Here is an 857,799-nt window from a genome sequence, read left to right on the forward strand (position 1 = left end):
CTTGGCCTAAGCGACAGCTCTTTGGGGAGAGTTGTCATTGACCGAGACCTGTCATGGCGGACTCTCGCCAGCGCGAGGAATACGCCAGCGGGGCCTTACCGGGGCACAGTGGTGCGAACCGCAGGGGCTGAGGGGTCTATTTGTCGACTTGGCGGCCCTGAGTCAGCACCGGGACGCAGGGCCGCCCCGGTGCGGGTGTGACAGATTTCGAGTGCTCAGCGCTCGCGCGTGCGCGCGTAGTGGCGCGAGGCTTTCGCCCGGTTTCCGCAGGCGGCCATCGAGCACCAGCGCCGCGTGCCGTTGCGCGAGACGTCGAAGAAGCGCAGGACGCAGGTCTCGGACGCGCAGGTGCGGATCCGGTCGGGCGCGGCGCTCAGCAGGTCGAGGTAGTCGCGCGCCGCCGTCCAGGCCGGCCCCCAGGCCGGATCGGCGAATTCGGCGCGCTCGCCCGGGCCTTCGGCGGTCAGGGTGGCGCGGATGCGGCCGTACTCCAGCACGGCGTCGACCAGGGTGCGGGCGCTCTCGTCGGCCGGGTCCGCGACGGCGCGGGCCAGGGCCTCGCGGGCGGTCAGCAGGTGGACGAGGGTGGCCGCGTCGGCGCGGAAGCGGCCGGCCAGGCCGGTGCTCTCCAGCCAGACCGCGAGCCCCTCCACCCGGGTGAGCCCGGCGGCGCCGGCGAAGAGGTCCAGCGGTTCGCCGTTGACGACCCAGCGCGTGTTGAGCAGGTCGAGGGCGACCGGCTCCCCGGTCAGGGGTCGTGGGTCCGCCGCCGTCATGTCCTTCTCGCCCCTCTCGCCGGATGGCTAACCCCTCAAGGGTACGTGAGCGGTTGACGCAGCAGTGCCTAACCTTTAACCTGGAGGTGAAAGGTTAGATTGGATCGTGGGAAGGGTTCTCCGATGTCCGGGGCGTACCACCGGGGAGTGCTGGCCGTGCAGGAGCGGGTCGGTGTACGGGAGGCCGCCGAGCATGTCGGGCGCTCGATCGGTACGGGGCTCGGCGATGCGGCCGCGGCCTTCCTCGGGCTCCAGCCGCACCTGGTCGTCGGCGCCGCCGACGGTGCGGGGCGGATGTGGGCCTCCCTGCTCACCGCCCCGCCCGGTTTCGTACGGGCCACCGGGCCGGACCGGATCGCGGTCGCCGGCGGTCCACCGGCGGGCGACCCGCTCGCCGAGGCCCTGGCCACGGCCGGGACCAGGGTCGGGGCCATCGCGCTCGACCCGCGCACCCGGCGCCGGATGCGGCTGAACGGAACCGTCGAGGTGACCCGGGCGGGCTTCGCCGTCGAGGCCGAACAGGTCTTCGCCAACTGCCCGAAGTACCTGCAGAGGCGACAGCCGCTGGAGCTCGCCCGGCAGGGGCAGGGCGTCGTGCGGCGCGGCAGGGCGCTGACCGGCGCCCAGCAGCGGGCCGTACGCGACGCCGACACCTTCTTCGTCGCCACCACGGCGGAGGCGGACGGGGCCGACGCCAGCCACCGGGGCGGGCTGCCGGGCTTCGTGGAGGTGCTCTCGCCGGTCGAGCTGGCCTGGCCGGACTACGCGGGCAACGCCATGTTCCTGACGCTGGGGAACCTGACCGCCGATCCGCGGGCCGGGCTGCTCTTCCCGGACTGGGAGAGCGGGGCGGTCCTTCAGCTCAGCGGCCGGGCCCGGACGGAGTTCGGGGCCGGCGGGAGCCGCCGCACCCGCTTCCGGGTGGAGTCGGTGGTGGAGAGCGTGCACCCGGGGCGGCTGCTCTGGAGCACCCCGGAGTACTCGCCTCACCTGGGCAGGACCACCAGGTAGGCGGCGGGCTCCCGGTCGTCGGAGGCGGTCAGGGCGGTCCGGATGACCGCGGCCTGCTGCTCGGGCCAGTCGCGGAGCTTGCGCGGGGTGATGTGGATGACCGTCACCCCGAGCCGCTCCAGCGTCTCGCGCTTGCGCACGGACTCGGACCACTGCTCGTTCTCGCCCTGGCGCGGGGCGCGGGTGTCGATCTCCACGGCGACGGCGTGCTCGGGCCAGTACGCGTCGACCCCGCCGAGGTGGGGGCCGCCGGGCAGCCGCAGGTCCACGTTCCAGACCGGGTCGGGCAGCTCGTAGCCGCGTACGACGTGGTACAGCCGGTCCTCGGCGATGGCCCGCCCCTCCGCGAGCAGCGACTCGACCGCGTCGACGACGTGCGGCCGGTTCAGCAGCCGGGCCACCGTCAGCTCCCGCACGACGGCGGCCGGTTCGCAGTGCCCGCTGCGGACGGCCTCGCTCAGCAGGCGGCGTACGGTGCCCGCGTCGGAGAGCTGGGTGACGGCGTCGGCGACGGCCCGCGCGACGGGCGCCACCGGCAGTCCGGTCACCTCCTGGGACCGCGGCGGGGTGTGCGTCCGCACGATCCGCACGTCCCCGGTGGAACGCAGCCGCCGGGTGCCGGGGACCAGGACGTCGATGTGCGAGAGGGCGAGCAGCGGGGGCGCGGAGCTGAACCGGTACAGGGCGAGCGCCGCCAGCCCGGTGATCATGGCCTCGCCGCCGCCGCGCCGCCCCGCGTACAGCAGCGCCGCGTGCAGCCGCTCCTCGCTGGTCGCGGGGCCGGGGTGGAGCAGGAACACCCCGGGCAGGATCTGCTGCCAGGGCCGCCCGGCCGCGTCGGAGGCGGTGACGCCGTGCTCGCGCAGCTGGGCGAGGGTCAGCACGCGGGGGCGGCTGCCGGTGAGGTGCGCGAGGGGGAGGGGTGCGTTGTGGTTCATGACGCGGTGATTCCCTCAGGCCATGGCCTCGCTAACCCCTGTTACACGCTCGTCGACAAATCCGGACAAGCTGGGGCTAAAGTACGGGCGTTCGACTGCCGATGGGGTGCGCCCGTGTGGGGTACCCGGCCCGGCACCGTTTCCCGGGGCGGAGCCCCGGGAAACGGCGCCGCGGGCTAGTTGCCGGCCGTCGCGTCGCACCGCTGCGCGGCAAGGGCCCGGGCCAGGTCGTCCCGGGACTCCAGTACCAGGCGGCGCAGGGCCGGCGGAGCCGAAGGGTGGGCCGACAGCCACGCGTCGGTGGCCTCCAGCGTGACCGAGTCACTCTGCAGCGACGGGTACAGGCCCCTCACCACGTCCATCGCGATCTGGATCGACCGGTCCGCCCACACCCGCTCGATCACCTCGAAGTAGCGCCCCGCGTAGCCCGCCAGCAGGCCCCGCTGCGAGGACTGCTGCATGCCCGCGATCGTCGCCTCCGCCAGCGCGTTGGACAGCGCGTCCGACTCCACCACCGCCGCCCACGCCTGGTCCTTCACCGCCTGCGAGGGCCGCGCCGCCAGGCACCGCACCTGGTGCCGCTTGCCCGAGGCCGTGTCGTCGCGCGCCAGTTCGGCGGCGAGCACGGCCTCGTCCACCGCCCCGTGCGCGGCCAGCGGCAGCAGGAAGTCCCAGCGCAGCTCCTGGTCCACCTCCAGCCCGTCGATCCGCGCGGAGCCCTCCAGCAGCCCCAGCAGCAGCTGGAAGTCGCCCTCGCTCGCCGCGCTCGCCGCGAAGAAGCGGGCCCACGTCAGCTGGTGCTCCGACCCCGGCTCCGCGACCCGCAGCTCGTGCAACGCGCCCGCCGCCAGCTCCCGGCCGCCCTGCTCGCGCCAGGCGGGCGCCGCGTAGTGGGTGACCGAGGCCAGGGCCTGCGTGTGCAGCATCTGCAGGACGCCGACGTCGCTCTCCCGGCCCGCGTGCGCGAGGACCAGTGAGACGAAGTCGCGCGCCGGCATCAGGCCGTCGCGCGTCAGGTTCCACAGCGCCGACCAGCTCAGGGCCCGCGCGAGCGGGTCCGTCAGGTCCCCGAGGTGCGCCCGCAGGGTCTCCAGCGATCCCTCGTCGAAGCGGATCTTGCAGTAGGTGAGGTCCTCGTCGTTCACCAGGACCAGGTCGGGCCGCTCGGTGCCGGCGAGCTCCGTGACGACCGTCCGCGCGCCCGACACGTCCGCGTCGGCCCGCGCGTAGCGGACCAGGGTTCCGTCGGACTCCAGCCGGTACAGGCCCACCGCGACCCGGTGCGGGCGCAGCTCGTCACCCTCCTGCACGACGGCCAGTTCCGTCACGCGGCCGCCCGCGTCGTAGGTGATCACGGGGGTCAGCGCGTTCACCCCGGCGGTCTGCAGCCAGGCCCGCGACCACTGGGCCATGTCCCGACCGGAGACCTCCGCGAGCACCGACAGCAGGTCGTCGAGCGTCGTGTTCCCGTAGGCGTTGGCCTTGAAGTAGCGCCGGGCGCCCTCCAGGAAGGCCTCCCGGCCCACGTAGGCGACCAGCTGCTTGAGCACCGAGGCGCCCTTGGCGTAGGTGATGCCGTCGAAGTTCAGCTTGGCGTCCTCCAGGTCACGGATGTCGGCCGTGATCGGGTGGGTGGACGGGAGCTGGTCGGCGCGGTAGGCCCACGACTTGCGGCGGTTGGCGAAGGTGATCCACGCCTGGTCGAAGCGGGTGGCCTCGACCAGCCCGAAGGAGCCCATGAAGTCGGCGAAGGACTCCTTCAACCACAGGTCGTCCCACCACTTCATGGTGACCAGGTCGCCGAACCACATGTGCGCCATCTCGTGCAGGATGACGTTCGCGCGCGCCTCGTACGAGGCCTGCGTGACCTTGCCGCGGAAGATGTACTCCTCCCGGAAGGTCACCAGCCCCGGGTTCTCCATCGCACCCAGGTTGTACTCCGGCACGAAGGCCTGGTCGTACTTCCCGAAGGGGTAGGGGTAGTCGAAGATCTCGTGGAAGAGGTCGAAGCCCTGCTTGGTGACGAGGAAGACGTCGTCCGCGTCGAAGTGCTTCGCCAGCCCCTTGCGGCACATCGCGCCCAGCGGGATGGTCAGGTCCCCGCGCGTGTAGGAGTCCGTCACGTAGTGGTAGGGGCCCGCGACCACGCACGTGATGTACGTGGAGATCGGCGCGGTCTCCGCGAACCGCCAGACGCCCGCCTCACGGGACTCCTCCGCGCCGTTGCTCCACACCCGCCAGCCCTCGGGCGCCGTCACCTCGAAGCGGTACGGGGCCTTCAGGTCGGGCTGCTCGAAGTTCGCGTACACCCGCCGCGCGTCGGCCGGCTCGTACTGGGTGTAGAGGTAGACCTCGCCGTCCTCCGGGTCGACGAAGCGGTGCAGGCCCTCGCCCGTCCGGCTGTACGCGCAGTTCGCGTCGACCACGAGGACGTTCTCGGCGGCCAGGCCGTCGAGGGCGATCCGGGCGCCGTCGAAGACGGCGGCCACGTCCAGCGCGCGCCCGTTCAGGGTCACGGCGTTCACCGAGGGCGCGATCAGGTCCGCGAAGGTGGAGGTGCCGGCGCCCGCCGCCCGGAAGCGGACCGTCGTGACCGAGCGGAAGGTCCGCGGGCCCTCGGCCGGTTCGGCCTCGTCCACTGCGGACCGGATGTCGAGGACCACCTCGTACGCGTCGACGGACAGCAGCTCGGCCCGCTCACGGGCCTCGTCGCGGGACAGATTCTCACCGGGCACGTGCACTCCTTCGTGCGTGATCGCGTTCTTGTGTCGAATCCTCGCACGAGGGAATGCGCGTCACCCGGTCCTGGTTGGAGTCGGGGAACGTGAGCCCGGTACCGCCCTTTTGCGACCCATGCCGAGACTGAGGAGAGACATGACCGACACCCAGGTGCGCGAGAAGACCCCGGTCGACTTCTGGTTCGACCCGCTCTGCCCTTGGGCCTGGATGACGTCCCGCTGGATGGTCGAGGTCGAGAAGGTCCGCGACGTCGAGGTCCGCTGGCACGTGATGAGCCTCGCGGTGCTCAACGAGAACAAGCTCGACGAGCTGCCCGAGGTCTACCGCGAGCTGCTCGGCCCCAAGGGCTGGGCCCCGGTGCGCGTGGTGATAGCCGCCCAGCAGAAGCACGGTGAGGAAGTCACCGGCAAGCTCTACACCGCGCTCGGCACCCGCATCCACAACGACGAGAAGGGCCCGACCCGCGAGGTGATCGCCGAGGCGCTGGCCGAGGTCGGCCTGCCGGCCGAGCTGCTCGCGTACGCCGACTCGGACGAGTACGACGAGGTGCTGCGGGCCTCGCACAACGACGGCATAGACCGGGTGGGCCAGGAGGTCGGCACCCCGGTGATCTCCGTTCCGGGCTCCGACGGCGACGTGGCCTTCTTCGGTCCGGTCGTCACCCCGACCCCGCGCGGCGACGCGGCCGCCCGGCTCTGGGACGGCACCCTGCTCGTCGCCTCGACCCCGGGCTTCTACGAGATCAAGCGCACCCGTACCAAGGGTCCGTCCTTCGAGTAGGCGGACCCGCCGGCCCGGCCGGCGCACCACACAGAAGACCCCCGTGAGTCACGTCCTCACGGGGGTCTTCCGTTCGACACGCCCGCCGGTGAAGGTTGAGAAGACGATCACGAGGCGGACGGGCTTGTGGCGGTGCGATCAGCCCTTGGCGGGGATCAGCAGCGGGGTGTTCGCCTTGGCGTCGGCGTAGCGCCTGGCCACGTCCTGCCAGTTGACGACGTTCCACATGGCCTCGATGAAGTCCACCTTCTGGTTCTTGTACTGAAGGTAGAAGGCGTGCTCCCAGGCGTCGAAGACCAGGACCGGGGTGCTGGCCACGCCCACGTTGCCCTGGTGGTCGTAGACCTGCTCGACGATCAGACGGCCGCTGACGGGCTCGTACGCGAGCACACCCCAGCCGGAGCCCTGGGTGGCGGAGGAGGCGAAGGTGAGCTGCTTCTTGAACTTCGCGAAGGAGCCGAAGGACTCGGTGATCGCGTCGGCCAGGTCGCCCAGGCCGTCGGCCGCGGTGGGCTCGCCGCCGCCCTCGCCGGTCTTCGGGCTGGCCATGTTGTGCCAGTAGATGCTGTGGAGGATGTGGCCGGAGAGGTGGAACGCGAGGTTCTTCTCCAGGCCGTTGAGGGCGCCCCAGTTCTCCTTGTCGCGCGCCTCCGCCAGCTGCTCCAGCGTGTTGTTGGCGCCCGTGACGTAGGCCGCGTGGTGCTTGTCGTGGTGCAGCTCGATGATCTGCGGGTTGATCACCGGCTCCAGTGCCGCGTAGTCGTACGGAAGCTCAGGAAGCGTGTAGATGGCCATGCGTGTTATCCGGTCCCCTCAGCGTGCCAACTGCTTATTGCAATCAATGCGCAACTGCACGCTAGCAGTATCTATTCCAGGCCACACGTAAGGGTTGCCTCCGAACGGCGAAGGCGGGCCCCGTGCCTTCGCACGGGGCCCGCCTTCGTCTTCCGATGAGCCGTCAGGCCCGGGCGGCCGCCCGGCGCTGCATCGCGTAACCGGTCGCCGCGAGGGCGACGGTCAGCCCGCCGGTGAAGATCACCTGGACGCGCGTGTCCTCGCCCAGGGCCATCAGCACCAGAACCCCCGCCACCCCGGCCAGCGCCACCCAGGTCAGATAGGGGAAGCCCCACATCTTCACGACCAGCTTCCCGGGGGCCTCGCGCTCCAGCCGGCGGCGCAGCACGAACTGCGAGACGGCGATGAAGCCCCAGACGACCAGGATGACCCCGCCCACCATGTTCAGCAGCCAGGCGAACAGGGTGTCCGGGTACCAGTAGGACAGCAGCACGGTGACGAAGCCGAACCCGCAGGAGGCGAGGACCGCCCGGCGCGGCACCCGGCCGCTGACCTTGCCCAGCGCCCGCGGACCCTGGCCGCGGGAGACGAGGGAGTAGGCCATGCGCGAGGAGCCGTAGATGTTGGCGTTCATCGCGGACATCAGGGCGATCAGGATGACCACGTTCATGATCTCGCCGGCCGCCGGGATGCCCAGGCGGTCCAGGGTGGCGGCGTACGGGCCGTCGGCCGTGACGGCCGGGTCGTTCCACGGCAGGAGGGTGACGATGACCAGCATCGAGCCCATGTAGACGATCGCGATCCGCCACATGGTGGTCCGCACGGCCCTGGCCACGCCCTCGACCGGATTCTCGGACTCGGCCGCGGCGATGGTCACCGTCTCCAGTCCGCCGTACGCGACGACGGAGGCCAGCAGTCCGACGAGCAGGCCGTCCACACCCTGGGGGAGGAAGCCGCCGTCGGGCAGCAGGTTGGCGGTGCCGGGGGAGCCGGTGCCGGGCAGCAGGCCGAGCACGGCCAGCACGCCCAGGCCCAGGAAGAGCGCGATCGCGCCGATCTTGAGGGCGGCGAACCAGAACTCGAACTCGCCGAAGTTCGAGACGGCGGCGAGGTTGGAGCCGCAGAACAGCGCCATGAAGACCAGCACCCACATCCAGGAGGGGGTGCCCGGGAACCAGCCGGTCATGATGTGCGCCGCGCCGATGCCCTCGATGGCCACGCCCACGCAGAGCAGGGTCCAGAACATCCAGCCGGCGGTGAATCCGGCCCAGGGGCCGATCGCCCGTTCCGCGTGCACGGAGAAGGAGCCGGAGGCGGGGTTGGCGGCGGACATCTCGCCGAGCATCCGCATCACGAACATCACGAGCAGCCCGGACGCGGCGTACGCGAGCACGATCGAGGGGCCCGCGGCCGCGATGCCCGCGCCGGAGCCGACGAAGAGTCCGGCGCCGATGACACCGCCGAGGGCGATCATCGAGAGGTGGCGCTGCTTGAGTCCGTTGCCGAGCGGGGATCCGCCGCCGGTCTGCGGTGCTTCGGGAGGTGTCAGGGTGCTCTGACTCATTGGGGTGTGCCTGTCCGGTTGTGCGGGTGGACGTGATGAGGTGCCCCAGTCTCACCTCTGTCCGATCTTCGGATGCTCGACGTCCGATATGCGGACGGCCGGATGACCGGCCGTGATCATCCCCGTACGCTGCAGGCAGGACGCGCACGAGGCGACGACAGGGGGACCGGTGGACGAAGGAACGGACCACGGCATACGGGAACTGGCCGCCACGGGCCGGGGGGTGCTCGTCACCGGGGCCTCGCGGGGCATCGGGCGGGCCATCGCCACGGCCTTCGCCGAGCGGGGCGACCGGGTGGCGGTGCACTGCACCTCGCGGCATGAGGACGCCGAGCGCACCCTCGCGGACCTGCCGGGCGAGGGCCACGTCCTCGTCAGCGGCGACCTCGCCGACCCGGCCCGCGTCGAAGCCCTCGCGGCCGGGGCCGAGGAGGCGCTCGGCGGCGTCGACGTCCTCGTGAACAACGCCGCCGTGATGGTCGCGCACCCCCTGCCCACGACCTCGTACGCCGACTGGCAGGAGGCCTGGCGGCAGACGGCCGCCGTGAATCTCTTCGCCCCGGCCAACCTCACCCACTGCGTCGCCCGCCACATGATCGCCGGCCGGCGGGAGGGCCGTGTCGTCAACATCGGCTCGCGCGGAGCGTTCCGCGGCGAGCCCGACCACCCCGCCTACGGCGCCACCAAGGCGGCCCTGCACGCACTCGGCCAGTCCCTCGCCGTCTCCCTGGCCCCGCACGGCATCGCCGTGGCCTCCGTGGCGCCCGGCTTCGTGGCCACCGAGCGGGTCGCCGGGCGGCTCGAAGGGGAGGAGGGCGAGCGGATCCGGGCGCAGAGCCCCTTCGGCCGGGTGGGCACCCCGCAGGAGATCGCCGCCGCCGTGCTGCACCTGGCCTCGCCCGCCGCGCGCTGGAGCTCGGGCACCGTGCTCGACGTCAACGGAGCCTCGTACCTGCGCACCTGACGCGCGAAGGCCCCCCGCGCCGGGTGTGCGGGGGGCCTTCGCCGGGGTCGTGGAGAGCCGGCCGGTCAGGACTTCGGGGTGCGCCGCTCCCGTACGAAGGCCACCACGAGGACCAGCGCCGCCGCGCCCGTGGACCACAGCAGCTGGGGCCGCGCCGCATCGTCGAACAGCATCAGGACCAGCACCGCGGCCATCCCGATCAGCGCCGCCCAGGTCGCGTACGGGAACAGCCACATCGGCAGGGTCAGCCGCTCGGGCATGTCCCGCTCGATCCGGCGGCGCAGCTTCAGCTGCGACACGGCGATCAGCGCCCACACGAACAGCAGCACCGCGCCGACCGCGTTGAGCATGTAGAGGAAGATCGTGTCCGGCCACAGCAGGTTGAGCACCACCGACACGAAACCGAAGGCCACCGACGCGAACACCGCGCGGCGCGGCACCCCGCCGCCCGAGACCTTCAGCAGCGCCTGGGGCGCCTCCCGGCGCTCGGCCAGCGAGAACACCATGCGCGAGGACCCGTACAGGTTCGCGTTGAGCGCCGACAGCAGCGCCACGAACACCACGATGTTCATGATCTGGCCGGCCGCCGGGATGCCGATCGAGTCGAGCACGGCCACGTACGGGCTCTCGCCCGGCTTCAGCGAGTTCCACGGCAGCAGGGTCACGATGACCACCATCGAGCCGACGTAGAAGAAGAGGATGCGCCACACCGCGCTGCGCACCGCCCGGGACACCGACCGGGCCGGATCGTCCGACTCGGCGGCGGCGATGGTGACGACCTCCAGGCCGCCGAAGGCGAAGATGACGGCGAGCATGCCCGCGACCACGCCGCCGAAGCCCTCGGGGAAGAAGCCCCCTTGGCCGGTGAGGTTGGCCATGCCGACCGGCTCCGTGTCCGGGAGCAGGCCGAAGACCGCGAGGGTGCCGAGGATCAGGAAGAGCACGATCGCGCCGACCTTGAGCGCGGCGAACCAGAACTCGAACTCACCGAAGTTCTTCACAGCGGTCAGGTTGCTCACGGTGAAGACCACCATGAAGAGCAGCACCCAGACCCACTGGTCGACCGAGGGCACCCAGCCGTTCGCGATCTTCGCCGCACCGGTGGCCTCCACGGCCAGCACCACGACCAGCAGGAACCAGTACAGCCAGCCCGCCGAGAAGCCGGCCCAGCGCCCGAGCGCCCGCTCCGCGTAGACGGAGAACGAGCCCGAGGCGGGCATCGCGGCCGACATCTCGCCCAGCGCCCGCATCACCAGCATGGCGAGGACGCCCGCGAGCAGATAGGAGCAGATGATCGCGGGACCGGCGATGCCGATGCCGGCGCCGGAGCCGACGAAGAGCCCGGCGCCGATGACGCCGCCGAGGCCCAGCATGGTCAGGTGGCGCTGCTTGAGGCTGTGGCTGAGGGGTTCCGCGGGCAGATCGCCCCCGGTGGGAGGTGCTTCTTCCAGGCGCTCACGCATGAAGGGTGCTCGTACTCTCGTTCGGGCCCAGTGGCGGTGGGAGCCCCGCGTCAGGATTGGCGGGATCCTACAGTCTCACTGAGCGGCGGTCGTCCGTGCAAAAAGGACGTGCTGTCTGATCTTCCTCGTGACGAGGATCACGCCGACTCGGGTGTGGGGTGCACGGTTTGTGAAATCCCCACCAAAGCGGGGAGTGGGGCTTTGTCTCGGGCGGCGGTGGGGCGGCGGCGGACCGCGCACTAGCGTCGGTGATCGTCCCGCCACCCCCATCCCGTGGAGCCCCCTGATGAGCACTGCCTCCGTCTCCCTGCGTCCCGGCGCCGTCCTCGCCGATCTGCTGCCCGCGAGCCGCGTCCGCGACATCGCGCTCGTCGTCGGCGGCGCCGCGCTCACCGGGCTGGCCGCCCAGGTCGCGGTTCCCGTCCCCGGCTCCCCGGTCCCCGTCACCGGTCAGACCTTCGCCGCGCTGCTCGTCGGCACCGCCTTCGGTGCCCGCCGCGGCTTCCTGTCGCTGGCGCTCTACGCCCTCGTCGGCATGGCCGGCGTGCCGTGGTTCGCGGGCGGGACCTCCGGAGCGGGCGGCGCCTCCTTCGGCTACGTGCTCGGCATGCTGCTCGCCGCCACCGTCGTGGGCGCCCTCGCGCGCCGGGGCGGCGACCGCTCCGTGCTGCGCACGGCCGGTCTGATGGTGCTGGGCTCGGCCGTGATCTACGCGGTGGGCGTGCCGTACCTGATGGCCGCCACCGGCATGTCCCTGGGCGTCGCCCTCGCGAAGGGCATGGTCCCGTTCCTGATCGGCGACGCCCTCAAGGCCGCGCTGGCCATGGGCGCCCTGCCGGCCGCCTGGAAGCTGGCCGGCCGCCGCGGCTGAGCCACCCCCGATACGCACCGGAGCCCGGCCCGCCTCATGGAGGCGGGCCGGGCTCCGGTGTACGTGCACGTGCGATCAGCCCTGCAGGGCCTTCTTGCGGCGGAGGTCCAGCACCACGCCGACGAGCACGACGACGCCGGCGACCAGGGTGGACAGGGTGACGACCTCGCGGTTGGCGTCGTCCACGAACATGTAGCCGATCACGAACATGATCAGGGCGGCGGTGGCCCAGGTCAGCCACGGGAACAGCCACATCTTCACGGTCAGCTTCTCCGGGGCCTCGCGGACCAGGATCCCGCGCATCTTCAGCTGGGTGAAGCAGATCACCAGCCAGACGAAGAGCGCGATGGCACCCGAGGAGTTCAGGAGGAAGTTGAAGACCGTGTCCTTGAACGCGTAGTTGAAGTAGACGGCGACGAAGCCGAAGACCGTGGAGCCCAGGATCGCGACCACCGGCACACCGCGGGAGTTGACCTTGGCGAACGCCTTGGGGGCGTCACCGCGCTCACCGAGCGAGAAGGCCATGCGCGAGGCGGTGTAGAGGCCCGAGTTCAGGCAGGACAGCACGGCGGTCAGGACGATGACCTCCATGATCGTGCCGGCGTGCGCGATGCCGATCGAGTCCAGGGCGGCGACGTACGAGCCCTTCTCGGTGATCGACTTGTCGTTCCACGGGAGCAGGGTCAGCACGATGAAGATCGAGCCGAGGTAGAAGACGCCGATCCGCCAGATGACGGAGTTCGTGGCCTGGGTGACCGCCTTGCGGGGGTTCTCCGACTCGCCGGCCGCCAGGGTGACGATCTCGCTGCCCATGAAGGAGAAGACGACCATCAGGACGCCGGTGAGGACCGCGCCGTAGCCGTTGGGGAAGAACCCGCCGGCGTCGGTGAGGTGCGCGAAGCCCGCGCCCGGGTTGTCCGAGCCCGGCAGCACGCCGAAGACGGCCAGCATGCCGACGATCACGAACGCGCCGATGGCGACGACCTTGATGCCCGCGAACCAGAACTCGAACTCACCGTAGGAGGCGACCGAGCCGAGGTTGGTGGCGGTCAGCACCGCCATCACGATCAGCGCCCAGGCCCACTGCGGGACGGCCGGGATCCAGCTTTCCAGGATGGCGGCACCGGCGGTGGCCTCCACCGCGAGCACGACGACCCAGAAGAACCAGTAGAGCCAGCCGATGGAGAAGCCCGCCCAGCGGCCGAGCGCGCGGTCGGCGTAGGCCGAGAAGGAGCCCGAGTTCGGGCTGGCGGCGGCCATCTCGCCGAGCATGCGCATCACGAAGACGACCATGGCGCCGACGAGCGCGTAGGAGATCAGGATGGCGGGGCCGGCCTTGGCGATGCCGCCACCGGAACCGACGAAGAGGCCGGCGCCGATGACGCCGCCAATGGCGATCATGGACAGGTGGCGGTTCTTGAGACCGGCCTTCAGACCGTCGGAGGGCTGGCCGTCACCGGGGTTCCCGGTGGGGCCGCCTTCCTTCTGAAGGGTCGTCGTGGAGCTCATGGACGGATCCTTAGGTTCTCGGGTTGCGAGCCCCGGCATTCAAACCTGAGATGAACGCAGGACGGAAGACCTCAATCCGGATCGTTGCCTTGGTGTGAACGTCCAGGACGCCGTCCCGCCCTGTCCCATCTGCGTTCTTTGGGTTTACTTGAGCTTTAGAAGTGACTTACGCGACACCCGCTGCGGGCTGTCGGGCCTCCTCGTGCCACACTCGTCCCATGCGCGTGTACCTCGGATCCGACCATGCCGGCTTTGAGCTCAAGAACCACCTGGTGGACTGGCTCAAGAACAACGGCCACGAGCCCGTCGACTGTGGGCCCCACATCTACGACGCGGTGGACGACTACCCGCCGTTCTGCCTCCGCGCCGCGGAGAAGACCGCCGCCGACGCCGACAGCCTCGGCATCGTCATCGGCGGCTCCGGCAACGGCGAGCAGATCGCCGCGAACAAGGTCAAGGGCGTCCGCGCCATCCTGGCCTGGAGCGTCCAGACCGCCCAGCTCGGCCGTGAGCACAACAACGCCAACGTCATCTCCGTCGGCGGCCGCATGCACACGCAGGACGAGGCCGTCAGCTTCATCGAGGCCTTCCTGGCGACCCCGTACTCCGACGAGGAGCGCCACACCCGCCGCATCGAGATGCTCTCCGCCTACGAGACCACCGGCGAGCTCCCCCCGATCCCGGCCCACCACCCGCAGGGCTGAACCGCGTCCGGCCGTGCCGCCCGTGACACGGGCGGCACGGCCGTTTTCTTTACCCGAGCATGCGAGGAGCGCCGCCGTGCCCGAGGGGCATACGATCCACCGCCTGGCCCAGGACCACCTGCAGCGGTTCGCCGGGTGGGAGGTCGCCGTCAGCAGCCCCCAGGGGCGGTTCGCCGAGAGCGCGGCCCTGCTCGACGGCCGGATCCTGGACGGCGTCGACGCCCACGGCAAGCACCTCTTCCTCGGCTTCAAGGAGAACGGGTGGATCCACATCCACCTCGGACTCTTCGGCAAGTACGCGATCGGCCCGGCGCCGGCCCCGCCCGCCACGGACACGGTCCGGCTGCGGCTGGCCAACGACGACCACTTCTCCGACCTGCGCGGCCCCACCACCTGCGCGTGGATCACCGACGAGGAGAAGCGGGCGATAAGCGACCGGCTCGGCCCGGACCCCTTGCGCGACGGCGACGACCCCGACCGCGCCTGGGCCCGGATCTCCCGGTCCCGCACCACCGTCGCCGCCCTGCTGATGGACCAGAAGATCGTCTCGGGCGTCGGCAACGTCTACCGCGCCGAGGTCCTCTTCCGCCACGGCATCGACCCGTACCGGGCCGGCAAGGACCTCACCCGTTCCGAATGGGACGCCATGTGGGCCGACCTCGCCGCCCTGATGCGGGAGGGCGTGCGCAACAACCGCATCGACACCGTCCGCGACGAGCACCTGCCCGAGGCCATGGGCCGGCCGCCGCGCGTCGACGACCACGGCGGCGAGGTCTACGTCTACCGGCGGGCGAACATGCCCTGCCACATCTGCGGCGGCGAGATCCGCACCGCCGACCTCGCCGCGCGCAACCTCTTCTGGTGCCCCGGCTGCCAGTCCCGCTGACGCGGGTCGGCCGGAAGCCGGCGGGTCAGAAGCTGTGCGGCAGCCACGGCGCCACGTCCCCGGCGAAGGCCCGCGAGGCCTCCGTCAGGGCGCCCGGACGCAGCTCGCGCACCAGGCCGGCCGCCGCCAGCGAGGTCAGGGTGATCCCGCCCAGATACGCCGATCCCAGCTCCCGGACCGACAGCTCCAGGTCGGCCGGCTCCGCGGTCCGCGTGCAGCGCGCGGCACCCCCGGCGTCCGCGACCAGCCGCCACCGCCCCTCGTTCCACGGGCAGAACGCGTCCTCCACCGCCACGACCACGTCCACCGGCGCCCCGTACGCCCGCGCCTCCAGGGCCGCCGGCAGGTCCACCAGCCGTACGTGCAGCGAGTCCCGGAGCCGCGTCCGCGCCCGCCGGATGTCGCTCACCAGGTGCAGCACCGGGTCGTCCACCGGCCGCCGGGGCGCCCGTACCGTCCAGGTCAGGTCGATCGAGAACAGGTAGCGCCACAGGGCCGCGGACGCCACCGGGTCCAGCGCGTCGAGATCGCTCACCTCGACCTTGCCCTCCGAACCCGTCAGGTCCCAGTCCGCCTTGACCCGGTAGCGGGCGTACCCGACCACCTCACCGTCCTCCCGCTCGGCGACCACGCACTTCAGCGGTGACCCGCCCTCGCGCATCGACGGCGCGTCCAGCAGCGGCAGCTCCTCCCAGCCCGGCTGCCGGGCCGGCATCCCCGGCCGGCTGGAGACCAGCGCCGCGTAGACCCGCTCGCAGTCGGCCAGCGCCTTCCGCGGGTCCACGAGGCGCAGCCGGATCCCGTCGGTGCCGGGCGGCACGGACAGCCGTACGCGGGTCGTGTCGATCTCCACCGCCAGCGCGTAGGCGGCCGTGCCGTAGCCGAAGCGCCCGTAGATCGCCGGATCCGAGGCCGTCAGCACGGCGAGCGGTTCGCCACCCGCCCGGATGTCGTCGAGCTGGCGCCGCATCAGAGAGGTGAGGATCCCGCGCCGGCGATGAGTGGGGGAGACGCCCACCGCCGTGACACCGGCCGCCGGGACGATCGCCCCGCCCGGCACCGACAGCCGGAAGGAGAAGGCACCGGCCGAGCCGACGCAGCCGTCGCCGTCCCAGACGCCGAGCGCGCGGTCGGTGTCCGTCAACGCCTTGCACAGCTCCCGCTCCGCGGGGGATTCGGGTACACCGCCGAATGCCAGTTCCAGGTGGTCGTACCAGACATCCCACTCATCAGTCTGTATTACGCGCATCTCCAGAGTCATGTGGCCATCCCTATCAGGGCATTCCGACTCAGTCGATCTGTTTTCGGGCGTCTGTGGACCCCAGGTCCGGGGGTACCCCTGCGCATCCACAGCCAGGATGGATAAGGTCCCGAAGCAATGGCCGGAGCACGCGTGGAATCCCTCATGGCCCGGATGCGCATGCTGTCGCACCGGGGCCGCACAGCCCTGCGCAAATCAGCCGTCGACTACTTCCGCGGCGACGCCTCCGACTGGCTCGCCTTCGCAGGCCTGCTGCTCACCGTCCCCGCCATCGCCTGCGGCACGCTGATGCTGCCCGTCTGGTTCTCGCCGTCGGCGCTCGTCCTGCCGATCGTGGCCGGCGGCCTGCTGCTGCGCCCCGCCAGCCTCCTCGCCCTGTACGCGGCCGCCGCGGCCGCACTGATCGTCGAGGCCCTTGCCCTGGGCCCTTATACCCAGGGTCCGGCACGCGTCACCCCCGGCACCGTGCTCGTCGTCGCGGCCTGCGGATTCTTCGGCCTGCTCATCGCCCAGTTCCGCAGCCGCGTCGGCGTGCCCTGGCGGCGCGGCGGCACCATGCTCTTCGACCTGCGCGAACGCATCCGCGTGCAGAGCAAACTGCCCGCCCTGCCGCGCGGCTGGCACCGCGAGATGGCCCTGCGCCCGGCCGGCGGCCAGTCCTTCTCCGGCGACTTCGTCGTCGCGGCCCGCACCAACGGCGGCCGGACCCTGGAGATCGTCCTGACCGACGTCTCCGGCAAGGGCATGGAGGCCGGCTCCCGGGCCCTGCTGCTCTCCGGCGCCTTCGGCGGGCTGCTCGGCGCGCTGCCCGCCCACGGCTTCCTGCCCGCCGCCAACGGCTACCTGCTCCGCCAGGACTGGGACGAGGGCTTCGCCACCTCCATCCACCTCGTCCTGGACCTGGAGACCGGCGACTACGAACTCCTCTCGGCCGGCCACCTCCCCGCCCTCCAGCTCTCGGCCGGCACCGGCCGCTGGCAGGAGAAGACCGGCGAGGGCCCGCTGCTCGGCGTCTACGACGGCGCCGAATTCACTCCCGCCCGCGGGAACCTGCGCCCCGGCGACGTCCTGATGCTCTTCACCGACGGCCTGGTCGAGACCGCCGACCGGGAGATCAGCGAGGGCATCGACCGCCTCACCGGCGAGGCCGACCGCTACGTCGCCGCCGGCTGGGAAGGCGCGGCCTGGCACCTGATCGAGAAGGTCGCCAAGGACGTCAACGACGACCGCGCACTGCTGCTCATCCGCCGCTCCGCCTGACCAGGGGGTGGGGATTGCCCCACCACCGGTCCGCCGGGCGGCGTCATGGCCGTCGGCCCGCCATGATCCGTAGCGTCGGAGCCACGACCAGGACGGCAGCGAGAGGCGGCACACCATGGGGCTCCGACGGAGCAGGCGGCAGCACCGGCAGACCCCGCCGGAACGGTACGACACCACCGCAGCCGTGGAACTGCGCGGCGTACGGAGGACCTACGGGCGCGGGGGCTCCGCCGTGCGCGCGCTGCGCGGGATCGACCTCAGCCTGCCGCGCGGCAGCTTCACCGCCGTCATGGGACCCTCCGGCTCCGGGAAATCGACCTTCCTGCAGTGCGCCGCCGGACTCGACCTGCCCACCGAGGGGTCCGTCCGGCTCGGCGGCACCGAGATCACCGCCATGAACGAGAACGAGCTCACCGAACTCCGCCGCGGCCGCCTCGGCTTCGTCTTCCAGGCCTTCAACCTGCTGCCGTCCCTCACCGTCGAGCAGAACGTACTGCTCCCGCTGCGGCTCGCCGGCGGCCGCTCCGCGCACGAGGGCCGCGACCGCGCCGCCGAGCTGCTCGCCCGCGTCGGCCTGGAGGGCAAGGGCGGCCGCCGCCCGGCCGAACTGTCCGGCGGCCAGCAGCAGCGCGTGGCCATCGCCCGGGCCCTGGTCACCCGGCCCGACGTGGTCTTCGCCGACGAACCCACCGGCGCGCTCGACACCGCCACCGCGGCGGAGGTCCTCAAGCTGCTCCGGGACGCCGTCGACTCGCTGCGCGCCACCGTCGTCATGGTCACCCACGACCCGGCCGCCGCCGCCCACGCCGACCAGGTGCTCTTCCTCGCCGACGGCCTGATCACCGACCGCCTGCCGCGCAGCTCCGCCGCGGCCGTGGCGGCCCGGATGGCCACACTCACCGCCGACGGCGCCGCGGCCGCCTGAACCCCGGCGCGCCTCCCGCTCCGGCGGGGCCGCCGGCCGCCGCAGCCGCCCGGGGCTCAGCGGGTCATCGGGCGCCACGGTCCCAGGCCCAGCCGCCCGGTGTTCCCGAGGTCGACCGGCGCGGCGAGCCGCAGCCACAGCCGGGGCGCACCGGGCCGGGGCTCGACCTCCACGATCCGCGCCGTGGTGGCCGGCACCGCCGAGTCGGTGACGAGGTTGCGCCACACCATCCCGAAGGAGGCCGCCTGCCCCGGCGCCAGCGTCACCGGCCGCGGCGCCTCGTCCAGGTTCGACGCGCCCGTGGTGATCCCGGCCGCCCCGTGCTCCACCGCGACCGGCACCGCGTCGTTGCGGTCGTCGCGCAGCGACAGCTGCGGGTAGCCCTCCAGGGCGTACGGCTGGTCACCGCAGTTGACCAGCTGGAAGTCCGCCACCCGCAGCCCCATCGCCGCGTTCCCCTCCATCTCGACGAGCCGGACCCCGCCCGAGGGGCAGGGCTCCGCCGTGGCCGGTGGCGCCGCGGGCGCACTCCTGGCGGGTACGGGCCCGGCCGTCACGCTCACCGCGGTCGGCCCGGGCGCCGCCCGCGGGGCCGGGGGCGTCGAGCAGCCCGCCGCCCCCGCCAGCACCCCCGCCGTGAGCAGGCCCGGTATCCATCGCCTCATCCACCGCTTCGCGATCATCCGGTGAGCCTACGACGCCACGGCGGGCCACTCCCCGCCGATTGGCCCGCCCCCTCGGCCCCGGACGCGCCTAACGTGCCCCCATGGACCGCACGCTCGCCGCCGACCTCGCCCGGCTCCCCGAACTCCTCGACGCCACCCGCGGCGCCGCCGCCGACGCGCTCGCCACCCTGGACGCGCGTCCTGTCGTACCGCCCGCCGGAAAGCCGCACGACCCCGAACCCCTCCCGGAACACGCCGCCGGCACGGACGCCGCGCTCGCCGCCTTCCGAGACCGCTGGGAGCCCCGGCTGTCGGCGTCCGCCGGGCCGCGCTACCTCGGCTTCGTCACGGGCGGCGCCACCCCCGCCGCCCTCGCCGGGGACTGGCTCACCGCCGTCCACGACCAGAACTCCAACTCCGTCCTCGACGGCGGCGGCCAGGACCTCGAACGCGAGACCGTCGGCTGGCTGCGCGACCTCTTCGGCCTCTCCGCCGACCACTCCGGAACCTTCGTCTCCGGCGCCACCATGTCCAACACCACCGGCCTCGCCATCGCCCGCGAATGGCTCGGCGAACGCCTCGGCGTCTCCCCGGCCGAGGACGGCGCGGCGGCCCTCGGCCCGGTCCGCGTGCTCTCCGGCGCCCCGCACTCCTCGATCGCCAAGGCCCTTTCGTTCCTCGGCCTCGGCCGCAACTCCCTGGTCCGGGTACCCACCCTGCCGGGCCGCGAGGCCGTCGACCCCGCCGCCCTGGAACGGGCGCTAGCCGACACCCCGGGACCGGCCGTGGTCGTCGCCAACGCGGGCACCGTCAACACGGTCGACTTCGACGACCTCCGGGCGATCGAAACCCTGCGCGGGCGCCACGACTTCTGGCTGCACACCGACGCCGCGTTCGGTGCCTTCGCCGCCCTCTCCCCGGCGCACGCCCATCTCGCCGACGGCCTCGACGCCTCGGACTCCGTCTGCGTCGACCTGCACAAGTGGCTCAACGTCCCCTACGACAGCGCCGTCCAGTTCACCCGCCGCCGCGACCTGCAGGCCCGCGTCTTCCAGAACTCCGCCGCCTACCTGGGCCCCCTCGGCGAACACCCCGACCTCGTCCACCTCACCCCCGAGAACTCCCACCGGCTGCGCGCCCTCTCCGCCTGGTTCACCCTGCGCGCGTACGGCCGCCAGGGCCACCGGGAGATCGTCGAACGGGACATCGCCTGCGCCCGCGCGCTGGGCGCCGCCCTCGAGGAGGACCCCGCCTTCACCCTGCTGGCCCCCGTCCGCCTGAACGTCGTCTGCTTCACCCTCGCCGAGGCCCCCACCCCGGAGCGCCTCACAGCCCTGCGTGAGGCGGTGGCCGGGGAGGTCTTCGTCACTCCCACCGTCTACGGGGGAACCGCCGCCCTGCGCGCCGCGTTCTCCAACTGGCGTACCACGCAGGCGGACGTACGCCGGGCAGCGGAGGCTCTCGGCGCAGCGGCAAGGGAGATCGCATGACGAACAGCCCCCTGACTCTGATCGAGGTCGAGTCCCTGGCGCGCGACGCGCACGAGGGCCAGACCGACAAGGCCGGCCGGCCGTACGCCGAACACCTCGCGGCCGTGGCCGAGGGCGTACGGCTGCGCGGCGGCAGCCCCGAACAGCAGGCGGCGGCCTGGCTCCACGACGCCATCGAGGACGAGGCGCTCAGCCTCACCTGGCTGGATGCGGCGGCCCTCCCGCAGACGGTGAAGGACATGGTCCTCGCGGTCACCAAACGCCCGGGCGAAGCCGTCGAGCTGTACGCGGCCCGCATCCTGGCCACCCCGGGCGCCCTGCTCGTCAAGGAGGCCGACCTCGCGCACAACGCGGACCCCGTACGCCTCTCCGTGCTGGACGGGCCCACGCGCGAACGGCTGTCCGTAAAGTATGCGAATATCCGTTCCCTCCTCGGTCTCACCGCCCCGTGACGGGCGCCCCGCGCCCGAAAGTTTCCTGTCGCGCCTGTGGTTGGCGGAAACGGAATCACGGCTATTCGTCACGGGGCGTATAGCCGGGGTCCGTTGGTGGGAGGATGGTCCATGTGGGGGTATGCCTGGCCGTGCCCCCGGGCCGACCAGGGGACGACCGAAGGTGTGATCAGTAGTGGCCATTTCGCTGTCAGTGGTGGTTCTGTTGGCGGTCATCCTGGTGGTGCTGATCCGCGGCAACCACATCAAGACGGGCCCCGCCATCGTCGCGGCGCTCTTCGGCTTCTTCCTCGCGTCCAGCTCGATCGCGGACGACGTGAACCGCTTCCTGAACTCCCTCGCGACGATGATCGCGAACATCAAGCTCTGACCATGAGCTTCGAGCCCGCCGACGGCGAACCGGTCCGCCACCACGACCACGGCACGTGGCTCGTCCAGTTCACCAGCCGGATCCTCGTGGTGTGCCCGAGGTGCGGTGGCCGTGCGCTCGTCGTCCCCCGGCCGGACCTCGCGCCGCCGAAGTACTTCAGTGCCCTGCTCTTCCAGCCCCGCCGTCTCGTCTGCGCCGGCTGCGGCGCGGTCGCGGCCTGGACCACCGAGGAACGGGGCGCGGGCCTGGTGGGTGCGGTGCCCGGCGGCACCGAGGACCCCTTCTTCCGGCGGCCGTTGTGGCTTCAGACCCGCTGTGCGGGACGGATCCTGTGGGCCTACGACGAAGAGCACGTCGACGCCCTCGCCGCCTACGTGGGCGCCCGTCTGCGCCACCGTCACACCTCCCCGACGATGGCGATGTTCGCGCGGCTGCCGGCCTGGATGAAGTCCGCCGACCGCCGCGAAGAGGTGCTGGCCGGCCTGGCCGCGCTGCGCACCCTCGCCGGGCGTTCGGCGCCCGCCGACCGCTCCGACGCCGCCCACGAGCGCGGCGACCGCCCGCGCCACCACGGCAGCCTGCTGTTCCGCGGCGGCCCGTACTAGGGGTGTGTCGCGAGCCCCGGGAACGACGAAGGGCCAGGTCGAGGAAACATCCTCTGACCTGGCCCTTCGTGCTTCAGAGCGGGTGACGGGAATCGAACCCGCGTAGCTAGTTTGGAAGACTAGTGCTCTACCATTGAGCTACACCCGCAACGCACGCGCCGCAGGTCCGCGGACCTGGGCACGGACAGCATCCTAGCGGGTCGCTCCCGGTGGGTGCACACCACATTCGGCGCCTCGCCGGAGGTCATCCCGAAACGGCTCGGGAAACCCCGCGCATCAGAGTGTCTCCAGGCATGTACCCTACGTGTCGCACCGACGGGGTGTGGCGCAGCTTGGTAGCGCGTCCGCTTTGGGAGCGGAAGGTCGTCGGTTCGAATCCGGCCACCCCGACCAACAGCAGTGTCTCCACAAGATCGCGTTGTGGGCTGATTGCCGCTTGCGGTTACTATGCAAGCTGCGTGCCCGTGTGTCTGATGTACCGGGCCGAAGTCCGCCGAACCGCTGAATCACAGCGCGACGGCAGAATCCCCAGCAGTCAGCCACAAGGAGACCGAACCGTGAAGAGCGCCGTGGAGACCCTGAACCCGACTCGGGTTCGGCTCACTGTTGAGGTGCCCTTCGAGGAGCTCAAGGACAGCCTCGACGCGGCGTACAAGAAGATCAACCAGCAGGTCACGGTGAAGGGCTTCCGCAAGGGCAAGATCCCGGCCCGCGTCATCGACCAGCGCTTCGGCCGCGGTGCGGTGCTGGAGGAGGCCGTCAACGACGCCCTCCCGAAGTTCTACACCGAGGCCGTCAACGAGGCCGACCTGAACCCGCTGGGCCAGCCCGACGTGGACATCACCGAGCTCAAGGACGGTGAGGTCCTCGCCTTCACCGCCGAGGTCGACGTCCGTCCCGAGATCGAGATCCCGGACTTCTCCGGCATCGAGGTCGAGGTCGACGCCATCGAGGTCTCCGACGAGGACGTCGAGAAGTCCGTCGAGCAGCTGCGCGGCCGCTTCGCGTCCACCAAGGACGTCGAGCGCGCCGCCGCCGAGGGTGACGTCGTCACCATCGACCTGGAGGCCAAGGTCGACGGCGAGGTGCTGCCCGACGGCGTCGCCTCCGACGTCTCCTACACCATCGGCTCGGGCGAGCTCCTCGAGGGCATCGACGAGGCCGTCACCGGCCTGGAGGCCGGCGGCGAGGCCACCTTCACCTCGCAGCTGAAGGGCGGCTCCGCCGAGGGCAAGGACGCCGAGGTCACCGTCAAGGTCACCAAGGTCTCCGCCAAGGAGCTCCCGGAGCTGGACGACGAGTTCGCGCAGATGGCGAGCGAGTTCGACTCCCTCGAGGACCTCAAGGCGGACAGCCGCAAGCGCCTCGAGAACATGAAGCAGTACGACCAGGCCACGCAGGCCCAGGAGCGCGTCCTGGAGAAGCTGCTGGAGCTCGTCGAGGTCCCGATCCCCGAGAAGCTCCTCGCGGACGAGGTCCAGACCCGCAAGCACAACCTGGAGCACCACCAGCTCGGCCAGATGGGTCTGACCATCGAGAAGTACCTGGAGTTCCAGGGCAAGACGGTCGAGGAGTTCGACGCCGAGACCTCCGAGCAGGCCATCAAGGGCATCAAGACCCAGTTCGTCCTCGACGCGCTGGTCAACAAGGAGAAGCTGGGCGTCGACCAGGAGGAGCTCACCGAGCACCTCATGCGCCGCGCCGCCTCCTCCGGCATGTCCCCCGACCAGTTCGCCCAGGCCGTGGTCGAGGGTGGCCAGGTCCCGATGCTGGTCGGCGAGGTCGCCCGCGGCAAGGCCCTCGCGGTCGTCGTCGAGGCCGCCAAGGTCGTCGACACGAACGGTGACGTCGTGGACCTGTCCGACGAGGACGAGGAGCAGGCCGCCGAGACCGTCGAGGCCGTCGTCGACGGCGACGACGAGGTCAAGGCCGAAGAGGCCAAGTAACACCCCGGGCGAAGCCCGCTGAGCAGTGCCCCGAAGGGCCCGGACACCGTCGTGTCCGGGCCCTTCGTCACAGGCCCCGTACGGCCCCCGGAGCTTGCGCTCCGAGCGAACAGTTCCGGAAGCGGGATGGCGTTGTCCTACCTGCGCGTTAGGGTCCATGAATACGAGGGCACGTGAGTACCCGGGCGCCGGCGGACCCGTCCGCTCCGTCCGGACCGGACCCCAGAACGAAACGCTGAGACGGCACATGGCCGTCGGAGACGAGCAGGTGGATACGTGACGAATCTGAAGCCTTACGCCGCGGGTGAGCCGTCCATCGGTGGCGGCCTCGGCGACCATGTCTACAACCGGCTGCTCGGCGAGCGCATCATCTTCCTCGGCCAGCAGGTCGACGACGACATCGCTAACAAGATCACCGCGCAGCTCCTGCTCCTGGCCGCCGAGCCGGAGAAGGACATCTACCTCTACATCAACAGCCCCGGTGGCTCCGTGACGGCCGGTATGGCCGTCTACGACACCATGCAGTTCATCCCGAACGACGTCGTCACCATCGGCATGGGCATGGCCGCCTCGATGGGGCAGTTCCTGCTCACCGGTGGCGCCAAGGGCAAGCGCTTCGCCCTGCCGAACACCGACATCCTGATGCACCAGGGCTCCGCCGGCATCGGTGGCACCGCGTCGGACATCAAGATCCAGGCCCAGTACCTGCTGCGCACCAAGCAGCGCATGGCCGAGATCACCGCGTTCCACTCGGGCCAGACCGTCGAGGCGATCATCCGCGACGGTGACCGCGACCGCTGGTTCACCGCCGAAGAGGCCAAGGACTACGGCCTCATCGACGAGATCATCTCGGCCGCGTCCAACGCGCCGGGCGGCGGCGGCACGGGTGCCTGATCCAGGCTCCCACCGTCAGTACCCGTCAGCCGACAGCCCGCAGAACGCCACCAGGATGGTGAACACCCAGATGCAGAACAACTTCTCCGCAAGCGGCCTCTACACCGGCCCGCAGGTGGACAACCGCTACGTCATCCCGCGCTTCGTCGAGCGCACCTCGCAGGGCGTGCGCGAGTACGACCCGTACGCGAAGCTCTTCGAAGAGCGCGTGATCTTCCTCGGCGTGCAGATCGACGACGCGTCCGCCAACGACGTCATGGCGCAGCTGCTGTGCCTGGAGTCGATGGACCCGGACCGCGACATCTCCATCTACATCAACAGCCCCGGTGGCTCGTTCACCGCGCTGACGGCGATCTACGACACGATGCAGTTCGTGAAGCCGGACATCCAGACGGTCTGCATGGGCCAGGCGGCCTCCGCCGCCGCGGTCCTGCTCGCCGCCGGTACGCCCGGCAAGCGCATGGCCCTGCCGAACGCCCGCGTGCTGATCCACCAGCCCTCCGGTGGCACCGGCCGTGAGCAGCTCTCCGACCTGGAGATCGCGGCCAACGAGATCCTGCGCATGCGCGACCAGCTGGAGTCCATGCTGGCCAAGCACTCGACGACGCCGATCGAGAAGATCCGCGACGACATCGAGCGCGACAAGATCCTGACGGCCGAGGACGCGCTCGCGTACGGCCTGATCGACCAGATCGTCTCCACCCGTAAGAGCAGCGCGGTCTGATCCTTGCCACCAGTTGGCGTGAGCACGTCCCCGCATTCGGAGATGTGAACCACGTCAAGGGGGCCCCGCACGGGGCCCCCGGCAAGGTACCGTCGGATATGAGGCACCAGGAGCGCTGAACCAGGCGTCTCCCAGGCGAAGGGGAAGCACCTCGTGGCACGCATCGGTGACGGCGGCGATCTGCTCAAGTGCTCGTTCTGCGGAAAGAGCCAGAAGCAGGTGAAGAAGCTCATCGCAGGACCCGGTGTCTACATCTGCGACGAGTGCATCGACCTCTGCAACGAGATCATCGAAGAGGAGCTCGCGGAGACCTCCGAGGTCCGGTGGGAGGAACTCCCCAAGCCCCGTGAGATCTACGAGTTCCTGGAGAGCTACGTCGTCGGCCAGGAGCCGGCGAAGAAGGCGCTCTCGGTAGCGGTCTACAACCACTACAAGCGGGTGCAGGCCGGCGAGAACGGCGGCGCGCAGGGCCGGGACGACGCGATCGAGCTCGCGAAGTCCAACATCCTGCTGCTGGGCCCCACCGGCTCGGGCAAGACGCTGCTCGCGCAGACGCTCGCCCGCATGCTGAACGTCCCCTTCGCCATCGCCGACGCGACGGCGCTGACGGAGGCCGGGTACGTCGGCGAGGACGTCGAGAACATCCTGCTGAAGCTGATCCAGGCCGCCGACTACGACGTCAAGAAGGCCGAGACCGGGATCATCTACATCGACGAGATCGACAAGGTGGCCCGCAAGAGCGAGAACCCGTCGATCACGCGCGACGTGAGCGGCGAGGGCGTGCAGCAGGCCCTGCTGAAGATCCTGGAAGGCACGACCGCCTCCGTACCGCCGCAGGGCGGCCGGAAGCACCCGCACCAGGAGTTCATCCAGATCGACACGACGAACGTGCTCTTCATCGTGGGCGGCGCCTTCGCCGGCCTGGAGAAGATCATCGAGTCGCGTGCGGGCGCCAAGGGCATCGGTTTCGGGGCGACGATCCGCTCGAAGCGCGAGATCGAGGCCAGCGACCAGTTCCAGGAGGTCATGCCGGAGGACCTGGTGAAGTTCGGGATGATCCCCGAGTTCATCGGCCGCCTCCCCGTGCTGACCTCCGTGCACAACCTGGACCGCGAGGCCCTGCTCCAGATCCTGATCGAGCCGCGCAACGCGCTGGTCAAGCAGTACCAGCGGCTGTTCGAACTCGATGGTGTGGAGCTGGACTTCGAGCGCGGGGCGCTTGAGGCCATCGCGGACCAGGCGATCCTCCGCCAGACGGGCGCGCGCGGCCTGCGCGCCATCATGGAAGAGGTCCTGATGTCGGTGATGTACGAGGTCCCGTCCCGCAAGGACGTGGCCCGCGTGGTCATCACCGCGGACGTGGTCCGCTCCAACGTCAACCCGACGCTGGTCCCGCGGATCGTCCCGAAGGACCAGGGCCCGCACGAGAAGTCGGCGTAGCCACAGGGCAGTACGCAGAAGGGGCGCCCCCGGCCGGGGGCGCCCCTTCTGCGTGTGCCGCGCGCGCCGTTACTTCTTGACGCGGGCGGTGTTGTAGAGCTTCGCGGCCAGTTCGGCGGCCTGCTCCTGGGTGTAACCGGGCTTGTTCGCGAGGATGGAGGCCACGTCCGAGGCGCTGATCATGCTCAGGGTGCTGTAGTCACCCCAGACGCAGAAGGGGAGCGTGGCCTCCTTGGGCCCCTTGGAGGTCGTGTCCTTCGAGGTGAACTTGATGTCCTGGCACTTCATCACGGCGCCCTTGAAGTTGGCCGGGGACATCGCCTTCGGGCTGCCGACGAGCGCCACCTCGGACTTGCCGTCCTTGGCGGCCTCCTCCCTGAGCTTCGCGAAGTAGCCGTCCACGGACTTCTCCGGATCGGCGATCTCGCCGTAGAGGCCGGAGAAGTGGAGGCCCTTGGCCGTCAGCGGGTTCTTGGGGTCGCCGGCCAGGTAGTCCATGCCCACCTGGGTCGGGTTCTTGACGCCCGCGGCCTCGGCTTCCTTCTTGTCCTCGTCGGTGAAGGCCTTCTCCTTGTACTTCGGGTCCTTCTTGAAGTCGTCCACCGACTCCGGCGCGACCAGCTTGTAGCCCTTGGTGTCGGCGGAGATGTCACTGCCGCCGCCGAGGAGGTACCAGCCGCCGCCCGCGATCACCGCGACCGCGACGACCGCGCCGATGATCACACCGGCCTTGGACTTCTTCGGGGGCTGCCCGCCGTACGGGGCCTGCTGCTGCGGGTAGCCGTAGGCCGGGGTCGGCGGCTGCTGGGGGTAGCCCTGCGGGGGGACTCCCGGCTGCTGCGGGTAGCCGTAGCCCGGCTGCGGGGCCGCGGGCTGCCCGTACGGGCCGGGCTGCGGGGCCGGCTGCTGCCCGTACGGTCCCGGCGGCGGCGGGGGCTGCTGCCCGTACGGTCCCGGCTGCTGAGGCTGCTGGCCGTAGGGCCCTGGCTGGTTGTAGCTCATCCCGCGTCCCCCAATGAGGTTGCTTATCCGTTTCACACATCCTGACGGAAGCCCGGCGCGGGCAGGGCGCCGGGCCCCTGGAATACCGGTTTCATGACTGGACTGTTACCGCTCTAAACTGTGCCCCGTGACCGAGAACACGCAGACACCCAGCAGCCCCGACTCCGAACTGCCGACCACGTACGCGCCGGCCGAGGTAGAAGGGAAGCTCTACGAGCGCTGGGTAGAGCGCGGTTACTTCGAGGCGGACGCCAAGAGCGAGAAGCCTCCGTACGCGATCGTCATTCCGCCGCCCAACGTCACCGGCAGCCTGCACCTGGGCCACGCCTTCGAGCACACGCTGATCGACGCCCTCACCCGCCGCAAGCGCATGCAGGGCTACGAGACGCTGTGGCAGCCCGGCATGGACCACGCCGGCATCGCCACCCAGAACGTCGTCGAGCGCGAGCTCGCCAAGGAGGGCAAGTCCCGCCACGACCTCGGCCGGGAGGCCTTCGTCGAGCGCGTCTGGCAGTGGAAGGGCGAGTCCGGCGGTCAGATCTCCGGCCAGATGCGCCGCCTCGGCGACGGCGTCGACTGGTCCCGTGAGCGTTTCACCATGGACGAGGGCCTCTCCGAGGCCGTTCAGACCATCTTCAAGAAGCTCTACGACGACGAGCTGATCTACCGCGCCGAGCGCATCATCAACTGGTGCCCCCGCTGCCTGACCGCGATCTCCGACATCGAGGTCGAGTACCAGGACGACGAGGGCGAGCTCGTCTCGATCCGCTACGGCGAGGGCGACGCGTCCATCGTCGTCGCGACCACCCGCGCCGAGACGATGCTGGGTGACACGGCCGTCGCCGTCCACCCCGAGGACGAGCGCTACAAGCACCTCGTCGGCACCGAGATCGAGCTGCCGCTCACCGGCCGCCGCATCCCGGTCGTCGCGGACGAGCACGTCGACCCGGAGTTCGGCACCGGCGCCGTCAAGGTGACCCCGGCGCACGACCCGAACGACTTCGAGATCGGCCAGCGCCACAACCTGCCGAACCTCGCCGTCATGGACGAGCACGCGATCATCACCGCCCACGGCCCCTTCCAGGGCCTGGACCGGCTGGAGGCCCGCTCCGCCATCGTCGGCGCGCTGCGCGCCGAGGGCCGGATCGTCGCCGAGAAGCGCCCGTACACGCACTCCGTCGGCCACTGCTCGCGCTGCAAGACCACCATCGAGCCGCGTCTGTCGATGCAGTGGTGGGTCAAGGTCGGCCCGCTCGCCAAGGCCGCCGGTGACGCGGTCCGCAACGGCGAGGTCAAGATCCACCCGCAGGAGATGGAGAAGCGGTACTTCGACTGGGTCGACAACCTCCACGACTGGTGCATCTCGCGCCAGCTGTGGTGGGGGCACCGCATCCCGGTCTGGTACGGCCCGAACGGTGAGGTCGTCTGCGTCGGACCGGACGAGCAGCCGCCCGCCGGCGAGGGCTGGACCCAGGACACCGACGTCCTGGACACCTGGTTCTCCTCGGGCCTGTGGCCGTTCTCCACGCTCGGCTGGCCGCAGCAGACCGACAGCCTGGCGAAGTTCTACCCGAACGCCGTCCTGGTCACCGGCTACGACATCCTCTTCTTCTGGGTCGCCCGGATGATGATGTTCGGCCTGTACGCGATGGACGGCACCCCGCCGTTCCACACCATCGCCCTGCACGGCATGGTCCGCGACGAGCGCGGCAAGAAGATGTCGAAGTCCTTCGGCAACGTGGTCAACCCGCTGGACTGGATGGACAAGTACGGGTCCGACGCGGTCCGCTTCACCCTGGCCCGCGGCGCCAACCCGGGTATCGACGTCCCGATCGGCGAGGACTGGGTCCAGGCGTCCAGCAAGTTCGCCAACAAGATCTGGAACGCCACGCGTTTCGCGATGATGAACGGCGCCACGATCGAGGGGGAGCTGCCGCCCGTCGAGCGGCTGTCGGCCACCGACCGCTGGATCCTGTCCCGGCTGAACGAGACGGTCGCGCAGGTCGACGCGTACTACGAGGACTACCAGTTCTCGAAGCTCAGCGAGGCGCTCTACCACTTCGCGTGGGACGAGGTCTTCGACTGGTACGTCGAGCTGTCGAAGACGACCTTCTTCGCGGGCGGCGAGCAGGCCAAGGTCTCCGGCCGGGTCCTCGGCGAGGTCGTCGACGTCATGCTGCGGCTGCTGCACCCGGTCGTCCCCTTCGTCACCGAGACGCTGTGGACCACGCTGACCGGCGGCGAGTCCCTCGTCATCGCCGACTGGCCGACGGACAGCGGCTTCCGCGACGAGGCCGCCGAGGCGGAGATCGCCTCCGTCCAGTCGGTGATCACCGAGGTCCGCCGCTTCCGCAAGGAGCAGGGTCTGCAGGACGGCCAGAAGGTTCCGGCGCGTCTGGAGCTGGGCGCCACCGGGCTGGGCGCCCACGAGGCGGCCATCCGCCAGCTGCTGCGCCTCCAGCCGGAGGGCGACTCCTTCAGCGCCACCGCGACCCTCCCGGTCGCCGGCGGCACCGTCGCGCTCGACCTGTCGGGCACCATCGACGTGGCGGCCGAGCGCAAGCGCCTGACGAAGGACCTGGGCGCCGCGGAGAAGGAGAAGCAGCAGGCCGAGGCGAAGCTGGGGAACGAGGCGTTCATCGCCAAGGCCCCGGACAACGTCGTGGACAAGATCAAGGGCCGGCTCGCCAAGGCCGAGGCGGACATCGCCCGGCTCCAGGCGCAGCTGGACGGCCTGCCGGCCGCCTAGTACCCCGGTACGTACGCACAGGTGAAGGCCCCCGCACCGTCGGTCGATGCGGGGGCCTTCGCCGTATCCCTTCCCCTGGGGGCGTCCCCGTCACACCGGACGACTGTCCGAAGTGCCCTAAATCACTCGTTTTTCGGTTCCGGGCGATCCGAACCGAAGCGCTGACCACGGATGATGGAGGGCATGCGCGTCAAGCCCGCCGTCCCGGCCTTCGACCGGCTGGTGGCTTCCGGCCGCCGGCTCACCGAGAGCTGGGCCGGGTCGCCGCGGGCCGTGGACGTCCTCACCGCGCTCGGCTGCCTCGGTCTGATGGCCCTCGACCTTCCGGGTCTCGCCGCCGCCGACAACTCGCTGACCGGGCCCGCCGCCGCCGTCGTCCTCACCCTGGGCTGCGCCACCCTGCTGGTGCGCCGCCGGCAGCCCTGGATCTCGTACCTGGCCGCGCTGCTCTTCATCGGGTGGCTGCACGAGTTCACCCTGATCCAGTTCGCCCTCTACTCGGTCGGCCGCTACCGGGGGCGCCGGGCCGGAATCCTCGCCACCCTCGGGTACCTCGGCTTCGCGCTGGTGATGTTCTGCATGCCGGACTGGCCCGCGCCCCGGGGGGAGACCCTCAGCGGCTTCCTCAGCGTGGTCGTGCCCATCGGGGTGCTGGCATCGGCGGTGGGCATCGCCGCCTACCGGCACGACCTGGTGGCGGAGCTGACCGCCCGGCGGGCCGAGTCCGCCGTGCTCCACGCCGTCCAGCAGGAGCGCACCTCCGTGGCCCGCGACGTCCACGACTTCGTAGGGCGCGAGCTGACCCTGCTCACCGTCCGCTCCGAGGTGCTGTCGATGCGGGCGCGCGAGACGTCGTACGGGCCGGACTTCGAGGAGCTGGCCGACACCGCACGGCGGGCCCACCTGGTGCTCAACGAGATCATCGTGCAGCGCGGGGAACGGGCCTCGACCCCGGGCGTGGAGGGGCTGGCGGCGCTCGCCGAGGAGAGCGGGCGGGCCGGATCACCCGTCCGGCTCACCATGGACCAGGACGCGCACGGGCTCTCCCCGCTGCGGCAGGCGGCGGTCTACCGGGTGGTGCAGGAGTGCCTGACCAATGCCGCCAAGCACGCGCACGGGGAGACCATCGACGTGGCGATCACGACGGACGGCCCGCGGCTGCGGATAGCGGTCAGCAACGCACTGCCGGCCCGGACCCCGGGCCGCGCCCCCGTCTCGGCGGGCTCGGGCACGGCGAGCATGTCCGAGCGCGTACGCAGCCTGGGGGGCACCCTGACGGCCACGCGCACGCGGACCTCCTACGAGGTCGTCGCCACCCTCCCGCGCGGCTGAGCCGCGGCGGCCTCAGGCTTTCGCCGGGGCCAGGAGGCCGCCGAGGGCGTCCAGGTCCTCCACGCACCGGCCGGAGCCCAGCGCCACGCACTCCAGCGGGTTGTCCGCGACGAAGACCGGGATGCCCGTCGCCGAGGCCATCCGCAGGTCCAGGCCGGGCAGCAGCGCGCCCCCGCCGGTCAGCACGATGCCGTGCTCCATCACGTCACCGGACAGCTCCGGCGGGCACTCCTCCAGCGTGCCGCGGACCGCCCCGATGATCGCCTCCACCGGCTCGTCGAGTGCGGCCCGTACGTCCCCGGCGCCCAGCACGAGCGTCTTCGGCATGCCGCCGACCCTCTCGCGGCCGCGCACGGTGAAGGTGCGCGTCTCCAGTTCCGGCCGGTCCGGGACCGGCCAGGCCGAGCCGATGCCCACCTTGACGTCCTCGGCGGTGCGCTCGCCGATCAGCAGCCCGTGCTCCTTGCGTACGTACTCCATGACGGCCGCGTCGAGCCGGTCCCCGCCGACACGCAGCGACTGGGACGTGACGATGCCGCCGAGCGAGATGACGGCGACCTCGGAGGTGCCCCCGCCGATGTCCACGACCATGGAGCCGCGGGCTTCGCCCACCGGCAGTCCGGCGCCGATCGCCGCGGCCATCGGCTCCTCGACGAGGTGGACGACCCGGGCCCCGGCCCGTGTGGAGGCCTGGACGATGGCCCGCCGCTCGACCGGGGTGACACCCGAGGGCACGCAGATCACCATCCGGGTCCGGGGCCGCCGGCCCGGGACGGCCTTGCGGACGAAGTGCCGGATCATCTCCTCCGCGGCCTCGTAGTCGCAGATCACACCGCCCCGCAGAGGGCGGATCGCGGTGATGGAGCCGGGAGTGCGGCCGATGGTCTCCTTGGCCTCCGTACCGACGGCCAGGGCCGTGGTGGTGCCCGCCTTCACGGCGACCACGGACGGCTCATCGAGGACGATCCCGTGCCCCCGGGCGTAGACGAGGGTGTTCGCGGTACCCAGGTCCATCCCTATGTCGCGGCTGGACGCTGTCTTGTCGCTGCTGGCCTGCGGCATTTGTTCCCCTATCTGCTGCCGCAAGGCTTGCACGACGATCACGTCGCGCCGGGCGCCGGAGGTCCCGAAACGGCCGGGCCGAAAGTCCTCCGGGTCCCCGTCCGTAGACTGGCCCTGTGAGTGACCAGCAGCCCGAGAGCCACGACCGCGACGACAACGACGACCTCGCCGCCACCTTCGACGAGTTCGACCAGATCGTGGCGGAAGAGTCCGACCGCGACCCCGACCTGGCGGTGATCGAGGCCGGCAGCCGCACCCTGCGCGCCCAGGCCGGCCCGCCCCAGGGCGACCCGGTACCCGCCCTGCCCCTCGACCCGGAGGTCGCCAAGGCGCTGCTGGAGGTGGAGCAGGAGCTCGCCACCCGCTGGGGCGAGACCAAGCTGGAGCCCTCGGTGTCGCGGATCGCGGCGCTGATGGACGTGCTGGGCGAGCCGCAGCGCGCGTACCCGTCCATCCACGTCACCGGCACCAACGGCAAGACGAGCACGGCCCGCATGATCGAGGCCCTGCTGAACGCCTTCGAGCTGCGCACCGGCCGCTACACCAGCCCGCACGTGCAGTCGATCACCGAGCGGATCAGCCTGGACGGGGCGCCGATCGAGGCCGAGCGGTTCGTCGAGACGTACCACGACATCAAGCCGTACGTGGAGATGGTCGACGCCGCCGAGGAGTTCCGGCTGTCCTTCTTCGAGGTGCTCACCGGGATGGCCTACGCGGCCTTCGCGGACGCCCCGGTGGACGTGGCCGTGGTCGAGGTCGGCATGGGCGGCAGCTGGGACGCGACCAACGTCATCGACGCGTCCGTCGCGGTGGTCACCCCGATCAGCCTGGACCACACCGACCGGCTCGGCTCCACGCCCGGCGAGATCGCCGTGGAGAAGGGCGGCATCGTCAAGCAGGACGCGACCGTGATCCTGGCCCAGCAGCCGGTGGACGCGGCGCAGGTGCTGCTGAAGAAGGCCGTCGAGGTGGACGCCACGGTGGCCCGCGAGGGCATGGAGTTCGGCGTCGTCTCGCGCGAGGTCGCGGTCGGCGGCCAGCAGCTGACGCTGCGCGGTGTGGGCGGCGAGTACGACGGCATCTTCCTGCCGCTGTACGGCGCGCACATGGCGCACAACGCGGCGGTGGCCCTGGCCGCCGTCGAGGCCTTCTTCGGGATCGGCCAGGAGCACGCCCGGGTCCTGGACGTGGACACCGTACGGAAGGCCTTCGCCTCGGTGTCCTCGCCGGGCCGTATGGAGGTCGTGCGGCGCAGCCCGACGGTGGTCCTGGACGCGGCGCACAACCCGGCGGGCGCGGCGGCCACCGCGGAGGCGGTCACCGAGTCGTTCGGCTTCAGCCGGCTGGTCGGGGTGGTGGCCGCGAGCGAGGACAAGGACGTCCGCGGGCTGCTGGAGGCCTTCGAGCCGATCTTCGCGGAGGTGGTGGTCACGGAGAACTCCAGCCACCGCTCGATGGGCGCGGACGACCTGGCGGCCGTCGCGGTCGAGGTCTTCGGCGCGGAGCGGGTGCAGGTGGAGCCGCGGCTGGACGACGCCCTGGAGGCGGCGATCACCCTGGCGGAGGAAGAGGCCGAGTACGGAGGGGCCGGAGTCCTGGTGACCGGTTCCGTGATCACGGTGGGCGAGGCCCGCCTGCTGCTGAAGAGGGGCTGAGGGATGCGCACGCTGTGTGCGAGCACGCTGATCGGCGAGTTCTTCGTGATCGGCTTCGCGGGGCTGGTGGCGATGAAGGACCCCGATCTGACCCAGGCCACGGTCTGGACGGTGTGCGGGGTCACCATGCTGCTGTCGGTGCTGCTGTGCGGGATGCTGTCGCGTCCCGGGGCGGTCCCGCTGGGCTGGGCCCTGCAGATCGGCCTGATCGTGAGCGGGTTCGTCGTGCCGACGATGTTCTTCCTCGGCGCGGTGTTCGCCGGGCTGTGGTGGTGCTCCGTGCACTACGGCCGCAAGATCGACACGATCAAGGCGCGCTGGGCGGCCGCTCAGGAGGCGCCGGGGGCACCCGCGGCGCCTGACGCTGCGTGACGGGTCCCCGGACCGGCCCTGTAGATTCGCCCTACCGCACCCGTTTGCCGCAAGGAGCCGCAACATGACCCAGCGCACCCTCGTCCTGCTCAAGCCCGACGCCGTCCGTCGCGGTCTGGTCGGCGAGATCATCGGCCGCATCGAGCGGAAGGCCGGCTGGACCATCCCCGCGCTGGAGCTGCGTACGCTGGACCAGGAGACCCTGGAGGCGCACTACGGCGAGCACAAGGGCAAGCCGTTCTACGAGCCCCTCATGGGCTTCATGGCGAGCGGCCCGATCGTCGCCCTGGTGGTCGAGGGCGAGCGCGTGATCGAGGGTGTCCGCCAGCTGGCCGGACCCACTGACCCGATCGCCGCGGCGCCGGGCTCCATCCGGGGTGATTTCGGCACGATCACGCGTGAGAACCTGATCCACGCCTCGGACTCGGAGGAGTCCGCCGAACGTGAGCTGAAGCTGTTCTTCCCGGCGCTCTGAGCACTCTTTCCTGACGGAACATCAGCCGAATAGCGCTCATGACCTGGGGCGACCGAAGTAATTTCGGTCGCCCTCCGGTATTTCCGGGCAGAAGCGGGAACGCCTGGGCAGGACACGTCGTCACCACTGAGGGGGCGGGTATCCATTCCGGCGGGATTGCCGGAGTCCCGTCGCGCGGTCTTCGTACTTGCGGCACTACGATGGGGCCTCCACCCACACACCCACCTCGCCGACCTGACAGCAGCCGCTATCAACTGGAAGGCCAGACGCTCCTCATGGGGAACAAGGGGAACAAAATGTCGTTCATCGGCCGTGACATGGCGATCGACCTCGGGACCGCCAACACGCTGGTGTACGTGAGGGGCCGGGGGATCGTCCTGAACGAGCCGTCCGTGGTCGCCATCAACACGAACACCGGCGGCATCCTGGCGGTCGGCTCGGAGGCGAAGAAGATGATCGGGCGCACGCCCGGGAACATCGTCGCCGTACGGCCCCTCAAGGACGGCGTGATCGCCGACTTCGAGATCACCGAGCGCATGCTCCGGTACTTCATCCTCAAGATTCACAAGCGCCGCTACCTGGCCCGCCCGCGCGTGGTGGTCTGCGTTCCCTCCGGCATCACCGGAGTGGAGCGACGCGCCGTCATCGAGGCGTCCACGCAGGCCGGCGCCCGCCAGGTGCACATCATCGAAGAGCCCATGGCCGCCGCCATCGGCTCGGGCCTGCCCGTCCACGAGGCCACCGGCAACATGGTCGTGGACATCGGCGGCGGCACCACCGAGGTCGCCGTCATCTCCCTCGGCGGAATCGTCACGGCACAGTCCATCCGGGTGGCCGGCGACGAGCTCGACAACGCGATCATCCAGCACATCAAGAAGGAGTACTCGCTCCTCCTCGGTGAGCGCACCGCCGAGCAGATCAAGATCACCATCGGGTCGGCCTACGACCTCGACAAGGACGAGCACACCGAGATCCGCGGTCGCGACCTGGTCTCCGGCCTGCCCAAGACGGTCGTCATCTCGGCCGCCGAGGTGCGCAAGGCCATCGAGGAGCCGGTCAACTCCATCGTCGACGCGGTCAAGACCACGCTCGACAAGTGCCCGCCGGAACTCTCCGGCGACATCATGGACCGCGGCATCGTCCTCACCGGCGGCGGCGCGCTCCTGCGCGGACTCGACGAGCGGCTGCGCCGGGAGACCGGCATGCCGATCCACATCGCCGAGGACCCGCTCGACTCCGTCGCGCTCGGCTCCGGCAAGTGCGTCGAGGAGTTCGAGGCCCTCCAGCAGGTCCTGGACGCCCAGCCCCGTCGCTGACAGATGCCCCTCCCCGCCGGGGAGGGGCCATGCGGAACACAAGGATCCGCCGTACGGGTGCTACCGGGCCCGTGCGGCGGATCGTTGATATACAGGCAAAAGAGAAATCCGACGAGGAAGGCACGGCCGCCGCACGTGAGGGACACACGAGAAAGCCGGCTGCTCCTGGTGCTTCTGATCGCCATCGCGTTCGCGTTGATCACGGTGGACATCAGGGCAGGCGAGGAGTCGCCGGTCGACGGTGCCCGGCAGGCCGCCGCGGCGGTCTTCGGCCCGGTCGAGGAAGGTGTGGCGACCGCGGTCGATCCGGTCGCCAACGCCATAGGGGCGGTACGGGACTCCGGCGAGCGACACAACCGCATCGCCACGCTGGAGCGCGAGAACGCGGCACTGAAGGCCAAGCTGGGCAGCGAGGACCAGACCCGCAGCCGCATCCACGAGCTCGACGAGATGCTCAAGCGGGCCGGCGCCGGACAGTACGGCATCAAGGGCGCCGAGGTCATCGCCATAGGAGCGGCCCAGGGCTTCTCCTGGACCGTCACCATCGACGCCGGCAGCAAGGACGGCATCGAACGCGACATGACCGTCCTCAACGGGGACGGGCTCGTCGGCCGGGTCAGCACCGTCGGCCCCGACACGGCCACCGTCGTCCTCGCCAACGACCCCGACTTCACCGTCGGCACCCGGCTGGAGAAGACCGGCGAACTGGGCTTCGCCACCGGCCAGGGCGACCGCGCCCTGTCCGTCCAGATGCTCAACGGCAAGGCCAAGGTCAGCCCCGGCGACCGGCTCGTCACCTTCGGCTCGCGCGGCAACAAGCCCTTCGTGCCCGGTGTGCCGATCGGCGAGGTGGTCAAGGTCGACCCCTCGCGCGGCGACCTGACCCGCACCGTCTGGGTGCGTCCGTTCGTCGGCTTCTCGCGCCTGGACATCGTCGGCGTCGTCGTGATGCCGCCACGCGAGGACCCCCGCGACGCGGTCCTGCCGCCCAAGCCCGAGGCTCCCAAGCCCACCCCGACGGTCACCGTCACCGTGACCCCGTCGGGGACGGCCGGAGTGCCCGCCAAGCCGGCCGACGAGTAGGGGACAGACCGTCATGCGCTTCAACAGGATCCTGCTCTCGGCCACCCTCGTCGTGGTCGCCCTCGTCATCCAGGTCACCGTCCTGGGCCGGCTCCAACTGCCCGGCGCCGTGCCCGACCTGCTGCTCCTCACCGTCGTCTCGCTCGCACTCGTGTACGGGCACGTCAGCGGCGCGCTCATCGGCTTCGCCGCCGGTCTCCTCGCCGACCTGGCCCCGCCCGCCGACCACGCCGCCGGGCGGTACGCACTCGTCCTGTGCGTCATCGGCTACGTCGCCGGTCTGACCCGCCCCGACGGCGGCCGGTTCCGTTCCGCCTGGGGCCCGATGCTCACCGTCGTCGCCGCCGCGATCGGCTCCACCCTGCTCTACGCCGGTGTGGGCGCCCTCGTCGGCGACACCGCCGCCCGCCACGTGGGCCTGACCGGGCTGCTGTTCACCGCGACCCTCTACGACCTGCTGCTCGCACCGTTCACCGTGCCGTTCATCATGGCCCTGGCCCGGCGCGCCGAGAACGACCCGATGGCCGTCGAGGCCGGCGGCGGCCCCGCCAACAAGGCCGCCGACGTCTCCGCCGGCTGGCTGGCCGGCGGTACGGGCCTGCGCATCGGCAGCCAGCGCGGCGGACTGCGCCTGAAGACCGCGCGCTCGCGGGCCAACAAAGCCGTCCGCATAAAGGGGGTCAAGCCGGTCAAGGGTGTGAAGAGCGTCAAAAAGCTGTGAGGGAGGAGCAGTCGTGACCAACGTTCCGGAGACCGGCCGCACCTCCCGGGTGCAGATCAGGCTCGTCATGATCCAGGTGCTCGTCTTCTCCATGCTGCTCACCCTCGGCGGGCGGCTCTGGTACCTCCAGATCCGCAACGGCGACGAGTACTACCACGAGGCGAAGAGCAACCACGTCCAGCAGGTCGTCCAGCCCGCCGTGCGCGGCTCGATCCTCGACGCCCGCGGCGTCCCCCTGGCCGACAACGAGACCCGTCTCGTCGTCTCGGCCAGCCGCACCGAGCTGATGAAGATGAAGGACAGGGGCAAGGGCGTCCTGACCCGCCTCGCCGCCGTCCTGGACATGAAGCCGCAGGACGCCGTGGACAAGGTCCGCCTCTGCGACTCCCAGACCCCGCAGCCCTGCTGGAACGGCTCCCCCTACCAGCCGATCCCGGTCACGCTGGAGGCCACCACCCAGCAGGCCCTGCAGATCCGCGAACGCCCCGAGGACTTCCCGGGCATCACCGCGGAGCCCGCCGCCGTACGCCGCTACCCGGCGCCCGGCGGCGCCAACACGGGCCAGGTGCTCGGCTACCTCTCCCCGGTCACCGACGAGGAGATCATCAAGGCGAAGGACACCAACTCGCCCTTCCTGCGCTCGGACCAGGTCGGCCGCTTCGGCCTGGAGCGCACCTACGACAAGGAACTGCGGGGCAAATCGGGCGTGACCCGCTACGAGGTCGACAACCTCGGCCGCGTGATGGGCGAGGCCAGGAACGACCCGACGGTCCCCGGCGCCCACCTCGTGACCAGCCTCGACGCGCGCGTCCAGGGAGTCGCCGAGTACGAGCTGAACGCGGCCATGGTCGAGGCGCGCAAGCAGATCGACCGCAACACCGGCGTCCCCTACAAGGCCGACGCGGGCGCCATCGTGGTCCTGGAGTCCAAGACCGGCCGCGTGGTGGCCATGGCCTCCGCCCCGACCTTCGACCCGAACGTCTGGGTCGGCGGGATCTCCGCCAAGGACTACGCCAAGCTCACCGCCAAGGAGTCCAACGTCCCGCTGATGAACCGGGCGATCCAGGGCCAGGCCGCCCCCGGCTCCATCTTCAAGGTCATCCCGACCGCGGCCGCGGTCAACGCGGGCTACAAGTTCGACGGCGAGTACCCCTGCCCGAGCTCGTACGCCATCGGCGGCCAGGTCTTCAAGAACTTCGAGTCCCAGGGCCACGGCTCGATCACCCTCGGCCGCGCCCTGGAAGTCTCCTGCGACACCGTGTTCTACGCCCTGGGCCACCAGCAGTGGATCAAGGACGGCGGGCTCAAGCCGAAGAAGCACCCGGCCGAGATCTTCTACAAGACCGCCCACCAGTTCGGCCTCGGCGCCGAGACCCACGTGGACCTGCCCGGCGAGGAGAAGGGCCGCGTCCCCGACCGCCGCTGGAAGCAGGCGTTCTGGGAAGCCAACAAGGACATGTGGTGCAAGACCGGCAAGAAGGGCGGCACCTACGTCGAGCTGCTGTCCTACGAGAACTGCCTCGAAGGCAACCTCATGCGCGCCGGTGACGCCGTCAACTACTCCATCGGCCAGGGCGACACCCTCGTGACCCCGATCCAGATGGCCACCATCTACGCGGCCATCTCCAACGGCGGCACCCTGTGGAACCCGACCATCGGCAAGGCCATCATCAGTGCCGACGGCAAGAAGATCGAAGAGATCAAGCCGCAGGCCCACGGCCGGCTGCCGATGACCGAGGAGACCAGGCACAAGATGGAGGGCGCGCTGGAGGGTGTCGCCACCCGCGGCACCGCCGCCTGGCGCTTCGGCGGCTGGCCCCAGAAGCAGATCCCCATGCACGCCAAGACCGGCACCGCCGAGGTCTACGGCAAGCAGACCACCTCGTGGTTCGCCACGTACACCGAGGACTACACGATCGTGATGACGATCTCCCAGGGCGGCACCGGCTCCGGCGCCTCCGGCCCCGCCGTGCGTAACGTCTACAACGCCATCTACGGCCTCACCATGTCCGGCAAGCAGGACCCGAAGAAGGCCCTGCTGATCAAGCCCGAGGCGAAGCTGCCCCGGATCGCCCCGGACGGCACCATCATCGCCCCGGACATCCGGCCGTACGTGCCGCCGTCCCCGGAGGAGCTGGAGCCGCCGGCGCTCGCCGGCCCGCCCGCACCGCCCGCGGCACGCCAGGACTGAGGAAAGACATGCAGACCGCCAACAAGTTCTCCGTCTCCCGGTACGCGCCCGAGCGCGGGGCGATGGCCAAGCTCACCGCCCGCGACTCGGTGGTGCGCCGGCTCGACTGGCCGATACTCCTCTCCGCGCTCGCCCTCTCCTTCCTCGGCGCCATGCTGGTGTGGTCGGCGACCCGCAACAGGACCTCGCTGAACCAGGGGGACCCGTACTACTTCCTGGCCCGGCACGCCCTGAACACCGGCATCGGCCTCGTGCTGATGATCGGCACGATCTGGCTCGGCCACCGCACCCTGCGCGGCGCCGTGCCGATCCTCTACGGGCTCTCCCTCGTGCTGATCCTCGCCGTGCTCACCCCGCTCGGCGCCACCATCAACGGCGCCCACGCGTGGATCGTCATCGGCGGCGGCTTCTCCCTCCAGCCGTCCGAGTTCGTGAAGATCACGATCATCCTGGTGATGGCGATGCTGCTGGCCACCCGGGTGGACGCGGGCGACCTCGCCCATCCGGACCACCGGACGGTCGTCAAGGCGCTCTGCCTGGCGGCCGCGCCGATGGGCATCGTCATGCTGATGCCCGACCTCGGCTCCGTGATGGTCATGATCGTCATCGTGCTCGGCGTGCTGCTGGCCTCCGGCGCCTCCAACCGCTGGGTGGTGGGCCTGCTCGGCGCCGGCGCGAGCGGCGCCATCCTGATATGGCAGCTCGGCGTCCTCGACGAGTACCAGATCAACCGCTTCGCGGCCTTCGCCAACCCCGAGCTCGACCCGGCCGGCGTCGGCTACAACACCAACCAGGCGCGCATCGCCATCGGCTCCGGCGGACTGACCGGCTCCGGGCTCTTCCACGGCTCGCAGACCACCGGCCAGTTCGTGCCCGAGCAGCAGACCGACTTCGTCTTCACGGTGGCGGGGGAGGAGCTGGGCTTCGTCGGGGCCGGGCTGATCCTGCTGCTGCTCGGCGTCATCCTGTGGCGGGCCTGCATGATCGCCCGGGAGACCACCGAGCTGTACGGGACGATCGTCTGCGCCGGGATCATCGCCTGGTTCGCGTTCCAGTCCTTCGAGAACATCGGCATGACCCTCGGGATCATGCCGGTGGCCGGGCTCCCGCTGCCGTTCGTCTCGTACGGAGGCTCGTCGATGTTCGCGGTGTGGGTGGCGATCGGACTACTGCAGTCGATCAAGGTGCAGCGGCCATTGTCAGCCTGATGTGCTGTTCACCCTGCCGACGTGATCCGTTCAGGACTAAGTTCGGTCTATGGCGGACACCAAGCGCGAAATCGAGCGAAAATTCGAGTTCTCCAAGGCCAAATCTGCCCGGCGCGGAGTCCCGGACCTGACGGGCACGGCCGCGATCGCGGCCGTCTCCGACCAGGGCACCGTCGACCTCGACGCCGTCTACTACGACACCCCCGACCAGAGGCTCGCCGCCGACGGCCTCACCCTCAGGCGCAGAACGGGCGGCGCGGACGAGGGCTGGCACCTCAAACTGCCCGTCTCCCCGGGCGTGCGCGACGAGATCGGCGCCGCACTCAGCGACACGGTCCCGCCCTCCCTCGCCGCACTCGTCCGCTCCCGCGTCCGCGACGCCGGACTCCGGCCGCAGGTCAGGCTCCTCTCCTCACGCAAGGTCAGCCACCTCCTCGACGCCTCCGGCGCCCTGCTCGCGGAACTGAGCACCGACGCCGTCGTCGCCGAACGCGGTGACACCACCGCCGCCTGGACCGAGGTCGAGGTGGAACTCGCCGACGGCGTCGACCCCGAACTCCTCGACGCCGTGCAGGAGACCTTCCGCAAAGCCGGGCTCCGGGTCTCCGACGCCCCCTCCAAACTCGCCCGGGCCCTCGCCGAGACCGACGCCGAACCCCCGGCCCGGCCCGGAGCCGGCGGACCCGGGGGCACCGCGGGCGCACACGTGCTCGCGTACCTGACCGAACAGCGCGACGCGCTCGTCGCCCAGGACCCGGCCGTACGACGGAACCTGCCCGACTCCGTCCACCAGATGCGGGTCGCCACCCGCCGGCTGCGCAGCGCCTTCAAGACCTACCGCAAGGTCCTGGACCGCGAGGTCACCGACCCCATCGGCGAGGAACTGCGCTGGCTGGCCGCCGAACTCGGCGTCGACCGAGACCAGGAGGTCCTGATGGAGCGGCTCCAGGCCCACCTCGCCGAACTGCCCCGCACCCTCCTCACCGGCCCGGTCCGCAGCCGGCTGCGGACCTGGAACACCAGCCGGCGCTCCGGATCGCGGCGCAAGGCCCTGGCCGCGCTCGACAGCGACCGCTACGTCACCCTCCTCAACACCCTCGACGCACTGCTCGACGCACCCCCGCTGCTCGACGGCGCCGCCAGGTCCCCGGAGAAGGTCCTCCCCAAGGCGGTGCTCCGCGACTACGCACGCCTCGCCACCCGCATCGACGGCGCGCTCGCCCTCGACGAGGGCCGGGAACGCGACCTGGCCCTCCACGAGGCCCGCAAGGCGGCCAAGCGCGTCCGGTACGCGGCGGAGTCGGCCGTGCCCGAGCTCGGCAAACCGGCGAAACACCTGGCCAAGGCCGTGAAGAAGGTCCAGACCCTGCTCGGCGACCACCAGGACAGCGTGGTCGCCCGCGACGCCCTGCGCGGCCTCGCCGCCCAGGCGACGGCCGCGGGAGAGCCCGCCTTCACCTGGGGCCTGCTCTACGGACGCGAAGAGGCCCTGGCCGAGCGGCGCGAGCGGGAGCTCCCCGACATCTGGGCGAAGGTCTCGGCCCCCGCCCTGCGGACGGCCCTGAAGTGATCATGCGGGTGGGGGCGGCTGAGCCATCGGGGTACGCTAGATAGCTGCCCCCTGCCCGCTTCACGAAAGTCGCGTGATGACCGAGTCGGTCTTCCCTCAGCTTGAGGCCCTGCTTCCGCACGTGCAGAAGCCCATCCAGTACGTCGGCGGTGAACTCAACTCCACGGTCAAGCCGTGGGAGAGCTGCGACGTCCGCTGGGCCCTCATGTACCCGGACGCATACGAAGTCGGGCTGCCCAACCAGGGCGTCATGATCCTGTACGAGGTGCTCAACGAGCGCGAGGGCGTCCTCGCCGAGCGCACCTACAGCGTGTGGCCCGACCTCGAAGAACTGATGCGCGAGCACAACGTGCCGCAGTTCACCGTGGACAGCCACCGCCCGGTCTCCGCCTTCGACGTGTTCGGCCTGTCCTTCTCCACGGAGCTGGGCTACACCAACATGCTCACGGCGCTGGACCTCGCGGGCATCCCGCTGGAGGCCCGCAACCGCACCGTCGACCACCCGATCGTCCTCGCGGGCGGCCACGCGGCCTTCAACCCCGAGCCGATCGCGGAGTTCATCGACTGCGCGGTCATCGGCGACGGCGAGCAGGCCGTCCTCGACATGACCGAGATCATCCGCACCTGGAAGGCCGAGGGCCGGCCGGGCGGACGCGAAGAGGTCCTCCTCCGTCTCGCCAAGACCGGCAACGTCTACGTGCCGGGCTTCTACGACGTCGAGTACCTGCCGGACGGCCGCATCGGCCGCGTCGTCCCCAACCGCTCCGGCGTGCCGTGGCGCGTGTCCAAGCACACCGTCATGGACCTCGACGAGTGGCCCTACCCCAAGCAGCCCCTGGTCCCGCTCGCCGAGACCGTCCACGAGCGCATGTCCGTGGAGATCTTCCGCGGCTGCACCCGCGGCTGCCGTTTCTGCCAGGCCGGCATGATCACGCGCCCCGTGCGGGAGCGAAGCATCACCGGCATCGGCGAGATGGTGGAGAAGGGCCTCAAGGCGACGGGCTTCGAGGAGGTCGGCCTCCTCTCCCTGTCCTCGGCGGACCACACGGAGATCGCCGACATCGCCAAGGGCCTCGCGGACCGCTACACGGACGACAAGGTGGGCCTGTCCCTGCCGTCGACCCGCGTGGACGCGTTCAACGTCGACCTCGCCAACGAGCTGACCCGCAACGGTCGCCGCTCCGGCCTGACCTTCGCCCCCGAGGGCGGCTCCGAGCGCATGCGCAAGGTCATCAACAAGATGGTCTCCGAAGAGGACCTGATCCGGACCGTCTCCACGGCCTACGGCAACGGCTGGCGCCAGGTCAAGCTGTACTTCATGTGCGGCCTGCCCACCGAGACCGACGAGGACGTGCTCCAGATCGGCGACATGGCGGTCAACGTCATCGCCAAGGGACGCGAGGTCTCCGGCCAGAACGACATCCGCTGCACGGTGTCCATCGGCGGATTCGTGCCCAAGCCGCACACCCCGTTCCAGTGGGCGCCGCAGCTGTCGGCCGAGGAGACGGACGCCCGCCTGGGCAAGCTCCGCGACAAGATCCGCGGCGACAAGAAGTACGGCCGCTCCATCGGCTTCCGCTACCACGACGGCAAGCCGGGCATCGTCGAGGGCCTCCTCTCCCGCGGCGACCGCCGCATCGGCGACGTCATCCGCGCCGTGTACGAGTCGGGCGGCCGCTTCGACGGCTGGCGCGAGCACTTCAGCTACGACCGCTGGATGGAGGCGGCGGAGAAGACGCTGCCCGCCTACGGCGTGGACGTGGCCTGGTACACGACCCGCGAGCGCACCTACGAGGAGGTCCTGCCCTGGGACCACCTGGACTCCGGTCTCGACAAGGACTGGCTCTGGGAGGACTGGCAGGACGCCCTCGACGAGACCGAGGTCGACGACTGCCGCTGGACCCCGTGCTTCGACTGCGGCGTGTGTCCTCAGCTCGACACGCACATCCAGATCGGCCCGACCGGCAAGAAGCTGCTTCCGCTGACCGTCGTGAAGTAACCCTTGGGTCACGAGAGGCCCCCGCCCGCAACGGGTGGGGGCCTTCGCCGTGTCCTTCACTGCATGGACATGGACAAACGGCCTCCCGCCGACGGTGGCGACGGGTGCCTGGTGGGCGTCATCAGGATCCCCGTGAAGATCGTCGCCGTACTCGTCGTACTGCCCGTACGAGTGGTCTGGGAACTGCTGGCCGCCTTCGGCCGCGCCGCGCACCGGCACGTGCTCGGGCCGCTGTACGTCCATGTCCTGGCGCCGCTGTTGCGTGCGCTGGGATGGCTGCTCGCCACCCTGCTCAAGCTGGTCTTCGTCTGGCCGTGGGTCGGGCTGTGGCGGTACGTGCTCGCCCCGGTCGGCCAGGGGCTGGCGTGGCTGTGCCGCGGCGTGTACGACCACCTGCTCGCGCCGGCCGGGCGGATCCTGGTCACGTACGTGCTGCGGCCGCTCTGGGCGGCGCTCGCCTGGCTCGGCCGGGGTGGCATGCGCTACCTGCTCGCGCCCCTCGCCAAGGGCGTCACGTGGATCGTGTGGGCCCTCGGCATGACGCTGTTCGTCTGGCCGTGGGCCGCGCTGTGGCGCTGGGTGCTCGCGCCCGTCGGCCGCGGGATCGCATGGCTGGCCGTGGCGGTGTACCGGTACGTGCTCACTCCGGTCGGGCACGGCCTCGTACGGCTGACGGCCGCCGCGTTCCGGTACCTGCTGCGGCCCGTCGGGCTGGGCCTGGCGTGGCTGGCCGTCGGCCTGTACCGGTACGTGCTCGCGCCCGCCGGGCGGGTCCTCCTCTGGGCCTGGCGGGTGGCCGGGCGGATCGTCGGCGCCCTGTGGCGCGGCGTCAAGTGGGTCGGCTGGGTACTCGTCGGCTGGCCCGCCTCCCGGGTGTACCGGTACGTGCTGACGCCCGTCGGCCACGCCGTCCGCGAGGTCTGGCGCACGGGCCGCGCCGCGGTCCGGGAGGCACGGGCCGCTGTGCGACAGGCACTGTTCGGTACTCCTCCCGTGGAACCGGCGAGGTCACGGGCGCGTACTCTGGGTAGTACGACAGCCGCCGACGCGGCACCCGCTGACGAGATCTCCTTGCCCCGACGGCAGGGGTGAGCCGGAGCGGGTCGACAGACCTCAGGGCGACGCGCGAGCCGCGGAGCCCCGCACAAGGAGAAGAACCACTGGGCAAGCGACAGCCCGAAGGCCCGCCTCCCGCACCGGTGGTGCAGCGCATCCGACTGCGCTACACCAAGCGCGGCCGCCTCCGGTTCACCAGCCACCGTGACTTCCAGCGCGCCTTCGAGCGGGCCCTGCGCCGCGCCGAGGTGCCGATGGCGTACTCCGCCGGCTTCACCCCGCACCCGCGCGTCTCGTACGCGAACGCCGCCCCGACCGGGACCGGCAGCGAGGCCGAGTACCTGGAGATCGCCCTCGCCGAGCCCCGCGACCCCGAGAAGCTGCGTGAGCTCCTCGACGAGTCGATGCCTACCGGGCTCGACATCATCGACGCCGTCGAGGCCCGCACCTCGGGTCTCGCCGACCGGCTGACCGCCTCCGTGTGGGAGCTGCGCCTGGACGGCGTGGAGCTCGCCGAGGCCGAGCGTGCCGTGGCGGCCTTCCTCGCCGCGGAGAACGTGGAGGTGCAGCGCCGGACCAAGAACGGAATGCGGACCTTCGACACGCGTGGCGCGGTCGTCAGTCTGGAAGCCCTTCCCGCCCCGGCTGATAGGCCGCTGGACAATGCCTGTGCGATACTGCGGCTGGTTGTTCGGCATCTGACACCTGCCGTGCGACCCGACGACGTCCTGTCCGGTCTCCGAGCTGTGGCCGACCTGGCGCCGCCGGTCCCCTCAGCGGTGACCAGGCTGGCGCAGGGGCTCTTCGACGAGGAGTCCGGCACGGTGACCGACCCGCTCGCGCCCGACCGCGAGGCTGACACGGCCGCTCCACCCACGGCCGCCGTAGCAGCCGACGCGAAGGCGCCGGAAGGTCCCGCCGCGTAAGGAACGCCGTCGTCGCGCAGCCCTGGCACTCGGGAGCCACCTGGGTCGGGCCGCGCACTGACCTGAAGACTTCCGCCAGGCCGTACGGACAACACGTACGGAACCGGCGGCCATGGACTACAGCTCCCGTGTGGCGAACGCGCCCCGGAGGCCGGCTCCGCGCTCATTACGCGGAGCCGCGCCGGACCGGAAGTCAGCCGCGGCGCCCGGGAGCGTGACGGGAGAACCGCCCGCAATGCTCAACAACGAAAACGACACCACCCCTGCTGGTAGCGCCGACAGCGGCAGCCCCAGCGACAACCTGCCGCCGCGCCGTCGCCGCCGTGCCGCTTCCCGGCCCGCGGGCCCGCCCGGTGGCGCCGTCGCCGAGACGGCTCCGGTGACCGAGGCCGCTCCGGCCGCCCCCGCCGAAGAGGCCGCTCCGGCCGCCGCCCCCGCTCGTCCCCGCCGCCGCGCGACCCGCGCCGTGGCCGCCCCGGCGACTCCGGCCGCGGAGGCCGTCGTCGTCGACGCCCCGGCCGCCGAGCCGGTCGCCGCCCCTGTTGCCGCCGCCGTCGCCGAGGAGCCCGCCGCTCCCGCTCCGCGTGCCCGTCGCCGTGCCACCCGCGCCGTGACCGCCCCGGCCGCCGAGGCCGCTGCCGCCGCCGAGGCTGCCGCGCCCGTGGTCGAGGAGGAGGCTCCGGCCGCTCCGGCTCCGCGTGCCCGTCGTCGTGCGACCCGCGCCGTCGCGGCCCCGGCCGCAGAGGCCGTCGAGGCCGCCGCTGTGGTCGAGGCTCCTGCTGCCGCCGCCGAGGCTGCCGCGCCCGTGGTCGAGGAGGAGGCTCCGGCCGCTCCGGCTCCGCGTGCCCGTCGTCGTGCGACCCGCGCCGTGGCCGCTCCGGCCGCAGAGGCCGTCGAGGCCGCCGCTGTGGTCGAGGCTCCTGCTGCCGCCGCCGAGGCTGCCGCGCCCGTGGTCGAGGAGGAGGCTCCGGCCGCTCCGGCTCCGCGTGCCCGTCGTCGTGCGACCCGTGCCGTCGCGGCCCCGGCCGCCGAGGCCGTCGCCGAGGCTCCCGCCGCGGAGCCCGCGCCCGTCGTGGAGGAGGCCCCCAGGGCCACCCGCGCCGTGACCGTCGCCGACGCCGTGGACTCGCCCAAGCGCGGCGGCCGCCGCCGCGCCACCCGCTCCTCCGCGCCGGCCGCCGCCCCGCAGCCCGTCGCCGAGAGCGCCGAGCCCGCCGCACCGGCCCGCGCCCGCCGCGCCGCGCGTCCCGCCGTGGCCGTCTTCCAGGCCCCGGTCTTCGCCGAGCCGATGTTCCAGACCCCCGAGACCGCGGCCATGGCCGCGGCGGCCGCTCGTGCCGCCGCCCCGGCCGAAGAGGTCGAGGAGGAGGAGACCGAGCTGGAGGCCGAGGTCACCGCGGCCCCCGTCGCGCAGCCCGCCGGCCGCCGCCGTCGCCGTGGGCGCGGCGCCGCCGAGTCCGCTCCGGTGGCCGAGCCCGCGCAGTCCGCGCCGGTCTCCCTTCCCGAGGTGCTCGCGGAGGAGGAGCCGGAGGCCGAGGCCGCCGAGCTGGACGAGGAGTCCGCCGAGTTCGAAGAGGGCGACGAGTCGGGCGAGCGCCCGTCGCGCCGCCGCCGTCGCGGTGGCCGTCGCCGCCGTCGCGGTGAGTCCGCCGACCTCGACGAGTCCGCCGAGGAAGAGGCCGAGGCCGCCGAGCAGGACGCCGCCGAGCAGGACGCCGAGGAGGAAGAGGACGAGGAGTCCGACGAGGCCCTCGGCTCCAGCTCCAGCCGCCGTCGCCGCCGTCGCCGTCGCCGCAGCGGCGAGGGCTCTGCCGAGGCCGCCGAAGCGGGTGACGAGGACGGTGTGCGTACCGTCGTCAAGGTCCGCGAGCCGCGCCCGGCGCGTGAGAAGGCCGAGTCCTCCGACGAGGTCCAGTCCATCAAGGGCTCGACCCGCCTGGAGGCGAAGAAGCAGCGCCGCCGTGAGGGCCGCGAGCAGGGCCGCCGCCGCGTGCCGATCATCACCGAGGCCGAGTTCCTGGCCCGCCGTGAGGCCGTCGAGCGTGTCATGGTCGTCCGCCAGGCCGGCGAGCGCACGCAGATCGGCGTCCTTGAGGACAACGTGCTCGTCGAGCACTACGTCAACAAGGAAGAGGCCACCTCGTACGTCGGCAACGTCTACCTGGGCAAGGTCCAGAACGTGCTGCCGTCGATGGAGGCCGCCTTCATCGACATCGGCAAGGGCCGCAACGCCGTCCTGTACGCCGGTGAGGTCAACTTCGAGGCGCTCGGCATGGCCAACGGGCCGCGCCGCATCGAGTCCGCCCTCAAGTCCGGCCAGTCGGTCCTGGTGCAGGTCACCAAGGACCCGATCGGCCACAAGGGCGCCCGCCTGACCAGCCAGGTCTCGCTCCCCGGCCGCTACCTGGTTTACGTGCCCGAGGGCTCGATGACCGGCATCAGCCGCAAGCTGCCCGACACCGAGCGCGCGCGTCTGAAGACCATCCTCAAGAAGATCGTCCCCGAGGACGCGGGCGTCATCGTGCGCACCGCCGCCGAGGGTGCGAGCGAGGACGAGCTGCGCCGCGACGTCGAGCGTCTGCAGGCCCAGTGGGAGGACATCCAGAAGAAGTCGAAGCAGATCTCGACCTCTTCGCCGAGCCTGCTGTACGGCGAGCCGGACATGACCGTCCGCGTCGTGCGCGACATCTTCAACGAGGACTTCTCGAAGGTCATCGTCAGCGGTGACGGCGCCTGGGAGACCATCCACGGCTACGTGAACCACGTGGCCCCGGACCTGGCCGACCGGCTGTCGCGCTGGACCTCCGAGGTCGACGTCTTCGCGACGTACCGGATCGACGAGCAGCTCGCCAAGGCGCTCGACCGCAAGGTGTGGCTGCCCTCGGGCGGCTCGCTTGTGATCGACAAGACCGAGGCGATGATCGTCATCGACGTCAACACCGGCAAGTTCACCGGTCAGGGCGGCAACCTCGAAGAGACCGTCACCAGGAACAACCTGGAGGCGGCCGAGGAGATCGTGCGCCAGCTGCGGCTGCGCGACCTGGGCGGCATCGTCGTCATCGACTTCATCGACATGGTCCTGGAGTCCAACCGCGACCTGGTCCTGCGGCGCATGCTGGAGTGCCTGGGCCGCGACCGTACGAAGCACCAGGTGGCCGAGGTCACCTCGCTGGGCCTGGTCCAGATGACCCGCAAGCGGGTGGGCCAGGGTCTGCTGGAGTCCTTCTCCGAGACCTGCGTCCACTGCAACGGGCGCGGTGTCATCGTCCACATGGAGACCCCGACCGTGATCGGCGGCGGTGGCAACGGCAAGCGCTCCAAGCGCCGCGGTGGCCGCGCCGAGTTCGACCAGCACGACCACGAGGTCGAGACGGTCGAGTCCGTCGACAACGGCGTCTTCGAGTCCGAGGCCGAGGTGGCCGCCGAGGCCGCCGCGCCGCGTGCCCTGCCCGAGCCGGAGTTCGTCGCGGACGAGGAGCTCTACAGCAGCCCGGCCGAGGCCGAGGCCGCCGCGGGCATCAGCGGTCGCCGCAACCGGCGCCGTGCCACCCGCAAGGCCACCGCTCCGGCGGGTGCCCCGCGCGGTGCGGTCGCTCCGGCGCAGGCCCCGGCCCCCGTGGCCGAGGTCGTCGCCGAGCCGGTGACCGAGCCGGCCGACACCGTCCTGGAGCCGGCCGCCGAGGTCGTCGCCGAAGCCGTGGAGGCCTCGGACGTCGTCGCGGAGGTCGTGGCCGAGGCCGTGACCGAGGACGCCGCGCCGAAGGGCCGTACCCGTCGCCGCGCGACCCGTAAGGCCACCGCCCCGGCGGGCGCCCCGGCCCCCGCGGCCGAGGTGGTCCCGGAGCCGGCGCCGGAGCCGGTCGTCGTGCCGGAGCCCGAGCCGGTCGTCGAGGCCGAGGCCGAGCCCGAGCCCGTGGCCGTCGCCGAGGTCGAGGAGGCGCCCGTCGTGGAGGCCGCTCCGGCCCGTCCGCGCCGCCGTGCCACCCGCAAGGCCACCGCACCCGCCGGTTCCCCGGCAGGCGCGGCCGAGGCCGCCGTGGTGGTCGTCGAGGCCCCTGCGGCCGAGGTCCCGGCAGCCGAGACCCCGGCCCCCGAGGCCGAGGAGGCCGCACCGGTCGCCGAGGAGGCCGCCCCGGCCAAGAAGGCCGCCCGGAAGGCCCCGGCCAAGAAGGCGACCGCGGCGAAGAAGGCTCCGGCCAAGAAGGCGGCGGCCGCCAAGAAGACCGTGGCCAAGAAGGCGGCCACGACCAAGAAGACCGCGGTGAAGCGGGCGACGAAGAAGACCGCGGCGGCGGAGCAGCAGACGCCTCCGTCCGTCTCGGCTCCGACCGAAGCCTGATCCACCGCTGAGTGACACAGCGGCCGTGGGCCCCGCCGAGCGGCGGGGCCCACGGCCGTAGGGGCCCGGTTTGACCCTCCGGAACCGGGCCCGTAACCTAGACCGTCGGCATGCTTGGACGATTGACGTCCGGTGTGTGCCGCGCTCCTGAGCACCTTCCTCACGTTCTGTACGCGCAAGCGTCGTTCGAGAGAGGCCGCTCGTCCAATCCGGATCGGTGCGGTTCCGCCTTCTTGGCGGGGCTTGCCTGAGCGGCTGGCTTCAGGAGCATCCGTCCCGAGTGAGAGAGAGATCCGCGTGTACGCCATCGTGCGCAGCGGTGGTCGCCAGCACAAGGTTGCTGTCGGCGACATCGTTGAGGTTGACAAGATTTCCACTGCCAAGGTTGGCGACACGGTCGAGCTCTCGACCCTGCTCGTTGTCGACGGCGAAGCCGTGACCAGCGACCCGTGGGTCCTGGCCGGTATCAAGGTCACGGCCGAGGTCGTGGACCACCACAAGGGCGCCAAGATCGACATCCTGCGCTACAAGAACAAGACCGGCTACCGCCGTCGCCAGGGTCACCGCCAGCAGTACACGGCGATCAAGGTCACCGGTATCCCCGCGGCTGCGAAGTAAGAGGGACTGAGACATGGCACACAAGAAGGGCGCATCGTCCACCCGGAACGGGCGCGACTCCAATGCCCAGCGGCTCGGCGTGAAGCGCTTCGGCGGTCAGGTCGTTTCCGCTGGTGAGATCCTCGTCCGCCAGCGCGGCACCCACTTCCACCCGGGCTCGGGTGTCGGTCGTGGTGGCGACGACACGCTGTTCGCGCTGCAGGCCGGTTCGGTCCAGTTCGGCACGCACCGTGGCCGCAAGGTCGTCAACATCGTTCCGGCCGCCTGATCCAGCTTCGGCTGATCGAGCGTTCGTAACTTCCCGAGGGCGGATCTCAGCTCTTCCCGGCGCAAGCCGGGAAGAGAGGTCCGCCCTCGGCGCGTTGTCATACAGACGACGTTTTAATGGGCAGGGGTAGTAATACGGCCTGCCCGGGACATTCCCGTATGTATCTGGAGGAACACCCATGACCACCTTCGTGGACCGCGTCGAGCTGCACGTCGCCGCGGGTAACGGGGGCCACGGCTGCGCCTCCGTTCACCGGGAGAAGTTCAAGCCGCTCGGCGGGCCCGACGGCGGCAACGGCGGCCGTGGCGGCGACGTCATCCTGGTGGTGGAGCAGGCGATCACCACCCTGCTGGACTACCACCACAGCCCCCACCGCAAGGCCACCAACGGCCAGCCGGGCGCCGGCGACAACCGCTCCGGCAAGGACGGCCAGGACCTGATCCTGCCCGTGCCGGACGGCACCGTCGTCCTCGACAAGGAGGGCAACGTCCTCGCCGACCTCGTCGGCCAGGGCACCACCTACGTCGCCGCCGAGGGCGGCCGCGGCGGTCTCGGCAACGCCGCGCTCTCCTCCGCCCGCCGCAAGGCGCCCGGCTTCGCGCTCCTCGGTGTCCCCGGCACGACCGGTGACATCGTCCTGGAGCTCAAGACCGTCGCCGACGTGGCGCTGGTCGGCTTCCCGAGCGCCGGCAAGTCCTCGCTGATCTCGGTGCTCTCCTCCGCCAAGCCGAAGATCGCGGACTACCCCTTCACCACCCTCGTCCCGAACCTGGGCGTCGTCACGGCCGGCTCGACGGTCTACACGATCGCCGACGTCCCGGGCCTGATCCCCGGCGCCAGCCAGGGCCGTGGCCTGGGCCTGGAGTTCCTGCGCCACGTCGAGCGCTGCTCGGTGCTGGTGCACGTCCTGGACACCGCCACGCTGGAGTCCGACCGCGACCCGATCGCCGACCTCGACCTCATCGAGGAGGAGCTCAAGCTCTACGGCGGCGGCCTGGAGAAGCGTCCGCGCCTCGTCGTCCTCAACAAGGTCGACATCCCGGACGGCCAAGTGCTCGCCGACATGGTCCGCCCGGACCTGGAGGCCCGCGGCTACAAGGTCTTCGAGGTCTCCGCGGTCGCCCGCACGGGTCTCAAGGAGCTCTCCTACTTCCTCGCCGAGGGCATCGCCAAGGCCCGCGCCCGCAAGCCGAAGGAGGAGGCGACCCGTATCGTCATCCGTCCGAAGGCCGTGGACGACGCCGGCTTCACCGTCACCTACGACGAGGCCGAGGACGTCTACCTGGTGCGCGGCGAGAAGCCCGAGCGCTGGGTCCGCCAGACCGACTTCAACAACGACGAGGCCGTCGGCTACCTCGCGGACCGGCTCAACCGCCTCGGTGTCGAGGACGCGCTCAAGAAGGCCGGCGCCCGCGCCGGTGACGGCGTGGCCATCGGCTCCGACGAGAACTCCGTCGTCTTCGACTGGGAGCCGACCATGATGGCCGGCGCCGAGATGCTGGGCCGCCGCGGCGAGGACCACCGCCTGGACGCTCCGCGCCCGGCCACCACGCGCCGCAAGGAGAAGGACGCCAAGCGCGGGGACGCGGCGCAGCAGGAGTACGACGAATTCAAGCCGTTCTGAGCCCCTCCCGAGGGACTTGTGCCCGGGAGGTTTGAAGGCGCCTTTACGTCGGTCGCCTAGGATCTTCCGGGTGAACAGCAGCAAGCTACCCACCGTTTCCGTCGTGGTCATCGCGTACAACGACGCCGGGCTCGTGGGCGAGGCCGTTTCCTCGGCCCTCGCCCAGGGCCCGGTGGTCTCCGAGGTCATCGCGGTGAACGACGCCTCGTCCGACGGCACCGCGCAGGTGCTGGACGAGCTGGCAGCCGTGCACCCCCGCCTCAAGGTCGTGCACCGGACGGAGAACAGCGGGGGGTGCGGCACCCCCCGCAACGACGGGATCGCGGCTGCTTCCGGCCGGTACGTCCTTTTCCTCGACAGCGACGACATCCTGCCGCCGGGTGCCGCGGACGCCCTGGTGCGCACCGCCGAGGAGCACCGCGCCCCGGTCACCGTCGGCGCCGCGGTCCGGCGCGAGCTGCCCCAGCACCACGACGTCCCGTGGATGCCCGGACTCCACACACCGGGCGAGGTGATCGAGCGGCCGGTGGACCGGCCCGACCTCGTCCGCGACACCCTCTGCGTCAACAAGCTGTACGAGCGCGCCTTCCTCCAGGAGCACGGCCTGCGCTTCCCCGACGGCCGGTTCATCTACGAGGACTTCGTCTTCACCGCCCGCGTGCTCGCCGCGGCCCCCCGCATCGCCGTCACCGGCGACCTCGTCTACGTCTGGCACGTGCGCCGCAGCGCCGCCCAGGTGTCGATCTCCCTGGACCGCAAGGACGTCGGGAACTGGCGCTCGCGCATCGAGGCCCACCGCACGGCCGCCGGGATCCTCGCGGACGCCTCCCCGCTCCTGGCCAGCGCCTGCCGGGTGAAGTTCCTGGAGTACGACCTGCGCATGTACCTGCGCGAGCTCGGCCGGGACCCCGAGTACCAGGCCGCCTGGTGGACCCTGACCCGCGCGTACGTGGACACCTTCCCCGAGGCGGACATCGAGTCGGCCGCGGCCCACGCCCGCTGGATCGTTTCCGTGCTGCGCGCCACCGCGACCCCGCCCGCCGACATCGAGCGGCTCACCCGGCTGGCCGCCGAACCGCCGCGGCTGCTGCCCCCGTACGCGACCGGTCCCACCGGAACTCCCGTGTGGAGCGAGGACCTCCCGGTCGAGCTGGCCGGCCTGCCCGGGCTGCCGGTCGGCGAGCTGCCCGTCACCGTCGACGCCGAACCGGCGGGCCGCGCCGCCGTCCGGATCCGCCTGCACGACCTGTACGGGCGCCTCGCCGAGGCCGGGCCGGTCACCGCCCAGCTGAGCTTCCTGCCCCGTGCGGGCGGCGAGGCGGTCCTCGCACAGCCGGTCGAGCTGCAGCCCGACGCCGGCGGGGGCTGGGTCGCCGTACTGCCGTTCCGCCTCGCCGACCTGGCCGTCACGGGCCGTCGCCAGGGGCTGCGCAGGATGCAGGCGTGGAACGTCGGGGTGGGCGTGCGCTGCGCCGACGGGAGCTCGGTGTTCACCTCCTTGCGCCCCCGGGGCCGACTCCTTCGCCGTCGGGCCCTGCCCAGCAGCCGGTACGGTGTGCTGCTGGCGCAGCCCTACCGGACGGGGGCCGGCGCCCTCGCGCTGCGCCTCGCGCCCGGCGCCGAGGGCGCTCTCTACCTCGTACGAAACCGCCTCCACCGGGCCCGGGCGGGCCGTGGGGCGGGCTGACGGCCAGGACGGCCCGGCCACAGGCCAGGCCACAGGCCTCGGAGACGGGCCCCGGAGACATGCCCGGAGGAAGGCCCACACCACTGTGCTCTTCACTTCGAAGTCGGACAGGACCAAGGAGATACACATGACGTTTCTGATCACCGGTGGCGCCGGATACATCGGCGCGCACGTCGTCCGCGCGATGCAGCTCGCGGGGGAGCAGGTCGTCGTCTTCGACGACCTCTCCACGGGCAACGAGGACCGCGTACCGGAGGGCGTCCCGCTGGTGGTCGGCTCCGTCCTCGACCGGCTGGCCCTGGAGGAGGTCATCCGCAAGCACAAGATCACCGGCGTGGTGCACCTCGCGGGCAAGAAGCAGGTCGGCGAGTCCGTCGAGAAGCCGATGTACTACTACCACGAGAACGTGCAGGGCCTCGCCGTCCTGCTGCAGGCCGTGGCCGACGCGGGCATCCGCAACTTCCTCTTCTCCTCCTCCGCCTCCGTCTACGGCATGCCCGACGTGGACCTGGTCACCGAGGACACCCCGTGCGCGCCGCTGAGCCCCTACGGCGAGACCAAGCTGGCCGGAGAGTGGCTGGTGCGCGCCGCGGGCAGGGCGCACGGCATCTCCACCGCCTGCCTGCGCTACTTCAACGTGGCGGGCGCCGCGACCCCCGAGCTCGCCGACACCGGCGTCTTCAACCTGGTCCCGATGGTCTTCGAGCGCTACGACGCCGGCCAGGGCGCCAAGATCTTCGGTGACGACTACCCGACCCCGGACGGCACCTGCATCCGCGACTACATCCACGTCGAGGACCTCGCGGAGGCCCACGTGGCGGCCGCCCGCAAGCTCGCCGAGTGGGCCGCGGCCGGCGACTACAAGGACCTCACCGTCAACATCGGGCGCGGCGAGGGCGTCTCCGTGGCCGAGATGGTCGAGCTCCTGAACAAGAACACCGGGCACGACATCGCCCCCGTGATCAGCCCGCGGCGTGCCGGCGACCCGGCGAAGGTCGTGGCCTCGGCCGACAAGATCACCGGGGAGCTGGGCTGGAAGGCCCGCCACGACGTCCGTGAGATGGTCGTCTCCGCCTGGGCGGGCTGGGAGGCCAACAAGGTGGCCCGCAAGGACGCCCACCGGGACGTCCACAAGGCCTGAGCGGCCGGACCGCAGCCACCACATGAGGCAGCCCGCCCCGGACGCGTCCGGGGCGGGCTGCCTCATGTGTGCCGTGGAAGGCGCGGTCAGCGCTCCAGGAAGGAGAACAGCTCTTCCCACCGGTCGGTGATCTCGGGGCTGGAGTAACGCCGCACCGAGTGGAAGGCGTTGTCCCCGAGCCGGTCGCGCAGCTCACGGTCGGCGATCAGCGTGCGCAGGTGCCCGGCCAGTTCCATCGTGTTTCCCAGCCGGGCCAGCAGCCCGTCCTCGCCGTGCTCGACGATCTCCCGTACGCCCGGCGCGCAGTCGAAGGCGGCCGCCGGCACGCCCGCCGCCATCGCCTCCAGCAGCGTGATCGGGAAGCCCTCGGCCCGTGAGGCCTGGGCGAAGACCGAGGCTCCGCGCAGCGCGCCCAGCACGTCGTCGGTGCTGCCCATCCACTCCACGGAGTCGTCCAGGCCCAGCGAGGTGCAGTGCGCCCTCAGCGTCTCCTCCTCGGCGCCCGCCCCGTAGATCCGCAGGGTCCAGTCGGGGTGGTGCGGCGCGACGTCCGCCCAGGTGTCGAGCAGCAGGTCGACGCCCTTCTCGAAGGCGAGGCGCCCGACGCACGCCACGACCTTCTCCGTCCGCGGCGCGGGGGAGTCGGGCATGAAGGGCAGCGGGTTCGGCATGCTGCCCACGTTCTCCATGCCCGCCCGGATCCACAGGTCCGCGTCCTCGGCGGTCAGCACCAGCAGCCGGTCGACCTGCGGGTAGAAGCGGCGGACCCGCTCCCCGCGCGTGGACTTCTGGCTGGCCTCGAACGACTCGTGGCTCATCCCGATGACGGTGAGCCCCTTGGTGTCGGCGAGCGCCACCCACTCCATGGCCCAGACCTGGGTGACGATGACGACACCGCCCGGACGGGCCGCCCGCAGCAGCTCGCTCAGCTGCTCGGCCTTGACCCGCATCTGGGCCCGCCGGGCCGCCTGACGGCGCCGCTCGGGTGCGTTCAGCCGGCCCTTGATCCCGCGCAGCCGGCGGGCCGACGGCGGGTGGGTGTCGTACAGCGTGGTCATCTCGTACGGCAGGCCCCGCGGCAGCTTCTGCCGGATGTCGTCGGCGACCGGGGCGACGCCCACGATGTGCACCCGGTGGCCGCGGTCGGTGAACTGCCGGGCCATCTGGTGCGACCAGGTGGTCACACCGCCGATCTCGTCGACGTTGTTGGAGACGATGAAGATGTCACGGCCGCCCGGGGTGGCGGTCTGCTGGCTCACTTGCCGCTCCTGGTGAAGAACTTCTCGACGATCTGGCGGGCCGCGTCCCCGCGGTCGTACTCGCCGAACTCGGCGAGGAAACGCTGCCGTGCCTGGGCGTACTTGACGTCCGCCTCCTCGAAGGCGGCGAGCGCCTGCAGCAGTTCGTCCGCCGTGGACACCACCGGGCCCGGGGCCTTCTCCTTCAGGTCGAAGTACGTCCCGCGGATGTCCGTGGCGTACTTCTCGTAGTCGTACGCGAAGAACAGCATCGGCCGGTCCAGGACCGCGTAGTCGAACATCACGGACGAGTAGTCGGTGATCAGACCGTCGGCGAGGGCCAGCAGCGGGGTGATGTCGTGGTGCCGGGACACGTCGACGACCCGGCCGGCGACGGACGGCGGCAGCGAGACGCTGTTGAGGTAGTGGGTCCGCACCAGCAGCGTGAAGCGGTCACCGAGCCGGTCCGCGAACTCCTCCACGTCGAAGGGGAAGGTGAAGCCCTCCACCGCGCCGTCCGCGCCCGCCCGGAAGGTCGGCGCGTACAGCAGCACCTTCTTGTCCGGGTCGATGCCGAGCTCGACCGCGAGGGGCCCGCGTACGCGCTCACCGCTGTTCGCCTCGGTCCGGTGCGCCTCGACGAGGGCGTCGTTGCGCGGGTAGCCCGTGCGCAGCAGCACCTCGTCCCGCAGCCGGAAGCCCTTGGCGAGGGTGCGGGTGTCGTGCTCGGAGCGGATCAGGAAGTGGTCGAAGCGGTCGACGGCCGCCTGGAAACGGGCCTGCCCGGCCCGTCCCTGCGCCTTCGTCCGGGGCTCGTGGAAGCCCATCCGCTTGAGCGCCGAGCCGTGCCAGGTCTGGATGTACGTGGTCCCCGGACGCTTGGCCAGCGCCAGCGGGAAGCCCTGGTTGTCGACCCAGTACTCGGCCTGGGCCAGGGCGCGCAGGTACGGCCAGCTCCAGCGCCTGACCAGGGTGGCCTCCTTGGGGAAGCCGGTGGGCTTGGCGCCCGCGTAGGACCAGATCGCCTCGAACGGCGCGCCCTGGCGGACCAGCTCTTCGTAGATCGCCTTGGGGCTGTCGCTGTACTGCTTGCCCATGTGGCTCTCGAAGACGACCGTGCCCTTCTTGATCGGCAGCTTCGAGAAGACCTCGTGGTAGACCTTCACCTTCTGCTCGCCGGAGCCCATGTTCCGGCGGGCCCGCAGTGCCTTGCGCAGGCCCCGCTTGACCACGCCGGCCGCCTTGCCCTGTATGGCGTTGTTGATCAGCGACTGGGTGCGGACTGCGGCGGCGCCCTCGGCGCTCAGCACGTAGCTGAGGTTGCCCTTCTTGGTGACCTCGGGCCCGAAGCGGTCCGAGACCAGCCGGGTCAGGCGCGGGCGCACGCGCAGCCGGGCCGCCGAGTCCAGGTCGACCCCGCCGACCGAGACGCGGGTGGTGATCCGCTCGCCGCCGGCGGTCAGCTTGAGGCGGACGTCCCAGACGGCGTCGATGATGCCGAGCGGGCGGACGGTGCTCGCGACGTCGGCGGTGACGGTCCACTCGATCGTGTCCCCCGCGTGGCGCACCGTTGCCACCGGGAAGCTGAAGGAGCGCACGCCAATCTGCCGGCGGGCCCGGAATTCGAGCGTGGCCTTCAGGTCGGCGTCGGCAGGGATCCGGCCCAGCGGGTTCACGATCGAGCCGGACATGGTGACCGTGCCGCGGCCGTCGTCCTCGTAGGAGGTGAGGCGGTTGCCCACGGTGAGGCCGCTGAGGGGCGTGGTGTGGAAGGCCTGCTCGGTGACGTCCAGTATCCGGCGGGCCTCGTCGGCGTCGGGGCCGTCGATGTGCTGCGCGCACCAGTAGACGCGGCCGTCGCGCTCGGCGAGCGGGGAGGTCAGCCGGCCCTTGTTGGTCATGGCGTCGGCGGCCGGGAGCAGGTTGTCCCAGTCCTCCTTGCCCAGCAGGTAGGCGCAGATCGCCTGGAGGTAGGTGACGTTCTCGTACGCGGCCGGGTCGATCTCCGCGAGGTAGCCGTTGGCGAGGCGGGCGAACTCCTGGCGGTACTCGTCGCTCAGCAGCGGCAGGTCGCGCAGGTGCAGCACCAGGTCGTGCTTGAGGAACTTGGCGTCCTTCGCCGACTTGATGTCCGTGTGGCCCTTGTCCGCCAGCAGACGGTCGACGCGGCGGTGGATCTCCATCCGGTGGACGAAGTTCGCGATCTCGTGGCGCCGGTTGCTGATCGACAGGGCCGCGGCCTTCTCGACCACGTTCCAGAAGTAGACGTGGTTCGGGATCAGCGTGATGCGGCGGGCGGCCACGTACGCCTGCGCGGAGAACAGCAGGTCCTCGTAGTGGATGCCGACCGGGAACTCCAGGCCCTGCTCCAGGAGGAACGCGCGCCGGTAGCACTTGTTCGTGGAGAGGGTGTCGTAGACCAGCAGGTCGGGGTACTCGGTGATCGATTCCAGGGTGCGCGTGCGCGAGTAGATCCAGGGGTACCACTCGGTGGTCTTGCCCCACCGGTTGTCGAGGTGCACGCGTACGCACATGCCCGAGACCAGGTCGGATCCGGTCCGCTCGGCGGCGTCCAGCATGTTCCGGCAGGCGTTGCGCTCCAGCACGTCGTCGCTGTCGAGGAACATCACGTACGTTCCGGTGGCCTGCTGGATGCCGTGGTTGCGCGGCGCACCGCAGCCGCCGCTGTTCTCCGGCAGCCGGAAGGCGCGCACCCGCCCTGGATGCGCAGATTCCAGTTCCTGGGCGACCGCGTACGAGCGGTCCTTGCTGCAGTCGTCGACGATCACGACTTCGACACTGTGCAGGGTCTGGTCCAGAACCGACCGGACTGCTGTCGGCAGACGCTCTGCGTCGTTGTAGACGATGACGACCACGGAGACGTCGGGCACGTGCACCTCGATCCCTTCGTTTCGTTACGTTCAGCTGATTCCGCTTATCTCGACCACGCTACCGTGTGCCGCCCTCGACTCCGGCAGCCCGACTCCCGTCCGACCCTCTCCGTGCATACTTCTAAGGAAGAGGTGCGAGGCGGGTCCGGTCGCCGACAATCACCCGTTCGGATCCAGCAGGAAGTGTTCATGACGAAGCTGTCCGTAGTTGTCCCCTGCTTCAACGAAGAAGCCGTCCTCGACAGCTTCGATGGGGAAATCCGAAGGGTCCTGGACGCCCTCCCCGTCGAGTACGAGGTCTGCTACGTCGACGACGGAAGCCGTGACGGCACCCTCGACAAGCTCCGCAAGATCGCCGCCGAGCACGGTGAGCAGACCCGCTACGTCTCCTTCAGCCGCAACTTCGGCAAGGAGGCCGGCATGCTCGCCGGCCTGCGCGAAGCCACCGGCGACGCCGTCGTGATCATGGACGCGGACCTCCAGCACCCGCCCGAGCTCATCGCGACCATGCTGGAGCACTACCACCAGGGCCACGACCAGATCATCGCCCGCCGCACGCGCGAGGGCGACAAGAAGCTCCGCTCAGCCCTCAGCAGCCTCTACTACCGCGGCGTCAACCGCTGGGTGGACGTGGAGCTCACCGACGGCGTCGGCGATTTCCGCATGCTCTCGCGCCCGGCCGTGGACGCCCTGCTGGCGCTGCCCGAGTACAACCGCTTCTCCAAGGGCCTGTTCTCCTGGATCGGCTTCGACACCGTCCACTTCGACTACCGCAACGCGCAGCGCGAGGCCGGCGAGACGAAGTGGAAGTTCGGCTCCCTGCTGAACTACGGCATGGACGGCCTGATCTCCTTCAACAACAGGCCGCTGCGGATCGGGATCTGGTTCGGCGTGTCGCTGGTCGCCCTGACCGGCCTCTACGCGCTCTGGATCACGATCAGGGCGATGACCCACGGCGTCGAGTCCCCCGGGTACGTCACCCTCGTGGCGATCATCACCGGCCTGGGCGGCGTGCAGCTGATCATGCTGGGCCTGATCGGCGAGTACATCGGCCGCATCTACTACGAGACCAAGCGCCGGCCGCACTTCCTGGTGAAGGAATCGCACGGGGCGCAGCCGCTGCCCCGGACCGGCGGTCAGACGGCGGGCCGCGTCGCGGAGCCGACGGTCACGGAGCCGACGATCGTGGAGCGCAGCGCCCGATGAGCCGCAGGGACCAGCTCGGCCAGGTGTTCCGATTCGCCCTCGTGGGCGGGGTCAACACCGCCACCTTCTTCGGCATCTACCTGCTCCTGCACCCGTGGATGCCCTACTTCGCCGCCTACTCCCTCGCCTTCCTGCTGGCGATGGTCGGCTCGTTCTTCATGAACACCTACTTCACCTACCGCACCCGGCCGACCTGGAAGAAGTTCCTCCTCTTCCCGCTGACGAACGTCACCAACTACGTCATCCAGTCCGCCGGCCTCTACGCGCTGGTGACCTGGGCCGGGATGGACACCCGGATCGCCCCGCTGGTCGCGGCGATCGTGGCCATCCCGTTCACCTTCCTGCTCTCCCGCAAGATCCTCGTCCCGGGTGCCGCCCGGGCCGAGACGGCCCCGCACGCGGAGGCGGGGTCCTCGTCCAGGGTCTGAAACCCCCGAGCAGTCCCGCGCGCCCACCCCGTAGATTGAGACGGCAGGCATCTCGGAGACAGGCATTTCGGCAAGGGGCAAGGGGACAGACGTGTCAGCGGCTAGGCAGGGTGTCGTGGACGCCCGCAGGATCGTGGTCAAGGTCGGCTCCTCCTCCCTGACCACCGCGGCCGGCGGACTCGACGCGGACCGGGTGGACGCCCTCGTCGACGTCCTCGCCAAGGCCCGCAGCGGCGGCGAGAAGGAGATCGTCCTCGTCTCCAGCGGAGCCATCGCAGCCGGGCTCTCCCCGCTCGGCCTGCGCCGCCGCCCCAAGGACCTGGCCCGGCAGCAGGCCGCCGCGAGCGTCGGCCAGGGGCTGCTCGTCGCCCGCTACACCGCCTCCTTCGCGCGGTACGGCGTCCGCGTCGGCCAGGTGCTCCTCACCACCGACGACACCAGCCGCCGCGCCCACTACCGCAACGCCTACCGCACCCTCGACCAGCTGCTGGCCATGGGCGCCCTCCCCGTCGTCAACGAGAACGACACCGTCGCCACCGACGAGATCCGCTTCGGCGACAACGACCGGCTGGCCGCGCTCGTCGCCCACCTCGTCCGCGCGGACCTCCTCGTCCTCCTCTCCGACGTGGACGGCCTCTACGACGGTGACCCGTCCCAGCCCGGCACCACCCGCATCGAAGAGGTCCGCGGGCCCGGGGACATCGCGCACGTCTCCATCGGCAGCGCCGGCAAGGCGGGCGTGGGCACCGGCGGCATGGTCACCAAGGTCGAGGCGGCCCGGATCGCGGCCGCCGCCGGCATCCCCGTGGTGCTGACCTCCGCCAGCCAGGCCGCCGACGCCCTCGCCGGGCGGGGGACCGGCACCCTGTTCCACGCCACCGGGCGCCGCTCCGCGGACCGGCTGCTCTGGCTCCAGCACGCGTCGACCCCGCAGGGGCACCTGGTCCTGGACGACGGCGCCGTCCGCGCGGTCACCGAGCGCGGCAGCTCGCTGCTGCCCGCCGGGATCGCTGCGGTCCAGGGCGACTTCGTCGCCGGGGACCCGGTGGAACTGCGCTCCGCCGACGGCCGCGCCGTGGCGCGGGGCCTGGTCAACTTCGACGCCAAGGAGCTCCCGCAACTCCTCGGCCGCTCCACTCGCGAGCTCGCGCGGGAACTCGGACCCGCGTACGAGCGGGAGGTCGTCCACCGGGACGATCTGGTCCTGCTGGAGGGCTGAGGTTCGGCAAAAGCGGAGCGCGGCGGCCCGTGGACTGGTCAACTGTGAGGGGCGGGCGGACCCGCGTGGCGGAGACAGGAGGCGGCTGGTGAGGCGAGCGCTGACCAGCGTCGGCACGGGGGACGGTGACGGCGGAGGTGGCGGGGAGGAGCAGGACCACGCGTCGCGCCTGTGGCACGTGACCCTGAGCGTCTCCGGCAAGCCGGCCCCGCTGTCCGAGGTCCGGCGTGGGCTGGAACAACTGGCCCACGACCATCCCTTCCTGCTGACCAGCCGGTACGCCGACGACCACGCGGAGATCCGCTACTGGGAAGAGGCCCGAGACCTCCACGACGCGGCGGCCGTCGCCCTGCGCCTGTGGGGCGAACACCGCTCCTCGGCGCAGCTCCCGCCCTGGGAGATCGTCGGCCTGGAGGTCATCGACCGCGCCACCTACCACCAGCGGGTGGCGGAGGGCTACGGCCCACCCCCGGCCCACCCGGTAGGCGTCCACCCCTACTGATCCGCAGGTCCGGGCCGCAGCCGTGGCCCGCCCGGCCCCGCCGGCGTTCGGGCCGGGGCCGTGGCTTTCCCAGCCCCGCCCGCATGCGCGCCGGAGCCGTGGCTTTCCCGGCCCCGCCGGCGTTCGAGGCGCGGGGTCGGGGGCGCAGCCCCCGGTCGTGTGCCCGCACCCGCCACGGTCCGGTGCCGATCGTCCGGGCCCGGGCGGAGCCCCGGCCCCACCCCGCCGACCCGGCCGGAGGCCGTCTCGCGGGATGGAAGCCCCCACGGCCGGCCACCGGCAGGGGCTTACCCTGGCGGCATGACCTCGCTCGATGCCGCCACCGCCACCGCCACCACCGCCTCGCCCGTCCTCGCCACCGCGCAGGCGGCCCGTACAGCCGCCGCGGCCATCGCCCCACTCCCGCGGTCCGCCAAGGACACCGCCCTGCTGGCGATCGCGGACGCGCTGGAGGCCCGTACGGCCGAGATCGTCGCCGCCAACGCCGTGGACACGGACAAGGCCCGCGCCGCCGGCACCAGCGAGACCGTCATCGACCGCCTCACGCTCACCCCCGAGCGCATCGCCGCCATCGCCTCCGACGTGCGGGACGTCGCCGCACTGCCCGACCCCGTCGGCGAGGTCGTCCGCGGCAACACCCTGCCCAACGGCATCGACATCCGGCAGATCCGCGTCCCCCTCGGGGTCGTCGGCATCATCTACGAGGCCCGCCCCAACGTCACCGTGGACGCCGCCGCCCTCTGCCTCAAGTCCGGCAACGCGGTCCTCCTGCGGGGCTCCTCCTCCGCCTACGCCTCCAACACCGCGCTCGTCACCATCCTGCGCGACGCCGTCGAGAGCGCCGGCCTGCCCGCCGACGCGATCCAGCTCGTCCCCGGCGAGTCCCGTGACTCCGTCCGCGAGCTGATGCGCGCCCGCGGTCTCGTCGACGTGCTCATCCCGCGCGGCGGCGCGTCCCTCATCAAGACCGTCGTCGAGGAGTCCACCGTCCCGGTCATCGAGACCGGTACCGGCAACTGCCACGTCTACGTCGACGCCCAGGCCGACCTGGACATGGCGGTGGACATCCTCATCAACTCCAAGGCCCAGCGGCCCTCCGTCTGCAACGCCGCCGAGACCCTCCTCGTCCACCGCGACATCGCCGACGCCTTCCTGCCGCGCGCCCTCGACGCGCTCGCCGACGCCGGCGTGACCGTGCACGGCGACGCCCGGGTCCTCGCCGCCGCCGAGGGCGGCAAGGTCACCGCCCTGCCGGCCACGGACGAGGACTGGGCCGCCGAGTACCTGTCCTACGACATCGCCGCCGCAGTCGTGGACTCCCTCGACGACGCCGTCACCCACATCCGCCGCTGGACCTCCGGCCACACCGAGGCGATCGTCACCACCTCGCAGGCCGCCGCGCGCCGCTTCACCCAGCTGGTCGACTCGACCACGGTCGCCGTGAATGCATCCACTCGGTTCACGGACGGTGGCCAGTTCGGCTTCGGCGCGGAGATCGGCATCTCCACCCAGAAGCTGCACGCCAGGGGCCCGATGGGCCTTCCCGAGCTGACCTCCACCAAGTACATCGTCACGGGCGACGGTCACATTCGGTAGTGAGTTCCTGAGCGCGGTGTGGCCGAAATTCGGCGCACACCCTGCCCAAGGAGGCCCCCCAGGTCTACGCTGGTCCCGTGCCGGACGACGTGGGGGGCAAGCCGTTCCCGGACGACGGGGAGCCCGACGACGACCGCGGAGGCGCGGATCACGACTTCGCCTCCGTGGTGTTCGACGAGGACTTCGTCCGGAACGCCGAGATCCATGAACCGAGCGCCGCCGAGCGCCAGCGGGCGGCCGACCGAGCGCGCGCGGAGGCCGAAGCCGCCCGTGCCGGGGCCGGCGGATGGACGGGCGACGACGACTACGACAGCTACGGGTACGGCCACCACGACGGGTACGACGACGGCCACGGCTGGGACCACGACCGGGGCTACGGATACCCGGACGGGCCGTACGGGGCCTACGGCGGCAGTCTGCGCCCCTACCGCGGCCGCGCACCCTGGCTGCGCCCGGTGGCCTGGGTGCTCGCCTTCGTGATGGGCCTCGGCATGGTCGCGCTCGCCTTCAGCGCCGTCTACCGCTCCGCCTCGGGCGAGGCGGACCCCGCCCCGGCCCCCGCCAGCACCCCCAGGGGCGAAGTCACCGGCGTCGGCGCGTTTACGTACCCCTCCGTTCGCCAACCCTGAAGGTACGACCCCACTCGCGCACACCGGAGCCGGGGGCTTCTCTGAAGCGGGGACAGCGGGGAGAAGCGATGGCCGTGCCAGGAGATCCACCCAACAGCACCCCCGAGGGCATGGGCGGGGGCGATGACGACTTCCGGTCGGACGACTTCCGGTCGGACGAGTACCGGTCGGTGGTGTTCGACGAGGACTTCGTCCGGGCTGCCCGGCTCCAGGAGTACTCCGCGCAGGAACGCATGGGCGAACACGCCCGTGCGGTGCGCAGCCGCTCGATCTGGTCCGGTGGCGGCGGCTCCGCGGCCCGGACCAGCACCCCCGGCCGGGGTGCCCGGCAGGGCATGCTGCTCGTGCTGCTCATCGCCACGGCCTTCGCCGCCGCCGTCTACCTGGGGCTGCGCAACCCTTATGTGCCCCCGCCCGGGGGACCCGCCCAGGCGCTCAGCAGCACCGTGGTCCCGCTCGCGCCGACCACCGCCGTATCCGGCGGGCTGCCGGCCGACCTGATCGCGAAGAGCCCCGCGGCCGACTACCGGGTCGGAGCGGCCGGCATCAGCCTGCCCGCCGTGCGCCGTACCCACCACTTCACCGAGGCCCAGGTCGTCGCCGCGCTGTCCATCGCCAAGGACTACCTGGTGCAGTCCTCGCTGGACCCCGACATCCTCGCCGGAGCGGCCTCCCGCCCGGTGCGCGTCCTGCTCGACCCCGACCAGCTGGCGCAGTTCGACCGCAGCATGACCACCCCCTCCGGCGACGGACGCCACGCGGCCACCGGCTGGCTGGTCCGCTTCGACCAGGCCACCGCCGTCGTGGCCGACTCCCGGGTCCGGGTGAGCGGCGCGTTCTCCTTCGAGGAGGTGGCCCCGGACATGCTGGAGGTCACCGCCGACCACACCTTCGTCTACGCCGTACGCCCCGCCACCGGATCCCCGGCCGCGGCCGACGGCGCCTCGCTCTTCACCGTCCGGCGCGAGCTGCGGCTGCGCTTCGACCGGGAGGACCTCACGGCCCGGCGGCTGGAGCTGGCCTCGGCCTACGTGATGGCCGGGCCCCAGGACTGCTCGGCCGACCCGGCCGGAGCCTTCCGCCCGCTCCTGGCCGGAGCCGGCCCGACCACGGTGGGCCCGGCCGCGAGCGACCCGTACGCCAGCGGCCGACCGCGGCGCACGGCCGGACTGTGCGGCGTCCTGGCCCCGCCCGCGACGTCGTCCGCGAACCCGCCCGTGACTCCGGCCGCGCCCCCGCGGGCCGCTCCCGTCAGCCCTGCTGCTCCGTAGGCCCGCCCTTGTCCTGCGGCGCGGTGCCGGCCGCGGCGCCCGTGAACTTGTCGCGGAGCTTGCCGCCCAGGTCTCCCGCGCCGCCCGCGATGTCGCCCACCAGCTTCATCAGCGGGTCCTTGCTGGTGCGCACGGAGTCGGCGTAGTGGGCGGCGGACTGCCGGAAGGAGTCGGTCACCGAGGTGTCCTTGTCCTCGTCGCGCCGCGGGTAGTGGCCGTCCATGATCCGCTGGTGGTCGCGGCTCTCCGCCCACTTCTTCAGCTCGGCCGCCCGCACCGTGGTGAAGGGGTGCGTCCGCGGCAGCAGGTTGAGGATCTTCAGCACGGAGTCGCGCAGATCGCCGCTCGACTCGTACTCCTCGGCCTGGGCCAGGAAGGCGTCCACGTTCATCTCGTGGAGGTGGTTGCCGCCCGCGATCTTCATCAGTCCCCGCATCGAGGCCTGCACGTCCTGTCCCACCAGCAGCCCGGCCCGGTCGGCCGAGAGCTCCGACTTGCGGAACCACTCCCGCAGCGCGGTCACGATCGTCATGATCGCCACATTGCCCAGCGGGATCCACGCGACCTTCATCGCCAGGTTGGTCAGGAACAGCAGGATCGTGCGGTACACGGCGTGCCCCGACAGTGCGTGGCCCACCTCGTGGCCCACCACCGCCCGCATCTCCTCCTCGTCGAGCAGCTCGACGAGGCCGGTGGTCACCACGATGATCGGCTCGTCCAGCCCGATGCACATCGCGTTGGGGTTCGGGTCCTGCTGGACGTACATCTGCGGGACCTTCTCCAGGTCCAGGATGTAGCAGGCGTCGCGCAGCATCGCGTGCAGGTGCGGGAACTGCGTCTCGCCCACCCGCACCGACTCCGACAGGAACAGCAGCCGCAGGCTCCGCTCCGGCAGCAGCCCGCTCAGGGCCTTGAACACCGTGTCGAAGCCGCTCAGCTTGCGCAGCGCCACCAGCGCCGAGCGGTCCGCCGGATGCTCGTACGCCCGCGACGAGATACCGGGGAACCGCCTGCGGTCCCGTGCCGGTGCCTTCTCGAACCCTGTGTCCGTCATAACGCCCTCCCCTGTATGGACCTGATCGACCCTGCGTCTATCCTCTCCAACGCCTGAGTCGGCGTGAGCGTGCCCCAGGCACCCGCATACGATGTGAGCGAAGTCTCCGCCCGCTCCCCGACTCGATAGGTATCTGCCTGATGAGCCTCTCCACCACCGCCCACAACCTGGTCGTCCTCGCTTCGGAGGGGGCCGAGCAGCACGGCGGCAACCACGACAGCCTGAACCCGTACCTGACCGGCGGCGGTGCCTTCCTGATCCTGATCCTGATGCTCTGGGTCACCACGCGCCTGAACCGCGACCGCTGAACCGCGACCGCTGAACCCGTCGGGAACGCCGCGTCCGCCGGGCCAGTAGGCTCTGCGCTCATGGGAGAGCAGGAGATGCCTACCGGTCCGGTCAAGCGCCGGCTCGGCGTGATGGGCGGGACATTCGACCCGATCCATCACGGACACCTGGTGGCCGCCAGCGAGGTGGCCGCCCTTTTCCACCTCGACGAGGTGATGTTCGTGCCGACCGGCGAGCCGTGGCAGAAGTCGCAGCGGGCCGTCTCGCCGGCCGAGGACCGCTACCTGATGACGGTCATCGCCACGGCCTCGAACCCGCAGTTCTCGGTGAGCCGCATCGACATCGACCGCGGCGGGCCGACGTACACCATCGACACCCTGCGGGACCTGAAGGCGCAGAACGACGACGCCGACCTGTTCTTCATCACCGGTGCCGACGCGCTCGCGCAGATCCTGACCTGGCGCAACGCCGAAGAGCTCTTCTCGCTGTCCCACTTCATCGGAGTCACCCGGCCGGGCCACGTGCTCACCGACGACGGGCTCCCGGAGGGCGGCGTCTCCCTGGTGGAGGTGCCGGCGCTCGCGATCTCGTCCACCGACTGCCGTGCGAGGGTGGCCCAGGGGGATCCTGTCTGGTACCTGGTGCCGGACGGTGTCGTGCGTTACATCGACAAGCGTGAGCTGTACCGGGGAGCCTGAGCTTCCGGAGAGAGGGGCCCCGCGGTGAACGACCGACAGGATCCGTACGACCCGTATGCCGCCCAGGAGCAGCAGCTCGTCGGCTACGACGCGTACGGGCGGCCGGTGTACGGCCAGGTGCCCGCGCAGCCCGCCCAGCCCGGACCGGCCGCCCCGCAGCAGTACGGGCAGCAGTACGAGCAGCACCAGCAGTACGGCTACGACTACCAGGGCTACGCCCAGCAGCAGCAGCAGTACTACCCGCAGCCGCAGCAGCCGGCCGCGCAGGAGTACCAGCAGCAGGAGTACACCCAGGCGCCCGCCCACGGGTACGACACGCAGCAGACCCAGCAGTGGATCCCGCAGCAGAACGCCCCCGAGGAGCCCCCGGCCCCCGCCGAGCGGCCGGCCGCCCAGGTCCCCGAGCCGCGCCGGCCGGACGGCGGGGAGGGCGGTGCGCGCCGCGGCGAGCACGACGGGGAGCCCGAGGCGGGCCGGGACTACCGCACCGAGATGTTCGCCTTCATCGACCAGCCGGACGAGGACTCCGAGGACGTCATCGACTGGCTCAAGTTCACCGAGAGCCGCACCGAACGCCGCGAGGAGGCCCGCCGCCGCGGCCGCAACCGGGTGGTGGCGCTGATCGTCGTCCTCGCCCTGTTCGTCGTCGGCGGCCTCGGCTACCTCTGGTACGCGGGCAAGCTGCCCTTCCTCGACGGCCCCGGCGACAAGAAGACCGGCGCCGCCGCCGACGCCGGCGCGCAGAAGCGGGACATGATCGTCGTCCACCTGCACAACACCAAGAAGGGCGGCACCTCCTCGGCGCTGCTCGTCGACAACGTCACGACCAAGCAGGGCGCCACCGTCCTGCTGCCGAACACCCTGTCCGTCACCGGCCAGGACGGGACGGCGACCGTGCTCGGCAAGTCCGTGGGGGAAGGCGGTCTCGGCACCCGCGAGGCCCTGGACTCCGTGCTCGGCACCCGCATCGGCGGCACCTGGCGCCTGGACACCCCCTTCCTGGAGAACCTGGTCGAGCTGGTCGGCGGCATCGAGGTCGACACCGACGCCGCGGTCCCGGCCGACGACGCGGCCAAGACCCCTGCCGTGGCCCAGGGCCAGAAGCAGAGCCTGAGCGGCCCGATGGCCGTGGCGTACGCCACGTTCCGCGGACCGGGCGAACCGGAGACCAAGCAGCTGGAACGCATGGGCAAGGTGCTCCAGGCGGTGCTGCGCAAGGTTCCGAGCGACCCGAAGGCGGCGGCCGTGACCGTCGAGAGCATCGGCCAGATCCTCGATCCGGCCCTGAACGCGCAGACCCTCGGCGCCCTGCTGTCCAAGCTCGGCGCGCACGCCAAGGTCGGCGCGTACCGCACGGACGTCCTCGCCGTGAAGGCGGACGGCACGCTCACGGACGACGCGAACAAGACGGTCGTCAAGGAGGTGCTCGGCGGCTCCGGCGCCGCGGCGCAGCCCGGCGCGGCCCCGCGCGTCGGCCTCAAGGACGCGACCGGCGACGAGAAGACGCAGATCGTGGCGAAGGCGGCGCTGGTGAACGGCGGCTACACCTTCGTCGACGGCGGCAAGGCCGACAAGACCGCGGCCACCTCGCAGATCACCTACCAGGACGACGCGCAGCGGGACCGCGCGATCGAGGTCGCCAAGACGCTGGCGCTGCCCGAGACGGTCGTGAAGAAGGGCGAGAACGCGGTGAACGCGGAGATCGTGGTGATCCTGGGCAAGGACTACAAGGCGTCCTGACCAGGCTCCGGAGCGGCCCCGAAGGAGGCTTTCGCCCGCGCGCGACGCTGCGCGCGGGCGGTGTCGGCGGTACATGAGACCCTTGTAAGGATCTGCCCGCCAACCCGAAAGCATGGCCAGTGACCGCCACGGACCGCTCCATCGAGCTCATCACCGCCGCCGCCCAGGCCGCGGCCGACCGGCTCGCGCACGACATCATCGCGTACGACGTCAGCGACGTGCTGTCGATCACCGACGCCTTCCTGCTCGCCTCGGCGCCCAACGACCGCCAGGTCAAGTCGATCGTCGACGAGATCGAGGAGCGCCTCCTCAAGGAGCTCGGCGCCAAGCCGGTGCGCCGCGAGGGCGACCGCGACGCCCGCTGGATCCTGCTCGACTACGTCGACATCGTCGTCCACGTCCAGCACAGCGAGGAGCGTGTCTTCTACGCGCTGGAGCGCCTGTGGAAGGACTGCCCCGAGATCGAGCTCCCCGAGGACGCCAAGCTCACCATCGGCAAGGCCGAGGAGCACGCCAAGCTGCGCGAGGCGGCGGGCGACGACGAACTGGACGGTGATCTGTTCTGAGCGCGACCACCTCGGGCAGGCCCGGCAGGAAGATCGTCCTCTGGCGGCACGGTCAGACCTCGTGGAACCTGGAGCGCCGCTTCCAGGGGTCCACGGACATCGAGCTGACCGCGACGGGCGTGGCGCAGGCGCGCCGCTCCGCGCGGTTGCTCGCCTCGCTGAAGCCGGATGCCATCGTGGCGTCCGACCTGCGGCGCGCCTCCGCCACGGCGGCGGAGCTGGCGGCCGTCACGGGGCTGGAGGTCTCGCACGACGAGGCGTTGCGCGAGACGTACGCCGGTGAGTGGCAGGGCCTCACGCACGACGAGATCCTCGAAAAGTACGGCGAGCAGTACGCGGCGTGGAAGCGCGGCGAACCGGTCCGCCGCGGCGGCGGTGAGCTGGAGACCGAGGTCGCCGACCGCGCCGCGCCGGTGGTGCTGGAACACGCCGACCGGCTGCCGCCGTCCGGCACCCTCGTCGTGGTCAGCCACGGCGGCACCATCCGTACGACGATCGGGCGCCTGCTCGGCCTGGACGCGTACGCGTGGGAGGGCCTCGGCGGCCTCTCCAACTGCTGCTGGTCCGTCCTCGGTGAGGGCGCGCGCGGCTGGCGTCTGCTGGAGCACAACGCCGGCACGCTGCCGGAACCGGTGCTCGGCGACGACGACTGAGCGGCCCTCTGCCGCTCCCCGGCGGGGCTGCCACCCGGATTTCACTTTCCGGCTGGGCACAGGCTAGAGTTCTTCTTGTTCGCAGCGCAGAACACCGGAGACGGGGGGAGCGCGGCGGAGAGCGGGGCTATAGCTCAGTTGGTAGAGCGCCTGCATGGCATGCAGGAGGTCAGGAGTTCAATTCTCCTTAGCTCCACAATCAGGATCCCGTCCCCAACAGGGGGCGGGATCCTTGCTTTTGTACCCTTTGCGTTTGCTGACCTGGCCCGCACCGGCATGGCAGAATCGTGACCGCCGGAGGGGGAGACGACGGCCCGACGCGGGAGGGAGTCGCTGACGGATGGGTGCACACCGGCGCCGGTGCGACTGGTGCAACAACGGCACGCCGATCGTGCGGGACATGGACCCGGTCAACCCCGACTACCAGTACTGGTGCGAGGAATGCGCTCGGGCGCTGATCATAAAAGGCGACCCGATCGAGACGTACCGCGAGCTGGAAGGGGAGCCGATCTACGGGCGGCTGCTCGACGAGCACTGCACGCTCAAGCGGTTCTACCAGTTCGCCAGAGCGTGACAAGTTGGCTCAAATCGGACATGGTCTCTGGTGGGTGGAAACCGATTTTTGGACCAGGGCCATGACCGTGTAATGTTTGGGATGTCGCCAAGGGGAACCGGCAAGGGAAACCGAAGCGGCAAGCACAACAAGGGGCTATAGCTCAGTTGGTAGAGCGCCTGCATGGCATGCAGGAGGTCAGGAGTTCAATTCTCCTTAGCTCCACAGTGAAGAAGCGGGCCACCCGGATCGGGTGGCCCGCTTCTCGTTGTGCCCCGCGCGCGCCTCGGGCCCTGTGCCCGTCTCCGTGTCGACGGGTGGAACGGCCGAGCGTCGGAACGGGCCGCTGCGGTACCCTGACGCCATGCGTGCCGTACGCCTTCTGCTTACCGAGCCGCGCTGATCAGTGCCGACCCTTCGAGACGGTCGGACCCGGCGCGGCGCCCCCTCCTGTGCGAGGGGTTTTTTCGTTTGGGCAGGCAGAGACGGCAGAGACGATCGATGGAGCTTCAGAAATCATGAGCGAGACGAACACCCCGGCCCCCGAGGCGGCCGAGGCGCACCGCTACACGGCTGCCATGGCCGCCGACATCGAGGCACGCTGGCAGGACGTCTGGGACGCGCAGGGCACGTACGAGGCCCCGAACCCGACCGGTGACCTGGCCGGGGACCCCGCAGTGGTCGCACGGCCCAAGAAGTTCATCATGGACATGTTCCCGTACCCCTCCGGTGCGGGCCTGCACGTCGGACACCCGCTCGGCTACATCGCCACCGACGTCTTCGCCCGCCACCAGCGGATGACCGGCCACAACGTCCTGCACACCCTGGGCTTCGACGCCTTCGGCCTGCCGGCCGAGCAGTACGCCGTGCAGACCGGTACGCACCCGCGGGTCTCGACCGAGGCCAACATCGAGAACATGAAGGTCCAGCTGCGCCGGCTGGGCCTGGGCCACGACAAGCGCCGCTCGTTCGCCACGATCGACCCGGACTACTACAAGTGGACCCAGTGGATCTTCCTGCAGATCTACAACTCCTGGTACGACGCGGACGCGAAGAAGGCCCGGCCGATCACCGAGCTGGTCGCCGCCTTCGAGGACGGCTCCCGTGAGGTCCCCGGCGGCCGTGCCTGGTCCGAGCTGACCGCGGCGGAGCGCGCCGACGTACTGAACGAGTACCGCCTGGCGTACTCCTCGGACGCGCCGGTGAACTGGTGCCCCGGGCTGGGCACCGTACTGGCCAACGAGGAGGTCACCGCGGACGGCCGGTCCGAGCGCGGCAACTTCCCGGTCTTCAAGTCCCGGCTGAGCCAGTGGAACATGCGGATCACCGCCTACGCCGACCGGCTGATCGACGACCTGGACGCGCTGGACTGGCCCGAGGCCATCAAGCTGCAGCAGCGGAACTGGATCGGCCGCAGCGAGGGCGCGCGCGTCGACTTCGCGCTGGGCGACGAGGCCATCACCGTCTTCACCACCCGTCCGGACACGCTGTTCGGCGCCACCTACATGGTGCTGGCGCCCGAGCACCCGCTGGTCGAGAAGTTCATCCCGGCCGCCTGGCCCGAGGGCACCCACGACGTGTGGACCGGCGGGCACGCCACCCCGGCGGAGGCCGTCGCGGCCTACCGCAAGCAGGCCGCCTCGAAGTCGGACGTCGAGCGGCAGGCCGAGGCCAAGGACAAGACCGGTGTCTTCACCGGCGAGTACGCGATCAACCCGGTCAGCGGTGACAAGGTCCCGGTCTTCATCGCGGACTACGTGCTGATGGGCTACGGCACCGGCGCGATCATGGCCGTCCCGGCGCACGACGGACGCGACTTCGAGTTCGCGCGCGCCTTCGAGCTGCCGATGCGCTGCGTCGTGGAGCCGTCGGACGGGCGCGGCACCGACCCGGCCGAGTGGGACGACGCCTTCGTCTCCTACGACGCGAAGCTGGTCAACTCGACGGGCGAGGGCATCGCCCTGGACGGCCTGGGCGTCGTCGAGGCGAAGGCCGCGATCACCGACTGGCTGACCGAGCGCGGCATCGGCGAGGGGACGGTCAACTTCCGGCTGCGCGACTGGCTGTTCAGCCGTCAGCGCTACTGGGGCGAGCCCTTCCCGATCGTCTACGACGAGGACGGCGTCGCGCACTCGCTGCCCGAGTCGATGCTGCCCCTGGAGCTGCCGGAGGTCGAGGACTACTCCCCGCGCACCTTCGAGCCGGACGACGCCACGTCCAAGCCGGAGACCCCGCTGTCGCGCAACGGCGAGTGGGTGAACGTGGAGCTGGACCTGGGCGACGGCCGGGGCGTGCGTTCCTTCCGCCGCGAGACCAACACCATGCCCAACTGGGCCGGTTCCTGCTGGTACGAGCTGCGCTACCTGGACCCGAACAACGCGTCGGCCCTGGTGGACCCGGAGATCGAGCAGTACTGGATGGGTCCGCGCGAGGGCGCTCCGCACGGCGGTGTCGACCTGTACGTGGGCGGGGCCGAGCACGCGGTGCTGCACCTGCTGTACGCCCGCTTCTGGTCGAAGGTGCTGTTCGACCTGGGGCACGTCTCCTCGGCGGAGCCGTTCCACAAGCTCTTCAACCAGGGCATGATCCAGGCGTACGCGTACACCGACGCGCGCGGTGTCTACGTGCCCGCGGCCGAGGTCGAGGAGCGCGACGGCGGCTACTTCTACCAGGACCAGCCGGTCAAGCGTGAGCACGGCAAGATGGGCAAGTCCCTGAAGAACGCCGTCACGCCGGACGAGATCTGCGAGGAGTACGGCGCGGACACGCTGCGCCTGTACGAGATGGCGATGGGCCCGCTGGACGTCTCCCGTCCGTGGGACACCCGGGCCGTGGTGGGCCAGTACCGGCTGCTGCAGCGCCTGTGGCGCAACATCGTGGACGAGGAGACCGGCGCGGTCACCGTCGTCGACGGAGAGCCGGGCGAGGACACCCTGCGCGCGCTGCACAAGGCGATCGACGGGGCCGGCTCGGACCTGACCGGGCTGCGCTTCAACACCGCCATCGCGAAGATCACCGAGCTGAACAACGCCCTGACGAAGGCCGGCCGCCCGCTGGAGCGCTCGGTCGCCGAGGCCCTGGTGCTGCTGGTCGCCCCGCTGGCCCCGCACATCGCGGAGGAGCTGTGGCACCGCCTGGGTCACAGCGAGTCCGTGGTCCACCAGGACTTCCCGGTCGCGGACCCGGCGTACGTCGTGGACGAGAGCGTGACGTGCGTGGTGCAGGTCAAGGGCAAGGTCAAGGCGCGGCTGGAGGTGTCGCCGACGATCTCCGAGGCGGAGCTGGAGCAGCTGGCCGTGACCGATGAGGGTGTCGTGGCGGCGCTGGGCGGCGCGGAGATCCGCAAGGTGATCGTGCGCGCGCCGAAGCTGGTGAACATCGTCATCTGAGAGCGCGCCCCCGCATGGGGGTGATCCCGTACGGGCAGGTTGGGGGTTCGATTGGAACCCCTGGCCTGCCCGTGGCGTTTACCGTGGAGGAGAAGAGCGACGCTTGGGGAAAGGGGCCGTCATGGAGGTCGCGTTGATCATTTTCGCGCTGATGCTGCTGGCTTTCGTCGGCCTCGGCGCGTACCTCACGGTCAAGGCGGTGGGAGCGGCCAAGCGGGGCGTGGAGCGCACGGTCGTGCAGGCGCGGCGCACGGTCGAGGACACCACGCTGCGGGCCAAGAGCTTCGGCCAGGTCGGAGTGGTGGGGGCGCTGGCACAGGTGCGGCTGGACCTGCGGACCTCGATGCGCGCCACCCAGCAGGCGCTGGCCGACGGGGTCCGGGCGGATGCCTCGCTGCGGGAGTCCCTGGGGCTGTTCGAGCAGCTGAGCGCGCACGGGCACGAGCTCGACGGTGAGCTGAAGCGGCTGGAGCAGGAGCCCGACCGGCGGCGCACCGCCGAGCTCCTCCCGGACCTGCGCGAGCGCGCGGCACAGATCATCAAGGCCGCCGACTCCCTGCGGTGGGCGGCCCGTGACCGGGCCAGGCGGTTCGCGGCGGACGACCTGTCCCTCTTGTCGGAGCAGATCGAGATGGAGTCGGGCGCGCTGCGCGACTGGTCCCGCGAACCGGCGGACGACCTGGCGGCCGCGGCCGCCGAGTGGGACGCCGCGCAGTCCGCGCCGTCCGCCCACTCCGCACCGGCCGCACCCGCTGCACCGGCCGCACCCGCTGCACCGGCTGCACCGGCTGCACCGGCTGCACCGGCTGCACCGGCGCCGAAGCCGACCCCCACGGCCCCGCCGGCCGCCTTGAACCCGCCGACTCCGACGGTGCAGTACCCGTGGCAGAAGGCCCCGCGCCCGGAGAGCGCCGGCTGACACCCCCGCCGGGACCCGGGCCCGCCGGGACCCGGCCCCCGCGCGCTCCGTAGGCTCTGGCCACCACCGCGGCAGCGGTACGCCCGGACCCCACCCCGCCCGGGTCGGGGGCCCAGGCTGCCGTCGAGGCCCCACTGGCGGTAACCTCCGGCTCATGTCCCGCCATGTCGCCATCGTCACCGATTCCACGGCCTATCTGCCCCGACCGGCCATGGCGCGGCACGGAATCACCGCCGTCCCGCTCACCGTGGTGCTCGGTGGTGAGGCCCTTGAGGAAGGCACCGAGATCTCGGCGCGCAGCCTGGCCCTTGCCCTGCAGAAGCGCCGCTCGGTCACCACCTCCCGCCCCAGCACGGAGGAGTTCGTCCGGGCCTACCGGGCCGCGGCGGACGCCGGCGCGACCGGCATCGTCAGCCTGCACCTGTCCGCCGAGTTCTCCGGCACCTACGACGCGGCCGTGGTCGCCGCCAGGACCGCACCCGTACCGGTCCGTGTCCTGGACACGGGCATGGTCGCGATGGCCCTCGGTTTCTGCGCGCTCGCCGCCGCCGAGGTGGCCGAGGCGGGCGGATCCGTGGACGAGGCCGTGGCGGCCGCCGAGAAGCGGGCGGCGGACATGGCCGCGTACTTCTACGTCGACACCCTCGACTACCTCCGCCGCGGCGGCCGGATCGGGGCGGCCCAGGCCCTCCTCGGCTCCGCCCTGGCGGTGAAGCCCCTGCTCACGCTGGACGGCGGGCGGATCGAGATGCTGGAGAAGGTCCGTACGTCCTCCAAGGCCATCGCCCGCCTGGAGGAGCTGGCCGTCGAACGCGCCGGGTCCGCCGACGTGGACGTGGCGGTGCACCACCTGGCGGCTCCGGAGCGGGCGGAGAAGCTCGCCGAGCGGCTCCGCGAGCGCATCCCCGGACTGGTCGAGCTGCACGTCAGCGAGGTCGGTGCGGTGATCGGGGCACACACCGGCCCGGGGCTGCTGGCGGCGGTCGTCTCGCCCCGCTGAACACGCCGCCCTCACCGGAACGAGTGGCTGGGTTATCCACAACGATCTTTTTTTCCACTGGAATTGAGTGTTCCGAACGGGGGCGCGGATCGGCCCCTACGGTCGTGGCATGAATCTTCGAGCGCGTGCTTCGCATCCGTCGGGCGCCACCAGTGGCCCGGGCCGTTCCCGTCTCTCCGACGGCCGGCTTTCCGACAGCCGTTCCTCCGACGGCCGGCTTTCCGACAGCCGGCGCCGGCATCGTCGGACGGCTCGTGGCCGACGGGTTCCCCATCCGGATGCGGGCGTGGTGCGCCGACGGGCCGAGGCGCTGCTGGGCGGCAGCAGCCCGCCGCAGGCCCCGCCCCCGCCCCCGCCACCCCGCGCCGTCCAGGCGCCGCCCGCGGCCCCGGAGGGGCTGGATGCCCAGGCACCGCCCGATGAGCCGTCCGGGCTGTCCTCAGGGGCCGCGAGGAGGGCGGCCGTGCGGGAGCGTCTGCCGCTGTGGCTGCAGGACCGCTGCGAGGTGCGGCCGCGTGCGGTGGCCGCCGTCGGGGTGGTGCTGCTCGCCGCCGTCGGTCTCGCCGGGCAGCAGTACTGGTCGGCCCGGCCGCGCGCGGTGACCGTGCCCGCGGTGGTCGCCCCGGGGGCCGTACCGGCGGCTGCCACGGCACCGGCGGCCGGAGTTCCGGCCGCGGGGGTGGAAGCCGGAGCGGCCGCGCGGATCGTCGTCGACGTCAGCGGCAAGGTCCGGGATCCCGGGGTGCGGCGGCTGCCCGCCGGTTCGCGGGTGGAGGACGCCTTGGCCGCCGCCGGGGGAGTGCCTCCCGGCACCGACACGACCGGGCTGAACCGGGCCCGCGTGCTGGTCGACGGCGAGCAGGTGGTGGTCGGCGCGCCGGCGCAGCCGCCACCGGCCGGGCCGGGCGGCGGTGCCGGCTCGGCCTCCGGCTCCGGGTCCGGCTCCGGCTCGGGCCCTGGTTCCGGCCCGCTGAGTCTGGGGTCGGCCACGGTCGCCCAGCTCGACGGCCTGCCCGGCGTCGGGCCGGTGCTGGCGCAGCACATCGTCGATTTCCGCACCGCCCGCGGCGGCTTCCGCTCCGTGGAGGAGCTCCGCCAGGTCGTCGGCATCGGTGAGCGGCGCTTCGCCGACCTGCGTAAGCTGGTGCGGCCGTGAACCGCCCGGTGGGTCCGGTCCCGCCGGACCTCCGCCTCGCGGTGCCCGCCGTGGCCGCCTGGGCGGCGGCCGCCCTCGCCCTGGACGCGCCCGTCCACCGGACCGCCCTCGGGGTGGGCCTGGGGATGGCCTGCGCGGGCCTGCTGATGCTGGGCGCGTGCCGGCGCCCGGGACCCCTGTGGCGGCTCGCCCCGGCCGCGGCGGCGGCCCTGCTGTGCGCGGCCGCCGGAGCCGGGGTGGCGGGGCTCCAGCGGGCCGAGGCGAGGGCCGGGCCGGTGGCGGGGCTGGCGCGGGAGCACGCCCGCGTCCTCGCGGAGCTCACCGTCGGCTCCGACCCCAGGGCCGCCCGGAGCGGGAGCGGACCACCGGTGACGGTGCTGGACGCGGTGGTGACCCGGGTGACCGGGCCCGACGGGTCGAGCACCCGGGTCGAGACCCCGGTGCGGGTGCTGGCCGGGCACCCGGGATGGGCCAGGCTGCAGCCTTCCACCCGGGTGACGGTGGTCGCCCGGCTGGCTCCGGCGCGGGGCGGGGAGCGGGCCGTGGCGCTGTTCCGTCCGGCCGGTGACACCCCGCCCGGGGTGACCGGCGGCCCGGACACCGTCCAGCGGCTCGCGGGGCGGCTGCGGGCCGGACTGCGCGAGGCCACCGAGGGGCTTCCCCCGGATGCCCGGGCCCTGCTGCCGGGGCTGGTCGTCGGGGACACGTCCAGGGTTCCGCCCGATCTGCACGAGGCCTTCCGGGCCACCGACCTGCTGCACCTGCTGGCCGTCTCGGGGTCCAACCTGACCGTGGTCCTGTTCCTGCTCATCGGACCCCCGGCCCGCGCGCAACAGGCCGAACGGAGCGGGCTGGCACCCCGACTCGGGCTCTCGCTCCGGGTGACCGCCCTGTGCGGGGCGGCCCTGACGCTGGCGTTCGTGGTGGTGTGCCGGCCGGAGCCGAGCGTGCTGCGGGCCGCTGCCTGCGGCGCGGTCACCCTGCTGGCCATCGCCACCGGGCGGCGCAGGTCCCTGATCCCGGCCCTGGGCGCGGCCGTGCTGCTGCTGGTGCTCCACGACCCGTGGCTGGCCCGCAGCCACGGCTTCCTGCTCTCCGTGCTGGCCACCGGGGCGCTGCTCACCCTCGCTCCCCGGTGGAGCGCAGCCCTGCGGCGCCGTGGGGCGGGGCCGCGGCTCGCCGAGGCGCTGGGTGCCGCGGCGGCCGCGCAGGCGGTGTGCGCGCCCGTGGTGGCCGTGCTCGCCGCCCGGGTCAGCCTGGTGGCGGTGCCGTGCAATCTGCTGGCCGAGCTGGCGGCCGGTCCCGCGACGGTGCTCGGTTTCGCCGCGCTCGCGGTGTCCCCGGTGTGGATGCCCGCCGCCGAGCTGCTCGCCCGGTGCGCGGGGGTGCCGGCCGGGTGGATCGCGGGCGTGGCCCGGGCCGGGGCCCGGTTCCCGGGCGCGGAGCTGCCGTGGCCGGGCGGGCTCACCGGCGGCGTTCTGCTGGCCGCCGCCACCCTGGCCGTCGTCGTGGTCGGCGGCGCCCGGTTCCGCGGCCGGGGGTGGCTCTGCTCCGCCCTGGCGGCGCTGCTGCTCCTGGTCGTACTGCGGCCGCCGCAGCTCACCCGTACGCTCTCCGGCTGGCCTCCGCCCGACTGGAGCTACGTCCAGTGCGCCGTCGGGCAGGGGGACGCGGCCGTGCTCGCCGTCGGCCCCGGCGAGGCCCTGGTGGTGGACGCCGGCCCGGAGCCCGGCCCGGTGGACGAGTGCCTGCGCGCCCTCGGTGTGCGGCGGGTGCCGCTGCTCCTGCTGACGCACTTTCACGCCGATCACGTGGGAGGCCTGCCGGGGGTGCTGCGGGGCAGGTCCGTGGGTGTGATCCAGGCCACCGCGCTGGAAGAGCCGCCGGGACAGGCCGAGTTCGTCCGGCGGACCGCCGCGGCCGCCGGTGTGCCGATCGTGCGGGCGGCGCAGGGGGAGCGGCGCCGGGCCGGGCCGTTCACATGGCAGGTGCTCTGGCCGCCGTCGGCCGGACCGCTGCCCGAAGGGCCCAACGACGCGAGCGTCGCCCTGCTGGTGCGCGGCGCCGGACTGACCCTGCTCCTGCTCGGCGACCTCGAACCGCCCGCTCAGCAAGCCCTCCTGAGGGCTCATCCGGACCTCGGTCCGGTGGACGTCCTCAAGGTCGCCCACCACGGCTCCGCGCACCAGGACCCGGAGCTCTACGCCCGGGTCCGGCCGCGGCTCGCGCTCGTTCCCGTCGGCGCGGGCAACCGGTACGGGCACCCCGCGCCCCGTACGCTCGCCCGGCTGCGGGAGCTGGGCGCGACCGTGCTGCGCACCGACACGGACGGCTCGATCGCCGTCACCGGGAGTGGAGTTCGACTACGGTCATTTCCGGCCATCCGGCGGCGGAATCGACGCGGCCATACCGGGCGCGACCACTCTGTTTGCCCACAACCCGACAGCATGATCGAATGCGTCTTCGCCAGACCGGTCCAAGTCCACACAGCACGGGGGTGCATCAGTCATGTTCAGTCGCAGACGGGGGATGGAGACGGCCGGGACTGCCGGAAGTTCCGGCCCGTCCACATCCGCGACACTGACGCTGCCGCCGACGGCGCGTCTGCTCAGCTGCCGGGTCCTCGACACGGTCCACCGCCCGCTCCGGCAGGCGACGTTCGAGGTGACCGACCCGATCGGCCGTCGGATCGTCAGCGGCGAGACCGATCCGTACGGCGGCTTCACCGCGGCCGTGCCGGAGGGGGAGTACCGGCTCTCCGTGACCGCCGAGGGCTACGCGCCCTTCCACGGGGTGACGATCGTGGGGGACCCGGCGCAGCCCGGTACCGCCGAGATCGTCCTGGACGCGGTGGAGCCGCCGCTGCTGCCGCAGCCCGGCCACTGGGAGCTCGACCCGACCCACTCGACCATCGGCTTCACGGCCCGCCACATCGGCCTGGCCCGGATCCGCGGCCGGTTCACCACGTTCGCCGGGGCGGTGCGGATAGCCGAGCGCATGGAGGACTCCTCCATGCACGTGATCATCGACGCGGCGAGCATCGACACCGGGGTGCGGATGCGCGACGACCACCTGAGGTCGGCGGACTTCCTGGACGCGGTCCGCCACCCCACGGTCGAGTTCTACAGCGAGCGGTTCATCCACCGCAGCGGCGGCCGCTGGACCGTCGCCGGGGCGCTCACGCTCCACGGCGTGAGCCGGTCCGTGACCCTGGACACCGAGTACCTCGGTCTGGGCACGGGCCTGGAGGGCGAGCTCCGGGCGGCCTGCCGGGCCACCACCGAGCTGCACCGCGAGGACTTCACCCTCAACTGGCAGTCGATGCTGGCGCAGGGGATCGCGGCCATCGGTTCGAGCGTGGAAGTGACCCTGGACGTCCAGGCCGTGCGCAAGGCCTGAGGTGCGCGGGCGGAGGCCCCCTACGGGGCTTCCAGCCAGCCCTCGTACTCGGCGGCGAGGTCGTCCAGCGAGGTGCTGTCGAGCCGTTCCTGCGGATCCTCGACGACCACCAGCCACTGGGCGTCCTCGGCGTCGTCCTCGCCGGCGAGCGCGTCGCGGACCAACTGCGGTTCCTCCGGGAGGCCGAAGCGGTCGACGGCCTCCTGGGCCACCTCCTCGGCGGCGTCGCGGTCGGGCAGGACGAGTACATGTCGCACATTCACGCGACCATTCTCGGGCACGCGGGGCGGGGGGCTGTCGGTGCGGCGTGGGATGCTGGAGCCGATGGCCACCAGGAAGAACTCCACCGACGATCCGCTTGCCCCGCTCACCCTCGCGGTGGGGCAGGAGGAGCTGCTGCTCGACCGCGCCGTGCGCGAGGTGGTGGCGGCCGCCCGTGCCGCCGACGCCGACACGGACGTCCGCGATCTCGCCTCCGAGCAGCTCCAGCCCGGCACGCTCGCCGAGCTGACGAGCCCCTCGCTCTTCTCCGAGCGCAAGGTCCTGATCGTGCGGGGCGCGCAGGACCTGTCCGCCGACTCCGTCAAGGAGGTCAAGGCCTACCTCGCCGCGCCCTACGAGGAGATCATCCTGGTCCTCCTGCACGCGGGCGGCGTCAAGGGCAAGGGCCTGCTGGACGCCGCGCGCAAGGCGGGCGCCCGGGAGATCGCCTGCCCGAAGATGACGAAGGCCGCCGACCGGCTGTCCTTCGTTCGCGGCGAATTCCGCACGCTCGGCCGCTCGGCGACCCCGGAGGCCTGCCAGAACCTGGTGGACGCCATCGGCAGCGACCTGCGGGAGCTGGCGAGCGCGGCCGCGCAGTTGTGCGCCGACGTCGAGGGCACCATCGACGAAGCCGTCGTCGCCCGCTACTACACGGGCCGGGCCGAGGCCTCCAGCTTCACGGTCGCCGACAGGGCGGTCGAGGGGCGGGCGGCCGAGGCCCTGGAGGCCCTGCGCTGGTCCCTGGCCACCGGGGTGGCGCCGGTCCTGATCACCAGCGCCCTGGCGCAGGCGGTCCGGGCGATCGGCAAGCTCGCCTCCGCCCCCCGCGGGGCCCGCCCCGGCGACCTCGCCCGGGACCTGGGCATGCCGCCCTGGAAGATCGACCGGGTCCGCCAGCAGATGCGCGGCTGGTCGGCGGACGCGGTCTCGGACGCCCTGCGCGCCGTGGCCGACGCCGACGCCGGGGTCAAGGGCGGCGGAGACGATCCCGAGTACGCCCTGGAGAAGGCCGTGGTGGCGGTGGCCAGCGCGGCCCGCCCCCAGCGCAGGTAGCGAAGCCGTACCGCGGCGCGCAGCGGCCGGCGCCGGCCGCCGCCGCGCCGCGTACCGCCCCGGGACAGCCACACGGCTGAGCCCGTGCGCCGGGGCCCGCCAGGCAGCACGAAGGCCCCGGCCACCACCCTGGGGAAGGGCGGAGGCCGGGGCCTTCGGTTACTTCTGGATTGCTCCGCACCCGCGTGGCGAACGCTTCGTGTGCGGAGCGGGGTGCCGGTCAGGAGCGGGAGAGAGGGCCCACTGGGTCCCTTCCGGCGATCACATCAGGGAGCTCAGCCCTGCAGGGAGGCAACCTTGGTGGCCAGCGCCGACTTCTTGTTGGCGGCGGCGTTCTTGTGGATGACACCCTTCGAGACAGCCTTGTCGAGCGCACGCGCGGCAGCGCGAGAAGCCACGGTGGCCTTCTCGACGTCACCGGCGAGGACGGCCTCGCGGGCCTTGCGGATCGCGGTCTTGAGCGAGGACTTGACGGCCTTGTTGCGCAGGCGCGCCTTCTCGTTCGTCTTGTTCCGCTTGATCTGGGACTTGATGTTCGCCACGAAAGAGCCTTTTCAGGTTCAGAGTTTGATCTTCGGATTGTGTCCCGACAGCTGAGAGGGCATACGAGACACAGCTGCCCAGGCTACCAGGCACGCTAGGGGCGGCCCAAACCGAGCGCACTGCCCCGTCCATGGGACCATGGGAGTCTGCGTATAGATCCGACATCGCGCCGCCGAGAGCGACGGGAGCCGGACTTTCGCTCCGACCGACGCTCCGCAAACGCTTCCGACTGCGACCGAGAATCAGGACACTGCGTGCCCGCGATCCCCAGCCACGTGCCCGAGCCGAGCCGTACCGACTCGGCGCTGATCCGCAACTTCTGCATCATCGCGCACATCGACCACGGCAAGTCGACCCTTGCCGACCGGATGCTCCAGATCACCGGTGTGGTCGACCAGCGGCAGATGCGCGCCCAGTACCTCGACCGCATGGACATCGAGCGTGAGCGAGGCATCACGATCAAGTCCCAGGCGGTCCGGCTGCCCTGGGCGCCCACCACGGGCGAGGGTCAGGGCAACACCCACATCCTCAACATGATCGACACCCCCGGGCACGTCGACTTCACCTACGAGGTCTCGCGCTCCCTCGCCGCCTGCGAGGGCACCGTCCTCCTGGTGGACGCCGCCCAGGGCATCGAGGCGCAGACCCTCGCCAACCTGTACCTGGCGATGGAGAACGACCTCGCGATCGTCCCCGTCCTGAACAAGATCGACCTGCCGGCCGCCCAGCCGGAGAAGTTCGCCGAGGAACTCGCGAACCTGATCGGCTGCCAGCCCGAGGACGTGCTGCGCGTCTCGGCGAAGACCGGTCTCGGCGTCGAGGCGCTGCTCGACAAGGTCGTCGCCACGGTCCCGGCCCCGGTCGGCGTCAAGGACGCCCCGGCCCGCGCCATGATCTTCGACTCCGTCTACGACTCGTACCGCGGCGTCGTCACGTACGTCCGTGTGGTCGACGGCCAGCTGAACAAGCGCGAGCGCATCCGGATGATGTCCACCGGCGCCACCCACGAGCTGCTGGAGATCGGTGTCTCCTCCCCGGAGATGACCCCCTCCGACGGCATCGGCGTCGGCGAGGTGGGCTACATCATCACCGGCGTGAAGGACGTCCGTCAGTCCAAGGTCGGTGACACCATCACCAGCCTGCACAACGGTGCGACCGAGGCCCTCGGCGGCTACAAGGACCCGCGGCCGATGGTCTTCTCCGGCCTCTACCCGCTCGACGGCTCGGACTACCCGGACCTGCGCGAGGCCCTGGACAAGCTCCAGCTCAACGACGCCGCGCTCGTCTACGAGCCGGAGACCTCGGCGGCGCTCGGCTTCGGCTTCCGCGTCGGCTTCCTCGGCCTGCTCCACCTGGACGTGGTCCGCGAGCGCCTGGAGCGCGAGTTCGGCCTCGACCTCATCGCCACCGCGCCCAACGTGGTCTACCGGGTGGTCATGGAGGACGGCAAGGAAGTCACCGTCACCAACCCGAGCGAGTTCCCCGAGGGCAAGATCTCGGACGTGTTCGAGCCGGTCGTCCGGGCCACCGTCCTCGCGCCCACCGAGTTCATCGGCGCGATCATGGAGCTGTGCCAGCAGCGCCGCGGCACCCTCCTCGGCATGGACTACCTCTCCGAGGACCGGGTCGAGATCCGCTACACCCTCCCGCTCGCGGAGATCGTCTTCGACTTCTTCGACCAGCTGAAGTCCAAGACGCGCGGTTACGCCTCCCTGGACTACGAGCCCACGGGCGAGCAGTCCGGCAGCCTCGTCAAGGTCGACATCCTGCTGCACGGCGACAAGGTCGACGCCTTCTCCGCCGTCACGCACAAGGACGCCGCCTACGCCTACGGCGTGCGCCTCGTCGCCAAGCTGCGCGAGCTCATCCCGCGGCAGGCCTTCGAGGTGCCGATCCAGGCCGCCATCGGCTCCCGCGTCATCGCCCGCGAGACCATCCGCGCCATCCGCAAGGACGTCCTCGCCAAGTGCTACGGCGGTGACATCTCCCGTAAGCGGAAGCTGCTGGAGAAGCAGAAGGAAGGCAAGAAGCGGATGAAGATGGTCGGCTCCGTGGAGGTCCCGCAGGAGGCCTTCATCGCCGTCCTCTCCAGTGACGAGTCCGGCGGCAAGAAGAAGTAGCAGCCCCGCCGTCACCCGACGCGAGCAGGCCCCCGCACTCAGGTGCGGGGGCCTGTTTCGTTATGAAGCGGCCGCTCGCGGGCCCTTACGCGCACGCCGGTCGCGCTCTAGTCTGATCACTGCTCGACGGTTACTCGCCAGTTTAAAAAGTCAAAGGCTGCCAAACCCGCCAGTCCCCAGCGCCCCCCAGCGCCCCACGCCCACGCACTACCGCGTGGATCGGTCCGGAGGATGTCGTGAGCGACACACAGACCTATCTCGAGAACCGCCCGCCCACCGTGGCGGTGCTCTTCCTTGAGCGCGTCGCAGCGACGCCCGACGACGAGGCCTACCGGTACCCGGTGCCGGCGGCCGACGGCCGGAGCGGCGCCGACGACTGGAAATCACTCAGCTGGGGCCAGGCGGCCGAGCGGGTGTTCGCCATCGCCGGCGGGCTGATCGCCCTCGGCCTGGAAACGGAGGAGCGCGTCGCGCTCGCCTCCAACACCCGGGTCGACTGGATCCTCTCCGACCTCGGCGTGATGTGCGCCGGCGGCGCGGTCACCACGATCTACCCCAGCACCAACGCGGACGAGTCGGCGTTCATCCTCTCGGACTCCGAGAGCCGGGTGCTCATCGCCGAGGACGCGCAGCAGCTGGCGAAGGCGCGCGAGCGCCGCGCCGAGCTGCCCAGGCTCGCCCACGTCGTGGTCCTGGACGCCGCCGACGCGGTCGCCGCCGAGGGCGACCCCGAGGGCTGGGTGCTCTCCCTCGCCGAGCTGGAGGAGCGTGGCAAGGAGTACCTCGCCAAGCACCCCGCGGCGGTCAAGGAGCGGGTCGCGGCCATCACCTCCGACCAGCTCGCCACCCTCATCTACACCTCCGGCACCACCGGCCGTCCCAAGGGCGTCCGGCTGCCGCACGACAACTGGTCGTACATGGCCAAGGCCATGGTCGCCACCGGGCTGATCGGCAAGGAGGACGTCCAGTACCTGTGGCTGCCGCTGGCCCACGTCTTCGGCAAGGTGCTGACCTCCGGGCAGATCGAGGCCGGGCACGTGACCGCCGTCGACGGCCGGATCGACAAGATCATCGAGAACCTGCCGATCGTGCAGCCGACCTACATGGCCGCCGTCCCGCGCATCTTCGAGAAGGTCTACAACGGCGTGGCCGCCAAGGCCCGGGCCGCCGGCGGAGCCAAGTACAAGATCTTCCAGTGGTCGGTCGGCGTCGCCCGCGAGTACGCCAAGGTCACGCAGGACAACTTCCGCCGCACCGGCCAGGCGACCGCCCCCTTCGGCCTCACCACCAAGCACAAGATCGCCGACGCGCTCGTCTACTCCAAGCTCCGCGAGGCCTTCGGCGGGAAGCTGCGGGCCGCCGTCTCCGGCGCCTCCGCCCTGGCCCCCGAGATCGGCTTCTTCTTCTCCGGCGCGGGCGTCCACATCCTGGAGGGCTACGGCCTGACCGAGTCCAGCGCGGCCTCCTTCGTCAACCCGGGCGAGGCCTACCGCACCGGCACGGTCGGCAAGCCGCTCCCCGGCACCGAGGTCCGCATCGCCGACGACGGCGAGGTGCTGCTGCGCGGCCCCGGCATCATGCAGGGCTACCACCGGCAGCCGGACAAGACCGCCGAGGTCCTGGAGTCCGACGGCTGGCTGCACACGGGCGACATCGGAGAGCTGTCGGCCGACGGCTACCTGCGCATCACCGACCGCAAGAAGGACCTGATCAAGACCTCGGGCGGCAAGTACGTCGCCCCGGCCGAGATCGAGGGCCAGTTCAAGGCGATCTGCCCGTACGTGTCGACGATCGTCGTGCACGGCGCCGACCGTAACTTCTGCTCCGCGCTGATCGCCCTCGACGAGCCGTCGATCCTGGTCTGGGCGGCCGAGAACGGGCTGGAGGGCAAGACGTACCAGCAGGTCCTGGCGGCGCCGGAGACCAACCGCCTGATCGAGACGTACGTACAGACCCTGAACGAGGGCCTGCAGCGCTGGCAGACGGTCAAGAAGTTCCGGCTGCTGCCGCGCGACCTCGACGTCGAGCACGGCGACCTCACGCCCAGCCTGAAGCTGAAGCGACCGGTGGTCGAGCGTGAGTTCAAGCACCTGATCGAGGAGATGTACGAGGGGTCCCGCGAGGCGTAGCGCCTGCGGCGGGCCAGGCGGGGCCGGGCGGTGGCCCGCCCCGCCGACCCCGCCGTTCCCGGGCGGCCCCGTGTCTCGGCTGCGACCGGCTCCCGGGGCTCCGCCCCGGACCCCGCGCCTCAAACGCCGGCGGGGCCGGATGCGAGGTCGGCGGGAGCGCCCGGCCCGGTGCGGGATGATGGGGGTATGCCTTCCGCACTCCCCGACGGTGAACCCATGCCCGAAGACGGCTCGCTGCCGTCGCATGCCCTGGCGGGCGCGGAGGAGCGGCCGCTCGGGTTCTACCTGCACGTCCCGTACTGCGCCACGCGCTGCGGGTACTGCGACTTCAACACCTACACGGCCACCGAGCTGCGGGGCACCGGCGGTGTGCTCGCCTCCCGGGAGAACTACGCCGACACCCTGATCGACGAGGTCAGGCTGGCGCGGAAGGTGCTCGGGGACGACCCGCGGCAGGTCCGGACCGTCTTCGTCGGCGGCGGCACGCCCACGCTGCTGCCCGCCGCCGACCTCGTACGCATGCTCGCGGCGATCCGGGACGAGTTCGGCCTGGCCGAGGACGCCGAGATCACCACGGAGGCCAATCCGGAGTCCGTGGACCCGGCATACCTGGCCGAGCTGCGCGCCGGAGGCTTCAACCGGGTCTCCTTCGGCATGCAGAGCGCCAAGCAGCACGTCCTGAAGGTGCTCGACCGCACCCACACGCCGGGGCGCCCCGAGGCGTGCGTCGCGGAGGCGCGGGCGGCGGGCTTCGAGCACGTCAACCTCGACCTGATCTACGGCACCCCGGGGGAGTCCGACGAGGACTGGCGCGCGACGCTCTCGGCGGCGCTGGGGGCCGGGCCGGACCACATCAGCGCCTACGCGCTGATCGTCGAGGAGGGCACGCAGCTGGCGCGCCGGATCCGCCGAGGCGAGGTCCCCATGACCGACGACGACGTCCACGCCGACCGCTACCTGATCGCCGACGAGGTCATGGCCCAGGCCGGCTACTCCTGGTACGAGGTGTCGAACTGGGCCACCTCGGAGGCCGGACGCTGCCTGCACAACGAGCTGTACTGGCGCGGCGCCGACTGGTGGGGCGCCGGGCCCGGCGCGCACTCGCACGTGGGCGGGGTGCGGTGGTGGAACGTGAAGCACCCGGGCGCGTACGCCGCCGCGCTCGCGGAGGGCCGATCCCCCGGCGCCGGACGCGAGCTCCTCTCGGAGGAGGACCGCCGGGTCGAGCGGATCCTGCTGGAGCTGCGCCTCGTGGACGGCGTCCCGCTGTCCCTGCTCGCCCCGGCCGGCCTCACGGCGTCCCGCAAGGCCCTCGCGGACGGCCTCCTGGCCCCCGGCCCGTACGAGGCGGGCCGGGCCGTCCTGACCCTGCGCGGGCGGCTGCTGGCCGACGCGGTGGTCCGGGACCTGGTGGACTGATCACTCCACGGAGTGAATTGCTGCGGATCAGGGCAGGTGCCGCCTAGCCTGTTCATAGTCTTCTGCCGCAATGCCCGGCGGCAGAAGTGGAGGGCACGGAGATGACCGCTGTGGACGATCGCCGGATGACCGAGTACTTCGAGAGCTTCGAGGCTCCCGAGGGGGTCAAGGTCGAGCTCCTCAGGGGGGAAATCGTGATGATGGCGGGGCCGGACGTCGTCCACAACCTGATCGTCCTGTTCGTCCAGCGGCAGGTCCCGGTGGGACGCTGGTATCCGCTCCAGACCCAGGACGTGGACATTCCTGCAGAGTCGTCCGAGCCGCAGCCGGACCTCGTGGTCCTGCCGGCCGAGGCAGCGCCGGAGTCGGGCCGCCTGGTGCCCGCCTCGGCCCTGGCGATGGTGGTGGAGGTCGTCTCCAAGACCAGCAAGCTGCGCGACTACGTGACGAAGCGCTCGATCTACGCGGCCGGCGGCATCCCAACGTACTTGATCATTGACCCGTTCCAGGCCAAGTGCGTCGTGCTCACCGAACCCTTTGGCGCGGGAGAAGAGGCCGACTACCGAACCGAGCGGACCAGCAAGTTCGGTGAACCGGTCCCGCTCGATGTCCTCGGCCTCACCCTCGATACCGCGGAGTTCGGCACCCTGCCGTAGTTCAGGCCGGCGCCGTGACGAAGTCGATCAGCTCCTCCACGCGGCCCAGCAGGACCGGCTCCAGGTCCTTGTAGGACGTCACCCGGGACAGGATGTGCTGCCAGGCGGCGCCGGTGTTCTCCGGCCAGCCCAGCGCCCGGCAGACGCCCGTCTTCCAGTCCTGGCCCGGCGGGATCACCGGCCACGCCGGGATGCCCAGTGCGGACGGCTTCACCGCCTGCCAGACGTCCACGTACGGGTGGCCCACGATCAGCACGTCCGGCGAGGTCACCGACGCCGCGATACGGGACTCCTTCGAGCCCGGCACGAGGTGGTCGACCAGGATGCCGAGGCGGGCGTCCGCGGCCGGGCCGAAGCCGGCGACGACGGCCGGGAGGTCGTCGATGCCCTCCAGGTACTCCACCACCACGCCCTCGATCCGCAGGTCGTCGCCCCAGACCCGTTCGACCAGCTCCGCGTCGTGCCGGCCCTCGACGTAGATCCGGCCGGCCCGCGCCACCCGCGCCCGCGCCCCGGGGACGGCGAGCGACCCCGACGCCGTACGGGCCGGCGCCGCCGGGCCCCGGGGCGGACGGACCAGGGTGACCACCGCGCCGTCCAGCAGGAACCCGCGCGGCTCCATCGGGAACACCCGGCGCTTGCCGAAGCGGTCCTCCAGGGTCACCGTGCCCGCCTCGCAGGCCACCACCGCGCCGCAGAAGTCCGTACCCGCCACCTCGACCACCAGGTCGGGGTCCGCCGCCACCTCCGGCACGGCCTTGGGGCGCTTCCACTGCGGGGTCAGGTCGGGGGAGTACTCGCGCATCCGGCCGACAGTAGGAGAGCCGCGCGCGTCACGCCTCCGACACGCCGAAACGGGCCGCCAGTGTGGCGCGTTGCGCACGGACGAAGTCCGCGCCGACCACCGCTCCGTGACCCGGCACGTACAGTGCGTCGTCCCCGCCCAGCGACAGCAGCCGGTCCAGGGCCGCGGGCCACCGCGCGGGCGTGGCGTCCGGGCCCGCCATGGGCTCACCCGACTCCTCGACCAGGTCCCCGCAGAAGACCACCTCGCGTTCGCCCGGGACGAAGACGGCCAGGTCGTGCCCGCTGTGCCCGGGCCCCACATTGGCCAGCAGCACCTGTACGCCGCCCAGTTCCAGCGTCCACTCGCCCGACACCTCGTGCCGGGGCAGCACCAGCTGGTTCACCGCCTCCGCCGCCTCGGCCTCCGCGAGCCCGTGCTTCACGGCGTCCTCGCGCAGCTCCTCGCGTTCCGCCGACAGCAGTGCGGCGAGCCCGACCGCCCCGAACACCTCGGCCCCGGCGAAGGCCGCCCCGCCGAGCACGTGATCGAAATGACCGTGCGTGAATGCGATATGGGTCACGCGCCGACCCGTCAGCCGCTCCGCCTCGGCCCGGACCTCGGCGCCCTCGCGCAGACACGAACCGGGGTCGATCAGAAGGACCGAATCCTCGCCCACCACCAGCCCCACGGTGCAGTCCCACACCGGCAGGCGCCGCCGGCCGGCCCGTCCCGTCAGCCGTTCCCAGCCCGACCCTTCCCAACGCACGTCCATACGGCGACGCTACCCTGGCGGGCCTCCCTTGCCAGGGGCTTACCGCCCGGCCGTACACTGAGCGGGGGCTCTCTGGCACTCGAACGATCAGAGTGCCAGACCACGTGCCAGAACACGGCAGACACGGCAGAACACGGCAACGGACCACAGCTGGAGGTGTGCGCGATGCTCAGCGAACGCAGACTCGAAGTGCTGCGCGCCATCGTCCAGGACTACGTCGGGACGGAGGAGCCGGTCGGCTCCAAGGCGCTCACGGAGCGGCACCGGCTCGGCGTCTCGCCCGCCACCGTGCGCAACGACATGGCCGTGCTGGAGGAGGAGGGCTACATCGCCCAGCCCCACACCAGTGCCGGCCGGATCCCCACCGACAAGGGCTACCGCCTCTTCGTCGACAAGCTGGCGGGGGTCAAACCGCTGTCGTCGCCCGAGCGCCGGGCCATCCAGAACTTCCTCGACGGCGCCGTGGACCTCGACGACGTCGTCGGCCGTACGGTGCGGCTGCTCGCGCAGCTCACCCGGCAGGTCGCCGTCGTCCAGTACCCGAGCCTGACCCGCTCGACCGTCCGGCACGTGGAGCTGCTCTCGCTCGCTCCCGCGCGCCTGATGCTCGTACTGATCACGGACACCGGACGGGTCGAGCAGCGGCTCATCGACTGCCCGAGCCCCTTCGGCGAGACGTCCCTCGCCGATCTGCGGGCCCGGCTCAACAGCCGGGTCGTCGGGCGGCGCTTCACCGATGTGCCGCCGCTCGTCCAGGACCTCCCCGAATCCTTCGAGGCCGAGGACCGCGGCACGGTCTCCACGGTGCTCGCGACACTCCTCGAAACCCTGGTCGAGGAAGCCGAAGAGCGGCTGATGATCGGCGGCACCGCCAATCTCACCCGCTTCGGACACGATTTTCCCCTGACGATCAGGCCGGTGCTCGAAGCGCTGGAGGAGCAGGTCGTGCTCCTCAAGCTGCTGGGCGAGGCCAACGAGTCGGGAATGGCCGTACGGATCGGGCATGAGAACGCCTACGAGGGACTGAACTCCACGTCGGTCGTCTCGGTCGGTTACGGTTTGGGCGGCGAAGCAGTCGCCAAACTCGGCGTGGTCGGACCGACCCGCATGGACTACCCCGGAACGATGGGAGCGGTACGCGCAGTGGCACGTTACGTCGGACAGATCCTGGCGGAGTCGTAAGTGGCCACGGACTACTACGCCGTTCTCGGCGTGCGCCGCGACGCATCGCAGGACGAGATCAAGAAGGCCTTCCGGCGCCTCGCGCGTGAACTCCACCCGGATGTGAATCCGGACCCGAAGACGCAGGAGCGCTTCAAGGAGATCAACGCGGCCTACGAGGTGCTCTCGGACCCGCAGAAGAAGCAGGTCTACGACCTCGGCGGCGACCCGCTGTCCTCCTCGGGCGGCGGTGGCGGAGCGGGCGGCTTCGGAGCGGGCGGCTTCGGCAACTTCTCCGACATCATGGACGCCTTCTTCGGCCAGGCCTCGCAGCGCGGCCCGCGCTCGCGGACCCGGCGCGGCCAGGACGCGATGATCCGTCTCGACCTGGAGCTGGACGAGGCGGCCTTCGGGACCACCAAGGACATCCAGGTCGACACGGCCGTCGTCTGCAACACCTGCTCCGGTGAGGGCGCCGCTCCCGGCACCTCGGCGCAGACGTGTGACATGTGCCGCGGCCGCGGTGAGGTCTCGCAGGTCACCCGGTCCTTCCTGGGCCAGGTCATGACCTCGCGCCCCTGCCCGCAGTGCCAGGGCTTCGGCACCGTGGTCCCGACCCCGTGCCACGAGTGCGCGGGCGACGGCCGGGTCCGCTCCCGCCGCAGCCTCACGGTCAAGATCCCGGCGGGTGTCGAGAACGGCACCCGGATCCAGCTCGCGGGCGAGGGCGAGGTCGGCCCCGGCGGCGGCCCCGCCGGCGACCTGTACGTGGAGATCCACGAGCTGGCGCACCCGACCTTCCAGCGGCGCGGGGACGACTTGCACTGCACGGTCACCATCCCGATGACGGCGGCCGCGCTGGGCACCAAGTGCCCGCTGGAGACGCTGGACGGGCTGGAGGAGATCGACATCCGGCCCGGCACCGGGTCCGGCCAGGCGATCCCGCTGCACGGCCGGGGCGTCACCCACCTGCGCGGTGGCGGACGCGGCGACCTGATCGTGCACGTCGAGGTCACCACCCCGGGCAAGCTGGACGCCCAGCAGGAGGACCTGCTCCGCCAGCTGGCGAAGCTGCGCGGCGAGGAGCGGCCGATGGGCCAGTTCGCGCCGGGTCAGCAGGGTCTGTTCAGCCGGCTGAAGGACGCGTTCAACGGCCGCTGACCGACCCGTACGCACTGTCACGAGCCCGGCCCGGGGATTCCCCGGGCCGGGCTCGTCGCATGGTCCGGCGGCGGCCCGCAGGCCGGTCGGGAAGCGGACTATGCCAGGCGAATGCGATGATTCGGCCCCCCGCGCGGGACGTGGCACGATGCAGTCCATGTCCTCCGCGCCGAACGGTCTCTCCCCGTACCCGATCGTGCAGGCTCCCATGGCGGGCGGCGCCTCCTGTCCCGCCCTCGCCGCCGCCGTGTGCGAGGCGGGCGGGCTGGGCTTCCTGGCCGGCGGCTACAAGACCGCCGACGGGATGTACCAGGAGATCAAGCAGGTGCGCGCGCTGACCCGGCGCCGTTTCGGCGTCAACCTCTTCATGCCGCAGACCGGTTACGTCGATCCGGCCGCCGTGGAGGCCTACCGGGGGCAGCTGGCCGGCGAGGCGAGCTGGTACGCGATCTCGCTGGCCGAGGAGGACATCATCGGCACCAGCGACGACGGCTACGACGCCAAACTCGCCATCCTCCTCGAAGACCCGGTCCCGGTGGTCTCGTTCACCTTCGGCTGTCCCGCCTTCGCGGCCCTCGCCGCTCTGCGCAAGGCCGGTACGTACACCGTCGTCACGGTGACCTCCGCCGAGGAGGCCCGCAGCGCCCAGCACGCGGGCGCCGACGCGGTCTGCGTGCAGGGCACCGAGGCCGGCGGTCACCAGGGCACCCACCGGGACGACCCGCAGATCGACGGCACGGCGGCCGTGGGCCTGCTCGCGCTGGTCGCGCAGGTACGGGAGGCCGTGGCGCTCCCGATCATCGCGGCGGGCGGCGTCATGCGGGGCGCGCAGATCGCGGCCCTGCTGGCGGCCGGCGCGGAGTCGGCGCAGCTCGGGACGGCCTTCCTGGCCTGCCCGGAGTCCGGCGCGGACCCGGTGCACAAGAAGGCGCTGACGGACCCGCTGTTCGTCCGCACCGAGCTGACCCGGGCCTTCTCCGGGCGGCCGGCGCGCGGGCTGGTGAACCGCTTCATGCGCGAGCACGGGCCGTACGCCCCGGCCGCGTACCCGCAGGTCCACCACCTGACCTCGGGGCTGCGCAAAGCCGCCGCCGCGGCCGGGGACCCGCAGGGCATGGCCCTGTGGGCGGGCCAGGGGCACCGGCTGGCGCGGCCGCTGCCGGCGGGGGAACTGGTGGAGGTGCTGGCGGCCGAACTGGCCGAGGCACAGAGCACGTTGAAGGCAATGCAGATGAGGAGTGCGTCATGACCGCCCCGGTGTTCGTGGTGGAAGAGGTCCCCGCGGGACCGGAGTTCGTCCTGGACGGCGCGGAGGGCCGGCACGCCGTCTCCGTGAAACGGCTGAACCCGGGTGAGGACGTGGTCCTCACGGACGGGCGCGGCCACTGGTCGGAGGGCGTGGTCAAGGCCGCCGAGGGCAAGGACCGGCTGGTCGTCATGGACCTGAACGCCATCGAGGAGGAGCCGGAGCCGGAGGTCCGGATCACGGTGGTCCAGGCCCTTCCCAAGGGGGACCGGGGCGAGCTGGCCGTCGAGACGATGACCGAGACCGGCGTGGACGCGATCGTGCCCTGGCAGGCCTCGCGCTGCATCACGCAGTGGCGCGGCGACCGCGGGGCCAAGTCCCTGGCCAAGTGGCGGGCCACGGCCCGGGAGGCGGGCAAGCAGTCCCGCCGGGTGCGCTTCCCGGAGGTGGCCGAGGCCGTGTCGACCAAGCAGGTGGCGGCGCTGCTGGCCGGCGCCGACCTGGCGATGGTGCTCCACGAGGACCGGGACACCCCCTCAGAGGCGCTGGCCACGGCCGAGCTCCCGAAGGCCGGTTCCGTGGTGCTCGTGGTCGGCCCGGAGGGCGGTGTCTCCCCGGAGGAGCTGGCGGTCTTCGCCGAGGCCGGCGCCCACCCCTACCGCCTGGGCCGCTCCGTGCTGCGCACCTCCACGGCCGGGACGGCCGCGGTCGCCGTCCTGCTGGCCCGTACCGGCCGCTGGTCCTGACGGCCCGCGCCGGTCCCGACGGTCCGGTCCCGACGGTCCGGTCCCGACGGTCCGCTCCGGCTCCCGGTCCGGTCGGGCCCGGCCCCGGTCTCGGCCCGACGGGCCGAAATGCCCGCCCGTGGCAGCCGCCCGGCTGGATACGATGCCCGGACCGATCACCGTCACAGGAGGCGAAGCAATGGCCGGGGAACCGCAGGCCGACTGCCTGTTCTGCAAGATCGTCGAGGGTGCCGTCCCGGCGACCGTGGTCCGGGAGACCGAGACCACCGTTGCCTTCCGGGACATCAACCCGCAGGCGCCCACGCACGTGCTCGTCATCCCCAAGGTGCACTACCCCGACGCGGCCTCCCTCGCGGCCGCCGAGCCGGGTGTCGCCGCCGACATACTGCGTGAGGCCGCCCAGGTCGCCGCCGACGAGAAGATCGACGACCACGGCTACCGGATCGTCTTCAACACCGGCTCCGGAGCCGGACAGACCGTCTGGCACGCCCACGCGCACGTCCTCGGCGGCCGCGGCCTCCAGTGGCCCCCCGGATAGCACGTGTCCGTACGAGAGTTCGTGGTGCTGGGCACGGCCAGCCAGGTGCCCACCCGCCACCGCAACCACAACGGCTACCTGCTGCGCTGGGACGGCGAGGGCATCCTCTTCGACCCGGGCGAGGGCACCCAGCGCCAGATGCTGCGCGCCGGGGTCGCCGCGCACGACATCAACCGGATCTGCATCACCCACTTCCACGGTGACCACAGCCTCGGCCTCGCCGGGGTGATCCAGCGGATCAACCTCGACCAGGTCCCGCACCCCGTCACCGCGCACTACCCGGCCTCGGGGCAGAAGTTCTTCGACCGGCTGCGCTACGCCACGGCCTACCGCGAGACCGTCCCGCTCCGCGAGGAGCCGGTGGCGGCGGACGGCGTGCTCGCGCAGGGGTCCTCGTACGTCCTGGAGGCCCGGCTGCTCTCGCACCCGGTGGAGTCCTTCGGCTACCGGATCACCGAACCCGACGGGCGCCGCATGGTGCCCGAGCTGCTCGCGCGGCACGGGATCAAGGGGCCGGACGTGGGCCGGATCCAGCGTGAGGGGCGGCTCGGCGCGGTCACCCTGGACGAGGTCAGCGAGCCCAGGCCCGGACAGCGGTTCGCGTTCGTCATGGACACCCGGCTCTGCCCCGGCGTGGACGCGCTCGCCGAGGGCTGCGACATGCTGGTGATCGAGTCGACCTTCCTCGACGAGGACGAACGGCTGGCCACCGACCACGGGCACATGACCGCCGGCCAGGCGGCCCGGGTGGCGCGGGACGCGGGCGTACGGCACCTGGTGCTGACGCACTTCTCGCAGCGCTACACCGATCCGGCCGCGTTCGAGCGCCAGGCCCGCGCGGCCGGCTTCGAGGGCGAGCTCACGGTGGCCGCGGACCTGCTGCGGGTGCCCCTGCCCAAGCGGGGCTGACGGTGGTCCCGGGCCCCGCCGGGGCCCGGACCGGGCCCGGGCCCGCCGAGTGGTCCGTGGGACGAAGGGCCGTTCCGCAGTGATCTGCGCCACACTGGGTTTTGGTCCCGCCCGGTGTGGGCAGGGCTGGCAGCTTTCCACGGGAAACCGTCATGCAGGAACGGGCCTTCGAGAAACAACGGGGAGATCGCCGTGACCGGTCGGGACTACGAAATCCGCGCAGCCGCAGTCGACCCGCTCGGTCCGCTGCGTGACCCCGAGGAACCCGGCTGCGACGTCTTCCTGACCGGAACGGTCTTCCTCGACATCATCTTCACGGGCCTCGACTCGGCCCCGGTACGCGGTACGGAGTCCTGGGCGCGCGGCATGGGCTCCAGCCCCGGCGGCGTCGCCAACATGGCCACCGCCCTGGCCCGGCTCGGCCTGCGCACCTCGCTGGCCGCCGCCTTCGGGGACGACCACTACGGCGAGTACTGCTGGGATGCCCTCGAACAGGGCGAGGGCATCGACCTCTCCATGTCGCACACCATCCCCGGCTGGCACAGCCCCGTCACCGTGTCGATGGCCTACGAGGGCGAGCGCACGATGGTCTCGCACGGCCACGAGGCCCCTCCGCCGGCGGGACCCGGGCCCTTCCCGCAGTGCCCGCCGCGGGCCCGCGCGGCCGTGGCCGCGCTGGGACCCGGCCGCGGCGAGGAGTGGATCGGCGAGGCCGCCCGCAGCGGCTCGCGGGTCTTCGCGGACGTGGGATGGGACGAGAGCGGACGGTGGGACCTGGGGGCCCTGGCCGACCTGGAGCACTGCGAGGCCTTCCTGCCGAACGCGGGCGAGGCGATGCGCTACACCCGCACCGACTGCCCGAGAGCCGCGGCCCGGGCGCTGGCCGAGAAGGTGCCGATCGCGGTGGTGACCATGGGCGCGGAGGGCTCGTACGCCGTGGACGGGCGCACCGGGGAGACCGCGCACGTCCCCGGGATCACGGTGGACGAGCTGGACCCGACGGGCGCCGGCGACGTCTACGTGGCGGGCTTCGTGACCGGCACCCTGGCGGGCTGGCCGCTCGCGGACCGCCTCGCCTTCGCCGGACTGACGGCGGCCCTGTCGGTGCAGGAGTTCGGCGGCTCCCTGTCGGCCCCCGGCTGGCCGGAGGTGGCCCACTGGTGGCGGACCGCCCCGCAGGAGCTGCGCGGCCGCTACGGCTTCCTGGACGACCTGATCCCGCAGGCCGGGGCCCCGGCGGCCCGGCGCAGGGCCGTACCGACGATCGGCTTCCGGTACCCGGCCTAGGCCGGGTCCGCAAAGTAGCGCCGGCCGCCCGATGGGCGGGCCACGCGGCGTCTGGCGCCGTGCATCGCAAGGCGGAGGGCCGTCCGTGTACTGGCCGTACTCGGACGTGCCCGACAACGCAGCGAGGTGCGGTGCCAGGCGTCGCGTGGCAGGTGGGACTTTGCGGACCCGGCCTAGGGTGTGCCCGGCGGCGATCCCGCGGTAAAACCTCTCGGGGAAGCAGCGGCGGAGACGTACGCTTGGTACTCCGGAGGTCGTCGATCGGCGCGGCCCCTCAGCGGGAGGTATGCGCAGGCCACAGTGCCGGCCCATGACTCAGACACCGACAGCCCACATCCCTGCGCCGGGGCAGGCGCGAGCCCACTTCACCGTTCCGTCCACACACCCGATGGTGACCGTGCTCGGCTCGGGCGACGCCCTGTTGCGCGTGATCGAGAAGGCCTTCCCGAAGGCCGACATCCATGTTCGGGGCAATCAGGTCAGCGCGATCGGTGCGACGGCGGAAGTCGCCCTGATCCAGCGGCTTTTCGACGAGATGATGCTGGTGCTCCGCACCGGGCAGCCGATGACGGAGGACGCAGTGGAACGCTCGATCGCCATGCTCAAGGCGAGCGGCAACGGCAACGGTGACGGACCTGCCGAGACGCCCGCCGAGGTGCTCACCCAGAACATCCTCTCCAGCCGCGGCCGCACCATCCGCCCCAAGACCCTCAACCAGAAGCGGTACGTCGACGCGATCGACAAGAACACGATCGTCTTCGGCATCGGCCCCGCCGGTACCGGCAAGACCTACCTCGCCATGGCCAAGGCCGTCCAGGCCCTCCAGTCCAAGCAGGTCAGCCGGATCATCCTGACCCGGCCCGCCGTCGAGGCGGGGGAGCGGCTCGGCTTCCTGCCGGGCACCCTCTTCGACAAGATCGACCCGTACCTGCGCCCGCTCTACGACGCGCTGCACGACATGATCGACCCCGACTCGATCCCGCGCCTGATGGCCGCGGGCACGATCGAGGTGGCTCCCCTGGCGTACATGCGCGGACGCACCCTGAACGAGGCGTTCGTCGTCCTCGACGAGGCGCAGAACACGACCACCGAGCAGATGAAGATGTTCCTGACCCGGCTCGGCTTCGACTCGAAGATCGTGATCACCGGTGACGTCACCCAGGTCGACCTGCCGGGTGGCGCCAGGAGCGGTCTGCGCCAGGTGCAGGACATCCTGGAAGGGGTCCCGGACATCCACTTCTCGCGGCTCACGTCCGAGGATGTCGTCCGGCACAAGCTGGTCGGCCGTATCGTCGACGCGTACGAGAAGTACGACGACAGCCAGCAGGCCGGCGCGAACGGCCACCAGCGGAAGTAGAACCCAGCGCACCATGTCGATCGACGTCAACAACGAGTCCGGAACCGAGGTCGACGAGCAGGCGATCCTCGACATCGCCCGCTACGCGCTCACCCGGATGCGGATCCACCCGCTCTCCGAGCTCTCCGTCATCGTCATCGACGAGGACGCCATGGAGCAGCTCCACATCCAGTGGATGGATCTGCCCGGCCCGACCGACGTCATGTCCTTCCCGATGGACGAGCTCCGTCCGCCGACCAAGGACGACGAGGAGCCCCCGCAGGGGCTCCTCGGCGACATCGTGCTCTGCCCCGAGGTCGCCAAGAGGCAGGGCGAGGACGCCCCGACGCAGCACTCCATGGACGAGGAGCTCCAGCTCCTGACCGTCCACGGAGTGCTGCACCTGCTCGGTTACGACCACGAGGAACCGGACGAGAAGGCCGAGATGTTCGGCCTCCAGGCGGCCATCGTCGACGGCTGGCGCGGTGAGCGCGGCATGACCGGTCCGTCCCCGGCTCCGACCGTCTCGTGAACGCCCCCCAGCTGATCACCGGTGCGGTGCTGCTCGTGGTCGTGGCCTGGTTCGCGGCCTGCGCCGAGTCCGGCATCGCCCGCATCTCCAGTTTCCGCGCCGAGCAGGCCGTACGGGAGGGCCGGCGCGGGAGCGAGAAGCTCGCACAGGTCGCCGGCGACCCCACGCGCTACCTCAACGTGGCCCTGCTCGTCCGGGTCACCTGCGAGATGGCGGCCGGGGTGCTCGTCACCTATGTCTGCCTCGACGAGTTCGGCGAGAACTGGACCGCGCTGCTGGTGGCCATCGCCGTCATGGTGCTCGTCTCCTTCGTCGCCGTGGGCGTCTCCCCGCGCACGATCGGCCGCCAGCACCCGCTGAACACGGCGACGGCGGCCGCGTACGTCCTCGTACCGCTGGCCCGGATCATGGGGCCGATCCCGCAGCTGCTGATCCTCATCGGCAACGCGCTCACCCCCGGGAAGGGATTCCGCAAGGGGCCCTTCGCCTCGGAGGCGGAGCTGCGCGCGATGGTGGACCTCGCGGAGCGGGAATCACTCATCGAGGACGACGAGCGCCGCATGGTGCACCAGGTCTTCGAGCTGGGCGACACGCTGGTGCGCGAGGTGATGGTGCCGCGCACCGACCTCGTCTGCATCGAGCGGTACAAGACGGTCCGTCAGGCGACCACGCTGGCGCTGCGGTCCGGCTTCTCCCGCATCCCGGTGACCGGGGAGAACGAGGACGACATAGTCGGGATCGTCTACCTGAAGGACCTGGTCCGCAAGACGCACATCAGCCGGGAGGCCGAGGCCGACCTGGTCTCGACCGCGATGCGGCCGGCCGTCTTCGTGCCGGACACCAAGAACGCGGGCGACCTGCTGCGCGAGATGCAGCAGGTGCGCAACCACGTGGCCGTCGTCATCGACGAGTACGGCGGCACGGCCGGCATCGTCACCATCGAGGACATCCTCGAAGAGATCGTCGGCGAGATCACCGATGAGTACGACCGCGAGCTCCCGCCGGTCGAGGACCTCGGCGAGGACCGCTACCGGGTCACCGCGCGGCTGGACATCACCGACCTCGGTGAGCTGTTCAAGGTCGAGGCCTTCGACGACGAGGACGTGGAGACGGTGGGCGGCCTGCTGGCCAAGGCGCTGGGGCGGGTACCGATCGCCGGCGCCTCCTCGGTGGTGGAACTGCCGGACGGGCGTCCGCTGCGGCTGACGGCCGAGTCCCCGGCGGGCCGGCGGAACAAGATCGTGACGGTCCTGGTGGAGCCGGTGGCCGCGGCGGAGGCCGCGGGGGAGGAGGGCGAGTGACCCCGGAGCAGCTGCGCGCGTTCTGTCTGGACTTCAACGCGGCGGTGGAGGAGTTCCCCTTCACGCCCGAGACCTCGGTGTTCAAGGTACTGGGCAAGGTGTTCGCGCTGTCGGCGCTGGACGGGGAGCCGCTCAAGGTCAACCTCAAGTGCGATCCGGAGCTGGCGGTGCGGCTGCGCGAGGAGCACGCGGCGATCGTGCCGGGCTACCACATGAACAAGCGGCACTGGAACACGGTGACGGTGGGCGGGCCCGGCGGCCTGCCGGACCGGCTGGTGCGGGAGCTGGTGGAGGACTCGTACGACCTGGTGGTCGCGGGCCTGCCGAAGGCCGAACGGCTGCGGCTGGACCGGCCGTAGCGGTGCCCTCGGCCTGGCGGTGGGGTGGTCGTGCGGGGGCGCGGGGCGGCTCCCTATGCTTTCGACCATGACCGACACCACCGGGATCGACCCCGAAGACAGCAAGATCATCACGCTGGCGCGCAGCGCGCGGGCCCGTAACGAGGTGCCCGAGGGGGCGGCGGTGCGGGACGAGACGGGCCGCACGTACGTCGCCGGGACGGTGGCGCTGGACTCCCTGAAGCTGAGCGCCCTGCAGACCGCGGTCGCGATGGCCGTGGCGAGCGGGGCGCGGTCCCTGGAGGCGGCGGCCGTCGTCAGCACGGCCGACGCCCCGGCCGACGCCGACCGCGCGGCCGTCCGCGACCTCGGCGGCCCGGAGACCCCGGTCCTGCTGGCGGCCCCGGACGGCACCCTGAAGTCCACCACTCCGGCGGGCCAGTAGCCTCCCGGCGGGACCAACCGTTTTCAGCCTCGCCGGGCCCGGCTGAGTTTGGCCCAGCCGGGATCGGCGGCGTCGGCGAGGCTACTGGACCAGGAGCGGGCCGGCCGGCCGAGGCCGCCGGCGGATCGTCATCGCCATGAGCGCGGCCACCGCGCACAGCGCGCCCGACGCGTACCACACGGTGTCGTACGAGCCGGTGAGGTCGCGGGTCAAGCCGCCCAGGAAGGCCACCGCCGCCGCGCCGACCTGGTGCGAAGCGAGGACCCAGCCGAAGACGATCGCGCCGTCCTCCCCGTAGTGCTCGCGGCACAGGGCGATCGTCGGCGGGACGGTCGCGACCCAGTCCAGGCCGTAGAAGACGATGAAGAAGACCAGCGGCGGCCGCACCGACGGCGCCAGCAGGATCGGCAGGAAGAGCAGCGAGACCCCGCGCAGGGCGTAGTAGACGGCCAGCAGCCGCCGGGAGTCGAAGCGGTCGGTGAACCAGCCCGACGCTACCGTGCCGATCACGTCGAACACGCCGACCACCGCCAGTAGCCCGGCGGCCGCCGTCACCGGCATGCCGTGGTCGTGCGCGGCGGGCACGAAGTGGGTCTTGACCAGGCCGTTGGTCGAGGCGCCGCAGATCGCGAAGGTGCCCGCCAGCAGCCAGAAGGGCCCGGTCCGGGCGGCGCCGACGAGTACCCGCAGCGCGCGCCGGGTGGCGCCCGGCGTCGGGGCCGGCTTCTCGACGTACGTGCCGCCGTACGGCGCGAGTCCCACGTCCGCCGGGTGGTCGCGCATCAGCAGCCACACGAAGGGAGCGACGGACAGGGCGGCCAGGGAGACCGTCACCGTCGCGGGGCGCCAGCCGTGGTGGTCCACCAGCCAGGCCAGCAGCGGCAGGAAGACCAGCTGGCCGGAGGCCCCGGCCGCGGTCAGGACGCCGGTGACCAGGCCGCGCCGGGCGGTGAACCAGCGGTTCGTCACCGTCGCCGCGAAGGCCAGGGCCATCGAGCCGCTGCCCAGCCCCACGAGGACGCCCCAGAACAGTACGAGCTGCCAGGGCTCCGTCATCCACACCGTGGCCAGCGAGCCCGAGGCGATGACGAGCAGGGCCAGGGCCACGACCCGGCGGATGCCGAAGCGGTCCATCAGGGCGGCGGCGAAGGGCGCGGTGAGCCCGTACAGCGCGAGGTTGACGGAGACGGCGAGGCCGATGGTGCCGCGCGACCAGTCGAACTCCGCGTGCAGCGGCTCGATGAGCAGTCCGGGCAGGGACGCGAAGCCGGCCGCGCCGATGATCGTCACGAAGGCGACGGCGGCGACGAACCAGGCACGGTGGATGCGGGCGGACGGTCCGGGGCCGGGCGGGGCGGCCGTGGAGGCCGGGGCTGTCTGGGTCACGCCGACAGCTTCCGGCCACCGGGGGACCGTACGAAAGTGGCTTGACTGTCATGCTTCGCTACGATCGGGCCATGGAGTCGCTGAAGCCGGAGCAGAAGGCCCATCGCGTCGTCGTCCTCGCCCTCGCCGGGCTGCTGCCCTTCGAGCTCGGCATCCCGCACCGGATCTTCGGGCGGGCCAAGGACCCGGCCGGGCGGCCGCTGTACGAGATCCTCACGTGCGGGCTCGCCCCGGGGCCGGTGGGCACGGACGCCGACTTCGCGATCCACGTCGAGCACGGTCCGGAGCTGCTGGCCACCGCCGACACGGTGGTGGTGCCGGCCTCGTACGAGCTGGGTCCGGCGTACGAGGAGGGCCGGCTGACCGGCGAGCTCGCGGCGGCCCTCGCCCACATCCGGCCCGGCACCCGGCTCGTCTCCATCTGCACGGGCGGCTACGTGCTCGCCGCCGCGGGCTACCTGGACGGGCGCCCCGCCACCACCCACTGGGCCTCCGCCGAGCACTTCCAGCGGCTCTTCCCGGCCGTCCGGGTCGACCCGGACGTGCTCTACACCGACGACGGGGACGTGCTGACCTCGGCCGGAGTCGCCGCCGGCATCGACCTGTGCTTGCACATCGTGCGCCGCGACCACGGCGTGGCCGTCGCCAACGAGGTGGCCCGGCGGACCGTCGTACCGCCCCACCGGGAGGGCGGGCAGGCGCAGTTCGTCGCGCGCCCGATGCCGGAGCCGCAGCTCGCCACCACCACCGCGGCCCGCGCATGGGTGCTGGACCGGCTGCACGAACCGCTCCGGCTGACCGATCTGGCCCGGCAGGAGGCCATGTCGGTACGGACCTTCACGCGCCGGTTCCGTGAGGAGTCGGGCGTCAGCCCCGGCCAGTGGATCGTCGGCCGGCGGGTGGAGCTGGCCCGCAGGCTGCTGGAGCAGACGGAGCTGCCGATGGAGCAGGTGGCGCGGGACAGCGGCTTCGGCACCGCCCAGTCGCTGCGCAAGCACGTGCAGGCGGCGCTGGGGGTGAGCCCGACCGCCTACCGCCGCACCTTCCGGGCGGCGGGCGGGACCGGCCCGGCGGACAACCTGCCATGTTCTGATGGGCCATCAGTTGATGCCGGACCCGTGCATTGACTTCTCCCGCCCCCCACCTGTGAATGGCCCCCTGCGCCGGGCTCGGGCGCGCGGGAACCCAGGGGGCGGGCAGTGCGAACAGCGGCGCGGAAGCGGAGATGGCCGGCGGCCGTGGGAATGGCCGTGCTGGCGGCCAGGACCGGGGGCGCGCTCGGCGCACCCGCCGCGGCCGAAGGGGAGACGCTCCCCGGCCGGGTGGACTTCCCGACCCACTGCCCGGCGCCCCAGGAGGCCGGGCTGCCGCCCGCGGACGGGCCGACCACCGCGCGGATCGCCGTCGACAACCCGGCCCCGCAGGTCGGCGACACCGTCACCGTCACCTACCAGGTGCTCCGCACGCCCGCCGTCAACCCGGTCGGCGGTGAACTCCCCGCCGACTCCCTGACCCCCACCGGCCGGATCCTGCTGGCGGGCGCCCAGAGCGGTGAGGTCACCGTGGTCGGGGCCAAGCGCAACGACCCCGTCCCGGCGGGCGCGGCCCTTCCCGCCGTCACGATGACCGGCACCTTCACGGTCACCGCGCCCGGCGAGACCACGCTCGCCCCGGGCGGCTACACCCTGCACACCAGCCACGGGCTGGACCTCGACACCACCTGCACCGCCGACGCCGGGTCCGCCGCCCCCGTCTCCGCCCGCCTGACCGCGACCGCGCTGCCGACGGCCAACCTGCGCAGCGTGTTCCTCGGCGCGGCCCAGGGCAGGCCGGGCGCCAGGGTCAAGGTCACCGCCGCCGGCTTCCCGCCGGGCGCGGCCGTCACCGTGGCCGGGCGGGCCGGCGCGGCCGAGACCGCCGACCGGGCGAGCGCCACCGCCGACGGCCTGGGTACGGCCCTGGTCGAGCTGCCGGTCACGGACAGGGCCACCACCGCGGTGATCGCCTACGAGGGCGCCGCCTGGTCGGCGCGCCAGGGCTCGGGCCCGGCCGCGTACACGGTCGTCGACGCCGCTCCGCCGCCGTCCTCCGGTACGCAGAAGGTCACCGCCACCGTCGAGCCGGGCGTCCTGGGCATGACCCAGACGGGCGAGGACATCACCCTGGGCGCCGTGTCCTACGGCGACGGCGGCGCGGCCCCGGGCCGGATCGGGACGGTGACCGTCACCGACGCCCGCGGCGGACCGGCCGGCTGGTCCCTGATCGGCAAGGTCACCGACTTCACCGGACCCGGCGGGATCCGCATCCCGGGCGCCTCCCTGTCCTGGACCCCGAGGTGCGTGGCGGCCGAGGGCAGCCGGAGCACCTGTACGCCGGGCAGTGCGGGCGTCGTCGGTCCGGAAGGCGCGCTCCTGGCCTCCGCCCCGGACGCCCCGCTGGTCGGCGGCACCTTCACGATCGACGCCACGGTGACCCTGCGGGTGCCGCCGTACACCCCGCCGGGCGCGTACACGGCGGTCCTGACCCTGACCCTGTCATGACGCCTGGCGGGGCCGCATCCGTCCGGCGTTTGAGGACCGGGTCCGGGCGGAGCCCGGGGAACGGTGGAAGGGCGGGCAGAGGACGGCTCCGCGCAGCGCTCGCCTTCGCCGGGGCGACCTTGCCGATCGTCGTCGGGCTCAGCGGAACGGCCGGAGCGTCGGACAACGGGCCGTGGTCCGTGCTGCCCGTCGCGAACACCGTCGGGCAGCGGCCCTGCTTCTACCTCGCCGCCGAGCCCGGCCAGTCCGTCGCCGACGCCGTCACCCTCACCAACCGCGGTGACCGCCCCCGCACCTTCCGCCTCTACGCCGCCGACGCCTACAACACCGCCCGCGACGGCGGCTTCGCCCTGCGGGGACCCGACGAGCCGCGGCTGGCCACCGCCGCGTGGGCGAAGCTCGACCGGGAACGGGTCACCGTGGCGGCCCGCGCGTCGGTCGCCGTCGGCTTCACCGTGACCGTCCCCGAACGGGCGGAGCCGGGGGACCATCCCGGCGCCGTCGTGGCCCTGGAGGAACGGCCCGCCGCCGCGGCCGGCACCGGCCGGGGGATCGGCGTACAGCAGGCCGTCGCCGCCCGGCTGTACCTGCGGGTGACCGGCCCCACCGCCCCCGCCCTCGCCGTCCGCGGGGTCACCGTGAAACGGCGCGGCTCCGGCGCGGACATCTCGTACACGCTCCACAACACCGGCAACGTCACCCTCCACCCCCGGGCCACCCTCACCGCCACCGGCGCCCTCGGCCGCCCCCTCCTCGCCCGCGAGGCCGGCGGGCTGCCCGCCGAACTGCTGCCGGGTCAGGAAGTACGGCTCAGCGCCCGTTGGGAGGGCGCGCCCAGAGCGGAATGGGCCGAGGTCACCGTTCGCGCCCGGGCCGACGGAACCACAGCTCAGGGCCGTGCGGGCCATGCCGAGTACCCCGCGCTGACGGCTGTTCCGGCCCTCGCCGCCGTGATCTGGTCGGCGCTGGGAGCCGCATCGGGGAGAATGGCCCGTATGAGCGATCGTTCCCCCGAGTCCACCGCCCCGCACCGTGCGGGGTTCGCCTGCTTCGTCGGCCGCCCCAACGCGGGGAAGTCGACCCTCACCAACGCACTCGTGGGCACCAAGGTCGCGATCACCTCCAACCGGCCGCAGACCACCCGCCACACCGTTCGCGGCATCGTGCACCGCCCCGACGCCCAGCTCGTCCTCGTCGACACGCCGGGCCTGCACAAGCCGCGCACCCTGCTCGGCGAGCGCCTCAACGACGTCGTACGGACCACCTGGGCCGAGGTCGACGTCATCGGCTTCTGCCTGCCGGCCGACCAGAAGCTCGGCCCCGGCGACAAGTTCATCGCCAAGGAGCTGGCGGGGATCAAGAAGACCCCCAAGATCGCCATCATCACCAAGACCGACCTGGTCGAGTCCAAGCAGCTGGCCGAGCAGCTCCTGGCCGTGCACCAGCTCGGCGCCGAGCTCGGCTTCGAGTGGGCCGAGATCGTTCCGGTCTCGGCGGTCGGCGACACCCAGGTCCAGCTGCTGGCGGACCTGATCGCGCCGCTGCTGCCCGAGAGCCCGCCGCTGTACCCGGAGGGCGACCTCACCGACGAGCCCGAGATGGTCATGGTCGCGGAGCTGATCCGCGAGGCCGCGCTGGAAGGCGTACGGGACGAGCTCCCGCACTCCATCGCCGTGGTCGTCGAGGAGATGATCCCGCGCGAGAACCGTCCGGCGGACCGCCCGCTGCTCGACATCCACGCCAACGTCTACATCGAGCGGCCGAGCCAGAAGGGCATCATCATCGGCCCGAAGGGCTCCCGCCTGAAGGAGGTCGGGATGAAGTCGCGCAAGCACATCGAGGCGCTGCTCGGCACCCCGGTCTTCCTCGACCTGCACGTGAAGGTCGCCAAGGACTGGCAGCGGGACCCCAAGCAGCTGCGCAAGCTCGGCTTCTGACGCACGGCACAGCACGACGCGCCGACACCGGCACACGCACGGACGCGGCCCCCGATCGGGGGCCGCGTCCGGCTGTCTGTCCGTCCGTGCGTCCGCCTATGCGGGCCGACGCACCCGCACCACGTTGTCCGTACGGGTTCCGGGCGTGCCGTCGGGCTGGTTCTGGACCCGCTCGGTCTCCTCGGCCCGCAGCACCTCCCAGTCCGCCGTGACCGGCTCCAGCTGCGCGAGGACCTCCTCGGGCGTGGGGAAGTGCGCCTCCTCCCGCTCCTCCTGCCACGGCGCCCAGCCCGCGTGGCCGACCACCAGCAGGGTGCCGCCGGGGGCCACCGCCGAGGCCGCCGCGCGCAGGACGGCGTCCCGGGGGAAGTCGCCGTAGTTGTGCAGGAAGCACGCCGAGACGAGGTCGAACTCCCCCTGCGGGAAGGTCTCCGTCAGATCGTGCCGCGCGAAGGACACGCGGTCCGCGACCCCGGCCTGCGCCGCGTGCTCGGCCGCCCGGCCGAGGGCGACCCCGGAGATGTCGGTCCCGGTGACCGTCCACCCGCGGCGGGCCAGCCAGACGGCGTCGGCACCCTCCCCGCACCCCAGGTCCAGGGCCCGGCCCGGGGCGAGGGCGGACACCTCGTGCACGAGCATGGCGTTGGGCTCGCCGCTCCAGATGCGGTGGCTCTCCCCGTAGCGGCCGTCCCAGAACTCCTCGCCCGCCTCCGTCCCGGGAGCGGGGTGGTGGTGGGCGTGCGTGCCGGTGTGCGCGTGCTCGGTCATGGGTCCCTCTTCCAGTACGGGTGCCGGTACGGCCGATGCTGCGCCCGCCCCACGACCTACGGCAAACTTTGTTGCCGACCCGGCAAAGAGGAATCCGACGGCGTCAGAACCGCGCGTGCCCGCCCCGCTCCGCCCCGGCAGGTTCGAGCGCCCGGTCGGGCCCGGCTCCTGCCCGGCGGGCTTCCCACAGCCGCGTGAGTCGGCGGATCACTCCGCGGGTTCGGCGATCAGGGCCGTGGCCACCCGGCGGAAGCCGATGCGGGCGTAGACGCGCGCCACGTCCTCGTCGCCCGCCGAGAGGAAGACCGTACGGGCCCCGCGCGCCCGGGCCTCGGCGACGAGCGCGGCCGTCACCGCGAGGGCCAGGCCCTGGCGGCGGGCCGACGGAAGGGTGCCGACGCCCACGACCTCCACGACGTCCCCGACCGGGTTGTACAGGCCCGAGCAGAGCACCACACCGTCCCGTACGGCCGCGGCCATGGCCGCGGTGCCCGCAGCCAGCTTGGCGGACACCCGGGCGCGGCCCTCCTCGGCCGACGGCTGCGTCATCGCCGCCGCCAGTTCCGCGGGGCCGGCCTCGCCGATCGCCGTTCCCGGGGCCGCGAAGGCCAGGGCCGGTACGGTCACCGCGGCGGTCAGGAACGGGTCGTCGGACCCGAGCAGCCGGACCTCCGGGTGCGGGGGAAGGGCTTCGGCCGCGGGGTCCAGCACCATCAGGGGGTGCGCGTGGACATGGAGCCCCGCGGCCTCCACGGCAGCCCGCAGCGAGGGGCTGGTTTCGGCCACCCACTCGAAGGCCTCCGGCACCTTCAGCTCCCGCTGGCGCTCCCGTACCCGCCGCACGTCGGCCGGGGTCGCCGCGGACCCGCCGAGCGCGGGCCGCGCGTAGTACGGCCAGCCCGCGCCCTCCTGGACGAACAGGGTCAGCGGCCCGAAGTCCTCGCCGCGGGCCCCGCCCACCCGCGGCACCGTGTCGTAGTAGCGCTCCAGCTCGGACAGCGTTGAATCGATCATGTGGTCGGTCATCCGGTCATCCAAACAAAGCGGCGCTGCCGGGGCACCTTCTTTCCGGGCCGCTCAGGCCTGGTCGGGCGCCTTCCGTCAGGCGCCTTCCCTCAGGCGCCTTCCTTCAGTACGCGCGAGATCAGTGCCCGCTGGGACTCCGACAGGTTCGGCTCCGCGCAGGCCACCGTGCGGCCGTCCACCGTGATCCGGTAGGAGAAGCCGTCCCGTACCCGGTCCGCCGGGTCGCCCGGCGGAGCGGGCCGCAGCGCGAGCTGGGCCAGGGCCCGCCACTCGTCCTCGTCCGGCCGGCCCGCGGTGTCCACCTCGGCCCGGCGCTCGATGCCCGCGAAGCCGCCCGTCCGTATCACCTGAATGCGCATGGGAGCCGTCTACCCCGCGAGCGGGACACCCACCGCGGACCACGCCTTCTGGAGCGCCTGGTGCTCCGCGCCGCCGTGCCCGTACCGGGTCACGGCCGCCGCCGTCGAGAGCCGCGCGAAGTCCGCGAAGTCCGCGTTCTCGGCGAGGTCGCCGCCGGTCAGGGTGTCGTACCAGATCTGTCCGGCCCGCTCCCAGGCCTTGCCGCCCAGCTCGGTCGCCACGACGTAGAAGGCGTGGTTGGGGATGCCCGAGTTGATGTGGACCCCGCCGTTGTCGCTGTGGGTGGTCACGTAGCCGTCCATGGTGGCCGGCTGCGGGTCCTTGCCGAGCTCGTCGTCGTCGTACGCGGTCCCCGGCGCCTTCATCGAGCGCAGCGCGACCCCGGTGACGTTCGGGCCGAGCAGCCCGGCCCCGATCAGCCAGTCGGCCTCCTCGGCCGTCTGCTCCAGCGAGTACTGCTTGATCAGCGAGCCGAAGACGTCGGACATCGACTCGTTCAGGGCCCCGGACTGGCCGTGGTAGGTCAGGTTCGCCGTGTACTGGGTGACCCCGTGGGTCAGCTCGTGCCCGATGACGTCCACGGAGACCGTGAAGTCGAGGAAGAGGTCGCCGTCCCCGTCCCCGAAGACCATCTGCTGGCCGTCCCAGAAGGCGTTGTTGTAGTCCTCGCTGTAATGGACGGTGGCGTCCAGGGCGAGACCGGCGTCATCGATGGAGCGCCGCCCGAAGCCCTTCAGGAACAGTTCGTAGGTGGCGCCGAGCCCGGCGTAGGCGCGGTTGACGGTGGCGTCCTTGCTCAGCGGGTCGCCCTCGCCCCGGACCTTCTTCCCGGGCAGCCGGGTGCGGTGCTGCGCGTCGTAGACGGTCCGGTCCGGATCGTCGGAGGCCGGTGCGGCGAGGGCGGGGACGATTCCCCGGACGGCGGTGACCCGCCGCCGGGTGCGCAGCAGGGAGTCGCGTTCCAGGGTGCGCTGGGCGAGGTCGGCGCGGCGGGAGTCCTCGGACCGGGCGGCCTTGTCGAGGAGGTGCGGCGGTACGACGGTGCAGAAGACGGGGTGATGGCGGTGTGCGTGGGAGGCATCCATGCCCGGCAATGTGGCAGTGGGTCATGACGCTGTCACTACCTGCGACCATGATTCATTCGCTTGTCTGAAAGCGGCGGCGCCGGATTGACGGAATGACCGGACCCGGATGGAGCAAACGAGGCTTGGCTCACATTTGGTGCAAATCGGACCCTCGGGTCTTGCATACTGAAACAGGTCCTCGCGATACGGCGCGGCTCGGCTAGGCTCGGCCCATCATGCGTTTCGGGCTGCTTCTCCTTAGCTGCCGCGGCGAGGGTCTGTAGTCGTAGGCCGACCCCCTCCCCGCGGAGTTTGGTGTTGCGGTTTTCACTACCGCCGTCGGCCGTCCCAGCGAACTACACGCGGACACGCGAGGAGCCCAACGCCATGAGCCAGCAGCCTTTTGTCGGTCGCCCCACGCCCATCACGAACGCGACCCACTCCCAGAAGCCCTCCGGGATGCCGATCCACAAGTACGGCTCCTACGAGCAGGTGGACATCCCGGACCGCACCTGGCCGGACGCCCGCGTCACCAAGGCCCCCCGCTGGCTCTCCACCGACCTGCGCGACGGCAACCAGTCGCTGATCGACCCGATGACCCCCGCCCGCAAGCGCGAGATGTTCGACCTGCTGGTGCGCATGGGCTACAAGGAGATCGAGGTCGGCTTCCCCTCCTCCGGCGAGACCGACTTCGCCTTCGTGCGCTCCATCATCGAAGAGGGCGCGGTCCCGGACGACGTCACCATCTCCGTACTGACCCAGGCCCGCGAGGACCTGATCGAGCGGACCGTGGAATCCCTGGTCGGCGCCAAGCGCGCCACCGTCCACCTGTACAACGCGACCGCCCCGACCTTCCGCCGGGTCGTCTTCCGCGGCTCCAAGGAGCAGATCAAGCAGATCGCCGTCGACGGCACCCGCCTGGTCATGGAGTACGCCGAGAAGCTGCTGGGTCCCGAGACCACCTTCGGCTACCAGTACAGCCCGGAGATCTTCACCGACACCGAGCTGGACTTCGCCCTGGAGGTCTGCGAGGCCGTCTGTGACGTCTGGCAGCCGGCCGAGGGCCGCGAGATCATCCTGAACCTGCCCGCCACTGTGGAGCGTTCCACGCCGTCCACGCACGCGGACCGCTTCGAGTGGATGGCCCGCAACCTGACCCGCCGCGAGCACATCTGCATCTCCGTGCACCCGCACAACGACCGCGGCACCGCCGTCGCCGCCGCCGAACTGGCCCTGATGGCCGGCGCCGACCGCATCGAGGGCTGCCTGTTCGGGCAGGGCGAGCGCACCGGCAACGTCGACCTGATCACCCTGGGCATGAACCTGTTCTCCCAGGGCATCGACCCGCAGATCGACTTCTCGCAGATCGACGAGATCCGTCGCACCAGCGAGTACTGCAACCAGATGGAGGTCCACCCGCGCCACCCCTACGCGGGCGACCTCGTCTACACCGCCTTCTCCGGCTCCCACCAGGACGCCATCAAGAAGGGCTTCGACGCCATGGAGGCCGACGCGGCCGCCGCCGGCAAGACCGTCGACGACATCGAGTGGGCGGTCCCGTACCTGCCGATCGACCCGAAGGACGTCGGCCGCTCCTACGAGGCGGTCATCCGGGTCAACTCGCAGTCCGGCAAGGGCGGCATCGCGTACGTCCTGAAGAACGACCACAAGCTGGACCTGCCGCGCCGCATGCAGATCGAGTTCTCCCGGATCATCCAGGCCAAGACCGACTCCGAGGGCGGAGAGGTCACGCCGAAGGCGATCTGGTCGGTCTTCGAGGACGAGTACCTGCCCAACCCGGAGAACCCGTGGGGCCGCATCCAGCTGCGCTCCGGTTCGACGGCCACCGACAAGGACGGCACGGACACGCTGACCGTCGAGGCGGTCGTGGACGGTGTGGAGACGGTCCTGAACGGCACCGGCAACGGTCCGATCTCGGCCTTCTTCGACGCGCTGGCCGGCATCGGCGTCGACGCCCGCCTGCTGGACTACTCCGAGCACACCATGAGCGAGGGCGCCTCCGCCGTGGCCGCCTCGTACATCGAGTGCGCGATCGAGGGCCGTGTCCTGTGGGGCATCGGCATCGACGCCAACACCACCCGCGCCTCCCTGAAGGCGGTCATCTCCGCCGTCAACCGCGCGGGCCGCTGATCCCCCGTACGTGAACCCCGCCCCCTCCCTTCCGGAGGGGGCGGGGTTCCGTCGTCCCCGCCCGGGCGGGGACGGGCTCAGCGGGCCAGGTAGCCGCCGTCCACCGGCAGGATCACGCCCGTCACGAACGAGGCCGCGTCCGAGGCCAGGAAGGCGATGACCCGGGCCACCTCCTCCGGCTCGCCGAGCCGGCCCATCGGGTGGGCGGCCTCGACCTCAGTCAGGTACTCCGGCCCGCCCGGCTCGTCCTTCAGCGCGATCACCCGCTCCGTACGGATGGTTCCCGGTGCCACCGCGTTGACCCGGATCCCGTGCGCGGCCCACTCCACCGCGAGGTGCTTGGTCAGCCCCGACGCCACGAACTTCGCGGGTCCGTAAGCGGCCTGGCGGGCCTGCCCGGCCACCCCCGAGATCGAGGACACGCAGACCAGGGCCCCGCCGGGGCGCGGCTGCGCGGTCATCGCCTCGATGGCGTACTTGCAGGTCAGGAACATTCCGCGGCCGTCGACCGCCATGACGTGGTCCCAGTCCTCGGGGCTGGTCTCGCGTACGTCGGAGAGGGGGAGCACCCCGGCGTTCGCCACGGCGACGTCCAGGCGCCCGTAGGCCCCGACGGCGGCCGCGACCATCGCGCGATTGGACTCGGGATCGGCGACGTCACCGGTGACCGCGGTGACCGCGCACCCCTCGTCGGCCAGTTCCGTACACAGGGCCTCGACCCCGGGGCCATTGATGTCGGCCGCGGTCACCCGGGCCCCGGAGCGGGCCAGCAGCAGGGCGGTTGCCCGGCCGATCCCGCTCGCGGCACCGGTGACCAGACAGGACTTCTCGTTCATGCGGCGAACCCTAGAGGGAACGGGGAGGGGGCGGGGGGACGCCGGGGACGCAGACCGGCCAAGTCCGGGGCCCGGCACATGTTGTCTTGTCACACGGCTGACGCATCCTCATCGATGTGGCTAACATCACGCCCACCCGGCGATGTTGCCGGAAGGTTACGGAGGTGCGACGTGCTGCCAGTTCGGGGTGGGGACGGCCGGAAGCTGACGGTCTGGGGCACCCGTACCACCTGGAGCACCGTGGGTGACGGGGAGTTCTTCTGCCCCGCCTGCGGTGGGGACCGCAATTACCGGAGGCGGACCGGACGGCGCCGGTTCACCGTCCTCGGTGTGCCGCTGCTGCCCCGCGGGCAGGCCGGGCCCGTCATCGAGTGCCAGGGCTGCCGTGCGCGCTTCGCCACCGACGTCCTGGACCACCTCACCACGACCCGCTTCACCGCCCTCCTGCGGGACGCCGTGCACACGGTGGCGCTGGCCGTACTGACCGCGGGCGGAACGGCCTCGCGGGGCGCGCTGGAGGCCGCGGTGGGCGCCGTACGGACCGCGGGCTTCCAGGACTGCACCGAGGAGCAGCTGCAGTCCCTCGTGGAGGCGCTGTCCTCGGACGAGGGCCGGCTCGGCCTGTACGACGTCCCGGAGTGCTGCGGGGCCGCGCTGTCGATAGAGCTCCACGAGGCCCTGGAACCGCTGGCCCCGCACCTGGCCGGCCCGGGCCGGGAATCGATCCTGCTCCAGGGGGCCCGTATCGCGCTCGCGGACGGCCCGTACACCCCGGCCGAGCGCGAGGTGCTCGCCACGGTCGGCTCGGCGCTGCGGATCGACACGGACGAGGTGACCCGGCTGCTGTCGGCGGTACGCGCGCCCTGAGGGCGATGCGCCGTCAGGCACGTGGTTCCCGGATCTCACACGAGCGGCCCCGCGCGAACTCCTCGCCCGGGGCCGCTCGTGTCCGATCCGTGGACTCCGGAGCGGCCCGTTCCGTCCGAAACGGCCTTCCGCGACGTAACGATCCGGCCTCGCAGGGCCTGATTCGGGGCGTGTGAACGCCATGTGAAGGGCGCAGGCGCACGCTCGGTTCCCGAAGTGTCCACCAGTCGGACGGCCGGAACCGCGCCTTCGGGTGTGCCCCTCCGAAGGGCCGCACACCACGTATCCGCACGTCACCGTGGATGTCCTGGGCGGGCGCGGGGCGGGTGCGCATGGCTGCGCACCACGGTGCGCATACCCCTGCCGAGGACTCCGCACCACTGGAGAAACCTACAGATCGGGGTGGCCTGAACGTCAACAGTTTGTCGAAGTCGACGATATGTGTGAGGCCACCCACAGGCGTTCAATTCCGGTCACACGACAAGACGGCGCAGTCCCCACAGCGCGGCTTCGGTTCACGTCACCGTGAACGCACTGACAACCCCGGCGTACCAACGGGTTAGCGACCCACTACGTCCAGGGACAACCAGATCTCCTCTCACTTACCTACCTTGAAGGGCAAGGCTGAGATGGCACGTGTCGCCGCCCGGCTTTCCACCGACGGAGAGCAGAGCACGCACCCGGTCGACGAGGTGCTCCCCCTCCCCAAGCTCGCGCTGTACGGCTTCCAGCACGTACTCGCCTTCTACGCCGGCGCGGTGATCGTCCCGATCATCGTCGGCAACGCGCTGAAGCTGAGCCCTGAACAGCTGGTCTACCTGATCAACGCGGACCTCTTCACCTGCGGTATCGCCTCGATCATCCAGGCCTGGGGCATCGGCCGGATCGGTGCGCGCCTGCCGCTGATCCAGGGCGTGACCTTCACCGCGGTCTCCCCGATGATCGCCATAGGCCTCGGCGCCGGCGGCGGTACCGCGGCCCTGCTGGTCATCTACGGCGCGGTGATCACCGCCGGTATCGCCACCTTCGCCTTCGCCTGGCTGCCGGCCAAGGCGTTCCGGACGGTGATGCGGCTGTTCCCGCCGGTCGTGACCGGCACGGTGATCACCGTGCTGGGCATCGTCCTGATCCCGGTCGGTCTCAACGACGCGGCCGGCGGCCTCGGCAGCCCGGACTTCGGAGACCCGAAGAACTTCGCCTACGCCGGCGGCACGATGCTCTTCATCCTCATCCTGATGAAGATCGGCAAGCCGTTCCTCTCCAGCATCTCGATCCTCCTCGGCCTGGTCGTCGGCACCACCGTCGCCTTCCTGCTCGGCGACGCGAAGTTCGGCGACGTGAGCAAGTCCGAGTGGGTCGGCATCACCACCCCCTTCCACTTCGGCGCCCCGAAGTTCGAGTGGTTCCCGATCGTCCTGATGCTCATCGTCATGCTGATCACCATGGTCGAGACGACCGGCGACACCTACGCCGTCGGTGACATCGTCGGCAAGGAGGTCGACAGCGAGACCGTCGCCCGCGCCCTGCGTGCCGACGGTGCCGCGACCGCCCTCGGCGGTGTCCTCAACTCCTTCCCGTACGTGGCCTTCGCCGAGAACGTCGGCCTGGTGCGGATGACCAAGGTGAAGAGCCGGTTCGTGGTCGTCGCCGCCGGTGTCTTCATGATCGTGCTGGGTCTGCTGCCCAAGGCCGCCGCGATCGTCGCCGGCGTCCCGCACGGAGTCCTCGGCGGCGCCGCGACCGTCATGTTCGCCATGGTCGCCCTGGCCGGTATCCAGACCCTGGCCAAGGTGGACCTGAAGGAGGAGAAGAACGCGCTGATCGTCGGCGTCTCCCTCGCCTTCGCCCTGCTCCCCGCGACCGTCCCGGTCCTCTTCTCCAAGCACATGGACCCGGACCTGTCCTCGCTGCTCAACAGCGGTGTGACGCTCGGTGCCACGGCCGCCATCGTCCTCAACCTGGTCTTCAACGGCCTGGGCAAGGAAGGCGCCCACGACGCCCCCGAGGTCGAGGTCGAACTGCCCGCCCAGGCCGCGGAGGCGGACACGGACTCCTCAGCAGCCGTACCGGCCCAGCCGGGTGAGGGCGAAGCAGCCCGGACACCGGCCTCCTGACCCTCCCAAGGGGGTGGCCCCGGCCGGGCCCCGCGCCCGGCCGGGGCCGCTGCCGTTCACGGCGGGGACACCCTGCCCGCCGTTGCGTCGCCGTACGGGACAATGGGCGCATGAGCCTGTTCCGCGACGACGGCATCGTGCTGCGCACCCAGAAGCTGGGTGAGGCGGACCGCATCATCACGCTGCTGACCCGCGGCCACGGCCGGGTGCGGGCCGTCGCCCGCGGGGTCCGGCGCACGAAGTCCAAATTCGGCGCCGGGCTGGAACCTTTCTCCCACGCCGACGTGCAGTTCTTCGCCCGCGGCAGCGAGCTGATCGGCCGCAGCCTGCCGCTCTGCACCCAGACCCAGATCATCGCCCCGTACGGCAACGGCATCGTCACCGACTACGCCCGCTACACCGCCGGCACCGCGATGCTGGAGACCGCCGAGCGGTTCACCGAGAACGAGGGCGAGCCCGCGGTGCAGCAGTACCTGCTGCTCGTCGGAGCCCTGCGCACCCTCTCCCGCGGTGAACACGAGCCCCACCTCATCCTCGACGCCTTCCTGCTGCGCTCCCTCGCCGTCAACGGCTACGCGCCCAGCTTCGACGACTGCGCGAAGTGCGGCATCCACGGACCCAACCGGCACTTCTCCGTCGCCGCGGGCGGGGTCATATGCGGGGACTGCCGGGTGCCCGGGAGCGTCGTACCCTCATCGGAGGCCATCGCCCTGCTCAGCGCCCTGCTGACGGGCGACTGGGGGCATGCCGACGCGTGCGAGGCGCGTCATGTGCGGGAGGGCAGCGGGCTGGTCTCCGCCTATCTGCACTGGCATCTGGAGCGCGGGCTACGCTCCCTGCGATACGTCGAGAAATAGGAGCTGGACACATGGCACGACGCGGGATTCTGGGACGCTCTCGCCGGGAGTACAAGGTTCCCGAGCCGCACCCCTCCGGTGCGGTCCCCCCGAAGATCCCCGGCGAGCTCGTCCCGAACCACGTGGCGATCGTCATGGACGGCAACGGCCGCTGGGCCAAGGAACGCGGCCTGCCGCGCACCGAGGGCCACAAGGTCGGCGAGGGCGTCGTGCTCGACGTGCTCAAGGGCTGCCTGGAGATGGGCGTCAAGAACCTCTCCCTCTACGCCTTCTCGACGGAGAACTGGAAGCGCTCGCCCGACGAGGTCCGCTTCCTGATGAACTTCAACCGTGACGTCATCCGCCGCCGCCGCGACGAGATGAACGAGCTCGGCATCCGCATCCGCTGGGTCGGCCGCATGCCGAAGATGTGGAAGTCGGTCGTCCAGGAGCTCCAGGTCGCGCAGGAGCAGACCGTCGACAACGACGCCATGACCCTGTACTTCTGCGTCAATTACGGCGGCCGCGCGGAGATCGCGGACGCGGCGCAGGCCATCGCCCGGGACGTGGCGGCGGGCAGGCTCGACCCGTCGAAGGTCAACGAGAAGACCTTCGCCAAGTACATCTACTACCCGGACATGCCGGACGTGGACCTGTTCCTGCGCCCGAGCGGCGAGCAGCGCACCTCCAACTACCTGATCTGGCAGAGCGCGTACGCCGAGATGGTCTACCAGGACGTGCTGTGGCCCGACTTCGACCGCCGTGACCTGTGGCGGGCCTGCCTGGAATACGCCCAGCGCGACCGCCGCTTCGGCGGCGCCCTCCCGAACCAGCCGGAGCCCACCGCCTGACACGGGCCGGTATCCGCCGGAGGCCGCCCCGCCGGTAGGGTCCGCTGTCATGAACACGAATGACCAGGTGGTCCGGCCGGACGAGCGGACCGTCGAGCTCGTATACCGGACCACCACGGCGGACATCGCGCAGGCACTCCGTGCCCGGGACGCGCACACGGCGGCGGGGCGGCGCAAGCGATGGCTGTTTCCCGTCGGGGGGACGTTCGGCATGGGCGTCGGAGTGCTGGTGGTGGTGACCGACGGGACCGTCGCCGGGGCGCCGCTCGGCATGATGGGCGCCGGCCTGCTGCTGTGGGTGATCACCCTGTTCGGCCCGCGGCTCCAGGCACGCGCCTTCCGCGGACTGCTGGAGAGGGCGGGGGAGACCCGGGCCGTCATCGACGGCTCGGGAGCCCTGGTGACGGCGGCGTCCTGCGAGTCGCGCATCGGCTGGGCCGCGCAGCCGAGGTACGTGGAGACGGCCGATGCGTTCGTCATGCTCAGCGACGACAAGCAGGCGGTGGCCATGACCGTCCTGCCCAAGCGGGGGATCCAGGCACCGGCCGACGCCGACGCGCTGCGGGCGGTCCTGGACGCGAACCTGCGCCGGCTCTAGCCCGCGGCGGCGCAGTCGGCGCAGGTGCCGAAGATCTCCACGGTGTGCGCCACGTTCACGTAGCCGTGCTCGGCCGCGATGGACTCCGCCCACTTCTCCACGGCCGGGCCCTCCACCTCGACGGCCTTGCCGCACTTGCGGCAGACCAGGTGGTGGTGGTGGTCGCCGGTGGAGCAGCGGCGGTAGACGGACTCGCCGTCGCTGGTCCGCAGGACGTCGACCTCGCCGGCGTCCGCGAGGGACTGCAGGGTGCGGTAGACGGTGGTCAGGCCCACGGAGTCGCCACGGTGCTTGAGCATGTCGTGGAGCTCCTGGGCGCTGCGGAACTCGTCCACCTCGTCCAGCGCCGCCGCGACCGCGGCCCGCTGCCGGGTGGATCGTCCTCGTACTGGCGCGGTATTCATCTCGCCAGGCGCAGTCGCCACCGGTTCCTCCTCGTATAGGCCTGCGGCCATTGTGCCAGCCCGCTAGACCTTCACATCGTCGCGCGTGCAGACCTCTTCGGCCGCGAGCGAGGCTCTGGCCCGGCGCCGGGCCAGGGGGGCGGAGAGGGCCGTCATCGCGATGAAGACGCCGATCGCGAGCAGCACGATCGTCGCGCCCGAAGGCACGTTGATGTAGTAGGTGGCCGCCGTGCCGGTCAGCGAGACGGTCACGCTGATGGCCATGGCCAGGCCCAGGGTCGCGGCGAAACTGCGGGTGAGGCGCTGGGCGGCGGCGACCGGGATCACCAGCATCGCGCTGACCAGCAGCAGGCCGACGATGCGCATCGCGACGGTGACGGTGATCGCGGCGGTGACCGCGATCAGCAGGTTCAGGGCGCGCACGGGCAGGCCGGTGACCCGGGCGAACTCCTCGTCCTGGCAGACGGCGAAGAGCTGCCTGCGCAGGCCGATGGCCACGGCGAGGACGAAGGCGGCGAGGATCGCCATCGCGGTCACGTCCTCGGCGGCGACCGTGGTGATCGAGCCGAACATGGAGCCCAGGAGGCTGGCCGTCTGGCCGCCCCCGAGGTTGATGATCATGACGCCGCCGGCGAGGCCGCCGTAGAAGAGCATGGCGAGGGCGACGTCCCCGCTGGTCTTGCCGCGGGCCCGGATCAGCTCCATGCCGACGGCGCCGAGGACGGCGACGAGGGTGGCCATCCAGACCGGGCTGGTCTGGAGCACGAGGCCGAGGGCGACACCGGTCATGGCGACGTGGCCCAGTCCGTCGCCCATGAGCGCCTGGCGGCGCTGGACGAGGTACGTGCCGATGGCGGGCGCCGTGATGCCGACCAGGGCGGCCGCGATCAGCGCTCGCTGCATGAAGGCGTAGTCGAGGATGTCCATCAGCTCAGCAGTCCCGTCCGCAGGGGCCCGGCGTCGTGCGCCGCGTGGGGGTGTACGTGGTCGTGGCCGGGCAGGGCGTGCTGTCCCACGGCCTCCGGGGGCGGGCCGTCGTGGACGACGCAGCCGTCGCGCAAGACGACGGCGCGGTCGATCAGGGGCTCCAGCGGGCCCAGTTCGTGCAGCACGAGCAGGACGGTGGAGCCGGCGGCGACCTGCGCGCGCAGGGCGTTCGCCAGGACCTCCTGGTTGGCGAGGTCCACGCCCGCCATCGGCTCGTCCATGATCAGCAGCTCGGGTTCGACGGCGAGCGCCCGGGCGATGAGCACGCGCTGGTGCTGGCCGCCCGAGAGGGCGTCCACCGAGACCTCGGCGTGCGAGTCCATGTCGACCAGGGCCAGGGCGTGCTCGATGGCGGTCCTGTCGGCCTTGCGCAGCAGGCCGAAGCGGGAGCGGGCGAGCCGGCCGGAGGAGACGACCTCGCGGACGGTGGCCGGGACGCCGCCGGCGGCGGTGGTGCGCTGGGGGACGTACCCGATGCGCGACCAGTCGCGGAAGCGCTTGAACTCCGTGCCGAAGAGGCTGAGGGAGCCGTCGGTCAGCGGGACCTGGCCGACGACCGCGCGGACGGCCGTGGACTTGCCGGAGCCGTTGGCGCCGAGCAGCGCGACGACCTCGCCGCGGTGCACGGTGAGGTCGATCCCGCGCAGCACGGGGCGCGAGCCGAGCGAGGCCGTGGCCCCGCGCAGGGATATGACGGGCGGCTGGTCCGCGGACCGTCCTGGCGTGGACTGCATGGCTCGCGCCTCCGTTGCTGCTGTCATCTACTTGGCTCCGAGCGCCTTCTGGAGGTTCTTCAGGTTGGACCGCATGACCTCGAAGTAGTCAGCGCCCTGGGACTTGTCGGTGATTCCTTCGAGCGGGTCCAGGACGTCGGTCCGCAGGCCGGTGTCCGTCGCCAGGGTCTTGGCCGTCTTGTCGCTGGCCAGGGCCTCGAAGAACACGGTGGTGACATTGTCCTTCCTGGCGACGGCCTGAAGATCCTTCATCCGGGCCGGGCTCGGTTCGGACTCGGGGTCGACGCCGGAGATGCCCTCCTGGTCGAGGCCGTAGCGCTCGGCGAGGTATCCGAAGGCGGAGTGGGTGGTGATGAAGGTCCTGGAGGTCGTGTTCTTCAGGCCGTCCTTGAACTCCGTGTCCAGCGCGGTCAGTTTGCCGACGAGTTCGTCGGTGTTCTTCCTGTAGTCCGCCGCGTGGTCGGGGTCGGCCTTCTCCAGGGAGGCGCCGACGCCCTTGGCGATCTCCGCGTACTTGACGGGGTCGAGCCAGACGTGGGGGTCCCGGGCGCCCTCGCCGTGGCCGTGATCGTGGTCGTGGTCGTGGCCCTCGCCCTCGGCGTGGGCCTCCTCGGCGCCGTGGTCGTGGCCGGAGGAGCCGTGCGCCTCCAGTTCGGTGAGGGTCGCGGCGTCGACGATGTTCTTCACGCCGGACTGGGCGACGGCCTTGTCGACGGCGGGCTGCAGGCTCTTGAGGTAGAGGACCACGTCGGCCTCGCCGAGCTGCCCGGTCTGCCTCGGGGTGATCTCCAGGTCGTGGGGTTCGACGCCGGGCCTGGTCAGGACGTCGACCTTCACGTGGTCCTTGCCGATCTGCTCGGCGAGGAACTGCAGCGGGTAGAACGACGCCGTCACGCCGACCTTGCCGTCCTTGCCGCCGCCGGTGCCGGCAGCGGCTCCGGAGCAGGCGGTCAGGGCCGTGGCGCCGAGGGCGACGGCTCCGGCGAGGGCGGCGGCGGGTATGAGGCGTCGTACGTTCATGACATCCATTTTCATCAAAGATGGAAACGATTGTCAAAAACCCAGGTGGGAGGCCCGGGTGGGCGGCGTGGAAGGGGAACCGATTTGAAAGGGGGGGTGCGGGCGCCGGTAATCTAAAGACTTCGCCGTTCGTCCTCGTAATGAAGAGAGCACCGTGGCCGCCGACAAGATCGAAACCATCGTCAGCCTGAGCAAGCGCCGTGGCTTCGTTTTCCCGTGCAGTGAGATCTACGGTGGCTCCAAGGCCGCCTGGGACTACGGCCCGCTCGGTGTCGAGCTCAAGGAGAACATCAAGCGCCAGTGGTGGAAGGCGATGGTCACCGGGCGTGAGGACATCGTCGGTATCGACTCCTCCGTGATCCTGGCCCCCGAGGTCTGGGTCGCCTCCGGCCACGTCGCCACCTTCTCGGACCCGCTGACCGAGTGCACCTCCTGCCACAAGCGCCACCGCGCGGACCACCTTGAAGAGGCGTACGAGGCCAAGCACGGCCGTGTGCCCGCCAATGGTCTTGCCGACATCAACTGTCCCAACTGTGGTGTGAAGGGCCAGTTCACCGAGCCCAAGCAGTTCTCCGGCATGCTGGAGACCCACCTCGGCCCGACCCAGGACACCGGCTCGAAGGCGTACCTGCGCCCCGAGACCGCCCAGGGCATCTTCACCAACTTCGCCCAGGTGCAGACCACTTCGCGCAAGAAGCCGCCCTTCGGCATCGCGCAGATGGGCAAGTCCTTCCGCAACGAGATCACGCCGGGCAACTTCATCTTCCGCACGCGCGAGTTCGAGCAGATGGAGATGGAGTTCTTCGTCAAGCCGGGCGAGGACGAGCAGTGGCAGGAGTACTGGATGCAGGAGCGGTGGAACTGGTACCGCGACCTGGGCATCCGCGAGGAGAACATCCGCTGGTACGACCACCCGAAGGAGAAGCTGTCCCACTACTCGAAGCGCACCGCCGACATCGAGTACCGCTTCAACTTCGGTGGCAACGAGTTCTCCGAGCTCGAAGGTGTCGCCAACCGCACCGACTTCGACCTCAAGGCCCACTCGGCCGCGTCCGGTCAGAACCTCACCTACCTCGACCAGGAGTCGGGTGAGCGCTACACCCCGTACGTCATCGAGCCGGCCGCCGGTGTCAACCGCGCCATGCTCGCCTTCATGCTCGACGCCTACGTCGAGGACGAGGCCCCGAACGCCAAGGGCGTCATGGAGAAGCGCACCGTGATGCGCTTCGACCCCCGCCTGGCCCCGATCAAGGTCGCCGTCCTGCCGCTGTCCCGCAACCCGCAGCTGTCGCCGAAGGCCAAGGGCCTCGCCGCCGACCTGCGCAAGCACTGGAACATCGAGTTCGACGACGCGGGCGCCATCGGCCGCCGCTACCGCCGCCAGGACGAGATCGGTACGCCGTTCTGCGTCACCGTCGACTTCGACACCCTGGACGACAACGCGGTGACCGTGCGCGAGCGCGACACGATGAAGCAGGAGCGCGTCTCCCTGGACCAGATCCAGGCCTACCTCGGCAGCCGTCTGCTCGGCTGCTAGGTCCTGCCGTACGAAGACCGGTGGCCCGGTGCGCTCGCAGCGCACCGGGCCACCGGTCTTTTTGTACGGGCGGACCCGGCGGACCGGGTCAGGAGGCCGCTGCCTCCCGCGCCTCCCGGGCCTCCCGCTCGGCCGCAAGGCGCTCTCCCTCGGCCTTGGAGCGCTTCCCGTACAGGGCGGTCCATACGCCGAGTCCGGCCAGCACCCCGTAGATCATGATCGGGCTGACCACCACCATGGTCTTGGTCTCCAGCGTGTAGGCGAGGAAGACGCGGACGAGGGCCTCGGTGATGTAGGCGAGACCCCACACCAGGGTCATCCGGTTCATGGTGGTGCGGAAGGTCTCGAACTGCCACAGGCCGTTCCACCAGGCGGTGCTTCCCGGGGTGCCGTCGGTGGCGAACTTGCGGCCGAAGTAGAACATCAGCGGGCGCGGTGCGAGCAGCGTCGCCAGGCAGAGCAGCCCGAACAGCCCGGTGACCCCCGAGTCCTTGATGAGCAGGGCGCGGGCCGAGTGCGCGCCGGCGAGCGAGACGACGGCCGTGATCACCAGGAACACCAGGGTGACGACGGCGAACTCGTCGAGCTTGCGCCGCCAGGCCAGGCTGACGACGCTGTCGAGCACCGGCCAGGCGCTGCTGAGCAGCAGCGCGGAGAACTCGCTCCAGCCGTGGTCGCTGAGCATGTTGTACGTGATGATCGGCGCGACCACGTTGAGCCCGATGGTCACGATCCAGCCGAGGGCGGTGGCAGCGCCCGAGCGCTTCGGAGGTCCCGGCTGGGTGTCTTGTATTGCTGGAGTGGACAACGTTCCCCCTGGAACAGGCCTGATGGAGTGCGGTAGGGGGACCGTAAGTAGATCGACGGTGCGCAAACAACCGGAACGCGCCCAAAATGATCATCAAGTCGCCCGGAGTGACTGATGAGGGCCGGTGGTCACCCCGCGTCAGGCGCGCAGGCCCCGGATCACGAGAGCGGTGACCGCCTCGAACTCGGTGATGATCGTCGGCGAGAGCCAGTCCGCCGCGTACTGCGGGTCGTGGAAGCGGCCGGTGGCGTCGAAGACCGCGCGAGCCGCCGCCGGCACGTCCTCGGCGGAGAGCGAGCCCGCCGCGACACCCTCGGCGATGATGCGGCCCAGCTGGTCGATCAGTTCACTCAGGTGCGCGTCCACCACGCCGCTGTTCTCGGCGAGCAGCACGGTGTAGGTGGCGAACAGCTCCGGATCGTCGCCCGCCTTGTGGCGCTTGGCCTCGAAGAGGGCCTCCAGCCACGCCTCCAGCTTGGAGGGGGCGCTCCCGGTGGGAGCCGAGGCGATCTCCTCCAGCATGACCACGCTCCGGGCGAGCCAGCGGTCCGTGACGGCCTCGCGCAGCGCCGCCTTCGACGGGAAGTGCCGGTAGACACTGCCGTGGCTGACACCCAGGGCGCGAGCCACGTCCACCACGGTCGCCTTGGTGGGACCGAAGCGGCGCAGCACCTCCTCGGTGGTCGCGAGGATGCGCTCGGGAGTCAGGGGCTCGGCAGCAGCGGGAGGCATGGGTACGACCGTACCGTCAGCTCAGTGCTCACTGTCGAGGTGGGCCATCTGGGCCGCCGGGTACCTCTCCCCGGCCGCCGCGCCCGCCGGGACGGCCTCCTCGACGGCTGCCAGGTCGGCGGCGTCGAGGGAGACGTCCATGGCACCCAGTGCCTCGGCGAGCCGGTCCCGGCGCCGGGCGCCCACCAGCGGCACGATGTCGACCCCGTGCCGGGGCCCCTGCGCGAGCACCCAGGCGATCGCGGTCTGGGCGACACTCACGCCCTTGCCCTCGGCCACCTTGCGCAGCGCCTCCACCAGGTCGAGGTTCCGGTCGAGGTTGTCGCCCTGGAAGCGGGGGCTCATGCCGCGGAAGTCGCCCGGGGCCAGCGCGCGGTCGCGGGTGAAGTGGCCGCTGATCAGGCCGCGGGACAGCACCCCGTACGCCGTGATCCCGATGCCGAGCTCGCGGGCGGCCGGCAGGATCTCGGCCTCGATGCCGCGGGAGATCAGCGAGTACTCGATCTGGAGGTCGGAGATCGGGGCCACGGCGGCGGCCCGGCGCAGGGTGTCCGCACCGACCTCCGAGAGGCCGATGTGGCGCACGTGCCCGGCCTCGACCGCCTCGGCGATGGCCCCGACGGTCTCCTCGATCGGTACGTCCGGGTCCACGCGGGCGATCCGGTAGATGTCGATGTGGTCCCGGCCGAGCCGCTGGAGCGAGTAGGCCAGGAAGTTCCTGACGGCCTCCGGCCGGCCGTCGTAACCGGTGAAGCCGCCCTCGACCGTGCGCAGCGCACCGAACTTGACGCTGGTCAGCGCCCGCTCGCGGGCTTCCGCGGGCGCCGTGCGCAGGGCCTCGTTGATCAGCAGTTCGTTGTGCCCCATGCCGTAGAAGTCGCCGGTGTCCAACAGCGTGTGCGTGCCGTCGGGGGCGGCGTCCAGATAGGCGTGAATGGTCGCGATGGACTCGGCGCGGTCCGCCTCCCCGTAGAGGGCGGACATCCCCATGCAGCCCAGCCCCAGCGGGAAGACGGTGGGGCCGGTGCTGCCGAGAGTGCGGCGGCCGGCGGTCGGGTGGGTGCTCTCGTTCGTCGTCATAAGACGAGAATGGCATGACGAGTGACAGATTTCAATATCTGTCACTCGTCAGTGTCAGGCGAGGATCCGCAGCGCCAGGGCGGCCGCCGCGACCAGGGCGAGGACGGCCGCCGGTGCCAGCTCGTAGTCCTTGACCCGGAGGTGGCTGATGACAGCGCCGACGAAGTAGAGGGTCACGCCGACTGCCGCGGCCACGCCGAGCGGAGTGACCCACAGGCCGGCGACCAGGCCGAGCGCGCCCGCGGCCTTCAGTGCGGCGAGCCCCGGCAGCCACGAGTCCGGCACCTGGACCTTCCGGATGCCGGCGACGACCTGCTCGTTGCGCTGGAGGGTGAAGGTGGCGGAGGCGGCGAGGACGAGGGCGAGCAGGCCTCCGACGACGGCGTAGGCAAGGAACATGAAAATCTCCAACGGTCGACGATGTGAAACCATTGAATAGCATCAACGATCCGTTCAGTGCAATCATTTCCTGGTTGTTACGATGTGGACCATGACGGCAGACCAGGACGGACCGCACCCTCCGCAGCGGCTGGGCCTGCTGCTGGCCTGGCACGGATCGGTCACCCAGACGCGGATGAAACGGGCACTCGGCACGGCCGGGCTCACCCCGCGGCACGCGATGGCACTGATGCACCTGGAGGGCGGACCCATCAGCCAGCGGGCGCTCGCCGAGCGGCTGGAGGTGGACCCGAGCGTGCTCGTCGGGATCCTGAACGACCTGGAGGGCGAGGGCCTGGCCGAACGCCGCCGGGACCCGGCCGACCGCCGCCGCCACAACGTGGCCATCACCGACGCCGGTGACGCGGCCCTCCACAAGACGAACACCGCCCTCGACGAGGTCGAGAGCGGCATCTTCGCGGGCCTGTCGGCCGCCGAGCGCGAGCTCCTGCGCGGCCTCCTCGACCGGGTCAACACCTCGGCCGAGGACTTCGCCTGCGGCGAGTAGCCGACAGGAACGCGGGGAGCGGACGGCCCGCCCCCTCGGACGCCTCCGGACGGCCTACCCGCGCGGCGACCCCGTCGTCGTCGACGCCGTGCCGACTGCCTCCTCCAGCGTGCGGGCGGTCCGCTCCGCCGTCCCGCGAGCCCACGCACCGCTCGTCGCCGCGCCCACGACCAGGACGAGCAGCCCGCAGATCGTGATGATCCACCAGGCCGGCTGGGCCGCCCCGGAGAAGTCCGAGCCGTTCGCCAGCCCGGCCGCCAGCACCGAGCCGATCACCGCGACGCCCAGGGTGCCGCCGGTCTGCCGGCTGGTGGAGGCGATGGCGGCCGCGACCCCGGCCTGGGAGCGCGGCATCCCGGACACCGCCGTATTGGTGATCGGCGCGTTCACCATGCCGAAGCCCAGCCCGAACAGCATGTACCCGGTGAACAGGAGCGGATTGGACGTCTCGGCCTCGAACAGGGCGAACAGCAACCCGCTCGACGCCATCGCCACACCCGCGATCAGCAGGCAGATCCGCGGCCCCCGGCTGCCCACCAGCCGCCCGGCCAGCGGCGCGAACAGGACGGTCAGGCCGGCCATCGGCAGCATGTAGAGCCCGGCGTGCAGGGCGCTGAGCCCCCGTACGTCCTGGAGGTACAGCGTGTTCAGGAAGAGGAACCCGGCCAGCCCGGCGAAGGCGCTGATCGCGATCACCGTCGATCCGCTGAAGGGCGCGCTCCGGAAGAACCGGAGGTCGATCAGCGGCTCCTTGCACCGGGGCTCGTGGATCAGCAGCCCCACGAACGCGGCGAAGGCCACCACCGCGCACCCCATGATCAGCGGCGAACGCCACCCTGCGGCCGGCGCCTCGATGATCCCGTACGTCAGGCTCCCCAGCAGGGCGATGACCAGCACCTGCCCCAGCGGGTCCGGGCGGCGCGGCCGGGCCGCCCGGGACTCCTGGATGTGCCGCAGGGTCAGCGCGAACGCCGCCACACCGATCGGCAGATTGATCAGGAAGATCGAGCGCCAGCCCACGGAGTCCACCAGCACCCCGCCGATCAGGGGGCCCGCCGCCATGGAGACGCCCCCGACCGCTCCCCACACACCGATGGCCCGGGCCCGCTCCGCGGGATCGGTGAAGGTGTTGGTGATGATCGACATCGCCACCGGGTTGAGCATCGCGCCGCCGACCGCCTGGACCATCCGGAAGACGATGAGCCAGTTGAGGCTGGGGGCGAGCGAGCAGAGCAGGGAGCCGCCCGTGAATGCCACCAGACCGGCCACGAACACCTTCCGGCGCCCGATCCGGTCGGCCGTGGAGCCCGCGAGCATCAGCAGCGAGGCCAGCACGAGGGTGTAGGCGTCGATGCTCCACTGCAGCCCCGAGACCGAGGCGTCCAGGTCCCGGCGCATCGAGGGCAGCGCGACGTTGAGCACGGTGTTGTCGAGGCTGACGATCAGCAGGCTCATGCAGCAGATCGCGAGGACGAGCATGCGCTGCCGGGGACTCGACTCGATCATGCGCCGATGCTACGTCTCCCCCACCCCCTCGGCATGCGGGACAATGGGCGGATGACCACGCTCCCCCCGCCTCTCGCGATCGGCCCGCACACCGTGCAGCCCCCGGTGGTGCTCGCACCCATGGCCGGCATCACCAATGCCCCGTTCCGTACCCTCTGCCGGGAGTTCTCGGGCGGCAAGGGGCTGTTCGTGAGCGAGATGATCACGACCCGCGCCCTGGTCGAGCGCAACGAGAAGACCATGCAGCTGATCCACTTCGACGAGACCGAGAAGCCTCGCTCGATTCAGCTGTACGGGGTGGACCCGGCCACCGTCGGCAAGGCGGTCCGCATGATCGTCGAAGAGGACCGCGCCGACCACATCGACCTGAACTTCGGCTGCCCGGTCCCCAAGGTGACCCGCAAGGGCGGCGGCTCGGCCCTGCCGTACAAGCGCAACCTGCTGCGCGCCATCCTGCGCGAGGCCGTCGCCGGAGCCGGTGACCTGCCGGTCACCATGAAGATGCGCAAGGGCATCAACGACGACCACCTCACCTACCTCGACGCGGGCCGCATCGCCGTCGAGGAGGGCGTCACCGCCATAGCCCTGCACGGGCGCACCACCGCGCAGCACTACGGCGGCACCGCCGACTGGGACGCCATCGCGCGGCTCAAGGAGCACGTGCCGGAGATCCCCGTCCTCGGCAACGGCGACATCTGGTGCGCCGAGGACGCGCTGCGCATGGTCCGCGAGACCGGCTGCGACGGCGTGGTCGTGGGGCGCGGCTGCCTGGGGCGGCCGTGGCTGTTCAACGACCTGGTGGCGGCCTTCGAGGGGCGCCCCGAGGACTTCCACAAGCCCACCCTGCGCGAGGTGGCGACGACCATGCACCGCCACGCACAGCTGCTGGGGGAGTGGATCGGCGACGAGGCGCGCGGGGTGATCGACTTCCGTAAGCACGTGGCCTGGTACCTCAAGGGCTTCTCGGTGGGCTCCGGGATGCGCCAGAAGCTCGCGGTCACCTCGTCGCTGGCCGAGCTCAACGCTCATCTGAGCGAGCTCGATCTGGATCAAGCATGGCCCGAGAGTGCGGACGGGCCTCGCGGTCGGACGTCCGGAAACAACCGAGTTGTCCTGCCGGACGGCTGGCTGAAGGACCCGTACGACTGCGCCGGTGTGAGCGAGGACGCCGAACTGGACACCTCTGGAGGCTGACAAATCGCCCTCCGTGGTGCGTGATATACGCCACGCATGGGAAGGGTTTCGCTCAGATGAGCGCAGAAGTCACGGGTAAGACTTTCAAAGGGTGGCACTGGGTGCCACCCTTTGTGCGTTCAATACTTGAAGGCAAATGTATCGATGATCGCTCATCCGAGCGTGATCAGGCCTCAGGAGCCCCCTCACCCTTCGGGATGTGAACGCTCCGGCGGCTTTCTGATTACCCATGAGTTACTTTCGATCTGCTGGCGCACGGGTGGTTACGGCCGTATGACGACCAAGTGGACGTACCCAGAAGCCTTCGATCTGGGTATGTTCCTGGCCGTCAGGGCAGCCACCGAGCCTCGAGGAGTCGAGACCCGTGTCGGAAAACAAAGATCAGAAGTTCGTCTACGACTTCACCGAGGGCAACCGCGACCTCAAGGACCTTCTCGGCGGCAAGGGAGCCAACCTCGCCGAGATGACCAACCTGGGTCTGCCGGTCCCTCCCGGCTTCACCATCACCACCGAGGCCTGCAAGGTCTACCTCGACAGCGGCTCGGCCCCGGCGGCCCTGCGCGAAGAGGTCAGCGCCCACCTTGCCGCCCTCGAAGCCAAGATGGGCAAGAAGCTCGGTCAGTCGGACGACCCGCTGCTGGTCTCCGTGCGCTCCGGTGCGAAGTTCTCGATGCCCGGCATGATGGACACCGTCCTGAACATCGGCCTCTCCGACGAGTCCGTGACCGGCCTTGCCTCCCAGGCCGGTAACGAGCGCTTCGCGTGGGACTCGTACCGCCGCCTCATCCAGATGTTCGGCAAGACCGTGCTGGACGTCGACGGCGAGCTCTTCGAGGACGCCCTCGACGAGGCCAAGGCCGCCAAGAAGGTCACCGTCGACACCGACCTCGACGCCGCCGACCTGAAGAAGCTGGTCACCCGCTTCAAGAAGATCGTCGCCAACCAGGCCGGCCGCGAGTTCCCGCAGGACGCCCGCGAGCAGCTCGACCTCGCCGTCGAGGCCGTCTTCAACTCGTGGAACACCGACCGCGCCAAGCTCTACCGCCGCCAGGAGCGCATCCCGAGCGACCTGGGCACCGCGGTCAACATCTGCTCCATGGTGTTCGGCAACCTCGGCCCCGACTCCGGCACCGGCGTCGCCTTCACCCGCGACCCCGCCAGCGGCCACGCGGGCGTCTACGGCGACTACCTGCAGAACGCCCAGGGCGAGGACGTCGTCGCGGGTATCCGCAACACCGTGCCGCTCGCGGACCTGGAGACCATCGACAAGGCCTCCTACGACCAGCTCATGACGATCATGACGACGCTGGAGACCCACTACAAGGATCTCTGCGACATCGAGTTCACCATCGAGCGCGGCCAGCTGTGGATGCTCCAGACCCGCGTCGGCAAGCGCACCGCCGGCGCCGCCTTCCGCATCGCCACCCAGCTCGTGGACCAGGGCCTGATCGACGAGGCCGAGGCCCTCCAGCGGGTCAGCGGCCACCAGCTCGCGCAGCTGATGTTCCCGCGCTTCGACGAGGGCGCGAAGACCACCCTGCTCGGCCGCGGCATCGCCGCCTCCCCGGGCGCGGCGGTCGGCAAGGCCGTCTTCGACTCGTACACGGCCGTCAAGTGGTCCCGCTCCGGCGAGAAGGTCATCCTGATCCGCCGCGAGACCAACCCGGACGACCTGGACGGCATGATCGCCTCCGAGGGAATCCTGACCTCGCGCGGCGGCAAGACCTCGCACGCCGCCGTCGTCGCCCGCGGCATGGGCAAGACCTGTGTCTGCGGCGCCGAGGAGCTCGACGTCGACACCAAGCGCCGCCGCATGACGGTCGGCGAGACGGTCATCGAAGAGGGCGACGTCGTCTCCATCGACGGCTCCACCGGCAAGGTCTACCTCGGTGAGGTACCCGTCGTACCGTCCCCGGTCGTCGAGTACTTCGAGGGCCGCATGCACGCCGGCGCCGACGACGCCGACGAGCTCGTCGCCGCCGTGCACCGGATCATGGCCTACGCGGACCGCGTCCGCCGCCTGCGGGTGCGCGCCAACGCCGACAACGCCGAGGACGCGCTGCGTGCCCGCCGCTTCGGCGCCCAGGGCATCGGCCTGTGCCGCACCGAGCACATGTTCCTCGGTGAGCGCCGCGAGATGGTCGAGCGCCTGATCCTCGCCGACACCGACGGCGAGCGCGAGCAGGCACTCAGTGCCCTCCTGCCGCTGCAGAAGAAGGACTTCATCGAGCTGTTCGAGGCGATGGACGGCCTGCCCGTCACCGTCCGCCTGCTCGACCCGCCGCTGCACGAGTTCCTGCCCGACATCACCGAGCTGTCGGTCCGTGTCGCCCTCGCCGAGTCCCGCAAGGACGCCAACGAGAACGACCTGCGCCTGCTCCAGGCCGTCCACAAGCTGCACGAGCAGAACCCGATGCTGGGTCTGCGCGGTGTCCGCCTGGGCCTGGTCATCCCCGGCCTGTTCGCCATGCAGGTCCGGGCGATCGCCGAGGCCGCGGCCGAGCGCAAGAACGCCAAGGGCGACCCCCGCGTCGAGATCATGATCCCGCTCGTGGGCACCGTCCAGGAGCTGGAGATCGTCCGCGAGGAGGCCGACCAGGTCATCGCCGAGGTCGAGGCCGCCACCGGCACCACCCTCAAGCTCTCCATCGGCACCATGATCGAGCTGCCGCGCGCCGCCCTGACGGCCGCCCAGATCGCCGAGGCCGCGCAGTTCTTCTCCTTCGGCACGAACGACCTGACCCAGACGGTGTGGGGCTTCTCCCGCGACGACGTCGAGGCCAGCTTCTTCACCGCCTACCTGGAGAAGGGCATCTTCGGGGTCTCGCCCTTCGAGACCATCGACAAGGACGGCGTCGGCTCCCTCGTGCGCCACGCGGTCGAGCAGGGCCGGGCCACCCGCCCCGACCTCAAGCTCGGCGTCTGCGGCGAGCACGGCGGCGACCCCGAGTCGGTCCACTTCTTCCACGAGGTCGGCCTCGACTACGTCTCCTGCTCGCCCTTCCGGATTCCGGTGGCGCGTCTTGAGGCCGGCCGTGCGGCCGCCGAGGCGAAGGGCAGCGACAGCCGCTGACCCCTGGCCCGCCATGGGCCCCATAGACCGCGCCTGTCCCCGGGTTCCCTGACTGCCCGGGGGCGGGCGCGCCTATTTTTGTTGTTCAACAAATCTTTACGCCAGCAGGCGGTGGACGGATCCCCACCCGTCCACCGCCGCTGTCATTCTGCCGGGCACGTCGGCGCTTCCCGGTGCGACCGACCGCCAGGCCCCGCAAAGCCCCCCACGGCCTTCGCGGAGCGTTTCGGTCGCACCGGAGTGTGCCCGGCGGAGTACAGGATTTCGGTTGTCACGCCCCCGCCGAAAGGGGTTTCAACTGTGGCCGAAAGGGCGTGGTGACAACGTGTGACGGCGTGCATACTCATGGGGCGGGGGGATTGCGGTTGCACAGGTGGGGGTTCGGTGCTGCGTATCCATTTCACTGGAGTGGACCTGGCACGCGTACGGATGGCAGGGCGTCCCGATGCGTTGTGGGAAACGATTCTCAGCTTTCACCGCTTAAGAGACCGGCGCGATGCCCGGTTGTTCGGTGAATGGCGTACGGAAACCCGGAGCAGGTTGAATAGTGAAACACGCACGCTCGGTATGCTCATACCGAGTCGTGGTTATTTCCCCGATTTCTTGACCCCTGTGGAGGGGCAGTACGGGTGGGACGTGGGCCTCGACGCGCTGCGCGGGATCCGTCCCGAGCGCATGCGGCGCGAGCTGCAGCTGCTGGGCGCCGGCGCGCCGATGCCGCCGCGGCTACGGGAGTTCATGGACGGCGGTGACAAACAGCTGCCGCGGCTCATGGGCGAACTCCGCGCGTACCACCGGGCCGCCGTGGAGCCCTACTGGACGCATATCCAGGCCCAGATCGAAGCCGAGCGCGCCGCGCGCGGCCGGGCCCTGCTGGACGGGGGCGCGGACGAACTGCTGGACTCGCTCCCGCCCATGCTGCGCTGGCGGGCTCCGGTACTGGAGTGCGACTATCCGGTGGACCGTGACGTACGGCTGCGGGGGCGCGGGCTGCTGCTCCAGCCGTCCTTCTTCTGCCGGCGCACGGCGGTGACCCTGCACGATCCGGAGCTGCCGCCGGTGCTGGTCTATCCGGCGGCGGCGCAGCTGGCCTCGGCGCCGGCGGGAGGCGAGTCGGCGCGGCCCGTGGAGGAGCAGCGCCAGCGCACGCTGGGCAAGCTGGTGGGGCACACGAGGTCGGTGGTGCTGCGGGCCATAGGGGACGGGGCGACCACCAGCGAGCTGGCCCGCCGGGCCGGGGTCTCGCTGGCCTCCGCGAGCCAGCACGCGTGCGTGATGCGGGAGGCGGGGCTGGTGACCACGCTGCGGCGGGGGAACGCGGTGCTGCACACCGTGACGCCGCTGGGGGCCGCGCTGCTGAGGGGTGGGGCCGTGGCCTCGTGACGCGGCCGTACCCCGGCGGGTTGGACCCGTCGGGGTGCGGCCGGTCGTGCGGGTGCCGGTCCGTTGCGGGGGCGCTGCCCCCGGGCCCCCGCGCCTCAAACGCCGGCGGGGCTGGAATAGGGGGGCGCCGCCCCCCGGCCCCCGCGCCTCACACGCCGGCGGGGCTGGAGGGGAGCGCCGGCGGGGCCGGAAGAGCGGGGGGTCAGGTGCGGAAGGGGCCCGTGACCTCGTAGGTGATGCCGCCGGACGAGCTGCCGCTCGTGCCGCGCTGGCTGGAGAAGTAGAGCCGGTTGCCGGCGGGGGAGAAGGCCGGGCCGGTGATCTCGGAGGAGGACTGGCCGGTGATCCGCAGGAAGGGCGCCACCACGTCGTCCGGGGTGATCAGGCAGATCTCCATGTTGCCGCCGTCCTCGGCGATGTACAGGTCGCCGTACGACGATCCGGTGACGTTGTCGACGCCGGTCAGCGGGGCCGCGCCGCCGGGCACGAGCGAGTCGTCGTAGGCCAGCTCGTACGTGCTGTTCGCGAGGTTCAGCTGCCAGACCCGGTTGTCGCCCTTGGTGGTGAACCAGACGGTGTCGTTGGCGTAGTGGCAGCCCTCGCCGCCGTTGAACTTCTTCGAGCCCGAGACCTGGCTGCGGGTCGCGGTCGGCGAGCCGTCCGGGTCCGGGACGTTCTGCCAGGTGAAGGAGCCGGAGGTGGCGGTTCCGGCCTTGAGGACCTGGAGGGTGCCGGAGGAGAGGTTGCCCCAGGTGGCCGGGATGAAGCGGTAGAAGCAGCCGCTGGTCTCGTCCTCGGTCAGGTAGATGACCTGGCGCACCGGGTCGGCGGCGGCCGCCTCGTGCTTGAACCGGCCCATCGCCGGGCGCTGCACGGCCGCGTTCACCCCGTACGGGTCGGTCTCGTAGACGAAGCCGCGGTCGACCTCCTCGCAGGACAGCCAGGTGTTCCAGGGGGTCTTGCCGCCCGCGCAGTTCTGCCGGGTGTTGGAGAGGATCCGGTAGGCGCCGGTGATGGTGCCGGAGGAGTCGAACTTCACCGCGCTCGCCCCGCCGGAGGGGTTGATCTCCGAGTTGGACACGTAGATCCAGCCCGAGCCGTCGGCGTAACACGCGCCGCCGTCCGGGGCGCTGTGCCAGCTGTACGAGGTGCCGCCGACGGTCTGGCCCGAGCGGGCGACGACCCGGCTGGTGAAGCCGCTGGGGAGCATGATGCCGTTGGCGTCGGCCGCGCCGAGCGCACCGTACGGTCCGGCGCCCGGCTGGGCGGGGGCGGCATAGGCGGCCCCGTGCATCAACGTGCCGCCGAAGGCGGCGGCCGACGAACCGATCACTGCGCCGCGCAGGAAGGTACGACGTTCCACGGTCACTCCTGTGGGAGGAAGGCCCCGCGGCCGGTCGGACGCGGGTCGCACGCGTCGAGGAACCTAGGAGACGTCCGTTGCCGTGGCGCCAACTCCTCATGACGCACGGGCGACCGCTCGACGTGGACCTGGAGGCCCGCCTTCCGCGGATCGCCGACCTCTGCGAGCTCAGCGGTCCGACCTGCGGTTTCGTAGGTCAGGAAAGAAAGTTCGAGAAAACTTCGCTCCGAGCGATGAGTTTCCGGGGGCCCCGTGGTCTACCTCTCGAAAGCACCGGGAAGCACCGGGAAGCACCGGGAACCACCTACGAGAGAAGAGACCTCGGATGTCCGCCACCATGATCTTCGTCAACCTGCCGGTCAAGGACCTGGACGCCAGCAAGGCGTTCTGGAGCAAGCTGGGCTACTCCTTCAACGCCCAGTTCACCGACGAGAACTGCGCCTCGATGGTCATCAGCGACACCATCGTCGCGATGCTCCTGACGGAGGCCCGCTACAAGGACTTCACCCACAAGGAGATCGCGGACGCGACGAAGACGTCCGAGGTGCTGCTCTGCCTGAGCGCCGAGAGCCGCACCGTGGTCGACGAGCTGGTGGACGGGGCCCTGGCGGCCGGTGCCACCGAGCCCCGCCCCGCCCAGGACCACGGCGTCATGTACGGCCGTGCCTTCGACGACCTCGACGGTCACACCTGGGAGATCATGTGGATGGACCCGTCGGTGGTCCAGGGCTGATCACGCTCCCACCCCGCGGTCACGAGGTCACGCGGTCACGAGGTCACGGCGGTCCGTACCGGGTAGGTCCGCACTGCCGTCTCCTCGTCGTCCAGGCAGCGCCCCGACTCCAGGTCGAAACGCTGCTTCAGCAGCGGGGAGGCCACGAAGGGCCGGCCCCCCGCCGTCCCCACCAGCCCGCGCGAGAGCACCTGCGCCCCGGTGAAGGGGTCCTGGTTGCCGATGGCGTACGGGCGCCCCGCGCGGTCGACGAACACCGCGGCCTGGCTCCCGTCCGGCAGCAGCGCCGCCACCCCGCGCCCGGGGATGAGCGCGGACAGCTCGCACACCGTCAGCCAGCCCTGCGCCACCTTCAGTTCCACGGTCATCGGACGGGTCCTCCTATGGTCAGGACGGCCAGGTCGGGCTTGACCTGGTCGCGCTCGGGGACGAACTTCACGGTGGGGTCCGGGGCGCCCGGCGCGTTGACGAAGGACACGAACCGGCGCAGCCGCTCCGGGTCCTGGAGCGTCTCGGCCCACTCGTCCCGGTAGTGCGCCACGTGGTCGGCCATCAGGGCCTCCAGCTCCGCGCACAGCCCGAGCGAGTCGTGCACGACCACGTCCCGCAGGTGGGCCAGGCCTCCCTCCAGCCGCTCCAGCCAGGTGGAGGTCCGCTCCAGCCGGTCGGCGGTGCGGATGTAGAACATCAGGAACCGGTCGATCAGCCGGACCAGTTCCGCGTCCGACAGGTCCTGGGCCAGCAGGTCCGCGTGGCGCGGGGTGGCCCCGCCGTTGCCGCCCACGTACAGGTTCCAGCCACTCGCGGTCGCGATGACGCCGAAGTCCTTGCTCTGCGCCTCCGCGCACTCGCGGGCACAGCCGGACACCGCCGACTTGAGCTTGTGCGGGGAGCGCAGTCCCCGGTAGCGCAGCTCCAGGTCGATGGCCATCCGGACGCTGTCCTGGACCCCGTAGCGGCACCAGGTCTGTCCCACGCAGGACTTCACCGTGCGCAGGGCCTTCCCGTAGGCGTGCCCGGACTCGAACCCGGCCTCCACGAGCCGGGCCCAGATCCGCGGGAGCTGGTCCACGCTCGCGCCGAAGAGGTCGATCCGCTGACCGCCGGTGATCTTCGTGTAGAGGCCGAAGTCCCGGGCCACCTCGCCGATCACGATCAGCTTGTCGGGGGTGATCTCCCCGCCGGGGATGCGCGGGACGACCGAGTAGGAGCCGTTGCGCTGCATGTTCGCGAGGAAGTGGTCGTTGGTGTCCTGGAGGGCGGCCTGCCCTCCGTCCAGGACGTAGCCGCTCGCGCCGAGGGTCGGGGCGAGGGAGGCGATGATCGAGCCGACGGTGGGCTTGCAGACCTCGCAGCCGTCGCCGCCGCGGGCCTCCGGGCGGCCGTGGCCGTCGAGGATCTCCTCGTACGAGGTCAGCCGGCGGGTGCGGACGATCTCGTAGAGCTCTGCCCGGGTGAAGGGGAAGCAGCCGCACAGTCCCTTGTCGGTCGCGGCGGGCAGCAGCTGGCCGATCACCTTGACGCAGCTGCCGCAGCCGGTGCCCGCCTTGGTGCACTTCTTGACCTCGGGGAGGGTGGCGCAGGCGGCGATGGCCTTCTTGGTGACGTTGTGGCAGGAGCAGATCACCGCGTCGTCGGGGAGCGCGGACGGGCCGAGCGCGACCGGTGCGCCGACCCCGGCGGGCAGTACCAGCTGCTCGGGAGCCACGGGCGGAACGCTGCCGGTGAGCGGGCGCAGCAGGCCGTAGGAGTCCGCGTCGCCGACGAGCACCCCGCCGAGGAGGACGCCGTCGGGGGAGACGACCAGCTTCTTGTAGACCCCGGAGCGGGAGTCGGACCAGACGACGTCGAGGCTGTCCGGGGTGGCGCCGTGGGCGTCGCCGAAGGAGGCCACGTCCACGCCGAGCAGCTTGAGCTTGGTGGAGAGGTCGGCCCCGGTGAACTCCTTCTCGCGGCCCAGCAGGTCGTCGGCGGCCGTCTCGGCCATCTCGTAGCCGGGGGCGACCAGCCCGTAGACCCGCCCGTCGACGGCGAGGGCGCACTCGCCGATGGCGTACACGTGCGCGTCGGAGGTGCGGCAGCGGGCGTCGACCGCGATGCCGCCGCGCTCGCCGACGTCCAGGCCCGCGTCGCGGGCCAGCTGGTCGCGGGGGCGGACACCGGCGGAGAAGACGACGAGGTCGGTGTCGACGGTGGAGCCGTCGGAAAGCCGCATTCCGCTGACGTGGCCGTCCTCGCCGACCACCACTTCCTGGGTGCCGACACCGGTGTGGACGGTCAGCCCCATGGACTCGATGGTGCGCAGCAGGGCCGCGCCGCCGCCCTCGTCGACCTGTACGGGCATCAGACGCGGCGCGAATTCGACGATACGGGTGGCCAGGCCCAGCCCCTGGAGGGCGCCGGCGGCCTCCAGGCCGAGCAGGCCGCCGCCGACGACCGCGCCGCAGCTGCGGCTCTTGGCGTACTCCTCGATCGCGAGCAGGTCCTCGATCGTCCGGTAGACGAAGCAGCCGGGGGCGTCCTTGCCCGGGACCGGCGGCACGAAGGGGTAGCTGCCGGTGGCCAGCACCAGGACGTCGTACGGGAACACCTGCCCGGACCGGGAGGTGACGGTACGGGCGGCCCGGTCGATGTGCTCGGCGGGGTCGTCGAGGTGCAGGGCGATGCCGTGCTGCTCCATGAACCCGACGGGCGTCATGGACAGGTCCTCGGGCGTGCTGCCGGAGAAGTACGAGGTCAGGTGCACGCGGTCGTAGGCGGGCCGGGGCTCCTCGCAGAGCACGGTGATCCGGTGCGTGGCGGTGACCCCGCGCTCGGCGAGTGCTTCGAGGTAGCGCTGGCCGACCATGCCGTGCCCGATGAGCACGATCGTGGGCAAGGGCTCGGTCATGTCAGTGGCCTCCGTCGTCGGTGAGCAGGTGGAACAGGTCGCGCGGTGATTCCTCGCCCTCCCAGGTGCGGGCGAGGGCCCCCACGGTGGAGAGCTCGCCGAGCAGCACGCCGCCGACGAGGCGGTCGCCCCGCAGGACGACCTTGCGGTAGGTGCGGCGGGTGGCGTCGGCGAGGCGGACCACGTCGTCGCCGGGCAGGGGGGTGGTCTCGCCGAAGGCGGCGAGGTCGAGGGGCCCGTTCCCGCCGGTGCCCTCGCCGGTGTCGAGGGTGAGGCGGGTGAGGGCGCGGGTGCCGGTGTACTGCGTGGGCTCGCCGGTGAGGAAGGCGGCCAGGGTGTCGGCCTGGTCCAGGGCGGGGCCCGCGAGGCCGTACACCTGGCCGGCGTGCTCGGCGCAGTCGCCGATGGCGTGGATGTGCGGGTCGCCGGTACGGAGCCGGTCGTCGACCACGATGCCCTTGCGGACCTCCAGCCCGGCGGCCCGGGCGAGGCCGGTGCGGGGGCGTACGCCGCAGGCGAGGACGACGAGGTCGGCGTCGAGCCGGTAGCCGTCGGCGAGCTCGACCCCCGTGACCTTGCGATGCCCCCGCGCGGCGCCGCTGCCGGGGCTGCGCCCCGGACCCCGCTCCTCACACGCCGCAGGGGCCGGACGCGCCGTCCCCAGGCCGCGGACCCGGCATTCCGTGTGGATCTCCACTCCGAGGTCGGTCAGGTGCGTGGCCAGCAGGGCGGAGGCCTCCGCGTCCAGTTGGCGCTCCATCAGGCGCTCGCCCTGCTGGGCCAGGACCACCTGCGCGCCGCGCACGGCGAGCGCCCGGGCCGCCGAGACGCCCAGCAGGCCCCCGCCGATCACCACCACGCGGACCCCGGGGCGTACGGCCGCCGAGAGCGCCAGGCAGTCGTCCATCGTGCGGAAGGCGTGCACGCCGTCCGGGAGTTCCCGCCCCTCGGGCTCGAACAGCCCGCGCAGCGGCGGGAGCACCGCGTTCGAGCCGGTGGCCAGCACCAGCGTGTCGTACCGCTCCACCGTGCCGTCGTCGCAGTGCACGGCCCGCTCCGCACGGTCCACGCGGACCGCCCGGACCCCGCGCCGCAGCGCCGGGCCGGGCGCCGGGAGGGCGGTCACCTCCGGCGCGTACCGGCCCGCGAGGACCTCGGCGAGCAGGACCCGGTTGTACGGCTCATGGGTCTCCTCGCCGAGGACGGTCACCGCCGCGGCCGGGCCGAGCCGCTGCGCGAGCCGCAGGCCCGCGAGGCCGCCGCCGATCACCACCACACGCTGTTCCGAGGTCATGCCATGAGCGTGCGCGGCCGCTGTTTCCCCACGACATCGCCTCTGTTACCCGGACGGAACGCCGACCTCAGCGCCCGGGTTAAGGGTCGGTGAGGCCTTCCTCAAGGCCGCCTTAAGGGTCATCAGGGCCGCCACCTGCGGCCTTAGCGTGATCCGTATGCGGAATGCGGTGGGGCGCGTGAGGGGCGGGATACTGGCCGGTGCGGGGGTGGTGACCCTGCTCTGGGCGGCGCAGGTACGGCCCTCGGCCCGCCCGGACGCGCTGTTCGCCACCGCCGCGCACCTGTCCGGACTGCTCGCCGGCTACGGGGTGCTGGTGCTGCTGTTCCTGATGGCCCGGGTACCCGCCGTCGAGCACGGGGTCGGCGCCGACCGGCTCGCCCGCTGGCACGCCTTCGGCGGCCGGTACGTCCTGCTGCTCGTCTTCGGGCACGGGCTCTTCGCCCTGCTCGGATACGCCGTGCACGAGGGAACCGACGTGGTCTCCGCCGCCTCGGAGCTGCTCGGTTACCCCGCGCTCGCCGCCGCCGCGGCCGGGACCGTCCTCCTGGCCGCGGTCGGTGTGACCTCCGCCCGGGCGGTACGCCGCCGGGTGCCGCACGAAACCTGGCGCGGGGTGCACCTGCTCGTCTACCTCGCCGCCGCCCTCGCCTTCGGGCACCAGCTCGCCGGGCCCGATCTGGCCGCGGCCGCCTGGTTCTGGGCGCTGGCCCACACCGTGGTCGCCGTCCTGCTGGTCTGGTACCGGGCCGTCGTGCCCGTCCGGCAGGCCATGCGGCACGCGCTGCGGGTCGCGGACGTCCGGGTCGAGGGGCCCGGGGTGGTCTCCGTCGTCATGTACGGGCAGCACCTGGCGGAACTGCGCGCGGAGCCGGGCCAGTTCCTGCGCTGGCGGTTCCTCCAGCGGCGGCTGTGGCACACGGCCCTGCCGTTCTCGCTGTCCGCGCCGGTCCGGGGCAACGCCCTGCGGATCACCGTGAAGGGGCTCGGCGGCCACTCCCGCCGGATCCGTCGGCTGCGCCCCGGGACGCGGGTGCTGGCCACCGGGCCGTTCGGCGCGCTCACCGCCGCCCGGCGGACCCGGCCCAAGGTGCTGCTGATCGCGGGCGGGGTCGGGATCACCCCGATGCGGGCCCTGTTCGAGACGCTGCCCGGGGGCCCGGGGGACATCACCCTGCTCTACCGGGCCGGGGCCGAGGAGCACCTCGTGCTGCGGACCGAGCTGGAGGCCATCGCCGCCGAGCGGCAGGCCGGTCTGCACTATCTGCTCGGGCCGTCCGACGCCGCCTACGATCCGCTGGCCCCGCAGGCGCTGGCCGCGCTGGTCCCGGACCTGGCCGAGCACGACGTGTACCTGTGCGGGCCGCCGGGGATGGCCGAGGCGACCCGGGCAGCGCTGCTGCGGGCCGGGGTGCCGGCCGGCCGTATCCATTCCGAGTGCTTCAGCTTCTGAGCCGCGTCCCCGCGTCTCCGCGTCCCCTGCCTTTCCTGCCTTCCCCGCGTTCCGCGTTCCCCGAGGAGTCACCGGCCCATGCGTCACCCGCTGCACGTCGCCCTCTCCGTACCCGTCGGCGCCGAGGCTCCGGCGGTCGCGGCGGCCGGGGCCCGGCACCGCAAGCCGCGGCGCCCCTCGCCGGTACGGGCCGGGCTCGCCGTGCTGGCCCGCGTACCGCCCGCGCAGCGGCTGGCGGCGGGGCTGGGGGCGGCCAGTGTGCTGGCCGCGACCGTGCTGACGGGGGCCGTGGACCCGGCGGCTCCGGTGGCCCCGGACCGCGTGCCGGCCGGCCGAACCTCAACCTTTGCGCAACTTTCCGGGGATTGATGGTCACTGCACCCAACTGGTCCATAGGGTCGTGCCGTGCCTGACATATCAACGACCATGATCATCGTCCTGTGCGTGGCCGCGGCCGCGGCCGGCTGGATCGACGCGGTGGTGGGCGGCGGCGGCCTGCTGCTCCTGCCCGCGCTCCTCCTCGGCCTGCCGAACGCCCACCCCGCCACCGTCCTCGGTACCAACAAGGCCGTGGCCATCGTCGGCACCGCCGGGGCGGCCGTCACGTACGCCCGGAAGGCCCCGGTGAACGTGAAGCTGGCCGTCCGCATCGGCCTGGCCGCGCTCGCCGGCTCGATGGGCGGTGCCGCGCTCGCGGGCGGCATCAGCAAGGACGCGCTCCGGCCGCTGATCATGGTGGTGCTCGTGATCGTCGCGGGCGTCGTGATCTTCAAGCCGGGCTTCGGCACCGCCCCGTCGGCCGCGCCCGTCAGCCGGCAGCGGGTGCTGCTCGCCATCGGGCTCGCGGGCCTCGGCATCGGCTTCTACGACGGCCTCATCGGGCCCGGCACCGGCACCTTCCTGGTGCTCGCCCTCACGGCTCTGCTCCACCTCGACCTGGTCACCGCATCCGCCACCGCCAAGATCGTGAACTGCTGCACCAACGCCGGAGCGCTCGCGATGTTCGCCTACCAGGGCATGGTGCTGTGGCAGCTGGCCGCGCTGATGGCGGTGTTCAACCTGGCCGGCGGCATGATCGGTGCCGGTATGGCGCTCAAGAAGGGCAGCGGCTTCGTCCGCGGCGTGCTGCTGACGGTGGTGGGCGCGCTGGTGCTCAAGCTCGGCTTCGAACAGTGGGGCTGACCCGCCCGGAGACACCCCCTAGTACGTCCCGGTGAGGTGCGCGAAGACGACCACGTTGCCGCGGTAGCCCGTGCGCGGCGAGAAGCCGCCGCCGCAGGTGATCACGCGCAGCTCGGCGCGCGCCGAAGGCCCGTACACGCGGGTGTCGGGGAAGGCCTTGGCGTCGTACACCTCCACCGCGTGGACCGTGAACACCGCCGTACGGCCGTCCGCGCGCGGGACCTCGATGGAGGCCCCGCGGCGCAGCGCGCCCAGGTGGTAGAAGACCCCCGGCCCGGCGGCGTCGTCCACGTGCCCGGCGATGACGGCGGTGCCGGTGGCGCCCGGGGTGGTGCCGTCGCGGTACCAGCCGGCCAGGTCCCGCCGGTCGGGCGGCGGTACTTCGAGGCTGCCGCGCGCGTCGAGTCCGAGTCCGGTCAGCGGGGCGTCGACCCGGATGGAGGGGATCCGGATCCGGGCCGGCGGGGAACCGGGGAGCGGGGCGATACCAGGGCCCACCACGCCGGCGGCGGTCAGCGACTCGGCGGGGGAGGGCAGCGGCGGTCCGACGGGTTCGCGTGAACCGCTGGTCACGAGCCAGATGCCGACGCAGGCGGCGAGCGCGACGAGTCCGCCGTGACGGGCGGTGGGGGTGCGGACGGCCCGGTTCCCCGCCCGCCCGGGGCGCGCTCCGGAACCGGGGCGGTCGCCGTCGGTGGGCCGGGGCCACAGGTCACGGCCCCGCTCGCCACCGGAATCGCCACCCATGCGTACCCCCTCCGCTTCGTTCCGGGGTGAGTGGCCGTCGCCCGGCCCCGCGAACGGGGGGGACCTCGCGGGGCGGGCGACGGGGGACGGTACCGGTCGGACCGCGGCCGGAGCCGCGGTGGGCGTCCGTCAGCTCCGCGTGCCGCTCGCCCGGCGACGCAGGAGCCAGGTACCGCCGACGGCGGCAGCGGCCAGTACGGCCACCCCCGCCGCGATCTTGGCGGGGTCGGTGGTGGTGGTCGTGCCACCGCCCACCCCGGTGTTGACGTGGCCCTGCGGGCCGCGCTCGGTGACGGTCAGATTGCCGGTGGCGAACTTGCCGTTCGCGCAGGTCGCGCCGATGCCGTAGGTGCCGCCACGGGTGCCGTGGGCGATCTGGAACTGCCCCACGACCACCTCCTTGTGGGTGCCCGGGACCAGCTTGAACCGGCCGCCGCCGACCGTGGTGGCATCGCCGTCCGCGTGGCTGCCGCTGCCGCAGGCGGTGGTGTTCACGGTGACGGTGGCACCCGGGGCCGCGGACTTGGGCCACACCTCCAGCGCTGCGAAGTCCCCGGGTGCGAAGCCCACCACGCCGAGGTCCGCGGCGGCCATCGCGCCGGCGACCGGCCCGGTGAACGCGGCGGCGGTCAGCGCGGTCGCGGTCAGCAGGTGTGCGGTACGTCGGCGCATGGGGACTCTCCTGGAGACACGGGGTCGTGTTTCCGAGGAAACCCGGACCGCCCGCCAGGCGCCTGCTGATGTCCCGTCAGGTACGCCTTCCCGTACCCCGCCCGCGGAACGTCCACGCAGGTCAACACATGTGCCGCGGCCATCGGAGCGTCCCGCGCCGTCCGGGTGACGCCGACCGCCCGCGAGGCCGTGCACCAGCGGTGCGTACGGTGGTGGAGCGCGGGAGGGCCGGGGCTCGCGGCCCGGCCCGCGTACCGCCGCGCCACATCCCAGGGAGGCCCCGTGACATCGGTCGAACGGCTACCGGACCCGAGCGATCCGCTCCCGTTCTTCGTCTACGGGACCCTGCGCCCGGGCGAGGTCAACCACGACCTCTTCCTGCGCGGCCGCACGGCCTCGGAGGAGCCGGCCGTCCTCCCGGACGCGGCGCTCTACGACGGCCCCGGCTACCCGTACGCGGTCCACCGCCCCGGCACGGCGGTGGTCGGCGAGCTGATCACGGCGGCGCCGGGCGCGTACGGGAGGCTGCTGGCCGCGCTGGACCGGCTGGAGGAGTACGGGGGCCCGGGCCTCCCGGGGAACATGTACGACCGGATCGCCCGCCCGGCCCTGCGCCCCGACGGCACCACGGTGCGCGCCTGGGTCTATCTGGCGGCCCCGCTGATAGCCCGTGACCTGCGGGAATCAGGCCGGGAGATCCCCGGCGGCGACTGGTTCGCGCGCCACTGAGCCGCGGCTACAGACCCTCCGCGCCGCGGTTGCGCAGCCGCTGGCCGTACTGCTGGAGCACCCACAGCTCCTCCTGGACGGCGGCCAGTTGTTCCGGCGGGGCCTGCGGGCCCAGCCGCGACAGCGTGCCCTGGATCTCGTGGACCCGGCGGTCGACGGCGCGCAGCCGCACCTGGACCAGCTGGACCCCCGCGTACATCTCGTCCACCGTCTTCGCGTGGATGGCCTCGACCGCCAGCTCCGTGACGAGCGAGCGCACGGTGTCGTTCGGGGCGGCCGCGCGGACGCGGGCCAGGTAGTCCTCCGCGCCGAGCGAGGCACCGCCCGCGTCCAGGATCGCCTGGCGCACGGCCGCGTAGGGCGGGGCGGTGAACTCGTCCATGCCGTACGCGTCGAAGGTCGGGGAGACCAGGGCGGGCCGCTGGAGGGCGAGCTTCAGCAGCTCGCGCTCGGTGCGGTGGGCCGGACTGCGCAGGTTCAGCGCGGGGCCGCCGGCCGGCTGGGCGGCGGGGGCGGGGACGTCCTCGTAGGACGGGCGGCCGCGCTGCGGCTTCCCGCCCGGCCGGCCGCCCTGGGGTCCGTCGCCCTGGCCGCGCTCGCGGGCCCAGCGGGCCAGCTGCGCGACCCGCTTGACCACGAACTGCTCGTCGCGGATGCCCAGCATGCCCGCCAGCTGGACGGCCGACTCGTGCTGGATCGCGATGTTCTTGATGTTGGCGACGACGGGAGCGGCCTCGTCCAGGGCGGCCGCCCGGCCCGCCGGGTTCTCCAGGTTGTGCCGGGCCACGATGTGCCGCAGCGCGAACTCGAACAGCGGCGTGCGGGCCTCCACCAGGCCGGACACGGCCGCGTCGCCCTGTGCGAGGCGCAGGTCGCAGGGGTCCATGCCGCCGGGGGCGATGGTGATCGAGGTCTCCGCGGCGAACTTCTGGTCGTCCTCGAAGGCCCGCAGCGCGGCCTTCTGCCCGGCCGCGTCCCCGTCGAAGGTGAAGATCACCTCGGCGGTGGCGTTGTCCATCAGCAGCCGGCGCAGGATCTTGATGTGGTCCCCGCCGAAGGCGGTGCCACAGGTCGCGATCGCGGTGGTGACCCCGGCCATGTGGCAGGCCATCACGTCGGTGTAGCCCTCGACGACCACGGCCCGGGAGGTCTTCGCGATCTCCTTCTTGGCCAGGTCGATGCCGTACAGCACCTGGGACTTCTTGTAGATCGCGGTCTCGGGCGTGTTCAGGTACTTCGGGCCGTTGTCGTCGTCGCGCAGCTTGCGCGCGCCGAAGCCGACCACCTCGCCGCTGATGTCGCGGATGGGCCACATCAGACGGCCGCGGAACCGGTCGATCGGCTTGCCGCTGCGGCTGTCCTGGGCGAGCCCGGAGGTGATGAGCTCCTTGTCGGTGAAGCCCTTGCCGCGCAGGAAGCGGGTCAGGTGGTCCCACCCGGCCGGGCTGTAGCCCACGCTGAAGTGCGCGGCCGCGGCCTGGTCGAAGCCGCGCTCGGCCAGGAACTTGCGGCCGATCTCCGCCTCGGGGCTGTCCAGCTGGTCGACGTAGAACTGGGCCGCGGCCCGGTGTGCCTCGACCAGCCGGATGCGGTCACCGCGGCCGCTGGTGCCGGCGGTGTAGCCGCCCTCCTCGTACCGCAGGGTGATCCCGGCCAGGCCGGCCAGGCGCTCGACCGCCTCCGAGAAGGACAGGTGGTCGATCTTCATGACGAAGTCGAGGGTGTCCCCGCCCGCCTGGCAGCCGAAGCAGTGGTAGAGCCCCTTGCTCGGGCTGACCTGGAAGGAGGGGGACTTCTCGTCGTGGAAGGGGCACAGGCCCTTGAGGTTGCCGCCGCCCGCGTTGCGCAGCTGGAGGTACTCGGAGACCACGGCGTCGATCGGGACCGCGTCCCGTACCGCCTTCACGTCGTCGTCATTGATCCGTCCTGCCACCCGTGAAGTCTACGGCCGGTCGCCGGCGAAACCGTCAGGCCCCCTCGGCCCGCACCAGGGACTCCAGCGGAACCGACGGGTCCGCCAGTGCCTCGCGGCTGACCGGCGTCTTCGACCTGATCAGGGCCTGGATGTGCCCGGTGACATCCCATACGTTCACGTTCATTCCGGCCAGGACCCGGCCCTCCGACAGCCAGAAGGCGATGAACTCCCGCTTGCCCGCGTCACCGCGGATCAGCACCTGGTCGTAGCCGCCGGGCGGGGCGTATCCCGAGTACTCCAGGCCCACGTCGTACTGGTCCGAGAAGAAGTACGGCACCCGGTCGTAGCCGACCTCCTGGCCCAGCATGGCCCGCGCGGCCGCCGGGCCGCCGTTCAGCGCGTTGGCCCAGTGCTCGACCCGCAGCCGGGTCCCGAGGACCGGGTGGTGGGCGGCGGCCACGTCCCCGACCGCGTAGATGTCCGGATCGTTGGTGCGCAGGGAGGAGTCGACCGCGATCCCGCCGCCGTGCTCCCGGTCGACCAGCGCCAGCCCGGCGGTCTCGGCGAGCGCGGTCCGCGGGGCCGCCCCGATCGCGGAGAGCACCGCGTGCGCCGGGTGCTCCTCCCCGTCGTCCGTACGGGCGGCCAGCACCATGCCGTCGTGGCCCACGATCTCGGTCAGCCGCGCCCCGAAGTGGAACCGCACCCCGTGATCGGCGTGCAGGTCCGCGAAGAGCCGGCCGATCTCCGGGCCGAGCACCGCGTGCAGCGGCGTGGCCTCCGGTTCGACCACGGTGACCTCGGCGCCGTAGCCGCGGGCCGCGGCGGCCACCTCCAGCCCGATCCACCCGGCACCGGCGATGAGCAGGTGCCCGTTGTCCCGGCCGAGCCCGGCCAGTACGCCCTTCAGCCGCTCGGCGTGTGCGAGGCGCCGCAGGTGGTGCACCCCGGCCAGGCCGGTGCCCGGGACCTCCAGGCGGCGCGGCTCGGCGCCGGTGGCCAGCAGCAGCTTGTCGTAGTGCAGGACGGCTCCGTCGCCGAGGACCACCTTCTTGGCGTCCCGGTCGAGGTGGACCGCGGGCTGGCCGAGGTGCAGCTCGATGTCGGCGGCCGCGTACCAGGACGGCTCGTGGACGAAGACGCTCTCCCGGTCGTCCTTGCCGGTCAGGTAGCCCTTGGACAGCGGCGGGCGTTCGTAGGGATGGTCGCGCTCGTCGCCGATCAGGATCACCCGCCCCGTGAACCCCTCGGACCTCAGCGTTTCGGCCGCCTTTGCCCCGGCGAGCCCTGCGCCGACGATGACGAATGTCCGGTGTGCGTCGACCACCTGATGCCTCCTCATAACCTCTCCGCCACATGCGACCACATGCGAGCGTCCCGCACCGAGCCTGCCGCGTGAAGGGGGAGTGGCTCGATCAGTTCACCTTTCGGCGCGTCGGCCGCGCCGGGTGAGGCGTGCGTGAAGGGAACGCGCGGCAGCGTCCGTGAGGCACGCGATCTGGTCGACGACCGCCCTCTTCCTGGCCTTGTCGTCCGGGGCCGCGTCGAAGATCGCCCGGAACTGCGGGTCCAGCCCCTCGGGGGCGCGGGCGCTGAGGGCCTCCGCGAGTTCGGCCAGGACGATGCGCTGGTCGGCGCGGATCCGTTCCTGCTCGTCGCGCTGCATGACGTACAGGTCGGCGACCGCCTTGAGTACGGCGCACTCGTTGCGCGCCTCGCGCGGGATCACCAGTTCGGCCCCGTAGCGGGTGAGGCGGCCGGAGCCGTACGCCTCCCGCGTGGCTCCCTCGGCGGCCAGGCAGAACCGGCCGATCAGCTGGCTCGTGGCGTCCTTGAGCCGGGCCTGGGCGACGGCCGAACCGTCGTACCCGTGCGGCCACCACTCCTGCTCCATCAAACGGTCGAGGGCGGCCCGCAGTTCCTCGGGCGCGGTGTCGGCGGGGACGTACCGGCCGATGGCCACCTGCCAGATCGCCGTGCGCTCGGGCTCGGCGAAGAGCAGGTTGGGGTCGAGGTGGCCGGCGTGCAGGCCGTCCTCGAAGTCGTGCACGGAGTACGCGACGTCGTCCGCCCAGTCCATGACCTGGGCCTCGAAGCACTTGCGGTCCGCGGGCGCGCCGCGGCGCAGCCAGGCGAAGACCGGCAGGTCGTCCTCGTACGCGCCGAACTTCACCGAGCCGGGGTCGGTGGGGTGGTCCCCGCGCGCCCACGGGTACTTGGTGGCGGCGTCCAGGCAGGCCCGGGTGAGGTTGAGGCCGACGCTGACGAGCTCCCCGCTCGCCGGATCGGGCACGAACCGCTTGGGCTCCAGCCGGGTCAGCAGGCGCAGCGACTGGGCGTTGCCCTCGAAGCCGCCGCAGTCCTTGGCGAACTCGTTGAGCGCCTCCTCGCCGTTGTGGCCGAAAGGCGGATGGCCCATGTCGTGGGAGAGGCAGGCGGCTTCGACGAGGTCGGGGTCGCAGCCGAGCGCGGCGCCGAGTTCCCGCCCGACCTGGGCGCACTCCAGCGAGTGCGTCAGGCGGGTCCGGGGGCTCGCGTCCCAGTCGTAGGAACGGGTGCCGGGTGTGACGACCTGGGTCTTCCCGGCGAGGCGGCGCAGCGCGGCGGAGTGCAGCACACGGGCGCGGTCGCGCTGGAAGGCGGTCCGGCCGGGCCGTTTGTCGGGCTCCGCGGCCCAGCGCTCGGTGTCGGCCGCGTCGTAGAGGTCGCGGTGGTCGTCGGTGAGGGCGTGCGTGGTGCCTTCCATGCAGAGACGGTAACCGGAACAACTGACAAACCGGGATCAGGCGGAGAGGAGTTCCGGCCGCGCCAGGTCCAGGGGGAGGGCGCGGGCCTCGTCGTAGCGGTGCAGCAGCAGGCGGGCCAGGGCCGGGTGGTCGCCCAGCGGGGCGGCGGCGGGGCCGGGCGCCGCCGCGGCGGTCTGGGCGGCGAACCGGCCCGGAGCGGCGAAGTACGAGGCCACGGCGATCCGGTGGTGACCACGGGCGGCGAGGGCGCGCACCGCCTCGGGGGCGCTCGGTGCGGCGGCGGAGGCGTAGGCGCAGGTCACCGGGGTGCCGCCGAGGCGTTCGGAGAGCAGGGCGGCGGTGCGGCGGGTGTCGGCCGCCGCGTCGGGGTCGCGGGAACCGGCGGCGGCCAGCACGACGGCCGAACCGGGGTCCGGGGTCCAGCCGGTCTCCAGGAGCCGCTCGTACAGGGCCTCGACGAGCAGCGGGTGCGGGCCCAGCGGAGCGGCGACCCGGGTGAGCAGGTGCCGGGCCCGGGCGGCGGCCGCCGGGAGATCGCGCTTGACGTGGTACCCGCGGCCGAGCAGCAGCGGGACGAGCACGGCCGAGCCGGAGAGCCCGCCCAGGGTTTCGTCGAGGAGCGGCTCGTTCAGCTCGATGTGGCCGAGCCGGACGTCGAGGCGGGGGCGGAGTTCGCGGACGCGTTCGAGGAGGGCGCGGGCGGTGTGCAGGGCGCGCGGGTCACGGCTGCCGTGGGCCACGGCGACGAGGGTGGGCTGCATGGGCGGACTCCGGGTCGGCGCAGGCCGCTGAGCTGGGTGCCCAGCTGGAGGGTGATGCGGCCGAGGAGCTCGGCCGTGCTGTCGAAGGGCAGGGCGGGGAATTCGGGAGGGTGCACCGGCTCCGTCATGCATCGATCCTCCGCGCCGCAGGTTGCCGGTGCGTTGCGCGGGGATGACGGGTCTTTGCCGTGTGCTCACAGGGCGTCCGGCGGGGCTGTTCGGCGCCGGCGCGCCCCGCGGCGCACCTGCCGGAGATCGGGGCCGGGTGAACCGCACGGCCCCGGTACGCGTCCTGACCAGCGGACGAGCTGCCGAGACACCAGGGGATGGACGATGCGCCGACCGCGCCTGCCGAGAGTCGAGTGGAGCCGGGCGGTGGCGGCGCTGCGCAGCGTACGGAACCGGCGGCGGGCGGTGCAGGCCGTCATGGCGGGCTGCGTCCTGGCGCTGCTGCCCTCGGCGTGGATGCACGCGGTGGCGGCCGACCGGCTGCGGACCACGGCCGACGCGCCGGCCGCCGAGGTGGCCGTGGTGTTCGGCGCGGGCCTGCTGGGGAGCCGGCCCACCCCCTACCTGGCCGACCGGCTCGACGCCGCCGCCGAGCTGTACCGCACCGGCAAGGTCAAGGTCGTCCTGGTCACCGGGGACAACAGCCGCAGGGAGTACGACGAGCCCGACGCGATGCGCACGTACCTCACCGCGCACGGGGTGCCGGACGCGCGGATCGTCAGCGACTACGCGGGCTTCGACACCTGGGACTCCTGCGTGCGGGCCAAGGAGATCTTCGGCGTGGAGCGGGCGGTGCTGGTCACCCAGGGCTTCCACATCCGCCGGGCCGTCGCCCTGTGCCAGGCGGCGGGCCTGGAGTCGTACGGCGTCGGCGTGGCCGACGTGCACGACGCCACCTGGTACTACGGCGAGACCCGCGAGGTCTTCGCGGCCGGCAAGGCGGCGCTGGACGCGGTCTTCGAGCCCGCCCCGCGCTTCCTGGGACCGAAGGAGGAAGGGGTGTCGCGGGCCCTGGCCGCTCTGGCAGACTGACGCGGCGCCGGTTATGCCGATTAGTCATATGCCGGTCAGTCCGTACGAGCGCGTCAGGGGTGGGGAACCGTGGCTGTTGTGGATCTGAGCGGCAAGGTCGTCGTCATCACCGGAGGGGCCCGCGGCCTGGGCGCCGCGGCCGCGCAGGCCGTCGTGGACGGCGGCGGCAAGGTACTGATCACCGACGTGCTGGAGGCGGAGGGCACCGAGACCGCCGCGCAGCTCGGCGGCGCGGCGCGCTTCGTCCGGCACGACGTGACCAGCGAGGACGACTGGCAGGCGGCCCTGGAGCACGCGGTCGCCGCATTCGGCCGCATCGACGGCCTGGTGAACAACGCGGGCATATCCACCGGCCGGTTCCTGGAGCACGAGAGCGTCGAGCACTTCCGCCAGGTCATCGAGATCAACCTGGTCGGCGTGTTCATCGGCCTCAAGACCGCGATCCCGCTGCTGCGCGCCAACGGCGGCGGATCGATCGTCAACATCTCCTCCGCCGCGGGCCTCACCGGCCTCGCGCTCACCGCCGGGTACGGGGCCTCCAAGTGGGGCGTGCGCGGCCTGTCGAAGATCGGCGCGGTGGAGCTCGCCGAGGCCGGGATCCGCGTCAACTCCGTCCACCCCGGCATGACCCTGACCCCGATGACCGCCCCGATCGGCATCCAGGCGGGCGAGGGCAACTACCCCGGCGCCCCGCTCGGCCGCGTCGGCGCCCCCGAGGAGATCGCCGCCGCCGTCGCCTTCCTGCTCTCCGACGCCGCCGGCTACATCACGGGCGCCGAACTCGCCGTAGACGGCGGCTGGACCGCGGGCCTGACGGTGAAGCACCTGACGGGCCGGTGACCGCCTGACCCGCCCGGACCGGCGAGCGGAACGGCGGGGGCGCCCCGGCACGCACCCGACCCCGCCCGGACCTGCCGGTACCGGTCCGACGGGCCGGCCGGCGGCCTCACAGCAGGCGCGGGGCGGCACTGAGGCAGAGCATGCGGGCTTGTAACGCGGGACGGCGGCCCGTGTAACACCACCGCCCCAGGCTGAGCCGTATGCACACCTCGGACTCCGCCACCGACACGCACTGCCCTTACTGCGCCCTGCAGTGCGGGATGAGGCTCCGCCCCGAACCGGGCGGTGCCACCGTGGCAGTGGAGGAGCGCGCCGACTTCCCCGTGAACCGGGGCGCACTGTGCGGCAAGGGCCGCACCGCGCCCGCCGTGCTCTCCTCCCGGGTGCGCCTGACCGAGCCGCTCGTCCGCACCCACGCCGGGCGGCTGGAACCGGCCACCTGGGAGGAGGCCCTCGACGCCGTCGCCGCGGGCCTCACCCGCACGAGCCGTGCGTACGGTCCGGACGCCGTCGGCGTCTTCGGCGGCGGCGGCCTCACCAACGAGAAGGCCTACGCGCTCGGCAAGTTCGCCCGCGTCGCCCTGCGCACCTCGCAAATCGACTACAACGGCCGCTTCTGCATGTCCTCGGCCGCCGCCGCCCACCAGCGCGCCTTCGGGCTCGACCGCGGGCTGCCCTTCCCGCTGGAGGACATCCCCCGCACCGGCTGCGTCATCCTCGTCGGCTCGAACCTGGCCGAGACCATGCCGCCCGCCCTGCGCTACCTCACCGAGCTCAAGGCGAACGGCGGCACCCTGATCGTCATCGACCCGCGCCGCACCCGCACCGCCGAACAGGCCGATCTGCACCTCGCCCCGCGCCCGGGCACCGACCTCGCCCTCGCGCTCGGCCTGCTGCACCTGATCGTCGCGGAAGGCCGGACCGACGCGGAGTTCATCGCCGCCCGCACCACCGGCTGGGAGGGGGCCCGGGCCGCAGCGATGGCCCACTGGCCGGAACTGGTGGAGCGCATCACCGGGATACCGGTCCCCAGGCTCCGCGAGGCCGTGGCGATGTTCTGCGCTCCGGAATCCGCCATGGTCCTCACCGCCCGGGGCCCCGAGCAGCAGTCCAAGGGCACCGACACCGTCGGAGCCTGGATCAACCTGTGCCTGGCCACCGGCCGGGCCGGCCGCCCGCTCTCCGGCTACGGCTGCCTCACCGGGCAGGGCAACGGCCAGGGCGGCCGCGAGCACGGCCAGAAGGCCGACCAGCTGCCCGGCTACCGCAAGCTCACCGACCCGGCGGCCCGCGCCCACGTCGCCGGGGTCTGGGGCGTCGACCCCGACGCCCTCCCCGGCCCGGGCCGCAGCGCCTACGAACTCCTCGACGCCCTCGGCACGGATGTGAAGGCCCTGCTCCTGATGGGCTCGAACCCGGTGGTCTCCGCCCCCGGCGCCGCCCACATCGAGGACCGCATCCGCTCCCTGGACTTCCTCGCGGTCGCCGACGTCGTCCTCTCCGAGACGGCGGCACTCGCGGACGTGGTCCTCCCGGTCACCCAGTGGGCGGAGGAGACCGGCACCACCACCAACCTGGAGGGCCGCGTCCTGCTCCGCCGCCGGGCCCTGACCGCACCGCCCGGGGTCCGCAGCGACCTGGACGTCCTGCACGGACTCGCCGCCCGCCTGGGCGTCGAGAAGGGCTTTCCCACGGAGCCGGAGGAGGTCTTCGAGGAACTGCGCCGCGCCTCGGCCGGCGGCCCCGCGGACTACTCGGGCATCACCTACGCCCGGATCGAGGCCGAACAGGGCGTCTTCTGGCCCTGCCCCGACGTCGCCGAAGATCCCGAAGGCTCCGGGGCCTCCCACGCGGGCACCCCGCGCCTGTTCCTGGACCGCTTCGCCACCGAAGACGGCCGGGCCCGCTTCGTCCCCGTCTCCCACCGCGACGCCGCCGAGGTCCCCGACGCGGACTACCCGCTGCTGCTCACCACCGGCCGGGTGGTCGCCCAGTACCAGTCCGGAGCCCAGACCCGCCGGGTGGACGAGCTCAACGCGGCCGCCCCCGGCCCCTTCGTGGAACTCCACCCGCGGCTGGCCGCCCGGATCGGCGCGGTCGACGGCAGCCCGCTCGCGGTGACCTCCCGCCGCGGCCGCGCGGTCGCCCCGGCCCGCATCACCGACACCATCAGGGCGGACACCGTCTTCATGCCGTTCCACTGGCCGGGCGAGGGCCGCGCCAACACCCTCACCAACCCGGCCCTGGACCCCACCTCCCGCATGCCGGAATTCAAAGTCTGCGCGGTCCGCGTCGAGCCGGCCTAGTCGTCGATCCACCCGTCGTCCACCGACGGGCCGCTGTCGTACAGCACGAACTCCCGCTCCTGCGACCGGGTCTCGTACCCCGCCGGCAGGAGCAGCTTCAGGTGGTGCTCGAAGTAACCGCCGCCCGGCCCGGGGGAGTCCGTCGTCCACGGGACCGTCTCCACCTTGACCCGGACCGGGTCGAAGCCGGCCGCGCGCAGCCGGGGTACCAGGCGCTCGTGGCCCGTGCGGTCCGGCAGCGTCGGCATCGGCTGGGACACCATGCGGCCGCGGGCCAGCAGGAGGTGGGTGACCTTCAACTCCCGTGCCCCGGCCCACGCGTCGAGGCGCGCCAGCGCGTACTCCGCCATGGAATCGATCATCTCGGACATGCGTCCGATCCGCATCGGGCTTCCCGCCGGGGGGTAACCATCCGGTCACGCACCGGACTCAGAAAGTGCTCGCACGCCCCTCGTGGCCGCGATGTGTCGTACCCCACACTGAGGTGCGGTGCCCCCGTCCTCGGAGCCCTGGAGGTCGCCCCCGTGCAGACCCGGACCCTGACCGTGAACGTGAGCGAGTCCTCGGAGGCCAAGGCCGTGGACGAAGAGCCCGAGGTACTGGAGCTGATCGAGCCGGTGCCCGCGCAGCGCAGGCGCAGCAGCGACAGCGGAGGCGGGGCGGGCCCGTCCGCCGACCTGTTCCGGCAGTACCTCCGCGAGATAGGCAGGATCCCGCTGCTCACCGCCGCGGAGGAGGTGGACCTCGCGCGCCGCGTCGAAGCCGGCCTCTTCGCCGAGGAGAAGCTCGGCACCGCCCCCGACCTCGACACACAGCTCGCCCTCGACCTCGACAAGCTCGTCGTCATGGGCCGGATGGCCAAACGCCGTCTCATCGAGTCGAACCTGCGGCTCGTCGTCTCCGTCGCCAAGCGGTACGTCGGCCGCGGACTCACCATGCTCGACCTCGTGCAGGAGGGGAACCTCGGACTGATCCGGGCCGTGGAGAAGTTCGACTACGCCCGCGGGTACAAGTTCTCCACCTACGCCACCTGGTGGATCCGGCAGGCGATGTCCCGGGCCCTCGCCGACCAGGCCCGGACCATCCGCGTGCCCGTCCACGTCGTCGAGCTGATCAACCGGGTCGTCCGCGTGCAGCGCCGCATGCTCCAGGAGCGCGGGTACGAGCCCACGGCCGAAGAGGTGGCCGTCCACCTGGAGTTGACGCCCGAGCGGGTCCTGGAGGTGCTCCGCCTCGCCCAGGAGCCGGTCTCCCTGCACGCTCCCGTGGGCGAGGAGGACGACGTCGCGCTGGGCGACCTCATCGAGGACGGGGACGCCGCCTCGCCCGTGGAGTCGGCCGCCTTCTTCCTGCTGCGCGAGCACCTGGAAGCCGTCCTGTCGACCCTCGGCGAGCGCGAGCGCAAGGTCGTGCAGCTGCGGTACGGCCTCGCCGACGGGCGGCCCCGCACCCTGGAGGAGATCGGCCGGATCTTCGGCGTGACGCGCGAGCGGATCCGCCAGATCGAGTCCAAGACCCTCAACAAACTGCGCGACCACGCCTTCGCCGACCAGCTCCGCGGCTACCTGGACTGACGGACCGACGGAATAGGGGGCGCCCCGCCAGGCGCCCCCGCCCCGTCGCTCGGCGGCGACTACGGCAGCGGCTGAGCGGGCTCGTGCGGGCCGGTCAGGCTCCGGCTCATCCAGACGTCGTCAACGTAGGCCCCGTCCAGCAGGAACTCCTCGGGCAGGACGCCGACCACCGCGAATCCGCACCGCCGGTAGAGGCGCTGCGCCGGCAGGTTGTGGCCGAGCACCCGCAGGTTCATGCGGCGGGCACCAGCGGCCCGCGCGGCGGCGCAGACCGCCTCGACGAGGGCCTGCCCGACCCCGCCGCCACGGGCGGATCCGAGGACGGCCAGTCCCTGGATGTGCCGGACGTGCCGATTGGTTTCGAGGGGGCTGGCCGGAGCCTGGGCGATGTACCCGACGATCCTCCGCCCGCGTTCCGCGACGAGGTAGTTCTCCACGGGATGCCGCTCGTCGAAGACGGCTGCGCCGGCCGGGCGCTCGGGCCCGGGTTCACTCACGCGCGACCACGTCGAGCGGAACAGCTCCACTATCTCGCGCTCGTCCTCCGCCCGGGCGGGGCGAATCACCACGTCCAATGCCATGCCGTCATGCTAACCACGGCGAAGGGGCACCCGGGTACGTGCCGTACCCGGGTGCCCCTGGTGCCCGTCCGCCCTGCGGCGCACGAACGAGACCGCCTAGTCGACCTCGGCGACCGCCTGCGCGAACTGCGCCGCGTACAGCCGCGCGTACGCGCCGTCCGAGGCCAGCAGCTCCTCGTGCGTGCCCTGCTCCACGATCGAACCGCTCTCCATCACCAGGATCACGTCCGCGTCGCGGATCGTGGAGAGCCGGTGCGCGATCACGAAGGAGGTACGGCCGCGTGCCAGGCGGGCCATCGCCTTCTGGATCAGCACCTCGGTACGGGTGTCCACCGAGCTCGTCGCCTCGTCGAGCACCAGGATCACCGGCTCCGACAGGAACGCCCGGGCGATGGTGATCAGCTGCTTCTCGCCCGCGCTGACGCCCGCGCCCTCGTCGTCCAGCACGGTGTCGTAGCCGTCCGGCAGGGTGCGGATGAACCGGTCGGCGTGGGCGGCCCGCGCCGCCTCCTCGATCTCGGCGCGCGTGACCGCGCGCGAAGCACCGTAGGCGATGTTCTCGGCGATGGTGCCGCCGAACAGCCAGGTGTCCTGGAGCACCATGCCGATGCCGGTGCGCAGTTCCTCGCGGGTCATCTTCGCGATGTCCACCCCGTCCAGGGCGATTTCCCCGCCCGTGACCTCGTAGAACCGCATCAGCAGATTGACCAGCGTGGTCTTGCCGGCGCCGGTCGGGCCGACGATCGCGACCGTGTGGCCCGGCTCGACCGTGAGCGAGAGGTTGTCGATCAGCGGCTTGTCCGGCTCGTAGCGGAAGGACACCTTGTCGAAGGTGACCTGACCGCGCAGCTCCTCCGGGCGCTCCGGAACCTCGGCGTCCGGCTCCTGCTCCGCCGCGTCCAGCAGCTCGTAGACCCGCTCCGCCGAGGCGACGCCGGACTGCACGAGGTTCGCCATCGAGGCGACCTGCGTCAGCGGCATCGAGAACTGCCGCGAGTACTGGATGAAGGCCTGCACGTCACCGATCGACAGGGTGCCGGAGGCGACCCGGAGCCCGCCGACGACGGCTATCAGCACGTAGTTGATGTTCGAGATGAAGAACATCACCGGCTGCATGATGCCGCTGACCAGCTGCGCCTTGAAGGAGGCCCGGTACAGCGCCTCGTTCTGCTCGGCGAAGACGGCCGCGGACTCCTTCTGCCGGCCGAAGACCTTGACCAGGGTGTGCCCCGAGTACATCTCCTCGATGTGGGCGTTGAGCGCGCCGGTCGACTTCCACTGCGCCACGAACTGCGGCTGCGACTTCTTGCCGATCTTCGCCGCGACGAGGACCGACAGCGGCACCGTCACCAGCGCGACCAGCGCCAGCAGCGGCGAGATCCAGAACATCATCACGAGCACGCCGACGATCGTCAGCAGCGAGTTCAGCAGCTGGCCCATCGTCTGCTGGATCGTCTGGCCGATGTTGTCGATGTCGTTCGTGGCCCGGCTCAGCACCTCGCCGCGCTTCTGCTGGTCGAAGTACGACAGCGGCAGCCGCGACAGCTTCGCCTGCAGCTCCTCGCGCATCCGGTAGACGGTGCCGTTCATGACGTGGTTCGACAGCCTCGTGGCGACCAGCATCAGCAGGCCGGCCAGGGTGAAGACCACCAGGGCCCAGATCGCGACGACCCCGACGGCGCCGAAGTCGATGCCCTGCCCCGGGGTGAAGTCGGTACCGGCGAGCATGTCCGCCATACCGTCCTGGCCCCGGGCCCGCAGGCCGTCCAGCGCCTGCTGCTTGGTGGTTCCGGCCGGCATCTCGCGGCCGACGATCCCCGCGAACACCAGGTCGGTGGCCTCACCGAGGATCTTCGGGCCGACCACCGCACAGCCGACGCTGCCGACGACGGCGGCGACCATGCCCCAGATCTTGGCCCGGTCGTGGGCGAGCTGCCGCAGCAGCCGCTTGCCCGAGCCCTTGAAGTCCATGGACCGCTGGGCCGGCCCCATCATCATCCGTCCTCCGGGCCCGCTCATGCGGCCTCCGCCTCCGTCAGCTGGGAGAGCACGATCTCCCGGTAGGTCTCGTTGCCGGCCATCAGCTCGTGGTGGCGTCCCTCACCCACGACCTGACCCTCGTCCAGGACGATGATCCGGTCGGCGTCCCGGATCGTGGAGACCCGCTGGGCGACGATGACCACGGTCGCGTCCTCGGTCTCGCGGGCGAGCGCCGCGCGCAGCGCCGCGTCCGTCGCGTAGTCCAGGGCCGAGAAGGAGTCGTCGAAGAGGTAGATCTCCGGGCGCTGTACGAGCGTGCGGGCGATGGCCAGACGCTGGCGCTGGCCGCCGGAGACGTTGGTGCCGCCCTGGCTGACCGGGGCCTGCAGGCCACCCTCCAGCGCGGAGACGAATTCCTTCGCCTGGGCCACCTCCAGCGCCCGCCACAGTTCCTCGTCGCTCGCGTCCGGGCGCCCGTAGCGCAGATTGGACGCGACGGTCCCGGAGAACAGGTACGGCTTCTGCGGGACCATGCCGACCGTCCTGGCCAGCAGGTCCGGGTCGAGCGCGCGGACGTCCTCCCCGTCGACGAGGACCTCGCCGCCGGTCGCGTCGAAGAGCCGCGGGACCAGGCCCAGCAGGGTGGACTTGCCGCTTCCGGTGGAGCCGATCACCGCCGTGGTCTCGCCGGGGCGGGCCACCAGGTCCACGCCGCGCAGGACCGGCGCCTCGGCGCCCGGGTAGCGGAAGTCGGCGCCGCGCAGCTCCAGGCGGCCGCGGCGGGCGAGTTCGCGCACCGGGTCCTTGGGCGGGACCACGCTGGAGTCGGTGTCCAGGACCTCCTGGATGCGCTCCCCGCAGACCTCGGCGCGCGGCACCATCATGAACATGAACGTGGCCATCATCACGGCCATCACGATCTGCATCAGGTAGGCGAGGAAGGCCGTCAGCTGGCCGATCTCCATGCCGCCGCTGTCGACGCGCATCGCGCCGAACCAGATGACGGCGACGCTGGAGATGTTCACGACCACGATGACCGTGGGGAACATGTACGCGAGCAGCTTGCCGGCGGCCATCGAGACGCCGGTCAGGTCGGCGTTGGCCTCGCGGAAGCGGTCCTTCTCGTAGGCGTCGCGGACGAAGGCGCGGATCACCCGGTTGCCGGTGATCTGCTCGCGCAGGACCCGGTTCACGGTGTCCAGGCGCGTCTGCATCTGGCGGAACAGCGGGCGCGTCCTCCAGACGATCGCGCCGACCGAGATCCCGAGCACGGGAACCACCGCGAGCAGCACGCCCGACAGCTTCACGTCGAGCGAGAGCGCCATGGCGATGCCGCCGACGCACATGATCGGCGCCGAGACCATCAGGGTGAAGGTCATCAGCACCAGCATCTGGACCTGCTGGACGTCGTTCGTCGTACGGGTGATCAGCGACGGGGCGCCGAACTGGCCGAGCTCCCGCGCCGAGAAGCTCTGCACGCGGTCGAAGATCGCGGCGCGCAGGTCCCGGCCGAAGGCCGCGGCCGTACGGGCGCCGTAGTAGACGGCTCCGACGTTGCAGACGAGCTGGACGAGGGAGACACCGAGCATCAGCGCGCCGAAGCGCAGGATGTAGCCGGTGTCCCCGTTGACGACACCGTTGTCGATGATGTCGGCGTTGAGGGTGGGCAGGTAGAGGCTGGCGCTGGTCTGCAGCAGTTGCAGCAGGACCAGCACCGCGATGGGTTTCCGGTACGGAACCAGATGGGTCCGCAGAAGTCGTATGAGCACGCGCAGGCTCCGGTCGGGATGATCGAGGGGTTCAACCCATATTGGTCCAACCGGCCCTGTGATCCCCACCGGATTTCGCAAAGGCCGGTCAAAAGGACCAGACCGCCCCGACTCGCGACCTAGGGAGTGCCCAGGGAGTGCCCAGGGGGTGTCCTGCCCGCTAGAAGGCCCCCGGGTGGATCTGCTCGCGCGTGGCGATGTACTGCTGGCGCACCCCCTGCCACGCCGGGAACTCCTCGCCCGGCTCGAAGACCTGGGCCGCGGGGGACGGCCACACCGGCGGGGTGTGCGGGGCCAGGGTGCCCTGCGCCACACCCAGCGCCCAGGCCGCCTGGCGCGCCGCGCCCAGGGCCGCGTAGTCGGCCGGCGCCGGCACGACGACCTGCGTACCGAACAGCCCGGGGGCCGCCACCTGCACGGCGGGCAGCTCGGCCGCCGCGCCCAGCAGGAACACCCGGCGGATCTCGACCCCGCGCGAGCGCAGCACGTCCAGCGCGTCCACCAGCCCGCACAGCATGCCCTCGAAGGCGGCCCGGGCCAGGTGCTCCGGCTTCATCGAGTCCCGGCGCAGCCCGGACAGGGTGCCGGCGGCGTGCGGCAGGTTCGGGGTCCGCTCACCCTCCAGGTACGGCAGGAGTACGAGGCCGTGCGCGCCCGGCGTCGACTTCAGCGCGAGCTCGGACAGCCCCTCCAGATCGGTGCCGAGCAGCTCGGCGGTGCCGCGCAGGGCCCGTACGGCATTGGAGGTGTTCACCACGGGCAGGTGCATGCCGGTGGCGTCGGCCATCGAGGTGACCAGCCCGCCCGGCTCCGACACCGCCTCGTGGTGCACCGCCATCACCGAACCGGAGGCACCGAGCGAGACCACCGCGTCGCCGGGGCCCAGGCCCAGCCCGAGGGCGGCGGCCATCGTCTCGCCGGTGCCGGCCGATATGAGCAACCCCTCGGGCGTGGTCCCGGCGGCGTCGGCGGGGCCGAGCACCTCGGGGAGCAGCGCCCGGTGCCCGAGCGCCAGCTCGACCAGGTCGGGGCGCCAGGTTCCGGTGGCCGCCGACCAGTACCCGGTACCGGAGGCGCCGCCGCGGTCGGTGGTCCGCCGGGCCGGGCGGCCCAGCAGCTGCCAGACGAGCCAGTCGTGCGGGGACATCAGCACGGCGATCCGGCGGGCCGCCTCCGGCTCGTTGCGGGCCAGCCAGGCCAGCTTCGCGACGGGCTGCGCGGAGTGCGGGACCGAGCCCACCGCCTCGACCCAGCGGTGCCGGCCGCCGAAGGCTTCGATGAGGTCGGCCGCGGCGACCTGGCCGCGCTTGTCGTTGCCGACGAGGGCGGGACGCACCAGCCCGCCCTGCGGGTCCAGCGGCAGCAGGCCGTGCTGCTGCGCGGAGACCCCTATGGCCTGGACCCCTTCGAGGAGCCCGCCGCCGGCGGCCTCGCCGAGCGAGAGCAGCCAGGCCTGCGGGTCGGTCTCGTGGGGATTGCCGCCCTCCGGTTCACCCGCGGGCTGTGGATGGGGTGCGTACCCCTGGCGCAGCACGGCGCCGGTCTCGGTGTCACAGACGACGATGCGTGTGAACGCGGAAGAGCTGTCCAGCCCGGCGACTATCCCCATGCGGTGAATTCTGCCGCACGCGGGGCCGGAGTCGACCGGTCCGGAGCCCCCGGAACCTCATGGATCCCGTGGGCCCCGGCACGGACCTGTCAGCTCACGTGTTGCTCGTACCCCAGTCGTCCTCGCCGGCGCCGCCGCCGGCCCGGCCGCGCAGGCTCCGTACCCGCCCGGCGAAGGAGTCGGGGACGGCGTCGCCGACCTTGTGGCTCACCGCGGTGAAGGCCTTGCCGGCGTACTCGCGCCCGGTCTGGCCCGCGGTCTCGGCGGCGTTCCGCACTGCGGGGTTATGCGCGAGCTGGCGTGCGGACTTCCGCAGCTGCTCGTAGCGCTCGCGTCCGGCCCGGGTTCCGAGCACGTACCCGAGGGCCAGTCCGACCACGAACGTGACCTTGTACCGCATGCCTGTCACCCTTCGTCGTGTGGTGCCCGGCCCGCTGCCGATACCGATTGGCGGAGCACCCCCCTGCTTGCGCTAATCTATGACTCGCAACGGGCACTCGCCCCCCGGCAACGCCGGAGGTGGGCTGTTCGATGCACCGCAGCAATCCCCTGTAGCTCAATTGGCAGAGCAGCCGGCTGTTAACCGGCAGGTTACTGGTTCGAGTCCAGTCGGGGGAGCGCGGTCCCCTGTAGCTCAATTGGCAGAGCATTCGGCTGTTAACCGGAGGGTTGCTGGTTCGAGTCCAGCCGGGGGAGCAAGGAAGAAGAAGAGGACCCCGAGGGGTCCTCTTCTTTTCTTTGTCGCCCCGTCCGGGAACCGGACAGCCCTCAGCGCGGTCTCTCTGAACAGGCGAAGCCGATCATGCGAGGCATCCGAGGCAGGAGATCGTATGAGCGGCTATGCTGCGGCAGACGGCGCGCACACGTGTACGCGCCACGCCGTGAAGGGGCGGTAGCTCAGCCGGTTAGAGCAGCGGACTCATAATCCGTCGGCCGTGGGTTCGAGTCCCACCCGCCCCACCACAAGCCGCAGGTGCAGAAACGATCGCACCTGCGGCTTCGGCGTTTCCGGGCACCGTTTCGCACGGGCCGGGGTGGGGTCAGAAGTCCTCCGTTTCGTCCGTGAGGTGACGCAGGACGTCCGTCAGGTCCTGGCGGCGGGCGAATGCCACCCGTTGGCGGTGGGCACCCGAGCCGTCGCGCAGGAGGCCCGCCAGGGTCTTGGCGGCGTGGTCGAGGTCGCCCGCGGCGGACAGTTCCGGGGCGACCAGGTCCAGCAGGGCCTCCGCGAGGTCCGCCGCGGGGAGCTCCGTCCCCGAGTACGGGTCGAGGCCGAAGCCCTCCAGGCCGTCGTGGGCCGCCCGCCAGCGCGCGAGGCGCAGTACGTCGTCCCGTACGGCCGGTTCGGGGCGCCGCTCCGCGATCTCGCGCAGCGCCGTGGAGACCAGCGCGCGGGCCAGTTCGGCCTGCAGGATGGCCGTGTCGATGTCCGGGGACATGTCGGGCGCCCGGATTTCGAGCGTCGGCCAGTGCCCGGAGGGGCGGAGGTCCCAGTAGACCATCTTGGTGTCCAGGGCCGCCCCGGAGCCGAGCAGCGTCTGCACCGAGCGCCGGAAGTGCGCCGTCGACGTGAAGTGCGGGGGCAGGCCCGCCGAGGGCCAGCCGGACCAGGCCATCGCCCGCCAGCTGGCGTGACCGGTGTCACGGCCGCCCCAGAACGGCGAGTTGGCGGCCAGCGCGATCAGCGTGGGCAGCCAGGGTCTGATCCGGTTGGAGACGGCCACCGCCGTGTCCACGTCGAGCGTGCCGATGTGGATGTGGCGGCCGCAGCTGACCAGCGTGTCGGTGAGCGCGCCGAAGCGGCGGTGCTGCTCGCGCTGGCGCGGCTCGTCGTCGGTCAGGTGCAGCGGCCCCTCCACGGCGACGACCGGCGAGGGGGCGGCCAGCAGCCGGCATCCGTGGGCCCGGGCGGCCCGGCCGAGGGTACGCCGCAGGGCGGCGAGCTCGGTGCGCAGCGAAGCCGCCGAGTGGGCGATCGGGGTGGAGATCTCCACCTGGTAGCGGGTGCCCTCCGGGTGGAGTTCGCCGGGCAGCCCGCCGGCCGTCGCCAGGACCAGCGGGGCGGCGGGGACCACCCGGAAGCTGCGGGCGTCGACGAGCAGGAACTCCTCCTCGACGCCGACGGTGAGGGGGACGGTGGTGCGCACCGTGTTCTGCGTCGTGCCAGTGCCAGTGCCAGTGCCAGTGCTAGTGCCAGTGCCGGTGCTCGTGTTGCTGTTGCCAGGTTCGATCACTACGCCTCCCTGGACATACGAGTCTTTTCATCATGAGCTGAACACGAGGTGAGGAGCGCACGGCGATTCAGTCAAATGTCCGGTGATAGTGGCGAGTTACCGGCAATGCGCCATCCGGGCCGGGAGCCCGGAGCCGGATGTGGCGACTGTTGCCGGTGTGTGAAGGGCCGAAAAATCCAGGAGGGCGGCCGGCGGCCGGTGGTTATCATCCGCTGTGACCCGGACGACCGCCCCACCCCAGCTCTGGCAGCGCATATTCGCCGACCTCACTCCGCTGAGCGCATCCGCGGACTACCGGCGGCTCTGGTTCGGCGGAACCATCTCCTGGGTCGGCCAGGCGATGACCACCCTCGCGATCTCCCTCCAGGTCTACGACATCACCCGGTCCAGCTTCTCGGTCGGGCTCGTCGGACTCTTCTCGCTCGTCCCGCTCGTCGCCTTCGGCCTCTACGGCGGCGCGATCGCCGACACCGTGGACCGGCGCAAGCTCGGCCTCTACAGCTCGATGGGCGCCGCAGCGCTGTCGGTCGTGCTCGCCGCCGCCGCGCTGCTCGACTTCCACCGCGTCTGGTTCCTGTACGCCGTCGTCGCGTTCCAGGCGGTCTGCGGGGCGCTCAGCGGACCGGCGCGGTCCGCCATGATCCCCCGGCTGCTGCCGGTGGAACAGCTGCCCGCCGCCAACGCCCTGAACTCCGTGACCATGACCTTCGGCTCGATGGTGGGCCCGGCCCTCGGCGGATTCATCGTCACCGTCGCGGGCTACGAGACGGCCTACCTGATCGACGCCGTCACCTTCAGCGCCGCGCTCTACGCGATGTGGAAGCTGCCGCCGATGAAGCCCGACCGGGCCGAGGGCGCGCGGGGAAGGGCCTCCGTTCTCGACGGACTGCGCTTCCTCGGCACCCGGCCCAACATCCGGATGACCTTCTTCTCCGACCTGGCCGCCATGGTGCTCGCCCAGCCCCGCGCACTGTTCCCGGCCATCGCCGGGCTCTGGTTCGGCGGCGGCCCCGGCACGGTCGGCCTGCTGGTCGCCGCGATGGCCGCCGGGGCGCTGCTGGGCGGGCTGTTCTCCGGCTGGCAGGGACGCATCCGCCGGCACGGGCTGGCGATCCTGCTCGCCGTCGCCGGCTGGGGGCTGGCCGTCGCGGTGTTCGGGATCACCCGGAACCTCTGGCTCGGCATGTTCTTCCTGGCCCTGGCCGGCTACGCGGACACCGCCTCGATGGTGTTCCGCACCACCATGCTCCAGGCCGCCACCCCCGACGACATGCGCGGCCGCCTGCAGGGCGTCTTCATCATCGTCGTCGCGGGCGGGCCCCGGCTCGGTGACTTCCTCGCCGGGACCACCGCCGACCTGATCTCCCCGGCCGTGGCCGTCACGGGCGGCGGGCTGGCCTGTGTCCTGGTACTGGGTCTGCTCGCGCTGCGCTGGCGCGACTTCGCCCGCTACGACGCCCGCTTCCCCCAAGCCTGAACCGGCCCTGAACCGGCTCTGAACCGGCCCCGACCCGCCGGATCGCCTACGCGTCCACCGGGTCCCGGGTGCGGTCGCCGCCCACGTCGCCGGTGTTGGCGGTGCCGGTCGGTTCGAACAGCAGCATCGCCGTCTCCTCGTCCGCCGCCGGGCAGTGCTCCACCCCGCGCGGGACCACGTACATCTCGCCGGGGCCCAGCACCACGTCCCCGTCGCGCAGGCGGATCGTCAGGGTGCCGCTGACCACGAGGAAGAGCTCGTCGGTGTCCTCGTGGCTGTGCCACACGAACTCGCCCCGCAGTTTGGCGGCCTTGACCTCGTAGTCGTTGACGCGGGCGATGCGGCGCGGCGCCCACAGCTCGGTGAATCCGGCCAGCTTCTCGGCGATGTTGACCTTGTGTGTCGTCATGCGGACAGCCTGTCGCCACCCCCGCGGGCGGTCTTGTACGTTCCTGACATGGCCGCGATACGCCCGCGCAGCACCGTCTCCGCCTGGCAGCCGCCGGTCGCGGGGATCGCCGAGGTCTTCCACGCCCGGTTCACCGACCACGCCTATCCGACGCACGTGCACGACACCTGGGCGCTGATGATCCTGGACGGCGGGCGGGTCGACTTCGCCCTGGACCGTGAGCGCCACGGCGTCGGGCTCCGGAACTCCGTGATCCTGCTGCCGCCCGGGGTGGCCCACGACGGGCGGACCGTCACCGAGGCCGGGTTCCGCAAGCGCGTCCTCTACCTCGACGCCTCCGTCCTGCCCGAAGGCCTGACCGGGGCCGCCGTCGACGCCCCGCTGCTGCTCGACCCGGCGCTGCGCGAGCGCGTGCACGGCCTGCACGTGGCGCTGGGCGCGCCGGAGCTGCCGGCCGGGGCGGTCGAGCGGCTGGAGGCCGAGTCGCGGCTGGCCTTCGTACGGGAACGGCTGCACCGGTGGCTCGCGGGCCGCGCGCCGACGGCGTACGGGGCGCCGGGCGCGGGCCTCGCCGTACGGCTGCGCGAGCTGCTCGACGCGCGGGTGACCGAGGGGATCGGCCTGGAGGAGGCTTCGGCGGAGCTGGGCCGTGTCCACCCCACCCACCTGATCCGGAGCTTCAAGGCGGCGTACGGGCTGCCGCCGCACGCGTACCTGACCGGGCGGCGGGTGGAGCTGGCCCGGCGGCTGCTGCTGGCGGGGATGCGGCCGGCGGAGGCGGCGACGGCCGCGGGCTTCTACGACCAGGCGCACCTGACCCGGCACTTCGGGCGGCACGTGGGGACCAGCCCGGCGCGGTTCGCCCGCTCCGGCCGGGGGTGAAGGCCAGGGGGAAGTCCTGCGGGAGAACTGCGGTGGCGCTACTGGAGCCAGCCGCGCTGGGCCGCCTTCAGTCCGGCCTCGAACCGGCTCGACGCGTCCAGGCGCTCCATGAGCCCCGCCATCTGCCGCCGCACGCTGCGGGCGGAGATGCCGAGCCGACGCCCCGCGACCTCGTCGGTGAGGCCGGACGCGAGCAGCGTGAGCAGTTCCTGCTCCGCCGTACTGAGACCGGTACGGGTGTCCTTGGAGCGGTCGGCGCCGAGCGGGACCGCGGAGTGCCACGTCTGCTCGAACAGGGCGACCAGGGAGGCGACGACCCCGGCTTCGCTGATGCAGATCGCGCCGCGCTTCGTGTCGGCCGGGTCGATCGGCACGACGGCGACCCGGCGGTCGAAGACGAGCATGCGCGGCGGGAGCGTCGGACAGGTGCGCACCATGCCGCCGCGCCCGGTCGTCCACCGCGCGTACGCGAGCGTGGCGGGGTCGTGCCGCACGCTGTCCTGGTAGAGCGTCAGGATGGAGATCCCCCTGCTGAGGGCGGCGTCGTCGAGCGGTCTGGACGCGTCGAGGCTGGCCTGGGACTGGGCTCCGCCGGGCATCACCGAGAGGCACTCGCCGGACATCTCCCGGGCGAGGCCCTCCAGTCGCGCCTGGATGGCGTCGAGGCCGACCAGTCGCTCGCTGGTCGCGGTCCGGGTGGCGGGGCGGAGGTCGGCGTACTCGGCGATCGCCCGTGCGGCCGCGGCCTTGCCGAGCTCGAGGTCCTGCCGCCGGCGCAGGAGTTCCTCCTCCTGGCGCCGCAGGAGCAGTTCCAGGCCCACCTCGGGGCTGACCGGCCGCATCTCGCCCAGGACGTCCCGGGAGGCGCGCAGCAGTCTCAGGTCGGCGAGCTTGTCCAGGGCGTCGCGCACGGTGCTTTCCGGTACGCCCAGTTGGTCGCAGAGATCCTGCACGCTGCCCTCCGGGTGGGCCAGCATCGCCCGGTACACCGCTTCCACCCCGCGGTCGAGCCCCAGTACATCCAGCATCCGCCCAGCCCCCCAGCCATGCGACGATTACAATCGCCACGACCTTACGGCCCACCCCCGCGAGCGCCAATCAGCCCGACGACTTCCGGCCAATAAATGTCCCAAGTCCCTCATGATGGGCAATGGGTGGCGTGGCTAGTAAAATCGCCATCAGGCTTGCGGGTATCGTGATTCGCCGACGGATCGGAGCTGGCTGGGATGGACGCAGGAGCAGGTGGGGGCCGCGAGCACCCATCGTCGCTGCCCGACCGCGCTCAGAAGATCTCCGAGCGGCTCGACCGGCTGATCGTCCAGGAGACCGCCCGGGCGGGCGGGAAGGCCCCCGCCTACCGGGAGCTGGCGGAGCGGGTCAACCGGATCGCCGGACGCGGCGTCATCTCCCGGGACACGATCCGCAATCTGCACCAGGCCACCACGCAGAAGGGCCAGCCCCCGAACCCCACCGTGGAGACCCTGGACTGGCTGGGCCTCGCGTTCGGGATCCGCTGCGGGGCGACGTACTTCCTGGACGACGCCAAAGCCGCAGTCGTCGACGAGCAGTTGCTCGCCCTGGACGCCTTGGCGAACATCCGCGCGGCCGCCGGAAACGCCGGCGTCATCGGCCTCGCACAACGTGCCTCGGGTCTGTCCGATAACAGCCTCCACATGCTGGCCGCGCTCGCGGACCGGCTGAGCGCACTGGAGGCGGAGGCGGCCGGGGACGGCGGCGGCGCCCCCGACCGGATCTCCCAAAGCGGCTGCTGAGAGAGATCGTTAGTAGCCTGAGGGCACCTCACCGACCGCTGATCTACTGCAGACCGAAGGATTCGCTGCCGCCATGCCTGTACCCCGGGGCCTGCGAAGACGGTGCGAGGGCATCCTGGCCGAAATCGAGCTGCCGGACCCGTTCACGGTCGACTCCTTCAGGGACGCACTGGCCCGCCACCGCGGACGCCCGATCGTGATGGAGCCGCTGCCCGATCTCGGATTCGCCTCACCGTGCGGGGCGTGGATCGCCCTGCCCAGCCTGGACGTCATCTTCTACGAGCAGAAGACCAGTCCGGCCCACCAGGACCTGATCAAGCTCCACGAACTCGGCCACGTGCTGTGCGGGCACACCCACAACGTCGAACTGGCCCAGCTCGCACAGGCCCTCTCCGAACTGACCCCGGACCTCGTCGTACGGACGCTCGGCGCCGCGCGCATCAACTTCGCCTCCGTCGAGGAACAGGAGGCCGAGATGATCGCCGTGCTCCTGGCCGACCTCGCCGGCGCCGACCGGGTCGGCACCCCCTCCTCACGCCGGCTGGCCACCAGCCTCGCCCACCCGGTGCGCCGCATGCGCCGCTGGCGGGGCAACTGATGTACTCCATATACCACTTCACCCTGCCCGCCCTCATGTGGGCCATGGTGCTCTGGCGTGCCCCCTCCGCCCTGGGCGGCACGCGCGCCTCCCGGTTCCTGTGGGGGTTCCTCGCCGCGATCGCCGTCGCACTGACGACCAGACCGCCCGAGGTGGACCTCCTCATCCGGGGCCTCACCGGGTCACCCGACCTGTCCGTGCTGGTCAAACACCTCGCCGGGCTGGCGTCGAACTACTGCGCCGTGGAGTACGTGATCGCGGTCCACGGCCGCGGACCGCGCCGGGCGGCGGCCGTGTGGCTGCGCCTCGCCTTCGTGGCGGCCGCCGCACTGGCCCTCACCGTGCTGTTCGTCTTCTTCTTCGAGCACGACCCCGGCGCCCCGCCGACCCGGGTGACCGACGCCCACCTCGGCGACCCGGCGGTGCGCCTGTACGAGAGCATCGTCTACGTCTACCTCGGCATCGCCACGGCCCTGTCGGCGAAGCTCTTCTGGTCGAACCGCCGCAGCGTGCCCGCGGGACTCCTGCGCGCCGGAGTCGTGTGCCTGGCCGGCGGCGGCGCGATGGGCTTCGTCTACACCATGTACCGGGTGGTGTTCCTCGCCCACCAGGAGAGCCGGCCGGACGTCCCGGGGCGCGGAACCCCCGATGCCGTTTCCGAGATCCTCCCGGTGATCTCCCTCCTCCTCATCCTCGTGGGCGTGGGCCTGCCGCCGCTGCGGACGCTCGTCCGCTACGTCGGCGACCAGTACGCGCTGTGGCGCCTGCACCCGCTGTGGTCGGACCTGCTCCACGCCGTCCCGTCGGTCGCGTTCGGACCGCGCATGGGCCGGACGCGCGACCTGTTCGTCACAGGGGACCGGACCCTCGACGTGGCCCACCGGGCCTTCGAGATCCGCGACGCCTGCCTCGTCCTCCGGGACCGCTCCGCGGCGACGGGGGCGCAGCAGCCCGCGGAGGCCCCCGGCGACGCACACCCCGGAGGCGGGGTGCCGACCGCCCGGGCGGAGGCGGAGTGGCTGTTCTCGGTGCTCCACGGGGAGCCGGACGCCTGCCAAGCCCCCGCGCCGCCCCCGGCGCACAGCAGGACGCCCGCCGAGGAGGTGGCCTGGCTGCTCAAGGTCGCCTCGGCCTACGGGCAGTTGCCCCGCGGGGGCGCCGAGGCGGTGCGGCGGGCGGCGGGCCAGGAGGTCCGGTAGGGGGCATCGCCGCAGGTCGGCGGGGGCCGCGTCCTGATGCGGCCAGTCCTAATGCTGACGTCCGCATCGCCTTCCCCGGGGTCTTCGGGGTCGGCAGGATAGTGCTCACCGGAACGGCGGGGGAGGCAACTCCCGGCCGGACCCGGGGGCCACGGCGCCAACCGCCTGTCCCGAACTTCCTGCTCACGTCACACCTGGGGGAAACCGCCATGTCCACGACCGCCCGCCTACTCGCCACCGTCTTCGCCGCCTCGGTCCTGTCCGGTGTGGCGGCCCCCCTCGCGTCTGCCGCCACGACGGCGACGGACCCGAAGGGCATCGGCTGGGACGTCATCCCGGCCCACGCGACGGTGTCCGTGTCCGCGGCGGGCGCGTCGGACAACGGCATCGGCTGGGACTGACCCCGCGGTGCTACCCGTCCATCTCACCTTGATGCCGACGGGAGGAACCCTGCCGACCGACCACCAGGCACACGCCCTGGTCGACGCCCTGTGGGCCCACGCCACACCCGACTGCGGCATGGAACACATCAGGGCCCGCACGCATCCGGACGGCATCGGGATCGTCCTCTTCATCCGCGCCGCCCGCACCGACATCGCACAGGCCAAAGTCCGCCGCCTCGTCGTCGACACGCTCGCCTCGGGCGGCACCGGAGTCCACGGCTACTCCGTCACGTTCCACCCCTGATCGAGGCCCCGCGCATCGCGGTCCGCCCGCCCGTCGAGGGCCGGCCGGCCTCTCTCCCCTGTCTTCCCCGCTCTTCCGGCGGCGCCCAGGCCCAACGGCCGGCCCGTCGACCGACGCTGCCTCCAAGGAGACTTCATGCCCAGCAAGTCCGGCGTGGCCCGCGCCACCGGCACCCTCGTGGCCCTCTCCCTCGCCACGGCCGTCCTCGCCTCCGCACCCGTCAACGCCGCCCAGGTGGACGCGCCGTCCGCCGCCGCCGTCGCGGCGGTCGCCGCCACCGCGGACGTCGAGCGTCCGCAGGGCAAGCCGGAGCCCCTCAAGACCGAGGGGGCCGGCAAGAGCACCTTCTCCGGCGCGGCGGCCGCGCAGAGCGCCGCCGCCCCGATCACCCGCAGCGCGGTCATCGCCCGGGCCAAGACCTGGGTCGACGCCAAGGTCCCGTACAGCATGAACAACTACCGCGACGGCTACCGCACCGACTGCTCCGGCCTCGTCTCCATGGCCTGGAACCTCGGCACCAGCGCCTGGACCGGCAACCTCGACACCTTCGCGGACCGCATATCGAAGAACGACCTGCGCAAGGGCGACATGCTGCTCTTCCACAACCCCTCCAACCCGGAGCGCGGTTCGCACGTCACCATCTTCGAGCAGTGGACCGACGCGTCCCACACCTCCTACATCGGCATCGAGCAGACCCCTCCGAACGCCGTGCGCCGCGTCATCCCCTACGCCTACTTCAACAACGCCAGCTCCTACATCCCCTACCGCTACAAGAACATCATCGAGGACGCCACTCCCACCAACGCGGGTGTGTACCGGTCGGATGAGGCGAAGTTCTATGTGGCGGACCGTAGTGGTGGTTTGTATGGGTGGTCTGGTTTCGGGGTTCCTGGTGACAAGCCGTTGACGGGTGACTGGAATGCGGATGGGCAGGACACGTTCGGTGTGTACCGTCCGGGGGATTCGACGTTCCATTTGAGCAATGACAATGGTACGACTGCGATTTCGGTGATGTACGGGAGTCCTGGGGATGTTCCGTTGGTGGGTGACTGGGACGGGAACGGGACGGACACGATCGGTGTGTATCACCCGGCGGACCAGACGTTCTATCTGAGCAATGACAACCGGGTTGCGGCTTATTCGGTGCGGATGGGTGTCGAGGGTGACACGCCGATGACGGGTGACTGGAACGGGGACGGCAAGGACACGGTCGGTGTGTACCGGGGTTCGGACCAGACGTTCTATCTGACGGATTCCCAGACGAGTGCGCCGGTGAATCACCAGGTCAAGTTCGGTAATCCGGGGGACACCCCGATCAAGGGTGACTGGAACGGCGACGGTACGGACAAGGTCGGCGTCTACCGGGATTCTGACTTCTTCGGTGCCGGCAAGGACTCCGACCAGGTCATCTACAGCGTCCGCTTCGGTGTCCCGGGTGACACCCCCCTCACCGGCCAGTGGTGACGCAACACCGAACCCGGCACTGACCCTTTCCACGAGCAACCCCGGCTGCGCGGGTCCCGCTGATTCCGGCGGGACCCGGGGCCCCGTGCTGCTCCACACAGGAGAACTCCATGTCACGAGCACGTGTTTCCCTGCCGCCCCTCGGCCGGGGCCTCGCCGTACTGGCCGCGACAGCAGCCGTCATCGGCCCGGCCGCCGTGTCGGCCCAGGCGGCGGCGCCCACCCCCGACTCCAAGGCGGTGACCTTCCAGGGCCACCGGTTCGAGGTTCCCGCCGGCTGGGACGTCGTCGACCTCGGTGCCGACCCGACCGCCTGCGTCCGGTTCGACCGCCACGCCGTCTACCTCGGCACCCCGGGCTCGCAGCAGGCCTGCCCGTCGCGACTGGTGGGACGGACCGAGGCGTTGCTGGTCGAGCCCGACACGTCCGGCGAAGCGGCGCCGGGCGGCACCACGGTGTCCGAGGCCGACCGCGAGATCGTCGGCGGGGCCCAGGGCATCCGCGTCACGGCGACCTACGCCGAGGACCAGGCGCTGGTCCGCAAGATCCTCACCAGTGCCGGGATACCGACCTCGGCCCCCAAGACCCGGGCCCGCGCCTCCGCGGCGCCGGCCGCGCAGCCGGAGGCGTCGGCATCCGCGACCGCCGCCACCTCGTCGGCCGCCCTGACGAACTACACCGGCAAGGGGTTCGACGCCTGCGCCGCCCCGGACTCCGCGACGATGGACGCGTGGAAGGCGCACTCGCCGTACGACGCGGTCGGCATCTACATAGGCGGCCGCAACCGGGCGTGCGCACAGAAGAACCTCACCGCCTCGTGGGTCCAGCAGCAGGCATCCGCCGGCTGGCGCTTCATGCCGATCTACGTCGGCGCCCAGGCGAGCCAGATCACCTCGCCCGCCGCCGAGGGGCGCAGCGCCGCCGACGACGCGGCGAACCAGGCCGCGTCCCTGGGCCTCGGGCCCGGAGCGCTGCTGTACTACGACATGGAGGCGTACAACAAGACCTACTCGGGCAACGTGCTCGCCTTCCTGTCCGCGTGGACCGAACAGCTCCACGCCCGGGGCTACAACTCGGCGGTCTACAGCAGCTCCTCGTCCGGAATCGCCGACCTGGCCGCCCACGCGAGCAGCCACACGATGCCCGACGTCGTCTTCAGCGCCAACTGGAACGGTGTCGCCGACACCAACGACCCGGCGCTGCCCGCCTGGGCCTGGGCCAACCACCAGCGCGTTCACCAGTACAGCGGAAACGTGACGGAGACCTGGGGCGGCAAGCAGATCCAGATCGACCGGGACTACATGGACGTCGCGCTGAACGGGACCCGTAAGCCGACGAACGCGGGTGTGTACCGGTCGGATGAGGCGAAGTTCTATGTGGCGGACCGTAGTGGTGGTTTGTACGGGTGGTCTGGTTTCGGGGTTCCTGGTGACAAGCCGTTGACGGGTGACTGGAATGCGGATGGGCAGGACACGTTCGGTGTGTACCGTCCGGGGGATTCGACGTTCCATTTGAGCAATGACAATGGTACGACTGCGATTTCGGTGATGTACGGGAGTCCTGGGGATGTTCCGTTGGTGGGTGACTGGGACGGGAACGGGACGGACACGATCGGTGTGTATCACCCGGCGGACCAGACGTTCTATCTGAGCAATGACAATCGGGTTGCGGCGTATTCGGTGCGGATGGGTGTCGAGGGTGACACGCCGATGACGGGTGACTGGAACGGGGACGGCAAGGACACGGTCGGTGTGTACCGGGGTTCGGACCAGACGTTCTATCTGACGGATTCCCAGACGAGTGCGCCGGTGAATCACCAGGTCAAGTTCGGTAATCCGGGGGACACCCCGATCAAGGGTGACTGGAACGGCGACGGTACGGACAAGGTCGGCGTCTACCGGGATTCTGACTTCTTCGGTGCCGGCAAGGATTCCGACCAGGTCATCTACAGCGTCCGCTTCGGTGTCCCGGGTGACACCCCCCTCACCGGCCAGTGGTGACGCAACACCGAACCCCGCTCCACCTTCGCGGGTCCCGCTGATTCCGGCGGGACCCGGGGCCCCGTGCGGCTCCACACACGAGAACTCCACGTCCCAGGGGGGATACACCATGACCACCATCCGCCGGAAGTCGGCACTCGCCACCGCCACCGTCCTGCTCGCCCTCGCCGCCCCGGTCGTCCTCGGCCCCGGACAGGCCTCCGCGGCCTCGGTGGGCACCTGGGACAAGGTCGCCCAGTGCGAGAGCGGAGGCAACTGGAGCATCAACACCCACAACGGCTACTACGGCGGCCTCCAGTTCTCCCCGTCCACCTGGCTCGCCTACGGCGGCGGCCAGTACGCGCCCTACGCCCACCAGGCCACCAAGCAGCAACAGATCCTGACCGCCGAGAAGGTCCTCGCTTCGCAGGGCCCGGGTGCCTGGCCGAGCTGCGGCCCCAAGGCCGGTCTCGGGGCGGACCACGAGAATCCCTACCCGGGGCCCGTGACCCCTCCGCAGCCGCCGGTCAAGGAGCTCGGCTGGTACCTGTCGGACAATGCGGGTTCGGGTGTGTCGACTCGTCCGGAGTTCGGGTTCGGGAACACGCCGATGGTTCCGCTGGCGGGTGACTTCGACGGGGACGGCAAGGACACGCAGGCGGCCTATGATCCGACGACCTCGACGTTCTACCTGGCGAATTCGGGGAGCACGGCGCAGGCCACGCTCGCGTTCGGCAACGCCGGTAACCGTCCGGTGCTGGGCCGCTGGGACGGGACCACTTCCCAGATCGGCGTCTACATGCCCGACACGGGCAAGTTCTACCTCCGTCACGACAACGGTACGGTCTCCTCGTTCGCCTTCGGCAACGGCGGTGACTGGCGGCCGATCGCCGGTGACTGGGACGGCAACGGAACGGTGACCGTCGGCCTTTACGATCCCGCCACCAGCACGTTCTACCTGCGCAACAGCAACACCGAGGGCCCTGCCGACCAGACCGTCACCTTCGGCAACTCCGACAGCATTCCGCTGGCGGGCGACTGGGACCACACCGGCCGCACCAACATCGGTGTCTACATGCCCGCCAACCGCACCTTCTACTTCCGTCACGACGACGGCACCGTCACCTCCGTCACCTACGGCGACGCCGGCGACACCCCCCTCACCGGCGACTGGGACGGCGACGGCCGCGCCACCCAGGGCGCCGTCCATCCGCGCTGAGGTCACGCAGCTCGCGCGTCTTCGAACACCGCGGACACCCATGTCCGCTCCCCGCCCGTACGCGGGGGCAATTCTCCGGTCCCACCCCTCCCGCTCGACCTGCCACGGCCAGAAGCCGTTCACCCAAGGAGCATTCATGTCCCGCAAGATCGGCAAGCTCACCCGTCTCGCCCTCGCGACCGCCATTACCGCCAGCACCGTCCTTGGCACCGCGGCCCTCGCGTCGAGCGCCCACGCGGTGGGCACGTCCTCGGTCGGCGGTGACATATCGCGCTCCGAGATCATCGCCCGGGCCCAGTCCTGGGTCGACGCACAGGTCCCGTACAGCCAGACGTCGTACAGGACGGACAGCAACGGCACCTACCGGCAGGACTGTTCGGGACTGGTGTCGATGGCCTGGCACATCAACACCGCCGGGACCAACAGCGGCTTCACCACGTGGACCCTGCCCGACTACGCGACCAGGCTGGGCAGTCTCGACGACCTGCGCCCCGGTGACGCGCTCGACAACATCAGCCAGCACGTCGTGCTGTTCACCGGCTGGGCCGACGCCGGGCACACCAGGGCGAACATCATCGAAGAGGCGAGGCCCGGGACCAACGCACGCACCAGCAGCTACTCGCGCTCCTACATCGTCTCGGGCGGCTACCAGCCGTACCGCTACGACCACACGGTCGAGGGCGGCTCCTCCACCCCGCCGGTACCCGCCCAGAAGGTCATGAGCTGGTACCTGTCGGACAACGCGGGTTCGGGTGTGTCGACTCGTCCGGAGTTCGGGTTCGGGAACACGCCGATGGTTCCGCTGGCGGGTGACTTCGACGGGGACGGCAAGGACACGCAGGCGGCCTATGATCCGACGACCTCGACGTTCTACCTGGCGAATTCGGGGAGCACGGCGCAGGCCACGCTCGCGTTCGGCAACGCCGGTAACCGTCCGGTGCTGGGCCGCTGGGACGGGACCACTTCCCAGATCGGCGTCTACATGCCCGACACGGGCAAGTTCTACCTCCGTCACGACAACGGTACGGTCTCCTCGTTCGCCTTCGGCAACGGCGGTGACTGGCGGCCGATCGCCGGTGACTGGGACGGCAACGGAACGGTGACCGTCGGCCTTTACGATCCCGCCACCAGCACGTTCTACCTGCGCAACAGCAACACCGAGGGCCCTGCCGACCAGACCGTCACCTTCGGCAACTCCGACAGCATTCCGCTGGCGGGCGACTGGGACCACACCGGCCGCACCAACATCGGTGTCTACATGCCCGCCAACCGCACCTTCTACTTCCGTCACGACGACGGCACCGTCACCTCCGTCACCTACGGCGACGCCGGCGACACCCCCCTCACCGGCGACTGGGACGGCGACGGCCGCGCCACCCAGGGCATCATCCACTCCTGATGAGCCGGGCGATCCGGCGGCCTCCGTACCGATCCCCCGGGTCGGACCGGCGTGCGACCGAGTAGCGGATCACGTCCGGCAGCCGGCGGTGGCCGTGGGCTCAGGGGGTACGCGCCGGGCCGACGATGCCGCGGGCGACCCCCAGGGCCACCAGGTCCTGGGGGCGCACGCGCAGTTGGTCCGCCGTGGCCGGCGCGGCCGACGGGGGCCGCTTGAGGATGGCCGCCGCCAGTTCCGGGGCGATCACCGAGAAGTAGCTGTCCGGGGTGACCCAGGTGTTCCCCGGCGCGGCCAGCGCGAGGGCTCCGCCCGAGCCGCCCTCGCCGATCAGCAGGGTGGTGACGGGGACGGTGGCCTCGGCCAGCGCCGCGAAGGTGTCGGCGATGGCCGGGCCCGCGCCCGCGTGTTCCGCGGCGGCGTCGTTGGCCGCGCCCGGGGTGTCCACCAGGGTGAGCACCGGGATGCCGAGCCGGTCCGCGAGGCGGATGACGCGGGCGGCCGTGCGGTATCCCGCCGGGCGGGTGGCGGTGCCGCACTGGGCGGCGTAGGCGACGGCGCGGCCCTCGCGCAGCCCGAATCCGCACAGCATCCCGGGGTCGGTGCCACCCGCCCGGTCCCCGGAGAGCGGCAGGCGGAGCTCGAAGTACGCGTCCAGGTACGCGGCGGCGTGCGGCCGCTCGGGGTGCCTGGCCTGCTGGACGGCGTCCCAGCCGGTCGGCGGCGGTGCCACGTCCGCCAGTGCGGCCGGCGGTTCGACCGGCTCCGCGGGGCGGGGCGCGGCCAGGACGCGGAGCCAGTCGGCGAGGGTGCCGGGCAGCTCGGCGGCGGGTACGACGGCGTCCACATGGCCGGCGGCGTACTGGCCCTCGGCGCAGTAGGCGGCCGGATCCGCGTCCGGCGGACGTACCCGGGAGCCGGCGAAGCCGACCTGGGCTGCGGGGAGCGCGAGGACGACATCGGCCCCGGCTCCGAGGGTGGCCCAGCCGCCGCCGGTGGTCGGGTCGCGCAGGACGGCCAGCTGGGGGAGCCCCGCGGCCCGGGTCAGGACGCACTGGCGGGCCACGCGCTGGAGCTGGGTGAGTGCGAGCATCCCCTCCTGCATCCGGGAGCCGCCGGTGGCGATGAGGGAGACCAGGGGGAGCCGGTGTGCGCGGGCGTGGGCGTACGCGGCTTCGAGCCGGTCCCCGGTGCGCTGCCCCAGAGAGCCGCCGAGGAAGCCGAACTCGAAGGAGATGACGGTGGCCTCGCGGCCGCCGATCCGGGCGGTGCCGGTGACCACGGACTCCCGCTCGCCGGTGCGTTCGGCGGCGCGGGCGCGCGAGTCGTCGTAGCCGGTCCACCCCAGGGGGCCGTCGGCGGGCGACTCCCGCCCGGGCGCGGGGAGTTCGGTGAAGCTGCCGGTGTCGGACACGGAGGCGATGGCCGCGCGGGCCGAGAGACGGGTCGTCACGGGGGCACCCCAGGTCGGGTCGGCGGTCGACGGTGGTCGAAGTCGTTTACGGAAGACAGTACTTGGACGGGGCCTTCGGCCGGCCGGCCGGTCACGGGAGCGGGAGGGCGATCTTCACCGCGTACGCGGCGACCAGCCCGTAGCCGAGGCGGAAGGTCCAGACGCGGGCGCGGTCGGGGATACGGGTGCCGGCGAGGGAGCCGAGAGCCACGAGGGCCTGCTGCCACAGGAGCGAGGCGGCGCCGACCCCGAGGAGGAACGCGCCCCCGGCCGCACCGGTTCGCAGCGCGGCGCCCTGGGCGGTGGTGAGGGCGGCGAAGTAGAGCGCGGTGGTGGGGTTGAGGGCGGTCAGCCCGACGTACCGGACGAAGGCCTTCCCGGGCCGCGCCGACACGAGCACGCCGACCCGCCCGGGGCCGGACGCCGCGGGGCCGGACGCGGCGGAGTCGGCGGCGTCCGGGTGGCCGCCGCCGGTGGGGCGGGCTCCGGCCAGGCCGTGGGCGGCGATGGCCAGCAGGATCACCGCCGACGCCAGGCGGACCCAGGCCTCGACCGGGGAGATGTGGGAGGCCACCCAGGGGCCCACGGCGGTGGCCAGGGCCGCGTAGCCGAGGTCGACCGCCGCGATTCCCGCGGCCGCCGCCACGGCCGTGCGGCGGTCGCGCATCGCCTCCTGGAGCAGCAGCACGCTCATCGCGCCCATGGGCATCGCCACACCCAGGCCCGCGGCCGCACCGGCCAGCGTCGGTGTCATCAGTTCGCTCATGGGGTGAGCGTCGGGCCCGGCCGTCGGGGGACGAGCGCGCATACCGGGCCCGGCTGCGAGAATCGCGGTATGGACCGCCTCGACAGGGAAATCCTCGGCATCCTGCAGCAGGATGCGCGGATCTCGTACCGGGATCTGGGAGTCCGCGTCGGCCTCAGCGCCAACGCCACCGCCGACCGGGTACGACGGATGCGCCGCGAAGGGGTGATCCGCGGGTTCACCACGATCGTGGACCCGGCCGCCGACACCGCCGGCGGGCTCGTCGTCTTCATCGACGTCACGCTGCGGCAGGACACCACCAACGAGGAGTTCGAGCGGCAGGTCGCCAAGCTCTCCGGGATCACCGAGGTCGTGCACGTGACGGGCGAGCACGACTACCTCGTACGCGCCCGGGCCGCCGATCCCGCCGCCCTCGACGGGCTGCTCCGCCGGATGAAACGGGAGGCGGGGGTGGCCCAGTCCAACACCCGCATCGCGCTCCGCGCGGCCACCCGGCCGGGCCAGAACTGATCCCTCCCGGTCACCCGGCCGCCGCGTAGCACCGCACGGACACGGTCTGCTCCGGGCTCCAGCGCTGTTCGACCGTGGCCAGCAGCTCCCAGCCCAGACGCTCGTAGAGAGCCACCGCCGCGGCGTCGGAGGCCACGACGTCGAGCACGGGATGCAGGCCGCGTTCCCGCGCCTCCCGTACCGCCCGGGCCATGAGCAGTGCGCCGATCCCGTGGCCTCGTGCCGCAGGGGCGACGAACAGGCGGCCGACCACGGCGGCCGCCGCACTGCTCACGCCCTCGCGGCTGCTCCACAGCGCGGGCGCCGCATCGTCCGCCGCACTGCGGGAGAGGCCGACGTGACCGACGATCCGCCCGTCCAGCTCCGCCACCCAGGCCGCGAGCAGCGCCGGTCCGGACAGCCAGTCCCGGGGGTGGTCCGGCCAGTTCACGGGGTAGCCGTCCCGCTCGTGGACCTCGGCGAGTGCCCGGACGCACGCGCCGAGATCACCGTCCGTCCGAGGCCGGACCTGCCGGACCGGGGCTCCACCGGCCGGCCGAGCGCTTTCGATGTCCATCGGCGCATCGAAGCACAACCGCGGGGCGGACGCCCGCGACCAGCCGTTTCCGATGCGGGCCCGGCGGGCCGCCGCCCGGCTACAGCGCCGACTCCCACGTCACCGTCGTGCCCCGCGCGCCGGACTCCGTGAGGCCGTCGTCCGCCACCGTCAGGCGGACCCGGGACGGGCTCGCGTCCACCTGTACGTCGATGAAGGTGATCTCGCCGCGCCGGTGCGCCGCGGCCAGCGCGCCGCGCAGGGCCCCGAGCAGGCCGGCCGCCACCGGGTCCGGCAGCAGGGCGTCCACCGCGCCCGCGAAGTGCACCGACGGCTGGAAGCCGAGCACGGCCGCGGCGCCGCCCGTCTCGCGCAGTACCCGGCCGCGGAAGGTCGTCGGGGCGTCGGTCGGCGGCTGCTGGAGGGCGAAGATGGCCGTCCGGACCTCCTGGATGGTGGAGTCCAGCTCGTCCACGGCCCGGCTGAGCTCGTCGCCCACCGTGTCCCCGGTGGGGGCGTTCGCGGCCCGCCGCCGAGTGCTTTCGAGCATCATCTCGGTGGCGAAGAGCCGCTGGACCACCAGGTCGTGCAGGTCGCGCGCGATCCGGTCGCGGTCCTCGTACACCGCCAGCTGCTCCCGGTCGTGCTGGGCGTCCGCCAGTACGAGGGCCAGCGCGGCCTGGGAGGCGAACTGCGAGGCGAGCAGCCGGTCCACCGCGTCGTACGCGGGGCCGCCCCGGGCGCGGGGCAGGGCCAGGGTGCCGATCAGCTGGCCGCCGCTCTGCAGCGGAAGCATCATGCTCGGCCCGAACCGCTCCCGGACGTGCGTGGTCATCCGGGGGTCCGTCGCCGAGTCGTCGATGAAGACGGGTTCGCCGCCGAGCAGTTGGACCAGTACCGGCGAACCGGGGGCGATGGCCGTCCCCAGCAGGTCCCCGGGGTCCCCCTGCGTGGAGGCGGCCACGATCTCCATGCCGCCCTCGGGGGTCGGCTGGAGCACCACGCCGGCCGCGGCGTCCGCGAGCAGCCGGGCCCGCTCGGCCACGCAGCGCAGGGCGTCCGCCGCAGGGCGTCCGGCGAGCAGGGCGGTGGTCACGGCGGCGGCGCCGTCGATCCAGCGCTCCCGGCGGCGCGCGGTCTCGTAGAGCCGGGCGTTGCCGATCGCTATGCCCGCCTGCGAGGCCAGGACGCGCAGCAGGGCGAGGTCCTCGTCCGTGAAGGGGCCACCGCCGCGCTTCTCGGTGAGGTAGAGGTTGCCGAAGACCTCCGTGTGCACCCGGATCGGAACGCCCAGGAGGTTGTGCATGGGCGGATGGCCCGGTGGGAAGCCGGCGGCCCGCGGGTCCTCGGCGACGTCGTCCAGGAGCAGCGGTCGCGGGTCGCCGACGAGGGCTCCGAGCACCCCGGAACGCGCGTCGGGCAGGTGCGGGATGGCGGCCCGCTCCTCCTCGGTGAGCCCGGCCGTGAACAGCCGGGTCAGTACGGAGCGCTCGGGGTCGACGACCCCGAGCGCTCCGTACCGGGCCGAGCACAGCTCGGTCGCCGAGTCCACGATGTGCTGCAGGGTGGTGTGCAGCTCCAGCTCGGACCCGACGTTGAGGACGGCCTCCAGCAGCACCGGAAGGCGCGCCGTCTCCTCGTCGGGTGCCTGCCCTGTGTCCGTCATTCGGCCAGGGGGTTGAGGACCATGGGGGCGATCTTCCCTTCGAGCATCGCGCCGAGACCGAGTACGGCGCACACGTCCGGCCGTTCCGCGATGGCGACGGGCATTCCGGTGGCGTCCCGCAGCATCTGGTCCAGGCCCGGCAGCAGGGCGCTGCCGCCCACCATCATGATCCCCCGGTCCGTCAGATCGGCCACCAGGTCCGGCGGGCAGTCCCGCAGCACCTTGCCGATTCCGTCGAGGACGGCGGTCAGCGGGGTGTAGATGGCGTCCCGTACGGCTGCGGTGTCCACCTGCACGGAGCGGGCGAGGCCGGTGGCCACGTCGCGGCCGTGGATCAGGGTGGAGGCCGGGCCGCCGACGGTGAGGCCGTTGCCGTGGAGGGCCAGTTGCAGCGGCCGGACCGCCTGGCTGGGCAGCATCAGCTCGTGCGCGTGGCGCAGGTGCTGGACGACCGCGTGGTCGATGGCCTCGCCGCCGACCGGGATCCGCTGGGCGGTGACGATGGACCCGAGGGAGAGGACGGCCACCTGGGTGGCCGCCGCCCCGCACACCATGATCATCGTCGCGGTCGGCTGCTCCACGGGGAGTCCGCAGCCGACGGCCGCCGCGATCAGGGTGTCGACCAGTTCGACACGCCGGGCGCCGAGCCCGACGAGGGTCTCCACGGTGGCCCGCTGGGCGAGCGGGTCCGCGTCGTGCGGGGTGCAGGCGGCGGCCCGCAGCCGGGGCTTGCGGCGCAGGGCGCGCCGCAGCTTCTCGCCGAGGAGATGACGCAGCATCCGCTGGGCCATCTCGATGTCGACGACGGTGCCGCCGGAGACGGGGCGTACGACCCGGATGTAGTCGGGCGTGCGGCCGGTCATCCGTTCGGCGAAGGAGCCGACGGCGATGAGTGCGCCGGTGCGCGTGTTGACCGCGGCGACGCTGGGTTCGTCGACCACGAGGCCGGCGCCCTTGACGTACACGCGGGTTCTTGCCGCCCCCAGGTCGACGGCGACGTGGCAGCGGCGCAACTGCTCAAGACTGACGGTCACGGCAGATCCTCCCGAGAGCGCTGACGCAAGGACCGACGGAAATGCCGGTCACTTTTCATATCATCGCGGGCTATTCGGTCTTATGGCCCGTTGAGATGCTCCGGCCGGGGGGTGCGTCGCGGCTGCATGGGGGTGGATTTCTGTACCGACAGGCAGCACCATGCCCGCACCGCACGCGCTACTCATGCGTAACAAGGTAAAGGGGACCCGATGCTGACGGCCCGGCAGAGATCGCAGCCACTTTCGGCACTCCCAGCACTCCCGGCGCTCCTTGCACTCCTGGCGCTCTGCCTGACGCTGTCCGCCCCCGCCCCGGCCCATGCCGCCGGCCGCGCTCAGGCCGCTCCCCGCAATCCGGTGGTCTTCGTGCACGGCTACAACGCCGACCCGGGCGTCTGGGGAGCCCTGCGCGCGGACCTGCGCGCCGACGGGTACACCGACGCGGAGCTCTTCTCCTTCGGCTACGACACCCACCAGTCCGTCAACGAGGTCCTCGCCGGGCGGCTCGGCGCCTACGTCGACCAGGTCCGCCGCGACACCGGCGCCGCCAGGGTCGACGTCGTGGCACACTCCTTCGGCTCGCTGGTCAGCCGCTGGTACGTGAAGTTCGGGGGCGGCGCGGCCACGGTGGACCACTGGGTCTCGCTCGCCGGCCCCAATCGCGGCACCTCCACCGCCTGGGCCTGCGCGCTGTGGGACCAGGCGTGCCGGGACATGACCCCCGGCTCGTACGTGGTGAAGAACCTGAACAGCGGGGACGAGACCCCGGGCGCGGTGAGGTACGCGACCTTCTGGTCCCACTGCGACGAGATCGTCAACCCGGACGACAGCGTCCCGCTGACCGGAGCCGCCAACACGCCGGTCGGCTGTCTGCAGCACAACGACCTGCTCGGCGACGACGGCACCTCGGCCGGGGTCCGCGCCTTCCTCGCCTCCTAGCAGGCGCCCTCCGGGGGCGTCGCCTCCAGGGAGTGGCGCTGGAGCAGCCCGTAGGTGAACTCCGCCACGCACGGCCGCCCCCGCGCGGCGAAGGCCAGGCGCCAGCGGGTCGGTGCGGTGCCCTCCATCGGGCGGACCGGGGCGAAGGCCCGCGCCACCTCGTCCACCGTCGCCGACCAGGGCCGCAGATCGTCCGGCGACTCCAGTACGGGCTCCCGCGCGCCCGGGGCCCGTACCAGCCACTCGTTCCACACGGCCCCGTCCGGCGCGGCCAGCACCTCGAAGCGCAGGTCCGGCCAGAGCGGCAGCGCCCACAGCAGGGCCTCGCACTCCAGATCGCCGATCGTGCGGCGCTCGGCGGACTCCGGCGGGCCGAGCACCGAGCGGTACCGGGCCAGGGACCCGCGGGAGCGGGGGGAGCGGACCATCGCCTGCCAGCGCTTGTTCGCCTCCCGCTGATCCGCGAGCGAGGCGCCCAGCCTGCGGCGGGCCTCGTCGGCGAGGTCCGGCCGGAAGTCGGCCATCCGCCGCAAGAGCACCAACTGGAATCCGGTCGGCCCGAAAGATGTCATGGCGGAAACGATTCCACACAGGATCCTTACGTTCTCGGGATCCGGATGTTGCCGCAGACCACGTAGCCTGCGGGCGCCATGAACTACTGCCACGCATGCCGGAGGCACCTCAACGGCGCACTGGCGTGCGCCGGATGCGGAACCCCCGCCGAGTACCTGATACCCGCCACGGCCACCGCCCCGCCGGCCGCCGTGCCCGCTGCCGAGGCTCCGTACTCCGGGCCCACGCCCGCACTGGCCGAGGTCTTCGCCGACTCGCTCGTCGTGCTGTCCTCACCGAACGAGCGGCGTGCCGGTGCCCGCCGCCGGGTCGCGCACCGGCGCCGCCGCAGGACCGTGCTGTCGCTCTCGCTCGGCCTGCTGCTCGCGGTCGGGGGCTCGATGGCGGTGGCCCGCATGGCCACCGACGGGGAGCGCACGGACCGGGCCGAGAACGTGGTGCTGACCGACGACGGCCCGCAGCAGCCCGCCCCGCTGCCCGACGCTCCGACGGCCGGCGCGCCCACGGGGTCCGGGAAGGCCACGGCGAAGGCCGCCGCCGGGGGGACGAAGACGGCCGGGGCCGCGGCGCCTTCCGGGAGCGCCGCGCAGCCGGGTCCGACCTCGTCCGCCCCCGCGCCCGCGACATCGGGCCCGGCCTCCCGCACCCCCGGCCCGGGGCCGTCCGTACAGGCGAGTGCGTCGGGCAAGCCGTCGCAGAGCGCCACCGCGGGCACGCAGGCACCCCCGCCCCCGCCTCCGGCGTCGCCGACCCCGACCCCCTCGCCGACCAAGAACTGCTGGATCTTCTGCGGCTGGTTCTAAGGCCGTGTCCGCAAAGTCCCGCCTGCCACGCGACGCCTGGCACCGCACCTCGCTGCGTTGTCGGGCACGTCCGAGTACGTCCAGTACACGGACGGCCCTCCGCCGTGCGATGCACGGCGCCGGACGCCGCGTGGCCCGCCCTTCGGGCGGCCGGCGCTCCTGTGCGGACGCGGCCTAGCGGAGCGTCTGAGCCGCGGCCGGGGCCCCCTCGTACGCGGCCTGTACGGGCGCGTACGGGCCCTGCGCGGCCATGGTGTTCTGCAGGTCCGTCAGCCTGCGGACGAAGAGGACGGCGAGTACGGCCGCGGCGACCATGAGCAGGTCGGAGCCGATGCCGAGGGCGGCGGCGGCCCCCCGCTCACCCGGGGTCTCGGCGCGCATGTAGACCATGCCGCTGATGCGGCCGGCGATCGATGCGACGATCCAGACCGCCCACCAGGCCGTGAGGGGCGCGGCGGAGACCCGGACGGGGGAGCCGTCGGGCTTCAGCTGGGTGCTGGCCCGCCAGATCTGCCGTGCGGTGACGAACGGCATGAACAGGTGGGCGACCGGGATGAACCACCAGCCGACGGCCCAGCCGCGGCCCAGGCTGAAGGCGGTGGCCGCGAAGATCTCGCCGTTGACGCGCACACGGTGGAACCACACGAGGAAGACGACGGCGGTGGCGAGGTACGCCAGCAGCTGGAAGATCCCCGCGAGGCCGGTCAGGATGTCCGACAGGTCGGTCATGGAGCTGGAGACCCGGGCGGGGTCCGCGTCGAGGTCGTTCATCAGCGACAGGGTGAAGGCGTTGGTCCCGGCCGAGAGCAGGTTGATCCCGCCCGCCACGCACAGGAGCACGGTCAGCGCGGTCGCGAGGCCCTGGGGCGATCTCAGGACGTCGCCGTACTGCGGTGGCGGCGGTGTTCCGGGCGCGTTGAAGGACATGACGGTGTACCCCCCACGGGAATGTATGACATGGCAAAGCCGCCGGTCAGCCCGTTGCAGGGCCCGGCGCGCGGTCGGCTGAACCTATGCCGTTCCCGGGCCCGCGTCCAGAAGATTCTTCCGGCCGGTGGTGGCCCGCGTGGCGCCGTCAGGCCAGCATGCGCTTGAGCAGGTCCCGCAGGACCGTCCGCTCCTGGGCGGACAGTCCGGCCAGTGGCTCGCGGGCGAAGTCCAGCGACTCGCGCAGCCGCTCCGCGGTCCGCGTGCCCTCCTCCGTGGGGGCGGCCAGCTTCACCCGGCGGTCGGCCGGGTCGGGGCGGCGCTCGACCAGGCCGCGGGTCTCCAGCCGGTCGACGATGCCGGTCACGTTCGAGGGCTCGCACCGCAGCTTCAGCGCGATGCGCCGCATCGGCATGGGCTCCAGGGCGAGCATGTTGAGCACCTTGGCCTGGGCGCCGGTGAGCTGGTGACTGGCGGCCGCGTGCTCGTACTCCATGTGATAGCGGGCCACGACGTCGCCGATGAGTTCGACGACTTCGATGGTCACTGGGTCTATGCGACGACTGGGCATGGAACCAGCGTACCCATTTACTTGACAACATGAAATATCTAGGCGCATGGTTGTTTCACCCAGTGAAGCAATTTCGTTCTGACCAGGAGCGCCGCATGTCTCAGATCCCCGCCGTCAGCCGCGAGTGGCACCTCGTCCGTCGCCCGCAGGGCTGGCCCGTCGCCGAGGACTTCGCCCTGCGCGAGGTGCCCGTGTCCGCCGAGCCCGCCGCCGGCCGGATCCTCGTGCGCAACCTGTACATGTCCGTCGACCCCTACATGCGCGGCCGGATGAACGACGCCAAGTCCTACATCCCGCCCTTCCAGCTCGACGAGCCGATGCAGGGCGGCGCGGTCGGCGAGATCGTCGCCTCCTCCGCCGAGGGCTTCGCCGTCGGCGAGCACGTCCTGCACCCCTTCGGCTGGCGCGAGTACGCGGACCTCGAGGCCGCCCACGCCGTCAAGGTGGACGCCTCGCTCGCCCCGCTCTCCGCCTACCTCGGCGTCCTCGGCATGCCGGGCCTGACGGCCTACGCCGGACTCTTCGAGGTCGCCTCCTTCAAGGAGGGCGACTCCGTCTTCGTCTCCGGCGCCGCCGGTGCCGTCGGCAGCCTCGTCGGCCAGTTCGCCAAGATCAAGGGCGCGTCCCGGGTGATCGGCTCCGCCGGCTCGGACGAGAAGGTGACGCTGCTCACGGAGAAGTACGGTTTCGACGCCGCCTTCAACTACAAGAACGGTCCCGTCGCCGAGCAGCTGCCGGCCGCCGCCCCCGAGGGCATCGACGTCTACTTCGACAACGTCGGCGGTGACCACCTGGAGGCCGCCATCTCCTCGATGAAGGTGAACGGCCGGGCCACCCTGTGCGGCGCGATCGCCGGCTACAACGACACCGAGGCCGCCCCCGGTCCGCGCAACCTGATGCAGGTCATCGGCAAGCGCCTGCGCCTGCAGGGCATCCTCGTCAACGACCACAACGGACTGCAGCAGCAGTTCGTCCAGGACGTCGCCGGATGGCTGCGTTCCGGCGAGCTGCGGTACGACGAGACGGTCGTCGAGGGCGTCGAGAACGCCACCTCCGCCTTCCTCGGCATGCTGCGCGGCGAGAACACCGGAAAGATGATCGTTTCTTTCACCGGTTAGGCTCACTGCACACCGTCGTGATCGTGGGCGCGACTCACGGCGATTACCAGGAGGATTTTCCTTTATGTCCATCCAGCAGTCCGACGTCGCCTACACCGCTGTCGCCACCGCCGAGAACGGCCGCGACGGCCGCGTCGCCACCAACGACGGTCAGCTCGACGTCGTCGTGAACCCGCCGAAGGAGCTCGGTGGCAGCGGCGCCGGCACCAACCCGGAGCAGCTGTTCGCCGCCGGCTACAGCGCCTGCTTCCAGGGCGCCCTGGGCGTCGTCGCGAAGAACGTGAACGCCGACATCTCCGGCTCCACGGTCACCGCCGAGGTCGGCATCGGCAAGAACGACGACGGCTTCGGCCTGATCGTCAAGATCTCCGCCGTGATCCCGAACGTGGACGCCGCCACCGCCAAGGACCTCATCGAGAAGGCCCACGAGGTCTGCCCGTACTCCAAGGCCACCCGCGGCAACATCACCGTCGAGCTCGCCGTCTGATCCGGCGCTCGCAGCGCGAAGGCCGCACCCCGACCGGGGTGCGGCCTTCGCCGTAAACTGGCCCCATGCGTGATCTTGCGGGGGGCTTCCGGTATCTGCTGGCCGGACAGCGATGGGTGTTCCGCCACGGCCGGTGGCTGGGCTTCGGGCTGCTGCCCGGGCTCGTCGCGCTCGTCCTCTACGCCGGCGCCCTGATCGGGCTCGGGTACGGGGCCGACGACCTGACCGCCTGGGCCACGCCCTTCGCCGACGACTGGTCCGCGCCCTGGCTCTCGCTCTTCCGCGGCTTCCTGACCGCCCTGTTCTTCGGCCTCGGACTCTTCCTCGCGGTGATCACCTTCACGGCCGTGACCCTGCTGATCGGCCAGCCGTTCTACGAGTCCCTCTCGGAGCAGGTCGACCGCAGCGAGGGCGGCGAGGTGCCGCAGTCGGGGCTCCCGCTCTGGCTGGAGCTGTGGATCTCGGCCCGGGACAGCGTCAAGGTGCTCGCGCGCGTGCTGCTGTACGGGATCGTGCTCTTCGCCCTCGGTTTCCTCCCGGTGATCGGGCAGACGGTGGTCCCGGTGCTCGGCTTCTGCGTCTCCGGTTACTTCCTGACCCAGGAGCTGACCGCCGTGGCCCTGCAGCGGCGCAAGGTGGAGCTGCCCGACCGGCTGGAGCTGATGCGCTCGCGCCGGCTGCTGGTACTGGGCTTCGGGGTGCCGCTGGTGCTGGCGTTCCTGGTGCCGCTGGTCGCGGTGTTCCTGATGCCCGGCGCGGTCGCCGGGGCCACGCTGATGGCCCGCGACCTCGTACGGACCGACGAGGCCCCGGCCGCCGAAACCACCCCCGCGGGTTTCGGACCGCCGCCGCCCGCGTACTCCTAGGCCGTCTCGGTTCGGGCCGCCTACCGCTTCAGCAGCAGGACGGCCCCCGTCGTGTCCTCCCCGCCGTGCGCGGCCGGGTCCGCGGCGAGCCGCCGGCGCAGCAGGTCCACGTACGGGGAGACCAGCTCGGTGCTGACGCCCTGCTCCTCGGTGGTCCGCAGCATGGTGCCGCTGCCCACGACCTGCATGGCCAGGCTGGACACCACTCCGGAGGTGAAGTCCCCCGAGGTCAGCCGCTCGGCGGCGTTGCCGGCGAAGAAGCCCATCGCGCCGAGCCACTCGGACAGCAGCGGAGCCAGGTCCTTCGGGGCGATGTCCTCGTCCGCGATCAGTGCGTAGGCGTGCGAGATACCGGCGAACATCCCCCACATCGCGCTGAGCAGCGCCACGTCGTGCAGGGCCGCGTGCCCGGGGTCCTCACCGACGAAGCGGGCCCCGGCCGGCACCTCCAGGACGGCCCGGTGGGCTTCGAAGAGCGCGCGGGAGCCGCTGTGGAAGACGTACCCGCCTGCCTCGGGGACGCCGATCATCGTCGGCGTGGCCATGATCCCGCCGTCCAGGTAGCGGGCGCCGCGCGCCTCGGCCCAGGCGGCGCGGGCGCGCGCCTCGCCGGGCGTGCCGGTGGTGAGGTTGACGAGGTCCTTGCCGGTCAGGTCGATGCCGTCGAGGGCGGCGCCGACGCTGGCGTCGTCCAGCAGGCAGACCACGACCAGCGGGCTCGCGGCGACCGCGTCGGCCGCGGTCGCCGCGACGGACGCCCCTTCGGAGGCCAGGGCCCCGGCCTTGGCGGCGGTGCGGTTCCAGACGGTCAGGGAGTGTCCGGCGGCGAGCCAGGTGCGGGCGAGGGCGGTGCCCATGTCGCCGAGGCCGAGGAGGGTGAGGGAATGGTGCGGCGTGGTGTCGGTCATGACGATTAGCCTGGTGGCGGGCGGTGGAGCGCTCAAGTACGCACTTCGGAGTGGGTGGTTACCCCGAGGTGAGCGAGCAGGTGGGGAGGGGTGTGCGGTGGCACGAAGGCCTGGTGCGGAACACTGCGGGATCTCCGCGGCGATGTCCGTGATCGACGGGAAGTGGAAGGTGTCGCTCCTGTGGGTGCTGGATCAGCGGCCCCACCGGTTCGGTGAACTGCGCAGGCTCGTCCCGGGTGTCTCCGAGAAGGTGCTCGCCGCCCAGCTGCGCGAGCTGGAGACGGACGGCATCGTGCACCGCGAGGTGTACGAGGAGGTCCCGCCGCGCGTCGAGTACTCCCTGACCCCGCTGGGCCAGGACCTGAACACGGCCCTGAAGCCTCTGGGGGCGTGGGGCGGCAAGCACCTGCTGGCCGACACCGCGTGAGCGCCTACGTGCGCGGCTGCACCCACAGCGCCTCGGCGACGGCGCACAGTTCGCCGTCGGCGGTGGCCACGGCCGTGCCCACGGTGTACTTGCGGCCCGAGCTCGACCGCATCCAGGCGTAGGAGATCAGCCCCTTGCCCACCGGAACCGGCCGCAGCAGCCGGGCACCGAGCGCGGCGGTGACCGCACCGGCCCCGCGGCCGTCGAGCAGCCGCCCGGCCGCGTTCCCGGGGCAGTCCAGCGCGCCCCACACCAGCTCGGGCGGCAGCAGCCCGTCCGCACCGCCCAGTCCGGGGGCGGGGGTCCAGGCCGAGGCGACCAGCTCGCGGCCCGGCACGGCACCGCAGTGCAGGCGCAGCCCGGTGGCGGGCGTCCGGTCCAGGCCGCAGCCGAAGCAGTCGGGCTGACCGTCCGGCGGGTCCGCCCGGAAGGCCTCGGCGGCCGCCACGGCCCGGTCCCAGGAGGGGGCTTCGGGGATGTCCGCGCCGGGGGACCCGACCGGGGTCGCCACGGCCAGCAGCAGCTCGCCGTCCGTCAGCTCGCAGCCGCCGTCCACGGTCGCGGCGAGCCGCACCGGCGCCCCGGTCGGCACGGGCCGCCGGAAGTCCACCCGTACGTCCGCGGCGGCGGCGCGGGAGGCGAGTACGCCCGCCACGTAGCCGCCGAAGGCCACCCCCGGATAGCCGTGGAGGTGTTCCGGCACCGTGATCGTCTCGAAGTCGCTCATGGCGCCCACCTCATCACACCCGGCCCGTGGCGACGGAGGCCGTCACCACCGAGGGCGTACGGTCGTCCGCCTCGGCCAGCAGGGCACCGCCCGGGGCCCACACGGCCGAGCGGCCGCAGCCGGTCCACGCGCCGGCCCGGCCGACGTGGTTGGCGAGGACCACGTACAGGCCGTGCTCCCGCGCGATCCCCGGGTGCACGGTGGCGCGCTCACGGATCCCGTCCCCCGTCCCGTACAGGGAGCTCGCCAGATGGACCCGGCAGCCGTCGGCGGCGCCCCGGCCGGGCAGTTCGGGGAAGTGGTTGTCGAAGCAGATGCCCAGGGAGAAGCGGATTCCGCCGAGTTCGAAGCGCCCGTCGGCCTCGCCGCGCTCGAAGACCTCCTGCTCGTGCCGGTACAGGTGCTGCTTCGCGTACGTCGTCACGTGCGCGCCGTCCGCGTCGTGGACCAGCGTCGCGAGGGCGGGCCGCGGGCCGCCGGTGGGCAGGGCCACGTTCACCGCGGTGGCGATCCCCGCGGAGCGCAGCGGATCCAGCCGGGGGTCGTCGGCGGCCGTCCACAGGCCCGGGTCGGCGGCCAGCGCGGCGAGCTCGTAGCCGGTGAGCGCGAGCTCGGGGAACACCACCAGCGCGGCCCCCTGCGCGCGGGCCTCGGCGGCGAGGTCCGCGGCCCGCGCGACATTGGCGCGGACGTCGGCGGGCGTGCAGGTCAGCTGGGCTGCGGCGATCTTCACCAGGTCAGGATGCCAGCCCGGCGGCGACCTCCTGGAGCAGGGCCAGGAAGACGAGGGCGGCGGGGGAGGGGGTGATCCCGCGCGGGGTGGCGGCGTAGATCCGGCGGCGCGGGGTGTCGTCCGGGTGCAGGGGGACGAGCGCGAGGTCGGCCCGCGCCGAGGAGGCGGCGAGGGCCGGGACCAGGGTGACGCCGAGCCCGGCCGCGACGAAGCCCTGCTTGGCGATCCAGTCGGCGGCGACGAAACCGGTGCGCGGGCGGAAGCCGCCGGCGAGCGCGGAGTGCATCAGGGTCTCCTCGGGCCGGGTGTCGGCCGCGATCCACTCCTCGTCGGCCAGCTCGGCCAGCCGTACACCGGCACGCCCCGCGAGCCGGTGGCCGCCCGGCAGGGCCACGTACATCCGCTCGTCCAGCAGGTGGTGCGGGGTGCAGCCGCCGGGCGGCTCCGCGGAGGTGCAGGCGACGACGGCGAGGTCGAGGTCCCCGGCGGCGAGCAGGGCCAGGTGCTTGGCGGAGGGGCCCTCGGTGCGGCTGACGGCCACGGCGGGGTGGCGGGCCCGGAAGGCTGCCAGCGTGCGGGGCAGCAGGGCGGCGTCGGCGGTGGAGAAGGCGCCGATCCGCAGCCGCCCGGCGCCGAGGGTGCGCAGCGCGTCGAGTTCGGCGCGGGCCGTGCGCAGCCGCTCGCCGACGGCCTCGGCGTGCGGGAGCAGGACGCGGCCGGCCTCGGTCAGCCGGACCCCGCGGGGCAGCCGGTCGAAGAGCGGGGTCCCCCACTCGTCCTCCAGGGTCTGGACCTGCCGGGAGACCGCGGACTGGGTGTAGCCCAGGGACCGGGCGGCGGCGGTGAGGGAGCCCAGGCGGGCCACGCGCAGGAAGACCTCGTACAGGCTGTGCGAAGAGGGCATGCGGGCCATGTTAGACATTCGCCGCTCGCATGGCGGGGCCGTGTCCGGTGTCATGACCGGGCCGGGCACGGGCAGTTGAGCCCGTCACGGTGGATCAATCTGCCTAAACTGCCTGTGTGATCTTCATTGTGGTGAAATTCCCCGTCAAGCCCGAATACGTCGACGCGTGGCCCGACAAGGTCGCGCCCTTCACCCGCGCCACCCGCGCCGAACCCGGGAACCTCTGGTTCGAGTGGTCGCGCAGCCTGGAGGAGCCGGACACCTACGTCCTGGTCGAGGCCTTCCAGGACGACGCCGCCGAGGCGCACGTCACCTCGGAGCACTTCCGCGCCGCGCTGGAGACCATGCGGCCGATGGTGACCCGTACGCCCGAGATCGTCAGCACCACCATCGAGGGTGCGAACGGCTGGAGCCGGATGGGCGAGCTCCGGATCGACTGAGCCGCCTCCGGGAGCGACGGCCTACCCCCGGGTGCCGTCCGGGCCCCGCAGCAGGGTCAGGAAGGAGCGGAAGGCGGCGGGCATGTCCACCGATTCGGGGGCCAGCAGCCACTGGTACTGGAGGCCGTCCATGACCGCCGTCAGCAGCGGGGCCACCTGCTCCGGGGTGAGGCCGGACGGGAGGCGGTCACCGAACTCGGCGCGCAGCACCGCCGCCATCTCCGAGCGGACCTGGGCGTAGCGCTCGGTGAAGAATTCCCGGGCCGGGTGTCCGTCGGTGACGCTCTCGCCCAGCAGCGCGGAGAAGGTCTGCACGATGCCGGGGCGCATGGCGTTGTACTCGACCAGCGAGTCCAGCAGGTCCAGGCGCCAGGTGTCGGCGGCGGAGCGCGAGCCGCCGCCCGTGTCCCAGCGGTCGCGTTCCTCCAGCACCGCGACGAGCAGGGCCTCCTTGGTCGGGAAGTAGTGCAGCAGCCCCTGCTGGGTCAGGCCCACGCGTTCGGCGACGGTGGCCAGGGACGCGCCCCGGTAGCCGCGCTCCGCGATCACCTCGACGGCCGCGCGGACGATCTCCCCGCGGCGCTCCTCGCTCCTCGCCCTGACCATCGGCCCGCACCCCTTCCCTTCACGCGCTGCGCCCTGCCCACAGGACCGTACGGCATCTAAATGTCACGAACACATTACGAACCCTACCGTTCAACAGGTAACAGGTCCACGATGGGGGCACCGCACCGCACTCAACGAGGAGGCACGGCCGTGACCGATGCCGATCAGGTCCGCGATCAGATACGCAACGACGCCGTCGAGGCGGCGCTGGGCAAACTGGACCTCGACACCAAGACCCGGATCCTGGCGGGCCAGGGCATGTGGTCCCTTCCCGCCGTCCCCGCGATCGGGCTGGAGTCCCTGGTCTTCTCCGACGGGCCCATCGGGGTCCGCGGCGTGCGCTGGACCGCCGACGACCCGTCCGTCGCCCTGCCGTCCCCGACCGCGCTCGCCGCGGCCTGGGACCCGGAACTCGCCCGCCGTGCCGGCCGGCTCCTCGCCCAGGAGGCCCGCCGCAAGGGCGTGCACGTCCTCCTCGCGCCCACCGTCAACCTGCACCGCTCCCCGCTCGGCGGCCGGCACTTCGAGTGCTACTCCGAGGACCCGTACCTCACGGGCGCCATCGGATCCGGCTATGTGAACGGCATCCAGGACGGCGGGGTCGGCACCACCGTCAAGCACTACGTCGGCAACGACGCCGAGACCGACCGGTTCACGGTCGACAGCGTCATCGCCCCCCGCCCGCTGCGCGAGCTGTACCTGGCCCCCTTCGAGGCCATCGTCGCCCATGCCCGCCCCTGGGGCATCATGACCGCCTACAACCAGGTCAACGGCACGACGATGACCGAGCACCAGTACCTCGTGAACGAGGTCCTGCGCGCCGAATGGGGCTTCGACGGCTGCAACGTCTCCGACTGGATGGCCGCCCGCTCCACCACCGGCGACATCCTCGGCGGCATGGACGTGGCCATGCCCGGCCCCACCACCGTCTACGGCCCCGCCCTCGCCGAGGCCGTCCGCGCCGGAGAGGTCCCCGAGTCCGCCGTGGACGAGGCCGTGCGCAACGTACTGCGCCTCGCCGCCCGCGTCGGCGTCCTGGAAGGCGCCCCGGCGGCCGTCGAGGAGCCCCCGGCCCCGATCGACGGCCAGGCGCTGGCCCGTGAGCTCGCCGCACGCGGCTTCGTCCTGGTCCGCAACGAGGGGGCGCTGCCCCTCGACGCCGCCGCCGGCACCGTCGCCCTCTCCGGCGCCGCCGCCCGTGACGCCCGCGTCCTCGGCGGCGGCTCCGCCACCGTCTTCCCCGAGCGGATCGTCTCCCCGCTCGACGGCCTCGCCGCCGCCCTCCCCGAGGGCGCCCTCACCTACGCCATCGGTGCCGACCCCTCCGACGAGCTCACCCCCGCCGGCCAGGGCTTCGAGCTCCACGCCGTCTGCCGCGACGCCTCCGGGACCGTCCTCGGCGAGGCCGGCCTGCCGTCCGGCCAGGTCCAGTGGATCGGCGACGACCTGCCCGCGGGCGTCACGTACGAGACGATGGCGAGCATCGAGGTCCGCGGGACGTTCGTGCCGCGCGAGAGCGGCGAGCACGCCTTCGGCACCCGCGGACTCGGTGCCTTCGCCCTCGCGGTGGGCGGCGAGCGGCTGTGGAGCGGCGTCCAGGAGATGGGCGACGAGGCCGACCCCTTCGAGGCCTTCTTCGGCGCCCCCAGCGAACGCGCCCGCGTCACCCTCGCCGAGGGCGAGCCGGTCGAGGTGTCACTGACCTTCCAGGTCCCCGACATGAGCGCCCTGCCGCTCAGGGCGATCATGTTCTCGCTGCTCCACCTCGGGCCGCCGCGCGACGCCGACGAGCTGATCGCCGAGGCCGTGGCCGCCGCCCGCGAGGCCGACACCGCCGTCGTGGTCGTCGCCACCACCGAGCGCGTGGAGTCCGAGGGCTTCGACCGCCGGGACCTGACCCTCCCCGGCCGCCAGGACGACCTGGTGCGCGCCGTCGCCGCCGTGAACCCGAACACGGTGGTCGTCGTCAACGCGGGCTCCCCGGTGGAGCTCCCCTGGCGTGAGGACGTGGCCGCCGTCCTGCTGACCTGGTTCCCCGGACAGGAGGGCGGGGCCGCACTGGCCGACGTACTCCTCGGTACCGCGGAGCCGGGCGGACGGCTGCCCACCACCTGGCCCGCCCGGTTCGCCGACGCGCCCGTCACCGAGGTCGTCCCCACCGACGGCCGCCTGGAGTACCGCGAGGGGCTCTTCATCGGCTACCGGGCGTACGAGAAGCACGCCGTGACCCCCGCCTACCCCTTCGGGCACGGACTCGGCTACACCGACTGGGCGTACGACTCCCTGGAGGTCACCGCCGACACGGTCCGGGTCCGCCTCACCAACACCGGTACCCGGCCCGGCCGCGAGGTCGTCCAGGTCTACCTGGCGCCCGCCGACGGCTCCGTGGAGCGCCCGGCGAGCTGGCTGGCCGGCTTCGCGAGCGTCGCGGCGGGCCCCGGCGAGAGCGTCGCGACCGAGATCGCCCTGCCCGCCCGGGCCTTCGAGATCTGGGACGAGGAGGCCCGCGGCTGGCGGCGGATCAGCGGCACCTACGAGGTCCGCGCGAGCCGCTCGCACGGTGACACCCGGCTGACCGCGACGCTCGACCTCGCGTGACACGCCGTATGGCCGGAAATCACCCCTGAAAACCGTCCGGGGACGGGACCTGACACCCGTCCCCGGACCCTCCGGGCGGCCCGGGCGTCAACGCGGCGGTTCGGCCGCCGTCACCTGGCGGTGCGCCAGTTCCGCGAGCCGCGCCTGCCCGTCCTTGCCCGGATGGAACCAGTCCCAGCGGCTCAACTGATCCGCCGCGAAGGGGTACTGGAACACCGCGCCGCCGTCGTAGCGGCACAGCGCGTCCTTCGCGCAGACCTCGCGCAGCACCTCGTTGTACTCCACCACCCGCGCCCGCACCTGCTCGCGCCGGGACGTCGCCCGCGTGGCCGCCGACAGCGGATCGGCGAGCATGGACTGACAGATCCCCAGCTTCCAGACCTGCCGCACCATCGGCAGGTCCTTGCCCTGCTCCCACAGCCGTTGCAGGTCCGGCACGCTGGAGACGTACACCTGGGAGGCGGGGGAGGCGGCCCGCAGGTCCGCCATCGCCTTCTCGAACCCGGCCCGGAAATCCGCCACCGGGGTCATCGACGAAGCCGTGGGCCGGCAGGCATCGTTCGAGCCCACCATCACCGTGACCAGGTCGGGCTTGTGCGCGGCGGCCCCGGCCAGCTGGGCCGGCAGGTCCGCCATCCGCGAGCCGGTCACCGCGTAGTTCCAGCTGCGGTCGGGTGCCTGGGCGTCCCCCAGCAGCCGGGCGGCCAGGGAGCGGACCGCCGGGTCGTTCCCGGTGGCCCAGGAGACCTCCGGGCAGTCGGCCAATACCGAACAGGCGTCGAACCCGCGCGTGATGGAGTCGCCGACGGCCGCGATCGAGGTGGGCGCCGTGTTCCAGCGCGGCGCGCTCTGCGCTCCCCGCTCCCCGCCCTGCTCGCCCGACCCGCCCGAGTCGCAGCCGGTCGCCGCCCCGGCCAGCAGCACGACCGCCGCGCCCGCGCCCGCGAGAGACCGGCGCGCGCGGCGGCGTGGAGCGGTGGTGCGCATGGGAAGGGCCCCTCCTTGTCGCCCCCGCATCGTTCGGGGGGTCCTGCTGAGTGAAAGCTCTGCGCTTACGGGTCTTGGAGCGACCGTACGTCACACCATGACCCCTGGCGCACGGCAGCTTTTTCCCGTGGCGTTTCGGCCGCAGGTTCCGTAGCGCAATGTCAAATAATTTCCGTTACATTACATCACGTCACATACTGTCCGTTTTCTGGAGTTTATTCCCGACCTCGTCCCACACTGGAGGTCCCGGTGACGACACGTGGAGTTCTGTACGTGCATTCCGCACCGCGCGCGCTCTGCCCGCACGTGGAATGGGCTGTTGCGGGCGTGCTCGGGGTGCGGGTGAACCTCGACTGGATCAGACAGCCCGCCTCCCCGGGCACCTGGAGAGCCGAGTTCTCCTGGCAGGCCGAAGCGGGCACCGCCTCGAAACTCGCCTCCGCGCTGCGCGGCTGGCACCTGCTGCGCTTCGAGGTGACCGCGGAACCGTGCCCGACCGCCGAGGGCGAGCGCTACAGCTCCACCCCGGAGCTCGGCATCTTCCACGCCGTCACCGGCATGCACGGCGACATCCTGATCCCGGAGGACCGGCTGCGCGCCGCTCTCGCCCGTTCCGCACGCGGCGAGACCGACCTGGAGGCGGAGATCGCCAAACTGCTCGGCAAGCCGTGGGACGACGAACTGGAGCCCTTCCGCTACGCGGGCGAGGGCGCTCCCGTCCGCTGGCTCCACCAGGTGGTCTGAGCCCCGGCGGACACGCGAAAGGCCCACCCGGATTCACCGGGTGGGCCTTTCGCGTGTCCTGCGCGGGTACTAGACCGTGCGGAAAGCCAGGGTCACGTTGTGTCCGCCGAAACCGAAGGAGTTGTTGATCGCGGAGATCGGGCCGTCGGCCGGCAGCTTGCGCGGCTCGCCGACGACGATGTCCGCGTCGATGTCCTCGTCGAGGTCGTCGATGTTGATCGTCGGCGGGGCCAGCCGGTTGTACAGCGCCAGCACGGTCGCGACGGTCTCGATACCGCCCGCGCCGCCCAGCAGGTGACCCGTCATCGACTTGGTCGCGGAGATCGCGATGTGGTCGAGGTCGTCGCCCAGGACCTTGCGCAGGGCCTTCAGCTCGGCCGTGTCACCCTGCGGGGTCGACGGGCGTGCGCGTTCAGGTGGACCAGCTCGGCCGGGTCGAGACCCGTGTTGTCGAGCAGGTTCTGCACGGCGGCGGCGACACCGCGGCCGGTCGGCTCGGGCTGCGCGATGTGGTGGCTGTCCGCGGACAGACCCTGGCCCAGCACCTCGCAGTAGACCCGGGCGCCGCGCGCGGCGGCGTGCTCGGCGGACTCCAGGACGACGACGCCCGCGCCCTCGCCCAGTACGAAGCCGTCACGGGCCTTGTCGTACGGACGGGAAGCCTGCTCGGGGTTCTCGTTGTTCTTGGACATCGCCATCATGTTGGCGAACGCGGCGATCGGCAGCGGGTGGATCGCCGCCTCGGTGCCGCCCGCGACGACCACGTCGGCACGGCCGGAACGGATCATCTCGACGGCGTAGCCGATGGCCTCGGCACCGGACGCGCAGGCGCTGACCGGAGTGTGCACGCCCGCCTGGGCGTTGACCTCCAGGCCGACGTTGGCGGAGGGGCCGTTCGGCATGAGCATGGGGACGGTGTGCGGGGAGACCCGGCGCACACCCTTGTCCTTCAGGACGTCGTACTGGTCGAGCAGGGTGGTGACACCGCCGATGCCGGAGGCGATCACGGTGCCCAGACGCTCGGGAGCGATGAAGGCGCCCTCGTCCGTCTCTTCGCCGGCCGGAGTGGTGTAACCGGCGTCGGCCCACGCCTCGCGGGCCGCGATGATGGCGAACTGCGCCGAGCGGTCCAGCTTGCGGGCCAGCGGCCGGGGCAGGACCTCACTCGGGTCGACGGCGGCCCGAGCGGCGATGCGTACCGGGAGTTCGGCGAAGCGCTCGCCCTCCAGGGGCTTGACGCCGGAACGGCCGGCAAGCAGACCTTCCCAGGTCGAAGCGCTGTCGCCACCCAGCGGAGTGGTTGCGCCGATACCGGTGACGACCACGGTGCGATTGGTCGGGCTCACAGGAATTCTTTCTCCACGTCTCAGGGGGTGCTGAATTGTCACGGCGCCACCGCCAGGTGGCGACAAACGCTCGTCAGGCTCAGGCCTGGTGCTTCAGGATGTAGTCAGCGGCGTCGCCGACCGTCTTGAGGTTCTTGACGTCCTCGTCCGGGATCTTGACGTCGAAGCGCTCTTCGGCGGCGACGACGACCTCGACCATGGAGAGCGAGTCGACATCCAGGTCGTCGGTGAAGGACTTGCCGATCTCGACGTCCTCGGTGGGGATACCGGCGATCTCGTTGACGATCTCCGCGAGACCCTCGACGATCTCTTCCTGCGTGGCGGCCATGTGGCGCTCCTTCTCTAGCTAACTGGGGTGGAACAGGGCGGGATGTGGATCCCGGCCCTAGGGGAGGGTAACGACCGTCGCGGCGTAGACGAGTCCCGCCCCGAAGCCGATGACGAGCGCGGTGTCGCCGCTCTTCGCCGCTCCGGTCGCCAGGAGCCGCTCCATGGCGAGCGGGATCGAGGCGGCCGAGGTGTTGCCGGTGGTCTCCACGTCACGGGCGACCGTGACGTGCTCCGGCAGCTTCAGAGTCTTCACCATCGAGTCGATGATCCGCATGTTCGCCTGGTGCGGAATGAAGACGTCCAGGTCATCCGCGGTGATCCCGGCGGCGTCGAGCGCCTGCTGGGCCACCTTGGCCATCTCGAAGACGGCCCAGCGGAAGACCGCCTGACCCTCCTGCGTGATGGCCGGAAACTTCTCGCCGCCGTCCTTGCCGAGGTACTCGTCCCACGGCACGGTCTGCTTGATCGTCTCGGACTTGTCGCCCTCCGAACCCCACACCGTGGGGCCGATGGCCGGCTCGTCCGAGGGACCGACGATCACGGCGCCGGCGCCGTCACCGAACAGGAAGGCCGTCGCGCGGTCCTCCAGGTCGGTCAGGTCCGAGAGCCGCTCCACGCCGATGACCAGCACGTACTCGGCGGAACCTTCCACCACCAGACCCTTGGCCAGGGTCAGGCCGTAGCCGAAACCGGCACAGCCGGCGGAGATGTCGAAGGCGGCGGGCTTGCCCGCCCCGATCCGGTGCGCGATCTCGGTCGCGACGGCCGGAGTCTGCTTGAAGTGCGAGACCGTCGAGACGATCACGGCACCGATCTGCTCCGGGGCGACACCGGCGTCGGCCAGCGCCTTCCCCGAGGCCTCCACCGACATCGCGGCGACGGTCTCCTGGGGCGAGGCCCAGTGCCGGGTCGCGATGCCGGAGCGGGAACGGATCCACTCGTCGGACGAGTCGATGGTCTCGAGGATGACCTCGTTGGGCACCACACGGGTCGGGCGGTAGCCGCCGACACCGAGGATGCGGGCGTAAGGGGAGCCCTTGGCCGGCTTGATCTTGGACATGCTGTGTGGGCTCCTTCTCTCAGGCCGTCAGTTCGGCGATGAGCGCCGCGGCCTTGTCGAGATCGTCCGGGGTCTTCAGACCCACGCTCGGTACGCCCTTCAGCGCGCGCTTGGCCAGACCCGTCAGGGTGCCACCGGGGCAGAGCTCGATGATTCCCGTGACGCCCAGCTCGGCGAACGTCTCCATGCACAGGTCCCAGCGGACCGGGTTGGCGACCTGGCCGACCAGGCGGGCGACGACGTCGGCGCCCGTGGTGACGACGAGGCCGTCCTTGTTCGAGACGTACTTCAGCGCCGGGTCCGCCGGGGTGAGGGCCTCGGCGGCCTTCTCCAGCGTGGCGACCGCGGGGGCCATGTGGTGCGTGTGGAACGCGCCCGCGACCTTGAGGGCGACGACCTTCATGGAGCCTTCGGGCTTGTCGGCCTCCAGAGCGGCGATCTGCTCCATCGTGCCGGCGGCCACGATCTGGCCCGCGCCGTTGATGTTGGCGGGCGTCAGACCCAGCTTCTCCAGGTGTGCGACGACCACGTCACGGTCACCGCCGAGGACCGCGGCCATGCCGGTCTCGGTGACGGCGGCCGCCTCGGCCATGCCCAGACCGCGGGTCCGGACGAACGACAGCGCGTCGGCCTCCGACAGCACGCCGGCGTAGGCGGCGGCGGTGATCTCACCGACGCTGTGGCCCGCGACGGCGCCGAAGGCGGCCGGGGAACCGAGCGCGGACGCGGACAGCAGACCCGCGGCGACCAGCAGGGGCTGGGCCACGGCCGTGTCGCGGATCTCGTCGGCGTCTGCGGCGGTGCCGTAGTGGGCGAGGTCCAGCCCGATGGCGTCCGACCACGCGGCGACGCGGTCAGCGGCACCGGGAAGTTCGAGCCAGGGAGTCAAGAAGCCGGGCGTCTGAGCGCCTTGGCCGGGAGCGACGAGTACGAGCACCCTCACACTCTCTCTTGTGGATGGTCCCTGCCGCCCGTGGGGACAGGGACCAAGAACCGTCGGGGTAATTGTTGATGTCCGACAAAAGTCTAGGACTGGGGGTCGCCGTCGGCCAGACGCCCGAGAATCAGGGCGATTCGCAGCGTGAACGCCGAGCGGACATCAGAAGGAGACCATCCGGTGACGTCGGTCACACGTCGCAGCCGGTAGCGCACCGTGTTGGGGTGCACGAACAGCATCCGCGCCGCCCCTTCCAGGCTGCTCGCCTGCTCCAGGTAGACGCTCAGGGTCTCCAGCAGTGCGGACCCCGCCTCCTCCAGTGGTCTGTAGATCTCCTCCACCAGCTGATCCCTGGCGGCGGGATCGGAGGCGATGGCCCGTTCCGGCAGGAGATCGTCCGCCAGGACCGGCCGAGGGGCATCCTGCCAGGCCGTGCACGCTTTCAGCCCGGCCGCCGCGGCCTGCGCCGACTTCGTCGCGTTCAGCAGGTCGGACACCACCGGTCCGGCCACCACCGGACCCGCCGCGAACGGACCGATCAGCGACTTGGCCACCTGGATCGGGTTGTCGCTGCCGCCCGCGATGACGACCAGCCGGTCCCCGAGCACACCCGTGAGGACCTGGAGCTTGTGGTGCCTGGCCGCGCGCCGGATCGCCTCGACCGTCAGCTCGCTGTCGCCCTCCGGCGCCGTGCCGAGCACCACGCACACGTGCTCGGGCGAGTTCCAGCCCAGCGCCGCAGCCCGCGACAGCGCACCCTCGTCCGCCTCGCCGGACAGCACCGCGTTGACGACCAGGGACTCCAGCCGGGCGTCCCAGGCCCCGCGCGCCTCGGCGGCCTGCGCGTACACCTGGGCGGTCGCGAAGGCGATCTCCCGGGCGTACACCAGCAGCGCCTCGCGCAGGATCGACTCGTCGCCCGGGGCCGCCACCTCCTCGATCGCGGTCTCCATGACCTCGATCGTGGTGCGGACCATCTCGACGGTCTGCCGCAGGGTGATGGCCCGCGTCAGCTCGCGCGGAGCCGTCCCGAAGACGTCGGTGGAGATGGCCTGCGGGGTCTCCGGGTGCCTGAACCACTCCGTGAACGCGGCGATACCGGCCTGGGCGACCAGGCCGATCCAGGACCGGTTCTCGGGCGGCATGGCCCGATACCACGGCAGGGTCTCGTCCATGCGCGCGATCGCGTTGGCGGCCAGCCGCCCCGCGGACTTCTCCAGTCGGCGGAGCGTCGCGGTGTGCGGATGGGCGGGGGCGGGATGCGCGGCATGTGGGGCGGGCGAATGCTCACGTTCGGGTTGGGACACGTGACAAGACTGCCTTATCGGGACGGGTACGCGGAGTCCGGTCCCGACCGCGGCCCCGCGCCCCGGCCACCGGCGGGGTCTACCGTGGCGTCCATGATTGATGTTCGCCCCGGCGCCGACCGGTACGAGGGCGGGGACCCGGCCACCGGGATCACCACCCGGCACGCCTTCTCCTTCGGCTCTTTCTACGACCCGGACAATCTGCGCTTCGGCCCGGTCCTGGCCTGCAACGAGGAGACCCTCGCGCCGGGCGCCGGCTTCGACGAGCACCCGCACAGCCACACGGAGATCGTGACCTGGGTGATCGAGGGCGAACTCACCCACCAGGACAGCACCGGCGAGAAGAGCGTGGTGCGGGCCGGGGACGTCCAGCGGCTCAGCGCCGGATCAGGGGCGCGGCACGTGGAGCGCAACGACGGCACCGGGCGGCTGCGCTTCGTGCAGATGTGGCTCGCCCCCCTCGCCGCGGGCGGCGAGCCCTCGTACGGGGTCGTCCGGGAGATCGCCGACGCCGCGCCCTACGAGGTCCCCGCGGCCGGCGCCGTACTGCACGTGCGGCGGCCCGGCGCGGGCGAGCGCGTCGCCGTACCCGCCGCGGACCGGGTGTACCTGCACGTGGTGCGCGGGGACCTGCGCCTGGACGGGGCGGAGCTGGGCCCCGGGGACGCGGTACGGATCACCGCCGAGCGGGACCTCGAGGTCGTCGCCGGATCCCCGGGGGAGCTGCTGATCTGGGAGTTCGCCGCCGAGGCGGCCCCGGCTGCCCCGGCCCCCTAGCGGGAGCGGAGCTCGGCCAGTACCGCGTCGGTGAACGGGGTCCAGGCCTCGGCGGCCCACGGGCCGAAGGGCCGGTCCGTCAGCGCCACGCACGCGGCGCGCGCGTCCGGGTCCACCCACAGGAAGGTGCCTGCCTGGCCGAAGTGGCCGAAGGTGCGCGGCGAGGAGGAGGCGCCCGTCCAGTGCGGGGACTTGTGGCCGCGGATCTCCAGGCCGAGGCCCCAGTCGTTGGGGGACTGGTGCCCGTAGCCCGGCAGGACGCCCTTGAGCCCGGGGTGCACGACGGAGGTGGCCTCGGCGACCGTACGGACGTCCAGCAGCCGCGGCGCCTGCAGCTCGGCGGCGAACCGCAGCAGGTCGGAGACGGTCGAGACGCCGTCCTTGGCGGGCGAGCCCTCCAGGGTGGTCCGCTCCATGCCCAGCGGTTCGAAGACCGCCTGGTGCAGGTACTCCGCGAAGGGGATGCCGGTGGCCTTGGCGATGTGGTCGCCGAGCTCCTCGAAACCGGCGTTCGAGTACAGCCGGCGCTGCCCGGGCGGGGCCGACACCCGGTGCTCGTCGAAGGCCAGGCCGCTGGTGTGCGCGAGCAGGTGACGGACCGTGGACCCCTCGGGCCCGGCCGGCTCGTCCAGCTCGATCGCCCCTTCCTCGTACGCGACGAGGGCGGCGTACGCGGCGAGCGGCTTGGTGACCGATGCCAGGGCGAACCGGTGGTCGACGGGCCCGTGGGAGCCGGCCAGGCTCCCGTCGGCCCGTACGACGGCCGCCGCGGCGGCCGGCACCGGCCAGGTCTCGATGATCCGCAGGCTTTCCATGCCGTTCCCGGCCTCCACGCTGTCCATGCCGCCGAGCCTACTTGCTTGGAGTGCACTCAAGGGTTTTAGCGTGGAGCCATGAGCCAGAGCCTGACGCAGACCCGGTACACGATCAGCGAGGTCGAGGCCCGGACCGGTCTGACCCAGCACACCCTGCGCTGGTACGAGCGGATCGGCCTGATGCCGCACGTGGACCGGTCCCACTCGGGCCAGCGGCGCTTCACCGACAAGGATCTCGACTGGCTTGCCTTCGTGGGCAAGCTGCGGGCCACGGGGATGTCGGTGGCAGACATGGTGCGGTACGCCGAGCTGGTCCGCGAGGGCGAGCACACGGTCGGGGAGCGCCGGGAGCTGCTGGAACGCACGCGCCGAGAGGTGCGCTCGCGGATCACGGAGCTCACGGACGCACTCGCCGTACTGGATTACAAGATCGATATGTATGCCATGAAAACGGTCTCGGGGAAGGCACAGCAATGACGGAGCACGGCACCACCCTCGAACAGGTCGAGCTCGGCAAGGGCGGCCCGCTGGTCGGCGTCCAGGGGCTCGGCTGCATGGGCATGAGCGAGTTCTACGGCGACACCGACGAGGCGGCGGCCCGGGAGACCCTTGAGGCGGCACTGGCCGCCGGGGTCACCCTCTTCGACACCGCGGACGTCTACGGGCGGGGCCGCAACGAGGAGTTCCTGGCGCCCTTCGTGGCCGCGCACCGGGACGAGATCACGCTGGCGACCAAGTTCGCCATGGAGCGCACCGACGACCCGCACTACCGGGGTGTCCGCAACGACCGCGACTACGTCCGCGCGTCCGTGGAGGCCAGCCTGCGCCGGCTCGGCGTGGACGTCATCGACCTGTACTACATGCACCGGCGCGACCCGGCCGTGCCCTTCGCCGAGTCGGTCGGCGCCATGGCGGAACTGGTGCGCGAGGGCAAGGTGCGTCACCTCGGCCTCAGCGAGGTCACCGGAGCGGAGCTGCGCGAGGCGTACGCCGTGCACCCGATCGCGGCGCTCCAGTCGGAGTGGTCGCTGTTCAGCCGGGACGTGGAGCGCAGCGCGGTGGGCGCGGCGGCGGAGCTCGGGGTGGCGATCGCCGCGTACTCCCCGCTCGGCCGCGGCTTCCTGACCGGCTCCTTCGCCGACGCGTCCGCGGAGCTGTCGCAGGACGACTTCCGGCGTCACCAGCCGCGGTTCAACGGCGACAACGCGAAGGCCAACGCGGCGCTGCTGACCCCCGTCCGGGAGATCGCGGGCGAGCGCGGGGCCAGCCCGGCGCAGATCGCCCTGGCCTGGGTGCAGCAGCGGGCGGCCGTGCACGGGCTGACCGTGGTCCCGATCCCGGGCACCCGCAAGGCCGCGCGGCTGCGCGAGAACACCGAGGCGACCCGGATCACCCTCACGCGGGCCGAGCTGGACCTGCTGGAGCCGATCGCCGCGCAGGTCGCCGGCGACCGCTACCCGGACATGAGCTCCACCTCGGTGGCCCGCGAGGGCTGAGCCGCCCTCCGGGCCCTCCGCGCCCCCTTAGAGGGACTCGGCGGCGAACCGGTCCCGCAGCGCCGCGTACTCCGCGTCGGTGAGCAGCCCCGCCGTGTGCAGCTCGCTCAGGTGCCGCAGCCGGTCGTCGCCGGAGCGGGCCCGCGGCACGGCGGCGACCGGGGTACGCGCGCGCAGGGCGGCCAGGACGGCCGCGGCGAACGGCAGCGACTCGTGCACCGCTCCGTAGCCCGTGCCGAAGACGGCCGCCGCCAGGTCGTGGTCCGGGCGGGGATCACCGGTGGTGTCCCGCTGCAGCAGCCGCAGGTGCCCGCCGGGGCCCTCCGGGGAGCACCACTCGACGCCGGTGAGCGCGGCCAGCGGGAAGCGCTGGTCGCCCGCCTTCCACTTGCTGGTGGAGGCGCCGGTACGGGACCACTGGAAGGTGACCGCCGAGCCGTCGAAGCCCACCCGGGCGTCGTACGCCTTCAGGTGCAGCGGCGGCTGCGGCACGTCGACGAGGAAGCGCGCGGACGGTTCCGCGGCATCCGGTCCGAGCCGGGACCGCAGCTCCTCGGCGAAGGCGGCGGCGGCCGGCGCCCGGTCGCCCGGCAGCACCAGCCGGTACGGGTCGCAGGCCTCCTTGAGCTGCCCGGCGGCAGCCTCCATCAGCGGATCCGCGCCCGGCCGCGGGACGGCACGCAGAACCACCGTGTCCCGTTTGCCTCCGGTCACGGTCACTGTCACGGCGGACACCGCTTCGAGAGGAATCCGGCGTGAGCCCAGGGCATGCCAGAGTCTCGGCAGCCTCGGCGTTCTGATCCCCCGTGCGAAGCGGATGAGCACCGAGTCCGAGTCGAACTCCCAGACGGCATGGTTTCCGGCCAGTACGTCACCCATGCGGCACATCGTAAACGGCGGCGCCCCCGCGCGTCCCCCCGGTTGCGAGGACCGATTTCCGCGCCTCTACGCGCGTCAGTCCTGCTCTGTCCCGGAAATCCCTCGCCGGCAGGCATCGTTCCCGGTCGCGCAGACAACGGAAGAGAACGCGCCGGTTCCGATCCTGGCGAAGTTGTCCATCGAGTCCGTACCTGGCGCGAAATAGCCGGTGTGACTCTTGGCCCGGGCCGAGGACAGCAGCCGCGCGCCGAACGCCGGGGACACCGGATCGGCGCCGTGACCCAGCCCGCCGACCTCCAGGTGCGGTACGTCCGCGATCCAGTCGCCCTCGTCACGCGTCGCCCAGACCCGCGCCGAGGTGTGCAGTCCGGCGACGTTCTCCGCGCGCATCCCGGGGCTGCCCGCCACCACCACGTCGGTCACCCGGCGCGGCAGCTCGTGCGCCGCGACCCCGCAGACCACCGACCCGTAGCTGTGGCAGAACAGCGCCACGCTCGCGTTCCCGGGCAGGGCCGCGGTCAGGGACTTCAGCAGGACGGCGCCGTCGAAGGCCATACGGCCCGTGGCGGCGTCCACGCCGACCCCGGTGGGGGCGGTGTAGCCGGCCCAGGCGATGACCGCGGTCCGGCTGTCCGGCTGGGCCGCGCGCTGGGCCGCGTAGAGCGACTCGGCCATGCCGACCGGGGAGGTCAGACGGCGCTGGGTCCGCTCGAAGGTGAGTACGTCGGTGTCGACCCCGGGGACGATCACCGAGACGCGCTCGGCCCCGGTGAGGTCACCGAAGACCTCGGCCACGCGGCCGTTGCCGGTCGGGTCGAAGGCGAAGATCTGCCGGGCCGGGTCGGCGAGGGAGGCGAAGCGGTGAGAGCGCCGGGTGGCCGTGGACCGGTCGGCGGGGGTCAGCGCGACATCGCGGCTGCGCGTCTCCTCGACCTGGCGGGCCAGCTCCAGGCCCCGCAGGTTGGCCCGGTAGCGGAGGGAGGCGGGGGCCCCGTCGAGATTGCCCACGACGAGCGGGTAGCCGTCGGCGAGACGGGCGCGCTGGGCACCGTCGAGGCTCGCGAAGAAACGCGCCACCGTCCGTGCCGGGGCGTCCGCGGGCGGCACCGGGCGGCCGTCGATCCGGGCCTTGGCCCAGGCACCGAGGGCGGCGACCCGCATCGGGGTGCCCTCCTCGGGCCGGTGCACGGCCGTCCAGCCGGTGGTGGCCAGCATGATGAAGACCACCGCGAGCGCGAGCAGGGCGCGCAGCGCGGCAGGGCGCGGGTCGGCGCCGAGGGCGGTGGGGTGGGCAAGGCCGGGCAGGTTCACTGTGACCAGCGTATGAGACGTCTTACGCCACAGAGGTGCCGGGTGACAGGACTCACGGCCGACCGTGGGACCGCGTGAGGCCCGCTCGGGGGAGCCCGCGGCGCGCCGGCGGAGCGGACGGCGGCGGCCTTCCGGCTACGCGGGACCGCGCCAACTGGAGGTCAGGGCCGGGCCGATCCGGTCGAGGTAGGTCTCCGTCAGCCCCCGGATCGACTCCACGCTGGTGTCCTCGCCCCGCCCCCAGAGCCGTCCCGTGACCCGCATCACGCCGCAGAACGCGGCGACGGCGACCCGCGGCCTCGGATCGGCGTCCACGTCCAGTCCCTCGCGGGCGCCGATCAGCCGGGAGATCCGCTCCTCCAGCTCGGTGGAGCGCCGCAGGTGCACGGCGAGCAGGGCCGGGGTGGACTCGATCAGCCGGTAGCTGCGCATGTAGAGATCGACCGGGACCACCTCGGACAGGGCCACCTCGACGCTGTCCCAGGCGGCGAGCGCCGCGCCCCGCATGGCCTCGAAGGGCCCCTCGGCGGCCGGCCGGGCGTGCAGCTCGGCCACGAACCGCGACTCGACCAGCTCCTGGAGGGCGAAGACGACCTCCTCCTTGTTGGCGAAGTAGCGGAAGAAGGTGCGCTGGGACACGTGCACGGCGTCGGTGATCTCGTCGACGGTGGTGCGTTCGTATCCCTGGGAGAGGAACAGCAGGAGGGCGGCGCGCAGCAGCGCGTTCCGGGTGCGCCGTTTCTTGCGCTCGCGCAGTCCGGTCGCCGGCGCGGCCGTAGCCGACCGCTCGTCGATCACCACCGCGGGGCTCCTTTCTGACGCCGAGTGGGCGGTCAGCGTACCGGTGACCGAAGGGGTGGCGGCCGCTGCGTTGAGCCGTTTGCGACGTGCCGTCCGAGGACCCCCGCCCCTGCCCGCGAGAACGCTCCTGCCTGACACGTTCGGGTCGGGACCGCCCGGGCCCGCACCCCGGCCGGGGCGCCGACGGGACCGGCCCGCAGGCTTCCGGAAGCGTCAACTCCGTAGGGACGAAGGCCTCGCCGGAGGATTCCGGCCGGGCGGTCGCCTATCAGGGTGGACCCGCCCGCACCCTCTTCCGCGGACCTGTCGTCGCAGGTCAACGTGGTGTCCACGGAGCTCCGGAGACCGTCCGGACGCCCGCCGTCAACAAGGAGTTGACCCGTCATGCGTACGAGTCGAAGCCCCCGCGCCACCACCACGACCACCCTCGCCGCGACCGTCCTGGCCCTCACCGTCCTCATCCCGAGTACGGCCACCACGGCGCACGCCGCGGGCCCGCCGGCCCTCGGGGCCTGCGCGACCGGGCAGCTGTGCCTGTGGGCGAAACCGGAGTTCAAGGGCACCCGCTGGACGCACGAGCTGAGCACCCTGGACATCAACAGCTGCACCGCGCTGCCGGCCGGGACCAGCGCCCAGTCGCTCACCAACCGCACCGGGCGCCCGGTGACCACCTACCAGTCGGCCGAGTGCGCGGAGACGGGCGAGTTCCAGACCTACCCGGGCGACGGGGTCTGGCTGCCCCAGTCGCCCTACCAGGTGCGGGCGTTCAAGGTGTGGGAGAGGTAGCTTCCCGCTGGGCCAGGGCGTTCGGCAGGTCCACCGCGGCCGCGGCAGCGGCCCGGTCCTCGACCACCGCTCCGGCCTCGGCCACGGATGAGCTCGTGGCCGGGGCCGGGGCCGGGGCGGGGGCCGGGGCCGGCGCCGGCGCCGGCGCCGGGGCGCCGCCCAGCCGGGCGACCTCGCCGCGCAGCGCCCGTACCTCCGCCTGCAGTTCCCGGATGGCCGCCAGCTGCAGCATCTCCGCCCGGTCGTCGCGCTCGAAGCGGGAGATGAACCACGCGGCGATGTTGGCGGTCACCACACCGAGCAGGGCGATCCCGGACAGCATCAGACCGACGGCCAGGACCCGGCCGAGGCCGGTGGTGGGCGAGTGGTCCCCGTACCCGACCGTCGTCATCGTGGTGAAGGACCACCACACGGCGTCGCCCAGGTTCTTGATGTTCCCGTCGGGGGCGTCCCGCTCCACGCTGAGCACCGCCAGCGAGCCGAACATCAGCAGCCCCACGACGGCCCCGGCCACGTACGTCGTCAGCTGGATCTGCGGGGCCATCCGGGCCCGCCGGCCCACCAGCATCAAAGTGGCGACCAGCCGCAGCAGGCGCAGCGGCTGCACGAGCGGCAGCACCACGGCGGCCAGGTCCAGCCAATGGGTCCGGACGAAGTGCCTGCGGTCCGCCGCGAGGGCCAGCCGGACCAGGTAGTCGACGGCGAAGGCCCCCCACACCACCCATTCGACGTGGGTGCAGGCCCGGTGCGTGCCCGCACTCGCGTCGGGGGCGACGATGGGCACGGCGTACGCCACGGCGAAAGCCGCGGCGAGCAGGAGCAGCGGGGTCTGGCTCCGCCGCTCCCACAGCAGCTGGCGGGAGGGTTCCTTCATGCCGAGCATCGTAAAGAACTCATAAACGGGAACGGGCCCCGGCCGAAGCCGGGACCCGTTCACACGACGATCCCGCACACGGATCCGGCGGGCCCGCCGCGATCCCTCCGGCCCGCCGAAGGCGCTACGCGTCCCCGCCCGCCGCGCCCGGGTCCGCGGCCCTCACGTCCAGCAGCTGGTACCGGTCGACCGCCTGCTTCAGCACCGAACGGTCCACCTTCCCCGCCCGGGCGAGCTCGGTGAGCGTGGCCAGGACCACCGACTGCGCGTCGATGTGGAAGAAGCGCCGCGCGGCGCCGCGGGTGTCCGCGAAGCCGAAGCCGTCCGCACCCAGCGAGGTGTACGCGCCGGGCACCCACCGCGAGATCTGGTCCGGCACCGCCCGCATCCAGTCCGAGACCGCCACGAACGGCCCCTCCGCACCCGACAGCTTCCGCGTCACGTACGGGACGCGCTGCTCCTCCTCCGGGTGGAGCAGGTTGTGCTCCTCGACCTCGACCGCCTCGCGGCGCAGCTCGTTCCAGGAGGTCGCCGACCACACGTCCGCCCGGACGCCCCAGTCGGCCGCCAGGATCCGCTGCGCCTCCAGCGCCCACGGCACCGCCACGCCCGAGGCCATCAGCTGGGCCCCGATCGTGCCCTCGGTGCCCTGCGACACCCGGTGGATGCCGCCCAGGATGCCGTCCACGTCGACGTCCGCCGGCTCGGCCGGGTGCTGGATCGGCTCGTTGTACACGGTCAGGTAGTAGAAGACGTCCTCCGCCTCCGGGCCGTACATCCGGCGCAGACCGTCCTTGACGATGTGCGCGATCTCGTAGCCGTAGGCCGGGTCGTACGCCACGCAGCCCGGGTTCGTCGAGGCCAGCAGCTGGGAGTGACCGTCGGCGTGCTGGAGGCCCTCACCCGTGAGGGTGGTCCGCCCGGCGGTCGCGCCGAGGACGAAACCGCGTGCCAGCTGGTCGGCCATCTGCCAGAACTGGTCACCCGTGCGCTGGAAACCGAACATCGAGTAGAAGACGTAGACCGGGATCAGCGGCTCGCCGTGCGTCGCGTACGCCGAACCCGCGGCGATCAGCGAGGCCGTGCAGCCCGCCTCCGAGATGCCGTCGTGCAGCATCTGGCCGGTCGGGGACTCCTTGTACGCGAGCAGCAGGTCGCGGTCGACCGCCTCGTACTGCTGGCCCAGCGGGTTGTAGATCTTGGCGCTCGGGAAGAACGCGTCCATACCGAAGGTGCGGTACTCGTCGGGCGCGATCAGCACGAAGCGCTTGCCGATCTCCTTGTCCCGCATCAGGTCCTTCAGGATGCGGACGAAGGCCATGGTCGTGGCGATCGACTGCTGCCCGGAGCCCTTCTTGGCGGCCGCGTACGTCTTGTCGTCCGGCAGCTGCAACGGCTGGGCGCGCACCACACGCGTCGGAACGTAGCCGCCGTGCGCGCTGCGCTGGTCGTGCATGTACTGGATCTCGGGGGACTTCGGGCCCGGGTGGTAGTACGGCGGAGCCCCGCCCTCCAGCTGCGCGTCCGTGATCGGGATGTGCAGGCGGTCGCGGAAGCGCTTGAGGTCGTCGACCGTCAGCTTCTTCATCTGGTGCGTGGCGTTGCGGCCCTCGAAGTTCGGGCCGAGCGTCCAGCCCTTGACCGTCTGGGCCAGGATCACCGTCGGCTGGCCCTTGTGGGCCTTGGCCGCCGCGTACGCCGCGTAGACCTTCTTGTGGTCGTGACCGCCGCGGCCCAGGTGCTGGATCTGCTGGTCGGACATGTTCTCGACCATCGCGCGCAGCCGCTGGTCGCCGCCGAAGAAGTGCTCGCGGATGTACGCGCCCGACTCGGTGGCGTACGTCTGGAACTGCCCGTCGGGCGTGGAGTTCATCTTGTTGACCAGGATGCCGTCGCGGTCCTGGGCCAGCAGCGGGTCCCAGGAGCGGTCCCAGATCAGCTTGATGACGTTCCAGCCGGCGCCCCGGAAGATCGACTCCAGCTCCTGGATGATCTTGCCGTTGCCGCGCACCGGGCCGTCGAGGCGCTGGAGGTTGCAGTTGACGACGAAGGTCAGGTTGTCCAGACCCTCGCGGGCGGCGATCGACAGCTGGCCCAGCGACTCCGGCTCGTCCATCTCGCCGTCGCCGAGATACGCCCAAACGTGGGACTTGGAGGTGTCCGCGATGCCGCGCGCCTCCATGTACCGGTTCATCCGCGCCTGGTAGATCGCACCGAGCGGACCGAGGCCCATCGAGACGGTCGGGAACTCCCAGAAGTCCGGCATCAGCCGCGGGTGCGGGTAGCTGGAGAGGCCGTACGGGGCCTTCGACTTCTCCTGGCGGAAGGAGTCGAGCTGCTGCTCGGTGAGCCGGTCCAGGAGGTAGGCGCGGGCGTAGATACCGGGGGAGGCGTGGCCCTGGAAGAAGATCTGGTCGCCGCCGTCACCCTCGTCCTTGCCCCGGAAGAAGTGGTTGAAGCCCACGTCGTAGAGGGAGGCGGAGGAGGCGAACGTGGCGATGTGGCCGCCGACGCCGATCCCGGGACGCTGGGCGCGCGAGACCATCACGGCCGCGTTCCAGCGGGTGGCGTTGAGGACCTTGCGCTCGATCTCCTCGTTGCCGGGGAAGAACGGCTCGTCCCGGGTGGCGATCGTGTTGACGTAGTCCGTGCTGCGCATCTCCGGCACGGCCACGCGCTTCTCGCGGGCCCGCTCGATCAGCCGCAGCATCAGGTAGCGGGCCCGCTCACGCCCCCGCTCGTCGACCGCGGCGTCGAGCGAGTCGAGCCACTCCTGCGTCTCCTCCGGATCGAAGTCCGGGACCTGACTCGGCAGGCCGCCAATGATGATCGGATTGCGATCGGATGCGGAAGCCACGCTGTTCCTTCGCTGTCGGGGGACTCGTACGGGAGGCATGCCTGTGGGCGCCGCCTCCCATGCTCTTACGCTGGGCCGAAATCTTCATCTTTACCACCCGGTAATCCCTGGAAACCGCAGGGAATCCGGGCGGGAAGGATCGGCGGGGATCCGTTGCGAGTCCGGCCAAACCGCACCTTACGCCCAAGACGGGCGCCGACTTCGCAAGGCCGTTCGTCCCTCAAACAGGTAGGAAAGACCCAAGCGTCGACGATGATGCCGAATGAGCTGGAATGGTGTGGGATGAATCACGAGAGGTGCACACGGGAAGGCTGAAAGTTGCGGCGAGACGGCCGTAATCGTCACCGTTTCGACGGTCTCGACGGCCGGGTACTTGCGCGATCCGCCGCGCCCGTGTGGACTACGCCCAATGCTGCGCGTACGCGCGCCGCCGAAGACATTCACCGAACATGAGCAGGAGGCACCCCGTGAGCGCGACCGCGGACCACGCGGAGAGCCTGGCCGCCCGGCTGGGTTTCCAGTCCGAACAGGTGGTCCAGGAGATCGGCTACGACGAGGACGTCGATCAGGAATTCCGTGACGCCGTCGAGAAGCTCGTCAGCGAGCTTGCCGACGAGGACTACGACGACGTCGCCGACGCGGTGCTGTTGTGGTTCCGCGACGAGGACGGCGACCTGACGGACGCCCTGGTCGACGCGACAGAGCTGGTCGAGGACGGCGCACTGATCCTGCTGCTGACCCCCAAGACGGGCCGTGACGGCTACGTCGAGGCCAGCGACATCAGCGAGGCTGCCGAGACGGCCGGCCTCTCCCTGGCCAAGGGTCTGCCCGTCGGTAAGGAGTGGACCTCCACCAAGCTGGTGACGCCCAAGGCGGCCAAGGCCAAGCGCTGAGCCGCAGCCGCAGCCGAGCGGACACGCAACCACACCCCGCCGACCAGGTGATCCCGGTCCGCGGGGTGTGTGCGTTCCCGCCCCGCCCGCACCCAGGGCCTAGTCTGTGACTCACCCGAACAGCCCAACGCGGGGATGCGGGAACGAAGGGATGCGAGAGATGGCGATCGAGGTCGGCGACAAGGCCCCGGACTTCGAGCTCAAGGACAACCACGGCGCCACCGTGCGGCTCTCCGACTTCCGGGGCGAGAAGGCAGTGGTGCTGCTCTTCTACCCGTTCGCCTTCACCGGCGTCTGCACCGGTGAGCTGTGCGAGCTGCGCGACCAGCTCCCGCGCTTCCAGAACGACGACGTGCAGCTCCTCGCCGTCTCCAACGACTCCGTGCCCACCCTGCGGGTCTTCGGGGAGCAGGAGGGTCTGGAGTACCCGCTGCTGTCGGACTTCTGGCCGCACGGGGAGACCTCGCGCGCCTACGGCGTCTTCGACGAGGACAAGGGATGCGCGGTCCGCGGCACCTTCATCATCGACAAGGACGGCGTCGTGCGCTGGACTGTCGTCAACGGACTGCCCGACGCGCGTGACCTGAACGAGTACATCAAGGCACTCGACGCTCTCTGAGCGCGCCCGAGCGGCCCGTACACGCATTTTCCCTGCGAAAACCGCTTACAGGCGGGAACCCGTCACTAGGATCGAAACGTTGATCCGGTAGCTCCCCCGGTCACGGCCGGGAGGGCCCCCTGCACGACGGGGCACCGCCCCACACACAGAACCCAATGGAGGACCCGTGGGAGTCAGCCTCAGCAAGGGCGGCAACGTCTCGCTGACCAAGGCCGCGCCTAACCTGACGGCGGTCATCGTCGGTCTGGGCTGGGATGCTCGCACCACCACCGGTGTCGACTTCGACCTCGACGCCAGCGCGATCCTGACCAGCGACCAGGGCAAGGTCACCAGCGACGCGAACTTCGTCTTCTTCAACAACCTGAAGAGCCCCGACGGCTCGGTGGAGCACACCGGCGACAACACCACCGGTGAGGGCGAGGGCGACGACGAGGCGATCAAGGTCAACCTGGCCGGCGTCCCCGCCGACGTTGCCAAGATCGTCTTCCCCGTCTCGATCTACGAGGCCGAGAGCCGCCAGCAGAGCTTCGGCCAGGTCCGCAACGCGTACATCCGCGTGGTGAACCAGGCCGACAACAGCGAGCTCGCGCGCTACGACCTCTCCGAGGACGCCTCGACCGAGACCGCCATGGTCTTCGGCGAGCTGTACCGCAACGGTGCGGAGTGGAAGTTCCGTGCCATCGGCCAGGGTTACGCATCGGGCCTGCGCGGCATCGCGCAGGACTTCGGCGTCAACGTCTGATCCCGAGAGCAGTCCGTCCGTCCGGCGCCGTGCACTGTGTGTACGGCGCCGGACGCGCTTCACCGCATCGCCGTACACGCATACGGTGCACCACGGCACCGCACCGCACTGCACCGCACTGCATCGCACCGCCATACCGCCATACCGCCACACCGTCGTCCGGGGAGGACCACAACATGGGCGTCACACTCGCCAAGGGGGGCAATGTCTCCCTCTCCAAGGCCGCACCGAACCTCACCAGGGTTCTGATCGGTCTCGGATGGGACGCGCGCTCGACCACGGGAGCCGACTTCGACCTCGACGCCAGCGCGCTACTGTGCAACAGCGGCCGGGTGCTGGGGGACGAGTACTTCGTCTTCTACAACAACCTGAAGAGCCCCGACGGCTCCGTCGAACACACAGGGGACAACCTCACCGGCGAGGGTGAAGGCGACGACGAGTCGATCATCATCGACCTCACCAAGGTGCCGGCGGCCGTGGACAAGATCGTCTTCCCGGTCTCGATCCACGACGCGGACTCCCGCAGGCAGAGCTTCGGCCAGGTCAGCAATGCCTTCATCCGTGTGGTGAACCAGGCCGACGGTCAGGAACTGGCCCGCTACGACCTGTCCGAGGATGCGTCCAGCGAGACCGCGATGATCTTCGGCGAGGTCTACCGGTACGGGGGCGAATGGAAGTTCCGGGCGGTGGGGCAGGGGTACGCGTCGGGCCTCCGAGGCATCGCTCTAGACTTCGGGGTCAACGTTTCGTAAAGCCGTACAAGACGATGGGGTGCCAGTGGTTCTGAAAACCTTCGGCTGGTCGTTCGCAATCACTGCGCTCGGTCTGGTCGCAGCGGTGTTCTACGGGGGGTGGCAGGCCTTCGGTATCGTGGCGATCCTGTCGGTCCTGGAGATCTCGCTGTCCTTCGACAATGCGGTGGTCAACGCCGGGATCCTGAAGAAGATGAATGCCTTCTGGCAGAAGATCTTCCTCACCGTCGGCGTACTCATCGCGGTCTTCGGCATGCGGCTGGTCTTCCCCGTCGTGATCGTCGCGATCAGCGCCAAGATCGGGCCCATCGAGGCCGTCGACCTGGCCCTCTCCGACAAGGAGATGTACGAGCAGCTGGTGACGGACGCCCACCCGTCCATCGCCGCCTTCGGTGGCATGTTCCTCCTGATGATCTTCCTCGACTTCATCTTCGAGGACCGTGACGTCAAGTGGCTCGCCTGGCTGGAGCGCCCGCTCGCCAAGCTCGGCAAGGTCGACATGCTGTCCGCCTGCATCGCGCTGATCGTCCTGGTCGTCGCCTCGATGACCGTCGGTGCCCACGCCCACCAGCACGGTGGCGTCCACGTGGACAAGGCGCAGACCATCCTGGTCTCCGGCGTCCTCGGCCTGATCACCTACATGATCGTCGGCGGCCTCTCCGGCTACTTCGAGAACAAGCTGGAGGAAGAGGAGGAGGCCGAGCACGAGGCCGAGGAGGAGGCCAAGAAGAGCGGCAAGCCCGTCACGGCCGTCGCCATGGCCGGCAAGGCGGCCTTCTTCATGTTCCTCTACCTCGAAGTCCTCGACGCCTCCTTCTCCTTCGACGGCGTCATCGGCGCCTTCGCCATCACCAACGACATCGTGCTGATGGCGCTCGGCCTCGGCATCGGTGCCATGTACGTCCGTTCGCTGACGGTCTACCTGGTCCGCCAGGGCACCCTCGACGACTACGTCTACCTGGAGCACGGCGCGCACTACGCCATCGGCGCGCTCGCCATCATCCTGCTCGTCACCATCCAGTACGAGATCAACGAGATCATCACCGGTCTCGTCGGCGTGCTGCTCATCGGATGGTCCTTCTGGTCCTCCGTGCGCCGCAACAAGCGCCTGGAACTGGAGGGTTCCACCGCCGAGGCATGACCGCGGCGGTAATGCGGAACGCTCCATTGCGGGGCGGTCCACCGGGTCCACGGACCCGGCGGGCCGCCCCGCTTCCGTAGGCTCAGGCGTACAGGGGATCAGGGGACCAGGGGGGTAGGGGATGGGCTTCTTCGACGGCATCATGGGCAGCCGGGCCGTGCAGTTCCAGTCGGGCAGTGCCTCGTCGAACGCGATCGAGCTGACCAGGCGACATTCGACGGTGTCGCTCACCAAACAGGGGGCCGTCCACGGCAATCTGCGCGTCAATCTGTCCTGGCGCATGCGGACCTCGGACATCGGCGGCCGCTCCGGACAGAGCGGGCAGCTCTTCCGGCACCCGTTCAAGCTCTTCAAGCCGGACATGGTGCAGGCCCACACCCAGGGCATGGTCAACGTCGACCTCGACATGGGCTGCCTGTACGAGCTGACGGACGGCACCCGGGGCGCGGTGCAGCCGCTGGGGAACCTGCTGGGCGACCTCAACGACCCGCCGTACGTCAAGCTCAGCGGGGACGACCGGTTCGGCTCGGCGTCGGGGGAGACCCTCTACGTCAACCTCGACCACGCCGACGAGATCAAGCGGCTGCTGGTCTTCGTCTACATCTACGACCAGACCCCGGCCTTCGACCGGACGCACGCGATGGTGACCCTCTACCCGGTCACGGGGCCGCGGATCGAGATCCCGCTGGACGAGCGGCACCCGCAGGCCCGCTCCTGCGCGGTCGTCTCCCTGGAGAAGGTCAAGGGCGAGCTCGTCGTGCGGCGCGAGGTGAAGTTCGTCTACGGGTTCCAGGCCGAGCTGGACCGGCTGTACGGCTGGGGGCTCCAGTGGGGGCGGGGCTACAAGAGCACCAAGAGCTGACCGGAGCCCCCGGCCGCGACGGCAACGCCGTCCACGCCGGCGGCGTCAGCGGCGGATGAACTGCGGGCCCTGCACCGGCAGCCGGAAGGACGGGTCGCCGCCCGGACCCGGCACCGGGGCCGGGGACACCGGCTGCGGGTACCCGTACGCGGGCTGGACGGGCGGCGGGGCCTGCGTGGGCGGGGCCATCATCGCCGTCTGCTCGGAGGCGGGCCCGGTTCCCGGGCCGGCGGCAGCGCCCGCCGCGGCGCCCGCCTCAGGCTCGGCGGCGTTCTCGTCGACCGAGATCCCGTGGTCGGTCGCCAGCCCCACCAGTCCGTCGGAGTAGCCCTCGCCGAGCGCCCGGAACTTCCACCCCTCGCCCCGCCGGTACAGCTCCCCGCAGATCAGCGCCGTCTCGGCGCCGGTCTCGGGCCGTACGTCGAAGTAGGCCAGCGGTTCGGAGCCGCCGGTCGCGGTGGCGTCGTAGAGGAGGATCCGCAGGTCGCCGACCCGGCGGAACGGGACGTCCTCGGCGGAGGCGACCACCAGGATCCGGTCCACCGTGGGCGTCACCGTGCGCAGGTCCGCCTGGACGGCGTCGGTGATCGCGTCACCGATCTGCTTCTTGCCCAGCCTCCAGACGGCCCCCGAGGGGTGCCGGGGCTGGTTGTAGAAGACGAAGTCCTCGTCCGAACGCACCCGGCCGTCCGGGCCGACGAGCAGCGCCGAGGCGTCCACGTCCGGCACGTCGGGGCCGCCGGTCCAGCGCAGCACCGCCCGGACCGCCACGGCGGCCACCGGGATGTTCGAGCCCTTCTGCATCGCGTGCGTCATGCACGTCATCCTGCCCTCCCGGGGTGGACAGGGACAATGCGGCCCCCCGTAGGGCCTTGTCTCGAACGCGAGACCTGGGCATGGTGCAAGAGGGTTACCTGAACTTCATGTGCTTGAGGAACTCTTGACTCACGTTCGTACGTACTATTACCGGCCATGCCAGTTGGGCCGCCGAGGCAGTACGGGGGAAGCACATGCGTCACTTTGGGCACATAACGCCCACCGTCCGTAAGGACCTCTTCCACCAGGAACCGGCGGAATTCACCGGAGCCTCGCCCTCCCGCGTCCTCGCGGCAGCACTGGGAGCCACGCTCTACAGCCCGGCCACCCGGCCCACGCTCGCCGCCGACATCCGCAAGCAGGCCCGCCGCGGAGTCGTCTCGATGGTCCTCTGCCTGGAGGATTCCATCAGCGACGGCGATGTCGCCGGGGCCGAGGAGAACCTCGTCCGGCACTTCTCGGAGCTCGACGCCGACGGCGCGGAGCTCCCGCTGCTCTTCATCCGCGTCCGCACGCCCGAGCAGATACCCGACCTCGTGCGCCGGCTGGGCGGCTCCGTTCGACGGTTGGCCGGATTCGTACTCCCCAAGTTCGACGAGAACCGCGGGATCGCCTTCCTCGAAGCCGTCGCCGAGGCGGAGAGGGCCGTCGGACTGCCCCGCCTGTACGCCATGCCCGTCCTGGAGACCCCGGACCTCCTCCACCTCGAAACCCGCGTCGAGGCCCTCGCCGGCATCTCCCGCACGGTCAACAGCCACCGCGAGCGCGTCCTGGCGCTGCGGCTCGGCGTGACCGACTTCTGCTCGGCCTACGGCCTGCGGCGCACGCCCGACATGACCGCCTACGACGTCCAGATCGTCGCGGGCGTCATCGCGGACGTCGTCAACGTCCTCAGCAGGGCCGACGGCACCGGCTTCACGGTGACCGGGCCCGTCTGGGAGTACTTCAGGAGCCAGCAGCGCCTCTTCAAGCCCCAGCTGCGCCGCAGCCCCTTCCTGGAGGAGGGCGTGGAGGAACTGCGCACCGCCCTGATCGAGCACGACCTGGACGGACTGCTGCGCGAGATCGAGCTGGACCGGGCCAACGGGCTGCTCGGCAAGACCTGCATCCACCCCGCCCACGTCACGCCCGTGCACGCGCTGTCGGTGGTCTCGCACGAGGAGTTCTGCGACGCGCAGGACATCCTGCGGCCCGAGCGCGGCGGCGGCGGAGTGATGCGCAGCGCCTACACGAACAAGATGAACGAGGTGAAGCCCCACCGGGCCTGGGCCGAGCGCACCATGCTGCGCGCCGAGGTCTTCGGTGTGGCGAAGGAGGAGGTCGGCTTCGTCGACCTGCTCACGGCCGGGCTCCAGGTGTGAGCAGGCCCCCGGAAAGGGACGCGCGGCCGCCGACGGCCGCGCCGACGACGAGGAAAGGCAAGACGATCGAAGCAGTGTGGTCGGGTACCTGGGTCGCGGAGCGGCTGGGCGTCAGCCTGGAGGACTCCGAAGGCGGTCTGCGGCTGACGGAGCTGCTCGGACTGGCTCTGCGCCGCAACCCCAAGCGGGCGCACCTGCTGGTTTCGCAGGTGCTGGGCAAGCACGTCCCGCAGTCCCCGCGGACCGTGTACGCCGCCGGGTACGGGCTCGGCGAACGCGTCCGGGCCCTGCTCGGCGAGGACGGGGCCGCCGCTGCCGTGGTCCTCGGCTACGCCGAGACCGCCACCGGGCTCGGCCACTGCGTGGCCGACGGCCTGGGCCCGGCCCCCTACCTGCACTCCACCCGACGGCCCGTACCCGGCGTGCGGGCGGCCGGCGGCTTCGAGGAGGCGCACTCGCACGCCACCTCGCACCTGCTGCTGCCCGAGGACCCGGAGCTGCTCGCGGGCAGCGGCCCGCTCGTCCTCGTCGACGACGAGTTCTCCACCGGCAACACGGTCCTGAACACCATCCGCGACCTGCACGCCCGCCATCCCCGCTCGCACTACGTGGTCGTCGCCCTCGTCGACATGCGCTCCCCGGCCGACCGCGACCGGCTCACCGCCTTCGCCGCCGAGCTGGGCGCGCGCGTGGACCTCATCGCCCTCGCCTCGGGCACGGTCTCCCTCCCAGACGACGTCCTCACCAAGGGCCGGGCCCTGGTCGAGGAACACGAGGCTCTGGCCGAGGACGTCCCCGCAGCCGGGCCGGGCGGAGCCCCGGCAGACGGCCCGCGGCCGGTCACGCGCGTCGACCTGAACTGGCCCTCCGGGGTCCCCGACGGCGGCCGCCACGGCTTCACCCCCGCCCACCGCACGGCGCTGGAAGCGGCCCTGCCCGCGATGACCGCCCAGCTCACCGCCGCGCTCGGCGCGACGCCCGGGCGGGTCCTCGTACTCGGCAACGAGGAGCTGATGTACGCGCCGCTGCGGCTCGCCAAGGCCCTGGAGGAAGCGGGGGCGGCCCGCGAGGTCCGCTTCTCCACCACCACGCGCTCGCCCGTGCTCGCCGTCGACGACCCCGGCTACGCCATCCGCACCCGGCTGGTCTTCCCGGCCCACGACGCCCCGGCCGACGGCCCCGGCGACCGCTACGCCTACAACGTCCACAGCACGGACGGCGCCGGTTTCGACGCCGTCGTCGCCGTCGTGGACTCGGCCGGGGACACCCCCGAGCTGCACACGGGACTGCTGGCGGCCCTCGCCCCGCACACCGGCCACGTCGTACTGGCCGTCGTCCCGTCCTACACACCCGACCGGCGGGAGCCGAAGCCGACCATGACCGAGCCCACCGAGCCGACCCTGCGCGAGCCCCTGCGCGGCCCCGCCTTCTCCTCGTACGCCCCCGAGGACGTCGGCTGGCTGCTCCAGGACTTCTCCGGCGTCGAGCTGGAGGCGCCGACGGAGGAGCGCGAGGAGGCGATACAGGCGGGCGGCGCGCACTACGCCGAATCCCTGCCCGTCGAGTACCAGCCCTCCCCCCAGTACCAGGAGCTGTACGGCAGCGCGCTGGCCGCCTCCGCCGCCCGCGTGGCCCGGGCCGTCGGCACGGTCACCGAGACCGTCCTCGCCGAGCGGTCCCCGTCCCCGGTCCTGGTCTCCCTGGCCCGCGCGGGCACCCCCGTAGGCGTACTGATGCGCCGCTGGGCCCGCGCCCGCCACGGCCTGGACCTGCCGCACTACGCCGTCTCCATCGTGCGCGGCCGCGGTATCGACGCCAACGCCCTGCGCTGGCTGGCCGCCCACCACGACCCGGCCGACGTCGTCTTCGTCGACGGCTGGACCGGCAAGGGCGCCATCACCCGCGAGCTGCGCGAGGCCCTCGCCGAGTTCGAGGGCTTCAACCCGGAGATCGTGGTCCTCGCCGACCCCGGCTCGTGCGTGGACACGTACGGCACCCGCGAGGACTTCCTGATCCCGTCCGCCTGCCTCAATTCCACCGTCTCCGGTCTCATCTCGCGTACGGTTCTGAGGTCCGACCTCGTCGGTCCCGCCGACTTCCACGGCGCGAAGTTCTACCGCGAGCTCGCCGGGGCCGATGTCTCCGTCGCGTTCGTCGACACCGTCGCCGCCCACTTCGACGAGGTGGCCGACGCCGTCGACGAGGAGGTCAAGGAGCTCCTCGCGGCCGACCGGACCCCCACCTGGGAGGGCTGGGCGGCCGTCGAGCGGATCAGCGAGGAGTACGGCATCCACGACGTGAACCTCGTCAAGCCCGGCGTCGGCGAGACCACCCGCGTCCTGCTGCGCCGGGTGCCGTGGAAGATCCTGGCGCAGCGCGGTGCCGGGGCCGACCTGGACCACGTACGGCTGCTCGCCGAGCAGCGCGGCGTCCCGGTGGAAGAGGTCGACGGGCTGCCCTACACGTGCGTAGGACTCATCCACCCCCGATTCACGCGCGGCGCCACCGGCGCCGACGGAAAGGCTGTGGCCTCGAAGTGACTGTCCTCGTAGCCAGTGATCTCGACCGTACGCTCATCTACTCGGCGGCCGCCCTCGGCCTGACCATGCCCGACCCGGTGGCCCCGCGGCTGCTGTGCGTCGAGGTCCACGAGAGCAAGCCGCTGTCCTACATGACGGAAACGGCGGCGGGACTGCTGGCGGAGCTGACGGCCGACCCCTCGGTGGTCTTCGTCCCCACCACCACCCGGACCCGCAAGCAGTACCAGCGCATCCGCTTCCCCGGCCGCCCGGCCCCGTACGCGATCTGCGCCAACGGCGGGCAGCTGCTCGTCGACGGGGTCCCGGACCGCGACTGGCGGCGGCAGGTCGCCGCGCGCCTGGCCGAGGAGTGCGCCCCCCTGGAGGAGGTGCACCAGCACCTGCTGTCCACGGCCGACCCGGCGTGGCTGCGCAAGGCGCGCCTCGCCGAGGACCTCTTCGCCTACCTCGTCGTCGAACGGGACCTGGTCCCGGACGAATGGCTCAAGTCCCTGACCCGGTGGGCCGAGGACCGCGGCTGGACGGTCTCCCTCCAGGGCCGGAAGATCTACGCGGTCCCGCGCCCGCTCACCAAGAGCGCGGCGATGCACGAGGTCGCCCGCCGTACGGGAGCCACCACCACCCTCGCGGCCGGCGACTCGCTGCTGGACGCGGACCTGCTGCTGGCCGCGGACGCCGCCTGGCGCCCGGGCCACGGCGAACTGGCCGACGCGGCCTGGGCGGCCCCGACGGTGACCGCGCTGGCCACGGCGGGCGTCCTCGCGGGCGAGGAGATCGTGCGCGCATTCGCCCAGGAGGCGGCCCGACTCGGCAGACTGGACGCATGACCAAGGGCAACAGCACCAAAATCACGGATGAGCTCTACCGGTACATGCTCGACCACAACCCCCCGCTGGACCGGGTCCAGCGGGGGCTCGTGGCGACGACCTACACCAAGTTCCCGGACGTGGCCGGAATGCAGTCGGCGGAGGAGCAGGGGCCGCTGCTGGCCTTCCTGGTACGGCTGACGGGCGCCCGCCACATCGTGGAGGTCGGCACCTTCACCGGCTTCTCCGCCCTGTCGATGGCCCAGGCGCTGCCCGCCGACGGCCGCCTCATCGCCTGCGACGTCTCCGAGGAGTGGACGCGGTACGGCAGGCAGGCCTGGGAGGAGGCGGGCGTCGCGGACCGCATCGAGCTGCGCATCGCACCGGCACTGGAGACCCTGCGCGCGATGCCGGCCGAACCGCACATCGACATGGCCTACGTGGACGCGGACAAGCAGAGCCAGATCTCCTACTGGGAGGAGCTCGTGCCGCGGCTGCGTCCGGGCGGCCTGATCGGCACCGACAACACGCTGTACCACGGCACGGTCCTCGACGAATCGGCCACGGGCGCGGCGGCCGGCGTCCGCGCCTTCAACGACCACGTGGCGGCGGACCCGCGCATGGAATCCGTCCTGCTCGCGATCTCGGACGGCCTGACCCTCTCGCGCAAGCGCTAGCTTCGGGGCGGCCGCCCCGACATCAGCCGCAGCCGCCACCACCGCAGCAGCCGCCCCCGCCGCCCATCGCCGGCGCGGGGGCACTGCTCGTCCCGCCCACCGCGACGGCGGACAGCAGCTTCACGGTGTCGGAGTGCCCCGCCGGGCAGTCGGCGGGCGCGGAGGACTCGGCCATGGGCCGGCTGACCTCAAAGGTGTCGTCGCAGGTCCGGCAGCGGTAATCGTATCGAGGCATGCGCACAGGCTAAGCGGGCCCGGGCACCGCGCGCTACGCGACTCTCGTCCGGCCCGGCCCGGCCCGGCGCGCCCGGTCCTCCCGCGCCGCCTGCTCGGGGTGGCGGGCCCGCCAGTACGGATTGTCGTGCGGCAGGGCACTGCCCACCCGCCCGTACATCCCGAACCACATCAGCATCACGCCGACGACGAAACTGAACAACACGTTCTGGATCCTGAAGGCCAGGAAGTTCAGCTCCGTGTCCAGCAGCGCGAGATTCACGAACCCGCTCGCGATGAAGAGCACACCCAGCACGATGTTCAGGGTCGAGGCGAAGGTGCCGCCCACCACCATCCCGCAGATCAGCAGCGCGCCGAAACAGATCGACAGGACGCTCAGCGCCCCGTTCGTGTTCAGGGCCAGCACCGTGTCCCCGCCGGTGTCGAAGAACCCGATCCGGTTCACCAGACCCAGGATCCCGAAGACGACCAGCAGCACGCCCGTCAGCCCCGCCCCGACCCGGTACACCTGGCCGAGCTTGTGGTCGGTCGGCAGATGATCGTCGAGCTGCGCGTTGACGGGATGCAGCGCGCGCTCCACGCGCCGGGAGACCGTGTCGGCGAGGCGCGGAGGAGCGGGCGCGTCGGGATCGGGCTCGTGCGCGACGTAGGGCGCGTAGTGCTCATGCGGTTCCGTGCACCCGTACGCCGCATGAGCCACATAGGGCTCATGGGTCACGGGCGACTTGTTGCGGGTGTGGGCAGCCATGGTGCCCTCCTCTGGTCCGTTCCCGGCACCTCCCAGCATCCGCCGCCGGACGCCCGGAAACAACCGGGTGCCGGCGACGCCCCGGTCAGCCGTGCCCGCGCTCGGCCCGGATCCCGCTCACCACCCGGTTCACCGAAGCCCGTACGTCCGCCATCTCCAGCAGGAACGCCCAGTAGTCCGGATGCCGCCCCTCCAGCGCCGAAAGCGCCCGGGCCACCCGCGCCACCGCGTCGTCCAGCGGCCGCGCGTGCTGCGGATCCGGCACACTGCGCCCCGCCATCGCCAGCCGCTGCGCGTCCCGGATCGCGAAACGCGTCCGGTCCACCTCCGCCTGCGGATCCCGCGCCACCGCCTCCAGCCGCGTCAGCCGGTCCTGCGCCGCCGACACCGCCTCGTCCGTCGCGTCCAGCGAGCCGCGGACCGCCTCGATCAGCGCCCCCACCTCGGCCCAGCGCTGCTCGTCCCGGGCCCGGCCCGCCTCCCGCAGCTGCTCCTCGGCCCGCGCCACGTCCCGTACCGCCTCGTCCGGCACGTGCTGCAGATCCTGCCAACAGGCCGCACTGAAGCGCCGCCGCAGCTCACTGAGCACCGGATCCACCCGGTCCGCCCGGTTGCGCAACGCCTGCGCGCGCGTCCGCAGACTCACCAGCCGCCGGTCGATCTCCGCCGCCCGCTCGGGCAGCCGGGCCGCCTCGGCCCGTACGGCCTCCGCGTCACGCAGGATCCGGTCGGCGCGCTGCACCGTCTCCTGCACGCCGTGCTGGGCCGCACCCTGGTTCAGCTTCGTCAGCTCCGGGCCGAGCGCCGCCAGCCGCGCCGCGAGGTCATCGGCCCGTATCCCCTTGGCCCGTACGGCGTCCAGCGCGTCACTCGCCCCGAGCAGCGCGGCCCTCGCCCGCTCCCGGGCCGGCGCCACCCGGGCCAGCTGCGTCTCGGCCTTGTCCAGCAGCGGCTGCAGCCCCGTCGCGAACCGCTCCAGCTCCCCCTGGACCCGTACCAGCTCCTCCCGCGCCCGGGTCAGCTGCTCCCGCGCGCGCGTGGCGACCGAGGCCTCCAACTCCGCCCGGTCCAGGTCGTGCGCGTCGACCGCCTCGATGTAGGCGTGACTGACCTCGTCGATCCGCCGCCCCAGCGCGGCGAACCCCTCGGTCGCCTGCCGCGCGGCGGGCGACCCGTCCGCTGCGGCGATCGTCTCGATCGAGATCCGCAGATCCCGCTGCGCCGTGTCCAGCTCGTAGAACGCCGCCGCGGCGGCATCCTTCGCCGCCTGCGCATCCGCCCGCCGACTCTCGTCCCGCCCGCCGAACCACCGCCGGGATGCCGTCGTCACAATGCCTCTCCCGTACCGCGTCCGCCATGCCCCGGTCCATTCTCTCCCACGGGAACGGGTTTGCGTGGGGGGTGCGCACGCCATGTAGGCTGTCCACTCATCCACGGGTGCGTAGCTCAGGGGTAGAGCGCTGCTCTTACAAAGCAGATGTCGGCGGTTCGAAACCGTCCGCGCCCACCAGCACAAAGGCCCCCGACCAGCAATGGTCGGGGGCTTTTTGCATCCACGTCTGACATCAACGGGAACGGTCAGGGACGGCCGGGCCGCTGCCTCAGCAGCCGGTCCATGTGCCCGATGGCCTCGCGCTGCGTGTCCTGCACGACGTGGGCGTAGACGTTCATGGTCACGGCGATCTGCGAGTGCCCCAAGATCTCCACCCCGGCCGCGAACAGCAGGGTGGCGCATCGGCGCCTCACGTCGTGCAGCCGGATCCGCGGCCGGCCGGTGCGCGTGATGAACATAAGGAGCTCGCGCAGCCCGGACTGTCGCCGGTCGCGAGCCGCCCGATCGGCCCCCAGAACACGTGGAGAGTTCAGCAGCCGTTTGAGGCTGCGCCTCACGCCAATTGACGGCGGTGTTGCCGCGGTTGGGCTGGTCGAACACGGCTGAATGCCTGCTGACAGACTTCGACGCGTGACGATACAAGAGGATCTGCCGTTCCCGCAGGATGCTGCTCAGGATGGCAAGCAGGAGTCGCGAGCGTTGGCGGCGGCACACTCGCGCCGCAACGTTTTCCGCACCTGGGATCCCCCACGCGAGCGCATGAGCAAGATGCCGTGGCGGATCCAGTCCGGTCTTAAGCAGCACGTCCCCGACGACCTTGCCCTGTTCGTGGAGTGGTTCGATGAGCAGCCGGAGGCGCGAGAGCGCTTCCGTTGGGCTCTCCGTGACTCCCTTGATGAGTTGCTCGATGGCCAGCGGACAGGGCGCTGGGCATACCAGCACCTGACGAAGACCGAGAAGACGTACCTCGGCACGGCCGTCGAGGTGAACCTCACCAAGGAGTTCGCCATCGACAACGGCGCAGACCTCGACTGGTCTATCGCCGACTCTGACATCGACTGCAAGTTTTCCAAGGATCTCGGCGGCTGGGAGATCCCGATGGAGATGTATCTGTGTGCTGACCACGGCGAGCGGGAGGGGCGTGCCAACCATGCTGCAGTCGTGACCTGGATGAACGACGACACGAGCGAGTGGGCCGCGGGCATAGTGCGGATCACCGATGCGCGCCTGCGCTGGAAGAAGGAACGGGATGCAAACGGCGACCGCGTCCGTGCATACAACCGAGACAACAAACGCAAACTCTCCGAAGGCGCCAAGTCTGAGGTGTACTGGCTCTGGGGTGGGCTCCAGACAGATCTGCCGACGAACCTGCTGCGCCACCTGGATGCCCAAGCGCGCGAGCGGATTCTCACTGCATCGCTACCGCGTAGAGCCTCGTCGGGCCAGCAGCGGCTAAACCAGCTATTCCGCGAGGTGCGGGATCGGATCGTTGGCCGACAGACTGTGTTGACCGTCGGGCAGCAGGATGACTCGCCGAAGCGAGCCCGCGACGCACGTAAGCATCTGCGCCCGGAGGGCATCGTTGTACTGGGTCACCAAGGATCACACCCCGGCGTCGCTCGTGCACTCGGATTGCCGGTGCCGATCAAGGGTGAGTGGATCTCCACGCGCCTCGTTCCTGTCTCATCTGACGATGCGCGACCGAAGTTCTCACTGGACGGCGAATCCTGGGCGCGTGCTCGTGGGGATGAGCCGATGCATCCAGCGCCCGACCTTCCTGATGACCGAGAGATCGATAAGCCGCACTGCCCCGAGTTCGGTATCAATTCGTAGCTGCCCAGCACCCAAACGTCTCGACAGCATGGCAGCCGAAAATCTGGCCTGACCTGCTGGAACTAGTGAGGCGCTCAGGACCTCCAGAGTCGTGTGTCAGGAGCTGCATCTCTGACGGCAACCGTTGACGGCAACGGCTGCGCACGCTGGTGGCTTGCGGCCGACCACGAGGTGGGGGAGTCAGGCAGGTTGTCTGTGGTCACCTCCATGGCTGGGCGAGCTTGCAATGCAGATGTCGGCGGTTCGAAGCCGTCCGCGCCCACCAGGCCGAAGGCCCCCCGCCGATCTTGGCGGGGGCCTTTCGCGTACCTGTCCGCCGTCGCCGGGCGGTCGGCCCCGTGCCTGCCGGAGCGCGGGTGCCGTCACGTCCGCGCGTGTCCGACGGGGTCTCGGGAGCCGCGCCCTCCTGTCCCCCTAGGGGCAATTCGGGCCATACCCTAGGGGGTTGGGACATGGGGCGATGTGGCATGACCTTCTCGAGGAAAGGGAGGGACCATGCCGATTCCCCTACTTGCCGTTGCCGGCGCGCTCGTGAAGATCGCACACAGCGCTTACACCTGGACACAGAAGACACCTCAGGGCCGGGCGACCCTGGCAGCCGCGAACGCGGCCGCCGCCTACCAGCACGCCAAGAAGCACCCCACCGACGGCTCGGCTCAGCAGCACGCCTTCGAGGCGGGGAAAAAGCTCGGTGAGCATGTCGTCAACCCGGCCGCGCAAAGCCTCTACAGCCATGTGCGGAAGGACCTGAACAAGCCCTGACACCGGTGAACGGCCCCCCGCCGCATCGTGACGGGGGGTCCTTCGGCATCCGGATCCACAGCTGGGTACGTTGTGGACATGATGACGGGCGACTGGCGCAAGGACCGGATCGGAACCGCGCTGCGGGGTGAAAACCCCACGGTGCTGAGGCGCTTGGGCGCCGGGTTCGCTGCGATCGGCGATGTGCAGTTCCTGCCGGGCTACTCGGTGCTCTTGGCCGACGATCCGACCGTCGAGAGGCTGTCGGACCTGCCCAGGGACAGGCGGCTCGCGTTCCTGTCCGACATGGACCACCTGGGAGAAGCCGTCGAGAGGGCCTGCCGCCGGTTCGACGGAGCCTTCCGACGGGTCAACTTGGAGATCCTGGGCAACACCGACGGCTTCCTGCACGCGCACGTGTGGCCGCGGTTCGAGTGGGAGCCGTCCGACCTGGTGCGCCTGCCGGTGTGGCTCTATCCCCGCGCCAGATGGAGCGACGCACAGTACGCGCTCGGGCCGCAGCACGACCGGCTGCGCGAGGCGATCGGGGATGAGCTGGACGAGCTGCGCTCGGACGCGTGACGGGCGGGCCCTGACGGGGCGGCGGGGGCCTGCCGCTCCTTCCGTCCTCGGAATGCCGGAGAGCGCGTGGGGCGGGACAATCGGGATCCGCGAGGCCTAGCCCGGAGGTCGCCATGAGCCCTCAGCCGCCACCGCAGTGGGGGCCTGCCCCCGAGCGTCCGCAGGATCGGCGCGGGTGGTTCGCCCGGCATCGGCTGTTGACGGTGCTGCTGGCCGTCACCACCGGGCTCGTGATCCTGGGGGTCCTGGGGTCACTCGGCGGTCAGGATTCGACCGCGCCGCCGCCTGCGACCAAGGCCAAGGCCAAGGCCGTCACGGACTCCGGGCGTCTGCCCGGGGTGGGGGAGCCGGCCCGGGACGGGAAGTTCGAGTTCACCGTCACCCGGCTCCAGCCCGGCGTGGGCCATATCGGGGGTGCGTACGGTCAGGATGCGCAAGGGCAGTTCTACCTCGTGCACATGACCGTGAAGAACATCGGGGACCGGGCGCGCACCTTCGACGGCGCCGACCAGAAGCTCATCGACCGCAACGGCAGCAAGTACAGCGCGGACACCGCCGCGGCCATCCATCTCGACGGAAGCGATTCCTTCCTCCAGCAGATCAACCCGGGCAACGCCGTCGACGGCATCGTCGTCTTCGACGTTCCGAAGAACGCCGACCCCGTCCGCATCGAGCTGCACGATTCGCTCTTCAGCGGGGGCACCACCGTTGATCTGACCAGGCGGCGTTGACCCGGGCGCGTGCCCGGCGTGCTTCCGTCCCAACAGCGAAGACCCCCGGCCGTGAGGTCGGGGGTCTTTCGGGTCAGGCGTTGGGGCGCTTGCCGTGGTTGGCCTTCTTCTTCTTGCGGGCCCGGCGCTTGTTGCCTCGCTTAGCCATGCTGGTCTCCCTTGTCGGCGACTCTCCATGCCTCGGTCAGTCTAGGTTCGGTGCGGTTCCTTCGCATTTGGAGGCGGACGCTCCCTTGGCCGGTGGTGGCCGGCGTGGGATCGTCGGGGGATGGGCGAGCTCGCGTGGGGTGGGTTGGTCGTCGGCGTGGTCGCCGTGGCGCTGGCGCTGATGGAGCGGTCCCTGGGGGTGGGGTTCGAGCGGAAGCGGGACGAGGAGCGGGCGCGGCTGCTCGCGCACCTCGCCGAGCCGGGCGACGCCGACGGGCCGTCCGTCGTGCCCGGCGGGGGGAAGTTCCAGGACGTCGGCGGGATCCCGCACCCCGCGGCGCGGCTCGGCGACCGGCGGGACGACTTCACCCCGATCCTCGTCGAGTACTACGCCTACGGACTGACCCAGGCACGGAGCAGCTTTGTGACCAGCCAGCGGTTCGCCGGCGTCGGGGCGGCGATCCTGCTGGTCGGGGTCGCACTGGCCGTCTGGAAGGCCGAGGCCGACGGGGAGCTGTACCTGGGGATCGTCACGAGCGCGGCGGGGCTGGTCACCACCCTGATCGGGCAGCTCTTCCACCGGCGGGCCGACATCGCGCTCCGGCACATGGCCGACCAGACCGCCTCGCTGCGCGACGACCGGCGGGCCGCCGAGACGACCCAGCAGGCCATCGAACTGCTCGACACGGTCGAGGACGCGGGGTTGAGGGCCCGCCTCCAAGCCGGTTTGATCATGAAACTTTCCGGGGCCGAGCTGCCCCGGTAGCGGGATAGTAGGGGTATGTGCCGCTCCATTAAGACCCTGCGCCCGCCCGCGATCCCCGAGAAGGCGACCGAGGAGGAGATCCGCGCCGCCGCCCTCCAGTACGTACGGAAGGTGTCCGGGTTCCGGGCGCCCGCCGCGCACAACCGCGAGGTGTTCGAAGCGGCGGTGGACGCCGTCGCCGAGGCCACCGCGGCCCTGCTCGACGGGGTACACGTACGGGGCCAGGCCGCCCCGGCCTGACCCGGACCACGCCGACCAGGCCGACCAGGCCTACGAGGCCGCCGCGCGGCGGCGCATCACCCACACTCCGGCGCCCAGCGCGCCCGCGGTGAGGGCGCCGCCGACGGCGATCTGCCCGGGGCTCATCGAACCGATGCTGCCACCCGTACCACCCCGCGCCGCACCCAAGCTGACCTGCAGGGACAAGGTGACGCGCTCGCCGCCGGGGCCACCGCACTCGAAGACGACACGGTGCGCACCCGAGCTGGCGTTGTTGAAGACGGTGGCGCTGCCGATCAGGCTGGCGGCGGTCTGGTTGCCCGGGGTCAGCCGGGCCTCGCCGAAGGCGGTCGAGGTGACTCTGGCGACCTGCGTCCCGCAGCCCGTGACATTGAGCGCGACCCGGCCGCCCGGGGCGACGGCGGTGGGGGAGACGGTGGCGGAGGGGAAGGCGTACGCGAGGGTGGCGGGAGCGGCGGCAGCGGCGATGAGGGTCGCGGCCGCGACGGTCACCAGGCGGCGTGCTGCCGCGCGCGGTGCGGCGGGCGGTTTGGCGGGCATGGAGAGGACTCCTCGGCTCGTCGAAACGGCGCGGCCGGGCCACGGATGTGAGGCGCATTCGGTTGCGCACCGTGCTGTGGACGCTAGGAGCCCAGCCCGGGAGCGGCGATCGGGGCCGGGTGAACGGGTGAGCCACTGCTCCACCCGGGGGAGCGCCGGGGAAAGCGGAGCCGCCTACGCCGCGGCCGGCGGCGGGCGGCGGACGAGGAACGCCGCCAGTGCGCCCGCGGCGAAGAGGGCGACCACCGACAGCGCGGTGCCCAGCCACTGGGTGCCCAGCCACTGCGTACCGAAGTAGCCGAGAGCCACGCTGTAACCGGCCCAGGCCATGCCCGCCAGGACGGACCAGGGCAGGAACTCCGCCACCTTGCGCTGGGTCTTGCCCGCGCCCAGGGACACCACCGAGCGTCCGGCCGGGGCGAAGCGGGCGATGACCACCAGGGCGCCGCCGCCGCGCGCCAGAGCCGTGCCGAGGCGCTCATGGGCCCGGGTCAGCCGGCGGGAGCGGGCGATCGCCCGGTCCAGCCGGGCACCGCCGCGCCGGGCCAGCCTGAACGCGGCCATGTCGCCCAGCACCGAGGCGGTCGTGGCGATCACGAGCAGGAGCAGGATGTCCGGCACCTGCTCGGGTACCGGCACCGGCACCGGGCCCGCCGCGCCGGCGGCCGCCGCGGCCGCCGCCGCAGTGATCACAAGCACCCCGCTCGGGAGCACCGGGAGGAAGACGTCGAGCACGATGGACACCGCCACGAGGGCGTAGATCCATGGGCTCGCGGTCAGCGATCCCAGCGTCTCAAACAAAACGGGACTCCCCAGTCCGGTTGACGTGCGGCGGCACGATGCGCCGCGACGTCGCGGGGAGCGGCAGGAGCGGCTTGACAGCCAGACAGCGTACGCCCGGCGTTCACACCCTGGATCCCCGGGGCGCCCGCCCGGCGCGCCCGGCCCGCCCGGCAGGGACGTCCGGCGGAGACGTCCGCCCGGGCCCCCCGCACCGCCGGGACGCCGAGTCCAGCCCCCCGTACCGCCGGGGCCGGCGCTCCCGCTACTCCGCCGCCGTGAGATCCCGGTCCAGCACCGTCACCAGCACGGCCCCCGCGCGCTTCTTGCGCGCCTGGTCCAGCCGCAGCCGAGCCGTCCGCCCCGACAGGGCCAGCGTCATCAGCTGGTTCCCGAACCAGGGCCCACCCGTACGCCGCCAGTTCAGCGGGGGCCGCCCCGTCCGCCCGTGCAGGGAGAAGCCGCGCCCCAGCCACCGCCCCGTCCGGGACCAGCCCAGCCGGAAACCCCACTTCACCGCGGTATGGATGGAATTGTGAACCGGCGAGCACGTCAGCTGGAACACCCGCGCGGTACTCGGTATTCGAGGCTCCGCCACATACGCGTGATGCACGTCCCCGGACAGCACGCACACCGTCGCCGGCGCCCGCGGCCCCGTCCCGACCTCCTCGATCAGATCCGTCAGCGCCGCGAACGAGGCCGGGAACGCCGCCCAGTGCTCCAGATCGCTGCGCCGGCGCAAGTTCTCCCCGATCCGCGCCCAGCGCGGCCCCCGCTCCCCGCGGCACAGCGCGGCGTTCCAGGTCTCGGCATCGTGGATCAGCGGCGGCATCAGCCAGGGCAGCGAGGACCCGATCAGCAGGTGGTCGTAACCACCGTGCCCGGCCAGGGCGTTCTCCCGCAGCCACTGCTGCTCCGCCGGATCGAGCATCGCCCGCCCGTCCTCGGCCAGCACCCGCGCGGCCCGGGTGTCCACCATCAGCAGCCGGGTCCGGCCGAAGTCGCGCCGGTAGCTCCAGCGCACCGTGCCCGGATCGGCATCCGCCGCGGACGCGAAGGCCTGCAGCACGTCCGTACCGTCCGGGGTCTGCCGTACCGCCTCGTAGACCGCGTCGGCCGCCAGCTCGGCGGGGGAGAGGTTGCCCAGGTGCTGGTACACCCAGTACGACATCAGCCCGCTGAGGACACGCTCCCGCCACCACGGCGTCGCCCGCATCTCCGCCAGCCACGCCGCGCTCGTGTTCCAGTCGTCGATGACGTCGTGGTCGTCGAATATGTGCAGGCTGGGGACGGTCGACAGCAGCCAGCGGATCTCAGGGTCGAGCCAGGACTCGTAGTAGAGCCGGGTGTACTCCTCGTAGTCCGCGACCTGGGCACCCGGCGGCTCCCGAAGGTCCCGCCGGGCCGCGAGCCACTGCCGGGTCTCCCGCGACAGCGCGTCCGCGTACACCTGGTCGCCAAGCAGCAGCAGGAGGTCGGGGCGCACCGCATCCGGGTCCGCGGCCAGCCGCGCCGCGAGCGTGTCGAGCGCGTCCGCGCCATGGGGCCCGCGCCGGCCGGCGGGCGGCGCGGCCTGCCGGCAGGAACCGAAGGTCACGCGCAGCCCGGGAGCGGACCGGCCGGGGCCCGCCACGGCCGGAGCGCTGATCGTGCTCGGCGGGAAACCGCTCTCCGGCAGCGGCCACACCGGCCGGCCGTCGAGCAGCACCTCATACGCCGTGGTCGCACCAGGGGTCAGGCCGGTCACCGGCACGAGCGCGTAGTGGTGACCGGCTATCTGGAAGGTGCGCGCACTGCCGCCCGCCCCGTCCGCGCACCGCACCTCGGCCGTGCACGGGCGGTCCGCCTCGACCCATATCGTGGCCGACCGGCCCGTGTCCCAGTCGACGTGGCGCAGCAGCGGCCCCAGACGCAGTCCGGCCATGCAACTCCCCCTCCTCCGTAGCCCCTTCGATCACGGTACGACGGGTGGGGGGAGCCACGCCTCCCCCTGACGGGGGAAAGATCGGCCGGCTTGGTCAGCAGCCGTTCAGGATGTTGACCAGGGCCGTCTTCTCGCCGGAGTCCATGCTCAGGGCGTAGTACTGCTTCACGTTGACCCACATCCGTGCGTACGTGCAACGGTAGGCCGTCCGCGAGGGCAGCCACTTGCCGGGGTCGAGGTCCCCCTTGGCCTGGTTGACGTTGTCGGTGACCGCGATGAGCTGCGGGCGGGTGAGGTCGTTGGCGAACTGCTGGCGCTTGCTCGTGGTCCAGGAGTTGGCACCGGAACGCCAGGCCTCGGCGAGCGGAACGACGTGGTCGATGTCGAGGTCGGAGGCGGCGGTCCAGGTGGCGCCGTCGTACTCGGAGTACCAGCTGCCGCTCACCGCGGCGCAGGCGGAGTCCTGGACGACATTGACGCCGTCCCGCTTGAGGACGGTCTCGCGGGTGTTGCAGCTGCCGGAGACGGTGCTCCAGTGCGGGAAGAGGTCGCGGCTGTAGCCGCTGGTGGACCCCTCGGTCTTCGGGGTGACCGTCGCCAGGTAGGCGCGGGCGGCCGAGGCGCTGATGGGGGTGGGCGGGGCGGCCTGGGCGGCGGGAGCGTTGAGCAGGGAGGTCAGTGCGGCGAGTGCAGCTGCTGACGCGAGCACGCCAATTCGACGCGCGTAGATGCTGGGTATGAGTGCCATGAGGGGCTCCCTGGGTGCGGGGGGTGTGGCCGTGCAGCCCCGGCGGGGCGTGGCCATCGTGGCGGCGCCGGGTATCGCGGGGATGGGCGCCAGGTGACAGCCTGGCGACATGAGCACGTCACATCAAGTCGCTCAACGTCCCGGATTTAATCGGAAGTTGACATTCCGCGACCGCGGGAGGGCATGAAGGCGCCGCCGGAGGCGACGCGGGGCGACCCGAGGCGGGACCAAAGACCCATTCCGGCCCACCGGGGGCGTCGCGTACTCTGATCGGAGCAGAAGGGGAGTAGCTCTTCGCCGGACCGTCGACATACTGCTGGGTCACCCCAGCCGGCGCCCGGAGGCAGGCCGCTGACAGCGGTCGGCCAGCGAGACCTTCGGCCGCAGTGTCCTGTTCCGCGCAGGCGCGTTTCGCACGCGCACGCGCAAGCCAGGGCGCCGCCGAGCCGAAGCGATCCCTGACACAGCCCAGGTCTCTCGGTCCCGATGGCGTCCTGCCCGACCGATCGAGGTTTCACCCCCGTGTTCAGCTTCAGCATCACGGCGATCGCCTTCGGCGTCGTCTTCCTTGCCGAACTCCCCGACAAGACGGCCCTCGCCGGCCTGATGCTCGGCACGCGCTACCGCGCCTCCTACGTCTTCGCAGGCGTCGCCGCCGCCTTTGCCGTACACGTCGCACTCGCCATCGCCGCAGGCAGCGTCCTCACGCTGCTCCCGCACCGGCTCGTCCAGGCCGTAGTCGGCATCCTCTTCCTCCTGGGAGCGGCCATGCTGCTCCTGAAGAAGGACGACGGCGACGAGGAGGTCAAGCCGCCCGCCGACCAGTCTTTCTGGAAGGTCTCCGGGGCGGGCTTCATGCTCATCCTGGTGGCGGAGTTCGGTGACCTGACCCAGATCATGACCGCCAACCTCGCCGCCCGGTACGACGACCCCGTCTCCGTCGGCATCGGCGCCGTGCTCGCGCTGTGGGCCGTCGCGGGCATCGGCATCCTGGGTGGTCGCACCCTGATGAAGTACGTGCCGCTGCGGCTGATAACCAAGATCGCGGCGGCCGTGATGGCCGCACTGGCCGCGTTCTCGCTGTACGAGGCGATCGCGGGCTGACGCGCCGGAGGCGCGGGCCGCGGAGGCGGCGGATATTTCCTTGCGGGAGGCGAACGTACAGGTCAGGCTCATGCGCGTGACCGACATCGCTGCCTCCACCGGCCCCTTCGTCCGCCCATCCGTCCGCCCCTCCATCAGCCCTTTCACCGAGCCGGTGCCCATGCCGGGGCCGGTGCCGGTGCGCGTGTCTGCGGGTGCGGCTGCGGGCGAGGCCGCGTCGTCGGCCGTGTCCGCCGAGGACCGGCAGTTCGGCTGGTCCAACATGTTCGTCCACCCCGACGAGGACACCCGGACCGACGGCGGTTTCCAGGGCGAGCGTGCCGTACTCGCCGGCTACCTCCGCGACCAGCGCCTGACGCTGGAGCTCAAGTGCGCGGGCCTCGACGCGGAAGCCCTGGCACGGCGCTCGGTGGAACCCTCCAACCTGTCCCTGCTGGGCCTCGTACGCCACCTCGCGGGCGTCGAGCAGTACTGGTTCCGACAGGTCATGGCGGGCCAGCGGATACGCCGGCACTACCGCTCGGAGGAGGATCCCGCGGGAGAGTTCACCGGCGCAGTGCCCGACCCCCAGGTCGTCGCGGACGCGTGGGCCACCTGGCGCGCCGAGGTCGCCTTCGCGGAACAACTGGTCGCGGAAGCCCCCGACCTGGACGTCGCGGGTGACAGCGGACACGGCGACGAGCCGATGGAACTCCGCGAGGTCCTGGTCCACATGATCGAGGAATACGCCCGCCACAACGGCCACGCGGACTTCCTGCGGGAATGCATCGACGGCCGAGTGGGGCAGTAGCCGGCGGCTCCGCGCGGGGCGGGGCGGCGGGGCGGTGGCTCCGGTGTGCGGGAGTCGGGCGGGCGGGTCCGGGACTGGGGGTGGAGGCTTCGGGAGGGGGAAGCCACCCCGACCGGAGCGGGAACTCTGGGCGGCGGCTGCGGAGGGCGGGAGCTGCTCATTCGGTGGTCAGTGATGTGTATGGGGGTTTCCCGTCAGTCTCATCGTCTCTCCGTGTCGGGCCGGTCCCTCAAGGGCGCTCGTTCCTCGCGTCGCTTCGCGATGGCCTGACGGCCACCCTTGACCGACCGTCCCGCCCCGGAAATCCGAAGACTGCCGAGAAGCCCCCAAAAGAACGAGCCGGTCCAGGCTCTAAGGGACGGGGTGGTCGGAGATGCCCTGCCCGGACGGGGGTGGGGACGACCGACAGGCGGGGCCCATGACAGCCGCCGCCCGTGTCGGGGAAGCGCACCAATTCGCTACGCGCTCCCCATCTCTCAGCGTCCGACGACCGTCCTGGGCTGGACATAGGCCGCCCACGACCTCGCATCTACCCTCGACCTGTGTCCGACGACCGGCCGGGGCTGCTTATAAGCCGCCCACCATCCACGGGGTTCTTCGAGACTGCGCCCGGCGGCCGGTTTGGGGCTGGTGAGAGCCGCTGAGAGGGGCTGACGGCTGAGAGCTCCGGTATTCGGTCGTGGAACCGGGTCAGCGCGAGTGTGACACCACAAACCCATCACCAAATGAGGGCAATCAGGGCAAACTGCCTTCCCTCTGGGCTTCCCACATGCGCTGACCCCAATCCACGACGAAATAGCCGCAGTCCCAAGCCCTTTCACCCCGTGCAGGCGTCAGACGCCGTCGATGAGGACATCCGATGCGCCTGGGCGCGCGGACCGGCCGTCGGTCGCCACCAGCGGGGAGCGACCAGGGGGTGTGGGCGGCCATTGCCGGCCGCAGATGATCGCCGGTCGCGGCAAGGAGAAGTGCGTGGGTGGTGGGCGGCTTCTACCCGGCCGTAGACGGTCGTCGGGCGCAGGTCGAGTATCGGATGGAGGTCGTGGGCGGCGTACGCCCAGCCCAGGACGGTCGACGGCCGCAGGTTGAGCGTGGGATCGGGGTCGTGGGCGGTCTATGTCCAGCCCAGGACGGTCGTCGGACGCTGAGATGTGGGGAGCGCGTAGCGATTGGTCGCGCTTCCCCGGTCCGGGTCGGGGTCTGGATGGGCCCCGCCTCGGGAACGTGCCCACCCGGGACCGGGCAGGGGGTCTCTGGCCGCCCCGTCCTGATCCTTGAGTGCCCGGCTCGTTCTTTTGGGGGGCTTCTCGGCAGTCTTCGGATTTCCGGGGCGGGACGGTCGGTCAAGGGTGGCCGAAGGCCATCGCGAAGCGACGCGAGGAACGAGCGCCCTTGAGGGACCGGCACGACACGGAGAGACGATGAGACTGACGGGAAACCCCCATACGCCACTCTGGCCACCGACTGAGCGGCTACCGCTCTTCGGAGCCCGCTCCAGGACTCGGAACCGGGTCAGCAGGCTTCCGTAGGTCGGAGCCGCCGCCCAGGAGTCCGACTCTGCCCGACGGGGCCCTGCATGCGAAGCCGCCGCTGCACCTGCCGGCTTCGGGCAGTCGGGTTCCGCTGCCCGGAGCCGCCGCCCTGGCGCTGCGTTCCGCCCGGTCGGCTGCCGCCGTCCCGTGCCGCCGCCCGGCCTCGTAGCCTGCCCGGGCGGCGCCCGCGTACCGGAGCCGCCGTCCCAGGGGCATGGCTCCGCCCGGCCTGGCTGCGTACCCCCGTGGGGGCGGCGTCAGGCCGCCGACTGGAGTGTGATGGTGATCGAGCCGTCCGGGGTGGTGGTGACGTGCAGTGCCGTCAGGTCCGGGACGTGGGCCGTCGGGGCGTGGGCGGCAGCTCGGGGGCCCACGCCGATGACGCGCATGCCCGCCGCCCGGCCCGCGGTGATGCCCGCGGCCGAGTCCTCGAAGACGATGCAGTCGGCCGGGTCCACACCCAGTGCGGCGGCGCCCATGAGGAAGCCCTCGGGGTCGGGCTTGCTGGCCTGGACGGACTCGGCCGTGACCCGTATCTCGGGCATCGGCAGGGCGGCGGCGGTCATCCGGGCCGTGGCCAGGGCGGTGTCGGCGGAGGTGACGAGGGCGTGGGGCAGACCGTCGAGCGCGGCCATGAACTCCGGGGCGCCCGCGACCGGGATCACGCCATCGGTGTCCGCCGTTTCACGGGCCAGCATCACCGCGTTCTCGGCGTGGTTGACCTCCATGGGCCGGTCCGGCAGGAGGACGGCCATGGTGGCGTAGCCCTGGCGGCCGTGCACCACCTTCATCGCTTCCTGTGGGTCCAGCCCGTGGGAGACCGCCCAGTCGCGCCAGCAGCGTTCGACCACCGCGTCGGAGTTGACGATCGTGCCGTCCATGTCCAGGAGCAGGGCCTTGGCGGTGAGGGCGACGGGTGCGGTGGTGGTGCTGGCCGGCATCGGCGGGGCTCCAGACGGGGCGGGAAAAAGAACAAGTGGTTCCGTCCACCGGTCAGGGAATGAGGACGGAACCACTTTGTTCCTTCACGATACAAAACAAAGGGCGGTCCGCGCCACCAGCGGACATGTGACGCTTATCCCTCCAGAGCCTTGCGGGTCACCGGCCCGTAGAAGCCCCACTCCTGATCGTCGATCCCTCTGTCGTACTGGAACTCCGACACGGCGTCCTCCACGCGCCCGTCGAACCGGCCGTTGATCCTGCCCCGGTAGAGGCCCTGTGCCGCCAGCAGACGCTGGAGCTTCTCCACCTCCGAACCCGTGTCCCCGTGCCGCAGCGTCGGGGCCTGCGGCGTGGGCGGCGGGCTGGAGGAGCGGATCGCGCTCGGGGAGGGGCTGGGCGACGGGGGCGCCGAGGTGCGGGACGCGCTCGGCGAAGGAGACGGGGACGCCGACTTCGAGGCGCTCGGCGACGGGGAGGCCGAGTGGGACGGGCCGCCCTTGCTCGGGGACGGGCTCGCGGAAGGCGCGGCCGGGGCGGCGCTCGTCACGGGCGCCGACGCCTTCGCGTCCATCAGCACGGCGTCGTTCTCGGCGGCACTCGGCAGCGCCCACACCGCCACGGCCGTCCCGCTGAGGGCGACCGCCGCCGCGGCGCCGATCAGCAGCGCGAGTGGCTTTCGGGAGGAGGGGCCGGTTCGCTTCTCCGGGCCCCCGCCCCCGCCCCCACCCCCTCCCGTTTCGCCGTTGTACGTGTGGCCCGCCGCCGGGACCGCACGGAGCTGGACCGTCTCGGCCGGGTTCGGCGCGTACGCGGGCCCGGCAGGCCCGGCGGGCCATGGTCCGTCCTGCGGCTGCACGGGTATGCCGTACGCCGGGGTGTCGTCCTGCGCCGGCACCGGTACGGGCGCGGGGCGCGGGTCCGGGGCCACCGCGCCGGAGACCGGCTGCGGGGACACCGGGGCGTCCGGCTCGCCGGGGTCGGGCAGGGTCACGTACGGGCGGATGCGCAAGGGGTTGAAACCCACACCCGGCACGCACCCGCAGCCGACGCCGGCGGCGCCGCATTCTGGACAGTGCTGACGGCTCACTGGACTCCCTCCCTCGCTATTGCCTGCGATTATGCAGACCCGCAGGAGCCCTCCCAACCGCCCGAGAGGCCATAACCGGACACACCGCTCAGGATGGAGATGTTGATCCGGCCTGAGGAGGTATCGATGGCTCAGGATGTGACCGCGCAGGGCCCGGGCCCCGTTCCCGACCCGGACAGGACCGGCCCGGCCGCCGAGCACGCCTCCCGCGATGTGCTCGTCTCCATCGGAGCCCTGCTCCTGGGTCTGCTGATCGCCGCACTCGACCAGACCATCGTCTCCACCGCCCTGCCGACCATCGTCAGCGACCTCGGCGGCATGGCGCACCTGTCCTGGGTCGTCACCGCCTACATGCTCGCCTCCACGGCCGCCACCCCCCTGTGGGGCAAGCTCGGCGACCAGTACGGACGCAAGAAGCTCTTCCAGTACGCCATCGTCCTCTTCCTCATCGGGTCGGCGCTGTGCGGGATCGCCCAGGACATGCCCCAGCTCATCGGCTTCCGCGCCCTGCAGGGACTGGGCGGCGGAGGACTGATCGTGCTGTCGATGGCGATCGTCGGCGACATCGTCCCGCCGCGCGAGCGTGGCAAGTACCAGGGCCTCTTCGGTGCCGTCTTCGGCGCGACCAGCGTGCTGGGCCCGCTGCTGGGCGGCCTGTTCGTCGACAACCTGTCGTGGCGCTGGGTCTTCTACATCAACATCCCCATCGGCCTCGTCGCGCTCGTCGTCATCGCCGCCGTCCTGCGCATCCCGGCGCGCTCCTCGAAGCACACCATCGACTACCTCGGCACCTTCCTCATCGCCTGCGTCGCCACCTGTCTCGTGCTCGTCGCCTCCCTCGGCGGTACCTGGGGCTGGGGCTCGGCCCGGATCATCGGCGTCGCCGTCCTCGGCGCCGTCCTGCTCGCCGCCTTCCTCGTCGTGGAGCGCAAGGCGGCCGAACCCGTCCTGCCTCTGGGCCTGTTCCGCATCCGTACCTTCACCCTCTGCTCGGCGATCAGCTTCGTGGTCGGCTTCGCGATGTTCGGGGCGATGGTGTACCTGCCGACCTTCCTGCAGATAGTTCAGGGCGTCTCGCCGACCATGTCCGGCGTCCACATGCTGCCGATGGTGATCGGCATGCTGCTCACCTCCACCGCCTCCGGCCAGATCGTCAGCCGTACCGGCCGCTGGAAGGTCTTCCCGATCGCCGGCACGGCGGTGACCGCGATCGGCCTGCTCCTCCTGCACCAGCTGCACCGCACCAGCTCCACCTGGGAGATGAGCGTCTACTTCTTCGTCTTCGGCGCCGGCCTGGGCCTGGTCATGCAGGTGCTCGTCCTGGTGGTGCAGAACGCGGTGAGCTATGCCGACCTCGGCGTGGCGACCTCCGGTGCCACCTTCTTCCGTTCCATCGGCGCCTCCTTCGGCGTCGCCGTCTTCGGCACGGTCTTCACCCATCAGCTCGACGACAAGCTGGCCGCCTCCCTCGCGGGAGTCACGCTGCCCGCCGGTGCGAGCGTCGCGCAGCTGGAGGCCGACCCGCGGGCCATCGCCGCACTTCCCGCCGAGCTGCAGCCGCGGGTGCTCGACGCCTACGCCACCGCCATCACCGATGTGTTCCTCTACGCGGTGCCGATCGTCCTGATCGCCTTCGTGATCGCCTGGTTCCTGAAGGAGGACAAGCTCCGCGTCTCGGTCACCGCCCCCGATGTGACGGAGACCCTGGCCTCCAACCCCGTCCAGCGCTCCTCCCACGACGAGGTCGCCCGCGCCCTGACGGTCCTCGGCACCCGTGAGGGCCGCCGTCACGTCTACGAGAAGATCACCGAGAAGGCGGGGTACGACCTGCTGCCCGCTTCCAGCTGGCTGCTGCTGCGGATCAAGAGGTACGGCTCCGTGGAGCCCTCGGTGCTCGCCGAGCGCACCAATGTGCCGCTGAAGGTCGTCACGGACGCCGCTCGGCAGATCGAGGAGCGTGGGCTCGCCGTCCGGGACGGGCTGCCGCTGGTGCTGACCGACGAGGGGCGCGTGAGCGCCGCGAAGCTCGCGGAGGCCCGGCAGGATTCCCTCGCCGAGCTGCTCGGCGACTGGTGGGGCCCGGACCGTCCCACCGACCTGGTGAAGCTGGTGAAGCAGATCAACGCGGAGCTGTGCGGTTCCGACGCCGAGGAGCCCTACGACGCCTTGTCGCGTCGGGACCACGCCGCCCACTAGGCCGCCTCGGGCTCAGACCAGGCGCTTCTCGAACCAGTGCTGTGCGTAGGGGCCGGAGTTGTAGGCCGGTATTTCCGCATACCCCTGACGCGCGTACAATGCCCGGGCCTCCACGAGATCCGACCGGGTGTCCAGCCTGACCCGCTCGGCGCCGAGCGCACGGGCCTCCGCCTCCAGGACCTTCAGCAGAGCCGCCCCGCCGCCGGTGCCGCGGGCGCGCCGGTCGACGTAGACCCTGGTGAGCTCGGCGGTGCGGGGGTCGAGCAGCCGGATCCCGCCGCACGCCAGGGGCTCGCCGTCCAGTCTGCCGACGACGAACTGCCCCGTCGGCGGGACCAGCCCGTCGTCCGGGAAGTCGAGCAGGCCTTGGTCGATCTCGGCCTCGGTGACCTGCCGTTCCCAGTACCGGCCGGCGACCTCGGCGTAGTAGGCGCGGCGCAGGGCGGTGGCGGCCGCGGTGGTGAAGGGTTCGGGGGCCACGGTCCACGACAGGGTGGGTGCGGCGGCCGGTGCGGGTGCGGGCGCGGGGGTGCGGAGTTCGCTGTGAGTGGTCATGGCGTCATTGTGGAGTTCACGCCGGATGTCCCGCGTGGAATATCCACAAGGCCGGGCCGATGATAGGAAAAAGACATTCCCTGCGTACCCGGAGGGTGGGAACGCCATGTCAGAGCATCCCGACTGTGCCCTGGTCCGCCGCGGCTACGAGGCCTTCGGCAAAGGCGACATGGACACGATGAGCACGCTGTTCACGGCCGATGTCATCCACCACGTGCCCGGCAGCAACCCGCTGTCCGGACACCACAAGGGGCGGGAGAACGTCCTCGACCTCCTCCGCCGCCTCGGCGAGGAGACGAAGGGCACCTTCCAGGTGGAACTGGAATCGGTGCTGGCGGACGGGCGGGGGCACGTGATGGCCTTCCACACGGCGCGCGCCGACCGCGGAGACCGCGGTATCGAGATCCGTCAGGGGCTCTTCTTCACGATCATCGGCGGCAAGATCACCGATATCGACCAGTGCACCGCGGACATCGACGAGGAAGACGCCTTCTGGAGCTGACCCCTCCCGCATCCCCTCCGCATCCCCTCTTCGGCGCCCGTGGCGCGCCACGGGCGCCGATCAGAGCCCGGCCCGCACGACCCGGGCCCTGATCATCGCGTCAGGCCTGCTTCGGACCCGCCTGCTGCACGACCTCGAACGACCACACCGTCGAGCCGGAGGCCGCCGGCTTCGGCCGCTCGCCGCCGCCCTCGCCCGCGCCCCCGCCCTGGTGAGCGGCCTTCATCGGCCCCTCCATCCACGCCTGGAAGTCCTGCTCCGAACGCCAGCGCGTGTAGACCAGATACTGGTCCGTGCCCTCCACCGGGCGCAGCAGCTCGAACCACTCGAACCCGTCCGAGCTCTCCACCGCCCCGGCCCGGGAGGCGAAGCGCTTCTCCAGGATCTCCCGCTGCTCGGCGGGCACCGTCAGTGCGTTGATCTTTACAACACTAGGCACAGGACACCTCTCATGACACAGGCCGGGCCGTACGCCCGGCCTTCACGACATGCGTGCAGTTTCCTACATCAGCCCGCAGCAGGGGCCGCACCCACCCGGGCGGCCCCTGCTGCGCTGCCGGTCCTGAGCCCCGTTTCAGGGCTGCGGCGGACGGCCCTGCCCGGACGCGGGCGGCTCCTTGCCGATCTGCTCGTTCAGCTTCTGCTGTGCCGTGTCGACCTGGCTCTGGTACTTGTTGCCGGTCTTCGCGTCGAAGGCGTCTCCGGCCTTCTCGACGCCTTGGCGGGCCTGGTCGGGGTGTCCCTTGATGAGGTCTTTGAGCTTCTCGAACATGGACATGAGCCGTCCTCTCCACGGAATACGTGTCCACCTCAGCTTCGCCACGAAGCCCGGTGCCCGCACCTGGAGAGCCCGGAAGCCCTTGTCGATCTTCGCTGTGCCCGTGAGGGCCATCCAACGCATCCCGTGGGGGATATCGTCGTGCGGGTAATGGAGCGCGGCAGCCAGGCGAAGTCAGGGTTGCGGTCAACACGGCGGGAGGCCGGCGAGGCGTGGCTAACGCGGCAGAGCACAGCGGGGCGAACGGACATGCCGGAGTCATAGGCGATCACGGCAGGCTCGGGGCGGCCCGCCTCCTCCTGTGGGCGCTGGCCGGGGCCCTCGCCGTCAGACAGGCCGCCGCCGTGCTGCGGGTACCACCGGCCGAATGGCTGAACGGCTTCCACCTCCCGGGCAGCCTGCCGGGATCGGTCTACGACACCGGCCAGTTCTCCGACACCCCCTTCGCCGGGCTGGTCCTCAAGCCGCTCGTCGGCGTCGCCGCCCCGTCGCTGGAGGTCGCCTGGACCTGCGTGACGCTGGTGTGCGTCGCCGCCATCGGGCTCGTCGCCGCCCGCGGCCTGCCCGACCCGGTGCCACGGCGCACCGCACTGCTCGCCGCGCCCGTGCTCACGGCCCTGATGATGGTCTCGCTTCCCGTCCGCGAGGCCGCCTCACCCGGCCAGACCGCCGTCCTTCCCGTCCTGCTGGTGCTGCTGGCCGTCTTCCGCGTGCCCGGCGACCGCCCCGCCGGCTTCCTCGTCGGCCTCGCCGCCGCGCTCCAGCCCGCGCTGCTGCTGTTCGCACCGCTGCTGTGGCTGACCGGACGCCGCCCCACCGCACACACCGCCGCCGTGACCTTCGCCGGAGCCACCGCGCTGTCCTGGGCCGCCATGCCGCGCGACTCCTGGACGTACTGGGTCCAGCACCTGGCCGGTACCGGCCTCGGCGGCGCCCCCGACGGCCTCGCCAACCAGTCCGTGCACGGCGCGCTCCTGCGCCTCGGCCTGACCGGACCCGTCGAGATCCTGCTCTACGCCGCCCTCGCGGCCGCCATCGTCTGGACCGGCCTGCGCCGCGCCGTCCGCTACGCCCGCGACGGCCAGCTGCTGCTCGCCGTCGCCGTCACCGGCTGCGTCGCCGTCGCCGTGTCCCCGGCCGGCTGGCGCCACCAGCTGCTGTGGGTGCTGCTCGCGGTCGCCGGCAAGGTCGGCAAGCGGGCTGCCGACCGGCCCGTGTGGCCGGTGGCCGTGGTCCTCGCCATGACCCTGCCGAGCACGATGCTGCTGCCGAACCTGGCCGCGCTGGCCCCCGTACGGGACAACGTGCTGCTGCTCACCGCCGTGGCCGCGGCCTGCGCGGTACCGTTCCTGCCGCGCTCGTCCGCGTACTGGCGCGAACCGGTACCCACCGACTACGGGCGGCCCGCGGCGGCCCGCTGGGCGCGGGTGCCGCTGATGCCGTTCTGGCGGCGCGTACTGTCCCGCCCGAACCTGCTGCTGGAACTCCTCCTGATACGGGTGGGCTACTCGCTCTACTCCCACATCCGGGCCGCCGCGCCCACCAGCCGCAGCCTCGCCGAGGGCAACGGCAGCCAGATCCACGGCATCGAGCGGGCGCTGGGCATCGACATCGAGCACGCCGTCAACCACGCCGTGGTCGGCACGCCCTGGCTGGAGGCCTTCTTCAACTTCTACTACACCTCCTTCCACTTCGTGGTCCCGCTGACGATCCTGGGCCTGCTGTACTGGCGCCGCCCCGGCGACTACCGGTGGGCGCGGGCCTCGCTGGGCCTGGCCACGGTGCTGGCCCTGGCGGGCTTCTGGCTCTACCCGCTCGCGCCGCCGCGCCTGATGCCCGGCCTCGGTTTCATCGACACCGTGCACGGGCCGCAGGACCTGGCCAACCCCTCCTACGGGGCCATGACCGCGATCTCCAACCAGTACGCGGCGATGCCCTCGCTGCACTTCGGCTGGTCGCTGTGGTGCGGGATCGTGATCGTGGTGCTGGCGCCGAAGGGCTGGCAGAAGCTGCTCGGAGCGCTGCACCCGCTGATCACGGTGTGCGCGATCGTGGCCACCGCCAACCACTGGGTACTGGACGCCGTGGGCGGAGCCGTGGTCGTGTCCGCCGGCTTCGCGCTCGTGTACGTGCTGTCCGGGCCGCGGGGGCTGCAGCTGTCCCTGCCCGTGCAGCGCCGGGGTGCCGAGGCGGCGGCGGGCGAGGAGGCGCCGGGCGAGGGGGAGCGGAGGCCGGAGGCGGCCCCGGCCCGGAGCGCGTAGGGGGTCCGGGCCCGCGGTCGCGGACCCTCGCGCAGGCGCCGAGGGTCCTCCCGCAGGCGCCGCGCCCGGCCCGGTGCCAGCATCGGGTCATGAGCGCACAGCCGACGGGGGCCGCGCACGCTGCCCGGCCCGACCGACGCGAGCGGGCGGCCTGACCCGTGGGCGACTGGTACCAGCGTCAGATCGTCGAACCGGGCAAGCAGCCGCTGCTCTGCCTGCTGCTGGGCTTCCTCGGCGCGTTCCTGTTCATCCGGATCAGCGTGCGGCTGATCCGGGCGCAGGTCTCCTGGTGGCCGAAGAACGTCACACCGGGCGGGCTGCACATCCACCACGTGGTCTTCGGCGTGATCCTGATGATCATCGGTGGGCTGGGTCTCGCCTCACCGACCGGGAACAGGCCCCCGTGGGCCGAGATCGACGCGGCGCTGTTCGGCATCGGGACGGCGCTGGTGCTCGACGAGTTCGCGCTGATCCTGCACCTGAAGGACGTGTACTGGTCCGAGGAGGGCCGGCTTTCCGTGGACGCGGTGGTGGTCGGGGCCGCGGCCTGCGGGCTGCTGTTGCTGGGGGCGTCACCCTTCGGCGTCGACGACGCCTCGGACAGCGGTACGAAGGCCTCCGCCTGGTCGTACGCGGCGGTGGTCGCGGTGAACGCGGGCTTCGCGCTGGTGGCGCTGGCCAAGGGGAAGGTGTTCACCGGGCTGTTGGGGATCCTCGTACCGTTCTTCGCGCTGGTCGGGGCGGTACGGCTGGCACGGCCGGGGTCGCCGTGGGCGCGGGCGCGGTATCCCGCCGGGGGGCGCAAGGAGCGGCGGGCGCGGGTGCGGGAGGAGAAGGAGGGGTGGCGTCGGCGGGTGCGGCTGCGGGTGTACGACGCGGTTGCGGGGAGGCCGTCCGAGCCGTAGCCCTGGCCGGGCCGTTGCCGTTGCCCTCGCCGGGCCGTTGCCCTTGCCCTTGCCCTTGCCCTTGCCCTTGCCCTTGCCCGGCTTGGCCAGGGCCGGGGGTGGCCGAAGGGGCGCCGGGGCCTTTGCTGCCCCGGCGCCCCTTCGGCTGGATCGTCGCTGCTTGCCAGGATCACTCCGTTCGGGGTGGGCCGCCACTCGAACGGGTGCGGCGCCGTTGCCGGGGGCGCCGCCCCCGGACCCCCGCGCCTCAAACGCCGGCGGGGCTGGAAGAGGCGCGGCGGGACTGGAAGGGGCGCGGCCGGGCTGAGGGGTGGCGGCGGGAGTTCAGGGGGGGGCGGTCAGGTGTGGGTGACGCGGAGTTCCTTGATGCCGTTGAGCCAGGCCGCGCGCAGGCGGCGTGGGGGTGCGTCCGTGAGGTGGAGGTTCGGGAGGGCGTCGGCCAGGGCGTTGAAGATCAGGTCGATCTCCATCACCGCCAGCGACTTGCCGAGGCAGAAGTGCGGGCCGCCGCCGCCGAAGCCCAGGTGGGGGTTGGGGTCGCGGGTGATGTCGAAGACGTCCGGGTGCGTGAAGACCTCGGGGTCGTGGTTGGCGGAGGAGTAGAACATCCCCACCCGGTCGCCCGCCTTGATCTTCGCGCCGCCCAGTTCGGTGTCCTGGGTGGCGGTGCGCTGGAAGGACACCACCGGGGTGGCCCAGCGGACGATCTCCTCGGCGGCGGTCGTCGGCCGGGTCGCCTTGTAGAGCTCCCACTGCTCGGGGTGGGTCAGGAAGGCGTGCATGCCGTGGCTGATCGCGTTGCGCGTGGTCTCGTTGCCCGCGACCGCCAGCAGCAGCACGAAGAAGCCGAACTCGTCCGAGCCGAGGTTGCCCTGGCCCTCGGCCGCCACCAGTTGGGTGACGATGTCCTTGGCCGGGCACTCCTTGCGCTGGGCGGAGAGGTTCATCGCGTAGCCGATGAGCTCCATCGCCGCGTTGGACCCGACCTCCTCGGTGATCGCGTACTCCGGGTCGTCGTAGGCGATCATCTTGTTCGACCAGTCGAAGATCTTCGCGCGGTCCTTCTGCGGTACGCCGATCAGTTCGGCGATCGCCTGCAGCGGGAGCTCGCACGCCACCTGCGTGACGAAGTCGAAGCTGCCGTCGGCCGCCGTGGCCGCCGCCTCCTCGACGATCTTCCGGGCGCGGTCCCGCAGGGCCTCCTCCAGGCCGCGGATGGCCCGCGGCGTGAAGCCGCGCTGGACGATCTGGCGTACGCGCGTGTGTTCCGGCGGATCCATGTTCAGCATGATCAGGCGCTGGGCATCTATCGCATCACGCTGGATGTGCTCGTTGAACCGGATGATCGCGGTGTTCGTCGTCGAGGAGAACAGTTCCGGGTGCGTGGAGACGTACTTGACGTCCGCGTGCCGGGTCACGGCCCAGTAGCCCTCGTCGTCGAAACCGGTGACGCCCCGCCGCTGCGGGCACCACCACACGGGTGCGGTCTGCCGCAGCTGCGCGAACTCCGGGAAGGGGACGCGGCTTTGGAGCAGGTCGGGGTCGGTGGCGTCGAAGCCTTCGGGCAGTGCGGGGCAGGACATCGGGCAACTCCAAAGTCTGACGGACCATCAGAAGTTGGCTTGAAGGTAGTAACGAGTTCTAGAAGTGACAAGGGTCCTGGCGTCAACTGTTGCGTGTGGAATCCGTGCAGGCCGCGTGCAAGACCCTTGCGTGCCGGGGCCTCAGGTCATAAGACTGCGGGGAGAACTAGAACGCGTACTAGTTCGGGGCGGGGCGCCGGGACGGCCCGCCGTGCTGACGCAGTGCAGGAGAGGACGAGCTCATGGCCGCGGAACCCGTCATTGTCGAAGCCGTACGCACCCCCATCGGTAAGCGCGGGGGCGCTCTCGCCAACCTCCATCCCGCCTACCTGCTCGGTGAGACCTACCGCGAACTGCTGGCGCGTACCGGAATCCAGCCGGACTGCGTCGAGCAGATCGTCGGCGGCACCGTCACGCACGCCGGCGAGCAGTCGATGAACCCCGCCCGCAACGCCTGGCTTGCCATGGGGCTCCCGTACGAGACCGCGGCGACGACCGTGGACTGTCAGTGCGGCAGTTCGCAGCAGGCCAACCACATGGTCGCCAACATGATCTCCGGCGGGGTCATGGACATCGGCATCGCATGCGGCGTCGAGGCCATGAGCCGCGTGCCGCTCGGCTCCGGATCCAAGCACGGCCCGGGCAAGCCCTTCCCGGACGAGTGGAACGTCGACCTGCCCAACCAGTTCGAGGCCGCCGAGCGGATCGCCCGCCACCGGGGTCTGTCCCGCGAGGACGTCGACCGGCTCGGGCTCCTCTCCCAGGAGCGGGCCGCCGCCGCGTGGGCCGAGGAGCGGTTCAAGCGCGAGACGTTCGCCGTGCAGGTGCCGACGACCGAGGAGGAGCAGGCCGCCGGGCAGGGCATGTGGCGTCTGGTCGACCGGGACGAGGGGCTGCGGGACACGAGCATGGAGGCGCTGGCCCGGCTCAAGCCGGTCATGCCCACCGCCGTGCACACCGCAGGGAACTCCTCGCAGATATCCGACGGCGCCGCCGCCGTGATGTGGGCCTCGCGCAAGATGGCACGCGCCCTCAAACTCAAGCCGCGCGCCCGGATCGTCGCCCAGACCCTCGTCGGCGCCGATCCCCACTACCACCTGGACGGGCCGATCGACGCGACGCGTGCCGTGCTCGGGAAGGCCGGGATGTCGCTGCGGGACATCGACCTCGTCGAGATCAACGAGGCCTTCGCCTCCGTGGTCCTGTCCTGGGCGCAGGTCTTCGACCAGGACCTGGAGAAGGTCAACGTCAATGGCGGGGGCATCGCGCTCGGCCACCCCGTCGGCGCCACCGGCGCCCGGCTGATCACCACCGCGCTGCACGAGCTGGAGCGCCGTGACAAGGAGTTCGCGCTGATCACCATGTGTGCGGGAGGCGCGCTGGCGACCGGCACGATCATCCAGCGCCTGTGAGGCGCCGCTGAGCCCCGTGGGATGGGATGCAGAAGGCCCCGGAGGCCGGACCTGGGGAGGCCGGCCACCGGGGCCTTCGTATGTCTGTCTGCTGCCTGCTGTCGGTTGCGGCCGTCAGCTGTCGGCTGTCCGCGGACGGCTTAGTACCAGTGGTTGGCGGACCAGAAGTTCCAGGCGCCGACCGGGCTGCCGTAGCGGTCGTTCATGTAGTCCAGGCCCCACTTGATCTGGGTGGCCGGGTTGGTCTTCCAGTCGGCACCCGCGGAGGCCATCTTCGACGCCGGCAGGGCCTGGGCCAGGCCGTACGCGCCGGAGGAAGCGTTGGTCGCGGTGTAGTCCCAGCCGCTCTCGTGCGAGATGATCTTGTCGAAGGCGGCGAACTGGGCCGGGTCCTTGATCATCTGCTGTGCGATCGCCTTGGCGCTCGCCGGGGCCGCCTGGGCGGGGACCGTGGCAAGCATGGAACCGGCGACACCGAGGGCGACGACGGTGCCCGCGAGGGCCTTCTTGGAGGTGGCGATGCGGCGGATGATGGCGTTGGACACGGATGGACCTTTCGACGGGGACAAGGATGGTCGCGGCATGCCGAAGGCATGCGTGAGCCACTCACGCGGTGGAGAGGGGTTCGTCGGCGGCGGGTGAAGTACCCCTGCCGCCTTGCGACTCATCCAGTTCTACAGACGCCCCGTCGCCCTGGCAAAGGTCCCTCTTACTAGCGGCCCTCGCAGCGAGCGGCCCACGGACCCCCCGTGGGGGTGGGTTCCGGGGCTCCCGGGCCTACTAGCAGCCCTCGTATGTGACGTGGGCCCTATGGGACGGGTCACCGGGGGAGGCCCCGAATGTCACCCTCCGCTGCCGTTCGTACCCCTTTCGGGAGCGGGTTCGCGTTCGATTCCGGCTCCCGGACCGAAGGAGACGGGCGCGTCGAAGGCGGCTTTGCGGGTAGCCCGGCGCAGCGCCTTCAGCAGGGTCGCCCCGAGCGTGAGCGTCAGGACGACCGTCAGCGCCGCCCGGCCCAGGTCCCAGCCCACCGAGGTCGCCAGGCAGTACGCGGCGAACCGCGCCAGGTTCGCGCCCAGCGGCTCCCCGGGGTGGAAGGAGATGCCCTGCCCCATGCCCTGCAGCAGCACCCAGCCCTGCAGGTTCATGACCGTGCCGTACGCGAACGAGCCCACGAAGCCGTACGCGGCCAGCATCAGCAGCTCCGCCCGGCCCCGGATCCGCTCCGCGCCCGGCAGCAGCCCGGCCCCGAGCGCGAACCAGCCCATCGCCAGCATCTGGAACGGCATCCACGGCCCGACCCCGCCCGTCAGCAGGGCGGAGGCGAACATCGTCACCGAGCCCAGGACGAAACCGAACCCGGGACCGAGGACGCGCGCGCTGAGCACCATCAGGAAGAACATGGGCTCCAGGCCGGCCGTACCCGCACCCAGCGGTCTCAGCGCCGCCCCGACGGCCGCGAGGACGCCGAGCATCGCCACCGCCTTGGCGTCCATGCCGTCGTCGGCGATGGTCGCGACGACGACCGCCACCAGGAGCGGGAGGAGCGCGGCGAAGAGCCAGGGGGCGTCCTGGGAGTGGGCCAGGCCCGACTGGCGGTCCGCGAGGAGCGGCCAGCCGAAAGCCGCGACGCCGATGAGCGTGACGAGGACCAGGGCGACGGCGGCGCGGGGGCCGATGCGGACGGGCCTCTTCACCGGACCTCTCGCCGGGCTTGCCGGGCTCGCGGGGCTCGTCGGGCTCGCGGGGCTCACCGGGCCTCCGCCGCGTCGAGCGCCTCGGCGACCTGGCGCACGGTGAGCCAGGGCTCCGGGGCCAGGACCTTCGCCACCTGTGGGGCGAAGGCCGGCGAGGAGACGACGACCTCGGCCGTCGGACCGTCCGCGACGACCTCCCCGCCGGCCAGGATCACCACACGGTGGGCCAGCTCGGCGGCGAGCTCCACGTCATGGGTGGCCAGGACGATCGCGTGGTCGTCGGCGGCCAGGCCGCGCAGGATCTCGATCAGCCGGACCTTGGCGGCGTAGTCCAGGCCGCGGGTGGGCTCGTCGAGCAGCAGCAGGGCGGGGCGCCCGGTCAGGACCAGCGCCAGGGCGAGTGCGAGGCGCTGGCCCTCGGAGAGGTCGCGCGGGTGGGTGTGGTCGGGGACGCCCGGGAGCAGTGCGGACACGAGGTCGCGGCAGGTGCCGGGGGGTGCGGCGGCGTCGGAGTCGGCGGCGGCGCACTCGGCGGAGACCGTGTCGGCGTACAGCAGGTCGCGGGGCTCCTGCGGGACGAGGCCGACACGGCGCACCATCTCCGGCGGCGGCGTGCGGTGGGGGGTGCGGCCGCCGACGGTCACCTCGCCGGTGGTGGGGGTGACCGTACCGACGAGGGTCGAGAGCAGGGTGGACTTGCCGGCGCCGTTGCGGCCCATGAGGGCGATGGTTTCGCCGGGGGCCACGGTGAGGCTGACGCCGTGCAGGGCCTGTACGCGGCCGCGGCGGACGGAGAGGTCACGGACCTCGGCCGGGCCCGAGCCGGGGGCCTGCGCGGTGGCGGGGCCCGGCCCGCCGCGGCGGAACAGCCGCGCGAGGAGCCCGGGGGCTCCGGCACCGGGCGCTCCGGCAACGGGGGCTCCACTCCCGGACCCACGCGCCTCAAGCGCCGGCGGGGCCGGGAACTTCGGCCTTGCCGACGTCCGCGGCCCGGTTCCGGGCAGAGCCCGGGGAGCGGCGGGGGCGGCCAGGCGGGCCAGGAGCGGAGCGGCCCGGCGGCGGGCGTCGCGGACCGACAGGGGGAGCGGGGACCAGCCCGCGAGGCGGCCCAGGGAGACCACCGGCGGATGGACCGGGGAGACGGCCATGATCTCCGCCGGGGTGCCGATGACCGGGGCCGCGCCCGGCGACGGCAGCAGCAGGACCCGGTCGGCGTACTGGACGACCCGCTCCAACCGGTGCTCCGCCATGAGCACGGTCGTGCCCAGGTCGTGGACCAGCCGCTGGAGGACCGCGAGGACCTCCTCGGCCGCCGCCGGGTCCAGCGCGGACGTCGGCTCGTCCAGCACCAGCACCTTCGGGTGCGTGGTCAGCACCGAGCCGATCGCCACCCGCTGCTGCTGGCCGCCGGACAGCGTCGCGATCGGCCGGTCGCGGAGCTCGTTCAGCCCCAGCAGGTCCAGGGCCTCCTCCACCCGGCGGCGCATCACCGCTGGTGGCAGGCCCAGAGACTCCATGCCGTAGGCGAGCTCGTCCTCGACCACATCCGTCACGAAGTGCGCGAGCGGGTCCTGGCCCACCGTGCCCACCACGTCCGCGAGCTCCCGCGGCCGGTGCGTACGCGTGTCACGGCCCGCGACCGTGACACGGCCGCGCAGGGTGCCGCCCGTGAAGTGCGGGACCAGCCCGCTCACGGTCCCCAGCAGGGTGGACTTCCCGACCCCGGACGGGCCGACCAGCAGCGTCAGCTCGCCCTCCGGGATCTCCAGGTCCACGCCCTGCAGCGAGGGGGCGGAGGCGCCGTCGTAGGTGACCGACACCTGCTCGAAGCGGATCACTGCGACGCCTCCTTGGGCGGTACGGGTGCCACGAAGGCGGGCAGCAGGCCGATCAGCACCGCGGCCGCCGGCCACAGCGGAAGCGTGGGCGCCACCAGCGGGACCACACCCGGATGCAGACCGGCCGGAGCGACACTTCCGGCGTGGATGAGCAGGCCGGCGACGGCCGCCCCGGAACCGGCGACCAGCCAGGCGCGCACACCCCACCGGTCGGGCCGGTAGCGGGTGCGCACCGACCGGCGCCCGCCGAGGCGCAGGCCCGCGACGGCCAGGGCCGCGCCGACGCCGAGCACGGGGAGTCCGTACGCGGCGCCCTGCGCGGCGAGCAGCCCGTACGTGCCGGCGCACATCCCGAGGAGGCCGCCGACGGTGAGGGCATTGGTGGTGTGCCGGACGGCGGGCGGGACCTCGGCGGTACGGCCGTAGCCGCGCGCGTCCATCGACGCGGCGATGGCGACGGAGCGTTCCAGAGCGCCCTCCAGGACCGGCAGGCCGATCTGGAGGACGGCCTTCACCCCGCCGGTGGGGCGGCCGCGCAGCCGGCGGGCGGTCCGCAGGCGGACGACGTCGGCGACCATGTTCGGCGCGAAGGTCATCGCGACGACGACGGCGACCCCGGCCTCGTACAGGGCGGCCGGGAGGGACTTCAGCAGCCGCGCCGGATTGGCGAGGGCGTTCGCGGCGCCGACGCACACCAGGAGCGCGGCCAGCTTCAGCCCGTCGTAGAAGGCGAAGACGAGCTGCTCGGCGGTGACGCGGCCGCCGAAGCGGATGCCCTGGGCCCAGGCCGGCAGTGGGATCTCGGGGAGGGTGAAGAGGGTGTGCGAGCCGGGGACGGCGGAGCCGAGGAGCATGGAGAAGAGCAGGCGCAGGCCGATGACGAACAGGCCGAGCTTGAGGAAGGCACCGTAGGAACGGGCCCAGGGCGCGTCGGTGCGGCGCGCCGCGACCACGTACCCGGCGACGCCGACGATCAGCCCGAGCAGGAGCGGGTTGGTGGTGCGGGAGGCGGCGGTGGCGAGCCCGAGGGCCCACAGCCACCAGGCCCCGGCGTGCAGGGCGGTGGCACGGGTCGCCTGCGGGGGCCGCCATTTCTCGTACGTCGACCGGCCCGGGCCGTCCGGCGCCCCGGCCGGGCTCCGCCGGGCCGGGGGCACGCCGTCGGCTGCGGGCCCGGTGGGGGCCGAGCGCCGCGCGGGCCGGGCCGTTCCGGGACCGGCCGCCGCGGGGGCGGCTTCGCCGACCGCGCCGTCGGCGGAGGCGGGATCCGGCTCGGGGCGGGGAGTCATCGGGTGCGGCGGCGGGACTGCCAGACGCCGGCCGCGGCCAGGGCGGCCACCGCGGCGATGCCCGCCAGCAGGCCCGCGGACGGACCCCCGCCGGAATCCGCCTCCGAGGACCGCGCCGGGGCCGGGGCCGCGGCGGAGGCCGGGGACTCGGCCGCGGTGTCCGCGACCTGGTCGCCGCACCCCTGCTTCGGGTAGCCGGAGATCGCGCACAGCAGCGCCGCGCTGTTGTAGCGCAGCGGCTTGGCCACCGAGGCCAGGGCCTCGGCGGCCGTCGCCTCGGGGGCCACCTGCGCACAGGCCGTGCGCGGGGCGGCATCGGGCGGGGCGTCGCCCGCCGGGGCGTCCGCCGGGACGCCGAAGTCGATCACGAGCGCCACCCGCTTCCTGCTCGCCGTCGGGGCGGTCGCCCCGCAGACGGTCTCGAAGTCGGCCGCCGCGCGCGGCTGCGCCGCCTGCGCCGCCGCGTCCTTGCTCACCGAGAAGCGGAAGCCCTGGACGGCGCCGTCCGCGGGGCGGGCCATCGAGGGGCCCAGGGTGGCGTACGACCACTGACCGCCACCCGAGCCGTCCCAGAACGACCAGTAGCGGTAGCCGGCCGCCAGCGCCGGAGCGGCCGCCGACAGGGCCGCGCCGATCCCGATCCCGAGAGCGAGCGCGAGCGTGAGGGCCACGGCGGGCAGGCGGCGGCGCATCAGGACTGGTTCTTCTTCCGGCGGCCGCTCAGCAGGATGCCGATGCCGATACCGGCCGCCGCACCCGCGCCGACGACCCACCAGACGTTCTGGTTGGTGGAGGACTTCTCCTTCTCACCCTCCACCTCAGTCGCCTCGGTGTCCGCGCCCTGCGGGGCCGGGCCGGTCGCGTTCAGGGCGGCGACGAGATCGGTGCCGCCGAAGGACTTCGGGTCGGTCCCGGTCGCGTGCGCGGCGAGGACGAGCGTGCCCAGAGCGGCCGGGCTGCCCTTCGACCACTCGGCGGAGTTGGCCTCCAGCCACTTCAGCGCGCCCGCCGCCGACTCCTTGTGTCCCGCGGCGGCCAGGGCCAGTACCGCGTCGGCGGTGTTGCCGGTGTCCGGGGTGGGCTGGTCCGCGCCCGGGGTGACGGCCATGAGGTGGCCGTCCTTCTTCAGGGCCTCGGCCAGGTAGCCGGCCGCGCCCTGGGCGGCGGCCACCGGGTCGGCGGCGTTCACGGCCGGGCAGGCCAGCGGGGCGGCGGGGGTGTTCTCGGCGGACGGGACCACGGCCGCGCCCTTGCCGAGGCCGGCCAGGGCCGCGGCGGCCGTGGCGTCGCCGTTGGCGACGAGCTTGCCGTCGACCGGCTGGTAAGCGAAGGCGCCGCGGTCGGCGGCCGGCTCGGCGGTGCAGCCCAGCTGGAAGGGGAGCAGGCCCTCGTAGGCCGACTTGCCCGCCTTCGACCTGACCTCGGCGGGCTTCTCGCCCGCCACGGACAGGGCGCTGATCACCACGGCGGTGGAGTTGGCGTCGCTGGGGGAGCCGGGCACGAAGCTCCAGCCGCCGTCCTCGTTCTGGACGGACTTCAGCCAGTCGACGCTCTTCTTGACCTCCGCGTCGTGGCCGCCGAGGGCCTGCAGGGCCTGCACGGCGGCCGCGGTGGCGTTCGTGTCGTACATCGTGTTCGCGTCGCAGGCCACGCCGGCGTTCGGGCGGAAGGAGGCGAAGCCGCCGTTCTGGCACTGCTGGCCGACCAGCCAGACCATGGCCTTGAGGGAGGGCTTGACGCCGACCGTGTGCTGGGCGAGCAGCGCGAAGGACTGCCGCCACACGCCGTCGTAGGTGGGGTCGTTCTTGCCGTAGAGGCCTTCGGGGATGACCGGCGGCGCGGAGGGGGAGGCGGGCGGCGCGGTGTCGGCGAGGGCTGCGGGGGCGGCGCCCACGCAGAGCACGGCGGAGGCGGCGAGCGCGGCTGCGCTGCGGCGGACGTTCATAGGGGGGCGGTGCCTCTCGTACGGGGGAACCGGCAGCAGGCACGCACAGGCACCGGGCTCCGGCTCCGTTTACCTCGACGGTGCCGGCCGCCGGGGCTCCGGCGACACGAGCCGCGCACCACCGGTACGGGGCATTCCGGCTCCCCGCCCGGGCGGTGCCGGGTGTGGGTCACGGTTGCGGGTCAGCGCCGGAATTGCACCGGCTTCCCCCCGTACAGAGGTGTGGACGACAGGCTCACTCTACCGGCCCGTAACCGGCGGGCCCCGGGGTGCCGGGGGCGTGCGCCCCTTACAGGGCCCGGTACGCGACCGGGTCCGTGCCCGGCACCGCCTCGGCCCGGCCCTGCTTCACCAGCCGCCTCACATGGGCCTCCGCCTCGGAGACCGCGATGTTGCGGGAGCCGTACGGGATCTGCTCCCAGGGCCGGTTCCACTGCATCCGCTCGGCCAGCCCCCACGGGGTCAGCGGCTCCGCGAGCAGCGTCCGCAGGCCGCTGAGCCGTTCCTCGTGGTGGTCGAGGAGTTCCCGTACGCGGGCGGGTGCGTCGGTGAAGGCGTGCTGGTGGGCCGGGAGCACCTCGGCCGGTCCGAGGCGGCCGATGCGTTCGAGGGAGTCGAGGTAGTCGCCGAGGGGGTCGGTGACGCGGGTGTCCTCCGGGGCCTCGTACAGGCCGATGTGGGGGGAGATCCCGGGCAGCAGGTGGTCCCCGGAGAAGAGCCGGCCGTTGCCGGGGAGGTGCGCCGGATGGTCCTCCTCCAGGTGCAGGCAGACGTGGCCCGGGGTGTGGCCGGGGGTCCAGATCGCGCGCAGCCGGCGCCCGGCGAGGGGGAGCAGCTCGGCGGGCACGATCTCCCGGTCGGGGACGGCGGCGCGCAGCCCGGGCAGGGTCCGCATGCGGCCGCTCGCGCGGGCGGCGCGCAGCGGGGCGATGTGCTCCTCGGGGGCTCCGGCGGCGGCGAGTTTGGCGCTCATGTAGTCGAACCAGACGCCTGGCTCGGAGGCGCGGGTCCGTACGACGACCTCGGTGTCGGCGGCGTGCATGGCGATCCAGGCACCGGAGGCCTCGCGGACCTGGCCGGAGAGGCCGTGGTGGTCGGGGTGGTGGTGGGTGATGACCACGCCGTGGATGTCGGTGACGGCGGTGCCGAGTGCGGCGAGGCCGGCGACGAGGGTGTCCCAGGACTCGGGGTCGTCCCAGCCGGTGTCGACGAGGACCGGGCCGCGGTCGGTGTCGAGGACGTGGACCAGGGTGTGCCCGAGGGGGTTGTCGGGGATGGGGACCTTGATCCCCCACACACCGCCGCCGTGATCGGTGACGTGTGGAGTGTCCTCCGTGATCTGTGGCGTGTCCTCCGTCATGCGCCCGCCCTCCCCTGTTGCCGCCCTCGGACGAGAACGTGTTCCAGTAGTAGCCCAAGTCGACCACTTTCCGGGCTCCCTGACTAGTCGTTCGATCTTCCGCGTGGCTGCGACGGAGGTTCCGTCCTGGCCGTGGACTCCTCTAACTAGAACTGGTATCAGTTCTGGAACGCCAAGCCGCAGGGCAAGCCGCAGGAGGCAGCAGCCATGACCGAGCTCGTGGAACACGGAAAGCTGTTCATCGGCGGGGAGTGGACGGATCCGCTGGGCACCGACACGATCCGGATCGTCTCCCCCCACACCGAGCAGGTCATCGGATCCGTCCCGCACGCCTCCGAGGCGGACGTCGACCGCGCCGTCGCCGTCGCGCGCAGGGCGTTCGACGAGGGCCCCTGGCCGCGGATGACCCTCGACGAGCGGATCGCCGTCGTCTCCCGGATCAAGGACGCGATCGCCGTCCGGCACGAGGAGATCGCCCGCTCGATCAGCTCCCAGAACGGATCCCCGTACTCCTGGAGCATCCTCGCCCAGGCGCTCGGCCCGATGATGGTCTACGACGCCGCGATCACGGTCGCCCGCGCCTACCCGTACGAGGAGTACCGGCAGGGCGTGCTCGGGCCGATCCTGGTGCGCCGGGAGCCCGTGGGCGTGGTCGCCGCCGTCATCCCGTGGAACGTCCCCCAGTTCGTGGCGGCGGCCAAGCTCGCGCCGGCGCTGCTGACGGGGTCGACGGTGATCCTGAAGCCCTCGCCCGAGGCGCCGCTCGACTCCTACATCCTCGCCGACATCGCACGCGAGGCCGGACTCCCCGAGGGCGTGCTCTCGATCCTGCCCGCCGACCGCGAGGTCAGCGAGTACCTCGTCGGACATCCCGGCATCGACAAGGTGGCCTTCACCGGTTCGGTCGCGGCCGGCAAGCGCGTGATGGAGGTCGCCGCGCGCAACCTCACCCGCGTCACCCTCGAACTCGGCGGCAAGTCGGCGGCCGTGGTCCTGCCGGACGCCGACGTGGCGACCGCGGTCGCCGGGATCGTCCCCGCGGCCTGGATGAACAACGGACAGGCGTGCGTGGCCCAGACCCGCATCCTCGCCCCCCGGAGCCGGTACGAGGAGGTCGCCGAGGCCCTCGCGGCCGCCGCCGGCGAGCTGGTCGTCGGCGACCCGCTCGACCCGGCCACCCAGCTCGGCCCGCTCGTCGCCGAGAGGCAGCAGCGGCGCTCGCTGGACTACATCCGGATCGGGCAGGAGGAGGGCGCGAAGGTCCTGGCGGGCGGTGGCCGCCCGGCGGGCCTGGAGCGGGGCTGGTACGTGGAGCCCACCCTCTTCGGCGACGTCGACAACTCCATGCGGATCGCGCGCGAGGAGATCTTCGGCCCCGTCGTCTGCCTGATCCCCTACGGCGACGAGGCCGAGGCGGTACGGGTGGCCAACGACTCGGACTTCGGCCTCAGCGGCAGCGTCTGGACCGCCGACGTCGAGCACGGCATCGACTTCGCCCGCCGGATCCGCACCGGCACCTTCAACGTGAACACCTTCAGCCTCGACATGCTGGGGCCGTTCGGCGGCTACAAGAACAGCGGCCTGGGGCGGGAGTTCGGCCCGGAAGGCCTGAGCGAGTACCTGGAGCACAAGATGATCCACCTGCCCGCGGGCCACGAGGCGGGTGCCTGATGGGTGACCGCTGGCAGGTCGAGGTGGACCGAGGGGTCTGCATCGGCTCGGGCATGTGCGTGAACCACGCCCCGGACGGCTTCGTCCTGGACTCGGCACGCCAGTCCCACCCCCGCACCGCCGAGGCGGACGCGAACGAGCCGACCCTCACGGCAGCGGAAGGCTGCCCGGTGGAAGCCATCCTCATCACCCTGGCGGCGACGGGAGAACCGGTCTTCCCACCGGAGGAGTAGGGGCGGGGCGGGGGCTTCGGTGGGGCCGACCCGCTCGATCGGGGTCGGTCGGCGGGGCGGGGGCTTCGGCGTGCGGGAGCCTCTCGGGCGGAGTCGAGAAGCCGGGCGGCGGCTGCGGAGGGGCTGTTCCGCTGGGGCGGTGGTCGGTGACGTGTATGGGGGTTTCCCGTCAGTCTCATCGTCTCTCCGTGTCGGGCCGGTCCCTCAAGGGCGCTCCTTCGTCGCGTCGCTTCGCGATGGCCTTCGGCCACCCTTGACCGACCGTCCCGCCCCGGAAATCCGAAGACTGCCGAGAAGCCCCCAAAAGAACGAGCCGGTCCAGGCTTTGAAGGACGGGGCGGCCAGAGACCCCCTGCCCGGACGGGGGCGGGCACACTCCCGAGACGGGGCCCATGACAGACCCCGGCCCGGGTCGGGGGAGGCGCGCCACATCGCTACGCGCTCCTCATCTCTCGGCGTCCGACGACCGTCTTGGGCTGGGCATAGGCCGCCCACGACCTCGATCCGACACTCGACCTGCGTCCGACGACCGTCCGGGGCCTGGGCACAAGCCGCCCACCAGACCGGTCCGCTGCCCGACTCGTGTCCGACGACCGGCCGGCGCTGGGCATTGAGCCGCCTCAAATCGCTATGCGCTTCTCCGAGACTGCGACCGGCGGCCGGTTGGGGGCTGATGAGAGTCTCTGAGGGGGACTGGCGGCTGACACCTCCACTATTCCGTCGTGGAATCGGGTCAGCGCCAACATGACACCAGAAATCAACCCCCATACGGGGGCAATTAGGGCAAACCGACGACCCTTTGGGTCGCCCATGTGCGCTGACCTGTATCCACGACGAAATAGCCGCAGTCCCACGCCTTTTCACCTCCGGACGGCAGTCAGACGCAGTCAAAAGGGACCCTCAACGCGCCCGGGCGGGCGCACCGGCCGTCGGCCGCCGGCAAAGAGGAGCATCCGAGAGTCCTCGGCGGCCTATGACTGCGCAGACGGTCGTCGGACGCCGTCAATGAGAAACCGACGGATGGTGGGCGGCCTATGACCCGCCACGGACGGCCGTCCGCCGCCGTGAACGAGAGGCAGACGGATAGCGCGCGGCGCAGACCCCGCCACGGACGGTTGTCCACCGCCGTGAGTGAGGAATGACTGGATGGTGGGCGGCTTGTGCCCAGGCCCCGGCCGGTCGTCGGACGCAGGTCGAGTGTCGGATCGAGGCTGTGGGCGGCCTATGTCCAGCCCAGGACGGTCGTCGGACGCTGAGAGGTGGGGAGCGCGTAGCGATTTGGGGCGCTTCCCCCGACGCGGGCGGCGGCTGTCATGGGCCCCGTCTGTCGGGTGTCCCTGCCCCCGTCCGGGCAGGGGGTCTCTGGCCGCCCCGTCCTTCAGAGCTTGGACCGGCTCGTTCTTTTGGGGGCTTCTCGGCAGTCTTCGGATTTCCGGGGCGGGACGGTCGGTCAAGGGTGGCCGCAAGGCCATCGCGTAGCGACGCGAGGAACGAGCGCCCTTGAGGGACCGGCCCGACACGGAGAGACGATGAGACTGACGGGAAACCCCCATGCACATCACTGACCACGGGGTGCGCGGCTCCCGCCCTCCGGAGCCCCCGCCCCGCGTTCCGGCTTCGCTCGCGTGGCCTTCGCCGTGCGAGCGGCGGCTTCAGGCCTTTTCCGGGGCCGTCAGGTCGATCAGGCGGCACACCGTTTCGATGTCGATCTTGACCTGGGCGATCGAGGCGCGGCCGGAAAGCCACGTGATCAGCGCCGAGTGCCAGGTGTGCTCGATGACCCGGACCGCCGAGAGCTGCTCGGCCGTGGGCGGCTGCTCCAGGCCCATCGCGTCCAGGATGATCGCCGTGGTCAGCCGGGACACCGTGTCCACCTCGGGGCTCACGCTCCGGTCCGCGAACGTCAGTGCCCTTACCATCGCGTCGGCGAGCTGCGGTTCGCGCTGGAGGGCGCGGAAGGCCCGCATCAGGGTCTCCGCGACCCGGGCCGCCGGGTCGTCCCCGGCGGGCGGGCGTTTGCGCAGCGTGGTGTGCATGTGCTGGAGCTGGTCCTGCATGGTGGCGACCAGCAGGTGCACCTTGGAGGGGAAGTAGCGGTAGAGCGTGCCCAGGGCCACGCCCGCCGCTTCCGCGACCTCGCGCATCTGGACGGCGTCGAAACCGCCCCGGCTGGCCAGCTGCGCGCTGGCGTGCAGGATCCGGCGGCGGCGTGCCTCCTGGCGTTCCGTCAGGGGAGGCGACGCCGGTGTCGTGACGGCCTTCACTTCCGCTGTCATGTGTCCCGTTCCGTGTCGTTGCGCGGGCTGAATCCGGGCTGGTCCGCGGCCAGCATCGCAGGCGCCGGAGCCGTGGCGCGAATCACCTGCTCCGCCTCTTACGGTGTGGTTTCCGGCCGGTAGATTCAATGGTCTTCGACGGATCAAGTCTGAAACTTGTTCTACATTATCCGAGCGGTTACGCTCCGGCGAAAGTTGCAGCGAGAAGGGGGCCGAGAGTGACCGCTGAGGCCATGGTGACGAGCCCTTTCGCGGGCACCGCCGCCGACGGCGACCGCCCGCTCCGTATCGCACTCCTCACCTATAAGGGGAACCCGTTCTGCGGCGGCCAGGGCGTGTACGTCCGCCACCTCTCGCGCGAGCTCGTCCAGCTGGGGCACTCCGTCGAAGTCATCGGCGCGCAGCCCTACCCGGTGCTCGACACGGGCGCCTCGCTCACCGAACTCCCGAGCCTGGACCTGTACCGCAGCCCGGACCCCTTCCGTACGCCGAAGCGCGACGAGTACCGGGACTGGATCGACGCCGTCGAGGTCGCCACCATGTGGACCGGCGGCTTCCCCGAGCCCCTGACCTTCTCGCTGCGCGCCCGCCGTCATCTGGCGGCGCGCGCCGGTGAGTTCGACGTCATCCACGACAACCAGACGCTCGGCTACGGCCTCCTCGGCGACCTCGGCGCCCCGCTGGTCACGACGATCCACCACCCGATCACCGTCGACCGCAAGCTGGACCTGGACGCCGCGCAGGGCCTGTTGAAGCGGGCCTCCGTGCGCCGCTGGTACGCCTTCACCCGCATGCAAGGCCGGGTGGCCCGCCGGCTGCCGTCCGTGCTCACCGTCTCCGGATCCTCCCGGCAGGAGATCGCCCAGCACCTCGGTGTCCGCGACGAGCGCATCCACGTCGTGCACATCGGCGCCGACACCGACCTCTGGTCGCCGGACCCGTCCGTCGCCGAGGTCCCGGGCCGCATCGTCACCACCTCCAGCGCCGACGTGCCGCTCAAGGGGCTCGTGTACCTCGTCGAGGCGCTCGCGAAGCTGCGTACCGAGCAGCCCGAGGCGCACCTCGTCGTCGTCGGCAAGCGCGCCGAGCAGGGTCCCGTGGCCCGCGCCATCGAGGCGTACGGCCTCCAGGACGCGGTCCGCTTCGTCAAGGGCATCACCGACGCCGAGCTCGTCGACCTCGTCCGCAGCGCCCAGATCGCCTGCGTGCCCTCCCTCTACGAAGGCTTCTCGCTCCCGGCGGCCGAAGCCATGGCCACCGGTACCCCGCTCGTCGCCACGACCGGCGGCGCGATCCCCGAGGTCGCCGGACCCGACGGCGAGACCTGCCTCGCGGTGCCCCCGGGCGACGCGGGCGCGCTGGCCGCCGCGCTGGGCCGGCTGCTGGGCGATCCGGAGCTGCGGGCCCGCCTCGGCGGCGCCGGGCGCGAACGGGTCCTGACCCGGTTCACCTGGGCCGCGGCCGCCAAGGGCACCGCCGCGCACTACCGCGCCGCCATCGAGCAGGCCGCCGCCGCGCGTACCGGCCGCTCGGCGCGGTGACCTTCCGCTTCCCCCGCTTCTTCCCCACCACCCCGAACCCCCGCGACCGCGAAGGCAGGACCCCGTGCTGACCGTCGATTTCTCCCGGTTCCCGCTCGCCGCAGGCGACCGCGTACTCGACCTGGGCTGCGGCGCAGGCCGGCACGCCTTCGAGTGCTACCGGAGAGGCGCCCAGGTGGTCGCCGTCGACCGCAACGGCGAGGAGATCCGCGAGGTCGCCAAGTGGTTCGCAGCGATGAAGGAGGCCGGTGAGGCCCCCGCCGGGGCCACCGCCACCGCCATGGAGGGCGACGCGCTCGCGCTGCCCTTCCCCGACGACTCCTTCGACGTCGTCATCATCTCCGAGGTGATGGAGCACATCCACGACGACAAGGGCGTGCTCGCCGAGATGGTCCGCGTGCTCAAGCCCGGCGGGCGCATCGCCATCACCGTGCCGCGCTACGGCCCCGAGAAGATCTGCTGGGCGCTCTCCGACGCCTACCACGAGGTCGAGGGCGGCCACATCCGCATCTACAAGGCGGACGAGCTGCTCGGCAAGATGAAGGCCGCGGGCCTCAAGCCGTACGGCACGCACCACGCGCACGGGCTGCACTCCCCGTACTGGTGGCTCAAGTGCGCCTTCGGCGTCGACAACGACAAGGCGCTGCCCGTCAAGGCGTACCACAAGCTCCTGGTCTGGGACATCATGAAGAAGCCGCTGGCCACGCGGCTCGCGGAGCAGGCCCTGAACCCGCTGATCGGCAAGAGCTTCGTGGCGTACGCGACCAAGCCCCACCTCCCCGTCAGCGCGGCAGCCCAGTGAGCTCGCCCGGGCGTACCGAACACCTGGTCCTGGACGGCGTACTGACGGCCGAGGAGGCCGCGCGGACGGTGGCGGGGATCCTCGCCGCGCAGCGCGCCGACGGGGCCATACCGTGGTTCCGCGGGCACCACCTGGACCCGTGGGACCACACCGAGGCCGCGATGGCACTGGACGCGGCCGGTGAGCACGAGGCGGCGGAGCGGGCGTACACGTGGCTGGCCCGGCACCAGAACCAGGACGGTTCCTGGTACGCGGCCTACGCCGACCGGCCGGACGGGGTGGACACCGCCGAGCCGCAGGACGCGAGCCGCGAGAGCAACTTCACCGCGTACATAGCCGTCGGCGTGTGGCACCACTACCTGTCCACGGGCGACGACACCTTCCTCGACCGCATGTGGCCGGCCGTCTACGCGGCCGTGGAGTGCGTCCTGACGCTCCAGCAGCCGGGCGGCGAGATCGGCTGGAAGCGGGAGGCGGACGGCACGGCCGTCACCGACGCCCTCCTCACCGGATCGTCCTCGATCCACCAGGCGCTGCGCTGCGCGCTGGCCATCGCCGAGCACCGCGAGGAGCCGCAGCCCGACTGGGAGCTCGCCGCGGGCGCGCTGCGGCACGCCATCCGGCGCCACCCGGAGCGGTTCCTCGACAAGAACCACTACTCGATGGACTGGTACTACCCGGTCCTGGGCGGGGCGCTGACCGGCTCGGAGGCCAAGGCGCGCATCGACGAGCGCTGGGACGAGTTCGTCGTCCCGGACCTGGGCGTGCGCTGCGTACTGCCCAACCCGTGGGTGACGGGCGGTGAGTCCTGCGAGCTGGCGCTCGCGCTGTGGGCGACGGGGGAGTCCGACCGGGCGCTGGAGATCCTGCGGTCGATCACCCACCTGCGCGCGGACAACGGCATGTACTGGACGGGGTACGTGTTCCAGGACCGGGCCGTCTGGCCGGTGGAGCAGACCACCTGGACGGCCGGGTCCCTGCTGCTCGCCGTCGCGGCGCTCGGCGGGGACGAGGCCACCACCCAGGTGTTCGGCGGGACCGAACTCCCGGCCGGGCTGGAGCCGGACTGCTGCCGCTGACCGGTCAGCGGCGGTAGAGCCAGCCGGCGACCGCGTGGCCGACGAGGAGATAGGCCACGGCGGCGATGCCGTAGCCGACGACGACCTGGACCCATGCGCGGCCGAAGGTGAACAGGTCGTAGGACCAGGACGCCAGCCAGGACGCGACGTCGTGGACGAGGTCGACCAGGGCGTTGCCCTGGTTGGCCTCCAGCAGGTAGAGCAGGATCCAGAGTCCGATGACGAAGGCGAGCACGTCCGCCACCAGCGCGACGGCACGGCCTGCCTGACTGCTTCCCCGGGTGCGTACTCGTGTGTGAGTGCTCATACGGCGCGTGTTGCCGCCTCGGCGTGTCGTAAACCCGAACGGGCGCCCCCGGGTGGTGGAGGCGGGGGGAACGGGGTGAGGCTGCGGGAGACGCCTCATTCCCGGAGGAAACCGTGTCCGTACCCACGACCGTCCGATTCCGCCGCGCCGTCACGGCCGTGGTGCTGTCCACCGCGCTGATGGTCGGCGCCACCGCGTGCGGGAGTGGCGGCAGCGGCCCGCGCGAGGAGCTCTCCGCCGCGTCGATGGGGGAGCTGGCCGCCCTCGCGGCGGCGGAGCCCGTCGCCGCCGAGGCCGACGAACTGGCCGCCGCGACCCCGTCGCCCACCACGTCGGCGGAGAAGCAGAAGTTCGCGAAGACGCGCTTCGTCGCCAATGCGAGCCTCGCGGCCGGTGCGACGTACCAGTGGATCGTCAAGCCGTACCGCGCGGGCAAGTTCAAGAAGGGCGCCAAGGGCCGCACCTTCGCGCTGATCAAGGCGGGCCTCGCGGGCGCCTTCGCGTACAACCGGCTCAAGGCGGCGGCCCAGAACGCCAAGGGCGACCCGCTGCTGTCGAAGGCGGTGGCCCCGCTCACGGCGGGCATCGAGTCCCTCAAGGGCCTCGGCAGCAAGCTGCGCAAGGGTCAGGCGGGTGACGGCGACATCGACGCCTTCGACAGCGTCATCAACAGCGTGAAGGAAGCGGGCCAGAGTGCGGGTGCCACGGTGACGGACAAGGTCCCGAGCGCGTCGCAGCTGGGCGGCTAGCGATTCGAGCCCTTGCCCTTGCCCTGGCCGGGCGGTGCGGTGGGGTGCGGCCCGGTGGCCGCGCCTCAATCGCCGGCGGGGCTGGTGGTGTCCCCTGGGCGGTCGGGCCCGTGGGCGTGGCTTCGGGTGGGGTGGTGCCCCTCCGGGGGCTCTCCTCGGCTCGCGCCTGCGGCCGTGGTTCTGCCGTTCGGCCCGGGTTGCGCGCTCGTCCTGCGGGGAGCCCCCGGAGTGTCCCCACCCCACGGCCCCAGTGCCGGTCGGCCGGGGTGGGGGTGCGGGGACGGCGGGGGGTGTCCCCGCAGGACGAGCGCGCAACCACCCCGCACGGCCGGGACGTGCCCGCAGGCGCGAGCCGAGGAGACACCCGCCGGCGGCCCCGCACCCCCACCCCCGGACCCGACCCCGCCCACCCGGAGCCAAACCCAGCCCCGCCGGCGATTGAGGCGCGGCCACCGGGCCGCACCCGGAACGGGACCCGCACCCGGAACGGGAGACAATGGGCGGGTGATCGAGATCGTGGTGGTTGTGCTCGGCGCCGTGGGGGCCGGGTGGCTGCTGCGGCGCAAGCATCGTGCGCGGACGGCCGCCGGGCCCGTGCCCGGGATCCCCTGCATGGTCCGGATCCCGGCCGGGGAGGGGCGGTGGCGGGCCGGGCGGGTGTACGCCGAGGAAGGCGTGGCCCGGTGGGTTCCGGAGCGCGGGGAGGCCGTCGTGCTGCCCGGCGGGCGGGCCACCGGGGTGCGGGTGCCCTCCGTGAAGGAGGGGATCTCCATCAACCCCGGCTCGCGGATCGTCACCTGTGCCTACGACGGCGGTGGGAGCATCGAGATCGCCGTCATGCCGCTGGATGTGCGGGAGCTGCTGGAGGCCGTACCGCAGGCGGAGGACACGGCCTGAGCAGCCGCCCCCTTTGGCCGCACGGTCCGGGCGAGCGGCCTCAGCTGTTGAGGTCCGCCAGGACGCGCAGGGTGTGGGGGTCCGGGGCGGTCAGGAGGAGGTCGGTCACCGGGCCCTTGCGCCAGAGGTCCAGGCGTTCGGCGATCCGTTCCCGCGGGCCGACGAGCGAGATCTCGTCGGCGAACTCGTCCGGTACGGCCAGCACCGCCTCCTCCTTGCGGCCCGCGAGGAACAGCTCCTGGATGCGGCGGGCCTCCTCCTCGTAGCCCATGCGGGCCATCAGGTCGGCGTGGAAGTTGCGGGCCGCGTGGCCCATGCCGCCGATGTAGAAGCCGAGCATCGCCTTGACCGGGAGCAGCCCCTCCGCGACGTCGTCGCAGACCTTGGCGCGGGCCATCGGGGCGATCATGAAGCCCTCGGGGAGGTCGGTGAGGGAGGCCTGGTAGACGTCGGTGCGGGTCGGGGACCAGTACAGGGGGAGCCAGCCGTCGGCGATCCGGGTGGTCTGGGCGATGTTCTTCGGGCCCTCCGCGCCCAGGAGGAGGGGGAGGTCCGCGCGGAGGGGGTGGGTGATCGGCTTGAGGGGTTTGCCGATGCCGGTGCCGTCCTCGCCGCGGTACGGGTGGCTGTGGAAGCGGCCGTCGAGCTCCACCGGGGCCTCGCGGCGCAGCACCTGCCGGACGACGTCCACGTACTCGCGCGTGGCGGTGAGCGGGCTGGAGGGGAAGGGGCGCCCGTACCAGCCTTCGACGACCTGCGGCCCGGACAGGCCGAGGCCGAGCATCATCCGGCCGCCGGAGAGGTGGTCCAGGGTCAGGGCGTGCATGGCGGTCGCGGTCGGGGTGCGGGCGGCCATCTGCGCGATGGCCGTGCCGAGGCGGATCCGCGAGGTGTGCGCGGCGATCCAGGTCAGCGGGGTGAAGGCGTCCGAGCCCCAGGCCTCGGCGGTCCATACGGAGTGGTAGCCGAGGTTCTCGGCCTCGGTGGCGAGGTCGAGGTGGGCGGGGGCGGGGCCGCGGCCCCAGTAGCCGAGGGCGAGTCCGAGGCGCATGTACGGTCCCTCCAGAATCTGACGAGGCGTCAGGTGACTGTAGGGCAACGGCCCCCCGCCCGGAAGGGCGGGGGGCCGTCGGCCGGGATCCGGGTGGCGGTCAGCCGCGCTGGATGCCGGAGGTGTCGTTCAGGACGCCGCGGCGGCCGTCCTGGGTCTGGGCGATCAGAGTGGCCGCGCCACGCTGCTCGACAGCCAGGTACCAGGTGCCCGGGGCGAGTTCGGCGATCGGGGACGGCGAGCCGTCCTCCGCGTACAGGGGGCGGGCGACCGGCACCGCGAACCAGAACGGGCTGAAGTCCGCCGCCGGGGCCGGGGTCGGGGTCTGCTGGGAGTCCTGCGGACCGGGACCCGGGGTCGGGTTGGGCGTGCCGCCGTACGGCGGGACCGGCTGCGGCGTGGCCCCGTACGGGGTCTGCTGCCCGCCCGGGTAGCCGTACCCGGCACCCGGCTGGGGCTGGCCCGGCTGGCCCCCGTACGGCGGGACCGCGGCGGGCCGCGGTTCCGGAACGAGCTGGCCGGCGAGGGCCGGGACCTTCGCCCCGGCCACGGCCACGCCGGCCAGGGCCAGCGTGGCGATGAGGGCGAGGAAGGAGCCCGCGCCCAGGTCGAAAATCTCCGGGCACGCGATGAGCGCCCACACCGACGACCAGGCGGCGGAGACGGCGAGCACGGTGCCCCACGCCGTCAGCGGCAGGCCGGCCAGCTTGCGCTCGGGCTGGAAGCGGGCCGCGATCAGCAGACCGGCGGCGATGAAGCCGAGCAGGAAGATGCTGGGGAGCGTCAGGTGGTTGGAGCTGAGGTCCCACGGGCTCGGCCGGTCGACGCCGGTGGCGGAGTAGAAGTCGAGGAACGAGGCGATGAACAGCAGCGCCGCTGCTCCGATCACCACGCCGTCGCCTCGAGTGAGGGAGCGGATGTTCACGTCTCAGGTGTCCTTCTCGGTCTCGGTCGTCGTCTCGTGGTGCCACGGTCGCAGAACGTGTCTGCAGCAGGGCGGGCTGCACCATGGTACGGAGGTTTCCGACGGCCGAGATGATCGGGTCGGCGGGTGGTCCCGCCGGACTCCCGAGGGGGTCTACCCGCCGAGGAAGCCGACGATGCCGTCCGCGATGCCCTGGGCCGCCTTCTGCCGCCACTCCGGACTCGTCAGCTGCGCCGCGTCCTTGGCGTCACGCATGTTGCCGCATTCGATGAACACCTTGGGCTGAGTTGACAGGTTCAGTCCGCCGAGATCGTCCCGGACGACCAAACCCGTGCCGCTGCCGAGGTAGTTGGCGGGGTCGGATCCGGTGGTGCGGGCGAAGTTCCCGGCGATCCGCTCGCCGAGCTGCCGGGACGGTTCGACGATTTTCGCGGTGTCGGCGGCACCGCCCTTGACCTTGGCCGGGAGGATGATGTGGAAGCCGCGGTTGCCCGCCGAGACCCCGTCGGCGTGCACGGACACGACGGCGTCGGCCTTCGCTTCGTTGCCGATGCGGGCGCGCTCGGTGATGCAGGGCCCCCACGGGCGGTCGGCCTGGTGGGTGAGGACGACCTTGGCGCCCTGGGCCTCCAGGGCGGTCCGCAGGCGCAGGGAGACGTCGAGGGTGAAGTCCGCCTCCTTGTAGCCGGCGTTGGTGGTGGTGCCGGTGGTGTCGCACTCCTTGTGGCCCGTGCCGATGTCGACCTGCTGGTCGATCTCGTCGGTGTGCTCGAAGTTTCCGGCGTTGTGGCCGGGGTCGACGACCACGGTCCGGCCGGCGAGCGCGCCCTTGGCGGGTGCGGGTGCGGGTGCGGGCGCGGCCGCGGGGGTGCTCGTACCGGCACCGGGGCTCGCGGTCGCGTCCTCATCGGTGGCGGCGCCCGGCTTCGCGTCCCGCTGGCCCGGCGACAGGGCCGAGTGCGAGGCGGACAGCGGCGCCGAGCGGGGCTGCCCGTCGGACCCCGACCCGGCGAAGGCCTGGGTCAGGACCCAGCCCGCCAGAGCGGCCGGGGCGAGCGCGGCAACCCCGACGACGAGCGTGGAGCGTCGGGTGAACCAGGGCCGGTCCGGGCCGATGGGGGAGCCGGACTCGGGGGGCGGGGGGCTGTTGTCGTTGCGCACGCCGCGATGCTAGACCCGGCTCCGGGGGCTCGGCCGGACCGTAGGCCATCCGAAGGCGTGGTGTGATTGTCTGCCCGGCGTTCATCAGCTCGGATGACCGGCCTGGTGAGCGTGCCCCCGGTTCTCAGATGCCGGCGCCCGTGCGCCGCAGCACACGCAGCGAGTCGGTGACGGAGATCTCCTCGAAGGCTCCCGAGGCCAGCGCCCGCAGGTAGATCCGGTACGGGGCCTGGCCGCCGTCGGCCGGGTCCGGGAAGACGTCGTGGATGACGAGCGTGCCGCCCTCCGCGACGTGCGGGGCCCACCCCTCGTAGTCGCCGCTCGCGTGCTCGTCCGTGTGGCCGCCGTCGATGAAGACGAAGCCGAGCTTGCCGCCCCAGGCAGCCGCGACCTGCGGGGACCGGCCGACGATCGCGATCACGTGCTCCTCCAGCCCCGCCTTGTGGAGGGTCCGGCGGAAGGTCGGCAGGGTGTCCATCAGCCCGACCTCCGGGTCCACGACCGTCGGGTCGTGGTACTCCCAGCCCGGCTGCTGCTCCTCGCTGCCCCGGTGGTGGTCGACGGTGATCGCCGCCACGCCGGCCTCGCGGGCGGCGTCGGCGAGCAGGATGGTGGAGCGGCCGCAGTACGTACCGACCTCCAGCAGCGGCAGCCCGAGCGCCCCGGCCGCGGCGGCCGCCTCGTACAGGGCGAGGCCCTCGCGTACGGGCATGAACCCCTTGGCGGCCTCGAAGGCGGCGAGGGTCTCCGGCTTGGGGGTGGCCATGGTTCCTCCGGCGGTGATCGTGTGTGGCGGCCCATGGTGCCTTACCCGCTGGTAGGACGCTACGGCCGGGGGTGCGCTCGTACGCCGCCGCGCGGTCAGCGGCCGAACAGCCGGGACAGGCCGCCCGCCCCGCCCGTCCCCTCGGCCCGCCGCTGCTCCCGTACGGCACGCCGGAAGTCCGCCCGGGTGTCGGAGACCTCCTGGGCCAGGTCCTGCTTGCCGGGGATGAAGGGGATCCGGCGCAGCAGCGGGTTCAGGTGCGCCAGGGCGGCCGCCGGATCGCCCGCCTCGCCGATGGTGCGGAGCACTCGGTGGGCCACCTCCGGATCGCCGCGCTCGGCGAGCTCGGCGAGGTTCGGGAAGAGCCGCCAGTACAGGAGCGCGGCGCCGGCGGTGTCACCGACCAGCCAGGCGTCGTGGGCCAGCCTGCGCCGCACGTCCAGCAGGACCGGACTGTCGGCGGTCAGGGCCCATTCCAGGTCGGGCAGCAGTGGCCCCAGCCAGGCGCGCTCGCTCAGCGCGCGCTCCCGGCTGCGCGCGTCCCACTGGCCGTCGCGGGCGTGGGCGCCCCGGTGCATGGCCGACGCGAGGTGGTAGCGGGCGGTCAGCGTGACCAGGTCGTGCGTGCCGAACGCCCGTGTCGCCTGCTCGACGATCTCGCGCAGCTCCTGCTCGTGCCGGCGGCCGTCCCCGGGCCCGAAGGCCGCCGCCTCGCCGACCCAGGCGGCGCGCCCGGTGACCGTGTCCGGGTGCTCCAGGCCCAGGACCCGCACCATGCGCGGCAGCAGGCGCTCCAGATCGATCGTCCTGGACGGCCCGGCGACCCGCATCGCGCGGTGGTAGGCGGCCCGCACCGTCAGGGCGTCCTGCGCGCCGAGCTCCTCGGTCAGGTCGTCGGTCAGCATGCGCAGCCGTTGCACGACGTCGGCCGGTTCGTCCTCCAGCAGCTGTGTCAGCCGGCGCTCCAGCATCGCGCGGACCGGATCGGCGGCCGCGGTGTGCACGGTGGGCGCGTAGGAGGGTGGGGGCGGGAAGGACCCCGCCGGTACGGGTGCCGGTACGGGCGCAGGTACGGGCGCGGGGGCCTCGCTCCGGGCGATCTCCGCCAGCCGCCGGGACACCTCGGCCGCGTCCGCGGGGCGGTCCGCCGGGTCCTTCGCGAGCAGCTCCAGTACGAGGGAGTCCAGCGCGGCCGGCAGCCCCGCCCGCAGCGAACTCGGCGCGGGCGGCGCGGTCGTGAGGTGCTGGGCGAGCAGCTCGTGCATCTCGCGCGCGGCGAAGGGGCGGGTGCCGGTCAGCAGTTCCGTCAGCACGCAGCCCAGGGCGTACAGGTCGGCCCGCCCGTCGACGGGCACGCCGTTCGCCCCGCCGGTCCACCGCTCGGGGGCCATGTACGGGAAGGAGCCGATGATCATGCCGGTGGCCGTCAGCCCTGTCGTGGTGACGGCTCCGGCGGCGCTCCCGGCCTTGGCGATGCCGAAGTCGAGCACCTTCGTCAGCCCGCCGTCGGTGACCATCACATTGGCCGGCTTGACGTCCCGGTGGACGATCCCGGCGGCGTGGGCCGCCCCCAGCGCGTCCGCGATGCGTCCGGCCCACTCCAGGGCGTCCGCGAGCGGCGGTACGCCGGCTTCCAGTACGTCGGCCAGGCTGCGGCCCCGGAGCAGCTCCATGACGAGGTAGACGGCGTCGCGCCCCTCGCGTTCCGTGCGCCCGAAGTCGTGGATGGTGGCGATGTTGGGGTGCGCGAGGTTCCCGGCGAGGCTGGCCTCCCGCTCGAAGCGGCGGGTGTCCTCCGGCGTCTGCGGATATCCGATCTTCACGGCGACCTGGCGGCCCACTCGGCTGTCCTCGGCCCGCCACACCTCGCCGAAGCCGCCCCGGCCGAGCAACTCGGCCAGCGCGTACCGGTCTTCGATCACTTCCCGCACCTGCCAGGCCCCCGTCACCCCAAGATCAATTCGGCAGAGCATTATCGCCGCATACGCGCGGAACGGCTGACGACCGCTTCTGACCGACCGCGACCGAGTGCGTGATTCCCGCCATCGGGCGCATCCGGCTGATTACGCTCGGCGACAGGGCGGAACGAACGCCGAACGCACAGCGTGAACTTGGGGGTGACCACCTCATGGTCAAGATCCGCGAGCTCGATCCCAGCGCCTCGCCGCTGGACTTCTACGGGTACGAACTGCGGCGCCTGAGGGAGCAGGCGGGCCTGAAGCAGGCGCAGTTGGGCGAGATCATCTTCTGTACGGGCTCCCTGGTCGGCCAGATCGAGACGACGAAGCGCGTCCCGACCCGGGATTTCTCGGAGCGGGTGGACGCGGCCCTCAATACCGGCGGGGTGTTCTCGCGTCTGGTGGGACTGGTGCTGCGGAGCGTGCTGCCGACGTGGTTCCAGGCGTATGCGGAGATGGAGGCGCGAGCGTCGTACATCTCCACCTTCCAGGCGCAGTTGGTCTACGGGCTGCTGCAGACGCCCGCCTACGCGCGGGCCGTGCTCGGCGTGCGGACCGAAGGCGACCTCGACGCGAAGGTGGCCGCGCGGATGGACCGGCAGCGGATCCTCGACCGCGAAGACCCGCCACTGATGTGGGTGGTGATGAGCGAGGCCGTGCTGCATCAGGAGATCGGTGGCCGCGAGGTCATGCGGAACCAGCTCGCCCACTTGCTGGAGCAGCAGAGGAGGGAGTGGGTGAAGGTGCAGATCCTGCCGTTCGAGGCGGGCGCCCACGTGGGGCTGGACGGGACATTCAACCTTCTGCGGTTCGAGGACGACCCTGACGTCGTCTACACCGAGGACTTCGTGCAGGGCCATATGACGGCCAATCCGCAAGCTCTCAGGGAGGGTTCGCTCCGATACGATCATTTGCAGGCAGCCGCCCTGTCCCTGGAGGACTCGGCCGTACGGATCGCCCGCGTAATGGAGGAGCGTTATGGACACCATCCGGAACCTGACGGGCGCGCAGTGGCGTAAGTCTTCGTACAGCGGGACCACTGGCGGCGACTGCATCGAGTGCGCGCCGCTCGGTGACACCGGCTGGCTCAAGGCCTCGTACAGCGGGGACACAGGTGGCGAGTGCGTCGAGGTCGCCGCTCAGCCGTGCCGCGTCGCCGTACGGGACTCCAAGAACCCCGAGGGTCCCGTCTTCACCGTCCACCCGGCGGCGTTCGAGGCCTTCGTGAAATCCCTCTCGGTATGATCCGCTCCCTGACGACGGGGAGGGAGTCGGGGGAATGGAGCGCGTAGGACCGGCCGGTCCGACGCACGTGGGGCCGTTCAAGGTGGCCGGCGTGCTCGGGCAGGGTGGCATGGGGCGGGTACTGCTGTGCGCGGGGCCTGACGGGCGGCTCGTCGCCGTCAAGCAGGTGCTCGCGCACTTCGCCGACGACGAGGGCTTCCGGGCCCGTTTCCGGCGCGAGGTTGCGGCCTCGCGCAAGGTCTCCGGCGCCTATACGGCAGCCGTCATGGACGCCGACCCGGACGCGCCGACACCGTGGCTGGCCTCGGTGTTCGTGTCCGGGCCCTCGCTCGGGGACGTGGTCAAGGCGGACGGCGTGCTGGAGGAAGCCGTCGTCCACCGGCTGGCGGCGGGGCTCGCGTCGGCGCTCGCGGAGATCCACCGGGCGGGGCTGATTCACCGGGACCTCAAGCCCGACAACGTGCTCCTCACCGAGGACGGCGTACGCGTCATCGACCTCGGCATCGCGCGGGTGACCGAGGACGAGGTCGAGGGCGACAGCGGGCTGACGCGCACCGGCTGGGTGATCGGTTCGCCCTCCTTCATGTCGCCCGAGCAGGCCGAGAGCAAGCCGCTGACCCCGGCGAGCGATGTGTTCTCGCTCGGATCGATGCTGGTCATGGCGTTCACCGGCAGCAGCCCCTTCGCCGGGGCCTCGACCCTCCGGACGCTCTACGACGTGGTGCACGCCGCCCCCGACCTGAGCGCGGTGCCCGACGGGCTGCGCGGGATCGTGGAGCGCTGCCTGGCCAAGGACCCGGCAGCCAGGCCCACCCCGGCGCAGCTGCTCGAACTCCTCGGGCCGGTCGCTCCGACAGGCCTGCAGTGGCCGCCCGCCGTGTACCGGATGCTGGCCGAACAACGGGCGGACATCGACCGGCTGCTGTCCGGGGGGACGGCGGACGTGGCGGTGCCGCAGGAACCGCTCCCGGAGCCGGAGCCGCAGCCGGAGTTCGCTCCCGAGCCCGAGTCCGCGCACGAACCCGATGAGTCGGTGGAGCGTGCGGCGGAGGTCGCTGAGTCCGCCCCGCACCCCGTTCCTCCCCGGCCGATGAGCCCGCCGACCGAGCCGTCGCCCACGTCGCCGCGCAGGCGGTCGCGGACCGTGGCGCTGGTGGCCGCCGGAGTGCTGGTCGTGACGGGTGCCGGTGTGGGGGCGTACACCACCCTGGACCGGAAGACGGAAAGCGTCGGTCCCGGTCCCGCCGTCTACACCGACGCGCCGGCCTGTCCGGAGGCGTCCCGGAACATCCCGCTGACCGGGCGGGATCCCCAGGAGGACTTCCACATCGCGAAGGACTTCGAGGCGAAGACGATGTGCTCCTGGTACGACACCTCCGACAAGTGGATCGCGATGGTCCGGTGGGAGGTCAAGCAGGGTGGTGGCGATGCCGCCAACGCGAAGCTCCAGCAGGCCGAGTTCGCCACGGACGCGGCAGCCGGGAAGCGGGTGAACAGCCTCGGGTTCGGCGACGGGGCGTACTGGAGGACCGTCGACACCGAGTGGACGTGTGAGCTCGCCGTCCGCCACGGCAATCTGATCGTCCGGGTCGGCCTCGCCCAAACCGGTGGCTGCGAGCAGAAGGCCAAGGAGGTCGCCAAGGCCGCGCTGGCGGCCGCGCCCGTCAAGAAGTCCCGCTGAGGACCTCTACGGCTTCTCCTGCTGCCGTCGCACCATCTCGCCGATCCAGGCGGGCGCGAACGGGGACGTGCAGTTCGGGGGAGTCGGGTAGTCCTTGAGGACTTCCAGGCGCTCGCCGATGCCGATCGCACGGGCGCGGTGCTCGGGGTGCTCGATGCCGATCTGGGCCAGGCAGTGGTTCATCGCCCACTGCAGACGCTCCGGGGCGTCCTTCATCTGCGCCTCGATGGCATCGAGCAGCCCCGGGAGGTCGAGGCCGTCGGGCTTCTTCGCGACCCGTTCGGTGGTCAGCGCCCAGCCGGCACTCGCGATCACCGGATCGGGGTCCGCGAACCAGGCGAGGCGCAGCTCTTCGGAGTGCGGGCTCTTCTTCACCACGTAGTTCACGAGCCAGTCCTGCACCTTGGGGGTGCGGGCCTCGCGCAGCATGGTGTCCAGCTCGGCGCGCTCGAAGGCCCTGGGGCGGCAGATCAGCAGCGCCAGGAGCCGGGCCGCGGTGTCACCGGTCCGCCAGAGCTCGCGTGCGAGGTCCTGCTGCGTCTTCAGCCGCTTGGCGACCGCGCGCAGCTTGGTGAGGTTCACTCCGTGATCGTCACCGTGCCGCTCGTTCACCGCGCGCGTCTTCGGATCCTCCAGTGCGGCCAGCTCGGCCATGACCTGCTCCACCGTCGTCCCGGTCGCCTCGGTCATCGCGGCCTCCTGCCCGTCATGGATGAGTTCCGGCCACCCTACGGTCTGCACCTGGGCCCTCAGCGGGCCCTCCGGCCTCAGCGGAACTCGTGGACGACCTGGATCTCGCCGACGATGTGGGCGTTGAAGTCGTCCAGCTCGTCGGCCGGAACCCAGAGCTCGAGGATCGTCCGGCCGCCCGCCTGCTGGACGGGGTACCGGGTCAGGAACTGCGACGCGACCTCGAAGCGGGTGACGAAGCCGACGCCGCTGTGCTTCACGTTCCAGTCCCGCGCGATCCTGATCGCGTAGTCCTCGTTGAGGACCGGGTAGAAGATCGGCTGCTCGGGGAGCCGCGGCGGCCACGCACGCCAGTTCAGCTGACGCACCAGATCCAGCTCCTCGGGGCCGGTGGGGCGCCACAGGGTCGTCGTTGCCGTCCGGCTGGTCATGTGCGTCGCTCTCTGTACGTCGCCCGCCGGTTCGGCGGGTCGGGAGACCGGACGATACCGGCACCCCGAACACGGCAGCCAGGCAGTTTCCGCACCCGGCCGGCCCCTCACCGGCAGCCCCTGGAAGGATCTTGGAACGCGTAACGGCCCTTACCCTGGGGACGTGATCATCAGGGGGACAGGCAGACGGTGGCTCGTTGCCGCACTGACGGCTTCTGCGGTACTCACGTCGGGGTGTGCGGCCCCGGCCGAGCCCGACGAGCTGCCCGGCGTGTACCGCAACGAGGAGACCGGCGGCGAGATCCAGCTCAAGTCCGACGGAACGTTCTCCGCCACTGACATCTCGGCGGACGAAGCCACCGGGGGTGGAGACACCGCTCCCCTCGACTTCAGCGGCCGATGGGAGTTCGTCGACACCGGCACGTCGATCGACGCGGGCCGGGCCTTCGTCTACCTGACGGCCAAGGACGGCGAGCTCGGTAAGGCCGGCGACATCCAGCTCTATGTGAACGGCCGTGAAGGGCTTCTCTCCAGAGGCCCGCTCACGGTGGACTTCCAGCCCGATCCGGACGGGGCGCCGTCCCTGGTGCTCACCAAGGCGGCCGCCCCGTAGCTCCCGCGCCGGCGACGGACCGGGCGCGGGCCGGGCCCTGAGAGGTCATCTCATTTGGTGAGTCTTCGGTAGCAGATGAGGGTGCAGGCGATGCTGGCGAAGGCGAGGAAGTGGTCGGCTTTGCGTTCGTAGCGGCGGTGGAGGCGGCGGCAGCCGGCGAGCCAGGCCATGGTGCGTTCGATGGTCCAGCGGCGGCGGCCCAGTCGCTGTGAGGACTCGATACGTGCCCCTGTCGACAGGATTCGGACCTGTCAGACCCCCTTTTCAGGGCCCGCATGTTCACCGAGTCGATCGCGCAGCGGGACCAGTCCAGCTCACCGCGGGCGCCGAGCTCGTCGAGGACCAGGCGGTGGAGCTTGGCCCACACCCGGGGTGGGTGGGGCAATCCCGGTGGCGAGGGTTCGGTCGCCGGGGGCGGTTCCTCTATTCCGTGCCGGGGAGCCAGCCGCGCTGGACCGCGCGGACGCCGAACTCGAACCGGCTCGCGGCGCTCAGCTGTTCCATCAGGCCGTTGGCCAGCCGTCGGGCCGTGCGGGGCGAGACCGCGAGCCGCTTGGCGATCGCCTCGTCGGTCAGTCCCTGCGCCAGCAGCCGGATCACTGTGGTCTCCTGCGGGCTGAGCCCGCCCTCCTGCCGCTCTTCCGGGGATGCGCCCAGGGGCTGTGCGGTCGACCAGACGTTCTCGAAGAGCGCGCACAGCGCCGTCAGGGTGCCCTGGCCGGTGAGGACCACCGCGCCCGCCGAGCTGTCGTCGCTGCTGACCGGGATGACGGCGGTGGTCCGGTCGAAGATCATCAGCCGGGTCGGCAGGTCGGGAGCGGTCCGCACCTCTCCGCCGAGCTTGCCCAGCCACGTCGTGTAGGCCACGGTGGTCTGGCTGTTGCGCACGCTGTCCTGGAACAGGGACCGCATCCGTACCCCGCGGTCCAGCAGGGCCAGGTCGCTCGCCTTCGAGGCTTCCAGGGTCTCCGGCCGGTGGCCCCCGCCGGGCGCGAAGGTCATCAGATCGGTCTGGACCCCGTGCGCCAGGCCGCTGATCCGGGTTCGGATTTCGTCCAGGCCCACCAGTTGCTCCACGCCGGGGCTGGAGACGGTCGGGCTCAGATCGGCGAACTCCGCGATCAGCTGGGCGGCGGCCGCGCGCGATGCCTCGATGCGCAGTTGCTGAGCCGCGAGATCCGCCTGCTGGCGGGCCATCAGGATCTCCATGCCGACCTCGGGCGGGACGGCGTGGAGCTCTCCCTCCCGTTCGTAGGACGGGCGGATCAGGGCCAGCTCACTGAGCAGGTCCAGACTGCTCCGGATCTCCGCCTCGGATGTGCCGAGGTGGTCGGCAAGAGCGTGCACTCCGTCGCGCGGGCGCGCGAGCATGGTGCGGTAGACGGCCTCTGCGGTCGCGTCGAGGCCAAGTGCTGCCAGCACAGCGGTTCCCCCCCCTGTGTACACCTCGTCAGTCAAGGCATGGAGATCATCCCACGTGGTGTTCGGCGGGGGGCAAGGAGTCCGTCCGTGGCCGATTCCGGTCAAGGACCCAACCGTCCAGCTTCGTGCTATTCGCCCGATGTGAAGTGTTCGGGAGAGTGGCGTGCATGTATCTCATCCACGCCACCCTCCGCGCTCCTGCAGCGGGCGTTCAACTCCCGCCGCACACGCGCGAACTCGTCCGTGCGCTCGCCGATGCCGATGCCGAGGGCGGCAGCGTTGGCGGCTGTGGTCCAGTGGAGCACGTTTCCACGCATCCGCACGTGCTGCCGGATCCGATCCTCGGCGTATATCTGATCGCGGACAGCCTGCACACGGCGGAACGGCGTACGGAGGCGCTCTGCCGTCGCGCCCTCGACGAGGTGCCGGCTCTGCGGGGCTGGACCGTCGGGCGGGTCGGCGCACCTCTGGTCACGTCGTACTACGAGCAGCTCCTGCTGGCCTCTTCCGGACCGGCTGGACGAATTCGTCCAGGTCCGCTTTCGTCCAGCTGAAATCCCTTCCACCCACCCTGAGCTGCGACGAAAGTAGTGATCGCCGGAAGGGAACACCCCAGAAGGCAACACCGGACGAAACGTCACCGCGGGACGCGAGACCGGAACAGCCACGCATCGCAGCTCTCGCAAAGGACCACTCCCATGCTTCGCACCCACCTCGCCAAGGCCGCCGCGGTCGCTGCCCTCGCCGCCGTCATCACCCCGGCCCTTGCCGCCCACGGAGCCGACGGCGCCGCCGCCACCCGGGTCACCGCCACCACTGCGTGGCAGACCGCCCCGGTCGGCAAGAACACCACCGCCTGGGAGTAGCCGGTCCCGCCGCCGGGGGAGTAGCCCGTACCGCTGCCCATGAGCAGCGCGTACCGCCGCCCCGTCGCGGCCCCCGAACTTCACCGCCCCACCGCTTCACCGCGCGCCGTGTCCGCCGGCCTGACAGCTGCTCCTGCAGGGCAGCCGTCCACCCGCCCCGGCGCACCCCCGATCTTCGGCCTTCCGCGCCCGCATCGTCCCGAAAGGACGGCCCTGCCGTGCTCACGCCCCACCGCCGCATCCTGCTGCTCGCCGCCGTCCCCGTGATCGCCGCGGCGACCCTGGCCACCGCGGAGTTCACCAGCGCGTTCGCCGCCGACGAGCAGCCGGCCGCCCCCCGGGCCGCCGCTTCGGCCGTGCCCTCCCCGGCCGCAGGTTCGCCGACCGCGACCACGAAGCCCGCCGAGGGGGCCGGCACTCCGGCCGCCACCGTGGCGCCGTCCCCCGCAGGACCGGCGCCCTCGGCCACGGCCCGGCCGAAGACGGCCAGGCCGGCGGCGACCGGCAAGGCGCCCGCCCCGCTCACCGTCCAGGAACTGCCCAACCAGGCGAAGGCGGGGTGGAAGCCGATCGGCTCGCCGAAGAGCCGTGATGTCGCCCCCAGCAGCAGCCTCAACGAATGTGCCGCTGTCGAAGGCGCGACCGGATGGCAGCAGCAGGGCTGGGCGAGCGCCGCGAAGACCCCTGCCATCCAGGACACCTTCACCTTCGCCACCCCGACCGATGCCGACCGCGCCCGCCAGGTGCTGAACACCCAGCTCGACGGCTGCCAGACCGCCCTGCGTGACGCGCAGACCAAGCAGGGCCGCACCCCCGACGCCACGTCCTCCCGTACCGCCACCAGCCCGGCAGCCGGTGCCTGGCAGTACCAGTGGACCGCCGTGCCGGGCATGTCGGCTCCGGGTGCGCAGACCCACCACGTCTATCTGGCCGCAGCCGGCAATGTGCTCACCGTCCTCCAGTACAGCGACCTGACCTCGGCCGGACAGGGCAACTCCGCCACCCCTGCCTCCGACGCCGACCTCCTGACCACGCTCGCCGGAAGCCTCGCCCTCACTCGCTGAGCCCCGTAGCTCCGTCCAGCGCTTCGACTTCCAGGCCTCAACCATTCAAGGAAACATCACCATGCCTCGTACCAAGAGCACTCTGGCTTCCCTCGCGTCCCTGACCGTGCTCGCCGCCGCCGGTGCCGCCGTAACGCTCGCCGCTCCGGCCCAGGCCGCCTCCTCCGTGGGTGGCACTATCACCCGCGGCGAGGTGATAGCCCGCGCCCAGAGCTGGGTCGACCAGGGTGTGCCGTACAACCAGGGCGCCTACCACTCGGACTCCAACGGCTCGTACCGGGAGGACTGCTCCGGATACGTGTCCATGGCCTGGCACCTGAACTCCAGCCTGGTCACCCAGACCCTGCCCAACGTGTCCACCAAGATCAGCTTCTCGCAGCTCAAGGCGGGTGACGCGATGGACTACACCGCCGCACACACCTTCCTGTTCGCGGGCTGGACCAACCAGGCCACGGGCGCCTTCACCTACTACGCCGAGAGCAACACCAACAACCCGACGCACGGCCCGACTGCGGCGAACATCAACAGCTCGTCCCTGGAGGGCTGGCCGACCAGCTACTACGACGCGCTGCGCTACGACAACATCGTCGACGACCCGGCTCCGGTGACGCATATGGCGCGGACGGTGGGTGGTGACTTCAACGGTGACGGGAAGCAGGACATCGCCGGTATCGATGCGAACTACAACCTGAAGCTGTACACGGGTGACGGTGCGGGCAACGTCGGCGGCGGTACCAACATGTTGGGCAGCAACGGTCTGTGGAAGGGCTTCAAGACCATCGCGGCCGGTGACTTCAATGGTGACGGCAAGCAGGACATCGCGGGCATTGACGCGAACGACAACCTGAAGCTGTACACGGGTGACGGTGCGGGCAACGTCGGCGGCGGTACCAACATGTTGGGCAGCAACGGTCTGTGGAAGGGCTTCAAGACCATCGCGGCCGGTGACTTCAATGGTGACGGCAAGCAGGACATCGCGGGCATTGACGCGAACGACAACCTGAAGCTGTACACGGGTGACGGTGCGGGCAACGTCGGCGGCGGTACCAACATGTTGGGCAGCAACGGTCTGTGGAAGGGCTTCAAGACCATCGCGGCCGGTGACTTCAATGGTGACGGCAAGCAGGACATCGCCGGTATCGACGCGAACGACAACCTGAAGCTGTACACGGGTGACGGTGCGGGCAACGTCGGCGGCGGTACCAACATGTTGGGCAGCAACGGTCTGTGGAAGGGCTTCCGTTCCCTCCTGGCCGGTGACTTCAACTCCGATGGCAAGCAGGACATCGCGGGCATCGACGCCAACAACAACATGAAGCTCTACGCCGGCAACGGCGCGGGCACGGTCAGCGGCGGCAGCAACATGCTCGGCAGCAACGGCCTCTGGTCCGGCTTCTAAACCCCAGCCCCTCCCAGCGTCTCCGCAGTGGGGTCCGGACCTCATCGAGGTCCGGACCTCGGCCGGGCCATGCCCTCCCCCCCGTCGAGTAAGTTCCTCTCAGAAGCGAGAAGTTGATGTCCAGCAAGCGCACCCTGTCGGCCGCCCTCGTCGTCCTGATCTCCGGCTCCGCCCTCTGCCTGAACGTCGCCACCGCCGGCGCCGCCTCCGTGAGCACGTGGGACAAGGTCGCCGCGTGCGAGAGCGGCGGGAACTGGAGCATCAACACCGGGAACGGCTACTACGGAGGTCTCCAGTTCTCCCCGTCGACCTGGACGGGATTCGGAGGCGCAACCTACGCCGCCCGCGCCGACCAGGCCACCAAGCAGCAGCAGATCCTCATAGGCGAGAAGGTCCTCGCGGCCCAGGGCCAGGGGGCTTGGCCCAGCTGCGGACCGGCGGCCGGCCTGGGCAGCGACCACGCCGATCCCTACCCGGCCGACCCGGCTCCCGCTCCGGTCATGGCGCGGACCACGGCCGGTGACTTCAATGGTGACGGGAAGCAGGACATCGCGGGTATCGATGCGAACTACAACCTGAAGCTGTACACGGGTGACGGTGCGGGTCATGTCGGTGGCGGTACCAACATGTTGGGCAGCAACGGTCTGTGGAAGGGCTTCAAGACCATCGCGGCCGGTGACTTCAATGGTGACGGGAAGCAGGACATCGCGGGCATCGACGCGAACTACAACCTGAAGCTGTACACGGGTGACGGTGCGGGCAACGTCGGCGGCGGTACCAACATGTTGGGCAGCACCGGCCTGTGGAAGGGCTTCGAGACCATCACGGCCGCTGACTTCAACCGTGACGGGAAGCAGGACATCGCGGGTATCGATGCGAACTACAACCTGAAGCTGTACACGGGTGACGGTGCGGGCAACGTCGGCGGCGGTACCAACATGTTGGGCAGCAACGGTCTGTGGAAGGGCTTCAAGGCGATCGCGGCCGCCGACTTCACCTTCGACAACACGGTGGACATCGCCGGTATCGACGCGAACTCCAACCTGAAGCACTACGAGGGTGACTCCAAGGGCCAGCTCGCCGGCGGCCAGGACATGCTGGGCAGCACAGGCCTGTGGAAGGGCTTCCGGTCCCTGATGGCAGCGGACTTCGACGGTGACGGCCACGCGGACATCGCGGGCATCGACGCCAACAACAACATGAAGCTGTATCTGGGTGACCACGGGGGCCGGGTCAGCGGCGGTACCGACATGCTCGGCAGCAACGGCCTCTGGGCCGGCTTCTAGAACCCGGCCCCGTCCGTCCTTCGCTCGCCCCTTCCCCACCCCTAAGCAAGGTATCTGTCATGCAGAAGATCTCCAGTCGTAGGGCACTGGTGGCCCAAGGCGCGCTGGCGCTGTCTCTCGCGGTCACCGCCACGCTCGCCTCCGACGGCTTCGTCACAGCGGCGGCAGCGCAGCCGGCTGTACGTTCGGCGGCCCTGCAGACCGATGTGGCGGGCAGCGGAGTCCAGCTCACCGAGGCCCCCCGCGACCACCAGCTCTTCCCCCGCGACCTTGCCACGAACAACGCCGCCGTCACCATTGCCGGCAGCGTCACGCAGGCCGGCGCCACCTCGATGCGCCTGGACATCGCGCGGGACGGGGCGTCGCTGTCGAGCAGCAGCGTCCCGGTGAGCGGTGCCGGATCGACGTTCACCTTCGCGCCCCGGATCCCGGCGAGTCTGAACAGCTATTCCTTCAGCCTCTACTCCGTCTCCGGTTCCACCGCCACGCTGCAGAGCACGTGGAACGACATCGTGGCGGGCGATGTGTTCATCGTGAGCGGCCAGTCCAATGCCGCCGCCCGCCAGCACTTCCCGTCCAATCCCGGAAACCCGTCTGACACCTCCAACTCCAGCAGCGCGGACCGGTCGCCCTGGGTGCGTACCTTCGGATCGTCCACGTCCGACCCCGCGTCCGCCACGCAGGACGACACCTGGCAGGTCGCGGAGGGCGACTCCTACCAGGTCTCGGGGGCGATCGGCCAGTACGGGCTCCGCCTGGGCCGCCAGGAAGTGAACACGTACGGCATCCCCATCGCCATCCTGCAGGGCGGTCACGAGGGTCGCCCGGTCTCCTTCTTCCAGCGCAACGACGCGAACCCCGCGGACGCCGGCACCAATTACGGACGCCTGCTGGGCCGTGCCCGGCGGGCGGGGGTGCAGAGCCAGGTCCGTGGCATCTTCTGGTACCAGGGAGAGTCCGACAACAACAACGTCGCGAGCCAGACCTCCGGATTCAAGTCCCTCCTGGCCGACTGGAAGACCGACTTCACGGGCGTGGAGCACGTGTACGCCCACCAGATCCGCAACGGTTGTCTCGATGCCACCGGCGCGCCCCAGAACTCGTACGAGGAGCGCGAGGCGCAGCGGCAGTACGCAGCCCTCCCGGGCGTCACGGTCCTGTCGACCACCGGCATCAGCGGGCAGGGTCCCGACAATTGCCACTACTACTACGTCGGCGGCTACCGCGATCTCGCCGACCGCGACTTCCTCTCCATGGCCCGGGACTACTACGGCGGCAGCGCCGCGGCGAGTACCGCTCCCGACGCCCAAAAGGCATGGTTCTCCAAGGCCGACCACACCGAGATCACCATCGCCCTGCGCAACGGTGCCGACGCGCTCGTGGCCGGATGCGGCCCCGTCACCAACTTCGTCATCAACGGCAGCCCGGTGTCCGTGGTCTCGATGGCCGTCAGGGCCGGGTACATCCACCTGCGTCTGACCGGGCCCGCTACCGGCGCCACAGGCGTCAGTTACGTCGGACACGACGGAGCCGGCCCCTGGATCACGAACAGCAACGGAATCGGCTTGCTGGCCTTCTACAACCTGCCCTTCTCCACGGACCAGGCCGGAGCCTTCCCGGCGCCGCTCGCCAACTGCCCTGCCCCCGTTCCGGCGCCGGTCATGGCGCGGACGGTGGGTGGTGACTTCAACGGTGACGGCAAGCAGGACATCGCGGGCATCGACGCCAACAGCAACCTGAAGCTGTACACGGGTGATGGTGCGGGCGCGGTCGGTGGCGGTAGCGACATGCTGGGCAGCACGGGTCTGTGGCGGGGCTTCAAGGCGATCACGGCCGCCGATTTCAACGGTGACGGCAAGCAGGACATCGCCGGTATCGATGCGAACTACAACCTGAAGCTGTACACGGGTGACGGTGCGGGTCACGTGGGCGGCGGCAGCGACATGCTCGGCAGCACCGGCCTCTGGAAGAACTTCACGGTGATCACGTCCGGGGACTTCAACGGTGACGGCAAGCAGGACATCGTGGGCATCGATGCGAACTACAACCTGAAGCTGTACACGGGTGATGGTGCGGGCGCGGTCGGTGGCGGTAGCGACATGCTGGGCAGCACGGGTCTGTGGAAGAACTTCAAGGCGATCACATCGGCAGACTTCAACGGTGACGGCAAGCAGGACATCGCCGGTATCGATGCGAACTACAACCTGAAGCTGTACACGGGTGACGGTGCGGGTCACGTGGGCGGCGGCAGCGACATGCTCGGCAGCACCGGCCTCTGGAAGGGCTTCCGGTCCCTGCTGGCCGCCGATTTCAACGGTGACGGCAAGCAGGACATCGCGGGGATCGACGCCAACAACAACATGAAGCTGTACGTGGGCACCGGCGGTGGTGCGGTCGGCGGCGGCACCGACATGCTCGGCAGCACCGGCCTCTGGGCCGGCTTCTGAGGAGATTGATCGAACCTCGCAGCGTTCCCCCGCACGACTCCGGGCCGTGCTGGGGAACGTCGTCGTCACCCGGCCGAGATCTGGGGCGAGAGCGCGGAGTTCAGCCCTTGCTGACGGCGAGGAGGATCTCCGGGATCCCTGCGGGCCACCCTGGGGCGCGGCGCAGGCCCGCCCAGGTGGCCAGCTTGCCCCAAGCCCCGCCCAGGGGGAGCAGGATCCAGGCGAGGGACCGCTGGTCCGTGCTGCTGAGGCAGACGGCCAGGACGATCACCGGGGCGCAGATCAGCGTCGAGGCGAACAGGCCGCCGAAGATGCCCGTCCACGCCAGGGCGCCCTGTCCCGGGGCGACGTTATGAGATGACCTCTTAGCGTCCGGTCGCCGCCTGCGCCGCGGCCATGGTCTTCTGTTTGGCGCGCAGCGGCTCCGCCAGGACGCTCGAATTCGACTCGATCAAGAACGTCTGGTATTCGCTTTCGGCGCCGGACCAGACACCGATCAGGTTCACCTTCTGCTTGCACAGCACGTCGGCGAGCGCCACTTCCTTCTCGTGGGCTCCGGGAGCCGGGGCGCTGAATTCCTTGTCGTTTATCGCGGCGAGGGGGTCGGGATAGGTGTGGCCGGATTCCTTCATGCAGGTCGACCACGCTTCGCTGGCTTTGACCACCGCGGGAGCCTTCTGGGACTTCAGGTAGCTTTCCATGTTGAGTTTCTGGGGAAGGGCGAGAGCCGTCTGCAGCTCGACTTCGTGGAGCTCCCGCTGCGCCTCTCCCGCGCACCCGCCTTCCGGTACGGGCAGGCCGTTGTACGTGGTTGTTTCACCCGTGACGAGCGGCATGACCGACGCCGGATAGTCTTCGGCCGGTTTGTCCGTGTCGGGCAGGTGATAGCCGTGTTCCTTCGCGAGCTCCGCGTCGGCCAGCCCGTAGCGCCGCTCGTTCGTTTCGATATCGGCGTTTCCCCGTGCTTTCGGGGTGTACGGGGCGCCCAGTCCGGCGAGGCACCGCTGCATGAGGGAATCGCGCCCGCGCGCGAGTGCGGCCGCGTCGATCGTGGTCAGCAGGTAATCGTCCAGAGGCAGCTTGAGGGTCTTGCTGTCGTCGAGCCGCTGCGCCGCCGTCGGGCGCGGGGCTTCGGCGGTACCGGTGCCACCGGCCGAGCACGCGGACAGGAGCGGGAGCAGGAACAGCGCCATGCCGGCACGCGCTCGGGAGGAAGGGGTGGTCACGTTCACTGGATTCCGGGTTCCTCTACGGGTGGCAAGAAAGGGTGTTCCGCGGCCGCGGTCCGCGGCCGCGGAACACCCTTCCCGGTCCGGGCGCGGTGCTCAGCAGATCATGTCCCGGAGGGAAGCGTTGTTGTTGTACGTGTTCACGAGGTTCCGGGACGAGTGCGCCGGGACGGTGTCGTACGGGCCGGCGTAGTTCGAGTTGTAGTAGACCCGGTAGCAGTAGTTCGAGGCGTTCTGGGTCGACGCGGCGTTGTTCTTCACCGGCTCGCCCTCACCAGTGGCCCACGTGGTGAATATTTCCCCGGCGAGATTGGGTACGTCGCCGTCCGTGAACCATCGGGCGCCGCCCTGGTTCGAGTTGTAGTAGAGACAGAAAAACCCGGTGTTGCATGCGTATGCACTGGCCGGGGTGGCCATTCCGAGCGTCACGGCGGCTGAGGCAACCAGGAGTGCCAGGGTCCGCTTCATGCGCATGGTTCATCCCCCTACGTAGTGGTCTTCCGCCGGCGCCACATCAGGCGCCACGAAGGGGAGTCGAATCCCTGATGCGGCACGCTCGGACCGAGGCCGGCCGTGTCCGTGCCGACTATAGTGAACGGCCCATCTGTACTCAATAGCCCTTATATAAGCCCGAGTTGAGGTGAAGTGAGCCGGTAGATCTCCCCTCTGCGGTGCACTTGGGCCGTATTCGAGGCCTTCCGTCCCGTGCGGAGGCCCGGGGGCCGCTCACCGCCCGACGTCTCGTTCAGATGTGCAACTCGGGCGGGAATCCGGTCCAGCGCAGTTCGGCCGGAAGGTGGCGCATGTCGTTGGAGACGAGGACGGAGGCGGGCCGGTCGGGTGCGTACCGGATGACGGTCAGGGCGGCATTGCCGTGGTTGAGTCCGAGCCAGCGCCATTTCGGCGCATGCATGGCGTCGCGGACGAGCCAGGCGACCAGGAAGTTGTGCGTGACCACCAGCTCGTGCCGGTCCTCCTCGCCCTCCACCGGCCCGGTGAACAGGTCCATCGCCCGACGGGCCAGCCCGGGTCCGTCCTCCCGTTCCTCGGCGGAGGCGCCGTCGAGGAAGCGGAGGTAGAAGTCGGCCGATTCCGGAGGGAGTTCGCTTCGTTCCGGCACGTAGGGGACGTAGTCGCCGGCGGCTTCCGAGAGGTGTACGGGGACGCCCGTCAGCTGGTCGCCGATCAGGCGCGCCGTCTGCCGGGCCCGGGGCAGCGGGCCGTGGTGGACGGCCGCGAGGGGGACGTCCTGGAGGCGTCGGCCGAGTAGTTCGGCCTGGCGGCGGCCGGCCTCGGTGAGCGCGCTCTCGTCGGGTGATGCCTCGCCGTGCCGGACGAGGTAGAGGTATCGGGTGGCCGTGGCGGTCATTCCGGACTCCTTCGCGGTGCAATCGATCTTGTCTGCCGGTGGACGCCGGCCCTTCCGGCGCCGGTTCCCGCCCCTGACTCACCCTTCATCTGACCTTCCGTCAGACTGGAACGTGTTCTAGTCTGCCGCGCATGGGCATCGGAATCACGCAGGAGCAGCGGGAGTTGGCCGAGGCGGTGCGCGGCTGGGTCGCGCGGGCCGTACCTCCCGAGGAGGTCCGCAAGCTGCTCGACACCCCGCCGCAGACCGGGGCGCGGCCCGCCTACTGGGACGCGCTGACCGCGCAGGGGCTGCTCGACCCGCACCTGGACGGCGGCACCCTGCTCGACCTGGCCGTCGTCGTCGAGGAGACCGCCCGGGCCGCGCTGCCCGGGGCGTACCTGCCGAGCGCGCTGGCATCCGTACTGCTGGAGCGGGCCGGCGCCGAGCCGCTCGCCGGCCGGGTCGGGGCCGTCGCGCTCGGGCCGGGGACCCTGACCGCCGTCGCCGTCGAGGGCGGCGGGTACCTGCTCGACGGACTCGCCCCGCCCGTCCTCGGAGCGGGGGAGGCCGACCTCGTGCTGCTCGCCGCCGAGGCCGCGCACGGCACCCGCTGGTTCGCCGTCGACGCCGCCGCGCTCGACATCCGTACGCACGAGAGCGCCGACCCCACCCGCCCCACCGCCCAGGTGCGGGCGCGCGGGGTCGCCACCGCCCCGGACCGGCTGCTGGACCTGGACGCGGCCCTGGTGCGCGACCTGGCCTGCACGCTCTTCGCCGCCGACGCCTGCGGCACCGCGGCCTGGGCCCTGCACACGGCCACCGCGTACGCGAAGGTCCGCGAGCAGTTCGGCCGGCCCATCGGGCAGTTCCAGGGCGTCAAGCACCTGTGCGCCGACATGCTGGTCCGGCTCGAACAGGCCCGGGCGCTCGCCTGGGACGCCGCGCAGGCCATGGACGAGCCCGCCGACGTGCGCTCGCTGGTGGCCGCCCTCGCCGCCGGAACCGCCCTGGACGCCGCCTACTCGTGCGCCAAGGACTGCATCCAGCTCCTCGGCGGGATCGGCTTCACCTGGGAGCACGACGCCCACATCTACCTGCGGCGGGCGCTGGTCGCCCGCCAGCTGCTGGGACCCGGTGACGGACACCGCGTACGGGCCGTGCGGTGCGCGGCCGGCGGTGCGCGGCGCGCACTGCACCTGGAACTGCCCGCGGAGGCCGAGACGTACCGCGCGAAGGCCCGTACCGCCATCGCGGACGCGCGCGGACTCGACCCGGCCACCGCCCGCCGGATCCTGGCCCCCACCGGCTACGCGGCTCCCCACCTGCCGCCCCCGTACGGGCTCGGCGCGGGCCCCGTCGAGCAGCTCGTCGTCCAGCAGGAGCTGGGCGCGGCCGGGGTGAAGGTCGCCGACCTCGGGATCGCCACCTGGGTGGTGCCCTCGCTGCTCGCGTACGGGACACCGGCCCAGCGGGAGGCGTACCTCCTGCCGACCCTGCGCGGCGACCTCACCTGGTGCCAGCTCTTCTCGGAGCCGGGCGCCGGCTCCGACCTGGCCTCGCTGCGGACCAGGGCGCAGCGGCGGGAGGACGGCTCCTGGAGGGTCAACGGCCAGAAGGTGTGGACGAGTTCCGCGCACAGCGCCGATTTCGGGATCCTGCTGGCCCGTACCGACCCGGCCGCGCCCAAGCACAAGGGGCTCGGCTACTTCGTCGTCGACATGAAGAACACCCCCGGCATCGACATCCGGCCGCTGAAGGAGATCACCGGCGAGGCCCTCTTCAACGAGGTGTACTTCGACGACGTGGAGCTCCCGGCGGACGCGCTGGTCGGCGCGGCGGACGGCGGCTGGCAGGTGGCCCGCAACACCCTCGGCAACGAGCGCGTCCACATGGCCGACCAGATGACCTTCGACACCGGCCTGGAGGCGCTCCTCGCGCGCGCCGCCGACCTCGACGGAACGTACCGGGCGCGGATCGGCGCCCTCGCCGCCGAGGCCCACGCCCTGGCCTGCATCGGGCTGCGCACCACCCTGTCGCAGGTGTCGGGGCTGGAGCCGGGCGCGGGCGCCTCCGTACGCAAACTCGTCCAGACCCCGCACCAGCAGCGGACCGCCGAGCTCGCGCTCGAACTGCTGGGGCCGGCGGGCGCGGTGCGGGAGGGGGCGGGGGAGCGGGCGGTGCACGGGATGCTCATGTCCCGCTGCCTGACCATCGCCGGGGGCACCACACAGGTCCAGCTCAACGTCGTTGCCGAGCGGATCCTCGGCCTACCCAGGGACTAGGGGGTGTCTTGCCGGTCAGGGCGGGCTCGCGGTGGCCGGTGCCGCGCCTCGCGGCGTTGTCCTCGGTCGGCCTTGCGATCCTTCCCCTCGGCCCTGGCGGGCCTGGGGAGACCCCATGGCACCGGCCACCGCTCCCTGATCCACTCTGATCGACAGGACACCCCTTAGGAGTTGTCGGGCATGAAGTCGTACATCGTGGGCGTCGGCATGACGAAGTTCGAGAAGCCGGAGTCGCGGGACTGGCAGTACTGGGACATGGCGAAGGAGGCCGGATCGGCGGCGCTCGCCGACGCGGGCGTGGACTACGGGCTGGTCGAGCAGGTCCCGGTGGGCTACTGCTTCCAGGCCTCCACCGCCGGCCAGCGGGCGGCGTACGAACTGGGGCTCTCCGGGGTGCCGGTCTACAACGTCAACAACAACTGCGCGACGGGCTCGACGGCGCTGATGATGGCGCGGCAGTTCGTGGAGGGCGGCCTGAACGACTGCGTGCTGGCGCTCGGCTTCGAGAAGATGAAGCGCGGCGCGCTGGGCGGCGGCTCGGACGGCGGGGACTTCAAGACGTCGCCGGTGGCCCGGCACTACGGGATCATGGCCGCGGGCCACGGCTTCGAGATGTCCCCGCCCACGGCGCAGATCTTCGGCAACGCGGCGCGGGAACACATGGAGCGGTACGGGACCACGGCCGCGCAGCTCGCGACGGTCGGCGCGAAGAACCACCGGCACTCGGCGAACAACCCGAACGCGCAGTTCCAGGACGTGTACTCGGTCGAGGAGGTCCTGGCGGCGAAGGAGATCCACGCGCCGCTGACGAAGCTCCAGTGCTCGCCGACCTCGGACGGCGCGGCGGCGGCGCTCGTGGTGTCCGAGCGGTTCATGGTGCGGCACGGGCTGCACCACAAGGCGGTGGAGATCGTCGGCCAGGCGATGACGACGGACACCGAGGCCTCCTTCGCCTCGGGCTCCTGCATCGACGTGATCGGCAAGCCGATGACGGCGGCCGCGGCCCGGCAGGCGTACGAGGCCTCGGGACTCGGCATCGAGGACGTGGACGTGGTGGAGCTGCACGACTGCTTCTCGATCAACGAGCTGCTGACCTACGAGGCGCTGGGCATGTGCGCGGACGGCGCGGCCGGGAAGCTGGTGGAGTCGGGCGCGACCACCTACGGCGGGCGGTGGGTGGTGAACCCCTCCGGCGGCCTGATCTCGAAGGGACACCCGCTGGGGGCGACCGGCCTGGCACAGGCGGCGGAACTGGTGTGGCAACTGCGGGGAGAGGCGGGCGCCCGGCAGGTCGAGGGCGCCCGGGTGGGCCTGGCCCACAACATCGGCCTGGGCGGCGCGGCGGTGGTCACCCTCCTGCGGCGCTGATTCCGTCGGGGCCGCCTGCGCGGCCTCCCCGTCCAGCAGGGCGGGGACGCCGCGGTCCTGTTCGCTAGGCTCCGCTCCCGTGAGCGAGATACGTGAGACGTCCTTCAGTGCCACCGGCAGCGTGACCAGGGACGAGTACGACGAGGCCGCCAGGGCGGCGGGGTTCTTCCGGCGCGGACGGGTGGTGGCCGTCCTCGGTACGGTCCTGCTCGCTTCGGCGGGCGTGACGCTGTCCTCAGGCGGTCTCACCGTGCACCCCGTCCCCCTCGCGATCGCGGTGGCGTACGGCCTCGTCGCGCTGCTGGTCCTGCCGAGGTGGGCGGTGGCACAGGGCTTCCGCAGCGGCAGGGCCGCCGAGGAGAAGCGGGTCGTGGTGGACGGCACCGGCGTCGAGGTGTTCCGCGGCGGGGAGTCGCAGCGGATCGTGTGGGACGAGGTGCGCTTCTACCACGAGACGCCCCGGCTGCACGTGTTCGTGGGCCGCTCGCGCCGCCGGACGTGTCTCGTGGTGCTGCCCAAGCGGCTGTTCACCGCCCCGGGCGAGAGCGAGCTCCTCGCCGCCTTCGGGCAGGAGCGGGCGGGCGACGGCTCGTAGCGGCCCCGGCCCGCCCCGCGCCCGGTCAGAGCTTCTCGATGTCCTTGTGCTTCACTTCGGCCGAGTCGCGGTGGTAGGCGGCCAGGCGCACCTTGAGCGGGTGGCCGACCGGCGCCTTGACGATCCGGTCGGGGTGCTCCTCCAGGCCGGTGCCGCCGCAGGAGGGCTCGCTGGTGAGGCTGCTCCAGCCGTTGGGGTTGTGCGGGTCGTTCCAGTCCAGCCAGGCGCAGTCGCGATCGCCGCCGGTGACGTACACCGAGATGATCCTGACCGCGTTCACCTCGCCGTCGACGCGCTCGTAGACCACGCTTCCGGTGCTGTGGTGGAGGCCGTTGCCGGCCTCCAGGGGGACCTGGAGGACCGGGCCGGCCGGGGTGTCGGCAGCGGCCGGAGCGACGCTTCCGGCGAGGGTCGCGAGCACGAGCGCGGCGGTGGCGGACAGGGCGGCTACACGCATGGTTTTGCCTCCACGAAGCTGGGCCGAGGAGGTCTCATCCTGCTCCCAGCGGGTGCGCATGCGCTGCTGTGGAATCCGTCAATCGGTGGCCGGGATCAGCGCGGTGCCACCTTCAGTTCGCAGCGGTCGTCCGTGCACTCCCGTTGCAGGCGGCCCCGGGAGAGCGTCTGGGCCAGTCCGATCGCCCAGCACATCGGGCAGCCGCGCAGTGCCAGCAGACCGACCGGGGCGAGGGCCAGGGTGATCGGGCCGTAGAGCGGGAGGAGAGCGACGGAGCCGGCCAGGGCGCCGAGGCCGATCGCGCCGCGGACCAGGTGCCGGGGCAGGGTGGAGCTCGCGAAGTCGGGGCCGTCAGTGATCGGCATCGTCGCCTCCTGGAATCGGGTAAAGGGCGTGCCGAAGGGCCGCGCGGGCCCGGTGCAGCCGTGATTTCATCGCGGCGGGGCTGAGCCCGAGCGCGTCCGCGGCCATGCGGCCGCTGTAGCCCTGGATGTCCCGCATGATCAGCACCCGCCGCTGGTCGGCGGGGAGGGCGGCGATCGCGCGCGCCACCCGGGCGGCCTCCAGGCGTTCCAGTACCTCGTCCTCGGCCGACATCACCGCTTCGCCGGTGTCCGGCAGCGGAGCGGAACGCTCGCGCGGGACCAGACGGGCCCTGCGCAGGCACTCGTTGCGGACGATGCGGAACATCCACGAGGCCAGGGCGCCGGAGGCGCGCAGCATGCCGATCTTCCGGTAGAGGATGATCAGCGCTTCCTGGGCCGCGTCCTCGGCGTCCTCGGGGGAGGCGCACAGCGAGTACGCGAACCTCCGCACGTTCGGGTGCGATCCGGAGACGAGCGCGGTGACCGCATCGACGTCCCCGCCCTGCGCGGCGAGGATCAGCGGCTCGGCGGGCCAGGTCGACTCAGCCACGGGAGCGGCTCCGTCGGCGCGCCACGAGAACGGTGCACGTGCAGAGCAGGAGCAGTACGACGGCGCCGGCGGCGACAAAAGTGATCACGACAACCTCCAGGTCAGTGCCGATCTCGTCGTCGGCACACGCATAAGAGGCGCGGGCACCGCGAAAGGATTCACCGGGACTCATCGGGACTGACTGGGATTCTCGCGGATCCGTCCGGATCACCCCAGGGCCGGGTCCACCACCGTCTCGCCCGTCGACGCGCGCCGGATGCAGTCCGCCAGCTCCTCGACGCGGCCGTCCCGCAGCACCAGTCCCACCGCGCCCGCGGCGAGGGCGGCCTCCGCGAGGCCGGGGTGCGCCGAGCCCGTCAGGACCAGGACCCGGCACTCCGGGTCGTCGGCCAGCAGGGCGGACACGGCCGCGAGCTCCTCCACCAGGGCGACCGCGGGCCGGGCCATCGGGTCCCGGACGACCTCGATGTCCGGCTGGAGGCCGAGCTGGAGCGCCAGGGCCGGATTCGGCGGCTCCAGCAGGACGCGCAAGGCGCGGACCTCACGGTGGTCAACAGGCATTTCTTCCACGCGGGCAGGGTATTGCCCCGCCTCCCGGCGGGCACGCAACACGCCCCGCAGGCAGTGGATCTGACGTCAAGTCAAGAGTCTTCCCAAGTGTGGGGGCGTGCGTTATACATTCCCTCACCGGCCGGGCCTAGAACGCGTTCTAGAACCGGCCCCGCACACGACCTCGGTGCGGCCGACGGTGCGGACGGCCGCACCGAGGTCTTCCAGCAGCTGTCCAACAGCTCCGCACGGCTCTTCCCCGGCCCCGGTTCTCCAACGACAGGGAGCAGCACCCCCATGCCGATCGATGCCGCCAAGGCCCTCGCCGCCGACCCCCGCCACGGGGAGATCGGCTGGGACCACAAGGACATCCAGCTCTACCACCTCGGCCTCGGCGCGGGCCGGCCGGCCACCGACCCGGACGAGCTCCGCTACACCCTCGAATCCAAGCTGCACGTCCTGCCCAGCTTCGCGACCGTCGCCGGCGCCGGGATGGCCATGATGGGCGGCCTCGCCGCCCCCGGGATCGAGATCAACCTCGCCAACGTCCTGCACGGCGGCCAGTCCATCGAGCTGCACCGGCCCATCCCCGTCAAGGGCAGGGCCACCTCCACCGCCCGGGTCGCGGCCCTCTACGACAAGGGCAAGGCCGCCGTCGTCGTGCTGCGCACCGAGGTCGCCGACGCCGACGGGCCCCTGTGGACGAGCGACGCGCAGATCTTCGTACGGGGCGAGGGCGGGTTCGGCGGCGAGCGCGGCCCCTCCGTCAGGGAGGAACTGCCCGAACGCGCCCCGGACCGCGTCGAGGAGCGGCACATCCGCGAGGACCAGGCGCTCCTCTACCGCCTCTCCGGCGACTGGAACCCGCTGCACGCCGACCCGGAGTTCGCCAAGACGGCCGGCTTCGACCAGCCGATCCTGCACGGCCTGTGCTCGTACGGGATGACCCTCAAGGCCGTCGTCGACACGGCCCTGGGCGGGGACGTCTCGCGGGTCCGGGCCTACCGCACGCGCTTCGCCGGGATCGTCTTCCCGGGCGAGACGCTGCGCATCCGGATGTGGGAGGAGCCCGGCCGGGTCCTGGTGTCGGTGACGGCGGCCGAACGGGACGACGCGCCGGTCCTCGCCGACACCGTCGTCGAGCACGCGTAACCACGAGCACGCGTCACCACGCGTACGAGAACAGGACCGTACGAGTACGAGACCCAAGGAGCCGCACCGTGCGCGCAGCACTGCAGAGCGAGATCGGCCAGGACAAGCTGGAAGTCGTCGACGACATGGAGGCCGTCGGCCTCGGCCCCGGCAAGGTGAAGATCCGGATCAAGGCCACCGGCCTGTGCCACTCGGACCTCTCCGCGATGAGCGGCGTCCTGCCGCAGCCCGCCCCCTTCATCCCGGGCCACGAGGGCTCCGGGGTGATCTCCGACGTCGGTGACGGGGTCACCACCCTCAAGCAGGGCGACCGGGTCCTCGTCTGCTGGCTGCCGCCCTGCGGCCACTGTCCGTCCTGCAAGCGCGGCCAGGGCCACCTGTGCCTGGCGAGCCTGGTCAACGCGGGCACCCCCAACTTCCGCCGCGCGGGCGGTGACATCTTCGGCTTCGCCGCGACCGGCACCTTCGCCGAGGAGCTCGTGGTCGACGCCGCGTGCGCCGTTCCGATCCCCGACGACGTGCCCTTCGACATCGCCGCGCTCATCGGCTGCGGCGTCACCACCGGCCTCGGCGCCGCCATCAACACCGCCAAGGTGGAGGCCGGATCCTCGGTCGCCGTCATCGGCTGCGGCGGCGTCGGCATATCCGTCATCCAAGGCGCCAAGGTCCAGGGCGCGGCCCAGATCATCGCCGTCGACCCGGTGCAGTCGCGGCGCGAGGCGGCCCTGCGGTTCGGGGCGACCGAGGCCGTGGGGCCGGAGGCGTTCGACGACGCCAAGAACCGGATCACCGGCGGCGAGGGCTTCGACTACGTCTTCGAGGTGGTCGGCAAGTCCGCCACCGCGCAGACCGCCTACAAGATGACCCGCCGCGGCGGCAGCGTGGTGATCGTCGGCGCCGGCGCGATGGACGACAACTACCAGATCGACATGTTCTCGCTCTTCTTCGACGAGAAGAAGATCCTGCCGTCGATGTACGGCGGCGGGGACGTGCTCCGCTCCTACGAGCGCACCATCGCGCTGTGGCGGGCCGGCCGGGTGGACCTGGCGAGCCTGATCACGCACCGGGTGCAGCTCGCCGAGATCAACGACGCGCTCGACCAGATGCGTACGGGCGTCGCCCTGCGCACCTGCATCGAACTCTGACCCGCCGACCCGCTGCCCCGCCCGACCACTGCGAGAGGAACGCTACGGATGTCACTGCCACTTGAGGGGCTCTCCGCCATCGTCACGGGCGCGGGCCGCGGGCTCGGCCGGGCCGAGGCGATCGAGCTCGCGCGGCTCGGCGCGAGCGTGGTCGTCAACGACTTCGGCCAGCCGGGCCGGGACGGCTCCGGGGAGGCCTCGGCCGCCCCGGCGGAAGAGGTCGCCGCGGAGATCCGCGCCGCGGGCGGCCGGGCGGTCGCGCACCTGGGCGACGTGGCCGACTTCGCCCAGGCGCGGGAGCTGGTCGAGCTGGCGGTGTCCCGTTTCGGGAAGCTGGACATCCTGGTCAACAACGCGGGCATCCTGCGCGACCGGATGGTCTTCTCGATGTCGGAGGAGGAGTGGGACTCGGTGATCCGGGTCCATCTCAAGGGCCACTTCAACACCACCCACTTCGCGTCCGTGCACTGGCGCGAGCGCTCGAAGGCGGCGGGCGGCCCGGTCTACGGCCGGATCGTCAACACCTCCTCCGAGGCCTTCCTCGGCGGCTCGGCCGGCCAGCCGAACTACGCGGCGGCCAAGGGCGGCATCGTGGGCCTGACCACCTCGACCGCCCTGGCGCTCGCCAAGTACGGGGTGACGGCCAACGCCATCTGCCCGCGGGCCCGTACCCGGATGACCGAGGACGTCTTCGCCGGCTTCCAGGTCCCGGAGGAGGGCAAGCTGGACGCCCTCGCCCCCGAGCACGTCTCACCGCTCGTCGGCTACCTGGCCTCGCCCGCCTCGGCCAGGGCCAACGGCCAGCTGTTCGTCGTGCACGGCGGCATCGTGGTCGTCATGGAGCGCCCGAAGGTGGCCGCCCGGTTCGACACGGCGAAGGAGTCCTTCTCCTACGAGGAGCTCGACGAGCTGCTGACCGCGCACTACGAGTCCCGCCCGGCGAACGAGACCTTCGCCGCGACGGAGGTACTGGGCCTCAAGCACGCCTGAGCCCTCCGGACGTGCCTCAGGGGGCGGCCGGCCCCTGCTCCTGTCGTCCCGCCAGCGGCGCCTGCTGGAGGGGGACCGGGCGGGGGGCGGTCGTCGTGGGCGGGTCCAGGACCACCGGCGGGGGAGGGGAGGCCGGCAGGTTCAGGCCGACGATCCCGCAGGGCACCTCGGGCGTCGCGTACGGGAGGTGCAGGCGGCCCCGCGGGCTCCACCGGCCGGTCCCGCCGAGCCAGCCCGCCGGGGCGGCGACCCGGAAGACGTGCCGGTCGGCGGGGCGCCACAGGCCGATGCCGCCCTCGGGCAGCCGCAGCGCCACCCCGCAGGTCTCCGGCATCAGGGCCTGGCCGGGCTGGACCGCGAACGGCCGGGCGTCCCCCAGCCGGGCCAGGCACTCCGGGAAGCGGACCGGCAGCGAGCTGCCCGACACCCCCCAGCCCAGGCGCGAGGTGCCCGGGGCGTCGGAGCGGATCAGCAGCAGTCCGCTGTCCGGGTCGGCCAGCAGCAGCCGGTCGTCGCTGTCCTCGGTGATCTGCAGCAGCGGGGAGACCGCGCCGCACGCCAGGTCCACGGCGACGGCCTTCACGGTGCCGTCCAGCTCGCGGTCCAGGGCCAGCAGCCGGCCCGCCCGGTCCAGCCAGACACCGCCCGAGCACCGCCCCGGGATCCGGGCGACGGGCTGCGGCCCGAAGGGGGCCCCGGTGACCTGCCAGATCGTGGTCACGGTGTCCTCCGCGGCCAGGGCGAAGGCGCCGTGGCCGTCCGGGGACGGCGGGAGCAGCCGCAGCGGTACGCCCTCCCGTACCTCGACCCCGCCCAGCTGGAGCTCCCCGGTGCTCGGCCCGGCCTCGGCCCCCGTCGGGTACAGCAGCGCGAAGGCGTGCCGATCCGCGACCCGCCGGTGGATCAGCACCCGCCCGTCGGCCAGCGGCAGCACCTCGCTGTCCGCCTCCTCGGGCTGCGCGAGCGGCAGCGGTACCGCGTACGCCTCGGGCCCGGCGAGGGTCCAGCGCTCCACGTAGAGAGCGTCGCCCTCCCCGGCCAGCCGGGCGGCGTACGACCCGTCCGCGGCGATGGTGAACGCGGCCGTGGTCGTCATTTCGATGGCACAGACAGTCATCCGTGGGCACCTCCGGGGGGGAAGCTAGTTTTCTGGTGTCACGGCGAACAACACGACCAACTCGGCTTCACACATACGGGTGTCCACGCGGCGATTCGCCCGTGGCGGGAGAGCCGCGTGTGCTGGGCGGCCTGCGGCGACGCCCGCCCGCCCCGGCCCCGGCGCCGGGCCCGTCCGGCACCGGGCCCGCGGCCGCGCGCGACGACCCGGAGGCAGCACGGCTGTTTCATACGCGTTTGCAGGGGTTCGTCCACGAGGTACGGGCTGAACGGGACAGGTGGCTCGGACGGTAGCCTTGGCCTGTGCCCCGTCTCTCTGAAGTCATCGCCGCGCTGGACGCTCTCTGGCCCCCCTCGCGGGCCGAGCAGTGGGACGCCGTCGGAACCGTCTGCGGCGACCCGGACGCCGAGGTCACCCGGGTCCTCTTCGCCGTGGACCCCGTCCAGGAGATCGCCGACGAGGCGGTGAAGCTGGGCGCCGACCTGATCATCACGCACCACCCCCTCTACCTGCGGGGCACCACCACCGTCGAGGCCGGCACCTTCAAGGGCCGCGTCGTGCACACGCTGATCAAGAACGACATCGCGCTGCACGTCGCCCACACCAACGCCGACACGGCCGACCCGGGAGTCTCCGACGCCCTCGCCGGCGCCCTCGACCTGCGGATCACCGGCCCGCTGGTGCCCGACCCGAGCGACCCGGAAGGCCGCCGGGGCCTCGGCCGGATCTGCGAACTGGACCACCCCGAGACCCTGCGCGAGTTCGCCGCCCGCGCCGCGGCCTGGCTGCCGCCGACCGCGCAGGGCATCCGCGTCGCCGGCGACCCGGACATGCCGGTCCGCCGCATCGCCGTCAGCGGCGGCTCCGGCGACAGCCTCTTCGAGGAGGTCCGCGCCGCCGGCGTGGACGTCTTCCTGACCGCCGACCTGCGCCACCACCCGGCGTCCGAGGCACGCGAGAAGAGCCGCCCGCTCGCCCTCGTCGACGCCGCCCACTGGGCCACCGAGTGGCCCTGGTGCGAGCAGGCCGCCGCGCAGCTCGACGCGATCTCCGAGCGCCACGGCTGGGGTCTTCGTACCCACGTCTCGCGCACGGTCACCGACCCGTGGACGGCCCACGCGCCGTCCGTCACACCCCCTTCTATCTCTGGAGCCCCCAACTGAACGCCGAGCCCGCCGACCAGATCCGACTTCTCGACGTCCAGGCGCTGGACGTCCGGCTGTCTCAGCTCGCCCACAAGCGCAAGTCGCTGCCCGAGCACGCCGAGCTCGACTCGCTCACCAAGGACCTGGCGCAGCAGCGCGACCTGCTCGTCGCCGCCCAGACCCAGGCGAGCGACACCGCGCGCGAGCAGACCAAGGCGGAGCAGGACGTGGACCAGGTGCGCCAGCGCGCCGTCCGCGACCAGCAGCGGCTCGACTCCGGCGTGGGCATCTCGGCCCGGGACCTGGCGAACCTGCAGAGCGAGGTCGTCTCCCTCGCCAAGCGCCAGGGTGACCTGGAGGACGTGGTCCTGGAGGTCATGGAGCGTCTGGAGGGTGCGCAGGAGCGCGTCACCGGGCTCACCGAGCGCGTCTCCGCCCTGGAGGCCAAGGCCGCGGACGCCACCGCCCGCCGTGACGCGGCGACCTCCGAGATCGACACCGAGGTCGCGAAGGTCACCAAGGACCGCGAGGTCATCGTCGCGTCCATGCCGGCCGACCTGATGGCGCTGTACGAGAAGATCCGTGTCAAGCAGGGCGGGGTCGGCGCCGCGCGCCTCTACCAGCGCCGCTGCGAGGGCTGCCGGCTGGAGCTCGACATGGCCGAGGTCAACGAGATCAAGGCCGCGGCCCGCGACCAGGTCGTACGTCACGAGAACTGCGGCCGCATCCTGGTCCGTACGGCGGACTCGGGCATCTGATGCCGAGCCCTGTCCGGTTGGTCGTGGAGGCGGACGGAGGGTCCCGGGGCAACCCGGGGCCGGCCGGCTACGGCGCGGTGGTGCTCGACCCGGTCACGGGCGAGACGCTGGCCGAGCGCGCCGAGTACATCGGCGTCGCGACGAACAACGTGGCCGAGTACAAGGGCCTGATCGCCGGGCTCGCGGCGGCCCGTGAGCTCGCGGCCGACGCGCAGGTCCTGGTCCGGATGGACTCGAAGCTCGTCGTCGAGCAGATGTCGGGCCGCTGGAAGATCAAGCACCCCGACATGAAGCCGCTCGCGGCCGAGGCCGCGCGGATCCTGCCGCGCGCCCAGGTGACGTACGAGTGGATCCCGCGGGAGAGGAACAAGCACGCGGACCGGCTCGCGAACGAGGCGATGGACGCGGGCAAGCGCGGCAGGCAGTGGGAGCCCTCGTCCTCCAGCGCCGCCCTCGACCACGGCGCGGCGCGCTCCCTCGCCACCCCGCCGGCGCCGGCGGGCCCGCCGGGGGACGCGGCGAAGGGCGCCGCGGCGGTCCGTGCAGCCCTGGCCGCCGCTTCCGGAACCCCGGGCGCGGCGTCCTCGGAGTACGCCGACACGCTGTTCGCCGACGCCGAGGCCCTGGCGGACGCGATCGAGCCCTGCCTCGACGGCGATGCCCCGGCGGTCGCCGCCGGGAGCCACGGCTGGGGCCCGGACATGGGCGCCCCCGCGACCTTCGTGCTGCTGCGGCACGGCGAGACCGCCCTCACCCCGCAGAAGCGCTTCTCCGGCAGCGGCGGCAGCGACCCCGAACTGTCCCCGGCGGGCCTGCGGCAGGCCGCCGCCGTGGCCGAGGCGCTGGCCGCCCGCGGCACCGTCCAGACGGTGATCAGCTCCCCGCTGCGCCGCTGCCGGGAGACCGCCCAGGCGGTCGCGGACCGCCTCGGCCTCACCGTGACGGTCGAAGAAGGCCTGCGCGAGGTGGACTTCGGGGCGTGGGAGGGCCTGACCTTCGCCGAGGTGCAGCAGCGCTTCCCGGACGACCTCCAGGCGTGGCTGGACTCCCCGAAGGCGGCCCCGACGGGCGGCGGCGAGAGCTTCATGTCCGCCACCCGCCGGATCTCGGCCACCCGGGACCGCCTGCTGTCCGCCCACGCGGGGCGCACGGTCCTGCTGGTCACCCACGTGACCCCGGTCAAGATCCTGGTCCGCCTGGCCCTGGGGGCCCCGCCGGAGGCCCTGTTCCGCATGGAGCTGTCGGCGGCCTCCCTGTCGGCGGTGGCCTACTACGCCGACGGCAACGCCTCGGTCCGCCTCCTGAACGACACCTCGCACCTGCGGTAGCCCTGGCGGGGGGCCGGGCGGGATCCGTCGCGGTGCGGGCGGGTCCGCGGGGACGGGCAGGGGTGTCTCCTCGGCTCGCGCGGTCAGGCATGTCTCGGCTGTGGATCGGGGGTGCGCGCTCGTCCTGCGGGGACACCCCTGCCCGTCCCCGCTCCCCACGCGTCGGGGGATCCGGGAAACGAGCCCGGCGGTCCGTGGGGCCAGGTCGCGCTGTCGAAGTCCTGCCGCTCCACACCACCCAGCCCCGCCGGCGTTTGAGGCGCAGGTCCGGGCAGCGCCCGGCGGGAGCCGAGCCGGAGAGAGAACCGCTTGCCCCCGAACGGGAGTGGAAGCGGCAGACGAGCCGGCCTGTACGCCGGGTTCTGTCGCCCGGTGACCTCGCGGTCGCCGGGGAGACGGCCATCCATCTAGGACCGGTGTTGCCACCGGCCTCGTGCGGTCTACCCGCGAACTCGGGCGGGCAGCCCTCAAGCGTTCGCGCAGACCCGTCCGGGGACGGATCCTCTTGACCTTGCTCCGGGTGGGGTTTACCTAGCCGCCTGAGTCACCTCAGGCGCTGGTGGTCTCTTACACCACCGTTTCACCCTTACCGGGGGCCGAAGCCCCTGGCGGTCTGTTTTCTGTGGCACTGTCCCGCGGGTCACCCCGGGTGGCCGTTAGCCACCACCCTGCCCTGTGGAGCCCGGACGTTCCTCGGCGGGATCCTGAGACCCCGACGCGGCCGCCCGGCCGACTCGTCTGCCGTGGCGACCATGTTACCCGCGGCGACGACCGCGTCCGACCTCGCTTGACCTTGACGCAACGGCAGGGTTTCTACTGGGGGCATGCGGATCGGAGAGATCGCCGCGGTCGTCGGGCTCACCACCCGGGCGATCCGGCACTACCACCATGTCGGGCTGCTCCCGGAACCGGAGCGGCGCCCCAACGGCTACCGGGCCTACAGCCTCCGGGACGCCGTCCTGCTGGCCCGCGTACGCCGCCTCACCGAGCTCGGGCTCAGCCTCGACGAGGTGCGGGACGTCCTCGCCGACGACGCCGGGCGCGAACTCGCCGACGTCCTCACGGAACTGGACGCCGACCTGGCCCGGCAGGAGGCCGAGATCCGGGAACGCCGGCGCCGCCTCGCGGTGCTGCTCGCCGCCGGGCCGGGCGAGGCCGAGCCGCTCTCGCCCGCACTTGCCGCGCTGCTGGCGAAGGCACCCCTGACCGACTCCCCGGCCGCCGCCAAGGACCGCGAGCACCTGATCCTCCTCGACGCCACGGGCGCCGGCGGCCAGGAGGTCTACGCCGCGCTCGGCCCGCTCGCCGCCGATCCCGCCGTGCTCGCGCTGTACGTACGCCTCGACGAGCTCGCCGACGCGCCCGTCGACGACCCGCGGATCCCGCCCCTGGCGGCGGAGCTGGTGGCGGCCGTTCCCGACGAGGTGTTCGCCGCGGTCCCCGCCGACGGGACGGTGGTGGCCGGGTTCAAGGAGGCGCTGCTCGCCGAGTACGCGCCCGCGCAGGCCGAAGTCGTCCGCCTCGTCATGGAGGCGTTCATCGAGAGGGGGCGGGGATGACCCGCATACGCGCGGCACGGATCGCCGTCACCGCCGTCGTCCCGGCGGAGCTGGCGCTCGTGGTGTGCCTGGCGGCCGGGGTGCGCCTGCCCGGCTGGGTGCCCGCCGCGACCGAGGCGCTCCTCGTCGGCGTGCTGCTGCTGGAGGCGCGGGTGCTGCACGGCCTCTACGCCGCCGAACGCGCCCGCGGCGCCGGCCGGCGGGCCGCCTGTCGCGCGGCGGTCCGGGCCGTGGTCCCCGTGCAGGTCAGGCGGTTGGTGCTGCACGAGTTGCGGGCCACCGCAGCGCTCGGCCGGTGGGTCGTCCGCCGGAGGCACGGGGTGCGCCCCGGAGACCTCGCCGCCCCGTACACCGGACCGCAGACGGCCATGATGTACGGGATGCTCTTCGTGTCGGTGATCGAGACCGTCGGTCTGGCCGTGCTCATCCCCTGGCCCGCGGTGCACCGGGTGGTGCTGGTGCTGGACGTGTACGGAATCCTCCTCGTCCTCGCCCTGCACGCCGCATGCGTCACCCGGCCGCACGTGGTCCGCCCCGACGGGTCCCTGCGGATCCGCTACGGGGCCCTGTTCGACCTGGTCGTACCGGCGGACGCGGTGGCCTCGGCGCGGGTGGACCGGCGCTATCCCGAGGGCAGGCTGGTCACCCTCTCCGAGGACGGGGTGCTGGACCTCGTCGTCGGCAGCCAGACCACCGTCACCCTGGAACTGAACCGGCCGCTCGCCTTCACCCGGCCGCTCGGCGCCACGGGCGAGGCCCGGACCGTCCGCTTCCACGCCGACGACCCGCGCACACTGGTCACCGCCCTGCGCCGACGGCCCGCCGTTCCCTAGGGGGTGTCTACGGGACCGACGCGAAGAGGATCTTCGAGGTGCCCGGGTCGGCCTCCGTCAGCCGGACCCGGATCCGTTCGCCCAGGGGCAGGTCCGGCGTCGTGGACCGGACGCGGCCGACCACTGCCGGATCCTCCAGGTGGACCGTGCCCGCCCGCGGCTCCCGGTCCTCGACATCGATGACCGTGGCCTCGAAGGTCTCCCCGACGCGGTCCTTCAGTACGGCGGCCTCGACCAGGTCCACCGACTCCCGCTCCACCGTGTTCGCCCGCCGGCTGCCCTCCGCCATCTCGTCCGGGAGCGCGGCAAGGGCCGCCAGGACCCACGCCGGCGGTTCCGTCCCGGCCACCGCCGCCAGGCACAGCTCCCCGCCGTAGCGGTCGACGAGCCGGCGCAGCGGCGCGGTGCAGTGCGTGTACGGGGCCGCCACCGCGGAATGGATCGCCGGGTCGGGGCTCTCGCCGCCGGTGAAGACCGTGTAGCCCGCGCCGCGCAGCAGGGCCGTGCACTCCTGGAGGAAGGCGGCGTGGGCGGGGCGGTGCGGGTCGAGGGAGCGTACGAGTTCGGCGTACGGCACGTGGTGCGGCCAGTCGATCCGCAGGGCCTTCGCCGTCCGCCGGAGCTTGCCGACCGCGCCGTCGGGGGCGCTGGGCAGCGTACGCAGGATGCCCGTGCCGGTGGCCAGCATCAGATCGGCCGCGGCCATGCCGGTCATCAGGGAGATCTGCGCGTTCCAGCCGTCGGCGGGCAGCGGGGCGCGGTAGGCCAGGGAGTAGCTGCCGTCGCGCTCGACGACCTCCTGCTCGGGCACGTTGAGGGAGATGCCGCCGCGCGCCTGTTCCAGGGCCTCGCGGAGCCGGCCGATGTCCTTCAGGAGGGCGAGCGGCTCCTCCGCCGTGCCGGTGTCGATGGCCTTCTGGGCGCCGTCGTAGTCGAGCCTGGCCCGGCTGCGGATCAGCGCGCGGCGGACGTCGACGGTCTCGACCCGGCCGTCGGGGTCCAGGTCGAACCGCCACACCAGGGCGGGGCGGACCTGGTCGGGCAGCAGGCTGGCCGCGCCCTCGGAGAGGACGGCCGGGTGCAGCGGGACCTTCCCGTCGGGGAAGTAGAGGGTGGTCACGCGCCGGTGGGCCTCGGCGTCGAGCGCGCCGCCGGGGGCGACGAAGGCGGCGACGTCGGCGATGGCGTAGTGGACGCGGTAGCCGCCACCGGAACGCTTGGCCAGGTGCATGGCCTGGTCGAGGTCGACGGAGGCCGGCGGGTCGATCGTGAAGAAGGGGATGTCCGTACTGTCCAGGTCCGGGAGGCGGGGGTGCGCCGCCGCCTGCTCGGCCTCGGCGAGGACCGCCGCCGGGAACCCCTCGGGCACCCCCAGCTTCGTCCGCAGTTCGCGCAGCGCGGCCCGCAGAGCAGCCCCGTCTGCGCCGGTCATGTGCATCTGACGGCGTGGCATGCGTCGAGCCTAGGGGCGGGCGGCCCGGACGGCGCGGCGAGCGGGCGGCGCGGACGTCTACCCTGGCTCGGGGGCCGCACCCCCCGCGACGCCGTACCGAAGGAGAACCACCGTGCTCGTGCTGCTGCCGCCGTCCGAAGGAAAGGCCGCCGGCGGCTCCGGCGCACCCCTGAAGCCGGAGGCGCTGTCGCTGCCCGGTCTGGCCCCGGCCCGTGCGGCGGTGCTGGAGGAGCTGGTCGAGCTGTGCGCGGCGGACGAGCTGAAGGCGCGCGAGGTGCTGGGCCTGAGCGAGGGCCTGCGCGGCGAGGTCGCCAAGAACGCGGAGCTGCGTACGGCCGGGGCGCGGCCGGCGGGCGAGATCTACACGGGCGTGCTCTACGACGCGCTGGGCCTGGCCGATCTGCCCGCGGCGGCGCGGACTTCGGCCGAGGACGCGCTGCTCGTCTTCTCGGGGCTGTGGGGCGCGGTCCGGATCACCGACGCGATCCCCTCGTACCGCTGCTCGATGGGGGTGAAACTGCCCGGGCTGGGCGCGCTGGGCGCGTACTGGCGGGGGCCGATGGCGGAGGTCATGCCGGAGGCGGCCGGGGACGGGCTGGTACTGGACCTGCGGTCGGCGGCGTACGGGGCCGCGTGGAAGCCGAAGGGCGAGGTGGCGGGGCGGACCGCGACCGTCCGGGTGCTGCACTCCCAGATGGTGGACGGGGTGGAGAAGCGGTCGGTGGTGAGCCACTTCAACAAGGCGACGAAGGGCCGGCTGGTACGGGACCTGCTGCTCGCGGGGGGCGTTCCGGCGTCGCCCGCCGAGCTGGTCACGGCCCTGCGGGACCTGGGCTACACGGTCGAAGCCGAGGCCCCCGCCAAGGCGGCCAAGGCGTGGTCCCTCGACGTGGTCGTGACGCAGATCCACCACTGAGCCGGGCGCGGCGCCGCTGTCGGCTGCTCCGCCCCCCCGCACCCCCGCGCGATTCCAGCCTCGCCGGCGTTTGAGGCGCGGGGTTCGGGGCGGAGCCCGGGCTAGTGGCCCAGGGGCCAGGCGACCGTGGCCGGGGTCAGGTTCGCGGTACCCGCGTACGTGGCGCAGGCGTCCGTCAGGGTTTCCAGGAGGGTGAGCGGGTCCGGGAGGGCGTGCTCCATACCGCGGATCCAGGTCACCGACTGGTCACCGGGCAGGGCCGCCGGCGGGACCAGGACGTAGCTGCCCCGGCAGTGCCAGCGCAGGCCCGGGTGTTCGTCCATGGTCTCGGGGTGGCAGTCCAGGGCGCAGGGCCACCACTCGTCCTCGTCCTCGGGGGTGCCGCGGGTGGCGGTGAAGAAGAGCATCCGGGCCTGGTCGCCGGTGCCGCCCGACTCGGCGACGGGGCCCACCTTGATGCCGGCGAGCAGGAGCCGGTCGAGGGCGTCGGTGCCGGCTTCCAGCGGGACGTCGAGCACGTCGTGGACCATGCCGGTCGCGGTGATGAAGTTGGCCTGGGGCTGGTTGCGCGCCCAGCGTTCGACCTGTGCGCGGTCGGTGGTCGACTGGGTCTGCCAGGCGAAGGAGACGGGGTGCCGTGCGGGCGTCGGACAGCCGATCCGGTCGCACGAACATCGGTAACCGGCGGGATGGGCGGCGGGGGCGAGCGGCAGGCCCGCGGCGGCGACGGCCAGGAGGAGCGCCTCGCGCTCGGCTCCGGGGTCCTCGGCGGTGGGTTTCTGCCGCCGGCGCAGCCACTGGGAAATCCTGCTCTGCTCGCCGCGTTTGACGCGGCCGGACTCAGACCCCATCTATCCCCTCACCTCACCGTATCCCCGGCGGACCAACCCATGGTCCCACCATCCTGAGCCCCGGGTGACCGCTCTCGACGACCGGGGGGCTGAAGATGCGCGTCCGGAAACCCCCACATAACCATAGAAACAGGCCAAATGTTCTCGGCCGATCTTCGATTCCCTGCCCGCTAGCGGGCGGTGACGTTGGCCACCCCGCCCAGCACCCGGTCCACGAGCGCGTCGGTGTAGGCGTGCGTCAGGGGCGCGGTGCGCATCAGCCAGCGGTAGGTGAGCGGACCGACGAGCATCTCGACCGTGAGGCGCAGGTCCGTGTCCGGCGCGAGCTGGCCGGCCTCGCGGGCCGCGCGCAGCCGCTCCTCGTACAGGGCGAGCTGGGGCTCCAGCAGCTGCTCGGTGAAGCGGGCGCCGAGCTCGGGGTCGGTGGCCCCGGCCGCCGTCAGGGCGCGCGCGGGGGCTTCGTACTTCTCGTCGTTGAACTCGTCGACCGTCAGCCGCAGGACGTGCTTGAGGTCGGCCGCGAGGTCCCCGGTGTCGGGGAAGCCGGTCCACTCGGACTCCGTCTCCGCGTCCCCGGCGAGGGCCAGGGAGGCATCGAGGAGGACGGCGGCCTTCGACGGCCACCATCGGTAGATCGTCTGCTTGCCGACGCCCGCACGCGCGGCGATGGCCTCGATGGTCAGCTTGTTGTAGCCGACCTCCCCGACGAGGGCGAGCGCGGCGTCGAGGATGGCGCGCCGGGAGCGGTCGTTGCGGCGGGTGGCGTCAGGGGTCTTGGGCATGGCCCGAAATTATCAAAGCGAGACGTTTCGTCTTTCCGAGGGTTTGCGTAAACCACCCAATCAGTTCACTGTGCTGTCCAGGTGAAGGAGAGACGATTCTCTCCAGCACTCGTCCCGAGTCGTGTAAGTCGTGAGGAGCCTTCTTTGCGCAGAGTCGCCACACCCCGGCGCTACCTGATGTGCCCACCCGCACACTTCAAGGTCACGTACTCCATCAATCCGTGGATGGATCCCACGAAACCGGTGGACCTGCCCCTCGCCCTGGCCCAGTGGGAGGACCTGCGGGACCGGTACCGCTCCCTCGGCCACATCGTCGAAACCCTCGAACCCGACCCCGCGCTGCCCGACATGGTCTTCGCGGCGAACGGCGCCCTCGTCGTCGACGGCCGCGTCCTCGGGGCCCGGTTCGCCTACCCCGAACGGGCCGCCGAGGCCGAGAGGCACCTCGACTGGTTCCGGAGCAACGGCTACTCCGACCTTCACGAGCCCTCCCACGTCAACGAGGGCGAGGGGGACTTCGCGGTCACCGACCGCTACATCCTGGCCGGCCGGGGCTTCCGCTCCAGTCCGCTCTCGCACGACGAGGCCCAGGAGTTCTTCGGCCGCCCCGTCATCGGCCTCGACCTGGTGGACCCGCGCTACTACCACCTGGACACGGCGCTCAGCGTTCTCGACGGCGACGAGATCATGTACTACCCCGACGCCTTCTCGCCCGGCAGCCAGGGAGTGCTCAGGCGGCTCTTCCCGGACGCCCTGATCGCCGACGGCCGGGACGCGGCCGCCCTCGGCCTCAACGCGGTCTCGGACGGCCTGCACGTCCTGCTCCCGCAGGCGGCGACCGGACTGCTGGAGCCGCTGCGGGACCGGGGCTTCGAGCCGGTCCCGATGGATCTGGGCGAGCTGCTCAAGGGCGGCGGCAGCGTGAAGTGCTGTACCCAGGAGCTGCGCCCGTAGCACCGGTTCCGGCCGTGGCTGCTGCCGTGGCTGCTGCTGCTGCGGCTGCGGCTACGGCTGCGGTGCCGGGGGCCAGGCCTGGCCCCAGTCGGCGTCCCGGGCGGCCTTGTAGAGGTCGCCGTGGCGCTTGGTCACATTGACCCGGGTCAGGCCGGTCCCCTCGGGGCCGCACAGCTCCAGCAGGACGAGCCCCTTCCGGATCTGCGGCTTCCGCGTGATCCGGGAGGCGGCCGGCTCCACCGGGAAGCGGGTCGCGGCGACGTAGCTGAACTTCTCGTCCTCGTACGGCAGCGAGCCGCCCTTGACCTGCCGGTGCAGGGAGGACCGGCTGACCCGCGCCGAGAAGTGGCACCAGTCCTGGCCGACCTCGATCGGACAGGTCCCGTCGTGCGGGCAGGGGGCGGCGATCCGCAGCCCGGCCTCGATCAGCTGGTCGCGGGCCTCGCGGATGCGCAGGTACCCCTCCGGAGTGCCCGGCTCGATCAGCACCACGGCCTGGCCGGCCCGCGCCGCCTCGGCGACGACGGCCTTGCGCGCCTGCGCGGTCAGCTCGCCCAGTACGTAGGACACCGTCACCAGGTCCGCCTCGGGGATGTTCAGCGCCGAGCCGATGACCGCCCGCCGCCACGTGGCCCCGCGCAGCACCTCGGAGGTCGAGGCGGCCGCCAGCTCCCGGCCGAGGGCCAGGGCGGGTTCCGCCCAGTCCAGCACCGTGGTCTCCCGCGGGCCGTCCCAGGTGGCGTCCACCGCCCAGGTCGCGGAGCCGGTGCCGCCGCCCACGTCCACGTGCGAGCCCGGCGCCCAGTCGGGCGCCGCCTCGGCCAGCCCGTCGAGGGCGCCCCGGACGGCCTCGAAGGTGGCGGGCATCCGGTACGCCGCGTACGCCGCCACGTCGGAGCGGTCGCGCAGTACGGGCGCGTCGGTCGGGGTCTGCCCCCGGTAGCTGGCGATGAGCCGCTCGACGGCGGCCGTGGCCTGCTTCGGCGGGATTCCGTCGAGCAGTCTGCCCAGCGTGCTGCGGAGGGTCTCGGCGGAGGTGGGGGCGGAGGCGTTCACCTGCGAAGTTTATGCCGCCGGGCGGAGCCGTCGGATCGGCCCCGCCCGCCGCGGGCGGGCGGGGCCGGAAGCGGCGCCTCAGGCGCCGGCGGGCCCGGGACGGCGCCTCACTCGGCGGACGCGGTCTGCCAGGGGCGGCACAGCCCGAGGAAGGCGCCCACGGCGAGGAGCGCGCACACCAGCTGGACCAGTGCCATCGGTACCGCCGTGTCCTCGCCCGCGATGCCCACCAGCGGCGATGCGATCGCGCCGACCAGGAACGAGGAGGTGCCGAGCAGTGCGGAGGCCGATCCGGCCGCGTGCGGGGTCCGCATCAGGGCCTGCGCGTTGGTGTTCGGCAGGACCACGCCCATCGCCGACATCAGGACGAACAGCGCGGCGGCGATCGGAGTCAGCCCGACCTCCCCGAACACCCCGGTCGACATCAGCAGCAGGGCCACCGCCGCGGCCGTGATGGTCCCGAGGCCGACGGCCAGGACCTTGTCCAGACGGACCCGGCCCACCAGCAGCTTGCCGTTGATCTGGCCGACGAGGATCAGGCCGACCGAGTTGAGCCCGAAGAGCAGGGAGAAGGCCTGCGGCGAGGCCCCGTAGATCTCCTGGATCACGAAGGGCGAGGCGGATATGTAGGAGAAGAGCACGGCGAAGGCGAAGCCGCCGGTCAGGGTGTAGCCGGCGAAGACCCGGTCGCCGAGCAGCCCGCGCATGGTCCGCAGGGCGGAGCCGACGCCGCCGGTGTGCCGCCGCTCGGGCGGCAGCGTTTCGCCGAGGCCGCGCCAGACCATCAGCGTGAGCACCGTGCCGACGACGGTGAGCACGACGAAGACCCCGCGCCAGTCGGCGACGCGCAGCACCTGCCCGCCGATGAGCGGGGCGATGATCGGGGCGGCCCCGGATATGAGCATCAGGGTGGAGAAGAACCGGGCCATCTCGACGCCGTCGTACAGGTCGCGTACGACGGCCCGGGCGATGACGATCGCGGCGGCGCCGGCCAGGCCCTGGATCAGCCGGAAGGCGATCAGCAGCTCGGCGGTCGGGGCGAGCGCGCAGATCGCGGTGGCCAGGACGTAGACGGCCATGCCGATGAGCAGGGGCCGGCGGCGGCCCCACTTGTCGCTCATCGGGCCGATGACGAGCTGGCCCAGGGCCATGCCGGCGAGGCAGGCGGTGAGGGTGAGCTGGATGGTCGCGGCAGGGCTGTTCAGGACATCGGTGACCTGCGGCAGGGCCGGCAGGTACATGTCCATGGACAGCGGGGGGAGGGCGGTGAGCCCGCCGAGTATGAAGGTGACCAGCAGACCCGTGCGGCGTGCGGCCGTCAGGGGCGCTTCGGCGGTGGGGGCGGAGGGCGATTCGGGCGACGAGTCGTGCGAGGCGGCCGTCGCGGGGCCTCTCTCCGACATGCGGAACTCCAGTCTTCTCATCTGATCTACGCACCCCTGACCGACCCATGCTCTCAGCAATCGGAACGTCCGGGGCACGCGGCGTCGTGTGACGTACCCTGCGGCCCCATGGACGAAAGTACGAAGAAGATCGCCGTGGTGACCGGCGCCGGTTCCGGGATCGGCCGCTCCGTGGCGCTGACCCTCGCCGCGGCGGGCTGGGCCGTGGCCGCGGCCGGCCGTCGTGCCGAGCCGCTGGAGGAGACCGCCGAAGCCGCCGGACCGGACGCCGACGTGCTGTGCGTACGGGCGGACGTGAGTGACCCCGACGACGTGACTGCGCTGTTCGAGTCGGTCCGGGCCCGGTACGGGCGTCTCGACCTGCTCTTCAACAACGCGGGCACCTTCGGTCCGGGCGGGGTCCCGCTGGAGGACCTCACCTACGAGGCCTGGCGCTCGGTCGTCGACGTCAACCTCACGGGCTCCTTCCTGTGCGCGCAGGCCGCCTTCCGGCAGATGAAGCGGCAGGACCCGCAGGGCGGCCGCATCATCAACAACGGCTCCATCTCGGCGCACGTGCCGCGCCCGAACTCCATCGCCTACACCGCGACCAAGCACGCGATGACGGGCCTGACCAAGTCCCTCTCGCTGGACGGGCGGCCCTACCGGATCGCCTGCGGCCAGATCGACATCGGCAACGCGGCGACCGAGATGACCGAGCGGATGCAGACCGGCATCCTCCAGGCCAACGGGCAGCTGGCCGCCGAGCCGGTGATGGACGCCGCCGACGTGGCCCGCACGGTCCTGCACATGGCGGAGCTCCCGCTGGAGGCGAACGTGCAGTTCGCGACGGTGATGGCGACCTCGATGCCCTACATCGGCCGCGGCTGAGCCGCGGCCGGACAGCGGGGACAGCGGCGGGATCCGCCGCGGGAACCGCATTGCCAGGCCGAGGGGACGCGGACGATCATGGACGCATGACCGACATCGAGGTACTGCGCTACACCGCCTTCTCCCACGACCCGGACGGCGGCAACCCCGCCGGGGTCGTGCTCGACGCCGCCGGCCTGGACGAGCGCGCCATGCTGGAGATCGCCGCCGGGCTCGGCTACAGCGAGACGGCCTTCCTGACCGCCCCGCCCGAGGGGTTCGGCGGGGAGGAGGGCCGGTCGTTCACGGTGCGCTACTTCAGCCCCAAGGCGGAGGTCCCCTTCTGCGGGCACGCGACCGTGGCCACGGCCGTCGCGCTGGGGGAGCGGATCGGGCCGTGCGAGCTCCTCCTCGCCACCCGGGCGGGGACCGTACCGGTGTCCGTCACCTCCGAGGACGGCCGGCTGCGGGCCACGCTCACCAGCGTCGAGCCGCACACCGAGGAGATCGGCGCGGCGGACCTCGCCGAAGCACTGGCCGCCCTGGACTGGCCCGAGGCCGACCTGGACCCGGCGTTCCCGCCCGCGATCGCCTACGCCGGGGCCCGGCACCTGGTGATCGGCGCCCGCACCCGGGCCCGGCTCGCCGGCCTCGCCTACGACTTCGCCCGGCTGGAGGCCCTGATGCGGCGCCTGGACCTCACCACGGTCCAGCTGGTGCACCGGGCCGGCCCGGCCGAGTTCCACGTCCGCGACCCCTTCCCGGTGGGCGGCGTGGTCGAGGACCCCGCCACGGGAGCCGCCGCGGCCGCCTTCGGCGCGTACGCCCGCGAGCGCGGCCTGGTCCCGGCGGACGCGGTCCTCACGCTCCACCAGGGCGCGGACATGGGCCGGCCCGGGGTCCTCACGGTGGAACTGCGCGAAGGCGACCCGCGGGTGCGGGTGAGCGGCGAGGGCGTCCGCATCCCGTGAGCGAATCCATCGGCCCGGTGTTGAGGGTGATCGGATGCGCCGAGGCGGACCTGCCCGCAGGGCCGGCCCGGCAGGTCGCCGAGCTGGAGGCCGCGGTCTGGCCGGGATCCTCGCCCGGGCACGATCCGGCGCTCACGCCGCGCACGATGCTGCTCGTGGACGGCGCCGGGACGGTGGCCGCCGCGCTCTCGCTGCTGTACAAGCCGGTCCCGCTGGCGGGCCGGACGTACCGGGCCGCCGGACTCAGCTCCGTCGTCGCACGGCCGGAGCTGCGCGGCCGCGGGCTCGGCGGCCGGCTGGTCGCGGCGGCCCGCGCCGAACTGGCGGCGGACCCGGCCGTGGACCTGGCGCTGTTCAGCTGCGACCGGCCCCTGGCGGCGTTCTACGAGGCGGCCGGGTTCGAAGTGCTGCCCGGCACGGTCCTGGTGGGCGGGACCCCCGAGGAGCCGCTGGCCACCGACCACCCCGGCTTCGACAAGGTGGTGCTCGCGGCCTTCTTCACGGACGGCCCCGGCCGGGACCGCGCCGCCTTCACGGGCGTCCGCGTCCCGCTCCACCCCGGAGACACCGACAGGCTGTGGTGAGAGCCCGGAAAGCCCTCACCACAGCCTGTCGTCGGCAGCGGCCCGCCCGCGCCCTCAGCTGGCGGGCGCGGAGTCCGAGTCCGCGGGCCGCACCTTCGGCGCGCCCGCCGGACGGCCCCGGTCGACCAGGAACAGCGTCAGCACGGGCACCAGGTACAGCAGCCACACCGTGAGCTGCAGGACGGTGGGGTCGGGCTGGAAGTTGAAGACGCCCTTGAGCAGGGTCCCGTACCAGCTGTCCGGCGGGACCGTCTCGCTGATGTCGAAGGCCTTGTCGCCCAGGCCGCCCAGGAAACGGGCCTCCTGGAGGTCGTGCACCCCGTACGCGAGCACGCCCGCGGCCACGACCACCAGCATGGCGCCGGTCCACCGGAAGAACTTGGCCAGATTGATCTTCAGCGTGCCCCGGTAGAAGAGGTAGCCGAGCAGGATCGCCGTGGCGATGCCCAGCAGCACACCGATCAGCGGAGCCGAGGAACCCTCGCCGCTGGCCCGTACCGACGCCCACACGAACAGCGCCGTCTCCAGGCCCTCCCGGCCGACGGCCAGGAAGGCGGTGGCGACCAGCGCCCCGGTGCCCATGGCCAGCGCCGTGTCGAGCTTGCCGTGCAGATCGGCCTTCAGATGCCGCGCGGTGCGCTTCATCCAGAAGACCATCCACGTCACCAGACCCACCGAGATGATCGACAGGGTGCCGCCGAGCAGCTCCTGCGCCTCGAAGGTCAGCTCCTGGGTGCCGAATTCGAGCATCGCGCCGAAGGCGAGGGAGATCCCGCAGGCGATCGCGATGCCCAGCCACACGGGACGCAGGGCGTCCCGGCGGCCGGTCTTCACCAGGTAGGCGACGAGGATGCAGACGACCAGGCTGGCCTCCAGCCCCTCGCGCAGGCCGATCAGATAGTTGCCGAACACGGCGGTTGTTCCTCTCCGGCGGGGACTACGCGAACAGCGTCCGGCCCCACCAGTCGTCCTTGTCACGGACGCCCGGCGGGACGGCGAAGACGGCCGAACCCACGTGCTGGATGTATTCGTTGAGGCCGTCGGACTTGGCCAGGTTGCGCTGGATCGGGATGAAGCCCTTGCGTATGTCGCGCTGGTAGGCGAGGAAGAACAGGCCCGCGTCCAGGCGGCCCAGTCCGTCCGTGCCGTCGGTGAAGGAGTAGCCGCGGCGCAGGATCGTCGCACCGCTGTTGGTGTCCGGGTGCGCGAGGCGGACGTGGGACTCCGGCTTCATCGCCTTCAGGAACGGCTCGTCGCGCTCCTTGGACTTGCCGACCGGGGCACCCTCGCCCTTGTCGCGGCCGAAGATGTCCTCCTGCTCCTGGAGCGGGGTGCGGTCCCAGGTCTCGATGTTCATCCGGATCCGGCGCGCCACCAGGTACGAGCCGCCGGTCAGCCAGTCACTGCCGTCGCCCGCGCCGACCCACACGTGCTTGTCCAGGGCCGCCGCGTCGGTGCCGGAGATGTTCCGGGTGCCGTCCTTGAAGCCCATCATGTTGCGCGGGGTCTGCTCGTCGGGCGTGGTCGACGAGGTCTTGCCGAAGCCGAGCTGCGACCAGCGCATCGCGGTGCGGCCGAAGCCGATGCGGGCCAGCTGGCGGATCGCGTGCACGGCGACCTGCGGGTCGTCGGCGCAGGCCTGGACGCAGAGGTCGCCCCCGGAGCGGGCCGCGTCCAGGTTGTCGCCGGGGAAGAGCTCCAGGTCCACCAGCGCCTCGGGACGCTTGCCCTCCAGGCCGAACCGGCCCTTGGCGAACAGGCCCGGCCCGAAGCCGATGGTCAGCGTGAGCCGGGAGGCCTTCAGGCCCAGTGCCTCGCCCGTGTCGGTGGGCGGGGCCTCCGGCAGGCCCTCGTGGACGTCGCCGACCGGCAGACCGGCCGTCATCAGGCGGGCCGCCGCGGTCCACTCCTTGAGGAGCTTGACCAGCTCCTCGCGGTCCTTCGTCTTCACGTCGAAGGCCGCGAAGTGCAGGCGGTCCTGCACGGCGCTCGCGATACCGGCCTGGTGCTCGCCGTGGAACGGCACGGCCGCGCCGGCGGACGCCGCCGAGACCATGTCCGGGCCGCCGCCGAACGCGGCGACGGCACCGCCGGCCGCGGCGGCACCGAGCGCGAACCCGGCCCCGCCCCAGCCCAGCACCGCACGCCGTGAGGGCGCGGAAGCGCCACTGTCTTCCGGAGACTGCTGCGCAGCCGAGTCCGACTCGGTCATCATGCTCTCCCGCCTGCTTCCGTCTCTGCCGGTTACTTGGTGACCGCGGCGGCGAGCTTGGAGAGCGGCTCGGCGAGCGCGTTCACGCCGTCCGAGAGCTCCTTGCGCTCCGGCTCGCCGACCTTGTCGTACGAGGTGAACTCGTAGGTGGTCTGGTCGGCGCGGTACTTGTCCAGAAGGGTGTTCAGGGCCGTGAACTGGGTGTCGAGCTGCTTGACCAGCTCCGGGTCGTTCTTCGAGGCGATCGGCTTGAGCAGCTCGTACGCCTTCTGGGCGCCCTCGACGTTGGCCTTGAAGTCGACGAGGTCGGTGCGCGAGTAGCGCTCCTCCTCGCCGGTGACCTTGCCGGTGGCGACCTCGTCCAGGAGCTCCTTGGCGCCGTTGGCGATCGAGGTCGGGGTGATCTCCGCCTGGCCGACCTTCTTCTGCCAGTCGGTCAGGTCCGTGATCAGGGTGTCGGCGAGCTTCTTGTCGTTGTCGTCGATCTTGTTGTCGGCCCACAGGGACTTCTCCAGACGGTGCCAGCCCGTCCAGTCCTTCGCCGGGTCCTGGCCGGCCTCCAGGCCGTCCTCGCGGACGTCGACCTTCGGGTCGATGTCGCCGAAGGACTCGGCGACCGGCTCGGTGCGCTCCCAGCCGATGCGCGAGCCCGCGTACAGCTTCTTCGCGCCCTCGACGTCGCCGGCCTTGACGGCGTCCGCGAAGGCCTGCGCCTTGGGGAGGGTCTCCTCGGCCTGCTGGACCACGTACGCGCGGTAGGCGGCGACCGCGGCGTCCATCTCGGGGGAGCGCTTCTCGCCGCCGCCCTGGCCGGTGGCCTTGACCTTCTGGGAGATGCCGTCGCCCTTCATGCCGGGCTTGCAGACGATCTCGTAGTCGCCCGCCTTGATCTCGGCGGTGATGGAGGCCTTGGTGCCGGGGCCGATGTTCTCGCGCTCGGTCACGATGCGGGCGTCCGGGAAGAGGACGTAGACCTCGGTGACCTTGGAGCCCTTGTTCTCGACGTCGAGCTGCACCTTGCCGGAGGGGAACTCCGTCTTCGAGACCTCGCAGGCGCTGTCGGACGCCGTCACCTTGATCGCACCCTCGCTGCCCGCGTCGCTCTTCTGGGAGCAGCCGGTGACGGCGGTCAGAGCGGCCGCCACGGAGGCGGCGGCGATGACGGTGAGGCGAGCGGGGCGCATAGGGGGCTCCTGGCGTCGGACGTGAGGGGCCGCCCCGTGGAGGGAGAGGCCGATGAGGCGGACCTAACTTAACCGAGGCTTACCTCACCCATACCCCCGCGTACCGTGATTCAGCTCATACCTCCTCGCGCCGGACACGGCCCGGTCACGAGACCTCCATGGCAATGCCATGGTGAGGTCAAGCGGAGGTCAAGCCCGGATGGGGACCACCAGCGGGGCCCCGGTACGCGGGTGCGGGAGCACCTCCACCGGCTGGCGGTAGACCCGGCTCAGCAGCCCGCCCTCGAACACCTCGGCCGGCGGGCCGTCCGCGGCGATCCGCCCGTCGTGCAGCACGGCCGCCCGGTCCGCGTAGGCGGCGGCCAGCCCCAGATCGTGCAGGACGACGACGACCGCGTCCCCGGCCGCGGCCCGCTCCCGGCAGATGCGCAGCACGAGCTCCTGATGGCGCAGGTCCAGGGCGGCGGTCGGCTCGTCGAGCAGCAGCAGCGGGGCCCGCTGGGCCAGTACGCGGGCCAGCGCGACCCGGGCCCGCTCGCCACCGGAGAGGGCGGAGAAGGGGCGCGCGGCGAAGTCCGTGACCTCGGTGGCGGCCATGGCGAGGGCCACCGCCTCCTCGTCGGCCTCGGCGAGCGGGGTGCCGGCCCAGGGCGCGCGGCCCATCCGTACGACGTCCTCCACCGGAAAGGGGAAGGACAGTGCGGCCGACTGGGGGAGTACGGAGCGGCGCAGCGCGAGATCCGGCGCGCTCCAGTCGCCCACCGGGCGGCCGTCGATCCGGATCACCCCGGAGGCGGCGGGCAGGTCGGCGGCGAGCGCGCCCAGCAGTGTGGACTTGCCGGCGCCGTTCGGGCCGACGAGCGCCAGCACCTCGCCGGCCCGGGCGGTCAGGTCGATCCCGGCGAGCACCTCGCGCTGCCCGAGCCGCAGGTGCAGGTCCACGGCCTCGGCGACGGCGTCGCCGGGGGCGGGCCGGGCCGGTACGGTCCTGCGCGCGCGGGTGAGGAGCCCGGTCGTGAGCAGCCCCGACAGCCTGCCGGTCATGCCCAGCCTCCTTGCTTGCGACGGGTGCGGCGCAGCAGCCAGAAGAAGAACGGGCTGCCGAGCAGGGCGGTCAGTACACCGAGGGGCAGCTCGGCGGGCTGGGCGAGGGTCCGGGCGGCCAGGTCGCCCGCGACCAGGACGACGGCGCCGGCGAGGGCGCTGCCGGGGACCAGGAAGCGGTGGCCGGGGCCGTTGGCCATGCGCAGCAGGTGCGGGACGAGCAGGCCGATGAAGGTGATGACACCGGCGACGGCGACGGCGGCCGCGGTGAGCAGCGCGACGACCAGGATGAGGGCCAGGCGCAGCCGTTCGACGTCGATGCCGAGGTGGCGGGCGGGCCGTTCGCCGAGGGAGAGGAGATCGAGCCGGCGGGAGTAGAGCGGGGCGACGAGCAGGCCGGCGACGGCGCAGGGCAGCACGGCGAGGACCTTGGGCCAGGTGGCCTGGGCGAGGGAGCCGAGCTGCCAGAAGGTGATCTGGTTGACCTGGCCGCTGTCCGCGAAGAAGACGAACAGGCCGATGAGGGCGCCGGCGAAGGCGTTGACGGCGATGCCGGTGAGGATGAGGGTGACGACCTCCGTCCGCCCGCCGTTGCGGGAGAGCAGGTAGACCGAGCTGACGGTGGTCAGGCCCGCGACGAACGCGCAGACGGTGATCGTCCAGTTGCCGAAGAAGCTGAGGCCGAGGCCGATGGCGGCGACCGCGCCGACGGCGGCGCCGGCCGAGATGCCGATGACGCCGGGCTCGGCGAGGGGGTTGCCGAAGACGCCCTGCATGAGCGCGCCGGCGCAGCCGAGGCTGGCGCCGACGAGCAGGGCGAGCACGACGCGGGGGAGGCGGACGTTCCACAGCACGCTCTCGCCGACGCGGTCGAGGGGGGCGCCGCCGAGGCCGAGGTGGTGCCGGACGGAGGCGAGGACGTCGGCGAGGGGGATGTCGTAGGCGCCGACTCCTGCGGAGAGCAGGGCGAGGAGGGCGAGGGCGGCGACGAGGGCGGTGGTGAGGAGTGCGGGTCTGCGGGTGCGGGTGCGGTCGCGCTCGGGTTTGTGCGGCTCGGGCTTCGCCGTGGTGGGGGCGGTTCCGCCGGGGCCGGGCGCGCGCCGGGGCGTCTCCTCGGACGCCGAACGTGACGAGGGGTCGGAAAGCTCGACGGCAGTGCGTTCGGCGCCCTGCGGGGAGCGCCCCGGCACACACCCGGCCCCGTCGGAACCGCGGGGGTGCGGCGGCGCGCTCCCGGTCGCCTCGGAGCTACGTGTGGGTCGCGCTGAAATGCTCCCGGTCGGCTCGGAGTTGCTTGTGGGTCGCGCCGCGGTTTCGTCGGTGGTGGGCAGGTCCTTGGCTGCCGGGTCGTGGAGGGTCACCTCAGGCGGCCTTGCCGTAGAGCTGGGTGACCAGGGAGGAGAGGACCTGGTCGGTGCGCGGGCCGTAGTTGAGGAGGACGCCGTCGTCGACCGTGACCACGCGGCGGTCCATGCCGGCCGGGGTCTGGGCGACGCCCGGGATCTTCACCAGGCCGTCGATGCCGCCGACCGACTCCAGGCCCTTGGACATGACGAGGATCGCGTCGGGGGCCGCGGCCGCCAGGGCCTCGCTGGTGATGGGGGTGAAGTCCTTGCCGAGCCCGGAGTCCTTGCCGGTGTCGACCGCGCCGGCCGCCTCCAGCAGTGAGGCGGCGCCGGAGTCCGAACCGCCCAGCAGGTAGACGGAGGCGGTGCCGCGCAGGTAGAGGAAGGCCACCCGGGGCTTCTTGCCGGAGGTGGCCGGGATGTCCTTGCGGACGGTGGCGATCCGGTCGGCGGTGCGCTGGTTGAGCTGCGCGCCGGCCTCCTTGACGCCGAGCGCCGCGGCGATCGTGTCGATCCGCCTCGGTACGTCGTCCAGGGACTTGGCCGGGGTCACCACCAGGACGGGGATGCCGGCATCGCGGATCTGCTGGATCGCTTCCCCCGGGCCGCTGGTGGTCTCCGCGATGACGAGGGTTGGACGCAGGGACAGGACGCTCTCGGCGGAGACGTCGTGTCCACGTGTCACCACCGGTAGCCGGGCGGCCTGTTCGAAGGTGGCCGTGATGTCCCTCGCGACGACCTGCCGGCCGAGACCCAGCGTGTGGACGATCTCGTTGAGGCTGCCGCTCAGCGGGACGACCCGGTCCGCGGAGGTGACCGTGACCTGGGCGCCGTCGGCCGAGGGCACCGTGACCGGCAGGGCCGGCTGTGGCGCCGGGAGCGGTTCCAGCCGGTCGGGGACCGCGGCTGCGCCGGGGGCGGATGAGCCCGGGGTGGTGGCCGTACCTCCGCAGGCCGTCAGCGCGAGTGCCAGTGCTGCCACGGCAACTGCGAGGCGGGGGAAGCGGTGTGACGCGGCGGGCGTAGGCACGAAGGCACCGTCCTGATCGTCCGACTGAGGTTCTGGAGACCGGGGGGTGTTCATCCGGTCAGGGTTAGCTTAGGTTAGCCTAACCTTGCTTGCTAGCCCTGAGGAGGGGGCATTCATGCCCACGAGACCCGTCCGTACGTTCGCCGTCGCCCTGTTGGCGGCCCTGCTGGGTGCCCTGCTCCCGGCGACCGCCGCGCAGGCGGGCACCGTACAAGGGGGCCGTCTCGACTGGGGCATCAAATCGTCCTTCCAGAGTTATGTCACGGGTCCGGTGGCAAAAGGCGGCTTCAAGCTGAAGAGCGGTGCCGCCACCGTCGGCGGCAGCCTCTTCCGCTTCCACTCCGCGGCCGGCTCCTACGACCCCGGCTCCGGCACCTTCGAGGCCTCCTACTCGGGCGGGGTGTCCTTCCAGGGCCACCAGAAGCCCGACGGCGTCCACGAGCTGGACATGACCATCAGCCGCCCGACCGTCAAGATCTCCGGCGGCAAGGGCACCCTGTACGTGGACGTCTCCAGCAAGGCCAAGGACAGCGGCGCGGTCACCGACCAGTCGCAGGTCGCCTTCGCCTCGCTCGGCGTCGGCGGCATCAACATGAAGGGCGGCGCCGGCCCGCTGTCCCTCACCAACATCCCGGCCACCCTCACCGCGGAAGGCGCCAAGGCCTTCGCCGGGTACTACGGCGCCGGCACCCAGCTCGACCCCGTCTCGCTCACCGCCGACGTCAAGGCCGCCCCGGTCGCCGCGCCCGCGCCGTCGGCCCCGGCCGCGCAGCCGAGCGCCACCGCGCAGACCCCGCAGGCGCCGGGCGCCTTCGCCGACGCCGCCGTCGACTGGGGGGTGCGCCGCACCTTCCGCGAGTACGTCACCGGCTCGGTCGGCCAGGGCGGGTGGACCCTCGCCGAGGGGGCCCAGGACGGTGGCGCGCTCTTCCGCTTCCCGCAGGGCAAAGGCTCGTTCGACGGGGCGAAAAGCACGCTCGACGCGGCCTTCGCCGGAACCGTCCGGTTCACCGGCGCCCACCTCGACCTCACCCTCGGCAGGATGAGCGTGAAGGTGGAGAACGGCAAGGGAATCCTGTCCGCGGACGTCACCACCGGCGGTGCGACGAAGAACGCCGTCCCGCTCGTGGAGTTCGACGCCGCGGGTCTGAAGACCGAGGGCAAACTGGCCGCCCTGACCGAAGCCCCGGCCACCCTCACCGAGGGCGGCTCCCAGGCCTTCAACTCCATGTACAAGGCCGGCACCGAGATGGACCCCGTCTCGCTCGCCGTCGCCCTGGACTCCACCGCCCGGCTGCCCGCCCTGCCCGACCTGGGTTCGACGGCCTCGCCCGCCCCCGCCGCCCCCGCGGCCGCGTCGCCGTCCGCCGGGTCCGCTCCCGCCGCGAAGGCCGAGGAGTCCTCGGACACCGGGCTCTTCATCGCCCTCGCCGTGGCCGTCCTGGTCCTGGCCGGCGGCGGCGCCTTCCTGGCCGTGCGCAAGCGGCGTACGGCAGCCGCTGCCTCGCCGGCGCCGACCGACGCGCCCCGGTAGCACCCCCTCCCCCTCCCCCTCCCCCTCCCCCTCCCCCTCCCCCTCCCTCTCCCCTTCCCCGTCCCCCTGGTCCTTCAGGAGTACCCAGTCATGTCGTCCATCCGACGCCCGATCTCCCTCGCGGCCGCGGTCCTGACCGCCGCGGCGCTCGGCGCCACCGCCTTCGCCCTGCCCGCCACCGCCGCGGGCGGCCCGCCCACCGAACCGATGAAGATCACCGGCGGCACCCTCGACTGGGGTGTGCTCGCCAGCTACCGCGCCTACGTGACCGGCATGGCCAAGGGCACCATCACCGTCGCGGACGGGGCCGAGCAGAACAAGGACGGCACCCTGCGCTTCGGCGCGCCGACCGGTGCGTACGAGCCGGCCAACGGGCACGTGGTGAAGGCCGCCTTCAAGGGCAGCGTCACCTTCTCCTCGCCCGCCCCGCCGGCCGGCCACGGCTTCGAGGTCAAGCTCTCGGACTTCCGTATCGACACCGGGACCAAGAAGCTCACCGCGGACGTCACCAAGGGCGGCGCGACCACCCAGGACGTGCCGCTGGCCGCCGTGGCCTTCGCCGGCCAGACGATGGACAACCTGGGGACCACGCTCACCGCGGAAGCCGCGGACGCCCTCGGCTACCCGGGCTACAAGGACAAGGCGGGCGACCCGCTCACCGCGAAGCTGCAGTTCGAGAAGCCCGCCCCCGAGCCCACCCCGGAGAACACCACCAAGAACCCGACGCCTCCGGCCGACGACACGCAGAAGGTGCTCAGCGGCAGGCTGACGTGGGGTGTGAAGGAGTCCTTCCGCACATACGTGCTGAGCGCGGGCTCGATCACCCCGGCCAGCGGCGCCGCCAAGAACGGCGACACCTTCGACTTCGCCTTCGGCAAGGGCGACCTGGACGTCAAGAAGCAGAAGCTGAACGCCTCCTTCCAGGGCAACCTCCGCTTCCAGTACGCGGCCCACGGCATCGACATGACCTTCGGCGACCCGCGCGTCGAGGCCACCGGCAAGACCGGCACCCTCTACGTGGACGTCAAGAACGCCTCCGGCGCCAAGACGGGCCTTCGCTTCGCCACGCTCGACCTGTCGAAGACCGACTACAAGACCAGGAACGGCGTCCTGGCGCTGAACGCGGTCCCGGCGGCCTTCACCGCCGAGGGCGCGGCCGCCTTCGCCAACGCCACCACCGGGTCCATGTACAAGGCGGGCGACCCGATGGATCCGCTCACCTTCGCCGTGGCGGTGGACAAGGACGCCACCCTGCCGAGCGCCGGCGGTACGACGGGCGGCTCGAACGGAGGCGCCGCCGGCGGAACCGGCGGCACCACGGGCGGTACGGGCAGCACGGTCGGCGGCGGCTCCTCCACCGGCGGCTCCGCCGTCGGCGGCAACCTCGCCGACACCGGCGCCGAGATCCCGGCCGGGGCCCTGCTCACCACCTCCGGCGTGGTGATCGCGGCCGGCGCGGGCGCGGTGTACCTCGCGCGCAGGCGGCGTACGTCCCAGGTCTGAGCCGTGCTTGAATTCCCGCGTGAACGATCTCGACGTGTTGAAGGTCTTCTGCGCGGGTGACGGCCGCTTCGGCAACCTGCTCGGCGTCGTACGCGACGGCCGGACCTGCCCCGACGATGCGTCACGGCAGGCGCTGGCCGCCGAACTCGGCTACAGCGAGACGGTGTTCGTCGACGACCCCGAGCGCGGGGTCGTCGACATCCGCACCCCCGGCACGCGCATGTCCTTCGCGGGGCATCCGCTGGTCGGGGCCGCGTGGTTGCTGGACATAGAGGAGCTCCAGCCGCCCGCCGGATCCGTATGGGCCCGGGACGACGGGGAGTTCACCTGGATCACGGCCCGCCCCGAGTGGGTCGAGGGCAAGCGCACCGAGCAGTACGCATCCGTCGCCGAGGTCGAGGCGCTGCCCGCCCCGCCGCCCGGCGAGGGCTGGCTGTACGCCTGGGCCTGGGAGGACGAGGCCGCCGGCCGCGTACGGGCCCGGGGCTTTCCGCGCCGCCCCGACGGGATCATCACCGAGGACGAGGCCACGGGCTCGGCCGCGATCCTGCTGACGGCCCAGCTGAACCGTGCCCTGAACATCACCCAGGGCGCCGGCTCCCAGATCCTCACCGCCCCCGGCCCGGACGGCACGGTGGAGATCGGCGGCCGCGTCCGCTTCGCCCCGAGCCCTCACCCGGACCCGGACCCGGACCGGATCTGACCCACCGCCTCTGGGTATTTCGCGCAGGGGAAGTGAGTACGCCGGCGCTGATGCCGCCACCGGCTGGCGCGGTGCAATGGCGGCATGACGAAGACTTCGGTGACCCGCCGCCCCGACGAGCGGCGGCAATGGCTGCCGGTGGCGGCGCTCTTCACCGTGCTGGGCCCGGTGGCCGTGTGGTGCGGCCGGGCGACCTCCTACCTGCCCGGCTTCCCGCCCGGGCTGGTCTGGTTCTACGCCCTCCCGGTGGCGATGGTGGCCTTCACCTGGATCCCGCCGCGGACCGACGCGCAGCGCGGGCGGCGGCTCGCGGTCGGGAGCGCAGGCTGCCTCCTGGCCTTCTTCTACCCCCACCTGGTCCTCGTCACGATCCTCACGCTCTGGGGGTTCTCGGGCGGCTGACACGGGGTGCGCAGCGCCGGATCTTTTACCGACAATGCGTCGGGAACTCATTGACTTAGGCAAACCTAAGTAGGAAGATCGGGCATGGCGGCACGGCCCGCCGCGCCTGTTTCCTCTTCCTGGAGGTCCGCCTTGGACGCCTTCTCTACGGTCATCCGCGTCGCCTCGCACGAGCAGCACACCGAGGCGGAGACGTCGACCTTCATGAGCGACCTGCTGGGTGGGCGGCTCGGCGTGGACGCCTACACGCGCTACACCGAGCAGCTGTGGTTCGTGTACCGGGCCCTGGAGGACGCGGCCGAATCCCTCAAGGACGACCCGGTGGCAGGCCCGTTCATCCGGCCCGAGCTGATGCGCGTGGGCGAGATCGAGCGCGACCTCGCCCACCTGGTGGGCCCGGACTGGCGCGAGAGTGTGGCGGCCCTGCCCGCGACGCGCGCCTACGCCGAGCGCGTGGCGCAGTGCGCCGCCGAGTGGCCGGGCGGGTACGTGGCCCACCACTACACCCGCTACCTGGGCGACCTCTCCGGCGGCCAGATCATCCGCGACAAGGCGGAGCGCACCTGGGGCTTCGAGCGCAAGGGCGACGGCGTCCGGTTCTACGTCTTCTCGGACATCTCCAACCCGGCCGCCTTCAAGCGGACCTACCGTGAGCTGCTGGACGCCATAGCCGCGGACGACCTGGAGAAGCAGCGCATCATCGACGAGTGCAAGCGCGCCTTCGACTTCAACGGCGCGGTCTTCCGCGAGCTGGGCGAGCAGTTCCCGCTCAGCGCGTAAGGGGTGGTACACGACCGGGCCCGGTGCACAGGTGCACCGGGCCCGGTCGTGTGCGCGCGGAGAGCGCCGGAACGCCTACGGCAGGGTCAGGATCTCCGCGCCGGAGTCCGTGACCACCAGCGTGTGCTCGAACTGCGCGGTCCGCTTGCGGTCCTTCGTGACGACCGTCCAGCCGTCCTCCCACATGTCGTACTCGTGGGTGCCCAGGGTCAGCATCGGCTCGATCGTGAAGGTCATGCCGGGCTCGATGACCGTGGTGGCGTGCGGGCTGTCGTAGTGCGGGACGATCAGACCGGAGTGGAAGGACGAGTTGATGCCGTGCCCGGTGAAGTCCCGGACCACGCCGTAACCGAAGCGCTTCGCGTACGACTCGATGACCCGGCCGATGATGTTGATCTGACGGCCCGGCTTGACGGCCTTGATGGCCCGGTTCAGCGCCTCCCGGGTGCGTTCCACCAGCAGCCGCGACTCCTCGTCCACCTCCCCGCACAGGTACGTCGCGTTGTTGTCGCCGTGCACGCCGCCGATGTACGCGGTCACGTCGAGGTTCACGATGTCGCCGTCGCGCAGGACGGTGGAATCGGGGATTCCGTGGCAGATGACCTCGTTCACGGAGGAACACAGCGACTTCGGGAAGCCCCGGTAGCCGAGCGTCGAGGGGTAGGCCCCGTGGTCGCACATGTACGCGTGGGCGACCCGGTCGAGCTCGTCGGTGGTCACCCCCGGCGCGATCAGCTTCGCGGCCTCCTCCATCGCCTGGGCGGCGATCCGGCCGGCGATGCGCATGGCCTCGATGGTCTCGGCCGTCTGCACCTCCGGTCCGGTGTACGGAGTGGGTGCGGGCTTGCCCACGTACTCGGGCCGACGGATGTTTCCGGGAACGGAACGGACGGGAGAGAGCTCGCCTGGTACGAGCAGCGACTGGCCAGACATGCGAGCGAGTGTATCCAGCGGGGATGGGGCAGCATGGCGGGACGGAGCGGTACGAGAGGAGCCCGACGACGATGGCCCTGTTCAAGAAGCGTCAGGTGGGCAAACCCGGCGAGTGGTACTACTGCCTGGTCCACAAGAAGGTCGAGGAAGGCCCCGACTGTCCGGCCAAGGACCGGTTCGGGCCGTACGGAACCCCGGAGGAGGCGAACCACGCCATGGAGACGGCGCAGGAACGCAACCTCGAATGGCAGAACGACCCCAAGTGGAACGACAGGACCCGCGAGGACGAAGAGGGTACGGCCGGTACGGGCGGGGCGTAGTCCCTACCAGCGGCTGGGCGGCGGCGCGGTCAGCTGATCGGCCAGCCGCGCCAGCCGGTCCCGGAACCGGCGCGGGCCCCGCTGCGCCGGCATGCCGTTCTCCCCGGCCGCCGCGCTGACCAGGTGCTGCACGGTGTCCAGATCCATCCCGTCGTCCCGGCCCGCCGCCCCTGCCGGTACCGACAGCGCGTCGTGGGCGAGGGCGCCCAGCTCCCGGTCCCCGCCGTCCAGGGACAGTACGGTCGCCCCCGCGCGCCGGGCGTCGTGGACGCGCTCCAGCAGCCCCGCACCCGGCGTCCCGGGCGCCACCACCAGCAGCGTGTGCCCGCGCCGGGCCGCCGCCAGCCGGCCCAGCCCGACCGACAGGTGCGGCGGCTCCCCGGGCCGTACGCGGTGGCGTACGAGCGTGGGCGCGAGCTCCGGCCGGCCCGACCAGGCGGCCTCGTCGACCAGGTGCGCGGCCAGATGCCAGGGCTCGTAGCCCTCGGTCCCCACCAGCAGCAGGTGACCGCCGGCCGGCACCACGGACCGGCGCAGCGATCCGGCGAAGCGGCGCGCGGCACCCGGCCACTGCGTACCGGCGAGCACCTCGCGCAGCAGCGCGACCCTCACGGCGTCCATATCGGCATCCTGCACCATGCGGACGACACGGGGGAGCGGTTCCCTCCCCTTCGACTGTGGGCTACCCGGCAGTACGCTCGCCCCCATGACTTCCTCAGACAACACGCAGAAGCCGCCGGTCAAGGACCCGTGGGAGCTGCCGGACGTGTCCGGCCTCGTCGTCGGCGTCCTCGGCGGCACCGGTGACCAGGGCCGGGGCCTGGCCTACCGGCTCGCCAGGGCCGGCCAGAAGGTGATCATCGGCTCCCGCGCCGCGGACCGCGCGCAGACCGCGGCCGACGAGCTGGGCCTCGGCGTGGAGGGTGCGGACAACGCCGAGTGCGCGCGCCGCAGCGACATCGTCATCATCGCGGTGCCGTGGGAGGGCCACGCCAAGACCCTCGAAGCGCTGCGCGAGGACCTCGCGGGCAAGCTCGTGGTGGACTGCGTGAACCCGCTCGGCTTCGACAAGCAGGGCGCCTACGCCCTCCAGGTCGAAGAGGGCAGCGCCGCCCAGCAGGCCGCCGCCCTGCTCCCGGACTCCCGCGTCACCGCCGCCTTCCACCACCTCTCGGCCGTCCTGCTCCAGGACGAGTCGATCGACGAGATCGACACCGACGTGATGGTCCTCGGCGAGGTCCGCGCCGACACGGACATCGTCCAGGCCCTGGCCGCCCGTATCCCGGGCATGCGGGGCGTCTTCGCGGGCCGCCTGCGCAACGCCCACCAGGTCGAGTCGCTGGTGGCCAACCTGATCTCCACCAACCGCCGCTACAAGGCCCACGCGGGCCTGCGCGTCACGGACCTCTGACCCGGCCCGCACACCGCACCCGACGTCACGTCACCCGGATGGATCGACGGCGTCCTTACGGCAGCACTGCGGGGCATGGGGGACACTGGAGGGGCTCGACCCCGTTCAGTGTTTCCGAGGAGCTCTTCCCATGCCCCGCCTTGCCGTCTTCGCCATTGTCGTCTGCGCCTGTGCGGTGGTCGCGGCCGTCGTCGCCTTCGTCGAGGGCAGCTTCCTCGGGATCGTCTGGGTGCTGCTGGCCGGCCTCACGTCCAACATGGCCTGGTACTACCTGCGCAAGGCGAAGGCCGAGAAGGCCTCCGCCGCGCGCAACGCGATCTAGGTCAGTCCTGCGGGGTCGGGCAGAAGCCCGACGCGTCGCGCCAGAAGGTGTACAGCTCGCGTCCGCAGGACGCCTCCGTCCCGGTCACGCCGAGGGAGTCCAGCAGGCCGTAGACCACGTCGAAGAAGAACGTGTTGACGGCCGGGACCCACAGCAGCGCGAAGACGGCGATCAGGCCGAACTGCGCCAGCGGCTCCACCTCGCGGCGCACCCGGTACGACAGCCAGGGCTCGATGACCCCGTAGCCGTCGAGGCCCGGAACCGGCAGGAAGTTCAAGATCGCCGCCGTGACCTGCAGCAGGGCGAGGAAGGCGAGCGCGAAACGGAACGCCAGCGGCACCCCGTCGAGGGCGTCCAGCCAGAACGGGGCCGTGCACACCACCGCGAAGGCCGCGTTGGTCAGCGGGCCCGCCGCCGAGATGAGGCTGTGCTTCCAGCGGCCCTGGATCCGGTTGCGCTCGATGAACACCGCGCCGCCGGGCAGGCCGATGCCGCCCAGGATCACGAAGACCACCGGCAGCACGATGCTGAGCAGGGCGTGCGTGTATTTGAGTGGATTCAGTGTCAGATAGCCCTTTGCGCCCACCGTGAGGTCACCGCCGTGCAGGGCGGTGCGGGCGTGCGCGTACTCGTGCAGGCACAGGGAGACGATCCACGCCGACGTCACGAAGAGGAACACGGCGAGTCCGGCGCTCGCCGCGTACCCGGTCCACACCGCCCAGCCCGTGACGGCCATGATCGCGACGATGCCGACGAATACCGAACTGATCTGCCGCTCTCCGCGGCTGCCCTGATGACCCATGCGGGGAAACCTATCCCGCGGGCACGGCGGAAAACGGTGCGGGTCCGGGGCCGGGTGCAGGCGACAATGGGCCGGTGCATTACGCGATCCTCGGTACCGCCCAGGCCATCCACGACGACGGGACCCCCGTGGCCGTCGGCGGAGCGCGCCTGCGGGCGCTCCTGACCGCGCTCGCGCTGCGGCCGGGACGGGTGGTGCCCACCCGGCTGCTCGTCGCCGAGGTGTGGGACGGCGACCCGCCGGCCGACGCGGTGGCCGCCCTGCAGGCGCTCGTCGCCCGGCTGCGGCGGGCGCTCGGGCACACCGCCGTGCGGTCCGCGGAGGGCGGCTACCAGCTGGCCGCCGAGCGGGAGGACGTCGACCTGTACCGCTTCGAGCGGCTGGTCCGCGACGGCGCCCGGTCACCGGACCCGGCCGACGCGGCGGCCCTGTACGAGGAGGCCCTCGCCCTGTGGCGCGGACCGGCCCTCGCCGACCTGCCGGACCCGGCCGCGGAGGCCGCGCGCTGGGAGGCCGTACGGATGGACGCGCGCCGGGGGAGGCTCGCGGCGGCCCTGGAGCTGGGCGAGGCGGAGCGGTCCCTGCCCGAGCTGACCGCGCTGTGCGCGCAGCAGCCGCTGGACGAGCCGCTGCACATCCTGCGCATCAAGGCCCTGCGCGCCTCGGGGCGCACGGCGGAGGCGCTGGCCGCCTACGACACCGTCCGCCGGGAGCTGGCCGACCGGCTGGGCGCGGACCCGGGGCCGGAGCTGCGGGCCCTCCACGCCGAACTGCTGACCCCGGCCGGGCGGCCGCCGGCCGCCGCCGCGGCCGTCGCCGAAAGGTCCCCGGCCGCCGAAAGGTCCCCGGCCGCCGACGCGTCCCCGGCCGCCCCCGTCGAAGCCGCCCCCGCGGCCGCCCCCGTCCCGGCCGCCTCCGCCGGCAATCTGCGGGCGCGCCTGACCACCTTCGTCGGTCGCGAGGACGACATCCGCGTCATCGGGGAGGACCTCGCGCGGGCCCGCCTCGTCACGCTCCTCGGGCCCGGCGGCGCGGGCAAGACGCGGCTGTCCCAGGAGGCCGCCGAGGCCCAGGACGAGAGCGCCTGGCCCGACGGGGTGTGGCTCGTCGAACTCGCCCCCATCGACGGGCCCGGAGACCCGGAGGACCTCGCCGAGGCCACCCTCGCCGCGCTCGGGGCCCGGGAGACCAAGCTGCGCGGCGCTGCCGCCGAGGAGCTGCGGGCCCTCACCGAACGCGCCGGGGACGACCCCCTCGACCGGCTCGCCGAGCACTGCGCACGCCGCCGGCTCCTGCTGCTGCTCGACAACTGCGAGCACGTCGTCGGCGCGGCCGCCGCCCTCGCGGAGCGGCTCCTGACGCACTGCCCCGGCGTACGGATCCTGGCCACCAGCCGTGAACCCCTCGGCGTCCCGGGGGAGTCCCTGCGCCCGGTGGAACCGCTGCCCGACCCCATCGCGCTGCGGCTGCTCGGCGACCGCGGGGCCGCGGCCCGCGCCGGGTTCACCGTCGAGGAGGACCCGACCGCCGCCGCCGAGATCTGCCGCCGCCTCGACGGGCTGCCGCTGGCCCTCGAACTGGCCGCCGCCCGCCTGCGGCTGCTCTCCCTGCGCCAGATCGCCGACCGCCTCGACGACCGTTTCCGGCTTCTGACCAGCGGCGCCCGTACGGTCCTGCCCCGCCAGCAGACCCTGCGCGCCGTGGTCGACTGGTCCTGGGACCTGCTCGACGAGGCCGAACGCACCGTCCTGCGCCGCCTGTCCGTCTTCGCCGGCGGCTGCGACCTCGCCGCCGCCGAGGACGTCTGCGCCGACCCCGGCGACCCCGCCCGCTACGACGCCGCCGACCTCCTCGGCTCCCTCGTCGACAAGTCCCTCGTCGTGGCCACCCCCGGACGCAACGGTTCCGGCATGCGCTACCGCCTCCTGGAGACGGTCGGCGAGTACGCCGCCGAGCGCCTCGCCGAGGCCGCCGGCGACCGCGAGGCCACCGAGCACCGCCACCTCGTCCACTACCGCGAACTCGCCCGCACCACCGAGCCCCTGCTGCGCGGCCACGGCCAGCGGGCGGCCACCGACCGGCTCGCCGACGAGTACGAGAACCTGCGTACCGCCCTGCGCCGGGCCATCGCCGTCCGCGACGCCGACGAAGCGCTGTGCCTGGTCCACTCGCTCGGCTGGTACTGGCACATGCACGACCTGCGCTCCGAGTCCCGGCACTGGGCCGAGGCCACCGCCACCCTGGGCTCCAACCCCTTCGAGCCGCCCTGGGTCCCCGCCGAGCCCGTCCACGAACGGCTCGTCGACACGCCGCCGCCCTACTCCGGCGAAACGCTCGCCGAGGGCTGGCGCGCCCTGCACCTGGTCCTGCTGGCCTCCCGCGACCAGACCAACGAGACCTGGAACACCCCCTCGGTCCGCGCCCTCATCGACGGGGTCCTCGCCACCTACCGGCCGGGACTCCCGCAGACCTGCCGGACCCCCGCCTCCCTGTGGATCTACGCCGTCATGATCGCGGGCGACCCCGGACTGCTCCAGAGGGTCGTCGACGCGAGCGTCGCGACCGCCCGCGAGCTCGGCTACCGCTGGGAGCTGGCCTCCGCGCTCCAGCTGCGCGCCAACATCCTCGCCAACCGGGCCGACTGGGCCGGGGACGCCTCGCGCGACGCCGACGAGAGCCTCGCGCTCTTCCGCGAGCTCGGGGATGCCTGGGGCTGCGCCGAGGCACTGGCCGCCCGCGCCGAGGCCCGGGAGAAGCGCGGCGAGTTCACGGCGGCCACCCGCGACTACCGTGAGGCGGTCGCCTACGCCGAACGCCTCGGCGCGATGGCCCAGGTGACCGTGCTGCGCGTACGGATGGCCGGGACGCTGGCCGAGGACGGCCGGATCGAGGAGGCCGAGTCGATCCTCACGGAGATCACCGCCAAGGCCCAGCGGTACGGCAACGAGGCCATGCCCGCCGCCCGGATGTTCCTCGCGGGCGTCCTCGGGCGCACGGGACGGATCTCCGAGGCACGCGACCAGCTGCAGCTCCTGCGGGACGAGTTCGCCTTCGGCGCGTTCGCCATCTTCGACGGCTTCCTGCTCGGCACGATGGCCTGGCTGGACAACCGGCAGGGGCTGTACGAGGAGGCCCTCGCCCGGCTGCGCCAGGCCATGGACACCGCCATGGACCCGATGGCGCGGATGGTGGCCCCGCAGATGCCGGCGGTCTACATGATGTCCGCGGCGCTCTCGCTGGTCTCGCTCGGCGGCCCGCGCCGGGAGTACGACGCGGCCCGGCTGCTGGGCGCCTACCGGGCGCTGCTGCCGCCCGGGCACTTCCCGGTGACGATGGAGCGCGAGGACCACGCCCGGGCGCAGGAGCTGGCCCGGGCGGCACTGGGCGACGCCGCCTACGAGAAGGCGTACGCCGAAGGCGGTGGCCTCTCCCCGGAGGAGGCCACCGCCCTCATCTGACCCGGCCCCCGGCCGGTGTCCGTCCGGGACGCGATCCGAACGGATCGGTCCGCGGGTCAGGTCTTCTGGCGGAACTTCCGCACCGCGAGCGGCATGGTGACCGCCGTGATGGCCAGCGACCAGATCAGCGTCATCCACACCGAGTCGCCGACCGGGGTGCCGTTGATCAGCGAGCGGGCCGCGTCGGCCAGGTTCGACAGCGGGTTGTAGTCCGTGAAGGACTGCAGCCAGCCCGGCATCGTGGTCGGCGGGGCGAAGATCGAGCTGCCGAACTGCAGCGGCATCAGGACCATCATCGCCATGCCCTGGACGGCCTGCGGGGTCTTCATGGTGAGACCGAGCAGGACGAAGATCCACATCAGTGAGGCGCCGAAGACGGCCGACAGACCGATGGAGAGGAACAGCCCCAGCACCGGGCCCTTGATCGACAGACCGAGCAGGAAGCCCACCGCGAGCAGGATCGCGATGGCGACCATCATCCGGCCGAGCTCGACCAGGATCTTGGCGATGAGCACCGACGACCGGGCGATCGGCATGGACCGGAACCGGTCCATCACGCCCTTCTTGAAGTCGTCGTTGACCCCGGTGCCGACACCCATGGCGATGTTCATGCCCATCATGGCCATGAGACCCGGGACCACGTAGTTGACGTAGTCCGACTGGTTGCCCTTGCCGGAGATCGCGCCGCCGAAGACGAACACGAACAGCAGCGTGAAGATGATCGGCATGAACACGACGTCGAACATCGACTCGGGATCCTGCTTGATCTGCAGGGCGTTGCGGCGCACCAGGGCGCCGATGTGCCGCAGGTTGCCGCGCAGACCGATCCGGCCCTCGCCGTGCGTGTCGGCCACCGGGGCCGGACCGGGCGCCGTGGGCGCGGGCTTCGTCGTGGTTACGGTGCTCATGCCGCGACCTCCTCGGTCTTCTCGGTGGGGACGGAGTCCTCGACGAGCGTGGGCTTCTGGCCGGTGATGGCCAGGAACACCTCGTCGAGGCTGGGCAGGTAGGTGCCGAGGTCGGCGATCGCGTACCCGCGGGTGGCCAGCAGGCCGACGACGGCCGTCAGCTGCTCGTCGCTCAGGATCGGGACCAGCAGGACGCCCTCGTCCGGTACGGCCTGGCTGCCGGCCACGCCGTCCAGTCCGGCCTCGGCCAGCGCGCGGGCCATGCCCGGCAGGTCCGAGGCGGCCACGGGGCGGATCTTCAGGGTGCGGCCGCCGACGCGCGCCTTCAGCTCGTCGACCTTGCCGTTGGCGATGACCTTGCCGCGGTCGATGACCGTCAGCTCGCTGGCGAGCTGCTCGGCCTCCTCCATGTACTGGGTGGTGAGGAGCACGGTGGCGCCCTCGGCGACCAGGCGCTGGACCTCGTCCCACACCTCGTTGCGGGTGCGGGGGTCGAGACCGGTGGTCGGCTCGTCCAGGTAGAGCACGGCCGGGTTGCCGATCAGGGAGGCGGCGAGGTCGAGCCGGCGGCGCATACCGCCGGAGTAGTTCATGACGGCCTTCTTGGCCGCCTCGGTCAGGGAGAACCGCTCCAGCATCTCGTCCGCGCGACGGCGGGCGTCCTTGCGGGAGAGGTCGAGCAGCCGCCCGATCATGTAGAGGTTCTCCCAGCCGGAGAGCTTCTCGTCGACCGAGGCGTACTGGCCGGTGAGGCCGATCGTGCGGCGCAGCTGCCGCGGCTGGCGGACCACGTCGTAGCCCGCGACGACCGCGGTGCCGGAGTCCGGGACGATCAGGGTGGAGAGGCAGCGGACCAGCGTCGTCTTGCCGGCGCCGTTGGGGCCGAGGACCCCGAGGACCGTGCCCTCCCGGACATCCAGGTCGACACCGTCGAGGGCCTTGGTCTCGCCGTAGTGCTTGACCAGCCCCCGTACCTCCACGGCGTTGGGCTTGTTGTCGTTTCGCGTCATGCCCTTATGGGAGCAGGCACCACTGACAAAGCACCGACAGCCGACCGACAAACATACGACAGACGTACGACAGCCCGCCGACACGAGGTCGGCGGGCTGCCCGAGCGGTCGTGCGCGATCAGTGGAAGGCGTGCTCCGCCTGCGGGAACGTCCCGCCGACCACGTCCTCGGCGAAGGCCCTCGCCGCGCCGGTCATCGTCTCGCGGAGCTTCGCGTACTGCTTGACGAACTTCGGCATCTTCCCGCCGGTCAGGCCCATCATGTCGGTCCACACCAGTACCTGCGCGTCGCACTCGGCGCCCGCGCCGATGCCGACCGTCGGGATGTGCAGGGACCGGGTGACCTCGGCGGCCAGCTCGGCCGGCACGAGCTCCAGCACCACCGCGAACGCGCCCGCGTCCTGCGCCGCCTTCGCGTCGCGCAGCAGCTGGTGCGCGGCCTCGTCGCCGCGGCCCTGCACCCGGTAGCCCATCGCGTTGACGGACTGCGGGGTCAGGCCCAGGTGGGACATGACGGGAATACCGGCCTGGACGATCAGCTCGGTCTGGGCCAGCGAGCGCTCGCCGCCCTCCAGCTTCACCGCACCGACCCCGGCCTCCTTGACGAGACGGGTGGCACTGCGCAGGGCCTGCACGGCGCCTTCCTGGTACGAGCCGAACGGCATGTCGCCGATGACCAGCGCACGGCTCGTGCCGCGCACGACGGCCGCCGAGAGCATGGTCATCTGGTCCATCGTCACCGGGACGGTGGAGTCGTAGCCGAGGTGGCAATTGCCCATGGAGTCGCCGACGAGGACGACCGGGATGCCGGCCTCGTCGAAGACGGACGCGGTCATCGCGTCGTAGGCCGTGAGCATCGGCCACTTCTCGCCGCGTTCCTTGGCGAGGGTCAGGTCGCGGACGGTGATGCGCCGGGTGCCCGTGCCTCCGTACAGGGTGGGTGCGGCCGACGGAGATGCTGCGGCGGGTTCGCGGGCAGGCGAAACGGCAGGCGTCATTGCAACTGCTCCTTGTGTCATCTCGAGGCGCCCTTACGACGTCCCCGGACTCACCCCCCATGGTGGCATCCGCGCGGGCAAAGGCGGAAGTGCCCCGTGGTGCGAGCCTGGCCACGGGATCCAATGTGCGCGTTTCGTGACAACCGGAACCCCCTGCGTACGGCCGTTCGTCCTCCGGGACACACGACCGTGACCGACGGTCGTGACGTACGGCACGGAAGGCTCCGGTTCATCGCCTAGGGTCAAGGGGCGGGGACGGAGCGCGAGCACGGCAGTGAGGGCAGTGGTATGGCACAGGCGTACATGACGGAGTCGGGGAACGGCGGCTCGGAGCCCGAGCCCTCCGGAACCCGCCTCCGGCGCCGGCTGACCGCACTGAGCAAGGATCCGGGGATCTGGCGGCGCGGCTGGATCCTCACCGCGATCGCCGTGCTGATCTCGCTCGTCATGATCTTCCACGCGGAGCTGCCCAACCAGGTGGGCAACCTCGGCAGCCTCACCGAGACCTTCCTGCCCTGGCTGGGCCTGGCCGTCCCGCTCCTGCTGGCCGGGGCCGTCTACCGGAGGTCCGCCACCGCGCTCCTGGCGATACTGCTGACGGCCGCGGTCTGGGCGAACCTCTTCGGCGGCCTGGTCAGCGACAAGTCCGGCTCCGGCGGCAACCTGGTGGTGGCCACCCACAACGTGGACGCCGACAACCCCGACCCGCAGGGCACCGCCGAGTCGGTGGCCCGGTCCGGGGCCGACATCCTGGCCCTGACCGAGCTCAAGGGCAGCGCCGTCCCCGTCTACGAGAAGGCCCTCGCGGCCACGTACAAGTACCACTCGGTCGAGGGCACCGTCGGCCTGTGGAGCAGGTACCCGCTCAGCGCGAGCGCGCCCGTGGACATCCGGATGGGCTGGACCCGGGCCATGCGCGCCACCGTCACCACCCCCCAGGGCCAGGTCGCCGCGTTCGTCGCCCACCTGCCCTCCGTCCGGGTCAAGCTGCACGCCGGTTTCACCGCCAATCAGCGCGACGACAGCGCCGACGCGCTGGGCGCCGCCCTCGCCGCCGAACCGCTGAAGAAGGTCATCCTGCTCGGCGACCTCAACGGAACGATGAACGACCGCGCCCTGTCCGAGGTCACCTCGCAGATGCGCTCCACCCAGGGCGCGGCCGGCGACGGCTTCGGCTTCAGCTGGCCGGCGCAGTTCCCGATGGCCCGGATCGACCAGATCATGGTCCGCGGCATCCGGCCGGAGGCCTCCTGGACCCTGCCCCGCACGGGCAGCGACCACCTTCCCGTCGCCGCCCGGGTCACCGTGAAGCCCTGACGGACGCGGCGGCGCGAAGGCCCCGGCGGCCCTCCTCGGAGAGCCGCCGGGGCCGCGCCGTGTCTACGCCCGCTCGCGCCAGCCGTTCGTGATGGGCAGCCGGCGGTCCTTGCCGAAGCCCTTCGCGGAGATCTTCGTGCCCGGCGGGTACTGGCGGCGCTTGTACTCCGCCGTGTCCACCATCCGCAGGGTCCTGGCGACCAGCTCCGCGTCGAAGCCCGCCGCCACGATCGCGTCCAGGCCCTGGTCGCGGTCCACGTACATGGCCAGGATCGCGTCGAGCACCGGGTAGTCCGGCAGCGAGTCCGTGTCCACCTGGCCCGGGCGCAGCTCGGCGCTCGGCGGCTTCACGATCGAGTTCTCCGGGATCGGCGGGACCTCGCCCCGCTCGGCGGCGGCCCGGTTGCGGTACTCCGCGAGCCGGAAGACGTCCGACTTGTAGACGTCCTTGATCGGGCCGTACGCGCCCACCGAGTCGCCGTACAGGGTGGAGTAGCCGACGGCCAGCTCCGACTTGTTGCCCGGGGCCAGCACGATGTGGCCCTCCTGGTTGGACAGCGCCATCAGCAGGGTGCCGCGCAGCCGGGACTGGAGGTTCTCCTCGGCCAGGCCGGTCAGGCCGAGCGAACCCATGTAGGCGTCGAACATCGGCTCGATGGAGACGGTCCGGAAGTTCAGTCCGGTGCGCTCGGCGAGGCCGGCCGCGTCACTCCGGGAGTGGTCCGAGGAGTACTTCGAGGGCATCGAGACGCCGTACACGTTCTGCGCGCCGATCGCGTCGCAGGCGATGGCGGCGACGAGCGCGGAGTCGATGCCGCCGGAGAGCCCGATCAGGACGGATCGGAACCCGTTCTTCCTGACATAGGCGCGCAGCCCCACGACCAGGGCGTCGTAGACCTCCTCGTCGTCGTCGAGCCGGTCGGCGTAACCGCCGGTGACGACCGGCTCGTACGGCTCCACGGGTTCCTCGGAGAGGATCACGCGCTCGATGCGCAGGCCGTCGTCCACCACGCCCTCGGGCGCGTCGGCGCGTGCGGCCGGCAGGTCGAGGTCGACCAGGACGCAGCCCTCGGAGAACTGCGGGGCGCGGGCGATGACCTGCCCGCCGGCGTCGACGACGATCGAGTCGCCGTCGAAGACCAGCTCGTCCTGGCCGCCGATCATCGCCAGGTAGGCGAGGGTGCAGCCGGCCTCCTGGGCCCGCTTCTGGACCAGTTCGAGGCGCAGGTCGTCCTTGTTGCGCTCGTACGGGGAGGCGTTCACGGAGATCAGCAGCCCGGCCCCGGCGGAGCGGGTGGCCGGGACCCGGCCGCCCTCCTGCCACAGGTCCTCGCAGATGGCCAGGGCCACATCGACCCCGCCGACCCGGATCACCGGCTGCGTCTGGCCCGGTACGAAGTACCGGAACTCGTCGAACACCCCGTAGTTGGGGAGGTGGTGCTTGGCGAAGCGCAGGACGACCTGCCCGCGGTGCAGCACGGCCGCCGCGTTCTCGGGGGAGCCGGCCGGGCGGCCCAGGCGGGGCGTGGCCCGCTCGGTGCGGTCGAGGTAGCCGACGACGACCGGCAGCTCGCCGAGGCCCTCGGCCGCCAGCCGCTGCGCGAGCTCGCGCAGCGCGGTGCGGGAGGCCTCCACGAAGGAGCCGCGCAGGGCGAGGTCCTCGACGGGATACCCGGTCAGCATCATCTCCGGGAACGCCACCAGGTGGGCACCCTGCTCGGCGGAGTGCCGGGTCCAGTGGACGACCGAGTCGGCGTTGGCGGCGATGTCGCCGACGTGCGAGTCGATCTGATTCAGAGCGAGTCGAAGTTGAGGCACGGGCCCAGTGTAATCGTCTTTCTGACGCGATGTCCTGGACTCCGCCTGTTCACCGCGTTGTGACGTCCCGTCAGCCGATCGGGCCCGCGTACTTCACGTCGTCGAGCATGACCCCGGCGGAGATGTCCGCGGTGATGCTCCTGGTGCCCTTGGGGACCTCGAACGCCACCACCCCGGTGGCGGTTTCACCCGGCAGGATGGAGCCCCGGATCATCTTCGGCACGTTGCCGCCGTCGAAGACCATCTCGGCGGTCATGCCCTGGTCGTCACGGACGTTGGGCATGGCGTAGATCACCTCGTGCGGCGTGCTGGAGCCGTTGGTGATGGTGACGGTGAGCTGGACCGCGTTCTTGACGTGCTCGCGGGAGTACGAGTTGGTCGGCTTGTACATGGTCGGGACCGAGAGGCTCACCTGGACGCCGTTCGGGTAGGTGAAGGTCTCGCCGAACGGCAGCGCGCTGGTCAGGCCCGGGACCTGGGTGGGCGAAGGGGACTTCGACGGCCAGGGCTCGGTGCTGGGACGGCGCCGGTCCGCACCCCACTCCTCCCCGGCGTGCCGGTCCAGGTCGTCGGCCTTGTCGACGACCATGACGGTGAGGGCGAATCCGCCGACCGAGGCGAGCAGGCCGAGCACGGAGAGCACGGTGCCGACGACGGCCATCGACTTGTTCGGGGCGCCCTTGTTGGCGCGCACGATCGCGCCGATGCCGAGGCCCACGCCGACGGCGGCGATCAGGGTGCCGGCCCAGAACAGGAACGGGATGACGCCCAGGAGGATGCCGAACCCGCCGGTGACGAGGGCGGCGACGGCCAGGCCGTTGCTCCTCGGGGCCGCCTGCGGGTACCCGGGGTACGGGGCTCCGGGGAAGCGGGGGGCGGACTCGGGCCACGTGTGGCCGGGGGCGCCGGGGGCACCGAAGCCCGGGGTTGCATGGGTCTGAGCGGCAGCCGGAGCGGGCATCGGCGGGGCGAAGGCCGATGCGGCGGGAGCCGGCTGCGGGGTGGCCGCCGCGGGAGCCACGGGGGCCACGGGCGTCACAGGGCTCTCGGGTGCCTCGGGGGTCCCGGTCGCCTCGGGGGTCGCCGGCTCGGTCGGCGTCTTCTCCAGCGAGAGCGTGGGTGCGGGCGCGGGTATGGGTTCCGTCTCGGCTGTGGGGGCGTCCGCCGGTTCGGCCGGGGTCTTCTCCAGCGAGAGCGTCGGTGCGGGTGCCGGTATGGGTTCCGTCTCTGCTGTCGGGGTGCCCGCCGGCTCGGTCGGCGGACCGGCGGGAGTGCTGGGCGGGTTCGGCGGGGTGCTCATACCGGCGGGGTCGTCCTTCTGTCGCGACAGTCGTGATCTCCGCAAGGGTGCCATGTCCGCGCCATGGACCCACCCCAATTCCCGCCGCTCCGCACCCCCTGCCCGCCTGCGCGTCTGCCCGCCCCGCCCCGGTACGGGAGCCGGGCGGGCAGACGGCCGTGGCCTACAGCTGGTAGCCGAGCACCGTCATCATCCCGGACTCCGAGTGGTAGACGTTGTGGCAGTGCGTCATCCACAGCCCGGGGTTGTCCGCGTCGAAGTCCACCGTCAGCCTGCGCCCCGGCAGGAGGATCGCGGTGTCCTTGCGCACCCCGCCCTCCTGCCCGCCCAGCGCGAAGGTGTGCCCGTGCAGGTGCAGCGGGTGCCACATGGGCGTGGCGTTGGCGAACTCCAGCCGGACCCGCTCGCCCGCCCTCACCGGATGCCGCTGGTCGGGCGTGTACGGCTTGCCGTCGAAGGCCCAGTTGTACGAGGTCATGTTGCCGGTGAGCCGGATCTGCACCGTCCGGTCCGGGTCGCGCGGGGCCAGCGCCACCGGTTCGGCGGCCTTCAGCGCGTCCGCCATCAGCGGCGGCGCGTCCAGTTCGGCCGGCCGGGTCGCGGCCGTCGGCGCCGTCCCCGACCCGGTGCGCAGCACCGCGAGCGCCGAGCCCTCCTTGCCCTCGGCCAGCGCGGTGAGGGGGAACACCCCGTCCTTGGCGGTGACCAGGACGTCGTACCGCTCGCCCATGCCCAGCAGCAGCGACCCCGTATTCGTCTGCTCCACCGGGTAGCCGTCGGTGTGGGTGACCGTCAGCTCGTGGTCGCCGAGGGCGATCCGGAAGGCGGTGTCCCCGCCGGCGTTGATGACACGCAGCCGGATCCGGTCGCCGGGCTTGGCGGTGAAGACCGAAGGGTCGTCCGCCACCCGCCCGTTGACCAGGTAGTACGGGTAGACGACGTCGCCGGCGTCTCCGCCGAGGTAGTCGCTGTGGCCGCCCATCGCGACGTAGGAGCGCTTCTTGCCGGTGCCGCCGGGGGAGGGGGCGGCGCTCCCGCCATGGGCAGCGTGGGCTCCTCCGCTGCCGTTCATGCCCTTGCGGAGCTCGGCGAGGACGGCGTCCGGGGTGGCGCCGTCCACCCCGTCGATCCAGTCGTCCAGGACGACCACCCACTCCTTGTCGTAGGAGAGGGGCTCCTTGGGGTCCTCGACGACGAGCGGGGCGTACAGGCCGCGGTCCTGCTGGACGCCGGTGTGCGGGTGGAACCAGTACGTCCCCGGGGTGGGGACGGCGAACTTGTACGGGAAGGACCCGCCCGGGGCGATGTCCCGCTGGGTCAGCCCCGGGACCCCGTCCATGTCGTTGCGCAGTGCGAGGCCGTGCCAGTGCAGGGAGGTGGCCTCGGGGAGGTTGTTGGCCAGGGTGAGGGCGAGCGTGCCGCCCGCGGTGGCCCGGACCTCCTGGCCCGGCAGCTTGTCCCCGTACGCCCAGGAGCGGACGGTGATGCCGGCGCCGAGGTCGAGCGGGGTGGCGGTGGCGGTCACCTTGACCTCGGTGAGCGGGCCGGTGGCCTTGCGGGCGGCCTCGGCGGCCTGGACCTCGGGTCCGGCCGGGTCCACGTACCCCTCGGGCACGTCGGCGGCGGAACCGCCGTGGTTCATCGAGCCGTGGCCGCCGGCGGAACCTGCGGAACCGCCGGCCCCGGAGGATCCGGAGCAGGCGGCGAGCAGCCCGGAGCCGAGGACGGCCGCGGACGCGCCGATGACGGTGCGGCGGGTGGGAAGAGAGCGCATGGGAGCACCTCATGGGTGTGGTGTCACGGATACATGGGCACGGTTCGGCGCCACCCCGGCGCATGCGCGGGCATGCGGGGGCGGCGGCTGCGCCGGCCTATACCCGCAGGACCGCCAGCCGGATGAGGAGCTCGCGGGGCGAGGGTGGGTCCGGACCGCCGCCGGACCGGACCGCTATGCGGGCCGCGCCCCCGAGCGGCGCGGCGCGTCGGGATCCGGTCCGGCCGCTGCCGACGAGCAGCACGACGAGCCCCGCGAGCACGGCGAGGCAGACCGACGTGGGGTCCATCTCGGTCGCGGGCATCGCGTGACCCCACGAGGGGACCGCGGGGGAGGGTGCGTCGGCGGCCGGGGCCGGAGTGTGGCGGGTGCCACCGTGCCCGGCCGGGGCAGCCGGCCCCGCCGAGGCAACGGAGTGGGCCGGGGACACGTCTTGCACGGCGTGGGACTCGGTCGGATGCCCCAGGGTGTGCATGGTGACGATGCCCAGCAACAGCGCGGCGAGCAGCAGCAACCGGGCCCCCGGGGCGGCTCGCCGAGCACTGCGCGTCATGACGGGAACCCTACCGGGGGTGGGTATCCGATCGCAGGACCGACCCCGAGTCTGCTTAGGATTAGTCACACTATGTCCCCACATGGACTCTCGCCGCGGACCGCCTGGCCGGTCGCCACGCTGATCGGTCTCGCCGCGGCCGCCTACACCGCGTGGGTGCTCGAAGTCGTCCTCTCCACGGGCCTGAACCCCATCGAGACGTACGTCAGCGAGCTCGCCGCCCAGGACCAGCCGCTCGGTGGCCTCTTCCGGGCCACCGACTTCACCGCAGGGCTGCTCGCCTTCTGCGGCGGGCTCCTGGCGCTCTTCCGGCTGCTGAAGTACGCGGAGTCCCGCCGCTCCTGGGCGGTCATCGGCTGGGCCGGGGTCACCCTCTTCGGCGCGGCCACCGCCGCCGACGCCTGGCTGCCGCTGAGCTGCCGGCCCACCGTGGACCCCGAATGCGCCGCCCGGGAGACCGCGGGACTGGTACCCGCCACCCATCAGGCCCACGCCGTCAGCAGCAGCCTCGCCATGACCGGGGCCCTCGTCGGCCTGGTGGCCCTCACGGTCGCCGCCCGCCGCTACGGCTGGTTCGCCCCGCTCGCCCGCTACGGCCCCGCCCTCGTCGCCCTCGAACTGCTCGCCACCGTCTGGACCCTGTCCGCGATCGCGATGTTCACCGCCGGGCACGGCACCTGGGCCCTCGGCGCCGGCCAGCGGCTCCAGGTGCTCCTGGTCGCGCTCTGGCTGGGCCTGCTCGCCCACTCCGTCCACAAGGAAGGCCGTACATGAGCGACGCCACCGGCCGGTTCGTCCGCGTCCACGGCGGCCACGGCAGCCACGGCTTCGACGGCTTCGACGGCGGCCACGGCGGCGACGGGGTTCCGCTGCACGTCGTCGTCGAAGGCCGGGGACCCGTGTGCGTCCTCAGCGCCGGACTCGCCATGGCCTGGTTCGACTGGGACCCGGTCGTCGCACCGCTCGTCGCCGCGGGCCGCACCGTCGTCCGCTTCGACCGCCCCGGACACGGCCTCAGCGGCCCCGCCGCCGAGCCGCCCACGACCGCCGGGGAGGCCCACCGCATCGCCGGTCTGCTGGACGCGCTGGGGCTCGGCGCCGAGGCGGCCGGACCCGTCACCGTCGTCGGGCACTCCATCGCCGGATTCCACGCCGAGGCCTTCGCCCGCCTGTACCCGCGGCGCACCGCCGCGCTGGTCCTGGTCGACGGCAGCGTCGAGGAGGACCCGCGTACGGTCCTGCCCGCCCTGCTGCGCACCGGGGCCGCCCGCGCCCTCGGGCGGGCCGTGACCGCCGCCGGACTGCCGGCCGCGCTGGGCGCGCCGGTCCGGCGCGCCACCGTACGCGTCTCCCGCACCGGCGGCTCCGACCCGGCCGCCCGGGACCTCGTACGCCGCTGCTACCGCACCGGCCGGGTCTGGCGCGGCGCCCTGCTGGAGAACTCCCGCTACCCGGACATGGCCGCCGAGCTGCAGGACCTGCGCAGGACGCACCCGCTGACCGCCCCCACCACCGTCCTCGCCGCCCACGACGGCTCGGCCGGGCGCTCGGCCCTGCGCTGGCTGGCCCGCCAGGCGGACCTCGCCGACCTGCTCGGCGCCCGCTTCGAGGTCGCCGAACCCGCCGGACACCTGATCATGCTGGACCGCCCGGACCAGGTGGCACGGGCGGTCCTGGCGACGGCCGGGCAGGGTCAGGCCCGCGCGTAGACCTTCTCCACGAAGGTGGCCATCTGGTCGTCGGAGAGGTGCTGGGCGAGGTCGGCCTCGCTGATCATGCCCACCAGCCTCTTGTCCCGGATCACCGGCAGCCGGCGGATCTGGTGGCTCTGCATCTCCTCCAGCACGTCGCCGACGTCCGCGCCCGCGTCGATCCAGCGGGGAGTGCCCTGGGCCAGCTCACCACAGGTGACCTTCTCCGGGTCGTGGCCCCTGGCCACACAGTTCACGACGATGTCGCGGTCGGTGATGATGCCGCACAGCCGCTCCTCGGCGTCGCTGATGGGCAGGGCGCCCACATTGAGCCGGGCCATCAGCTGGGCGGCCCGGTCGAGGGTCTCGGTGGCGGGAATCCACTGGGCCCCGGGGTGCATGATGTCTGCGGCGGTGGTCATCGCTGAACCTCCTGAGCACTGAGCACGCCGTTCCACCGGGCGCGGGCGCGCCCGGTGCGGCGTCCCCACCGGCGGAGCACACGCCCGTACGGGTGAGAGGGCGCCTCTCACCACCGTACGGGCGTGTCCCGTCACCCGCGCGGCGCGGCTCCGCGCTGCCGCAGCATGTCCGCCATCAGGGTGAGCTCCGAGCGCTGCGCGTCGACCATGCCCTGCGCCAGCTCCCGCTCGACCGGGGTCTCGCACTGCTGCGCACAGCCCTCGGCCATCGCGACGCCGCCCTTGTGGTGGTCGGTCATCAGCTGGAGGAAGAGCACCTCCGCGTCCCGGCCCGAGGCGGCGCCCAGCTGGTCCAGCTCCTCCCTGGTGGCCATGCCCGGCATCAGCGCGCCGGGCCTGGCGGCGCCGGCGCCCGCGTCGGCGCCGTGGCCCACATGCCCGCCGTGGCCGCCCGAGGCGCCCATCCAGGACATCGGCGCCTCGCCGGCCACCACCTTCGGCAGCCCCCACAGGTCGAGCCAGCCGAGCAGCATGCCCCGCTGGTTGGCCTGGGTGTTGGCGATGTCGTAGGCGAGGGTGCGTACCGGCTCGTCCTGGGTGCGGTCGCGCACGATGAAGGACATCTCCACCGCCTGCTGGTGGTGCACCGCCATGTCCCGGGCGAATCCCGCGTCCGGCGACTTCAGCCCCGGCGTACGGGGTCCGGCCGCCGGCACGCCGGGACCGGCGGAACCGCCGCCGTTCGCGGCGGCGACCGTGGCGGCCGCCGCGAACAGCAGGGCCAGCAGGACGGCGGTGCCCGCCACCCAGTACGTACGGGGGACGGGGCGGACCGGGCCCGTCGCGCGGCTCACTTGCCGGCCAGCCCGCTCGTGCAGGCCGCGCCCGGCTCCGGGGTCTGCTCGCCCTGCACGTACTTCGTGAAGAACTGCGACACCCGCGGGTCGTCCGCGCTGTCCACGGTCAGCTGCTTGCCCCATGCGCTGAGCGTGATCGGGCCGGTCTGCTCCTTGACCGGGCTCATCAGCGTGTACGGGGTCTTGCCGACGGTCGCGGCGAGCTTGTCCACGTCGGCCTTGAGGGCCTTCTCGTTGTACGTCACCCAGACCGCGCCGTGCTCCAGTGAGTGCACGGCGTTCACCTCCGGCACCGGGTTCGTGTAGACGTCACCGTTGCAGTTCATCCAGCGGGGGTGGTGGTCGCCGCCGACCGGCGGGTTCATCTCGTACTTCACCGGGGTCTCGACGTGATTGCGGCCGAGCTTCTTCACGTCCCAGAGCTGCTCGCCCTCGACCGGCTGCTTGCGGATCTCCTCGGCCTCCTTGCGGATCTTCTCCGCGGCCGCCTCCTTGCGCTGCTCGGCCTGCTTCTGGTCGATCAGCACCCAGGCGCCGAAGCCGACGAGGCCGACGACGACGGCCGACGCGGCCGTGATGGCGATGGCCTTGTTGCGCCGCTCCCGGATCTGGTCGGCGCGCCGCATCTCGGCTATGCGCGCCTGGCGGGAGTGCGGGTCGGTGTGCTGGTTGGTCCTGCCGGAATTGCTGGCCATGTGCCCTGGTTCCTTCTGCTGAGGGGGGTGGATGAACGCGAAACCGAACCGGACCGCTCAGGTCCGCAGCACCTGGAGGGCATACAGGTCGGGGGCGGGCGGCGGAGCCCCGTAGAGCCGGATCCGCGACACCCCGGAGGCCGTCGCGGCGGGCGCCGGCGCGCCCATGGGACCGGTCACGGCGGGCGGCGGCACGGGCAGCACACCCGGGGTGACGCGCGTGAGCGGCGAGCAGCCGGGCAGGTCGTACGGAGACACGCAGACGACGTGCGCCTGCGCCCCGGCCTGCGGCTGTTCCCGCACGGCCACCGGTACCGCCACCGGTACCCGCGTGTCCGGCAGCGGAACGTGCGACTCGCCCGGACGCGCGCACAGCAGCAGCGCCCCGGCCAGCACCCCGAAGACGATCAGCAGGACGGCACGCCGAAGTCCGGGACGTCCGCGACGCCCCGGCTGCGTGTGCTGCCGGCCCCCCATGGGCGCAGATGGTAATGCTCATGACCGGCCCCCGGTCAGTGCGGGGGTGCCACCAGCTTTCCCGGGTGCGTAATGTGGCGGAAACCACGACTGGCGATACTTGGCGCGCCCGACTGTGCGCCGACTGTCGAGCGGTGGTGCACAGGCCGTCTGAACTGCGAGGATGAAGGCATGGACAAGCAGCAGGAATTCGTCCTCCGGACGCTTGAGGAGCGCGACATCCGCTTCGTGCGCCTGTGGTTCACCGACGTACTGGGCTTCCTGAAGTCCGTCGCGGTCGCGCCCGCGGAGCTGGAGCAGGCCTTCGACGAGGGCATCGGGTTCGACGGCTCCGCGATCGAGGGCTTCGCCCGGGTCTACGAGTCCGACATGATCGCCAAGCCGGACCCGAGCACGTTCCAGATACTGCCGTGGCGCGCGGAGGCCCCCGGGACCGCCCGGATGTTCTGCGACATCCTGATGCCGGACGGCTCGCCGTCCTTCGCGGACCCGCGGTACGTCCTCAAGCGCATCCTGAACAAGACCTCCGACCTGGGCTTCACCTTCTACACCCACCCGGAGATCGAGTTCTTCCTGCTGAAGGACAAGCCGCTGGACGGCACCCGCCCGGTGCCGGCCGACAACTCCGGCTACTTCGACCACACCCCGCAGAACGTGGGCATGGACTTCCGCCGCCAGGCGATCACCATGCTCGAATCCATGGGCATCTCGGTGGAGTTCAGCCACCACGAGGGTGCCCCCGGCCAGCAGGAGATCGACCTCCGCTACGCCGACGCGCTCTCCACGGCCGACAACATCATGACCTTCCGCCTGGTCATGAAGCAGGTGGCCCTCGAGCAGGGCGTGCAGGCCACTTTCATGCCGAAGCCGTTCTCGGAGTACCCCGGCTCGGGCATGCACACCCACCTCTCCCTCTTCGAGGGCGACCGCAACGCCTTCTACGAGTCGGGCGCCGAGTACCAGCTCTCCAAGGTCGGCCGCTCCTTCATCGCGGGCCTCCTGCGCCACGCGGCCGAGACCGCGGCGGTCACCAACCAGTGGGTCAACTCCTACAAGCGCATCTGGGGCGGCTCCTCCCGCAGCGCCGGCGCGGGCGGCGAGGCCCCCTCGTACATCTGCTGGGGCCACAACAACCGCTCGGCGCTGATCCGCGTCCCGATGTACAAGCCGGGCAAGACGGGCTCCTCGCGCGTCGAGGTCCGCTCGATCGACTCGGGCGCGAACCCGTACCTCACCTACGCCGTCCTCCTGGCGGCCGGCCTCAAGGGCATCGAGGAGGGCTACGAACTGCCGGCGGGCGCCGACGACGACGTCTGGGCCCTCTCCGACGCCGAACGCCGCGCGATGGGCATCGAACCCCTCCCGCAGAACCTCGGCGAGGCCATCTCCCTGATGGAGCGCAGCGAACTCGTCGCCGAAACCCTGGGCGAGCACGTCTTCGACTTCTTCCTGCGCAACAAGAAGCAGGAGTGGGAGGAGTACCGCTCGGAGGTCACGGCCTTCGAACTCCGCAAGAACCTCCCGGTCCTGTAGAGGCAGTTCCGGGCCCCCGACGGGGGCCCGGACCCGTCCCGCCATAGGGGGCCTACCGGGCCCGGGCGGCGGGTGTCAGTGGACCGCGCGGTGCCAGGTGGGGTGGTTGGGGGTGCCGGGGGTCGTCGTCGTGTGGAGTTCGGCGTCCAGGCCCAGGACCGCCGTCGTGGTGGTGCCCGAGGGTTCGAGGACGGCGGACGGGGCGCCCGCGAAGAGCATGCGGGACTCGGTCCACGCCGGGGGGCCGCCGAGGCCCGTGGTGCCGACCGTGCCGCTGTCCGCGCGGCCCACGATGAGGCGGCCCGCGGTGCCGACCGCGCCGTAGCCGGCGCGGCCGCCCGCCTCGGTGACGCTGGAGACGTGGGGCCGGACCGAGGGGCCCGCCGTGACCAGGGCGGTGCGCACGACCCCCGAGTCCGGGCGGCGGAAGAAGAGGCGGATGCCCGCGCCCTCCGGGGAGGCCGAGAGGGGGACCGTGGTGGCCGGCAGGCCCGTCGGTGCCGGGCCGAGCAGCGGGGTGTCCGGGGTGCGCTGGGTCCAGGCCAGGACGGACGTGGTGGTGGTCGCGTACACGTGGCGCCGCCCCGCCGCGTCGGTCGCCGTCACCGGATCGCCCTGCAGGTCCTCGCCGCCGAGCCGCTCCCACGGCGAGAAGCCGCCGCCGGGCTCCTGGGTGCTCGCGCGCAGGGTGCGGCGCGAGTCGCGGAGGTAGACCGTGAGGAGGCCCCGCGCGTCCACGGCCACCGCGGGGGCGCTGATCGCCGAGGTGCCCTCGTCGTCGGTGCGCTCCGGGGTACCGAGCGACTGCCACGGGCCGAAGGGGCCGTCGGGCACGGACTGGACGGCGTACACGACCTCGCGCCGGTACTCCGCGGGCGCGGGGCCGAGGGTGGTGCGGGTGGCGAGGACGGCGATGCGGCCGCCGGGCAGGCGGGCGGCGGTGGCGCCCGGGTCGATGCCCGTCCCCGGGAGGAACATCGGGCCCGCCCAGTCACCGCCGGGGGTGCGCGTCCAGTACGCGGTCCGGCCGTCCAGCGTGGCGAAGGCCCACAGCCGGCCGGGGCTTCCCTCCGTCAGCCAGGAGGTGTGGTCGGCGCGGGTGTAGCGCAGCGACTGGGCCCAGTTGCGCCCGGTCGGGTTGCCCGCGACCTTGCGGTCGCCGCAGCCCGACGGGCTGCCGCAGTAGTCCTGGCGGTCCTGCCAGGCGTAGGTCTTCAGGAAGCCGGTCTTGGCCTCGGCGGTCTGCGGGTCCAGCGCGTGCGGGAGGGTGCTGTTGTGGTAGCCGAGGTAGTTCTGGACCGTGAAGTGCGGGCGCCTGCTGACCCGGTCGGCGTAGGCGGCGGTGGCGGCCTGCACGAAGCGGGCGCCGTACATGTGGTCCTGGTGATCGGTGTACCGGCCGGTCCCGTTCTCGCCGTACCGGTTCGGCGTCGGGTCCTGCATGCGTATCGTCGTCGGCCGGTACTGCTCCAGGACCCCGGCTATCGTCTCGACGAGCTGGTCCTTCGTGTACGTGAACGGCTGCTTGACCGGGGTGCCGGAGGTGAGCTGGGAGTCCAGCGCGGGTATCCGCCCGTTCCACAGGCCGCGCAGGCTCTCGGGGGTGTCCTCGCCGGTGGTGCGGGCCTCGCGCAGCATCAACCACACCAGGTTGACCTGCGGTTTCGCTATGAGGACGTCGATTTCGGCCCGGCCGCCCCCGGCGGTGGGGAAGACCGTGCGCTTCCACGCGCTGGTGCGGTCCCCGGTGGCCATCTGCGCGTACGCGGAGCGGATGCCGTTCTGCCGGGCCTCCGCGTAGTGGGCGCGGTCGGCGGGCTGTTCGGGGTCCGTGGCGGCGCCGCCGCGGGCCTGGTTGCGGCCGTCGGACTCGCCGGAGGTGAGGTAGGCGGTGGTGACCTGGGTGCCGGACAGCAGGGACCGGCTGAGGTCCGGGTTCATGAAGAACAGGTCGTCGTCGGGATGGGCGACGACCTGGACGACCGATCCGGCGGTGACGCTCGCGGGCTGGGCCGCAGCCGGGTTCTTGTCCTGGGTGGCTTCGGCGGTGGTCTGCTGGCCGGTGGCCACGGAGAGCACGCCGGTGGCGCCGGCTGTCAGCACGGTGAGCAGGGCCGCGAAGCGGCGACGGGTCACGGGCATCGGGTCACGCCTCGGGTTCGGTCTCGCTCTGACGGAAGAAAGCCTTGAACAGTCAGAGAGAGGGCGAACCGGCGGACTTGGTTCACCGAACGCGCGGATGTCCGCCGCATTTCTCCAACAAAATACGGACGTTGTCCGTCCGCCTACGGTGCGGAGGGGTACGGAGGCGCGTTGCGCGGGCCCACCGGCTGCCACGGCGCCAGGTGCGCGTTCGGCGTGTCCGCCGAGGAGGTCACGTACAGCCGCGCGTCGAGCCCCACCACCGCCAGGCTGACCAGGTTCCTGCCGGTCATCGTGGAGGAGGGCGCGCCGACGAACATCAGCGGGGACCGTTCCCACGGCCCGCCCGGCCCGGCCTCCGAGCCCAGTTGCCCGCCCGCGGTGCGGCCCGCCAGCACGTGCCCGCTCGCCGTCACCGAGCCGAAGCCCTGGAGGCCGCCGAGGTCGGTCATCTGGCTCACCTTCAGCCCGCCCTCACCCGTGACGAGGGCGGTGCGGACATTGCCGGAGCCGGGCTTGCGGAACCACAGCCGTACGCCGCCCTCGCGCCCGTCCGCGGTCAGCGGGAGCGTGGTGTCCGGCAGCCCGGTGGCCGTGACCTGGCCCAGCGGGGCGCCCGGCTTGGGCTGCACCCAGCCCACCACCGACTTGGAGGTGGCGCAGAACACCATGCGCCGCCCGGCGCCGTCGGTCGCGGTGGCCGGGGAGCCGTGCAGGTCGGTGCCGCCGTACTTCTCCCAGGGACCCCAACCGCCGTCCGCGCGCTGCACCCGGCCGCGCAGGCTGTTCGCGCCGTCGCGGACGTACGCCGCCAACTGGCCGCTGCCGTCGACCGATACGGCCGGGGCGCTGATGTCGGAAGTCCAGGTCTCGTCGGCGCTCTCGGGGGTGCCGAGCGACTGCCACTCCGTGAACTCCCCGGACCCCGGCTGCTTCTGGACGGCGTGGACGACCTCGCGCCGGTAGTCGGCGGGCTTCGCGCCGAAGGAAGTGCGGGTGCCGAAGGCGGCTATCCGGCCGTCCGGCAGGGTCACGGTGCTGACGCCCGGGTCCATGCCGGTGCCGGGAAGCAGGTCCGGGCCCTTCCAGCGGCCGACGGGACCGGCCCGGTGCCAGACGGCCACCTGGCCGTCGAGCACCTTGAAGGCCCACAGCCCGAGCTCCGCGTCGGAGGTCAGCCAGCTGGTGCTGGTACCGCGGGCGTAGTTGATGGAGTCCGACCACCGGTTGCCGCCGGGCTGGTCGGAGACCTTGAGGTCGCCGCAGCCGGCCGGGCTGTTGCAGTGGTTCTGCTGGTCGAGCCAGGCGTAGGTGCCCAGGATGTCCAGCTTCTCCCTGGCCTCGTCCGGGTCCAGGGCGCTGGGCAGCGAGCCGTTGATGTAGCCGGCGTAGTTCTGCACCGCGAAGTGCGGGCGGTCCGTGACGTCCTTGGCGTAGGCGGCGGTGGCCAGCTGGACGAACCGGGCACCGTAGAAGTGGTCCTGGTGGTCGGTGTACCGCTTGGTGTCGGCATACCGGCCGGGGGTCGGGTCCTGCGAGCGGACGGTGGTCGGCCGGTACTGCTCCAGGATGCCGACGAGGGTCTGGACGACCTGGTCCTTGGAGTACGCGAACTTCTGCGTGACCGGGGTGCCGGACGCGAGCATGGAGTCCAGGCGGGCGACCTTGCCGTCCCACAGGCCGTGCAGGCTCTCCGGGACGCTGTCGTAGACGGTGCCGGCCTCGCGGAGCTGCAGCCAGACGAGGTTGACGTGGGGTTTGGCGACGAGGACGTCGACCTCGGCGAAACCGCCGCCCTTGGTCGGTACGACGGTGCGCGTCCAGGGGCTGCCCCGGTCGCCGGTGGCCATCTTGGCGTAGGCGGCGCGGATGCCGTTCTGGCGGGCCTCGGCGTAGGCGGGCTTGTCGGGCTTGGTGGTGGCCGCCTTGGCGGAGCCGGCGTTGATGCCGTCGGCCTCGCCGGAGGTCAGGTAGACCGAGGTGACGGGGTGGCCGGTGGCTATGGAGTACCGCAGGTCCGGGTTCATGAAGTACAGGTCGTCGTCGGGGTGCGCGACGACCTGGAGCACCCGGCCGGGGTCGGGCGGCTCGGGGGCGGGGGTGGGCGTGCCGGCCGCCTTGTCGGGGGTCGCGGGGGAGCCCAGGCGGTCGAGGATCTCGTTGCCGCGGAGCAGGAGCATGCTGCCGGCGGCGGTGACCACGCAGAAGGCGACGACCTTGACGAGGCCGGCCCGGCGACGGCGCGCCCGGCCCTTGCCGCGGGCCCGGCGGCGGCGACCGGGGGCTTGGGCATCGGGGGCATCGGGGGCATCGGGCGCGTCGGGGGTTTCGGGGCGCTCGGGCGGGGCGACGGGGTCGGCCACCGGAAGCGGTCCTGCCGGTCCTGCCGGTCCTGCCGGTCCTGCCGGTCCGGCCGGTTCGGTCGAGTCGGCCGGTTCGATCGGCTCGGCCAAGTCGGCCTGCGTCGTGGCCTGGTGGACCTGGTGGAGCCGGCGGGCCTGCTCGGGCGGGTGCGCGTACGGCTGCGGGTGGCCCTGGTGCGCCGGTTGCGTCGAATACTGCGGTTGCTGCCGGTAGCCCTGGTATCCCCGGTGCGCCTGCTCGGAGGGGCGGTCCCGGTCCTCGGGGCCCTGCCAGGAGTCGGACACGTGGCTCCTCCTGGCCGGACGGCGGGGTATACCCCCATGACGCGATAAGTAATCCGATGATCAGATGAACCTTGGCATCGTATGCGTCGAGAGTCGAACATTTGATCCGGACACGCCTAAATCTCCACCGCGGCCCGGGCGGGACTCCGCTCACAGGCACCAGGGCCTAGGCTCAGGAGCAGAGCCCGCCGCACCGGCGAGCAGTGGCACGCAGTGGCAGCGACAACCGCGGGAGGCGGCGGGATGACGGTCCCGGGACGCAGGAGCAGCACCTTCATCCGGCTGCTCCGCAGCGGGTTCACCGACCCCTCCGCCGCCGCCCGGCTGCTGGACACCGACGCGCTCGCGGCCGTACGCACCGATCCCGTGCTGCTCGACGCCCTCGGCGCGACCGCCGACCCCGACCTCGCCCTCCTCGGGCTGGTCCGGCTCGCCGAGGCCCAGCCGGACGGCGAGCTGCCCGGGCTCCTCGACACCCTGGTGAGCGCCAAGCCGCTGCGCGACCGGCTGCTCGGCGTCCTGGGCGCCTCCGAGGCCCTCGGCGACCACCTGGCCCGCCACCCCCGCGACTGGCTCAGCCTCGTCACGTATGAGGCCGCCGACCTGCACCCCGGGCTCGCCGAGTTCGAGCTCGGCCTCGCGGACGCGCACGACCCCGTCGGCCTGCGCGTCGCCTACCGCCGCTGCCTGCTCTCCATCGCCGCCCGCGACGTCTGCGGCACCATCGACGTCTCCCAGACCGCCGCCGAGCTCGCCGACCTCGCCACCGCCACCCTCCGCGCGGCCCTGCGGATCGCCTCCGCCGCCGCCCCCGAGGACGCGGCCCTGTGCCGCCTGGCCGTCATCGCGATGGGCAAGTGCGGCGGCAACGAGCTGAACTACGTCTCCGACGTCGACGTCATCTTCGTCGGCGACGCGGCGCCCGGCGCCGACGAGGCCAAGGCCCTCCAGGCCGCCACGCGCCTCGCCTCCCACCTCATGCGGATCTGCTCGGAGACCACCGTCGAGGGCACCATCTGGCCCGTGGACGCCAACCTCCGCCCCGAGGGCCGCAACGGCCCCCTCGTCCGCACCCTCGCCTCCCACCTGGCCTACTACCAACGCTGGGCCAAGACCTGGGAGTTCCAGGCCCTCCTCAAGGCCCGCGCCGTGGCCGGCGACGAGGCCCTGGGCGCCGAGTACGTCTCCGCCATAAGCCCGCTGGTCTGGCAGGCCGCCGAGCGCGAGAACTTCGTCGCCGACGTCCAGAAGATGCGCCGCCGCGTCGTCGACAACATCCCCGCCGCCCAGGTCGACCGCGAGCTCAAACTCGGCCCCGGCGGCCTGCGCGACGTCGAGTTCGCCGTCCAGCTGCTCCAGCTCGTGCACGGCCGCAGCGACGCCACCCTGCACTCCGGCAGCACCCTCGACGCCCTGCACGCCCTCGCCGCCGGCGGCTACGTCGGCCGCGCCGACGCCGCCCAACTGCACGACGCGTACCGCTTCCTGCGCGCCATGGAGCACCGGATCCAGCTCTACCGGCTGCGCCGCACCCACCTCGTCCCCGAGGACGAGAACGACCTGCGGCGCCTCGGCCGCTCCATGGGCCTGCGCACCGAACCCGTCGCCGAGCTCAACAAGGCCTGGCGCCGGCACGCCTCCGTGGTCCGGCGCCTGCACGAGAAGCTCTTCTACCGGCCGCTGCTCGACGCCGTCGCCCAGCTCGCCCCGGGCGAGACCCGGCTCTCCCCGCGCGCCGCCGGCCAGCGCCTCGAAGCCCTCGGCTACGCCGACCCGGCCTCGGCCCTGCGCCACCTCGAAGCCCTCGCCTCCGGCGTCACCCGCAAGGCCGCCATCCAGCGCACCCTGCTGCCGGTGATGCTCGGCTGGTTCGCCGACTCCGCCGACCCGGACGCCGGCCTGCTGAACTTCCGCAAGGTCTCCGACGCCCTCGGCAAGACCCCCTGGTACCTGCGCCTGCTGCGCGACGAGGGCGCCGCCGCGGAGAACCTCGCCCGCGTCCTGTCCGCCGGGCGCCTCGCCCCCGACCTGCTGATGCGCGCCCCCGAGGCCGTGGCCCTGCTCGGCGACCCCGAAGGCCTGCAGCCCCGTACGCACGAGGCGCTGGAGCAGGAGGTCCTCGCCGCCGTCGGCCGCGCCGAGAACCCCGAGGCCGCCGTCGCCGTCGCCCGCGGCGTGCGCCGCCGCGAGCTGTTCCGCACCACCGCGGCCGACATCATCGGCTCGTACGGTACGGAGGACAACCCGGCCGAGGAGGACCACGGCGCCCTCGTCGACCGGGTCGGCGGGGCCGTCTCGGACCTCACCGCCGCCACCGTCGCCGGGGCTCTGCGCGCAGCCGTCCACAGCCACTACGGCGACACGCTGCCCACCCGTTTCGCCGTCATCGGCGTCGGCCGCTTCGGCGGCCACGAACTCGGCTACGGCTCCGACGCCGACGTCCTGTTCGTCCATGAACCCCGCGAGGGCGTCGACGAGCAGGAGGCGGCCAAGGCGGCCCAGACCGTCGTCGCCGAGATGCGCAGGCTGCTCCAGCTGCCCACCACCGACCCGCCGCTGCTCATCGACGCCGACCTGCGCCCCGAAGGCCGCTCCGGCCCGCTGGTGCGCACGCTGGCCTCCTACGCCGCCTACTACCGGCGCTGGTCCCTGACCTGGGAGAGCCAGGCCCTGCTGCGCGCCGAACCGGTGGCGGGCGACGCCGACATCGGCGCCCGCTTCATCGAGCTGATCGACCCGCTGCGCTACCCGATGGAGGGGCTCGGCGAGGACGCCGTACGCGAGATCCGCCGCCTCAAGGCCCGCATGGAGTCGGAGCGGCTGCCCCGCGGGGCCGACCCGACCCTGCACACCAAGCTCGGCCGCGGCGGCCTCAGCGACGTCGAGTGGACCGTCCAGCTGATCCAGATGCGGCACGCCTGGGCCGAACCGGGTCTGCGGACCACCCGTACCCGCGAGGCCCTCGCGGCCGCCCACGCGGCCGGGCTGATCCCGACCGAGGAGGCGCAGATCCTCGACGAGGCCTGGGTCCTGGCGACCCGGGTCCGCAACGCCGTGATGCTGGTGCGCGGCCGCGCCGGGGACACCTTCCCGACCGAGGCCCGGGAACTCGCGGCCGTCGGCCGCTACCTCGGCTACGCCGAGGGCACGGTCGGGGAGTTGCTGGACGACTACCGCCGCATCACCCGCCGTGCCCGCGCGGTCGTGGACGAACTGTTCTACGGGGCGTAGCCGCTGCGGGCCGTGCGGCCGCGGGGCGCCCAACTGCCGTGGCGGGGCTGGCTGTTGCCTTCACGCTTTGCATATGATCAGACTTCGCTTACGGGGAGGCGCGAGGATGATCGACGAGCCGGGTCAGGCATCGGACCAGCAGGTGGAGATGAGGCTGAACAGCGGGCCACCGCTGGGGCCGTACGCGCCGGGGGTGACCCCGACGCCCGGACCGTACGCGCCGGGGGTGACCCCGACGCCCGGACCATACGCGCCGGGCGTCACCGCGCCGTCGGTGGTCCCGTACGCGCCGGGGGTCACCCCGCCGTCGTCGAACCTGTTCACCCCGGGCGGCTCCCCGGACTTCGTCTCGACGCCCGCCCAGAAGAAGGCGGCGGCGGACACGATCCAGAACGAGCTGAAGCACGCCACCAAGACCGCCGCGGAACACGCGGACGACGCCACCAGCACCGCCCGGAAGGGCTTCGAGGGCTGGGAGACGGCCGCCGGCCTGCAGAAGGTGGCGGACACGTGGGACCAGCAGGTGAAGACCCTCATGGGCCGCCTCGCCGGGGAGGAGACCGCGCTGCGGGGCGCCGCCGGATCCATCGCCGGGAACGACATCAACCTGGGCAACCGGTTCGCGTCGCACTCGCAACTGAACGGGATATAGGGGCCTGCGGTGCTGACCTACTACGAAGTCATGACCACGGACCTGGGCCTGCTGACGGCCGCCGCCGCCAAGTGGGACTCGATGGCGGGCGAGCTGAAGAAGGTCGAGACCCGCTACGGGGACACCGTCCAGAAGATCACCATGGGAGACAACTGGGTCGGTGTCAGCGCCGCGACGGCGCGGGTGAAGTTCACGGCGACCCGCTACGAGTACTCCGCCGCGCAGAACCAGGCCAAGGCCGTCGCGAGCCTGCTGCGGGGTGCCCACGAACAGCTCACCGACCTCAAGAAGAAGCTGGAGAGCGCCCGCGACGACGCGATCGCCGCCGGCATGACCGTCTCGGAGCAGGGGCACGTCGCCTTCGACTACTCCAAGCTGACGCCCTCCGAGCGCAGCGCCTACCACCACGACCCCGACGGCCAGGAGGCCGTCCGCACCGCGGTCGGCAAGTGGCAGAAGCACATCGACGACCGGGTCAAGGCCGCCTCCGAGGCCGACCAGCACGTCAAGGACGCCCTCCTGGCGGCCGTGAACGACAGCAACAGGGACGCCCTGGGCCAGGGCACCGGCGCCGACGAGACCCTCACCGGCTTCAACAACTACGCCGAGGGCGACCTGGCGAAGGCCAAGAAGCTCGAAGAGGTCAAGATCCGGACGAGGACCGACGGCTGGGAAGCCGGCGCGAGCAGCACCGGCCCGGGCCAGTACGGCAAGGAGGCCTCGGGCAAGGTCTACGTCGACCTCTTCCACGAGACAGCGAAGGGGGAGGGGAGCATCGGGTCGCTGAAGCTGGCCGGGGTCGCCGACATCTACGACGGAGCCCGGGCCAGCGCGAACTTCGGCTTCACCGACAAGGGCATGGTCGCCAAGGCCGAGGCGTCCGCGGGAATCCGGGCACTGGCGGAGGGCCGGGCCGGGGGCGAGTACCAGAGCGTCTACGGGCGGGCCGAGGGCTTCGCCGGCGGCGAGCTGTCGGGCAGCCTCAAGGCGACCAAGGAAGAAGTGACCATCGGCGGGAAGGCGTTCGCCGGGGCGAAGGGCACTCTCGCCGGAGGAGCGGAGTCCGGCGGCATAGGCGTCGGCCTGACGGCCGAAGGATGGGCCGGCCCCGGTGCCGAGGCCTGGTGGGGCTACAAGAAGGACGAGGAGACCGGCGTATACAAGATCGGCGGCAAGGCCGGGGCCTCACCCTTCGTCGGTGGCTCCCTGGGCCTGGAGATCACCGTCGATCCTGAGAAGGTGGCCAAGACCGCGGGCGACGTGGCCGACGCGGTGGGCGACACGGCGCACGCGGTCGGCGACGCCGCGGGCGACTTCAAGGACTGGTTGCTCGACTGATGTCCGTTTCCATGGAAGGAGGGCCCAGGATGCCCACGACACTGCCGGTGCCGATCGAGTTCCGGCTGCCGGAAGGCTGGCTCCCGGCCCGTCCGGAGGGTTTCGACCCGGGAGTGGCCTTCGCCGCGGTGCATCCGCAGCCGGACGCCGGGTTCACCGCCAACATCACCATCGACGGCGGGTTCCCGAAGGACGGGGTGGCCCTGGCCGAGATCGCCGACGCGTCGGTGGAGCGGCTGCGCGAGTTCGCCGAGTCGGTGGAGGTGGTCCACCGCCGCGAGGCCGGTTCCGAGGACGCGCCCGCCCTGACCCAGCGGCTGGGCTTCTCGTTCGACACCGACGGCGCCCGCCACGAGCTCGTCCAGACCCAGGTGTACCTGTTCCTCGTGGACACCGGGGACCCGCACAAGCGGGCGATGATCCGCCTGGCCCTGACCGCCACCGCGGCCCAGCACGACAGCCTCCTGGGCGACTTCCAGGACTTCGTACGCACCGTGCGCCCGGACGACGGGGCGGGGAGCTGACGGTGGGTGGCTTCTGGGACAGGCGCACGGGCACACGGCATCCGGCCGGCAGTGTGCCGCGGCGGGGCGCCGGGGAGCTCCGGGAGGCGCTGCTCGCGCTGGGCGGTCCGGACGAGCTGTTCGCCGTACGCGAGGGAACCGCGCGGGAGCGCGCCGACCTGGTGGTGGAGTGCCGCGTCAGCGAGGCGCGCCTGACCCTCAGGACCAGCATGCGACTGGTCCCCGGGAAGCACGAGGTGCGCGTACTCGAAGAGCGGTGGGAGCCCTCGCTCGAACACTCCGGTGAGCAGTACGGCCGGGGTCCGGCGAAGGCGGTCTACAAGCAGTGGGAGTTCCGCAAGGGCGCTGACGGCCGCCGCCACAAGGTGGAGACGTTCCGCTTCGACACGGGGCTGGTGAAGAACCCCCTGCAGAACACGGTCCTCCGGGCGGGCTGGACCTGGCGCGGAGTGCTGTTCAGGCTGTGACCGGCCGCGCCGCCGCGCCGCCGTGACGGCGGCGCGGCCGGGCCGGGCAGGGGCGGGGCGGGTCAGCGCGCCGCGCCGAAGTCCTGCGTCCAGTAGGAGCCGGGCTGCGCCAGGCCGATGCCGATCTCCTTGAAGGAGCAGTTCAGGATGTTCTCCCGGTGGCCCTGGCTGTTCATCCAGCCCTCCATGACCTTCTCGGGAGTGCTGTAGCCGTAGGCGACGTTCTCGCCGTACGTGCTCCACGTGTACCCGGCGCGGGTGATCCGCGTACCCGGGTCCGAGCCGTCGGAACCGGTGTGGGACATGTTGCTGTGGGAGGCCATGTCGGCGCTGTGGTCCTGCGCGGCCTTCGTGAGCTTCGCGTTGAGGGAGACGGCCGGGCACCCGGCGGAGGCGCGCTCCTGGTTGACGAGCGCGAGGACCGCGGCGACGTCGCCCGAGGCCGGCGGGGCGGCGGGCTTGGACGGCTGGGGCGCCGTCGTCGTCGGCTTCTTCGTGGCGACCGGCGGCTTCGCCGGCTTGGGCTGCGCGGGAGGCGTGGTCTCCACGACGGGCGGTGCGGTCTCGGGCGCAGGGCTGCTGGGGGAGGCCTCGGCGGGGCTGCCGCTCGGCGACGTGGCCGGGAGCGGGGCGTCCACGGGCGCCAGGGTGCCGGGGGTGGCCGAGGGCGCCCACTGCCACGGGCGCTGCTGCTGGTGGCTCACGGTCCGCGTACGGCTGTTGCCCTCGTCCTGACCGTCGAAGCAGGCCATGGCGGCGGTGGGGACACCCACGATGGCGAGCGCGCCGACACCGATGGCTATTTTCTTGTAGGACGTCTTCTTCCGATGCTTCTGCATGCCTGACCTCATTCAGTGATCGCGAAGCTTCCGGCGCCGGAAGCGCGGGGCGCCGAAGAGGCCGCCATTCTTAAAAGGCTCTGAATGGCCTGGCAAGTTTCCGCTGATCACAAGCCTGGGGCGGTCGGCACACGGCTTGAAACGGGACGGTGATCGTGCATCATCACGATTTGGTCACTCCCGCAACCGTCTGATGGGTGATCAGAAACGGCTGTGACCTGGCCGGTCGGGGACGGGTTCGCCGGTATGAGGGATTCCGTTTCCGGCGGAGAGGGGAATGTCAATTCCAAAAGGGACAAATATCGAAATGTCGACGGGTTAACGCTCCGTCAAGAAAGCTCCCCGCAGGTATGGCCACCGTGACGCATGTCACTGTTTCGCGCACGAGTGCGCCCGTTTCCCCACGGAGGGAAACGGGCGCTACGATCGGTCTACCGCGGTTCCAGGGCCGCGGTCCGGCAGGCGCCGTTCGCGGCGCCACCCGGCACTCCTGCCTCGGTCAGGCCGCTCACGCAGCCCTGCAGATCACCGACCACGCCGCGTCGGCAGGACGCCGCGACGGCGTCGGTGACCTCGGCACCCGACTGCGCGGCCATGTTCGTACAGGCGGGGATGTCCGCGTGGGCGGCGGGCGCGGCGACGGCCGCGCCGGCGAGGGAGAGGAACAGGCCGGCGAGGACACCGGCGATACGGGGCGACTTGTGCATGGGGACGTACCTGCTCTCCGAATGCCTGCTGGATCGGCGGTCAGCGGCGGCCGGTGGTCATCGGTGTGCGGCCGTCTCGACCGGCCGGCGAAGTGTCCGACGGCGTACAGACCGTTCGTGCCGATCCCGGTCTGCTCGAACGCGCGGTTCACCATCGCGTCCCGGCCCGCGGGCGAGTGGCGCACGCGCCTTCTTCCACCGTACGACCGCGGCCCCCTCCCCACGACCGGGAGAAGCCCGGAGCCCCGTGCCCGGGAACGCGGCGGGGATACGGTGGTGGGATGTTCACAGTCCGACGTGCAGGCCGGAACGACGCAGACGTCCTCGGCGAGATCCACGCCACGGCCTGGGAGGCGGCGTACGCCCCCTTCTTCGAGCCCGGGTTCGCCGCCGACGGAGTCCGGAGCAGACGAACGCGGTGGCACGCGAGGGTCGGGCAGGCGGACACCCCGATCCTGCTCGCCGAACACGACGGCCGCCCGCTGGCGATGACCGCCTTCCGCGCATCCGCGACCCGGCCGGGCCTGGCCGAGATCCTCTCCTTCTACGCCCACCCCGACGGCTGGGGCACCGGCATCGCGGCCGCGCTGATGACCGGGACCCTGGAGCACCTGCGCGCGGACGGGTTCGCACGGACCCACCTGTGGACCCTGCGCGACACCCCGCGCTCCCGCCGCTTCTACACCAAGTGCGGCTTCACCGAGAGCGGCACCGTACGCCCCTTCGACTTCGGCGACGGGAAGCCCCTCGCCCAGGTCGAGTACGAGCGCGCGTGCTGACGCGGATATGCGCTGGCACGGAGCGCGCCGCCGCTGGTTGGATGCCGGGATGAGCGACGACCTTCCCGACGGATACGAGATCTCCACCGACGCCGCCCGACTGGACGTAGGGCTCGTCCACAGGTGGCTGTCCGAAGACGCGTACTGGGCGCTCGGGCGCAGCCTGCGGAAGCAGGAGGACGCCATCGCGGGCTCCTTGAACTTCGGCCTCTACGACCGGGCCTCCGGGGCCCAGCTCGCCTACGCCCGCGTCGTCACCGACCGGGCCACCTTCGCCTGGCTGTGCGACGTCTACGTCGATCGGGGCGTCCGCGGAAAGGGGCTCGGCGGGGCCCTCGTCGACGCGGTGTGCGCGCACCTGGAGCCGTACGGGCTGCGCCGGGTCCTGCTGGCCACCGCCGACGCGCACGACGTCTACGCCCGGGCCGGCTTCGCGCCCCTCGCCACGCCCGGGAAGTGGATGGCCCTCGGGGAGCAGTAGCGCGGCGGTCGTCTCAGGCGCGGGTGCGGACCCGGACCCGGTTCAGCAGTTCCGTGGCCGGGTGCGGGCCCGCGTGCTCGGGGTGGCGGGGCAGGCGGTGGGCGAAGGAGCCGTACCAGGACCGCGAGACCGTGTAGCCGAACGCCAGGCAGAGCATGCCGCCCACGGCGTCGAGCCAGAAGTGGTTGGCGGTGGCCACGATGACGACGAGGGTCGCCGTCGGGTAGAGCAGGCCCAGGATCCGGGCCCAGGGCGCCGAGGCCACCGCGAAGATCGTCAGGCCGCACCAGAGCGACCACCCTATGTGCATGGACGGCATCGCGGCGTACTGGTTCGACATCTGCTTGAGGTTGCCCGAGGCCATGGAGCCCCAGGTGTGGTGGACCAGCACGGTGTCGATGAAGTCCTGCCCGTTCATCAGCCGGGGCGGCGCGAGCGGGTAGCAGTAGTAGCCGACCAGGGCGACGCCCGTGGTGGCGAAGAGGACCATGCGCGTGGCGGCGTACCGCCCGGGATGGAAACGGTAGATCCAGACCAGCACGCCGATCGTCACCACGAAGTGGAGCGTGGCGTAGTAGTAGTTCATGCCCACGATCAGCCACGTCACGGAGTCGACCGTGTGGTTGACGGACTTCTCCACGGCGATGCCGAGGGTCCGCTCGACGCTCCAGATCCAGTCGGCGTTGGCGAGGGCCGCCGCCTTCTGCTCGGGCACCGCGTTGCGGATCAGCGAGTACGTCCAGTAGCTGATCGCGATCAGCAGCACCTCGAACCAGATCCGAGGCCGGCGCGGGGCACGCAACCGGGAGAGCAGGGTGCGCTCGGACCCCGGGCGGGTCTCGGTCTCCACCGCGATGGGTGATGAGACGTCCGTCCGGGTTTCCAGTGTCTTCACGCTCGATTCACCCATGGGGAGAGAGTCTGCCAGATGCGTTCCCGCCTCCGATCATCCCTCGGGACGGTCTTCGGCGCCTGCGGTCCGCCTTGGGTACGACACGGAACCCTCAGCCGGGCCGCCCGGGGGACCCGGCGCGGTCGCGTACGCCCCGGCGGCCCCGTGGACCGGGGCGGATCGGCCCGCGGTGCCGGACACCGCGGGCCGTCATGATCCGGAAGGAACGGCCTCGTCCCGGCGGCGCTGCCCCGGGCCCGAGGCGGTGGAGCCGCGCACCACCAGTTCGGGCAGGAAGACGAACTCGCTGTGCGGCGCCGGCGTACCGCCGATCTCCTCCAGCAGGGTCCGGACCGCAGCCTGTCCCATCGCCTGCACGGGCTGGCGGATCGTCGTCAGTGGCGGGTCGGTGAACGCTATGAGCGGGGAGTCGTCGAAGCCGACCACCGACACGTCCTGCGGCACCTGCAGCCCCTGCTGCCGGGCCGCCCGGATCGCGCCGAGCGCCATCATGTCGCTCGCGCACACCACCGCCGTGCAGCCCCGCGAGATCAGCGCGGCCGCGGCGGCCTGCCCGCCCTCCAGCGAGTAGAGGGAGTGCTGGATCAGCTGCTCGCTCTCGGCCTCGTCGAGTCCGAGCCGCTCCTTCATCCCGAGCCGGAAGCCCTCGATCTTGCGCAGGACGGGCACGAAGCGCTTCGGCCCGACCGCGAGCCCGATGCGGGTGTGCCCGAGCGCGGCGAGGTGGGTGACGGCGAGCTGCATCGCGGCCCGGTCGTCGGGGGAGACGAAGGGGGCCTGCACCTTCTCGGAGAACCCGTTGATCAGGACGTACGGGACGCCCTGCCCGCGGAGTTGGTCGTAGCGGCCCATGTCGGCCGTGGTGTCGGCGTGCAGGCCGGAGACGAAGATGATCCCGGAGACCCCGCGGTCGACCAGCATCTCGGTCAGCTCGTCCTCGGTGGACCCGCCGGGCGTCTGCGTGGCCAGCACCGGCGTGTACCCCTGCCGGGTCAGGGCCTGGCCGATGACCTGGGCGAGCGCCGGGAAGATCGGGTTGTCCAGTTCGGGAGTTATCAGACCGACGAGCCCCGCGCTGCGCTGGCGCAGCTTCACGGGCCGCTCGTAGCCGAGTACGTCGAGGGCGGCCAGCACGGATTCACGGGTGCCTGCGGCCACGCCGGGCTTGCCGTTGAGCACGCGGCTGACTGTGGCTTCGCTGACCCCCGCCTGGGCTGCGATGTCGGCTAGCCGTGCGGTCACGGGATTGGACTGTACCGGTCGGACGTTCACCATGACCACCACGTGCACGAATCCGGGGGAAGCCGGACGGTTCGGCCGTCCGTCTCCACCGGGGCGCTGGAGAGTACGGGGCGACCGGGCGCCGGGAGTTCCACCGGCTCGGAGCGGCTGTTGAGGGTGCAGGCGAAGCCGGGGCGGGTGAAGAGGAGCACGCCCTCGGGGGCGGACTGCCAGCGCATCCCGCACGCGTACGGGGCTCCGGCCGAGGCGTCCGGCTCCGCCCCCACCGCCGCCCCCGGCTCCGCTCCCGCCCCCGTCCCGGCCTCCGGTGCGCCCAGGCCCGGCATCGCCCGGCGCAGTTCCAGGGCGGCGCGGTACAGCTCCAGCGTGGAGTGCGGGTCGCCGGTCTGCGCGGCCACGCTGAGGCCGGCCCAGCCGGCCGGCTGCGGGAGCCAGCTGCCCGTCGGCCCGAAGCCGTACGGGGGCTCCGCGCCGGACCACGGGAGCGGCACCCGGCACCCGTCGCGCAGCCCGTCCTGTCCGGCGGTGCGCAGGAAGGCGGGATCCTGGCGGACCCGGTCCGGGAGGTCCACCACCTCCGGCAGGCCGAGCTCCTCGCCCTGGTAGACGTACGCCGACCCGGGCAGGGCCAGCATCAGCAGCGCGGCGGCCCGGGCCCGGGCCAGGCCGCGGGCCCCGCCGCCGTACCGGGTCACGTGGCGTACGACGTCGTGGTTGGACAGCACCCAGGTGGTCGGGGCGCCCACGGAGGTGGTGGCGGCGAGGGACTCGTCGATGACGGTGCGCATCGCGACCGGGTCCCACGGGCAGTTCAGGAACCGGAAGTTGAAGGCCTGGTGCAGTTCGTCCGGGCGTACGTACAGGGCGAGGCGTTCGGAGGTCGGCGCCCAGGCCTCGGCGACCCCGATCCGCCCGCCCCCGTAGGAGTCGAGGAGGCGGCGCCAGGAGCGGTGGATCTCGTGGACCCCGTCCTGGTCGAAGAAGGGGAGCGGCTCGGTGCCGATGAGGGTGGCCTGGGCGCCGCGGCCGATGTCCGGCAGGCCCGGGGCCTTGACCATGCCGTGGGCGACGTCGACGCGGAAGCCGTCGATGCCGAGGTCGAGCCAGAAGCGCAGGACGGAGGCGAATTCGGCGGCGACCTCGGGGTGGTCCCAGTCGAGGTCCGGCTGCTCGGGGGCGAAGAGGTGCAGGTACCACGCGCCGTCCGGGACCCGGGTCCAGGCGGGGCCGCCGAAGATCGACTCCCAGTCGTTCGGGGGCTCGGCGCCGTCCGGCCCCCGCCCGGGACGGAAGTGGTAGCGCTCACGGGCGCCCCGGTCCCCGGCGAGGGCGGCGCGGAACCAGGGGTGCTGCTCGGAGGTGTGGTTCGGCACCACGTCCACGATGACCCGCAGCCCCAGCGCGTGCGCGGCCCGGACCAGCTCGTCGGCGTCGGAGAGATCACCGAAGAGGGGGTCGACGGCCCGGTAGTCGGCGACGTCGTAGCCGCCGTCCGCCTGCGGGGAGACGTAGAAGGGGGTGAGCCACACGGCGTCGACCCCGAGGCGGGCGAGGTGGGGGAGGCGGGAGCGGACCCCGCGGAGGTCGCCGATGCCGTCTCCGTCACTGTCGGCGAAGGAGCGTACGTACACCTGATAGATGACGGCATCGCGCCACCAGCCACCGCTCGCGGTCGCGTTGCTGGAAGAGCTTGCAAGCTGGACGGCCGTCGAGTCGTGGGTCATATCGGGGTCAACGCGGGTACATGCCCCCTGGTTGCGGGCCCGGGTGGTCGAAGGTGACTCGAACTAACAGCAAGCTGCGGCAACCGTACGGACACACGGATGTAACGATCGCCTCCGCTTGCAGAAAGTTTGCGCAAGGTCTTTCGGTCCTCTTTCAGTCTTGTTACGTTCCTGGCAACTCGGGACCGCGAGGGCGCGGCCGGGATCATCGAAGGAGTTCATATGCGGCGTGGCATAGCGGCCACCGCGCTGGTCGCGACCCTGGCGCTCGCGGCGACGGCTTGCGGTGGGGACGACAAGGACGCGGCCGGCGGGACCCAGGCAGGCGGCGAGCTTTCCGGCACGGTCACGTGGTGGGACACCTCGAACGACGCCGAGAAGGCCAGCTTCCAGAAGATCGCCGAGGCGTTCACTGCGAAGCACCCCAAGGTCACCGTCAAGTACGTCAACGTCCCGTACGGCGACGCGCAGAACAAGGTCAAGAACGCCTTCAGCAGCGGCTCCGACGCCCCTGACGTGATCCGCGCCGACGTCGGCTGGGTCGCGGACTTCGCCTCGCTGGGCTACCTCGACGAGGTCCCCGCCGAGACGGCGAAGAAGGTCGACGCCGAGTTCCTCTCGCAGGCCGCGGCCAGTGGCAAGTACGAGGGCAAGACCTACGCAGTCCCGCAGGTCATCGACACCCTCGGCCTCTTCTACAACAAGAAGATGCTCGCCGACGCCGGCGTCCAGCCCCCCACCACGCTGGAAGAGCTGAAGACGGCCGCCGCCGCCATCAAGGACAAGACCGGCAAGGCCGGCCTCTACCTCCGCGGCGACGACTCCTACTGGTTCCTCCCCCTCATCTACGGCGAGGGCGGCGACCTGGTCGACGCCAAGAACAAGACGGTCACCGTCGACAACCCGGCGGGCGTCAAGGCCTTCAAGACCGCTCGTGACCTCGTCACCTCCGGCGCGGCGATCACCAACGCCACCGACGGCTGGAACAACATGCAGACCGCCTTCAAGACCGGCCAGGCGGCCATGATGATCAACGGTCCGTGGGCGGTGGCCGACAGCTACGCGGGCGACCAGTTCAAGGACAAGGCCAACCTCGGCATCGCCGCGGTCCCGGCCGGCTCCGTCAAGGCGGGTGCCCCGCAGGGCGGCCACGACCTCGCGGTCTACGCCGGCTCCAAGAACACCGCCGCGGCGCACGCCTTCGTCGAGTACATGACCTCGCAGGAGGTCCAGGTGCAGTCGGCCAAGGACCTCAGCCTCCTCCCGACCCGTACCGCCGCCTACGACCAGCCGGACGTCAAGGGCAGCGAGATGGTCCAGTTCTTCAAGCCGGCCGTGGACAAGGCCGTCGAGCGCGCCTGGATCCCGGAGAACGGCTCCCTCTTCGAGCCGCTGAAGGTCGAATACACCAAGGCGATCACCGGGGCCTCTAGCCCGGAGGACGCGGCCAAGTCGGCCGGCGTCGAGTTCCGCAAGATCCTCAAGGGCTGGAAGTAACGAAACCATGGCTGCTCACACCAGCCAGTCGGTGGCGAAGGCCGCGGGCGACGACGTCGAGAACGACGTCGCCGCCCGCGGCCGGAGCCGCAGGACTGACAGCGACAGCGGTAACCGCGGCGGCAGCCGCGGTGGGAAAGGCGCGTCCGGCCTCCGGCGCGCCGTCGGCACGCACTGGTACGCCTGGGCCATGGTCGCCCCGGTGGTGCTCGTCCTCGGCGTGATCATCGGCTGGCCGCTGGTCCGGGGCGTCTACCTGTCGCTGACCGACGCCAACGAGCGCAACGTCTCGCGCACCATCGGCGTGCGGCACATCGAGGCCACGTACGAGTTCGTCGGACTCGACAACTACGTGGACGTGCTCAGCGACCCGGTGTTCCTGCAGCGGCTGGTGTGGACGGTGGTGTGGACCGTCGCGTGCGTGTCCATCACCTTCACGCTCGGACTGGCCCTCGCCAACATGCTCAACCGGGAGTTCCGGGGCCGCGCCGCCTACCGCATGGCACTCATCCTGCCCTGGGCCGTCCCCGGCTTCGTCTCCGTCTTCGCCTGGCGGTTCCTCTTCAACCGCGACAACGGCATCCTCAACAAGATCCTCGACGGTGGCGGCATCGCCGCGATCCCGTGGCTCGACGACCCGACCTGGGCCAAGTTCTCCGTCGTCGCCGTCAACGTCTGGCTCGGCGTCCCCTTCATGATGGTCGCCCTGCTCGGCGGCCTGCAGTCGATCCCCGGCGAGCTCTACGAGGCCGCCGAGATGGACGGCGCCAGCGCCTGGCAGCGCTTCCGGCACATCACCCTGCCCGGACTGCGCGCGGTGAGCATGACGGTGATCCTGCTCTCCACCATCTGGACCTTCAACATGTTCCCGGTGATCTTCCTGCTCACCCGGGGCGGACCCGGCGACTCCACCGAGATCCTGGTGACCCAGGCCTTCCGCGAGGCCTTCATCACGAGCCCGCGCGACTTCGCCGTCTCCGCGACGTGGGGCGTACTGATCCTCCTGCTGCTCATGATCTTCGCGCTGGTCTACCGGCGCTCGCTGCGCAAGCAGGGAGAGGTGTGGTGACCATGTCCACTGCGAACACCGCCCGTCCCCGGGGCAGCCGTTCCCCGCTCGCCTCCGTCGGCCTGCACGCCACCCTCGTCGTGGCCGCGGTCATCGCCGTCTTCCCCGTGCTGTGGATCCTGCTGACCTCGCTCAAGCCCGCGCAGCACGCGATCACCACGGACTTCGTCAAGGAACCGACGCTCGACAACTACCGGTACCTGCTGGAGGACAGCCACTTCTTCAGCTGGTTCGCCAACTCCGTCCTGGTCGCCGGCGTCACCACCGTCCTCGGTGTCTTCATCGCCGCCACCACCGGATACGCGGTCAGCCGCTTCAAGTTCCCCGGTATGAAGCCGCTCATGTGGACCCTGCTCATCACGCAGATGTTCCCGATGGCGATCCTCATCGTCCCGCTCTACAACCTCATGGGCGACCTCGGCCTGCTCAACCAGCCGCTCGGCCTGATCATCACGTACCTCACCATCGCCGTGCCGTTCTGCGCCTGGATGATGAAGGGCTTCTTCGACACCATCCCGGTGGAGATCGACGAATCGGGCCGCGTCGACGGACTCAACCCCTTCGGCACCTTCTGGCGCCTCATCCTGCCGCTCGCCAAGCCCGGCCTGGCCGTCACCGGCTTCTACGCCTTCATCACCGCCTGGGGCGAGGTCGCGTACGCCTCCGCCTTCATGGTCGGGGAGGAGAACCTCACCCTGGCCGGCGGACTGCAGACCTTCGTCACGCAGTACACCTCCAACTGGGGAGCCATGAGCGCCGCATCGGTACTCATCGCCATCCCCGCGGCGATCTTCTTCGTCTTCGCCCAGCGTCACCTCGTCGCCGGGATGACGGCAGGCGCAACCAAGGGCTGACCACCCGAGCCTGCCCCCTCTCACCCCCGGCCCGATCTCTCCAAGGACACCATGACCCAGCACCTCGCCGACGCGCTCCCCACCTCCACCGGCACGCAGCCCGGCTGGTGGAGAGAAGCGGTGATCTACCAGGTCTATCCGCGCAGCTTCGCCGACTCCAACGGGGACGGCATGGGGGACCTCGAAGGCATCCGCAGCCGCCTGCCCTACCTCAAGGAGCTGGGCGTCGACGCCGTCTGGCTCAGCCCCTTCTACGCCTCCCCGCAGGCCGACGCCGGCTACGACGTCGCCGACTACCGGGCCATCGACCCCATGTTCGGCACCCTGCACGACGCCGACGCCGTGATCCGCGAAGCCCACGAACTGGGCCTGCGCATCATCGTCGACCTCGTCCCGAACCACTGCTCCGACCAGCACGAATGGTTCAAGCAGGCCCTGCGCGAAGGCCCCGGCACCCCGCTGCGCGAGCGCTTCCACTTCCGCCCGGGCCGCGGCGAGAACGGCGCGGAGCCCCCGAACGACTGGGAGTCGATCTTCGGCGGTCCGGCCTGGACCCGCGTCGCGGACGGCGAGTGGTACCTGCACCTCTTCGCCCCCGAGCAGCCCGACTTCAACTGGGAACACCCCGCCGTACAGGACGAGTTCCGCTCCATCCTGCGCTTCTGGCTCGACCTCGGCGCCGACGGCTTCCGCATCGACGTCGCCCACGGCCTGGTCAAGGCCCCCGGCCTGCCCGACCTCGGCCGCGACGAACAGCTCAAGCTGCTCGGCAACCAGGTCCTGCCCTTCTTCGACCAGGACGGCGTCCACGAGATCTACCGCTCCTGGCGCCTGGTCCTCGACGAGTACGCGGGCGACCGCATCGGCGTCGCCGAGGCCTGGACCCCCAGCGCCGACCGCACCGCCATGTACCTGCGCCCCGACGAGCTGCACCAGGCCTTCAACTTCCACTACCTGAACACCGGCTGGGACGCCGAGGCACTGCGCGCCACCATCGACGAGTCGCTCGACTCGATGCGGCCCGTCGGCGCCCCCACCACCTGGGTGCTGTCCAACCACGACGTGGTCCGCCACCGCACCCGCTTCGGCACCCTGGAGAAGGCACGCGCCGCCGCGCTGCTGATGCTGGCCCTGCCCGGGTCCGCGTACGTCTACCAGGGCGAGGAGCTCGGCCTGCCGGAGGTGGTGGACCTCCCCGACGAGGTGCGCCAGGACCCCTCCTTCTTCAAGGAGAACGGCCAGGACGGACTCCGCGACGGCTGCCGCGTACCGATCCCGTGGAGCGGCGACCAGGCCCCGTACGGTTTCGGAACCGGCGGCAGCTGGCTCCCGCAGCCCGCCGAATGGGCCGGGCTCAGCGTGGAGGCGCAGACCGGCGACCCCCAGTCCACGCTGGAGCTGTACCGCGCCGCGCTGCGCGTACGGCGCGCACACCCGGCGCTGGGCGCGGGCGACGGCGTCGAGTGGCTGCCCGCCCCGGCCGGCGTACTGGCCTTCCGGCGTGGGGACTTCGTCTGCACCGTGAACACCACGGACGAGCCGGTACGGCTGCCCGCCGCGGGCACGGTGCTGCTCACGAGCGGCGACCTCGCCGACCCCGACGTCCTGCCCGCCGACACCACGGTGTGGTGGCAGGGGTGACTTCCCCGCTGCGGCTGACGGACATCGCCGCGCAGGCCGCGGTCAGCGAGGCGACCGTCAGCCGCGTACTCAACGGCAAACCGGGCGTGGCGGCCGGCACCCGGCACAAGGTGCTGGCCGCGCTCGACCTGCTGGGCTACGAGCGGCCCGTACGGCTCAAGCGGCGCAGCAACGGGCTGGTCGGGCTGCTCATCCCGGAGCTCACCAACCCGATCTTCCCGGCGTTCGCGCAGGTCATAGAGCAGGCGCTGGCCGGGCACGGGTACACGCCGGTGCTGTGCACGCAGACCCCCGGCGGGGCCACCGAGGACGAGCTGGTGGAACAGCTGGAGGAACGCGGGGTCACCGGCATCGTCTTCCTGTCGGGCCTGCACGCCGACGCCCACGCGGACCCCGCGCGCTACCAGCGACTGGCAGCGCGCGGGGTGCCGTTCGTTCTGATCAACGGCTTCAACGAGCAGGTGAACGCCCCGTTCATCTCCCCGGACGACCGGGCGGCGGCGGACATGGCCGTACGGCACCTGCAGGACCTCGGGCACCGCAGGATCGGGCTCGCGATCGGACCGACGCGGTACGTGCCGTCGGCCCGCAAGGAGCAGGGATTCCTGACGGCGCTGCCGTCGGCCGAGGCGGACGGGCTGATCCAGCGCACGCTCTTCACGGTGGAGGGCGGACACGCGGCGGGCATGGCCCTGCTGGACCGCGGCTGCACGGGCATCGTCTGCGGCAGCGACCCGATGGCGCTCGGCGTCATCCGCGCGGCGCGCGAGCGGGGGCTGCGGGTGCCGCAGGACGTGTCGGTGGTCGGCTTCGACGACTCACCGCTGATCGCGTTCACGGATCCGCCGCTGACGACGGTCCGCCAGCCGGTACGAGCCATGGCGACGGCGGCGGTGGGCGCCCTCCTGGAGGCGGTATCGGGCACCCCGGTCCAGCGCACGGAGTACGTCTTCCAGCCGGAACTGGTGGTACGAGGCTCAACGGCCGAGGCCCCGTAGGGGCGGCGGGGGGCCGTAAGGCGCGGTGGCTTCGGGGTGCGGGAGTCGGGCGGGCGGGGTCGGGATGCTCCGGGTCGGCTGCGGTGTTCGGGAGCCACGCGCGCGGAGCCGGAACGCGGGGCGGTGACGGTGGAGGGGCCGATCCACTCACTCCGTGGTCAGTGACGCGTATGGGGGTTTCCCGTCAGTCTCATCGTCTCTCCGTGTCGGGCCGGTCCCTCAAGGGCGCTCGTTCCTCGCGTCGCTTCGCGATGGCCTTCGGCCACCCTTGACCGACCGTCCCGCCCCGGAAATCCGAAGACTGCCGAGAAGCCCCCAAAAGAACGAGCCGGTCCAGGCTCTAAGGGACGGGGTGGCCAGAGCCCCCCTGCCCGGTCGGGGGCGGGGACACCCGACAGGCGGGGCCCATCCAGCCCCCGGCCCGGACCGGGGAAGCGCGACCAATCGCTACGCGCTCCTCACGTCTCAGCGTCTCCAGTCCGTCTTGGGCTGGACATAGGCCGCCCACGGCCCCGGTCCGGCGCTCGACCTGCGTCCGACGACCGGCCGGGGCCTGGGCACAAGCCGCCCACCACCCAGTCATTCCTCACTCACGGCGACGGACGACCGTCCGTGACGGGGTCTGCGCCGCGCGCCATCCGTCTGCCCCTCATTCACGGCGGCGGACGGCCGTCCGTGGCGGGTCATAGGCCGCCCACCATCCGTCGGTTTCTCATTGACGGCGTCCGACGACCGTCTGCGCGGTCAGAGGCCGCCGAGGACTCTCGGATGCTCCTCTTTGCCGGCGGCCGACGGCCGGTGCGCCCGCCAGGGCGGGTTGAGGGTCCTCTTTGACTGCGTCTGACTGCCGTCCGGAGGTGAAAAGGCGTGGGACTGCGGCTATTTCGTCGTGGATACAGGTCAGCACACATGGGCGACCCAAAGGGTCGTTGGTTTGCCCCAACTGCCCCTGTATGGGGGTTGGTTTCTGGTGTCGTGTTGGCGCTGACCCGATTCCACGACGGAATAGCGGAGGTTTCGGCCGCCAGCCCCTCTCAGAGGCTCTCGTCAGCCCCCAACCGGCCGCCGGTCGCAGTCTCGGAGGAGCACGTAGCGATTTGAGGCGGCTCAATGCCCAGCGCCGGCCGGTCGTCGGTCGCAGGTCGAGTGTCGGGTCGAGGTCGTGGGCGGCCTATGTCCAGCCCAGGACGGACTGGAGGCGCTGAGACGTCAGGAGCGCGTAGCGATTGGACGCGCTTCCCCCGATCCGGGTCCGGGTCTGGTTGGGCCCCGTCTGTCGGTCGTCCCCCACTCCCGTCCGGGCAGGGGGTCTCTGGCCGCCCCGTCCTGATCCTTGAGTGCCCGGCTCGTTCTTTTGGGGGCTTCTCGGCAGTCTTCGGATTTCCGGGGCGGGTCGGTCGGTCAAGGGTGGCCGAAGGCCATCGCGAAGCGACGCGAGGAACGAGCGCCCTTGAGGGACCGGCCCGACACGGAGAGACGATGAGACTGACGGGAAACCCCCATACGCGTCCCTGACCACCGCCCGAGCAGCTCCCGCCTTCCGCAGCCACCGCCCCTGGAGCCGTCCGCCGGCTTCCGTCAGCCCGCCCCCGCCCCGCCCCCGCCCTTCGTGGCTATTCCCGGGTGAGCGTCCACGTTTTGCCGTCCGGGCCGGGGAGCGCGAGGGTCGGTGCTGCGGAGGTGCCGCCCGATACGCGGAGCATGATGTTCTTGGTGCCGGGCAGGCAGGTCGAGGTCGCGCCCGTCTCGCGGATCAGCCAGACCTGGACGGAAGTCGTCATCTGCGGGTAGTCCAGGGTCCAGTCGGACTGCTCTGTGCACGTTCCCCATCGCAGGGTGTACTGCCCCCCGTCCTGCCCGCCGGTCAGGGTGAGGGTGAGGTCGTCGCGGCCGGCGGTCCAGGTGCCGGAGTAGTCCACGTCCTCCATTCCCTCGCCCATGGACATCGACGCCACCAGTGCGACGACGGCCAGTGCGGTCGCGGCCTTCCCGGTGAGGCGGCCGGGCGCCGCGCCCCTGTCGTTGCCTCCCTCCGGTACGGGCCGGCCCGTGCGCAGGAGGGAGAGGACGATGCCCGCGAAGGACGCGAGCAGGGCTATGGCGCACCAGGTGGACCAGCCCCCCGCTCCCGCCTCCAGCAGCTGCACGCTCACCGCCAGGATCGCCGTCGCCGATGCGGCCGCCCACCAGGCCGCCCCGGGCTTGCGGCGGGCGAGTGCGATCACGATGGCCACGATCGCCACGCATTCGGCCGGGAGCAGGACGTCCAGCCCGAGGAGGGGGTCGGAGTAGTCGGGTCTGAGGGAGGTGGGCTCAGAGAGTCCGAACCCCACCGCCAGCCCCACCGCTTCGATGGCGAGCGCAGCCCCCAGTGCGATGCCGAGCCGACCTCGTGATGAGCCGCCCATGATCCCCCCATGTTTGAACGAGTTCAATTATCGAGGGTGCAGGCTACACGATCATCCGAGGGCGATCGACACCTCAGCGGCCGTGCCCGCCGTGCCCGCCACCGCCGTGGCCGCCGCCCTGGTCGACCGGAACAGGGGCGTCGGGGTCGACGATCGTGAACGGGCGCATCAGGTCGTCGTCCTCATGCTCCAGCAGGTGGCAGTGGTGGACGTAGGTCGCCGGCAGCTCGGTTCCGCTGTTCGGGATGCCCGCGATCGGTTCCGCCGGCGGGCTCCACGGGTCGGTGATGATCCGGGTCACCGTCTCGGGATAGGACAGCGGTTTGGTGACCTGGAACTGCGTGACTTCCGAGATTTCCGGCCCCAGACCGGGCACACCCGGGTAGTGCACCAGTGCGTGGTAGTTCGTCAGCGTGAACTTCGACCCCATGGGCATCCCGCTGAAGTCGACGATCAGGTCGTACCGTTCGGCGGGCCCGATCAGGAAGTTCAGCATCTGCAGCGGGGGCGGAATCCACCGTCGGTGCCGATCAGCCAGAACGGAAGATTGGGCTGGAGCGCCACGTCTCGGGGAGGGTCGATCCTCAGCCGCCAGAAACGCTCGTTCGAGGCATTGAGGATCCGCAGCCGGCAGCGCCGCGGTTCGACGGCGAGCCGTCCGGTCGACCGGGCGTTTTTCATCCCGTCGTGCGCAGCGCCTTGGCGCACCCCGGCCGATGCGGCCTGTTCGGACCCAACGTCCGTACGCAGCCCGGCGGCAGGGTGCTCCGAGGGGTGAACTCGGCGTGCCGGGGCCGGAGTCCGGGGGCGGCCCCGGCAGGACACGCCTCGGAAACAATTCTGCAATCTCTTGCGCAAGGTCTTGCAGGCCTTCTACCTGGCCCCTACGGTCGCTCCAATCCCCACCTCTTCCGCCAGGAGGCCCCCCGCATGCCTGCCAGAGCCGTCAGAGCTGCAATATTTTTCGCCGCCACCGCACTCGCTTCCGCCGGCCTCACCGCCGTCGGGCCGCAGGCCGCTGCCGCGCCCCCCGGCGAGAAGGACGTCACCGCCGTCCTGTTCGAGTGGCGCTTCGACTCCGTCGCCAAGGCCTGCACCGATTCCCTCGGGCCCGCCGGGTACGGGTACGTGCAGGTGTCGCCGCCGCAGGAACACGTGCAGGGCGCGCAGTGGTGGACCTCGTACCAGCCCGTCAGCTACAAGATCGCCGGGCGGCTCGGGGACCGGGCCGGCTTCAAGGCCATGGTCGACACCTGTCATGCCGCCGGGGTGAAGGTCGTCGTCGACTCCGTCATCAACCACATGGCCGGACCGGCGGACGCGGGCGCCACCTTCACCGGCACCGGCGGGTCTTCGTACACGAAGTACAGCTATCCGGGGCTCTACTCGGGTGCCGACATGGACGACTGCCGGGCCTCGATCTCGAACTACCAGGACCGGGGCAACGTCCAGAACTGTGAGCTCGTGCAGCTCGCCGACCTGGACACCGGTGAGGACTACGTGCGCGGGCGCATCGCCGGGTACCTCAACGACCTGCTGTCGCTGGGCGTGGACGGCCTGCGGATCGACGCCGCCAAGCACATGCCCGCCGCCGACCTCGCCAACATCAAGTCCCGTCTCACGAATCCCGGCGTCTACTGGAAGCAGGAGGCGATCTACGGGGCCGGGGAGGCCGTCTCGCCCGGCGAGTACCTGGGCAACGGGGACGTGCAGGAGTTCCGGTACGCCCGGGACCTCAAGCGGGTCTTCCAGAGCGAGAACCTCGCGTACCTGAAGAACTTCGGCGAGGCCTGGGGGTACATGCCCGGCGGGCAGGCCGGGGTCTTCGTCGACAACCACGACACCGAGCGGGGCGGCGACACCCTCACCTACAAGGACGGTTCGGCCTACACGCTCGCGAGCGTCTTCGCGCTGGCCTGGCCGTACGGGTCGCCCGACGTGCACTCCGGCTACGAGTGGAGCGACAAGGACGCCGGCCCGCCCAACGGGGGCACCGTGAACGCCTGCTACTCCGACGGCTGGAAGTGCCAGCACGCCTGGCGGGAGATCTCCTCCATGGTCGGCTTCCGCAACGCCGCCCGCGGTCAGTCCGTCGGCAACTGGTGGGACAACGGCGGTGACCAGATCGCCTTCGGACGCGGCACCAAGGCGTACGTGGTGATCAACCACGAGGGTTCCGCCCTGACCCGCACCTTCCAGACCTCCCTCCCCGGCGGCGACTACTGCGACGTGCAGAGCGGGCGGACCGTCACGGTCGGCTCCGGCGGGCAGTTCACCGCCACCGTCGCCGCCGGGACGGCCCTCGCCCTGCACACCGGGGCCCGTACCTGCTCCGGTACCCCGGCGGGGTCCGCCGGGGCCTCCTTCGGCGTCAACGCCACCACCGTTCCCGGGCAGAACGTCTACGTCACCGGTGACCGCGCCGAGCTCGGCGGCTGGAACACCGGCAGCGCCCTGAAGCTCGACCCGGCGGCCTACCCGGTCTGGAAGCTCGACGTCACGCTCCCGGCCGGGACCGCGTTCTCGTACAAGTACGTCCGCAAGGACGCCGCCGGGAACGTCACCTGGGAGAGCGGCGCCAACCGCTCCGCCACCGTCCCCGCGAGCGGCAAGGTCACGCTGTCCGACACCTGGCGCAGCTGAGCCGCCGCCACTGCCGCCTCCGCCGCCACTGCCGTCCCACAGACCAGGGCCGTCCGGCACCCTCTTCCCCGCCACGCCGGGCGGCCCTCATCCATGCGACACGTACACAAGGAGACCTGCCTTGATACGCCCTGCCGCAGGAGTGCTCGCCGCCGCCCTGGCCGTGACGTTCCTGCCCGCCCTCCCCGCCGCGGCCGCACCGGGCGGGCCGCCGCCCGCCCCGCCCTCGGACGCGAAACTGGCCGCCGAACCGGCCCGGCACGACCTGACCCGGGAGCAGTTCTACTTCGTGCTCCCGGACCGGTTCGCGAACGGCGACCCGGGCAACGACCGGGGCGGCCTGACCGGCTCGCGCCTGGAGACCGGCCTGGACCCCACGGACAAGGGCTTCTACCAGGGCGGTGACCTCAAGGGGCTCACCGACCGGCTCGACTACGTCAAGGGGCTCGGCACCACGGCCATCTGGCTGGCGCCGATCTTCAAGAACCAGCCGGTGCAGGGCCAGGGGGCCGATGCCTCCGCCGGCTACCACGGCTACTGGATCACCGACTTCACGCAGGTCGACCCGCACTTCGGGACGAACGCCGATCTGGAGCGGCTGATCGACAAGGCGCACGGCAAGGGGATGAAGGTCTTCTTCGACGTCATCACCAACCACACCGCCGATGTCGTGGACTACCGGGAGGCCTCCCACTCGTACCTGTCGAAGGGGGCGTTCCCCTATCTGACCAAGGACGGGGTGCCCTTCGAGGACAGCGACTACGCCGACGGGAAGAAGAAGTTCCCGAAGGTGGACGGCGAGTCCTTCCCGAGGACCCCCTTCGTGCCCGACGCGAAGAAGAACCTGAAGGTCCCGGCCTGGCTGAACGACCCGACGATGTACCACGACCGCGGGGACTCCACCTTCGCGGGCGAGTCCTCCGAGCAGGGCGACTTCGTCGGTCTCGACGACCTGTGGACCGAGCGTCCCGAGGTCGTCGACGGGATGGAGAAGATCTACGAGAAGTGGGTGCGGGACTTCGACATCGACGGCTTCCGGATCGATACGGTCAAGCACGTCAACACCGAGTTCTGGACGCAGTGGGCGACCGCCCTCGACACCTACGCCGCGAAGCGCGGCCGTGACGACTTCTTCATGTTCGGCGAGGTCTACTCCGCCGACACCGCCGTCACCTCCCCGTACGTGACCCGCGGGAAGCTCGACGCCACCCTCGACTTCCCGCTCCAGGACGCGATCCGCGCGTACGCCTCCCAGGGGGCGGAAGCGGGCCGGCTGGCCTCCGTACTGGGCGACGACTACCGGTACACCTCCGGCAAGGCCAACGCCTACGAGCAGGTGACCTTCCTCGGCAACCACGACATGGGCCGCTTCGCATCCTTCCTGAAGCAGGACCGGCCGGGGGCCGCGGAGCAGGAGCTGCTGGAGCGCTACCGGCTGGCCAACGAGCTGATGTTCTTCGCCCGCGGCAATCCGGTGATCTACTCCGGTGACGAGCAGGGCTTCACGGGCGCGGGCGGCGACAAGGACGCCCGGCAGCCGCTGTTCGCGACCCAGGTCGCCGACTACCTGGACGACGACCAGCTCGGAACAGTGCGCACGCACGCGAGCGATGCCTACGATCCGGGACACCCGCTCTACCGGCAGATCAGTGCTCTCTCGAAGCTGACGAAGGCCCACCCGGCCCTGCGCGACGGCGTCCAGAGCGAACGTCTCTCCGACGGCTCCGTCTACGCCTTCGCCCGCACCGACACCAGGACCCGCACCGAGTACCTGGTCGCCGCCAACAACGGCACCGCATCCCGCACCGTCGAGATCGACGCCCCGGTCGGCGCCCAGTACCGCACCCTGTACGGCGGCACCGCGCTGATCCGCGCCTCGGCGGCCGGCAAGCTCACCCTCCCCGTCCCGGCCCTCGGCTCCGTCGTCCTCCAGGCCGTGACCCCCGCCGCCAAGCCGGCCGTCAAGCCCGCCCTGACCCTGAAGGCCCCGGCCCCCGGCGCCACCGGCACCGTCGAGCTCTCCGCCGACGTCACCGGCGGCGGCCTCAACCGCGTGGTCTTCGCCGCCCAGACCGGCACCGACAAGTGGCAGGTCCTCGGCACCGCCGACCACGCCCCCTACAAGGTCACCCAGCACATCACCGCCCCGGCCGGCACCGCCCTGCGCTACAAGGCCGTCGCCGTCGACTCCGCCGGCCGCACCGCGAGCGCCCTCGCCACCTCCGCCGCAGGCCAGGCCCCGCCCACCGAGATCCCCACCGCCACCCAGCGGGACTACGCGGTCGTCCACTACAACCGCCCCGACGGCGACTACACGAACTGGCGGCTGTACGCCTGGGGCGACCTCGCCGACGGCGAAGCCACTCCGTGGCCCGCCGGACACGACTTCACCGGCCGCGACGCCTACGGCGCCTTCGCGTACGTCAGGCTCAAGCCCGGCGCCTCCTCCGTCGGCTACCTCGTCATCGACAAGGACGGCAACAAGGACGTCGCCGCCGACCGCACCATCGACGTGACGAAGACCGGCGAGATCTGGCTGGAGCAGGGCAAGGAGCCCGCCCGCACCGACCGCCCCGCCTACCCGCCCCAGGACCAGGCCAAGGCCGTCCTGCACCACCAGCGCCCCGACGGCGCCTACGACGGATGGGGCCTGCACGTCTGGACCGGAGCCGCGAACCCCACGGACTGGTCCAAGCCGCTCCTGCCCACCCGCATCGACTCCTACGGCGCGGTCTACGAGGTCCCGCTCGCGCCGGGCGCCACCAGCCTGAGCTACATCCTCCACAAGGGCGACGAGAAGGACCTCCCCACCGACCAGTCCCTGGACCTGAAGGCCAACGGCCACGAAGTGTGGATGCTGGGCGGCCGGCAGCAGTACCTCCTCCCGCAGCCCGCCGGCTCCGCCGCGGCCCTGGACCTCACCAAGTCCGAGGCCGTCTGGATCGACCGCGACACCCTGGCCTGGAACGCCCCCGCCACCGCCGCCTCCGTGCAGCTCCTCGCCTCCCGCGAAGGCGCCGTCAAGGCCGAGAACGGAACCCTGACCGGCTCCGCCCGGTGGCTTCGGCTGAACAGGACGGAGCTCACCGCCGCACAGAAGCAGAAGTTCCCGCACCTGGCCGCCTACGGCGCCTACACCGTCGACCCGCGCGACCGCGACCGCGTACGGGAGGCCCTGCGCGGCCAGCTCGTCGCCAGCGCCCGCGCCGCGAACGGCGCCGTCCTCGCCGCCACCGGCGTGCAGCTCGCCGGCGTCCTCGACGACCTGTACGCGACCACCGCCTCCCTCGGCCCCGTCTTCAAGGACGGCCGCCCCACCCTCTCCGTCTGGGCCCCCACCGCCCAGCAGGTCTCCCTCGAACTCGACGGCCGCACGGTCGCCATGCGCCGCGACGACGCCACCGGCGTCTGGTCGGTGCGCGGCGAACGCTCCTGGACCGGGAAGCGCTACCGCTACGACGTGACCGTCTGGGCCCCCAGCACCCGCCAAGTGGTCCGCAACCTCGTCACCGACCCCTACTCCACCGCCCTCACCGCGGATTCCGTCCACAGCCTCGTCGTCGACCTGGCCGACCCGAAGCTGGCCCCGCCCGGCTGGAAGACCCTGCGCAAGCCCGCGCCCGTCCCCTTCACCTCCGCGCAGATCCAGGAGCTGCACATCCGCGACTTCTCCGTCGCGGACCGCACCACCACCCACCCCGGCCAGTACCTGGCCTTCACCGACACCGCCTCGGCGGGCATGCGGCACCTGCGCGACCTGGCCGCCGCCGGAACCTCCTACGTCCACCTCCTCCCGGCCTTCGACATCGGCACCATCCCGGAGAAGGCCGCCGACCGGACCGAGCCCGCCTGCGACCTGAAGGTGTACGCGCCGGACTCGCAGGAACAGCAGGCCTGCGTGGCCGCCGCCGCCGCGAAGGACGCCTACAACTGGGGCTACGACCCGCTGCACTACACCGTCCCCGAGGGCAGCTACGCGAGCGACCCGAACGGCACGGCCCGCACCGTCGAGTTCCGCAGGATGGTCCAGTCCCTCAACGGGTCAGGGCTGCGCACGGTGATGGACGTCGTCTACAACCACACCGTCGCCGCGGGCCAGTCGGACAAGTCCGTCCTGGACCGCATCGTCCCCGGCTACTACCAGCGCCTGCTGGCCGACGGCTCCGTCGCCACCTCCACCTGCTGCGCCAACACCGCCCCCGAGAACGCCATGATGGGGCGCCTGGTCGTCGACTCGATCGTCACCTGGGCGAAGGAGTACAAGGTCGACGGCTTCCGCTTCGACCTGATGGGCCACCACCCGAAGGCCAACATCCTGGCCGTCCGCGCGGCCCTCGACGGCCTCACCCCCGCCAAGGACGGCGTCGACGGCAAGAAGATCGTCCTCTACGGGGAGGGCTGGAACTTCGGCGAGATCGCCGACGACGCCCGCTTCGTCCAGGCCACGCAGAAGAACATGGCCGGCACCGGTATCGCCACCTTCTCCGACCGGGCCCGCGACGCCGTCCGCGGCGGCGGCCCCTTCGACGAGGACCCGCGCGTCCAGGGCTTCGCGTCCGGCCTGTTCACCGCCCCGAACGCCTCGCCCGCGAACGGCACCCCGGAGCAGCAGAAGGCCCGCCTCCTGCACGCCCAGGACCTGATCAAGGTCGGGCTGTCCGGCAACCTCGCCTCGTACGCCTTCACCGACACCACCGGCCGCCGCATCAAGGGCTCCGAGCTCGACTACAACGGCGCCCCGGCCGGCTACGCGGCGGCCCCCGGCGACGCCCTCGCCTACGCCGACGCCCACGACAACGAATCCCTCGCCGATGCCCTGACCTACAAGCTCGCCCCCGGCACCAGCCCCGGCGACCAGGCCCGCATGCAGGTCCTGGCCATGGCGACGGCCACCCTCTCGCAGGGCCCGGCCCTCTCCCAGGCGGGCACCGACCTGCTGCGCTCCAAGTCCCTGGACCGCAACTCCTTCGACAGCGGCGACTGGTTCAACGCCATCCACTGGGACTGCCGGGACGGCAACGGCCTCGGCCGCGGCCTGCCCCCGGCCGCCGACAACGCCTCGAAGTGGCTCTACGCGAAGCCGCTGCTCACGGGACCGGCACCCACCTGCACGGACATCGGCGCCACCTCGGCCGCCTACCGCGACCTGCTGAAGATCCGTACCACCGAGCCGGACTTCGCCCTGGCCACGGCGGAAGCCGTCCAGTCCCGGCTGGCCTTCCCCCTCTCGGGCAAGGACGAGACCCCGGGCGTCATCACGATGACCCTGGGCGACCTGGTGGTCGTCCTCAACGCGGCGCCCACCGGCCAGGCCCAGCGCGTCACCGCCCTCGCCGGCACCGGCTACCGGCTGCACCCGGTCCAGGCCGCGGGCTCCGACGCCACCGTCAAGCAGTCCGCGTACGACGCGAAGACAGGAGAGTTCACCGTCCCCGCCCGCACCGTCGCCGTCTTCACACGCCGGTGAGCCGGTCCAGGCGCCGCTCCAGCAGGATCACCCCGTAGGTCCTGCCGTCCTTGCCCTGCTTGTCAGGGAGCTCCCCGACCACCCGGTAGCCCGCACCCCGGTAGTACGCGAGCAGCCGGGGGTTGGTGGAGACGCAGTCCAGCCGTGCCCGTTCCCGGCCGGTCCGGGCGATCCGCCGCTCGGCGTGTTCGAGCAGGCGCCGCCCGGCCCCGGCGGGGGCCACCTCGCGCGCCACCATCAGCCGGTGCACGTAGCCCGCCACGGGCGGCTGGACCCCCCAGGCCTCCTCGTCGGACCACCACAACTCGTAGGCCCCGCACACCCGGCCGTCGGCATCGCCGGCGAGCCACACCTCGCCGTCGCGCATCTTCGACCGGAAGTGCGCGGCGTCCTTGTCCCCGGGCTTCCACTGATCGATCCCGTGCTTGCGCATCCACCGGGCGGCCTGGTCGTACAGCTGCACCAGCGTGCCGGCGTCCTTCTCCACGGCCGGCCGGAACCGGATCTCGTCGTCAATGATCACGCGGGCATTATCGATGATCATGGGCGGCGGCCACACCCCGGATTCACCGCGGATCCGGCACCTCGGCCGGCACCAGGGCGGCGAGCCGCCCGACCAGCTCGCCGAAGGGCCCGTCGGAGGGCTCGTCGGCCAGGATCCGTACGAGGATCCCTGCCATCTCCACGTCGTACGCGGCGCTCACCGCGGCCAGCGCGGCGAAGTCGTGCACCAGCTGCAGTTCCAGTTCGCCCCGCGGGATCCGGCGGCCGTCCAGCCAGATCAGCGCGGTGGACTCGGCGAGCGACACCCAGGACCGCACCACGAGCTCCAGGCGCGCGGGCGGCCGCTCCAGCCCGATGCCCAGGTGCGTGAGGATCTGCTCGTAGGCGGCCTGACGCACCTCGTCGATCATCGCGTTCGTCTGGCTGCTGCCGACGGCCGGACCACCGCGCATCAGCGCCGAGAAACCCGGCCCGTGGTCGTCGACGAAATCGAAGAACCGGCCCATCACCCGCAGCAGGCGGGCCCCGAGCGCCCCCTCCCGGGGCTCCACGAACCGCAGCGCCAGCTCGTCGGCGGCCCGCCGCAGCGCAGCCTCGTACAGGCTCAGCTTGCCCGGAAAGTAGTGGTAGACCAGCGGCCGGGATATCCCCGCGGCCGCCGCGATCTCGTCTATCGACACATCGTCGGGCGAGCGGTTGCTGAACAGCTCCAGGGCAACCCCGATCAGCTGCTGCCGCCGCTCCTCGACACCCATCCTGCGTCGCACCCCGGTTGTCATGCGGACACCCTACTGGGGAGCGTTCAGAGGTCCAGGGCCAGTCGGTCCCCCTTCGCGCGGGACACGCACAGCAGCATCGACTCCGCGCGCTCCTGGTCCGTGAGGAGATCGTCGCGGTGGTCCACCGCACCCGCCAGGACTCGGTGTTGGCAGGTCCCGCAGAAACCCTGCTCGCAGGAGTACGGGGTGTCCGGCAGCTCCCGGCGCACCGCGGCCAGCGTGCTCTCGTCCGCCGCCACCTCGACGACCCGCCCCGAGCGGCGCAGTTCGACCGTGAAGGCCCGCCCCGGACCGGGCCCGTCCGCGGGGGCGAACCGCTCCAGGCGCACGGCCGCCGGATCCGCGGCCGCCGCCGTGACCGCACGCATCAGCGGTTCCGGGCCGCAGCAGTAGATCAGCGTGCCCGGCCCGGCCGCGGCGACGCGGGCCAGGTCGGGCAGGCCCGTCTCGTCCGCGGCGACGACCGACACCCGCTCGCCGTAGGGCGCGAGTTCGTCCAGGAAGGGCATCGAGGCGCGCGTGCGGCCCCCGTAGAGGAGGGTCCAGTCGGCGCCGGCCGCCGTCGCGGCCCGCAGCATCGGCAGGATCGGGGTGATGCCGATGCCGCCCGCGACGAAGACGTACGAGGCCGCCGGGACCAGCTCGAAGCGGTTGCGCGGCGGCCGCAGCTCCAGCTCGGCGCCCTCGGCCAGCTGCGCGTGCGCCTCGCGGGAGCCGCCCCGGCCGTCCTCGACCAGCCGGATCGCGATCGTGTACCGGCCGCCGTCCGCCGGGTCGCCGCACAGGGAGTACTGACGCACCAGGCCCGAGGGCAGGGTGACGTCCACGTGCGCGCCCGGGGTCCACGCCGGGAGCTCCGGCGACTCCAGGGTCAGCCGCAGCACGCCCTGCGCGGGCTCCGTACGGGAGACGATCAGCGCGCGCAGCGCGCGGCGCGGGGAACGGCCCGAGACCGGTGTCTCAAGGGCGGGCAGCGGCCAGAGCGGGGAGTCGCCGATGCGGCGGTTCAGGGCGCGCCTGGTCGCCCAGACCGCGCCCGCGACGGCCGTGACCGCGAGGGCGCGCCTCATGCCCGCACCCCGCCGTTGGCGCCCGGGGACGTGGCGAGGTAGGCCACCGCCTGGGCCGTCGATCCCTCCTGCGAGGGGTGGTAGGTGCGGGAGAGGTACTTCGGGACGGACTTCAGCATCGCTCCCGTCGACGGGAGCACACCCTGCTGTCCGGCGAGGAAGAACTTCCCGAAGGAGGCCTTGCCGTCCACCAGGTGCGGGTCGTTCTCCATGAAGAAGCGCACTCCGCGCTGCCACAGGAACACCAGGGCCGAGAAGGCGGTCGCCCAGGTCCGTGCGCGGCGCCGGTAGCCGCCGTCCACGTGCATGAAGAGGTCGAAGGCCACCGAGCGGTGTTCGACCTCCTCCGCCCCGTGCCAGCGCAGCAGGTCCAGCATGGTGGGGTCGGCGCCCCGCCGGTCCAGCGCGTCGGCGTTCAGTACCCAGTCGCCGAGGAACGCCGTGTAGTGCTCGATCGCCGCGATCATCGCGACCCGTTCCATCAGCCACCAGTGGCGGGCCCGGCCCGGCGGCAGCGTCCGGTCGCCGAGGAGCTTCTCGAACAGCCAGTCCACCTGGGCGGTGTAGGGGGTCGGGTCCAGACCCAGCCGCTTCAGGTGGGGGAGCACGTCGTCGTGCGCGGTGGCGTGCATGGCCTCCTGGCCGATGAAGCCGACGACGTCCTCCCGCAGCCGCTCGTCCTCGATGAGGGGGAGCACCTGCTTGTAGACGTGTACGAACCAGCGCTCTCCCGCGGGGAGCAGCAGGTGCAGCACATTGATCATGTGTCCGGCGAAGGGGTCGCCGGGCAGCCAGTGGAGCGGGGTGTCCTCCCAGCCGAAGGACACGTTCCGGGGCCTCAGGTCCACGTGTTCCGACGCCACGGGGGCGGGCGCGAGCGGCGTATTAGACATGGCGTCAATGTACTGATGGGTAGGAGGGAGGAGAAGCCCCCTGCGCGGACTTCTCCGACATGCCACTGCCCGGGCGCGGCCGCGCCCGGGCAGTGTGCGTACGGCTGTCGCGCGGACTACCGCCCGATGTGGCCGGTCGACAGCGCCCACTCGCGGTTGAGGGTGCCCAGCGGGATGCGCCGCTCGAAGACGGGCGTCCCGAACAGCGACAGCTGGAGCTGGAGGTTGCCGCTCAGGTCGAAACCGCCGTACAGCGCCCAGGCGCCTTCCAGGGAGGTCTTGCCGTCGCTGGACGCGGACGCCTTGACGTCTCCCTCGCCGCGCACGTACGGGGCGAAGTCCGCGGTGACGCCGACGGCCCCGTAGAGGCCGACGGAGGCCTCGGCGCCGAGCGCGCCCTTGACCCGCCCGGCGGCGGTGACGCTCGCCTTGACCGGCGTGCTCTTCACGTTCGAGGCGCTCACCGGGGTCCAGCCCTTGCCCACGGCGTAGCTGCCGCCGACCTTGAAGTCGCCCTTGACGTCCTGCTGGACGTCGACGGTCACGCGGCCGTCGGCCTCCACCTGGATGTAGCAGGTCAGGCCGAGGTTGACGACGACCGGCACCGGGCCGACCTGGATGACGGGCGAGCTGTGCAGCTTGGCGAACGGGATCCGCTTGGGCGCCCCGGTGCTCGCGGCCGCACGGCCCTGGAGCTTCCACTGCGAGGACCAGTCGCCGCTCATGCCGAGGAAGGCGCCGCGCGGACCGGGGGTGCCGCCGGTGCCGCCGTCGTAGGCGAACTCGACCTGCGGGGCGAGCTGGACGAACCCGGACACCGAGGCGCCGGCCGAGGCCGGGGCGTCCGGGGCGGTGTCGACGGAGGCGTTGACGTCGAGCCGCAGGTTGCCGAGCGGCAGCTTCGCGCCCTCGGGGCCGAAGGTCAGGCCCGGGCCCTTGGCCCAGGAGAAGGTGACGCCCTTCATCAGGGGTTCGACGACGACCGCGGCCGGGTCGACGGGGACCTTGCCGTCGGCCTTGTCGTCGCCCAGGACGGCGGCCAGCGTGGTGGAGGCGGTCTTGACCTCGGTGCCCTTGTCGGTCTTGCCGACGACCTCGGTGACCTTGGCGAGCAGACCGGAGGGTGCGCCGGGGGCCGGGGCGCTGGCGATGACATCGCCCACCGCCACCGGCTTGTCGGCCTCGGGCGACTTCCCGGTGTCGGGGGACTTGGCGGCTTCCGGGGACTTGCCGGTCTCCGGGGACTTGCCGGTCTCGGACGGCTTGCCGGGTGAGGGCGAACGGCCGGGCGTCTGCGCGCCCTTGGCGATGACGGCCCGGCCGCTCGCCGGGTCGTAGGAGGCGACCTTCAGCGTGGTCTTCTCCGTCTTGCCCTTCCCGTCGGCCCGGGCCACGGCCGCCGGTGTGGACGTCCCCTGCGGGGCCGCGGCCACGTCGAGCTGCTGCGACGTGCCGTCGGACGAGGGGGTGACGGCGGCGGGGGCGGCGGGTCCGGCGGCTCCGGTGTGAGGGGTGGAGCCGCAACCGGTGGCGGTGAGGGCGAGGGCGGTCAAGCCGGGTATGACGAGGCGTCGGGCGAGCGTGCGCACGTGGGGTGACCTTCGGGTGGGGGAGGGGTGTTGGGGTTACCGCTTGGTAACCGGAACCCGATCATGCCATGTGTCGGCAGCGACCGTCATGTCCGGATCCCGCCAACTACCCGACGGTTCCTGACGGTTGAAGCTTCACCCACCCGCGGAAGTGCGACGGCCTACCGCAGCACCCCCGCCTTCGTCCCGTCCGTCAACTTGCCCGACAGGTCCACCTGCGCACCCGCCTGCGCCTTCACCGCCAGCCGGTTGCCGTTCGCCGAACCGCTCACCCCGCCGCCCGACACCGACAGCGACGCGAACTGCGCACTGCCCGCGGCCAGTACGTACCACTGGCCCGCCCGCGACTTCCACAGCACGCCCGCCAGCACCCGCGGCTCCCGCGGCCCGCAGGCCGTCGACCCCTCCGACCGGGCCGCCTGCGCCGCCATCGGGGCACCCGGGGCCAGGAACTGCGCCTGCACCCGGTCCGCCGCACCCTGCCAGGTCTCGGCCCGCGTGCAGAGCCAGGCCGCCGTCCCGCCGCCCTCCGGCAGCGGCTGCTTCGCGTACGTCCACGCGTTGACCGTACGGACCCCGTGCGAGCGGACCGCCGGCAGCAGACAGGCGATCCTCGACCAGTCCCCGAGCTCCGCGGCCTCCGTCACGTCGCGCTCGGCACCCGGCGCGCCCGACGTCAGCCGCGCCGGGGTCAGTTCACCGAGGTCGGTGATCAGCCGGGTGGCGCCGTCACCGGTCACCGCCAGCGCGTTCCAGCTCGTACAGCTGCCCGCCGGGGCCGGGCCCGCCACCGGCGGGGTCACCCCGTGCCGGTCCGGCTTCAGCGCCACCACGGGGGCGGCGGGCTTGAGCAGGTCCCGCAGGGCCGTGCCGGTGACCCAGGGCGCGGTGAGGTAGCGGACGTTGCCGTCGACCCGGCTGAGCACCAGCGCGGTGGCGGTGTCGGCCGAGGCGCCGTCGGTCCGGGCGAAGTCGAGGGCGGCGCCCGCGGTCCCGGTGCGCGGCTCCGCGTAGCGGACCACGCGCAGGCCGTCGTACATCAGGACCACCACGGCCTGGTCCACGGCACCCGCGAACAGCAGCTGGGCCGGCCCCATCGGCGGACCGGCCGGCGTGCCCGGAGTGGCCGAGGCGACCACCGCCGGGCCGGGCCGGGCCCACACGGCCAGCGCCCGGCGCAGCAGCTCCGTGTCGCCGGCCCGGTCGCCGCGGGCGGGCCAGGTGGAGAAGTCCGTACGGGAGGACGTGTGCCAGAGGGCGGGCGCGGCCCGGACCAGCTTCGCGGGATCCAGGGCCTGCTCGGCCGCGGCGTTGCGCGCGTACAGCGGGGCGGCGGCCCCGTCGGAGCCCCAGCCCCCGCCGGGCAGCGCGAGCAGCGCCCCGCACACCGCGAGGGCGGCCCCGGCGACCAGCGCGGCCCGCCCGAGGCGGCGGCGCCGCAGCAGGTCGGTGGGCCGGGCCTGGAGCACGCACGGGTCGAACTCGGGCGAGGCGAACAGGGCGTCGTTCGCCGGATCCCCGGACTCCCGGGCCGCGGCGGCCGGATCCGGGACCCCGGCCTCGTCGAGCACCCGGAGCACCTCCTGCTCGGACAGCCGTTCCAGGGCCCGCAGCACGCAGGCGGCCCGGCCCGGCCCGTCGAGGGTGGCCAGCCACTGGTCGAGCGCGAGCTCCTCGGCCCCGCCCGAGCGCGGGAACAGCCGCAGCCCCCATACCTGGGGGAGCAGCGGCGGGAGCTGCGCGCGCCGTGGCAGTGCCCGGAAGGTCAGCGGGATCCCCGCCTCCAGCGCGGCGCGCAGCACGCGCAGCCGGACGTACGTGTACCCGGAGTCGTCCGCCCCGCCCCGCTGCCCCGGAACCCCGCCCTTCACGGCGGCCGCGGCCGCCGACGGGTCCCGCCGCCCGCGCGGCAGCGACCGCTGGACCAGCGAGTGGGCGGTGAGCACCCGCCGGTTGCGGCCGAGGGAGGGAGGCAGCACCAGATAGGCGAGCCGCACCAGCCGGGGGTAGTGCTCGACGATGGCGGCCTCGGCCTGCTCGACGTCCGGCGGCACGGGAGACGCGGAAGGCGTGGGGCGGGTGGCGGTATCCGGCGCAGTCACGTTCAGCAGAACGAGCGAATCGTCGGATGGTCACCGGTTCGGGCCCCGGCGGCGGTGGCGGTCCCCGGCCGGGGACCGGGGTGCGGGGCCGGGCCGGCAGGCGGGCGCGGGGTCAGGCCACCAGGCGGGCGCGCAGCGCCTCGACCGTCCCGTCGGCGACGCCGAGCCCCTCCCGTACGTACTTCTCCATGGAGCCGTACCGCGTCTCGACCTCGTCCAGCGCCGCCCGCAGGTAGGAGGGGAAGACACCGATCAGCGCGAGCGCGATGTCCGGGTCGCCGCCCGCCGCCGTGAACCCCTCGATCATCGGGGCGAAGGCCTGCTTGACCGCCGGATTGACGGACAGGTATTCGGCCATCAGCGTGTCCTCGTCCGCGCCCAGCAGCGCCAGGATGACCGTCGCGCCCCAGCCGGTGCGGTCCTTGCCGGCCGTGCAGTGGAACAGCAGCGGTCCCGAGCCGGCGTCGGCGGCCTCGGTGAGCAGCATCCGGTACGCGGCGTGCGCGGAACCGGAGCTCACGAAGGACCGGTAGGTGTCGGCGAACAGTGCCTGCGCCCGCCCGCCGCCCAGGTGCTCCTCGGCGACGGCCGGGTCGGACAGCAGGTCCTTGAGCTGGACCGCGGCGGGCATCTCGGCGGAGTTCAGCTTGTCGGCGAGGACGTCGCCGACCAGCATCCGGGCCCCGGCGGGTATCCGGTCGGGGTGGTCGGCGCGCTCGGCGTCGGTGCGGAAGTCGATGACGGTACGCAGGCCCAGCGCGGCCACCACCGGGTCGGCGTCGAGGTCGAGCCGGTTGAGCTGACCCGAGCGCAGGACCAGGCCGTCGCGGATGCTGCGGCCACCGGGGAGCGGGGTGCCGCCGAGGTCGCGGAGGTTGGCGACGGTGGTGGACGGGATGGCGGTCATTGCGGCGGCTCCTGCGAGATGGGTAGGTTCATACAATTTTCTGATGTTTCGCCGCGGAAGGGCAATCGAAAGCGAGCGAGATGCCGATGCCCACCCCGAGCGCCGCCAGGTGTCCGGCGTCCGTGAAGGTGCGGCCGCGCCGGACCACCGGAGCCGCCGCGAGCGCCAGCAGCCCCACCCGCGCGGCCGTACGGACCGTTCCGCGCGGCAGGGCCGAGGTCAGCGCGCCGAGCACGGCGTTGAACCCGTAGCTGGTCCCCACGTCCAGCGCGCTCCGGGTCCGCTGGTCGGCCGTCGTGCGCAGGGCGCCGTACACGAGGAGGGTCGCGGCGGCGTGCCCGAACAGGAACACCGCGGCCGCCCACCAGGCCCCGTACGCGTACTCGGCGTATCCGAGCACCGCGACCAGCAGCAGCGCGTACGGCAGGGGCATGGGCTCCTCGACGACGAGAGCGCTGCTCAGGAGCGTCTCCCAGCGCCCGGCCGCGAGATTGTCGACATTCGTCGAGCAGTCCCGGAGCAGCCGCTCCCGCTCGGCCGCCCCCGTGCGCTCCAGGGCGTACGCCCCGAGCTGGACCCCGCCGGCGTACACCGCTCCCCACGGAATTGGATTCATCTGCTCATGATCGGATAAGCCTCTGGCGGCAACGACGGCGCCCCGTGCGAACATGTCCCGGCCATGTTCGAATCATTCGCGCCGATGCGCGCCACGCGGGCCGCGACCTTCGCGGCCATGTGTGTTGCCCTGGGCGCGATGGGGCATTCGTCCATGTCCGGAGAGGGAATTCCCCTGTTCGGTCTTCTGGGTGCCTTCGGGTTGACCTTCGGGCTCGCCTGGCTCGCCGCCGGGCGGCGACGGGGCCCCGTGGGCATCACCGCCGCGGTGCTCTCCGTACAAGGCGTGCTGCACCTGGTCTTCTCCGGGAGCGCGGCCACGAAGCCGTTCGCCGCTCCCGCTCCCGTGCAGGGGCACCACCACATGCCCGCCGAAGCACCGGGCATGGCCGACATCGCCCACATGGCCGGCGCCCCGGGATCCGCGGGCATGGCGGCCGACATGACGGGCATGACGGGGATGACCGGCATGGCCGGCATGACCGGTCACGGCGGCGCCGGAATGATCGCCGCCCACGTGCTCGCCGGGCTGCTCTGCGCCGCCTGGCTCGCGCGCGGCGAGGCCGCCGTCTTCCGGCTGGCCCGCGTCCTGGCCACCGCCGCGCTGCACGCGGCCCGGCCGCTCACCCGCGCGCTCGCCCTGGTCCGGGCACGGGTGGCCGCCGAACCGGCGCCGCCCGTCGTCCCCGCCCCGTACGAACGGCCGCGCCGCCTGCGCGGAGCCGTGCACGCCCATGCCGTGGTGCGCCGCGGGCCGCCCGGACGCGCCCCGTTCCCGCGTTCCACGGCCCCCGGTCGTCCTGCCCACGCCTGACCCGGCGCGGCGGCGAGCCCTGGGGCCCGGTTCCCCATGTCTTCGCCAACACCTAGGATTCCCATGTCTCTTGACGAGTCCCAAGACGTCCGCACCCCGGACGCCGAACCGGCCGAACCGGTCGCGCCGGCCGGCAGCCGCGGCGGCAGCTGGGCCGCCCTGCGGCCACTGCTCCTGCGCATGCACTTCTACGCGGGCCTGCTCATCGCCCCGCTGCTCTTCCTCGCCGCCGCCACCGGGCTGCTCTACGCCGCCTCCTGGCAGGCCGAAGCGATCATCTACTCCGACGAGCTGACCGTCGCCCGGGTCGGCGAGAGCGCCCTGCCGCTCAGCGCCCAGATCGACGCGGCCAAGGGTGCCGCCCCCGCGGGCGAGGTCGTGTCCGTATGGCCCGCCCCCGACACCGAGGCCACCACCCGGGTGATCATGGAGAGCCCCGGCCTCCCCGAGGGCGAGACCCTCACCGTCTTCGTCGACCCGTACACGGCCGAGGTGCGCGGGCAGCTCGCCACCGTCGGCGACGCGCTGCCGCTGCGGGCCTGGCTGAGCGAGTTCCACTCCAGCCTCCAGCTCGGCGAGTTCGGCCGGAACTACAGCGAGCTCGCCGCGAGCTGGATGTGGGTGGTCGCCCTCGGCGGACTCGCCCTGTGGCTGGGCCGCCGCCGCAAGCACCGCTCGCAGCTGGTCCTCCCGGACCGCAAGGCCACCGGCCGGCGCCGGACCCTGTCCTGGCACGGAGCCGTCGGTCTGTGGGCCGTCGCCGGACTCGTCGTCCTCTCCGCCACCGGACTGACCTGGTCGAAGTACGCCGGCGAGAACATCGGGCAGCTCCAGGACAGCCTCGGCGGGGCCACCCCCGCCGTCTCCGCGCAGCTCGGCGCCGGTGCGGACGCGGGCTCCGGCGAGCATGCCGGGCACACCATGCCCGACGGCACGCAGATGGCCCCGCCGCCCGCGCCCACCACCGACGTCGGCATCGACAAGGCCGTGGACGCCGCCCGGGCCGCCGGTGTCACCGAGGCGCTCCGCGTGACCCTGCCCGCCAAGGGCAAGGGGTACGTCATCAAGGAGCAGGACAAGCTGGTGCCGGTCCACCTGGACTCGGTCGCCGTCGACCCCGCCGACGCCCGCGTCATGGACGAACTGCGCTTCGCCGACTACCCGGTCCTCGCCCAGATGACCCGCTTCGGCATCGACCTGCACATGGGCACGACCTTCGGGCTCGCCAACCAGATCGCGCTGGCCGCGCTCGCCGTCGCCGTGATGTTCCTCGTCTTCTGGGGCTACCGCATGTGGTGGCTGCGCCGGCCGACGAAGGACCGCAAGCTGTCCGTCGGCCGCGCCCAGCCGCGCGGTGCCTGGCGCAGGCTTCCGGTGACCACGCTGCTGCCGCTGGCCGCGGTGACCGCCGTGATCGGCTGGTTCGTCCCGCTGCTCGGGATCAGCCTGGTCGTCTTCCTCGCGGTCGACGTCCTGCTGGGCTTCGTCGCGGGGCGCAGGGCCCGGGCCGCGTAACCGCGCAGCCGGCCGGGTGCCCGGCCGCCCGGCCGGTGACCGACATGAACGAGGTGGGCCCGTACTCCCGGGAGGAGTACGGGCCCACCGTCGTCGGCCGACCGTCGTCGGGCCGACCGCTCGCTCAGGGGGCGTACTTGTAGCCGACCCGGCGCACCGTCTGGATCGAGGCGCGGTGCGAGGCGCCCAGCTTGCGGCGCAGGCGGGCGATGTGGACGTCCACGGTCCGGCCGTCGCCGACGTGCCCGTAGCCCCAGACCGTGGTGACCAGCTGGTCCCGGCTGTGCACCCGGTGCGGGTGCTGCACCAGGTGGGCCAGGAGCTCGAACTCCAGGTACGTCAGGTCGAGCACGCGCCCGTCGACCTCGGCGGTGCGCTGCGCCGGGTCGATCCGGACCCGGCCGTCACCCGGGCCGGCCGGGGCGGGGGCGGGGGTCGTGGCGGGGGCCGACGGTGCGGTGGCAACCGCCTGCGGGGCGAAGGCGATCGGAGGCTGCTGGTCGGCCGGTACGAGCACCAGGTAGCCGATCATCGGCGGCTGGCCCGGCAGCGTCGGCAGGGTGTGCTGGGGCGCGGGCAGCCAGGTGGCCCCCGGCGGCAGGAAGTCCACGACTCGGGACACCTCGTCCCGGTCGACGGACCGGAGGTGATGGCGCGGACTGGGCGGATACGTCAGGGGAGAGGTCGCAGCGGTGGCGGCGGAGGAGAGGGAGCGGGTGTTCGCCATGAGTGGTCAGCTCTTTCACGCGGAGTGGTCGGCAGGAGACGTGCGTACGTCGTCGATGTCGATACCGCGCAGACCGAAGGCCTCGGGGAAGGTCGGGTGGAGGGTCCCGGAGGCTTTAGAGGGCCGGCGCGTTCTTCGCGCGGCAACACTCCCGGTCGTAATCGTGATCCTGACGGGACGGCCAGAAAGGCTCGAGGTCGCTGCGACCTGACGAGGTGTACGAATGGCTGGCCATGGCCCCATTCAAGCAGAAGTCATGCCTCCGGGGCAGGTCTCGTCTCACACCGTGGATCGAAATCTCACATGTCGAGCTCATGCCCCTGCCAATCCCGGACAAAGGGAAACTTCTCAGGGGAGACGGAGCCGCTGCCAACCCGGCCCGACGTCCCAGCCCTTCTCCTGGCGGGCCCAGCGCGCCATGACCTCGACCACCTCGCCCGCCGTGGGCAGATACGCCTGGAAGTGCCGCTCCCCGGACCCGTCCCGGTGCTCCAACTGGTAGTCGCCGCCCTCGTCGTGCCAGACCTGTATGTAGAGGTCCGGGTCCTCGACGATCCGCTCGACGATGACGAAGTGGTCCCCGTCCGCGCCGATGCGCTCCACGAGGTGGGACAACACGCCGAGCGCGGGGCGTTCGTAGGACTCGCCGCGCTCCGTCTGGATCCTGATCGCCAACATGGCCCTACCGTCGCACGGGCCACTGACAACGCCCGCCGGCCCCCAGAGGGGCGCGGCGGGCGCTGTCACCGGACCGGTCGTGTCGTCAGACCAGGCCGTCCTTCTCCAGGCCCGCGCAGCAGGTGTCCGTGATGAGGCGGGTCACCACGTACGGGTCCACGTTCGCGTTCGGACGGCGGTCCTCGATGTAGCCCTTGCCGTCCTTCTCCACCTGCCACGGGATGCGGACCGAGGCGCCGCGGTCCGAGACGCCGTAGCTGAACTCGTTCCAGGGAGCGGTCTCGTGCAGACCCGTCAGACGCTCGTCGATGCCGGCGCCGTAGTTCTTCACGTGGTCGAGCGGCTTGCTGCCCTCGCCCAGCGCCTCGCACGCGGAGATGATCGCGCGGTAGTCCTCGCGCATCGCCTTCGTGGAGAAGTTGGTGTGCGCGCCCGCGCCGTTCCAGTCGCCCTTCACCGGCTTCGGGTTCAGCGTCGCGGAGACGTTGAAGTCCTCGGCGGTGCGGTACAGCAGCCAGCGCGCGATCCACAGCTGGTCCGATACCTCCAGCGGACCGACGGGACCGACCTGGAACTCCCACTGGCCGGGCATGACCTCGGCGTTGATGCCGGAGATGCTCAGGCCCGCGGCGAGGCAGTGGTCCAGGTGCTTCTCGACGATCTCGCGGCCGAAGATCTCGTCCGAGCCGACACCGCAGTAGTAGCCGCCCTGCGCGGCCGGGAAGCCGCCCACCGGGAAGCCGAGCGGACGGATGCCGTCGAAGAAGGTGTACTCCTGCTCGATGCCGAAGATCGGCTCCTGGTCGGCGAACCGCTCGGCGACCGGACGCAGCAGCGCGCGGGTGTTCGACTCGTGCGGGGTCATGTCGATGTTCAGGACCTCGCACAGGACGAGGAGGTTGTCGCCGCCGCGGATCGGGTCCGGGCAGGAGAAGACCGGGTTGAGCACGCGGTCGGACGCGTGGCCCTCGGCCTGGTTCGTGCTCGATCCGTCGAAGCCCCAGATCGGCAGCGCGTCGCCATCCCCGATGATCTTCGTCTTGGAGCGAAGCTTCGCCGTCGGCTCGGTGCCGTCGATCCAGATGTACTCAGCCTTGTAGCTCACGGGCCCCATCCTCAGACTCTGCGGGTGCTGCTGGTCGCTGCTTCATCGCTGCGGTGATGACCGCAGCGTGCCCGCCCGCGATTTCTCTTCCGTTGCCCGTGTGTGAACCCCGTGTTACCGAGGTTTGCACCGCAGGTCGGGCGGGTTGTGCGGGTTGGTGGCGGCGCGCCCGTCCGGGTGGGGCACACTGACCGCGTGAGCATTTCGTCTGATTTGAACTCCACCGAGGCCCCCTCCGGGAGCGCCGCCGCACGTGCCGCCGAAGGCGCCACCGATCAGGCCCCGGCAGGCCGCCGCCCCCGGGTGGGGCTGCTGGGCACCGGCCCCTGGGCACACCGCACCCACGCCCCCGCCCTCGCCGCGCACGCCGGCTCCGACTTCGCCGGCGTGTGGGGCCGCCGCCCCGAGGCCGCGGCCGAGCTGGCGCACGAGTACGGCGTGAAGGTGTACGAAGACCCCGACGAGCTGTTCGCCGAGTGTGACGCCGTGGCCTTCGCCCTGCCGCCCGACGTCCAGGCCGCCATGGCCGTCCGCGCCGCCGCCGCGGGATGCCATCTGCTCCTCGACAAGCCCGTCGCCACCACCGTGGACGACGCCCGAGCCGTCGCCGAAGCGGTCGCGCGCCACCAGGTCGCCTCCGTCGTCTTCCTCACCCTGCGCTTCGCCGAGCCCACCGCGAGCTGGGTCGAGGAACAGGCCGCACGCTCCGGCTGGTTCACGGCCGCGGCCCACTGGCTCGGCGCGGTCTTCCCGCCCGACGGAACACCCAGCGCCTACGCCGACTCGCCCTGGCGCAAGGCCAAGGGCGGACTGTGGGACGTCGGCCCGCACGCCCTGTCCGTACTGATCCCGGTCCTCGGCGACGTCACCGCGGTCAGCGCCACCCGAGGCCCCTCCGACGTGGTCCAGCTGGCACTGCGGCACGCCTCCGGCGCAGCCAGCACCGCCGTGCTCAGCCTGGGCGCGCCGCGCGCGGCCGCCGGAGTGGGGCTCGAACTGCGCGGCGCCGAGGGAGTGCACGAACTGCCCGGCTGGAGCGACGTACCGGGCGCCTACGGCCGCGCCCTGGACGCACTGCTCACCGCGGCCCGGACCGGGGTGCCGGATCCGCGCGGGGCGGAGTTCGGGGCCCGGCTGACGGAGATCCTGGCCGAGGCGGAGGCACAGCTCCCTACTTGATCACCGCGTTCGCCACGATGATGGCCAGCCCGATGGTGGCGTCGGCCATGCCGATCGGCATGGCCGAGGCGAGCCGGTAGCCCACGCGGAGCGCGACGAGCGTCCCCCAGGCGAACAGCAGGGCGGTGTTCAGCCCGAGCCCGACGGCGGTCACCGCGTAGGCGTCCCAGTCGAAGAGCCCGGCGGCGACCAGCAGCAGGACGGTGGGCAGGGCGGCCACGATCAGCGGCCACTCGTTCCACAGCGCCACCCCGAGCATCCGCCATCGGTACCCGGCGGAGTCCTGCCGGTGGGAGGCCATGTGGTGCGAGTACCCGTGCGCGAGCCCGGCGGTCGCGGCCGTCACGAGCACCCAGCTGGCGTCGTAGAACGGGGTGAACTTCTCGCCCTTCTGATGCAGCGCGGCCAACAGCGCACTGGCCAGAACGGTCCCGTACACCCCGCCGAACATCCAGTCGGCCCCCCGCCGCCCGCCCCGTCCCGCCGGGCGGTGTGCTTGCTGCTCCTGGTTCACAACGGGTCCTTTGGTGCGATACGTCCTCTTTGCTCCTCGGGTCACCCTAGGGGGTGGAAGGTGGGGGCGAGGTGAAGAGAGCGCGGGGCCGCTCGGCCGGGGGCGGGGGCCTTGAGCGGCGCTCCGGTGTGCGGAAGCCCGGCGGCCGGGACGGATGGGTGCGGCGGTGGCGTCGGAGGGCGGGAGCCGCTCGGGCGGGGGTCGGGAGGCGGGGCGGGGGCTGCGGTGTGCGGGGGCTGGGCGGGCGGGGTCGGGACCTGTGGCGGTGGCTTCGGTGTGCGGGAGCCGCTGGGGCGGTGGTCGGTGATGTGTATGGGGGTTTCCCGTCAGTCTCATCGTCTCTCCGTGTCGGGCCGGTCCCTCAAGGGCGCTCGTTCCTCGCGTCGCTTCGCGATGGCCTTGCGGCCACCCTTGACCGACCGTCCCGCCACGGAAATCCGAAGACTGCCGAGAAGCCCCCAAAAGAACGAGCCGGTCCAGGCTTTGAAGGACGGGGCGGCCAGAGACCCCCTGCCTTGTCGGGGGTGGGGACGGCCGAGAGGCGGGGCCCATCCAGACCCGGACCCGGACCGGGGAAGCGCGCCAAATCGCTACGCGCTCCTCACGTCTCAGCGTCTCCACCCCGTCTTGGGCTGGACATAGGCCGCCCAAGGGCCCCGATCCCACGCTCGACATGCGTCCGACGGCCGTCCGGGGCCGGGCGTAAGTCGCTCACCATCCACGCGCTTCTCGCTGTCGGCGGCGGACGGTCGGCGCGCCCGCCCAGGCGCATGAGGGTCCTCTTTGGCTGCGTCTGGCCGTCGTCCGGGGTGAAAAGACGTGGAACTGCGGCTATTTCGTCGTGGATGCAGGTCAGCGCACATGAGTGGCCCAGAAGGCCGCCAGTTCGCCCCAATTGCCCTTGTTTGGGGGTGGGTTTGTGGTGTCGTGGTCTCACTGACCCGGTTCCACGACGGAATAGGCGAGGTTTCGGCTGTCAGTCCCTCTCGGCGGCTCTCGTCAGCACCAAACCGGCCGTCGGTCGCAGTCTGGGAGAAGCGAATGGGTGGTGGGCGGCTTACGCCCAGTCCCGGACGGCCGTCGGACGCGCGTCGATGGGGGGACCGGGGCCGTGGGCGGCCTATGTCCGGCCCCGGACGGTCGTCGGTCGCAGGTCGAGTGTCGGATCGGGGCCCTTGGGCGGCCTATGTCCAGCCCAGGACGGACTGGAGACGCTGAGACGTGAGGAGCGCGTAGCGATTGGTCGCGCTTCCCCCCGGTCCGGGCGGGGGTATGGATGGGCCCCGTCTGTCGGTCGTCCCCACCCCCGACAAGGCAGGGGGTCTCTGGCCGCCCCGTCCTGATCCTTGAGTGCCCGGCTCGTTCTTTTGGGGGCTTCTCGGCAGTCTTCGGATTTCCGTGGCGGGACGGTCGGTCAAGGGTGGCCGAAGGCCATCGCGAAGCGACGCGAGGAACGAGCGCCCTTGAGGGACCGGCCCGACACGGAGAGACGATGAGACTGACGGGAAACCCCCATACACATCCCTGACCACGGCCCGAGTGGCTCCCGCCCTCCAGGGCCGCCGCTCGGTTCTCGACTCCGCTCTCGGTCGGCTTCCGCTCCCTAGAGCCGTCCGCCCCTTCCCGACCTCGGTCGGCCGGCCCCCGCTCCCCAGAGCCGTCCGCACGCTCCCGACCTCGGTCGGCTGGCTTCCGGCTCCCTAGAGCCGCCCGCTCCCTCCCGACCCCGGTCGGCCGGCCCCCGCTCCCCAGGCCGCCCGCGCCTTCCCGGGCCCGGTCCGCCGGTTTCCGCCGTCCGGAGCCACCGCCCCGCTAGCCGGCCTCGCCCGCCACCCCCGCCAAGGCTTCGAGGGCTCGGGTGAAGGCTGTGTCCGGGGGTGATGCGTAGCCGATCACCAGGCCCTCGCGGGGTGGGGCCGGGTCGGACGGGTGTCGGTAGGACGAGAGGCCGTCCAGTGCCAGGCCCGCGGCGCGGGCCGCCGCGAGGGTGGGGGATTCCCGCCCCGGGGGGAGTTCCAGTACGGCGTGCAGCCCGGCCGAGATGCCCGTCACCCGGACCTCCGGGGCGCGGGACGCCAGTAGGGCGACCAGCCGGTCGCGGCGGTCCCGGTAGCGCAGGCGCATCCGGCGTATGTGGCGGTCGTACGCCCCGCACTCGACGAAGTCGGCGAGCGCCAGCTGGTCCAGCGCGCTCGCCCAGGATTCCCGCAGCCCCTTCGCGGCCAGGACCCGGTCGCGCAGCTGGTCGGGGAGGACCAGCCAGCCCAGGCGCAGCGCGGGGGAGAGGCTCTTGCTCAGCGAGCCCGCGTACACCACGTGTTCGGGGGCCAGTCCCTGCAGTGCGCCGACGGGTTTGCGGTCGTAGCGGAACTCCCCGTCGTAGTCGTCCTCCACGATGACTCCGCCGGAGCCGCGGGCCCATTCCACGGCGGCGGCCCGCCGTGCGGGCAGCAGGCGGCCGCCGGTCGGGAACTGGTGCGCCGGTGTGAGCAGTAACGTACGGGCAGGGGCGGGGAGTTCCGCCGTCCGGGCGCCGTCCTCGTCGACCGCGACGGGGTGTGCGCGGACCCCGGCGGTCTGGAGGATGCCGTGGTGGAAGGGGAGTCCGTACGCCTCGACGGCCCAGTCGCGGGGCCGGACGGAGGCCAGGAGCCGCAGTCCGTTGGCGAAGCCGGAGCAGATCACGATGTTCTCGGGGCCGCAGCGCACGCCCCGCGCCCGGGAGAGGTAGCCGGCCAGGGCGCGCCGCAGTTCGGGGCGGCCCTGCGGATCGCCGGGCCCGAAGGCCTCGGTGGGTGCCTCGGCCAGGGCTCGGCGGGCGCTGGTGGCCCAGGCGCCCCGCGGGAAGGAGGCGGGGTCGGGCTTGCCCTGGAGCAGGTCGTGGCGGGGCCGGTCGGGTGCGGCTCCGGCGGCGGGGGTCGGCGCACCGTTGGTCGCGACTCCCTCGGCGACCCGGGTGCCGGAGCCCTGACGGGCGGTGAACCAGCCCTCGGCGACCAGCTCGGCGTACGCGTCGGCGACGGCGTTGCGGGCCAGCCCGAGGTCGGCGGCCAGTGTCCGGTACGGCGGCAGCAGGGTCCCGCCGGCCAGTCGGCCGCTGCGTACGGCGCTGCGCAGGGCTTGGGCGAGGACGGTCCGCCGGGCCCCCTCGGCGGGGAGTTCCAGGTGCAGGTCGGCGCCGCCGGGGCCCGGGCCGGGGGTGGTCATGGGCGCGGCTCCGGGGCGAAGACGGTGTGGGTGGCCGTCAGGAAGCGGCGTACGGTCTCCCGTTCGGCAGGATCGAAGGAGTCGAGCACCTGGAGCATCCCGTCGATCAGGGGGCCGAAGAACTCCCGGCCCAGACGGATGGCCGCCGGCTCCACGCGCAGCAGGATCCGGCGGCGGTCGCGGTCGTCGCGGACGCGTGCCACGTGACCGAGCCCTTCGAGGCGGTCGATCACGGCGGTGGTGCCCGCGGAGTTGAGGCCGAGGCGGGCGCCGAGCAGGCCCGCGGTGGCCGGTTCGCCGGCGCGGGCCGCGTCCAGCAGGCAGATCAGGGCGCGTACGTCGGTGGGGTGCATGCCGTTGCGGGCGGCGAAGTCCGCCTGGCGCAGGCCGAACTCGACGGTCACCGCGCGCAGCAGGTGCACCAGTCGAAGGTTGTCCGGTTCCCCTTCTTCGCGCGCGTTCACCGGTTCCTCGTTGTCGTTCACATCGCCCCCTGACAGAATCTCTCGCTGAGCGAGATTATTGCCTGCCGAGATGCTGGATGAGGGAGGGGAGTGGACATGCCCGGGACGTCTTCCTTCCGCGCCGCCTACGGCGCGGTGCTCGACCGGTGGCCCGGCCCCGTCGAGGCCGTCGACCTGCCCACCCCGTACGGGGAAACCCGCGTCAACACCTGCGGCCCGGCCGGCGCGCCTCCGCTGGTGCTGCTGCCCGGCGGAGGGGCCACCTCCACCGTGTGGGGGGCGTGCGTCGCGGAGGGGGCCGCGCGCGCCCACCGGGTGCACGCCGTGGACCTGGTGGGAGACCCCGGGCTCAGCGCTGCGGCGCCCAGCCGCGCGATCAGGGCCGTCGGGGACCTGGTCGGCTGGCTCGACGCGGTCCTCGACGGGCTGGGCCCGGGCGGACCGGTGACCCTCGCCGGGCACTCGTACGGGGCCTGGATCGCCGCCCACTACGCCGCCCGGCGCCCGGCCCGGCTCGGCCGCCTGGTGCTGCTCGACCCGACTCAGGTCTTCGCGGGGCTGCGCCCGGGGTACGTACTGCGCGCGCTGCCGATGCTGGTGCGGCCCGCGCCGGAGCGGATCCGCTCCTTCCTCGCCTGGGAGACCCGCGGGGCCGCGCTCGATCCGGCCTGGCTGCGGCTGCAGGAGGAGAGCGCCGGCTTTCCCGCCGTGCGGCCGGTCACCGGGCCGCGCCCGGACCTGGCCGGGCTCGCGCGACCGGCGGGCACGGGCCCGCGGATCGACATCCAGTTCGCCGCGCTCGCCCGCTGCCACGACTCCGGCCGTGCGGCCCGGGCCGCACGCGAGGCGCTGCCGGGCGCGCGGGTCGGCGTCCTGCCCGGGGTGTCGCACCACGCGCTGCCGCTGACGGCCGCCGCGGAGATCGTCCGGCGCGTCTTCTAGCCCTTGCGGGACAGGGCCTCGCGGACGGCCTCCTCGGAGCGGCCCACCACGGCCGTGCCGTCCTCGGCGGTGATGATCGGGCGCTGGATGAGCTTCGGGTGGGCGGCCAGGTGGGCGATCCAGAGCCCGCGCGCCGCGTCGGTCTCCTCGCGCGGCAGGTCCCGTACCCCGGTCTCCTTGGCGAGGGGGTCCGCGGTGCGCGTGATGTCCCACGGCTCCAGCCCGAGGCGCCCGAGCACCTCGCGGATCTCGTCCTCGGAGGGCACGTCCTCCAGGTAGCGGCGCACCGTGTACTCGGCGCCCTCCGCGTCCAGCAGGGTCAGGGCGCTGCGGCACTTGGAACAGGCCGGATTGATCCAGATCTCCATGGCGGCACCCTACCCAGGGCCGGTCTGGCCAGGGGCTTCTGTCAGTGGTCCCCGGTAAAATCGAGGAAGAACGACAGGAAGCCAACTACCGTTTGGGAGGCTGTAGATGGCCACTGCCACCACCGTCCAGCACGTCAAGAAGAAGCCGCTGCCGGCGGGGTTGCCCCGCGAGTGGTACGAGAGCCACAACCGCCGTCTGAAGGCGATGCGGCTGGCGATATCCCTGCTCGACTCGGGGACCTACGACGCTCGGCGTGCCACCAACCGGAAGATTCGGACGATGGCCGTCCGGACGGGGATCCACCGGCCGTCGAATGTCACCTGCAAGATGGTGCGCGCGTTCATCATGGAGTCGTAGGCGTCAGGCGTCAGGCGTCAGGCGTCAGGCGTCAGGCGTCAGGCGTCGGTCGTGTTCGCCACGGCTCGGCACTGACCGTACGACAGGGGTCCCGGCCGGCCGAGCGCGGCCGGCCGGGACCGGACCAGCGGTCCCCCCGGGCCCGGGATTCCGGCGGGGCTCCCGCAAGATGATCTCCATGCAGCACATCGAGTTCTTCACCTACACGTCCGAGCGCCTGTGGGGCGTCCGCGTCGACGGGGCCGATCTGCGCGTCCATGCCGCGGATGCCACCCGTCCTCTGTGGCTGCGGGAGAAGAGCGCCTACGAGAGGACGCCGCAGGACACGGAGGACTTCCTGCTCAAGCAGTACGCCGGGATGGCGGAGCACGTCCTCGGTGACCCGGTGCGCCACTTCCTCGGCGACGCCGCCCCGGACGTCCGGGACATCCAGACGGACGCGACTCCGGTGCTGGGGTGCCCCTGCGGCATGTGGGAGTGCTGGCCCCTGTTCGCCCGCATCACCGCCACCCCCGGGACCGTCACCTGGGCCGCCTTCCGCCAGCCCCGTCGGCAGGCCTGGGGCGATCTCGCCCTCGGGCCGTTCGTCTTCCCCCGGCCCGCCTACGAGCACGCGCTCACGCACACCGTCCACCACGGCGAGGACCCCCTCACGGCGCTGCCCGCGCCGCCGGGTCCCGCCCGTCCAGGGACAGCAGCAGCAGGGCCACGTCGTCGTTCGGACCGCCCTTCGTGAAAGCCGCGAGGTCCCGCCACACCGCCCCCACCAGACCCTCGGGGTCCCGTGTCAGTACGGGCACCCGGGCGGCCAGCGGGTAGAACTGCCCCGCCGCGTCGCGGGCCTCCGTCACGCCGTCGGTGTGCAGCAGCAGCTGGTCCCCGGGACGCACCGCCAGTTCCGTCACCACCGGCGGGGTCGGGCCGGCGAGCCCCAGGCCGAGGGGCGGGCCCGGCTCCACGGTCAGCTCGTCCACCACCGATCCGCGCACGCGCAGGGCCGACGGATGCCCGCACGACACGATCCGTACGACGTCCAGCCCCGGCGGGAACTCCAGCAGCACGGCCGTGGCGAACAGCTCCGGATGCTCGACCGAGGTGGCCGCCGCGTCCGCCACCAGCCGCCGGTCCAGCCGGGCGGCGACCGCCGCGAGCCCGGCGTCGTCGATCACGGCCTCGCGGAAGGCGCCGAGCAGCGCCCCCACCGTGGAGACCGCCGCCAGGCCGTGTCCCTGTACGTCGCCGACCAGCGCCCGTACCCCGTACGGCCCGGCCCGTACGTCGTACAGGTCGCCGCCGACCAGCGTGCCGCGCTGCGCCGCCCGGTACAGGCCCGAGCAGCGCACCGGGCCCACCCGGTCCGGTACCGGCGGGAGGACCGCGAGCTGGGCCGCCTCCGCGACCGTCCGCACGCTGACCAGCTGCGCGTCCCGGCGCTGGCGGACCCAGGCGATCACCACGCTGAGCACGCAGACGGCGGCCACCGTGGCCAGGTCCGTACTGCGGGCGTGGCCCACGCCGAGGGACGGCAGGCCCAGGAGCAGCAGGACGATGGCGGCGAAGGCCGCGGTCCCGGCCGCCCCGTACGCGAAGGCGGCCACCGGGGGCAGGCCCGCCAGGAAGAACCCGAGCTCCGCGCCCGGGGTCAGCGCCTGGGCGAGGACCAGCGCCACCAGGGCCGCCGCGGGTGCGATCCGGGCCCAGCGTGGCGGCGGTTCCCCGCGCAGCCCGCCCGGCTCCTCGCGTCGGCGTCTCACCCCTCCACCCTGGTACGGGGGCCGGGTGCGCGCACCCCGGACCGGCCCGCCGGGTGGCCCCGTGGGCCCCGGGCCGCGACAGTGGGGGCGTGACGGCAGGCGAAGGCGCGGGGAAGCGGCCTGGCAAGGCGCACATCGAGGCGCACGGCGAGGGCGACGGCTCGCAGAGCGCGGAGATCAGCACGCGGCTCAACTGGCTGCGCGCGGGTGTGCTCGGGGCCAACGACGGGATCATCTCCACCGCGGGCCTGGTGGTCGGTGTGGCGGGGGCCACCACCTCGCGCTCGGCGATCCTGGCGGCGGGCGTCGCCGGGCTGCTGGCGGGCTCGCTGTCGATGGCGGCGGGGGAGTACGTCTCCGTGAGCTCCCAGCGGGACTCCGAGCGGGCCGCGCTCGACCTGGAGCGCTGGGAGCTGGCCCAGGAGCCGGAGGCGGAGCTCGACGAGCTCACCGACCTGCTCGCCGAGCGGGGACTCAGCCGGGACGTGGCGCGGGAGGCCGCCGAGCAGCTGACGGAGCGGGACGCGCTGCGGGCCCATGCCCGGGTGGAGCTCGGGATCAATCCCGACGAGCTGGCCAATCCGTGGCACGCGGCCTTCGCCAGTCTCGTCGCCTTCACGGTGGGGGCGCTGCTGCCGCTGCTGGCGATCATCCTGCCGGGGCCTTCGGCGCGTGTGCCGGTGACGGTGGCGGCGGTGCTGGCGGCGCTGACGCTGTGCGGGGTGATCAGCGCCCGGCTGGGCGGGGCGCCGATGGGGCGGGCGGTGCTGCGGAACGTCGCGGGCGGCGCGCTCGCGATGGGCGTCACCTACGCGGTGGGCACCTGGCTCGGCACCACCGCCTGAGCGGGGCCGGGCCCGGCTTCCGCGCCGGGCCCGGCTTCCGCGCCGCGCCCGGGCGGCCTCAGGTGCGGGTGCACAGGTGCCCGGCCGGGCACGCCTCGCAACCCCGCTGCTCGATGTGACCCGAGGACCAGGCCAGGTCCCACGCGGATCGGGCCGCCTCCGCGTCCCCGTCGTGGTGGCGTGCCGCGAACTCCTCGAAGTCGGGTTCCTCCCGCCGGCCCCGGCAGCACCGCACGTAGACGACCGCCATCGCGGCCTGCAGCGGGAGGTCGTGCAGCATCAGGTCCGGCCGGCACGTCCGGGGAGCCGCCGCCGTCCGCTCCCCCAGGACCGGCGGCCTCCCGGTGTCCAGGACCCGGTCCCGGTCCCGGTGGATAGGACCCGGTGGCGCCGGCTCGCGCAGGGGGTACTCCGCGGCCCCGCGCCGGTCCCGTGGACGCCGCTGCTTGCCAGGCTTCCTGCGCCCCATGCCTCACACCCTCGCTGCTCGACGTGCCGGACGAACCGATAACGACGGCCCGCCGCGCGCGGACACCGCCGGGCGTGCGGCCGACCGGCAGGATGGGGGCATGAGGATTGCTGTCACCGGGTCGACCGGGCTCATCGGAAGTGCACTCGTGCGGTCCCTGCGGGCGGACGGGCACGAGGTGGTGCGGTTCGTACGCCGGGAGCCCGTCGGGGCGGACGAGGCGCGGTGGGATCCGGCACGGGGGTTCGTGGACCCCGCCGGGCTGGCCGGCTGCGGGGCCGTCGTGCATCTGGCCGGGGCCGGGGTCGGGGACCACCGGTGGACGGCCGCGTACAAGAGGGAGATCCGTGACAGCCGGGTGCTCGGCACGGCCGCGCTCGCGAACGCCCTCGCCGCGCTCGACGAGCCGCCCGCCGTCCTGGTCAGCGGTTCGGCCGTCGGCTACTACGGGGACACCGGCGACCGGGCCGTCGACGAGGGCGCCCCCGCCGGGCAGGGGTTCCTGCCCTCGGTCTGCGTGGAGTGGGAGGCGGCCGCCGCCCCCGCCCAGGAGGCCGGGATCCGGACCGCGTTCGCCCGTACCGGTCTGGTCGTCGCCCGCGAGGGCGGGGCCTGGGGGCGGATGTTCCCGATCTTCCGGGCCGGTGTCGGCGGCCGGCTCGGCAACGGCCGCCAGTACTGGTCGTACATCTCCCTCCGGGACGAGGTCGCGGCCCTGCGGCACGTCATCGACACCCCGGGCGTGTCCGGCCCGGTCAACCTGACCGCCCCGGAGCCGCTGACCAACCGCCAGGTCACCGAGGCCATGGCCCGGGTGCTGCACCGGCCCGCGCTGCTGCCCGTGCCGGCCGTGGCGCTGCGCGTGGTGCTGGGGGAGTTCTCCGGGGACGTGCTGGGCAGTCAGCGGGCCCGGCCCGCGCGGCTGCTGGAGTCCGGATTCGTCTTTCGCGACCCCGGCATCGAGCAGGCGATCCGCGCCGCGCTCTGAGATCCGCGTGCGACCACCGTGCGACCGTTCGTGACCCATATGCGACCGCTGTGCGACCGGAGTTGACCGCAATACCCGGGCGAACTCGGGTTCCCCTTTAACCCGTTGGGGGAAGGAGGATCCCCACACAGCCGCGCCGACCTCGGGGAGGGGCACGTGCTCAGCAGCGCACACCAGGCCGCACACCATGCGGACGTCGTCATCGTAGGAGCCGGAGTCTCAGGACTCGCGGCAGCGCAGCACCTGATCGCAGCCGGAGTCACGGTCACCGTCCTGGAGGCCGCGGACGACCCCGGCGGGCGGATGGCCACCGAGTCCGCCGACGGATTCCGGCTCGACCGGATCGGCCAACTGCTCAACACCGCGTACACGGAGCTCGAACGCACCCCCGGCCTGCGGGCCCTGACCCTGCGCCCCTTCGCGCCGGGCGTCCTCGTCCACACCGACGGGAAACCGCTGCGGGTCGGGGTCCTCACCCCGGCCCGGGCCCTGGCCAGCGGCTCCCTCGACCAGGCCCGGATCAGCGCCGCCCTGGCCCGGCTCGCCACCCTGCCCGAGGAGAAGCTGCTCGCCCGACCCGAACGCACCGCACACGCCGCCCTGCGCTCCCGGGGGCTGCCCACGCGCACCCTGAACGGGGCGCTCCGCCCCCTGCTCGCCACCCTGCTGCGCGACCCGGAACTCACCACCTCCAGCCGGGTCGCCGACCTCGCCCTGCGCACCTTCGCCCGCGGCCGCCTCGCCGTGCCCGAGGGCGGCGCGGCGGCCCTGCCCGACCTGCTCGCCGCCGCCCTGCCACCCGGCACCGTACGGACCGGCGTACGGGTCCGGTCGGTGGCGACCAACCTGGTCACCACCGAGGAGCACGGCGACTTCCGCTGCCGGTCCGTGCTCCTGGCCACCGGCGCCCGCGCCGCCGCCGAGCTCCTGCCCGGCCTGCGCGTGCCGGCCTTCCACGAGGTCACCGTCCTGCACCACGCCACCAGCGCACCCCTGTTCCGGGACGGCTCGCTGCTCCTGGACGGGGACCCCAGGTGGCCCGTCTCCCACACGGCCGTGATGAGCGCGGTCGACCCGACGCGGGCCCCGGCCGGCCGGAGCCTGGTCACCACCACCGTCCTCGGGCCGCCGCCGCCCGTGCGTACGGTCGCCTCGCGCCTGGCCCGGCTCTACGACACCCCCACTCGCGAGTGGGAGCTGCTGACCGTCCACCACACCCCGGAGGCGGTTCCCGCGATGCCCCCGCCGCACGACCTGCGGCGTCCCGTACGGGTGCTGGCCGGGCTGTACGTGTGCGGTGACCACCGCGACACCAACACCGTCCAGGGAGCCCTGCACTCGGCCCGCCGTGCCGCCGGAGCCGTCCTGCGCGACTTCGGCATCCCCATCCCGGTGGCACCGGAACCCGCACTTCCGGTGGCGGCCTGAGAACCACCGACGCCACAGGGTCCCGGTCCTCCCGCCAGGGGACCGGGCCCCTGCCGTCGGCCGGCCGCCGGGCCGGCGCCGTCAGGACAGGGCCGCCACCCGGTCCCGGTAGGTCCGCACGGCCGAGGCGTCCCGGTAGGGCTCCAGCCGCCGCTCGAAGTCCCGTACGTACTCCACCGCCCGCACCGACCGCATCTCCATCGCCTGCTGCGCCGCCTCCGCGCCCAGCGCGCACGCCTGGTCCAGCTCGCCCAGCCCCAGCCGGGCCGTGGCCAGCACCACCCGGCAGAACAGCCGGGACCGCGCGTACCCCGGCGCCCTCAGCTGCAGGGACCGCTCCGCGTGCTGGGCCGAGGCCCGGTACTGCTGGAGGTCCCGGTGGCAGTGCCCGAACTCGTCCGCCAGCTGCGCCTCGTCGAAGGCGCGCGCCCAGTGCGGTACGTCGTCCCCCGGACGGGCCGCGCCCAGCGCCCGCTCGGCCCGCACCAGGGACGCGGTCGACGCGCGGACCTCGCCGAGGACGGCGTGACCGCGCGCCTCCGCCGAGTGGAGCAGCGCCTGCACCACCGGCGGCGGGCCGGAGCCGACGCCCTGCTGGGCCACCCGGGCCAGCTGGACGGCCTCGCGGCCGTGGCCGAGGTAGACCGCCTGCCGGCTCATGGTGACCAGGACGTACGAGCCGTAGGGCCGGTCCGCGGCCGCCTGCGCGAGCCGCAGCGCCTGAACGAAGTACCGCTGGGCGAGCCCGTGCGCGGCGATGTCGTAGGAGGTCCAGCCCGCGAGCCGGGTCAGATCGGCGGCGGCCGAGAAGAGCCGCCGCCCGGTGGTCTCCCCGTAGGTCCCGCGGAGCATGGGCTCGGCCTCGTGCTCCAGGTAGCGGACCAGGGCCTGGCGGGCGTGCCCGCCGCCGTAGGCCTGGTCCAGGGTCCGGAACAGCTCGCTCACCGATCTCAGTGCGGCGATGTCCCCGCTGGTCACGCGCTGCCCGGGGCCGCGGTCGATCTGCCGCTGCCGGGGTACCGAGGCCCGTCCCTGCAGCGGGACGCGGGCCGCCGAGGGCTCCGCGCCCCGGCCGACCCGCTCGTCGGCGCGCCCGATCAGCCAGTCCCGGCTGGGCACGACCAGCCCGGCCGGGGTGAAGGCGATCTTCCGGAGCTCGGCGTGCGAGCCGGAGTCCTTGCGCCACAGCCCGCTCGCGATGTCGACGGCTTCCTCGGGGGTGGCCGCGAACTCCAGCCCCGCGTACACGGGCGCGCAGGCGTCCAGGCCGAGGTCCTGGGCGGAGAGCCGTCGGCCGAGGCGGCGGGTGAAGACCTCGGCGATCAGTGCCGGGGTGGTGCCGCGGGGCTGCTGCCCGCGCAGCCACCGGGTCACCGAGGTCTTGTCGTAGCGCAGGTCGAGACCGTGCTCCAGACCGAGCTGGTCGACGCGGCGGGCTAGCCCGGCGTTGGAGAACCCGGCTTCCGCGATCAGCGCCGCGAGCTGCCGGTTGGGGACACGCTGGGCAGGTCGTTCCGTCATCGGCTCCACGGTTTCCTGACGTGACGGACCGGGGTCCCGGCCCTGTGAACGGCGTGAATGTAGCGGCGAACTTCGCTGATGCTGCCCTCTCTGCCCCACATTCATCCGATCGTGTGCAGAATGCGTAGGGCCCTTTACGGACCGGCCCCCTCCGCCCGCGTACGCTGCGGGCCATGACCCCTCGGCCCCCCAGGGCGCACCTCCCCGAGGAGCGAACCGAATCCACCGCCCCGCTGCCCCCGCCCGAACTGACCGAGGCGGAGTGCCGGCGCTGCGGCACCTACATCGCGGGGCTCGACGGCCGGTACGCGTGCGGGGTGTGCGGCTGGGTCAACGACCACTCGGAGGGCCACCGGCGGCTGCCGCGCGCGGACGAGGACCCGGACCGGCCGTCCAGGGGACGGCGCCGGCCGAAGCAGCTGCCGGGACCCCCGGCGGAACCCGCGCGGGAACCCGCGCATGAGCCCGCCCCCGAGCCCGCGCCGGGGCCCTGAAGGGGCCCGCACGGCCCGCCGTACCCTTGCTCAGTGAGGTACGTGCACACAGCAGGTTCAACGAGGAGGCGCTGCGGTGGCTGAGCTTGGGTTTGTCCATCTGGGCTTCGGACCGGAATCCGTCGAGTACACCCGGGCCTGGGAAGAACAGCGCAGGGTGCACGCGGCCCGCTTCGCGGACGAGATAGAGGACACCTGCCTCCTGCTGGAGCACCTGCCGGTCTACACGGCCGGCCGGCGTACCGATCCCAGCGAGCGCCCGCTCGACGGCACCCCCGTCGTCGACGTGGACCGCGGCGGCAAGATCACCTGGCACGGCCCGGGCCAGCTGGTCGGCTACCCGATCATGAAGCTGCCCCGCCCGGTGGACGTGGTCGCCCACGTCCGCCGCCTCGAAGAGGCCCTGATCCGCACCGCCGCCGAGTTCGGCCTGGAGACCACCCGGGTCGAGGGCCGCTCCGGCGTCTGGGTCCTGGGCGACCCCGTCGAGGAGCGCCCGAAGATCGGCGGCCTCTCGCTGGAGTTCGACCCCCGGCTGCACGACGAGGAGTTCGACGCGCGGCTGAACGGCCCCGAGTACGCCCCGTCCAACGCGGGCCAGCGCCGCGAGGACCGCAAGCTCGCCGCCATCGGCATCCGGGTCGCCAAGGGCGTCACGATGCACGGCTTCGCGATCAACGTGAACCCGGACAGCACCTGGTTCGACCGGATCATCCCCTGCGGGATCCGGGACGCCGGTGTGACCTCGCTCTCGTACGAACTGGGCCGCGAGGTCACCATCGCGGAGGTACTCCCGGTGGCCGAACGGCACCTGAGGGACGTGCTGGAGCACGCCGAGCCGAAGCCCCGTGAAACGGCGTCGGCCGCGGGCGCCTGACGCCCCGGGAATGCGGCCGGCCCCTCGCAGGTTGGCCGACGTAAGAGCGTACGAAATTACGGGCGTACCCTGGTGGGCGCCCGAACAATCGAAGTCACAGGGAGCCGGTCGTGTCCGCAGTCGCACCCGACGGACGCAAGATGCTGCGCCTGGAGGTCCGTAACGCCCAGACCCCCATCGAGCGCAAGCCCGAGTGGATCAAGACCCGGGCGAAGATGGGTCCCGAGTACACCAAGATGCAGGCCCTGGTGAAGGGCGAAGGACTGCACACGGTGTGCCAGGAAGCCGGCTGTCCGAACATCTACGAATGCTGGGAGGACCGCGAGGCCACCTTCCTCATCGGTGGTGACCAGTGCACCCGGCGCTGTGACTTCTGCCAGATCGACACGGGCAAGCCCGAGGCGCTGGACCGTGACGAGCCGCGGCGCGTCGGCGAGTCCGTGGTCACGATGGACCTCAACTACGCCACCATCACGGGCGTCGCGCGCGACGACCTGGCCGACGGCGGCGCCTGGCTGTACGCGGAGACCGTGCGCCAGATCCACCAGCAGACGGCGGGCCGCGAGACCGGCCACACCAAGGTCGAGCTGCTGGCCCCCGACTTCAACGCGGTCCCGGAGCTGCTGGAGGAGGTCTTCGCCTCCCGCCCCGAGGTCTTCGCGCACAACGTCGAGACGGTGCCGCGGATCTTCAAGCGGATCCGCCCCGGCTTCCGCTACGAGCGCTCGCTCGACGTGATCACCAAAGCCCGCGCCTACGGCCTGGTGACCAAGTCGAACCTGATCCTCGGCATGGGCGAGGAGCGCGAGGAGGTCTCGCAGGCCCTGAAGGACCTGCACGAGGCCGGCTGTGAGCTCATCACCATCACCCAGTACCTGCGGCCCTCGCCGCGGCACCACCCCGTCGAGCGCTGGGTGAAGCCGGCCGAGTTCGTGGAGCTGGCGAAGGAGGCCGAGGAGATCGGCTACTCCGGCGTCATGTCCGGTCCGCTGGTCCGCTCGTCCTACCGGGCGGGTCGCCTCTACCAGCAGGCGATGGAGAAGCGCAGCCGAGTCTGAGCGCAGGTCGAGGGTCCGCCCGAGGTACGAGGGCGGGCACTCGGCCGGAGCGGTGACGAGGCGGAGCTCGACCGCGGGTACAGAGAAGCGCGCGAGCGTGTGAAGTCGCGCACAAAGCGTTACTAGCGGGTAACACCGCGCCGACGCGGCCCCTAGGCTCTTCCCAGAGGAAGAGTCCGGCGGGCCGCGTCAGTGTTTGCAACGTGTCCATCACATTTGACCGACCGGTCACGCCCTGGTAACACCAGTCAGTGACGCTTGGTCCACGCACCGCACACACCGCTCGCATCACGCCGACGCGAGCATCGTGAAAGGGATCGACACCATGCAGGCCGCGCCCGTACGCGCCATTGCCATCCCGACCTTCTCCGATGCCTTCCGGGGCATCGAGTCCCTGCTGATGAGCGGGGCCCGCCGCAACGCCTGGACGGCGGTCCTGGAGGACCGCAAGAGGGCCAAGGACCGGGTCGAAACCGAACACGTACTTGAGGCCGCGGCTACCCGAACCCCGCAGGCCACGTAAACTTCGCTTTATGGCGAGGAAGTCAAACGCAGAGACTGCTGCGAACCCCGGGCGACTGAAGCAGATCGCCCTCACGTACAAGATGACGCGCAAGGCGGACCCGAAGGTCGGTCTGATCGTCGCGGGCGTGGGCATCGTCACCTTCGGTGTCTTTCTCGCCTTCGGCTTCCTGATCGAGCACGAGATCTACCTGGGCGTCCTGGGATTCCTGGTGGCGTTCCTCGCGATGGCGATCGTCTTCGGACGGCGGGCCGAGCGCGCTGCCTTCGGGCAGATGGAGGGCCAGCCGGGAGCGGCCGCGGCCGTTCTGGACAACGTGGGACGGGGCTGGACGACCACCCCGGCCATCGCGATGACCCGGCAGCAGGACATCGTCCACCGTGCCGTCGGCAAGGCCGGCGTCGTGCTGATCGCCGAGGGCAACCCGAACCGCGTGAAGCCGCTGCTCGCGAACGAGAAGAAGAAGCTGGCCCGGATCATGCCGGACGTGCCGGTGCACGACTTCATCGTGGGCACGGGCGAGGGCGAGGTGCCGCTCAAGAAGGTGCGCACCACCCTGCTCAAGCTGCCGCGCGTGCTGGCCGGCCCGCAGATCACCGAGGTCAACGACAAGCTGCGCGCCATGGGTGATCTCATGAGCAACATGCCGCTGCCGAAGGGCCCCATGCCGAAGGGCATGAAGATGCCGCGCGGCGGAAAGATGCGCTGACCCGGTCAGCTGATTTTCGTATACGACACAGGGGTGCCCCCCGAGCCCGTGAGCTCGGGGGGCACCCCTGTGTCGTACGGCTTCCGCTGCGGACCGGATGCGGACTAGATGCGGACCTGGACGGCGCGTGCCAGCCGGTCGTGCAGGCCGCGGCCGTCGCGGTCCCAGATCAGCGCCGGGATGACCAGGGCCAGCAGCAGCGTCCGCAGGACCACCCGGACGATGCCGAGGCGGCCGCCGGACTCCGAAATCACCCGGAGGCCCAGGATCCGCTTGCCGGGGGTGAAGCCCACGGTGCCGACCGTCAGGATGGTGAGGGTCACGAAGAGCGCGAGGGTCCAGTTGCCGGCCGAGGCCATGTCGCCGCGCGTGATCAGCCCGTAGGCAATCAGCTGGCAGCCGATCCAGTCGATCGCGACGGCGCCGAGCCGGCGCCCGAACCGGGCCACCGAGCCGGGCCCCTGCTGGGGGAGGCCGAGTCGCTGACCCGGATAGCCGAAGTCGACGCCCATCTCCTCGGCGGCCGCGCGGGGGCCGGAGAGCCAGGATCCGATTGCCTGTCTGTTGTCCACCCGAACACGGTACCCGTGGCGCCGCACGGCCCTCCGGCCGGACCCTGGTTAACTTGTGCGAAACAAATGGGTCATGCTTGGGAAATCCCGTCTGCTTATGGTCGGGTCAGCGTGCGGCACCGCACTGACGCACCACGAGCTATAAAGCCCGTCCCTGCCCCGGGGCCGGGAGTAGGAGGAGTTGGATGTTCAAGAACGCCGACGAAGTGAAGCAGTACATCGAGGAGAACGACGTCAAGTTCGTCGACGTCCGCTTCTGTGACCTGCCTGGTGTGATGCAGCACTTCACCATCCCGGCGCGAGCGTTCGACCCGGCGGAGGAGCTCGCCTTCGACGGATCCTCGATCCGCGGTTTCCAGGCGATCCACGAGTCCGACATGGCGCTGCGTGCCGACATCACCACCGCGCGTCTGGACCCGTTCCGCAAGGACAAGACGCTCAACATCAACTTCTTCATCCACGACCCGATCACGGGTGAGGCCTACAGCCGCGACCCGCGCAACATCGCGAAGAAGGCCGAGGCGTACCTCGCCTCCACCGGCATCGCCGACACCGCGTACTTCGGCCCCGAGGCCGAGTTCTACGTGTTCGACAGCGTGCGCTTCGCGACCTCCGCGAACGAGGGCTTCTACCACATCGACTCCGAGGCCGGCGCCTGGAACACCGGCTCCGAGGAGAACAACCGTGGTTACAAGGTCCGCTACAAGGGTGGTTACTTCCCCGTAGCCCCGGTCGACCACTTCGCCGACCTGCGCGCCGAGATCTCCCTCGAACTGGACGCCCAGGGCCTCCAGGTCGAGCGCCAGCACCACGAGGTCGGCACCGGTGGCCAGGCCGAGATCAACTACAAGTTCAACACGCTGCTCGCCGCGGCCGACGACCTGATGCTCTTCAAGTACATCGTGAAGAACGTCGCCTGGCGCAACGGTAAGACCGCGACCTTCATGCCGAAGCCGATCTTCGGTGACAACGGCTCGGGCATGCACGTGCACCAGTCGCTGTGGGCGAACGGCGACCCGCTGTTCTACGACGAGGCCGGCTACGCGGGCCTGTCGGACACCGCGCGCTACTACATCGGCGGCATCCTCAAGCACGCGCCGTCGCTGCTGGCGTTCACCAACCCGACGGTGAACTCCTACCACCGCCTGGTGCCGGGCTTCGAGGCGCCGGTCAACATGGTGTACTCGCAGCGCAACCGCTCCGCCGCCATGCGCATCCCGATCACGGGCTCGAACCCGAAGGCCAAGCGCGTCGAGTTCCGCGCCCCGGACCCGTCGTCCAACCCGTACCTCGCCTTCGCGGCGCTGCTGCTCGCGGGCCTCGACGGTGTCAAGAACAAGATCGAGCCGATGGAGCCGATCGACAAGGACCTCTACGAGCTCTCGCCCGACGAGCACGCGAGCGTCCCGCAGGTCCCGACCAGCCTCGAGGACGTCCTCAAGGCCCTGGAGGCGGACCACGAGTACCTCCTGGCCGGCGGTGTCTTCACCCCCGACCTGATCGAGACCTGGATCGACTACAAGCGCACGCACGAGATCGCCCCGATCGCGCAGCGTCCGCACCCGCACGAGTTCGAGCTGTACTTCGACATCTAAAAACGCCTGCTGGGAGGCCCCCCGCCACGCTCTACGGAGCGCGGCGGGGGGCCTTTCCGCTTTGACAGGTCCGCATGTCCGAGTGAGGGTGGAAATGACCTAAAAGCGCTATAAGCGAGACATGTGCGGAGGTGCATGAGAATGCGCCGTAAGATCGTTGCGGCAGCCATGGCGGGCGCCGCGGGAATCGCGATAGGTCTGCTGCCCGTCGCCAGCGCCTCGGCCTCGGTCGTCACCGGTGGTGGTGGCGGAGTCGGCGGTAACGGTGGCTACGACTGCTACCGGTACCCCTCGAACCGCTCCGACGCCCGATGGGACGCCTGCTGCAACCACGACTGGCGCAACCGGCCCAGCTGGTGCTGGGACCAGGGCGGCGTCGGCGGATACAACGACAACTGGCGCGACAACAACTGGCGCGACAGCAACTGGCGCGACTCGAACTGGTCGAACTGGAACGACTCGGGCCGCGGTGGCAACGGTGACTGGGGCAACCACGACGACTGGGGCAACGGTCGCGGCGGCAACGGTGACTGGGGCAACGGCCGTGGCGGTGACGGCGGCAACGGCGGCGGCAACTGGGGTGACGGCGGCGGTCGCGGTGGCGACGGCGGCGGCAACTGGGGCGGCGGCGGTGGTGACGGCGGCGGCGGCTGGGGTGGTCGCTGAGCCCCACCCGGAAACATAGGGCCGCGGGCCCGATCCTCCGATGCCCCTGCTCCGGACCTCAGCCGAGGAGCAGGGGCATCGCCCCTGTGAGGTCGCGCAGACAGCGGACCGCGAGCTCCGGCGGGGATCCGGGGCCCGAGACCGGGGCGTCCGTCGTCGACCACAGCTCCAGCGAGACACGGATCGCGTCCGTGGCCGCCGCCGCGAGCAGGCGCACCTCCAGCGGGTCGGCCTCCGGGCCCGCCAGCCGGGAGATCACCGGGACCAGATGCTCCTCCGAGTCCTGGTTCACGCGGTACCAGACCGCGCGCAGGGCCTGGTCGTCCGCGGCCGCCCGCAGCAGGCCGCGGGTCACCTCCAGGCCCTCCTCCACCGCCTGTTGTCCGCTCAGCGACCGGGTGACGGCGCGTTCCAGCGCCTCGCCCAGCGGTGTGCCGGGGTCCTCCTCGGCGAGCAGGGCGCGCCAGGCGTCACCGCCGCCCGCCAGCAGCGGGGCCACCGCCTCCTGCTTGTTGCGGAAGTAGCGGTAGAAGGTGCGCAGGGCCACGCCCGCCCGGTGGGCGATGTCCTCGGCGGTGGTCCCGTCGGGGCCGTGTTCGGCGAAGAGTTCGCAGGCCGCGCGGGCGATGTCCAGCTGGGTGGCGGCCTTGCGGCGCTCGGTCAGCGACTGGGCTCCGGGGCCGGGCTGGGGAGCGTACGGACGAGGGGATCTCACGGGTGAAGCGTACCCCTCACCGACCTCGATGATTGCGTTCCTTGTCATCATGGCAAAACGTGCCACTGCTCGGTACGCTCGCGCCATGAACCGTTACGAAGGACGTCGCGTCCTCATCACCGGCGGCGGCTCCGGCATCGGCCGCGCCACCGTCCACCGCATCCTCGCCGAGGGCGGCCGGGTCCACACCGTGGACGTCGACGAGGCGGGCCTGAAGGCGACCGCCGACCGGGCCGCCGCCGACGGCCACGCGGCCCGGCTCACCACGGCGCCCCTCGACATATCCGACGAGAACGCCGTCAAGGAGGGCGTGGCGGCCGCGGCCGGCGTCCTCGGCGGGAGCGGCATCGACGTGCTGGTCAACGCGGCCGGCATCCTGCGCTCCGCGCACACCCACCAGACCACCCTCGACCTCTGGAACCAGGTCATCGGGGTCAACCTGACCGGCACCTTCCTGATGATCCGCGAGTCCCTCCCGGCGCTGCTCTCGGGCGACAGGCCGGTCGTCGTGAACTTCAGCTCCACCTCGGCGTCCTTCGCCCACCCCTACATGTCCGCCTACGCGGCCAGCAAGGGCGGCATCCAGTCCATGACCCACGCGCTGGCCGCCGAGTACAGCAAGCAGGGCCTGCGCTTCGTCAGCGTCGCGCCCGGCTCCATCGAGAGCGGCATGACCACCGGCAACGGCCCCGGGCTGCCCGAGGACACCGACTGGTCCCTCTTCGCCAAGCTGGCCCCCGCCCTCGGCCAGGGCTTCGCCGGCCCGGAGACCGTCGCCGGCGTCGTCGCCATGCTGGGCTCCGACGACGGCGCGTTCATCACCGGTACGGAGATCCGCATCGACGGCGGCACGCACTGCTGATCAGCTGCGGAACCGGTCCCACAGCCGGGGAAAGCGCTCCGCGAGCACGGCTTCGTTCTCGAAGTCCAGCGGGGCGCCCTCCGGCTCCGCCGCCTGCAGCGGGATGCCCAGATCCGGCGCGACCGCCCCGGTCAGCTGCTCGTACGCCTCGTCGGCCGCGTACCCCAGCTCCTCGCCGTCCCCGTCGATCTCCTCGTCGAAGTCGCCCAGGAGCTCCGCCAGGTGGTCGGGATCGTGCACTGCGCCCTCGAACACCTCCCGCCCCTGGCCGATCAGCCAGCAGCGGAAGTAGTCGAAGGCGTCGTCGCTCGCCCCGTCGAGCAGCACCCAGGCCGCGCCCCACAGGTCCCACGTGTACGCCCGGTTGTACCGGGACTCGAAGTGCCGGGCGAAGTCCAGGACAGAGTCCGGGTCGAACTGTGCGAGCCGCTCCACGAGCAGTTCGGCATGCTCCTCGGGGTCGCCGTCGGCGGCCTCGCGGGTACGGTCGACGATCTCCCAGAACTCCGTCTCGTCCATCACCGCTCCAGCATCACGGGTCGGCCTGCTCGCCGCCACCGCGCATACGGCCAAAGGCCGGTGTCCGCCCCCGTCACGGGGGTCGGACACCGGCCTTCGGTGTGTCGTGCGCGGGCGCGCGGCCTTACAGGCCGTAGCGCTCCCGGGCCTCCTTGACGGAGGACGCCGGCACCTCGCCGCGGCGGGCGAGCTGGGCCAGCGCGGCCACCACGATCGACTGGGCGTCGACACCGAAGTGGCGGCGGGCGCCCTCGCGGGTGTCGGACAGACCGAAGCCGTCCGTGCCGAGCGAGGTGTAGTCCTGCTCCACCCACTGGCTGATCTGGTCCGGGACCTGACGCATCCAGTCGGAGACGGCGAGCACCGGACCCTGGGCGCCTTCCAGCGCGCGGGTGACGAACGGGGTGCGGACCTCGCCGCGCAGCAGCGCCTCGTCGCACTCCAGCGCGTCGCGCCGCAGCTCGCCCCAGGAGGTGGCGGACCAGACGTCGGCGGCCACGTTCCACTCGGCGGCCAGCAGCTTCTGCGCCTCCAGGATCCAGTGGATCGCCGTACCCGAGGCCATCAGCTGGACCTTGGGGGCGTCGGCGGCCGGGGCCGCCTCCGCCAGGTCCGCCGCCGTGTTGAAGCGGTAGAGACCCTTGAGGATGCCCTCCTCCACGCCCTCCGGCATGGCGGGCTGGACCTTCGGCTCGTTGTAGACCGTCAGGTAGTAGAAGACGTCTTCCGGCGTCTCGCCGTACATCCGGCGCAGACCGTCCTTGACGATCACCGCGATCTCGTACGCGAAGGCCGGGTCGTAGTTGAGCGACGCCGGGTTCGTGGACGCGATCAGGTGCGAGTGGCCGTCCGCGTGCTGCAGGCCCTCACCGGTCAGGGTGGTGCGGCCGGCGGTGGCACCGACGATGAAGCCCTTGCCGAGCTGGTCGGCGAGCTGCCACATCTGGTCGGCGGTGCGCTGCCAGCCGAACATCGAGTAGAAGATGTAGAACGGGATCATCGGCTCGCCGTGCGTCGCGTACGACGTGCAGGCGGCGATGAAGTCGGCCATGGCGCCGGCCTCGGTGATCCCCTCGTTGAGGATCTGGCCGTCCTTGGCTTCCTTGTAGTACATGAGCTGGTCGCGGTCGACCGGCTCGTACGTCTGGCCCAGCGGCGAGTAGATGCCGGCCGACGGGAAGAGGGACTCCATACCGAAGGTACGGGCCTCGTCGGGGACGATCGGAACCCAGCGCTTGCCGGTCTCCTTGTCTCGCATCAGGTCCTTGACGAGCCGGACGAAGGCCATGGTGGTGGCCATCTCCTGCTTGCCGGAACCCTTGAGCAGCGGGGCGAAGGAGCGGTCGGCCGGAGCCGGCAGGGCCACGTGCTTGACCTTGCGGGCCGGGGCCGGGCCGCCGAGGGCCGCGCGGCGCTCGTTCAGGTACTGGACCTCGGGGCTGTTCGCGCCCGGGTGGCCGTACGGGACCTGGCCGTCGGCGAAGGCGCTGTCCGGGATCGGGAGGCCAAGGAGGTCACGCATGTCCTTGAACTCGTCGATCGTCAGCTTCTTCATCTGGTGGTTCGCGTTCTTCGACTCGAACCCGGCACCCAGCGTGTAGCCCTTGACGGTCTGCGCGAGGATGACCGTCGGCGCGCCCTTGTGCTCCAGGGCGGCCTTGTACGCGGCGTAGACCTTGCGGGGCTCGTGGCCGCCGCGGGAGCTGTGGAAGCACTCGGCGATCTTGGCGTCGGAGAGCACCCCGGCCAGCTGCACGAGCTCGGCGTTGGCGCCGAAGAAGTGCTGGCGGATGTAGGCCACGTCACGGGTCGCGTACGTCTGGAACTGCGCGTCCGGTACCTCGCGCAGGCGGCGTACGAGGGCGCCCGAGGCGTCGAGCTGGAACAGCTCGTCCCAGGCGGATCCCCACAGCGACTTGATGACGTTCCAGCCGGCGCCGCGGAACTGGGCCTCCAGCTCCTGGACCACGCGGAAGTTGGCGCGGACCGGACCGTCGAGGCGCTGCAGGTTGCAGTTGATGACGAAGGTCAGGTTGTCGAGCTGCTCGCGGGAGGCGAGGGCCAGGGCGGCGGTCGACTCGGGCTCGTCCATCTCGCCGTCGCCCAGGAAGGCCCAGACGTGCGAGTTCGCGGTGTCCTTGATGCTGCGGTTCTGCAGGTAGCGGTTGAACCGCGCCTGGTAGATCGCGGACAGCGGGCCGAGGCCCATGGAGACCGTCGGGAACTCCCACAGCCACGGCAGGCGCCGCGGGTGCGGGTAGGACGGCAGGCCGTTGCCGCCGGACTCCTGGCGGAAGTTGTCGAGCTGCTGCTCGGAGATGCGCCCGTCGAGGAAGGCGCGGGCGTAGATGCCGGGGGAGGCGTGGCCCTGGATGTAGAGCTGGTCGCCCGATCCGTCGGCCTCCTTCCCGCGGAAGAAGTGCTGGAAGCCGGTCTCGTAGAGCCACGCGGCGGAGGCGAAGGTGGCGATGTGGCCGCCGACGCCGTACTTGGAGCCGCGGGTCACCATGGCGGCCGCGTTCCAGCGGTTCCATGCGGTGATCCTGGCTTCCATCTCCTCGTCACCGGGGAACTCGGGCTCCGCGGCGGTCGGGATGGTGTTGACGTAGTCCGTCTCCAGCAGCTTGGGCAGGGCGAGGCCGGCGGCCTCGGCGTGCTGGAGCGTGCGGCGGAGCAGGTATTCGGCGCGGCGCGTACCGGCGGCCTGTGCGACGGCGTCGAGGGAGGCCGCCCATTCGGCGGTCTCCTCGGTGTCGCGATCCGGGAGCTGGTCGAGCTCGCTCGGAAGCTTTCCTACGGGGTCGGACATTGCTGTGCGCCGCCTTCCGGACAAAGGAGAGGTGGTGAAAAAATCCCTGACGGGCAGGACAGGGTCGGTGGACCTGGTTGAGGTCCGCGACGACTGTAAATCGCTGATCGATGATCGATCAAATGAAAGTGACGAAGAAACGTCCATCGAGCAAAAGTCGGCACCGCGTGCCAGAGAAAAAGGCACGCGGTGCCGGGCAAACTGGGACAAATGATCCGCTCAGGCGCGGGGGGCGCACCCCAGAACATGCCGCTTCACCAGCAGCCCGATATCCGGATCCTGGCTGCGGAAGGCCTGTACGAGCGCCTCGTGCTCCTCGGCGTACGACTTCTGGACGGTACCCAGCCAGCGGATGGACAGGGCCGTGAACACCTCGATGCCCAAGCTCTCCCAGGTGTGCAGCAGCACGCTGTTCCCGGCCGCCCGCACCATCTCCCGGTGGAACCCGACGGTGTGCCGCACCTGCGCGGTCCCGTCCTCGGTCCGGTCGGCCTCCCACAGCGCCGCCACATGCGGCTCCAGCGCCGAGCAGTCGCTCGCCAGCCGGGGCGCGGCCAGCTCGGCCGCGATCTGCTCCAGACCGGCCCGGACCGGGTAGATCTCCTCCAGGTCGGCCGCGGACAGGTTCCGCACGCGCACGCCCTTGTTCGGCGCCGACTCGATCAGCCGCAGCGTCTCCAGCTCGCGCAGGGCCTCGCGTACCGGGGTCTGGCTGACCTCCAGCTCCACGGCGATCCGCCGCTCGACGATCCGCTCGCCGGGCTTCCAGCGCCCGCTGACGATCCCCTCCACGATGTGCTCGCGGATCTGCTCGCGCAGCGAGTGCACGACGGGTGGGGTGATCATCGGGGCTTCATCTCCTGTAGGGGCATGCATCGCTTCGATGCGTAGACAATACGGCCGAGTAGGCCGACCGGACGCGTTCCTGCTCAGGGACGCCGGGTGAGGCTGGTTACAGGCGGCCGCCGACGACCTCGGCGATCAGGGCGCCGAGCTCGGCCGCGTGCCCGGGACACCGCTGGATCAGGGCCGCCAGCTCGGCGACGGCCGCGTCGCGTTCGCCCGGAGCGGGCTCGGGGGCGGGGGCGGATCCGGGCGGCTCGCCGGCCAGGACGCGGGCGGTCCGCATGTGCACATGGGCCATGAACTCCTGCCCGTGCACGCGCAGTTCGAGCAGGTACAGGCATGCCGACAGCACGGTACCCGGTTCCGCGCCGGCCAGCTCCCGCCGCCACCGCTCCCGCAACGCGCCCTCGTCCGTGACACATGCGTACGCGCCGTCGACGCCCGCGTCCAACGCCAAGGTGAGAAGGGCCCCGTGCACGTACTCCGTGTCCGACGCGGCCGCGGCGAAGAAGCCCAGCGTCTCCTCCCGCAGCAGCTCCGCCGCATGCTCGGTCAGGAACGCCCGGGAGTCCTCCCACGTGGGCAGGGCCATCCACGTCCGCAGCCGCTCGGGGACGACGTACGGCAGGAAGGCCTCGTCCGCGCCGCGGTTCAGTGCCGCCTGGGCCAGGGCCAGGTACCGCCCGGCCGTCTCGTCGGCCAGGTACAGCTCGGCCAGCGCGAGCGTGCCCGGAAGCGCCCCGAGCACCGCCGCGTGCTCGTCCCAGAAGGCCCGGGCAGCCACCCAGCCCGGGCTCTCCACCCACCGGCGGGCGAGACCGACCACCTCCTGGTCGAGTCTCAGCCAGAGATGCTCGGCGGCCCCGGCCATCCCGGCGGCGAGCGGCCCATGGGCGCGAAGCAGTGCCCGCGCCCGCAGAACTGGCTCGTTCCCGGGGTGGCCGGACGGATGTCTCGGCGACGCGAGCGCCAGCAGGGTCCGGATGCCCGGGAGGGGATCCGCCAGCGAGAGCTGGAACTCCCCGCGCTCACAAGTGATCCATTCCCGGAACAGGGGTACGTCCACGAGCGCGGCCTCCGCGCTCAGACAGGCGCCGATCACCTCGGCCGCCGGCCCGAGACGAGCGAGAGTCCTGAGCGCCAGGCACAGTTCGGGGATCACCTCGGGGAGAACCTCGGGGCGGTCCGCCGTCAGGGAGAGACAGAGCTGGACCGCTTCCCTGCCGGCGGCCAGTGCACCCGCCCGGTCCCCGGCCGCCTCCCGGTGCCGGGCCAGCGCACGCAGCATCCGGGGAAGGTCGCCCACCGGCCCGTCCGGCCGGGCCCGGGCCAGATCACGCAAGATCGCCACGGCCTCGCTGATGGCGTCCACGGCGGCCTGTCGCCCTCCGGCGAGCGCCTCCTGGTCGGCGAGCCCGGCCAGCGCGCCCAGGAGCGTGAGGCGCGCATCGGCGTCTTCCGGGACCGGGTTCCGCAGCAGCGCCACCGCCTCGCGGGCGGCCGTGAGCGCTTCCCGGTGCTCGCCCCGTTGCCCCAGCACCATGGCCAGCAGAGCCAGGGCCCGACCCAGGCCGTTCCGGTGGGTGGCCGGACCGCGCACGATCAGGTCGAGGAAGAGGCTCACCGCCTCCCGGCCCGTCCGGAGTGCCTCGTCGTCGCCCCTGTCGCGGGACAGTTCGGCGCACTGGTTCAGCAGGGCCGTGGCCAGCGTCGGGAGAAAGACGTCCGGGCTGTCGCGGGCGAGGGACCGGTACAGTGCCACCGCCTCGGCCGCGGCCGCCTGAGCGCGGGTGGCCTGCCCGGCCCGGGAGCGCTGGATCGCCAGATTGTTGAGTGCGAGCGCGAGGTCGGGCAGGTACGCGGCCGGAGCGAGCTCGGCGAGCTTCCGGCCCTCGCGCACGGCCTCCTCCGCGGTGGCCAGTGCTTCCTGAATCCGTCCCGTCTCGCTCAGGTGGGCCGCGAGATTCACGGTCAGCCGGACGAGTGTCCCGCTGTGTGTCGCGGGGTTCCGCCGCGCAAGGTCCCGGCAGATCTCCAAGGCCTCCGTGACGGTGGCCAGAGCCCCCTCCGGGTCACCGGCCTGCCCCTGGTGATGGGCCAGGTTGCCCAGCGCACGGATGAGCTCGGCCCGAGCCGACCGGCCGTCGGCGGCACGCAGCAGCTCGACGGCTTCGGTGCAGGACACCAGCGCTCCCTGCACGTCCCCCGTGCGGTTCTGCTGCGTGGCCAGGTTGTTCAGGGCGCTCGCCAACTGGGCGCCGTAGGCGGCCGGATTCACAGCGGCGGCGGGCCGCAGCAGGTCTACGGCCTGGCGGCCCCTGTCCCGCGCCTCCTCCACGTCTCCGGCCTCGGCCAGCAGCTCGGAGTGGCACATGAGCGCGTTGGTCAGCCCGACGAGGTGAGCGACGGGATTGTCCCGGGCGAGCTTCACGTACAGAGCCAGGGCGCGCGCGGACGTCCGTACCCCTTCCCGGGCGTCCGTCAGACTCACCTTGCTGCTGAGGCCGACCAGGGCCTGAGCCAGATGCTCCGTATGAGCCTCGGGACTCTCCGTGGCGAGTACCTGGTAGATCCGCACGGCCTCGGTGGCGGCCTCCAGAGCGCTGTCCGTGTCGCCGATCGCCGCGGAGTACAAGGCCAGGTTGTGCAGCGACATGGCGAGTTCGGCCCGGTGTGCCCCCGAGGCGCCGACCAGCTGCCGGTGGAGGGCCACCGCCTCGGTGCTCGTGACCACGGCGCCCGGGCCGTCCTCCGTCTCGTCCTGGCACGTCGCCAGATAGTTCAGGGCCGTCAGCAGACCGCTCAGATGCGTGTCCGGATCGTCCCGGACCAGAGCCCGCAGGATCTCCAATGCCTCCTGGAGGGGAGGCAGCGCCCCCGCCGGCCGGCCGAGGTGCTGCAGCAGGGTGGAAAGGCCGACGAGCGCGTCCGCCAGCAGGGGGCGGAACACCTCGCTCCGGTCCGTGGCCAGTGTGCGCAGCAGCCCCATACCCCGGTCCCCGGCCAGCACCGCGTACGCGGGCAGCGCGTTCAGCACGTACGGATTGACATCCGCCGGATCGGCGTCCGCGCCCTCCCCGGGCAGCAGGCCGACCAGGGTGCGCATCGCCGTGAGCGCGGTTTCCGCCGCGGGGCCCGCGCCGTCGTCCGAGCCCGTCAGACAGGCCACGAACTCCCGGTGGTAGAGCCGGTAGACCGCCTGCGTCCCGTCGCTGTCCTCCACCACGTACCGGCCGTACGCGTTCAGCACCCAGTCCACGTCCTGCGGGCCGTACGAGGAACCGTCCGGGCTCAGCGCCGAGGCCACCGCCTCCCACACGCCCCGGGCCGGCATGCCGTTCCCCTGGCCCCACGCCAGCGCGGTCATCAGGTCCCGGGCCGCCCGCGGGCGAGGGCCCTGGGCCAGGTCCGCCGTCAGGGCCGACGTGATCGACGCAGGCAGTGCCTCTTGCCAGCCCGCCGCCCCCGACGCGGCGAAGTGCCGGCACAGCGCGCCCACCGCCAGCGCGGCGAACAGGAACCCGCCCGCGTCGGCGGCCGCCCGCTCGGCGACGGCCAGGGCCGCGTTCGCGGCGTGCTCGCCGGGCACCGCGCCCGCCAGGAGCCGCATACGGGCGTAGCCGCGGATGTCGTCGGCGGTACCCGGCTCCACGTCCAGGTCGACCGCCGTGGCACGGGCGCGCAGCAGCCGTGAGATCGCCTGGTCCAGCGGTTCGCCCGGCTCCGCGTGCGGCCGGAACGGACGGGCCCGCGATCCCAGCAGCACCAGCGCCAGCCGGCTCAGCGGAGCCAGCAGCTCGTCGACGATCTGCGCCGCCTGTTCCGGCGCGGCCTCGTCGAGGCCGTCGACGACCAGCACCGGGCGCCGCAGCTCCCGCTCCACATCGGCGATCAGCGCCGACGGCGCCGACGGCGGGTCCAGGTCCAGCTGCTCGGCGAGCACGAGCGCCAGCTGGGCCACGGTCAGCCCGCGTACGTGGACCGAGGCCGCGACCGCCCCCACCCCCGGGTCGGGATCGCCCGGCCGCAGCGCGCCGTGTTCCTTGACGTCGGCCCGGTAGCGCGCCGACGACAGGGTCGAGATCCGGCCCAGGACGGCCGACTTGCCGCTGCCCGCGCTGCCCGTGACCAGGAACAACCCGGGTTCCCCCGCCTTCAGCCAGGCCACGATCGCACCGAGCGCCCGTCGCCGCCCGGTGAAGAACCAGCCCTCGTCGACCCGTTCCGCCCCGCGCGCGGCCCGCACCAGGTGCTCCACCAGCTCGGCCTGGGGGGCCGCCCGCCGACGCGGATTGGGGAACATCGGCCGGTCCCGCCCCAGCACCACGGCCAGCGGCTGCTGTCCGGCGTCCCGCGGCCACCGCGCCTGAACGGCGTCCAGCACGGCGGCCCCGGTGACCTGCCGGTTGCGGCGGCTCCACTCGTGCCGGTAGCCGTCCGCCCGCCGCGGCCCGTCGCGCAGCACCTGGGTGACGGCATCCAGCAGCAGCCCCCCGCCGTCGGCCGTCTCGTGCGGGCGGCAGCTCGCCACCATCGCGAACCAGGCCGTCCGGCCCGGCGGCAGGCTCCGCTCCGCGTGGTCCGCCAGCGCCTCGCGCAGCGACTCCAGTACCCCCGCCCCCGCGTGGCAGGTGTCGATCAGCAGCAACAGCTGGTCGGCGCCGCAGCCGAGGGCGGCGGAGGCCAGCAGCCGCGCCGTGTACGTCTCCTCCTCGTCCCGTGCCCGGCGTGTGTCGTGGACGATCAGCCGCAGCTCCTCCCGGTGCAGCTCCCCGTGGCCCGACCACACCACCACCGCCGGACCGTGCGTCCCGCCGCCCGCCCAGCCGTCCCGCCAGCGCGCCACGGAGGCCCGGAGCTCCTCCCGGCCGGGGTCGGTCACCACGGTGGGGGTGAACCCGTACCCGGCCAGCAGCCCGCACAGCTCCCGCAGCTGCTCCGCAGCGCCCGGCAGCGGCGGGAACGCGGAGCTCTCGTACCGCTCGACCGCCACGCCGAACACGGACCCCGCGACCTGCTCCGGCTCCGGGTCCCGCTCCCGCTCCCGGGTGCTCACGCCTCGCTCACCGCCGTCAGGGCCGTCACGGCCGACTCAGGGTGGCCCACCGCGTGGACGACCAGCCGGTGGGCGCCCGGAGCCGGGGCGGGGAACACCGTGCGGTAGTGGCCGCCGCCGAGGTTGGCGAGCGAGCGGGAGCACGACGGACCGCCGACGGCGGGGCGGAGCTCCGCGGTCAGCAGCAGGTCCTCGTGTCCGTCCGCCCGGACCCGGACCTCGTACGGCTCGCCGGGCCCGGCGAGCGCGGGCGCGGTGACCCCGAGCGCCGGTGCGGTGCGTACGCCCTCCCGGCGGAACGGCGGCTCACGGTCCAGCAGGCCGTACAGGGCATCCCGTACGCCGCGGTTGTTGTGCAGCGAGCCGTGCTGTTCGCACGGCGTGTGGCCCTCCGCCACGGCGTACCCCGCGCGATCGGCGTCCGCCGGCCGCGCGGCCAGCCGCGGCACGGTCCCGTCGCCGCTCTCCGCCTCCGTCACCAGCAGGCCGCCGCTGAACTCGGCGACGGCCGCCGTCGGCTGGCGGACGCCGACCAGGCAGACCAGGCCTTCGGCCGGAGCGGCGGTCCGCAGGTCGGCGTGGAAGCGCGCGGCGTCCGCCAGCAACTCGGGGTCGGGCCCGGGTAGGCCCGTGAGGCCGGCCGGGTGGACGAGGCCGCCGGGGGTGCGCACGCACGCGTAGTCGGGCAGGAGCTGGTGCAGGGAGGGCAGGCTGCGGGCCAGCGCCGTCAGGTCCAGGCGGAGCGGCCCCCAGCCCTTGCGCAGCCCGTTGACCAGGTTCGTGAGGGCGTCGACGGAACCTCGGTGCGGGGTGCCGAGGGTGATCACGCGGCGGGTGGTCGCACGCCCGCCGAGACGTTCGACGTAGTGCCGCGCGACCAGACCGCCCATGGAGTGGCACAGGAGGATCACGCGGGCGTCGGCGTGCTCGGGGGACGCGGCGCGCAGCCGCTCCAGCCCCTCCTCGACGCGCTGCTTCAGCAGCACCGCGTTGTAGCGGCACGACAGGCGCCAGTCGTACGGGAAGTCGAGCAGGGTCCGGCCCGGGACGAGCCCGAAGGCCTTGGCCAGCCAGGCCATCAGATCGGTGTAGCCGTCGACGGGATGCCACACGCCCGGTACTACGTGCAGGTCCGGCATGAGACCGACGGGCCGGACCCCGTCGCCGGGATGCCCGTCGCCGAGGCCACGGGGCAGCGCCAGGTCCTTGAGCGAGCCGCCCAGGGTGCTGATGGCCCGCGACAGCGTGCGGCCCTTGAGGTCCCAGACCGGCCTCCCGTCCGCGTCGGCCAGCCGGCTCCCCATGATTCCGGGTACCACCACGACCAGGTCCATGCCCACGCCCCCCTGCGTCCCGCCCCGCCCCGCCGGAACATCCACGGTAGAGGCGGGAGGACGACGGCGCCCCCGTCCGGAGAAATCCGGGCGGGGGCGCCGTGCGCGACAGCCGGAGCTGTGCGGTGAGCCTTACAGGCCGAGCTCGACCTCGAACTCGCCGGCCTCGAGGATCGCCTTCACGGCCGAGAGGTACCGGGCCGCGTCCGCGCCGTCCACCAGGCGGTGGTCGTAGGACAGGGTCAGGTACGTCATGTCGCGGATGCCGATGTTCGTGCCCTCGGCGGTCTCGATGACCACCGGGCGCTTCACCGTGGCACCGATGCCCAGGATGGCGACCTGGTTCGGGGGCACGATGACCGTGTCGAACAGCGCACCGCGCGAGCCGGTGTTGCTGATGGTGAAGGTCGCGCCCGACAGCTCGTCCGGCGTGATCTTGTTGCCGCGGACCTTGGCGGCCAGGTCGGCGGTCGCCTTGGAGATGCCCGCCAGGTTGAGGTCACCGGCACCCTTGATGACCGGGGTCATCAGGCCCTTCTCGGAGTCGACGGCGATGCCGATGTTCTCCGAGTCGAAGTAGGTGATGGTGCCCTCGTCCTCGTTGATCCGGGCGTTGACGACCGCGTGGGCCTTCAGCGCCTGGGCCGCGGCCTTGACGAAGAACGGCATCGGCGAGAGCTTGACGCCCTCACGGGCCAGGAACGCGCCCTTGGCCTTCTCACGCAGCTTCATGATCTTGGTGATGTCCACCTCGACCACGGAGCTGAGCTGAGCCTGCGAGTGCAGGGCCTTCATCATGTTGTCGCCGATGACCTTGCGCATGCGGGTCATCTTGACCGTCTGACCGCGCAGCTCGGAGACCGCGGCGGCCGGAGCCTTGGCGGCCGGAGCGGCAGCGGCCGGCGCCGGGGCGGCGGCAGCGGCCTTGGCGGCCTCGGCGGCGGCCAGGACGTCCTGCTTGCGGATACGGCCACCGACACCGGTGCCCGAGACCGTGGACAGGTTGACGCCGGACTCCGAGGCGAGCTTGCGCACCAGCGGGGTCACGTACGCGGCCTCGTCACCGGCGGACGCCGGCGCGGCGGCCGGAGCGGCCGGAGCCGGGGTGACCGGAGCCGGGGCGGCGACCGGGGCGGCGGCCTGGACCGGAGCCGGGGCGGCGACCGGGGCGGCGGCCTGGACCGGAGCCGGAGCGGCGACCGGGGCAGCCGGGGCGGCCGGAGCCGGAGCGGCCACGGGGGCCGGGGCGGCGGCCGGAGCCGGGGCAGCGGCCGGAGCCGGGGCGGCCGGGGCGGCACCGGCGACGCCGATGACGGCCAGGACGGTGCCGACCTCGGCGGTCTCGTCCTCGCCGATCCGGATCTCCAGCAGGGTGCCGGAGACCGGCGCGGGGATCTCGGTGTCGACCTTGTCGGTCGAGACCTCCAGCAGCGGCTCGTCGGCCTCGACCGACTCGCCGACGGCCTTCAGCCAACGGGTGACGGTGCCCTCGGTGACGGACTCGCCCAGCGCGGGGAGCACGACATCGGTGCCGGCGGCGGCCGGAGCGGCCTCCGCGGCGGGGGCCTCGGCGACCGGGGCCGGGGCCGCGGGGGCCTCGGCGACCGGGGCCGGAGCGGCGGCGGGGGCCTCGGCGGGGGCCTCGGCGGCAGCGGCCGGCTCGGCGGGCGGAGCCGCCGCGGCGGCCGGAGCGCCGGAGCCGTCGTCGATGACGGCCAGCTCGGCGCCGACCTCGACGGTCTCGTCCTCGGCGACCTTGATGGAGGCCAGGATGCCCGACACGGGGGAGGGGATCTCGGTGTCGACCTTGTCGGTCGAGACCTCGAGCAGCGGCTCGTCGGCCTCGACGCGCTCGCCCTCGGCCTTCAGCCAGCGGGTGACAGTGCCCTCGGTGACGCTCTCACCGAGCGCCGGAAGGGTTACGGAAACCGACATGGTTTCAGTTGCTCCTAACGAATGTGCGGAAGTGGTCGTCGCGCCCGTGACGAATTAGTCGTGGGAGTGAAGCGGCTTGCCGGCGAGGGCCAGGTGGGCCTCGCCCATCGCTTCGTTCTGGGTCGGGTGCGCGTGGATGAGCTGCGCGACCTCGGCCGGCAGAGCTTCCCAGTTGTAGATCAGCTGGGCCTCGCCGACCTGCTCGCCCATCCGGTCACCGACCATGTGGACGCCGACCACGGCACCGTCCTTGACCTGGACGAGCTTGATCTCGCCCGCGGTCTTGAGGATCTTGCTCTTGCCGTTGCCCGCCAGGTTGTACTTCAGGGCCACGACCTTGTCCGCGCCGTAGATCTCCTTGGCCTTGGCCTCGGTGATGCCGACGGAAGCGACCTCGGGGTGGCAGTAGGTGACGCGGGGGACACCGTCGTAGTCGATCGGGACGGCCTTGAGGCCGGCCAGACGCTCCGCGACCAGGATGCCCTCGGCGAAGCCGACGTGCGCGAGCTGGAGGGTGGGGACGAGGTCACCGACGGCCGAGATGGTCGGCACGTTGGTCTGCATGTACTCGTCGACCAGGACGTAGCCGCGGTCCATCGCGACGCCCTGCTCCTCGTAGCCCAGCCCCTGGGAGACGGGGCCACGGCCCACGGCGACCAGCAGCACCTCGGCCTCGAAGGTCTTGCCGTCGACCAGCGTCACACGGACGCCGTTCTCCGTGTACTCGGCCTTGTCGAAGAAGGTGCCCAGGTTGAACTTGATGCCGCGCTTGCGGAACGCGCGCTCCAGCAGCTTCGAGCTGTTCTCGTCCTCGACCGGCACGAGGTGCTTGAGGCCCTCGATGACGGTGATGTCGGAACCGAAGGACTTCCACGCCGAGGCGAACTCGACGCCGATGACGCCGCCGCCCAGGACGATCGCCGACTCCGGAACGCGGTCCAGGACCAGCGCGTGGTCCGAGGAGATGATGCGGTTGCCGTCGATGTTCAGGCCCGGCAGCGACTTCGGCACGGAGCCGGTCGCCAGCAGGATGTGGCGGCCCTGGATGCGCTGGCCGTTCACGTCGACGGAAGTCGGGGAGGAGAGGCGGCCCTCTCCCTCGATGTAGGTCACCTTGCGGGAGGCGACCAGGCCCTGCAGGCCCTTGTACAGGCCCGAGATGACCTCGTCCTTGTACTTGTGGACACCCGCGATGTCGATCCCCTCGAAGGAGGTCTTGACACCGAACTGGGCGGCCTCACGAGCCTGGTCCGCGATCTCGCCCGCGTGCAGCAGAGCCTTCGTGGGGATGCAGCCGTTGTGCAGGCAGGTGCCGCCGAGCTTGTTCTTCTCGATCAGGGCAACGTCCAGACCCAGCTGGGATGCGCGCAGCGCCGCGGCGTAACCGCCACTGCCACCGCCGAGGATCACTAGGTCGAAAACGGTGCTGGCGTCGTTCGCCACGTCACGTCCTCCATGCATGTGCGCCGGGCACCGGTCCTCTGTGACCGGGCGGCGGCTGGTATACGGCCGCTTGTTTCTTCGGCCCTGTGGTGGGGGCCCTGTCCTGCCGAGAACCCATCTTCGCATTTGTCGGGGGAACGCGGGACGCCGGGCCCACGATGTGATCGGGCGATCCGCCCGGACCGGGGGTTACCTGTGCGTAGATACCTACCGGGATACCTGGAGATTCCTTCAGGTTTCGTGGTAAACGGACGCACCCCGGGCCCTGACCCGGCCCGGGGTGCGTCACGTCACATCACACGTGGTGGTCAGCCCAGGTCGCCCGTGGCCGTGCGCTCGGCCAGCCGCACCAGGGTGCGGACGGCGGAGCCGGTGCCGCCCTTGGGGGTGTAACCGTGCGGCGCGCCCTCGTGGAAGGCCGGGCCGGCGATGTCGAGGTGGGCCCAGGTGATGCCCTCGCCGACGAACTCCTGCAGGAAGAGACCGGCCACCAGGCCGCCGCCCATGCGGACGCCCATGTTCGCGATGTCGGCGGTGGGGGAGTCCATGGTCTTGCGCAGCTCGGCGGGGAGCGGCATCGGCCAGGAGGACTCGCCGACCTCCTCGGCGATCTCGTGGATCGACGTACGGAAGGCGTCGTCGTTCGACATGATCCCGAAGGTGCGGTCGCCCAGGGCGAGGACCATGGCGCCGGTCAGGGTGGCCACGTCGACGATCGCGTCCGGGTTGTCCTCGGAAGCCTTGGTCAGCGCGTCACCGAGGACCAGGCGGCCCTCGGCGTCCGTGTTGAGGACCTCGACGGTCTTGCCGCTGTACATGCGCAGCACGTCACCGGGCTTGGTGGCGGAGCCGGACGGCATGTTCTCGGCGAGCGCGAGCCAGCCGGTGACGTTGACCCGCAGGCCCAGCTTCGCGGCCGCGACGACGGAGGCGAAGACGGCGGCGGCGCCGGCCATGTCGCACTTCATCGTCTCGTTGTGGCCGGCCGGCTTCAGGGAGATGCCGCCCGAGTCGTAGGTGATGCCCTTGCCGACGAAGGCCAGGGTCTTCTCCGCCTTGGGGTGCGTGTAGGTGAGCTTCACCAGGCGCGGCAGGTTCTCGGAACCCTTGCCGACGCCCATGATGCCGCCGTAGCCGCCCTTGACCAGGGCCTTCTCGTCCAGGACCTGGACCTTGACGCCGTTCTCCTTCGCGGCCGCGGAGGCGATCGCGGCGAAGGCCTCGGGGGTCAGGTCGTTCGGCGGGGTGTTCACCAGGTCGCGGGCGACGTTGACCTCGGCCGCCACGACCGCGGCGCGCTCGGCGGCGGCCTTGTGCTCCTTGTCGCGCGGCTTGGCGCCCAGCAGGGCCACCTCGGCCAGCGGGGCCTTCGGGGCCGCGCCCTTGGCCTCCTTGCGAGCCTTGTTCTCGCCGCCCTGGTAGGCGGTGAAGGCGTACGCGCCCAGCAGCGCGCCCTCGGCGACGGCGGTGACGGCCGAGGCGTCCTCCAGCGGGAGGGCGAAGGCGGCCTTCTTGCTGCCGTGCAGCGCGCGGGCGGCGGCGCCGGCGGCGCGGCGCAGCACCTCCTCGTCGAACGACTCGTCCTTCTCGGGGACGGAGCCGAGCCCCACCGCCAGCACGACCGGAACCTTGAGGCCCGCCGGGGCCGGCAGCTTGGTGATCTCGCCTTCGGCGCCGGAGGCGCCCAGCGCGTCGAGGACGCCGGCGAGCTTACCGTCGAACGCCTTGTCCACGGCCTCGGCGCCCGCGGCGACGATCGGTCCCTTGGGGCCCTTCGCCACGCCGACCACGAGGGCGTCGGCGCGGAGCGTCGCCGCGCCGGCAGTGCTGAGAGTCAGAGCAGTCACGGTGGTGAAGTCTCGCTTCCGTTTGTGTGTGTGGGCCGAGTGGGTGGACGGCCGTCCGTAGCGATCGTATTCGGGCCCGACAGCCGCCAGAAATGAGCCTACGCGTACGCGCTCGTCCGTACGTCACTCGAAGGTTTGGCAAGTTGTTCGATCAAGAGGCCATCAGGTTCACCCATCTGTGGACTCTGCTCCAGGTTTGCCCCGTAGACCTGACGAGGTCCGAAAGACTCGGTCCACTCTCGCAAGGGGACGCGGGGTTCCTTTGCATGATTTCCACAGAGCCTCCCAGGTCCGGCTGTCCGCCAAGGGCCGAGTCGAGGGATGCCTGCGGGGGGAAAGGCCGAAAATGGTCAACAAGAACCGGATGAACAGGGTTGCCGCGATGATGGCGGCGGCCGCCCTGGTCTCCGTGGCAGTACCCGCCGCGACCGCCCAGGCGGCCGCGACACCGCGCATCGACCTGAAGGTGCTGGTCGTCGACGACGGCGGCAGCTCGGTCGAGGCGATCACCGCGGAGCTCCGCGACACGGGGGTGCCCTACACCCGCGTCCAGCTGGGCGGCAGCGGCCGCCCGGTCATCAACGCGGGCTTCCTCAGCGACACCGTGGACGGCCGTCCGCGCGCCAAGTACCAGGGTGTCGTCCTGCCGAACGAGAACCCGTTCGGCGAGGGCTCGGCCGAGATGGCCGCCCTCACCGCCTACGAGACGACCTACGGCATCCGCCAGGTCGACGCCTACACCTGGGCCCACCCGGGCGTCGGGCTGGAATACACCGACAACGGCGGCTACAGCGGCCAGCTCGACGGCACCCAGGCCGCCGTCACCACCGCAGGCAAGGCCGGCCCGTTCGCCTACCTCGGCGGGCAGGTCGCCTTCGAGGACAACTCGGCCCTGGTCCCCGAGAGCTTCGGCTTCATGGGCAAGCCGCGCCCCGGCTACACCAGCTACGTCGACGCGCCCGTCGGCTCCGGCCGGGCCTCGCTCGTCGGCGAGTACACGCACGACGGCCGCAGCGAACTGGTCGTCACCTTCGGCTACAACCAGTACCAGCAGCAGTTCCGCCTCCTCGCCCGCGGCATCGTCGACTGGCTGACCCAGGGGGTGCACCTCGGCCAGAGCCGCAACTACTTCGCGGTCCACGTCGACGATGTCTTCGCCCCCGACGCCCGCTGGAACAAAGACCTGAACTGCACCCCCGGCGACTACGCCTGCGCGGGCGGCGAGGGCAAGGAGAGCACCATCCGGATGACCGCCGCCGACGCCGTGTACGCGGCGCAGTGGCAGACGTCGAAGAGCTTCAAGCTCGACATGCTCTTCAACGGCGGCGCCGGGGAGGAGTGGAAGGCAGAGAACGGCGGCGTCGACGCGCTGACCGCCCAGCTCGTCGCCGACCGCGCCAAGTACCGGTGGATGAACCACACCTACACCCACCCGTTCCTGGGATGCGTCCAGAACACCGCCGTCACCCCCTGGACCTGTACGAAGAACGCCGCGGGCGCGATCCAGTACATGAGCCGCGCCGAGATCTCCGCCCAGATCCGCGACAACAACAACTGGGCCGCGGGCAAGGGCATCACCACGGACAAGACCGAACTGGTCACCGGTGAGCACTCCGGCCTCAAGACCGCACCGCAGCAGCCCGTCGACAACCCCAACCTGGCCGGCGCCCTCGCCGACAACGGGGTCAAGTGGGCGGGCAGCGACAACTCCCGCGAGCCCGAGCAGCGCGCGGTCGGCGCGGCCCTCACGGTCCCCCGGCACCCGATGAACGTGTACTACAACACGGGCACCAACGCCGAGATGGCCGACGAGTACAACTGGATCTACACCAGCCGCGCCCACGGCGGCAGCGGCGTCTGCGAGGACAACCCGGCGACCTCCACCTGCCTGCCGGCCCCGTTGAACGTCAACACCGGCTACCTCGACACCATCGTCCCGGCCGAGGCCCGCACGGCCCTGCGCCACGTCCTCGCCAACGACCCCCGGCCGCACTACGTCCACCAGTCCAACCTCGCCGAGGACCGGACGCTCTACCCCGTGCTCAACCAGGTCCTCGACACCTACCGCGCCCTCTACGCCCCCAGCGCGCCGATCGTCAACCAGAGCATGAAGGACACCGGCGTCGAGTTCCAGCGCCGCGCCGCCTGGGACAAGGCCCTCGCCGACGGCAAGGTCACCGCCTACCGCATCGGCAAGGACGTCACCATCAAGGCGCCCGCCGGGGTCGTCGCCCCGGTGACCGCCCCCACCGGCACCAAGAAGCAGCTGCTGCTCGGCACCGCCGACTTCGGCACCGCGTACGCCGGTACCCGCTCCGCCTGGGCCGGTCCCGAGCTGCTCCAGAGCGCCGTCACGCTCAAGCTGCCCAGCTGACCTTCCCGCAAGCCACCACGAGTACCACCTAGCGCCGGCGCTCCGCGAACCCACGGGCGCCGGCCCCTTTTCCGTCCTGGGGGGACACACCGCATGAGTCATGGGCGTCACGTCACCATGCTCACCGAAGGCACCTACCCGCACGTCCACGGGGGCGTCAGCACCTGGTGCGACCAACTGGTACGAGGTATGCCCGAGGTCGACTTCAACGTCATAGCCCTGACCGGCTCCGGACGCGAGCCGGTCACCTGGGACCTGCCCCGCAACGTCTACCGGCACACCGCCTTCCCGCTCTGGGGGCCGCTCCCGTCCCGCATCCGCCGGGCCGGCCTGCGCGGCAAGGCCCACCGCCACTTCACCGAGGTCTACGAGAGCTTCCTGCTCTCCCTGCTCGACCCCGAGCCCGATCCCGCCCGGCACAGCTTCTCCGAGGCCCTGCGCGAACTGGCCGTCCTGGCCAGGGCGGGAAAACTCGCACCGGCCCTGCGCTCCGAATCGGTCCTGCGCCTGCTGATGACCGTATGGACCCGGCCCGGACTCGTCACCGCCGAGGCCGCGCCCACCATCCACGACGCGCTCACCGCCACCGACCTGCTGGAACACGCGCTGCGCCCGCTCGGTGTCCGGATCCCGCCCGACAGCGTCGCGCACGCCGTCAGCAGCGGCCTCGCCACCCTCCCGGCCCTCGCCGCCAAATACCTCGACGGGGTCCCCTTCCTCCTCACCGAGCACGGCATCTACCTGCGCGAGCGCTACCTCGGCTACCGCAGCGCCGCCCAGCGCTGGCCCGTCAAGGCACTCATGCTCGGCTTCTACCGCGAGCTCAACACCGAGGGCTACCGGCAGGCGGACCTCATCACCCCGTGCAACCAGTACAACCGCCGCTGGGAGGAGCGCGGAGGCGCCGAGTCCGACCGCATCCGCACCGTCTACAACGGCGTCGACCCGCACGCCTTCCCCGAGGCCGGCCCCGAACCGGACGTGCCCACCCTCAGCTGGTGCGGCCGCATCGACCCGATCAAGGACCTCGAAACCCTCATCCGGGCCTACGCCTTCATGCGCGAGGAGCTTCCCGCCCTGCGGCTGCGCCTCTTCGGCCCCGTGCCGGCCGGCTGCGAGGAGTACAAGCTCCGCCTGGAGAAGCTCGCCGCCGAACTCGGCGTGACCGACGGCATCACCTACGAGGGCCGCATCGAGCAGGTGGCCCAGGCCTACGCGGCCGGCAGCGTCGTGATGCTCTCCTCCATCAGCGAGGGCTTCCCCTTCAGCATCATCGAGGCCATGTCCTGCGGCCGCACCACCGTCTCCACCGACGTCGGCGGCGTCCGCGAGGCCGTCGGTGACACCGGCCTCGTCGTACCGCCGCGCGAGCCCGAGACCATGGCCCGCGCCACCCTCGCCCTGCTCCGCGACGACGGGCGCCGGGCCGAACTCGGCCGGATGTCGCGCAAGCGGGTCGTGGAGAAGTTCACCCTCCACCAGTCCGTCGACGGCTTCCGGCACATCTACCGCGAACTCGCCGGCCAGCCCGTCCTGCCCGTCCACGCGGGCGACGTGTGGACCCAGCGGCTCGCCGATCCCTGGTACCGCGAACTCGCTGCCGACGGGAGCCTGTGGTGAGCGGATCCCTCTGGCTCAAGCCGCCCGGTTCCGGCCCCGGTTCCGGCACCGACACGCTCCCGGCCGTCCCCCGGCCGCGCCGCGACGGCGGAGGCGACATCACGGCCGCCGACGCCGCGGCCGACCCGATGGACGAACTCGCCGAACGCCTCGACGTGTTCATCGCCTCCGCCGTCCACCCCGACGAGATCGCCGCCATCCTCGAATCCGACGGCATGACGGACGAGTACATCCGGCTCACCTACGGCCGGCACGACTCCTTCGCACTCGCCGAGGAGCTCTACGCCCGGGTGCCCCGCTCCTTCCCGGAGCCGGGCGCCGCCCCCGACCCCTGGAAGGTCTCCCTCACCGCCTGCCTGCTGCGCGGGGTGATCTTCGCCCTGCCCGGCCTGGCGTACCTGCTCGGCGCACCCCTGCTCGAAGGCCCGCAGGACCGCCTCGGCCTGCCCGCCGGGACGCTCACCCTGCTCGCGGGCGCGCTCATCGGCTGGGTCTGGGACCAGACCCTGTCCCACCGGGCCTACACCTGGCTCGGCCTCGGCGACCGGCGCGCCGCCGGGCGGACCCTGCTCGTCGGCGCCCCCGTCGGCGCCCTGCTGGGCACCGCCGCCGCACTGGCGGTGCCCGGCGGGCCGCCGTTCTCCTACGCCTTCGCAGCCGGACAGGCCCTCTACGTCGGGGCCGCCACCGTCCTGCTGGTCCTCGGCCGGGAACGCGTCCTGCTCGCCGCACTCGGCCCGATGGCCGCCGGGGCGCTGCTCGCGCTCTTCGTCGACCTGCCCGTCCCGGTCCGGGTGACCCTGCTCGTGGTGTCCCTGCTGGCCGCCTGCACCCTGGCCCTGAGGGAACTCCCGCTGGCCGACGGGCTGCGGGCCGCCGCGCGCCGGATCCGCGCCTCGGCCGCCCGACGCCCCGGCCAGGGCCCCGTCCGCTGGCAGATGCTGCGCGGCGCCGAGGAGGACTTCGCACCCCGCGGACCCCGGATCGGGGACTCGGTCCCCTACGGCGTCTTCGGCCTCGGCACCGGCCTGCTCGTGCTGTACGCCGCCCTCGGCGAAGTCCTCGCAGGAGGCCCCGCCGAGGCCGTCGCCGCACCCTCGGCGGTGGCCCTCACGCTCAGCATGGGCCCGGCCGAATGGCTGCTCCACCGGTTCCGCAGCGGGAGCCTCTCCGGGCTCCAGGGGGCCCGCTCGCCCCGGGCCTTCCGGCGGCGGATGCTCGCCACCCTGACCCGCTGCCTCGCCGTCTACCTGACCGTCCTGCTCGCCCTGGGACTGGCCGGCACCCTCCTCTGGCCCGGCGCCCCCGTCCTCACCGGGGTCCGGATCGCGACCCTGCTGCTGCTCGGGGCCGTGATGTGGACCGGGCTGCTCCTGCAGTCCTTCGGGGCGGTCCGGCCCGCGGCCGTCGTCTGCTCCTCGGCCGCCGTCGCCCAGAGCCTGGCCCTGCTGACCGGGCTGGGCCAGCCCCGGGCGGTCCAGCTGCTGGTGGCGGGCGCCGCCGCCACCGTACTGGCCGCCCTGGTCTGCCTGCTGCTCGGCCGCGCGACCGCCCACCGATGACGCACCGTCCGTCCGAGAAGAAGGACCCCATGCTGCTGGTGCCCCTCTACGAGCATCCCGACGACCGGCCGGAAGCCTGGGAGCGGCTCATCAGCTCCGCAGGCCGGCTGCATTCGGTGGTCCTCAACCCCGACAGCGGACCGGGCGCCGCCCGCGACGAACGGTTCGCCGTCGTCGCCGAGCGGCTGCGCGAGGCCGGCGTACCCGTCCTCGGGTACGCCGACACCGACTACGGGCGGCGCCCGCACGCGGAGGTGGTGCAGGACCTCCTGCGCCACCGCGACTGGTACGCCACCGACGGGGCCTTCCTCGACCAGGCCTCCGCCGATCCGGAACTGCTCCCGCACTACGGGCGGCTCGCGGTCGCGGCCCGGGCCGCGGGCGCCCGTACCCTCGTCCTCAACCACGGGGTCCACCCGCACCCCGGCTACGCCGAACTCGCCGACCTGCTCGTCACCTTCGAGGGCCCCTGGGACGCCTACCGGGACGCGGCCGCCGTACCGCCCTGGACCGCCGACCACCCGGCCCAGCGGTTCTGCCACCTGGTGTACGCGGTCCCGCCGGGCGCGCTCGCCGCCCGGCTCGCCGAGGAACTCGCCGCCGAACGCGGGGCCGGGGTGCACTGCGCGGTCCCCGGCAGCGGCGCGCACCCCTGGGGGACCCTCCCGTACGCGCTGGAGGCGGCGGGATGAGGAAGCTCGCACTCCTGCTGGCCGTGCCCCTGCTGCTGCTCGCCGCCTGTACGAGCCCGCCGCCCGAACCGGACCGGGAGGAGCTGTCGCCCGACCCGGCGCCGGGGGAGCGCTGGCAGCCGAAGCCGGGCGTCGGGTGGCAGTGGCAGCTCACCGGGAAGCTCGACACCTCGGTGAAGGCGGCCGTGTACGACGTCGACGGGTTTAACACCACGAACGAGCAGCTCGCCACCCTGAAGAAGGCCGGCCGCAAGACCATCTGCTACGTCTCCACCGGCGCCTGGGAGGACTTCCGGCCGGACGCGGCCGCCTTCCCGAAGGCACTGCTGGGCGAGGGCAACGGCTGGGACGGCGAACGCTGGCTGGACATCCGGGCCCTGGCGCAACTGGAACCGCTGATGGCCAAGCGGTTCGACATGTGCAAGGCGAAGGGCTTCGACGCGGTGGAGCCCGACAACATGGACGGCTACGCCAACCGGTCCGGTTTCCCGCTGACCGCGGACGACCAGCTGAAGTACAACCGCCTGATCGCCCGGCTGGCGCACGACCGGGGCATGTCGGTGGGGCTGAAGAACGACCTGGACCAGATCCCGGAGCTGGTCGGGGACTTCGACTTCGCGGTGAACGAGCAGTGCGTGGAGTACGAGGAGTGCGACCGGTACGCGCCGTTCACCGACGCGGGCAAGGCGGTGTTCCACGTGGAGTACGAGGGTCGCCCGAGCCGCTGGTGCCCGCGGGCCCGTGCGGCGAAGCTGAGCTCGATGCAGAAACGGTACGACCTGGACGCGTGGCGCCAAGTCTGTCCCTAGCCGCGGCCTGGCCAATCCGGACCCGCGCCTCAAACGCCGGCGAGGCTGAAAAGGGTCGGGCCGAGGAGGAGACGGCTATCCCACGGGGAGGATGGCGTGGACGCGGTAGCCGCCTCCGTAGCGGGGGCCGGCGAAGCAGGAGCCGCCCAGTGCTCCGGTGCGCTCGCGCATGCCGAGGAGGCCGTGCCCGCCGCCCGGGTCGGCCGGTTCCGGGCCCGGGCCGGCCGAGCCGCCGCCGTCGTCGAGGACGGTCACCTCCACCGACGGCCCCACCCGCACCACGCTGACCTCAGCCTTCGCGCCCGATCCCGCGTGCTTGCGCACGTTCGTCAGCGCCTCCTGGATCACCCGGTACGCCGCCAGGTCCACGGCCGCCGGCAGCGCCCCCGCCTCCGCCGTCCCGTCCAGCTGGACGATGACCTCCACCGGCAGCCCGGCGTGCCGGAAGGTGTCCACCAGCTCGTCCAGGACGCCGAGCCCCGGCGCGGGCTCCGTCGGCGCCTCCGGGTCGCCCGACTGCCGCAGCAGGCCGACCGTGGCCCGCAGCTCGTTCAGCGCCGACCGGCTGGCGTCCCGTACGTGCGCCAGCGCCTCCTTGGCCTGGTCCGGGCGCTTGTCCATGACGTGCGCGGCCACTCCCGCCTGCACGTTGACCAGGGCGATGTGGTGGGCCACCACATCGTGCAGGTCCCGGGCGATCCGCAGCCGCTCCTCGGCGACCCGCCGCCTGGCCTCCTCGTCCCGGGTCCGCTCGGCGCGCTCGGCCCGTTCCCTGATGGCGTCGACGAAGGCCCGCCGGCTGCGTACGGCGTCCCCGGCGGCCGCGGCCATGCCCGTCCAGGCGAAGATCCCGATGTTCTCCTGCGCGTACCAGGGCAGCGGCCCGGCCAGCATGGCGACGCCCGTCAGACCCGCCATGGTGAGCAGCCCGATCCGCCAGGTCGTCGGCCGGTCGGTCCGTGCGGCCACCGTGTACAGGGCGATCACCGCGCACATGGCGACGGGCGCCCGCGGTTCCCCGGTGGTCAGCTCCAGCAGGGACAGCCCGCAGGTCACGGCGAGCACGGCGAGCGCCCGCCGGCGCCGGAACACCAGCGCGGCCGCGCCGAGCAGCATCAGCAGCAGCGAGAACGGCTCGGGGGCGCGCGTCCCGAAGGTGGGCCCGTGCGGCCCGTGCGGACTGGCGAAGGAGCCGACGACCATGGCGACGAACGCCCCGAACGCCAGCACGGCGTCGGTGGCGAGCGGATGGGCCCGCATCCACTGCCGGGTGGGGGCGAACGGCCCGAGATCTGTCGTCACCCGGATACGGTACGGCCTCGCCCGCCGATGCCCGCTACGGCGGCGTGCGGTGCCCCAGCGGGACGCGGGACCGCACCGGACCCCAGCGCGCCCGCACCACGCACACCGCCATGACGGCGGCGATGGCCGCCAGGTGCTCCTTGCCGGCGAGGTTGTCCTTGACCAGCACTTCGCCGATCATCACGAGGATCACCAGGGCGCCGGTCAGGTACGCCCGGTAGCGCCAGCACACGTAGATGGCCAGGCCCACGACCGCCGCCGAGGGCCCGGTGTCGTTGACGATCCGGTCGGACACCGGCAGGCCGAGGGCGTGCTCCGGCCCGAGCGCGAGCCCGATCCGTGCGTAGGTGGTCCCGGCGAGGGTGGCGACGTAGCCGATCAGCAGGGTGCGCCACCAGCCGATGCAGATCTCGGCGATGCCGAAGACCAGCAGGATCTGCGCGAGCGCCCCCCACACCGGCAGGTCCAGGGCGGGGACGAACAGGGACAGCGGGGTGCGCAGGAGGGCCAGCCCGAGCGGGTCGGCGGCTTTGACCGATCCGAGGTTCTGGACCGGCTGGAACCCCCAGGAGGTGTTCTGCACGATCTGGAAGACCGAGGTCAGACAGACCGCGCCGAGGGTCATCGGGATCGCCCGCCATCTGTCGCGGACGAGCGCGTCCCGGACGGTCCAGAACATGGGTCCCCACTCACGGCGGGCGAACTGCCGCAGTGGGGACTTGTTCCACGCTGTCAACGGCGGGTCTCCAGGTGTCTGCGGTGCAGCCACTTCGGAAGGCCGGGGGCCTCCAGGAAGCCCTCGGCCCGGCCGGCCGCGACACCGATCCGCAGCAGGTCCGAACTCTTCTCGAAGAGCATGAACCGCGGTTCCCAGATCGGCCGGTATTTGGCGTTGGCCCGGTAGAGGGACTCGATCTGCCACCAGCGGGAGAAGAAGCTGAGCAGCGAGCGCCACATCCGCAGCACCGGGCCGGCGCCGAGCCGGGACCCGCGCTCGAAGACGGACCGGAACATCGCGAAGTTGAGGGAGACCTGGGTGATCCCGATCTCCTTGGAGCGTTCGAGGAGTTCGATGACCATGAACTCCATCAGGCCGTTCTCGGAGTCCCGGTCACGGCGCATCAGGTCCAGCGACAGACCCCTGGGTCCCCACGGCACGAAGGACAGCACGGCCCGCAGCTCGCCGCTGCCGTCGGTGCATTCCAGCATCACGCACTGGCCGTCGGCGGGATCACCCAGCCGGCCCAGCGCCATGGAGAAGCCGCGCTCGGTGGCGCCGTCGCGCCAGTCGTCGGCGCGGCGCACCAGCTCGGCCATCTCCTCGGCCGGGATGTCGTCGTGGCGGCGGATGCGGACGGTGTACCCGGCCCGCTTGACCCGGTTGAAGGCCTGCCGGACGGTCCGCATGGCGCGGCCCTCCAGCGTGAACTCGGCGGTCTCGACGATCGCCTCGTCACCGAGTTCGAGGGCGTCCAGGCCGTGCCGGGCGTAGATCTGCCCGGCCTCCTCGCTCGCCCCCATCACGGCCGGCACCCAGCCGTGCTCGCGGGCCTCGGCCAGCCACGGGTCGATGGCGCCGGGCCAGGCCTCGGGGTCGCCGATCGGGTCGCCGGAGGCCAGGGAGACCCCGCCGACGACGCGGTAGGTCACGGCGGCCTTGCCGGTGGGGGACCAGATGACGGACTTCTCGCGGCGCAGCGCGAAGTAGCCGAGCGAGTCGCGGTCGCCCTGCCGGGCCAGCAGGGCCCGCAGCCGCTCCTCGTCCTCCTCGCTGATCGGGTCGACGGCGCGGCGCGAGCGGAAGGCGGCGAACAGCACGGCGAGCAGCAGCAGCATCGACATGACGTTGACGGCGACGTCCACCCAGCCGGGCGTGATGATCGCCTCGGAGACCCGCTCGCCGGGGGCCAGGGTGATCAGCCGCATCACACCGTACTTCCAGCGCGCGGGGAAGGAGGCCTCGGCACTGAGCGGGGAGGTGTTGGTGGCGCCGACGAGCAGGGCCGCGACCAGCGAGGCGGCCAGCAGGCCGACGGCGGCGACGGCGCTGGCGAGCGCCGGGTTGGAGCGGTCGCCCTTGGCGTAGAACTCGCGGCGGCCCAGCAGCAGGGCGCCGACGAACAGCGCGGTCACGCCGAGCGAGACCCAGTTCTGCGCGTGCTGCCGGATTCCCTCGTTCAGGTAGAGACCCCGGGAGAGCAGTACCACCAGGGACACGCTGAGCGCGAGGTTGAGGATCCAGGAGGCGCGTTTGCGGCGGCCGAGGGTGACGGCGAGCATCAGCGTGAAGAGGCCGGAGGCGAAGCCCGCGGTGAGCATGTACGGGGTGTAGAAGTGGTCGGCGTTGTGGCGCCGCAGGTCCTGCCCGAGCGAAACCCACACCGCACTGAGGAAGTTGACGAAGGTGACGGCGCGCAGGTACCAGACCGCGAAGGCGGCTCCGTGCCGTGAGCGGGCGCTCCCCCTGCCGGTCTCCCGGCCGCCCCCCGCCGCCTTGCCGGCGGGATCGCCGCCGGTGTCTTTCCTGCCGGATGACGGACCGGTCGCCGGTGCGGCGGTGCGGTCGGTCTCTGCGCTGGCCAAACGGACCTCTCCCATAAAAAGCGATCATATGGGGCGCAGCTGTCCGTCCTTGCGCGGTCGGGGGCCTCGGCCTGGTCGGGACCGGGGGCCCCGGCGGCTCATTCCGTCGGCTCCTCCACCGCCCGCTCCGGGAGTTCCGCCGCGAGTGCGGCGGCCGCCTGGACGAGGGGGAGAGCCAGCAACGCCCCGGTACCTTCACCTACTGTGACGCCGTGGTCGAGCACCGGGTTGAGCGCCATTCGGTCAAGTGCCTTCGCCTGACCCGGCTCGCCGCTGGCCTGTCCGGCCAGCCACCAGTCAGGAGCCCGGAACGCGGCCCGCTGGGCCACCAGTCCGCACGCGGCCGAAACGACACCGTCAAGGATGACCGGCGTACGGCGTACCGCGCACTGGAGGAGGAAACCGGTGATGGCGGCCACGTCCGCGCCGCCGACCGCGGCCAGCAGCGCCACCTGGTCGCCCAGGACCGGGCGCGCCCGGCGCAGCGCGTCGCGGATCGCCGCGCACTTGCGCATCCAGGCCAGGTCGTCGATGGGCAGGCCGCCCCGCCCCGTGACCACCGAGGCGTCGGTCCCGCACAGCGCGGCGACGAGGGTCGCGGCGACGGTGGTCCCGCCCACGCTCAGGTCACCGAGGACGACCAGATCCGTTCCGGAGTCGGCCTCCTCGTCGGCGATCCGCATCCCGAGCCGCACCGCGGCCTCGGCCTCCTCGGCCGTCAGCGCGTCCTCCACGTCGATCCGGCCGCTGCCGCGCCGGATCCGGTGCGCGACCACGTCCGCGGGCAGCAGCCCCGGATCGCAGTCGAGCCCGGCGTCGACGATCCGTATGGTCGCGCCGAGCCGTCCGGCCAGGATGGCCACGGGGCTGACACCGTCGAGGGCGGCCCGCACCAGTTCGTGGCCGGTGGACGCGGCCCGGGCGGAGACGCCCTCGGCGGCGATCCCGTGGTCGGCGGCGAACAGCACCACGCGGGGCCGCTCGATCGGCTTGACCGGAACCCGACCCTGCGCGGCGGCGAGCCACTCGGCGAGTTCGTCGAGCCTGCCCAGCGCGCCGGGCGGGACGGCGAGGCGCTCACGGCGTTCCTCGGCGTCACGCCGGACGCCCCCGTCGGGGCGCTCGATCAGATCGGAGAAGTCGTCGAGATTCAGCGTGCTCATCTGCCAGAGAGTACAGCCGGTGAGGCCTTCCCTCAGGCCTTGGGCGCCCTGTTCCGGCCCGGTCGTGGAGCGGGGCAACCCCCGTCGCCGCAGCGGCCGTCGGCTCCTCGCCGACGAGCCTTGCAGGCGCCGTCCCCCGCTATTCCTTGAGTACGGTCACCAGGCCCGCGACGACGAGGAGCACGTGCTCGCACTCGCCCGCGACCGCCGCGTTCAGCCGGCCCAGCTCGTCGCGGAAGCGGCGGCCCGAGGAGGTCGCCGGGACGACGCCCGAGCCGACCTCGTTGCTGACCAGCACCACCGGTCGGCGGGTCGCGCGCACCGCCGCCACCAGCTCGGCGGTCCGCTCGGCGAGCCGGCGCCGGCCGCTCTCCGTCCACACCTCGTCGTCCCACGCCCCGGCCCGGTCCATCGCGTCCGTCAACCACAGCGCCAGGCAGTCGATCAGCAGCGGCGGCCCGTCGGCGGCCAGCAGCGGGACCAGCTCGCACGTCTCCACCGTCCGCCAGCTCCCCGGCCGGCGCTCCCGGTGCAGGCCCACCCGCTGCGCCCATTCCGCGTCGCCGTCCCGGGTGCCTCCGGTGGCCACGTAGACCACCTCCGGGAAGGACTCCAGCCGACGCTCCGCCTCCACGGACTTGCCAGAACGGGCCCCGCCCAGCACCAGGGTCCGGCGCGGCAGGTCCGGTACCGAGGGGTACTCCCCGACGATCACGGTCGTCCCGTCCGGCACCGCCCGGGCCCCGGCCGCCGCGCACCGGCGCTCCAGCTCCCGGCCCGGCGTGGTGTCGTGGTCCAGGTGGACGGCGATCACGTCCGTGGCCGGGCCGACGGCGCCGCTCGCCCGCAGCCGCGCCAGCGCCTCGGGCCGGCCCAGCACATCCATGAGGACCATGTCGTACGGGCGCTGCGCGGGCCCGTTGTTCGTCCCGGCGGGGGCCCCGCCCGGCGGCAGGTACAGCAGCCGGCCGCCGTCCGGGCCGGTCACCTCGTACCCGGTGCCCGGCGCGTCCATCGGCACCGCGCGCACCCGGTGCCCGGAGATCACCGCGAGCTCCCGCCCGTCCGGCACCCGCCCGGCGGCCGGCAGCCCGGGCGGCAGCTCGACCGCGGGCCCGTCGTGCGGGTGGGTCAGCAGCACCTGCCGCACACCGGCCAGCGAATGCCCGGCCCGGGCGCCCGCCAGCACCGCCCCGGGGGTCAGGTCCAGCAGCAGCGCCCCGTCGACCAGGACGGCCGTGGCGGCGCGGGAGCGCGTGCCGAAGGAGACCGCGCAGGCCGCGCAGGGGCAGCCGGGGCGGGGCAGGCCGTCGGGTGTTCCGGTGCCGAGCAGAGTGAGTTCCACAGGATGATCCTCCCGCGTCGCCGAGACTGCTGCGCGCCCGGTTACTCTGCGGGCACACTCAGGGCAGGAAGCGTGCGAGCAACGGAGGCGGACATGGCGTGGACGTGGCGGTTCGAGACGGCCGACGGCACCGAGACGAGCCCGTCGGTGGTACCCGAGGAGTTCACCACGCAGGGGGACGCGGAGTCCTGGGTCGGTGAGTACTGGAAGGACCTGCTGGAGGGCGGCGTCGAGCAGGTGAAGCTGTCCGACGACAGCGGGACCGAGCTCTACACGATGAGCCTGCGCGCCGCCCTGGAGGCGTAGCCGCAGCAGGGAAAGGGGGGCGGGCCGGGGGTGATCCCCGGCCCGCCCCCTTCCTCATGCCTGTCGTGCGGGCCTCAGCCCCGTACGCCGCACAGGTGCAGCAGTGCCGCCACACCCCGGTAGGGGTCGATCCGGCCGGCCCGGTCCTCGGCGGCCAGCAGCCGCTCCAGCTCCTCGTCGGGCGGCAGGACCTCGCCCGCCTCGGTGCCGTCCGTGAAGACGCGTACGCCGTACCAGGACTGCAGGGGCGCACCGATCCCCGACAGGGTCGCCGTCAGTCCGGCCAGCCGGTCCGCGCGGACGTCCAGGCCCAGCCGGTTCGTGTAGTCGGTGGAGTCGAACGCGGCCAGCGCGCCCTTCCAGTCACCGTCCAGGCCCGGCCGCATGGCGAGCGCGTCGCCGTTGCGCACCAGCAGGGACAGCAGTCCGCCCGGGGCCAGCATCCGGGCCAGCCCGGCCAGCATGGCGTCCGGTTCGGGCACGTACATCAGCACGCCGTGGCACAGCACGACGTCGAAGCTGCCCGGCAGGAAGTGGGCCCCGGTCTCGCGGCCGTCGCCCTCCAGCAGGGTCACCCGGTCGCGGATCCCGGCGGGCTCCGCCGCCAGCGCCTCACGGGCGACGGCGAGCATGCCGGGGTCCTGCTCCAGGCCCGTCACCTTGTGCCCGGCGCGGGCCAGCCGCAGGGCCTGCGTGCCCTGGCCCATGCCGACGTCGAGGACGCGCAGCCGCTGCCCGACCGGGAAGCGCTGCGCGATCTGCTCGTCGACCTGCCGGCCCACGAGCTCCTGCCGGACCGCGTTGCGCAGTCCGCCCAGGCCTTCCAGCCAGAGCCTTGCCCCCTCGGCGAAGCCTTCCCCCGACGCGCCGGGCGTCCCTCCGGTCAGGGCCGTTCCCCGCGCTTGACCTGCGGCTTCGGGAGACGGAGCCGGCGCATCTGGAGGGTGCGCATCAGGCCGTAGGCGATGGCGCCGCGGCGGGGCTCGTCCGGGAAGCGCGTGACCAGGGCCTTGCGGAGGCGGAACCACAGACCGATGGAGTCCAGCAGGATCAGGACGATCACGACGAGCCACAGCGTCAGCGCGATGGTCTGGATCGACGGCTGGCGCACCATGCTCAGCACCAGGATGATCACCGCCAGGGGCAGGAACATCTCGGCGACCGAGTAGCGGGAGTCCACGAAGTCGCGGACGAACCGGCGGACGGGGCCCTTGTCCCGGGTGGGCAGATAGCGCTCGTCGCCGTTGGCCAGCGCTTCGCGCTGCTTGGCCATCTCGGTACGGCGGCGCTCACGGGCTCGCTTGGCATCCTCCTTGCGGTTGCCGGTCGAGGCCACCACGGCCTTGCGCTGCGACTGGGCCACAGCACGCTTCGGCGTAGGGCGGCCCTTCGGGGCCTGCGGGTCACGGGGCTGCGAGAGGTCGGCGCTCACCTTGTCGGTGGCGGCGGCCTTCTCTTCCTTGGAGGAGCGGCTACCAAACACAAAACCCAAGCCTACGTGGTTGCGGGCACGGGCCCCACCCCGCTGGGGAACGATCCGGCAACGGCGGGCGTCCTTCCCTTAGCACGGTTCGTGCGGTGGGTCCGTTCTCCTGGGATCACCTACTCCTTACGCCTGATGGGGCGCGGGCGTAGTCGTCCTGGAGGAGGAGCGCATCCGTACTCGAACAGTGCGGTAATGGAGACAGGGCCCGTACTGTGGGTCCTGTCGGTGACCTGGAGCACAGTCCGTCTAGAAGGGGGCGCGCGAAGCCCATGAGCGGTGTCATGAAGCGTATGGGGATGATCTTCCGCGCGAAGGCGAACAAGGCCCTTGACCGGGCCGAGGACCCGCGCGAAACCCTCGACTACTCGTACCAGAAGCAGCTGGAGCTGCTGCAGAAGGTGCGCCGCGGGGTCGCCGACGTGGCGACCTCCCGCAAGCGCTTGGAGCTGCAGCTGAACCAGCTCCAGGGGCAGTCCGCCAAGCTGGAGGACCAGGGCCGCAAGGCGCTCGCCCTGGGCCGCGAGGACCTGGCCCGCGAGGCCCTGTCCCGGCGCGCCTCGCTCCAGCAGCAGGTCAGCGACCTGGAGGTGCAGCACCAGACCCTGCAGGGCGAGGAGGAGAAGCTGACGCTCGCCGCCCAGCGGCTCCAGGCCAAGGTGGACGCCTTCCGCACGAAGAAGGAGACCATCAAGGCCACCTACACGGCGGCCCAGGCGCAGACCCGCATCGCGGAGTCCTTCTCCGGCATCTCCGAGGAGATGAGCGACGTCGGCCTGGCCATCCAGCGGGCCGAGGACAAGACCGCCCAGCTGCAGGCCCGCGCCGGCGCGATCGACGAGCTGCTGGCCTCCGGCGCGCTCGACGACCAGAGCGGACTGGGCTCCAAGGACGACATCCAGGCCGAGCTGGACCGCCTCTCGGGCGGTACGGACGTGGAGCTGGAGCTCCAGCGCATGAAGGCCGAGCTGGCGGGCGGCCCGTCCGCCCAGCAGCAGGCCATCGAGGGCGGCGCCCAGGGCAACGGGCAGCAGCCGCAGGCTCCGCACCGGTTCGACAAGCAGTAGGACGGGGCCCGTCATGATTGTCCGCATCATGGGGGAAGGCCAGGTGGAAGTGGCCGACAGCCACTTCCCCGAGCTCAACAAGCTGGACGACGAGCTGCTCGCGGAGATGGAGGGCGGTGACGAGGAGGGCTTCCGGCGGACGCTGGGCGCGCTGCTCGACGCCGTACGGCGGCTCGGCACGCCGCTGCCGGACGACGCGCTGGAACCGTCCGAGCTGATCCTCCCCGCGGCGGACGCCGGATTGGACGAGGTCAGGGAGATGCTCAGCGACGACGGCCTGATCCCGGGCTGAGCTCCGGACGGGGCACACCGACAGCACGGCGGCGGGCCCGCCCCCTTCGACGGGGGGCGGGCCCGCCGCCGTCTTCAGTGCGGGGGCGGCTTCTCCAGGGAGACGGTGCGGTCCGGGTCCGGGGTCCCGCCGATGAAGTTCTCGAACGCGCGGCGCGGCCGCGCCCAGCGCCGGTCGTGGTGGAAGGCCCGCAGCCCGGCCTTGGCCCGGGCGCGCGGCCGGTTCGCGTAGAACTTCCTCGCGTACGGGGATCCGGGCCGGGCCAGCCGGATCGCGCCGACCAGCGCCACGAACGGGACGACCAGGCCGAAGAGCGCGGTGCGCGCCTTGCCCTTCCACAGGGCGAGCAGCGCGAGGAAGAAGTTGGTGGCCCCGTTCATGACGACCAGGCCGCGGCTCTGGCGCTCCTCGGTGGACAGGTCGTTCACCCCGAAGGGCACGAAACCGCCGATGACCAGGGCCACGATGGCGGCCGTGACGACCACGAGCTCGACGCTCTTGCGGCCCTGCTCGCTCCAGTAGACGTCGTCGAGGTGCAGGATCAGGGCGAACTCGTCCAGGACCAGGCCCGCGCCCAGGCCGAAGGTCACGGCCGAGGCGTACGCGCCGAAGCCGTACCGGCCGCTGCCGACCGCGCCGAAGCCGCCGATGATCACGAGGATCACGCCCGGCACCACGTGGTGGATGTGCAGACCGCCCGGGGTGACGTTCGTGAAGGGGCCCCGGCCGGCCCGGATCATCCGGGTGATCACACGGGTGACCAGGAACGACAGGACGAAGGAGAGCAGGGCGAGCAGGAGCGGCAGCTTCCCCGGTTCGACGATGTTCCGATACCACCAGTGACCCATCCCACTGACTCCCTATTTGGCATGTAATGGGTAATTTACCGCCCGCGCAGAGCGGGTACCGTTCCCGCCGATGACAGATTCGTTCGACGGCCCGCCCCAGACGCCGCCCCCGGAACGCGCCTCGTTCCCCGACGGCGTCCGTTTCGCGTTCGGCACCCTCACCGTGCTGCCCGCGCGCATCACCCGCTGGGACCGCCCCGCCGCCCGCACCGGAATGGCCTGCGCCCCGCTCGCCGGGCTAGTCGTGGGCCTGCTCGCGGCCCTGCCCGGAGTGCTCCTCCTGCTGCTCGGCGGGGGCCCGCTGCTCGCCGCGGCCCTCACCGTCGCCGTACCGGCCGCACTGACCCGGGGACTGCATCTGGACGGCCTCGCCGACACGGCCGACGGCCTCGGCAGCGCCAAACCCGCCGACCAGGCCCTGCGGATCATGAAGCAGTCCGACATCGGCCCCTTCGGCGTCGTGGCCCTGGTGCTCGTGCTGCTCACGCAGGTGGCCGCCCTGTCCGAGATCTACGCCGACGGCCGCGCCGAGGGCGCCCTCGCCGCCGTGGTCGCCGCCGTGGCCGCCCGCCTCGCCATGACCCTGGCCTGCCGCGAAGGCGTCCCGGCCGCCCGCCCCGAGGGGCTCGGCGCCGCCGTGGCCGGGGTGGTCCCGCGCCGCGCCGCCGCCGCGATCACCGTGCTCACCGTCGTGCTCGCCGCGGCCGCGGCCCTCCCCATGGGCCTGCCCGCCGCCGGCCGGAGCGCGGCGGCGGTCCTGGCCGCCCTGCTCGCCGCGGAGCTGCTGCTGCGCCGCTGCGTACGGCGCTTCGACGGGGTCACCGGCGACGTCTTCGGCGCCCTGGCCGAGGTCGCGGCGACCACCGCGCTGATCGTCCTCGCCCTGGGCTGAGCGCGCGGACGGGGGACACGTACCCTCGGCTCGTGGACGAACTCGCGACGGACCCGCCCTCCGCCGCACCCGTCAGGGTGCTGCTCGCCGACGACCAGGCGCTGCTGCGCAGCGCGTTCAAGGTGCTCGTGGACTCCGAGCCCGACATGGAGGTCGTCGGGGAGGCCTCCGACGGCGCGCAGGCCGTCGAACTCGCCCGCCGGACCCGCCCCGACGTCGTCCTCATGGACATCCGGATGCCCGGCACCGACGGGCTCGCCGCCACCCGCACGATCAGCGCGGACCCGGAACTCGCCGACGTGCGCGTGGTGATGCTGACGACCTTCGAGGTCGACGAGTACGTGGTCTCGGCCCTGCGGGCCGGCGCCTCCGGCTTCCTCGGCAAGGGCGCCGAGCCCGAGGAGCTGCTCAACGCCATCCGCGTCGCCGCGGCCGGCGAGGCCCTGCTCTCCCCGGCCGCCACCAAAGGGCTCATCGCCACCTTCCTCGCCCAGGGCGGCGGCGCCGACCCGGCCGCCGCCGGAGCCGCCGCCGGGGCGCACGCGCAGCGGCTCGCCGCGCTGACGGTTCGGGAGCGCGAGGTCCTCGTACACGTGGCGGCCGGGCTGTCGAACGACGGGATCGCCGGACGGCTGGAGGTCAGCCCGCTGACCGTCAAGACCCACGTGAACCGGGCCATGGCCAAGCTCGGCGCCCGCGACCGGGCCCAATTGGTGGTTATTGCCTACGAATCGGGACTCGTCCGCCCCCGCGCGGAGTAGTACTGCCCAGAACGGAGTACTCCGAACGCGGTATGCCGCACATAAGGACGGCACCTGCGGTCGACGAAACGCGCCACGGCGGTGCGACAGGGTAGGAGTGCCCTCGCGTTCGTCACTGCAGAGAGATCTCATAACCATGTCCTGGCTGTCCCGCTTCAGCCTGGCCCAAAGGGCCCTGGTCGGCCTCGTGTCGATCGTGGCGCTGCTCTTCGGCGCCATAGCCATCCCGCAGCTCAAGCAGCAGTTGCTGCCCTCCATCGAATTGCCGATGGTGTCCGTGCTCGCGCCGTACCAGGGCGCCTCGCCCGACGTGGTCGAGAAGCAGGTCGTCGAACCGATCGAGGCCACACTCAAGGGCGTCGACGGCCTCACCGGCATCACCTCCACCGCCAGCGAGGGCAACGCCCTCATCATGGCCACCTTCGACTACGGCGACGGCGGCACCAAGCAGCTCGTCGCCGACGTCCAGCAGGCCGTCAACCGGGCCCGCGTCCGGCTGCCCGCCGAGGTGGACCCACAGGTCGTGGCCGGTTCCACCGACGACATCCCGACCGTCATCCTGGCCGTCACCTCCGGCAAGGACCAGCAGGCGCTCGCCGACCAGCTGGAACGTTCCGTCGTCCCCGTCCTCTCGGACATCGAGGGCGTCGGCCAGGTCACCGTCGACGGCGTCCAGGACCTCCAGGTCACCGTCACCCCCGACAACGCCAAGCTCGCGGCCGCCGGCCTCGACGGCGTCAAGCTCGCCGAGGGCCTCCAGGCGGGCGGCGCGGCCGTCCCCGCCGGCTCCTTCGACGAGGCGGGCAAGAACCGCACCGTGCGCGTCGGCTCCGGCTACACCTCCCTCGCCCAGCTGGAGGACCTGCGCCTGAGCTCCGGCACGGGCAAGTCGGCCGTCCGCCTCGGCGACGTCGCCAGCGTGAAGCAGGAGCCGGCCAAGGCCGTCTCCATCACCCGTACCAACGGCAAGCCCAGCCTCGCCCTCGTCCTCACCATGGACAAGGACGGCAGCGCCGTCGCCATCTCCGACGCCGTCAAGGACAAGCTGCCCGAGCTGCGCACCGCGCTCGGCGCCGGCGCCGAGCTGACCGTCGTCAGCGACCAGGGCCCGGCCGTCGCCAAGTCCATCTCCAGCCTCACCACCGAGGGCATGCTCGGCCTGCTCTTCGCGGTGATCGTGATCCTGGTCTTCCTGGCCTCGCTGCGCTCGACGCTGGTCACGGCGGTCTCCATCCCGCTGTCCGTGGTCCTCGCGCTCATCGTGCTGTGGACCCGCGACCTGTCGCTCAACATGCTGACCCTGGGCGCGCTCACCATCGCCATCGGCCGCGTGGTCGACGACTCGATCGTGGTCCTGGAGAACATCAAGCGCCACCTCGGCTACGGCGAGGAGCGCGAGGCCGCGATCATCACCGCGGTCAAGGAGGTCGCCGGCGCGGTCACCTCCTCCACCCTCACCACCGTCGCCGTCTTCCTGCCGATCGGCCTCACCGACGGCATGATCGGCGAGCTCTTCGGCTCCTTCTCGCTCACCGTCACCGCGGCCCTGCTGGCCTCGCTGCTCGTCTCGCTGACGGTCGTACCGGTGCTCTCGTACTGGTTCCTGGGCGCGCCCAAGGGCGTCGAGCCCGGCAACGCCGAGAGCGCGGCGAAGGCCCGCCGCGAGGCGGAGGAGAAGGAGGCGCGCAGCCGCCTCCAGCTGCTCTACGTCCGCGTCCTGGGCTTCGCCACCCGGCGCCGCCTGACCAGTGTGGCCATCGCGGTGGTCGTCCTCTTCGGCACCTTCGGGATGACCCCGATGCTGAAGACCAACTTCTTCGACCAGGGCGAGCAGGAAGTCCTGACGGTCAAGCAGGAACTCGCGCCGGGCACCTCGCTGGCCGCTTCCGACGAGGCGAGCCGCAAGATCGAGAAGGTGCTGGCCTCGGTCGACGGCATCAAGAGCTACCAGGTCACCGTCGGCTCCTCCGGCTTCCTCGCCGCCTTCGGCGGCGGTACGGGCTCCAACCAGGCCTCGTACCAGGTGAGCCTGAAGGACTCCGGCAAGGCGGACGCCGTCAAGAAGAGCATCGAGGGCAAGCTGGCCGCCCTCGACGGCATCGGCGAGACCCGCATCGTCGCGGGCGACGGCTTCGGCAGCCAGAACCTCAGCGTGGTCGTCAAGGCCGGTGACGCCAAGGCCCTGGCCGACGGCGCCGAGCAGGTCCGCGCCGAGGTCGCGAAGCTCAAGAACGTCGCCGACGTGCAGAGCGACCTGTCCCAGTCCGTGCCCCGCATCTCCGTTACCGCCACCCCCAAGGCGGCCGAGGCCGGCCTGAACCAGGCCGCGCTCGGCGCGATCGTCTCGCAGGCCGTCCGGGGCAACCCGGCGGGCAAGGCCGTACTCGACGACACCGAGCGGGACATCGTCATCCGGTCCGCGCAGCCGGCCACCACCCTGGCCGAACTGCGGGCGCTCCCGGTCGGCCCCGCCAAGCTCGGCGACATCGCCGAGGTCAAGGAGGTCCCCGGCCCGGTCGCGATGACCCGGATCGACGGCGCCCGCGCCGCCACCGTCACCGCACGGCCGCTCGGCGACAACACCGGCGCGGTCAGCGCCGAACTGCAGACCAAGCTCAAGGCCCTGCACCTGCCGGACGGCGTCACCGCCTCCATCGGCGGCGTCTCCGAGGACCAGGACGAGGCCTTCGGGTCGCTGGGCCTGGCCATGCTCGCGGCCATCGCGATCGTGTTCATGCTGCTGGTCGCGACCTTCCGGTCGCTGGTCCAGCCGCTGATCCTGCTGGTCTCCATCCCGTTCGCGGCGACCGGCGCGCTCGGCCTGCTCATCGCCACCGGCACCCCGATGGGCGTCCCGGCGATGATCGGCATGCTGATGCTCATCGGCATCGTGGTGACCAACGCGATCGTGCTGATCGACCTGGTCAACCAGTACCGCGCCCAGGGCCTGGGCGTCGTCGAAGCGGTCATCGAGGGCGGCCGGCACCGACTGCGCCCGATCCTGATGACGGCCCTGGCGACGATCTTCGCGCTGCTGCCGATGGCGCTGGGCGTCACCGGCGAGGGCGGCTTCATCTCGCAGCCGCTCGCGGTCGTGGTGATCGGCGGCCTGGTCAGCTCCACCCTGCTGACGCTGCTGCTGGTGCCGACCCTCTACACGATGGTCGAGCTCCGCAAGGAGCGCCGCCGCGCCAAGCGCACGGCGAAGCGCGAGGCCCGACGGACGTCGGTGCCGACCCCGTCCGAGGCCTCGGACGACGCTCCGGCCCGCGTCTGACGGGCCCGCGGTGAGACCCGAGGGGCGTCCCGGTTTCCGGGGCGCCCCTCGGCGCGTGCCGGACGGGCGGCCACAACGAGAAGGGGCACCCCGGTGGGGTGCCCCTTCTCGGCGATCGGGTCCGGACGGGCTACGGGAGCGCCAGCATCCGCTCCAGGGCGAGCTTCGCGAAGCTCTCCGTCTCCTTGTCGACCTGGATCTGGTTGACGAGGTTGCCCTCGGCCAGGGACTCCAGGGTCCACACCAGGTGCGGGAGGTCGATGCGGTTCATCGTCGAGCAGAAGCAGACCGTCTTGTCGAGGAAGACGACTTCCTTGTCCTCGGCGGCGAATCGGTTCGCCAGGCGGCGGACCAGGTTCAGCTCGGTGCCGATGGCCCACTTGGAGCCGGCCGGGGCCGCCTCCAGCGCCTTGATGATGTACTCCGTCGAGCCGACGTAGTCCGCGGCCGCGACGACCTCGTGCTTGCACTCGGGGTGGACCAGGACGTTCACGCCGGGGATGCGGGCGCGGACGTCGTTGACCGAGTCGACCGAGAACCGCCCGTGCACCGAGCAGTGCCCGCGCCACAGGATCATCTTGGCGTTCCGCAGCTGCTCGGCGGTCAGGCCGCCGTTCGGCTTGTGCGGGTTGTAGAGCACGCAGTCGTCCAGGGACATGCCCATGTCGCGGACGGCGGTGTTGCGGCCCAGGTGCTGGTCCGGGAGGAAGAGGATCTTCTCGCCCTGCTCGAAGGCCCACTCCAGGGCCTTCTTCGCGTTGGACGAGGTGCAGATCGTGCCGCCGTGCTTGCCGGTGAAGGCCTTGATGTCGGCGGAGGAGTTCATGTACGAGACGGGCACCGTGACATCGGCGACGCCGGCCTCGGTCAGCACGTCCCAGCACTCCGCGACCTGCTCGGCGGTGGCCATGTCGGCCATCGAGCAGCCGGCCGCCAGGTCCGGCAGGACCACCTTCTGGTCGTCCGAGGTCAGGATGTCCGCGGACTCGGCCATGAAGTGCACGCCGCAGAAGACGATGTACTCGGCCTCCGGCTTGGCGGCCGCGTCCTTGGCCAGCTTGAAGGAGTCGCCGGTGACGTCGGCGAACTCGATGACCTCGTCACGCTGGTAGTGGTGGCCCAGGATGAAGACCTTGTCACCGAGCTTCTCCTTGGCCGCGCGGGCACGCTCCACGAGGTTCGGGTCCGACGGGGAGGGCAGGTCGCCGGGGCACTCCACCCCGCGCTCGCTCTTGGGGTCGGCCTCACGGCCGAGCAGCAGCAGGGCAAGGGGCGTCGGCTGGACGTCCAAGGGCTGGGCGGTGGTCACGACACGCACCCTTTCTGTTCTGCGACAAGGGACTTCTGGATCATCGCTACGACTTCTCGTCTACTTGACGCTATCTATCATAACCGCTTCACGTCAGTTTGACGATGCCGATAGTGTCAATGTGACGCATCAGCCCACGATTCACCGGGCCCACCCCCGCGCGCGGTGTGCGAGCATGGAATATCTGAAACAAGCGTCGGGTCCCGGAATGAATCCGCGGTCCCGCTCGTTGCCACCGACGGCAAGAGTCCGACGTTTCCCCGCCTCAGGCGGGGAGCCGCCCACTTCGGGAGTGAATGCAGATGTCCGTACAGGACGACAAGACCACTGTGAGCGACGGCATCCTCCTGTCCGACGCCGCCGCCGAGAAGGTCAGGACCCTGCTGGAGCAGGAAGGCCGTGACGACCTGGCGCTGCGCGTCGCCGTCCAGCCCGGTGGCTGCTCCGGCCTGCGCTACCAGCTCTTCTTCGACGAGCGCTCCCTCGACGGCGACGTCGTGAAGGACTTCGACGGTGTGAAGGTCGTCACGGACCGGATGAGCTCCCCGTACCTCCACGGTGCCTCCATCGACTTCGTCGACACCATCGAGAAGCAGGGCTTCACGATCGACAACCCCAACGCCACGGGCTCCTGCGCCTGCGGCGACTCGTTCAGCTAGGCCTGGACGCGCACGCGACGAGGGCCCGCCCCCGGTCGGAATCCGACCGGGGGCGGGCCCTCGTGTCATGCCTGGTCCCGCCCGTGGGCCGCGACTGCCGCGACTCCCGCGGCCCACGCGGCCCCCGCGGTCACTGCCGGGGGAGCGGCTTGCCCGAGGTCGCGTCCAGCACCTTCCGGTCGCCCAGCGGCTGCTGCAGCGTCACCGTCAAGGACATCTCCTGCGCCAGCATGATGCAGGCCTGACCCGGCTTGTTCGGGGTGTCCGTGATCTTCACCAGGACCGACTCCGCCTGCTCCCGCGCCTCCACGGCGTAGGTGCTGCACACACTGCCCCAGAAGTTCACCGTCAGCTTCCGGTCGGCCTCCGCGTACGAGAACCCGGGCACGGTCCGGCCGTCCTTCGGGCCGGGCGTGCTCTCCTGGGCCGCCGCCGGCTGCGCCACCGTGTGACCGGGCCCGCCGCCCTGGCCCGCCACCTCGAAGAGCCACGCCGGAACCAGGCCCTGCGCCCCGTTCACCGCGCCGGGCACCAGGCCGAGCACAGCGCCCTTCACGGTCTCCGTCCGCGGGGGCTTCATCGGCCGCGGCTCCGGGTTGCACGGCAGTGTGTCCGTGGCCGCCGCCGGGGTGTCCGCCGTCAGCGGGACCGCACTCGCGCATCCGCTGGGCTCGGGGTTGCCCTCACGGCCGCCCGACTTCGCATTCAGCCGGGCCAGTGCCTCCACGGCGCCGACCACCGGCTGCTCGGCGGCCCGTACCGGGGCCTTCAGCTCCCCGTTGCCCGCCACCACCGCGCCGTCGGAGCCGACGCTGACCTTCGTGGACCAGCCCTGCGTGGGCAGCCCGCCGACCACCGGGTCGGCGGCCACCACCCGTACCGAACCCTGGGTGAGCCGGGCGTCCGACGAGGCTCCCTCCAGGCCCGCCGCGGCCAGCACGGGAGCCGCCGCGGCCTTGGCGGCCTCCTCCGACACCGGCTTGCCCGCGGGGGTCCCGCCGCCCGCACCCGCGCCGCCCGCGTCCTTCGGGAGGGTGGCCGGGCCGCAGGTGTCCTTGCCGCGCACACAGTCGTCACCGGCACCGCTGCCGCTGCCGTTGCCCGGCGCCTGGAAGCGGGCGAAGTTCCACGTGCCCGGCGCCGTGCGCGCCACCGTGAGCCGCGGCCCGGAGCCGTCGGCGGCCTCCCCGGCCAGCCAGACGTCCCCGCTCAGGCGCGGCTCGCCGGGCAGACCCAGGGCCGCCGCCAGGCGGGCCACCTCCGCCGAGGTGACCTCGCCGGAGAGCGCGTAGGTGGGCGCGGTGGCGGCCGGGGCCTCCGGAAGCTTCACATCGGCCCGGTAGACCACCCCGCCGCCGGACGGGTCGGGCTCCCCGGGCGCGATGCCCGGACCCGAGGGGTCTCCCGCGTCGCGGGGCGCGGAGGCCGCGCGCTCACCCGCACGGTGGCCCGAAGCACCGTCGCCGTAGGCCGTCGAGGCCCAGTACGCGCCGCCGCCGCCCGCCAGCAGGACGGCGGCCGCGATCGAGCCGACGGCCCAGGCGGGCCGCCGCCGTGTGCCGCGTGATGTGTCGTCGGGTCGTTCGCTGGTCACCGCATCGCTCCTTCACCGGTCCCGTCGTACCTGATGCGGGTGTGACGGAGCGGGAGCGAAACCGGTTCCCTCCTACTGGTCCCCGTACACGGACGTGGAGGCGATCAGCCGCGCCGACGCGGGCGGAACGCTGATCCCGTGGATCTGCGAGGGGGCCACGCGCAGCGGCCGGGGGCCCGCCGGGACCGCCCAGTGCGGGGCCATCCGGGCACAGTCACCCAGCAGGCGGGCGAAACCGGGCTGCCGTGGGGCTTCCGCTCCGCGCTTGTCGGCGGTGTACTCCGAGTAGCCGAAACCGTCGGTGTAGGTCATGAAGGCACCGTAGGCATCCAAGGTCACGCGAAGAAAGACCTACTAAGGGGTAGTTTCGGGGGTACAGCCCAGGGGCGCTTACCGGGTAGTTTTGACTGTCCCTCGCCGTCCTCAGCAGGAGCGTCCACGCCGTGCGCATCGCAGTCACCGGCTCCATCGCCACCGACCACCTCATGACCTTCCCCGGCCGTTTCGCCGACCAGCTGGTCGCGGACCAGCTGCACACGGTCTCCCTCTCCTTCCTCGTCGACAACCTCGACGTCCGTCGGGGCGGGGTCGGCCCGAACATCTGCTTCGGTATGGGGCAGCTCGGCAGCCGCCCGATCCTCGTCGGAGCCGCCGGCTCCGACTTCGACGAGTACCGCGCCTGGCTGGACCGGCACGGCGTCGACACCGAGTCCGTCCGGATCTCCGAGGTCCTGCACACCGCGCGCTTCGTGTGCACCACGGACTCCGACCACAACCAGATCGGCTCCTTCTACACGGGCGCGATGAGCGAGGCCCGGCAGATCGAGCTGAAGGCCGTCGCCGACCGGGTGGGCGGGCTCGACCTGGTCCTGATCGGCGCGGACGACCCCGAGGCGATGCTGCGCCACACGGAGGAGTGCCGCACGCGCGGGATCCCCTTCGCCGCCGACTTCTCGCAGCAGATCGCCCGGATGGACGGCGACAACATCCGCACCCTGATGGAGGGCGCGACCTTTCTCTTCTCGAACGAGTACGAGAAGGGCCTCATCGAGTCGAAGTCCGGCTGGACCGACGAGGAGATCCTGTCGAAGGTCGGCACCCGTGTGACCACGCTGGGCTCGAACGGCGTCAGGATCGAGCGCGTCGGCGAGGCCCCGATCGTGGTCGGCTGCCCCGAGGAGACCGCGAAGGTCGACCCGACGGGTGTCGGCGACGCGTTCCGCGCCGGGTTCCTGACCGGTCTGGGCTGGGGGGTCGGGCTGGAGCGCGCGGCGCAGCTGGGCTGCATGCTCGCGACGCTGGTCATCGAGACCCTGGGCACGCAGGAGTACACCCTGGCCCGGGCCCACTTCATGGAGCGCTTCACCAAGGCCTACGGCGACGAAGCCGCGGCGGAGGTCCGCGCCCACCTCTCCTGACCCGGGCCGCATCCAGCCCCTCCGGCGTTTGAGGAGCGGGTCCGGGCGGAGCCCGGTGCCCGGCGGAGCCGGGTTTCCTGGGGCTCCGCCCCAGACCCCGCGCCTCAAACGCCGGCGAGGCTGAAACGTGCCGTCAGACGGCTCGGCGGACCGTGTACGCCGAGCCGACCTCGCGGGGGGTCTCGCCCACATACGTGTGGCCCCGCATCGCGCACCACGCCGGGATGTCCAGCCGGGCCACCTCGTCGTCGGAGACGACCGTGACCGTGCCGCCCACGGGGACCGTCACGATGGCCCGGGCCAGCTCGATCACCGGCTGCGGGCACCGCAGCCCCAGCGCGTCGAGCTCCAGGGAGTCCGCCACCGGAGCCACCGGCGGGGGCTCCGACACGCCGAGCCGTTCCCGTACGTCCGCCACCGCGCGCGGCAGCACCTCCAGGAACGCGTTGACCTCCTCCGCCGGGGTCCCCGGCGGCAGGGACACCCGTACGTTCCCCTCCGACAGCACGCCCATCGCCCGCAGCACGTGACTGGGGGTCAGCGTGGAGCTCGTGCACGAGGAGCCCGAGGAGACCGAGAAGCCGGCCCGGTCCAGCTCGTGCAGCAGCGTCTCCCCGTCGACGTACAGACAGGAGAAGGTGACCAGGTGCGGCAGGCGCCGCTCCGGATCGCCCACCACCTCCACGTCCGGGACCAGCCGCACCACCCGTCGCCGGATGCGGTCCACCAGGATCCGCAGTCGCGCCGCCTCCGCGTCCGCCTCGGCCCGTACGGCCCGCAGGGAGGCCGCCGCGGCCACGATCGCCGGCAGGTTCGTGAAACCGGGGGAGCGCCCCGACTCCCGCTCGTCCGCCGGGCCTTGAGGGGAGAAGCGCACCCCCTTGCGGACCGCCAGCAGGCCGACTCCGGGCGGCCCGCCCCATTTGTGTGCACTCGCGGCCAGGACGGACCAGGCTCCCTCCACCGGTCCCCAGCCCAGCGACTGGGCCGCGTCCACGAGCAGGGGCACCCCGGCCGCCCCGCAGATCTCGGCGACCTCCGCCACCGGCTGGACCGTGCCCACCTCGTGGTTGGCGGACTGGAGGCAGGCGAGGGCGCTCTCGGGGACCAGCGCGTCCGCGTAGGCGGCGGGCGACACCGCGCCCCACCGGTCCACCGGAACCTCGGTCACCGTCCCGCCGCGCGCCTCGTGCACTTCGGCCGCGTGCAATACAGAACTGTGTTCGACCGCCGATACGACCAGATGACTTCCGACGCGCCGGCGGCCCGCGAGGACCCCCGCCACTCCCGTGTGAACCGCGTGCGTCCCCGAAGGAGTGAACACGAGCTCGTCGGCCCGGCATCCCACGGCCTCCGCGGCGGCCTCCCGCGCCGCGTCGAGCAACAGCCGGGCGCGCCTTCCCTCCCGGTACAGCCGGGCAGGATCGGCCCAGCCCTCGTCCAGGGAGGCCTGCAACGCCTGGCGGGCCACGGGGTGCAGGGGAGCGGCGGACGCGCTGTCGAAGTACGGCATCCGGTCACGCTAACCCCGGACCCGCAGCGTTCGAGGTCAGGGGGCGTCAGATGTGCCCCGGAGCCCGCCATTCAGGGCCATTCGCACCGTCCCCCGGACGGCGGATCCATCCCTTCGGGGGCAGTAGCGGCGCGTTGGGCACCCTCCCCGCGCGACCCCAAATAGCGTCCAGTAGGGTTTGGTCCGCATAAACATCCAAACCCCTGCCTGCGTCAGGGCCGGCGACCGACCCGAACACGGCCGCGGCCGGCCGCGCGGGCCGAGACTCTCGGGAAGGCGCTACGTGAGTCCCTACGGCTCCGACCGCTCGCCGCGGCGCCCGATGCGGCGGAAGCTGCTGCAGGCGCTGACTGCGGGCGTGGTCCTGGCGACCGCCACTGGTTGCTCGTATACATGGAAAGACTTCCCCCGCCTCGGAATGCCGACTCCGGTAACCGAGGAGGCGCCGCGCATCCTCTCCCTGTGGCAGGGATCCTGGGCGGCCGCGCTGGTCACGGGCATCCTCGTGTGGGGCCTGATCATCTGGAGCGTCATCTTCCACCGGCGCAGCCGGACGAAGATCGAGGTTCCCGCGCAGACCCGGTACAACATGCCCATCGAGGCGCTGTACACCGTGGTCCCGCTCATCATCGTCTCGGTGCTCTTCTACTTCACCGCTCGTGACGAGTCGAAGCTCCTGGCCCTCACCCCGAAGCCGCCGCACACGATCAACGTGATCGGCTTCCAGTGGAGCTGGGGCTTCAACTACGTCGAGAACGTCGACGGTGACGGGGCGACCCCGGCGAAGAACGAGGTCCCCAAGGAGCTCGCCTCCATTCCGGACCGCTTCACCAAGGACTTCCCGGCGGGCGCCGAGGGCGTCTACCAGAAGGGTGTCCCCGGCGACCGGAACCCGCAGACGGGCAACCCGGGTCCGACCCTGGTTCTCCCCAAGGGCGAGAAGGTCCGTTTCATCCTGTCGTCGAACGACGTGATCCACTCCTTCTGGGTGGTCCCGTTCCTGTTCAAGCAGGACGTCATCCCGGGCCACACCAACGTCTTCGAGGTCACCCCGTCCGAATACGGCACCTTCATGGGCAAGTGCGCCGAGCTCTGCGGCGTCGACCACTCCCGGATGCTCTTCAACGTCAAGGTGGTCTCCCCTGAGGAGTACCGGGCGTACCTGAAGGGTCTGGCGGAGAAGGGTCAGACCGGCTACCTCCCGGCCGGTATCCAGCAGACCGACCCGGCCCGGAATGCGGAAGTGAACAAACTGTGAGCATCCTCAACGAATCCCAGGGTGCCGCCGCCGACTCGTATGAGAACGAGCTGCCGGTACGGCGCAAGCAGCCGGGCAATGTGGTCGTGAAGTGGATGACCACGACCGACCACAAGACCATCGGCACGATGTACCTGGTCACGTCGTTCGTGTTCTTCATCATCGGCGGCCTGCTGGCGCTCTTCATGCGCGCCGAGCTGGCCCGTCCGGGCACGCAGATCATGTCGAACGAGCAGTTCAACCAGGCGTTCACCATGCATGGCACGATCATGCTGCTGATGTTCGCCACCCCGCTCTTCGCGGGCTTCGCGAACTGGATCATGCCGCTGCAGATCGGCGCGCCCGACGTGGCGTTCCCGCGGCTGAACATGTTCGCGTACTGGCTGTACCTCTTCGGCTCGACCATCGCGGTGGCCGGCTTCGTCACGCCGAACGGCGCCGCCGACTTCGGCTGGTTCGCCTACTCCCCGCTGTCGGACGCGGTCCGTTCGCCGGGCATCGGCGCCGACATGTGGATCATGGGTCTGGCCTTCTCCGGCTTCGGCACGATCCTCGGCTCGGTCAACTTCATCACCACGATCATCTGCATGCGCGCTCCCGGCATGACGATGTTCCGCATGCCGATCTTCACCTGGAACGTGCTGCTGACCGGTGTCCTGGTCCTGCTCGCCTTCCCGGTGCTGGCCGCCGCACTCTTCGCGCTGGAGGCCGACCGCAAGTTCGGTGCGCATGTGTTCGATGCCGCGAACGGCGGTGCCTTGCTATGGCAACACCTCTTCTGGTTCTTCGGGCATCCAGAGGTGTACATCATCGCGCTGCCGTTCTTCGGAATCGTCTCCGAGATCATCCCGGTCTTCAGCCGTAAGCCGATGTTCGGTTACATCGGCCTGATCGCCGCGACGATCGCGATCGCCGGCCTCTCGGTGACCGTGTGGGCCCACCACATGTACGTCACCGGCGGTGTGCTGCTGCCGTTCTTCTCCTTCATGACCTTCCTGATCGCGGTACCGACCGGTGTGAAGTTCTTCAACTGGATCGGCACCATGTGGAAGGGCTCGCTGTCCTTCGAGACCCCGATGCTCTGGACGATCGGCTTCCTGGTCACCTTCACCTTCGGTGGTCTGACCGGCGTCATCCTGGCCTCGCCCCCGATGGACTTCCACGTCTCCGACTCGTACTTCGTCGTCGCGCACTTCCACTACGTCGTCTTCGGCACCGTGGTGTTCGCGATGTTCGCCGGCTTCCACTTCTGGTGGCCGAAGTTCACGGGCAAGATGCTGGACGAGCGCCTCGGCAAGATGACGTTCTGGACGCTGTTCATCGGCTTCCACGGCACCTTCCTGGTGCAGCACTGGCTCGGTGCCGAGGGCATGCCGCGTCGTTACGCGGACTACCTCGCCGCCGACGGTTTCACCGCGCTGAACACGATCTCGACGATCAGCTCGTTCGTGCTCGGCCTGTCGATGCTGCCGTTCATGTACAACGTCTGGAAGACGGCCAAGTACGGCAAGAAGATCGAGGTCGACGACCCGTGGGGTTACGGCCGTTCGCTGGAGTGGGCGACCTCCTGCCCGCCGCCGCGGCACAACTTCCTCACCCTGCCGCGGATCCGTTCCGAGTCGCCGGCGTTCGATCTGCACCACCCTGAGATCGCGGCCCTCGACCACCTTGAGGACCACAGCGTCGCCGCCAAGGCCGTCACCGGTGGCAAGGAGGCCGGCAAGTGAAGATCCAGGGCAAGATGTTCCTCTGGCTCTCCTTCTTCATCCTGATCATGGCCGTCGTGTACGGCGTGTGGTCGAAGGAGCCCGTCGGTACCACCGCGCTCTTCCTGGCCTTCGGCCTGAGCGTCATGATCGGCTACTACCTGGCCTTCACGGCCAAGCGCGTGGACGAGATGGCCCAGGACAACCTGGAGGCCGACGTCGCCGACGAGGCGGGCGAGCTGGGGTTCTTCTCCCCGCACAGCTGGCAGCCGCTCTCGCTGGGCATCGGCGGTGCGCTCGCCTTCATGGGCGTCATCTTCGGCTGGTGGCTCATGTACTTCTCGGCCCCGATCATCATGATCGGCCTGTGGGGCTGGGTGTACGAGTACTACCGCGGTGAGAACCAGAACCAGTAGCAGCACCCGCGCGGCCGCGCCGCGCGTCACCTGGGGCCCGGGCCCCTCCTTCGGGAGGAGCCCGGGCCCCTCGTTTGCAGTCATCCCGCGCGCCGTAATTGTCATATCTTCATAGCGTTGGCTCCATGAAGCACTCACCGCGTCTTTGGACGGTACTCAGCTGCTCCCTGCTGGTCGCGTCCCTCGGGGCCGGCGCCACCGCATGCGGGTCCGGCGACAAGAACCCGCTGTCAGCCCGCCCGTACGACGCGGGCGATCAGGTCGCCTTCAACCAGAGCGCCGGCAGCCGCCCCGTGGACCCCGACCGGCCCCTCGAAATCACCGCCAAGAGCGGCGGTGGCCGGATCACCGACGTGCTGGCCGTGGACACCCACGGCCGCCGCCTGGCGGGCGAACTGAGCGCCAAGGGGGACCGCTGGCACAGCACCACCCCGATGGCCTCCGGTGTCCGCTACACAGTCACCGTGAGCACCGAGGACGAGCGGGGCGCCCCGGGGCAGCGCACGCTCGCCTTCGACACCACCCCGTCCAAGGGGATCCTGAAGATCGAGTTCGGCCCGGACGAGGGCAAGTACGGCGTCGGGCAGCCCCTCACCGCCGAACTCAGCGAGCCCGTCAAGGACAAGGCCGCCCGCGCCATCGTGGAACGGGGCCTGGTCGTCGACACCCCGCCCGGCGTCGAGGGCGCCTGGCACTGGGTGGACGACAAGAACCTCCACTACCGCCCGAAGGAGTACTGGCCCGCCAACTCCGAGGTCTCCGTACGGAGCAACCTGGAGGGCGTCAGGATCACCGACGAGCTCCACGGAGCCGTCGCCAAGCCGCTGAAGCTGGAGATCGGGGACCGGGTCGAGGTCACCACCGACGCCTCCTCGCACTACCTCACGTTCAAGCGCAACGGAGAAGTGATCAACACCATTCCGGTGACCACCGGAAAGCCCGGCTTCTCCACCCGCAACGGCATCAAGGTGGTGCTGGGCAAGCAGTACTTCGTACAGATGCGCGGCGACACCGTCGGCATCGGCGGCAGCGAGTACTACAACCTGCCCGTCTACTACGCCACCCGCGTCACCTGGAGTGGTGAATACGTCCACGCCGCGCCGTGGTCCGTCGGCTCCCAGGGCTACGAGAACGTCAGCCACGGGTGCACGGGCATGAGCACCGGCAACGCCGCCTGGTTCTACGAGAACATCACCGAGGGCGACATCGTCAAGGTGATCAACAGCATCGGCGACGACATGGACACCTTCGGCAACGGCTTCGGCGACTGGAACATGGACTGGAAGGACTGGCGCCAGGGCAGCGCCCTGCTCAAGGGCACCCAGGAAGGCCGCAGTCCGGTCGACCAGGCCCGCCTGCGCCCCACCGTCTAGGCCGCCGGCCCCTCCCCCCGGACGCCCCGGGGGGAGTGATCCCGGCTCCCTTCACCCGTAAGGCCCCCTGCGGGGCGCGTACGGGCCCGCGGGACGTATCAGGCGTCCAGGGACAGACGGGTCCTCAGGAGGCCCGCCAGGGTGTCCGCGAACGGCACCGGGTCCACCGGAAGGGTCACGGCGGCGTCCGCGCGGCTCCACGTGGCCAGCCAGGCGTCCTGGGGGCGCCCCATCAGCAGCAGCACCGGCGGACACCGGAAGATCTCGTCCTTGATCTGCCGGCACACGCCCATGCCCCCGGCCGGAACCGCCTCGCCGTCCAGCACGCACACGTCGACACCGCCCGCGTCCAGCTCCGTCAGGACCGCCGGCAGCGTCGCGCACTCCAGGAACTCCACCGGCGGCAGGTCCGCGGCGGGCCTGCGTCCTGCCGCCAGCCGCACCTGCTCCCGGGTGCCCGCGTCGTCGCTGTAGACCAGAACCCGCGCAGTCGCCCGCATTTCGTTCCTCCACGTGGCCGTGAATCACGTTGATGTTGCGCGGGATGCTACTCCTCCCGGTGCGCCGTCAACATCGGTTCGAACATGTCGCAGGTGACCGCGGGCGGGGGTCATCTGATGGGCCGTTCGGGCCTTGCACACGCCCCTGACACTCCGAACGGCACCCCCCGGGGTGAGGGCGGGATAAGCGACCGACATAATGTCGGTCGTGGCGACAGCAACGACAGTAGATACCGGGCACGCGCACCCGACGGTCAACCGGCCGAACCTCGTCAGCGTCGGAACCATCATCTGGTTGAGTTCCGAGCTGATGTTCTTCGCGGCCCTCTTCGCGATGTACTTCACCCTGCGATCCGTGATGGGTCCCGAGTTCTGGACAGAACAGGCCGAGGCCCTGAATCTGCCCTTCTCGGCGACGAACACGACGATCCTGGTGCTTTCCTCGCTCACCTGCCAGCTCGGCGTATTCGCCGCCGAGCGCGGTGACGTGAAGAAGCTCAGGACGTGGTTCATCATCACGTTCGTCATGGGTGCGATCTTCATTGGCGGCCAGGTGTTCGAGTACACCGAGCTGGTCAAGCATGAGGGCCTGTCCCTCTCGTCAGACCCCTACGGCTCGGTGTTCTACCTGACCACCGGCTTCCACGGTCTGCACGTGACGGGCGGTCTCATCGCCTTCCTGCTGGTCCTCGGCCGGACGTACGCGGCCAAGAGGTTCACCCACGAACAGGCCACGTCGGCCATCGTCGTGTCCTACTACTGGCACTTCGTCGACGTCGTCTGGATCGGCCTCTTCGCGACGATCTACCTGATCAAGTAGCGAACACGTCACCGGGCAAGACCCGGCACTCCATCCAGACACACCGACGCAGAAGATCCTGACACCGGGGTAATCCGTGAAAAAGCTCTCCGCACGACGACGCCATCCGCTGGCGGCGGTCGTCGTTCTACTCCTCGCGCTGGCGGCCACTGGGGGGCTGTACGCCGCCTTCGCCCCCGCGGGCAAGGCGCAGGCCGATGAAACCGCCCAGTCCCTCGCCATCGAGGAGGGCAAGAAGCTCTACGCCGTGGGTTGCGCAAGCTGCCACGGAACCGGCGGTCAGGGTTCCTCTGACGGCCCGAGCCTGGTCGGCGTCGGCTCCGCGGCCGTCGACTTCCAGGTGAGCACGGGCCGCATGCCCGCCCAGCAGCCCGGCGCCCAGGTGCCGAAGAAGCCCGTCATCTACGAACAGGCGCAGATCGACCAGCTGGCCGCGTACATCGCGTCCCTCGGCGCCGGTCCGATCACGCCGACCGAGAAGCAGTACGACCCGGCGGGCGCCGACATCGCCAACGGTGGTGAGCTGTTCCGCAACAACTGCGCGCAGTGCCACAACTTCACCGGCGAGGGCGGCGCACTGACGAACGGCAAGTACGCCCCCAACCTTGAGGGTGTCTCGCCGAAGCACATCTACGAGGCCATGCTGACCGGCCCGCAGAACATGCCCTCCTTCCCCGACAGCACCATGCCGGAGAAGCAGAAGAAGGACATCATCGCGTACCTCGAGAACGTGAACGGCGAGAAGTCCACCAGCCCCGGAGGCCTGAAGCTCGGTGGCCTCGGCCCCGTCTCCGAGGGTCTGTTCGGCTGGATCTTCGCCCTCGGTGCGCTGATCGCTGTCGCCGTCTGGGTCGCGGCCCACACCGCTAAGGCCAAGAAGTCATGAGTAACCAAGAGATTCCCGAAGAGAAGCACCTGCCGAGCGAGCAGGGCGACGCCCACCACGGTGGCGTAGTCGTCGCGGACGACCCGTTCGCCGACCCGGGCCTGCCGGTCCACAAGCCCCGCATCCAGGACATCGACGAGCGGGCGGCGAAGCGCTCCGAGCGCACCGTCGCGATGCTCTTCACGCTGTCGATGCTGGCGACGATCGGCTTCATCGCGTCCTACGTGATCTTCCCGGTCGACAAGATCGTCTACATCTTCCCCATCGGGAAGGTCAGCGCGCTCAACTTCTCCCTGGGCATGACCCTGGGCACGGCTCTCTTCTGCATCGGCGCGGGCGCGGTCCACTGGGCCCGCACCCTGATGTCCGACGTGGAGGTCGCCGCCGAGCGCCACGAGATCGCCGCTCCGCCGGAGGTCAAGGCGCAGGTCCTGCAGGACTTCGCCGACGGCGCGAACGAGTCCGGCATCGGCCGCCGGCCCCTGATCCGCAACACGATGCTCGGAGCGCTGGCCATGCTGCCGCTCTCCGCCGTCATGATCATGCGCGACCTGGGCCCGCTGCCCGAGGACAAGCTGCGCAAGACCGTGTGGGCCAAGGGCAAGCTGCTCATCAACGACAACACGAACGAGCCGCTGCGTCCCGAGGACGTCCTCGTCGGGTCGCTGACCTTCGCCAGGCCCGAAGGCCTGGAGGAGGAGCAGCACGACTTCCAGGTCCAGATCGCCAAGGCCGCCCTGATGATCGTCCGTATCCAGCCGGACGACATCAAGGACAAGAAGGAACTGGAGTGGTCCCACGACGGGATCGTGGCCTACTCCAAGATCTGCACCCACGTCGGCTGCCCGATCAGCCTGTACGAGCAGCAGACGCACCACGTGCTCTGCCCGTGCCACCAGTCCACCTTCGACCTCTCCGACGGCGCCCGTGTCATCTTCGGCCCGGCCGGTCACGCGCTTCCGCAGCTGCGGATCGGCGTGAATGACGAAGGCTTCCTCGAAGCGCTCGGCGACTTCGAAGAGCCCGTCGGTCCTGCATTCTGGGAGCGCGGATGAGCACCAGCAGCAACAACGAACGCAAAGCGCCGGCCGGCGAGCGCGTAGCCGACTGGGCGGACGGCCGCCTGGGCATCTACGGCCTGGCCAAGGCCAACATGCGCAAGATCTTCCCGGACCACTGGTCCTTCATGCTGGGTGAGATCTGCCTCTACAGCTTCATCATCATCATCCTCACGGGTGTGTACCTGACGCTGTTCTTCCACCCGAGCATGAACGAGGTCGTGTACCACGGCTCGTACGTGCCGATGCAGGGCGTCATGATGTCCGAGGCCTTCGCCTCGACGCTCGACATCAGCTTCGACGTCCGCGGTGGCCTGCTGATCCGTCAGATCCACCACTGGGCGGCGCTGATCTTCGTCGCGGCCATGGTCGTGCACATGATGCGCGTCTTCTTCACCGGCGCGTTCCGCAAGCCGCGTGAGGTCAACTGGATCTTCGGCTTCCTGCTGCTGGTCCTCGGCATGTTCACCGGCTTCACCGGTTACTCGCTGCCGGACGACCTGCTCTCGGGTACCGGTGTCCGCTTCATGCAGGGCGCCATCCTGTCCGTCCCGGTCGTCGGCACGTACCTGTCGATGTTCCTGTTCGGCGGGGAGTTCCCGGGCGGCGACTTCGTCGCGCGGTTCTACTCGGTGCACATCCTGCTGCTGCCCGGCATCATGATGGGCCTGCTCGTGGCCCACCTGATCCTGGTCTTCTACCACAAGCACACCCAGTTCGCGGGTCCCGGCAAGACGAACAACAACGTCGTCGGCATGCCGCTGCTGCCGGTCTACATGGCCAAGGCCGGAGGCTTCTTCTTCCTGGTCTTCGGTGTCATCGCGGCCGTCGCGGCCGTCGCGACGATCAACCCGATCTGGGCGCTCGGCCCGTACCGCCCGGACCACGTGTCCACCGGTGCGCAGCCCGACTGGTACATGGGTATGCCGGAAGGCCTGATCCGGGCCATGCCCGGCTGGGAGATCAACCTGTGGGGCCACACCCTCGTCCTGGGTGTGTTCATCCCGCTGCTGCTCTTCCCGCTGGTGCTCGGCGCGATCGCCGTCTGGCCGTTCATCGAGTCCTGGGTCACCGGGGACAAGCGCGAGCACCACATCCTGGACCGCCCGCGCAACGTCCCGACCCGCACGGCCTTCGGTGTCGCCTGGATCGCGGAGTACATCGTGCTCCTCATCGGCGGCGGCAACGACATGTTCGCCCAGTACTTCCACCTGTCGATCAACTCGATCACGTGGTTCGTCCGGATCGGCTTCTTCGTCGTCCCGGTGCTGGCGTTCATCGTCGCCAAGCGGATCTGCCTCGGCCTCCAGCGCCGTGACCACGACAAGGTGCTGCACGGTCGCGAGACCGGCATCATCAAGCGTCTGCCGCACGGCGAGTTCGTCGAGGTCCACGAGCCGCTCCCGGCGGGCCAGCTGCACAAGCTCACCGCGCACGAGCAGTACAAGCCGGTCGAGATCGGCCCGACGGTCGACGAGAACGGTGTCGAGCGCAAGGTGAAGGCCACCGAGAAGCTGCGCGCGAAGCTCAGCCAGGGCATGTACGGCGAGAACAACCAGATTCCGAAGCCCACGGTGGAGGAATACAAGGAGATCCAGTCCGGCCACGGCCACCACTGATCCCCGCATGAACGCATGAGGGACTGATTTCGGTCAGTCCTGGTGTCGCCACGGCGAGAGCCCCGTCCAGTGTCTGGACGGGGCTCTTTGCCGTAACCGGGGCTGGATAGGCTGATCCCTGACCGATCAGACGTGGAATCCTCCACCGACAGCAGGAGCGGACCATGAACGTTGCGACCCCGGCAGGCGGCGACAGCGTGGCGGCCCGTGGCTGGCCGGGCGTTCTCGACGCTCTGCTGACCGGCCGGGACCTGCGCGCGGAGGACACCGCCTGGGCCATGGACCGCATCATGCGCGGGGAGGCCACCGACGCCCAGATCGCCGGCTTCACGGTCGCGCTGCGGGCCAAGGGGGAGACGGTCGAGGAGATCAACGGGCTCGTACGGGCGATGTACGCGCACGCCAACCTGATCGAGGTGCCGGGCCGCACGGTGGACATCGTCGGCACCGGCGGCGACGGGGCCAAAACGGTGAACATCTCCACCATGTCCGCGGTCGTCGTGGCCGGGACCGGCGCCAAGGTCGTCAAGCACGGAAACCGCGCCGCGTCCTCCGCGAGCGGCTCCTCGGACGTCCTGGAGAAGCTCGGCGTCAACCTCGACCTCAGCCTGCCGCGGGTCGTGGAGGTCGCCGAGGAGGCCGGCATCACCTTCTGCTTCGCGGTGAAGTTCCACCCGGCCCTGCGCCACGTCGCGGCCGCCCGCAGGGAACTGGGCATCCGCACCTTCTTCAACGCGCTGGGCCCGCTGACCAACCCGGCCCGGGTACGCGCCCAGGCGACCGGCGTGGCCGACCCCCGGATGGCCCCGATCGTGGCGGGCGTGCTCGCCGCGCGGGGCTCCTCCGCACTGGTCTTCCGCGGCGACGACGGCCTGGACGAACTGACCACGACGTCGGCCTCGCAGATCTGGTGGGTCCGCGACGGCAAGGTCACCGAGCAGCGCTTCGACCCCCGTGACGTGGGCATCTCCCTGGTCGACGTCTCCGCACTGGCCGGTGGGGACCCCTCGTACAACGCAGACGTGGCCCGCCGCCTCCTGGCGGGCGAGACCGGCCCGGTCCGTGACGCCGTCCTGCTGAACTCGGCGGCGGCCCTGGTGGCCCTCGACCCCGCCCCGGGCACCCTGGAGGAGCAGATCACGGCCGGCATCGCCCGTGCGGCGGAGTCGATCGACTCGGGCGCGGCCCGGGCCGCCCTGGAGCGCTGGGTGGCGGCCAGCAACGCCTAGGTGTATTGACCCGTAGCGTTGTTCACACGGCTGATGGGTGGCTTGCCGTTGAGTGCGGTGTGGCAGCGGTGGTGGTTGTAGGTGTGGAGGAAGTCTGCCAGGGCTGCTGTCCGCTCGTCGTTCGATCGGTAGGGCCGCAGGTAGGCCCATTCGTCGAGGAGGGTGCGGTTGAAGCGTTCGACCTTGCCGTTGGTCTGCGGCCGGTAGGGGCGGATCTTCTTGTGGGTGATGCCGGCCGCGGTCAGGGCCCTGGTGAACTGTTTGGCTTTGTAGCAGGATCCGTTGTCGGTCAGGACACGTTCGACGGTGATGCCGTGGTCGGTGAAGAACGCGTTTGCCCGCTGCCAGAAGGCGATCGCGGTGTGCTGGCGCTCGTCGGGCAGGACTTCGCTGTAGGCCAGGCGGGAGTGGTCGTCGACGGCGGAGTGGATGAAGCTGTAGCCGATCACCGGGGTGGAGTTCTTGCGCTCGGTGGTGGTGGCCTGGCGGTTTCGGTCGCCTGCTGTGCGGCCCACGGTGCGCCAGCCGCCGCCGTCGGGGATGTTGCCGAGCTTCTTGATGTCGACGTGGACCAGCTCGCCCGGCCGGGCGCGTTCGTAGCGCCGGATGGCCTGCCCGGTGGGGCGGTCGAGCCAGGCCAGACGGTTCAGACCGTGGCGGACCAGGATTCGGTGCACCGTCGAGGCGGGCAGGCCCAGGATCGGGCCGATGCGGGCCGGGCCGAGCTTCCGGCCGGTCCGCAGACGGCAGACCTGGGCCTCAACGGTGGCCGGTGTGCGGTGCGGAGTCGCGTGGGGCTTGCTGGAGCGGTCGTGCAGGCCGGCGTCGCCTTCGGTCCGCCAGCGGCGGACCCACTTGTGGGCGGTGGCCCGGGATATACCCATCTCGGCCGCGACGTGTGCGACAGGACGGCCCGAGCGGACCCGTTCGACCAGCAGGCGCCTACCGAAGACGGTCAGCCGGGCATTACGGTGGGACACGAAGACCTCCGTGCGGTGAGTTCCTAGACAGCTCCCACCACACCGGAGGTCTTCGCCATGTTCAAGACCTGACCAGTGTCAACAACGCTCGTGATCAATACACCTAGGCCGTACGGCGCGAAAGCGATGACCCCGGTCCGGCATGCGGACCGGGGTCTTGCGTTCGGCCGATCTTGTGGCAGGATGCTGACCAGGTCACGAGTGACAGCGTTTAGGCCCCGGCTTGCTGTCCGGCAACCCTCCTTCCGTGGCGGGGTGCCCCGGGTGATGACCAGGTCGTAGGCAGCAAGGCCTACGGCAAGCGCGGATCCCTCGACACCAGGGGTCCTGGTCTTCTCGAGGAGCTTTTTCCGTGAGCAAGCGAATGCGATAGGGCGACTCCGCCCCCACTTCACCCCTCGGACAGGGTCACTTCCGTGTACCCCCGCCCAGCGCGGACCGAGGACTTCCCCGTACCCCGGACGGCCGCAGCGCCGTACCCGCGTACGGGCACACCGAAGCCATTCAGCCCTGCCTGCCGGGAGATACCGCCATGTCCGCATCCCTGAACGCCGCCGTCGCCACCGCCACCGCCGCCGTCGACCCCGCCTGTGCCGAGCCGCTCGCGGTCCTCGGCCGCGACGTCACCGTCCCCCTCGTCACCGGCGGCGAGGTCACCTACGCGGCCCTCGACTACGCGGCCAGCGCCCCCGCCCTGCAGCGCGTCTGGGACGACGTGGCCGCGTACGCCCCGTACTACGGCAGCGTCCACCGCGGTGCCGGATACCTCTCGCAGCTCTCCACCGACCTCTTCGAGCAGAGCCGGGTCACCGTCGCCGAGTTCCTCGACTGCCGCCCCACCGACCAGGTCGTCTTCACCCGCTCCACGACCGACTCGCTGAACCTGCTCGCCGCCGTACTCCCCGCCGACTGCCAGGTGTTCGTCTTCGAGACCGAGCACCACGCCTCCCTGCTGCCGTGGGCCGACGCACGGGTCACCTACCTCAACGCACCGCGCACCCCGGCCGAAGCCGTCGCCACCCTGGAGCGGGCGCTCGCCGACCGCGACCCGTACGGTCCGGCACTGGTCTGCGTCACCGGCGCCTCCAACGTCACCGGCGAGCTGTGGCCGGTCCGCGAACTCGCCGCCGCCGCGCACGCCCACGGCGCGCGCATCGTGCTGGACGCCGCCCAACTGGCCCCCCACCACCCCGTCTCCGTGCAGGAGCTGGACGTCGACTGGGTCGCCTTCTCCGGGCACAAGCTCTACGCACCCTTCGGCTCGGGCGTACTCGCGGGCCGCGCCGACTGGCTCCAGGAGGCCGAGCCCTACCTCGCGGGCGGCGGCGCCTCCCGCAAGGTCGCCCGGCGCGAGGACGGCGGCGTGGACGTCGAGTGGCACACCACCGCGGCCCGCCACGAGGCCGGCTCCCCGAACGTCATCGGCGTCTACTCCATCGCCTCGGCCTGCAAGGCCCTGACCGAGGCCGGCTTCGAGCACCTGGTCGCCCGCGAGCGCCACCTCATCGCGAAGGTCCGCGAGGGCCTGGCGGAGGTCCCGGCGGTCCGGATCCTCTCCCTCTTCGGCGACGACGCCCCGCGGGTCGGTGTCATCTCCTTCGTGGTGGACGGCTGGAACAGCTCCCACTTCGCCGCCGCGCTGTCGGCCGAGTACGGGATCGGCGTCCGCGACGGCCTGTTCTGCGCCCACCCGCTGGTCCGCACCCTGCTGGGCAGCGAGCCGCAGGCCCAGGGCGAATGCGGAGCCCCCGAGGCGGCACCGGGGGAGCGCTCGCTGAACGCGATCCGCGTCAGCTTCGGCGCGGGCACCCCCGACGAGCACGTGGAGCGCTTCGTCCGCGCGGTGAAGGAGCTCGTCGCGGACGGCGCGAAGTGGCAGTACCGCACGGAGGAGGGCCGCTGCGTCCCCGCCGTGTGACGGGGCGGCGCCGTTTCCTGGGGCTCCGCCCCAGACCCCGCGCCTCAAGCGCCGGCGGGGCTGGGTGGTGTGGGGCGGGGCCCCGCACGAGGGTCTCCTCGGCTCGCGCCTGCGGCCGTGGTTCTGTGGCTCGGCCTGGGTTGCGCGCTCGTCCTGCGGGGACCCTCCTGCGTGTCCCCGCCCCACGGCAGGGCTTCGACGGATGCCGCGGTGGGGTGGGGGGACGTGGCGGGGTGTCCCCGCAGGACGAGCGCGCAACCACCCCGCACAGCCGAGACATGCCCGCAGGCGCGAGCCGAGGAGACATCCCGGCGCGGCACCCCGCCCCGCCCCAGACCGACAGGCCCGCACCACTCAGCCTCGCCGGCGATTGAGGCGCACCCCGGGCCGGGACGACCCGAGCACCGCCGAGCACCCCGCAGGGGCTACGCGTCGAGGCCGATCGCGAACGCCGCCTCCAGGTCGTGCTGCGAGTACGTGCGGAACGCCACGTGCGTGTCCGTCGCCTCGACGCCCGGGATCTTGCTGATGCGGCCGGGGATGATGTCCGCCAGGTTCTCGTGGCGGGCCACGCGGACCAGCGCGATGAGGTCGTACGTCCCCGTGACGGAGTAGACCTCGCTGACGTTTTCGAGGGCGGCGATGGACTCGGCGATCTCGGGGATCCGGTCCACGCTGGTCTTGATGAGCACGATCGCGGTGATCACGGCTGGCTGTCTCCCTCGGTGGCCGTCGCTGGTCGACTCACTCTAGTCGTACCCCGATAGCGGGCCCACGCGTAGAGGAAGCCGAGCGAGAAGCCCACCAGATGGGCCAGATAGGCGACTCCCGGACCGCTGCCGGCCCGCTGCGCCGCCACCCATTGGAGGGCGAACCAGAACAGCAGCACGATCCACGCCGGGAACCGCAGCGGCAGGAAGAAGAGGAACGGGAACAGGCTCGTCACCCTCGCCCGCGGGAGCAGGAAGAGGAAGGCGCCCAGCACGGCCGAGATGGCGCCGGAGGCCCCGACCAGCGTCTGCGGGGATCCCGCGTTGGCCGCCGCGTACGCCGCCATCGCCAGGTATCCGGTACAGAGGTAGAAGGCGAGGAACGCCGGGCGGCCCATCCGTTCCTCCGCCATCGCGCCGAAGACGTACAGGAAGAGCATGTTCCCGAGCAGGTGCAGCCAGCTGCCGTGGACGAACAGTGCGGTGAGCGGGGTCAGCCAGGCGCGGGGGGTGCCTGTGAAGAGCTCGTCCGGGACCACGCCCCAGCGCCGGAAGTAGGCCGTCCCGGCGGACAGCAGCTCTTCTCCCGTTCCGTAGGAGGGATCGAGTCCCGAGGCCGGGCCGAGTACGAACACCACGGCGCAGCCCGCGATCAGCCCATGGGTGACCACCGGTCCCCGGGCGGCCTCGCGAACGGCCCGCCACCTCACGATCATGTGACAGAGCATGACGCAACAGGACCCACCTGAAGCGGTGGCAGGCCGTAGGGTTACGAGCTGCGGTCCGCAGGACGACGCATACGGCGGCGCGGGCGGCTTTAATTGAATCAGTTACGAAGGAGAGAGCGACCTGATGACGGTTCCCCTGCCGACCGACACCACCCGGTGGCGCTGCACCCTGTGCGGCAACCTCACGCGTTTCGACGTCACGCGTTCGTCGAAGGTCGTGGAGTACGTCCACCTGGACCTCGCCGGGGAGCCCAAGGTCGAGGAGCGCGAGGTGGTCAATGAGACCATCGAGTCGGTCCGCTGCCGGTGGTGCAACGCGGTGGACCAGATCGAGCTCGTGGACAGGCCGGGCGCGGACTCCTGACGGAGACGCACCCACAGGAAGATCACGGTAGGGGTGACGGATTGTGGAGCCAGCAAGCGGCGCTGAGTCGGCCGACGCGGCCGGCGACGCCGCCGAGGCGCTCGACCACCCGCTGCCGGAAGGCGTGCGGCGCCGGGTCGTCGCGCTCGTCTCGGACGCCTTCGGCGGACTGACGGTCGCTGACCTCCCGGCGCAGCTGCGCCAGTATGCCCGGTTCACCCCGACCCGGCGCGCCAAGTTCGCGGGCAATGCCATGGCCGCGGCGGTCGAGACCGACGCCGTGTTCCGGAGCAGGGTCGCCGAGAAGCTGCGCGAGGCGCAGGCGGACCTGGCCGCCGCGCTGGAGGCCGGTGCGCCTCCGGCGGCCGCGGATCCGCTGGACGTGGCGGCCGCCGCCTTCGTCCTGCGCCCGAACGGCTGGGTCAAGCTGGTGGCCGCCGCGGGCGAGGAGGCGCAGCGCGCCGACGCCGAGCGGGTCGGTGAGGAGACCCGGCGCGAGCTGGAGCGGCTGCGCGAGGAGCTGGCCCACGTACGGGAACTGCAGCGCACGGGCGGCGAGCAGATCCGGGTCGAGCTGGACGCGGCGCGCAAGGAAGCGGAATCGCTTCAGCGCAAGCTGCGCAGCGCCCTCAGCGACGTCAAGCGGGGTGACGCGGCCCTGCGCAAGGTGAATGCGGAGATCGACGGGATGCGCGCGGACGCGGCGGCCCGGGTGGCCGCGGCCGAGAGCGAGAGCCGGCGGCTCAAGTCCCGTCTCGCGGAGGTGGAGACGGCGCTGGAGACCTCGCGCCGGGCCACCCGGGAGGGGCGCAGCATCGAGGACATGCGGCTGCGGCTGCTGCTGGACACCGTGCTGGACGCGGCCCAGGGGCTGCGCCGGGAGCTCGCGCTGCCGCCGGTGAGCACCCGGCCCGCGGACACGGTGGACGCGGTGGAGCCGGGCCGGATGACGCCGAAGGACATCGCGGCGCGGGCCCTGTCGGAGACCGATCCGGCTCTGCTGGACCAGTTGTTGGCGCTGCCGCAGGCCCATCTGGTGGTCGACGGCTACAACGTGACCAAGACGGGCTATCCGACGATGCCGCTGGAGAAGCAGCGGCTGCGGCTGCTGGGCGGGCTGTCGATGCTGGCCGCGCAGACGGGCGCGGAGATGACGTGCGTCTTCGACGGTGCGGAGCTGGCGGCCCCGGTGCTGCTGGCGCCGCCGCGCGGGGTGCGGGTGCTGTTCTCCAAGGCCGGGGTGACGGCGGACGAGCTGATCCGCCAGCTGGTGCGTGCGGAGCCGCCCGGCCGGCCGGTGGTCGTGGTCTCCACGGACCGGGAGGTCGCCGACGGGGTGGCCAAGGCGGGCGCCCGACCCGTGACGTCCGCTTTGTTGCTGAAGCGGCTTTCGCGCGTTTCGTAACTCCTTGCCGTGATGCCCGAATTGGTGTGACTCGCGGGGGACGCACCGTCAAGTGACCTGCACGGAGCGTGCGCTGTAGGTAAAGAACCTGGTCGGGGGGCGAGTTTTTTCCCGGCAGGATTTGAACTGATCACAGCTGGGTCACTAGGGTCTGCTCAAACCTTCGTGCGGTAGATCACTCATTCGGGGTGGCAGCGAAGGTGCTGCCGAGTTGCGTTCCTTCGGCGGCTCCCAGGAAGAAGGAGCTCGCCTTCGTGGCGTCCCACCGTCGACCCAAGCAGCCGAACCGCGCTCGTGTGACCGTGCTCACCTCGGTCGCGGCCGCAGCCGTCGCCCTCACCGCGCAGAGCGCCTCCGCCGCGCCGGCGAAGCCGAGCAAGGACGAGGTCAAGAGCCAGGTCGACGCGCTCTACGAAGAGGCGGAGCAGGCCACCGAGAAGTTCAACGGGGCCAAAGAGCGCCAGGACAAGCTGGAGAAGGAGATAGGCCAGCTCCAGGACCAGGTCGCGCGCGGCCAGGGCGAGCTCAACGACCTGCGCAGCACGCTCGGTTCGATGGCCAGCGCCCAGTACCGCAGCGGCGGCATCGATCCCTCCCTCGCGCTCCTCCTCTCGGAGGACCCCGACAGCTACCTCGACAAGGCCTCCTCTCTGGAGCACCTGAGCGCCAAGCAGGTCGAGGGAGTCCAGCGCATCCAGGAGAAGCAGCGCACCCTCGCGCAGCAGCGCCAGGAGGCCGCAGGCAAGCTCGCCGACCTCGACGCCACCCGCAAGGAGCTCGGCGAGAAGAAGAAGGTCTCCACCGAGAAGCTCGCCGCGGCCCAGGCGCTCCTCAACACCCTGACCGCGCAGGAGCGCGCGGCCATCAAGGACGAGGACACGCGCGCCAGCCGCGCCGACGGCCAGCGCGTCGACCTCGGCAACGTCAAGGCCTCCGGCCGGGCCGGAGCCGCCCTCGAAGCCGCCAAGACGAAGCTGGGCTTCACCTACCAGTCCGGCGGCACCGGCCCCACGGTCTACGACTGCTCCGGGCTGACGCAGTGGGCCTACAAGCAGGCCGGCGTCAACATCAGCCGCACCACCTTCACCCAGGTGAACGACGGCACGCGCATCGGACGCAGCCAGCTCCAGCCCGGTGACCTGGTCTTCTTCTACGGCGACCTGCACCACGTCGGCCTCTACGCCGGCAACAACATGACGCTGCACGCCTCGAACCCGCGCAGCGGCATCAAGTACGAGTCCATGGACAACATGCCGTTCCAGTTCGGCGTCCGGGTCGGCTGATCCGCTCCGGGACGCGCCGTACGCCGCCCATCCGGGCGAATTCCAGGGCCTCCCTCTGACCACACGCCCCGCCGGTGACCTGCGTCTCCTGCGGGGCGTCGGCATGTGCGCCCACCGGTGGTCGTTGGCCGGTGTGTGGTCGCGCCGCTACTGTCTGCCAGCGCGGAACCCGGCACACGGCCGTCCACGGGGGGCGGACCCGGGCCCCGCACGCACAGCGGAAGGGAGCGGTTTCACGTGGCGTCCCATCGCCGGACCGGGCTCGGCGGCCTCGACCGGAACACGAAGGTCACCGTCCTCACCGCCGCAGCGGCCACCGCCGCGGTCGCCATGACGGGCGTACCCGCGAGCGCGGCCCCCGGCCTCCCGTACGAACCCGGCGGGGCGAGAACCGGCATCAGCGCCCAGGTCGACCGCCTCTTCGAGGAGGCCGAGCAGGCCACCGAGCGCTTCAACGAGGCGGGCGAGAAGGCCGACCGGCTCCGCATCGAGGTCAACCGGGCCCAGGACGCGGTGGCCCGCGGCCAGGAGCGCGTCAACACCATGCGGGGTGTCCTCGGCACCTTCGCCGGGGCCCAGTACCGCGGCGGCGGCATCGACCCCGCCGTCGGGCTGATGCTGGCCGAGAACCCCGACGCGTACCTGGAGCAGGCCGCCGCCCTCGACCGGCTGACGGGCCGCCAGGCCCGGCAGCTCGACGAACTCCGCGAGGAGCAGCGCGAACTCGGCCAGGAGCGCCAGGAGGCCTCCCGCAAACTCGCCGAACTCGACGCCCTGCGCTCCGACGTGGCCCGGCACAAGCGCTCCGTCACCGCGAAGCTCGCGGCGGCCCGCCGGCTGCTCAACGCCATGCCCTCCGAGGAGCGGGCCGACTACGAACGCTCCTCACGCTCCGGAGGCCGCTCCGAGGGCCTGCCCGAGCTGCCCTCCTCGGGTGCCTCCTCCGGCCGCGCCCAGACCGCCGTGATGGCGGCCCGGGCCGCCGTCGGCCGGCCGTACGTGTGGGGTTCCACCGGCCCCTCCGGCTTCGACTGCTCCGGGCTGATGGTCTGGTCCTACCGGCAGGCCGGGGTCTCGCTGCCGCGCACCTCGCAGGCCCAGCGGCACGCCGGCCGGCAGGTGCCGCTGTCGCAGGCCCGCCCGGGCGACCTGGTGACGTACCGCTCGGACGCCAGCCACGTCGGCATGTACGTCGGCAACGGCCAGGTGGTGCACGCCCCGTACCCCGGGGCCCGGGTCCGCTACGACCCCGTCGGGATGATGCCCGTCTCCTCCGTAACCCGCCCCTGACCCACCCGTGCGTACGATCGTCGGATGTTCCCCGTCCGCAGCGCCCTCGTACGCGTGCTGCCGCTCCTGCTGGGCGCGCTGCTCGCCGGATGCGGTGCGCCCGCTCCGCGGGACGGCGCCGAGCGTGACATCCGGGCGGCCGTCGCCGACTGGTCGCGGACGCCGCCCGCGCGGCTCGCCGCGATCCCGCTGGAGGGATGGGCGTACGAGGTCTCCGCGGTCCGGCGGGACGGCGCCGAAGCCACCGCCCGCGCGGAGCTGCGCTACCGGCTGAGCGGCTACGACGCGGCCGCGGCCGGGTCGGCGCGCGAGGTGCGCCTGACCCGGGACGGCGGGCGGTGGCACGTCACCGGGGACCGGGCGGCGCCGGGCGCGCTGCCGCAGCTGTGGGACCAGGGGCCGGTGGCGGTGGTCCGCGGCGCGCACACGCTGGCGCTGGGCGTCGGGCAGGAGGACGGGACGCTGTCGGCGATCGCGGCGGAGGCCGACCGGGCGGTGCCCGCGGTGAGTGCGGCCTGGCCGCGACCCTGGGCGGGCCGGGCGGTGGTGCTGGTCCCCGGCTCCCTGGAGCGGATGGCGGAGCTGCTGGGCCGCCCGGCGGCCGAGTACCGGGGCATGGGGGCCGTCACCACGGGCCGGGTGGGCGCGGCCCCGGCCCCCGCGGACCGGGTCGTCGTGAACCCGCAGGGGTGGGCGGAGCTCAGCCCGGCGGGCCGCGGGGTCATCCTGACCCACGAGGTCACCCATGTGGCCACCCGGGCGGCGACGACCGCCACCACCCCGCTGTGGCTTTCCGAGGGCTTCGCGGACTGGGCGGCCTACCGCGGCACCGCGGCCGGCCCGGAGCAGGCCGCCCCGGCGCTGGCCCGGGCCGTACGGCGGGGCGAGGTACCGGGGGAGCTGCCCCGGACGGAGGACTTCGCCTTCGGCGGCGACCCGGAGGCGCTGGCCCGGGCCTACGAGGGCGCCTGGCTGGCCTGCCGGACGGTCGCGGGGCGCTGGGGCGAGGCGGCGCTCGTGGACCTGTACGGGAGGGCGGGGCGCGAGCCGTGGCCGGTGGCGGTGCGCGAGGCCCTCGGGGTGGACCCGGACGCGGTGGTGAAAGCCTGGCAGGAGGCCCTGCGGGCGGAATTCCGCTGAGGGCGTCCGGTACGTTGGCAGCGATGCACAAGACGCTGATCGTGACCAACGACTTCCCGCCGCGCCCCGGCGGCATCCAGGCCTTCCTGCACAACATGGCGCTGCGGCTGGATCCCGACCGGATCGTCGTCTACGCCTCCACCTGGAAGCACAGCGCGGAGGGCCGCGAGGCCACCGCGGCCTTCGACGCGGAGCAGCCGTTCCAGGTGGTCCGCGACCGGACGACGATGCTGCTGCCGACCCCGCGCGTGACGCGGCGGGCGGTGGGCCTGCTGCGCGAACACGGCTGCGAGTCCGTCTGGTTCGGGGCGGCGGCCCCGCTCGGGCTGATGGGCCCGGCGCTGCGGCGGGCGGGTGCCCGGCGGATCGTGGCGACCACCCACGGGCACGAGGCGGGCTGGGCCCAGCTGCCGGCGGCGCGGCAGTTGCTGCGCCGGATCGGCGAGGGCACCGACACGCTGACGTACCTGGGGGAGTACACGCGCTCGCGGATCGCGTCGGCGGTGACGGACCGGGCGGCGGCCCGGATGGTGCAACTCCCGCCGGGGGTGGACGAGAAGACCTTCCACCCAGGATCGGGTGGGGCGGAGGTCAGGGCCCGGCTGGGGCTGACGGACCGGCCGGTGGTCGTCTGCGTCTCCCGGCTGGTGCCGCGCAAGGGGCAGGACACGCTGATCGAGGCGATGCCGCGGATCCTGGCGGCGGTGCCGGACGCGGTGCTGCTGATCGTGGGGGGCGGGCCCTACGAGGCGGACCTGCGCGAGCTGGCCGTCTCCACCGGGGTCTCGGACTCCGTCGTCTTCACCGGAGCCGTGCCGTGGTCGGAGCTCGCGGCCCACTACGGCGCCGGTGACGTCTTCGCCATGCCGTGCCGGACCCGCCGGGGCGGGCTGGACGTGGAAGGGCTCGGCATCGTCTACCTGGAGGCCTCGGCCACGGGCCTGCCGGTGATCGCGGGCGACTCGGGCGGTGCGCCGGACGCCGTCCTGGACGGCGAGACGGGCTGGGTCGTGCGGGGCGGTTCCCCCGAGGACGCGGCGGACCGGATCGTGACCCTGCTGAAGGATCCGGAACTGCGACGCCGGATGGGCGAGCGCGGCCGTGAGTGGGTCGAGGAGAAGTGGCGCTGGGACCTTCTGGCGGAACGCCTGCGCGAGCTGCTGTAGCCGGTGCCGGTGCGGCGCCGCTGCCGGGGGCTCCGCCCCCGGACCCCCGCGCCTCGAACGCCGGCGGGGCTGGATTTCGCCGCCGCCGACGGGCCGCGCAGCCATGTCTGACTGTTCCTCAGATGTCTGTCAATACCGCGTCTGGGCGGACGGCTGGATTCCGCCCATGATGCGGCCATGACATCCAACCTGACGCGCCGTCAACTATTGGGACTCGGCGCCCTCTCGACCGCCGCCGCGCTCGGCTTCACCCGGATCGGGGCGGCCTCCGCCGCGGCCGTGGAGCCCGCCGCAGCCCGGTACGCCCCCGCCATCGTCGTCGGCTCCGGTTACGGATCCGCCGTCGCCGCCCTGCGCCTCGGGCAGGCGGGGGTGCGTACCGTCGTCCTGGAGATGGGCCGGCTCTGGGACACCCCCGCGGCCGACGGCAAGGTCTTCCCCTCCACCTCCGCGCCCGACCAGCGCTCGATGTGGTTCCGCAACCGCACCGAGGCCCCGCTCGCCCAGTTCCTCTGGCTCGACGTCGTCAACCGCGACATCAGCCCCTACCCCGGCGTCCTCGACCGCGTGAACTACGGCGACATGTCCGTGTACGTCGGCCGCGGCGTCGGCGGCGGATCGCTCGTCAACGGCGGAATGGCCCCCACACCCAGGCGCTCGTACTTCTCCGAGATGCTGCCCCAGGTCGACGCCGACGAGATGTACGGCACCTACTACCCCCGCGCCCGCGCCATGCTCGGCGTCAACGACATCGACCCGGCCTGGTTCGAATCCACCGAGTGGTACCGCTTCGCCCGGATCTCCCGCAAGCACGCCCAGAACACCGGCCTGAAGACCGTCTTCGTCCCCAACGTCTACGACTTCGCGTACATGCAGCGCGAGGCGGCCGGCACCGCCACCCGCTCGGCCCTGGCCGGCGAGGTCATCTACGGCAACAACCACGGCAAGAAGAGCGTCGACAAGACCTACCTCGCCGCCGCCATCGGCACCGGCAACGTCACCATCGAGACCATGCAGCGCGTGGTCGGGGTACGGCCCGACCCGGCCGGGGGGTACGTACTGACGGTCCGGACCAGCGATGTCACCGGACGGGTCACCCAGGTCCGCGAACTCGGCTGCAAGCAGCTCTTCCTCGGGGCCGGGAGCCTCGGGACCACCGAGATCCTGCTGCGGGCCCGCGAGACGGGGACCCTGCCCGCGCTCAGCGACAAGGTCGGGCTCGGCTGGGGCCACAACGGCAACGTCATGACCGCCCGGGCCAACCACCTGTGGGACACGGTCGGCTGCAACCAGGCCACCATGCCCGCGATGGGCATCGACGACTGGGACAACGCCTCGAACCCGGTCTTCGCCGAGATCGCCCCGCTCCCCATGGGCATCGAGCACTGGATCTCGATGTACCTGGCCATCACCAAGAACCGGGAGCGCGGGCACTTCACCTACGACGCCGCCACCGACTCGGCCCGTCTCAACTGGCGGCGGGACCAGAACACGCCCTCGGTCGACGCGGCGAAGAACCTCTTCGACCGCATCAACCGGCGGAACTTCACGATGTACCGGTACGACCTGTTCGGCGACAACAGGGCCTTCGCCGACAACTTCACCTACCACCCGCTCGGCGGCTGCGTCCTCGGGGACGCCACCGACCTGTACGGGCGGGCCAAGGGCTACCAGGGGCTGTACGTGGTCGACAGCTCCCTGATCCCCGGATCGCTCGGCGTGAACCCGTTCGTGACCATCACCGCCCTCGCGGAACGGAACATGGCCCGGATCCTCGCCGAGGACCCCCGCTAGCCGCGGTCGGCAGCCCGGACTAGCCGCGGTACAGCGCCTCGATCTCGTCCGCGAAGTCCTTGGCCACCACATTGCGCTTCAGCTTCAGCGACGGCGTGATGTGACCCGACTCCTCCGTGAACTGGGAGGGAAGAATGCGGAATTTCCGCACCGATTCCGCCTTGGAAACCGCCGCGTTGCCGTCATCCACGGCCTTCTGGACGGCGGCGATCAGCTCCGCGTCCTCGCGCAGCTCCGCCGCCGTCACACCCGCCGGCTTGCCGTTCTCCGCGGCCCACCGGACGAGGAACTCCTCGTCGATGGTGACCAGCGCCGCCACGAAGGGGCGCGCGTCGCCCACCACCATGCACTCCGCGACCAGCGCGTGCGCCCGGATCCGGTCCTCGATGACGGCCGGCGCGACGTTCTTGCCGCCCGCCGTGACGATGAGCTCCTTCTTGCGGCCGGTGATCGCGAGGTAGCCGTCCTCGTCGAGGGTGCCGACGTCGCCGGTGTGGAACCAGCCGTCGGTCAGCGCCTCGGCGGTCGCCGACTCGTTCTTCCAGTACTCCTTGAAGATGTGCTCGCCGTGCAGCAGCACCTCGCCGTCGTCCGCGATGCGCACCACGGAGCCGGGCAGCGGCTGGCCGACCGTACCGATCTTCGTCTTGTCCCACGGGTTGAAGGCCGTGGCCGCACAGGACTCGGTGAGGCCGTAGCCCTCCAGCACCGTGAAGCCGATGCCGCGGAAGAAGTGGCCGAGCCGCTCGCCCAGCGGGGCGCCGCCGGAGATCGCGTACTCGCCGCGCCCGCCGAGGACCGTGTGCAGCTTGCTGTAGACCAGCTTGGAGAACAGCTTGTGCTTCAGGCGCAGCCCGAAGGACGGGCCGCCCGGGGTGTCCAGCGCGCGGCTGTAGGCGATCGCGGTGTCCGCCGCGGCGTCGAAGATCTTGCCCTTGCCGTCGGCCTGGGCCTTGGCGCGAGCCGAGTTGTAGACCTTCTCGAAGACGCGCGGGACTCCGAGGATCAGCGTGGGCCGGAAGGACTGGAGCTCGTCCGTCAGGTTCTTGATGTCCGGTACGCAGCCCAGGCGGATCGGCGCCAGTACGGCCGCCACCTCCACCAGGCGCCCGAAGACGTGCGCGGCCGGGAGGAAGAGCAGGACGGAGCACTCGCCGGTGCGGAAGAGCGGGCTCAGCCGCTCCACGACGTTGCCGCACTCGGCGAAGAAGTTGCGGTGGGTCAGCACGCAGCCCTTGGGGCGGCCGGTGGTACCCGAGGTGTAGACGATGGTGGCCGGGTCGTCGGCGTTCGCGAGGCTGCTGCGCTCCTCGACCTCGGCGTCGGAGATCTCCGCGCCGGCGGTCTTCAGCGTCTCCAGCGCGCCCTGCTCGATCTCCCAGACCTCGCGCAGCTCCGGCAGCCGGTCGCGCAGGGAGGCCACGGCCGCGCTGTGCGCCGGGCTCTCCACGATGACCGCGACGGCACCGGAGTCGCCGAGGATCCACTGGACCTGCTCGGGGGAGCTGGTCTCGTAGACGGGGACGGTGACGCCGCCCGCGCTCCAGATCGCGAAGTCGAACAGCACCCACTCGTAGCGGGTGCGGGAAATCAGGGCGACCCGGTCGCCGGGCCGGATGCCGGCCGCGACGAGGCCCTTGGCCGCGGCGCGGACCTCGGCGAGGAACTCGGTCGCGGTCACGTCCTGCCACCGGCCGTCGACCTTGCGGCTCATGACTGCGGTGTCTGGATGCTGAGCGGCGTTGCGGCGGATGAGATCCGTCAGGTTCCCGTCCGACGGGACCTCGTACAGGGCCGGAAGGCTGAACTCGCGCAAGACTGCTGCTCCTCTGGGCGCCATCGCCACCATGTGGACCGACCGGACGTTACCCACCGGTAGTGGGTTCCCGATAGGGGGAACCGGCCAGATGTTCCGTGCGTCACATTCTGCACTTACCCTGCTTCGCCATAACGTGCCGACAGTAGTCGACCCGTCCGGCGACTCGGAAGTAACCGCAGGTCCGGCCACCCTTCCCACCCCCTCTACCCGCCGCCACCAGGCAGCTCTAGGGTGGGGCGCATGGCTGGCAGCATGCGGGGACAGCAGCGGGGCGCGAGCGGATCAAGCCGTGGACCGGGCCATGGGCCGGGCCGCACCCGGGTGCACGTCGTGAGCGACGTGCACGGCAACACCGAGGCCCTCGCCCGCGCCGGAGACGGCGCCGACGCCCTCATCTGCCTCGGCGACCTCGTGCTCTTCCTCGACTACGCCGACCACTCCCGAGGGATCTTCCCCGATCTGTTCGGCGTCGAGAACGCCCACCGGATCGTCGAGCTGCGCACCGCGCGCCGCTTCGAGGAGGCCCACGCCTTCGGCCGGCAGCTCTGGACCGGCCTGGACCGGGACACCCTCATCGAGGGCGCCGTACGCCGCCAGTACGCACAGATGTTCGCGGCCTTCCCCACCCCCACCTACGCCACCTACGGCAACGTCGACGTCCCGGGCCTGTGGCCCGAGTACGCCGACCGCGACGGCATCACCGTGCTCGACGGCCAGCGGGTGGAGATCGGCGGCCGGGTCTTCGGCTTCGTCGGCGGCGGACTGCCCTCCCCGATGCGCACCCCGTACGAGGTGGACGTGGAGGAGTACGCCGCCAAGGTGGAGGCCCTCGGCGAGGTGGACGTGCTCTGCTCGCACATCCCGCCGGAAGTGCCCGAGCTCTGCTACGACACCGTCGCCCGCCGGTTCGAACGCGGCAGCGAGGCCCTGCTCGCCGCCATCCGCCGCACCCGCCCCCGCTACGCCCTCTTCGGACACGTCCACCAGCCGCTGGCCCGCCGCATGCGCATCGGGAACACCGAGTGCGTGAACGTGGGCCACTTCGCGGCGACCGGCCGGCCCTGGGTCCTCGAATGGTAGGGATCGAGCCGCATCACGGCGGGCTCCGGCAGGGTCCGGGAGCCACTGGAGTGGCGACGTCCACACGCGCGGTAGCCTTCACGCGGCGGCCCCAGGCCGCACACATCCTCGAACTCCCCCAGCTGCCGCTGGGAGGTACCCCCAGCCCGGAGGAGCGACCGCGATGGCGGAACACACCAGCTCAAGCATCACGATCGAGGCTGCGCCCACCGACGTGATGGCCGTGATCGCCGACTTCGCCCGTTACCCCGAGTGGACCGGCGAGGTGAAGGAGGCCGAGGTACTGGCCACCGACGCCGAAGGGCGCGCCGAGAAGGTCCGCCTGCTGCTCGACGCGGGCGCGATCAAGGACGACCACACCCTCGCCTACACCTGGAAGGGCACCGACGAGGTCAGCTGGACCCTGGACAAGTCCCAGATGCTGCGCCAGCTGGACGGCTCCTACCGGCTGGCGGCCGTCGACGGCGGCAAGCGGACCGAGGTCACCTACCAGCTGACCGTCGACGTCAAGATCCCCATGCTCGGCATGATCAAGCGCAAGGCCGAGAAGGTCATCATCGACCGTGCGCTCGCGGGCCTGAAGAAGCGCGTCGAAAGCGTCTGACCCCGCTTCCCGCGCGCCGGAGGGGCCGGGGAACACGCTGCGCGCCCTTCCGGGCCCACCGCCCGCAGGCGCGCGGCCACGGACCACCACCGACCCGGAGCACCCGCACATGCACACCTTGCTGATCACAGGCCCCGGCGGGGCCGGGCGGACCACCGTGGCCGCGGCCACCGCACTCGCCGCGGCCCGCCAGGGGCGGCGGGTGCTGCTGCTCTCCGGCGACGTCGGCGACCCGCTGACCGCCCTGGCCGGGGACCCGGCCGCCCCCGGGCTGCGGGTGGCCCGGGTGGACTCCGGCGAGGAGTTCCGCGACGAGCTCGTCACCCTCCAGCAGCGCGGATCCGCCCTGCTCGGCATGGTCGGGGCCCGGCCCCTGGACGCCGAGGAGATCACCGAACTGCCCGGCGCCGAAGAGTTCGCCCTGCTCCGCGCCCTGCGGCGGGCCGCCGCCGCGCCCGGCACCGACCTCGTCGTCGTCGACATGCCACCGCTCCACCGGAGCGTGGCCACCCTCGCACTCCCCGCCCAGCTGCGCCGCTACCTCGCCCGGCTGCTGCCCGCCGAGCGGCAGGCCGCCCGCGCCCTGCGGCCCGTACTGGCCCAGCTGGCCGGCGTCCCCATGCCCGCGCAGTGGCTCTACGAGACCGCCGCCCGCTGGGACGAGGAGCTGGCCGCCGTCCAGGCCGTCGTCGAGGCCGACACCACCGAACTGCGGCTGGTCGCCGAGCCCGGCCCGGCCGCCGCCGACGCGCTGCGCCTCGGCCGGCTCGGACTCGCCCTCCAGCAGCTGCCCGTCTCCGCCGTCGTCGCCAACCGCACCGTGCCGGTGGAATCCGCCGACCCCTGGCTTGCCGGGCTCGCCGCCCAGCAGGAGAAGTACACCGCCGAGTGGGCGGCCGAGCTCCCCGTCGTGACCCTCGCCCACCTCGGCCGGGACCCGCGCGGCCCGCAGGACCTGGAGCAGCTCGCCGCCACCGGCGGGCTCGTGCCCGAGGCGCCCGCACCCCGCCGGGCCTGGGCCGTGGAGGACCGGCTCGCCGAGGACGGGGTGCTCGTCTGGGTGGTACCGCTGCCCGGCGCGCACAAGAGCGACCTCGACCTCGTCCGCCGCGCAGACGAGCTGCTGCTCACCGTCGGCCCCCACCGCAGGATCGTTCCGCTGCCCGCCGCGCTGCGCCGCTGCACCGTCTCCGGCGCCGCCCTCGCCCAGGGGGAGCTGCGGATCCGCTTCACCCCCGACCCGGGACTGTGGCCCCGTACGCGATGAACCGCGTACCCCCGTTCGGGTACCGTCGAAGGTAGTCCGTACCGCACGCACCGCAGCAGCCGCAGAAGAGAGTCCGCCATGAGCGAGGCCACCGACCGTCCCGCCGACAACGACGCCTGGGCCAGCGCCTGTGCCGAGGACCTCGCCGCCGAGAAGGAACGCCGGCGCGGACAGGAGCAGGCCGCGGCCGGCGGCACCGGCACCGCCGCCGAGGAGCTGTTCAAGCTCTTCGAAGCCGTCGCCGACAAGGTGTCCGGGCTGAACAACCCGCTGCTCGGCGCGGCCGCACAGGGCGCGGTGCGCCAGATCGTCGACCAGGCCAAAACCGCCGCCAAGCCCGTCATCGAGCGCAATCCGGAGGTCTTCGACCACCTCGCGGCCGCCGGCTCCGAGCTGCTCGCCGCCTACCGTTCGGCCGTCGAGGGCCACGAGCGCCGCTGGACGCGGGGCGAACCCCCGGCTCCCCGGCAGGCGTCCCACGACCGCGACCCGCGTGACGAAGGGCCCGACGACGGCCCCTCCGAGCGGATCGATCTCGACTGATCCTCCGGAAGCCTCGGGTACGGTTGGCCGTGGCGGGGTTTGACCGGAAACCGAGGGACTAATGGGACTCACCATCGGCGTCGACATCGGCGGCACGAAGATCGCGGCCGGCGTGGTCGACGAAGAGGGCACGATCCTTGAGACGTACAAGGTGCCCACCCCGCCGACCGCGGACGGAGTGACGGAGGCCATCTGCGCCGCCGTCTCCGAGGTCAGCAGCAACCACACCATTGAGGCCGTCGGCATCGGCGCCGCCGGATACGTGGACGACAAGCGCGCGACCGTACTGTTCGCGCCCAACATCAACTGGCGGCACGAGCCGCTGAAGGACAAGGTCGAGCAGCGCATCGGCCTGCCCGTCGTCGTCGAGAACGACGCGAACTGCGCCGCCTGGGGCGAGTACCGCTTCGGCGCCGGCCAGGGACACGACGACGTCATCTGCATCACGCTCGGCACCGGCCTGGGCGGCGGCATCATCATCGGCAACAAGCTGCGGCGCGGACGCTTCGGCGTCGCCGCCGAGTTCGGGCACATCCGGGTCGTCCCGGACGGCCTGCTGTGCGGCTGCGGCAGCCAGGGCTGCTGGGAGCAGTACGCCTCGGGGCGCGCGCTCGTCCGGTACGCGAAGCAGCGCGCCAACGCCACCCCCGAGAACGCGGCGATCCTGCTCTCGCTCGGTGACGGCACCCCCGAGGGCATCGAGGGCAAGCACATCAGCGAGGCCGCCCGGCAGGGCGACCTGGTGGCCATCGACGCCTTCCGCGAACTGGCCCGCTGGGCCGGCGCGGGACTGGCCGACCTGGCCTCGCTGTTCGACCCGTCCGCCTTCATCGTCGGCGGCGGGGTCTCGGACGAGGGCGACCTCGTCCTCGACCCGATCCGCAAGTCCTTCAAGCGCTGGCTGGTCGGCGGCGCGTGGCGTCCGCACGCGCAGGTCCTCGCCGCACAGCTGGGCGGCAAGGCCGGGCTCGTCGGCGCGGCCGACCTGGCCCGCCAGGGCTGACCTCTTTTCACCCTTCTTTCTCTGCCCGCCGCCCGCCGCGCCCCTTGGGGGAGCGGCGGGCGGCTGCGTATCTTGCGGGTCATGGACCAGCTGCCGAAGTCCCGTACGGAGCCCGACGGTTCTGCCGTGATCCGGGTGCTCAGCTACAACATCCGCTCCCTGCGCGACGACGAGGAGGCGCTGGCCCGGGTCATCCGGGCGTGCGAGCCCGACCTCGTCCTCGTCCAGGAGGCCCCCCGGTTCTTCCGATGGCGCAAACACGCGGCGCGGCTGGCCGCCAAGTGCGACCTGGTGGTGCTGGGCGGCGGCGCGACGGCGGCCGGGCCGCTGCTGCTGTGCTCGCTGCGCGTCTTCGTGGAGCGCACGGAGGACGTCCTGCTGCCGCGCACCCCCGGCCTGCACCGCAGGGGCTTCGCCACGGCGGTGATCCGGGTCGGGGGCGTGCGGCTGGGCCTGGCCTCCGTGCACCTCTCGCTGCAGGCGGCGGAGCGGCGGGCCCACGCGGAGCTGCTGCTGGACCGGCTGGCCGGCATGGACGTGCCGTACGCGATCGCCGCGGGCGACCTGAACGAGGGCCCGGACGGGCCCGCGTACGGGCTGCTGGCCGCCGGGCTCCAGGACTGCCGGGCGGTGGCCCCGTGGGGCGGCGGACCCACCTTCCCCGCGGCGGCGCCGGACCGCCGGATCGACGCGGTGTTCGCCACGAAGGGGGTCGAGGTGCTGGCCTGCGGGGTCCCCGCGGGGCTGCCGGGCGTCTCGGCCACGGACCTGCGGTCGGCGACGGACCACCTGCCGGTGCTGGCGGCCCTGCGGCTGTCGGCCGCGCCGTAGCCGGGGGCGCTGCCCCCGGACCGCGCCTCACTCGCCGGCGGGGCTCTCTTTCAGCCCCGCCGGCGATGGGGGCACGGGGTCCGGGGCGGAGCCGCGGGAAGCCTCGGGGTCAGACGACCGCGCCGCGGCCCGGGTCGTCGTCATCGTCTTCGCCGTCGTGCGCCATGCGTCCCACCAGCGTGGCGAAGCCGCCCAGGAAGCCGCCGATGCCCAGCGTCGTCAGCCACCAGGTCATCTCCCACTGCAGGAGCACCGCGAGCAGCAGCAGCACCGGACCGCCGACGACCGCCAGCCACGCGAACTTCGACGTCGTGTCCGCGGGCGGGAGCTCCGGCTCCGGGGGCACGAAGTGGCCCTCCTCCGCCGAGGTCAGGTCGTCGTCCTGCGGCTCCGCCGGCGAGTGGTCCCGGGGACCCGCCATGCCCACGCCCGGCGCGAAGAGCACGGAGCTGCCCAGCGCCGCCGGGGGCCCCGGTTCCGCTTCAGGCTCCGGATCCGGCTTCGTGTCCGGTTCGGTGTCCGGCTTCGGATCGGCCTTCGCGTCCCGTCCCGAGTCCGCGGGCAGCGGCTTGACGTCCTCCTCCGGCAGGAGGAGGTTCTCGATCGGCCTGAACGGTCTGGCCCCCGGCGGGTCCGGCGGCTCCTGGCCGTACCCGGCGACGATCGCCGCCCACGCCGCTTCCTCGTCCAGCGGCGGAACCCCGCCCGACTGCTCCTCGTGCTCAGCCACCGGCCTCCGCCCCCTCCCTGCCCACGCTCTCCGCCAGTCGGCCGATGAACGCATAACTGTCCGCGAAGATCCGCTCCGCGTCATGGTCCAACGTCGCGACGTGGTAGCTCTGTTCCAGCAGGGTCTCGGTGACGTCCGTCGAGGACACCCGGGCCAGTACCCGCGCGGAGTCCACGGGCGGTACGACATGGTCCTGCGGGCTGTGCAGCAGCAGCATCGGCTGCGTCACCTGCGGCAGATCGGCGTCCACGAGCTGCAGGAACTTCTTCAGCGAGTGCGCGGCCCGGGTCGGGACCCGGTCGTAGCCGACCTCCTCCGAGCCCGGCTTCGCGATGTCGCTGGCGATGCCCGGCGTGGAGCGGATGAGGTGCTTGGTCACCGGCAGGGTCACGGCCAGCGGGTCGTGCACCTTGTTGGCCGGGTTGACGAGCACGATGCCGCTGATGGCGTCCCCGTGCTTGGCCGCCAGCCGCAGCGTCAGAGCCCCGCCCATCGACAGCCCGAAGACGAACACCTGCTCGCACCGGTCCAGCAGTTCCCGCAGAGCGCGGTCCACCTCCGCGTACCAGTCCTGCCAGCCCGTGAGCTGCATGTCCTGCCAGCGCGTCCCGTGCCCGGGCAGCAGCGGGAGCGACACCGTGAGGCCCCGCCCGGCGAGGTACTCGGCCCAGGGACGCAGGGACTGCGGGGAACCGGTGAAGCCGTGGCAGAGAAGGACGCCGACCTCTCCGCCCTCGTGGCGGAACGGCTCGGCTCCAGGGAGGACGGGCACCAGAGTCTCCTTGATCACGATGTACATCGGGTGGGTGCGTTGCTCTGTGTGACTTCAAGGTACGCGACCGGGGTGGCACCGGCCAGGGTCGTCGGGGCCCCTGCCGGTGTAGGCACGGGATATGGTCTGTTCGACAGACACAGGAAGGCTTTCGAGTTGATCTACGGCGCAATGAAGTTCTCCATCGGCGGTTCACTGAAGCTCGCATTCAGGCCGTGGGTGGAGGGCCTCGAAAACATTCCCGCAGAGGGGCCGGCGATCCTGGCGAGCAACCACCTGTCCTTCTCCGACTCCTTCTTCCTGCCTGCGGTGCTGGACCGGAAGGTCACCTTCATCGCGAAGGCGGAGTACTTCACCTCCCCGGGGGTCAAGGGCAAGCTGACGGCCGCCTTCTTCAAGGGCGTCGGCCAGCTCCCGGTGGACCGCTCCGGCGCCCGCGGGGCCGGTGAGGCCGCGATCCAGAGCGGCATCCAGGTCATCGAGCGCGGAGAGCTGTTCGGTATCTACCCCGAGGGCACGCGTTCACCCGACGGACGCCTCTACCGCGGCAAGCCCGGCGGTCTGGCCCGCGTGGCCCTGGCCACCGGTGCGCCCGTGATCCCCGTCGCGATGATCGACACGGAGAAGATCCAGCCGCCCGGCAAGGTCGTCCCCAAGCTGATGCGCCCGGGGATCCGGATCGGCAAGCCGCTGGACTTCAGCCGCTACCAGGGCATGGACAGTGACCGCTTCATCCTCCGCTCGGTGACCGACGAGGTCATGTACGAGATCATGAAGCTCTCCGGCCAGGAGTACGTCGACATCTACGCGACCGCGGCCAAGCGCCAGATCGCCGATGCCGAGAAGGCCGAGAAGGCCGCCAAGGCGGAGAAGACCGCCAAGGCCGACGGCACGTCGGAGTAGGTGCGCGCGGGCGGTACCGCCCGCGGGGGGTGGGGGAGATGGCGAAACGCGAACGCGTCGTACGCATGTCGGTCGAGCAGCCGCTGTGGCGTGCCCTGACCGCGTACCGACTGCTGACCATGGCCTACGCGGTGCTGCTGTTCGCCGCCGCGTACAAGGAGTTCCCGCGCCCCGGCGTCGCGGTCGGCTACCTCGCCTTCCTCGCCGTCTGGACCCTCGCCACCTCCCGCAAGGTGGCGAACGCGGCGAGCTGCACCAAGGGCTTCCTCGTCGCCGACCTCACCGTCGCCATCGCGGGCATCGTGCTCACCCCGGTCGCCGACACCCAGGCGCGGATCCACGCGGGCGGCTCCACCCTCCCCACCATCTGGACGGCGGGCGCGGTCCTCGCCTTCGCCATCAAGGGCGGCTGGCGCTGGGCCTGCTTCGCCTCCACCTTCGTGGCGGCCGCCAACCTCGCCATCCACACGGGCCAGCCCACCCGGGACACCCTGCACAACGTCCTGCTCGTATGGGTCGCCTCCGTCGCCATCGGCTACGTGGTCGAGGTCGCCCGGGCCAGTGAGAACACCCTCGCCCGCGCCCTGGAGATCGAAGCCGCGACCCGCGAGCGCGAGCGCCTCGCCCGCGACATCCACGACGGGGTCCTCCAGGTCCTCGCCATGGTCCAGCGCCGCGGCAGCGAGCTGGGCGGCGAGGCCGAGGAGCTCGGCCGGATGGCCGGGGAGCAGGAGGTGGCGCTGCGCACGCTGGTCTCCAGCGGGCTGGTGCAGCCCTCCCGGGTCTCGCACGACGAGTCGCGGGGCGCTCTGGTCGACGCGTACGAGGTGGACGAGCCGGGCGCCGAGGACGGCGAGCTGGACCTGCGGACGCTCCTCGCCCCGCACGCCGGGTCCCGCGTGAGCTTCGCCGAGCCGGGCACCCCGGTGCCGCTGCCGGTGCCCGCCGCGAAGGAACTGGCCGCGGCGGTCGGCGCCGCCCTGGACAACGTGCGCAAGCACGCCGGGGAAGGGGCTCGGGCCTGGATCCTCGTCGAGGACTGGGGCGACGAGGTCATCGTGACCGTTCGCGACGACGGCCCCGGCATCCCGGCGGGCCGGCTCGACCAGGCGGCGGGCGAGGGCCGGATGGGGGTGGCCCTGTCCATCCGCGGCAGGCTGCGCGATCTCGGCGGCAGCGCCGATCTGGTGTCCGTCCCCGGGCAGGGCACCGAAGTGGAACTGAAGGTACCCAGGGGGAGGACGAACAGAACATGAGCGAGAGCACCGACGTGAACGTGAACGATCCGAACAGGCCGAACGAGCTCCACGAGACAAGGGTGATGGTCGTCGACGACCACCCGATGTGGCGGGACGCGGTCGCCCGCGACCTGGCCGCCGCGGGCTTCGACGTCGTCGCCACCGCCGGCGACGGCCCCGAGGCGGTCCGCCGGGCCCACGCCGTCACGCCCGACGTACTGGTCCTCGACCTCAACCTGCCCGGCATGCCGGGCGTGCAGGTCTGCAAGGAGCTGGTCGGCGCCAATCCCGCCCTCCGGGTGCTGGTGTTGTCGGCCAGCGGTGAGCACGCGGACGTCCTGGAAGCGGTGAAGTCCGGCGCGACCGGCTACCTGCTGAAGTCCGCCGGCGCCCAGGAGCTGATCGACGCCGTGCGCCGCACCGCGGCGGGCGACCCGGTCTTCACCCCGGGCCTGGCCGGGCTGGTGCTCGGCGAGTACCGGCGCCTGGCCACCGACCCGCTGCCGGCCACCTCCGACGAGCCGAAGGCCCCGCAGCTGACCGACCGCGAGACCGAGGTACTGCGGCTCGTGGCCAAGGGGTTGTCGTACAAGCAGATCGCCGAACGCCTGGTCATCTCCCACCGCACCGTGCAGAACCACGTCCAGAACACCCTGGGCAAGCTGCAGTTGCACAATCGGGTCGAACTCGTCCGGTACGCGATAGAACGCGGCCTCGACGACGCGTAGTACCCGCCCGGGGGACGTCCGCACCGCCCGTCGATCGTACTTACTTCCTCGTACGAGTGAACGGGCGTACGCAACGCCTCGCAATTCCACCGGAATTGGCCTCTCCAGGCCCCTTGCTGTGATCTGGGTCACCACTAGCGTGACCGTCATGGCGATTGGAGATTCCATGAAGGTCGGAGTGCTGACCGGCGGCGGCGACTGCCCCGGGCTCAACGCGGTGATCAGGGCCGTCGTCCGCAAGGGCGAGCAGGAGTACGGCTGCGGGTTCGTCGGGTTCAAGGACGGCTGGCGGGGCGCGATCGAGGGGCGGACCGTCCCGCTCGACATCCCCGCCGTCCGCGGCATCCTGCCCCGCGGCGGCACCATCCTCGGTTCCTCGCGCACCAATCCGTTCAAGACGGAGAACGGCGTGCGGGACATCAAGGAGAACCTCGCGAAGTACGAGGTGGACGCGCTCGTCGCGATCGGCGGCGAGGACACCCTCGGGGTCGCGGCCCGGCTGTACGAGGAGTACGGCGTCCCCTGCGTCGGGGTGCCCAAGACCATCGACAACGACCTGTCCGCCACCGACTACACCTTCGGCTTCGACACCGCCGTCGGCATCGCCACCGAGGCCATCGACCGGCTGCACACCACGGCCGAGTCCCACATGCGGGTCCTGGTCGTCGAGGTCATGGGCCGGCACGCCGGCTGGATCGCCCTGCACTCGGGGCTCGCGGGCGGCGCCAACGTCATCCTCATCCCGGAGCAGCGCTTCGACGTGGACGAGGTCTGCGCCTGGGTGACCTCCCGGTTCCGGGCGAGCTACGCGCCGATCGTGGTGGTCGCGGAGGGCGCGATGCCCAAGGACGGGGAGATGGTCCTGAAGGACGGCACCCTGGACTCCTTCGGCCATGTCCGGCTGTCGGGCGTGGGTGAGTGGCTGGCCAAGGAGATCGAGGCGCGGACCGGCAAGGAGGCCCGTACGACCGTGCTCGGGCACATCCAGCGGGGCGGCACGCCAAGCGCCTTCGACCGGTGGCTCGCGACCCGGTTCGGGCTGCACGCGATCGACGCGGTGCTCGACAGGGACTTCGGGAAGATGGTCGCGCTCAAGGGGACGGACATCGTCCGGGTGCCGATCGCGGAGGCGACGTCGAAGCTCAAGACGGTGGATCCGGCGCTCTACAAGGAGGCCGGGGTCTTCTTCGGCTGAGCGGCGACCCGCCACCATGGGCCGTATGGTGACAAACGGCCCATGGTTCGAGGTGCGGGAGCAAGCGTGGAGATCCTGGCATTCGGTGTGACCGCCGACGAGAAGCCGCTCCTGGAGCAGGCGTTCGCGGGGCAGCACGAGGTCCGTTGCCTGGACGTCTTCCTCGACGAGGACACCGCGCCGATCGCCGCCGGGTACGAGATCGTCTCCTCCAGCGTGAACGCCGACCTGAACGGCCGGGTGCTGCGGGTCCTGGCGGCGGGCGGGACGAAGCTGATCTCCCAGCGGTCCACCGGCTTCAACAACATCGACCTGGACGAGGCCCGGCGCCTGGGCCTGGCGATCAGCCGGGTCTCCGCCTACTCGCCCTACTCGGTGGCCGAGTTCGCCTGGGCCCTCGCGATGGCGGTGAACCGGCGGATCGTCCGGGCGTCGATCCGGACCCGGGACTTCGACTTCAGGCTGAACGGGCTGATGGGCCGGGACTTCCACGGCCGCACGGCCGGCGTGCTCGGCACCGGCAAGATCGGTGAGGCGTTCACCCGGATCGCCCACGGTTTCGGCATGCGCCTGCTGGGCTGGGACGTGGTGCAGAACCCGGCCTGCCTGGAGCTCGGCATGACGTACGTGGACAAGGACGAACTGCTCGCCTCCTCCGACCTGGTCAGCCTGCACGTGCCCCTGCTGGAGTCCACCCGGCGCATCGTCGACGCCGCGGCGCTGCGGCGGATGCGGGACGACGCGATCCTGGTGAACTCCAGCCGCGGCGGGTTGATCGACACCGATGCCCTGGTCGACGAACTCCGGGCGGGCCGCTTCACGGGCGTCGGCCTGGACGTGTACGAGGCGGAGGCCGGGGTCTTCTTCCTCGACAAGTCCCTGGAGGCCGTCGAGGACGACACCCTGGCCCGGCTGGTTACCTTCCCGAACGTCGTGGTGACCTCCCACCAGGCCTACTACACGGCGGACGCGGTGGGCCAGATCATCGCCACCACCGTCGCCAACGTGGCGGACCACCTGGCGGGCCGCCGCTCCGAGAACACCCTGGTCCCGCCGCCATAGCCCACCGGCACCGCGCGTTCACCCGGACTTCGGCGCACGGCCATGCCGGCGGGCCGGGGCGGGGGATAGATTCGGCCACGTGGACATACCCGTCGTGGCGCGCTGGGCCCTGCTCGCCCTCGCCCTCCTGAGTTTCCTCGGCGCCCTGCGGGCGCTGCACCTCGCCCGCAGGGCCGCCCCCGGCCACCGGTCCGGACGGCTGCTGGACGCCGCCGACCACACCCTGGGGACGGTGCTGATCACCTCCTTCGCCCTCCCCGGCGAGCACGTGGAGATCCCGCTCGTCGCGCTGGCCCTGATGGCGCCGGTGCTCGTGTGGAAGGGCGTCCGCGAGACCCGGTCCCGCCGGAAGGCGAAGCCGGCCCCCGCCGACGGCACCGCCTAGACCGGGGCCATGACACCGGTCAGCAGCTCGCGCAGCAGCTCCGCGCCGCGCAGCGTGAGGACCGACTCCGGGTGGAACTGCACCCCCGCGAAGCCTCCGGACGGGGACCGCAGGGCGTGGACCTCGCCCGTGGCCGCGTCCCGGGACACCTCGATCCCCGTCGCGGCCAGCCGGGCGGCGCCCGCCTCGTCGCAGTGCGCGGTGTAGGTGTTGTAGAAGCCGACCACCTCCTCGGTCCCGAACAGATCGATCCGGGTCTGCGCCCCCTGCGCCGGTTCCGCCTTGCGGATCAGCGGGAGGCCCAGCTCGGCCGCCAGCAGCTCGTGCCCCAGGCAGACCCCGACCAGGCCGTGGCGGTGCCCGGCCAGCAGCTCGGCCGCCAGCGCCCGCAGCATCCGCATCCTGGGGTCCGAGGTATCGGCCGGATTGCCCGGGCCGGGGCCCAGGACGATCGGGCCCTCCCAGGCCAGGGCCGCCGCGCGCAGCCCCGGGTCGTCGAAGCGGCGTACGGTCACCTCCAGCCCGGCCACCCGCAGGACGTGTGCCAGCATCGCCGTGAAGGTGTCCTCGCCGTCCACCACCAGCGCGTGCCCGGCCGGGGCCGGCGGCCGCTCCTGCATCCGCAGCCAGAACGGCGCCAGGTCCTGGCGGCGGGCGGCGAGGGCCGCCTGCACCCGGGGGTCGTCCGCCAGCCGGGCCCCCTGCGACGCGGGCCGCGGTGCGGCCGGCCGCACCCCGAGCGCCGCCAGCACCCCCGCCGCCTTCGCATGGGTCTCCGCCACCTCGCCCGCCGGATCCGAGTGCCGGACCAGCGTCGCGCCCACCGGCACCCGCAGCACGCCGTCCGCCGCGATGTCGGCCGTGCGGATCAGGATCGGGGAGTCGAGGGTCTGCGCCCCCGCCGGATCCCGGCTCAGCAGGGCCAGCGCGCCCGCGTAGTAGCCGCGCCCGCCCACCTCGTACCGCTCGATGACGCGGCAGGCGTTCTGCACCGGGGACCCGGTGACCGTCGCGGCGAACATCGTCTCGCGCAAGACCTCCCGCACGTCCAGCGAGGACCGGCCCCGCAGCTCGTACTCGGTGTGCGCGAGGTGGGACATCTCCTTCAGCCGCGGTCCGACGACGACCCCGCCCCTGTCCCCGACCGTGCACATCATCTTCAGTTCCTCGTCGACCACCATCGACAGCTCCTCGGTCTCCTTGCGGTCGCCGAGGAAGGCGAGGAGGGAGTCGGCGGTCGGCCCCCCGGCCGGATAGCGGTAGGTGCCGCTGATCGGGTTCATCACGACCGTCGGGCCGGACATCCGCACGTGCACCTCCGGGCTGGCCCCCACGAGGGTCCGCTCCCCGGTGTGGACGACGTACGTCCAGTACGCGCCCCGCTCGCCCTCCAGCAGCCGCCGGAACAGCGCGAGCGCGTCGGCCCGGCCGAATCCGTCGATGCGGCCCTCGTAGGTGCGCCGGATGACGAAGTTCGCGCCCTCGCCCCGGCCGATCTCGCCTTCGACGACCCGCCGGACGGTGGCCGCGTACTCCTCGTCGGGGACGTCGAAACCGCCGTCCTCGACCCGCACCCTGTGCCCCGGCAGTGCGGCCAGCGCCTCGGCGAGCGGGATCTCGTACGCCTCCTCGGCGACCAGCACGCTCAGCGGCGTGCCGTCGTCGCGTACGTCGAAGCCGCGCTCGCGGATCTGCCGGAAGGGGACGAGCGCGAGGGTGGGCAGCTCGCCGAGGGGCAGGTCGGCGAGCCGCTCGACCTCGCCGACCTGCCCGATCAGCACCTCGACGGTGTCGTGGTCGCGGCCGGGGGTCCGCCGGCGCAGCAGGGCGAACGGCGGGGAGGCGGGGTCGAGCAGCCGGCTCAACCGGTGGGGTCGGATGGGGTTCATGGGGCGGAGCGTCCTTCCGGTGGGAGGAGCGGCTCCGGGACCCGGCCACACGGCCGGAAACGCGGAAGGCCGCCCCTCGGGGCGGCCTTCGCGTCGTGCGTGTCGTCAGGTACGCGCGAGAAGTGGGCCGCCGGGAGCGGTCCACCACCAGTTCTGGTTCGAGTGCGCGTACATGGCGGCCACCTTAGCCCAGACCGCCCCCGCGGGGCAGGATCTGTCTCACGACGCGAGCTGAACCATGGATTCCGTTCCGTCGGGCGTCCGCGACCTTTGAGCTGGTTCGTCTCACGTTGTGGGCGGGGGGCCGGATGCGGCGTGTGACGCCGTAATGTGTACGAGGTGACCGTGAACGCTGAAACCCAAGCCCCCGCCGCCAAGGCGACCTGGCGAGACCTTCCCGCGGCGCAGCAGCCTTCGTACCCCGATGCCGAGGCTCTGCGCGCTGTCGTCGCGGACCTCGAGTCGTATCCTCCCCTCGTTTTCGCGGGTGAGTGCGACCAGCTGCGTGCCCGTCTGGGAGCCGTCGCCAAGGGCGAGGCGTTCCTCCTCCAGGGCGGCGACTGCGCCGAGGCCTTCGACGGTGTCTCCGCCGACCACATCCGAGCCAAGCTCAAGACGCTGCTCCAGATGAGCGCCGTCCTGACGTACGCGGCCTCCGTGCCGGTCGTCAAGGTCGGCCGCATCGCGGGCCAGTACTCCAAGCCCCGCTCCAAGGACACCGAGACCCGCGACGGCGTCACCCTGCCGACCTACCGCGGTGACTCCGTCAACGGCTTCGCCTTCACCGAAGAGGCCCGGATCCCGGACCCCGAGCGGCTGAAGCGCATGTACAACGCGTCCGCCTCGACGCTCAACCTGGTGCGCGCCTTCACCACCGGCGGTTACGCCGACCTGCGCCAGGTGCACGCCTGGAACCAGGACTTCGTGAAGTCCAGCCCGTCCGGTCAGCGCTACGAGCAGCTCGCGCGGGAGATCGACAACGCGCTGAACTTCATGAAGGCGTGCGGCACCGACCCGGCCGAGTTCAAGGCCGTCGAGTTCTACGCCTCCCACGAGGCGCTGCTGCTCGACTACGAGGGCGCGCTGACCCGCACCGACTCGCGCACCGGCAAGCTGTACGACACCTCCGGCCACATGGTCTGGATCGGTGAGCGCACCCGCCAGCTGGACCACGCGCACATCGAGTTCTGCTCGCAGATCGCCAACCCGATCGGCATCAAGCTCGGCCCCACCACCACGGTGGACGAGGCGCTGACGTACATCGACCGCCTGGACCCCGAGCGCGAGCCGGGCCGGCTGACCTTCGTCGTCCGCATGGGCGCCGACAAGGTCCGCGACAAGCTCCCCGAGCTGGTCGAGAAGGTCACCGCCTCCGGCGCGATCGTCGCCTGGGTCACCGACCCGATGCACGGCAACACCTTCGAGGCGGCCTCCGGCCACAAGACGCGCCGTTTCGACGACGTGCTCGACGAGGTCAAGGGCTTCTTCGAGGTCCACAAGGCCCTCGGCACCCACCCGGGCGGCATCCACGTCGAGCTCACCGGTGACGATGTCACCGAGTGCGTGGGCGGCGGCGACGAGATCTTCGTCGACGACCTGCACCAGCGCTACGAGACGGCCTGCGACCCGCGGCTCAACCGCAGCCAGTCGCTGGACCTGGCCTTCCTCGTCGCCGAGATGTACCGCGACCAGTAAGGATCAGTCAGTACCTTCGTACGACAGTGGGGCGCGGATCGATGTGATCCGCGCCCCACTGTCGTATCCAGGGCTTTTAGGCCACCCTAACTTTGGGTACGGTTAGGTAAGCCTCACCGAAACGGGGATGGCTCGCCGAACCGAAGAACCATTCCGCCCTGGGAGGTGAACCGCGTGTACGTATGCTCTTGCTTCGGAATCACCGACAAGCAGGTCAAGGAGCACGCGGCCGACGGGGCCTGCACCCCGCGCCAGATCGCCTCGGCCACCAAGGCCGGCACCGACTGCGGGTCCTGCGTGCGCACCATCCAGGGCATCCTCGGCCGTGGGGCGTGCCCGCGCCGTGAGCTGCTGGAGAAGGGCGAGGCGGCTGCCGTCCTCGCCGCGGAGCCGGGTCCGGCCCGCTCGGCGGAGCTGGCGGAAGCGGCCTAGAGCCGGTTCCCGGAGCCCGTCAGCTCGGCTGCTCGATCAGCTGCGCGATGTAGAGCGGCTCACCCAGGGACTCGATGAGCTCCAGCTGGGTGTCGAGGTAGTCGATGTGGTGCTCCTCGTCCTCCAGGATCTCCTCGAAGAGCCGGGCCGAGGTGATGTCACCCTTGCCGCGCATGACCTCGATACCCCGCTTGAGACGGTCGATGGCCTCGACCTCGACCTGGCGGTCCGCCTGGAACATCTCCGTGAGCGTCTGCCCGACGCGCACGTGGAAGAGGCGCTGGTAGTTCGGCAGGCCATCGAGCATCAGGATGCGCTCGGTGATCTTGTCCGCGTGCTTCATCTCGTCGATGGACTCTTCACGCGTGTACTTGGCGAGCTTGGTCCAGCCCTTGTTGTCCTGGATGCGGTAGTGCAGCCAGTACTGGTTGATGGCCGTCAGCTCGCCGGTCAGCTGCTCGTTCAGAAACTCAAGGACCTCGGGGTCGCCCTGCATCGCAGAGGCTCCTTCCAGGCAATGTCAGCTATGTGACGGGGCAGTTGCGCGCATCCTTGCACCGCCGCCGGAGAGCGTCCAGTAAGTGCCTCCTTAGTGGGAGTTGCCGTGACTTGCCCGGATAGGGCCGGACCTGGTCATGACCACCCTGCCCAATCTGTCACCATGGAGTCATGGGTCAGCCGGAAAGCCGGGAATCTCCGGGAGCAGAGCAGCTGGAGCTTCCACCGGGGCAGCGGCTGCAGAGGGGCTGGCCGGTCACCCACTACGGGCCGGTGCCCAAGTTCAAGCCGGACCGCTGGGAGTTCCGCGTCTTCGGCGCGACGGCCGACGGGGACAAGCACTGCTGGAACCACGAGGAGTTCACGGCCCTGCCGTTCGACTCCGTCGTGGCCGATCTGCACTGCGTCACGAAGTTCAGCATGCAGGGCGCCGAATGGGGCGGTGTGCTCGCCCGCGAGGTCCTCGCCCTGGCGCCTCCCGCGCCGCAGGTCACGCACGTGATGGTGTGGGCCGAGTACGGCTTCAGCTCCAACCTGCGGCTGTCGGACTTCGCCTCCGACCGGACGGTCTTCGCCACGCACGAGGGCGGTGAACTGCTCACCGCCGAGCACGGTTTCCCCGTACGGCTGGTGGTTCCGCACCTGTACGCCTGGAAGGGCCCCAAGTGGGTCCGCGGCATCGAGTACATGACCGCCGACCGCCGCGGCTTCTGGGAGGAGCGCGGCTACCACAACATCGGCGACCCGTGGCGCGAGCAGCGCTACTCGTACCAGGAGGAGCCCGGGGAGGGCCCCGAACTGTAGTCGCTCAGTGGTGGTACCGGTGCACGACCGCGTGACCCATGCCGCGGCCGATCATCCACTTGTTGACCGGGGTCGTGATCACGAAGGCGGCCGCCAGCGCGATCGCCAGGACGATCCAGAACAGCGCATCCGACAGGTGCGCGTCCATCGCGCCGGGCCACAGGGCGATCACTCCGTTGTCGATCAGCTCCATGACGGCGATCGAAAGGGTGTCCGCGGCCAGCGCCACCCGGATGGCCGCACGGAGGCCGACCCCCGCGGCGAGGACCCCGCGCAGGGTGAGCGCATAGCCGAAGAAGAACGCGAGGACGATCGCCAGGATCATCGTGGACACGTTCCCCCAGCCCAGCGCGGTACCGATGATCATGCCGAGTACCTCGCCGATGGCGCATCCGGTCAGGCAGTGGAGGGTGGCCCGGGCGGCCATGCCCCAGCTGACCGGGCCGCCGACGGTGTGGGCGGCGTGGGCGGTGTGGGCGTGCTCGTGGTGGTGGTTCTCGGGTCCGTGGTGCTGGTGCGAGTGCTGATGCTCGTGCTCCATGACAACCCCCTCGTGGGAACGCCGGGTAGCGGTTCCGTCGATATGTCGGAACCGTATACCCCCCTGGGGTATTCCTCAAGGAGTCGGGGGATCAGTGCGGGCCGCGCAGCTCCTTCAGCAGCGCCACGTCCGCCGCATGCCCTTCCCGGCCCCCGGGCGTCTCGATGATCAGCGGTACGCCGTCCATCGCGGGGTGCGAGATCAGCTCGGCGAAGGCCTCCCGGCCGATGTGCCCCTGGCCGATGTTGGCGTGCCGGTCCTTGTGCGCGCCGACACCCTCCTTGGAGTCGTTCGCGTGCACCAGCTTCAGCCGGCCCTCGCCCACCGTGTCCACCAGCAGGTCCAGCGTCAGCTTCGTCCCGCCCGGCTCCGCCAGATCGTGGCCGGCCGCGAAGATGTGGCAGGTGTCCAGGCAGATGCCCAGCTTCGGATGGCGGTCGAGCGCCTCGAAGTACGGGCCGAACTCCTCGGCCGTCGAGCACAGCGAAGAACCCTGCCCGGCCGTGGACTCCAGCAGCAGGAACGGGTCGTCGTCGTGCGTCAGTTCGTCGAGCAGCGGCAGCATGTGCTCCCTGACCTGCGCGTACGCCGCCTCCCGCGGGCGGCCCCCGGTCGCCGACCCGGTGTGCACGACCACCCCGAGCGCGCCGATCTCCCGGCCGCGGCGCAGCGAGTGGCGCAGCGACTCCACCGACTTCTCCACCGTCGCCTCGGTGTGCGAGCCGAAGTTGATCAGGTACGGCGCGTGCACGTACGCGGGGACGGACTCCGCCGCGCACTCCGCCCGGAACCGTTCGTCCTGCGCCGGACTGCCGACCGGGGTGGCCCAGCCGCGCGGATTGGCGACGAAGACCTGGACGGCCTCCGCCCCCATCTCCCGAGCGTAGGCCAGGCCGACCGAGGCGAGGCCGCCGGCGACGGGGACGTGCCCGCCCACGGGATTGCGCATCACCACGGCTCACAGCCCCTTGGTCTTGATCGTGATCGTGCTGCCTTCGGGGGCGTTCTGCCCGGCCGGCACCGACTGGGTGTCGACCGTGTTGCTGAAGGAGATCAGCGGCCGGTCCACCTTCACCTTGAAGCCTGCGGCCTCCAGCGCCTTGCGGGCCGCGTCCACGTCCTGGCCGGTCACGTTCGGGACCGGAAGCTGCCGGGGGCCCTTGGACACGGTCAGCGTGACCGTGTCCCCGGCCGCGGCCTGGGTGCCGGCGCCGATCGACTGGTTGGCGACCGTACCGGCCGCGAAGGGGGCGTTGACCTGCTCGGGAGCCGTCGCGACCTTGAGGCCCGCGGCCTCCAGGGTCGCCTTCGCCTGGTCCGCGGGGAGCCCGGTCACGCTCGGCACCGGCACCGGGCGGCCCTTGCTGACGACGAGCGAGACCGCCGTGTCGGGCGCCCGCTTCTCGCCGCCCGCCGGATTGGTGCTGATCACCGAACCCTGGGCGATGTCCTGGCTGAAGGCCTGCGTCACCATGCCGGGCGCCAGCCCGGACTGCGTCAGCTCGGCCTGGGCCTCCTCCAGGGGCCGGCCCTTCAGGTTGGGCACGGCCACGACCTCGGGACCGCGCGAGATGGTGATCTTCACCGCGCCGTTGCCGCGGATCCGCCGCCCGCCCGGGGGATCGGTGTTCATCACCGTCCCGCGGTCGAAGGCGTCGCTGAACTTCCGGTCCACGCCCTTGACCCCGAGCCCGGCCGCGGACAGCTCGGAGCGGGCCTGCGCCTCGGTCTTGCCGAGCAGGTTCGGGACCTTCGTGAACTGCCCCGAGCTGATGTACCAGACGCCCACCCCGAGCCCGAGCGCGAGCAGCACGCCCGCGACGACGAGCAGCACCCCGCGCCGGGGCCGCCGCGCGGAGGCCCCGGCGGGGCGGTGCGCGGGCGGCGCGGGCGGGGCGGCCGGCATCTCCAGGCGGGAGGTGTGCTGCACGGGCTGCTGTGCGGACACCGGACGCGGGATCACGCCCGTACGGTCCTCGGCGGACGAGCGCTCCTCGGCGTGCGCCTGCGGCGGTACGGCGTCCAGCTCGGCGTCGCTGAGCAGCGCGCGGGCCTCTCGGGTGAGGCCGAGCAGGGCCGCCGCGTCGTAGGGACGCAGCTCGGGATTGCGGGCGGCGGCCTGCGCGACCAGCTCGTCGAGCGCGATGGAGAGCCCCGGGACCACGGCGGACGGGGGCGGGACGTCCTCGTGCAGGTGCTGGTAGAGGACCTGCGCGGCGGTCCCGCCGAGGTGGGGCTTGGAGCCGGTGAGCATCTCGTAGAGGACGACACCGCAGGCGTAGACGTCCACGCGGGTGTCGGTGATGCCGTTCTCGATCTGCTCCGGGGCGAGGTAGGAGACGGTGCCGAGGACGGAGCCGGTGGTGTTGGTCACCGAGTCGACGGACCGGACCAGCCCGAAGTCCGCGACCTTCACCCGGCCGTCGTCCCCGATCAGCACGTTCTCGGGCTTCATGTCCCGGTGAACGAAGCCGGCCCGGTGGGCGGCGCCGAGGGCGGCGAGGACCGGTTCGAGGATGTCGAGGGCGGCCCGCGGCTGGAGCGCGCCGCGCTCGCGGAGCACGTCGCGCAGGGTGCAGCCGGAGACGTACTCCATGGCCAGGTAGACGTACGGTCCGTCCGTGCCCTGGTCGAAGACGGCGACCACGTTCGGATGCGCGAGCCGGGCGACGGACTTCGCCTCACGGATGAACCGGTCCACGAAGGCGGCGTCGGCGGCGAGGGCCGGATGCATCACCTTGAGGGCGAGCACCCGGTCGAGGCGGGTGTCGACGGCCCGGTAGACCGTGGCCATGCCGCCGGCCGCGATGCGGGCGTCGATGCGGTAGCGGCCGTCGAGCACGCGCCCGACGAGAGGGTCATCCAGGGTCGTATCCACCCGCCGATTCTACGAGCCGCCCCACACCACCCGCCCCGGGCGGGTCGCCTTGCAGCGCACCTGTGACGCGGGACCCGGCGCGAGCGCGGGCGTGAGCTGGGCGGGGGCGCGAGCTGGGCGGGGTGGGGCGGGGTGTGGCCCGGGGGCGGTGGCTCCGGGTGCGGTGTGCGGGAGCCGGGCGGGGTCGGGTGGTGGGGCGGGGGTCCGGAGGGCGGGAGCCGGGCGGGCGGGGCCGGGTGGTGGGGCGGCGGCGCTGGAGGGCGGGAGCTGCTCGGGCGGAGTCGGGTGGTGGGGCGGTGGCTGCGGTGTGCGGGAGCCGCTGGGGCGGTGGTCAGTGATGTGTATGGGGGTTTCCCGTCAGTCTCATCGTCTCTCCGTGTCGTGCCGGTCCCTCAAGGGCGCTCCTCCTTCGTCGTCGCGTCGCTTCGCGATGGCCTGACGGCCACCCTTGACCGACCGTCCCGCCCCGGAAATCCGAAGACTGCCGAGAAGCCCCCAAAAGAACGAGCCGGGCACTCAAGGATCAGGACGGGGCGGCCAGAGATGCCCTGCCTTGTCGGGGGTGGGGATGGCCGAGAGGCGGGGCCCATTCAGACCGGGGACCGGTTCGGGGGAGGCGCGTCCAATCGCTACGTGCTCCTCATCTCTCAGCGTCCGACGACCGTCTTGGGCTGGACATAGGCCGCCCACCATCCCCAGCGACTTCCCAGTCTCGGCGTCCGACGACCGTCTGCGGCTGGGCATAAGCAGCCCACGACCCTTGGGCACTCCCCTTTGACGGCGGCCGACGGTATGCGCGCCCGCCCAGGTGTCATGGGGTCCTCTTTGGCTGCGTCTGACCGTCGTCCTGGGGTGAAAAGGCGTGGGACTGCGGCTATTTCGTCGTGGATGCAGGTCAGCGCATGTGGGTGGTCCAGTAGGTCGCTAATTTGCCCCAATTGCCCCTGTATGGGCGCTGGTTTCTGGTGTCGTGTTGGCGCTGACCCGATTCCACGACGGAATAGTGGAGGTTTCGGCCGCCAGTCCTCCTCAGAGACTCTCATCAGCCCCCAACCGGCCGCCGGTCGCAGTCTCGGAGAAGCGCATAGCGATTTGAGGCGGCTCAATGCCCAGCGCCGGCCGGTCGTCGGACGCAAGTCGGGCAGCGGACCGGCCTGGTGGGCGGCTTGTGCCCGGCCCCGGCCGGTCGTCGGACGCAGGCCGGGCGTCGGGATCGAGGTCGTGGGCGGCCTATGTCCAGCCCAGGACGGACTGGAGACGCTGAGAGGTGGGGAGCGCGTAGCGATGTGGTGCGCTACCCCCGGTCCGGGCCGGGGTCTGGATGGGCCCCGCCTCGGGAACGTCCCTACCCCCGTCCGGGCAGGGGGTCTCTGACTACCCCGTCCCTTAGAGCCTGGACCGGCTCGTTCTTTTGGGGGCTTCTCGGCAGTCTTCGGATTTCCGGGGCGGGACGGTCGGTCAAGGGTGGCCGCAAGGCCATCGCGAAGCGACGCGACGAAGGAGCGCCCTTGAGGGACCGGCCCGACACGGAGAGACGATGAGACTGACGGGAAACCCCCATACACATCCCTGACCACCGAATGAGCGGAACAGCCCCTCCGCAGCCACCGCCCCGCATGACGGCGCCGCCGGTCCGTCCGCACCGTCTCCCGGTCCCGCGTCAGCAGGGCGGTCCGGATGGCGCCGATGCCGAGGGGCGGGTGGGCAGCCGCCGTCCGGGGGCGGGGGGTCGCGGGGGTGAAGGCCCCGCGCGCGGGCACCAGTACGCCCCCTCAGAACGCCGGGCGTTCCGGGTCCAGGGCGGCGCGGCCCTCGATGGGGGAGGAGGCTTCGGCGAAGCGGCGTTGGGGGATGCGGCCCGCGCGGAAGGCGAGGCGACCCGCCGAGACGGCGTCCCGCATGGCCGACGCCATGAGGACCGGCTCCTGCGCGCGGGTCACCGCCGAGGCCAGCATCACCGCCGCGCAGCCCAGTTCCATCGCGAGGGCCGCGTCGGAGGCCGTGCCCGCGCCTGCGTCCAGGATGACCGGTACCGTCGCGCGCTCCGTGATCAGCTCGAAGTTGTGCGGGTTGCGGATGCCCATGCCGGACCCGATGGGGGAGCCGAGTGGCATGATCGCCGCGCAGCCCACGTCCTCCAGCTTCCGCGCGAGCACCGGGTCGTCGTTGGTGTAGGGGAGGACCGTGAAGCCCTCGTCCACCAGGATCTCGGCGGCGTCCAGCAGCTCGACGCCGTCGGGCAGGAGGGTGCGTTCGTCCGCGACCACCTCCAGCTTGATCCAGTCCGTGCCGAGGGCCTCCCGGGCCAGCCGGGCCGTGAGTACGGCCTCGCCGGCCGTGAAGCAGCCGGCCGTGTTGGGGAGGACGGAGATGCCGAGCTTGGTCAGGACGGACAGGACGGAGCCCTGGACCGTGGGGTCCAGCCGTCGCATCGCGACCGTGGTGAGTTCGGTGCCGGACGCGACGAGGGCGCGTTCCAGGACGTCCAGGCTCGGGGCTCCGCCGGTGCCCATGATCAGGCGGGAGCCGAAGGTCCGGCCGCCGAGCGTGAGGAGGTCGTCCGCCATGTCGCTCAGCCTCCCTGTACCGCGGTGAGGATCTCGACCCGGTCGCCGTCGCCGACGACGGTGGCCGGCCACTGCCCGCGCGGGACCACGGTCTCGTTGAGTGCCGCGGCGACGCCGGAAGGGGCGGTGGTCAGGGTCGCGACGACCGTGTCGAGGGTCGCGCCGGCCGCGATCTCGCGCGGTTCGCCGTTGACGGAGATGGTCATGCGTACGACTCCTGACGTTCGGCGGAGAACCGGCGGGGGGTGAAGGGGCGCGCGATCTCCGGCAGTTCGCCGGTGGTCAGCAGCTCGGCGAGGACCTCGCCGGTGAGCGGGGTCAGCAGCACCCCGTTGCGGTAGTGCCCGGTGGCCAGGTGCAGGCCCGGCAGGTCGGTCGGGCCGAGCAGCGGGGCGTTGTCGGGGGATCCGGGGCGCAGTCCCGCCCGGGTCTCGGTGAGCGGGAGTTCGGTGATGCCGGGGACCAGTTCGTGGGCGTCGCGCAGGAGTTCGTAGACCCCGCCCGCGGTGACGGTGGTGTCCCAGCCGAGTTCCTCGCTGGTGGCGCCGATGACGAGTTCGCCGTTCTCGCGCGGCACCAGGTAGACGTGGCTGCCGCGTACGACGGCGCGTACGGTCCGCGACAGGAACGGCGTGTACGCCGCCGGCACCGTGAGCCGCAGGACCTGGCCCTTGACCGGCCGTACGGGGGCCGCGACCTCCGGCGGTACGCCCGCCAGCCGGCCGGTGAGCGAGCCCGCGGCGAGGACGACCTGGTCGGCGAGCAGTTCCGTACCGTCGCCGAGGAGGGCGCCCGTGGCCCGGTCGCGGGTGGTGAGCAGCCGCTCCGCGGCCGTCCGGTGGATGGTGACGCCGGCCCGTTCGCAGGCGGCCAGCAGGGCGGCCGCGAGCCGGCGGGGGTCCACCTGGTGATCGCCGTCGACGCGCAGGCCGCCGCGTACGCCCGGGGCGAGCATGGGCTCCAGGCGGCGGCACTCGCGGCCGGTGAGCCACTCGGACTCCAGGCCGCAGCGGCGCTGGAGGGCGTGCAGTTCGCGCAGGTGGAGGCGGTCGTCGGAGTCGAGGGCGACGGCGAGGGTGCCGCAGGCGCGGTAGCCGATGTCCAGGCCGCCGCTCGCCTCGGCGAGCTCGGCGGCGAACTGCGGATAGCGTGCGGCGGAGGCGAGGCCGAGGCCGAGCAGGGCTTCCTCGCCGTAGTGCAGTTCGGTGACGGGGGCGAGCATGCCGGCCGCGACCTGGGCGGCGCCGCCGCCGGGTGCCGGGTCGGCGAGTACGGTGCTCAGGCCGCGCTCGGCGGCCCGCCAGGCCGTGACCAGGCCGATGATTCCGCCCCCGATGACGAGGACGTCGGATCCCGTGGCGGAACCCTTCCGAGATGAGTGCATGGGCGTCCAGCCCCTCCCTTCGCCGGCATGACCCGGATCAGGTTCGTACGGTCGGAGGCCGGCCAGCCTCCCTCTCAGCCCGGTGCGCCGGACTCCCGCGATAGGTACGGTGGCCAGACTAACCCGGTCGTGGAGGGCGGGTAAGGCGGCACCTATTCCTGACGGAGCGTCAGATGATTAGGCTGGCCGCGTGAGCGAGCAGACGGAACAGAATCAGCGCGGCGTCGTGATCGTCGGCGCCGGAATGGCCGGGGTGCAGACCGCGGTCGCCCTGCGCGAACAGGGCTTCACCGGCCCGGTGACCCTGCTGGGAGCCGAACCCCACCAGCCGTACGACCGGCCCCCGCTGTCCAAGGCGGTCCTCCTCGGCAAGGCCGAGGACTCCGCCTTCGACGTGGACTTCGAAGGCCTCGACATCGACCTCAGGCTCGGCACGGAGGTCACCGGACTGCGCGCCGCCGTCCACGAGCTGGACACCGAGGCGGGACCGGTCCCGTACGGAATCCTCGTGCTGGCGACCGGCGCGCAGCCGCTGACCCTGCCCGGCACCGAGGGCGTCCCGGGCGTCCACCTGCTGCGCACGCTGGACGACGCCGCCCGGCTGCGCCCGGTGCTGGCCGCGTCGCCCCGCGCCGTGGTCGTCGGTGCGGGCTGGATCGGCGCGGAGTTCGCCACCGCCGCCCGGGAAGCGGGCTGCGAGGTCACCGTGGTCGAGGCGGCGGACCGGGTGCTGGCGGGCGCGCTGCCCGCCGAGGTCACCGAGCCGATGGCGCGCTGGTACCGGGAGGCCGGCGCGGAGCTGATCACCGGGGCCAAGGTCGCCGGGGTCGACGAGGGCCGGGTCCTGCTGGCGGACGGACGGGTCCTGCCCGCCGGCGCCGTCGTGGTGGGCATCGGCGCGCGCCCCGCGACCGGATGGCTGGACGGGACCGGCGTGGAACGCGGCCCGGACGGCTCGGTCACCGCGGACGCGTACCTGCGGACCTCGCTGCCCGACGTGTACGCGGTCGGCGACTGCGCCTCCTTCCCGTCGGGGCGGTACGGGACGCGGCTGCTCGTGCACCACTGGGACAACGCGCTCCAGGGGCCGCGGACGGTCGCGGCGAACATCCTGGCCGGGGAGCCGGCCCAGGTCTACGACCCGGTGCCGTACTTCTGGTCGGAGCAGTTCGGGCGCTTCGTGCAGTACGCCGGACACCACGGCGGGGCCGACACCCTGCTCCTGCGCGGGGACCCGGCGGGTCCCGCCTGGTCGGTGTGCTGGCTGCGCGACGGCGCGCTGGTCGCCGTCCTGGCCGTGGGCCGTCCGCGCGACCTGGCGCAGGGCCGCAAGCTCATCGAGACGGGCGTCCCCGTGGACCCCGCCAAGGTCGCCGACCCCGGGACCCCGCTGAAGTCGGCCACCGCCTGACGCCACCGCCTGACGGCCACCGCCCGACGGCTCGGCCCCGCGACCCGGACGGGGCCGCTCAGGTACCGGCGGCGGAGCCGAGATGGCAGGCTTGTGCCTGTGACCGAGATTGACGCAAAGATCGATGCCCTTGTCCCCTCGTGGCTGTACCTCCCCGACATCGCGGAGATGCTGGACATCGAGGTGACCCGGGTCCGCCAGATGGTCAAGGAAGGGCAGCTCATCGCCGTCCGCCGGGGCGAGAACCGCTCCCTGCAGGTGCCGGCCCCCTTCATCGACGGCGACAAGGTCGTCAAGGGCCTCGTCGGTCTGCTGACCGTGCTGCGCGACGACCGCTTCACCGAGGAGGAGATCCTGGAATGGCTCTTCACCGAGGATCCGACCCTGCCCGGCACCCCCGTGCAGGCGCTGAGTGAGAATCGCGGCACGGAGGTGAAGCGCCGCGCTCAGGCGCTCGCCCTCTGACCTGATCGCCTTCGCTCCACAGCGGTGTACGGGCCCCGGCCCGTACACCGCCTCCATCACGGGGGGTACCACCCATGCAGCTGTCCGACGCCCGGCTCTACCTCTGCACGGACGCCCGCAGGCGCCAGGGTGACCTCCCCGAGTTCCTCGACGCCGTGCTCTCCTCCGGCGTGGACATCGTCCAGCTCCGCGACAAGGGCATGGAGGCGGGGGAGGAGCTCGAACACCTCCAGGTCTTCGCCGAGGCCGCCCGCCGCCACGGCAAGCTCCTCGCCGTGAACGACCGCGCCGACGTCGCCCATGCCATCAACTCCGACGTCCTGCACCTCGGCCAGGGCGACATCCCCGTCCCCGCGGCCCGCGCCATCCTCGGCGAGCGGGTGCTGATCGGCCGGTCCTGCCACGCCGAGGGCGAGGTCGACGCGGCCGTCGCCGAAGCCGGCGTGGACTACTTCTGCACCGGCCCCTGCTGGCCCACCCCCACCAAGCCCGGCCGCCACGCCCCGGGCCTCGACCTGGTCCGGTACGCGGCATCGCTGGAGCAGGACCGCCCCTGGTTCGCCATCGGCGGCATCGACGGATCGAACCTGGACGAGGTACTGGACGCCGGCGCCACCCGCATCGTGGTCGTCCGCGCCCTCACCGAGGCCACCGACCCCGGCGCGGCCGCCGCGGAGCTCGCCAAGCGGGTCCGGGCCCGCCTCGGCTGAGTCCCGCCGCCCGGACGGAGGGCGGTCCGCATACACCCGTACGGCCGCCTTCCGGCCGGAGCGCGCACTCCAAGTGTCCAAAAACGTGTCCAAAACGTGGACAAGGCTTCGGCGTCCGCCGGGCCGCGTCTAACCTGCCCACATGGCCTCTGGTACCGCTTCCACCTGGTCGGATCGCGCACACACGGTCCGTGACCTCCTCGCGTCCGGCCGCTCGTACTCCTTCGAGTTCTGGGCCCCGAAGACCGAGAAGGGCGAACGCAACCTCTGGAACGCCCTGCGCCGGGTCGAGGCGGTATCCCCGAGTTTCGTCTCCGTGACCTACGGAGCCGGCGGCTCCACCCGCGGCGGCACCGTCAAGGCCACCCAGGAGATCGCCGCCGACACCACCCTCACCCCCGTCGCGCACCTCACCGCCGTGGACCACTCCATCGCCGAGCTGCGCCACGTCATCGGCCAGTTCGCCGACGCCGGGATCCGCAACATGCTCGCCCTGCGCGGAGACCCGCCGGGCGACCCGATGGCCGACTGGGTGGCGCACCCCGAGGGCGTGCACTACGCCGCCGACCTGGTGCGGCTGCTCAAGGAGTCCGGGGACTTCTGCGTCGGCGTCGCGGCCTTCCCCGAGATGCACCCGCGATCCACCGACTGGGATACGGACATCCGGCACTTCGTGGACAAGTGCCGTGCGGGCGCGGACTATGCGATCACCCAGATGTTCTTCGATCCCGAGAATTATCTGCGGCTGCGCGACAGCGTCGAGAAGGCGGGCTGCGAGACCCCGATCATCCCCGAGGTCATGCCTGTTGTGGGTATCAAGCAGCTCGACCGACTGCCCCAACTCAGCACCGCGCTCTTCCCCGCGGACGTGAAAGAGCGCATGCTCGCCGTCAAGGACGACCCGGCCGCTGTACGCTCCATTGGCATCGAGTTCGCCACGGAGTTCTGCGCGCGACTGCTGTCCGAGGGTGTCCCGGGGCTGCACTTCATCACGCTCAACAATTCCACGGCGACGCTCGAAATCTACGAGAACCTGGGCCTGCACCAGCGGGCCTGAGCGGCCGTCCCCCGTTCCCGCGCCGGCGGCCGTACCGAGAGGGGCCATGCATGGGAATGACGGTCCTCTACATCGCGTTCGGTTTCGTCGCGCTGTGGCTGCTTGCCGAGGTCCTGATGCAGTACAAGGCCCGGCTCCGCTGGCGCCTGCTCGCCTTCGCCGGCTTCCTCGGCGTGGTCGCCGGGGTGATACTGCCGTCGGTGCCGGTCATCGGCGCCGGCGCGCTGGCGTTCGCCGTGGGCCAGACCCTGGTGACCCTGTCCTTCCGCAAGGGCTTCGTCGCCGGCTGGGCGCTGCGCCGCGGCGGGGAGCCCGTCCGGCAGACACGCCGCCGCCGGGCCGCGGGCTCCAAGCAGGAGCCGGCCCTCCAGGTCACCGCGCTGCAGTACGAGGACGCGGCCGCGGCCGAGGACGGAGCCGCGCAGGAGCGGCCGTTCCGGGACGCGCCCCCGGACGTCTACAGCCCGGAGCCCGTGCCCGAGGACACCGGGTCCTACGGGATACAGAGTTTCGCGCCCCCCGAGGTCGACCGGACGGCCGCCTTCGCCTCGCCGTTCACCACGGCCGAGCAGGACGCCCACCAGTACGCGGCGTACTACGACCAGCAGAACCAGGGCGGCTACGACTACTCGGGCGGCTACCCGACGGGTGACCAGCAGCAGGTCTACGCCGCCTACTCGGACCCGTACATCGGCACCGGCGGCGGAATGGCCCCGCCCCCGGCGTACGACTACACGCCGTACGCCGGCTACGGGCAGCAGCAGTACTCCACGGACACCCCGCCCGGCGGCGTCTGGGTCCCGCAGCAGCGGTCCACCGACGGGGCCGGCCAGTCCTACCCGATGGAGGACCAGGGCGAGCCGCCGCAGCAGTACCCGTACCCCCAGCAGGGCGGGTACGAGCAGTACCGCTACTGACGGCTCACTGGGAGCCGCGGAACTCCGCGCCCTCCACGATCAGTCCGGCCACCAGGGCCCCGGTCATCCCGGCGTGCGCCAGCCCGCCGCCGGGGTGGGCCCAGCCGCCCGCCAGGTACAGCCCGGGCACGGCCGTGGTGTTGGCCGGCTGGAGCAGCCGGCCCCCGGCCCCCGCGAGGGCGGGCGGGGGCACCGCGCCGCCGAGCGCACCCGTCGCCGCCTCGACGTCGGCCGCGGTGCGCACCTCCTGCCACAACAGCCGCTCCCGCAGCCCCTGGACGGCGTTCTCCGCGAGGTTCAGCAGCTCGGCGGGGTCCGAGGTCCCGGGCCCGGGCACGGCGCTCACGGTGACCGCCTCGTGCTCCTCGTCGGGCCGGGTGGCCGGGTCGTCCGGGCGCATGACGGTGACCTGCGCCCCGGAGACGTGCACCAGGGTGCGGTGCACGGCCGTGGCGGGGCGGGCGCCGCGCAGCGCGAGCAGGAGCGTGATCCGCCCCGGTACGCCGTCCCCGCGCGCGGGGACCGCCTCCGGCGGCCACGGCAGCGAACCGGCCGGCAGCTGCCGGGGGTCGATCCCGCACACGACGGTGTCGGCGGCCACCTCACCGCCGTCGGCCAGCCGCAGCCCGGCCGCCCGGCCGTCCGTGACCAGGACCTCCCGGACGTCCGCCCCGAAGACGAAGGCGACCTTGCGCTCCAGGCAGCGCTCGTACACGGCGGTGGCCAGGGCGCGCATCCCGCCGCGTACGTACCAGCTGCCGAAGGTCTGTTCCATGTACGGGAGCACGGCCGCCGAGGCGGGCGCGGTGGCGGGGTCGATCCCGTACCCGCGCACCAGGCCGGTCAGCAGCTCCGCGAGCGCGCCGCCCAGCTCCCGGTCGGCCACCTCGGCGAGGGTCGGGGTCCGGCGGCGCAGCAGGCCGCTGCGGCGCAGGGCCGGGTACGGGTCGACGCCCAGGGCCTGCCGGGCGCCGGGCCGCAGCGGCTCCTCCAGCAGCGGGCGGCGGGTGGCGTCCCAGGCGTCGCGGGCCCGGCCCAGGACGGCGTTCCAGCGTTCGCCGGCGCCCGGGCCGAAGGAGGATTCCAGGGCGGCGGCCACACCGCCGCGCGAGGCGCCGGGGAGGGTGACGTCGATGCCGTGGCGGGGGAGCAGGTGCCGGACGGCCGGGTCGACCTGGACCATGTCGACGCAGGTCTCCAGCGACCGCTTGCCGGTCTTCACGAAGAGGTCGCGGTAGACGGCCGGCAGGTGCAGCAGCCCGGGCCCGGTGTCGAAGGCGAAGCCCTCGCGCTCGTACCTGCCGACGGCTCCGCCGTAGGTCGTCCCGCGTTCGTACACCGTCACCTGGTGCCCCGCCACGGCCAGCCGGGCCGCCGTAGCCATCGCGCCCATGCCGGCGCCGATCACCGCAATTCGTGCCATGCGGCCGAGCCTATCGAGCCCCGTGGTGGCCCTGCGGTCAGCGGGGTGGGGCCCCGGTGGTCTCGCGGGCCTCGGCCGCCAGCCGCTTCTCCTCGCGGCGCTGGGCGCGGCGGCGCAGGAAGCGGCGGATCCGGCTCCAGAGGAAGATCAGTATGGCCAGTCCGGCGGCCAGCAGCACGGCCGCGATGATCGCGGCGGCCTCGGGGTTGAACATCGCGAAGGTGACGAGCCCGGCCACGCCGAGGTCCTCGGCGATGCTCATCCCCACGTTGGTGAAGGGCTCGGGGGAGGTGTTGATCGCCATCCGGGTGCCGGCTTTGACGAAATGGCTGGCCAGCGCGGTGGAGCCGCCGACCGCGGCGGCGGTGATGTCGGAGAGTGAACCGCTCTGCCCGGCCAGCAGCGCACCGATCACCGCGCCGGACACCGGGCGGATCACGGTGTGGACGGTGTCCCATATCGAGTCCATGTACGGGACCTTGTCGGCGATCGCCTCGCACAGGAACAGCACCGCCGCGACGACCAGCACGTCCGTGCGTTGCAGCGAGGCGGGGACGTCGTCGGTCAGGCCGGTACGGCCGAAGATGCCGAGCAGGAGGACCACGGCGTAAGCGTTGATCCCACTGGCCCAGCCGCTGGTGAAGACCAGGGGGAGCACACTCATCGGATCATCATGCCGTACGGATGCGCAGAAAAGTGAGGGGACGGCCGCACGGCGGCCATCCCCTCACCCACGTTGTCCGGGGCTACTGCCCCTGCTCGTCACGGCGGCGCTGCCACCGTTCCTCGATGCGGGTCATCATCGACCGACGCTGCCGGTTCCGGCCATGGGCCGAACCACCGGTACTTCCGGAGACGGGCTGCTCGCCAGGCTTGGGTGCCTTGCGCCAACCGGTGACCACCAGGACCGTACATCCCAGCATGACGAGGAAACCCACCACGCTGATCCAGAGCACGTTCGGAATGATCACACCGGTCATGAGGAGCGCGATACCCACCACAATGCCTGCGACTGCCTGGTAGACCCGTCGCCGGGTGTACGTACGCAGTCCGCTTCCCTCAAGCGCTGTCGCGAACTTGGGATCTTCGGCGTACAGCGCTCGCTCCATCTGCTCGAGCATTCGCTGCTCGTGCTCCGAGAGCGGCACGGGAGTCCTCCTCATCCGTCGGTCGCGGGGGTGGCGACCAGGGGTCCCCTTCAGGATAGGCGGGGAATCGCCCCCGTGACACCCGCCCTCTGCGTCGCGTTCCCATAGGACACGGCCCAGAAATGACGCAGCCGGTAAAAGCCTGCGTGAAAACCGTACCGCCGCGGGGGCGGTCACTGAGGCCCTTATTCCCCAATGGTCCGTCCACCATGCCGGTCTTGCACCTGATCATACGGGGCCGACCGGCGGATCGGAGGGTGTGTGGCCGACTCCGCGCGCGGAAGGTCGCAGTTCAGGCGTGCTTCTCGCCCAAGACGTGCAGCTGGGTGGCGACCGCGTGGAAGGCGGGGAGCTCGGCCGCGGCCTCCTCCAGACGCAGCAGGGCCTCCACGGCGCCGGGCTCGGTGTCCACGAGGACGCCGGGCACGAGGTCGGCGAAGATCCGCACGCCGTGCACCGCGCCGACCGCGAGGCCGGCGCCGCCGACCAGCTCGGAGAGCTGCTCGGCGGTGAAGCGGCGCGGCACCGGGTCGCCGGAGCCCCAGCGGCCGGCCGGGTCGGTGAGTGCCGTACGGGCCTCTGTGAAGTGCCCGGCGAGCGCGCGGGCCAGCACGGCCCCGCCGAGACCGGCGGCCAGCAGGCTGAGCGTGCCGCCGGCGCGCAGCGCGGCCACCGTGTTGGCCACGCCCTCCGCGGGGTCGTCCACGTACTCCAGCACGCCGTGGCAGAGCACCACGTCGTAGGCGTCCTGCTCGACGACGTCCAACAGGCCCTGGGCATCGCCCTGGACCCCGCGCACGAGATCGGCGACACCGGCCTCCGCGACCCGGCGCTCCAGCCCGAACAGCGCGTTCGGACTGGGGTCGACCACGGTGACCCGGTGGCCCAGACGGGCCACCGGCACGGCGAACTTGCCGGTGCCGCCACCGGTGTCGAGCACGTCCAGCACATCCCGCCCGGTCGCCTTCACCCGGCGGTCGAGCGCCTCCTTGAGGACCTCCCACACCACGGCGGTGCGGAGGGAGGCGCGGGGGCGGGAAGTGTCCGACACGGCTGATGGCTCCTCGGCGGGGTAAAGGGTGAGCGGTCCTGGCCCACCCTATTGCCTTCCGCCGCCGGGCAGCTCATCCCGCGTCCGGATGCTCCGGACGTGGCTGCGGCAGGGTCTGCGGCAGGGGCTGGGGCGCGGCCCGGACGGTGAGCATCCGCTCCACCAGGCGAAGGAACATCGAGGCCGCCCGCACCAGATCGTCGGCGTCCCGGCAGCTCGCCGCGTCCGCTATCCCCGCCTCGGCCCTGGCCCTGCGCGCGGCGCCGGAGGCGAAGAGCACGCTCCACTCCGCCAGCTCCGGCGCCAGCTCCGGCAGGACCTCCCACGCGCTGCGGATCCGGGGCCGGCGCCGCGGGTTCACCGGTTCCGGCCGGGCCCGCGCGGCGAGCACGGCGGCGGCGGTGCGCAGGGCGGCGAGGTGGGCGGTGGCGTAGCGCTCGTTGGGGCGGGTCAGCCGGGCGGCCTCGGCCAGGCCGCTGTGGGCCTTGGCCAGCAGGTCGAGGGCGGCCGGTGGGGCCGTCGACTTGCGCAGGACGGGGTGGACAGGGGACGGGGACGGTGTGGCCATGACGAACCTCCTGTCGATGCGTTGCCCCCATCGTGACGGGCCCCACTGACAATTGCGCTGACCTGCGCTTTTACGGTCACGAACCGGGCAACTGCCCCCTCCTGCGCACCTCGTGCGAAGAAGGGTGCTAGTTTTTGAACTGACCAGTCAGTTCAAAAAGAAGGGGGACGGCGTGGACAGCCCGCACGGCGCGGCCGTCAAAGCCGCGGACTTCGGACTCAAGGGCCCGCGGGGCTGGGCCTTCCAGGGAGTCGCCGTCGATGCGGCGCCAGGCTCGCTCATCGCGGTCGAAGGCCCCTCCGGCAGCGGTCGTACCTGCCTGCTCCTTGCCCTCACCGGGCGGATGAAACCCACCCGGGGCCACGCCGAGGTCGGCGGCCACCGGCTGCCGAAGCACATGACGGCGGTCCGCCGGATCGCCGCACTCGGCCCGGTCTCCGGGGTCAACGAACTCGACCAGGCGCTCACCGTCGCGGAACAGCTGCGCGAGGGCGCCCTGCTCCAGCGCCACTACGGCGCCCCGGTCCGCGCCCTGCTGCGGCCCCGGGCCGAGCGCCGCGCCGTCGCCGAGGCGCGGATCGCCTCCGCCCTGGAGGCCGCCGGACTGGACCTCGCCACGCTGCCCAAGGGCGGGCGCACCTCCGTACGGGACCTGGAACGCCTGGAGGCCGTACGGCTGTCCGTCGCCATCGCGCTGCTGGGCTCCCCGGGACTGCTGGCCCTCGACGACCTCGACCTCAAGCTGTCGGACACCGCGCGCGCCGAGGCCTGGGAGCTGCTCCGCTCCGTCGCCTCCCGCGGGATCACCGTCCTCGCGGTGTGCAGCGAGGCACCCGCCGACGCGGTCGTCCTGCGGACCTCCCCCAAGGAGCCGGACGCGCCCGCCGCCGCGGGTGACGACGCCGGGAACGACACGAAGAACGACACGAAGAACGACACGAAGAACGACTCCGGGAACGACGACACGAAGGGGGCGGACGATGCGCTCGCCGAAGCTGGCCGCGCTTGAGCTGAAGCGGTTCGGGCGGGGGAGGCTGCCCCGGGCCGCCCTCGTCGCGCTGCTCGTGCTGCCACTGCTCTACGGAGCCCTGTACCTGTGGTCCTTCTGGGACCCCTACAAGCGCCTCGACAAGGTGCCCGTCGCCATCGTCAACGCCGACAAGGGCACGACCGTCGACGGCGCGCGCCTCGACGCCGGCGGTGAGATCACCCGGAAGCTGCACGACAGCAAGAGGTTCGACTGGCGGGAGGTGAGTGCGAAGGAGGCGGCCGAGGGCCTGGAGGACGGCCGGTACTACCTGACCCTGACCATGCCGGAGGACTTCAGCGCGAAGATCGCCTCCAGCGCCGGCGACGACCCCACCACCGGGGCCCTCCAGGTCCGCACGAACGACGCCAACAACTACATCGTCGGCTCGATCTCGCGGACCGTCTTCTCCGAGGTCCGCTCCGCGGCGTCCGCCAACGCCTCCCGCGGCTTCCTCGACAAGATCTTCGTGAACTTCTCCGACCTGCACGACAAGACCGCCGAGGCGGCCGACGGCGCCGACAAGCTCAAGGACGGCGCGGGCAAGGCCCAGGAAGGCGCCAAGGAGCTCGCCGACGGCCTCGACACGGCGCAGGAGAAGTCCGGCGAGCTCAACAGCGGTCTGCAGAAGCTGAACACGGCGGCCGGCAAGCTGGAGACCGGCTCCAAGGACGTCGCGGACGGCACCCAGGCGCTGGCGGACAAGGTCAACGGGGCCGCGAACAAGGCCCGCCCCTTCGTCAAGGACCCGAAGAACCTGGCGGACACCGCCGAACTCGTCGCCGACAGCGCGAAGGTGGTCAACAACCACCTGGGGACGTTCGCCGAGAAGGCACCGGCCGCGGCCGCCGCCGCGAAGAAGGCCGCCACCGGCGCGGACGCGTACTACACCAAGCACTGCGTCACCCCCGGCGGCGAACCGCACCTGGCCTCCTGCCCCGACCTGAAGAAGGTCAGGGACAGCGCGGCCGAGGCCGCCGAGCTCAGCGGGGACGTCAGCGTCCTGGTCAAGAACGCCGACGGGGACGTCGCCAAGCTCCGCACCCAGCTCACCGACCTGGAGAAGAAGGCCCGCGAGCTCGTCGTCAAGGCCCCCCAGCTCGCGGGTGACCTCGACGCGGCCGTCGCCAAGGTCAACGCCCTCAACTCCGGCGCCCACAAGGTGTCCGCCGGCATGACCCAGCTGCACACCGGCCTCGGCACCGCCACCACCGGGTCCGGCGCCCTCAGCGACGGCGTCGGCAAGCTCGGCGACGGTGCCCACCGGCTCGACGGCGGCATGTACAAGCTCGTCGACGGCACCGGCGAGCTCGCCGGCGGCCTGCACGAGGGCGCCGGCAAGATCCCCGACTACGACCAGGAGCAGCGCGAGCGGCGCACCCAGGTCATGGCCGACCCGATCCAGCTCGCCAACCAGTCCCTGCACAAGGCGCCCAACTACGGCACCGGCTTCGCCCCCTACTTCATCCCGCTGTCCCTCTGGGTCGGCGCGATGGTGGCCTACATGCTGATCGCCCCGATGAACCGGCGCGCCCTGGCCGCCGGAGCCGCGCCCTGGCGGGTCGCCCTCGCCGGCTGGCTGCCCGTGGCGGGCCTCGGCACGGCGCAGGTGGCCCTGCTGATGTCCGTACTGCACTGGGCGCCCGGCCTCGGCCTGAAGATGGCCCACCCGGCCCTCACCATCGGCTTCCTGATGCTGGTCACCTGCTGCTTCGCGGCGATCGTCCAGTGGCTCAACGCCAAGTTCGGCGCCGCCGGCCGCATCCTGGTGCTGGCCGTCCTGATGCTCCAGCTGACCTCGGCGGGCGGCACCTACCCCGTCCAGACCAGCCCGGACTTCTTCAACTGGATCCACCCGTACCTGCCGATGTCGTACATCGTCGAGAGCCTGCGCCGCCTCATCACCGGCGGCGACCTCGCCCCGGTCTGGCACGGAAGCGCGGTCCTCCTGGCCTTCACCGCGGGCGCCCTGGCCCTCACCGCGCTCGCCGCCCGCGGCAAGCAGGTGTGGACCATGGACCGGCTGCACCCGGAACTGAGTCTGTAGGGACGTGTTGACCTGTGACAATCAGCGCCATGGAAAGCAGCAGCACCGGTACGGGCACCGGCGGGGGCCGTCGTGCGATCACCCGGCAGAAGCTCTACGAAGCGGCGGTCACCCTGATCGCCGAGCAGGGCTTCTCCGCGACCACGGTCGACGAGATCGCCGAACGGGCGGGCGTCGCGAAGGGCACCGTCTACTACAACTTCGCGAGCAAGAACGAACTCTTCGAGGAACTGCTGCGGCACGGCGTCGGCCTGCTGACGGCCTCGCTGCGGACGGCCGCGGAGGAGACGGAGGCCCGCGGCGGCAGCCGCGTCGAGGCGCTCGACGCGATGATCCGCGCGGGACTCGTCTTCATCGACCGGTATCCGGCCTTCACCCAGCTGTACGTCGCCGAGCTGTGGCGCACCAACCGCGCGTGGCAGTCCACGCTCATGGTGGTCCGGCAGGAGGCGGTGGCCGTCGTGGAGAAGGTGCTGCGCGAGGGCGTGGAACGCGGTGAGCTGAGCGCCGAGATCGACGTGCCGCTCACGGCGGCCGCGATGGTCGGGATGGTCCTGGTGGCCGCGCTGGACTGGCAGTCCTTCCAGAGCGAGAGGTCCCTGGACGACGTGCACTCGGCGCTGTCGCTGCTGCTGCGGGGCCGGGTCAGCGGAAACCGCTGAGGCGCGGCGCGGCACCACCCCCCAGTCGGCGGTGCCGCCGGGGCGCGCCGCCCCGTAGAACTGGTGGGGCCTGCCGCGGCGGCTGAGTATCCGTACCTAGGCGCGGAAATGAGTACGTGCGCGGATGGGCTCCCACCTGCGTGGACGCCAGACTGGGAGCCAACGGACAGGAGACCCGGTCCGCACCGCCGACACGGGGCTGCGGAGCGGACCGGGTGCCTCCTTCCGTGACCGGGACGGGGGACACGGCCCGGTGACGCAGGACGGGAGAAGGCGGCGGGGCTCGGGGGGATCGAGCCTCACCGCCTTTTCGCGTCCGCGGGTCCGGCGGATCGTGCGCCGGAATTCCCCCTAGCCGCGGCCCTTCAGCGGGAGCCGGAGGCGGGCGGCGGTCAGGCGGGCGGCGGTCAGGCGGGCCGATACCGCCGAGGTGATCGCGGACCGGCGGGCCGAGAGGGCCCAGGAGACACGGGCCGCCGAGCGCGGCAGCAGCAGCGCGCGCAGCCGGGGCAGCCGGTCCGCCGACGCCAGCAGGCCCGCACGGGCCAGCAGTACGTCGTCCGCCAGCTCCGGGTACGAGACCTCCGCGCCCGGGGGCGCGTACAGAGCCCGCTCCACCGCACCCGCAACCCGGTGCACGGCCGCCGCCGGCTCCGGCTCCAGGCGGCCCAGGTCCACGATCCGGCTCGCCGCCCGGCGCGGGGACAGCGCCTCGTCCGGGACCACACCCGCGTCCCAGGCGGTGTCGCCCAGTTCCCGCCACGCCGTCAGGACCTCCCCGGTCGCCAGGCGCCGGGTCCGCAGCCGGGTCCGCCACAGCAGCGGGAGCAGGGGCAGGCCCAGCACCGCCAGCGCGAGCGCCGCCCAGCCGAGGATCGCCGGCACCGACGGCCCGCCACCGCTCGTGTTCTGCGCGGGCGCCGCCGTGTCGCACTCGCCGAGCTTCTTCAGGGCCGGCGGGCACTCGGGGGTCGCCGAGGGCGCCGTCGACGGCTGCGCCGCGCTCTGCGAGGGCAGCGGAGCCGGGGCGGACGGCTGGGTGGCCGGGGTCTGCGCCCGGGAGTAGTCCGGGATGTTGATGCCGGAGCGGGGCGTCGGCTCGAAGCGGGTCCAGCCCACGCCCTCGAAGTACAGCTCGGGCCAGGCGTGCGCGTCGCGCATCGACACGTTCACGTTGCCGTCCGACTGCTTCTCGCCGGGCGTGAAGCCCACCGCGACCCGCGCCGGGATGCCCAGCGAGCGGGACATCGCCGCCATCGAGAAGGCGAAGTGGACGCAGAAGCCCTCCTTGTCGGAGAGGAACCGGGCGACCGCCTGCGGACCCGTGCCCGAGGCCGTCCGCGTGTTGTAGCGGAACCCGCCGTTAACGGCGAAGTAGTCCTGCAGCTTCACGGCCCGCGTGTAGTCGTCCTTCGCCCCCTGCGTCACCTGGCGGGCCGTCTCGGCGACCACCGGCGGCAGGTTGTCCGGGAGCTTCGTGTACTCCTCCCGGATCGCGGGGTCGGGCTCCGGGGCCTTCTGGAGCTGCTGGGCCGTCGGCTTCAGCAGCAGGCTGCGCACCGTGTACTCCGCGCCCTGGACGTTCTGGAACCTGTCGCGGCCCAGCTGGTCGCCGACCAGGGTCCGGCCGACCGGCTCGAACCGCCACTTGCCGCCTATGTTCACCGAGGTCGCCGGATACGGCATGGGGAGGTAGCGCTGGGTGTAGTACTCCGCCGCCGAGATGCTGGTGGTGACCTCCACCGCGGTGCTGCTGACCGGGGAGCGGAGCCCGGGCGGTTCCGGCAGCTCCTCCGGCACGTCGATCAGGGCCCGCCCGGAGGCCTCCCACTTGACGCCGTTGAACTCGTCGAGGGCCAGGATCCGCAGGTACTGCTCGCCCTGCTGCGGGCTGTTCGTCCGGTACTTCAGGATCACGCGGTTGTCCTGCGCGTTCAGGTTGCTCTGCAGGGAGACCAGCGGGTTGACCGCCGAGATCGTCCCGCCCGTGCCGCCGCCGTCCTCCTCGCCGTCCTGGGTGCCGCCGAGCAGCCCGCCGCCGAGCGAGGGCAGTACGGCCGGCACCAGCAGTGCCAGGCCCAGGGTCACCGCGCCGATCCGCCGCCCGAACTTCACGGGAGCCGTCGCCTGCCCGCCCGCCCCGTTGCCGAGGCCGGAGTCGGCGGCGCCCCGGCGCGGGGCCGCGCCGAAGACCCGGCCCCACTGGGCGAGCCGGTCACGGCCCTCGGACAGCAGCAACAGCAGGTAGCCGCAGCCCGCGAGCAGGAAGGAGAACCAGGAGGCGTCCCCGCCGCCCGCCAGGCCCGAGGCCACCGAGTACAGCGCCAGCAGCGGCAGCCCGGCCGCGGCGGCCGTGCGCAGGGTCACCGCCAGCAGGTCCACCAGCAGCCCGATCAGCAGGACGCCGGACACCAGCAGCAGCTTGATGCCGTCCGTCAGCGGAGCCGGGATCGCGAACTCGGCCACGTCCCGCAGGCCCTGGCCGAACAGCGCGCCGAAGTCCGTCACCAGGTAGGCCAGCGGCCCGTCCCCGTGGGACTCGCCCTTGCCGGCGTAGAGGAACGCGAGCAGCAGCAGCGACACCAGCGCCTGCGCGGCCACGGTCAGGGTCCGGGCCAGCGGCACGCGCCGGGCGCCGGCGCCCACCGCGCTCTGCACGGCGAGCAGCAGCGCCGCCTGGAGCAGCCAGGCCTGCGAGTCCACCAGGGGGTTCAGCGACCACGAGGTGAACAGCGTCGCCAGTGCCGCGAACAGCGTCAGTTTCGCCCGCCCGCTCATTCCCGACCTCCGGAGGTTCCCGTACCGACGTGCGCGGTCCCGGCCTGGCGCCACAGTTCGCCGAAGGCCACCCCGGGCCGGGCGGCCAGTGCGGTCCAGCCCGCGTCGCCCAGCCTGCGCAGCCGCTCCTCCAGCGGGGGCACGGCATGCCCCGGAGCGGGCTGCCCGCCCCAGCTCGCGGAGTCCAGCACGAAGGCCACCGCACCCGAGGTGCGCTGGCGCATCCGGGCGGCCAGTTCCGTCTGTACGTCGTCCAGGTCGCCGAAGAAGGCGATGAGGAGCCCGTCGCCGCCGGATCCGGCGAAGCCTCCGCTGCCGCCCGCGCGCACCGCGTCGTAGGCGCGGGAGAGCCCGGCGCCGTCGGAGTGCCCGACGACGGCGAGGGTGTCCATCATCAGCCCGGCGGCCTCCGCGGACTCCTGCCCGCCGGAGGAGAAACCGCCGCCGCCCTCACCGGGCACCGAGTCGCCGGTGTCGGTGAGCAGCCGTACGGAGAAGCCCTGTTCCAGGACGTGCACCAGGCTGGAGGCGGCCGCCGAGACGGCCCATTCGAACGCGGAGTCGGGGCCGGCGCCGTCGAAGGCCAGGCGCCGGGTGTCCAGCAGGACGGTGGCCCGGCTGCGCTGCGGCTGTTCCTCGCGGCGGACCATCAGCTCGCCGTAGCGGGCGGTGGAGCGCCAGTGCACCCGGCGCAGGTCGTCGCCGCGACGGTAGCCGCGGGGGATCACGTCGTCGTCGCCGGCCAGGGCCAGGGAGCGCCGGCTGCCGTCGCCGTAGCCGTTGGACTCGCCGGCCAGGCGGATCGGCGGCAGGGGCTCGGTGCGCGGGATGACGGTGAGGGTGTCGTAGGTGCTGAAGGAGCGGGTCAGCTCGACCAGTCCGAAGGGGTCGGACAGGCGCAGCTGGAGCGGGCCGAGCGGATAGCGGCCGCGCAGGTCGGAGCGGACCCGGTAGGACACCTCGCGGCGGCCGCCGGGCTCGACCCGGTCCAGGACGAAGCGCGGGCGCGGGCCCAGTACGTAGGGCACCCGGTCCTGGAGCATCAGCAGGCCGGTGGGCAGCCGGGAGACGTTGTCCATGCGCAGCTGCACGCGGGCCTCGCCGCCCGCGGGGACCCGCCCGGGGCTGAGCCGGCGGCTGCCGGAGACCCGGAAGCGGGTGCGGTGGAGGGCGTAGACGCAGATCAGCGGCAGGAGGGCGAGCAACAGGCCGACCCGCAGCAGTTCGCCCTGCCCCAGGACGTACGCACAGCCGGCGGCGGCTATCCCGGCGGCCAGGAACGAGCGGCCGCGGGTGGTCAGCCCGGACAGCGACGCGCGCAGTCCGCCGCCGTCCCCCGGGCCACCGGCGCCGCGCGGGGCACCGGCGCTCATCAGAAGCCCCGGATGCCCGCGCCGGGCGGCATCTCGCCGCGGGCGTGCGCGGCCGGGACGGGGGTGCGCTGCAGGATCTCGCCGACGACCTGCTCGGCGGTGCGGCGGTTCAGCTGGGCCTGCGCGGTGGGCAGGAGCCGGTGCGCGAGGACCGGGGCGGCCAGGGCCTGGACGTCGTCGGGCAGGACGTAGTCCCGGCCGGCGAGCGCGGCGGAGGCCTTCACGGCGCGCAGCAGGTGCAGGGTGGCCCGGGGCGAGGCGCCGAGCCGCAGGTCGGGGTGGGTACGGGTGGCGGAGACCAGGTCGACGACGTAGCGCCGGACGGGCTCGGCCACGTACACCTCGCGGACCGCCTCGATGAGCTTGACGATCTCGTGGGAGTGCGCGACGGACGTCAGGTCGTCGAGCGGGGAGACCCCGCCGTGCACGTCGAGCATCTGCAGCTCGGCCTCGGGGCTGGGGTAGCCGACGGAGACGCGGGCCATGAAGCGGTCGCGCTGGGCCTCGGGCAGCGGGTACGTGCCCTCCATCTCCACCGGGTTCTGGGTGGCGACGACCATGAAGGGGCTGGGCAGCGTGTAGGTCGTGCCGTCGATGGTGACCTGGCGCTCCTCCATCGACTCCAGCAGCGCGGACTGGGTCTTCGGCGAGGCGCGGTTGATCTCGTCACCGATGACGATCTGCGCGAAGATCGCGCCCGGCTTGAACTCGAACTCGCGGCGCTGCTGGTCGTAGATGCTGACACCGGTGATGTCGGAGGGCAGCAGGTCCGGCGTGAACTGGATGCGCTGCACCGAGCAGTCGATGGACTTGGCGAGCGTCTTGGCGAGCATCGTCTTGCCGACGCCGGGCACGTCCTCGATCAGCAGGTGCCCCTCGGCGAGCAGCACGGTCAGCGCGAGGCGGACGACCTCGGGCTTGCCCTCGATCACGCTCTCGACCGACTGGCGCACCCGCTCCACCGTGCTGGTCAGATCCGCGAGGCTCGCTCGGTCGTCGTACGTCGTCACCTTGGTTCTCCTCGGCCCATTTCCAGGGCCGACGCCCTTGGCGCATGACCGGCCCACCCCGAAACACGGACACCGGACCCGGGGGATCCCGGGTGGTGCCACCCCGCATTCTTGACGGCGTCAAGGCCTCGTGTCACTCAAGAGCTGGGATCGATCTCCCGCAGGAGCCCGGTGTGCACATCGAAGACGAAGCCTCGCACATCGTCCTTGTGGGGCAGGAAGGGGTTCGTGCGAACCCGCTGCATGGACTGGCGGACGTCCTGGTCGACGTCCCGGAAGGCCTCGACGGCCCAGGCGGGGCGCTGACCGACCTCGTCCTCCAGCTCGTGCCGGAAGTCCTCGGTCAGGTTCTCGAGGCCGCAGCCGGTGTGGTGGATGAGTATCACCGTGCGGGTGCCCAGTGCCCGCTGGCTGATGGTGAGGGAGCGGATCGTGTCGTCGGTGACCACACCGCCCGCGTTACGGATCGTGTGACAGTCGCCGAGCTCCAGGCCAAGGGCCTTGTGCAGGTCGAGGCGGGCGTCCATACAGGCCACCACGGCGACCTTCAGGACGGGACGGGCGTCCATGCCGGGGTCGGAGAACTGTGCGGCGTAGCGCTGATTCGCCTCGACCAGGCGGTCGGTGACGGATCCGCCGACGGATGCCTCGGACGCGGACTCTGCAGGCAGGGATGCGGAAGTCGTCATGGGTACGACGTTAATGGTCACGGCGGGGCGGGGCCTCGCGTGAGAGTGGACAAAGAACGTCAACGCGCCTTGTTGTGAGCTAACCCACAGGGGTGGGGGTGAGGCGACTGTTCGGGTGATTCACGGCATTTGCCGGTTCGGTCCGAGTGCCGCACACGGCGCGCCGGGCGGTTCGTTGACCGCGGCGACCGTTGCACTAAAGTGACGCGAACCGGCCGGAGCCCGGCCCTGACCGGCCGCCCGGCCCCCGATGAACACTCCGCGTGCGCGGCGCGTACGTACGGCCCGGCCCTCTCCCGCTCACCGGCCGGCCGGCGCCACCTTCCCCGGCGCCGGTCGCGGATGCGGGGATCCGGCGGTGCGTACGCCTGCCGCGCCGTTATCTGAGAGGGCGCTTTGACTAGCGAGTCCCGACATGTCCCGGTGATGCTCCAGCGGTGCCTGGACCTGTTGGCCCCGGCGCTGGAGAGGCCCGGGGCCGTCGTCGTCGACTGCACCCTCGGCCTCGGCGGCCACAGCGAGGCCCTGCTGACCCGGTTCCCCGAGGCCCACCTGATCGGCCTCGACCGTGACAAGGAGGCCCTGCGGCTGTCCGGCGAGCGGCTCGCGCCCTTCGGCGACCGGGCCACCCTCGTCCACGCGATCTACGCCGACCTCGCCGAGGTCCTGGACCAGCTCGGCATCCCGGCCGTCCAGGGCATCCTCTTCGACCTGGGCGTGTCCTCCATGCAGCTGGACGAGGCCGACCGCGGGTTCGCGTACGCGCAGGACGCGCCCCTGGACATGCGCATGGACCAGACGACGGGCATCAGCGCCGCCGAGGTCCTCAACAGCTACGCGCCGGGCGAGCTGGTGCGGATCCTGCGCCAGTACGGCGAGGAGAAGCAGGCCAAGCGGATCGTCTCCGCGATCGTCCGGGAGCGGGAGAAGGAGCCCTTCACCAACAGCGCCCGGCTGGTCGAACTGATCCGTGACTCCCTGCCGCAGGCCGCCAAGCGCACCGGCGGCAATCCGGCGAAGCGGACCTTCCAGGCGCTGCGGATCGAGGTCAACGGGGAGCTCTCCGGGCTGGAGCGGGCCATTCCGGCAGCGGTGGACCGGATCGCGGTCGGCGGCCGGATCGCGGTGCTCTCGTACCACTCGCTGGAGGACCGCCTGGTCAAGCAGGTCTTCGCGGCCGGCGCGACCTCCACGGCCCCGCCCGGGCTGCCGGTGGTCCCGGAGAAGTACCAGCCGAAGCTGAAACTGCTCACGCGCGGCGCCGAGCTGCCCACCGAGGAGGAGATCGCCGAGAACCGGCGGGCCGCCCCGGCCAGATTCCGCGGCGTCGAACGCATCCGGGAGGCGCGACTGTGACCAAGGCCGGGAAGGTCGCCACGCTGACCCGCGGGCAGGCGGCCCGCCTCGGCCGGGCGCTCGGCGGCCGCCCGGCCCGCCCGCGTCCCGGCGGGCAGGCGGCGCGGATGCCGTTCGTCCTGCTGGTCGTGGCCCTGCTCGGCGGCGGCCTGATCAGCCTGCTGCTGCTGAACTCGGCACTGAACGAGGGCTCCTTCCAGCTCAGCAAGCTGAGGAAGGAGACCACCACCCTCACCGACGAGGAGCAGGCGCTGCAGCGCGACGTGGACGCCTACTCCGCGCCCGACGCGCTCCAGCGCCGGGCGCACGAGCTGGGCCTGGTCCCCGGCGGCAGCCCGGTCTTCATCGGCCCGGACGGCGGGACCGCCGGCAGCCCGGCGGTCGCCGAGGCCCCGCCGTCGCCCACCCCGACCCCGACGCCTCCGCCCGCGCAGCCCGCGGCGGGCCAGTCCCCGGCCGCGCCCACGGCGCCGGCCCCCGCCCAGCCCGCTCCCAGCGGCAGCCCGCAGCCCAGCCAGACCCCTGGAAGGTGACGTCGTGACGCGGATCCCGTCTGAACCAGCCTCGCCGGCACGTGAGGCGCGGGGTCCTGGGCGGCGCCCCGGGACGCCGGGCACCGCCCTGCCCGGGGCGGTGGCCGCGTGAGCCCGCAGGAGCCGCCCCGGCGGCGGGTGCCCGGACCGGCCAGGCCGTCCCGGCCCGGCGACCGGGCCCGGGCCACCGCCCGCCCGGCCTCGCGCCCGGCGACCCGACGGCCGACCGGCCCCCGTACCCCGCACACCATCCGGCTCGGCAGCCCGCGGCCCCGGCTGCGCCTGGTCGGCGTCGGCCTGACCCTCGTCATGCTGGCCTTCGTGGTCCGCCTGCTCCAGGTCCAGGCCGTCGACGCGTCGGCGTTCTCCGCCGAGGCCTCCAAGAACCGCTACACCCGCGTCAAGCTGGCCGCCGAGCGCGGTGAGATCACCGACCGCCGGGGCGTGGCCCTCGCCACCAGCGTCGACGCCTACGACATCACCGCCGACCCGAAGATGTTCACCCCGCAGGAGAGCAAGGCCCCGGACGCCCCGCAGCAGGCCGCCGCCCTCCTCGCGCCCATCCTCGGCAAGGACGCCAAGGAGCTCACCGAGCGGCTGAGCACCAAGAACTCCCGGTACGTCGTCCTCGCCCAGCGCCGGACCCCCCAGGTCTGGAACCAGATCAAGGACCTCAAGCGGGTCTTCGCGGACAAGGCGGCGGCCGACAAGCGCAACAACGGCCCCGGCGCCAACGTCCTCGCCGGCGTGTTCAAGGAGACCAGCAGCAAGCGCGTGTACCCGAACGGCGACCTCGCCGCCGGGATACTGGGTTACGTCAACGCCGAGGGCAAGGGCGGCGGCGGCCTGGAGTCCTCCCTCGACAAGAAGCTGTCCGGCAAGGACGGCGAGATCACCTACGCCCAGTCCGGCGGCCGCCAGGTCCCCACCGCCGACTCCGACGAGAAGCCCGCCGTCCCCGGCGACGACATCGAGCTGACCATCGACCGGGACATCCAGTGGGCGGCGCAGAGCGCCATCGCCGAGCAGGTCCAGAAGTCCGAGGCCGACCGCGGCTACGTCATCGTCCAGGACACCCGGACCGGCGAGGTGCTGGCCATGGCCAACGCCCCGGGCTTCGACCCCAACGACCTGACCCGGGCCCGCTCCGCCGCCATGGGCAACGCCGCGCTCCAGGACGTGTACGAGCCCGGCTCCACCGCCAAGGTGATGTCGATGGCCGCCGTGCTGGAGGAGAAGAAGGCCACCCCGGAGACCCGGGTCGAGGTCCCCAACCGGCTGCACCGCGGCGACCGGTTGTTCAAGGACGACATCGACCACCCGACCTGGTACCTGACCCTCAACGGGGTCCTCGCCAAGTCCTCCAACATCGGCACGATCCTGGCCACCGGCCAGCTCGGGCCCACCCAGCCGGAGGCGAACAAGGTCCTGCACTCCTACCTGACCAAGTTCGGCATCGGCCGGCCCACCGGCCTGAACTACCCCGGCGAGTCCCGCGGCATCCTCGCCGATCCCGAGGACTGGTCGACCTCCCAGCAGTACACGATCCCCTTCGGCCAGGGCCTCTCCCTCAACGCCATGCAGGCGGCCTCCGTGTACTCGACCATCGCCAACGGCGGGGTCCGTATCGAGCCGACGCTGGTGCGCGGCACCAAGGGCCCCGACGGCCGCTTCACCCCGGCCCCGGCCCCCGAGCGCAGCCGCGTGGTCAGCGCGGAGACCGCCAAGACCCTCGCCGAGATGCTCGAATCGGTGGTCGACGACCAGGAGGGCACCGGCACCAAGGCGCGGATCCCCGGCTACCGGGTCGGCGGCAAGACCGGCACCTCCAACCGGGTGGATCCGGCCACCGGCCGCTACAAGGGCTACACCGCCTCCTTCGCCGGATTCGCCCCCGCGGACAACCCGCGCATCACCGTCTACTGCGCCATCCAGAACCCCACGAAGGGCAGCTACTTCGGAGGCCAGATCTGCGGCCCCATCTACAAGAAGGTCATGGAGTTCGCGCTCAAGACCCTCCAGGTGGCCCCCACGGGAACCGCACCCGCCGGGCTTCCCGTCACCTACGACGCCGCCCCGCAGCCCGCCCCGCAGCCCAGTCCGCAGCCCGGCCAGTGACCCACAACCAGGCCGGCCCGCCAGAAAAGCGTGAGGCACCATCAGTGACAACCATCACCCCGAAACCCGGGAACCCGACGACCGCCGACGCCGAGGCCGGGGCCTCACTTCGCGAGCGGCCCGCCGCGCCCGGTACGCTCACCGCCGTGCCCCACGCTGATCAGCCCAGAACGACCCAGAAAGCCCCGGCAACGCCGCCGGGAGCGCCCCGGCCCGCGTCCGCCAGCCCGAGCCCGCTGGGCGAGCTGGCCGCGCTGCTGGGCGTCCCGGCGCCCGGCCCGGCGCAGATCACCGGGATCACGCACGACTCCCGTGCGGTCCGCCCCGGTGACCTGTACGCGGCCCTGCCCGGAGCCAGGACGCACGGCGCCGACTTCGCCGCCCAGGCGGCCGGCCTCGGCGCCGTCGCCGTGCTGACCGACCCCGCGGGGTCGGAGCGCGCCGCGGCCACCGGCCTGCCGGTCCTGACCGTCGACGACCCGCGCGGCCGGATGGGGGAGCTCGCCGCCGCGATCTACGGACGCCCCGGTGAGGGCCTGCTCCAGATCGGCATCACCGGCACCTCCGGCAAGACCACGACGGCGTACCTCGTCGAGGGCGGCCTGCGCGCCGCAGGCCGCAGCACCGGACTGGTCGGCACCGTCGAGATGCGCATCGGCGACGAGCGCATCAAGTCCGAGCGGACCACCCCCGAGGCCACCGACCTCCAGGCCCTCTTCGCGGTCATGCGCGAACGCGGCGTCGAGGCCGTGGCCATGGAGGTCTCCAGTCACGCGCTGGTGCTCGGCCGGGTCGACGGCTGCGTCTTCGACGTCGCCGTCTTCAACAACCTGAGCCCGGAGCACATGGAGTTCCACTCCGACATGGAGGACTACTTCCAGGCCAAGGCGGGGCTCTTCACGGCCCGCCGGGCCCGCCTGGGCGTGGTCAACCTCGACGACGAGTACGGCCGCCGCCTGGCCAAGGAGGCGACGATCCCGGTCGTCGGCTTCTCCGCCGCCGGCGACCCCGCCGCCGACTGGCGCGCCGAGGACGTGGTCTTCGGTCCGGCGAGCTCCACCCTGACCCTGCTGGGCCCCGAAGGACAGCGCGTACGGGCCACCGCACCGCTGCCCGGCCCGTTCAATGTGGCCAACACCGTCGCCGCGATCGTCACGCTCGCCGCCGCCGGCCTCGACCCGCAGACCGCCGCCGACGGCGTCGCCGCGGTCCCCGGGGTCCCCGGCCGGCTGGAGCGCGTGGACGCGGGACAGCCGTACCTCGCCGTCGTCGACTACGCGCACAAGACGGACGCCGTGGAATCGGTGCTGCGCGCGCTGCGCGAGGTCACCGAGGGCAGGCTGCACATCGTGCTCGGCTGCGGCGGCGACCGCGACACCACCAAGCGCGGCCCGATGGGGGCCGCGGCCGCCCGGTACGCCGACGTGGCCGTCCTGACCTCCGACAACCCGCGCTCCGAGGACCCGCTCGCGATCCTCGCCGCGATGTTCGAGGGCGCCGTGTCCGTACCGGCCGGCGAGCGGGGCACCGTCCTGGTCGACGCCGACCGGGCCTCGGCCATCGCGGCCGCCGTCGCCCTCGCCGGGCCCGGTGACACCGTGCTGGTGGCCGGCAAGGGCCACGAGCAGGGCCAGGACACCGCCGGTGTCGTACGCCCCTTCGACGACCGCACGGTGCTCCGTGCCGCGATCGAGCACCAGGCCGTGCTCGACCAGACGATCCAGGTCCGACAGGCCGAGGTGAACCAGTGATCGCCCTTTCCCTGGCCGAGATCGCCGACATCACCGGCGGGCGGCCCCACGACATACCGGATCCGTCCGTCCAGGTCACCGGTCCCGTGGTCTACGACTCCCGCGAGGTCCGGCAGGGCAGCCTGTTCGCCGCGTTCGTCGGTGAGCGGGTCGACGGCCACGACTACGCGGAACGCGCCGTGTCCGCCGGTGCCGTGGGCGTCCTCGCCACCCGGCCCGTGGGCGTACCGGCCATCGTCGTCCCCGACGTGGTGGCCGCCCTCGGAGCGCTGGCCCGGGCCGTGGTCACCCGCCTGGGCACCGACGTCGTGGCCCTCACCGGGTCCGCCGGCAAGACCTCCACCAAGGACCTGATCGCGCAGGTGCTGCAGCACCACGCGCCGACCGTGTGGACCCCCGGGAACCTCAACAACGAGATCGGCCTGCCGATCACGACGCTGCGCGTCACCGAGGACACCCAGCACCTGGTCCTGGAGATGGGCGCCCGCGGCATCGGCCACATCCGCTACCTCACCGGACTGACGCCCCCGCGGATCGGTCTGGTCCTCAACGTCGGGACCGCCCACATCGGCGAGTTCGGCGGCCGTGAGCAGATCGCCCAGGCCAAGGGCGAGCTGGTCGAGGCCCTGCCGGCCGAGGCGGAGGGCGGCGTCGCCGTCCTCAACGCCGATGACCTGCTGGTTCGCGGCATGGCCGCGCGGACGAAGGCGCGTACGGTCCTCTTCGGCGAGGCCGAGGACGCCGAAATCCGGGCCACCGAAGTCCGCATGACGGACAGGGGGCAGGCTTCCTTCACACTGCACACACCGACCGGGTGCAGCGACGTGACCTTGCGGCTGTACGGTGAGCACCACGTGTCGAACGCGCTCGCCGCGGCCGCCGTCGCCCATGTCCTGGGCATGTCCGCACAGGAGATCGCCACGGCGCTCTCCGGGGCGGGCACGCTGTCGCGGTGGCGGATGGAGGTCACCGAGCGGGCGGACGGTGTGACGATCGTCAACGACGCCTACAACGCGAACCCCGAGTCCATGCGGGCCGCACTCCGCGCGCTCGCCGCGATGGGCGGTGCCGGCAGGGCGAACGGGGGACGCACGTGGGCGGTGCTCGGCCCGATGGCCGAGCTCGGAGACGATGCTCTCGCCGAGCACGACGCGGTCGGACGACTTGTCGTCCGGCTCAACGTGAGCAAGCTCGTCGCGGTCGGGGGCAGGGAAGCCTCCTGGCTGCAACTGGGCGCATATAACGAGGGTTCGTGGGGTGAGGAGTCGGTGCTCGTGTCCGACGCGCAGGCGGCGGTCGACCTGTTGCGCAGTGAACTGCGCCCGGGTGACGTCGTGCTGGTGAAGGCTTCCAGGTCGGCCGGTCTGGAGCGGGTGGCCCAGGGCCTTCTCGACAGCACTGTCGAGGGCGAGGTCGCCGACCGATGAGGCAGATTCTGTTCGCCGGTGTCATCGGCATGTTCCTCACCGTTGTGGGCACCCCGCTGCTGATCAAGCTGCTGGCCCGCAAGGGCTACGGCCAGTTCATCCGCGACGACGGCCCCCGCGGCCACGCCGGGAAGAAGGGCACGCCCACCATGGGCGGTATCTCCTTCATCCTGGCGACGCTCATCGCGTACGCCCTGACGAAGATCCTCACCGGCGAAGAGCCGAGCTTCTCGGGTCTGCTCGTGCTCTTCCTGATGGCGGGCATGGGCCTCGTCGGGTACCTCGACGACTACATCAAGATCGTCAAGCGGCGTTCGCTGGGTCTGCGGGCCAAGGCCAAGATGGCCGGCCAGCTGATCGTCGGCATCGCCTTCGCCGTGCTGGCCCTCCAGTTCAAGGACTCGCGCGGGCTGACCCCGGCCTCCACCAAGCTGTCGTTCGTCACGGACTTCGGCTGGTCGATAGGTCCGGTGCTGTTCGTGGTGTGGGCCCTGTTCATGATCCTGGCGATGTCCAACGGCGTGAACCTCACCGACGGTCTGGACGGTCTCGCGACCGGCGCCGCCGTGATGGTCTTCGGCGCCTACACCTTCATCGGCGTCTGGCAGTTCCAGGAGTCCTGCGCCCGGGCCGGTGACCTCACCAACCCGAACGCCTGCTTCGAGGTGCGCGACCCGCTCGACCTCGCGGTCGTCGCCTCCGCCCTCATGGGCGCCTGCTTCGGCTTCCTGTGGTGGAACACCTCGCCCGCCAAGATCTTCATGGGTGACACCGGCTCGCTCGCCCTCGGCGGCGCGCTCGCGGGCCTCGCCATCTGCTCCCGCACGGAGTTCCTGATGGCGCTCCTCGGCGGCCTGTTCGTGCTCATCACGATGTCGGTCGTCATCCAGGTCGGTTCCTTCAAGATGACCGGCAAGCGCGTCTTCCGGATGGCGCCACTGCAGCACCACTTCGAGCTCAAGGGCTGGTCCGAGGTACTCGTCGTGGTCCGCTTCTGGATCATCCAGGGCATGTGCGTGATCGTTGGTCTCGGTCTCTTCTACGCGGGATGGGCAGCCGACAAGTGACCTCCTCCGACCTGGCCGCCGTGCTCGGCCCCGACGCCCTGGGCCGCTTCGGCCTGCCGGGCCGGATCACCGTGGCAGGGCTCGGCATCAGCGGCATCAGCGCCGCCCGGGCACTGGCCGGGCTGGGCGCGCGCGTGACCGTCGTCGACAACGGCGACGGCGACGCGCACCGGGCCAGGGCCGCCGAGCTCGCGGAGCTCGGCATCGAGGTCCGCCTCGGTCACCTGCCCGACGGAGCCCGGGCGGGCGAGACCCTGCCCGAGGGCACCGAACTGGTCGTCACCTCGCCGGGCTGGCAGCCGGAGAGCCCGCTCTTCCTGGCCGCCGCCTCGGCGGGCGTCGACGTCGTCGGTGACGTCGAGGTCGCCTGGCGGCTGCGCGGCGCCGGCGCGGAGCTCCGTGCCGCCCGCGGGGCCGCGGCCGGCGACCGGGCCCCGGCCGGGCCCGCCGAATGGCTCGCGATCACCGGTACCAACGGCAAGACCACCACCACCCAGATGCTGGCGTCGATCCTGAAGGCCGCGGGCCTGCGTACCGCGGCCGTCGGCAACATCGGCACCCCGATCATCGACGTGGTACTCGGCGAGCAGGAGTACGACGTGCTCGCCGTCGAACTCTCCAGCTACCAGCTGCACTGGGCGCCCTCGCTGCGCGTCCACTCGGCGGCCGTCCTCAACCTGGCCCCGGACCACCTCGACTGGCACGGTTCGATGCAGGCGTACGCCGCCGACAAGGGCCGGATCTACGAGGGCAACAGGGTCGCCTGCGTCTACAACGTCGCCGACAAGGCCACCGAGGACCTGGTCGTCGAGGCCGACGTCGAAGAGGGCTGCCGGGCGATCGGCTTCACCCTCGGCGCCCCCGGCCCCTCCATGCTCGGCGTCGTCGACGGCATCCTCGTCGACCGGGCCTTCGTGGAGAACCGGCAGAAGAACGCCCAGGAGCTCGCCGAGGTCGCGGACGTCAACCCGCCCGCCCCGCACAACATCGCCAACGCGCTCGCCGCCGCGGCACTGGCCCGCGCCTTCGGCGTGGAGCCACGGGCGGTGCGCGACGGGCTGCGCGACTTCCGCCCGGACGCCCACCGCGTCGCGTACGTGGACGAGGTCGCCTCGGTCACCTACATCGACGACTCGAAGGCCACCAACACGCACGCGGCCGAGGCCTCGCTCGCCGCCTTCGAGCCGGTCGTCTGGATCGCCGGCGGTCTCGCCAAGGGCGCGACCTTCGACGAGCTCGTGAAGAACGCCGCGAAGCGGCTGCGCGGCGCCGTCCTGATCGGCGCCGACCGAGCGCTCATCGCCGACGCGCTGGCGCGACACGCGCCCGAGGTCCCGGTCGTCGACCTCGACCGGACCGACACTGGGGCGATGCTCGCGGCGGTCCGGGAAGCCGCCGCGCTCGCCGAGCCCGGCGACACGGTCCTGCTGGCACCTGCCTGCGCCTCGATGGACATGTTCGCGAACTACAACAAGCGTGGGGACGCATTCGCCGACGCGGTGCGCGAACTGGCCGCCGAGAACGCTGCGGACACGGCCTAGGCCGGGGCTCCGGGACAGGTTCCCTCCGGCCGGCAGCTCGCCTCGTACGAGTGGAGGGGAAGATCACAGATGCCGGCCAAGCAGATGCTGCCGGGGCGGCGGCCGTCCGCCGTGAAGGCGCAGGGCCGCAAACGCCCTGCGGTGAGTTCGAAGCGGCCCGCCGGGCGCGGGCCGCTGGCCCGGTTCCGGAACACCCAGCGGCAGTTGCAGAAGGCCTGGGACCGCCCGCTCACCGCCTACTACCTGATTTTCGGCAGTTCCCTGCTCATCACCGTGCTCGGTCTGGTGATGGTGTACTCGGCCTCGATGATCAAGGCCCTCCAGCTCGGCCTCGGCGACGCGTACTTCTTCAAGAAGCAGTTCCTGGCCGCCCTCATCGGCGGCGTCCTCCTGCTGGCCGCCTCCCGGATGCCGGTCAAACTGCACCGGGCGCTGTCCTATCCCGTGCTCGCCGGCACGCTCTTCCTGATGGTCCTGGTCCAGGTGCCGGGGATAGGCGTCGCGATCAACGGCAACCAGAATTGGATCTCCCTTGGCGGTCCGTTCATGCTGCAGCCCAGTGAGTTCGGCAAGCTGGCACTGATCCTGTGGGGCGCCGACCTGCTGGCACGCAAGGGCGACAAGGGGCTGCTGAGCCAGTGGAAGCACCTGCTGGTGCCGCTGGTACCGGTGGCCTTCCTGCTGCTCGGGCTGATCATGCTGGGCGGCGACATGGGCACCGCGATGATCCTTGGCGCCATCCTGTTCGGTCTGCTCTGGCTGGCCGGGGCCCCGACCCGGATGTTCGTCGGGGTGCTCGTCTTCGCGGGTGCGATCGTCGCACTGCTCATCAAGACGAGCCCGCACCGGATGGACCGACTGGAATGTCTCGGTGCGACAGAACCGGGCAAGAACGACCTTTGCTGGCAGGCCGTTCACGGGATCTACGCCCTCGCCTCGGGCGGATGGTTCGGTTCCGGCCTCGGTGCAAGTGTGGAAAAATGGGGGCAACTACCCGAAGCCCACACCGACTTCATCTTCGCCATCACCGGGGAGGAACTGGGTCTGGCGGGGACGCTGTCGGTGCTCGCCCTGTTCGCGGCTCTAGGCTATGCGGGTATCCGCGTGGCCGGACGCACGGAGGATTCCTTCGTACGGTTTGCCGCGGGAGGCGTGACCACCTGGATCACGGCCCAGGCCGTGATCAACATCGGTGCGGTGCTCGGCCTGCTGCCGATCGCCGGAGTCCCGCTCCCGCTGTTCTCCTACGGAGGGTCAGCCCTGCTGCCGACCATGTTCGCGGTCGGACTGCTCATCGCCTTCGCGCGTGAGGAGCCGGCGGCGCGCGCGGCCCTCGCGATGCGACAGCCGAAGACCGGCTGGTGGCGGACCGGGGTGAGATGGAAGTCGATGAGACGGCGCGTCAAGAAGCGTCCGTCCGGAGAGCGGTGAATTTCGGTGCATGTCGTACTCGCCGGTGGGGGGACCGCCGGCCACATCGAGCCGGCGCTCGCCCTCGCGGACGCCCTGCGCAGGCAGGACCCTTCAGTGGGCATCACCGCCCTCGGCACGGAGCGCGGACTGGAAACCCGCCTGGTGCCGGAACGCGGCTACGAGCTGGGCCTGATCCCCGCCGTTCCGCTGCCCCGCAAGCCGACCCCGGAACTGATCACCGTCCCCGGACGGCTGCGCGGCACCATCAAGGCCGCGGAGGAGATCCTCATCCGCACCAAGGCCGACTGCGTCGTCGGCTTCGGCGGTTACGTGGCCCTGCCCGGCTATCTCGCGGCCAAGCGCCTCGGGGTGCCGATCATCGTCCACGAGGCCAACGCCCGGCCCGGACTGGCCAACAAGATCGGCTCCCGGTACGCGCACGCCGTCGCGGTCTCCACCCCCGACAGCAAGCTGCGCGGCGCCCGCTACGTGGGCATCCCGCTGCGCCGCTCCATCTCCACCCTCGACCGGGCCGCGGTCCGCCCGGAGGCGCGCGCCGCCTTCGGCCTGGACCCCAACCTGCCCACGCTGCTGGTCTCCGGCGGCTCGCAGGGCGCCCGCCGCCTCAACGAGACGATCCAGCAGGTCGCACCGACCCTCCAGCGCTCCGGGATCCAGATCCTGCACGCCGTCGGGCCGAAGAACGAACTGCCGCGTGTCGACAACATGCCCGGGATGCCGCCGTATGTGCCGGTACCGTACGTGGACCGGATGGATCTCGCGTACGCCGCCGCCGACATGATGCTGTGCCGCGCGGGTGCGATGACCGTCGCCGAACTCTCCGCCGTCGGGCTCCCCGCCGCCTACGTCCCGTTGCCGATCGGCAACGGTGAACAGCGGCTCAACGCCCAGCCGGTGGTCAAGGCCGGCGGCGGCCTGCTCGTGGACGACGCGGAGCTCACGCCCGACTGGGTGCTGGGCCAGGTCCTCCCGGTGCTGTCCGACCCGCACCGCCTGTACGAGATGTCCCGGGCCGCCGGTGAGTTCGGCCGGCGGGACGCCGACGAGCTCCTGGTCGGCATGGTGTACGAGGCGATCGCGGCCCACAGGTCCCGCTGAGGCGGGTAGCGCAGACGCAGGAGGCACAGGAGTGGCCGGAGGGACGACCGCGCGGCGCGGAACACCGTTTTCTGATCGGTCCGGTCCGGCTGCCCGCAAGGGCACCGGCGCTCCCCAGCCGCCGAAGGCTCCCAAGGGCTCCAGGGCGCCCAAGGCTCCCAAGACCCCCAAGGCCCCGAAGTCAGCGCAGAGGACCGGCCCCAGGGGCCCCGGCGCACGCCTGCGCCGGGGCCCGGTGCTGGCCGCGCTCGCCGCCGCGGTGCTCCTCACCGCCGGCGGCACCTGGGTGCTCTACGGCTCCTCCTGGCTCCGCGTGGAGAAGGTGGCGGCCACCGGCATGGAGGTGCTCACCGCCGAGCAGGTCCTCGGCGCGGCGGCCGTCCCGGTCGGCGCGCCCCTGGTGAGCGTCGACACCGAGGAGATCGAGAGCCGGGTCCGCGGCCGGCTGCCCCGCGTCGATTCGGTCGACGTGGTGCGTGCCTGGCCGCACGGCATCGGTCTGAAAGTGACGGAACGCAAACCTGTCCTGCTCGTCAAAAAGGACGCCAACTTCGTGGAAGTGGACGCATCGGGTGTGCGATTCGACACGGTTCCGAAAGCACCCGCGGGTGTTCCGGTCCTCGAATTGAACGCCGGTCGATCGCCGAGCGCCCGCCGCTTCGACGAGGATCGGCTGCTGCACGAGGCCGTACTCGTCGCGGGCGCCCTCCCGCAGCCGATCGCCAGGGAAACGGTGCAGGTCAAGGTGGGTTCCTACGATTCGGTCGTGCTGGAGCTCACCAGGGGCCGGTCCGTGACGTGGGGGAGCGGTGAACAGAGCGACGCGAAGGGGCGGGCATTGAACGCTTTGTTGAAAGCCGCTCCCAAGGCCGCCCACTTCGACGTGAGCGTCCCCACCGCCCCTGCTGCGTCCGGGAGTTGACGTCCGGTCCAACAGCGGCGCACCCTGGTTGGCCAGCGATACGGGTGATCACATAGGGTGAAAAGAAAAACGGGAGGTTCGGCGTGTTCGTTGAACACGCGCTACTTGTCGACTTAGTGTCCTGTTCGGAAGAGTCCGAGGAACAGGCACACCCCTAACCCTAAACTTCAGGGTGAGGGTTCGGGTCGGCGCGTTCGGACCGTCCCTATTTCGGCATCAGTCGTCGCAACGCAGGCCCGCGAGGCGGCGACACGTAACTCGAGGCGAGAGGCCTTCGACGTGGCAGCACCGCAGAACTACCTCGCAGTCATCAAGGTCATCGGTGTCGGCGGCGGTGGTGTCAATGCCATCAACCGAATGATCGAGGTCGGTCTCAAGGGCGTCGAGTTCATCGCCATCAACACGGACGCCCAGGCGCTGTTGATGAGCGACGCCGACGTCAAGCTCGACGTCGGCCGTGAACTCACCCGTGGCCTCGGCGCCGGCGCCAACCCGGCCGTCGGTCGCAAGGCGGCAGAGGACCACCGCGAGGAGATCGAGGAGGTCCTCAAGGGGGCCGACATGGTCTTCGTCACCGCCGGTGAGGGCGGCGGCACCGGCACGGGCGGCGCACCTGTCGTCGCCAACATCGCGCGCTCGCTGGGCGCCCTGACGATCGGTGTGGTCACCCGGCCGTTCACCTTCGAGGGCCGGCGCCGCGCGAACCAGGCGGAGGACGGCATCGCCGAGCTCCGCGAAGAGGTCGACACCCTCATCGTCATCCCCAACGACCGACTGCTGTCCATCTCGGACCGCCAGGTCAGCGTGCTCGACGCCTTCAAGTCGGCCGACCAGGTCCTGCTCTCGGGCGTTCAGGGCATCACCGACCTCATCACCACCCCGGGTCTGATCAACCTCGACTTCGCCGACGTCAAGTCCGTGATGTCCGAGGCCGGCTCGGCCCTGATGGGCATCGGCTCCGCCCGCGGCGACGACCGCGCGGTGGCCGCCGCGGAGATGGCGATCTCCTCGCCGCTCCTGGAGGCGTCCATCGACGGCGCCCGTGGCGTGCTGCTCTCCATCTCCGGTGGCTCGGACCTCGGTCTCTTCGAGATCAACGAGGCCGCGCAGCTGGTCAGCGAGGCCGCGCACCCCGAGGCGAACATCATCTTCGGCGCCGTCATCGACGACGCGCTCGGCGACGAGGTACGGGTGACCGTCATCGCGGCCGGGTTCGACGGCGGACAGCCTCCGGCCCGCCGGGACAACGTCATCGGTGCCGCGTCCACCAAGCGCGAGGAGCCGGCCCCGGCTCCGGTCCGCGCCGCCGAGCCGGCCCGCCCGGCCTTCGGCGGACTGGGCTCGGTCACCCCGCGCGAGGAGCCCCCGGCTCCGGTCGAGCCGGCTCCGGTCGAGGTCCAGGCCCCCGCGCCGCAGGTCCCCACGGCCCGGCCGTACCAGGACAGCCCGGCCGAAGAGCTGGATGTCCCGGACTTCTTGAAGTGACACCAGAGCAGCATCACGTGGGCGGCGCCCACTTCGCCTTCACCGACCGGTGGGGCGGAGTGAGCGCCGTTCCGTACGAGGAGCTCAATCTCGGCGGCGCGGTCGGAGACGACCCGGCCGCCGTTCGCGCGAACCGGGCACGGGCGGCGAAGTCCCTGGGTCTGGAGCCGGACCGGGTGGTCTGGATGAACCAGGTGCACGGCCGGGACGTGGCGGTGGTGGACGGGCCCTGGGGCGCGGATGCCGAGGTCCCCGCGGTGGACGCGGTGGTGACCGCCCGTCGGGGGCTCGCCCTCGCGGTGCTCACCGCCGACTGCACGCCGGTCCTGCTGGCGGACCCCGTCGCCGGTGTCGTGGCCGCCGCCCACGCCGGGCGGCCGGGACTGGTCGCCGGAGTGGTGCCCGCCGCCGTCGAGGCGATGGTCGCCCTCGGGGCCGATCCCGGGCGGATCGTCGCCCGTACGGGACCCGCGGTCTGCGGACACTGCTACGAGGTGCCCGCCGAGATGCGGGAGGCGGTGGCCCGGGAGGTGCCCGCCGCCCGGGCCGAGACCAGCTGGGGGACACCGGCCGTCGACGTGGTCGCCGGGGTGCACGCCCAGCTCGCCGAGGCGGGGGTGGTGCACAGCGGCCGTTCCCCGGTCTGCACACTGGAGTCGCCGGACCACTTCTCGTACCGGCGCGACCGGGTGACCGGACGCCTTGCCGGATATGTCTGGTTGACAGAGCTTTCCCGGGGGACGACCCCCGGATCGCCGGGGGAAAAGAAGAATGACGGATCGTAAGTCGGAGCTCGCCGAGAACCTGGCGCGGGTGGAGGAACGTATCTCGTCCGCCTGCGCGGCGGCAGGGCGGGAACGGGACGAGGTGACGCTCATCGTGGTCACCAAGACCTACCCCGCGAGCGACGTACGACTGCTGGCGGACCTGGGTGTCCGTCATGTTGCGGAGAATCGTGACCAGGATGCCGCCCCCAAGGCCGCGGCCTGCGCGGATCTGCCGCTCAGCTGGCACTTCGTCGGTCAGTTGCAGACGAACAAAGTCCGTTCCGTGGCGGGATACGCGCAAGTGGTGCAGTCGGTCGACCGGCCGAAGCTCGTGACCGCCCTTTCGGCGGCCGCGGTGAACGCCGGCCGGGAGCTCGGGTGCCTCGTGCAGATCGCGCTCGACGCGGAATCGGGGGAGCGCGGGGCCCGCGGCGGTGCGGCACCGGAGCAGCTCGCGGAGTTGGCGGACCTCGTGGCCGGGGCCCCGGGACTGCGCATCGACGGCCTGATGACGGTCGCTCCGCTGTCCGGCCGCTACGCGGGACGCGAACAGGCCGCTTTCGAGCGGTTGATGGAATTGTCATCCCGCGTGCGCGTGGACCATCCGGCTGCCACGATGGTGTCGGCCGGGATGAGCGCAGACCTGGAACAGGCCGTGGCGGCCGGTGCGACACATGTACGCGTCGGCACTGCGGTACTCGGCGCGAGACCCCGGCTCGGGTAACGTCGCGAAGAAAGTCGGACCACAGCAGAAAATATGGTCATTCCCGCTGATGGGCGGGCAGACCTAGTGGATCGCGGGCAGTTGGTGACATTCGTGACACAGCGGCACCTGCGACAGGGCGATCCACCACAGAGCGGAGGACTCGGAGAATGGCCGGCGCGATGCGCAAGATGGCGGTCTACCTCGGCCTCGTGGAGGACGACCGGTACGACAACCCGGGGTACGACCCCGACGACGAGTTCGAGCCCGAGCCGGAAATGGAACGGGCTCGGGAACGGGATCGCCGACAGCAGCCCGTGCACCAAGCGCCCGTACCGGATGAACCGGTACGAGTCGCACAGCCTCCGGCGCAGCGTGAACCTATCCCAATTCCGGTGGAAAGCGGACGTCCTGCGCGAATCGCCCCCGTGGCATCCATCACACCTGATCGCACGAACCTGGAGAAGAACGCCCCCGTGATCATGCCCAAGGTCGTCTCCGAGCGGGAGCCGTACCGCATCACGACGCTGCACCCCCGGACCTACAACGAGGCCCGTACCATCGGGGAACACTTCCGTGAGGGCACTCCGGTGATCATGAATCTCACGGAGATGGACGACACGGATGCGAAGCGTCTCGTGGACTTCGCCGCCGGACTCGTCTTCGGTCTGCACGGCAGCATTGAACGCGTGACACAGAAGGTGTTCCTGCTGTCGCCTGCTAACGTCGATGTCACGGCGGAGGACAAGGCCCGCATCGCGGAGGGCGGGTTCTTCAACCAAAGCTAGACCGATCCGTCAGACACGGGGCCGGGAACACAGCGGGAGCAGGGGAGAGGGAAGCGCGGGATGGGTGTCGTACTGGACGTGATCTACTTCGCCTTGGCGTGCTTCCTCGTCGTGCTGATCTTCCGCCTGGTCATGGACTACGTGTTCCAGTTCGCACGTTCCTGGACGCCCGGCAAGGCGATGGTGGTCGTACTGGAGGCCACCTACAGCGTCACCGATCCACCACTCAAGCTTCTTCGGCGGGTCATTCCGCCGTTGCGTCTCGGGGGCGTGGCACTCGACCTGTCCTTCTTCGTTCTGATGATCATCGTTTACATCCTCATCAGTTTCGTGCGCACCGCTGCGAGCGGCTTGTGAACGATGTGCTTCCCCGCGGGCGCGGGGACAGTCCCGATACGGTCTTGCCGACTGCCGACGACTACGTAGAGGTGAAGAAGACATGCCGCTGACTCCCGAGGACGTGCGGAACAAGCAGTTCACGACCGTCCGCCTCCGAGAAGGCTATGACGAGGACGAGGTCGATGCCTTCCTCGACGAGGTCGAGTCCGAACTGACGCGCCTGCTGCGCGAGAACGAGGACCTGCGCGCCAAGCTGGCCGCCGCCACGCGTGCCGCCGCGCAGAACCAGCAGCAGCAGGGCATGCGCAAGCCGGAACCCCAGGACCAGCGAGGCCCCGGCGCCCCCGTGCCCGCGGCCATATCCGGCCCGCCGCAGCAGCAGCAGCAGATGGGCCCCCCGCAGCTTCCGGGCGGCGCCCCGCAGCTTCCGCCGGGCCCCGGCGGCCAGGGCCAGCAGGGCCCCGGCCCGATGGGCGGCCCCATGGGCGGTCCCATGCAGCAGCACCCCATGGGTGGACCGCAGGGCATGCAGCAGCAGCCCATGGGCGGCCCCCAGGGCATGCAGCAGCAGTCGATGGGCGGCCAGAACCCGCTCGGCCAGCAGATGCAGCCCATGGGCCAGCAGATGCAGCCGATGGGGCAGCAGATGCAGCCCATGGGTCAGCCGATGCACCAGCAGCAGCCGCAGCTTCCGCAGCAGGGCCCCGGTGGCGACAGCGCCGCCCGCGTCCTGTCGCTGGCGCAGCAGACCGCCGACCAGGCGATCGCGGAGGCCCGCTCCGAGGCCAACAAGATCGTCGGCGAGGCCCGGTCGCGCGCCGAGGGCCTGGAGCGGGACGCCCGCGCCAAGGCCGACGCGCTGGAGCGGGACGCCCAGGAGAAGCACCGCGTCGCGATGGGCTCCCTGGAGTCCGCCCGCGCCACGCTGGAGCGCAAGGTCGAGGACCTGCGGGGCTTCGAGCGTGAGTACCGTACGCGTCTGAAGTCCTACCTGGAGTCGCAGCTGCGCCAGCTGGAGACCCAGGCCGACGACTCCCTGGCCCCGCCGCGGAACCCGGCCGGTCCCGCGCTGCCGCCGTCGCCGTCGCCCTCGATGGCTCCGGCCGGTGCGATGGGCCACTCCATGGGCGGTCCCTCGATGGGTGGCCCGTCCCCCATGGGCGGTCCCTCCCCGATGGGTGCCCCGTCCTACGGCGGCAACCAGCAGCAGATGTCCCCGGCCATGACCCAGCCGATGGCTCCGGTCCGGCCGGCTGCGCCGCAGCCGATGCAGGCGCCGTCGCCGATGCGGGGCTTCCTGATCGACGAGGACGACAACTAGGCGCCGCCGCCGATTCTGCGGTCGGCAGCCGCGCACTACGGGCCGGGCCCGAGGTTCTACGGAACCTCGGGCCCGGCCCGTTTCCGTACCCGGCCGCGCCGCCGTTGCGGGGGCTCCGCCCCCGAGCCCCCGCGCCTCAAACGCCGGCGGGGCTGGAAGAGCGGGGCGGAGCCCCGGGACACGGCGGGGCAGACGAAAGCGGCCCGTCCCCCCACCCGGGAGGGGACGGGCCGCTCGGGCCGCGGGTTACGCCTTGCGGAGGCGGAACGTCAGGCCGAGGGCCTCGTCGGTGAACGGGTCACCGTAGGCGTCGTCGGCGTCGCCGGACGCGAAGTCCGTCGCCAGGACCTCGTCCGCGATCAGACCCGCGTGGTCCGTCAGGGCCGTGACGACCTCCGGGTCCGCGGAGGACCAGCGGAGCGCGATGCGGTCGGCCACATCGAGGCCCGAGTTCTTCCGGGCCTCCTGGATCAGCCGGATCGCGTCACGCGCCAGACCCGCCAGCCGCAGCTCCGGGGTGATCTCCAGGTCCAGGGCGACCGTCGCGCCCGAGTCGGACGCCACCGACCAGCCCTCGCGCGGGGTCTCCGTGATGATGACCTCCTCCGGCGAGAGGGAGATCTCCTCACCGTTCAGCGAGATCACCGCGGAGCCGGTCCGCAGGGCCAGCGACAGCGCCGCCGCGTCGGCCGCGGCCACCGCCTTCGCCACGTCCTGGACGCCCTTGCCGAAGCGCTTGCCCAGCGCCCGGAAGTTCGCCTTCGCCGTGGTGTCCACCAGGGACCCGCCGACCTCGGACAGGGAGGCCAGGGAGGAGACGTTCAGCTCCTCCGTGATCTGGGACTGCAGCTCGGCGGAGAGCGCGTCGAAGCCCACCGCGCCGACCAGTGCCCGGGAGAGCGGCTGGCGGGTCTTCACGCCCGATTCCGCGCGGGTGGCACGGCCGAGCTCCACCAGGCGGCGGACCAGCTGCATCTGCTGCGACAGCGTCGGGTCGATCGCCGCCGTGTCCGCGACCGGCCACGTGGACAGGTGCACGGACTCCGGGGACTCCGGGGTGACCGGGACGATCATGTCCTGCCAGACCCGCTCCGAGATGAACGGGGTGAGCGGGGCCATCAGGCGGGTGACCGTCTCCACGACCTCGTGCAGCGTCCGCAGCGCGGCCGCGTCGCCCTGCCAGAAGCGGCGGCGCGAGCGGCGCACGTACCAGTTCGACAGGTCGTCCACGAAGGAGGACAGCAGCTTGCCCGCGCGCTGGGTGTCGTACGCCTCCATCGCCTCGGTGACCTCGGCGACGAGGGCGTGCAGCTCCGAGAGCAGCCAGCGGTCCAGGACCGTGCGGTCCGAGGGGGCCGGGTCGGAGGCGGAGGGCGCCCAGTTCGACGTGCGGGCGTACAGGGCCTGGAAGGCGACCGTGTTCCAGTACGTGAGGAGCGTCTTGCGGACGACCTCCTGGATCGTGCCGTGGCCCACGCGCCGCGCCGCCCACGGGGAGCCGCCGGCCGCCATGAACCAGCGCACCGCGTCCGCGCCGTGCTGGTCCATGAGCGCGATCGGCTCCAGGGTGTTGCCCAGGTGCTTGGACATCTTGCGGCCGTCCTCGGCGAGGATGTGGCCCAGGCAGACCACGTTCTCGTACGAGGACTTGTCGAAGACGAGGGTGCCGACCGCCATCAGCGTGTAGAACCAGCCGCGGGTCTGGTCGATGGCCTCCGAGATGAACTGCGCCGGGTAGCGCTTCTCGAAGATCTCCTTGTTCTTGTGCGGGTAGCCCCACTGCGCGAACGGCATCGAGCCCGAGTCGTACCAGGCGTCGATGACCTCCGGCACGCGGACCGCTTCGAGCGAGCAGCCCTCGTGCGTGCAGGCGAAGGTGACCTCGTCGATGTACGGGCGGTGCGGGTCCAGGCCGGAGAGGTCCGTGCCCGTCAGCTCGCCCAGCTCCGCGCGCGAGCCCACGCAGGTGAGGTGGTTCTCCTCACAGCGCCAGATCGGCAGCGGGGTGCCCCAGTAGCGGTTGCGGGAGAGCGCCCAGTCGATGTTGTTGTTCAGCCAGTCGCCGAAGCGGCCCTGCTTGACCGAGTCCGGGAACCAGTTCGTCTTCTCGTTCTCCCGCAGCATCGCGTCCTTGACGGCGGTGGTGCGGATGTACCAGGACGGCTGCGCGTAGTAGAGCAGGGCCGTGTGGCAGCGCCAGCAGTGCGGGTAGCTGTGCTCGTAGGCGATGTGCTTGAAGAGCCGGCCGCGCGCGTCGAGGTCGGCGGTCAGCTTCTCGTCGGCCTTCTTGAAGAAGACGCCGCCGACCAGCGGGACCTCCTCCTCGAAGGTGCCGTCGGGGCGGACCGGGTTCACGACGGGCAGGCCGTACGCGCGGCAGACCGCGAGGTCGTCGGCGCCGAAGGCGGGGGACTGGTGGACCAGACCGGTGCCGTCCTCGGTCGTGACGTACTCGGCGTTCACGACGTAGTGGGCCGGAGCCGGGAACTCGACGAGGTCGAAGGGGCGCTCGTACGTCCAGCGCTCCATCTCCTTGCCCGTGAAGGTCTGGCCGGTGGCCTCCCAGCCCTCACCGAGGGACTTCTCCAGCAGCGGCTGGGCGACGACCAGCTTCTCCTCGCCATTGGTCGCGACGACGTACGTGACATCGGGGTGCGCGGCGACCGCGGTGTTCGAGACCAGGGTCCACGGGGTCGTCGTCCACACCAGCAGGGCCGCCTCGCCCGCGAGCGGGCCGGAGGTCAGCGGGAAGCGGACGTAGACCGACGGGTCGACGACCGTCTCGTAGCCCTGGGCCAGCTCGTGGTCGGAGAGGCCGGTGCCGCAGCGGGGGCACCAGGGGGCGACGCGGTGGTCCTGGGTGAGCAGACCCTTGTTGAAGATCTCCTTCAGCGACCACCACACGGACTCGACGTACTCCGGGTCCATGGTCCGGTAGGCGTCGTCCAGGTCGACCCAGTAGCCCATCCGGGTCGTGAGCTCGGTGAACGCGTCGGTGTGGCGGGTCACGGACTCGCGGCACTTGGCGTTGAACTCGGCGATGCCGTACGCCTCGATGTCCTGCTTGCCGTTGAAGCCGAGCTCCTTCTCGACGGCGAGCTCGACGGGCAGGCCGTGGCAGTCCCAGCCGGCCTTGCGGGCCACGTGGTAGCCGCGCATGGTGCGGAAGCGGGGGAAGACGTCCTTGAAGACGCGGGCCTCGATGTGGTGCGCGCCGGGCATGCCGTTCGCGGTGGGCGGGCCCTCGTAGAAGACCCATTCGGGGCGGCCCTCGGACTGCTCCAGGGTCTTGGCGAAGGTCTTGCTCTCGCGCCAGAAGTCGAGGACGGCGTGCTCAAGGGCAGGCAGGTCGACCTGGGCGGGTACCGGGCGGTACTGCGGCGGTGTGGTCATGAGGCTGAACTCTTCCTCCGGCGGGGTGTCAATTCCGTCCGGAGGGACGAGAGCGCTGCTGCTCCCGCGGTACCACCCTCCTTGGCCGCCGGACGGATCCGGTGGCCCCCTCATTGGGGCGCGAAGCCGGTTCTACTCGCCGTACGGGTGTCCCGTGCGGGCTTTCTTCCGGCGGCTCAGGGGTGATCCTTCACATCGCGCTCGCCCCCGGGCTCTCACCGTCCCCGGGTCGCTCCTGGCTGCGTACGACGCTACTCGTCCCCGTCCATGCCTTTCGCTGGGCCCAGTGTACGGGCCCGGGGGGCGCACGGCAGACCGGTTTACGGGGGCCCGTGCGGGGCCCGCCGGCCCGGCGTGGCGGGGCCGCGCGGAGGGTCCGCGCGCGACCCCGGCGTGCCCCCGGCGTGACCCGAATGGGCCCGCGGTGCCGCCCCCGACTCGGGTGGGGCGGGAGTGGCGGATTACCGGGGCTCCTGATGGGCACAACGGATGCAGGTTGACCTCGACGGATGCGTGCCCCGTTGCCGCGGGGCCGGTGTCGATTTATCGTTCCGGCACGATTCGCGAGCAAAGATCACAGTATGTGAAGGGGCCGCGGCCATGGTGGCGAAGAAGACCGCCGGGAGTACTGCCAAGAAGGCCGTCGGGAAGGCCGCCGGGAAGGCGGCGGTCTCCGAGGACGCGGTCCCCGCCAAGAAGGCGACCGCTGCCCGTAAGACCGCTGCCGGCGCGCACGCTCCGGACGGGAAGGCGACCGCCGTCACGAAGACGACCGTCGAGAAGCGGACGGGCACGGCCAAGAAGGCCGTGGCCGAGGGGGCGGCACATGCCGCGAAGAAGACGGGAGTCCGGAAAGTGGTTGCCAAGAAGAGCGCAGGTACGGCGAGGAAGACGGCTGCGGCCGCCACCAGCGGGCTCCCCAAGGCGCGGACCACGGCGGCCCTGGCCCCCGGCGAGCTCGCCGTACGGCCCGGGGAGGACCCCTGGACCCCCAAGGAGGTCGAGGACGCCCGTGCCGAGCTCCTGTCCGAGGTGCTGCGGCTGCGGGCCGAGCTCGACGCCTCCGAGGCGGCGATCTCCGGCCTGATGCGGGACTCCGGGGACGGTGCGGGCGACGACCAGGCCGACACGGGCACCAAGAACATCACCCGGGAGTCCGAGCTGGCGCTGGCCGCGAACGCCACCTCGATGCTGGAACAGACCGAGCGGGCCCTGGAGCGGCTGGAGGCGGGCACGTACGGGCTCTGCGAGAACTGCGGGCAGCCCATCGGCAAGGCGCGGATGCAGGCCTTCCCGCGGGCCACGCTGTGCGTGGACTGCAAGCAGAAGCAGGAGCGGCGGCACTGAGGGCACCACCCGGGAGGTCGGGGAGGTGGGGCAGGCGCCGAGCGGGGGCCCTGACGTACCCTCGTGTTCCGTCAGGGTCCAGGAGGAGCCTGGTTCGAGCTAGTTCGAGGGACTCACGTGGCAGAGGCGGAGCGCATCATCGGTACGCCGGAGGTCGGGGACGAAGCCCAGCCTGAGTCCGCCGGGCCCAAGGGGCGCCGTCGGATCACGGCTCTGCTCGTCGTGGCGGTGCTCGCCTACCTGCTGGACCTCGGCAGCAAGATGCTGGTCGTGGCGAAGCTGGAGCACCAGCCGCCGATCGAGATCATCGGTGAGCTGCTGAAATTCGAGGCGGTCCGCAACCCGGGCGCCGCCTTCGGCTTCGGCGAGGCCTTCACCATCATCTTCACCTGCATCGCGGCCTCGGTGATCGTGGTGATCGTGCGGCTGGCCCGCAAGCTCTACAGCCTGCCGTGGGCGATCGCCCTGGGCCTGCTGCTCGGCGGCGCGCTGGGCAACCTGACCGACCGGATCTTCCGTGCGCCGGGTGTGTTCCGGGGCGCGGTCGTCGACTTCATCGCGCCCGCCCATTTCGCCGTCTTCAACCTCGCGGACTCGGCGATCGTGTGCGGCGGCATCCTGATCGTCCTGCTGTCCTTCAAGGGCCTGGACCCGGACGGGACCGTCCACAAGGACTGATCGCGGGACGGCTCGACCGCCCCGTCCTGCATACTCGACGGGTGAGTACGATTCCCGAGATCCGCACCCTGCCCGTTCCCGATGGCCTTGAGGGCGAGCGCGTCGACGCCGCCATCGCCCGTATGTTCGGTTTTTCCCGGACGAAGGCGGCCGATCTCGCGGCCGCGGGAAAGGTGTCGGTCGACGGCAGTGTCGTCGGGAAGTCCGAGCGTGTGCACGGTGGCGCCTGGCTCGAAGTCGAGATGCCCGAGCCGCCGCGGCCGGTCGAGCTCGTCGCCGAGCCGGTCCCGGGCATGGAGATCATCCATGACGACGACGACATCGTCGTCATCATGAAGCCGGTCGGCGTCGCCGCCCACCCGAGCCCCGGCTGGACCGGTACCACCGTCATCGGCGGCCTCGCCGCGGCCGGCTACCGCATCTCCACCTCCGGCGCCTCCGAGCGCCAGGGCATCGTCCACCGCCTCGACGTCGGCACGTCCGGCCTGATGGCCGTCGCGAAGTCGGAGCGCGCCTACACCTCGCTGAAGAACCAGTTCCGCGAGCGGGTCGTGGACAAGCGCTACCACGCGCTGGTGCAGGGCCACCCGGACCCGATGAGCGGCACGATCGACGCGCCGATCGGCCGCCACCCCAGCGCGGACTACAAGTGGGCGGTGATCCAGGACGGCAAGGCGTCCGTCACCCACTACGACCTGATCGAGGCCTTCCGTGCCGCCTCGCTGCTGGACATCAAGCTGGAGACCGGCCGTACGCACCAGATCCGCGTGCACATGTCGGCGCACCGGCACCCGTGCGTCGGCGACCTGACCTACGGCGCCGACCCGACCGTCGCCAAGCGGCTCGGCCTCACCCGGCAGTGGCTGCACGCGGTGCGCCTCGGCTTCGAGCACCCGTCGGACGGGCAGTGGGTCGAGTTCGAGAGCACCTACCCGGCGGACCTCCAGCACGCGCTGGACGTGATCCGGGCGGAGAGCGAGTGACCTCGCCGGCCGGGGGCGCGGTCGAGGTCCGCGTCGCCGCCTCGGAGGAGGACCTGAAGTCCTGCTTCGCGGTGCGGTCCGAGGTCTTCGTGGTCGAGCAGTCGGTACCGGAGTCGATCGAGTACGACGCGTACGACGCGGACGCGGTGCACGTCCTGGCCGTGGACGCGCAGGGGGTGCCGCTGGGCACGGGCCGGCTGCTGTACGGGCCGGCCGCCCTGGGCAAGACGGGCGACCCGACGGTCGGCTCGCTGGGCCGGCTGGCCGTCACCAAGGCCGCGCGCGGACTGGGCGTGGGTGTGGCGCTGGTCCGCGCGATCGAGGCGGAGGCCGGGCGGCGGGGTCTGACGGCGGTCGACCTGGGCGCGCAGACGCATGCGCTGGGCTTCTACGAGCGGCTCGGGTACGTGGCCTACGGCCCGGAGTTCCAGGACGCGGGCATCCCGCACCGCGCGATGCGACGTCCCCTCCCGTAGCCGGAACGCCGCGGCGCGGGCGCGGAGCGCCGTAGGGGTCGGGGCGGAGCCCCGACACGGCCCCCGACCCGCACCGCCAAGCGCAGCGGACTGGCAGGGTGGGGGAGTGGATCAGCTTGCTCTGCTGTTCGTGCTCCTGCTCGGGGCCGTGGTCACGGTGCCGCTCGGGGACCGGCTCGGACTGCCCGCGCCCGTCCTGATGACCATCGGCGGGGTGATCCTCGCCCTGGTGCCGGCCGTGCCGAACGTCGAGATCCCGCCCGAGTTCATCCTGCCGCTGGTGCTGCCGCCGCTGCTGTACGCCTCCGTGCAGCGCACGTCCTGGCGGCAGTTCGCCGCCAATGTCCGGCCCATCCTGCTGCTGGCCGTGGCCCTGGTGTTCGTCACCACCGCCGCCGTGGCCGCCGTCGCCAACGCCGTCGTGCCCGGGCTGCCGATCGCCGCCGCCCTCGCCCTCGGCGCGCTCGTCGCCCCGCCCGACCCGGTGGCCGCCACGGCCGTCGCCGGATCGCTCGGGCTGCCCCGCCGCATGGTGTCGATCCTGGAGGGCGAGGGCCTGTTCAACGACGTGACGGCGATCGTGCTCTACCACGTCGCCGTCGGCGCCGTCGTGAGCGGCAGCTTCTCCTGGCCCGACGCGCTCGGGGAGTTCGTGCTCTCCGCCGTGGTGGCCGTGGCCGTCGGGCTCGGGCTCGGCTGGATCGCCAACCGGCTCATGGGCCGGCTCGGCGACGCCACCCTGCAGATCGGGCTGACGCTGCTGGTGCCGTTCGTCGCGTACGTCGTCGCCGAGGAGCTCCAGGGGTCGGGCGTGCTGGCCGTGCTGACGACGGCCCTGTTCCTCGCCGAGTACGCGAGCGACGCCGACGACGTGCTGGGGCGCCTCGCCGGGCACACCTTCTGGGAGGTCGTCGACATGCTGGTCACCGGCGTGGCCTTCGGCCTGATCGGGCTGGAGCTGCACAACGTGTTCGGCACGGCCGAGGACCGCGTGTGGGAGATGGCCGGGTGGGCGGCGATCGTGGTCGCCGTGGTCATCGGCGTCCGGCTGCTGTGGCTGCTGCCGGCCGGCTGGCTCGCCCAGCGGCTGCACAAGCGGCGCGACTACGACGAAGAGATCCCGATGAGCTGGCGGGAGAGCGTGGTGATGTGGTGGGCCGGGATGCGCGGGGTGGCCTCGGTGGCCCTGGCCCTGGCCATTCCGCTGCGGACGGACGCCGGTGAGCCCTTTCCCGGGCGGGACCAGATCATCTTCATCGCGTTCGCGGTGATCATGACGACCCTGGTGTGCCAGGGGCTGACCCTGCCGTGGCTGGTGCGCCGGCTGGGGGTGGAGGCCGACACGGACGCCGACCGGGATGCGGAGCGGCGGCTGGCGATCCGCGCCGCCAAGGCCGCGAAGCGGCGCCTGAAGGAGATCGAGGACACGGAGGATCTGCCGGAGGACCTGGTCGAGCAGCTGTACCGGCGCGCGTACGACGTGGGGGCCAGGATCAGCCCCGACATGGTGGACGAGGAGCGGCGCGAGGCCTACGCGAAGCGGGTGGAGCGGCTCCACAGCATCCAGCGGATCCAGCGGGAGATGATGTCGGCCGCCCGCCACGAGGTCCTGTCCGCCCGCAGCGAGCCCGGCTCCGACCCGGAGGTCGTGGACCGCGTACTGCGCCATCTCGACGTACGCAGCCTGCGGACACCCTAGGGTCGCGCCTCGGCGGGCCGGGTCACGAGGTGTTCCAGGCCGCGGAGGAAGCGGACGTACGGGGACCAGCGGGCCGGGCGGGCGATCGTGCCCGTGCAGGCCAGTTCGGCGCGGTCCAGGCTGTCCTCCAGGCAGGCGTCGTGCCCCTGGCGGAAGGCCAGCGGCCAGGTGATGCGGCTGAGGCCGCTGAGGTTCATCGCCAGGGTGTGGCGCAGCACGGTGCGCTCGGCGTCGAGGGGCAGCGCGGTGTACTCGTGGAAGCCGTGGAACCCCCGGGGTCCGGTGAAGGTGAACCGCACCCAGGTCCCCGGCACGTAGGCGGCCACCGTGTAGCGCACCGGTCCGTGTCCGCCCGCCGCTCCGACCCCGAGGGGGCGGTCGAACTCCATCTCCTCCCACAGGTGGCGGGGCCACAGCCGGTCGCCCTCCCCGTCGGCCAGCGTGTCGATCAGTGCGCCGACCTCGCTCTCCTTCGCCGCGATCACGCGCTCGTGCACGTTGTAGACGCCCATGGAGGGTCCTCCCCATCGCATTATTAGAGAGGGGTCTCTAATAATCTGGAGGGTACTCTCTGATTCATGGCGAGACCACCCCGCTTCGACACCGACCAGATCCTCGACGCCGCCGTCCGGCTGGCCGCCTCCGCCGGGCCGGGCGGCGTGACCATGTCCGCCGTGGCCCAGGCGATCGGTGCGCCCAGCGGCTCCATGTACCACCGCTTCGCCGGGCGCAGCGCTCTGCTCGCCGAGGTGTGGCTGCGCAGTGTGGAGCGCTTCCAGGAGGGCTACTTCGCCAGCCTGCACAGCGACACCGACCCCCGCCGGGCCGCCCGTGCGGCCGCCCGGCACGTCGTGGAGTGGAGCCGCGCCCACCCCGAGGAGGCCGCCCTCCTGCTCTACGGCCCGTGGGAGTTCGGCCGTGCCGGCTGGTCCGAGGAGCACACCGGCCGGGCCGATGCCGGCAATCAGCGGGTGTACGCCGCCATCGGCACCCTCGCCGCCGCGCTCGGCGCGACCGGGCCCCAGGACCGCGACCGCGTCACCCTGGCCCTGATCGACCTCCCGCTCTCGGTCGTCCGCCGCCACCTGCGCGCCGGCGGCCCGCTGCCACCGCACGCCGAGGACCTCGCCGAGGAGTGCGCGGCCGCGCTCCTTTAGAGGGCCTCCGCGGCCGGGGTCGTCGGCGTCCTTCCCCGTGACCACCGCGCGGACCCGGACCGCGCGCGGTGTGGTGTCCGTCACGGCCGGCCCGCCGCCGCGCGACCGGTTCTCGTACGGCCTGCTCGTGAAATAGGACACAGGCATCGGATGCGCCGCCGATGACCGGGACGGGGCGCAGGACGCCGCGGGCAGCCCGTCCTCGGCGGCTGGCACGATGGAGGCATGAACATCGTGCTTTTCCATTCGACGTACGGGCTGCGGCCCGCGGTGCACGCGGCGGCCGACCGGCTGCGCGCGGCCGGGCACCAGGTCCAGGTGCCGGATCTCTTCGGAGGACGCACCTTCGGGACCGTCGAGGAGGGCATGGCCCACCGGGACGAGATCGGCCGTGACGAACTGCTGAAGCGCGCGGTGCTGGCCGCCGCCCCCTACTCGGACCAGGGGCTGGTCTACGCGGGCTTCTCCTTCGGCGGTTCGGTCGCCCAGCACCTGGCGATGGCCGACGAGAAGGCGCGCGGGCTGCTGCTCCTGCACGGGACGGCGGACCTGGAGGAGGGTGCCTCGGTGGACGAGCTGCCCGTGCAGCTGCACATCGCGGACCCGGACCCCTTCGAGCCGCACGACTGGCTGACGGCCTGGTACCTGCGGATGCAGCGGGCGGGGGCCGACGTGGAGGTGCACAGCTACCCGGGCGCCGGGCACCTGTTCACCGACCCGGAGCTGGAGGACTACGACGCCGAGGCCGCCGAGCAGCTCTGGAAGGTCGCCATCGGCTTCCTCGACAGCCTGTAGGCGCGGAGAACGGCAAGGGCCCGGCCCGGCGGATGCCGGACCGGGCCCTTGCCGTTGGTCGTCAGCCCGCGCGGTAGGCGGTCCAGCTGCTCGACATGCGAGCGACCTGGCCGGCAGTGAACTGGTACATGCAGGAGTCGTACGTGTAGTCCATGAAGTTGTGGATCGGGTCCACACCGGACTTGGTGGTGCAGCTGTCGCGGCCGGTCGGGCACTCGAAGGCCGCGGTCTTCTCGGCCGGGGTGTCGGAGACGTAGTCGCCGTTGCCGTTACAGCCGCCCTGGAAGGTGTGGTAAAGCCCCATCCAGTGGCCGACCTCGTGGGTCGCGGTGTCGCCCTCGTTGTAGTTGGCCGAGGAGCCGCCCGGCAGCGAGGAGTCGAGCACGACCACGCCGTCCATCTTGGGGCTGGAGGCGTAGGACGTCGGGAAGGTCGCCCAGCCGAGCAGGCCGCCGGAGAGGTTGGCGGTGTAGAAGTTCAGCGCGCCGGGGCCGCCCTTGCGCAGGGCGTTCTTCATGTTCTTCTCGGCCGTGGAGCCGTCGGCCAGGTTGTACCAGGAGGCGTTGTCCGTGTAGTCGGTCCCGGCCAGGGTGAACTGGAAGTTCGTGTTGACGTTGCCGGTGCCCTGGCCGCCGTAGGCCGCGTTGAGGACCGCCAGCTGGTTGTTGATCTGGGTGGACGTCAGCTTTCCGGTGTTCCCGGAGTGGATCACGTGGAAGTACACCGGGATGGTCGTGGCGGCCTCGGCGGCGCGCAGGCTGCGCTGCGGCTGGTTCTTGAGGGCCTTGTCCAGCTTCGCCTGGAGGTCGGAGTCCATGGCCTTCGCCTGCGCGTCGGTGATCGCGTTGGGCTCGTCCGCGTGCTCGTCGTGGGCGCGGGCGACGCGGGCGTTCGCGGCGCCGGAGGCGGCGGGCTGCTCGGCGCAGACCTCGGCGGGGGACTTGGACGCCGCGAGCGTGGTGGGGGCCGCCAGCGGGGTGAAGGCCAGGGTTCCGGCCAGAAGCGCCGTGCCCATCAGGCGGCGGCGGAGAAGGGGGGATATGCGGGCGTTCGCGCGCACGTGTGCTCCTCGCGTGGGGGGTTGTGGTGGGGGGTGGTGGCCTGAAGATCTTCTTCAGCTGGCGCGAAGCTTATGTGTGCATGACATATTCAGGTCAAGTGGCTTACGTAAAAGATTTGTTGCTTCTCACGCACATGGGGCGCCTGGTATGTCCCAGGCGCCCCATGTGGCAGGAAAATTGACGGACGATCAGCGGACGGGCTGGTACACCCGGTCCACCTTCTGGGTCCCGTTCAGCGTCCGGTACGACCGGCTCCACGCGGAGGTGGCACCCTGCTGCCGCTTGTCGGACACCACGTAGTAGTCCATCTGCGAGCGCTCGGCCGTCACGTCCAGGACGCCGTAACCGTGCGCGTCCATGTCGAGCCACTTCACGTGCCAGTTGGCGGCCTTGATGGCGCCCTCGGCGACCAGCGAGAGGGTGTCCGGCAGGACGTGCAGCATGTCGTCGAGGTTGTCGGAGGTCACCGACGTGACCACGAACTCGGTCGCCGCCGTGCCCGATCCCGGGTAGGTCGCCATGTTCATCGGGACCTCGTTCGCCCAGGCCATGTGGATGTCGCCGGTCAGGAACACGGTGTTCTTGACGCCCCGGTCCTTGAGGTGACCGAGCAGCTCCTTGCGGTCGTCCGTGTACCCGTCCCACTGGTCCACATTGATCGCGAGGCCGCCCTCGGGCAGGCCCAGCAGCTTGGCCAGCGGCTTCAGCAGGTGCGCGGGCAGCGAGCCGAAGGCCACCGGCGAGATCATCACCGAGGTGCCGACCAGCTTCCAGGTCGCCTCCGAGCCCGTGAGGCCCGACTTGAGCCAGTCCAGCTGGGCGCGGCCGGTGATGGTGCGCTCCGGGTCGTCCACCGAGCCGCTGCCGACCTTGGTCTGCTGCGAGCGGAAGGAGCGCAGGTCCAGCAGGTGCAGGTCGGCGAGGGTGCCGAAGCGCAGCCGGCGGTAGACGGTGCCCGCGACGGAGGCGCGTACGGGCATCCACTCGAAGTACGCCTGCTTGGCGGCGGCCGCGCGGGCCGCCCACTCGCCCTCGGCGCCCGGCGTGTGGTTCTCGGCGCCGCCGGCCCAGGCGTCGTTGGCGAACTCGTGGTCGTCCCATATGGCGATGACGGGATGCGCGTGGTGCAGGGCCTGGAGGTCCGCGTCCGTCTTGTACTTGCCGTGGCGGGTGCGGTAGTCGGCGAGCGAGACGATCTCGTGCTTCGGCTCGTGCGGGCGTACGACGTACTTCGCCTCCGGGTATCCCCCGGACTGGTACTCGTAGATGTAGTCGCCCAGGTGCAGGATCGCGTGCAGATCCGCGCGGGCCGCCAGGTGGCGGTAGGCGGAGAAGTAGCCGGACTCCCAGTTGGCGCAGGAGACCACGCCGAAGCGGACCCCGTCGGTCGTCGCCTCGTGGGCCGGGGTGGTCAGGGTGCGCCCGACGGGGGAGACGGCGGCGCCGGCGGTGAACCGGTACCAGTACGGCGTCCGCGGCTGGAGCCCGCGCACGTCCACCTTGACCGTGTGGTCGGTGGCGGCGCTCGCGGTGACCGTGCCGGAGCCGACGATGCGGGAGAAGCCCTTGTCGGAGGCCACTTCCCAGCCCACCTGGGTGGCCGGGCCGAGACCGGAGCCCGGTACGGCCTCGGGGGTCGGGGTGACGCGGGTCCACAGCAGGACCCCGTCGGGCAGCGGGTCGCCCGAGGCGACGCCGTGGAGGAAGGCGGGCGCGGTGCCCGCCGCGTGGGCGGCCGAGGCGCCCAGCGAGGTGAGGGGGGCCAGCGCGGCGGTGGCCGCAGCGGCCAGAACGACCGTACGGCGGCGGGGAGTTGCCGCGGACTGGGAGGAGGTGAGATGACTGGTCACGGGCGGTCATATTACCCACGGGTACACCCGCTGGGCAGGTGCGGGAATGCAAAGGGCGGGCGAACTCTGGGAGTTCGCCCGCCCTGTGCGGCGGCCTGTCCGGACGGTGTTCTTCCGGATCGCCCGCTGTCCGGATCAGACCGGGACCAGCCCGGGATCAGCCCTGCAGCGCCTTGTCGATCGCGGCCGTGAACTGCTCCGCCGTCTGCGGAGTGTCGATCTTCTTGCCGTCCATCTTCAGAGTCGGCGTGCCCTTCACCCCGGACTTGTCGAAGACCTTCGACATCTCCAGCGCCCACCGGTCGTACGTACCGTCCTCGACGGCCTTCTTGAACGCGGCGTTGCCCTTGAGCTCCGGGATCGTGTCCGCGACCTTCAGCAGGTAGTCGTCCTTGGCGAAGCTGTCGACGCTCTCCTCGGGGTGCAGGTCCTTGGAGTAGAGCGCGCCCTTGTAGTCCAGGAAGGCCTTCGGGCTGACGTTCAGCGCGGCGCCCAGGGCGCTCAGCGCGTTCTTCGAGCCCTCGCCCTTGACGGCGTTGTCGATGAAGGTGGCGCCGATGTACTGGAGCTTGTACTTGCCCGCGTCCACGTCCTTGTGGATCTGCTCACCGGAGGCCTGCTCGAAGGCGGCGCAGGCCGGGCAGCGGGAGTCCTCGTACAGCTCCAGGGTCTTCTTCGCGTCGGGCTTGCCGATGACGACCGTGGTGCCGTCCTCGCCCGTGGTGTTCTGCGGCTTGACCAGCTCGGCCTTGGCAGCCTTCTCCCAGTGACCCGGCTGGTTGGCCTGCATGACCCCGTAGCCGATGGCGCCGATGACGCCGAGGGCGAGGACCACACCGCCCGCCACGATCACCTGGCGGCGCACCTTGTCCTTCTTCGCCTGGGCCTCGCGCTCGGCGCGCAGCCGCTCGCGGGCCGCTGCCTTGTTCGCCTGGCTGTTGCGTGAACTCATCGTGATCTCCGTGGGGTGTGACGTGTGGAAGGGACTGCCGTACGTGCGTCAGGCGCGCGCGAGCGCGCCGAGCGGCACGGGAGGTCCCCGCCGTCCCACGGAATGAGCGGGGAACCGCGTACGGGCCCCGACGCCCGGGAGGGCCGACCGCAGCAGCGACCGCGCCGGGCGGCACACCGCCGCGACCGAGGCCACCAGCAGCATCAGCGGCCGGAACGCGAAGGCGGCCACCGCCCGCAGCAGCCGGCCCAGGGCCCGCTCGCCGTGGCGCAGCCAGCCGGCCGCCAGCAACCCCACCGAGACGTGCGCGCCGAGCAGCAGCCACGGCGTGTACGGGCCGGGCGAGGCCAGCAGCGCGGCCGCGTCGACCGGCCCGGTCACCTCGGTCAGCGGCCCGCCCACCGGGGTGCCGCCGCACAGGGCGTCCAGGCCCATGGCGCGCAGCGGACCCGAGACGGGCCCGCCCGCCGGGCCGTAGCAGAGGTGCTGCCCGGTGGTGAAGACGGTGTCGGCGGCCAGCTCCAGCGGGACGAGCAGCCCGGCGATGGGGCCGAAGCCGCGCTCGCGGCCCGCCAGCAGGTAGGCGATCGCGAACACACCCGCGAAGGCCCCGGCCACCAGCGAGGGCGGCAGCGGGACCCGGGACATCAGGACGTGCGAGCCGGACGAGAGCAGCACGACGAGCGCGCTGAACAGCGCGGCGCGCAGCGCCCTGGGTCCCGTCCCGGAAATGTCCATCCTCGCGAGTGTGCCACGCGTTCCTGTGGAACAGGCGTTCAGGGAGTGAGACGCCCGTTACGGAAGAGGTCCACGAAGATCTGGTGGTCGGCGCGCGCCCGGGCCCCGTAGGCGTGGGCGAAGTCCACGAGCAGCTCCGCGAAGCCCTCCTCGTCGGCGGCGATCGCCGCGTCGATGGCCCGCTCGGTGGAGAAGGGCACCAGCGTCTGCCCGCTCTCGTCCGCGTCGGCGGCTCCGTGCATGGTCGCGGTCGCCCGGCCCAGGTCCGCGACGACGGCCGCGATCTCCTCCGGGTCGTCCAGGTCCGACCAGTCCAGGTCCACCGCGTACGGGGAGACCTCGGCCACCAGCTGCCCGGCCCCGTCCAGCTCCGTCCAGCCCAGCCACGGGTCGGCGTGCGCCTGCAGGGCACGCTGGGAGATGACCGTGCGGTGCCCCTCGTGCCGGAAGTACTCCCGCACCGCCCGGTCCGTGATGTGCCGGGAGGCCGCCGGGGTCTGCGCCTGCTTGAGGTAGATCACGACGTCGTTCTCCAGGGCGTCGCTGTGCCCCTCCAGCAGGATGTTGTAGGAGGGCAGGCCCGCCGAGCCGATCCCGACGCCGCGGCGCCCCACCACGTCCTTGACCCGGTAGGAGTCCGGCCGCACCAGCGACTCGTCGGGGAGGGTCTCCAGGTACCCGTCGAAGGCGGCCAGCACCTTGTAGCGGGTGGCGGCGTCCAGCTCGATGGCGCCCCCGCCGGCCGTGAAGCGGCGCTCGTAGTCGCGTATCTCCGTCATGGAGTCGAGGAGGGAGAAGCGGGTGCGGGAGCGGGCCGAGCGCAGGGCACCCAGCAGCGGGCCCTCGGCGGTGTCCAGGGTGAAGGAGGGCACCTCCTCGTTCTTGGCCCCCGCGGCCAGGCGGTGGATCCGCTCCCGGTAGGCACCGGCGTAGGTCCGCACCAGCTCGCTTATCTGGTCGTCGCTGAGCGCCTTGGTGTAGCCGATCAGGGCGACGGAGGCGGCGAAGCGCTTCAGGTCCCAGGTGAAGGGACCGACGTAGGCCTCGTCGAAGTCGTTGACGTTGAAGATCAGCCGGCCGTTGGAGTCCATGTACGTGCCGAAGTTCTCGGCGTGCAGGTCTCCGTGGATCCACACCCGGCCCGTCCGCTCGTCCAGGTAGGGGCCACCGTGCCGGTCCCGTTCCAGGTCGGAGTAGAAGAGGCAGGCGGTACCCCGGTAGAAGGCGAAGGCCGAGGCCGCCATCTTGCGGAATTTGACCTGGAAGGCAGCGGGGTCGGCGGCGAGCAGCTCACCGAACGCGGTGTCGAACACGTCGAGGATCTGCTCGGCGCGCTGCTCGTCGGTCGTCTCGGGGACCGCCATGGCGGGTTCCTCCTGGTGCACGGGCTGTTTCGGGTTCCGACCGACTGGACGCCGGATCGGCCCTCCTGGTTCTGCAACGCCCGACCGTACCCGTCAGTGCCCGTGATCTGTCACCCGGCCGACGTAGGATTCGAAGCTGCCCCCTCGCCCCCCGCCCCCGGAGGACCCGCGCCGTGACAAAGCCGCCGTTCACGCACCTGCACGTCCACACCCAGTACTCGCTGCTGGACGGTGCCGCGCGGCTGAAGGACATGTTCAACGCGTGCAACGAGATGGGCATGACGCACATCGCCATGTCCGACCACGGCAATCTGCACGGCGCCTATGACTTCTTCCACACCGCGCAGAAGGCCGGCATCACGCCGATCATCGGCATCGAGGCGTACGTCGCCCCCGAGTCCCGGCGCAACAAGCGGCGCATCCAGTGGGGCCAGCCGCACCAGAAGCGTGACGACGTCTCCGGTTCCGGCGGTTACACCCACAAGACGATCTGGGCGTCGAACGTCACCGGCCTGCACAACATCTTCCGGCTGTCCTCCGACGCCTACGCCGAGGGCTGGCTCACGAAGTGGCCGCGGATGGACAAGGAGACCATCTCCAAGTGGTCCGAGGGCCTGATCGCCTCCACCGGCTGCCCGTCCGGCGAGGTGCAGACCCGGCTGCGGCTCGGCCAGTTCGACGAGGCCGTGAAGGCCGCCTCCGACTACAAGGACATCTTCGGCGAGGGGCGCTACTTCCTGGAGCTGATGGACCACGGCATCGAGATCGAGCGCCGGGTCCGCGACGGGCTGCTGGAGATCGGCAAGAAGCTCGGCATCCCGCCGCTGGTGACGAACGACTCGCACTACACGTACGCGAGCGAGGCCACCGCGCACGACGCCCTGCTCTGCATCCAGACCGGCAAGAACCTCTCGGACCCGGACCGCTTCCGCTTCGACGGCACCGGCTACTACCTGAAGTCGACCGACGAGATGTACGCGATCGACTCCTCGGACGCCTGGCAGGAGGGCTGCGCCAACACCCGGCTGGTCGCCGACCAGATCGACACCGAGGGCATGTTCAAGTTCCGGAACCTGATGCCGAAGTTCGACATCCCGGACGGCCACACCGAGGTCAGCTGGTTCCGCGAGGAGACCATGCGCGGCATGCACCGCCGCTACCCCGGAGGCATTCCGGAGGACCGGATGCAGCAGGCCGAGTACGAGATGGACACGATCATCTCGATGGGCTTCCCCGGCTACTTCCTCGTCGTCGCCGACTTCATCATGTGGGCCAAGAACCAGGGCATCGCGGTGGGCCCTGGCCGAGGCTCCGCGGCCGGCTCGATCGTCGCCTACGCCATGGGCATCACCGACCTCGACCCGCTCACGCACGGCCTGATCTTCGAGCGCTTCCTGAACCCCGAGCGCGTCTCCATGCCCGACGTCGACATCGACTTCGACGAGCGTCGGCGCGTCGAGGTGATCCGGTACGTGACCGAGAAGTACGGCGCCGACAAGGTCGCCATGATCGGCACGTACGGCACCATCAAGGCCAAGAACGCGATCAAGGACTCGGCCCGCGTCCTCGGCTACCCGTACGCCATGGGCGACCGGCTCACCAAGGCCATGCCCGCCGACGTCCTCGGCAAGGGCATCCCGCTCTCCGGCATCCTCGACCCCGCGCACCCCCGCTACGGCGAGGCCGGCGAGATCCGCGGGATGTACGAGAACGAGCCGGACGTGAAGAAGGTCATCGACACCGCCCGCGGTGTGGAGGGCCTGGTCCGCCAGATGGGCGTGCACGCCGCCGGCGTCATCATGTCCAGCGAGACGATCACCGACCACGTGCCCGTCTGGGTGCGGCACACCGACGGCGTCACCATCACCCAGTGGGACTACCCGAGCTGCGAGTCGCTCGGCCTGCTGAAGATGGACTTCCTGGGCCTGCGCAACCTCACGATCATGGACGACGCCGTCAAGATGGTGAAGGCCAACAAGGGGATCGACATCGATCTCCTGGCCCTCCCGCTCGACGACCCCAAGACCTTCGAACTGCTCGGCCGCGGTGACACCCTCGGCGTCTTCCAGTTCGACGGCGGGCCCATGCGCTCCCTGCTGCGCCTGATGAAGCCCGACAACTTCGAGGACATCTCCGCCGTCTCGGCCCTGTACCGGCCGGGCCCGATGGGCATGAACTCGCACACGAACTACGCCCTGCGCAAGAACAAGCAGCAGGAGATCACCCCGATCCACCCGGAGCTGGAGGGGCCGCTCGAAGAGGTGCTCGCGGTCACCTACGGCCTGATCGTCTACCAGGAGCAGGTCCAGAAGGCCGCCCAGATCATCGCCGGGTACTCGCTCGGCGAGGCCGACATCCTGCGCCGCGTGATGGGCAAGAAGAAGCCCGAGGAACTGGCGAAGAACTTCGTCATCTTCGAGGCGGGCGCCAAGAAGAAGGGCTTCAGCGACCAGGCGATCAAGGCCCTCTGGGACGTCCTGGTCCCCTTCGCCGGCTACGCCTTCAACAAGGCCCACTCGGCCGCGTACGGCCTGGTCTCCTACTGGACCGCCTACCTCAAGGCGAACTTCCCGGCCGAGTACATGGCCGGCCTGCTCACCTCGGTCAAGGACGACAAGGACAAGTCCGCGATCTACCTGAACGAGTGCCGCCGGATGGGCATCAAGGTCCTGCCGCCGAACGTGAACGAGTCCGAGCCGAACTTCGCGGCCCAGGGCGACGACGTGATCCTCTTCGGCCTCACCGCGGTGCGCAACGTCGGTACCAACGTCGTCGAGTCGATCATCAGGACCAGGAAGGCCAAGGGGAAGTTCTCCTCCTTCCCCGACTTCCTGGACAAGGTCGAGGCCGTCGTCTGCAACAAGCGCACCGTCGAGTCGCTGATCAAGGCCGGCGCCTACGACGAGATGGGCCACACCCGCAAGGGCCTGGTCGCACACCACGAGTCGATGATCGACAACGTGGTCGCGGTCAAGCGCAAGGAGGCCGAGGGACAGTTCGACCTGTTCGGCGGAATGGGTGACGAGAACGCGAGCGACGAGCCCGGCTTCGGCCTCGACGTGGAGTTCTCCGACGTCGAGTGGGAGAAGTCCTACCTGCTCGCCCAGGAGCGCGAGATGCTCGGCCTCTACGTCTCCGACCACCCGCTCTTCGGCCTGGAGCACGTGCTCTCCGACAAGACGGACGCCGGTATCTCCCAGCTGACCGGCGGCGAGCACTCCGACGGCGCCGTCGTCACCATCGGCGGCATCATCTCGGGCCTCCAGCGCAAGATGACCAAGCAGGGCAACGCCTGGGCCATCGCCACCGTCGAGGACCTGGCCGGCTCCATCGAGTGCATGTTCTTCCCGGCGACCTACCAGCTCGTCTCCACCCAGCTGGTCGAGGACACCGTGGTCTTCGTCAAGGGCCGCCTCGACAAGCGCGAGGACGTCCCCCGTCTGGTCGCGATGGAGATGATGGTCCCCGACCTCACCTCGGCCGGCACCAACGCCCCCGTGGTCCTCACCATCCCCACCGTCAAGGTCACGCCGCCGATGGTGACCCGTCTGGGCGAGATCCTGCGCCACCACAAGGGCAACACCGAGGTACGGATCAAGCTCCAGGGGCCGCGGACCACCACCGTGCTCCGCCTCGACAAGCACCGCGTCCAGCCGGATCCGGCGCTCTTCGGCGACCTCAAGGTGCTGCTCGGACCGTCCTGCCTGGCCGGATAACACCCACGTCGGTACGCGCGGAAGGGCCCGCCCGGTGGTCTCGGGCGGGCCCTTCCGCGTGCGCGTGCGGCCCTCGGTCGTGGCCGTCCGTCGCGGCCGTCAGTTGTGGCCGAACTTCTTTTCCTTGCGCTTGTGCGCCATGTCCATCGGGCTCGGCGCCGAGGAGGGCATCGACTCGGTCTCCGAGGAGCCCTTGGTCGGATCCTGCCCCGACCGGGGCTGCTGCTTGGCGGGCTGCTTCTGGTTCTTGTTCTTGGCCATGGTGGAACCTCCGTGAGGGTCTAGGGGCCAGGACCGCCTTCACACTCACACAAGGCCGGAAACGGCGCATTTTGGATCATTACTGCGCGTAGCCGAAGCCTCCCGTCCCGCCGACCGTGAGATCCGCCACGCCGATGATCGAGTTCCGGCCTTCAACACCCTTGGGGTCGGGCAGACTCGGGGAACCCGCCGAAAAGCACAGAGGACCCCCAGGGAAGAGGGTGGAACGCGTGGACCGCTGCGTCGTCCTGGTGGACGCCGGCTACCTGCTGGGTGCCGCCGCCAGCCTTCTCGCCGGGGAGCCCTCCCGCTCCCGGATCACCATCGACCATGCCGCCCTCATCCAGGGCCTGCGCGAGCGGGCCGAGGCCGACACCGAACAGCCCCTGCTGCGCATCTACTGGTTCGACGGCGCACCCGACCGGGTGCCCCAGCCCGAACACCGGCGGCTGCGCGTCATGCCCCGCGTCACCGTCCGCCTCGGCGCCCTGACCCGCAGCGACGGCCGCTGGGCGCAGAAGGGCGTCGACGCCGCCATGCACGCCGAGCTCACCGAGCTCGCCCGCAACCGGGCCTGCTCCGACGTCGTCCTCGTCACCGGCGACGGAGACCTGCTGCCCGGCCTGATGTCCGCCAAGGAACACGGCGTCGCCGTCCACCTGTGGGCCGTCCAGGCCGCCGACGGGGACTACAACCAGTCCGAGGACCTCGTCGCCGAGGCCGACGAACGCCGCGTCCTGGACCGGGTCTGGATCACCCGGGCCGTCCGCGCCAAGGACCTCACCGGCCTGTGCTCCCCGCCGCCCGCGCCGCGCCCCGACATCGCCGCCATCCTCTCGGCGCCGCTGCCCGAGGCGGCGCTCGCCGAGGCGGCCCGCAACGGAGCCGCCGCCACCGGGCAGGAGGACCGGGACGGGGTCCCCGTACCGGCGCCCGCCACCCCCGGCGGCAAACCGGTCCCCACCCCCAAGGACCTGGCCGGCGCCCTGCGCGCCCCCGGCCCGCAGAGCGCGACCGCGCCGAGCGGCGCCCACGCCCCCGCCAGCGCCCTGCGCTGGTCCTCCGACAAGGGCTGGATCGACCGGGCCGGACCGCTGGGCGAGCCCGCCGAGACGGCCTCCCTGCCCACCCTCGCCCAGCTCACCAGCGCCGAACAGCGCTGGGCGGACCGCGAGGAGGACATCACCACCGTCGGCGGCGACCCGTTCGAGGTGGGGCAGGTGTTCGCCCGGCGCTGGATGGAGCGCCTGCCGGAGTCCGTGCACCTGCAGAAGCTGGCCACCATGTACCCGCGGATCCCGCACCGGATCGACGGCGAACTGCTGCGCTACGCCGCCCGGTTCGGACTGCTGGCGCACAAGGACGACCAGATCGACGAGCACGACCGGTACGCCATCCGGGCCGGGTTCTGGCGGGAGATCGACGTCCGCGCCGCCGCCGAACACGTGGCCGCCGTACCCGCCTCCGCGCCCGCGGCGGCCTCCGGCGACGCCGGCGCCCCGCTGACCCCGACGGCCGAGTAGGGCCGGGAACCCCGTAGGCTGCTCCCTCGTGAGTACGGGCACAGCACAGGCGGGGAACAGCACGGCGGCGGCCGCGGGAGCGGCGTCGGACGTCATCTGCGCGGTGCGTGACCTGGTCAAGACGTATCCCGCGGTACGCGGCCGGCGCGGGGCCCCCGCCCTGCCCGAGACCCGCGCCAACGACGGGGTCTCCCTCGACGTCCGGCGCGGCGAGATCTTCGGCCTGCTCGGCCCCAACGGCGCCGGCAAGTCCACCCTCGTCCGCCAGCTCACCGGCCTGATGCGGCCCGACTCCGGCTCGGTGGCCCTGCTCGGCCACGACCTCGTACGCCACCCCCGGCGCGCCTCCCGGCTGCTCGCCTACCTGGGCCAGGAGTCCACCGCCCTGGACGAGCTCACCGTGGCCCTGGCCGCCGAGACCACCGGACGGCTGCGCGGGCTCGACGTCCGCGCGGCCCGGGCCGCGCGGGACGCCGTACTGGACGAGCTCGGACTGACCCAGATCGCCGGGCGGCCCCTGAAGAAACTCTCCGGCGGCCAGCGCCGCCTGGCCTGCTTCGCCACCGCGCTGGTGGGGGAGCGGCCCGTCCTGGTCCTCGACGAGCCCACCACCGGCATGGACCCGGTCGCCCGGCGGGCCGTGTGGGCCGCCGTCGACCGGCGGCGCGCGCGGCACGGCGTCACCGTCCTGCTCGTCACCCACAACGTCATCGAGGCCGAGACCGTCCTGGACCGGGTCGCCGTCATCGACCAGGGCAAGGTCATCGCCTGCGACACCCCGGCCGGACTGAAGTCCACCGTCTCGGGCGAGGTCCGGCTGGAGCTGGTGTGGCGCGAAGGCGCTCCGCTGGAGGTGCCGGAGGTCGCCCGGCTGCGGGACCGGGCCGTCGAGTCGGGGCGCCGCTGGGTGCTCCGGCTGGCACCCGACGAGGCGAGGGCGGCCGTGGCCTCGGTCACCGGGAGCCCGGCCTTCGCCGCGCTCGACGACTTCACCCTGGCGACCCCCAGCCTGGAAGACGTGTACCTGGCCCTCGGTGGCAAGACGAAAGGGCTGGTGAAGTCGTGAGCGACCGCTCGACGGGGGCCGTCCGGGCCGCGCTCGCGCCCGAGGACGTACCCGCTCCCGCACTCGCGGCCGCGCCGCTGGCGCCCGGAGCTCGGTTCTTCCCCTCCCTGGCCGCCGTCTACCGGGCCCAGCTGTCCCGGGCCCGGGTGGCCCGGATCCCGCTGCTGTTCGTCGCCACCTTCCAGTCCGTCGGGATCATGATCCTGATGCGGGGCGTGGTCGACGGGGGGTCGGAGGCCCGCGCCGTCGTCGCCGGCTCCTCGGTGCTCGTCGTCGCCTTCGTCGCCCTGAACCTGCTCGCCCAGTACTTCGGGCAGCTGCGGGCTGGCGGCGGGCTCGACCACTACGCCACCCTGCCCGTGCCGCCCGCGTCGGTGGTACTGGGCGCGGCCGCCGCGTACGCCTCCTTCACCCTGCCCGGGACCCTGGTCACCGCCGTCTTCGGATGCCTGCTGTTCGGGCTGCCGCTGAGCGGGCTGTGGATCCTGGCCGCGGTGGTACCGCTGGCCGGGGCCGCGCTGGCCGGGCTCGGCGCGGCGCTGGGCCTGCTGGCACCGCGGCAGGAGCTGGCCACCCTGGCGGGGCAGCTCGGCATGTCCGCGGCGCTGCTGCTCGGGGTGCTGCCGCCGGAGCGGATGCCGGACGTGATCGTGTGGGCCCGGGACCTGCTGCCGTCCACGTACGGCGTCGAGGCCTTCGCCCGCACTTTCGCCCCGGAACCGGACTGGGCCGCCGTCGTCTTCGACCTGGGCGTGTGCGGGGCCGTCGGGGTTCTCTCGCTGACCGTCGCGACCTGGGCGTACCGCCGGGCGGCCGTCCGCTGACATGGTCCGCCGACGCCGCTGCCGGGCACACCTGGCACGATGTGGGGGTGACCGAAGCCGTGACCCCGCCGTCCCCCCTCGACCCGCCGCCGCTCCAGCCCGAGAAGCCGGGAGCCGCCTCCGGGGCGATCACCCCGGAGGACGTCCGGGACGGGGCCGTCGTCGCCCTGCTCGTCGGTGCGGCCGGACTGCTCCTCGGCCTGCTGTGGATGTGGCTGGCACCCCGGGTGCAGTACGTCTCCAACGGGGAGGCCGTCTTCCTGCACAACAGCGAGAGCGAGGCGCGGATCGCCTCCGACGGCACCTTCTTCCTGCTGTCGCTGGGGCTGGGCGTGCTCAGCGCCGTCGGTACCTTCCTGTGGCGCCGGGCCGGCGGTGTGCCGCTGGTGATCGGGCTCGCGGTCGGGTCCGTCTTCGGCGCGCTGGTCGGGTGGCGGTTCGGGCTGTGGCTGGGGCCGTCGTCGGACCTGGTCGCCGCGGCGAAGGCGGCGGGCAAGGGGGTCGCGTTCGACGCGCCGCTGGAGCTGCTCGCGCACGGGGCGCTGCTGGCCTGGCCGATGACCGCCGTGCTGCTGCACCTGGGGCTCACCGCGCTGTGGTCGCCGCGGGACCCCGACCCCGTGCCGGTGTTCGAGTGGTCGGGGTACTACCAGGCCCCGCCGTCCGCCGACGCGGCCTCCCAGGCCCCGGAGCCCCCACGCGCCTGACCCTGCCGCGCGCAGCCCCGGACCTCCCGCGTCGTCGAACGGCGGACAGGGCTGGGGCCAGGCGATTTCAAGTCATTCCGTCGTCGCTGTTCGAATCCAACCGCCTGCGCGCCGTTATGATTCGATCATGGGACCCCTGAAGCCGAACGTCATTGAGCTCATAGCAGGCCTCATCACCTTCCTCGCGGTCTTCGCCGCGCTGGCCAAGGTCCTCCTGCCGAGGATCGACAAGACCCTCGCCGAACGCGAAGAGGCCACCACGGGGGCACTGGAGCGGGCCGGGGCGGTCCAGCTGGACGCGCAGCGCGTCCGTGCCGCGTACCAGGCGGAGCTGACCGCCGCGCGTCACGAGGCCTCGCAGATCCGTCAGGCCGCCCTGGAGGAGGGCACCGCCCTCCTCGCCGCCGTTCGCGCCGAGGGGCAGAAGGCGCGCGAGGACATGGTCGCCGCGGCCACCGTGCAGCTGGAGGCCGACCGGGTGATCGCCGAGGCGGAGCTCCGCGAGGGCGTTCTCGCGCTGGCCGCGGAGCTGGCCGGGCGCATCCTCGGCGAACCGCTCACCGACCTTGACCGTGCCCGCGCCGTCGCCGACGAGTTCTTCACCGCCGCGGAGGCCGATCTCCAGAGCTGAGCCCGGGACCGTTCACGGAGCGCGGGCCGGGCCGGGCCGGCCGGTACCGCTACGGGCGGGCGATCGGGGCCACGGTGGCCGAGGTGAGGGCGGTCAGGTCCGCCGGGGAGAGTTCGATCTCCAGGCCCCGGCGGCCCGCCGAGCAGCAGACCGTGGGGTGCGCCGCGGCCGAGGCGTCGATCACCGTGCGCAGGCGCTTGCGCTGCCCCAGCGGGGAGATGCCGCCGAGGACGTAGCCCGTCGTGCGCTCCGCCAGGGCCGGGTCCGCCATCGCCGCCCGCTTGCCGCCGACCGCCGTCGCCAGCGCCTTGAGGTCCAGCGACCCCGACACCGGGACCACCGCCACCGTCAGCACGCCGTCCACGTCCGCGACCAGGGTCTTGAAGACCTGGGCGGGCGAGACCCCGAGCGCCTGCGCCGCCTCCTCCCCGTACGAGGGATGGGCCGGGTCGTGCTCGTACGCGTGCGTGGTGAACGCGACGCCGGCCGCCGTCAGGGCGACGATCGCCGGGGTGCCTGCCGCCTGCTTGGACTTCTTCGCCATCGGTGTGTGCTCAGTTCGGGCTCGTCGGGGCACGGGTCAGGTCCACCGCCGGCAGGGACGGCAGGTGGCGGATCACCGCCGTCTCCGTACGCAGCAGCTTCAGCTCCTCCGCCAGCCGGGTCGCGGTGTCCGGGGCCTGGAGCAGCCGCTGCTTCGCCGGGATGTCCAGCACCGCCGCCGCTGCCACCAGGTAGGAGACCACCGAGGGCTCGTCGGGGAGCTCGGCACCCGTCAGGGACCGCTCGCGGGCTCCGGCCAGCCGTTTCTGGTAGTTGCGGAAGGCCCGCAGCACCCCCTCGGCCAGCACACCCGCGCCCTCGCCCGAGTCCTCCGGGAGCTCTTCCAGCTCCGCCGTCAGGAAGGGGCCCGAGGCGTCGACCGAGACCAGGCGGACCCGCGTCGTACCGGTCGCCAGGACCTCGAAGCTGCCGTCCTCCCGCTCCCGGACGGTCGCCGCGTCGGCGATGCAGCCCACCCGGTGGAAGGCCTGGATCGGGTCCGGGCCGAAGCCCGCCGCCGGGCCCCGCTCGGGCAGAGCCGTCTGGTCCGGCAGGCCGGGCGCGGTCGGCGCGACCTCCCGGCCGTCGCGGATCGCGACGACCGCGAAACGGCGCGGCTCGTCCTCGGCCGTCTTCAGCAGCTCGCGCATCATGGCGCGATAACGCTCCTCGAAGATGTTCAGCGGGATGACGAGTCCCGGGAACAGCACCGAGTTCAGCGGGAAGAGTGGCAGGCGAACGGTGGTCACGAGGCACAGGGTAATCGCCCGGGCCACCGAGGGTGTCCGGCGTTTGAGGGGCGGACGGCGGCGGGCGCGCCGCCCACCGCGCGCCGCCCACCGGGCGCCCCCGCCGCCGTCACCCGCGCCGCAGCAGCCGGGAGGCGCCCGCCGCCACCGTCGTCGCCAGGATCCAGCCCATGATGACGAGCCCGGCCGCCCCCCACTGCCAGCCGCCCTCCAGCTTCCACTGGCCCTGCTGGCCGAGGTCGATCACCGGCAGCAGCAGGTCCAGCGCGTACAGGGCGGCACTCCACTGCGGATGCTCGTCCTCCTTGATCGCCGGCGGGTGCAGCTGGGAGAACAGCAGCGTCCCCGCCGCCCACAGCACCGCCATCCACAGCGCGGCCCGGCCCGGCCGGTAGCCGTAGACCACCGTCCAGTCCTGGAGGTACCCCCACGCCTTCGGCCCCGGTGTCAGCGTGGCCCGGCGCCGCCGCTGCTTGGCCAGCAGCACCTCGCGGGCGTCCTGGTCCTCGCCGCTGGCCCGCAGTACGGCGGCCAGCCGCTCGTACGGCTCCGGCGAGTACTCGGGCGTGGCCGCCTCCACCCACTCCAGGCGGCGGGAGAGCGGGAAATGACCCCGGGGCGCGAGGTTCTCGTAGACGAACCCCTCGATGGACACCCCGCCCGGGCCCGGCCAGCTCGTCGAGGTGTCGACGAGCTTGACCACCTTGGCCCCGGACACCACCACCCGCCCGAGCTCCGGCCGCTCGCCGACGAAACGGAACTCCGGCGTCTGAATCCGGCGCAGGGATATCTCCTGCTCGGCGGCGAGCGTGAACCGGGCGCCGTAGAAGTCGATCGCGTCCCCGAACCGGCCGTCGTCCAGCCGCAGCCCGCCCCGGCACTCGAAGCGCTGGGCCCGCTGACCGCGCGTGGGCGTCGCCCCCAGCCCGTACGGGGGAGTGGAGGAGCCCCCGCCCGCCGCCGCGTAGTCCAGCGCGATGGAGGTCAGGTACAGGGTCCGCTCGACGGTCAGCTGCGGGGCGTTCAGCGCGTACCGCCCGTACGGGTTGCGCAGGCGGGCCCCCCGCAGGTTCATCGACACGCCCACTTTGGCGCCGCGCAGGCTCACCTCCCCGTACGTCTCCAGCAGCTCCGCCTGGAAGTCCTGCGCGACCGACATCCCGTCCGCGGCGATCGCCCGGCCCTTGTTGTCCCGCTGCACCACCGCCTGGCTGACCAGCAGGTCGGTACCGATCTGCGCGTCGGTGAGCCGGATCCCGCGCGCCACCCGGCAGCGCGGCAGGTGCAGATCGCCCTCGGTGTGCAGCCGGGCGGCCTCCAGCCGCGGTATCGCGCAGTTGATCAGGCGCAGCGTGCCGAAACGGGCCTCGGACAGCTGGATCTCGCTGTCGAAGCGGCAGGACTGGAGCTCCACGTACGGGGCCACCGCGCCGCCGGACAGTTCCAGCCGCCCGCTGATCCGCACCCCGCGCAGCTTCAGCGAGGCCACCCGGCCCGGCACGGGCGGCGGCCCGTGCAGCAGCAGCCGGGCCACCACCCGCGCGCGGACGCTGCGCTCGGGCCCCCAGACGTGCTCGCCGTGCGGGTCGTCCCGGTCGGCGGCGCGCGTGCTGAGATCGCAGATGCTGCCCGTGCGGAACGCGTCCCACATGCGGCGTTCGGCAGCGGTGAGATCCGCCGGTTCCCCGTCCGTGCGCGCCTCGGTCACGGTGGCCCCCCTCCGCTGTCATCCCCGTGTACCGGGAACGCTAACGGGCGGCTGTGACATCCGGGGCCTGTATCAGCCAGTGATACGGGCGGACGGTGGCGCGAAGCGGTCTGAGAGAATTGTGAGGTGATCTCTCGTATCGACCTGCGCGGTGACGCCCTCCCCGAGGGCGGCGCCCTGCGCGATCTGCTGCCCCGTGCCGAGTTCGACGTAGAAGCTGCCCTGGAGAAGGTGCGGCCCATCTGCGAGGACGTCCATCATCGTGGCACGGCGGCGCTGATCGAGTACGCGAAGAAGTTCGACGGGGTCGAACTCTCGCAGGTCCGGGTACCCGCGGAGGCCATCAAGGCCGCCCTGGAGCAGCTGGACCCGGCGGTCCGCGCCGCCCTGGAGGAGTCGATCCGGCGCGCCCGGATCGTGCACCGGAACCAGCGCCGCACCGAGCACACCACCCAGGTGGTCCCCGGCGGCACCGTGACCGAGAAGTGGGTTCCGGTGGAGCGCGTGGGGCTGTACGCCCCCGGAGGCCGCTCGGTCTACCCGTCCTCCGTCGTCATGAACGTCGTACCGGCCCAGGAGGCGGGCGTCGAGTCGATCGCGCTCGCGTCCCCGCCGCAGAAGGAGTTCGAGGGCCTTCCGCACCCCACGATCCTCGCCGCGTGCGCGCTGCTCGGCGTGGACGAGGTGTACGCGGCGGGCGGTGCGCAGGCCGTGGCGATGTTCGCGTACGGCACCGAGGAGTGCGCCCCCGCCAACATGGTGACCGGCCCCGGCAACGTCTGGGTCGCCGCCGCCAAGCGCTACTTCACCGGGAAGATCGGCATCGACACCGAGGCCGGCCCGACCGAGATCGCCGTCCTCGCCGACTCCACGGCCGACCCGGTGCACGTCGCCGCCGACCTGATCAGCCAGGCCGAGCACGACCCGCTCGCCGCCGCCGTCCTCGTCACGGACTCCGCGGAGCTCGCGGACGCCGTCGAGAAGGAGCTGGAGCCGCAGGTCGCCGCGACCAAGCACGTCGAGGACCGGATCAAGCCCGCCCTCGCCGGCAAGCAGTCCGCGATCGTCCTGGTCGACAGCCTGGAGGACGGCCTCAAGGTCGTCGACGCCTACGGCGCCGAGCACCTGGAGATCCAGACCGCCGACGCCGCCGCCTGGGCCGCCCGCGTACGCAACGCCGGCGCGATCTTCGTCGGCCCGTGGGCCCCGGTCTCCCTCGGCGACTACTGCGCCGGCTCGAACCACGTCCTGCCCACCGGCGGCTGCGCCTGCCACTCCTCCGGCCTGTCCGTGCAGTCCTTCCTGCGCGGCATCCACATCGTCGACTACACCCGCGACGCCCTCGCCGAGGTCACCCACCACGTGGTGACCCTCGCCGAGGCCGAGGACCTGCCCGCCCACGGCGCCGCCCTCAAGGCACGCTTCGGATGGAAGGTCCCCACCCAGTGAGCATCGGCATCGACGACCTGCCCATCCGGGACGAACTGCGCGGCAAGAGCCCGTACGGCGCCCCGCAGCTCGACGTGCCCGTCCAGCTGAACACCAACGAGAACCCCTACGAGCTGCCCGACGAGCTCGTCGCGCGCATCGCCGAGCGCGTCGCCGAAGCGGCCCGCACCCTCAACCGCTACCCCGACCGGGACGCGGTCGAGCTGCGCACCGAGCTGGCCGCCTACCTCACCCGTACCGGCAAGCACCCGGTGGCGCGGGAGAACGTATGGGCCGCCAACGGCTCCAACGAGGTCATCCAGCAGCTGCTGCAGACCTTCGGCGGGCCCGGCCGCACCGCGCTCGGTTTCGAACCCTCCTACTCGATGCACGCGCTGATCTCCCGCGGCACCGGCACCGGCTGGATCTCCGGGCCGCGCCGCGAGGACTTCCGCCTCGACGTGGAGGCGGCGGAGCAGGCGATCACCGAGAACGCCCCCGACGTCGTCTTCATCACCTCGCCCAACAACCCCACGGGCACCGCGGTCGAGGCCGAGACGGTCCTCGCCCTCTACGAGGCCGCGCAGGCCGCCAAGCCCTCTCTCGTCATCGTCGACGAGGCCTACGTGGAGTTCAGCCACCGGGACTCGCTGCTGCCCCTCATCGAGGGCCGCCCGAACATGGTGATCTCCCGGACCATGTCCAAGGCCTTCGGCGCGGCAGGCCTGCGCCTCGGCTACCTGGCGGCGCACCCCGCCGTCGTCGACGCCGTCCAGCTGGTGCGCCTGCCGTACCACCTGTCCGCCGTCACCCAGGCCACCGCACTGGCCGCACTGGAGCACACCGACACCCTGCTCGGCTACGTCGAGCAGCTCAAGGCCGAGCGCGACCGCCTGGTCGCCGCACTGCGGGCCATCGGCTTCGAGGTCACCGATTCCGACGCGAACTTCATCCAGTTCGGGAAGTTCGAGGACTCGCACACCGCCTGGCAGAAGATCCTCGACCAGGGCGTCCTGGTCCGGGACAACGGCGTACCGGGATGGCTGCGGGTCACCGCGGGCACCCCGGCGGAGAACGACGCGTTCCTGGAAGCGGTTCGCGCACTGAAGAAGGAGCAGCACGCATGAGCCGCATCGGACGGGTCGAACGGACCACCAAGGAGACCTCGGTCGTCGTCGAGATAAACCTCGACGGCACCGGCCAGGTCGACGTCTCGACGGGCGTGGGCTTCTACGACCACATGCTCGACCAGCTCGGCCGCCACGGCCTCTTCGACCTCACCGTCAAGACCGAGGGCGACCTGCACATCGACAGCCACCACACCATCGAGGACAGCGCGCTCGCCCTCGGCGCCGCCTTCAAGCAGGCCCTCGGCGACAAGGTCGGCATCTACCGCTTCGGCAACTGCACCGTGCCGCTCGACGAGTCCCTCGCCCAGGTGACCGTCGACCTGTCCGGCCGCCCCTACCTCGTGCACACCGAGCCCGAGAACATGGCGCCGATGATCGGCACGTACGACACGACGATGACCCGGCACATCTTCGAGTCCTTCGTCGCGCAGGCCCAGATCGCCCTGCACATCCACGTCCCGTACGGCCGCAACGCCCACCACATCGTGGAGTGCCAGTTCAAGGCCCTCGCGCGGGCCCTGCGCTACGCCGCCGAGTTCGACCCCCGCGCGGCCGGCATCCTGCCCTCCACGAAGGGCGCCCTCTAGCCGTGAACGGCCTGAACACCATCCTGATCGTCCTCGGCCTGTTCCTGGCCGGGGGCGTCTACTCCTTCCAGAAGCAGAAGATGCCCAAGTCGGTCATCATCCTGCTGGCCCTCGCCTCCGCGATGTGCCTCGCCGCAGGAGTCCTGCGAATCCAGGGAATTTGGGAATGAGCGCAGTCCGCCCCACCAAGAACGTCGTCGTCTTCGACTACGGCTTCGGAAACGTCCGCTCCGCCGAGCGGGCCCTCGCCCGTGTCGGCGCGAACGTCGAGATCACCCGCGACTACGACAAGGCCATGGACGCCGACGGGCTCCTGGTCCCCGGCGTCGGCGCCTTCTCCGCCTGCATGCAGGGCCTCAAGGAGGCCCGCGGCGACTGGATCATCGGCCGCCGCCTCTCCGGCGGCCGCCCGGTCATGGGCATCTGCGTCGGCATGCAGATCCTCTTCGAGCGCGGCATCGAGCACGGCGTCGAGACCGAGGGCCTGGACGAGTGGCCCGGCACCGTCGGCCCGCTCAAGGCCCCGATCGTCCCCCACATGGGCTGGAACACCGTCGAGGCCCCGGCCGACAGCCAGGCCTTCAAGGGCCTGGACGCCGACGCCCGGTTCTACTTCGTGCACTCCTACGCGGCGCGCGACTGGAGCCTCGAAATCACCAACCCGCTGATCCGCGCCCCCAAGGTCACCTGGGCCACCCACGGCGAGCGTTTCGTGGCGGCGGTGGAGAACCGGGCCCTGTGGGCCACGCAGTTCCACCCCGAGAAGTCCGGCGACGCCGGCGCCCAGCTCCTCACCAACTGGATCGAGACCCTGTGATGACCGCACCCACGCTCGAACTCCTGCCCGCGGTCGACGTCCGCGACGGCCAGGCCGTCCGCCTCGTGCACGGGGTGTCCGGCAGCGAGACCTCCTACGGCTCCCCGCTGGACGCGGCCCTCGCTTGGCAGCGCTCCGGCGCCGAATGGCTGCACCTGGTCGACCTCGACGCCGCCTTCGGCACCGGCGACAACCGCGCCCTGGTCGCCGAGATCACCCGCGCCATGGACATCAAGGTCGAGCTCTCCGGCGGCATCCGCGACGACGCCTCGCTCGCCGCGGCCCTCGCCACCGGCTGCACCCGCGTCAACCTGGGCACCGCCGCCCTGGAGACCCCCGAGTGGGCGGCCAAGGCCATCGCCGAGCACGGCGACAGGATCGCGATCGGCCTCGACGTGCGCGGCACCACCCTCAAGGGACGCGGCTGGACCAGCGAGGGCGGCGACCTCTACGAGACCCTCGCCCGACTGGACTCCGAGGGCTGCGCCCGGTACGTCGTCACCGACATCGGCAAGGACGGCACGCTGACCGGCCCCAACCTGGAGCTGCTCAAGAACGTCTGCGCCGCCACCGACCGGCCCGTCGTCGCCTCCGGCGGCATCTCCTCGCTCGACGACCTGCGGGCGCTGTCCGACCTGGTCCCGCTGGGCGTCGAGGGCGCCATCGTCGGCAAGGCCCTGTACGCCAAGGCCTTCACCCTGGAAGAAGCCCTGAAGGTGGTCTCCGCATGAGCAACTCCCCCGACTCCACGGCCGACGTACGGCGCATCTCCTCCGGCGGCGCCTACGAGGACGTCATCGGCTACTCGCGCGCCGTGGCCCTCGCCAACGGCCTGGTCCTGGTCTCCGGCTGCACCGCCGCCGACGCGGGCGGCCCGTACGACCAGACGGTCAAGGCCTTCGAGGTCGCGTTCAAGGCGCTCGCCGAGGCCGGCCTGGGACCCGAGGACGTGGTCCGCACCCGCATGTACCTCACGCACGCCCGGGACGTCGACGAGGTCGGCCGCGCCCACAAGCAGCTCTTCGACACGGTCCGGCCCGCCGCGACCATGCTCATCGTCTCCGGCTTCGTCGACCCCGGCATGGTCGTCGAGGTGGAGGTCGAGGCGTTCAGGGCGGTGGCCCGATGACCCTCGCCGTACGCGTGATCCCCTGCCTGGACGTGGACAACGGCCGGGTCGTCAAGGGCGTCAACTTCCAGAACCTGCGCGACGCGGGTGACCCGGTGGAGATGGCCAAGCTGTACGACGCCGAAGGCGCCGACGAGCTGACCTTCCTCGACATCACCGCGTCCTCCGGGAACCGCGAGACCACGTACGACGTGGTGCGCCGCACCGCCGAACAGGTCTTCATCCCGCTCACGGTGGGCGGCGGCGTCCGGACGGCCGACGACGTCGACAAACTCCTGCGCGCGGGAGCGGACAAGGTCGGCGTGAACACCGCGGCCATCGTCCGCCCCGAGCTCATCCAGGAGATCGCGGAGCGCTTCGGGCGGCAGGTACTCGTCCTGTCGGTCGACGCCCGCCGCACCGCCGCCGGGACCTTCGAGGTCACCACGCACGGCGGCCGGCAGGGCACCGGCATCGACGCGGTCGAGTGGGCGCACCGGGCGGCCGAACTGGGCGCGGGCGAGATCCTGCTGAACTCCATGGACGCGGACGGCACGAAGGACGGCTACGACGTCGAGATGATCGCGGCGGTCCGCAAGCACGTCACCGTCCCGGTGATCGCCTCGGGCGGCGCGGGCCGCCTGGCCGATTTCGCCCCGGCGATCGACGCCGGTGCCGACGCGGTGCTGGCGGCGTCGGTCTTCCACTTCGGCGACCTGCGCATCTCGGAGGTCAAAACGGCCCTCCGCGAAGCGGGCCACCCCGTCCGCTGACCCTTCGCCTCCGGCGCGGTCTGCCGTTTCGGGGCGCTGCCCCCTGTTCCGGGTGCGGCCCGGTGGCCGCCGTTGCCCTGGCCGGGCGGTGCGGGTCCCGTTTCCGGGTGCGGCCCGGTGGACGCGCCTCAAACGCCGGCGGGGCTGGGTTTGGCTTCGGGTGGGGTGGTGCCCCTCCGGGGGCTCTCCTCGGCTCGCGCCTGCGGCCGTGGTTCTGCCGTTCGGCCCGGGTTGCGCGCTCGTCCTGCGGGGAGCCCCCGGAGTGTCCCCACCCCACGGCCCCCGGGTGGATCGCCCGGGTGGGGGTGCGGGGACGGCGGGGGGTGTCCCCGCAGGACGAGCGCGCAACCACCCCGCACGGCCGGGACGTGCCCGCAGGCGCGAGCCGAGGAGACACCCGCCGGCGGCCCCGCACCCCCACCCCCGGACCCGACCCCGCCCACCCGGAGCCAAACCCAGCCCCGCCGGCGATTGAGGCGCGGCCACCGGGCCGCACCCGGAACAGGACCGCACCCGGGTCAGATGCCCAGGGACGCCACCGTCAGCTTGGCGACGGCCTCCTTCTCGCCGTCCAGCGTCACCGACGCCGCCGCCTGACGGCCGAAGCAGAACAGCGTCAGTTCCCCCGGCTCGCCTGTCACCGTGACCACCGGCGCGCCCTTGCGGGCCACCACCGTCCGCCCGTCGGGACGCCTCAGCACCAGGCCCACCGGCGAGCGCCGGCCCGTCAGCCGCGCCAGCTTCTCCAGCCGCGACCACAGCGCGTCGGAGAACACCGGGTCCAGCTCCCGCGGGGACCAGTCCGGCTGCGCCCGGCGGACGTCCTCGGCGTGGACGTAGAACTCGACCGCGTTCGCCGCCTCGTCGATCTGCTTCAGCGCGTACACCGACATCCTCGGCGGGCCGGTCCTGATCAGCTGGAGCAGTTCCTCGTACGGCTTGGCCGTGTACTCCTCCATCGCCTTGTCCAGGCGGGCCTTCAGCACGTTCAGCAGCAGGCCGCCCGCCGCGTCGGGCCGCCGCTCACGGACCACCACGTGCGCGGCCAGGTCGCGACAGGTCCAGCCGGAGCACAGCGTGGGGGCCTCCGGACCGGCCGCCTCCAACAGGTCCGCCAGGAGCAGGCGTTCACGCTTCGCATGGGTAGACATGCGGGCCAGCCTACGGCGGGAACCCGCCGAGCACCCGCTCATCAGGCGGACGGGGATCATCACCCCCGTCCCGGCCCGGCACAATGTCCCCATGAGTACGTCCCCCCGCCCCGGCAGTCTCGACCCCGCCATCGCCGAGCGCCTCAAGCGTTCCGCGGACGGGCTGATCCCGGCCATCGCCCAGCAGTACGACACCGGTGAGGTGCTCATGCTCGGCTGGATGGACGACGAGGCCCTGCACCGCACCCTGACCACCGGCCGCTGCACCTACTGGTCCCGCAGCCGCCAGGAGTACTGGGTGAAGGGGGACACGTCCGGTCACTTCCAGCACGTGAAGTCCGTCGCGCTCGACTGCGACGCCGACACCGTGCTCGTCCGGGTCGACCAGGTCGGGGCGGCCTGCCACACCGGGGCACGCACCTGCTTCGACGAAGATGTCCTCCTCCGCGCAGCCGACTAGGTAGGGTCCCTCGAAATGGATCTTGAGACGTTCCGCAAGCTCGCGGCCGACCGCCGCGTCATCCCCGTGAGCCGCAAGCTGCTGGCCGACGGGGACACCCCCGTCGGGCTCTACCGCAAGCTGGCAGCCGAACGCCCCGGCACCTTCCTCCTGGAGTCCGCCGAGAACGGCCGCTCCTGGTCCCGGTACTCCTTCGTCGGGGTCCGCAGCGACGCCACCCTGACCGCCCGGGACGGCCGGGCCCACTGGATCGGCACCCCGCCCGTCGGCGTCCCCACCGACGGCGACCCCCTCGACGCCCTGCGCGCCACCGTCGAGGCCCTGCACACCCCCCGCGACCTCGCGGGCAGCATGCCGCCCTTCACCGGCGGCATGGTCGGCTACCTCGGCTACGACATCGTGCGCCGCCTGGAGCGCATCGGCGAGCACACCGCCGACGACCTGGAGCTGCCCGAGCTGACCATGCTGCTCACCTCCGACCTGGCGGTCATGGACCACTGGGACGGCACCGTCCAGCTCATCGCCAACGCGATCAACCACAACGACCTCGACTCCGGGGTCGACGAGGCGTACGCGGACGCCGTCGCCCGCCTCGACGCGATGGAGGCCGACCTCGCACGGCCCGCCCCCTACGTGCCGGCCGCGCTGCCCGCCTCCGAGCTGCCCGAGTTCTCCGCCCTGTGGGGCGGCGAGAAGTACCAGGCGGCCGTCGAGGACATCAAGGAGCGCATCCGGGCCGGCGAGGCCTTCCAGGTGGTGCCCTCGCAGCGGTTCGAGACCCCCTGCCACGCCTCCGCGCTGGACGTCTACCGGGTGCTGCGGGCCACCAACCCGTCCCCGTACATGTACCTCTTCCGCTTCGAGAACGGCTTCGACGTGGTCGGCTCCAGCCCCGAGGCGCTGGTCAAGGTCGAGGACGGGCGGGCCATGGTCCACCCCATCGCCGGCACCCGCCACCGCGGCACGACCCCGCAGGAGGACAACGACCTCGCCGACGAGCTGATGGCCGACCCCAAGGAGCGCGCCGAGCACCTGATGCTCGTCGACCTGGGCCGCAACGACCTCGGCCGGGTCTGCGAGCCGGGATCGGTGGAGGTCGTCGACTTCATGTCGATCGAGCGCTACTCCCACGTCATGCACATCGTCTCCACCGTGACGGGGCGCGTCGCCGAGGGGAAGACCGCTTTCGACGTGCTCACCGCCTGTTTCCCGGCCGGTACGCTCTCCGGCGCGCCCAAGCCCCGCGCCATGCAGATCATCGAGGAGCTGGAGCCCTCCCGCCGCGGCCTCTACGGCGGCTGCGTGGGCTACCTGGACTTCGCCGGGGACTCCGACACGGCCATCGCCATCCGCACGGCGCTGCTGCGCGACGGCACGGCGTACGTGCAGGCCGGGGCCGGTGTCGTCGCGGACTCGGTGCCCGAGCTGGAGGACAACGAGTGCCGCAACAAGGCGGCCGCGGTGCTGCGCGCGGTGGGAGCGGCGAACCGCCTCCACGGCTCCTGAGGGCGTAGGGGATAGTGGGGTACGTGAGTGCCGTACCCCCGCCCCGAAACGACGCCGACGCCGACGCCGAGTCCGAGCCCGAGGCTCCCGACCGTCGCGGCGGCCGCCGCAGTGTGGCCGTCGCCCTGCTGCTCGGCGCCCTCGGCGCCACCGTCGTCCTGCTCGCCTCCGGCCGGACCTGGGCCAGGGGCACCGCCGCCATCGGCAGCGACTCGCTCCAGCTGGCCGCCGACGGGCGGGCCGTCACCGGCCTGCCCGCCGCGCTGGCCATCGTGGGCCTCGCCGCGCTGGTCGCCGTCTTCGCCGTACGCGGCAAGGGCCGGCTGCTGGTGTCGGGGCTGCTGGCGCTCAGCGGCCTGGGGGCGGTGCTGTCCGCCCTCCTCGGCTCCGACGGCCGCCGTGCCCTGGACGCGCAGGCCGCCCGTACGACCGCGGACAGCGCCGCGCACGTGGCCGGCCTGACCCAGACGTCCTGGCCCTACGTCACGGCCGCCGGCGCGGCCCTGATCCTCGTCGCCGGGCTGCTGGCGCTGCGTTTCGGCCGGAGCTGGCCCTCGATGGGGGGCCGCTACGAGCGTGACGGCAGCCCGCGCGCCCGGACTGTCGCGGCGGTTGATCCGGACCGGCCGGAGGATCTGTGGAAGGCTCTGGACCGCGGCGAGGACCCGACCGGCGACCCGGGCGCCGACCGGGCCCACTGACCCGACCCCCCTGGACGGCGAAGCCGCCCGGTGCGGGACAATGGTCGCCGAGCGTTCGACACAGACCGCACGTTCGACACAGCAGCGCGACAGAGCAACGAGGAGCAACTCATGGCGGGCACTAGCCACGGACACACCCCGGCCGCCTGGACCGGTGTCATCATCGCCTTCATCGGTTTCTGCATCTCCGGCGCCTTCATGGTGCTCGCGAACCCGCTCGGCTTCTGGGCCGGACTCGTCGTCGTCGCGCTCGGCGGTGTCGTCGGCCTGGGGATGAAGGCCGCGGGCATGGGCGCGCCGAAGGCCGCGCACAAGGACCTCGCCGAGGTCATCGCCGCGTCCAAGGTTCCCGCCAAGGTCTGAGCGCACGAGCGACGCGGCCGAAAGGCGCGGCCCCGCCGGGCTGCGCCTTTTGTCATGAGCGGAGAGAATCAGCAGGTGGACGCCTTTCGCACCCCCGATGCCCCGCCGTCGCCGACGCCCGTGCCCGCGGGGCCGGGGCAGCCCGGGCCGGCGTCCCCGTCCCGGGCCATGCGCCTCGCCGTCCCGGCGTTCTACCTGGCCGGAGTCACCGCCGCGTTCGCGTACGTGGGCGCGGTGGATCCCAACGAGCCCGGCCACTACCCCGTGTGCCCGCTGTTCCGGCTGACGGGCGTCCTGTGCCCGGGCTGCGGCGGCCTGCGCAGCGCGCACGCCTTCGCGCACGGCGATCTGGTCACCGCTCTCGGGGCGAACGCGCTCGCGGTCGTGGGCTACTTCGTCTTCGCGGGGTTCATGGCCCTGTGGCTGGTCCGCGCGTTCCGCGGCGGGCCGACCCCGAGGATCGTCCTGCGGCGCCGGTACTGGTGGGCAATCGGTGCGCTGGCCCTGGTTTTCGTCATTGTCCGAAATCTCTCCTTCGGCTCCGCACTGGCGCCCTGAGCCCCCTGGGCAGGCCCTATGACGCACGGATTCCGAATGTCCAGTTACTGGGACGACGTCAACCGCGTGCGGAGGGCGACGCCTCCTGCGGATACCATTTGAGAGCCGACCTTGCGGTTGTACGTGTCTGCAAGGCGGCCGACCGTCATCGACCCGGAAGGGGGCCGCTCGCGTGAGTGTGCTCGACGAGATCATCGAAGGGGTCCGCGAAGACCTTGCCGAACGGCAGGCCCGCGTGAGCCTCGACGAGCTCAAGGAGCGTGCCGCCAAGGCGCCCCAGGCCAAGGACGGCGTCGCTGCCCTGCGCGGCGACAGCGTCAAGGTGATCTGCGAGGTCAAGCGCTCCAGCCCGTCCAAGGGCGCGCTGGCCGCCATCGCCGATCCGGCCGGGCTCGCCGCCGACTACGAGGCTGGCGGTGCGGCGGTCATCTCCGTCCTCACCGAGCAGCGCCGATTCGGCGGCTCGCTGGCCGACCTGGAGGCCGTCCGCGCCCGCGTGGACATCCCGATCCTGCGCAAGGACTTCATCGTCACGGCGTACCAGCTCTGGGAGGCCCGGGCCTACGGCGCCGACCTCGTCCTGCTGATCGTCGCGGCCCTGGAGCAGGAGGCCCTCGTCTCCCTCATCGAGCGGGCCGAGTCCATCGGTCTCACCCCGCTCGTCGAGGTCCACGACGAGGAGGAAGTGGAGCGCGCGGTCGCCGCGGGCGCCAAGATCATCGGCGTCAACGCCCGCAACCTCAAGGACCTCAAGGTCGACCGCTCCACCTTCGAGCGCGTCGTCGGCGAGATCCCGGACCACATCGTCAAGATCGCCGAGTCCGGCATCCGTGGCCCGCACGACCTGATCGCCTACGCCAACGAGGGCGCCGACGCCGTCCTCGTCGGGGAGTCGCTGGTGACCGGCCGCGACCCGAAGGCGGCCGTGGCCGACCTCGTCGCCGCAGGCGCCCACCCCGCACTGCGCCACGGGCGGAGCTGACCCGCACCCATGGCCCACGACCGCTCCTCCGTCCGCACCCGGCCGGGCTCCCGCCCGGTCGCCGTGCCGACGGCGCACGCGCCCCTGGCGCGCGGCTGCCGCCCTCGCGGCTGCCGCGCCCCGGCCCGGCGCGTCCACGGGCGGCGGGTCCGGTACGTGATCGGCTCCGAGCCCGGTCAGGTCAACGGCATGCGATGGCGCCGCGGAGGCGCGCTGTAACGAGGGCCGCAGCGGCCCGGTACGCGAGACGTACCGCGCCGCGGGCAGCTCCCGTACGGCCTGACGTCCCGGGCCGCCGGCTCCGGACGCGGGCCGCTCCGCACCGTACGCGCGACATCCCCCAGCGGGGTGTGCGCGGTACGCGCGGGCGGCGCAATACGGTGAATCCACCCCGCCGCATCTCGCACCCGTAGGAGCACTGGACATGTCCAGCGAGTTCTTCATTCCGGACCCGGAGGGTCACGTCCCCAACGCCGAGGGTTACTTCGGCGACTTCGGCGGCAAGTTCATCCCGGAGGCGCTCGTCGCCGCCGTGGACGAGGTCGCCGTCGAGTACGAGAAGGCCAAGGGCGACCCGGCCTTCGCGGACGAGCTCAACGACCTCATGGTCAACTACACCGGCCGCCCGAGCGCCCTCACCGAGGTGCCCCGCTTCGCCGAGCACGCCGGCGGCGCCCGGGTCTTCCTCAAGCGCGAGGACCTCAACCACACCGGCTCGCACAAGATCAACAACGTGCTGGGCCAGGCGCTGCTCACCAAGCGCATGGGCAAGACCCGCGTCATCGCCGAGACCGGCGCCGGACAGCACGGCGTGGCCACCGCCACCGCCTGCGCGCTCTTCGGCCTCGACTGCACCATCTACATGGGCGAGATCGACACCCAGCGCCAGGCCCTCAACGTCGCCCGCATGCGCATGCTGGGCGCCGAGGTCATCGCCGTGAAGTCCGGCTCGCGCACCCTCAAGGACGCGATCAACGAGGCGTTCCGCGACTGGGTCGCCAACGTGGACCGCACCCACTACCTCTTCGGTACGGTCGCCGGCCCGCACCCCTTCCCGGCCATGGTCCGCGACTTCCACCGGGTCATCGGAGTCGAGGCCCGCCGCCAGATCCTGGAGCGCGCCGGCCGGCTGCCCGACGCCGTCGCGGCCTGCGTCGGCGGCGGCTCCAACGCCATCGGCCTCTTCCACGCCTTCATCCCGGACACCGACGTCCGCCTGGTCGGCTTCGAGCCCGCCGGGCACGGCGTCGAGACCGGCGAGCACGCGGCCACGCTGACCGCGGGCGAGCCCGGGATCCTGCACGGCTCCCGCTCCTACGTCCTCCAGGACGAGGAGGGCCAGATCACCGAGCCGTACTCCATCTCGGCCGGCCTGGACTACCCGGGCATCGGCCCGGAGCACTCCTACCTCAAGGACTCCGGCCGCGGCGAGTACCGCGCGGTCACCGACGACGCGGCGATGCAGGCCCTGCGCCTGCTCTCGCGCACCGAGGGGATCATCCCGGCGATCGAGTCGGCGCACGCCCTCGCCGGTGCCCTGGACCTGGGCCGCGAGCTGGGCAAGGACGGCCTGATCGTCGTCAACCTGTCCGGTCGCGGCGACAAGGACATGGACACGGCCGCCCGCTACTTCGGGCTGTACGACACCGACGGTGAAGTCGCCGACAACGAGTTCTCCGAGGGGGACGACAAGTGAGCTCCACGCACGGGCGCGGCAACATCGAGCTGCTGAGCGCCACCCTCGCCAAGGCGAAGTCCGAGGACCGCGCGGCCCTCGTCGCCTACCTCCCCGCGGGCTTCCCGACCGTCGGCGGCGGCATCGAGGCGGTCAAGGCCGTCATCGCCGGAGGCGCGGACGTCGTCGAGATCGGCCTGCCGCACAGCGACCCGGTCCTCGACGGGCCGGTCATCCAGACCGCCGACGACATCGCCCTGCGGGGCGGCGTCAAGATCGCCGACGTGCTCCGCACGGTCCGCGAGGCCCACGAGGCGACCGGCGCCCCGATCCTGGTGATGACCTACTGGAACCCCATCGACCGCTACGGCGTCGAGCGGTTCACGGCCGAGCTGGCGGCCGCGGGCGGCGCCGGCTGCATCCTGCCCGACCTGCCGGTCCAGGAGTCCGCGCTGTGGCGCGAGCACGCGGAGAAGCACGGTCTGGCGACCGTCTTCGTCGTGGCTCCCAGCAGCAAGGACGCCCGCCTGGCCACCATCACGGCGGCCGGCTCCGGCTTCGTCTACGCCGCCTCCCTCATGGGAGTCACCGGAACCCGCGAGTCCGTCGGCAACCAGGCCGCGGACCTGGTGCGGCGCACCCGCGCCACCAGCGACCTGCCGGTCTGCGTCGGCCTCGGCGTCTCCAACGCCGCCCAGGCCAAGGAGGTCGCGGGCTTCGCCGACGGCGTGATCGTCGGCTCGGCCTTCGTGAAGCTGCTCCTGGACGCGCCGGACCTGCCGGCCGGACTGGACGCCGTACGGGCGCTCGCGGGCGAGCTCGCGCGGGGCGTACGCCGGAGCTGACGCCCGTTCGATCACAGGCACGGATGTCTGATCGGGTTCTGTAGCCCGATCGGGTGGAAGTGCGGGCAGGGAGGCACGCGAGTGCCTCCCTGCTTCGTTTGGCGGAGCGTGAGCGAGAAGAACGACGGTGCGAACCGCGATGCGACGAAACGATCGGCCCGGGAACGACTCCTCGTGGAGCGCGAGCGGCAGAAGACCCGGGACAAGCGACGGCGGACCCTCGTCGTGGCGGCGGCGGTGGTCGGCGTCCTCGGCCTGGCGACCGTCGTGGGCGTGATCGCGGCCAACACCGGCAAGAGCGGCTCCGCCAAGGCGGGCCCCGTGGTCGCCCCTTCCGGGGCCACCGGAAAGGACGCCCTCGCCATCCAGGTGGGCAAGCCCGAGGCGAAGTCCTCCCTCACCGTGTGGGAGGACTTCCGCTGCCCCTCCTGCAAGTTCTTCGAGGACAACTACCGCGACGTCATCCACGACCTGGAGGCCAAGGGGCTGCTCAAGGTCGACTACCACCTGGTCACGCTCATCGACCGGAGGATGGGCGGCAGCGGCTCGCTGAAGGCGGCCAACGCGGCCGCCTGCGCGCAGGACGCCGGCAAGTTCACCGAGTACCACGACCTCCTCTTCCAGAACCAGCCGCAGGAGGTCGACGACGCCTTCGGCAAGGACGCCAAGCTGCTGGAACTGGCGGGCAAGGTCGACGGGCTGGACACCCCCGCGTTCCGCTCGTGCGTCGAGGACGGCACGCACAACAGCTGGGTGACCAAGTCGGACGGCGCCTTCACCGCCGGACAGTTCCGCGGCACCCCGACCGTGCTTCTGAACGGCAAGGACATCCTTTCCGACCAGGCCAACCAGGTGACCCCGCAGAAGCTGAAGGAGCAGGTGGAAGCCGCGGCCGGGGTCGTGAAGCCGGCACCGTCCGCCAGCCCGACGCCCGGATCCGGGGGGAAGAACGGGGCCAAGGCCTCGTCGTCCGCGTCGCGGACGGGCTCCGGTTCGTCCGGTTCATCCGGCTCGTCCACCGGATCGTCCACCCGGTCCGGCGGCACCTCGACCGGGACCTCGAACGGCTCCTCGGGAGACTGATCACGGCCCGTTCCAGGTCTGGATTTGGTTTCGTCCTGCCGGGTGGGTTGCGGTGCGCACCGCCCGGCAGGGTAGCGTCATGTCTGCCATGGACATTGCTTACATCCCCAGTCCGTCGACCGGCGTGATCCATCTCGGACCGATCCCGCTCCGCGGCTACGCGTTCTGCATCATCATCGGCGTCTTCGTCGCCGTCTGGCTCGGCAACAAGCGGTGGATCGCGCGCGGCGGAAAGCCGGGCACGGTCGCGGACATCGCCGTGTGGGCCGTGCCCTTCGGCCTGGTCGGTGGTCGCCTCTACCACGTGATCACCGACTACCAGCTCTACTTCGGCGAGGGCCGGGACTGGGTCGACGCCTTCAAGATCTGGGAGGGCGGACTCGGCATCTGGGGCGCCATCGCGCTCGGCGCGGTGGGTGCCTGGATCGGCTGCCGCCTGCGCGGGATCCCGCTGCCGGCCTGGGCGGACGCCCTGGCCCCGGGTATCGCGCTGGCCCAGGCCTGCGGGCGCTGGGGCAACTGGTTCAACCAGGAGCTGTACGGCCGGGCCACCGATCTGCCGTGGGCGGTGGAGATCACCGCGGGCCCGAACCGGGACGCCGGGACCTACCACCCGACCTTCCTGTACGAGTCGCTGTGGTGCGTCGGCGTCGCGTTCCTGGTGATCTGGGCCGACCGCCGCTTCAAGCTCGGCCACGGACGGGCCTTCGCCCTGTACGTCGCCGCGTACTGCGTCGGCCGGGGCTGGATCGAGTACATGCGCGTCGACGAGGCGCACCACATCCTGGGCGTCCGGCTGAACGTCTGGACCTCGATCGTCGTCTTCGTGCTCGCGGTCGTCTACCTGGTGCTGTCGGCGAAGCTGCGGCCGGGCCGTGAGACGGTCGTCGAGCCGGACACCTCCGGCGGCAAGGACGGTGCCGACGCGGCTCCGGCCGACGCGGACGCCGCCACCGGGGCCGCTGACGCCGAGAAGCCCGAGCCCGCCGAGGCCAAGACGCCCGTCCTCACGAAGGACGCCCCCGCCAAGGCCGAGGCCGAGGCCGAAGCCCCGGAGCCGGGCAAGCGCTGACCTGACCGCTCCGCGAAGGGGGGTGCCGCATACAGCGGCACTCCCCTTCGCGTTCGCCCCATCCGGCCCCGCCGGCGTTTGAGGCGCGGGGTCCGGGGCGGAGCCCTGGGATACGGCGGCCGGGGTCAGCGGGCCGCCATGCGCGCGGCGAGGGCCAGGGTGCGGTGCGCCGCGGCCACCACCGCCGGATCCACGAACCGGCCGTCGGGCAGAGCCAGCGCACCCGGGGTGGCCCGGGCGGCGCTCAGCACCTCCACGGCGGAGCTGACCTCCTCGGGCGCCGGGAGGTAGGCCCGCTCGATCACCTGGAGCTGGCGCGGATGGATCGCCGCCCGGCCGAGGAACCCCAGGGCGCGGCCCCGGGCGCACGAGACGGCCAGCGACTCCAGGTCCCGGATGTCCGGGAACACCGACTGCGCCGGGGGAGCCAGCCCCGCCGCCCGGGCCGCGACCACCACCCGGGAGCGGCACCAGTCCAGGCCCGTCTCCGCGCTGACGGCCAGGTCGGCCCGCAGGTCCGCCTCGCCGAGGGAGAGCCCGCGCAGGGCGGGGTGCGCGCGGGCGATCTCGTAGGCGCGCTCCACGCCCACGGCCGATTCGAGCAGGGCGTGCAGGCTGACCCCGCCGGTGCGGTCGGCGACGGCCGTGATCTGCCCCGGGGCGCTGATCTTGGGCAGCCGCAGCCCCGCGAGGCCGTGCAGACCGCCGAGCGCGGTGAGGTCGGCGCCGCCCCAGGGGGAGTCCAGGGCGTTCACGCGGACGTGGACGGGGAGCGGGGGCCGTTCGGCCAGCAGCTCGGCGGTCGCGGCGCGGGCGTACTCCTTCCGTGAGGCCGGTACCGCGTCCTCCAGGTCGACGATGACGGCGTCCGCCCCGCAGCCGAGGGCCTTGGCGACCACCTCCGGGCGGTCTCCGGGCGCGTACAGCCAGGTCAGGATCACAGGGCTCCCTCGGTCCGCAGTGCGGTGATCTCGGACCCGGTCAGTCCGAGCTCGGTCAGGACCTCGTCGGTGTCCGCGCCGTGCGGGCGGCCCGCCCAGCGGATCCCGCCGGGGGTCTCGGAGAGCCGGAAGAGGATGTTCTGCATGCGGAGCGGGCCCAGCTCCGGGTCCTCGACCTCGGTGACGGTGTCGAGGGCGGCGAACTGCGGGTCGGCCATCACGTCCCGGACGTCGTAGACCTGGGCGACGGCCGCCTCGGCGTCCTCGAACGCGGCGACGACCTCCTCGGCCTTGTGCCGGGCGATCCAGCCGCCGACCGCGTCGTCCAGTACATCCGCGTGCCGGGCCCGCCCGGCGCCGGTCGCGAACCAGGGCTCGGCGATCAGCTCGGGCCGGCCCACCAGCCGCACGACCCGTTCGGCGATGGACTGCGCGGAGGCGGAGACCGCCAGCCAGCGGCCGTCGGCGCTGCGGTAGGTGTTGCGGGGGGCGTTGTTCGCGGAGCGGTTGCCGGTGCGCGGCTGGACGTAGCCGAGCTGGTCGTACCAGAGCGGGTGCGGGCCGAGGACGGTGAGGATCGGCTCGACGATCGCCAGGTCCACTACCTGGCCGTGCCCGGTACGGTCGCGGCCGGCGAGGGCCGTCATCACGGCGTACGCGCAGGTCAGCGCGGCGATCGAGTCGGCGAGCCCGAAAGGCGGCAGCGTCGGCGGACCCTCCGGCTCCCCGGTGATCGAGGCGAACCCGCTCATCGCCTCGGCGAGGGTGCCGAAGCCCGGCCGGTGGGCGTACGGGCCGTACTGGCCGAAGGCCGTGACGCGCGCGAGCACCAGGCGCGGGTTGGCGGCGGACAGCTCGGGCCAGCCCAGCCCCCACTTCTCCAGCGTGCCGGGGCGGAAGTTCTCGATGACCACGTCGGCGGTGGCGGCGAGGCGCAGCAGGGTGTCCCGGCCGCCCGGCGTGGACAGGTCGAGGGTCATCGTCCGTTTGTTCCGGCCGAGGAGCTTCCACCACAGGCCGATGCCGTCCTTGGCGGGGCCGTGGCCGCGCGAGGGGTCGGGGCGGCCGGGGTGCTCGACCTTGACGACCTCGGCGCCGAAGTCGCCCAGCAGGGTGGCGGCCAGCGGCCCGGCGAAGAGGGTGGCCAGGTCGAGCACGCGGAGCCCTTCCAGTGGCCCTTGCCCTGGCCGGGCTTCGGCGGGGGCGGGGGCGGTGGCGGTGGCTTCGGTGGGGCCGGGCGCGCGCCGGGGCGTCTCCTCGGGCGCCGAACGGTGCCCGGGGCCGGAAAGCGCGGCGGTGGTGCGTTCCGCGCCCTGCGGGGATCGCCCCGACACACTCCCGGCCCCGCCGGAGCAGCTCGCGGGCCGGCGCCCGTCGGAGGTCACGAGGCGGCTCCGCGCTGCGCCGCGGCGAAGGCGTCGGTCTCCGCGCGGGTCGGCATCGAGTCCTGGGCTCCCGGGCGCTGGACGGAGAGCGCCGCCGCCGCCGAGGCCCAGCGCAGGGCCTCGGGCATCGGCCGGCCCTCACCCAGGGCCACGGCGAGGGCGCCGACGAAGGTGTCCCCGGCGGCGGTCGTGTCCATGGCCCGCACCCGGGGCGCGGGCACCGTCAGCGGCTCCCGGCCGCGGGCGGCGTACAGCACCCCCGCCGCGCCGAGCGTGACCACCACCTCGGGCACGTCGGCCAGCAGGGCCTCGGCGGCCTGCAGGGGGTCGGTGAGCCCGGTGAGGGCGGCCGCCTCGTGCTCGTTGGGGACGAGGAGGTCGGTGGCGGCGAGCAGATCGGCGGGCAGCGGCCGGGCGGGTGCCGGGGTGAGCACCGTGCGGACGCCGTGCGCGCGGGCGGCGCGGGCCCCGGCGAGGACGGCGGACAGCGGCAGTTCGAGCTGGAGGAGGAGGGCACCGGCGGCGGCGATCCGTGCCTCGTCACCCGCCTCCAGACCGGTGACGGCGGCGTTCGCGCCGGGGATGACGATGATGCTGTTGCCGCCCTCGTCGTCCACCGTGATGTGGGCGGTGCCGCTGGCGCCCTCGACGGTCCGCAGGGCCGCGGTGTCGACCCGGGCCGCGGTGAGCGCGGAGCGCAGCCGTACGCCGAACTCGTCGGCCCCGACCGCGCCGATCATCACCACCTCCCCGCCGGCGCGGGCCGCGGCGACGGCCTGGTTGGCGCCCTTGCCGCCGGGGACCGTGCGGAAGGCCCGGCCGGTGACGGTCTCCCCGAGGCGGGGGGCCTTGGGGACGTAGGCGACGAGGTCCATGTTCGTACTGCCGAGCACGGCGATGGCCGTCATGAGCGTGCTGCCTCCTGTGCGGTGAGGTGGGCGAGGGTGTCGAAGCCGATGCCGTCGAAGCCGGGGACGGTGGTGGCGAGACGGTTCTTGAGGGGCGCGGTCCAGCGGTGCCCGATGCCCTCCGGGGAGCCGGCGAGCAGACCGGCGAGGGCGCCGGCGGTGGCCCCGTTGGAGTCGGTGTCCCAGCCGCCGGACACGGCGCGGCAGACGGAGCGGGTGAAGTCCCCGTCCGCGTGGGTGAGGGCGGCGGCGATCAGCGCGGTGTTGGGGACGGCGTGGACCCAGTGGTAGTGCCCGTAGCGGGCGTGCAGCCGGTCGACGACGAGGTCGAAGTCGCTCTCCCGGCCGGCCGTCCGGATCCCGAAGCGGACGGCCTCGGCGAGGCGGGAGCGGGGCGGTACGAAGGCCAGCCCGGTCCGCAGCGCGGTGTGGACGTCCGTCCGGCCGGTGGCGGCGGTGGCGGTGGCGGCGGCGATGAAGAGGGCGGCGTAGACGCCGTTGCCGGTGTGGGTCAGGGCGGCGTCCCGGTAGGCCTGGGCCGCGGCGGCGGCCGGGTCGCCCGGGTTGGTCCAGCCGTGGACGTCGGCGCGGATGAGGGCGCCGATCCACTCGCGGAAGGGGTTGTGGTGGGTGGCGGTGACGGGCGGCTCCAGGCCGAGGAGGAGATTGCGGTAGGCGACGCGCTCGGCGGTGAAGGTCCGCCCGGCGGGCAGCTCGTCGAGCCAGAGGCGGGCCACGTCGGCGGTGGTGAAGGTCTTGCCGTGCCGCTGGAGCAGGAGCAGTCCGAGGAGGGGGTAGTTGAGGTCGTCGTCCTCGGGCATGCCGTCGATGTTCTCGGCGAGGGAGGTGGGGGCGGAACGGCGGTTCCACGGGTGGGCGGCCAGCACCTCCGGTGGTACGCCGCGTTCGCTGAACCAGTCGTCGAGCGGCCAGTTGCCGCCGGCGCGGCCCAGCGCCCGGATCCCCTCCAGCGGCAGCTTCTCGACGGGCTTCCCGAGCAGGCACCCGACGGCCCGCCCGAGCCAGGCGGCCTCCAGCCTGGTCCGCAGTCCGGGATCCGGCCGCGCGGCTGCGGGCCCGGTCCGCGGCACGGGTTCCGGGTCGGCGTCCGGGTCCCGGATACCGGTGGACGGGGATCCGGGGGGCATGCAGCCGGTCCCGCAGGCCTTGGTGATGTCCGGCCAGGACTGGGGTTCGTCGGTGCGGGAGGGGGGTGGGAGGGCCGCCAGGGCGTCCAGGAGGCGGACGGCCAGCGCCCGGAGTTCCGGTGGGGCCGGGGCGGGGGAGGCGCCGGCGCGGTCCGGGGCGGGAGAGCCGCCCGCCGCGAGCCAGGCGCGCAGGGCGGGACCCGCATCCCGGCCGTCCTCGGCGGCCTGGCGCAGCTCGTGCCCGACCAGGTCCTCGGGCTGGGCCCAGGTGAGCCGCACGGGCCCGTGCCCCGGGCCGGGTTCCGGGTCCGCCCCGGGCTCCCGAGGGGGGCGGTGCCGGGCCGGGTCCGGGGCGTCGCGGGATTCCGGCGGGCGCGCGGGAGCGGCCGGGGCCGGTCCGGCGGTGCCCGTCACCGGGGGTCCGCGATCGCGGTGAAGGCCGATTCGTGCGACCTGCGGCGGGAGCGGTCGAGGGCGAAGACCTCCCGGGCCACCGCGGCCATCGCCTCGGCGGGGGCGTGCAGGTCGAGGCGGCTGGCCTCGGCGACCTGCTTGGCCCAGGCGGCCGGGACCGCGGCCTCGCCGCCCAGGGCCCCGGCGATCGCCCCCGCCATGGTGGCGATGGAGTCGCAGTCCCGGCCGTAGTTGACCGCGCCGAGGACCGCCGTCTCGTACCGTCCGTCCGCGACGAGCAGCATCCCCAGCGCGACCGGGAGTTCCTCGATGGCGTGCAGGCGGGACGGGCGGCGGGCGTCCAGCGAGGGCGCGCGGTAGTCCGGGCCGACCGAGTCGTACGGGGCCACCGCCGCCCGCAGCGGCGCCAGCGCCGACTCGAAGTCCCGGTGCCCGGCGGCCACTTCCCGGACGGCGGCGATCGCCGCGCGCGTGCCGTCCTTGGCCAGGGACAGGGCCGTGTCCACCACCGACGACGCCGTCGCCCCCGGTACGCACGCCGCCGCCACCGCCGCCGCGAACACGCCCGCCGCCTCCCGGCCGTACGAGGACTGGTGCGCACCGGCGATGTCCAGCGCCTCCGCGTACGCGCCCGCCGGATTGCCCGCGTTGGCGATGCCCACCGGTGCCATGTACATCGCCGCGCCGCAGTTGACGATGTTGCCGCTGCCGGCCTCGCGGGGGTCGGCGTGGGCGTAGTGCAGCCGGGTCACGATCCACTTCTCGGCGAGGAAGATCCGCTGGAGCGGCAGGGCTTCGGCTTCCAGCTCCGGAATCCAGCGGGGGGTGGACATCAGGTCGGGGACCAGGTGCTCGGCGACCGCGTAGGCGTCGAGGTGGTCCCGTACCGCTTCGTAGACCCGCACCAGCGCGTGCGTCATCAAGGTGTCGTCCGTGACGTGCCCGTCGCCCTTGTGGTACGGCGCGATGGGGCGGGCCGTACGCCAGTCCTCGTACCAGGGGCCGACGATGCCGTGCACGCGGCCGCCGTGCCGTTCCACGATCTGGTCCGGGGTCCAGCCCTCCACCGGGCCGCCGAGCGCGTCGCCGACGGCGGCTCCGACGAGAGCGCCGCGGGCCCGGTCCTCCAACGTGAGCGTCATGTCCGAATCATCCCTTGGGTGAGGTGAGTTCCGTGGCCGCGAGGAGCGCGGCGAGTTCCACGAGGTCGGTGCCGGCGAGGCGGGGGAGGGCGCAGCCGGAGAGGGTGCGGCAGGCCTCGCGCCAGGCGGCGGGGATCGAGTCGCCGCCGCCGAGTACGCCGGTCAGCGCTCCGGCCAGGGCGGGCGCGGAGTCCGCGACACGGGACAGGCAGGCGGCGGCCGGTACGGCCTCGGTCATCCTGCCGCGGGCCGCGGTGGCGAGGGCGAGGGCCACGGGGACGGTCTCGGCCGCGGCGATCCCGTAGCTGTAGACGTGGTCGACGATCTCGTGTTCGAGGGTGGGGACGATGGCGAAGGCGCCGCCGCCGTCGGTGCGGGTGCGGGCGAGCCGGACGGCGTGCCGGGCGTTGCGGCCGATCTCGGTGGCCTCGGGGAGCTGGGCGAGGGCGGCATCCACGGCGGCGTCGACGTCGGGGGTGGTGAGCGCGGTGGCGATGGCGGCCGCCATGGCACGGGCACCGTGCACCCCGTCGCCGTCCTGGGTGTAGCGGGCGTCGAACTCGGCGAGGTCGGCCGCGGCGCGGGCGTCTCCGGGATGGACGACGGCGAGGACGCAGGCGCGGACGCAGGCGGCGTCGTCGAAGTAGTGCGGGTTGTCGTGGCCGGTGGCGGGCGGGCGCAGGCCGGTGGCGAGATTGCCGAGGCCGGCGCGGACGGAGATCCGGGCGCGGAGGGGGAGGACGGCGGACTCGACCTCGGGCGCGCGTTCCGCTGCCGCGGCGACCTCGGAGGCCAGGGCGTTCCACGCGAGGTCGATGGCCGCGCGCATCCTTCTCGACCTGCTGAGGTCGCTGAGGAGGACGCCGGCGGCGGTGAGCACGGACTCGGCGACGAAGGCGGCCCACTCGGCGTCGTCGGAGGGGCCGAGGCGGAGGGGCTCGGGGGGCTGGTTGAGGGCGATGGGGACGGGGAGGGTGGTGGTGGCGTTCTGCTCGGCGAAGGTGTCGAGCTCGCGGGTCAGGCGGCGGGTCCACTCGGGCATGCGGCTGGCGCGGTGCCGGGCGGCGGGCCACCCGGCCGCGTCGCCCGCGGCGAGCCCGAGGAGGAGGCCTTCGATGGGGCGGGCCGGTTTCCCCGCGGGGAGCCCGGCGGACTGCTCCCGGGCCAGGACCCCGGCCCCGGCCCGGACCACGATCCGGGACCCCGTCCCGGGGGCGGGCGCGAGGACGCCTCCGGCCGCACCCGGGGCCCGCGTCGCCTCGGGCAGTGCCGGCCCACCCGGGCCCGTACCCGTGACCGGGCCCGCCGGCAGCATGCGCGCCGCCGCCCGGCCGACCGGGGCCGGGCCTAGGGGCTTGGGCTCCGCCGGAGCCGTCGGCGGGGCCGGCAGGGCGCGTGGCGGCGCCTCGGCGAGGCCCGGTCCGCCCGACTGCGGGCCACCGGAGAGCTGCTCGGCGGGAGCCGGATCCGTGGCGGGCGGGGGGTTCCGGAGGACCCGCCCGGTCGGGGCGGGGCTCGGCTCGGGCGGGGGCGGGGACGTGGTGGTCACGTCGTCCGGGGAGAGGGTCATCGGGCGGCCTCGCATTCCGGGGTGAGGAGGTCCGCGATGTCCAGGACGTGGTAGCCCCGCATCGAGGGGAGGCAGCTGCCGCGGACCGGGCCGATGGCCGAGGACCAGGCGGCGGGGATCGCGGCGGCGCCCGACAGCGCGCCGGCCAGGGCGCCCGCCACCGCCGCCGTGGTGTCGGCGTCGCGGCCCATGTTCACCGCGGTGAGGACGGAGGACGGGAAGTCGCCCCGGCACGCGGCGAACGCCCCGAAGGCCAGGCCGACCGCCTCCGGGGCCAGGTCCGTCCACGGGTAGCCGCCGATGACCACCGCCGAGCGCACCGCACGTTCACCCCGCGGGGCGGCGGTGACCGCCCGGCGCAGGGAGCGGGCCGTCCAGGAGTCGGACGGGATGACGGACAGGGCCGCCGACACCACCGAGGCCGGGGAGCCCCCGGCCATGGCCGCGGCCACGCCCGCCGCGACCGCCTGGCCGCCGTAGATGCCCTCGCCGTCGTGGCTGACCGAGCCGTCGATGGCGACGAGCCGGGCCGCTTCCGCGGGCCGGCCCGCGGCGAAGACGCCGAACGGCGCGGCCCGCATGGCCAGGCCGTCGGACCAGGCGTGCCGGTGCTGCGCCGAGATGGGCGCGGCCAGGCCCCGGCGGAGGTTCTCCAGGGTGCCGCGCTCCGAGAACCCGGCGCCCCGGAACGGCCCTTCGTCCAGGTCGGCGATCCAGTGGTGCCAGGCCCGCTCCACGTGGGAGACGGTGAGCGCCGAGCCGTGCCGGGCCAGCAGCAGCCCCGAGAAGATCGCGTACTCGGTGTCGTCCGTGCCCGCGGGGTCCTCGGACACGAACCCCTCGATGCGGCCCCATCTGGCCCGGATCTCCGACGGCTTCATGTTCTCGGCGGGGGCGCCCAGCGCGTCGCCCACCGCGAGTCCGAGAAGAGCGCCCCTGGCCCGTTCGAGGAGGACCTGCGGATTGCATGCAATCAGCTTCACCGGCTCCATGGCGCGCCTCTCCCACATTGGATGGGGCTCATCATGAGCCCTTGGGGGATTTGTGCCATGGCATGTGGTTTGTCGCTCGTCGCGAAACACCCCGAGAACACCCCCGTCACCCGGTCGCCGACCCACAAAAGCCCAGGTAAGTACGGCCTTCCTTGCTGGCGGGCGGCAGAAATCGTGCGTAGTTTCGAGGTGTTCAGGGGGAGCGGGACGACCCACGCCGTCCGTACGCACATTTGGGGAGATTCCACGCATGTCCATCATCGACATCGAAGCACCGCTGCACACCGCGCACCGTGACAACCACACCCACCGCGACGTCAACGGTGGATGGCTGCGGCCGGCCGTCTTCGGGGCCATGGACGGGCTCGTCTCCAACCTCGCCCTGATGACCGGTGTGGCCGGCGGCGCCGTCGCCCCGCAGACCGTCGTCATCACCGGGCTGGCGGGTCTCGCGGCCGGCGCCTTCTCGATGGCGGCCGGCGAATACACCTCCGTCGCCTCGCAGCGCGAACTGGTCCTCGCCGAACTGGACGTGGAGCGCCAGCAGTTGCGCAAGCACCCGGTCGACGAGATGGAGGAGCTCGCCGAGCTCTACGTCTCCCGCGGGGTCGAGCCGTCGCTCGCCCGTGAGGTCGCCATGCAGCTGTCGCGCGATCCCGAGCAGGCGCTGGAGATCCACGCCCGCGAGGAGCTCGGGATCGACCCCGACGACCTGCCCTCGCCGCTGGTCGCCGCGGTCTCGTCCTTCGGTTCCTTCGCGCTGGGTGCGCTGCTGCCCGTACTGCCGTACCTGCTCGGTGCCACGGCCCTGTGGCCCGCGGTGCTGCTCGCGCTGGTCGGCCTCTTCGCCTGCGGTGCGGTCGTCTCCCGGGTCACCGCCCGGTCCTGGTGGTACAGCGGCGTACGCCAGCTGGTCCTGGGTGGCGCGGCCGCCGGTGTGACGTACATCCTGGGAACCTGGATCGGCGCAGCCATAGGCTGACCGCCCCTGGAGTGAGACACTATGCAGTACGCAACATAAGTAGTCCGTTACCCGGCGGTTTCGAATCCGTGTCCGCCGGGAATCACACCAGGGCTCCGGGCAACGATGCCCGCCCTGCACCGGGACCTCCGCCTCGCGCGATACCTCCGTAGAGCGCCGCGAAAGTCCCCTCTTTCTGCCTCGTGCAGTCCGCATGCTGGAATGGCGTATCCGCTTCTCGGGATTGTCGTCATCATGTAATCTGCACGAAATTTCGCAGAGGGCCAACGTCGTCCCTCGGCTATGCACATATGCCACGACGACGACGGGAGAGCCGATGCGTTCCGCATCCACGCACTCCGCGACCGGCCCCAGCACCACCGCCTGGTCGCCCATGGACGGTCGCCCCGCCCAGCAGGGCATGTACGACCCGCGCAACGAGAAGGACGCCTGTGGCGTCGGATTCGTGGCGAACCTCACCGGCGAGGCCACCCACACACTCGTTGAGCAGGCCCTGACCGTATTGCGGAACCTTGAGCACCGCGGCGCGACCGGCTCCGAGCCGGACTCGGGCGACGGCGCCGGAATCCTCAGCCAGGTCCCCGACGCGTTCCTGCGCGAGGTGGCCGGCTTCGAGCTCCCCGAGGCCGGCGGCTACGCCGTCGGTATCGCCTTCCTCCCCGCCGACGGCACCGCACAGGCCGTCGCCGTGGAGCAGATCGAGGCCCTCGCCGCCCAGGAGAACCTCACGGTCCTCGGCTGGCGCGAGGTCCCGGTCAGCCCGGACCTGCTCGGCAACGGCGCCCGCGCCACCATGCCGGCCTTCTCGCAGCTGTTCGTCAGCAACGGCAGCACGGGCATCGAGCTGGACCGCAAGGCCTTCGTGCTGCGCAAGCGCGCCGAGCGCGAGGCCGGCGTGTACTTCCCGTCGCTCTCCGCCCGCACCATCGTCTACAAGGGCATGCTGACCACCGGCCAGCTGGAGCCCTTCTTCCCGGACCTCTCCGACCGCCGCTTCGCCTCGGCCGTCGCCCTGGTCCACTCGCGCTTCTCCACGAACACGTTCCCGTCGTGGCCGCTCGCCCACCCGTACCGCTTCGTCGCGCACAACGGCGAGATCAACACGGTCAAGGGCAACCGGAACTGGATGAAGGCCCGCGAGTCCCAGCTGGCGAGCGCCGCCTTCGGCGAGGGCGCGCTGGACCGGATCTTCCCGATCTGCACCCCGGACGCCTCCGACTCGGCCTCCTTCGACGAGGTCCTGGAGCTGCTCCACCTCGGCGGCCGGTCCCTCCCGCACAGCGTGCTGATGATGATCCCGGAGGCGTGGGAGAACCACACCTCCATGGACCCGGCCCGCCGCGCGTTCTACAAGTACCACTCCACGCAGATGGAGCCCTGGGACGGCCCGGCCTGCGTCACCTTCACCGACGGCACCCAGGTCGGCGCGGTCCTCGACCGCAACGGTCTGCGCCCCGGCCGCTACTGGGTCACCGACGACGGCCTCGTCGTCCTCGGCTCCGAGGTCGGCGTCCTCGACATCGACCCGGCCAAGGTCGTCCGCAAGGGCCGCCTGCAGCCCGGCAAGATGTTCCTCGTCGACACCGCCCAGAAGCGGATCATCGAGGACGACGAGATCAAGAACGAGCTGGCCGCCGCCGCGCCCTACGCGGAGTGGCTGGAGACCGGCGAGATCGAGCTGTCGGACCTGCCCGAGCGCGAGCACATCGTGCACACCCACGCCTCGGTCACCCGCCGCCAGCAGACCTTCGGCTACACCGAGGAAGAGCTGCGCGTCATCCTCGCGCCGATGGCCCGTACCGCCGGCGAGCCGCTCGGCTCCATGGGTACGGACTCCCCGATCGCGGCCCTCTCCGAGCGCCCCCGGCTGCTCTTCGACTACTTCACCCAGCTCTTCGCGCAGGTCACCAACCCGCCGCTGGACGCCATCCGCGAGGAGCTCGTCACCTCGCTGCTGTCCTCGCTCGGCCCGGCCGGCAACCTGCTGGAGTCGAACGCCGCGACCTGCCGCAGCGTCACCCTGCCCTTCCCGGTGATCGACAACGACGAGCTGGCCAAGCTCATCCACATCAACGCCGACGGCGACATGCCCGGCATGAAGGCCGCCACGCTCTCCGGCCTCTACCGGGTCTCCGGCGGCGGCGGGGCCCTCGCCGCCCGGATCGAGGAGATCCGCGCCGAGGCCGACGCGGCCATCGCCAACGGCGCCCGCCTGATCGTCCTCTCGGACCGCCACTCGGACGCCGAGCACGCGCCGATCCCGTCGCTGCTGCTCACCTCCGCCGTGCACCACCACCTCATCGCCACCAAGCAGCGCACCCAGGTGGGTCTGCTCGTCGAGGCCGGTGACGTCCGCGAGGTCCACCACGTCGCCCTGCTCATCGGCTACGGCGCGGCCGCGGTCAACCCGTACCTCGCCATGGAGTCCGTCGAGGACCTGCTGCGCGCCGGTACCTTCCTGTCCGGCCTGGAGCCGGAGCAGGCCATCAAGAACCTGATCTACGCGCTCGGCAAGGGCGTCCTGAAGGTCATGTCCAAGATGGGCATCTCCACCGTCGCCTCCTACCGCGGCGCCCAGGTCTTCGAGGCCGTCGGCCTCAACGACGAGTTCGTCGAGACCTACTTCAACGGCACCGCCACCAAGATCGGCGGCGCCGGCCTGGACGTCATCGCCAAGGAGGTGGCCGCGCGCCACGCCAAGGCGTACCCGGCCTCCGGCATCGCGGCCACGCACCGCGCGCTGGAGATCGGCGGCGAGTACCAGTGGCGCCGCGAGGGCGAGCCGCACCTGTTCGACCCGGAGACGGTCTTCCGCCTCCAGCACGCCACCCGCAACCGCCGGTACGACATCTTCAAGCAGTACACGGCCCGGGTGAACGAGCAGTCCGAGCGCCTGATGACGCTCCGCGGCCTGTTCGGCTTCAAGTCGGACCGCGAAGCCATCTCCATCGACGAGGTCGAGTCGGTCGCCGACATCGTCAAGCGCTTCTCCACCGGCGCCATGTCGTACGGCTCCATCTCCAAGGAGGCGCACGAGACCCTCGCCATCGCCATGAACCAGCTGGGCGCCAAGTCCAACACCGGTGAGGGCGGCGAGGACCCGGACCGCCTGTACGACCCGGCGCGCCGCTCGTCCATCAAGCAGGTCGCCTCCGGCCGCTTCGGCGTGACCTCGGAGTACCTGGTCAACGCGGACGACATCCAGATCAAGATGGCGCAGGGCGCCAAGCCCGGCGAGGGCGGCCAGCTGCCCGGCCACAAGGTCTACCCGTGGGTCGCCAAGACCCGGCACTCCACCCCGGGCGTCGGCCTGATCTCCCCGCCGCCGCACCACGACATCTACTCCATCGAGGACCTGGCTCAGCTGATCCACGACCTCAAGAACGCCAACCCGGTCGCCCGCATCCACGTGAAGCTGGTCTCCGAGGTCGGCGTGGGTACGGTCGCCGCGGGTGTCTCCAAGGCCCACGCGGACGTCGTCCTCATCTCCGGCCACGACGGCGGTACGGGCGCCTCCCCGCTCACCTCGCTCAAGCACGCGGGCGGCCCCTGGGAGCTCGGCCTCGCCGAGACCCAGCAGACCCTGCTGCTCAACGGGCTGCGCGACCGGATCGTCGTCCAGACGGACGGCCAGCTCAAGACCGGCCGTGACGTGGTCATCGCCGCGCTGCTCGGCGCCGAGGAGTTCGGTTTCGCGACCGCGCCGCTCGTCGTCTCCGGCTGCGTCATGATGCGCGTCTGCCACCTGGACACCTGCCCGGTCGGCATCGCCACCCAGAACCCGGTCCTGCGCGACCGCTTCTCCGGCAAGCCCGAGTTCGTCGTCAACTTCTTCGAGTACATCGCGGAGGAGGTGCGCGAGCTCCTCGCCGAGCTGGGCTTCCGTACGATCGAGGAGGCCGTCGGCCACGCCGAGCTGCTCGACACCACCGCGGCCGTCACGCACTGGAAGGCGCAGGGTCTCGACCTGGAGCCGCTCTTCTACGTGCCGGAGCTGCCCGAGGGCGCGGTCCGCCACGCCCTGATCGAGCAGGACCACGGTCTGGAGAAGGCCCTCGACAACGAGCTGATCGAGCTCGCCGCCGACGCGCTGAACGCCGAGAGCGCCGAGTCCGCCCAGCCGGTCCGCGCCCAGGTCGCGATCCGCAACATCAACCGGACCGTCGGCACGATGCTCGGCCACCACGTCACGAAGAAGTTCGGCGGTGCGGGCCTGCCCGACAACACCATCGACCTGACCTTCACGGGCTCGGCCGGCCAGTCCTTCGGCGCCTTCGTCCCGAAGGGGGTCACCCTCCGCCTGGAGGGCGACGCCAACGACTACGTCGGCAAGGGCCTCTCCGGCGGCCGCATCGTGGTCCGCCCGGACCGCGGCGCCGACCACCTCGCCGAGTACTCCACCATCGCCGGCAACACCATCGGCTACGGAGCCACCGGCGGCGAGATGTTCCTGCGCGGCCGCACCGGCGAGCGCTTCTGCGTCCGCAACTCGGGCGCGCTGGTCGTCTCGGAGGGCGTGGGCGACCACGGCTGCGAGTACATGACCGGTGGCCGGGCGGTCGTCCTGGGCGAGACGGGCCGCAACTTCGCGGCCGGCATGTCGGGCGGCGTCGCGTACGTCATCGACCTCGACCCGCACAACGTCAACGTCGGCAACGCGGGCGCGGTCGAGACCGTCCTGTCCGACACCGACAAGCAGTGGCTGCACGATGTGGTGCGCCGCCACGAGGAGGAGACCGGCTCGACCGTGGCCGCGAAGCTCCTGGCTGACTGGTCCGTCGCGGTGGACCGCTTCAGCAAGATCATCCCCACCACGTACAAGGCAGTGCTCGCCGCCAAGGACGCCGCTGAGCTCGCCGGACTCTCGGAATCCGAGACCACGGAGAAGATGATGGAGGCGGCGACCCATGGCTGACCCGAAGGGCTTCCTCACCACCCCCCGCGAGACCGCCTGCACCCGTCCCGTAGCCGACCGGCTGAAGGACTGGAACGAGGTCTACGTCCCGGGCTCGCTGCTCCCGATCATCAGCAAGCAGGCCGGCCGCTGCATGGACTGCGGCATCCCGTTCTGCCACAACGGGTGTCCGCTCGGGAACCTGATCCCGGAGTGGAACGACTTCTCGTACCGCGAGGACTGGACCGCCGCGTCGGAGCGCCTGCACGCGACGAACAACTTCCCGGAGTTCACCGGGCGGCTGTGCCCGGCCCCCTGCGAGTCGGCGTGCGTGCTCGGCATCAACCAGCCCGCCGTGACCATCAAGAACGTCGAAGTCTCGATCATCGACAAGGCGTGGGACAACGGCGACGTCACCCCGCAGGCGCCGGAGCGGCTGTCCGGCAAGACGGCCGCCGTCATCGGCTCGGGCCCGGCGGGACTCGCCGCCGCCCAGCAGCTGACCCGGGCCGGCCACACCGTCGTCGTGTACGAGCGCGCGGACCGCATCGGCGGCCTGCTGCGCTACGGCATCCCCGAGTTCAAGATGGAGAAGGTGCACATCAACCGCCGCATCGAGCAGATGCGCGCGGAGGGCACCAAGTTCCGCACCGGCGTCGAGGTCGGCCGCGACATCACCGCCACCGACCTGCGCAAGCGGTTCGACGCGGTGGTCGTCGCGGCGGGCGCGACCGTCTCCCGCGACCTGCCGGTCCCGGGCCGCGAGCTCAACGGCATCCACTTCGCGATGGAGTACCTGCCGCTCGCCAACAAGGTCCAGGAGGGCGACTTCATGGCGCCCCCCATCACGGCCGAGGGCAAGCACGTGGTCGTCATCGGCGGCGGCGACACCGGCGCGGACTGCGTGGGCACCGCCCACCGCCAGGGCGCGGCCTCGGTCACGCAGCTGGAGATCATGCCCAAGCCGGGCGAGGACCGTAACTCCAACCAGCCGTGGCCGACCTTCCCGATGCTCTACAAGGTCACCTCGGCCCACGAGGAGGGCGGCGAGCGGGTCTACTCCGTCTCCACCACCCACTTCGAGGGCGACGAGGACGGCAACGTCCAGGCCCTCCACCTGGTCGAGGTCGCCTTCGAGGACGGCAAGCTCGTCCAGAAGCCGGGCACCGAGCGCGTCCTCCCCGCGCAGCTGGTCACCCTGGCGATGGGCTTCACGGGCACGGACCAGGCGAACGGTCTGGTCCAGCAGTTCGGCCTGGAGCTGGACGCCCGCGGCAACATCGACCGCGACGCCTCCTACGCGACCAACGTGGACGGCGTCTTCGTCGCCGGCGACGCGGGCCGCGGCCAGTCGCTCATCGTCTGGGCCATCGCGGAAGGCCGCTCGGCCGCCCGCGGCGTGGACCGCTTCCTGACCGGCAGCAGCGCCCTCCCGTACCCGGTCAAGCCGACGGACCGCTCGCTGACGGTGTAGCACCGCCGGCACCCCCGCCCCGCGAAGGGCGGGACCCCTCATACGGTCCGTACAACGGTGTACGGAACACCCGACACAGCGCCCGCCACGTCCCCGACCAGGGGTGGCGGGCGCTGTGGCGTTGAGTAGTCGTATCAATGCGTTCCGCTGAACCGTCGCTGCGGCCGGGACTACGCTTTTCGCGGAGCGAGGGCACTGCGGAGGCGGGGAGTTGGCTCATGGCCAAGCCGAATGACGAGGGTGGGGCGCAGACGCCGGAGGAGTTCGCCCGCGAGGAGCTGCGGGGGAAGCGCGAGGCGGCGGGGCTGACCCAGGAAGGGCTGGGCGAGCGCATCTTCGCCACGGGGGCGTACGTCGGGATGATGGAGAGCGGGCGTCGTCGGCTGCGCCCCGAGATCGCCAGGCTCATCGACCGGGAGCTCGACACGGGGGACTACTTCTTCCGTCTGGCCAGGGCGTTCAAATCCAAGCACAGCGAATACTTCGCCGCCGCGGCCGAGTTGGAAGGACTGGCGACGGCCCTCTACGAGTACGCCCCCACCCTGGTTCCGGGGCTGCTCCAGACGGAGGCCTATGCCCGGGCGGTGATCCGGGCCGCCAAGCCGACTGCGCTTGCCGAGCGTGTTGACGCCCTGGTCGCGGCACGCATCGAACGCGCACGACTTCTCGTCGATCCGGAAACCCCTGAGATGTGGGTGGTCCTGCACGAGTCGGTGCTGCGCACAGCGGTAGGAGGCCCTGCTGTGATGGCGGCTCAGTTGCGGCACATCGCTTCGTACGCCCGTGCCCACCGGATCACCGTGCAGGTCGTGCCGTTCGCGGCCGGGGCCCATGGAGCGCTGGGTTCGATGATGACCATCATGCAGTTCACCGACGCGCCCGATGTGGCGTACACCGAGGGCCCCCACTCAGGGCAGCTGCTCGACTATCCGGCCCTGGTTCAGCGCTACTGGAGGTCATACGATCTTGCCAGGGCCGCTGCGCTGTCGCCGGAGGTGTCCCTGACCCTGATCGAGTCGGTGGCGGAGGAGTACGCGACGTGCGTGCAGACGTGAACGGCCTGTCCTGGCGCAAGTCCTCGTACAGCAACGGAGACGGCGGCAGCTGCGTCGAGGTGTCCGACGACCTCCCCGGCATCGTCCCGGTCCGCGACAGCAAGCTGGCCGGCGCCGGGCCGGTCCTGCTCTTCCCCGCCGCCGTATGGGCTCCGTTCATCCAGGCTGTGCAGGGCCGAGCCTGATCTCGTAGCGCAACTGCTGGCGTCCGGCCGGCATGAGCATCACGTCCGCCTGGATGGGGCGGTCCCCGGCGTCGTAGGTGGTGCGGGTCAGGCGCAGGACCGGTTCACCCGCCCCGAGACGCAGTCGCTCACGTTCCTCTTCGCGCGGGATCTGCGACGTCACGGCCTCCACGACCCGCACGCCGACGTGCCTCAGGTGGTATTGCCTCGTCAGGTTGGGACGCGGCTTGCGGGTGGTTTGCCTGCGAGTGCGGTGTGTCCGCGGTGGTGATTGTAGGAGTGGAGCCGGCCGGCGAACGCTTCGCGGCGTTCGATGTCTGACCGGTAGGGGCGGGCGTAGGCCCATTCGTCGAGCAGGGTGCGGTTGAAGCGTTCGACCTTGCCGCTGGTCTGGGGCCGGTAGGGCCCGGTTCGTCGCCCGGGTGCGGAGCAGGCGTCTCGGCTCTCGGCGGGGGCGGCGGGCTGGTCTGCTGCCGGGAATCGGATCGCCATCAACGAGGTTGGTGGGGATGAGCCGTTGATCGCCATCAACGGGGTTGGTGGGGATGAGCCGTTATTGGAGGGCCATGCGAGCGATTCAGGTGTACGAAGTGGGCGGTCCCGAGGTGCTGCAGGAGGCCACGGTGGACCAGCCGCGGCCGGGTCCCGGCGAGGCGGTCGTGGAGGTCGCCGCATCCGGGGTCAACTTCCTCGACGTCTACCACCGCGAAGGCCGGTACAGCCTCCCGCTGCCCTTCACCCCGGGCGCCGAGGGCGCCGGCACGGTCGTCGAAGTCGGACCCGGCGTCGCTGACGTCGCAGTGGGGGACCGGGTCGGTTGGGTGGAGATTCCCGGTACGTATGCCGAGCGGGCCGTCGTGGACTCCTCCCGGCTGGTGCCGCTGCCCGACGACATCGGCTTCGAGACAGCCGCCGCCGTGCTCCTCCAAGGCATGACCGCGCACTATCTCGTCAAGGACGCCTACCCGGTTCAGGGGGGCGACACGGTGCTCGTGCATGCGGCTGCTGGCGGCATGGGGCTGCTTTTGACCCAGCTCATCACCCATCTCGGCGGCAGGGTGATCGGCACGACGTCGACTACGGCGAAGGCCGGGCTGGCGAAGCGTGCCGGGGCCGCTGAGGTGATTCTTTCCTCCGCGGTCGACGATCTCGCAGCCGAGGTGAGGCGGCTCAACGGCGGTCAGGGACTGCCGGTTGTCTTCGACGGCGTCGGCGCGCACACCTTCGATGCGAGCCTCGCCAGCCTGCGAACCCGCGGCCATCTCGTGCTCTTCGGCGCGGCAAGTGGTGCCGTGCCGCCGTTCGATCCGATGCGGCTCGCCCACGGCGGTTCGCTGACCCTGATCCGGCCCAGCCTCGGGGACTTCATCGCCGATCGGTCCGAACTGCTCCGACGGGCCGCCGATGTGTTCGAGTGGGTGCGCTCCAAGGCGCTCGAGGTCACCGTAACGGGCCGCTACGCATTGTCCGAGGCCGCCCAGGCCCACAGCGATCTGGAGGCTCGGCGTACCACCGGCAAGCTGCTCCTCGTACCCGATGCGGCCGCTGTCGGACGCCGCGAGGAGACGCAGAGCTGATCGCGGGTGACGAGATCGGGGATCTTGGAGACTGAGGCCCAGGGCGGCCGGCAGCGTCACGGCGTCGCCGCGGATCTTCGCCGCGCCGGCGAGCGCCGTGCCGACGGCGATGTCCCTGGGGTAGTACGTGTCGGTCAACTCCGTCGGCTCGTAGTCGAGTTCGATCAGCCTGTGTCGCGTTGCGACCGTACTTCCGGCCGCCGGCCCGAGCATGAGGGCGACGCGGGCGGGGGCTACCACCTCTCCGGCATGCAGGATGCGCCGACTGCCCCGCCGTCCTGCTGTCGCGGCCTCCTCCGTCCACGCGTCCGCCGCGCCCGGCGGCTGGGCGGTCAGATACGGCATCGACCTACTGGTCCACTCACCGCCGCTCACCATGCCTCCCACACCTGAAGCCCGCTCCGTCGACTCCGCGCTATGCGACGGAGCCCGGCTTCAAGTCGCAGCGCCCGCCACGTCCCCGACCAGGGGTGGCGGGCGCTGCGGTGTGTTCGGGGCTACTCGGGCTGGGTGACCGTGGCGCCCCAGTGGGTGGTCGGGGTCGAGGCGGTCACCCACGCGGTGAAGCCGCCGTGGAGGCCGGTGCCGAGGGGGAGTGTGACCACCGTCGGGTCCGTGCCGGGGCAGTCGACGGTGAAGGGGGCCGGGTTGCGGTCCGGGTGCTCGTCGAGGCGGAACGACACCTCGATGCTCCCGCCCTCGGCGCAGCCGAAGGTGATGAACGTGTCCAGCTCTGCGGAGAGGCCGCCCGAGACGAAGCCGCTGGAACCGGCCTGGTCGGCGATCCAGATCAGGCCGTCGGGGCCCGGGTAGCCGATGACCTCGCCCGTCGGCGCGGCCTGGGCCGGGCTCGCCGCCAGGGCCAGTGCGAGAGCCGGGGCCAAGGCCGCCAGGGCGGTCGTGTGCTTCTTCATGTCATCCCCCAGGTTGTCGTGTCGTCCGTTCGTCGGACAGTCGTGACGCTACCCAGCGGTACTGACATCTGCCTGAGTACGCGTACTCAGTCCGCTCCGTCCCCAATCCGGGCCGCTCGCGGCCGTGTTGACGTCCACTCGGTTGACAGTGATCGGATATGCGTAGTCCTATAGTGCTAGGAAGCTAGATGAATAGAGGAGGACAGTGATCGAGTTTCACCTCGATGCCCGCTCCGGCGTCGCCCCGTACATGCAGCTCGTCCACCAGGTGCGACAGGCACTGCGGTTGGGCCTGCTGGCCGAAGGGGACCGGCTGCCGACCGTCAAGGACGTCGCGGCCGGCGTGGCGATCAACCCCAACACCGTGCTCAAGGCCTACCGGGAGCTGGAGTACGAGGGCCTGGTCGCGAAGAAGCCCGGGGTCGGCACCTTCATCTCCGGGACGCTCAGCGACGACTCGCTCTCCGAACACGAGCCGCTCCGCCGGGAGTTGCAGCTGTGGCTCGACAAGGCGCGGACCGCCGGGCTGGGCGAGGAGAGCATCGAGGCCCTGTTCCTGAGCACCTTCCGCGCCCGCACCGGCACGGACCCGCACACGCACACCGAAGAGGAGAAATGACCGCCATATTGGAAGCCCGCGCGCTGGGCAAGCGGTACGGCCGCAAAGTGGCGCTCAGCGACTGCACCCTGAGCGTGCCGTCCGGGCGGGTCGTCGGCCTGGTCGGGCCCAACGGGGCCGGGAAGTCCACCCTGTTGCAGCTGGCCTGCGGGCTGATCGGCCCGACCTCGGGCAGCATCGAGGTGCTCGGCGGCCGGCCCGCCTCCGGGCCCGGGCAGCTGGCCAAGGTCGGCTTCGTCGCCCAGGACACCCCCACCTACGCGGGGCTGTCCATCGCCGACCACCTGCGCCTCGGCGCCCGGCTCAACCCGGGCTGGGACGCACAGCTGGCCGAGGAGCGGATCCGGCAGCTCGGCCTGGACCCCGCCCAGAAGGCGGGCAAGCTCTCCGGCGGCCAGCGCGCCCAGGTGGCCCTGACCCTCGCCGTGGCCAAACGGCCCGAGCTGCTGATCCTCGACGAGCCCGTCGCCGCCCTGGACCCGCTGGCCCGGCGGGAGTTCCTGCAGAGCCTGATGGAGGTCGTGGCCGAACACGGAACCACCGTGGTGCTCTCCTCGCACCTGGTCTCCGACCTGGAACGGGTCTGCGACCACCTGATCTCGCTGGTCGCCTCCCGGGTCCAGCTCTCCGGCGACGTCGACGACCTGCTCGCCACCCACTTCCGGCTCACCACCGCCCGCCGCGAGGCGGCCACCCTGCCCCAGGGCATGCGGGTCGTCCTGGAGACCCACACCGAGCGGCAGAGCACCTTCATCGTGCGCTCCGACAAGGCGGTCCAGGATCCCTCCTGGGTCCTGGAGCCGCTCAACCTGGAGGACCTCGTCCTCACCTACATGAGCCAGGCCACGGCCGGGTCCGGCCACCGACCCACCCGGGAGAACCAGCGATGATCTGGCTGACCTGGCGCCAATACCGCGTCCAGACCCTCGCCGCGCTCGCCGTCCTGGCCGCGCTCGCGATATTCCTCGTGGTCACCGGCCTCCAGATGCGTGACCTCTACGACAGCACCGTCGCCGACTGCCGGGGCGACTGCGAAAGGGCCCGGAACGCGCTGGTCGTCGAATACCGGACCCTGACCTACTACGTGACGAGCCTGCTGCTCGCCACCCCCGGCATCATCGGGCTCTTCTGGGGCGCCCCGCTGATCGCCCGTGAACTGGAGACCGGCACCCACCGGCTCATCTGGAACCAGAGCATCACCCGAGGCCACTGGCTCCTGGTCAAGCTCGCGGGCGTCGGCCTGACCGCCGTCGCCGTCACCGGGCTGCTCAGCCTCCTGGTGACCTGGTGGGCGCACCCCATCGACCAGGTCAACCTGGACCGGTTCACCGCCCTCATGTTCAGCGGGCGGGCGATCGTCCCCCTCGGCTACGCGGCGTTCGCCTTCACCCTCGGCGCCTGCGCCGGACTCCTGATCCGGCGCACCGTGCCCGCGATGGCCGCGACCCTCGTCGCCTTCCTCGCGGTCCAGATCCTCGTCCCCTTCGCGATCCGCCCGCACTACATGACGCCGGAGCGCGCCGACGTCGCGCTCAGCTCCCTCGTCATGGCGCCGACCGGCAGCGACGGATCGTCCGGCGCTCCGGCGGAGGGCTGGAACGGGAACCACGTCCAGCTGATGGGCTCCGGAGACGACACCCATCTGCGGGTCGGGGTCCTCAAGCCCGGCGTCTGGGTCGTGTCCGACCCCGGTGCGGTGCTCGACCCCGCCGGCCACGAGGTCCGAGGGGCCAAGGGCTGCGCCGATCCCAAGGCGGACCCCTTCGGCTGCTTCGCCACCTCGGACCTCCACATAGAGGTCGACTACCAGCCCGCCGACCGCTACTGGACCTTCCAGTGGATCGAGACGGGGATCTTCCTCGCGCTCTCCGGGCTGCTGGCCGGGTTCTGCTCCTGGTGGCTGCGCCGCCGGGCCGTCTGACCGGGTCGCGGAGAAGGGGAAAAAGGGGCGGCCGAAGCCAACGCAACTGGCTTCGGCCGCCCCCTCGACCTTACTCGCCCAGCCGTACCGGGCCCGCGGCCCGCGGTGACGGGCCCGGGCCCGCGTCACTCGTGCAGGTGACCCGGGCCGGCGGGCCCGGCTGGGCGGGGATAGGCCGGACGGGCCAACTGCATTCCGCACGCGCACAGTTCGCGGCGGCCGCCGTCTGGTACCCATCTGGATCATGGCCCCCATCCGAACGCTGCTGAGCGGCCTGCTCGGCACCGCCCTGCTGATCCCCGGCACGTCCGCCGGCGCCGCTCCCGCCGCCGAGGCGCAGACCGTCGACTACCGGGGCCTGCGCCTCGCCCTCCCCGCCGACTGGAGGGTCGTCGACCTCGACCGGAACCCCGACGCCTGTCTGCGCCTGGACCTGCCCACCCTGTACCTCGGCCACGCCGGCACCCAGGCCGAGTGCACCGGCCGGGCCGTGGCCGGCCGCGCCGACACCCTGCACCTCGAACCCCTCGACGGAGCCCCGGAGCGCGCCGACGTCCCGACCGTCGACGTGGACTCCCGGAGCCTGCCGCGCGAGGTCCCGCCCCGCTCCGACAGCAACGAGCTGCGGTACGCCCTCCACCGGTCCGGGATCATGGCCACCGTCTCCTACGGGGCCACGCCCGACGGCGTGCGGCGGGTCCTGGCGCGGGCCCGCGCCGTGGCGCCCGCGCCCGCCCGGCCCCCCGTCGTGGCCGTGCCGGCCACCGGCGGCCCGAAGCCCCGTACCGCCCAGGACCCTTTCAAGGGCGAGGGCTTCGACGCCTGTACCGCCCCCACCCAGAAGACCATGGACGCCTGGCGGGCCGCCTCCCCCTTCGGCGCGATCGGCGTCTACATCGGCGGCCGGGCCCGGGCCTGCGCACAGCCGCGCCTCACGGCCCGCTGGGTGGAGCGGCAGGCCGCCGCGGGCTGGCACCTGATGCCGATCTGGGTGGGCCCGCAGCCCTGGCACCATGCCGGCACCGGCCTGTCCACCGACCCCTCCGAGGCCAATGCGCAGGGCCGGGAGGCCGCCGAGGGCGCGGTGGACGCGGCCCGGTCGCTGCGGCTTGCCGAGGGCACGGTGCTCTACAACGACCTGGAGAACTACACCGACCGCGCCACCTGGGACGCCCCCGTCGTCGCCTACCTCACCGCTTGGACGGACCGGCTGCACGAGCTGGGCTTCCGCTCCGCCGCCTACGTCTCGGTGAGCTCCGGGGTCAAGGCGCTGAAGGCCCACTACCACCAGGCCCCGCACGCCATGCCGGACGTACTCTGGTCCGCGCGCTGGAACCTTTCGGCCACCGTGGGCGACGCCGACATGGGCCTGGCCAAGGGCACCGCCAAGTGGGCCGGCCCGCGCCGTGCCCACCAGTTCCGCGGCGACCACAAGGCCACCTACGGCGGGGTCGGCCTCACCATCGACCGCAGCTGGGTGGACGTGAACCCCGCCGCCCTCGGCCCGGTCGGCCGCAAGGGTTTCTAGGAGGCAGCCGGCAGACACGTCACACGTACACGTCTACGCGTTCGGGTCCCACCCTGCGAGCTGCTCCATCGGCTCGGTGTCGCCGGTGCTCTCCACGCTGTCGAGCGGGATGCGGTCGTAGAAGTAGAGGACCAGTTCGCTCGCCGCGCCTCGCATCACCAGGTCGCCCGGCTCCGCGTCGGCGGCGAGGTCGTCGCAGCGGACGCCGTCGGCGTCGAGGGTCAGGCGCCAGGAGCCGCCCTCGGTCGCGTGCAGGTCGATGGTCGCCGGCTTGAACGGCCAGGGGACGCTCGTCGCCGAGACGGTCGTCAGGAACTCGTCGACGCCCTCGACCGCGACGTCCGTCGGCAGCGGCTGTGCGGCGCCCAGGGTGAGCTGGACGTCGTAGGTGTGGACGGCGAACTCCTGGATCTGGTGCCGGGCCAGGGCTTCACTGGTCTCCGGGGCCTGCGAGCGGCCCCACCAGGTCCAGCAGCCGCGGTCCGGGCCGGCCTCGCGCATCGCGTCGAGCATGAGTGAGGTCGACTCGGCGAGCCAGGCGTCCAGGGCTTCGCGGTCGCGGGGCGCGGTCGGGGCGCCCTTCGGGTCCGTCCTCGCCGGGGGCTCGGCGCCCGGGCCCGCCGCGACGATGGCGGCCTGGCGGCGGCGGCCGTCACCGAGGTGCTGCGCCAGTTCGCGCAGCGTCCAGTCCGGGCAGGTCGGGACCTGGACGTCAAGGTCGGGGGCGGACGCGATCGCGGCGCGGAACGCGGCCGAGCGGTCTTCGATCAGCCGCAGGACCTCGGGGAACTCCAATATCTTGTGCACTTCGGTTGTGTATCACGGCACTTCGGCCGCCGGGTAACGAATTTGTCGTACCCGGCCGGAGCGCTAGAGAGCGTCGTGGTCCTCGCGCGGCGGTTCGTCGTCGTCGGCCCGGCGCAGGGTGCGCAGGCCGTGCTCCGGGGTCCAGGACCGCACCACCAGCTCGTCGCCCTCCACCCGGACCCGGACGACCTCCGTCAGGTCGGCGTAGAAGAGGTGGAAGGGGTGCGGGGTCTCCGTCTCCTCCGCGTACCGGTGCAGCTCGGGCGGGTCCACGAGCTCCACCGCGCGCCCGGAGATCCGGGCGTCCCCGTCCGGCATGTCCTCGCCCGCGCCCGGGTTGGTGTGCAGGGCGAAGCGCGGGTCGTGCTGGAGGTCCCTGGCCTTCATCGAGCCGAACATCATGCCGAGCCACAGCTCCCCGCCCCGGATGTCGACGTTCAGCCCGGCCGCGCGGGGGGAGCCGTCCTTGCGCAGGGTGGCCAGGACGTGGTGCGGATACTGCGCGAAACGGGCCTGGACGGCCGCAGCGAACTCCGGCTCCGCCTGCTCGAAGACTGCCCAGCTGGTATGCGTCATACGTCCATCAAAGCGCGGGCACCGGCGGGCGCGGGTCAGGCGCGCACGATGCCCGCCCCGCGTGCCGCCGCCAGCCAGGCCGGGAAATCCCCGACCAGGCGGTCGTAGAGCTCGGCGTCCGGCACCGCGCGCGGGTCCGCTCCCGCGTGGAAGTACCCCGCGTTGTCCACTACCCGCTGCGCCGGAACCGGCAGCTCGTCCAGCCGGCGCAGGAAGTCGAACTGCGTGCTGCGCGTGTTGCCGAAGCCGACGAACTGCCAGAAGAGCGGCAGCCGGGCCGCCTTGCACAGGTACCGCTCCGCCGCGAGCTTGTTGATCGGCCCGCCGTCGGTCTGGAAGACGACCAGGGCGGGCGCCGTCGCACCCGAGTCCAGGTAGTGGTCGATGACCGCGTCCATCGCCGCGTGGTAGGCGGTCTTGCCCATGTGGCCCAGCCGGGAGGCGATCTCGGTGACCCGGCCCTCGTGCCCGGCCAGGGAGATCTCCTCCACCGCGTCCACCTCGGTCGAGAAGAAGACCACCGGCACGCGGGCATCGTCGTCCAGGTGCGCGGACAGCCCCAGCACCCGGTCCGCCAGGGCCTGCACACTGCCGTCCGCGTAGTACGGCTTCATCGACCCGGAGTAGTCCAGCACCAGGTAGACCGCCGCCCGGCCGCCCTCCATGCCGTACTTGCGCAGGGAGACCCCGGCGCTCTTGTAGAGGCTCACGAGTGCCGGAGCCGTCTCCTCCACCTTGCGGAGGTCGATCGCACTGCCCGTCATGGCGTGAGCGTACGGCAGCGCGCCGACCGCGCACCGCGGCGGTCCTCCGCCGCTGTACCTCCGGCGTTCCTACGGAAGCTCGCCGGGACCGTCCGGCCTGTCGGGCCCGCCGGACCCGCCGAGCTCGTCGATGTCGTCGAGCATCGCGGCCGCGAGATCGCGCTCGGAGGCGTAGTACCGCTCGGCCCACCTGAGAGTGAGCGTCGGGTACGCCCAGGCGCTCCCGTCCTTCGCGCCCTCCGCGTCGGCGACCGCGCGCAGGCGCATCCCCTCCGCGAACTCCTGCTGCTGGAGCAGGACTTCGCGCATCTGCTCGGGCTCCAGCAGGTGCCCCAGCCACAGTCGCAGCATCGGTCCGTGCTTGAGGACCGGCGGGTCGACGGGGGTCTCGCGGGCCCACTCCCGTACGGCCGCCATGCCCTCGTCCGTGATCCGGTAGACCCGCTTGTCGCGCGTCCCGGTGTCCTGGGCGACCATCCGCGAGGACGCGTAGCCGGCCTTCTCCAGCCGCTTGAGCTCGCTGTAGATCTGGCTGAACGACGGGCTCCAGTAGAAGAAGCGCAGAGACCGGTCCGACCACTTCTTCAGGTCGTAACCGGAGAGCTCCTCCCCGAAGGAGAGCAGCCCGAGCACCGCCCAGCTGGTCGCGGGGAGCGTCCGCTTGTTCGTCTCGTCTGCCACGCAGCGCAGTCTACGACCGGTCCCCGCGGCACCCTTCCCCCTGCAGGATGTGCCTGCTAGAAGTATTCCTATTCGAAGCACTTCTTCGGAATCCGGATGGAGGGACCGCACCGTGACGTTCTCGATGATCTTCATACGGATGGGCACCGCCCCCCAGGAGGTGCGCATGGAGACCATCCCGCACTTCCGCGCGCTGGAGGGCTGAGCCATGGGCGGGCGGCTCGACGGGAAGGTCGTCGTGATCACCGGCGCCGGACGCGGCCAGGGCGCGGCCGAGGCCCGGCTGTGCGCGGAGGCGGGGGCCCGGGTCGTCGTCACCGACGTACGGGAGGAGGAGGGCCGGGCGGTGGCCGCCGGGCTCGGCGACCAGGGACTGTACGTCCGCCACGACGTGGCCGACGCGGCGGGCTGGGCGACGGTGGTGGAACGGTCGGTCGGCGCCTTCGGAACCATCTCGGCGCTGGTCAACAACGCGGCCCTGTGGCGCACCGCCCACGTGGAGCGGCAGCGGCTGGAGGACTTCGAGGCGCTCCTGCGGGTCAACCTGCTCGGCCCGTTCCTCGGCATCCAGGCGGTGGCCCCCGTGCTGCGGGCGGGCGGGGGCGGCTCCGTCGTGAACATCTCCTCCACCGCCGGACTGGTCGGGATACCGGGCCATGCCGCCTACGGATCCACCAAGTTCGCGCTGCGCGGACTGACCCGCTCGGCGGCGCTCGACCTCGCCGGGGACCGGATCCGGGTCAACTCGGTGCACCCGGGGGCCATCGACACCCCGATGGTGGCCGGGGCGGTGGCGGGCCGGGACTGGTCGCACGTACCGCTGGGGCGGATGGGCCGCCCGGAGGAGGTCGGGGAGCTCGTCCTCTTCCTCTGCTCGGACGCCTCCTCGTACATCACGGGCGGCGAGTTCACCGTGGACGGGGGGATGACGACGGCATGAGAGGCCACCTCGCAGCCGACGCGCTCTCACCGCGGGCCCGGACGCTGTGCGACGCGATGACCGCCGGTTTCCCGGGGCCGGGCGACCTCCGCGCCCTGCGGGCGGCCGTGGCGTCCGGGTCCGGCCGGGAGGGTCCGGCCGTGGCCTCGGTGTCCGACACCATCGCGGACGGGGTCCCGGTGCGGATCTACGATCCCGCGCCCGGCCGGGCCGGCCGGCCCCTGGTCGTGTACCTGCACGGCGGCGGCTGGGTCATGTGCGGCCTGGACACCCACGACGCGACCTGCCACTCCCTGGCCCTGGCGGCAGGCGCCGTGGTCGTCTCGGCGGACTACCGCCTCGCCCCGGAACACCCCTGGCCGGCGGCGCCCGACGACGCGCTGACGGTCCTGCTCTGGGCCCGGGAGCGGGCCCGCGCGCTCGGCTGCGACCCCGGCCGGGTGGTGCTGGCGGGGGACTCCAGCGGCGGCAACCTCGCGGCCGTGACCGCCCTGCGCGCACCCGAACTCGTCGCGGGACAGGTGCTGTTCTATCCGCCGCTGGACGCCCGGATGGACTCCGCCTCCGTGGAGACGTACGCGGAGGGCTACTTCCACACCGCCGCCCACATGGCCTGGTACTGGGACGCGTACGGCGGCGACCCGGAGCACCCGCACGTCTCGCCGCTGCGCGCCCGCGACCTGTCGGGCCTGCCGCCCGCCCTGATCGTCCTCGCCGACTGCGACCCGCTGCGCGACGAGGGCCTCGCGTACGCCCGCCGGCTGGCGGGGGCCGGGGTCGACTGCACGCTCCAGCTCCACCCGGGGGTCTTCCACGGTTTTCTGGGCCTGCCGCTGCCGGCGGGCGCCGCCGCGCTACGGGCGGCCGGATCCTGGGTGGCGGGGGTGGAGGAGAGGTGCCCGCCGACCTCCCGGGCATGATGTGTGCATGACGGAACTGATACGGAGACTGCCGGGCGCCGCGCTGCGCAACGGCCTTCTCCTGGCAGTGGAGTTCGGTGCGATCCGGCTGCTCCAGGGGCCCGAGGGGGCCTGGATCCCGGTCCTGCTGGCCGTCTTCGTCGTCGGCGCGGCCGTACCGCACGGCACCGACGCGGAGTTCGTCGCCCGCACCGTCGTCGCGCTCCTCGCGGTCGGCATCGCCGTGGCCGGAGGGAACACCTGGGACCGGCACACCCTCCACGACCGCGGCCGCGAGGAACGGGCGGTCGTGGTCGAGCGGACCACGGGGGAGGACGGTTCGGCCCCGGCCCTGCGGCTGCGCACCGAGGCGGGCCGGGACCTGCCCGGCCCGGTGGCGTCGGACCTCCCGGTCGGCGCCCGGCTGACCGTGACGGTGGACCCCGGCGGACCGGCCTGGTCCGTCGGCGGGCGCCCGGACCGGCCGCGGTGGCCCGCCGTCGGCACCGGGGCCCTGATCCTGCTCCAGACCGTCGTCGTCGGCCGGATCTCCCTGCGCCGCCCCAGCCCTTGAAGGGCGTTCCGTCCCGAAGGGGGCGCGGTTGCCCGCGCCCCCACGGGGTCCTGCCGGGTCGGAGAGCGGGTTCAGAGGAAGTACATGAACTGGACCCTGACGGAGAGGTCTTCGGGCCAGCGCACTTCCATACGGACCTTCACGGTGCCCCCGCTCTGGGGCGCCACGCTGTGCAGGGTGACGATCGCGGATCCCATGATGGGATCGTCGGTGACGGGGCTGAACTCCGTGATGCTGGCGAGCACCATGGTGCCCGCTCCGCGGGAGCCCGGCAGCGTCACCTCCCTTTCGAACACACCGTGGCCCCGGAAGTCGAAGGGCCGGGCGGCCATCTCCGGATTCAGCAGTGCCTTGCCCCCGCTTGCGTCCGTGGCGGGGATCGCCCGCCCCGGCCCGGCCTGCACCGAGCCGCCGCTTGCCGTGTTCCCGGTCGAGGGTTCACGAAGATTGCTGTGGGTCATGTCCGTTCCCTTCGGTGAGGAGGGGATCCCGGCACGGCAGAGCGCGTCGGCGTCCGTACGCCATGCCCGTGCGGGGATCCGCGGTGGACCGGACGTGGTGTGCTCCGGTCTTCTCTCCCCATGGTGGGAGGGTTCCCTGTCGCTGCGACCCCCTGAAATCGGGGATGTACACACCGCGGGTCCGCGGGTCCGCGGGTCAGCGGGTCAGGGCGGCACTGAGTTCGTCGCGCCCGTCCGCCCCGGTCTTGCGGAAGACCGCCTTGAGGTGGTCGTTGACCGTGTACGCGGACAGGCCGAGGCGGCGGGCGATCTGCTTGACGGACGCCCCCGTGCGGAGCTGCGTGACGACATCGCGTTCCCGGGGGGTGATGCCGTACCACTCGCACAACGAGGGCAGGACCAGGTCCCAGGTAGCCCCCTGGATGACGAGGGCGACATCGCCCGTGCCGCCCGCGTCGAGCACGTGGCCCTGACAGGTGGTCCAGCGGCCGGTGGCGGCCGGTGGCGCGCACACCAGGGGGATCGACCCGCCCTCGCGGCGGGCTTCCGCCCGGGCGACGAGCGAGAGCGAGACGAAGAAGGCTTCCGCGACCCAAGGGGGAGCGCCGTGCGCCGACCACTGGTCCAGCCACAGCTGCGCCTGGGGGCTGACGGCCCCGATCCGGTGGTCGGAACCGACGGTGATCACTCCCGCCGACAGCGGGGGAACCTCGGGGCACAGGGGACCGGCCGTCGCGTACCGGCGCAGGGCGGCCATCAGCGCCGGTACGAGCCGGGCCGCCCGCCGGGCGTCGTCCTCGCCGAACGGCGCGGCACCTTCGCAGCGGAGCAGCCCGAGGGCCCCCCACACGCCGCGCCTGTCCCGGAGGAGCAGACGCAGCTCGGAACCGGCCCCGTGGGCGGTGAGGATCTTCCGCATGCGCGGGTCGGGCGCGGGCGACCCGTCGCTGCCCGCGCCCACGACGACGGCCGGGGTCCGCAGGAGGGTCGGGACCGCCGGCCGCCGCGGGTCGCCCAGATGCCGGTGCATGACGAGCTCCCTGACCAGCGCGGGGTCGTACTCGTGCCAGAAACTGAAGCTGCCCAGCCCGGGACCGGTCGCCGGGTCGGTTCCCACCAGGCTCAGCGCGTCGTGGGACACGATGGGGGCGAGCACGCGCGAGATCCCCGCTCCGACCTCTTCGGGGCCGGTGCGCTGGCTCGCCGCGGCATAGAGGTCACACGCCAGACGCCTGTCATCGAAGAACGTAAGGCTCATATCGCCCCATTATCCCGGGTGTGCGCGATGCGGCCCGGGCTGCGGACAGGGGCCGCTCCCGCCCCCGGTGAACACGGACCATCACTCTGCGTGAGGTCGGGCACCGCCACGGCGTGCCCCGTCGACCCGGCCATCACCCTCCGTAGGGCACAAGTACCCCTGCCTTGTTGCCGATTGCGTGATCGAAAACAATGGACGCATGACGACACGTGCCCGCTCCTTCGACGCGGCAGCCGCCCTGTACGCGGCCCACCGCCCCGGCTATCCCCCGGCCCTCTTCGACGCCGTCGAGTCCCTCACCGGGCGGCCGCTCGCCGGTGCGCGGGTGGCCGACGTGGGAGCCGGCACCGGGATCGCCACCGCGCTCCTGCGCGAGCGCGGGGCCGAGGTCCTCGCCGTGGAGCCCGGGGACGGGATGGCGGCCGAGTTCCGCCGGACCTGCCCCGGCGTCCCGATCGTGCGCGGCGACGGGAACCGGCTGCCGCTGGCCTCCGGCTCCGTCGACCTGATCACCTACGCCCAGGCCTGGCACTGGACCGACCCGGCCCGCTCCGTGCCCGAGGCCCGCCGGGTGCTGCGCCCCGGCGGCGCACTCGCGCTCTGGTGGAACGACACGGACACCACCGTCCCGTGGATCGCCGAACAGGAGGAGCGGCTCCGGGTCTTCTTCGAGGTCAAGGGGGAGACCCACCGCACCCTGCCCGAGGGGATCGGCGAGTTCACCACCCGGTCGGTGACGTGGTCCCGGCACATCACGCTGGACGACCACCTCGCCAACCTCGCCAGCCACTCCGCCTTCCTGGTCCTGGGCGAGGAGCGCACCCGCGCGTACTTCGCGGGGGAGCGGGAGCTGCTGGAGCCGCTCTTCCCGGACGGCGTCGTCGAGGAGCAGTACGCCGTGCAGCTCAGCGTCGCGGTGGTGTGAGGGACCGCAGGACCTCGGCCCGGCAGGCCGACGGCGTTCCCCAGGCGTCCCGCAGCGGGCGGGCCTTGCGCAGCCACAGGGACAGGTCCAGCTCCTCGGTGTAGCCCACCGCGCCGTGGAGCTGGAGCGCCGTCATCGCCGCCCGGTAGGACGCCTCGCCGGCCGCCAGTTTCGCCGCCGCCACCTCGCCCGGAGCGAGGGACAGCGCCGCCGCCCACACCAGCGGCCGGGCGAACTCCAGGTCGAGCAGGGTGTCCGCCAGCCGGTGCTTCACCGCCTGGAAGCTCCCGATCGGCGTACCGAACTGCGTACGCTGCTTGGCGTACTCCACCGTCCGCGCCAGCATCGCCTCGCCGGCGCCCAGGCACTGGGCGGCCGTCAGCAGCCGGGCCCAGCGCGCCGCCACCTCGGCCGCCCGGGTCACCGCCGGTCCGGCCGCCAGCAGTTCACCCCGGCCGGCCGGCGGGACGGACAGCCGGCGCGCGGGGTCCGTCGACCGCACCGGCCCGTCCGCCCCCTCCGCCCGGTCCACCGGGTCCACGGGGTCCGCCCCGTCCGCCCGGCCCGTGCCGCCCCCTTCGGCCACCAGCCGCAGTTCGCCCGCCGGTGACACCGTGAAGCAGTACGTCGCCGCATCCGCGTCCAGCGCGTACGGGCTCCCGCCCGGCAGGGTCAGCGTGGCCGAGTGCTCGCCCTGGGCCAGCCCCGGCAGGAACCGCTTGGCGAGCGCCTCGTCCGCCAGCTCCGCCAGCAGCACCGACACCGCGGCGCTCTCCACCACCGGACCCGGCACCCCGGCCCGGCCCAGCTCCACGAAGCCGAGGGACAGCTCCAGCGGGAGCGGGCCCGCGCCCTCGTGGCGCTCCGGGACGGCCAGCGCGAACAGACCCGTCCCCGCGAGCCGCGACCACAGCGCCCGCCCGGGCGCGAAGTCGCCGTCCGCCCAGGCCCGGACCGCCGCCGGGACCGGTGCCGAGCCGAGCAGGGAGCGCAGCGTACGGGCGAAGTCCGACTGCTCGTCGGTCGGCAGGAAGCGCATCAGCGGCGGCCCTTCGGGAGGCCGAGCAGCCGCTCGGCGATGATGTCGCGCTGGATCTCGTTCGTCCCGGCGTAGATCGGCCCGGCGAGGGAGAACACCCACGGCTCGGCCCACTCGCCGTCCGCCAGCTCCGCGTCCGCGCCCAGCAGGTCCAGCGCCGTCTCGTGCAGGGCGATGTCGTACTGCGACCAGAACACCTTGTTCAGGCTGGACTCGGCGCCGATCGTCCCGCCCGCCGCGAAGCGCGAGGCGTTCGCCCAGGTGAACAGCTCGTACGCGCGCGCCCCGACCACCGCGTCCGCCACCCGGTCCCGCAGCGCGGAGTCGGACGGGTCCCCCTGCGCCCGCCACAGCGCGACCAGCCGGTCCGCCGCCGCCAGGAAACGGCCGGGGGAGCGCAGGGTCAGCCCGCGTTCGTTGCCGGTCGTCGACATGGCGATCCGCCAGCCCTGTCCCGGCTCCCCGATGACGTCCTCGTCCGGTACGAAGACCCGGTCGAGGAAGAGCTCCGCGAAGGCCGGCTTGCCGTCGAGGCGCCCGATGGGCCGCACCGTCACCCCCGGTGCCCGCAGGTCGAACATCAGGTACGTCAGCCCCTGGTGCGGCTTCGGGGTGTCCGGGTCGGTGCGGAAGATCCCGAAGGCGCGGTCCGCGAACGCCGCCCGCGAGGACCAGGTCTTCTGCCCGGACAGCAGCCAGCCGCCCTCCGCGCGGACCGCCCGCGACTTCAGCGAGGCCAGGTCCGAGCCCGACTCCGGCTCCGACCAGGCCTGCGCCCAGACGACCTCGCCGCCCGCCATCGACGGCAGCACCCGCGCGCGCTGCTCGGCGCTCGCGTGGTCGAAGAGCGTGGGGGCGAGGAGGTTGATGCCGTTCTGCGAGACCCGGCCGGGCGCGCCCGCGGCCCAGTACTCCTCCTCGAAGACCAGCCAGGTGACGATGTCCACGCCCCGGCCGCCGTACTCCTCGGGCCACGAGACCACCGACCAGCGGTCCGCGTGCAGCCGCGCCTCCCACTCCCGGTGCGCCGCGAAGCCCTCGGCGGTCTCCAGGGAGGGCAGGGGCCGGGCCGGGACGTGGGCGCGGAGCCAGTCGCGGGCCTCGGCCCGGAAGGCCTCCACGTCCGCCGTGTGCGTGAGTTCCATCAGGTGTTCGCCTCCTTCATGGCGGCGTCCTTCATGGCGGACACGTCCATGCCGCCGAGCGGGTCCGCCGTCGTCTCCGCGTTGTGCGCGTGGGCGAGGTGGTGCAGGCCGAACACCGAGTCCATGCCGGTGTGCAGCCCCTGGAGGTCCTCGGCCTGGTTGACGGCCCGCTTGGTCAGCGCCAGTCCGAAGGCGGGCATCCCGGCGATCCGCAGCGCCAGCCGCTCGGTCTCGGCCTCCAGGCCGTCCGGTGCCACGACCCGGTTGACCATGCCGACCTCGTACGCGCGCCGGGCCGGCATCCGGTCGCCGGTGTAGAGGAACTCCTTCGCGATCCGGGGCGGCATCGCCCACGGGTGCGCGAAGTACTCGACGCCCGGGATGCCCATCCGTACGACCGGGTCCGCGAAGAAGGCGTCCTCGCTCGCCACGATCAGGTCGCAGACCCACGCCAGCATCAGCCCGCCCGCCACGCAGGCCCCGCGCACCGAGGCGATCACCGGCTTCGGCAGCTCCCGCCAGCGCCGGCACATCCCCAGGTACACCTCGGACTCGCGCGCGAAGCGGGACTCGGCGCCCGGCCGGCCGGTGTGGTCCCACCACAGGCCGGCCCGCCGCTTCGAGGGCAGGTGGGCGTCGCGTCCGGGGGTGCCGATGTCGTGGCCCGCGGAGAAGTGCTCACCGGCCCCGGCGAGGACGACCACCTTCACCGCGGGGTCGTCGGCGGCCCGGTAGAAGGCGTCGTCCAGCGCGTAGGTCATCGCGCTGTTCTGCGCGTTGCGGTAGCGGGGGCGGTTCATGGTCACGTACGCGACCGGGCCGCGGCGCTCGTAGAGCACGGGTGTCTCGTCGGGCGGGCGGTCGTCGGGCCTGCGGTCGTCGGGCATGCGGCGTCCATCCATCCTTCACGAGCGAAGCTTCCCTAACAAGTGTTTGGTAGGTTAACGTACGGCCATGAGCAGCGTCGAGGAGTTCCGCACCGGGGTCCGGGGGTGGCTACGGACCCACCTCGCCGGCGGGTTCGCCGCCCACAAGGGCCGCGGCGGACCCGGCCGCGCGGGCTCGGCCGGGATCCGGCGCACCCTCGTCGCCGAGCGGGTCCTCGGCCTTCCCAAGGAGGTACGGGCGTGAACACCCCCGGCTATGTCCCCGGACACGGACTGCTGAAGGACCGCACCGCCGTCGTCACCGCCGCCGCCGGGGCCGGCATCGGCGGAGCCACCGCCCGCCGCCTCCTGGAGGAGGGCGCCCGCATCGTCATCGGCGACGCCCACGCCCGCCGCCTGAAGGAGACCGAGGAGGCGCTCGCCGCCGAGTTCGGCGCCGACCGCGTCACCTCCCTGCCCTGCGACGTCACCGACGAGGACCAGGTCCAGGCCCTCTTCGCACGCGCCGAGCAGACCCACGGCCGCCTCGACATCGTCGTCAACAACGCCGGCCTCGGCGGCACCGCCGCCCTCGCCGACATGACCGACGAGCAGTGGTCCCGCGTCCTCGACGTCACCCTGAACGGCACCTTCCGCTGCACCCGCGCCGCCCTGCGCTCGTTCAGGGCGTCCGGCGGCGGCGGAGTGATCGTCAACAACGCCTCCGTCATCGGCTGGCGCGCCCAGACCGGCCAGGCCCACTACGCCGCCGCCAAGGCCGGAGTGATGGCCCTGACCCGCTGCGCGGCCCTGGAGGCCGCCGAGTTCGGCGTACGCGTCAACGCGGTCGCCCCGAGCCTGGCCATGCACCCGCACCTGGTGAAGGTCACCAGCGAGGAGCTCCTGGCCGAACTGACCGCCCGCGAGGCCTTCGGCCGGTACGCCGAACCCTGGGAGGTCGCCAACGTCATCGTCTTCCTGGCCAGCGCCTACTCGTCGTACATGACCGGCGAGACGGTGTCCGTCAGCAGCCAGCACGCCTGACGGGTGTCCTGCCGATGCCCTGGCCGAGAATGGACGCGTGCCAACGAACAAGCCGACAGCCAAGAAGAAGCCACAGGTGACGGCGTCCCCCGAACGGCGTCGTGAACTCCTCGACACCGCCGCCGAGGTCTTCGCCGCGCAGGGTTACAACGCCACCACCGTCCGCAAGATCGCCGACGCCGCCGGCATGCTCGCCGGCAGCCTCTACTACCACTTCGATTCCAAGGAATCGATGCTCGACGAGATCCTCTCCGCCTTCCTGACCGAACTGTGGGAGGGGTACGACACCGTCCTCGCCGCCGGTCTCGGCCCCAGGGAGACCATCGAGGCCCTCGTCACCGAGTCCTTCCGGGAGATCGACCGGCACCGCGCCGCCGTCGCCATCTACCAGAAGGAGTCCCGCACCCTCTCCGCCCAGCCCCGCTTCCACTACCTCTCCGACTCGCAGCAGAAGTTCGAGAAGGCCTGGCTGGGGACGCTGGAGCGCGGGGTCGCCGCCAAGGCCTTCCGCGCCGACCTCGACATCCGCCTCACCTACCGCTTCGTGCGCGACACGGTGTGGGTGGCGGCCTCCTGGTACCGGCCGGGCGGACAGCACAGCCCCGAGGAGATCGCCCGCCAGTACCTGTCGATGGTGCTGGACGGGATCGCACTGCGCCCCACGTGAGAGACCCCACCGTCTGAGGAGATCCGATGCCCGAGGCCTACATAGTCGATGCGGTACGCACCCCCGTGGGGCGGCGGAACGGCGGCCTGGCCGCCGTCCACCCGGCCGACCTGGGCGCACACGTCCTGAAGGCACTGATCCAGCGGTCCGGGGTGGACCCGGCCGCCGTGGAGGACGTGGTGTTCGGCTGCCTCGACACGGTGGGGCCGCAGGCCGGGGACATCGCCCGGACGGCCTGGCTGGCGGCCGGCCTGCCCGAGGAGGTGCCCGGGGTCACCGTCGACCGCCAGTGCGGGTCCTCGCAGCAGGCCGTGCACTTCGCGGCGCAGGGCGTGCTGTCCGGCACCCAGGACCTGGTGGTCGCGGGCGGCACCCAGAACATGTCCATGATCCCGATCGCCTTCGCCTCCCGGCAGGCGGCGGAACCGCTGGGCCTGACCGAGGGCCCGTACGCGGGCTCGGCGGGCTGGCGGGCCCGGTACGGGGACGCCCCGGTGAACCAGTTCCACGGCGCGCAGCTGATCGCGCGGAAGTGGGGGATCACCCGGCAGGACATGGAGGAGTTCGCCCTGCGGTCCCACCGGCGGGCGGTCCGGGCCATCGACGAGGGCCGCTTCGCGCGCGAGACGGTCGCGTACGGGGACGTGGGCGTGGACGAGGGCCCGCGCCGGGACACGAGCCTGGAGAAGATGGCCACCCTCAAGCCGGTGGTCGAGGGCGGCACCATCACGGCGGCCGTCTCCTCCCAGGTCTCGGACGGGGCGGCGGCGATGCTGATCGCCTCCGAACGCGCGGTACGGGAACACGGCCTGCGCCCGCGCGCCCGCGTCCACCACCTGTCGGTCCGGGGCGAGGACCCCATCCGCATGCTGTCCGCGCCGATCCCGGCCACGGCCTACGCGCTGAAGAAGACGGGCATGTCGCTGGCCGACATCGACCTGGTGGAGATCAACGAGGCGTTTGCCCCGGTGGTGCTGGCCTGGCTGAAGGAGACCGGCGCCGACCCGGAGCGGGTCAACGTCAACGGCGGCGCGATCGCCCTCGGCCACCCGCTGGGCGCGACCGGGGTGAAGCTGATGACCACCCTCCTGCACGAACTGGAGCGCACCGGCGGCCGCTACGGCCTCCAGACGATGTGCGAGGGCGGCGGCCAGGCCAACGTGACGATCATCGAACGGCTGTAGCCGCCGTACGGGTCACTCGGGGAGCAGGGCGAAGCCGAGGAGCACGGCGGCCTCCACGCGGACCGAGCCCGGGGTGAGGGAGCCGTCGTCCTCCGGGTCACCGCCCGTGCGCCGGCCGTGGCTGCGGACGTCCAGCGACTCCGGGTCGACGTCCTCGATGTGGATGACCGGCCCCAGCCGCAGTCCGCACGCCTGCGCGTACACCTCGGCCTTGCGCCGGGCGGCCGCCACCGCCCGGTGCCGGGCCTCGTCCCGCATGGCGGGCTTGTCGTCCACCTCGAACCGCACGGCGTCGACCCGGTTCGCACCGGCCGTGACCGCGTCCTCGATCAGCAGCTCCAGCCCGGCCAGCGCCTCCGTCCGCACGGTGTACGTGGCCACGCAGGCGTAGCCGTGGAAGGTCCGGTCGGCGCCGTAGCCCCGGTACTGCGAGGTGAGCTGCAGCCGTGAGCCGGACACGTCGGAGTCCGGTATGCCGTGCTCGCGCAGTACGCTCCGCAGCCGGGTCACGGCCGCGCCCGCCTCGGCGAAGGCCGCCTTCGGGGTCGGGGCGAGAAGGTCGACCGCCAGGTCCACGTGGGCGAGCCGGGGTTCGGCGGACACGCTGCCCGCGCCGAGCACACTGAGCCCCCAGGGCTCCTTGATCGCTGCCATTCCTTGATCAAACCAGCTGGGGCGGGCGGCCGCCAGGGACTTCCGCCGCCCGTACCGGCCTCCCGGGCGGGCCTGATCGGTCCGACCCGTACGGATGAATCTTTTCGCCGACGGCGGAGGCGGGCCGCCGGGCCCCCGGCGATCGCGGGGAAGGGGCGGACCGCCCACGACCCAAGGGGGACGGGGGCTCCGGCCCCACGGGCCGGTCCGCCGCGCCACCGGCGAGCCGCGGGCCGGCGGGGCGGAGGGCGCAGGTCACACCCCTCGTCCCGGGACTCCCCGCAGCGAGGTGTGCTAGCTTAGAGCTCGTTGCAGTTGTGGTACCCATGAACTTTATGTGCGCCTGACGGGAATGCTCCGCAGGCGCTTTTATTGTTTTGCCGGAATCTCCGGATGGGGCCCTTTGCCGCCTATTCAGGAGATTTAAAATGGCACTTGGCACCGTGAAGTGGTTCAACTCGGAAAAGGGCTTCGGCTTCATCGAGCAGGACGGTGGCGGCCCGGACGTCTTCGCCCACTACTCGAACATCGCCACCCAGGGCTTCCGTGAGCTCCAGGAGGGCCAGCGCGTGTCCTTCGACGTCACCCAGGGCCAGAAGGGCCCCCAGGCGGAGAACATCATCCCCGCCTAAGTTCTTCAGCATGCCGGGGTCCGCACCGCGAGGTGCGGGCCCCGGCTTGTCTGCTGTTTCGACCTTTGTTTTACCTGCCGGTTTCAGGAGGGCTTTCTCGCATGACCAGCTCCAGCTCCGCACGACCCAGCCGCCGCCCCACCCGGGGTCGAGGTGCGGCCCAGGGGCGTCCGAAGTCTGGCGCGGGACGGCAGAAGTCCGCGCCCGTCGCCCGGCCCCAGGAATTCACCATGCCCGAGCCGATCGACCCGGCGCTGCCGCCGGTCGAGTCGTTCGGGGACATGGACATGCCCGAGGCGCTGCTGAAGACCCTCGCCGCCCAGGGCGTCACCGAGCCGTTCCCGATCCAGGCCGCGACGCTGCCGAACTCCCTCGCCGGCCGTGACCTGCTCGGCCGCGGCCGTACCGGCTCCGGCAAGACGCTGGCCTTCGGCCTGGCGCTGCTGGCCCGTACCGCCGGCCGCCGCGCGGAGCCGAAGGCGCCGCTCGCGCTGGTCCTCGTACCGACCCGTGAGCTCGCACAGCAGGTCACCGACGCCCTGGCCCCCTACGCCACGGCCGTCAACCTGCGCATCGCGACCGTCGTCGGCGGCATGTCGATCAACCGGCAGTCGGGCGCCCTGCGCCGCGGCGCCGAGGTGCTCGTCGCCACCCCCGGCCGCCTGAAGGACCTCATCGACCGCGGTGATGCCGACCTCTCCCAGGTCTCGATCACCGTCCTCGACGAGGCCGACCAGATGACCGACATGGGCTTCATGCCGCAGGTCACGGCACTGCTCAAGCAGGTCGAGGCCGGCGGCCAGCGGATGCTGTTCTCGGCGACGCTGGACAAGAACATCGACAAGCTCGTCAAGATGTTCCTCACCGACCCGGTCGGCCACTCCGTCGACCCGTCGGCCGGTGCGGTCACCACCATGGAGCACCACGTCCTGTACGTCATGGACGAGACCGACAAGAAGGCCGTGGCGACGCGTATAGCCGCTCGCGACGGCCGGGTGATCATGTTCGTCGACACCAAGCGCGGGGTCGACCGCATGGTCAAGAAGCTCCTCGCCGACGGCGTACGCGCCTCCGGCCTGCACGGCGGCCGCTCCCAGCCGCAGCGCAACCGCACCCTCGACTGGTTCAAGACGGGCGAGGTCACGGCGCTGGTCGCCACCAACGTCGCGGCGCGCGGCATCCACATCGACGACCTCGACCTCGTCGTCAACGTGGACCCGCCCACCGACCACAAGGACTACCTGCACCGCGGCGGCCGTACCGCCCGTGCCGGTGAGTCCGGCAGCGTGGTCACCCTGGTGCTTCCCGACCAGAAGCGGGACATGACCCGCCTGATGTCGGACGCCGGGATCTCCCCGCGCACCGCGCAGATCAAGTCCTCCGACGAGGAACTGGCCCGGCTGACCGGCGCCAAGGAGCCCTCGGGCATCCCGGTGGTGCTGGAGGTCCCGCAGCCGACCGCGCCCAAGCCGCGCTCCGGCTCCGGTTCGGGCTCCGGCTCGCGCCGCCGCTCCGGCGGCGGCCCGCGCACCGGTGCCGCCACGGCCGGCGCTCCCGCGGCCGGCGGCCGCGGCCGCCGTTCCGGCGGGGGTGCCTCCGGGCAGGCCCCGGCGGCCTCCGGTGCGGGCCAGGCCCGTCGCGGCGGCCAGGGTGGCGGCGGGGCGACGGCCGGCTCCGGCGAGCGCTCCCGGCGCGGGACCGGTGGCGGCGGTGGCGGCGCCGCCGCGGCCTCCGCGCGCAGCCGGGTCGGCTCCGGCGGCCAGGGCCGGCGCCGGGCGGTCTGACCCACCCCGGACACGAACACGACGATGCCGGGCGGCGCGGGAAGCGCCGCCCGGCATCGTGCTGTCCGCTACCGGACCATCCGGTCCTGCAGCTTCGCGAGCGTCCGCAGATCGAGGCCGAGGCCCTGCGTCAGATAGCCGTAGAAGCCGCCGTAGTCGGCCTCCAGCTGTGCCGTCGCCGCGTCCAGGTAGTCCTGGCGGACCTCCTGGAGCGGGATCAGCAGGTCCGGGTTCTGCATCCGGCCCGACTGCTTGAGGCCCGCCCGCACCCGGGCGTCGTAGGCGGCACGGAAGGTGTTCGACGCCAGGTAGTCGCGCTCCGCGGTGTCCTCGGGCACGGCGAGGGCGCGCAGCAGGACGTAACTCATCCAGCCGGTACGGTCCTTGCCGGACGTGCAGTGGTACAGGACCGGGCCCTGCCGGGCGTCGGCGATCTCCCGCAGGGTCGCCGCGAACTGCGCCCGGTTCTCGGGGCTGCTCACGAAGGTGCGGTAGATGTCGCGCATGTAGGCCTCGGCCCGGCCGCCGCCGAGCATCTGCTCCTGGACCACGGGATCGCCGCTGCCGATCGCGCCGACGAGGGTTCCGTAGAGGCCGAGGTCACTGACGGGGCGCGAGGTGGGGGAGAGTCCGGTGGGCAGCCGGTCGGCGCCGTCGTACTGGAGCTCCATCGGAATGCGGAAATCGACGACCTTCGTGAGGCCGAGACCGGAGACGGTGGTGACGTCGGCATCGGTCAGCTTGCTCAGTGCGTCGGAGCGGTAGACGAGGCCCTGGCGGACCTGGCCTCCGGTCCAGGTGCGGTAGCCGCCGACGTCCCGGAGATTGACGGCGCCCTGGAGAGGGATCTGGCGCATCGTTTCGGCTTGCTGCTGCTGGTGGTGCCGGGCACTGACCCCGGCTCCGGGCGCCGCCGCCGCGTACGCGGCGGCGGGCAGGGTCCCGACGGTGAGAGCGGCGGCGGCCGCCGCGGTCACCAGGCGGATGCGGGCACGGCTCATAGGGGCGACTCCTGTGACGGAGAAGGGGGATCACCCTGGTGGTGGCAGGGTGCGGAGCGAGTGCAGTGCTTCGAGTGATGCGAGTGCCTTCTGTGCTTCGGCCATGACGCGGGAGACGAGCTCCGCACAGGACGGAAGATCGTCGATCACCCCCGCGACCTGGCCCGATGCCATGACACCGAGGTCCGTACGGCCCTCGACCATGGACGCCTTGAGGAGCATCGGGGTGTTCGCGGCGAGCAGGACCTGGCTCCAGGACAGGTCCTTGCCGTGTTTCATCGCGAGGCCGTCGCGGACCATCTGCGGCCAGCTCAGCCCGGACAGCTTCCGGAAGCCGGCCGCGTGCCGCACCGCCCTGACCAGCGCCCGGGTGCGGCCCGCCCGCTCCAGGGAGTCGACCAGCTCCGTACGGAGCATGCGGTGCGGCAGCCCGTCGACGGCCGTGGTGACGGTGACGTCCTTGACCGTGGCCCTCAGGTACTCGGCCTTCACGGCGTCCGGGACGGTCGAGTCCGAGGTCAGCAGGAACCGGGTGCCCATGGCGATGCCCGCGGCCCCGTACGACAGCGCCGCGACCAGGCCGCGCCCGTCGCTGAAGCCGCCCGCCGCGATCACCGGGATGTCCACGGCGTCCACGACCTGCGGCAGCAGCACCGTCGTGGCCACGTCCCCGGTGTGCCCGCCGCCCTCGCCGCCCTGCACGATCACCGCGTCGGCGCCCCACGCGGCCACCTTCTCGGCGTGCCGCCGGGCCCCGATCGACGGGATGACGACCACGCCCGCGTCCTTGAGCCGCCCGATCAGCTCCCTGGAGGGGGCCAGCGCGAACGAGGCGACCCGCACCCCCTCGTCGATGATCAGCTGGGCGCGCTCGGCCGCGTCCCCGGCGTCCGCCCGCAGATTGACCCCGAAGGGGGTCCCGTCCGGCGTGCGGGACCTGACCTCGCGGACCGCCGCACGCAGCTGGTCCAGGGTCATCGTGGCCGAGGCCAGGATCCCCAGCGCCCCCGCGTTCGCCGCCCCCGACACCAGGCGGGGGCCGGCGACCCAGCCCATGCCCGTCTGCACGAGGGGGTGCTCGACCCCGACCAGCTCGGTGAACGCCGTCCGCATCGTCATGGCCGCCTCATCGCCGTCGCCGTCGTCGCTGTCGCCGTGGTCGTCGTCGCCATCGTCATCGCCTCAGACCCGCACTTCGCGGTCGCGCAGCCCCTTGGGGTCGATCACCTCGCGGATCAGCCGCAGTTCCCCGGCCGTCGGCTCGCGGGTGAACGGGACCTCGCCGGTGATCGCCGGCTCGAAGCCGGTCGCCGCCAGGACGTCCTCGACGGTGACGCCGGGGTGCAGGGAAGCCAGGCGCATCACGTGGCCGGGCCCGGCGAAGTCGAAGACCCCGAGATCGCTGACCACCCGGGGCAACCGGTGGAAGCGGGTCACCCCGGCCGCCTCCGCGCGGTCGTAGCCGACCCCGCTGACCATGTCGACGCGCTCGACGAACACCCGCTTCGAGTGCTTGGGCACCCAGTAACTCACCGGATTGTTCAGGGTGTTCACGGGCGCGCCGCGCACCCCGAGGAGCTGGCGGGCCGGCCGCTCCCAGTCGCCGATGCACGAGATGTTCTGGTTGCCGAACCGGTCGATCTGGCTGGCGCCCATCATCACGTGCCGCCGGCCGCCGGTGACCATCGTCAGGTGGCGCCGGTACGGGAGCCAGCCCTCGGCCGTGCCGTCGAGCCCGACGAGCATCGCCTCGCCGTCGGTCAGCAGCAGATCGGGGGAGAAGGTCCGCTTCGCGAGACGGGCCCCGAAGGAGGGGATCAGGCCCATCGGGCTGGCGAGCACCTCGCCGTTGTCGCGCCAGGCCTCGGCGCAGGCGATCACGCAGTACTCGGCGCGGGAGACGGTGCGCGGGGCGGTGGTGTCGGTGGTCGTCACTGCTGCTCCTCGTGCCAGGTCCGGACGGCCAGCTGGTAGTCGTGCTCGCCCGCCCCGGACAGGAAGCGGGCCGAGAACTCGTCCCAGGGGGTGGCCGCGTACAGCTTCTGGAACGCCTCGTCGCGGTCGTAGTCGGGGACGCAGGAGGTGAAGTGCGCGCCGTTGGGGGTCTCCACGACCCCGGTCACGGAGTGCCGGCTGACGAGGAGGGACTGCGGGGGCCCGGCCTTCGCGAGCTCGGCGGTCTCGACGAGCTGCTCGCAGGAGACGTAGGCGGCGTCGGCGGCCTCGCAGAAGAGGTCGTCGAAGTACGGGTCCGGGCCCAGGTACTGGGCGTTGCCGAGGCAGTCGGCGCGGTTGAGGTGGACCAGGGCGGCGTCCATGCGCAGGGCGGGGACGGCGACGAGTTCCTCGCCGTCGTCGTAGGGGGACGTGACGGTACGCAGCTCCGGGTTGACCCGCATCACGTCGGAGCCGAGTCCGGCGCGGACGGGCAGGAAGGGCAGCCGGTTGGCGGCGGCGTGCAGGCCCCACATGAACATGGCCTCGTCGTACTCGGTGAGGGTGAAGGCGGCGCGTTCGCGGGCGGCCCGGAAGTGCGGCTCCAGCGGGATGGAGTCGAGGGTGGCGAAGGGGGCGACGAGTCTGCGGATCCGGCCGGCGGCGGCCAGCAGGCCGACGTCGGGGCCGCCGTAGGAGATCACGGTGAGATCGGTGATCCCGGAGCGGAGCAGTGCCCGCACCAGGGCCATGGGCTTGCGCCGCGATCCCCAGCCGCCGATGCCGATGGTCATGCCGCTGTGCAGCTGCCCGACCACCTCGTCGGGGGTCATGGACTTGTCGGTCATGAGCGCTCTCCCTTCCCGAAGGTGTCGCGGACCCGGTCGGCCACCCCGCTGAGGTTGGCCTCGAAGGTGAAGCCCTGCTCGAAGCGGTAGCTGCGGCGTACGTCCACGGGGTCGATCCCGTTGATGGCCGCCTTGGCGAGCCGGATCAGGTAGCCGTCCTTCTTCGCGATCTCGGCTGCCAGTTCCAGGGCGGCGGCGCGCAGCTCCGTACGCGGGACCACCCTCCAGACCGAGCCGTGGGCGTGCAGTTCGGCGGCGGTCGCGGTGCGCGAGGTGTAGTACAGCGCGCGCATCAGGTGCTGCGGGACCAGCCGGGCCAGGTGGGTGGCGGCGCCGAGCGCGCCCCGGTCCAGCTCGGGCAGTCCGAAGGCGGCGTCCTCGGAGGCGACGATCGCGTCGGCGTTGCCGACCAGCCCGATGCCGCCGCCCAGGCAGAACCCGTGCACGGCCGCGACGACCGGTACCTCGCACTCGTACACGGCGGCGAAGGCCTCGTAGCAGCCCCGGTTGGCGCCGACGAGGGCGGAGTGCCCGGTGTCGCGCTGCATCTCCTTGATGTCGACGCCCGCGTTGAAGCCGCGGCCCTCGGCGGCGAGGACGACGCACCGGATCTCGGGGTCGCGGCCGGCGGCGCGCAGGGCGTCGGCGAGGTCGTACCAGCCCTGCACGGGGAGCGCGTTGACGGGCGGGAAGTCGACTGTGACGAGTGCGATGCCCTTGTCGGGGCTTGCGGTGGAGACACCCATGAGCGGATCAGCTACCTTTCCACCAAACATTTGTTAGGCGAGGAAGGTAGCAGCCCATGGAGCTCGACGGGAGGGTTGTCGTCGTCACCGGAGGAACCCGGGGCGTCGGCGCCGGGATCGCCCGGTCGTTCCTCGCCGCAGGCGCGGACGTGGTCGTCTGCGCCCGGCGGCCCCCGGAGGAACCGGTGACGGCGGACGGGCGGACGGCCGCCTTCACCCCGGTCGACCTGCGCGATCCCGCCGCCGTGCACGAGTTCTTCGGCGCGGTCGCAGGCCGGTACGGGCGCCTCGACTGCCTGGTCAACAACGCGGGCGGCACCCCGTACCGGCTGCTGGGAGAGGGCGAGGCGCAGCGCCACGCGCGGGTCGTCGAGCTCAACCTGCTCGCCCCGATGACCGCCTCGCTCGCGGCCCGCCCCTGGCTGCGCGAGGCCCGGGGCTCGGTGGTCATGATCGGCAGCGTCAGCGGGACCCGCCCCTCACCGGGGACTGCCGCGTACGGCGCCGCCAAGGCGGGGCTGGAGAACCTGGCCCGGTCCATGGCCGTGGAATGGGCGCCCGAGGTACGGGTCAACTCACTGGTGCTCGGCATGGTGCGGACCGAACTCGCCCACCTGCACTACGGCGACGAGACCGGCATCGCGTCGGTCGGCGCCACCGTCCCGCTGGGGCGGCTCGCGGAACCCTCGGACGTGGGCGCGGCCGCGGTGTTCCTGGCCTCGGACCGGGCGGCGTACGTGAGCGGGGCGAGCCTGCTCGTGCACGGGGGCGGGGAGCGCCCGCCGTTCTTGGATGCGGCAACTGTCAACAAGGAGAACTGAGATGGCGGGACTGTGCGAGGGCCGGGTCGTGATCGTGACGGGCGCGGGGCGGGGGCTGGGGCGCGCCCACGCGCTGGCCTTCGCGGCGGAGGGGGCGAAGGTCGTCGTGAACGACCTCGGGGTCGGGCTCGACGGGCTGCCGGGGCCGGACGGCCCGGCGGCACAGGTGGTGGCCGAGATCGCGGCACTGGGCGGGCAGGCCGTCGCGCACGGCGGGGACATCGCCACCTCCGGGGGCGCGGCCTCGCTGGTGGCGGCGGCCGTGGACACCTTCGGCCGCCTCGACACCCTCGTCAACAACGCGGGCTTCCTGCGGGACCGGATGCTGGTCAACCTGGACGAGGACGACTGGGACGCGGTGATGCGGGTCCACCTGAAGGGCCACTTCCTGCCGCTGCGGTCGGCGGCCGCGTGGTGGCGGGCGGAGGCGAAGGCGGGCCGGCCGGTGGCGGCCCGGGTGGTCAACACCTCCTCCGGGGCCGGACTGCTGGGCTCGGTCGGACAGGGCAACTACAGCGCGGCCAAGGCCGGGATCCTCGGCCTCACGGCGGTCGCCGCGCAGGAGATGGGCCCCTACGGGGTCCAGGTCAACGCCATCGCCCCGGCGGCGCGGACCCGGATGACGGAACGGACCTTCGCCGAGACCATGGCCGCCCCCGGGGCGGGCGGCTTCGACGCGATGGCCCCGGAGAACGTCTCCCCGCTGGTGGTGTGGCTGGGCGCGGACGCCTCGGCGGGGGTCACTGGCCGGGTGTTCGAGGCGGAGGGCGGCCGGATCACGGTCATGGAGGGCTGGCGGCCGGGCCCCACGGCGGACCGGGGCGCGCGCTGGACCCCGGCGGAGGCGGGGGAGGCCGCCGCGAAACTGCTCGCGGCGGCGCAGGCTCCGCTCCCCGTGTACGGCGCGCGGTAAGCCGGGGCCGGTGTCCCGCCCCATAGGGTTCTGTGGTCCGGGAGGACCGGAGAACGAAGGGACAGGAGCCGGCGATGGCCATCACACCGAGCCCGCAGAAGATCACCACGTTTCTGATGTTCGAGGGGCGGGCGGAGGAGGCGATGACCTTCTACCTCTCGCTGTTCGACGACGCCGAGGTGCTGGGCATCAGCCGCTACGGCGCGGACGACGCCGGGGGCGGGGAGGAGGGGAAGGTGCGGCACGCCTCCTTCTCCCTGGCCGGGCAGACCCTCATGTGCATCGACAGCTCGGTCAAGCACGAGTTCGGCTTCACGCCCGCCGTGTCGCTCTACGTCCAGTGCGACGGCGAGGCCGAGATCGAACGCCTCTACGGAGCCCTCGCCGAGCAGGGCACGGAGCTGATGCCGCTGGGCTCGTACGGGTTCAGCGCCCGGTTCGGCTGGGTGAACGACCGCTTCGGCGTCTCCTGGCAGCTGAACCTGCTGGACGGGCCGGACGCCGCGGCGTAGCCGGGGGAGTCGCCCCCGCAGGTGAGCCGGGACTCCGCGGCGGCATGGAACTGCGCCAGGACGCGGCACGGAAGCGGGCCCGGCCCCCTGGCGAGGGGTCGGGCCCGAGTCTTCACCGGTGCGGTGACCTATGACTACCCGCTCCATCCACCCGCTGAACCGCAATCAGCCCATCATGTTGTCCATTTCCCGCTCCGAGACCGCGGGCCGCGGATCCTGGGGCCGGGTGGACCCCGCCCGGCCGGCCTGTCCCGGGCCGCGGACCCCGGTCAGGAGAAGGCCGGGAGACGGTCAGGAGAGCTTGCCGTTGTAGTCCGGCAGCTTGACGGTGCGCTCCGCGTGACCGCCGACGAGGTCGGTCGCACTGTTGCCGATGTTGGCGATGATCGTGTAGCCGCGCGCCTCGATCTCCGCCCGCTTGCCCGTCTTGTAGGCGCTGACCTCCTCGAACAGGTCCGGCAGATCGCGGACGTAGAGCCCCGAGACCGGGTAGCCCACGGCCTTCAGGTTGCGCTCGGTGAGGGAGTGGATGATCCCGGGGCGGGCGGTCACGAAGAAGATCGCGACGCCGCGCTCCTGCGCGTACTGGGTCAGCGCGCGGACCTTGGCGATCGCGGGGGTCGGGAAGGTCCAGAACCAGTGGAAGTCCGTCTCCAGCGAGGTGTTGTCGATGTCGAGGACGAGGGCGGGCTTCTCGCCGGCGGGCGATGCGGCGATGCGCGCCTCGATGGCGGGCCGGGCCGCGTCGATCACGGCGGCGACGTCCCGCTGCCAGGTGGCGTAGTCGATGCCGAGGATCGCGGCGTTGCCGCCGGGCGCGGAGGCGGCCGGGGCGGCGGACACGGGCGCGGACACGGGCGCGGGCGCCGGGACGGGCGCGGCCTGGGCGGCGGTGGCCGGAACCAGCGTCAGGACGGCGGCGGCCGCGGCCACGCCGGCGGCGGCGGTACGGGGCATACGGGTGCGGCGGGTGCTGCGCATGGGGGGCGCTCCTCGGTCACGAGTTGGCATGTACGTGACCAGAGTTGGCGAGAATCGAACCCCTGTCTACTGGCCGGTAGGAAACTTTTCGTGACCGCGTGATGAATGGATCTACGTGAGGCAGTCGAGGACCGTGTGGCACAGCCCGCACCGGGCCCGCAGCCGCCCGCGCACCGGCACCCGAAGCCGCTGCGCGCACACCGGGCACGGGAAGCTCACCCGCAACCCGCCGCCGTCCTCCGCCTGTTCGAAGCGGTACGCGGAGCCGCCGGCCGGACCGGCCCCGCCGCGCCGCGCCCTCGCGTACCGCCGCCGCTCCAGCGGCCCGGCGGCCGCCAGCGGGGCCCGGCGGTGGTCGCGCTCGGCCCGCGCCCGCCCGCGTACGTACGCCTCGTACGCCTGGGGGCTGGTGAACCAGGTGGCGGGGTCCTCGCCGAACAGCGCGGCGCGCTTGGCGAGGACGTAGCCGAATTCCTCCGGCGTGAGGTAGCCGAACCTCTGGTGGGTCAGCGCGTCCTCCCGGTAGGCGTCCAGGAGCAGCCAACCCGCACCCAGGTACGCGGCCGCGGTGTCGGTGAGGATCTCGTTCTCGGCGGTGCCGGGGAAACGCAGGTCCAGGCGGTGCAGCAGGACGTGCGCCGCCTCGTGCGCGAGGGCGGCGGCGAGGTCGCGGCGGTGCGTGCGGAAGCGGTCGCTGACCTCGACGAAGTACTCGGGCCCCGCGGTCAGCTCCACGGTGGCGGCCTGCTCCATCGCGCGGAAGGAGACCACCATGCGCGCGTCGGGCAGCCGCAGCGCCCGTACCGTCGCGGCCGCCACCCGCTGCGCGCCCAGGTGGAGGTCGTCGGTGGCGCCGAAGGCGGCGTCGGCGGGGGCGAGGCTCGTGTCGTAGGCGTGGATGCCGTCGGCCGACAGCCGGCGGAAGAGCGCGGTGATCGAGGCACGCACGGTGGCCAGATGCGGAAATCCGTGCTCGACGGGACCGCTCCGTGCTCTGTTCTGCGTCATCGAGCCCTCCTTACCGCAATCTCTTCCGCTGGGGCGGGAGTTGGCCGAAACTGCCTTCTTGATGTCCGCCACACGCCTGTTGTGTCATGGACCCGTCATTCACCCGATGACGCGCACGCACAGCCCAACCCCCCACGAAAGGCAGTGTGTTGACTGTGACCACCCTTGTGCAGTTGATGAAGCGCACCCTCGCCGTCGGCGCGGTCGCCCTCGCCGCCGTCAGCCTCCAGCCCGGCACCGCCTCCGCCGGCCCGGCCCCCGTCGTCGGCGGAACGCGCGCCGCCCAGGGCGAGTTCCCGTTCATGGTGCGCCTCTCCATGGGCTGCGGCGGCGCCCTGTACACCCAGCAGATCGTCCTCACCGCCGCCCACTGTGTGAGCGGCTCCGGCAACAACACCTCCATCACCGCCACCGCCGGAGTCGTCGACCTCAACAGCTCCAGCGCCATCAAGGTCAAGTCCACCAAGGTCCTCCAGGCCCCCGGCTACAACGGCAAGGGCAAGGACTGGGCCCTCATCAAGCTCGCCAAGCCCATCAACCTGCCCACCCTCAAGATCGCCGACACCAAGGCCTACGACAACGGCACCTTCACCGTCGCAGGCTGGGGAGCCGCCCGCGAAGGCGGCGGCCAGCAGCGCTACCTCCTGAAGGCCAACGTCCCCTTCGTCTCCGACGCCAGCTGCCAGAGCTCGTACGGCAGCGACCTCGTCCCCGGCGAGGAGATCTGCGCCGGCCTGCCCCAGGGCGGCGTCGACACCTGCCAGGGCGACTCCGGCGGCCCCATGTTCCGCCGCGACAACAACAACGCCTGGATCCAGGTCGGCATAGTCAGCTGGGGCGAAGGCTGCGCCCGGCCGAACTACCCCGGCGTCTACACCGAGGTCTCCACCTTCGCCGCCGCGATCAAGAGCGCCGCGGCAGGCATGTAGCTCCCCCCCGCTCGTCCCGCCCGCCCTTCCGGCCGGCCACGCACCGGCCGGAAGGGCGCGGCACCCCGCCGCACGGCTGCCCGGCCTTTGCGGCCCCGCCGGCGTTCGAGGCGCGGGGCCCGGGGCTGTGAGCCCCGGAAGGCTCCGGCGCAGTCCGCCCGCGCCGCGACCCCGGACCCGCACACCCCGCCGTACCGCGGCCGCAGGCCCCGCGGACACGGCCTAGCCCAGCGCGATGGCCCGAAGCGCCGCCAGATGCCGCTGGTAGACCGCCCGGCCCTCGGAGGTCAGCGCGACCCAGGTGCGCGGACGCCGCCCGACCCGGCCCTTGCGGACCTCCACCCAGCCCGCCTCCTCCAGCGCCGCCACCTGCTTGGACAGCACCGAGTCCGAGACCTCGACCAGGTCCCGTACGAAAGCGAACTCGGCCTTGTCCAGCGGAGCCAGCGCCGCCACCACCGACAGCCGTACGGGCGCGTTCAGCAGCGGCGCGAGGTCGTGCCGCGGATGCCCGCCCCGCTTCGCCCGCGCCCCGCCGCCCTCGGCCGGCTCGTCCGTCATACCGCACCCCGCATCTCGGTCCAGGCGCCGACGGCCGGCGCCAGCGCACACGCCAGCGCGCCCACCGCCGCGAACGGCACCCCGTGGCCGAACACCGCCGTGCCGACCGTGATCGTCAGGGCGAACACCGTCGCCCAGGACCCCATCATCACCCCGTGCTTCACACCGAACCCCCGCCGCATCACGCGCTGCCGCGCCGCGTACACGCTCAGTCCGGTCACCAGCAGCGCGTTGGTCACCGCGAACACCACCGCCGAGACCGGCCCGTGCCACAGCACGGCGATCGGCACGAGCACCAGCTGCCCGGCCGCGAACGCCCACAGGTAGCGCGCGTACCAGCCACTGCGCTGCCGCGCCGCCCGCTCCAGACCGGCCGCCCGCCCCAACGCCCCGACCGCCTTCGCCGTCTCCTGCATGGTTCCCCCTCGCTCGCACACGGATGACCTTCCCCGGTCGATTTCCACTATGGCGAGTACTTTCCAATCCGGCAAGTACAGGGGTGCCGTCTCACAGGACGACTGCCCGAGGAACCGACGGCCACCGCCACGTATTCTCGGGAACCATGAACATCAGCGACCTCGACAACGGCAACGGCACCGGCACCGGCGCGGCCGACGACGCCGCAGGCATCGACGAGAGCGTCACCGCCGAACTCGCCCGCCTCCGCGACAGCATCGACAACATCGACGCCGCCGTCGTCCACATGCTCGCCGAACGCTTCAAGTGCACCCAGCAGGTCGGCCACCTCAAGGCCCGCCACCAGCTGCCCCCCGCCGACCCGGGCCGCGAAGCCAGCCAGATCGCCCGCCTGCGCCAGCTCGCCGAGAACGCCAAACTCGACCCCGCCTTCGCCGAGAAGCTCCTCAACTTCATCATCGCCGAGGTCATCCGCCACCACGAGACGATCGCTGCGGGCGAAGAGTAGAAGCTCGGGGTCCGGCCGCCCACTGCGGCAGCATGGGCCCCATGTCCGCACTCACGCGCAACGAAGCGCAACTCCGAGCCCAGCTCATCGACGTCCAGCACTACGCCGTGACCCTCGACCTCACCGGCGACGACGACGAAACCTTCGACTCGACCACCGTCGTCCGGTTCACGGCCCGCACCGCCGCAGACACCTTCATCGAGCTGAAGCCCGTCGAGCTGCGCTCGGCCACCCTCGACGGCAACCCCCTCGACCCGGCCTCCCTCGCCGACGACCGGCTGCCGCTCACCGGCCTCACCGAAGGCCCCCACGAGCTGCACCTCGACACCCGCATGCGCTACTCCCGCACCGGCGAGGGCCTGCACCGCTTCACCGACCCCGCCGACGGACAGACGTACGTCTACAGCCAGATGTTCATGGACGACGTCCAGCGGGTCTTCCCGGCCTTCGACCAGCCCGACCTCAAGGCCGTCTTCGAATTCACCGTCACCGCCCCCGCCCACTGGACCGTCCTCGCCAACGGCATCACCACCCGCACCGGCGCGGCCCCCGACGGCAGCGGCGCCGCCATCTGGCAGTCCGCCCCCACCCCCCTCATCTCCACCTACCTCGCCGCCGTCGCCGCCGGCCCCTGGCACAGCATCCGCACCGAACACGCCGGACTGCCCTTCGGCATCCACTGCCGCCAGTCCCTCGCCCCCCACATGGACGTCGACGCCGAGGAAATCCTCTCCATCACCAAGGACTGCTTCGACCGGTACCAGGAGAAGTTCACCGAGCCCTACCCCTTCGACTCCTACGACCAGGCCTTCGTACCCGAGTTCAACGCCGGCGCCATGGAGAACCCCGGACTCGTCACCTTCCGCGACGAGTTCATCTTCCGCTCCGCCGTCACCGACACCGAACGCCAGTCCCGTGCCATGGTCATCGCCCACGAGATGGCCCACATGTGGTTCGGCGACCTCGTCACCCTCGCCTGGTTCGACGACATCTGGCTCAACGAATCCTTCGCCGAGTACATGGGCTACCAGACCCTCACCGAAGCCACCCGCTTCACCGACACCTGGACCGACTTCGGCGTCACCCGCAAGCCCTGGGGCTACGACGCCGACCAGCGCCCCTCCACCCACCCCGTCGCCCCCACCCCCGAGGACGTCCCCGACACCGCCTCCGCCCTCCTCAACTTCGACGGCATCTCCTACGCCAAGGGCGCCTCCGCCCTGCGCCAACTCGTCGCCTGGCTCGGCGAGAAGGACTTCCTGGCCGGCATCAACACCCACTTCGCCCGCCACAAGTTCGCCAACGCCTCCCTCGCCGACTTCATCGACTCCCTCGCCGCCCACACCGAACGCGACGTCCGCGCCTGGGCCGACATCTGGCTGCGCACCACCGGCATCGACACCCTCACCCCCCGCATCGAGGAATCCGAAGGCCGCCCCGACACCGCCGCCGGCTGGACCCTCACCGTCGACCGCCGCGGCAGCCGCCCCCACCACATCGCCGTCGGCGTCTACGACCGCGACCCCGCCGACGACCGCTTCCTCGAACTGCGCGAACTCCTCGACATCGACATCCCCTCCGACGAGGTCATCTCGGTGACCGGAACCCGCCCGGCCCTCCTCGTCCTCAACGACGTCGACCTCACCTACGCCAAGGTCCGCCTCGACGACACCTCCCTCGAAACCGTCCAGCGCGGCCTCTCCGGCATCCCCGACGCCCTCACCCGCGCCGTCGTCTGGAACGCCCTGCGCGACATGGTCCGCGACGGCGAACTCGACCCCCACGCCTACCTGGCCACCGCCTCCGCGCACCTGCCCGAGGAGGACGACCTCGCCATCGTCCAGGGCGTCCTCGCCTTCGCCCGCACCCAGCTCGCCGTCCGCTACCTCGCCCCCGAGGAGCAGTCCGCCGCGCTCGCCACCCTCACCACCATCGCCCGCGACCTGCTCCGGCGCACCGAGGACGGCTCCGAGCCCGGCATGCGGCTCACCGCCGTACGCACCCTCGTCGACAGCGCCACCCAGCCCGACACCATCGCCGCCTGGCTCAGCGACGACACCGTCCCCGGCGGCCCCGCACTCGACCCCGAGCTGCGCTGGCGCATCCTCGGCCGCCTCGCCGTCCTCGGCGCCGTCGGAGAGGCCGAGATCGACGCCGCCCTCGCCGCCGACACCAGCGCCACCGGCCAGGAAGGCGCCGCCCGCTGCCGCGCCGCCCTCCCCACCGCCGAGGCCAAGGCAGCCGCCTGGGACCGCCTCTTCCACGACGACAGCCTCTCCAACTACCTCTTCAGCGCCACCGCCCAGGGCTTCTGGCAGCCCGAACAGGCCGAACTGCTCGCGCCGTACGTCACCCGCTACTACCCGGAGGCCGTCGCCCTCGGCGCCCGCCGCGGCCCGGCCATCGGCGAGGCCGCCGGCCGCTGGGCGTTCCCCGCCTACGCCATCGACGAAGCCAACCTCCAGGCCGGCCGCACCTGCCTCACGAACCCGGACATCCTGCCCCTCCTGCGCCGCAAGCTCGTCGACCAACTCGACGACCTCGCCCGCGCCCTCAAGGTCCGCCGCCCCTGACCCCAAGGGCCGGAGGCCACCCCCACCCAACCTCCGGCCCCGGGCCCCGGCCCCCGGGCCACGGCCTCCGGCCCCCGGCCTCCGGCCCCCGGGCCACGGCACCGGGCCACGGCCCCGGGGCCGCAGCCCGGCCTGCCGCCCCGGCCCGGGGCCCGGGGTCGTTGCCCCGGTCCTGGCTTCCGGCCCCGGCCCCGGCTCTGGCCTCCGGCCCCGGCCGGGGGCCGCCTGGCCTGCGGCCGCTCCCCGTGGTCTGCTGCCCCGGACCCTGTCTCGGCCCCGCCGTCGGCGTACGCGGGCGCGACGGTGCGCGTGAACTCCGGACAAACCCCGGCGGTTACCCCATTCGGGTCTGATCGTTGTACCGGCCGGGTGCGGTGCCCGCCCCGCCCGCCCCGCACCCGGCCAGCCCCCGGAGGACCCGATGACCGCGCAGCCCGGCACACCACCCGCGCTGCCCCCGCTCGCCGGAGGCCCCGGCGGGCCCACCGCCCTGCGCCCCCTCCTCGACACCGTCCTCGACGCCCTCACCACCGGCGCCCACGACCGCCACGGCCCCCTCCCCGCCGGCGGCCCCGACGCCGTCACCGCCCGCGTCCACGCCGTCCTCGGCGACGCCGGCGTACTCCCCGCACACGGCACCGGCGCCCACGAAGCCCTCCGCACCCTCGTACACACCCTCGCCGCAGGCGCCGCCGACCCCGCCGACCCCCTCTGCGCGGCCCACCTGCACTGCCCCCCGCTCGCCGTCGCCACCGCCGCCGACCTCGCCGCCGCCGCCCTGAACCCCTCCCTCGACTCCTGGGACCAGGCCCCCGCCGCCTCCACCCTCGAAGCCCTCCTCACCCGCACCCTCGCCGCCGAGTTCTACCTCACCCCCCACGCCGACGCCCTCGTCACCACCGGCGGCACCGAAGCCAACCAACTCGCCGTACTCCTCGCCCGCGAACGCCACGGACCCGCCCTCACCGTCCTCCACGGAGCCAACGCCCACCACTCCCTCCCGCGCGCCGCCTGGCTCCTCGGCCTGCCCCCGGCCACCGAACTCCCCACCCCCGCAGGCACCCTCGACCCCGCCCGCCTCGCCGACGCCCTCGCCACCACCCCCGGCCCCACCCTCGTCACCGCCACCGCCGGCACCACCGACGCCGGCCTCATCGACCCCATTCACCGCATCGCCGACCTCTGCGACCGCTACGGCGCCGACCTCCACATCGACGCCGCATACGGCGGCCTCCTCGCCCTCAGCCCCCGCCACCGCGACAAACTCGCCGGACTCGACCGCGCCCACTCCATCACCGTCGACCTGCACAAACTCGGCTGGCAACCCGTCGCCGCCGGCCTCCTCGCCGTCCCCGACACCACCCTCCTCACCCCCCTCGCCCACCAGGCCGACTACCTCAACGCCACCGACGACACCGAAGCCGGCCTCCCCGACCTCCTCGGCCGCTCCCTGCGCACCACCCGCCGCCCCGACGCCTTCAAGATCGCCACCACCCTCCGCGCCCTCGGCCGCGACGGCATCGCCGCACTCATCGACCGCACCATCGACACCGCACGCCACCTCGCCCGGCTCCTCGACGCCCACCCCCGCTTCGAACTCCACGCACCCCCCACCCTCACCACCGTCCTCTTCCGGCCCACCCACGCCGACGACGACCACCTCGCCACCCTGCGCCGCACCCTCCTGCACCAAGGCCGCGCCGTCCTCGGCCGCACCCACGCCGACGGCCGCCTGTGGCTCAAAGCCACCCTGCTCAACCCGCACACCACAGCGGGGGACCTGGACCAGCTCATCTCCCTCCTGGAAGGCAGCACCCACCGATGACCGCCCAGCTCGACACCCCCCACGACCTCGTCGGAATCGGGATCGGCCCCTTCAACCTGTCCCTCGCGGCCCTCGCCCACGGCCTGCCGCAGCAAGGAGTCGGCGAACTCGCCACCGCCTTCTACGACCAGCGCCGCGACTTCCGCTGGCACCCCGGACTCCTCATCGAAGGAGCCACCCTCCAGGTCCCCTTCCTCGCCGACCTCGTCACCCTCGCCGACCCGGCCAGCCCCTGGAGCTTTCTCAGCTACCTCAAGCACAAGGAACGGCTCTTCCCCTTCTACTTCGCCGAGCAGTTCCACATCCACCGCGCCGAATACGACGCCTACTGCCGCTGGGTCGCCGACCGCCTCCCCGGACTCCACTTCGGCCACCAGGTCGACGCCGTCCGCTGGAACCCCGAACGCGACCTCTTCGAAGTCGACTTCACCCAACTCGACGCCACAGGCGAAGCCGAAGCCCTCGGCCGCACCTACACCCGCAACCTCGCCCTCGGCATCGGCACGTCCCCCTACGTCCCCGAACCCCTGCGCCCCCTCGCCGACGCCCCCACCGTCCCCGTCATCCACTCCGCCGACTACCTCGACAACCGCCGACGCATCCTCGGAGCCGAACACGTCACCGTCATCGGATCAGGCCAGTCCGGAGCCGAAGTCTTCCTCGACCTCCTCCGCGCCCGCCCCGCCGGCCGCGAACGCCTCACCTGGCTCGCCCGCACCCCCTCCTTCGCCCCCATGGAGTACTCCAAACTCGGCCTCGAACACTTCACCCCCGACTACACCCGCTACTTCCACTCCCTCCCCGAACCCGTACGCGACCAGCTCGTCCCCACCCAATGGCAGCTCCACAAGGGCATCGACGCCGACACCATCGCCGCCATCCACGCCGAGCTCTACCGCCGCACCCTCCACGGCGGCTGGCCCGACACCGTCCTCACCCCCGGAGTCAGCGTCCGCACCGCCGGACGCGTCGCCACCACCAAGGTCGAACTCCACCTCGAACACATCGAGCAGGGCACCCGCTCCCGCCTCACCACCGACGCCGTCATCCTCGCCACCGGCTACCAGGAACGCCCCCTCGGCAGCCTCCTCGCAGGCCTCGACCCGTACCTGCGCAAGGACTCCTCCGGCCGCCCCCGCATCGACGACCGCTACCGGATGATCCTCGACCCCAGCGTCACCGGCAGCATCTTCGTCCAGAACGGCGAACGCCACACCCACGGCGTCGGCGCCCCCGACCTCGGCCTCGCCGCCTGGCGCAGCGCCGCCATCCTCAACACCCTCACCGGCAAAGAGCCCTACCCCCAGCCGGCCCGCACCGCCTTCACCACCTTCGGCCTCGACCAGCGCGAACACACCCGCCCCCGCCCCACCGGCGAACTCCTCCCGCTCGTCGACCACCCGTAGGGGGCACCCCCCCCGCCACGAGCGCGGCGCCCACGTCCACACCACCCCCTGAACACACACAGGGCCGGGACCCGCCGCCGCGGACCCCGGCCCCCTCGGGCGACCGGCGCCTAGAACACCGCGACCCCGGCCCGCGTCAGACGCCAGTCCACCGACGCGAACTGCGCCGGATCGACGGTCCCCTTCGCCTTCACCCACTGGATGATCGTGTTACGGATCTCGTCCGAGTTCGCCCACACCTGCTTGGCCTGCGGAACGTGCGGGAAGTTACCCCCACCCGAAGCCCGGTAGTTGTTGACCGCCAGCACGAACTGCGCCGCCGGATCCACCGGCTTCCCCTGGAACGACAACCCCGTGATCCGCGACCCCGCCGGCTGCGCGATGTCGATGTCGTACGCCAGCCCGTACACCGCGTCGTAGTTGTAGTCCGGGATGCTCTCCGCGTTCGTCAGCTTCGCCGGATCCACCGGAGCACCCGGAGCCGTCTGCACGAAGTACCGCGCCGAGTACTCCAGGTAGTCCTTCACCTGCGCACCCGTCAGCAGCCGCGCCTCCATCGTGTTCTCGAACGGATACAGACCCGCCGCATCCCTGATCGTCACCTGACCGGCCGGAATCGCCGCGGTCCGCGAGAAGCACGACGCCTGCGACAGCACCGGCAGCGCCGCCCACTCCGAACCGGCCAGCGCCCCCCTCACCGTCTCCGCCTGCACATGGCTGATCAGATCGATGATCGCGACGTCCTTGAACGCCCCCTCCGCCGACGACATCGCCTGCGTCGACGTACCGATCACCTGGTTCACATACGCCACGACCTTGCGGTGCTCGTCCGACAGCAACCGCGTGATCTTCTTGTCCTCCGCGACCGTGTTCGAGTTCAGCACCTTCGCCGCGACCTTCGCCACCGACCAGCGGCCCTTCTCCCACGTCAGCTCGAAGTCGAACAGCGTCAGCCGCTGCCCCCACTTCAGCGGCTCCGACAGCACCACGTCCTTGCCGGTCGCCTTGTTCTTCACCCGGTACTCCGGGATCTCCGTGTGCGCGTGCCCCACCAGAATCGCGTCGATCCCCGGCACCTGCTCCGCCACCAGCGCCGCCGCGTTCTCGATGTACGGCAGCTGGTCACCGTACGAGGACGTACCGCTCGAACCGGAATGCGCCGACACGATCACCACGTCCGCGCCCATCGACCGCAGCTTCGGCACGTACTTCGCCGCCTGCTCCTCCAGCCCCGGGAACGTCATCTTCCCCTGCACGTTCGCCTTGTCCCAGATCGCGATACCCGGGTTCGTCAGCCCCAGCACCGCCACCTTCACATCACGCCCGCACGGAGTCCGCAGACAGTGCATGCTGTACGGCGCGAACGCCGGCCGCAGCGTCTTCGCGTCCAGCGCGTTCGCCCCCAGCAGCGGGAAATCGCACTGCTCCTCGAACTTCCGCAGCACCGGTATGCCGTAATTGAACTCGTGGTTCCCCAGCGCCGCCGCGTCATAACCGATCGCGTTCATCGCCTGCGCCATCGGGTGCACCGGACCACGCCGCGCGGTGATCGGATCCACCTTCGCGTAGTAGTACGACAGCTGCGTGCCCTGGATCGTGTCACCCGCATCGATCAGCAGCGTGTTACGCCGCCCCTTCTCCGCCCGCACCTGCTCCACCAACGTGGAAATCTTCGCCAGACCGACGTCGTTGTGCGCCTTGTCGTCGAACTCCTTGTCCGTGAAGTAGTCCCAGTTGAAGACATTGCCGTGCAAGTCGGTCGTACCCATCACCGTGAACGCGTACGTCCGCGCACCGGACCCGGACCCGGACACCGGCCCCTTCGCATCCCGCGGAGCCGCCGCCGCCGGGGTGCTCGTGGCCCCCGCCAACGCCACGGCCGCACCCGTCGCAGCCGAAGTACCCAGGAAAGTCCTACGGTCGAACGCCATGCCATCTCCCTTTTGAGGCCTGAACAACGCGCGTAGATTCTGACCCACCGGTAACAGGCCGCAACACCCCCGCCAGGTTTCGATCCGATGACCACACCCGAACGAGCGACAGTGCGACAGTGAAACCATGACCCAGGACGCATCGCACCAGCCCTACGGAACCCCCGAAGTACCCCGCGTAGCAGTCCGCGGCGAAGCCCGCCTCGAAGTCGACCCCGAGATCGCCCGCATCGGAATCACCGTCAGCGCCCGCGGCACCGACCGCCGCACCGCACTCGAAGACCTCACCCGCCGCAACAACACCGCACTCGACCTCATCAAGAGCTACGGCGACCCCGTCGAAAAACTCGAAACCGGCGCCTTCTCCATCACCCCCGAACTCACCCGCCACGGCCGCGCCGAACGCATCCGCGCCTACCACGGCCGCGTCCACATCACCGCCGAACTCAGCGACTTCACCACCCTCGGCGAACTCACCACCCGCCTCGCCGACCTCGAACTCACCCAGGTCGACGGCCCCTGGTGGGCTCTGCGCCCCACCTCACCCGCCCACGGCCAGGCCCGCCGCCAAGCCGTACTCGAAGCCGTCCAGCGCGCCCGCGAATACGCCGAAGCCCTCGGCGCCAACCTCGCCGCCCTCGTCGAACTCGCCGACCTCGGCGCCGAGAACGCCGCCCCCTTCACACCCGCCCCCGGCGCCGGAATGCGCACCATGGCCTTCAGCGCCACCGAAGACGCCGGCCCCCCGCCCCTCGACCTCGAACCCCAGCGCCAGACCGTCTACGCCCAGGTGAACGCCCGCTTCACCATGACCCCTCCACAACTCTGAAGAACCCACGAAAGCCGCCCCCGGGGGTGCTCATCAGAGCACCCCCATGCACATTCAACAGTTGTCAACAACCTTTTGCTCAACGGTTGTTGATTGGACACCCGGAAGCGATTACCTACCCACAGGTAGGGCAATACGCTCGCCTCATGCGCCGAGCGAAAATCGTATGTACCCTGGGCCCCGCCACCGACTCATACGACCAGATCAAAGCACTGGTCGAAGCCGGAATGGACATCGCCCGCCTCAACCTCAGCCACGGCACCACCGCCGAACACGAGGAGCGCTACCAGCGCGTACGCAAGGCCTCCGACGAGACCGGCCGCAGCGTCGGCATCCTCGCCGACCTTCAAGGCCCGAAGATCCGACTCGGCCGCTTCCACGAAGGCCCCGTACTCCTTGAACGCGGCGACGAATTCACCATCACCGTCGAAGACCACCAAGGCGACCGCCACACCTGCAGCACCACCTACAAAGGCCTCGCCACCGACGTCACCACCGGCGAACTCATCCTCGTCGACGACGGCCGCGTCACCCTCGAAGTCACCACCGTCGACGGCCCCCGCGTCCACACCCGCGTCATCGAAGGCGGCATGGTCTCCGACCACAAAGGCCTCAACCTCCCCGGCGTAGCCGTCTCCGTCCCCGCCCTCTCCGAAAAAGACATCGAAGACCTCCGCTGGGCCCTGCGCACCGGCGCCGACGTCATCGCCCTCTCCTTCGTCCGCAGCGGCCGCGACATCGAAGACGTCCACCGCATCATGGACGAAGAAGGCCGACGCCTCCCCGTCATCGCCAAGGTCGAAAAGCCCCAAGCCGTCGAAAACATCGACGACATCGTCGCCGCCTTCGACGGCATCATGGTCGCCCGCGGCGACCTCGGCGTCGAAATGCCCCTCGAACAAGTCCCCATCGTCCAAAAGCGCGCCATCAAACTCGCCAAGCGCAACGCCAAACCCGTCATCGTCGCCACCCAAATGCTCGACTCGATGATCGACAACTCCCGCCCCACCCGCGCCGAAGCCAGCGACGTCGCCAACGCCATCATCGACGGCACCGACGCCGTCATGCTCTCCGGCGAAACCAGCGTCGGCAAATACCCCATCGAAACCGTCCGCACCATGTCCCGCATCGTCGAAGCCGCCGAAGAAGACATCCTCGCCAAGGGCCTCCCCCCACTCACCGACCGCAACAAACCCCGCACCCAAGGCGGAGCCGTCGCCCGCGCAGCCGCCGAAATGGGCGACTTCCTCGACGCCAAATTCCTCATCGCCTTCACCCAGAGCGGCGACACCGTCCGCCGACTCTCCCGCTACCGCTCACCCATCCCCCTCCTCGCCTTCACCCCCGACCCCGCCACCCGCTCCCAGCTCAACCTCACCTGGGGCGTCGAAACCTTCCTCGGCCCCCACGTCGACTCCACCGACGCCATGGTCGCCCAAGTCGAAGAAGAACTCCTGCGCATCGGCCGCTGCGTACCCGGCGACACCGTCGTCATCACCGCCGGCTCACCCCCCGGCATCACCGGCTCCACCAACCTCGTCCGCATCCACCACATCGGCGACGCCGTCCACTGACCCACCACCCACCCCACCGCGCCGGGCCCCCCACCGCGCCGCCCGGCGCGGCGCCCCGCACACCCCCACCAACCCCTTGACCCCAAGCCCACTTGAGGTCCTACGGTCACCCCCCATGACCACCACCAAGCCCTACACCCAGACACAACTCGCCGCCCAACCCATCGGCTACTGGACCCGCGAAACCGCCGACCTCGTCATCGGAAACCTCCGCACCGCCCTCGCCGAGGAAAACCTCACCCAACCCCACTGGTGGACCCTCAACCACGTCGCCGGCGCCCCCGGCACATGGACCCGCCCCGCCCTCACCGCAAAACTCACCCCGTACGACGACCAGCACACCGACTTCGACACCGTCTACGACGACCTCACCGCCCGCGGCTGGCTCACCCAAACCACCCACCACCTGACCCTCACCGCAGCAGGCGAAGCAGCCCGCACCCGCGCCCACGACCGCAACGCCAAAGTCCACGCCACCCTGCGCCAAGGCATCGACGACGCCACCTACGCAACCACCATCGACACACTGCGCCGCATCGTCGCCAACCTCGGAGGCAACGGCACCCTGCCCACCTGACACCACCACCCGTCAGAGCCGATCACACCACGGGCCATCCGGCACCAGAGCACCCAGCACAGCCAACAACTCCGGCGGCTCGACCCGATCCGGCAACGCACCCACATCCGACCACACCACCCACGCATGACCACCCAGATCCACCTGCTCCTCAGGAAGCAGACCGGACCGCACAACCGAAGGCCGCTCCTCCGCGAACACCGCGACGAAGAAATACTCCGTCCCGATGTACCGCACGCCCTTCCACCACACATCACGCCCGACCGGCACCGAACGGTCAAGGACCGCAGCCGGATCCAGCCCCGTCTCCTCGACCAGCTCACGCCGAGCCGCCACCAACGCCGTCTCACCCGATTCGACACCCCCACCGGGCGGCTCCCAGAGCCAGGTCCCGTCCGACGGATCACGCCAGTGCAGCAGAAGCAGACGACCAGCAGCATCCAGACAGATGACCCGAGCAGCGGGCCGGTGCACAGAATCCACCCCCCGACGCTAAGCGCCACCCGAACCGCCGATCAAAACACCCGTACGACACGCACGACGCGTCCGAAGCCAGTACGAACGAGCCGCCACGATCAAGGCGATGCCGTACACGGCGAAGGCGACCATCCCGATCCAACCCACCAACAGCGCATCGCCCGAAGAATGGAAGTCACCGCGCCGCATCGTCACCACGCCGGCCGTGGCCAGGAACAGGTACCCGACCCCCACAACCCCGTACGGGGCGAGCGTGGCGGCGCCGAGCAGAGCCGGGACGAGCGGGAGCCAGCGCGGCACCCGCCGACCACCAAGGAACAGCGTCCAGCGCGGGAAGACCTGCCCCCACGGGCGTACCAGACCCCAGAGCAGGAAGACGCCGAGCACGGCCAGCAGCGCGGTGGGGTCCAGGCCCCAGGACTCCAGGGCGAGAAAAACACCCGAGGCGCCGTTCCGCTCCGAAACGGCCAGCACCTCCGCACCGGACATCCCCCCGAACGTCCCACCGGACGCCCAGACGAACTTCATCGCCGCGTACGGGACAAAGGCCAGCGTCCCGGCCCAGGCAGCGAGCTGGACGAACCGCGGTGCGGCGGACGGCGCCCGCACGGCAGTACCGGCAGGCAGGCGACCCGACCGGGCCGTGGCCGCGAGCAGGACCGCCCCGACCGCAGCCAGGACCTTGTTCACGGCGGACACCCGACTGTCCACCCCCTGGCCGAACAGCAGCGTGATGACGTCCATCAGCAGACTGAACGCGGTGATCCCGGCCAGCCCACAGACCACCCAGAGCATCACCCGCAACGCCGGCCTCAGCCCGTACACCACCACCGCGCCGCTGACCGACACCGCCACCACACCCACCACCACGACCGCCCACCCCAGCCCGGAGGCACCGGAACCGCCGCCGTGGTAGATCAAGGCCGTCCCGCTCAGCGCACACGCCAGACCGAAGCCGGCGTACAGCACCGCCCACAGCACCGTTGCCCGGGCCACCCAGTGCGGCCATCGCCGCCACCAGGCGCTCCAGAGCGTCTTCACCGTTCGTTCGCCACTGGTCATGCCCCAAACGGTGCCGCGACCACGGCGGGGTGACGTCAGCCGCCGGAATGATCCGCCTCCCCCGGCCGGGTGAGCCCCCCCGGCACCAAGAAGCGACCCGAAGGAAGCGGCTAGTACTTAGGCCCGATGTGGGCGTCCATGAGGGCGACGCAGTCCTTCCGCGCGACGGACACGTTGAACGGGTCGCTACCGCGGGCCAGCACCGTCCACCGGACCCCGACCTTGGTCAGCGTGTCGGTGCACAGCTTCCGGATGTCGTCGGACTTGTTGGTGAAGAAGTACCGCGGGTACTCGTAGCGCTTCCCGTTGCGGACGGTCCAGTTGGTGACCCGGCACCCGTCGGAATGGATCAGCCCCCGCAGGAACTCCCACGGATGGACGTCGACGATCTCCTGCTGCCAGCCTTCGAGAACGATCCGCCGCTCATGCTTCTTGCCGGGCCCGTGCTGAGGAAACAGGCATGTCCAGTGCCGCCCGTAGCTGGTGACGGCCACGCAGCCCTGGCGCTGCAGCACGCTCACCTTGTCCTTGGGGCGGACTGCCGTGATCGCCGTCCGGCACTGATCGATGAGCCCGGGCCATGCGTCCGCACAGGCGATGCGAAGGTACTGGCCGCCACGCGGATGGGGGCTAATGCAGCCGTCGCCGAGATAGAGGCCGAGGAGGTATGCGTACGAGGCGCTATCGGCGGGTCCTGCGCAGGGTGTGGCCTGATTGAGCAAGTGGGGTAATGGCTGCACCCGGGAACGCCATGCACGGATCGTGGACCGGGATATCCCGGTTTCCTGACTGACGGAGTTCATGCTGCGCCCGTCGGCGAGCAGGTCCAGGGCGCGCATGCGCGTATCCATGTCGTACATGTGGCCGATGCTGCCGGGCGAAATCGGCGCACGCAGTGCAATTCGCCATGCTTCGCCGAAACGAGTCATGGCCACGCGAAGATCGCGTGACCATGGAATCCAAGATATGTGCCCCAGGTGGGATTCGAACCCACACTGTCCGCTGTTTGAGAGCGGCCTCTCTGACCAGTTGGAGTACTGGGGCCTAAGAAACGAAGGCTCGGGGGAGCCCTACGCGAGACCACCTTACCGTAGCTAGGTAGGCTCAGGGGAGCTTGTTATGCCCCGTAAAGAGGAGCCTTCGTGACCGCCGAGCACGAGTCGACGCCCACGCCCGACGCCGACCAGTCGCACGTTCCGCCGCTGACGACCCGCGTCGTCATCGCCGAGGACGAGGCGCTCATCCGTCTCGATCTCAAGGAGATGCTCGAGGAAGAGGGCTACTCCGTCGTCGGTGAGGCCGGCGACGGGCAGACGGCCGTCGAGCTCGCCCGTGAGCACCGTCCCGACCTGGTGATCCTCGATGTGAAGATGCCCGTCCTGGACGGGATCTCCGCGGCGGAGAAGATCGCCGAGGAGTCCATCGCGCCCGTCCTGATGCTCACCGCGTTCTCGCAGCGCGACCTCGTCGAGCGGGCCCGGGACGCCGGGGCGATGGCGTACCTGGTGAAGCCGTTCAGCAAGAGCGACGTGGTGCCCGCCATCGAGATGGCCGTCTCCCGCTTCGCGGAGCTGCGGGCGCTGGAGAAGGAGGTCGAGGACCTCTCCCAGCGGCTGGAGACGCGCAAGCTGGTGGACCGTGCGAAGAGCATTCTGCAGACGCAGTACGGGCTGACGGAGCCGGCCGCCTTCCGCTGGATCCAGAAGTCGTCGATGGACCGTCGGATGTCCATGCAGCAGGTGGCCGAGGTGGTCATCGAGGACGCCGAGGCGAAGAAGAAGGAGAGCGGCAAGTAGCGGCCGCCCCCGGACATGCGTGAGGCCCGCCTCCCCCCGAGGGGAGGCGGGCCTCACACGTTCGTCGGATCAGTCTTCGCCGAGGTAGGCCTTGCGGACGTCCTCGTTGTGGAGGAGGTCGCGGCCGGTGCCGGAGAGAACGATCTTGCCGATCTCCATCACGTGCGCGCTGTCGGAGAGCGAGAGCGCCGCCTGGGCGTTCTGCTCGACGAGCAGGATGGTCATGCCGGTGGCCTTGAGGTCCTTGATGGTCGCCATGATCTTCTGCATCATCAGCGGCGACAGGCCCATGGAGGGCTCGTCCAGCATCAGGAGCTTGGGGCGGGACATGAGCGCGCGGCCCATGGCGAGCATCTGCTGCTCACCGCCCGAGAGGGTGCCGGCGGCCTGCTTGCGACGCTCACCCAGGATGGGGAACATCTCGTAGGCGCGCTGGACATCCGCCTCGATGCCCTCCTTGTCGGTGCGCAGGAAGGCGCCGAGCTGGAGGTTTTCGGCGATCGTCAGCCGGGGGAAGATGTGGCGTCCCTCGGGGGAGTGGGCGAGGCCCAGGGAGACGATCTTGTGGGCGGGTACGGCGGCCAGGGGCTGGCCGTCGAAGGTGATGCTGCCGCTCTTGGGCTTGATGAGCCCGGAGAGGGTGCGCAGGGTGGTCGTCTTGCCGGCGCCGTTGGTGCCGACGAGGCAGACGATTTCGCCTTCGTTGACTTCGAAGGAGATTCCCTTGACGGCTTCGATCTTGCCGTAGGCGACTTTGAGGTCTTCGACCTTGAGCAGTGCGGTCACTTGGCCTCTCCTTCCGTGCTGGTGGTGCTGGTGGTGCTGTCCGAGTCGGCGTCGGCCGGGGCGTCGGTGTCGCCGTCGGTGTCGGCTTCGGCCTCCGCTTCGGTTTCGGCGTCGGTCTCGGTGGCCTCGGCCGCAGCCTCGGTCTCCGTCTCCGTCTCCGTCGCGGCCTCGGGCTCGGCTTCGGTCGCTGCTGCGGCTTCGGCGGCGGCTTCCGCTGCCTCGACGGCGGCGTCTTCGGCGGCGCCCGGGTCGCCTTCGAAGGGCTCGCCGAGGTAGGCGGCGATGACGCGCTCGTCGCCCTGGACCTCGGACGCGGTGCCTTCGATGAGCTTCTCGCCCTGGACGAGGCAGGCGACGCGGTCGCAGAGGTTGAAGATGAAGCGCATGTCGTGCTCGATGACGAGGACGGCGATGCCCATGTCGCGGATGGCGAAGATGAGTTCTTCGGCGGCGCGGGTTTCCTGCGGGTTCATGCCGGCGGTGGGCTCGTCCAGGAGGATGAGGCCGGGGTCGCTGGCGAGGGCGCGGGCGATTTCGAGCTTGCGCTGTTCGCCGTAGGGGAGGTTCTTGGCCAGGTGCTGGGCCTTGTTCTCCAGGCCGATGAACTCGAGGAGTTCCATGGCGCGCGCTTCGCTGGCGGCTTCGGCCTTCTTGAAGCCGGGGCCGCGGAGCAGGGCGGACCAGAGGCCTTCCTTGGTGCGGGTGTGGCGTCCGACGAGGACGTTCTCCAGCACGGTCATGTTGTGGAAGAGCCGGATGTTCTGGAAGGTGCGGGCGATGCCGGCCTCGGTGACCTTGTGGGGCTTGGGAGGCAGGACGGTGCCCTTGTAGCTGACGGATCCCTCGGTGGGGACGTACAGCCCGGTGAGGCAGTTGAAGAAGGTGGTCTTGCCGGCGCCGTTGGGGCCGATGAGGCCGACGATCTCGCCCGCGTTGACCTGGAGGTCGACGCCCTTGACGGCGGTGAGGCCGCCGAAGCGCATGGTGACGCCCTTGGCTTCGAGCACCGTGGTCTTCGTGGTGGTGGTGGTGTCCGTGGTGGTCGTCATGTCGTTCACGCCCCCGCCTTGGCGGTGGCCAGGTCCGTGGGGGCCTGGTCAGCGGTGTCGTCGTGGAACTCGAGCTGCGCGCGCTTGTTGGCGATGAGGCCTTCGGGGCGGAAGCGCATGAGCAGGATGAGGGCGATGCCGAATGCGAGGAGCTGGTAGTCCTGGAGGAAGGCCAGCTTCGCCGGGATCAGGAAGAGGAGTGCGGCGCCGAGGATGGGGCCGCGGATGGTGCCCATGCCGCCGAGGATGACGGCGGCGAGGAGGAACGCGGAGTTCGGCGGGACGGGCCCGGCGAAGACGTAGTTCTCGGGGACGACCGTGCTGTTGACGTGTGCCTGGACGGTGCCGGCGAGGCCGGCGAGGGTGGCGCCGAGGGCGAAGGCGATGAGCTTGACCTTGAAGCCGTTGATGCCCATGGCTTCGGCGGCGGTCTCGTCTTCGCGGATGGCGACCCAGGCGCGGCCGATGCGGCTGCTGCCGGCGCGGGCGAAGACCACGACGACCAGTGCCATGACGAGCAGCATCAGGAAGTAGTAGTTGGCGTAGGCGCCGAGGGTGATGCCGCCGACGACGTGGGATTCCCCGAAGTTCCACCCGAAGAGTTCGAGGTGGGGGATGTTGGGGATGCCGTTGGGGCCGTTGGTGATGTCGGGGCCGGAGGTGCCGTCGAGGTTGCCCATGGCGATGCGGAAGATTTCTCCGAAGCCGAGGGTGACGATGGCGAGGTAGTCGCCGCGCAGGCGCAGGGTCGGGGCTCCGATGACCACGCCGAAGATGAGCGAGGCGAGGGCGCCGACGATGACCGCTGCCCAGAAGGGGAGGTGGATGCCGAAGGCGGAGGCGGTGCTTCCGGAGACCAGGGCCGCGGCGTAGGCGCCGACGCCGAGGAAGGCGACGTAGCCGAGGTCGAGGAGGCCGGCGAGGCCGACGACGACGTTGAGGCCGAGGGCGACGGTCGCGAAGATCAGGATGTTGACCGCGATCAGCGTGTAGGTGTCGCCGCTCTGCTGGATGAACGGGAAGGCGATGGCGGCGGCCGCGGTGCCGATCAGGGTGACCTGGCGGTACTTGGCGGTGAGGCCGCCGAGGCGGGCGAAGAGGCCGGACTTGTTCAGCGCGAAGGCGGCGAGGCCGACGGTGATCAGGTAGGCGACGAAGAGCTGCGGTTCCTTGTCATCGGTGTCGATGCCGTAGGTGATGACGAAGAGACCGATGGCGAAGACGGCGGTGATGATGAGGATTTCGGCCCAGGACGGCAGCTGCTTGGCGGGGGCCGCCTTGCGGGTGTCGTCGGGGAGCTTGCTCACGGCGATGACCGGGATGAGCGAGCCGACGAGGGCGACGAGGGCGCCGGGTTCGAGGTTGACGACTCCGCCGAGGACGACGGTGATCGCGAGGACCGTGAACCAGGTGGCGGCGAGGTTGCCGAGGGTGAGGAAGAACAGCGCCTTGCGGGAGCCGTTGGGGGTGAGCCAGCCGAGGCCCTTGACGCCGAGCGCGGAGAGCGCGTGGACAAGGGTGAGGGCTCCGCCGGCGAGGGTGACGTACTGGAGGTCGGCGGGGCTGCCGTAGTAGGTCAGGTCGCCGGGGAATTCGGCGGTCCATGTCCACGCGAGGAAGGCGCTGACGATGGTGAGGAGGCTGCCGGCGATGACCGCGTAGAGGAGGGTGGTGGGCGCGGGGGCCTGCTTCACCGTTTCGGCGGTCTGCGGGGTCTGAGCGGTGGTGTTGGTGGTCATGGTTCTCACGCCCGATCCGCGACGCGCTCACCGAGCAGGCCTTGTGGCCGCACGAGGAGGACGACGATGAGGAGTACGAAGGCCCAGACGTTGGACCAGGCGCCACCGCCGAGCTGCGACATGCCGGGGATGTCTTCGATGTAGGCGATCGAGAGGGCTTCGGCGAGTCCGAGGACGACGCCGCCGACCATGGCTCCGTAGATGTTGCCGATGCCGCCGAGGACGGCTGCGGTGAAGGCCTTGAGGCCGAGGATGAAGCCCATCTCGAAGTTGATCTGGCCCTTGTCGAGGCCGTAGGCGACGGCGGCGACGGCGGCGAACGCGGCACCGATGGCGAAGGCCATGACGATGATGCGGTCGGTGTTGATGCCCATCAGCTTCGCGGTGTCGGGGTCCTGCGCGGTGGCCTGCATGGCGCGGCCGCTGCGGCTCTTCTGGACGAAGATGCCGAGGGCGAGCATGCAGAGCGGGGCGAGGATGAGGACGAAGAGGTCCGCGCGCTGGATCGCCAGGCTGTCGGTGATCTTGAAGGCTGCGCCCTTGAACTCAGGGAAGCTGACGGCCTTCTTGGCGTCCGGGTAGAACTGCCAGACGAGCTGCTGGAGCGCGATCGAGAGGCCGATTGCGGTGATGAGGGGTGCGAGCCGGGGGGCGCTGCGCAGTGGGCGGTAGGCGAAGCGTTCGGCTGCGCAGGCCACGGCGACGGAGGTGGCGGCACCTCCGACGATCATGACGGGTATCGCGATCAGCAGGGAGGTGCCGGTCGGGAGGATGGCGTAGGCGCTGAGCGCGCCGAAGCCGCCGATCATGAAGATCTCGCCGTGGGCGAAGTTGATGAGCTGGACGATGCCGTAGACCATGGTGTACCCGATGGCGATGAGACCATAGAGAGCACCGAGGGCCAGGCCGTTGGCCAGCTGTTGCGGCAGTTCGTGCACCGCAGGGCCTCCGATGAGCGTGTCGGATAAGACTCCGCGCGAGGGCGCTGTTTGCGCCCTCGCGCGGCGTTGGTTCAGGTGGTGCTGGTGTTGCTGGGGGTTATCGGGTTACTGGTTGAAGGTGTCGCTCTTGACGTCGACCCACTTGCCGCCCTCGACCTTGTAGACGGTGAGCTGCTTGTTGGTGGTGTCGCCGTACTCGTCGAAGGCGACCTTGCCGGTCACGCCTTCGAAGGAGACCTTGCCGAGTGCCTCGACGACCTTGGCGCGGGCGTCGGTGGGGAGCTTGCCGCTGTTGGCGGCGGCGACGGCCTTGACGGCCTGGATGACGGCCCAGCCGGCGTCGTAGGAGTAGCCACCGTAGGCGGCGTACGGGTCCTTGTAACCCTCGGCCTTGTAGTCCTCGATGAACTTCTTGGCGGTGTCCAGCTTCTCGACCGGGTAGCCGATGGAGGTGGCGAGGTCGCCCTCGTTGGCCTCACCGGAGGCGCTGATGAAGGCCGGGTCCTGGATGCCGTCGCCGCCCATGAGGGGGACGTTGGCGCCGGTCTTCTTGATCTGGTCGGCGAGCAGGCCGCCCTCGGGGTACTGGCCGCCGAAGTAGACGGAGTCGGCGCCGGAGGACTTGACCTTGTCGGCGGTGGAGGAGAAGTCGGTCTCCTTCACGGTGACGTGGTCGGTGCCGACGACCTCGCCGCCGAGCTTCTTGAACTCGTCGGCGAAGATCGCGGCGAGGCCGGCGCCGTAGGTCTGCTTGTCGTCGACGATGAAGACCTTCTTCTTGCCGGCGTCCTTGAAGAGGTACTGGGCGGCGAACTTGCCCTGGACCACGTCGGTGGCGGCGGTGCGGAAGTAGGTCTTGAAGCCGCGCTTGAACTCGCCCTTGCCCCAGTTGTCGCCCTGGCTGAGCGAGGGGTTGGTGTTGGCGGGGGAGACCTGCGCCAGGTTGGCGGAGCCGAAGACGCCCTGCATCTGCTGGGCGACGCCGGAGTTCAGCGGGCCGACGACGCCGAGGACGTCCTTGTTGCCGACGAGCTTGGTGGCGTTGGCCTGACCGGAGGCGGGGACCGCCTGGTCGTCGAGGGCCTCGACCTTGAACTCGATGCCGGGGACCTCGTTGTTCTTGTTGGCCGTCTTGGCCGCGAGGTCTACGGAGTTCTTGATGCCCTGGCCGAGCGCGGAGAGCGAGCCCGTGAGCGGGGCGTCCACACCGATCACGACGGTGGTCTTCTTGCCGCCGCCGTTGTCCTTGGAGTCTCCGTCGCGCGATCCGCAAGCGGTGAGGGTCAGTGCTCCCGTGGTGATCACGGTGGTGAGGACGAGCAAAGAACGGTGTCGCACGATTCTTCCTTTCCCTGGCGCGGCTCTCTCGTGAGAGGTGCCGTTAGGTCGCCGGGCCGCACTGGGAGGTCCACGGCCGTGCTGATTCGCGCTCTGTGGCGCGGTGACTGGCCGTGACTCTAGGCCCGAGGTGGCGAGCACGGGGAGCAGGGAAAGGAGGATGTGACGCTCTTGTTATGCCAAGGCCAAGAATGTGTAGCGGGAGTGTGGACAAATCGGACGTTTTCTTACCTTGGTGGGTGTCCGCATCCTGAGAATTACCAGTTCTCCTAAGGGGCTTGAGGCCTTCATGCACCTGTCTTAGATCATTTTCGGCCGAATGTGGCTGCGCGTGTCCAAAGGAATCCTCCGAGTGGGCTTTCTTAAGGGAAAAGGCGGATTGCGGCCCTCATGTGCATTACACAGAGTGACGGTCAAGAGGGCAGTTTCGAAACCGAATGGATCTTGTTCGAGTGGCGGCATGGCCCCTCACCTGCGGCTCGTCCCTGCGGGGGTATCTGCCCGGAAGCCGGACACCGCGCCCGGGAATGCGGTGACCTCGGTCACGTCGGGGGGCGCCAGTTCTCCGAACTCCGCGTCGCGCCGCCCTCGGCGGCGCAGCGCTGCGCCACGAACCGGTCGATCAACTCAAGTGCCTTGTCCCGCCCGGCAGTTCGCTCCTCGGCGCGACCTGCGGCCACCGCGTCGTCGTGGATCGCGTACTGGTCGTTGGACAGGCCCTTCTGCTCCCAGTCCAGACCGGACCATTTCGTACCCAGGAGAGTCTCCTTCGCCCAGTAGGACACGAGGCTCGTGCACACCTGTACGGGCGAGGGGGGAGCGGAGGCGGGGGCGGCGGAAGGGCTCGCGGAACCCGCCGCGGGGGTGGGCGCGGAGGATGTGCATCCGGTCAGGGCGAGCGCCGCGAGGAGGGTGTGGGCGGCGTACCGGGCCGTGCGTGGCATGGTCCCCATGGGGGGACGGTAGGCGGTGACCTTCGGTGACACAACAGATGTCACCGTCAAGCGTGCGGACTGGCGGATTCCGGGCGGTTGGCGGGCGCGAGCCGTCCGGGAACGCACGCAGGCCCGGATCCGCCGCCGTGCGGGCGGGGGGTCCGGGCCTGTCGGGTGGTGCGGGGGCGAGCCGGGCGGGGCCCGGTAAAGCCGGCCGGGCGGCCGGGGGGTCAGGCCCCCGCGGCGGCCTGCTCGACGTCGCGCAGGAGGCAGGTGAGGCGGGCGGTGCAGATCCGCCGGTCCTGCTCGTCGGTGATGACGATCTCGAAGGTGGTGGTCGAGCGGCCCCGGTGCAGGGGGGTGGCGACACCGGTGACGATGCCGGAGCGGGCGCCCCGGTGGTGGGTGCAGTTCAGGTCCACGCCGACGGCGATCTTGTTGATGCCGCCGTGCAGCATGGCGCCGATCGAGCCGAGGGTCTCGGCCAGCACGGCCGAGGCCCCGCCGTGCAGCAGCCCGTACGGCTGGGTGTTCCCCTCGACGGGCATGGTGGCGACGACGCGGTCGGCCGAGGCCTCCAGGATGCGGATGTCCATGCGCTCGCCGAGGTGTCCCGCCGAGAACAGCGCGGGCAGGTCGATGCCCAGGGCCGCGTACTCGTCGAGTACCTCCTGCGGGAACTTCACTGCGTGCTGCTCGCCCATGGTCAGGCTCCGTTCGTCAACGCTCGTTAACCATCTTGTCCTGGGGTCGTTCTATCAGGCCGGTTCGAAGCGCACGACGACGGACTTGCTGGCAGGGGTGTTGCTGGTGTCCGCGGTCGAGTCCAGCGGGACCAGCACATTGGTCTCCGGGTAGTAGGCGGCCGCGCAGCCGCGGGCCGTCGGGTAGTGCACGACGCGGAAGCCGGGCGCGCGCCGCTCGACGCCGTCCCTCCACTCGCTCACCAGGTCCGTGTACGAGCCGTCGGCCAGCCCCAGCTCGGCCGCGTCGGCCGGGTTCACCATGACGACGCGGCGGCCGCCGGTGATGCCCCGGTAGCGGTCGTCGAGGCCGTAGATCGTGGTGTTGTACTGGTCGTGGCTGCGCAGGGTCTGCAGGAGCAGCCGTCCCGCCGGGACGCGCGGGTACTCCACGGGCGCGGCGGTGAAGTTGGCCTTGCCGGTCTTCGTCGGGAAGCGGCGCTCGTCGCGCGGGGCGTGCGGGAGCTGGAAGCCGGCGGGGCGGGCGACGCGGGCGTTGAAGTCCTCGAAGCCGGGGATCACGCGGGAGATCCGCTCGCGGATCGAGCCGTAGTCGCGTTCGAACTCCTCCCACGGGGTGGCGGAGGCGGCGCCGAGGACGGCGCGGGCCATGCGGGCCACGATCGCGGGCTCGGAGAGCAGGTGCGGGGAGGCGGGAGCGAGGTTGCCGCGGGAGGCGTGGACCATGCCCATGGAGTCCTCGACGGTCACGAACTGCTTGCCGGACGCCTGGACGTCCTTGTCGGTACGGCCGAGGGTGGGCAGGATCAGGGCCCGCCGGCCGGTGACCGCGTGGGAGCGGTTGAGCTTGGTGGAGACGTGCACGGTCAGGGAGGCCCCCCGGATGGCGGCCTCGGTGACCTCGGTGTCGGGGGTGGCGCCGACGAAGTTGCCGCCCATCGCGAAGAGGACCTTGGCCTTGCCGTCGCGCAGGGCCTGGATGGAGCGGACCACGTCGTAGCCGTGCCCGCGCGGCGAGGTGATGCCGAATTCCTTGTCGAGGGCGTCGAGGAAGGCGGGTGCGGGGCGTTCGAAGATCCCCATGGTGCGGTCGCCCTGCACGTTCGAGTGGCCGCGGACGGGGCACACGCCGGCGCCGGGGCGGCCGATGTTGCCGCGCAGCAGGAGGAGGTTGACGACCTCGCGGATGGTGGCGACGGAGTGCTTGTGCTGGGTGAGGCCCATGGCCCAGCAGACGATGGTGCGCTCCGAGGCCAGGATCATGGCCAGCGCGCGCTCGATCTCGGGGCGGGTCAGGCCGGTCGCGGTGAGGGTCTCGTCCCAGTCGGCCTCCTTCGCGGCGGCCGCGAGTTCCTCGTAGCCGTGGGTGTGCTCGCGGATGAAGGCCTCGTCGGTGGCGCCCTCGGTCTCGATGACGAGCTTGTTGAGGAGGCGGAAGAGGGCCTGGTCGCCGCCGATGCGGATCTGCAGGAAGAGGTCGTTGAGGGCGGTGCCCTTGAGCATGCCGACGGGGGTCTGCGGGTTCTTGAACCGCTCCATCCCGGCCTCGGGCAGCGGATTCACCGAGATGATCTGCGCGCCGGCGGTCTTGGCCTTCTCCAGGGCGGAGAGCATGCGCGGGTGGTTGGTGCCCGGGTTCTGTCCGGCGACGATGATCAGGTCGGCCTGGTGGAGGTCTTCGAGGGAGACGCTGCCCTTGCCGATGCCGATGGTCTCGGTCAGTGCGGAGCCCGAGGACTCGTGGCACATGTTCGAGCAGTCCGGCAGGTTGTTGGTGCCGAACTCGCGGGCGAAGAGCTGGAAGAGGAACGCGGCCTCGTTGCTGGTGCGGCCCGAGGTGTAGAAGAGGGCCTCGTCGGGGGAGTCGAGGGCGGTCAGCTCCTCGGCGATGACCGCGAAGGCCCGCTCCCAGCTGACCGGCTCGTACCGGTCGCCGCCGTCGGGCCGCGCCCCGCGCTCCAGCAGCATGGGCTCGGTGATGCGGCCCTGCTGGCCCAGCCAGTACCCGGAGCGGGTGGCCAGGTCGTCGAGGGGGTGCGCGGCGAAGAACTCGGGGGTGACCCGGCGCAGTGTGGCCTCCTCCGCGACGGCCTTGGCGCCGTTCTCGCAGAATTCGGCCGTGTGCCGCTTGTCGCCCTCGGGCCAGGCGCAGCCCGGGCAGTCGAAGCCGCCCTTCTGGTTGACCTTGAGGAGCGTGCGGGCGGTGCGGGCCACGCCCATCTGCTGCTGGGCGATCCGCAGGGTGTGCCCGATCGCGGGCAGGCCGGCGGCCGCGTGCTTGGGCGGTGTGACCTGCGGTGCGTCCTGTACCGGATCGCCTGTGGGCGGCTTGGTCGCCATCGCGCTCCCCTTCGAGCGTACGTACGTATGCAGCACGTGTGGCCGCGTCCTTCGATCCTTGCACGGACCACGGAACGAGGGGAGGGCGGTCCGGTGCTCACCACGCCCGGGCGGGTGCGCCGGGGGCGTCCGGTGGGGAGGATGCGCCGGGGGAGGCGACGGGCCGGAATTGTCGGTGGGGGCGCCTAGGATCGGGGCGTGGCAGATTCATCAGCGCAGAAGACCGACCAGCCGTCCGCAGCGGGCCGCCCCCGCCTGATGCTCATGGACGGGCACTCCCTGGCCTACCGGGCGTTCTTCGCGCTGCCCGCGGAGAATTTCACGACCGCGACGGGGCAGCCGACCAACGCCATCTACGGGTTCGCGTCGATGCTGGCGAACACGCTGCGCGACGAGGCGCCCACGCATTTCGCGGTGGCGTTCGACGTCTCCCGCAAGACGTGGCGCTCGACGGAGTTCCCCGAGTACAAGGCGAACCGCTCCAAGACCCCCGACGAGTTCAAGGGGCAGGTCGAGCTGATCGGCGAGCTGCTCGACACGATGCACGTGCCGCGGTTCGCGGTCGACGGCTTCGAGGCCGACGACGTGATCGCGACGCTCGCGACGCAGGCGGAGGCGGCCGGCTTCGACGTGCTGATCGTCACCGGTGACCGGGACTCCTTCCAGCTGGTCTCCGAGCACACCACCGTGCTCTACCCGACCAAGGGCGTCTCCGAGCTCACCCGGTTCACCCCGGAGAAGGTCGAGGAGAAGTACGGCCTCACCCCGCAGCAGTACCCGGACTTCGCGGCGCTGCGCGGTGACCCGTCCGACAACCTGCCGGGCATCCCGGGCGTCGGTGAGAAGACCGCGGCCAAGTGGATCACCCAGTTCGGGTCGTTCGCGGAGCTCGTGGAGCGCGCCGACGAGGTCAAGGGCAAGGCCGGGCAGAACTTCAGGGACCACCTGGAGGCCGTCAAGCTCAACCGGGTCCTGACCGAGATGGTCAAGGACGTGGAACTGCCCAAGACCCCGGCCGACCTGGTCCGCGCCCCCTACGACCGGACCGCCATGCTCGGCGTGCTGGACGTCCTGGAGATCCGCAACGCCTCGCTGCGCGAGCGGCTGCTCGCCGTGGACCCGGGCGCGGCCGTGGAGGAGGCCCCCGCTCCGGCGGCCGGTGTGGAACTGGACGCCTCCGTGCTGGGCTCCGGCGAGCTGGCTCCGTGGCTGGAGAGCCACGCGGGCGGGCCGCTGGGCATCGCGACCGTCGACAGCTGGGCGCTGGGCCAGGGCAACGTCACCGAGATCGCGCTCGCCGCGGCCGGGGGCGCCGCCGCCTGGTTCACGCCCGCCGAGCTCGACGAGGCGGACGAGCGGGCCTTCGCGGCCTGGGCCGCCGATGCGGCGAAGGCCAAGGTCGTGCACCACGCCAAGGGCCTGATGCGGGTCTTCCCCGAGCACGGCTGGACCCTCGCCGGGGTCGTCATGGACACGGCGCTCGCCGCCTACCTGGTCAAGCCGGGCCGCCGGTCCTTCGCCCTGGACGCCCTGTCCATGGAGTACCTGCACCGTGAGCTGGCGCCCGCCGCCGCCGACGGGCAGCTGGCCTTCGGCGCCGACGAGACCGCCGAGGCCGAGGCCCTGATGGCGCAGGCCCGCGCCGTCCTGGACCTGGGCGACGCCTTCACCGGCAAGCTCGCCGAGGCCGGCGCCGCCGAGCTGCTCCACGACATGGAGCTGCCCACCTCCGAACTCCTGGCCCGCATGGAGCGCTCCGGCATCGCCGCCGACCGCGACCACCTGGAGGCCATGGAGCAGCAGTTCGCGGGAGCCGTGCAGCAGGCCGTCAAGGAGGCGCACGCCACCGTCGGCCACGAGTTCAACCTCGGCTCGCCCAAGCAGCTCCAGGAGGTCTTCTTCGGCGAGTTGGACCTGCCGAAGACGAAGAAGACCAAGACCGGTTACACCACGGACGCGGACGCGCTGGCCTGGCTGGCCACGCAGACCGACCACGAACTCCCGGTCATCATGCTGCGCCACCGGGAGCAGGCCAAGCTGCGCGTCACCGTCGAGGGCCTGGTCAAGACCATCGCCGCCGACGGCCGGGTGCACACCAGCTTCAGCCAGACCGTCGCGGCGACCGGCCGGCTGTCCTCCACCGACCCCAACCTGCAGAACGTGCCGGTGCGCACCGACGAGGGCCGCGCCATCCGCCGCGGATTCGTCGTCGGCGAGGGCTTCGAGTCCCTCATGACGGCCGACTACAGCCAGATCGAGCTGCGCGTCATGGCCCACCTCTCCGAGGACGAGGGCCTGATCGAGGCGTTCGCGACCGGCGAGGACCTGCACACCACCGTCGCCTCCCAGGTGTTCGCCGTGGAGCGGTCCGCGGTCGACGCCGAGATGCGCCGCAAGATCAAGGCCATGTCGTACGGGCTCGCCTACGGGCTCTCCGCCTTCGGCCTCGCCCAGCAGCTGAACATCGAGCCCGCCGAGGCGCGCGGCCTGATGGAGACCTTCTTCGAGCGGTTCGGCGGGGTGCGCGACTACCTCGGCCGGGTCGTCGACGAGGCCCGTGCCACCGGATACACGGCGACGATCTTCGGTCGCCGCCGGTACCTGCCCGACCTCAACAGCGACAACCGCCAGCGCCGCGAGGCCGCCGAGCGGATGGCGCTCAACGCCCCCATCCAGGGCACCGCCGCCGACATCGTGAAGGTGGCGATGCTGCGCGTGGACAAGGCGATCGCCGAGGCCGGTCTGCGGTCGCGGATGCTGCTCCAGGTTCACGACGAAATCGTGCTGGAGATCGCCCCGGGCGAGCGCGAGCGGGTCGAGGAGCTGGTGCGGCGCGAGATGGGCGCCGCCGTCGAGCTCCGGGCCCCGCTGGACGTGTCGGTGGGCGTCGGCGCGGACTGGGAGTCCGCCGCGCACTGATCGCCGTACGGCCGGCGCCCGTCCCCGCGGCTCAGGCGGTGGGGACGGGCGTTCGCATTTCCTCGTCCGCCGGGCGCCCGCTCCGGTCGCGGCGGTGCCGCAGCCGTACGAGGACCCCGTAGACCAGCAGCGCCACGGTCAGGCCGCCGCCCGCGCCGAAGCAGATGGTCGGGATGATGTCGAGCGGCGTACGGATCCGGTCGAAGAAGTCGAAGAAGCGGAGCACGCGCCGGGTGACCCCGGCCGCCACGCACACCACGAGCAGGACGAGCGCACCCCAGAGCTCCGCGCGGGAGAGCACCGGCACGGACGCGGGGGCGGCGGAGGCGGGAACCCGGCGCAGGGCGGTCACCGTGTACCAGAGCAGGGCACACGCGGCGACGGCCGAAGTGCCGTACTGGAAGAAGGTGTAGGGCGGATACCCGAAGGCGAGCGGCTCGCCGAGCCAGGGCATCGCGTTCGTGCCCCAGCGGTCGCCGTGCGTGAAGCTGTCCCACACCACGTGGGTGAGGGACCCGATGACCGCCGACACGTAGAACCAGCCGAGCAGCTCGGCGAGCCGGGGACGCTCGCGCCAGTCCTCGCCCCGCACATAGGTGTACACCTTGCCCCGCCAGCCGCGCGGCAGGAGCGCGATCAGCGGCTCGCGCAGCAGGATCCAGAAGCCCGCCAGGACGGCCGTCAGCACGGCGTCCAGCGTGAAGATGCCCGGCAGGGAATGCGTGAAGGCCCCGTACGCCAGGACGCCCTCGACGACCGCGTCCGTGAAGTAGAAGGTGTCCGGCGCGAACGAGCCGAGGACGAGCGCGGATGCGACGAGGGGGCCCCGTGCACGCCCGGTCCGGCGGATGGCCGGAAGTACGGCGGCCGCGTGGCTGAGAGTGAACGGCATGGCACCTCTCCTGGGTGTTCCTGTGGACGTTCCTTACTTCGGGCCAATGCTGCCGAAGGGTCCAGACAGTATGCGTGACCTGCCTCGGGACGTGGGGATGTGGTGAATTCCGGCCCGCCTTGCGTGCTGTGTGCAGGGAGTTGACGTAGGGTCACGCGGACGTCGAGGGGGAGGGGTCCGGCTCATGTCGGCTCGAATATTCGGACGCAGGCTGCGCAGGGGAACGACGGCCGCGCTGGTCTCCGCTCTGGTGGTCGCCGCGGTGACCGCGTCGCAGGGCCCGGCGGGCGGGAGCACCGACCGGCTCTCCGCCGCCGGCGAGGACATCGCGCAGCCGCCGCCGGCCGCGGACACGGCCGGCGGCGACTCCGCCTACTTCACCGAACTCCCGCCGCCGGTGGGCCCGCAGCCGACGGACGTACCGCCGCCGGACGCGGGGCCGCAGCCGGATCCCCGGCCGACGGCGCAGGCGCAGGCACCGGAGGCCGTACCCGCGCAGGCCGTGACCGGGGCAGGGGAAGGGGCGCAGGGGATACCGGCGAGCGTGCTCGCGGCCTACCTGCGCGCGGAGAAGACGATCGGGCAGAGCGACCCCGGCTGCGGACTGCGCTGGCAACTCCTGGCGGCGATCGGCAAGGTGGAGTCCGGGCAGGCCCGCGGCGGGCAGGTCGACACGGCCGGGACCACACTGCGGCCGATCCTCGGGCCGGTGCTCGACGGCAACGGCTTCGCGAACATCCAGGACACGGACGGCGGGGCCTACGACGGCGACTCCCGGTACGACCGGGCGGTCGGGCCGATGCAGTTCATCCCCTCGACGTGGGCGGCGTGGGGCCAGGACGCGGACGGCGACGGCCGGCGCAACCCGAACAACGTGCACGACGCGGCCCTCGCGGCCGGGCGGTACCTGTGCGCGGGCAGCCGCGACCTGCGGGTGGACGCGGACCTGGACCGGGCCGTGCTCTCCTACAACCAGTCCGCGGAGTACCTGCGCACGGTGCGGTCCTGGTTCACGTACTACCTGAAGGGGACGCACGCGGTCCCGGACCGCCCCGGTACGGGACCGGGCGCACCCGCGACGCCACCCCCGAGCCCCACCCCGAAGCCGTCGCCGACACCTGCTCCGACCACGCCCACTCCGTCGCCGACACCTACGCCTACTCCGACGCCGGAGCCGAAGCCCACCCCGACGCCGACCCCGACGCCGACCCCGACCCCGACGCCGACGCCGACGCCGACCCCGACGCCGACCCCGACCCCGACGCCTACGCCGACTCCCACGCCTACGCCGACCCCGAAGCCCTCGCCGACCCCGGCACCCACACCGACCCCGACGCCCAGCGCGTCACGGACGCCGAAGCCCACCCCGTCTCCGGCCTCCACCCCGGCGGTGCCCCGGCCGACCCCGGGGCAGCACACCTAAGGGATGTCCGGCCGATCAGGCCGGCTCGCGGATCGAGCCCGGGTCAGTCCGTGCAGCCGGGAACCGCCCCGACGGGCCGGCAGTTGTTGGGCGTGTTCTCGACGATCCGGCTCCTGACGAGGGTCAGGGAGCCGCCAGAGGGTCCTTGCCAGACGCCGCCGCCGTTGAGCGCGATGTTGCGCCGCACCTTTGTGTCCGTCAGCGTGGTGGTGCCGTCATTGGCGATGCCGCCACCCGTCTGGCCCGCGCGGTTGTCCGCGATGGTCGTCGAGGAGATGTCCATCGGAGCGCGGTCGTTGTAGATTCCGCCGCCCTGCTGGAAGGCGCGGTTGCCTTCGATGTGCGAGTTCTTGATGGTCAGGGAGACCCCGGCGGTGAAGATGCCGCCCCCCAGCTCCGTGGCCTGGTTCCGCACCACTTTGGTCTTCTGCAGCAGGGTGGTGCTTCCCGGCCCGTTGTAGATGGCGCCACCCTGCTGCGCCGCGCTGTCCCGCACGACGCTGTCGTGGATCTCAAGGGTGCTGCTCTGGTTCACATAGATGGCGCCCCCCTGGTTCGCCGTGCTGTTGGTCACGGTGCTGTGCTTGAGGATGAGCGTCCCGCCGTCCGTGGGCAGGTAGGTGCCGGCGTAGTCGAGATAGCCGCCACCGGTCGCGGTGACGCCCTCGACCGTCAGGCGCCCGCCGGGGCCGTCGATCTCCGCGATGCGGAAGCCCTCGGTCGCGTCGGGATCCCGTCGGATGGTCGTCTTGTTGCCCAGCAGGGTGACCGTGCCCGTGATCCTGGGCAGGGCGTTGGCGCCGAGACCGCCGGTCGACGCGGGAGTGAGGACGTTGTAGACGCATCGGGGTGCGAGCCGGATGGTGTGCGGTCCGGTGTTGTTGTTCGCGGCGTCGATCGCACTGTTGAGTGCGGTGACGTCGCACGGAATGGCCGCCAGGGAGGTCGCACCCGCGGTGTTGCCGAGACTGAGCGCGGCCACGACCGGCACAACCAGGGCCGCGGCCTTGAGTCGACGTCTCTGCATCACTTCTCCGATCATCATGCGTAATCGTTTGATTACGTTCCGTTTATGATCAGTGTTCCACGGGGCGGGTGTCCCGCCGTGCGCGACGCGGGGGCGGGCGTGCCGGTGGGTGCCGAGGTCCCCCCGGGTGGCCCAGCGGTGATCTGCGGCTCGAACGGTTCTCATCTCGGCCCCGCGTTGCTACGGTGCCCCATCTCTGACGCCTCATCAGATTTCGGAGCCCCGGCATGCGCGCATTCGTCGCCGCCGTCATCGGCCTCGCAGCCGCGCTGGCCCTCGTGTTCGCCATCACGGCGTTCGGGGTGCCCGAAGGCGAGACCTCACCCAAGCCCCTGCTCACCACCGCGCCCCCCGCGCCCGGAAAGTAGAGGAGGGCCCGGCCGTGCGACGCAGAGCGAGCCTTGTCCTGCTGGCCCTTGCCGTGTTCTGCGCAGCCCTCGCGCCGCTGCTGCGCTGGTACGCGTACCCCCGCCTCGCCAAGATCCCGCCGAACCAGTACCAGGAGATGGTCCTGGAGGCGAAGGACGCGACGCTCCTCGACTACACCGGCGGCATGCAGCCGAAGAAGGTCGACAAGGTCACCATCGTCCAGACCCTCAAGGGCAACGTGGAGGCGTCCAGGGAGATCGAGGCGAGCGCGGGCAAGGACGTCGTCGTCTGGGACACGCTGTCCTACATCATCGGCCCCGACGGGAAGATGGTCTCCCAGATCCCCGAGCGCTACATCTTCGACGCGCACACCCAGGACCCGGTCCACGCCACCGGGGAGATGGTCGACGGGGACCCCGTCAAGCGCGAGGGCATCGAGTTCAAGTGGCCCTTCTTCACCGAGCCGCGCGACTACCTCTACTTCGACGCGCAGACCCGCACCTCCTCGCCGATCCACTACGTCGGGCCGCGCACGTTCAAAGGCATGGACGTCTACTACTTCGAGCAGACCGTCCCCTGGACCAAGGTCGCCATGCCCAAGAAGATGCCGATCGAGGGCATCGACCCGGCGACGATCGAGGCGGCCACCGGCACCACCCTCTGGTACACGGTCAAGGCGAAGTTCTGGGTCGACCCGGTCACCGGCGCGCCCGTCAACGCCGAGCAGGACATCCAGCAGGAGATGCGCGGCGGCATCGCGGCCGGCGGCCCCGACGGCAAGCTCACCGCCTTCGCCGGACACGTCACCATGCGCGAGGACTACTCCGACTACACGGTCGACCTCGTCCGGTCGAACCGTACGAAGGTCCTCGCGCTGCACACCTACGCGCCGATCGGGCTGGCCGCCGGCGGGCTCGTCCTGCTCGGCGCGGCGCTGTGGCTGGAGGCCCGCGGCCGCCGGGTCAGCGCCTGAGCCGGGCGTTGGTGTGCCGGGTGGGCTCGGCGGTGGCCGGGTCCTCCGGCCAGGGGTGCTTGGGATAGCGCCCGCGCAGCTCCGCGCGCACGGCCCGGTAGCCGCCCTGCCAGAAGGAGGCGAGGTCGGCGGTGACGGCCGCGGGCCGGCCGGCGGGCGACAGCAGGTGCACCAGCACCGGTACGCCCGCCACCTTCGGGGTCTCGGCCAGCCCGAACAGCTCCTGCAGCTTCACCGCGAGGACCGGCTGGCCGTGCTCGGCGGAGTAGTCCAGCCGGATCCGGGACCCGCTGGGCACCTCCAGGCGTTCCGGAGCCAGCTCGTCCAGCCGGACGGCCTCGCCGGCGGCCCACGGCAGCAGCCGGTTCAGGGCCTGCCCGGCGTCGATCCGCCCCAGGTCGGCGCGGCGCCGGGCCCGGGACAGCTCGGGCTCCAGCCAGTCGTCGGCCCGCTCCAGCAGGGCCCGGTCGTCGGCCACGTCGGGCCAGGCGCCGCCGAGCGTGCGGTGCAGGAAGCCGAGGCGGGCGCGGAGGGTCAGGGCGTCCGGGGACCAGCGCAGCAGGCCGAGTCCCTCGGCGCGCAGCCCGTCCAGGAGCGCGGCCCGTACGAGGGCGGGGTCGGGGGTGCGCAGCGGACGTACGGCCAGTTCGATCGCCCCGAGGCGTTCGGCGGCGCGGGCGACGAGGTCGCCGTCCTCCCAGCGGACCTCTTCCCCCGCGGTGAGCAGGTGCGCGGCGGCGGAGCGCGCGGTGTCCTCGTCGATGACGGCGCCGAGCCGGACCCGGGCGGACGCGGAATGCGGGGGCCTGTCGGCGACGGCGACGGCCAGCCAGGCTGCTTGGCGCAGGCCCGATCCGTCGCCGACCTCGGCCGCGGTGCCGGAGGCCATGAGGAAGGCCCCCTCCCCCCTGGCCTTGGCCACCCGCTCGGGGAACGCGAGGGCGGCGATGAGCCCGGCGGCGCTGTCGTCGGGTGCGGCGCCGCTGCCGGGGCTCCGCCCCGGACCGCGCGCCTCACACGCCGGCGAGGCTGAAGAAGCGGCCCCGGCCCCGGTCTCGGCGGTGCGCCCCGCAGGGGAGGCGGCGCGCTCCAGGCGGCGGGCCTCCGCGCGCCAGCGGGCCGCGTACGCGTCGCCGCCCGCGCGGGCCCGCCGCCGGGCCGCGGCCAGGTCGTCCCCGTACTCCCGCGGAGGTTCCTCGCTCAGCAGGGCCACGACCTCCGCCGCCGTGCGGGCACCGAGCGCGGCGGAACCGTCCAGCAGGGCCCGGGCCAGCCGCGGGTGCAGCCCGAGCCGGGCCATCCGCTGCCCGCGCGCGGTGACCCCACCGGCCGGGGACACCGCGCCGACGGCCACCAGCACCTCGCGCGCCGCGGCCATGGCCCCGGCCGGCGGCGGGTCCAGCAGGGCCAGCCCGGCCGCGTCCGGGTCGCCCCAGCAGGCGGCCTGCAGGGCGAACTGCGCCAGGTCGGCGATGCGGATCTCCGGCGAGGGGAACGCGGCCAGGCGGCCGTCCTCCGCCTCGGCCCAGCAGCGGTACACCGTGCCCGGCGCCTCGCGTCCGGCCCGGCCCGAGCGCTGGCGCCCGGCCGCGCGGGACGCCCGTACGGTGGCCAGCGCGCCCAGCCCCCGCGCGTGATCCACCCGGGGCTCGCGGGCCAGCCCCGAGTCGACCACGACCCGTACACCGGGGACGGTCAGGCTCGACTCCGCCACTGCGGTGGACAGGATCACCCTGCGGTGGTCCGCGACGGAGAGCACCGCGTCCTGCACGGCCGCCGGGGCCCGGCCGTGGATCTGCAGCACCTCCGCGTCCACCCCGCCCAGCTGCCCGGCGACCCGGGCGATCTCGCCGACGCCGGGCAGGAAGCACAGCACGTCGCCGTCGCGTTCGGCCAGCGCCCGCCGCACCACCGAGGCCACGTGCGTCAGCTGCGCCGGATCCACCCGCATCCCGTGCGGGGGCCGCACCGGCCGGGCCGGCGGGGCCCAGACCGTCTCCACGGGGTACGAGACCCCCGCGGCCTCCACCACCGGCGCGCCGCCGAGCACGCGCGCCCAGCCGGCGGAGTCCGTGGTCGCCGAGGCCGCCACCAGCCGCAGCTCCGGGCGGAGGGTCTCCCGTACGTCGAGGAGGAACGCGGCGACCGTGTCGGCGTCCAGGTGCCGCTCGTGGCACTCGTCCAGGACCACCACGTCCACCCCGGCCAGCTCCTGGTCGCGCTGGAGGCGCTGGAGCAGCACTCCGGTGGTCACCACTTCCACCACGGTGTCCGGGCCGGCCACCCGTTCCCCGCGCACGGTGAAGCCCACCGCCCCGCCGGCCTGCTCGCCCAGCAGCCACGCCATCCGGCGCGCCGCCGCCCTCGCGGCGATCCGCCGGGGCTCGGCGACGACCACCCGGCGCCGCGGCCCGCCGCCCACCAGTCCGGCCAGCACCAGCGGGACCAGGGTGGTCTTGCCGGTGCCCGGCGGGGCGCAGAGCACCGCCGTGCCGTGGCCGTCCAGAGCCGAGACGAGCGCGGGCACGGCCTCCCGTACGGGCAGGGCGTCGAGGGCGGCGGTACGGATCACGTCAGTCGCGCTCGCAGACGAAGATCGCGGTGCCGGGGATCAGGTTGCCGCGCAGCGGGGACCAGCCGCCCCACTCCTGGCTGTTCCACTCCGGCCACTCGGGTTCGACCAGGTCGAGCAGGCGGAAGCCGCCCGCCACCACGTCGCGCACCCGGTCGCCGATCGTGCGGTGGTGCTCCACATATACGGCGCGGCCCCGCTCGTCCTGTTCCACGTACGCGGTGCGGTCGAAATACGAGGCGGCGACGGACAGCCCCTCGGGCCCCGGCTCGTCGGGGAAGGCCCAGCGGACGGGGTGGGTCACGGAGAAGACCCAGCGGCCGCCGGGGCGCAGTACGCGGTGCACCTCGCGCATGACGTTGACCGGGTCGGCGACGAAGGGGACGGCGCCGTAGGCGGAGCAGGCCAGGTCGAAGGAGCCGGCGCGGAAGGGCAGCCGGCCGGCGTCGGCCTCGACCAGCGGCAGGCCGTCGCCGATGCGCAGGGCGTGCTGGAGCTGGCGGTGGGAGAGGTCGAGGGCGACCGGGCGGGCACCCTGGGCGGCCAGCCAGCGCGAGCACTGGGCGGCGCCGGCGCCGATCTCCAGGATGTCCTTGTCCCTGAGGGAGGCGGTGGGGCCGAGGAGGGCCGCCTCGGCCTCGTCCAGGCCCTCGGGCCCCCACACGAAGCGGTCGTCGCCGAGGAAGGCGCCGTGGTCGCTCTGGTACTCGTCGGCGTTGCGGTCCCACCAGCTGCGGCTCGCCCGGCTGCTCTCCGCTTCCCCCGCGTCACGCCGTGTGGCCTCGGGGTCTTCCAAGGAGACCGGATCGGCTTCGGACGCTACTTCGGAGGCGTAGTCCTCTTGGTTCATGGGGCCCGTCGTCGTAGTCTGCGGATGTCTTTTGAATGTGGCAGGAAGCGCCAGGAAGGGCTTCCCGCCCATGAATTGTGCCGGTTGTGCGGCGATCCGCCCGGGGTGTGCGCCTTCGCGCATTGACCCTGTCCGGCTGCCCCCGTATGCTACAAGTTGCGCTGCGAGCCTGTGCTCCTCAGACCTAGCAGGCTGCGCTTGCATCTGTTGATGTCCCCTCGGTTTTCGAGGCCCCGCCGCTCTTCGCGGAAGGGGGTCTCCTTGGCTGTCCGGCTTCTTCGGCAGATGCCGATAAGGGCTCCCGGCGTAGCAGTACCTACGACTTTCTGTCCGTAACCGGAGCCCTTTCCCACATGACGAGCAGCACCGAGACCACCTCTACCACTCCGCAGGTAGCGGTCAACGACATCGGTAACGAGGAAGCCTTCCTCGCCGCGATCGACGAGACGATCAAGTACTTCAACGACGGCGACATCGTCGACGGCGTCATCGTGAAGGTCGACCGGGACGAGGTCCTGCTCGACATCGGTTACAAGACCGAAGGCGTGATCCCGAGCCGTGAGCTCTCGATCAAGCACGACGTCGACCCGAACGAGGTCGTCAAGGTCGGCGACGAGATCGAGGCCCTGGTTCTCCAGAAGGAGGACAAGGAAGGCCGTCTGATCCTGTCCAAGAAGCGCGCTCAGTACGAGCGTGCCTGGGGCACGATCGAGAAGATCAAGGAAGAAGACGGCATCGTCACCGGTACCGTCATCGAGGTCGTCAAGGGTGGTCTCATCCTCGACATCGGCCTCCGCGGCTTCCTGCCGGCCTCTCTCGTCGAGATGCGTCGTGTCCGCGACCTCCAGCCCTACGTGGGCAAGGAGCTCGAGGCGAAGATCATCGAGCTGGACAAGAACCGCAACAACGTGGTCCTGTCCCGCCGCGCCTGGCTGGAGCAGACCCAGTCCGAGGTTCGCCAGACGTTCCTCACCACCCTGCAGAAGGGTCAGGTCCGCTCCGGCGTCGTTTCCTCGATCGTCAACTTCGGTGCCTTCGTGGACCTGGGTGGCGTCGACGGTCTCGTCCACGTCTCCGAGCTGTCCTGGAAGCACATCGACCACCCGTCCGAGGTTGTCGAGGTCGGCCAGGAGGTCACCGTCGAGGTTCTCGACGTGGACATGGACCGCGAGCGTGTCTCCCTGTCGCTGAAGGCGACGCAGGAGGACCCGTGGCAGCAGTTCGCCCGGACCCACCAGATCGGCCAGGTCGTCCCGGGTAAGGTCACCAAGCTGGTTCCGTTCGGTGCGTTCGTCCGCGTGGACGAGGGCATCGAGGGTCTGGTCCACATCTCCGAGCTGGCCGAGCGCCACGTGGAGATCCCGGAGCAGGTCGTCCAGGTCAACGACGAGATCTTCGTCAAGGTCATCGACATCGACCTTGAGCGTCGCCGGATCTCGCTGTCGCTGAAGCAGGCCAACGAGTCCTTCGGTGCCGACCCGGCGTCGGTCGAGTTCGACCCGACCCTGTACGGCATGGCCGCGTCGTACGACGACCAGGGCAACTACATCTACCCCGAGGGCTTCGACCCCGAGACCAACGACTGGCTCGAGGGCTTCGACAAGCAGCGCGAGGCCTGGGAGACCCAGTACGCCGAGGCGCAGCAGCGCTTCGAGCAGCACCAGGCTCAGGTCATCAAGAGCCGCGAGGCCGACGAGGCCGCTGCTGCCGAGGGCGCTGCCGCCCCGGCCGCCGGTGGCAACGCCGGTGCGGGCATCTCGGGTGGTTCGTACTCCTCGGAGTCGGACGAGACCTCCGGCGCCCTGGCGTCGGACGAGGCCCTGGCCGCGCTCCGCGAGAAGCTGGCCGGCGGCCAGAGCTGATCGCAGCGCGCATCACACTCCGGTGTGAGCCGAGCTGAACTGCGTTGAACGGTAAGGCCCGTCCCCTTCGGGGGGCGGGCCTTACCGCGTTCCCCCGCCCCGGTCGCCCCCTCGTGATCCGCCGCGTTCCTGTGAAAGCGGCCAACTGGGGAATGGCCGGGCCGCCTTGGACGTTCTTGGCTGAGAACGAGGCGAGGAGGAGTGGTGACGGTGCTTGATCCACAGGGTTTGTACGAATGGGATGCCAAGGGCCTGGCGGTGGCCGACCTGGCGGTCGCCCAGGACTCGGCCGGGCTGGTCATGCTGTACCACTTCGAGGGGTACATCGACGCGGGTGAGGCCGGCGAGCAGATCGTCGAGCGGCTCCTGGACACGCTGCCCCACCAGGTGGTCGCCCGCTTCGACGCGGACCGGCTGGTGGACTACCGGGCCCGGCGCCCGCTGCTGACCTTCCAGCGCGACCGCTGGACGGAGTTCGAGGAGCCCCGGCTGGAGCTCCGGCTCGTCCAGGACGCCACCGGCGCGCCCTTCCTGCTGCTGTCCGGCCCGGAGCCGGACGTGGAGTGGGAGCGTTTCTCCGTCGCCGTCCGGCAGATCGTCGAGCGCCTCGGCGTGCGGCTCTCGGTCAACTTCCACGGCATCCCGATGGGCGTCCCGCACACCCGTCCCGTGGGCATCACCCCGCACGGCAACCGCACCGACCTCATGCCGGGTCACCGCAGCCCCTTCGACGAGGCGCAGGTACCGGGCAGCGCGGAGTCCCTGGTGGAGTTCCGCCTGGCCCAGGCCGGGCACGACGTGCTGGGTGTCGCCGCGCACGTACCGCACTACGTCGCGCGCTCCGCGTACCCGGACGCCGCTCTGACGGTGCTGGAAGCGATCACGGCGGCGACCGGGCTGGTGCTGCCGGCCGTGGCGCACGCCCTGCGCACCGAGGCGCACCGCACGCAGACGGAGATCGACCGGCAGATCCGGGAGGGCGACGAGGAGCTGGTCGCCCTGGTGCAGGGGCTGGAGCACCAGTACGACGCGGCCGCCGGAGCCGAGACCCGGGGCAACATGATCGCCGAGCCGGCGGAGCTGCCGTCGGCGGACGAGATCGGCCGCGAGTTCGAGCGGTTCCTGGCGGAGCGCGAGGGCGAGAACTGACGTACGGGCGGGGCCCCCTATGCTGCGGGGCATGCTGAAAGTAGGCCTGACGGGCGGAATCGGTGCCGGCAAGAGCGAGGTCTCGCGACTGCTGGCGGGGTACGGGGCGATCGTCGTCGACGCCGATCGGATCGCGCGCGAGGTCGTGGAGCCCGGTACGCCGGGGCTCGCGGCCGTCGTGGCGGCCTTCGGGGAGTCGGTGCTGACCGCGGAGGGGGCGCTGGACCGGCCGAAGCTGGGGTCCATCGTCTTCGCGGACCCGGCGAAGCTCCAGACGCTCAACGCGATCGTGCACCCCCTGGTCGGGGCCCGGTCGGCGGAGCTGGAAGCCGCCGCGGGGGCGGACGCGATCGTGGTGCACGACGTGCCGCTGCTCGCCGAGAACGGCCTGGCGCCGCTCTACGACCTGGTCGTCGTGGTGGACGCGGCGCCGCGGACACAGCTGGCACGGCTGACCGCGCTGCGCGGGATGGCCGAGGAAGAGGCGCGCGCCCGGATGGCCGTGCAGGCGACCCGGGAGCAGCGGCTGGCGGTGGCGACCCTCGTGATCGACAACGACGGGCCGCTGGAGGCGCTGGAACCGCAGGTGCGCAAGGTGTGGGACGAGCTCGCCGCACGGGCGGCGGGCGGCGCCGTCTGACGTGTGCATGGAATAGCGGGTGGGGCGGGGGCGTTGAACGCACCCGGAGAGGGAAGGATTTCGAACGTGTCCGAGACCACGCGCCCCACCCCGTCCAGCCCGGAAACCCACGTCATCGACTACCGGGCCGCCGAGCAGCTGCTCGCCGCCCGGGACCCGCGCGGCGCGGTCAAGCTGCTCGACTCGGTCATAGCCGCCCACCCGGAGAACACGGCGGCGCGGCTGCTGCGCGCCCGCGCCTTCTTCGCCGCGGCGCAACTGCGGCCGGCCGAGCTGGAGTTCGAGCTGGTGCTGGAGCGGGAGCCGGACAACGCCTTCGCCCACTTCGCACTGGCCCGCACGTTCGAGCGCTCGGGCCGGCCCGAGCAGGCGCGCAGGCACTTCCGGCTCGCCGCGGCCCTCGACCCACAGCCCGATTACCTGGCAGCGGCCCGCTTCGAGGGCCCGGCCGGGGAGGGCCGGTCCGAAGCCGACCCCGCCTGACTCACCGGCTGTGGGGCGGTTCGTACGGAGGGACGTCCGGGCCGGGCTGGTAGTGCGGCCCCTGGTGGATGTGGCGCACGATCATGAACAGGTCGACCGTTACGACCACGGCCAGCACCCCGCAGGCGGCCGCCCATCCGGGACGGCCCACCACCGAGAACAAGGCCGTGCCGGCGGCGGCCCAGACCAGCCCCCAGACCCCCAGCCAGAACCTCAGCCGCAGCGGACTGCGGGCGGTCACCGGCTCGTTTCCGGAACGCATGGCCATCGCCTCTCGCCTCTCCACTCCATGGTCCCACCCCCTCCTCGCTAGGGGTTGAGCTTGTTCACCGCCTTGGTGGTCGTCTTCTTGAAGGCGGCGACCGGGGCGTGGGAGAGGTCGCCCATCTCGCCCCACTGCACGACGGTCACGGTGTCGCCGTCGCGCCCGATGCCGTACAGGTGCACCCCGGGCTCGGAGTCGGGGACCGAGGTGTGGACCCCGTAGACGTGCGCGCCCTCCTCGACGGGGAGCGTGCCGTAGTCCTGCCAGGAGGCGGTGCCCCCCGGTGTCGTCCGCAGCCAGTCGGCAGCGCAGGCGGCGACCTTGCGCTCCAGGGTGCCGGCGAGCTTGGCCGCCGCGGCGGGCGAGGCGGACCGTACGGAGACCTGTACCGCGCCGGTGTCGTACTCGGTGCCGAAGACGCGGTGCCAGCTGCCCGCGGCCGGAAGCACGCCCTCCAGGCAGAACGGCGCCGACTCGGGCAGCCCCTTGGTGACGGTGCCGGCGTACCAGGGCGAGGAGGCGTGCGGCGGAAGTTCGGTGCCGGCCAGGAAGCCGGGCGCGGTGGCGGCCGCGGCGGTGGAGGCGGTGAGGGCGAGGGCGGCCGCCGCCGCGACGAGGGTGGTGGCGAGCGGGACGGCGGTGCCGGAACGTCGGAACATGGTCGGTCTCCCCGTGAGTGCTGTGGTGGTGTGTGCCCGACGAGCCTGTTCCCCGGACGGCGCGGCGGGCGACGGATCGCGGAGAATCCGGGACGCTGGAACGGCCGTACGCGCCGTCACCTGGGGGAACACCTCCTGCATGGAACGCGGTCGCGGGACGCGGAACGGGGGAGAGCGTGAGCGAGGCGGAGAACTTTGCACGGCTGATGCGGGGACTGAAGGAGCGCGCCGGGCTCAGTTACGGAGCTCTGGCGCGCTGGCTGCACACGAGTACGTCGACGCTGCACCGGTACTGCACAGGGGAGGCGTTGCCGGCGGAGTTCGCGGTGGTGGACCGCTTCGCGCGGGCCTGCGGGGCGACCCAGGGGGAGGCGGTGGACCTGCACCGGGCCTGGCTGCTGGCGGACGCGCGGCGGCGCGCGGGGGCAGCGGCGGAGCCGGAACCGGCACCCGGGCCCGGGCCGACGCCTGAGCCCGAGCCGACCGTGGTGGTGGTGCCGGAGCCGGAGCCGGAGCCGTTGCCGGTGGTCCGGCGGGCCTGGTACCGGCGGCGGGCGGCCGTGGTCGCCGCCGCCGGAGTGACGGCCGGGGCCGTGGCCGTGGCGCTGCTGGCGGCGGCCGGACCCGAGCCGGGGACGCCGCACGCGGGCGGGAGTGCGGGTCCGGGCGCGGGTTCGAGCGCGCCTGCGTCCCCGGGAGCGGGGTCCGCGTCGGCCCCGGCGGCGACGGGCGCACCGGAAGGGACACCGCCGGCCGGGTCGACCGGGTCGGCCGGCCCGGCCGGGTCCGCGGAGCCCACCGGGGCGGCGGCCCCGGCGCCCGGGCCGCCCTCCGCGTCACCGCCCGGCCCGGCCCCGGGCCGGGGCCCGGCCGCGCCGCTCAAGGCGGCGGTGCGGTCGCACGTGTGGACCGCGGGCTGCGATCACGCGTACCTGGCCGAGCGGGATCCGGGATCGGTGCCCCCGCCGCCCGTGGAGGCGGACGCGCCCGCCTGGGCCTCGGGGCAGCACGCCGTGCACGCGGGGACGCAGATCGTGGAGGTCACCCTGCACGGCACGGGCGGGGGCGCCGTGGTCCTGGAGGACCTGGAGGTACGGGTGGCCGCCCGCCGCAAGCCGCCGGCCTGGAACGTCTACCAGATGTCGCAGGGCTGCGGCGGCGGGCTCACCCCCGCCGCGTTCGCCGTCAACCTGGACGCGCCGCGCCCACTGGCCCGGCCCGTCGCCGGGAACGACGGCGGCAGTACGCTGCCCGCCCCCGTCTTCCCCCTGCGCGTCTCGGCGGCCGAGCCTGTCGTCCTGCGGGTGGAGGCGGCCACCACGGGATGCGACTGCGACTGGTCCCTGGACCTGCGGTGGACCGGCCCGTCCGGGTCGGGCACCCTCCGCATCGACGACGGCGGACGGCCGCTGCGCACGAGCGCCGCCACCGGCCGGCCCGTGTACGGGTACGCGCTGGAGCAGGGCCGCTGGGCCCGCTGAACCGGCAGGAGCAGAACCGGCGGGAGCAGAACCGGCAGGAGCAGAACCGGCGGAGCTGCGCCGCCGGAGCTGCGCCGTCGGAGCTGCACCGCAGGTCAGAGGGCGTTGTCAGTGGCCGCGCCTAGACTCGTCGGCACAGGGACACAGCCACGCGACCGACGGGGAGGGGGACAGCGATGAGCAGGCTGCCGCAGGCCACCGCGCTGCTGCGCCACGCCGCGGTCTTCCTGCCCGCCGCCGTCCCCCGCGAAGGGCGGGTCGCCTTCTGGGCGCCCGACGGGGACGTCCTGCCCGAGGCCGGCAAGCCCGCGCCGCTCACCGTCGTACGCCCGCACGGCGACGGGGTCCGCAGCCGGACCGTGCCCGCGGTGACCTTCTCCGTGGCCTCCGCCCTGCCCCTGCTCGCCCAGGCGCCCCACAGCCCCGCCGCGCATCCGGCCACCCGCGCCTGGGGAACCGCCGCCCGGCAGGCGCTGACCCTCGCCGCCCGCGGCCGGCTCCTCCCCGGTCTCACCCCCGAGGGCGTCGACGCCTGGCGGGCCGGACCGCTCGACGCCGCCGACATCGACCACCTCCGCGCGGTCGCCGCCGCGCTGCCGCACGAGGGGTACGCGACGCCCCTGGCCGGGCGCCGCCCGCTCCAGCTGCCCGAACCGGAGGCAATGGTCCGCGCGTTCCTCGACGCCGTCGCCGACGGACTGCCCCGCACCCCGGCCGCGGCCGTCGCCGCCGGGCCGCCGTTCGCCGCGCGGGAGCCGCAGCGGGTGCCCGGGATACAGGACTGGGCCGCGCAGGTCGCGGCCGGCTCCGACACCGGCGTCGGGATCTCGCTCCGGCTCGACCTGTCCTCCTTCCAGCTCTTCGACGAGGCCGAGGAGGACGGCACCCGGCGCGCCGGGGCCGCCGTCGTCCAGGTGCACAGCCTCGCCGATCCGACCCTGGTCACCGACGCCGGTCAGCTGTGGGCGGGGACGGCTGCCGCCGGGTTCGGCCCGCGCGCCCGGATCGACGCCGTGCTCGCGCTGCGCCGGGCCGCCCGGGTCTGGCCGCCGCTGCTGCGCCTGCTGGACCAGCCCGTGCCCGATGCCCTGGCCCTGTCCGACCCGGAGCTGGAGGACCTGCTCGGGGTCGCCGCGAGCCGGCTGGCGGCCGCCGGGGTCCTGGTCCACTGGCCGCGCGAGCTGGCCCGTACGCTGTCGGCGACCGCCGTCGTACGGTCCACCGCGCCCGGTTCCGCGACCGACGGCACCGCCTTCTTCGACGCCGAGCACCTCTTCGCCTTCTCCTGGGAGCTGGCGCTCGGCGGCGACCGGCTGACCCCGGGGGAGATGGACGCGCTCGCCCAGGCGCACCGGCCCGTCGTCCGGCTGCGGGACCGGTGGGTGCGGGTCGACCCGGAGCTGGTACGCAAGGCGCGCAAGCGGGAGCTGGGCCTGCTGGACCCGGTCGACGCACTGGCCACCGTACTGTCGGGGACCGCCGAGATCGACGGCGCGACGGTCGAGGCGGTGCCGGTGGGGGCGCTGGCCGCCCTGCGGGACCGGCTGACGCGTGAGCAGGCCCCGATCCCGCAGCCCGCCGCCCTCAATGCCACCCTGCGCGACTACCAGGCACGCGGCCTGGCCTGGCTGGACCTGATGACCTCGCTCGGTCTCGGTGGCTGCCTCGCCGACGACATGGGCCTCGGCAAGACCGTCACCCTGATCGCGCTGCACCTGCACCGGGACCGGCCGGAGCCCACCCTCGTGGTGTGCCCCGCCTCCCTCCTCGGCAACTGGCAGCGGGAGATCGAGAAGTTCGCCCCCGGCACGTCCGTGCGCCGGTTCCACGGCAACAGCCGCAGCACCGAGGACCTGACCTCCTGCGCGGGCGGGTTCGTCCTCACCACGTACGGGACGATGCGCGCCAGCGCCGCCCTGCTCGCCGAACAGCGCTGGGGCATGGTCGTCGCCGATGAGGCGCAACACGTCAAGAACCCGCATTCGGCGACCGCGAAGGCGCTGCGCACGGTGCCGGCGCCGGCCCGGGTGGCGCTGACCGGTACCCCGGTGGAGAACAACCTCTCCGAGCTGTGGGCGCTGCTCGACTGGACCACGCCGGGGCTGCTGGGCCCGCTCACCACCTTCCGGGCCCGCCACGCCCGCCCGGTGGAGCACCAGCAGGAGGAGGACGGCGGCAACGAGGCGGCGGTCGCCCGGCTGTCCGCGCTGGTCCGGCCGTTCCTGCTGCGCCGCAAGAAGTCCGACCCGGGCATCGCGCCCGAGCTGCCGCCGAAGACGGAGACCGACCATCCCGTCTCCCTCACCCGGGAGCAGGCCTCGCTCTACCGGGCGGCGGTGGACGAGGCGATGGCCGTGATCGGGTCGAGCGAGGGCATGGAACGACGCGGCATGATCATGAAGCTGCTGGCCTCGCTCAAGCAGATCTGCAACCACCCCGCGCAGTACCTGAAGGAGGAGCAGCCCCGGATCCCGCACCGCTCGGGCAAACTCGCCCTGCTGGACGAGCTGCTGGACACGATCCTGGCCGAGGGCGGCTCGGTCCTGGTCTTCACCCAGTACGTGACGATGGCCCGCCTGATCGAACGGCACCTGCGGGCCCGCGGGATCAGTTCGCAGCTGCTGCACGGGGGGACTCCGGTGCCGCGCCGTGAGGAGCTCGTCGACCGTTTCCAGGCGGGCGAGGTCCCCGTCTTCCTGCTGTCCCTGAAGGCGGCGGGCACCGGGCTGAACCTCACCCGGGCCGGGCACGTCATCCACTTCGACCGCTGGTGGAACCCGGCCGTCGAGGAGCAGGCCACCGACCGCGCCTACCGCATCGGCCAGACCCAGCCCGTACAGGTCCACCGGATCATCGCCGAGGGCACCGTCGAGGACCGGATCGCCGAGATGCTGGAGGCGAAGCGCGCCCTGGCCGACGCCGTACTGGGCTCCGGCGAGTCGGCGCTGACCGAGCTGACCGACCGCGAGCTGGCCGACCTCGTCTCCCTGCGGAGGCCCGGATGATCACCGCGCGGGACGACCGCCGCCGCACCTTCGAGACCGTGCCCGCCGGGGTGGCGGCGGTGAGCTGGTGGGGCCGGGCCTGGGTGTCGGCGCTGGAGGAGGTCTCCCACGACACCGCCCGCCTGGCCCGGGGCCGTACGTATGCCGACGGAGGCCACGTCAGTGCGGTCACCGTCACCCCCGGCCGGATCGTGGCGTACGTCCGGGGCAGCCGGCCCCGCCCGTACCGCACCGAGCTGACCCTGCCCGCCTTCGCGGACCCGGAGTGGAACGAACTGCTGGAGCAGGTCGCGGCCGACCCGGCGGCGCTCGCCGCCCTGCTGGAGCGCGAGGTCCCGCAGTCGCTCGCCGGGGCTGTCCTGCCCGGCACGGGCGAGCTCGTCCCGCACTGTTCCTGCCCGGACTTCGGACGTCCGCCGTGCAAGCACGCGGCGGCCCTCTGCTACCGCGCGGCGCGCCTCCTGGACGAGGACCCCTTCGTCCTGTTGCTCCTGCGCGGCCGCGGGGAGCGGGAGCTGCTCGACGAGCTGACCCGGCGCAATGCCGCCCACGCCGCACGCGAACAGCCGGACGCCGCGCCCGGCTTCCCCGGCGTCCCGGCCCGGGCCGCGCTCGCCCGCACCAGCCTGCCGCCCCTGCCCGCGCCGCTCCCCGTGCCCACCGCCGTGGGCCTCCCGCCCGCCTACCCGGCCGACCCGGCGGCGCCGGACCCGCTGGCTCTCGACCAGCTCGCCTCCGACGCGGCCGCCCGCGCGCTGGCCCTCCTCACCACCGGCGAGGATCCGATCGCCGGGCTCACCGTCTGGCAGGACGCCGTCCGGCTGGCGTCCGCACACCCCACGGCGGGGCTGACGGGAGCGGCCCGCACCCTGTACCGGGAGCTGGCCCGCGCCACCGGCCGCAGCACCACCGATCTCGCCCGGGCCGCCGCGGCCTGGCGCCAGGGCGGCCGCGCGGCCCTCGACGCCCTCGAAGAGCCCTGGGACCCGCCGGCGGGCCCCTTCGACCGGGCCCGCCCGGCCCTGCTCGCCGCGGGCCAGGGCTCGTTCCGCCCCGACCGCAACCGCCTGACGGTCCGCGCCCGGCAGCTGCGCCTCGGCCGCGACGGCCTCTGGTACTGCTACGAGGACCGGCTGGGGGACAACGACTGGTGGCCGACGGGCCGGCCCGCCCCGGATCCGGTCAGCGCCCTGCTGGGCTGAGGCCCTCCGCCCAGCGGGTCAGGGTGGTGAAGTCCCGGTCGCGCAGTCCGTGGCGCGGGTGGATGCGCAGCAGGAGGGCCGGGGCCGGATGGTGCCGGGCGACCCAGGCGCGGTCGCGCGGGGTGATCATGTCGTCGACCCAGGCGAAGGGACGGCCGGCCGCCCAGTCGCGGAGGTGGCGGGTCTTCCAGGACAGGCCTTCGGGGTCGTCGGCGAAGAGTTCGGGCCAGTCGACGACAGTGAGGTCGCCCGGCAGCCCGATGTGCGGGGAGATCATCGTGTTGGCCTGGTGGGTCCAGGCGGTGGCCCAGGTCAGCTCGAACGGCAGGGCCAGCAGCCGGGCGCCGTGGGAGGGGTGGAGGCGCACCCGGGCGCCGCGCCGGGCCTTGCGGGACTCCGGGTCGCGGTAGGAGAGCCAGACGTCGGGCCACATGCGGTGGGTGCGGTATCCGCGAAGACCGGCGAGGGGTGAGCGGAACGGGTTGAGGGGGCCGTCCACGTCGAGCAGGAGCAGCGGGCGATCGGTCATGAAGTACCCAGTACCCAGTACACGATTGAGTGAAATGTCTACCGTCTCTATAACCCGAATGGGGTCAGCGCGTTGTTTCCGGTGCGGGGACATTACCCCGCGAACTTCTCCGGAAGGCAGGGAAACTGATGCGTCACAGTCGTCGGAACAGCTTGATCGCGGCGGTGGTTGCGGGAGGCGGACTGGCGGTCGCGGGTGTGGGCGGACTCGCCCATGCCGACGCGGACGCGGGCGGCCGGGCCGAGCGCTCGCCGGGGCTGCTGTCCGGGAACCTCGTACAACTGCCGGTGAACATCCCGGTGAACGCGTGCGGGAACACCGTGAGCGTGGTCGGCGTGCTCAACTCGGCGGCCGGGAACCGCTGTAGCAATGAGGCACCCGGGGGTGGCGGAGGGCATTCCGGTACGCGTTCCGCGGATTCCGTGAAACCAGGGAGCGGGAACGGCGGCGGGGCCGTCGCGGAGGGACGGGGAAAGGATTCTCCGGGAGTGCTGTCCGGCAACGGGATCCAGCTGCCCGTCGACCTCCCGCTGAACATCAGCGGCAACGCGGTGAGCGTGGTCGGCGTCGGGAACTCCTCGCACGGCAACACGTCCGTCAACGGCGAGCAGCCCACGGGCGGCAAGCCCGTCCAGCCGCCCGTCGTCGAACAGCCGGTGACCCCGCCCAAGCCTCAGCCCGAGATCGACCCCGTGGCCCCGCGCCCGGCGCCGCCCGCCCCGCCGCGGCACAGTGCGGCCCTCGCCCACACCGGGTCGGACGGCGTCGGCTACCTGCTGCCCGGCGGCGGCGCGCTGCTCCTCGGCGGGGTACTCCTCTACCGCCGCTTCCGCCTCAACTGAGCGGGTCAAGAAGACAGGTCAGGGGGACAGGTCAGGAGCGTGCGGGGACGTGTGCCCCGGGTGCGGAGTGCGCCACCCGTCCAGGACGGCGTCGATCCGAGCGGCCAGCCGGGCGCGGGCCGCGAACCGGGGGACCCCCGCCATGAGCAGGGCTTCGTACTCCGTGTCGGTGTGCCGCACCGCCGCCCGGACCGCGACGGAGACCGCCAGTTCGTCGAGGGCGCGGCCGGCCGCGGTACGGCCCACCCGGCCGCTGCCCCGCACCGAGGCATGGGTGGCGATCGCCACGGCCCGGTCGGCCGGACACCCGGGGAACAGCCGCACGATCTCGGCGGCGAAGGCCGCCGTGAAGCGGGTGTCCTCGGCCGCCCGCTGCCGCCGGTCGCGCTCCCGGCGGCGCGCCCGCGCCTCGGAGTCCGCGAGGCAGGCGCGCTCCGCACCGGCCAGGGCGGCCTCCTCGACGAGGAGGCCCAGCCGCTCGTAACGGTGGCGGCGCCGGTTGAAACGGACGACGACCGCGCAGAGCGAACTGGCCTCGCGGGAGCGGCGCGTGAGCGCTGTGTCCCCCCGCGGGAGATAGACGAGATGGCCGAGATCCGTACAGTCCAGGCAGCGGGGTACGCCGGACTCGCGGACGAGGTGCCGGAGCGGGCCCTGCCGGCAGTCGGCGCAGTGGATCTGCTTCCGCGACTCAAAAACCACCAGGCTCATAGAGGTGTGATACCGCTGTATGACCCTCATATCACCTGGTGAAGAAGGCATGTTGATGTTTCTTCGACTGTTCCTGGATGCCCCGCGGCCCTTTTACCGTGGAGCGGCGGGCCGCAGGAGGTCCGCCGAGGAGGGGCACATGGGTGGGCGGCAGACGATGACGGCACGGCCTGGCGGGGCGTGCGTCGCCACGTTCGCGACTGGCCGGGAGATAGTCATCCCGCCGGGCGGCTGCACCGGCTGGCACTTCCACCGGGTCAGACTGGAGGCGGTGGTCGTGGCGGGAACCCTGACCCGGGTCCTGCACGACCGCACCGTCGAGGTGCACACGGCCGGGACCACCTTCGTGGAACCCGCGGGGGCGGGCCACATACACCTGGGCCACAACCTCGGCACCGAGCCGGTCGTCCTCCGTGTCACCCCCGTGCTCCCGGAAGGGACCCCCTTCTCGATACCCACCCCCGCCCCGCCCGGTGCCACGCCGGCGGTCTGCGGGCAGCACACCCACTGAAACCCGGCCGGGCCGACGGCCGGCGCGCGCTCACACCAGTCGGCGTATCTCCCCCCGGACCCGGTAGAAGCCGCCCGAGGCCGGGTGCAGCCCGTCCACCACGTACCGGGCGCCCGCCTCCCGTATCCCGCGCGGGAACTGCACGTTCCACGAGGGTTCGAAGCCGCCCGACACCACCTGGACCCGCATCCGGCCGCCCTGCTGGACGCACTCCACCACCACACCGCCCGCGGGGTCCGCGGTCACCGCCGCCATCGAGACCGTCGCCACCGCCGACGCCGACGCCGCCGGGGTGAACACCGGGAGGGCGGCAGCCGACTTCACGTCCATCGGCGCGGGCACCGAACCCTGCTGGGCCGCCGCGATCGCCTGTTCGCTCGCGTCCACGCAGACCAGCGACCCGTCCGTGGTGACCAGGTACAGCCGCTCGTCCAGGTACTGCATGGACAGCGCCGAGCCGCCGCCCGTCCCCAGCTTCCACAGCCGCCGCCCGTCGGCGTCGAAGCAGTAGACCGAGGACGAGGAGTCACCGGCGAAGACGTGCCGTCCGTCGGGCGAGGTCGCGCAGGAATACACCGCGGCGTCGCACGCGTACGAGGCCTCCACGGCACCCGTCGCCTTCGACAGCCGCTGCACGCTGTTGCGGACCGTGCCCGCATAGACCGCGTGGTCCTCCTGCCAGCCGAACAGCACCCCGCCGGGGGTCTTGGTGTGCCACAACTGCCCGCTGCCGTCCGCCGCGTAGGCCGTCACACCGCCGCTGTGCCCGTGGAAGACCGCCCGCTCGTCCGCCCGGACCATCCAGGCGCTGTTGCCGGAGGACTTCCGCGACCACTGGTGTTCGTCCTCGTGGTCGATGACGGTCAGGCCGCCGTTCACGTCGGAGACGTTCAGCACGCCCTCGTGGATGTCGAGCCAGTAGATGTCCACGTCCGCCGCGATCGCGTAGGCCCCGAACGGGACCTTCGACGACAGGTCGTACACCGTGCCGTCGTCACAGCCCGCGTATATCCAGAACTCGTCCGCCACCAGGCACTTCACCCCGTCCGGCAGCGAATACCGGGCCAGCACCTCACCGCCGTGGCTCAGCGTGTACACATCGCCCGCCTGGTTGCCGACCCAGCAGCGGTCCTCGTCCACATGGATGCCGAAGGCCGACGAGCCGGTACGGAAGCGCCACAGCACCGGGGCCACCGACCGCGCCGTCGACGGCGCCGAGGTCACCTGGCGGCGCGTCACCGACCGGGCGGCACGCCCGCCCTGCACGGCCGGGGCGTACCCCTTGCGCACCTTCTCGCCGATCTTCTTCGCCGCGGCCGCCCGGGCCTTCTCGGCGCTCGGGAACGAGGAGCTCTGCAGCTGGCCGCCCGCGCCGATGCGCCCGTACCGCACGGACACGGCCGTGCCGTCCACGGTCACCTCGTAGAACTTGTGCGCCCCGCCGTCGTCCTGCGACAGCTCCAGATACGTCGTCTCCCGAGCCATGACAAACCTCTCCCCAAGGCAGGGCCGCCGGCTTCCTTCCGGCCGGTGATCCCTCGTGAAAAACGCTAAGGCCGACCACTGACAATGGGCCGGTGCAGTGGGAAGCGATCACATGGCAGCGGATGGCCGAACGGCTCGCCGGTCACCTCGACAACCCCGAGAACGCCCCTGAGCAGGGCAGTTGGCAGCGGGTCGGCATCGACGGCGCCCCCGCCGCCGAGACCGGCGTACTCGCCGGTGAACTCGCCGACGCGCTGCGACTGCGCGGACGCCCGTCCTTGGTGGTGCCGGCCGACGGTTTCCTGCGGCCGGCCTCCCTCCGCTTCGAGTTCGGCCGCCAGGACGTGGATTCCTACCTCGGCGGCTGGTACGACACGGCCGCGCTCTGGCGGGAGGTCTTCGGCCCGACCGACCCCGGCGGCACCGGGCGGGTGCTGCCGGACCTGTGGGACCCGGTGACCGACCGGGCGACCCGCAGTCCGTACGTCGAACTCCCGCCCGGCGGCGTGCTGCTCGTGCACGGCCCGCTGCTGCTCGGCCACTGGTTCCCCTTCGACCTGAGCGTCCACATCCGGCTCTCCGCGGGGGCGCTCGCCCGCCGCACCGAGGAGTCGGCGCGCTGGACGCTGCCGGCCTTCGCGCGCTACGAGGCCGACACCGACCCCGTGGCGGGGGCCGATGTGGTGGTGCGGGCCGATGACCCCAGGCATCCCGCCTGGACGGGGCTCGACGCCGACTGACCCTGCCCGGCCGCCGGTTCCGCTGCGCGGGGCTCCTCCGCCGTTCCCCGGGCGCTGCCCGGCCCCGCGCCTCAAGCGCCGGCGGCGCTGGGGTGGGTGTTGGTCGGGGCGGGGTGCTACGGGCGGCCGCCCACGCGTGTCACCGCCAGGGCCGCGGCCCGGCATCCGGCGCGGGCCGCCTCCGCCGGGTCCGCGCCCTCCAGCCGGGCCGCGAGGAAGCCCCCGGTGAAGGCGTCCCCCGCGCCCGTGGAGTCCACCGCCTCCACCGGTTCCGCCTCGACCTCGGCGGTGATCCGGCCACGTTCGGCGATCAGCGCCCCGGCCGCGCCCCGGGTCACCACCACCAGCGGCACCCGCCGGCTGAGCTCCGCCGCCGCCCGGGCCACCCCCGCGGGCTCCGGCAGCCCGGCCAGGAGCCGCGCCTCGTCCTCGTTGGGCAGCAGCACGCTCGCCCCCGCCACGGCGTCCAGGAAGCGCTGCGGCCCGAGGCCCGCCAGGAACCCGGCCGATGCGGGGTCCACGCTCACCGGCACCCCCCGTGTCCGGGCCGCCCGCAGCGCGACGGCGGCCAGCTCCCGGCTGCTGTCGGCGAAGAACAGATAACCGGACAGATGGAGATGGGCCGCCCCGTCCAGCAAGGAGGGGGTCCAGTCGGCGGGGCACAGCCGCAGCGAGGCCCCGCTGTCGGTCAGGAACGTCCGCTCCGCGTCCTTGCCGACCAGCGCGACCACCGTCCCGGTCGGCTCCTGCGTGTCGATCACCAGCCGCGGCCGCACCCCCGCGTCCACCAGCGCCCGCTCGTGCCAGCGCGCCGACTCGGCGCCCACCCGCGCCAGGAGCCGCACCTCCGCGGTCCCCGTACGGGCGGCCCAGCAGGCCGCGTTGGCCCCGGCCCCGCCCGGCAGGGTCCGGATCCGGGCAGCCGTGTCGGTGGCCGCAGCCAGCGGCTCCGGATGTATGGCCACCACGTCCGTCACCACGTCCCCGACGACGACCAACGCCCCCGGCCCGGTCATGCCCGCGCCGCCCAGGACCCCGCGATCCGGGCGCCGAGCCGGACGTTGCCGCGCACCGCCGCCAGGTTCGCCTCCAGCGAGGCCCCGTCCGTCGCCCGTACCAGGAAGCCCAGCAGGAACGGAGTCACCGCCTGCCCCGTGATCCCGCGCTCGCGGCACTCGGCGAGCGCCTCCGCCAGTACCCGGTCGTGCAGGGCGGGATCCAGCTGTTGCTCCCGCGCCACCGGATTGGCCACCAGCAGCGCCGAGTCGGCACCGCCCAGCGCGTCCTGAGCGGCCATCACCGCCGCGACCTCCTCGGGCCCGTGCACGGTCCAGTCCACCGGCTCGCCGGAGTCGGCCAGGTAGAACCCGGGGAAGCGGTCCGTCCCGTAGCCGAGCACCGCCACTCCCAGCGTCTCCAGCCGCTGCAGCGTGCCCGGCACGTCCAGGATCGACTTCACCCCCGCGCACACCACCGTGATCCGTGTCCGCGCCAGCAGCGACAGGTCCGCCGACTCGTCCTGCGTCCGGGCCCACTCCCGGTGCACACCGCCCAGCCCGCCCGTGGCGAACACCCGCAGGCCTGCCCGGGCGGCGAGGAACGCCGTCGCGGACACCGTCGTCGCACCGGTCGCCCCCGTCGCCAGCGCGGGCGCCAGATCCCGGTGGCCGAGCTTGCGCACGCCCTCGCCGTTCGCGATCCGCTCCAGCTGGGCCTTGTCCAGGCCCGCGTACGCCACCCCGTCCACGACCGCGATCGTTGCCGGAACCGCGCCCTCCGCGCGTACCAGGGCCTCCAGTTCGAGGCCCACCGCCAGGTTGCGCGGGCGCGGCAGACCGTGCGCGATGATCGTCGACTCCAGGGCCACGACGGGCTTCCCCCGGGCGAGTGCCTCGCGTACCTCTTCCGACAGGACCGGGATCTCAGATGCTCTGTGCTGTGACATGTCCCCATCCATGGCACGGGATCGGCGCCCCCAAACGCTCTCCCGCCACACCCGTCACAACCTGTCCGAGTAGCGTTCCCCATGAACACGCGCGGCTTCCACGACGAGCCGGCCGACCGGTACGACCTCGTCCACACCGACGGGGACGCGAGCACCACCCGCCAGGGCCGGGCCCTGGACTCCCTGCTGACCGCCGCGCCGGGCCCCTGCCCTTCGAGGACGCCTCCTTCGACGCCGTGGTCTGCGCCGACAACGCTCTGCCGCACCCGCTGACCGCCCGGGACGTGGGCGCGGCCCTGGCCGAAACCCGGCAGGTGCTGCGCCCCGGCGAACAGAAATGCCCCGCACGTCCACCGCGGCCCCGCCGGGCGGACGGTGACCTTCCCGCTGTGGCACGGGGGCGCCGACGGGGAGCCGTACGACCTGGAGCTCTTCCAGCTGCTGCCGGACGGCGACACCTGGACGACCCGGACGGTGAGCGCGACGTACGGGGCGCTGCCGGAGGAGGAGACGGCCGAGTACGCCCGGCTGGACAGGGTGACTCGTCCGGAGGGCCGTTGCTGGACGCTGTGGTCACCGCGCCGCCGGGTGGGCCGCACTAGGCTGGCGCGCCATGAGCACCAGTGATCACTCCGCCACCCCTGCCCCCGCCTCCTTCTCCGTCTCCGTCGCGGACGTCGAGCTGGAGGCGGACGACCTCGACCCCGCGCAGATCGTCTCCGGCGAGCCCGTCGTGACGGGCAAGGTGCTGTGGGAGTCGGCGGACGGCAAGCAGGTGCGCGGGATCTGGCAGATCACCCCCGGTGTGGTCACCGACGTCGAGGCGAACGAGCTTTTCGTGGTGGTCAGCGGCCGCGCCACCGTCGAGGTCGAGGGCGGCGCGACGCTGGAGCTCGGCCCCGGCTCCGCCTGCGTGCTCCGCGAGGGCGACCGGACCACCTGGACCGTGCACGAGACGCTGCGCAAGGCCTATCACATCAGCTGCTGACGCCCTTCGCGGGCGCGGGGGCGGCCGCCGGCGCGGACACGGGCGCGGGCAGGGGGTGGCGGCGCGCCGTGAACAGCGCGAGCGCGGCCATCGGCAGGAGCAGCGCGGCGCCCACGGCGTTCAGCCACCCGTAGCCCGCCCCGGACATGATCAGCCCGGCGGCGGCTCCGCCCACGCCCGCGGACGCGTTCATCGTCAGGTCGCTCAGCCCTTGTACGGCGGCTCGCGCGGGCTGCGGTACCGAGTCGGTCAACAGCGCCGAACCGGACACCATCCCGGCGGACCAGCCGAGGCCGAGCAGGAAGAGGCCGAGCGCGCTGCGGCCGTGGTCGGCGCCGGCCGTTCCGGCGAGCAGCGCGGCGACCGACAGGAGTCCGGCGGCCAGCCCGATCACGGAGAGCCTGCCGAGCCGGTCGGCGAGCCAGCCCATCACGGGGGAGAAGGCGAACATGCCCGCGATGTGACCGCTGATCACCAGCCCGATGAGCTCCAGGCCGGCCCCGTGGTGGCTCAGGTCCACCGGGGTCATCACCATGATCGAGACCATGGTGGTGTGGGACACGGCGACCGTGAGCAGGGCGAGCCGGGCCCGTGGCGAGGCCTTGACGGCGGCGAATCCGGCCCGCAGCGAGCGCCCTTCGCGGGTCTGCTCCTCGGGGGCGGCGAGCGCCCGGGCCGTCAGCAGTGGGTCGGGGCGCAGCAGTACGCCGATCAGCGTGCCGGTGAGGAGGAAGACGGCGGCGGCCCAGACGAACGGGCCGGCCGTCTCGGGTATCGCGGTGCCGGCGAAGCTGCGGCTGGCCGGTGCGGACAGATTGGGTCCGAGCACCGCGCCGACGGTCGACGCCCAGACCACGACCGAGATGGCGCGGGCGCGGTGGTCCGGGGCCGCGAGGTCAGCGGCGGCGAACCGGGCCTGCAGGTTCGCGGAGGAGGCGGCGCCGAAGGCGGCCATGCCGAGCAGCAGCAGCGGGAAGCTCTTGATCGTGGCGGCGAGGACGACCAGACCCGCTCCGGCGGCGCCGATCCCGTAGGCCAGGACCAGTCCGGGGCGGCGGCCGCGCGCGTTCATCAGCGCGGCGAGCGGCAGCGAGACGAGGGCGGTGCCGATCACGGCGGCGGTGGAGGCGACGCCGGACAGCGCTTCGGTGCCGCTGACCTCGGTGGCGAGTACGGGGGCCAGGGCGATGCTGATCGGCACGCCGAGGCCGCCGAGGACCTGGCCGGCCATGAGGACCCGGGAGGTACGGCGCTGCAGCCGGGCCAGTTCGGGCAGGCTCATCGGCGGCGCCGGCCGGTCGGCGCCGGGCGAGGCGGTCATGGCGTACACCTGCTTCGCGGGTGCGTGACACGGGGCGCGGGGGACGCGGGGAGGCCGGGTGCGGCGGCAGGAGTAGTCACCGCCGCAGTGTGCCAGCCCTTACCGCCCGGCGGAACCGTGCCGGAGCCCGGCCGCGAGGGTGCCCGGGCCCGGCCCGTCAGCGGTCCGGCCCACGCAGCGGGTTCGCAGGTCAGCAGGGCTCTGCTCAGAACAGCGGCTGCGGGAGCACGCCCTCCAGGGCGAGCAGCTGCCGCTTGGTCTCCACCCCGCCGCCGAATCCGCCGATTCCCCCGTCGTTCTCCACGACCCGGTGGCAGGCCACCACCAGCGGCAGCGGGTTCGATCCCATGGCGTTGCCCACGGCCTGGGCGGCGCCGGGCTGTCCGACGCGGGCGGCCAGCTCCCCGTAGCCGACGACCGATCCGTAGGGCACGGAGCGGTCCAGCTCCTGGAGCACCTGCCGGTTGAAGCCAGAGCTCAGCCGCCAGTCCAGCGGCAGCTCGAAGCGGCGCAGCGACCCGGCGAAGTACGCGGTGAGCTGGCGTATCGGCTCGGCCAGCAGCTCTTCTTCGCCCGGCGACGGCCGCCGGGCGTCGGCGCCGAGCCGGGAGACCAGCGGGCCGATCATCCCGTCGACCCGGTCCGGATCGGCATGGAACTCGACCCTCACCAGTCCTTCCGGGGTCGCGGCCAGGAGCAGAGGGCCGATGTCGCTGGCGACGACGGTCCATTCGAGGTGCGGCCCGCGCGGCCGCTCGGTGCTGTCCACGCGTCCACGGTACGGCCACCCGCCGACAGCGCGGTCACGGTCGTGGACGGCGGCCCGACCGCCCGACCGGGTGCCTGGCTGCCCGCCCACCTGCCTGTCCGCCCACCCGCCTGCCCGCCTCCCCGTCCGTGCGCCCGTCCGGACGGGGCCGGGATCAGAACCCGCCGACCGCGTCCTGGACCACGTCCGGGGCGTTGGTGATGATCCCGTCCACTCCCATGTCCTGCACCTTCCGGGCGGTGGCCGCGTCGTCCACGATCCAGGTGTCCACCTCCATGGCCTTGCCGTGGGCGCCGAGCAGGCCGTGCACGGCCGAGACCCAGTCGGCCGAGATCGTCGTGTGCCACGGGTTGATCCGGTCGGTGAACGCCGCGTAGCGCGGCAGGTCCGCCACGGCGGGGGTGCCCAGGAAGGCCGTCACCAGGTCCGGGCGCAGCCCGTGCACGATGCGCACGGAGTCGGCGCTGAAGCTCTGCACCACCAGGCGCTGCGCGACGTGGCGCGCGTCGAGCCAGCCGGCCTCCTCCAGCACCTTCAGGGTCTGCTCCTCGATCCCGGGGTAGAGCTCCGGCTTCTTGATCTCCAGCAGCAGCTTCTGCCGGTTGCGCTGTACCCGGTCGAGGTACCGGCGCAGGGTCGGCACGGAGGCGCCCGCGTACTCGTCGCCGAACCAGCTGCCCGCGTCCAGCCGGGCGATCTCGGCCGCCGTGAAGTCCTGGACCTTCCAGGGCGCCCGGTCCGGGAACCGCTGCTCGACGTCGGTGGTCCGGGCCAGGGTGTCGTCGTGGATCACCACCAGCACGCCGTCCTTGGTGCGCTGCACGTCGTTCTCGACCCAGTCGAAGCCCATCTGCATCGCCAGGTCGATCGAGTCGAGGGTGTTCTCCGGGGCGTACGCGGAGGCCCCCCGGTGGGCGTACACGACAGGGCCCCCCAGTGCGGCCCGGCCGGTCTCGGCGCCGGTTCCGGTGCCGGTTCCGGCGGCGGATCCGGGACCGGTGGCGGCGTACGAGGCCGTCCCGCCCAGCAGGGTGAGAGTGAAGCCCAGGAATGCGGCGGCGGCCGCGGCGGCGGGTCGGACGTACATGTGCGTTCTCCTCGGGTCGTGAGCCCTGTTCCTGCGTCAGACGGGTGCGGAGCGGCAGACGTTGTGGCGATGCACTTCACCGCGATCATGGGGTTGAAGATCACTGAGCCGCCACCGAACTACGACAAACGGACCAGAACGAATGACATCGGTGCGGGCGGCCGGAAGCGGCCGGAGCGCGCCGCCGGTCCGCGGGGGCGCGTGAGTGTCAGTGGGGGGTCGTACGGTTGACCCATGCGGCCCGTATCGAAGATCGAACGCACGGTGGCGCCTTTCGAGGTCGTCAGCCCCTACCAGCCCAGCGGCGACCAGCCGGCGGCCATCGCCGAGCTGGAGAAGCGCATCCGTGCAGGTGAGAAGGATGTCGTCCTGCTGGGTGCGACCGGCACCGGCAAGTCGGCGACCACGGCCTGGATGATCGAGAAGCTCCAGCGCCCCACCCTGGTCATGGCGCCGAACAAGACGCTCGCCGCCCAGCTGGCGAACGAGTTCCGCGAGCTCCTGCCGAACAACGCCGTCGAGTACTTCGTCTCGTACTACGACTACTACCAGCCCGAGGCCTACGTTCCGCAGTCGGACACGTACATCGAGAAGGACTCCTCGATCAACGAGGAGGTGGAGCGGCTGCGCCACTCCGCCACGAACTCGCTGCTGACGCGGCGCGACGTGATCGTCGTCGCCTCCGTGTCCTGCATCTACGGCCTCGGTACCCCGCAGGAGTACGTCGACCGGATGGTCTCCCTCAAGGTGGGGGAGGAGACCGACCGCGATCAGCTGCTGCGCCGCTTCGTGGACATCCAGTACACGCGCAACGACGTGGCCTTCACCCGCGGCACCTTCCGGGTGCGCGGGGACACGATCGAGATCTTCCCGGTCTACGAAGAACTGGCCGTCCGCATCGAAATGTTCGGCGACGAGATCGAGGCCCTCTCCACCCTGCACCCGCTGACCGGCGAGGTCATCAGCGAGGACCGCGAGCTGTACGTCTTCCCCGCCAGCCACTACGTGGCCGGTCCCGAGCGCATGGAGAAGGCCGTCCGCGGCATCGAGGCCGAGCTGACCGAGCGCCTCGCCGAGCTGGAGAAGCAGGGCAAGATGCTGGAGGCGCAGCGCCTGCGCATGCGCACCACCTACGACCTGGAGATGATGCGCCAGATCGGGTCCTGCTCGGGCATCGAGAACTACTCGCTGCACATGGACGACCGCGAGCGCGGCTCCGCGCCCAACACCCTCATCGACTACTTCCCGGAGGACTTCCTCCTGGTCATCGACGAGTCGCACGTCACCGTGCCGCAGATCGGCGCCATGTACGAGGGTGACGCCTCCCGCAAGCGCACCCTGGTCGACCACGGGTTCCGGCTGCCGTCCGCCCTGGACAACCGGCCGCTGAAGTGGGAGGAGTTCCAGGAGCGCATCGGCCAGACCGTCTACCTGTCGGCGACCCCCGGGAAGTACGAGCTCTCGCGCGGCGACGGCTTCGTCGAACAGATCATCCGCCCCACCGGCCTCATCGACCCCGAGGTCGTGGTCAAGCCCACCGAGGGGCAGATCGACGACCTCGTCCACGAGATCCGGCAGCGGGTCGAGAAGGACGAGCGGATCCTCGTCACCACCCTCACCAAGAAGATGGCCGAGGACCTCACGGACTACTTCCTGGAGCTCGGCATCCAGGTGCGGTACCTGCACAGCGACGTGGACACCCTGCGCCGCATCGAGCTGCTGCGCGAGCTGCGCGCCGGCGAGTACGACGTCCTGGTCGGCATCAACCTGCTCCGGGAGGGTCTCGACCTGCCCGAGGTGTCCCTCGTGGCGATCCTCGACGCCGACAAGGAGGGCTTCCTGCGCTCCGGGACCTCCCTGATCCAGACCATCGGCCGTGCCGCGCGCAACGTGTCCGGCCAGGTCCACATGTACGCGGACAAGATGACCCCCGCGATGGAGAAGGCCATCGACGAGACCAACCGGCGCCGCGAGAAGCAGATCGCCTACAACACGGCGAACGGGATCGACCCGCAGCCGCTCCGCAAGAAGATCAACGACATCGTCGCCACCATCGCCCGCGAGGAACTGGACACCGAGGAGCTCCTCGGTACCGGCTACCGGCAGGCGAAGGACGGCAAGGGAGCCAAGGCCCCGGTGCCAGCGCTCGGCGGCCGGGCCACCGCGGCCAAAGCGGGCGGAAAGGGCGCCAAGGGGGCGAAGGGGTCCGCGGGCGCCGAGGTGCTCACCGACCGGCCCGCGGCCGAACTCGCCGCGCTCATCGAGCAGATGACCGAGCGCATGCGCGGGGCGGCCGCCGAGCTCCAGTTCGAGGTCGCGGCCCGGATCCGGGACGAGGTGGGCGAGCTGAAGAAGGAGTTGCGGCAGATGAAGGAAGCGGGCCTCGCCTGACCGGAGGCCTGTCAGTAGGGTTGGGTCTCAGCCGCAGGTACACGCTGCACGCCCGTCATGGGGCGGGCAAGGGAGAGGGGACAGTACGTGACGGTCAACATGACCAAGGGTCAGGCCATCAGTCTGCAGAAGTCGGACGGAGGCACGCTGACCGCGGTCCGGATGGGCCTCGGCTGGCAGGCGGCGAAGCGCCGCGGGCTGTTCGGCTCGCGCACCCGGGAGATCGACCTCGACGCCTCGGCGGTGCTCTTCGCCGACAAGCAGCCCGTCGACGTGGTGTTCTTCCGCCACCTGCAGAGCGACGACGGCTCGGTGCGCCACACCGGCGACAACCTCGTCGGCGGCGTCGGCCAGGGCGGGGACGACGAGGCGATCCTCGTCGACCTCCAGCGCGTGCCGGTGCACATCGACCAGATCGTCTTCACGGTGAACTCCTTCACCGGCCAGACCTTCCAGGAAGTGCAGAACGCGTTCTGCCGCATCGTCGACGAGACCAACGGCCAGGAGCTGGCCCGCTACACCCTCGACGGCGGCGGTCAGTACACCGCGCAGATCATGGCCAAGGTGTCCCGCTCGGGTGCCGGCTGGCAGATGACGGCCCTCGGCAACCCGGCCAACGGCCGCACCTTCCAGGACCTCATGCCGGCGATCCTGCCGCACCTGTAGCAGTACCGGACGAAGAGAAGAAGGCACGGGGGAGGGCTGCACGATGACGGCCGAACTGGTCCGGGGGCAGAACCACCCCGTGTCCCAGAGCCGGGTGGAGATCAGGGTCTCGGCGGGCACGCCGGTGCTCGCCCTGGCCTCGTTCGCCGACGAACAGGGCCGGTTCTCCGGCAGCGGGATACTGGCCCACCCGGGTGCCAGGTCCCTCCCCGGCGTGCGGTCGCCGGGCGAGCTCGCCGACCGGCACACCTTCGCCGTCGACCTCGACGAGGTCGCGGCGCACGTCCACCGCCTCGGCGTCCTGCTCGTCCTGCCGCCCGGCGGTCCGGTCCGCTTCGGCGCCGTACCGGCCTCCTACGTGGCCGTGGCCGACCCGGAGGGCGCCGAGCTCGCCGGTTACACCCTCACCGGTCTCGACGCCGAGACCGCCGTGGTCGCCCTGGAGCTGTACCGGCGCCAGGGAGCCTGGAAGGTCCGCGCCGTGGGCCAGGGCTACGCCGAGGGCCTCGGCGCCCTGCTCACCGACGGCGGGCTGCCCGCACCGGCCGCCGCGGAGCTGACCGCCGCCGTGCTGGGCACGACCCCCCGTACCGCGGGGGCCGACGCCACCCTCGCGACCATGCCGACCCTCGTCGGTGACCTGCGGGCCCCGCAGACCCCGGCCCAGACCCCGGCGAATGCCCCCGAGCCCCCGGACCCGCTGCCCGTCTCCGGGCACCCGTACGCCGGTACGCCCGCAAGCGCGCCCGGCGGCGACACCCCGGCCTCCCCGCCCACCATCAGCTACGCCCACCCGCGGCGCCGCCGCACCAGCACCGAGCCGCCCGAGCCCGCGCCGCGGGCCGCCGCGCCGCAGGAACCCGGGGAGCACCCGCGGCCCGTCGCCGGGGACGCCAGCGGCTGGTCCATGGAGGAGCGGCTCTACAACCAGGTCTGGGGGATGTTCGAGGACCTGGCCCGTACGGTCGCCGCCTACCGCAGCGCCGTCGAGTTCGCCGATTCCCGGATGGACCGCGAGCTGGACGAGGCCCTGTCGGACCCGCGCCATCGCCTCGGGGGCTCCGGGAACGCCGCCCGCGACACCGCGCGGACCCGCCGCGACGAGCTCGTCGCCCAGGCCCAGGCCGTCCTCGACCGGGACCTGGCCCAGCTGATCGCCGAGGCGGAGGTGGTCGAGCCCGCGCTGCCGGCCGCGTACGCCCGCTGGGACAACCCCGCCTGGCACGGTCACCGCACGCCCGAGGAGAGCCCGCTGGCCCTGCGCCTGGGCGACCTGCACCTGCCCGAACGGCCCGACCTGCGCATCCCCATGCTCACCCGGGTCCCCCTGGAGCGCGGGCTCTGGATCGACAACGGCCGCACCGGCTCCGAGGCCGCGATGACCATGGACACCGACCGGCTGCGCCGGGTCGCCATGGACATGGCCGTCGCCCTCGCGGTCCGGCTGCTCGCGGTCCACCCCGCCGACCGGTTCTCCGTGCACGTCATCGACGCGGCCGGGGCCGGTTCCGCCTCCCTGGCGCCGCTGGTGCGCGCCGGGGTGCTGGCCGGGCCGCCCGCCGCCGGGGCCCACGGGGTCACCCAGACCCTGGCGGGGCTGACCCGGCGGGTGGACCTCGTACAGATGGCGCTGCGGGCCGGCGCCCCCGAGGATCTGCCGCCGGACGTGGACACGGCCGACCAGCTGCTGATCGTGCACGACTTCCCGCACGGATTCGACGACCGTGCCGTCACCCAGCTGCGCTACCTCGCCGACGAGGGCGCGGCGGTCGGCGTGCACCTGCTGATGGTCGCCGACCGCGACGAGGCCTCGGCCTACGGGCCGCTGCTCGACCCGCTGTGGCGCTCCCTGATGCGACTCTCGCCGGTGCCGGACAACCACCTCGCGGACCCCTGGGTGCACCACGCGTGGACCTTCGAACCGGACCTGCCCCCGCAGGGCAGCCGGGTCCTCGACCAGGCACTGGACCGGGTGGCGGAGGCCCGGCGCACTACCCGCCCGTGACCATTCTTTGGGACTCTCTTTACCTAAACCGTCTCTGACGGGTATGCTCGTGTGTGCGGAGGGGAGTATTCCTGCTTTCCTGCTACGGCGTACCCGTCAATACGGACCACTTCGGCTGAAGGAGCGAAGCAGGTCCCGGGGCGTCGGCCCACGGCCTCCAGGCCTCCTGGGTGGAAGAGACCTCCGGCAGCGATGACGCTGACGAAGTGCTGAGCCATCCGCCGGAGGCATGTTTCACCATGGAAGTTTCCTGGGCCCTTTGGGCGCTGACCATTCTCGGTCTCTCCCTCCTGATCGGCGCCGATTTCTTCATCGGCCGCAAACCGCACGACGTGTCCATCAAGGAAGCGGGCACCTGGACGATCGTCTGGATCGTCCTCGCCGGACTCTTCGGCCTCGGCCTCTGGTTCTTCGGGAGCGGCCAGGCCTCGCAGGAGTTCTTCGCGGGCTTCATCACCGAGAAGTCCCTGAGCGTCGACAACCTCTTCGTCTTCGTCCTGATCATGGCGAAGTTCGCGGTCCCCTCCCACCTCCAGCAGCGGGTGCTGCTCGTGGGTGTGCTCATCGCTCTCGTCCTGCGCGCGGTCTTCATCGCGGCCGGCGCCGCGATCATCGCCAGCTTCTCCTGGGTCTTCTACATCTTCGGCGCGTTCCTGATCTACACCGCGTGGAAGCTGATCCAGGAGGCCCGCAAGGACGAGGAGGACGAGGAGTTCGAGGAGAACCGCCTCCTGAAGTCCGTCGAGAAGAAGTTCGGCGTCGCCGACCGCTACCACGGCACCAAGCTCTTCATCCAGAACAACGGCAAGCGCGTACTGACCCCGCTGATGGTCGTCATGCTCGCCATCGGCACCACCGACGTGCTGTTCGCCCTGGACTCGATCCCCGCGATCTTCGGCCTGACCCAGGACCCGTACATCGTCTTCACGGCCAACGCCTTCGCCCTGATGGGTCTGCGCCAGCTGTACTTCCTCATCGGCGGCCTGCTGAAGAAGCTGGTCCACCTCAGCTACGGGCTGTCGATCATCCTCGGCTTCATCGGCGTCAAGCTCGTGCTGCACGCCCTCCACGAGAACGGGCTGCACGTCCCGGTGATCTCGATCCCGGTCTCCCTCGGCGTCATCTGCGGTGTCCTGGTCATCACCACGATCACCAGCCTGATGGCCTCGAAGAAGCAGGCGGCGGCCGAGGCCGCCGCCCGCCCGGAGAGCATCGACGCCTGACCTGGTCCGCGCGTCTAGACGGGGGCGGCCGCTTCGGCCGCCCCCGTTTCCGTCGCCCGGCCCGCGGCCACCCGCTTGTGCACGGCCGCCGGACCGGTCTCCGGCAGCAGGGCGAAACAGACCAGGCTCACCAGGGAGATCCCGGTCAGGTACAGCGCGACGCCCCACGGCGGACCGGAGCCGTCCGCCAGCGCCGTCGCCACGATCGGGGTCAGAGCCCCGCCCAGCACACCGCCCAGGTTGTAGCCGACGGCCGCGCCCGTGCAGCGGATCCGCGGCGCGTACAGCTCGGGCAGGTAGGCGGCCACCACCGCGAACATCGTCACCATGCCCAGCAGTGCGCCGACGAAGCCCACCGTCATCAGCAGCGGGTCGGCCGTCCGCAACAGCGCCACCAGCGGGAACATCCACACCGCGCAGATCGCGCACCCGATCAGGCACAGCGGCCGCCGCCCGTAGCGGTCGCCGAGCGCCGCGATCAGCGGGGTCGCCATCCCCTTGATCGCGACCGCGGCCATGATGCAGGCCAGCATCGCCGTACGGCTCACCGCGAGGTGCTCGGTGGCGTAGGCGAGGGACCAGGTGGTGACCGCGTAGAAGACGGCGTACCCGACGGCCAGCGCCCCGCCGGTCAGCAGGAGCAGCCGCCAGTGGCCCCGGAACACCTCGGCCAGCGGGGCCTCGGCCCGCCGGTCCGTCGCGGCGAGCGCCCGGAACTGCGGGGTCTCCTCCACCGAGCGGCGCAGCCACAGTCCGGCCAGCGCCAGCACCCCGGCCGCCCAGAACGGCACCCGCCACCCCCAGGCGGTGAACTGGGCATCGGTCAGTGACGCGGAGAGCCCCAGCATCAGGCCGTTGGCGAGCAGGAAGCCGACCGCCGGGCCCATCTGCGGGAAGCTCGACCACAGTCCGCGCCGGTGCTCCGGGGCGTGCTCGGCCGTGAGCAGTACGGCGCCGCCCCACTCGCCGCCCAGCCCGAGCCCCTGCAGGAAACGCAGCAGGAGCAGGAGTACGGGCGCGGCCGTGCCGATCGAGCCGTACGAGGGCACGCAGCCGACGGCGACCGTGGCGAGGCCGGTGAGGAGCAGGGAGGCGAGCAGCACCGGGCGCCTGCCGTAGCGGTCGCCGATGTGGCCGAAGACCGCCGAACCGAGCGGGCGGGCGAGGAAGCCGACGCCGAAGGTGCCGAAGGCGGCGAGCGTTCCGGCGAGGGGGGAGAAGGACGGGAAGAAGAGCGGGCCGAGCACGAGGGCCGCGGCCGTCCCGTACACGAAGAAGTCGTAGAACTCGATCGCGGTCCCGGCGAGCGAGGCCGTGGCCAGCCGCAGCATGCCGGGCCCGGTGGTGCCGTCGGAATCGACGGGCCGGGGCGTCGGGGAGGGGACGGGGGAGGCCTCAGGGGCGGAGGTCGGGGGCGGGGACGGGTCGTGTGGCATGCCGCACCAGTTACCCGTTCCCCGCCCCTCAGGACGTGAGTTCGGCCGTAAGCGACCGGAAGGAGTGCATCGCGTCGCGAAGTTGACGCGTTGCGCTGCCTACCAGCCGCGCTCGCGCCACTCGGCCAGGTGCGGACGCTCGGCGCCGAGGGTCGTGTCGTTGCCGTGCCCCGGGTAGACCCAGGTCTCGTCCGGCAGCTGCTCGAAGAGCTTGTGCTGGACGTCGTCGAGCAGGCTGGTGAAGGCCTCGGCGTCGCCCTGCGTGTTGCCGACTCCGCCCGGGAACAGGCAGTCCCCGGTGAAGACGTGCGGGTGCCCGTGCGGGTCGTCGTAGATCAGCGCGATCGAGCCGGGGGTGTGCCCGACCAGGTGCCGGGCGGTCAGGGTGACCCGTCCGACCGTGATCGTGTCGCCGTCGGCGACGAGCACGTCGGTGGTCACCGGGATGCCCTCGGCGTCGTCGGCGCCCGCGAGGGTGCGCGCGCCGGTCGCCGCGACCACTTCGGCGAGCGCGCCCCAGTGGTCGCCGTGCCGGTGCGTGGTGACCACGGACGCGATGCCGTCGTCACCGATCAGGCTGAGCAGGGTGCCCGCCTCGGCCGCCGCGTCGATGAGCAGCTGCTCGTCGGTGGCGCGGCAGCGCAGCAGGTAGGCGTTGTTGTTCATCGAGCCCACCGCGACCTTGGAAATCATCAGGTCCGCAAGTTCGTGCACGTCGGCGGGACCGCCGACCTTGACCTCTCCGGTGTACGTCATGTCTTGATCCTAGAGCGGGGGGAGCTCGGGGAGGGGGCCGCCCGAGGTGGTCAGGGAGGCGCCCTTGTCGCCGCGGCCGGCCAGCCAGGCCAGCAGCCCCGCGGGGGTGCCGGACACGGTGACGGCGGGATCACCGGCGGAGCCGGTGCGCCAGCTCCGGCCGTCGTCCGCGACGAGGGCCACCGGCGGCACCTCGGGGCGGCCGGACCAGCGGTCGGCGAGGAAGACGATCTCACGCTCGGTGAACTCGTCCGGGAGGTCGGTGAGCTCGTAGCCGATGTTCAGGTCGACGTGGTGCAGATCGGCCTCGACCCAGCGGCGGAAGGGCACGTTGGCGGCGACGTCGGTGACGCCGTTGCGCAGCTCGACCGTGCGCGACCAGTCCTGGGCGGGCTCGGTGGTGGCCATGAAGCGGGCCGCGGAATCACGGAGGTCCGTCAGGTGTTCTTCCAGGGAGCGGCCGGCGTCGCGCTCGATGTCAGCGTCACGGGCGGTGGCGCTCTCGTACATCGGGCGTCCCTCGAAGACGTTGACGAGCGCGTCCGCGTTGCGTGCGAGGTGGGCCAGGATGTGGCCGCGGGTCCAGCCCGGGAGGTGTGACTCCTCGGTGAGGGCCGCGTTGTCCAGTTTCGCGACAGCGGTCAGCAGTCGGTCCGTGGCCTCACGTACAGATCGCAGGTCGTGCACATGATCAGTCATGACGGCGAGCCTAGTGGCTCTCCGCTCCCCGCCACACGATCGGGTGAAGAGGTCTGCGGAGTGCCGTAAATCGAATGCGCGTGCTATACGCTCGGAAGTCCAAGGACCCAGTCCATCGCAGAGGCGCCCCCCATACCCTGGGACGGGGGCCCGTGCCCCCGCTCTCTCAAGAAAGGTGCGGACCGGCGTGACCGACCGTCTCATCGTTCGTGGCGCTCGCGAGCACAACCTGAAGAACGTCTCGCTCGACCTGCCCCGCGACTCACTCATCGTCTTCACCGGACTCTCCGGGTCGGGCAAGTCCTCCCTGGCCTTCGACACGATCTTCGCCGAGGGTCAGCGCCGCTACGTCGAGTCGCTCTCGTCGTACGCCCGCCAGTTCCTCGGGCAGATGGACAAGCCCGACGTCGACTTCATCGAGGGCCTCTCCCCGGCCGTCTCGATCGACCAGAAGTCGACCTCGCGCAACCCGCGCTCGACCGTGGGCACCATCACCGAGGTCTACGACTACCTCCGCCTGCTCTTCGCCCGCATCGGCAAGCCGCACTGCCCCGAGTGCCGCCGTCCCATCTCGCGCCAGTCGCCGCAGGCGATCGTGGACAAGGTGCTCGCGCTCCCCGAGGGCAGCCGCTTCCAGGTGCTCTCGCCGCTGGTGCGCGAGCGCAAGGGCGAGTTCGTCGACCTCTTCTCCGACCTCCAGACCAAGGGCTACAGCCGGGCGCGGGTGGACGGGGAGACCATCCAGCTCTCCGAGCCGCCCACGCTGAAGAAGCAGGAGAAGCACACCATCGAGGTGGTCATCGACCGCCTCACCGTCAAGGAGAGCGCCAAGCGCCGGCTCACCGACTCCGTGGAGACCGCCCTCGGCCTCTCCGGCGGCATGGTGATCCTGGACTTCGTCGACCTCGCCGAGGACGACCCCGAGCGTGAGCGGATGTACTCCGAGCACCTCTACTGCCCCTACGACGACCTGTCCTTCGAGGAGCTGGAGCCGCGCTCCTTCTCCTTCAACTCCCCCTTCGGCGCCTGCCCCGAGTGCACGGGCATCGGTACGCGCATGGAGGTGGACCCGGAGCTGATCATCCCGGATGAGGACAAGTCCCTGGACGAGGGCGCGGTCTCACCGTGGTCGCTCGGTCACACGAAGGACTACTTCCAGCGGCTGATCGGCGCGCTCGCCGAGGAGCTGGGCTTCCGCACCGACATCGCGTGGGCCGGGCTGCCGGCACGCGCGAAGAAGGCCCTGCTGTACGGGCACAAGACGCAGATCGAGGTCCGCTACCGCAACCGGTACGGGCGGGAGCGGGCCTACACGACGGCCTTCGAGGGCGCCGTGCCGTTCGTCAAGCGGCGGCACGCGGAGTCGGAGAGCGACGCCAGCCGCGAGCGCTTCGAGGGCTACATGCGCGAGGTGCCCTGCCCGACCTGTGAGGGCACCCGCCTGAAGCCGATCGTGCTCGCCGTGACGGTGATGGAGAAGTCCATCGCCGAGGTGGCCGCCATGTCGATCAGCGAGTGCGCGGACTTCCTGGGGCGGATGCGTCTCGACGCCCGCGACAAGAAGATCGCCGAGCGGGTCCTCAAGGAGGTCAACGAGCGGCTCCGCTTCCTCGTGGACGTCGGTCTCGACTACCTCTCGCTCAACCGGGCCGCCGGCACGCTGTCGGGCGGCGAAGCCCAGCGCATCCGGCTCGCCACCCAGATCGGCTCCGGTCTGGTCGGTGTGCTCTACGTGCTGGACGAGCCGTCCATCGGTCTGCACCAGCGGGACAACCACCGGCTGATCGAAACTTTGGTGCGGCTGCGGGACATGGGCAACACGCTCATCGTGGTCGAGCACGACGAGGACACCATCAAGGTGGCCGACTGGGTCGTGGACATCGGTCCGGGTGCGGGCGAGCACGGCGGCAAGGTGGTGCACAGCGGTTCGCTGAAGGAGCTGCTGAAGAACCCCGAGTCGATGACCGGGCAGTACCTCTCGGGCAAGAAGTCCATCGAGATCCCCGACATCCGCCGGCCCGTGAACGGGGAGCGCAAGCTGACCGTCCACGGCGCCAAGGAGAACAACCTGCGGGACATCGACGTGTCCTTCCCGCTGGGTGTGCTGACCGCCGTAACCGGCGTATCGGGCTCGGGCAAGTCGACGCTGGTCAACGACATCCTCTACACGCACCTGGCGCGCGAGCTGAACGGCGCCCGTTCGGTGCCGGGCCGGCACACGCGGGTCGACGGCGACGACCTCGTCGACAAGGTCGTGCACGTCGACCAGTCGCCGATCGGCCGGACCCCGCGGTCCAACCCGGCCACGTACACGGGTGTCTTCGACCACGTCCGCAAGCTGTTCGCGGAGACGATGGAGGCGAAGGTGCGCGGCTACCTGCCGGGCCGCTTCTCCTTCAACGTGAAGGGCGGCCGGTGCGAGAACTGCGCCGGTGACGGCACGATCAAGATCGAGATGAACTTCCTGCCGGACGTCTACGTCCCGTGCGAGGTGTGCCATGGCGACCGGTACAACCGGGAGACGCTGGAGGTCCACTACAAGGGCAAGTCCATCGCGGAAGTCCTGAACATGCCGATCGAGGAGGCCCTGGGCTTCTTCGAGGCGGTGCCGACGATCGCACGTCACCTCAAGACGCTCAACGAGGTCGGGCTGGGCTACGTCCGCCTCGGCCAGTCCGCGCCGACCCTGTCGGGTGGTGAGGCACAGCGCGTGAAGCTGGCCTCCGAGCTCCAGAAGCGGTCGACGGGCCGGACGGTCTACGTGCTGGACGAGCCGACCACCGGTCTGCACTTCGAGGACATCTCGAAGCTGATCAAGGTGCTGTCGGGGCTGGTGGACAAGGGGAACTCGGTGATCGTCATCGAGCACAACCTGGACGTCATCAAGACCGCCGACTGGGTCATCGACATGGGCCCGGAGGGCGGGTACGGCGGCGGCCTGGTGGTGGCCGAAGGTACCCCGGAGGCGGTGGCATCGGTGGGCGCCAGCCACACCGGCAAGTTCCTGCGGGACATCCTGGGCGCGGACCGGGTCTCCGACGCGGCGGCGTCGCCGGTGCGGGCCGCGGCGAAGAAGGCCCCGGCCAAGAAGGCCCCGGCCAAGAAGGCCCCGGCCAAGAAGGCGGTCGCCGCGAAGAAGGCGGCCCCGGCCAAGAAGGCCGCGACCCCCGCGAAGAAGACGGCGGCGCGGGCACGCAAGGCCTGAGGGGGCCGTTCGTCAGCGGCGCCCCCGGCGCCGGCGGGGCCGGATCCTCCGGCCCCGCCGGCGTCCCGGTGCCCGGCCTACGAGGCCACGCCCACCGCGTGGCGCGCGGTGGCCGGGTCCGTCAGGCACACCAGGAGGGCGTCCGCGACGTCCGCGCGCGGGATGACACTGCCGCCGCGCACATGGGCGCCGATCGCACGACGGTAGGTGCCGGTGCGGGGCTTGTCCCGCAGCATCGGAGGCCGGACGACCGTCCACCGGGTGCCGCTCGCGGCCATCACCGCCTCCATGTCCGCGAGGTCCGCGTAGAGGTCCCGCAGCAGCCTGCGCAGCAGTGGGTAGACCAGGACGCGGGTGAAGATCCCCTCGCCCTCCGGCAGCGGGCCGACGGGTGCGGCGCTCACGGCCGTCAGCGGCCGCACCCCCGCCCGGTCCATGGCCGAGGTGATCGCCTTCAGGGCGGGGCCCGCGACGGGATGCTCCCTGGCCTGCTTGTTGCTCGCCGCGCCCAGGGCGGAGACCACCGCGTCCTGCCCGCTGACCACGGCCAGCACCGCCTCCTGGTCGGTCACGTCGCGCACCGTGGCCACCCGCAGCCGCTCATGGGCGGCGATCGGCAGCCGCGCCGGATCCCGTACCACCGCGGTCACCTCGTGCCCCGCGTCGAGTGCCTGCCGGACGACCTCGCGGCCGACGCCGCCCGTGGCTCCGAACACCGTGATCTTCATCGTCATATCCCCACGACGAGAGGTGGGTGAGTACTTACTCACCCCTGTTTCCGCTAGGGTGAGTGAATGCTCACCTCGAAGTCAAGCCGTCCCACTCCCGAGCGGCTGCTCGACGCCGCCGAGAAGCTGATGCGCACCAGTGGCCTCGCCAACGCCACCACCAAGGCCATCGCCCGCGAGGCCGGCTGCTCGGAGGCCGCGCTCTACAAGCACTTCGCGAACAAGGAGGAGCTGTTCGTCCGCGTGCTGATGGAGCGCACCCCGAACGCGGGCCCGCTCATGGCCGCCCTGCGGGCCGATCCGGGGGAGCGGACAGCCGAGGACGAGGCCGAGGCCGGGGGCGGGGGAGAGCAGGAGCTGACCGCCATCGCCCGGCACGCCTCGCTCTTCTACGCCGACGCCATCCCCCTGGCGGCCTCCCTCTTCGCCGAGCCCGCCCTGCTCAGCCGCCACCGCGAAGGCGTCCAGGAGATCGGGGCCGGACCGCACGTACTCCTGGACGCGCTCGCCGAGCGGCTGCGGCGCGAGCTCGACGCGGGCCGGCTGCGGCCCGACGCCGATCCGCGGGCCGCCGCGGCCCTGCTGCTCGGCGCCTGCTTCCAGCGGGCCTTCTTCCTGCACTTCTCCGGAGCCCACGTCGTCCAGCCCGTCGAGGAGTTCGCCCCGGCCGTGGCCCGTACCGTCTGGGCGGCGCTGCGCTGAGCCGAGCGGAGCCGACCCCTCAGAGCTCCGCCGCAAACGGCGGCTCCGCGCCCGCCCGGGTACAGGTCAGGGCCGCCGCGTGGGCGGCGTGCGCCAACACCTCCGGCCAGTCCACCGGGTGGCCCGGCGCGGCGGCGAGCCGGTGCAGCAGGGCGGCATTGACGGTGTCGCCCGCCCCGATCGTGTCCGCGACCTCGACCGGGCGGGCCGCCGCCGAGTACTGCGCGCCCTCCCTCGTCCACACCGTCAGGCCCGCCGCGCCCCGGGTCAGCACCACCGCCGACGGGCCGGCCGCCAGCCAGTCCTCGACCCGGCCCCCCAGCCAGGCCGCGTCTTCCTCCGAGAGCTTGAGCACGCTCGTGTGCGGCAGCAGGTGCTCCCGGAAGCGCGCGCGGTACGCCGCCGGGTCCGCGATCAGCGCCGGCCGGATGTTGGGGTCCAGCAGGGTCAGCACCCCGCGCCGGTACTCCCGGCGCAGCAGGGCCTCGTACGCGCTCGCGCCCGGTTCGAGGACCAGCGAGCAGGTCCCGAGCGCGAGGGCCCGTACCCCGTCGGGGAGGGCGGGCGGCAGCGTGAACAGCCGGTCCGCCGTGCCCTCGACGTAGAAGCCGTACGAGGCCGAGCCGTCCGGGGCCAGGGAGGGCACGGCGAGGGTGGTCGGCTCCGGTCCGCGCTGGACCAGCGACAGGTCCACCCCGGCCGCCCGCAGTCCGGCCAGCAGGCTCTCGCCGAAGCCGTCCGAGGAGACCCGGGAGCAGAAGGCCACCTCGGCGCCGAGCCGCCCGAGCGCGAGCGCGGTGTTGTACGGTCCGCCGCCCGGCCGGGGCAGCAGCGCGCCCGGCGGCCGCGCCGCGGGCACCAGGTCGATGAGGGCTTCTCCGCCGACGACGATCACGCGGGGGAAGCTACCTCATGGGACGCGGGTATCGTCGGGTGGGCCGGTGCCCGGCCGGCGCCCGGCCGGTTCCCGCCGGCGACCCGCCCCGCACCCCTTCCCCACGTGCCCGCACCCCGTTCCGCAGCTCAGGAGAACCGCATGTCCGCGCCGCAGTCGCCCGCCCGCCGTACCGTCCTCAAGGGCGCCGCCGCGCTCGCCGGGGCCACGGGCGCCGGAGTGACCCTGGCCGCCTGTTCCACCGAGAGCCGCAGCGGGGGCCACACCCCCGCCACCCCCACCGCGCCGGTGGACCTGGGGGCCGCGGCCGATGTCCCGGTGGGCGGCGCGAAGCTGTACCGGGAGAACAAGCTGATCGTCAGCTGCCCGGCGGAGGGCCAGTACAAGGCGTTCAGCGCCCAGTGCACACACGCCGGCTGCGTCCTGGACAAGATCGTCGAGGGTGAGGGGAACTGCCCCTGCCACGGCAGCCGCTTCGACGTGACGACCGGCAAGGTCCTGCGCGGCCCCGCCTCCGACCCGCTGCCCGCCGTCCCGGTCCGGGCCGAGAACGGCAAGCTCGTCGCGGGCTGACCCGCGCCCGCTCCCGGTACCACGCCCGGACCTGCGCATCAGTCCCAGTCCCAGGAGATCCCGAGGACGCCGCGCCGCACCGACTGCTCCACCAGGTGCACCGCCCGGTGCCGGCCGCTGGGCGTCAGGTCCACGAGGCCGGTGCGCGGGGCCGCCGGTCCGCCCCGGGCGAAGCGCCGGCACCGCACCGGCAGGGCCGCCTCGTCGAAGCTGACCTGGAGCATGTACTGGCCGCCCGCGTAGCTGAACCCGCGTACGTACTCGCCGCTGCGGGCCCCGGTGCCGTCCTCGATCCCGTAGCCGAAGACGTGGGTGTCCCCGCGGCGCAGCCGCGCGTCGAAGAGCAGCTCCGCGACCACCACCCCGGACTCCGGGTGGCACCGCACGCGGCCCGTGCGGCAGTTCTCGTACGCCGTCACGCGCATCCGGGACACGTCGCAGCCGGGGTCGCCGTGGTGCACGGCGAGGTAGCGGTCGACGCCGTCGCGGTGCGCCCGGACGATCTGCTGCGATTCGCGGACCCGCAGCTCACCGGCCGGTCCTATGCGGACCCGCTCGTGGTGGCCGACCGAGTGCAGCCCGCCGTCCGGCGGGAGGTCCATCCCGTCCAGCAGCCGTTCCACCGTCCCGCCCATGCTGAACAGGGCCCGGTACGAGCGGGTGGGCGGGCGCGCGACACCGGGCCCGGGATCCTCGGCGGCCAGCAGGCGCAGGAGGGCGCCGTCGGGCAGTTCCAGGATCCGCTCCAGGGCGGTGACCGCCCGCAGGGACTCCGGATGACGTGGCCGCCGGGCGCCCTGCTGCCAGTAACTGAGGCTGGTGACGCCGAGCTTGATGCCCTGCGCCGCGAGCCGGTGCTGCACCCGGTGCAGGGGCAGTCCGCGCGCGGCGAGGGCGGCGCGCAGGGCGAGATGGAAGGGGCCGCCGCGCAGCAACCGGCCGAGTTCCGCCGAGTCCTCGGTGGGTCGCATGGCGACTCCTTCGTGAACGTTCACACGCGCCGGCGCGGGGGATCGCGGCGGCGGCTCCGGGGGACCAGGTGACACGGCAGCAACCGTTCACACCGCAGCCCCACCGTTCACAGAGCAATGTCACGGCGTATTGAAGCGTGTTGACCTGATCGCGACAACTGCCTGATGCTCCTGAACAGCGTCCGGACGCGCTCCTCCACCCCCACACCCCACACGGGAGGAACGCGATGCGCAACCGAAACCGGCGGCATTCCCCAGCCGCCTGTCTCACCGCCGTGCTCACATCCCTGCTGTTCGCCCTGCCCCTCGGCACCGGCACCGCCGCCGCTGCCGAGGCCGGCACCGACTCCGCCCTCGCCGCCAAGCGCCTGAACATCACCATGCAGGCGCAGCAGAAGACCAACTGGTGCTGGGCCGCCGGCGGCAACACCATCGCCACCTGGTTCGGCCGGAACCACAGCCAGAACCAGTTCTGCAACGCCGCCTTCAACCGCCAGCAGGGCAGCGAATGCCCCAACAACCAGGCCACCCTGGGCAACGTCCAGACCGGACTGCGCTGGACCGGGATCAACCCCGGCTCGTACGTCAGCGGCTGGCTCCAGTACTCCACCGTCCAGACGGAGATCAACGCCGACCGGCCGGTCGAGACCCGCATCCAGTGGTCGAACGGCGGCGGCCACATGCACGTCCTCTACGGCTACGACACCGCGAGCAACTGGGTCTACTGGGGCGATCCCTGGCCCTCCAGCGACCGCTACAACTGGGCCTCGCACGCCTGGTACGTGAACAACAGCACCTTCTCCTGGACCCACTCCCTCTACCGGATCGGGGCGTGACCGCCATGACCCCGCGCGCTTCGGCCGCCATGGCCGTCCTCGCCGCCACCGCCCTCCTCGGCCTCGCCCCGCAGGCCGCCGCGGCCCCCGGAGGCCCGGTACCGCAGCCCCAGGCAGCCACCGCCGAGAACAGGGCCGCCGCCGCGGAGGCGGCCACCGCCCCCGGCACCCTGGCCACCCTCTCCCGCTTCTTCGCCCGGGAGGGCAAGGTCTCCCCCACGGCCGCGCAGCCCCGGATCGAGGGCGAGGCGATACCGGTCAACCACCTCTCCCCGGAGTTCGTCGCGGGCAAGGCGGGCGCCCCCGTCGCCCGCCTGGAATTCCTCGCCAGCAGGGCCGTCTCCTCCGACGGACAGCAGGCCGCGCTGTGGACCGCGCGGACGGAGGCCGGCTGGGAGGTCGTGAACATCGCCACCGGCGACGACGAGTTCCGCTACGCGCGGCTGGGCGCGGCGAAACTGCCCGGCGGGACGGTGTTCCGGGAGCCGCAGATCGACGCCTGGTACGTGGCCGGGGGCAGCAGGGTGCTGCCGCTGGACGAGGACGCCGTACGCGCCGTGGGCGCGGAGGGCACGACGCTCGGCGCCTACCGGGCGCGGGTCGCCCGGGCGTACGGGGACAAGCTCCCCGGCTCCGCGTATGCCGAGGGCGGCGCGGCGGGCGGGTACGCCGAAGCCTCGGCCGAGGGTGGCGTGACTCCGGTCGCCGCGGCCGCCGGCGGGGCGCTCGCGCTGGGCGGGGGCGGTGTGCTGCTCGCCCTGCGCAGGCGCCGGGCCGTGGCCGCGGGGTAGCCCCCGCACCCGCAGGGTCCGGCTACGGCCGGAGGCCGGGCCCTGCGGGCGGCTCTCCCCGCCCCGCCCCTTCGCCGTTTCCCGGGGCTCCGCCCCGGACCCCGTGCCTCGATCGCCGGCGGGGCTGGGTTGCTGGGCTCCGCCCGGGACCCCGCGCCTCAAACGCCGGCGGGGCTGGGTTGCTGGGGCTCCGCCCGGACCGTGTGCCTCGATCGCCGGCGGGGCTGGATTTCGAGCCCGGAGGCTTACGGTTCGTTGTCGGTGCGCGCAAGTAGGGTGGTTGGCATGGCCGACCCTTCCAGTTACCGCCCCGAGCCGGGACAGATCCCGGACTCCCCGGGTGTCTACAAGTTCCGCGACGAGCACCGCCGGGTGATCTACGTCGGGAAGGCCAAGAGCCTGCGCCAGCGCCTGGCCAGCTACTTCCAGGACATCGCCGGCCTGCACCCCCGTACAGCCACCATGGTGACCACGGCCGCCTCCGTCGAGTGGACCGTGGTGTCCACCGAGGTCGAGGCGCTCCAGCTGGAGTACTCCTGGATCAAGGAGTACGACCCCCGGTTCAACGTCAAGTACCGGGACGACAAGAGCTACCCCTCCCTCGCCGTCACCCTGAACGAGGAGTACCCGAGGGTCCAGGTCATGCGGGGGCCCAAGAAGAAGGGCGTGCGCTACTTCGGTCCGTACGGGCACGCCTGGGCGATCCGCGAGACCGTCGACCTGATGCTCCGGGTCTTCCCGGTACGGACCTGCTCCGCGGGCGTGTTCAAGCGCTCCGCCCAGATCGGCCGCCCCTGCCTGCTCGGCTACATCGGCAAGTGCTCCGCCCCCTGCGTCGGCAAGGTCACCCCCGAGGAACACCGCGAACTGGCCGAGGACTTCTGTGACTTCATGGCCGGCCGCACCGGCACCTACCTCTCCCGGCTGGAGAAGGAGATGCACGCGGCGGCCGAGGACATGGAGTACGAGAAGGCCGCCCGGCTGCGCGACGACATCGGGGCGCTGCGCCGGGCCATGGAGAAGAACGCCGTGGTGCTCGCCGACGCCACCGACGCCGACCTGATCGCCGTGGCCGAGGACGAGCTCGAAGCGGCGGTGCAGATCTTCCACGTCCGCGGCGGCCGGGTCCGCGGCCAGCGCGGCTGGGTCACCGACAAGGTGGAGGCCGTCGACACGGCCGGGCTCGTCGAGCACGCCCTCCAGCAGCTGTACGGGGAGGAGAAGGGCGAGGCCGTGCCCAAGGAGGTGCTGGTCCCGGCCCTCCCCGAGGACACGCCGACGCTGAACCAGTGGCTCGCCGAGCGCCGGGGGTCCCAGGTCAGCCTGCGGATACCGCAGCGCGGCGACAAGAAGGCCCTCATGGAGACCGTCCACCGCAACGCGCTCCAGTCCCTCGCCCTGCACAAGACCAAGCGCGCCAGCGACCTCACCACCCGCTCCCGGGCCCTGGAGGAGATCGCCGAGGCCCTGGACCTCGACAGCGCCCCGCTGCGCATCGAGTGCTTCGACATCTCGCACCTCCAGGGTGACGACGTCGTCGCGTCCATGGTCGTCTTCGAGGACGGCCTGGCCCGCAAGAGCGAGTACCGGCGCTTCCAGATCAAGACCTTCGAGGGGCAGGACGACGTCCGCTCGATGCACGAGGTGGTCTCCCGGCGCTTCCGCCGCTATCTCCAGGAGAAGCTCAAGACGGGCGAGTGGGACCCCGAGGACGCCGAGGACGCGGCCCGGGAGGTAGCCGAGGACGACGGGCGGCCCAAGCGGTTCGCCTACCCGCCCCAGCTCGTGGTGGTCGACGGCGGGCAGCCGCAGGTCGCGGCCGCCAAGCGGGCCCTGGAGGAGCTCGGGATCGACGACGTCGCCGTGTGCGGCCTGGCCAAGCGCCTGGAGGAGGTCTGGCTGCCCGGCGAGGACGACCCGGTCGTGCTCCCGCGCACCAGCGAGGGCCTCTACCTGCTCCAGCGGGTCCGTGACGAAGCCCACCGGTTCGCGATCCAGTACCAGCGCAACAAGCGGGGCAAGCGCCTGAAATCCGGCCCCCTGGACGAGGTGCCCGGCCTCGGCGAGAGCCGCAAGCAGGCCCTGATCAAGCACTTCGGTTCGGTGAAGAAGCTGAGACAGGCGACAATCGACCAGATCTGCGAGGTCCCGGGCATAGGCCGTAAGACGGCCGAGACCGTGGCCGCGGCCCTCGCCCAGGCGGTTCCCGCTGGTCCTGCCGTCAACACGGCGACAGGAGAGATCATTGAGGATGAGACCCCCGCGCCAGCGGGAGCATCGTCCGAACGGGGGACCGAGCAATGACCGAGCACGAGACCGCGCACGACCGAGACGGAGCACAGGTGAGTACGGGCACGACAGTGGAGCCCGGCGAGACCGCCGAGGCGGCCATCCCCGAGCTGGTGATCATCTCCGGCATGTCCGGGGCCGGCCGCAGTACGGCGGCGAAGTGTCTGGAGGACCTCGGCTGGTTCGTCGTCGACAACCTCCCCCCGGCCCTGATCCCGACCATGGTCGAGCTCGGCGCCCGCTCCCAGGGCAACGTGGCGCGCATCGCCGTCGTCGTCGACGTCCGCGGCCGCCAGTTCTTCGACGCCCTGCGCGAGTCCCTCGCCGATCTCGACAGCAAGGGCGTCACCCGCCGCATCGTCTTCCTGGAGTCCTCCGACGACGCGCTGGTCCGCCGCTTCGAGTCGGTCCGCCGCCCGCACCCGCTCCAGGGCGACGGGCGCATCACCGACGGCATCGCCGCCGAGCGCGACCTGCTGCGCGAGCTGCGCGGCGACGCCGACCTGGTGATCGACACCTCCAGCCTGAACGTGCACGAGCTGCGCGCCAAGATGGACGCCCAGTTCGCCGGGGACGAGGAGCCCGAGCTGCGGGCCACCGTCATGTCCTTCGGCTACAAGTACGGCCTCCCCGTCGACGCCGACCTCGTCGTCGACTGCCGGTTCATCCCCAACCCGCACTGGGTCCCGGAGCTGCGCCCCTTCACCGGGCTCAACGAGGAGGTGTCGGGGTACGTCTTCAGCCAGCCCGGCGCCAAGGAGTTCCTCGACCGCTACACCGAGCTGCTCCAGCTCATCGCCACCGGCTACCGCCGCGAGGGCAAGCGGTACGTGACCATCGCGGTCGGCTGCACGGGCGGCAAGCACCGCAGCGTGGCCATGTCCGAGAAGCTCGCCGCCCGCCTCGCCTCCGAGGGAGTCGAGACCGTCGTAGTCCACCGGGACATGGGGCGCGAGTGACCGCACGGACCCCGCGGCTGAGCCGCCTGCGCCGTCTCACCCCGGGACGGGGCGAGGACGGCGCGGGCCGCTCCGGCCGCTCCGGCCGCCGGCGCGGCGCCACGCCCAAGGTGGTGGCGCTCGGCGGCGGCCAGGGCCTGTCGGCCTCCCTCGCCGCCCTGCGCCGGATCACCGGTGACCTCACCGCCGTGGTCACCGTCGCCGACGACGGCGGCTCCAGCGGCCGGCTCCGGGAGGAGCTCGGCGTGCTCCCGCCCGGCGACCTGCGCAAGGCGCTGGCCGCGCTGTGCGGTGACGACGACTGGGGCCAGACCTGGGCCCGGGTCATCCAGCACCGCTTCCAGTCCGAGGGCGATCTGCACGGGCATGCCGTCGGCAACCTGCTGATCGTCGCCCTCTGGGAGCAGCTCGGCGACCCCGTCCAGGCCCTCGACCTGGTCGGGAAGCTGCTCGGCGCGCAGGGCCGCGTGCTGCCGATGTCGGCGGTGCCGCTGGAGCTCCAGGCCCTGGTCAGGGGCCACGACCCGGCCCGCCCCGAGGACGTGGACACCGTCCGCGGGCAGGCCACGGTGGCGCTGACCCCGGGCGAGGTGCTCTCCGTACAGGTCGTGCCGAGCGACCCGCCGGCCGTGCCGGAGGCCGTCGCCGCGGTCCTGGACGCCGACTGGGTGGTGCTCGGTCCGGGGTCCTGGTTCTCCTCCGTCATTCCGCACCTGCTGGTGCCGGAACTGCTGGACGCGCTGATGGAGACGAAGGCCCGGCGGGTGCTCTCGCTGAACCTCGCGCCGCAGCCCGGCGAAACAGAGGGCTTCTCTCCGCAGCGTCATTTGGAGGTTTTGGCCCGACACGCCCCTAAACTCGCCCTGGACGTGGTGCTGGCCGACGAGGCCGCCGTGCCCGACCGCGAGTCCCTCGCCGATGCCGCGAAACGGTTCGGTGCCGCGGTCGAGCTGGCCCCCGTGGCCAGGCAGGACGGCTCTCCGAAGCACGACCCGGAGCTGCTGGCCGCCGCGTACGACCGTATTTTTCGGATGCATGGAAGGATCGGCCCATGGCGATGACGCCTGCGGTGAAGGATGAGATCTCCCGCCTGCCCGTCACCCGGACCTGCTGCAGGAAGGCGGAGGTCTCGGCGATCCTTCGGTTCGCGGGCGGCCTGCACCTGGTGAGCGGCCGCATCGTCATCGAGGCGGAGCTCGACACCGGGATCGCCGCCAGACGCCTGCGCAAGGACATCCTGGAGATCTTCGGCCATTCCTCGGACCTCGTGGTGATGGCCCCCGGCGGACTGCGCCGCGGCAGCCGCTACGTGGTCCGCGTCGTGGCCGGCGGTGACCAGCTCGCGCGTCAGACGGGCCTCGTGGACGGCCGCGGCCGCCCGATCCGGGGTCTTCCCCCGCAGGTGGTCTCCGGGGCCACCTGTGACGCGGAGGCGGCCTGGCGCGGCGCCTTCCTGGCCCACGGCTCGCTCACCGAGCCGGGCCGGTCCTCCTCTCTGGAGGTCACCTGCCCCGGCCCGGAGGCCGCCCTGGCCCTGGTGGGCGCCGCCCGCAGGCTGTCCATCGCCGCCAAGGCGCGCGAGGTGCGCGGAGTGGACCGGGTCGTGGTCCGCGACGGCGACGCGATCGGAGCGCTGCTGACCCGGCTCGGCGCGCACGAGTCGGTGCTGGCCTGGGAGGAGCGGCGGATGCGGCGCGAGGTGCGCGCCACCGCCAACCGCCTCGCCAACTTCGACGATGCCAACCTGCGCCGCTCGGCACGGGCCGCGGTGGCCGCCGGAGCCCGCGTGCAGCGCGCGCTGGAGATCCTCGGCGAGGAGGTCCCCGAGCACCTGGCCGCGGCAGGCCGGCTGCGCATGGAGCACAAGCAGGCCTCCCTGGAGGAGCTGGGCGCGCTCGCCGACCCGCCGCTGACCAAGGACGCGGTCGCCGGCCGGATCCGCCGGCTGCTGGCGATGGCCGACAAGCGTGCCCAGGATCTCGGCATCCCGGGCACCGAGTCGAACCTCGACCTCAGCGAGGAGATGGCCGACAACATGGCCGGTTAGAGACGGCCCAGGTTGTCCGGTGTACGGCCGAAGGGGCTCGCGCGATCACTCGTGCGGGCCCCTTTGCCGCACGCCCCATTGACATGAGCATGGGCCGGTCTTGAGTCTGGCGTCCGAACGCTTTCGTGGCAGACGACGCCCAGGGGGGCACATGAGTCACCGCGCGAGATCGATCCTCGCCGCAAGCGCACTCGTCTTCGGAACCACACTCGCCGTGCTGCCCGCCGCGGCACAGGCCCAGCCAGGACCCGGCGCCGTATCCGGCGCCGACGAGGTTCGGGTCTACGACGCCGACATCACCAGGGAACAGGTCCCGCTCGTCCTCGCCGCCGGGCAGGACGCGCACGAGCTCTCCGAGCGGGCCCCGGAGACCGGGACCGCCCGGGTCGAGCTCTTCCTCAGCGGCGGCCAGGCCAGGGAACTCGCCGCCCAGGGCGTCAAACTGACCGAGCGCAGGGTTCCCGCCCAGGGCCTCGCCCGGGCCAAGGCCGCCGGGGACGGGGTGTTCCGCCCGTACAGCGGCAAGGGCGGCCTCCAGGAGGAGATCCTGCGGACCGCGCAGGAGAACCCGGAGCTCACCAAGGTCGTCTCCATCGGCAAGACCGTCCAGGGCAAGGACATCCTCGCCCTGAAGGTCAGCAAGAACGCCAGGAAGACCAGGGACGGTGACAAGCCGTCGGTCCTCTACATGTCCAACCAGCACGCCCGTGAGTGGATCACCCCCGAGATGACCCGGCGGCTGATGCACCACACCATCGACAACTACGGCAAGGACGAGCGGATCACCAAGCTGGTGGACTCCAGCGAGCTGTGGTTCCTGCTCTCCGCCAACCCGGACGGGTACGACTACACGCACGCGGCCGACGGCCAGCGGCTGTGGCGCAAGAACCTGCGCGACAACAACGGCGACGGGAAGACCGGCCCCGGCGACGGGGTCGACCTCAACCGGAACTTCGCCTTCAAGTGGGGCTACGACAACGAGGGTTCCTCGCCGGACCGGGCGAACGAGACCTACCGCGGCCCGAGCGCCTCCTCCGAGCCCGAGACCACCGCCCTCGACCGCTTCGAGAAGCGCATCGGCTTCGACTACGCGATCAACTACCACTCGGCCGCCGAGCTGCTGCTCTACGGCGTGGGCTGGCAGGTCGCCACCCCCACCCCCGACGACGTCGTCTACAAGGCGCTCGCCGGCACCCCGGAGAACCCGGCCGTCCCCGGCTACTACCCGCAGGTGTCCTCCGAGCTCTACACCACCAACGGCGAGGCCGACGGACACGCCTCCAACGTCAACGGCATCATGATGTTCACGCCGGAGATGACCACCTGCCAGACCGCCTCGGCGAGCGACCCCAACGATCAGTGGAAGCCCGAGGACTGCGCCTCCGGATTCAACTTCCCGGACGACGAGAAGCTCATCCAGGCCGAGTTCGCCAAGAACGTGCCCTTCGCGCTGTCGGTCGCCGAGAGCGCCGCGACCCCGGACCGGCCGAAGTCCTCGTTGGGCCTGAGCGCCGCCGACTTCACCGTGGACGCCTTCGCCACCTCCTACGTCGCCCGCGGCGAGGACCAGGCCGTCTCCGTCACCGCCCGCAAGGCGCTGAAGGACAAGGAACTCAACTTCCGGATCAACGGCGGCCGCACGCACGACGAGGACCTCAAGGCCTGGAAGGGCGGCGAGGTCTACGGCGGCGACGACAACAACTGGTTCGACGAGTACCGCGCCGAGGTCGACGGCGCGAAGCCCGGCGACAAGGTCGAGGTCTGGTTCACCGGCCGCGACCGCTCCGGCAAGCAGGTCTCCAGCGAGCACTTCACGTACACGGTGGCCGAGCGGCCGCGCGCGGACGTCCTGGTGATCGCGGAGGAGGGGGCCAAGGCCCAGCACGCCCAGACCTACGTCGACGCACTGCGCGCCAACGGCAGGTCGGCGGCGGTCTGGGACGTCGCCGTCCAGGGCGTCCCGCACCACCTCGGCGTCCTCTCCCACTTCGGTACGGCCGTGCACTACACAGGGGCCAAGACCCCCGGCGGCGACACCCAGCTGGCCGTGCGGGACTTCCTGAACGAGGGCGGCAAGCTGATCGAGGCCGGTGAGCTGGCCGGCGGCAACGCCCAGGTCGGCCGCGCCGTGACCAACGACTTCAGCCAGTACTGGCTCGGCGCGTACAGCCGCACGAGCACCCCCGGAGCCACCGGCTTCGCCGGCGCCGGCGCCCTGAACGGGGCGCGGGGCAACGTCGGGGACGCCGCGGGCAACCCGCTCAACGCCCCCGGCGGGTACACCGTGACCTCCGAGACCCTGGCGCCCGCGCAGTTCCCGCAGTTCAGGAGCGCCCAGGCGGGAGCCTTCAGCGGGGTCGTGAACCCGTACGCCCCCTACGCCGGCTCCGGCATGGCCTCGGCCCTGCACGCCGACGACGACTGGAAGCGCCTCACCCGTACGATCGACCTGACCGGGGTCACCGCGGCCGACCAGCCGCAGCTGAAGCTGGCCCTGAACTGGAACGTCGAGGAGGGCTACGACCACGCCGCCCTGGAGGCCCGCACCGCCGGCGGCGACGACTGGACCACCCTGCGGGACACGGGCGGCCTCACCAGCTCCACCGTCCCGGAGGAGTGCGCGGCCGGCTTCTTCGTCAACGGCCACCCGTTCCTGCGCCGCTACCTCACCCTCGACGCCGCCGGCTGCACCCCGCAGGGCACCAGCGGCACGTGGAACAGCTTCACCGGATCCTCCGGCGGCTGGAAGCAGGTCGCCTTCGACCTGAGCGCCTACGCCGGCAAGTCCGTCGAGCTCTCGCTCTCCTACATCACCGACCCGGGCTCGGGCGGCCGCGGCGTCTTCGCGGACGAGGCGCGCCTCTCCGTCCGGGGTGCGGACCAGCCCGTGGAGGGGTTCGAGACGTCGCTCGGCGCCTGGACGGCACAGGCCTCCCCGGCCGGAAGCCCCGATGTTCCTGGCGACTGGGCCCGGACCGGGGAGCTGTTCAAGTCCTACGCGGCGGTCACCACACGCGACACGGTGTTGCTGGGCTTCGGCCTGGAGCACATGCCCACCGCGGCGGACCGTGCCCTACTCGTCGGTAAGGCGCTGCGCACACTGCACCGATGAACAACGCCCCGGTCGTCACTCACCCTGAGTGACGGGGGCCCGAGTCCGGGGGTCCCGTTCCGCAGTGTCCGGAACGGGACCGTCGCAGGAGTACCCCCGGGAAGTAGGGGGAGTGTCAGGTCCCGACCGATGTCACCCAAAAGCTCACGGAGAGGTAGGGTCGTAAGCGGTCGGGGACATCCCATTTCAACTCGCCGGCGCTCTTACCGGCGCACCAACGAGGAGATCGGTTCGTGACGATCCGCGTAGGCATCAATGGTTTTGGCCGAATTGGCCGTAACTACTTTCGGGCGCTCCTGGAGCAGGGAGCGGACATCGAGATCGTCGGTGTCAACGACCTGACTGACAACGCCACCCTGGTGCACCTTCTCAAGTACGACACCATCCTGGGCCGCCTCAAGGCCGAGGTCTCCCACACCGACGACACCATCACGGTCGGTGGCAACACCTTCAAGACCTTTGCCGAGCGCGACCCCGCGAACCTGCCCTGGGGCGAGCTGGGCGCCGACATCGTCATCGAGTCGACCGGCATCTTCACGAAGAAGGCCGACGCCGCCAAGCACATCGCGGCCGGCGCGAAGAAGGTCCTCATCTCGGCTCCGGCCAAGGACGAGGACATCACCATCGTGATGGGCGTCAACCAGGACAAGTACGACGCGGCCAACCACCACGTCATCTCCAACGCCTCGTGCACCACCAACTGTGTGGCGCCGATGGCCAAGGTCCTCGACGAGAACTTCGGCATCGTCAAGGGCATGATGACGACGGTCCACGCCTACACCAACGACCAGCGCATCCTGGACTTCCCGCACTCGGACCTGCGCCGCGCCCGCGCCGCCGCCGAGAACATCATCCCGACCTCCACCGGTGCCGCGAAGGCCACCGCGCTGGTCCTCCCGCAGCTCAAGGGCAAGCTCGACGGCATCGCCATGCGCGTGCCGGTCCCGACCGGTTCGGTCACCGACCTGGTCCTGGAGCTCTCCCGCGAGACCACGGTGGAAGAGATCAACGCGGCCTTCCAGAAGGCTTCGGAGGGGCAGCTCAAGGGCATCCTCGACTACACCGAGGACGCGATCGTCTCCTCCGACATCGTGAACTGGCCCGCGTCCTGCACCTTCGACTCCTCCCTGACCATGGTTCAGGACGGTACGCAGGTCAAGGTCGTCGGCTGGTACGACAACGAGTGGGGCTACTCCAACCGTCTCGTCGACCTCACCGTCTTCGTCGGCGGTCAGCTCTAAAAACGTAGGGCAAGGCACCACGATGTGAAGCACAGGGTCCGAGCAGCGCGACGATGCGCCGCACGGGCCCTGTTGCTTGCCTCGTTATCCTTCCTCGCCCTTCGAGTGAAGGCTCAAAGGAGTAGAAATACATGAAGACGATCGATGAACTGCTCGCCGAAGGCGTCAAGGGCAAGCGGGTCTTCGTCCGCGCGGACCTGAACGTCCCGCTGGCCGAGGGCACCATCACCGACGACGGCCGCATCCGCGCCGTCCAGCCCACCATCGCGAAGCTCGCCGAGGCCGGCGCCCGCGTCATCGTGGCCTCGCACCTGGGCCGTCCCAAGGGCGCCGGTGTCGAGCCGGCGTTCTCGCTCGCGCCCGCCGCCACGCGCCTCGGCGAACTGCTCGGTGCCGACGTGGCCTTCGCCACCGACACCGTCGGCTCCTCCGCCAAGGAGACCGTCGCGGCCCTCGCCGACGGCCAGGTCGCCGTCATCGAGAACCTGCGGTTCAACGCCGGTGAGACCTCGAAGGACGACGCCGAGCGCGGCGCCTTCGCGGACCAGCTCGCGGAGCTCGCCGACATCTACGTGGGCGACGGCTTCGGCGCCGTGCACCGCAAGCACGCCTCGGTCTTCGACCTCCCGGCCCGCCTCCCGCAGGCCGCCGGCTACCTCATCGCCACCGAGGTCGGCGTCCTGAAGAAGCTGACCGCCGAGGTCGAGCGCCCGTACGTGGTGGTCCTCGGCGGCGCCAAGGTCTCCGACAAGCTCGCCGTCATCGACGAGCTGCTCGGCAAGGCCGACCGCATCCTCATCGGCGGCGGCATGGCCTACACCTTCCTCTACGCCAAGGGCTACGAGGTCGGCATCTCCCTGCTCCAGAAGGACCAGGTGGAGGTCGTCAAGGAGTACATGAAGCGCGCCGAGGAGACCGGGGTCGAGCTGGTCCTCCCGGTCGACGTCCTGGTCTCCGCGGAGTTCCCGGACCTCAAGGGCAAGACCCCGGCCGACTTCACGGTCGTCGACGCGGACAAGATCCCCGCCGACAAGGAGGGCCTGGACATCGGCCCCAAGACGCGTGAGCTGTACGCGTCGAAGATCGCCGACGCGAAGACCGTCTTCTGGAACGGCCCGGTCGGCGTCTTCGAGCACCCCGACTACGCCGGGGGCACCACGGCCGTCGCCCAGGCCCTGCTCGACAGCAGCGCCTTCACCGTCGTCGGCGGTGGCGACAGCGCCGCCGCGGTCCGCATCCTGGGCTTCGACGAGAATGCATTCGGCCACATCTCGACCGGTGGCGGCGCCTCCCTCGAATACCTTGAGGGCAAGACGCTCCCCGGCCTCGCCGCCCTGGAGGGCTGAACCCGTATGACCACGCGCACCCCGCTCATGGCGGGCAACTGGAAGATGAACCTCAACCACCTCGAGGCCATCGCCCACGTCCAGAAGCTCGCCTTCGCCCTCACCGACAAGGACTACGACGCCGTCGAGGTCGCGGTCCTGCCGCCCTTCGTCGACCTGCGCTCGGTCCAGACCCTGGTCGACGGCGACAAGCTGAAGATCAAGTACGGCGCCCAGGACATCTCCGCGCACGACTCCGGTGCCTACACCGGTGAGATCTCCGGCCCGATGCTGTCGAAGCTGAAGTGCACGTACGTGGCCGTCGGCCACAGCGAGCGCCGCCAGTACCACGGCGAGAGCGACGAGATCTGCAACGCCAAGGTCAAGGCCGCCTTCCGGCACGGGATCACCCCGATCCTGTGCGTCGGAGAGGGCCTGGACGTCCGCAAGGCCGGCCAGCAGGTCCCGTACACGCTGAGCCAGCTCGACGGCGGCCTGGAAGGCGTCCCGGCCGACCAGGTCGAGTCCATCGTGATCGCCTACGAGCCCGTCTGGGCCATCGGGACCGGCGAGGTCGCCACCCCCGACGACGCCCAGGAGGTCTGCGGGGCGATCCGCGGCCGTCTCGCCGAGCTGTACTCGCAGGAGCTGGCCGACAAGGTCCGCATCCAGTACGGCGGCTCCGTGAAGTCCGGGAACATCGCGGCGATCATGGCTCAGCCCGACGTCGACGGCGCCCTGATCGGCGGCGCGGCACTGGACGCGGAAGAGTTCGTCAAGATCGTCCGCTTCCGCGACCAGTGAGTATGCGGTAGGGCCGATCCGTCGTACCCTTGCGGGGGCCAGAGGCTGATGCATCAGCCCCTGGCCCCCGCGCACATCTCGCAAAGCCGGAAAGCCCGAAAAAGCCAGAAAGTAGGAATCAGCCGTGATTATGGGGTTCTCGATCGCCCTGATCGTCTTCAGCGCCCTGCTGATGCTGCTCGTGCTGATGCACAAGGGCAAGGGCGGCGGCCTCTCCGACATGTTCGGCGGCGGTATGCAGTCGTCGGTCGGCGGTTCCTCCGTCGCGGAGCGCAACCTGGACCGCATCACCGTGGTCGTCGGTCTGCTGTGGTTCGCGTGCATCGTCGCGCTCGGCCTGCTGATGAAGGCGAGCAGCTGACCGTTCTGGCCATTCCGGCAGTCCGGTCGGCACCACCCGGCCTATCATGAGGGCCGGCGTTCATCGCGTGGAATCAGTAACTCCGCTCACTGGACGTGCGTTGGGCCTTACGTAGACTTGGGCGCTCCGCGGCAGAATTCCACTCACCTTCCGCGGCACCATCACGCAGGGAGTTACGACCGTGGCAAGTGGCAACGCGATCCGTGGTAGCCGGGTCGGAGCGGGGCCGATGGGTGAGGCAGAGCGCGGCGAGTCCGCGCCCCGCCTGCGCATCTCCTTCTGGTGCTCGAACGGGCACGAGACGCAGCCGAGCTTCGCCAGCGACGCGCAGGTGCCGGACACCTGGGACTGCCCGCGCTGCGGGTTCCCGGCCGGCCAGGACCGGGACAACCCGCCCGCGCCGCCGCGCACCGAGCCGTACAAGACACACCTGGCGTACGTACGGGAACGGCGCTCGGACGCCGACGGCGAGGCGATCCTCGCCGAGGCGCTCGCCAAACTCCGAGGCGAGATCTGAGACGGCTCGAAGACTGTGACGTGAGGCCCGGTCCCCCAGGAACTTCTCCTGTGGGACCGGGCCTCTTTGTGTGCGTTCTGCCGCTTCCGATCCTTTAGGTTGGAGCCGGCGGGGCACGACAGGACGGAAGAAGTGGGTTGATGTCCGAGATGAACGCAGGCAGCCGTACGAAGCTGACCCGGACGCCCGAGTGGCTGGCACTGGGCAAGCACCGGGAGGAGTTCGGGCAGACGCATCTGCGGGAACTGTTCGAGGAGAATCCCGGCCGCGGCGCCGGCTACACCCTGCAGGTCGGAGACCTGCACATCGACTACTCGAAGCACCTCGTCACCGACGAGACGCTCGCGCTGCTCCACGAGCTGGCCGACGCCACGGGCGTCGCCGAGCTGCGCGAGGCGATGTTCCGCGGCGAGAAGATCAACACGACCGAGGACCGGGCGGTGCTGCACACCGCCCTGCGCGCGCCGGCGGACGCGGTCGTCGAGGTGGACGGCGCGAACGTCGTCCCCGAGGTGCACGCCGTCCTCGACAAGATGGCGGCCTTCTCCGACCAGATCCGGTCGGGAGCGTGGACCGGCTTCACCGGCAAGCGCATCCGCAACGTCGTCAACATCGGCATCGGCGGCTCCGACCTCGGCCCGGCCATGGCGTACGAGGCCCTGCGCGCCTTCACCGACCGCGATCTGACGGTGCGGTTCGTCTCCAACGTCGACGGCGCGGACCTGCACGAGGCCGTGCGGGACCTGGACCCGGCCGAGACGCTGTTCATCATCGCCTCCAAGACCTTCACCACCATCGAGACCATCACCAACGCCACCTCGGCGCGCGGTTGGCTGCTCGCCGGGCTGGGCGGTGACCAGGCCGCCGTGGCCCGGCACTTCGTGGCGCTGTCCACCAACGCCGAGAAGGTCACCGAGTTCGGCATCGATCCGGCCAACATGTTCGAGTTCTGGGACTGGGTCGGCGGACGCTACTCCTTCGACTCCGCCATCGGCCTCTCGCTGATGATCGCGATCGGCCCGGACGCCTTCCGGGAGCTGCTCGGCGGCTTCCACGCCATGGACGAGCACTTCCGCACGGCGCCCGCGCACGAGAACGCGCCGCTGCTGATGGGCCTGTTGGGGATCTGGTACGGCGCCTTCTTCGACGCCCAGTCGCACGCGGTGCTCCCGTACAGCCACTACCTCTCGCGGTTCACGGCGTACTTGCAGCAGCTCGACATGGAGTCCAACGGCAAGTCCGTGGACCGCGATGGCAATCCGGTGGAGTGGCAGACGGGCCCGGTGGTCTGGGGCACGCCCGGCACCAACGGGCAGCACGCCTACTACCAGCTGATCCACCAGGGCACGAAGGTGATCCCCGCGGACTTCATCGGCTTCGCCCGGCCGGTGGCGGAGCTGGAGGCGGCCCCGGCGGCCCAGCACGACCTGCTGATGGCGAACTTCTTCGCGCAGACCCAGGCGCTGGCCTTCGGCAAGACGGCGGACGAGGTGCGGGCCGAGGGCGCCCCGGAGTCACTGGTCCCGCACAAGACCTTCCACGGGAACCACCCCACGACCACCATCCTGGCGGGGGAGCTCTCCCCGGCGGTGCTGGGCCAGCTGATCGCGCTCTACGAGCACAAGGTGTTCGTCCAGGGCGCGGTGTGGAACATCGACTCCTTCGACCAGTGGGGCGTCGAGCTCGGCAAGGTGCTCGCCAAGCGCGTCGAGCCCGCTCTGAGCGAGGGCGCGGACGTGCCGGGGCTGGACGCCTCGACCAAGGCCCTGGTGGCCACCTACCGGAAGCTGCGCGGCCGTAGCTGACCCGGGTACGTGAAGGGCCCGCCTCCCGGTACCGGGAGGCGGGCCCTTCACGCGTCGGCCGCCTTCAGGAGGAGGCCGGGGGGTACATCCCGGTCGGGAGCTTGGCCGCCGCCGCGCGGTCCAGGAGCCACAGGGTGCGGGAGCGGCCGTACGCCGCCGCCGCGGGAGCCTGGACCTCGCCCGCGCCGCCGAGGGCCAGGGAGACCGCCCCGGCCTTGTCCTCACCCGCGGCCAGCAGCCACACCTCACGGGCCGCCCGGATCGCCGGGAGGGTGAGCGAGATCCGGGTGGGCGGGGGCTTCGGCGCGCCGTGCACGCCGACGACCGTGCGCTCGGTCTCGCGGGCCGCCGGGTGCTCCGGGAACAGCGAGGCCACGTGGGTGTCCGGGCCCACGCCCAGCATCAGCACGTCGAAGGTGGGGACCGGACCGTGGTCCTCCGGACCGGCGGCCTTGGCCAGCTCGGCCGCGTAGGCGGCCGCCGCAGCGTCCACGTCGCCCCCGTACGGGCCGTCCGAGGCGGGCATCACGTGGACACGGGCGGGGTCCACCGGGACCGCGTCCAGGAGGGCCTCGCGGGCCTGGGTGTGGTTGCGCTCGGGGTCGTCGGCGGGGACGTACCGCTCGTCGCCCCACCACAGGTCCAGCCGGGACCAGTCGATCGCGTCCCGCGCCGGGGCGGCGGCCAGTGCCGCGAGCAGGCCGTTGCCGTTGCGTCCGCCGGTGAGGACGACGGACGCGGTGCCGCGGGCCGTCTGCGCGTCCACGATCTTCGTGATGAGCCGGGCCGCGGTGGCCTGCGCCATCAGTTCCTTGTCCCGGTGGACGACGACCTGGGGAGCCGTCATACCCATGTGCTGCCGCCTTCTTGGTAGTGCGGGTGGTGCGGGTACCGCTGCGCGGAGCCGTCCCCGCCCCGCCCTTTCGCCGTTTCCCGGGGCTCCGCCCCGGACCCCGCGCCTCAAACGCCGGCGAGGCTGGATTTCCAGCCCGTCCGGCGTTTGAGGACCGGGTCCGGGCAGAGCCCGGTTTCGGGAAGGGGCGGGGCGGGGCGAGCCCCGCAGGGCCCCGTTACTTGGCCGGGGCCTTCTTCGTCGGCTTGGCCGCCGGCTTCGAGGGCTCGGCCTTGGCCGGAGCGGCGGCCTCGGCCTTGGCGGGAGCCTCGGGCTCCGCCGGGGTCGCCGACGCCTCCAGCCGCGCCACGCCGAACTTCAGCGAGGCCTCGTACGTGTTGTCCGGGTCCAGCCTGCGCAGCTCCTCCGCCAGGAGCTCGGCCGTGTCGCGGCGCTTGAGCGCCACCGCACGGTCGGGCTGCCCCGGCATGCAGAGCGTGGCCAGCGCGCCGTCCGCCCGGTCCAGGACGATGTCGCCGTCCTTGGTGGACAGGCGTACGGCCGTCAGGCCCGGGCCCGACGACAGCGTGCGCTTGACGGGGACCTGGAGCCGGTCCGCCAGCCACATGGCCAGCAGTTCGCAGCTCGGGTTCTCGTCCTCGCCCTCGACGGTCGCCGAGGCGACCGACAGGGCCTGCTGGTCCAGTGCGGCCGCCAGCATGGAGCGCCACGGGGTGATGCGGGTCCACGACAGGTCCGTGTCCCCGGGGGAGTACGCCCCCGCCCGGCCGCCGAGCGCCCTGATCGGGTCCTCGCAGGAGTACGTGTCCGTGATCCGGCGCTGTCCCAGCGCACCCAGCGGATCGCCCGCCAGGTCCGCGGGGGCACCGTCCGGCCACCAGACGACCACGGGGGCGTCCGGCAGGAGCAGCGGGAGAACCACCGACTGGGCGTGGTCGACCAGTTCGCCGTGAAGGCGGAGCACAACCGTTTCACCGCTGCCGGAGTCCGCCCCGACGCGGACTTCCGCGTCGAGCCGGGCGTCGCGGCGGCTGCGTGGCGAGCGGCTGGCCCGCTTGATGACGACGACGATCCGCGAGGGGTGTTCGTGGGACGCGTCGTTCGCCGACTTGAGCGCGTCGTACGCGTTCTCCTCGTCGGTCACGATCACCAGCGTGAGGACCATGCCGATGGCCGGCGTGCCGATGTCCCGGCGTGCCTGCACCATCGCGGCGTTGATCTTGCTGGAGTTGGTCTCCGTGAGGTCGATCTTCATGGCCGGCGCCAGCTCCGTCCGTCTCGTGCGAGCATCTCGTCCGCCTCGACCGGCCCCCAGGTGCCCGACGGGTACTGCGCGGGCTTGCCGTGCTTGTCCCAGTACTCCTCGATCGGGTCGAGGATGTTCCAGGACAGTTCGACTTCCTGGTGACGCGGGAAGAGGTTCGCGTCGCCGAGGAGCACGTCGAGGATCAGCCGCTCGTACGCCTCGGGGCTCGACTCCGTGAAGGACTCGCCGTAGGCGAAGTCCATCGTGACGTCCCGGACCTCCATGGAGGTGCCCGGGACCTTGGAGCCGAAGCGGACCGTCACGCCCTCGTCCGGCTGGACCCGGATGACCAGGGCGTTCTGCCCCAGCTCCTCGGTCGCGCCCGACTCGAACGGCAGGTACGGGGCCCGCTTGAAGACGACCGCGATCTCGGTCACCCGGCGGCCCAGGCGCTTGCCCGTCCGCAGGTAGAACGGGACGCCCGCCCAGCGGCGGTTGTTGATCTCCAGGCGGATGGCCGCGTAGGTGTCGGTCTTCGACTTGGGGTCGATGCCGTCCTCTTCGAGGTACCCGACGACCTTCTCGCCGCCCTGCCAGGCCGCCGAGTACTGGCCGCGCACGGTGTGCTTGCCCAGGTCCTCCGGCAGCTCCACGGCGGTCAGCACCTTGAGCTTCTCGGCCACCAGCGCCTTGGGGTGGAAGGAGCCCGGCTCCTCCATCGCGGTCAGCGCGAGCAGCTGCAGCAGGTGGTTCTGGATGACGTCACGGGCCGCGCCGATGCCGTCGTAGTAGCCCGCCCGGCCGCCGATGCCGATGTCCTCGGCCATGGTGATCTGCACGTGGTCGACGTACGACCGGTTCCAGATCGGCTCGAACATGGTGTTGGCGAAGCGGAGCGCCAGGATGTTCTGGACGGTCTCCTTGCCGAGGTAGTGGTCGATCCGGAAGACCTCGTCACGCGGGAAGACCTCGTGGACGACCTTGTTCAGTTCCTCGGCGCTCTTCAGGTCGTGTCCGAAGGGCTTCTCGATGACGGCACGCCGCCAGGAGCCCTCCTTCTGCGCCAGCCCGTGGTCCTTGAGCTGCTGGACCACCTTCGGGAAGAACTTCGGCGGGACGGACAGGTAGAAGGCGAAGTTGCCGCCCGTGCCCTGCGCCTTGTCCAGCTCCTCTATGGTCGCCTTCAGCGTCTCGAAGGCGGCGTCGTCGTCGAAGTCGCCCGAGACGAAACGGCAGCCCTGTACGAGCTGCTGCCACACTTCCTCGCGGAAGGGCGTCCGGGAGTGCTCCTTGACGGCGTCGTGGACCACCTGCGCGAAGTCCTCGTCCTGCCACTCGCGGCGGGCGAACCCGATCAGCGAGAAGCCCGGTGGGAGCAGGCCTCTGTTGGCCAGGTCGTAGACGGCAGGCATCAGCTTCTTGCGCGACAGGTCACCCGTAACGCCGAAAATGACCAGGCCGGACGGCCCCGCGATACGCGGGAGCCGCCGGTCCTGTGCGTCACGAAGCGGGTTCGCTCCGTTTACAGACAAGGTGTTCAGGCCTCCGTGGGGGCGAGGCGCTCAAGCTCCGCCTCGGTCGACTTCAGCAGGTCGTTCCAGGACGCCTCGAACTTCTCGACGCCCTCGTCCTCGAGCAGCTGCACCACATCGTCGTACGAGATGCCCAGCTTCGCGACCGCGTCGAGCTCGGCGCGCGCCTGCCCGTAGGTGCCGCGCACGGTGTCGCCCGTGATCTGCCCGTGGTCGGCGGTGGCCTCCAGGGTGGCCTCCGGCATGGTGTTCACCGTGTTCGGGGCGACCAGGTCGTCCACGTACAGGGTGTCCTTGTACGCAGGGTCCTTGACGCCGGTCGAGGCCCACAGCGCACGCTGCTTGTTGGCGCCGAGACGCTCCAGGGCGGCCCAGCGCTCCGAGGCGAAGACCTCCTCGTAGGCCTCGTAGGCCAGACGGGCGTTGGCGAGCGCCGCCTTGCCCTTGAGGGCCTTCGCCTCGTCGGTGCCGACCGCGTCCAGGCGCTTGTCGATCTCCGAGTCCACACGGGACACGAAGAAGGAGGCGACCGAGTGGATCAGCGAGAGGTCCAGGCCGGCGGCCTTGGCCTTCTCCAGACCCGACAGGTACGCGTCCATGACCTCGCGGTAGCGCTCCAGCGAGAAGATCAGCGTGACGTTGACGCTGATGCCCTTGCCGATGACCTCGGTGATCGCCGGCAGGCCGGCCTTGGTCGCCGGGATCTTGATGAGCGTGTTCGGGCGGTCCACCAGCCAGGCGAGCTGCTTGGCCTCGGCGATGGTCGCCGGGGTGTTGTGCGCCAGGCGCGGGTCGACCTCGATCGACACGCGGCCGTCCTGGCCGTCGGTGCGGTCGTAGACCGGGCGCAGGATGTCGGCGGCGTCCCTGACGTCCGCCGTCGTGATCATGCGCAGGGCCTCTTCCACGGTGACCTTGCGGGTCGCGAGGTCGGTGAGCTGCTGCTCGTAGCCCTCGCCGCCGCTGATGGCCTTCTGGAAGATCGCCGGGTTGGTGGTGACACCGACCACGTGCGACTGGTCGATGAGCTCGGCCAGGTTGCCGGACGTGATGCGCTTGCGGGACAGGTCGTCCAGCCAGATCGCGACGCCTTCGTCGGAGAGGCGCTTGAGTGCGTCTGTCATGGGATTACATCTCCTACTTGGTTCCGGACCGGCGTCAGCGCGCGGCGGCGAGGGATTCGTTGGCGGCGGCCACCACGTTCTCGGGGGTGAAACCGAACTCGCGGAAGAGCACCTTCGCGTCGGCCGAGGCACCGAAGTGCTCCAGCGAGACGATCCGGCCGGCGTCGCCGACGTAGCGGTGCCAGGTCAGGCCGATGCCCGCCTCGACCGCGACACGGGCCTTCACCGACGGAGTCAGGACGCTGTCCTTGTACTCCTGGCCCTGCTCCTCGAACCACTCGACGGACGGCATCGAGACGACCCGGGTGGGGACGCCCTGGGCCTGGAGCTGCTCGCGGGCCTCGACGGCCACGTGCACCTCGGAGCCGGTGCCGATGAGGATGACCTGCGCCGGGCCGCCCTCGGCCTCGAACAGCACGTACCCGCCCTTGGCGGCGTCCTCGTTGCGGTCGTACGTCGGCACACCCTGGCGGGTCAGCGCGAGGCCGTGCGGGGCGCCCTTGCCGAAGACCTTGGTGTGGCGGCGCAGGATCTCGCGCCAGGCGATGGCGGTCTCGTTGGCGTCGGCCGGGCGGACGATGTTCAGGCCCGGGATGGCGCGCAGCGAGGCGAGGTGCTCGACCGGCTGGTGGGTCGGGCCGTCCTCGCCCAGACCGATGGAGTCGTGCGTCCACACGTACGTCACCGGCAGGTGCATCAGCGCGGACAGGCGGACGGCGTTGCGCATGTAGTCGGAGAACACCAGGAAGGTGCCGCCGTAGATGCGGGTGTGGCCGTGCAGGGCGATGCCGTTCATGGACGCGGCCATGGCGTGCTCGCGGATGCCGAAGTGGATGGTCCGGCCGTACGGGTCGGCCTCCGGCAGCGGGTTGCCCACCGGCAGGAACGAGGAGTCCTTGTCGATGGTGGTGTTGTTGGAGCCGGCGAGGTCGGCCGAGCCGCCCCACAGCTCCGGGATGACCGCGCCGAGCGCGCCGAGCACCTTGCCGGAGGCGGCGCGGGTGGCGACGGCCTTGCCGGTCTCGAAGACGGGGAGCTTGTCCTCCCAGCCCGCGGGCAGCTCGTTGGCGTTGATGCGGTCGAACTCGGCGGCGCGCTCCGGGTTGGCGGTGCGCCAGGCGGAGAACTCCTTCTCCCACTCGGCCTTGGCCTCGCGGCCGCGGTCGAGGGCCTTGCGCGTGTGGGCGATGACCTCGTCGGAGACCTCGAAGGTCTGCTCCGGGTCGAAGCCGAGGACGCGCTTGGTGGCCGCGACCTCGTCGTCGCCGAGCGCCGAGCCGTGGGCGGCCTCGGTGTTCTGGGCGTGCGGGGCGGGCCAGGCGATGATCGAGCGGGCCGCGATGAAGGACGGGCGGTCCGTGACGGCCTTGGCGGCCTGAAGGGCGGCGAACAGCGCCTTCGGGTCGAGGTCGCCGTTCTCCTGCTGCTCGACGCGCTGGACGTGCCAGCCGTACGCCTCGTAGCGCTTCATGGTGTCCTCGGAGACGGCCGTCTCCGTGTCACCCTCGATGGAGATGTGGTTGTCGTCCCACAGCAGGACGAGGTTGCCGAGCTTCTGGTGGCCGGCCAGCGCGGACGCCTCGTGGGAGATGCCCTCCTGGAGGCAGCCGTCGCCCGCGACCGCGTAGATCATGTGGTCGAACGGGGAGGCGCCCTGGGCGGCCTCCGGGTCGAACAGGCCGCGCTCGTAGCGGGCGGCCATGGCCATGCCCACCGCGTTGGCGATGCCCTGGCCGAGGGGGCCGGTGGTGGTCTCGACGCCCGCCGTGTGGCCGTACTCCGGGTGGCCGGGGGTCTTCGAACCCCAGGTCCGGAAGGCCTTCAGGTCGTCCAGCTCCAGCCCGAACCCGCCGAGGTACAGCTGGGTGTAGAGCGTCAGGGACGAGTGCCCCGCGGAGAGCACGAAGCGGTCGCGGCCCACCCACTCGGGGTCCGCCGGGTCATGCCGCATCACCTTCTGGAAGAGGGTGTAAGCGGCGGGGGCCAGGCTCATCGCCGTACCGGGGTGGCCGTTTCCGACCTTCTGGACCGCGTCAGCGGCCAGGATGCGGGCGGTGTCGACGGCCCGCTGGTCCAGTTCGGTCCACTCGAGCTCTGTGGTGGTCGGCTTGGTGCTCACCGTGGGTCAGGGCTCCTCTCCACATGTATGAATCCCGGTGACGAACGGTGCACCGGCGCGATTCCGAGCCTACCCCCGCAACGGCGTGCAGCTATTCGAGTGCAGGCAGTCCGTCACCGCGCCGCCGACCCGTGTTCACCCGCCCACGGGTGTCCGGTGTGGCCCGTGCCCCGTATATATGCACGGTCCGATCGGCCCAACACGAAGCGACCCCGGCGCGGGGCGACGTAAGCGCAACGTCTACAGTGGCGTGGTACGCGCAAGCCTTAACCGGGCCTTCATGTTGTGAACGGCCTGAGTCGGAGCTTGCTGGATTCTCTCTCAGGGGTGTGCGTGACGGCCGTCGAATCCCGTCCAGCGGGGGTGCTCGGGACGAGCCCCGGTCAGCGGCCGCTCGGGACCCGCGTCATGGCTTTCGTGGCATTGACCAAGCCGCGGATCATCGAACTTCTGCTGATCACCACAGTGCCGGTGATGTTCCTCGCCGAGCAGGGTGTGCCGTCGCTGTGGCTGGTCCTCGTGACCTGCTTCGGCGGCTACTTGTCGGCCGGCGGCGCCAACGCGCTGAACATGTACATCGACCGGGACATCGACGCGCTGATGGACCGGACCTCGCAGCGCCCACTGGTGACCGGCATGGTCAGCCCGCGGGAGTGCCTGGCCTTCGGCCTCACCCTCGCGGTCGTCTCCACGCTCTTCTTCGGCCTGCTCGTCAACTGGCTGTCGGCGGCGCTGTCACTCGGGGCGCTCCTCTTCTACGTCGTGGTCTACACGATGCTGCTGAAGCGGCGCACCGCGCAGAACATCGTGTGGGGCGGCATCGCCGGCTGCATGCCGGTGCTGATCGGCTGGTCGGCCGTCACGAACACGGTCTCCTGGGCCGCGGTCATCCTCTTCCTCGTCATCTTCTTCTGGACGCCGCCGCACTACTGGCCGCTCTCGATGAAGGTGAAGGACGACTACGCGCGGGCCGGCGTGCCGATGCTCCCGGTCGTCGCGGGCAACAAGGCCGTGTCGCGCCAGATCGTCCTCTACAGCTGGGTGATGGTGGCGGTCTCGCTGCTGCTGACCCCGCTGGGGTACACCGGCTGGTTCTACACCGCGGTCGCGCTGGCGGCGGGCGGCTGGTGGCTGTGGGAGGCGCACGCGCTGCACGCACGCGCCAAGGCGGGCGTCACGGGCGCGAAGCTCAAGGAGATGCGACTGTTCCACTGGTCGATCACCTATGTGTCGCTGCTGTTCGTGGCGGTGGCCGTGGATCCCTTCCTCCGCTGATTACTCGCCGGTAGCATGGCTTCCATGGGAGACACCGCAGACACCGCCGCCGCGGACACCGCTGGCGCCGCGGAGAAGAAGCAGGACCGTAAGGCCGCGAAGCTGGCCAAGCAGATCGGCGCGTTCGCCAAGCAGCACGGCGGCGTCGAGGGCCAGCTCGCCCACATCGGCCAGGCCGGCACCCGGATCGTGCTCGTGGGTGCGGACGGCGGCTGGGGCGACCTGGTGGCCCCCACCTTCGCGGTGGCGCAGCTCGCCGCGGAGAAGGCCGGGCTGACCCTCCACGACGAGTTCGACGGGGAGTTCGCCGCGCGCGTGCGCACCGGTCCGTACGAGTGGACGCGGATGGCCGGCATCCAGATCGGCGGCCCCGAGAACCCGGCGGCCTAGGCGGAACGCGTCCGGGGACCCGGGAGTGCCGTCTCGGTCAACAGCCCGAGCAACACCTCACACCCCGCTCACCCGTTAGGACGTGTGGAAGCGCCTTCCTCACGTCCGCAACGGGATGCCCGGATGATCGAAACGCCGCCCCTGGTGGACCAGTACTGCCACGGAGTACTCCGTACGGAGCTGGGCCTGGGCACCTTCGAGGCCCAGCTGATGCGCTCGGCCGGCCCGCCGGCCGCGGGCACCACCTTCTTCGACACCCAGACCGGCTTCGCGGTGCGCCGCTGGTGCCCACCGCTGCTGGGGCTGGAGAAGCACGCCACCCCCGCCCGCTATCTGGCGCGGCGGCGCGAGCTGGGCGCGGCCGAGACCGCGCGACGCCTGCTGCGGGGATCCGGGGTGGCCGCCTACCTGGTCGACACCGGGGTGGCCGGGGACCTCACCGGGCCCAAGGAGCTCGCGCTCGCCGGGGACGCCGAGGCGTTCGAGTCGGTCCGGCTGGAGTTACTGGCCGAGCAGGTCGCCGACACCTCCGGGACGGTGGGCGCCTTCCTCGCCAATCTCGCCGAGGCCGTCCACCACGCCGCCGCCGGGGCCACGGCCTTCACCTGTGCCACGGCCTTCACCCGCGCGGACACCCCGGCCGTCCCACCCGAGCCGCCCGGTCCCGGCGCGGTGCGCGGGGCGGCCGGACGGTGGCTGGCCCGTCGGCCGCGGGGCGGGGCCGTACGGGACCCCGTACTCCTGGCCCACCTGCTGTGGAGCGCGGTGGCCTCCGGGCTGCCGCTCCAGCTGCACACGGGCGAGGCCGACCCGGCCGCGCTGACCGGGTTCGTCCGGGCCACCGCGGGCCTCGGTACGCGGCTGGTGCTGCTCGGCGGATATCCGCACCACCGCCGTACCGCGCAGCTCGCGGCGGCCTTCCCGCACGTCTACGCCGACACGGGCGCGGCGCTCGGGCAGAGCGGGGCGCGGGCCGCGGCGGTCCTGGCGGAGCTGCTGGAGATCGCGCCGTTCGGGAAGGTGCTGTTCTCCAGCGGCGGCCGGCAGCTGCCCGAACTCCACGCGGTGGGCGCCCTGGTGTTCCGCGAGGCGCTGGGCCGGGTGCTGGGCGGCTGGGCGGCCGAGGGGTCCTGGTCCTGGCGGGACGCGGAACGGGTGGCGGGCCTGGTCGCGGCGGACAACGCCCGCCGCGTCTACCGTCTGGACACGCCGTAGAGGTCAGGCGGCGGAGAGCTGGGGGTCGCCCTGGACGGGGATCTCCACCTGCTCGACGGGCCGCTCGCGCAGGCTCAGCGCGACCCGGACCACGGCGATCCACACCAGGCAGGAGCCGAGCATGTGGGCGCCGACCAGGACCTCGGGGACCTGGGTGGCGTACTGCACGTAGCCGATCGCGCCCTGGGCGAGCAGAACGACCAGCAGGTCGCGGGCGCGGGCCCGGGTGTCGGCGGGCGCGTCCACGACGCGCAGGACCAGCCACATCGCGATGCCGAGAGCGCACACCAGCCAGGCGGCGGCGGCGTGCACGTGGACGGTGGTGTCCCAGTCGAAGGGCATGCGCTTGATCTCGCTGCTGTCACCGGCGTGCGGACCGGCGCCGGTCACGACGGTGCCCACCGCGATCAGGACGAGGGTGGTCGCGAGCAACGCCCACGACAGCTTGCGCACCGGGCCGGGCACGCGCGGCCGGGGGGCGCCGTCGCCCTCGCGGGTGCGCTGCCAGGTGGCCGTCGTCACGGCGATCAGCGCGGTGGCGAGGAGGAAGTGTCCGGCCACGCTGTACGGGTTGAGTCCGGTGCGGACGGTGATTCCGCCGAGCACGGCGTTCGCCATCACGATCGCGAACTGGACCCAGCCGAGCTGCGTCAGGGAGTGCCGCCAGGGCTTGGCCGAGCGGGAGGCGACGATTCCCCAGCCGACGGCCGCGCTGAGCACGTAGGTCAGCATCCGGTTGCCGAATTCGATGGCGCCGTGGAAGCCCTGCTGCTGCGTCACGATCAGGCTGTCGTCGGTGCACTTGGGCCAGGTGTCGCAGCCGAGGCCGGATCCGGTCAGCCGTACCGCGCCGCCGGTGACGACGATGGCCACGCTCATGACGAGCGCGGCGAGTGCGGCCCGCTGGACGATCCGGGGTGAGGGGGTCCAGCGGCTGGCGATGTAGGCGAGGGGGTTCGACACGCCCCATATCGTAGGCGACCACTTGTGCAAAGTTTCACGAGGGGGTGGTCAGGGGTGTGTCCGGCCCGGCGGCCAGCCGGTACTTCGCTCCCGCGGGGTCGCCTTCCTCGTGCCACCACAGGAGGACGCGCCACTGGGCGCCCTCGCCGGGGTGGTCCGCGGAGTCGACGAACCCCCGTAGTAATTCACCCGCTACGTCCTTGGCCGTCCGATTCCTTACTTCTGTGGCGCTGTGCCAGGGATGTTCGAGTACGTTCCACAGGCCGTCGGGCCCGCGCACCTCGAAGCGCCACACCGCGAGCCAGGGGGTGACCTCCAGCATCGTGCGCACCTGTTCGGCGCCGAGACCCAGTCCGGCCGCGATCCCCGGCTCCGCCACCCCCTGGATACGGGCGGCCACCACGGCCCGGGGCAGCAGCCGTTCGGGCAGCAGCCCCTGCGTGCGCAGGCTGACCAGCGAACCGAAGGTCAGGAAGCGCAGCCGCAGTTCCAGCTGGCGGCCGATGTGGTCGAGGGCCTCCTCGGCCTCGGCGGACTCCTCCGCGGCCGGGTCCGCGAGCAGCAGCTGCCGGAAATCGGACTCGGCGGCCACGGCCCAGGCCACGGCCTCCTCGGCGAACCCCAGCTCGGCGAGGCGGTCCCCGAGGAACACCTTGGCCTGGGCCAGGCCCCGCCGGTTGACCGGATCCCGCTGGTCCAGTCCCGCCCACACCTCCACCGCGGTCCGGGTCAGGTCGCGGGCGCGCTCACCGGCCGCCCACTCCATGGCGCTCGGCCCCTCGCCGGAGGCCGGGCCCAGCGGGTGCTTCGGCAGCCGGGCCCCGTCGCTGAGCGGCCAGGACAGCCAGACGCCGTGGTTGATCAGCCCGCGGGCGTACCAGCGGGCGAACTCGGGGGAGTGCCCGGCCGCGCGCTCGGAGTTGCGCAGCCCCTCCTCGATCGTGGCGAGGGCGCCGGCCCGGTCCCCGGCGGCGAACCGCACGGCGGCCCGGTCGGCGAGCCGCAGCCCGAGCAGCGCGGTGCACCGCGGGTCGTCGGCGAACGGGCGCAGGGCGCCGATCAGCTCGTCGAGAAGCCGCTCGCGCTCCCCGGGCTCCGTGTGCTCGGCCCCCGACCGCACCCGTGCCCATCGTTCGTCCAGCCGTAGAACGGCGTCCCGCTGCACCATGTCCGCCCCCCGGCTTCATGTGTGAGGGGCCCATCCTCGCGGCATCGCCGCCACGAGGGGAGGGATTTCATTCCCAGCGGAAGAGCCGCGCGGCGGCGCCCAGACCGAGTACGGCCCAGCCCGCCAGTACGGCCGCGTCGCCCCACGGGAGCGAGGCCCCGTGCTGGAGCACCTCGCGCAGCCCGTCGGACAGCGCCGAGATGGGCAGCAGCCCCAGGACCGACCGCACGGCGTCCGGGAACTTCTCCAGCGGCACGATCACGCCGCCGCCGACCAGCAGCAGCAGGAAGACCAGATTGGCGGCGGCCAGGGTCATCTCGGCCTTGAGGGTGCCGGCCATCAGCAGTCCGAGGCCGGAGAAGGCGGCGGTGCCCAGCAGGAGCAGCGCGGCCACCGACAGCGGGTCGCCCTGCGGGGACCAGCCCAGCATGAGGGCGATCACCGTCAGCAGGGCGATCTGCAGCACCTCGGTGACCAGCACCGACAGGGTCTTGGCGGCCATCAGGGCCCAGCGCGGCAGGGGAGAGGCCCCGAGCCGCTTGAGGACTCCGTACCGGCGGTCGAAGCCGGTGGCGATGGCCTGGCCGGTGAAGGCGGTGGACATCACGGCGAGCGCCAGGATCCCCGGCGCGAGGAAGTCCACGGACTTCCCGCTGCCGCCCTCCCCCACCGGCACCGTGACGATGTCGACCGCGGAGAAGAGGGTCAGCAGCAGCGCCGGGATGATCACGGTGAGCAGCAGCTGCTCCCCGTTGCGCAGCAGCATCCGGGTCTCCAGCGCCGTCTGGGCGAGGATCATGCGGGACACGGGCGCGGCCCCGGGGCGGGGGGTGAACGTACCGGCGCTCATGCGCGCAGCTCCTTACCGGTCAGTTCGAGGAAGACGTCTTCGAGGGTGTGCCGCTCCACCGTGAGGCTACTCGGCATCACGCCGTGCTGCGCGCACCAGGAGGCGACGGTGGCCAGCAGCTGCGGGTGGACGTCGCCGGTGACCCGGTAGACGCCCGGGGTGAGCTCGGCGGCCTGGGTGCCGTCGGGCAGCGCCTTCAGGAGCGAGGCGAGGTCGAGGGAGGGGCGGCCGGTGAAGCGCAGGGTGTTCTCGGCGCCGCCCCGGCACAGCTGCTCGGGGCTGCCGTGGACGATGACCCTGCCCGCGTCCACGATGGCGACCTCGTCGGCGAGCTGCTCGGCCTCGTCCATGTGGTGGGTGGTGAGGACGACGGTGACCCCGTCGGTGCGCAGCTCCCGTACGAGGTCCCAGGTCGCGCGGCGGGCCTGCGGGTCCAGGCCGGCGGTGGGCTCGTCGAGGAAGACCAGTTCGGGGCGGCCCACCACGGCCATGGCCAGGGCCAGGCGCTGCTGCTGGCCGCCCGAGAGCCTGCGGTAGGGCGTGCGGCCGCAGCCGCCGAGTCCGAGGCGTTCCACCAGGGTGGCGACGTCGAGCGGGTCGGCGTACAGCTTGGCCATGTGGCGCAGCATCTCGACGGCGCGCGCTCCGGAGTAGACGCCTCCGGACTGCAGCATCACGCCGATCCGCGGGCGCAGGGCCTCGGCCCGGGCGACCGGGTCGAGGCCGAGGACGCGGACCGTGCCGGCGTCGGGGCGGAGGTAGCCCTCGCAGCTCTCCACCGTGGTCGTCTTGCCCGCGCCGTTGGGACCGAGGACCGCGGTGACGGAGCCGCTCCGGACGGTGAGGTCCAGGCCGTCCACCGCGGTCTTGGTGCCGTACCGCTTCACCAGTCCGCGGATCTCCACGGCGGGGTCGTTGCTCATGGGGGGTGAGTCTACGGAGCCCCGGGAGGGGCCGGATGTCCCGGGTCGGGGCCTCCTCGGCTCCGGGATTCGAACGCGGCGTCGCGAATACTGTTCTTTTCAGTCCGTCGGCCCTGGCTGTGTCGGCTTGTTTCCGTGATCTTTTCGGGAGCTCGGCCTTTCCGGTGCCGGATGGCCCGTGCGGCCACAGGTGCGCTGGTGGGAGCGTTGTGCGGGGTCTTCGAAAGCATCCCGCCGGGTAGCGGAATGTCCTCTTCCAAATAACTCTCCGTCGATAAATTAGGTAACCCTTAGTGATGGAGGCCACCAGGGGTGGCGTCCGTCACGGCTTGTCGCAGCTCGACTAATTACGCAACAATGGCGTTGTGAAATACGGCGAACGGCAGATCGACACCCCCCAGGGGGAGCTCGGCACCGGGGAGCGGTCAACCCGCAACCGCGTGGCGCGCTCGATCCTGGACCACGGTCCGTCCACCGTCGCCGACCTCGCCCAGCGTCTCGGCCTCACCCAGGCCGCCGTCCGCCGCCACCTCGACACGCTCGTCTCCGACGACGTGGTCGAACCCCGTGAGCAGCGTGTGTACGGTGCGCGCGCCCGGGGTCGGCCCGCCAAGGTCTTCGCGCTCACCGACTGCGGCCGCGACGCCTTCGACCAGTCCTACGACACGCTCGCCGCGGACGCCCTGCGCTGGATCGCGCAGTCGGTCGGCGGCGGCGAGCAGGGCGAGGTGGCCGTCGCCGCCTTCGCCAGGTCGCGGATGGAAACGCAGGCGCGGGCCTACAAGGAGGCCGTCGAGGCGGCCGCCCCGCAGGAGCGCGCGGAGGCCCTTGCCAGGGCGTTGACCGTGGACGGGTACGCTGCTACGGCGAAGAGCGCTCCCGGTCCGCACAGCGGTGAACAGCTCTGCCAGCACCACTGCCCGGTCGCGCACGTCGCCGAGCAGTTCCCGCAGCTCTGCGAGGCGGAGACCGAGGTCTTCTCCCGCCTGCTCGGGACCCATGTGCAGCGCCTCGCCACGATCGCCCATGGCGACGGGGTGTGCACGACGTTCATTCCGCGTAGCGCGAGCACCACACAGACCGACACATCAGTATCTGCAAGTACGGCCGGGAGGAACCCCGCATGACCACGGAGATCGCTCACCCTGAGCTCGATGGCCTGGGCACCTACGAATACGGCTGGGCCGACTCCGACGCGGCCGGCGCCGCTGCCAAGCGGGGTCTCTCCGAGGATGTCGTCCGCGACATCTCGGCGAAGAAGTCCGAGCCGGAGTGGATGCTGAAGCTCCGCCTCAAGGGCCTGAAGCTGTTCGACAAGAAGCCCATGCCGAACTGGGGTTCCGACCTCTCGGGCATCGACTTCGACAACATCAAGTACTTCGTGCGTTCCACCGAGAAGCAGGCCGCTTCGTGGGAGGACCTGCCCGAGGACATCAAGAACACGTACGACAAGCTCGGCATCCCGGAGGCGGAGAAGCAGCGCCTCGTCGCCGGTGTCGCGGCCCAGTACGAGTCCGAGGTCGTCTACCACCAGATCCGTGAGGACCTGGAGGAGCAGGGCGTCATCTTCCTCGACACGGACACCGCGCTCAAGGAGCACCCGGAGCTCTTCCAGGAGTACTTCGGCACGGTCATCCCGGTCGGCGACAACAAGTTCGCGTCGCTGAACACCGCGGTGTGGTCCGGCGGCTCCTTCATCTACGTCCCCAAGGGCGTGAAGGTCGACATCCCGCTCCAGGCCTACTTCCGTATCAACACGGAGAACATGGGCCAGTTCGAGCGGACGCTGATCATCGTCGACGAGGACGCCTACGTCCACTACGTCGAGGGCTGCACCGCCCCGATCTACTCCTCGGACTCGCTGCACAGCGCCGTGGTCGAGATCATCGTCAAGAAGGGCGGCCGCTGCCGCTACACGACGATCCAGAACTGGTCGAACAACGTCTACAACCTGGTCACCAAGCGCGCCGTGGCGTACGAGGGCGCGACCATGGAGTGGATCGACGGCAACATCGGTTCCAAGGTCACCATGAAGTACCCGGCCGTCTACCTGATGGGCGAGCACGCCAAGGGCGAGACCCTGTCCATCGCCTTCGCGGGCGAGGGCCAGCACCAGGACGCCGGCTCCAAGATGGTCCACATGGCGCCGAACACCTCCTCGAACATCGTCTCCAAGTCGGTGGCCCGAGGCGGCGGCCGCACCTCCTACCGGGGCCTCGTCGAGATCGGCGAGGGCGCCCACGGCTCGAAGTCCAACGTGCTGTGCGACGCGCTCCTGGTCGACACCATCTCCCGCTCGGACACGTACCCCTACGTGGACGTCCGCGAGGACGACGTCTCCATGGGCCACGAGGCCACGGTCTCCAAGGTCTCCGACGACCAGCTCTTCTACCTGATGAGCCGCGGTATGACGGAGTTCGAGGCGATGGCCATGATCGTGCGCGGCTTCGTCGAGCCCATCGCGCGTGAGCTGCCCATGGAGTACGCGCTGGAGCTGAACCGGCTGATCGAGCTGCAGATGGAGGGATCGGTCGGCTGACCGCCGGCCGCGCGGCGTCCCCCGCCGCACATCCTTCTACGTAGGCAGTGTTCTTCAAAGAGAGTGAGCAAGACGACAGCCATGGCTGAGGCTCAGAACATTCCGGCGGGTTCGACCACCGCCGGCGCGATCGCGGTGGCCGCCGAGTCCACCGTCGCCACCCGGATGAGTGCGCCCCCGTCCTTCGACGTGGCGGACTTCCCGGTTCCGAACGGCCGCGAGGAGGAGTGGCGCTTCACGCCGCTCGCCCGCCTCAAGGGCCTGCACGACGGCACCGCGGTCGCCAACGGCACCATGAAGGCCCAGATCGACGCGCCCGAGGGCGTCACGGTCGAGTCGGTGGAGCGCGGCGACGCGCGCATCGGCAAGGCCGGCATCCCGGTGGACCGGATCGCCGCCCAGGCGTTCTCGTCCTTCGCCAAGGCCACGGTCGTCACCGTGCCCAAGGAGACGGTCCTCACCGAGCCGGTGCGCGTGACGCTGCACGGCGAGGGCGGCACCACCTTCGGCCACACCGTCTTCGACGTGCAGGCCTTCGCCGAGGCCGTCATCGTCATCGACCACACCGGTGACGGCGTGCGCGCCGCCAACGTCGACTTCCTGGTCGGCGACGGCGCCAAGCTCACCGTCGTGTCCGTGCAGGACTGGGACGACACCGCCGTCCACTGCTCCCAGCACAACACGCTGGTCGGCCGCGACGCGACCTTCAAGTCGGTCGTGGTCACCTTCGGCGGCGACCTCGTGCGCCTCCACCCGCGCATCAGCTACGCCGGCCCCGGCGGCGAGGCCGAGCTCTTCGGCCTGTACTTCACGGACGCCGGCCAGCACCAGGAGCACCGCCTCCTGGTCACGCACGACGCCCCGCACTGCAAGTCGAACGTGGTCTACAAGGGCGCGCTCCAGGGCCAGGACGCCCACGCGGTCTGGATCGGTGACGTGCTCATCCAGAAGAGCGCCGAGGGCACCGACACCTACGAGATGAACCGCAACCTCGTCCTCACGGACGGCGCGCGGGTCGACTCGGTGCCGAACCTGGAGATCGAGACCGGCGAGATCGTCGGCGCCGGCCACGCCTCCGCGACCGGCCGCTTCGACGACGAGCAGCTCTTCTACCTGCAGGCCCGTGGCATCCCGGCCGACGAGGCCCGCCGCCTGGTCGTCCGCGGCTTCTTCGCGGAGCTCGTCCAGCAGATCGGTGTCGACGACATCGAGGAGCGTCTGCTCGCCAAGATCGAGACCGAGCTCCAGGGTTCCGTCTGATGAATTACGTCAAGGCCTGTGCGCTCAGCGAGCTGGAGGAGAACACCCCGAAGCGGGTGGAACTCGACGGCACGCCGGTGTCCATCGTCTCCACCGAGGGGGAGGTGTTCGCGATCAACGACATCTGCTCGCACGCGAACGTCTCGCTCTCGGAGGGCGAGGTCGAAGACTGCATGATCGAGTGCTGGCTGCACGGGTCGGCCTTCGACCTGCGCACCGGCAAGCCCTCGGGTCTGCCCGCGACGCGCCCCGTACCCGTATACCCCGTAAAGATCGAAGGGGACGACGTGCTCGTCTCCCTCACCCAGGAGTCCTGAGGTATCCATGGCAACGCTTGAAATCCACGACCTGCACGTCTCCGTCGAGGCCGAGAACGGCGCCCGCGAGATCCTCAAGGGCGTCGACCTCACCGTCAAGCAGGGTGAGACGCACGCCATCATGGGTCCGAACGGCTCGGGCAAGTCCACCCTGGCGTACTCGCTCGCCGGTCACCCGAAGTACACCATCACCGGTGGCACCGTGACCCTCGACGGCGAGGACGTCCTGGAGATGTCCGTCGACGAGCGCGCCCGCGCCGGCGTCTTCCTCGCGATGCAGTACCCGGTCGAGGTCCCCGGTGTCTCGGTCTCCAACTTCCTGCGCACCTCGGCCACCGCGATCCGCGGCGAGGCGCCGAAGCTGCGTACCTGGGTGAAGGAGGTCAAGTCCGCGATGGAGCAGCTCCAGATGGACCCGGCCTTCGCCGAGCGCAACGTCAACGAGGGCTTCTCCGGCGGTGAGAAGAAGCGCCACGAGATCCTGCAGCTGGAGCTCCTGAAGCCGAAGATCGCGATCCTCGACGAGACCGACTCCGGTCTCGACGTCGACGCCCTGCGCCAGGTCTCCGAGGGCGTCAACCGCGTCCGCGCGACCGGCGAGGTCGGCACGCTGCTGATCACGCACTACACGCGGATCCTCCGCTACATCAAGCCCGACTTCGTCCACGTCTTCTCCGAGGGCCGCATCGCCGAGTCCGGTGGCGCCGAGCTCGCCGACAAGCTGGAGGCCGAAGGCTACGAGTCGTACAGCACGAAGGGTGGCGCGACCGCGTGACACAGCTGCCTGGCCTCCTCGACATCGAGGCGATCCGAAAGGACTTCCCCCTTCTGGATCGTGTGGTCCACGACGGGAAGAAGATCGTTTACCTGGACAACGCGGCGACCTCGCAGAAGCCGCGCCAGGTGCTCGACGCGCTGAACGAGTACTACGAGCAGCACAACGCCAACGTCCACCGTGGCGTGCACGTGCTCGCCGAGGAGGCCACGGCGCTGTACGAGGGCGCTCGCGACAAGGTCGCCGCCTTCATCAACGCGCCGAGCCGCGACGAGGTGATCTTCACCAAGAACGCCTCGGAGTCGCTCAACCTCGTCGCGAACATGCTCGGCTGGGCGGACGAGCCCTACCGGGTCGACCGCGAGACCGAGATCGCCATCACGGAGATGGAGCACCACTCCAACATCGTGCCGTGGCAGCTGCTCTCGCAGCGCACCGGCGCGAAGCTGAAGTGGTTCGGCCTCACCGACGACGGCCGGCTCGACCTGTCCAACATCGAAGAGGTCATCACGGAGAAGACGAAGATCGTCTCCTTCACGCTGGTCTCCAACATCATGGGCACGGTCAACCCGGTCGAGGCGATCGTCCGGCGCGCCCAGGACGTCGGCGCCCTCGTGCTGATCGACGCCTCCCAGGCCGCCCCGCACATGCCGCTGGACGTGCAGGCGCTCGGCGCCGACTTCGTGGCCTTCACCGGCCACAAGATGTGCGGCCCGACCGGCATCGGCGTCCTGTGGGGCCGCCAGGAGCTCCTGGAGGACCTGCCCCCGTTCCTCGGCGGCGGCGAGATGATCGAGACCGTGTCGATGCACGCCTCGACCTACGCCCCGGCGCCCCACAAGTTCGAGGCGGGCACGCCCCCGATCGCCCAGGCCGTCGGCCTCGGCGCGGCCGTGGACTACCTGTCCGCGATCGGCATGGACAAGATCGCCGCGCACGAGCACGCGATCACCGAGTACGCGATCAAGCGCCTCGCGGAAGTGCCCGACCTGCGGATCATCGGCCCCACCACGGCCGAGGACCGCGGCGCCGCGATCTCCTTCGTCCTGGGTGACATCCACCCGCACGACGTCGGCCAGGTACTGGACGAGCAGGGCATCGCGGTCCGCGTGGGACACCACTGCGCGCGCCCCGTCTGCCTGCGCTACGGAATTCCTGCGACGACGCGAGCGTCTTTCTACCTGTACTCCTCTCCGGCCGAGGTCGACGCGCTGATCGACGGGCTGGAGCACGTACGGAACTTCTTCGGCTGACGGACGAGGCGACGAGGACGCAGTGAAGCTGGATTCGATGTACCAGGAACTGATCCTGGACCACTACAAGCACCCGCACGGGCGTGGCCTGCGTGACGGCGACGCCGAGGTGCACCACGTCAACCCGACCTGCGGTGACGAGATCACGCTGCGCGTGAAGTACGACGGGGAGACGCTGACCGACGTCTCCTACGAGGGCCAGGGCTGCTCCATCAGCCAGGCCAGCGCGTCCGTACTGAACGAGCTGCTCGTGGGCAAGGAACTGGCCGAGGCGCAGAAGATCCAGGCAGTCTTCCTGGAGATGATGCAGTCCAAGGGCAAGATCGAGCCCGACGAGGCCATGGAGGAGGTGCTGGAGGACGCGGTCGCGTTCGTCGGCGTCTCCAAGTACCCGGCTCGTGTGAAGTGCGCTCTGCTGAGCTGGATGGCGTGGAAGGACGCGACGGCCCAGGCTCTGGGCGACGCGGAGAGGAAGACGGCATGACCGAGAACGCGACGCCCGAGGCGTCGATCAAGCCGGCCACCGAGGAGGAGGTCCGCGAGGCCCTCTACGACGTGGTCGACCCCGAGCTGGGCATCGACGTCGTCAACCTGGGCCTGATCTACGGCATCCACATCGACGACGCGAACATCGCCACCCTCGACATGACGCTGACCTCCGCGGCCTGCCCGCTGACGGATGTCATCGAGGACCAGGCGAAGTCGGCGACGGACGGCATCGTCAGCGAACTTCGCATCAACTGGGTCTGGATGCCGCCGTGGGGCCCGGACAAGATCACGGACGACGGCCGCGAGCAGCTCCGCGCGCTCGGCTTCAACGTCTGATCACCGCTCCACCCCCTGCTCGACCGAGGGCCCCCGGCACATCCGTGCCGGGGGCCCTCGGCGTTTCCCGCCGGTGACCGCGCCGACGCCCGGGTGGCGGGCGCCACGGATTTCCGGAACGCTGTTCTCCGGGTGGACGGGTGGTGTGCACCGGGAATTGTCCACCGTGGCCGAATCTTCTCGACGGCCGTCACGACGTGACGCCGTAGACGAGAGGACCTTCCGTGACCGTTCGCTTCGCCGCCGGTACCGCCGGCGCCGCCGCCCTGCTGGTCGCCGCGCTGACCGTCCCCGCGCAGGCCGTGACGTACGGGACGCCGACGATCGCGCTCTCCGCCTCCTACCTGTCCGGGGCCGTCGGCGCGACCGGTGACCCGGTCGTGAACGTCACCGTCGGCCAGAGCGGGGCCGACGCCTCCGCCCTCACCGTCAGCGCGTCCGCGTCGAGCAAGGCCTCGGTCGCCGGGACGGGCGACGTGAGCGTCACCGGCACGGGCGCGGTGCGGCAGCTGGCCGTCGCCGCCCGCGGCCGCGGCTACACCAACCTCACCGTCAAGGTCACCGGGCTGGGCGGCAAGACCGCCACCAAGACGCTGTCCTACGCGGCCTCGGCCGCCGTGCAGAACCCGGCCGACGCGCGCTACCTCACCGGGTCCGCGGACGCCTCGGCCGCCGTCGACGTGGGCGGCGGCTACGCGGTGGTGGCCGACGACGAGTCGAACGTGCTGCGCCTGTACGACCGCTCCCGCTCGGGCGCGCCGGTGAAGACCTGGGACTTCAGCTCGCAGCTCGGGGTCAGCAAGGAGGTGGACATCGAGGGCGCGACCCGGATCGGCAACACCGTCTACTGGACCGGCTCGCTCGGCAACAACAAGGACGGCGAGTACAAGGCACCCCGCAACACCGTCTTCACCACCACGGTGAGCGGCTCCGGCGCGGGCGCGCAGCTGACGTACGGGCGCTCGTACAAGAAGCTCCGCGACGACCTGGTGGCCTGGGACACGGCGAACGGGAACAGGTACGGCTTCGCGGCCGGCACCGCGGAGGGGGAGGCCCCGAAGCAGATCGACGGGTTCAACGTGGAGGGCCTGGAGTTCGCGCCGGGCTCGACCACCACCGCCTACCTGGGCTTCCGGGCCCCGCTGGCGCCGGTCGTGCCCGGCGGCAAGGCCCTGATCGTGCCGGTCACCAACTTCGACCAGGTCCTGGCGAGCGGGGCCAAGGCCACCTTCGGCGCGGGGGTCGAGCTGGACCTCGGCGGGCTCTCCGTCCGGGACATCCGCAAGAACGCGGCCGGGCAGTACCTGATCCTGGCCGGCTCCTGGGCCGCGGACGACAACTCCGACCCGTACGCCCTCTACCAGTGGGACGGCGTCCCCGGCCACGCCCCGGTCAAGCGGGCGGACCTGCCGACCACCGACCCCGGCGGCTGGGAGGCCATCGTCGAGGTGCCGGACCTGACGGCTCCGGGCGCACGGGTCCAGCTGATCACCGACAGCGGGTCCGCGGACCTGTACGGGGACGGCACCGAGGCCAAGGACCTGACGCACGCGGAGTGGAAGAAGGCCCGGACGGCCTGGTTCACGCTCGGCTGATGCCCGATCGTTGTGTACGGCTGTACGCAGCGATGTGTACAGTCGTACGCATGCCCTACGTCATGCTTGCCGCGGCCATCGCGGCCGAGGTCGCCGGTACCACCGCCATGAAGTACAGCGACGGCTTCACGAAGCTGTGGCCGTCGCTGGGCACCCTGCTGGGCTACGTCATCGCCTTCACCCTGCTCGCGCAGACGCTGAAGTCGTTGTCGGTCGGCACGGCGTACGCCATCTGGGCGGGCGTCGGCACCGCCGCGATCGCCGCCATAGGCATGGTGTTCCTGGGCGAGGCGGCCACCGCCGCCAAGATCGCCGGGATCGCCCTGGTCATCGGCGGCGTGGTCCTGCTCAATCTCGGCGGGGCCCACTGATGACCCCCGGTGCGCGGCGCTACGACCCGGACCGGCGGCAGCGGATCATCGACGCGGCGCTCCGGGTGGTGGGCGAGCGGGGCATCTCGGGGCTGAGCCACCGCAGCGCCGCCGCGGAGGCCGACGTACCGCTCGGGTCGACCACGTACCACTTCAAGACGCTGGACGACCTGCTGGTCGCCGCGCTGCGCCAGGCCAACGAGGGCTTCGCGCAGGCGGTGGCGCGCTCGACCGCGCTGGCCGACCCGGACGCGGACCTCGCCGGGGCCCTGGCCCGCATGCTCGGGGAGTTCCTCGCGGCGGACCGGGGCCGGGTCGAGCTGGAGTACGAGCTCTACCTCGCGGCCCTGCGCCGCCCGGCGCTGCGCCCCGTGGCGGCGCAGTGGTGCGAGGCGGTGGCGGCGGCGCTGACCCCGCGGACCGACCCGGTGACCGCGCGGGCACTGGTGGCGGCCATGGACGGGATCGGCCTGCAGGTCCTGCTGACGGACGCCGCGTACGACGAGGAGTACGCCCGCGAGGTCCTGCGGCGGATCCTGCGGCCGTCGTAGGCGCGCCGCCGGCGGCCGGTTCCGCCCCGCGCCCCGGTCACCTCGACGAGGCGGGGCGCCTGCGCGGGCGGCGGCCCGCTCAGCCGGCGGAGCGTACCGCCGCGAGGGCGGTCTGCACGCTCGCCTCGATGTCCCGGATCGGGTAGATCACCTCGCGGACCGTGCGGTCGCGGTCGATGACCAAGGTGAGCCGCTTGATCCGGCTCGTGCCCCCCGCGCGGAACGTCGGCAGCCGCAGCGCGGTCGTCAGCGTCAGCTCCGCGTCCGACAGGAGCGGGAAGCGCAGCCGCTCCAGCTCCGCGAACTCCCGCTGCTCGTCCGGACGCTGGGCCGACACCCCGTGCACGGTGGCGCCGGCCGCGGTGAACTCCGCGAGCTGGTCGCGGTAGGTGCACGACTCGAACGTGCAGCCCGTGGCGCCGGGGATGCCGGCCCAGCCGGGCGGGTAGGACTCGGCGCGCGCGTACGCGCCCGGGAAGCAGTACAGGACCGTGAACGGGGTGTCCGCCACCGGGTCGCTCAGCTCGCCGAAACGGTCGGGCAGCAGCAGCGGCGGAATCCGCGTGCCGCGCAGCGCGTGCACCCGTTCCGCCTCGCGCGAGGCCTCGTCGGTCGTCGCCGTCATCTCTCCCTCTCCCAGGATCCAGGTGTCTCCCCAGTCCTGGAGGGCCACCAGGACGGGCAGCAGCCCCCGCCCGCGCGGGGTCAGCCGGTATTCGTGCCGCACCGGGCGTTCCTGGTACGGCTCGCGCGACAGCACCCCGGCCTCGACGAGCAGCTTCAGCCGTTCCGCCAGCACCTTGCGGGACATTCCCAACTCGCGCTGGAGCTCGTCGAAGCGGTGCAGACCGCGCGCGGCGTCGCGCACGATCAGCAGCGTCCACCAGTCGCCCACCACGTCGAGGGCCTGGGCGATGGCGCAGTCCGCGTCGCCGAGGTGTGTGCGCTGGGCCATGGGAACTCCTTCGTCCGTTGACCCAAGGCTGTCATGCTGACATAGTCCGTTCCCAAAGGGAACTCACTCCGAGGGAACTCACTCAGGGAAGCGGGGGGCACGGGTGTGCTGCAGGGGATCAAGGACGTACCGAGGGTCGTGTGGCTGCTGGCTGCGGGGATCTTCGTCAACACCCTCGCGAGCTTCACCGTCGTCTTCGTCTTCCTCTACCTGACCGGCCCGCGCGGCCTGGGCACCACCCAGGCGGGCCTGATCGTCGGCATCGGCGGCATCGGCCTGGTCGCCGGCAACTTCACCGGCGGCTGGTACGGCGACCGCTTCGGCCACCGCCGGGTGCTGCTCGCCGCCTCGGCGCTCGGGGGATCCGCGCTCGTGGCGCTGCCGGCGGTCTCCACCCCGCTGCTGGCCCTCCTCCTGCCGCTCGCCCAGTACACCTCCGGGGTGATCCGCGCCGCCAACTCCGCGCTGGTCGCCGTCACCGTGCCGGAGGGTTCCCGCCGCCAGGCCTTCGCCGTCACCCGCTGCCTGTCCAACGGAGGCTTCGCGGTGGGCGGACCGCTCGGGGCCCTCATCGCGACCGGCCTCTCCTACGACTGGCTCTTCGTCGCGGACGGCCTCGGAACCCTCCTCTTCGCCCTCTGGACCGCCCGGGTCGTTCCGGCCCGGGCCGCCACCGCCCCTCCCTCGGCCCCGGACGGGGGTCTGGGCCGAGGAGGGCTGTGGCGGGAGCTGCGGGCGCGGCCGGCCGTACTGGTCCTGCTCGGTGCGATCGCCGTCACCGACATCGTCTACCGGCAGCACCTCACGACTTTCCCCGTGTACCTCGCCGACCACGGTCTGGACACCCGCGCCTACGGATGGCTCATCGCGGTCAACTGCGGCGTCATCCTCCTCCTGGAGATTCCCGCCGCCCTCGCCCTGCGCCGGCGCTCCCCGCTGCACGTCATCGGCAGCGGGCTGGTGCTGGTGGGCGGCGGCTACGCGATGCTGGTGCTCGGGGTCGGCACCGCGACGGCCGTCGCGATGATGCTCCTGCTCACCCTCGGCGAGATCCTCTACAAGACCACCGCCATGGCCTACGTCGCCGACGAGTCGCCCGAGCACGCCGTCGGCCGGTTCCAGAGCCTGTACGCGGGCGTCTCCATCAGCGGCTTCGTCCTCGCCGCGCCCCTCGGCGGGGCCCTGTACGACACCGCGCCGCAGCTGCTGTGGCCGCTGTGCGCGGCCCTCGGCGCGGCCGCCGGGGTGATCGTGCTGGTCACGGGTGCGCGGGGGGTGCGGCGACCCGTGCGACCGTCACATGAGACCGGTTCGCGACCGAAGGCCGTCGCCGGTTAGGTTTCGGATATGACTGCTACGCGTACCACCGGCGCCGTCGCCGCCGGCCTTGCCACCATCACCGCCGACGGCACCGTCCTCGACACCTGGTTCCCCGCCCCCGAGCTGGTCGCCGAGCCCGGCCCGGCCGGCACCGAGCGCCTCACCGCCGACCGGGCGGTGGAGCTGCTGGGCGCCGCCGCGGCCAAGGCCCTCCGCACGGACGCGGTCCGCGGCGTCGAGGTCGTAGCCGTCCGCACGGTCATCTCCTCCCTGGAGGACAAGCCGCTGGACGCGCACGACGCGTACCTGCGCCTGCACCTGCTCAGCCACCGCCTGGTCAAGCCGCACGGCCAGAACCTCGACGGCGTCTTCGGCCTGCTGACCAACGTCGCCTGGACCTCGCTCGGCCCGGTCGCCGTCGACCAGGTCGAGACGGTCCGCCTCAACGCGCGCGCCGAGGGCCTGCACCTCCAGGTCACCTCGATCGACAAGTTCCCGCGGATGACGGACTACGTCGCGCCCAAGGGCGTGCGCATCGCCGACGCGGACCGCGTCCGGCTCGGCGCGCACCTCGCCGAGGGCACCACCGTCATGCACGAGGGCTTCGTCAACTTCAACGCGGGCACCCTCGGCACCTCCATGGTGGAGGGCCGCATCTCCGCGGGCGTCGTGGTCGGCGACGGCTCGGACATCGGCGGCGGCGCCTCCACCATGGGCACCCTCTCGGGCGGCGGCAAGCAGATCATCTCGATCGGCGAGCGCACCCTGATCGGCGCCGAGGCGGGCGTGGGCATCGCGCTGGGCGACGAGTGCGTGGTCGAGGCCGGCCTCTACGTGACCGCGGGCACCCGGGTGACCCTTCCGGACGGCCAGATCGTCAAGGCCCTGGAGCTCTCCGGCGCCAGCAACATCCTCTTCCGCCGCAACTCGGTGACCGGCGCCGTCGAGGCCCGCCCGTACAAGGCGGCCTGGGGCGGCCTGAACGAGGTCCTGCACAGCCACAACTGACGTCTGAACCGTCCCCGATCGCCCTCCCGGCCCACCCGGCCCGGAGGGCGCTCGCCTGCCCGGTGTCCACGGGGCGATCCGGGCGTCCGGCGGTCATCCCCGGCGTTCGACCGCGTCCGGCTGCAGCCGCAGCTCCTGGACCTGATAGCAGTCCGAGTAGACGGTGGCGATGACCGCACCGCACGCGCACACCAGGTTCGGACCCCATTCGCCGTCCATCCCGCAGCAGTACCCGCGGCGCATCGCGACGTCCGGATGAGCCTCCAGGCCGATGCCGTCGCCGGGGTTGAGCACGATGGTGCCGCTCGGGCCGGACTCGACGAGCAGGCCGGACGAGGCCTCCAGCACGTACGGGGGGCCACAGGGCGCGGGGTCGATCGCGAAGGTACCGGGGGCCATCCGCACGATCGGTTCGTCGGTGTGGCCGTTCGCGTCCGTGGGTGAGATCCGGGGCTGGTACCACCCGTCGTCCACGTCCGGGTCCGGAAGCGGCCGTTCGGTGACGGCCGGAGTCACCGCGCGGCGGCAGCGACGACACAGGAAGACCGTGGTCAGGGGCGCGTGCACAGGGGGACGCTCAGTGGAGGGCGATCGTGCGGACCAGGCCCGCGAAGGCCTGCTTCTCCGCCTCGGTCAGCTCCACCGACTCCATCGGGTGCGCGGCGGCGCCACGCTGGCCCGGGATCATGGGCAGGCCCTCGGCCCCGGCGGGCTCCGGGTGGTGGAAGTCGCTGTCCCCCCGCATGTGACGGAGGCCGGTGAACCAGACGATCGCGGCCACGAGCAGGACGGCGAGGCCGATTTCCTGAGCGAGGGAGATGGAGGGGAACACGAGGATCCTCCGGGAGTGCGGTCGGTACGAGCCGGTACAAGATCGAGCGTGGAGCTACTCAACCACCCCGACCGGTCGATTCGGCAGGGATGTGTCGAGCGTCACGCCAGGGCCGAAAGTCCCTACCTTGTCCGAGAAGACCCGTTACGGCTCCAGGCGCAGCTTGAAGCCCTCGTGGCTGCGCGCGAAGCCCAGCCGCTCGTAGAACCGGTGCGCGGCCGTCCGACGCTTGTTGCTGGTCAGCTGGACCAGGCCGCATCCGCGCTCGCGGGCCCGCTCGGCGGCGAGCCGCATCAGCTCGGCCCCGAGCCCCGAGCCCCGCCGGTCCGCGCGGATCCGTACCGCTTCCACCAGGGCCCGTTCCTGACCGTTCTGGCCCAGGCCGGGGATGTACGTCAGCTGGAGGCAGCCGACGACGACCTCGCCCGCCGCGTCCGCCCCGCCCCCTTCCGTGAGGACCAGCATCTCGTTGCGGGCGTCCGCCCCGATCGCGGCGAAGGCCCGCTCGTGCGCCTCGCCGACCGTCATCGAGGCCGGGTCGAGGACCTGGTGCTCGTCGGCGAGCAGGGCGAGTACGGCGGGCAGGTCCTGACGGGTGGCCTCACGGAAGATCATGGCCGGATTGTGGCAGGGGGCCCGGCCGGGACGGTGGCCGGACCCCCTGCGGCTGCGGGACCCGGAGGGTTACGGGCGGAAGCGCAGCACCTGCGGGTCGTGGTCGCTGTTCTGCGCCGAGAACTCCGCGTTGATGTGCACGCTGTCGTACGTGAACTTCTTGATCGCCGGGCTGGTCAGGATCTGGTCCAGCACCTGCGCGTTGCCCTGGTAGACGTACGAGTAGCGCTCCGCCTTCGGCAGCGACTTGATCGCCGGGTACAGCGCCCCGCCGTCCGCCAGCGCGTCGGTCGTCGCCGAGAACTCGAAGTCGTTGATGTCACCGAGGACCAGCACGTCGGCGTTCTTGTCCTCCGCCAGGATCTGCTTGACGAAGCCGTTCACGGCCTGCGCCTGCAGCAGTCGCTTGGCCTCCGAGGAGCGGACCGGCGGCTGGTGGTGCGAGGTCAGGCCCTCGTCGCCGCCCTTGGAGCCGAAGTGGTTGGCGATCACGAAGACCGTCTTGCCGCGGAAGACGAACTCGCCGGCCAGCGGCTTGCGGCTGTCCGCCCACGCCGGGTTGGCGGGGTCGATGCGGCCGGGGGAGTGGGTCAGGGCGGCCTTGCCGTTGACCTTGGTCACGCCGGTCGCCGTCACCGCGTCACCCGGGGCGCGCTCGGTGAAGGAGACCCGCGCCGGGTTGAAGAGGAACACCTGGCGGATGTTGCCGCCGGGCTCGCCGCCGTCCTTCTTGTCCTCCGGGTTGACGGTCCGCCACTGGTAGGCCGGGCCGCCGGCGGCCGAGATCGCCGCGGTGAACTTGGTGAGGGTCTGCTCGGCCGAGACGGTGCCGTCGTTCTTGGCGCCGTTGTCGTCCTGGATCTCCTCCAGGGCGAGGACGTCGGGGGAGGCGAGGTTCTCGACGACCGCCTTCGCCAGCGCGTCGAACTTCTCCTGCGGGTCGGTCGGGTCGAGGTTCTCGACGTTGTACGTGGCCACCGCGAGCTCCTGCTCGGCCTGCGGCTTGGTCTTCTCGGGGGCGAGGGTGCCCGCCTTGACGGTGCCGAGGGTGCGGGCCACCAGGGTGTAGCCGCCGAACTGGTTGAAGTCCAGCGGGCCTTCCGTGGTGCCGGTCAGCTTGTCGCCGACGTTGGCCACCGGGAAGGGCTGCTGCGCGACGGGCGCGAGCTGCTGGATCTGCAGGCGGCCGGTGTTCTGGGACTCGTAGGAGCCGTAGATGGTGCCCCCGCGCTTGGCGGTGTTCTCCCAGCCCTTCACCGTGACCCACAGCTCCGAGTACGGGTCGGTGGCGCCGACCACGCGGGAGGTGCCGATCTTGACGTTCATGCCCTCCAGGGACTCGAAGTAGTCGAGGGCGTAGCGCGAGGGCTCCAGGGCCAGGCCGTTGATGCTGCCGGCGGCGGCCGGGTCGCCCGCCGGGGCGTACTCGGCGGGCACCGAGTACTCGTTGACCGCGGTGGCCTCGGGCAGCGCGTTGCCGGAGGAGACCACGGTCACCGTCGGCTTGGAGATCTGGGTCACCGACTGGTTGCCGGAGGTCAGACCGCCGGGGATGTACTCGCCGACCGTGCCGGAGACCTTGACCGCGTCGCCCGTGGCGACGGTCGGGACCGAGTTGGTGAAGACGAAGACGCCCTCGCTGGTGGCGTCGTTGTCGTCGGCGTCCGGGTCCTGGATCCAGAAGCCGCGCGAGCCGTACGTCCGCACGCCCGTCACGATGCCCGCGACGTCCGTGACCTGCTTGCCGTTGAGCGGGGATATCCGGGTGGTGCCCTGAATGTCGTGGATGCGTATCGGATCGGCGGACACGGCGCCTTCGGCCGCGTCGGCGGAGCCCGCGAGCAGGCCGGTGGCCAGTGCGGTGGCGACGAGGGCCGCGACGGCGGCGGAACGGGGATGCGAGGAGCGCATGGGCAGGAACTCCGGTGTGGGAGAGGGAAAAGGTGGGGGGTACGGCAGTGAGATCTGCGGGAGACATGCCGCCCCCGATACATCTACGCGCGTCAATTTCCTGTGTGGCCCGCAAAGTTGTCAACCCCTCCAGGGAATACGACAGCTGACTGTGGGATGAACCAAAGGGGATGGCCCGCCGGACAAACCCGAAATGCGTCTACGCTGGAACGCCGCACTCAGGCCGCGTCTGTCATCTGCGCCACATCCGGCATGCCCGCACTGCCCGTCATGTCGGCCATGTCATCGAAATCCGGGCGCATGTGACGGTCCGACCGGTGCGCGGCCCGTGTCACCAACGCCACACCCCGAAACACCCCGAAACGCCCTGCCCCATCGCGTCCGCGAGGAGAACCGCCCCATGTCCGCAGAGTCGCACCCCACGCTGCCGCCGGTCCGGCTGCACTCCGATGCGGAGCTGGCCCGAGAGGCCCTCGGCGCACCGCTGTTCGCGCGCGCCGTACGGCTCGCCCGCTGGGCCGGACCGGACACCCGCGTCGGCGTCGGCGGCGAGCTCGCCACCGCCCAGCTGCCCGAGGCGGCCGCGGTGCTCGGCCTCGAAGCCGCCGACGAGGACTCCGCCGGGTACGCGAGCCAGGCGTGGCGGGTGGCCGTGGACACCGGACTGGTCGACGTGACCGAACCGGAGGACGACGGCGGGAAGGGCGACGGCGGGGAGGACGACGAGGAACGGTTCGGCACGGCCACCCCCGGTGAGGACCTCGCGCTGGTGACGGGCGGGGCGCCCGGCGACGTACTCGACCTCTGGCTGGCGGCCCTGGACACGGTCCTCGCCGACGCGGCCGTACCCGACCTCGACGACCTCGTCGACGCGCTGGACGCCGGCGGCGAGATCGACTTCGACCGGCTGGACTGGAACCCGGGGCGCGAGGCGGACTTCCTCGACGGGGTCCTCGCCAACCTCTACCTGCTCACCGTCGCCGAGGGCGGGGCCGCGGACGAGCCGGTTCCGCTGCCGGTGCTCGCCGCGTCGATGGTCGTGCCCGACGACATGGGCGAGCCGACCGATGCCGTACTGGAACAGGTCTCGGACGCGATGATGCGCCTCGACGACCAGTTCCGGCAGCTGGAGCCGATCGGGCTGGTGGAGTTCCGGCCCGTCGACGAGGCGCTGATGGCGGAGGCCGAGGGGCCCCTGGAGCCGGAGACCGCGAGCGCCGTGGACGACGAGGACGTGTCCCGCTACGGGATGGTCCGCCTGACCCCCCTCGGCCTCTACGGGGTCCGGGCCCGGATGCTGGAGGCCGGGGTCGATGCCCCCGCCGTCGGCGAACTGGCCGAGAAGGGCGCCGACGTACTGCTCGACGCGGTCTCCTCCTACTCCGAGAGCGCCGCCCAGGCCGAGATCGAGCAGTGGCTGGCGGGCCGGGAACCGGCCGCCGCGGCCGCCGAACTGCTGGCCGCCGCCCGCGGGGACGACGAGGGCGGCCCGCTGCGCCGGCTCCGGTGCCAGCAGGCCCTGGCGCCGGCCGGGCCGGAGGCCGAGCCCGCGGTCCGCTCGGTGCTGGACGACCCGGAGCTCGGCGGGCTCGCCCGGGTCTGGCTGGCGGAGCGCGGGGTGAGCGACGTACCGGCGCCGGACCAGGAAATGGTGTTCTGGCTGACAGTGGACACGATCGCGGCGCAGCTCGCCGCGGACGGGGAGACGGAGGAGCTGCCGCTCCTGATGGAGACCCTGACCGCGCATCACGCGGGCTTCTTCGAGCAGGCATGGCGGGTGGAACACCCGGCGACGGCATACGTCCTGGAGGCGATGGGCCGGCTGCACCCGGACAGGAAGGCGGCCAAGGAGGCCCGCAAGGCCGCCTTCAAGGCCCGCTCCCGCCGTCCGGCCTAGGGGTTCCTGTCGTTCCGGCGGGTGGTGACAATGCGCCGTTCCTGCGGCCGGAGTTGGCCATTCCGGGACAGGGCAAGGGGCCGGTTCCTCTTGGTGGGTAGTTCAGCCGCCGTTCACGTGCGGGCGAGAGCGTGTGCGCCGACGACCGCACGACAGGCGCACCACCTCCCCACCCCTGGAGCCCCGATGCCGCTCAGCCGCAGAGACTTCACCGCTCGTACCGTCATCGCCGGCGCGGGAGTCGCGCTCACCGGGACGGTCGGCGCCCTCGCCACCGCCCCGGGGGCGCTCGCCGCCGAGGACGGCACGGAGCGCGACGAGCACGGACGGCCCTGCGAGCCGGGCTACGGCCCGCTCGTGCCCGACCCGGCGGGACTGCTGGCCCTGCCCGCCGGGTTCACGTACCGCGTCATCACGCACAGCGGGGTCACCAGGCTGGACTCCGGCGAGACCACCCCGTCCAACCACGACGGGACCGCCGCCTTCGAGGGGCACCGCGGCGTCACCCTCCTCGTCAACAACCACGAGCTCAAGGGCAAGCGGGAGAACTGGGCCCACCCCGTCCCGCTCACGGAGGGCCTGGTCTACGACCCGGCCGCGGCCGGCGGGTGCACGGTCGTCGAGGTCCGGCGCGGCGGCGAGATCGCCGAATGGGTGGGTATCGCCGGTACGTCGACCAACTGCGCGGGCGGTGCCACGCCCTGGGACACCTGGCTGACCTGCGAGGAGAACTCGGACCTCGCCGGCAAGAACGGGATGACGAAGGACCACGGCTACGTCTTCGAGGTCGACCCGCACGACCGGCGCGCCAACCGCGACCCGCGGCCGGTCAAGGCCTTCGGGCGCTACGACCACGAGGCCGTGGTCATCGACCCGCGCCAGGGCCACGCCTACCTGACCGAGGACGCCTCCGGCCCCAACGGGCTGCTCTACCGCTGGACCCCGCCCCGCGGCTTCCACCACGGGCGCGGCAGGCTCCGTACGCTGGCGGCCGACGCCGGCGTGCTCCAGGCCGCCAAGTGCATCGACAGCTCCGGCCGGTTCGTCGACGACTTCTCGCGCACCACGAAGACCGGCACCGTGTACGGGGTCGACTGGGTGGACGTGCCCGACCGCGACGCCCGGACCGTACCGGTGCGCAAGCAGTTCGCGGACGGTCAGGTGACGCGCGGGCGCAAGCTGGAGGGCATGTGGTGGGCGGACGGCGGCGCGTACTTCGTCTCGTCCTACGCCCGTGAGGAGAGCCCGGGCCCGGCCCACGACGGCCAGGTCTGGTTCTACGACCCCAAGCGGCGTACGGTCCGGCTCACCGTCCTGATCGGGGTCAACGCGGACCCGTCGGCGGACGGCGGCTACGACGGCCCCGACAACATCACCGTGTCCCCGTACGGCGGCCTGATCATCGCGGAGGACGGCTCGGGGCTGCAGCACCTGTTCGGCGCGACCGCGTCGGGGCGCACCTACCCGCTGGCGCGCAACGAGCTGAACATCGGGTCGGCCGAGGCGCCGGAGTACTCCGAATTCACCGGTGTCTGCTTCGCCCCGGACGGGCGCACGCTGTACGCCAACATCCAGGACCCGGGCATCATGCTGGCCATCACCGGGCCGTGGCGGCGCGCGCACTGACGTCGGCGGCGCCGACGCGCACGCGTCCGACGCGCACGCGCCTACTGGGCCGGGGAAACCTCCGCGCGCGAGGCCTCGGCCCACTCGGCGAGCAGGAACTCATATGCCTCGGAGGGCCACTCGCCGTCCACCCGCGTCTCGACGAGGTGCCGTATCGCCTCGTTCGCCTCGGCGGCGGACGGGCGGGCGGGACCCGCGGGGCTGAGTGTCTTGTACATGCTTCCAAGGCTACGGGCGGGCACTGACAGCCACTTACGGATTACGCGTGGCATCCATCACCCGGGACGCGCACCGGTGGCCGCATATGCCCGCCCACCTGCTCAGAGTGCCTGCGCGGCCGGCTTGACCATGCCGCGCACTGTGCGCGACTTCACAAAGTCGCCCATGGCGGTCATCTCCCACTCGCCGGAGAACTGCTTGATCAGCTTGGCCATCATCACGCCGGTCTGGGGCTCGGCGCCCGTGAGGTCGAAGCGCACCAGCTCCTCGCCGCTCGCCGCGTCGATCAGACGGCAGTAGGCCTTCGCCACCTCGGTGAACTTCTGGCCGGAGAAGGAGTTGACTGTGAAGACCAGACCGGTGGCGTCGGCGGGGATCCGGCCGAGGTCCACGACGATCACCTCGTCGTCGCCCGCGCCCTCGCCGGTGAGGTTGTCGCCGGAGTGCTTGATGGCGCCGCCGAGGATGGACAGCTTGCCGAAGTAGCAGCTGTCGATGTGGTTGCGCTGGGGGCCGTACGCGATGACGGACGCGTCGAGGTCGATGTCCTTGCCGCGGAAGGCGGGCTCCCAGCCCAGACCCATCTTGACCTGGGAGAGCAGCGGGCGGCCGCCCTTGACGAGGGAGACGGTCTGGTTCTTCTGGAGGCTGACCCGGCCCTTGTCGAGGTTGATCTTCCCGCCGCCGGCGGCGGGAACCGGAGCCGGGGGCGCGGGCGGGGCGGGCGGCACGGGCGCGGCGGGTGTGGTGGCGCCGCCGAGCCAGGGGGAGGCCGGGTAGGAGACGGGCGGGGCCGGGGGCGCGGCGGGCGCCGGGGGCGCGGGCGGGGCCACGGCCTGGGGAGCCGCGGGCTCCTCGTCCACGGAGACCCCGAAGTCGGTGGCGATGCCGGCGAGGCCGTTCGCGTACCCCTGGCCGACCGCGCGCACCTTCCACACGCCGCCGCGCAGGTAGATCTCGACGACGACCAGCGCGGTCTCGGTCGCCAGCTGCGGCGGGGTGAACGAGGCGATCACCGCGCCGCCGTCGGCGCTGCGCACGGTGGCGGTGGGCTCGATGCCCTGGAAGTTCTGCCCGGCGGCGTCGGGGCTGGCCGTGACCACGATCCGCTCGATGCCCGGGGGCACGGCGCCGGTGTCCACGGTGATCGAGTCCGGCGTCGAACCGCCGCCGGACCGGTAGCCGACACCGGGCCCGGCGGGCTGGTTGAAGAAGATGAAGTCGGCGTCGGAGCGCACCTTGCCGTCCGCCGTGAGGAGCAGGGCGGACACGTCGAGCCGCACCGGCGCAGCCACGTCGACCGTCACGCGGACGGCATTGAGCGGCAGGTTGGATCCAGGGGTCATAGCGGTCATGCCCGGAGAACGACCGGAGGGGCTTTGCCGTTCCCTTACCCTCGCGATATTTCCGCGCCGCGTTTCCGTTCCGCTTGCGGCGGGCGGGTCCGTACGGCCGAGGGGAGCCCGCCGCCGAAACGGTGGCGGGCCCCTCGTTCGGACGGGGGGGGGGTGACCTGCCGGATATCAGGAACGACGTTCGAAACGGAAGACGGCGGCCGCACCCCAGGCCGTCACCCCGATGGTGAACCAGTCGTCCGTCCGGTCCGAGCCCATGAGGAACGCGATGAAACCGGCGACGAAGGCGATCAGGCCGCACACCCCCAGCGCGATGCCGAGCACGGGGCGGGCGGTACGTGCCAGCTGGCGGCGCAGGACGCGGCGGCGGGCGCGGCGCCGACGGCGCTTGAGCCGGCGGATCTCGGTCTTCTGCCGGGCGACCTCGCCGTTGCGGCAGAGCAGCTCGTGCTCGGCCGCGGCGATCAGGTCGTCCAGAGTGTGCCCCAGGACCGCCGGGGCGTTCGTGTGTTGCGGACCGTACTCATCGGGCATGCTGCTCATGGGATGTCCTTTCACAGGGGTGTCCGTCGGCCCGCTGCTCTCGGTTCGAAGGCCTGGCGAGCAGCGGGCTTCATGCTGCGCGGGGTTACTGCAGCCGTACGGCGCAGACCGCGGTGAGGGCCGCGGCGCCGATCGTGAGCCAGAGCGGGGCTGCGAACGGCCAGCGCGGCAGAGCCGCCCAGATCTGACCGGGGGGGATCAGCTGCCAGCCCCCGTCCGCCCGTGTACGGCGCCCGTGGTTGCGGCGCCCCTGGCTACGGCGTCCGCGCCAGAGCCGCCCTTCGGTCTTGTCGGCCGCGCCCTCCTCAAGCCGGGCGAGACGCCGGGCGGCCTCGGCGTACACGTGGTCGAGCTCTGGTTCGACGTCCCTGACGGTGAGCCGCGCACGAGCCCAGGCGTGCAGCGCCCGGAGGTGCCGGCCGTACCAATTCTCGAAGCCGAGGTTTTCGCCCTCGTTCGTCATGTGCATCCTCTTTCCAACTTGGCTCTCACTGGCCGGGTAGTGGGCGGGGCCGTCGCCTGGTTGCAGCCGTACGACGGCCCCGCCCGCGTATGTGCGGGACTGCCGTGGTCACTCGTCGCTTTCGATGTAGCCGGCCTTCTCGCCGAAGGGGCGGAGGGCCTCCTTCAGGCTGGGGAACTTCTCCTCGGCGCGTTTGACGGCCGTACGCACCGTCCGGCGGGACACCCCGAGCCGTTTGGCGATCTTCGCGTCGCTGAGCAGGGCGCCCTCCTCGCTGAAACGCAGTTCGAGGACGGCGCGCTGACGGCCTTTGAACTGCTTGCGGAAGAGGTTCCAGAACGCGTTGAGCTCGTCCGGCGCGAACCGGAAGTCGTCCTTGTCCTCGTCCTCGTCCCGGTTCTCGGTTTCCGGTGGCTCGTCGTCGGGGCCGCCGGGGTCGACGAGGTGGTCGAAGTACGTCGTGGGGTACGCGTTCCTGCGGTCGCGGTTCTCCTTCCGGTTCAGGATCTTGATCTGGTTGAAGATCTCGTCGGTGAGGAGGTCCGTCACCTCCTCCAGTCCGGGATTCCTGTCGGCCTGGTCGAGCCGTACGAGCAGGCAGATGGCCGCCTCGCTCATGACCTGGATCTTGCTGTCGCCCGAGAGGGCGCGGAAGTCAGGGCTGACCAGTGCCCTCGACTCTGCGGCCCGGTACGCCTCGCGAAGGGTCTCGCGCGGCGGAGGCCCGCATCGCTGGGCAGGAATCTCGGTCACCGGTTGCCTCCACGCACTTGCCGACTCGGGGGTGGGACCGCCTGAAGGTGGTCCTACCCCTTGCGGAGATCGGCGGCAAAGTAGCCCGAGGCATCCATGTGGGTGCAGGTGACGGAGCGCCACACGGGGAGGGGGTGTCGCATACGGAAGGCGGCCGCCCTCCCGGGGTCGGGAAGGCGGCCGCTCGGGTCGCATGGTGGGCCGGGGCTGAGGAGCCGGGCCCCTTCTGCGGTGCCGGTGGTGGCGCCGGTGGTGGTTGCGGTGGTCGTACCGGCTGCCGGAGCGCGGCGCGTGTTCCGCTCAGCCCCCGGTGACCTGGCGCGGCAGCTTCAGCGGGTTGGCCTCGCGCAGCTCCGCCGGAAGGAGCGCGTCCGGCACGGACTGGTAGGCCACCGGCCGCAGCCAGCGCTCGATCGCGGTGCCGCCCACCGAGGTGGAGTGCGAGGTGGCCGCCGGGTAGGGGCCGCCGTGGTGCTGGGCCGGGGCCACCGCGACCCCGGTCGGCCAGCCGTTGACGACGATCCGCCCCGCCAGCCCGGTGACCTGCCCGATCAGCTCGGCGGCCGGGCCCGGCGCGCCTTCGGTCTCGGCGGCCGACAGCTGGAGGGTTGCGCTCAGGTTCCCGCCGAGGAGCCCGAGCACCGCGCCCGCCTCGCCCTGGTCGGCGTACCGCACGACGACGGTGACCGGACCGAAGCACTCCTCCAGGAGAACCTCGTACGCGCCTCCCTCCAGGAGGTGCTCGGCCCGTACGGTCAGGTAGCCCGCCCCGACGGTGTGTTCGCCGCCGGAACCGGGGGTCACGGGTGCGTCGACGCCGGGCAGCGCGGCCCGTTCGCGTACCCCGGCGACGAAGTTCTCCCGCATCCGGTGGTCGAGCAGCACCCCGGGCTCGGTCTCCCCGAGGGCCTTGGTGAGCTCGCCGGTCACCCGGTCGCCGTCCGCGCCCTCGGGGACCAGGACCAGGCCGGGCTTCACGCAGAACTGGCCGACGCCGAGGGTGACGGAGCCCGCGAGCCCGGTGCCGATCTCCTCGGCGCGTTCGGCCGCGGCCGCCGGCGTGACCACGACGGGGTTGAGGGAGCCCAGTTCGCCGTGAAAGGGAATGGGTACGGGCCGGGCGGCGGCCGCGTCGAACAGAGCCCGCCCGCCCCGGATGGAACCGGTGAATCCGGCGGCCGCCACCAGGGGGTGGCGGATCAGCTCCAGGCCCGCGTCGAACCCGTGGATCACGCTCACCACCTCGGCCGGGAGCCCGGTCAGGACCGCGGCGCGGCGCAGCAGCGAGGCGCACAGCTCGGAGGTGGCGGGGTGGTCGGGGTGCGCCTTGACGACCACCGGGCAGCCGGCGGCGAGCGCGCTCGCGGTGTCCCCGCCGGGGACGGAGAAGGCGAGCGGGAAGTTGGAGGCGGCGTAGACCGCCACCACGCCCAGCGGGACCTTGTAGCGGCGCAGTTCGGGGCGCGGCGGGCTGAGGGAGGGGTCGGCGCGGTCGATCCGGATGTCGAGGTAGGCCCCGGCGTCCACGGCGTCGGCGAAGGCGCGCAGCTGGCCGGTGGTGCGGGCCAGTTCGCCGGTGAGCCGGCCCGGGCCGAGCGCGGTCTCGGCGTCGGCGGCCTCGATCACATGGGCCGCGGCCTCGTCGAGCAGTGCGGCGGCGGCGCGTAGGAAGGCGGCGCGCACGGTGGCGTCGGCGAGCGGGCCACGGGCGGCGTGGGCGGCCCGTACGGCTTCGTCCACCTCGCGGGGTGTGGCCTCCACCGCAACCTGTTCGCGCTGCTTCCCGGTGCGGGGGTCCACACTCCAGACTGGTGTCGTTGTCATGGCCCACTGCCTCCTGGATCGTTCAGTATTCTGAACGCGGTTCCGGTGGATGAATGATCACATCTGTCGTGGACTCTATTTCCGCGTCCTCGGCGTGACAAGAGGCGATCAGAGGGGAAGCAGGCGTATGACGACGACCGAGTCGGGGATCCCTGCCCAGGCGGCGCCCGTCAAATCGGCGGTGCGGACCGTCCTGCTGCTGGAGCACTTCGCGGCGCGCCCGGGGCTGCACAGCCTGGCCGACATCCAGAACGACCTCTCCCTGCCCAAGTCCAGCCTCTACATGCTGCTGCGGACCCTGGTGAACCTGGGGTGGGTGGAGACGGACGCGACGGGCACCCGGTACGGCATCGGCGTACGGGCCCTGCTGGTCGGCAGTTCGTACATCGACGGCGACGAGGTGGTCGCGGCCGCCCGGCCCACGCTGGACCGGCTCTCCGACGACACGACGGAGACCATCCACCTGGCCCGGCTGGACGGCACGAGCGTGGTCTACCTCGCCACCCGGCAGTCCCAGCACTACCTGCGCCCCTTCACCCGGGTCGGGCGGCGGCTGCCCGTGCACTCGACGGCGCTGGGCAAGGCCCTGCTGGCCACGCACACGGACCAGGAGGTACGGGGGCTGCTGCCGCGGCGGCTGGAGGCGGTCACCGAGCACACGGTCACCGACCGGGAGCAGCTGATCGAGGAGCTGGCGCTGGTGCGGGAGCAGGGGTACGCGGTGGACCGGGAGGAGAACACGCTCGGGCTGCGCTGCTTCGGGGTGGCCGTGCCGTACCGGACGCCGGCCCGGGACGCGGTGAGCTGCTCGGTGCCGGTGGCCCGGCTGACGGGGGAGCACGAGCAGGTCATCAAGGCGGCGCTGTTCGAGGCGAGGGACCGGCTGTCGGTGGTGACGCGGCGCATGTGACGGGGCGCGGGGTGACGGGCCGCGGGGCGACGGGCCGCGGGGCGACGGGCCGCGGGGCGCGAGGCGCAGGGCCGCAGGCGCCGGGGCGGGCATGGTTCCTCCCCCACGTGGGGGAGACGGTTCCCCTTCAAGGGGGAGGTGGCGGGGCCGCGCAGCCGCGACCGTTGAGTCATGAACACGCGCGAGAGGCACCCGAGTGACCTGACGGACGTGAAGCGGCCGTCGCCCTCCCGCCCGGGGACCGGGCGACGGATCCTGCGGGCGGTGGCCCTGGCCGCCACCGTGCCGTATCTGGGGCTCAAGACGGTCTGGGTGTGCGGGAGTCACCTCGGGATACCCGAGGGCAGCGTGCTGCGGGAGCCGGGCCCGTTCCTCATCGCGGCCAATTCCGTCACGCTGGCCATGGACGCCTGCGTGATCCTGCTCGTGCTGGTGCTCACCAGGCCGTGGGGCATACGGGTACCGGGCCCGCTGCTGACCGTCCCGGTGTTCGTGGCCTCCGGGCTGCTGACCCCGATCCTGCTCGGCTTCCCGGGCCAACTCCTCGTACGGACACTCGGCTTCGGGACGGAACCCGCCGCGGGGGCGGCGCGGGAGCCCTTCCTGGACCCCTGGGTGTTCCACGTCGTCTACACCGGATTCACGGTCCAAGGACTCGCCCTGGCCGCTCTGTTCGTGCCCTATGCGCGCAAGCGCTGGGGGCAGGCATGGCGGGGGGTGACGGGCGAGCGGCTGCCGTCGTCCACGGGGGTGGTGGCGGCAGCCGCGGCGGCCGTCGGCCTGACGGTGGCGGGGGTGCTGGCGTACTGGGCCTGCGGCGGCCCCGCCGGCCTGGGCGCGGAGCGGGCGGCCGCGTACTGCGCCGACACGGCCGTGGTGTCCGCGGTCCACGCGGTGTGCGCGCTCGCCGCCGGAGCGGGGGCCCTGCTCCTGGCCCGTGGCGGGACGCTCCGGGCGCGGTGGCCGCTCGCTCTCGCCTGGATCGGCGCGGCGGCGACGCTCAGCTGGGGGGCCTGGATGATGATCGCCTCGCTGGGACCACAGCTGGACGGCGGCGAAGGCCCCACCGCCCCCACGCTGTTGATCTACGCTGGCCAGATGATCACCGGATTGCTCACCGGTACCGTCCTCATACGGTTCCTGACCACCCGCCGCCCGGGGTGAACCGGCCGCTGGGCGCGCGGGACCGGTGGCGCTGGGTGCACCTGATCCTCGGCGGCGCCCTGCTGATGCCGTACTTCCTGCTCACGCAGGTGGTGGTCGGCGTCGTCGCGGGCGGGGTCAACGCACTCAACTCCGGCTCGCTGACCCTCGTCGCCTATGCCGCCTCCCTGCCCCTCGTCGCCGTCACGGGGATGTTCGGTCTGGTCCGGCCGATGTCGGTGACCGCCGCACGAGCCATGTGCGAGGTGCCGGGGGAGCGGCTGGCCGACGGTCCGGCGAAGTCCTGGGCCGCACGGGGGCGGGCCTCGGCCTGGTGGACCCTGCACCTGGGGATCGGCGCGCTGATCAGCGGAATGACCCTCGCGGTACCGCCGATGGCGGTCATGCTGATCGCGGCGCCGGTCGTGGGGCGGATGAGGGACGTCCAGTTGACCTACGGCTGGTTCGCAACGGACGCCGGCCCGTACATCGCCCCCCTGGTCGGGATCGGGCTGCTGGCCGGGCTCACCCTGTGCGCGGTCGGGGCCGGGAAGCTGCTGGCCGGGACCGCGCCCGTACTGCTCGGGCCCACGGCCGCGGACCGGCTGGCCGCGGCCGAGGAGCGGGCCGCCGACCTGGCCGTGCGCAACCGGCTGGCCCGGGAGCTGCACGACGCCGTCGGGCACGCGCTGAGCGCCGTCACCCTCCAGGCGGCCGCCGCCCGGCGGATGCTGGAGCGCGACCCCGCCTTCGTACGGGAGGCGCTGACCGCGATCGAGGACACCACGCGGCGGACGGTGGGCGAGCTCGACGCCGTACTGGGCCTGCTGCGGGACGGGGACCCGGCCCGGCCGGACGCCGCGCCCGCACCCACCCTCGCCGCCGACCTCGGCGGGCTGCTGGCCCGTACCCGGGCCGCCGGAACCACCGTCACCGCACACCAGGACCCCGGACCCGCGGGGGACTGGGACGCCCTCCCGGCGATCGCCTCCCGCGAGGCGTACCGGATCGTCCAGGAGGGCCTCACCAACGCCCTGCGCCACGGCGCCGGCCCGGTGGATCTGCGGATCCGCGTACAGGCAGGCCCCGGCACCGCACACCGTGAACTGGAGATCACCATGACCAATCCGCCGGCGGCTCCCGCCGAGGACCGGGAGACCCGCACCACCGGGGGCCGCGGACTGCGCGGCTGCGCGGAACGGGCCGCGCTGCTCGGCGGCAGCGTCGAGGCCGGCCCGCACGGGGACCGGTGGCGGCTGCGGGCCGTCCTCCCGCTCGCCGGGGAGGACCTGTGACCGCGCCCGCGCCGACCCCTCCTCCCGCGCCCGCCCCCGCGCCGCGGCCGCCGCTGCGCATCGTGCTCTGCGATGACGAGCGGATGGTCCGCACCGCGCTGCGGGTCATCCTGGAGGCCGAGGCCGACATGGAGGTCGTCGGCGAGGCGGCCACCGGGGCCGAGGCGGTTCCACTGGTCCGCTCACTGGCTCCCGACGTGGTGCTCATGGACGTCCGGATGCCCGAGATCGACGGGATCCGGGCCACCGGGCAGATCCTCGCCACCATGGCCGAACCGCCCCGGATCGTGGTCGTCACCACCTTCGAGAACGACGCGTACGTCTATGACGCGCTGCGCGCGGGAGCCGTCGGCTTCCTCCTCAAGCGGGCCGACCCCGACGAGCTGATCGGCGCGGTCCGGCTCGTTGCCCGCGGCGACTCGCTGCTCTTCCCGGCCGCCGTCCGCTCCCTCGCCGCGGCCCACACGGCGGGCGCTCCGCCCGCCGCGGCGGCCTGGGTGGCCCGGCTCACCGAGCGCGAGGCCGACGTACTGCGACTGATGGCCACCGGGCTGTCCAACCACGAGATGAGCGAGCGCCTCGGCGTCGGACCGCAGACCGTCAAGACGCACGTCGCGGCGGTCCTCACCAAGACCGGCTCCCGCGACCGCACCCAGGCGGTCATCGCGGCCTACGAGGGGGGCTTCATCATGAAGAAAGGCTGAGAACCCCGCCACAATCGGGGCAGAGCGGAACGGCTGGGAGTCCTGGGACGTCTTTCCGGGGGATGAACAAGACGATCAGGCGTGCGTCGGTCTTCTGTCTGCTTCTGGTGCTGGCCCTGTTGGTCCGCGTCACCTGGGTGCAGGCGTACCAAGGCCAGGCCCTCGCAGACGACAAGCACAACCGCCGGAATCTCATCGGGCAGTACGAGAACCCGCTGGGCAACATCATCGTGGGCGGGGAGGCGATCACCGGCTCGGAGAAGACGGGCGGCAAGGACTTCGGCTACAAGCGGACCTACGTCGACGGCCCCCTCTACGCACCGATCACGGGCTACAGCTCCCAGGCCTACGGCACCACCCTGCTGGAGGGCATCTACAAGAACGTCCTCAACGGCTCCGACAGCCGACTGCGGACGATGATGGACATGCTCACCAACAAGCGGGCCTCCCCCGGGAACGTCCTGACCACCATCGACAAGGACGTCCAGAAGGCCACCTACGACGCGCTCCAGGGCAAGCAGGGCGCGGCCGTGGCCCTGGACCCGAAGACCGGCGCGATCCTCGCCGTCGTGAACAACCCCTCCTTCGACCCGGGCAGCATCGCCGGCGCCAACGACAAGAAGGCCTGGGACGCGCTCTCCGCGGACAAGGGCAAGGCCATGGAGAACGTGGCGCTGCGCAAGCCCCAGGCGCCCGGCTCCACGTTCAAGCTGGTCACCCTCGCCGCGGCGATCGAGAACGGACTCGTCACCGACATCGACCGGCAGACCGGGATCGCCGACCCGTACACGATCCCCGGCACCCGCACCCCGCTGCCCAGCGAGGCGGGCTCCGCGGCCTGCAACAACGTCTCGGTGCGCACCGCCCTGCGGCTGTCCTGCAACAACGTCTTCGCCGAGCTCGCCTCCAAGCTGGGCCAGGACAAGATGCGGGCGACGGCCGAGAAGCTCGGCTTCAACGTGCAGATCGACACCCCGGTCCGCACCAACCCGCCCAGCAAGTACCCGTCGAAGAAGATGTCGATCGACCAGGTCGCGCAGACCGGTATCGGCCAGTTCGACGTACAGGCCACCCCGCTCCAGATGGCGATGGTGACGGCGGCCATCGAGAACGACGGCAAGCTCGTCGCCCCGCACATGGTCTCCGAGGTCACCGACGCGGGCGGCAACGTGCTGGAGAGCTTCAAGGACCCGAAGTCCCAGCAGGTCATGGACGAGAAGACCGCCTCGATGATCCGCGACGCCATGCGTACGGTCGCCACCGAGGGCGGCGGCAAGCCGGCCCAGGTGTCCGGCGCCGAGGTCGGCGGCAAGACCGGGACCGCCCAGCGCGGTGTCAACAACAGCCTCGCTCCGCTGGCCTGGTTCACGTCCTACGGGAAGTCGAACGGCAAGCAGATCGCCGTGGCCGTGGTGATCGAGAACTCCGACACCGACCGCTCCGAGATCGGCGGCGGGAAGCTGGCCGCCCCGATCGCCCAGAAGATGATGGCGGCGTGGCTGAAGAATTAGCCACGGAAGCCGTGCGGCCGACGCGCCGGGAACCGTCGAGGCGCCCGGCGCGTTCCCAGTCCCATGATCAGAGCCGCGCAGCCCGCCGACCTCCCCGCGATCGCCGCCCTGCACACCCGGGCCCGCGCCACCTACTACCAGGGCCACATCCCCGAGCAGGCCTACCTGGGCGACGCCGAGCTCCATCGGACCCGCGAGGGCTGGTCGCGGGCCATCGCCCGGGACGCCGCCGAGGGCGAGGTGCTCTGCGCCGAGCAGGACGGTGAGCTCACCGGGGTCGCCGCGTTCCGTACGCGGGACGGGGAGACCACCCTCACCCAGCTCCACGTCGACCCCGTCCACTGGCGCCGCGGCACCGGGGCCGCCCTGCACGCCGCCTGCCTGGACGCCTGGCGGCGGGCCGGAATCCGCCGGGTCCGCCTGGAGGTCTACGAGCACAACCTCCGCGCCCAGGCCTTCTACGCCACCCAGGGCTGGCTCGCGGACCCGTCGGCCCCCCGCTCCGGCACCCACCGCACGCTGTGGCTGCAGGTCGGCCGGGTTCCGGCCCCGTCCGGGGAATGAGACGGGCCGGTGAATGGTTGAACTGCAAACCGTTTCACCCCCCGAACCCGGAGAGAAAAAGGATCATGCGCGTCGAAATCTGGAGCGACATCGCCTGTCCCTGGTGCTACATCGGCAAGGCCCGTTTCACCAAGGGGCTGGCCGAGTTCGCGCACCGCGACGAGGTGGAGGTCGTCTTCCGGTCCTTCGAGCTCGACCCGGGCGGGGCGAAGGGCGTCACCGCTCCCGTCGTGGAGATGCTCGCCAAGAAGTACGGCCGCACCCTCGACGAGGCGCGCGGCATGGAGGAGCACGTCGCCGCCAGCGCCCGCGCGGAAGGACTCACGTACCGCACCGAGGGCCGCGACCACGGCAACACCTTCGACATCCACCGGCTGCTGCACCTGGCCGCCGCCCGCGGCCGGCAGGAGGAGCTGCTCGACCTCGCCTACCTGGCCAACTTCGGCGAGGAGCGCTCCGTCTTCGACCCCGAGGTGCTGATCGCGCTCGCCGTCGAGGCCGGACTGGACGAGGCCGAGGCCCGCGCCGTCCTCGCCGACGGAGCCGCCTACGCCGACGAGGTCCGCGCCGACGAGCGCGAGGCCGCCGAGCTGGGCGCGAACGCCGTGCCGTTCTTCGTCCTCGACCGCCGCTACGGGATCTCCGGCGGGCAGCCGGCCGAGGTGTTCACCCGGGCCCTGGAGCAGGCGTGGGCCGGGCGTGAGGTCGAGGAACCGGCCGGGACCGCCGAGGCCTGCGAGCCCGACGGCGCCTGCGCGGTCCCTCGGGCATAAGGGCTACCCGGGGTGGGTCCGGGGAACCCGGCCATGGATTTCGGGTCGTTCCTGGAGCAGAGTTGGAGACATGGATCTTCCGCTCCCCGAAGCGACCCGAGCCGAGTTCGCCCACTCCACCACCTACCTCAACACGGCCAAGTGCGGGGTCGTCCCCCGTTCCGCCGTCGCGGCCGTACGGGAACTGGCCGAGGCGGCGGGGGCCGGGCTCCCCACCGGCTTCGGCGACTTCGCCCGCGTCAACGGGGCCCGGGCGGCCTTCGCACGCCTGGTCGGGGTGGACACCGACCGGGTGTCCGTCGGCTCGGCCGTCTCCACCCACGTCGGCCTCGTCGCCGCCTCGCTCCCGTCCGGCGCCGAAGTGCTGTGCCCCGAGGGCGATTTCTCCTCCGTGATCAACCCGTTCGTGGCGCGCGGCGACCTCAAGGTGCGCTTCGCCCCGCTCGAATCCGTCGCCGAGGCCGTCGGCCCCGACACCGCCCTGGTCTCGCTGAGCGCCGTGCAGTCCGCGGACGGACGCAAGGCCGACCTGGCGGCGGTACGCGCCGCGACCACCGCCCACGGGGCCAGGATGCTCGTGGACGCGACCCAGGCGGCCGGCTGGCTCCCCTTCGACGCCTCGCCCTACGAGTACACGGTCGCCGCCGGCTTCAAATGGCTCCTCGGCGTGCGCGGAGCCTCGTACCTGACCGTGTCACGGGAGGCCCAGGACACGCTGACCGCGCTGCACGCCGGGTGGGTGCCGGCGGTGGCCGAGGGGGACCCCACCTACGGGCCGATGACGGAACTCGCCCACGGAGCGTGGAGGTTCGACGAGTCCCCGGCCTTCCTGGCCTACCACGCGTCCGCGCCCGCACTGGCCCTGCTGGAGCAGATCGGCATCGAGGCCGTGCACGCCCACGACACCGCCCTGGCCGCCCGATACCGGGCCGGGATCGCCCGCCTGGGCCACGAGCCCGTCCCCGGCGACTCCGCCATCGTCTCCGTGCCGGGCCTCGCCGACCGGCAGCCCGCCCTGGAGGCGGCCGGGATCGCCACGTCGGCCCGTGCGGGCCTGCTGCGGGCCTCGTTCCACCTGTACAACACGGAGGCGGACGTGGACCGGCTCCTGGACGTACTCTCCGCCTCCTGAAGCGGCGGGGCCCGTGCGTACAGTGCGGCCATGAGCGATGTGACGGGTGTGAGCGATGCGGGCGATGCGGGCGACGTGAGCGAGGTGCGCGGAGTGGGCGAGGTGGGTGAGGTGCTGCACGTGAAGGGGCGCGTGCTCGTCGGGCCCGACGAGGTGCGCGACGAGCTCTGGGTGGTCGGCGGGCGGATCTCCTACGAGCGTCCGCGCGGCGCCCGCGAGGTCACCACGGTGACCGGCTGGACCCTGCCCGGACTGGTCGACGCGCACTGCCACGTGGGCCTGGACGCCCACGGGCCGGTCGACGCCGAGACCGCCGAACGCCAGGCGCTCACCGACCGCGACGCCGGCACCCTCCTCATCCGCGACGCCGGATCGCCCTCCGACACCCGCTGGATCGACGACCGCGAGGACCTGCCGAAGATCATCCGGGCCGGCCGGCACATCGCCCGCACCCGCCGGTACATCCGCAACTACGCCCACGAGATCGAGCCCGCCGACCTCGTCGAGTACGTCGGCCGGGAGGCGCTGCGCGGCGACGGCTGGGTCAAGCTCGTCGGCGACTGGATCGACCGCGAGGTCGGTGACCTCGCCGCCTGCTGGCCGCGCGCCGAGGTCGAGGCGGCCATCGCCGAGGCGCACCGGCTGGGCGCCCGCGTCACGGCGCACTGCTTCGCCGAGGACTCGCTGCGCGACCTGGTCGAGGCGGGCATCGACTGCGTCGAACACGCCACCGGCCTCACCGAGGACACCATCCCGCTGTTCGCGGAGCGCGGGGTCGCGATCGTCCCGACGCTCGTGAACATCGCGACCTTCCCGAAGATGGCGGCCGGCGGCGAGGCGAAGTTCCCGGACTGGTCGGCGCACATGCGCCGGCTCCACGAACGGCGCTACGACACCGTCCGTGCCGCCTACGACGCGGGCATCGAGGTCTTCGTCGGCACCGACGCCGGCGGCTCCCTGCCGCACGGCCTGGTCGCGGCGGAGGTCGCGGAACTGGTCAAGGCCGGCATCCCGCCGGTCGAGGCCCTCTCCGCGACGGCCTGGGCGGCCCGCGAGTGGCTCGGCAGGCCGGGGCTGACCGAGGGGGCGCCCGCGGACCTCGTGGTGTACGCCGCCGACCCGCGGGCCGACGTACGGGTCCTGGCGCAGCCGCTGCGGGTCGTCGTGAACGGCACGGTGCGGGCCTGAGCGGGCGCGGGCGCCCGGTTGACGTCGCGTGACATCGGTGGCCCGTCGGTCGTTGAAGACGACCGCGCGGGCCGGGTGTCCGTGAAAGGAGAGAACTCGCGTTCTTCATGAGGTGAAGTGATTCGAATATGCGCCCGGAAACCACCCTTTAGGGTGAAGTGGCTTCAGGTTGACCCCCGTTCACCCACAGTGCGTAAAGATTCCGGGGTCGAGTCCGTCGGCGCCCGCGATGTCCCCCATCGGCGGCGCGACGGCACCCAACTCCCCGGGGGTTCTTCCACCGTGAACAGCCATACCTTCCGCATGCCCGCGGCCGTCCTCGTCGCCACGGGAGCGGTGGCCCTGCTCACCGCTCCGCCCGCCTTCGCCACGGGAGGGGGCGGGGCCGGGGGAGAGGGCAAGGCCGGTGCCGTCGTCCTGCGCGCCGGACTGGACGTGGGCCTGCTGAACGCCGTGCACGTCCCGCTGAAGACGACCCTCAACGAGGTCAGTGCCCCGGCGACGGCCGAGAAGACCGCGCTGGACGTCACCCTCGACGGGGTCGAGGGGAACAAGCCGGTCAGCGTGCTGCACGCCGCGGTGGCCACCTCCAAGGCGACCGCCGACAAGACCCGGGCCGCGGCGGAGGCGAACCTCGCCAAGGCCACCGTCCACGTGCCCGGGCTGCCGCTGCTCTCCCTGATCGAGGTGGAGAAGGCCACCTCCAAGGTCGTGTGCGAGGCGGGCAAGAAGCCCCAGGCCAACGCGAACGTCCTCGGGAAGGTGACGGCGCTCGGCAGAAAGGTCACCCTGTCGGCCGGTGGTCCCACCAAGGTCGACGTCCCCGGCGTGGGTCAGATCGAACTGGAGCTGTCCGGTACGGAGACCACCTCCACCACGGCGGCCGCGGCCGCGCTCCGCCTGAAGGTGGCGGTGAACCCGCTCAACCTGAACGTGGCGAAGGTCGACGGCGAGATCGTGCTCGCCGAGGCGCACTGCGAGTCCCCGGCGGGCGCGGCGTCGGCCTCGACCCCGCCCGCCGACCCGGAGATCAAGCCCCAGACGGCGACGGGCACGGGCACGGTGACCGGTTCGGGCCCCGCCACGTCCGGTGGCACCACCGGTACCAACCTCGCCGAGACCGGCGGCGGTTCACTGACTCCCTACGTTGCGGGCGGGGCCCTGACCCTGCTCGCCATCGGCGGGGGCGCGCTCCTCATCACCCGGCGGGGCAGGACCTCGTAGGGCGACAGGGAGCTCCGGGCCGCCGCCCGGCGCGCCCGCCCCGAGGAGCGCACGGAGGGGGGTGCTCGACGGGTGACGGGCGGGGAGGGGCGGCGTGCCCGGCGACTCGTGGGCGACGGCCCATGAGCCGACGGGCCACGGTGGCCGGGGAGCCCCGTGGCCGACGGGTTCGGCGGGTGACGGGCCCGGCGGTGGGGTTGCTCGGCCGGTGACGGGTTCAGCGGGTGGCGTGCTCCAGGCCCTGCCCGCCCGCGCCGCGTGACATCACGGCCTCGGTGACCTGCTGGTCGATCCGCGCGTACTCGCTGCGCTTCGCCGCCGGAAGCGAGGTGTCCGAGGCCGCGCAGGAGGCGCAGACGACGCGGAAGGGCGGTCCCATGTCCGAGTACTGCGTGAGGTATTCGGCCTTCACCACCTCCCAGCGGCCGGGACGGCCCGCCGCCGGGGAGAAGGTGAAGCGGGGGACCGACGACTGGTTGCCGCGCAGTTTGTCGGCCGGTACGAAGCTGGCGACCTGGTCGCCCATCCCGAAGACCACCCAGGTGCCGTTGATCTTCTCGTAGGGCTGGGGCACGTGGTTGTGCGTGCCGATGATCAGATCGATGTCGGGGAGGCCGTCGGACGAGCGGGAGGCGGTCAGCGCCTGCGCCAGCGTCTTCTGCTGCTCGTCGGGCGCCGTCTGCCACTCGGTACCCCAGTGGACGCTGACCACGACCACGTTCGCGCCCCCCGCCCGGGCGGTCCGGGCGTCGGCGATGATCCGGTCCCTGTCGATCAGGTTGACGGCCCACGGCTTGTCCTGGGGAAGCGGGATGCCGTTCGTGCCGTACGTGTAGGAGAGCTGGGCGACCTTCGCCCCGCCCGCCGCGAGCAGCGCCGGGGCCTTGGCCTCCTCCGCGCTGCGGGCCGAGCCGACATGCGGGACACCGACCCGGTCGAGGTGTTCCAGGGTGCGGGCGAGGCCCTCGTAGCCGTCGTCCAGGGTGTGGTTCGACGCGGTGGAACAGCTGTCGTACCCGGCGTCCTTGAGGGCGTCCGCCAGCTGGTGCGGGGCCTTGAAGGTGGGATACCCGGTGTAGGGGCCGCCGGGGCGCCCGTACGGTATCTCGTGGTGGCATATCGCCAGATCGGCGGCGGAGACCAGGGGTTTGACCCCGGCGAGTATCTTTCGGAAGTCGTACTCCCCGGCCTTGCCCGCGTCGTCCGCCGAGCGCTGGACGATCGACGGGTACGGGATGATGTCGCCGGTCGCCACCAGCGTGAACGGTCTCCCGGCCGCGGCCGGGGCCGCGGCGGTGGCCTCGGGCGCGTCCGCCTCGCCCTGCCCGGGCTCCTTGCCGAGCCGCTGCTCCGTGGCGGGCGCCGATCCGTCGCCGAACAGCTGCGGCGCGGCGTAGATCCCGCCGCCCACGACCGCCAGCGCGGCCAGCGCCGCGGCCATCTTCGCGGATGCCTTCATTCCGGACCCCCCGATGTCATGCGCTGATGCGGGGAATCCTCACCCGGCCCCGCCCCCGCGGCCATCGTATTGCGCCATATGGGTGAGCGGGTCGTCGACGCTCGGTGAGGAGCGCAGGTCAGGCGAGTCCCGTGGAGGGCTGGAGGCTCAGCTCACGCTCAGCCCACGCTCAGCTCGCCCTGGCCGCCCGCTCAGCGCGCGGCCAGGGCGAGGGCGTGGTCCAGGGCCTGGAGCAGCCGCCCCGTCGTCGCCCGGTCGCGCACCGCCAGCCGCAGCCAGGAGTGGTCCAGCCCCGGGAAGGTGTCCCCGCGGCGGACGGCGAAGCCCAGGGCGCGCAGCCGGGTGCGGACCTCGGCCCCGCCCGCCACCCGGATCAGGACGAACGGCCCCTCCGCCACCCCGGCGACCGTCACCTCCTCGAACTCCGCGAGCCCGGCCAGCAGGTGCGCCCGGTCCACCGCGATCCGCCGGGCCGCCTCCTCCGCCTCCGCCAGCGCCGCCGGAGCCACACAGGCCTCGGCCGCCACCAGCGCCGGGGTCGACACCGGCCACAACGGTTGCGCGGCCGCCAGTGCGGCGATCACCTCGGGCTCGGCCAGCACGTAGCCGATCCGCAGCCCCGCCAGCCCCCAGGTCTTGGTCAGGCTCCGCAGCACCACGAGCCCGGGCAGGTCCATCCGTCCGGCCAGGGCTTCCCGCTCGCCCGGGACCGCGTCCATGAACGCCTCGTCCACCACCAGGATCCGGCCCGGCCGGGCCAGCGCGGAGAGGGTTTCCGCCGGGTGCAGCACGGACGTCGGGTTGGTCGGATTGCCGATCACCACCAGGTCCGCGTCTTCGGGCACGGCCGCCGGGTCCAGCGTGAAACCGTCCGCCGCCCGCAGCACCACGCGCTCGACCCGGTGCCCCGCGTCCCGCAGGGCCGCCTCCGGCTCGGTGAACTGCGGATGCACCACGACCGGCCGTACGGCTCCCAGCGCCCGGGCGATCAGGACGAACGCCTCCGCCGCCCCGGCCGTCAGCAGCACCCGCTCGACCGGCAGCCCGTGCCGAGCCGCTACCGCCGCGCGGGCGGCCCGCCCGTCGGGATATGCGGCGAGATCCCCGAGGGAGGCGGCGATCCGCTGCTTGAGCCAGTCCGGGGGTGTGTCCGCACGTACGTTGACCGCCAGGTCCACCAGCGCGGATCCCGCGTCGATCACCTCCGCGTCCCCGTGGTGGCGCAGGTCGTGCGCGTGCGCCGTGGCCACCGCGCAGGTCGCCGCCATCGACCGCCGCTTGGGCACGAGCAGTTCCCCGCCGCCCGCGAGGGCCGCCGCCTCCGCGACCGAGGGGGTTCCGGCGGCGGTGCGCGCCGCCTCCGACGGGTGCGGCACCGTGATGGCGGCCAGCCGTTCGGCGGGGTAGCTCACCAGGGGTACGCCGAAACGTTCCGCCGCACCCGTGAGACCGGCCTCGCCCGCCTTCGAGTCCACCGTGGCCAGCGCCTTCACCGCCCCCACGGACAGCCCGGCCCCCCGCAGCGTCTCCTCGACCAGGGCACAGACCTCCGCGACGGAAACCCCCGCGCGCCCGCCGACCCCGACCACCACCTGCGTCGTGTACTCGCCCACCGGGGGTCCTCCCTCCGTAGTCACCTTCACCGTCAACGCCACCGGCCCCTCACCTGCCCCGGTCGGCCCGTCGTCAACAGTCCGCCGCCCGCCACCCGCGCGCGGACGTGCGCGCGGGGCGAGGAGTCTGTATTCAGGGGCGCATGGCCGTGATCGTGGCGTTGGGCGCGTTCCTGATGACCCTGGCGGGCGGATGGGCGGCGCAGCGCGTCACCGACCGCCGCCACCTCGTGCTGGGCCTGGCCGGCGGGCTGATGCTCGGCGTCGTGGGCCTCGACCTGCTCCCGGAGGCCCTCCACGCGGCGGGCGACGAGGTGTTCGGCGTCCCGCTCGCCCTGCTGCTCTTCGTGGGCGGATTCCTGGTCGCGCACGTCGTGGAACGGCTGCTGGCGGTCCGCCAGGCCGCGCACGGCGCCGAGGACGGGACCCGCGTCCCCCAGGTCGGGCTCACCGCGGCCGCGGCCATGGTCGGCCACAGCCTCGCCGACGGAGTGGCCCTGGGCGCGGCCTTCCAGGTCGGCGGGGGGATGGGGGTGGCCGTGGCGCTGGCCGTCATCACCCACGACTTCGCCGACGGGTTCAACACGTACACGCTCACCAGGCTCTACGGGAACGACCGCCGCAAGGCCCTGCTGATGCTCTTCGCGGACGCCGTCGCCCCGGTCGTCGGCGCGGCGTCCACTTTGCTGTTCACCCTTCCGGAGGAACCTCTCGGCGCGTACCTCGGCTTCTTCGGAGGCGTCCTGCTCTACCTCGCGGCCGCCGAGATCCTGCCCGAGGCCCACCACAAGCACCCCGCCCTGTCCACGCTGATGTGCACGGTGGGCGGGGTCGCCGGGATCTGGCTGGTGGTGGGCATCGCGGACTGAGCGCCGGCCGGGCACGGAGATCACCGCCGGGCTGCCGCGGCTTCCGTGAAACGGCGGGCCACGGACGGCTCGGCCGCCCAGTGCGTGTGCAGGTAACTGGCGTGCACACCCTGCTGTACGAAGCCCTCGACCCGGCGTTCCGGGTGCGTGAACCCCCAGGCCGGGGCCGCGCCGGCGCCCGGCTCGATCACCGTCCGGTGGAACTCGTGCCCGCGCAGCCGGGTCCCCGCCGGCGCGAGCGCGCTGTCGGACACCGCCACCGCCTCGCGGTAGCCGAGGGTGAGGCGGTCCGACATCCGCGCGTCGGCGTCGAGCACCCCGCACATGGGCTTCCCGTCCAGCGAGCGCCCGAGGTAGAGCAGCCCGGCGCACTCGGCGGCGACCGGACCGCCGGCCGCGGCGAAGGCGGCGACGGCCGCCCGCAGAGGTTCGTTGGCGGACAGCTCGGGTGCGTACATCTCCGGGAAGCCGCCGCCGATCACCAGACCGCCGGTGCCGTCGGGGAGCGCCTCGTCCCGGAGGGGGTCGAAGGTGACGACCTCCGCGCCGGCCGCTCGCAGCAGCTCCGTGTGCTCGGCGTACGAGAACGTGAAGGCCGCCCCGCCCGCCACGGCGACGACGGGCCGTCCCTGCGGCGTGGCGGAGCCAGGCGCGGAGGCCGTCGCGGAGGCCGTCAGGGACCGTTCGGGCGACCAGGCTTCGCAGTCCAGCGGCGGGGCCGTGCGGGCGAGCGCCATGAGGGCGTCCAGGTCACAGCCCGCCCGGACCTGCGCGGCCAGCGCCTCCACCGAGGCCAGCGCGTCGGCGTGCCGCTCGGCCACCGGGACCAGCCCCAGGTGGCGCGAGGGAGTGGCCACCTGCGGAGCCCGCCGCAGGACACCGAGGACCGGCATCCCCGCCTCCTCCAGGGCCTCCCGCAGCATCACCTCGTGCCGGTCGGAGCCGACCTTGTTCAGGATCACGCCCCCCAGCCGTACTTGCGGGTCGAAGGAGGCGAAGCCGTGCACCAGCGCCGCCACCGACCGCGACTGCGAGGAGGCGTCGACCACCAGCACCACCGGCGCCCGCAGCAACTTCGCGACCTGCGCCGTCGACGCCAGCTCGCCCCGGCCCGCGGCGCCGTCGTAGAGCCCCATGACGCCCTCGACCACGGCCAGGTCGCACCCGGCCGCCCCGTGCGCGAACAGCGGAGCGACCAGGTCCGGCCCGCACATGAAGGCATCGAGGTTGCGCCCCGGCCGGCCGGTGGCCAGCGCGTGGTAGCCGGGGTCGATGTAGTCGGGCCCGGCCTTGTGCGGGGACACGGCGAGGCCGCGCTCCGAGAAGGCCGCCATCAGGCCCGTGGCCACGGTGGTCTTGCCGCTGCCGGACGACGGCGCGGCGATGACCAGACGGGGCACGTTGAACCGGTCGGACGTCACCACTCGATGCCCTTCTGACCCTTCTGTCCCGTGTCCATCGGGTGCTTGACCTTGGTCATCTCGGTGACGAGGTCCGCGAACTCCACCAGCTTCTCCGGCGCGTTGCGGCCCGTGATCACCACGTGCTGTGTGCCGGGACGGGCCCGCAGCACCTCGATGACCTCGTCGACGTCGATCCAGCCCCAGTGCATCGGGTAGGCGAACTCGTCGAGCACGTACAGCTTGTGCGTCTCGGCGGCCAGATCGCGCTTGACCTGCTCCCAGCCTTCCTTGGCCGCCTGCTCGTTGTCCAGCTGCGCGTCCCGCTGGACCCAGGACCAGCCCTCGCCCATCTTGTGCCAGACGACGGAACCGCCCTCACCGGAGGCGCCGAGCACCTTGAGCGCGTTCTCCTCGCCGACCTTCCACTTCGCCGACTTGACGAACTGGAACACCCCGATCGGCCAGCCCTGGTTCCAGGCGCGCAGCGCCAGCCCGAAGGCCGCCGTCGACTTGCCCTTGCCGGGGCCGGTGTGGACGAAGACCAGCGGGCGGTTGCGGCGCTGGCGCGTGGTGAGCCCGTCGTCCGGAACGACGGACGGCTGTCCCTGAGGCATTACGCGGCCCTCCTGTTGCTGCTGTTGGGTGAAGCGGTGGCTGCCACCGCGGTACGTACGTTCTTCACGAGCCCGGCCAGCGAGTCGGCCCGCAGCCCGTCGAGCGTGACGGCGGGCCCGCCGAGGTCACGGGCCAGTACCCCGGCCAGCCCCAGCCGGACCGGCCCGGACTCGCAGTCCACGACCACGGAGGCGACGCCCCCGGCCTGCAGCAGCCGCGCGCTGTGCCCGGCGAGCTCCCGCGGGCTGCTGTCGGTACGGCCCCCGGCGTTCCCGGCCGAGGTGGCCCGCCCGTCGGTGACGACCACGAGCAGCGGCCGGCGCGAGGGGTCCCGGAGCCGCTCGATCCGCAGCACCTCGTGGGCCTTCAGCAGCCCGGCGGCCAGCGGAGTGCGGCCGCCCGTGGGCAGCTGCTCCAGCCGGGCCGCCGCCGCGTCCACCGAGGAGGTCGGCGGCAGGGCCAGTTCGGCCGTGGCCCCCCGGAAGGTGATCAGGCCGACCTTGTCCCGGCGCTGGTAGGCGTCCAGGAGCAGCGAGAGCACGGCGCCCTTGACGGCGCTCATGCGCTGCCGGGCGGCCATGGAGCCGGAGGCGTCGACGACGAAGAGGACGAGGTTGCCCTCGCGGCCCTCGCGGGTGGCCTGGCGCAGGTCGTCCTTGCGGATCACGAGGCCGCGCCCGGCGCGGCCGCGCGCCTTCTGGTGCGGGGCGGCGGCCTGGATGGTGGCGGCCAGGTGCAGTTTCGTCAGGTGCCCGCGCGGGCGCTGGGCGCCGGTGGTGCGGCCGTGGGCGGTGCGGGCGCGGGACCGGCGTCCGGACGCGCCCTCGCCGAGGCCGGGCACGCTGAGCATCTTGGTCCGGAACGGCTCGGCGGCGCGTACCGCGGCCTGTTCGGGCCCGGCGTTCTCCTGTACGGAGGGCTGCGGGGACTCGGGGGCCTCAGCGGGAGCCTCGCCGGTCTCGGGGGCCTCCGGGGTATCGGCCGAGGCCTGGTCCTCGGGTCCGCCGCCCTGCGGGGGCAGGCCGCCACCGCCGTCGGGACCGCCGTCGTCGGGGCCGCCGTCGGGGCCGCCGTCCTCGGGGCCCTCCGGATCCGGCTCGGGCTCGGGCTCCGGCTCCTCGTCGGGGAACTCGTCCAGGATCCGGTCGAGCATGTCCTCGTCCAGCCCCGGCGCGTCGAAGGGGTTGCGGCGCCGCCGGTGGGGGAGCGCCAGCAGGGCGGCCTGCCGGACGTCTTCCTTCCGTACGTCGGTCCGCCCGGCCCAGGCGGCCAGCGCGGTCGCGGTCCGGGCCATCACGATGTCGGCCCGCATCCCGTCGACCTCGAACCCGGCACAGGTCGCCGCGATCTGCAGCAGTGCGGTGTCGCCGAGCGTGACCTTCGGGAGCAGTGCCCGCGCGGCCACCACGCGTGCGCGGACCTCGTGCTCGTCACCGGCCCAGCGGGTCGCGAAGCCCGCGGGGTCGTCCTCGTAGGCGAGCCGGCGGCGGACCACCTCGACGCGCTGGGCGGGCTCGCGGGAGGCGGCCACCTCGACGGTGAGCCCGAACCGGTCGAGGAGCTGCGGGCGGAGCTCGCCCTCCTCGGGGTTCATGGTGCCGACGAGCAGGAAGCGGGCGGCGTGCCGGACGGAGACGCCCTCGCGCTCCACGTACGAGGCGCCCATCGCGGCGGCGTCCAGCAGCAGGTCGATCAGGTGGTCGTGCAGGAGGTTGACCTCGTCGACGTACAGGATCCCGCGGTGCGCGTCGGCGAGCAGGCCGGGCTCGAAGGCCTTCACGCCCTCGGCGAGGGCCCGTTCGATGTCGAGGGCGCCGACGAGCCGGTCCTCGGAGGCACCGACGGGCAGCTCCACCATGCGGGCGGGCCGCACGCCGCCGGGTCCGGGCTCGTGCGGGCCGTCCGGGCAGACCGGGTCCGGCGCGGTGGGCGCGCAGCTGAACCGGCAGCCCGACACGACGTCCACCTGCGGCAGCAGCGCGGACAGCGCGCGGACGGCGGTGGACTTGGCGGTGCCCTTCTCACCGCGCACGAGCACCCCGCCGACCGCCGGGCTCACGGCGTTGAGCAGGAGCGCCAGCCGCAGGTCGGTCTGGCCGACCACTGCGGTGAACGGATACGGGGTGCTCATGTGTTGCTCACTCCTTGGAAGGCGCGGACCGTTGCCGTGTGCGGTGCTGCTGCTGGGGCTCCGCCCCAGACCCCGCGCCTCGATCGCCGGCGGGGCTTGTTCGGGAAGGGGCGGGGCGGGGGAGCGCCCCGCGGGGCCCGGCCGGCCGTCACGGGGCGCCCGGGGGGAGGAAGGGGAGGTCCGCCGGGGCGCCGGTCTCGATCAGCTTCAGCAGCGCGTCCGTGTCCGCGTGCTGCTCGATCAGGTCGCCCAGCAGGTCCAGCTGTTCCTCCCGCAGCACGCCGAACGACGTGTCCGGCGCCGGGACGAAGCGCCGCCCGGCAGCCGCAGCCACCTCCCGCAGGAACGCCCGGCGGAAGCCGTCCGACTCCAGCGAGCCGTGCCAGTGCGTGCCCCAGACCGAGCCCACCCGGCACCCGTCCAGGAACGGCTCCCCGCCCAGGACCTCGGCCACCCCGTGGTGGATCTCGTACCCGTCCACCGGCTCGCCGAGCGCCGTCCCGGACGGCCGGGCCAGGGTCTTCTCCCGCTCGAAGCGGACGCGCACCGGCAGCAGTCCGAGGCCGTCGACCTCGCCCGCCTTCGATTCGACCTCGTCCGAGATCCGCTCGCCCAGCACCTGGAACCCGCCGCAGATGCCCAGCACCGGCCGCCCCTCGGCGGCCCGCCGCGCCAGCGCGTCCGCGAGCCCGCGTTCCCGCAGCCACTCCAGGGCCTTCACCGTGCCCCGGGTGCCGGGTACGACGACCAGGTCCGCGTCGGCCAGTTCCTCGGCCCGGTCCACGAACCGCACCACGACCCCCGGCTCCGCCGCGAGCGCGTCGACGTCCGTGAAGTTGGACATCAGCGGCACCGCGCACACCGCGACCCGCAGCACGTCCTCGCCCACCGGCGGCGCGACCACGGACTCCCGTACGGCGCCCCGCAGGGAGACCCGCAGGCCGTCCTCCTCGTCGATGCCCAGGCCGTGCTGGAACGGCAGCACCCCGTACGTGGCCCGGCCCGTCAGGCCGCGCAGCATCTCCATGCCCGGCTCCAGCAGCGACACGTCGCCGCGGAACTTGTTGACCATGTATCCCGCGATCAGGGACTGGTCCTCGGGGGAGAGCAGCGCCGTCGTCCCGAAGAAGGACGCGAAGACCCCGCCGCGGTCGATGTCCCCGACCACGACCACCGGGAACCGCGCGGCCCGCGCGATGCCCATGTTCACGATGTCGGTCCGGCGCAGGTTGATCTCGGCCGGACTGCCCGCCCCCTCGCAGATCACGGCGTCATACGTGCCCCGCAGCTGCTCCAGGCAGTCCGTGACGACGCCGAGCAACTGCTCCTGCCGCCCTCCGCGCAGCGCCTTTCCGGGGGACACCGCGCCTGATTGCGGCTGCGCCGCGGGCCCGGACGCCCCGAAGAACCCGCGCGCACTCATCTCGCCCACCGGCTTGCCCAGCAGCACCACCTGGCTGCTCCGGTCGCTGCCCGGCTTGAGCAGCACCGGGTTCATCAGCGCGGTCGGCTCCACGCGGGCCGCCTGGGCCTGCATGGCCTGGGCGCGCCCGATCTCGGCCCCCTCCAGCGTCACGAAGGAGTTCAGCGACATGTTCTGCGCCTTGAAGGGCGCCACCTTCACGCCCTGCCGGGCCAGCCAGCGGCAGATGCCCGCGGTGACCACGCTCTTGCCCGCGTCCGACGTCGTTCCGGCGACCAGCAGTCCGCCGCCGCGCTTCGCGCCGCTCATGCGCGTCCCCCTCGTACTCGTGCCACCAGAGTCCGTGCCGCCACGCAGGCGCCCAGCGTCAGCCAGGTCACCTGCCGCGACAGCCGTACCGCCCGCTCGATGTCCGCGACCCGCACCGGCCGCCCCGCCCCGCCGTTCAGTACGGCGCGGTGCTCGATCCGGCCTCCGTACGCGAGGGTTCCGCCCAGTCTGACGCCCAGCGCCCCGGCGAAGGAGGCCTCGACGGGCCCGGCGTTCGGGCTCGGGTGCGCGGCGGCGTCGGCGCGCCAGGCCCGTACGGCGCCCCGGCGGTCGGGGCCGGCCAGTACGGCGGCGGCCGCCGTCAGCCGGGCTCCCGGCCAGCCGGCCAGGTCGTCGAGCCGGGCGGAGGCCCAGCCGTAGCGCAGGTAGCGGGGGGACCGGTGGCCGACCATCGCGTCCAGGGTGTTCACGGCGCGGAAGGCCAGGAGTCCGGGGACTCCGGCGACGGCGCCCCACACCAGGGCCCCGACCACCGCGTCGGAGGTGTTCTCGGCGACCGACTCCACGACGGCGCGGGCCATCTGCTGCCCGTCCAGGGCCTGCGGGTCGCGTCCGCACAGGTGGGGCAGCCGCTCCCGGGCCACCTCGATGTCCCCGGCGGCGAGCGCGCCGCCGATGGCGCGGGCCTCCCGGCCCAGCGAGGTGCCGCCCACGACGGCCCAGGTGGCGGCGGCGGTCAGGGCGATACGGGCGGCGGCGGGCCGGGAGCGCACGGCGCGGGCGCCCAGCGCTCCGACGGCGGCCGCGCCCCCGGCGCACACCAGGGTGTGCAGCAGGCCCCGGGCGCGGTCGTCGCGCCACAGGGAGCGTTCGACGGCGGCGGCGGCCCGTCCGAAGGCGGCCACGGGGTGCCCTCGGCGCGGATCCCCGAGGATCCGGTCGCCGATCAGGCCCGCCGTGGCGCCGTACGCGAAGACGCGATCGGCACGCATGGTGGCAGGTATGTCCTCACTCAGGGTCCGCGCCCTGGTTCGACGTGTCCGGCGGCGAGAGTTCCTGGCTCCCGGGACGCACGCGCGGCGTGCGCTCCCCGGTGACAGTGGCGGGACCGCGCCGGATTCGCACCGGACTTCCTCTCCATGCCGCCGTATTGGCTCGGGCAGTCCACCACGCACCTCGAAGGCCCGTCAACTCGCCGTTGACCTGCGATGCGGTGGGGACGGAGGGCGCGGGAGGGGACGCGAAAGCTCCCCCCGGGACGAACCCGGAGGGAGCCTTCACACCCGACCCGCCCTGCGGCGGCGGATCAGGAGACGATCAGGTAGATCCCGTACGCCACGGCCGACGCGACGAGCGCGAAGCAGAGGTACGCGCCGGTGCGGGCCAGGGTGGCGGTGCCGCCCTGCTCGGTGGCCGCCTCGTGCTTGGACAGGCCCACCAGGCCCAGGGTGAACAGGGCCACGAGGGCGACGGTGGCGGAGAGGCTGACCCCGAAGACGGAGCCGAGTGCTTCCCAGTCGATCTTCATACTGCCGATTCCTCTGTGTTTCTCTGGCGCGGTCAGACCGCGGCGGCCGGGGCCGCCTCGGTCTGGGTCGCCTCGGTCTGGGTCACGGCCGGGATGGTGGCCTTGAGGTCCTCGTCCGTGACCGCGGCGGTCGTACCGGCGGACGGTCCGGCCGCGGCGACGGTCGGCGGGACGGTGACGGCGGCGATCGCCGTGGTGACGACACCCGGCTCCTCCGCGGCGGCCGGCTCCACGTCGTTGACGTTGTGGTGGTCGACGACCTGACGGCGGGAGATGACCCAGATGGCGAAGCAGGCGCCGACCAGGAAGACCGCGACGGCGGCGATGCCGATGTCACCGGTACGCATGACCAGCTCGGCGCCGGCCGAGACCAGCGCGGCGGCCGGCAGGGTCAGGCCCCAGGCGATGAACATGCGGGTGGCGGTGGACCAGCGGACCACGCCGCCCTTGCGGCCCAGGCCCGAACCCATGACGGCGCCGGAGCACGCGTGGGTGGTGGAGAGCGAGAAGCCGAGGTTCGAGGAGGCGAGGATGACGGACGCGGCCGAGGTCTGGGCGGCGAAGCCCTGCTGCGGCTGCAGGTCGGTCAGGCCGCTGCCCATGGTGCGGATGATGCGCCAGCCGCCCAGGTAGGTGCCCATGGCGATGGCCATACCGGCGGAGACGATGACCCAGACCGGCGGGTTCGCGTCGGGCGCGATCGCGCCGCCGGCGATGAGGGCCAGGGTGATGATGCCCATCGTCTTCTGCGCGTCGTTGGTGCCGTGCGCGAGGGAGACGAGACCGGCCGAGGCGATCTGACCGGCGCGGTAGCCCTTCGCGGAGGTCTTCTCGCCGACCTTGTCACCCAGCTTGTACGTGACCTTGGCGGCCAGGTACGCGGCGATGCCGGCCACGAGCGGGGCGGCGATCGCGGGGATGAGGACCTTGGTGACGACGACGCTGCCGTTGACCGCGCCGATGCCGGCGGAGGCGACGGCGGCGCCGATCAGGCCGCCCATCAGGGCGTGCGAGGAGCTGGAGGGGAGACCGACCAGCCAGGTGACGAGGTTCCAGAGGATCGCGCCGACCAGGGCGGCGAAGATCACCTCTGGCTGGATGCCCTCTTCGTTGACGAGCCCCTTGGAGATCGTCTTGGCGACCTCCACGGACATGAACGCGCCGACCAGGTTGAGCACGGCGGACATGGCCACCGCCGTCTTGGGCTTGAGGGCGCCGGTCGAGATGGTGGTAGCCATCGCGTTGGCTGTGTCGTGGAAACCGTTCGTGAAGTCGAACACGAGAGCGGTAATGATCACGATCCCGAGGAGAAGCGTTATGTGCTCCATTTACCCAGGCTTCTGTTTGACGTCAGTGGCTCGGCGACCGTAGGCAACCTGGGTGAACGGAAGATGAACTGACCTGGGCGGAGCGGTGTACTGGCGCGGGGTGTGATCGCGCCATTCGTCCTGATTCTGGCGTAGATATCGCTATTAATGCACGTCAAAGCCGGGTGAATGAACCCCTCCGCAGGGGGTCGGCCGTCCACACGACCCCGCCTCCGGGGCGCCGAAAGAGACCCAGATCACTCGACGGCGACCCGATCCGCGGCGGCGGCCGAAGGATCGGAACCGGCGACGGAGGGATCGGCTCCGGTGGCCCGCCCGAGGCACCGACCCGACACTGGAGCAGTGCGTACCGCGACAGCGACGGCTGCGGCCGTCACCACGACGCTCCTGGGTGCCGGCGCGGCCGCCGTCGCCATCGGCCGACACGCCGCCGACGCGGCCCTGCGGCCCGAACCCGGACGCCCGCTCCCCGGCGGACCACGGCTCAGCGTCCACTCCGCCACCGAGGGCCGCATCACACTGACCCGCTCGCTCGCCTCCCTGCGCCCCGGCACCTACGGCCTGGTCGCACCCGGTGTGCACGCCGTCGTCGGGCCCGTCCTCGCGGACGCCGACCCCGGCCCGGACGCCGTCGTACGGCGGCTCGTCTCCGTCACCCACGGCGTCCTCGACCCCGGCACCCGGGTCTCCCTCACCCCCCAGGTGTACGTCGGCAACCCGCGCACCGCCCTCGGGCTCGACCACGCCGACGTGGACATCCCCGGAGAGCTCGGCGCCCTGCCCGCCTGGTTCGTGCCCGCCGCCCGGGACACCTGGGTGATCGCCGTGCACGGGCTCGGCGGCAGCCGCGAGCACCCGATGGTGGTCATGCCCTTCCTGCACCGCCACCAGCTGCCCGTACTGGACCTCGGCTACCGCGGCGACCTCGGCGCCCCCGCACCCCCGGACGGCCTCGGCCACCTCGGTGAATCGGAATGGCGCGACCTGGACGCCGCCATCCGCTACGCCCTGCGCTACGGAGCCCGCCGCGTGGTCCTCTACGGCTGGTCCACCGGCGCCACCATGGCCCTGCACGCCTTCGAACGCTCGCCGCTCGCCCACCGGATCTCCGGACTGGTCCTCGACTCCCCGGTGCTCGACTGGCACGCCACCCTGCGCGGGCTCGCCGCGGCGCGCGGTGTCCCCGGCGTGGTGCTGCCGCTGGCGGTCCGGGCCGCCGAGGGCCTCACGGGCCTGCGCGCCGACCGCCGGCCGGCGGGCGCCGACCCCGGCGCGCTGCGCGTCCCCGTACTGATCCTCCACGGGCCGGACGACGCGCTCGCCCCCTGGGGGCCCTCGCGCAGACTCGCCGCCGCCCGCCCCGACCTCGTCACGCTGCACACCGTGAGCCGGGCCGGGCACGGCGCGATGTGGAACGCCGACCCGGCCGGATACGAGGAGGCCCTGCGCCGCTTCCTCACCCCCCTCATGTGAAGGACCACCAACGAAGGGGCACCGTACGAAGGGCCGCCGTGTGCGGGGCAGCCATGTGAAGGCCCTGTGACGGACAGGGCCCCACGGGCGGCTTGTCCCGGTCTGCACTGCGGGTGACCGGCGACAACGACCGGTTCCGTTTGGGCTTTCGGCCAGTGACGGGCGAGACTGCTTCCGTGACGTCCCGAAAGCCTGATGAGCAGTTGGCTCGCGACTCCAGACTCCGACTCGTCTCGCCGCGTTCCGTCGCCGCGGCCCGCAAGGCGGTGACCGACCGGCGCACCCGGCCCGCGCCCAGGCCCCCGGCGGGTACACCCGCCACGGCAGACCTCGCGAACCGGGCCCGGGCCTCGCTCGCCGACGCGGTACGCCTGACCCGCTGGGCCGAGCGCAATCTGGGCGCCGGGGGTGGTGGCCGGCCCGCCCCGACGGGCGCCCTGCCCGCCGCCGACGTCGAACGCGCCGCCACGGAACTCGGCCTGACGCACGGCCAGATCCAGGTCGGCTGGGACCGCGCCCGGCTCGCCGGACTGGTCGAGGTGCACGGCGGCCACGCCCGGCCCGGCTGGCGGCTGCGTGCCTGGGACCGCGACGACACCGCCGTGCTGCGCGGCTGGGTCGCCCTCTTCGACGCCTGGTCGCTGGTCCATCCCGCACCCGCCGACATCGCCGCCTCGGCCGTCGCCGAGGTCGTCGAGGCGATGCCCCAGCTCCTGTCGCTGCTCCAGCTGTCCGCCGGCCCGGTGACCGTCCCGGACCTGCTCGACCTGCTCGGGCAGCGCGTCACCGAACTGCGCGACGAGCGGTGCGAGATCCCCTACGAGGCCGAGCCCACGGCGGCGCTCACCTCCGCCGCCGGTTCCGCGGAGGCCCGCCCCGTCCCGCTCGCCCGGCTGCTGCGCTGGGCCCTCGGCGGCCTCGCCGCCGTGGACGCCGTCACCCTCGGCCCCGCCCGGGCCACGCTCACCCCGCTGGGCAGCTGGGCCGTCTGGGTCAAGCTGGAGCAGATCTGCGTCGCGGCGCAGAGCCCCGCCGGGAACATCGAGCAGTCCGCCGCCGCCATGCTGCGCGGCTGCGCGCGGCTCACCCCCGGCCCGGCCCGCGCCGAGTACCAGGCCTGGCTCGCCGCCCGGCCCGTCGGCCACGCGGTGGCCGAGCTGCTGCAGGCCGCCCGCGGTGAGGACGCCCTGCTGCGCGGCCTCGCCTTCGAGGCGCTGCGCGTGGTCGGCGCCCCCGCCGAGCCCGAGGTGCGTGCCACCGTGCGCGAGCCCGGCCTGCGCCCCTACGCCCTGCTCTGGCTCGCCGAGCACGACGGGATCGACCCCGACGAGGCGCAGGACGTCCTCACCGCCGAGGAGTCGACCTGGCTCTGGGTGGACACCGCGGCCGCCATCGCCGACCACGGCGAGGCCGAGCTGCTGGCCCGCCACCTGGACTCGGCCGTGCGGACCACCGTCCCCCGGCTGCTGGACGAGGTCCGTGCCGTCGGACATCCGCGCACGGTGCAGGTGCTGGTCGCACTGGCCGCGGCCCACCCCGACCCGACGCTGGCCAAGGCGGTCCGCCGGGCTGCCTTCCAGGTCCACACCGGCGGCGAGTGACTCCGTAGGGGACACGTACAAGTACGCGCACGAGCACGGGGGCGGGCGCGCCGCGGGTCAGACCTGCGGCGCGTACGTCCCGAAGCTCCAGACGTTGCCCTCGGCGTCGCGGGCCATGTAGTCGCGGGAGCCGTAGTCCTGGTCGGTGGGCTCCATCACGATCTCCGCGCCGTGCTCGACCGCCCGCCGGTGATGGGCGTCCACGTCCTCGACCACGACATAGACCCCCGAGGGGCCGGCGCCCTCCATGGCCTTGTCGAAGACCCCTCCCCTTCCCGAACTGCCCAGCATCACCATGCCGTTGCCGTACGCCAGCTCGGCGTGCATCACCGAGCCGTCCTCGCCCTCGTAGACGGCGACCTGGCTGAAGCCGAAGGCCTCGGTCAGCAGCCTGATGGCCGCCTTCGCGTCGCGGTAGACCAGGGTGGGACAGATGGACGGAACGCCTGCCATGACGATCACTCCCTCTCGTGACGGTGACCCGCGTCACACCAGCATGGCAGGCGTCACCGACCGTCAGCGGAAGGTGTTGCACTGGGCCATGTCGCCGGTCCGGTAGCCCTGGTAGAACCACTGCCGGCGCTGCTCGGCCGAGCCGTGGGTCCAGGACTCCGGGGACACCCGGCCCTGGAACTTCTCCTGGATCCGGTCGTCACCGACCGCGGCCGCCGCGTCGAGGCCGTCCCTGATGTCGTCCTCGGTCAGGGTCTTGATCAGGGGCCGCCCGATGGACGCGTCCGTGACGTTCGTCGCGTTGTGCGCCCACACCCCGGCGTAGCAGTCGGCCTGCAGCTCGACCTTGACCGCGTTGCTGTTGGGGCCCTGCCGCCCGTCCTGGGCCCGCTGGAGGGTCCCGGTCAGGTTCTGGATGTGGTGCCCGTACTCGTGGGCGACGACGTAGGCCTGGGCGAAGGGGCCGCCGATCGCGCCGTACTTCGTCCGCAGGTCCTCGAAGAAACCCAGGTCCAGATAGACCTTCCGGTCCGCGGGGCAGTAGAAGGGGCCCACCGCCGAGCCGGCGGTCCCGCACGCGGTGTTCACCCGGTTCTCGAAGAAGACGGTCGTCGCCGGGCTGTACTGGCCGCCGCGCCGGGCGAACTCCTGCCGCCAGAAGGCCTGGGTGCTCCGGGTGACCGCCAGCAGCCGGCAGTCCTCCCGCGTGTTCGCGTCGTGCCCCGACTTGCAGGCCTCTTTCACCTGGTTGAAGGACGAGGAGGCCGGCACCGGCTCCCCTTCCTCCGTGGACAGCCCCAGCTGCTCCGGCCCCACCCCGAACAGCAGCCCCATGATCAGCGCGATGAGACCGACGATGCCGCCGCCGACGGTGGCCTTGCCGCCCGGGATGCGGCTGCCGCCGCGCCTGTCCTCGACCTCGGAGCTGTCGAGTCTGGCGTCGTCGTCGAACTGCATCCCGCACCGCCCTCCATACGTGGAACAGGTGCGGCCGCGTCTCCGCCCATGCGGCGAGTATCAACCCAATCATCCCGGTACGCGCCTCGGTCGCCCGGGGAGCCGCTGGGCCGGACGGGGGACACGGGGGAGCCCGTCCCGAGGGGCGGGCGGCCCGGCCCGCGCCCGGAAACCAGTTGCACACCCCCGGTAGAATGTCTCCCATGGCAAATCTCCTCGCGGATTAGCGGCGTCGAAGCTTCGCGTCCTGCCCCCCTTCCGCCGTCCCGACCCGCCCTGGAGTATTTCCGTGATCACCGCCACCGGCATCGAGCTGCGCGCCGGCGCCCGCGTCCTTATCGAGTCCGCCTCCTTCCGTGTCGCCAAGGGCGACCGCATCGGCCTGGTCGGCCGCAACGGAGCCGGCAAGACCACCCTCACCAAGTGCCTCGCCGGTGAGGGCCAGCCCGCCGCCGGCTCCATCGCCCGCTCGGGTGAGGTCGGCTACCTCCCGCAGGACCCGCGCACCGGCGACCTCGACGTGCTGGCCCGCGACCGGATCCTGTCGGCCCGCGGCCTCGACGTGCTGATCAAGAAGATGCGCGCCAACGAGGAGCGCATCGCCACCGGCACCGGCGGCACCCGCGACAAGGCGATGAAGCAGTACGAGCGCCAGGAGACGGAGTTCCTGACCAAGGGCGGGTACGCCGCCGAGGCGGAGGCGGCGACCATCTCGGCCGCCCTGGGCCTGCCCGACCGGGTGCTCGGCCAGCCGCTGCACACCCTCTCCGGTGGCCAGCGCCGCCGCGTGGAGCTGGCCCGGATCCTCTTCTCGGACGCCGACACCCTGCTCCTCGACGAGCCCACCAACCACCTCGACGCCGACTCCATCGTCTGGCTGCGCGACTACCTGAAGAACTACCGCGGTGGCTTCATCGTCATCTCCCACGACGTCGACCTGGTCGAGACCGTCGTCAACAAGGTCTTCTACCTGGACGCCAACCGCTCCCAGATCGACGTCTACAACATGGGCTGGAAGCTCTACCAGCAGCAGCGCGAGGCCGACGAGAAGCGCCGCAAGCGCGAGCGCCAGAACGCCGAGAAGAAGGCCGCGGCCCTGAACTCGCAGGCCGACAAGATGCGCGCCAAGGCCACCAAGACCGTCGCCGCACAGAACATGGCCAAGCGCGCCGACCGGCTGCTCGCCGGTCTGGAGGCCGTCCGCGTCAACGACAAGGTCGCCAAGCTCCGCTTCCCGGACCCGGCGCCGTGCGGCAAGACCCCGCTGACCGCCGAGGGCCTCTCGAAGTCGTACGGCTCGCTGGAGATCTTCACCGACGTCGACCTGGCCATCGACAAGGGCTCCCGCGTCGTCATCCTCGGCCTCAACGGTGCCGGCAAGACCACCCTGCTGCGCCTGCTCTCCGGCACCGAGAAGCCGGACACCGGCACGGTCGTCCCCGGGCACGGCCTCAAGCTCGGCTACTACGCCCAGGAGCACGAGACCCTGGACCCGGAGCGCACGGTCCTGGAGAACATGCGCTCCTCGGCGCCCGACCTGGACCTGGTCGCCGTGCGCAAGACGCTCGGCTCCTTCCTCTTCTCCGGGGACGACGTGGACAAGCCCGCCGGGGTGCTCTCCGGCGGTGAGAAGACCCGTCTCGCCCTGGCCACGCTGGTCGTCTCCTCGGCGAACGTGCTGCTCCTCGACGAGCCCACGAACAACCTCGACCCGGCCAGCCGCGAGGAGATCCTGGGCGCGCTGCGCACGTACAAGGGCGCGGTCATCCTCGTCACGCACGACGAGGGCGCGGTCGAGGCGCTGGAGCCGGAGCGGATCATCCTGCTCCCGGACGGCGTGGAGGACCTGTGGGGACCGGACTACCGGGACCTCGTCGCCCTCGCCTGATCGGGTTCCGGTTCCCGTTCCGCTTTTGATCCAGTTCCTTATGGATCATTCGGCTCACGGGTGATCCATCATCTGAGTGAGACGGTCTCGTACCGTTGCGCGTCGTACGACGGCCCCGGCCGCACCAGCGAAGGTGCGCGACCGGGGCCGTTCGTTTTCCGCTTCCGCGCCCCTGACCTGGAGATTCCTGGCGGGGGCAGCGGAGTGTGACGGAGGTCATGCAGCGGAAGAGGAGATTCCGTTCTGCTCGGGCGTCCACCGCTCGGGAAATGCCGTCCCACCGACCTTGCTGAATGGGTGGCCAGGAAGCGTGGGAGGGGTGATCATGAGAAGTCCAGAGCGCACTTCCCATGAGGAGGCACGGGTGGCCGAGACTCTGAAGAAGGGCAGCCGGGTAACCGGCGCCGCGCGCGACAAGCTCGCGGCAGACCTGAAGAAGAAGTACGACTCCGGTGCGAGTATCCGGGCACTGGCCGAAGAGACCGGCCGGTCCTACGGATTCGTCCATCGGATGCTCAGTGAGTCCGGGGTGTCGTTGCGTGGTCGCGGAGGCGCGACGCGCGGCAAGAAGGCGGCTACGGCCTGACCCCGGTCCCATCGGTTCCAACGCTCCAACGGATTCAGGTTCACCATGATCCGACGGTTCCTTCGGTGACCCCCGGTCGGCCTTCCGGTCGGCTGGGTGGTTACTGTGCAGTCACTTAGGCCGAGCTTGCGGCCGACTGCACACCGGAGGCATGAGAGATGGCTCTGCTCGACAAGGACGGCGTACGACTCACCGTCGACGACACGGTCGCCACGGTGACACTGACCAATCCGGCCAAGCGAAATGCCCAATCCCCCGCGCTCTGGCGGGCTTTGGCCGAGGCCGGGAGGTTGTTGCCGGGCACCGTTCGGGTCGTCGTGCTGCGCGGTGAGGGCAAGTCCTTCTCCGCAGGGCTCGACCGGCAGGCGTTCACCCCCGAAGGCTTCGAGGGCGAGCCGTCCTTCCTCGATCTGGCGCGCGGTTCGGACGAACTGCTCGACGCCACGATCGCCGAGTACCAGGAGGCATTCACCTGGTGGAGGCGTAACGACATCATCTCCGTCGCCGCCGTGCAGGGGCACGCGATCGGCGCCGGCTTCCAGCTCGCGCTCGCGTGCGACCTGCGCGTGGTCGCGGACGACGTGCAGTTCGCCATGCGTGAGACCAGCCTCGGCCTGGTTCCCGACCTGGCCGGTACCCAGCCCCTGACCTCCCTGGTCGGCTACGCCCGCGCGCTGGAGATCTGCGCGACGGGCCGCTTCGTGCACGCCGAGGAGGCGGAGCGCGTCGGCCTCGCCAACCTCGTCGTCCCCGCGGACGAGCTCGACGCCGCCGTCCAGGACCTCGCCACGGCCCTGATCGCGCCGCCGCGGGACGCCGTGATCGAGACGAAGACCCTGCTGCGCTCCGCCCAGGCCCGTCCCTACGACGACCAGCGCGCCGCCGAGCGCGCCGCGCAGGCCCGCCGCCTGCGGGACCTGGCCGGTCTCTCCGACTGAGGGCCGCAGCACCACCGGAGCCCCGGGCGAAGTCGGCCAGCCGACCGGCGTACTCCCGGGGCGCCGTCGCGTTCCGGCGCCTAACGTGGTGCGGAGTGAGTCCGCTCTCCACGCGAAGGGACACGCGATGACCGAATCCGCATCAGGGGGCTCCGGCAAGGAGCCCGGCGACCGGGGACGCACGAGCATCGCCGACGGGGTGGTCGAGAAGATCGCCGGACTGGCCGCCCGCGAGGTGGTCGGCGTGCACGCCATGGGCAGCGGCAGCGGGCTCTCCCGTACCTTCGGCGCCGTCCGCGACCGGGTGCCCGGCGGCCACAAGGCCGGCGTCAGCCGCGGCGTCAAGGCAGAGGTCGGCGAGACCCAGACCGCCCTCGACCTGGAGATCGTCGTGGACTACGGGGTCTCCATCCGCGCCGTCGCGCGGGCCGTCCGGGAGAACGTCATCTCGGCGGTCGAACGGATGACGGGCCTGGAGGTCGTCGAGGTCAACATCGCGGTGAGCGACGTCAAGCTGCCCGATGAGCCCGACGAGGAGCCGGAATCCCGTCTCCAGTAGCCGAGAGGAGCCCGCATGAGCATGGCGATCGCCGGAATGTTCGCCGGCATGGCCCTGGCGTTCGCCGGCTACTTCGGCGGTTTCGGAGCCTTCCTGCTGGTGGCCGCCCTCGGCGCCATCGGTTTCGTGGCCGGCCGGTTCCTCGACGGGGACCTGGAACCGGGTGACCTGTTCCGCCGCCGTGACGACCGGCGCGGGTGAGGCGCCGATGAGCAGTCCGCCGCGCTCCGCCCCGCCCCGGGTGGACGCCGCCGAGCGCGGCGCCACCCGTATCGCCGACCGGGTGGTCGCGAAGATCGCCGCCCAGGCCGCCCGGGAGGCGCTCGCCCCAGCCCCGGGCACGCCCCCGCACGCCACCGTCACCGTGCACCACGACATCGCCCGGGTCCGGGTCAGCCTGGAGCTGGAGTACCCCTCCGACCTGGCCGCCCAGTGCGCTGCCGTACGCCGCCGGGTCGCCCTGCGGATCGAGGAGTGCGCGTCGATGTCCGTACCCGAGGTCGACATCGACATCGAGCACCTGCACTCCACCCACACCCGGACCCCCTCCGGGCGGGACCGGCGGCTGCGGTGACGGCCCACGGCCCCGGCCGGGCCCGCCGGTTCCGCTCCGCCCGGCGGGTGCCCGCCGCGCTCACCGCGCTGGTCGTGCTCGGGGTGGCGGGCCTGTTCCTGTACGACCTGGCCGCCGTACGCGCCGGCCGCCCCGGGATGAGCTGGCGCCGCGACCTCGCCGACCGACTGGCGGCACACACCCCCGCGGACCTGGGGGTGCAGATGATCGCGGGGGCCCTGGTCCTGGCCGGGGCGGTGCTCCTGCTGCTGGCGCTGGCCCCCGGGCTGCGCCGGATCCTGCCGATGCGGACCCCGGACCCGCCGACGGGCGTCCGGGCCGGGCTCGGCCGCAAGGACGCCGCGCAGATCCTGCGGGACCGCGCCATGGAGGTGTCCGGGGTGCTGTCCGTCCGGGTCAAGGTGGGCCGGTCGCACGTCGGGGTACGGGCCACCTCGCACTTCCGCGAACTGGACGACGTACGGGCCGACCTGGACGAGGTGCTCGCCGTCGGCATCGAGGAACTGGGGCTCGCGCACCCGCCGCGGCCGCGTGTACGGGTCAGGAGGTGAACGGATGCTCGCAACGGTGAACCGGATCCTGCTGGCCGTGGCCGGAGCGGTCCTGATGGCGGCCGGGATCGTGCTGCTGACCGGTGCGTGGCCGCTGCACGGCCGCCACGCGCCGCTGCTGAGCGAGGCGACCAGGAACCGGTACTGGCACGCCGAGGGCTGGTGGTGGTGGGCGGTGCCCGCCGCGCTCGCGGTGGGCGTACTGCTGGCGCTGTGGTGGCTGCTGTCCCAGCTCAGGCGCCCGCGACTGCAGGCGGTGGTCGTGGACACCGGCGACGGGGAGTTCGCCACGCTGCGCGGGCGCGCGCTGGAGGAGGCGGTGGCCGCGGAGGCCGGCGCCCTCTACGGGGTCGCCGGCTGCCGGGTCGCCCTGCGCGGGCGGCGCGGCTCGCCGGCGCTGCGGGTCGCGCTGGAACTGGAACCCCACGCGGTCCCCGCCGACGCGCTGGCCGCCGTGGCCGGCCCGGTCCTGGCCCACGCCCGGACCTCGGCGGGCCTCCCGGAACTGCCCGCGGAGGCCCGCCTCAAGGTGACGTCCCACCGGGCCCGGCGCGTGACGTAGCCCGCCGGGACCGCGACCGGGGTCTCCGGCGGTGTCCGGCGGGTCAGAAGCCGTGCCGGGAGCCGCCGTCGACCGGGAGCATGACGCCCGTCAGGTACGACGCCGCCGGGGAGAGCAGGAAGGCCGCCGTACGGCCGAACTCCTCCGGGGCGCCGTACCGGCGCAGCGGGATACGGGACTCGTTCCCCGCCCGCGCGGCCTCGGCGTCACCGGACAGCGCGTCGAGCTCGCGCACCCGGTCGGTGTCGATACGGGCCGGAAGCAGGCCGACCACCCGGATCCCGCGCGGGCCGAGCTCCAGCGAGAGGGACTTCGCGAAGCCCGCGAGGCCCGGGCGCAGGCCGTTGGAGATGGTCAGGCCGGGGATCGGCTCATGGACCGAGCCCGACAGGACGAAGCCGATGACCCCGCCCTCGCCCAGCTCGGCGGCCGCCGCCCGGGCCAGGCGGACCGCGCCCAGGAAGACCGACTCGAACGCCGCCGACCACTGCGCGTCGGTGTTGTCCGCGGCGAAGCCCGGCGCCGGGCCGCCCACGCTGATGAGGATGCCGTCGAGGCGGCCGAAGCGCTCCAGCGCCGTGGCGACGAGCCGTGCGGCCGCCTCCGGGTCGGAGTTGTCGGCCGCCGCACCGGCCGCGTTCGGGCCGAGCCCGGCGGCGGCGTCGGCCGCCCGCTTCTCGTCCCGGCCCGTCAGGAGCACCTTCGCGCCGTCGGCGGTCAGTTCCCGGGCGGAGGCGAGGCCGAGGCCGCGCGTGGCGCCGGTGACGATGTAGACACGGTCTTTCAGTCCAAGATCCATGCCGACACGCTACGCCGTCGCCGGCTCCTGCCGGGAGGCTTCGGCCCGGGCGGCCTCTTCCTCACGCTCGCGCTTCTCCCGCCGTACGAGGACCACCCAGCCCACCGGAACCGCGGCGGCGAACAGCCACCACTGGACGGCGTACGCCATGTGGGGGCCGATCGAGTCGTGGTCGGGGTCGGCGATCGTCTCCGGACTGCCGTCCGCCGGCTTGGGAGCCGTCAGCTCCAGGTACCCGCCGAGCACCGTCCGGCCCAGGTACTCCGCCTGCTGCTCGCTGTTGATCAGCATCACCTGGCGGTCCGGCAGGCCCTTGCGGTCCTTGATGCCGCTGCCGCCGCTGGTCTCGTCGGCCTTCAGCCGGCCGGTGACCGTGACCTCGCCCGCGGGCGCGGCCGGCACCGGCGGGTAGGCGCGCGGGTCGTCGCCGCCCGGTACCCAGCCCCGGTTGACCAGGACCACCCGGCCGTCGGCGAGGACCAGCGGGGTCAGGACGTGGAAGCCGACCTTGTCGTCGTTGTCGGTGCGCATCCGGACGACGACCTCGTGCGCGGAGTCGTACGTGCCGGTCGCGGTGACCGCGCGCCAGAAGTCCGCGCGGGGGACCCGGTGTCCGGGGGAGGTGATCGCGGTCATGGGGACCGGCTCCGCCCGCAGGTTCGCCTCGATCAGCTGGTTCTGCGTGACCCGGTGCTCGTGGCGGTGGTACTGCCAGAACCCGAGCTTGATCATCGCGGGGATGAGGGCGAGGGCCATCAGGGTGAGGAACACCCACTGCCGGGTCAGCACAAAGCGGTACACGCCCACGACGGTACCCGCAGCGCGAAGGACCCCGGCGGCCGGGTGGCCGTCCGGGGTCATGGAGTCCGGGACGGGGTGTCGGAACGAGGCGTCGGGACGGGGTGTCGGAATGGGGTGTCGGGGCGGGGGCGTGGAGACGGGGTCGGGACGGGGCCGCGACGCGGGGGAGTCAGACGCGGTCGACGATGCCCACCTTCCCCTCCGCCCGCGCGCAGTGCGCCCCGCAGAACCACTGCCCCGCGACCTCCACGCCCTGGCCGATGATCGAGACCCGGCAGTGCTCGCAGACGGGCGCCATGCGGTGGATGGCGCAGGAGAAGCAATCGAAGACATGCACCGCACCCTGTGCGTGGACTTCGAAGGACATGCCGTAATCGTTTCCGCAGACCTCACAACGTGCCATGGGCCGAATGCTGCGCACGGGGAAGGAGCGGAACAAGATCCGGCGGGGTGAGTCGCCGCGCCTGCACCCGGCCGGCGCAACGGCCCCGCCGTTCAGGACTCGGCCGGGGCCACGTCCCGCAGCAGCTGGGTGAAGGCCGCCTCGTCGACGACCGGAGTGCCGAAGCTCTTCGCCTTGACCGTCTTGGAGGTCGCCGAGTCGGGGTCGTTGGTCACCAGGAGGCTGGTGAGCCGCGACACACTCGTCGCGATGTGCAGGCCCGCCTCGACCGCACGGTCCTCCAGCAGCTCCCGCTCCACCGAGGTGTCACCGGAGAAGGCGATCCGCATGCCCTGCTTCAGCGGCTTGCCGTCCTCGAACCGCCCCGGGTTCGGGTGCGGGCACGGCGGCCGCTTGCGCGAGGGCCGCCAGCTGCTGCCCCGGTAGGAGGCCTGGTACCCGACGCGCGGGGTGACGGGGGAGTCCGACCACTCCGTCAGCGGCCGGCATTCCAGCAGGGGGAGCCGTACACCGCCCTCCGCGGCCGCGTGCAGCGAGGGGCGGAACGCCTCCGCGAGCACCCGGGCGTCGTCGAGCGCGTGGTGGGCGCGCTGCTGGACCACGCCGAAGTGCGCGGCGAGCGACTCCAGCTTGTGGTTGGGCAGCGGCAGGTTCAGTTCCTTCGACAGGGCGATGGTGCACAGCCGCTGACGGACCGGCGCCGTCGCGGAGGCCCGCGCGTACTCCCGGGCGATCATCTGCCAGTCGAAGATGGCGTTGTGCGCGACCAGCACCCGGTCCGCGAGCCGGTCGGCGAACTCCGCGGCGATGTCCTCGAAGAGCGGGGCGTCGGAGAGCATCGCGCTCGTCAGCCCGTGGATCCACACCGGTCCCGGGTCCCGCCGCGGATTGACCAGCGTGTACCAGTGGTCCTCCACATTGCCCTGGGCGTCCAGCCGGTAGACGGCGGCGGAGACTATCCGGTCGTCGCGAGCGAGCCCGGTGGTCTCCACGTCGACGACCGCGTACCCCTGTGGGTACGCGGTCGGCCACGTCGTCTCTGCGGTCGTACGGTCGTCGAGCATGGTCACAGAGGATATCGGCCCCGACTGACACCCGTGGCCGCACCGGCGCTTCCCGGCCGTCGGCCCAGGGCGGCGACCGGCTATCGCGGCGGTGCCGCGCCCGGCGCGAGCAGGGTGTGCACCAGGGCCCGTACGGACAGCAGGAACAGCCGGTCCGGGTCCGCCGGGCGGGCCAGGGCGCGGGCGAGGGCCGGGTCGTGGGGGGCCGCGGCGGGGTCCCAGAGCTCGCTCTCGGCCGGGGACTGGGCGGGGGAGCGTTCGCGGCTGCGCTCGACGAGCAGGTACCCGACGACCTGGAACTGGACGGCGCGCACCGCGTCCGCCGCCCGGGCGCCGCGCAGCCCGGCGGCGTGCACCTCGTGGACGAGTGCCTGCTGGGCGGGGAGGAACATCCGCTCGGTGAGCCCGCGTTCGTGGACCATCGCGATCAGGTGCGGCCGCTCGCGCAGCTCGCGGCGCAGGATGCGGGCCACGGACAGGATCCGGTCGGCGGGGGCGCGGCCGCTGGGCCGGATGGCTCCCATCTCCTCCACGGTCCGCCGCACGAGGGCGTCGAGCAGTGATTCGCGGTTGCCGACGTGCCAGTAGATGGACGTCACGGCGGTGCCCAGCTCGGCGGCGAGCTTGCGCATGGTGAGCGCGGCCGGACCGTGCTGCATGACCAGGGCCGCGGCGGCGTCCAGCACCTCGTCGCGGGTGAGCGCGGTTCTGGCCACGGCGGCCCACCACCAATCTGTCGGATCGTCAATTCTGGTCCGTGCGCGGGTCTTTACCCTTCATCGGTGGCGGTGTAACTGTGTTACAGAACCGACTCCCCCCGAGCTGAGGGATGGTGCGAGACATGGCACGCGTACGGTACGGAGCACGGACCGGGGCCGAGATCGCGGCGTCGCGCGAGAAGAGTTCCGGACTCCCGGACATCTGGTCGACCGGTGTCGTGGCCGTCTGGGAGAGCGACCCCGACGTGGTCGCGGCGGTCCTGCCGCCGCCGCTCAAACCGGCCGACCGGCCCCTGGTGCGGGCCAACATCAGCAAGGTGGACCTGCCCGGCTACCCGCTCGGCGCCGGCTCGGTGGCCGTCGCCGCCCGGCACGGCGGGACCGAGGGCTGGTACCCGCTGGTCATGCCGATGACCCTCGAACGCGCCCTGACCGGCGGCCGCGAGGTCTTCGGCGAGCCGAAGAAGCTGGGCGAGGTCACCGTGGAGCGCGACGGGCTCGTCGTACGGGCCGCTCTCGCCCGGCACGGGATCGCCTTCGTCGAGGTGCGCGGGGCGGTGGACCGCGCGCTGCCGCTGCCCGAGCCCACCCGGAAGACCGACTTCTACTTCAAGTTCCTGCCCGCCGTCGACGGTTCGGGCTTCGACGTGGACCCGGTGCTCGTGCACTGCACGCGCAACGAGAAGGTCCGCAAGCTGGAGCACGTCACCGGCGACATCGTCCTGCGCGAGTCGATGTACGACCCGGTCGCCGACCTCCCCGTCCGCCGGATCGTGGAGATCACCATCGGCGAGAAGACCACCGACCAGAAGGGCCGGGTCGTGGAGCGGGTCAGCGCCCAGGCCCTGCTCCCGTACATCCACCAGCGCTACGACGACCCCCTGCAGATCTTCGACGCGGCCCCGGAGGGCTCGTCAGGGGGGAGGGGCTGACATGCGACTCGAACCCGGACAGGTGGCCGTGGTCACCGGAGCCGCCGGCGGCATCGGCCTCGCCATGGCCCGCCGCTTCGCCGCCGAAGGGCTGAAGGTGGTCCTCGCGGACGTCGAGGAGGGCGCCCTGCGCAAGGCCGCCGGTGAACTCGCCGCGGACGGCGCCCAGGTGCTCGCCAGGGTGGTCGACGTCAGCGACCGCGACTCGGTGATCGCGCTGGCCGACGCCGTCTACGAGGCCTTCGGCGCCGTGCACGTGCTCTGCAACAACGCGGGCGTCGGCTCCGGCGCCGAGGGCCGGATGTGGGAGCACGAGCCCAACGACTGGAAGTGGGCCTTCTCCGTCAACGTGTGGGGCGTCTTCCACGGCATCCAGGCCTTCGTCCCCCGCATGATCGCCGCCGGCGGGCCCGGCCACATCGTCAACACCTCCTCCGGCGACGGCGGCATCGCACCCCTGCCCACCGCCTCCGTGTACGCCGTCACCAAGGCGGCCGTCGTCACCATGACCGAGTCGCTCTACGCCCACCTCAAGGCGGAGGGCGCCGCCGTCGGCGCCTCCGTCCTCTTCCCCGGGCCGCACATGCTGCGCACCGGGCTGTGGGAGTCGCACCGCAACCGGCCCGAGCGGTACGCGAAGCAGCGGCCGCGCAAGGCCCCGTACCGCAGCCTCGACCAGTACGAGGCGGCGATGAGGCAGGCCGGACACGAGGTGCGCTTCACCCCGGTCGAGGAGGTCGCCGAGCACGTCGTCGACGGCATCCGCGCCGACCGCTTCTGGATGCTCCCGGCCGGCGAGCACAGCGACCGGCAGATCCGCGCCCGGTCGCAGTCGATGCTCGACCGGACCAATCCCGGCTACCTGGAAAGTTTCATCCTCGACTGAGGGGCGTCTGTGGTGAGTACGCACGAAGGGCCGGCCGAAGAGCCGGCCGAAGACCCGTACCTGATCATCTCCTCCGACTGTCACGCGGGCCTGCCCACCGAGCGGTACCGGCCCTACCTGGACTCCCGTTTCCACCCTCAGTTCGACGACTTCCTCGGCGAACGCGACGCCCGCCGGGCCGAGGCCACCCGCCTCGGCGTCCGCAACGAGGCCTTCGCCGAGAAGTGGTTCCACGACCACGAGGAAGGCCTCAAGGGCGGCTGGGACACCGGGCAGCGCCTGAAGGAACTCGACGGCGACGGGGTGGCCGCCGAGGTCGTCTTCCCCGACGCGGACGCCGTCGACAGCCAGACCGCCGCCCCCTTCGGCGTCGGCCTGGGCCTCTCCGGCGACCAGGACCCCGAGCTCGGCATGGCGGGCGCGCAGGCGCACAACCGCTGGCTCGCGGAGTTCGTGGGGCAGAACCCGGAGCGGCACTGCGGAGTCGCCCTGCTGCCCGTCACGGGCGAGCCGAAGAAGGTGGTCGCCGAGATACACCGGGCCAAGGAGTCCGGGCTGGGCGCGCTGATGATCCCCGCGATGTGGGTGGACAAGGCGCCCTACCACGACCGCCGCTACGACCCCGTCTGGGCGGCCGCCGCCGAGACGCAGATGCCGATCGTCACCCACTCCGGGTCCTCGCCGCGCCACGAGTACGGCGACCACCTGGGCATCTTCGTCTCCGAGGTCACCTGGTGGCCGGCCCGCCCGCTGTGGTTCCTGCTCTGGTCAGGGGTCTTCGAGCGCCACCCCGGCCTGAAGTTCGGCGTCGCCGAGGCCGGCTGCTGGTGGCTGCCGAACCAGCTGTGGTTCATGGACCGGCTCTACCTCGGCGCGCACGGCGGCAAGAAGCTCTCGCCGTTCGAGGAGCTGAAGCGGCCGCCCAGCGAGTACCTGGACCGCCAGGTGTTCATCTGCGCGACGAACACCAAGCGCAGGGAGCTCGCGCAGCGGTACGAGATCGGCGTGGACAACATCCTGTGGGGCTCGGACTTCCCGCACCCCGAGGGCACCTGGCCGAACACCCGGGCCTGGCTGAAGAACACCTTCCACGACATCCCGGTCGCCGAGACCCGCCGGATGCTCGGCCTCGCGGCGGCCGACGTCTTCGGCTTCGACACCGCGAAGCTGGCCCCGATCGCCCGCCGGATCGGCCCCACCCCGGCGGAACTCGGCCAGTCCCCGGACCAGGCGGCGGTGGAGGCCTCCTGGGCCCGTTCCCGGGAGGTGGGCCGCCACTGGCTCACGGACAACGACTTCCCGGTGCTGGGGGTGAACCCGTGACCTCCGAGGACCGCTACACGGTGATCTCGGCGGACTGCCACGCGGGCGCCGACCTGCTGGACTACAAGCCGTACCTGGCCAGGCGCCACCACGACGACTTCGACGCATGGGCCGCCACCTACGTGAACCCGTACGAGGACCTCCTCGCGGACACCGCCGACCGCAACTGGAACTCCGCGCGGCGCCTCGCGGAGCTGGAGGCCGACGGCATCGTCGCCGAGGTCGTCTTCCCCAACACCATCCCGCCGTTCTTCCCCAAGGCCTCCCTGATGGCCCAGCCGCCGACGGCCGCCGAGTACGAGATGCGCTGGGCCGGGCTGCAGGCCCACAACCGCTGGCTGGCGGACTTCTGCGCGGACGCGCCGGGGCGGCGGGCGGGGGTGGCGCAGATCCTGCTGAACGACGTGGACGCGGCGGTGGGCGAGATCCGCCGTGTGCGGGCGGCCGGGCTGACGGGCGGCATCCTGCTCCCGGGCGTCCCGCCCGGCTCCACCGTCCCCGAGCTGTACTCGGCGGTGTACGACCCCATCTGGGCCGTGTGCGACGAGCTGGACGTCCCGGTCAACCACCACGGCGGCTCGGCCTCACCGCCGCTCGGCGACGAACCGGCGGCCCGGGCCGTCTTCATGGTGGAGACGACCTGGTTCTCCCACCGAGCCCTGTGGCACCTCGTCTTCGGCGGGGCCTTCCGCCGTCACCCGGGGCTCAAGCTGGTCCTCACGGAGCAGGGCTCCGGGTGGATCCCCGGCGTGCTGGAGATGCTGGACTACTACCACGGCCGCCTGGTCGCGGCCTCGGCCACGGCCGAGTCCAAGTTCGGGGCGGGCCTGGCGGAGTCGATGGGCCGGGGCCCGAGCGAGGTCTGGCGGGACAACTGTTTCGTGGGAGCGAGCTTCATGCGCCCCCACGAGGTCCCGCTGCGGGAGCGGATCGGCCTCGACAAGATCATGTGGGGCAGCGACTACCCCCACGACGAGGGCACCACCCCCTTCTCCCGCGAAGGCCTCCGCATCGCCTACGCGGGCCTCCCGCGCGAGGAGGTCGCGGCGATGGTCGGCGGCAACGCGGCCCGCGTGTACGGCTTCGACCTGGCCCTGCTGGACGCGGTCGCGGCGAAGCACGGCCCGCTGGTCGCGGAGATAGCGCAACCGCTGACGGCCGTGCCCCCGGAGGCCACGAGCCCGGCCTTCGCCAAGGGCGGCTCGGTCCGCGTCTGGTGACACCGGCTCCCGCCGGGGCGGCTCGGTTCTCGTACACGAGCCGCCCCGGCGGGATGCCCTCCGCGCCGGTGAAGCGGCGCCGGACAAGGCGATCGCGACGTGCCCCGGCCCGGCCGGGGCTTCCCTCGTGCCCTGCCCTCGCCCCGGCCCGTAGGTCATCTCGCGAACCGCTGGTAACCCCGATGGATACCGATCGGTAACAACCCCTAGCGGCACCCCTGAGAGCGCCTCTATGGTGCGGGACATGCCGAACCTGCCCGATGTCGTGCTGTGGTCCATACCTGCCTTCGTGCTGCTCACCGTCATCGAGGTGGTGAGCTACCGGCTCCATCCCGACGAGGACGCCGCCGGCTACGACACCAAGGACGCCGTCACGAGCGTCACCATGGGGCTCGGCAGCATCGGCTTCGACCTGCTCTGGAAGATCCCGGTCGTCGCCGTCTTCACCGCGGTCTACGAACTGACGCCGCTGCGCGTGCCGTTCCTGTGGTGGACCGCCCTGCTGATGCTGCTCGTCCAGGACTTCCTCTACTACTGGCAGCACCGCCTCCACCACGTCATCCGCATCCTGTGGGCCTGCCACGTGGTTCACCACAGCAGCAAGCGGTTCAACCTCACCACCGCCCTGCGCCAGCCCTGGACCAGCGCCACCACCTGGTGGTTCTACCTGCCGATGGTGGCCCTCGGCGTGCACCCGGCGGCGATCCCGTTCTGCTACGGACTCAACCTCCTCTACCAGTTCTGGGTCCACACCGAGCGCATCGGGAAGCTGCCGCGGCCCTACGAGTACGTCTTCAACACGCCCTCCCACCACCGCGTCCACCACGCCTCGCAGGGCGGCTACCTGGACCGCAACTTCGGCGGCATCCTGATCGTCTGGGACCGGATGTTCGGCTCCTGGGTGGGGGAGACGGACAAGCCCGTCTACGGGCTCACCAAGAACATCGCCACCCACAACCCGCTGCGCGTGGCCACCCACGAGTACGCCGCCATCGCCCGCGACGTACGCGCCGCCGGGAACTGGCGCCAGCGGGCCGGACACGTCTTCCGCGGCCCCGGCTGGCAGCCCGCGCCCGCCGCGGCCACGGCCCCCACCGCGGACGCGGCCGCCGCCGAGACCCGGCCGTCCGTGCAGGAGACCACCGCGTGAGCACCGCCGACAGCACCGCCGAGTCCCCGGGCCGGCCCGCCCCCGCCTGGGCCGCGGACCGGACGCCCGTCGGCCGGTCGCGCCTCGGCCGCCTCGCCCTCCTGGCCTTCGCCGTGGCCGCCGCCGTCGACCTCGGCTCCCTGCTCGCCGGCTGGCACCTCGGGCACGTCATCGCCAAGCCGCTGCTGATGCCGCTGCTCGTGACCCACATGGCCACCCGCGGCGCGCCCCGCCTGCTGATCGCCGCCCTGCTGTTCGGCTGGGGCGGAGACCTGGCCCTGCTCTTCGACGCCGAGCCCGCCTTCCTCGTGGGCATGGGCTCCTTCGCCGCCGGGCACGTCTGCTACCTCGTCCTCTTCGGCAAGCGGCCCGCGAACCCGCTGGTCGGGGGCGCGTACCTGCTCGCCCTCCTCGGGACCGTCGCCCTGCTGTGGTCCGATCTGCCGGCCGACCTGCGGATCCCCGTGGCCGGCTACAGCCTGCTGCTCACCGCCATGGCGTTCCGCTCCAGCGCCCTCGGGCTGCGCGCCGGGGCCGGCGGCGCGCTGTTCCTGCTCTCCGACACCCTCATCGCCACCGGCGTCGCGGAATGGCCCCAGCTGCCCCGCCCTGACTTCTGGATCATGGCCACCTACCTGGCCGCCCAGTACCTGCTGGCCACTGGTACGCCCTCCCGGGAAGCAGGCGTACGGTAGGACGGTTCCACAGTCGTACAAGACTGAACGATCCCGATCCGGAGGACTGCACCACCATGCGAGCCACCGTCATCCACGCCCCGCACGACATCCGCGTGGAGGAGGTGCCCGACGCTGCGATCCAGCGCCCCGAGGACGCCGTCGTCCGCGTCCTGCGTGCCTGTATCTGCGGCAGCGACCTGTGGGCCTACCGCGGCGAGGCCGCGCGGCAGCCCGGCCAGCGCATCGGCCACGAGTTCCTGGGCATCGTCGAGGAGACCGGCTCCGCCGTGTCCGGCCTGAGCGCCGGCGACCTCGTCGTCGCGCCCTTCATGTGGTCGGACGGCACCTGTGAGTACTGCAAGGAGGGCCTGTTCACCTCCTGCGACCACGGCGGATTCTGGGGCTCGGTCGGCCACGACGGGGGCCAGGGCGAGGCCGTCCGCGTTCCGCACGCCGACGGCACCCTGGTCAAGCTGCCCGCCGAGGCCGCCTCCGACGACCACCTGCTGACCGGTCTGCTCGCGCTGTCCGACGTCATGGGCACCGGCCACCACGCGGCCCTCGGCGCGGGCGTGCGCCCGGGCTCCACGGTCGCCGTCGTCGGCGACGGCGCGGTCGGCCTGTGCGGCGTCCTCGCCGCCAAGCGCCTGGGCGCCGAGCGGATCATCGCCCTGGGCCGCCACGCCGTGCGCACGGACATCGCCAAGCTCTTCGGGGCCACCGATGTCGTCGCCGAGCGCGGCGAGGCCGCCGAGGCGGCCGTGCGCGAGCTCCTCGGCGGCCGGGGCGCGCAGGCGGTCATCGAGGCGGTCGGCACGGAGCAGTCCATGCGCACCGCCGTGAACATCACCCGCGACGGCGGGGCCATCGGCTACGTCGGCGTCCCGCACGGGAGCGGCACCGGCCTCGACCTCGGCGTCATGTTCGACCGCAACATCACGCTGCGCGGCGGTGTGGCACCGGTCCGCGCCTACATCCCGGAGCTGCTGGAGGACGTGCTCAGCGGCGCGATCGACCCGGCGCCGGTCTTCGACCGCGCCGTCTCCCTGGACGAGGTCCCGGACGGCTACCGGGCGATGGACGACCGCAGCGCACTCAAGGTCATGATCAAGCCCTGACCTGCCGCAACCGGCCTGCGGTAGGCCCGCAGGCCGCACAGCGGACGAACGAGAGGACGGGCCGGCCGGGTGATCCCCGGCCGGCCCGTCCTTTTGTCATGCCCGCCGGCGGGGCATCCACGGCTCCCGACCCTCCTGTCCTGCCGCCGCCCCTGCCGCCGCCGCCGCCCCTGCCGGCGGCGTCGGGGCCGTCCGGGTGGCACCGACCGACACGAACGGGCCGCGCCGGGCCCGCAGCCGCACGGCGCGGTCCGCGCTCTGGGAACGTGCGAGGGCGACCCGGTCTGCTCACCGGCCGTCACCGCCGTTCCGCCGGCCGCTCGACGGCCTTCTTCGCCGCCTTCACCGTGGCGTACGACGAACCGGTTCCCGAGGAATCAACGGGTGTTGAACCGTCCCGACGCGCCGTCCGTGCCGTTGACAGGGGGGATCGGCACCACCGGTCCCCCCACACGGAGGTTGTTTTGTCCGTCGTCCCCACCGCACCCGCGTCACAAGGAGAGCCCCCCGTGACCACCGAAGCAGCGCCGCCGCCGGGCAGCGCGGGAACGCCACCGGCGGCCCCCACGGCCGATGACTACACGAGCGTCCAGTACAGCGCGGAGTTCACCGAACTGCGCCGCTCCTACCGCTCCTTCGCCTTCCCGCTCACCGTGGCCTTCATCGCCTGGTACCTGCTCTACGTCCTGCTGTCCAACTACGCGGGCGGCTTCATGGGGACCAAGCTCTTCGGCAACATCAACGTCGCCCTCGTGCTCGGCCTCGCCCAGTTCGCGACGACCTTCCTGATCGCCTGGCTCTACGCGCGGCACGCGGCCGCGAAGCTCGACCCCAAGGCCGAGGCCATCAAGGCGCGGATGGAGGCCGCCGAATGAGCGGCACGCGGCACCTGACGACGCTCGCGGCGGGCGCCTCCGAGCACCGCCCGCTGATCATCACCCTGTTCGGGCTGTTCGTCGTCGCCACCCTGATCATCACCGTCTGGGCCGGCCGCCAGACGAAGGGAGCCGCCGACTTCTACGCGGGCGGCCGCCAGTTCACCGGCTTCCAGAACGGCCTCGCCATCTCCGGCGACTACATGTCGGCCGCGTCCTTCCTCGGCATCGCCGGAGCCATCGCCCTCTTCGGCTACGACGGCTTCCTCTACTCCATCGGCTTCCTCGTCGCCTGGCTGGTGGCCCTGCTGCTCGTCGCCGAGCCCCTGCGCAACTCCGGCCGCTACACGATGGGCGACGTCCTCGCGTACCGGATGCGCCAGCGGCCCGTCCGGACCGCCGCCGGCACCTCCACCATCGTGGTCTCGATCTTCTACCTGCTCGCCCAGATGGCCGGCGCCGGCGTGCTCGTCTCGCTGCTCCTGGGGATCACCAGCGACGGCGGCAAGGTGGCCGTCGTCGCGCTGGTCGGCGTACTGATGATCGTCTACGTGACGATCGGCGGCATGAAGGGCACCACCTGGGTCCAGATGATCAAGGCGGTGCTGCTGATCGCGGGCGCCCTGCTGATCACCCTCCTGGTCCTGGTGAAGTTCAACTTCAACATCTCCGACTTGCTCGGCAAGGCCGCCGAGAACAGCGGACAGGGGGCGAAGTTCCTCGAGCCCGGCCTCAAGTACGGCAAGGACCCGACCACCAAGCTGGACTTCATCTCGCTCGGCCTGGCCCTCGTCCTCGGGACCGCCGGCCTGCCGCACATCCTGATCCGCTTCTACACGGTGCCCACCGCGCAGGCCGCCCGCAAGTCCGTCCTCTGGGCCACCGGCATCATCGGCGGCTTCTACCTGATGACGATCGCCCTCGGCTTCGGCGCCGCGGCGCTGCTCAAGCGGGCCGACATCATCGCCTCCAACAAGGCCGGCAACACCGCCGCGCCGCTGCTCGCCCAGGCCGTCGGCGGTGGCCCGGACTCCACCGGCGGGGCCATCCTGCTCGCCGTGATCTCCGCGGTCGCCTTCGCCACCATCCTGGCCGTCGTCGCGGGCCTCACCCTCGCCTCCTCCTCGTCCTTCGCGCACGACCTGTACGTGAACGTGATCCGCAAGGGCAAGGCCACCGAGAAGGAGGAGATGCGCGCGGCCCGCTGGTCCACCGTGGTCATCGGAGCCGTCGCCATCGGCCTGGGCGCGCTGGCCCGCGACCTGAACGTGGCCGGCCTCGTCGCGCTCGCCTTCGCGGTCGCGGCCTCCGCGAACCTGCCGACGATCCTCTACAGCCTGTTCTGGAAGCGCTTCACCACCCGGGGCGCGCTCTGGTCCATCTACGGCGGACTGGTCTCGGCGGTCGGCCTGGTGCTGTTCTCCCCGGTCGTGTCGGGGAAGCCCACGTCCATGTTCAAGGACGCCGACTTCTTCTGGTTCCCGCTGGAGAACCCGGGGATCATCTCCATCCCCCTCGGCTTCCTGCTGGGCTGGCTGGGAACGGTCCTCTCCAAGGAGGAGGCCGACCCCCGCAAGTTCGCCGAGCTGGAGGTACGCTCCCTCACCGGAACCGGGGCGCACTGACACCATCCGAACACCCAGCGTGGCCGCGTGGTAGGTCCCTACGACGCGGCCACGTCACGTCTCGTTCATTTGGGCACCTCTGGATGACACAGCCGTCACGTAGTCTCGAAATAGAACGCGTGAAGTAGATCCAATGTCCGCGCGTACCTCTACTTCCGGACAGGGGAGGGGGCCCACAGTGCTTCTCGACACCTACGGCCGCGTGGCCACTGACCTGCGCGTCTCACTGACCGACCGCTGCAATCTGCGCTGCACCTACTGCATGCCCGAAGAAGGGCTGCAGTGGCTCGGCAAGTCGGACCTGCTCAGTGACGACGAGATCGTCCGGCTGATCCGTATCGCGGTCACCCGGCTCGGCATCACCGAGGTCCGGTTCACCGGCGGCGAGCCGCTGCTGCGGCCCGGCCTGGTGGGGATCGTCGAGCGGTGCGCGGCCCTGGAGCCCCGCCCCAAGATGTCGCTGACCACCAACGGCATAGGTCTGCGGCGCACCGCGCAGGCCCTGAAGGCCGCCGGGCTGGACCGGGTGAACGTGTCCCTGGACACCCTGCGGCCCGAGGTCTTCAAGACCCTCACCCGCCGCGACCGGCACAAGGACGTCATCGAGGGCATGGCCGCGGCCCGCGAGGCCGGCCTCACTCCCGTCAAGGTCAACGCCGTGCTCATGCCCGGCCTCAACGACGACGAGGCCCCCGACCTGCTGGCCTGGGCCGTGGAGAACGAGTACGAGCTCCGCTTCATCGAGCAGATGCCGCTCGACGCCCAGCACGGCTGGAAGCGCGACGGCATGATCACTGCCGGGGACATCCTGGAGTCCCTGCGCACCCGCTTCACGCTCACCGAGGAAGGCGCCGTCGAGCGCGGCTCCGCCCCGGCCGAGCGCTGGCTGGTCGACGGCGGCCCGGCCACCGTCGGTGTCATCGCCTCGGTCACCCGCCCGTTCTGCGGCGCATGCGACCGTACCCGGCTCACGGCCGACGGCCAGGTGCGTACGTGCCTGTTCGCGACGGAGGAGTCGGACCTGCGCGCGGCCCTGCGCTCGGGCGCCCCGGACGAGGAGATCGCCCGGCTGTGGAAGGTCGCGATGTGGGGCAAGAAGGCCGGGTCCGGTCTCGACGACCCGTCCTTCCTGCAGCCCGACCGCCCGATGTCGGCGATCGGCGGCTGACCGGGGTCAGCGCAGGCGCTCCGAGCCCTCCGGCTGCACCCACTCGTCGAGCTTCACGACGTCCTTGAGGAAACCGCGGACCCCCAGGAACTGGGAGAGGTGTTCGCGGTGCTCCTCGCACGCCAGCCAGGTCTTGCGCCGCTCCGGCGTGTGCAGCGTCGGGTTGTTCCACGCCAGGACCCAGACGGCCGCGTCGCGGCAGCCCTTGGCGGAGCAGGTGGGGAGTTCTTCGGAGCCGGAGCCGGAGGCGTTGGAGGAAGTCACGGCCCCACATTAGAACGGAATGGCGACGCCGAGCAGCCACGGGGGGAGCTGCCCGGCGTCGGTCCGTCGCTCCGACGGGGGATGCGGAGCGCGTGAGCAGTATGTCACGCAGGACCCGGTGGAGTGCACCGGAACTTCATGATTGATCTGAGGTTTTCTTGAGGTTTCCCGCGTCGAGCGCCGGCCGCACCGGGGCCGGCAGGAAGTGCGAAGGCAGCGACGGCGTCGACTCCCGCCCCGCGTTGGCGATGACCACGGCGACGTAGGGGAGCAGGGCGCCCGCCACGAGCGTCACGATCGCCACCGGGCGCTGCACGTTCCACAACAGCACGGTCGCGATGACCGACAGGGTCCTGATTCCCATGGAGATCACGTACCGGCGCTGGCGGCCCCGCACGTCCTCGTCGAGACCCATCCGCGCACCAGTGATCCGGAAGACCTCGGCCCCGTTCCGCTTCTGCCGCTTCGTCCGCTCCACGCTCCACCGCCCGTTCGCCCACCGGGCACTCCCGGCCCGGACCCCTCCACGGTACGCCCGCCCCCGCGGCGGGAGGAGAGGGGGGACCCCGTACGGAGCTGTCCGGAATGCGTGGTACGCCGGACGGGTCGAGACTGGCCCCACGTGCGCACAACGCGCCAGGAGGAGGCTCGACATGTCTTGGTTGTGGGCGATCATCGTCGGTTTCGTGCTGGGGCTCATAGCCAAGGCCATCCTGCCGGGCAAACAGCACCAGCCCCTCTGGCTGACCACGCTGATGGGCATCATCGGCAGCGTCCTCGGCAACGCCGTCGCGGGCTGGATCGGGGTCGCCGACACCCGGGGCATCGACTGGACCCGGCACCTGCTGCAGCTCGCGGGAGCGGTGCTGTTCGTGTTCCTCGGCGAGATGGCCTACAAGGCGATGCGCGGCGGCAGCCGCCAGATGACCTGAGCGGCTCCGCGGGACCCGCGGCACATGACGGAGGGGCCGGCCCGGACCGTGAAGTCCGAACCGGCCCCTCCGCCGGGTGCCGTACGGGTCTGCCGCGTCCTACGACGCGTCAGGCGCCGGTGACCTCCACCGCGGCCAGGTTCTTCTTGCCCCGGCGCAGCACCAGCCAGCGCCCGTGCAGCAGGTCCTCCTTGGCGGGGACCGCGTCCTCGGCGGCGACCTTCGCGTTGTTCACGTAGGCGCCGCCCTCCTTCACGGTCCGGCGGCCGGCCGACTTGCTCGCGACCAGTCCGGTCTCCGCGAGCAGGTCCACCACGAGGCCGAGCTCCGACACCTTGGCGTGCGGCAGCTCGGACAGGGCCGCGGCCAGCGTGGCCTCGTCCAGCTCCACCAGGTCGCCCTGACCGAACAGTGCCTTCGACGCGGCGATCACGGCGGCGCACTGGTCGGCGCCGTGCACGAGCGTGGTCAGCTCCTCGGCCAGCGCCCGCTGGGCGGCGCGCGCCTGCGGCCGCTCGGCGGTCTGCGCCTCCAGCGCCTCCAGTTCCTCACGGGACTTGAAGGACAGGATCCGCATGTAGGTGGAGATGTCCCGGTCGTCCACATTCAGCCAGAACTGGTAGAACGCGTACGGCGTGGTCATCTCCGGGTCGAGCCACACGGCCCCGCTCTCGGACTTGCCGAACTTGGTGCCGTCCGCCTTGACCATCAGCGGGGTGGCCAGCGCGTGCACGACCGCGCCCGGCTCGACCCGGTGGATCAGGTCGAGCCCGGCCGTCAGGTTGCCCCACTGGTCGGAGCCGCCCTGCTGGAGCACGCAGCCGTAGCGCCGGTACAGCTCCAGGAAGTCCATGCCCTGGAGCAGCTGGTAGCTGAACTCGGTGTAGCTGATGCCCTGGTCGGAGTCGAGCCGCTTGGCGACCGAGTCCTTCGTCAGCATCTTGTTGACGCGGAAGTGCTTGCCGATGTCCCGCAGGAACTCGATGGCGGACAGGCCCGCCGTCCAGTCCAGGTTGTTCACCATGAGCGCCGCGTTCTCGCCCTCGAAGGACAGGAACGGCTCGATCTGGGTGCGCAGCCGGGTCACCCAGTTCGCCACGGTCTCCGGGTCGTTCAGGGTCCGCTCGGCCGTCGGTCGCGGGTCGCCGATCTGCCCCGTGGCCCCGCCGACCAGCGCCAGCGGCCGGTTGCCGGCCTGCTGGAGCCGGCGCACGGTGAGCACCTGGACCAGGTGCCCCACGTGCAGCGAGGCCGCGGTCGGGTCGAAGCCGCAATAGAAGGTGACCGGACCGTCCGCGAAGGCCTTGCGCAGCGCTTCTTCGTCGGTGGACTGGGCGAAGAGCCCGCGCCACTTCAGTTCGTCGACGATGTCAGTCACGGTCGTGACTCTCCTTGAGAGATGGAGTGAGTAGGGATGCGGATGAGGGGTCTACCCGCACATTCTAGGTGGTCAGACGCCCTTGCTCACCGAACTCATGTTGAAGTCCGGGATACGCAGCGCCGGCATCGCGGCACGCGTGAACCAGTCGCTCCACTCGCGCGGCAGGGTCTTCTCGGTCCGGCCGGCCTCCGAGGCCCGCGACAGCAGGTCCACGGGGGACTCGTTGAACCGGAAGTTGTTGACCTCGCCGACCACCTGCCCGTTCTCCACCAGGTAGACGCCGTCCCGGGTCAGGCCCGTGAGCAGCAGCGTCGCCGGGTCGACCTCGCGGATGTACCAGAGGCAGGTCAGCAGCAGACCCCGCTCGGTGGACGCGACCATCTCCTCCAGCGACTTCTCGCCGCCCGCGTCCAGGATCAGGTTCCCGAAGCCGGGGGAGAGCTGCATCCCGGTCAGGCCCGCCGTGTGCCGGGTCGTGCTCAGCCGGTTCAGGTGGCCGTCCGCGATCCACTCGGTCGCCGGGACCGGCAGACCGTTGTCGAACACCGAGGCGTCGTCGCCGGAGCTGTGCGCGATCACGAACGGCGCGGACTCCAGGCCCGGCGCGTTCGGGTCGCTGCGCAGGGAGAGGGGGAGCCCGGACAGCTTCTCGCCGAGCCGGGTGCCGCCGCCGGGCTTGGAGAAGACCGTACGGCCCTCCACCGCGTCCCGGGCCGCCGCCGACCACATCTGGTAGATCAGCAGGTCGGCCACGGCGGTCGGCGGCAGCAGGGTCTCGTACCGGCCCGCGGGCAGGTCGATCCTCCGCTCCGCCCAGCCGAGGCGCACGGCGAGCTCCGCGTCCAGCACGGTCGGGTCCACGTCCTTGAAGTCCCGGGTGGAGCGGCCCGCCCAGGCGGAGCGCTGCCGGTCCGGGGACTTCGCGTTGAGCTCCAGGGTGCCGTTCGGCTGGTCGTGGCGCAGCCGCAGGCCCGTCGAGGTGCCCACGTACGTGGAGACCAGCTCGTGGTTGGCGAAGCCGTACAGCTCCCGGCCGCCCTCGCGGGCCCGGGCGAAGGCCTCGCCGAGGGCGGGGGCGAAGTCGGCGAAGACCGCCGAGCTCGTCTCGGCCGGGGCGTCGGTGAAGTCCGGCGAGGCCGGGGTGCCGGTGATCAGCTGCTGGGCGTCCTCGGCCGGGCCCGCCCCGCGGGCGGCCGCCTCGGCGGCCCGGACCAGCGGCTCCAGGTCGTCCGCGGTCACGGCGGAGCGCGAGACGACCCCCGAGGCCGTGCCCTCCTTGCCGTCGACCGTGGCGATGACCGTCAGGGTCCGGCCGCGGGTCACGCCGTTCGTCGTCAGGGCGTTGCCCGCCCAGCGCAGATTGGCGCTCGACCCCTCGTCGGCGATGACGACGCAGCCGTCGGCGGTGGACAGCTCCAGCGCCCGCTCGACGACCTCGTGGGGCTTGGTGATGCGAATCGACGAGCTCATCGCCCGGCCTCCTGCGTGGTGTTCAGGATGTTCACGTCGCGGAACAGCGCGGACGGGCAGCCGTGCGAGACCGCCGCCACCTGGCCCGGCTGGGCCTTGCCGCAGTTGAAGGCGCCGCCCAGGACGTAGGTCTGCGGGCCGCCGACCTTCTCCATCGAGCCCCAGAAGTCGGTGGTCGTCGCCTGGTACGCGACATCGCGCAGCTGCCCGGCCAGTTTGCCGTTCTCGATCCGGTATGCCCGCTGTTGCGTGAATTGGAAGTTGTAGCGCTGCATGTCGATCGACCAGGAGCGGTCGCCGACCACGTAGATCCCGCGCTCCACCCCGCCGATCAGGTCCTCGGTCGAGAGGCCGCCCGGATCCGGCTGGAGGGAGACGTTCGCCATCCGCTGGACGGGCACGTGCCCGGGGGAGTCGGCATAGGCGCAGCCGTTGGAGCGCCCGAGGCCGGTCAGCTTCGAGATCCGCCGGTCCAGCTGGTAGCCGACCAGGGTGCCGTCCTTGACCAGGTCCCAGCTCTGCGCCTCGACGCCCTCGTCGTCGAAGCCGATGGTGGCCAGCCCGTGCTCGGCGGTCCGGTCACCCGTCACGTTCATGATCGGGGAGCCGTACCGGAGCTTGCCCAGCTGGTCGAAGGTGGCGAAGGAGGTCCCCGCGTACGCCGCCTCGTAACCCAGCGCCCGGTCCAGCTCGGTGGCGTGGCCGATGGACTCGTGGATGGTGAGCCACAGGTTGGACGGGTCCACCACCAGGTCGTAGCGCCCGGCCTCGACGCTCGGCGCCCGCATCTTCTCGGCGAGCAGACCGGGGATCTGCTCCAGCTCGGAGTCCCAGTCCCAGCCGGTGCCGGTCAGGTACTCCCAGCCGCGGCCCGCGGGCGGGGCGATCGTGCGCATCGAGTCGAACTCGCCGGTCGCGGCGTTCACGGCGACCGCGGTGAGCTGCGGGTGGACCCGGACCCGCTGCTGCGTGGTCGAGGTGCCGGCGGTGTCGGCGTAGAACTTGTTCTCGTGGACGGCGAGCAGCGAGGCGTCCACGTGGGCCACCCCGTCGGCCGCCAGCAGGCGCGCGCTCCAGTCGGCGAGCAGCGCCGCCTTCTCCGCGTCCGGCACCTCGAACGGGTTCACGTCGTACGCGGAGATCCACGTCCGGTCGGCGTGCACCGGCTCGTCGGCGAGTTCCACCCGCTCGTCCGAACCCGCGGCCTTGATCACCTGGGCGGACAGCTTCGCCATGGCCACGGCCTGCGAGGCCACCTTGGCGGCCGCGTCCATGGTCAGGTCCACGCCGGAGGCGAACCCCCAGCTGCCCCCGTGCACCACCCGGACCGCGTACCCGAGATCGGTGGTGTCGGACCCGCCGGAGGGCTTGGCGTCCCGCAGGCGCCAGGAGGCGCTGCGGATCCGCTCCAGCCGGAAGTCGGCATGCTCGGCGCCCAGCGCGCGGGCCCGGGCGAGCGCCGCGTCGGCGAGCGCCCGCAGGGGCAGCGCGGTGAAGGCCGCGTCGATGGAATGGGGCACGGAAGTCCTCCCGTGGTCGGAGCCGGTCGCCCCGATCATGTCGCGATCGGGGCCCTTGTGCCTACATCTTTCTGTAGGGATTCGACAGAGCCGGTCGCAAGGCCCTGTCGGGGGTCGATTCTCCGTACGAGCGATGCGACCTATAGGTTTTTGGTATTCAAGACCGCTAGCGAAAGGGTGATCCGTTGAGCCGCTCGGTTCTCGTCACCGGAGGAAACCGGGGCATCGGCCTCGCCATCGCCCGAGCCTTCGCGGAGGCCGGCGACAAGGTCGCGATCACGTACCGGTCGGGTGAGCCGCCGGAGGCGCTCACCTCGATCGGTGTCCTGGCGGTGCGGTGCGACATCACCGACTCCGAGCAGGTGGAGCAGGCCTACAAGGAGATCGAGGACGCGCACGGCGCGGTCGAGGTGCTCGTGGCCAACGCCGGCATCACCAAGGACACGCTGCTGATGCGCATGTCCGAGGAGGACTTCACCTCCGTCCTCGACACCAACCTCACCGGCACGTTCCGGGTGGTCAAGCGCGCGAACCGTGGCATGCTCCGTGCCAAGAAGGGCCGCGTCGTCCTGATCTCCTCGGTCGTCGGGCTCCTGGGCTCGGCGGGCCAGGCCAACTACGCCGCCTCCAAGGCCGCGCTGGTGGGCTTCGCCCGCTCCCTCGCCCGCGAGCTGGGCTCCCGCAACATCACCTTCAACGTCGTCGCCCCCGGTTTCGTGGACACCGACATGACGAAGGTGCTCACCGACGAGCAGCGCGCGGGCATCGTCGGCCAGGTGCCCCTGGGCCGTTACGCACAGCCCGAGGAGATCGCGGCAGCCGTGAGCTTCCTGGCGTCCGACGACGCCGCGTACATCACCGGAGCCGTCATTCCCGTTGACGGCGGATTGGGCATGGGTCACTGATCACCATGAGCGGAATTCTCGAGGGCAAGCGCATCCTCATCACGGGTGTGCTGATGGAGTCCTCCATCGCCTTCCACACGGCCCGGCTGGCCCAGGAGCAGGGCGCCGAGGTCATCCTCACCGCGTGGCCGCGTCCGTCGCTGACCGAGCGCATCGCGAAGAAGCTGCCGAAGCCGGTCAAGGTGATCGAGCTCGACGTCACCAACGACGAGCACCTGGCGCGCCTGGAGGGCCTCGTCCGCGACGAGCTCGGTGGTCTCGACGGTGTCGTCCACTCCATCGGCTTCGCGCCGCAGGACGCCCTCGGCGGCAACTTCCTGAACACCCCGTTCGAGTCGGTGGCCACCGCCATGCACGTCTCGGCGTTCTCGCTGAAGTCGCTGGCCATGGCCTGCAAGCCGCTGTTCCCGGCGGAGGGCGCGGCCATCGTCGGCCTCACCTTCGACGCGCAGTTCGCCTGGCCGCAGTACGACTGGATGGGCCCGGCCAAGGCGGCCCTGGAGGCCACCAGCCGCTACCTCGCCCGCGACCTGGGCAAGGAGAACATCCGCTGCAACCTGGTCTCGGCCGGTCCGATCGGCTCCATGGCTGCGAAGTCCATCCCGGGCTTCGGCGAGCTGGCGGAGGTCTGGAACACCCGCTCCATGCTGGACTGGGACATGAGCGACCCGGAGCCGACGGGCAAGGGCGTCGTGGCCCTGCTGTCGGACTGGTTCCCGAAGACCACCGGCGAGATCGTCCACGTGGACGGCGGCCTGCACGCGATGGGTGCCTGATCCCGATCGGTCCCCCGCGTCCGTACGGCGACGGCCGCGCTTCCCTTCCGGGAGGCGCGGCCGTCGCCGTTCCGCGTTCCGAGGCGGCACGCTCGCTCGCATGTTCACCTGCCGACCGGATCTTCCCGAGTCGAAAACCTGGACAGATACCTGCAAACTGACCGAGCCGGGATTTTCCCGGCTCGTGCGGGGAGGAGGTAGGGGTGCGCGCGAGACCGAGCCGAGCAGTATCCGTGCTGGTCACGTCCGTGATCCTGACCGGTCTCCTGGTCCCCGGAGCCGCCGCGCAGCCCGTGGGGGAGGAGTCCGCACCCGGCCCCGACGCGGTGGCCCCGGCCGTCGTGGAGCTCTCCGACATCCCCGCCGAGCCCCCCGTACAGCCCGCGCGGCCCACCCGGAGCGAGCTCTTCGGCGCCGACTGCGACACCGTGATCCACGGCTCGCAGGTGTCGGCGTACTGCCACAACGCCTACCCGGAGACCGACCTCGTACGGCTGCACGTCGAGTGCGACCGCTGGTGGGACGTGGACGGCGACGGCGTCGCCGTGGCCGTCGGCCCGGCCGGCCGCACCGAGCTCGTCGGCCGCTGCTGGAAAGAGGTCCGCTCGGCCTGGGTCAGCCACCGCCGTCCGTGAGCGGACCGGCCTCCGCGTTCCTGCCGAGGCAGGCGAAGGGGTAGCCCGCGGCCTCCGAGGCCGCCGCGTCCCCGTCGCCCCGCCGGATCGCCTCGATCAGCCGGGCGTGGTCCAAATGCGCGGACGGGCGCAGCTCGGTGCCCACGTCCGCCCGCAGCCAGTCGGCCACCAGGTCGCCGAGGTCCGCGTACAGCTCGATCAGCACGTCGTTGTGCGAGGCGGTCACCACCGCCATGTGCAGACTCACGTCCGCCGACACGAAGACCTCCGCGTCCCCGCCCGCCCAGGCCTCCTCGCGGCGCGCCAGCAGGGCGTCCAGCTGTACGAGGTCCCGCTCCGTACGCCGCTCCGCCGCCAGCCGGGCCGCCGAGGACTCCAGCGTCGAACGCAGCTCGGCGATGTGCCGCGGATCCGCCCCCGCGAAGCGGCGGTGCATCACGCCGGCCAGCTCGCTGGTGGCGATGACGTACGTCCCCGAGCCCTGCCGGATGTCGAGGAGGCCGTTGTGCGCCAGCGCCCGCACGGCCTCGCGCACCGTGTTGCGGGCGACGCCGAGCAGCTCGACCAGCTCCGGCTCGGTCGGGATGCGGGCGCCGACCGGCCACTCGCCGGAAGTGATCTGGTTCCGCAGCTGGGCGATCACCTGATCGACGAGCGCGGAGCGCCGGGGCGAGGTCAGCGGCATGGGTTCCTCTCAGGAACGGCTTCACGGGCGATTGGACAACCAATCATCCCATGATTCTATGATGGTTGAATGCCCGACGAAGACATGAAGACGCTCGACCGGTCCGCGGAGACCGCCCCGCCCTCCTGGCCGGCCGCCGGCGCGGCCGGGGCCGGCGTATCCCGCACCACCGCCGCCACCCCGCAGGCGACGGCGCAGCCGGCCTGGCTCGGTCCGGTGCTCATCGTCGGAATCGTGCTGGCCGCCCTCAACCTGCGGCCCGCCATCACCAGCCTCGGCGCCCTCTTCGAGGAGACCCGCACGGGTCTCGGCATGAGCGGCACCGTCGCCGGAATGATCACCTCGGTCCCCGCCCTCTGCTTCGCCGTCTTCGGCGTCACCGCGCCCCGGCTCTCCCGCCGCTTCGGCCCGGCCGCCGTCGTCTGCGCCGGCATGGCCGCGGTCGCCACCGGGCTGCTCATCCGCCCCTTCGCGACCGGCGCCGTCGGCTTCCTCGCCGCCAGCGCCCTCTCGCTGGCCGGCATAGCCCTGACCAACGTGCTGCTCCCGGTGATCGTCAAGCGCTACTTCCCGGACAGGGTCGGCACCATGACCGGCCTGTACTCCATGTCCCTGGCCGCCGGCACCTCGCTCGCCGCCGCCGCGACCGTCCCGCTGACCGGCGCCCTCGGCGGCAGCTGGCGCACCGGCCTGCTGATCTGGGCCGTGCTCGCCCTGGTCGCCGTACTGCCCTGGCTGCCCGTCGCCCGCGCCTCCCGGCGCGCCGACCGGGCCGCGACCGCCGCCGGCCCGCTCGCGGCCGGGACCGGCCCGCGGGTCGCCCGCAGCCGCACCGCCTGGACCCTGGCCTGCTACTTCGGCCTCCAGGCCACCGGCGCGTACATCACCATGGGCTGGCTCCCGCAGATCTTCCGCGACGCTGGGGTCTCCGCCTCCACCGCCGGACTGCTCCTCGCCGTCACCATGGTCATGGGCGTCCCGCTCGCCTTCGTCATCCCCGGCCTCGCCGCCCGGATGAAGAACCAGGGCGCCATCGCCGTCGCCCTCGGCCTCTTCGGCCTCACCGGCTACCTCGGGCTCTCCTTCGCCCCCGCCGCGGGCGCCTGGGCCTGGGCGCTCCTGCTCGGCGTCTCCAACTGCGCCTTCCCCCTCGTCATCACCCTCATCGGGATGCGTGCCAAGTCCCCGGCCGGCGTGGTCAAGCTCTCCGCCTTCGCCCAGAGCACCGGCTACCTCATCTCCATCCCCGGCCCTCTCCTCATCGGCGCCCTCTACCAGCACAGCGGCGGCTGGGACCTGCCGCTCGCCCTGATGGCCGCGCTCCTCGTGCCACAGATCGCGCTGGGCGTCCTCGCCGGACGGGACCGCACGATCGAGGACGAATGCGGCATGGGAGACTGACCGGCATGTCGCCCGTACTTGAACCGAACCCGCAGGACGGCCGCAAGAAGCTCGGCCTCGTGCTCGGCGCGTTCCTCGCCGTCACCGTGATCATCTCCGTCATCGCCACGATCGCCTCCCCGTGAGCGCGGACCCTGGGGGAAGGTGGGGCTAACCCCACCACCCCTAGGGGGCCAGGCTCAGGGTGAAGTGGGGTGTGCCCCGGATGGGAACCACTGCCCCGGATCCATAGATTCGTAGGCAGCGAGTCAGTCCGGTCCACACCCACGGAGGCGGCCATGTCGGCCCCCACGCACCTCAGGCCCCTCCCGCCGGGCCCGTCCGGCCCCCGGGCCCGCGCCACCACCGCCGCCGGTACCCGGCTGCACTGGTGGGCACTGGCCCTGCCCGCCCTCGCCTTCGGGCTCCTGCTGCTGCTCCTCGCCGGATCCGGCGAGGCCCACGCGGCCACCGGCGAGGTCTCGGGCCTCGTCCAGGTCGCCGAGCAGCTCCTGCGCGCCGTCGGCTGACCTCCCGTACGCCCGCCGTCCGGCCGGGTGAGCCCCCCAACGCCCTGCGCCCCGTGGCCCGTTTCATGCGAAGCTGGGAGTCATGAGCGCCGACACACCCCGCAGGATCGCCCTCCTCCGGCACGCCAAGGCCGACTGGCCCGAGGTGTCCGACCACGATCGCCCGCTCGCGGAACGAGGCCGCAAGGACGCGCCGGCCGTCGGTCTGAAGCTCGCCGAAACCGGCATCGTCTTCGACCTCGCCCTGTGCTCCACCGCCGCCCGCACCCGCGAGACCTGGAAGCTCGCCGTCCAGGAGATGCCGCACCGGCCGAAGACCCACTACGAGGAGCGGCTCTACGACGCCTCGCTGGGCGAGCTCATCGCGCTGCTCAACGAGACCTCCGACGAGGTCTCCGACCTCCTCGTCATCGGGCACAATCCCGGCATGCACGCCCTCGCCGACGCCCTCTCGGGGCGCGCGGAGGGCGACACCCTGACGCGCATGAGCCGTACCGGCTTCCCGACCGCGGCCCTCGCCGTGGTCTCCTTCACCGGATCGTGGAAGTCCGTGGAACACAACGTGGGCACCCTGCTCGACTACTGGACCCCCAAGGGCCTCTGACCGGCGGTCCCAGGACGCCGACGGGCCCCGGAACGCCGTCGGGCCCCGGCAGCCGCACCGGCTGCCGGGGCCCGTTCGCTTTCGCGCTTTCGCCGGGGTCAGGCCAGGTCGGCGGCCTCGATCTCCTCACGCGTGATCCCGAGCAGGTACAGCACCGCGTCGAGGAAGGGCACGTTCACGGCGGTGTGCGCGGCCTCCCGGACCACCGGCTTGGCGTTGAAGGCCACGCCCAGCCCGGCCGCGTTCAGCATGTCCAGGTCGTTGGCGCCGTCACCGATGGCCACCGTCTGGGACAGCGGTACGTCGGCCTCCGCGGCGAAACGGCGCAGCAGCCGGGCCTTGCCCGCCCGGTCCACGATCTCGCCCGTGACCTTGCCCGTCAGCTTCCCGTCGACGATCTCCAGGGTGTTGGCGGAGGCGAAGTCCAGCCCCAGCCGCTCCCGCAGATCGTCCGTCACCTGGGTGAAGCCGCCGGAGACCACACCCACCTGGTAGCCGAGCCGCTTGAGCGTACGGATCAGGGTCCGCGCGCCCGGCGTCAGCTGCACCTCGGCGCGGACCTTGTCCACGACGGACGCGTCCAGACCCGCGAGCAGCGCCACCCGGGCGTGCAGCGACTGCTCGAAGTCCAGCTCACCGCGCATGGCCCGCTCGGTGACCTCGGCGACCTCGGCCTCGCACCCGGCGTGCGCGGCGAACAGCTCGATGACCTCGTCCTGGATGAGGGTCGAGTCCACGTCCATGACGACCAGGCGCTGGGCCCGGCGGTGCAGTCCGGCCGAGACCACGGCCACGTCCACGCCGATGTGCGCGGAGGCGGTGGCCAACTCGGTGCGCAGCGGTTCGGTCTCGACACCGGAGACGGCGAACTCCACCGCCGTCACCGGATACTTGGCGAGCCGGAAGATGCGGTCGATGTTGCCGCCGGTGCCGGTGATCTTCGAGGCGATGGCCGCCGTGGACTCGGCGGTGAGCGGGTGTCCGAGCACGGTGACATGCGAGCGGCCGCTGCCGCGCGGCCGGTTGTCACCGGTACCGGAGAGGATCTCGGCCTGCATCCTGAGGGATTCGGCCCAGCTGTGGACGGTGGCCCGCAGGTCGCCCTCGGCTCCGCCGGCGGGCTTGGTGACGAGGGCGCACAGGACGATGCGGCCACGGGTGACGACCTGCTCGATGTCGACGACGTCGACGGAGTAGGCGGCGAGGGTGTCGAACAGCCCGGCGGTGATCCCGGGACGGTCCTTGCCGAAGATCTTGACGAGGAGGGTGGGGACGTCGGAGGTCTGCGATGCGCTCATGGTGCCCTCACCGTATCTTCCCGGCTCACTGGACAGGACCCCCGTCCCATTTCCTGAACGCGCCGGTCGCCCGGCCGGGCGGACGCGACTAGGGGGTGCCTTCCGGATCGCGCCGGGCCTGTGGCGTCGGCCCCGGCGGTCCGGGGGGCCTCGGGGGCGGCGGCGGGGCGCCCGGCGGCGGAGGCGGGGTGAAGGGCGGCCGCCGGGCGGGCCGCGCGGGCCTCGGCGGGCGCGGCGGGACTCCCGTGACCGTCACGTCCCAGGAGACGTCCGGATCCGGGTACGGGTGCGCCCACCCCGGCGGCGGACCCGGCCGGCCCCGGCCGACGGGACTCCCCGGGCAGGCGGCCGTGGGCGCGTCCGGGTCGGGGAGGCCGTGCCGCCGGTCGCGCCGGCCCGTCCCGCCGGCCCCGGTGTACGGATCCGGCGGGGCCGCCCGCCGGCGGCGGGTCAGCAGCGCACCCGCCGCTCCGGCCGCCGCTCCCCAGAGCGCGCCCAGCAGCAGCGCGTACGGGACGTCCCCCCGCAGCTCCACCCCCGCATCCACCACGTCCACGCCCAGCACCGCGAGCGAGGAGTCCGCCGAGAAACCCGTCAGCCACACCAGTACCGCGAGGGCCACCCCCGTCGCGGCCGACAGCCGCGCCGCGCACCCCAGGATCCCGCGCCCGGGAGTCCGTACGGCCGCCAGCACACCCGCGTGGAGCAGCAGCAGGGCCGCCCCCGTGACCAGCAGCCAGACCCGCCCGTCGGACTCCGCGAGGCGGGCCACCGTCACCGGCTCCCGCGCCGACGCCGCCCACAGACCGTCCAGCGGATCGGGCAGCAGCCGGGCCGGAGCCCCCGTGACCCGGCCGCGCAGCGGCACGAACAGCCCCAGCAGCACCCCCAGCCAGCTCCCGTTCGGTGCCCCCAGCAGCGCCCCGCCCAGCACCCGCCGCGGCTGGTCGTCGCCCAGCGCCGCCCACACCGCCGTGGCCCACCCGGCCGCCACCGCGACCAGCGGCATCGCCACCACGGCCGAGACGGCCGGGCGCCACCGGGCCGCCGCGGCCGGCCCGCGCCGCGAGACCAGCAGCGCGAGCGCCAGTACGGCGAGCACCCACACCCCCGCGCCCAGCAGGGTCGGCCCGAGCTCTACCGAGAACCCGACCCGGGTCCGCGTCTCGATCAGGTCCCCGATGCGGTCCGGGAGCAGCCCGCCGATGTCCCCGATCCCGGGGATCTCGACCTTCGCGGGAGTCTCCGGCAGCGGCAGCGTCCCGTCGAGGGTGACCACGTCGTGCCCGGCCCACGACAGCCCGCCCGCCGTCGCGACGAACAGCGCCGCGAGGACCGCCACCCTGGCCGCCGTCTCCCCGTGGCCCGCCCCGGCCCGGAGCGAACGCAGGAACAGCGACGCCAGCACCAGTGCCCCGGCCAGCGACACCCCCAAGGGCATGAAGTCCAGGGAGGATTCGGCGCCCGTACCGGTGACTCCGAGGACCGAGACGTCACCCGAGGGGGTCACGGTTCCACCGACCGCGAGCACCACCGTGGCGGCCGTCATCGCGCCGAGCGAGCCTCCCGCGGCGTCGGTGGCGTCGGCGCCCAGCAGGTGCAGCCCGAGTCCGGCCACCGAGGCCATCACGATCAGGGACCAGCCCACGGCGGCGACGGCGGACAGCAGCACGTCCCCCCAACGGATGCGGCGCATACGCTGAACCCCCGATGCCTACCGAGCGGTACGCGACGGGACCACCCGGGCGAGAAGTCCCGTATCTCACTCTCCGGGTGACTTTCGACCCCGTCAACGGGCCGTCGTAGACGCCCCGGCAAGGCCCGGATTCCACATACGGCTGTGGGCCTGAAATAGTTCCCCCGGATGTTCGCCATCCCTAGACTCCCTGACGTCATGGGGGATTCTCGGGGGACTTAAGTGGGGCTGGAGTGCCGGAACTCGTACTGGAATTGAATGGAAGGACCTGGACGCTCGATCCGTCCAGGTCGTACTCGCTGGGGCGTGACCCCCAGGGAGACGTGGTGATCGACGATGCCCGGGTGTCGTGGCGGCATGCCACCATCGCCTGGAACGGCCGGGGTTGGGGCATCGAGGACCACGGCAGCACCAACGGCACCTACGTGCACGGGGCCAGGGTCCAGCAGACCGAGCTCGTGCCCGGCACGCCGGTCCACCTGGGCAACGCGACGGACGGACCGCGGCTGAATCTGAGCGCGGCCGGCGCCGCCGCGCCGCAGCCGGCCGTGGCGCAGCAGGCACAGCAGGCCCCGGCCCAGGCGTACGCCCAGCCGCAGGCCCCGGCCTACCAGGCCCCGCAGCAGCAGCCCCAGCACCAGGCCTGGGAACAGCAGCAGCACGCACAGCAGCAGCCGCAGCAGCCGCAGGTCCACCTCCCGCACCAGCAGGGCGCCGCCGCACCCCGCCCGGCGCAGGGCGGGGCCCCGGCCTACGGAGACCGCAGCCCGACGACGTTCCACCAGCTCTCGCTGGGCCACGTCATGCGCATCGGCCGTGCGCTGGAGAACGAGCTGGTGGTCTCCGACCTCCAGGTCTCCCGCCACCACGCCGAGTTCCGCTCGATGCCCGGCGGCCGCTTCGAGATCCACGACCTCGGCAGCCACAACGGCACCTACGTCAACGGCCAGCCGCTGGCGAAGTCCGGCACCGCGCTGCTCGGCCCGAACGACATCGTCGGCGTCGGTCACTCGACCTTCCGGATCGTCGGCGACCGCCTGGAGGAGTTCGTCGACACCGGCGAGGTCTCCTTCTCGGCCCGCCACCTCACCGTCACGGTCGACGGCGGCAAGCAGATCCTCAAGGACGTCACCTTCGGCGTCCCGGAGAAGTCGCTCATCGGCGTCATCGGGCCCTCGGGCTCCGGCAAGTCCACCCTGCTCAAGGCGCTGACCGGCTACCGGCCCGCCGACCAGGGCGACGTCCTCTACGACAACCGCAACCTGTACAAGCAGTTCGCGGAGCTCCGCCAGCGCATCGGCCTGGTCCCGCAGGACGACATCCTGCACAAGGAGCTGCGCGTCCGCACGGCCCTGAAGTACGCGGCCAAGCTCCGCTTCCCCGGCGACACCGCCGAGTCCGAGCGCGCGGCCCGTATCGACGAGGTGCTGCGCGAGCTCAAGCTCGACATCCACAAGGACAAGAAGATCACCGCGCTCTCGGGTGGTCAGCGCAAGCGCGTGTCCGTGGCCCTGGAGCTGCTCACCAAGCCCTCGCTGATCTTCCTGGACGAGCCCACCTCGGGCCTCGACCCGGGCATGGACCGCGACGTCATGCAGCTGCTGCGCGGCCTCGCCGACGACGGCCGCACGGTCCTCGTCGTCACCCACTCGGTCGCCGAGCTGGCCATCTGCGACAAGCTGCTGGTCATGGCCCCGGGCGGCTCGGTCGCGTACTTCGGCCCGCCGGACGACGCGCTGAACTTCTTCGGCTACACCACGTGGGCGGACGTGTTCTCGGCCTTCGAGAACTACCGCGACTACGACTGGGCCGGCCGCTGGAAGGGCTCCCAGCACTACCAGCTGTACGCCGCCGACCTCGACGCGGTCGCCCCGCAGTCCGTGGCGATGCCCCCGGCCCAGCACATGCGCCCGACCAAGCCGCAGGGCTGGGGCTCGCAGCTGTGGACGCTGATGCGCCGCTACGTCTCGGTGATCGCGTCGGACGTGGGCTTCCTGGCCCTGATGGTGCTCCTGCCCGCGGTCCTGGGCGTGGTCTCCACGGTGATCCCGGCGAAGTTCGGCCTCGCGCCGCCCGTCGCGCCGTCCCGCTTCAACGGCGACGCCGGCACGATCATGCTGATCCTCGCGGTCGGCATGTGCTTCTCGGGTGCGGCCAACTCGGTCCGCGAGCTGATCAAGGAACGGGTCATCTACGAGCGGGAACGCGCGACCGGCCTGTACCGGTCCGCGTACCTCATGTCGAAGGTGATCGTCCTCGGCGTCATCACGGCCATCCAGGGCGTGATCATCTGCGCGATCGGCTTCTTCCCGCGCGACCTGCCCGCCGAGGGCCTGATCATGCCGCCGGCCGTCGAGATCTGCCTGTCGGTCATCGCGCTCGGCTTCACCTCGATGATGTTCGGCCTGGTGATCTCCTCGCTGGTGAAGACCGCCGAGAAGACCATGCCGCTGCTGGTCATGTTCGCGATCGTCCAGGTCGTCTTCACCGGCATCCTCTTCCAGGTGTACGACTCCCCGGGCCTGGAGCAGTTCGCCTGGCTGATGCCGTCCCGCTGGGCCATCGCCGCCGCCGGCACCACGCTGAACCTCGGCAAGCTCATGCCGCCGTGGGACGCGGAGAACCCGACCAACACCGACCCGCTCTGGGACGCCACGGTCGGCCAGTGGAGCCTGAACATCACCATCCTGCTGCTCATCGGCGTCGCCTGCGGCTTCGCGGTGCAGCGCCTGCTGCGCCGCCACGAGCCCGAGGTCATGCGCGCGGGCAAGTAGACGCGGGCGGGACGACCCGCGCGCACGCACGGCAAACGCCTCAGGGCGGCATCCGGAAGTCCGGGTGCCGCCCTGAGGCGCATGGGGGGCTGGGCTACGCCGAGGCCTAGTAGGCGCTGTTGACGTTGTCCATGGAGCCGTAGCGGTCGGCCGCGTAGTTGCAGGCGGCGACGATGTTCGCGACCGGGTCGTACTGGTCGAACTTGGTGCCCTTGACGTGGTACGCCTTGAAGGTCGGGTAGATGACCTGGAGCAGACCCTTGCTGGGGATGCCGTTCTGGGCGTTGATGTCCCAGTTGTTGATCGCCATCGGGTTACCGCTGGACTCGCGCATGACGTTCTTGTGGATCCCGGCGTAGGTGCCCGGAATGCCCTCCTTCTTCATGATGAAGAGGGCTTCCTTGATCCAGCCGTCGAGGTTGTTCGCGAAGACCGGGGTGCGGGCGGCGGAGCGGCTGGCGGCAGCCTTCTGCTCGCGGGCCTTCTTCGCGGCGGCCTCGGCCTTGGCCTTGGCGTCGGCGTCGGCCTTGATCTTGGCCGCGGCCTTGGCGTTCGCCTGGGAGATGACCTGCTGTGCGGAGAGGCGGCCCTGCAGCGTCTTCGTCTGCGCGCCACCGACGGCCTGGGTCCAGGCGACGGGAGCGGCGTTGACCGTCTGGGCCTCGGCGGCGTCGGCCGGTGCGAGGGAGAAGGCGACGGCGGCGGCGCTCAGCGTGGCGACACCGGCGATGGACAGCTTGTGTGCCTTCGTCAGACGACTGTGACCGGGGGTGCGGGAAGCAGACATGGCGGGGCAACCTCTTCGAATAGCGGGAGTCGCAGGAAGGCGCTTTGTGGATCCGGGGATCCGCGGTGCTGTGCGACGGGAGCAATTCTTAGCGGCGGCAAAATCCTGTGGCAAAGGTGTGACGTACGATCCCGCTTAGTGGATCACGTGCGGGCGCCGAGGCCCGATTTCGGACCTCGGCGCTAGGTGGGACAGCACTGACAGGGTCTTTATTCGTCCACTAGGCAGCTTCGTAAGTGATGTGGGTCCTATGTGCGGGGTCACATCGGGGATGAGACGGTTTTACCGTGCGTTGCTGCAGCAATCCATATCGTCACGGTTGTCATCCTTGAGTAGCAGATGGACGTCCCCGAACTCGTGCCAGAGGCAGAGCCGGGCCACCGCCTCGGCATACCCGAGCCGTACGGCGGCCCGCCCCGCGACCGCCTCCAGCATCAGCAGGTGGGACGCCCCGGGCTCGTGCAGCCCGGTCAGCAGCCCGTCCACCGCTCGTACCCCGCGCTCCGGGGTCACCACCAGATCGGTCCACCCGGCGGCCGGGCGCACCCGCCCCCGCGCGTCCGCGGCCGACTCCAGGGCCCGTACCGCCGTGGTCCCCACCGCGATGACCCGCCCGCCGGCCGCCCGTGCGGCGTTCACCAGCCCCGCCGTCGCGGCGGACACCTCGTACCGCTCCGGATAGGGAGGCTCGTGCGCCTCCTGCGAGGCCACGCCCGTGTGCAGGACCAGCGGGGCGAACTGCACCCCCCGGCTCACCAGCCGCGCCACCAGCTCCGCCGTGAAGGGCCGGCCCGCGCTCGGCATCTCCGCCGAGCCCGACCCGTCGGCGGCCGGTACCGCGAAGACCGTCTGATAGGCCGAGAGCGGCTGGTCGCGCTCCGTGTACGCGTACCGGATCGGCCGCCCGTACGCCCGCAGCAGCCCGGGCACCCCCTGCGGCCCGGGCGAGGGGCGCGCCCACCACAACCGGTCCGCGCCCGCCGCCAGGGGCTCCTCGAGGGTGAGGCGGTGGCCGCCCGGCAGCTCCAGCACCGCCCCGGCCGGACCGCCCGCCCGCGGCCGGGTCGTCCCGTCGCCGGCGGGGTGGCGCAGCTCCACCGCCCAGCGGTCGTCGTCGCCCCGGGTCGAGAAGTGCACCACCAGGTCCTCGCCGCCCAGCCGGGCGTCCACGGCGGCCGCCAGCGTGGCCGAGGTGTTCACCACCAGGACGTCCCCGGCCCGCAGCAGCCCGGGCAGCGCACGGAACTCGTGCAGTGACACCTGGTCGCCGCCCCGGGACACCAGCAGCCGCACGGCGTCACGGTCCAGCCCCGGACCCCGCTGCTCGGCCGGAATCCGGGCCAGCAAATGGGGTGGTATGTCCGTTATATATAGACCCTCTTCCCGCAGGGCCCGATGCCCCCTCACCGCCGGGCCCCCGGTCCGGCCCCCGTACCCGCCTCCGGGCCCACCCCCGGGCCCACCCCCGGAGCCGCCTCCGCCGCGAGCTCCCCCGCCGTGTAGCGCCCGCTCGGCAGCGCCCGCTCCACCAGCCGCACCAGCGCCGGAGCCACCTCCTCCGGCGTCGGCAGCCCCGCCAGGTCCTCGCCCGGCTCGGCCGCCGCCATCATCCGCGTCCGCATCGACCCCGGGTCGGCCCACCACACCCGCAGCTCCGGCTCCTCCACCGCCAGCACGGCCGACACCAGGTCCCCCGCCGCCTTGGTCGCCCCGTACGCCCCCCACGTCGGGTACGCCACCACCGCCGCGTCCGAGCTGATGTTCAGCACCGCTCCGGCCCGCGCCGCCCGCAGCAGCGGCAGCCCCTCCTGGACCAGCCCCAGCGGCCCCACCACATTGACCTCGAACGCCTCGCGCAGCCCGTCCAGCGTGTGCTCCGCCAGCGGTACCAGCGGCTCGGCCCCCAGTACCCCCGCGTTGTTCACCAGCAGGTCCAGCCCGCCCAGCTCCCGCGCCGCCGCCACCAGCGCCGCCCGGTGCGCCGCCGAGGACACGTCCCCGGCCACCGGCACCACCCGGGCCCCGGGCGCCAGGCCGGCCGCCGCCTCCTCCAGCGCCGCGGCACCCCGTGCGCTCAGCACCAGGTCCCATCCCCGCGCCGCAAGCTCCCCGGCCACTGCCCGGCCGAGCCCCCTGGACGCCCCCGTCACGATCGCCACCGACATGACAGCACCCTCGCCTTCCGTCCCGATCAGCAGATGCCCCCAACCTAGGAACGGCCCACCCCCGCCGCCTCGGCCACGAGCCCCACCCGCGCAGGGCCCTTCGACCTACGTCCGCGGCCCGATCCCGCAGGTCACGGCCGCGGGTACGGTGACCCCATGACCGGTAGCCCCCCGCACGGCGGGCCCCCCAGCGGCCTGGCCGCCGTGAGCACCGCACTGCTCGCCATGAGCCGCCGCCTGGAGGTCCGCGACGTCCTGCGCACGATCGTCGTGTCCGCCCGCGAACTCCTGGACGCCGAGTACGCGGCCCTGGGCGTCCCGGACGACCACGGCGGCTTCGCCCAGTTCGTCGTGGACGGCATCAGCCCCGAGCAGTGGCGCCGCATCGGCCCGCTGCCCCGCCAGCACGGCATCCTCGCGGCGATGCTCCACGAGGGAGGCCCCGAGCGCCTGGCCGACGTACGCGAGGACCCGCGCTTCGAGGGCTGGCCGGCGGCGCACCCGGAGATGTCCGACTTCCTCGGCATGCCCGTACGCGACGGGGAGGAGACCCTGGGCGCCCTCTTCCTCGCGAACAAGCGCGGCGGTGCCCCCGACGGCCGGCAGGGCTTCACCGACGAGGACCAGGAACTCCTCTCCCTCCTCGCCCAGCACGCCGCCATCGCCCTCACCAACGCCCACCTCTACGAACGCAGCCGCGAGCTCACCATCGCCGAGGAGCGCTCCCGGCTGGCCCACGAGCTGCACGACGCCGTCAGCCAGAAGCTCTTCTCCCTGCGCCTCACCGCCCAGGCCGCCGCCGCCCTCGTCGACCGCGACCCCGCCCGGGCCAAGGACGAGCTCCAGCAGGTGGCCGCCCTGGCGGCGGAGGCCGCGGACGAACTGCGCGCCGCCGTGACCGAGCTGCGCCCGGCCGCCCTGGACGAGGACGGACTCGTCGCCACCCTGCGTACGCACGTCCACGTCCTCGACCGCGCCCACACCGCGCACGTCACCTTCACCTGCGAGGGAGTACGGGCCCTGCCCGCGACCCAGGAGGAAGCGCTGCTCAGGGTCGCCCAGGAGGCCCTGCACAACGCCCTGCGCCACTCGGCCGGCGACCGCGTCGAGGTCACCCTGACCCGGACGCAGGCCGGGGGAGCGGTCCTCAAGGTCCTCGACACCGGCAAGGGCTTCGACCCCGGGACGGTCCGCCGGGCGGGCCGCCACCTGGGCCTGGTCTCCATGCGGGACCGCGCGAGCGGCGTCGGCGGCCGGCTCACCGTGCACTCGGAGCCCGGTCGGGGCACCACGATCGAGATGGAGGTACCCGGTGGCTGACAGCACCGGCCGGAGCGGCGGCGGCATCCGAGTACTGCTGGTGGACGACCACCAGGTGGTCCGGCGGGGCCTGCGCACCTTCCTGGAGGTCCAGGAGGACATCGAGGTGGTCGGTGAGGCCTCGGACGGCGAGGAGGGCATCGCCCGGGCCGAGGAGCTGGGGCCCGACGTGATCCTCATGGACATCAAGATGCCGGGCACCGACGGCATCGAGGCGCTGCGCAGGCTGCGCGAGCTGGCGAACCCGGCCCGGGTGCTGATCGTCACCAGCTTCACGGAGCAGCGGACCGTGGTCCCCGCCCTGCGGGCCGGCGCGGCCGGATACGTCTACAAGGACATCGACCCCGACGCGCTGGCCGGAGCCATCCGGTCCGTCCACGCGGGCCACGTGCTCCTCCAGCCGGAAGTGGCCCTCGCCCTGCTCTCCCAGGAGGACCAGGGCTCACCGGCGGGCCGGCCGGGCTCGCTGACCGACCGGGAGCGCGAGGTCCTGGGCCTGATCGCCGACGGCCGCTCCAACCGGGAGATCGCCCGCGCCCTGGTCCTGTCCGAGAAGACGGTCAAGACCCACGTCTCGAACATCCTGATGAAGTTGGACCTTTCCGATCGGACCCAGGCCGCATTGTGGGCGGTCAGGCACGGAATCGCGGAGTGATCCGAAGCAAATCGGACCGTCTCGTTCCGGACTGAGATTCATACGGTCGGGTGTATGTAGCCCACATGGCGTATCCCGCTCGCGGGCCGGCCGTTCTCCAAGGCGTGCCGCGACGGCTGGTCGCGGCGGACGTACTGGAGGACGAGAACGTGAAGAACTTCAAGAAGGCCGCAGCCGTCACCATGATCGCGGGCGGCCTCCTCGCCGCCGGCGCCGGTGTCTCCTCGGCGCACGGCGGTGCGTCGGCGGAGGGCGAGGCCCTGGGCTCGCCCGGCGTGGCCTCCGGGAACCAGGTTCAGGTCCCCGTGCACATCCCCGTGAACGTGGTCGGCAACACGGTCAACGTGATCGGCCTGCTCAACGGCGCCTTCGGCAACACCGGCGTCAACGCCTGACGCCCCGCACGGCCTGACCCCGCCCGCGGCGCCGCTTCCTTCCTCTCCCCAGGAAGCGGCGCCGTTCGGTTGCGTCCGCACGCGGTCACCGGGCAGACGGGGGCCTTCGCCCCACCCGCGCGCGAGCCTCAACCCGCCGCCCCCGCCCGCGGTCCTAGCGTGGCCCGCATGACGAGGAACCGGTACACCGGCCGATGCGCCGCCGTCGTGCTCGCCGCGGCAGTGGGCCTGACGGGACTGCCGGACCCGCCCGGGGCGCGGGCGGCAGCGCCCTCCGCGAGGCCCGCCCACGGTGCCTCGGGCCACGTCTACGTGGCGAACCTCCACTCCGACACGGTCTCGGTCGTCGACACCCGCTCCGGCACCGTCGTGGACACCGTTCCCGTGGGAGACGGGCCCGACAGCGTGGCCCTCAGCCCCGACGGCGCCCGCCTGTATGTCACCGATTCCGCGGCGGACACCGTGTCCGTGGTCGACACCCGAACCAGGACGGTCGTCGAAACCGTCACGGTCGGGCACGAACCGAGCAGGGTGACGGTCTCCCCGGACAACAGGAACGTCTACGTGGCCAACGTCGGCGGGGGCACCGTGTCGGTGATCAGCCCCCGCACCCTCGCGGTCACGGACACCATCGCCGTGGGCGACGGCCCCAACGGCCTCGCCGTCGGCCCGGACGGCTGCAGCGTCCACGTCAGCAACTTCGACTCGGACTCGTTGTCGGTGATCGACACCAGAACGGGCAGGACGGTGACCGTGCCGGTCGGCGACGGCCCGACCGGCGTCACGACGCAAGCACCCCCGCACTGACCCGAGGCGCGCCCGATCAGCCCCTTCGCCCCCTCCAGCCTCGCCGCCGTTCGAGGCGCGGGGTGTGGGGCGGAGCCCGGCTCAGCCCAGCCCGCGCGCCTCAACGGCCGAGTTGTACGCCGCCACCAGCGCCCGCCGCGCCACCCGCTCCACCGGCCGGAGCGCCTCCGCCCGCGCCGCCATCTCCGACGCGGCCACCGCGCCCCCGTGCCCGTTCTCGTACGCCAGCGACACCATCAGGTCCACCCGCTGCGCCAGCGCCAGCACCCGCACCGCACGCGGCGGATATCCCGGCGCCAGCGCGTCCCGCCCGGCCTCCGCCCGCGCCCGGTACGCCGACAGCGCGGCCTCCGCGACCGGCCCGGACCCCGCCACGTCCAGCCGGGTCAGCACCTCCGTCGCCTCGCGCAGCGCCTCCGCCAGCTCCCGCTCCGCCTCGCTCAGCGAGGGCACGTCGGCCGGCGGGGCCTCCCGTACCGGCAGCACGTGCCAGGTCACCGACACATGGACGTCCCCGGCCGGCCCGGCCTCGGACACCTCCGGCACCAGGCCCAGCGCCGCGCCCACCGCGACGACCGCCTCCTCCGCCTCCAGCGCCCGCGCGTTGAACTCCGGGGGCCCGCTCAGCCCCAGCGGATGCCCCGGCGCGGGCAGCGCCACCCGCAGCCCCGCCACCCCCAGCACCCGCAGCCGGCCGAGCGCCAGGGAGAGCCCCACCGGGCCCGTCTCACCCGGCAGCCCCTCCACCCGGTGAACGGCGTCCTCGCCCACGATCGACGACACGGCCTCGTCGGGCGAGACCAGACCGGCCAGCTGTGCGTTCCCCCAGGCGGCCAAGCGCCCTGAACGTGGTTCGAAAAGCATCCCCCTACTTTACGGATCGGCCCCGGCACCGGGCCCCGGCCCCGGACCCCGCTCCGAGTGGCGTAGGTTTTCCCCTGGGGCTGCGTCTACCGGCGCACAGCAAACCGTGACTGCAAGGGGTGACAACACGCTCATGAGCGATGTTCTGGAGCTGGTGGACGTATCCGTGGTCCGCGAGGGCCGGGCTCTGGTGGACCAGGTCTCCTGGTCGGTGAAGGAGGGCGAGCGCTGGGTGATCCTCGGCCCCAACGGCGCCGGCAAGACCACACTGCTGAACCTCGCCTCCAGCTACCTCTTCCCCACCAAGGGCGCCGCCACCATCCTCGGCAGCACCCTCGGCAAGGTGGACGTCTTCGAGCTGCGCCCCCGCATCGGTGTCGCCGGCATCGCGATGGCCGACAAGCTGCCCAAGCGGCAGACCGTCCTGCAGACCGTCCTCACCGCCGCCTACGGCATGACGGCGACCTGGCAGGAGGAGTACGAGGACGTCGACGAGCAGCGCGCCCGCGCCTTCCTCGACCGCCTCGGCATGACCGAATACCTCGACCGCAAGTTCGGCACCCTCTCCGAGGGCGAGCGCAAGCGCACGCTGATCGCCCGCGCCCTGATGACCGACCCCGAGCTGCTGCTCCTCGACGAGCCCGCCGCCGGTCTGGACCTCGGCGGCCGCGAGGACCTCGTACGCCGCCTCGGCCGGCTGGCCCGCGACCCGCTCGCCCCGTCGATGGTCATGGTCACGCACCACGTCGAGGAGATCGCCCCCGGCTTCACCCACGTCCTGATGATCCGTCAGGGCAAGGTCGTCACCGCGGGACCGATCGACCTCGAACTGACCTCCCGCAACCTCTCCCTCTGCTTCGGCCTCCCGCTGGTCGTCGAGCGCAACGGGACCGACCGCTGGACCGCCCAGGGTCTCCCCCTCGGCCAGTAACGGGTTCCCGCACCCTGTCCCGACCGCGCCCACCGGACCTACCATGACCATGTGGACATCGACGCATGGGTGTGGTGGCTCATCGGCGCGGTCGGACTGGGCATCCCCCTCGTCCTGACGGCGATGCCGGAGTTCGGCATGTTCGCCGTCGGCGCGGTCGCGGCCGCCGTCACGGCGGCCCTCGGCGGGGAAGTGGTGGCCCAGGTACTGGTCTTCGTGATCGTGTCGGTCGCGCTCATCGCCGTCGTACGGCCGATCGCCAACCGGCACCGCGACCAGCGCCCCCAACACCGCAGCGGCATCGACGCGTTGAGGGGCAGATCCGCCGTGGTCCTGGAACGGGTCGACGGCAGCGGGGGACGCATCAAGCTCGCCGGCGAGGTCTGGTCGGCACGCGCCCTCGACACGGACACCAGTTTCGAACCGGGCCAGTCCGTGGACGTGGTGGAGATCGACGGGGCGACCGCCGTCGTGATGTGACAAGCAGCCTGCTCGCAGCCCGCGGGTCTGCGAGACTCCGATCAACGGGGCAGCACAGACAGCCGGAAGGGCACGGGGAACCGCATGCAACCGATCATCATCGTCCTGATCATTCTGGTGGTTCTGGTCTTCATCGCACTGGTCAAGACGATCCAGGTGATCCCGCAGGCCAGCGCCGCCATCGTCGAGCGGTTCGGCCGCTACACCCGCACCCTCAACGCGGGCCTCAACATCGTCGTCCCGTTCATCGACTCGATCCGCAACCGGATCGACCTCCGCGAACAGGTCGTCCCGTTCCCGCCGCAGCCCGTCATCACCCAGGACAACCTGGTCGTCAACATCGACACCGTCATCTACTACCAGGTGACCGACGCCCGGGCCGCGACGTACGAAGTGGCCAGCTACATCCAGGCCATCGAACAGCTCACCGTCACCACGCTCCGCAACATCATCGGCGGCATGGACCTGGAGCGGACCCTCACCTCCCGCGAGGAGATCAACGCGGCCCTGCGCGGAGTCCTCGACGAGGCCACCGGCAAGTGGGGCATCCGCGTCAACCGCGTCGAGCTCAAGGCCATCGAGCCGCCGACCTCCATCCAGGACTCGATGGAGAAGCAGATGCGCGCCGACCGCGACAAGCGCGCCGCGATCCTCCAGGCCGAAGGTGTCCGGCAGTCCGAGATCCTGCGCGCCGAGGGCGAGAAGCAGTCCTCCATCCTGCGCGCCGAAGGTGACGCCAAGGCCGCCGCACTGCGCGCCGAGGGTGAGGCACAGGCGATCCGTACGGTCTTCGAGTCCATCCACGCCGGCGACGCCGACCAGAAGCTCCTCGCCTACCAGTACCTCCAGATGCTCCCGAAGATCGCCGAAGGCGACGCCAACAAGCTCTGGATCGTGCCGAGCGAGATCGGCGACGCCCTCAAGGGGCTCTCCGGCGCCATGGGCAACTTCGGCCCCATGGGCGGCGGTTCGGGCTTCAACCCGCAGAACGCCGGCAAGGACGGCGGCGGCATCCCGGCCGCACGGGACAAGGACGCCGCGGAACGCCGCGAACAGCCCCCCATCGACTGACCGGCCATCCCCTTCCTGCATGATCGGTGAGGCCCCTCGACCTTCATGGCGGGGAGGCGACTCACTCATGCAAAGGGGATGGCACCGTCCATGTCCATCTGGGAATCACTCGCTGTCTTCGCCGCCGGCATCGGCGCGGGCACGATCAACACCATCGTCGGCTCCGGCACCCTGATCACCTTCCCGGTGCTGCTCGCCACCGGCCTGCCGCCGGTCACCGCGAACGTGTCCAACACCCTCGGCCTGGTGCCCGGTTCGATCAGCGGAGCCATCGGCTATCGCAAGGAGCTCCGGGGCCAGCGCGCCCGCGTCCTGCGGCTCGGTTCCGTGTCGCTCGTCGGCGGACTCGCGGGCGCGGTCCTGCTCCTGACCCTGCCGTCCGACTCCTTCGACACGATCGTGCCCGTCCTGATCGCGCTGGCCCTGGTCCTCGTCGTCCTCCAGCCGCGGCTCGCCGCCGCGCTGCGCCGACGCCAGGAAGCCGCCGGAGGCGACACCGGCCACCCCGACGGGGGACCGGTCCTGCTCGGCGGCATGCTGCTCTCCAGCGCGTACGGCGGCTACTTCGGCGCCGCCCAGGGAGTGCTCTACCTCGGCCTGATGGGCCTGCTGCTCCGCGAGGACATGCAGCGCATCAACGCCGTCAAGAACGTCATCGCCGCCCTGGTGAACGGAATCGCGGCCGTCGTCTTCCTCTTCGTCGCCGAGTTCGACTGGACGGCCGTCGTCCTCATCGCCATCGGCTCCACGATCGGCGGCCAGATCGGCGCCAAGGTCGGCCGCCGCCTCTCACCGACCGTCCTGCGCGCGGTCATCGTGACGGTCGGCCTCATCGCCATCGTCCAGTTGCTCATCAGCTGAGCGACGTAGAAGAACTACGCCGCCCAGCGTGACCGCCTCCACCGAACAGGGGAGTTCCGCTTAGGCGGAACGCTCCAGCCACTCCGGGAGCGACTCCCGCCCGGCCACCCCCAGGGCCAGCAGCATCGCGTCCGCCGGCGACGGGACGAAGGGCTTCCGGAGGAGCGGCATCCCCGCCTCCTCCGGAGTCCGCGCCGCCTTGCGGTGGTTGTCCTCGGCGCAGGAGGCCACCGTGTTCAGCCAGGTGTCCCCACCCCCCTGAGCGCGCGGCAGTACGTGGTCCACGGTCGTCGCGCGCTTCCCGCAGTACGCGCAACGGTGCTGGTCCCGGACCAGCACCCCCCTCCGTGACCAGGGAGCATGTCTTCGGAAGGGCACCCGGACGTACCTGCAGAGCCTGATCACCCGGGGCATCGGAAGATCCATGGTGGCCGCGCGCACACGCAGCTCGGGGTGCGACTGTTCGACAACGGCCTTGTCCTGGAGCACCAGAACCACGGCCCGATTCAACGTCACCGTCGACAGCGGCTCGAAGCTCGCATTCAGCACCAGCGTGTCCCGCATCTCGCCCACCTCCCGTGTGCAGGCCCGCGACCACCCTGGCGGCAGGGCCCGCAACCACTCTGGCCGCGCGCGCCACGCGGGACAACGCAATAAAAATGCCCGGTCCTGGCCTTCTTTAGACCAGGACCGGGCGAACGCTCGGGAAACGATCAGCGCGCGGCGGGCGCCTCGTACTCGGCGACGAGCTGAGCGCGCCCCAGGGCGTGGAACCGCAGATGGAATCCGACGACCGCCGGCGACGAGTCCTCGTCCGGGCCGAGCTGCTCCCGGTCCACCGCGTACACGGTGAACACGTAGCGGTGCCGCTCCCCGCGCGGCGGGGCCGCACCGCCGAAGTCCCTCGTGCCGTAGTCGTTCCGCGCGTGCACAGCCCCCTCCGGCAGGCCCGCGAAGTCTCCGGTGCCCGCCCCGGCCGGCAGCTCCGTCACCGAAACGGGCAGGTCGAAGAGCACCCAGTGCCAGAACCCGCTGCCCGTGGGCGCGTCCGGGTCGAAGCAGGTCACGGCGAAGCTCTTCGTCCCCTCGGGGAAGCCCTCCCAGCGCAGGTGGGGCGAGACGTTCTTCCCCGTGAGGACCTGCGCGGCGTGCAGGTCGGCTCCATGGGAGACGTCCTCGCTCGTCAAGGTGAAGGCCGCGACCTCGGGGTGGAAGTCGTGCGGAAGGTGCGGCCTGCTCTGCTCTGACACTGCTGAACCTCCGGAATAGGGGGACATCGGACCGCGCCCGCCGTGTACGGACGCGGTCGCGAGCCTAGAACCAGTTGCGCTGCGAACCGACGCTGGCGATCCACTGGTTCAGGTACGCCGCCCAGTCCGTGCCCTGGTACGACTGCAGCCCCACCTGGAAGCAGCGGTAGGTGTCGCTGCCCTCGGTGAACAGACCCGGCTTCTTGTCCATCTCCAGGACGACATCCATCTCCCGGCCGTCCGAGATGAAGGTGAGCTCGACCTGGTGCAGGCCGCGGTACTGCGACGGCGGCAGGAACTCGATCTCCTGGTAGAAGGGCAGCGACTGACGCGTCCCCCGGATGTGCCCGCGCTCCATGTCCGCGCTGCGGAAGGTGAAGCCGAGCTGCCGGAAGGCATCGAGGATCGCCTGCTGCGCCGGCACCGGGTGCACGTTGATCGCGTCGAGGTCGCCCGCGTCCACCGCGCGCGCGATCTCC

Annotated in this window: 794 protein-coding genes, 9 tRNA genes, 1 other RNA gene, 5 pseudogenes and 4 riboswitches (1 of these 813 only partly in view); of the genes and pseudogenes, 464 read left to right on the forward strand and 345 right to left on the reverse strand. The window is 72.0% G+C overall.

The features are described from left to right. Positions 1 to 215: 215 nt before the first annotated feature. Positions 216 to 776, reverse strand: a complete 561-nt coding sequence (locus Sspor_RS27740) for a CGNR zinc finger domain-containing protein (protein ID WP_202201550.1) — start codon at positions 774 to 776, stop codon at positions 216 to 218. A 123-nt stretch (positions 777 to 899) separates the two neighbouring features. On the opposite strand from Sspor_RS27740, the gene Sspor_RS27745 reads away from it, so the two are divergent. Then, positions 900 to 1,787 (forward strand): pyridoxamine 5'-phosphate oxidase family protein, encoded by an 888-nt coding sequence (locus tag Sspor_RS27745; RefSeq protein WP_202201551.1) that lies wholly within the window; start codon positions 900 to 902, stop codon positions 1,785 to 1,787. On the opposite strand, the gene Sspor_RS27750 is transcribed toward Sspor_RS27745, so the two are convergent. Continuing rightward, positions 1,763 to 2,725 carry a hypothetical protein gene (locus Sspor_RS27750; RefSeq protein WP_202201552.1) on the reverse strand — a complete coding sequence of 321 codons (963 nt, stop codon included), beginning with the start codon at positions 2,723 to 2,725 and terminating at the stop codon, positions 1,763 to 1,765. The two genes, Sspor_RS27745 and Sspor_RS27750, sit on opposite strands and share 25 nt — an antisense overlap. Positions 2,726 to 2,901: 176 nt before the next feature. Next, on the reverse strand, positions 2,902 to 5,460 hold the full coding sequence (gene pepN, locus Sspor_RS27755; protein ID WP_202201553.1) for an aminopeptidase N: 2,559 nt from the start codon (positions 5,458 to 5,460) through the stop codon (positions 2,902 to 2,904). 139 nt (positions 5,461 to 5,599) lie between these two features. Between pepN (Sspor_RS27755) and Sspor_RS27760 the strand changes: the two genes are divergently transcribed. Then, complete coding sequence (locus tag Sspor_RS27760) at positions 5,600 to 6,244, forward strand: mycothiol-dependent nitroreductase Rv2466c family protein (RefSeq protein WP_202201554.1); 645 nt, start codon at positions 5,600 to 5,602, stop codon at positions 6,242 to 6,244. A 138-nt stretch (positions 6,245 to 6,382) separates the two neighbouring features. On the opposite strand, the gene Sspor_RS27765 is transcribed toward Sspor_RS27760, so the two are convergent. Together Sspor_RS27765 and Sspor_RS27770 are read right to left on the reverse strand one after the other, a co-directional pair. Beyond that, complete coding sequence (locus Sspor_RS27765; RefSeq protein ID WP_202201555.1) at positions 6,383 to 7,039, reverse strand: superoxide dismutase; 657 nt, start codon at positions 7,037 to 7,039, stop codon at positions 6,383 to 6,385. 163 nt (positions 7,040 to 7,202) lie between these two features. Then, positions 7,203 to 8,603 carry an amino acid permease gene (locus tag Sspor_RS27770; RefSeq protein WP_202201556.1) on the reverse strand — a complete coding sequence of 467 codons (1,401 nt, stop codon included), beginning with the start codon at positions 8,601 to 8,603 and terminating at the stop codon, positions 7,203 to 7,205. Between the two features lie 169 nt (positions 8,604 to 8,772). Between Sspor_RS27770 and Sspor_RS27775 the strand changes: the two genes are divergently transcribed. Beyond that, positions 8,773 to 9,567 carry an SDR family NAD(P)-dependent oxidoreductase gene (locus Sspor_RS27775; protein WP_237404053.1) on the forward strand — a complete coding sequence of 265 codons (795 nt, stop codon included), beginning with the start codon at positions 8,773 to 8,775 and terminating at the stop codon, positions 9,565 to 9,567. A 65-nt stretch (positions 9,568 to 9,632) separates the two neighbouring features. Here the strand turns inward: Sspor_RS27775 and Sspor_RS27780 are convergent, their stop codons facing one another. Continuing rightward, a complete protein-coding gene (locus tag Sspor_RS27780; protein WP_202201557.1) occupies positions 9,633 to 11,030 on the reverse strand; it encodes an amino acid permease in 1,398 nt (465 codons plus the stop codon). A gap of 286 nt (positions 11,031 to 11,316) precedes the next feature. Here Sspor_RS27780 and Sspor_RS27785 point away from each other — a divergent pair, with 286 nt between their 5' ends. Further along, a complete protein-coding gene (locus Sspor_RS27785) occupies positions 11,317 to 11,901 on the forward strand; it encodes a biotin transporter BioY (protein ID WP_202201558.1) in 585 nt (194 codons plus the stop codon). 75 nt (positions 11,902 to 11,976) lie between these two features. Here the strand turns inward: Sspor_RS27785 and Sspor_RS27790 are convergent, their stop codons facing one another. Then, a complete protein-coding gene (locus Sspor_RS27790; protein WP_202201559.1) occupies positions 11,977 to 13,410 on the reverse strand; it encodes an amino acid permease in 1,434 nt (477 codons plus the stop codon). Positions 13,411 to 13,628: 218 nt separating this feature from the next. On the opposite strand from Sspor_RS27790, the gene Sspor_RS27795 reads away from it, so the two are divergent. Together Sspor_RS27795 and Sspor_RS27800 are read left to right on the forward strand one after the other, a co-directional pair. Next, positions 13,629 to 14,114, forward strand: coding sequence for a ribose-5-phosphate isomerase (locus Sspor_RS27795; protein ID WP_202201560.1), 486 nt, complete (start codon positions 13,629 to 13,631; stop codon positions 14,112 to 14,114). Between the two features lie 76 nt (positions 14,115 to 14,190). Next, positions 14,191 to 15,000 (forward strand): Fpg/Nei family DNA glycosylase, encoded by an 810-nt coding sequence (locus Sspor_RS27800; protein ID WP_202201561.1) that lies wholly within the window; start codon positions 14,191 to 14,193, stop codon positions 14,998 to 15,000. Between the two features lie 25 nt (positions 15,001 to 15,025). On the opposite strand, the gene Sspor_RS27805 is transcribed toward Sspor_RS27800, so the two are convergent. Continuing rightward, a complete protein-coding gene (locus Sspor_RS27805) occupies positions 15,026 to 16,261 on the reverse strand; it encodes a GNAT family N-acetyltransferase (RefSeq protein WP_202201562.1) in 1,236 nt (411 codons plus the stop codon). A gap of 117 nt (positions 16,262 to 16,378) precedes the next feature. Between Sspor_RS27805 and Sspor_RS27810 the strand changes: the two genes are divergently transcribed. Together Sspor_RS27810 and Sspor_RS27815 are read left to right on the forward strand one after the other, a co-directional pair. After that, positions 16,379 to 17,521: a PP2C family protein-serine/threonine phosphatase gene (locus tag Sspor_RS27810; protein ID WP_202201563.1), complete on the forward strand. Its 1,143-nt coding sequence runs from the start codon at positions 16,379 to 16,381 to the stop codon at positions 17,519 to 17,521. 115 nt (positions 17,522 to 17,636) lie between these two features. Further along, entirely contained in the window at positions 17,637 to 18,446 is an 810-nt protein-coding gene (locus Sspor_RS27815) for an ABC transporter ATP-binding protein (protein ID WP_202201564.1), read from the forward strand. 56 nt (positions 18,447 to 18,502) lie between these two features. Here the strand turns inward: Sspor_RS27815 and Sspor_RS27820 are convergent, their stop codons facing one another. Further along, positions 18,503 to 19,129 carry a DUF4232 domain-containing protein gene (locus tag Sspor_RS27820; protein WP_202201565.1) on the reverse strand — a complete coding sequence of 209 codons (627 nt, stop codon included), beginning with the start codon at positions 19,127 to 19,129 and terminating at the stop codon, positions 18,503 to 18,505. An 83-nt stretch (positions 19,130 to 19,212) separates the two neighbouring features. Between Sspor_RS27820 and Sspor_RS27825 the strand changes: the two genes are divergently transcribed. The 4 genes from Sspor_RS27825 to Sspor_RS27840 all read left to right on the forward strand — a co-directional run bounded on the left by Sspor_RS27825 (position 19,213) and on the right by Sspor_RS27840 (position 22,028). Next, positions 19,213 to 20,601, forward strand: coding sequence for a pyridoxal phosphate-dependent decarboxylase family protein (locus tag Sspor_RS27825; RefSeq protein ID WP_202201566.1), 1,389 nt, complete (start codon positions 19,213 to 19,215; stop codon positions 20,599 to 20,601). Continuing rightward, entirely contained in the window at positions 20,598 to 21,053 is a 456-nt protein-coding gene (locus Sspor_RS27830; RefSeq protein WP_202201567.1) for an HD domain-containing protein, read from the forward strand. Before Sspor_RS27825 ends, Sspor_RS27830 begins: the two co-directional genes overlap by 4 nt. Positions 21,054 to 21,228: 175 nt before the next feature. Then, the gene (locus Sspor_RS27835) at positions 21,229 to 21,423 is read left to right on the forward strand and encodes a membrane protein (protein WP_030008564.1); all 195 of its coding nucleotides are present in this window, start codon (positions 21,229 to 21,231) and stop codon (positions 21,421 to 21,423) included. Positions 21,424 to 21,425: 2 nt separating this feature from the next. Beyond that, positions 21,426 to 22,028: a hypothetical protein gene (locus Sspor_RS27840; protein ID WP_202201568.1), complete on the forward strand. Its 603-nt coding sequence runs from the start codon at positions 21,426 to 21,428 to the stop codon at positions 22,026 to 22,028. Between the two features lie 77 nt (positions 22,029 to 22,105). On the opposite strand, the gene Sspor_RS27845 is transcribed toward Sspor_RS27840, so the two are convergent. Beyond that, positions 22,106 to 22,176, reverse strand: a tRNA-Gly gene (locus Sspor_RS27845). A 168-nt stretch (positions 22,177 to 22,344) separates the two neighbouring features. Here Sspor_RS27845 and Sspor_RS27850 point away from each other — a divergent pair. The 5 genes from Sspor_RS27850 to clpX all read left to right on the forward strand — a co-directional run bounded on the left by Sspor_RS27850 (position 22,345) and on the right by clpX (position 27,032). Beyond that, positions 22,345 to 22,421, forward strand: a tRNA-Pro gene (locus tag Sspor_RS27850). Positions 22,422 to 22,585: 164 nt separating this feature from the next. Then, entirely contained in the window at positions 22,586 to 23,974 is a 1,389-nt protein-coding gene (gene tig, locus Sspor_RS27855) for a trigger factor (RefSeq protein ID WP_202201569.1), read from the forward strand. 276 nt (positions 23,975 to 24,250) lie between these two features. Then, complete coding sequence (locus Sspor_RS27860; protein ID WP_030008567.1) at positions 24,251 to 24,868, forward strand: ATP-dependent Clp protease proteolytic subunit; 618 nt, start codon at positions 24,251 to 24,253, stop codon at positions 24,866 to 24,868. Between the two features lie 55 nt (positions 24,869 to 24,923). Continuing rightward, positions 24,924 to 25,592 (forward strand): ATP-dependent Clp protease proteolytic subunit, encoded by a 669-nt coding sequence (locus tag Sspor_RS27865; RefSeq protein WP_272934852.1) that lies wholly within the window; start codon positions 24,924 to 24,926, stop codon positions 25,590 to 25,592. A 153-nt stretch (positions 25,593 to 25,745) separates the two neighbouring features. Then, on the forward strand, positions 25,746 to 27,032 hold the full coding sequence (gene clpX / locus Sspor_RS27870; RefSeq protein WP_202201570.1) for an ATP-dependent Clp protease ATP-binding subunit ClpX: 1,287 nt from the start codon (positions 25,746 to 25,748) through the stop codon (positions 27,030 to 27,032). 69 nt (positions 27,033 to 27,101) lie between these two features. On the opposite strand, the gene Sspor_RS27875 is transcribed toward clpX, so the two are convergent. Further along, positions 27,102 to 28,034 carry a hypothetical protein gene (locus Sspor_RS27875; protein WP_202201571.1) on the reverse strand — a complete coding sequence of 311 codons (933 nt, stop codon included), beginning with the start codon at positions 28,032 to 28,034 and terminating at the stop codon, positions 27,102 to 27,104. Between the two features lie 127 nt (positions 28,035 to 28,161). On the opposite strand from Sspor_RS27875, the gene Sspor_RS27880 reads away from it, so the two are divergent. Continuing rightward, a complete protein-coding gene (locus Sspor_RS27880) occupies positions 28,162 to 30,783 on the forward strand; it encodes a valine--tRNA ligase (RefSeq protein ID WP_202201572.1) in 2,622 nt (873 codons plus the stop codon). Positions 30,784 to 30,966: 183 nt separating this feature from the next. Further along, positions 30,967 to 32,115: a sensor histidine kinase gene (locus Sspor_RS27885; RefSeq protein ID WP_202201573.1), complete on the forward strand. Its 1,149-nt coding sequence runs from the start codon at positions 30,967 to 30,969 to the stop codon at positions 32,113 to 32,115. Between the two features lie 12 nt (positions 32,116 to 32,127). Here the strand turns inward: Sspor_RS27885 and Sspor_RS27890 are convergent, their stop codons facing one another. Further along, complete coding sequence (locus Sspor_RS27890; protein WP_202201574.1) at positions 32,128 to 33,177, reverse strand: rod shape-determining protein; 1,050 nt, start codon at positions 33,175 to 33,177, stop codon at positions 32,128 to 32,130. Between the two features lie 116 nt (positions 33,178 to 33,293). On the opposite strand from Sspor_RS27890, the gene folC reads away from it, so the two are divergent. The 18 genes from folC (at position 33,294) to galE (ending at position 57,426) form a co-directional block, all read left to right on the forward strand. Next, positions 33,294 to 34,832: a bifunctional tetrahydrofolate synthase/dihydrofolate synthase gene (gene folC, locus Sspor_RS27895; RefSeq protein WP_373318836.1), complete on the forward strand. Its 1,539-nt coding sequence runs from the start codon at positions 33,294 to 33,296 to the stop codon at positions 34,830 to 34,832. A 3-nt stretch (positions 34,833 to 34,835) separates the two neighbouring features. After that, positions 34,836 to 35,204 carry a DUF4233 domain-containing protein gene (locus Sspor_RS27900; RefSeq protein ID WP_202201575.1) on the forward strand — a complete coding sequence of 123 codons (369 nt, stop codon included), beginning with the start codon at positions 34,836 to 34,838 and terminating at the stop codon, positions 35,202 to 35,204. 64 nt (positions 35,205 to 35,268) lie between these two features. Then, positions 35,269 to 35,679: a nucleoside-diphosphate kinase gene (ndk, locus tag Sspor_RS27905; protein ID WP_030008577.1), complete on the forward strand. Its 411-nt coding sequence runs from the start codon at positions 35,269 to 35,271 to the stop codon at positions 35,677 to 35,679. Between the two features lie 296 nt (positions 35,680 to 35,975). Then, a complete protein-coding gene (locus Sspor_RS27910; RefSeq protein ID WP_030008578.1) occupies positions 35,976 to 36,995 on the forward strand; it encodes a rod shape-determining protein in 1,020 nt (339 codons plus the stop codon). 135 nt (positions 36,996 to 37,130) lie between these two features. Then, a complete protein-coding gene (mreC, locus tag Sspor_RS27915; RefSeq protein ID WP_202201576.1) occupies positions 37,131 to 38,078 on the forward strand; it encodes a rod shape-determining protein MreC in 948 nt (315 codons plus the stop codon). Between the two features lie 13 nt (positions 38,079 to 38,091). Beyond that, positions 38,092 to 38,799, forward strand: coding sequence for a rod shape-determining protein MreD (gene mreD / locus Sspor_RS27920; protein ID WP_030715768.1), 708 nt, complete (start codon positions 38,092 to 38,094; stop codon positions 38,797 to 38,799). Positions 38,800 to 38,812: 13 nt separating this feature from the next. Continuing rightward, a complete protein-coding gene (gene mrdA, locus Sspor_RS27925) occupies positions 38,813 to 40,990 on the forward strand; it encodes a penicillin-binding protein 2 (protein ID WP_202201577.1) in 2,178 nt (725 codons plus the stop codon). An 8-nt stretch (positions 40,991 to 40,998) separates the two neighbouring features. Then, entirely contained in the window at positions 40,999 to 42,198 is a 1,200-nt protein-coding gene (gene rodA / locus Sspor_RS27930; protein WP_202201578.1) for a rod shape-determining protein RodA, read from the forward strand. Between the two features lie 49 nt (positions 42,199 to 42,247). Beyond that, the gene (locus tag Sspor_RS27935) at positions 42,248 to 43,768 is read left to right on the forward strand and encodes a CYTH and CHAD domain-containing protein (protein ID WP_202201579.1); all 1,521 of its coding nucleotides are present in this window, start codon (positions 42,248 to 42,250) and stop codon (positions 43,766 to 43,768) included. Between the two features lie 73 nt (positions 43,769 to 43,841). Continuing rightward, on the forward strand, positions 43,842 to 45,767 hold the full coding sequence (locus Sspor_RS27940; protein WP_202201580.1) for a TIGR03960 family B12-binding radical SAM protein: 1,926 nt from the start codon (positions 43,842 to 43,844) through the stop codon (positions 45,765 to 45,767). A gap of 63 nt (positions 45,768 to 45,830) precedes the next feature. Then, the gene (locus tag Sspor_RS27945) at positions 45,831 to 46,859 is read left to right on the forward strand and encodes a hypothetical protein (protein ID WP_202201581.1); all 1,029 of its coding nucleotides are present in this window, start codon (positions 45,831 to 45,833) and stop codon (positions 46,857 to 46,859) included. Positions 46,860 to 46,969: 110 nt separating this feature from the next. Next, the gene (locus tag Sspor_RS27950) at positions 46,970 to 47,749 is read left to right on the forward strand and encodes a TIGR03936 family radical SAM-associated protein (protein ID WP_202201582.1); all 780 of its coding nucleotides are present in this window, start codon (positions 46,970 to 46,972) and stop codon (positions 47,747 to 47,749) included. A gap of 235 nt (positions 47,750 to 47,984) precedes the next feature. Continuing rightward, the gene (locus Sspor_RS27955) at positions 47,985 to 52,088 is read left to right on the forward strand and encodes an Rne/Rng family ribonuclease (protein ID WP_202201583.1); all 4,104 of its coding nucleotides are present in this window, start codon (positions 47,985 to 47,987) and stop codon (positions 52,086 to 52,088) included. 297 nt (positions 52,089 to 52,385) lie between these two features. Then, positions 52,386 to 52,706, forward strand: a complete 321-nt coding sequence (rplU, locus tag Sspor_RS27960; protein ID WP_030013082.1) for a 50S ribosomal protein L21 — start codon at positions 52,386 to 52,388, stop codon at positions 52,704 to 52,706. Between the two features lie 13 nt (positions 52,707 to 52,719). Next, complete coding sequence (gene rpmA, locus Sspor_RS27965; RefSeq protein WP_030840805.1) at positions 52,720 to 52,974, forward strand: 50S ribosomal protein L27; 255 nt, start codon at positions 52,720 to 52,722, stop codon at positions 52,972 to 52,974. A 178-nt stretch (positions 52,975 to 53,152) separates the two neighbouring features. After that, positions 53,153 to 54,598 (forward strand): GTPase ObgE, encoded by a 1,446-nt coding sequence (gene obgE / locus Sspor_RS27970; RefSeq protein ID WP_202201584.1) that lies wholly within the window; start codon positions 53,153 to 53,155, stop codon positions 54,596 to 54,598. Positions 54,599 to 54,668: 70 nt separating this feature from the next. Then, positions 54,669 to 56,285 carry a glycosyltransferase family 2 protein gene (locus Sspor_RS27975; RefSeq protein ID WP_237404054.1) on the forward strand — a complete coding sequence of 539 codons (1,617 nt, stop codon included), beginning with the start codon at positions 54,669 to 54,671 and terminating at the stop codon, positions 56,283 to 56,285. A gap of 127 nt (positions 56,286 to 56,412) precedes the next feature. Then, positions 56,413 to 57,426, forward strand: a complete 1,014-nt coding sequence (gene galE, locus Sspor_RS27980) for a UDP-glucose 4-epimerase GalE (RefSeq protein ID WP_202201585.1) — start codon at positions 56,413 to 56,415, stop codon at positions 57,424 to 57,426. Positions 57,427 to 57,512: 86 nt separating this feature from the next. Here galE and Sspor_RS27985 read toward each other — a convergent pair whose 3' ends face one another. After that, the gene (locus tag Sspor_RS27985) at positions 57,513 to 58,685 is read right to left on the reverse strand and encodes a glycosyltransferase (protein ID WP_202201586.1); all 1,173 of its coding nucleotides are present in this window, start codon (positions 58,683 to 58,685) and stop codon (positions 57,513 to 57,515) included. Next, positions 58,682 to 61,561 (reverse strand): bifunctional glycosyltransferase/CDP-glycerol:glycerophosphate glycerophosphotransferase, encoded by a 2,880-nt coding sequence (locus Sspor_RS27990; RefSeq protein ID WP_202201587.1) that lies wholly within the window; start codon positions 61,559 to 61,561, stop codon positions 58,682 to 58,684. Before Sspor_RS27990 ends, Sspor_RS27985 begins: the two co-directional genes overlap by 4 nt. Positions 61,562 to 61,744: 183 nt before the next feature. On the opposite strand from Sspor_RS27990, the gene Sspor_RS27995 reads away from it, so the two are divergent. The 7 genes from Sspor_RS27995 to Sspor_RS28025 all read left to right on the forward strand — a co-directional run bounded on the left by Sspor_RS27995 (position 61,745) and on the right by Sspor_RS28025 (position 68,406). Further along, positions 61,745 to 62,761 (forward strand): glycosyltransferase family 2 protein, encoded by a 1,017-nt coding sequence (locus tag Sspor_RS27995; RefSeq protein ID WP_237404055.1) that lies wholly within the window; start codon positions 61,745 to 61,747, stop codon positions 62,759 to 62,761. Continuing rightward, positions 62,758 to 63,189, forward strand: coding sequence for a GtrA family protein (locus tag Sspor_RS28000; RefSeq protein ID WP_202201588.1), 432 nt, complete (start codon positions 62,758 to 62,760; stop codon positions 63,187 to 63,189). Before Sspor_RS27995 ends, Sspor_RS28000 begins: the two co-directional genes overlap by 4 nt. 91 nt (positions 63,190 to 63,280) lie before the next feature. Next, positions 63,281 to 64,408 (forward strand): glutamate 5-kinase, encoded by a 1,128-nt coding sequence (gene proB, locus Sspor_RS28005; protein ID WP_202201589.1) that lies wholly within the window; start codon positions 63,281 to 63,283, stop codon positions 64,406 to 64,408. Positions 64,409 to 64,496: 88 nt separating this feature from the next. After that, on the forward strand, positions 64,497 to 64,910 hold the full coding sequence (locus Sspor_RS28010) for a DUF8830 family protein (protein ID WP_496891832.1): 414 nt from the start codon (positions 64,497 to 64,499) through the stop codon (positions 64,908 to 64,910). Between the two features lie 300 nt (positions 64,911 to 65,210). Further along, complete coding sequence (locus Sspor_RS28015; RefSeq protein WP_202201590.1) at positions 65,211 to 66,506, forward strand: glutamate-5-semialdehyde dehydrogenase; 1,296 nt, start codon at positions 65,211 to 65,213, stop codon at positions 66,504 to 66,506. Positions 66,507 to 66,583: 77 nt separating this feature from the next. Then, positions 66,584 to 67,135 carry an SCO2584 family spore wall biosynthesis protein gene (locus Sspor_RS28020; protein WP_202201591.1) on the forward strand — a complete coding sequence of 184 codons (552 nt, stop codon included), beginning with the start codon at positions 66,584 to 66,586 and terminating at the stop codon, positions 67,133 to 67,135. A 68-nt stretch (positions 67,136 to 67,203) separates the two neighbouring features. Further along, entirely contained in the window at positions 67,204 to 68,406 is a 1,203-nt protein-coding gene (locus Sspor_RS28025; protein ID WP_202201592.1) for an SCO2583 family membrane protein, read from the forward strand. On the opposite strand, the gene Sspor_RS28030 is transcribed toward Sspor_RS28025, so the two are convergent. After that, entirely contained in the window at positions 68,387 to 69,460 is a 1,074-nt protein-coding gene (locus Sspor_RS28030; RefSeq protein ID WP_202201593.1) for a M48 family metallopeptidase, read from the reverse strand. The two genes, Sspor_RS28025 and Sspor_RS28030, sit on opposite strands and share 20 nt — an antisense overlap. 140 nt (positions 69,461 to 69,600) lie before the next feature. Here Sspor_RS28030 and Sspor_RS28035 point away from each other — a divergent pair, with 140 nt between their 5' ends. The 14 genes and pseudogenes from Sspor_RS28035 to Sspor_RS28100 all read left to right on the forward strand — a co-directional run bounded on the left by Sspor_RS28035 (position 69,601) and on the right by Sspor_RS28100 (position 83,821). Beyond that, positions 69,601 to 69,768, forward strand: coding sequence for a hypothetical protein (locus tag Sspor_RS28035; protein WP_202201594.1), 168 nt, complete (start codon positions 69,601 to 69,603; stop codon positions 69,766 to 69,768). A gap of 60 nt (positions 69,769 to 69,828) precedes the next feature. Then, positions 69,829 to 70,446, forward strand: coding sequence for a nicotinate-nucleotide adenylyltransferase (gene nadD, locus Sspor_RS28040; protein WP_030008626.1), 618 nt, complete (start codon positions 69,829 to 69,831; stop codon positions 70,444 to 70,446). A 24-nt stretch (positions 70,447 to 70,470) separates the two neighbouring features. Next, positions 70,471 to 72,186 carry an LCP family protein gene (locus tag Sspor_RS28045; protein WP_202201595.1) on the forward strand — a complete coding sequence of 572 codons (1,716 nt, stop codon included), beginning with the start codon at positions 70,471 to 70,473 and terminating at the stop codon, positions 72,184 to 72,186. Positions 72,187 to 72,305: 119 nt separating this feature from the next. Then, positions 72,306 to 72,752 carry a ribosome silencing factor gene (rsfS, locus tag Sspor_RS28050; protein WP_030008628.1) on the forward strand — a complete coding sequence of 149 codons (447 nt, stop codon included), beginning with the start codon at positions 72,306 to 72,308 and terminating at the stop codon, positions 72,750 to 72,752. Next, positions 72,749 to 73,405, forward strand: coding sequence for a histidine phosphatase family protein (locus Sspor_RS28055; protein WP_202203909.1), 657 nt, complete (start codon positions 72,749 to 72,751; stop codon positions 73,403 to 73,405). Before rsfS ends, Sspor_RS28055 begins: the two co-directional genes overlap by 4 nt. A gap of 123 nt (positions 73,406 to 73,528) precedes the next feature. Continuing rightward, positions 73,529 to 73,601 (forward strand) — tRNA-Ala (locus Sspor_RS28060). Positions 73,602 to 73,745: 144 nt separating this feature from the next. Next, the gene (locus tag Sspor_RS28065) at positions 73,746 to 73,979 is read left to right on the forward strand and encodes a hypothetical protein (RefSeq protein WP_008738908.1); all 234 of its coding nucleotides are present in this window, start codon (positions 73,746 to 73,748) and stop codon (positions 73,977 to 73,979) included. Positions 73,980 to 74,110: 131 nt separating this feature from the next. Further along, a tRNA-Ala gene (locus tag Sspor_RS28070) sits at positions 74,111 to 74,183 on the forward strand. Positions 74,184 to 74,476: 293 nt separating this feature from the next. Beyond that, positions 74,477 to 77,347 carry a leucine--tRNA ligase gene (gene leuS / locus Sspor_RS28075; RefSeq protein ID WP_202201596.1) on the forward strand — a complete coding sequence of 957 codons (2,871 nt, stop codon included), beginning with the start codon at positions 74,477 to 74,479 and terminating at the stop codon, positions 77,345 to 77,347. A 121-nt stretch (positions 77,348 to 77,468) separates the two neighbouring features. Then, positions 77,469 to 78,266 carry a hypothetical protein gene (locus tag Sspor_RS28080; RefSeq protein ID WP_202201597.1) on the forward strand — a complete coding sequence of 266 codons (798 nt, stop codon included), beginning with the start codon at positions 77,469 to 77,471 and terminating at the stop codon, positions 78,264 to 78,266. Between the two features lie 154 nt (positions 78,267 to 78,420). Next, entirely contained in the window at positions 78,421 to 79,266 is an 846-nt protein-coding gene (locus tag Sspor_RS28085) for a DegV family protein (protein ID WP_202201598.1), read from the forward strand. Between the two features lie 286 nt (positions 79,267 to 79,552). Continuing rightward, positions 79,553 to 80,422 (forward strand): ComEA family DNA-binding protein, encoded by an 870-nt coding sequence (locus Sspor_RS28090; protein ID WP_372499651.1) that lies wholly within the window; start codon positions 79,553 to 79,555, stop codon positions 80,420 to 80,422. A gap of 146 nt (positions 80,423 to 80,568) precedes the next feature. Next, positions 80,569 to 82,794 (forward strand): annotated as a pseudogene (locus tag Sspor_RS28095) (ComEC/Rec2 family competence protein); the annotation flags it as partial. 136 nt (positions 82,795 to 82,930) lie between these two features. Continuing rightward, a complete protein-coding gene (locus Sspor_RS28100; protein WP_202201600.1) occupies positions 82,931 to 83,821 on the forward strand; it encodes a YceI family protein in 891 nt (296 codons plus the stop codon). A 20-nt stretch (positions 83,822 to 83,841) separates the two neighbouring features. Here Sspor_RS28100 and Sspor_RS28105 read toward each other — a convergent pair whose 3' ends face one another. Beyond that, positions 83,842 to 84,084 (reverse strand): hypothetical protein, encoded by a 243-nt coding sequence (locus Sspor_RS28105; protein ID WP_202201601.1) that lies wholly within the window; start codon positions 84,082 to 84,084, stop codon positions 83,842 to 83,844. A gap of 61 nt (positions 84,085 to 84,145) precedes the next feature. On the opposite strand from Sspor_RS28105, the gene holA reads away from it, so the two are divergent. Continuing rightward, positions 84,146 to 85,138 carry a DNA polymerase III subunit delta gene (gene holA, locus Sspor_RS28110; protein WP_202201602.1) on the forward strand — a complete coding sequence of 331 codons (993 nt, stop codon included), beginning with the start codon at positions 84,146 to 84,148 and terminating at the stop codon, positions 85,136 to 85,138. 275 nt (positions 85,139 to 85,413) lie between these two features. Here holA and rpsT read toward each other — a convergent pair whose 3' ends face one another. Then, the gene (rpsT, locus tag Sspor_RS28115; protein ID WP_030010251.1) at positions 85,414 to 85,680 is read right to left on the reverse strand and encodes a 30S ribosomal protein S20; all 267 of its coding nucleotides are present in this window, start codon (positions 85,678 to 85,680) and stop codon (positions 85,414 to 85,416) included. Between the two features lie 255 nt (positions 85,681 to 85,935). Here rpsT and lepA point away from each other — a divergent pair, with 255 nt between their 5' ends. From lepA to Sspor_RS28135, 4 genes are all read left to right on the forward strand, one after another. After that, on the forward strand, positions 85,936 to 87,801 hold the full coding sequence (gene lepA, locus Sspor_RS28120; protein WP_030384650.1) for a translation elongation factor 4: 1,866 nt from the start codon (positions 85,936 to 85,938) through the stop codon (positions 87,799 to 87,801). Positions 87,802 to 88,037: 236 nt separating this feature from the next. Beyond that, positions 88,038 to 89,930 carry an AMP-dependent synthetase/ligase gene (locus Sspor_RS28125; RefSeq protein ID WP_202201603.1) on the forward strand — a complete coding sequence of 631 codons (1,893 nt, stop codon included), beginning with the start codon at positions 88,038 to 88,040 and terminating at the stop codon, positions 89,928 to 89,930. 186 nt (positions 89,931 to 90,116) lie between these two features. Continuing rightward, positions 90,117 to 91,349: a radical SAM family heme chaperone HemW gene (gene hemW / locus Sspor_RS28130; protein WP_202201604.1), complete on the forward strand. Its 1,233-nt coding sequence runs from the start codon at positions 90,117 to 90,119 to the stop codon at positions 91,347 to 91,349. A gap of 101 nt (positions 91,350 to 91,450) precedes the next feature. Continuing rightward, positions 91,451 to 92,005: a Uma2 family endonuclease gene (locus tag Sspor_RS28135; protein WP_202201605.1), complete on the forward strand. Its 555-nt coding sequence runs from the start codon at positions 91,451 to 91,453 to the stop codon at positions 92,003 to 92,005. Between the two features lies 1 nt (position 92,006). Here the strand turns inward: Sspor_RS28135 and Sspor_RS28140 are convergent, their stop codons facing one another. Both Sspor_RS28140 and Sspor_RS28145 read right to left on the reverse strand, forming a co-directional pair. Then, the gene (locus Sspor_RS28140) at positions 92,007 to 92,810 is read right to left on the reverse strand and encodes a DUF3097 domain-containing protein (protein WP_202201606.1); all 804 of its coding nucleotides are present in this window, start codon (positions 92,808 to 92,810) and stop codon (positions 92,007 to 92,009) included. A gap of 28 nt (positions 92,811 to 92,838) precedes the next feature. Beyond that, on the reverse strand, positions 92,839 to 93,564 hold the full coding sequence (locus tag Sspor_RS28145; protein ID WP_202201607.1) for an MBL fold metallo-hydrolase: 726 nt from the start codon (positions 93,562 to 93,564) through the stop codon (positions 92,839 to 92,841). Between the two features lie 165 nt (positions 93,565 to 93,729). Between Sspor_RS28145 and hrcA the strand changes: the two genes are divergently transcribed. The 12 genes from hrcA (at position 93,730) to Sspor_RS28205 (ending at position 104,564) form a co-directional block, all read left to right on the forward strand. Further along, a complete protein-coding gene (gene hrcA, locus Sspor_RS28150) occupies positions 93,730 to 94,746 on the forward strand; it encodes a heat-inducible transcriptional repressor HrcA (protein ID WP_202201608.1) in 1,017 nt (338 codons plus the stop codon). Continuing rightward, positions 94,747 to 95,886, forward strand: a complete 1,140-nt coding sequence (gene dnaJ, locus Sspor_RS28155) for a molecular chaperone DnaJ (RefSeq protein ID WP_030010180.1) — start codon at positions 94,747 to 94,749, stop codon at positions 95,884 to 95,886. It begins immediately after the preceding gene. A gap of 157 nt (positions 95,887 to 96,043) precedes the next feature. Then, positions 96,044 to 97,135 carry a nitronate monooxygenase gene (locus tag Sspor_RS28160; RefSeq protein WP_202201609.1) on the forward strand — a complete coding sequence of 364 codons (1,092 nt, stop codon included), beginning with the start codon at positions 96,044 to 96,046 and terminating at the stop codon, positions 97,133 to 97,135. Continuing rightward, positions 97,132 to 97,878: a 16S rRNA (uracil(1498)-N(3))-methyltransferase gene (locus tag Sspor_RS28165; protein WP_202201610.1), complete on the forward strand. Its 747-nt coding sequence runs from the start codon at positions 97,132 to 97,134 to the stop codon at positions 97,876 to 97,878. The genes Sspor_RS28160 and Sspor_RS28165 overlap by 4 nt, the downstream gene beginning before the upstream one ends. Before the next feature lie 178 nt (positions 97,879 to 98,056). Further along, on the forward strand, positions 98,057 to 98,416 hold the full coding sequence (locus Sspor_RS28170) for a histidine triad nucleotide-binding protein (protein WP_030027777.1): 360 nt from the start codon (positions 98,057 to 98,059) through the stop codon (positions 98,414 to 98,416). A 3-nt stretch (positions 98,417 to 98,419) separates the two neighbouring features. Further along, positions 98,420 to 99,325: a ribonuclease Z gene (locus Sspor_RS28175; protein WP_202201611.1), complete on the forward strand. Its 906-nt coding sequence runs from the start codon at positions 98,420 to 98,422 to the stop codon at positions 99,323 to 99,325. 186 nt (positions 99,326 to 99,511) lie between these two features. After that, positions 99,512 to 100,612: a carbohydrate kinase family protein gene (locus Sspor_RS28180; protein WP_373318910.1), complete on the forward strand. Its 1,101-nt coding sequence runs from the start codon at positions 99,512 to 99,514 to the stop codon at positions 100,610 to 100,612. Positions 100,613 to 100,922: 310 nt separating this feature from the next. Beyond that, on the forward strand, positions 100,923 to 101,969 hold the full coding sequence (locus Sspor_RS28185; protein WP_202201612.1) for a PhoH family protein: 1,047 nt from the start codon (positions 100,923 to 100,925) through the stop codon (positions 101,967 to 101,969). Between the two features lie 13 nt (positions 101,970 to 101,982). Continuing rightward, positions 101,983 to 102,480 carry an rRNA maturation RNase YbeY gene (gene ybeY, locus Sspor_RS28190; RefSeq protein WP_202201613.1) on the forward strand — a complete coding sequence of 166 codons (498 nt, stop codon included), beginning with the start codon at positions 101,983 to 101,985 and terminating at the stop codon, positions 102,478 to 102,480. Next, positions 102,477 to 103,781 carry a hemolysin family protein gene (locus Sspor_RS28195; RefSeq protein ID WP_202201614.1) on the forward strand — a complete coding sequence of 435 codons (1,305 nt, stop codon included), beginning with the start codon at positions 102,477 to 102,479 and terminating at the stop codon, positions 103,779 to 103,781. The genes ybeY and Sspor_RS28195 overlap by 4 nt, the downstream gene beginning before the upstream one ends. Next, complete coding sequence (locus Sspor_RS28200) at positions 103,778 to 104,140, forward strand: MmcQ/YjbR family DNA-binding protein (RefSeq protein ID WP_202201615.1); 363 nt, start codon at positions 103,778 to 103,780, stop codon at positions 104,138 to 104,140. Before Sspor_RS28195 ends, Sspor_RS28200 begins: the two co-directional genes overlap by 4 nt. Before the next feature lie 67 nt (positions 104,141 to 104,207). Continuing rightward, complete coding sequence (locus Sspor_RS28205) at positions 104,208 to 104,564, forward strand: cytidine deaminase-like protein (protein WP_202201616.1); 357 nt, start codon at positions 104,208 to 104,210, stop codon at positions 104,562 to 104,564. An 81-nt stretch (positions 104,565 to 104,645) separates the two neighbouring features. Here Sspor_RS28205 and Sspor_RS28210 read toward each other — a convergent pair whose 3' ends face one another. Then, the gene (locus Sspor_RS28210; RefSeq protein WP_202201617.1) at positions 104,646 to 105,950 is read right to left on the reverse strand and encodes an MFS transporter; all 1,305 of its coding nucleotides are present in this window, start codon (positions 105,948 to 105,950) and stop codon (positions 104,646 to 104,648) included. A 71-nt stretch (positions 105,951 to 106,021) separates the two neighbouring features. Between Sspor_RS28210 and Sspor_RS28215 the strand changes: the two genes are divergently transcribed. From Sspor_RS28215 to era, 3 genes are all read left to right on the forward strand, one after another. After that, positions 106,022 to 107,077: a GlxA family transcriptional regulator gene (locus Sspor_RS28215; protein ID WP_202201618.1), complete on the forward strand. Its 1,056-nt coding sequence runs from the start codon at positions 106,022 to 106,024 to the stop codon at positions 107,075 to 107,077. 117 nt (positions 107,078 to 107,194) lie between these two features. Beyond that, positions 107,195 to 108,490, forward strand: coding sequence for a beta-xylosidase (locus Sspor_RS28220; protein WP_202203911.1), 1,296 nt, complete (start codon positions 107,195 to 107,197; stop codon positions 108,488 to 108,490). A 986-nt stretch (positions 108,491 to 109,476) separates the two neighbouring features. Then, on the forward strand, positions 109,477 to 110,427 hold the full coding sequence (era, locus tag Sspor_RS28225) for a GTPase Era (protein WP_030384631.1): 951 nt from the start codon (positions 109,477 to 109,479) through the stop codon (positions 110,425 to 110,427). Positions 110,428 to 110,523: 96 nt separating this feature from the next. Here the strand turns inward: era and Sspor_RS28230 are convergent, their stop codons facing one another. The 4 genes from Sspor_RS28230 to Sspor_RS28245 form a co-directional block, all read right to left on the reverse strand. Continuing rightward, the gene (locus Sspor_RS28230) at positions 110,524 to 111,195 is read right to left on the reverse strand and encodes an SAM-dependent methyltransferase (RefSeq protein ID WP_202201619.1); all 672 of its coding nucleotides are present in this window, start codon (positions 111,193 to 111,195) and stop codon (positions 110,524 to 110,526) included. A gap of 207 nt (positions 111,196 to 111,402) precedes the next feature. Further along, entirely contained in the window at positions 111,403 to 112,221 is an 819-nt protein-coding gene (locus Sspor_RS28235) for a GNAT family N-acetyltransferase (RefSeq protein ID WP_237404058.1), read from the reverse strand. 89 nt (positions 112,222 to 112,310) lie between these two features. Then, complete coding sequence (locus Sspor_RS28240) at positions 112,311 to 112,580, reverse strand: protealysin inhibitor emfourin (protein ID WP_202201620.1); 270 nt, start codon at positions 112,578 to 112,580, stop codon at positions 112,311 to 112,313. A 9-nt stretch (positions 112,581 to 112,589) separates the two neighbouring features. Further along, positions 112,590 to 113,666: a M4 family metallopeptidase gene (locus tag Sspor_RS28245; protein WP_202201621.1), complete on the reverse strand. Its 1,077-nt coding sequence runs from the start codon at positions 113,664 to 113,666 to the stop codon at positions 112,590 to 112,592. A 366-nt stretch (positions 113,667 to 114,032) separates the two neighbouring features. Here Sspor_RS28245 and leuA point away from each other — a divergent pair, with 366 nt between their 5' ends. Further along, positions 114,033 to 115,796, forward strand: a complete 1,764-nt coding sequence (gene leuA, locus Sspor_RS28250) for a 2-isopropylmalate synthase (RefSeq protein ID WP_202201622.1) — start codon at positions 114,033 to 114,035, stop codon at positions 115,794 to 115,796. 77 nt (positions 115,797 to 115,873) lie between these two features. On the opposite strand, the gene Sspor_RS28255 is transcribed toward leuA, so the two are convergent. Continuing rightward, positions 115,874 to 116,632, reverse strand: a complete 759-nt coding sequence (locus tag Sspor_RS28255) for an SDR family NAD(P)-dependent oxidoreductase (protein ID WP_202201623.1) — start codon at positions 116,630 to 116,632, stop codon at positions 115,874 to 115,876. A gap of 171 nt (positions 116,633 to 116,803) precedes the next feature. Between Sspor_RS28255 and Sspor_RS28260 the strand changes: the two genes are divergently transcribed. The 5 genes from Sspor_RS28260 to Sspor_RS28280 all read left to right on the forward strand — a co-directional run bounded on the left by Sspor_RS28260 (position 116,804) and on the right by Sspor_RS28280 (position 121,898). Continuing rightward, positions 116,804 to 117,499: a TerB family tellurite resistance protein gene (locus Sspor_RS28260; protein WP_202201624.1), complete on the forward strand. Its 696-nt coding sequence runs from the start codon at positions 116,804 to 116,806 to the stop codon at positions 117,497 to 117,499. A 629-nt stretch (positions 117,500 to 118,128) separates the two neighbouring features. Beyond that, positions 118,129 to 119,613 carry a nucleobase:cation symporter-2 family protein gene (locus Sspor_RS28265; RefSeq protein ID WP_202201625.1) on the forward strand — a complete coding sequence of 495 codons (1,485 nt, stop codon included), beginning with the start codon at positions 118,129 to 118,131 and terminating at the stop codon, positions 119,611 to 119,613. A 110-nt stretch (positions 119,614 to 119,723) separates the two neighbouring features. Next, positions 119,724 to 120,470, forward strand: a complete 747-nt coding sequence (gene recO / locus Sspor_RS28270; protein WP_008739303.1) for a DNA repair protein RecO — start codon at positions 119,724 to 119,726, stop codon at positions 120,468 to 120,470. An 11-nt stretch (positions 120,471 to 120,481) separates the two neighbouring features. Then, positions 120,482 to 121,300, forward strand: a complete 819-nt coding sequence (locus Sspor_RS28275) for an isoprenyl transferase (RefSeq protein ID WP_202201626.1) — start codon at positions 120,482 to 120,484, stop codon at positions 121,298 to 121,300. Between the two features lie 49 nt (positions 121,301 to 121,349). After that, entirely contained in the window at positions 121,350 to 121,898 is a 549-nt protein-coding gene (locus Sspor_RS28280; RefSeq protein WP_202201627.1) for a YcxB family protein, read from the forward strand. On the opposite strand, the gene Sspor_RS28285 is transcribed toward Sspor_RS28280, so the two are convergent. Genes Sspor_RS28285 through Sspor_RS28300 form a run of 4 tightly spaced genes read right to left on the reverse strand, consistent with a single transcriptional unit; the run spans position 121,895 to position 125,043 of the window. Next, on the reverse strand, positions 121,895 to 122,323 hold the full coding sequence (locus Sspor_RS28285) for a Fur family transcriptional regulator (RefSeq protein WP_078626133.1): 429 nt from the start codon (positions 122,321 to 122,323) through the stop codon (positions 121,895 to 121,897). The genes Sspor_RS28280 and Sspor_RS28285 overlap by 4 nt on opposite strands. A gap of 42 nt (positions 122,324 to 122,365) precedes the next feature. Further along, positions 122,366 to 123,229, reverse strand: coding sequence for a metal ABC transporter permease (locus Sspor_RS28290; RefSeq protein WP_202201628.1), 864 nt, complete (start codon positions 123,227 to 123,229; stop codon positions 122,366 to 122,368). Beyond that, positions 123,229 to 124,023 carry a metal ABC transporter ATP-binding protein gene (locus Sspor_RS28295; RefSeq protein ID WP_202203913.1) on the reverse strand — a complete coding sequence of 265 codons (795 nt, stop codon included), beginning with the start codon at positions 124,021 to 124,023 and terminating at the stop codon, positions 123,229 to 123,231. Before Sspor_RS28295 ends, Sspor_RS28290 begins: the two co-directional genes overlap by 1 nt. A gap of 27 nt (positions 124,024 to 124,050) precedes the next feature. After that, positions 124,051 to 125,043, reverse strand: a complete 993-nt coding sequence (locus tag Sspor_RS28300; RefSeq protein ID WP_202201629.1) for a metal ABC transporter substrate-binding protein — start codon at positions 125,041 to 125,043, stop codon at positions 124,051 to 124,053. A gap of 154 nt (positions 125,044 to 125,197) precedes the next feature. Here Sspor_RS28300 and Sspor_RS28305 point away from each other — a divergent pair, with 154 nt between their 5' ends. After that, positions 125,198 to 126,580, forward strand: coding sequence for a glycine--tRNA ligase (locus Sspor_RS28305; RefSeq protein ID WP_202201630.1), 1,383 nt, complete (start codon positions 125,198 to 125,200; stop codon positions 126,578 to 126,580). 88 nt (positions 126,581 to 126,668) lie between these two features. On the opposite strand, the gene Sspor_RS28310 is transcribed toward Sspor_RS28305, so the two are convergent. The 4 genes from Sspor_RS28310 to Sspor_RS28325 form a co-directional block, all read right to left on the reverse strand. Next, a complete protein-coding gene (locus tag Sspor_RS28310; protein ID WP_237404059.1) occupies positions 126,669 to 127,310 on the reverse strand; it encodes a VC0807 family protein in 642 nt (213 codons plus the stop codon). Between the two features lie 216 nt (positions 127,311 to 127,526). Then, positions 127,527 to 128,120 carry a TetR/AcrR family transcriptional regulator gene (locus Sspor_RS28315; RefSeq protein WP_202201632.1) on the reverse strand — a complete coding sequence of 198 codons (594 nt, stop codon included), beginning with the start codon at positions 128,118 to 128,120 and terminating at the stop codon, positions 127,527 to 127,529. A gap of 21 nt (positions 128,121 to 128,141) precedes the next feature. Next, a complete protein-coding gene (locus Sspor_RS28320; RefSeq protein WP_202201633.1) occupies positions 128,142 to 129,200 on the reverse strand; it encodes an aldo/keto reductase in 1,059 nt (352 codons plus the stop codon). A gap of 54 nt (positions 129,201 to 129,254) precedes the next feature. Continuing rightward, positions 129,255 to 129,599 (reverse strand): DoxX family protein, encoded by a 345-nt coding sequence (locus tag Sspor_RS28325; RefSeq protein ID WP_237404060.1) that lies wholly within the window; start codon positions 129,597 to 129,599, stop codon positions 129,255 to 129,257. A gap of 91 nt (positions 129,600 to 129,690) precedes the next feature. Between Sspor_RS28325 and Sspor_RS28330 the strand changes: the two genes are divergently transcribed. Beyond that, a complete protein-coding gene (locus Sspor_RS28330; protein WP_237404061.1) occupies positions 129,691 to 130,146 on the forward strand; it encodes a MarR family winged helix-turn-helix transcriptional regulator in 456 nt (151 codons plus the stop codon). A 54-nt stretch (positions 130,147 to 130,200) separates the two neighbouring features. On the opposite strand, the gene Sspor_RS28335 is transcribed toward Sspor_RS28330, so the two are convergent. Next, positions 130,201 to 131,652 (reverse strand): MFS transporter, encoded by a 1,452-nt coding sequence (locus tag Sspor_RS28335; RefSeq protein ID WP_202201636.1) that lies wholly within the window; start codon positions 131,650 to 131,652, stop codon positions 130,201 to 130,203. A 51-nt stretch (positions 131,653 to 131,703) separates the two neighbouring features. Here Sspor_RS28335 and dusB point away from each other — a divergent pair, with 51 nt between their 5' ends. From dusB to Sspor_RS28350, 3 genes are all read left to right on the forward strand, one after another. Continuing rightward, positions 131,704 to 132,846, forward strand: coding sequence for a tRNA dihydrouridine synthase DusB (dusB, locus tag Sspor_RS28340; protein WP_237404062.1), 1,143 nt, complete (start codon positions 131,704 to 131,706; stop codon positions 132,844 to 132,846). 364 nt (positions 132,847 to 133,210) lie between these two features. Then, a complete protein-coding gene (gene ppdK / locus Sspor_RS28345; protein ID WP_202201637.1) occupies positions 133,211 to 135,919 on the forward strand; it encodes a pyruvate, phosphate dikinase in 2,709 nt (902 codons plus the stop codon). Between the two features lie 384 nt (positions 135,920 to 136,303). After that, positions 136,304 to 137,302, forward strand: a complete 999-nt coding sequence (locus Sspor_RS28350; RefSeq protein ID WP_202201638.1) for an ArsR/SmtB family transcription factor — start codon at positions 136,304 to 136,306, stop codon at positions 137,300 to 137,302. Positions 137,303 to 137,504: 202 nt separating this feature from the next. Here Sspor_RS28350 and Sspor_RS28355 read toward each other — a convergent pair whose 3' ends face one another. Continuing rightward, on the reverse strand, positions 137,505 to 138,665 hold the full coding sequence (locus Sspor_RS28355; RefSeq protein WP_202201639.1) for an alkaline phosphatase PhoX: 1,161 nt from the start codon (positions 138,663 to 138,665) through the stop codon (positions 137,505 to 137,507). A gap of 325 nt (positions 138,666 to 138,990) precedes the next feature. Between Sspor_RS28355 and Sspor_RS28360 the strand changes: the two genes are divergently transcribed. Then, a complete protein-coding gene (locus tag Sspor_RS28360; protein WP_202201640.1) occupies positions 138,991 to 139,398 on the forward strand; it encodes a VOC family protein in 408 nt (135 codons plus the stop codon). A gap of 35 nt (positions 139,399 to 139,433) precedes the next feature. Here Sspor_RS28360 and nirD read toward each other — a convergent pair whose 3' ends face one another. Genes nirD through Sspor_RS28375 form a run of 3 tightly spaced genes read right to left on the reverse strand, consistent with a single transcriptional unit; the run spans position 139,434 to position 143,582 of the window. Then, positions 139,434 to 139,766, reverse strand: coding sequence for a nitrite reductase small subunit NirD (nirD, locus tag Sspor_RS28365; protein ID WP_109778799.1), 333 nt, complete (start codon positions 139,764 to 139,766; stop codon positions 139,434 to 139,436). Further along, positions 139,763 to 142,288 carry a nitrite reductase large subunit NirB gene (nirB, locus tag Sspor_RS28370; RefSeq protein WP_202201641.1) on the reverse strand — a complete coding sequence of 842 codons (2,526 nt, stop codon included), beginning with the start codon at positions 142,286 to 142,288 and terminating at the stop codon, positions 139,763 to 139,765. The genes nirD and nirB overlap by 4 nt, the downstream gene beginning before the upstream one ends. 1 nt (position 142,289) lies before the next feature. Next, positions 142,290 to 143,582, reverse strand: a complete 1,293-nt coding sequence (locus Sspor_RS28375; protein WP_202201642.1) for an NAD(P)/FAD-dependent oxidoreductase — start codon at positions 143,580 to 143,582, stop codon at positions 142,290 to 142,292. 157 nt (positions 143,583 to 143,739) lie between these two features. Here Sspor_RS28375 and Sspor_RS28380 point away from each other — a divergent pair, with 157 nt between their 5' ends. The 3 genes from Sspor_RS28380 to Sspor_RS28390 all read left to right on the forward strand — a co-directional run bounded on the left by Sspor_RS28380 (position 143,740) and on the right by Sspor_RS28390 (position 146,217). Continuing rightward, entirely contained in the window at positions 143,740 to 145,035 is a 1,296-nt protein-coding gene (locus Sspor_RS28380; protein ID WP_202201643.1) for a ferredoxin reductase family protein, read from the forward strand. Between the two features lie 78 nt (positions 145,036 to 145,113). Further along, positions 145,114 to 145,404 carry a hypothetical protein gene (locus Sspor_RS28385; protein WP_202201644.1) on the forward strand — a complete coding sequence of 97 codons (291 nt, stop codon included), beginning with the start codon at positions 145,114 to 145,116 and terminating at the stop codon, positions 145,402 to 145,404. A 36-nt stretch (positions 145,405 to 145,440) separates the two neighbouring features. Beyond that, positions 145,441 to 146,217: a sulfite exporter TauE/SafE family protein gene (locus Sspor_RS28390; RefSeq protein WP_202201645.1), complete on the forward strand. Its 777-nt coding sequence runs from the start codon at positions 145,441 to 145,443 to the stop codon at positions 146,215 to 146,217. 18 nt (positions 146,218 to 146,235) lie between these two features. Here the strand turns inward: Sspor_RS28390 and Sspor_RS28395 are convergent, their stop codons facing one another. Beyond that, the gene (locus Sspor_RS28395) at positions 146,236 to 146,964 is read right to left on the reverse strand and encodes a class F sortase (protein WP_202201646.1); all 729 of its coding nucleotides are present in this window, start codon (positions 146,962 to 146,964) and stop codon (positions 146,236 to 146,238) included. A gap of 129 nt (positions 146,965 to 147,093) precedes the next feature. Then, the gene (locus Sspor_RS28400; protein WP_237404063.1) at positions 147,094 to 147,636 is read right to left on the reverse strand and encodes a GVDTG sorting domain-containing protein; all 543 of its coding nucleotides are present in this window, start codon (positions 147,634 to 147,636) and stop codon (positions 147,094 to 147,096) included. A 282-nt stretch (positions 147,637 to 147,918) separates the two neighbouring features. Here Sspor_RS28400 and Sspor_RS28405 point away from each other — a divergent pair, with 282 nt between their 5' ends. Continuing rightward, positions 147,919 to 148,365 carry a gamma-glutamylcyclotransferase family protein gene (locus tag Sspor_RS28405; protein ID WP_202201647.1) on the forward strand — a complete coding sequence of 149 codons (447 nt, stop codon included), beginning with the start codon at positions 147,919 to 147,921 and terminating at the stop codon, positions 148,363 to 148,365. Positions 148,366 to 148,372: 7 nt separating this feature from the next. Here Sspor_RS28405 and dnaG read toward each other — a convergent pair whose 3' ends face one another. The 4 genes from dnaG to Sspor_RS28425 all read right to left on the reverse strand — a co-directional run bounded on the left by dnaG (position 148,373) and on the right by Sspor_RS28425 (position 153,788). Next, the gene (dnaG, locus tag Sspor_RS28410; protein ID WP_202201648.1) at positions 148,373 to 150,298 is read right to left on the reverse strand and encodes a DNA primase; all 1,926 of its coding nucleotides are present in this window, start codon (positions 150,296 to 150,298) and stop codon (positions 148,373 to 148,375) included. Between the two features lie 34 nt (positions 150,299 to 150,332). Then, a complete protein-coding gene (locus Sspor_RS28415) occupies positions 150,333 to 151,607 on the reverse strand; it encodes an NAD(P)/FAD-dependent oxidoreductase (RefSeq protein WP_202201649.1) in 1,275 nt (424 codons plus the stop codon). 93 nt (positions 151,608 to 151,700) lie between these two features. Continuing rightward, positions 151,701 to 153,026 (reverse strand): deoxyguanosinetriphosphate triphosphohydrolase, encoded by a 1,326-nt coding sequence (locus Sspor_RS28420; protein WP_202201650.1) that lies wholly within the window; start codon positions 153,024 to 153,026, stop codon positions 151,701 to 151,703. A gap of 36 nt (positions 153,027 to 153,062) precedes the next feature. Continuing rightward, complete coding sequence (locus Sspor_RS28425) at positions 153,063 to 153,788, reverse strand: sirohydrochlorin chelatase (RefSeq protein ID WP_237404064.1); 726 nt, start codon at positions 153,786 to 153,788, stop codon at positions 153,063 to 153,065. A gap of 333 nt (positions 153,789 to 154,121) precedes the next feature. Between Sspor_RS28425 and Sspor_RS28430 the strand changes: the two genes are divergently transcribed. From Sspor_RS28430 to Sspor_RS28440, 3 genes are all read left to right on the forward strand, one after another. Continuing rightward, positions 154,122 to 154,829 (forward strand): SanA/YdcF family protein, encoded by a 708-nt coding sequence (locus Sspor_RS28430; RefSeq protein WP_202201652.1) that lies wholly within the window; start codon positions 154,122 to 154,124, stop codon positions 154,827 to 154,829. Positions 154,830 to 154,898: 69 nt separating this feature from the next. Further along, positions 154,899 to 155,669 (forward strand): glucose 1-dehydrogenase, encoded by a 771-nt coding sequence (locus tag Sspor_RS28435; RefSeq protein WP_202201653.1) that lies wholly within the window; start codon positions 154,899 to 154,901, stop codon positions 155,667 to 155,669. Between the two features lie 200 nt (positions 155,670 to 155,869). Then, positions 155,870 to 157,975 (forward strand): molybdopterin oxidoreductase family protein, encoded by a 2,106-nt coding sequence (locus Sspor_RS28440; protein WP_202201654.1) that lies wholly within the window; start codon positions 155,870 to 155,872, stop codon positions 157,973 to 157,975. On the opposite strand, the gene Sspor_RS28445 is transcribed toward Sspor_RS28440, so the two are convergent. Beyond that, complete coding sequence (locus Sspor_RS28445; protein ID WP_237404065.1) at positions 157,972 to 158,346, reverse strand: hypothetical protein; 375 nt, start codon at positions 158,344 to 158,346, stop codon at positions 157,972 to 157,974. The two genes, Sspor_RS28440 and Sspor_RS28445, sit on opposite strands and share 4 nt — an antisense overlap. Before the next feature lie 138 nt (positions 158,347 to 158,484). Here Sspor_RS28445 and Sspor_RS28450 point away from each other — a divergent pair, with 138 nt between their 5' ends. Further along, positions 158,485 to 159,549 (forward strand): RNA polymerase sigma factor, encoded by a 1,065-nt coding sequence (locus Sspor_RS28450; protein WP_373318911.1) that lies wholly within the window; start codon positions 158,485 to 158,487, stop codon positions 159,547 to 159,549. 59 nt (positions 159,550 to 159,608) lie between these two features. On the opposite strand, the gene Sspor_RS28455 is transcribed toward Sspor_RS28450, so the two are convergent. The 5 genes from Sspor_RS28455 to Sspor_RS28475 form a co-directional block, all read right to left on the reverse strand. Further along, the gene (locus Sspor_RS28455) at positions 159,609 to 160,130 is read right to left on the reverse strand and encodes a GNAT family N-acetyltransferase (RefSeq protein ID WP_202201655.1); all 522 of its coding nucleotides are present in this window, start codon (positions 160,128 to 160,130) and stop codon (positions 159,609 to 159,611) included. Positions 160,131 to 160,226: 96 nt separating this feature from the next. Further along, entirely contained in the window at positions 160,227 to 162,149 is a 1,923-nt protein-coding gene (locus Sspor_RS28460) for an ABC transporter ATP-binding protein (RefSeq protein ID WP_202201656.1), read from the reverse strand. Then, entirely contained in the window at positions 162,146 to 163,879 is a 1,734-nt protein-coding gene (locus Sspor_RS28465; RefSeq protein WP_202201657.1) for an ABC transporter ATP-binding protein, read from the reverse strand. Before Sspor_RS28465 ends, Sspor_RS28460 begins: the two co-directional genes overlap by 4 nt. A gap of 160 nt (positions 163,880 to 164,039) precedes the next feature. Beyond that, positions 164,040 to 165,488, reverse strand: coding sequence for an FGGY family carbohydrate kinase (locus Sspor_RS28470; protein ID WP_202201658.1), 1,449 nt, complete (start codon positions 165,486 to 165,488; stop codon positions 164,040 to 164,042). Positions 165,489 to 165,582: 94 nt separating this feature from the next. Next, positions 165,583 to 165,888 (reverse strand): YtxH domain-containing protein, encoded by a 306-nt coding sequence (locus Sspor_RS28475; protein ID WP_202201659.1) that lies wholly within the window; start codon positions 165,886 to 165,888, stop codon positions 165,583 to 165,585. Positions 165,889 to 166,033: 145 nt separating this feature from the next. Between Sspor_RS28475 and Sspor_RS28480 the strand changes: the two genes are divergently transcribed. The 3 genes from Sspor_RS28480 (at position 166,034) to Sspor_RS28490 (ending at position 166,451) form a co-directional block, all read left to right on the forward strand. Beyond that, positions 166,034 to 166,106, forward strand: a tRNA-Asn gene (locus Sspor_RS28480). A 5-nt stretch (positions 166,107 to 166,111) separates the two neighbouring features. Next, positions 166,112 to 166,184 (forward strand) — tRNA-Asn (locus Sspor_RS28485). 190 nt (positions 166,185 to 166,374) lie between these two features. Then, positions 166,375 to 166,451, forward strand: a tRNA-Ile gene (locus Sspor_RS28490). A 77-nt stretch (positions 166,452 to 166,528) separates the two neighbouring features. On the opposite strand, the gene Sspor_RS28495 is transcribed toward Sspor_RS28490, so the two are convergent. After that, positions 166,529 to 167,635 (reverse strand): carboxylate-amine ligase, encoded by a 1,107-nt coding sequence (locus Sspor_RS28495; protein WP_202201660.1) that lies wholly within the window; start codon positions 167,633 to 167,635, stop codon positions 166,529 to 166,531. A 301-nt stretch (positions 167,636 to 167,936) separates the two neighbouring features. Here Sspor_RS28495 and Sspor_RS28500 point away from each other — a divergent pair, with 301 nt between their 5' ends. Continuing rightward, positions 167,937 to 169,199, forward strand: a complete 1,263-nt coding sequence (locus tag Sspor_RS28500; RefSeq protein ID WP_202201661.1) for an MFS transporter — start codon at positions 167,937 to 167,939, stop codon at positions 169,197 to 169,199. Positions 169,200 to 169,245: 46 nt separating this feature from the next. On the opposite strand, the gene Sspor_RS28505 is transcribed toward Sspor_RS28500, so the two are convergent. Beyond that, positions 169,246 to 169,608 (reverse strand): cupin domain-containing protein, encoded by a 363-nt coding sequence (locus Sspor_RS28505; protein ID WP_202201662.1) that lies wholly within the window; start codon positions 169,606 to 169,608, stop codon positions 169,246 to 169,248. A 48-nt stretch (positions 169,609 to 169,656) separates the two neighbouring features. On the opposite strand from Sspor_RS28505, the gene Sspor_RS28510 reads away from it, so the two are divergent. Next, entirely contained in the window at positions 169,657 to 170,490 is an 834-nt protein-coding gene (locus Sspor_RS28510; RefSeq protein WP_202201663.1) for a helix-turn-helix domain-containing protein, read from the forward strand. A 38-nt stretch (positions 170,491 to 170,528) separates the two neighbouring features. Here Sspor_RS28510 and Sspor_RS28515 read toward each other — a convergent pair whose 3' ends face one another. Then, positions 170,529 to 171,518 carry a helix-turn-helix transcriptional regulator gene (locus Sspor_RS28515; protein ID WP_202201664.1) on the reverse strand — a complete coding sequence of 330 codons (990 nt, stop codon included), beginning with the start codon at positions 171,516 to 171,518 and terminating at the stop codon, positions 170,529 to 170,531. A 198-nt stretch (positions 171,519 to 171,716) separates the two neighbouring features. On the opposite strand from Sspor_RS28515, the gene Sspor_RS28520 reads away from it, so the two are divergent. The 9 genes from Sspor_RS28520 to Sspor_RS28560 all read left to right on the forward strand — a co-directional run bounded on the left by Sspor_RS28520 (position 171,717) and on the right by Sspor_RS28560 (position 180,807). Continuing rightward, complete coding sequence (locus Sspor_RS28520) at positions 171,717 to 172,262, forward strand: hypothetical protein (RefSeq protein WP_202201665.1); 546 nt, start codon at positions 171,717 to 171,719, stop codon at positions 172,260 to 172,262. Between the two features lie 73 nt (positions 172,263 to 172,335). Continuing rightward, entirely contained in the window at positions 172,336 to 172,860 is a 525-nt protein-coding gene (locus Sspor_RS28525; protein WP_202201666.1) for a regulator component, read from the forward strand. Continuing rightward, positions 172,860 to 174,059: an MAB_1171c family putative transporter gene (locus Sspor_RS28530; RefSeq protein ID WP_202201667.1), complete on the forward strand. Its 1,200-nt coding sequence runs from the start codon at positions 172,860 to 172,862 to the stop codon at positions 174,057 to 174,059. Before Sspor_RS28525 ends, Sspor_RS28530 begins: the two co-directional genes overlap by 1 nt. Positions 174,060 to 174,268: 209 nt before the next feature. Continuing rightward, complete coding sequence (locus tag Sspor_RS28535; RefSeq protein ID WP_202201668.1) at positions 174,269 to 174,460, forward strand: hypothetical protein; 192 nt, start codon at positions 174,269 to 174,271, stop codon at positions 174,458 to 174,460. A 31-nt stretch (positions 174,461 to 174,491) separates the two neighbouring features. Further along, positions 174,492 to 174,746 (forward strand): hypothetical protein, encoded by a 255-nt coding sequence (locus Sspor_RS28540; RefSeq protein WP_158711930.1) that lies wholly within the window; start codon positions 174,492 to 174,494, stop codon positions 174,744 to 174,746. A 135-nt stretch (positions 174,747 to 174,881) separates the two neighbouring features. Next, a complete protein-coding gene (locus tag Sspor_RS28545; RefSeq protein WP_202201669.1) occupies positions 174,882 to 176,210 on the forward strand; it encodes an NlpC/P60 family protein in 1,329 nt (442 codons plus the stop codon). 110 nt (positions 176,211 to 176,320) lie between these two features. Then, positions 176,321 to 178,210, forward strand: coding sequence for a DUF1906 domain-containing protein (locus tag Sspor_RS28550; protein ID WP_202201670.1), 1,890 nt, complete (start codon positions 176,321 to 176,323; stop codon positions 178,208 to 178,210). 109 nt (positions 178,211 to 178,319) lie between these two features. Further along, the gene (locus Sspor_RS41175; protein ID WP_202201671.1) at positions 178,320 to 179,408 is read left to right on the forward strand and encodes a transglycosylase family protein; all 1,089 of its coding nucleotides are present in this window, start codon (positions 178,320 to 178,322) and stop codon (positions 179,406 to 179,408) included. Between the two features lie 136 nt (positions 179,409 to 179,544). Beyond that, positions 179,545 to 180,807: a hypothetical protein gene (locus tag Sspor_RS28560; RefSeq protein WP_202201672.1), complete on the forward strand. Its 1,263-nt coding sequence runs from the start codon at positions 179,545 to 179,547 to the stop codon at positions 180,805 to 180,807. Positions 180,808 to 180,907: 100 nt separating this feature from the next. Here Sspor_RS28560 and Sspor_RS28565 read toward each other — a convergent pair whose 3' ends face one another. Continuing rightward, positions 180,908 to 182,257 carry a carboxyl transferase domain-containing protein gene (locus Sspor_RS28565; RefSeq protein WP_202201673.1) on the reverse strand — a complete coding sequence of 450 codons (1,350 nt, stop codon included), beginning with the start codon at positions 182,255 to 182,257 and terminating at the stop codon, positions 180,908 to 180,910. Between the two features lie 91 nt (positions 182,258 to 182,348). Continuing rightward, positions 182,349 to 183,023: a LysE family transporter gene (locus tag Sspor_RS28570; protein ID WP_202201674.1), complete on the reverse strand. Its 675-nt coding sequence runs from the start codon at positions 183,021 to 183,023 to the stop codon at positions 182,349 to 182,351. A 69-nt stretch (positions 183,024 to 183,092) separates the two neighbouring features. Here Sspor_RS28570 and Sspor_RS28575 point away from each other — a divergent pair, with 69 nt between their 5' ends. Next, a complete protein-coding gene (locus tag Sspor_RS28575; protein ID WP_202201675.1) occupies positions 183,093 to 183,533 on the forward strand; it encodes an Lrp/AsnC family transcriptional regulator in 441 nt (146 codons plus the stop codon). Between the two features lie 10 nt (positions 183,534 to 183,543). Here the strand turns inward: Sspor_RS28575 and Sspor_RS28580 are convergent, their stop codons facing one another. The 3 genes from Sspor_RS28580 to Sspor_RS28590 all read right to left on the reverse strand — a co-directional run bounded on the left by Sspor_RS28580 (position 183,544) and on the right by Sspor_RS28590 (position 186,768). Further along, positions 183,544 to 184,089, reverse strand: coding sequence for a GNAT family N-acetyltransferase (locus tag Sspor_RS28580; protein ID WP_202201676.1), 546 nt, complete (start codon positions 184,087 to 184,089; stop codon positions 183,544 to 183,546). 79 nt (positions 184,090 to 184,168) lie between these two features. Beyond that, on the reverse strand, positions 184,169 to 185,734 hold the full coding sequence (locus Sspor_RS28585) for a GAF domain-containing protein (RefSeq protein ID WP_202201677.1): 1,566 nt from the start codon (positions 185,732 to 185,734) through the stop codon (positions 184,169 to 184,171). Continuing rightward, positions 185,731 to 186,768 (reverse strand): rod shape-determining protein, encoded by a 1,038-nt coding sequence (locus Sspor_RS28590; RefSeq protein ID WP_030757608.1) that lies wholly within the window; start codon positions 186,766 to 186,768, stop codon positions 185,731 to 185,733. The genes Sspor_RS28585 and Sspor_RS28590 overlap by 4 nt, the downstream gene beginning before the upstream one ends. Positions 186,769 to 186,978: 210 nt before the next feature. Here Sspor_RS28590 and Sspor_RS28595 point away from each other — a divergent pair, with 210 nt between their 5' ends. Further along, positions 186,979 to 187,707 (forward strand): esterase/lipase family protein, encoded by a 729-nt coding sequence (locus tag Sspor_RS28595; RefSeq protein WP_202201678.1) that lies wholly within the window; start codon positions 186,979 to 186,981, stop codon positions 187,705 to 187,707. Here the strand turns inward: Sspor_RS28595 and Sspor_RS28600 are convergent. Continuing rightward, positions 187,704 to 188,279 carry a hypothetical protein gene (locus Sspor_RS28600; RefSeq protein ID WP_202201679.1) on the reverse strand — a complete coding sequence of 192 codons (576 nt, stop codon included), beginning with the start codon at positions 188,277 to 188,279 and terminating at the stop codon, positions 187,704 to 187,706. The genes Sspor_RS28595 and Sspor_RS28600 overlap by 4 nt on opposite strands. A 78-nt stretch (positions 188,280 to 188,357) precedes the next feature. On the opposite strand from Sspor_RS28600, the gene Sspor_RS28605 reads away from it, so the two are divergent. Further along, the gene (locus Sspor_RS28605) at positions 188,358 to 189,083 is read left to right on the forward strand and encodes an SCO2400 family protein (RefSeq protein WP_202201680.1); all 726 of its coding nucleotides are present in this window, start codon (positions 188,358 to 188,360) and stop codon (positions 189,081 to 189,083) included. A gap of 174 nt (positions 189,084 to 189,257) precedes the next feature. On the opposite strand, the gene Sspor_RS28610 is transcribed toward Sspor_RS28605, so the two are convergent. Beyond that, entirely contained in the window at positions 189,258 to 190,010 is a 753-nt protein-coding gene (locus Sspor_RS28610) for a DUF4328 domain-containing protein (RefSeq protein ID WP_202201681.1), read from the reverse strand. Between the two features lie 148 nt (positions 190,011 to 190,158). Further along, positions 190,159 to 190,581, reverse strand: a complete 423-nt coding sequence (locus Sspor_RS28615) for a MarR family winged helix-turn-helix transcriptional regulator (RefSeq protein WP_202201682.1) — start codon at positions 190,579 to 190,581, stop codon at positions 190,159 to 190,161. Positions 190,582 to 190,676: 95 nt separating this feature from the next. Here Sspor_RS28615 and Sspor_RS28620 point away from each other — a divergent pair, with 95 nt between their 5' ends. The 3 genes from Sspor_RS28620 to Sspor_RS28630 all read left to right on the forward strand — a co-directional run bounded on the left by Sspor_RS28620 (position 190,677) and on the right by Sspor_RS28630 (position 193,052). Then, on the forward strand, positions 190,677 to 191,699 hold the full coding sequence (locus Sspor_RS28620; protein WP_202201683.1) for an NADP-dependent oxidoreductase: 1,023 nt from the start codon (positions 190,677 to 190,679) through the stop codon (positions 191,697 to 191,699). 64 nt (positions 191,700 to 191,763) lie between these two features. Beyond that, entirely contained in the window at positions 191,764 to 192,186 is a 423-nt protein-coding gene (locus Sspor_RS28625; RefSeq protein WP_202201684.1) for an organic hydroperoxide resistance protein, read from the forward strand. A gap of 65 nt (positions 192,187 to 192,251) precedes the next feature. Continuing rightward, positions 192,252 to 193,052 carry an EI24 domain-containing protein gene (locus tag Sspor_RS28630; RefSeq protein WP_202201685.1) on the forward strand — a complete coding sequence of 267 codons (801 nt, stop codon included), beginning with the start codon at positions 192,252 to 192,254 and terminating at the stop codon, positions 193,050 to 193,052. A 20-nt stretch (positions 193,053 to 193,072) separates the two neighbouring features. On the opposite strand, the gene Sspor_RS28635 is transcribed toward Sspor_RS28630, so the two are convergent. Further along, positions 193,073 to 193,960 carry an NAD(P)-dependent oxidoreductase gene (locus Sspor_RS28635; RefSeq protein WP_202201686.1) on the reverse strand — a complete coding sequence of 296 codons (888 nt, stop codon included), beginning with the start codon at positions 193,958 to 193,960 and terminating at the stop codon, positions 193,073 to 193,075. Positions 193,961 to 194,102: 142 nt separating this feature from the next. On the opposite strand from Sspor_RS28635, the gene Sspor_RS28640 reads away from it, so the two are divergent. Continuing rightward, positions 194,103 to 194,387 (forward strand): winged helix-turn-helix transcriptional regulator, encoded by a 285-nt coding sequence (locus Sspor_RS28640; protein ID WP_202203917.1) that lies wholly within the window; start codon positions 194,103 to 194,105, stop codon positions 194,385 to 194,387. A 4-nt stretch (positions 194,388 to 194,391) separates the two neighbouring features. Here Sspor_RS28640 and Sspor_RS28645 read toward each other — a convergent pair whose 3' ends face one another. Genes Sspor_RS28645 through Sspor_RS28655 form a run of 3 tightly spaced genes read right to left on the reverse strand, consistent with a single transcriptional unit; the run spans position 194,392 to position 196,751 of the window. Continuing rightward, complete coding sequence (locus tag Sspor_RS28645) at positions 194,392 to 195,114, reverse strand: PaaI family thioesterase (protein ID WP_202201687.1); 723 nt, start codon at positions 195,112 to 195,114, stop codon at positions 194,392 to 194,394. 13 nt (positions 195,115 to 195,127) lie between these two features. Further along, a complete protein-coding gene (locus Sspor_RS28650; RefSeq protein ID WP_202201688.1) occupies positions 195,128 to 195,847 on the reverse strand; it encodes a carbon-nitrogen hydrolase family protein in 720 nt (239 codons plus the stop codon). A 4-nt stretch (positions 195,848 to 195,851) separates the two neighbouring features. After that, on the reverse strand, positions 195,852 to 196,751 hold the full coding sequence (locus Sspor_RS28655; protein WP_308295864.1) for a LysR family transcriptional regulator: 900 nt from the start codon (positions 196,749 to 196,751) through the stop codon (positions 195,852 to 195,854). A 116-nt stretch (positions 196,752 to 196,867) separates the two neighbouring features. Here Sspor_RS28655 and Sspor_RS28660 point away from each other — a divergent pair, with 116 nt between their 5' ends. Further along, positions 196,868 to 197,191 carry a putative quinol monooxygenase gene (locus Sspor_RS28660; protein WP_202201690.1) on the forward strand — a complete coding sequence of 108 codons (324 nt, stop codon included), beginning with the start codon at positions 196,868 to 196,870 and terminating at the stop codon, positions 197,189 to 197,191. 21 nt (positions 197,192 to 197,212) lie between these two features. Here Sspor_RS28660 and Sspor_RS28665 read toward each other — a convergent pair whose 3' ends face one another. Continuing rightward, a complete protein-coding gene (locus tag Sspor_RS28665; RefSeq protein WP_202201691.1) occupies positions 197,213 to 197,797 on the reverse strand; it encodes a TetR/AcrR family transcriptional regulator in 585 nt (194 codons plus the stop codon). Positions 197,798 to 197,908: 111 nt separating this feature from the next. Here Sspor_RS28665 and Sspor_RS28670 point away from each other — a divergent pair, with 111 nt between their 5' ends. Beyond that, on the forward strand, positions 197,909 to 200,395 hold the full coding sequence (locus tag Sspor_RS28670; RefSeq protein WP_202201692.1) for a beta-glucosidase: 2,487 nt from the start codon (positions 197,909 to 197,911) through the stop codon (positions 200,393 to 200,395). Positions 200,396 to 200,482: 87 nt separating this feature from the next. Here Sspor_RS28670 and Sspor_RS28675 read toward each other — a convergent pair whose 3' ends face one another. Next, positions 200,483 to 201,382: an SGNH/GDSL hydrolase family protein gene (locus Sspor_RS28675; protein WP_202201693.1), complete on the reverse strand. Its 900-nt coding sequence runs from the start codon at positions 201,380 to 201,382 to the stop codon at positions 200,483 to 200,485. Between the two features lie 249 nt (positions 201,383 to 201,631). Between Sspor_RS28675 and Sspor_RS28680 the strand changes: the two genes are divergently transcribed. Continuing rightward, positions 201,632 to 202,126, forward strand: a complete 495-nt coding sequence (locus Sspor_RS28680) for a DUF3145 domain-containing protein (protein WP_030160508.1) — start codon at positions 201,632 to 201,634, stop codon at positions 202,124 to 202,126. A gap of 69 nt (positions 202,127 to 202,195) precedes the next feature. Here the strand turns inward: Sspor_RS28680 and Sspor_RS28685 are convergent. The 5 genes and pseudogenes from Sspor_RS28685 to Sspor_RS28705 all read right to left on the reverse strand — a co-directional run bounded on the left by Sspor_RS28685 (position 202,196) and on the right by Sspor_RS28705 (position 207,106). Continuing rightward, positions 202,196 to 203,472 (reverse strand): annotated as a pseudogene (locus Sspor_RS28685) (beta-ketoacyl-[acyl-carrier-protein] synthase family protein). Positions 203,473 to 203,551: 79 nt separating this feature from the next. Beyond that, a complete protein-coding gene (locus Sspor_RS28690) occupies positions 203,552 to 203,800 on the reverse strand; it encodes an acyl carrier protein (protein ID WP_052875529.1) in 249 nt (82 codons plus the stop codon). Between the two features lie 57 nt (positions 203,801 to 203,857). Further along, positions 203,858 to 204,862 (reverse strand): ketoacyl-ACP synthase III, encoded by a 1,005-nt coding sequence (locus tag Sspor_RS28695; RefSeq protein WP_033225975.1) that lies wholly within the window; start codon positions 204,860 to 204,862, stop codon positions 203,858 to 203,860. A 19-nt stretch (positions 204,863 to 204,881) separates the two neighbouring features. Continuing rightward, complete coding sequence (locus tag Sspor_RS28700) at positions 204,882 to 205,799, reverse strand: ACP S-malonyltransferase (protein WP_202201694.1); 918 nt, start codon at positions 205,797 to 205,799, stop codon at positions 204,882 to 204,884. 89 nt (positions 205,800 to 205,888) lie between these two features. Beyond that, positions 205,889 to 207,106, reverse strand: a complete 1,218-nt coding sequence (locus tag Sspor_RS28705; RefSeq protein ID WP_202201695.1) for a PucR family transcriptional regulator — start codon at positions 207,104 to 207,106, stop codon at positions 205,889 to 205,891. Between the two features lie 93 nt (positions 207,107 to 207,199). Here Sspor_RS28705 and Sspor_RS28710 point away from each other — a divergent pair, with 93 nt between their 5' ends. After that, complete coding sequence (locus Sspor_RS28710) at positions 207,200 to 207,883, forward strand: pirin family protein (RefSeq protein WP_202201696.1); 684 nt, start codon at positions 207,200 to 207,202, stop codon at positions 207,881 to 207,883. On the opposite strand, the gene Sspor_RS28715 is transcribed toward Sspor_RS28710, so the two are convergent. Continuing rightward, a complete protein-coding gene (locus tag Sspor_RS28715; protein ID WP_202203918.1) occupies positions 207,880 to 208,698 on the reverse strand; it encodes a serine hydrolase domain-containing protein in 819 nt (272 codons plus the stop codon). The two genes, Sspor_RS28710 and Sspor_RS28715, sit on opposite strands and share 4 nt — an antisense overlap. A 78-nt stretch (positions 208,699 to 208,776) precedes the next feature. Between Sspor_RS28715 and Sspor_RS28720 the strand changes: the two genes are divergently transcribed. Further along, positions 208,777 to 209,175, forward strand: coding sequence for a MerR family transcriptional regulator (locus tag Sspor_RS28720; RefSeq protein WP_202201697.1), 399 nt, complete (start codon positions 208,777 to 208,779; stop codon positions 209,173 to 209,175). Then, positions 209,172 to 210,194 carry an aldo/keto reductase gene (locus tag Sspor_RS28725; protein ID WP_202201698.1) on the forward strand — a complete coding sequence of 341 codons (1,023 nt, stop codon included), beginning with the start codon at positions 209,172 to 209,174 and terminating at the stop codon, positions 210,192 to 210,194. The genes Sspor_RS28720 and Sspor_RS28725 overlap by 4 nt, the downstream gene beginning before the upstream one ends. A 27-nt stretch (positions 210,195 to 210,221) precedes the next feature. On the opposite strand, the gene Sspor_RS28730 is transcribed toward Sspor_RS28725, so the two are convergent. The 3 genes from Sspor_RS28730 to Sspor_RS28740 form a co-directional block, all read right to left on the reverse strand. Next, positions 210,222 to 211,082: a DUF4429 domain-containing protein gene (locus Sspor_RS28730; RefSeq protein ID WP_202201699.1), complete on the reverse strand. Its 861-nt coding sequence runs from the start codon at positions 211,080 to 211,082 to the stop codon at positions 210,222 to 210,224. 66 nt (positions 211,083 to 211,148) lie between these two features. Next, positions 211,149 to 212,300, reverse strand: coding sequence for an alpha/beta hydrolase (locus Sspor_RS28735; protein ID WP_372499818.1), 1,152 nt, complete (start codon positions 212,298 to 212,300; stop codon positions 211,149 to 211,151). Between the two features lie 219 nt (positions 212,301 to 212,519). Next, positions 212,520 to 213,185, reverse strand: coding sequence for a TetR/AcrR family transcriptional regulator (locus Sspor_RS28740; RefSeq protein WP_237404067.1), 666 nt, complete (start codon positions 213,183 to 213,185; stop codon positions 212,520 to 212,522). Positions 213,186 to 213,569: 384 nt separating this feature from the next. Between Sspor_RS28740 and Sspor_RS28745 the strand changes: the two genes are divergently transcribed. After that, positions 213,570 to 213,971: a peptidase inhibitor family I36 protein gene (locus tag Sspor_RS28745; RefSeq protein ID WP_202201700.1), complete on the forward strand. Its 402-nt coding sequence runs from the start codon at positions 213,570 to 213,572 to the stop codon at positions 213,969 to 213,971. Here the strand turns inward: Sspor_RS28745 and Sspor_RS28750 are convergent. Beyond that, a complete protein-coding gene (locus Sspor_RS28750; protein WP_202201701.1) occupies positions 213,952 to 214,845 on the reverse strand; it encodes a potassium channel family protein in 894 nt (297 codons plus the stop codon). The genes Sspor_RS28745 and Sspor_RS28750 overlap by 20 nt on opposite strands. A 124-nt stretch (positions 214,846 to 214,969) precedes the next feature. After that, on the reverse strand, positions 214,970 to 217,702 hold the full coding sequence (gene aceE, locus Sspor_RS28755) for a pyruvate dehydrogenase (acetyl-transferring), homodimeric type (protein WP_202201702.1): 2,733 nt from the start codon (positions 217,700 to 217,702) through the stop codon (positions 214,970 to 214,972). A 467-nt stretch (positions 217,703 to 218,169) separates the two neighbouring features. Here aceE (Sspor_RS28755) and Sspor_RS28760 point away from each other — a divergent pair, with 467 nt between their 5' ends. From Sspor_RS28760 to Sspor_RS28785, 6 genes are all read left to right on the forward strand, one after another. Next, positions 218,170 to 218,595 carry a DUF3052 domain-containing protein gene (locus Sspor_RS28760; protein WP_189736701.1) on the forward strand — a complete coding sequence of 142 codons (426 nt, stop codon included), beginning with the start codon at positions 218,170 to 218,172 and terminating at the stop codon, positions 218,593 to 218,595. A gap of 160 nt (positions 218,596 to 218,755) precedes the next feature. Then, positions 218,756 to 219,214: a peroxiredoxin gene (locus Sspor_RS28765; protein ID WP_202201703.1), complete on the forward strand. Its 459-nt coding sequence runs from the start codon at positions 218,756 to 218,758 to the stop codon at positions 219,212 to 219,214. Between the two features lie 166 nt (positions 219,215 to 219,380). After that, positions 219,381 to 219,956, forward strand: coding sequence for a TerD family protein (locus tag Sspor_RS28770; protein WP_030715382.1), 576 nt, complete (start codon positions 219,381 to 219,383; stop codon positions 219,954 to 219,956). 176 nt (positions 219,957 to 220,132) lie between these two features. Further along, positions 220,133 to 220,708, forward strand: coding sequence for a TerD family protein (locus Sspor_RS28775; protein ID WP_030715379.1), 576 nt, complete (start codon positions 220,133 to 220,135; stop codon positions 220,706 to 220,708). A 25-nt stretch (positions 220,709 to 220,733) separates the two neighbouring features. Beyond that, the gene (locus Sspor_RS28780) at positions 220,734 to 221,849 is read left to right on the forward strand and encodes a DUF475 domain-containing protein (RefSeq protein WP_202201704.1); all 1,116 of its coding nucleotides are present in this window, start codon (positions 220,734 to 220,736) and stop codon (positions 221,847 to 221,849) included. Positions 221,850 to 221,970: 121 nt separating this feature from the next. Beyond that, the gene (locus Sspor_RS28785) at positions 221,971 to 222,711 is read left to right on the forward strand and encodes a TerD family protein (RefSeq protein WP_202201705.1); all 741 of its coding nucleotides are present in this window, start codon (positions 221,971 to 221,973) and stop codon (positions 222,709 to 222,711) included. Between the two features lie 45 nt (positions 222,712 to 222,756). Here the strand turns inward: Sspor_RS28785 and Sspor_RS28790 are convergent, their stop codons facing one another. Beyond that, positions 222,757 to 223,527: a TerD family protein gene (locus tag Sspor_RS28790; protein ID WP_202201706.1), complete on the reverse strand. Its 771-nt coding sequence runs from the start codon at positions 223,525 to 223,527 to the stop codon at positions 222,757 to 222,759. A gap of 194 nt (positions 223,528 to 223,721) precedes the next feature. Between Sspor_RS28790 and Sspor_RS28795 the strand changes: the two genes are divergently transcribed. The 4 genes from Sspor_RS28795 (at position 223,722) to Sspor_RS28810 (ending at position 228,911) form a co-directional block, all read left to right on the forward strand. Further along, entirely contained in the window at positions 223,722 to 224,888 is a 1,167-nt protein-coding gene (locus Sspor_RS28795) for an HpcH/HpaI aldolase/citrate lyase family protein (protein ID WP_202201707.1), read from the forward strand. A 65-nt stretch (positions 224,889 to 224,953) separates the two neighbouring features. Beyond that, positions 224,954 to 227,428, forward strand: coding sequence for a phosphoribosyltransferase (locus Sspor_RS28800; protein WP_202203921.1), 2,475 nt, complete (start codon positions 224,954 to 224,956; stop codon positions 227,426 to 227,428). Further along, the gene (locus Sspor_RS28805; protein ID WP_202201708.1) at positions 227,425 to 228,255 is read left to right on the forward strand and encodes an HAD family hydrolase; all 831 of its coding nucleotides are present in this window, start codon (positions 227,425 to 227,427) and stop codon (positions 228,253 to 228,255) included. The genes Sspor_RS28800 and Sspor_RS28805 overlap by 4 nt, the downstream gene beginning before the upstream one ends. Continuing rightward, positions 228,252 to 228,911, forward strand: coding sequence for an O-methyltransferase (locus Sspor_RS28810; RefSeq protein ID WP_202201709.1), 660 nt, complete (start codon positions 228,252 to 228,254; stop codon positions 228,909 to 228,911). Before Sspor_RS28805 ends, Sspor_RS28810 begins: the two co-directional genes overlap by 4 nt. 22 nt (positions 228,912 to 228,933) lie before the next feature. Here the strand turns inward: Sspor_RS28810 and Sspor_RS28815 are convergent, their stop codons facing one another. The 3 genes from Sspor_RS28815 to Sspor_RS28825 form a co-directional block, all read right to left on the reverse strand. Next, the gene (locus Sspor_RS28815; RefSeq protein ID WP_094744670.1) at positions 228,934 to 229,146 is read right to left on the reverse strand and encodes an FmdB family zinc ribbon protein; all 213 of its coding nucleotides are present in this window, start codon (positions 229,144 to 229,146) and stop codon (positions 228,934 to 228,936) included. A gap of 33 nt (positions 229,147 to 229,179) precedes the next feature. Further along, positions 229,180 to 229,893 carry a DUF4383 domain-containing protein gene (locus tag Sspor_RS28820; RefSeq protein WP_237404068.1) on the reverse strand — a complete coding sequence of 238 codons (714 nt, stop codon included), beginning with the start codon at positions 229,891 to 229,893 and terminating at the stop codon, positions 229,180 to 229,182. 85 nt (positions 229,894 to 229,978) lie between these two features. Then, the gene (locus tag Sspor_RS28825) at positions 229,979 to 231,223 is read right to left on the reverse strand and encodes a hypothetical protein (protein ID WP_237404069.1); all 1,245 of its coding nucleotides are present in this window, start codon (positions 231,221 to 231,223) and stop codon (positions 229,979 to 229,981) included. Positions 231,224 to 231,328: 105 nt separating this feature from the next. Between Sspor_RS28825 and Sspor_RS28830 the strand changes: the two genes are divergently transcribed. Further along, positions 231,329 to 231,403 (forward strand) — tRNA-Val (locus tag Sspor_RS28830). 68 nt (positions 231,404 to 231,471) lie between these two features. Here the strand turns inward: Sspor_RS28830 and Sspor_RS28835 are convergent. Next, positions 231,472 to 231,684, reverse strand: a pseudogene (locus Sspor_RS28835) (site-specific integrase); the annotation flags it as partial. Positions 231,685 to 231,856: 172 nt separating this feature from the next. Between Sspor_RS28835 and Sspor_RS28840 the strand changes: the two are divergent. From Sspor_RS28840 to Sspor_RS28855, 4 genes are all read left to right on the forward strand, one after another. Continuing rightward, positions 231,857 to 233,059, forward strand: a complete 1,203-nt coding sequence (locus Sspor_RS28840) for a NaeI family type II restriction endonuclease (RefSeq protein WP_237404070.1) — start codon at positions 231,857 to 231,859, stop codon at positions 233,057 to 233,059. A gap of 495 nt (positions 233,060 to 233,554) precedes the next feature. Continuing rightward, a complete protein-coding gene (locus Sspor_RS28845; protein WP_202201711.1) occupies positions 233,555 to 233,821 on the forward strand; it encodes a hypothetical protein in 267 nt (88 codons plus the stop codon). 81 nt (positions 233,822 to 233,902) lie between these two features. Continuing rightward, a complete protein-coding gene (locus tag Sspor_RS28850; RefSeq protein WP_202203924.1) occupies positions 233,903 to 234,382 on the forward strand; it encodes an HIT family protein in 480 nt (159 codons plus the stop codon). Between the two features lie 113 nt (positions 234,383 to 234,495). Further along, positions 234,496 to 235,113, forward strand: coding sequence for a DUF4352 domain-containing protein (locus tag Sspor_RS28855; protein ID WP_202201712.1), 618 nt, complete (start codon positions 234,496 to 234,498; stop codon positions 235,111 to 235,113). A gap of 73 nt (positions 235,114 to 235,186) precedes the next feature. Here the strand turns inward: Sspor_RS28855 and Sspor_RS41615 are convergent, their stop codons facing one another. Further along, positions 235,187 to 235,261, reverse strand: a complete 75-nt coding sequence (locus Sspor_RS41615; protein ID WP_100661309.1) for a 50S ribosomal protein bL37 — start codon at positions 235,259 to 235,261, stop codon at positions 235,187 to 235,189. A 120-nt stretch (positions 235,262 to 235,381) separates the two neighbouring features. On the opposite strand from Sspor_RS41615, the gene Sspor_RS28860 reads away from it, so the two are divergent. Both Sspor_RS28860 and Sspor_RS28865 read left to right on the forward strand, forming a co-directional pair. Further along, positions 235,382 to 236,026 carry a TRADD-N-associated membrane domain-containing protein gene (locus Sspor_RS28860; RefSeq protein ID WP_237404071.1) on the forward strand — a complete coding sequence of 215 codons (645 nt, stop codon included), beginning with the start codon at positions 235,382 to 235,384 and terminating at the stop codon, positions 236,024 to 236,026. Positions 236,027 to 236,041: 15 nt separating this feature from the next. Beyond that, positions 236,042 to 236,266: a DUF2277 domain-containing protein gene (locus Sspor_RS28865; protein WP_030389450.1), complete on the forward strand. Its 225-nt coding sequence runs from the start codon at positions 236,042 to 236,044 to the stop codon at positions 236,264 to 236,266. Between the two features lie 30 nt (positions 236,267 to 236,296). Here Sspor_RS28865 and Sspor_RS28870 read toward each other — a convergent pair whose 3' ends face one another. The 4 genes from Sspor_RS28870 to Sspor_RS28885 form a co-directional block, all read right to left on the reverse strand. Then, positions 236,297 to 236,806, reverse strand: a complete 510-nt coding sequence (locus Sspor_RS28870) for a hypothetical protein (protein WP_202201713.1) — start codon at positions 236,804 to 236,806, stop codon at positions 236,297 to 236,299. Positions 236,807 to 236,980: 174 nt separating this feature from the next. Further along, positions 236,981 to 237,607 (reverse strand): DedA family protein, encoded by a 627-nt coding sequence (locus tag Sspor_RS28875; protein ID WP_202201714.1) that lies wholly within the window; start codon positions 237,605 to 237,607, stop codon positions 236,981 to 236,983. Positions 237,608 to 237,851: 244 nt separating this feature from the next. Next, positions 237,852 to 239,510: an alkaline phosphatase D family protein gene (locus Sspor_RS28880; protein ID WP_202201715.1), complete on the reverse strand. Its 1,659-nt coding sequence runs from the start codon at positions 239,508 to 239,510 to the stop codon at positions 237,852 to 237,854. Between the two features lie 94 nt (positions 239,511 to 239,604). Then, positions 239,605 to 240,249, reverse strand: coding sequence for an HNH endonuclease family protein (locus Sspor_RS28885; RefSeq protein ID WP_202203926.1), 645 nt, complete (start codon positions 240,247 to 240,249; stop codon positions 239,605 to 239,607). A gap of 495 nt (positions 240,250 to 240,744) precedes the next feature. Between Sspor_RS28885 and Sspor_RS28890 the strand changes: the two genes are divergently transcribed. Beyond that, a complete protein-coding gene (locus tag Sspor_RS28890) occupies positions 240,745 to 241,362 on the forward strand; it encodes a TMEM165/GDT1 family protein (protein ID WP_373318842.1) in 618 nt (205 codons plus the stop codon). Between the two features lie 262 nt (positions 241,363 to 241,624). Further along, the gene (locus Sspor_RS28895) at positions 241,625 to 242,152 is read left to right on the forward strand and encodes a DinB family protein (RefSeq protein WP_202203927.1); all 528 of its coding nucleotides are present in this window, start codon (positions 241,625 to 241,627) and stop codon (positions 242,150 to 242,152) included. 1,789 nt (positions 242,153 to 243,941) lie between these two features. On the opposite strand, the gene Sspor_RS28900 is transcribed toward Sspor_RS28895, so the two are convergent. Both Sspor_RS28900 and Sspor_RS28905 read right to left on the reverse strand, forming a co-directional pair. After that, on the reverse strand, positions 243,942 to 244,625 hold the full coding sequence (locus Sspor_RS28900; RefSeq protein WP_202201716.1) for an HAD-IA family hydrolase: 684 nt from the start codon (positions 244,623 to 244,625) through the stop codon (positions 243,942 to 243,944). Positions 244,626 to 244,759: 134 nt separating this feature from the next. Next, entirely contained in the window at positions 244,760 to 245,650 is an 891-nt protein-coding gene (locus Sspor_RS28905) for a peptidoglycan-binding domain-containing protein (protein WP_202201717.1), read from the reverse strand. A 189-nt stretch (positions 245,651 to 245,839) separates the two neighbouring features. Between Sspor_RS28905 and Sspor_RS28910 the strand changes: the two genes are divergently transcribed. Next, positions 245,840 to 247,909 (forward strand): MFS transporter, encoded by a 2,070-nt coding sequence (locus Sspor_RS28910; protein ID WP_202201718.1) that lies wholly within the window; start codon positions 245,840 to 245,842, stop codon positions 247,907 to 247,909. Between the two features lie 12 nt (positions 247,910 to 247,921). On the opposite strand, the gene Sspor_RS28915 is transcribed toward Sspor_RS28910, so the two are convergent. After that, positions 247,922 to 248,401 carry a GNAT family N-acetyltransferase gene (locus tag Sspor_RS28915; protein ID WP_202203928.1) on the reverse strand — a complete coding sequence of 160 codons (480 nt, stop codon included), beginning with the start codon at positions 248,399 to 248,401 and terminating at the stop codon, positions 247,922 to 247,924. 169 nt (positions 248,402 to 248,570) lie between these two features. Between Sspor_RS28915 and Sspor_RS28920 the strand changes: the two genes are divergently transcribed. Continuing rightward, the gene (locus Sspor_RS28920) at positions 248,571 to 248,966 is read left to right on the forward strand and encodes a nuclear transport factor 2 family protein (protein ID WP_202201719.1); all 396 of its coding nucleotides are present in this window, start codon (positions 248,571 to 248,573) and stop codon (positions 248,964 to 248,966) included. Between the two features lie 100 nt (positions 248,967 to 249,066). On the opposite strand, the gene Sspor_RS28925 is transcribed toward Sspor_RS28920, so the two are convergent. Both Sspor_RS28925 and Sspor_RS28930 read right to left on the reverse strand, forming a co-directional pair. After that, positions 249,067 to 249,405, reverse strand: coding sequence for an antibiotic biosynthesis monooxygenase family protein (locus Sspor_RS28925; protein WP_202201720.1), 339 nt, complete (start codon positions 249,403 to 249,405; stop codon positions 249,067 to 249,069). A gap of 135 nt (positions 249,406 to 249,540) precedes the next feature. Next, positions 249,541 to 249,744 (reverse strand): antitoxin, encoded by a 204-nt coding sequence (locus Sspor_RS28930; RefSeq protein ID WP_202201721.1) that lies wholly within the window; start codon positions 249,742 to 249,744, stop codon positions 249,541 to 249,543. A 212-nt stretch (positions 249,745 to 249,956) separates the two neighbouring features. Here Sspor_RS28930 and Sspor_RS28935 point away from each other — a divergent pair, with 212 nt between their 5' ends. Next, complete coding sequence (locus Sspor_RS28935) at positions 249,957 to 252,005, forward strand: bifunctional glycosyltransferase 87/phosphatase PAP2 family protein (protein ID WP_202201722.1); 2,049 nt, start codon at positions 249,957 to 249,959, stop codon at positions 252,003 to 252,005. 158 nt (positions 252,006 to 252,163) lie between these two features. Then, on the forward strand, positions 252,164 to 252,910 hold the full coding sequence (locus tag Sspor_RS28940; RefSeq protein WP_202201723.1) for a hypothetical protein: 747 nt from the start codon (positions 252,164 to 252,166) through the stop codon (positions 252,908 to 252,910). A gap of 338 nt (positions 252,911 to 253,248) precedes the next feature. Here the strand turns inward: Sspor_RS28940 and Sspor_RS28945 are convergent, their stop codons facing one another. Continuing rightward, on the reverse strand, positions 253,249 to 254,493 hold the full coding sequence (locus Sspor_RS28945; protein ID WP_202201724.1) for a cytochrome P450: 1,245 nt from the start codon (positions 254,491 to 254,493) through the stop codon (positions 253,249 to 253,251). 242 nt (positions 254,494 to 254,735) lie between these two features. Here Sspor_RS28945 and Sspor_RS28950 point away from each other — a divergent pair, with 242 nt between their 5' ends. After that, a complete protein-coding gene (locus Sspor_RS28950) occupies positions 254,736 to 255,905 on the forward strand; it encodes a steroid 3-ketoacyl-CoA thiolase (RefSeq protein WP_030390693.1) in 1,170 nt (389 codons plus the stop codon). Positions 255,906 to 256,045: 140 nt separating this feature from the next. Here the strand turns inward: Sspor_RS28950 and Sspor_RS28955 are convergent, their stop codons facing one another. From Sspor_RS28955 to Sspor_RS28985, 7 genes are all read right to left on the reverse strand, one after another. Beyond that, positions 256,046 to 256,450 (reverse strand): aggregation-promoting factor C-terminal-like domain-containing protein, encoded by a 405-nt coding sequence (locus Sspor_RS28955; RefSeq protein WP_455569559.1) that lies wholly within the window; start codon positions 256,448 to 256,450, stop codon positions 256,046 to 256,048. A 297-nt stretch (positions 256,451 to 256,747) separates the two neighbouring features. Further along, positions 256,748 to 257,602 carry an ECF transporter S component gene (locus Sspor_RS28960; RefSeq protein WP_202201726.1) on the reverse strand — a complete coding sequence of 285 codons (855 nt, stop codon included), beginning with the start codon at positions 257,600 to 257,602 and terminating at the stop codon, positions 256,748 to 256,750. Between the two features lie 53 nt (positions 257,603 to 257,655). Then, a complete protein-coding gene (locus tag Sspor_RS28965) occupies positions 257,656 to 259,440 on the reverse strand; it encodes an ABC transporter ATP-binding protein (RefSeq protein WP_202201727.1) in 1,785 nt (594 codons plus the stop codon). Then, positions 259,437 to 260,729, reverse strand: a complete 1,293-nt coding sequence (locus tag Sspor_RS28970; protein WP_237404072.1) for an energy-coupling factor transporter transmembrane component T — start codon at positions 260,727 to 260,729, stop codon at positions 259,437 to 259,439. Before Sspor_RS28970 ends, Sspor_RS28965 begins: the two co-directional genes overlap by 4 nt. After that, the gene (locus tag Sspor_RS28975) at positions 260,726 to 261,421 is read right to left on the reverse strand and encodes an SCO2322 family protein (protein ID WP_202201728.1); all 696 of its coding nucleotides are present in this window, start codon (positions 261,419 to 261,421) and stop codon (positions 260,726 to 260,728) included. The genes Sspor_RS28970 and Sspor_RS28975 overlap by 4 nt, the downstream gene beginning before the upstream one ends. Then, positions 261,421 to 262,674 carry an SCO2321 family membrane protein gene (locus Sspor_RS28980; protein ID WP_202201729.1) on the reverse strand — a complete coding sequence of 418 codons (1,254 nt, stop codon included), beginning with the start codon at positions 262,672 to 262,674 and terminating at the stop codon, positions 261,421 to 261,423. Before Sspor_RS28980 ends, Sspor_RS28975 begins: the two co-directional genes overlap by 1 nt. A 138-nt stretch (positions 262,675 to 262,812) precedes the next feature. After that, positions 262,813 to 262,882: riboswitch (cobalamin riboswitch) on the reverse strand. A gap of 81 nt (positions 262,883 to 262,963) precedes the next feature. Beyond that, positions 262,964 to 264,034: a Strvi_7410 family MBL fold metallo-hydrolase gene (locus tag Sspor_RS28985; protein ID WP_202201730.1), complete on the reverse strand. Its 1,071-nt coding sequence runs from the start codon at positions 264,032 to 264,034 to the stop codon at positions 262,964 to 262,966. Between the two features lie 207 nt (positions 264,035 to 264,241). Here Sspor_RS28985 and Sspor_RS28990 point away from each other — a divergent pair, with 207 nt between their 5' ends. Next, positions 264,242 to 265,705: an aldehyde dehydrogenase gene (locus Sspor_RS28990; RefSeq protein WP_202201731.1), complete on the forward strand. Its 1,464-nt coding sequence runs from the start codon at positions 264,242 to 264,244 to the stop codon at positions 265,703 to 265,705. Then, positions 265,705 to 265,938 carry a ferredoxin gene (locus Sspor_RS28995; protein ID WP_202201732.1) on the forward strand — a complete coding sequence of 78 codons (234 nt, stop codon included), beginning with the start codon at positions 265,705 to 265,707 and terminating at the stop codon, positions 265,936 to 265,938. The genes Sspor_RS28990 and Sspor_RS28995 overlap by 1 nt, the downstream gene beginning before the upstream one ends. A gap of 1,652 nt (positions 265,939 to 267,590) precedes the next feature. Here Sspor_RS28995 and Sspor_RS29000 read toward each other — a convergent pair. Further along, positions 267,591 to 268,214, reverse strand: a complete 624-nt coding sequence (locus Sspor_RS29000) for a TetR family transcriptional regulator (RefSeq protein ID WP_202201733.1) — start codon at positions 268,212 to 268,214, stop codon at positions 267,591 to 267,593. Between the two features lie 218 nt (positions 268,215 to 268,432). Here Sspor_RS29000 and Sspor_RS29005 point away from each other — a divergent pair, with 218 nt between their 5' ends. The 3 genes from Sspor_RS29005 (at position 268,433) to Sspor_RS29015 (ending at position 271,636) form a co-directional block, all read left to right on the forward strand. After that, the gene (locus tag Sspor_RS29005; RefSeq protein ID WP_202201734.1) at positions 268,433 to 269,755 is read left to right on the forward strand and encodes a glycosyltransferase family 4 protein; all 1,323 of its coding nucleotides are present in this window, start codon (positions 268,433 to 268,435) and stop codon (positions 269,753 to 269,755) included. A gap of 64 nt (positions 269,756 to 269,819) precedes the next feature. Continuing rightward, positions 269,820 to 270,557: a class I SAM-dependent methyltransferase gene (locus Sspor_RS29010; protein WP_202201735.1), complete on the forward strand. Its 738-nt coding sequence runs from the start codon at positions 269,820 to 269,822 to the stop codon at positions 270,555 to 270,557. Then, a complete protein-coding gene (locus Sspor_RS29015; protein ID WP_202201736.1) occupies positions 270,554 to 271,636 on the forward strand; it encodes a prenyltransferase/squalene oxidase repeat-containing protein in 1,083 nt (360 codons plus the stop codon). Before Sspor_RS29010 ends, Sspor_RS29015 begins: the two co-directional genes overlap by 4 nt. Positions 271,637 to 271,640: 4 nt before the next feature. On the opposite strand, the gene Sspor_RS29020 is transcribed toward Sspor_RS29015, so the two are convergent. Further along, entirely contained in the window at positions 271,641 to 271,943 is a 303-nt protein-coding gene (locus Sspor_RS29020; protein ID WP_202201737.1) for a hypothetical protein, read from the reverse strand. A 179-nt stretch (positions 271,944 to 272,122) separates the two neighbouring features. On the opposite strand from Sspor_RS29020, the gene Sspor_RS29025 reads away from it, so the two are divergent. Together Sspor_RS29025 and Sspor_RS29030 are read left to right on the forward strand one after the other, a co-directional pair. Beyond that, complete coding sequence (locus tag Sspor_RS29025) at positions 272,123 to 272,692, forward strand: hypothetical protein (protein WP_202203930.1); 570 nt, start codon at positions 272,123 to 272,125, stop codon at positions 272,690 to 272,692. Between the two features lie 504 nt (positions 272,693 to 273,196). After that, positions 273,197 to 273,589: a hypothetical protein gene (locus tag Sspor_RS29030; protein ID WP_202201738.1), complete on the forward strand. Its 393-nt coding sequence runs from the start codon at positions 273,197 to 273,199 to the stop codon at positions 273,587 to 273,589. 40 nt (positions 273,590 to 273,629) lie between these two features. Here the strand turns inward: Sspor_RS29030 and Sspor_RS29035 are convergent, their stop codons facing one another. From Sspor_RS29035 to Sspor_RS29055, 5 genes are all read right to left on the reverse strand, one after another. Then, positions 273,630 to 274,640, reverse strand: a complete 1,011-nt coding sequence (locus tag Sspor_RS29035; RefSeq protein WP_202201739.1) for an LLM class F420-dependent oxidoreductase — start codon at positions 274,638 to 274,640, stop codon at positions 273,630 to 273,632. 100 nt (positions 274,641 to 274,740) lie between these two features. Then, positions 274,741 to 275,565, reverse strand: coding sequence for a DUF5336 domain-containing protein (locus Sspor_RS29040; RefSeq protein WP_202201740.1), 825 nt, complete (start codon positions 275,563 to 275,565; stop codon positions 274,741 to 274,743). A 153-nt stretch (positions 275,566 to 275,718) separates the two neighbouring features. Then, positions 275,719 to 276,726, reverse strand: a complete 1,008-nt coding sequence (locus tag Sspor_RS29045) for an N-acetylmuramoyl-L-alanine amidase (RefSeq protein ID WP_202201741.1) — start codon at positions 276,724 to 276,726, stop codon at positions 275,719 to 275,721. Between the two features lie 124 nt (positions 276,727 to 276,850). Continuing rightward, on the reverse strand, positions 276,851 to 277,492 hold the full coding sequence (locus Sspor_RS29050) for a class I SAM-dependent methyltransferase (protein ID WP_202201742.1): 642 nt from the start codon (positions 277,490 to 277,492) through the stop codon (positions 276,851 to 276,853). 95 nt (positions 277,493 to 277,587) lie between these two features. Next, positions 277,588 to 279,414, reverse strand: coding sequence for a serine/threonine-protein kinase (locus tag Sspor_RS29055; protein ID WP_202201743.1), 1,827 nt, complete (start codon positions 279,412 to 279,414; stop codon positions 277,588 to 277,590). 206 nt (positions 279,415 to 279,620) lie between these two features. Here Sspor_RS29055 and Sspor_RS29060 point away from each other — a divergent pair, with 206 nt between their 5' ends. The 3 genes from Sspor_RS29060 to Sspor_RS29070 are packed head-to-tail and all read left to right on the forward strand — an operon-like array spanning position 279,621 to position 282,376. Next, positions 279,621 to 280,469 carry a helix-turn-helix domain-containing protein gene (locus Sspor_RS29060; RefSeq protein WP_202201744.1) on the forward strand — a complete coding sequence of 283 codons (849 nt, stop codon included), beginning with the start codon at positions 279,621 to 279,623 and terminating at the stop codon, positions 280,467 to 280,469. Beyond that, positions 280,429 to 280,695, forward strand: coding sequence for a DUF397 domain-containing protein (locus tag Sspor_RS29065; protein WP_202201745.1), 267 nt, complete (start codon positions 280,429 to 280,431; stop codon positions 280,693 to 280,695). The genes Sspor_RS29060 and Sspor_RS29065 overlap by 41 nt, the downstream gene beginning before the upstream one ends. A 34-nt stretch (positions 280,696 to 280,729) precedes the next feature. After that, positions 280,730 to 282,376: a serine/threonine-protein kinase gene (locus Sspor_RS29070; RefSeq protein ID WP_202201746.1), complete on the forward strand. Its 1,647-nt coding sequence runs from the start codon at positions 280,730 to 280,732 to the stop codon at positions 282,374 to 282,376. Positions 282,377 to 282,382: 6 nt separating this feature from the next. On the opposite strand, the gene Sspor_RS29075 is transcribed toward Sspor_RS29070, so the two are convergent. Together Sspor_RS29075 and Sspor_RS29080 are read right to left on the reverse strand one after the other, a co-directional pair. Then, positions 282,383 to 283,066: a DNA alkylation repair protein gene (locus Sspor_RS29075; RefSeq protein ID WP_202201747.1), complete on the reverse strand. Its 684-nt coding sequence runs from the start codon at positions 283,064 to 283,066 to the stop codon at positions 282,383 to 282,385. A gap of 77 nt (positions 283,067 to 283,143) precedes the next feature. Continuing rightward, positions 283,144 to 283,497: a hypothetical protein gene (locus tag Sspor_RS29080; RefSeq protein ID WP_202201748.1), complete on the reverse strand. Its 354-nt coding sequence runs from the start codon at positions 283,495 to 283,497 to the stop codon at positions 283,144 to 283,146. A gap of 163 nt (positions 283,498 to 283,660) precedes the next feature. On the opposite strand from Sspor_RS29080, the gene Sspor_RS29085 reads away from it, so the two are divergent. Next, positions 283,661 to 284,110, forward strand: coding sequence for a hypothetical protein (locus Sspor_RS29085; protein WP_237404073.1), 450 nt, complete (start codon positions 283,661 to 283,663; stop codon positions 284,108 to 284,110). Positions 284,111 to 284,160: 50 nt separating this feature from the next. On the opposite strand, the pseudogene Sspor_RS29090 reads toward Sspor_RS29085, so the two are convergent. Both Sspor_RS29090 and Sspor_RS29095 read right to left on the reverse strand, forming a co-directional pair. Further along, a pseudogene (locus tag Sspor_RS29090) lies at positions 284,161 to 284,477 on the reverse strand (transposase); the annotation flags it as partial. A gap of 56 nt (positions 284,478 to 284,533) precedes the next feature. Continuing rightward, positions 284,534 to 285,532, reverse strand: a complete 999-nt coding sequence (locus Sspor_RS29095; RefSeq protein ID WP_202201749.1) for a helix-turn-helix transcriptional regulator — start codon at positions 285,530 to 285,532, stop codon at positions 284,534 to 284,536. A 167-nt stretch (positions 285,533 to 285,699) separates the two neighbouring features. On the opposite strand from Sspor_RS29095, the gene Sspor_RS29100 reads away from it, so the two are divergent. The 6 genes from Sspor_RS29100 (at position 285,700) to Sspor_RS29125 (ending at position 292,594) form a co-directional block, all read left to right on the forward strand. Continuing rightward, positions 285,700 to 286,086 (forward strand): hypothetical protein, encoded by a 387-nt coding sequence (locus tag Sspor_RS29100; RefSeq protein WP_202201750.1) that lies wholly within the window; start codon positions 285,700 to 285,702, stop codon positions 286,084 to 286,086. 144 nt (positions 286,087 to 286,230) lie between these two features. Next, a complete protein-coding gene (locus Sspor_RS29105) occupies positions 286,231 to 286,398 on the forward strand; it encodes a hypothetical protein (protein WP_202201751.1) in 168 nt (55 codons plus the stop codon). Between the two features lie 218 nt (positions 286,399 to 286,616). Next, positions 286,617 to 287,462: a hypothetical protein gene (locus Sspor_RS29110; protein WP_202201752.1), complete on the forward strand. Its 846-nt coding sequence runs from the start codon at positions 286,617 to 286,619 to the stop codon at positions 287,460 to 287,462. Positions 287,463 to 287,523: 61 nt separating this feature from the next. Then, the gene (locus Sspor_RS29115) at positions 287,524 to 288,861 is read left to right on the forward strand and encodes an FG-GAP repeat domain-containing protein (protein WP_202201753.1); all 1,338 of its coding nucleotides are present in this window, start codon (positions 287,524 to 287,526) and stop codon (positions 288,859 to 288,861) included. Between the two features lie 116 nt (positions 288,862 to 288,977). Beyond that, positions 288,978 to 290,147: a transglycosylase family protein gene (locus tag Sspor_RS29120; RefSeq protein WP_202201754.1), complete on the forward strand. Its 1,170-nt coding sequence runs from the start codon at positions 288,978 to 288,980 to the stop codon at positions 290,145 to 290,147. A gap of 59 nt (positions 290,148 to 290,206) precedes the next feature. Further along, complete coding sequence (locus Sspor_RS29125; RefSeq protein WP_202201755.1) at positions 290,207 to 292,594, forward strand: FG-GAP-like repeat-containing protein; 2,388 nt, start codon at positions 290,207 to 290,209, stop codon at positions 292,592 to 292,594. Between the two features lie 100 nt (positions 292,595 to 292,694). Here Sspor_RS29125 and Sspor_RS29130 read toward each other — a convergent pair whose 3' ends face one another. From Sspor_RS29130 to Sspor_RS29145, 4 genes are all read right to left on the reverse strand, one after another. Then, the gene (locus Sspor_RS29130; protein ID WP_202201756.1) at positions 292,695 to 292,865 is read right to left on the reverse strand and encodes a hypothetical protein; all 171 of its coding nucleotides are present in this window, start codon (positions 292,863 to 292,865) and stop codon (positions 292,695 to 292,697) included. A 94-nt stretch (positions 292,866 to 292,959) separates the two neighbouring features. Then, positions 292,960 to 293,826 carry a hypothetical protein gene (locus Sspor_RS29135; RefSeq protein WP_202201757.1) on the reverse strand — a complete coding sequence of 289 codons (867 nt, stop codon included), beginning with the start codon at positions 293,824 to 293,826 and terminating at the stop codon, positions 292,960 to 292,962. Positions 293,827 to 293,919: 93 nt separating this feature from the next. Beyond that, positions 293,920 to 294,297: a peptidase inhibitor family I36 protein gene (locus tag Sspor_RS29140; RefSeq protein ID WP_237404074.1), complete on the reverse strand. Its 378-nt coding sequence runs from the start codon at positions 294,295 to 294,297 to the stop codon at positions 293,920 to 293,922. A gap of 271 nt (positions 294,298 to 294,568) precedes the next feature. Continuing rightward, positions 294,569 to 295,192 carry a histidine phosphatase family protein gene (locus Sspor_RS29145; protein ID WP_202201758.1) on the reverse strand — a complete coding sequence of 208 codons (624 nt, stop codon included), beginning with the start codon at positions 295,190 to 295,192 and terminating at the stop codon, positions 294,569 to 294,571. Positions 295,193 to 295,323: 131 nt separating this feature from the next. Between Sspor_RS29145 and Sspor_RS29150 the strand changes: the two genes are divergently transcribed. From Sspor_RS29150 to Sspor_RS29160, 3 genes are all read left to right on the forward strand, one after another. Beyond that, positions 295,324 to 297,456: an acyl-CoA dehydrogenase family protein gene (locus Sspor_RS29150; protein ID WP_202201759.1), complete on the forward strand. Its 2,133-nt coding sequence runs from the start codon at positions 295,324 to 295,326 to the stop codon at positions 297,454 to 297,456. A 180-nt stretch (positions 297,457 to 297,636) separates the two neighbouring features. Further along, positions 297,637 to 298,824 carry a lipid-transfer protein gene (locus tag Sspor_RS29155; RefSeq protein ID WP_202201760.1) on the forward strand — a complete coding sequence of 396 codons (1,188 nt, stop codon included), beginning with the start codon at positions 297,637 to 297,639 and terminating at the stop codon, positions 298,822 to 298,824. 79 nt (positions 298,825 to 298,903) lie between these two features. After that, the gene (locus Sspor_RS29160; RefSeq protein WP_202201761.1) at positions 298,904 to 299,419 is read left to right on the forward strand and encodes a YcxB family protein; all 516 of its coding nucleotides are present in this window, start codon (positions 298,904 to 298,906) and stop codon (positions 299,417 to 299,419) included. A gap of 25 nt (positions 299,420 to 299,444) precedes the next feature. Here the strand turns inward: Sspor_RS29160 and Sspor_RS29165 are convergent, their stop codons facing one another. The 4 genes from Sspor_RS29165 to Sspor_RS29180 all read right to left on the reverse strand — a co-directional run bounded on the left by Sspor_RS29165 (position 299,445) and on the right by Sspor_RS29180 (position 301,352). Next, positions 299,445 to 299,876, reverse strand: coding sequence for a hypothetical protein (locus Sspor_RS29165; RefSeq protein ID WP_202201762.1), 432 nt, complete (start codon positions 299,874 to 299,876; stop codon positions 299,445 to 299,447). A 95-nt stretch (positions 299,877 to 299,971) separates the two neighbouring features. Beyond that, positions 299,972 to 300,241, reverse strand: coding sequence for a hypothetical protein (locus tag Sspor_RS29170; RefSeq protein ID WP_202201763.1), 270 nt, complete (start codon positions 300,239 to 300,241; stop codon positions 299,972 to 299,974). Further along, positions 300,228 to 300,791 (reverse strand): RNA polymerase sigma factor, encoded by a 564-nt coding sequence (locus Sspor_RS29175; RefSeq protein ID WP_202201764.1) that lies wholly within the window; start codon positions 300,789 to 300,791, stop codon positions 300,228 to 300,230. Before Sspor_RS29175 ends, Sspor_RS29170 begins: the two co-directional genes overlap by 14 nt. Before the next feature lie 207 nt (positions 300,792 to 300,998). Beyond that, positions 300,999 to 301,352, reverse strand: a complete 354-nt coding sequence (locus tag Sspor_RS29180; RefSeq protein ID WP_237404396.1) for a DNA-binding response regulator — start codon at positions 301,350 to 301,352, stop codon at positions 300,999 to 301,001. Positions 301,353 to 301,637: 285 nt separating this feature from the next. Here Sspor_RS29180 and chsH3 point away from each other — a divergent pair, with 285 nt between their 5' ends. From chsH3 to Sspor_RS29195, 3 genes are all read left to right on the forward strand, one after another. After that, entirely contained in the window at positions 301,638 to 302,492 is an 855-nt protein-coding gene (gene chsH3 / locus Sspor_RS29185; RefSeq protein WP_202201766.1) for an enoyl-CoA hydratase ChsH3, read from the forward strand. A gap of 68 nt (positions 302,493 to 302,560) precedes the next feature. Beyond that, a complete protein-coding gene (locus Sspor_RS29190) occupies positions 302,561 to 303,637 on the forward strand; it encodes a Zn-dependent alcohol dehydrogenase (RefSeq protein ID WP_202201767.1) in 1,077 nt (358 codons plus the stop codon). A gap of 48 nt (positions 303,638 to 303,685) precedes the next feature. After that, on the forward strand, positions 303,686 to 304,627 hold the full coding sequence (locus Sspor_RS29195) for a 3-oxoacyl-ACP reductase (protein WP_202201768.1): 942 nt from the start codon (positions 303,686 to 303,688) through the stop codon (positions 304,625 to 304,627). A gap of 16 nt (positions 304,628 to 304,643) precedes the next feature. Here Sspor_RS29195 and Sspor_RS29200 read toward each other — a convergent pair whose 3' ends face one another. Beyond that, positions 304,644 to 305,744, reverse strand: a complete 1,101-nt coding sequence (locus Sspor_RS29200) for a hypothetical protein (RefSeq protein WP_237404075.1) — start codon at positions 305,742 to 305,744, stop codon at positions 304,644 to 304,646. A 302-nt stretch (positions 305,745 to 306,046) separates the two neighbouring features. On the opposite strand from Sspor_RS29200, the gene Sspor_RS29205 reads away from it, so the two are divergent. From Sspor_RS29205 to Sspor_RS29215, 3 genes are read left to right on the forward strand one after another with little or no spacing between them, the layout of a single operon-like run. Then, a complete protein-coding gene (locus Sspor_RS29205; RefSeq protein ID WP_202201769.1) occupies positions 306,047 to 306,907 on the forward strand; it encodes a Nif3-like dinuclear metal center hexameric protein in 861 nt (286 codons plus the stop codon). After that, on the forward strand, positions 306,904 to 307,647 hold the full coding sequence (locus Sspor_RS29210) for a zinc ribbon domain-containing protein (protein ID WP_202203934.1): 744 nt from the start codon (positions 306,904 to 306,906) through the stop codon (positions 307,645 to 307,647). The genes Sspor_RS29205 and Sspor_RS29210 overlap by 4 nt, the downstream gene beginning before the upstream one ends. Beyond that, positions 307,647 to 308,975 carry a bifunctional RNase H/acid phosphatase gene (locus Sspor_RS29215; protein ID WP_202201770.1) on the forward strand — a complete coding sequence of 443 codons (1,329 nt, stop codon included), beginning with the start codon at positions 307,647 to 307,649 and terminating at the stop codon, positions 308,973 to 308,975. Before Sspor_RS29210 ends, Sspor_RS29215 begins: the two co-directional genes overlap by 1 nt. 335 nt (positions 308,976 to 309,310) lie before the next feature. On the opposite strand, the gene rnpB is transcribed toward Sspor_RS29215, so the two are convergent. Beyond that, positions 309,311 to 309,712: RNase P RNA component class A (gene rnpB / locus Sspor_RS29220), an RNA gene on the reverse strand. An 87-nt stretch (positions 309,713 to 309,799) separates the two neighbouring features. Here rnpB and Sspor_RS29225 point away from each other — a divergent pair. Beyond that, positions 309,800 to 310,534: a MerR family transcriptional regulator gene (locus Sspor_RS29225; RefSeq protein WP_202201771.1), complete on the forward strand. Its 735-nt coding sequence runs from the start codon at positions 309,800 to 309,802 to the stop codon at positions 310,532 to 310,534. Continuing rightward, a complete protein-coding gene (locus tag Sspor_RS29230; RefSeq protein ID WP_202201772.1) occupies positions 310,531 to 311,367 on the forward strand; it encodes a hypothetical protein in 837 nt (278 codons plus the stop codon). The genes Sspor_RS29225 and Sspor_RS29230 overlap by 4 nt, the downstream gene beginning before the upstream one ends. Positions 311,368 to 311,374: 7 nt before the next feature. Here Sspor_RS29230 and Sspor_RS29235 read toward each other — a convergent pair whose 3' ends face one another. After that, positions 311,375 to 312,820, reverse strand: a complete 1,446-nt coding sequence (locus Sspor_RS29235) for an RNB domain-containing ribonuclease (protein ID WP_202201773.1) — start codon at positions 312,818 to 312,820, stop codon at positions 311,375 to 311,377. A 112-nt stretch (positions 312,821 to 312,932) separates the two neighbouring features. On the opposite strand from Sspor_RS29235, the gene yaaA reads away from it, so the two are divergent. Then, a complete protein-coding gene (gene yaaA, locus Sspor_RS29240; RefSeq protein WP_202201774.1) occupies positions 312,933 to 313,736 on the forward strand; it encodes a peroxide stress protein YaaA in 804 nt (267 codons plus the stop codon). A 101-nt stretch (positions 313,737 to 313,837) separates the two neighbouring features. Here yaaA and Sspor_RS29245 read toward each other — a convergent pair whose 3' ends face one another. Further along, positions 313,838 to 314,587 (reverse strand): bifunctional DNA primase/polymerase, encoded by a 750-nt coding sequence (locus Sspor_RS29245; protein ID WP_202201775.1) that lies wholly within the window; start codon positions 314,585 to 314,587, stop codon positions 313,838 to 313,840. A 170-nt stretch (positions 314,588 to 314,757) separates the two neighbouring features. Next, positions 314,758 to 315,369: a TetR/AcrR family transcriptional regulator gene (locus Sspor_RS29250; protein WP_202201776.1), complete on the reverse strand. Its 612-nt coding sequence runs from the start codon at positions 315,367 to 315,369 to the stop codon at positions 314,758 to 314,760. Positions 315,370 to 315,450: 81 nt separating this feature from the next. On the opposite strand from Sspor_RS29250, the gene ddaH reads away from it, so the two are divergent. Beyond that, positions 315,451 to 316,323 carry a dimethylargininase gene (gene ddaH, locus Sspor_RS29255; RefSeq protein ID WP_344550135.1) on the forward strand — a complete coding sequence of 291 codons (873 nt, stop codon included), beginning with the start codon at positions 315,451 to 315,453 and terminating at the stop codon, positions 316,321 to 316,323. A gap of 51 nt (positions 316,324 to 316,374) precedes the next feature. Here ddaH and Sspor_RS29260 read toward each other — a convergent pair whose 3' ends face one another. Together Sspor_RS29260 and Sspor_RS29265 are read right to left on the reverse strand one after the other, a co-directional pair. Further along, positions 316,375 to 317,379 carry a small ribosomal subunit Rsm22 family protein gene (locus tag Sspor_RS29260; RefSeq protein ID WP_202201778.1) on the reverse strand — a complete coding sequence of 335 codons (1,005 nt, stop codon included), beginning with the start codon at positions 317,377 to 317,379 and terminating at the stop codon, positions 316,375 to 316,377. Between the two features lie 107 nt (positions 317,380 to 317,486). Then, positions 317,487 to 318,782, reverse strand: coding sequence for a multidrug effflux MFS transporter (locus Sspor_RS29265; protein WP_237404076.1), 1,296 nt, complete (start codon positions 318,780 to 318,782; stop codon positions 317,487 to 317,489). Between the two features lie 108 nt (positions 318,783 to 318,890). Here Sspor_RS29265 and Sspor_RS29270 point away from each other — a divergent pair, with 108 nt between their 5' ends. The 3 genes from Sspor_RS29270 (at position 318,891) to Sspor_RS29280 (ending at position 321,186) form a co-directional block, all read left to right on the forward strand. Further along, positions 318,891 to 319,652, forward strand: a complete 762-nt coding sequence (locus tag Sspor_RS29270) for an SDR family oxidoreductase (protein ID WP_202201779.1) — start codon at positions 318,891 to 318,893, stop codon at positions 319,650 to 319,652. A gap of 86 nt (positions 319,653 to 319,738) precedes the next feature. Next, positions 319,739 to 320,602, forward strand: a complete 864-nt coding sequence (locus tag Sspor_RS29275) for a PhzF family phenazine biosynthesis protein (RefSeq protein WP_202201780.1) — start codon at positions 319,739 to 319,741, stop codon at positions 320,600 to 320,602. Continuing rightward, complete coding sequence (locus Sspor_RS29280; protein WP_237404077.1) at positions 320,599 to 321,186, forward strand: GNAT family N-acetyltransferase; 588 nt, start codon at positions 320,599 to 320,601, stop codon at positions 321,184 to 321,186. Before Sspor_RS29275 ends, Sspor_RS29280 begins: the two co-directional genes overlap by 4 nt. A 54-nt stretch (positions 321,187 to 321,240) precedes the next feature. On the opposite strand, the gene efeU is transcribed toward Sspor_RS29280, so the two are convergent. The 6 genes from efeU to Sspor_RS29310 all read right to left on the reverse strand — a co-directional run bounded on the left by efeU (position 321,241) and on the right by Sspor_RS29310 (position 328,056). Next, positions 321,241 to 322,098: an iron uptake transporter permease EfeU gene (gene efeU, locus Sspor_RS29285; RefSeq protein ID WP_202201781.1), complete on the reverse strand. Its 858-nt coding sequence runs from the start codon at positions 322,096 to 322,098 to the stop codon at positions 321,241 to 321,243. A gap of 25 nt (positions 322,099 to 322,123) precedes the next feature. Further along, on the reverse strand, positions 322,124 to 323,401 hold the full coding sequence (gene efeB, locus Sspor_RS29290) for an iron uptake transporter deferrochelatase/peroxidase subunit (protein WP_372499645.1): 1,278 nt from the start codon (positions 323,399 to 323,401) through the stop codon (positions 322,124 to 322,126). A gap of 29 nt (positions 323,402 to 323,430) precedes the next feature. Then, positions 323,431 to 324,582, reverse strand: coding sequence for an iron uptake system protein EfeO (efeO, locus tag Sspor_RS29295; RefSeq protein ID WP_202201782.1), 1,152 nt, complete (start codon positions 324,580 to 324,582; stop codon positions 323,431 to 323,433). A gap of 189 nt (positions 324,583 to 324,771) precedes the next feature. Continuing rightward, entirely contained in the window at positions 324,772 to 325,626 is an 855-nt protein-coding gene (locus Sspor_RS29300; RefSeq protein ID WP_202201783.1) for a heme ABC transporter ATP-binding protein, read from the reverse strand. After that, positions 325,623 to 326,816, reverse strand: a complete 1,194-nt coding sequence (locus Sspor_RS29305; protein ID WP_237404078.1) for a FecCD family ABC transporter permease — start codon at positions 326,814 to 326,816, stop codon at positions 325,623 to 325,625. Before Sspor_RS29305 ends, Sspor_RS29300 begins: the two co-directional genes overlap by 4 nt. Before the next feature lie 172 nt (positions 326,817 to 326,988). Then, complete coding sequence (locus tag Sspor_RS29310; protein ID WP_202201784.1) at positions 326,989 to 328,056, reverse strand: heme/hemin ABC transporter substrate-binding protein; 1,068 nt, start codon at positions 328,054 to 328,056, stop codon at positions 326,989 to 326,991. A 61-nt stretch (positions 328,057 to 328,117) separates the two neighbouring features. On the opposite strand from Sspor_RS29310, the gene Sspor_RS29315 reads away from it, so the two are divergent. From Sspor_RS29315 to Sspor_RS29335, 5 genes are all read left to right on the forward strand, one after another. Then, positions 328,118 to 329,536 (forward strand): HtaA domain-containing protein, encoded by a 1,419-nt coding sequence (locus Sspor_RS29315; protein WP_202201785.1) that lies wholly within the window; start codon positions 328,118 to 328,120, stop codon positions 329,534 to 329,536. Between the two features lie 90 nt (positions 329,537 to 329,626). Further along, positions 329,627 to 331,039 (forward strand): HtaA domain-containing protein, encoded by a 1,413-nt coding sequence (locus Sspor_RS29320; RefSeq protein WP_202201786.1) that lies wholly within the window; start codon positions 329,627 to 329,629, stop codon positions 331,037 to 331,039. 19 nt (positions 331,040 to 331,058) lie between these two features. Further along, positions 331,059 to 331,742, forward strand: coding sequence for a PhzF family phenazine biosynthesis protein (locus tag Sspor_RS29325; protein ID WP_202201787.1), 684 nt, complete (start codon positions 331,059 to 331,061; stop codon positions 331,740 to 331,742). A gap of 84 nt (positions 331,743 to 331,826) precedes the next feature. Then, on the forward strand, positions 331,827 to 332,144 hold the full coding sequence (locus tag Sspor_RS29330) for a hypothetical protein (protein WP_202201788.1): 318 nt from the start codon (positions 331,827 to 331,829) through the stop codon (positions 332,142 to 332,144). A gap of 84 nt (positions 332,145 to 332,228) precedes the next feature. Beyond that, complete coding sequence (locus Sspor_RS29335) at positions 332,229 to 332,924, forward strand: biliverdin-producing heme oxygenase (protein ID WP_202201789.1); 696 nt, start codon at positions 332,229 to 332,231, stop codon at positions 332,922 to 332,924. Between the two features lie 75 nt (positions 332,925 to 332,999). Here Sspor_RS29335 and map read toward each other — a convergent pair whose 3' ends face one another. Then, the gene (gene map / locus Sspor_RS29340) at positions 333,000 to 333,857 is read right to left on the reverse strand and encodes a type I methionyl aminopeptidase (RefSeq protein ID WP_109778670.1); all 858 of its coding nucleotides are present in this window, start codon (positions 333,855 to 333,857) and stop codon (positions 333,000 to 333,002) included. Positions 333,858 to 333,928: 71 nt separating this feature from the next. On the opposite strand from map, the gene Sspor_RS29345 reads away from it, so the two are divergent. Beyond that, positions 333,929 to 334,177: a hypothetical protein gene (locus tag Sspor_RS29345; protein ID WP_202203939.1), complete on the forward strand. Its 249-nt coding sequence runs from the start codon at positions 333,929 to 333,931 to the stop codon at positions 334,175 to 334,177. Between the two features lie 3 nt (positions 334,178 to 334,180). Here Sspor_RS29345 and Sspor_RS29350 read toward each other — a convergent pair whose 3' ends face one another. Then, positions 334,181 to 334,798, reverse strand: coding sequence for a hypothetical protein (locus Sspor_RS29350; protein ID WP_202201790.1), 618 nt, complete (start codon positions 334,796 to 334,798; stop codon positions 334,181 to 334,183). An 85-nt stretch (positions 334,799 to 334,883) separates the two neighbouring features. Here Sspor_RS29350 and npdG point away from each other — a divergent pair, with 85 nt between their 5' ends. Both npdG and Sspor_RS29360 read left to right on the forward strand, forming a co-directional pair. Continuing rightward, on the forward strand, positions 334,884 to 335,588 hold the full coding sequence (npdG, locus tag Sspor_RS29355) for an NADPH-dependent F420 reductase (RefSeq protein ID WP_030012309.1): 705 nt from the start codon (positions 334,884 to 334,886) through the stop codon (positions 335,586 to 335,588). Between the two features lie 130 nt (positions 335,589 to 335,718). Then, on the forward strand, positions 335,719 to 335,910 hold the full coding sequence (locus Sspor_RS29360; RefSeq protein ID WP_202201791.1) for a hypothetical protein: 192 nt from the start codon (positions 335,719 to 335,721) through the stop codon (positions 335,908 to 335,910). A gap of 1 nt (position 335,911) precedes the next feature. Here Sspor_RS29360 and Sspor_RS29365 read toward each other — a convergent pair whose 3' ends face one another. Next, positions 335,912 to 336,712, reverse strand: coding sequence for a site-2 protease family protein (locus Sspor_RS29365; protein ID WP_202201792.1), 801 nt, complete (start codon positions 336,710 to 336,712; stop codon positions 335,912 to 335,914). Positions 336,713 to 336,786: 74 nt separating this feature from the next. On the opposite strand from Sspor_RS29365, the gene Sspor_RS29370 reads away from it, so the two are divergent. Further along, positions 336,787 to 340,170, forward strand: a complete 3,384-nt coding sequence (locus Sspor_RS29370; protein ID WP_202201793.1) for an AfsR/SARP family transcriptional regulator — start codon at positions 336,787 to 336,789, stop codon at positions 340,168 to 340,170. A gap of 56 nt (positions 340,171 to 340,226) precedes the next feature. Here the strand turns inward: Sspor_RS29370 and Sspor_RS29375 are convergent, their stop codons facing one another. From Sspor_RS29375 to panB, 3 genes are all read right to left on the reverse strand, one after another. Further along, positions 340,227 to 341,078 carry an ABC transporter permease gene (locus tag Sspor_RS29375; RefSeq protein WP_202201794.1) on the reverse strand — a complete coding sequence of 284 codons (852 nt, stop codon included), beginning with the start codon at positions 341,076 to 341,078 and terminating at the stop codon, positions 340,227 to 340,229. After that, positions 341,075 to 342,088 (reverse strand): ATP-binding cassette domain-containing protein, encoded by a 1,014-nt coding sequence (locus Sspor_RS29380; protein WP_202201795.1) that lies wholly within the window; start codon positions 342,086 to 342,088, stop codon positions 341,075 to 341,077. The genes Sspor_RS29375 and Sspor_RS29380 overlap by 4 nt, the downstream gene beginning before the upstream one ends. Before the next feature lie 118 nt (positions 342,089 to 342,206). Further along, positions 342,207 to 343,085 carry a 3-methyl-2-oxobutanoate hydroxymethyltransferase gene (gene panB / locus Sspor_RS29385; RefSeq protein ID WP_202201796.1) on the reverse strand — a complete coding sequence of 293 codons (879 nt, stop codon included), beginning with the start codon at positions 343,083 to 343,085 and terminating at the stop codon, positions 342,207 to 342,209. A gap of 288 nt (positions 343,086 to 343,373) precedes the next feature. On the opposite strand from panB, the gene Sspor_RS29390 reads away from it, so the two are divergent. Further along, positions 343,374 to 344,402, forward strand: a complete 1,029-nt coding sequence (locus Sspor_RS29390) for an endonuclease/exonuclease/phosphatase family protein (protein WP_202201797.1) — start codon at positions 343,374 to 343,376, stop codon at positions 344,400 to 344,402. 63 nt (positions 344,403 to 344,465) lie between these two features. Here Sspor_RS29390 and Sspor_RS29395 read toward each other — a convergent pair whose 3' ends face one another. The 4 genes from Sspor_RS29395 to Sspor_RS29410 form a co-directional block, all read right to left on the reverse strand. Continuing rightward, positions 344,466 to 346,220 carry an NAD+ synthase gene (locus Sspor_RS29395; protein WP_202201798.1) on the reverse strand — a complete coding sequence of 585 codons (1,755 nt, stop codon included), beginning with the start codon at positions 346,218 to 346,220 and terminating at the stop codon, positions 344,466 to 344,468. A gap of 70 nt (positions 346,221 to 346,290) precedes the next feature. Then, the gene (locus Sspor_RS41180; RefSeq protein ID WP_202201799.1) at positions 346,291 to 347,520 is read right to left on the reverse strand and encodes a DUF4190 domain-containing protein; all 1,230 of its coding nucleotides are present in this window, start codon (positions 347,518 to 347,520) and stop codon (positions 346,291 to 346,293) included. A 163-nt stretch (positions 347,521 to 347,683) separates the two neighbouring features. Further along, on the reverse strand, positions 347,684 to 349,294 hold the full coding sequence (locus Sspor_RS29405; RefSeq protein ID WP_202201800.1) for a multicopper oxidase family protein: 1,611 nt from the start codon (positions 349,292 to 349,294) through the stop codon (positions 347,684 to 347,686). Between the two features lie 97 nt (positions 349,295 to 349,391). Next, on the reverse strand, positions 349,392 to 349,847 hold the full coding sequence (locus tag Sspor_RS29410; RefSeq protein ID WP_202201801.1) for a hypothetical protein: 456 nt from the start codon (positions 349,845 to 349,847) through the stop codon (positions 349,392 to 349,394). Between the two features lie 72 nt (positions 349,848 to 349,919). On the opposite strand from Sspor_RS29410, the gene Sspor_RS29415 reads away from it, so the two are divergent. Together Sspor_RS29415 and Sspor_RS29420 are read left to right on the forward strand one after the other, a co-directional pair. Then, positions 349,920 to 350,621: a DUF998 domain-containing protein gene (locus tag Sspor_RS29415; RefSeq protein WP_202201802.1), complete on the forward strand. Its 702-nt coding sequence runs from the start codon at positions 349,920 to 349,922 to the stop codon at positions 350,619 to 350,621. Further along, positions 350,618 to 351,556 carry an alpha/beta fold hydrolase gene (locus Sspor_RS29420; RefSeq protein ID WP_202201803.1) on the forward strand — a complete coding sequence of 313 codons (939 nt, stop codon included), beginning with the start codon at positions 350,618 to 350,620 and terminating at the stop codon, positions 351,554 to 351,556. Before Sspor_RS29415 ends, Sspor_RS29420 begins: the two co-directional genes overlap by 4 nt. Here the strand turns inward: Sspor_RS29420 and Sspor_RS29425 are convergent. From Sspor_RS29425 to Sspor_RS29440, 4 genes are all read right to left on the reverse strand, one after another. Continuing rightward, positions 351,541 to 351,960 (reverse strand): CBS domain-containing protein, encoded by a 420-nt coding sequence (locus Sspor_RS29425; protein ID WP_202201804.1) that lies wholly within the window; start codon positions 351,958 to 351,960, stop codon positions 351,541 to 351,543. The two genes, Sspor_RS29420 and Sspor_RS29425, sit on opposite strands and share 16 nt — an antisense overlap. A gap of 131 nt (positions 351,961 to 352,091) precedes the next feature. Next, positions 352,092 to 352,814 carry a DUF305 domain-containing protein gene (locus tag Sspor_RS29430; protein WP_237404080.1) on the reverse strand — a complete coding sequence of 241 codons (723 nt, stop codon included), beginning with the start codon at positions 352,812 to 352,814 and terminating at the stop codon, positions 352,092 to 352,094. Further along, the gene (locus Sspor_RS29435) at positions 352,811 to 353,512 is read right to left on the reverse strand and encodes a thioredoxin-like domain-containing protein (RefSeq protein WP_202201805.1); all 702 of its coding nucleotides are present in this window, start codon (positions 353,510 to 353,512) and stop codon (positions 352,811 to 352,813) included. The genes Sspor_RS29430 and Sspor_RS29435 overlap by 4 nt, the downstream gene beginning before the upstream one ends. 57 nt (positions 353,513 to 353,569) lie before the next feature. Beyond that, positions 353,570 to 353,989 carry a hypothetical protein gene (locus tag Sspor_RS29440; RefSeq protein WP_202201806.1) on the reverse strand — a complete coding sequence of 140 codons (420 nt, stop codon included), beginning with the start codon at positions 353,987 to 353,989 and terminating at the stop codon, positions 353,570 to 353,572. A 171-nt stretch (positions 353,990 to 354,160) separates the two neighbouring features. Between Sspor_RS29440 and glnA2 the strand changes: the two genes are divergently transcribed. Beyond that, on the forward strand, positions 354,161 to 355,522 hold the full coding sequence (glnA2, locus tag Sspor_RS29445) for a gamma-glutamylpolyamine synthetase GlnA2 (protein WP_202201807.1): 1,362 nt from the start codon (positions 354,161 to 354,163) through the stop codon (positions 355,520 to 355,522). Between the two features lie 75 nt (positions 355,523 to 355,597). Here glnA2 and Sspor_RS29450 read toward each other — a convergent pair whose 3' ends face one another. Then, positions 355,598 to 357,664, reverse strand: coding sequence for a PIG-L family deacetylase (locus tag Sspor_RS29450; protein WP_202201808.1), 2,067 nt, complete (start codon positions 357,662 to 357,664; stop codon positions 355,598 to 355,600). 143 nt (positions 357,665 to 357,807) lie between these two features. Beyond that, positions 357,808 to 360,312 carry a PIG-L family deacetylase gene (locus Sspor_RS29455; RefSeq protein WP_237404081.1) on the reverse strand — a complete coding sequence of 835 codons (2,505 nt, stop codon included), beginning with the start codon at positions 360,310 to 360,312 and terminating at the stop codon, positions 357,808 to 357,810. A 243-nt stretch (positions 360,313 to 360,555) separates the two neighbouring features. On the opposite strand from Sspor_RS29455, the gene Sspor_RS29460 reads away from it, so the two are divergent. The 5 genes from Sspor_RS29460 to Sspor_RS29480 all read left to right on the forward strand — a co-directional run bounded on the left by Sspor_RS29460 (position 360,556) and on the right by Sspor_RS29480 (position 366,524). Then, positions 360,556 to 363,543 (forward strand): bifunctional [glutamine synthetase] adenylyltransferase/[glutamine synthetase]-adenylyl-L-tyrosine phosphorylase, encoded by a 2,988-nt coding sequence (locus Sspor_RS29460; protein WP_202201809.1) that lies wholly within the window; start codon positions 360,556 to 360,558, stop codon positions 363,541 to 363,543. 106 nt (positions 363,544 to 363,649) lie between these two features. Then, positions 363,650 to 364,195 carry a hypothetical protein gene (locus Sspor_RS29465; RefSeq protein WP_202201810.1) on the forward strand — a complete coding sequence of 182 codons (546 nt, stop codon included), beginning with the start codon at positions 363,650 to 363,652 and terminating at the stop codon, positions 364,193 to 364,195. Positions 364,196 to 364,225: 30 nt separating this feature from the next. After that, positions 364,226 to 365,533, forward strand: a complete 1,308-nt coding sequence (locus Sspor_RS29470) for a hypothetical protein (RefSeq protein ID WP_237404082.1) — start codon at positions 364,226 to 364,228, stop codon at positions 365,531 to 365,533. A gap of 29 nt (positions 365,534 to 365,562) precedes the next feature. Further along, a complete protein-coding gene (locus Sspor_RS29475; RefSeq protein WP_202201812.1) occupies positions 365,563 to 366,057 on the forward strand; it encodes a hypothetical protein in 495 nt (164 codons plus the stop codon). A 2-nt stretch (positions 366,058 to 366,059) separates the two neighbouring features. Continuing rightward, complete coding sequence (locus Sspor_RS29480) at positions 366,060 to 366,524, forward strand: hypothetical protein (RefSeq protein ID WP_202201813.1); 465 nt, start codon at positions 366,060 to 366,062, stop codon at positions 366,522 to 366,524. A 62-nt stretch (positions 366,525 to 366,586) separates the two neighbouring features. Here the strand turns inward: Sspor_RS29480 and Sspor_RS29485 are convergent, their stop codons facing one another. Next, on the reverse strand, positions 366,587 to 367,363 hold the full coding sequence (locus Sspor_RS29485) for a CAP domain-containing protein (RefSeq protein WP_202201814.1): 777 nt from the start codon (positions 367,361 to 367,363) through the stop codon (positions 366,587 to 366,589). A 431-nt stretch (positions 367,364 to 367,794) separates the two neighbouring features. Further along, complete coding sequence (locus Sspor_RS29490) at positions 367,795 to 368,070, reverse strand: hypothetical protein (RefSeq protein ID WP_202201815.1); 276 nt, start codon at positions 368,068 to 368,070, stop codon at positions 367,795 to 367,797. 281 nt (positions 368,071 to 368,351) lie between these two features. On the opposite strand from Sspor_RS29490, the gene Sspor_RS29495 reads away from it, so the two are divergent. After that, complete coding sequence (locus Sspor_RS29495; protein WP_202201816.1) at positions 368,352 to 368,849, forward strand: GNAT family N-acetyltransferase; 498 nt, start codon at positions 368,352 to 368,354, stop codon at positions 368,847 to 368,849. Positions 368,850 to 368,898: 49 nt separating this feature from the next. Then, positions 368,899 to 369,330 (forward strand): GNAT family N-acetyltransferase, encoded by a 432-nt coding sequence (locus Sspor_RS29500; RefSeq protein ID WP_202201817.1) that lies wholly within the window; start codon positions 368,899 to 368,901, stop codon positions 369,328 to 369,330. A 13-nt stretch (positions 369,331 to 369,343) separates the two neighbouring features. Here Sspor_RS29500 and Sspor_RS29505 read toward each other — a convergent pair whose 3' ends face one another. From Sspor_RS29505 to Sspor_RS29515, 3 genes are all read right to left on the reverse strand, one after another. After that, positions 369,344 to 370,240: a phosphatase PAP2 family protein gene (locus tag Sspor_RS29505; RefSeq protein ID WP_202201818.1), complete on the reverse strand. Its 897-nt coding sequence runs from the start codon at positions 370,238 to 370,240 to the stop codon at positions 369,344 to 369,346. Between the two features lie 192 nt (positions 370,241 to 370,432). Next, positions 370,433 to 371,485, reverse strand: coding sequence for a LacI family DNA-binding transcriptional regulator (locus Sspor_RS29510; RefSeq protein WP_202201819.1), 1,053 nt, complete (start codon positions 371,483 to 371,485; stop codon positions 370,433 to 370,435). A gap of 26 nt (positions 371,486 to 371,511) precedes the next feature. Beyond that, positions 371,512 to 373,209 (reverse strand): glycoside hydrolase family 13 protein, encoded by a 1,698-nt coding sequence (locus tag Sspor_RS29515; RefSeq protein WP_202201820.1) that lies wholly within the window; start codon positions 373,207 to 373,209, stop codon positions 371,512 to 371,514. Between the two features lie 222 nt (positions 373,210 to 373,431). On the opposite strand from Sspor_RS29515, the gene Sspor_RS29520 reads away from it, so the two are divergent. From Sspor_RS29520 to Sspor_RS29540, 5 genes are read left to right on the forward strand one after another with little or no spacing between them, the layout of a single operon-like run. Next, a complete protein-coding gene (locus Sspor_RS29520) occupies positions 373,432 to 374,706 on the forward strand; it encodes an extracellular solute-binding protein (protein ID WP_202201821.1) in 1,275 nt (424 codons plus the stop codon). 7 nt (positions 374,707 to 374,713) lie between these two features. Next, on the forward strand, positions 374,714 to 375,775 hold the full coding sequence (locus Sspor_RS29525) for a carbohydrate ABC transporter permease (protein ID WP_202201822.1): 1,062 nt from the start codon (positions 374,714 to 374,716) through the stop codon (positions 375,773 to 375,775). Positions 375,776 to 375,777: 2 nt separating this feature from the next. Continuing rightward, entirely contained in the window at positions 375,778 to 376,629 is an 852-nt protein-coding gene (locus Sspor_RS29530) for a sugar ABC transporter permease (RefSeq protein WP_202201823.1), read from the forward strand. A gap of 51 nt (positions 376,630 to 376,680) precedes the next feature. Continuing rightward, positions 376,681 to 378,270 carry a glycoside hydrolase family 13 protein gene (locus Sspor_RS29535; RefSeq protein ID WP_202201824.1) on the forward strand — a complete coding sequence of 530 codons (1,590 nt, stop codon included), beginning with the start codon at positions 376,681 to 376,683 and terminating at the stop codon, positions 378,268 to 378,270. Further along, positions 378,255 to 379,268 (forward strand): LacI family DNA-binding transcriptional regulator, encoded by a 1,014-nt coding sequence (locus tag Sspor_RS29540; RefSeq protein WP_202201825.1) that lies wholly within the window; start codon positions 378,255 to 378,257, stop codon positions 379,266 to 379,268. Before Sspor_RS29535 ends, Sspor_RS29540 begins: the two co-directional genes overlap by 16 nt. Before the next feature lie 1,613 nt (positions 379,269 to 380,881). Here Sspor_RS29540 and Sspor_RS29545 read toward each other — a convergent pair. After that, positions 380,882 to 381,676, reverse strand: a complete 795-nt coding sequence (locus Sspor_RS29545) for a hypothetical protein (protein ID WP_202201826.1) — start codon at positions 381,674 to 381,676, stop codon at positions 380,882 to 380,884. A 73-nt stretch (positions 381,677 to 381,749) separates the two neighbouring features. Next, positions 381,750 to 382,172, reverse strand: coding sequence for a cupredoxin domain-containing protein (locus Sspor_RS29550; protein WP_237404084.1), 423 nt, complete (start codon positions 382,170 to 382,172; stop codon positions 381,750 to 381,752). Positions 382,173 to 382,606: 434 nt separating this feature from the next. On the opposite strand from Sspor_RS29550, the gene Sspor_RS29555 reads away from it, so the two are divergent. Together Sspor_RS29555 and pulA are read left to right on the forward strand one after the other, a co-directional pair. Continuing rightward, complete coding sequence (locus Sspor_RS29555; protein WP_202201827.1) at positions 382,607 to 384,319, forward strand: carbohydrate-binding module family 20 domain-containing protein; 1,713 nt, start codon at positions 382,607 to 382,609, stop codon at positions 384,317 to 384,319. Between the two features lie 121 nt (positions 384,320 to 384,440). After that, positions 384,441 to 389,786, forward strand: coding sequence for a pullulanase-type alpha-1,6-glucosidase (gene pulA / locus Sspor_RS29560; RefSeq protein WP_373318844.1), 5,346 nt, complete (start codon positions 384,441 to 384,443; stop codon positions 389,784 to 389,786). Here the strand turns inward: pulA and Sspor_RS29565 are convergent. The 8 genes from Sspor_RS29565 to Sspor_RS29600 all read right to left on the reverse strand — a co-directional run bounded on the left by Sspor_RS29565 (position 389,773) and on the right by Sspor_RS29600 (position 398,246). Continuing rightward, positions 389,773 to 390,309: a GNAT family N-acetyltransferase gene (locus Sspor_RS29565; protein ID WP_237404085.1), complete on the reverse strand. Its 537-nt coding sequence runs from the start codon at positions 390,307 to 390,309 to the stop codon at positions 389,773 to 389,775. The two genes, pulA and Sspor_RS29565, sit on opposite strands and share 14 nt — an antisense overlap. A gap of 43 nt (positions 390,310 to 390,352) precedes the next feature. Beyond that, a complete protein-coding gene (locus tag Sspor_RS29570) occupies positions 390,353 to 391,069 on the reverse strand; it encodes a TetR/AcrR family transcriptional regulator (protein WP_202201829.1) in 717 nt (238 codons plus the stop codon). Between the two features lie 23 nt (positions 391,070 to 391,092). Beyond that, the gene (locus Sspor_RS29575) at positions 391,093 to 392,139 is read right to left on the reverse strand and encodes a PDR/VanB family oxidoreductase (protein ID WP_202201830.1); all 1,047 of its coding nucleotides are present in this window, start codon (positions 392,137 to 392,139) and stop codon (positions 391,093 to 391,095) included. Next, positions 392,136 to 393,032 carry a metal-dependent hydrolase gene (locus Sspor_RS29580; protein ID WP_202201831.1) on the reverse strand — a complete coding sequence of 299 codons (897 nt, stop codon included), beginning with the start codon at positions 393,030 to 393,032 and terminating at the stop codon, positions 392,136 to 392,138. Before Sspor_RS29580 ends, Sspor_RS29575 begins: the two co-directional genes overlap by 4 nt. Positions 393,033 to 393,148: 116 nt before the next feature. Continuing rightward, positions 393,149 to 394,621, reverse strand: a complete 1,473-nt coding sequence (locus Sspor_RS29585; RefSeq protein WP_202201832.1) for a hypothetical protein — start codon at positions 394,619 to 394,621, stop codon at positions 393,149 to 393,151. A gap of 161 nt (positions 394,622 to 394,782) precedes the next feature. After that, positions 394,783 to 396,723 (reverse strand): hypothetical protein, encoded by a 1,941-nt coding sequence (locus Sspor_RS29590; protein ID WP_202201833.1) that lies wholly within the window; start codon positions 396,721 to 396,723, stop codon positions 394,783 to 394,785. A 112-nt stretch (positions 396,724 to 396,835) separates the two neighbouring features. Then, the gene (locus Sspor_RS29595; RefSeq protein WP_202201834.1) at positions 396,836 to 397,630 is read right to left on the reverse strand and encodes a tyrosine-protein phosphatase; all 795 of its coding nucleotides are present in this window, start codon (positions 397,628 to 397,630) and stop codon (positions 396,836 to 396,838) included. Positions 397,631 to 397,658: 28 nt separating this feature from the next. Beyond that, positions 397,659 to 398,246 (reverse strand): rhomboid-like protein, encoded by a 588-nt coding sequence (locus Sspor_RS29600; RefSeq protein WP_237404086.1) that lies wholly within the window; start codon positions 398,244 to 398,246, stop codon positions 397,659 to 397,661. A gap of 63 nt (positions 398,247 to 398,309) precedes the next feature. Here Sspor_RS29600 and Sspor_RS29605 point away from each other — a divergent pair, with 63 nt between their 5' ends. Together Sspor_RS29605 and Sspor_RS29610 are read left to right on the forward strand one after the other, a co-directional pair. Then, on the forward strand, positions 398,310 to 399,059 hold the full coding sequence (locus tag Sspor_RS29605) for a hypothetical protein (protein WP_202201835.1): 750 nt from the start codon (positions 398,310 to 398,312) through the stop codon (positions 399,057 to 399,059). 63 nt (positions 399,060 to 399,122) lie between these two features. Further along, a complete protein-coding gene (locus Sspor_RS29610; protein ID WP_202201836.1) occupies positions 399,123 to 400,574 on the forward strand; it encodes a PepSY-associated TM helix domain-containing protein in 1,452 nt (483 codons plus the stop codon). A 124-nt stretch (positions 400,575 to 400,698) separates the two neighbouring features. Here the strand turns inward: Sspor_RS29610 and Sspor_RS29615 are convergent, their stop codons facing one another. From Sspor_RS29615 to glnII, 3 genes are all read right to left on the reverse strand, one after another. Further along, complete coding sequence (locus tag Sspor_RS29615; protein WP_202201837.1) at positions 400,699 to 401,301, reverse strand: winged helix-turn-helix domain-containing protein; 603 nt, start codon at positions 401,299 to 401,301, stop codon at positions 400,699 to 400,701. 348 nt (positions 401,302 to 401,649) lie between these two features. Beyond that, positions 401,650 to 401,979, reverse strand: coding sequence for a hypothetical protein (locus tag Sspor_RS29620; protein ID WP_202201838.1), 330 nt, complete (start codon positions 401,977 to 401,979; stop codon positions 401,650 to 401,652). 85 nt (positions 401,980 to 402,064) lie between these two features. After that, positions 402,065 to 403,084, reverse strand: a complete 1,020-nt coding sequence (gene glnII / locus Sspor_RS29625; protein ID WP_202201839.1) for a glutamine synthetase — start codon at positions 403,082 to 403,084, stop codon at positions 402,065 to 402,067. A 303-nt stretch (positions 403,085 to 403,387) separates the two neighbouring features. Between glnII and Sspor_RS29630 the strand changes: the two genes are divergently transcribed. Continuing rightward, positions 403,388 to 404,263, forward strand: a complete 876-nt coding sequence (locus Sspor_RS29630) for a Gfo/Idh/MocA family protein (RefSeq protein ID WP_237404399.1) — start codon at positions 403,388 to 403,390, stop codon at positions 404,261 to 404,263. Here Sspor_RS29630 and Sspor_RS29635 read toward each other — a convergent pair. The 3 genes from Sspor_RS29635 to Sspor_RS29645 all read right to left on the reverse strand — a co-directional run bounded on the left by Sspor_RS29635 (position 404,256) and on the right by Sspor_RS29645 (position 408,469). Beyond that, the gene (locus Sspor_RS29635) at positions 404,256 to 404,777 is read right to left on the reverse strand and encodes a hypothetical protein (protein ID WP_237404087.1); all 522 of its coding nucleotides are present in this window, start codon (positions 404,775 to 404,777) and stop codon (positions 404,256 to 404,258) included. The genes Sspor_RS29630 and Sspor_RS29635 overlap by 8 nt on opposite strands. Before the next feature lie 1,812 nt (positions 404,778 to 406,589). After that, positions 406,590 to 407,984, reverse strand: a complete 1,395-nt coding sequence (gene pdxR, locus Sspor_RS29640) for a MocR-like pyridoxine biosynthesis transcription factor PdxR (protein ID WP_202201840.1) — start codon at positions 407,982 to 407,984, stop codon at positions 406,590 to 406,592. Beyond that, positions 407,981 to 408,469, reverse strand: a complete 489-nt coding sequence (locus Sspor_RS29645) for a MarR family transcriptional regulator (protein ID WP_237404088.1) — start codon at positions 408,467 to 408,469, stop codon at positions 407,981 to 407,983. The genes pdxR and Sspor_RS29645 overlap by 4 nt, the downstream gene beginning before the upstream one ends. A gap of 75 nt (positions 408,470 to 408,544) precedes the next feature. On the opposite strand from Sspor_RS29645, the gene Sspor_RS29650 reads away from it, so the two are divergent. After that, positions 408,545 to 409,390 (forward strand): alpha/beta fold hydrolase, encoded by an 846-nt coding sequence (locus tag Sspor_RS29650; RefSeq protein WP_202201841.1) that lies wholly within the window; start codon positions 408,545 to 408,547, stop codon positions 409,388 to 409,390. Here the strand turns inward: Sspor_RS29650 and Sspor_RS29655 are convergent. Beyond that, positions 409,387 to 409,758: an ArsC/Spx/MgsR family protein gene (locus Sspor_RS29655; protein ID WP_202201842.1), complete on the reverse strand. Its 372-nt coding sequence runs from the start codon at positions 409,756 to 409,758 to the stop codon at positions 409,387 to 409,389. The genes Sspor_RS29650 and Sspor_RS29655 overlap by 4 nt on opposite strands. A gap of 106 nt (positions 409,759 to 409,864) precedes the next feature. On the opposite strand from Sspor_RS29655, the gene Sspor_RS29660 reads away from it, so the two are divergent. Further along, entirely contained in the window at positions 409,865 to 410,116 is a 252-nt protein-coding gene (locus Sspor_RS29660; protein ID WP_030012991.1) for a hypothetical protein, read from the forward strand. A 178-nt stretch (positions 410,117 to 410,294) separates the two neighbouring features. Then, on the forward strand, positions 410,295 to 410,852 hold the full coding sequence (locus Sspor_RS29665) for a hypothetical protein (RefSeq protein WP_202201843.1): 558 nt from the start codon (positions 410,295 to 410,297) through the stop codon (positions 410,850 to 410,852). Here Sspor_RS29665 and Sspor_RS29670 read toward each other — a convergent pair. Then, positions 410,767 to 411,870: a PP2C family protein-serine/threonine phosphatase gene (locus Sspor_RS29670; RefSeq protein ID WP_202201844.1), complete on the reverse strand. Its 1,104-nt coding sequence runs from the start codon at positions 411,868 to 411,870 to the stop codon at positions 410,767 to 410,769. The genes Sspor_RS29665 and Sspor_RS29670 overlap by 86 nt on opposite strands. Before the next feature lie 89 nt (positions 411,871 to 411,959). Here Sspor_RS29670 and Sspor_RS29675 point away from each other — a divergent pair, with 89 nt between their 5' ends. Next, on the forward strand, positions 411,960 to 412,715 hold the full coding sequence (locus Sspor_RS29675; protein ID WP_372499640.1) for a VIT1/CCC1 transporter family protein: 756 nt from the start codon (positions 411,960 to 411,962) through the stop codon (positions 412,713 to 412,715). 58 nt (positions 412,716 to 412,773) lie between these two features. Here the strand turns inward: Sspor_RS29675 and Sspor_RS29680 are convergent, their stop codons facing one another. Further along, positions 412,774 to 413,184 carry a hypothetical protein gene (locus Sspor_RS29680; protein WP_202201846.1) on the reverse strand — a complete coding sequence of 137 codons (411 nt, stop codon included), beginning with the start codon at positions 413,182 to 413,184 and terminating at the stop codon, positions 412,774 to 412,776. Positions 413,185 to 413,284: 100 nt separating this feature from the next. Here Sspor_RS29680 and Sspor_RS29685 point away from each other — a divergent pair, with 100 nt between their 5' ends. Together Sspor_RS29685 and Sspor_RS29690 are read left to right on the forward strand one after the other, a co-directional pair. Continuing rightward, complete coding sequence (locus Sspor_RS29685) at positions 413,285 to 414,172, forward strand: TIGR01777 family oxidoreductase (protein WP_202201847.1); 888 nt, start codon at positions 413,285 to 413,287, stop codon at positions 414,170 to 414,172. A 156-nt stretch (positions 414,173 to 414,328) separates the two neighbouring features. Beyond that, positions 414,329 to 415,600 carry an NAD(P)/FAD-dependent oxidoreductase gene (locus tag Sspor_RS29690; protein ID WP_202201848.1) on the forward strand — a complete coding sequence of 424 codons (1,272 nt, stop codon included), beginning with the start codon at positions 414,329 to 414,331 and terminating at the stop codon, positions 415,598 to 415,600. 81 nt (positions 415,601 to 415,681) lie between these two features. On the opposite strand, the gene Sspor_RS29695 is transcribed toward Sspor_RS29690, so the two are convergent. Further along, positions 415,682 to 417,121, reverse strand: coding sequence for an NsdA family TPR-like regulatory protein (locus tag Sspor_RS29695; protein ID WP_202201849.1), 1,440 nt, complete (start codon positions 417,119 to 417,121; stop codon positions 415,682 to 415,684). Between the two features lie 173 nt (positions 417,122 to 417,294). On the opposite strand from Sspor_RS29695, the gene Sspor_RS29700 reads away from it, so the two are divergent. From Sspor_RS29700 to Sspor_RS29720, 5 genes are all read left to right on the forward strand, one after another. Further along, positions 417,295 to 417,615, forward strand: a complete 321-nt coding sequence (locus tag Sspor_RS29700) for a hypothetical protein (RefSeq protein WP_202204147.1) — start codon at positions 417,295 to 417,297, stop codon at positions 417,613 to 417,615. A 76-nt stretch (positions 417,616 to 417,691) separates the two neighbouring features. Next, positions 417,692 to 418,492, forward strand: a complete 801-nt coding sequence (gene lipB / locus Sspor_RS29705; protein ID WP_202201850.1) for a lipoyl(octanoyl) transferase LipB — start codon at positions 417,692 to 417,694, stop codon at positions 418,490 to 418,492. Between the two features lie 110 nt (positions 418,493 to 418,602). After that, positions 418,603 to 419,550, forward strand: coding sequence for a lipoyl synthase (lipA, locus tag Sspor_RS29710; protein ID WP_202201851.1), 948 nt, complete (start codon positions 418,603 to 418,605; stop codon positions 419,548 to 419,550). 325 nt (positions 419,551 to 419,875) lie between these two features. Further along, complete coding sequence (locus Sspor_RS29715; protein ID WP_030389055.1) at positions 419,876 to 420,073, forward strand: SCO2195 family GlnR-regulated protein; 198 nt, start codon at positions 419,876 to 419,878, stop codon at positions 420,071 to 420,073. Between the two features lie 10 nt (positions 420,074 to 420,083). After that, the gene (locus Sspor_RS29720; RefSeq protein ID WP_202201852.1) at positions 420,084 to 420,782 is read left to right on the forward strand and encodes a DUF4191 domain-containing protein; all 699 of its coding nucleotides are present in this window, start codon (positions 420,084 to 420,086) and stop codon (positions 420,780 to 420,782) included. 104 nt (positions 420,783 to 420,886) lie between these two features. Here Sspor_RS29720 and Sspor_RS29725 read toward each other — a convergent pair whose 3' ends face one another. Beyond that, on the reverse strand, positions 420,887 to 421,354 hold the full coding sequence (locus Sspor_RS29725; RefSeq protein WP_202201853.1) for an RDD family protein: 468 nt from the start codon (positions 421,352 to 421,354) through the stop codon (positions 420,887 to 420,889). Between the two features lie 185 nt (positions 421,355 to 421,539). Between Sspor_RS29725 and glnA the strand changes: the two genes are divergently transcribed. Together glnA and Sspor_RS29735 are read left to right on the forward strand one after the other, a co-directional pair. Continuing rightward, positions 421,540 to 422,949, forward strand: coding sequence for a type I glutamate--ammonia ligase (gene glnA / locus Sspor_RS29730; RefSeq protein WP_202201854.1), 1,410 nt, complete (start codon positions 421,540 to 421,542; stop codon positions 422,947 to 422,949). A 141-nt stretch (positions 422,950 to 423,090) separates the two neighbouring features. Then, entirely contained in the window at positions 423,091 to 423,615 is a 525-nt protein-coding gene (locus Sspor_RS29735; RefSeq protein ID WP_202201855.1) for a hypothetical protein, read from the forward strand. Between the two features lie 58 nt (positions 423,616 to 423,673). Here Sspor_RS29735 and Sspor_RS29740 read toward each other — a convergent pair whose 3' ends face one another. Further along, the gene (locus tag Sspor_RS29740) at positions 423,674 to 424,330 is read right to left on the reverse strand and encodes a TetR/AcrR family transcriptional regulator (RefSeq protein WP_202201856.1); all 657 of its coding nucleotides are present in this window, start codon (positions 424,328 to 424,330) and stop codon (positions 423,674 to 423,676) included. Positions 424,331 to 424,415: 85 nt separating this feature from the next. Between Sspor_RS29740 and Sspor_RS29745 the strand changes: the two genes are divergently transcribed. After that, positions 424,416 to 425,192, forward strand: a complete 777-nt coding sequence (locus tag Sspor_RS29745) for an SDR family NAD(P)-dependent oxidoreductase (RefSeq protein WP_202201857.1) — start codon at positions 424,416 to 424,418, stop codon at positions 425,190 to 425,192. On the opposite strand, the gene Sspor_RS29750 is transcribed toward Sspor_RS29745, so the two are convergent. Both Sspor_RS29750 and aceE (Sspor_RS29755) read right to left on the reverse strand, forming a co-directional pair. Further along, on the reverse strand, positions 425,193 to 425,711 hold the full coding sequence (locus tag Sspor_RS29750) for a DUF4240 domain-containing protein (protein ID WP_237404089.1): 519 nt from the start codon (positions 425,709 to 425,711) through the stop codon (positions 425,193 to 425,195). It abuts the gene before it with no gap. A gap of 124 nt (positions 425,712 to 425,835) precedes the next feature. Then, a complete protein-coding gene (gene aceE, locus Sspor_RS29755; protein ID WP_202201859.1) occupies positions 425,836 to 428,520 on the reverse strand; it encodes a pyruvate dehydrogenase (acetyl-transferring), homodimeric type in 2,685 nt (894 codons plus the stop codon). 34 nt (positions 428,521 to 428,554) lie between these two features. On the opposite strand from aceE (Sspor_RS29755), the gene Sspor_RS29760 reads away from it, so the two are divergent. After that, positions 428,555 to 428,734 (forward strand): hypothetical protein, encoded by a 180-nt coding sequence (locus tag Sspor_RS29760; protein ID WP_202201860.1) that lies wholly within the window; start codon positions 428,555 to 428,557, stop codon positions 428,732 to 428,734. Positions 428,735 to 428,739: 5 nt separating this feature from the next. Here the strand turns inward: Sspor_RS29760 and Sspor_RS29765 are convergent, their stop codons facing one another. The 6 genes from Sspor_RS29765 to Sspor_RS29790 all read right to left on the reverse strand — a co-directional run bounded on the left by Sspor_RS29765 (position 428,740) and on the right by Sspor_RS29790 (position 440,981). Next, a complete protein-coding gene (locus tag Sspor_RS29765; RefSeq protein WP_202203947.1) occupies positions 428,740 to 429,363 on the reverse strand; it encodes a GntR family transcriptional regulator in 624 nt (207 codons plus the stop codon). Between the two features lie 109 nt (positions 429,364 to 429,472). Beyond that, a complete protein-coding gene (locus Sspor_RS29770; RefSeq protein WP_202201861.1) occupies positions 429,473 to 434,422 on the reverse strand; it encodes a tetratricopeptide repeat protein in 4,950 nt (1,649 codons plus the stop codon). Further along, positions 434,419 to 435,756 carry an alpha/beta hydrolase gene (locus Sspor_RS29775; RefSeq protein ID WP_202201862.1) on the reverse strand — a complete coding sequence of 446 codons (1,338 nt, stop codon included), beginning with the start codon at positions 435,754 to 435,756 and terminating at the stop codon, positions 434,419 to 434,421. The genes Sspor_RS29770 and Sspor_RS29775 overlap by 4 nt, the downstream gene beginning before the upstream one ends. Before the next feature lie 132 nt (positions 435,757 to 435,888). After that, positions 435,889 to 437,691 (reverse strand): 2-oxoglutarate dehydrogenase, E2 component, dihydrolipoamide succinyltransferase, encoded by a 1,803-nt coding sequence (gene sucB, locus Sspor_RS29780; RefSeq protein ID WP_202201863.1) that lies wholly within the window; start codon positions 437,689 to 437,691, stop codon positions 435,889 to 435,891. Between the two features lie 54 nt (positions 437,692 to 437,745). Continuing rightward, positions 437,746 to 439,134 (reverse strand): dihydrolipoyl dehydrogenase, encoded by a 1,389-nt coding sequence (lpdA, locus tag Sspor_RS29785; protein ID WP_052872496.1) that lies wholly within the window; start codon positions 439,132 to 439,134, stop codon positions 437,746 to 437,748. Positions 439,135 to 439,442: 308 nt separating this feature from the next. After that, positions 439,443 to 440,981, reverse strand: coding sequence for a leucyl aminopeptidase (locus Sspor_RS29790; protein WP_202201864.1), 1,539 nt, complete (start codon positions 440,979 to 440,981; stop codon positions 439,443 to 439,445). Positions 440,982 to 441,327: 346 nt separating this feature from the next. On the opposite strand from Sspor_RS29790, the gene Sspor_RS29795 reads away from it, so the two are divergent. The 5 genes from Sspor_RS29795 (at position 441,328) to Sspor_RS29815 (ending at position 448,038) form a co-directional block, all read left to right on the forward strand. After that, positions 441,328 to 443,355, forward strand: a complete 2,028-nt coding sequence (locus Sspor_RS29795) for a hypothetical protein (protein ID WP_202201865.1) — start codon at positions 441,328 to 441,330, stop codon at positions 443,353 to 443,355. 93 nt (positions 443,356 to 443,448) lie between these two features. Beyond that, positions 443,449 to 444,975 (forward strand): GT4 family glycosyltransferase PelF, encoded by a 1,527-nt coding sequence (gene pelF, locus Sspor_RS29800; protein ID WP_202201866.1) that lies wholly within the window; start codon positions 443,449 to 443,451, stop codon positions 444,973 to 444,975. Next, complete coding sequence (locus Sspor_RS29805; RefSeq protein ID WP_202201867.1) at positions 444,972 to 446,537, forward strand: hypothetical protein; 1,566 nt, start codon at positions 444,972 to 444,974, stop codon at positions 446,535 to 446,537. The genes pelF and Sspor_RS29805 overlap by 4 nt, the downstream gene beginning before the upstream one ends. Then, positions 446,534 to 447,229 (forward strand): spherulation-specific family 4 protein, encoded by a 696-nt coding sequence (locus Sspor_RS29810; protein WP_237404090.1) that lies wholly within the window; start codon positions 446,534 to 446,536, stop codon positions 447,227 to 447,229. Before Sspor_RS29805 ends, Sspor_RS29810 begins: the two co-directional genes overlap by 4 nt. Continuing rightward, a complete protein-coding gene (locus tag Sspor_RS29815) occupies positions 447,226 to 448,038 on the forward strand; it encodes an endo alpha-1,4 polygalactosaminidase (protein ID WP_202201868.1) in 813 nt (270 codons plus the stop codon). The genes Sspor_RS29810 and Sspor_RS29815 overlap by 4 nt, the downstream gene beginning before the upstream one ends. 75 nt (positions 448,039 to 448,113) lie before the next feature. Here Sspor_RS29815 and Sspor_RS29820 read toward each other — a convergent pair whose 3' ends face one another. The 5 genes from Sspor_RS29820 to Sspor_RS29840 form a co-directional block, all read right to left on the reverse strand. After that, complete coding sequence (locus tag Sspor_RS29820) at positions 448,114 to 449,340, reverse strand: sensor histidine kinase (RefSeq protein WP_372499638.1); 1,227 nt, start codon at positions 449,338 to 449,340, stop codon at positions 448,114 to 448,116. Positions 449,341 to 449,374: 34 nt separating this feature from the next. Next, positions 449,375 to 450,019, reverse strand: coding sequence for a hypothetical protein (locus tag Sspor_RS29825; protein ID WP_202203950.1), 645 nt, complete (start codon positions 450,017 to 450,019; stop codon positions 449,375 to 449,377). Positions 450,020 to 450,072: 53 nt separating this feature from the next. Next, on the reverse strand, positions 450,073 to 451,938 hold the full coding sequence (locus Sspor_RS29830; protein WP_202201869.1) for a phosphatidylglycerol lysyltransferase domain-containing protein: 1,866 nt from the start codon (positions 451,936 to 451,938) through the stop codon (positions 450,073 to 450,075). An 83-nt stretch (positions 451,939 to 452,021) separates the two neighbouring features. Further along, positions 452,022 to 453,086, reverse strand: a complete 1,065-nt coding sequence (gene cobT / locus Sspor_RS29835; RefSeq protein WP_202201870.1) for a nicotinate-nucleotide--dimethylbenzimidazole phosphoribosyltransferase — start codon at positions 453,084 to 453,086, stop codon at positions 452,022 to 452,024. Between the two features lie 139 nt (positions 453,087 to 453,225). Further along, a complete protein-coding gene (locus Sspor_RS29840; protein ID WP_202201871.1) occupies positions 453,226 to 454,431 on the reverse strand; it encodes a bifunctional adenosylcobinamide kinase/adenosylcobinamide-phosphate guanylyltransferase in 1,206 nt (401 codons plus the stop codon). 93 nt (positions 454,432 to 454,524) lie between these two features. Between Sspor_RS29840 and Sspor_RS29845 the strand changes: the two genes are divergently transcribed. Continuing rightward, complete coding sequence (locus tag Sspor_RS29845) at positions 454,525 to 454,737, forward strand: hypothetical protein (RefSeq protein WP_202201872.1); 213 nt, start codon at positions 454,525 to 454,527, stop codon at positions 454,735 to 454,737. Positions 454,738 to 454,811: 74 nt separating this feature from the next. Here the strand turns inward: Sspor_RS29845 and Sspor_RS29850 are convergent, their stop codons facing one another. Together Sspor_RS29850 and Sspor_RS29855 are read right to left on the reverse strand one after the other, a co-directional pair. Next, a complete protein-coding gene (locus tag Sspor_RS29850) occupies positions 454,812 to 455,564 on the reverse strand; it encodes a class I SAM-dependent methyltransferase (RefSeq protein ID WP_202203951.1) in 753 nt (250 codons plus the stop codon). 56 nt (positions 455,565 to 455,620) lie between these two features. Then, positions 455,621 to 456,229 carry a DUF3043 domain-containing protein gene (locus Sspor_RS29855; protein ID WP_237404092.1) on the reverse strand — a complete coding sequence of 203 codons (609 nt, stop codon included), beginning with the start codon at positions 456,227 to 456,229 and terminating at the stop codon, positions 455,621 to 455,623. A 263-nt stretch (positions 456,230 to 456,492) separates the two neighbouring features. Here Sspor_RS29855 and Sspor_RS29860 point away from each other — a divergent pair, with 263 nt between their 5' ends. Continuing rightward, positions 456,493 to 457,287, forward strand: coding sequence for a PspA/IM30 family protein (locus tag Sspor_RS29860; protein ID WP_202201873.1), 795 nt, complete (start codon positions 456,493 to 456,495; stop codon positions 457,285 to 457,287). Between the two features lie 13 nt (positions 457,288 to 457,300). Further along, the gene (pspAA, locus tag Sspor_RS29865; RefSeq protein WP_202201874.1) at positions 457,301 to 457,579 is read left to right on the forward strand and encodes a PspA-associated protein PspAA; all 279 of its coding nucleotides are present in this window, start codon (positions 457,301 to 457,303) and stop codon (positions 457,577 to 457,579) included. A 74-nt stretch (positions 457,580 to 457,653) separates the two neighbouring features. Here pspAA and Sspor_RS29870 read toward each other — a convergent pair whose 3' ends face one another. After that, positions 457,654 to 458,427, reverse strand: a complete 774-nt coding sequence (locus Sspor_RS29870) for a hypothetical protein (RefSeq protein ID WP_202201875.1) — start codon at positions 458,425 to 458,427, stop codon at positions 457,654 to 457,656. Between the two features lie 70 nt (positions 458,428 to 458,497). Here Sspor_RS29870 and cobS point away from each other — a divergent pair, with 70 nt between their 5' ends. From cobS to Sspor_RS29885, 3 genes are all read left to right on the forward strand, one after another. Next, positions 458,498 to 459,319 (forward strand): adenosylcobinamide-GDP ribazoletransferase, encoded by an 822-nt coding sequence (gene cobS / locus Sspor_RS29875; RefSeq protein WP_202201876.1) that lies wholly within the window; start codon positions 458,498 to 458,500, stop codon positions 459,317 to 459,319. A gap of 32 nt (positions 459,320 to 459,351) precedes the next feature. After that, positions 459,352 to 460,080, forward strand: coding sequence for a response regulator (locus tag Sspor_RS29880; protein WP_202201877.1), 729 nt, complete (start codon positions 459,352 to 459,354; stop codon positions 460,078 to 460,080). A 136-nt stretch (positions 460,081 to 460,216) separates the two neighbouring features. Continuing rightward, complete coding sequence (locus tag Sspor_RS29885; RefSeq protein ID WP_202201878.1) at positions 460,217 to 463,357, forward strand: efflux RND transporter permease subunit; 3,141 nt, start codon at positions 460,217 to 460,219, stop codon at positions 463,355 to 463,357. 130 nt (positions 463,358 to 463,487) lie between these two features. On the opposite strand, the gene nadA is transcribed toward Sspor_RS29885, so the two are convergent. Beyond that, a complete protein-coding gene (nadA, locus tag Sspor_RS29890) occupies positions 463,488 to 464,666 on the reverse strand; it encodes a quinolinate synthase NadA (protein WP_486389291.1) in 1,179 nt (392 codons plus the stop codon). 302 nt (positions 464,667 to 464,968) lie between these two features. On the opposite strand from nadA, the gene erpA reads away from it, so the two are divergent. Beyond that, positions 464,969 to 465,325, forward strand: coding sequence for an iron-sulfur cluster insertion protein ErpA (gene erpA / locus Sspor_RS29895; RefSeq protein WP_030010511.1), 357 nt, complete (start codon positions 464,969 to 464,971; stop codon positions 465,323 to 465,325). A 130-nt stretch (positions 465,326 to 465,455) separates the two neighbouring features. On the opposite strand, the gene Sspor_RS29900 is transcribed toward erpA, so the two are convergent. Both Sspor_RS29900 and Sspor_RS29905 read right to left on the reverse strand, forming a co-directional pair. Further along, the gene (locus Sspor_RS29900; protein WP_202201880.1) at positions 465,456 to 466,919 is read right to left on the reverse strand and encodes a hypothetical protein; all 1,464 of its coding nucleotides are present in this window, start codon (positions 466,917 to 466,919) and stop codon (positions 465,456 to 465,458) included. A 72-nt stretch (positions 466,920 to 466,991) separates the two neighbouring features. Then, a complete protein-coding gene (locus tag Sspor_RS29905; RefSeq protein WP_202201881.1) occupies positions 466,992 to 467,231 on the reverse strand; it encodes a hypothetical protein in 240 nt (79 codons plus the stop codon). Between the two features lie 131 nt (positions 467,232 to 467,362). Between Sspor_RS29905 and Sspor_RS29910 the strand changes: the two genes are divergently transcribed. Then, positions 467,363 to 468,337: a carbohydrate kinase family protein gene (locus Sspor_RS29910; RefSeq protein ID WP_202201882.1), complete on the forward strand. Its 975-nt coding sequence runs from the start codon at positions 467,363 to 467,365 to the stop codon at positions 468,335 to 468,337. 133 nt (positions 468,338 to 468,470) lie between these two features. On the opposite strand, the gene Sspor_RS29915 is transcribed toward Sspor_RS29910, so the two are convergent. Beyond that, positions 468,471 to 469,850, reverse strand: coding sequence for a cysteine desulfurase/sulfurtransferase TusA family protein (locus tag Sspor_RS29915; RefSeq protein ID WP_202201883.1), 1,380 nt, complete (start codon positions 469,848 to 469,850; stop codon positions 468,471 to 468,473). Between the two features lie 283 nt (positions 469,851 to 470,133). Here Sspor_RS29915 and ctaC point away from each other — a divergent pair, with 283 nt between their 5' ends. From ctaC to Sspor_RS29935, 4 genes are all read left to right on the forward strand, one after another. Beyond that, the gene (gene ctaC, locus Sspor_RS29920) at positions 470,134 to 471,108 is read left to right on the forward strand and encodes an aa3-type cytochrome oxidase subunit II (protein ID WP_202201884.1); all 975 of its coding nucleotides are present in this window, start codon (positions 470,134 to 470,136) and stop codon (positions 471,106 to 471,108) included. Continuing rightward, positions 471,105 to 472,835, forward strand: coding sequence for an aa3-type cytochrome oxidase subunit I (gene ctaD / locus Sspor_RS29925; RefSeq protein WP_202201885.1), 1,731 nt, complete (start codon positions 471,105 to 471,107; stop codon positions 472,833 to 472,835). The genes ctaC and ctaD overlap by 4 nt, the downstream gene beginning before the upstream one ends. Then, positions 472,832 to 473,230, forward strand: a complete 399-nt coding sequence (locus tag Sspor_RS29930; RefSeq protein WP_053692942.1) for a cytochrome c oxidase subunit 4 — start codon at positions 472,832 to 472,834, stop codon at positions 473,228 to 473,230. Before ctaD ends, Sspor_RS29930 begins: the two co-directional genes overlap by 4 nt. A 125-nt stretch (positions 473,231 to 473,355) precedes the next feature. Continuing rightward, entirely contained in the window at positions 473,356 to 474,603 is a 1,248-nt protein-coding gene (locus tag Sspor_RS29935; RefSeq protein WP_202201886.1) for a L,D-transpeptidase, read from the forward strand. A gap of 98 nt (positions 474,604 to 474,701) precedes the next feature. Here Sspor_RS29935 and Sspor_RS29940 read toward each other — a convergent pair whose 3' ends face one another. Next, entirely contained in the window at positions 474,702 to 475,103 is a 402-nt protein-coding gene (locus Sspor_RS29940; RefSeq protein ID WP_202201887.1) for a hypothetical protein, read from the reverse strand. 199 nt (positions 475,104 to 475,302) lie between these two features. Here Sspor_RS29940 and ctaE point away from each other — a divergent pair, with 199 nt between their 5' ends. The 5 genes from ctaE (at position 475,303) to trpD (ending at position 480,715) form a co-directional block, all read left to right on the forward strand. Then, positions 475,303 to 475,923 (forward strand): aa3-type cytochrome oxidase subunit III, encoded by a 621-nt coding sequence (ctaE, locus tag Sspor_RS29945; RefSeq protein WP_030016446.1) that lies wholly within the window; start codon positions 475,303 to 475,305, stop codon positions 475,921 to 475,923. A 76-nt stretch (positions 475,924 to 475,999) separates the two neighbouring features. Further along, complete coding sequence (gene qcrC, locus Sspor_RS29950; RefSeq protein WP_202201888.1) at positions 476,000 to 476,809, forward strand: cytochrome bc1 complex diheme cytochrome c subunit; 810 nt, start codon at positions 476,000 to 476,002, stop codon at positions 476,807 to 476,809. Next, on the forward strand, positions 476,806 to 477,864 hold the full coding sequence (gene qcrA / locus Sspor_RS29955) for a cytochrome bc1 complex Rieske iron-sulfur subunit (protein ID WP_202201889.1): 1,059 nt from the start codon (positions 476,806 to 476,808) through the stop codon (positions 477,862 to 477,864). The genes qcrC and qcrA overlap by 4 nt, the downstream gene beginning before the upstream one ends. Further along, positions 477,861 to 479,486 (forward strand): cytochrome bc1 complex cytochrome b subunit, encoded by a 1,626-nt coding sequence (gene qcrB / locus Sspor_RS29960; protein WP_202201890.1) that lies wholly within the window; start codon positions 477,861 to 477,863, stop codon positions 479,484 to 479,486. The genes qcrA and qcrB overlap by 4 nt, the downstream gene beginning before the upstream one ends. A gap of 164 nt (positions 479,487 to 479,650) precedes the next feature. Beyond that, complete coding sequence (trpD, locus tag Sspor_RS29965; RefSeq protein WP_202201891.1) at positions 479,651 to 480,715, forward strand: anthranilate phosphoribosyltransferase; 1,065 nt, start codon at positions 479,651 to 479,653, stop codon at positions 480,713 to 480,715. Here the strand turns inward: trpD and Sspor_RS29970 are convergent. After that, positions 480,712 to 481,695, reverse strand: coding sequence for an IS481 family transposase (locus tag Sspor_RS29970; protein WP_202201892.1), 984 nt, complete (start codon positions 481,693 to 481,695; stop codon positions 480,712 to 480,714). The genes trpD and Sspor_RS29970 overlap by 4 nt on opposite strands. A 193-nt stretch (positions 481,696 to 481,888) precedes the next feature. Continuing rightward, a riboswitch (SAM riboswitch) is annotated at positions 481,889 to 482,005 on the forward strand. A gap of 222 nt (positions 482,006 to 482,227) precedes the next feature. Between Sspor_RS29970 and Sspor_RS29975 the strand changes: the two genes are divergently transcribed. Further along, positions 482,228 to 483,613 carry an aminotransferase class V-fold PLP-dependent enzyme gene (locus Sspor_RS29975; RefSeq protein ID WP_202201893.1) on the forward strand — a complete coding sequence of 462 codons (1,386 nt, stop codon included), beginning with the start codon at positions 482,228 to 482,230 and terminating at the stop codon, positions 483,611 to 483,613. A 425-nt stretch (positions 483,614 to 484,038) separates the two neighbouring features. On the opposite strand, the gene Sspor_RS29980 is transcribed toward Sspor_RS29975, so the two are convergent. Together Sspor_RS29980 and Sspor_RS29985 are read right to left on the reverse strand one after the other, a co-directional pair. Next, entirely contained in the window at positions 484,039 to 484,320 is a 282-nt protein-coding gene (locus tag Sspor_RS29980; protein ID WP_030013053.1) for an Lrp/AsnC family transcriptional regulator, read from the reverse strand. Next, positions 484,317 to 485,051, reverse strand: coding sequence for a rhomboid family intramembrane serine protease (locus tag Sspor_RS29985; RefSeq protein WP_202201894.1), 735 nt, complete (start codon positions 485,049 to 485,051; stop codon positions 484,317 to 484,319). The genes Sspor_RS29980 and Sspor_RS29985 overlap by 4 nt, the downstream gene beginning before the upstream one ends. 124 nt (positions 485,052 to 485,175) lie before the next feature. Here Sspor_RS29985 and Sspor_RS29990 point away from each other — a divergent pair, with 124 nt between their 5' ends. From Sspor_RS29990 to Sspor_RS30020, 7 genes are all read left to right on the forward strand, one after another. Next, a complete protein-coding gene (locus Sspor_RS29990) occupies positions 485,176 to 485,415 on the forward strand; it encodes a hypothetical protein (RefSeq protein WP_008738811.1) in 240 nt (79 codons plus the stop codon). A gap of 40 nt (positions 485,416 to 485,455) precedes the next feature. Next, positions 485,456 to 486,820, forward strand: a complete 1,365-nt coding sequence (locus Sspor_RS29995; protein WP_202203953.1) for an NYN domain-containing protein — start codon at positions 485,456 to 485,458, stop codon at positions 486,818 to 486,820. Positions 486,821 to 487,074: 254 nt separating this feature from the next. Continuing rightward, positions 487,075 to 488,103 (forward strand): C40 family peptidase, encoded by a 1,029-nt coding sequence (locus tag Sspor_RS30000; protein ID WP_202201895.1) that lies wholly within the window; start codon positions 487,075 to 487,077, stop codon positions 488,101 to 488,103. Positions 488,104 to 488,340: 237 nt separating this feature from the next. After that, positions 488,341 to 489,393: a C40 family peptidase gene (locus Sspor_RS30005; protein WP_202201896.1), complete on the forward strand. Its 1,053-nt coding sequence runs from the start codon at positions 488,341 to 488,343 to the stop codon at positions 489,391 to 489,393. Positions 489,394 to 489,417: 24 nt separating this feature from the next. Next, on the forward strand, positions 489,418 to 490,533 hold the full coding sequence (locus Sspor_RS30010; RefSeq protein ID WP_202201897.1) for a hypothetical protein: 1,116 nt from the start codon (positions 489,418 to 489,420) through the stop codon (positions 490,531 to 490,533). A 23-nt stretch (positions 490,534 to 490,556) separates the two neighbouring features. Further along, positions 490,557 to 491,699 carry a glycosyltransferase family 4 protein gene (locus Sspor_RS30015; protein ID WP_202201898.1) on the forward strand — a complete coding sequence of 381 codons (1,143 nt, stop codon included), beginning with the start codon at positions 490,557 to 490,559 and terminating at the stop codon, positions 491,697 to 491,699. Between the two features lie 177 nt (positions 491,700 to 491,876). Further along, on the forward strand, positions 491,877 to 493,493 hold the full coding sequence (locus Sspor_RS30020; protein ID WP_202201899.1) for a GMC oxidoreductase: 1,617 nt from the start codon (positions 491,877 to 491,879) through the stop codon (positions 493,491 to 493,493). 19 nt (positions 493,494 to 493,512) lie between these two features. On the opposite strand, the gene Sspor_RS30025 is transcribed toward Sspor_RS30020, so the two are convergent. Then, positions 493,513 to 495,309, reverse strand: coding sequence for an AMP-dependent synthetase/ligase (locus tag Sspor_RS30025; protein WP_202201900.1), 1,797 nt, complete (start codon positions 495,307 to 495,309; stop codon positions 493,513 to 493,515). 255 nt (positions 495,310 to 495,564) lie between these two features. Here Sspor_RS30025 and Sspor_RS30030 point away from each other — a divergent pair, with 255 nt between their 5' ends. The 6 genes from Sspor_RS30030 to Sspor_RS30055 all read left to right on the forward strand — a co-directional run bounded on the left by Sspor_RS30030 (position 495,565) and on the right by Sspor_RS30055 (position 500,640). After that, the gene (locus Sspor_RS30030; RefSeq protein ID WP_237404401.1) at positions 495,565 to 496,392 is read left to right on the forward strand and encodes a metallophosphoesterase family protein; all 828 of its coding nucleotides are present in this window, start codon (positions 495,565 to 495,567) and stop codon (positions 496,390 to 496,392) included. Between the two features lie 163 nt (positions 496,393 to 496,555). Beyond that, positions 496,556 to 496,996: an SRPBCC family protein gene (locus Sspor_RS30035; protein WP_202201901.1), complete on the forward strand. Its 441-nt coding sequence runs from the start codon at positions 496,556 to 496,558 to the stop codon at positions 496,994 to 496,996. A 109-nt stretch (positions 496,997 to 497,105) separates the two neighbouring features. Continuing rightward, positions 497,106 to 498,263 carry an ArsA family ATPase gene (locus tag Sspor_RS30040; RefSeq protein ID WP_202201902.1) on the forward strand — a complete coding sequence of 386 codons (1,158 nt, stop codon included), beginning with the start codon at positions 497,106 to 497,108 and terminating at the stop codon, positions 498,261 to 498,263. Positions 498,264 to 498,341: 78 nt separating this feature from the next. After that, on the forward strand, positions 498,342 to 498,806 hold the full coding sequence (locus tag Sspor_RS30045; protein WP_202201903.1) for a DUF5304 domain-containing protein: 465 nt from the start codon (positions 498,342 to 498,344) through the stop codon (positions 498,804 to 498,806). A 61-nt stretch (positions 498,807 to 498,867) separates the two neighbouring features. Continuing rightward, positions 498,868 to 499,809, forward strand: coding sequence for an ROK family glucokinase (locus Sspor_RS30050; RefSeq protein WP_202201904.1), 942 nt, complete (start codon positions 498,868 to 498,870; stop codon positions 499,807 to 499,809). An 81-nt stretch (positions 499,810 to 499,890) separates the two neighbouring features. Further along, the gene (locus Sspor_RS30055) at positions 499,891 to 500,640 is read left to right on the forward strand and encodes an endonuclease/exonuclease/phosphatase family protein (RefSeq protein ID WP_202201905.1); all 750 of its coding nucleotides are present in this window, start codon (positions 499,891 to 499,893) and stop codon (positions 500,638 to 500,640) included. Between the two features lie 109 nt (positions 500,641 to 500,749). On the opposite strand, the gene Sspor_RS30060 is transcribed toward Sspor_RS30055, so the two are convergent. Both Sspor_RS30060 and Sspor_RS30065 read right to left on the reverse strand, forming a co-directional pair. Then, positions 500,750 to 501,370 carry a hypothetical protein gene (locus Sspor_RS30060; protein WP_202201906.1) on the reverse strand — a complete coding sequence of 207 codons (621 nt, stop codon included), beginning with the start codon at positions 501,368 to 501,370 and terminating at the stop codon, positions 500,750 to 500,752. Next, a complete protein-coding gene (locus Sspor_RS30065; protein WP_189736279.1) occupies positions 501,363 to 502,142 on the reverse strand; it encodes an alpha/beta hydrolase in 780 nt (259 codons plus the stop codon). The genes Sspor_RS30060 and Sspor_RS30065 overlap by 8 nt, the downstream gene beginning before the upstream one ends. 171 nt (positions 502,143 to 502,313) lie before the next feature. Here Sspor_RS30065 and Sspor_RS30070 point away from each other — a divergent pair, with 171 nt between their 5' ends. From Sspor_RS30070 to Sspor_RS30095, 6 genes are all read left to right on the forward strand, one after another. After that, a complete protein-coding gene (locus Sspor_RS30070) occupies positions 502,314 to 503,045 on the forward strand; it encodes a lysophospholipid acyltransferase family protein (RefSeq protein ID WP_202203955.1) in 732 nt (243 codons plus the stop codon). A 38-nt stretch (positions 503,046 to 503,083) separates the two neighbouring features. Further along, complete coding sequence (gene macS / locus Sspor_RS30075; RefSeq protein ID WP_202201907.1) at positions 503,084 to 504,301, forward strand: MacS family sensor histidine kinase; 1,218 nt, start codon at positions 503,084 to 503,086, stop codon at positions 504,299 to 504,301. 65 nt (positions 504,302 to 504,366) lie between these two features. Beyond that, positions 504,367 to 505,011, forward strand: a complete 645-nt coding sequence (locus Sspor_RS30080) for a response regulator (RefSeq protein WP_051763403.1) — start codon at positions 504,367 to 504,369, stop codon at positions 505,009 to 505,011. A gap of 166 nt (positions 505,012 to 505,177) precedes the next feature. Further along, the gene (locus Sspor_RS30085; RefSeq protein WP_202203956.1) at positions 505,178 to 506,206 is read left to right on the forward strand and encodes a 6-phosphofructokinase; all 1,029 of its coding nucleotides are present in this window, start codon (positions 505,178 to 505,180) and stop codon (positions 506,204 to 506,206) included. Between the two features lie 66 nt (positions 506,207 to 506,272). Continuing rightward, complete coding sequence (locus tag Sspor_RS30090) at positions 506,273 to 507,268, forward strand: 2-hydroxyacid dehydrogenase (protein ID WP_202201908.1); 996 nt, start codon at positions 506,273 to 506,275, stop codon at positions 507,266 to 507,268. Between the two features lie 79 nt (positions 507,269 to 507,347). Continuing rightward, the gene (locus Sspor_RS30095) at positions 507,348 to 507,653 is read left to right on the forward strand and encodes a hypothetical protein (protein WP_202201909.1); all 306 of its coding nucleotides are present in this window, start codon (positions 507,348 to 507,350) and stop codon (positions 507,651 to 507,653) included. Here Sspor_RS30095 and Sspor_RS30100 read toward each other — a convergent pair. Further along, entirely contained in the window at positions 507,650 to 509,542 is a 1,893-nt protein-coding gene (locus tag Sspor_RS30100; protein WP_202201910.1) for an anthranilate synthase family protein, read from the reverse strand. The genes Sspor_RS30095 and Sspor_RS30100 overlap by 4 nt on opposite strands. 339 nt (positions 509,543 to 509,881) lie before the next feature. Between Sspor_RS30100 and Sspor_RS30110 the strand changes: the two genes are divergently transcribed. Together Sspor_RS30110 and Sspor_RS30115 are read left to right on the forward strand one after the other, a co-directional pair. Further along, complete coding sequence (locus Sspor_RS30110; RefSeq protein WP_030010523.1) at positions 509,882 to 511,237, forward strand: class II 3-deoxy-7-phosphoheptulonate synthase; 1,356 nt, start codon at positions 509,882 to 509,884, stop codon at positions 511,235 to 511,237. Positions 511,238 to 511,402: 165 nt separating this feature from the next. After that, entirely contained in the window at positions 511,403 to 511,669 is a 267-nt protein-coding gene (locus Sspor_RS30115) for a (2Fe-2S)-binding protein (protein ID WP_202201911.1), read from the forward strand. 19 nt (positions 511,670 to 511,688) lie between these two features. Here the strand turns inward: Sspor_RS30115 and bfr are convergent, their stop codons facing one another. Beyond that, positions 511,689 to 512,165: a bacterioferritin gene (bfr, locus tag Sspor_RS30120; protein ID WP_030010525.1), complete on the reverse strand. Its 477-nt coding sequence runs from the start codon at positions 512,163 to 512,165 to the stop codon at positions 511,689 to 511,691. 173 nt (positions 512,166 to 512,338) lie between these two features. Here bfr and Sspor_RS30125 point away from each other — a divergent pair, with 173 nt between their 5' ends. Further along, positions 512,339 to 512,971: a sulfite oxidase-like oxidoreductase gene (locus Sspor_RS30125; RefSeq protein WP_202201912.1), complete on the forward strand. Its 633-nt coding sequence runs from the start codon at positions 512,339 to 512,341 to the stop codon at positions 512,969 to 512,971. 4 nt (positions 512,972 to 512,975) lie between these two features. Here Sspor_RS30125 and Sspor_RS30130 read toward each other — a convergent pair whose 3' ends face one another. The 6 genes from Sspor_RS30130 to thiO form a co-directional block, all read right to left on the reverse strand. After that, complete coding sequence (locus Sspor_RS30130) at positions 512,976 to 513,512, reverse strand: DUF4396 domain-containing protein (protein ID WP_202201913.1); 537 nt, start codon at positions 513,510 to 513,512, stop codon at positions 512,976 to 512,978. A gap of 91 nt (positions 513,513 to 513,603) precedes the next feature. Next, positions 513,604 to 514,461, reverse strand: a complete 858-nt coding sequence (locus Sspor_RS30135; RefSeq protein ID WP_202203958.1) for a deoxyribonuclease IV — start codon at positions 514,459 to 514,461, stop codon at positions 513,604 to 513,606. Between the two features lie 9 nt (positions 514,462 to 514,470). Further along, entirely contained in the window at positions 514,471 to 516,390 is a 1,920-nt protein-coding gene (pknB, locus tag Sspor_RS30140) for a Stk1 family PASTA domain-containing Ser/Thr kinase (RefSeq protein WP_202201914.1), read from the reverse strand. A 1,772-nt stretch (positions 516,391 to 518,162) separates the two neighbouring features. Next, positions 518,163 to 518,957 (reverse strand): thiazole synthase, encoded by a 795-nt coding sequence (locus tag Sspor_RS30145; protein WP_202201915.1) that lies wholly within the window; start codon positions 518,955 to 518,957, stop codon positions 518,163 to 518,165. Between the two features lie 5 nt (positions 518,958 to 518,962). Then, a complete protein-coding gene (gene thiS / locus Sspor_RS30150) occupies positions 518,963 to 519,163 on the reverse strand; it encodes a sulfur carrier protein ThiS (protein ID WP_189736258.1) in 201 nt (66 codons plus the stop codon). Further along, a complete protein-coding gene (gene thiO, locus Sspor_RS30155) occupies positions 519,160 to 520,341 on the reverse strand; it encodes a glycine oxidase ThiO (RefSeq protein ID WP_202201916.1) in 1,182 nt (393 codons plus the stop codon). The genes thiS and thiO overlap by 4 nt, the downstream gene beginning before the upstream one ends. Then, positions 520,339 to 520,450, reverse strand: a riboswitch (TPP riboswitch). (Overlaps the previous gene by 3 nt.) 81 nt (positions 520,451 to 520,531) lie before the next feature. On the opposite strand from thiO, the gene Sspor_RS30160 reads away from it, so the two are divergent. The 5 genes from Sspor_RS30160 (at position 520,532) to Sspor_RS30180 (ending at position 524,901) form a co-directional block, all read left to right on the forward strand. Continuing rightward, the gene (locus Sspor_RS30160) at positions 520,532 to 521,752 is read left to right on the forward strand and encodes an NAD(P)/FAD-dependent oxidoreductase (RefSeq protein ID WP_202201917.1); all 1,221 of its coding nucleotides are present in this window, start codon (positions 520,532 to 520,534) and stop codon (positions 521,750 to 521,752) included. A 99-nt stretch (positions 521,753 to 521,851) separates the two neighbouring features. Beyond that, complete coding sequence (locus tag Sspor_RS30165) at positions 521,852 to 522,217, forward strand: Rv2175c family DNA-binding protein (RefSeq protein ID WP_030385600.1); 366 nt, start codon at positions 521,852 to 521,854, stop codon at positions 522,215 to 522,217. 74 nt (positions 522,218 to 522,291) lie between these two features. After that, entirely contained in the window at positions 522,292 to 522,927 is a 636-nt protein-coding gene (gene thiE, locus Sspor_RS30170) for a thiamine phosphate synthase (RefSeq protein ID WP_202201918.1), read from the forward strand. Positions 522,928 to 523,069: 142 nt separating this feature from the next. Further along, positions 523,070 to 523,984 (forward strand): methylenetetrahydrofolate reductase [NAD(P)H], encoded by a 915-nt coding sequence (gene metF / locus Sspor_RS30175; protein ID WP_202201919.1) that lies wholly within the window; start codon positions 523,070 to 523,072, stop codon positions 523,982 to 523,984. Positions 523,985 to 524,034: 50 nt separating this feature from the next. Then, positions 524,035 to 524,901 (forward strand): hypothetical protein, encoded by an 867-nt coding sequence (locus tag Sspor_RS30180; RefSeq protein WP_202201920.1) that lies wholly within the window; start codon positions 524,035 to 524,037, stop codon positions 524,899 to 524,901. A 4-nt stretch (positions 524,902 to 524,905) separates the two neighbouring features. Here Sspor_RS30180 and Sspor_RS30185 read toward each other — a convergent pair whose 3' ends face one another. The 5 genes from Sspor_RS30185 to Sspor_RS30205 form a co-directional block, all read right to left on the reverse strand. Beyond that, positions 524,906 to 526,324, reverse strand: coding sequence for a phytoene desaturase family protein (locus Sspor_RS30185; protein ID WP_202201921.1), 1,419 nt, complete (start codon positions 526,322 to 526,324; stop codon positions 524,906 to 524,908). A 37-nt stretch (positions 526,325 to 526,361) separates the two neighbouring features. Continuing rightward, positions 526,362 to 526,988: a DUF4126 domain-containing protein gene (locus Sspor_RS30190; RefSeq protein WP_202201922.1), complete on the reverse strand. Its 627-nt coding sequence runs from the start codon at positions 526,986 to 526,988 to the stop codon at positions 526,362 to 526,364. Between the two features lie 82 nt (positions 526,989 to 527,070). Next, positions 527,071 to 527,472 carry an SCO2097 family morphological protein gene (locus tag Sspor_RS30195; protein ID WP_189736243.1) on the reverse strand — a complete coding sequence of 134 codons (402 nt, stop codon included), beginning with the start codon at positions 527,470 to 527,472 and terminating at the stop codon, positions 527,071 to 527,073. A gap of 292 nt (positions 527,473 to 527,764) precedes the next feature. Then, positions 527,765 to 528,523 (reverse strand): methyltransferase, encoded by a 759-nt coding sequence (locus Sspor_RS30200; protein WP_202201923.1) that lies wholly within the window; start codon positions 528,521 to 528,523, stop codon positions 527,765 to 527,767. Between the two features lie 73 nt (positions 528,524 to 528,596). Further along, the gene (locus tag Sspor_RS30205; RefSeq protein WP_202201924.1) at positions 528,597 to 529,091 is read right to left on the reverse strand and encodes an SAV_6107 family HEPN domain-containing protein; all 495 of its coding nucleotides are present in this window, start codon (positions 529,089 to 529,091) and stop codon (positions 528,597 to 528,599) included. 172 nt (positions 529,092 to 529,263) lie between these two features. On the opposite strand from Sspor_RS30205, the gene Sspor_RS30210 reads away from it, so the two are divergent. Genes Sspor_RS30210 through Sspor_RS30220 form a run of 3 tightly spaced genes read left to right on the forward strand, consistent with a single transcriptional unit; the run spans position 529,264 to position 532,827 of the window. After that, positions 529,264 to 530,100 (forward strand): ATP-binding cassette domain-containing protein, encoded by an 837-nt coding sequence (locus Sspor_RS30210; RefSeq protein WP_202201925.1) that lies wholly within the window; start codon positions 529,264 to 529,266, stop codon positions 530,098 to 530,100. Then, positions 530,072 to 532,165 carry a YhgE/Pip domain-containing protein gene (locus Sspor_RS30215; protein ID WP_202201926.1) on the forward strand — a complete coding sequence of 698 codons (2,094 nt, stop codon included), beginning with the start codon at positions 530,072 to 530,074 and terminating at the stop codon, positions 532,163 to 532,165. Before Sspor_RS30210 ends, Sspor_RS30215 begins: the two co-directional genes overlap by 29 nt. A 29-nt stretch (positions 532,166 to 532,194) precedes the next feature. Beyond that, positions 532,195 to 532,827, forward strand: a complete 633-nt coding sequence (locus tag Sspor_RS30220; protein ID WP_237404093.1) for a TetR/AcrR family transcriptional regulator — start codon at positions 532,195 to 532,197, stop codon at positions 532,825 to 532,827. 351 nt (positions 532,828 to 533,178) lie between these two features. On the opposite strand, the gene Sspor_RS30225 is transcribed toward Sspor_RS30220, so the two are convergent. The 4 genes from Sspor_RS30225 to Sspor_RS30240 all read right to left on the reverse strand — a co-directional run bounded on the left by Sspor_RS30225 (position 533,179) and on the right by Sspor_RS30240 (position 538,740). Continuing rightward, positions 533,179 to 535,605 carry a transglutaminase TgpA family protein gene (locus Sspor_RS30225; RefSeq protein WP_202201928.1) on the reverse strand — a complete coding sequence of 809 codons (2,427 nt, stop codon included), beginning with the start codon at positions 535,603 to 535,605 and terminating at the stop codon, positions 533,179 to 533,181. Next, positions 535,602 to 536,978: a DUF58 domain-containing protein gene (locus Sspor_RS30230; protein WP_202201929.1), complete on the reverse strand. Its 1,377-nt coding sequence runs from the start codon at positions 536,976 to 536,978 to the stop codon at positions 535,602 to 535,604. Before Sspor_RS30230 ends, Sspor_RS30225 begins: the two co-directional genes overlap by 4 nt. Next, complete coding sequence (locus Sspor_RS30235) at positions 536,978 to 537,988, reverse strand: AAA family ATPase (RefSeq protein WP_202201930.1); 1,011 nt, start codon at positions 537,986 to 537,988, stop codon at positions 536,978 to 536,980. Before Sspor_RS30235 ends, Sspor_RS30230 begins: the two co-directional genes overlap by 1 nt. Before the next feature lie 137 nt (positions 537,989 to 538,125). Continuing rightward, complete coding sequence (locus tag Sspor_RS30240; RefSeq protein WP_202201931.1) at positions 538,126 to 538,740, reverse strand: beta-class carbonic anhydrase; 615 nt, start codon at positions 538,738 to 538,740, stop codon at positions 538,126 to 538,128. Between the two features lie 333 nt (positions 538,741 to 539,073). Here Sspor_RS30240 and rsmH point away from each other — a divergent pair, with 333 nt between their 5' ends. From rsmH to Sspor_RS30320, 16 genes are all read left to right on the forward strand, one after another. Continuing rightward, entirely contained in the window at positions 539,074 to 540,033 is a 960-nt protein-coding gene (rsmH, locus tag Sspor_RS30245; RefSeq protein WP_202201932.1) for a 16S rRNA (cytosine(1402)-N(4))-methyltransferase RsmH, read from the forward strand. Further along, positions 540,030 to 540,566 (forward strand): cell division protein FtsL, encoded by a 537-nt coding sequence (ftsL, locus tag Sspor_RS30250; protein WP_372499628.1) that lies wholly within the window; start codon positions 540,030 to 540,032, stop codon positions 540,564 to 540,566. Before rsmH ends, ftsL begins: the two co-directional genes overlap by 4 nt. A gap of 108 nt (positions 540,567 to 540,674) precedes the next feature. Then, complete coding sequence (locus tag Sspor_RS30255) at positions 540,675 to 542,684, forward strand: peptidoglycan D,D-transpeptidase FtsI family protein (RefSeq protein ID WP_202201933.1); 2,010 nt, start codon at positions 540,675 to 540,677, stop codon at positions 542,682 to 542,684. 44 nt (positions 542,685 to 542,728) lie between these two features. After that, positions 542,729 to 544,435 (forward strand): UDP-N-acetylmuramoyl-L-alanyl-D-glutamate--2,6-diaminopimelate ligase, encoded by a 1,707-nt coding sequence (locus Sspor_RS30260; RefSeq protein WP_202201934.1) that lies wholly within the window; start codon positions 542,729 to 542,731, stop codon positions 544,433 to 544,435. Next, complete coding sequence (locus Sspor_RS30265) at positions 544,432 to 545,862, forward strand: UDP-N-acetylmuramoyl-tripeptide--D-alanyl-D-alanine ligase (RefSeq protein ID WP_202201935.1); 1,431 nt, start codon at positions 544,432 to 544,434, stop codon at positions 545,860 to 545,862. The genes Sspor_RS30260 and Sspor_RS30265 overlap by 4 nt, the downstream gene beginning before the upstream one ends. Then, the gene (gene mraY / locus Sspor_RS30270; RefSeq protein ID WP_202201936.1) at positions 545,859 to 546,929 is read left to right on the forward strand and encodes a phospho-N-acetylmuramoyl-pentapeptide-transferase; all 1,071 of its coding nucleotides are present in this window, start codon (positions 545,859 to 545,861) and stop codon (positions 546,927 to 546,929) included. Before Sspor_RS30265 ends, mraY begins: the two co-directional genes overlap by 4 nt. Then, positions 546,911 to 548,470 carry a UDP-N-acetylmuramoyl-L-alanine--D-glutamate ligase gene (gene murD, locus Sspor_RS30275; protein WP_237404095.1) on the forward strand — a complete coding sequence of 520 codons (1,560 nt, stop codon included), beginning with the start codon at positions 546,911 to 546,913 and terminating at the stop codon, positions 548,468 to 548,470. Before mraY ends, murD begins: the two co-directional genes overlap by 19 nt. A gap of 69 nt (positions 548,471 to 548,539) precedes the next feature. Beyond that, the gene (gene ftsW / locus Sspor_RS30280) at positions 548,540 to 549,901 is read left to right on the forward strand and encodes a putative lipid II flippase FtsW (RefSeq protein WP_202201937.1); all 1,362 of its coding nucleotides are present in this window, start codon (positions 548,540 to 548,542) and stop codon (positions 549,899 to 549,901) included. A gap of 6 nt (positions 549,902 to 549,907) precedes the next feature. Next, entirely contained in the window at positions 549,908 to 551,002 is a 1,095-nt protein-coding gene (gene murG / locus Sspor_RS30285) for an undecaprenyldiphospho-muramoylpentapeptide beta-N-acetylglucosaminyltransferase (RefSeq protein WP_202201938.1), read from the forward strand. A 31-nt stretch (positions 551,003 to 551,033) separates the two neighbouring features. Beyond that, complete coding sequence (locus Sspor_RS30290) at positions 551,034 to 551,924, forward strand: cell division protein FtsQ/DivIB (protein ID WP_372499627.1); 891 nt, start codon at positions 551,034 to 551,036, stop codon at positions 551,922 to 551,924. 279 nt (positions 551,925 to 552,203) lie between these two features. After that, positions 552,204 to 553,409: a cell division protein FtsZ gene (ftsZ, locus tag Sspor_RS30295; protein ID WP_202201939.1), complete on the forward strand. Its 1,206-nt coding sequence runs from the start codon at positions 552,204 to 552,206 to the stop codon at positions 553,407 to 553,409. Positions 553,410 to 553,426: 17 nt separating this feature from the next. After that, positions 553,427 to 554,194 (forward strand): peptidoglycan editing factor PgeF, encoded by a 768-nt coding sequence (gene pgeF / locus Sspor_RS30300; protein WP_237404096.1) that lies wholly within the window; start codon positions 553,427 to 553,429, stop codon positions 554,192 to 554,194. Then, positions 554,181 to 554,900, forward strand: a complete 720-nt coding sequence (locus Sspor_RS30305; protein WP_202201941.1) for a YggS family pyridoxal phosphate-dependent enzyme — start codon at positions 554,181 to 554,183, stop codon at positions 554,898 to 554,900. Before pgeF ends, Sspor_RS30305 begins: the two co-directional genes overlap by 14 nt. Before the next feature lie 149 nt (positions 554,901 to 555,049). After that, positions 555,050 to 555,667: a cell division protein SepF gene (locus tag Sspor_RS30310; protein ID WP_202201942.1), complete on the forward strand. Its 618-nt coding sequence runs from the start codon at positions 555,050 to 555,052 to the stop codon at positions 555,665 to 555,667. 60 nt (positions 555,668 to 555,727) lie between these two features. Beyond that, a complete protein-coding gene (locus Sspor_RS30315; protein ID WP_202201943.1) occupies positions 555,728 to 556,024 on the forward strand; it encodes a YggT family protein in 297 nt (98 codons plus the stop codon). An 82-nt stretch (positions 556,025 to 556,106) separates the two neighbouring features. Continuing rightward, positions 556,107 to 557,327: a DivIVA domain-containing protein gene (locus Sspor_RS30320; protein WP_202201944.1), complete on the forward strand. Its 1,221-nt coding sequence runs from the start codon at positions 556,107 to 556,109 to the stop codon at positions 557,325 to 557,327. A 246-nt stretch (positions 557,328 to 557,573) separates the two neighbouring features. On the opposite strand, the gene ileS is transcribed toward Sspor_RS30320, so the two are convergent. Continuing rightward, entirely contained in the window at positions 557,574 to 560,720 is a 3,147-nt protein-coding gene (ileS, locus tag Sspor_RS30325) for an isoleucine--tRNA ligase (protein ID WP_202201945.1), read from the reverse strand. Between the two features lie 600 nt (positions 560,721 to 561,320). Here ileS and Sspor_RS30330 point away from each other — a divergent pair. The 5 genes from Sspor_RS30330 to Sspor_RS30350 all read left to right on the forward strand — a co-directional run bounded on the left by Sspor_RS30330 (position 561,321) and on the right by Sspor_RS30350 (position 565,903). Further along, positions 561,321 to 562,067 carry a TraR/DksA family transcriptional regulator gene (locus tag Sspor_RS30330; protein WP_202201946.1) on the forward strand — a complete coding sequence of 249 codons (747 nt, stop codon included), beginning with the start codon at positions 561,321 to 561,323 and terminating at the stop codon, positions 562,065 to 562,067. Between the two features lie 117 nt (positions 562,068 to 562,184). Beyond that, positions 562,185 to 562,745 carry a signal peptidase II gene (gene lspA / locus Sspor_RS30335; protein ID WP_202201947.1) on the forward strand — a complete coding sequence of 187 codons (561 nt, stop codon included), beginning with the start codon at positions 562,185 to 562,187 and terminating at the stop codon, positions 562,743 to 562,745. Positions 562,746 to 562,786: 41 nt separating this feature from the next. Continuing rightward, positions 562,787 to 563,728, forward strand: a complete 942-nt coding sequence (locus Sspor_RS30340) for an RluA family pseudouridine synthase (RefSeq protein ID WP_202201948.1) — start codon at positions 562,787 to 562,789, stop codon at positions 563,726 to 563,728. Beyond that, positions 563,725 to 564,204: a GNAT family N-acetyltransferase gene (locus Sspor_RS30345; protein WP_202201949.1), complete on the forward strand. Its 480-nt coding sequence runs from the start codon at positions 563,725 to 563,727 to the stop codon at positions 564,202 to 564,204. The genes Sspor_RS30340 and Sspor_RS30345 overlap by 4 nt, the downstream gene beginning before the upstream one ends. Positions 564,205 to 564,310: 106 nt before the next feature. Next, entirely contained in the window at positions 564,311 to 565,903 is a 1,593-nt protein-coding gene (locus Sspor_RS30350; protein WP_202201950.1) for a Na+/H+ antiporter, read from the forward strand. On the opposite strand, the gene Sspor_RS30355 is transcribed toward Sspor_RS30350, so the two are convergent. After that, on the reverse strand, positions 565,900 to 566,415 hold the full coding sequence (locus Sspor_RS30355; protein WP_202201951.1) for an SRPBCC family protein: 516 nt from the start codon (positions 566,413 to 566,415) through the stop codon (positions 565,900 to 565,902). The genes Sspor_RS30350 and Sspor_RS30355 overlap by 4 nt on opposite strands. A 66-nt stretch (positions 566,416 to 566,481) precedes the next feature. Here Sspor_RS30355 and Sspor_RS30360 point away from each other — a divergent pair, with 66 nt between their 5' ends. Continuing rightward, complete coding sequence (locus Sspor_RS30360) at positions 566,482 to 567,060, forward strand: TetR/AcrR family transcriptional regulator (protein WP_202201952.1); 579 nt, start codon at positions 566,482 to 566,484, stop codon at positions 567,058 to 567,060. Between the two features lie 225 nt (positions 567,061 to 567,285). After that, complete coding sequence (locus Sspor_RS30365; RefSeq protein WP_202201953.1) at positions 567,286 to 567,855, forward strand: dienelactone hydrolase family protein; 570 nt, start codon at positions 567,286 to 567,288, stop codon at positions 567,853 to 567,855. Positions 567,856 to 567,916: 61 nt separating this feature from the next. Here Sspor_RS30365 and Sspor_RS30370 read toward each other — a convergent pair whose 3' ends face one another. From Sspor_RS30370 to Sspor_RS30390, 5 genes are all read right to left on the reverse strand, one after another. Continuing rightward, positions 567,917 to 568,870 (reverse strand): zinc metalloprotease, encoded by a 954-nt coding sequence (locus Sspor_RS30370; RefSeq protein ID WP_202203962.1) that lies wholly within the window; start codon positions 568,868 to 568,870, stop codon positions 567,917 to 567,919. A gap of 234 nt (positions 568,871 to 569,104) precedes the next feature. Next, complete coding sequence (locus Sspor_RS30375; protein ID WP_202201954.1) at positions 569,105 to 570,766, reverse strand: alkaline phosphatase D family protein; 1,662 nt, start codon at positions 570,764 to 570,766, stop codon at positions 569,105 to 569,107. Between the two features lie 157 nt (positions 570,767 to 570,923). After that, positions 570,924 to 571,718, reverse strand: coding sequence for a DsbA family protein (locus tag Sspor_RS30380; RefSeq protein ID WP_202201955.1), 795 nt, complete (start codon positions 571,716 to 571,718; stop codon positions 570,924 to 570,926). Positions 571,719 to 571,766: 48 nt separating this feature from the next. Continuing rightward, positions 571,767 to 572,456: a hypothetical protein gene (locus Sspor_RS30385; protein ID WP_202201956.1), complete on the reverse strand. Its 690-nt coding sequence runs from the start codon at positions 572,454 to 572,456 to the stop codon at positions 571,767 to 571,769. 38 nt (positions 572,457 to 572,494) lie between these two features. Beyond that, positions 572,495 to 573,820, reverse strand: coding sequence for a DUF2252 domain-containing protein (locus Sspor_RS30390; RefSeq protein WP_202201957.1), 1,326 nt, complete (start codon positions 573,818 to 573,820; stop codon positions 572,495 to 572,497). A 173-nt stretch (positions 573,821 to 573,993) separates the two neighbouring features. Between Sspor_RS30390 and dnaE the strand changes: the two genes are divergently transcribed. Beyond that, positions 573,994 to 577,536 carry a DNA polymerase III subunit alpha gene (dnaE, locus tag Sspor_RS30395; protein WP_202201958.1) on the forward strand — a complete coding sequence of 1,181 codons (3,543 nt, stop codon included), beginning with the start codon at positions 573,994 to 573,996 and terminating at the stop codon, positions 577,534 to 577,536. Between the two features lie 99 nt (positions 577,537 to 577,635). Here the strand turns inward: dnaE and Sspor_RS30400 are convergent, their stop codons facing one another. Next, on the reverse strand, positions 577,636 to 577,797 hold the full coding sequence (locus tag Sspor_RS30400) for a hypothetical protein (RefSeq protein WP_202201959.1): 162 nt from the start codon (positions 577,795 to 577,797) through the stop codon (positions 577,636 to 577,638). 221 nt (positions 577,798 to 578,018) lie between these two features. Between Sspor_RS30400 and Sspor_RS30405 the strand changes: the two genes are divergently transcribed. The 5 genes from Sspor_RS30405 (at position 578,019) to Sspor_RS30425 (ending at position 582,548) form a co-directional block, all read left to right on the forward strand. Continuing rightward, a complete protein-coding gene (locus Sspor_RS30405) occupies positions 578,019 to 579,320 on the forward strand; it encodes an NYN domain-containing protein (RefSeq protein ID WP_237404097.1) in 1,302 nt (433 codons plus the stop codon). Between the two features lie 28 nt (positions 579,321 to 579,348). Further along, entirely contained in the window at positions 579,349 to 580,386 is a 1,038-nt protein-coding gene (locus Sspor_RS30410; RefSeq protein WP_202201960.1) for an ABC transporter ATP-binding protein, read from the forward strand. Beyond that, complete coding sequence (locus Sspor_RS30415; RefSeq protein WP_202201961.1) at positions 580,383 to 581,210, forward strand: ABC transporter permease; 828 nt, start codon at positions 580,383 to 580,385, stop codon at positions 581,208 to 581,210. The genes Sspor_RS30410 and Sspor_RS30415 overlap by 4 nt, the downstream gene beginning before the upstream one ends. A gap of 47 nt (positions 581,211 to 581,257) precedes the next feature. Further along, positions 581,258 to 581,917 carry a hypothetical protein gene (locus Sspor_RS30420; RefSeq protein WP_237404098.1) on the forward strand — a complete coding sequence of 220 codons (660 nt, stop codon included), beginning with the start codon at positions 581,258 to 581,260 and terminating at the stop codon, positions 581,915 to 581,917. A 127-nt stretch (positions 581,918 to 582,044) separates the two neighbouring features. After that, entirely contained in the window at positions 582,045 to 582,548 is a 504-nt protein-coding gene (locus Sspor_RS30425; protein WP_202201962.1) for a F0F1 ATP synthase subunit B family protein, read from the forward strand. A 49-nt stretch (positions 582,549 to 582,597) separates the two neighbouring features. On the opposite strand, the gene ybaK is transcribed toward Sspor_RS30425, so the two are convergent. The 3 genes from ybaK to Sspor_RS30440 form a co-directional block, all read right to left on the reverse strand. After that, positions 582,598 to 583,092 (reverse strand): Cys-tRNA(Pro) deacylase, encoded by a 495-nt coding sequence (ybaK, locus tag Sspor_RS30430; RefSeq protein WP_202201963.1) that lies wholly within the window; start codon positions 583,090 to 583,092, stop codon positions 582,598 to 582,600. Between the two features lie 10 nt (positions 583,093 to 583,102). Next, positions 583,103 to 583,840, reverse strand: a complete 738-nt coding sequence (locus Sspor_RS30435; RefSeq protein ID WP_202201964.1) for an LON peptidase substrate-binding domain-containing protein — start codon at positions 583,838 to 583,840, stop codon at positions 583,103 to 583,105. Between the two features lie 109 nt (positions 583,841 to 583,949). Then, positions 583,950 to 585,548 (reverse strand): oxidoreductase, encoded by a 1,599-nt coding sequence (locus Sspor_RS30440; RefSeq protein WP_372499623.1) that lies wholly within the window; start codon positions 585,546 to 585,548, stop codon positions 583,950 to 583,952. 126 nt (positions 585,549 to 585,674) lie between these two features. Here Sspor_RS30440 and hisD point away from each other — a divergent pair, with 126 nt between their 5' ends. The 8 genes from hisD to hisF are packed head-to-tail and all read left to right on the forward strand — an operon-like array spanning position 585,675 to position 591,391. Continuing rightward, positions 585,675 to 586,997 (forward strand): histidinol dehydrogenase, encoded by a 1,323-nt coding sequence (gene hisD, locus Sspor_RS30445; RefSeq protein WP_202201965.1) that lies wholly within the window; start codon positions 585,675 to 585,677, stop codon positions 586,995 to 586,997. Further along, positions 586,976 to 588,103: a histidinol-phosphate transaminase gene (locus tag Sspor_RS30450; protein ID WP_202201966.1), complete on the forward strand. Its 1,128-nt coding sequence runs from the start codon at positions 586,976 to 586,978 to the stop codon at positions 588,101 to 588,103. The genes hisD and Sspor_RS30450 overlap by 22 nt, the downstream gene beginning before the upstream one ends. Continuing rightward, positions 588,100 to 588,693: an imidazoleglycerol-phosphate dehydratase HisB gene (hisB, locus tag Sspor_RS30455; protein ID WP_030009963.1), complete on the forward strand. Its 594-nt coding sequence runs from the start codon at positions 588,100 to 588,102 to the stop codon at positions 588,691 to 588,693. The genes Sspor_RS30450 and hisB overlap by 4 nt, the downstream gene beginning before the upstream one ends. A gap of 2 nt (positions 588,694 to 588,695) precedes the next feature. Continuing rightward, positions 588,696 to 588,863 carry a CG2302 family histidine operon protein gene (locus Sspor_RS30460; protein ID WP_030009964.1) on the forward strand — a complete coding sequence of 56 codons (168 nt, stop codon included), beginning with the start codon at positions 588,696 to 588,698 and terminating at the stop codon, positions 588,861 to 588,863. Further along, positions 588,860 to 589,510 carry an imidazole glycerol phosphate synthase subunit HisH gene (hisH, locus tag Sspor_RS30465; RefSeq protein WP_202201967.1) on the forward strand — a complete coding sequence of 217 codons (651 nt, stop codon included), beginning with the start codon at positions 588,860 to 588,862 and terminating at the stop codon, positions 589,508 to 589,510. The genes Sspor_RS30460 and hisH overlap by 4 nt, the downstream gene beginning before the upstream one ends. Next, entirely contained in the window at positions 589,510 to 590,241 is a 732-nt protein-coding gene (gene priA, locus Sspor_RS30470) for a bifunctional 1-(5-phosphoribosyl)-5-((5-phosphoribosylamino)methylideneamino)imidazole-4-carboxamide isomerase/phosphoribosylanthranilate isomerase PriA (RefSeq protein WP_202201968.1), read from the forward strand. Before hisH ends, priA begins: the two co-directional genes overlap by 1 nt. Further along, a complete protein-coding gene (locus Sspor_RS30475) occupies positions 590,238 to 590,639 on the forward strand; it encodes a RidA family protein (RefSeq protein WP_202201969.1) in 402 nt (133 codons plus the stop codon). The genes priA and Sspor_RS30475 overlap by 4 nt, the downstream gene beginning before the upstream one ends. Next, positions 590,636 to 591,391, forward strand: coding sequence for an imidazole glycerol phosphate synthase subunit HisF (gene hisF, locus Sspor_RS30480; RefSeq protein WP_202201970.1), 756 nt, complete (start codon positions 590,636 to 590,638; stop codon positions 591,389 to 591,391). The genes Sspor_RS30475 and hisF overlap by 4 nt, the downstream gene beginning before the upstream one ends. A 518-nt stretch (positions 591,392 to 591,909) precedes the next feature. Here hisF and Sspor_RS30485 read toward each other — a convergent pair. Then, on the reverse strand, positions 591,910 to 592,542 hold the full coding sequence (locus Sspor_RS30485; RefSeq protein WP_202201971.1) for a TIGR03085 family metal-binding protein: 633 nt from the start codon (positions 592,540 to 592,542) through the stop codon (positions 591,910 to 591,912). Positions 592,543 to 592,633: 91 nt separating this feature from the next. On the opposite strand from Sspor_RS30485, the gene hisI reads away from it, so the two are divergent. The 11 genes from hisI (at position 592,634) to lgt (ending at position 601,787) form a co-directional block, all read left to right on the forward strand. Continuing rightward, entirely contained in the window at positions 592,634 to 593,002 is a 369-nt protein-coding gene (hisI, locus tag Sspor_RS30490) for a phosphoribosyl-AMP cyclohydrolase (protein ID WP_202201972.1), read from the forward strand. Between the two features lie 15 nt (positions 593,003 to 593,017). Beyond that, positions 593,018 to 594,508 carry an anthranilate synthase component I gene (locus Sspor_RS30495; RefSeq protein ID WP_202201973.1) on the forward strand — a complete coding sequence of 497 codons (1,491 nt, stop codon included), beginning with the start codon at positions 593,018 to 593,020 and terminating at the stop codon, positions 594,506 to 594,508. A gap of 14 nt (positions 594,509 to 594,522) precedes the next feature. Beyond that, positions 594,523 to 595,209, forward strand: coding sequence for a TIGR02234 family membrane protein (locus Sspor_RS30500; RefSeq protein ID WP_202201974.1), 687 nt, complete (start codon positions 594,523 to 594,525; stop codon positions 595,207 to 595,209). A 111-nt stretch (positions 595,210 to 595,320) separates the two neighbouring features. After that, complete coding sequence (locus Sspor_RS30505) at positions 595,321 to 595,572, forward strand: HGxxPAAW family protein (protein WP_030773215.1); 252 nt, start codon at positions 595,321 to 595,323, stop codon at positions 595,570 to 595,572. Positions 595,573 to 595,626: 54 nt separating this feature from the next. Beyond that, positions 595,627 to 596,130 carry a DUF2752 domain-containing protein gene (locus Sspor_RS30510; protein WP_202201975.1) on the forward strand — a complete coding sequence of 168 codons (504 nt, stop codon included), beginning with the start codon at positions 595,627 to 595,629 and terminating at the stop codon, positions 596,128 to 596,130. Between the two features lie 172 nt (positions 596,131 to 596,302). Beyond that, on the forward strand, positions 596,303 to 597,112 hold the full coding sequence (gene trpC / locus Sspor_RS30515) for an indole-3-glycerol phosphate synthase TrpC (protein WP_030012837.1): 810 nt from the start codon (positions 596,303 to 596,305) through the stop codon (positions 597,110 to 597,112). Between the two features lie 9 nt (positions 597,113 to 597,121). Further along, the gene (trpM, locus tag Sspor_RS30520; RefSeq protein WP_202201976.1) at positions 597,122 to 597,331 is read left to right on the forward strand and encodes a tryptophan biosynthesis modulator TrpM; all 210 of its coding nucleotides are present in this window, start codon (positions 597,122 to 597,124) and stop codon (positions 597,329 to 597,331) included. Between the two features lie 205 nt (positions 597,332 to 597,536). Continuing rightward, positions 597,537 to 598,808, forward strand: coding sequence for a tryptophan synthase subunit beta (trpB, locus tag Sspor_RS30525; RefSeq protein WP_202201977.1), 1,272 nt, complete (start codon positions 597,537 to 597,539; stop codon positions 598,806 to 598,808). After that, positions 598,805 to 599,632 (forward strand): tryptophan synthase subunit alpha, encoded by an 828-nt coding sequence (trpA, locus tag Sspor_RS30530; RefSeq protein ID WP_202201978.1) that lies wholly within the window; start codon positions 598,805 to 598,807, stop codon positions 599,630 to 599,632. The genes trpB and trpA overlap by 4 nt, the downstream gene beginning before the upstream one ends. Before the next feature lie 108 nt (positions 599,633 to 599,740). After that, entirely contained in the window at positions 599,741 to 600,715 is a 975-nt protein-coding gene (locus Sspor_RS30535) for a DsbA family protein (protein ID WP_202201979.1), read from the forward strand. An 88-nt stretch (positions 600,716 to 600,803) separates the two neighbouring features. Then, complete coding sequence (gene lgt, locus Sspor_RS30540) at positions 600,804 to 601,787, forward strand: prolipoprotein diacylglyceryl transferase (RefSeq protein WP_202201980.1); 984 nt, start codon at positions 600,804 to 600,806, stop codon at positions 601,785 to 601,787. Between the two features lie 125 nt (positions 601,788 to 601,912). On the opposite strand, the gene Sspor_RS30545 is transcribed toward lgt, so the two are convergent. From Sspor_RS30545 to Sspor_RS30575, 7 genes are all read right to left on the reverse strand, one after another. Beyond that, the gene (locus Sspor_RS30545) at positions 601,913 to 602,728 is read right to left on the reverse strand and encodes an HpcH/HpaI aldolase/citrate lyase family protein (RefSeq protein ID WP_202201981.1); all 816 of its coding nucleotides are present in this window, start codon (positions 602,726 to 602,728) and stop codon (positions 601,913 to 601,915) included. Beyond that, positions 602,725 to 603,900 (reverse strand): CaiB/BaiF CoA transferase family protein, encoded by a 1,176-nt coding sequence (locus Sspor_RS30550; protein ID WP_202203965.1) that lies wholly within the window; start codon positions 603,898 to 603,900, stop codon positions 602,725 to 602,727. Before Sspor_RS30550 ends, Sspor_RS30545 begins: the two co-directional genes overlap by 4 nt. 209 nt (positions 603,901 to 604,109) lie before the next feature. Continuing rightward, entirely contained in the window at positions 604,110 to 605,021 is a 912-nt protein-coding gene (rbsK, locus tag Sspor_RS30555) for a ribokinase (RefSeq protein WP_202201982.1), read from the reverse strand. Further along, entirely contained in the window at positions 605,018 to 606,448 is a 1,431-nt protein-coding gene (locus Sspor_RS30560) for an ADP-ribosylglycohydrolase family protein (protein ID WP_237404099.1), read from the reverse strand. Before Sspor_RS30560 ends, rbsK begins: the two co-directional genes overlap by 4 nt. A gap of 131 nt (positions 606,449 to 606,579) precedes the next feature. After that, positions 606,580 to 607,725, reverse strand: coding sequence for an ADP-ribosylglycohydrolase family protein (locus Sspor_RS30565; RefSeq protein WP_202201984.1), 1,146 nt, complete (start codon positions 607,723 to 607,725; stop codon positions 606,580 to 606,582). Positions 607,726 to 607,732: 7 nt separating this feature from the next. Further along, positions 607,733 to 609,295: an ADP-ribosylglycohydrolase family protein gene (locus Sspor_RS30570; RefSeq protein ID WP_372499621.1), complete on the reverse strand. Its 1,563-nt coding sequence runs from the start codon at positions 609,293 to 609,295 to the stop codon at positions 607,733 to 607,735. Then, positions 609,292 to 610,278 carry an ADP-ribosylglycohydrolase family protein gene (locus Sspor_RS30575; protein WP_237404100.1) on the reverse strand — a complete coding sequence of 329 codons (987 nt, stop codon included), beginning with the start codon at positions 610,276 to 610,278 and terminating at the stop codon, positions 609,292 to 609,294. Before Sspor_RS30575 ends, Sspor_RS30570 begins: the two co-directional genes overlap by 4 nt. A 259-nt stretch (positions 610,279 to 610,537) precedes the next feature. Here Sspor_RS30575 and Sspor_RS30580 point away from each other — a divergent pair, with 259 nt between their 5' ends. The 5 genes from Sspor_RS30580 (at position 610,538) to Sspor_RS30600 (ending at position 618,877) form a co-directional block, all read left to right on the forward strand. Next, complete coding sequence (locus tag Sspor_RS30580; protein WP_202201985.1) at positions 610,538 to 611,269, forward strand: VIT1/CCC1 transporter family protein; 732 nt, start codon at positions 610,538 to 610,540, stop codon at positions 611,267 to 611,269. A 373-nt stretch (positions 611,270 to 611,642) separates the two neighbouring features. Beyond that, on the forward strand, positions 611,643 to 616,184 hold the full coding sequence (gene gltB / locus Sspor_RS30585) for a glutamate synthase large subunit (RefSeq protein ID WP_202203968.1): 4,542 nt from the start codon (positions 611,643 to 611,645) through the stop codon (positions 616,182 to 616,184). Continuing rightward, a complete protein-coding gene (locus Sspor_RS30590) occupies positions 616,177 to 617,637 on the forward strand; it encodes a glutamate synthase subunit beta (protein WP_202201986.1) in 1,461 nt (486 codons plus the stop codon). The genes gltB and Sspor_RS30590 overlap by 8 nt, the downstream gene beginning before the upstream one ends. A gap of 218 nt (positions 617,638 to 617,855) precedes the next feature. Next, positions 617,856 to 618,692: a helix-turn-helix domain-containing protein gene (locus Sspor_RS30595; RefSeq protein ID WP_202201987.1), complete on the forward strand. Its 837-nt coding sequence runs from the start codon at positions 617,856 to 617,858 to the stop codon at positions 618,690 to 618,692. Beyond that, complete coding sequence (locus Sspor_RS30600) at positions 618,677 to 618,877, forward strand: DUF397 domain-containing protein (protein WP_237404101.1); 201 nt, start codon at positions 618,677 to 618,679, stop codon at positions 618,875 to 618,877. The genes Sspor_RS30595 and Sspor_RS30600 overlap by 16 nt, the downstream gene beginning before the upstream one ends. Here the strand turns inward: Sspor_RS30600 and Sspor_RS30605 are convergent. After that, positions 618,849 to 619,058, reverse strand: coding sequence for a UTRA domain-containing protein (locus Sspor_RS30605; RefSeq protein WP_308295837.1), 210 nt, complete (start codon positions 619,056 to 619,058; stop codon positions 618,849 to 618,851). The genes Sspor_RS30600 and Sspor_RS30605 overlap by 29 nt on opposite strands. Before the next feature lie 29 nt (positions 619,059 to 619,087). Then, positions 619,088 to 619,294, reverse strand: a pseudogene (locus Sspor_RS30610) (integrase core domain-containing protein); the annotation flags it as partial. 149 nt (positions 619,295 to 619,443) lie between these two features. On the opposite strand from Sspor_RS30610, the gene Sspor_RS30615 reads away from it, so the two are divergent. Beyond that, positions 619,444 to 620,454 carry a quinone oxidoreductase family protein gene (locus tag Sspor_RS30615; protein WP_202201988.1) on the forward strand — a complete coding sequence of 337 codons (1,011 nt, stop codon included), beginning with the start codon at positions 619,444 to 619,446 and terminating at the stop codon, positions 620,452 to 620,454. 497 nt (positions 620,455 to 620,951) lie between these two features. Here Sspor_RS30615 and Sspor_RS30620 read toward each other — a convergent pair whose 3' ends face one another. After that, a complete protein-coding gene (locus Sspor_RS30620; RefSeq protein WP_202201989.1) occupies positions 620,952 to 621,368 on the reverse strand; it encodes a hypothetical protein in 417 nt (138 codons plus the stop codon). A 205-nt stretch (positions 621,369 to 621,573) separates the two neighbouring features. Here Sspor_RS30620 and Sspor_RS30625 point away from each other — a divergent pair, with 205 nt between their 5' ends. The 4 genes from Sspor_RS30625 to Sspor_RS30640 all read left to right on the forward strand — a co-directional run bounded on the left by Sspor_RS30625 (position 621,574) and on the right by Sspor_RS30640 (position 625,436). Beyond that, a complete protein-coding gene (locus Sspor_RS30625) occupies positions 621,574 to 621,987 on the forward strand; it encodes a GntR family transcriptional regulator (RefSeq protein ID WP_237404102.1) in 414 nt (137 codons plus the stop codon). Then, complete coding sequence (locus Sspor_RS30630; RefSeq protein WP_202201990.1) at positions 621,984 to 622,877, forward strand: ABC transporter ATP-binding protein; 894 nt, start codon at positions 621,984 to 621,986, stop codon at positions 622,875 to 622,877. The genes Sspor_RS30625 and Sspor_RS30630 overlap by 4 nt, the downstream gene beginning before the upstream one ends. Continuing rightward, positions 622,874 to 623,908: an ABC transporter permease gene (locus Sspor_RS30635; RefSeq protein WP_202201991.1), complete on the forward strand. Its 1,035-nt coding sequence runs from the start codon at positions 622,874 to 622,876 to the stop codon at positions 623,906 to 623,908. Before Sspor_RS30630 ends, Sspor_RS30635 begins: the two co-directional genes overlap by 4 nt. Before the next feature lie 244 nt (positions 623,909 to 624,152). Continuing rightward, on the forward strand, positions 624,153 to 625,436 hold the full coding sequence (locus Sspor_RS30640) for a DUF1906 domain-containing protein (protein ID WP_202201992.1): 1,284 nt from the start codon (positions 624,153 to 624,155) through the stop codon (positions 625,434 to 625,436). Between the two features lie 33 nt (positions 625,437 to 625,469). Here Sspor_RS30640 and Sspor_RS30645 read toward each other — a convergent pair whose 3' ends face one another. The 4 genes from Sspor_RS30645 to Sspor_RS30660 form a co-directional block, all read right to left on the reverse strand. Further along, positions 625,470 to 626,243 carry a maleylpyruvate isomerase family mycothiol-dependent enzyme gene (locus tag Sspor_RS30645; RefSeq protein WP_202201993.1) on the reverse strand — a complete coding sequence of 258 codons (774 nt, stop codon included), beginning with the start codon at positions 626,241 to 626,243 and terminating at the stop codon, positions 625,470 to 625,472. Positions 626,244 to 626,306: 63 nt separating this feature from the next. Continuing rightward, the gene (locus Sspor_RS30650) at positions 626,307 to 626,819 is read right to left on the reverse strand and encodes a pyridoxamine 5'-phosphate oxidase family protein (RefSeq protein WP_202201994.1); all 513 of its coding nucleotides are present in this window, start codon (positions 626,817 to 626,819) and stop codon (positions 626,307 to 626,309) included. Between the two features lie 35 nt (positions 626,820 to 626,854). After that, positions 626,855 to 627,583 (reverse strand): VWA domain-containing protein, encoded by a 729-nt coding sequence (locus Sspor_RS30655; protein WP_202201995.1) that lies wholly within the window; start codon positions 627,581 to 627,583, stop codon positions 626,855 to 626,857. Between the two features lie 69 nt (positions 627,584 to 627,652). Continuing rightward, entirely contained in the window at positions 627,653 to 628,273 is a 621-nt protein-coding gene (locus Sspor_RS30660; protein ID WP_373318912.1) for a helix-turn-helix transcriptional regulator, read from the reverse strand. 199 nt (positions 628,274 to 628,472) lie between these two features. Between Sspor_RS30660 and Sspor_RS30665 the strand changes: the two genes are divergently transcribed. Genes Sspor_RS30665 through Sspor_RS30675 form a run of 3 tightly spaced genes read left to right on the forward strand, consistent with a single transcriptional unit; the run spans position 628,473 to position 630,677 of the window. After that, on the forward strand, positions 628,473 to 629,204 hold the full coding sequence (locus Sspor_RS30665; protein WP_202201997.1) for an SDR family NAD(P)-dependent oxidoreductase: 732 nt from the start codon (positions 628,473 to 628,475) through the stop codon (positions 629,202 to 629,204). Beyond that, a complete protein-coding gene (locus Sspor_RS30670; protein ID WP_202201998.1) occupies positions 629,201 to 630,124 on the forward strand; it encodes an alpha/beta hydrolase in 924 nt (307 codons plus the stop codon). Before Sspor_RS30665 ends, Sspor_RS30670 begins: the two co-directional genes overlap by 4 nt. Before the next feature lie 7 nt (positions 630,125 to 630,131). Continuing rightward, positions 630,132 to 630,677, forward strand: coding sequence for a hypothetical protein (locus Sspor_RS30675; RefSeq protein ID WP_202201999.1), 546 nt, complete (start codon positions 630,132 to 630,134; stop codon positions 630,675 to 630,677). Between the two features lie 71 nt (positions 630,678 to 630,748). Here Sspor_RS30675 and Sspor_RS30680 read toward each other — a convergent pair whose 3' ends face one another. Together Sspor_RS30680 and Sspor_RS30685 are read right to left on the reverse strand one after the other, a co-directional pair. Beyond that, on the reverse strand, positions 630,749 to 631,138 hold the full coding sequence (locus tag Sspor_RS30680; protein WP_202202000.1) for a hypothetical protein: 390 nt from the start codon (positions 631,136 to 631,138) through the stop codon (positions 630,749 to 630,751). Between the two features lie 196 nt (positions 631,139 to 631,334). Beyond that, on the reverse strand, positions 631,335 to 632,396 hold the full coding sequence (locus Sspor_RS30685; protein WP_202202001.1) for a helix-turn-helix transcriptional regulator: 1,062 nt from the start codon (positions 632,394 to 632,396) through the stop codon (positions 631,335 to 631,337). A gap of 199 nt (positions 632,397 to 632,595) precedes the next feature. Between Sspor_RS30685 and Sspor_RS30690 the strand changes: the two genes are divergently transcribed. After that, the gene (locus Sspor_RS30690; RefSeq protein ID WP_202202002.1) at positions 632,596 to 633,321 is read left to right on the forward strand and encodes a class I SAM-dependent methyltransferase; all 726 of its coding nucleotides are present in this window, start codon (positions 632,596 to 632,598) and stop codon (positions 633,319 to 633,321) included. On the opposite strand, the gene Sspor_RS30695 is transcribed toward Sspor_RS30690, so the two are convergent. The 3 genes from Sspor_RS30695 to Sspor_RS30705 are packed head-to-tail and all read right to left on the reverse strand — an operon-like array spanning position 633,302 to position 636,392. Then, positions 633,302 to 634,360, reverse strand: a complete 1,059-nt coding sequence (locus tag Sspor_RS30695; protein ID WP_202202003.1) for an acyl-CoA dehydrogenase family protein — start codon at positions 634,358 to 634,360, stop codon at positions 633,302 to 633,304. The genes Sspor_RS30690 and Sspor_RS30695 overlap by 20 nt on opposite strands. Continuing rightward, complete coding sequence (locus tag Sspor_RS30700; protein ID WP_202202004.1) at positions 634,360 to 635,505, reverse strand: acyl-CoA dehydrogenase family protein; 1,146 nt, start codon at positions 635,503 to 635,505, stop codon at positions 634,360 to 634,362. The genes Sspor_RS30695 and Sspor_RS30700 overlap by 1 nt, the downstream gene beginning before the upstream one ends. Further along, positions 635,505 to 636,392, reverse strand: coding sequence for an enoyl-CoA hydratase (locus tag Sspor_RS30705; RefSeq protein ID WP_202202005.1), 888 nt, complete (start codon positions 636,390 to 636,392; stop codon positions 635,505 to 635,507). The genes Sspor_RS30700 and Sspor_RS30705 overlap by 1 nt, the downstream gene beginning before the upstream one ends. A gap of 67 nt (positions 636,393 to 636,459) precedes the next feature. On the opposite strand from Sspor_RS30705, the gene Sspor_RS30710 reads away from it, so the two are divergent. From Sspor_RS30710 to Sspor_RS30725, 4 genes are read left to right on the forward strand one after another with little or no spacing between them, the layout of a single operon-like run. Continuing rightward, the gene (locus tag Sspor_RS30710) at positions 636,460 to 636,636 is read left to right on the forward strand and encodes a hypothetical protein (RefSeq protein ID WP_202204148.1); all 177 of its coding nucleotides are present in this window, start codon (positions 636,460 to 636,462) and stop codon (positions 636,634 to 636,636) included. Then, positions 636,633 to 637,415, forward strand: coding sequence for an SDR family oxidoreductase (locus tag Sspor_RS30715; protein ID WP_202202006.1), 783 nt, complete (start codon positions 636,633 to 636,635; stop codon positions 637,413 to 637,415). Before Sspor_RS30710 ends, Sspor_RS30715 begins: the two co-directional genes overlap by 4 nt. A gap of 37 nt (positions 637,416 to 637,452) precedes the next feature. After that, entirely contained in the window at positions 637,453 to 638,082 is a 630-nt protein-coding gene (locus Sspor_RS30720) for a TetR/AcrR family transcriptional regulator (RefSeq protein ID WP_202202007.1), read from the forward strand. Positions 638,083 to 638,108: 26 nt separating this feature from the next. Next, the gene (locus Sspor_RS30725) at positions 638,109 to 639,266 is read left to right on the forward strand and encodes an acetyl-CoA C-acetyltransferase (RefSeq protein WP_202202008.1); all 1,158 of its coding nucleotides are present in this window, start codon (positions 638,109 to 638,111) and stop codon (positions 639,264 to 639,266) included. 12 nt (positions 639,267 to 639,278) lie between these two features. Here the strand turns inward: Sspor_RS30725 and Sspor_RS30730 are convergent, their stop codons facing one another. Next, complete coding sequence (locus tag Sspor_RS30730) at positions 639,279 to 639,920, reverse strand: SIMPL domain-containing protein (protein WP_202202009.1); 642 nt, start codon at positions 639,918 to 639,920, stop codon at positions 639,279 to 639,281. A gap of 428 nt (positions 639,921 to 640,348) precedes the next feature. Between Sspor_RS30730 and Sspor_RS30735 the strand changes: the two genes are divergently transcribed. Both Sspor_RS30735 and Sspor_RS30740 read left to right on the forward strand, forming a co-directional pair. After that, complete coding sequence (locus Sspor_RS30735; RefSeq protein WP_030010141.1) at positions 640,349 to 640,552, forward strand: cold-shock protein; 204 nt, start codon at positions 640,349 to 640,351, stop codon at positions 640,550 to 640,552. 101 nt (positions 640,553 to 640,653) lie between these two features. Continuing rightward, positions 640,654 to 642,336 carry a DEAD/DEAH box helicase gene (locus Sspor_RS30740; protein ID WP_202202010.1) on the forward strand — a complete coding sequence of 561 codons (1,683 nt, stop codon included), beginning with the start codon at positions 640,654 to 640,656 and terminating at the stop codon, positions 642,334 to 642,336. A 68-nt stretch (positions 642,337 to 642,404) separates the two neighbouring features. Here Sspor_RS30740 and Sspor_RS30745 read toward each other — a convergent pair whose 3' ends face one another. The 5 genes from Sspor_RS30745 to Sspor_RS30765 all read right to left on the reverse strand — a co-directional run bounded on the left by Sspor_RS30745 (position 642,405) and on the right by Sspor_RS30765 (position 646,866). Then, positions 642,405 to 643,337 (reverse strand): tyrosine-protein phosphatase, encoded by a 933-nt coding sequence (locus Sspor_RS30745; protein ID WP_202202011.1) that lies wholly within the window; start codon positions 643,335 to 643,337, stop codon positions 642,405 to 642,407. Between the two features lie 30 nt (positions 643,338 to 643,367). Further along, positions 643,368 to 644,450, reverse strand: a complete 1,083-nt coding sequence (locus Sspor_RS30750; RefSeq protein ID WP_202203972.1) for an NAD(P)H-dependent flavin oxidoreductase — start codon at positions 644,448 to 644,450, stop codon at positions 643,368 to 643,370. A gap of 69 nt (positions 644,451 to 644,519) precedes the next feature. Next, positions 644,520 to 645,272, reverse strand: coding sequence for a CoA-transferase subunit beta (locus Sspor_RS30755; RefSeq protein ID WP_202202012.1), 753 nt, complete (start codon positions 645,270 to 645,272; stop codon positions 644,520 to 644,522). Next, a complete protein-coding gene (locus tag Sspor_RS30760; RefSeq protein ID WP_202202013.1) occupies positions 645,269 to 646,120 on the reverse strand; it encodes a CoA transferase subunit A in 852 nt (283 codons plus the stop codon). Before Sspor_RS30760 ends, Sspor_RS30755 begins: the two co-directional genes overlap by 4 nt. Then, entirely contained in the window at positions 646,117 to 646,866 is a 750-nt protein-coding gene (locus Sspor_RS30765) for an enoyl-CoA hydratase family protein (protein ID WP_202202014.1), read from the reverse strand. Before Sspor_RS30765 ends, Sspor_RS30760 begins: the two co-directional genes overlap by 4 nt. Before the next feature lie 56 nt (positions 646,867 to 646,922). Here Sspor_RS30765 and Sspor_RS30770 point away from each other — a divergent pair, with 56 nt between their 5' ends. The 3 genes from Sspor_RS30770 (at position 646,923) to Sspor_RS30780 (ending at position 649,112) form a co-directional block, all read left to right on the forward strand. Then, a complete protein-coding gene (locus tag Sspor_RS30770; RefSeq protein WP_202202015.1) occupies positions 646,923 to 647,687 on the forward strand; it encodes an SDR family oxidoreductase in 765 nt (254 codons plus the stop codon). Position 647,688: 1 nt separating this feature from the next. After that, complete coding sequence (locus Sspor_RS30775) at positions 647,689 to 648,600, forward strand: SDR family oxidoreductase (RefSeq protein WP_202202016.1); 912 nt, start codon at positions 647,689 to 647,691, stop codon at positions 648,598 to 648,600. A 74-nt stretch (positions 648,601 to 648,674) separates the two neighbouring features. Next, on the forward strand, positions 648,675 to 649,112 hold the full coding sequence (locus Sspor_RS30780) for a VOC family protein (protein ID WP_202202017.1): 438 nt from the start codon (positions 648,675 to 648,677) through the stop codon (positions 649,110 to 649,112). Positions 649,113 to 649,403: 291 nt separating this feature from the next. Here the strand turns inward: Sspor_RS30780 and Sspor_RS30785 are convergent, their stop codons facing one another. Both Sspor_RS30785 and Sspor_RS30790 read right to left on the reverse strand, forming a co-directional pair. Then, on the reverse strand, positions 649,404 to 650,093 hold the full coding sequence (locus tag Sspor_RS30785; protein WP_237404103.1) for an HAD family acid phosphatase: 690 nt from the start codon (positions 650,091 to 650,093) through the stop codon (positions 649,404 to 649,406). A 111-nt stretch (positions 650,094 to 650,204) separates the two neighbouring features. Then, on the reverse strand, positions 650,205 to 651,101 hold the full coding sequence (locus tag Sspor_RS30790) for a hypothetical protein (protein ID WP_202202018.1): 897 nt from the start codon (positions 651,099 to 651,101) through the stop codon (positions 650,205 to 650,207). 176 nt (positions 651,102 to 651,277) lie between these two features. Between Sspor_RS30790 and Sspor_RS30795 the strand changes: the two genes are divergently transcribed. Further along, positions 651,278 to 652,030, forward strand: coding sequence for a S1 family peptidase (locus Sspor_RS30795; RefSeq protein WP_254723033.1), 753 nt, complete (start codon positions 651,278 to 651,280; stop codon positions 652,028 to 652,030). Positions 652,031 to 652,252: 222 nt separating this feature from the next. Here Sspor_RS30795 and Sspor_RS30800 read toward each other — a convergent pair whose 3' ends face one another. Together Sspor_RS30800 and Sspor_RS30805 are read right to left on the reverse strand one after the other, a co-directional pair. After that, positions 652,253 to 652,591: a winged helix-turn-helix domain-containing protein gene (locus Sspor_RS30800; protein ID WP_202202020.1), complete on the reverse strand. Its 339-nt coding sequence runs from the start codon at positions 652,589 to 652,591 to the stop codon at positions 652,253 to 652,255. Further along, complete coding sequence (locus tag Sspor_RS30805; protein WP_202202021.1) at positions 652,588 to 653,007, reverse strand: hypothetical protein; 420 nt, start codon at positions 653,005 to 653,007, stop codon at positions 652,588 to 652,590. The genes Sspor_RS30800 and Sspor_RS30805 overlap by 4 nt, the downstream gene beginning before the upstream one ends. A gap of 146 nt (positions 653,008 to 653,153) precedes the next feature. On the opposite strand from Sspor_RS30805, the gene Sspor_RS30810 reads away from it, so the two are divergent. From Sspor_RS30810 to Sspor_RS30825, 4 genes are all read left to right on the forward strand, one after another. After that, complete coding sequence (locus Sspor_RS30810) at positions 653,154 to 653,516, forward strand: chorismate mutase (protein WP_237404104.1); 363 nt, start codon at positions 653,154 to 653,156, stop codon at positions 653,514 to 653,516. Positions 653,517 to 653,557: 41 nt separating this feature from the next. Further along, positions 653,558 to 656,089, forward strand: a complete 2,532-nt coding sequence (pepN, locus tag Sspor_RS30815; RefSeq protein ID WP_202202022.1) for an aminopeptidase N — start codon at positions 653,558 to 653,560, stop codon at positions 656,087 to 656,089. A gap of 421 nt (positions 656,090 to 656,510) precedes the next feature. Continuing rightward, complete coding sequence (locus Sspor_RS30820; protein ID WP_202202023.1) at positions 656,511 to 657,914, forward strand: pyridoxal phosphate-dependent decarboxylase family protein; 1,404 nt, start codon at positions 656,511 to 656,513, stop codon at positions 657,912 to 657,914. Continuing rightward, the gene (locus Sspor_RS30825; RefSeq protein WP_202202024.1) at positions 657,911 to 659,320 is read left to right on the forward strand and encodes a lysine N(6)-hydroxylase/L-ornithine N(5)-oxygenase family protein; all 1,410 of its coding nucleotides are present in this window, start codon (positions 657,911 to 657,913) and stop codon (positions 659,318 to 659,320) included. Before Sspor_RS30820 ends, Sspor_RS30825 begins: the two co-directional genes overlap by 4 nt. Positions 659,321 to 659,430: 110 nt before the next feature. Here the strand turns inward: Sspor_RS30825 and Sspor_RS30830 are convergent, their stop codons facing one another. Further along, positions 659,431 to 661,251 carry a bifunctional metallophosphatase/5'-nucleotidase gene (locus Sspor_RS30830; protein ID WP_202203975.1) on the reverse strand — a complete coding sequence of 607 codons (1,821 nt, stop codon included), beginning with the start codon at positions 661,249 to 661,251 and terminating at the stop codon, positions 659,431 to 659,433. Positions 661,252 to 661,378: 127 nt separating this feature from the next. On the opposite strand from Sspor_RS30830, the gene Sspor_RS30835 reads away from it, so the two are divergent. The 3 genes from Sspor_RS30835 (at position 661,379) to Sspor_RS30845 (ending at position 664,231) form a co-directional block, all read left to right on the forward strand. Then, positions 661,379 to 662,080, forward strand: coding sequence for an SIMPL domain-containing protein (locus Sspor_RS30835; protein WP_202202025.1), 702 nt, complete (start codon positions 661,379 to 661,381; stop codon positions 662,078 to 662,080). Positions 662,081 to 662,226: 146 nt separating this feature from the next. Further along, positions 662,227 to 663,654: a pyruvate kinase gene (gene pyk, locus Sspor_RS30840; RefSeq protein ID WP_202202026.1), complete on the forward strand. Its 1,428-nt coding sequence runs from the start codon at positions 662,227 to 662,229 to the stop codon at positions 663,652 to 663,654. Between the two features lie 115 nt (positions 663,655 to 663,769). Next, entirely contained in the window at positions 663,770 to 664,231 is a 462-nt protein-coding gene (locus Sspor_RS30845) for a MarR family transcriptional regulator (protein WP_202202027.1), read from the forward strand. A gap of 12 nt (positions 664,232 to 664,243) precedes the next feature. Here Sspor_RS30845 and Sspor_RS30850 read toward each other — a convergent pair whose 3' ends face one another. The 4 genes from Sspor_RS30850 to Sspor_RS30865 all read right to left on the reverse strand — a co-directional run bounded on the left by Sspor_RS30850 (position 664,244) and on the right by Sspor_RS30865 (position 666,814). Further along, positions 664,244 to 664,714: an NUDIX domain-containing protein gene (locus Sspor_RS30850; protein ID WP_202202028.1), complete on the reverse strand. Its 471-nt coding sequence runs from the start codon at positions 664,712 to 664,714 to the stop codon at positions 664,244 to 664,246. Positions 664,715 to 664,723: 9 nt separating this feature from the next. After that, positions 664,724 to 665,770, reverse strand: a complete 1,047-nt coding sequence (locus Sspor_RS30855) for a hypothetical protein (protein ID WP_237404105.1) — start codon at positions 665,768 to 665,770, stop codon at positions 664,724 to 664,726. A 110-nt stretch (positions 665,771 to 665,880) separates the two neighbouring features. Then, on the reverse strand, positions 665,881 to 666,630 hold the full coding sequence (locus tag Sspor_RS30860) for a helix-turn-helix domain-containing protein (protein ID WP_202203977.1): 750 nt from the start codon (positions 666,628 to 666,630) through the stop codon (positions 665,881 to 665,883). A gap of 109 nt (positions 666,631 to 666,739) precedes the next feature. Then, positions 666,740 to 666,814 (reverse strand) — tRNA-Leu (locus Sspor_RS30865). Positions 666,815 to 666,912: 98 nt separating this feature from the next. On the opposite strand from Sspor_RS30865, the gene Sspor_RS30870 reads away from it, so the two are divergent. After that, positions 666,913 to 667,566, forward strand: a complete 654-nt coding sequence (locus Sspor_RS30870) for an ANTAR domain-containing response regulator (protein WP_030762326.1) — start codon at positions 666,913 to 666,915, stop codon at positions 667,564 to 667,566. Positions 667,567 to 667,635: 69 nt separating this feature from the next. Here the strand turns inward: Sspor_RS30870 and Sspor_RS30875 are convergent, their stop codons facing one another. The 8 genes from Sspor_RS30875 to Sspor_RS30910 form a co-directional block, all read right to left on the reverse strand. Continuing rightward, entirely contained in the window at positions 667,636 to 668,352 is a 717-nt protein-coding gene (locus tag Sspor_RS30875) for an ABC transporter ATP-binding protein (RefSeq protein ID WP_202202029.1), read from the reverse strand. Then, the gene (locus tag Sspor_RS30880; protein WP_202203978.1) at positions 668,349 to 669,401 is read right to left on the reverse strand and encodes an ABC transporter ATP-binding protein; all 1,053 of its coding nucleotides are present in this window, start codon (positions 669,399 to 669,401) and stop codon (positions 668,349 to 668,351) included. The genes Sspor_RS30875 and Sspor_RS30880 overlap by 4 nt, the downstream gene beginning before the upstream one ends. Before the next feature lie 5 nt (positions 669,402 to 669,406). Further along, entirely contained in the window at positions 669,407 to 671,140 is a 1,734-nt protein-coding gene (locus tag Sspor_RS30885; protein WP_202202030.1) for a branched-chain amino acid ABC transporter permease, read from the reverse strand. Positions 671,141 to 671,145: 5 nt separating this feature from the next. Next, positions 671,146 to 672,078, reverse strand: a complete 933-nt coding sequence (locus tag Sspor_RS30890; protein WP_030762336.1) for a branched-chain amino acid ABC transporter permease — start codon at positions 672,076 to 672,078, stop codon at positions 671,146 to 671,148. Between the two features lie 108 nt (positions 672,079 to 672,186). Further along, positions 672,187 to 673,419, reverse strand: a complete 1,233-nt coding sequence (locus Sspor_RS30895; RefSeq protein ID WP_202202031.1) for a branched-chain amino acid ABC transporter substrate-binding protein — start codon at positions 673,417 to 673,419, stop codon at positions 672,187 to 672,189. A gap of 542 nt (positions 673,420 to 673,961) precedes the next feature. Then, a complete protein-coding gene (locus Sspor_RS30900) occupies positions 673,962 to 674,372 on the reverse strand; it encodes a hypothetical protein (RefSeq protein ID WP_237404106.1) in 411 nt (136 codons plus the stop codon). Between the two features lie 212 nt (positions 674,373 to 674,584). Next, positions 674,585 to 675,058: a PaaI family thioesterase gene (locus tag Sspor_RS30905; RefSeq protein WP_202202032.1), complete on the reverse strand. Its 474-nt coding sequence runs from the start codon at positions 675,056 to 675,058 to the stop codon at positions 674,585 to 674,587. Between the two features lie 54 nt (positions 675,059 to 675,112). Next, positions 675,113 to 677,398, reverse strand: coding sequence for an FdhF/YdeP family oxidoreductase (locus Sspor_RS30910; protein WP_202202033.1), 2,286 nt, complete (start codon positions 677,396 to 677,398; stop codon positions 675,113 to 675,115). Between the two features lie 264 nt (positions 677,399 to 677,662). Here Sspor_RS30910 and polA point away from each other — a divergent pair, with 264 nt between their 5' ends. Next, the gene (polA, locus tag Sspor_RS30915) at positions 677,663 to 680,317 is read left to right on the forward strand and encodes a DNA polymerase I (protein WP_373318913.1); all 2,655 of its coding nucleotides are present in this window, start codon (positions 677,663 to 677,665) and stop codon (positions 680,315 to 680,317) included. 31 nt (positions 680,318 to 680,348) lie between these two features. Here polA and Sspor_RS30920 read toward each other — a convergent pair whose 3' ends face one another. After that, positions 680,349 to 681,209, reverse strand: a complete 861-nt coding sequence (locus tag Sspor_RS30920) for a DUF4184 family protein (protein ID WP_202202035.1) — start codon at positions 681,207 to 681,209, stop codon at positions 680,349 to 680,351. Positions 681,210 to 681,393: 184 nt separating this feature from the next. Here Sspor_RS30920 and Sspor_RS30925 point away from each other — a divergent pair, with 184 nt between their 5' ends. Beyond that, positions 681,394 to 682,632, forward strand: coding sequence for a lytic transglycosylase domain-containing protein (locus tag Sspor_RS30925; protein ID WP_202202036.1), 1,239 nt, complete (start codon positions 681,394 to 681,396; stop codon positions 682,630 to 682,632). A 43-nt stretch (positions 682,633 to 682,675) separates the two neighbouring features. Here the strand turns inward: Sspor_RS30925 and Sspor_RS30930 are convergent, their stop codons facing one another. Continuing rightward, on the reverse strand, positions 682,676 to 683,659 hold the full coding sequence (locus Sspor_RS30930; RefSeq protein WP_237404107.1) for a right-handed parallel beta-helix repeat-containing protein: 984 nt from the start codon (positions 683,657 to 683,659) through the stop codon (positions 682,676 to 682,678). Between the two features lie 227 nt (positions 683,660 to 683,886). On the opposite strand from Sspor_RS30930, the gene Sspor_RS30935 reads away from it, so the two are divergent. Both Sspor_RS30935 and pgfA read left to right on the forward strand, forming a co-directional pair. Further along, positions 683,887 to 684,027: an SPW_0924 family protein gene (locus Sspor_RS30935; RefSeq protein WP_106971437.1), complete on the forward strand. Its 141-nt coding sequence runs from the start codon at positions 683,887 to 683,889 to the stop codon at positions 684,025 to 684,027. Positions 684,028 to 684,041: 14 nt separating this feature from the next. Beyond that, complete coding sequence (gene pgfA, locus Sspor_RS30940) at positions 684,042 to 685,001, forward strand: cell envelope lipid trafficking protein PgfA (protein WP_202202037.1); 960 nt, start codon at positions 684,042 to 684,044, stop codon at positions 684,999 to 685,001. On the opposite strand, the gene hrpB is transcribed toward pgfA, so the two are convergent. Together hrpB and Sspor_RS30950 are read right to left on the reverse strand one after the other, a co-directional pair. Then, complete coding sequence (hrpB, locus tag Sspor_RS30945) at positions 684,991 to 687,573, reverse strand: ATP-dependent helicase HrpB (protein ID WP_202202038.1); 2,583 nt, start codon at positions 687,571 to 687,573, stop codon at positions 684,991 to 684,993. The two genes, pgfA and hrpB, sit on opposite strands and share 11 nt — an antisense overlap. A 1-nt stretch (position 687,574) precedes the next feature. Further along, positions 687,575 to 688,423, reverse strand: a complete 849-nt coding sequence (locus Sspor_RS30950; protein ID WP_202202039.1) for a class I SAM-dependent methyltransferase — start codon at positions 688,421 to 688,423, stop codon at positions 687,575 to 687,577. A 353-nt stretch (positions 688,424 to 688,776) separates the two neighbouring features. Between Sspor_RS30950 and rpsA the strand changes: the two genes are divergently transcribed. From rpsA to Sspor_RS30970, 4 genes are all read left to right on the forward strand, one after another. Beyond that, on the forward strand, positions 688,777 to 690,285 hold the full coding sequence (gene rpsA / locus Sspor_RS30955) for a 30S ribosomal protein S1 (protein WP_030010959.1): 1,509 nt from the start codon (positions 688,777 to 688,779) through the stop codon (positions 690,283 to 690,285). A 210-nt stretch (positions 690,286 to 690,495) separates the two neighbouring features. After that, positions 690,496 to 691,434 carry a PAC2 family protein gene (locus tag Sspor_RS30960; protein ID WP_202202040.1) on the forward strand — a complete coding sequence of 313 codons (939 nt, stop codon included), beginning with the start codon at positions 690,496 to 690,498 and terminating at the stop codon, positions 691,432 to 691,434. A gap of 31 nt (positions 691,435 to 691,465) precedes the next feature. Further along, positions 691,466 to 692,074, forward strand: a complete 609-nt coding sequence (gene coaE, locus Sspor_RS30965) for a dephospho-CoA kinase (protein WP_202202041.1) — start codon at positions 691,466 to 691,468, stop codon at positions 692,072 to 692,074. 66 nt (positions 692,075 to 692,140) lie between these two features. Further along, positions 692,141 to 692,557, forward strand: coding sequence for a tetratricopeptide repeat protein (locus tag Sspor_RS30970; protein ID WP_202202042.1), 417 nt, complete (start codon positions 692,141 to 692,143; stop codon positions 692,555 to 692,557). A gap of 1 nt (position 692,558) precedes the next feature. On the opposite strand, the gene Sspor_RS30975 is transcribed toward Sspor_RS30970, so the two are convergent. After that, positions 692,559 to 692,819, reverse strand: coding sequence for a DUF6343 family protein (locus Sspor_RS30975; RefSeq protein ID WP_202202043.1), 261 nt, complete (start codon positions 692,817 to 692,819; stop codon positions 692,559 to 692,561). A 47-nt stretch (positions 692,820 to 692,866) separates the two neighbouring features. Next, positions 692,867 to 693,481, reverse strand: coding sequence for a hypothetical protein (locus Sspor_RS30980; RefSeq protein ID WP_202202044.1), 615 nt, complete (start codon positions 693,479 to 693,481; stop codon positions 692,867 to 692,869). A 176-nt stretch (positions 693,482 to 693,657) separates the two neighbouring features. Between Sspor_RS30980 and Sspor_RS30985 the strand changes: the two genes are divergently transcribed. From Sspor_RS30985 to Sspor_RS30995, 3 genes are all read left to right on the forward strand, one after another. Further along, positions 693,658 to 694,962: a helix-turn-helix domain-containing protein gene (locus Sspor_RS30985; protein ID WP_237404108.1), complete on the forward strand. Its 1,305-nt coding sequence runs from the start codon at positions 693,658 to 693,660 to the stop codon at positions 694,960 to 694,962. 176 nt (positions 694,963 to 695,138) lie between these two features. After that, positions 695,139 to 697,967 (forward strand): SCO1167/SCO6262 family helicase, encoded by a 2,829-nt coding sequence (locus tag Sspor_RS30990; RefSeq protein WP_202202045.1) that lies wholly within the window; start codon positions 695,139 to 695,141, stop codon positions 697,965 to 697,967. Beyond that, positions 697,964 to 699,169 carry an SWIM zinc finger family protein gene (locus Sspor_RS30995; protein WP_202202046.1) on the forward strand — a complete coding sequence of 402 codons (1,206 nt, stop codon included), beginning with the start codon at positions 697,964 to 697,966 and terminating at the stop codon, positions 699,167 to 699,169. The genes Sspor_RS30990 and Sspor_RS30995 overlap by 4 nt, the downstream gene beginning before the upstream one ends. On the opposite strand, the gene Sspor_RS31000 is transcribed toward Sspor_RS30995, so the two are convergent. Beyond that, positions 699,150 to 699,698, reverse strand: coding sequence for a hypothetical protein (locus Sspor_RS31000; RefSeq protein WP_202202047.1), 549 nt, complete (start codon positions 699,696 to 699,698; stop codon positions 699,150 to 699,152). The genes Sspor_RS30995 and Sspor_RS31000 overlap by 20 nt on opposite strands. Positions 699,699 to 699,826: 128 nt before the next feature. Between Sspor_RS31000 and Sspor_RS31005 the strand changes: the two genes are divergently transcribed. Next, the gene (locus Sspor_RS31005; RefSeq protein ID WP_202202048.1) at positions 699,827 to 700,540 is read left to right on the forward strand and encodes a chaplin; all 714 of its coding nucleotides are present in this window, start codon (positions 699,827 to 699,829) and stop codon (positions 700,538 to 700,540) included. Between the two features lie 18 nt (positions 700,541 to 700,558). On the opposite strand, the gene Sspor_RS31010 is transcribed toward Sspor_RS31005, so the two are convergent. Continuing rightward, positions 700,559 to 701,251: a DUF2293 domain-containing protein gene (locus Sspor_RS31010; RefSeq protein ID WP_237404109.1), complete on the reverse strand. Its 693-nt coding sequence runs from the start codon at positions 701,249 to 701,251 to the stop codon at positions 700,559 to 700,561. Positions 701,252 to 701,390: 139 nt separating this feature from the next. On the opposite strand from Sspor_RS31010, the gene Sspor_RS31015 reads away from it, so the two are divergent. Next, positions 701,391 to 701,762: a cupin domain-containing protein gene (locus Sspor_RS31015; RefSeq protein WP_202202050.1), complete on the forward strand. Its 372-nt coding sequence runs from the start codon at positions 701,391 to 701,393 to the stop codon at positions 701,760 to 701,762. Between the two features lie 30 nt (positions 701,763 to 701,792). On the opposite strand, the gene Sspor_RS31020 is transcribed toward Sspor_RS31015, so the two are convergent. Beyond that, entirely contained in the window at positions 701,793 to 703,247 is a 1,455-nt protein-coding gene (locus Sspor_RS31020; protein ID WP_202202051.1) for a WGR domain-containing protein, read from the reverse strand. A gap of 92 nt (positions 703,248 to 703,339) precedes the next feature. Between Sspor_RS31020 and Sspor_RS31025 the strand changes: the two genes are divergently transcribed. Further along, complete coding sequence (locus Sspor_RS31025) at positions 703,340 to 703,987, forward strand: nucleoside/nucleotide kinase family protein (protein WP_202202052.1); 648 nt, start codon at positions 703,340 to 703,342, stop codon at positions 703,985 to 703,987. Between the two features lie 116 nt (positions 703,988 to 704,103). On the opposite strand, the gene Sspor_RS31030 is transcribed toward Sspor_RS31025, so the two are convergent. Next, on the reverse strand, positions 704,104 to 705,003 hold the full coding sequence (locus Sspor_RS31030) for a carbohydrate kinase family protein (protein ID WP_202202053.1): 900 nt from the start codon (positions 705,001 to 705,003) through the stop codon (positions 704,104 to 704,106). Next, on the reverse strand, positions 705,000 to 705,932 hold the full coding sequence (locus tag Sspor_RS31035) for a pseudouridine-5'-phosphate glycosidase (RefSeq protein ID WP_202202054.1): 933 nt from the start codon (positions 705,930 to 705,932) through the stop codon (positions 705,000 to 705,002). Before Sspor_RS31035 ends, Sspor_RS31030 begins: the two co-directional genes overlap by 4 nt. Before the next feature lie 81 nt (positions 705,933 to 706,013). Between Sspor_RS31035 and Sspor_RS40785 the strand changes: the two genes are divergently transcribed. From Sspor_RS40785 to Sspor_RS31045, 3 genes are read left to right on the forward strand one after another with little or no spacing between them, the layout of a single operon-like run. Continuing rightward, positions 706,014 to 706,205: a hypothetical protein gene (locus Sspor_RS40785; RefSeq protein ID WP_237404110.1), complete on the forward strand. Its 192-nt coding sequence runs from the start codon at positions 706,014 to 706,016 to the stop codon at positions 706,203 to 706,205. After that, positions 706,169 to 706,534 (forward strand): hypothetical protein, encoded by a 366-nt coding sequence (locus Sspor_RS40790; RefSeq protein WP_237404111.1) that lies wholly within the window; start codon positions 706,169 to 706,171, stop codon positions 706,532 to 706,534. Before Sspor_RS40785 ends, Sspor_RS40790 begins: the two co-directional genes overlap by 37 nt. A gap of 11 nt (positions 706,535 to 706,545) precedes the next feature. Further along, positions 706,546 to 706,920 (forward strand): cupin domain-containing protein, encoded by a 375-nt coding sequence (locus Sspor_RS31045; protein WP_202202055.1) that lies wholly within the window; start codon positions 706,546 to 706,548, stop codon positions 706,918 to 706,920. Here Sspor_RS31045 and Sspor_RS31050 read toward each other — a convergent pair. The 3 genes from Sspor_RS31050 to Sspor_RS31060 all read right to left on the reverse strand — a co-directional run bounded on the left by Sspor_RS31050 (position 706,910) and on the right by Sspor_RS31060 (position 710,097). After that, positions 706,910 to 708,241 carry an MFS transporter gene (locus tag Sspor_RS31050; RefSeq protein WP_202202056.1) on the reverse strand — a complete coding sequence of 444 codons (1,332 nt, stop codon included), beginning with the start codon at positions 708,239 to 708,241 and terminating at the stop codon, positions 706,910 to 706,912. The two genes, Sspor_RS31045 and Sspor_RS31050, sit on opposite strands and share 11 nt — an antisense overlap. Before the next feature lie 205 nt (positions 708,242 to 708,446). Beyond that, positions 708,447 to 709,010 (reverse strand): methylated-DNA--[protein]-cysteine S-methyltransferase, encoded by a 564-nt coding sequence (locus Sspor_RS31055; protein WP_202202057.1) that lies wholly within the window; start codon positions 709,008 to 709,010, stop codon positions 708,447 to 708,449. A 154-nt stretch (positions 709,011 to 709,164) separates the two neighbouring features. Continuing rightward, positions 709,165 to 710,097: a glycerophosphodiester phosphodiesterase gene (locus Sspor_RS31060; RefSeq protein WP_202202058.1), complete on the reverse strand. Its 933-nt coding sequence runs from the start codon at positions 710,095 to 710,097 to the stop codon at positions 709,165 to 709,167. Positions 710,098 to 710,331: 234 nt separating this feature from the next. Between Sspor_RS31060 and uvrB the strand changes: the two genes are divergently transcribed. The 4 genes from uvrB to Sspor_RS31080 all read left to right on the forward strand — a co-directional run bounded on the left by uvrB (position 710,332) and on the right by Sspor_RS31080 (position 716,382). Beyond that, complete coding sequence (uvrB, locus tag Sspor_RS31065; protein WP_202202059.1) at positions 710,332 to 712,488, forward strand: excinuclease ABC subunit UvrB; 2,157 nt, start codon at positions 710,332 to 710,334, stop codon at positions 712,486 to 712,488. A gap of 87 nt (positions 712,489 to 712,575) precedes the next feature. Next, positions 712,576 to 713,154: a TerD family protein gene (locus Sspor_RS31070; protein WP_202202060.1), complete on the forward strand. Its 579-nt coding sequence runs from the start codon at positions 712,576 to 712,578 to the stop codon at positions 713,152 to 713,154. A gap of 43 nt (positions 713,155 to 713,197) precedes the next feature. Further along, complete coding sequence (locus tag Sspor_RS31075; RefSeq protein ID WP_202202061.1) at positions 713,198 to 715,159, forward strand: TerD family protein; 1,962 nt, start codon at positions 713,198 to 713,200, stop codon at positions 715,157 to 715,159. A gap of 239 nt (positions 715,160 to 715,398) precedes the next feature. Then, positions 715,399 to 716,382: a TerC family protein gene (locus Sspor_RS31080; protein ID WP_202202062.1), complete on the forward strand. Its 984-nt coding sequence runs from the start codon at positions 715,399 to 715,401 to the stop codon at positions 716,380 to 716,382. Between the two features lie 14 nt (positions 716,383 to 716,396). Here the strand turns inward: Sspor_RS31080 and Sspor_RS31085 are convergent, their stop codons facing one another. The 3 genes from Sspor_RS31085 to Sspor_RS31095 all read right to left on the reverse strand — a co-directional run bounded on the left by Sspor_RS31085 (position 716,397) and on the right by Sspor_RS31095 (position 719,273). Then, complete coding sequence (locus tag Sspor_RS31085; RefSeq protein ID WP_202203982.1) at positions 716,397 to 717,713, reverse strand: MFS transporter; 1,317 nt, start codon at positions 717,711 to 717,713, stop codon at positions 716,397 to 716,399. Positions 717,714 to 717,917: 204 nt separating this feature from the next. Beyond that, positions 717,918 to 718,574, reverse strand: a complete 657-nt coding sequence (locus tag Sspor_RS31090) for an MBL fold metallo-hydrolase (RefSeq protein WP_202202063.1) — start codon at positions 718,572 to 718,574, stop codon at positions 717,918 to 717,920. Positions 718,575 to 718,583: 9 nt separating this feature from the next. Further along, entirely contained in the window at positions 718,584 to 719,273 is a 690-nt protein-coding gene (locus tag Sspor_RS31095) for a maleylpyruvate isomerase family mycothiol-dependent enzyme (protein WP_202202064.1), read from the reverse strand. 187 nt (positions 719,274 to 719,460) lie between these two features. On the opposite strand from Sspor_RS31095, the gene uvrA reads away from it, so the two are divergent. Next, positions 719,461 to 722,478 (forward strand): excinuclease ABC subunit UvrA, encoded by a 3,018-nt coding sequence (gene uvrA, locus Sspor_RS31100; protein ID WP_202202065.1) that lies wholly within the window; start codon positions 719,461 to 719,463, stop codon positions 722,476 to 722,478. 77 nt (positions 722,479 to 722,555) lie between these two features. Here uvrA and Sspor_RS31105 read toward each other — a convergent pair whose 3' ends face one another. Further along, complete coding sequence (locus Sspor_RS31105; protein ID WP_202202066.1) at positions 722,556 to 723,206, reverse strand: NAD(P)-dependent oxidoreductase; 651 nt, start codon at positions 723,204 to 723,206, stop codon at positions 722,556 to 722,558. A gap of 66 nt (positions 723,207 to 723,272) precedes the next feature. On the opposite strand from Sspor_RS31105, the gene Sspor_RS31110 reads away from it, so the two are divergent. After that, positions 723,273 to 723,908 (forward strand): TetR/AcrR family transcriptional regulator, encoded by a 636-nt coding sequence (locus tag Sspor_RS31110; RefSeq protein ID WP_202202067.1) that lies wholly within the window; start codon positions 723,273 to 723,275, stop codon positions 723,906 to 723,908. A 19-nt stretch (positions 723,909 to 723,927) separates the two neighbouring features. Here the strand turns inward: Sspor_RS31110 and Sspor_RS31115 are convergent, their stop codons facing one another. Next, a complete protein-coding gene (locus Sspor_RS31115) occupies positions 723,928 to 724,803 on the reverse strand; it encodes a carbohydrate kinase family protein (RefSeq protein WP_202202068.1) in 876 nt (291 codons plus the stop codon). A gap of 141 nt (positions 724,804 to 724,944) precedes the next feature. Between Sspor_RS31115 and Sspor_RS31120 the strand changes: the two genes are divergently transcribed. After that, a complete protein-coding gene (locus Sspor_RS31120) occupies positions 724,945 to 725,376 on the forward strand; it encodes a Rieske (2Fe-2S) protein (RefSeq protein ID WP_202202069.1) in 432 nt (143 codons plus the stop codon). Between the two features lie 38 nt (positions 725,377 to 725,414). Here Sspor_RS31120 and Sspor_RS31125 read toward each other — a convergent pair whose 3' ends face one another. After that, positions 725,415 to 726,347: a hypothetical protein gene (locus Sspor_RS31125; RefSeq protein WP_202202070.1), complete on the reverse strand. Its 933-nt coding sequence runs from the start codon at positions 726,345 to 726,347 to the stop codon at positions 725,415 to 725,417. A gap of 227 nt (positions 726,348 to 726,574) precedes the next feature. Here Sspor_RS31125 and Sspor_RS31130 point away from each other — a divergent pair, with 227 nt between their 5' ends. The 13 genes from Sspor_RS31130 (at position 726,575) to pgi (ending at position 742,434) form a co-directional block, all read left to right on the forward strand. Then, positions 726,575 to 727,183: a papain-like cysteine protease family protein gene (locus tag Sspor_RS31130; protein WP_202202071.1), complete on the forward strand. Its 609-nt coding sequence runs from the start codon at positions 726,575 to 726,577 to the stop codon at positions 727,181 to 727,183. Positions 727,184 to 727,188: 5 nt separating this feature from the next. Then, positions 727,189 to 727,974, forward strand: coding sequence for a hypothetical protein (locus Sspor_RS31135; protein WP_237404410.1), 786 nt, complete (start codon positions 727,189 to 727,191; stop codon positions 727,972 to 727,974). A 285-nt stretch (positions 727,975 to 728,259) separates the two neighbouring features. Beyond that, the gene (uvrC, locus tag Sspor_RS31140) at positions 728,260 to 730,278 is read left to right on the forward strand and encodes an excinuclease ABC subunit UvrC (protein WP_202202072.1); all 2,019 of its coding nucleotides are present in this window, start codon (positions 728,260 to 728,262) and stop codon (positions 730,276 to 730,278) included. Then, positions 730,275 to 731,222: an RNase adapter RapZ gene (gene rapZ / locus Sspor_RS31145; protein ID WP_030009073.1), complete on the forward strand. Its 948-nt coding sequence runs from the start codon at positions 730,275 to 730,277 to the stop codon at positions 731,220 to 731,222. Before uvrC ends, rapZ begins: the two co-directional genes overlap by 4 nt. Continuing rightward, entirely contained in the window at positions 731,219 to 732,283 is a 1,065-nt protein-coding gene (locus Sspor_RS31150; RefSeq protein WP_030009074.1) for a gluconeogenesis factor YvcK family protein, read from the forward strand. The genes rapZ and Sspor_RS31150 overlap by 4 nt, the downstream gene beginning before the upstream one ends. After that, positions 732,274 to 733,269 carry a DNA-binding protein WhiA gene (gene whiA, locus Sspor_RS31155; RefSeq protein ID WP_030009075.1) on the forward strand — a complete coding sequence of 332 codons (996 nt, stop codon included), beginning with the start codon at positions 732,274 to 732,276 and terminating at the stop codon, positions 733,267 to 733,269. Before Sspor_RS31150 ends, whiA begins: the two co-directional genes overlap by 10 nt. A gap of 151 nt (positions 733,270 to 733,420) precedes the next feature. Continuing rightward, positions 733,421 to 736,381 carry a M14 family metallopeptidase gene (locus Sspor_RS31160; protein ID WP_202202073.1) on the forward strand — a complete coding sequence of 987 codons (2,961 nt, stop codon included), beginning with the start codon at positions 733,421 to 733,423 and terminating at the stop codon, positions 736,379 to 736,381. 233 nt (positions 736,382 to 736,614) lie between these two features. Beyond that, on the forward strand, positions 736,615 to 737,622 hold the full coding sequence (gene gap / locus Sspor_RS31165; RefSeq protein WP_030762471.1) for a type I glyceraldehyde-3-phosphate dehydrogenase: 1,008 nt from the start codon (positions 736,615 to 736,617) through the stop codon (positions 737,620 to 737,622). A 131-nt stretch (positions 737,623 to 737,753) separates the two neighbouring features. Continuing rightward, the gene (locus tag Sspor_RS31170; protein ID WP_202202074.1) at positions 737,754 to 738,968 is read left to right on the forward strand and encodes a phosphoglycerate kinase; all 1,215 of its coding nucleotides are present in this window, start codon (positions 737,754 to 737,756) and stop codon (positions 738,966 to 738,968) included. Positions 738,969 to 738,974: 6 nt separating this feature from the next. Beyond that, entirely contained in the window at positions 738,975 to 739,751 is a 777-nt protein-coding gene (gene tpiA / locus Sspor_RS31175; RefSeq protein WP_202202075.1) for a triose-phosphate isomerase, read from the forward strand. Between the two features lie 130 nt (positions 739,752 to 739,881). Continuing rightward, entirely contained in the window at positions 739,882 to 740,112 is a 231-nt protein-coding gene (gene secG / locus Sspor_RS31180; RefSeq protein ID WP_189973883.1) for a preprotein translocase subunit SecG, read from the forward strand. Between the two features lie 181 nt (positions 740,113 to 740,293). After that, the gene (locus Sspor_RS31185; RefSeq protein ID WP_010352468.1) at positions 740,294 to 740,629 is read left to right on the forward strand and encodes an RNA polymerase-binding protein RbpA; all 336 of its coding nucleotides are present in this window, start codon (positions 740,294 to 740,296) and stop codon (positions 740,627 to 740,629) included. A 149-nt stretch (positions 740,630 to 740,778) separates the two neighbouring features. Continuing rightward, entirely contained in the window at positions 740,779 to 742,434 is a 1,656-nt protein-coding gene (gene pgi, locus Sspor_RS31190) for a glucose-6-phosphate isomerase (protein ID WP_202203984.1), read from the forward strand. 64 nt (positions 742,435 to 742,498) lie between these two features. Here pgi and pgl read toward each other — a convergent pair whose 3' ends face one another. The 5 genes from pgl to tkt all read right to left on the reverse strand — a co-directional run bounded on the left by pgl (position 742,499) and on the right by tkt (position 749,308). Next, positions 742,499 to 743,281, reverse strand: coding sequence for a 6-phosphogluconolactonase (gene pgl / locus Sspor_RS31195; protein WP_202202076.1), 783 nt, complete (start codon positions 743,279 to 743,281; stop codon positions 742,499 to 742,501). Positions 743,282 to 743,504: 223 nt separating this feature from the next. Next, on the reverse strand, positions 743,505 to 744,542 hold the full coding sequence (gene opcA / locus Sspor_RS31200; protein ID WP_202202077.1) for a glucose-6-phosphate dehydrogenase assembly protein OpcA: 1,038 nt from the start codon (positions 744,540 to 744,542) through the stop codon (positions 743,505 to 743,507). Next, on the reverse strand, positions 744,539 to 746,065 hold the full coding sequence (gene zwf, locus Sspor_RS31205) for a glucose-6-phosphate dehydrogenase (protein WP_030720386.1): 1,527 nt from the start codon (positions 746,063 to 746,065) through the stop codon (positions 744,539 to 744,541). Before zwf ends, opcA begins: the two co-directional genes overlap by 4 nt. Positions 746,066 to 746,070: 5 nt before the next feature. Then, the gene (tal, locus tag Sspor_RS31210; RefSeq protein ID WP_202202078.1) at positions 746,071 to 747,189 is read right to left on the reverse strand and encodes a transaldolase; all 1,119 of its coding nucleotides are present in this window, start codon (positions 747,187 to 747,189) and stop codon (positions 746,071 to 746,073) included. A 34-nt stretch (positions 747,190 to 747,223) separates the two neighbouring features. Continuing rightward, on the reverse strand, positions 747,224 to 749,308 hold the full coding sequence (gene tkt / locus Sspor_RS31215; protein ID WP_202202079.1) for a transketolase: 2,085 nt from the start codon (positions 749,306 to 749,308) through the stop codon (positions 747,224 to 747,226). A 333-nt stretch (positions 749,309 to 749,641) separates the two neighbouring features. On the opposite strand from tkt, the gene Sspor_RS31220 reads away from it, so the two are divergent. The 3 genes from Sspor_RS31220 (at position 749,642) to Sspor_RS31230 (ending at position 752,188) form a co-directional block, all read left to right on the forward strand. Further along, the gene (locus Sspor_RS31220; RefSeq protein WP_202202080.1) at positions 749,642 to 750,583 is read left to right on the forward strand and encodes a heme o synthase; all 942 of its coding nucleotides are present in this window, start codon (positions 749,642 to 749,644) and stop codon (positions 750,581 to 750,583) included. A 15-nt stretch (positions 750,584 to 750,598) separates the two neighbouring features. Next, positions 750,599 to 750,973, forward strand: a complete 375-nt coding sequence (locus tag Sspor_RS31225) for a hypothetical protein (protein ID WP_202202081.1) — start codon at positions 750,599 to 750,601, stop codon at positions 750,971 to 750,973. Between the two features lie 123 nt (positions 750,974 to 751,096). Then, positions 751,097 to 752,188: an amidohydrolase family protein gene (locus tag Sspor_RS31230; protein WP_202202082.1), complete on the forward strand. Its 1,092-nt coding sequence runs from the start codon at positions 751,097 to 751,099 to the stop codon at positions 752,186 to 752,188. 3 nt (positions 752,189 to 752,191) lie between these two features. On the opposite strand, the gene Sspor_RS31235 is transcribed toward Sspor_RS31230, so the two are convergent. From Sspor_RS31235 to Sspor_RS31250, 4 genes are all read right to left on the reverse strand, one after another. Then, positions 752,192 to 753,160: a COX15/CtaA family protein gene (locus tag Sspor_RS31235; RefSeq protein ID WP_373318914.1), complete on the reverse strand. Its 969-nt coding sequence runs from the start codon at positions 753,158 to 753,160 to the stop codon at positions 752,192 to 752,194. 25 nt (positions 753,161 to 753,185) lie between these two features. Next, entirely contained in the window at positions 753,186 to 754,319 is a 1,134-nt protein-coding gene (locus tag Sspor_RS31240) for a hypothetical protein (protein WP_202202084.1), read from the reverse strand. A gap of 67 nt (positions 754,320 to 754,386) precedes the next feature. After that, positions 754,387 to 755,169, reverse strand: a complete 783-nt coding sequence (locus tag Sspor_RS31245; protein WP_202202085.1) for an ABC transporter permease — start codon at positions 755,167 to 755,169, stop codon at positions 754,387 to 754,389. Continuing rightward, entirely contained in the window at positions 755,166 to 756,092 is a 927-nt protein-coding gene (locus Sspor_RS31250; protein WP_202202086.1) for an ABC transporter ATP-binding protein, read from the reverse strand. Before Sspor_RS31250 ends, Sspor_RS31245 begins: the two co-directional genes overlap by 4 nt. A gap of 365 nt (positions 756,093 to 756,457) precedes the next feature. On the opposite strand from Sspor_RS31250, the gene Sspor_RS31255 reads away from it, so the two are divergent. From Sspor_RS31255 to Sspor_RS31305, 11 genes are all read left to right on the forward strand, one after another. After that, positions 756,458 to 757,219, forward strand: a complete 762-nt coding sequence (locus Sspor_RS31255) for a helix-turn-helix transcriptional regulator (protein ID WP_202202087.1) — start codon at positions 756,458 to 756,460, stop codon at positions 757,217 to 757,219. Beyond that, complete coding sequence (gene sufB / locus Sspor_RS31260) at positions 757,216 to 758,631, forward strand: Fe-S cluster assembly protein SufB (RefSeq protein ID WP_030762516.1); 1,416 nt, start codon at positions 757,216 to 757,218, stop codon at positions 758,629 to 758,631. Before Sspor_RS31255 ends, sufB begins: the two co-directional genes overlap by 4 nt. 81 nt (positions 758,632 to 758,712) lie before the next feature. Then, a complete protein-coding gene (sufD, locus tag Sspor_RS31265; protein WP_202202088.1) occupies positions 758,713 to 759,891 on the forward strand; it encodes a Fe-S cluster assembly protein SufD in 1,179 nt (392 codons plus the stop codon). After that, on the forward strand, positions 759,891 to 760,208 hold the full coding sequence (locus tag Sspor_RS31270; protein ID WP_030009135.1) for a bifunctional 3-phenylpropionate/cinnamic acid dioxygenase ferredoxin subunit: 318 nt from the start codon (positions 759,891 to 759,893) through the stop codon (positions 760,206 to 760,208). Before sufD ends, Sspor_RS31270 begins: the two co-directional genes overlap by 1 nt. Positions 760,209 to 760,215: 7 nt before the next feature. Further along, positions 760,216 to 760,983, forward strand: coding sequence for a Fe-S cluster assembly ATPase SufC (gene sufC / locus Sspor_RS31275; protein ID WP_030720347.1), 768 nt, complete (start codon positions 760,216 to 760,218; stop codon positions 760,981 to 760,983). Beyond that, entirely contained in the window at positions 760,980 to 762,236 is a 1,257-nt protein-coding gene (locus Sspor_RS31280; protein WP_189973804.1) for a cysteine desulfurase, read from the forward strand. The genes sufC and Sspor_RS31280 overlap by 4 nt, the downstream gene beginning before the upstream one ends. A 22-nt stretch (positions 762,237 to 762,258) precedes the next feature. Beyond that, positions 762,259 to 762,720, forward strand: a complete 462-nt coding sequence (gene sufU / locus Sspor_RS31285) for a Fe-S cluster assembly sulfur transfer protein SufU (RefSeq protein WP_030027090.1) — start codon at positions 762,259 to 762,261, stop codon at positions 762,718 to 762,720. Next, positions 762,717 to 763,061: a metal-sulfur cluster assembly factor gene (locus Sspor_RS31290; RefSeq protein ID WP_030009139.1), complete on the forward strand. Its 345-nt coding sequence runs from the start codon at positions 762,717 to 762,719 to the stop codon at positions 763,059 to 763,061. The genes sufU and Sspor_RS31290 overlap by 4 nt, the downstream gene beginning before the upstream one ends. A 224-nt stretch (positions 763,062 to 763,285) precedes the next feature. After that, the gene (locus Sspor_RS31295) at positions 763,286 to 764,656 is read left to right on the forward strand and encodes a hypothetical protein (protein WP_372499618.1); all 1,371 of its coding nucleotides are present in this window, start codon (positions 763,286 to 763,288) and stop codon (positions 764,654 to 764,656) included. A gap of 50 nt (positions 764,657 to 764,706) precedes the next feature. After that, a complete protein-coding gene (locus tag Sspor_RS31300) occupies positions 764,707 to 765,027 on the forward strand; it encodes a DMT family transporter (protein ID WP_202202089.1) in 321 nt (106 codons plus the stop codon). Further along, positions 765,027 to 765,578 carry a TetR/AcrR family transcriptional regulator gene (locus tag Sspor_RS31305; RefSeq protein WP_202202090.1) on the forward strand — a complete coding sequence of 184 codons (552 nt, stop codon included), beginning with the start codon at positions 765,027 to 765,029 and terminating at the stop codon, positions 765,576 to 765,578. Before Sspor_RS31300 ends, Sspor_RS31305 begins: the two co-directional genes overlap by 1 nt. 79 nt (positions 765,579 to 765,657) lie before the next feature. Here the strand turns inward: Sspor_RS31305 and Sspor_RS31310 are convergent, their stop codons facing one another. Then, positions 765,658 to 766,533: a winged helix-turn-helix transcriptional regulator gene (locus tag Sspor_RS31310; protein ID WP_202202091.1), complete on the reverse strand. Its 876-nt coding sequence runs from the start codon at positions 766,531 to 766,533 to the stop codon at positions 765,658 to 765,660. Positions 766,534 to 766,641: 108 nt separating this feature from the next. Between Sspor_RS31310 and Sspor_RS31315 the strand changes: the two genes are divergently transcribed. Beyond that, entirely contained in the window at positions 766,642 to 767,871 is a 1,230-nt protein-coding gene (locus Sspor_RS31315) for an MFS transporter (RefSeq protein WP_202203986.1), read from the forward strand. A 9-nt stretch (positions 767,872 to 767,880) separates the two neighbouring features. After that, positions 767,881 to 768,861, forward strand: coding sequence for a 2,3,4,5-tetrahydropyridine-2,6-dicarboxylate N-succinyltransferase (gene dapD, locus Sspor_RS31320; RefSeq protein ID WP_202202092.1), 981 nt, complete (start codon positions 767,881 to 767,883; stop codon positions 768,859 to 768,861). Positions 768,862 to 768,954: 93 nt separating this feature from the next. On the opposite strand, the gene Sspor_RS31325 is transcribed toward dapD, so the two are convergent. From Sspor_RS31325 to Sspor_RS31340, 4 genes are all read right to left on the reverse strand, one after another. Beyond that, positions 768,955 to 769,428, reverse strand: coding sequence for a hypothetical protein (locus tag Sspor_RS31325; protein WP_202202093.1), 474 nt, complete (start codon positions 769,426 to 769,428; stop codon positions 768,955 to 768,957). A gap of 10 nt (positions 769,429 to 769,438) precedes the next feature. Then, entirely contained in the window at positions 769,439 to 769,693 is a 255-nt protein-coding gene (locus Sspor_RS31330) for a hypothetical protein (protein ID WP_202202094.1), read from the reverse strand. Positions 769,694 to 769,837: 144 nt separating this feature from the next. Further along, positions 769,838 to 770,308 (reverse strand): GNAT family N-acetyltransferase, encoded by a 471-nt coding sequence (locus Sspor_RS31335; protein ID WP_202202095.1) that lies wholly within the window; start codon positions 770,306 to 770,308, stop codon positions 769,838 to 769,840. A 69-nt stretch (positions 770,309 to 770,377) separates the two neighbouring features. Then, positions 770,378 to 772,219 (reverse strand): DUF8508 domain-containing protein, encoded by a 1,842-nt coding sequence (locus Sspor_RS31340; protein WP_202202096.1) that lies wholly within the window; start codon positions 772,217 to 772,219, stop codon positions 770,378 to 770,380. 400 nt (positions 772,220 to 772,619) lie between these two features. Here Sspor_RS31340 and Sspor_RS31345 point away from each other — a divergent pair, with 400 nt between their 5' ends. Next, on the forward strand, positions 772,620 to 774,116 hold the full coding sequence (locus Sspor_RS31345; protein WP_202202097.1) for a hypothetical protein: 1,497 nt from the start codon (positions 772,620 to 772,622) through the stop codon (positions 774,114 to 774,116). 186 nt (positions 774,117 to 774,302) lie between these two features. Beyond that, positions 774,303 to 775,742 carry an alkaline phosphatase PhoX gene (locus Sspor_RS31350; RefSeq protein WP_202202098.1) on the forward strand — a complete coding sequence of 480 codons (1,440 nt, stop codon included), beginning with the start codon at positions 774,303 to 774,305 and terminating at the stop codon, positions 775,740 to 775,742. Between the two features lie 41 nt (positions 775,743 to 775,783). Here the strand turns inward: Sspor_RS31350 and Sspor_RS31355 are convergent, their stop codons facing one another. The 6 genes from Sspor_RS31355 to Sspor_RS31380 form a co-directional block, all read right to left on the reverse strand. Further along, positions 775,784 to 775,960, reverse strand: a complete 177-nt coding sequence (locus Sspor_RS31355; protein ID WP_202202099.1) for a hypothetical protein — start codon at positions 775,958 to 775,960, stop codon at positions 775,784 to 775,786. A gap of 102 nt (positions 775,961 to 776,062) precedes the next feature. Continuing rightward, on the reverse strand, positions 776,063 to 777,316 hold the full coding sequence (locus Sspor_RS31360) for a TerD family protein (RefSeq protein ID WP_202202100.1): 1,254 nt from the start codon (positions 777,314 to 777,316) through the stop codon (positions 776,063 to 776,065). A 168-nt stretch (positions 777,317 to 777,484) separates the two neighbouring features. Continuing rightward, a complete protein-coding gene (locus tag Sspor_RS31365) occupies positions 777,485 to 777,859 on the reverse strand; it encodes a hypothetical protein (protein WP_202202101.1) in 375 nt (124 codons plus the stop codon). 85 nt (positions 777,860 to 777,944) lie between these two features. After that, a complete protein-coding gene (locus tag Sspor_RS31370) occupies positions 777,945 to 778,322 on the reverse strand; it encodes a hypothetical protein (RefSeq protein ID WP_202202102.1) in 378 nt (125 codons plus the stop codon). 108 nt (positions 778,323 to 778,430) lie between these two features. Beyond that, positions 778,431 to 779,075, reverse strand: coding sequence for a sigma factor-like helix-turn-helix DNA-binding protein (locus tag Sspor_RS31375; RefSeq protein WP_202202103.1), 645 nt, complete (start codon positions 779,073 to 779,075; stop codon positions 778,431 to 778,433). A 300-nt stretch (positions 779,076 to 779,375) separates the two neighbouring features. Then, positions 779,376 to 780,899 carry an aldehyde dehydrogenase (NADP(+)) gene (locus Sspor_RS31380; protein ID WP_202202104.1) on the reverse strand — a complete coding sequence of 508 codons (1,524 nt, stop codon included), beginning with the start codon at positions 780,897 to 780,899 and terminating at the stop codon, positions 779,376 to 779,378. Between the two features lie 127 nt (positions 780,900 to 781,026). Between Sspor_RS31380 and Sspor_RS31385 the strand changes: the two genes are divergently transcribed. The 10 genes from Sspor_RS31385 (at position 781,027) to Sspor_RS31430 (ending at position 791,343) form a co-directional block, all read left to right on the forward strand. Next, the gene (locus tag Sspor_RS31385; protein ID WP_202202105.1) at positions 781,027 to 781,809 is read left to right on the forward strand and encodes an IclR family transcriptional regulator; all 783 of its coding nucleotides are present in this window, start codon (positions 781,027 to 781,029) and stop codon (positions 781,807 to 781,809) included. Positions 781,810 to 781,980: 171 nt separating this feature from the next. Then, positions 781,981 to 782,973: a hypothetical protein gene (locus Sspor_RS31390; protein WP_237404113.1), complete on the forward strand. Its 993-nt coding sequence runs from the start codon at positions 781,981 to 781,983 to the stop codon at positions 782,971 to 782,973. Positions 782,974 to 783,038: 65 nt separating this feature from the next. Continuing rightward, positions 783,039 to 784,247: a sensor histidine kinase gene (locus tag Sspor_RS31395; protein ID WP_202203987.1), complete on the forward strand. Its 1,209-nt coding sequence runs from the start codon at positions 783,039 to 783,041 to the stop codon at positions 784,245 to 784,247. Then, the gene (locus Sspor_RS31400; RefSeq protein ID WP_372499616.1) at positions 784,244 to 784,951 is read left to right on the forward strand and encodes a response regulator transcription factor; all 708 of its coding nucleotides are present in this window, start codon (positions 784,244 to 784,246) and stop codon (positions 784,949 to 784,951) included. The genes Sspor_RS31395 and Sspor_RS31400 overlap by 4 nt, the downstream gene beginning before the upstream one ends. 62 nt (positions 784,952 to 785,013) lie before the next feature. Further along, the gene (locus Sspor_RS31405) at positions 785,014 to 786,462 is read left to right on the forward strand and encodes a peptidoglycan D,D-transpeptidase FtsI family protein (RefSeq protein WP_202202106.1); all 1,449 of its coding nucleotides are present in this window, start codon (positions 785,014 to 785,016) and stop codon (positions 786,460 to 786,462) included. Between the two features lie 63 nt (positions 786,463 to 786,525). Then, positions 786,526 to 787,026 carry a GNAT family N-acetyltransferase gene (locus Sspor_RS31410; RefSeq protein WP_202202107.1) on the forward strand — a complete coding sequence of 167 codons (501 nt, stop codon included), beginning with the start codon at positions 786,526 to 786,528 and terminating at the stop codon, positions 787,024 to 787,026. A 65-nt stretch (positions 787,027 to 787,091) separates the two neighbouring features. Next, positions 787,092 to 787,799, forward strand: a complete 708-nt coding sequence (locus tag Sspor_RS31415) for a DsbA family oxidoreductase (RefSeq protein ID WP_202202108.1) — start codon at positions 787,092 to 787,094, stop codon at positions 787,797 to 787,799. Positions 787,800 to 787,869: 70 nt separating this feature from the next. Further along, positions 787,870 to 788,931: an aminotransferase class V-fold PLP-dependent enzyme gene (locus Sspor_RS31420; RefSeq protein ID WP_202202109.1), complete on the forward strand. Its 1,062-nt coding sequence runs from the start codon at positions 787,870 to 787,872 to the stop codon at positions 788,929 to 788,931. Between the two features lie 111 nt (positions 788,932 to 789,042). Then, positions 789,043 to 790,119, forward strand: coding sequence for an amidohydrolase family protein (locus Sspor_RS31425; protein WP_372499814.1), 1,077 nt, complete (start codon positions 789,043 to 789,045; stop codon positions 790,117 to 790,119). Between the two features lie 282 nt (positions 790,120 to 790,401). Continuing rightward, entirely contained in the window at positions 790,402 to 791,343 is a 942-nt protein-coding gene (locus Sspor_RS31430) for an SCO1860 family LAETG-anchored protein (protein WP_202202110.1), read from the forward strand. 217 nt (positions 791,344 to 791,560) lie between these two features. Here the strand turns inward: Sspor_RS31430 and Sspor_RS31435 are convergent, their stop codons facing one another. Further along, positions 791,561 to 792,802 (reverse strand): CapA family protein, encoded by a 1,242-nt coding sequence (locus Sspor_RS31435; protein WP_237404114.1) that lies wholly within the window; start codon positions 792,800 to 792,802, stop codon positions 791,561 to 791,563. 191 nt (positions 792,803 to 792,993) lie between these two features. Beyond that, positions 792,994 to 794,415, reverse strand: a complete 1,422-nt coding sequence (gene cobC, locus Sspor_RS31440) for an Rv2231c family histidinol phosphate aminotransferase CobC (RefSeq protein ID WP_237404115.1) — start codon at positions 794,413 to 794,415, stop codon at positions 792,994 to 792,996. A gap of 143 nt (positions 794,416 to 794,558) precedes the next feature. Here cobC and Sspor_RS31445 point away from each other — a divergent pair, with 143 nt between their 5' ends. Continuing rightward, a complete protein-coding gene (locus Sspor_RS31445; RefSeq protein ID WP_202202111.1) occupies positions 794,559 to 795,284 on the forward strand; it encodes a ZIP family metal transporter in 726 nt (241 codons plus the stop codon). Between the two features lie 20 nt (positions 795,285 to 795,304). Here Sspor_RS31445 and Sspor_RS31450 read toward each other — a convergent pair whose 3' ends face one another. The 7 genes from Sspor_RS31450 to Sspor_RS31480 all read right to left on the reverse strand — a co-directional run bounded on the left by Sspor_RS31450 (position 795,305) and on the right by Sspor_RS31480 (position 803,982). Then, a complete protein-coding gene (locus Sspor_RS31450) occupies positions 795,305 to 796,708 on the reverse strand; it encodes a cobyrinic acid a,c-diamide synthase CobB (RefSeq protein WP_202202112.1) in 1,404 nt (467 codons plus the stop codon). Further along, a complete protein-coding gene (gene cobO, locus Sspor_RS31455; protein WP_202202113.1) occupies positions 796,702 to 797,301 on the reverse strand; it encodes a cob(I)yrinic acid a,c-diamide adenosyltransferase in 600 nt (199 codons plus the stop codon). Before cobO ends, Sspor_RS31450 begins: the two co-directional genes overlap by 7 nt. Then, positions 797,301 to 799,433 (reverse strand): putative cobaltochelatase, encoded by a 2,133-nt coding sequence (locus Sspor_RS31460; RefSeq protein WP_202202114.1) that lies wholly within the window; start codon positions 799,431 to 799,433, stop codon positions 797,301 to 797,303. The genes cobO and Sspor_RS31460 overlap by 1 nt, the downstream gene beginning before the upstream one ends. Positions 799,434 to 799,581: 148 nt before the next feature. Next, complete coding sequence (locus Sspor_RS31465) at positions 799,582 to 801,165, reverse strand: cobyric acid synthase (protein ID WP_202202115.1); 1,584 nt, start codon at positions 801,163 to 801,165, stop codon at positions 799,582 to 799,584. Further along, the gene (locus Sspor_RS31470) at positions 801,162 to 802,118 is read right to left on the reverse strand and encodes a cobalamin biosynthesis protein (RefSeq protein ID WP_202202116.1); all 957 of its coding nucleotides are present in this window, start codon (positions 802,116 to 802,118) and stop codon (positions 801,162 to 801,164) included. The genes Sspor_RS31465 and Sspor_RS31470 overlap by 4 nt, the downstream gene beginning before the upstream one ends. Before the next feature lie 58 nt (positions 802,119 to 802,176). Beyond that, a riboswitch (cobalamin riboswitch) is annotated at positions 802,177 to 802,262 on the reverse strand. A gap of 170 nt (positions 802,263 to 802,432) precedes the next feature. After that, positions 802,433 to 802,654 carry a hypothetical protein gene (locus Sspor_RS31475; protein ID WP_202202117.1) on the reverse strand — a complete coding sequence of 74 codons (222 nt, stop codon included), beginning with the start codon at positions 802,652 to 802,654 and terminating at the stop codon, positions 802,433 to 802,435. Between the two features lie 32 nt (positions 802,655 to 802,686). Further along, complete coding sequence (locus Sspor_RS31480) at positions 802,687 to 803,982, reverse strand: inorganic phosphate transporter (protein ID WP_202202118.1); 1,296 nt, start codon at positions 803,980 to 803,982, stop codon at positions 802,687 to 802,689. 342 nt (positions 803,983 to 804,324) lie between these two features. Between Sspor_RS31480 and Sspor_RS31485 the strand changes: the two genes are divergently transcribed. Both Sspor_RS31485 and Sspor_RS31490 read left to right on the forward strand, forming a co-directional pair. Then, positions 804,325 to 805,455: an alpha/beta hydrolase family protein gene (locus Sspor_RS31485; RefSeq protein WP_202202119.1), complete on the forward strand. Its 1,131-nt coding sequence runs from the start codon at positions 804,325 to 804,327 to the stop codon at positions 805,453 to 805,455. Positions 805,456 to 805,631: 176 nt separating this feature from the next. After that, a complete protein-coding gene (locus Sspor_RS31490; RefSeq protein WP_372499615.1) occupies positions 805,632 to 807,056 on the forward strand; it encodes a hypothetical protein in 1,425 nt (474 codons plus the stop codon). Between the two features lie 57 nt (positions 807,057 to 807,113). Here Sspor_RS31490 and Sspor_RS31495 read toward each other — a convergent pair whose 3' ends face one another. Both Sspor_RS31495 and ypfJ read right to left on the reverse strand, forming a co-directional pair. Continuing rightward, entirely contained in the window at positions 807,114 to 807,509 is a 396-nt protein-coding gene (locus tag Sspor_RS31495; RefSeq protein WP_202202120.1) for a VOC family protein, read from the reverse strand. A gap of 63 nt (positions 807,510 to 807,572) precedes the next feature. Beyond that, positions 807,573 to 808,466 carry a KPN_02809 family neutral zinc metallopeptidase gene (ypfJ, locus tag Sspor_RS31500; RefSeq protein ID WP_202202121.1) on the reverse strand — a complete coding sequence of 298 codons (894 nt, stop codon included), beginning with the start codon at positions 808,464 to 808,466 and terminating at the stop codon, positions 807,573 to 807,575. Positions 808,467 to 808,755: 289 nt separating this feature from the next. On the opposite strand from ypfJ, the gene Sspor_RS31505 reads away from it, so the two are divergent. The 8 genes from Sspor_RS31505 (at position 808,756) to amaP (ending at position 814,124) form a co-directional block, all read left to right on the forward strand. Then, positions 808,756 to 810,354, forward strand: a complete 1,599-nt coding sequence (locus Sspor_RS31505) for an ABC-F family ATP-binding cassette domain-containing protein (protein ID WP_150256874.1) — start codon at positions 808,756 to 808,758, stop codon at positions 810,352 to 810,354. Positions 810,355 to 810,718: 364 nt separating this feature from the next. Continuing rightward, positions 810,719 to 810,940 (forward strand): helix-turn-helix domain-containing protein, encoded by a 222-nt coding sequence (locus Sspor_RS31510; RefSeq protein ID WP_030010789.1) that lies wholly within the window; start codon positions 810,719 to 810,721, stop codon positions 810,938 to 810,940. Positions 810,941 to 811,098: 158 nt separating this feature from the next. Then, positions 811,099 to 811,878, forward strand: a complete 780-nt coding sequence (locus tag Sspor_RS31515; protein WP_202202122.1) for an enoyl-CoA hydratase/isomerase family protein — start codon at positions 811,099 to 811,101, stop codon at positions 811,876 to 811,878. 127 nt (positions 811,879 to 812,005) lie between these two features. After that, the gene (locus Sspor_RS31520) at positions 812,006 to 812,437 is read left to right on the forward strand and encodes an Asp23/Gls24 family envelope stress response protein (RefSeq protein ID WP_202202123.1); all 432 of its coding nucleotides are present in this window, start codon (positions 812,006 to 812,008) and stop codon (positions 812,435 to 812,437) included. Between the two features lie 15 nt (positions 812,438 to 812,452). Next, positions 812,453 to 812,638, forward strand: coding sequence for a hypothetical protein (locus Sspor_RS31525; RefSeq protein ID WP_030762666.1), 186 nt, complete (start codon positions 812,453 to 812,455; stop codon positions 812,636 to 812,638). A 7-nt stretch (positions 812,639 to 812,645) separates the two neighbouring features. Beyond that, positions 812,646 to 813,011, forward strand: coding sequence for an Asp23/Gls24 family envelope stress response protein (locus Sspor_RS31530; protein WP_202202124.1), 366 nt, complete (start codon positions 812,646 to 812,648; stop codon positions 813,009 to 813,011). Beyond that, positions 813,008 to 813,562 (forward strand): DUF6286 domain-containing protein, encoded by a 555-nt coding sequence (locus Sspor_RS31535; protein WP_202202125.1) that lies wholly within the window; start codon positions 813,008 to 813,010, stop codon positions 813,560 to 813,562. Before Sspor_RS31530 ends, Sspor_RS31535 begins: the two co-directional genes overlap by 4 nt. Positions 813,563 to 813,566: 4 nt before the next feature. After that, entirely contained in the window at positions 813,567 to 814,124 is a 558-nt protein-coding gene (amaP, locus tag Sspor_RS31540) for an alkaline shock response membrane anchor protein AmaP (RefSeq protein ID WP_202202126.1), read from the forward strand. Between the two features lie 43 nt (positions 814,125 to 814,167). Here the strand turns inward: amaP and Sspor_RS31545 are convergent, their stop codons facing one another. From Sspor_RS31545 to Sspor_RS31565, 5 genes are all read right to left on the reverse strand, one after another. After that, positions 814,168 to 814,923: an SDR family oxidoreductase gene (locus Sspor_RS31545; RefSeq protein WP_202202127.1), complete on the reverse strand. Its 756-nt coding sequence runs from the start codon at positions 814,921 to 814,923 to the stop codon at positions 814,168 to 814,170. Between the two features lie 9 nt (positions 814,924 to 814,932). Beyond that, a complete protein-coding gene (locus Sspor_RS31550) occupies positions 814,933 to 815,724 on the reverse strand; it encodes an SURF1 family cytochrome oxidase biogenesis protein (RefSeq protein ID WP_202202128.1) in 792 nt (263 codons plus the stop codon). 169 nt (positions 815,725 to 815,893) lie between these two features. After that, positions 815,894 to 816,127 carry a metallothionein gene (locus Sspor_RS31555; RefSeq protein WP_030009585.1) on the reverse strand — a complete coding sequence of 78 codons (234 nt, stop codon included), beginning with the start codon at positions 816,125 to 816,127 and terminating at the stop codon, positions 815,894 to 815,896. Positions 816,128 to 816,219: 92 nt separating this feature from the next. After that, positions 816,220 to 817,197 carry a DEDDh family exonuclease gene (locus Sspor_RS31560; RefSeq protein WP_202202129.1) on the reverse strand — a complete coding sequence of 326 codons (978 nt, stop codon included), beginning with the start codon at positions 817,195 to 817,197 and terminating at the stop codon, positions 816,220 to 816,222. Between the two features lie 74 nt (positions 817,198 to 817,271). Beyond that, the gene (locus Sspor_RS31565; protein ID WP_202202130.1) at positions 817,272 to 817,907 is read right to left on the reverse strand and encodes a TetR/AcrR family transcriptional regulator; all 636 of its coding nucleotides are present in this window, start codon (positions 817,905 to 817,907) and stop codon (positions 817,272 to 817,274) included. A gap of 125 nt (positions 817,908 to 818,032) precedes the next feature. On the opposite strand from Sspor_RS31565, the gene Sspor_RS31570 reads away from it, so the two are divergent. The 10 genes from Sspor_RS31570 to moaA all read left to right on the forward strand — a co-directional run bounded on the left by Sspor_RS31570 (position 818,033) and on the right by moaA (position 828,884). Further along, complete coding sequence (locus Sspor_RS31570; RefSeq protein WP_202202131.1) at positions 818,033 to 818,842, forward strand: acetoacetate decarboxylase family protein; 810 nt, start codon at positions 818,033 to 818,035, stop codon at positions 818,840 to 818,842. Between the two features lies 1 nt (position 818,843). Beyond that, positions 818,844 to 819,728: an SDR family NAD(P)-dependent oxidoreductase gene (locus Sspor_RS31575; RefSeq protein WP_202202132.1), complete on the forward strand. Its 885-nt coding sequence runs from the start codon at positions 818,844 to 818,846 to the stop codon at positions 819,726 to 819,728. 12 nt (positions 819,729 to 819,740) lie between these two features. After that, positions 819,741 to 821,051, forward strand: coding sequence for an amidohydrolase family protein (locus Sspor_RS31580; protein WP_202202133.1), 1,311 nt, complete (start codon positions 819,741 to 819,743; stop codon positions 821,049 to 821,051). Then, positions 821,048 to 822,271 (forward strand): amidohydrolase family protein, encoded by a 1,224-nt coding sequence (locus Sspor_RS31585; protein ID WP_202202134.1) that lies wholly within the window; start codon positions 821,048 to 821,050, stop codon positions 822,269 to 822,271. Before Sspor_RS31580 ends, Sspor_RS31585 begins: the two co-directional genes overlap by 4 nt. 244 nt (positions 822,272 to 822,515) lie before the next feature. Continuing rightward, complete coding sequence (locus Sspor_RS31590; RefSeq protein WP_202202135.1) at positions 822,516 to 823,421, forward strand: sterol desaturase family protein; 906 nt, start codon at positions 822,516 to 822,518, stop codon at positions 823,419 to 823,421. Continuing rightward, positions 823,418 to 824,116, forward strand: coding sequence for a lysoplasmalogenase (locus tag Sspor_RS31595; RefSeq protein WP_202202136.1), 699 nt, complete (start codon positions 823,418 to 823,420; stop codon positions 824,114 to 824,116). The genes Sspor_RS31590 and Sspor_RS31595 overlap by 4 nt, the downstream gene beginning before the upstream one ends. Positions 824,117 to 824,172: 56 nt before the next feature. Further along, positions 824,173 to 825,216 (forward strand): zinc-dependent alcohol dehydrogenase family protein, encoded by a 1,044-nt coding sequence (locus tag Sspor_RS31600; protein ID WP_202202137.1) that lies wholly within the window; start codon positions 824,173 to 824,175, stop codon positions 825,214 to 825,216. A gap of 509 nt (positions 825,217 to 825,725) precedes the next feature. Then, complete coding sequence (locus Sspor_RS31605) at positions 825,726 to 826,091, forward strand: DUF485 domain-containing protein (RefSeq protein WP_202202138.1); 366 nt, start codon at positions 825,726 to 825,728, stop codon at positions 826,089 to 826,091. Further along, on the forward strand, positions 826,088 to 827,716 hold the full coding sequence (locus Sspor_RS31610; RefSeq protein WP_202202139.1) for a monocarboxylic acid transporter: 1,629 nt from the start codon (positions 826,088 to 826,090) through the stop codon (positions 827,714 to 827,716). Before Sspor_RS31605 ends, Sspor_RS31610 begins: the two co-directional genes overlap by 4 nt. Positions 827,717 to 827,894: 178 nt before the next feature. Continuing rightward, complete coding sequence (gene moaA, locus Sspor_RS31615; protein ID WP_237404116.1) at positions 827,895 to 828,884, forward strand: GTP 3',8-cyclase MoaA; 990 nt, start codon at positions 827,895 to 827,897, stop codon at positions 828,882 to 828,884. Positions 828,885 to 828,890: 6 nt separating this feature from the next. Here moaA and Sspor_RS31620 read toward each other — a convergent pair whose 3' ends face one another. Beyond that, a complete protein-coding gene (locus Sspor_RS31620; protein ID WP_202202141.1) occupies positions 828,891 to 829,148 on the reverse strand; it encodes a hypothetical protein in 258 nt (85 codons plus the stop codon). Positions 829,149 to 829,284: 136 nt separating this feature from the next. After that, positions 829,285 to 829,563, reverse strand: coding sequence for a DUF3099 domain-containing protein (locus Sspor_RS40795; RefSeq protein ID WP_237404117.1), 279 nt, complete (start codon positions 829,561 to 829,563; stop codon positions 829,285 to 829,287). 238 nt (positions 829,564 to 829,801) lie between these two features. Here Sspor_RS40795 and Sspor_RS31630 point away from each other — a divergent pair, with 238 nt between their 5' ends. Continuing rightward, entirely contained in the window at positions 829,802 to 830,080 is a 279-nt protein-coding gene (locus Sspor_RS31630; RefSeq protein ID WP_150256852.1) for a GlsB/YeaQ/YmgE family stress response membrane protein, read from the forward strand. Between the two features lie 109 nt (positions 830,081 to 830,189). Here the strand turns inward: Sspor_RS31630 and tyrS are convergent, their stop codons facing one another. From tyrS to Sspor_RS31645, 3 genes are all read right to left on the reverse strand, one after another. Further along, complete coding sequence (tyrS, locus tag Sspor_RS31635) at positions 830,190 to 831,458, reverse strand: tyrosine--tRNA ligase (protein ID WP_202202143.1); 1,269 nt, start codon at positions 831,456 to 831,458, stop codon at positions 830,190 to 830,192. 72 nt (positions 831,459 to 831,530) lie between these two features. Beyond that, a complete protein-coding gene (locus tag Sspor_RS31640) occupies positions 831,531 to 832,931 on the reverse strand; it encodes a metallopeptidase TldD-related protein (RefSeq protein WP_202202144.1) in 1,401 nt (466 codons plus the stop codon). Continuing rightward, a complete protein-coding gene (locus Sspor_RS31645; RefSeq protein ID WP_202202145.1) occupies positions 832,928 to 834,451 on the reverse strand; it encodes a TldD/PmbA family protein in 1,524 nt (507 codons plus the stop codon). Before Sspor_RS31645 ends, Sspor_RS31640 begins: the two co-directional genes overlap by 4 nt. A 185-nt stretch (positions 834,452 to 834,636) precedes the next feature. On the opposite strand from Sspor_RS31645, the gene fabG reads away from it, so the two are divergent. The 3 genes from fabG to Sspor_RS31660 all read left to right on the forward strand — a co-directional run bounded on the left by fabG (position 834,637) and on the right by Sspor_RS31660 (position 836,767). Beyond that, positions 834,637 to 835,356: a 3-oxoacyl-[acyl-carrier-protein] reductase gene (gene fabG / locus Sspor_RS31650; protein WP_202202146.1), complete on the forward strand. Its 720-nt coding sequence runs from the start codon at positions 834,637 to 834,639 to the stop codon at positions 835,354 to 835,356. Positions 835,357 to 835,361: 5 nt separating this feature from the next. Continuing rightward, positions 835,362 to 836,132, forward strand: coding sequence for an enoyl-ACP reductase FabI (fabI, locus tag Sspor_RS31655; protein ID WP_030720134.1), 771 nt, complete (start codon positions 835,362 to 835,364; stop codon positions 836,130 to 836,132). A gap of 233 nt (positions 836,133 to 836,365) precedes the next feature. After that, entirely contained in the window at positions 836,366 to 836,767 is a 402-nt protein-coding gene (locus tag Sspor_RS31660) for a hypothetical protein (protein ID WP_202202147.1), read from the forward strand. Here the strand turns inward: Sspor_RS31660 and Sspor_RS31665 are convergent. After that, positions 836,748 to 837,452: a FadR/GntR family transcriptional regulator gene (locus Sspor_RS31665; protein ID WP_202202148.1), complete on the reverse strand. Its 705-nt coding sequence runs from the start codon at positions 837,450 to 837,452 to the stop codon at positions 836,748 to 836,750. The genes Sspor_RS31660 and Sspor_RS31665 overlap by 20 nt on opposite strands. A gap of 69 nt (positions 837,453 to 837,521) precedes the next feature. Here Sspor_RS31665 and Sspor_RS31670 point away from each other — a divergent pair, with 69 nt between their 5' ends. From Sspor_RS31670 to Sspor_RS31680, 4 genes are all read left to right on the forward strand, one after another. Continuing rightward, entirely contained in the window at positions 837,522 to 838,853 is a 1,332-nt protein-coding gene (locus tag Sspor_RS31670) for a CynX/NimT family MFS transporter (RefSeq protein ID WP_202202149.1), read from the forward strand. Positions 838,854 to 838,858: 5 nt separating this feature from the next. Then, the gene (locus Sspor_RS41185; RefSeq protein ID WP_252309064.1) at positions 838,859 to 838,978 is read left to right on the forward strand and encodes an SGM_5486 family transporter-associated protein; all 120 of its coding nucleotides are present in this window, start codon (positions 838,859 to 838,861) and stop codon (positions 838,976 to 838,978) included. A gap of 153 nt (positions 838,979 to 839,131) precedes the next feature. After that, positions 839,132 to 839,362 (forward strand): hypothetical protein, encoded by a 231-nt coding sequence (locus tag Sspor_RS31675; RefSeq protein WP_202202150.1) that lies wholly within the window; start codon positions 839,132 to 839,134, stop codon positions 839,360 to 839,362. 82 nt (positions 839,363 to 839,444) lie between these two features. Beyond that, on the forward strand, positions 839,445 to 839,966 hold the full coding sequence (locus Sspor_RS31680) for a SixA phosphatase family protein (protein WP_202202151.1): 522 nt from the start codon (positions 839,445 to 839,447) through the stop codon (positions 839,964 to 839,966). 98 nt (positions 839,967 to 840,064) lie between these two features. Here the strand turns inward: Sspor_RS31680 and serB are convergent, their stop codons facing one another. Continuing rightward, a complete protein-coding gene (gene serB / locus Sspor_RS31685; RefSeq protein WP_202202152.1) occupies positions 840,065 to 841,264 on the reverse strand; it encodes a phosphoserine phosphatase SerB in 1,200 nt (399 codons plus the stop codon). An 88-nt stretch (positions 841,265 to 841,352) separates the two neighbouring features. Next, positions 841,353 to 842,960, reverse strand: a complete 1,608-nt coding sequence (locus Sspor_RS31690) for a streptophobe family protein (protein WP_202202153.1) — start codon at positions 842,958 to 842,960, stop codon at positions 841,353 to 841,355. A 233-nt stretch (positions 842,961 to 843,193) separates the two neighbouring features. Between Sspor_RS31690 and Sspor_RS31695 the strand changes: the two genes are divergently transcribed. After that, positions 843,194 to 845,734 carry an ABC transporter ATP-binding protein/permease gene (locus tag Sspor_RS31695; RefSeq protein ID WP_202202154.1) on the forward strand — a complete coding sequence of 847 codons (2,541 nt, stop codon included), beginning with the start codon at positions 843,194 to 843,196 and terminating at the stop codon, positions 845,732 to 845,734. Between the two features lie 106 nt (positions 845,735 to 845,840). On the opposite strand, the gene Sspor_RS31700 is transcribed toward Sspor_RS31695, so the two are convergent. The 3 genes from Sspor_RS31700 to Sspor_RS31710 form a co-directional block, all read right to left on the reverse strand. Beyond that, positions 845,841 to 846,521: a transglycosylase SLT domain-containing protein gene (locus Sspor_RS31700; RefSeq protein ID WP_202202155.1), complete on the reverse strand. Its 681-nt coding sequence runs from the start codon at positions 846,519 to 846,521 to the stop codon at positions 845,841 to 845,843. Positions 846,522 to 846,803: 282 nt separating this feature from the next. Beyond that, positions 846,804 to 847,928, reverse strand: a complete 1,125-nt coding sequence (locus tag Sspor_RS31705; protein WP_373318859.1) for an S-adenosylmethionine:tRNA ribosyltransferase-isomerase — start codon at positions 847,926 to 847,928, stop codon at positions 846,804 to 846,806. Beyond that, positions 847,925 to 848,686, reverse strand: coding sequence for an SDR family NAD(P)-dependent oxidoreductase (locus Sspor_RS31710; RefSeq protein WP_202202156.1), 762 nt, complete (start codon positions 848,684 to 848,686; stop codon positions 847,925 to 847,927). The genes Sspor_RS31705 and Sspor_RS31710 overlap by 4 nt, the downstream gene beginning before the upstream one ends. Positions 848,687 to 848,842: 156 nt before the next feature. Between Sspor_RS31710 and Sspor_RS31715 the strand changes: the two genes are divergently transcribed. The 4 genes from Sspor_RS31715 (at position 848,843) to Sspor_RS31730 (ending at position 851,863) form a co-directional block, all read left to right on the forward strand. Next, positions 848,843 to 850,006 (forward strand): GAF domain-containing sensor histidine kinase, encoded by a 1,164-nt coding sequence (locus tag Sspor_RS31715; protein ID WP_202202157.1) that lies wholly within the window; start codon positions 848,843 to 848,845, stop codon positions 850,004 to 850,006. Continuing rightward, positions 849,999 to 850,661 carry a response regulator gene (locus Sspor_RS31720; protein WP_202202158.1) on the forward strand — a complete coding sequence of 221 codons (663 nt, stop codon included), beginning with the start codon at positions 849,999 to 850,001 and terminating at the stop codon, positions 850,659 to 850,661. The genes Sspor_RS31715 and Sspor_RS31720 overlap by 8 nt, the downstream gene beginning before the upstream one ends. Positions 850,662 to 850,810: 149 nt before the next feature. Then, a complete protein-coding gene (locus Sspor_RS31725; protein ID WP_202203995.1) occupies positions 850,811 to 851,056 on the forward strand; it encodes a chaplin in 246 nt (81 codons plus the stop codon). A 168-nt stretch (positions 851,057 to 851,224) separates the two neighbouring features. Beyond that, entirely contained in the window at positions 851,225 to 851,863 is a 639-nt protein-coding gene (locus Sspor_RS31730) for a YncE family protein (protein WP_202202159.1), read from the forward strand. Positions 851,864 to 851,944: 81 nt separating this feature from the next. On the opposite strand, the gene Sspor_RS31735 is transcribed toward Sspor_RS31730, so the two are convergent. Further along, positions 851,945 to 852,727 carry an Rv1486c family protein gene (locus tag Sspor_RS31735; RefSeq protein WP_202202160.1) on the reverse strand — a complete coding sequence of 261 codons (783 nt, stop codon included), beginning with the start codon at positions 852,725 to 852,727 and terminating at the stop codon, positions 851,945 to 851,947. Between the two features lie 133 nt (positions 852,728 to 852,860). Here Sspor_RS31735 and Sspor_RS31740 point away from each other — a divergent pair, with 133 nt between their 5' ends. From Sspor_RS31740 to Sspor_RS31755, 4 genes are all read left to right on the forward strand, one after another. After that, on the forward strand, positions 852,861 to 853,658 hold the full coding sequence (locus Sspor_RS31740; RefSeq protein ID WP_202202161.1) for an ABC transporter ATP-binding protein: 798 nt from the start codon (positions 852,861 to 852,863) through the stop codon (positions 853,656 to 853,658). 51 nt (positions 853,659 to 853,709) lie between these two features. After that, on the forward strand, positions 853,710 to 854,138 hold the full coding sequence (locus Sspor_RS31745; RefSeq protein WP_202202162.1) for an NfeD family protein: 429 nt from the start codon (positions 853,710 to 853,712) through the stop codon (positions 854,136 to 854,138). A gap of 84 nt (positions 854,139 to 854,222) precedes the next feature. Continuing rightward, positions 854,223 to 855,209: an SPFH domain-containing protein gene (locus tag Sspor_RS31750; protein WP_033220549.1), complete on the forward strand. Its 987-nt coding sequence runs from the start codon at positions 854,223 to 854,225 to the stop codon at positions 855,207 to 855,209. Positions 855,210 to 855,299: 90 nt separating this feature from the next. Beyond that, positions 855,300 to 856,070, forward strand: a complete 771-nt coding sequence (locus Sspor_RS31755; protein WP_202202163.1) for a sulfite exporter TauE/SafE family protein — start codon at positions 855,300 to 855,302, stop codon at positions 856,068 to 856,070. 60 nt (positions 856,071 to 856,130) lie between these two features. Here Sspor_RS31755 and Sspor_RS31760 read toward each other — a convergent pair whose 3' ends face one another. From Sspor_RS31760 to Sspor_RS31770, 3 genes are all read right to left on the reverse strand, one after another. Next, on the reverse strand, positions 856,131 to 856,634 hold the full coding sequence (locus Sspor_RS31760; RefSeq protein WP_202202164.1) for an HNH endonuclease: 504 nt from the start codon (positions 856,632 to 856,634) through the stop codon (positions 856,131 to 856,133). A gap of 149 nt (positions 856,635 to 856,783) precedes the next feature. Continuing rightward, on the reverse strand, positions 856,784 to 857,320 hold the full coding sequence (locus tag Sspor_RS31765; protein ID WP_202202165.1) for a YbhB/YbcL family Raf kinase inhibitor-like protein: 537 nt from the start codon (positions 857,318 to 857,320) through the stop codon (positions 856,784 to 856,786). Positions 857,321 to 857,384: 64 nt separating this feature from the next. Then, a protein-coding gene (locus Sspor_RS31770; RefSeq protein ID WP_030010486.1) for a sporulation protein crosses the window boundary here: on the reverse strand, positions 857,385 to 857,799 show its 3' portion. It continues 368 nt past the right edge of the window; 415 of the gene's 783 nt are visible here — the last part of the coding sequence; its start codon lies beyond the right edge, outside the window; its stop codon occupies positions 857,385 to 857,387.

It is taken from the genome of Streptomyces spororaveus, assembly GCF_016755875.1.
Taxonomy (GTDB): Bacteria; Actinomycetota; Actinomycetes; order Streptomycetales; family Streptomycetaceae; genus Streptomyces; species Streptomyces spororaveus.

Excerpts from the sequence above, each read along its gene's own strand:
- Sspor_RS31515 (WP_202202122.1), top strand. The coding sequence starts at position 811,099 with ATGGCTCTGCTCGACAAGGACGGCGTACGACTCACCGTCGACGACACG.
- efeO (WP_202201782.1), bottom strand. The coding sequence starts at position 324,582 with ATGCGCCCCGCTCGCCTCACCGTCATCGCCGCCGCCTCCGTGGCGGCC.
- Sspor_RS29475 (WP_202201812.1), top strand. The coding sequence starts at position 365,563 with ATGCCCACGACACTGCCGGTGCCGATCGAGTTCCGGCTGCCGGAAGGC.
- macS (WP_202201907.1), top strand. The coding sequence starts at position 503,084 with ATGGCGAAACGCGAACGCGTCGTACGCATGTCGGTCGAGCAGCCGCTG.
- Sspor_RS30710 (WP_202204148.1), top strand. The coding sequence starts at position 636,460 with ATGAGCAGCGTCGAGGAGTTCCGCACCGGGGTCCGGGGGTGGCTACGG.
- Sspor_RS30950 (WP_202202039.1), bottom strand. The coding sequence starts at position 688,423 with ATGAACCAAGAGGACTACGCCTCCGAAGTAGCGTCCGAAGCCGATCCG.
- Sspor_RS28315 (WP_202201632.1), bottom strand. The coding sequence starts at position 128,120 with ATGCCTCCCGCTGCTGCCGAGCCCCTGACTCCCGAGCGCATCCTCGCG.
- Sspor_RS40785 (WP_237404110.1), top strand. The coding sequence starts at position 706,014 with ATGAACACGCGCGGCTTCCACGACGAGCCGGCCGACCGGTACGACCTC.
- Sspor_RS30180 (WP_202201920.1), top strand. The coding sequence starts at position 524,035 with ATGGGAATGACGGTCCTCTACATCGCGTTCGGTTTCGTCGCGCTGTGG.
- Sspor_RS31460 (WP_202202114.1), bottom strand. The coding sequence starts at position 799,433 with ATGAGCACCCCGTATCCGTTCACCGCAGTGGTCGGCCAGACCGACCTG.
- Sspor_RS31520 (WP_202202123.1), top strand. The coding sequence starts at position 812,006 with ATGACCGAATCCGCATCAGGGGGCTCCGGCAAGGAGCCCGGCGACCGG.
- Sspor_RS29530 (WP_202201823.1), top strand. The coding sequence starts at position 375,778 with ATGTCCACTGCGAACACCGCCCGTCCCCGGGGCAGCCGTTCCCCGCTC.
- pyk (WP_202202026.1), top strand. The coding sequence starts at position 662,227 with ATGCGCCGAGCGAAAATCGTATGTACCCTGGGCCCCGCCACCGACTCA.
- Sspor_RS28205 (WP_202201616.1), top strand. The coding sequence starts at position 104,208 with ATGACCGACACCACCGGGATCGACCCCGAAGACAGCAAGATCATCACG.
- Sspor_RS30220 (WP_237404093.1), top strand. The coding sequence starts at position 532,195 with ATGGAAAGCAGCAGCACCGGTACGGGCACCGGCGGGGGCCGTCGTGCG.
- Sspor_RS31355 (WP_202202099.1), bottom strand. The coding sequence starts at position 775,960 with ATGTACAAGACACTCAGCCCCGCGGGTCCCGCCCGCCCGTCCGCCGCC.
- Sspor_RS31545 (WP_202202127.1), bottom strand. The coding sequence starts at position 814,923 with ATGGATCTTGGACTGAAAGACCGTGTCTACATCGTCACCGGCGCCACG.
- Sspor_RS29070 (WP_202201746.1), top strand. The coding sequence starts at position 280,730 with ATGGAGCGCGTAGGACCGGCCGGTCCGACGCACGTGGGGCCGTTCAAG.
- Sspor_RS29315 (WP_202201785.1), top strand. The coding sequence starts at position 328,118 with ATGCCCACGAGACCCGTCCGTACGTTCGCCGTCGCCCTGTTGGCGGCC.
- Sspor_RS28690 (WP_052875529.1), bottom strand. The coding sequence starts at position 203,800 with ATGGCCGCCACGCAGGAAGAGATCGTCGAGGGTCTCGCGGAGATCGTC.
- Sspor_RS28870 (WP_202201713.1), bottom strand. The coding sequence starts at position 236,806 with ATGCCCGCCAAACCGCCCGCCGCACCGCGCGCGGCAGCACGCCGCCTG.
- Sspor_RS31465 (WP_202202115.1), bottom strand. The coding sequence starts at position 801,165 with ATGAGCGGCGCGAAGCGCGGCGGCGGACTGCTGGTCGCCGGAACGACG.
- Sspor_RS31405 (WP_202202106.1), top strand. The coding sequence starts at position 785,014 with ATGAACAAGACGATCAGGCGTGCGTCGGTCTTCTGTCTGCTTCTGGTG.
- pepN (WP_202202022.1), top strand. The coding sequence starts at position 653,558 with ATGTCCGCACTCACGCGCAACGAAGCGCAACTCCGAGCCCAGCTCATC.
- Sspor_RS29360 (WP_202201791.1), top strand. The coding sequence starts at position 335,719 with ATGCCCCGCCTTGCCGTCTTCGCCATTGTCGTCTGCGCCTGTGCGGTG.
- Sspor_RS28640 (WP_202203917.1), top strand. The coding sequence starts at position 194,103 with ATGTCCGTGATCGACGGGAAGTGGAAGGTGTCGCTCCTGTGGGTGCTG.
- sufB (WP_030762516.1), top strand. The coding sequence starts at position 757,216 with ATGACCACGGAGATCGCTCACCCTGAGCTCGATGGCCTGGGCACCTAC.
- Sspor_RS30900 (WP_237404106.1), bottom strand. The coding sequence starts at position 674,372 with ATGGGGACCATGCCACGCACGGCCCGGTACGCCGCCCACACCCTCCTC.
- holA (WP_202201602.1), top strand. The coding sequence starts at position 84,146 with ATGGCCACCAGGAAGAACTCCACCGACGATCCGCTTGCCCCGCTCACC.
- Sspor_RS29320 (WP_202201786.1), top strand. The coding sequence starts at position 329,627 with ATGTCGTCCATCCGACGCCCGATCTCCCTCGCGGCCGCGGTCCTGACC.
- Sspor_RS31030 (WP_202202053.1), bottom strand. The coding sequence starts at position 705,003 with ATGACCGGGCCGGGGGCGTTGGTCGTCGTCGGGGACGTGGTGACGGAC.
- panB (WP_202201796.1), bottom strand. The coding sequence starts at position 343,085 with ATGACGCCTGCCGTTTCGCCTGCCCGCGAACCCGCCGCAGCATCTCCG.
- Sspor_RS29470 (WP_237404082.1), top strand. The coding sequence starts at position 364,226 with ATGACCACGGACCTGGGCCTGCTGACGGCCGCCGCCGCCAAGTGGGAC.
- Sspor_RS29975 (WP_202201893.1), top strand. The coding sequence starts at position 482,228 with ATGTCCGCATCCCTGAACGCCGCCGTCGCCACCGCCACCGCCGCCGTC.
- Sspor_RS28820 (WP_237404068.1), bottom strand. The coding sequence starts at position 229,893 with ATGGCTGCCCACACCCGCAACAAGTCGCCCGTGACCCATGAGCCCTAT.
- Sspor_RS29380 (WP_202201795.1), bottom strand. The coding sequence starts at position 342,088 with ATGACGCGAAACGACAACAAGCCCAACGCCGTGGAGGTACGGGGGCTG.
- Sspor_RS30495 (WP_202201973.1), top strand. The coding sequence starts at position 593,018 with ATGGATCTTGAGACGTTCCGCAAGCTCGCGGCCGACCGCCGCGTCATC.
- Sspor_RS31230 (WP_202202082.1), top strand. The coding sequence starts at position 751,097 with ATGATCGAAACGCCGCCCCTGGTGGACCAGTACTGCCACGGAGTACTC.
- Sspor_RS29815 (WP_202201868.1), top strand. The coding sequence starts at position 447,226 with ATGAGGAAGCTCGCACTCCTGCTGGCCGTGCCCCTGCTGCTGCTCGCC.
- leuS (WP_202201596.1), top strand. The coding sequence starts at position 74,477 with ATGAGCGAGACGAACACCCCGGCCCCCGAGGCGGCCGAGGCGCACCGC.
- Sspor_RS29410 (WP_202201801.1), bottom strand. The coding sequence starts at position 349,847 with ATGACGCGCAGTGCTCGGCGAGCCGCCCCGGGGGCCCGGTTGCTGCTG.
- tal (WP_202202078.1), bottom strand. The coding sequence starts at position 747,189 with ATGACAGACGCACTCAAGCGCCTCTCCGACGAAGGCGTCGCGATCTGG.
- Sspor_RS28230 (WP_202201619.1), bottom strand. The coding sequence starts at position 111,195 with ATGACCGAGCACGCGCACACCGGCACGCACGCCCACCACCACCCCGCT.
- Sspor_RS28245 (WP_202201621.1), bottom strand. The coding sequence starts at position 113,666 with ATGGATGCCTCCCACGCACACCGCCATCACCCCGTCTTCTGCACCGTC.
- hisB (WP_030009963.1), top strand. The coding sequence starts at position 588,100 with ATGAGCCGCATCGGACGGGTCGAACGGACCACCAAGGAGACCTCGGTC.
- Sspor_RS31630 (WP_150256852.1), top strand. The coding sequence starts at position 829,802 with ATGTCTTGGTTGTGGGCGATCATCGTCGGTTTCGTGCTGGGGCTCATA.
- Sspor_RS29515 (WP_202201820.1), bottom strand. The coding sequence starts at position 373,209 with ATGACCCACGACTCGACGGCCGTCCAGCTTGCAAGCTCTTCCAGCAAC.
- glnA (WP_202201854.1), top strand. The coding sequence starts at position 421,540 with ATGTTCAAGAACGCCGACGAAGTGAAGCAGTACATCGAGGAGAACGAC.
- Sspor_RS28860 (WP_237404071.1), top strand. The coding sequence starts at position 235,382 with ATGGGCGAGCTCGCGTGGGGTGGGTTGGTCGTCGGCGTGGTCGCCGTG.
- Sspor_RS28160 (WP_202201609.1), top strand. The coding sequence starts at position 96,044 with ATGTCCTCCGCGCCGAACGGTCTCTCCCCGTACCCGATCGTGCAGGCT.
- nirB (WP_202201641.1), bottom strand. The coding sequence starts at position 142,288 with ATGACCGAGCCCTTGCCCACGATCGTGCTCATCGGGCACGGCATGGTC.
- Sspor_RS28610 (WP_202201681.1), bottom strand. The coding sequence starts at position 190,010 with ATGTCCTTCAACGCGCCCGGAACACCGCCGCCACCGCAGTACGGCGAC.
- uvrC (WP_202202072.1), top strand. The coding sequence starts at position 728,260 with ATGGCCGACCCTTCCAGTTACCGCCCCGAGCCGGGACAGATCCCGGAC.
- Sspor_RS31530 (WP_202202124.1), top strand. The coding sequence starts at position 812,646 with ATGAGCAGTCCGCCGCGCTCCGCCCCGCCCCGGGTGGACGCCGCCGAG.
- Sspor_RS28505 (WP_202201662.1), bottom strand. The coding sequence starts at position 169,608 with ATGACGACACACAAGGTCAACATCGCCGAGAAGCTGGCCGGATTCACC.
- tpiA (WP_202202075.1), top strand. The coding sequence starts at position 738,975 with ATGACCACGCGCACCCCGCTCATGGCGGGCAACTGGAAGATGAACCTC.
- Sspor_RS28945 (WP_202201724.1), bottom strand. The coding sequence starts at position 254,493 with ATGTCCTGCCCCGCACTGCCCGAAGGCTTCGACGCCACCGACCCCGAC.
- Sspor_RS31080 (WP_202202062.1), top strand. The coding sequence starts at position 715,399 with ATGGAAGTTTCCTGGGCCCTTTGGGCGCTGACCATTCTCGGTCTCTCC.
- Sspor_RS31710 (WP_202202156.1), bottom strand. The coding sequence starts at position 848,686 with ATGTCGGTGGCGATCGTGACGGGGGCGTCCAGGGGGCTCGGCCGGGCA.
- Sspor_RS31525 (WP_030762666.1), top strand. The coding sequence starts at position 812,453 with ATGAGCATGGCGATCGCCGGAATGTTCGCCGGCATGGCCCTGGCGTTC.
- Sspor_RS30845 (WP_202202027.1), top strand. The coding sequence starts at position 663,770 with ATGACCACCACCAAGCCCTACACCCAGACACAACTCGCCGCCCAACCC.
- Sspor_RS29620 (WP_202201838.1), bottom strand. The coding sequence starts at position 401,979 with ATGTTGGCGATCAGGATCCAGACGGAGCGCGGCGAGTCCTACGAACGC.
- Sspor_RS30360 (WP_202201952.1), top strand. The coding sequence starts at position 566,482 with ATGGCGAGACCACCCCGCTTCGACACCGACCAGATCCTCGACGCCGCC.
- Sspor_RS30315 (WP_202201943.1), top strand. The coding sequence starts at position 555,728 with ATGGGTGTCGTACTGGACGTGATCTACTTCGCCTTGGCGTGCTTCCTC.
- Sspor_RS30050 (WP_202201904.1), top strand. The coding sequence starts at position 498,868 with ATGGGACTCACCATCGGCGTCGACATCGGCGGCACGAAGATCGCGGCC.
- Sspor_RS28600 (WP_202201679.1), bottom strand. The coding sequence starts at position 188,279 with ATGACATCTTTCGGGCCGACCGGATTCCAGTTGGTGCTCTTGCGGCGG.
- Sspor_RS28845 (WP_202201711.1), top strand. The coding sequence starts at position 233,555 with ATGCCGATTCCCCTACTTGCCGTTGCCGGCGCGCTCGTGAAGATCGCA.
- Sspor_RS29495 (WP_202201816.1), top strand. The coding sequence starts at position 368,352 with ATGTTCACAGTCCGACGTGCAGGCCGGAACGACGCAGACGTCCTCGGC.
- Sspor_RS28620 (WP_202201683.1), top strand. The coding sequence starts at position 190,677 with ATGTCTCAGATCCCCGCCGTCAGCCGCGAGTGGCACCTCGTCCGTCGC.
- Sspor_RS31310 (WP_202202091.1), bottom strand. The coding sequence starts at position 766,533 with ATGGCCCAGCGCACACACCTCGGCGACGCGGACTGCGCCATCGCCCAG.
- hisH (WP_202201967.1), top strand. The coding sequence starts at position 588,860 with ATGAGCGCAGTCCGCCCCACCAAGAACGTCGTCGTCTTCGACTACGGC.
- Sspor_RS31270 (WP_030009135.1), top strand. The coding sequence starts at position 759,891 with ATGAATTACGTCAAGGCCTGTGCGCTCAGCGAGCTGGAGGAGAACACC.
- Sspor_RS31665 (WP_202202148.1), bottom strand. The coding sequence starts at position 837,452 with ATGCCGCTGACCTCGCCCCGGCGCTCCGCGCTCGTCGATCAGGTGATC.
- Sspor_RS31245 (WP_202202085.1), bottom strand. The coding sequence starts at position 755,169 with ATGAGCGCCGGTACGTTCACCCCCCGCCCCGGGGCCGCGCCCGTGTCC.
- Sspor_RS30670 (WP_202201998.1), top strand. The coding sequence starts at position 629,201 with ATGAGAGGCCACCTCGCAGCCGACGCGCTCTCACCGCGGGCCCGGACG.
- ypfJ (WP_202202121.1), bottom strand. The coding sequence starts at position 808,466 with ATGCAGTTCGACGACGACGCCAGACTCGACAGCTCCGAGGTCGAGGAC.
- Sspor_RS27865 (WP_272934852.1), top strand. The coding sequence starts at position 24,924 with ATGGTGAACACCCAGATGCAGAACAACTTCTCCGCAAGCGGCCTCTAC.
- Sspor_RS29390 (WP_202201797.1), top strand. The coding sequence starts at position 343,374 with ATGGCACAGGCGTACATGACGGAGTCGGGGAACGGCGGCTCGGAGCCC.
- Sspor_RS28730 (WP_202201699.1), bottom strand. The coding sequence starts at position 211,082 with ATGTGCCGCATGGGTGACGTACTGGCCGGAAACCATGCCGTCTGGGAG.
- Sspor_RS29715 (WP_030389055.1), top strand. The coding sequence starts at position 419,876 with ATGCAGGCCGCGCCCGTACGCGCCATTGCCATCCCGACCTTCTCCGAT.
- Sspor_RS28670 (WP_202201692.1), top strand. The coding sequence starts at position 197,909 with ATGGGGGCACCGCACCGCACTCAACGAGGAGGCACGGCCGTGACCGAT.
- Sspor_RS30990 (WP_202202045.1), top strand. The coding sequence starts at position 695,139 with ATGAGCAGGCTGCCGCAGGCCACCGCGCTGCTGCGCCACGCCGCGGTC.
- Sspor_RS31435 (WP_237404114.1), bottom strand. The coding sequence starts at position 792,802 with ATGAAGGCATCCGCGAAGATGGCCGCGGCGCTGGCCGCGCTGGCGGTC.
- Sspor_RS30595 (WP_202201987.1), top strand. The coding sequence starts at position 617,856 with ATGGCCAAGCCGAATGACGAGGGTGGGGCGCAGACGCCGGAGGAGTTC.
- Sspor_RS30730 (WP_202202009.1), bottom strand. The coding sequence starts at position 639,920 with ATGGCAGCGATCAAGGAGCCCTGGGGGCTCAGTGTGCTCGGCGCGGGC.
- Sspor_RS29415 (WP_202201802.1), top strand. The coding sequence starts at position 349,920 with ATGTCCCCACATGGACTCTCGCCGCGGACCGCCTGGCCGGTCGCCACG.
- Sspor_RS27945 (WP_202201581.1), top strand. The coding sequence starts at position 45,831 with ATGGACATGGACAAACGGCCTCCCGCCGACGGTGGCGACGGGTGCCTG.
- Sspor_RS31225 (WP_202202081.1), top strand. The coding sequence starts at position 750,599 with ATGGCTTCCATGGGAGACACCGCAGACACCGCCGCCGCGGACACCGCT.
- Sspor_RS28470 (WP_202201658.1), bottom strand. The coding sequence starts at position 165,488 with ATGGGGATAGTCGCCGGGCTGGACAGCTCTTCCGCGTTCACACGCATC.
- Sspor_RS27875 (WP_202201571.1), bottom strand. The coding sequence starts at position 28,034 with ATGAGCTACAACCAGCCAGGGCCCTACGGCCAGCAGCCTCAGCAGCCG.
- Sspor_RS28165 (WP_202201610.1), top strand. The coding sequence starts at position 97,132 with ATGACCGCCCCGGTGTTCGTGGTGGAAGAGGTCCCCGCGGGACCGGAG.
- Sspor_RS31680 (WP_202202151.1), top strand. The coding sequence starts at position 839,445 with ATGAGCGCCGACACACCCCGCAGGATCGCCCTCCTCCGGCACGCCAAG.
- Sspor_RS29685 (WP_202201847.1), top strand. The coding sequence starts at position 413,285 with ATGAGGATTGCTGTCACCGGGTCGACCGGGCTCATCGGAAGTGCACTC.
- Sspor_RS29650 (WP_202201841.1), top strand. The coding sequence starts at position 408,545 with ATGCCCGGGACGTCTTCCTTCCGCGCCGCCTACGGCGCGGTGCTCGAC.
- Sspor_RS31250 (WP_202202086.1), bottom strand. The coding sequence starts at position 756,092 with ATGAGCAACGACCCCGCCGTGGAGATCCGCGGACTGGTGAAGCGGTAC.
- ybeY (WP_202201613.1), top strand. The coding sequence starts at position 101,983 with ATGTCGATCGACGTCAACAACGAGTCCGGAACCGAGGTCGACGAGCAG.
- Sspor_RS29520 (WP_202201821.1), top strand. The coding sequence starts at position 373,432 with ATGCGGCGTGGCATAGCGGCCACCGCGCTGGTCGCGACCCTGGCGCTC.
- rapZ (WP_030009073.1), top strand. The coding sequence starts at position 730,275 with ATGACCGAGCACGAGACCGCGCACGACCGAGACGGAGCACAGGTGAGT.
- ybaK (WP_202201963.1), bottom strand. The coding sequence starts at position 583,092 with ATGGCGAAGAAGTCCAAGCAGGCGGCAGGCACCCCGGCGATCGTCGCC.
- Sspor_RS29035 (WP_202201739.1), bottom strand. The coding sequence starts at position 274,640 with ATGCGCCTCGGACTCGCCCTCGGCTACTGGGGCCGCGGCCCCGCCCCC.
- Sspor_RS31360 (WP_202202100.1), bottom strand. The coding sequence starts at position 777,316 with ATGACCGCTATGACCCCTGGATCCAACCTGCCGCTCAATGCCGTCCGC.
- murD (WP_237404095.1), top strand. The coding sequence starts at position 546,911 with ATGGGCAGCCGACAAGTGACCTCCTCCGACCTGGCCGCCGTGCTCGGC.
- Sspor_RS30780 (WP_202202017.1), top strand. The coding sequence starts at position 648,675 with ATGGCCATCACACCGAGCCCGCAGAAGATCACCACGTTTCTGATGTTC.
- Sspor_RS29600 (WP_237404086.1), bottom strand. The coding sequence starts at position 398,246 with ATGAATCCAATTCCGTGGGGAGCGGTGTACGCCGGCGGGGTCCAGCTC.
- nirD (WP_109778799.1), bottom strand. The coding sequence starts at position 139,766 with ATGACCGTGGAACTGAAGGTGGCGCAGGGCTGGCTGACGGTGTGCGAG.
- Sspor_RS28900 (WP_202201716.1), bottom strand. The coding sequence starts at position 244,625 with ATGCCGGCCAGCACCACCACCGCACCCGTCGCCCTCACCGCCAAGGCC.
- Sspor_RS31370 (WP_202202102.1), bottom strand. The coding sequence starts at position 778,322 with ATGACGAACGAGGGCGAAAACCTCGGCTTCGAGAATTGGTACGGCCGG.
- Sspor_RS29425 (WP_202201804.1), bottom strand. The coding sequence starts at position 351,960 with ATGACCACCGCCGCAGACATCATGCACCCCGGGGCCCAGTGGATTCCC.
- Sspor_RS30320 (WP_202201944.1), top strand. The coding sequence starts at position 556,107 with ATGCCGCTGACTCCCGAGGACGTGCGGAACAAGCAGTTCACGACCGTC.
- Sspor_RS30080 (WP_051763403.1), top strand. The coding sequence starts at position 504,367 with ATGGTCGTCGACGACCACCCGATGTGGCGGGACGCGGTCGCCCGCGAC.
- Sspor_RS30975 (WP_202202043.1), bottom strand. The coding sequence starts at position 692,819 with ATGCGTTCCGGAAACGAGCCGGTGACCGCCCGCAGTCCGCTGCGGCTG.
- Sspor_RS29845 (WP_202201872.1), top strand. The coding sequence starts at position 454,525 with ATGGCGTGGACGTGGCGGTTCGAGACGGCCGACGGCACCGAGACGAGC.
- Sspor_RS29490 (WP_202201815.1), bottom strand. The coding sequence starts at position 368,070 with ATGCACAAGTCGCCCCGTATCGCCGGTGTCCTCGCCGGCCTGTTCCTC.
- Sspor_RS29905 (WP_202201881.1), bottom strand. The coding sequence starts at position 467,231 with ATGACCTACACCGACGGTTTCGGCTACTCGGAGTACACCGCCGACAAG.
- Sspor_RS29300 (WP_202201783.1), bottom strand. The coding sequence starts at position 325,626 with ATGACCGGCAGGCTGTCGGGGCTGCTCACGACCGGGCTCCTCACCCGC.
- Sspor_RS28850 (WP_202203924.1), top strand. The coding sequence starts at position 233,903 with ATGACGGGCGACTGGCGCAAGGACCGGATCGGAACCGCGCTGCGGGGT.
- Sspor_RS31715 (WP_202202157.1), top strand. The coding sequence starts at position 848,843 with ATGACCGGTAGCCCCCCGCACGGCGGGCCCCCCAGCGGCCTGGCCGCC.
- Sspor_RS31755 (WP_202202163.1), top strand. The coding sequence starts at position 855,300 with ATGTCCATCTGGGAATCACTCGCTGTCTTCGCCGCCGGCATCGGCGCG.
- Sspor_RS30825 (WP_202202024.1), top strand. The coding sequence starts at position 657,911 with ATGACCGCCCAGCTCGACACCCCCCACGACCTCGTCGGAATCGGGATC.
- erpA (WP_030010511.1), top strand. The coding sequence starts at position 464,969 with ATGTCCGTACAGGACGACAAGACCACTGTGAGCGACGGCATCCTCCTG.
- Sspor_RS30760 (WP_202202013.1), bottom strand. The coding sequence starts at position 646,120 with ATGACCGACAAGTCCATGACCCCCGACGAGGTGGTCGGGCAGCTGCAC.
- Sspor_RS29825 (WP_202203950.1), bottom strand. The coding sequence starts at position 450,019 with ATGTTCTGGACCGTCCGGGACGCGCTCGTCCGCGACAGATGGCGGGCG.
- Sspor_RS29115 (WP_202201753.1), top strand. The coding sequence starts at position 287,524 with ATGCCTCGTACCAAGAGCACTCTGGCTTCCCTCGCGTCCCTGACCGTG.
- Sspor_RS30030 (WP_237404401.1), top strand. The coding sequence starts at position 495,565 with ATGCGGGGACAGCAGCGGGGCGCGAGCGGATCAAGCCGTGGACCGGGC.
- Sspor_RS27885 (WP_202201573.1), top strand. The coding sequence starts at position 30,967 with ATGCGCGTCAAGCCCGCCGTCCCGGCCTTCGACCGGCTGGTGGCTTCC.
- Sspor_RS30690 (WP_202202002.1), top strand. The coding sequence starts at position 632,596 with ATGACGACACGTGCCCGCTCCTTCGACGCGGCAGCCGCCCTGTACGCG.
- Sspor_RS30615 (WP_202201988.1), top strand. The coding sequence starts at position 619,444 with ATGCGAGCGATTCAGGTGTACGAAGTGGGCGGTCCCGAGGTGCTGCAG.
- Sspor_RS30820 (WP_202202023.1), top strand. The coding sequence starts at position 656,511 with ATGACCGCGCAGCCCGGCACACCACCCGCGCTGCCCCCGCTCGCCGGA.
- pgi (WP_202203984.1), top strand. The coding sequence starts at position 740,779 with ATGAACGCAGGCAGCCGTACGAAGCTGACCCGGACGCCCGAGTGGCTG.
- Sspor_RS28995 (WP_202201732.1), top strand. The coding sequence starts at position 265,705 with ATGGGTGACCGCTGGCAGGTCGAGGTGGACCGAGGGGTCTGCATCGGC.
- Sspor_RS28655 (WP_308295864.1), bottom strand. The coding sequence starts at position 196,751 with ATGCCCTCTTCGCACAGCCTGTACGAGGTCTTCCTGCGCGTGGCCCGC.
- Sspor_RS30225 (WP_202201928.1), bottom strand. The coding sequence starts at position 535,605 with ATGAGCGGGCGGGCGAAACTGACGCTGTTCGCGGCACTGGCGACGCTG.
- Sspor_RS30665 (WP_202201997.1), top strand. The coding sequence starts at position 628,473 with ATGGGCGGGCGGCTCGACGGGAAGGTCGTCGTGATCACCGGCGCCGGA.
- Sspor_RS31340 (WP_202202096.1), bottom strand. The coding sequence starts at position 772,219 with ATGCGCTCCTCGCATCCCCGTTCCGCCGCCGTCGCGGCCCTCGTCGCC.
- Sspor_RS28215 (WP_202201618.1), top strand. The coding sequence starts at position 106,022 with ATGGAGTCGCTGAAGCCGGAGCAGAAGGCCCATCGCGTCGTCGTCCTC.
- Sspor_RS29935 (WP_202201886.1), top strand. The coding sequence starts at position 473,356 with ATGAAGCACTCACCGCGTCTTTGGACGGTACTCAGCTGCTCCCTGCTG.
- Sspor_RS31740 (WP_202202161.1), top strand. The coding sequence starts at position 852,861 with ATGAGCGATGTTCTGGAGCTGGTGGACGTATCCGTGGTCCGCGAGGGC.
- Sspor_RS28080 (WP_202201597.1), top strand. The coding sequence starts at position 77,469 with ATGGAGGTCGCGTTGATCATTTTCGCGCTGATGCTGCTGGCTTTCGTC.
- amaP (WP_202202126.1), top strand. The coding sequence starts at position 813,567 with ATGCTCGCAACGGTGAACCGGATCCTGCTGGCCGTGGCCGGAGCGGTC.
- Sspor_RS30310 (WP_202201942.1), top strand. The coding sequence starts at position 555,050 with ATGGCCGGCGCGATGCGCAAGATGGCGGTCTACCTCGGCCTCGTGGAG.
- Sspor_RS30980 (WP_202202044.1), bottom strand. The coding sequence starts at position 693,481 with ATGTTCCGACGTTCCGGCACCGCCGTCCCGCTCGCCACCACCCTCGTC.
- Sspor_RS31095 (WP_202202064.1), bottom strand. The coding sequence starts at position 719,273 with ATGACTGATCATGTGCACGACCTGCGATCTGTACGTGAGGCCACGGAC.
- Sspor_RS28185 (WP_202201612.1), top strand. The coding sequence starts at position 100,923 with ATGACTCAGACACCGACAGCCCACATCCCTGCGCCGGGGCAGGCGCGA.
- Sspor_RS30390 (WP_202201957.1), bottom strand. The coding sequence starts at position 573,820 with ATGGCGGTCCCCGAGACGACCGACGAGCAGCGCGCCGAGCAGATCCTC.
- Sspor_RS28910 (WP_202201718.1), top strand. The coding sequence starts at position 245,840 with ATGGCTCAGGATGTGACCGCGCAGGGCCCGGGCCCCGTTCCCGACCCG.
- Sspor_RS30705 (WP_202202005.1), bottom strand. The coding sequence starts at position 636,392 with ATGCCCGACGACCGCAGGCCCGACGACCGCCCGCCCGACGAGACACCC.
- pgl (WP_202202076.1), bottom strand. The coding sequence starts at position 743,281 with ATGACGGCTCCCCAGGTCGTCGTCCACCGGGACAAGGAACTGATGGCG.
- Sspor_RS27815 (WP_202201564.1), top strand. The coding sequence starts at position 17,637 with ATGGGGCTCCGACGGAGCAGGCGGCAGCACCGGCAGACCCCGCCGGAA.
- Sspor_RS28695 (WP_033225975.1), bottom strand. The coding sequence starts at position 204,862 with ATGTCCAAGATCAAGCCGGCCAAGGGCTCCCCTTACGCCCGCATCCTC.
- recO (WP_008739303.1), top strand. The coding sequence starts at position 119,724 with ATGAGCCTGTTCCGCGACGACGGCATCGTGCTGCGCACCCAGAAGCTG.
- Sspor_RS29860 (WP_202201873.1), top strand. The coding sequence starts at position 456,493 with ATGAGCGGTGTCATGAAGCGTATGGGGATGATCTTCCGCGCGAAGGCG.
- Sspor_RS29235 (WP_202201773.1), bottom strand. The coding sequence starts at position 312,820 with ATGCCACGCCGTCAGATGCACATGACCGGCGCAGACGGGGCTGCTCTG.
- trpB (WP_202201977.1), top strand. The coding sequence starts at position 597,537 with ATGTCCAGCGAGTTCTTCATTCCGGACCCGGAGGGTCACGTCCCCAAC.
- Sspor_RS29460 (WP_202201809.1), top strand. The coding sequence starts at position 360,556 with ATGACGGTCCCGGGACGCAGGAGCAGCACCTTCATCCGGCTGCTCCGC.
- trpD (WP_202201891.1), top strand. The coding sequence starts at position 479,651 with ATGAACGTTGCGACCCCGGCAGGCGGCGACAGCGTGGCGGCCCGTGGC.
- priA (WP_202201968.1), top strand. The coding sequence starts at position 589,510 with ATGACCGCACCCACGCTCGAACTCCTGCCCGCGGTCGACGTCCGCGAC.
- thiO (WP_202201916.1), bottom strand. The coding sequence starts at position 520,341 with ATGCACTCATCTCGGAAGGGTTCCGCCACGGGATCCGACGTCCTCGTC.
- Sspor_RS31010 (WP_237404109.1), bottom strand. The coding sequence starts at position 701,251 with ATGAGCCTGGTGGTTTTTGAGTCGCGGAAGCAGATCCACTGCGCCGAC.
- Sspor_RS30675 (WP_202201999.1), top strand. The coding sequence starts at position 630,132 with ATGACGGAACTGATACGGAGACTGCCGGGCGCCGCGCTGCGCAACGGC.
- Sspor_RS29485 (WP_202201814.1), bottom strand. The coding sequence starts at position 367,363 with ATGCAGAAGCATCGGAAGAAGACGTCCTACAAGAAAATAGCCATCGGT.
- Sspor_RS28000 (WP_202201588.1), top strand. The coding sequence starts at position 62,758 with ATGAGCCGCAGGGACCAGCTCGGCCAGGTGTTCCGATTCGCCCTCGTG.
- Sspor_RS28530 (WP_202201667.1), top strand. The coding sequence starts at position 172,860 with ATGTACTCCATATACCACTTCACCCTGCCCGCCCTCATGTGGGCCATG.
- Sspor_RS29200 (WP_237404075.1), bottom strand. The coding sequence starts at position 305,744 with ATGACTGTCTGTGCCATCGAAATGACGACCACGGCCGCGTTCACCATC.
- Sspor_RS29245 (WP_202201775.1), bottom strand. The coding sequence starts at position 314,587 with ATGGGGTCTGAGTCCGGCCGCGTCAAACGCGGCGAGCAGAGCAGGATT.
- Sspor_RS29870 (WP_202201875.1), bottom strand. The coding sequence starts at position 458,427 with ATGGGTCACTGGTGGTATCGGAACATCGTCGAACCGGGGAAGCTGCCG.
- Sspor_RS29060 (WP_202201744.1), top strand. The coding sequence starts at position 279,621 with ATGGTCAAGATCCGCGAGCTCGATCCCAGCGCCTCGCCGCTGGACTTC.
- Sspor_RS29080 (WP_202201748.1), bottom strand. The coding sequence starts at position 283,497 with ATGACCAGCCGGACGGCAACGACGACCCTGTGGCGCCCCACCGGCCCC.
- Sspor_RS31130 (WP_202202071.1), top strand. The coding sequence starts at position 726,575 with ATGCGCAACCGAAACCGGCGGCATTCCCCAGCCGCCTGTCTCACCGCC.
- Sspor_RS28545 (WP_202201669.1), top strand. The coding sequence starts at position 174,882 with ATGCCCAGCAAGTCCGGCGTGGCCCGCGCCACCGGCACCCTCGTGGCC.
- Sspor_RS28550 (WP_202201670.1), top strand. The coding sequence starts at position 176,321 with ATGTCACGAGCACGTGTTTCCCTGCCGCCCCTCGGCCGGGGCCTCGCC.
- Sspor_RS30505 (WP_030773215.1), top strand. The coding sequence starts at position 595,321 with ATGGCGGGCACTAGCCACGGACACACCCCGGCCGCCTGGACCGGTGTC.
- Sspor_RS29940 (WP_202201887.1), bottom strand. The coding sequence starts at position 475,103 with ATGCGGGCGACTGCGCGGGTTCTGGTCTACAGCGACGACGCGGGCACC.
- Sspor_RS27820 (WP_202201565.1), bottom strand. The coding sequence starts at position 19,129 with ATGATCGCGAAGCGGTGGATGAGGCGATGGATACCGGGCCTGCTCACG.
- Sspor_RS31380 (WP_202202104.1), bottom strand. The coding sequence starts at position 780,899 with ATGACAACGACACCAGTCTGGAGTGTGGACCCCCGCACCGGGAAGCAG.
- Sspor_RS28335 (WP_202201636.1), bottom strand. The coding sequence starts at position 131,652 with ATGATCGAGTCGAGTCCCCGGCAGCGCATGCTCGTCCTCGCGATCTGC.
- Sspor_RS28785 (WP_202201705.1), top strand. The coding sequence starts at position 221,971 with ATGGGCTTCTTCGACGGCATCATGGGCAGCCGGGCCGTGCAGTTCCAG.
- qcrA (WP_202201889.1), top strand. The coding sequence starts at position 476,806 with ATGAGTAACCAAGAGATTCCCGAAGAGAAGCACCTGCCGAGCGAGCAG.
- Sspor_RS27785 (WP_202201558.1), top strand. The coding sequence starts at position 11,317 with ATGAGCACTGCCTCCGTCTCCCTGCGTCCCGGCGCCGTCCTCGCCGAT.
- Sspor_RS31090 (WP_202202063.1), bottom strand. The coding sequence starts at position 718,574 with ATGACGTACACCGGAGAGGTCAAGGTCGGCGGTCCCGCCGACGTGCAC.
- Sspor_RS31480 (WP_202202118.1), bottom strand. The coding sequence starts at position 803,982 with ATGGAGCACATAACGCTTCTCCTCGGGATCGTGATCATTACCGCTCTC.
- Sspor_RS31590 (WP_202202135.1), top strand. The coding sequence starts at position 822,516 with ATGCCGAACCTGCCCGATGTCGTGCTGTGGTCCATACCTGCCTTCGTG.
- Sspor_RS28605 (WP_202201680.1), top strand. The coding sequence starts at position 188,358 with ATGAACTACTGCCACGCATGCCGGAGGCACCTCAACGGCGCACTGGCG.
- Sspor_RS28395 (WP_202201646.1), bottom strand. The coding sequence starts at position 146,964 with ATGGGTGGCGATTCCGGTGGCGAGCGGGGCCGTGACCTGTGGCCCCGG.
- Sspor_RS28145 (WP_202201607.1), bottom strand. The coding sequence starts at position 93,564 with ATGGACGTGCGTTGGGAAGGGTCGGGCTGGGAACGGCTGACGGGACGG.
- Sspor_RS30655 (WP_202201995.1), bottom strand. The coding sequence starts at position 627,583 with ATGACGGGCAGTGCGATCGACCTCCGCAAGGTGGAGGAGACGGCTCCG.
- Sspor_RS28525 (WP_202201666.1), top strand. The coding sequence starts at position 172,336 with ATGCCTGTACCCCGGGGCCTGCGAAGACGGTGCGAGGGCATCCTGGCC.
- Sspor_RS31335 (WP_202202095.1), bottom strand. The coding sequence starts at position 770,308 with ATGATCTTCCGTGAGGCCACCCGTCAGGACCTGCCCGCCGTACTCGCC.
- ctaE (WP_030016446.1), top strand. The coding sequence starts at position 475,303 with ATGTCGGTCGTGGCGACAGCAACGACAGTAGATACCGGGCACGCGCAC.
- Sspor_RS31050 (WP_202202056.1), bottom strand. The coding sequence starts at position 708,241 with ATGACCGCCTCGCCCGGCGCCGACCGGCCGGCGCCGCCGATGAGCCTG.
- Sspor_RS27750 (WP_202201552.1), bottom strand. The coding sequence starts at position 2,725 with ATGAACCACAACGCACCCCTCCCCCTCGCGCACCTCACCGGCAGCCGC.
- Sspor_RS30380 (WP_202201955.1), bottom strand. The coding sequence starts at position 571,718 with ATGAGTTCACGCAACAGCCAGGCGAACAAGGCAGCGGCCCGCGAGCGG.
- Sspor_RS30765 (WP_202202014.1), bottom strand. The coding sequence starts at position 646,866 with ATGGGTGTCTCCACCGCAAGCCCCGACAAGGGCATCGCACTCGTCACA.
- Sspor_RS30020 (WP_202201899.1), top strand. The coding sequence starts at position 491,877 with ATGACATCCAACCTGACGCGCCGTCAACTATTGGGACTCGGCGCCCTC.
- gltB (WP_202203968.1), top strand. The coding sequence starts at position 611,643 with ATGGACGGTCGCCCCGCCCAGCAGGGCATGTACGACCCGCGCAACGAG.
- efeB (WP_372499645.1), bottom strand. The coding sequence starts at position 323,401 with ATGATGACCGAGTCGGACTCGGCTGCGCAGCAGTCTCCGGAAGACAGT.
- Sspor_RS30800 (WP_202202020.1), bottom strand. The coding sequence starts at position 652,591 with ATGACGGACGAGCCGGCCGAGGGCGGCGGGGCGCGGGCGAAGCGGGGC.
- Sspor_RS28275 (WP_202201626.1), top strand. The coding sequence starts at position 120,482 with ATGGCACGACGCGGGATTCTGGGACGCTCTCGCCGGGAGTACAAGGTT.
- Sspor_RS31675 (WP_202202150.1), top strand. The coding sequence starts at position 839,132 with ATGTCGGCCCCCACGCACCTCAGGCCCCTCCCGCCGGGCCCGTCCGGC.
- Sspor_RS30630 (WP_202201990.1), top strand. The coding sequence starts at position 621,984 with ATGACCGCCATATTGGAAGCCCGCGCGCTGGGCAAGCGGTACGGCCGC.
- Sspor_RS29420 (WP_202201803.1), top strand. The coding sequence starts at position 350,618 with ATGAGCGACGCCACCGGCCGGTTCGTCCGCGTCCACGGCGGCCACGGC.
- Sspor_RS29265 (WP_237404076.1), bottom strand. The coding sequence starts at position 318,782 with ATGTCGGAGAGAGGCCCCGCGACGGCCGCCTCGCACGACTCGTCGCCC.
- rpsA (WP_030010959.1), top strand. The coding sequence starts at position 688,777 with ATGACGAGCAGCACCGAGACCACCTCTACCACTCCGCAGGTAGCGGTC.
- Sspor_RS30185 (WP_202201921.1), bottom strand. The coding sequence starts at position 526,324 with ATGGCACGAATTGCGGTGATCGGCGCCGGCATGGGCGCGATGGCTACG.
- Sspor_RS29505 (WP_202201818.1), bottom strand. The coding sequence starts at position 370,240 with ATGGGTGAATCGAGCGTGAAGACACTGGAAACCCGGACGGACGTCTCA.
- Sspor_RS27900 (WP_202201575.1), top strand. The coding sequence starts at position 34,836 with ATGCGCACGCTGTGTGCGAGCACGCTGATCGGCGAGTTCTTCGTGATC.
- serB (WP_202202152.1), bottom strand. The coding sequence starts at position 841,264 with ATGAGCGCATCGCAGACCTCCGACGTCCCCACCCTCCTCGTCAAGATC.
- Sspor_RS31390 (WP_237404113.1), top strand. The coding sequence starts at position 781,981 with ATGAACACGCGCGAGAGGCACCCGAGTGACCTGACGGACGTGAAGCGG.
- sufC (WP_030720347.1), top strand. The coding sequence starts at position 760,216 with ATGGCAACGCTTGAAATCCACGACCTGCACGTCTCCGTCGAGGCCGAG.
- Sspor_RS29555 (WP_202201827.1), top strand. The coding sequence starts at position 382,607 with ATGCCTGCCAGAGCCGTCAGAGCTGCAATATTTTTCGCCGCCACCGCA.
- Sspor_RS28300 (WP_202201629.1), bottom strand. The coding sequence starts at position 125,043 with ATGAACGTACGACGCCTCATACCCGCCGCCGCCCTCGCCGGAGCCGTC.
- Sspor_RS30620 (WP_202201989.1), bottom strand. The coding sequence starts at position 621,368 with ATGAAGAAGCACACGACCGCCCTGGCGGCCTTGGCCCCGGCTCTCGCA.
- Sspor_RS30680 (WP_202202000.1), bottom strand. The coding sequence starts at position 631,138 with ATGACCCACAGCAATCTTCGTGAACCCTCGACCGGGAACACGGCAAGC.
- Sspor_RS27910 (WP_030008578.1), top strand. The coding sequence starts at position 35,976 with ATGTCGTTCATCGGCCGTGACATGGCGATCGACCTCGGGACCGCCAAC.
- Sspor_RS30365 (WP_202201953.1), top strand. The coding sequence starts at position 567,286 with ATGAACATCGTGCTTTTCCATTCGACGTACGGGCTGCGGCCCGCGGTG.
- Sspor_RS30400 (WP_202201959.1), bottom strand. The coding sequence starts at position 577,797 with ATGGCCAAGAACAAGAACCAGAAGCAGCCCGCCAAGCAGCAGCCCCGG.
- Sspor_RS28540 (WP_158711930.1), top strand. The coding sequence starts at position 174,492 with ATGCCGACGGGAGGAACCCTGCCGACCGACCACCAGGCACACGCCCTG.
- Sspor_RS28065 (WP_008738908.1), top strand. The coding sequence starts at position 73,746 with ATGGGTGCACACCGGCGCCGGTGCGACTGGTGCAACAACGGCACGCCG.
- Sspor_RS29575 (WP_202201830.1), bottom strand. The coding sequence starts at position 392,139 with ATGAGGCGCGCCCTCGCGGTCACGGCCGTCGCGGGCGCGGTCTGGGCG.
- Sspor_RS31045 (WP_202202055.1), top strand. The coding sequence starts at position 706,546 with ATGAGCACCAGTGATCACTCCGCCACCCCTGCCCCCGCCTCCTTCTCC.
- Sspor_RS29595 (WP_202201834.1), bottom strand. The coding sequence starts at position 397,630 with ATGACCGCCATCCCGTCCACCACCGTCGCCAACCTCCGCGACCTCGGC.
- Sspor_RS30145 (WP_202201915.1), bottom strand. The coding sequence starts at position 518,957 with ATGGCGGACGACCTCCTCACGCTCGGCGGCCGGACCTTCGGCTCCCGC.
- Sspor_RS30700 (WP_202202004.1), bottom strand. The coding sequence starts at position 635,505 with ATGGAACTCACGCACACGGCGGACGTGGAGGCCTTCCGGGCCGAGGCC.
- hisF (WP_202201970.1), top strand. The coding sequence starts at position 590,636 with ATGACCCTCGCCGTACGCGTGATCCCCTGCCTGGACGTGGACAACGGC.
- Sspor_RS31475 (WP_202202117.1), bottom strand. The coding sequence starts at position 802,654 with ATGAAGATCGACTGGGAAGCACTCGGCTCCGTCTTCGGGGTCAGCCTC.
- cobT (WP_202201870.1), bottom strand. The coding sequence starts at position 453,086 with ATGAGCACGCTGAATCTCGACGACTTCTCCGATCTGATCGAGCGCCCC.
- Sspor_RS29745 (WP_202201857.1), top strand. The coding sequence starts at position 424,416 with ATGAACCGTTACGAAGGACGTCGCGTCCTCATCACCGGCGGCGGCTCC.
- Sspor_RS28980 (WP_202201729.1), bottom strand. The coding sequence starts at position 262,674 with ATGAACGTCCGCCGCAGCGCAGCCGCGCTCGCCGCCTCCGCCGTGCTC.
- Sspor_RS28380 (WP_202201643.1), top strand. The coding sequence starts at position 143,740 with ATGCGGAATGCGGTGGGGCGCGTGAGGGGCGGGATACTGGCCGGTGCG.
- Sspor_RS41180 (WP_202201799.1), bottom strand. The coding sequence starts at position 347,520 with ATGAGCACCCCGCCGAACCCGCCCAGCACTCCCGCCGGTCCGCCGACC.
- glnA2 (WP_202201807.1), top strand. The coding sequence starts at position 354,161 with ATGGACAAGCAGCAGGAATTCGTCCTCCGGACGCTTGAGGAGCGCGAC.
- Sspor_RS30205 (WP_202201924.1), bottom strand. The coding sequence starts at position 529,091 with ATGGCCACACCGTCCCCGTCCCCTGTCCACCCCGTCCTGCGCAAGTCG.
- ileS (WP_202201945.1), bottom strand. The coding sequence starts at position 560,720 with ATGACCACACCGCCGCAGTACCGCCCGGTACCCGCCCAGGTCGACCTG.
- Sspor_RS31575 (WP_202202132.1), top strand. The coding sequence starts at position 818,844 with ATGCGACTCGAACCCGGACAGGTGGCCGTGGTCACCGGAGCCGCCGGC.
- Sspor_RS30790 (WP_202202018.1), bottom strand. The coding sequence starts at position 651,101 with ATGACGCAGAACAGAGCACGGAGCGGTCCCGTCGAGCACGGATTTCCG.
- Sspor_RS28520 (WP_202201665.1), top strand. The coding sequence starts at position 171,717 with ATGGACGCAGGAGCAGGTGGGGGCCGCGAGCACCCATCGTCGCTGCCC.
- Sspor_RS28425 (WP_237404064.1), bottom strand. The coding sequence starts at position 153,788 with ATGCAGCCCACCCTCGTCGCCGTGGCCCACGGCAGCCGTGACCCGCGC.
- Sspor_RS30565 (WP_202201984.1), bottom strand. The coding sequence starts at position 607,725 with ATGACGCTCACGTTGGAGGACCGGGCCCGCGGCGCTCTCGTCGGAGCC.
- Sspor_RS30035 (WP_202201901.1), top strand. The coding sequence starts at position 496,556 with ATGGCGGAACACACCAGCTCAAGCATCACGATCGAGGCTGCGCCCACC.
- Sspor_RS29365 (WP_202201792.1), bottom strand. The coding sequence starts at position 336,712 with ATGGGTCATCAGGGCAGCCGCGGAGAGCGGCAGATCAGTTCGGTATTC.
- Sspor_RS31700 (WP_202202155.1), bottom strand. The coding sequence starts at position 846,521 with ATGTCTGCTTCCCGCACCCCCGGTCACAGTCGTCTGACGAAGGCACAC.
- Sspor_RS29330 (WP_202201788.1), top strand. The coding sequence starts at position 331,827 with ATGACGAAGACTTCGGTGACCCGCCGCCCCGACGAGCGGCGGCAATGG.
- Sspor_RS29830 (WP_202201869.1), bottom strand. The coding sequence starts at position 451,938 with ATGGGAGAGGTCCGTTTGGCCAGCGCAGAGACCGACCGCACCGCCGCA.
- Sspor_RS29335 (WP_202201789.1), top strand. The coding sequence starts at position 332,229 with ATGGCGGCACGGCCCGCCGCGCCTGTTTCCTCTTCCTGGAGGTCCGCC.
- Sspor_RS31735 (WP_202202160.1), bottom strand. The coding sequence starts at position 852,727 with ATGCTTTTCGAACCACGTTCAGGGCGCTTGGCCGCCTGGGGGAACGCA.
- leuA (WP_202201622.1), top strand. The coding sequence starts at position 114,033 with ATGAGCCAGCAGCCTTTTGTCGGTCGCCCCACGCCCATCACGAACGCG.
- bfr (WP_030010525.1), bottom strand. The coding sequence starts at position 512,165 with ATGCAGGGCGACCCCGAGGTCCTTGAGTTTCTGAACGAGCAGCTGACC.
- thiS (WP_189736258.1), bottom strand. The coding sequence starts at position 519,163 with ATGACCATCTCCGTCAACGGCGAACCGCGCGAGATCGCGGCCGGCGCG.
- qcrB (WP_202201890.1), top strand. The coding sequence starts at position 477,861 with ATGAGCACCAGCAGCAACAACGAACGCAAAGCGCCGGCCGGCGAGCGC.
- Sspor_RS30910 (WP_202202033.1), bottom strand. The coding sequence starts at position 677,398 with ATGGCGACCAAGCCGCCCACAGGCGATCCGGTACAGGACGCACCGCAG.
- Sspor_RS27825 (WP_202201566.1), top strand. The coding sequence starts at position 19,213 with ATGGACCGCACGCTCGCCGCCGACCTCGCCCGGCTCCCCGAACTCCTC.
- trpM (WP_202201976.1), top strand. The coding sequence starts at position 597,122 with ATGGCCCACGACCGCTCCTCCGTCCGCACCCGGCCGGGCTCCCGCCCG.
- Sspor_RS28325 (WP_237404060.1), bottom strand. The coding sequence starts at position 129,599 with ATGTTCCTTGCCTACGCCGTCGTCGGAGGCCTGCTCGCCCTCGTCCTC.
- rodA (WP_202201578.1), top strand. The coding sequence starts at position 40,999 with ATGCAGACCGCCAACAAGTTCTCCGTCTCCCGGTACGCGCCCGAGCGC.
- Sspor_RS28535 (WP_202201668.1), top strand. The coding sequence starts at position 174,269 with ATGTCCACGACCGCCCGCCTACTCGCCACCGTCTTCGCCGCCTCGGTC.
- Sspor_RS30695 (WP_202202003.1), bottom strand. The coding sequence starts at position 634,360 with ATGCGCTTCCTGCCGACCGACGAGCAGTCGGACTTCGCCCGTACGCTG.
- Sspor_RS28595 (WP_202201678.1), top strand. The coding sequence starts at position 186,979 with ATGCTGACGGCCCGGCAGAGATCGCAGCCACTTTCGGCACTCCCAGCA.
- metF (WP_202201919.1), top strand. The coding sequence starts at position 523,070 with ATGGCCTCTGGTACCGCTTCCACCTGGTCGGATCGCGCACACACGGTC.
- Sspor_RS30450 (WP_202201966.1), top strand. The coding sequence starts at position 586,976 with ATGGAAGGTCCCCACCCAGTGAGCATCGGCATCGACGACCTGCCCATC.
- Sspor_RS27795 (WP_202201560.1), top strand. The coding sequence starts at position 13,629 with ATGCGCGTGTACCTCGGATCCGACCATGCCGGCTTTGAGCTCAAGAAC.
- Sspor_RS29775 (WP_202201862.1), bottom strand. The coding sequence starts at position 435,756 with ATGGACCTGGTCGTGGTGGTACCCGGAATCATGGGGAGCCGGCTGGCC.
- ndk (WP_030008577.1), top strand. The coding sequence starts at position 35,269 with ATGACCCAGCGCACCCTCGTCCTGCTCAAGCCCGACGCCGTCCGTCGC.
- Sspor_RS30995 (WP_202202046.1), top strand. The coding sequence starts at position 697,964 with ATGATCACCGCGCGGGACGACCGCCGCCGCACCTTCGAGACCGTGCCC.
- Sspor_RS30880 (WP_202203978.1), bottom strand. The coding sequence starts at position 669,401 with ATGACGACCACCACGGACACCACCACCACCACGAAGACCACGGTGCTC.
- Sspor_RS28575 (WP_202201675.1), top strand. The coding sequence starts at position 183,093 with ATGGACCGCCTCGACAGGGAAATCCTCGGCATCCTGCAGCAGGATGCG.
- Sspor_RS28025 (WP_202201592.1), top strand. The coding sequence starts at position 67,204 with ATGGCCGTGCCAGGAGATCCACCCAACAGCACCCCCGAGGGCATGGGC.
- Sspor_RS31555 (WP_030009585.1), bottom strand. The coding sequence starts at position 816,127 with ATGGCACGTTGTGAGGTCTGCGGAAACGATTACGGCATGTCCTTCGAA.
- Sspor_RS28265 (WP_202201625.1), top strand. The coding sequence starts at position 118,129 with ATGGCACGTGTCGCCGCCCGGCTTTCCACCGACGGAGAGCAGAGCACG.
- Sspor_RS30215 (WP_202201926.1), top strand. The coding sequence starts at position 530,072 with ATGCGCTCGCCGAAGCTGGCCGCGCTTGAGCTGAAGCGGTTCGGGCGG.
- Sspor_RS29545 (WP_202201826.1), bottom strand. The coding sequence starts at position 381,676 with ATGGGCGGCTCATCACGAGGTCGGCTCGGCATCGCACTGGGGGCTGCG.
- Sspor_RS30570 (WP_372499621.1), bottom strand. The coding sequence starts at position 609,295 with ATGACCCTCTCCCCGGACGACGTGACCACCACGTCCCCGCCCCCGCCC.
- nadD (WP_030008626.1), top strand. The coding sequence starts at position 69,829 with ATGGGAGAGCAGGAGATGCCTACCGGTCCGGTCAAGCGCCGGCTCGGC.
- Sspor_RS29660 (WP_030012991.1), top strand. The coding sequence starts at position 409,865 with ATGGCCACTGCCACCACCGTCCAGCACGTCAAGAAGAAGCCGCTGCCG.
- Sspor_RS31000 (WP_202202047.1), bottom strand. The coding sequence starts at position 699,698 with ATGACCGATCGCCCGCTGCTCCTGCTCGACGTGGACGGCCCCCTCAAC.
- Sspor_RS31290 (WP_030009139.1), top strand. The coding sequence starts at position 762,717 with ATGACCGAGAACGCGACGCCCGAGGCGTCGATCAAGCCGGCCACCGAG.
- Sspor_RS30010 (WP_202201897.1), top strand. The coding sequence starts at position 489,418 with ATGTTCCCCGTCCGCAGCGCCCTCGTACGCGTGCTGCCGCTCCTGCTG.
- Sspor_RS28765 (WP_202201703.1), top strand. The coding sequence starts at position 218,756 with ATGGCGATCGAGGTCGGCGACAAGGCCCCGGACTTCGAGCTCAAGGAC.
- Sspor_RS27760 (WP_202201554.1), top strand. The coding sequence starts at position 5,600 with ATGACCGACACCCAGGTGCGCGAGAAGACCCCGGTCGACTTCTGGTTC.
- Sspor_RS28220 (WP_202203911.1), top strand. The coding sequence starts at position 107,195 with ATGGCCGTGCTGGCGGCCAGGACCGGGGGCGCGCTCGGCGCACCCGCC.
- Sspor_RS30785 (WP_237404103.1), bottom strand. The coding sequence starts at position 650,093 with ATGCGCAGCACCCGCCGCACCCGTATGCCCCGTACCGCCGCCGCCGGC.
- Sspor_RS31610 (WP_202202139.1), top strand. The coding sequence starts at position 826,088 with ATGAGCGGCACGCGGCACCTGACGACGCTCGCGGCGGGCGCCTCCGAG.
- Sspor_RS30885 (WP_202202030.1), bottom strand. The coding sequence starts at position 671,140 with ATGACCACCAACACCACCGCTCAGACCCCGCAGACCGCCGAAACGGTG.
- Sspor_RS28720 (WP_202201697.1), top strand. The coding sequence starts at position 208,777 with ATGAGCCAGAGCCTGACGCAGACCCGGTACACGATCAGCGAGGTCGAG.
- Sspor_RS28420 (WP_202201650.1), bottom strand. The coding sequence starts at position 153,026 with ATGGAAGGCACCACGCACGCCCTCACCGACGACCACCGCGACCTCTAC.
- Sspor_RS28295 (WP_202203913.1), bottom strand. The coding sequence starts at position 124,023 with ATGCAGTCCACGCCAGGACGGTCCGCGGACCAGCCGCCCGTCATATCC.
- Sspor_RS28515 (WP_202201664.1), bottom strand. The coding sequence starts at position 171,518 with ATGCTGGATGTACTGGGGCTCGACCGCGGGGTGGAAGCGGTGTACCGG.
- Sspor_RS29405 (WP_202201800.1), bottom strand. The coding sequence starts at position 349,294 with ATGCGCTCTCTTCCCACCCGCCGCACCGTCATCGGCGCGTCCGCGGCC.
- Sspor_RS31445 (WP_202202111.1), top strand. The coding sequence starts at position 794,559 with ATGGCCGTGATCGTGGCGTTGGGCGCGTTCCTGATGACCCTGGCGGGC.
- Sspor_RS30045 (WP_202201903.1), top strand. The coding sequence starts at position 498,342 with ATGAGCGAGGCCACCGACCGTCCCGCCGACAACGACGCCTGGGCCAGC.
- Sspor_RS30750 (WP_202203972.1), bottom strand. The coding sequence starts at position 644,450 with ATGCGGACGGCGTTCACCGAGCTGGTCGGGGTCGAGCACCCCCTCGTG.
- Sspor_RS27840 (WP_202201568.1), top strand. The coding sequence starts at position 21,426 with ATGAGCTTCGAGCCCGCCGACGGCGAACCGGTCCGCCACCACGACCAC.
- Sspor_RS28430 (WP_202201652.1), top strand. The coding sequence starts at position 154,122 with ATGCGCCGACCGCGCCTGCCGAGAGTCGAGTGGAGCCGGGCGGTGGCG.
- Sspor_RS30580 (WP_202201985.1), top strand. The coding sequence starts at position 610,538 with ATGTCCATCATCGACATCGAAGCACCGCTGCACACCGCGCACCGTGAC.
- Sspor_RS28455 (WP_202201655.1), bottom strand. The coding sequence starts at position 160,130 with ATGGCATTGGACGTGGTGATTCGCCCCGCCCGGGCGGAGGACGAGCGC.
- Sspor_RS28795 (WP_202201707.1), top strand. The coding sequence starts at position 223,722 with ATGCGTCACTTTGGGCACATAACGCCCACCGTCCGTAAGGACCTCTTC.
- Sspor_RS28085 (WP_202201598.1), top strand. The coding sequence starts at position 78,421 with ATGTCCCGCCATGTCGCCATCGTCACCGATTCCACGGCCTATCTGCCC.
- uvrB (WP_202202059.1), top strand. The coding sequence starts at position 710,332 with ATGCGGCCCGTATCGAAGATCGAACGCACGGTGGCGCCTTTCGAGGTC.
- Sspor_RS31420 (WP_202202109.1), top strand. The coding sequence starts at position 787,870 with ATGGATCTTCCGCTCCCCGAAGCGACCCGAGCCGAGTTCGCCCACTCC.
- Sspor_RS27935 (WP_202201579.1), top strand. The coding sequence starts at position 42,248 with ATGGCGGACACCAAGCGCGAAATCGAGCGAAAATTCGAGTTCTCCAAG.
- Sspor_RS29465 (WP_202201810.1), top strand. The coding sequence starts at position 363,650 with ATGATCGACGAGCCGGGTCAGGCATCGGACCAGCAGGTGGAGATGAGG.
- Sspor_RS31105 (WP_202202066.1), bottom strand. The coding sequence starts at position 723,206 with ATGAAGATCACGGTGTTCGGAGCCACGGGCGGCGTCGGCCGCGAGGTC.
- Sspor_RS29735 (WP_202201855.1), top strand. The coding sequence starts at position 423,091 with ATGCGCCGTAAGATCGTTGCGGCAGCCATGGCGGGCGCCGCGGGAATC.
- Sspor_RS31415 (WP_202202108.1), top strand. The coding sequence starts at position 787,092 with ATGCGCGTCGAAATCTGGAGCGACATCGCCTGTCCCTGGTGCTACATC.
- Sspor_RS27955 (WP_202201583.1), top strand. The coding sequence starts at position 47,985 with ATGCTCAACAACGAAAACGACACCACCCCTGCTGGTAGCGCCGACAGC.
- Sspor_RS30860 (WP_202203977.1), bottom strand. The coding sequence starts at position 666,630 with ATGTACGACATGGATACGCGCATGCGCGCCCTGGACCTGCTCGCCGAC.
- Sspor_RS30905 (WP_202202032.1), bottom strand. The coding sequence starts at position 675,058 with ATGGGCGAGCAGCACGCAGTGAAGTTCCCGCAGGAGGTACTCGACGAG.
- Sspor_RS30795 (WP_254723033.1), top strand. The coding sequence starts at position 651,278 with ATGAAGCGCACCCTCGCCGTCGGCGCGGTCGCCCTCGCCGCCGTCAGC.
- Sspor_RS31345 (WP_202202097.1), top strand. The coding sequence starts at position 772,620 with ATGTCCGCAGAGTCGCACCCCACGCTGCCGCCGGTCCGGCTGCACTCC.
- Sspor_RS31240 (WP_202202084.1), bottom strand. The coding sequence starts at position 754,319 with ATGGTGCAGCGGGACGCCGTTCTACGGCTGGACGAACGATGGGCACGG.
- Sspor_RS30100 (WP_202201910.1), bottom strand. The coding sequence starts at position 509,542 with ATGAACCCCATCCGACCCCACCGGTTGAGCCGGCTGCTCGACCCCGCC.
- Sspor_RS28475 (WP_202201659.1), bottom strand. The coding sequence starts at position 165,888 with ATGCGGTACAAGGTCACGTTCGTGGTCGGACTGGCCCTCGGGTACGTG.
- Sspor_RS28865 (WP_030389450.1), top strand. The coding sequence starts at position 236,042 with ATGTGCCGCTCCATTAAGACCCTGCGCCCGCCCGCGATCCCCGAGAAG.
- Sspor_RS30775 (WP_202202016.1), top strand. The coding sequence starts at position 647,689 with ATGGCGGGACTGTGCGAGGGCCGGGTCGTGATCGTGACGGGCGCGGGG.
- Sspor_RS29100 (WP_202201750.1), top strand. The coding sequence starts at position 285,700 with ATGTATCTCATCCACGCCACCCTCCGCGCTCCTGCAGCGGGCGTTCAA.
- Sspor_RS29655 (WP_202201842.1), bottom strand. The coding sequence starts at position 409,758 with ATGGAGATCTGGATCAATCCGGCCTGTTCCAAGTGCCGCAGCGCCCTG.
- Sspor_RS29500 (WP_202201817.1), top strand. The coding sequence starts at position 368,899 with ATGAGCGACGACCTTCCCGACGGATACGAGATCTCCACCGACGCCGCC.
- Sspor_RS29105 (WP_202201751.1), top strand. The coding sequence starts at position 286,231 with ATGCTTCGCACCCACCTCGCCAAGGCCGCCGCGGTCGCTGCCCTCGCC.
- Sspor_RS31060 (WP_202202058.1), bottom strand. The coding sequence starts at position 710,097 with ATGTACGTCCGACCCGCCGCCGCGGCCGCCGCCGCATTCCTGGGCTTC.
- lgt (WP_202201980.1), top strand. The coding sequence starts at position 600,804 with ATGGACATTGCTTACATCCCCAGTCCGTCGACCGGCGTGATCCATCTC.
- Sspor_RS31085 (WP_202203982.1), bottom strand. The coding sequence starts at position 717,713 with ATGCTGCGGCTGGCCACGGCCTCGCTCGCCGGGACCGCGATCGAGTTC.
- Sspor_RS27770 (WP_202201556.1), bottom strand. The coding sequence starts at position 8,603 with ATGAGTCAGAGCACCCTGACACCTCCCGAAGCACCGCAGACCGGCGGC.
- pdxR (WP_202201840.1), bottom strand. The coding sequence starts at position 407,984 with ATGACCACCCCCGGCCCGGGCCCCGGCGGCGCCGACCTGCACCTGGAA.
- Sspor_RS28725 (WP_202201698.1), top strand. The coding sequence starts at position 209,172 with ATGACGGAGCACGGCACCACCCTCGAACAGGTCGAGCTCGGCAAGGGC.
- Sspor_RS31015 (WP_202202050.1), top strand. The coding sequence starts at position 701,391 with ATGGGTGGGCGGCAGACGATGACGGCACGGCCTGGCGGGGCGTGCGTC.
- Sspor_RS30935 (WP_106971437.1), top strand. The coding sequence starts at position 683,887 with ATGCGCGCATTCGTCGCCGCCGTCATCGGCCTCGCAGCCGCGCTGGCC.
- Sspor_RS29065 (WP_202201745.1), top strand. The coding sequence starts at position 280,429 with ATGGACACCATCCGGAACCTGACGGGCGCGCAGTGGCGTAAGTCTTCG.
- Sspor_RS29170 (WP_202201763.1), bottom strand. The coding sequence starts at position 300,241 with ATGCCGATCACTGACGGCCCCGACTTCGCGAGCTCCACCCTGCCCCGG.
- Sspor_RS29435 (WP_202201805.1), bottom strand. The coding sequence starts at position 353,512 with ATGGCCAGCAATTCCGGCAGGACCAACCAGCACACCGACCCGCACTCC.
- Sspor_RS31470 (WP_202202116.1), bottom strand. The coding sequence starts at position 802,118 with ATGCGTGCCGATCGCGTCTTCGCGTACGGCGCCACGGCGGGCCTGATC.
- Sspor_RS28615 (WP_202201682.1), bottom strand. The coding sequence starts at position 190,581 with ATGCCCAGTCGTCGCATAGACCCAGTGACCATCGAAGTCGTCGAACTC.
- dapD (WP_202202092.1), top strand. The coding sequence starts at position 767,881 with ATGACTGCTACGCGTACCACCGGCGCCGTCGCCGCCGGCCTTGCCACC.
- Sspor_RS29680 (WP_202201846.1), bottom strand. The coding sequence starts at position 413,184 with ATGGGGCGCAGGAAGCCTGGCAAGCAGCGGCGTCCACGGGACCGGCGC.
- Sspor_RS28320 (WP_202201633.1), bottom strand. The coding sequence starts at position 129,200 with ATGACGACGAACGAGAGCACCCACCCGACCGCCGGCCGCCGCACTCTC.
- Sspor_RS29150 (WP_202201759.1), top strand. The coding sequence starts at position 295,324 with ATGGGCATCGGAATCACGCAGGAGCAGCGGGAGTTGGCCGAGGCGGTG.
- Sspor_RS29885 (WP_202201878.1), top strand. The coding sequence starts at position 460,217 with ATGTCCTGGCTGTCCCGCTTCAGCCTGGCCCAAAGGGCCCTGGTCGGC.
- Sspor_RS30040 (WP_202201902.1), top strand. The coding sequence starts at position 497,106 with ATGCACACCTTGCTGATCACAGGCCCCGGCGGGGCCGGGCGGACCACC.
- Sspor_RS29270 (WP_202201779.1), top strand. The coding sequence starts at position 318,891 with ATGGACGAAAGTACGAAGAAGATCGCCGTGGTGACCGGCGCCGGTTCC.
- Sspor_RS29155 (WP_202201760.1), top strand. The coding sequence starts at position 297,637 with ATGAAGTCGTACATCGTGGGCGTCGGCATGACGAAGTTCGAGAAGCCG.
- Sspor_RS29050 (WP_202201742.1), bottom strand. The coding sequence starts at position 277,492 with ATGGCCACCCCCAAGCCGGAGACCCTCGCCGCCTTCGAGGCCGCCAAG.
- fabI (WP_030720134.1), top strand. The coding sequence starts at position 835,362 with ATGAGCGGAATTCTCGAGGGCAAGCGCATCCTCATCACGGGTGTGCTG.
- Sspor_RS29310 (WP_202201784.1), bottom strand. The coding sequence starts at position 328,056 with ATGAACACCCCCCGGTCTCCAGAACCTCAGTCGGACGATCAGGACGGT.
- Sspor_RS30305 (WP_202201941.1), top strand. The coding sequence starts at position 554,181 with ATGACGGATCGTAAGTCGGAGCTCGCCGAGAACCTGGCGCGGGTGGAG.
- Sspor_RS30070 (WP_202203955.1), top strand. The coding sequence starts at position 502,314 with ATGAAGTTCTCCATCGGCGGTTCACTGAAGCTCGCATTCAGGCCGTGG.
- Sspor_RS31005 (WP_202202048.1), top strand. The coding sequence starts at position 699,827 with ATGCGTCACAGTCGTCGGAACAGCTTGATCGCGGCGGTGGTTGCGGGA.
- Sspor_RS41175 (WP_202201671.1), top strand. The coding sequence starts at position 178,320 with ATGACCACCATCCGCCGGAAGTCGGCACTCGCCACCGCCACCGTCCTG.
- Sspor_RS28015 (WP_202201590.1), top strand. The coding sequence starts at position 65,211 with ATGACCTCGCTCGATGCCGCCACCGCCACCGCCACCACCGCCTCGCCC.
- sucB (WP_202201863.1), bottom strand. The coding sequence starts at position 437,691 with ATGTCGGTTTCCGTAACCCTTCCGGCGCTCGGTGAGAGCGTCACCGAG.
- Sspor_RS28750 (WP_202201701.1), bottom strand. The coding sequence starts at position 214,845 with ATGAAGGAACCCTCCCGCCAGCTGCTGTGGGAGCGGCGGAGCCAGACC.
- Sspor_RS28625 (WP_202201684.1), top strand. The coding sequence starts at position 191,764 with ATGTCCATCCAGCAGTCCGACGTCGCCTACACCGCTGTCGCCACCGCC.
- Sspor_RS30475 (WP_202201969.1), top strand. The coding sequence starts at position 590,238 with ATGAGCAACTCCCCCGACTCCACGGCCGACGTACGGCGCATCTCCTCC.
- Sspor_RS28100 (WP_202201600.1), top strand. The coding sequence starts at position 82,931 with ATGTTCAGTCGCAGACGGGGGATGGAGACGGCCGGGACTGCCGGAAGT.
- hemW (WP_202201604.1), top strand. The coding sequence starts at position 90,117 with ATGCCTTCCGCACTCCCCGACGGTGAACCCATGCCCGAAGACGGCTCG.
- Sspor_RS28440 (WP_202201654.1), top strand. The coding sequence starts at position 155,870 with ATGCACACCTCGGACTCCGCCACCGACACGCACTGCCCTTACTGCGCC.
- Sspor_RS28985 (WP_202201730.1), bottom strand. The coding sequence starts at position 264,034 with ATGACGGAGGACACGCCACAGATCACGGAGGACACTCCACACGTCACC.
- Sspor_RS30810 (WP_237404104.1), top strand. The coding sequence starts at position 653,154 with ATGAACATCAGCGACCTCGACAACGGCAACGGCACCGGCACCGGCGCG.
- Sspor_RS31570 (WP_202202131.1), top strand. The coding sequence starts at position 818,033 with ATGGCACGCGTACGGTACGGAGCACGGACCGGGGCCGAGATCGCGGCG.
- Sspor_RS40795 (WP_237404117.1), bottom strand. The coding sequence starts at position 829,563 with ATGGGTCTCGACGAGGACGTGCGGGGCCGCCAGCGCCGGTACGTGATC.
- Sspor_RS28035 (WP_202201594.1), top strand. The coding sequence starts at position 69,601 with ATGAGCCTCTCCACCACCGCCCACAACCTGGTCGTCCTCGCTTCGGAG.
- Sspor_RS29665 (WP_202201843.1), top strand. The coding sequence starts at position 410,295 with ATGCAGCACATCGAGTTCTTCACCTACACGTCCGAGCGCCTGTGGGGC.
- Sspor_RS28240 (WP_202201620.1), bottom strand. The coding sequence starts at position 112,580 with ATGCGCATTCAGGTGATACGGACGGGCGGCTTCGCGGGCATCGAGCGC.
- Sspor_RS29140 (WP_237404074.1), bottom strand. The coding sequence starts at position 294,297 with ATGCGCATGAAGCGGACCCTGGCACTCCTGGTTGCCTCAGCCGCCGTG.
- Sspor_RS31750 (WP_033220549.1), top strand. The coding sequence starts at position 854,223 with ATGCAACCGATCATCATCGTCCTGATCATTCTGGTGGTTCTGGTCTTC.
- Sspor_RS28790 (WP_202201706.1), bottom strand. The coding sequence starts at position 223,527 with ATGACGCACGCGATGCAGAAGGGCTCGAACATCCCGGTGGCCGCCGTG.
- Sspor_RS30640 (WP_202201992.1), top strand. The coding sequence starts at position 624,153 with ATGGCCCCCATCCGAACGCTGCTGAGCGGCCTGCTCGGCACCGCCCTG.
- Sspor_RS28140 (WP_202201606.1), bottom strand. The coding sequence starts at position 92,810 with ATGCGCGAGTACTCCCCCGACCTGACCCCGCAGTGGAAGCGCCCCAAG.
- Sspor_RS28815 (WP_094744670.1), bottom strand. The coding sequence starts at position 229,146 with ATGCCTCGATACGATTACCGCTGCCGGACCTGCGACGACACCTTTGAG.
- Sspor_RS31350 (WP_202202098.1), top strand. The coding sequence starts at position 774,303 with ATGCCGCTCAGCCGCAGAGACTTCACCGCTCGTACCGTCATCGCCGGC.
- mreD (WP_030715768.1), top strand. The coding sequence starts at position 38,092 with ATGCGCTTCAACAGGATCCTGCTCTCGGCCACCCTCGTCGTGGTCGCC.
- Sspor_RS30190 (WP_202201922.1), bottom strand. The coding sequence starts at position 526,988 with ATGAGTGTGCTCCCCCTGGTCTTCACCAGCGGCTGGGCCAGTGGGATC.
- Sspor_RS27890 (WP_202201574.1), bottom strand. The coding sequence starts at position 33,177 with ATGCCGCAGGCCAGCAGCGACAAGACAGCGTCCAGCCGCGACATAGGG.
- Sspor_RS29225 (WP_202201771.1), top strand. The coding sequence starts at position 309,800 with ATGCGGATCGGAGAGATCGCCGCGGTCGTCGGGCTCACCACCCGGGCG.
- Sspor_RS31125 (WP_202202070.1), bottom strand. The coding sequence starts at position 726,347 with ATGCGACCCACCGAGGACTCGGCGGAACTCGGCCGGTTGCTGCGCGGC.
- Sspor_RS28630 (WP_202201685.1), top strand. The coding sequence starts at position 192,252 with ATGCGTGATCTTGCGGGGGGCTTCCGGTATCTGCTGGCCGGACAGCGA.
- pspAA (WP_202201874.1), top strand. The coding sequence starts at position 457,301 with ATGATTGTCCGCATCATGGGGGAAGGCCAGGTGGAAGTGGCCGACAGC.
- Sspor_RS29165 (WP_202201762.1), bottom strand. The coding sequence starts at position 299,876 with ATGCGTGTAGCCGCCCTGTCCGCCACCGCCGCGCTCGTGCTCGCGACC.
- Sspor_RS30635 (WP_202201991.1), top strand. The coding sequence starts at position 622,874 with ATGATCTGGCTGACCTGGCGCCAATACCGCGTCCAGACCCTCGCCGCG.
- Sspor_RS28385 (WP_202201644.1), top strand. The coding sequence starts at position 145,114 with ATGCGTCACCCGCTGCACGTCGCCCTCTCCGTACCCGTCGGCGCCGAG.
- Sspor_RS30085 (WP_202203956.1), top strand. The coding sequence starts at position 505,178 with ATGAAGGTCGGAGTGCTGACCGGCGGCGGCGACTGCCCCGGGCTCAAC.
- Sspor_RS29615 (WP_202201837.1), bottom strand. The coding sequence starts at position 401,301 with ATGGCGAACACCCGCTCCCTCTCCTCCGCCGCCACCGCTGCGACCTCT.
- Sspor_RS29570 (WP_202201829.1), bottom strand. The coding sequence starts at position 391,069 with ATGACAACCGGGGTGCGACGCAGGATGGGTGTCGAGGAGCGGCGGCAG.
- Sspor_RS29000 (WP_202201733.1), bottom strand. The coding sequence starts at position 268,214 with ATGACAGCGGAAGTGAAGGCCGTCACGACACCGGCGTCGCCTCCCCTG.
- cobS (WP_202201876.1), top strand. The coding sequence starts at position 458,498 with ATGACAGATTCGTTCGACGGCCCGCCCCAGACGCCGCCCCCGGAACGC.
- Sspor_RS29695 (WP_202201849.1), bottom strand. The coding sequence starts at position 417,121 with ATGACGGAACGACCTGCCCAGCGTGTCCCCAACCGGCAGCTCGCGGCG.
- Sspor_RS29550 (WP_237404084.1), bottom strand. The coding sequence starts at position 382,172 with ATGCTGAACTTCCTGATCGGGCCCGCCGAACGGTACGACCTGATCGTC.
- Sspor_RS30125 (WP_202201912.1), top strand. The coding sequence starts at position 512,339 with ATGGGTCAGCCGGAAAGCCGGGAATCTCCGGGAGCAGAGCAGCTGGAG.
- Sspor_RS31760 (WP_202202164.1), bottom strand. The coding sequence starts at position 856,634 with ATGCGGGACACGCTGGTGCTGAATGCGAGCTTCGAGCCGCTGTCGACG.
- Sspor_RS28975 (WP_202201728.1), bottom strand. The coding sequence starts at position 261,421 with ATGCGCCGCCGCCTGCCCGCCGTGGCCCTCACGCTCGCGCTCGCTCTC.
- Sspor_RS28560 (WP_202201672.1), top strand. The coding sequence starts at position 179,545 with ATGTCCCGCAAGATCGGCAAGCTCACCCGTCTCGCCCTCGCGACCGCC.
- Sspor_RS29605 (WP_202201835.1), top strand. The coding sequence starts at position 398,310 with ATGTTCGAATCATTCGCGCCGATGCGCGCCACGCGGGCCGCGACCTTC.
- Sspor_RS29985 (WP_202201894.1), bottom strand. The coding sequence starts at position 485,051 with ATGCTCTGTCACATGATCGTGAGGTGGCGGGCCGTTCGCGAGGCCGCC.
- cobO (WP_202202113.1), bottom strand. The coding sequence starts at position 797,301 with ATGCCTCAGGGACAGCCGTCCGTCGTTCCGGACGACGGGCTCACCACG.
- Sspor_RS28775 (WP_030715379.1), top strand. The coding sequence starts at position 220,133 with ATGGGCGTCACACTCGCCAAGGGGGGCAATGTCTCCCTCTCCAAGGCC.
- Sspor_RS27765 (WP_202201555.1), bottom strand. The coding sequence starts at position 7,039 with ATGGCCATCTACACGCTTCCTGAGCTTCCGTACGACTACGCGGCACTG.
- Sspor_RS28855 (WP_202201712.1), top strand. The coding sequence starts at position 234,496 with ATGAGCCCTCAGCCGCCACCGCAGTGGGGGCCTGCCCCCGAGCGTCCG.
- Sspor_RS31600 (WP_202202137.1), top strand. The coding sequence starts at position 824,173 with ATGCGAGCCACCGTCATCCACGCCCCGCACGACATCCGCGTGGAGGAG.
- mraY (WP_202201936.1), top strand. The coding sequence starts at position 545,859 with ATGAGGCAGATTCTGTTCGCCGGTGTCATCGGCATGTTCCTCACCGTT.
- Sspor_RS31410 (WP_202202107.1), top strand. The coding sequence starts at position 786,526 with ATGATCAGAGCCGCGCAGCCCGCCGACCTCCCCGCGATCGCCGCCCTG.
- Sspor_RS28745 (WP_202201700.1), top strand. The coding sequence starts at position 213,570 with ATGCGTACGAGTCGAAGCCCCCGCGCCACCACCACGACCACCCTCGCC.
- Sspor_RS29230 (WP_202201772.1), top strand. The coding sequence starts at position 310,531 with ATGACCCGCATACGCGCGGCACGGATCGCCGTCACCGCCGTCGTCCCG.
- Sspor_RS28930 (WP_202201721.1), bottom strand. The coding sequence starts at position 249,744 with ATGTCCATGTTCGAGAAGCTCAAAGACCTCATCAAGGGACACCCCGAC.
- hrcA (WP_202201608.1), top strand. The coding sequence starts at position 93,730 with ATGCTCAGCGAACGCAGACTCGAAGTGCTGCGCGCCATCGTCCAGGAC.
- Sspor_RS30745 (WP_202202011.1), bottom strand. The coding sequence starts at position 643,337 with ATGAGCCGTGCCCGCATCCGCCTGGTGACCGCGGCGGCCGCCGCCGCT.
- Sspor_RS27810 (WP_202201563.1), top strand. The coding sequence starts at position 16,379 with ATGGCCGGAGCACGCGTGGAATCCCTCATGGCCCGGATGCGCATGCTG.
- Sspor_RS29810 (WP_237404090.1), top strand. The coding sequence starts at position 446,534 with ATGACGCACCGTCCGTCCGAGAAGAAGGACCCCATGCTGCTGGTGCCC.
- Sspor_RS28445 (WP_237404065.1), bottom strand. The coding sequence starts at position 158,346 with ATGTCCGAGATGATCGATTCCATGGCGGAGTACGCGCTGGCGCGCCTC.
- Sspor_RS28580 (WP_202201676.1), bottom strand. The coding sequence starts at position 184,089 with ATGGACATCGAAAGCGCTCGGCCGGCCGGTGGAGCCCCGGTCCGGCAG.
- Sspor_RS28235 (WP_237404058.1), bottom strand. The coding sequence starts at position 112,221 with ATGACCGACCACATGATCGATTCAACGCTGTCCGAGCTGGAGCGCTAC.
- Sspor_RS30770 (WP_202202015.1), top strand. The coding sequence starts at position 646,923 with ATGGAGCTCGACGGGAGGGTTGTCGTCGTCACCGGAGGAACCCGGGGC.
- Sspor_RS29795 (WP_202201865.1), top strand. The coding sequence starts at position 441,328 with ATGGTCAACAAGAACCGGATGAACAGGGTTGCCGCGATGATGGCGGCG.
- Sspor_RS29720 (WP_202201852.1), top strand. The coding sequence starts at position 420,084 with ATGGCGAGGAAGTCAAACGCAGAGACTGCTGCGAACCCCGGGCGACTG.
- Sspor_RS28510 (WP_202201663.1), top strand. The coding sequence starts at position 169,657 with ATGGCCGCGATACGCCCGCGCAGCACCGTCTCCGCCTGGCAGCCGCCG.
- rpmA (WP_030840805.1), top strand. The coding sequence starts at position 52,720 with ATGGCACACAAGAAGGGCGCATCGTCCACCCGGAACGGGCGCGACTCC.
- Sspor_RS29120 (WP_202201754.1), top strand. The coding sequence starts at position 288,978 with ATGTCCAGCAAGCGCACCCTGTCGGCCGCCCTCGTCGTCCTGATCTCC.
- Sspor_RS31300 (WP_202202089.1), top strand. The coding sequence starts at position 764,707 with ATGCCCTACGTCATGCTTGCCGCGGCCATCGCGGCCGAGGTCGCCGGT.
- Sspor_RS30835 (WP_202202025.1), top strand. The coding sequence starts at position 661,379 with ATGACCCAGGACGCATCGCACCAGCCCTACGGAACCCCCGAAGTACCC.
- Sspor_RS27805 (WP_202201562.1), bottom strand. The coding sequence starts at position 16,261 with ATGACTCTGGAGATGCGCGTAATACAGACTGATGAGTGGGATGTCTGG.
- Sspor_RS29750 (WP_237404089.1), bottom strand. The coding sequence starts at position 425,711 with ATGGACGAGACGGAGTTCTGGGAGATCGTCGACCGTACCCGCGAGGCC.
- Sspor_RS29145 (WP_202201758.1), bottom strand. The coding sequence starts at position 295,192 with ATGACCGCCACGGCCACCCGATACCTCTACCTCGTCCGGCACGGCGAG.
- Sspor_RS28400 (WP_237404063.1), bottom strand. The coding sequence starts at position 147,636 with ATGCGCCGACGTACCGCACACCTGCTGACCGCGACCGCGCTGACCGCC.
- Sspor_RS28135 (WP_202201605.1), top strand. The coding sequence starts at position 91,451 with ATGACCGCTGTGGACGATCGCCGGATGACCGAGTACTTCGAGAGCTTC.
- Sspor_RS28920 (WP_202201719.1), top strand. The coding sequence starts at position 248,571 with ATGTCAGAGCATCCCGACTGTGCCCTGGTCCGCCGCGGCTACGAGGCC.
- Sspor_RS30485 (WP_202201971.1), bottom strand. The coding sequence starts at position 592,542 with ATGTCTACCCATGCGAAGCGTGAACGCCTGCTCCTGGCGGACCTGTTG.
- Sspor_RS31160 (WP_202202073.1), top strand. The coding sequence starts at position 733,421 with ATGAGTCACCGCGCGAGATCGATCCTCGCCGCAAGCGCACTCGTCTTC.
- Sspor_RS31395 (WP_202203987.1), top strand. The coding sequence starts at position 783,039 with ATGCCGTACTTCCTGCTCACGCAGGTGGTGGTCGGCGTCGTCGCGGGC.
- rbsK (WP_202201982.1), bottom strand. The coding sequence starts at position 605,021 with ATGACGGCCATCGCCGTGCTCGGCAGTACGAACATGGACCTCGTCGCC.
- Sspor_RS27780 (WP_202201557.1), bottom strand. The coding sequence starts at position 11,030 with ATGCGTGAGCGCCTGGAAGAAGCACCTCCCACCGGGGGCGATCTGCCC.
- Sspor_RS30930 (WP_237404107.1), bottom strand. The coding sequence starts at position 683,659 with ATGCAGAGACGTCGACTCAAGGCCGCGGCCCTGGTTGTGCCGGTCGTG.
- Sspor_RS30135 (WP_202203958.1), bottom strand. The coding sequence starts at position 514,461 with ATGCGCAATCCCGTGGGCGGGCACGTCCCCGTCGCCGGCGGCCTCGCC.
- galE (WP_202201585.1), top strand. The coding sequence starts at position 56,413 with ATGACGTTTCTGATCACCGGTGGCGCCGGATACATCGGCGCGCACGTC.
- Sspor_RS29215 (WP_202201770.1), top strand. The coding sequence starts at position 307,647 with ATGCCGAGCCCTGTCCGGTTGGTCGTGGAGGCGGACGGAGGGTCCCGG.
- Sspor_RS29180 (WP_237404396.1), bottom strand. The coding sequence starts at position 301,352 with ATGCCTGTTGACCACCGTGAGGTCCGCGCCTTGCGCGTCCTGCTGGAG.
- Sspor_RS31170 (WP_202202074.1), top strand. The coding sequence starts at position 737,754 with ATGAAGACGATCGATGAACTGCTCGCCGAAGGCGTCAAGGGCAAGCGG.
- opcA (WP_202202077.1), bottom strand. The coding sequence starts at position 744,542 with ATGAAGATCGACCTCACGGAGACCAACTCCAGCAAGATCAACGCCGCG.
- Sspor_RS27830 (WP_202201567.1), top strand. The coding sequence starts at position 20,598 with ATGACGAACAGCCCCCTGACTCTGATCGAGGTCGAGTCCCTGGCGCGC.
- Sspor_RS28030 (WP_202201593.1), bottom strand. The coding sequence starts at position 69,460 with ATGACGGACACAGGGTTCGAGAAGGCACCGGCACGGGACCGCAGGCGG.
- Sspor_RS31385 (WP_202202105.1), top strand. The coding sequence starts at position 781,027 with ATGACGACGACCGAGTCGGGGATCCCTGCCCAGGCGGCGCCCGTCAAA.
- Sspor_RS30685 (WP_202202001.1), bottom strand. The coding sequence starts at position 632,396 with ATGAGCCTTACGTTCTTCGATGACAGGCGTCTGGCGTGTGACCTCTAT.
- Sspor_RS31305 (WP_202202090.1), top strand. The coding sequence starts at position 765,027 with ATGACCCCCGGTGCGCGGCGCTACGACCCGGACCGGCGGCAGCGGATC.
- npdG (WP_030012309.1), top strand. The coding sequence starts at position 334,884 with ATGACTTCCTCAGACAACACGCAGAAGCCGCCGGTCAAGGACCCGTGG.
- pelF (WP_202201866.1), top strand. The coding sequence starts at position 443,449 with ATGAGTCATGGGCGTCACGTCACCATGCTCACCGAAGGCACCTACCCG.
- Sspor_RS30510 (WP_202201975.1), top strand. The coding sequence starts at position 595,627 with ATGAGCGGAGAGAATCAGCAGGTGGACGCCTTTCGCACCCCCGATGCC.
- Sspor_RS29125 (WP_202201755.1), top strand. The coding sequence starts at position 290,207 with ATGCAGAAGATCTCCAGTCGTAGGGCACTGGTGGCCCAAGGCGCGCTG.
- map (WP_109778670.1), bottom strand. The coding sequence starts at position 333,857 with ATGTCTGGCCAGTCGCTGCTCGTACCAGGCGAGCTCTCTCCCGTCCGT.
- Sspor_RS30130 (WP_202201913.1), bottom strand. The coding sequence starts at position 513,512 with ATGGAGCACGAGCATCAGCACTCGCACCAGCACCACGGACCCGAGAAC.
- Sspor_RS28570 (WP_202201674.1), bottom strand. The coding sequence starts at position 183,023 with ATGAGCGAACTGATGACACCGACGCTGGCCGGTGCGGCCGCGGGCCTG.
- thiE (WP_202201918.1), top strand. The coding sequence starts at position 522,292 with ATGCAGCTGTCCGACGCCCGGCTCTACCTCTGCACGGACGCCCGCAGG.
- Sspor_RS29990 (WP_008738811.1), top strand. The coding sequence starts at position 485,176 with ATGACGGTTCCCCTGCCGACCGACACCACCCGGTGGCGCTGCACCCTG.
- era (WP_030384631.1), top strand. The coding sequence starts at position 109,477 with ATGGCCCGTATGAGCGATCGTTCCCCCGAGTCCACCGCCCCGCACCGT.
- Sspor_RS29345 (WP_202203939.1), top strand. The coding sequence starts at position 333,929 with ATGGCCCTGTTCAAGAAGCGTCAGGTGGGCAAACCCGGCGAGTGGTAC.
- Sspor_RS30920 (WP_202202035.1), bottom strand. The coding sequence starts at position 681,209 with ATGCCGTTCACTCTCAGCCACGCGGCCGCCGTACTTCCGGCCATCCGC.
- Sspor_RS29275 (WP_202201780.1), top strand. The coding sequence starts at position 319,739 with ATGACCGACATCGAGGTACTGCGCTACACCGCCTTCTCCCACGACCCG.
- Sspor_RS27995 (WP_237404055.1), top strand. The coding sequence starts at position 61,745 with ATGACGAAGCTGTCCGTAGTTGTCCCCTGCTTCAACGAAGAAGCCGTC.
- Sspor_RS28460 (WP_202201656.1), bottom strand. The coding sequence starts at position 162,149 with ATGAGCGGGCCCGGAGGACGGATGATGATGGGGCCGGCCCAGCGGTCC.
- Sspor_RS28360 (WP_202201640.1), top strand. The coding sequence starts at position 138,991 with ATGTCCGCCACCATGATCTTCGTCAACCTGCCGGTCAAGGACCTGGAC.
- Sspor_RS29915 (WP_202201883.1), bottom strand. The coding sequence starts at position 469,850 with ATGCCGTACTTCGACAGCGCGTCCGCCGCTCCCCTGCACCCCGTGGCC.
- Sspor_RS30925 (WP_202202036.1), top strand. The coding sequence starts at position 681,394 with ATGTCGGCTCGAATATTCGGACGCAGGCTGCGCAGGGGAACGACGGCC.
- hisI (WP_202201972.1), top strand. The coding sequence starts at position 592,634 with ATGAGTACGTCCCCCCGCCCCGGCAGTCTCGACCCCGCCATCGCCGAG.
- Sspor_RS29195 (WP_202201768.1), top strand. The coding sequence starts at position 303,686 with ATGTCACTGCCACTTGAGGGGCTCTCCGCCATCGTCACGGGCGCGGGC.
- Sspor_RS28280 (WP_202201627.1), top strand. The coding sequence starts at position 121,350 with ATGAACACGAATGACCAGGTGGTCCGGCCGGACGAGCGGACCGTCGAG.
- Sspor_RS28715 (WP_202203918.1), bottom strand. The coding sequence starts at position 208,698 with ATGGAAAGCCTGCGGATCATCGAGACCTGGCCGGTGCCGGCCGCCGCG.
- Sspor_RS28330 (WP_237404061.1), top strand. The coding sequence starts at position 129,691 with ATGACGGCAGACCAGGACGGACCGCACCCTCCGCAGCGGCTGGGCCTG.
- Sspor_RS29700 (WP_202204147.1), top strand. The coding sequence starts at position 417,295 with ATGACCCCTCGGCCCCCCAGGGCGCACCTCCCCGAGGAGCGAACCGAA.
- ftsW (WP_202201937.1), top strand. The coding sequence starts at position 548,540 with ATGCCGGCCAAGCAGATGCTGCCGGGGCGGCGGCCGTCCGCCGTGAAG.
- Sspor_RS30650 (WP_202201994.1), bottom strand. The coding sequence starts at position 626,819 with ATGACGCATACCAGCTGGGCAGTCTTCGAGCAGGCGGAGCCGGAGTTC.
- Sspor_RS28970 (WP_237404072.1), bottom strand. The coding sequence starts at position 260,729 with ATGACTCCCCGCCCCGAGCCGGATCCCGCCTCCGCCGACGGCGCGGTC.
- chsH3 (WP_202201766.1), top strand. The coding sequence starts at position 301,638 with ATGCCGATCGATGCCGCCAAGGCCCTCGCCGCCGACCCCCGCCACGGG.
- Sspor_RS29535 (WP_202201824.1), top strand. The coding sequence starts at position 376,681 with ATGACCCAGCACCTCGCCGACGCGCTCCCCACCTCCACCGGCACGCAG.
- Sspor_RS28585 (WP_202201677.1), bottom strand. The coding sequence starts at position 185,734 with ATGACGGACACAGGGCAGGCACCCGACGAGGAGACGGCGCGCCTTCCG.
- Sspor_RS31365 (WP_202202101.1), bottom strand. The coding sequence starts at position 777,859 with ATGAGCAGCATGCCCGATGAGTACGGTCCGCAACACACGAACGCCCCG.
- Sspor_RS30830 (WP_202203975.1), bottom strand. The coding sequence starts at position 661,251 with ATGGCGTTCGACCGTAGGACTTTCCTGGGTACTTCGGCTGCGACGGGT.
- Sspor_RS41185 (WP_252309064.1), top strand. The coding sequence starts at position 838,859 with ATGTCGCCCGTACTTGAACCGAACCCGCAGGACGGCCGCAAGAAGCTC.
- Sspor_RS29610 (WP_202201836.1), top strand. The coding sequence starts at position 399,123 with ATGTCTCTTGACGAGTCCCAAGACGTCCGCACCCCGGACGCCGAACCG.
- Sspor_RS30055 (WP_202201905.1), top strand. The coding sequence starts at position 499,891 with ATGGACCAGCTGCCGAAGTCCCGTACGGAGCCCGACGGTTCTGCCGTG.
- polA (WP_373318913.1), top strand. The coding sequence starts at position 677,663 with ATGGACGGGCACTCCCTGGCCTACCGGGCGTTCTTCGCGCTGCCCGCG.
- dusB (WP_237404062.1), top strand. The coding sequence starts at position 131,704 with ATGACCACGCTCCCCCCGCCTCTCGCGATCGGCCCGCACACCGTGCAG.
- Sspor_RS28810 (WP_202201709.1), top strand. The coding sequence starts at position 228,252 with ATGACCAAGGGCAACAGCACCAAAATCACGGATGAGCTCTACCGGTAC.
- Sspor_RS28950 (WP_030390693.1), top strand. The coding sequence starts at position 254,736 with ATGGCCGCGGAACCCGTCATTGTCGAAGCCGTACGCACCCCCATCGGT.
- Sspor_RS28675 (WP_202201693.1), bottom strand. The coding sequence starts at position 201,382 with ATGCGCACCACCGCTCCACGCCGCCGCGCGCGCCGGTCTCTCGCGGGC.
- Sspor_RS29075 (WP_202201747.1), bottom strand. The coding sequence starts at position 283,066 with ATGACCGAGGCGACCGGGACGACGGTGGAGCAGGTCATGGCCGAGCTG.
- Sspor_RS28890 (WP_373318842.1), top strand. The coding sequence starts at position 240,745 with ATGGCGTCCTGCCCGACCGATCGAGGTTTCACCCCCGTGTTCAGCTTC.
- Sspor_RS29450 (WP_202201808.1), bottom strand. The coding sequence starts at position 357,664 with ATGCCCGTGACCCGTCGCCGCTTCGCGGCCCTGCTCACCGTGCTGACA.
- Sspor_RS29020 (WP_202201737.1), bottom strand. The coding sequence starts at position 271,943 with ATGAGCACTCACACACGAGTACGCACCCGGGGAAGCAGTCAGGCAGGC.
- Sspor_RS31020 (WP_202202051.1), bottom strand. The coding sequence starts at position 703,247 with ATGGCTCGGGAGACGACGTATCTGGAGCTGTCGCAGGACGACGGCGGG.
- Sspor_RS31075 (WP_202202061.1), top strand. The coding sequence starts at position 713,198 with ATGACGGCCGAACTGGTCCGGGGGCAGAACCACCCCGTGTCCCAGAGC.
- obgE (WP_202201584.1), top strand. The coding sequence starts at position 53,153 with ATGACCACCTTCGTGGACCGCGTCGAGCTGCACGTCGCCGCGGGTAAC.
- Sspor_RS31035 (WP_202202054.1), bottom strand. The coding sequence starts at position 705,932 with ATGTCACAGCACAGAGCATCTGAGATCCCGGTCCTGTCGGAAGAGGTA.
- Sspor_RS30740 (WP_202202010.1), top strand. The coding sequence starts at position 640,654 with ATGACCAGCTCCAGCTCCGCACGACCCAGCCGCCGCCCCACCCGGGGT.
- Sspor_RS28635 (WP_202201686.1), bottom strand. The coding sequence starts at position 193,960 with ATGACCGACACCACGCCGCACCATTCCCTCACCCTCCTCGGCCTCGGC.
- Sspor_RS28170 (WP_030027777.1), top strand. The coding sequence starts at position 98,057 with ATGGCCGGGGAACCGCAGGCCGACTGCCTGTTCTGCAAGATCGTCGAG.
- Sspor_RS29525 (WP_202201822.1), top strand. The coding sequence starts at position 374,714 with ATGGCTGCTCACACCAGCCAGTCGGTGGCGAAGGCCGCGGGCGACGAC.
- Sspor_RS29350 (WP_202201790.1), bottom strand. The coding sequence starts at position 334,798 with ATGGACGCCGTGAGGGTCGCGCTGCTGCGCGAGGTGCTCGCCGGTACG.
- Sspor_RS29250 (WP_202201776.1), bottom strand. The coding sequence starts at position 315,369 with ATGCCCAAGACCCCTGACGCCACCCGCCGCAACGACCGCTCCCGGCGC.
- Sspor_RS29375 (WP_202201794.1), bottom strand. The coding sequence starts at position 341,078 with ATGAGCACCGTAACCACGACGAAGCCCGCGCCCACGGCGCCCGGTCCG.
- Sspor_RS28375 (WP_202201642.1), bottom strand. The coding sequence starts at position 143,582 with ATGACCTCGGAACAGCGTGTGGTGGTGATCGGCGGCGGCCTCGCGGGC.
- Sspor_RS28645 (WP_202201687.1), bottom strand. The coding sequence starts at position 195,114 with ATGAGCGACTTCGAGACGATCACGGTGCCGGAACACCTCCACGGCTAT.
- Sspor_RS28255 (WP_202201623.1), bottom strand. The coding sequence starts at position 116,632 with ATGAACGAGAAGTCCTGTCTGGTCACCGGTGCCGCGAGCGGGATCGGC.
- Sspor_RS31135 (WP_237404410.1), top strand. The coding sequence starts at position 727,189 with ATGACCCCGCGCGCTTCGGCCGCCATGGCCGTCCTCGCCGCCACCGCC.
- Sspor_RS30385 (WP_202201956.1), bottom strand. The coding sequence starts at position 572,456 with ATGGACATTTCCGGGACGGGACCCAGGGCGCTGCGCGCCGCGCTGTTC.
- Sspor_RS28880 (WP_202201715.1), bottom strand. The coding sequence starts at position 239,510 with ATGGCCGGACTGCGTCTGGGGCCGCTGCTGCGCCACGTCGACTGGGAC.
- Sspor_RS30855 (WP_237404105.1), bottom strand. The coding sequence starts at position 665,770 with ATGACCAGTGGCGAACGAACGGTGAAGACGCTCTGGAGCGCCTGGTGG.
- coaE (WP_202202041.1), top strand. The coding sequence starts at position 691,466 with ATGCTGAAAGTAGGCCTGACGGGCGGAATCGGTGCCGGCAAGAGCGAG.
- Sspor_RS28710 (WP_202201696.1), top strand. The coding sequence starts at position 207,200 with ATGATTGATGTTCGCCCCGGCGCCGACCGGTACGAGGGCGGGGACCCG.
- Sspor_RS27790 (WP_202201559.1), bottom strand. The coding sequence starts at position 13,410 with ATGAGCTCCACGACGACCCTTCAGAAGGAAGGCGGCCCCACCGGGAAC.
- Sspor_RS28895 (WP_202203927.1), top strand. The coding sequence starts at position 241,625 with ATGTTCGTCCACCCCGACGAGGACACCCGGACCGACGGCGGTTTCCAG.
- Sspor_RS30735 (WP_030010141.1), top strand. The coding sequence starts at position 640,349 with ATGGCACTTGGCACCGTGAAGTGGTTCAACTCGGAAAAGGGCTTCGGC.
- Sspor_RS31640 (WP_202202144.1), bottom strand. The coding sequence starts at position 832,931 with ATGAGCTCGTCGATTCGCATCACCAAGCCCCACGAGGTCGTCGAGCGG.
- Sspor_RS30590 (WP_202201986.1), top strand. The coding sequence starts at position 616,177 with ATGGCTGACCCGAAGGGCTTCCTCACCACCCCCCGCGAGACCGCCTGC.
- Sspor_RS27740 (WP_202201550.1), bottom strand. The coding sequence starts at position 776 with ATGACGGCGGCGGACCCACGACCCCTGACCGGGGAGCCGGTCGCCCTC.
- Sspor_RS31670 (WP_202202149.1), top strand. The coding sequence starts at position 837,522 with ATGCCCGACGAAGACATGAAGACGCTCGACCGGTCCGCGGAGACCGCC.
- Sspor_RS30355 (WP_202201951.1), bottom strand. The coding sequence starts at position 566,415 with ATGGGCGTCTACAACGTGCACGAGCGCGTGATCGCGGCGAAGGAGAGC.
- Sspor_RS31730 (WP_202202159.1), top strand. The coding sequence starts at position 851,225 with ATGACGAGGAACCGGTACACCGGCCGATGCGCCGCCGTCGTGCTCGCC.
- sufD (WP_202202088.1), top strand. The coding sequence starts at position 758,713 with ATGGCTGAGGCTCAGAACATTCCGGCGGGTTCGACCACCGCCGGCGCG.
- aceE (WP_202201859.1), bottom strand. The coding sequence starts at position 428,520 with ATGTCCGACCCCGTAGGAAAGCTTCCGAGCGAGCTCGACCAGCTCCCG.
- Sspor_RS30330 (WP_202201946.1), top strand. The coding sequence starts at position 561,321 with ATGGTGGCGAAGAAGACCGCCGGGAGTACTGCCAAGAAGGCCGTCGGG.
- Sspor_RS28290 (WP_202201628.1), bottom strand. The coding sequence starts at position 123,229 with ATGGACATCCTCGACTACGCCTTCATGCAGCGAGCGCTGATCGCGGCC.
- Sspor_RS30015 (WP_202201898.1), top strand. The coding sequence starts at position 490,557 with ATGCACAAGACGCTGATCGTGACCAACGACTTCCCGCCGCGCCCCGGC.
- Sspor_RS29440 (WP_202201806.1), bottom strand. The coding sequence starts at position 353,989 with ATGGGGGGCCGGCAGCACACGCAGCCGGGGCGTCGCGGACGTCCCGGA.
- Sspor_RS28990 (WP_202201731.1), top strand. The coding sequence starts at position 264,242 with ATGACCGAGCTCGTGGAACACGGAAAGCTGTTCATCGGCGGGGAGTGG.
- Sspor_RS30370 (WP_202203962.1), bottom strand. The coding sequence starts at position 568,870 with ATGGGCACGGCGCTTCTGGCCGGAACCCTGGCCTTCACCCCGCTGGCG.
- Sspor_RS29025 (WP_202203930.1), top strand. The coding sequence starts at position 272,123 with ATGGTCGGCGCCACCGCGTGCGGGAGTGGCGGCAGCGGCCCGCGCGAG.
- Sspor_RS30230 (WP_202201929.1), bottom strand. The coding sequence starts at position 536,978 with ATGAGCGCCGGTGCCCCGCGCGGCGCCGGTGGCCCGGGGGACGGCGGC.
- Sspor_RS31690 (WP_202202153.1), bottom strand. The coding sequence starts at position 842,960 with ATGCGCCGCATCCGTTGGGGGGACGTGCTGCTGTCCGCCGTCGCCGCC.
- Sspor_RS28665 (WP_202201691.1), bottom strand. The coding sequence starts at position 197,797 with ATGGTCAGGGCGAGGAGCGAGGAGCGCCGCGGGGAGATCGTCCGCGCG.
- Sspor_RS30725 (WP_202202008.1), top strand. The coding sequence starts at position 638,109 with ATGCCCGAGGCCTACATAGTCGATGCGGTACGCACCCCCGTGGGGCGG.
- Sspor_RS31495 (WP_202202120.1), bottom strand. The coding sequence starts at position 807,509 with ATGGCAGGCGTTCCGTCCATCTGTCCCACCCTGGTCTACCGCGACGCG.
- Sspor_RS31110 (WP_202202067.1), top strand. The coding sequence starts at position 723,273 with ATGCTCACCTCGAAGTCAAGCCGTCCCACTCCCGAGCGGCTGCTCGAC.
- Sspor_RS30425 (WP_202201962.1), top strand. The coding sequence starts at position 582,045 with ATGGGACCCCTGAAGCCGAACGTCATTGAGCTCATAGCAGGCCTCATC.
- whiA (WP_030009075.1), top strand. The coding sequence starts at position 732,274 with ATGGCGATGACGCCTGCGGTGAAGGATGAGATCTCCCGCCTGCCCGTC.
- secG (WP_189973883.1), top strand. The coding sequence starts at position 739,882 with ATGGGGTTCTCGATCGCCCTGATCGTCTTCAGCGCCCTGCTGATGCTG.
- Sspor_RS30805 (WP_202202021.1), bottom strand. The coding sequence starts at position 653,007 with ATGCAGGAGACGGCGAAGGCGGTCGGGGCGTTGGGGCGGGCGGCCGGT.
- Sspor_RS31120 (WP_202202069.1), top strand. The coding sequence starts at position 724,945 with ATGTCCGCGCCGCAGTCGCCCGCCCGCCGTACCGTCCTCAAGGGCGCC.
- Sspor_RS27745 (WP_202201551.1), top strand. The coding sequence starts at position 900 with ATGTCCGGGGCGTACCACCGGGGAGTGCTGGCCGTGCAGGAGCGGGTC.
- Sspor_RS29580 (WP_202201831.1), bottom strand. The coding sequence starts at position 393,032 with ATGTCTAATACGCCGCTCGCGCCCGCCCCCGTGGCGTCGGAACACGTG.